Source organism: Spiroplasma endosymbiont of Cantharis rufa (genome assembly GCF_964019665.1).
Taxonomy (GTDB): domain Bacteria; phylum Bacillota_I; class Bacilli_A; order Mycoplasmatales; family Mycoplasmataceae; genus Spiroplasma_A.
Window position 1 is genome coordinate 57,672 of record NZ_OZ026459.1, and the last position, 922,746, is coordinate 980,417.

Here is a 922,746-nt window from a genome sequence, read left to right on the forward strand (position 1 = left end):
TTCGCAACTAATTTTGTTGCTGTATTATAATGCATTCCTCTAACACCCTTTATGTTATCTGATTGATCACCTAATAGTGATTTTATATCAGGTATTTGACAAGGTTTACAACCAAATTTTTCAAAAACTTCTTTTTTTGTTATTATTTCCTGTTTACATTTTTTTGATTGTTGTGAAACAACTTTTACATCATCACAAATTAATTGATATGTATCTTTATCATTTGAAACTATTTCAACTTGATAGCCAAGTTTAACAGCTATTCTAGAAATAGTTCCCATTATATCGTCACCTTCATATTTAACTTTTTCATATCATGGTATATTTGCAGCTGTTAAAAAATCTCTTACTAATTGCATTTGTGGAATTAAATCTGATGGTGTTTCTTTTCTTGTTGCTTTATATTCTGGATATATTTCTTTTCTTCAACATTCTTTTCCCACATCAAATGTAACTAGTACAGTATGATATTCATTTGATTGAACTAATTGAAAAACATTTGCTACAAAGACGTATACAGCATTTATTAAAACTCCATCTCTATTTATAGCAACTTTTTTTCTCTTTAAACTTCCATAATAACCTTTGTGAAGAAGATGATAACCATCTATAATCACAACTTTTTTCTTATCCATTATTGTTCTCCTTTAATAATATCCATGCTTAATTTTTAAAATATTTATTTTATTTTTAATAGAGTCCATTTTTTCAATTTTATCTAAATTGAATTCTACCGTAACTAAATCTTCAGTATACGTATAATTAATGTCTTCAGCTTGTTTTACTAAAAATAAATTAATAGCTTTAATATCTGCTATTTTAAAATTTATTTTTATATTATTTAGAAGTCTTAATTTTTTAAAGTCAGTTTCCTTCATTATTTTAATTGCTGAATTAGTATAAGCTTTTTGCAATCCGCCTGTTCCTAGTTTTACTCCACCATAATATCTTTTAACAAATATTATAATATCAGTAACATTGTTTACTTCAATTAGTTTTAACAATGGTTCACCTGCAGTTCCGCTAGGTTCACCATCATTGTTATATCCATAATTTAAATTATCATGGCCATACTTAAAAGCATAGCAATTATGAGTTGCTCTTTTATCAATATACTTTTTTATAAAATTTTCTAATTCAGTTTTATTTGTTACTTTTGAAATATAGGTAGTGAATCTTGATTTCTTAGCTAAGAAACTTCTTATCACAATATTGTTATTGCTTAATATCTTTAAACTTATCATAACTTTACCAACAATTATTTTACTCTTTTATTGCAAAAAATAGTAGTTTTTATAGAAATATTTTATTTTATTGCATTGGAAAATTTTATACTTTTTTAAAAATAAATGGAGAAAATATTGGTTTTTTTTTTTTTTTTATATTATATTAGTGGTTATAAGTTTTTATAGCCATAGAAAGAAAAGAATGAGAAAGGAAAATATTATAGTGAAAGAAGAATCACAGTTATTTTTATCAAAGCAAGAACATAAGAAAAAATTTGCTAAATGGATGTTATTTTTTTCTATTGCAATGGTAGTAACTATTATATCAATTTTAATTAACTATTTAGTTTTTTTCCCTTGACAAAACCCTGGGAAAATTATTTGAGAGGGAGAACAATTAATTGCTTTTATAATTTGCATATTTTTATTATTATCTGCAGTTGTATTTTGTGTAATTTATTTTTGATTTACATTAAAAGTCAAATACGAAGATGTAAATAATAAGGAAAAAGCAATTTTGGCAGTAGGTTTCACTGGAGGATTTACAGATACAATTGGTGTTGGTTCTTTTGGAGTTATTACTGGTTTATTAAAAGGAACAAGAACAATAAAAGATGATACAAAGTTACCTGGTACATTAAATGTTGCTTTAGGTGTAAGTGCTTTGATAGAGTCAGCTTTATTTGTTGGTTCGATTCAAGTAAACATTGCAACTCTATTAATTTTAGTTATATCAATTATTTGTGGGACTTTTGTAGGTTCCTTATTTGTATCAAAGATAAAAAATCAAAATTCAATAAAAATTATTATGGGGGTAGTTTTATTTTGTGTAGCAATATTAATGATTTTAACTCATCCTCAAGTTAACGTAATCAGCACATCAAATATTGGAGATAAAACTTCACTTATGGATAAACCTTGAAGAATTATTATTGGAACAATTGTATTTTTCTTTTTAGGAATGATTCAATCATTTGGAATTGGTCTATATGCACCAGCAATGGCAACACTATCTTTTTTAGGATTGCAACAAGAAGTAGTGTTTCCTATAATGGCTTGTGGATCAGCTTTATGTATGTTGCCTGCAGCATATACTTTTATAAAAAGAAAAAAATACTTACAACAAACGTCCAATTTAATTTTAATATCAGCCATTTTTGGTGTAGTATGTTCATTTTTATTAATCTTTGTAGGTTTACAAATGGGAGCAGGAATGGACAAAAGAACTTTTGATATTGTTCTTAAATGATTAGCAATAGCTGTTATATTTTATGTCTCAATATCTATGTTAGTTGAATTTTATTTAATTAAAAAAAGACAGAAAGTAAATAAAGGAGAATAAAATGAGTTTATATAATCGTTTAGAAAAAGAATTAAAAATTAGAAAAGAAGATAAACTTTATAACATTATCAAAATACTTGAGGGAGCTCAAAGTGATGTTGTAAAAATTAATAATAAAGATTTTTTAAATATGTGTTCAAATAATTATTTGGGGTTTGCAAATGATCCAATTACAGTCCAAGCAATTAAAGAAGCAGCAGACAAATATGGCGTTGGACCTGGAGCTGTAAGATCAATTTCTGGTAGTTACTCTGTTCATCGAGAATTCGAAAAAATTTTAGCAGAGTTTAAAAACTCTGAAGATGCTTTAGTTGTTCAAAGTGGGTTTCAAGCGAATACTGGATTAATACCAACAATTACAAATGATAATGATTTAATCATTTCTGATGAGTTGAATCATGCTTCAATAATTGATGGAATTCGTTTATCAAAAGCCAAAAGAGCTGTTTATAAACATTGCGATATGAGTGATTTAGAAAATATATTAAAAATTAATTCTAATGAAATAACAGGCAATATTTTTATTATCACAGATGGTGTTTTTTCTATGGATGGAGATGTTGCTCCATTAGATAAAATTAACTACTTAGCAAAAAAATATAATGCTTATAGCATTGTTGATGATGCCCATGGTGAAGGAGTGCTTGGGCCAAATGGTCAAGGCTCAATTGCACACTTTGGTCTGGAAGGAAAAATTGATATAGAAGTTGGAACATTGTCAAAGGCGTATGGACTTGTTGGAGGTTTTATTTGTGGTAATTCAATACTGATTGAATATCTAAAGCAAAAATCGAGAGTCTTTTTATTCTCGTCCTCATTGCAAACAGGAATTTGTTATGCTGGAATAAAAATTATAAAAGAGATGAAAAAATCAAATGATAGAATTAAAAAACTTTGAGAAAATACAAAATATATTCAAAATAAGTTTACTAATAATGGTTATTCAATAGGTAATACAAAAACTCCAATTACACCATTCATGGTAGGAGAAGAATCAATTGCTACAGAATTAACTAAGATATTATTTGAGAAACAAATTTTGGTATCTCCTATTATTTATCCAACAGTTTCAAAAGGAAAAGCCAGAATAAGATTAATGATTTCATCATTACATTCAAAAGGTCAATTAGATCAAGTCTATAAAGTTATTACAGAAGAGTTTGAAAAAATTAAAACAAAAGGAGAGAAATAGATATGAAAAAAGTTTTAATTACAGGAGCTTTGGGGCAAATAGGTTCAGAGTTAGTTTTACGTTTAAGAAAGGATTTGGGAAATGATAATGTTATAGCAACAGACATAAGAAAACTTGAAGATAATTTTATTTGTGATGAAGGAGTTTTTGAAAAATTGGATGTCACTAATTATGATTCTTTTTTACAATTGGCAAAAAAATATGAAGTAGATACAATTATTCACTTAGCAGCTTTATTGTCAGCAACTGCTGAAAAAAATCCTAAATTTGCTTGAGATTTAAATATGAATGGATTAATGAATGCTTTAGAGATATCTAAAGAATTAAATACTAAATTTTTTGCTCCATCATCAATAGCAGCATATGGACCAGATGCAGAAGCAAACAATACTCCTCAGGATACAGTTATGAACCCTACAACAATGTATGGGGTAACAAAAGTTGCGGGAGAGCTATTAGAAAATTATTATAATAAGAAATATGGTGTTGATTCAAGATCAGTAAGGTTCCCAGGATTAATATCATATAAAGTTGAGCCTGGTGGTGGAACTACTGATTATGCTGTTGATATTTATTATCAAGCCCTATTAAATGGTAGCTATGAAAGTTATATTGATAAAGGAACAAAAATGGACATGATGTATATGGATGATGCAATTGACGCTATTGTCCAATTAATGAATGCTGATCCAAAAAAATTAATTCATAGAAATTCATTTAATATAACTGCTATGTCTTTCGCACCAGAAGAAATTTTTGAATCAATTAAAAAATATATTCCTGATTTCAAAATGGATTATAAAGTTGATACTACTCGTCAAAAAATTGCAGATTCTTGACCAAATAGTATTGATGATAGTTGTGCAAGAAAAGAATGAGACTTTAATCCTAAGTATAACTTAGATGCAATGACAAAAGAAATGTTAGAGAAATTAAAAGAAAAATTAAAAGCAGAGGGCAAAATTTAATAAATAAGTTCCTTTAACTTTTTAAATTAGAGAAACTTTGCAATTTAAAATAGTACAGTAACTTTTGTAGGTTTATCAGTCAGTTACTAAAAAATTCATAGTTATAATTAAATTAACCAGTAATTTTTATTTACTGGTTTTCTTAATGAGATAAGAACAATTGCGATTTTATTTAAAATTTTACATAAGAAATTTTAAATCATTGCATATTTAATATATTAAAAATTTTTTATGAAATATTTTTCCGTTTATAACTTTCTATTTGGCAATAATAATTGTATAATGATTAAGATTTTTGACTTAGCAAAAAAGGAGTAGTTTTTAATGGCAAGAGACAAATCAATAGTTAAGAAGCACGGTAAAATAGCAGAGCAAATTATTTCACTAGAAGCGGACTATGAAAAATTAAGTGAAACAGAATTATTAAATAAAACACAAGAATTTAAAGAGAGATTAGAAAATGGTGAAACTTTAGATGAACTTTTAGTTGAAGCTTTTGCAGTAGTTAGAGAAGTCGCATTTAGGGTTTTAAAACTAAAAGCTTATAAAGTTCAATTAATTGGTGCTATTATTTTACATCAAGGAGATGTTGCAGAAATGAGAACTGGTGAAGGTAAAACTTTAACTGGTCTTTTTCCTGCATACCTAAATGCTTTATCTGGTTTAGGAGTTCATGTTGTTACTGTTAATGAATATTTATCTAGAAGAGATAGTGAACTTAATGGTCAAGTTTATGACATGTTAGGAATTAGTGTTGGATTAAATGGTAGAGATTTATCTAAAGAGCAAAAAAGAGCTGCTTATTCTAAAGATATTACTTATACAACAAATTCAGAATTAGGATTTGATTATTTAAGAGATAATATGGTATATCGTTTAGATCAAAAAGTTCAAAGAAAACTTAATTTTGCAATTATTGATGAGGCTGATTCAATTCTTATTGATGAGGCAAGAACACCCTTAATTATTTCTGGGGGAAGCCAAAACAGAATTAATTTATATAAAGCAGCTGATTCATTTTCTAAATCATTGGATGAAAAAACAGATATTGAAATTGATTTAGAATCAAAGCAAGTTTATTTAATTGAACCTGGAATTCAAAAAGCACATAAATTCTTTAGTATTGATAATTTATTTGATTTTAGAAACACTGAGGTTTTTCACTTGATTATGAATGCCTTAAAAGCAATGTTTACTTTTAAAAAAGAAGTTGAGTATACTGTTCAAGGTAATGAGATTATTTTAATTGATCAGTTTACAGGAAGAACAATGCCAGGTAGAGCTTATAGTGATGGTTTACAACAAGCATTACAAGCAAAAGAGGGTGTTGAAATTGAAGAAGAAACAACAACTCTAGCTACAATTACTTATCAAAATTTTTATAGACTTTATAATAAACTTTCAGGAATGACAGGAACTGCAAAAACTGAAGAAGAAGAATTTTTAAAAATATACAATACAAGAGTTATTGTTTGTCCAACAAATAAGCCAATTATTAGAGTAGATGAACCAGACTTAACTTTTGGAACAATTAATGCTAAATTAAAACACTTAGTAAAAGATTTAGAAGAAGTAACACAATCTGGAAGACCAGTACTTATTGGAACAACATCAGTTGATTCTTCTGAACAAGTCTCTCATTATTTACAAAAAGCTGGTTTAAAGTTTGAAATGATTAATGCTAAAAATCACCATAGAGAAGCTGAAATTGTTGAAAAAGCTGGACAAGTAGGTTCTATAACATTAGCAACAAATATGGCTGGACGTGGAACAGACATTAAACTTTCAGATGAAGCTAGAAAAAATGGTGGTCTATTTGTTATGGGTATTGAACGTAACGAAGCAAGACGTATTGACAATCAGTTAAGAGGTAGAGCTGGTAGACAAGGTGATCCAGGAAGTTCAAGATTTTATATTTCTATGGAAGATGAATTAATGATTCGTTTTTCAGCTCCTAAATTAAGACAGATGTTTTTAAAATTGGGTGATGATCATATTAAATCAAGACTGTTTACAAGAGCAATTACAAATGCTCAAAAAAAACTTGAGGGATTAAATTTTGACCAACGTAAAAACGTTCTTGACTATGATAATATTCTTTCACAACAACGGGAAGCTATTTACTCACAAAGAGATTCAATTTTAGAACAAGAAACTTTAAAAGGAGTTATTGCTAGATTTCAATATACAATTGCATATGAAATTGTGGAAAGAAACTCGGAACTTGTCAGAGGAGAAAGAACAATCAATATTTCTTCTCTAATAAAAGAAATTAACTCAAGATTTGTTATTGAAGGTTCATTAAGTGAAAAGGACTTTGGTGGATTAGAAAAATTACAAATTGCAAAAAAGATTTCTGAAAGTATGATGGAATTATATTTAAGTAAAACAAGCTCTGTGCCACAAGAAGTTATAAGTGAAATGGAAAGAAGAACTATTCTTCAATCACTTGACTATCATTGACAAAAACACATTAATATAAATCAAAAATTAAGAAGTGGTATTTATTTACAACAATATGCACAAAATAATCCACTGCATGAATATGTAGAAGAATCAGCTAGGTTATTCAATAAAATGAAAATAATGATTGCAGAAGAAACAATTATTAAACTATATGGATCATTTGTAAGAGAAGTTGGACCAAATGAAAAAACTATTGAATTTAATAATGAAGAACCAAAAACTATTAATATAAGTGATAAAGATATTGATCAAATTCTAGAAGAATGAGAAATTCCTAAAGAAAAATTTGCAAGAGCAAATGTTGATAAAAGATTTAAAGAACTTAAAAAGAGCTTAAAAGGTAAAAAAGAAGAGTTAGAAAAAGTTAAATTTCAATATGCAATTCTTGAGGGATTAATGAAAAAACTTGATGAAATTTTCTCTCAACAACAACAAAAATCAGCTGAAATCCCTTTTGAAGAAGTTGAAAGAATGTTAACTAAATTCAAGTTGAAGAAAATCTTTACTGCAAAAGATGTTAAAGCAAGTTATGAAAAATTATCTAAAAAAGAAACTGATGAAGCTGAAAAAACAAAACTATTGATTGAGACGCAGATATTAATGGCATTAGCAACTGAATTAGAAAAAAAACAAAAAGAATTTAAAGTTTTAGATGAGAATGGTAAAGTTAAAAAAACATTTAAAACTAATCCTGATGGCTCAATTTCAGAAGAAGATATTGAAGACACTGAACAAGTTCAAACAAAAACAAAAATTGGATAAAATATTTTTTCCTATTTTTTACAACAAGACATTTGTCTTGTTTTTTTAATTAATCTATGTAAAATATTGCTAGGCAATATTATTTCTAGGTGTCAATCTTTAGAATTTTTAGGTCTTATTAAAGAGGTAATAAAATGGAAAGTAAAAATCAAAAATTTAGTATAGTTACAGAATATAAACCAGATGGAGACCAACCTAGCGCAATTAAGAAGTTAATTTCTGGTTTAAAAAACAATTTAAAGCATCAAGTTTTAATGGGTGCAACAGGAACAGGAAAGACTTTCACGATGGCGAATGTGATTCAGGAAATGAATAAACCAACTCTTGTTTTAGCTCATAATAAAACATTAGCAATGCAATTGTATATTGAATTAAAAGAACTATTTCCGAATAATAGAGTTGAATATTATGTTTCCAATTTCGACTTTTATCAACCAGAGGCGTATATTCCATCAAGAGATTTATACATAGATAAAGATGCAAAAAGAAATAATGATTTAGAAATGATGAGACTAAGTTCAATGAATGCATTAATGATTAGAAGAGATACAATAGTCGTTGCATCTGTCGCATGTATCTATGCAACACAAGATCCAAAAGAGTATGGAAATGTCTTTTTTGAATTAGAAGTTGGTCAAGTTTTATCTAAGAAAAAGTTATTAACTTTTCTTGTTCAAACAGGTTATACTCGAGATGAAAATGATTTAGCTATGGGTTATTTTAGTGCGAAGGGTGATGTTATAAGAATTGCACCAAGTTGAACTGATAAATATCATATTAGAATTTCAATGTTTGGAGATGAGATTGAAGCAATTGAAATGATAGATGTCTTGAATAATACAGTCTTAGAAAAAATTAGAATGTTTACAGTTTATCCAGCTGCAGCTTATGTTACAAACTTTGATAAAATGAAATTAGTTGTAGAAAATATTGGTAAGGAATTAAATCAGAGAGTTCAATGATTTCAAGATCAAAAGAAATTTATTGAAGCAGATAGATTAATGAAAAGAACTAAATATGACATGGAAACAATGAGCGAGTTTGGAATATGTAGTGGAATTGAAAATTACTCGCCTCACTTAGATTTTAGAGCTCCAGGTACTCCACCATTTACTTTAATTGATTATTTTGGTGATGACTTTTTGACTATTATAGATGAATCTCATATGATGATTCCTCAACTGAATGCTATGTATAATACTGACAGAAGTAGAAAAGAAACTTTGGTCGAACATGGCTTTAGATTACCAAGTGCTATTGATAATAGACCTTTGAAGTTTCAAGAGTTTGCAGATAAATTAAAAAATGTAATCTATACATCTGCAACTCCAGGTCCGTATGAACTTGATTTAGTTAATAATGATGTAATTGAGCAAATCATTAGACCAACAGGTTTAGTAGATCCACAAATTGAAATTCGTTCAACTATTAATCAAATGAATGATATTGTAGATGAGATTAATAAAGTAGTTGCAAAAAAACAAAAAGTCTTTATAACTGCAATTACAATTAGAATTTCTGAAGATATCACAACTTACTTACAATCAAGAAACTTAAAAGTAACTTATCTACATTCAGAGTTAAAAACTTTGGAAAGAAATCAAGTACTAACTGATTTAAGGAAAGGCGTTTATGATGTTATTGTTGGGGTCAACTTATTAAGAGAAGGTTTAGATATTCCTGAAGTGAGTTTAGTTTGTATTCTCGACGCAGATAAACAGGGTTTTTTAAGAAATACAAGGAGTTTAATTCAAACAATAGGAAGAGCTGCTAGAAACTCTGAAGGTCGTGTAATTTTTTATGCAGATTCAACTTCTCCAGCTATGAAAGAAGCAATTGAAGAAACTGATAGAAGACGAAATATTCAGCAAGAATATAATAAACTTCATGGAATTACTCCAAAAACTATTATTAAAAAAATTACAGATATTATCTCTGATTCAAATATTAGAAACAAAGTAGATGAATTAAGAAAGTTGAAGAAAAAAGAAAAAGAAAAGAAAAAGGAAGATTTAATTTCTGATTTAAGAAAACAAATGTTGAGTGTTGCAAAAGAACAAAATTATGAAAAGGCAGCTGAACTTAGAGATCTTATTTTAGAATTACAAGCAGAAGGTTAGGTTATTATGAATAAAAAAATTATTATAAAAGGAGCAAGAGAGCATAATTTAAAAAATATTGATATTGAAATTCCAAAAGAAAAACTTGTCGTTTTTACAGGGCTTTCTGGTAGTGGAAAATCATCGCTGGCTTTTAATACTATTTATGCTGAAGGTGAAAGAAGATATATTGAATCATTATCGTCATTCTCACGACAATTTTTAAAATCAGTTGAAAAACCTGATGTTGATGAAATTGAAGGCTTAAGTCCTGCTATATCAATTGATCAAAAGACAACAAGTCATAATCCAAGATCAACTGTAGGAACAACAACAGAGATACATGATCATCTTAGATTACTATTTGCAAATATTGGAACTCCTTTTTGTGTAAATGGTCATGGTCCAATTAAAACATCATCACTTAAAGAAATTATGGAAACTTTAAAAAAAGAAACAAAAGAAGATGATCAAATCTTTATTTTAGCTCCTGTTGTAAGAGATAAAAAAGGAACTCATAAAGATCTCTTTATAAAATTAAAAAGGGAAAACTTTTTAAGAGTACAAATAAATGGTGAAGTAAGAAATCTTGAAGAAGATATTCAATTGGAGCAAAATAAAAGACATAACATTGATATTGTGGTAGACAGATTAATTTTTAAAGCAGGTGATGAAGAACTTCAATCGAGAATTTATTCAGCAATTGAAGTTGGTTTAGGATACTCAAAGGGCCTTATTAAAATTTATTATCCAAATAGAAATAATGAGACAAAACTATTTTCAACAAAATATTCTTGTAGTGAATGTGGTTTCTCAATCCCAAATTTAGAAGCTAATTTATTTTCTTTTAATAAAAAAAATGGAGCTTGTGAAACTTGTTCAGGTTTAGGAGTTAATTTAGAAGCAGATCCAGGTTTAATAATTCCAGACTCTTCGTTATCTATTCGTGAAGGTGGTATTTTATATTATAAAAACATTGTTGATTCAACAAATATTGAATGACAAAAATTTAAGTTACTTTGCGATTATTATTTAATTGATATAAATTCTCAAATAAATAAATTAAGTGAAAAACAAATAAATGTTATTTTATATGGAAGTGATGAACCAATTGAAACTAAAATTAATACCGTAAGTGGAAATACATTAAGGGCTTTTGATTATATTGAAGGAATTGCAAATATTATTGAAAGAAAATATATTGAAACTAAATCAGAAGATAATAGAAAATATTATGGAAAATATATGATGTCAAAAATTTGTAAAACTTGTAAGGGAAAAAGATTAAATGATATTGCATTAAGCGTTAAAATTAATAACATTTCAATTGCAGACTTTGTAGAATTAACTATTGAAGAGGAGTTAACTTTCCTACTAAATTTGAATTTAAATGAGCAACAAGCAAAAATTGCAAGTCTTGTTTTAAATCAACTTGTTTCAAGAATTAGTTTTTTAAATGAAGTTGGTTTAAATTATTTAACACTTTCTAGAAGTGCAACAACTCTTTCCGGAGGAGAGGCTCAAAGAATTAGACTAGCAAAACAATTGGGTTCAAAATTATCAGGAGTTCTTTATGTTCTGGATGAACCTTCAATTGGTTTACATCAAAGAGACAATGATAAATTAATTACTACTTTAAAAAAACTAAGAGATTTAGGAAATACTTTAATTGTTGTAGAACACGATGAAGATACAATGAAAGCTTCAGATTGAATTGTTGATATTGGACCTGGTGCTGGAATTGAAGGTGGAAACATTACTGCTCAAGGTACATATGAAGATATTTGTAAAAACCCAAATTCCTTAACAGGAAAATATCTATCTAAGCAATTATCAATTCCCACACCAAAAAAACGTAGGGGTGGTAATGGCTTAAAAATTGAAATAAAGGGAGCTACTGAAAATAACTTAAAAAATATTGATGTAACTCTTCCATTAGGTAAATTTATCTCAGTTACAGGAGTTAGTGGAAGTGGAAAATCAACTTTGGTTGAAGAGATAATTTATAAAGGATTAAAAAAAGAATTAAACAAAGAATTAATTCGTCCAGGTAAATATAAATCAATGAAAGGTTGAGAAAACATTGATAAAATAATTTATGTCTCACAAGATCCTATTGGTAAAACTCCAAGATCTAATCCAGCAACATATACATCTGTTTTTGATGATATTAGAGATCTCTACACAGAAATACCCGAGTCTAAAATTAGGGGTTATAAAAAAGGAAGATTTAGTTTTAATGTTCCTGGTGGTAGATGTGATTCATGTTGAGGAGATGGTGTTGTTCGTGTTGATATGCAATTTCTTGGATATGTAGAGGTCATTTGTGAAATATGTGATGGAAAAAGATATAATGAAGAAACTCTTCAAATAAAATATAGAGGAAAAAACATTTGAAATGTCTTAAATATGACTGTTCAAGAAGCCCATGATTTTTTTGAAAATATTCCTAAAATTAGAGAGAAATTGGAAACAATACTAGCGGTAGGTCTTGGTTATATAAAATTAGGACAAAATGCAACAACTTTGTCTGGAGGAGAAGCTCAAAGAGTTAAATTATCGACATTCTTATTAAAAAAACAAACTGGAAAAACTTTATTTTTATTAGATGAGCCAACAACAGGTCTACATATTGATGATGTAAAAAGACTAATAAGTGTCTTAAATATTTTAGTTGATCAAGGAAATACAGTTTTAACAATTGAACATAATCTTGATTTTATAAAAGTTTCAGATTATGTGATTGATTTAGGACCCGAAGGTGGAGCTGGAGGTGGAGCTATTATTGTTACGGGTACACCAGAGCAAATAATTGAAAATAAAAACAGTTTTACTGCCAAGTATTTAAAGGAGTATTTAAATGATTAGTGTCGAAGAAAAGTTAATACCCTCTGAAATAATTTTTAAAAAGAATTATAATCTAAAAAAATTATTAGAAGATATTGGTAATCCCCAAAATAGTTTTAATGTTATTAATGTTGTAGGAACAAATGGTAAAGGATCAACGTCTCATTTTATTTTTGAGGGCTTAAAGACTAAATTTAAAAAAGTTGGTCTATTTACATCTCCTGCATTTTTAAATCAAAATGAAAGAATTCAATATAATGGTGAGATGATTTCAGATGAGAATTTAAAAAGACTACTTGCAAAAAATAAAAATTTAATTAAAAAATACGAGTTAACTTTTTTTGAGATTTGAACTTTTATTGCAATTTTATATTTTTATGAATTAAAAATTGATATAGCTGTTATTGAAGCAGGAATTGGGGGTTTAAAGGATTCAACAAATGTTTTTGAAAAACAATTAGCGGTTTGTGTAACTTCACTTGGTTTGGACCATCAAGAAATTTTAGGATTTACAATTAAAGAAATTATCTATCAAAAATTATGTATTGCGAAAAAAAATGTCAAAATATTTTTAAGTCAAGATAATATTAAATATAAAAGAATTATCAAAAAAGTAAATAATAACACAAAGGTTTTTGCAAAAAAAATTATTGATCCAGTATATTTTCAAGGTTTTAATAAGGGATTAGCTTTTGAATTACTTAATTATTTGGGTATTACAATAAATTCATTTCAATATTCTCCACTTGGAAGATATAGCATATTAAAAAAAGAACCAATGCTTATTATTGATGGCTGTCATAACTATGATGCAGCACTTAAATTGTCTAAACAAATTGAAAAAATAGAAAGTCTTATAATCTTATTTGGAGCAAGTGAAGGAAAGAATTATAAAAAGATGCTTCAGATTTTTAAAAAGGGAAATAGAACCATATATCTAACAGAATTTGAGCATGAAAAGTCTTGAAAAATAAGTAAAGAAGATTTTAAGGATTTTATAGTTGTTAAAGATTGAAAATTTTTTCTTTCAGAAAATAAGGATAAAAATATATTAGTTTGTGGAAGTTTATATTTTATTCCTTTAATATATAAATGAAAGGAGGAAGGATAAAATGTCTTTATATTTATATACAAATATTGCGGCAATACTTCTTGTTTTAGGTATTTTAGTATGTGCTTTAGCTCTTGAAAATTTTACTTTTAAAAAAATTAGTTTAAAGCATTTAACAGTTATTTCTTTATTTGCAGCTTGTAGTGCTGTTTTAACTGGTTTCAGTTATAGTTTTCCACCAATTGTTGGTAATGTTCATATAGCTTTAGGTGATTGAATTATTTTCCTGTTAGGTCTTCTATTTGGACCATTGTGTGGAGTTATAGCTGCTATTTGTACTGACACATTAATGTCGATTACAATGCCTAGTAGCTATGGTTATCATGGTGGTTATATGTTTGGGAAATGTGTCTTAGCTTTTTTTGGCTCTCTTGTTTTTTTAACAAAGTCACAAAACAAAATATTGTTGAAGGTAATAGTTCTATATTCAGTAGCATATATTCTTCAAAGTTTAGTATTAAATCAAATTTGAATGATGTCTTGAAAAGGAAACGCAGCATGACTTGATCTTTTTGCTAAATTAATTAAGCTGCCAATTAGTTTACCAATTTATATAACTTTTACTTATTCAACTTTTTTACCTATAAGAAAAATGTTAAAAAATTGAAATACTGAGTTTGTCTGGTGTTTTAAAAGGGAATACTTATTAAAAAAACTGGATTATTAAATTTAGTAATTTAGAAAATTCGTTTTGTGATATTTTAAGAAAATAATCACTTTTTTATTACAAAAAATGGACAAAAGTTATTAGAATTATATATTTTAATTGTTGGATTTAGGGAAAATATTCAATACAAAATGAATTCAATTAGTCAATTATTAAACTAAGAAAAAATAAATTCTACATGAAATTTAAAATATAAGTGTAGGTTTTTTTTATTTCAAAATAATTAGAGTGAGTAAGGATTAATAATAATTTATAAAAGTAAAGGAATTTTAGAGACCACTAAAATTTGTATGAAAGTTAGAAGGACCTATTAATTTTAAGGGAAGTTGAGAGAAGAATTAAAATAAGTCAAATTTAGGGCACAAATTAGGTATGAATAAAACTATAATAGAAAAAGACTAGGAAGAAAAAAAGCATAAGTCGATAGTACTGACATTATAAATAATCTAAATGAAAAACAAAAGAATGAGAGAATTAAATATTGAATAAAAGATTAGTTTTGCAAAAATTCAAAAAGAGTTTATTTAAAATTTCTTTGATAAAAAGCTCAATTAAATTTAGAATTATGAGTATATGCAGAAAATAAATATTCTGATGTTTTTTTAACCTCCTAAAAAAATTATTAATATTATTAAGATATTGAGAAAATCTGTTATTGAACTTATAAATATAGTTAAAATAAATTTATTTGCTTCATCTAGATTATTCAGATTTGCTTTGGGAAACAAATCTATCTTATAAAATTTATCATAATCTTTCAATGGGGTCCTTTATTTGGGTGCGCTTGTTGTAATTAACTTAATTCCTAGATTATTAAAAGTGAAACTAAATTGAACTGAGGAATTTGAATGTATGTCAGATTCTCCCTTTTTTGAATAGTTTTTTACATGCTAAAATTTACTCCCCTAAACCATAATTTAGGAATTTTTAATTAGTAATTTAGTAATACTATTAAAGTTTTTCTTATTTGGAAAAGTGTAAGTCAATTTTCTTTTCAGCTTGCATAATCGAGCATTCAACGTAACTGTCATTTTTGATTCAATAATTTTGGAAACATTAATTTTATTTTTTCACCAAAATATTTTTTCCTATTTTCTGAATTCTCACTAAATCTAATAATCTTGTACTTTGTTTTTTAACAATACTTATTTTTTGTGAACTTTTTTCCTCAATTAATTCTAATCCAATGCTTTTTCAATTATTCTATGCAATCTTGAAAAATGCAGATTATTATTTAATAATACAATTTTTTGGTGATTATAGGACACTATAATTTTGTGTTATTTTTCTATAGTCCTTTAAAGTGAGATTAATTAGATAGATAATAGTCATTTTCATATAGATTAATTATCTTATTTTCTAATAAATTATCAATTTTCTGTTTAATAACCTTCTACTGTTTTTATGCATAAAAGAACTATAACCATACTTATTCTATTTATTGATTAATAAATTAATATTTTTGCAAATTTTTTACTTATTCTATTCATTATTAAATTTTTGATTTTATCTAATTTTTTCTTTTCATTCATTTTTAAGTATTTTCTTATAGAATGCTTCCATATACTATTTTGGAAAATTTCTGTTAGTTTTAAATAGAAAATATTATAATTTATTAAAAAATTTTGGTGCCTTTTTATTATCACTTATTCCTTTAATCAATTTATTAGATATAATTACTTTGAGGTAAAAAAATGAGTAAACTTTATGCAAAAAAAATAATTGAAGAGTTTAAACTAAGTGTAGTTTCAGGCCATAATAAATTAGAAAATAAAATTGATGTTTATGGAATTAATAGAGCTGGTTTGGAATTAACAGGATATTTTGAAAGTGGAGAAAAGTCTCATAGAATTATTGTTATGTCTACAAAGGAATATTTATATATTATGAACTTTGAAGAAAGCGAAAGAAGATTAAGATATGAGAAACTTTTTTTAAAAAATATTCCAATGATAATTCTTACAGATAAATTTGAAGATAATTTGGCAATTGAAGTTGCAAAAAAAACTGATTCGTTGCTTGTAAGAACTAAAACAGAATCAACAAGCGATTTTACTCAAAATATTCTTGAATTTATGGATGACTATTTTGCACCTGTAGTTGAAGTACATGCCTCTTGTGTAAATATTTTTGGTAAGGGTGTATTACTTATTGGAGAATCAGGAATAGGAAAATCAGAAATTACATTAGACTTAGTAAAAACAAATCATCTATTTGTAGGTGATGATAGAATAGTTATTACTAAAAAGTCAAATGAATTATATGGTAAAAGCCATGAAATATTAAAAAATTTAGTTGAGGTTAGAGGAATTGGTATAGTGGATGTTTCACAAACAAATGGTTATCAAGTTATTTTAGAAAAAACAAAGATTGATCTTGTTATTGAATTGACACAATTTAAAAAAAATGGTATTGATGATTCAGAGAGATTGGGAACTTCTTTTGCAACATATGAAATATTAGGTGTTTTAGTTCCTTATATTAAAATTCCAGTTTCTTCAGGAAGAAATATTCCAAATATAATTGAAGCAGCAGTTGCTAAATTAAAAATTAAACAAAGTGGACTTTATAAAGATGAAACTGAAATCCTAAGTGAAAGAGCAATTAAGTTTAATAATGATTAATTTTTTATCTAATATTATTTGAGAAAATGGAGAAAAGATTCCATATGAATCTGACTCACTATCATTTTTATATTCGCTTTTGGTTGTTGCTGGTGTTTTAAGTGTAATATTTGTTTCTGCTTTTAAATTATATAAAAGAGGAATTCCACTAAAAGATTTTATAAACGGAATATATATATCATTGCCGATGGGAATTATTGGAGCAAGTATATTTGGAAAATTAGGGTCATCAGGAGATCAGTGAAAGTTATATATGTTAATTTTCTTTTGGGAGCCTGGAATGAGTTTTTTTGGTTCGATGCTTTGCGGAGGAACTGCTGCATTTTTATGGTTATGGCATAAAAGCAGATATACTAAAATTTCAATTTATGTTTATGCAGATTGCATTGTTCCAAATATATTATTAGGTCAATCAATTGGAAGATGAGGTAACTTATTTAATCACGAAATATTAGGAAGAGAAGTAAGCGATTTAAATAAAATAAACTGATTGCCAGACTTTATATGACATAGATTATTTTATTTTAAGGATTTAACTACATCTACGGAATTGGAAATTATTCAATTTCGTGAACCTCTATTTTTGTATGAATCTTTTGCAACCTTACTTCTTTGAATTTTAATTACTTTTGTTTTTACTAACTTGTGAAAAGTGATTAGTAAAAAGCCATGGAAAGTTGATCCAGAAAACTTCCCATGTAAATGAAATAAAACTTTTAAGTCTATTTATGAAAAAGATTTAAGAAGTTATAATACACAAACTACTATTGAATATTTAAAAGATAAAGATGGTAAGTTATATTTATCAACATCATGAGCTTGAAAAAAGGCTTATACATTGTATGAACCTCCAAAAGATTTAGTTGAAAAAGCACAAGAAAAAATAGAAAAAAGAAAAATATTAGCAATAAAGGCAAAGCAAAAATATCACTATATAGTTAGAAAAAATAATGAAGAAATTCAAAAGCAAAGAATTAAATTAAGAAGTAATAAAATAACCAAACAAGACTTTTATAATTTTAAAACTGAATTAAAGAAAAATAGTAAAGTGGAATTGCAGAAATTAAAATTAGAAAAAAATCTACTCAGAGTTTTTGTAAAAAGTGATTCCAAGGAACTATATAAGATAAATAATCCAAATAATTATAAAATTATTCACAGTGGAGTATTAGCGGGTATATATATATTAGGCTATAGTATTATAAGACTTATCCTTGATCAGTTAAGAAATCCTTATGAATTAACTGTAAAAGATAATGAGGTTTTAAATTATTTATTTTTAGCAGGATTTTTGCTATTAGGATTGTCTATAGTTATATTTGCACAATTTATAGCTCCAAAAAAATGAAGGGAAGAAGGTTGATTATATGAAAAATCATATTAATGTTGATTATGATTTGATAATAGCAGGTGCAGGACCTGCTGGTTTGAGTGCAGCAATATATGCTGGTAGAGCAGGTTTAAATGTACTAGTTTTAGAAAAAGAAGCACCTGGAGGTAAAGTTATTAAAACTGGAGAAATTGAAAATTACCCAGGGTTTACAAATATTCAAGGACCAGATTTAGCTATGCACTTTTTTGAGCAAGCAACAGCAATGGGGGCAAAATTTGAGTTCTCTGGTTTAAAAGATTTTGAAAAAAAAGAATCCTTTAATATAACATTAGAAAATGGAAAAACTTTGACTTCAAAAGCTTTAGTAATTGCTACTGGAACAAAGGAGAATTTATTAGGGGTTCCAGGAGAAATTGAACTTTATGGTAAGGGAGTTTCTTATTGCGCTGTTTGTGATGGAAGTTTTTATAAGGAAATGCCTGTGGCAGTTGTTGGTGGAGGTTATAGTGCAATTGAAGAGGCTATATTTTTAACAAGATTTGTCTCAAAAGTATATTTAATTCATAGAAGTAAAAAATTTAGAGTGGATAATAAAACATTGGAAAAGGCTAAATCTAATGAAAAAATAGTATTTATTTTGGATTCAATTGTTGAAAGTATTGAAGGTAGTGAGAAAGTGTCACTAATTAAAATCAAAAATATTTTAGAAAATACTACATCAAAAATTGATGTAAATGCTATTTTTCCATTTATTGGACATTATCCAGTCTCAGGTTTTGTAAAACAAATTCAGATACTAAATGAAGAAAAACACATTATTGGTGATGAAAGAATGAAAACTAAAATAGAGGGTCTATTTGTGGCTGGAGATGTTAGAAATACGCCATTTAGACAAATTGCAACAGCTACCTCGGATGGAGCAATTGCGGGTCAAAATGCTGTAAATTATATTGAAAATCTTGATTAATTATCAAGGTTTTTTATTAATTGCTATGTTAAAATAATTTAAGTTAAAAAGGTGTTGAAAAAATGTTTTATAGCTGAATACAAAAGGACAATTGAAAAGAAGCTACAGAATGATGAACTGTTAGAGATGATTATGGCATTATTCATGTTTATGCACTAACAATGACTTTAGGAGTTATTTTTGCTGTCGGCATTTCTGCAATAAAACTTTATAGAAGAGGAGTCTCACTTACTGAATTATGAATTGGAGCAGCTATAATTGTTCCAGTTTCTTTAATAGGAGCAAGTTTTTTTGGTAAGTTAAATGCAGCAGGTTATGGTCAAAATAACTCTGGTTTTTTTGGGCTCTTTGCTTTCTGAAATGGTGGTATGGCAATTCATGGAGGAGTTTATGTTGGAACTTTGGCAGGATTAATAATATTTTATTTTTTAGGTAGAAGAACAAAAGTATCATTATGGGTATATACTGATTGCATAATCCCAAATATTCTTATTGGTCAGGGAATTGGAAGATGAGGAAATTTCTTTAATCATGAAATATTTGGTAAACCCTTAGCAGAATGGAATTCAAATTCTACTACTTTAAATTGATTACCACAAGTAATTAGAAGAAATATGGTTTGAACTTATTCTGGAAAAGATGGGGAAACTTTAAACGGTTTAATACTTGAAAATGGTAAAGATTATATTATGTCTCCAATATTTTTATATGAGTCAATAAGTTTAATAGCAGCATGATTAATAATAACTTTTATAATTCCTAATATTGGTAAATGATTTGGAAAAAAACCTTGAAAACAAGAAACATCATTTGCAGGACTTTCTAACTATGAAGCTTGAAAACTTTCTAAATTTAATATTTGAAAAAGAGAAGTATATGCAAATCATCATAAAAAAGAAATTGAATTATATAAAACAGAAATAACTACAATTAATGATAAAAATTATATTAAAAGAAAATGAAAACAAGGAAAACTTTTATCCAAATGTAACAATCCCGAAAACTATACTTTAATTAGATCGGGGGTGCAAGCAGGAGCATATTTCTTTGCATGAAACTTGGTAAGATTCATTTTAGAAGTAGGAAGACCAGATGATCATTTATTCTTAATGTATCAAAGAACTTTATCTTTAACCATAATTGGTTTATCAATGTTCTTTGGTTTATTAGTAGCAATAATGGCACAATTTGTTTTTCCATATTTATTTAGAACTACAGGTTTTATATATGAACAAGAATATTTCTACTTAGACCATGAAAATAATAAGGAGTTTAAAAAGGAAATAGAAACAAAGAAAATAGAGAAAAACAAGATTAAAGAAGAAAAAGCAAGACAAAAATTAAAAGAAAAATTAGAAAAAAAATAGGAGGGTAATATGTCTTTTGCAATGGAAGTTAAAGAAGAAATTTTGAATCACACTTTTACAAATGAGCAAAAGATTATGTTACTCTCTGGTTTTATAAAATATAACGGTGAAATTATATATGCAAATAGTGGAGTTGCTTTAAGACTTACAAGTAATAGTAATAATATTATTAGACATGTATTTTCATTTTTGAAAACAATATATAATGGAAAAATTGAGATATCAATTATACAAGTTCAAAAACTTAGAAATAGTAAAAGTTATCAACTTACCCTAACTGAAAATATCATTGAATTTTTATCAGAGAATGATATATTTGATCCAGAGTTAGCAAATAAAATAATTGAAATTAATTTAGAAAAATATATTAAAAAAACTTGAGAAGGATTAACACGAGCCTATATTTCTGGACTATTTATAGCTATTGGAAGTGTTAATTCTCCTGAAACTACAAATTATCATTTAGAGTTACAATTTAAAGAAAATGAATCAGCTCAATATATTAGAAAAGTTTTAAAGAAATACAATTTTAACTTTAAAACTACAAATAAAAGAAATAAAATAGTTTGCTATATTAAAAAATCTATAGTTGTTTCTGATTTCCTAAAATTCATAGATGCTCCAATTTCTGTTATGAAATTTGAAAACACAAGGATTAATAGAGATGTTAGCAACAATATAAATAGAATGATAAATATAGATATCTATAATCAGCAGAAATCATCAGAGACTGGATTAAAGCAGATAGAAGAGATTAACAAGATTATAAAAAATAATCTTCTCTTAGAATTATCGCCTAAAGCTCAGTTACTGTCAGAAATAAGATTAGAGAATCCAGACGCATCATTTTCAGAATTGGAAGTCTTAATGAACGATAAAAATATATCGATAACAAAATCTGGAATAAGTAATTTATTTAGAATGATAAATAAATTAGCAAATACAATTGGAGAATAAATATGGAAAAAAACATTATAAAAACATTTAGTAAGAACATGAAAAGAATAAGGGTAGATGCAAAATTAACACAGGAAGAATTAAGCTTCACTTCAGAGCTACACAGAAATTATATTTCCGATACTGAAAGAGGTAAAAGAAATATATCATTAAAATCTGTTGAAAAAATAGCAAAAGCACTAAATGTAGAGCCAATTGAATTTTTTAGGGACGTAGATTAGTATTAAAAAAACAGAATTTAGATTCTGTTTTTTTTTTTTTTTTAATAAACAATAACTTTAGTTAATTTATCAAAATCTTCATTATTTTTAATATTTTTGTAACCTTCATACAAAATGTATGATTTAAAACCCTTTGATTTTAAACTCTTATAAATAGATAAATGACTTCTAGAATCTTCATCGATAATAAGTACCTTATTTTTTTTATCTAATATTTTAAAATACTTTAAATTAAAAGTAAGTAGAGGAATATTTATAGATCCTTTAAGGTGATTTTGGTTATACGAAATGCTATTTCTAATATCAATTACTTGTCATTTTTTACTCTTTAAAATATTATTAAGACTTTTCATATTCTTTGTTTTATATTTAGCCTTAAAAGCATTTTTTCTAAAAATTTTTTCTAAAAATTTAAATACATATTCTAGTCATTGCATTTTTTTATCACCAAACTAATTATAACTTGAAAATAATAAATTTTCATAATGCTTATTGGAATAATTCTATTAATTACTCAATTTTATAGAAAGATAGATGCATAAAATATTCTTTTTTTGTATCAATTGTAGTATTATATATTTAATGAATGGAGGCCTTGTATGAATTTACTTGCCGGAACAGCGTCACAACAAACACTAGCAAATCAAATAATTTTAGGTTTTGAAATTCTTGGATTAATCGTATCAATATTAATGATAATTGTTGGCTTGGTACAGAATAAAAGTTCGCAAACAGGATTGAGTGCATTAAATGGTGGTAATGATGAATTATTTTCAAACTCCAAAGAGAGAGGTATGGATAAGACAACATCAATTTGGATGTTCAGCTTAGGAATTACACTATTTATAATTACAATTGTAATGGGAATTATTTCAAACACTGTTCTAAGTTAATAGTGTTTTTTTAATAGAAAGAGAATTTATGAAAAATATAATATTGGAGCGGTTAAAGAAAAAAGATAGACTGCATTTGAATGATTTAACTAATAATATTAATGGAAAATATGAAAGCATTACGGATGCTTTAAAATTACTTCAAGAAGAGCATTTAATTGGTTGGACTAAAGAAAATGTTATTTATTTTGTTGGAGAAAAATATAGAATTGGATCAATAAAGATAAATGATAAAGGGTACGGTTTTATAAAAGAATTAAACAGTGAAGATGATGATTTCTTTGTTCCTCCAAATGGACTTAATGGTTCTATTTCATCTGATGAAGTTATTTTTACTGTTCAAAAAGAAAATGATGATAGACTTAAAGCAAATGTTGAAGACATTGTTTTAAGAACAAAAACATCATTAATTGGAGAAATGAGAAAAAGTAGTTGTGGTAGATTTATAGATTTCATTCCGAATGAACCCGGATTTAAGAATTATAGAATTGTCTTAGTTAATTTGAAAGATTTTAAACTAAAAGAAGATCTAATTGTAAAAGTTAAAATATTAGATGTAAGAGATAGAAAACTATTTACGAGAATTCAAAAAATTATTGGAGATGCAAACAAGGCAATAGATAGAATTATTTCAATTGCTTACGAATTTGATATTAAGCCAGAATTTAATAAGTTAACATTAGATAATGCAATTGAAGTTGCAAAACCAATTGATTATAAAGATGAAAAAATTAAAAGAAGACTTTCTAACTCTTTAATTAATAAAAATTTAGTAACAATAGATGGTGCCGATTCAAAAGATTTAGATGATGCAATTTATGTTGAAAAAACAAATAAGGGATATAAACTTATTGTAGCTATTGCAGATGTAAGTTATTATGTAACTCCATTTTCACCTTTAGATAATACAGCCTTATTTAGAGGTAATTCTGTTTATTTAGCCAACAAAGTAATACCAATGTTGCCTGAAAAATTATCTAATGGAGTTTGTAGTTTAAATCCTAATGAAGAAAAACTTTGTATGGTAGCAGAAATGGATTTTGATTTAAAAGGAAATGTTATAAATAAAAAAGTTTATGAATCAATCATGATATCAAAAGCACGTTTAACTTATAAAGAAGTTAATGAACTTTATTCTCAAAAAAATGTAGAGATTAAAGAGGAAATTATAGATATGCTAATGACAGCAAAGGAACTTCATGAAATAATTGATTTGGAAAGATCAAATAGAGGAGCAATTGAATTTGATATTGCAGAACCTAAAATAATATTGGATAAGGATTCTAATGTTATCGAAATTGCAAAGCGTGGAAGAGGTATTAGTGAAAAATTAATTGAGAACTTCATGGTAAGTGCAAATGAATGTGTAGCAAGTGTTATTTTTGAAAAGAAATTGCCCTTTATTTATAGAAATCATGACGTTCCAAAAGAAGAAAATCTTATTGAATGGCATTCAATATTAAGAGCTTTAGGAGTAAATGTAAAATTAACTGAGTTAGATAAAATAAATCCAAAAATGATTAAACATGCCTTAACTCAAATTGAAAGCCAAATAACAGATCCGACTGAAAGAGATGTTATTAATATTACTTTATTAAAGTTTATGGAAAAAGCTGCATATGAATTGGAGAATATAGGTCACTTTGGGTTAGCCAGTAATTGCTATACACATTTTACAAGTCCAATTAGAAGGTATAGTGATTTAATTGTTCATAGATTTTTAAAGCAGTACTTAATTAGTAAGGATTTAAGAGATCTAAAGTTAGAGCAAAATAAAAATTTTGTTTTAAAAGCTTGTGGAATTATTAATGATACTGAAAAACAGGCAGTTTCAGCTGAAAGAGAAGTTAATAAAGTATGTATGGCTGAATATATGCAATCTAAAATTGGTCAGGAGTATGAGGGAATAGTTGCCGCTGTCTTGAAGTTTGGTATTTTTGTGCAACTAGAAAATTGTGTTGAAGGACTAATTCATATCTCAGAACTTCCTGACTTTACTTTTGAAGAGAAGACAAATATTATGGTAAACAAACAAAACAAAATTTTTAGATTGGGTCAAAAAATAAAAATAAAAGTAAAAAATGCAGATGTTAAAAAAAGAATTATAGACTTTGTGCTTCTTTAACAGGTGGTGATAAATATGGGTGAGCATGTATTATTAAAAAATAAAAAGGCATATTTTAATTATGAAGTATTAGACACTTGAGAAGTAGGAATTGTTTTAACTGGTCCAGAAATTAAATCAATCAGAAATAAAGATGTTTCTATTGAGGAATCTTTTATTCTTATCAGAAAAGGTCAAGTTGAAATTTTAAATATGAATATAAAAAATTATGAATTTGCAAATCACATTAAGCAAGATCCATCTAGAAATAGAGTTTTACTTATGCATAAAAGTGAAATAAAAAAGATTATTAAAAGAGTTCAATTAGAGAACCTTACTCTAATTCCTTTAAAATTATATTTAAAAGATAACTTGGCAAAATTACAGATAGCTTTAGGTAAGGGTAAAAGAGAAATTGATAAAAGAGAAACAATTAAAAAAAGAGATATTGAAAGAAGGTTAAATAAAATAAAATAAGAATTTATTTTATGAAAATAAAATGTTTTATTAACTTTTAATAAATGCTATAATCTCTTTGTTGTAAAAAGGAGAAAAAATGAGACAAGCAGCATATATTTGTTCAATTATAAGTACTGTATTAGCATCGTTTTTATTAATACCATTAATTTGAATGATTCCAATGACAATAGCTACTAAAAAAACTATTGGTGATAATCAACCACATATCGCTTTAGGAATTTGTAGTATATTCTTTATGGGATTATTAGGGTTGGTATCTGGTATATTAATCTTAATTCCCGAAGAATAATAGTTTATTAAATCTTATATTAATTTATAAGATTTTTTTTATATATAAATAAAAAAAATCTCTTTATATAAATTTTGATTTTTAATCATATCTATATTTAGAGAATTATATTTAATCTTTAAATTTTAATCAGTTTTAAATATCTTTATTTTCCTCTGTTAAAATTGTTTGATTTTCTTCAGTTACATTGTTTTTATTTTCTTTTTTGTATTTGCTATATTCTACACATATCATAATACCACTTGCAAGCATTAAACCAGCGGGTACTATATTTAAAAAACCATAGTTACTTGTCAATAATGATAACAGTGATAAACCTGCTACAACTATTTCCATTATTCCTGCTGTAAATACTCTTTTTTTGTTCTTTGACTTTAAAAATACTAGAATTACAATGTATAAAATCAGTGAAATTCCGAATGAAACAATTAGAAAAACAATTGAACCTATATAAAATATTGATTCTATTCCTTGTTGTGTTATTAAAGTAGTGCCTATTATTGCAAGAATTGCTAATACTGTTACTAGTGCACTAAAAACTATTGATATTATAGTTCCTGCTATACCTAAATTTTTTGATGTTTTAGTCATATTTTTTTCCTCCTCTTAAATAATAATTGATTTTTAGGCTAAAACAACTTATTTATAGAAAATATAATAGCTCTAAAATTTGTATGAATAATGTTTTATAATATAACTATGGGGGTGTCCCGGTTTCGACAGGATATGGCCGACTCATAACTGCAGTGGTTTGGTAGACCTTAATACTACTAGGTTTGATAAAATGCAAACGAAGAAAAAAATGAATTTGAAATGCCAGCATTTATGATCAATAATGCATCAGCTGGAGTTGCATTAGCAGCTTAATAAACTTTTAAAGTTTATAGTGTTTCAACGTTATGAAGTGTGTTTGTGCTTCATTGATTAACGTATTACCTAGCACAATAGAACAAATGATTCTAATAATAAATTTGTTTGAAAATAATTATTAGCGCTAGAAATTTAAATCTTGTTGACTCTGTTAGTTTTTAGTGTAAGTTAGAGACAACTAAACTGTAGACGTTATGGGTTGGAGTATTTTGGACGCGGGTTCGATTCCCGCCATCTCCACCATTTTTTTATGTTTAATTGTTTTATGAGAAAGGAATGTAATTTTATGGATATTATAAGTGTTTTAATTACATGTCTCTCTTATACAGCAATTATTGCTATTTGTTATACTTTAGTTTGAGGTTTAACAAGACATCTATTTAAGAAAATAGAAATATATTATGAAATACTTTTAGGCTTTATTTTAGGCTTTATTTCAACATTTTCTCTTATTATAATTTCAATTCTTAAAATTAACACTGGGAATTTAGGAATAACGATTTTACTACCAACTTTCTTATACTGAGTTGCTATAGTTTTTATTTCACCATTTACTGGCATTGGAATTTTGACTTGTAATATTTTAAATCTAGCAGTTTTTTCTTCACTTTTTAGTGATTACTTTGGTAAACCTACTGGTGCTTGGAATATAACAATGTTAACGTTGGCTTACATAATTCCTTTTGTAAATTACTTAATATCAAGATTTTGAATTAAAGTTTCAAATTGGTCAAATTGGTCAATAACAACAATTAGCATACTTATAGTTGGTTTAATTTGAGCTTTGGCTACAATTAAAAATTCATTATCTCTTGATAATTTAACAAACTTACTTTTTTGATTGGGAAGTGGTTATTTGGCTTATGCATATATTGCTGTTATAAATCAAATATACTTGCATGCTTTAAAACTTCAAAATATTGTAGTGTATGATAATACTTATTATTTGAACTTTACATCAGCTCATCAACAAATTTCAAATAAGATTCAAGAACATAAATATAAGTATGGATTATATATAACATATTTTATTTCAAATTTTGAAAAGTTTGAATCAAAAGTAAATGGGAGTATAAGAGAAAAAGTTGTAAATTCAATTTCAGAGGAAAGTTATACTTTATTACAACAACACTTTCCTAATGCAATATTCTTTAAACCAAATTATAAAACATTTGCAACTTTTATCCCATTTGAAATTAAATATGAATTTAGTGAAAAAAATAATTTAGAGTTAGAAAAAATAGAATATATTTTTTCTAAGGTTAATACATCTTTTATAATTTCCAATTATAAGATTAGTGTAAAACTAAAATCAATTTGTTCTTTCTATGGTTTACATTCAAATAATTTGGATACCCTATTAGAATATAATTTACATGTAGAAAAGGATTTATTGCTTAAATATCAAGATGAAAATATAGTTGTTAATCCAATGGAAATAATAAAAGAGAAAAATCAAAATAAAAAAATGTTGTCTCTAAATGAAATTGCAAATTTAAATCAGTTTGTAACTTTATTTGAACCAATTTATTCGACTGATAAAAATGACTTTGAATATTATTTTTTAAATGGTCTTATAGGTGGTATGGATATAAATGCAGATGAATTTTCTCAAAAAGGTCAATTGATAATGGATATGGGTTTATCATCTTTATTTTTAAGATATATTTCGCTGCATTCATTAAAAAAAATAGCTAAGCAAAATGATAAAATAAAGAACAAGAAATTTTTTACAAATTATGACAGCGATTATTTATCTGATAGGGATTTTGATTCAGACGAGTTTATTTTAAAATTAAAAAATCTTAAAATAAACTTATTTAAACTAGTTCTTAATTTTGATATAAATAAAGAAGTAGATGATAAAAAAGAGTTGGAGAAAAATATTGAAGGACTTAAAAAACACGGGATTCAAATATCAATAAGTAATTTTGGTTCTCTTAAAACAGACTTTACTCTATTAAATTCTTACAGACCTGATTTTATTGTTTTAGAAAATGAAATATCAAAAAAAATAAATTTTGTAAAGGAAAATGAAAATATAGTAATTGAAAGTTTAAAAATAGCAAAAAAATTAGATGCAAAATTAGTAGCATCATCAGTAAATAGCTATTTGATTTATAAACACCTTAAACAATTAGGAGTTAAATTATTTACTGGTGAGTTAATTGGAAGTTCAATAGAACCAAGAGAAAATATATCAGATGAGTTAAAATACTTATTAAATAAATAAGAAATAAGAGGGAATAATATGTTGGAAAGAGAAGAAAAGTTAAAGACGTTAAGGGAGCAAATTGAAAAAACAATTCAAGCAAATGATATAAACGAGTTAAGAAAATTAGAGGAAAATCACTATCCACAAGATATAGCTGAGGCTCTTGAAAAATTAGATGAGAAAATAATAATTATTGCATTAAGATTATTCACAAATGATACAAGTAGTGAAATATTTCCTCATCTTGATACAGATATACAAGAAGAAATAATTAACAAAATGTCTTCAAAACAAGTTAGTCAGTTATTCTCGGAGTTATATACAGATGATATTGTAGATATATTAGAGGAGATGCCTTCCAATATTGTAAAGAAGATTTTAAGATCTTCAACTCCAGAAGCTAGAGCTCAAATAAATAGTATTTTAAAATATAACGATGATACTGCTGGAAGTATAATGAGTGTTGATTATACTAGATTTAAAATTAATTGAACTGTTACAGAAGCAATTGAAAAAATTAGAGAAAGATCTGAAGAGTCCGAAGATCATAATACATTTTATGTAGTCGATGATTTAAATAATTTAAAGGGCATAGTTGAATTAAAGGATTTAGTTTTTTCAAAAGGTGAATTACTACTTTCTGAAGTAATGGATGAAAGAGTTATATTTTCTTACACAAAAGATGATCAAGAAAGCGTTATAGAACTATTTAAAAAATATGATATTACAACTCTTCCAGTTATTAATGTTCAACAGAAACTTGTAGGAATTGTTACTGTAGATGATGTTTTAGATGTTATTGAAGAAGAAGTAACTGAAGATATACACAAAATGGCCGGTATAAGTCCAACAGATGATGAATATTTTAAGACAAGTATTTGAAAAATGGTTAAATCTAGAAGTGTTTGATTATTACTTTTAATGATTTCTGCTACCTTTTCACAAATTATAATCTCAGTTTTTATAAAAATTTATCACTCCAAAACTGAAGTCAATATTTCTGACCCAAGTTACATTATTATGATGTTATTAACTCCGTTATTAACTGTAATTTCTGGAACTACAGGTAATGCTGGAAGTCAATCTTCAACGATGATTGTAAGGGCATTATCCTTAAGAGAGGTTGAAACCAAAGATTATGCAAGAGTAATGTGGAAAGAATTTAGAGTGGCTATCATTACAGGTTTAATACTTGTTTTAGTTAATTTTATAAGAATGGTAATTATCTATTCAATTGAGTTTAAAGGCAATTTAAAAGATCCTAAAATATGATATACAATTGCTACACTTTCTATTGCTATGTATCTATCATTAATAATGGCAAAATTAATCGGAGGAACTCTTCCAATAATTGCTAAAAAATTTAAATTAGATCCTGCACTTATGGCAGCTCCATTATTGACAACTTTAGTAGATGCTCTATCAACTGCATTATTTTTCTCTGTAGGTTTGATTTTCTTTGCAAGTTATATTTAAGGAAATTATATGAGATTAAGAAATAAAAATTGAACAAAAGATTTTATTGATCAAAACTTAAAGTTCTTGATAACTACAGAAGAAAAAATTAATTCAACAAAATTATTTCTAAAAAAGCAAGATACTTTTTTAGAAATAGGTTGTGGAAAAGGTCAATTTATCATTAATCAAGCAATTCAAAATTCTAATAAAAATTTTATTGCCATGGAAAAAGAAAGCACTGTAATAGGAGTTGCTTTAAAAAAAGCAATTAATAAAGAGAATTTTGATTTAAATAATTTACTGTTTTTAAATAAGTTTGCCGAAAACTTATTGGATATTTTTGAAGCAAACTCTTTAAAAGGAATATTTTTAAATTTCTCAGATCCTTGACCAAAAGCAAAGCATTATAAAAAAAGATTAACTTATTTAACTTTCCTACAGATTTATTGAGAGTTATTAGAAAATAATGGGATTATTGAAATTAAAACAGATAATGATCAATTATATAATTTTAGTTTAGATCAGATTAAAGAATCTAAATTTAAAGTTCTTTATAATACTAGTGATCTATACTCAAATAAAGGTTTATTAAAAGATAATATACCAACTGAATATGAGCAAAAATTTCATTCTATTGGTAAAAAAATTAATAAAATTATAATTAAAAAAGAGGTTTAGTTTTTTTCTATAACCTCTTTTTTGGTGGATTTTTAATAAATTCTAAATATGAATTTTTGAATTCTAAGTTTTGTGTAATCAAATATTTATTTATTTCAAAAAATAAATACAAATATATAAAATTTATAATAAAAAGAATAAAGTATATTCATCAAGCTTCAGCTGCTTTTTGAGTTCAACTTACTTTATCAATTATTGAACCACTTGTTAATTCAATAAAGAACGCTCCAATTGTAAAGATAGTTGTAAAGATAGTTACAAATTTTGTCTTTAAAATTCTAATATCTTTTTCATTTGTTTCTAAGTTTGTTACAACCTCTATATTGTAAAATAGAGATATAGAAATTTTACTTAAGTTTGTCAATAAACATACAATATAAACTAACAAAAAATTAAGATTGATTTGACAAAATAAAGATATTTTTTTTTGTAATTCTAAACTACCTATACTTAGAATTACAATTGAGAAAATAACCATGAAAGATAATGTCAATGATGCAAATCATAGTATTGGCTTTCTTAAGTCTTTTTTAATTATTTTAAAGTCCATTTTTTTCACCTTGTTATATTATATTTTATTATTAATAAGATTTGAAAATAATATAAATAAAATTCTTATGAGAATAAGTGATTATGTCCTGACATATTAACAAGGGACTTTGTCCTCCTTTATAATCAATAAATGGAGTTTTTAGGAAAGGACTACTATTAAATACCATCAAACAAGAACAATTAAGGAATTATCTGTAAGAAAAGACTCTATTAAAATACAACCTTTAAATTATAGTATTGGACATACAAGGTAAAAACTTAAAGAATATCAAGAGTTTGAGTAAAAATTTTTTAAAACAGCTGTAGATAAAATTCAGTAACTCTTTAAAGATGAAATAATTGAGTTATTTCAAACTAAATATTATGACTTTAGTATTAAACATTATTTAGAACTAAATTGAAGAAAGAAAATAGATACTCTAACATCATACACATATTAATATAGGAAAATATTTTAATTAAAATTTTAAACACAAAAAAAAAAAAAAAATCTTAAAAGTTTAAAGGAACCAAACCCCATCCTATTCGTAAAAAAATTGTAAAATTTAGATAAATATATGAAAATGATGCTCAAATCATCAGCAAATTAAAAACTTAAAATATCATTTGCATATTTTAATCGATAAGGCTAGTAAAAGGCTTTAGGTAGGATATTTGAGCGAACAAGAAATTACTGAAAGCTATTAAAATTAGATGTTAGTGATAAGCATAAAGTTTTAGTATTAAAGGCAATCATAACCATTTTGGTGATGGTGTTTCAAATACAATTATAATTTATTTTCATTCCTAAGGAGTAAGTAAAAAACAACTTCAATCCCTCAAGAAAAAGTATTAGTTAAAGGAACATTTGGACCATTGCAAAGAAGACGAACTCAAATAATTAAACTCTCAGATTTAAAAAATATTGAACAGTTAAATAATTATTTACAGTATCTCACTTAGGGATACAATCAAGATTTTTCAAGACGTTTAGACCAAGCAGAATCAGTAACTAGAAAATCTCATCAAGATGAAGATATTGTTTTCTCTTATCGAAGTGAAAGAATTATTGATAATGCCAATAGTATTAATTTTAAAAAAAGTAAGTTATTTATATGTAAGGGGTTTACTCCAATTTACTTTAACCAAAGTTAAAAATAGTGGCTATGGAAACAATAAATAAAAAATATTATGTATTAATTGGTAATGAAGTTTACAATCTCTTTCAAGTGGAAGATGAATTTTTAAATTTAAGTAGGAAAACATTATCTAATGAGAAATTAAAAAATACTAAAATACCAAAAATTAACTCTTCTTGGAAAGCAACTAACTGATATTTTTTAATAGAAAAAGCAAAAATACAAGATCCATTTATTAAATAAATCTTGTATTTTGGAAGATAATCGCTTATTATCTAAAAAATTTGAAAATAATATAAATAAAATTCCTATTTTAAAACTATTCATTCTATAATAAAAGTGTAAATTAAATAAAAGCTTTTATAAGTCGACATAAAGGGTTGATGTTTCTACAATGTACCGATACATTTCCTAAAAGCAAATAAATTAAAGGAATTTTTAATTTACATATATAAAGTCCTTTTTATCAAAAATAATAGCAATAATTAGTTTACACAAATAAATAAATATAGGAGAAAAAACGAAGTGAAAAAATTACTTTCAGGATTAATGGCTGGGGTTGTTGTTTGCTCATCAACTTCTAGTCTAGTTTCGTGTAGTAAATTATCTGCAATATCAGAAATATATTTAGTAACAGATGCAGGTAAAATCTCTGATAAATCTTTTAATGAATCAACTTTTAAAGCAGGAAATGAGTTTCTTCAAGAAGTTATTCAAGAAAAAGATTTAAAAATATCTAAAATTGAACCAGAAAATAGTAGTTCAAAGGTAATGAAAAATCAATATAGAAATGCTAGAAATAATGGGGCAAAAACTATTTTATTACCTGGCTTTCACCATGCAATGCCTGGGGAAGGTGAAAATTATGCTCCAGAAGTAATGAGTGGTAAAGGCTCAACTATTTTCCTAGATGGAGAAAGTTCTGCAACAAATGAACTTGCATTTAGCTTTAGAGGAGATATCTCTGGTTTTTATGCAGGAATGAGTGCTATAATTTGAGGTCTCCAACAAAAAGATAAATACAAGGAAATCTCTCTTGGATCTTTTGGCGGAATATCAAATCCAAGAGCAGTAGATGCATTTATTGTTGGATATTTAGCAGCTATTGAGGTATTCAATGAATTAAAAAAAACTGATCAAGGTAAGGAAAAACTTAAGAAAGATTTTGATTTAAATGAAGAAGATTTCACTAAAAAAGTCAAAATGACTCAAAGTCAATTTCCTAATTCTCCATCAGATGCTAGTTGATACTCTAATTCATTTCAACAAGGAGATGCACTAGTTGTATCAAGTACTTTGATACAAAATGGAGCAAACTTTATAATGCCAGTTGCAGGACCACAAACTATAGACGTAGTTGGTCTTTCAAAACAAAAAGATGGAGGAGAAACAGTAAAAGTGATTGGTGTAGATACTAATCAAGCAGAAGCTTTTCCTCAGAATAAAGGAATATTCTTAACAAGTGCTGAAAAGGATCTTCAGAATGCTACTATAGTTGGTTTAGCACATACACCATATTGAATTGAAAATCATGAGGATGTTGTTGAAAAAACCGCAGAGTATTTAAAAGATAAAATTAATTTAACTGAAAAAAATGATAAAGGAGAATTTGTTGCAGTTGAGATTGATGATAAAAAAGCTTGAAGTAGTTCTCAATGAGAAGAAGGCAAAGTTGGAAGAACACTTTGAGTTGGTGGAAATATGTCAGCTGGTGGTAGAAATTTAGCCACACCAGATTTGAAAGAAAAAATACTTTTAATTTTTGAACCTGATGTATTAACAAAAGCATCAATAGAATTATTTGAAACAATTGATAATAATAACTTTGAAAAATCGTTAATTAATGAAAAAACAATTAAGGCTTATGCAAATAAAATTCTAAATATTACTTTAGGAGGTACTTTTTAAATGATTAATTATGCAATTGAAATGGAAAATATCTCAATGATTTTTAATAAAAAAGTTATTGCAAATGAAAATATTAATTTTAAAGTTGAAAAGGGAGAAATACATTGTTTAGTTGGTGAAAATGGTGCTGGTAAATCGACACTAATGTCAATTCTGTTCGGGATATATCAACCTACAAAAGGCACTATAAAAATAAATGGTAAAGAAGAAATAATTACTTCTCCAATAAAGGCCACAAAATTAGGAATAGGAATGGTTCATCAGCATTTTAAAATGATTGATATTTTACCTGTTTGGAAAAATATAGCTTTAGGTGCGGAAGATGTAATAGGTTGAGAATTTATTAATAAAAAAACAGTGACTCAAAAAACAGTGGAATTAATGCATAAGTATAATTTAGAAGTAGATTTAAATAAAAAAGTTCAAAATATATCTGTAGGTATGAAGCAAAGAGTTGAAATATTAAAAATTCTATATAGAGATGCAGATATTCTTGTTTTTGATGAACCTACTGCTGTGTTAACTCCAATAGAGATTGATGGATTATTAGATGTTATGTTAGAGTTTAAAAAGATGGGTAAAACAATTATCTTTATAACTCATAAGTTTGCTGAAATAGAAAAAGTAGCTGATAAAGCAACTGTTATAAGAAAAGGAAAATATGTTGGTACATATGATGTTAAAAAAATAGGTATCAAAGATATTTCAAAAGCAATGGTAGGAAGATCACTTGTTGAAGTTAAAAATAATTCTACTTCTAAAACAGGTGAAACCGTAATTAAATTTGAAAATATTAATGTTAAAAAGCATAGTAATAGTAAAGTTATTGGCTTGAAAAATTTTAATTTAGAATTAAAAGAGGGTGAAATAGTTGCTATTGCTGGTGTGGAAGGTAATGGGCAAAACGAAATTGCCGCAGTACTTAGTGGTTTGACAAAACCAGTAAGTGGAAAAATATTTTATAGAGGTGAAGAAATTACGAAGTCTTCAGTTTCAAAAAGATATTTAAAAAATAAAATGAGTTTTATTCCAGAAGATAGACATGAGCATGGCTTAGTCTTAGATGCAAATATTATAAATAACACAACCTTACAAGATATTTCAACTAGCAAGTATAGTAAATGGGGATTTGTAAATTTTGCAAAAGTACAAAATCATACTCAAAAAATAATAAAAGACTATGATATAAGAAACTCTGACTCTGGTTTTAGAGTTGTAAGAGATCTATCTGGAGGTAATCAACAAAAAGTTATTATAGGTAGAGAACTTTCAAGAGAAAATGATTTTATAATTATTTTTCAACCTACAAGAGGATTAGATGTTGGCTCAATTGAATTTATACATCAACAAATATTAAAAGCAAAAGAAAACAGAAAAGCAATATTGTTAATTTCATATGAACTTTCAGAAGTAATGCAATTAGCAGATCAGATTGTTGTTCTTAACTCTGGAAATATTATTGGTAAGTTAAGTAAAAAAGAAGCGACTAAAGAAAAAATTGGTCAATTAATGACTTCTAATGTGGAAGGAGTTAGTGTAAATGTTTAAAATTAAGCTATGAACTATGAAAGTAAAAACAGAGGCTTTTGTTAAATCACCAGGATTTATAGAAAAATTGGGGTTTATTAAGTCTTCAGTTATATCAATTTTACTTGGTCTTTTTGTAGGTGTATTATTTATATTTACTAATGGTGAAAATGGTTTTGCCTTTTTAGGAACAGCATTTGTAAGAGCATTATCAACAAATATTGAAAGAACATTAGTTTACTTTGGAGTATATATACTAATTGGATTAGGTTTAGCTCTGGGATTTAAATTAAAAATATTTAATATGGGTGGTTCAGGACAAATTCTATCAGGATTATTAATGACATACATAATAATGAATTCAATTGGTAATGATACGAAAAATGCTTTCTTAATTTTTATAATGTTTATAATTTCCGGAATGTTAATCTCTGTAATTTGTGGGGCCATGAAAGTTTACTTAAATGTACATGAGGTTGCCTCTTCAATATTACTTAACTGAATATTTTGATACTTATTAAAATGATATATGACAGTTTCAGGAACACCTGCAGCGTCTCCTTCATTAAATGAATCAATGGCTATGCTTGGTAATTCATTGTGAGCATTATGTGTTATGTTAGCATTAATATCTGTTATTGTAGTTTATATTGTATTTACGTTTACAACAACAGGTTATAAGGTTAAAGTAATTGGTAACTCACCAACTGCTGCAAAATATGCTGGTATTAAAAGTGAATATTACATTTTGATGGTTATGGCTATTCAAGGAGCTCTAATAAGTATGGCTGGGTTCTTCTATTACTTCTTAATTCAAGGTAGTATAACTTTTAATAAAGACTTAGTTCCTCAACTTGGTTTCGATGGTATTCCAATTGCTTTGGTTGCCTTTAACAATATTTTAGGTATTGTCCCAATTGCATTATTTTGAGCAATTGTCAAAGAGGGAGCAGCTGTTGCAATAACAACACCAGGATTCAATAATTTACAACCAGAAGTGGCAGATTTAATTTTTGGTATTATAATTTATTGTTCAACACTTTATATCATATTTATTAAACTAAATTTGTGAACAAAAATAAAAGAGAAATTGTATCTTGAAAAGGATATAGTTACAAAAAACCAAATAGCAATTTATAAAATGGAAATCAAAAATATAAAAAAATTAATTAAAGAAATTCCAAATTTGGAAGAATTGGCTAATATTAAAAAAGAAATTAATAATGTCTCTAAATCAGATAAACAAAAAATTTCAGAGCTTTCTTATCAATATAATGAATTAAAAACTTTTTATAATAGAAAATATTTAAAAAATATTTCCTTTTTAAAAGAGTCAATTAATGATGCAATTCAAAATGGATATAAAAATTATGAATTAAATTCAATTAAGGGCTTAAATATTAATTTTCATAATAAAAAAACAAAAAGACAGTTTATAACTCTTGATATAATAATTGCAAAAATAAGTCGTCATGATAAAAAAGAAAAAGCAAATATTTCTAAAGAGTGTAGAGAACTTATTGAGAATACAAAACAAGATATAGAAATATTAAAGGAAAGTTATCTTGCTTCAAAATTAGAAGCAAAAACTTTCATAAAAGATTTAAAAATTAAATATAAGGAAAACTTAAAAGAAAATCAAGATACTGAAAAAATTAAAAAAGAATATTTTGAAAGATTAGTGGAGGTGAAAGATAAATATGACAGACTTCATTAGTGCATTGTTTAGTGATACATCTACTTTCTTTGCAATATTTATGTTAGCAGCTATTGCTGGGATGTTTTCTGAAAGGTCTGGAGTTGTAAATCTTGGAATTGAAGGATTTATGACAATGGGAGCTTTAGGATATAGTATATTTGGATATGTAGTTCATTCATCAGGGGCTGAAATAAGTCAATGATGACAATTAGTTGGATTACTTATTGGAGCTATGATGGGAGGACTATTATCATTACTCCATGCTTTTACAGCAATAAAATTAAAGGGAGATCAAATAATATCAGGTACTGCAATAAATATTTTGGCCCAAGGAATTGCATTAGTTCTTGCAACTTCAACATTAACAGGGCCAGAAAACTATATTGCCACTAATTTTATGCCAATTGGGATTGGTTCAGGAATTAACATAATAATTACGCTATATCTTGTTATAGCTATAATTATCTCTCTTATTATTGGATTTTACTTTACATTTACAAAAACAGGTACAAGACATATAGCTGCGGGTGAAAACCCTCATGCTTTAGATTCAGCTGGGATCTCAGTTACAAAATATAGAATAGTTTGTATACTAATTTCAGGAATGATTGCTGGATTAGCCGGTGCTATATTTGTTGTATCAAGACTATTAGGTAGTTTTGCAGGATCAGTACAAGGGTATGGTTATATATCACTTGCAATTATGATTCTAGGACAATGAAGGATTAGTATGATAGCATTATTCTCATTTGTATTTTCTTTAATGTTTGCATTTGGTACAAGACTTCCAGTAATTGAAAATGCTGGAGATTGAATGAAAACAAATGGTTCATTATTTAGAATATTACCATTTGTAATGTCATTAGTAATTATGATGATTTTTGCAAGAAAATCAAAACCACCAAAAGCAAATGGGGTACCATTTGATAAAACACAAAGATAAATTAATAAAAAAAAATTTCCATAGAAATTTTTTTTTTATTTAGTTAAAATAACCTTGGTAAGAGGAGGAATATTACATTGAATATACCAACACCACATATTAATGCTAAAAAAGAAGACATAGCAAAAATTGTATTAATGCCAGGAGATCCATTAAGAGCAAAAAAAATAGCAGAAACATATTTAGAAAATGTAAAACTTGTAAATGAAGTTAGAAATATGTTTATGTATACAGGAACTTACAAAGGTGTAAAAATAACTGTTGCTGGAAGTGGAATGGGTTGCCCGAGTATTGGAATTTACTCATATGAACTTTTCAAATTTTATGATGTTGATTACATAATAAGAGTTGGAAGTGCAGGAAGTTATAAAGAAGAAATTAAAGTTTATGATATTTTTAATGTTAAAGAATCATTTGGAGAAAATAACTATGCAAAAATTGCTGCTAATATTGATTCAAATATAATTGAGGCTGGTAAAATATTATTTGAAAAAATAGAGGAAGTGGCAAAGAAAAAAAATATTAAAATTCATAGTGGAAGATGTCACTCATCTGATGTTTTTTATAGATATGAAAATATATTAGATTTTGCAAAAGCTAATAATTTAGCTCTTGTTGAAATGGAAACGTTTGCATTATTTGCAAATGCAAAACTTACAAATAAACAAGCAGCTTGTTTATTAACTGTTTCAGATAGTTTAGTTACTAAAGAAGTAACAACAGCTGAAGAAAGACAAAATAATTTTATGGGAATGATAGAATTAGCATTGGAAGCATCTATAGATTTAAAATAATAGAAAAATAAAAATAATTTTAAAATCAATATAAGCAATTCTGCATACTAATATGTGCAGAATTTTTTATATTATTTATTAAATACTTTTTAATAAATATTAGATATTTACAACTTTGAAAAACTTTAATTTAAGAGTTAATTTTTTTATGATACATATATAACTTATGTTGAAAATCCTTAAAGAATTAAGTTATGAATAGAAACAAGTGATAAACTGCATATTTTATTTAATAACTTAATATTGGTGTATTTTTGCATTTTGGAGAAATATTCTATTAAATCTTTTACTAGACTTTAAAATATAGTAAAATAAAGTTAACTTTAAAAGGGAGGATTTAAATGAGAATTTTGGCTATTGAGTCAAGTTGTGATGAATTTAGTATTTCAATTATGGATAATGGAAAAATTTTGTCTAATATAATTTCAAGTCAAATAAAAGAACACTCTGAATTTGGTGGAGTCATTCCTGAATTAGCTTCAAGATTACATGTGGAGAATTTCCATTGGGTATTATTAGACTCACTTCAACAAAGTAGTTCTCAGTTAGAAGATATAGATTATATTTCTTACACATCAAATCCAGGACTTATTGGAAGTCTAATTATAGGGAAATTAGTTGCACAAACTATTGCGATGTATTTAAAAAAACCATTAATGGATATGAACCACATACAGGGCCATATATATGGAGCAAATATTGAAAAAAAATTTCAATATCCAGTATTAGCTTTAGTGGTTAGCGGGGGTCATACTCAAATTCAATTTTTAAAAGAGCCATTGATTTTTGAATTAATAGGTACAACTCAAGATGACGCTGTTGGTGAATGCTATGATAAAGTAGCAAGAGTTTTAGGATTTAATTATCCAGGCGGTCCAAAAATAGATAAATTAGCACAAAAAGGTAATGACAAAAAATATAAATTACCTATTACTAAAAATGATGATAGTTATGATTTTTCATTCTCGGGATTAAAAACAGCTAGTCTTAATTTAATCAATAAGCTAAATCAAAATAATGAAAAGATTATAATAGAAGACTTTTGTGCAAGTTTTCAAAAAACAGCAATTGATAGTTTAATGTTAAAGTTCGAAAAGGCCATTAGGGAGTTTAAACCAAAAACAATAACTGTTGTTGGAGGAGTTAGTGCAAATCAAAGTATTAGAGATATTTTTTATAAAGTAGGAAAAAAATATAATATAAAAAATGTAAATATTCCTAATTTAAAGTATTGTACAGATAATGCAGCTATGATAGCTGAGCTGACAAATGAATATTTAATTAAAGATAAAAAGTAGGAGAGATTTATGAGATCATTTTTAAGCAAATTAACAACAATTGATGATAAAGATTTAACAATAAAGGAAAAGAAAATTGTTGATTATATTAGAGATCACTTAAAAGAAATTGTTGATACAAATATGAAAATTGAAAGAATGGCACAAGAAGCCGGAACTGGTTATAGCGCAATTTATGGGTTATTAAAAAAATTAAACATTAAAGGGTTTAGAGATTTTGCTATTTCTCTTGCAAACGATGCAGAGAATCAAGAAATTAATATAGCAAAAAATGATGAAAATGTTGTTTCAGGTTATATAAATATAATTAAACAAAATTATGCATTAATAGAAAAAAAATCAATATTTGATACTTTAAATATTATCAAATCTTCAAAAAAGATATTTTTTTGTTATTGAGAAAATTTACTTTCAGGCCCAGCACATGAGCTTTCGAACTTTTTTTATAAAAGTGGATTTAATGTTTATTTATTAGATAGTGATCAAGAAACAATAAAAGATAGAATTAAAACTTCAAAAGAAGAGGATATTTTCATTTTCTTTACTAGATATGGTAATTCTTCAAGATTAGACAAAGCAATAACAAAATTAGGAGAAATGAAGAGAAAAATAATATATATTTCAGGAAAAGTTGCGTCAAGTGATATTACAAAATATTTAAATTCTATTCATACTTTAATAGTAGATAATCCTGATAAGAGTATTTATAAAGGACATATTTCAAGTTCTGTACCATTTAATTATTTTAATGACTTATTAATTTATCATTTTTTAAATTCAGATAATTAATTTTATAGGAATGAGTATTAGTTTATGAAAAAATCCCAAAAACAGAGAAAGAATACCTTATTAAATAGTGTTAAAAGAAGTTTTAGAGTTTTCTATTCAGGATTAGAAAAACCTTTTTCGCAATCTTCTTTAAGGGTTTCAAAAAAGGTTAAAAAATACAATAAATCTAGAGAAGATAAAATTTGACTTAGAGAAATTCTTACTACAAATAAAATTGTTAAAAGATTCTATAAAAGACCAGAAATTGAAGTAAAAGATATTGAAAATATATCTTCAATTAATTTTAAAGCAAGAGATGGTTTAAGTATTTCAGGTTTAGTTTATGAACCAAATAAGAATTCTAATAAGTGAGTAATAGCTTGTCATTGATTTGCTGGACATAAAACCTGATCAATTCATCATGCAATGGCTTTTGCAAAAATGGGATATAATATTTTGGTTTTTGATTTTAGAGGTCACGGTCAATCAGAAAATGGTTCTACAACAATGGGAGCAAAAGAGCAGCATGATTTAATGGGGGCAGTAGATTGAATTAAAGAAAATAAAAAAGTTGATAAACTAGCTTTAATGGGAACTAGTATGGGAGCCTTTGTAATTAATTATTGTTCGATAGCATACAATGAAGAATTTAAAAAATTGAATTTACAATTTCTAGTCTCAGATGCAGGTTATGGAAGTGTATTTAGTTTATTTTTACATGTTAGAAATATTTATTTATTCTTATTGCCAAAGAGAAGAACTAAAAAAGTTATTAATAGATTAATTGAGAAACACAATCGACAGGAAAATAATTTAAATTTGCATGATGTCAGTATATTTAAACTTCTAGAAGATATTGATAAAAAAACTCTATTTCCAACGTTATTTTTTCATTCAATAGATGACAAAGTTACAAGTTGCTCAGATACTTATGAACTATTATTGAAAAGAAATTGTAAGGAGGATGACTATTTAGTTTTTAATTTTTCAATGCATACTCAGTCAATAAGATATCATTTTAAAACATATAATTATAAATTAGCTGAGTTTATTAATTTGTATGAAAAAGATGAAGAAATTTTTAAAAATTTAGTGGAAGAATGAAGTTTATTGAAATTTGAGAAAAAGGATAAAATTTCTTTGTTACTAAATTAGTTAATAAAAATAAAAGGGAGTTTTAACTTTCTTTTTTGTATAATAATATTGCAAAAGGAAGTATTAATATGAAAGATATTAAAGAATTATATTTAAAATATAAAAAAGCAAAGCAAGTAAATTTAATTGCAAGAGTAAGAAATAATAGACAAGGTAAAGCTGTCAGTTTTTTAATTGTAAATGATGGAACAACAATTAAAGATATTCAAGTAGTTTATAAGTCCGATGTTAAAGGGTATGAACAAGCTAGTCAATCTAGAGTGGGTTCTATTATAGAAATAAAGGGAAATGTAATTTTAACGCCTGGAAAACAGCAAGAATTTGAAGTTCAAGCTGAAGAAATTATTTTATTGGATCAAGCAATTGAAGATTATCCTCTTCAAAAAAAAGAACACTCACCTGAATTTTTGAGAGAAATATCTCATTTAAGAGCAAGAACTAAAACTTTTCAATCTATTTTTAAAATTAGGTCAGTAGCGGCTTTTGCTATTCATAAATTTTTTCAAGAGAAAAACTATATTTATGTAAATACACCAATTCTAACAGCTAATGATGCTGAAGGAGCAGGAGAATCATTTACAGTTACTACTATAAAAGATGCTAATTATGAAGATGATTTCTTTGGTAAAAAGGCAAGTTTAACTGTTTCTGGTCAATTACATGGTGAGTCTTATGCACAAGCCTTTAAAAATATTTATACTTTTGGTCCAACTTTTAGAGCAGAGAACTCTAATACATCAAAGCATGCAGCTGAATTTTGAATGATAGAACCAGAAATGGCATTTTGTGATTTAAAGGGAAATTTAGAAATTATTGAAAGTTTAATTAAATACACAATTAATTATATTTTTGAAACTGCAAAAGAAGAATTGGAATTCTGTAATGAAAATTTGGAAGCAGGATTAATTGATAAATTAAATAGTGTAAGAAACTCAAAATTTGCCATAAATAAATATGAACAAGTAATTGAGGTTCTTAAAAAAGCTGTTAAAGAAGGACATAAATTTGAAGAATCAAATATAGAATTTGGTCTTGATTTAGGAACAGAACATGAAAGATACATATGTGAAGTCATTAATAAATGTCCAACTTTTGTAACTAATTATCCAAAAGATATTAAGGCCTTTTATATGAAACAAGATGATAATAATAAAACTGTGGCAGCAGCAGATTTATTAGTGCCAGGTATTGGTGAATTAGTTGGTGGAAGTCAAAGAGAAGATAGTTTTGATAAAATTATTCAGAGATGTAAAGAAATAGGAATTGATCCAAGTGATTTAAGTTGATATAATGAACTTAGAAATTATGGCTATTATAAATCATCTGGATTTGGTCTTGGTTTTGAAAGACTAATAATGTATGTAACTGGGGCCTCAAATATAAGAGATGTAATTTCTTTCCCAAGAACTCCTAGAAATTTAATCTTTTAGAAGCAAATTATTTTGCTTTTTTTATGTATTTCTAGAAAAGATTTTTTGTACTTACAAATTAGTGTAAAATTATTGTAATAAGTAGGGGGGCATTCTATGTTAGTATCATTTGTTCTTACATGACAAGATATTGAAGAAAATATAGACGCTACATTACAGAGTATTTTAGATCAAAGTGAAAATGATTATGAAATAATTTTAATTGCAGATAAAATGCTAGAAAGTAATGAGCAACTTTCAATATCAAGAAAATATTTTTGAGATATTGAAAATATAAAAATAGTTATAAATAGTTCAATTCAAGGGGCTTCGGTTTGTTGAAATACAGCAATTGATTTAGCAGATGGTGAGTACATACATTTTATATCTCAAGGAGATAAAATTAATCCTAATTTTATTAGTCTATTAAAAAAAGAATTAGGAAAATATAAAAATCAAGAGATTGATATTTTAGAATATACCACTCAATTAACTGGTTTATCGGATAAATGTATTGATACTTTTTTAGAAAAAGGCAAAATTTATAATTTAAATAATGAATTTCAACCATTTGCTTATTTAAGTAGTACTCTATCAAATAAATTATTTAAAACAAATTTATTAAAGGAATTTGGTTTTAAATTTAGAAGATTTGTAAGATATGATATGTTATTTGCATATAAATTTTTAGGACAAGCAAGTTCTTATTTATTTTTAAACATAAAAGAACCTTTAGAAGAAATGAACTTGCAAAAAGTTCAATATTCAGTTTTTGACTTAGTTAATCAATGAACTCATATTTTAAATTATTTTAGAAGAATTGGTAAATTTAAAAATTTAAAAGATTATTTAAATTATGCTTATTATAAAACTATGATACATATATGATTATGAAATATTAGAAAATTTGATAATAAATTATTAATTAAAAAGGCATCTAGTTTTGCAACTAGAAAATTTGAAGATAAAAGAGAAGAATTTATGAAAAATAATAAAGCTTTTCTAGAGACCAAGGATGAAAAATTTAAAGAGGTAGTAATAGACTTTTCGTCATATATGAAAGGCCTATTAAAATTAGCAAAATAAAGGGAATGGTTTTTAATGACAAATCAAAATAATAAAAAAGATTTTTCTCATAATTTGGTAAAGCCACATTTAGGAAGAATCTTTTTTGCAAGACTTTTTGATATCATTATCTGTTCAATTCCAACTTTACTATTGTCATTTTTAAATCCTATCCATGATTTAAAAAGTCTACTTATAAATATTCCTGTAAGCCAAATAGTATTATTTTTTTACTTTGTACTTTTACCATACTTATGTAAAGGCAATACTTTGGGAAAATTAATTTTTAATTTAAGATTAAAAAAAATAAATAATGAAAAAATAAGAATATCAGAAATGTTCTTAAGAGAATTATATTTTCTATATGTTCCTTTATTTTTTTTATTAATTATTCAAATTATTATGGGAGTTATTCTTTTTACTACTCCAAAAGATTCTGATAATATGATTCTTTTAAAAATAATAAATAATATAGGATATACTTTTTTAGCAATGTGATTTATTTATATTCCTTTAACAATCTATTTACAAAAAGATAATATTGCTTCTATAGATCTAAAATTAAAAATAAGAGCTTATTTTTTAGAAAAAATAGTAGTTGTGGAAAAAAAATATGAGAGTATTAATCATATTCATTTACAAAAAAATAGACCAGGTAAAATTGATTTGGAAGAAATAAAAAAAATAACAGGAGAAGAAGATGAATAATTTTGAAAATACTAAAAAGAAATTGATAGAATTAATTGAAAAAAAATATTTTACAGGAGCAGTTTTAAAAATTAATAAAAATAAAAAAAGCATTTTTTCATTTTCTTATGGAATTAATGATATAGATACAAAATCTGAAATGAATGAGAATTTGATTTTTAGGGGTTATTCACTAACAAAAACCGTAACAGTGGCTGCATTTTTAACTTTAATTGATGAGAAGGTAATAAATTTAAATGATCCTCTACATAAATTTTTTCCTGAATTTAAAAATATTAAAGTTTTAAATAGTCAAAATAATAATGAAATAGTTGATGCTAAGAATGCAATTTTAATTAAGCATTTATTAACAATGACTTCAGGATTAGCATATTTTGGAAATAAAACCATAACCCAAAAACAGACAACCCTACTATTATCAGAATTTGCAAAACCAATTGATGGTAAATTTATGGATTACCCTACTTTTATAAATAAACTTTCAAAAATACCTTTAGAATTTGAACCAGGAACAAATTGAAGATATGGTTTATCACTAGATGTTATTGCAGCTGTAATAGAAAAAGCTACATCAATGAGTTATAGAGATTTTGTAAAGCAAAGAATATTTGACAGGTTACAAATGTTAGACAGCGATTTCTACTTAAAAGATAGAAAAAGAGAGGCGAAAGTTTATAATTGAAGTTTATTAAAAGATAAGCCCATTTTAGAAAAAGTTGAGAATTTCAATTTTTTTATTCAAGAAATTGACAATGTTCCAAAAATGCCAATGGGTGGAGCTGGTTTATTTACAACAGTAGGAGATTATTTAAAGTTTTTGGATTTTTTAATTGATGGAAAAGATTTAAAGGGAAATCAAGTAATTAGTGAAAAAATTTTAAAAGAAATGACAACAGATAGACTAAAAAACTTGAGATCAAATTTTAGATGAACTTTAAATGAAGACTATAGTTATGGTTATGGTGTTAGAGTAAGAATAGAAAATAATAACTTTCCACTGACTGAAATTGGAGAATTTGGCTGAGATGGTTTATTAGGATCTACTGCATTAGTTGATCCTTTAAATAAATTTAGTGTATGCTTAATGTTAAGTTCCAAACCAGGACACAATAAATTAATTGAATCAGAATTTTTTGAAAAACTTTATCAAGACTTAAAAAGTATTTAAATTATTATTTTAATTTCTGAAGTTTTATCTCTAAAAATTGATATTATAAAAAAGTTATAGGAGTTATTTACATGATAAAAGAACTATTAAAAGAATTAAATGATGAGCAACTTGACTCAGTAATTACTACTGATGTGCCTGTAAGAATAATAGCAGGAGCTGGAAGTGGTAAAACAAGAGTTATAACAACAAAAATAGCATATCTAATTGAAAAGGAGGGAATTTATCCCTCAAAGATATTAGCAGTTACTTTTACAAATAAGGCAGCTCAGGAAATGAAAGATAGAGTTAGTAAAATAATTCCAAATTTAGATAGAAGTCCTTTAATTACAACATTTCACTCTTTTTGCGTTAGAGTGCTTAGAGAAGATTGTGAAGATATTGGTATATCAAATGACTTCACTATTATTGATGCTTCAGATCAAGCAAAAATAATTAGAGATATAATTAAAAAACTCGATATTAGTACAGAAAAAAATAGGCCAGAAAGAAAAATTCTATCTAAAATTAGCAATTGAAAGTCGAAACAAATTGATTGGAATGAAGCATATGAAGAAACTTTTAATTTTGAAGAAAAGAAATGAGCAAAAGCTTATAGAGATTATCAACAATATTTATATGAAAAAAATTATCTGGATTTTGATGACTTAATTTTAAAAGTTCATAAACTATTCAATGATAATATAAATATAAGAGAAAAATGAAGAAATAGATTTGACTATATAATGGTGGATGAGTTTCAAGATACAAATTATATACAATTTGATTTAGTAAAATGATTAACAGGCAAAAAAAATAACTTGACAGTTGTTGGAGATCCAGATCAAACTATTTATTCATGAAGAGGTGCGAAGGTAAATATTATTCTTAATTTTAGAAATGAGTTTTCAAACTCTCGTACAATAATACTAAATGAAAATTATAGGTCAACAAAACCAATTTTGGATATTGCAAATAACTTTATTGATAACAATAAAAATAGGGAAAAGAAGGATATTTTTACTCAAAAAAAAGAGGGCGAAATAGTTCAAGTTAAGGAAGTTGCTTCAAGAAACTTTGAAGCAAAATTTGTATCTAAAAAAATAAAAGAACTTGTTGAGGAAAATAATTATAAGTATTCAGATATTTTTGTTCTATATCGAACAAATGCATGGTCTCAGGAATTCGAAAAGGAATTTCAAAATCAAAAAGTTCCTTTTCAGCTTATTGGAGGGTTTAAATTTAGAGATAGAAAAGTAATTAAAGATGTAACTGCTCTTCTACGAACAGTTGTATTCAAAGATGATTTATCTATGGAAAGAGTTTTTACATTTACTCCTAAAGTCGGAACTGTAACAGCCTCAAAATTAAAAGCAGCATCAGAGCAATTAAATTTAAGCTTATTTGATTTATTAACAACAAAAAGTCAAGAAGTTAATCAAATATCAAAAAATTTAAATGAACTTATAGAGTGTTTAAAAAATGCAAGAAAAATATTTGAAGAAAATAAAAGTATATTAAAATTAACAGAAACTCTAATTAAAGAATCTGGTTATAGAGATCGCCTGGATTTAAAAGATAAAGAAGATATTGAAGCATTACAAAACTTAGAAGCATATTATGATCAAATGGAAAAATATGATACTTACTATAACGAAACTAAAAATGACTTAAATAGAGCAGTTATCTTTTTACAAGAAGAGGCTTTATCAAGTGATGAAGAAAATCAAAATGAAATAAATAAGGTTACGCTATTAACAATTCACTCTGCAAAGGGATTAGAAAATAAGGTTGTATTTATTGTGGGTCTAAACAAAGATGTATTTCCATCAAAAATGAGTTTTTTATCGATTGAAAATCTAGAAGAAGAAAGAAGAGCATTTTATGTTGCAATTACAAGAGCTCAGGAAAGACTTTTTATATCTTATGTTTCAGGAGAATATTCTTATATATCTAATGGTGAATTAGGACCTTCTAGATTTATTCAAGAACTTAATCCTGAATTATATGAAATAGAAAAAAGCATTTATTTTCACTCTAATACTGATGTTTCAAGTACTTATAAAGGAAAAGCGAATTTAGAACTAAAACCTGATAAATTAGAAGCTGGTGTAGTTAAAGGCAATAAAATAAGGCATATGATTTTTGGAGATGGACTAGTAATTAAAATTATTGATAGATATATTTCAGTGGCTTTTACAGATCCAAAGCAAGGAGTTAAAATGATACCAATAAACTCTGCTTCTTGAGAAAAAATAGAATAAAATTAATTAATTAAAATTTAAAGCTTCTTTTTTATTGTATATCTAACATTTTTATATACAATAATATTGTTAAGGAGGATAATATATGACTTCATTCACAGCTAAAGTAATTGATCCAGTTGGATTACATGCAAGACCTGCATCAGTTTTAACAAAAGAAGCTTCAAAATACGCATCAGAAATTAAAATAAAATGTGGAGATAAAGAAGGTAATTTAAAATCAATTATGAATGTTATGGCATTAGCAGTTAAAACCGGTGCTGAAATTACAATTGAAGCAAATGGCCAAGACGAAAACGAAGCTATTGAGGCAATTGAGAAAGCAATGAAAGATAACTCAATTATCTAGTATTAATAAGCCTTGATGAGGCTTTTTTTATTCTTAACATTTTATTTTAGAAAAAAAATCTTATTTAGAGAAATTAAATAAATTATTTTCTTAAATTTTTTTGAAAAAACTATACCTTTTTTAGGTTTTTTTAGTTATAACATTATAGAAATAAAAAACACAAATTTTCAAATAAAGGATATCAACGGATTTAACTTAGGGCGTTAAGGATAAATGCCTAGAAGTAGTATAAATGAGTGAGTTTATAACAATTAAGGTTAAACAAGGGGTTTTTTATATTAATCTTTTTATTGGCTTATAAAGGGATTAATATAGGATAATATTTTAACTACGATACAAATATAGTGTTTTTGTTTCACTTAATATTTATTTAGTAAAAATTGTTACGTGAAATAATCTACTTTTCTAGGTATCATTTTTGACAACCAAACTAAGTATAATTTATAATTACAGGCACTATTGTAGTGCATTATTCTATAAAAATAGAATTGAATGAAAGGCGAAAATAAAAAATGGCAAATAAAAAAAATCAATATTATTATGACTCACTTTCTCCAATTGAGTTTGCTATGAATAAATTCAATGGAAGAATGAGATCTATAAATTGAAATGTAATGAATGATGATAAGGATTTAGAAGTTTGAAATAGAGTTACACAAAATTTTTGATTACCTGAAAAAGTTCCAGTTTCAAATGACTTAGTTTCATGAAAAACACTAACTCCAGAATGACAAGAATTAGTAACAAGAACTTTTACTGGGCTTACTTTATTAGATACTATTCAAGCAACTGTTGGAGATGTTGCACAAGTATCAAACTCATTAACAGATCATGAGCAAGTTATTTATACTAACTTTGCATTTATGGTGGCCGTTCATGCAAGATCCTATGGAACAATTTTTTCAACTTTATGTTCAAGTGACCAAATTGAGGAAGCACATGAATGAGTAATTAATTGTGATAGTTTACAAGAGAGAGCAAAAGCATTAATACCATATTACACAGGAAATGATCCATTAAAATCAAAAGTTGCAGCGGCACTTATGCCAGGGTTTTTACTTTATGGAGGATTTTATTTACCTTTTTATTTATCAGCAAGAGGAAAATTGCCAAATACTTCAGACATTATAAGATTAATTTTAAGAGATAAGGTCATTCATAATTATTACAGTGGATACAAATATCAAAGAAAAGTTGAAAAATTATCTCCTGCAAAGCAAGCAGAGATGAAAAACTTTGTATTTGATTTACTATATGAATTAATAGAGTTAGAGAATAAATTTTTATATGAATTATATGATGGGTTCGGTATTGCAGAAGATGCTGTAAGATTTAGTTTATATAACGCAGGTAAGTTTTTACAAAACTTGGGTTATGAATCTCCATTTACAGAAGAAGAAACTAGAATTGAACCAGAAATATTTACACAATTATCAGCAAGAGCTGATGAAAATCATGACTTTTTCTCAGGTAATGGATCATCTTATGTTATGGGTGTAACTGAAGAAACATCTGATGAGGATTGAGAATTTTAATTAATGCATGACGATGTTATTAAAATATCAAATAAAGATATTAAAAAACCAAGGGGAAAAGTATTTGTTGTATACTTTTCTTCAGTGTCTAATAATACCCATAGATTTATGGAAAAACTAGATGTAAATGATGAAAGAATTCCCTATGAAATAGATGATCAACTAATTGTTCAAAAGGAATATGTTTTAATAACTCCAACTTATGCTGGAGGTGGCGGAGATACAAAAGGGGCTGTACCAGCTCAGGTTATAAGATTTCTAAATAATGAAAATAATAGAAATTTATGTAGAGGAGTAATAGCTTCTGGAAATACTAATTTTGGTGATACATTTGCAATTGCAGGTCCAATAATTTCTAAGAAGTTGAATGTTCCTTTATTATATCAATTTGAGCTTTTAGGAACTGCACATGATGTTGAGACAATAAGAAAAATCTTGGAAGATTTTTGAGAGGAATAAAATAATGAACAAAGATAATATAAAAAATCTTTCTGGTACAAATGAATCAGATGAGTATATAAAATTAAATGCTAGAGCAAAATTATTTGTGCCTGGTCAGGATAACTTTAAACTAGATATTCAGGCAGCAGAACTATATATGAAAGAACACATTGAACCAAACATGATGAAGTTTTCAACCACTAAAGAAAGAATTGATTACTTAATAAAAAATCAATATTATGATGAAGTAGTTATTTCTAAATATACAATTAAACAAATTGATGAATTAAACAATTATGCATATTCATTTAAATTTAAATTCCCTAGTTTTATGGGTGCATTAAAATTTTTTAATGCTTATGGTTTAAAAAGTTTTGATGGCAAAAAATATATTGAAACTTATGAAGATAGAGTACTTTTAAATGCACTATTTTTAGGTGGTGGAAATTTTGATAAAGCTAAAAATATTTTAAAACAAATAATATTAGGAAGATTTCAACCAGCTACCCCAACTTTTTTAAATGCAGGAAAAAAACAAAGAGGGGAATATGTATCATGTTACTTGCTTAGAATTGAAGATAACATGGAGTCAATTGCAAGAGCAGTTACAACATCTTTACAACTATCAAAGCGTGGAGGGGGAGTTGCAATTTGTTTAACTAATTTAAGAGAATTTGGTGCTCCAATTAAAAATATTGAAAATCAAGCAACAGGTGTAATTCCTGTGATGAAAATTTTAGAAGACTCATTCTCTTATGCAAATCAATTAGGTCAAAGACAAGGTGCTGGAGCTGTATACTTAAATGTTCATCATCCAGATATAATGTCATTTCTTGATACAAAACGTGAAAATGCTGATGAAAAAATTAGAATAAAATCCTTATCATTAGGAGTGGTAGTTCCAAATATAACTTTTGATTTGGCAAAAGAAAATAAAGATATGGCTCTTTTCAGTCCTTATGATGTTGAAAAAGTTTATAAGAAACCTTTCTCAGATATTTCAGTAACTGAGGAATATGAAAATATGCTAAAAAATAAAGATATTAAAAAGACATATATTAATGCTAGAAAATTATTTCAAGCAATTGCAGAATTACATTTTGAAAGTGGTTATCCTTATTTACTATTTGATGATACTGTAAATAATAATAATGCTCATCCAGTAGCTGGAAGAATTGTTATGAGTAACCTATGTAGTGAAATTGTTCAAGTCTCAACTCCAAGTGAATATAATTCGGATTTATCATTTAAGAAAACAGGTGAAGATATCTGTTGTAACTTGGGAAGTATGAATATTGCTAAAACAATGGAAAGTGGCGAAGAATTTTCAGATGTTATTTATAACTCAATTCTTGCTTTAGATCATGTTTCAAGAAATAGTGATTTATCAAGTGCACCTTCAATTGAAAATGGAAATAAAAATAATCATGCAGTTGGATTAGGTGCTATGAATTTACATGGCTTTTTATCAACAAATCACATTTACTATAATTCACCTGAAGCAATTGATTTTACAAATATGTTTTTTTATACAATGGCTTTTCATGCTTTTAAAGCCTCAAATAAATTGTCAAAGGAGTATGGTTCTTTTGCTGGATTTAAAATCTCAAAATTTGCAGATGGATCATATTTTAATAAATATACAGAATGTGAAAGTAATAAATGAGCTCCTCAATCAGAATTAATTAAAAATTTATTTAATAAATACAAAGTTTCAATCCCTACTCAAAAAGATTGAATAGAATTATCAAACGAAATTAAAAAAACAGGACTAGCTAATTCACACTTAATGGCAGTAGCCCCAACAGGTTCAATAAGTTATTTATCTTCTTGTACTCCAAGTTTGCAACCAGTAGTTGCACCAGTTGAAGTTAGAAAAGAAGGAAAACTTGGAAGAGTTTATGTGCCAGCTTATAAAATTGACTTTGAAAATATGGGTTACTATTCATTAGGAGCTTATGAAGTTGGTCCAGATCCTATTATTGATATTGCAGCTGCAGCTCAACAACATGTTGATCAAGCTATATCATTAACATTATTTATGACTGATCAAGTAACTACAAGAGATTTAAATAAAGCGTATGTAAGAGCCTTTAAAAAAGGATGTGCTTCAATATACTATGTTAGAGTGCGTCAAGAAGTTCTTGAAGATAGTGAAAATTATGAATGTGATGCATGTGTTATTTAAAATTTTTTTAAAAACATCTAAAAGAAATAGATAATAAAATAAATTTTGTTATCTATCAATTTTCTTAAAAGATGTTTTTTTTTTTTTTTTATATTAAAAAAGCAGTTTAATTAATTTACAATAGTTGTAAAGGGGAACGTTATGATTGAAATAAAAAATATAACCAGAAAATTAGGGAGTTTTGGTTTAAAAGATGTTAGTTTTACAATAAAAAAAGGCTCAGTTGTAGCTTTTGTAGGTGATAATGGTGCGGGTAAAACAACAACAATAAAAGCACTTTTTGGTGAACTTAAATTAGATAGTGGCGAAGTTTTAATTGACGGACAAAGTCTATTTAAAAATAATAATCTTTCAAAGGTGGCTTTTTTTCCAGACTCAAATAATGTGCCTTTGGATATAAGAGTTCATGAATATTTACATTATATCTGTGCTGCAAATAATATGAATAAAAATAGAACAGAGTTAAGTATTGATAATGTTTATAGATTATTAGAACTTAGACCGTATAAAGATAAAAAACTAAAGGAATTATCATCAGGTTGAAAAAAGAAGGCTATTATGGCAAGTGTTTTGGTTAGATCACCAGAGTATATTATTTTTGATGAACCAACAGCAAATGTTGATGTTGAATCAAAATTATACTTTATGAATATTTTTAAACTCCTATCAAAAGTTGGAATAACTATTTTAATTACAAGTCATATAATCGAGGAATTACAAGAACTTGCTGATTATCTGGTCTTAATTAAAAAAGGACAAATTGTGTACGCAAATGATTTTGATAGAAAGAAAGAACACATAATGGATATTTATAAAAAGCATATGAATGAACCAATTAAGGACTTACATATTCTAAGAGATTTATATCGAAATAAAGAGGAAAATAATTAATATGGAAAAATTGGTAGTAGACAAAAGTTTTAAAAAGAAAAATTTCAAGAATTTTACTTTACTTTATTCAATTAATTTAAAACTGACAATGAAAAATGTTGGTTCAATTATTAGTGGTTTAATATTTGCAATTGCAACAATAATTTTTTTTATAGTTGAATATACAGATATTATTAAAGCATCAGATATTTCAAGTTATTCATCGTTAAAATACTTTACTTTTTTAGTAAGTGGTATAACTATAATCTTTCATATATTATTAAATACGCTTTATCTATTTAAAAAACAAGTAAAAGACGGAATAGCATCTATTGAATTAAGAGCAGGATATAAAACTTGAAAATCTTATTTAATTAGAATTCTTATCACTTTTACTATAGCTTGTATTTATATAACAGTACCGTTAATGTTTGCTATCATTTTAAATTTAACCAGTTTAAATAATAGTGAGTTATTCTTTAATTTACATTATTCACAAACATTTTTCTTCTATTTTTTAGCTTTATTCTCAACTATTTTTATATCTTTGATAATGGTTGTTTTTAAAACTTCACTTGCAACTTTATTCTCAATGCTATTTATGATTACAATTGGATTAGCACCAATGTTTGCTTCAATAAAATTCATTATAAGTACTTCAAAGGCAGATAATTGAAAAACAAATATTAAAATGTTTTCTGCACAAGAATTTTATAATAATTTTAAAGAAGATAAAGAGCTATTTGATGATGATGATGGTAATGGTAAATCGTTATCTTTAAATGGAATGAATAGCTACTTGGTTAATGCTTTGGAACCTTTAAAACAATATGAAAAAGCTGAGGAAAATGAAGAAAGTTCTGAGGAAAAATTTTGATATAAAATTGTTCCTACAGATGATTTTTTCCCAGGGTGAAATTCAAAAAAATATTTAAGTAAAAATGAGTTTAATAATCATCAAAATTTTAATTATGAAAAGGCAACACATATTCTTCTTAAAAATATTGGTTATGGTCAAGTTTATTATAATTACAATGTTTTTGATGAAAACAAAGAAATACAACAACAATATTTACTAGAAAAAACACCTATTTGAAAAGTAATTGAAAAAATAAATAGAACTACATTAGAAAACAAAGATTCACTTATTTCTGAAAATGAAAATGAAATCCCTTCTTTATTTGTAAAAGATGAGTATTATAGCAATAGCAGCTGAAATAAAATAGAATCAAAGGATATAAATATAGATAATTTTGTAGATCAGCTCTCAAAGCTCTTACCTGAGTATTCAAATATGCTTGTATTTACTAAAAATTTTTATAATAAATATAAAACCTCAATTTTAGCTGATAATAAGGATACATATTCATCAGGAATAAAAGGCTATAATGAAATATTGGATTTGCCTATTATAGATAGTAGACCTTCAGATTATTATAAAACATTGGATTTTTTCTCTTGAAAAAAAATATATGAATTTGGCAATCAATCATATGATGAGAGTTTAACTGATGATTTTTGTAACTTAACATTAAGTTATGAAGGAGAGAGTACTTATTTAGAAATTTGTAAAAATAATAAAGTTATAGAACAAAATAACCAAATGGCAAAAGTATATAGAAAGTTTCCTGAATTGACAATTATTAATGCATTAATTATTAATTTATGAAAAGAATCAATGGAATTTGATGTGGTTAGACCATTAATTTTTAATGTTGAGTCTGTAACTATTGATGATGGTCTTTATTCTTACTTTAGTATTTCTAAAAAATCTAATACTTTAACTACAGATATATCTAGACATTTTGCAGCAATGTCAACTGGGCTATTCTCATCTAAATTATTAAATGATTCATATAATTCATTAAATAATGTTTTCTTCCAAGGTCAATTTTTAAATATAAAGAACATTTTTGATTTTGAAAACTCTAGTTCAGAAAATCAAATTAAGGGTTCCTCTATGAAACCTGTTTATGAAAAAAATAAAATTAAAAAAACAACGACATTTATAATACCACTTGCTTACTTTATCTATATTGTAATTATTATGCCATTTGGTTATGTTGGATATTTAGTTTTTAATAAGAAATCTAAATTATAGAGAGGAGCTTTAATATGATTGAAATAAAAAATATTACAAGAGATCTAGGTGGTTTTGTTATAAACCAAGTTAGTTTTACAATAAAAAAAGGATCAGTAGTAGCTTTTGTAGGTGATAATGGTGCTGGTAAAACAACAACAATTAAAGCTCTTTTTGGAGAATTAAAATTAGAACAAGGTGAAATATTAATGGATGGTAAAAGTATTTTTGAAGAACAAAATCTTCAAAGAATCGCTTTTTTTCCAGATTCGAATAGTGTTCCATTAAATATGAAATTAAAAGATTATGTTGCATATATTTGTGCAGTTAATAATATATCTAAAAATATAGCGAAAGAAAAAGCTGATAAGGTTTTTAAAATGCTTTCATTAGAACCATATATAAATAAGAAAATTAAAAGTTTAAGTGCTGGTTGAAAGAAAAGAGCTATTATGGCAAGTGTACTTGTAAGAACACCTGAATATATTGTTTTTGATGAACCAACAGCAAATGTTGATGTTGAAGCAAAATTATCCTTTATGAATATTCTTCATGAACTTTCTCAAATAGGAGTGACAATTTTAATTACTAGTCATATCTTAGAAGAACTTCAAGAAGTTGCAAACTATGTAGTTTTCATAAAAGAAGGAGAAGTTGTTTTGGAAAAAGATTTTGATAATAAAACTGAATCAATAGCCAAATTATATAAAGAGATAATGGCTGAAAAAAATAATGGTGAAAAACTTTTAAAAGAGATTTATATGATTAAGGAAATGGTGGTTTAATATGGACGCAATTAAAATTGAAGTTTCAAAAATTAAAAAACCAAAAGAATTTAATGGTTTTAGAACTTTATTTCTTATCAATCTTAAACGTTTGATTAGAAATAGAGCAATTTTATCTACAGCAATAATATCAATTATTGTAACTTTTATCTTTTCTTCAACAGCAGCAAGTTTTTTAAAAACTCCAATGGATGCTGTTAATACAGGAGTTATCTTTGTCTCAATTTCATTTATATGTGAGGTATTCTTCTTTATAGTATTTATGATTATAATTTCAACAGAATTAATAAAAAAACAAATGCAGGATGGTATTCAAAATATTGAAACAAGATCGGGTATTAAATTTCAAAAATCCTTTTTATTAAGATGATTTGTATTTATTACCTTTGTTGGTGGAGTAGCACTTATAAATTCTGCTATAAAAATAATTATATCCTCTTCAATTGTGTTTAAATTCGATTTAATATCAGGCATTATTTTAAGTAACTGTGTATTTTATTTTTTTCTAACTATTGCTTGAAGTCCTATTGTATTTTTAATAACAATTATTTGTTCTATTGCTTGAAGTGTAATGTTAAATATAATGATTGCAATGATTCTTTGTTTATCTTCAATGTTTACTTCAATACCATCAATCATAGAATTTTCAAAGCCACTTAATTATGTTTCGGTTATGAAAACAAATTTAAAAATAAATATTTCTAAATCATTTTATGAATCATTTAAAGATGATGAAGCGGTTAACTCAATTTTCATAGACACAAAAGTTAATCAAGAGAACTCAATATTTTTAAGTGATGTTCAAAAAAATTTGAATTTAGAAACTTTAAATGCTGAAGATATTAGTTATTATAATTTATCAAATTTGAGTAAGCAAGAAGGAAAACCTTATAGTAATTTAATGAATGCATTATATGGGGGAGCGCCAAACCTTTATTATGAAGAGGATGAAGAAATTGAGACTGATGAAATAAAACCAGTACAAATTTTGCAAAATACAGAGATTTTTAAAATTTTAGATGAGATTTATCAAACTGTTTATGAAGGTATGAAATCAGACAATAATAAACCTACTATATCAAATCCTGGTTATCAAGGGGGTTATTTAAAATCTGATTATCAGAGTGAAACTGAATTTCATAATTTATCACCATTAATTAAATGATTAAAAAAACAAGAGGCAACAAAAAAATATAGTTCACTATTAAATTGAACAAACTCAATTTACTCTAAATATGTATTTGCTTTGTTAGCAACAAGAGATAATTTTGAAGGTAGTAGTTATGTATTTGCAAGTAATTTTAGTCACTTATCAAATTCAATTATTAATAATGATATAGAAGAAAATAATGAGATGTATAAAGTTTACTTAAGATATCCTGAATTAATAATTATCAATAATATTATTACAGAATCATGACTAAATAATATGTTCTGAAGAGGAGAACTTTATAATGCAGATTATGTTAGTTCAGCATCAGAAAAAAATAAATTTAAAAACCCTCAAGAAGCTTATAAAGCATATCAAAGTTGGGCAAATGAGTCTATTTTAAAAAATAATATTAACATTTTTCAACATTTTTCAACGATGCATAGTCAATTATTTGGGAGTTCCTTAAATAAAGATCTAATGTTCTCTTCTTCTGTATTGTCGTATTCAGGAATAACAACAGGTTATTCTAACTATGAAGATTTGGCTAGATATGATTTAAGAAAAAACGAAGGTAATGATGCTTTAAGTCCTATTTTTTCAAAAGTTAACTTAAAGAAAAAAGTTGGTTATAATGTTCCGGTAATTTATTTGATATACTTATTAATATCATTTGGTTTAAACTATTTGGCTTACTTAATTTGATCAAGAAAGTCAAAAATATAAAAAGGTAAAATAAGTAAATGAATAAAGATTTTTTTGTAAGATACATAGATGATGAATCATTAATTGAATATAAAGAAAAAACAGAATTTAAAAAAAGCAAAGGCTTTTTTGGACTCTGGTTTTTTTATTGAAAAAAACATAAATTAAAATCTATTTTTGCAATAACTTTTATAATTTTGGTTTCTTGTCTTTCTGTTTTTAATATACTAATAGCAAGACAAATAACTTCTATTCTAATTGGAGAGTCTTTAATAGAGACTTTAAATAATAAAGAATTATTATCTGAAATTATAAAAGGTCTAATTCCATTTATTGAAGAGGATCAAAAAGAGATTTTTCAAGAAATTGAAAAATTTATTCTAAGTAATGATTTGAAAATGCCAAAAGAACTTATTAATAATATTTTACAAAAATTTTATTTTGATTATTTAAGCTATGATGGTAAAAATGTGGTTGCTATCTTTTTCGGACTTTCTATTACAAAAATTCAATGAGTATATATTCTTTTGGCAACAATAGTATTTGTAATAATTTGTATGTATATAGCTTATTGTTTTTGTGGAATTATCAGTGAGGAAGCTCAAACTGATTTAAAAAATAAATTAATTAAGTCATTATTAACAAAAAATGTAGACTTTTATAATAAAAACTCTCAGGGTAAAATCACTGAAACAATAGTTAAAGATTGCAAAAATATTTCTGAGCAATTAAAAGTTGCTCCAATAATTTTATTATTTATAGTTTTTTCAACAATTGGATCTACAGCAATGCTAGTTTACATTGATAAATTAATTTCAATATTAATGTTTAGCTTAATACTAGTAGTAATGTTAATTGCTTTATTTGTAGTTTTACTTATTGCAAAACCAGTAAAAAAAAGTATGGAGGCCAAATCAAAAAGTGACTCTGAGATTACTGAAAAAATATCTGCAATAAGATTAATTAAATCAACAGGAACATGAGAAAAAGAAATTGAACATTTTAGTGAAGAAAATGAAAAGCAAAATAAGTATAATAAAAAATTAAATTTTGCAATATCTATAATCCCGGGAATTATAATTGGAGCTGTAGGATGTCTAACTTTATCATCAATAGTTTTTGGAGTTTTCATTTATGCTTCAGATACAAGTAAATTAATAACTGTTTTTTCTACATTTACTGCAGGTATTTTTGTTATGGTAACTCCAATATTTCAATTAAATACAATTCTCCAAAGTATCAGCTCAACAAATAAATCATCTCAAAATATTGCAAGTATTGTAAATAATGAAGACAACATAGTTGATATTAAAGAACCTAAATTTATTGAAAAAAAAGAAATAGAAAGCATTGTTTTTGAAAATGTTTCTTTTGCTTATCCAACTTCTACTGAGAATAATATTCTTAACAATTTATCAATAAGTTTTGAAAAAGGAAAATCATATGCTTTTGTTGGACCGTCAGGATGTGGTAAATCCACAGTTACAAGATTACTTTTAAGATTTTATGAAAATTATGAAGGTTCAATCAAAATAAATGGTGATATGGAATTAAAGGATATAGATTTAAAAAACTGACTTCAAAATATTGGTTATGTAGATCAAGAACCACAAATTCTTTCAGGAACTATTAAAGAAAATTTACTCTATGTTAAAAATGATGCCACTGATGATGAAATAATAGAAGCTTGTCAAAAAGCCAAACTTCATGATTTAATAATAAGTTGAGAAAATCAGTATGATACATTTTTATTTGAAAGAGGAAAACAATTATCAGGTGGTCAAAAACAAAGACTTGTTATAGCAAGAACTTTTTTAAAGAATCCAAGCTTAATTATTTTAGATGAAGCTACAAGTGCTTTAGATAATCTGGTTGAAAAGGAAATATCTATTGAACTGGATAAATTAATAGTAGGAAAAACTACAATAACAATAGCACATAGGTTAACTACAATTAAAAATTATGACAAAATTTTTGTATTAGACTCATTTAAAAAGATTGCACAAGTTGGAACCTTTAACGAGTTAATAAAAAAAGAAGGTTTATTTAAGGATTTATATGAAGTAGATAAGGGAGAAGAATAAAATGATAAAAATTAAAAATATTTTTAATGCAAAAAATAATTGAAAAACTACATTTATTTTATATTTAATTTTGTCTTTACTTTCAATTCTTATATTATTTTTTATGCCTATGGTATTTGAAACTGAAAGTGGAAACCTTATAAAATTAAATCTAATTGGTAAAAAGGAGGGTTCAATTTATTTTGCACAAAAACAAATAGAGAATTATGAGGCTAAAATTTTATGAGATTTTGATTATACTTTTATTTTATTTACATATCAAAATCTTTGAAGTTATTTTGGTTGATTCTTTTTTCTTCTTTTACTTACTTTAAATCACTTTAATTTATTAAAAAAAACTGGTGGTACTAGAAGGATTGCGAGTGCATCAATTATTTTAATAGTCTCATTTTTCTTATTAATTGGTACAATAAATTATATGGTAGCCTATGTTCAATGAATTGATGCATATGGGAAGATTACTGAACAAGTTTTGCAAAAGGCAAGATTAGGAAAATTGAAACAAGCATTAATGTTTATTGTTGCAACAATTTTTATAATTATGAGCTGTTACAATATTTATGTAGAAAAAAAAGTAACATATAAGGTCAATAAGGAAATAATTGAAAAAATCAGAAATAAAAAATCAAAAAAGTTAGAAACAACTAATAATTAGTTGTTTTTTATATTCTGTTTACACTCTATATATGCAATATTTGTTATAATATATTTGTTTTAAAGGAGAGATTTTAATGTCTAAAAAAATGTCAGGAATTGGTGCAAGTAATGGTATATCAATCGCTAAGGTCTATATATTAGATGAGCAACCAATAATTATCTCAGATGTAATACCAAAAAATATTGAATCGGAATTAACTCTTGTAACTTCATCAATTGCAAAAGCTAAAGTTGATTTAGAAAATTTGCAAGTAGTTGCAAAAGAAAAACTAGGGGAAGAAAAGGCAGCTATTTTTGAAGCTCATGCTTCAATATTGGAAGATCCAGCAATGGCAGAAGAATTTACAACTTTAATTAAGGATAAAAATTATAATGCTGCAAAAGCTATTAAAGAAGTAACCGATAAGTATATGGCCATGTTCGAAGCAATGGATGATGAATATTTTAAAGAAAGAGCTGCAGATATTAAAGATGTAACTGAAAGATTAATTAGATATGTTTTAAATCTCCCTGTAGCAGATTTAGCAACAATTAGTGAAGAAGTTATTATTGTTGCTGAAGATTTAACTCCATCTCAAACTGCACAATTAAATCCAAAATTTGTAAAGGGTTTTGCATGTAATATTGGAGGAAGAACTAGTCATGCTGCTATTATGGCAAGAAGTTTAGAAATTCCTGCAGTTTTAGGTTTAAAAACTATTTTACGTGACGTGAAGGATAAAGATATTTTAGCAATAAATGGTGAAACTGGTGATATTGAAATTAATCCATCAGATAAAAATCAATGAAAAAAATTGGCGGAAAGCTTTGAAAAAGAAAAAGAAGAATTAAAAAAATTAAAAGATAAGCCAACTTTAACTAAAGATGGCTTTGAGGGCTTTATTTTAGAGGGAAATATTGGAAGTCCTAAGGATGTAGAATCTGTTCTTGAAAATGGTGGAGAAGGAATAGGTTTATTTAGAAGTGAATTCTTATACATGGACAATGATCATTTTCCAACAGAAGAAGAGCAATTTGTTTCATATAAAAAAGTTGTTGAAGATATGAAGGGCAAAATCACTATTATTAGGACTTTAGATATTGGTGGCGATAAAAAGTTATCATACTTCTCATTCCCACACGAAATGAACCCATTTTTAGGATACCGTGCAATTAGATTTACTTTAGATAGAAAAGATATTTTTAGAGATCAAATAAGAGCTTTACTACGAGCTAGTGCTTTTGGTCCAGTAGGAATAATGTTTCCAATGATAGCAACAATTGATGAATTTTTAGCTGCAAAAAAATTTACATTAGAATGTAAAGCAGAATTAAAAAAAGAAGGAATTAAAGTTGGAAAGGATTTACAAATTGGAATGATGGTTGAAATTCCAGCAGCAGCAGTCAATGCTGAAAATTTTGCTAAACATGCAGACTTCTTCTCAGTAGGAACAAATGATTTAATTCAATATGCAATGGCAGCTGATAGAATGAGTGAAAATGTTACATACTTATATCAACCATATAATCCCTCAATTTTAAGATTATTAAAAATGACAATTGATGGTGCACACAAACATGGAAAATGAGCTGGAATGTGTGGAGAAATGGCAGGAGAACCAGATGCTCTTCCCTTATTAATGGGTTTAGGACTTGATGCGTATTCAATGTCAGCAACAAGTATTTTAAAGGCTAGAAGCATTATGTCAAAATTAACTTTAAAAGAAGTAAAACAATTAGCGGATAAAGCTTTGGAATGTGAAACTTCTTCTGAGGTTTTAAAATTAGTTAAAGAAGCAATGAAAAACAAGTAATTCATAAGAATTATTTTTTTTATTTAAAAATATAATAATAACATTTTTTTTATTGTAAAATAATCTTTAAGGAGAAGGTAAATTATGGGATTATTCACAAAAAATAAAAAGTTAGAAGTTTTTGCACCAGTTGATGGTGAAATTATTGACCTATCAAAAGTAGAAGATGAAGTATTTTCAGAAAAAATGCTTGGAGATGGAATAGCATTTATTCCTGATAATGGAGAATTTGTTGCACCAATAGATGGAAAACTTGTAACAGTTTTTCCAAGTGGTCATGCATATGGTATTGCAAACTCGAATGGAGTTGAAATATTGTTGCACATTGGTTTAGATACAGTTTCACTAAATGGTGAAGGATTTGATATTAAAGTAAAACAAGGATCAAATATTAAAGCTGGAGAATTATTAGTAAACGTAGATATGGCAAAGGTATCTAAAAAAGTACCTTCAATGAATACACCATTAATTTTTACAACTGATTCTATGAGTGGAAGAAAATATGAAGTTTTAAAAAGTGGTAAAGTAAAAAAAGGTGATTTAATAATTGAAGTTAAGTAATTTAAATATTTAAAAGATGTAGTGTAACCTTTTTTCGGACACATTTTAAAAATACTTTATATATTGATATAAAATATTTGTGAACGAAGAGAGGTTTTATTTTGACTAAGTATTCAATAAATCAAAAAATTGAATTAGTATTAAATTTTTATAAATCCAATTTATTATTAACGCAGTATTCAAAAGCAGTAGGAATTGATAAATCAAGATTAAAAAACTGAATAAAAATTTATGATGAAAATGGAAGAAATGGATTTAAAAAGTCCTTTAAAGCCAATAATGAGGAGATTATAAATTTAAAAAAAGAGCTTAAAAAATCAAAAAGAGAGAGTGAAGATTTCAAATTAAGAGATGAAATGTTTAAAGAATTAAGAGAAATGATTGATAGAAAGAAGTAAATAAGTGAGAGTTAAACACATTTAAATCAAAAGTAGTTTATAACTTTACAATTAAATACCCAAATATTGCAATTAGAAGACTTTGCAGACTAATTGATCTAGCAAAAAGTACTTACTATGATTGAATATCAAAAGGTAAACCAAAAATTAAGGCTATTAATTGAGATTTAGTTTTGAGAATTAATGATGTTTATAAAAATGAAGTTAAAATCTATGGATCTAGAAGATTATTGAAGTATTTAGATTTAAATTGTAGTCATAAAAAAATTCTGAGAATAATGAAGTTTCTAAAGTTAAAACCTAATAACTATAAAATAAAAAAGAATAAATCAGTTACTCCAGAAAAAATTGGTAAGTATCCTAGATTATTCAAATATCAAACAGATTTGAAAAAATATGGAGATATTTTCTCTGTAGATATTACAGAGAAAATAATAGCAGGATGCAAACTATATACTTGTGCTTTTTATCATGTAAACACTAAAAAAGTTTATGGTTTGGTAACTAAAAATATTAAAGGTATGAAATTAGTATTAGAGTCATTTTTTAATATGGTTAATGAGTTTGGAACTTTTAAACCAAACTCAATTATTCACTCTGATAATGGCTCAGAATTTAAATCTTATCAATATCGCTTAGCTACAATGTGATTTGGTTTTGGCTTAAGTATGTCTAGAATTGGTAGATCAACGGACAATGGATATATTGAAGGTTTTTGAAGTACTCTTAAAAGAGAAGCAATTAAGGAAGGATATAAATACAATGTTGTAAATGAATATATTTATAATTTGAAAATGTATCAATATTTTTATAATAATAATAGAGTTAGTTATAAAATATAGGTGTCCGAAAAAAAGGAACAGTACAAAATATTTAAAAGACCCTATTAGTTAGGGTTTTTTATTTTTTTAGAAGCTTTTTGGAGTAAAATTAAAAAGGTGATTTAATGAAAGAAAAGGTAAATAAATTTAGAGATAAGCACTTTAGTTTAAGCGAAGAGACAAAATTTAGATTTGATATATTAAATTATAAAACTGATGGAATGATTTTTATAACTTCCGTACTAATAGTTCCATTTATTTTGTCTCTATTTATTGCTCTGTTTGGTAATAATAATAAGGAAGTTTTTGCTCTTTTATACTTAATATCAGTTATTATTGGAATGGTTTTTAATATTTTAAGAAATGGACCTGGATTTTTTAAAGGTGGTTATTTTTGAATTTATCTACTAATTATAGGCCCGCAGATTGTTTTTATTTTTACTGGGCTTATAATGCTTTTAATTAATTCGGCTTTAAATAATGATGAAGAATTAATATCTGCCTTTTCTTCAATTCTGACTATGATTTTAACAGAGGTTATAATTATAATTTTAGCTATATTTTATGATAGAAAAATATTTAAAAGATTTAAAGAAACTTTAAAAAATAAATGAAAAGAGATTATTATAATAGGATTTGCAGGTACAGTAATATTGTATTTTGTTTCAACTTTTATATTTTTAAATTTAATTGAGACAAATTTAATTGGAGCTTCAGAAAGTGAGAATCAAAAAAAATTAATTGGTATACTGAGAGATAGTGATAAGTCAATTAAAATAACATATATTATCTTATTATTTATACTTACTGTAATTGTTGCTCCATTTTGTGAAGAATTATGTTTGAGAAATTGTTTTAATTTAAATGCTTCAAATAGATGATTAGGTTTTGTAGGAAGTGCAATGTTTTTCGGTTTCGTTCACTATGGATCTGCCTTTGATTTTCAACATATTCTTAGTTATTCTTCAGCGGGTTTTATATTATCAGGAGTATTTTTATTTACTAAAGGAAATATGACTTTCTCATGAATAGTGCACTTGCTAAATAACTTATTAGCATTTATTCTAATCTTATTTATTATTTAAAAACAGAAAAAAAGAGGTTACTTATGACAATAATAAAAGTTAATCAAAACGATGTAGATCAAACAGCCTTTAATTTTATTAAAAAAAATTTTAAATCTACTAATTTATCTATTATTTATAAATGATTTAGAAAAGGAAAAATCAAAATTAATGATGTTAAAATTAAAGATACAAAACAAAAAATAAAATTAAATGATGAAGTCAAAATTTATGATAGTAGCGAAACTGAGAAAAGAGATCAGTTTTTGGAAGTAGACTTTTCTGAATTGGAAATAGTTTATGAAGATAAAAATATTGTAATTGTAGATAAACCAGCTAATCTTGAAGTGCATTCACCAGTGAATATAAATTTGGATCAAATGGTAAAAAGCTATTTGAAAAATAAAAATGAATATGATCCAGATTTGGAAAATAGTTTTGTCATTAGTCATGTTCATAGAATTGACAAACTAACAAAAGGTTTAGTCATTTATGCAAAAAATAAAATTACTTTAGATATTCTTTTAAATGAGTTAAATAATAAAACTAAAATTAAAAAACTTTATTTAGCAAAAACAGAAAATGATAATTTGCACACAGGAAAAATATCAGGATATATTAAATATGATAATGATAATCAAAAGGCAAAATTTAGAATCGATAAATTTAACAATGCTAAAAAGGTTGAACAAGTAAATAAATTAATTGATGAAAAAAATAATATATATGAAATTCAAATATTAACAGGTAGAAAACACCAAATTAGAGCTGTTTGCAATTTTTATAAATCTCCAATATGTAAGGATTTCAGATATGGTGGGAAGAGAAGTCATCTAAGAGAAATTGATTTAATTGCCTATAAGATAGTTTTTAATAATTTTGAAGGTCATTTAGAGTATTTAAATGGTAATGAATACAAATCAAAATATAGCTTTTAATGTTAAAATTAAAATAATATATTAGGAGGTTTGAGATGTTATCTACAAGACAAGGTATTTTTAGTGTTATTGTTGGTACAACAATTTCTACTCTAAATGCAATAATTCAATTTTTAACAATGTACTGAGTTTTAGAAAAATTTGGAACTGAATTTAATGGGTTTGTGCGTTTAGTAACATCATTCTCTGCAATTATTGCAACAGCAGAGGGAGCCTTAGGGATAGCTGCTTCAATTTTACTTGTAAAACCGTTAGTAACTAATGATTGAATTAGTGCAAATGAGATTTACTCAACAGCAAAAAAGAGTTTTAGAAGATCAGCTATTGTTGGACTAGTCTTAGTTACTATAACTGCACTTGCCTATCCATTATATGCAGGAGTAAATGCACAAGATAGTAGCATTTTTGATTCGAATAGTTGAACTAATATTGGTTTAAATTTAACTGATGAAAAATTTGCCCCATATTGACAATTAATGATTATTGCTTTAATCTTTGGGTCAAAAAACTTTGTTTCTGCTTATTGATTTAGTGTTTATGAAACTATAATTATAGCGGATAATAAAAATGTTATAAGAAGAATAACAATTCTTTTTACAGATATTTTAGTAAATGGATTAACTTTTTATTTATTGGCAAATGCTAATAATCCAGTAATAGCATTTATTCCTATATTGCTCTACTCTCCTGTAAAGGGATTATTAATATATTTATATGTTAGAAAAAAATATTTATGATTAAAATATTATAGAGATTTTAATAGTTTTAAATTAAATACAACAACTTCAAAAATAACTTGATCTAACTTAGGTTCAACATTATTATTAAATTCAGATATTGCCATAGCTTCAGTAATTTTTGGTCTAAATGTTTCATCAACGCTCTCACTTTATTTAGTTGTTGCTCTAAATGTTAGATTAATAATGACAAATTTTATTGTATCTTTTAGAGAATTTTTTGTTACATTAGTTGCAAAAAGAGGAAGAATTAATTGAAATAGTTATGCAAAATATGAACTTTATAGTTATTTAATAGCTGCTTTTACATTTATTAATATGTCTATATTATCTCCTTATTTTGTTAGTGCACTTTATGGTAAAAACATTACTTTAACTGATCCAACCAACCCAAGTACAAAGGCCTTTGAATTTATGTTTTATACACCAAATTTTTCAATGCTTTATGCTGCAGTTACTGCATTTTCAATTCTTTGTGACAGTCAAATGACTTTAATTCAGGCAAAAGGAAGATATGGTGAAGTTTCAAAATTTCAAAACATTATTGGTGTTGTTTATATAATTACAGCTGTTCTGGTGCCATTTATATTAGTTACAGCTGGTGTTGGGGGAATTAATAGTTTAGTTATTGGTGTTGTTAGTATGTATTTGATTAAGTTACTTTGCTTAATTATTAGATATTGTTATTTATGAATTTATGTTTGAAAGTATGTCACTTATAATTCTAATAAAAAATATGTTATAAATAATTTCTTAATACTGATTGTTCCTACATTTATTGCTGTTTTATTAAATGCATTTTTAATTAGTAAATACTTAGATATTAGAAGTGCTACAGGAGAAGGAGCTCATATTGCTCCACTAATTGGTTTATTCTTTGGAACAATATTCTCAACAATTTTTATTCTAATTTTATTCTCATATATTCTTAATGCTAAACTATTTAATGGTATTATAAGAAATCTTCCAATTATTCAAAAAACTCTTTTAAGAAAAAACTCTCAATTAAGAAAGAAAAACTTAGAAGAATATGGAATAGATGTAGATGAAATTGTTGATAAAGGAAATCTAATTTCTCATGCTATGTATGGTATTGAAGATACAACAGTTAGTTCTTCATTAATTAATGAATCAACAGTAATTAATGTTAATCCAAAAAATGAAAATATTTATGTCCTAAAAGGAAAATAAAATTGATATAATCAATTTTTTTATTTAGTTTTTAAGAATCTTTAAGCACTTTCTAGGTGCTATAATTTATAAAGGTGAAAATATGATAAGTTCTTCAATATTTATTGCAATAGGAATATCAATGTTATATTTGTTTATGTTTTATACATCAGGCTTAATATTCATTGAATTTTTTAAATTTAAGATTAAGAATCACTTTGTAGCAATAGCTACAGGTTTTTTTAGTTATTTTACTTTTATATCAGTATTCACTTTTCCATTACAATTAATATCAGTTCTTCCTTATGTTTTCTTTGTGTATTATACATTTGCAATTTCTTTAATTTATCTTCTATTTTGTTTTATTTTTATAAAGTTTTGATTAAACACTAATTTTTTAAAAATTGACTCACTAATATTTTTAGTGGTAGTTGTTATTTTTATAGCTATTGATTATGCATCAATTAGCTATATTTCAAGAGAAAATTTTAGTAGACATAAAAATACTTTGGCTATTTTGTATTGATTAAAAGATAACCCTGTATCATTTTTTAATGATTCAACCTTATTTAACTTTCTTGGATTTAAGCCGTTTCAGGGTTGATATACTTTTCAACTTTCAGTAATAATGATGGTAAATATTGAGCCATATCAGTATAAAGATTTAATTGTTCCATTATTAATTATTTTAGATGCTTTTATAATTACTTCAATATTATTCTTATTTTATGAATCTTTTACTCCAAAAATGAAAATAAATAATAGAATAACTGTTTTCATTATTAGCTTTATTACATTTATAATTACAAGAATAATTTTTTGGTGATTGGATTATTCCATTTTTACAGGTGATATGATTCTTCTCTATTTAATATTTTATGCAGCGACATTATTATTAAGATATACAACAGCTAATGTTAGGGAAAGGTATAGTCCAATTTTTATAGGATTTGTATTAGGGGGATATATATCTTTTTCTTGAGATAGTTCCTATCAAATATTATTCTTATTGTATGCATTTATTTTTACAATTCAAAGAAGATTTAATCAAAACTTTACAAAAGATATTTTAAAAATTGCAATATTTCCAATGATAGGATTCATATTTTATAATATTATTTTAAGCTTATATCTGCAAGTTATTATTTTTGGATTTATACTTTTAGTTATGTTACTAGCTTCTTACTTGATGAATAGGAGATACTCTTTTGTTGTGAAATTTGAAACTTTTTTAGAAACAAGAAGTCTATTCACTGTTTTACTTGTACCTTTATTTTTTATGATGATATCAACAGGATTTATTTTAGCTTTTAATGAAAATATTTTATCTGAAGCGTATAACTCTCTAAATATAATTTACATATGAACTTCTTTAATAAAGAATGATATCGCAAAACATTTTTTAACTTTTATAATATCAATGACTTTACTGACTTGCTCATTTATATGAGTTTTCTTTAGAAAAAAAATTAAGTATGATTTAATAACTAATTCTATTGATTTATTTTTAATTAGTTATTTAACGTTCTATAATCCAATTTCTGTAAGATTTATAAGTACATTTTATCCAAAAATGTTTGAAACAAATGGAATGGTTTTAATAGTCTTGTTATTTACATTTATAAATACTTTACCTTATGCTATAAGAACAAAGAAAACAATTGAAGAAATAAATGATGTAGTAATTATAAAAAAATATTCAAGAGTGAATTTTTAATAGGAGGCATTTTAATGAAAAAAATTTTAGAAAAAATTGGAAAATTAAAAGAGAATTTAAATAAGTGAGGTCATGCTTATTATGTATTGGATGAGCCTTTAGTTGATGACTCAGAATATGACAAAAGTTTAAATGAATTAATAAAATTAGAAGTAGAATATCCTGAATTGATTACATCAGATTCTCCTACGCAAAAAGTTGGAGGAATTGTTATAGATAAGTTTGAAAAATATAAACATAAGCAACCAATGTTAAGTTTGGCTAATGCATTTAATAAAGGTGATTTAGAAAATTTTAATGATCAAATCATAAAAGAGATTGAAAATAAAAAATTCAATTTTTTTGTAGAACCCAAAATAGATGGATTATCAATTTCATTAATATATAAAAATGGAAATTTGTTTAAAGGTGTTACTAGAGGAGATGGAATTTATGGTGAGGATGTTACTTCAAATGTTAAAACAATAAAAAGTATTCCTCTTTCAATATCAGATAAAAATGATTATGTAGAAATTAGAGGAGAAGTTTTCCTATCTAAAACTGAGTTTGAAAAATTAAACAAGCAAAGATTATTAAATGATGAAGAGATTTTTGCAAATCCAAGAAATGCTGCAGCAGGAACTTTAAGACAACTTGATTCAAGCATTGCTTCTTCAAGAAAACTTGATGCATTTTTGTATTACTTTATGGATAGAGAAAAATTTTATACTCACAGTGATTCTTTAAACTATTTAAAAACAATGAATTTTAAAATAAATAGTTTGGGTAAAATTTGTAACAGCATTGAAGAAGTATACAACCACATTCAATTTATTCTTTCACAAAGAGAAAAATTACAATATGAAATAGATGGTGTTGTAGTTAAAATAAATGATTTCGATCTATACGAAAAAGTAGGATATACGGCAAAGTCTCCAAAGTGAGCTATAGCTTTTAAGTTTCCTGCTGAAACTAAGCAAACTAAATTAAAAAATATTTTTGCAACTGTTGGACGAACAGGAAGAATTACATATAATGCTGCTTTGGAACCTGTTCAAATTGCAGGAACAACAGTACAAGCAGCAACACTTCATAATGCAGATTTTATTATTCAACGAGATATTAGAGTTGGTGGAGAAGTAAAAGTAAAAAAAGCTGGTGATATAATCCCAGAAGTAATTTCACCAATACAAGATGATAATTATAATTCTTTAGAAAAATGAAGTGAAGAAAAAAACTGTCCACAATGTGACTCAATACTGGAAAGAGTATATGGTGAAGTTGATCAATATTGTATAAACTCTCAATGCCCAAGAAAAATCGTTAGAGGATTGGAACACTTTGTTTCAAGAGATGCTATGAATATTGAGGGGTTAAGCATAAAAATTATTGAAAAGCTTTTTGATAATAAATTTGTCAATACAGTTTCTGATATTTATAAATTACATAAATATAAAGATCAATTAATAGAACTAGATAAGATGGGTGAAAAATCTGTTAATAACTTGTTAGAGTCAATAGAGGCCTCAAAAACAAATTCCTTAGAAAAATTATTTTTTGGTTTAGGAATCAGACATGTTGGTAAAAAAACTGCAAAAACATTATCACTTAATTTTAAAAATATAGATATGATATCTTCAATAACTTTTGATCAATTAGAACAAGTTAATGATGTTGGACCAATAGTTGCTAAATCAGTTTGTGATTGATTTGAAATTAAACAAAATAGAGAATTAATTGAAGAACTAAAAAAACTTAAAATTAATATGCAATATTTGGGTAATGAAGGTACTAAAAATAATGATAAAATAACATTGAAAAGCTTTGTTATAACAGGAACATTGAGCAGACCAAGAAATTATTTCAAAGATTTACTTGAAGAGTATGGTGCAAAAGTTATTGATACAGTAAGTAAAAAAACTGATTTTTTATTAGCAGGAAATGAGGCTGGAAGTAAATTAGAAAAAGCTCAAAAGTTGGGAATTAATATTTTATCAGAAGAAGATTTTTTAGAAATGATAGGAGAATAGACATGACAATTAATTTAGAATTATTAAAAGAGCTTCAAGATGATGCTATGTTAGATTTATCAGAAAAAGAATTGCAAAATATTTTGAAATATGAAAATAGTATATTAAAGAAATTTGAAAAAGTTTTACTAGTTAATACTGATAATGTTGAAGAACTTCATTATCCCTTTGAAATTTTTATAAATGACTTGAGAGAAGATGAAGAAACAAAAACTTTATCAAAAGATGAAATTCTTAAAAATGCACCTAGTACTTTTGAAGATTTTATAACAGTTGTAAAGGTGGTTAAATAATATGAATTTTAAAAAAACTACATTAAAGAAATTACATGATCAATTAGTAAATAAGGAATTAAAAATTACTGATTTAATTAAGAGTGTTTTAGATTCATCAAAAGCTGACTGGGATAGTAATTTTTTAATCACTTTATGTGAAAAAGAGGCAATGCAAAAAGCAGAGGAAATAGAAAATAAAATCGATAAAGAAAATATTTTAAGTGGAATTCCTTTTATTCATAAAGACAATATTACAACAAAAAATATTTTAACAACTGCAGGTTCAAAAATTTTATCTAATTATATCCCATCATATGATGCAAGAATTGCTGAATGCTTTAATCAAGTAAACTCTATACTAATAGGAAAAGCTGCATTGGATGAATTATCAATGGGTGGAACAGGTTTATTCTCATTTAATGGTGAAGTTAGAAATCCTCATGATAAAAATAGAATTGCTGGGGGAAGTTCAAGTGGAAGTGCTTATGCAGTTGCAAAGGGAATTGTACCATTTGCAACTGGAGGAGATACAGGTGATTCTATTAGAAAACCAGCTAGTCTAACAGGGATAGTTGGTTTCAAGCCAACATATGGCTCTATTTCAAGATATGGAGCCATTCCTTATGCGCCTAGTTTAGATCATTTAGGTTTTTTCACAAACAATGTTGAGGATTTAGCATATTTATGTGAGGCAACTTATGGGAAAGATGACAGAGATTTTACTTCAATTGATAATAGACAAGAGTTTGTAAAAAATATTAATAATTTTAATAAAAAAATAAAATTTGGTTATATAAAAAATGTTAATAAACTTTTAAAAGGTCAACTTCTAAAAGATTATCTTAAACTATATGATATTTTAACGGCAGAGGGCCATGAAATTATTGAATTGGAATTTGATAAGAAACTACTTGAAGCAATACCGGCAGCATATATGATGATTTCTTTTGCTGAGGGAGTATCTTCAAATTATAATTTGGATGGAATTAAATTTGGATTAAGGGCTAAAGGAAATAATTATAAAGAAATTATAAAAAACTCTAGAACCGAAGGTTTTGGAGAGACTGTTAAAAGAAGATTTTTAATCGGAAGTTATCAGTTAAAATCGGAAAATCAAGAAATACTTTTGGCTAAATCAAAAAAAGTTAGAAGACTTATTGTAGAGGCATTAGAAAAATTATATGAAAAAGTTGATATATTAATATTGCCTCCAACTTTTGAGCCAGCGCCAACTGTTGACCAAGTATATGGTGTGGATGTAGAACAAAAAGGAGAGGGAGAATTTGTATTTGCAGAAGATATTTTGATTCTTGCAAATTTTAATGGTATGCCATCAATTACAATACCCTTTGTTTCACAAGAAAATATGCCAATAGGAATTAACTTAAATGCAAAACCTAAAGAAGATTTAAAAGTACTACAAGCAGCAAAATACTTGGAAGATATAATTGCAAAAAACTTTAGACAAGTAGGTGATTTAAATGAATAACTTTGAAGTAGTTATAGGAATTGAAAATCATATTGAGTTAAAAACTAAATCAAAAATGTTTGGTTTAGGTCCAGTAAGTTATGGAGAAACTCCTAACTCACAAGTATCAGAAATTGATATGGGTTATCCTGGTACTTTACCATCAGTAAATAAAGAAGGTGTACGATTAGCCTTACTCACTTGTAATGCTTTAAATATGAAAATAGATCCTCTTTTAAGATTCGATAGAAAAAATTATTTTTATCCCGACCTAGTTAAAGGTTATCAAATTACACAACAGTTTTTTCCTATTGGAAAAGAAGGAAAAATTAGTATTAATTTAGAGAATGGTGAAAAGAAAGTTATTGAAATTGAAAGATTGCACATTGAAGAAGATACTGCAAAACAAACACATAAAGATCAATTAACATATATTGATTTTAATAGAAGTGGTGTGGGTCTAATTGAGATTGTTTCAAAACCTCTTATTAGAAGTGCGTTTGAAGCTGTTGAATATGTAAATCAATTGAGAGAGTTATTATTGTTTTTAGGAGTAAGTGATGTAAAAATGAATGAAGGATCTTTAAGATGTGATATAAATATTTCACTAAGACCTTATGGTTATGAACATTTAGGCTCAAAAGTAGAGATTAAAAATTTAAACTCTTTAAATAATGTAAAAAAGTCAATTGAGTTTGAAATAAAAAGACAATCAAAAATATTGTTATCTGGAGGGATTGTTGATCAAGAAACAAGAAGATTTGATGAGACAATCCAAGAGACTGTTTTAATGAGAAAAAAATCAAATGCAATTGATTATAAATATTTTAGAGAACCAAATATTTTCCCAATCCAATTGGATAAAAATTGAATTGAAGAGGTTATTAGGAATTCTCCAGAGTTAGCATCACAAAAGAGAAAAAAATATATTGAAAACTATAATCTTTCTATTGAAGATACTAATTATATCTTGTCCGACCTAACATTAGTAAAGTTTTTTGAAGAGACAATTCTATTAGGTTCGGAACCTAAAAAAATTGCAAATTATTTATTAACTGATATTAAATCTTTATTAAATAAAGATGGAATTGAATTATCTCAATCAAAATTAAAACCACAAGATATTAATCAAATAATAAAATTATTAGACGAGGGAATAATTTCTTCAAAGCATGTTAAAACAATATTGCCAATAGCATTTGAAACTAATAAGGAAATTATAGATATAGTAGAGGAAAATAATCTTAAGTTAATTTCAAATATAAGTGAAATTGAAAAATTTTTAGACCCTATTGTTAAGGAAAATCTAAATTTAATAATGGAACAATATGAACAAAGACCAGAGAGAGTTGAGAAAACAATCATGGGTCAACTTATGAAAGATACTGGTGGTAATGTAAATCCTACAATAGCAACAGAAATAATAATTAAAAAAATTAAAGAAAAATTATAAAAAAGGTTAACCATATTTTAAGGTTAACCTTTTTATTCATCTATTTCCTGTTCTCCTCTAATTTTTAAAACTAGATCATTTACAACATTATTTTTTGCATATACTCCAAGAATATCTCCTTCTTTAAGAATTGTATATTCATCCGGTAAAATAGTTTTACCATTTCTTTTTATTTGAATAATATTAAAGTCCTTATTAGAAACTAAACCAGCATCAAATATTGATTTATCAATAATTTCTTCTTCATAAACAGTAATACTTGTAAAAACATATTCGTTGTCAATTGATTGAACTTCACTTTCAATATCAAATAAGGATTTAGTTGCAACCATTTTCCCTGTAATAACATCAGGAATGATAACTTTGTCTTCTTCAAGACCAAGCGCTAATAAGATTCTTTTATGTCGCTCATCTCTTGCTTTAACAATAATATTTTCAACACCTAAATCTATCAGATTTAGAACTGTTAAAATGCTCGACTCCATATTTCCACCAAAACATACTATAACTCCATCATATTGTGAAATACCATTTTTTTCTAAAGCATTTTTATTTGTTGCATCTAATACAACTCCTTCAACTGATTCAAATTGATTAATATATAAATTTAATCTTTCTTCATCATAGTCAAAAATCTTTATTAATTGTTTTCTTTCATCTAGTGTTTGTGCAACTGATAGACCAAAGTAGTTTGCCCCAAATATAGCAAAACTTTTTTTTCTAGCCATATTTACTCCAACTTTCTAACTTATTAATTATACAACTCTTTTAATCTTTAATGTATAATTTAATATAGATTTAAAAAGAGGCTATTTTTATGAAAAATTCTTCAAATGATGAGAAAGATATTGTTAAAAGTAAATCTAATAAAAAAAAGACAGAAGTAAAAAAAAGTTTAGAAAATAAGAATGAAAAGTTCTTTAATAAGTTAAAAAACTGATTACCTTTTTCTAGAATAAGTGGAAAAATAATTTTGGCTTATTTACTTTCTATCCTATTAGGGGGTTTTTTACTTTCAATTCCGGGAGTTGTTGTTGATTCAAAAAATCATTGAAATTTCATTACGGGAATGTTCACAGCTTCAAGTGCTATATCTGATACAGGAATAACTATGGTGCAAACAAATACAGGTTATTCATTTTTAGGGCAATTACTAATAATAATAATGTGTCAAATTGGAGGAATTGGAATTCTTACAATTAAAATTACTCTTTTAGTGATGATAGGAAGAAAAGTTTCCTTAGATGATCAAAATATTGCTCAAAAAGAAAGAGGAAATAATAGTTTATCAAACACTGTGGAAATGATAAAGGATGCCTTTGTATTTTTATTAATATTGGAGTTAGTAGGTTCAATAGTCTTATTTTTCGGATTTTATTTTACTCCACTTTCACTTGAAGGAACTCATAAATTAGATCCCTCAACTGTTACAAATCCTTATAATGATTTTGGAAAATCACTTTGATTTGCTATATTTCATTCAATAAGTGCAACAAATAATGCTGGATTTGATATTGTAAGTGGTAACTCACTACTTCCTTATAATCAAGGAAGTTCACATGCTTATTTAATTCAAGTTACTTTCCTATGTCAATGAGTAATAGGGGGATTAGGATATCCAACATATCATGATATTAAGAAAAAAATTAAGGCAAGAAAACAAGGTAAAAAAGTTAAATTTTCTTTGTTCACAAAACTAAATTTTATAACTTATATAACTTTATTTATATTAGGACCCATATTAGTTTTTTTAACAGAGTATCTTACTGTTGAAGAAAGTCAAATATTATTAAGTGGTCATTATCAAGAGACTTATAAGTTATTGGGAAATGAAAAGATTAATATTTCTCATAAATGAGTATCTGATGGTGGGGCTTGGAAACCAACTCATGTTTGAATGATGGATTTAATTTTTAATGTCTCTTCAACTAGAAATGCTGGTTTTGCAACAGTGGATGTTAATAGTTTTACTGCTGGAAGTAAATACTTATTATCTATTTGAATGTTTATTGGAGCTGCACCATCATCTACTGCTGGGGGAATAAGAACAACAACTTTTGCTATCTGTGTATTAGCAATATTTTCAATTATGAGAAATAAAAAATCAGTTGAGGTATTTAAAAGAAAAATACCAGATGAAACTGTTAAAAGAGCTTTTGCTGTAGTATTTATTTCATTCTTTATTGTAACAACAAGTATATTTATTGTTTATTTGGATAGTAATAAAATGCTATTTAGAACAGACGAAACTCAAAATACAGAGGCAACAATTATTAAATTGATAATGTATGTATGTAGTGCTTTTGGTACAGTTGGATTTCAACCATTCCCTAATGAACAAATTATTCAGTTAGGTGTAATAAGTAAAATAATGTTAGTAATGACAATGTTTGTAGGACAATTGGGAATATCTAATACATTATTAGCTTTTGTAAAACCTAAAAATAAACAGAACTTTAGTTACTTAGAAGAAGAAGTAACAATTGGATAGGTTTTAGTAAAAAACTTATAAATAAAGATATTGATAAATATGTTATAATTATTTAATTAAAAGTAAATTTATTTATAAATATAAAAAATAATAACCTTATTTAAAAATTTATAAAAATACTTATTTTACAAATTTTTTAAGGGTTAAAAATGAAAACAAAAATATTATTTTTTAAAAATTCAATAAGAAAAATTAGAAACAACTTTATTTCAATTCTTGCTGTTTCTTTTTTGCTTTTTTTGACTTTCTTTATTCTTTTTTCAATGTTTTCTGTTAACTTAAAAGTCCTTTGAGGCTACAATGAATTTAAAAAAATTAGTAATGTAAGAGATAGTGTAATGGAAGTTGATAAAAGTTATCGTCTAATAGATCCTTCAAAAGATGAAAAAGATAATCTGCCTGAAAATCAAGAATTGTATCAGCAATATATTTTAAATAGATTAGCTTTAGAAAATAACTTTGAATGAAGTAAGACGGAAGAGTGAAATATTAATAATATTAAAAATCATGATGAAATATTAAAACTAAAGGTATTATCTAAAACTCATTCAATTAGCAATAACTGTATAGATTGTCTAGTAATTGATAAAGGTAGAGGTTTTTCTAATTCATATCAAAAATCTAAAAGAGAGGTAATAATAAATAAGCAGTTTGGGAAGGAAAATAATATTAAAATTGGAGAAGTTATTAGATTACACCCAGATGAATATGGAGATTCTCTTCTTGTTAAAGAAAATCAAAATGTTGCTTTAGATATTTCAAATATAACAAATATTGAAGATTTACTTGAACTTAATCAATATTATGGATTAAACTGATACCAAGTAATAGGATTTGGTAGTTCTGCAGATTTTGCATATCCAATATTTGGTGATATGTCATTCTTACCAAATATGAACAAAGAAGCTATTGTATATTTAGATTATAGAAATATGGGATTTAGTGATTACAAATTTAATGTAAAATATGGAGATGATAAATATGAAGAAAGAAATATGAAAATATATAACTCTTCAAACTCTTTAATATCTTTAACTTCTGAATATGATGGTAGTTCATATTTTTCTATTAAATTTAATAATAGAGATGGTAACTGGGATTTAGATTCTATAAATAAAAAATATAAAGAATATGGAAATTTAAGCAATAACTCAACTTATTTTTATAATAATAATGACAAAAATTCTAGAAGTTATTCACGTGTAAATGGACCTAACAAGGTAATTCTATTATTTAATATATTTTCAAGTCTTTTACTGACTTTAATTTTTTCAATTTGTTTATTTATAATTTATTTAGTAATAAAAAAAGATTTTGAAAGTTCATTAAATGAAATTGGTTATTTGAAGTCTATGGGATATAAAAATAAAAATATAATTATTAATTATTTAGCAAATATACTTTTTTCAATTTTAGTAGGTTTTATTTTCTCATTAATATTCTTTTACTCTTTAGAAATACTAGTGCTTAATATTTTCTCAGGTTTTTTTAATTTTAGCTTTAAAAATTTTAATTATTTACCTTTAATTTTTTTCACTATTTTAATTATTTTTATATTAATATTTATTTTTGTTATAAAAATAATTTCCTTTACAATTTTTAATAAAGGAATTATTTATTTAAATAATGGTGTCAAAACATTAAAAATTTCATACTTAGCAAGACAATATAAAAAATTATATAAGAGTTCTAAATTTAATAAGAAATTAAGGTCTGCTCTTTTCTTATCTTCAATAACAAAAATAACAGGAATAGCAGCTGCTATGCTATTGTGTTCGACATTAACAACTGCAACAATAGTTATTCCAAAACAAATTGAGAGAAATTATGAATCTGTATTTTCAAATATTTATTATAAAAATAAGATTGAGTATACTAGTCCTTTACCAAATAATCCTTTAAGTTTTTATAAAACCTATAATCCAAATTTTAAAGATGATGAATGAGGATTTGATTTTAAAAATAAAATAATAGATCAATATGTTGGATCAAAAAATAAGGATAAAGTAAGTACGGCATATCCTCTTTTAGAAGATAAAAAAACTATTAACTGAAATAAAGTTACTGAAAATATTTTAAGCTCTGATATACATTCAGAGTACTATTCATATGATATTGCTCAAAAAAATAATACGGCATGAGCCGAATTTAGTTGATTAAACTGAAAAAATCTTTCTACAAGTTTTTTATTGGATTTAGATAATGCAGAGATTGACTCATCATGACCGATAGGAAATATAGGATCAAAACAAACTATTAAAAATATTTATTCTCAATGAAAAGATTATGATAATTTTAAACAAGAATTAGTAGGTTTAAAAAATAAAAATCCTGGAAGAGAGCAACTATTAAGTTATAATAATTTACTTCTAAATTTTTATAAGAAATATATTGGAGGATTACCATTAAAATATAATTCAAAAATAATAGTAAATAATCAAATTAACATAAAAGAAATTAATAATATTTTAAAGAAGGAAACTATTTATAAAGGTGATTATTTTTCTAATTATGATAAATATTGGAAAATAAGTAAAGATTACAATGACTTTTATGAAATAAAAAACTCAGAAATAGCTGATTTTAACTTTACATATAATGATAAGTTAGTAGATGTAAAAAATCTAAAGCTCTCATCAATAAGTGATTGAGAAAATCAAGACATTATTAGATTAAATAATAATCTTACATTATGATTTGCTTCAGTGTTTGAATGAAGATTGGGTATGGGAATATTATTATTAACTTATACAAATTCTCCCTACTTTATTCAACAAAAAATAATTAAGTCAATTGAGTTAAATGAAAATTATAATGTAAGTAATAGTTTAGTACCATATGATAAAAAATCGGATGAGTTAGGAACGTACTTTAAAGCAAATTATAAAGATCAAGATTTCAATATTTATGGAGTAAATGAAAAATCAGAATTAAATTTACTTAAAAATAAAAAAAATAAAGTTATTAATAATCAGTTATTTAATGATTCAAATTTCTATTATCCTCTAATAATTAATAAAGCTCTTTCTGAAAATTTAAAAATCAAAGAAGGTAATGTTATAGATTTCAATGTATACATTGAAAAATTAGAAAAATACTTTAATAACAAGTATAGTGATATTGGCATAAAAGATTTAGAGGTGGGATGATCAAAAAGTCCTTTCAAAGATTTTAGAACCCAGTCAAGTAGAAGTTATTATTCTGCTCCAAAATCTATGTCAGACTATAGAAATTTTTCAGATACAAGTTTAGGTATACCTGTTAGTTTTAATTCAGCCAAGATAGGTGGAGTAGATTTTGCAATAACAAATGGTGGAGCTGTAGGAGCTTCTAACCAACCACCAATTCATAAAAGAGTTACAGACAATGAGTTACAAATAACAAATAATATTTATAAAAGTAATAAAAAATTTAAAATTGTGGGTATTGAAAAAAGTTATGGTACACCAAAGGCTTGAATAACAAATGACAATGCAAATGAAATTATTGGCTATGATAACGTAGAGGAATTTAACTTTAATAATTTCTTTATTCCTGAATGAGCTCATGTTGAAGAGATATATACTTTTGAACAATTTAATGATGATGAGTTGAAAAATAAACTTAAAAATATTAGTTATAAAGAATTTAAAGCTAATAGAAATAAAAATGAAAAATGAAAAAATATGTATGAATTTTTTATAAATCAATATCCAATATTTAATTATAAACTCTCTTCAAAAGCAGAGATCTTTGATTTAACTTCTGGATTATCCAACTCACAAAGATATGGAGATTATAGTCAATTTGGAACAAGGGGTAGTTATGGATTAATTTATCCAGAAAATTGTGAAACAGAAGAAGAGTGTGAACCTATTATAGATAAAAATAACTATTATGAGGGATTCTCGATTTCAACATTAAAAGGTCTATTGCCTGTTAACTCACTGACTGAAATAACAAAGGACTTAATTGCTACTCTTAACTTTTCAATATATATATTTATTATTATTTTATTAATAATAACTTTTATTATATTAATGTTGGCTACAACTTTAATAATTACTGATAATAAAGAGTTTATAAATGGTATGAAGATAATGGGTTACTCAAACTTTTACATAATTAGTCAGATATTTAATGTATATAATGGAATTATATTATTTATGTTCTCTATTGGTTTTTTATTGGGATTACTATTGTTAAGCGGAGTTATTAATTTTGCTTCCTTATCTACAAGTCTTGTCTTCTTCACAACTTTTATATGATGACATCCATTGTTAGTTTTCCTTTTATTAAGTTCGTTATATATCTTAACTTTTTATATTAGTTGGTTTAATGTAAAAAAAATTAGAATTATTTAATAAAAACTTCTATAAAAACCTCTAATAAAATAAGTAAACTATAGTGTGATTTATTTCTAAAAAGCTAAATAAATAATCTTGTAATTATCATCTAGAAATCCTATGTAAAACATTTATATGGGATTTTTTTTCCTAAAAATAGAGTTAAAAATAAATTATTTTTGGAAAAAATTTTTATTTTTTATTAAAATTTTAAAAATATTATCAAAATAATAACTTACCATGTTAATATATCTTTAGGTATATAAGGAAAACCAAAAAGAGTAAGGAAAACCAAAAAGAGTAAGGAAAATAAGAAAAGATAATGAATAAATTGATAAAAGTGATATGTAGTTTGGTTTTATTAATAACACCAACCATAGCAGTAGTATCATGTAATAGCGGTTCTTTAATAAAAGAGCCTGAATTAAATAAAGATAAAAAGCAATTTGAGTTATTTGGAGAAGCATTTGAATCAAGAGAAGATGCCATAAACTATTATTTAGATTTAGATAATGGTTTACAAATTAGTTCTGAAAGTGACTATTTTTCAGAGATTTTTCTTGGTGAATCAAAACATAATTCTAGTGAAGATGTTTTAGAATATATTGACTCAAATTATCCAATAAAGGAATTAAAAACAAATAAAAATATTGATGATTTTGTAATTGATGGAATGAATCAATTATCTTCAACTGTTGTAAAAAATGAAAATGATGAGATTTATGTTTATAAAGATGCAGATGGCAAAGTTGTTTATGAACAAGATGCTATTAAAGCAAAAGAGATTGTAGAAAAAACATATTATAATAAAATTCAATCAAACTTTTATGTTGAAGATAAATTTTATAATAATATTAGTGAAGCAAAGGAACACTATTATAAAAATTTTATTAATAATTCTGAACAAGGTGGAATAGAAAAAGAAGAGTTATTTACAATTGGTTCTGCCAGTTATAATAAAAAGGAAGTAGAGCGTGAGATTGCCAACTCAATTAGAACTACCTATCTGTATAATAATCAAAAAATAAAGGATTTTGATTTATACACAAAAAACTCATTTAATCCTTCAACTGAAGATAAAAATAGAATTCAGAAGTATTCAAAATCGCCAGGTAAATTTCTTATTGAGACAAAAGGAAGCAAAGGTGGTCAATTTACTGGTGACAAAGTAATAACTTCTCAATCAGATCTTAATACATATTTCTATGATGAAAAAAATTGAACATTGGCAAGTAAAACAAGTAAAAACTTAATGGAAATTACTCAAAGTTTAATGAGTGATACCTTAATGTCTAGTGTTAATCTTTTAGAAAAATTTAAAACTAATGTTGAGAATAACAAAGATTTCAATAAGTTAGATTATTGTTTTCCAAGCAATGGAAAAATAAGTGGAGAGTCTATCTTTAACTGTTTTAGTGACGAATCTACATATAAACAGTTTTCAAATTTAGTAGAAAAATACGAACTAGTTTCAGAGTCTGAATATATTCTATCTGAGATTAATAGTTTAACAACAATTGAGTTCATACAAAAAGCAGTAATTTATTTATATCAAATTGCAGATACTTTTAGATTTTCTCAAATTTCAGTAAAGGACTCAGATTTATTAAATGAATTAATGTATGAAGTAATTGTAAATATCACAAGTGAAATAAAAGAGTGAAAAGTGTTTGTGGATTCTTTAGGAAAAAATAATGTACTAATGGCTTTAGATTTCCTTATTGAGAAAAATGATTTTTTTGAAAAATTAAACTATATTGAAAATACAAGTGTGATTCAAAAAAACATTAATTCACTAAATGATGCATTAAGTAATTCTTTTACTCAAAATTTAATGTTAAAAGCAATAGATGAAACAGAAAAATTACTTATAAAACATGCAACTCAAATAGCTACTCAACTTACAAATGAATTGAATAAAGTTGTTCAAAAAGCAGTAAGCGCTGTGCCAATTATTGGAGATATATTTGATTTTATTAATAGTATTAGTTTACAAAAAACTTTAGTATATGAATTAATTATCCCTGATACTAAACAAAAATTGAGTTATTCAATTACTGCTTGACAATGAGAAAAAGTAAAATTTAATCCGGAAGAAATTTTTAAAGTTTTTTCAATTAAGAAACCAAGAGATAACGAAGTATACCAATTAGGTAATAGAAGTTTCTCATCAAAAGAAACTGCAAATGATTATTTAATTAGAGTATTAATTGATGAAATGATTGAATCAAATAATGTAATATATGAAAGTGATTATTTTTCTGGAATTCAACTTAGTGATAAAAAAGAGTTAATAGAATATTTAACTAATAAAACTTTAACAGAAAATAAAGTAAATTATTCTGCATATTCAGATCACTTTGGAGGAATTCATTCAAACGTTCGTGATGCCCTTGAAGCAATGGAAGAAAAATTAAAAGACCCAAATAATTTAACTAGATATCACTATTATAATTTTGGAACAGGAGCTAATTCTAACTCAAGTTTTTATACAAAAGATTATGAAGAAATGATTTTATTTATTGATAATCAAATCAAAGATTTCGAAATGAAATTAGTAAGTTCAAGTGATTTATCTAAGGAGACTAACTTTGATGAACTATATGATTTATCTAAATTCGAAAAACCAATCTATACATTTAATTTATATGGAATGGACTACTTTTACAAAGATAAAGTAAATGCAACTTATGCAATTATGAAATTATTAAATTATAAAAGTACAACTATAGAAACCACAGTTGAAAAATACATTTTCAACGATACTATTTTTGAAAATAAAATACTATTTATTGAATACTTAAATGTAAATATAAAGGAAATAAATGTAAGCAAGGGGGTAAAGAATTATGCTTAGAAAACTACTAATTTCATTATCAACTTTAAGTTTATCTACATCAGCTACTTTAGGTCTTAATAATAATTTAGATTTAAAAAGTAACTCAAAATTAGAATTAAAATACTTAGAAGAAGATATTTTAAAAAATTCAAAACTAATAAAATCAGAATATGAATATAAATATCAAGATAAAATATATAGAGATAAAAACACTATATTAAATGAACATTTACAAAAGTCTCCAATTACTGTAGAACAAACAGTAAGTAATCCAAATAAAATTATTAAAAACTATGCAACAAATGAATTAGATGGATCAAAAATCTATAATAATAATTCAAAAGATATGGTAAAAGTTTATAAAAATGCTTTAGGTAAAGCAGTTTTACCTAACTGTGAAAATGATTTAGTAGTAGGTTGTGTTAAATCAATAAAAGATTCAGTAACAGGAGAAATACTTAACAGCCAAATTGAAAGAACCTATGATAGTTTTGCAAATAAAGGTTTATTTGTTCCAATGTACTCATATGATGGACAACAATGATACGAATCTACTTTTGAAGCAGAAAGAGAATTTAAAAAGAGTGAATTTCAAGTAGGTCAGTCACTATTCTATTTCTACAATGGAAAATATTATAATGCTTTTAATAAAAATGATATGGATGTTTTATTCAATTTATTTACAACTGGTTATCGCTATGAGGTGCTTGATGAATCATTGATTAGTGATCCAACAGTATTAGAACCCTTCAAAAAAGCGTTTAGTTTTAATGAAAAAGATTTTGTAAGTTATTTCTTTGATAACTTAAAAGCTCATATGGAAAATAATGAAAGAGTAAACGATATAATAAAAGTTGAAGAAAACCAATATACAATCAAACTTACAAGTTTTGGGAATAATTCACATGCAGAAGCTTTTACAATAAAACAAAATTTTGCTGATAAAGAAAAGGGAGAAATAATTCCAGGAGAACCTGTTATAGTAGATGGCGAAATGGTTGGATATAATGATTTAACAATTGTTTTAAAAGGATCTGCAGCTTCAAATTTAAATTATAAGACAGTTGTTGATAGACTTAGAAATACATCTTCATGGGATATTGACTCTTCTAATTATTGAAAGGGATGTGAAAAAGGTATATCAAAAGGTAAAGGAAGGAAGACGAATTATATCTTTAGTAGTGGTGATGATTTTAAAATATCTTTAGATGTACCTGATCCAAGCAAATGTAATAAAATATGGTCTTCAAATCCAAATTTAGCAAATTATGAAATCTTAAATACAGAAAAAAATACAAAGGTTCAATTAAGCTCAAAAAATAGTAATGATAAACTATGAAATTATTTAAACAGTGACTTGAACATGACTTTAAATTTTCAGGAGATTTTAAAAAATAGAAATAATAATAAAAATAATAATATAGATTTAACTCAATGAGAAAAAGTAAGTAGTTATTCAACAGAAATAAAAAATGATTTATATGCCTCAATATTTAATCAACTATACCAAAATATATTTGAATCATCTCTAGATAATAATAAAATAATAAAAAATGATTACTTATATGGATCTTTTAAGGAACAACAAAGTGGTATGAAGCTTTTTAATTATTCGTATTTAAATACAAAAAAATTATTTGAAGATTCATTTCAAAATACTGCTATTATTGATCAAAATAATAGAGCAACTTTCACTTGACAAGGAAAAGCATTTACAGAGAATGTAGATATTTGGAAAAATTATTTTGTGCCTCTAGAGAATTCAAAAAATAAACCTGGAATTGAATTAATTCCTAGATATTATTCTTACAATAGAGTAAATCATGAGAATAATAAAATTAATATTTATTCAGATCCCCTGGGTAATAATTTAGCAGAAACCAAACAAAAAGCTGAAGATATTGTCTTTAATAATAATTTAGGTATTTTAAGAAAATCATATCTTGTGTATGATATTAATGGGAAGGAAAAACAAATTTTTGAAGATACAAAAGAAGCTGCAGCACAAGAGTTAAAAAAACAAATCTCGTTAGATTATAAATTAGTTCATAAAGATGAGTTAGCAAATTATAAAGATCAGTTTATTGATATGAATAATTTAATAACTGATGGTTTGTACTCAGTTTATAAATTTAAAGCAAGTAATGGCAATATGATGTACTTTAAAGATTACAATAGTGCAAAAGCAATTTATGAGAATCAGATCTCACTAATTGGAGGTATTGAAGAAAAATGAGTAAGCTACTACATTTATACAACCACAATCAAAGGAGTTAAAAGAAACTACTATTGAGATACAAATACAGATATTAAACAATTGTCAAACAAAATTTATTTAGATATAAAAGGAGAAAATTAATTATGAAAAAATTATTAACAATATTATCAGCATTTGGGTTAGTGGCATCAGCAAGTATTAATGTTGTTGCTTGTGGTGATACAGAACCACCTGAAATTAAAGAAAAAATAGATTGAGTAAAAGAAGATGCTATTAAAAATTTGGGTAAATTGCATTATGAAAAAAATGGAGATGAAATTAAAATAATTTCTGATTCTTTTGAATTTGAAGCTTTTGATAATCCGACTAACCCTGAGGAAGTGGAATGAAAAAAAGAAATTAAATTAAAAAATGATGAAGTTAAAAAACTTGATAGAAAACTATATGGAAATTCTACAATTGAAAATCAGTGAAACTATGAAATTATATCATACATTTCTCTTTCTAAATATGGTTCAGAAGATGAGGCTATTAAAGATTATAATGAATCATTGAAGTATACAAAGAATCCCTATTTAAATTTCTCTGAGAATTGATTGACTGCAGGTATACGTTATAATGAAAACTACAAATTTGAATATCCAGTATATGATAAGTCTGGAGAAAATGTTATTACTATTTGTTTTACTACTATAATGTTTGATTTTATATTTGGTTATGTAAATGAAAATATTGATGAGGCAATGCAAGAAATTATAATAGATTTTGAAGAAGTATGTAGAAAAAATAATAGAGAAGATATTAGTTTAATTAAAAGGGAAGAGAAATATATATTGACTGGAATAAAATTAAATGAGAGTCTTGAATTTGAAGGTGAAAAGTCCAATGTTTATTCAATTTTAAATGATTTACTCAAATTAAAGTTTGATAATTTATCAAATCAGATTAATGAGTTCAATCTAAAGGAAAATGAACTTAAATATTTGAAAGAGACTTCTTATTGAGTCCCTGATGGATATTATCCTAAAGAGAAAAAACTTAAACTTGGATTTGCAAAAAAATCACCTCTACGTGATAAGAGTTTTAATACAATAGAAGGTTATCAAGAGCAATATAGATTTCCTCTATTTATTAATCTAGTAGAAGAATAAAATATTTTCTTTTATATAAATATTAGTTTATTGATATAAATAACTTAATAACTGATGGTTTGTATTCAGTTTATAAATTTAAAGCAAGTAATGGCAATATGATGTACTTTAAAGATTACAATAGTGCAAAAGCAATTTATGAGAATCAGATTTCATTAATTGGAGGTATTGAAGAAAAATGAGTAAGCTACTACATTTATACAACCACAATCAAAGGAGTTAAAAGAAACTACTATTGAGATACAAACACAGATATTAAGCAATTATCAAACAAAATTTATTTAGATATAAAAGGAGAAAATTAATTATGAAAAAATTATTAACAATATTATCAGCATTTGGGTTAGTGGCATCAACAAGCATTAATCTTGTTGCTTGTGGTGACACATCACCACCTGAAATTAAAGAAAAAACAGATTGAGTAAAAGAAGATGCTATTAAAAATTTGGGTGAATTACATTATGAAATAAATGGAGATGAAATTAAAATCGTTTCTGACACTTTTGAATTCGAAGCTTTTGATAGTCCAAGTAAACCTGAAGAAATTGAATGAAAAAAAGAAATTAAATTAAAAAATGACGATGTTAAAAAACTTGATACAAAACTATATGGAAATTCTACAATTGAAAATCAGTGAAATTATGAAATTATGTCATACATTTCTCTTTCTAATAATGGTTCAGAAGAGGATGCTATCAAAGATTATAATGAATCATTGAAGTATACTAAGAATCCCTATTTAAATTTTTCTGAGAATTGATTTAGAGGAGATGCGCATCATTACAGAATATATAGTATAGAGCAACAAGTATGTGATAAAAATGGAGATAATGCTATTACTGTTTACTTTACTACTATAATGTTTGATTTTATATTTGGTTATATAAATGAAAATATTGATAAAGTAATGCAAGAAATTATAATAGACTTTGAACAGCTTTGTAAAGAAAATAAAAGAGATGATGTTAGCTTAGTAAAAGTTCAAAATAAATATATATTGCAGGAAATAAAATTGAATGAAAACCTTACAATTGATGGTAAAAATTGAGATGTTTATTTTATTTTATCTCAGTGATTTGAATCAAAATGCTATAGTTTATCAGAAGAAATTAACGAGTTTAATATAAAAAAATCTGAATTTGATTATTTAAAGGAAACATCTTATGAAGTAATGAGTGGTTTGGATAAAAAAGAGACAAAACTCCAGTTAGCATTTTCAAAGAAATCTCCTATTTATATAAGTAATTTTAGTACATGACATAATGATCCAGAACAATATAAATATCCATTATTTATTAATTTAGAAGAAGAAGAATAAAATATTTTCCTTTATATAAAGATTAGTTTATTGATATGAATAATTTAATAACTGATGGTTTGTATTGAGTTTGTAAATTTAAAACAATTTATGAGAATCAGATCTCACTAATTGGAGGTATTGAAGAAAAATGAGTAAGCTACTACATTTATACAACCACAATCAAAGGAGTTAAAAGAAACTACTATTGAGATACAAATACAGATATTAAACAATTGTCAAACAAAATTTATTTAGATATAAAAGGAGAAAATTAATTATGAAAAAATTATTAACAATATTATCAGCATTTGGGTTAGTGGCATCAGCAAGTATTAATGTTGTTGCTTGTGGGGATACAAAACCACCTGAAATTAAAGAAAAAACAGATTGAGTAAAAGAAGATGCTATTAAAAATTTGGGTGAATTACATTATGAAAAAAATGGAGATGAGATTAAAATCGTTTCTGACACTTTTGAATTTGAAGCTTTTGATAGTCCAAGCAACCCTGAAGAAGTGGAATGAAAAAAAGAAATTAAATTAAAAAATGAAGATGTTAAAAAACTTGATACAAAACTATATGGGAATTCTACAATTGAAAATCAATGAAATTATGAAATTATGTCATACATTTCTCTTTCTAAATATGGTTCAGAAGAGGATGCAATTAAAGATTATAATGAATCATTGAAGTATACAAACAATCCCTATTTAAATTTTTCTGAAGATTGATTTAGGGGAGATGCACATCATTACAGAATATATCGTATAGAGCATCAACTATATGATAAAAATGGAGATAATGCTATTACTGTTTACTTTACTACTATAATGTTTGATTTTATATTTGGTTATATAAATGAAAATATTGATAAAGTAATGCAAGAAATTATAATAGATTTTGAAGAACTTTGTAAAGATAATAAAAGAGAGGATGTTCACTTAGTAAAAGACCAAAATAAATATATATTGCAAGGAATTAAATTGAGTGATGTCCTTATGACTGCTGAGGGTGAAGAAAGAGATGTTTATTTTATTTTATTTCTGTGATTTGAATGAAAATGCTATATTTTATCGAAAGAAATTAACGAGTTTAATATAAAAAAATCTGAATTTGATTATCTAAAGAAAACATCTTATGAAGTACCAAGCGGTTTAGATAAAAAAGAGACAAAGCTTCAATTAGCGTTTTCAAAGAAATCACCTATTTACCTAAGTAATTTTAATACATGACTGGATGATCCAGAGCAAGATAAACATCCATTATTTATTAATTTAGAAGAGGCATAAAATATTTTCTTTTATATAAAGATCAGTTTATTGATATGAATAATTTAATAACTGATGGTTTGTACTCAGTTTATAAATTTAAAGCAAGTAATGGCAATATTATGTACTTTAAAGATTACAATAGTGCAAAAGCAATTTATGAGAATCAGATCTCACTAATTGGAGAAATTGAAGAAAAATGAGTAAGCTACTACATTTATACAATAACAATCAAAGGAGTTAAAAGAAACTACTATTGAGATACGAACACAGATATTAAGCAATTGTCAAATAAAATTTATTTAGATATAAAAGGAGAAAATTAATTATGAAAAAATTATTAACAATATTATCAGCATTTGGGTTAGTGGCATCAGCAAGTATTAATGTTGTTGCTTGTGGTGATACAAAACCACCTGAAATTAAAGAAAAAACAGATTGAGTAAAAGAAGATGCTATTAAAAACTTAGGTGAATTGCATTATGAAAATAATGGAGGGGAGATTAAAATAATCTCTGAAACTTTTAAATTTAACGCTTATACTAAACCAAATAATCCTGAAGACATTGAATGAAAAAAAGAAATAAGTTTAAAAGAAGACGAGTTTAAACAAATTGATGGAAAAATGTATGGTGAGTCTACAATTGATAATCAATATAATTATGAACTTCTTTCATATATTTCTCTTTCTAAATATGCTTATGCAGATAATGCTATTAAAGATTACAATGATACAATAATATACACAAAAAAACCTTTTCTAAATTTCTCTGAGAATTGATTTACTGCGGGTGTACCTTATCATAAATACTATAGATTTAATCATCAAGTATATGATAAAAATGGAGAAAACCCTATTACTGTTTATTTTACTACTATAATGTTTGATTTTATATTTGGTTATATAAATGAAAATATAGACAAAATAATGCAAGAAATTATAATAGATTTTAAGGAACTTGCTCTAAAAAATAATAAGGAAAATGTGGACTTCTATAAAGATGGAGAGAAATATATATTAAAGGGAATGAAATTTGATGAATATCTTGAAATTGAAAATAAAGAACGTAATATTTATTTAATTTTGAGAGGCTGACTATATTCAAAATGTTTAATTTTGGAAGAACAAATTAATACTTTTAATATAAAAGAATCTAAGATGGATTATTTAAAGGAAACCTCTTATGAAGTTAAAGCAGGGAATGATAAAAACTATGATAAACTTGAGTTAGGTTTTTTGAAAAAGTCGCCATTGTATGAAGTTAGTTTTGATACTGTAGAGGGCTATCAAGAAAAATATAGATTTCCACTAATTATTAATTTAGAAGAAGTATAAAATTATTATTTTTTTAAAAATAAAGGAAAGATAAGAGTATTCAATGTGAAAAGCATTTTTATAAGGGAAATAAAAAATTTCAGTCTATGACTTAAATTAATTTTAATTTTAATTATTTATATTTTTATAGTTAATTTAATCAAGTTAGCATTTATTTTATTAAACACTGAAAATTATAATGAAAATTATAATTTTTTAATTACAAAAAAAATTTTATTAAGTTACTCAATATTTTTTATATTGCTTTTTGTTATACCTTTAATTTCGTTTGATATATTAAAGTTTAATAAAAAACTAGTGTTGCAAAGTATTGCTAATAAAAAATTATTAACAATATTGCTTAGGTCACTGATTACTACATTAAAATTTTCTTTTTATATCTTTTTTTACTCATGTATATTTTTTATAACAAATTTGTGGTGATTAAATAATAAATTGGACTTTATGGAAATTATTTTATTTCAAACAGCTTTAATCTTAATGCTCACCTTTTTGGTTCATTTAATATGTTATTTAATGTTTACTTATAAAAATATTATTATGCAATTATTTTTAAGCTTTATACTATGCATTAATATAGCTATTTTATTATTTGCTCAATTAACTTTAAGCAATAATGAAGTTGTAAAGTTAAAATATACTAATAGTTTTAATCAAATTGAAGAAAAGCAAATAACAACAGAAGAATTAGTTAATTTTTCATATATGACAAATAATAATTTATATTATGATATTCCATACTTAGAAGCTAATAAATGAAATCAAGAGGAGATATTTAATTTATATAGTGACTTTTTAAAAATCTCATGTGATTCTAAAGTTAATGTATTCATTAAAGAGGAAAAATTAAAAGCAACTTGTGAAGTAAACGAAGAAAAAATAGCAAAGGAAATTGCTTCTAAGGAGGGTGTTAACTTAATTTGGATTAATTCAATTAATAATAAAGAAAGTAGTTTAAAATTTAAATTTATTTTTGATTCAATTTTAGAAGAAAATTGAAGAGATAAATTAGAAATTATTAAATTATCTTTAAAATCTAATTATAAAATTCGCAATGAGCATTTATTAACTTATGATTTTATAAATGGGATTTACTTCACAAATAACGGAATTAATTTCTATGGAGATTCGAAAGAGGAATATGAAACACTAGAAGATTTTTTAAAAATGCTATTCTATTATTATTTAATTAATTATTCAAATAATCCAATAGAGACTGATCCAATAACTAACATTTTATATCTTAGAGTATTTGAGAATTTTTTAAATACATCTATTTTTTCAAAATATGAATTTTGAAATATTTATGATGATTTTTCATGGAATAAGGGTTTTTTAGAAGGAAGTATATTAGAAAGTCATAGAAAATATTATATGTATGATTTTATTGAAGTCTATTTAACTAATTGTTTTTTTCTAAATCTCTTCAATATTAATATGAGATTAGAAAATATTAAAAGCATAAATTCAAATTTAAATAAAATGATTAAAAAAGATTATCTAAATTTTTCTAAAAGCATTGAATATTTATACTACGAGATTTTTCCTAATCAATATAATCTTGATTTGCCAGCAGTTTTAAATTTACAAAATTTATCTTTAAAAAAAATAAATAAAATAAATTTTGAGCAAGATTTAAAAGAAAATATAAAAATTAATGGATTTAAAAAAAGTAGTTATTATTTGGCTTTTATACTTTTTATCATACTTATTTTTCTTATATTTGTATTTATTAAGACATTTACATTGTTTAATCAAAATTATGAGGTTAATATTTTTAGCTCACCAAGAGTTTATAATTATAAAAAAAATAGAGCAAAAACAAAGAAATATTCAAAGTGAAAGGCAAAAACAAGAGGTTAAATTATATAAATATTTAAAAAAAATCTACTTATATTTGACTTATATATTTAAAGTAGTAAGATTTAAATATTGAGATTTTAAAATCTCTGAGGTGCATAATGAATGTAAATGAAAATAATAAAGAGATAGCAGACTCCAAAAATGTCGCTGTAAGCGACGATTGGTATAAACTATCAAATAAAAAAATATGTAGTATATTAGAAACAAATCCGCAAACAGGATTATCAAATTATGAAGCTAAATTAAGATTAGAAAAATATGGTAAAAATAATCTTCCTAAAAGCAAAAAACCTAATTGATTTATAATTTTTTTAAAGAGCTTTTTAGATCCTTTAAGTTTAATAATGATTTTATCTGGTTTAGCTTCTGGTTTAGTATCTGCAATTTCACAAAAAATTGAAACTGTTGATATAACAGGTTTAGTTATTATTGCAATAATTGTTTTAACTAACTCTATTATAGCAACAATACAAGAAGTTAAGTCTCTAAATCAAGTATCTAATTTGAATGAAAATAAACAATTTGCAATTGTTTTAAGAAATTCAAAGAAAATTGAAATCAATATTGAAGAACTTGTACCAGGAGATATTATTTTTGTTAATTCTGGAGGATTTGTTCCAGCAGATACAAGAATCATTGATAATCAATTGCTTAGAATTGATGAGTCAGCTTTAACTGGAGAAAATGAACCTGTTAAAAAGATTTCAGATTCTATTAAAGATAAAAATCTAATGTTAGGAGATCAAAAAAACATAGCTTTTATGTCTACATTGGTTATTGAAGGTAAAATGATGGGTGTTATTTTTGGAACAGGTAAGGAGTCTGAAATTGGAAAAATTGCAAATAAGATTACTTCTCATAAACCTGAAAAAACACCTCTAGAAAAGAAAGTAACTTTATTAACTGCAATTATTGGTTTAACATCAATTATATTAGGATTAATTTTATTTTTAACAGCATGATTTTTAAGAGATTCAATCCATCCTTCTTCGGGAGGAAGAGCAGACATAAAAAATCTTTTATTAGTTGCAGTTTCAGCTGCTATATCTTTAATCCCAGAATCACTGACAATTATTGTAAAAATTTGTTTAATGGTGGCTACTAAAAAAATGGCCAAGAAAAATGTTATTATAAAGAATCCTAAATCAATTGAAACTTTAGGAAATGTTAATGTAATTTGTTCAGATAAAACAGGAACGCTAACTCAAAATAAAATGACAGTTGATAAAATTTTTATTGATTTTTGTGAAAAAGATTTAAAGGATTTTGATAAAACAAAACATAAAGAATTAATAAATTGTATATCATTGTGTAGTGATGCAATTGTAGAAAAAGAAAAAATTGGAAGTGCAACTGAAATAGCAACAATTGAATTTATAAAAAAATTTGATATTGATTATATTAAAATTAGAAAAAATAATGAAAGAATTGATGAAATTCCTTTTGACTCAAAAAGAAAATTAATGACTACTTTAAATTTTGTTGATAAAAAAGAAATAATTTATGTAAAAGGAGCAGTTGATTATCTTTCAAATATTTGTACAAATAAACTTGTAAATGGTAAAGTAACTCCTTTAACAGAGAAAGATAGAAATATTTTAAATGAACAACTTTACAAGTTTGCTAAAAGTGGATTAAGAGTTTTAGGTTTTGCTCAAAAAGAGTATAAAAACTCTAAAGATACTTATGAAAGTAATTTAACTTTTTTAGGCTGTGTGGCAATTATTGACCCACCAAGAGAAGAAGTTAAAAAATCAGTTGAAGAAGCTAAAAAAGGTGGTATTCGTGTAATTATGATTACAGGAGATCACAAAATAACTGCTTTTGAAATAGCATCAAGATTAGGAATTGCAGATGAAATATTTGATGGAGTTTTAACAGGTCAAGATATTAATGAGTTATCTAAAACTGATTTAAAAGAAAGATTGCAAAAAACAAACGTTTTTGCAAGAGTAAATCCCGAACATAAAGCATTAATTGTGGATTTACTTCAAGAAGATAAAAATATTGTTGCCATGACAGGTGATGGTGTTAATGATGCACCAAGTCTAGTTAAAGCTGATGTAGGTATATCAATGGGAATTACAGGTACAGAAGTTGCTAAAAGTGTAAGTGATGTTATCTTAGCAGATGATAATTTTAAAAGTATTATATCTGGAGTTAACTCAGGAAGAAATGTTTATGAAAAAATTAAATATTCAATATCATTTTTACTTGCAGCAAATATTAGTCAGATAATTACACTATTGTTAATACTTGTAATAAATAAAGATATTGCTTTAAACTCAGTTAATATTTTATTTCATATCTTTATCATTGAAACTATTGTTGCAGTTCCTATTGGAATGCAAAAAGAAAGAAAAGGTGTTATGAAGAACCCACCTCCAACAAGTAAGCATGAAAGTTTACTAAAAGGAATTTGAGTTCAAATGTTTATAACCACATTTTTTAATACCTTATTTGCTGTTTTAAATTATCAAATTGCAGTTTGATGATTTGGTTATGGTAGTGAAAGTTCATTAGCATTTGGTAAGACAGGAGTTTATATAGCAATTATGTATTCACCAATATTTTACTCAATACTATATAATAATTTTTTCTTACCAATTAAATCAACAAAAAACATTAGTGATGTTGATAAATATCGACCAAATAAATGATTATTAATTTTAATGGGAGTAGCTTTTGTTGTGACAAGCTTAACTTTAATTCCTGTAGGGATAATTAATGACTTTTTTGATTTCACAACAATAGGATTAAATCCAATATTGGCAATGATATTTTTTGTAAATTCTTTATTACCTACAATATTTATTTATTTTACATATAAATTAGTTTTTAAATGAATTTAGGTTGATAAGAAAAGTTTATAGTATTCTTTTTACTATATAATAAGAGTTGTATTTAATATAAAGAAGGAAAAAATGAAATTATGGAAGATTTTGAATTACAAGTTGGTGGAGGTAAGTTTGTTAAAACTTTAGTCTACTACTTTATACAAGAATGAAAATTATCATTAGTAATGTTAGCTCATTGTATAATTATTGTTATATTAGCTTTACTTTTACCAATACTAACATTTCAGATGACAGGAGCTATAGGATTAAAAAATGATCCGGAAAAAGTAGTTCAAGGAACAAATATTATTACAAAAATATGAACTGAAGATTGATTGCTATTAGTATATATTTCTATAGCAGTTGTTCTTATATATTGTGTCTTTTCTTATGTATATGATTATTTAGCATTTATATTAGGAAGAAGAATAGAAATTAGTTTAAGAAATAGGTGTTTAGAAAACTTAGTAAGACAAGATATTTCTTATTACTCAGATAAAAAAATTGGAGAAATATTAACAAAAATTGTTTCTGATACTCAAATAGTAGGAGATCAAGCTGTTCAAGTACCATTGCAATTTGGACTATCTTTTTTCGAAATTATTGGTGCAGCAATTTTAATGTATATATTAAGTTGACAATTAGCAACAGTTACTGTAATTACTTTTGCATTAATAATGGCTTTAATGATGATTTGTTTCTTTGCAACAAGAAAAAAAGTAATTAAAGTAAGAGAAAGTATTACAGAAATAAATGGTAATGTAACTGATAGAATTGCAACTGTAAGATTAATTAAATCAAGTGGAACAGAAAATTATGAAACAGAAAGATTTAAAGAAGTTCACAAAGATTTCTATAAAAAATCAAAAAAAGTTGGTACAAGACTCGCACTTATGTTGACAATTATGTGAGGTGGAATATTTGTGCTTCAATTTTCAACAGTTGTAAGTGCTATGCTAATTTATGGTAATGCTGATAGAAATGTCTCAAAAGAGTTCTTTGGAACTACATTTGCATCATATAATTTAGCTCAAGGCCTAATGATAGGACCCTTATTTAATATAATGGCAGCACTATTTGGACTAGCTCAAGCATCTGTTGCATCACAAAGAGTTGATGATACTATCCATGCTAAATCAATTATGAATTCTCATTACTTTGATGGTGAGATTGTTAAGGAAGTTAAAGGCGATATTCAATTTAAAGATTTAGAATTTGAATATCCAGAAAAACCAGGTAAAGTTATTTTACCTAAATTTAGTTTTACTTTTGAAGAAGGAAAATCTTATGCTTTTGTTGGTGAAACTGGAAGTGGTAAGTCAACAATAGCAAAATTACTTTTAAGATTTTATGACCCCTCAAAAGGTAAAATTCTTATTAATGGTAAAACAAATTTAAAAGATGTAAATTTAGCAAGTTATTTAAGACATGTTGGATATGTAGAACAGGATCCTCAAATCCTTTATGGTGATGTATTTGAAAATGTAAAGTATGGTTCATTTGATGCAACAGATGAAGAAGTAATTGAAGCATGTAAAAAAGCAGAATTACATGAGTTGGTTATGACTTGACCAGGAGGCTATGAAACTATTTTAGGAGAGCGTGGTTTCTTATTAAGTGGTGGTCAAAAACAAAGATTAATTATTGCAAGAATGTTCTTAAAAAATCCACAAGTTTTAATTCTTGATGAAGCAACTTCTGCACTGGATAATATTGTAGAAAAAGAGATTCAAGCAAAATTGGACTTATTGATGAAGGGCAGAACAACTGTTACTATTGCACATAGATTGAGCACTATAAAAAATGCTAATGAAATCATTGTTTTAGGTGGCAATGGAGCTGGGATAGTTCAAAGAGGTAAATTTAATGAGCTAAGAGATCAACCAGGACATTTCCAAAAACTTTATAAGGCAGGATTAATTGAATAATATTAAAAACAAATAAGACTATTTGTTTTTTTATTTTTATAAAAAAAGCATTTTTTTATAAAAATTTAATAAAAAAGATTGATTTTAATAATATTAATATGCTATTATGAATAGGTAGAAATCTATCTATGGCTTTTTAGCTCAGTTGGTAGAGCAACCGGCTGTTAACCGGTTGGTCGCAGGTTCGAGTCCTGCAAAAGCCGCCATTTTAATGGCCTGTTGGTGAAGCGGTTAACACACACGGTTTTCATCCGTGCACACACGGGTTCAAACCCCGTACAGGCTACCATTTTTATATTTTTCTTTGGAGTGTTAGCTCAGTTGGGAGAGCTCCTGCCTTACAAGCAGGCGGTCGGCGGTTCGAGCCCGTCACACTCCACCATTTTTTTTATGCTGATGTGGCTCAATTGGCAGAGCAACTGACTTGTAATCAGTAGGTTGTAGGTTCAAGTCCTATCATCAGCACCATAAGGAAAATATCATCAACCATATTTGGTTGTTTTTTTATTCTGAAATATATGTATTATATTATTAGAGGAGCAAATGCATGAAAAAAAGCTTATCTTTAATTATTTATACTTTTTTGGCAATGTTTCTTTTAAATCAAATATTGGTAATCAGTTTTATTAAAAATATCTATTATAAACTTAATGATAAAAATTTAGATGATATAGTTTATATAATGGTCATTTTATCAATAGTATTTTTATTAATAATTGGTTGTATTGCTTTAGTATTTATTATTAGGAATACAATTAAATCCACTTTTGTGGGATCAATTATATTAATAATTTTGGGAAGTATATTATTCTTTACTATTATTTCTTTTACTTGAATATTTGGAATAATAAATATTATTTGTGGTCTGGGTTTTATTATCCCTGGTTCAATACATTTAAAAACAACAAGAGAATACTTATAATTTTTACATTTAATTATTTGATTAAAACAAAAAAAATGTTATTATAAATTTGTTATTTTAATCGTCTCGTTAGCTCAGTCGGTAGAGCAACTGGCTTTTAACCAGTGGGTCATAAGTTCAAGTCTTATACGGGACACCATTCATCCGGAATTGGCGGAATTGGCAGACGCACCAGACTTAGGATCTGGCGTGGTAACACGTGGGGGTTCAAGTCCCTTATTCCGGACCATAAAGAATTTTAAATCACTTGCCAGTGATTTTTTTATTTTTAATTTAAATATTGCAATTTCTATTTATATTGTGTATATTCTTTTTTAAGAAAAGTTTGAGGAATTTATGGAAAATTTTAGTTCGAAAATAAAAAATAAAAAATTAAAATTTAGAGATTTTTATATTTCTCAATCTTTTCAATTTTCTAAATTATTTATATTTAATTAATCAACCATTTTAATGGTTGATTTTTTTTGTAAATATTTTGGTTTAAAAGGAGAATAATATGGAAAAAATTAAAAAAATTGATTTGGTTTTAGAACCCAATCAGAGACCAAAAAATATTGGACAGTGGACTGTACTATCGCTTCAACATGTATTTGCAATGTTTGGAGCTACAGTATTGGTTCCAATTATTATAAATAGTTTGTCTGAAAAGGGAGAAGTTATAAATATATCAATGGCTTTGTTTTGTTCGGGAGTTGGAACTTTAATTTATATTGCGCTCACAATGGCAAAAGTACCAATATATTTGGGAAGTAGTTTTGCTTATATGACTGTTTTAGGAGTAGGTTGAAATGAATGAGGGAACTCAATTTTCATAGCTATATTTGTTGTAGGAATGATTTATATATTCATGGGATTTTTAATTCATTGAACTGGTGTTCAATGAATTAAAAAGGCTTTTTCTCCAATAGTTGTTGGACCAATAATAATAACAATTGGTCTTAGTGCTGTTCCTAGTGCTTTAGAAAATATTGGTTTTGTTGCAAAAAATAATGCTTGAGGAAACTATCCTCAATGACTGGCAATTTTAATTGGAGTCTTAACTTTTCTTGTAGCTGCTATTTCTATGTTAAAGGCAAAAAGTTTTGTTAAAGTTATTCCAATACTTATAGCTTTAAGCATTGGCTATCTTGTTTGTATAATTTTACATTTTTCTCTTGCTAAAACTAACTGAACAATCTTGAATACACAAGATATCTCGAATCCAAGTAATTGAGAGTGATACCCAAGTTTTAAAAAAATATGAGATGTAAATCCAAATACAATTGGACCAGCTTTAGTTGCCATTGTGCCAATTTCATTGGTTACAATGGTTGAACACTTAGGAGATCATATAAATATTGGAACAATGACAGGAAGAGATTTTATTAAAAATCCTGGAATAAGTAGAACCTTAATGGCTGATGGAGTGGCTATGAGTTTTGCAGGACTAATAGGAGGGCCTGCAAATGCAACCTATGCAGAAAATACAAGTGTTGTTGGTTTGACAAAGGTGGCAAGTGTTTGAGTAACTGGCTTAGCTGCAATATTTGCAATACTAATGAGTTTTATTGCTCCTATTAATGAGGTAATAAAAATGATTCCAGTTCCTGTGATGGGTGGAATTAGTTTGATGCTATTTGGAATGATTGCTTCAAATGGTATAAAAATTATGATTGATGCAAAAGTTGATCTTAAAGATGCTAAAAACTTAGTTGTGATATCAGTTATTCTTGCAATAGGAATTGGAATGTCAATTATGAAAGAAGATATTATAATTGGTTCATTCCATATTACAGGCTTATTTTTAGCAACATTCTCTGGAGTAATTTTAAACCTTTTACTTCCAAAACATGACAATGCGGGAATTTTAACAATATTTCATGGGTTAAAAATAAGGAAAAAAAAGGAAAATGTGAAAAATATTGAATTAAAAGAAAAAAAGGTTAAAAAATCAAATAAATAGATATAAAAATTAGGAAATGATTCAAATTAAATGAATCATTTTTTAATTGATTTCATAAACTAATATATTTGATTTATAATCATTATTGATAAATCGAGGTGATATTATGGAATTAAAAGAAAATGTTCTTATTTTTTCAGATTTAGATGGTAGTGCTTTGGCAAGTACACATGAATTTAGTAAATTAACAAAAGAAGTTGTAAAAAAAGTTTATGAAAAAAACTACTATTTTATACCAGTAACTGCAAGATGCACAAAAGATACTTTTGAACAACAATCTATATACTTAGAACTGGACAAGTTTGGTGGAATTGCTGCAGCAAATAATGGAACCCATATATATGATTTCAAAAAGAAGAATTGAATAAAAAAAGAATATATTTCTAAGGAAACTTTAAAGCAAATCTTTAATATAACTTATGGCAAAATTGGAAAGTATAAAGTTCACTTTATTAGTGATGACGCATATTTTGTTTATGGACCAGGTGAAAATTCAATATATTGATCAGAAATTATGAAAATTGATTATAAAGTAATTGACTCTTTTGAAGAAATTGATAAGGAAATTAATCATATTACAGTAGTTTTGGAGAAAGAACCATCTCAAGAAAGTATTGAATTATTTTATAAAAATTTTGCTATTATAAGTAATGAACTTGATATAATCAAATATACAGATAGAGTTTATGAATTGGCAATTAAAGGAATTCATAAAGGATCTGTAGTTAAAGATGTACTAAGCTATTTGGGTTTAGATAAATCAAATACAACAACATTTGGATTTGGTGATAGTTTTAACGATTTTGAATTAGCTGAACAAGTTGACAATTTTATAGCAATGGAAAATGGATTAAAAGAACTAAAAGAAAAAGCTGTATTTGTCACTAAGACAAATGATGAAAATGGAGTAGCAGAGTATATAATTAAGAATATATTATAAGGAGAGAAAAATATGGCAGTTAAAGTAATAGAAACAGTGGAAGAATTTAATCAAGAAATATCAAAAGAAGCAACAGTAGTTGACTTTTATGCAGAATGATGTGGACCATGTAAAATGTTTGCACCAATTTTTGATTTAACATCAAACGAAGAAGATAAAGTAAATTTTATTAAAGTTGATACGGATAAATTAAAGGAAGTAGCATTAAAATATAATGTGATGTCAATTCCAACTATTATTATGTTTAAAAATGGTGAAGTTATTAAGCAAAATAGTGGTTTTATGCCAAAAGATATATTAAAACAATTTATTAAATAGGGGGCATAGGAAATTGATAAAGTTAATAGCACTTGATATTGATGGAACTTTAGTAAAAAGAAGAAATTTAGTATCGAAAACAAATATTAAGGCCATTAAAGAGGCAAGAAAAAAGGGAATAAAAATTTGTATTGCCACAGGTAGAAATATATCAAGAGCTAAAAACATTGCAAAAGCAATTGGTCTTGATTCAGCTCAAGAATTTTTAATAAGTTTAAATGGTGGAGCTACTTTTAAATACAATGAAAAAGCTGAACCAATTATGGTTGAAGAGCATTTATTTGAGTTAGAAGATTTTAAATACATTTATGATGTTGCTAAGGAAAATAAATTAAGCTGTTTTAGTTATGCAAAAGATCCAAATATTGCATATGTATTAAAAAAAGATTTATTTACATATGTATTAAAAAAATTTTCTCACAGAAAACTTATTAGATATAATCGTGATACAGTAAAAGATACTTCATATAAAATTGTTGTATATGGAAAACCAAGTGGTATCTCTGATCTTAAAGAAAAATTAAAAGATAAGGAATTTGAGATGTTTTCATGGAGTTATGTCCCACACTCATCTAATGTTGAAATTAATCCAAAAGGTGTAGATAAATTATACTCACTTCAAAATGTAGCAAAATCTTATGGTATAAAAGCAGAAGAAATAATGTATTTTGGTGACAGTGATAATGACCAAAGAGCAATCGAATGAGTAGGTCAAGGAATTGCAATGGGAAACTCAAAAAAACACTTAAAAGAACTTGCTTCAAATTCAACAAAAACAAATAAAAAACATGGTGTGGGTTACTGAATTCAAAAAACAGTGTTAGTTTAAAAAACAAAAAGGGATAATAATTTTATTTCAATAAGGAGATAAAATGAAAACAAAACCAAAGATTATAATAATGCTTTTAATGAGTCTAATATTCATAACTTCAATAGTTACGGCAATGACATTTATTATCTTAAAAAATAATGAAAAAATTATTATTAATAATAAGCAATTAGCTGTTTGACAAAGTGGGCCTTTAAATAAAGAAGATAAGAGAGAGTTAGAAAACTCTAATGAATTATCTTATTTTTTTGGTGAAACAGAGTTCAATTATGCTACTTATAAAAAAAATAATAGTAAATATAATTTTTATGGAGATGAAGCAAATGTTAAAAGAACAAAAATTTATAATAATAAAATAAAGCTTTGAAAAAATGATATTGTTGAAGAACAAATTATTTTATTTAAAAATATTAATGTCGATATTGTAAAAAATATTAATGTTGAAATTTTAAATGATAATGAAGATATCAATGTTTCAGCTCATTTTGTTAACCCAATTAAAAATAATAATACTACAATTGCAAATAATGATTTAATTCCCCTGGGAGAGTTTTATACATTTGATCAAGTATCTAATGAAAATAGTCTTGATAAAATGCCTTTGAGTTTTCAACCAGTATTAATTAGATATATTAGCAATGATAAAGCTGCCGAAGGTTTGTTAAAAATTAAAATTAGCTATAGTATTAATAATATTCAAAAAGAAATTATTATTGATAAAGAATATAAAATTAATGATAATTTACAGTATCAAACTTCAGATTTTGGCTCTAGTGCAATGTTTTTCCCAAATACTTCTTCAAAATTTATTTTAAAAAATTTAAATGAAGTAGTTACAAAAAGAAAAATTGATTATAGCGAAGAGGCTAATATAGATTTTGATGATTATGAAACTTTAAAAAAAATAATTAAAAGTGAAAATCCTTTATTACCAAAGGATTCTGAGGTATATAAAATAGAGCAAAAAGATGAATTTATAAGAGTTTGATTAAAATCAAAAAGTTATAAATATGTTACAACTACAGGTGAACAAATTGATTATATAAATATTGACTTTTATAAAGAGAACAATTTAGAAAAATTAGGGTTATTAGCTACTGAATCTAAAGCAACAAAAATTATTGGAAATTATGATTATGCAATAATAGATGATATTACTAGAACTCTTCCAAAGTATTTGGATGTCAATCCTTTAATTACAAGAGATAATATTTTGGGCAGAAAAATAAAAGAAATGTCTCAAAAATCAAACTATGAAAGTATTTCAGTACCCAATTTTGGTTTGGGTAATTTTATCAAGTATGTTTTTACTCCTAATGATGGAGAGAAAAATATTATAAATGAATTCATGGGTGATAATCTAGAAGAGATATTTATGGAAACTAATAACAAAGGTGTTTGAAAATTAGATTTTAAGGTTTTTGATAGATATGTTAAATTTTTAAAGGATGGTGGAGTTAAAAATATCTTAATACCTATTGGTTCAAGAGGTTCTTCTAATATGTTCAATTTCTTTGTTAAAGATTCTGATCAAAGAGCTTATCAGGTTTCTGCAAATAGTTTATATGTAAATAATAAAGGTGAAATAACTGAAGATGGAGTTGCAATAATAAATCAAATGATTCCGCTACTGCGTGATCAACTTGCAATTCATGCAAGTAAAAATAGTGATATTTATAAAGATATAAATATCTATTATTCATATGATGAATTTTCAGCAGAAGTAAATAATTTATCAATAGATATTTTTAAAGAGATAAATGATACATATAAAAATTTTTGAAAAAGTCATTTATATGGTGGTTGAGAATTTAAATTAGAATCAGAGGATTTTGAGGGACTTGAAAAAGGTTTAGATGTTTATGATTATGTTACTTTACAACAAAGAGAATTTATTTATGAGTTTAGTAAAAGCAAAGAAAAACTAGATGATTTAATTAAATATTTTAATAAGAGAAACTATCAGAATAAAAAAACTCATATATATTCTTCATGAAATAATTATCCAGCTACTTATTTAAATAGTAATGGATATGAAATGCTATGAGCTATGTTATTTTCAAGTAAACTTGGAGCTGATGGTTATGATAGATATCAAGTAGATGGTTATAAAAATGATATTTCATTAGATGGTGAGGTTTTAGATGCTTCAAGAGAGCCCGGAGATTCGTTCTATATTTATCCTGGAGATGGTAATGAAATGCTAGATAGTCTAAGATATACTAACATGGTTAAAGGTATTAACCTCGTAAATAAGGCTAAAGTTATTCTAAATGATAATTATAACTATAATGATTATAAAGATATACTTCAGTTCGTTACAGATGATGAAAATAGATATATTAGTGAAAAATGAAATTTAAATTATTATGACTATAATAAGAATTTTTCAAGTAAAAGTTTATCAGGTCAAGCAACTTATATAAATTGATTAATTAAAAACTATAAATTATAAAAATAATTATGTTTACTTAAATTAGATTTTACTAATAAAATCTTTTTTTAGTTTTCTTTGAAGTTTATAAAAAAATTGACATTATTATATATATAATAATGTTATAAAAATTAAAGGAGAATTACTATGAAATTACAAGCAATAATAAATATTAACCAGTACTTAATTTCTGAATGATTTAATGTAGTAATTACTCGTGTAGAATGATTTGAAAAAGTCTTAGAGACTGAAATGCTCCTCCTGATTGCGTAATTAGTTTTAATAAATTACGCGTTAAAAATTTAATATTTTTTTAAAAGGAGACATATTATGAACAACAATAATATTTTAGAGATTAGAAATCTTACTAAAAGTTATGATGGAAAAGTTGTTTTAAAAGGTGTTAGTTTTAATATTAAAGAAGGAGAGTTTATAACTCTTTTAGGACCATCTGGGTGTGGTAAGACAACTACTTTGAATATCATTGGGGGAAGAGAAAAACAAGACTCTGGTGATTTATTATTTGAAGGAAAAGATCTAACTCCAATTCCAAGTAATAAAAGACAAATAAACACAATTTTTCAAAATTACGCACTTTTCCCTCATTATGATGTTTATGATAATATTGCTTATGGATTAAGAGTTAAAAGAGTTAAAGAAGATTTGATAACTAAAGAAGTAATGCAATATATCAAAAAATTTTCATTAGAAGGTATGGAAAATAAAAGGGTTCATGAATTAAGTGGTGGTCAAAAGCAACGTGTTGCAATTGCTAGAGCACTTATTTTGAAACCAAAAATTCTGCTTTTGGATGAACCTATGTCAGCTCTTGACGTTCAATTAAGAAAAAGAATGCAAGATGAATTAAAAGAGCTTCAAGAAGAAATTGGAATAACATTTATTTTAGTTACCCATGATCAAGAAGAAGCATTAACTTTAAGCGACAGAATAGTTGTTATGAATGACGGAGCAATTCAACAAATTGGTTCTCCAGAAGAAATTTATAATGAACCAGAAAATAACTGAGTTGCTAATTTTATTGGTGTATCAAATGTTATTGAAGATGGGGAATTTATAAAAGATTTAAAAGTTAAATTTGATGGTAAAGAATTTGAATGTACTGATAAAGGTTTTGGAGAAAATGAAAAAAATATTGATATTGTTTTAAGACCTGAGGACTTAAAAATTCAAAAACCAGACAAAGGATTCTTTAATGGTATAGTTGAAAATATTATATTTAAAGGTGTCCATTATGAAATAACTATTAAAACAAAAAATAGAAGTTATATTGTACACACAACTGAATTTCATGATTTTGATAAAGAAGTTTCTATTAAATGAAATCCTGATGATTTACATATTATGTGAAAAGAGATAGATGAATAATTTAAATAACGAAAAAGACATTATAGATGAAAAAAATAGTGTCGAAGTAGAAAAAGAATTAGATGATATTGAAAATATAGAATCTGAAGGAACAGAAATAGAAACAGAAATACCAAAAATCAAATTAAAAGAAAAAATTCAGGAATTTAAAATTGTAAAAGGAATCAAATCAAAAGTTTGACCAATAATGTTGCCATTTATGGTTGTAATGGGATTTTTAGTTGTGCTTCCATTATTAGGAATAATTATTTTCTCAATAATTGAAGCAACTGGTAATAGTATTAAGTTTAAACTTGATTTCTCAAACTTTGTTAAACTTTTAACATCAGGATCAATTTTATATGTCTTATTTTTATCGTTAATGTATGCATTTATAGCAAGTATTATATGTGTCGCTTGTGCTTATCCAATAGCTTTAATAATGGCTCAATTAAAAAATAAATTACTAGCAAAAAATGTATGAGTACTTGTTACATTACCAATTTGAATAAGTATGATATTAAAAATTCTTGGATTACGAAGTTTATTTTTAGTGATCTCACCGAGTTTTTTGGGAACACCAATAGCAGTTATTATTGGAATGGTTTATATGTTTTTACCATTTGCCATATCACCAATTTATAATGCAATTGAGAATCAAGATAGAAACTATTATTTGGCTGCTTTGGACTTAAAAGCAAGTAAGTCAAAAGCATTTTGACATACAACTTTTAGACAATCATTACCAGGTGTTTTTGCTGGATTTACATTAGTATTAATTCAAGCTGCCACATCACTTTTAATTGTTAGATATATGGGTGATGGAAAAATAAATTTAATTACTTCAATTATTGAAAACTATTTCTTTAGAGGAACTGACTTCACTTTTGGAGCAACAATAGCAATTGCATTGGCTTTACTTTTATTTGCAATAATGGGAATTATGAAATTAATTTCAAATAAATTTGAAGTTAGGGGGTCAAAAAAATGAAAAAATTCATCAAATCAAGTTACTTCTTAATAATGATGTCATTTATTTATGTACCAATTGCAGTTATGATTATATTTTCATTTAACTCTGGTAGTAGTGTTACAAGCTGAAGTGGATTTAGTTTGGAATGATATAGTGCTTTAGTTAATAACTCTCCATTTATGAAATCAATAACTGTATCATTATTTGTAGCAATGGTTTCTACAATAATGTCACTATTAATTGGTATGATGGCTGTTGTAGGATTAACAAAAATTAAAAAGAGATCAGCAGATAATTGAGTAAGGATAGCAAATATACCTTTGGTAAATGCTGATGTTATTACTGCAGTAGGATTAATGTTATTATTTGTTCTTGCAGGATTAAAATTTGGAATTGTTACTTTAATTGCAGCGCACATCTCTTTTAATGTGCCTTATGTAATTATTACAGTTCTTCCGTTTATGAACAGAATTGATAAAAACATTCTTGAAGCTTCTAAAGATCTTGGTGGAAATCAAAGACAAACTTTTTATAAAGTTGTTCTTCCAATTTTAACACCTTGTATTATTACAGCAGCAGCAATTTGTTTTGCAATGAGTTTTGATGATTTTATTATTTCTTACTTTACTGGTGGAGGACAAACTAACGTATCAACTTTTATTTATACTGCTAAAAGAATGCAACCCTATATAAATGCTTTTGGAACTTTATTGGTAGCTTCAATTGTAATTATAGTTTTAATTTGAAATATAATTCAAATTGCTTTACAGAAATCAAAAGATGTAAAAGCTCAAATCAAAAAAGGTGAATATAAAATAAAAGTGATAAGTAGAATGGAAAGTGAAATTAAGTATCTTCAAAGTTGTCTCTCAACTGGAACTAGAACACAAAAGACTAAAAATTTAAAACTTTTGGCTAAATTTAAATTACTTAAAATTCAATTTAAGTTATTAAATAGTAAAAATAACAATAAAAAAATTAGTAAATTAGAGTGAAAAAAAGAGTTAATTTCATCAGAAATTAAAACAGAAAAAAGATATTTTACAATATTCAAAAAGTTAAATATTAAGAAATCACAAATTGAATTAAAAATTAAAAAAATGACAAATGAGAAAAAAATAAGAAAATTTGAACAAGTTTTAAGTAAATTAGAAAGAAAGATTTATAAGTATGAAAAAGAAATTGAATGAATTAATGAAAGAAATCAAAATGACAAAGAAAAGGCTTTGGAAATTGGTCAACAAGTAATTGATTTAAAAGAAGAGTTGGCAAATTTAGAGTATCCAAACTCAAAAGAAATTTCTTGATACAATAAAAAAATAAAAGAACTTTCTATTAAAAGAGACAGTTTACTTGAGGGAAGAAATCAATATAAACTAAGAATGACTATTGAAAAGTTAGCTTTATTACAAAAAGAAAATGAAGAAAAATCAATAAAAAAATATAATCAATTAAAATTAATTAAAGAAAAAGTATTTAGAAAAATCTCACTTGTGGATTCTATAGATAAGCAAATTAATTTATTAAATAAAGATGATCAAAGTTACTCATCTAAGTTAACTGAATTACAAAAAATTAGAGAAGAAAAACTTAAAGAAGCAACTAAATCAATTAATTCTAAGTTAGATTTAAAAGAGGAAAAATTAGAAAAAATTAATAATTATGTCAAAGCTAAAAAAGATAAGTATTTTCCTGATGTATTAGAAGAAACTTATGTTCCTAAGTCAAATAGATGAATTAAAAGAAACTGAAAACAACTTACTATGGGTTCAGCTCTGTTAATTTCATTTTCATTATTAACAACAGCATATGTAATGAATAATATTTATGATTTAGTAATTGGAAATTGAGGAAGTTATATAGATGTTAATTTAATTACTAAGTTTGAAAAAGAAACAGGATATAGAGTTAACTATCAACAATATGATTCAAATGAGTCTCTGTATAATAAAACATACACATTTAACTATGACATAATGGTGCCAAGTGATTACATGGTTGAAAAATTAGCTACAGAAGGTGCTTTACAAAAAATTAATTGAGATAAAGTTGAAACAATTGAAAATCCAATTGAAAATCTTAGTTCTAAAGTTTGCAATGATGCTTTGTTTCAAGAAGATGAATTAGAGAAGGAAGTATTACACTATAATTGTAATATTTTAGATGCTCATGAAAATCATAAATTCAAAGATGCTGATGATATTTCTTCTAACTTATTAGATTATTCAATTCCTTGATTTTGAGGAGATGTTAGAATTGTATTTAATTTAGGGGATATGGTGAATGATCAATTTAAGGAAAATACAAAATTAGTAAATTTCTTAAAGGAACAAAATATATTCACAGAACAAACAAATCAAAAAAGCATGTTTTATGAAATTGATCCTAATAAATTATCATGGGATATTTTATGAAAAGGAGCAGAAGCTGGATTTAATCTTGCATTAAATGAAGACCCTAAAAATGTATTTATGTATGGTTTTGAAAAGCTATATGGAAATGTCGAAGCAAAAGATGGTCTTACAGTTAACAATGTAGCATTAAATAAACAGCAACAAATTGATGATGTCTCAAATGAAATCAAAAATCTTGTAAGTTATAGAAATGTAGGATTGTATGGAGATCAACTTCAAGATAAAGTTCATGATAAGGATTTTGATATTGCAGTAATGTATAATGGAGATTTAATTTATGCAACTCAAGAAGACTATGAAAGTGAAGTGGAAGAAGATAACTTAGTAGTTAATCGAGAAGAGGTACAATCAAATAATTTTGACTTCACAATAATATCAGAAGTACCTAGAAAAGATTTAACACATAAAAATATTAAAATTTTAGATAAAGAGGTTAGAAAAGAATCAACAAATCTATGAAGTGATAATCTTGTTATTTCAAGTGGAAATAGAGATTTAGAAGCAACTTATGCTTTTATAAACTTTATTTATAGTAGAGATTCTCAAGAGGCTCTTGTTGATGAAACTGGAATGCCTACTGGATTTCAAGAGATATTGGAATATGGAATGGCAAAAGGCGATGAATGAGAGAAATGATTTACGCCTCAAGAAGGAGACTCATTTAGTTTTGATGAAAAACTTGATAATTACTTAGTTGATAAATTCAATCAGATAATTTCAACTAAACACTAATTAAGTGTAAAAAATATGCATATTAAAGCATATTTTTTTATATTAAAATTATTAAATTAATTTGTAATTTAAAAAGATTTTTAAACATAATCTTTTAACCTAATATTTTTTAGAATCAAAGGTATTATATTTGTAATTTCTTTATTTTTTTTAGTATAATCATTTAGGTAATGGTACCATAGCCAAGAGGCTAAGGCATGGGACTGCAACTCCCTGATCGTCGGTTCGACTCCGACTGGTACCTCCATTATTGAAATAAAGGAGTTTAAATACTTCTTTTTATTTTATTTATTTTTTGTAAAAAGACACAAATTATCTTTTTATTTGCTATAATAAATATTGTCAATTTTATGCAAAGTTGATAAAAAACTTACAAATTGTAATATAATATTTTTGGTTATTTTCGCACAAAATGCGCCCTTAGATCAATTGGATAGATCGTTTGACTACGGATCAAAAGGTTAGGGGTTCGAGTCCCTTAGGGCGCGCCATTATTGAAAATTATCATGAATATTATTAAATATTCATACTTCGGGAAGTGGCTCAGCTTGGTAGAGCATTCGGTTTGGGACCGAAGGGTCGCAGGTTCGAATCCTGTCTTCCCGACCATTATAATTTAATATTTTTTTATATATGGGCCCGTAGCTCAGCTGGGAGAGCACCTGCCTTGCACGCAGGGGGTCGACGGTTCGAACCCGTTCGGGTCCACCATATATGGCGGGGTAGCTCAGTTGGTTAGAGCGCTCGGCTCATACCCGGGAGGTCAAGAGTTCAAGTCTCTTCCCCGCTACCATATATTTTATTGTTTTTATTATTTTGGACCTTTAGCTCAGTTGGTTAGAGCATCCGGCTCATAACCGGATGGTCATTGGTTCGAGTCCAATAAGGTCCACCATCATGATGACTCTATAATGATCAGGATGGGGCAAAACAAAATACGGAAGATTACCCAAGCCTGGCTGAAGGGGTCGGTCTTGAAAACCGAGAGTCGGGGAAACCCGAGCGGGGGTTCGAATCCCTCATCTTCCGCCATTTTTATCGCGGGGTGGAGCAGTTGGTAGCTCGTCGGGCTCATAACCCGAAGGTCGTAGGTTCAAGTCCTACCCCCGCAACCATTTTTGGCCCCATAGCGAAGTTGGTTATCGCGCCTCCCTGTCACGGAGGAGATCACGGGTTCGAGTCCCGTTGGGGTCGCCATTATTGGTTTTGTAGCTCAGTTGGTAGAGCAATTGATTGAAGCTCAATGTGTCGGCGGTTCAATTCCGTCCAAAACCACCATTAAATGAATAATAGACGTCATTAAATGACGTTTTTTTAATGAAATATTTTTAATTAAAAATGCTTTTTTTATTGAATTTTAAAAGGTAATATTTTATAATTAATATTGTTTTACGGAGTATAGCTCAGTTGGTTAGAGCGCACCCCTGATAAGGGTGAGGTCGGTGGTTCAAGTCCACTTATTCCGACCATTTTAGATTTTAAAGATACCATTAAGGTGTCTTTTTTTATTTTATGTATGTATAATAATTAAAGATTTAAAGAGAGGTGGTAAATATGAGTATTCCTTCCGAACAGGTACGAAGTTTAATTATTCAAAGCAAGATAAGAAGTAATGCTAATTTATCGCTTTTTTTTGTATTTTCAAAATAAGATTATAAGTTAGCTTTCATAAATAAGGAGAACGATGTTATGAAAACTAAAAATAAAAAAGTAAATAACAATTATAATAATCAACTTGCAAAGTTTGTTGAGTTAGATCAGCAACAAACTTTAAAAAAATTAGAGATTTCTAACTTTGGTTTATCAGAAGAACAGGTAGAAGCTCAAAAAAATAAATTTGGAGATAATTTACTAAAGGAGAAAAAATTTAATTATGTTTTGTCTTTTATTAAGGCATTTTTCAGTCCATTTAACTTAATACTGATTGTAATTGATACATTCAGTTTCTATCAATATGCAACAGATCCAGAGCTATCAGATCTTGTTGGAGCATTATTAGTTTTAACAATGATTATAATTAGTGGAACTATTTATTTTGTTCAAGAAATAAGATCCTTTCACGTTATTAAAAAAATGACATTTGAAAATAAACATATGACAAAGGTTATTAGAGATGTTGATTTTGTCATTAAAGATATTGATAATGCGAACTCAATAAAATTAATTAAAGAAAGTGAACAAATTGAAACATCAGAACTTGTTCCTGGAGATTTAATATATGTTTCAAATGGAGATTTAATTCCAGCTGATGTAAAAGTTATTTGATCAAATAACTTATATTTAAATCAATCATCTTTAACTGGAGAATCTTTTCCAGTACAAAAGAAAACAATAAATAATAAAGAAAATTATTTAGAGTATGAAAATGTTTGTTATATGGGAACCGAAGTAGTTTCAGGTTCTGCACTTTGTTTAGTTATTCAAACTGGACAGAAAACTTTCTTTTCTGCGATTAATGATAAAGTTACAGAAAAAAGAAGTAAAAATTCTTTTGAAAAGGGAGTTTGAAAAATTACAATGTTGCTAATTTCATTTATGTTAGCAGTTACACCAATAGTTTTTTTAGTTTTTGGATTAAGACCAGCAACAATTGATCAAAGATGACTTTCAGCAGCATTATTTGCAATATCAATTGCAGTAGGGTTAACACCAGAAATGTTACCAGTAATTGTTACTGCAAATCTTTCTAGGGGTTATTCAAAAATAAAAAAAGAAAATGTTATAGTAAAAAATCTAAATGCTGTTCAAAATATGGGAGCTATTGATATTTTATGTACAGATAAAACAGGAACAATCACAAGTGGAGAAATTAATCTTGATCATGTTTTTGATATAAAAAGTCAAAAGAATGAAATGATTGAACATATATTATATTTAAATAGTTATTTCCAAACAGGATTTCAAAATCCAATTGATCAAGCTGTTTTGTTAAGTAAAAAAATTAGTATGCCAAATCTTGATGAATATTCAAAGGAGTGAGAAGTACCTTTTGATTTTCAAAGAAAAATATTATCAGTAATCCTTTCAAAAAATGGAGAAAAACAAATTTTTACAAAAGGAGCTATTGAAGAAGTTTTAAAAGTATGTGATCGTATTTATATAAATGGTCAAATAGTAAAATTAAAACAAGATCACATTGATAAAATTATGAAAAAATCTAATGATTATAATAATGATGGGTTTAGAGTTATTGGAATTGCACATAATGAATTAGAAGATGAAGATATTGAAGAAGATTTAGTATTTTATGGTTTTGGTACATTTTTTGACGAACCAAAAAAAACTTCAAAAAAAATTATTAAGGAATTAGCTGAAAAAGGAATTTCAACAAAAATTCTTACAGGTGATAATGAAATTATTACTAGAGCTATTTGTTCAAAAGTAGATTTTAAAATTGAAAAATTATATACAGGAAAAGAAATTGAAGCAATGAATGAAGATCAACTTCATAAAGCAGTTCGTAAAGGAAATGTTTTTGTTAAATTAAGTCCGATACATAAATCAACAATAATAAAAACTCTTAAAGAGCAAGGACATGTTGTAGGATTTATGGGAGATGGAATAAATGATGCTCCAGTTTTAAGAGAGTCAGATGTTGCAATCTCTTTTGATGAAGCATCAAATATAGCCAAAGAAGCTGCAGATATTATTTTAATGGAAGAATCATTACTTCCAATTAGTCACGCAGTTCATGAAGGAAGAGTTTCATTAGCAAATATTTTAAAATATATTAAAGTTACAATTGCTTCAAATTTTGGTAATGTTCTTAGTGTTTTGGTTGCCTTATTTTTAACAATGTCAGAGCCAATGCAACCCTTGCATTTATTAACTCAAAATTTATTATATGATATAGTAATGTTTGCATTTATTTTTGATAAAGTAGATAGTAAATTTACTGATAAACCTCGACCATTAAAAACAAAAAATATAATATGGTTTACAGTCATAAATGGACCTGTAAGTTCAATATTTGATATCTCAACATTCTTAGTTTTACTATATGGATATCATATTGTTAATCCAGGAATAGGTGCTGGAGTACAACCTCCTAGTGAAGGTGGATTAGAAATATTTAATGGTAGCTGATTTGTTGTGGGGTTAATGACACAAACTGCAGTAATGCAAATGTATAGAACTGAAAAAATTCCATTTATTCAATCTAATGGTTCATGACAAGTTACAGTGTCAACAATCTTTGTTTGTTCTATGGCTATAATTGTGCCATATGGATTTATGAGTATTGATGCAATTAGTGATGGTATGAAAATGGGTGTACCAAAATGATCATTCTTACCAATTGCATTAAGTTTTGTTGCAGCATATATGCTTTTAGCACAAGCTGTAAAAATGTTATATATAAGAATATTTAAAGAATGATTATAGAAAACTTAAACTTATGTTTAAGTTTTTTTTGTTATCATTAAACATTACCACTAATTAATATTTAATGTAAAATATTTAAAGTTAATAAAAGAGGTAATAAAATGGAATTTTCACATAAAGCAATAGAAAAAAAATGACAAAAGTTTTGAGAAGAAAATAATACATATAAAACAACTAGCAATAAAGATAAAAAGGCTTATATTTTAGATATGTTTCCATATCCTAGTGGAGCAGGACTTCATGTTGGTCATCCTAAAGGTTATACTGCAACAGATGTTTTTGCAAGAATGAGAAGAATGCAACAATATGATGTACTTCATCCAATTGGGTGAGATGCCTTTGGTCTTCCAGCAGAGCAATATGCTTTAAAAACTGGAAATGATCCACGAGAATTTACAGCTAAAAATATTATTACTTTTAGAAAACAACTAAAAAAATTGGGTTTTAGTTATGATTACAATAAAGAAGTAAATACAAGTGACCCAAATTATTATAAAATCACGCAATGAATCTTTCAACAACTTTATAAAAAGGGATTAGCTGAAATTAGACAAGCAAGTGTAAATTGATGCGAAGGACTAGGAACTGTTCTTGCAAATGAAGAAGTTGTTTCAATGAATGGAAAAATGGTTTCTGATATTGGTGGATTTGAAGTAGTGAAAAAACCAATGAAGCAATGAGTTTTAAAAATTACAAAATACGCTGATAGATTATTAGAAGGTTTAGATTCATTAGAATGACCAAATTCAGTAAAAGAATTACAAAAAAATTGAATTGGTAAATCTGAAGGAGCAATTATAAAATTTGATGTTAAAGATAATAAGGAAAAAATAAATGTATTTACAACAAGAGCAGATACAATTTTTGGAGTTTCATATATTGTTCTTGCTCCAGAAAATGAATTAGCTTTAAAATTAACTACTTCAGAAAATAAAAAGAAAGTTCAAGAATATATTACTTTAACAAAAAGTAAAACTGAAATTGAAAGACAAGATGACTCAAAAGATAAAACTGGTATCTTTACGGGAAGTTATGTTATAAATCCTTTTACAAAAGAAGAATTACCTGTTTGGGTAGCAGATTATGTATTAAATGATTATGCAACAGGTGCAGTAATGGCTGTGCCTGGTCATGATGAAAGGGATTGAAAATTCTCACTAAAGTATAATCTAGCAATAAAATTTGTATTAGAAACCAAAGATGAATCAAAGGCCTTTGTGGGTGAATCGAAAATAATTAACTCAGATTTTTTAAATGGTTTATCAAAAGTAGAAGCTATTGATTTAGTAATTAATAAATTAGAAAAAATAAAAAAAGCTGAAAAAAAAATCAACTACAAATTAAGAGATTGACTGTTTTCAAGACAAAGATTTTATGGTGAACCATTTCCAATAGTTTTTTTAGAAGATGGTCAAATAGCTTTAATTGATGAAAAGGATTTACCATTAGAGTTACCTAAAACAGATTATATTAAACCTTCAGGAACTGGTGAATCACCATTAGCAAATTTGTCTGATTGAGTGAATATAGATTTTAAAGGCAAATCAGCAAAAAGAGAAACTAATACAATGCCTCAATGAGCAGGAAGTTGTTGATATTATTTGGCCTACATTTTGACAACAAGTCCTAATAATTTAGTAGATATTAACTCAAAAGAGGCAATGCAATTATTTAAAAAATGATTACCAGTTGACCTTTATATTGGTGGTCAAGAGCATGCAGTTCTTCATTTACTTTATGCAAGATTTTGACATCAAGTATTATTTGATTTAGGAGTTGTTCCAACAAAAGAACCATTTCAAAAATTAATAAATCAAGGAATGATTTTGGCAGATAATGGTGAAAAAATGAGTAAGTCTAAGGGTAATGTAATTAACCCTGACGAAATTATTGAGTCACATGGAGCTGATACTTTAAGGTTATACGAGGTATTTATGGGACCATTAGAGGCTTCTTTACCTTGAAGTTATAAAGGACTTGACGGAGCTAGAAAATGACTTGATAGAGTATATAGAATGATTGAAAATATTAAATTAACAGATAAAAATAATCATAGCCTTGATTTCATTTATAATGATGTTGTTAAAAAAACAACTCAAATGATTGAAGATTGCAAATTTAATACTGCAATTTCACAATTAATGATGTTTGTAAATTCAGTTTATAAAGAAACTCAACCGATTTATAAAGAATACATTTTTAATTTTATTAAAATGCTTTCTGTTTATGCTCCACATTTAGCTGAGGAATTATGAGAAAAATTGGGTAACAAATCAAGTGTGTGTTTAGAAGTATGACCAAATTATGATGAATCTAAATTATCTCTTTCAGTTGTTACTATTGCTGTTCAAATAAATGGTAAGTTAAGAGCAACTTTTGAAGTTGATAAAGGCACTCAAAAAGAGGAATTAATAGAGAAAGCTAAATCTCTAGATGTCATAAGAGAGCAAATTAAAAACAAGCAAATATTAAAAGAAATAGCTGTTTTAGATAAAATTGTAAATATTGTTATTAAATAAGTTAACTTAAAAGTTTTTTACTTAATTTACATATTTTATAATCTCAAGAGATTATAATAAAATTATTAAAGGAGGATTTTTATGGATAAATTAATTTTAAGTAATCTTCAAGATTACATTAACGAACATATTAAGATGCAATTAAATTGTTTTAATATGAGTAAAAAATGTGATGAACTTGGTTATCCAGGTTTTACACACTTTTTTCAAGTACAAGCTCAAGATGAATTTTTACATCAGAGAAGAATAATGAATTACCTTTTAGATAAGGGTCAAGGATATAAAATATCTTCAATAGAAATTAAAAATAAGGATTTTAAAAACATTGTAGAAATTTTGCAAGAGTACATTAGTTGTAGAACACATTTTGCAAAAATTACAGATGAATTCACAAAAAATGCAAAGGAAAAATCAGATTTTACAACAGTGAAATTCTATGAATGATTTGCAATTGATTTCTTTGAAGAAATCTCAGAAACAAATGATTTACTTGATTGAATTAGAATGTCTAATGGAAATCATTATGATGTAGATAAAAAAGTATTAAAAAGAGAAAACCCAAATACTTTGGCAGTGGTTGATCCATTCGCACCACATCAAGATTAAATTCTAATATCAACCTTTTGGTTGATATTTTTTAATTAACTAAAAATGTTATAATAATTTAAGACAAAAGTGAGGGTTAATTTATGTCAAATATTATTGAGAATAATGCAGTTAAAGAAATAATATTAGACTTCTCTTTTTTACAAAATGTTCAATTTAAGGAAAATCCATCTAGTTTAGATCAAATAATAGAGCAATTAGATATAAGAGGCATAAATACTTGTGTGGAGTTTCAAAATTTTTTGAGAAGCTCTCTTGCTAAAAAATCATTTATCTGTCTTTTAGACAACAAAACTAGACAATTCTCTAAAAAAGATAAGAGCAAATCTTCCTATAATGGAATTATAAGAATTGAGTTAGACTCAAAAAATCAAAGTCTTTTGCCAGAAGGAACTTATCTTGGATTTTATGTAAACATTGACACTATGAATGCTTCTCTTATTATAAGTTCTATATTTATGACAAGATTAAAACCAGCAGCTCAGGAATTTGAAACAATAATACAAGAATCACAAATTCTAATAGTTAGAAATCAAGGTCAAATTAAAGATGAGGAGTTAATTAGAAGAAATGTTTTGAATTCTTCTAATCTTTCTGAAATAGGAAAATTACTATCTACATTTGAAGAAGAAAAAGATAAATGATTAAACTATTTAGAATTTAGTGATGATTTATTAAAACTAGATAGAAAAAAATCTTTACCTTATTTGGGATTAAATTATCAAAAGGTAATGAGAATAGATAAAATTTATTTTGAGTCAAACTTATTCGAATATGATATTAAAGAATTTAAAACTAGAGCATATAAATATCTATTAGTAAATTCAGAATCTTATTTAAAAAATAAAAGAATTCCATATCAAATTTCTTATGTGGTTACTTTGGACCTTTTAACTGATGAATTAGAAAAAATTAATAGAATTAAAAAAACAAAAGACTTATCTCTTGTACCAATAAAAATGAATAAAAATATTTTAACTACACATGAACTTATTAAAAATATTCATGAAATTTTTGATTTTGATCTTGATAAAATTAATGAAATTAAAAATATATTACAAGTATCAAATATGCTAGGTGTTTCAGAAGAAGAAATAAGCTTTGCAAATTATTGAATGAAAAATAGCAAAAATATTTTTCTTGGAGAAAAAAATGAATTTGACATATTAATGAAAAATAATCCAAAGGAAATGCAACAATGAAAAGTTAAAAAAATAAACTTTGAAATTGAGCAGGATTTTGATGAGTCAATATTTTTAAATAGTAATTTAGAATCTTTAAGTTCAGGATACATTGCATATACTGGAATTGGTGAAGACGTTCTAATTGAAAGATCTAGACAAGTAATAAAAAAAGTTTCAGAAGGAAATACAAAAAACCCTTATTTAATAAATTATTTATTTAATACAAAGCTTGTCGAATTATCAGAAGTTTCAAATGATATTAAAATAGAAGATATAGATTTCAATTTTAGCTTAAATGCTGAACAAAAGGATGCAGTAAGAAAAGCTGTTAATACAAAAGATATTTTTATTTTGCAAGGACCTCCTGGAACTGGAAAAACTCAAGTAATTAGTGAAATAATAACTCAATTAGCAAAAATAAATAGAAAAGTTCTTATATCAAGTCAGAATCATGAAGCTATTAAAAATGTTGTTGATAGATTACCAATTGACCCAAATCTTAATAAAATAAGATTAACAAATCAATTAAATATAAAATCACAATCTTCAAATGGTTATTCACCTGATAGAGTTCTTTACAATTATTATAAGGCTATTGGAAAAAGAGCTTTTGATGATATGAACAATGATGAAAATTTAATAAATGAGTTTAATAATTATAAAAATGAATTAGAAAGATTAATAAACGCTAATAAAAGTTTTTATCAAAATAATAATCAGGTTAGAAGTATTCAAGAAAAAATAGACGATTTAAATAATCAAATAACAGCCTTTAAGGAAAAGAATTTGGAAAAGGTTAGATCAAAAAATTTATTAAAAGAAGAATTAATAAATGTAATAAATTTAATTGAAACTATATCAACAAAAGAATTTGATGCCTTAATTAATGTGGGCGAAAGAATAATTAAATGCTATGAAAACTCAATTAAATTTGAATTAGATAATTTTGTTTATATAAATTTAAATTTCGATCCAAAAGACTTTTTAAACCCTTACTTATTAATAAAAGAAATTGTAAATGAAGTTTATTATAAAAATGAATCTTTTTTAGAAATTAAAAAATCAAAATTAATTTTAAACAAGTACAAAAGAAATGCTGACTTTGATTTAGTTGAAAAAGAAGAAAGCAGAATTGAAGGTCTTGAGCAAATTTTAAGAGCTGATATTAAAGTTAATGAATTAAATAAAATATTTGAAACTTTTTTAATTAGCCTAAGAAATTTAAAAGTAGAAATAGAACTAAAATTACAAAATCAGGATAATGAACCATTCTCAGATTTTGATTTAGATAAATTTGAAATTGAAAAAAATCAATTAATAGTTACAAAAAATAATTTAGCTGAGAATGCTGGCTCAAGTGCTAGAGAACTTAGAGAATTGATAAAAGTAGTTAATGATAAATTTTCATTAGATCTTGGTCTAACTGATATTGATTTAGAAGAACAAGTAAAATCTGAATTAAAAAGTTTAGAAAAAAAATTGAAACAGGGTAGAATAAGAAAAGAAAACTTTTCAGAAATGTACTCCTCAATAATAAAATATTTAAATGACAATTATAAAATAACAAATAATTTTGATGAAGAACTTGCTTCAAAGAATTTTACAGGTCAAACCTTTAAAGATAGTCAAAAATACATAAAAACTATTTTGGATAACTTAGTTAACGTATATTCAATGACACTAACATCTACAAATTTATTTAAATTTACAAAAGATAATTTTGCCAATAAATTAGGGTTGGAGGAATTAAATTTAAGAAACATGGATGTTGATGTAGTTATCATTGACGAGGCTTCAAAGGCTACTATATTGGAAATTTTAATGCCTTTAATTTATGGTAAAGCTTTAATATTAGTAGGTGATTATAGACAATTACCACCAATCTTAAAATTACAACCAAATGATGTTGAGGATGTTAATAAACATTTTAATAAAGATTACAATTATAATTTGATGTATGAATTATTAGATAATTCTGCATTTAAGAAACTTATATCTGCAAAAAATAAAAATATAACTACTATTCTTAAAACTCAATATAGAAGTCATGAACAGATTATGGAAATTGTAAATAAATTTTATGATGGACAATTAAAAGTTGAGTCACAAGTAAGTGAACAAAAAAGACATGACTTAAAAATTATTAATCATTTTAATAAAGAAATAATTAACTCAAGGAATTCTTCATATTGAGTGGATTCTACATATAATGTAAAAAATGAAATTAGCTATGAACAAAGTGAAGATTTTTCAACTAGTTTATTTAATGATTTAGAAATAAAATTAACCAAGCAATTATTAATTGAAATTGATAAAGCAGTTTTAGAAAAAAAACAAAAACTAAAGCCAAGTGTTGCTGTAATTAGTTTTTATGGGCTACATGTAAATAAACTAAAAAGAGAGATCAATATTACTAACTTTGAAAATATCAATATAGTAATTAATACAGTTGATGATTTTCAAGGAAAAGAAGCAGATTATGTTTTAGTAAACTTAGTAAGAAATCCAGAAAAGTTATCAACTAAATCTGGAAGAGACTTTCTAAAAAAATATGAAAGAATAAATGTGGCTTTTTCAAGAGCAAGAGAATTATTAATAATAATAGGAGCTCAGAGAGCAGTTAATGATATAACTGTTAAGATACCAACTATTGATGACCCTAGTGTCTCAAATAGTTATCAAGTTTATGCTGATATAATATCAAAACTTGAATTTGAAGGTTGTTTACTTAAACCTAATGAAATAATGGAGGATTAGAGATATGATATTTAATAAAATTGAAATTCAATATGAAAAATTTTATATACCATTAAAAATAAAGTATTCTGAAATAAGAAAACCTACATTTATGGAATTTTTAATTTTATTAATTATAATAGAACATCCCAATAAAAATAAAAATATTAATGATATTTTGGAAGAAGATTTTAATATTAAAAATAAAATTCTTTTTGAGAGAGCTTTAAGAGAGCTAATAAATTTTAAGGTAATAGAAATTGGTCAGAATAAAGTTGGTGTGGGACTATTAAATATGAATACACCAATTAATAATTTCTCAATTGATTTAAAACTAAAGGAAGAGTTTAAGAAGGGAACTTACACAATTTCTCAAGATAATAAATTTCAAGATATAAAATTTTATATAGATCCTGTTTATAAGAATAAGGAAGTTATCAAAGAAATTAATTGAAAAAAGAGAGTAAACGACGTTAAATTTACACACAAACTTTCCACAACAATGGATAAAAAAGAATTTTCAAATAATGAGTGACTTTATAATTCATGTTCTGAATTTATAAACCAAAATCCTGATATTTTTGGAGATAATTCCTTTTTAAGGGATGTTATAAATGAGGGGCAAGAATCAATAAATGATGTCAGTAACTTTGAAAAGTATATTAAAAAGGATACAGCAGCCATAGAAGCTTGAATTGAATTATTTGATAATGGTACTTATAAAATTAAAACTGAAAGTAATTTTTTTGATGACTATTTAAGATTTAATCCCAATATGACATTAGATATTTTAAAAAGTATCTTAAGTAAGTATGATGAAAAAATAAAAAAATTATTTATGCCAGAGTTACATATAAAAAATAAAAATGACTTTATGTCTAACCCAGACTTATTTTCAAATTTAAATATTAAACCAAGTTATAATTTAATGCTAATAAATGATCAATTTATAAAATCAGATGATGAGATTATAAAGAGCAAAGAGTTAGCAAAAAATATTGAAATAATTATTTTCTATAATTCCAAAAGAAATACAAAAATAATAAGTGTAATAGATAATAAACTAATTTTTTATGTTGGCCATATTGACAATGAAATTTTACAAAATAATTCTTTTGTTTATTTGGATTCAAAAAATATATCAAACAGTTTTTTATTGGCAAATAAATCTTTTGATTCTATTAATATCAATATTCCTGTTATTTATAAGTATAAAAACCCGAGCGAGTCTGTTGATTTAACAAATATATTTATATCTAGTATAGATAACATCTTAGAAAAATTTGAAGACTCACTTATAAATAAAAAGTATGATATATCAATGAATATATATTTAATTTTGGAACGTCTTGGTTTAGAAGAAAAGGTATCTACAATTCTTGAAGAATTTTTACTTAAGACAGTTGAATTTGGGCAAAATTATAATGCTATGAAGCAATATTTAGCAGAAAAAACCGATAGAAAATTATCTCTAATATTAGAAAAAGTTGCAAAAAATTTAATTATAAAAATATCTAATGAAAGAACAGATGATGAATTATTTGATATATTAGAAAATTATCAATTTATTAATACAAAAAATATATTGGATATATTTGACAAAATAAATATACAAAGTACAATTGAAAATATTTATAGAATTAATAGTTATTTGGAAAAAAATTCAATTGATGGTTGAAAATATAATGTTAGAGATTCTTTGGGTGTATTAACAAAATACTTCAAAACAAATAATAGAGCAGAGATGTTTGCTGATAATAAATATAACTCTGATGTATGAGCTCAACATGCTCAAACTTTAAATATTATTGGAAAAATAACTAAGGAATTATATATTTCTAACTATAAATTTGTAGAAGAAAATTATAAATTTTTATTGGATTCTATTATAGAGTTGGTTGGCAATTCATTAGATATTGAAAATTTTGATCAGTATCTCTTAAACTTATCTGACTCATTAACAGATTTTTATAGATATTATTACAAATATAAAAGTGAACAGTTTCTTCAAAAAACAGAAGAGATAATAGATTATAAAGTTAAAATTATGGCTGGAAATTATATAAATAAAATAGAAAATGATATAAATGAATTTATAGATAAAAAAATATATAATATGCCAATTGAGTTAAAATTAGTGTGAGTTAAAAATGTTTTAAATATGCCTGAAGTTGTAGATAAGATTTTAAAAAATAATGATAATTATTATAAAAAAGCCTTAAATATTATTTTTGGAAAAGAAAGAAAATATACGCAAACTGATTTATTAAAGTATATGAATATGTTTGGAGGAAAATAAGTATGAGTATGTCAGCTGAAGAAATTTTAATTAATTGTGAAAAACAGTTTTCATTTATCAAAAAAGATATTGATGTATTAATTGATTATATTATTGAATTAATATCACATTGTGAACAAATTGATAATTCAGGATTCTATAAAAAGGAAATTGAAAAATTGTTAGAAGAATTAAGAAAAGAAGAAAAGGATTTAGCAAGAAATACTTATGAAAGAGATCTTTCTACAAATACGCATGTTGCAATTGAAACTTATCATGAAATTCAAAGATATGCAGAGAGAAAACGTGATACGATAGCTGAGTTTAAAACTCAGGTGGTTAACTTAAAAAGAGATGTATTAATAAAAGAGCAAGAGAATATTTTAAAAGTATTTACTAAAGATAATTTTAAGGATTTAATAAGTTTTAAAAATGAATTAATTATTAAATATAAAAATGAAAATGATAGGATTTACATTAAAGAAATGTTTGAAAAAAATCAGCACAGGATAATTAATAAAAAACCTGAAGAAGTAATTAATTTAATAACTGAAGAACTAAAGCAGTTTAAAACTTCTAACAGAGTAATGAGTAAGGAAATAGTTGAAAATTCAATTCAATTATATAAAGAGGATTCGGATGTTTTAATTGCTATTAAAGAGCAAGCTAATAAATTAACTTCTTTAAAAGAAACAAAAAATTATCAAAAAGATATAAAAAACTATTTTCTAATTTCATCAAAATTGGCAGAACAAGAAGCAATTAGAAAAGATAATGTAATAAAAATCATTAAGTCAATAAGAGAAGTTGGTTATATAGTAAAAGAAGAGAATATAAGAAAAATACAGGAAAAAAATTTAATTCTTATTCATGGTGAAAAACTGACTGGTGAAACAGCAGACTTTGCTGTAAAATTAGATGGAAGTTTTGTTTATAATTGAGAAGGGTTTGAAGGTCATGAACATGATGCTGATGCTCAGGCTTTTTTAAATAGGCTTAAAGAATTTAACTTACATTCAAGTAAAGAATTTAATAAGCAGTATAGAGAACCAAAATATATTGCTAAAAACAAGCAAAATATAAATAGCAAAAAAAATAATAACTCAAGTAAGTAGGTGAATTTATGAGTGTAAAGAGAGAATTAGAACAATTAAAAAATTTAATAGGTATTAAAAAAGCAATTATAATTGAGGGGAATATAGATGATATTTATGAATTTGAGGGTAAATATGTAAACATCCACGATATAATTTTTAGTATTTTTGATCAAAAAAAATACTCTGATAAATTTATTTTTGACCAAAATTCTGGACTAAAAGGAAAAAAAATAACTAGTCTAATAACTAGTTCTTCAAGTAAATTAAGTAGTGCAGAATTTATTGGAAATGAATTTGATGAGCTATTTAGTGGTGATATTGATAAAAGTGATTTTAAAGATCATTTAGTTCTAAAAAAACCAATTGATTTCTTCACTCTTTTAAATAAAAATATTAATAGAGAAGATGAAAGAAAAATTGGTTTTGTAGCAGATTATACTAATTTTGTTTTTAGTGACCAAGGATTAGATGTTGATGATAGAGCTGTTTTAACAGAATTTTCAAAGACATTAAAAGAATCTAAATTCTCAATTTCAAAAATTGATGAACTAACAAATTGTATTGTTTTTTTAACTAAGAAAATAAATCAATTACCACCTAGTTTATACTTAGATAATCCTGAAATTATTATTTCAACATTACCAAAACCAAGTAGAGCTGAAAGAAAGCAATTTTTATCTACAATTAAATTAAGAATTCAAGTTACAGATATATTAGCTGAGTTTGAAAATATAGTTGATGCAACAGAAGGTTGAACACTTAAGGAGTTATCTCATTTTGCGAAGTTTAGTTGTAATTTTACAACACCACTTACTTTTAATAAAATGTTTAATATATATAATTATGGAGAAAAGACTTCCCCATGAGAAGAATTAAGTTATGAAAAAATGTTGACTATAAAGCAAGAACTTTCTTCAAAAGTTATTGGACAAGATGAGGCTGTTGCAAAAGTAGCAAAAGTAATTTATAAGGCTTATACTGGACTTACTGGAATAACGTTTTCCTCAAAAAGAAGTAAACCAAAAGGAACTTTATTTTTTGTAGGTCCAACAGGAACTGGAAAAACAGAACTTGCAAAAGCTATAACTACTTTTTTATTTAATGATGAGGCGAATCTTATAAGATTTGATATGTCAGAGTATGGACAAGAAAATGCAGATCAGAAATTAATTGGAGCACCTCCTGGATATGTAGGTTTTGAGGGTGGTGGACAATTAACAAATTCAGTAAAAGAAAAGCCATTTAGTGTAATTTTATTTGATGAGATTGAAAAGGCAAGTCCCAAAATATTTGATAAATTTTTACAAATTCTTGAAGATGGTAGATTAACAGATAATACTGGTCAAACAGTTAGTTTTAGTGAGTCGTTTATAATATTTACTTCAAATATTGGAGCAGCAGAAGTTGATCCTAATCAAAGTGCAAGCGAAGTTCAAAATCAATTTATAAAAAAAGTTCAAAATCATTTTACAAATGAATTAAACAGACCTGAACTTTTAGGTAGATTTGGAAATAATATAGTTCCTTTCAATTTTATAAAGGATTTAAATTTAAAGGCAAAAATAATACGTCAAAAAGTAAAACCAATTCAAATTGCAATTTATGAAAAGTATAAGGCTGAACTCCATATTGATTTAACTGATAGAGCTTTAATTGAAATTATATTAAAAAATGCTGATGAAAGAAGAGGCGGAAGAGATGTTTTAAATTCTCTTGAAACTAATTTAGTAGATCCACTTTCGGAATTTCTATTTCAGAATTTAAAAAACATAAGAACAGGAACTAAAATTTTAGCCTCAACAAATGAAGGAAAAATAATATTTAATATCAATGGCTAATTTAAATATTGGAAAATTTCTTATGAATAGTGAAATTGAAGGACCAGGAATTAGATTTGTTATTTGATTTCAAGGTTGCACTATAGGATGCAATGGATGTTCAAATCAGGAATTATTAGGTTTAGAAAAAAAGATGTTTATGCCAAATGAGTTTATTTATGAGAAAATCTTAGAGGCAAAGACTTTATTTAATATTGAAGGCATCACTCTAATTGGAGGAGAACCTTTTTTACAACCGAATGGTTTAAAGGAACTTGTTATTTGAAGTCAAAAAAATAATTTATCAGTTATTTGTTTTACAGGATATATTTATGAACAAATGTTAGAAGAGCATAATGATATTTTAAAAAATATAGACATTTTAATTGATGGACCATTCATTATGAAACTTTTAGATAAAAATAGAAGACTTATTGGTAGTAAAAATCAAAGAGTAATAAAAATAACAGATAGATATAAAAACTGTGATTATTTTGAACAACCACATTCAGAAGTTGAAATTCAAATCTATAATGATAGACTTTCAATGAATGGAGATGGTGTTATATTTGATAATGAAAATGGAGAATTTAATTTCAAAATAAGATAGAAGGAAATAATTATGAGCTTTTTGGTTAAGAGTATGGTGAACTTCTTTTCGTTTTCTCTTTTATAAATTTATAAAAGAGAGGATATAGAAAATGAATAAAAATGTCAGTAATAAGATTTTAGATCTTACTTCCAGTGCTATGATGATTTCATTAGCAGTGTGTTTAAAACTAATTTTTTCACCTTTACCAGGTGTAGACTTAACACTTTTAATTATTATATTAACGGCATTGTTTTTGAAAGCAGATATTTCAATTTTATCAACAGTTGGAATATCACTATTAAGTTTATTAATGCCAATAGATATTATTTTAAGCATTTGTACGATTACAATTTACTTATTTTTTAATATAACTATAATTTTATTTAGACATTTTTTATTAAAAAACAAAATTGTAGTTTATATAATTGCACCAGTATTTGCATTAATGATTACATCCTTATATTTACTTGTATCCATTTTTACTTATGGTAAAACTGAAGGTTACTCATTGTATTTAACACATTTACATGAGGCTTATATAATATTCTTTATGTACTGTGTAATAACACCTTTGTTATTAAAGAGATTTCAAAATCTATTTTTAAAAATTGAAGGAAGATATTCATCTATATATAATATTTCATTTAAAAAATATATTGAAGAAAGTGAGAATAACATTTTGAAAATTTCGGATAAAAAAATAAATTATAATACTCAATTAGCATCAATGATTATTTCAATGATGATTTTAATATGTTATTTTAGTTTTGTTCCATATAAAATGGTAACGAAATTTAATGATATTAATTATTTGGCAGCAATAATAATTGTTCCCATAATGATGTTATTTATAACACCATTATGAATTAAATTAGCTAAAAAAATTGGCAATCTAAATATTTTAAAAATTAATTCAATTGGATTATTGTTTGCTTTGATATTTACATTTAGTTCATTTGAAACAAATAATTTTACTTTAGCTAATTCTTTATTATTTACTGGTCTAACTTTATTCGGAATTTTTGTAGCAGGGTTATTACCAATAAATATTGAAATTATAAAAAGTTTTGAAAGAAGGAATGGATTAAAAAATAAAACTTCTAAATATAATTCTATTTATGGTTTTTTATTACTGCCAATACCTTTTCTAATAGAATATTATTCAAAAAGTTTATATATATTATTCTTATTCATCGTATTGATGATTATTCTTATTAGTTTATTTTTATTTAATGCAAATATTATGTCTGAGGGAAATGTGCTAAATATTAATAAGGACTCTTTTAAAACATTAAAAAATAATAAAAAATTTTTTACCGAGATATTTATTCAAAATTATTTTATAGGATTTTTTAAATTTCTAGATTGGTCCTTAGTACTGTTCTTTTTTCTAAGATTTGAAAATAATAAAATTATTATAAGCACTGAAATAAAGGATGATTCATTGTTATTATTTTTAATTTTTGGATTTATTTCAAAATATTTGGCCCAAGCAATTTTTGCAACTATTAAATTTAAAAATAGTAATGTAAATAGAATAGCAATGCTGTTAACTATCTTATCTGTTATTGTCTTTATAAGTTTTTTAATAACAAGTATTTATGTCAATTTCTCAAGAATAAATAATGTATACTACTCTTTATTAATTATTCTAATGTTTATATTTGGAACCGCTTATGCTTTAATTGAGAAAACTAAAGCTAAGAGATTTAAAAGCATTGTCACTAATGAAGAATTTTCATTAGCTATGATTATTGATCATGTTATGGGGAATGCTTTCTTTTCATTAATTATAGCTAGTATATTTTTTATGATTATTTTATTAACTAAGGCTTCTATATTAGGAATGATTTTGCTTATGTCCTCTTTTGTAGTTATTGCTTCAATTTTATTAATAACAAATTCTTTACTAAAAAATAATAAAAAGGAGAGCAATTAGTTCTCCTTTTGACTATAAAGATTAAATGTATTTTCTAATAAACAAGATATAGTCATAGGGCCAACACCACCTGGAACAGGTGTGATATATTTAACTATTTCAAATACCTCATCAAATTTGACATCACCACAATACTTGCCATCCACGAAATTAGCTCCTACATCAATTATTGTCATTTGATCATTCACAAAATCTTTGGTAACTAAGTTTGCAACACCAGCAGCACTAATTAAAACATCTGCATTTTTACAAATACTTTTTAAATCTCTTGTTTTAGTATTGCACACTGTAACTGTAGCTGATTTATTAATAAGCATATTAGCAAGAGGTTTTCCTACAATATTGCTTCTTCCAATTATCACAATATTTGCCCCAATTAAATTAATTTTTTTTCATTCTAGTAACTTTATAATTCCATAAGGTGTTGCAGGGTAAATATTTGATTTATTTAACATTACATTTCCTAAATTTATAGGCGTAAAGCCATCAGCATCTTTTAAAGGAGAAATTGTATCTGTAATTTCTTTTTCATTAATATGTGAAGGCAATGGAAGTTGCACAATTATCCCATCAACTGTTAAATCTTTATTTAATTTTTCAATTTCTCTAATTATTTCACTTTGTTTAATATTTTCCTGATACTTTTTTAACTCTCCAATTATTCCTACTTTTTGACAAGCACTCAATTTATTTTTTATATACTTACTACTTGCTAAATTATCTCCAATTTGAATTATTGTTAATTTTGGTTTTCTTTTTTCATTTATTTGCTCTATACTATTTTTAAGACTAGTATTTAATTCCTGAGCATAAAATTTACCATCTATTATTTTATTCATGACTTAAATCCTTTCTAAGAAACATTCTAAAGGTGATTATAATGGAAAAAATCTTAAAAGTATTAAATAAGCTAAAAATTAATCAAAAAGATTTTGATTTTTATGGCAAAAATATTGTAAAAATTAACTATGAGAAATATATGAATAATAAAAAGGGAAAGTTAATATTAATGACTTCAATAAATCCTACTCCAGCAGGAGAAGGTAAAACAACGACAGCAATTGGTTTAGCTGATGGCATGAACGATATTGGTAAAAATGTAATTTTAGCTCTTAGAGAACCTAGTTTGGGGCCAGTATTTGGTAGAAAAGGGACTGCAACTGGTGGAGGAGAAAGCGAAGTTATTCCAATGGATGAAATTAACTTGCACTTTACTGGAGATATTCATGCTATTACTACAGCAAATAATTTAATCTCAGCACAGATAGATTCTGAAATTTATTGAAAAAGTGATATTAAAATTGATCCAAATCAAGTTATATGAAAAAGATGCTTAGATTTAAATGATAGAGCTTTAAGAAATGTTGATATTAAAATAAGTAGTAAAGTTTCTAGAAAAGAACAATTTACAATAACTGCAGCAAGTAATATTATGACAATTTTAAGCTTATCTAAAAGTTTAGAAGATTTAAGAATTAGATTAGATAACTCTCTTATTGCCTATGATTTAGAAGGAAACGATATATTTTTAAAACAATTAAAAATTACAGGGTCTCTAATGGCTATTTTAAAAAATGCAATTAAACCAAATTTAGTTTTAACAAAATATGATACTCCAGCTTTAATTCACTGTGGTCCCTTTGCAAACATCGCCACAGGAACAAACTCAATTATTTCAACAAATTTAGCATTAAATTTAGGAGATTATTGTATTGTTGAATCAGGGTTTGGCAGTGATTTAGGATTTGAAAAGTATATCGATGTAATAAATCAAGATAATGACTTAATTCCAGATTGTACAGTAATGGTTGTCACTTTAAGAGCACTAAATTTGCACAAAGATTTTGAAAATAATTTTGATCATTTAGAAAAACATTTAAAACATGTTAGCCAATATAATTTAAATTTAATTGTTGCAATAAATTTTATTGAAAATGATAGTTTAGAGCAATTGGAGCAATTAAAAAAATGATTGGATGATAATAACTATTTATGAGAAATGAATGAAGCTTATATTAAGGGAGCAGTAGGGGCGCAAGCCTTGGCTAGAAAAGTAGTTGAAATTTGTGATATCAAACAAAATTTTAAAATTTTAATTAAAGAGAATGAAAAAATTGAAGAAAAAATAAAAAAAATAATTAACAATTTTTATTATTTGAATGATTTTGAAATTAGCAAAAAAGCTCAAGAAAAAATAAAATCTATTAATAAAACAGTATATAAAAATCTTCCAGTATGTATGGTTAAATCAGCAAATTCAATTGATGGAAATGATGGTAAACTAAAAAACTATAAAATTATTGTGGAGGATATAATTGTAAATAGTGGAGCTAAATTTATTTTGGTTTATACCAATAATGTTATGAGCATGCCTGGATTAAATAAAACTCCAAACTCAAAAGATATTGATTTGCAAAATGGTGTAGTTTTAGGATTGAAATAGAAGTAAAAAAATGGAATTTAAAATTCCATTTTTTTACTATTTATAAATTATTTTTTGAAATAATTTAATCCTAATACTTCTAAACTAGCTAATGTAATAAAATTATATGGTTTGTTAAAGTGAGGCAAGAAGAAGATATCAACTAATGGTAATTCATCAATTGTAAGTCCTTTTTGAATTCCTAAAGCAAACATATACATAACTTCTGTATGATTATTTACAGAAGCAACCTGTGCCCCAATAATTCTTCTTGATTTTTTCTCTCAAATAATTTTAATTCATACATCTTTATAAGTTGACATAAATTCGGGTCTATCAGAATCTTTAAACATAACTTCTTCTACATCAAGTCCAAAGCGTTTACATGCTTCCATAGAAATACCAACTGAAGCCATTTTTCATCCAAATACTTCAATTCCATTTGCTCCAGTGAATCCTGGACTTTTCAATTTATTTCCTTGAGTAATGTTAGCAGCTGCTAGGATACCAGTTCTTACAGCAGTAGTTGCTAATGCGATTTGAGTATCTTTTTTCATTGAACAGTTGTAAACCTGAGCACAGTCACCAACTGCATAGATATCTTTGTTAGAAGATTGCATAAATTCGTTTGTTTTAATTGCTCCTCTTTCATCAAGATCAATTACACCTTTTAATAATTGTGTTTGAGGAATAACTCCAACAGAGAATACTACGTAATCAACTTCAATTTCACCTTTGTCTGTAATAACTTTAGTTACTTTTCCGTTTTTTCCTTCAAATTTAACAACTTTTTGTCCAAGAGCTAAGTTAACTCCTTTTTCCTTCATTGTTTCTTCTACTAATCCAGTAAACTCACTATCATAATAAACTGGCATAATTCTATCTGCAATATCGATTAATGATACCTTTTTCTTGTTTTCAACAAAAGCATCTACTAATTCAACTCCGATATATCCAGCTCCAACAACAGCAACTTTTTTAATTGCAGGATTATCATTAGCCGCCTTAATAACTTTGGCATGGTGGAAATTCTTACAAATTTGAACACCTTCCAAATCAATTCCTTCAATTGGAGGGAATATTGGTCATGTACCTGATGCTATTACTAATTTGTCGTAATTATCATCAAATTCTTCTCCTGTTTTTAAGTTTTTTACTCTAATTGTTTTTTTCTTTGCATCCATACCAATTCATTGATGTTGCATTTTAACATTAATATTTTCACTTTCTAGAATTTCAGGTGAAGCATAAAATAAGCCATTTGGGTCCTTTACTTCTCCTCTAACTCATAAAGCGATTCCACAACCTAGAAATGATATGTTATCATTTTGATCATAAGTTGTAATTTCCATGTTTTTATCTAATCTTCTTAAAGTTCTAACTGCTGTTGTTCCAGCATGATTAGTTCCAATTACTATTGTTTTCATTTTTTTTGCTCCTTAATCTTTTTACATTATAATAATATATGAATAATGTAGCAATTTTAAAAGAATTGGAATAATTTCTTTGAAATAAAATGAATATAAATAATTTTTTAAATAAAAGGTGGTAAAAATGTTTTTAAGAGTAAATGGAGATATAAGCTATTATCTAAAAAGATCAGGTTTTATTAAGTATTTTGATGAGAATAATCTTTCTAGAAAATCAAAGTGATTTATTAAAAGAGTTGAGAAGAAAATAAATGATAAAAATACATTTACTTATTTTAAGCATTGAATTCTTTGAAGATGAATAAATGCCAATTTTAAACTTTCGGAAGGTTTTATTGGTAAACTAAAAAGAAATTTAAAAAAATTAGAACTAACTTTAAATTCTAAAGAGGAAAGATTTATTAGAGATATGGAAGAGTTGGTTTTTAATTCCTGAAGACCCTTAAAGCAATTTCCAGTTAGATTTCAATTAGAAAAAAAGGAAAGAATAAATTTAATCCAAACTAGTGTAAATATTCACAAATATAATCCAGAAGCTGATGAAAAAAAGATTCAATTAATAGGAACTTATGATTGCTATTTTTCAAATCAAAATATTTTTCTAACTGATAGTAATCAAAATGTTCTTAAAAAAATTGAATTTTCTTCAATTTTAGATGTATCGATTGAAACATTTGGGGTGGTCATTTCTACTAAAAACAAAAAGTACTTATTTAGAGGAAAAAATAGATTGCTAACCTATGTATTATTGCAAAGAATGATTCCAAGATTAGGTCTCAAATTAGAAGCAACAGAGGGGTTATATAATTATTTTGATTTTTGAAATAAATTAATTTCAAAAATTAGTTAATATATGAATATAAGAGGAGAAAATACTTATGAAAATTATAAAAATTAGTGATAACAATGAAGCAGGTAAAATTGTAAGTGATTTAATATTAAATGAAGTTAAGTCTAACTCTAATATTGTTCTAGGTTTAGCAACAGGAAGTTCACCTATTACAACATATGAAAATATTATTGTTAAATCAAAAGAACTAAATATTGATTGAAGTAAAGTTACAACTTTTAATTTAGATGAATATAAAGGATTAAGTTCAGAACATAGTCAATCTTATAGATACTTTATGAACAATAAACTTTTTGATCACATTAATATTGATCATAAAAATACTTTTGTACCAAGTGGAATGATTGAAACTAATATTGAAGCAGAAAAATATGATGAGTTAATTTCTCAAAAGGGTGGAATTGATTTACAACTTTTAGGTTTAGGTATTAATGGCCATGTTGGGTTTAATGAGCCAGGGAGTGACTTTGAGGGGTTAACTTCAATAGTTAAATTAACAAAATCTACTATTGAAGCAAATTCAAGATTTTTTGAAAATGAAAATGATGTACCAACTCAAGCAATATCAATGGGTTTGAAATCAATTATGAATGCGAAAAAAATCATTTTAATTGCAACTGGATCAGCAAAAGCAGAAGCTGTTAAAAACTTAGTAGAGGGGCCAATATCAAAAAATTGACCTTGTTCAGTTTTGTTAAATCACAAAGATGTAACAGTAGTAATTGACAATGAAGCTGCTAGGTTATTAAAATAAATTAACTCTTAAGGGGTTTTTTATTTTAATTAATTTGCAACATTATAATATGGTGTAAAATTATAGTGTAATCATTAGAGGAGCGTATAAAAATGAGAAATAAAATTATTGTAGGAAACTGAAAAATGTTTAAAACAAATTCACAAGCAATCAAATTTATTAAAGCTGTAGATTTGAAAGTTAAAGTAGATAAAAATATCATTGCAGGTATAGCTGTGCCTTCAATTATGCTAAGCGATGTACAAAAAGTTGCTAAGAATATAGCAATTGCAGCACAAAATTGTTACTTTGAAAAAGAAGGAGCATTTACTGGTGAAATATCAGTTCCAATGTTGCAGGATTTAGGTATTAAATATGCAGTTATTGGTCACTCAGAAAGAAGAGATCTTTTTGGTGAAACTGATGAGATGATAAATAATAAAGCAAAAAGCTTATTAGCAGCAAATATAACTGCCATTTTATGTTGTGGAGAAAGTTTAAAAACATATGAAAGTGGTAAAACAATTGAATGAGTTAAAAATCAAATTACTAAGGGATTTTCAGGAATATCAGCACAAGATGCTAAAAAAGTAGTTATTGCTTATGAACCAATTTGAGCAATTGGAACTGGAAAAGTTGCAACTCCGCAAATAGCTCAAAATGTTTGCAAGGAAATAAGAGATATTATAAAGGGACTTTATAATCAAGAAGTTGCAGATGAAATTTTAATTCAATATGGTGGAAGTGTTAAACCAGAAAATATTAAAGAAATTTTAGAACAAGAAGATATAGATGGAGCACTAGTTGGTGGTGCATCATTAATTGAAGATTCTTATCTAGGATTAGTAAATTACAAAGGTTAATTTATAAATATGAGTTATAAAATTTTAGCTTTAGATATGGATGGTACCACTTTTAAATCTTTAGATGATATTGTAATGGAAAATGTTGAACCAATTAATCAAGCCATTGAAAAAAATATAAAAGTTGTTTTTGTAACTGGAAGACCAATTCACACAAAATTAAATAGATTAGAGTTATTTAATTTTAAAAATGATGGAGCTATTTTTGCTGCCTTTAATGGAGCATTAATTTATGATTTAAAAGAGAATAAAGCGATAGATGCAAATCCAATTGATAAAAAAACAGCTCTTAAAGCTTTTGAAATTTTAAAAACTGACAAAGATTTTAACGAAATAGAACTTTGAGCTTATACTGTAAATGATAAATTGAGCTATATTAATATGCCAATTGAAAAAGGAAAAGTTTTAAAACATGAAACTCATTTTTTTGACTATGAACCTGTAGTTTATAATTCAAGTATGGAAATGTTAGATTGTCATAAAATCTTGACAATGAATACTAATAAAAAGTATGTTGAAAAATTAAGAGAAATTGGTTTAGAGGTTTCTTGAACAGAGGGTTCATTAGCAGGAGAAGTTACTAAAAAAGGAATTAATAAAAAATATGCATTAGAATTTTTATCTAAAAAGTTTTCTATTAAAAAAGAAGAAATCTTGGCAATGGGTGATGGTGCAAATGATGTTCCAATGTTTAAATTTGCAGGATTATCAATAGCTCCTGCAAATGCACATGATGAAATTAAGGCAAAGGCAACTGAAGTATCTCAATATACAAATTTAGAAGGTGCTGTGGCCAAAGCAATAAAAAAATATATACTAGGAGAGTAAAAATGAAAACAAAAAAACCAGTAGTATTGGCAATATTAGATGGATGAGGAATTGCAGAACAACAAGAAGGTAATGCTGTTTTTCAAGCAAACATGGAGTTTGTAGAAAGTCTTAAAAAGCAATATCCGTGAGCAAGTTCTCATGCAAGTGGTGAATGAGTTGGACTTCCAGAAGGACAAATGGGGAATTCTGAAGTTGGTCATATTCACTTAGGAGCGGGAAGAATTAAGTATGAATCATTAACGCTAATTAATAAAGCAATTAGTGATAATAAATTTGAGTCAAATGATGAAATTCAAAAGGCAATTAAAAACTCATTAGATAAAAATAGTGCTTTTCATATAATGGGGTTATTTTCTGATGGTGGAGTTCATTCACATATGAATCATATGTTTGCAACTTTTAAAGCTGCTGCAAAGGCAGGAGTTAAAGAAATTTATATTCATTTATTTACAGATGGAAGAGATACAAAACCAACTGTTGCTTTAAATTACTTAGAACAATTAAATGCTTTATTTAAAGAATATAAAGTTGGACAAGTAGGTTCAATTTCAGGAAGATTCTTTTCAATGGATAGAGATAAAAGAATGGAAAGAGTTGCAGAGGGGTATAAATCATTAGTGGATAGAAATTGTGAAAACTCATTTACAGATCCTGTAAAATATATTCAATCTCAATATGATTTAGGAAAAGATGATGAAGGTATCTTTCCAGCTTATAATAAAACTTGTGAAAATGGTTTTATAAAAAAAAGTGATACAGTAGTTTTTATAAACTTTAGACCAGATAGAGCAATTCAAATGGCAAGTACATTTACAAATAAAAATTATGAAGCGTGAAGTGATTCAAACTTTAAAAATTTAACTTTCTTAGGTGATCAAATATATTTCTTATGTATGATGGAATATTCAGATTCAGTTAAATCAAATCATATTGCTTTTAAATCAATTGAGGTAATCAATGGTTTAGGTGAATGATTAAGTAAAAAGGGTTATAAACAATTAAGAATTGCTGAAACTGAAAAAATAGCTCATGTCACTTTCTTTTTTGATGGAGGAAAAGATTATTTTAAAAATGGTTTAGCAACACAAGAGGAAATAAAACTTAAAGGTGCTTCAATAGATTTAATTGCTTCACCTAAAGTTGCAACTTATGATTTAAAACCAGAAATGTCTGCTGTTGAAATTACTGATAGATTAGTTGAAAGAATAGAGTCACAAGAATTTGACTTAATTGTTTTAAACTATGCTAACTGTGATATGGTTGGACACACAGGTGATTTACAAGCAGCAATTAAAGGTGTAAAAACTTTAGATAAACAATTAGAAAGAGTTTATCAAGCGTGTGAAAAAAGTGGCTCTACAATGATTATTACAGCTGATCATGGTAATGCTGAAATTATGATTGATAAAGAAGGTGGACCTAACAAAAAACATACAAGTCAGCCAGTACCAATTATAATAACAGACAGGTCAATTAAAATTAGGAAAAAAGATGCCGCAATTGCTGATGTAGCAACAACAATATGTGAAATTCTGGGTGTAGAAACTCCAAAAGAAATGACCCAACCTTCATTAATTGAAAAATAAAAAAAATAGAAAACCTTATACAAACCGCATAAGGTTTTCTATTTTTCTTTTTAAAAGATTATATACTGAATCAATGGTTGTACTATAATCTATTATTCGCTTACATTTGGGTTATCTTGTATTGCTCAATCATACATTTTTTTTAAATGGTCTTTTGTTTTTTTGTTTGAGTCTTTATCATTAAAGAAATTTTTTGCACTTTCTTCAAATTCATTTTTATTTCTTGCTGAAAATCTTACTTTTAACCCTTTGTCTGTTACAAACTCATTTGAATATTCTTCATCAAATTGAAATACCTTATAAGAATATATTCTTAATCAAAATCTATAAATAGTATCCTTTTGTAGATTGATTGAATTAAACCTAAAATTGATTTTTTCAAGTTCTTGCTCTTCTTCAGTCATATTTTCATAGTCAATTTTTATTTTATATTCATTTCATTCTTTTTCCAAATTAATTTTAAAATCTTCAGATTTATCTGTTGCCATTTTTGCACTTTATTCAATTTCTTCAATACTTTTAGGTTGCTCAGTTGGTATAAAGTAGTCTTCATCATCTATAGTAGTTTTGCAACTAATTATATTTAAACTTGGTATAACTGTTAATGAAATTGAAGATAAAGTTAATAATAATTTTTTCATAATTCACCTCTTTTTAAATTTTAGAATAAAATCTTTGTTTTGTAAAAAAAGGGAGTTTTAATTTTAAAAATTTATAAATTAAAAATACTCTAAGTTAAAAAGTTACAGAGCATTTTTTTAGCATATAGTATCAAATTTAAAATATCTTTTTGCTCTAATTTTTGATTTTACTCCTAATATTTTCAGATATTTATAATCTAATTTATTTGAAAAATTAATATTAAAAAAAACTTCAAAATTATATTGACTCTAGCATAACCATAGATGTGATTATAATAACTAAATATCTCTATAATATAATTTGCTAAATCTGATCAAACTTATAATTAAATTAGGACCTATCTTTTTTTAATTATCTCTAATAAGATGATTGTGTTACCTTGTTGAAAAAATGTAATATATAAAAATTCAACTCCTTATTGTTCATATCTTAATGCTTATTTTCTTACAACAAAATATTGGACATTATATTTTTTCCCAATAGCTATTAACTTCGTTGATTTATTGTACAATCATTTATAACTTTTATTTATTTTTTAAATATAAAATATTTGATATATTTCTTATAAAATCTTTGATAAAAAAATCCTCTTATGTATAGGCTATATTAGAATTTTTTTATTCTAACTCTAGACATAGAGGATTATATTCATATAATTGTATAGGCGTTTTTTTATTGTACTTACTATTTTGTTTGATTTCTAATAACTTACATTTGGGTTATCTTGGATTGCTCAATCATACATTTTTTTTAGATGGTCTTTTGTTTTTTTGTTTGAGTATTTATCATTTAAAAAAACATCTCCTGAAAGTCATATAAAATCCTCTTTACTTACTGCTGAAAAAATAATTTTTGTTCCATTATCAATTTCAAGTTCCTCTGAATAGTTTTCATTAAATTGGAATACCTTATAAGCATATACTAATTTTCAAAATCTAAAAATGCTATCTTTTTGTGTGTTAATAGAGTTAAGATTATAATTCATTCACTCTTTCTCTTGTTCTTCCTCTGTCATGTTTTCATAGTCAATTTTTATTTTATATTCACTTCATTCTTTTTCAAAATTAGTCTTGAAATTGTCAGACTTACTTACTGCAGTTTTTACACTCTTTTCAATTTCTTCAATACTTTTAGGTTGTTCAGTTGGTATAAAGTAGTCTTCATCATCTTTAGTAGTGTTACAACTAATTATATTTAAACTGGGCATAACTGTTAATGATATAGAAGATAATGTTAATAATAGTTTTTTCATAATTCACCTCTTTTTAAATTTTACAATAAAATCCTTATTTTACAATAAAAGGGAGTTTTAATTTTTAAAATTTATAAATTAAAATACTCTAAGTTAAAAAGTTACAGAGTATTTTTAAACATATAATATTAATTATAAAATATCTTTTTGCTCTAATTTTGATTTTAGTCCTCATAGATTTAGATATTTATAAACTAATTTATTTGAAAAATTAATATTAAAAAACTCTTCAAAATTATATTGACTTAGCATAACCATGGATGGGATTATAATAATTAAATATCTCTATAATATAATTTGCTAAATATAATCAAACATATAATTAAATTAGGAATTACTTTTTTTAATTATCTTTAATAGGATGATTGTGTTGCTTTCTTTAAAAAATCATCTTTAAAAGTTCAATTCCTTATTGTTCATATCTTAATGCTTATTTTCTGCAACAGAATATTAGACATTATATTTTTTCCAATTGCTATTAATTTTGTTGATTCATTTTGTAATTATTTATATCTTTTATTTATTTTTTAAATATAAGATATTTGATATATTCCTATAAAATTTTTCATAAAAAAATCCTCTTATGTATAGACTATATTAGAACTTTTTTATCCTAACTCTATACATAGAGGATTATATTCATGTAATTGTACAACTATTTTTTTTATTGTACTTACTATTTTATTTCATTTTTAATCATATAAATTTTTAATAGATTATATACTAGAATCTATTATTCACTTACATTTGGGTTATCTTGTATTGCTCAATTATACATTTTATTAAAATGTTCTTTTGTTTGTTTGTTTGAGTATTTATTATTAAAGAAAATTTTTGATGCTTCTTCAAATTCATTTTTATTTCTTGCTGATAATCTTACTGTTCTCCCTTTATCTGTTTTAAACTCATTTGAATATTCTTCATTAAATTGAAATACCTTATAAGAATATATTAATAATCAAAATCTATAAATATTATCCTTTTGTAGATCATTTGAATTAAAACTAAAATTGGTTCTTTCAATTTCTTGCTCTTCTTCAGTCATATTTTCAAAGTCAATTTTTATTTTATATTCACTTCACTCTTTTTCTAAATTAATTTTAAAATCTTCAGACTTATCTGTTGCTATTTTTGCACTTTCTTCAATTTCTTCAATGTTTTTTGGTTGCTCAGTTGGTATAAAGTAGTCTTCATCATCATTTTTAGTTTGACAGCTAATAATATTTAAACTGGGAATAACTGTTAATGAAATTGAAGATAAAGTTAATAATAATTTTTTCATAATTCACCTCTTTTTAAATTTTACAATAAAATCTTTGTTTTGTAAAAAATATTATATTTTCTTTATTCTTTTCATGAGTAATAAGTAATATAGAAAAAAATAACCAAGTTTATCGGAAGTTTAAGGCTGGTTTTTTTAAAGAAAAAAATTAAAACAAAAAAAGTAAAGCATTAAAAATAGAGGTTGCAAAAAGTTTAATCAAGGTCACACATCAAAAAATTAGTAGTAGAATATAATTTAACTTCTGGAGTACAATTAGTTTATTTATAAATCAGAAAATACTCAAATTTAAACTATAATAATACTAACTTTTGTAAGGAACTTAGTATAATGGCAAATAAATTGAAAAAGATTTTAAAGATAAAAGTATGAAAAATTATGAAAAAGAAATAGCTAGATTAAAGGAGTCAAATGAATTAGTACTACTTTTAAATGCAAGATATAAAATTTTGAAAAAGTCCATTCCTTCTTGGCATTGGAAATAATCATCAACATGATGAAAATGAGCAAGAACGATTTAATTCAGATAAAAAAGACAAAAATTTATAAGCATTATTTTTGTATAATATGAAATTTGAAGCTTTATATGGAATGGGAACTAATAAATTAATTTCTTTTAAGTATTTAAACAAGATTATTCAAAATTTAAAAGAAGATTTGTTCTGATATCACCAATAAAAATTATTATTACCTATTTTTTCATTTTTTTAAAGAAAAGTTTTAAAAAATGTTACTTTTTATATTGAACAATACCTCAAAGCTTTTAAAGGTTTTGTTTCAGGGGCTAATATGATTAGTAAATGAATTCTGGAAACTTACAATCTAAATATTTCAATTAGAGAAATAAGAAAATTTGAATGGAGAATATATTTAAAATGCCTACTTTTCAAAGAAATAAGAGAACTAACATAGGCATCAATAAAAACAATAATTACATTAGAAAAGATTTAGTTATGAATAATTTTAAAAAGGAAAATGTTATTGGAGTTGATGGAAGCCATATGAAAATAAGAATCAAAGGAGTATTAGAAAATCAAGTTGTCATTTTTGGATACAACTGATCTAATAATAATATGGTCTCTTATTTCTTTGATAGAACAGAAAATAGTAATAATGCTTTTAAGGTTTTTAATAAAATTAAAAATTATGTTAAGAACCTCTCAATATCTAAATTTTTAATACAAACAGATAGAGGCACAGCATTTGCAAATAAAATGATATTTAGTTTCATTAATGAGAATAGTAATTTTTTAACTCATTCTATGTCTGAAGCGGGTTTTAAACATAATGCTCCAACCGAATCACTTAATGGATGAGTGAAAAATAAATTTTATAAACAATATAGTAATGAATTCACTTCAATGGAAGATTTTCATAATAAGTTCGCAAATTTTGTGGAAATGTGAAATTTAAATCATGATTTTAAATATAATATAAATAGAAAAAACAGCTTGCAAATATTGCAAACTCAGGCTATCGCATTCTTGTTATTTACATATATAGTCGGTTATTATCTACAAAAAATATTGTATTTTCTTTTTTTTTAAATATTATAATTTTGAAAGGAAAATTAAAAAAATGAAAAATAAAGAAAATAGTATAAAAAAGTTTGTTGATAGATTGTTTTCTAAGTCAAAAGAGGCTAAAATAAAAAAAATATTATTAACAAGCTCAATAATTGGTTTATTTTCATCTATATCATTGGGCATATCATTACCTTTGATTTTAAAAAATAATTTGGAACAACCAATTTACTTTAAGTTTGATAATAACTATTTTAATTCAAAAGAAGAGATATATGATTATTCAAAATTAAATTCTTTTAATAATAACTACTCTTTTGAAAGTAATATATACATATTTGATGATGAAATTTTTAATACTAAAGATGAGTTAGACTTGTATATTAAAAATAAGTTTCACTTAAATGATACTACAACTAAGAGAAACCCAAATGATTATCTAATTAATAATTCAGGAGAGTTATCTGGATTAGTTAAAACTAGTAATAATGAGAAAACTCAAAGAATTTATAAAGGAAATAATGATTTAACGTATTCTTCAAAAGAAGATGCACAAGAAACTTATATCAATGATTTTAAATTAAATTATGAAATTGATGGACAACAATATGATAATATTTTTAGTGCAAGAGAGCACTATTTAAATGTTAAATTAAAAAATTTAGAAGAAAATGAATCAAAAACTATTTGTTATGAACAAGGTGGAATGTGTCAAACAGAAGAACAAATTAACTTTTGATTAAGAAATAATATTTCAAAAGGATTTGAATATCAAGGAAAAGACTTTTCAAACTTAAATTACATTGAATTTTTAGATGCAATGAGAGATTTAGATGGGGAAATAATTGATAAAAATATTCAACCCGTATTAAATGCAGATAAATCATCTTATTGAGTTACACAAAATAGTAGAAGTAGTCTTAGTTATTTTGTAGGTCCAAAATATTTTGAGAGTAAAGAAAATATTTCGTCTGTAGCAGAATTTAAGCCAATTAAATCTTATGACATTAATGCATTAATGTTACCCATAACAGGATGAGTTTTTGCGGGAATTACGACTATTGTATTAGATTCTTTAATAAAAGAACCGATTGAAAGTGACTATGAAATGTTAAAATATTTAAAAAATACGTTTAATAGTTTAAACTTAGATAGTAAATTATTAGATTCTTTTGAGCTTGACTTCTATGGTTCAATTTCTGAAAATCTAAGGGAGGATCTATCTTATGGTCTGAATGAGGTAAAAGATAATGATTTTAGTGACTTTTATAGGTTATTAGTATCTTTTAAAAGATTTCTAGATTTATCAAAAGTATATGAACTTAGAGTAAAAACAAAAGATCTTGAAAAAATTATAAAAGAAATTATTGTAGAGATTTTAAATTCTCAAAAAGAATTTATGAATAATTTCATTGATGTTAATGATGATGAAGACGGTGCAAATATATTGTTGGATGAAAGTATTTCATTCGATGATATTTATAGTTTATTTTTAAATACTTCAAATTTCTTTAATGATGGTGGATCTAAGAAACTCTTATGAGATATATCAGAGAAAATTTTTAGAGGAATTGATACTGCTATGGATACAATGGGAAATTTTACTGGAGCAATTAAGCAAGCAAAAGATGGTGTAAAGGATTTACAAAAAAGCCAAAATAAAAGTGATCAAAATTTTCAACAAAGCACAAAAAGAAATACAGATATGATAACTAATGCTTTAGTTGATAATAATGATGAATTTACTAAGGCCATGGGACTAAATCTTTCGGAATCTAGATTTAGATTTTCTCCATTAGCTCTTGCTCAGTTAGTTTCTGCTGCTTGAAATTTAGGTCAAATGTTTAGTTTCGTAAGTTTAAAAACATATGAAGCAAAATTAGATAGTAATCAGTCCCTGTTTTATTTTGAACCAACATTTAAAATACCTTTATTAAATATATCTTTTGGTAAAGTAAAAGATCAAAATATTCATACTTTGAATGATGCACCTTTAAAATATTTTTCTCCTTCAAGAGATGGAAAAGAAATTAAAGAACTATATGAATTTAATGGTCAATATTATAAAGATAAGAATAAAGCTATTGAAGATTTAAAATACTCAATTTATAAAAAACCAGAAAATTATCTTGAAACAAAACAACTTTTAACTTCAGTTATTAGTAAAGATAATAATTATATCTTGAATCTTCCAAGTATATGTCAAGGAAATTCTTCTTCAAATGGATGTATATCAAGTTATGATTATGAAAAAAGATTGGCAGAAGAAAAAGAAAAATATATTAGAAGTTTATTTGATAAATATTATAAGGAAAATGGAAAAGAATATTATTTGGATGGCTTTGGTGGTGGATATGAATCAAAACAAATGGCTATTCAGGAATTAGAACGAAAAGCAGATGATTTTTCTAATTATAAGGAAGTTTATAGTTATGAAATGAATAATAATAAAGTTATAAAGGAATCAAAAAAAGAAATACAAGATTTCATTAGAAATAATCAAGTTATTGAATCTAAATCAATTATGAATACAGATTTAATTGAAAGTAGTTACTATTATGATTTAAAAGAAAATGATGGTTATGATTTTAGTATTTATGAAATGAATTTTTATGGTCAAAAAAAATACTTTAGATCATATTTAGAAGCTTTAAACTATTTAGATAAAAAAGTAAACTATGAAGTTTATACATCAAACAGAGAAGAAAAAACTTATACATTTAAGGGAATTGAATTTTTAAATGAGAAAAGTTTAGAACAATGAGTTGATAAACAAATAGAAATTGTTTATGAAAAAAATGATTTAATGGAAAGGGGTAAAAAACAAAATGCTAAAATACATTTTAACAGCTTGCGCTATAACTAATTTTTCAGCAGCTTCAGTTGCTGGTATTACAAATTTTGAAAATAACACATCAAACAAGGAAGAGCTAGTAAATTTCTTAAGAAAAGATATTGAAGAAAATAAAGTCTATTTAGGAAATCAAATTTATAGTGAATATGATAACAAAATTTTTACAAGTCAAGAATCTTTAAATGAATATATTTTATCTAATTCTATAGTGGAAAGTGAATTTACCTCGTCTAATCCTAGTAAAATAATTAAAGATTATGAACATATGACTTTAGATGAAAATAAAATTTATGATATAGACATGGATAAATTTGCTCCAGTTTATAGAGATGCCTTTGGAAATATTGCAAAAACAAGTGATGCTGCTTTAGAAACTTATACTCATGGTGGCCTTGTAAGGCAAAAATATAGCTATGATCAAGAAGAATGATTTGACTCTCCAGAAGAAGCAAAAATAAATCAAAAAAATAATATGAAAATTAATAAATCTCTTTACTATCAATATAATAATAAATATTATAATGCCTTTAATATAAAAGATATTAATAATCTTTTGAAAAACTTTGAAGAAGGTTATTTTGTAAATAAAACTACTAATTTAGAAGGACAAAGTTTATTACAACCAATTGTTGAATATGGAAATAAGGAAATACTTTATAAAAAAATGAAAAGAGAGCTTAAGGAAAATTTCTTGGATAGTTATTATTATAATATTTCTAAAATGGAATATGTTAACTCACTTCAGTTTACAATTAAAGAAAAAAATGAGATAAGAATATCTTTTGAAGGTGAAAAACAAAACATTTATTATAAAGGGCAACAACCATCAATAATTTTTGCAGATAAATATAATTCTAAAACTCAAATGATTCAAGATTTTAAAGATGCTTCAAAATGATCAAAAGACAGTGAAGGATCTTTAGGCGTTGGAAGAGAGTATTGATATAGAAACTTTAGATTAAAAAAACCAAATGATAATAAAATATATAATGCAACTATTAAATTAGTTCCTAAATGAAGCTATGGGGGTGGCTTTAATAAGCCCAGTTTTGATAATTATAATTATGAAGATAAAACAATCTCTAAAATAAACACTTATTATGATTCAAGTAAAGGTCAGTTAATTGAATCATTAGGTAATTTAAATCAAAGATACTCAATTCATGAATCTACTAGAGAGGATAAAACTTTTATGTATGATGCTTGATTCGAAGAATATTTTCAAAAAAATTTAACAAATTTTAGAGGAAATGATAATAAATATGTAGATTATGCTGATATTTTAAATGAGAATTATATAAAAAATATTGATGGCAGTGTCTATAAGGATTTAATGTATGATATAAATTATGCTAAAGGAACAAGTTTCTCATTAATTCAAAGTTATTATGATTGATTAATTGTGAAAAATGATATATTAAAAAAGCCAGTAATAGTGGATGGAGAAAATAAATATCAATTAAAACCTGAATTTTATGCAACAAGAGAACAATTAGATAATTTTCTACAATTACAAGGAAAATTTAATACTGTTTTAAAATATTCATATGGTTCAACACCAGATTTATCTAGTCCAGATGGTAAATTACTTGCAGATAGTTATGAAGAAGCCAGAGAAAAGCAATTTTTACAAAGTAACCTGAGTCTTAAAAAAAGATATATTGCTTATGATGTTTTTGGTCAATCAATAGAGAGTGGAAATTCAGAAGAAGAAGCAATTAGGGCATTAAAAAGTACAATCTCATTACAGTCAAAAATGACACATAAAAAAGAGATAGAGTCATGAAATAATGTTAAAAAGTCTTATGATTCAATTATTTCCGATGGAAGGTATTTAGTTTATAAATTAAAAGATATAAAAACTAATAGTTACATTTATTATGCTTCTCAGGAAATGGCTTTAAAAGCAGCTCTTTCAAATGCTAGAGTCAATGGTGATGTAAATAAAACATCAATTGATAAATATATGTATACTTATAGTGATTCTTTAACTGGAGAAGAAATTAGTGTAATTTTTTATAACAATGATATTAATTCAGCTATTGATAAAATCTTACTTAAAATTGATACTAAAAAGCGAGTTTTGAATTAATTTTAAATTTTTATCTAAAAAAGTTTGTTATTTATTGAGTAACAAACTTTTTTTATTTTCTGTAACTCTTTCAAAGATAATAGGAATAAGAATTATTAAAGATAAAAAATAAATATGTATTAAAAAGAAACCTGAAAAAGCTGATGAGACGAATTCAATATTTTTATTTTCATATATTTTAAGCAATTTTAATATTGTAACTATTGTCATTATGAGATTAGTTCCCAATGAGAATAAGTATAAGAGAATATATGCTATATAATATAATTCATTGTCTTTTTCACTGAAGTTATAATTTGAAAATATTGTTAACTTATAAATTGAAGTTGAGATAAAAATTAAACCCAGAAAAATTTTTGAATAAGCAATTATTTTTTCTTGTTGAGATAAAATAATTATCTCTTTATTTTTAGTTACTTTTTTTTCTTTTAAAAAAGTATTATTAATTCATATTAATAAATATTGACACAAAGTAATTAAAAGTAAACAACCTATAGAACCAATTACAATAAGTTCTAATCCATTAAGAACAAATGGGTTAAAGAAAAAATAGGGGGTTGACAGAACACTAACAGATAAATCTAAAACTCATTCATGGTTTTCCTGAATCCAAATAATTTCACTATTTGGAGTTTGCATAATAAAATGCTCAGTACCTAAATTATTCATTATCAGCATTCTAATTAAAACAAAAAATAAATAAAACATTGGATATATTCAACCTATTAATAAATTTTTTTTATATCAACTTTTTATATCAACTTGTTCTCTTTTTACTATAAAAAAATAGTAACCCATAGCAATTAAATATGTTACAAGATGTGTAGTAACTGTAATAAATCATTTAATAAAAGTATTATATTGATTAGATCATAGTACTAATGGATATTCTTTTGAACCTGATAAAGCAGACCAAAAGAGCACCATTGTTAAAGTAAAATAACTTAAAAAATTAATTCAGGCAACTTTTCCTGGTTTTCATAAACCCCATTTTCCATTTAAAGCAACAAATAAAAAGAATATAAAAAACATTCAGTTTGTTTGCGTAGTTCAAAAAGCCATATCTGCAAAAATCTTATTTCATCATGCGAAAATATGATATCTAGGTGCAGGATCAATCTGAGCCATAGTTGCAGAGAGCATTAAAAAAGCAAAAAAATAAATAAAAAAGATATATCATGCTATTATTTTCATTCTGTTTTTCATTTTATTCTCTACCTCTAATTAAATTATTATTGAACATTAAATTTTTATTTTTTATCAACCATTATTTACAACTTTTCTATTTTTTAAAGTTTTTTCAATATGTATAACTGCTTGCATAGATTCATAAACTCCAGAAACTAAGTTTCTAACTTTTGTAGGATAAATGCAACAATCACCAGCTGCATAAATTCCAACTACATTAGTTTGCATAGTATAATCTACTTCAAATCTATTTAAATTATTTATATTTAATTTTAAATTTTCAAATTTTTGCTTCTCAATTGTTTGTCCAAATTGAACAATAATTGAGTCAAATTCTAGATCTAACTCCTCATTTGTATTAATATTGCTTATTTTTATTTTCTTTGCAATATCTTTATTATGCTCTAAAATTTTAACAAAATTATATGGTGTTAAAAATACAACATTATTTTTTTGTGCCTCTTCAATACTTGCTGGTTTTGCTCTAAATTCTTCTCTTCTGTGAATTATAGTAACTGATTTAGCAATATTATTGCTAAGTTCATTTGCTCAATCAAGTGATGAGTCACCTCCACCAAAAATTAATACATTATGGTCTTTAAAAGCACTCATATTTGTAATTGAATAAAATATATTATCATAATCTTTTTTAACCAGTGGTATTGGTTTAGATAAGCCCATTCCATCTGTAAAAAGAATTCTTTTATATTTTTTCTTTTTTTTATTAGAAAATTTAACTTCAAATCAATTATCATGGCCAATTTCTTCTGGTTTTATTATATTTATTTCTAAAACATAGGTATTATAAATTGCCATAATTTCATTATCTTCTTTTTTAATTGCTTCATACATTTGATCCATAGCTTCTTGCGCTTGAATTTTTGGAATTGCTGGAAAATTATAAATATATTTTTCTGGATAATAGGTACTAACTTGACCACCATATGTGTCTTTTGATTCAATTATATCTCCAGTTAATTTTAATTCGGCTGCCATTTTTCAAGCATATAGTCCCGCAGAACCACAGCCAATTATTAAAATATCTTTAACCATAATTACCTCCAAAATAGTGCAAATTCATTATATCATATATACATATAGGCAAAGGAGTATTGCTAAATGAGATTAGAAATTTGCAATCTTGATGAATTAACTACAGTTATTAATTTAATTTTGCCCAAAATTAAGGAAAATAGTTGCTTAATTCTTGAGGGAGAAATGGGTTCTGGAAAGACTACGTTTAGTAAATATTTGCTTAAAGCAATGGGATTAAAAGAATTGGTGACTTCACCAACTTTTACAATAATGCACCAGTATCAAATTGATAAATTAAAAATAAATCATATTGACGCTTATAGGTTAACTCCAAAAGAAGATTGTGAAATGTATTTAGAAGAAATGTTTAATTCCTTTAATATAGTTGAATGAAGTCAAAATTTAGCAATTGATTATTTTAGATATTTTAATGTGATAAAAATATCAATTGAAATAATTTCTGAAACCAAAAGAATTTTTTCTATAGAGGAGAACAATTAAATGAATCTTTTTTTAGATACTAGTAATAATAAATTAATTATCATTTTAGAAAAAAATAATAAAGTCATTGATACTTTATTTTTAGACAATCAAATAAGAGTAAGTGATATTGTATTGAATCAACTTGATAGTTTTTTAAATAAAAATAACTTAACAATAAAAGAAATAGAGAATTTATATGCAATAAAGGGTCCTGGAAGTTACACAGGTGTAAGAGTGGCTATTACTATTGTAAAAACATTGAAAACTTTAAATGAGAAATTTAATGTATTTACTTTATCCTCATTAGCATTTCAAGCTGGTAATAATAAAACCATAAGTATATTAGATGCAAGGGGAGCTAAAATATATTTAGGAATTTATGATAATGGTAAAAATATTATTGAAGATCAATTATTACCTTTTGAATATCTTGAAGATTTTCAAAAACAATTTTCAGATTTTAGTTTAGTTACAGATTATAAGGATATTGATTTTAAAAAGTGCTATTTTGAAACTAAGTCATTTTTTGTTGAAATAAAAAATTTGGAAGATATTAAACCACTGTATATAAAAAATTTTATATAAGAAAAGGAGTTTTATTATATGAATGAAATTAATAAAGGCACAAGTATTCCAGTATGAGCTTTATCATTAATAATAATTTTATTTATTATCGGTCTAGTTGTTTCAATTTGAGGTGCTTCTTCTGTTTTTAAATTTAAAAAGGAAATGGAAAGTAATGACATTAAAAAGATCTTTAAAAATAAAAGGTTATTAAAATATGGTGATGAATTTGAAAATAAGTCAGGTATTTATGCCCTAATTTTTAATAATTTTAATTCAAAAGAGTATTTTTGACCAATATTAATATTCAAAAGTAGCAATTTTAGTGAAACAACATTAGAGATTGTAAATAAAATTGAAAGTAAGGAATATAAAAATATAGAAGACTATATGAATGAAAAGGGTTTAAAAAATGAAGATATTAGATTCATTGAATTAGAAATAAATGAAGATCAGAATAAATTTAAGTATTGAATAAAAAAAACTAAAGCTGATACTAGAGGTTTCAATATATAAAATTAAAAAACCTTTTGGAAACACTTATATATTTTTAACTTAAAAATGTTATTGCAATAAAAAATTTTCCATTATATAATAAAAGTGTGGAGAATTTTAAAATGGAACAAAATCAAATTATAGGGTTGTCATTGTTAATAATTGGATTATTAATAATTGTAGGTTTTGGATATTGGGCATATTATGCCAAAAATAAAGTAAAAGATAATTCAAATTTTAAAACTGGAAATCAAGAAAGCCAAACAATTTGGGAGTTTACTAAAAAAAACTTTCCTATTTTTGTTGCAATTTTTGGTTTTATAATGGCATTTACTGGTTTAATGATGATGTTCTAGTTAGCAACCACGACAAAAGAAAGGAAATAAACTAAATGAAAAATATTACTCAAAAAACTGGTGAAAAGTCTTCAAATAAGTTTACTGCTAAAATGAAAAGCATGGGTAAAAATATTATGCCCACACTTTCAAAATTAAGTAAAGCGTTCTTATTACCTATAGCACTTTTACCAATAGCGGGTGTATTTCTTGGTGTTGGTGCAGCGATTTCATCTAATGCTGGTGATGTTGCATTTCTATTTTATTTTGGATCACTTCTAAATAAAATGGGTGATGTTTGTTTTGGAAATTTACCAGTATTATTTTGTATATCAGTTGCATTAGCTTATACTAAGGACTCAGGAATAGCAGCTTTAACAGCAGTTGTTGGTTTTCTTGTTATGAATGGGATGCAAGCTGCGTTATTACATACAAGCGTAGTAGATCAAAGTACAGTTTGAGTACAATTAAATGATCAAACTTGACACCAACTTTATACAAATGTTGGAGACAATAAATGAGAAATTATTTGAGAAAACTTTGATTTTGGCTTACAAGATATTGCCAAATATGTATCTGCAGCTAATCAAGAAATTGCTGAAGCTGGGAAAGGTTCAGCAATTAACTCAAGTTTAGAACATATTGATGCTGCTGGAAGCGCTTATTATTCATTACTATGAATTAATTGAATTCCAAATGGATTAATTACTTCAAATATTGGAGTTAATTCATTAAATACAGGGGTATTTGCAGGTATATTTGTTGGGGCAATTGCAGCAAAATGCTACAATAAGTTTCATGATACTCAATTACCTTCTGCAATAAGTTTCTTTAGTGGAACAAAATTAGTTCCAATTGTAACATTTGTTGCAGTTATTCCATTGTCATTTATATTTATGTTTTTATGACCATATCTAGGTATGGGATTAGCAGCATTTGGACAAGCATCAGGAAAACTTCCTTATGGTGTGGATTCATTAATTTATGAAGTTGCAGAACGTTCATTAGTGCCATTTGGATTACACCATGTGTTTTATGCACCGCTGTGATGAACAAACGCTGGAGGTTCAATTGCTGAAGCTTTTGAAAAAACAATTGATCCAATTGTTCAACAACAATTTGCAGATCTATGAGCTAAAAATCATGATGCAGTTAAATTATTAGGAACAGCAACACCATCATTTGAACAAATTAGAAATTTAATAAGTACTAATTATACTGATTTATGAAAATCAATGGGAGATCAGACAATGGCTTATAAAGTTATTGCTAATTCTGAAGTTTTAAATTTTAAAGATTTAGATATTTTAGGATTAAATATTGGAAGATTCCAATCTGGTAAGTTTGGATTTATGTTGTTAGGATTACCAATGGCGGGATTAGCAATGTGATTAAATGTTCCTAAGGAAAATCGAAAATCAGTAATGGGAATTTATTTCTCAGCTGCCTTTACTTGTTTCCTAACAGGAATTACAGAACCAATAGAATACACATTCTTATTCTTAGCACCTTGATTATTCTATGGTGTACATATGCCATTAGCATCAATTTCATTCTTATTATCTGGACTATTTAGAACTCACGTTTCAATGACAGTTTCAGGAGGATTTATTGATTACATAGTATTTGGAATAATTCCATTCTTTGGAAGTAAAGCTATGAGTGCAACATCAGTATTTGCAATTCTAGGGGTTGCAGGTATTATGGCACCAGCTTACTTCTTCTCATTCTACTTTGCAGTAAAATATGGAAATGTAATGGTTCCAGGAAGAGATGGAAGTAGTGATGTTAAATTAGCAACAAAAGCTGATTACAAAGAAGCAAAAGGTCAGAATGTTGATGATATAAAAATTGAAAATAATAAGAGCTCTTCTGAAAATGCAAGAGTTCAAAAAGCCACAAAGATAATTGAGTTTTTAGGTGGAGAAAACAATATTGTCGATGTTGATGCTTGTGCAAGTCGTTTACGTGTAACTGTAAAAGACGGAAGTGTTGTTGATAAAGAAGGTATCATATCTTTAGGAGGAGCCAATGGAGCTCTTATTAGAGGAACAAATGTTCAGATTGTTTATGGTGGAGAACAAGAAGCCATTAAACCACGTATGATAAAAATTCTAGGTGAACAACGAAAAGCCAAAAAAAACAATGAGGCTTAGTAAATAAAAATATTTTAAATTAAAAGATAAAACCTTATTAAGTATGTCTTACAAGAGAATACTAATATGGTTTTTTATACTTTATAATTAAATAAAATGGAAAGAGCTTATAATATGAAATTATCTTATAAAAAAATGAGTATTGAAGATTATCAAGATATTGCTGATATGCTTTTAAATAAAAAAGTTATGAAAGCTTGAGAACATGACTTCAATGAAAAAGATGTACATGATTGAATAAAAAAACAACATAAAAGATATTTAGAAAATGAATTAGGTTATAAACTTATTACTGACTCAGAAAATAATTTAGTAGTTGGTCAAGCAGGAATAACACTACAAGAAGTAAATGGAAATATTGTATATGAAATTGGATATATTATTAAATATGAATTTTGAAAAAAGGGGTACGCTACAAAAGCTGTTTTAGATTTATTAAATATTGCAAAAAATAAATATGGATTAAAGCAAGTTTATTCTTTAATAAAATATGATAATTTAATCTCTCAAAAAGTTGTTTTAAAAAATGATTTTATTAAAATAGGAGAGTTTAAAAAAATTTATAACGAAAAGGAAATGAAGCATTTCATTTTTAAAAAAGACCTTTAATAATTCTAAATTATATTTTTATTAGTTAAATGAAAAAAATCCAACATAGATAAATGTTGGATTTAAAATTAGAAAATATATAAATATTTATATTTTTGATTTTTTCTTATAAATTAATAAATTTAAATATGTCAATATTGCAGAAAAAGCTATTCAGCATATTATGCATAATGTCATATTAAATCCACCAATTAATTTCATATCTAAATCTTTATAAAGAGATAAATCTTCATCGTTTAATTTTTCTTCTTTTGGTTTTGTTCTTTGAATAATCTCTTCAATATCATTTTTTGAATAATATTTTAAAGGCTTAGTTGGTTGCATCATAGATGAAATTGAAGAAACATAATCATTTACAAAAGGCTTTGTATTATTGCCTCTATAAATATATCATCAGTTGTTTAAAAAATTACCATTAGCAGAACTATTATTTGATTTAAATTCAGAGTCATAGTTAATGCCATTATTTTTAATACTTAAAATATCATTGTCTGAGTTATTAAAATCATTGTACATTGATGCTCTATAACCTGACATAATTAGTCAATTAATTATCATAATTTCAGGATGATTTTTATAAATATCAAATCTTTTTTCATTTGTCTTATTTAAATCCTCATTTTCAAATTTGAAAGTAGATTCAATATCCAAAGAGTTTTTTTTAAAAATTGAATAGGCTAATCCGTTTGAATCTCCAGGTTCACCGTCTTTAATAATTGTTAAATAATTATTATAAGTATATTCAATTCAATTGAATAAACTTAATAATTCTGGCAACTGTTTTTTTAAATGTTCTAAAGTCGGTTGAATTTCAATATACACTTGTTTTTCTGATCATCCTTCTTTAGAGAGTAATCAATATTTATTTTCAATATTTGAATTATAAGGTTTAAGATCTTGTGCTTTTTCAAAAATTTCACTCATAAGACTAGAAATTTTATATTCACTTAGAACTTCATTTTCACTTAGAACTTCATTTTTATTATTTAGTAAATTAGATTGACCATTTAAAAAAGCTCTTTTTTTAATATTATCAAAATCTTTATAACTAAAATCAATTTCACTTTCTTTGAAGATCTCATTATAGTTCTCAACATTTTTTAAATTATTATAGAATGAGTGACCAAGATGCATATTAATGTTGGCATTTAGATAACTAGTTTCTGATATTTTGTTGAAAGTTCCATTTAATTGACTACTTATTGCAGCACCAAAGGGATATATAAAAATTAACAGTGCTAATAATAAATTGTTTAAAATCCCAATTGCTACACTAAAAGTCATTGAAATAGCTATTATAAAAGGAATTAATACTATGGGTAAAAAGAAATAAAAAGCCAATTGAGTTAGTAATATATCATTGACAATAACTTGCTCGTAGTTTGAAATTAGTGTAAATAAAGTACCTAAAATAAAGTTTATTAAAACATATAATATTGAAATTAATATTGCAAGTGAATATCTATACAAAAATGATTGTCAAATGGGTATTCCTGCTCTTAACTCTATATTTTGAATTCCATCATCCTTTTGTTTTTTAAAAAAGAAGAATGAAATTAAAGTGAGAAAAATACTAAAGCAAAATCCACTACAGATATATGACACTGTTTTAAATAATGATAAATTCATTAGTTGCATTTTAGGATAACTACTTGAAAGTGATTGCATAAGAATAAATAAGGAACTAACAAAAATGAAAATTAAACCTGTGATAATAATAGATTTATTTCTTAAAGCCAATTTTAAGTTTAAAAAATAAATTATAAATAAACTTTTTACATTTTTATTTTTCATTTTCTTTATCCTCCTTATATAAGTTTGAAATTAATTCAATATTTACTTTTTTTGGATCAATAAACTTTTTATAAATGTTAATTATTAACTCTTTCTTATTATCAAATTGTTTATCATAAACAATTTCTCCGTTTTTGATAAGAACTAAATGATTTGCTATTTCTTGAAGCTCTTCAATGATATGGCTTGTGATAAGAATTGTAACACCTAGTTTATTTAACTCCTTAAGAATTGAAATAAACTCTATTTTTGATTCAACATCTAGATTTGCTGTTGGTTCATCTAAAATAATATATTTTGGAGAACGAACAAGTACACTTGCCATAATTGCCTTTTTCTTTCATCCAGCAGATAACTCTTTAATCTTTTTATTTTTAAATTTATTTAAATCAAGCATTTCATAGATATTTTTAATTTTATTTTCTAATTGTTTTTTGTTGATTCCATTAGCAGCACATAAAAATAATATATATTCGTGAAGTTTCATGTCTAGTGGAATATTGTTAGTATCTGGAAAGAAAGCCAATTTTTGTAAGTTATTATTAATAAATAAATTTTCATTATTTATTAAAATTTCTCCTTCTTTTAAGTGAAGTTCTCCAAAAATTGCTTTTATTGTTGTTGTTTTTCCAGCACCATTATCACCAACAAAGGCAATAATATCTTGGTCATTAATATTGAAACTGACATTTTTTATACCAGTATCGTTTTTAAAGACCCTTGTTAAGTTTTTAATTTCTATCATTTGTTTTTCTCCATTGCTTTATTATATATGCATTAATGTTTTTTTTTTTTTTTTCAAAAATGTTGTCATTTTATTAAACTAAATTGTTTTTAATAATTTAAAAAAATCTATTTATGTTAAAGCAATATTTTTGTTATAATTAAAAATGTAAATGGATTGGTACTCAAGTTGGTGAAGAGGGCACCCTGCTAAGGTGTTAGGCCGGGTAACTGGCGCGAGAGTTCGAGTCTCTCTCAATCCGCCATTTTTAAAAAATACAACCGAGATTTTAAAATCTTGGTTTTTTATTTGAATATATAATGTATTAGATATAGAATAAGTAATATGAAATATATTAAGAGGTTTATAACATGAAAAAAAATGATAAAAATAAGGAATTAAGTGAAAATAAACCTAAAAAGGGTTTTTTTAAAAAATTATTTAAAGGTAAAGAACAACAAAAAAAAGTTTTAAATATTATTAAGACTAAAAATATTAATAACTTATATTTTTATACTGATGTAAATAATATATTACTAATTTTAGAGCGCGGTATTAGACTTTTAAAAGATCAAAATCTTAAAAAAAATGAAGAGTATATTGTCTGAACTTATCTAGAAAATGAAAACTCAATTGGATTAGAATTTGATTCATCAACAAGAGCTCATTTTTGAAAATGAGCAAGTGAGTCAAAAGTAGATATTGAAAAAATTAGTGTTATTGGAATTGACCCTCATAATTTAGCTAAATTAACTAAAAATGATTGAGCATTTGATGAGGCAAAAAATATTGTTTATATATATGAAACATTACCTTTAGAAGCAATTGAATTTATATTAATTAAAGATAAGGCAAATTTGAAAAGAATTCAAACATATGTAGAAGCAAATGATATTGATATTGATGTTTTCTTTGGAGAAACTGGAAATATTGATAAAAAGAAAGAGAGAAAATAATTAATGGCAAATAAAATGGAAAAAATAACTTCTAGAGATGTGGATTTTAGTAAGTGATATACAGACGTTGTTAAAAATGCTGGACTTATGGAATATGGGCCTGTAAAAGGAACAATGATTTTTAAACCACATGGTTATGCTATTTGAGAACTAATTCAAAAAATTGTAGATATTGAATTTAAAAAAATAGCAATTCAGAATGTCTATTTTCCACTTTTAATACCAGAGAAACTTTTTCTAGCTGAAAAAGAACATGTAGAGGGATTTGCTCCAGAACTTGCAACTGTTACTAAAGTTGGAGATAAAAATTTAGGAGAAAACTTATTCATTCGACCAACAAGCGAAGTTCTAGTAGCTGATTTTTTATCTAGGGAAATAAATTCATACAGAGATTTACCAGTTAAATATAATCAATGAGCAAATGTTATGAGATGAGAAAAAACAACAAGACCATTTTTAAGAAGTAGTGAGTTTTTATGACAAGAGGGGCATACTTTTCATTCATCAAAAGTTGAAGCTAAGGAAATGACTTTGGATATTTTAGAAATTTATAAAAAGTTGGCAAATAATATTCTTTTGTTACCTGTAATTTCTGGAAGAAAAACTGAAAAAGAGAAATTTGCTGGAGCTAAAGAAACTTATACAATTGAATCATTAATGTATGATGGACAATCATTGCAGTCTGGAACAAGTCACTATTTTGCAGATAATTTTGCAAAAGCTTTTAATATTAAGTTTCAAAACAAAAACCAAAAGGAAGAATATGCATATTCTTCAAGTTGGGGAATATCTACAAGGTTAATCGGTGCAATTATTATGACTCATTCAGATGATTTTGGACTTGTTTTACCAAGCAAAGTGGCACCAATTCAAATATCAATTATTGCAATTAATGATTCCAAGGAAGTAATGGATATTTCAAATAATTTGCAAAAGAACTTAAATTTAAATTATCGTGTTGAACTAGATAAAAGTGACAAGTCTTTTGGTTTTAAAATTTCTGAAGCTGAAATCAAAGGAGTTCCAATTAGAGTAGAAGTTGGACCAAGAGACTTAAAAGATGGAGTTGTTACTATCTCTAGAAGAGACTTAAGAAATAAAGTACAAGTAAAATTAGAGGATGTTGAAAATTATATAAATAATGAAATTTTAGAGCACGATAAAAATCTTTATCAAAAAGCTTTAAAAAATAGACTTGATAAAACTTTTAAAGCAGATAGTGTAAAGCAATATTTATCAATTATTGAAAAAACACCAGGATTTGTATTAGTGCCCTTTTGTGGAGACATTGAATGTGAAAATGATGTAAAACAAAAAACTTCAACAAACTCAAGATGTATTCCTGATGGCGTAGATCAAATCAAATCAAAATGTTTTAATTGTAATAAAGAATCAAATTTAATGGTATATTTTGCAAGAGCATATTAATAATTTTATTTAAAAAAACAAATATGAAAGTATTTGTTTTTTTAAATATAGCTTGAATTGTAGTTATAATTATTTTATATATTAATAATAATATAGAATGGGTACTGAAAGGAGGTTTTTGAATGAAATCAAAAACTGGAGATTTAGTTTTTGTTCATGCGTATAAACACAATGGAAAATTATATAGATCATGAGAAAAAGTTAGTATTTTTGAAGAAACAGAAAATCATATAATATTAATTAATGAGGAAGTATTAATTACTGAAATTAATGGTAGAAAATGAAAAACAAATGAACCAGCTATATGATTCTTTTTTAAGAACGAATGATATAACATAATATGTATGTTTAAGGAACGTGGAATTAATTACTATTGTAATTTAGCATCACCTTATATTTTTGAAGAACATACAGTAAAATATATAGATTATGATTTAGATTTTAAAGTTTTTAATGACTATAGTTATAAAATATTGGATTTAAAAGAATTTAATAGAAATAGAATTAGTTGGAATTACTCAAGAGATATTATAGAAAAAGTATGAAAAAGTGTTGATGAAATTAAAGAAATGATAAAAACTAGACAAAAACCTTTTATTCATGATTATGTAAATGAAATTTGAAAAAAATACTTAGAAATAAAAAATAAAAAATAATAGAGTAAAAATTATTTTTTTGAATCAATTTCTTTAATTTTGAGAATATAATTTTAAGTCTTTTAAGAACTATTTTTTAGTGACTCATAATAAATTAATTTTTATTAATAGATTATTGGTTATAATATTTAAAGAAAACTAAGAGGCGATTAAAAATGGATAAATCAAAAATTAGAAATTTTAGTATAATCGCTCATATTGATCATGGAAAATCAACTTTAGCAGATAGATTACTTGAATTAACTGGAACTGTTCAAAAAAGAGATATGCAAGCACAGCTTTTAGATTCAATGGATATTGAAAGAGAACGTGGAATTACAATAAAACTTAATTCAGTTCAATTAAAGTATAAAGCTAAAGATGGTGAAGAATATATTTTTCATTTAATTGATACGCCAGGTCATGTTGATTTTACGTATGAAGTTTCTAGAAGTTTGGCTGCTTGTGAAGGAGCATTGCTAGTTGTTGATGCTAGTCAAGGTATTGAAGCGCAAACATTAGCTAATGTTTATTTGGCATTAGACAATGATTTAGAAATAGTACCAATAATTAATAAAGTTGATTTACCTGCAGCAGATCCAGAAAGAGTAAAAGAAGAAATTGAAAAAGTGATTGGAATAGATTGTTCAAATGCTCCAATGATAAGTGCAAAAACTGGCTTAAATGTTGAAGATGTTTTGGAGGCAATTGTAAAGTTTATTCCTGCACCTTTAGACCCTGATGACAGTAAACCATTAAAAGCACTTATTTTTGATTCTTATTATGATAAATATAGAGGGGTAATGGTCTCTGTAAGAATTATGGAGGGAACAATAAAAGTTGGCCAAACAATTAAAATGATGCAATCAAAAGCAACATATGAAGTTACAGAGTTGGGAGTTAAAACACCTTATGAAGTAAAGAAAGACAAACTTGAAGCCGGAGAAGTTGGGTGAATTGCTGCAGCAATTAAAACAGTAAGAGATGTGCAAGTTGGAGATACAATAACAACAAAAGAAAATGGCGCAAAAGTTGCCCTTGATGGATATAAAAAATTAAATCCTATGGTTTATTGTGGAATATATCCTGTTGATACAGCAAGATATAAAGATCTAAAAGAAGCATTAGAAAAAATTTCTTTGAGTGATGCAAGTTTGGTTTATGAACCTGAAAGTTCTCAATCTTTGGGATTTGGCTTTAGATGTGGTTTTTTAGGTTTATTACATATGGATGTTATTCAAGAAAGACTTGAAAGAGAATATGATTTAATATTAATTGCTACTGCTCCGTCTGTTATTTATAAAGTTACTCAAACAAATGATGAAACAATTCAAATTGATAATCCGGCTTTTTTACCAGATCCTCAAAAAATAAAATTTATTGAAGAACCTTTTGTTAAGGTGACAATTATGACCCCAGATCAATATTTGGGAGATTTAATGAGTCTATGTCAAGATAGAAGAGGAAATTATATTGATATAGAATATATTGATGATATGAGAAGAACTTTAGTTTATGATATGCCATTAAACGAAATTGTTTTTGATTTTTTTAATAAATTAAAATCAATGTCAAAGGGTTATGCATCTTTTGATTATGAATTAATAGGTTATAAGCAATCAAAATTAGTAAAAATGGATATTTTATTAAATGGAGATATTGTTGATGCTTTATCAACGATAGTTCATAGGGATTTTGCTCAAACAAGAGGAAGAATTTTAACTGAAAAGTTAAAAGAAATAATTCCAAGACAAAATTTTGAAGTTCCAATTCAAGCTGCAATTGGTGGAAAAATAATAGCTCGTGAAACTATTAAGGCAATGAGAAAAAATGTTTTAGCCAAGTGCTACGGTGGAGATATTTCACGTAAGAAAAAATTATTGGAAAAACAAAAAGAAGGTAAAAAAAGAATGAAGGCAATAGGTTCTGTAGAAGTACCACAAGAAGCTTTCATAGCTGTTCTTAAATTAGATGATTAGGAGGATAATTAATGAATTTTTTAATTGAGTACTCAACACAAAATGATATTTTTAATCAAGCATGTCAAATTAGAAAAAAGGTGTTTTGTGATGAACAAAAATACCCAGAAGATGATGAGTATGATGAGTATGATTCACAAAGTTTTCATGTTATTGGTTTTGAAAATGATGCAGTTGTTTGTTGTGCAAGAATTTTAAAAAAAGCAAACGAATGATATATTGGAAGAATTGCGGTTTTAAAAGAATTTAGGGGTAAAGGTATAGGAAATAAAATTATTAATTTCTTAGAAGAATTTATAAAAAATAATTTAAATGCTCAAGAGATTTTCTTAGATGCCCAAGAATCTGCTTTAAATTTATATAAAAAAAATGGTTTTGAAGTTATTTCAAACAAATTTTTAGATGGTGAAATATGGCACTACAAAATGAAAAAAAAGTTTTAGGCCGTTCTAGTTAAAATAATTTTATTTGATAATTATTAAATTCGGATATTCTTTTATAAATTGAATTTTTATGATAATAAATATATAATTCTTTAGGAATTTTTATATATTTATTTTTAATAAAATTATATAATTAATAATATAGGTGGTATTTAGATGAAAAAAATTAAAGTATGAAAAATTATAATAATGTTATTAATTTCTGTGTCTCTTATTCTAATCTTGCCTTGAATAACTGTTGATTCAAACAATAATATAGTTTTCTCTTTTAAAGAGTTTAATATAAATAGAATTGCATTATTATTTAGTGGTTTAGCTTACTTTGGAATTAGTCTATTTTCAAGTTTAGGAAAAAATAAAGTAGAAAAAGTATTTGGAATATTTGATATTATTATAAGTTTTTGAGTAATTATTATTTTATCTATTCATACATTTTTATATTTAAATGCAGAAGTTCAAATTAAAATGACTTACTTTATGCCATTGCTTTCTCTTTTAATTGTAGATTTAATTATTACAATTATTAATATTTCAATAAATCCAGAAAATTTCTTAGTTAAAAATAATAATCAAAAATTAGAATCAGTTCCTGCAAAAATAATTGATCAAAGTTATCAATCTCAAGATTCTCTTAAAGATGTGTCAGATTTAAAAAATAAAATTCTTAACATGAAGAGTGGTCTAAATAAATCATATGAAGAAGCAATTGAAGAAATTGAAAGAACTGGTGCTTTAAGCGGAATGGATATGTCTTCTTTAATTACAGAGGAAGAACCTAAAAATAATAAAATAATTCCATATTCAATTGAGGAAAATCAACTAATATTAAATGATATTGAACAGGAAATTAAACCAGAAGAAATTAAAAAGAATTTATCAAATGAATCAGTTAAAGATGATGATGAATTAGAATTACCATTAAATTTAGAAGATCCAATTGCAAATTCTAATGAAGATAAAGATTATGATAATATTAATTCTTCTAATTTTGATACAGGGGAATTTAAATATATGTCAAGAAGAACTAATACTGATGAAAATAAACATTAAAATAATTTAAACATTTATTTTGTTTAAATTTTTTTTTATATAGAATTATAGTATTAGGGGATTTTATGAAAAAAGAAAAAGCATTAAAAAAAGAAAAAAATAAAGTCAAAAAAATCAATTTTAAAAATTTTAAAACTGGTTCAATTTTTTTTATGACTATTTTACTGATTTTTAGAATATTAATGATAATTTTTTGATTATTGGCTCCAATTATTGTTGGTTTTACAATTGGTTTTGATGATGGAATAAGAAATTTAGTAAAATTTATTGGAGTATTTATATACCCAGATAGACTAACATCTAATACTACACTTGTAATTAATATAATAGCTCCTGTTTCATGATTAATGACTTTGATAATCATACTTCTTGCAGATGTAAAACCATTTTTTAATAAAAAACAATGAAGGCAAAGAGCTTATTTAGCTTTTAGTTTAATATTTTGACCAATATTGTTTGTGGGCTTTATATATGGAATATACTTTATAATTCCTTTATTTGAAGTAGGAATTAAAACAAATCCAACAGATCCCAATTATGATTTAAAATATCAAGCATGAAAATCTTTAAAGGATAGTTTTTCTCCATTTAGTAGTTGAATGATTGCTCTACAATGTATGTATGGAGTTATAGTAATTTTTGGATTATTTTCAATTTTTGAAGCACATATGATTAGAAAAATGAAATTAGATTATAGTGATTTTTTTATTAGAGATGAGAACTCAAGAAGTTTAGTAACTCAAGTTATAGAGGGAAAAATTGAGTTTGGAGAATTTGAGCCAGATCAAGTTAATAAAGAAGTTAAAAGAGTAAGAAGAGAAACAATTGAAGAAGAAAAAAGAGAAAAATTTGAAAAGTTTCAGAAAATGGAAGAAGAAATATTAAATAAAAAGAAAGAAAAAAAAGAAAGAAAAAATGCAAAAAGAAAGAAAAAGGATAAAACTAAATAAGACTTTAAGTTATAAGGGTCAACAAATAGATTATTGTTTGACTTTAAAAGACCAAAAATTTATTAGATTAAAGTTAGAAGATACTAGTATTAATGTTTCTGCACCATTTCATGCGTATGATTGAGAAATTGAACAATTAATTTATAAAAATATTCAAAAGATTCAAAAAATAATTGAATATCGAGAAAAAAACCAGTTTTATATGATTTCAGAAAACGGCTTTTTCAAGATTAATGATAAAAAATATGTTGCAAGATTTTTGGATAAAGTTGATAAAAAAGAAAAACTTGATTTCAAAATTTATGAAACTAAGGAAGAAACAATAAAAAGAATGTATAAAAAAATAGCAATTAATTATTTTTTCTATTTTGAAACTATTGTTAATAAATATAAGCAAGTAATGAATTTGGACTTTAAAAATCTTTCAGTAAAAGTTATGAAAGGTAAATGGGGTGTTTGTTTCCCTGAAAAATCAAAAATAGTTTTAAATACAAGATTGATTCATTTTCCTATTATTGCATTAGAGTATGTTGTTATTCATGAATTAAGTCATTTGGTTCATAAAAATCACTCAAAAGATTTTTGAAGATATGTTGAAAGATATATGCCAAATTATAAAAACATAAGTGAAATGCTAAAAGTGAATGTATTATAAAGTATAATAACTTTATGGAGAAAACTTATGGGATGAAAACGAGAATTTAAAAAAATGCAAAAAGAGACTAAAAAAGCATCAAATTTTTTTGATAACTCTGAAGATATCTCAAGTTTGATTACTTGAGATAGAACAATGAAACCTGCTAATCATTGAAATATAGATAATTTAGTTATTGATATTTCAAAGTTTAATGACTTAATTCAAGAAATAATAAAAAATCAAAATTTACCTGAAAACATGGACAAGTATTCTTGAAATTTAGGTTCAATATCAATAGTTGAAAAGTTTTATTCTTATCCTATGGCAAGTTATTTCAAAGAAACATATAATAGTGTTTCTAATCGTTTAGGTAGTTATGAAGCCGCATTAATTGTTAATAGTCTTTCTAAATTTAGTTTTTACATTACTAAAAAATTTTGAAAACTATTTAATTATACTTTTGCAAATAAAAATATAAATGATACTCCACTAATAAGGGTTTTTGAAGTAATGCAAAGAACTTCGTTAGAAGCATTGGACGGAATTATTGAGAAGGCTTTTCTATTAATTGATAAAAGAAAATTAGATCCGTATAAGCATCATCTTTTAATTGAAGAAATTATTGATTTAGGTGACGATTTTACTTATCACTGAGCTAGAATGTATGATCAAGTTATTGATTTAACAGTTGAAACATTTATTTTTGAAAGTAAATATGGTAAATCAAAATCAACAAATAATTCAACTATACAAGCAAATTTTTTCTCAGTAGATGATGATGAGCAATTTGATACTTTCTTTGAAAAAACAAAAACTCTTGTATTTAATGACGAAGTAAATGATGCATTTAATTACTTTGGTATTTCAAAAATGGCAAAGCCTGATGAGTTTAAAAAAACTTACAGAAAAATGGCAAAGCAATTCCATCCAGATTTGAATTCAGATGAAAACTCTGCAATGGAAATGAAAAAAATTAATTTATTTAAAGAAATTGTTGAGAAGTATTATGAAAAGTATGAAATTATTTAAGTTTAAAAGTAAGATTTTAAGCCAAAAATTATTCAAAATATAGTAATAGAGAAATCTTTAAATGTAATAAAAATTTGTTTTCATTTTGGAACTTATTAAGATATCAATAACTAATTTATTTAAAAATGACTCACTTGGATTTTCCATTTTATAGTAGGAGATAATTAATGATTATTAAAGAATATGAAGAATATAGTTTTATACAAAGTGATTTAATAAGTAAAGAAATTTTTATTTTATATTCAGTATTTGGTGAAGAAAGTAAATTCTTAAAAGTAATTCAACAAGAATGATTTGAGACAAAAGATATTGAAAAATTTAGAGATTTTATTGAAATAAAATTTGAAGAGATTGAAGTAAAACAAAAAAATCAAGTTGATAGAGATAGTCTAAGTTGTTTATTAAGAATGATCTCAATTTGTGATAATTTTTTTGAGTATGAATATCTATATGATTCGAGCAGGATATTCTTTTTAGAATCAAAAAAGGAAATTATGAATAGTCTAAAAATATATGATTATGCATTTAAAGAACTTATTGATCTCAATTATAAAAGTTTTATTGAAGAAATTGATACTATGAAAATTTCACACAAATACACAATAGTGGCAAATGAAATCAAGAAAATTATACATAGATGTGAAGAGATAAATGATTTCTATTTAGTAATTAAAGAGACATATAAAATAAATGACTTATTAAGTGATTTATTAGATTTACTCGAAGAAGATGAAGATAATAGCCTTCAATTTGGTACAGATGAAGAAGTAATACTTTATAATTTTGCAATTTATCACTCAACAAAAATTTACTTTTCATTATTATTACGAGAGTATATTGTTTCAGAAGAAGAAAGAATTACAAATACAATTATTGAAGAAAATAAACCTTTAATTGAGGAGGAAGAATTAAGAATAGCAGAAACTAAAATGCTATCTGATCAAACTAAAGAGATTTTTTATAAAACATTAAAAAATTAATATTAATTAAATACTAAATATTATCTATCAACAAAATTTTATGAAATAAAATAGGTCATTTTGTTGGTATAATATTTAAATATTTGTTATTATCAATAGGTTATTAAATAGGAGAGAATCATGAATAAAAAAATTATTAATATAGCAGTTATTGCTCACGTTGATGCTGGGAAGTCTACATTAGTAGATGCTTTTTTAAATCAATCTAACGTTTTTAGAGCAAATGAGGAAGTAAAAGAACAAGTAATGGACAGCAATGACCAAGAAAGAGAACGTGGTATTACAATTTATTCAAAAAATTGTGCTATTGAATATAACGATTACAAAATTAATATTGTTGATACTCCTGGGCATGCGGATTTTTCAAGTGAAGTAGAACGTATTATGAAAACTGTAGACACAGTTATTTTGTTAGTTGATTCAGCTGAAGGGCCAATGCCTCAAACTAGATTTGTTTTATCAAAGGCATTAGAGTTGGGGTTAAGACCAATACTGTTAATTAATAAAATTGATAAAAAAGATCAAAGAGCATTAGAAGTAGTTGATGAAGTTCTTGAATTATTTATGGAACTAAATGCAAATGATGAGCAAATCGAATTTCCATCATTATTTGGTACAGCTCGTGATGGTATTGTTCAGTATTCAATGGAAGAGACAAGCGAAAATTTAGTACCTTTGTTTGAAACAATCATTAAGCAAGTTGGAAACTATCCATTAGAATTAGCAAAAGAACCAATTCAATTACAAATATCATCTTTAGCTTATGACTCATTTATTGGGAGATTAGGAGTTGGAAGACTATTTAAAGGTGTAATTAAGGAAGGCCAACAAGTTGCAATTTCTAAAAATGATGGCTCAGTAACTAAAGGAAAAATATCAGGTTTATTTATTTATGAAGGAATGAAAAGAGTTGCTGTTAAAGAAGCACAAGCTGGTGAAATTGTTGTTATTTCAGGTATTGGTGATTTAACAATTGGAGATACAGTTTGTGAAATTGATAAAATTGATGCTTTACCTCCAATTATTATTGAAGAGCCGACAATGAGTATGAATTTTTTAGTTAATACTTCTCCATTCGCTGGAAGAGTTGGAAAATATGTTACAACAAGAAATATTAAAGAGAGATTAGATAAAGAACTAGAAGTAAATGTTGGTTTAAAAGTTGAGGCTTTAACTGACTCATCAGCAGATGGATTTAAAGTTTTAGGTCGAGGAGAACTTCATTTATCTGTTTTAATTGAAACAATGAGAAGAGAAGGTTTTGAACTTGGAATATCAAGACCAGAAGTTGTTGTAAGAATTGATGAAAAGGGTCAAAAATTTGAACCTATGGAAAAAGTAATTATTGACGTACCAACAGAATTTTCTGGAACAGTTATTAATAAATTAAATTTAAGAAAAGGTATGATGGTTGACATGGATTCAGATGGTTTAAGAGATAAAGTAACTTACCATATACCAACAAGAGGTTTAATTGGATTTAAATCAGAGTTTACTAATGATACACGTGGTGAAGGTGTAATGGTAAAATCAAGTATTGGTTATGAAGAGTATAAAGGAAAAATTGAAGGTAGACAAAATGGTACGCTTGTCTCAATGGCAAATGGTATTACACTTCCTTATGCACTAAATAATCTTGAAGAAAGAGGAATATTATTTGTTGGACCTCAAGTTGAAGTTTATGATGGAATGATTGTAGGTTTACATTCAAGAGATAACGACTTAAATGTTAATCCAACAACTGGTAAAAAGTTAACAAATACAAGAGCTTCAGGAAGTGATGACTCAGTTAAATTAACTCCTGCAAGAAAATTCACGTTAGAAGAAGCACTAGAATTTATTGAATGAGATGAACTTGTGGAAGTGACACCAGAAGATATTAGATTAAGAAAAAAATGACTTACAGAGAATGAAAGAAAACAACATAGAAATGATCCACACTAAAAATTCCATTATGGAATTTTTTTTTAAAAAAAGTTCCAGGATTATATTACAAAAAATTATTTAAATATACAAAAATAGGTTTATTATAAAAATGTAAGGAGAATTTAATATGTCAAAAATAACTAGTATTATTGCACGTGAAGTTTTAGACTCACGTGGTTTCCCAACAGTTCAAGTTGATGTTACAACTGAATTTGGAGGATTTGGAACAGCAAAAGTTCCTTCAGGAGCTTCAACTGGTTCAAGAGAAGCATTAGAATTAAGAGATGGAGATAAAAAACGCTTTAATGGTAAAGGTGTTTTAAAAGCTGTTGAAAATGTAAATACTAAAATTGCAAAAGAAATAATTGGAATGGAAGTAACAGAGCAAGTAAAAATTGATACAAAAATGTGTGAATTAGATGGTGATGATTTCAAGAAAAATTTAGGAGCAAATGCTATTTTAGGTGTATCTTTAGCTGTTGCTAAAGCAGCAGCAAGTGAATTGGAAATTCCATTATATAGATATATTGGTGGAACAAATGCAAGAAGATTACCAGTACCAATGTTAAATGTTATTAACGGAGGAGAACATGCAGATTCTGCAATTGATTTCCAAGAGTTTATGATTATGCCAGTTGGAGCACCAACTTTTAGTGAATCATTAAGATGAGCTTCAGAAACTTTCCAAGCTTTAAAAACTTTATTACATGATAAAAAAGATATTACAGCTGTTGGTGATGAAGGTGGATTTGCACCAAACTTTGCTTGAGCATATCCAAAAGAAACTATTGAAGCATTTAAGGCAAAAACTCCAGTTGAAGTTGCTTTAGATTTATTAGTTGAAGCAATTAAAAAAGCTGGTTATAAAACAGGTAAAGATGGTATTATGATCGCAATGGATTGTGCAAACTCAGAATTATACATTAATGGAAAATATCACTTTAAGAAAATTGAAAAATTAACAGGAAAAGAATGAGCATTAACAACTGATGAAATGGTTTCATTTTTAGATAAATTAGTTGATAAATATCCAATTATTTCAATTGAAGATGGTTTAGCTGAATCAGATTGAGATGGATTCCAAAAACAAGTAAAAGTAATGGGTCATAAAATTCAAATTGTTGGAGATGATTTATTTGTTACAAACCCAAAAATTACTGCTGAAGGAATTGAAAAAAAAGCTGCTAATTCAGTATTAATTAAATTAAACCAAATTGGAACTTTAACAGAAACAATTGAAACAATTCAAATGGCTCAAAAAGCAGGTTGAACAGCTGTTACTTCACATCGTTCAGGTGAAACTGAAGATTCAACAATTGCGGATTTAGCTGTTGCTTTAAATACAGGTCAAATTAAAACAGGATCAATGTCAAGATCTGATAGAATTGCAAAATATAATAGATTACTTGAAATTGAATCTGAATTGGGAGAAGCTGCAATTTATGATGGCTTGAAATCATTTTATAATTTAACAAAATAATTTATAAAGGAATCTTAAGGATTCTTTTTTTTGTTGTAGATTTTTATTTATAATTAAATTATGAGTAAAAAATCTATGTTTAAAAATAAATATTTAATATTAACTTTATTTCTAGTAATTTTAATCTTTTTTATTTTAAGTTCCATCTTTGATCTTAGAATATCTAAACTAATAAATGAAAGTTTAAACAAAACATGATTTACATCCATTTTTGATACGTATGGTAGACTTTGTATATTTTTTCCCATTTATTTATTTCTATTTATCTTTTTATTAAAATTTTTAAGTAACTTAAAAATAAATAAAAATGCAAAAATAGTTTATGTCGTTTTACTTAATCTTATTTATTCTGTCTTTCTAACTATTTTTCTTTATTTTAAAAAACAATTTTCTCTTAAAAATAACTCATTTGATATTTCAAGATTTAGCTTTTCCATATTTCTTTTAATAATATTAGTTATTTTTATTATTTTCATAAATATATATTTAAGACACTTATTTGACAGTGAAAATAATTATATTAATATATATTTTCAACAAGCTTTGTCAGGAGCACTTTTTATATCATTATTATTTATCAATGTAGGCATTTTTAAAATTCTTTTTGGAAGAAATAGACCTTATGATGTATTAATAGAGGGAGAAAATTTTCAGTGACTATTGCAAATAAATTTTTCAAAAGTAAGAGGAAGTAGTTTTCCTTCTGGTCATACAGCTGCAGCAGGAGCAATGTTAAGTTTAATTTATTTTTTAGATAATAAAAGAGTTTCAAAGAGAATTTTTATTACTTATATATTTTCTTTAATCTTACTCACAGGTATTTCAAGAGTATTAATGTCCAAGCACTTTTTAACAGATGTACTGTTTTCTATTTTATTGGTAAGTATTTATTATTTTTTATCAAAAGTAATAGTCAAAAAAATTTATGAAAGGAAAAAATAATTATGGCTAAATATATCGGATTAGATCTTGGGAGTAAAACAATTGGTATTGCAACAAGTGAAGGTTATTTCTCAAATCCAAAAGAAACAATTAGATTTCAAGAGTATAATTTTTTAGAGGCAGTTAATAAATTAAGTATTTTTTTAAATAAGGAATGTTTTGAAGAAATAGTGATAGGTTACCCTAAAAATATGAATGGTTCTTCTGGAGAAAGAGTTGAAATGGTCGAACAGTTTATTCAAATTTTTTTAGAAAAAAAAATTGTGAGTGAAGAGCAAATTAAAAGAGTTGATGAAAGATTAACTACAAGACTTGCAAAACAAATAATGATCTCAGCTGATTTTAGTAGAAAAAAACAAAAAGAAAATAAAGATCAATTAGCAGCTAAATTAATTTTAGAAACCTATTTGAACTCAATTAAGTAGTATATAATTACAATATAAATAAGTGGGGGTATCAATGAAAACACATCCTTTAGTCAAAAAAATTTTATTTAATCAAGAAGAGATTGACAAAAGAACTAGTGAATTGGCAACAGAAATTGAAAATTATTATAGACAACAAAATGTAAAGGATAATACAGTTATAATTGTAGGACTATTAAAAGGTTGTGTTCCTTTTATGGCAAATTTTATTAAGCATTTTAATCATGAGTGTCAAACAGAGTATATGGTTGTTTCATCATATATGGGTGGAACAAAAACTAGTGGGGAACCAAAGATTAACTTAGATTTAAATTTATCAATTAAAGATAAGCATGTTTTAATAATTGAAGACATAATTGATTCAGGAATAACACTAAATTATATTAAAAAGTATATTTCTTTTAAAGGAGCTAAGGAAGTCAAAATAGTGACTCTTTTAGATAAAAAAGAAGGTAGAGTTGTTGCAATTAAATCAGATTGAGTCGGTTTTGAAATTGCAAATGAATTTGTAATTGGTTATGGTTTAGATTATGATGAAAGATTGAGAAATCTTCCTTACATTGCAGTTTGTGATGTTGAAAAAATAGAGAATTGAAAATGAAAATAATAGCATTTTCTATTATTTAATTAGATTTTTAAAAAAGTTATATAATCTATATATGGAGGAAGTTATTATGATAAAAAAAATAGGAGTATTAACTTCAGGAGGCGATGCTCCTGGAATGAATGCAGCTGTTACATCAGTTATTAAAACTGCAATTTCAAAAGGAATAGAACCTTATATTATAAGAGATGGTTATAAAGGTCTTGTTAATAATTGAATTGAAAAAGTAGATATTAATTTTACAGCAGATATTATTTCAAAAGGTGGCACAGTAATTGGTTCAGCTAGATTACCTGAATTCAAAGAAGAGTCAGTTAGACAAAAAGCTGTTGCCAATTTAAAAGCTTTAAAAATAGAAGCATTAGTTGTAATTGGTGGAGATGGAAGTTATCAAGGTGCTGAAAAATTAACAAAAATGGGAATTAATTGTGTTGGTCTTCCAGGAACAATTGATAATGATATTGTTTCTTCAGATTATACAATTGGTTTTGACACAGCATTAAATACAGTTATTAATGCTTTAGATCAAGTTAGAGATACTATACAATCTCATAACAGATGTATAATAGTAGAAATAATGGGAAATGGTTGTGGAGACTTAACACTATATGCTGCAACAGGAAGTGGAGCTGAAGTATTTTCTACAAAGGAAAATTGCTTATCAGAGGCAGAAATCATTGAACAAGTTAAAGTACTTCATGATAAAAATAAAAGAAGTGTGATTGTTGCTGTTGCTGAAAAAATTTATAATGTTAATGAATTAGCAAAAAAAATTGAAAAGCAAACAGGTTATGAAACAAGAGCCACAATACTTGGCCATATTCAAAGAGGTGGTAAACCAACAGCTATGGATAGATACTTAGCAGTAAAGGCAGGTATCTTTGCAGTTGAAGAATTAATAGCTGGTAAAGGTGGTTTATATATTGGAATGAGCAACAATAATTTAGTTGCAAGAGATATAGAATCAACATTAAATATGCCAAAAGTAGATAAAAATGAAGAATATAAAAAATTAAGAGAAATTAATAAAGCAGTATAGTTTTAACAAGGAGAGATATAATGAATAAAGAAATAGAATTTTATGAACCAAGTAAAATAGCAAAAAAAATAAAAAGAACTAAAATTGTTACAACAATTGGACCAAGTACACATTCAAAAGATGATATTAGAAAACTTTTTGAAGCTGGTATGAATGTTGTTCGATTGAACTTTTCACATGGAAAACAAGAAGAACAAGCAGAAAAAATTAAATCAGTTATTGAGTTAAGAGATGAGTTAGAAAAACCAATTTCAATAATGTTAGATACAAAAGGACCTGAAATTAGAATTGGAAAAGTTCATGATGGTGCTCAAGAAATAAAAGCTGGAACGGATATTAGAGTTTTTACAACACAAGAGGAATATTTAAATCGTGAATGCAAATCAAATGAAATGACAGTTTCATATGATATGAGTATTGATTTAAAACCTGGAGACAGTGTTTTAGTAGATGATGGAAAATTAACATTGAATGTTATTAATGTAGAACCGGGATTAGTAAATTGTAAAGCTTTTAATAGTCATATTGTTAAAACAAATAAAAGAGTAAATCTGCCTGGTGTTGAATTCTCTTTACCATTTTTAGCTCAAAAAGATATTGATGATATTAAATTTGGAGCTAAGGTAAAAGTTGATTATATTGCAGCGTCATTTGTTAACTCTGCAGATAATGTTAATGAAATTAGAAAAATACTAAAAAAAGAAAAGGCAGAACATATTCAAATTATTTCAAAGATAGAATCAAAAATAGGAATTTTTAATATAGATTCAATAATTGAAGCATCAGATGGAATTATGGTTGCTCGTGGAGATTTAGGTTTAGAAATACCATATTATGAAGTACCATATTGAGAAAAACAAATGATTAGAAAGTGTAGAAAAGCTGGAAAAGTTGTTGTAGTAGCAACTCAAATGTTGGAATCAATGACTGATAATCCACAACCAACAAGAGCTGAAGTGACTGACGTTTATTATGCCACTGAATTAGGAGCTGATGCAACTATGTTAAGTGGTGAATCAGCTGCAGGAATTTACCCATTTATTACTACAGAAACTATGGCAACAATTAATAAAAGAGCAGAATTAGGGTTTTATGGAAAAATTTATTATGATAGAGCTTTAGAAGTTGCTCGTCAATCAACTACTGGTAAAAGAGCAGAAATTGCTGATGAATTAGCAAATATTACAAGAAATGGTAAATATGAATTTGCTCTTGTTCTTTCAAGAACTGGTGAATTATTAAGAACTATTTCAAAATTTAGACCAAATGTTACAATTTTAGGGGTTTGTGATAAAGAGGAATTATGGACTGGTTTTGGAGCAATGCATTCAATCTTTATGAATAAAGTAAAGAGCATTGATCAAGTTATTAACAATAAAGATGTCTTAATAGAGATCGCAAGATCTTGAGGGGCAAAAAAAGGCGAAGAAATTTTAATTGTAAAAAATGAAGATATTAAAGTTTATCAAGTATAAAAAAATACCACTTAAATGTGGTATTTTTTTATAGAATTGTGTATTTAAGCAATTACTCTAATAAAGTGATATAATTTTTTTGTTATTAACAAGGAGAAAAAAATGAATAAATTTAATTTAAATGAAAAAATGAAAAGAACAAAGGTTATTACAACCATTGGGCCAAGTGTTCACTCAAAAGAAGCTATAAAGGAATTGTTTGATAAAGGAATGACAACAATTCGTTTAAATTTCTCACATGCAGATTTTCAAGAACATGGTGAAAGATTTGAATGAGTAAAAACTTTAAGAAAAGAAATTAATAAACCAATCTCAATTTTATTGGATACAAAAGGTCCAGAAATTAGAATTGGTAAAATGAAAGATGGAAAACAAGAAGTTAAAGTTGGAACAGAAGTAATTGTTTACACAAATCCAAAAGATTTTTCTACTAGAGAATGTAGTGCAACTGAAATGCAAATGTCATATGATATGTCACAAGATGTTAAAGTAGGAGATACTGTTTTAGTTGATGATGGAAAATTAACAATGCATGTAACAAAAGTTGAAAAATTTAAAGTTATTTGTAAAGCATTTAATAATCACTTAGTAAAAACTAATAAAAGAGTTAATTTACCAGGTATTGAATTTACATTACCATTTTTAGCAGAAAAAGATTATAACGATATAAATTTTGGTATTGATAATAATATTGATTATATTGCAGCGTCATTTGTTAACTCAGCAGATAATGTTAATGAAATAAGAGAAATCTTAAAAAAGAAAAATGCTGAACATATTCAAATTATTTCAAAAATAGAGTCACAAGTTGGATGTGATAATATTGATTCAATTATTGATGCTTCTGATGGAATTATGGTTGCTCGTGGAGATTTAGGATTAGAAATCCCATATTATGATGTACCATATTGAGAAAAACAAATAATTAGAAAATGTAGAGATAAAGGAAAATTAGTTATTGTAGCAACTCAAATGTTGGAATCAATGACTGATAATCCACAACCAACAAGAGCTGAAGTGACTGACGTTTATTATGCTACTGAATTAGGAGCTGATGCAACTATGTTAAGTGGTGAATCAGCAAATGGGGATTTCCCATTTATTACTGTTGAAACTATGTCAACAATTAATAAGCGTGCTGAAGTAGAATTTTATGAAAAAAATTACTATACAAAACAATTGGAAAAAGCTAGAAAATCAAGCTCAGGTAAAAGAGCAGAAATTGCAAATCAATTAGCTAATACTACAATTAGTGGAAGTTATGAGTATGCAATTGTGGTTTCAAGAACTGGTGAATTATTAAGAACTATTTCAAAATTTAGACCAAATGTTACAATCTTAGGTGTTTGTGACAGTGAAAAATTATGAACTGGTTTTGGATCAATGCACTCAATTTTCATGAATAAAGTTGATAACTTAGATGCCTTTATGAAAGATAATAAAGCAATATCAGAAGTTGCAAAATCATGAGGAGCAAAAAAGGGTGAAAGAATATTATTTGTTAGAAATGAAGATATTAAAGAAATTACAGTAGGATAATCATAAACCTAAACCTCAAAGTTTAGGTTTTTTTATTACTTAAAATAATAAATAGAAAATTTTCTATGTATTTTTTTAAATTTTTATTAAATAAATGTTATTATTTTTTTGAAATTAATAAGGAATAGGAGAAAACATACATCTATAAAAATATAGTTAGTATGTTTTCTTTTTCTTTATAGTTTCAACATAATTAATAGGAGAAAAAAATGAAAAAACTACTTTCAATTTTGGGATCGTCATCAATAGTTATATCTTTAGGTACATATGTAGTATCTTGTAATCCAAATAAGGATACAATAAACATATTATTTGTACCATCTCAAAATAGTACAGAAATCATAAGTACTGTAAAACCATTAGAGGAAAAATTAGCAAATGAGTTATCAAAAATTGCTCAGGCAGATAATAGAACATCTACAAAGAAAGTTAAGATATCAACTTCAACAAATTATGAAGTTGCTGGAAAAACTTTACAAGATGGTAAAGCTCATTTAGCTTTCTTACCTGTAAATACATATACAAAATATAGAGGAACAGATAAAGATGGAGTATTTGATAAACAAGGAATTCTTTTAAATGCTTCAAGAGCAGGAGCAAAACCCGAGACTACTTTTGAAAAATTTAAGGGTGAAGATGACAAATTTAGTTCGACATTAGCAATGGAAAAAATTACTTTAGAAACTTCGTGAGAATTATCTAAACATTATAATAAAATGGTTAAAGATAATCTTAATGAATTAAAAACTCAAGAAAAAGCAAAGAATCTTTTATTAGATCAAGAGAATGAAGCATCATACTATAGATCATATATATATGCTAATAATCAATTTCTAAGTGATAACAATTTTAACATTGATTCATTTGAAGATTCTGCTAGTTATCATGAAGCATTAAAAGAATTAATTTTAAAAGGAACAAATGACAAAAAATTCCAATTTACTTTTGGAGCTAGCAAAACATCAAGTGCAGGAGTTTTATACCCAATGCTTTGATTACAAGATGTTTTAAAAATTGAAGATAATAATTTAAAGGATTTATGACAAAATAAGCATGAACAAGGTAGTTATCCTCAAGCCTCTCAAGAAGTTTCAAATGCAACTTCAAATTATGCAGTTGGTTTTAGTGATATAAGAATGGAAAGTAAATCTTCAAATGATGTAGAAAATGGTTTTAAAAACACAACAATAATTGGAGCAACTGACCCAATTATTAATGATTTAATAGCTTATTCTAAAAAAACTATAAAAGATGAAACTTTTAAGGATGATTTAAGAACTGCATTTAAAAATTTAATTGAAGATAAAGAAAATGCAAGCATATTTGAAATTTACAATCATACAGGTTATGTAGGACCAGCAAGTAAGGAAAATAGTTTTGATTTTGAATTAGCAACAGATAAATCAATTACTCAAACAACAAACGCAACACAAACTCTATTAGATAAGATGAAAAACTGATAGAAAATAATATAATACAAAAAGCTTAAAGCTTTTTTGTATTTTTTTAATATGATAAAATTCATAAATGTAAACAAGGTTTGACCTAATGGTAAACATGTTTTAAGAAATATTAATTTAAAAATAGAGGATGGCGAGTTTGTTGCAGTAATTGGGTTATCAGGGGCTGGTAAAACTACACTTTTAAAAACCATTAATGGTATAAATAAAATATCTTCGGGAGAAATATTAATTAGTTGAAATGATATTGAAGAATATAATTTAAGTAAAATAAAAAATAAAAAATTAAGAGAATTAAGAAGTAAGATTGGTCTTATGTCTCAAGAATATAATAATTTAGAAAAACAAACAGTCTTAACAAATGTATTAAACTCAAGAATTTCAAAAGTAAATTTTTGAAGATCTCTTTTTGGAATATTTTCAAAAAAGGATAAGGAGATAGCATTAAAGTCTTTAGAAAAACTAAATTTATTAGATTATGCATATATTAGAGCTGAAAATTTAAGTGGGGGTCAGCAACAAAGAATTGCACTAGCAAGAACTTTATCTCAAGAACCTCAATTAATTATTGCAGATGAGCCTGTCTCTGCATTAGATCCAATACTTGCTAATCAAGTTATTAAAGATTTTCAAAATGTTAATAAAACTGAAAAAATAACAATAATTTTAAATATACATCATGTTGAATTAGCACAAAAATATGCTTCAAGGATTATTGGATTAAAAGATGGAAAAATAATTTTTGATGGAAAACCTGAACAGTTGACAAAGAAAATATTAAAAGAAGTTTATGGAGAAAATTATTAAAATGAATAGAAAAATTAGTGCGATTACTTCTAGAAATGTTTTTGCAATAAATAATAGCTACACAAAAGCTCCTAAAAAAACATTTTTTATAACTCTATCTATTATAGTTTTTTTATTAATAATATTCGGTTTCAATATGTTAGAAACCAATTGACCTGAATTTTTTTCATCTTTTGGTTTATTTTTTGAGAGAATTGGAGATTTATTTAAATGGGATTGAGAAGATTTTCTTAAACCAGATACTGTAGGAATAGTTTTCTTAAATACTGCTCTAAATTCTATTTTTATGACTATGATAACGGCTTTTGCTGGAACTATAATTGGTGTGCTTATAGCAATTCCTGTTGCAATTTTAGCTGCAGGAAATATTGTAAATAATAAATTTATTAATAATACTGCTAAAAGCTTTATTGCAATTTTTAGAACAATTCCTGCTTTTGTCTATGCTCTTATTTTTGTTGGATATTTTGGACAAACAATTTTAACAGTCACAATTGTTTTATCAATTTTTACATTTTCAATAACTTCAAAAATTTTGTTTGAGAGAATAGAACATATAAATACAAAAATTTTTATATCACAACAAGCAACAGGGGCTAATAAAATGAGATCTTTTAGATCAGCTGTTGTACCACAAATATCAAATCATATTACTTCAGCTACTTTTTATGCACTAGAAACTAATATAAGATATATTTCAGTTATTGGTGGAGTTACAAATTATGGTATTGGTAAATTAATTGATAATTCAAGGGATAACGATGATTGATCTAGAGTTGGATTTTTATTATTTTTAATAGTTGCTGTAGTAATTTTATTGGAAATAATAATATATGTATTAAAAAAATATATCTTGTTGGATAAGGATTATATTTTAGATGAGAAGAAACAAAAAAAATATAAGACTTTAATTAAAAAAATCTCAAGGATGAATAATATAAATTTCTATATAAGATATATTATTCAAAAGGATTTATATTCTAGTTTACAAGTTGCAAAACAAAATAAAAATTATGATTTAGTTAAGCAAATTAAACACGATTTAAAAAATCAAAGAGTTGAATTCTTAAATGAACATCATTCAAAATTAAAAGAAGATATAATTTCATTTGAAGAATTTAAAAAGAAAAATTTAAACTCCAAATCATGATTTATTTGAGATGAAAAAAACTCGATAAATGTTAGAATAGATAGAGTTTATCTAACTAATTTTAATTTTGAAGTTCTTAAATTAAAAGAAGAAATGAGAAATACTTTAGATAATTCAGCTATATTAGAACATGAAATTTATTTAAAGAATTTAACTATAGATGAAGTTATTAAAAAGAATCCAAAAAGATACATTAAAAGATTATGTTTATACTTTATTCTTTTTGCGCTTTTTTGTTATTCATTAACATTTATTGAATTTAGTATTGAAAGTTCACAAACTATTAAAGATACTAACCATAATATATTAGAGATGTTTAAAATAAATTGATTATCATTATTTATTCCTTATGGATATGCACCTCAATCAGTAATTTATTTATTATTTCAAACTTTATCAATTGCTATCGTTGGTACTTTTATAGGAGCAATCATAGCATATATTTTTGGTATACTAAGCTCAGAGAATATAGTAAATTATTATATTGCAAAATTCTTCGTGCTAATAACTTCTATTATAAGATCAATTCCAACTTACATATATGCAATTTTATTTATAGCACTTGTTGGTATGGGTCCATTTACAGCAACACTAGCAATTGCAGCTGGAACCGTTGGTATGCTTACAAAATATAATAGAGAAGTTTTTGATGATATAAATTTAAAAGTCCTATATCAATTAGAGTCTACAGGATTAAATAAATTTCAAAGATTTAAATATGGCGTAATGCCTCAAACTACAAGCAGTGTTATTTCATACATAATTTATAGATTTGATATAAACTTTAAAGAAGTAGCAATCTTAGGTGTTGTGGCATCAGGAAATATGGGTTATTTATTAAATAGTTATTTTGCAGATAAGTTATTTAATGAATTTGGTGCTTTACTTTTTGGTATTATACTATTTACCTTATTAATTGAATATATCTCTACAACCTTAAGAAATAAAATTAATTTAGGAATTAATCCTAAATATATTGAAAAAATAATTCTTGTAATTAAACATAAAAATTTTGCAAAATACAAAGCAAATGAAGTTTTAGGATTATCGAAAGATAGAATGGAATTTATTCAATCAGAAGCTTACTATGCATATATTAATAAGCAAATTCTTCAAGAAGCAAAAACAATTACTAAAATGAAAAAAGTTTCTAAGAAACATGCATGATATTTGAGTTACATAAAAAACTTTAAGTTAAGTGATAATTTAGAGTTAGATTTAGTTGAGGCTAAGAAGATTTATAATACTCATAATTTGGAATATAAAAAATTAATAGAAAAATTTAATAAAAAGAGAATTGACTTTATAAAAGAATTAAAAAATAATAAGATTCAACAAATTAAAGACCTTGATCTAAATTCTAAAAATTTATTAGAAGATAAAACATTAAGGAAAGAAATAAAAAAATCAAAATCTTTTATTAAAAAGTCAACAAAAATTAGAATTGAAAGTTTAGAATATTAGAGGAAATAAAATGTTTAAAAAACTTATTAAACTAATAAATGATAATAAAAAAATAATACTCCTAAGACATATTTATCCAGATTTTGATGCTATAGGTTCACAAATGTCTTTATATCAATTTATTAATGATAACTTTAAAAATAAGGATATCAAACTAGGTGGGGTTTTACAAAATGAATATAAATGTATTGGCAAAACACAAGTATTAAAGCAAAAAGATTTTCAAGACTCATTAGTAATTATTACAGACACTGCAACAAAAGATAGAATCGATATTGAGGATTTAAATTGACTAAAATCCGCTTCAAATATTTTTAAAATTGATCATCATGTTAATGTTGATCAATATGCAACGATGGAAATTGTTGATGATTCTTATCCAGCAACTTGTGAGCTATTAACAGAACTTTATAATAACTCAAAATTGGTTTTTTCAGAGCAAACAGCTTATTATTTATTTCATGGTCTTGTAACAGATACAGATAGATTTATGTATAGAAATGTAACTTCTAGAACATTTGAAATGGCAAGTATTCTTTTAAAAAAAGGTTTTAATATAAGTGATGTTTACACAAATATTTATGGTTTAGCTGAACAAGAAGTTAAACTTAAAGGTTATATTCTAAGTAATTATAAAATGTCAAAACAAAAAATAGCATTTGTTATACTAAGTAAAGAAATAATGCAAGATTTTAAAATGGATAATTTTAATAAGGTATCACTTTGAGTTAATATGCTAGGTGAAATTAAAGAAGCAAATGCTTGAGTGTTTTTTACACAGTATAAGGAATTTATTAGGGTTGAATTTAGATCAGATAAATTCAATGTTAGAGATATTGCAATTAAATTTGGTGGTGGAGGTCATATTAGTGCATCAGGAGCCAAATTAGAAAATATTGATGAATGTATAAAAGTTATAAATTATTTTGATAAAAATCTTAAGGCCTTTAAAATATAGTTATTTAAAATATACTCTTCTATAAGAGTATATTTTTTTATTCTAATATTTGTTATTTTCTTGAAAAGTTTTAATAAAATATAATATAAAGTCAATTTTCTTGTTTGTGCTTAATAAAATTATGTATAATTAAAAATGTTAGTTTATGTATCTTTTATAAAGACAGAGGTGGAAAAAGATGAAAATAACACTGCTAGATGGCAATATTATAAATTATGATGAACCAAAATCTGTTCTTGAAGTTGCTCAAGAAATTTCAATATCACTTGGAAAAAAATGTGTAGGTGCAGTTATTAATGATAAAGAGGTTGTACCAAATACAGCACTTATTGATAGAGATTGCAAATTACAATTAATAACAGAAAGACATGAATTATATGAATCTGTTATAAATTATACTGCTAAGGTAATTGTTGGATTAGCACTTAAAGAAGTTTTTCCTGAGGGTAGTCTTTACCCTGAAGAAGAAGGATATAATAAATTGGAATTTTTTAGTTATTTTGATTGTGATCAAAAATTAACTTTAGAAAATATTAAAAAAGTTGAAGAACTATCAAATAAATATATTTCGTTAGCTCTTGATATTGAGTTCAAAGGAAATACTTTCACTGAAAAAGATTATATTAATATGATGAATAAAATGAATGTTAAAGAAAAATATACAATGGGTATGGTTGATTTAAATAAAAAAAGATATATTAAATTCCCAATTTCTGCTATAAAAGATGTTTTATTTTATTCAAGATTTGCAACTCTTAATAAAACAAGTGACTTATTTAAAATTCAATTAAATGATGTTACTGCTTTTCAAATAAGAGAAGATAAGTTTGTATATAAAATTCATGGTTTAACTGCAATTACTGAGAAGGCTTTTGAAGAAAAGCAAAGAAAAATTGAAGAAATTAAGGAAAATGATCATAAGCATATTGCTAAAATTTTAGAAATTTATCATTTAGATCCCTTAATTGGGCAAGGGTTACCAATTTGATTGCCAAATGGAACCATTTTAAAACAAGAGATTAAAAAGTATTTAATGCAAAAGGAATTTGAATACGATTTCATTCAAATCGAAACTCCTGTTATTGGTACTAGTGAACTTTATAAAACTTCGGGGCACTGAGACCATTATCGTGATGATATGTTTGCTTCAATGGTGCTTCCAAAAGAAGAAATGGTTTTAAAGCCAATGAGTTGTCCACATCATATTGCAGTATATAAATATAAACAAAGAAGTTATAGAGATTTACCATTAAGATTTGCAGAACATGCTTTACAACATAGATATGAATCATCAGGTAGTTTAACAGGACTTGAAAGAGTTAGAGCTATGGAATTAACTGATTCACATATCTTTGTTACACCTGAACAAGTAAAAGAAGAATTTATAAGATGTTTTAATTTAATTACAGAAGTACTATTAACTTTTGATATTAAAGTTGACTATCTTTCTTTATCTCTAAGAGATCCAAAAGATAAAGAAAAATACTTTAATGATGAAAAAATGTGAAATCAGGCTGAAGCCGAATTAGAAAATGTTTTAAATGAATTAAAAATTGATTATAAAAAAATGGTAGGTGAAGCAGCATTTTATGGTCCAAAATTGGATATTCAAGCAAAAACTGCTTTAGGTCATGAAATAACTGTCTCAACAATACAATTAGACTTTTTATTACCACAGAGATTTGATATAAGTTATATCAACAGTGATGGAGAACTTGAAAAACCAATTATGATTCATAGAGGACTTGTAGGTACTTATGAAAGGTTTATTTCAGTTCTTTTAGAACAAACAAAAGGTGTATTACCACTTTGATGTTCACCATTGCAAATTGAAATTATACCAGTTAATTTAGCAAATAAAGAGTATGCTGAAAAAGTAAGAGATCAATTTAAAGAAAAATTAATTAGATCAAAAATTGATTTAAGAGATGAGAGATTAAGTTATAAAATTCGTGACTCACAAGTAAGAAAAATTCCATATCAATTAGTTCTTGGAGAAAAGGAATCAGAAAATGATACAGTTACTTTTAGAAGATATGGTTGCGAGCAACAAACTACAGTTTCATTAAAAGAATTTATTAAGATGGTTGAAACTAAAATTAGAGATAAAGAATAGTATATTAATTAGGAGAAAAACTTTATGAATAAAAATAGAAATATTGAAGAAGAAATAAAACTTCTAAAGGAACAAGACTATGGTATATTAGATGCACAACATTCATTTATGATTGATGGTACACTTGGAGGATTCAAGGCAGCAATTCATAAATTACATTATACTTTTGTTAAGCAAATTCTTTTAGGAATTATGAGTGGTCTTATTATTGGTTTTGGTTATGTGACATGTGTTATTGCAATGGTTTCTTTACAAGGAACTGGTTTTGAAAAAGTAGGAACTCTTCTATTGGGTTTTCTTTTCCCAGGATGTATAATTTTAATTACTTTTCTTGGAGGGGGTTTATTTACAAGTCATGTCTTTAGTAGCATCCCTGTTTTTAAAGGATGTGCAAGTAAAAGGTCTTATTTTAAGGGAATCTTTGGTGTTCTTTTAGGAAACTTTTTAGGAACTTTTATATTTGTAGCTCTTTTTGCAGGTGCAGGGGGTTTACTTAAGAATAATGAAGCATTTTTACTTAAAACTTTTGATATGGTTATTCATAAATTATATTTAGTTGCAGATGATTTATCAAATGGTACTTCAATTAAGGCAGTTAGTATCTTTTCAACAATAGGTATTGGAATCTGTTCTGGAATTTTATGTAATATGATGGTATGTTCAACATTACCATTAACAAGTTCAACAAAAAACTCAGCGACTATAGTATTATTATTAATTTTTCCAATTGCTTTCTTTGCAATAGGTGGGTTCCAACATGGACCAGCAAATTCATTCTTTTTATGAATGTTACTATTTGAAACAATATTTAATCCCCAATTAACTTTAGAAAGTGGATTAACACCTCAATTTTCTCATGTTCTATTATTTATTGCATTAAGTACTATTCCAACATTAATTGGTAACTGAATATCAGGAGCTTTATTATTACCAGGTATTTTATATTATATTAATAAAGAATATGTTTCAATTTTATTCAAAAAAATTAAATTAGAATATTTAGAAGGAAAAACTAATAGTTTTAAAGATAAGGCTGACAAACAAATTAAAAGAATTGATAAAAAAATTAAGGAACAAGAAGCTGAAAATGATTCAAAGGATATCAAGTAAATAATTTTAGAATCAAAAAATATATTTTAAAAATGTCAGAAATGGCATTTTTTTATATTATAATTTAATAGATAAATGCACAGGAGTATTTTATGAGAACAATAATTAAACAAAACAGCAAAGGCAAACGCAAGTAGTTTTAGACTATGTTTTTTGATTAATTTTCAATTAATACTTATCTTTAAATTTTTTTAATAGACAAATAAAATAATAAATAATAACCATTAGCACATAATAAATAGCAATAAATTATATTAACTATAGAATGAGAGAACTTAAAATGAATAATAATGAGCTAAAAATTAATAAAAAAAGGAAATTTAAAATTCCTACTTCTTTTACAATACTTTTCTTTGTATTAGTAATCATAATGGTAGTGTCGTGAATTTTACACTATGCAGGTGTAAAAGCTGAAGATGAAAAAATTAAAGCTATTGGTATCATCGATTTATTTGTCTCTATTTTTCAAGGCTTTAATGATAAAGTTGAAATCATCGTTTTTGTTATGGCAATCGGTGCTTTTATTTATATTGTTATGAAGTCTAAGTCATTAGATGCTTTGACTCAAAAAATTGCGTGAAAATTTAAGGATAAAACAATATGAGCTATTCCTATTATTGTAGTATTTTTAAGTTTTTGTGGGTCAGCATATGGTATGGCTGAAGAGGCTTTAGGTTTTCATATGATAGTTATTCCACTTATGCTTGTTGCAGGTTTTGATGTATTTACAGCCACAATTACTGTTCTTCTTGGTGGTGGGATTGGTCCAATGCTAGCAACATTTGATCCTTTCTTAATTTTTACAGCTTCAGCAGCAGCTAATTCAAGTCAAGAAGGAATTTCTAATCCAACTGATGGACTAGCATTCAGAATAATTGCTTGGTTCTTAGTTACAGGTTTTACATCAGCATATATTATGTTTTATGCAAGGAAAGTTAAAAAAAATCCACATTTGTCATATACATTTTCTACATTAGAAGAAGATAAAAAGTTTTTCTTAAAAGAACAAGTTAATGAAGTACCATTGACAAAGAAAAGGATAACAGTATGTATAATATTTTTATTTATGTTTCTTTTAATGATTGCCTATTTATTTCCTTGAGATACATTAATTGGTAAAAATATTTTTGAGAGTGCAGGTATTTGAGTACAAAAATATATGCCATTCTTTACATCATTAGTTCCTGGTTTTGGACATGGAGATATGTATATTGTAGCTGGTTTTTTCCTTATAGGTTCATTAATAGTTTCTATTTTAAATTGAGAAGGTGAAGAAACTTTTGTAGAGGACTTATTAACTGGTTCCAAAGATATGATAGGAGTAGCATTTATTATTTCAATAGCTGGAGCTATTACTTATTTATTAAGTGAAACTGGAATGAAGTCATTAATGTTAAGTTCAATTAATGGATCAAATAGCAATACAATGAATCCTTTTGCATTTATAATAATAACTTTCTTATTGTTTATTCCATTATCATTTGCTTTACCTTCAACTTCAGGATTTTCTACTGCAATCTTTCCAGTTTGGGGACCACTAGCAAATTCAGTTACTATTGGTTCTTCTTCAATAACAATGGTTTCTGGAAGTATTACAGCGTTTGCATTTGCAAATGGAATGGCAAATATGGTATCTCCAGCATCAGGAATTGTTGTTGGAGCAGCACAAATTGGTAGAACAAGTTATGGTACAATAATGAAAGGTACGTGAAAGTTCCATTTATCATTATTAGGAATTAATATTGCATTACTATTAATAGGAACTGGACTGAATTATACAGGTTCTCATATTTTTTAAGATGAACTACAAAAAACCTAGAAAGGGTTTTTTATTTTTGAGGTATTTATGAAAAAAAAGAAATTTATAAGTGATAAAGCATTCTCTAAAAAGAAATTTATAGACTCTTTTAAAATGATTGGAGAGTGTATTAAACAAAATCCTACTACTTTTGTAGGCTATATTATTTTTACAATTATTGATGCAATTTTTTACTCTTCAATGACTATTGTAGTTAGTCAAATGACGAAAAATATTATTAATGACGGACAACAAGCTAATAGTTTTTTATGATTTTCAATGACTTGGATTAGCTGAGCATATGTTGGATTAGCACTATTAGTACTAATTATAATTTTCGACTATTTGACAAATATTTACTCGGCTTATTTCTCAAAAAAAGTTGAAATTTATTTAAGAGTTAAAGCCTTAAAAAAACTTGTTGAGGTTGATATTAGTTACTATTCAAAAAACCAATTAGGACTAATAATGTCGAGAGTAATTAATGATAGTCAAGGAGCAGGAGATTCATTTAATGATTTTTTATTAAATTTATTGTTCACATCTGTTAGCTTTATAGCAATGATTATATTTATGTTTATTTTAGATGTTAATCTTGCTTTAATTGTTTTAATGATATTTATTATTTTAGTAATAATAATTTGAGTTTTATTTATTTATTATCGAAGAGCCATTATTGAGTCAGTTGATGTTAAACAATCAATTGATGCAGATATTACAGATCGTTTAATTAATATTAGAGCTATAAAAGCAAATGCATCAGAGGATAGAGAAACTAAGCGAAATATGAAATTACATGATAAATATGATAAAAAATTAAGTAAAGTAATTTGACTTCAATCTTTATTATCTTTTTTTTCTTATACTTTTGCATGGTCATTACCGATTATTACAATTATTGCAGCTATTGGTCTTTATAAGAATTCTATGGAACCATCAGAACTATCACACTTACTTGTAGCATTTACATCAGCTACAAATAACATTCTTTATTCGTTATTAACATTACCAATGTGAATGAGAGGACTTACAAAATTATCTAATTGTATAATGAGATTAAACTATATTTATGATACAAATTCACTATTATCCTTTGCAGATCAACCTGAAGAAATAGGAGATATTGAAAAAATAACTTTTGATAAAGTTACATTTAATTATCCTGAATCTCCAAAAAAGAAAATATTAGCTGAAATAAATTTAACTTTTGAAAAAAATAAAAGTTATGCTTTTGTAGGAGAAACTGGTGTTGGAAAATCAACAATTGCTAGATTATTGTTGAGATTTTATGATGTGACAACAGGTCAAATCCTAATTAATGGTAAAAACATTAAGTTATTAGAACCAACTAGTTATTTAAATAAAGTGGGTTATGTAGAACAAGAACCACAAATTCTTTATGGAACGGTTATGGAAAATCTTAAATATCCTTTTTTTGATAAAACAGACCAACAAGCAATTGAAGCAGCTAAAAAGGCAAAAATTCATAATTACATAAAAAAACTCCCAATGGGTTATGATACAATTTTAGGAGAACGAGGTTTTATGTTAAGCGGAGGGCAAAAGCAACGTTTAGTAATTGCAAGGATCTTCTTAAAGGACCCTCAATTACTTATTCTTGATGAAGCAACTAGTGCATTGGATAATGTTGTCGAAAAAGAAATTCAATCAGAATTAGATAAATTAATGGTTGGTAGAACAACAGTTGTTATTGCACATAGATTAAGTACAATAAAAAATGTTAATGAGATTATTGTTCTTGATAAAAATGGGGTTTCACAAAGAGGAACATTTAGCGAACTTAAAGAAAAAGAAGGTCGTTTTAAAAAATTATATACATTAGGTCTTATGAAATAGGAGAGCAAAAATGAGTGAAATTAATTGAGAAAATATATCAATGGAAATGATTTCTTGTATTGGAACTTCAAAATCTAATGCAATAAAGGCAATTCGTTCAGCAAAGGTAAAAGAATTTGATATTGCAAATAAATTAATGCAAGAAGCTGAGTTAGAAATGACTGCAGCACATAATCTTCATTTTGATATTGTTTCAAGGGAAGCAAATGGAGAAAAGCTTGATTTAAAATTAATATTTATTCACGCTGAAGATCAAATGCTAACTACTCAAGCCATTATTGATCTTGGAAAAGAAATGATTGAAATGTATAAAATTATAAATAAATAAAATTTTGGGAGGGCATAATATGCCAAAAGCATTTACAATAGATTTAGGAGCTACAACTGCTAAATGTGCTTTTTTTGATAATATGAAAATTAGACATACTTTTATTTTTAATACTATAAATAAAGATAAAATACTTGAAAATATTGCAAAAGAAGCTTTTAAAATAGCAAAAGAAAATGAAATAAATATGAATGAACTTGATTTCATTGGAATAGCAGTTTGTGGAATTGTCGATAATAAAACTGGAACAGTGATTTATTCAACAAATTTAGGTTGAAAAAACTATCCAGCTAAAAAGAACTTAATAAAGTTATTTAATAATAAAAATGTATTTGTATTAAATGACGCAAAATCTGCTGCTTATGGGGAATGAGCAATTTCTTTAAAAGGAAAACCAGACTCAATGGCATTATTTACATTGGGAACTGGTGTTGGTGGTGGAGCCATTTTTGATAGAAAGTTAGTTTTTGGAGATAACACTGGACTGCCGAGTGAACCAGGACATGGTGGTGGTTTTCAATCAGAGTGTCAATGTAGTTGTGGGTTAATTGGTTGTATAGAACCAGTATCTTCAGCAACAGGTATTGAAAAAAAATTAAAACAGGTTGGTTCAAAATCTAATGGTCCACTAGGTCAAATATTTAATCATTTAAATGGAGATATTCATATTATTGATGTAGCAGATTTAGTTAAAATTAAAGATTCGGAAGTTATAAAGATATTTGAAGATAGCTTGGAACCATTAGCTAAATGTATTTCAGTATTAATTCATTTTTTTGATTTATCAATGATTGTTATTGGTGGAGGTCCTTCCAATTTAGGTGAACCATTAATTAAAATTATTAAACAAAAATTAAAAAAATATGTTTTACCAGATTTTTACTCAAGAATAACTATTAGAACAGCGCAATTAGGAAATATGGTTGGAGCTTGAGGAGTTTACAAATATGGTATGGATAATTTAATGAGAATAAAATAAATTTATTTTTTAGTAAAGGACAAGACTTATTTAATAGGTTTTGTCTTTTTATTTTATTTAATAACTAACTTAGTAATTAAATAAGTGCTTAAATTCAGAGTACTTATTTTTTATACTTATATTATTAACTATTCTATCTTTTAGTCAAATTTTTTATTAGAAGTATAAAATAAAAACCAATATTTTTTATAAAAAAAATAAATCTTGAGTTTAATTATTTGTATTTAGTGCCTTAAATATTATAAAATATATATAGAAAGAGTTGATTATATGAAAAAACTAATTTCTGTAATTGGTGCTTTAGGATTAAGTACTTCTTCAGTTTTAATAACTACTCAAGTTGTTTCATGTAATGCAACTTGAGCGTTAGAATTTAAAGCAATTCTAAAAAAAGATGCACAATCTATTGCTGAGAATGAATATTTTAATATTACAAGCAAAATTGATTTATCAAATAAAGTACGTAGAAACTTATTCTCATTGGATATTAATAGTGAAATTAAAAGAAATAATGCTCTTTTAAAGGAAATAACTAATGAGTCATTACAATTATTTTCAACAGCAAAAAGCTATTTTGATTCAATGGTAATAATTGATGAGGAAAGTGATAACAATAATGATTATTATTACTATGTACTTCAAGATAAGGAAATTTATGGTAATTCTTCTAAAATAATGAATTATGAATCAGAAAAGAATTTTTTAGATTTTTTTGGAGATGAGATAATAAAGCCTGAATTTCAATCAAATGCAGCTAGATTTGCAGTTTTAAAAAATAACTTAAAATTTACACAAGCCTATTATAAAGTAATAAAAGAAGATATCTATAATAATTATCAACAAACATCTCAAAATAAGGCTTATATTGAGAGCATTCAAGAAATGAATAAATACGTTGAAAATGGTTTTTTTGTACCAATGTTAAAGTTTATAGTAATGGAAAAAGTAATTAGTAGTGGAAACTCTTTAACAAAAATTAAATTTGATAAGAGCATTATTGAATATCTTAATGTTGGTCAAAAAGGAGAAGATTCATTAAAAGATTATACTGGTTATTGATATGATTCAATAAATAAAGATACTGATGGGATCTTAACTTATAATTGAAGTTGCGAAAATACTTCAAAAAGTAATAGTGAGTTAAATTATATAGAAATGAAAGAAGATGAAAAAATAGATTATTTAAATAGTTGAAGAGCATGTGAAGATTATAAAGGGAAACCTCCAGAGCAATTAAATAATGAAGAAGCATTAAAAATTGATGATGATTTAATTGAAGTAATGTCTTTGGGTATAAAAAAAGAAGATGGAAAAATTAATGAGGCAATAGTTGAAAAGGATTTTGGTCTTGAAGAAAAAATAATAATTGTTCCTAGAATTCATTTTAATGGCCTAGAGGGAAGTTTAAATAGTGAAGAAGTTCAAAAATTTTTTAAATATGGTTTTCAAGAAATAGGTGATGGGGGTAATTTTTAATTATGCAAAAGTATGAAAATTATCCTGAAATTTTTGAAGCAACAAAAATTATTAAAGAAAACAAAATAAAGTTAAAAAATAATAGAAAAGAATTATTTAAATTATCTAATGAACTTCATCAAAAGAAAAGAAAGTTAAAGTTGGTATCTTCTACTTTCAATAAAATTAAAAGAGAAAAACAAAAGGATTTAAAAGCAAGTTTTGATTTGTCACTTTCAATTGCAAAATATCAAAAAACTGATATAAATAAACTCTATGAAGATTATGAAAAGAATATTCAAAATTTAGATTCAGAATATGAAGAGAAAAAAATAAATAGGCTTGAAAAAAATAAATTAGATATTGAAGAAACTAAAAGTAAAATTTCTTTTATAAAGTCTCAAAAAACTTCTATGAATTCCAAAAATAAGGAACTTAAAATAAGAATTAAGAAAGAATGAAATGATAAGAAGACTTTAATTAAAGAGCAACACTTAAAATTAAATGAGCAACTAAAAGAAATTAAATTAGATGTTGCAACTAAAATATTTGATTATAGAAAAAATTATAAAATTGAATCTAAAAATCTAATGGAAAAATGAAAAAAAGATAATCAAAGTCTTGTTAATATCGATGATATCTTAAAAAAACAAAGAAAAGCAAGAAGAATTAAACCTTTTCAAAATGAATTAGATGAAACAATCTATGATCTTTCATTAAAAATTAATGAAAATAAAATTTTTTATGAAAATAAAATAAAGGAAGAAAAACTTAAAATAAAACATCAAAAATTGTTAATTAGATATAATGCTGGTAAAGCAGATCCTTTAACTATAAAAATGACTGTAGATAAAGTAACTAATGCTTCTGGGAAACTTTCAAATTGAAAATTTATGGTTGCATTAAAAAATGGTTTTTTTTCATTAATGCCATTAGTAATAGTAGGTGCAGTCTTTATTTTAATTAATAATATAATTTTAGGAGCAGCAAATGGAGGAATTTTTAACTTCTTTTATTTAACTGCTGATGAATTAGCTATTTTAGATAAATTTAAAACAATTGGTTCTTATATTTGGAATGGAACTTATGCATTCTTTGGGTTTTTACTAGCAGGTGCAATTGCATATCATTTAGCACCTTATTATAAGGTGAATCAATGGTCTGCTGCTGTTGTTGCATTTGTAGCATTTCTTATTATGAGTCCCTCATTTTGAACCAATATAGGAGTTTTTGGAACTTCAGGAATGTTTACTGCCATGATTATAAGTATTACTTCTACTGTCTTATTTGGTAGACTTTCACAAAATGAAAAATTTAAAATTAGAATGCCTGAATCAGTTCCTGATGGTGTTTCTAAATCATTTAATATTTTAATTCCTTATACTATTTCAGCAGTATTTTTTGGAATTATTGCATTTTCAATTACTTGAATTGGTCAAAGTGTAGGAGAAATATCTATTGGAACTGAAAAAGTTACATTTATTGATTTAAATGGTTTAATAACTGTAGCAATTCAAAAACCTATGGTTAATGCAGTTTCTGGATTCGGTGGAATGATAGCAATAGTTCTTTTATGACAAATATTGTGATTTATGGGAATTCACGCCAGTGGAGTACTTTCACCAATATTAGAACCAATTCAACTGGATGGGCTTACTCAAAATCAACAATCATTAGCTGAAGGATTAAACCCAGAATATATTTTCACAAATCCATTTATGAATAACTTCATATTTATGGGAGGTACTGGAGGAACTATTGGTTTAATTCTTGTTATATTAATGTTTTCAAAACGGGGTGATTATAGATCTATGGCAAAAGTAACTTTAATTCCAGCTTTATTTTGTATTAATGAGCCATTGTTATTTGGGTTACCTTTAGTCTTAAATCCAATATTATTTGTACCATTTATTGTTGGACCACTATTAGCAGGATCATTTGCTTATTTTGCAACAATAGCAGGAATTATGCCCCACTCAAGTGTCATGGTTCCATGAACAACACCACCAATACTTGGGGGAATATTAACAACAAAAAGTATTATGGGAGGTTTTGTTGCTGGAATAAATCTAGTTATATTAATGGGATGTTATGCGCCTTTTATTTTAATGGCAAATAAAATAGAACAACGTGAACTATTAAGCAAGTTTACAAAAAAACCAAAATTAGACGAATTAAATATATTAGAAAGTAATAATAGAATAAATAATTTAAATTCATAAAGTTAAATTATCTTGGGAGGAAATCAAATATGAATAAGAAAATATTATTAGCTTGCAATGCAGGAATGAGCACATCTATTTTAGTTAAAAATATGCAAAACTATGCATTTGAAGAAGATATGAATGTTGAAATCAAAGCTGTTTCAATAAATGAAGCTAAACTTAATGGAAAAAATTGAGATATAGTTTTATTAGGCCCTCAAGTTGGTTATGAACTTGATGAAATGAAATCATATCTTAATATGCCTGTTTTTGTTATAGAAAAAGAAGATTATGGTAAAGCAAATGGAGAAAAAGTTTTAAAATTTGCTTTAAAAAACTGTAAATAAAAATCACTTCAAAAAGTGATTTTTTTATTGATAAGATTATACTAGTGAGGTAATTTATGAAAAGAAAACTAGGAATATCAATTTATCCAGAACAATCAAATTTTGAAAAGGATAAGCAGTATTTAGATCTAGCAAAACAATTAAACTATGAAATAGTCTTTACAAGTATTTTACATTTTGTAGGATCAAAAAATGATAATAAAAAAGCTGAAATGGTTTTGAAATCTTTAAAATATGCAAAGGAAATTGGATTTTACACTATATTAGATGTTGAATATCAATCAATGGAGCTAATTGGAATTAATGTTAATGATTTATCAAAATGTAAAGAATATGGAATTGATTGCTTAAGATTAGATTCCCCAAGCTTACCATTTGAAATTGCAAATATTACACATAATAAGAGTTCAGTTGATATACAATTAAATATGTCAAATAATGATAGTTTAATTGACAATGTAATAGATTTTAAACCAATAAGAGATAGATTGAGTGGATGTCATAATTTTTATCCCTTAGAATATACTGGTTTACCTTTTGACTATTTTAGTGAAGCAAATAAAAGATATTTAAAATATAATTTGTCTACTGCAGCTTTTGTAGGAAGCCATCATGGAAATATGACCTCTGCTGTAGGATGAAGAGAATTACCTACGTTAGAAGAACAAAGAAATCTAAGTATTTCTGAACAAGCAAAAATTTTATTTTATACAAACGAAATTGATGCGGTTATAATTGGTAATGCATATGCAACAAAATCAGAGTTGGAAGAACTTGCAAATATTGATAAATATGAAATAACTTTGAATTTAAAACCAATTTATAAAATTAGTAAAATAGAGAAAAATATATTAGAATTCAATCATTTTAGAAGAGGAGATATCACAGAATATTTTATAAGATCAACTTTCTCAAGAGTTGAATTTAAAAATGATTCAATTTCTTCACAAAATACTAAAAAAATTTATAATAAAGGTGATGTAGTAATAATAAATAATAATGACATTAAATATAAGGGAGAATGTCATATAATTTTAAAAGATAAGTTTGATGATAAACATCAAAAGTATAATTGAATTGGTACAATAAAAAAAAGTGAATATAGATTACTAGACTTTATTGGTCCATGAAGTCATTTTAGATTTAGAATAGAGGATTAAAAAAATGCTATTAGGTTCATTAAGTGCAGGAACATTTTGAACATTGTTTAGTTTTGGTATTTTGGGATTGTTACTTGGAATTTTTTCAACTATCTTTTTTATTAGATTTAAAGGAAATAAAAAAGCTGAAAAGGATTCTTTTAAAGTCATTACTACTAAATTTAAAGTATTTAGATTCTGACAATATTATGGTATTTTTACTTTAGCAGTAGTGGGTTACTTAATGGCTCTAATTTTCTTAGCAATTTGCTTAGGAGAAGTCATTTAATTTAAAAATTTTTCTAGAATTGCAACTTTTTATAGAAAATTGTTGCATTTTTTTTTTTTTTTTGTATTATGAACCTATAAATAGAAAGGGAATAAAAGATGAATGAAAAAAGTGTACATTTAACTAATGAAAAAAAGTTAAAGACTAAAAAAGTTAAAAATTCAAATAATTCAAGTAGTGGATGAAGTAAATTTTTAACTATGCTTCAAGAATTGGGAAAAGTATTACAATTTCCAATTGCAGTTTTACCATTTGCAGCTATTTTAAATCGTTTTGGTGCTTTAGGTATTACTTACAGTACTAATGTTGATGGTGAAATAACTAATCAAATAGGTTATTGAATCTCATTGATCATTCAAAAACCAGGTTCAATTCCATTTGATAATCTTGCATTATTATTTGCTATTGGATGTGCCTTTGGATTAGCCAAAGACCATCGAGGCGAGGTGGCTCTTGTAGCTGTAATATTTTATTTATCTATTGCTGCATTAACAGGAGAGGGAACTTTACCTGAAATGCTTTATGGAAAATTAATGACATTTACTACTAAAGATGGAGATAGTTTTTCAAAATTGCTTTATGTTCAGCAAATTAAAGAGGGAAATGTAATTGGAGGAGTTTATGTTTTGAGTACTGGAGTACTTGGAGGAATAGTATCTGGATGTTTATCAGCTTTTTTATATAATAGATTTAAAGATATAAAACTTCCAACTGCTTTATCTTTCTTTGGAGGTCGTAGATTTGTACCAATGATAGCTCTTGTAGTTACAATCCCAACAGCATTGGTATTTGCAATTATTTGACCTTGAATACAATTAGGTTTAATTAGTTTTGGTACAGCAGTTGCTAATCCAGAAAATCCAGCTGTGGCAATACCAGGAACGACAGCATATTCAATTTTAAATAGACTATTGTTACCATTTGGTTTACATCAAATTATGAATACATTCTTTTGATTCCAAATGCCAGTTAGTGGAAATATAGTACAGCCAGGTTTTGGCTCAATTCCATCAGTTGGAACTGAATGAGTAACTGAGATGGGAGATATTAATGCATTTGCGAAAGGTATTAGTAACTCAGGATTATTTCAAGCAGGATTTTTCCCAATAATGATGGGTGGTCTTCCAATGGCAGCTGTTGCTATGATAATGACAGCTGATAAAAATAATAGAAAAGAAATTGCAGGATTCCTTGGAGGAGTGGCTGGGGTTTCATTCTTATCAGGAATTACAGAACCATTAGAATTCTCATTTGTATTTATTGCACCTGTTTTACTTGGAATTCATGCAGGACTTACAGGAATATTTATGGCAATAACTACAGCAATGAAAATACAAATTGGATTTGGATTTAGTGCCGGATTTATTGATTATGCAGCTTCATTACCACAATCATGAGCATTATCAAATAATCAAGGTAATATAGCATCTAACCCATTATGAATATTAGTTCTTACAGCAGGAGCAGGAGCTACTTATTACTTTGTATTCTACTTTGTAATTAAATGAATGAATCTTTCTACACCAGGTAGAAATGTTGAGGCAATATCTGCTAAAGGTAATTTAAATACTTCAAGTAAAGCTTCAACATCAAAAGAGACTTCACAAAAGGGAGATAAGTATGAAAATATGGCTTCAAAAATTGTTGAAGCCATTGGAAAAGAGAATTTTGTAAGTATTGACAATTGCGCAACCAGATTAAGATTAATTTTAAAAGATAATAGTAAAATTGATGATGCCTTAATAAAATCTGCAGGAACTTATGGAATCAAACGATTAGGAAATGAAAGTTTACAAATTGTTATTGGCCCAGATGTAGAACATGCAGCAAATGCACTGAAAAAAATAGTTGAAATTAATGAGACAAAAGAAGTTAAAAAATAGTAAAAAAAGAAATGGTTACATTTCTTTTTTTGGAGGAAAATATGGCTTTTAATTTTGAACAAGATACTGATTGAATATTTACTTTTTGTAAAAGTTGTTGGGATTTTAAAAAATTTGTTTTTAAAAATCCCATTAATTTTGAAACAAAATCTTCTTACAATGGAGCTTGTGTGAATTGTAAAAAAGAACAAAGAATAAATTTAAAGGAGGCAAGAGATTATTATGAACATCTTAATGATCATAATAATTAATAAAAATTATGGATAAATTTCCTTGATGAGCTATTTTAATTATTGTTTTATTTTTTATATTACTTTATTTTATAATTCCTTGAAACAAAATAACAAAAAAAGCAAAAGAGAAGGAAGAAATAGTAAATAATCCAAAAGAGTTTATAGATTCTAAAGTTGATAAGAAGATAACAGAAGCAAAAGAAAATAGAAGTAATAGACCGATGCTTGGGATTTATAATTGATTTGGTAAAAAAGAGGCTTTGAGATTAAGAACAATTGTTTATGTTCAACCAGAAGAAGATAGTTGTGACTTATGTATTCCTTTTGAAAATACTATTTTATCTTTAGAACAATATGATAATAAATATATTACAATGAGTGAAGCAATTTCAAAAGGGTATCATCATATAGGTTGTAAACATATTGATATTGATTATTTTCCTGGTTCAACAAAAATTCCAGATAAAAATATTACAAAAGAAGAACAAAAATTGAAGCATAATAAAGTTTTGAGGTTATATAAACTGGAAAATAGTATTAGAAATTTAAGGTATGAATATGATAATGTAAAAGCAACTGATGTCTTAAAAAATAAAATTGAAGTTATTTCAGACGAAATTAAAATTTATTGTAAAAAGAATAAACTTATAAGAAATATTGAAAGAGAAAATCCTAATATAGCTGATATAGATAAATTTAGATAAAAAAATTCAACTAATCTAATTTAGTTGAATTTTTTATTTAACTAATATATTGTCTATATCTATTTGATTAATTGAATTAACATCTTTTGAATCAATTACAATTTCACCATTTTTAAAACAAATGATTCTATTGCAAATTTGTTTTATTTTTTCTAAGTCATGATCAATAATAAAGATATTTCTATAATTATTTTTTATTTCTTTTATGTCATTTAATAATTTATTTTTTCAAGCACTATCAAGAAAATTAAATGTCTCATCTAAAATTAAAATATCTGTTTTAAATAACTGAATAAGCATAAATTTAAAACGTTGCTGTTGTCCTGGAGATAGTTTAACAAAATAGGTTTCTTTAAAGGGTAGTAAATCATAGTTATCAAAAAATTTATTTATATCAATATTCTTCTTATTTAGGTTATTAAACATAATAACTAAATCTACTAATTTAACAAGTCCAAAATCACTTATTTGTTGTAATATACAATAGCTATAATTTTGATTAACTTTAACATTTTTATTCCTTTTAAAATTATTTGACAATAACCTTAGAAATGTAGTTTTACCTGAACCATTTGCACCCATAACTCCAATAATTTCATTTTCCTTTATTTCTAAATCATTAATATTAATTTGAAAAAAGTCTGATATTTTTTTATTCATATTAATTTTCATAAAAACCTCCTATTTTTTAAAAATAAATATTAGTGCACCAGACACTATTAATGAATAATTAACTAATATAGCTAATCAAATGTATTCATTTAAACTATTAATCATTGATATGTTAATAAGTGGAGTTAAGTTAACCATTATTTTTATTATTTTATTATTTACACTAAAACTAAGCAATGGCAAAAAATAGTCTATTCATGTGAAATACAATAGTATCCCTGATAAAAAAATTAATGATAATTCTTTTTTATCAGGAGCGATTTTAAAAATTAATATTAATATGACAAAAATAGTTATAATTAATGAAAATTGTTTAAAAAAATTATTTATAAAAAAATTAATAACTCCATAGTCATTTAAATAATTTCTATAAAAAATTATAGATCAGAGAAAATAAATTATTAAGTTAGTTATTGAAATAATAAAACTAGTTAATATATAAGCGAGAATTATTTTTTTAGATTTAATTTTTGAACTTATTAAATGATTTCAGATTCCACTTTGATAATCTTTATAAAGATATCAATTAAAAAACATAAAAAATAGAATAAAACTTATATTTATAAATTGACCTCTAATATTTATAAATTCCATTTTCTCTTCAAAACTTATTTCAGCAATAATAAGGGTTGCTATATCAAGAATCAAAAAATAAAAATAAAAAATAAATAAAAACCCGAGTATTAAATATCACTTACTTTTCATTCTTTTAAAATTAAATATAATTATATCCAACATAAAATCACATCCTAATAAAATTATATACTTAATAAAATTTTAAAGTTTGAAATATTATTTAAAAAAAGATAAGATTAACTAGGAAATAAAATTTCTCAAATAGATTTATACATAGAGGAATTAGTATGGAAGAATTAAAATTTTTAGCTATCTTAAAATCAATGGCCAATAAAAGTATCGATGATATAAACTCATATATTGCAAATTTTATACTAAACAATCTCAAAATTATTAATGACTATAGTCTTGAAAAATTGGCTTTAGAGACAAATACTTCTAAACCATCCATCATTCGATTTTGTAATAAGACTGGTTTATCAGGTTTTAGTGAATTAAAGTTTCAAATTAAAAACTTATTAAAAAATAATTTAAAATTGAATGATCAGTTTAATTTCAAAAAACAATTAATAGATAATAATGATAAATATCTAAATTATTTAGAAATTAAAAACAAGTCTTCCGATATTGTTTTAAAAAGATATCTTTCAAATGAAGATAAATTAAAAGAACTCTTAGATAAAATATCTAAAGCAAATTCAATTTATATGTTTGGAATGAATTTATCTTATAATTTATCAAGAAACTTTGTTCAAAGAATTAGATGGTTAAATAAAACTATAATACAAGAAAGAGATTTAAATTCTATAGAGTCCTACGTTCAACAGATTAATAAAAATGATGTTGTATTTATTTTGAGCTTATCTGGAAATAGTAAATATCTAATTGAATTTGCATCAAAGTTAAAAGACAAGACATATATTTTTGGAATTCTTGGCGATAATGGAGAAATAAAAAAGTATTGTGATAATGTAATTGAAATACCACAACTGGAAGATAAAATTTGAGACTCATTTTCAATAAGGGGTCAATGTTTAATCCAAATTTTGGACTATATTTATATGGATTTAACAAATCACTTACTTAAGAAGGTACAAGTTGATTAACTAAGGTACAGCATTAACTAGAACTCTTAATTATTTTTTTGCTTTAAGTAATATTAAAGTGAAAGGAATAATAAGTATGAAAAGGTTAGGGTTTAAAAATCAAAAAAATATGGAAAAAATTAATGCTAAAAAATCAAGAAATGGTTTATTAAATAAATTTCAAAAGCTAGGAAGAACATTTATGCTTCCAATTGCAATGTTGGCTTTTTGTGGAATTTTATTAGGAATTGGTGCTTCACTTACTTCTAATGCAACTATTGTACAAATACCTTGGTTAAAAACTAGAGGTCTATATGATTTTTTTGTTTTATTAAAAACAATTGGGGCAATTGGATTTACTTTTTTGCCATTTATGTTTGCTATGGCTATTCCAATAGGTTTAGCTTCTGATAATCAAGGATCAGCTGCCTTTAGTGGCTTTATTGGTTATGTTACAATGCTTTTTGTTATTAATTTTACTTTAAATGTTTTACCTGAGAATTTGACCTCAGAAGGGACATTTATTGGTAAATCAACACAATCAATTTTGGGTATTAAAACTATGGATATTGGAGTATTAGGAGCTATATTTGTTGGTCTATTAGTATATTGGCTACATGAAAAATTTCAATATATTAGTTTGCCAAATTCAATATCATTTTGAGGAGGTACTAGATTTGTTCCAATAATCTCATTGTTAATATTTTCTGCAATAGCAATACCTACAACATTTATATGACCTTGTTTTAATCAATTAATATATTGAATTGGCTTAGGAGTACAAAAAGTAGACTGATTTGGTCCTTTCTTATATAGATTTACAGAAAGTTTAGTAAGACCCACAGGGATGCATCACGTTATAAATACAATTGTTAGATTTTCAGCTGTTGGAGGAACGATTGTTCTTCCAAGTGGAGAAAAAATTACAGGAGCATTAAATATTTTTTATAAGGAGTTAGAATTAGGATTGCCAATTTCTGCATCAGCAACTAGATTTCTATCTCAAGGATATATGCCTACGGTAATGTTTGGTCTACCAATGGCAGCAATTGCCATATATGTTCTTGCAGAAAAAGAACAGAAAAAAATGGTAAAGTCTGTAATAATACCTGGAATTGTTGCAAGTGTTGTAGGGGGAATTACCGAACCCTTAGAATTTCTATTTCTATTTGTTGCTCCCTTGTTATATTTAGTTCATTGTTTTTATATTGGACTAGCATATATGATTGTGGGATTATTACAAGTAAAAATTGGAAATACAGATGGCAATATTATTGATTTTATTGTTTTTGGATTAATGCAGGGGTTAGTAACTAAATGATACTATATTCTACTAGTTGGTCCAATTTGGGGAGCACTCTATTTCTCAACCTTTTATTTTTATATAAAATATAGAGATGTAAAAACTATTGGTAGAGAAGCATTAAGCGAAGAAGAAAAAATTAATTTAATAAGTAATGAGAAAAATGAAAAAATAGATACTTCAAATGAGGTGGCTGTAAAATATATTGAATTGTTAGGGGGAAAAGAAAATATAAAAACTTTAAATAATTGTTATACAAGGTTGCGAATTACTTTAAATAATCCTAAAAATATTTCCCAAGAAGCAGTAAAAGATTTAGGAGCAATAGCAATTAAGTATATCGATGATTATAATATTCAAATAATTATTGGCCCAAAAGTTGAGAAACTAAAAAATGAAATTGCAAAATTAATAAGAAACTAGGTGAAAATAATGAATAAAGACTTTAATAGAAAAATTGATAGATCAAAAAACAATGAAAGAAAATGATCTATTGAATACTTAGAAGAAAACTATAAAATTGATTTTTCAAAAAAATTTTATAATCTATCAATTGCGGACTTAGACTTTCAAACACCAAAACCCATTGTCAAATCAATAATTTCTAGAGCTAAGAAAAAAACTTATAGTTATACTTACACGAAAAGAGAGTCTCTAGAAGCAATTAAAATTTGATATGAGAAAATGCATAATATAATTCTAGAAATTGATTTGATAAAGTTAGTTCATGGAACAGTAAATGCAATGTTTGAAGTAGTAAAGTGTTTTACTAAGAAAAATGAATCAGTTTTGATTCAATCACCAATATATCAACCATTTGAAAGATCAATTATTAAAACAAAAAGAAATGTAATATATAATAATCTAATTTATAAAAATAATAATTATTATATTGATTTTGAAAATTTTGAAAGTCAAATTATTAAAAATAAAATAAAACTATTTTTATGATGTAATCCTCATAATCCTGGAGGAAGGGTTTGAGAAGAAACAGAAATACTTAAAATTATAGAGATATGTAATAGACATAGTGTTCTAATATTTTCTGATGAAGTTCATGGAGATTTGATTTTAAATCAAAAACATAATTCTTTATTAAATTACTCGTCTCAATTTAATAATTTTATAGTATGTAATTCGCCAAATAAAACTTTTAATTTAGGAGGTTTAAAGGGGTCGTATATGATTTGTTCTAATAAAAAAATATTAGAACAAATTTCAAATCAATACGAGTCTGATTCCTTAACTTCTTCAAATATCTTTTTTCAACCAGCCTTGATAAGTGCATATACAAATTCCTATTCTTATAATTGATTACAAACGCTAAAAAAATATATATACTCAAATTATATTTTTTTAACTCAGGAATTATCTAGTTTTAAGAGTTTAGAAATTATGCAAATGCAAGCTTCCTATCTAGTTTGAATAAAACTGAGATTAAATTTGGGTTTAAAAGAACTAAAGCAACACTTTATAGATAATAACTTAATTTTAAGCTATTCAGATGACTTTGCCGATTGTAAAGATATCTGAATTAGGCTAAATATAGGTATAAATAAAATAAATTTAAAAGAGGTAATTAATAAAATAAAATTAGTATTATTAATTACAAAAGGAGAAAAAAATGAAAATAATTAATACTTTAAAGGCACCTAAAGCAATAGGTCCTTATTCACAAGCTATATTAACTGAAGAAAACTTTTTATATATTTCTGGACAATTAGGATTAAATCCTGAGACAATGAATTTAGAAGAAAATATTGAATTGCAAACAAAAAGAGTTTTACAAAATATTGATGAGATATTAAAAGAAGCTAATTTTACTAAAAAAAATATAATTAAAACTACAATATTAATTGAAAATATGTCCAATTTTGATGTAATTAATAATATTTATGCTGACTATTTTGGTGAACATAAACCAGCCAGAAGTGCCTTTGAAGTCTCAAAGCTGCCTAAAAATGGACTAATTGAAATAGAAGTCATTGCTAAAAAATAAGTAGTTTCAGTTAGAATAATATAAATTTTAAAAAAAGTTTGAAATTTTGAAAAACTATATTATAATAATTAAGGTTTAAAGAAAGAAGCGCACAGCTCACCGTAATTTGTAAAGAAACGGTATAAAACTTATTTATTAGCTATATATAAAATAAATAAATTTTAAGTGTGCTCCTAATCTTTTAACGGCACACTTTTTATTTCGGAGGACAAATGGCAGACAATAAAAAAATAATAACAGATTTTGTAAATAGAGAAATTAGAGCAAAGCAAATTTTAATTATTAATGATGATGGGACTAAAAATGGTCCATTAAACAAATTTGAAGCTTTAAAATTAGCAGAAGAAGCAGGTTTAGACCTATTTCAAGTTGGTATGCAAGATAGTAATACAGCTATTGCTAAAATACTTGATTATGGTAAGTTCAAATATGAACAAAAACGTAAACAAAAAGAAAATAAGAAAAATCAAGTTAAAGTTGAAAATAAGGAAATTCGTTTAACTGTAGGAATTGGAGAGCATGATCTAGATACTAAAGCTAGAAAAGCAAGAGAATTTTTATTACAAGGCGATAGAGTTAAAGTATCATTAAAATTTAAGGGTAGAGAGATTACTTTTCAAGAATTTGGTAAAGAAACATTAGATAAATTCTTTACAAAAATTGAAGATATTGCAAAAGTTGAAAAAGAAGCTAAACTAAATACAAGATTCTTAGATATGTATGTAGTGCCAAAAAAAGGTTAATTATAGGAGGAGAGAATTTATGCCAAAAATGAAGACAAAAAGCTCTTTAGCAAAAAGAGTTAAAAAAACTGGTGCAGGTAAATTAAAAAGAGGTAAAGCTTATAGATCTCATTTAGCACAAAATAAATCAACAAAAAGAAAAAGACATTTGAAAAAAGCAACTTTCGTCTCAGCTGGAGATATGAAACGTCTAAAAGGATTATTACAAAATTAGGAGGTAGAACAATATGGCAAGAGTAAAATTTGGTAAAGTAACTAGAGCAAGAAGAAAACGTTGAATTAAAAGAGCAAAAGGTTACTATGGAACAAAAAAAGCAAACTATAAAAAGGCTCATGAACAAGTTGTACGTTCTATGGCTTATGCTTTTGTTGGACGTAAACTTAAAAAACGTGATTTTAGAAAATTATGAATTATTCGTATAAATGCAGCAGTTAGACCATTAGGATTAAGTTATTCAAAATTTATGAATGGTTTAAAATTAGCAGGAATTGATATTAACAGAAAAATGTTATCTGAATTAGCAATTCACGAACCAAAACAATTTGAATCAATCGTAACTTCATCTAAAAAGGCTTTAGAAGCTAAAAAATAATGTAAATGAGCAAATTTAGCTCATTTTTTTAATTGTGTTAATATTATAATGATTAAAAGAGGTAGCTTATGGCAAAAATATTAGAGAATAATAAAATTGAATTTTCAAAAGAGGATATAATTAGTGCTTGAAATAATTCTCCCAAATTAATTAATAGAGATGAAGATAAATTTAGATTGTGTTTTATATGTAAATTTTTTATGGATAAATTAAAATTTGAAAAGGGAGATTTCTCATGAGTATGTGAATTTATTGATCTTAAAAATTTTAAATTAACATCAGATAATCTAATTGCAATTCATCCACAGTGTAGAGAATTTAGACATAAAGATGATTGCACAAAAATTGTTAAAAAAATAAAAGCAACACAATGAAGTGCTGCTGATTAGTTAGGAACTCTACTTAAGAGTTTCTTTTTATTTTCTCTTATAGTTTAAACCAGTTAAATTTTTTACTTTTGTTAATTTTTTACTTGCTAATTTTCTTGCATTTTCTGCGCCTTGTTCTAATCAAGAATCTACTAAATCAGAGTTAAATAATTCCTTAAATTTTATTTGAATTTTTTCTAATAAATCAACAACTACATTTGAAACTTCTTCTTTTAATACTCCATAGTCCTTATTATGGAAAAAATTTTCTGCTTCTTCAATTGAAATATTTTTCAAAGCTGAGTAAATTGTCAATAAGTTACTTACACCTGGTTTTTTTTCAATATCATATTTAATAACATTTTCTGAATCAGTTACAGCAGACTTTATTTTCTTTTTAACTTCATTAATATCATCTAATAGAGCAATAAAACTTTTTGGATTAGCAGCAGATTTTGACATTTTTTTTGTAGGATCTTGTAGGTCCATTATTTTTGATCCAACTTTTGGAGTGTAATCTCCAGGAATTGTAAACATTTCTCCAAATTTATTATTCATTCTTTCTGCAATATTTCTTGTTAATTCAATATGTTGTTTTTGATCTTTCCCAACTGGTACAAATTCGGCATCATAAAGTAGAATATCTGCTGCCATTAGTGCTGGATATGTTAATAAACCAGTAGGGATAAATTCAGTTCCATTTTCAGATTTTACTTTAGTTGATTTATCTTTAAATTGAGTCATTCTTTGTAATTCACCAATTGTTGTATTACATGTAAGAATTCATCCTAGTTGAGTATGTTCTAAAACATCACTTTGTAAGAATATTGTTGATTTTTTAGGATCCATTCCACAAGCAAAATATAAAGTTACCATTTCTTTTATATTTTTTCTTAAAGTTTCTTTATCAATTGGGGTAGTTATTCCATGAAGATTAGCTACAAATACATACATTTCAAATTCATCTTGCAATGCTACAAAATTTTTCATAGCTCCAATATAGTTTCCTAATGTCATTTTTCCTGTAGTGGTTATACCAGACAACATTCTCTTTTTAGTCATAATTCCTTGCTCCTTGATTTACATTTAATATTATACAATCTTTATGTATTTTTCTTCCAAAAATAAGTAAAATTAATAATAGTTTAGAGGTGAAATAATGCTTTCATTTAGTATTATAAAAAATGATTATAAATCAACAGACAAAGTTGTTTTTCATTTAAAAGAAAAGTTAGAATCAAGAGGATGAGTTTATAATGAAAAGTTACCAAATTATATCTTTATATTTGGAGGAGATGGTACTTTTCTAAAGGCTGTTTCTAAATATAAAGAACAGATAAAAGATGTTAAATTTGTCCCATTTAAGTCAGGGGGAATTGGTTTTTATACTAATAAAAATAGAGTTGAAAACTTAGATGCTACAATAGATTCAATTGAAAAAAATAATTTTAGTTTAAATAATTTTGAATTATTAGAAATTAAAACAAAATCTCAGAATTTAATTGCTGCAAATGAAGTTAAAATTCTTAATGAAAAAACACCATTATATGTTGAAATTTATATAAATAATGAATTTCTGGAAAAATTTCATGGAACTGGACTTGTTGTTTCTACTTCTAATGGAAGTAGTGGTTATATGAAATCAGCTGGAGGAGCAGTAATTTTGTCAAGAAATAGTCAAATATATCAATTGCAAGAATTAGTTCCTGTAAGTACTAATAAATTTAGAACACTAAATGCACCCCTAATTTTAAATGATCAATATATTTTAAAATTAAAATTTGAAGCTAAATCAAATGAGATAATGATAATTGATACTGTTGAATACTCAGTTAATGATTTAGAAATTGAAATAAGACCTTCAAAAGTAAATATAAAAGTAGTAACTGATATTAGTAATTCTAAAAATACAAGTAAAATTCAAATTTTAAGAGATATTTTTATTAAAGATAAGGAGATAATTGAATAATGAATAATATTCTATATATTGTTATTGCCATTTTGTTTATCATTTGTTTTATTTCTTTATTTCTTTATTTTTCAACATTAAGTATGTTAAGAAAGAGGAAAGAAAAATTTGGAATAAACTCAATTGAAAAAGGCTGAACTATTTATGAAAAAATTTTAAATGAAATAGGCACTATTCAAAATATTGATAGTATTAATAATGATAAGATTTTAATTTTATCAAAGCACTTAGTAAATACAAATAATTTAAAGAAACTAAAAATTAAGGCAGAACTTGAGGGAAAAATATTGAGTTTAACTTCAAAAGAATTTTCAATTAAGTTATTTTTAAAAAAATTAGAAGAGGAATTAAAAAATAAGATAAATTAATTATCTTATTTTTCTTTTATACTTATAAATACCACCATCAAGTGTTTTTGCATTATAACCATTTTCTGATAAAAATCTAGCAACTTCGCCACTTCTATTTCCTGCGTTACACACAGTCACAATTGGCTTATTTTCAGGATTCTTTTCTTTTAAAATAGTTTGAAATTTTTTTATAAATTCCTCAATGTGCACGTTTATTGCTCAATCAAAATGAGGTAAAGTCTTAAATTCCATTTCTGTTCTAACATCTAAAGTGAAATATTTATCGTAATTTAATGAATAATCTTCTACTGAAATATACATATAAATTTCTCCCTCTCTAATTAAGATTTTATTCTTTTATTTAAAAAAACTTTACTTTAACTATAAATAAATTATAATTAAATAGAATTCAATTCTGGTTAACGTTTATTAAAAAATTAAACAAAATAATAAGAAGAAATTAAAAAAATAAGGAGAAAAAATATGGCAGATATTAAATTTATGGCTCTTGGTGGTCAAGACGAAAGAGGAAAAAATATTTTTGTTATTAGTGTTAACGATAATTTATATATTTTTGATGCTGGAATTAAATTCCCAGAGAGAAGTGTATTAGGAATTGATGTGATAATTCCAAATTTTGACTTTTTAAAAGCAAATTCAAAAAAAATTAAAGGAATTTTTCTTTCGAATCCAAGTTCAAATAATTCAGGAGCAATTAGTTATATTTTAAGAGAAATAGACGTACCAGTTTATTGCAATGAACTTACAACAACAATTTTAAAATATAGAAATCTAAAATACAGAATTAAAAATAGAGAAAATAATTTTAAAATTATTAATGATAAAGATATCATTAATTTTGGTGATGTAAAAATAGAAGCTTTTAGAACAACAGCTGCATTTCCAGAATCATATGGTTATGCAATTCATACGCAAGATGGTGTAATTGTATATGCAGGTGATTATATTATTGATGGAAATGAACAATCGTATTTCTCAACAGATATGAATCACTTAAATCAAATTGCTCAAAAGGGAGTTTTGGCATTAATAAGTGATGCAGAATATGCATCAAGAATTGGATATACAGTTCCAAATCATAGAATTGAAAAATTTATTGCAGCTCCAATGAAAGATAAAAAAAGACGTTTAATTTTAGGAATGTTTGAAGAAGATGTTTTTAAATTATTTGAAATAATAAAACAAGCAAAGGCAAATGATAGAAAAATAGCAATTTATGGAAAAACAATTACTAAGGTTGTTGAATCAAAAGTAATACAAGAGAGTTTACAAATTACTGAAAAAGACATTATATCTATTGAAGATTTTATGAAATCTCAAGATGGTATTTTGCTTTTAACTGGAGCAGGAGATCTTCTATATGCAAGACTAGCAAAAATAGCTGCAGGAAATGATGATAAGGTTGAATTTACAGAGAATGATACTATTATATTAGCAACTCCACCAGCAGCTGGAGTAGAAAAAAGACATGCTGAAATTTTAGATGAATTATCAAGAACAAATGCAAAATTAATATCATTAAGTGATAAAAATATTTGATCTATGAGAGCAAGTTATGAAGATATAAAATTGATGACAAGAATAATGAAACCAAAATCATTTATTCCAATTAAAGGTTTATATAAAGATTTTTTAAGTGCTGAAAGAGCGGCAGTTGAAGCTGGAGTAGAAAAGAAAAATATTCAACTAATTAATAATGGTCAAATTTTAAAAATTAGTGATGGTGGAAAGCTAGTTATTGGTTCTGATTCAATAAAAACAGCAGATGTAAACGTTGATGGAATTGGTGTTGGCGATATTGGAGCAGTTGTTCTAAATGAAAGAAAACAACTTGCAACTGATGGAGCGGTTATAATTGGTGCAAATGTAAATAATAAAACAAAAGAATTAATATCATTAATAGATATTCAAATGAGAGGTGTTATTTATATTACTGATGAAAATCCTATTTTTAAATTAATGCAAAAACAAATAATTGATATTTTAGAGAAATATAAAAATGAGGCAAAAACAAAACCTGCTAGTTTTGATTTAAATGCAATAAAAAAGGAAATTGTTTCAAGAATTAGAAGTACTTTGAAGCAAGAAACTGGAAAGCAACCAATTGTTTTAGTAATAATTAATGAATTAGATGGTTCGTTTTTTCAACCAAAAATGACTAAATCAAAAAACTCATAGTCTCTATGAGTTTTTGCTAATTGAATGTAAAAAAGGGTTAAAATATATTAAAATCATATGGTAAGGGCAAAATTAAGGTGAAATGATGAATAATAACAAAGGGCTAAATAATGATAATGATCGTACAAGGGCTTTTTCTATTCAAAAAAAACAAAGAAAAAATGATTCAATTTCTTGAATAGTAGGAGCTTTAGTATTATTTTTTTTAAATTTAATGTCATTGGGAAGAATTACAATAGTTGGTCAATTCTTTGATGATGTAATTTTTAATTTGCCATTTGGATGATTTAAATATTTTTTATACTCTTTATTTTTCTTACTAGACTTTTCAATTTATTTTGGAATAAAATTCAAACCTAAAAAAAGGTTTATAGCTATGATTTTTTTAACTTGGATTTGTTTATGTTGACTTATCAGTGCAATTTTATTTATTGTTGCTTACCATGTAAAAACACAAGATTTTATAGTAAAAGATATATGATCAGGAACAATACTAAAAGACTCATTAAATTCTTATTTAACTAATTGAAAAAATAACTCTATCTGAGGTGAAAATAGTGGAACAATTTGAATAGCAGATCCAAGTACATACTTTACAACATGGTCTGGTGGAGGATTAATAGGAACTCTTCTTTCTGGAATATTTGCATATACATCAATATATGTTGGTTTAATTATCGCAATTTTATTTCTTGCTTTAGATATGATTTGAATTTTTACTGGAGATCCTTTCTTTTTCTTAAAACCAAAACATAAGCGTAGAGGTAAAAGATTAAGAATTCTTTCCCTAAAAAATACTCAAAGTGTAAATTATCCAACTTCGGCTAAACCTAAAAGAGAAAGTAATGGAAGAGGAATTTTGAATATTTTGAATATTCAAAATGACGAGACTTTTGATGAAAGAATAATTTTGTCTTCATCAAAAGAATCAGATATTACAATTGAGCTTCCAAGTTTTAATAGAAACTATGAAAATAATATTTATGAAGAAGTAAATACTGATTTTTATAATGATGATTTTTCTAATGTAAATTTGGAAAGTTACAATTCAAATCAAAATTATAAAGAGCAATATGTTAATTCAAATCAAAATTTAACTCAAAAACAAAGTCAAAATAGGGTAGTTGATTATAATTTAGATCAAAAAATTCATGAAGCTAGAAGACAAGCAGAAAATTTAGTTAGAGAAGAACATAATTACATTCCAAGAAGAGAAAAAGACTATAGTTATGATTCTCTTCCATATGATACAAAATATGGTCAAGTATCAACTGAAAAAGCAAGAGAAGAATTAGCTAAAGAAACAAATATAACTCCTTTTGGTGCAAATGGAAAGACAATTGAATTAGTACAATCAAGAAATAGAAAAAATTCAACTAAAATTGAAGAAGTTCAATCAGGTCAAATTACACTAGATCATTTTATTAGTGAAACTAAAAAAGAAAAAGAAGAAGAGAAAAAAATGATTGAAGATTATGGTGATTATACTTCACCAATGCAAGAGAACGTTTCAAGAAATATTTTACATTCTTCGTCATCATATCAATCATCAAATAAAGTTAATCAAACTATGGAAGTTAACAAAAATAAAGCAGTTGAAAAGGAACAATTTGTAAACCATTCATATCAATTACCATCAATTGATATTTTAAAAGTACATGTTGTAAATTTAAAAGACCAAGAAGAAATTACTAACTCAGCCAAACAAAAGGCGGGAAGCATTAATGAAACATTTAAACAATTTGGTGTAAAAGCTAGTGTAAAAAATATGAGCATTGGGCCTAGTGTAATTAAATTTGAAGTACAACCTGAGCCAGGAACAAAAGTTAATAGTATTACTTCATTGGAAAATGATTTGAAATTAGCACTGGCAAGTCAAAATGTTAGAATTGAAGCTCCAATTCAAGGAAAAGCTGCTGTTGGTATTGAAATTCCAAATGATAAACCAGAAGCAGTTCCAATGAGAGGTGTTATTGAAAATACACCAATTGTAAAAATGGGCAATAAGTTATTATTTGCTATTGGTAAAACAGTTACTGGAGAGTTACTATTTGGTGAGTTAGATAAAATGCCTCATTTACTTGTTGCTGGTTCAACAGGTAGTGGTAAATCAGTTATGATAAATGGAATAATCTCTTCAATCTTAATGAGAGCAAAACCACATGAAGTTAAGTTCTTAATGATCGACCCTAAAAAAGTTGAACTTTCAGTTTACTCTGCAATTCCACATTTACTTGCACCAGTTATTAGTGATATGAATATTGCAAATAGTGCTTTAAAAAAAGTTATTAATGAAATGGAAAGAAGATATGCATTATTTACAACATATGGAGTTAAGAATATAGGAGGATTTAATGCTAAACAAAAAACAGATTCAACTAAGTTACCTTATTATGTAATTATTATTGATGAACTTGCTGATTTAATGATGACATCAAATAAAAAAGATGTGGAGGATTCAATTATGAGACTTACACAATTGTCAAGAGCTGCAGGAATTCACTTAATTGTAGCCACTCAAAGACCATCAACTGATGTTATTACAGGTGTTATTAAATCAAATATACCTGTAAGATTAGCTTTCTCAGTTGCCTCATCAATTGACTCAAGAACAATATTAGACTCAAATGGAGCTGAAAAATTAATTGGTAAAGGAGATTTACTTTATACAATTCCTGGAAGCACTTCCCTTGTAAGAGCTCAAGGAGCTTACATTAGTGATGATGAAATTGAGAAATTGGTAAAACATTGTTCAAGTCAACAACAACAAAATTTTGACATAGAATTTTTAAAAGCTGAAACAGAGGAACCAAGTTTTACTGTTAATCTTGGAGCTAGTCAGGACTCAATGTTTGATGAAATTAAAGATTATGTAATTAGAACACAAAAAGCATCTACAAGTTTAATTCAAAGAAAATTTAATATTGGTTATAATCGTGCTGCAAGAATTATTGATGAACTTGAAGAAATTGGTATCATTGGACCTCAAAATGGTTCAAAACCAAGAGATGTTTATATTCAAAATGAAGATGTATATTAAAATCAGCAAATTAGTTTTGCTGATTTTAATTTATTTAACTATATATAATTATATTTGAGGTGAGATTTATGGAAAACCTAGTTAAAAATTTACCAGAAAAATCTGGTTGTTATTTATATAAAAATAAAAAAGATCAAGTAATCTATGTTGGGAAAGCCAAAAATCTTAAGAAGAGAGTTACAAGTTATTTTAATAAGGCTCATAATTTTAAAACAACACAACTTGTTAGAGATATATTTGATATTGAAACTATAGTTACTGACAATGAAAAGGAATCTTTAATTTTAGAGCAAAACCTAATAAAAAAATATCGTCCCAGATATAATATTGTTTTAAATGATGATAAAAAATATCCTTATATTGCTATTACAAAAGAACATGATCCAATTTATGTATATACTAGAAATTTTGATAATAAAAATCAGATATCTTTTGGACCACTTCCAGATGGAACTAGTGCTAGAAATATTCTAAAAACACTAGAAAGAATTTATCCCCTAAGACGATGCAAAGGTAATTTGGGTAAACCATGTATTCACTTTCATATTGACCAATGTTCTGGTGCTTGCTTTAAGGATGTTGAAAAAGAATATTATCAAGAACAAATAACAAAAGTTAAAAATTTTTTTAATAGAACAAACAATGATTTTAAAAATAAACTAGAAGAAAAAATGATTATTGCTTCAAATAATCTTCAGTTTGAAGAAGCACAAAGAATAAAAAATATTATTGCTCATTTAAATTTTTCAATTGTAGAACAATTTGTTGATATCAATGATAATTTAAATCGTGATGTTTTTAATTATTTTGAATCAGAAGAATATATTTGTTTTGCTGTCTTATTTTATAGAAGTGGAAAATTAATTTTAAAGGACCAATTAATTATTAAAAATAGTCTAGAGGATTTAATATCTCTATTTGAAAATTTCATTATGCAAATATACTTAAAAAATATGCTTCCTGATTATATTATTCTTCCTAAAATATTGGAACAAACAAGTTTAAAGTTTTTATTTCAAGAAAAAATAACTTATGGAAATGATGAAACTAGTTTAAAAATATTGGAACTAGCTAGAAATAATGCTAAGGAATATATTAGACAGCAAGAAATTTATAAAAATCAAAAATCAATGAGTAAAGAAGAATTACTTGATAACTTACAAAAAACTTTAAATCTTCCAAATTATCCATATCATATTGAAATGTTTGATGTAGCCAATATATTAGACGAATTTGTAACTGGTGCTATGGTTGTTTTTAAAGGAGCACAACCAAGCTTTAATGACTTCAGAAAGTATAATATTATAATCAATGAAAAAGGTGATTTTCAAAGAATGCAAAATATGATTTATCGAAGATATCAAAAGGAAATTGGTGAAGAAAAAAATTTACCAGATTTAATAATAATGGATGGAGGTAAAATTCAAGTAAATGCTGCTAGGTCACAATTAGAACTATTAGATTTAAATATTCCAATAATTGGACTTGTTAAAAATGATAAACACAGGACTGAATATATTTTGAACTATGATATGCAAGAAATATATTTAGATAAATCTCAGGAAGTTTTTAAATTCTTAGAATTAATTCAAAATAGAGTTCATAATTATGCTATTGCTGGTTTTAGAAAAAAACATAATAAATCATTTACAAGAGATGAATTAGCTACAATAAAAGGCATTGGAGAGAAAATGATTCAAAAAATAAACAATCAATTTCCTTCAAGAATAGACTTTTATAATGCTAGTTTTGAAGAAATAAAGAGTATTGTTAAGAAGGATGAAATTGTTTTAAATATTAAGGAAATAAAAAAACAATTAGATAATAAAAAAATAGAATAATATAGTCATTTTTATAATAAAAAAATGTATAATATTTTAGTTAATAAAAGGGGATTCATATGATAGATAAAGATATTATTTTAACAGCAGAGGGTCTTAAGGAGTTAAAAGAAGAACTAACTCATTTAATCAATAATGTCCGTCCACAAGTTATTGAAGAACTTGTTGAAGCACGTGCACAGGGAGATTTATCAGAAAATGCTGATTATGATGCAGCAAGAAACAGACAGGCTGAAGTAGAAGCAAGAATTAAAGAAGTAGAAGCAATGCTTTCAAAAGCAAAGATTATTAAAGATTCTAATTCAAAAAACAAAGAAGTAAAAATTGGAAGTCAAGTTACATTTACAAGTCAAAAAACTAAAAAAGAAATGACTGTTAAAATTGTAGGAGCTATTGAAGCAGATCCATTTGAAAATAAAATTTCAAATGAATCACCATTGGCAAAAGCAATGATGGGTAAAGTTGTTGGAGACTCAGTTGAAGTAAGAGAACTAAAAGAACCTTATAAAATAACTATTAAAGATATTAAATAATTAGCCTAATAATTTTATTAGGTTTTTTTGTATAAAAGGAGAGTGCCATATGTTAAAAGTTCAAAGCACATTTAAAAATGATTTGACCACGATATATTTAGTGGGAACTCCAATTGGTAATTTAAATGATATATCAAAAAGAGTAATTGATACTTTTGAAATCTCTGATGTTATTTATTGTGAAGATACTAGAGTGAGTTTTAAATTATTTGAAAAATTAAAGTTATCAAAGAAATTAAAAGCCTTACACAAATTTAATGAATATTCAATCTTGCCAACAATAATGGAAGATATTAAAAAATGTAAAAATATAGCGATAATTAGTGATGCTGGTGTTCCTTGTATTAGTGATCCAGGAGCCATTGTTATTAAAAATATTATTGAAAATGATATAAAAGTGAATATAACTTCAATAAACTGTGGTCCTGCATATATTCATTCAATAGTAGCTTCAGGTTTTATTGCAAAAAGGAATTTATTTTTGGGTTTTTTAGATAAAAAAAATATAGAAAAAGATATGCAAGAAATCTTTAAGCAGAATAAGAATGGTGATACTATTATAGCTTTTTATGAATCTGTTCATAGAGTTCAAGCAACATTAAATCAGCTCTCACTACAATTAAATGAAAATACAAATATTGTATTAGCAAGAGAATTAACAAAACTCAATGAGGAGTTTTTAAGGGGAACAATTATTGAGATCTGTGAATATATTAATAATAATAAATTAATTTTAAAAGGAGAATTTTGTGTTGTTATCGATTCTAAATATTCTTTAAAGAATGAAATAAAAGTAGATATGGAATTAATTATATGTGAGGTTGAAAAACTAATATTAGAAAATATTAGTAAAAAGGAAGCAATAAAAACTATTTCAAAGAAATACTCTGTAAATAAAAATGAATTAACAAAATATTTTTATAAGGATTAATTTTTTAAATATTATGACGACATTAATAATGGAGGTCTAAATATGGAAAAATTATCTATACAAAAATCAAGAGAAATTATTGGAGGTAAAGGAATGTCAGGAGCTTTGCTTAATGGTTTTAGTTCTATTACAAAATCAATTGGTGAACTTTTTTCAAATTCAATAGGAGCAATTGCCACTACTGTTTTTACAGCAATTTCATTAAATAAAGTTGATAAACTAGATGTTAAAATTGGAAATTCTACTTTTAAGACAGATAATTCAACTTCGAATAAAGCTGCAATTGAAGCTGAAAATAATGTTCCAAATGTAGTAAATTTGTTTTAATATTTGCTTAAAAAGTAAAAAAAAGTAAAAAAATCTATTAATTTGGTATAAAATTATTTAGGTTGCTAGTTTCAACCGCACTTTTGTATGTTATAAAGAAGTTTGCAAAATAACTCACATACAAGGCGAGTCTAGACTGGGAGGAATAAAGATGTTCGCAATTATAAAAACTGGTGGAAAACAAATTAAAGTTCAATCAGGAGATGAAATCTATATTGAAAAATTAGAGGTCGAAGAAGGTAAAAAATTTACTTTTAATGAAGTTCTAATGATTGATGGAACTGTAGGTTCACCTTTAATAAAAGGAGCAACAGTTATAGGAACTGTTGTTAAACAAGGTAAAGGAAAGAAACTTAGAGTTGTTAGATATCACCCTAAGAAAAATGTTAATAAAGTATATGGTCACAGACAACCTTATACTAAGGTTAAGATTGATACTATTTCATTAAGTGGTTCAAAACCATCAATAGAATCAGCTGCACCAAAAACAACAGCTGCACCAAAAACTTCTACTTCAAATAAAACAGAGGAATAGTTGATGGTAAAAGCAAAAATTTTTAAAAAGGAAAATAAAATAAATTCATTTGTAATAAGTGGACATGCAAATTTAAAAGATTATGGAGAAGATCTTGTATGTGCTGCAATTACAGGGATAGTTTCAGGATCATTAAATGCATTAGATATTAAATTTAATAAAAATATAGAAATTAATGTTGATGCAAATAGAATAGAAATAAAAGTAATAATAGAGGATAATTTATTAAATCATCTATTAGAGTTTATGATTATTCAACTAGAAACTATTGAGGTACAATATCCAAAGAATTTTAAAATAGAAAGGATGATTTAATATGCGTTTCTTATTAGGATTACAATATTTTGCTTCTAAAAAGGGAGTAGGGTCAACTAGAAATGGTCGTGACTCAGAATCAAAACGTTTAGGAGCTAAAAAAGCAGATGGACAATTTGCTAATGCAGGTTCTATAATTTTCAGACAAAGAGGAACAAAAATCCATCCAGGTGTAAATGTTGGACGTGGTGGAGATGATACATTATTTGCATTAGTATCAGGAATAGTAAAATATCAAAGATTTGGTAAAAACAGAACTAGAGCTGTTGTTATTCCCCAAGAATCTAAATAATAATAAATAAGAGGCTCCTTTAAATAGGAGTTTTTTTAATGAAAAGAGGAGTTTAATAATGTCATTTTGAGTATTAGTTTTTATTTTATTATTTTTATTTGGTATTTTAAGTTTTTTGTATAAGATTAAATTAGGAAAACGTGAAAAAAATAGTAAAGATAATATTCAAGTTAATGAAGCATTAAAAAATTTTAAATCCTCATTTGCAAGTCAAAAGGATAAAGTGGTTTTAATAAAGGAAATTGATTTAGTTGAGAGTTTTAATAGATTTCCTTTCAAATCTGAATTTAAAGAAATAAAGAAAAAATATAAAAATGAAAAACTAATTTTTACTATTGAAAATACTCAAAAAAGTTTTTATGATTATTGAGCAGTTAAAGAATTTGATTTTTTTGTAATTTTTGAAAACTTATCCAAAAAAAATTTTATTGTATTTTCAACAAAAGTTCTATTATTGATATACAGTGAGTTTATTACAAAAACTTTTAATTTGTATAAGCAGACATTTATTTTAGCAGTTATACCAGCTATCATTTTTAAAGAAGAAAATAAAGGTTTTAAATCAATTAGACCAGAAAGTTTAAATGAATATATTGACAGTCAGTTTCTTGAATTTTCTAAACAATTAAATAAAATTATTGAAATGATTGAAATTCAATTGCAAGTTAAATCAAAAGAAAAAAATAAAACAGATTTTAAAGTTAATGAAATGCAACTAAAATTAATAGAAGCTTACAAAGTTTTGGAAGTGTTACCAACTGATTCAGATGATAAAATTAGAAAAGCCTATTTAAAACTTGCTAAAATATATCATCCTGATAAAAATAATAATGAATACGCAAAAGAAAAAATGGCTCAAATAAATGATGCCTATGATATTGTTGTAAAAGAAAGAAATAAAAATTAAGGAGAATATCTATGAATGTAGTTAAAGAAATATTATTAGGTCAATATTTTGATCAAGCTTTGGAAGAAACAAAAAAAATAGTGGCTATGCCATCTTATAGAAGAGATCTGACATATGGAGCGTCTGTACATCAAGAAATAAAAAATGTTCTAAATCATTGTATAGATTTACTAAAGGGTTTTGGTTTTGAAACTTTTATAGCTCCAGATTACAGATATGGTTATGCAGATTATGGAACTGGGGATAAATTATTTGGAATAATTTGTCATTTAGATGTTGTTCCTGCAGGAAATATTGATGAGTGAAAAACTAATCCATTTGAACCAATAATAAAAGATGGAAAATTAATTGGTAGAGGGACTTTTGATGATAAAGGACCTACAATGATGAATATTTTTGCTTTTAAATATTTAATTGATAATGGTTTTAAACCAGATTATAAAGTTAGATTTATTTTTGGTACAAGTGAAGAAACAAACTGAGAATGTATGGAAGCATATGTTGCAAATGAGCAATTGTGTGATTTGGGATATGTCCCTGATGGTCATTTTCCTGTTGTCTATGCAGAAAAATGAATTGCTGATGTTGATTTAATGGGAAAATTTGAATCAGAATTTGAACTAAGTGGAGGAGAAGTTTACAACGCCGTAAATGATTTAGTTAAATATAATGGACCTAAAAAAAGCGAAATTGCAGCTTGATTAAAGAAAAACTCAATTGATTCTTATGAAAAAGATAACTGCTTATTTGTGAAGGGAGTATCAGCTCATGGAAGCTTACCATTTAAAGGAATATCTGCATCAACTTGATTATTAAAAGCAATTGATGAGATTGGATTAAAACATCCTTTGGCTGAATTTGTTTCAAAATATGTTCATCTAAATTTTGATATGAAAGAGATATTTGGTGACTTAACAGATGAGACTGGAACTTTAACTGCTTGTAATGGAATAGTTGATGTTTCTAAAAAAGACTTTAGATTTACAATTAATTTCAGAATACCTTGTACAAGAGATCCAAAAAAAGATGTTGTGGAAGTTTTAGAAAAATTTGTTTCAAATCAAAAGCTTGAATTAAAATTATCTTCAATTGAAGATAGAGTTTATTTTCCAAAAGATAGTGAAGTCGTAAAAAACATTATGCAAGTTTATAAAGAAGTAACTGGGGATTTGAAAGCTGAACCAATAGCAATTGGCGGGGGAACATTCGCAAAATCAATGCCAAATATGATTGCTTTTGGAGCAGAATTTGATATGAATGATTCAACTATGCATGCATATAACGAATATGTGAAAATTGATGATTTAAAGAAAATGATGGAAATTTATGCAAAATCTTTAGTTAAATTAACAAAATTAAAATAATGCTTTTAAAGCATTATTTTTTTGTAGAACAAATATTAAAAAATGATATACTATAAATATTGTATATTTAATTTTGGGTATGCAATCACATATGGGAATTTTATCTCCTAGTGCTTGTTATTTTTAATTAAACAAGTGGATTTATTTTGAACCATTATGGAAGATTAACAAATAAAAATTTGAAAGGACCTTAAATCATGGCAAAAGATTTAACAAGAGAACAATTATGAGATGCTGGAGCTCAATTTGGACACCAAACTAAGCGCTGAAATCCAAAAATGAAACCATATATTTATGGAGCAAAAAACAAAAATCATATTATTGATTTACAACAAACTATTTGAAGATTAGAAGATGTTAAAAGATATGTTACTTTAATTGGACAAAAAAAAGAGAAGATTATTTTTGTTGGTACAAAAAGAAGTGCCAAAAATGCAGTAAAAGAAGCAGCACTAAGAAGTGGGAATTTCTTTGTAAACTCAAGATGATTGGGTGGAACATTAACAAATATGAAAACAATTTCATTAAGAATTAAAACTTTATGAGATATTGAAAATGAAGAAAAAACAGGAAAAATAAACTTAAGACCTAAAAAAGAACAAATTTTAATTAGAAAAGAAAAAGCTAAATTAGAAAAAACTTTAGGTGGAATTAAGCAGATGCATAAACTACCTGCAGCTATGTTTGTAGTTGATCCTAAGACTGATGAAATTGCTGTTAAAGAAGCAAGAAAATTAAGAATTCCAGTTATTGCTATATGTGATACAAATGTTGATCCAGATATGGTTGACTTTGTAATTCCTGCAAATGACGATATTCAAGAATCAGTAAATATTATTACTAATTTTATAGTTGATGTTTATGCTGATGCAGCAGGTATTAAAATGCAGCCAAGTAGTTTAAAAATTATTGCTCAGAAAAAAGAAGAGAAACAATATGGAGAAGGTCATAGACCACCATATACACCAAGAAATAATGATTCAATGGGTGAAAGATCAGCTGCACCTAAAAAACCTGCTGTAATTAAAGAAGAAACTAAATAGGAGAGATTAAAATGGCAGTTACACCACAATTAATTAAAGAATTAAGAGAAATGACTTTTGCTGGAATGATGGACTGTAAAAAAGCTTTAGAAGCTACAAACGGTAATATTGAAGAAGCAATAGTTTGATTAAGAGAAAATGGTTTAGCAAAAGCAGCTAAAAAAGCTGATAGAGTAGCAGCTGAAGGAGTTTCATTTGCAAAAACTGATGGTAAAAAAGCAATTATTTTTGAAGTAAACTCAGAAACTGATTTTGTTTCTAAAAATGATAAGTTTATGGCACTAATTGAAAATATTGGTAATGCTTTATTAAAATCAAAAGCTACAAATTTGCAAGAAGCTTTAAATGTTAAATTAGCATCAGGGCAAAATATTAGTGAAGCTTGTGTAGAAGCAACAGCAACAATTGGTGAGAAAATTGAATTAAGAAGAATTGCTGCAGTTGAAGGAAAAAATTTAGCAATATATAATCATGCAAATAAAAGAATATCTGTATTACTGAATTTTGATGGAAACATTTCAAGTGAAGATGCATATAATGTTTGTATGCATGTTGCAGCTATGTCTCCAAAATATTTATCAGAAACTGATGTACCTCAAGAATTTAAAGATCAAGAAATGCATATTATTAAGGAAACTACTGATTTAACTGGTAAACCTGAAAATGTTGCTGAAAATATTTTAAAAGGAAAGCTAAATAAAAAAATTGCTGAAATAACTTTATTGGATCAAGGTTTTGTAATGGATGAAAAACAAACAGTAGGTAATTTTGTAAAATCAAAAGGTGCAACTTTAAAAGAAATGTTTAGATTTGAAGTTGGAGAAGGAATTGAAAGAATAACAACGGATTTTGCAGCAGAAGTTGCAGCACAGTTGGAAGGTAATTAATATGATTAATAACTTATTATCTTTAGAAGCAAGTAATCTATTAGTTCTTTCAGTTGTACTTTTAATTGTTGCACCTTTGTCATCAATCTATTCATGATACTTAACAAGTTTATTTAAGACTAATAAATCTGAAGTTAAGTTTGCTAATAAATTATTAGTTGGAATTACAATAGGTTTACAAATTTTATCAATTCTTGGAGCTGTTATGTCGTTGGTATTTTATTTTATAGATTTAAAAAGTTTAACTAAGTCATTGTTTATTACTTGTATTGTAATAGCATTTGTATCATCAGCTATTTGGTTTTCAATGGTTTTATTTTTTTCAAATCAACTATGATTTTATATTGATGATGAAAAAATTGTTACATTAGGAGAATCAATCAAATTATCAAAAATTCAAAAAATAATTGAAGATGATGAAAAAAGCGCTGTTTATGTTAACTACTTAGAAGGTAGAAGAACAATTAAAAAAATAAAATTTAGTAAAAAAACAGCTTTGGGAATTTATTTTTTAGAGAATGCATCAAAAACGGGTGTTAATCCAGAAAAGGGAGATGAAGCTACTTATTTTAAAGAACAAGTGGCTAAAGTTAGAGCTGAAGCTTTAGAAATTTCTAAAAAAGATGTAAAAGCACCAAATGAAAAAGTAGAAATAGCAGCTGAAAAAACGGTTGCAAAAGCTGAAAAAACGGCTGAAAAAACAGTTGCTAAAGCAGAATCAACTGCAAAAAAGACAGTTGAAAAAGCTGAAAAGACAGTTGAAAAAGCTGAAAAAACAGCTGAAAAGACAGTTTCTAAAGCAGAATCAACTGCAAAAAAGACAGTTGCAAAATCTAAGACGGATTTAGAGAAATAAAATTAATATATAAAAGCACATTTTAATATGTGTTTTTATTTTATTTAATATAAAATAAATATGAAAAAGGCAGAGGTAACTTTTAAATAAGTTTGAGAAACACTCTTAGAACCTGATCTAGTTAATACTAGCGTAGGAAGACCTTTAGAATAAAAATTCTGCTTTTTTCATGGAGGAACTTCATGAATAAAAAAATTTTAAAATTATCAATAGCTTTATCTACAATAAGAATATTAATTTGCTTAGGATTAGTCATTTGAGCAATTATTACAATTATTGATGTAGGAGATCAAAACGGTAGTCTATTCCTTGGAAAAATAATAACAATCTCTTTTTGCTTTTCATTATTTTTTGTTTTATTTACTTTAATAAATTTTTCACTAATTCTTAATATTATTCTGGATAAGGATAATATTAATAAAAAAAACATAATTGCCTTAGCCTTTATAACTTTAAATTTAGAGACTTTAATTTACTATTTAAGTAAACATGACTTTAAATTTAAAAAAATAAAATTGAAAAGATGAACAATATTTGATATAACTTCAATTTCACTATTATTAGCTTTATATTTTTCAATAGGTTTTGTAACAGGATTAATACCACCAATGCCTTTTTATATTACATTAACATTTAAGTATATACCTCTTTTTTTTGGAGCATTTATTTTGTCAATATCAGCTTCAATTACTTTATGTTTCTTAGCAGCAACTTTATCAATACTTTTGCCAGGAGCATATTTACAGTTCTGACAATTTTTCTTTGATTATTGATTGCCAACTCTATTAATTTTTACAGCTGGTTTTTTCACACCCAATGTAAAATCAGATAAAATGATTATTAAAATAGGAGTATGATTTGCCTTTATTTCTATACCAATTATATTTTTATATTTCTCAAGAGTTACTTCAGGAGTTGTATACTGATTAAATCCAAATAAAATTGAAGTAATTAATAAAGAATTTAATTGAGCAAATAATATTGGTTACTCATTTATTTATAATTCCATAAATACAATTTTTGATTATATACTTTTAATAATTTGCATTCCCTCAATATGTGAGTCACTTTGAACTGTAAAGGAGCGATTTTTTTATAATAGAGACTTAACTCAAGAAGAATATATTGGGTAGTTTTTTTAATATAAAAAAAATTTTCATTTTTTATAAAAATGAAAATATATACAATATATCTTTTAAAATTTTTTTGTAGGAATTAAAGTGAAATTCTTGAGAGGAATATTTTATGTCTAAAAATATAAAAAAATATAAGTATAATTTTTTAAGAATTATACTTACAATTATTTTAATTCCTTTAATTTTAATAAAATCAAAAAAGGATTTTAAAAGATATAAGGATTTTTGTTATAGATATCCAAGATCTGAAAAAGACAGGAATATTGGTCAGTATCCAAATATTATAAGTAAATTAAATTGTTTAGATTATCACTATTGAGATTTAAAAAAAATGAATTTAAAAGAGGAGTCATTTAAAAAAAATGATATTAAAGAGTATAAGTTGGAAACCAAAAAAGGAGATATAAGCTATATTAAAGCTATAAATAAGAAAAGCAATAATTGAGTAATTGCTTTACATGGTTGAACTGAAGATAAATATCTAGCATTAAGACTTGTTTACCACTATTTTAAAAAGGGATATAATATTTTATCTTTTGATGCATTTGCACATGGAGAGAGTTATGGCAAATATACTGATATTGGTTATTCAAGTGTTGAAATGCTAGATGAAATTATAAGTGATTTAAAGATTAACAATAATGTTAAAAATATTGGTTTAATCGGTAATAGCATGGGCGCTTCAACTTCTATTTTATATTCTCAAAAAGGTCTTTTTAAAAATGAAATAAATTGAGTAGTTGCTGATTGTGGTTTTAATAAAATTAAATATCAATATCGTTATTATATTCAAAATAATTTTTTTAAAAAGGCTTGATGATTCAATGGTTTAAATTATACTAAGAAGTTTAGTAAAATTACAAAGACTAATCAAAATAATTACAATTTGATTAAAAATATGAAATTTAATAAAGACATACCAATATTTTTTATACATGCTATTGGTGATACATTTATTCCTTATGAAATGAGTTTAGATATGTATAATAAAAAAATCTCTTTAGAAAAAAATAAAAGAAGTATATTATGAACACCAAAGGGTTCTGAACATGTAAATGTAATTGTAGATTATAATGAAGAGTATATAAATAGAACTTTAGAGTTTTCAAAAGAAAGCGAGAGAATAAAAAATGAAAAATAAGAAAATGGGTTTTTGAACTGTGTTAGCTTTGACATTAACAGCAACAATTGGTTCAAGTTTACTTGTTACTTTTAATCAAGTTTTTATGATGGTTGGTAATAATCCATTGCTTATGATATTAGCTTGAATTATTGGGGGGATAATAATTTTGCCTGAAACATTTTTAATGGTAGAACCTGCAATTTCTTTTCAAGAAAATGGAACTACTTATAGTTGATTAAGAAAAGCAAATTGAAAAGTTATGAGTTTTTGATTTGGTTGAGTTTTAACATTATTTGTATCAGCAACTGCAATAGCGAGTAGTTGCTTAGCTTTATCTACAATTATTATGAGTATGGCAAAAGCTGATGATATTTATCTATTAAAGACTATATCAATTTTAATTTTATTATTAATTGGGGGAACTCAAATATTTTTAAAAAATAGTAGTCAAGTAAGTCAAATAATCTTTTTAGTAATTAAAGCATTACCTATATTATTTGTAATGCTATTAGCTTTAGTTTATGGTTCAACTAATGGTCTTTTAAGTAGTAAGGAAATGAATCAAGGTTTAGGTCAAGCATATATTTCATCTTCTTTATTAATTCCAGCAATTACAATGACTATGTTTTCATATTCGGGTACAGAAGTTCCAACTTATGTGGCAGGAGAAATTAAAAATGCAGAAAAAACTACACCAAGAGTAATTATTTGTGGTGTGATAATTGTTATTACAATTTATTTAATATATGGGATTGCTCTTTTATCATTAGCCTCATCAGGGGATGAAATGGCAAATGGTAATCAAGGATTATTAGCTTTTTCTAAATTACCTTATTGATCAAAAATGACTTTTAATGTTTTAGCAATTTTATTATTTATAGGTTCAATTAATGCTTTTTTGTTATATCAAACAAGATTGATATACAAGATGGCAGAAGAAAAAGATTTATCTAAGCCATTTTTAAAAACTTCTAAATGATCAAATCAACCATATATGGCTATGTTACTTTTAATTGGCTGTGCTATATTGTATATAATTTTTAATCAAATTATTGAATTATTAGCATATTTTTCATTAGCAGTAAGTGCATTAAAAATATTAATGACAACTAATGTAATTTACTTAAGGTTAAAAGAACCTACTTATAAGAAAATTTACAAAAATTGGCTATTTTGAATATTTGTTACTTTTGCATATTTAACTTGTCTATTAACACTTGGAGGGTCAATGATGTTAATGTTAAGCACAACAAAAATTGCTGATATTTGAAAACCTATTTTAGTTATATTGTTAGTTATTTTAATTGTTCCAATAGGTTTTTTAAAATTCTATTTACAACAAAAACAAACAAAAAAGGAAGCTATTGATAATAGACAGATTTAATATTTATATTATTAAATTGCAAAAAACCCATATTTTTATCAAAAAAATATGGGTTTTTGTTATAATCTATCTAGCGAGGTAAGTATGGCACTAAAATTTAAAAGAGTTCTATTGAAAATATCTGGAGAAGCCTTAAAAGGAAATGGAGACATTTATGATAAGGAAAGACTAGACGCTGTTGCAAAGCAAGTAATTGAATTAACTAAGCAAGGTTTGCAAATTGGAATTGTAATTGGTGGGGGAAATATTTGAAGAGGAAAGTTAGCAGATACTCTTGAATTATTTAGAATTGAAGCAGATTATATGGGAATGTTGGCAACAATTATGAATGCATTAGCATTTGAAGCGACATTAAGAAAATTAGGATTTGATAAAGTAAAAGTTTATTCATCTTTGGAAATTAAAACTGTAACAAGTTCATATAACTATAGAAATGCAAGAGAAAAACTTGATGAAGGTTATGTAACAATATTTGCTGGAGGAACTGGTTATAGTTACTTCACAACAGATACTGGAGCAAGTATTAGAGCAATTGAAATTAAAGCAGATGCTTTATTAATGGCTAAAAATGGAACTAAAGGAGTTTATGATTCTGATCCAAATACTAATTCTCAAGCAAAATTTTTAAAAAAATTAACACATAATGATTTAGTTGCAGGAAACTTACAAGTTATGGACTCAACAGCTGCAGCATTATCAAGAGATGGCAAATTAGAAATTGTTGTCTTTGATATGAATGGTGCAGACAACATTATCAAAATTGCACATGGTGAATTAGAAAGCACTGTAATTAAATAAATAAGAGAGGATTTTTAAAATGTCACATGAAATAATTGATATCACTGAAATGAGTATGGAAGAGACAATAGAAAGTTTTAAAGAATACTTATTAAAAATTAGAACAGGAAGAGCTAACGCAAATATGCTAAATAGTGTTATGGTTGATTTCTATGGAACTCCAACACCATTAAATCAAACTTCACAAGTATCTTCTCCTGAACCTCAACAGTTAGTTATTAAACCTTATGATAAAGGTCAGGTTTCTGCAGTTGTAGCAGGAATAAATAAGGCAGATTTGGGATTAAATCCAATTGCAGAAGCTGATTTAGTAAGAATTAATATACCATCACTAACTGAAGAAATTAGAAAAGACTTAGTTAAAAAAATGCTAAAAGAACTTGAGAGTTTTAAAGTTAGAATTAGAAATGCAAGAAGAGATGCGAATGATAAAATTAAAAAAGATAGTTCTTCTCCAGAAGATGTAAAAAAAGATTTGGAAAATCAAATTCAAAAACACACTGATAAATTTATTGATATGCTTGATAAAATGGCAAAAGATAAAGAAAATGATTTAATGAAAATTTAGTATTTATTAGAAAGCTTATGCTTTTTTTATTTTGTTTATCTAATATTTGACCCTAATTTAACTTAAAAGATACCTTATAAAAGTCCTTCAGGCAAGGTTGTAAAACATTTATTTATATATATACTAAATATTAGAGGTGTATCTTATGGGATTTAGTATAGGGATGGTTGTATCGTATAATCGCCAAAATTATGTAATATTAGAAATAATTGAAAAGCAGATTAATTCTACTTTCATTAAATTTTTGAAATTAAAAAACCTAATAGATCAACAGATAGTAACAGTTAATTCTCAAGAAGTTCAACAAATTGAGTTAAGACCAAGAAGAGAAGCACAAAAAGAGGTAACTGAAAATCAAATTACTGATACTAGTTATATTGAATCTTTGTTTTCAGAAATTGGTGTAACACAAGAAACAGAAGATATTAGTTTGTTTGATTTAACTGGAAAAAATACTTTTACATTAGATGATATTATTTTTGATAATTTTGAAAATGATGAAACAGTAAATATATTTGAAAAATCTAACACGGCATCTGCATTAGTTGAAAACTTTCAAACTCCTGAAACAAAAGTCCACTTAACACCAAGGAGAAAATCTTCATTAGAAAATATTTCACCAATAAGTGAGACTTTTAGTGATCTGAAGTTGGTTGGGGAAGTAGCTACTAAAACTACTGAAATAATTCCTACAAGAAAATTACAACAAGAAAAAAAACAATCTGAAATTAATAGAATACAAGAAATTAAAAATTTTAAAAAACATGAAATCGAGTATGAAAAGAGAAAATTAAAAGAGATCTCATCACCTGATGAATCAAATTTTAATCAAAATGATCAATTTAAAAAATATTTAATAAAGGAATTAGAATCTAATCCTTCAAATGAAAGAAATTCTCTTTTATTAAAAGAACTGAATTCTGATTTGATTAAAGAAATTAATCAAGTTGAAAATAAAGATAATACAAACTTATTTAAAAATGATTTTACTGAGTTATTAAATAAGGAAGTGATTGAAAAAGAAACTGAGCTTAATAAGTTTGCAAATAACTCAATTAAGGAGTTTGATGAAAAACACTTTGATACTTTGGAAACTGGACCTTTGAACACTAGAAGATTGTTTGAAAATTTTAATAAGCAACAAAATTTTCAAGATAGTTTAAATGAAAAATATAAAGATAATGTTGATAATACAAATACTTTATTTGGAGTTAACAGAAATTTTAATCAAGATGCTTTAAAAAATTCTAAAATTTATAAAAAATTTAAATTAATGAGCTTATGATTAGTAATTTTATTATTAACTATGGTGATTACACCAATAATTGGAATATTTATAAAAAGTTCAGTTTACTGAGTTCAAAATAAAACATTAAATCTAAGTGCAATATTTACTTTCAATTTTAATAATGCGATAGATGTTATTTTTATGATAGCATTTATATCAATAACATTAGTTTTCTTAATTTACTTAGTTTTCTATTTGATAATAATTAGTGATAAACAATATAAAAAGATTGCTTTTTATAATTTTCAACTTGAGAATAGGGTTGAAATAATTGACTCAATTCAAAATTATAATAATGAATCAAGTGTCTATTTAATTAAAGTTCATAATGAAATTAAAAAAATCAAAAAAGATATTAAAAAAATTAAGCAGCAACAAATCAGTCCAGTAGTTTCTAAAAAAGAACAAAATCATCAAAAAATTTCACACTAAAAGGTCATTTAAATTACCTTTTAGTTTTAATTTGTAATAAAATATAATTTGAGGTGCAAAATGAAACACTGAGATATAATAATTCTATTTCCAATACTTTTTATAGTTTGTGCTATTTCAATGGTATTTTTGTGCAAAAAAGAAAAATTGCAAAAGACTACTTATTTATGATTAATTCAAATTATTTTATTTTGAGTAGCAGCTGGATATGCAGGTATTGAAATAAAAAATCAGATAAGTTTACAAAAAAATATTAGTTCAACAAATTATATTTTAGCTAGTGTTTTTTCAACTTTTTTATTTTTAATTATTCTAAAGCCAATTGCAACTTTTACTACCGGAATTATGCAAAATAGGAAAATTTGAATTCAAATAAGCAATGTTTTACTAATCTTAGTTTTAGCATTGATAAGTTTTCTAAATTTGCCATTATGAATGTTAATTATTGTATCAATTATGCTTTCATTTTGTTTAGCAAGTTCAACATTATTTACTCTATTTTTAAATGAGCAAAGCTTTTTTAGAATATATATTATGCCATCAGTTTGAATTACATTTATATTTATTTCTTTTTCATCTTCTTTAGGAATTTATTTTAATAATGTGAATATGGTTGCTAATAACAATGGAAGCATAATTTTATTTAATTTGTTATTAATATCGATGTTAATTACAGGCTTTGTGATTAATTTTATAATTAAAGAAAATAAAAACCTAGTTCAAGTATTTGATAATGAAGTTTTAGAACATTTACCTAAGAAGAATAATTTTACTTTTTTTATTATTTACACATTGGCTTTTCTATTAACTTTGACCAGTGCAATTAACAACTCATTATTTATAAAGTTATATATTGCTTTAAATTTAACTAATTTAAATCTAAATGACGAGAATGTTTTGACCTGATTAAGAATTAATGAATTTATTTATTTAATTCCAACAATATTAGCTTCAATATTAAGTTATAAAGTTTTAAGAAAAATAATAGAACAAAAATATTTAATCTATATTAATCTATTTGTTTTGTTTTCAACATATACAATAATGGCATTTATTTCTAATCCATTTATATTTATATTATTAAATATACTTACTGGAATTTGTTTTAACCAAATTATTTACTCATTATTTTCAGCTTGTTTATTTTGGAATTATAGAAGTAAAAAAAATCCAGTTACAGGTTTTTATGGTAGTTCAATGTTTCTTGGATATTTTATTGTTGAAGTGACACAAAATAGTTTATCTAGTTTAAAAGTAGGTATTTTTAAAAATTTTTCAAATTTAGATCAATTGTTTATTTTTAAAGAGACTTCAACAAGTGAAGAAATCGAAAAACTTTTAAGAAACTTTGATAATTTCTCAACATTAATAATGTCAATTGCTTGTGTGATTGTGCTTGTTTCAATATTAATATTTTACTTTATGAGTAATAAAATATTTGCAGACTATAATAAGTACAATTCAGCTACAAAAAATTTAAAGATGTTAATTAAAAAAAGAGTTATAACAAAAACAAAAACAAAATTGAACTTAAAAGCTATAGAGGAGGATATTAATCAAGATTATGAATAAAATTTTTAATGATGAAATTGAAGTTATTTTTGAAATTAATCCTTTTGAAATAAAAAGTGTTAAGAAATCTAATGTAGAAATACTATATCAAAAGACTTCAGAATGAAAAAAAAATTGACCAATTTTATTTCCTATTTGTGGTAATTTAAATGGTAATTTAGAACATAATGGCAAAACTTTAAAACTTGAAAGACATGGTTTTTTTAGAGAGATAAGGAATTGAAAAATTACTGAGGAGAGTAAAAGTAGGGTGGTTATAGAATATATGTCAAATAATGATTTTTATCGTATATACCCTTTTAAATTTAAAATTATAATTGAATTATATTTAATAGAGAATAATTTTTTTTTAAATATAATTGTAAAAAATCTAGAGGACGAAACTATGTTTTTTTCACTTGGACATCATCCTGGTTTTAAATTTTTCAATAAAGGAAATTTAAAATTTGATAAGTCAATCTTATTTTCAAATAAATTTGAAGAAGGACTTATTGTAAACTTAAATAAGGATATTAAAATTAAAGAATTTACACATAAAAGTTTAGATTTTAATAATAGTAAATCGTATATAACTGATAATTATTATAATGAAGATATTATTTTAAATAATGGAGAAATAGAATTTAAAATTAAAACTAAAGATTTTAAAAATTTAGTACTATGAAGAGAAAATAATAACTGTGATTTTATTTGCATTGAACATTGAAATGGATTACCTGATATGAAAAATAGAACATCTAAGGAGTTAAAAGATAAGCCGGCAATTTTAAATTTAGAACCTAATCAAGAAAAGGGTTTTCTATTACAAATTGAATTTTAAAAAAGATGCTATTGCATCTTTTTTCATTCCTCATAATATTCTAATATTAATATTTTTAATTCCGGAACTAACATATCTTGTTGAACAGTTTTAAAAATTTTCCCCTTTTTAAAAATAATACCACCTTTGTTTCCACCAGCTATTCCAATATCTGCTTGACTCGCTTCACCTGGTCCATTAACAACACAACCAAGTATTGCCACTTTTAAAGGGAATTGCAGTTCTTCTACGAATTCTTCAACTTCCTTAACAACATCTCTTAGAGCAAATTCTAATCTTCCACAAGTTGGACAAGCAATTACCTCAACCATATTTTCAAATAGACCTAGTGAGTTTAATAATCTTTTTGCAACTTTAATTTCTTGAACTGGGTCTTCACTTAAACTAATTCTTATAGTACTTCCAATTCCTCTTTGAAGAAGGTAACCCAGACCAAAACTTGATTTTATTGCTCCATTTAATAAACTACCAGCTTCGGTAATTCCTAAATGTGCAGGGTAGTCTCAATTTTCACTAGCAAGTTCATATGCTTCAATTGCCATTAAAGGGTCGGTTGCCTTTAAAGAGTAAATAATATCTTTAAAATTATACTTTTCTAATATCTCAATATGTTCTCTAAGAGATTCAACCATTGCTTTTGCTGTTCAACCATATTGAGCAACCATTTTTTTTGGTAAACTACCTGAATTTACTCCAATTCTTATTGGTATTTTTTTTTCTTTGCATTTTTCAACAACTGCAATTGTATTTTCTTCAATTCCAATATTTCCTGGATTTATTCTTATTTTAGCGCAACCAGCATCTGCTGCAATTAAGGCAAATTTATAATTAAAATGAATATCCGCAACTATAGGGACAGGGGAGTTAGATACAATTTGTTTAAGTGCATTAGCATCATCAATACCTAATACTGCAACACGAACAATTTGACATCCCTCTTTATAAAGTGAATTTATTTGTTCTAGAGTTTCCTCAACATTGTGAGTTTTTGACGTTGTCATTGATTGAATAACAACATTGCTATTTCCTCCAATTTCAATATTGCCAACCATAACTTTTCGTGTATTAATTCTATTTATCATAAATTTCTCCAAATTGTCTTTTCTTTACTCAAATATTATACACTCTTTTATAAGCTAAATTTTAGTACACATAATGGGGTTATAAAAATTTTTTTATGTATAATTAATATAGTAAGGGGTAAAAATTATGTCCGGAAAAACTACATTAAGAGATATAGTTGAAATTAATAAAACACTTGCCTCTAAAGAATATGAATCTTTAATAGAGTTTAATAAATATAGTGATATTATTCAAAAATACATTGATGAGACTTTTTTCAAAAATGATGCAATTATTGAAAAATTAGTTGAATATTGTGATAATAGTGCCAGATATCTAGATATTACTTTTAAAAAAGCAAGTGGAATTAAATTAAGTACTGAAAATATTCATAATTATACAAGCAATGTAAAAAAATCAATTGAAAAAACAATTTATAGTCAAGAAAGTACTTTCGATTTTTCAATTTTTGTAGAAATTAAAAGTATCTTTAAATATTTCCTAGAAAAATCAAAAGAATATGAAGCACTAAAAAATTTTAAAGAATTGTATAGTGTAACTTCGGTTGAATTTCATCAGCAAAATGAAAGTTTTAAATATCTTTACACAATATTTGATAAATTAACTTATATTGCAAAACATTTAAATGATAAGTATTGTAAAAAAGAATCTACAAAGTACTCTAGTGAGTCATTAAGATTTTCGAATGATTTTTTGCCAAATATTTCTTTTTTATCAAAAAGTGCTTTAGATTTCCAACAACTATCAGATGTTATTGAAATAGTAACTTATTCTAAGGCTTGACATTATATTAGAAGGTTAAGAAATTCCATTGAACATGATTTTGTTGATCCAACATATAAATATAATATTTGCTTTTCATTAGAGTTATTATTCATAATAATTGGTAGAATAATGCTAGCGTTGAATAAATACTTACAATCAAACGAGCAAATTAAGGAAACATTAGATTCCTTAAGAGTGGAAAAATAGTTTAATTTAAGAGGTACATTATGAATAAATGAAATGAAATACAACTAAATAATTTTAATGGACCACTAGACTTATTACTTCATTTAATAAAGGAAAAAGAAATGAATATTATGGACATTAATTTAATTGAACTTTCTTCACAGTATATAAGATATATTAAAGAATATGAGTTACTAGATATTGAAATCGCAAGTGAATATTTGATTATGGCTGCATACCTTATAGAATTAAAATCAAAATTATTAATTCCAAAAGAAGAAGTAGAAGTTGATTCAAATTATGAAGATCAAGAACGAGATGATTTAATACGCAGATTAATGGAATATCACAAAATTAAAGAAGTAACAAATTTTTTTAAAACTAAACAAGAAGATTTTTTAAAGACTTTTAGTAAAACAAAAAGTATAATAAAAATAGCTAAAATTGATGATGATGAATTACCTTTAGCTCAAAATAATATTAATATAGAAAAATTCTCAAATATATTCTTAAAAGCAATTGAGAAAAATAAATTCCAAAGAATGGAAGTTAATACAATTAATAGAGTTGATGTTTCTCCTGAAGAAGTAGCAGAAGAAATTAAAGCATTTTTAAAAAATAATAATATTGACGAAATTGATTTGGAAAAGTTAATTGAATTAAAAGAATTCTCAATTAGAATGATGGTAGCAACTTTCTTGGCTGTATTAGATTTAGCAGCTAAGAAATTTATAACGCTTTCTCAAAATGGAGATGCAGTTATTGTAAAATATTTGAATTAGATTATTAAGAGGAGAAAATAATGGATAAGAATAAAAAAATAGCAATAGTTGAAGGTTTATTATTTGTAAGTGGCGATGAGGGAACAACAATTGAAGATTTGCAATTTATATTAAATGAAGGTAGTGCAAATGAGATTGAAAAAATAATAGATGAATTAGTTGATAAATATAAGAGTGATGAATCGTGTGGCTTAAACATTCAAAAATTTGCAAAAAATAAATTTAGACTAATTACAAAAAAAGAAAATGCTGAATATTATACAAAACTAGCAAATGTGAAAACCGAATCAAAACTTTCAACAGCAAGTATTGAAACTCTCTCTATAGTTGCATATAAAGGACCAATTTCAAGAGCTAATGTTGAAGATATTAGAGGTGTAAATTGTGAAACAATTTTTTATAAATTAAAATTAAGAAATTTAATTCAAGAAGCTGGAAAATCTCAAGATGTTGGTAAACCAATGTTATACAAAATAACAGATGATTTTTTAAAATATTTTAATTTAAATAGCTTAGATGAGTTGCCAAAACTAAAAGAAGCAATAGAAGAAGAAAAAGACATTTTTAATAGAGGTTCATAATGGAAGAAAGATTACAAAAAATAATAGCGACTAGAGGTTATTGTTCAAGAAGACAAGCAGAAAGATTAATTGAACAAGGTCGAGTAAAAGTTAATGGAACTGTTATTAGAGAAATGGGTTCAAAATTTGATACAAATGTAAAAATTGATATTAATAATAAAAATCTAGATGAAAATAAAGAAAAGGTTTATTATTTGTTTAACAAACCTAGATTAGTATTAACAACAATGCACGATCCAAAAGACAGGAAAACTGTAGCAGAGTTTTTTAAAGATTCAAAATTAAGAGTATATCCAGTAGGAAGACTTGACTATGATGTATCAGGAGCTTTAATTATGACAAATGATGGAGAATTTGCAAACTTTGTAATGCATCCAAAATATGAATTTAGAAAAACATATCAGGCATTATGTAAGGGAAAGGTTCATAAATATCAAATTAAAAAACTTGTAGATGGTGTAATTATAGATGATGATTACAAAACAAAAGCAATTCAAGCAAGATTACTTAAATATGATGAAGAATATGATGAATCTGTTATTGAATTAACAATTGCTGAGGGAAGAAAACATCACGTAAAAAAAATGCTAGTTGCAGCAGATATCTATTTAAGAAAATTAAAAAGAACTCAAATAGAGTTTTTAACAATTGATGATTTACCAATTGGTAAATTTAGAGAACTAAAGTCGCATGAAATTAAACAGTTTTATGGAATTTACAATTCATTGAAAGTTAAGAGAGGTAAATAAATGAGAATAGCTATTTTTGGAACAGTTGGTGCAGGTAAATCAACTATTAGTGAAGAGATTTCAAAAAGACTAGGTTATGAAATATTTCCAGAACCAATTGATAATAATCCATACTTTGATGATTATTACAAAGATATGGAAGCTAATGTATTTAAAATGCAAATATATATGCTTACCGCAAGAAGCCAACAATTAATTGCAGCAAAATCTTTGGAAAATGTAATTTTTGATAGAACAATTTTGGAAGACCCAATTTTTGTTGCAGTTAATCATGAATTAAAAACAATGAATGATATTGATTATAAAACTTACACTGATTTTTATGAACATGTTGTTATTCCAAATTTAGCGCATAGAGCAACATTTGATTTGATAATTTATTTAAAAGTTTCAACAAATAAAGCAATTCAAAGAATTAAAGAGAGAGGGAGAAGTCAAGAACTTAATACTCCAAGACAATATTGAGAAACATTAAATAAAAAATATGATGATTTCTTTGAAAGAAGAAAACATATGTTTGATTTTTTGGTTGTAGATGCTGAAACAGACAATTTAGAAACAAAAATGGACTTTATTATGAATAAAATTTATTCTATAGATCCAAAATTAATAAAATAAACTTGTATAGTCTTAAAAAATAAATATTTTTATTTCAAGACTTTCTAAATATACTATATGAATTGAAAAAGAAAACTTAATTTTGAGTTTTCTTTTTTTTAATATTTAAAATAGTTATTAAATGAGTTTATAAGTTGCTAAAATTATGTGGATCTTAAAAATACTGTTATAGGGAATTGTTTTTTTTTTTTTTTTGTCTATAATTTTAAAAGTTATAAAAGAGGTTAAAAAAATGAAATCGGGAATCATTAATTTTAAAAGCAAAATTTTTTTATTATTTGCAATCTCATCATTAACAGTATTACCTTTATTTTCTTCTTTATTTTTGATTACTACTAAAATCAAAAATAAAGAAGAGGGTAGATCAGGTGCACTTGATAATTTATTAAATTTTAAAGATATTCCTTTAGAACCAAAATATAGGTCAAGTTGAGAAAATCTTGTAAACTCTTCTCAAACTTACTCAGCTGCTTATGATTGAAAATATAAAGTTGAGCTTGAAAATGAAGCAAAGAGAATTAAAAATGGTAATGTTGATGAAATTAGTGTTGACTTAATGCAAAAAAAACCAATAAGAATAAAAAGCAAACGTGTTGATGCAATTTATTTAGGTTTACAAGTAATGGGGCATAATAGTCCATCAGTATCTCCCTTGCATGAAGTTGAAAGGTATGAAATATCGAACTTTAGTGCATTAGAGGAAAATGGATTTAAATTATATGTTAATCAAAGTTCAGTAAGTGATAAAAAAATATTAGACATAATTAATATAAATGAAGAGGATTCTTTTATAGATGAATCGGGAAATGAGTATTTTAACTTAGAGAATTTAAATAATGCGGATAATATTTTTTTTAAAACAAATGAGGAAGTTAATAAAAATGATATTGGTCAGGTAGTTAAATTAAATTTTCTTGCAAAAAAGAAAAATAATAATGGTGAAGAAGAAATTTTAAATGTATTTGATCCATATTATAGAAGAAAAGAATTAAATATTAGTATCCAGGATAATAAAGTTGATAGTTTTATTCAATTCAAGCTATGAGATTGAAATCAATATCATTCTAATAATGAAAATTTACAGTGTTATATTGCAAGTAATTTAATAAAAATATATGCAGAGATTGCCTTAAATTATATTAATTTCATTGATCCAAAATCTGAAATGTATCAAAAAAAAGTGGCACCATTAGAAGGAATAGATAATATTTTTAATAATAAGGGAAAAGAATATAGACAAGATAGTCCTGGGTCTTTACTTTACTATGCCTATAAATATAACTCATTTTATGATTTAAGAATCTTTTTCTTTGATTTAGGAAAGTCAGATAATAGATACATTTATATTAGTTATGATCAAAATAACTGAGTTGAATTTATTAAAGCAGAAGAAGGAAATGAGGATAAAGTTATTGTTGATAAAATTGATGAAACTTCAAATAACTACTCCAATAGAGAGGAACTACCGTTTAATCCCTGAATAGAATTTAATACTCAGCTTAAGGATTTTACACAAAGAACATGAAACTTATTACTTTTTGCAAATAGTGAAATGAGTTAGAGGTATAAAAATGATTAAAATAGAAAATTTATGAAAAAAGTTTGAAAAAAATAAATGAGTTTTAAAAAACCTAAATTTTGAAATTGCAAAAGGAGAGGCAATTGGTATTTTAGGAGCAAATGGTAGTGGTAAAACTACTCTTATAGAAATAATATCTGGAATAAGTGAACCAACGGAAGGTAAAGTAAATTTTATAAGTGAAAATAAGGAAATTGATAACAAAATTAAAGAGAGCATTGGAATACAATTTCAAAAAGGAGATTGACCATTTAATACAAGAGGGGTAGATTTACTTAATTTATTAATTTCAAAAAAATGAAATAAAGACGAATATATAAAAAAGCTAATTAATATATTTGAGGTTGAAGATATTTTAACTAAACGATTAAGTGATTTATCTGGTGGTCAACAACAACGCTTTAACTCTATGATATCAATAATTAAAAAACCAAAAATATTAATTTTAGATGAATTAATAACAGGACTTGACTTAAAAATGCAAATCAAACTAGTTAATTTTTTCGATAATTTAAGAAAAAATGAAGATATTACTTTAATAGTAATATCTCATATACCTGAAGAAATTGAAAAGATATGTAATAGAATAATAGTTTTAAATAAAGGTGAAATTTATAGGGATGAAAGTGTAAAAAAAATTATTAAAGAGTATGGATCAATTAGATATTTTTTAGAAAAATATTATGAGGAAATTGATGATGAGAAATAATGGTAATTTTAAAATAGGAGTTAGTAATTTCAAAAGAACAATATCAATAGTAACATCATTAAGTTTAAGAAATGAAAGAGCTTGAATAATAATATTTGCCTCTTCATTAATAATTACTATTATTTGTTTTATAGGCTATACAAACTATTCAAATACATTTGAATTATTACCACCCCAAATGACTTCTTTATTTCTGATTCCCTCTTTTGTTACTGGAGCTTATTTCTCTAGTATGCTTTTTTCATGAAAGGAAACTTCATTAATTAAAAGACTTAAATTTATAGGTACTAAGCCATATGATATTATTTTATCGATTATAATTTGTTCTACATGTTTTACTTTCGTTGCAGAACTTTTAAATATATTAATTATTTATTTAATTTCTAAAGTTCAACTTAAAATAAGTTTTAATTATTTAGGAAACTTATTTTGATGAAATTGGGTTTGATTTATTTTTGTCTCAATTTTAATTCAAATAAGTGTTTTCTCTTCTTGTGTCATAATTATGAATTTATTTAATTCAAAAAATATTCAAGCAGTGGTTCCAATTTTAATTATTATTTTCTATTTAATTATGTCTGACGTTATTATACCTTCGTTTATTTCTACTAGGAGCTGATTTATAACTTTTTTAGGCTATATGTCAATAACAAAGTATATGGTTTGAACTTTACTAATTACAGCTTCATTTACTTTTCTTGATTTTAGAGGAGGAATAAAGCAAATTATTTCTGATGACGATAGTTACACATTTATTACTAATATATATATTTTAGTAGTCATTTCAGTTATTTTAGTATCAATATTAACGTATCTATCAATTAAATTATTCAAATGAAAGTAGGTAAAATATGTTTAATTCTTTAAAATCCAATATATCATTTTGGTCAACTTTTAATTATGTTTTTAAAACTATATTTAAAAACTTTAAAGTATATGTATTAGCAATATTAATACCAACTTTTATATTTATTAGTGCATACTTAATTAAAACATCTTTTGGTAATAGTGACTATACTGAAAGTAGTGGACAGATTTTTAATTTATTTATAATACCTTTTACTTTTTCTTTATTTACTTTCTCCTTATTGATTTCAAATTGAGAACAGAGTATTCTTGTTAAACACGCTAAAATATTTGCAATAAATAAGTTTAAAATATATTTCTCAATATTAATTTGCACCTTATTAATATCTTTTTTATCCTTATTCTTTTGTTTAATTATTGCAAATATTATAGATAGTTTTTTGTATTTTAAAAATTTTCAATATTTATTTTTTTCAATGCAAAAAATATTTTTCATTAATAATAATGCATGAGAATACTTTAATTTATTTTTTTGTATTTTGAACTCACTAATTACTTCATTATTATATATGTTATGCCTACTTGCCATTTGTTATTTAATGTCTATACTGTTTAAAAATTTAATTATTATTCAATCAATAAATTTAGTAATAATAATAGTATTTTTATTACTAGGAGATTGCCTGATTGATATAAATTTAATAACAAATAATAGGGCAGTTATTGTAATAAATTTATTTGGATACTTGATGCCAATAAAATCCTTTCAATGATTATTTTTATCTTCAATTACTAACATAACAATGTATAAAATTAATATATTACAAACAATAGTAAATCCAAAACTAGAAATTCCATTTACATTTTTAACAAACAAAGCAAATATAATATTGCCAATTACTTATATTATGTCATTACTATGAATTTCTTTTTTCACACTGCTTATTAATATTAAACAAGGAGGTCATAAAAAAATATGAAAAAAATAATTGAATTATTATTAGTAGGTTTTATTATTTCAGGAGCTTCTTTAAGTGCTGTATCTTGTAATATTGGAGATAGAACAACAAGAAATTATATTGAAGGATTACCTGAGTTTGATTGAAGTACAGGAGAAACAGAAGATGGAGATGGATATAATTGATTTTATGATCAATTTGATAAAAATGGAATTGATTTTAACGATTCACTTTTTAAAAAGACTGATTCCTCAAATGGTGTAGTTGATAAAATTTTTGACTATGACAATTATGCTACATCATATAAAGGAGCAAATTTTATAAAAAAACAAGGAGTTACAGGTTCACCAATAATAAAATCATATAGACCAAATGGAAATAAGTGATTAGATTTTGGAATTCAATCTAGGTCTAGAAAATTTAATTATATTAATTCACTTCCTACTTGAAATGATGGTAAAGATATGGATTTAAAATATAATATATCAAAAGAAAAGCTAAGAGGTAGAAATTATGTTGCAAAAAGTACTGTAAAAAATCAACAAAAAAGTAGTTTTTTTAATATGTTTCATGCTCCTTCAAGTTCATCAAGTTCTATTTTAGGAACAAAAAATCCATTTGGTGGTAACCTAACTAATTTAAGTTATATGCATCAAATGTATACTTGACCAGCAATAACAAATAAAGGTTGATTAACTCCATCATTTGCAGATTATAGTGAATATATGCACAAAAATGGTGTTCCAGTATTAGGTCTTTGATATATGTCTGGTTGAGAAGATTTAACTAGAGAATCTCTAAAAAGTATTTTAGAAATCGATTCAAATGGCAATTATAAAATGGTGGATATTTTAATTGAACAGTGTATAGAATTCAATTTTGATGGTTGAATGATAAATAATGAAGCAAATGGATCTCAAGGTGACGGATATGTTATTAAAAATTCAGAGATAAATAAAATAATGGAGCAGTTTAATAGGGAAGCAAAAAAAATAGAAGATAAAATTGGAAGAAGATTATCAATTGTTTATTATACAAATGATGGAAGTTTGGAATATGATAAAGTTTCAACCCGACCAAATTCTAAAAAGACAGTTGATGCATCTAGAAGTGCTAGTGCTATACAACTAGATTTTGGTGTTTCAACTCCTAATCTTAATCAATATATAAATTTAGAACACAATGGTAATAATGAAGCTAGAAAAAATGCTTATACATTATTAAATGAAAGTATTACTATCCCTAGTGTTGGTGCCTATGATTATAGAAATCAAATATTTAATAAAAATAATTTAAATGAATATGCTAATGAACCTAATAATTCTTTTTCAATATTTGGATCTGGTGGCGCAAATGAATATTCAAAGTCTTTTAAAAATTTTTTAAAATCAAAAAATATGTGAAAAGAAAAAGATCTATATAAGTATTTAATAATGCAACAAGAAATATCAAATCTCTATTCCACATATCAAATGACTGGTAAGAATGGTTACCTAGAAAATGATGCCGAAGGATACGATATGATGATTGGCCAAGGACAACAAAATATTGAAGCTATTTATATGTCTGATCCAAGAATTAAATTTGATTATTTTAATTCAGAGGACAAAAATTGAAATGAAACTTATAAAAATAACTTTGTTTTAAATAATAATGGTAAATATAATAAAAGTTATGGCATAGGTAATAGCTTTTTAGAAAAAACAATAATTGCAGATAGAATTATTGATAATAATTATAGTGAGTTTTCTGATAAACAACCTGAGGAAATTGAAAATGATCCATCTATGAAAACCTATTTTTCAACAGGATCAGGAATATATTTTATAAATAGAGATAGTAATAATGAGATTATTTATGACAAAATTAATCCATGAACTAATTCTAGAATTGCAGATTCAAATCCTACTTATCAATGAGATTTTTGAAGTTCAATAAGAAATTCGAATACAAACTTAATAAAAACAAATGACGGAGAAAAATTTGTAAGTCAAATAAATAATAAAGGTCAGTTAGCACCATATTATGATTATTACAATCCTTATATGAAGGGTAACTCTGTATCAATAGGAATGGGTTATGACTTTAATAACGATGGAAAAGTTATACCTGGTATATGAACAAATAATGACTATTTTTGAAATTTAATGGGAACTAATTTGAGTAAAAGTAATTATAAGGTAAGCTTTTATATAAAGGCAAGTGATGAAGATAAAATAGGTAAGTCCTCAAATTTACAACTAGAAAATATTTTAAATAATACTCAAATAACATATACAGATTCCAAATTAAATGAAGGACCTAAAAGCATTGAAACAAGCATTGAAGAGAAAAATAATGATGGGTGATATAAAATTAGTGCTGATTTATCATCTGCTCTAGGAATAAATAAAGATAATAGAATTGCTAAACTTGGATTAAAAATTAATCCACAGAATAATAATAATTTTATTTTTTCTGTTGGAGGATTTGAAATTAATAAACATGAGATTAATTCTAATCAAGAAACAATAGTATCAAAAATAAATAGTGAATATACTGTTAAAAGAGAAACAAATGATAATAATATAAATATTAGATTTAATTGAGAAACAAATAACTCAAGTGCAAGCTATTTTCAAATTTATTATTCAACCGATGGTAGAAAATGATATTATCAAGGTCAAAATAATTTAAATCATCATTATATTAGAGAACTTAATGAAAACTCAGAAAATTATATATATTTAGGAATACAACCTATTTATAATAATGGTATTGCAGGAAATATATTTTATTCCAAAATAAGTACAAAGTATAATTATTAAAATTAAATATTTATAATTAAAAAAGTTACATATATGTAACTTTTTTAATTAATTTAAATTATATAAATAAATTATTTGGATGTAATTAATTGAATTAAGAAAATTTTAATATAAACATAATTATGAAAAATAAATATAACACTTTTACTAAATAAACTAAAATTTTAGTGTAAAATTTTAAAGTAAAGTTTTCAGATGCAAAGGAGTTTTAATATGGGTAGAGCACATGAAGTTAGAAAAGCAAGTATGGAAAAAACCGCTGCTATGAAATCAGCAATTTATGGTAGAGCTTCAAAAGAAATTTATATGGCTGCAAAAGCTGGTAGCAAAGATCAAGATTCAAATTTAGCTCTTAGAAGTGCTATTGATAAAGCAAAATCAAAACAAGTTCCAGCTGATGTAATTCAAAGAGCAATTAAAAAGGCTGAAGGTGGAGATACTGATAATTATACTTCAAATAGATATGAGGGTTATGGCCCAGGAAATTCAATGATAATTGTTGATTCGCTAACAAATAATGTTAATAGAGCTATTGCTGAAATAAGAGATTCATTTAATAAGAATGGTGGTAAGATTGCTAACAGTGGAGCTGTCTCTCACTCATTTCAATCGGTAAGTATTTTTGCATTTGATCAGAAAAATGTTGAACAAACATTAGAATTATTAATGGAAACAGATTGTGAAGTAAATGATGTTGTAGAAGAAGAAAATATGACAGTGATTTATGCGCCTTTTAACTCATTTAATCAAGTTAAAAAAATTTTGGATTCTGCTGGTATTAATAATTATAATATTGCAGAAACTACAATGTTGGCAGACGAAATGATCACAATAACAGATAGTGAAATAAAAATTAATTTTGAAAAATTAATTGAAAAATTAAATCAATTAGAGGATGTTCAAGATATTTATCATAATGTTGAGAATTAAAATATAAAGGGGTACTATGGCAAAAAAAATTTTACTTATTTCAACTCTCTGTTTACAATTTATTTTAATAATTTTTTCACTAGCAATATTTATAAATAAATCTAGTTTAGAAAGAAGTGTCTATTTAGATTTCAAATTAACAAATAAAATGACAGAAAACTTTAAGGGTAAAGAAAAACTACATGCTTTTTCTACAGATGCTTATGAAAATTATGCTTTGTATATCCCAAGCGAAGAAAATAACTCATTGGAGAATGCTGAATTTTATGGTGATATAGAAAAATATAATTATTTAAATAATGAGCATTCAATAGATATTTGGGAAAATGATTTTAATACTGCGCAAATAGTGGTAGTGGCTAATGAAAAATTTGACTCGATAGAAGTTGAATTAGAAGAATCAATAAATGAACAAGATTTTGAAGTAGAATTCGGATTTAATGAATTTATTTATGCCAGTGATTATAAATTAACTAATGGCATGAAAAATCCATTTGGTATTCAACAAACACTACTTGTTCCAGAAAAAATTAATAATAGAAAAGTTTTAAATAATGTTTATGAAAATAAAGTTTATATAATAAATGTTTCTATAAAATCAAATGAGATTAAAAATAAGTCAGTTGAAAAACTTAATTTTAAAATTACTGGTAAAAAAGAAAATGAAAAAGATTTCTTTATTAATAATCAAATAACCCTAAATTTATTTGACATAAATTATGATGATTATAAAGAAGCAGATTATAATATTTTTTATTTTCCTGAATGAACATCTGCTTATTATAATAGTGTTTTTAAAGAAAATGAAAATAGAGGAGTTCCAATAGGAATCGAAGAAAAATTGTCTTTTAATGAATATCTTGATTTTAATTGAAATAAATATTGAAAAAATGAGTATGAATCACTTGCAAAACTTGGAATGGACTCTTTTCAATTAAGAATTGATGATAGTTGAAATAATAATTGAGATGATGAAAGAGAGTTTCATAATCCTTGAAAATTAAGAAGAAAATCTCTAAACTTCACTCCGTGAAGATATAAAGGAGATTTTAATACAATTAATTCTAAAGAAGAGTTTATTACTATTGAGGACATTCAAGATGATCTTTATATTGATGAAAGTGATTGAGCAACTTTTGATGCATATTTAAATCTTTTAGCTGATGCTGGAATGAAACATGGTTTTATTAACTCTACAAAATATGGTTGAACTACAGATAATAAAACTCTTAACATTTATAATGAAAAAGAAGAGGAATATTTTTATGTTAATGGTTCTTTAAATTATAGTGTAGGACAGGGTTTTATGAATTGATGATTTACGGAATTTAAAAAGCATGTAGATGATAAAAAACCAAAATGAGCTAATGAAATAAAATTATATTATTATTTAGATGAAATAAATTCTGGTGAAGTTATAAAAACTAATGAATGACTAAAAAAAGTTGATCCAAATAAAGATTATTTAGGAATGGCTTTTTCAGATTGAGAAAGAGATATTGATTATAAAAATATTGAAAGTTATGATCATATTGATTATGCTTGGACTCATTTGCTAGATATTTATAATGAGAAAAACAAAAACTATAATAATTTTAAAAAATTTAGAAATGATAATAATTTAAAAAGTGGTGAATACTTTTTAGATTCAGATAGTACTTTTAGTTTAACAAGATCAGAACCTGGAATATTGGGTTATATACAATCTTCACTTTATAAGCAAGGTGAACCACATTATATGAAATATATATTAAATGGGTGAGAAGAAGGTCATTCTGCTTGATCATCTGATTTTAATGATTATAGTTTTATAGATATAAGCTATGTGTCTGGAGATACCTTATTTACTTATCCACAATATGATACACAAAAAGATAAGCAAAAAATAATTGAAATTGCAGATGTTAATTCTAATGAAGATTTTAAATTTATGCCTTCAACTAGACTTTTGCAATTAGCTGTAGGAACAAATAATGTTAATAAAATTAATTATTTAATTGATAAAAATTATTTTTCAGAAGAATTTTTGTACAAAAATATAGCACAAACTCTTAAATTAGGTAAGAAACTTAGTGGCACAAAATTTGATTTAAATTATAATAAAACTGTATTTGATAAAAATATAATGTCAAATAAAACAAATCTTGAGAAATATATATCAAGTAAAAAAGGATATGATGAAATTCAGGGTTATAAAAATATTATTAATAAATTAAAAATAGAAACTAGAAGATATTTAGGAGATAGATAAATGATTGAGTGATATATGATTATTTTAGAACTTATTGGATATATGTCCTTATTATTTACTATTGTAACTTTAGGTTGATTTATTTTTGGATATACTATTTTTTTAGTAAATAAGAAAAAAGTCAAAATAAATTGAATATTTCTATCAATTAATATTTTTATTTTTTTATTAATAATAGTTCTATCAATAATATGGGGAATTAGTCTAAGAGTGCCAGAATTATTAAATGGATTTGATAATACAAATGAAAAGTCCAAATTCTTATTAGTTAAGATGACAGTTATTTATACTACTTTTTCTATAATTTCCTTTATATATGCTTTTAGTTTTTCAAAGTTTTTCGGAAAACTAGTTATAGAAGATAAAACTCATTTTTTTGGAAAATTAGTTTTAAAAGATAATAAAAAAATTAAGGAAGAAGTAGTTGATAAAAATTAATTTGATAAAATAAAAATCAATAGACTAGTATCTATTGATTTTTATTTTATCAAATTTTAATTCTTTTTGATTTTTCAAGATACATTTTGTCTGTTGGTTTTGTTTCATAAGCACTATGAAACTCATCAATATTTATTAAAACTCCATTACATCTAAATTCCTCAGGTGAGTGAGGGTCTATTAAAAGACGAGTATTTTTTAATTCATCAGTAGACTTTCTCATTCAAATAGTTGCATAATTTTCAAAGAATAGTTTTACATCCTCTTTACATTGAGTTTTGCAAATATCTAGGGCTGCAGCAACTCCACTTAGATCTCCAATATTTTCACCTAATGTTAATTTTCCATTAACATTAGTTCCATTAACTTCATATGAGTTATATTGCTCAACCAATTTTTGAGTTCTTAAGTTATATTGTTTATAGTCTTCTTCGGTTCATCAATTTTCAAAATTTCCATTTTTATCAAATTTACTTCCTTCATCATCAAATCCATGACTTACTTCATGACCAATTACAGCACCAATACCACCTAAATTTTTAGCTCTTGGTTCTTTAATATCATAAAATGGTTTTTGCAATATTCCAGCTGGAAAACAAATTTCATTTGAAGTGGGATTATAGTAAGCATTAACAGTTTGTGGATTCATATATCATTTTGTTTTATCCACAGGAAGATTTATTTCATTTAATTCTTTTTCAATAAAATGTTTTGAAAGATTTCTAATATTTTCAAATAAATTCCCGCCTTGTTCATAACTTTTAATTTCAATTTTTGAATAGTCTTCAAATTTATCTGGAAAACCAATTTTCACTGTAAACGAGTTCAATTTATCAATAGCTTTTGCTTTTGTAGTATTACTCATTCATTCTAAATTATTTATTCTTTTTGAATAGACTTTAATCAAGTCTTTTACAATTCCTAGAACATCCTCTTTTGATTCTTGTGAAAAATGTTTTTTTACATATTCTTTTCCTAATAATTCTCCCAATCTTGAGTTTGTGAATTCAACAGCTCTATCAATTTCAGGTTTCATTTCTTTAACACCACTAAAGATACTTGAATAATTAAAATTTATTTGATATAAATCTAAACTTAATATAGATGAGAAGGCTATTAAAGTTTTTATTTTCAAGAAATCCTTTAATTCATCTAATTCAAATTTATTAAGCATTTCATTTAATTTTTCTAAAAATTTAGGTTCAGATAATATTAATATTTCAGCTTTTCCATATTTTGTTTGAGTTAAATACTTATCTCAGTTAATAAATGAGCGATATTTATTTAAATCACTTATTTTAACAACATTATAAATATTTTCAGGACTTCTCAATTCTTCTTGCTTTAACATACTTTGAGATATTTCTTTTTCAAAGTTATAAACTAAATTAAAAATACTTTTTGTCTTAAATTGTAATTTTGAAGCTTTTGAAATATCTTCTAAATATATTTTATAAGCTGCTTTAATATCTTTATGCCTCGGGTGATTTTCATCGTAAAAATCTCTATCTGACATACCCAAACCCATTGAACCTATCATTAAGGCTCTTTTATTACTATCTTTAAAATCAGAATCTATTCCTTTTGAGTGAAAAAATGATATATTAAATCTTTTAAAAGATTCTATTAAGAAATCAGTAAAGTTTTCTTTTGAATTTAATGAATCAATTAATTCCATTATCTCCATTATTGGAGTAATTCCTTGTTCATTTCTTTTTTTTACATTTAAGTAATTTTCAAAAATATTAGTTATTTTTTCTTGGTCATCTTTTAAATCTGACTTTTTAGATTTAAATTCTAAAATTAATTCCTTAATATCATCCATTGATTTTTTATGTAGCATCTCAAAACTACCTCATGATGGATATCCACTTGGCAATTCAGTTTTATCAATTCATTCCTTATTCATATAGTCAAAGAAATTATCTTGTGCTCTTATTTTTTTTGACATAAACACATCTCCTTTATATAAATTAGATTATAGACTAATAACAAAATAATCAATACAAAATACCTAAAAGTAGATTTAGATAATTTTGTTATAATTATTTATATAAGGGGTATTCAAAATGAATCGCGATATTATTTTATTAAGAACTGTTGAAGTAGCTGCAATTGCTTCATATAAATATATTGGTAAAAAAAACAAAAACTTAGTAGATCAAGCTGCAGTTGAAGCCTTTCAAGTAATGTTAAAAAATGAGAAGGGATTTAAATTAAAAGTAGTAAATGGAGAAGGAGAGTTAGATGAAGCTCCTATGCTATTTGTGGGTCAAATACTTGGTGATTTAGAAGATCCTAGCGTTTTAACATATGATATTAGTGTAGATCCTGTCGAGGGGACTCATCCAGCGGCATATAATTATGCTGGAAGTATTTCAACAATTGCTTTTTCAAGAGAAAATACAATGTTGCAGCTTCCTGAAATGTACATGGAAAAACTCTTTGTTAGCACAGAATTTAAGGAGTGTATTAATTTATCCAAGGGAGCAATTTATTCGATTGAAGCAATGCAAATTCATGCTAAAACAAAAGATTTGAAGTGTATTATTTTAGATAAACCGCGTCATCAAGAAATTATAAGAAAAATGAATGATATGGGAATAATTGTAAGACTTATCCAAGATGGAGATGTATTGGCAGCAATTGATGTTGTGAATGGAGAAGCTGATTTTGTTTATGGAATTGGTGGAGCACCGGAGGGATCACTAATGGCAGCTCTTGCAATTTCAGCTGACTGTAAAATGCAATCAAGACTTGTAAGATATGAAGAAGTTTGACCAAATGAATTAGAAACATTTGAAAGACAAAATAAAGAACGTGCTTGATTGGAAAAATATAATCTTGATTTTGATTCAATATTACATGATTTAGATTTGATTGATGATCATAAAGCTCGTTTTTTTGCGGCAGGTTTAACTGCAGGGGGTTCTTTAAAACCAGTAGACTATAAAAATGGTAAATTCTATGTAAATTCTTTCATGTCTTCCCATGGAATAGTTAGAAACTTTAATTCTATTTATGATGTAAAAAAAGTAAATTCATTAAAACCAGAAATTAAATTTTTATTTGACAAATATAAAAGATAGTATATTAAAGTTATATAATTATTTTAAAGAAGGTGAACTTATGGACTCTTTAAATAAAATACTATTAATTGCATTAGGATTATCATTAATTTCTCTAATAACTATAAGAATTTTTAATACTTTTAGTTTAAATAAAATAATAATCCATGAGATAAATACAGCAGATAGCAATATTTCAAGTTCAAAAATTGATTCAATAATCTCTAAATTTAAGGTATATTTGAGAGCAGAAGAATTAAATGTTATTTATGGTGAAACTGAAAGCTATTCAAGAATTAATCAAATGATAAATAAAAGAAAAAAACAGATAGTAATACCAAAATGAATAATGCCAAGCATTGGATATGAATTGGATTATATATTAGCAAGTATTTGATTTAATACTAAGCTTTATCAAAAAGATAAAGATATAAAAAAATTTCAATTAATAGTTAAGTGAATACCTTTATTTCTATATACTATTTATTATTCGACTTTAATTATTGCAATAGTTTTTTCTTTTTTAGATAAGACATCAATAATTAAAGAAAATCCTTCCAAATTTTTAATTTTTATTTTTGAAAAACCAATATTTGAGTTCGTTTCCGTTAGTGCTTTTTTATTTATTATTACTTTAATGTTTTTTTCAAATAGTTTAAAAAATAGTTTAGAGGAAAAATATGAAATGGAAATTATTCAATTTGTAAAGAATGAATGTGAAAGTTATAAAAAAGATATTTCGATAGCAAGAATTTATTCAAAAGAATTTAATAAAATAGATTTTAAAGTCTTTAGATTTAATTCAAAAACTTCAAATTTAAAATTTGTTGGACCTTTCACATTACTTTAAGAAATAAAAAAATGAGATAAATAAAGTGACAAAATTGTATTCACTTTATAATCTCATTTTTTATTTGTTATCCTTGGCCTAAGCCTTTTTGTTTTCATTCAGCCATAATTTCTTCTTTACCACCAGGTTTAGAATATCTATCCTTGTATTGAATATATCTTTCTTTACATTCCTTTAATTCATTCATAGCTTCTTTTGCAGAACCTCAACCATTAATTTTTACTTCTTTTTTTTGTAAAGCTTTATACTGTAAAAAGAAATTTTCAATTTCATCTTTTAAGTGTTGAGGAACTTCTTCTATTGTTCTATATGAATCAAATCTTCTATCATCTGCAAATACACCAAATAGTTTAGTGTCAATTTCACCAGCATCAATCATTTTGATTGATCCTAAGATTCTAACATTAACTCCAACCCCAGGAAGTGTAGGATATGTTACAAGACTTATAACATCTAATGGATCTCCATCTCAATCAAGAGTTTCGGGAACAAATCCATATTCTCCTGGATAAAAATTAGCCCCGTATAAAACTCTATCCAAACTAATTTCATTAGTATTAATATCATATTCATATTTATTTGAGCTACCTTTTGGTATTTCAACAATCATCTTAATTACATTTTTTTCCATCATTAAGTTCTCCTTTATAAAATTATTTTATATTAAATTATTTCAAGTATAGCAATACTTTCTAAAATAAATGCTTATTGATAAGTTTAACAAGCGATTTAGTAGTTAATAAAAAAATAATCAAATTAACTGCTATCTTTGCAATTGAAACTCCAAATCCTGTTCATAACAATATATTTCATCCATAACTATGCTTTTCAGGAACAATTCCAGGATATAAAACTTTATATCATTCAAAAATAAAATATTGATTACAAATAAGAGAAATAAATGCAGAAACCATAATTGCAAAAGTTCCTGATATTGCTATCAGTAATAGATATCAATTTAATTGCTTCTCTTTTTTAATTTTAAATAGTATAGTTTTCTTTAATGAAAAAAATATAATTGCAAAAGATATTATAAATGTTAAATCAGAAATAGTCATTGCTAAGACACCAATATAATTGCTTGGAAGAGGTAGGACCATTCTGAGCGAATTTGCAGCAATATTAAATATGGCAGCATAGAAAACATTTGTTGTTAGATATATAAATAAAATTCCAATTAAAGATATTTCTATTGTAAAAGATTCTGCTATTGCCAAACCTCCAATAGTGTACTTACTTATAATAGTAAAAAGTATTTCAATTGCAAAAAGCATAGCCAATAAAGATACTCTTTTTATATCTAGAACAAAATTATCTTTTAGTACCATTCTTCAGTTGTATCTATTTATTTCTGCAAAGTCATATTTATGACCTCAGAAATTATAAGTATTTTCCATTTTAACTCCTTTGAAATAAAAAGCCCTTACTATTAAAAAAAGAAAAGGGCGCTTAGCATACAACAAAACTACAAACTAAAAAGTTTATAAAAATGTTATGGTATTTTCTCTCATCCGGACTTTACCGTCGGTTTCAGAATTTCACTGAATCAACTCTTTTATAAGTTCATGGACTATTACCATCGGTAAGGAATCACACCTTGCCCCGAAAATACACACAATATTATTATAAAACAACAAATAAAAAAAGTAAAAATTATAAAAATTATAATTTTTAATTATAATTTTTATAATTTAGTATATAATATTTTTGAACAATAAAAGGAGAAAAAATATGGAAGATAAAAAACATGAAATACCAGATCATGATGATGTAAAAGAGGGTAAAAAAGACCATTATCATGATGAGCACCACTTTGATTCTCTAGGTAACCACGATGATATAAACGATGCTGATTTTCATTGAAAAAATAGCTTATTTACAAGTCGTAGAAATTTAACATTTAAAATAACTTTAACAGGAGTTTTCCTAGCATTAGCTGTAGCATTATCAGCATTTGAAATGCTATATGAGCAATTATTAGATAAAATACCATTATATGGTGTGGCAATTCCATTTAGAATATTAGATATTTTAGTTATAACATTATCACTTGCAGCACTAGGACCAATCTTTTCTGGGATAATAGCATTTATAGTGCCATTTATCCACTTAGTAGATGCTCACAACCCATTAACTTTAGTAATTGATAGTTTTGGTTATTTTGCATCAATTTGATTGATGTGATTTGTATATTACTTTATTTTTAGAAATTCAAGTATTCATAAGCATCCAATTAAAAGTGTGGATAGATTTAAAAGATGAACACCAATAGTTATTTATGTACCTGTAATAACAATAATTTACACACTATTAGTATTTTTAATTTTATACATTACAACAAATAGTGATCAGGGTCATAGTCATAATCATTTCTCAACAGGAATGATTACTTCATATCATGAGGCTCATTCAGGAGAATGAGCAAGTATAAAGGAAAATTTAGGAGTATTTATAGGTGTTATTTCAGCAATAGAATTAGTTAGATTTTCAATTTGCTATACATTATTTGCAGTAATAGAACCTCAAGTTAAAAAAATTAATCACTTTTACAAGTAAAAATAAATTTTTTGAATTTTTGGCTTTTTATTTGATAGAATGTATATGAAAGTTAAAAATAGTGAGGTAAATAAAAAAATGGCAGGAAAAAAACCAGTATTTGTTTCTATGGACTTAGGAACAGCATATACATTAGTTTATATTGAGGGAAACGGAATAGTTTATAATGAACCTTCAATAGTAGCTTACAAAATTAAGGAAAATAAAATTGTAGCAGTTGGAGCAGAAGCATATAAAATGATTGGTAAAGGAAATAAAAACCTAAGAATTGTTAGACCAATGGTTGATGGTGTTATTACTGATATCAAAGCTACTCAGGCTCAATTAAATTATATTTTTGCAAGACTTAGATTAGAAAAAGCTCTTAAAAATTGTGTAATGTTATTAGCTTGTCCTTCAGCAATTACACAATTAGAAAAAACAGCACTTAAAAAAATTGCAATTAGTTTAGGTGCTGGAGAAGTATTTATTGAAGAAGAAGTAAAAATGGCTGCTTTAGGTGGAGGAGTTAATATTAATGCTCCTACAGGAAGACTTGTTGTGGACATGGGTGGTGGAACAACTGACGTTGCAGTTATTTCATCTGGAGATATAGTTATTTCAAAATCTATTAAAGTAGCAGGTAACTATTTAAATGAAGAAATTCTAAAATTCATAAGAGCACAATATGGAATGGAAATTGGAATTAAAACAGCAGAGATAATCAAAATTAATATTGGTTCACTTGCTAAATTTATTGATGAAAAATCAATGAAAGTTTATGGACGTGATGTTGTTTCTGGATTACCAAGAGAAATCGAAATTACACCAGAAGAATTAAGAGAAGTATTAAAAGTTCCTTTATCAAGAGTTATTGAATTAGTAGTTCAAGTTCTTGAAATGACACCTCCAGAATTAGCTGGAGATATCTTCAGAAATGGAATAGTTTTATGTGGTGGAACAGCATTAATTAATGGAATTGCAAAATATGTTGGAGATACTTTACAATTACCAACTAAAGTTGGAGAACAACCATTATTAGCTGTTATTAATGGAACAAAAAAATATCAATCAGAAGTATTTGATCAATTAAGAAGAGTAAAAGAAGAAATAAGCTATTAATAAATAAATCCTAATATTAGGGTTTTTTTTATTTCACTTATAATGGAAAAAATTCTAAATCATAATTAAAAATTATAATATTTTTTTAATTATGATATAATAATTTTGAAATTATAAGAAATTATAATTTCGCATTATCAAAAAAATAAGAAAAGATATTAGACTGTCCAAAAGGCTAATTATTTTATAGTTGTAATAAATAAATTTAATAGACTTTTAATGAGTGAGTTTTATTAAATAAGTTATTATTATAAAATATTAATAAATAAATGAATAAAAAAATTCTCTTTTGAGAATTTTTTTATTCATCACCAATTTTAACTGCGCCTGTAGGGCAAACCATTTGGCATTCAACTAATTCTAGATCATTTTCGTTTGCTTCAGCGAAACCATCATCGTCCATGAAAAGAGTCTCAGTTTCATCAATTTGCACACATGCCATACATCCTATACACATTGATTTATCAATTCAAGTTTTCTTCATAAAAACCATCTCCTTTTCTTTAATATAATAACAATAATTTCAATTATTTCCATATTTAATTTATAATATATAAGTTAATGGGGTGAAAAAGAGATGAACCTAACAAGAATGGAACGTAATAAGCCAATTCATGAAAAAGTGAAAAAGGAAATTGCTTATAAAAAAAATATTCAAGATGAAAAATCAGTAATACACTCAACTTTTGAAAAATTGAAAATGATAGATTTAGATTTTTTTAAAGAAAAGTTATCAATTTTTGATGCAAAACATGAATTTGAGAAACCTTATCTAGATAGAGATAAATCATCAAGTTTATTTCCCGAGGATTTAAAATATGAAATGAAATTGGAGATATCAGAACTTAAAAAAATTGGTTTAAATCAAGTTAATAAAAATTTTATTAGTGAAGTTGAAGAAGATGAAAGTTCACTTAACCTAAGAAATGATAAGTATGTTAATTTGTATAATAGTTTACAAGCAAACGATAAAAATTTTCAAAGAAATATTGATAAGTTAAAAGAAAAGCAAGCTTGATTAAAGACTAATCCTCAAGACATTTCAATGACAACTGTTCAACAAGTGAGAAGTAAAGATAATAGAAGTACTCAACAAATGATAATAGAGGTTAGCGAAAAAAATGAAAAGGGTTTAAATAGAGTTTTGAAAACCTGAAAATTACAAGAAAGAAAATATCGATTTAAATGAGTTTTACCAATTTTAATTGTTTTAACAGTATCAATGTTTTTAGCAATAATAATTCCAATATTTGTAATAGGAGGATAATGTAATTGAAATATATTAATATTGCAGTAGACGGTACTGCAGGTTCTGGTAAAAGCTCAGTTATGAAAAGAATAGCTGTAAAGTTGAAAATGAATTTTATAGATACTGGAGTTATGTATAGAGCTTTTACAAAATTTTGTTTAGATAATCAAGTTGATTTCTTAAAGGATGCTGAAATTGAAAAGCAAATTGAAAACTTTAATTTTAAATATATAAATGAAAAATCTATATTAGTAAATAATATAGAATATGGAAAAAGTATTTTTGACTATGATGTTGCAGAAAATATTAAATATGTAGCAAAAAATAATAAGGTTAGAGAATTTATGGTTTTGGCTCAAAGAAAAATGACTCAAAATAAGAACAATATTGTCATTGGAAGAGATATTACTACGGTTGTTCTTCCAGAAGCTGAATTAAAAATATATTTTGATTGCTCAGTTGAATCAAGAGCAGAGAGAAGATTTAATCAAAATAAAAGAAAAAAAATAAAGCCAAATGTTTATGAAGATATTTTAAGACAAATTCAACAAAGAGATGATTATGATAAAAAAAGAGAAATGGGTGCGCTTAAAATAGCGCCTGATGCTTGATACTTAGATACAAGTAAATTAAATATAAATAAAGTAATTGGATTAATTTTAAATAAAATAGAAAAACTTAAATAGTAATTACTTTTTAAGGAGGTGTAGTTTATGGCAAGAAAAGGAATTGTAGCAGTTGTTGGAAGACCCAATGTTGGTAAATCTACACTTTTTAATAGAATAATCAGAGAAAAAAAAGCTATTGTTGAAGATAAACCTGGAGTCACTAGAGATAGAATGTATGGTAAGGCTGAATGACTAACTTTACCTTTTATTGTAGTTGACACGGGTGGGATAACTTTACAAGATAGTCCATTTTCAAAAGAGATAAGAATGCAAGCAGAAATTGCAATTAAAGAAGCAGATGTTATTGTTTTTGCAATTAATTATAAAGATGGAATAACTCAAGAAGATGAAGCAGTTGCTAAAATACTTTATAAGACTCATAAACCTGTAATTCTTGCTGTCAATAAATATGATAAAAAAGATCAATTTGATGAGTCCTTTACTTTTATGACTTTGGGTTTTGGAGAACCCTTTATGATATCTTCCACTCATGGTATTGGGATAGGAGATTTGCTGGATAAAATAATTGAAAGTTTTCCAAAGTTTGATGAAAGTGAAGAAAGTGATGAACTTAAACTAGCAATTGTTGGAAGACCCAATGTGGGTAAATCAAGTTTAGTAAATTCATTAGTTGGTGAAGATAGAATGATAGTTTCTGAAATTGCGGGAACAACAGTTGATGCAGTGGATAGTAAAATAAAATATAATGGAAATAGTTATATAATTATAGATACTGCTGGTATGAGAAAAAAAGGTAAGATTTATGAAAATCTTGAGAAATATAGTTATTTAAGATCAATAAGTACAATTAATAAGTCAGATATCGTTTTATTAATTTTAGACTCCAGTGAAAATATTAAAGATCATGATACAAATATTGGAGGTTTTGCTTTTGAAGAGAATAAACCTATAATAATTATTGGTAACAAATGAGACTTAGTTCAAGATAAGGAAACCAATACTATGAAAAGAAAAGAAGAAGAAATTAAGGCTTATTTCAAGTATTTAAATTATGCAAAGGTTTTATTTATTTCAGCAAAAGAAAATAAAAGAATACATAAGATATTTGATATTGTTGATTTAGTTCAAAAAAATATTAAAAAAAGAATTAGAACAAGTTTATTAAATGAAGTTTTCAATAAGGCTCAATTAATTAATCCTGCTCCAAATCATAATGGAGGTAGATTGAAAGTATTCTATGCTTCTCAAGTAGAAGCATACTTACCAACATTTGTTTTATTTGTAAATAATCCTGAATTTGTTCACTTTTCGTATAAAAGATTTTTAGAAAATCAAATTCGTTCACAATTTGATTTTAGTGGTGTACCAATAACTATAATTTTTAGAGAAAGGAAATAATAATATGCAAAAAGAAAAAATAGCAATAATAGGGACTGGTGCTTATGGAACAGTTTTAGCTAATGTTTTAGCAGACAATGGCCATGATGTAATTATGTATGGAATTGAAGAAACTCAAGTTGAAGATATTAATAATAATCATTTGAACTCTAAATTCTTTCAGGACTTATTAATTAATTCAAACATAAAGGCAACAACAGATTTTGCAGCAGCCATGGAAAAAGCAAATATTGTAATTTTAAGTGTACCAACTTTTGCGTTAGATAATGCAATTGAAAATGTAATAAAATTTGGAAAGCGTGAAATGCATATAATAAATGTAGCCAAAGGTTTAGATGAAGAAAATCTTGATTTATTAAGTAAAAAAATTAAAAAAAGATTTCAAGGTAAAGATATTATGAAATCTTATGGTGCAATTTACGGACCTTCTGTTGCAATTGAAGTAATTATGAGAAAACCAACTTGTGTTATGAGTTGCAATGAAGATGAAAAAACTGCTATATATATAGCAAATTTATTTTCTAATGAATATTTTATTGTGGAACCCACAACAGATGTAGTGGGGTGTGAAGTTGCAGCAGCATTAAAAAATAGTGTTGCAATTGCAGCAGGATTATTGCATGGTTTTTTAGCAGCAGATAATTCAAAAGCATCATTAATTACAATAGGAAATGCAGAAATATATACCATAGCAAAACATTTTGGAGCTAAAATAGAAACATTTATGAATTTTGCAACACTTGGTGATTTAATCTTAACTGCCTCATCATTAAAGTCAAGAAACTTTTCATTAGGAGTTCAAATTGCTCAAAAAGATGATGCAAAGACTGTTTTAATTTCTCATAAGAATACTGTTGAAGGAGTTTTGTCTTGTAAGCTAGCTTATGAGATAAGCCAGAAATATAAAATTAAAGTACCAATGTTTGAAATATTATATAAAATACTATACAATAATCATAAGCCTAGTGCGTTAGTAAATGACTTTTTCCAACATGCTAAGGTAGTATAGAGATAGGGGTGGATAGCCATGACAAAAAAAGAATTATCAGAAAAAATATCAGTAGAATTTGGTAATACAAAAGCTGATGCTGAAAAAATGATTAACTTCGTATTTGATGAAATTGTAAATGCTCTAGTTAATAAAGATGAAGTTGCAATAGCAGGATTTGGTAAATTTGTTACTGCTGAAAGAGCATCACGTGAAGGTGTTAACCCAGCAACTGGAGCAAAAATCCAAATTGCTGCAACAACAGTAGCAAAATTTAAAGTAGCTAAACAATTAAAAGAAGCAGTAGCTAAATAATAAGAACAAAATTTAAAAGACTTGCAAATAGCAAGTTTTAATTTTGTAAAAAAATATGTTTGAACTTTTTAAAACAGGGTTAATAAGTAAAAAAACTCTTTTAATTTTAAATTATTCAAAAATTAAAATTAATGAAAATCAATTAGCTATTTTACTAATAATTATGGAATTATCAAATGATGATCAAAAAAATTTTACACCTTCACAAATAGCAGAGCATATGATACTTTCAAAAGAAGAAATTGAAAAAGAAATATCTTTGTTATTAAAAAATCGAATTATTAAATTGGAACAAAAAGGAAAAAAAACTATCCTTAATCTTACACCTTTATTTAATAGGTTACTTGTAGAGTTAGAAGAAAAACATTCTAAATTAAGAAATGATAATACGTATAACTTTATTGAAAAGCTGTTTGACTATAAACTTACAGATAATGAAATAGATAAAATTGAAAATTTTATTGAACTTGGTATTTCAAAACCAAAGATTATGTCAATAATTGATGAATGTAAAATTAATAATATTAAAGATTTATTGAAGAAACTAGAGGATAAATCAAAAGAAACTTCTGTAAAAATAACTATGTATAATTGATTAAATGATTAAAAATATCATTAAAATTAAAACTAATACCTGAAAAACTTATTTCCAAGAAATTATCTTTGAAATACTGATAGGGTATTTTTTTAATTTTTATATTTTCTAATTCCTTTATATGGATAATATATATATTTTCATATAAATGAAAATATATTATTAGAAAAGCTAATCCATAATTTTTATTTACTAGTTTTAACTTTTCAAATTGTTGTTGAGAAAGATTATTTAAATTAAAATAGTTCTTTTCAGATTCTTTGGCTTCAAATTCTAAATAAGTTCCCTTTCATAAACCAATATAATCACAAAAAAAATTCTTATTTAATCTAGCTGTGATGATGTTATCTTTAATTGAAATAATATTGTTATTAATTGGCATTTTATAAATAAAACCATTATTTTCTTCAATAGTATTGATACTATTATTTATAATAGTTTCTAAATACATTCCTTTATTTTTTATTATCAAAATTTCACCCAAATATATTAGTCGATATATATTTACAAAAAATTGTAAAATGAGATACAATTAGACTAAATGGGGGCATATAAAATGGCAGATTTTATAAAATTAACTAAACAAGAAATTCTTGATAAAGATTTTGAAGTTGAATATAAAGGTTATAAAGTAGAAGAAGTTGATGCTTTTTTAGATATGATAGCAGAAGATTATAAATTTTTTGAAGAAAAAAATATTAAAAAAGAAAAGGAAATAACAACTTTAAAAGAAAATATTAATAGGTTATCAAATGAGTTAACAGAAACATTGGCAACTTTAAAATTAAGTGAAAGTCAAATGGAAGCATTAGCAAGAGCAGGGTTAAATAGTTCAGATCTTATTAAGAGAATTTCTAATTTAGAAAAAGAGAGATATAATAAGTAATTTAGTATAAAATAAACAATGAGATTAACTTTGAATCAACTGCTATATTTGAAAAATAATATAGAGGAAACTCCACGCTTGCACATTCTGAGATGAATGTAGTGTTTGTGCTAGAGGAAAAAATAACTTTAGGTACCAATTTATTGGTAACGACTTAAGTATAGTCTAAGGGCATTTATGCCTATGATAAGCTTTTTAAAGTGCCACAGAGACGATTAGCTAGAAATAGTGAAATGGAACGGGTAAACTCCACAAGCAAGAAACTCAAATTTTGGTAGAGGAGCTTAAGGGCGAGGAATTCAACAAGCCTTTGGGATCGCATGCATAAGCGATAGATAGATAGTTGATGCACGTAAGTGTTACAAAACGTGGGTTATGATAATTTAATCTCACTATATTTTTTAAGGATTTGTATATGAAAAAATTATTTCAATATTTAAAATTAAATAATTTGACATTATCTACTTGTGAATCATTTACAGGAGGGTATTTTGCAAATCAAATAACAAATATCTCTGGAGCTAGTGACTATTTCAAGGGTTCATTTATTTGTTATTCTGATGATTTTAAAACAAAAATTTTAGGAATAGATATAGAAGTAATTAAAAAATATAGTGTTGTTTCAAAAGAGGTTCTAGATTTAATGTTAGAAAAAACTAGTGAAAAAATTAGTTCAGATATTGTTATTGGTTTTACAGGTTATGCTCCACCAAAATATAAAGATAATAAATCTGGTTTAAGTTTTATTGGTTTTAGATTCAAAAATAAAAATTTTATTTATAAATTTCTTATTAAAGAAAGTATTACAAGAGAAGAGTATAAACTTAGAGCAAGTGAATTTATTATTAATAAAATTTTAGAAATTTAATTTTAATTCCTTATTGTCGATAATGATAATTGAGGAGGAAAATGTATGATAGAAAAAATATTAGAAAAAAATACAAATGAGGTGCTTTTAAATATGAGTGATAATAATATTTATGATGATCCTGCTTTTAAAAGTGTATTAAAAGATATTGAAAAAACTTTTGGAAAAGGATCAATTATGAAATTAGGAGATGTAGCTAACTCAGCAATTGAAGTTACTCCAACAGGTAGCTTTTTACTTGACAGAGCTATTGGCGTAGGAGGATATCCTAAGGGTAGAATTATAGAAATTTATGGACCAGAATCAAGTGGTAAAACTACACTTTCTTTACATGCAATTTGTGAAGCACAAAAAAATAATGGTAGGGCGGCTTTTATTGATGCAGAACATGCACTAGACCCAAAGTATGCTCAAAATATTGGTATAGATATTAAAAATTTAGTTGTGGCTCAACCTGACTCAGGTGAACAAGCTTTAGATATTTTAGAAATGTTAATTAAATCAAATACAATTGATATAGTTGTAGTTGACTCTGTTGCTGCTTTAGTTCCCAAGGCAGAATTAGATGGTGAAATGTCAGATCAACAAATTGGGTTGCAAGCAAGATTGATGTCAAAAGCTTTAAGGAAAATTAATGGTATTGTTTCTAAAACTAATACTACAGTAATTTTTATTAATCAATTGAGAGAAAAAGTTGGTGTCATATTTGGTAGTCCTGAAATAACTCCTGGTGGTAGAGCTTTAAGATTCTATTCATCAATAAGATTAGAAGTAAGAAAAGGAGAAACTATATCTACAAATGGTGAAGCAACTGCAAATAAAGTTAAAATTAAAGTTGTAAAAAATAAAGTAGCGCCACCTTTTAAAACTTGTCAAATTACTATTGCATATAATAAAGGTGTAGAAAAAGATCTTGAAATTATTGAAATGGCTACAATATATAATATTTTAAATAAAGCTGGAGTTTGATATTCATATGGTGAAGAAAAAATTGGTCAAGGAAAAGAATCAGTTAGGGAATGATTTAATAATAATCCAGAAAAATACTTAGAGATTCAAGATAAACTTAAAGAAAGCATTGAATAAATTTATAACTGTATTTAATACAGTTTTTTTTATTTTTTATTCTGAAATTTTTTATTAAATTTAAATTATTTTTATTTATAAAAATTATAAATAAAAATAATGAATCCAATTTATAATTTTTATATCTAATAAATATATTAGAAATAGAAATTAGAGGAAAAAATATATGAAAAAAATCTTGACTTTATTGGGCTCACTTGGACTTATTGGTACAGCTAGCACAAGTGTTATTGCTTGTAATAATGTAAACTCTATTGAAAATACAGTAAAAAATTTGCAAAAAGCTTTAAACAAAGTAACTGTTGAAGCAGAAGAAGGAGCAATTAATGCAATTCAAGAAGCTGCAAAAAAAGTTGAAAATGTAATTATGGATGAGTCAATTTTACCTACAAAAAACTTTGAAATTTTATTTGTTGGTGCAGTAAAAGAAGAGAGAAAAAGTGTCTCCTTTAGTTTTAATGAAAATATAATTGCTAAAGCAGAGCATTCGCACCAACATATTCACTATATTATTACATATAAAAAAGCACAGTCAATTAATGAGAATTCTTCTTTTAATTGATCAACTGAGAATTTTACTTTTGAAGCTGAACTACATGTTGGATAATATTTTAAAATAAATAAAAATTATTATAATTTTGTTTATTTGTAAAATCTTCTTGAGTATTTATACTATTTGTATTAAATAATGTAAAATAATAAGGTTGCATAAGGCAACACCACGCTTTTCTAGGATTGGAGAACAATGCTAGTTATGAACGATGATTTAGTACACGTGTATATTGCGATAATATCTTTTTTAATAGTGCTTTTAATTGTATTAGGTACAGTTATAGTATATTTAATTAAGTCTCGTCAACGCAAATACATTTTCAAAAAAACATTAGACGAGTCAAAAGAACTTAAAATGAAAATTCTGGCGGAAGCAAAAGCAAATGCTGCTTTAATAAAACTTAATGCAGAAAATGATGCTGAATATATCCGAGAAGAAATTTTAATGGAAACTAAAAATTTGAAACAAAAAAAAGAAAAATTCTTTGAAGAAATAGAAATTTTGAATAAGAAGGAAGAAGAACTAATTCAAGATAAAATTAATACAAATAAAATAAAAATTGAATTAGCAACTCAAAAAAAGAAATTTCAGTTAGCTCTTGAAAATATTTCAAATTTAACTGAGGATCAAATAAAAACAGAGTTATTTAATATTGTAGAAAATAAATATTTAAATGAACTTTCAAATAAAATTAAAGATTATGAAAATAAATTAAAGGTTAGAGCTGAAAAAAAGGCTTCTGATATATTAATAGATGCAATGCAAAGTTGTCATATTGAAATCACTTCTGAAAAAAATACAACTTTTTTTGAGCTTGAAAATGACTCTTGAAAAGGGAAAATTATTGGTAAAGAAGGAAGAAATATAAAAACATTTCAATCTTATGGAGGTGTTGATTTAATTATTGATGATACACCAAATAGGGTGACAATATCTTCTTTTAATCCAATAAGAAGAGAAATTGCATATTTAACTTTAAGTGAACTTATAAAAACGGCAAGAATTCATCCCGCTACAATTGAAGAACAATTAATAATTCAAGAAGGAAAATTGGATAAACATTGTTTAGAAATTGGAAATGAAGTTCTGTTAAATTTAAATATTGATGATTTACCTGAAGAAATAGCTAAAATGCTAGGTAAATTAAAATTTAGACATAGTTATGGTCAGAATGCTTTGCAGCATTCAATTGAAGTTGCAAAAATATCTAGAAAAATTGCTTTAGAGATGGGTCTTGATGAAAAAATAGGACTAAAATCTGGTCTTTTACATGACATTGGAAAAGCTGTGGACTTCGAGCAAGAAGGAAGTCATGTAAAATTAGGAGTAGATATTCTAAAAAAATATAATTTAGAGTCTGAAATAATTAATGCAGTTGAATCACATCATAATGATGTTGAAAAAGAAACATACTATGCAGAAATTGTAGCCATAGCAGATACTATGAGTGCTGCAAGGCCAGGAGCTAGAAATAATGATGCAGATCAATATTTTATAAGAATGCAAGAACTTGAAGATATTTGTTTACAACAAGAGGGTGTTCTCAAAGTTTATGTTCTTAAAGCAGGAAGAGAAATAAGAGTTATGGTAAATCCATCTGTTGTAGATGATTATAGTATGAAAAAAATATCTTTAAATTTAAAAGAAAGCATTCAAAAAATAAATAAGACTCCAGGAGACATTTATATAACTATAATTCGTGAAAAGCGAGAAGTAATAAGATTATAGGATAGTGTTAAATAAGGAAAATAAAATCCTGTCATAAGATTTATAACGCTAGTTTCAACTAGCGTTTTTAATTTATCTTTATTAAATTTTAATTATAAATTTACAAAACTATATTTTTATTTATTATTAACCTTTAGTTTTTAGATAATTATAATTATTTTTTGGCATTTCAAAAATGGTGTTTTTTGTTATAATTAATTGAGATCGGAGTGAAACTATGGGATTTGGAGATTTTTTAGCGAATAGAATGAAAAAGTCTATTGAAAAGAATTTAAAAAAAACTACTTTAAATAGTGATAATGTAAAAGATGTATTAAGAGAAATTAGATTAGCTCTTTTAGAAGCAGACGTTAATATTGATGTAGTTAAAAAGTTTATAGGGAACATTGAAGAAAAAGCTCAAGGTGTGTTCATTGAACAAGGTGTTAGAGCAGATCAACAAATGGTTAAAATAGTTCACGCAGAACTAGTTGAAATTTTAGGAAAAACAAATAAACCATTAGAAATAGAAAAAAAGCCATCAATTATTATGATGGTTGGTTTACAAGGTGCTGGAAAAACAACAACAGTTGGTAAACTTTCACATTTAATTACCAAAAAAAATAAAAAGAAAACATTAATGGTTGGTTTAGATATTTATAGACCAGGAGCTATTGATCAATTAGTTGAATTAGGTCAAAAAAATAATCTAGATGTTTTTGAACAAGGTAAGCAAAGTCCTGTTAAAACTGCACAGCAAGCAGTTGAATATGGTCAAAAAAATGGTTATGAAGTAATAATTTTAGATACTGCTGGTCGTTTACAAATTGATAAACAATTAATGGATGAGCTTAATGAAATTAGAAAAGTTGTTTCTCCTCAGGAAATAATTCTTACTGTTGATGGAATGACTGGACAAGATATTATAAACGTGTCACAAGAATTTAATAACTTATTAAAATTAACAGGAGTTATTGTTACAAAACTTGATGGAGATGCTCGAGGAGGAGCAACATTTTCAATAACTGATATTACAAAACTGCCAATTAAATTTATTGGAGAAGGTGAGGGAATTGGAGCTCTTGCTGAATTTTACCCAAAAAGAATGGCTGATAGAATTCTTGGAATGGGTGATGTTGAAACTTTATTTGAAAAAGCAGCCGATGTTGTTGACCAAAGAACAATGGAAAAAACAATGAAAAGAATGTTTGCAGGTCAATTTGATTTAGAAGATTTAAGAAATCAAATGGAGCAAGTTGCAAAAATGGGAAATCTTGGAGGAATTATGAAAATGGTTCCAGGATTAAATGGTAAAGTTAGTGAAACACAAATTAATCAGGCTCAACAAAAGCTTTGAGTTGCAAATATTTTAATGACTTCTATGACATTAAAAGAACGAAGAGAACCAAGACTTTTAAAAGCAATAACTAGAAAGCAAAGAATTTTAAAAGGTTCAGGTAGAACAGAAAAAGAGTTTAATGAGCTTTTAAATCAATTTGATAAAGGTAAAAAACAAGTTATTGAGTTAACTAAATCACTTAAATCTGGAAAAATGCCAAATCTTGGTGGAATGAAATTTTAAAATTAAAAAACCAATAGATTATTATCTATTGGTTTTTATTTATTCCTTTTATTAGTAAAATTATTAAATTTTTTTTTGATAATTAGACTTTTACTATTTTAAAATAATAAAACTCCGTATATATTTTAATAAGTTTTCTTTTATTAAAATAGCTTAGAGAGTTTTATTTAATTTCAATTTTCTTTATTTCTTTTTCTCTTTGAGAAATAGCTTGTAATTTTTTATTAGCTTCTTCAATTGTTTTTTGAGTACTTTCTAATTCTAATCTTCTTTTTTCAATATCTTTCATTTTCTTTCATACCCCAGTTTTCATTGCATCTGACATTAATAAAACTGAAAGTAAAGTTATATTAAAGATATCATTAATAATTTTAGACACATGTTTTTTTTCTTTTGCAGATAAATTCTCTGCTTTATAAGTTTCTAAACTTTTAACATCTTTAAAATAATTTTCTGCAAAATATTTTCCAAATTTTTGATAAATTAATGCTTCACCTTCATGAGCAAAAAGAGAAATGCTTTTAAATAATATTAATTTCATTTCAACTTCATCTTCACTAGTAGATCTAAATTGCTCTATAACGTAGTTCAATCTATCATCATGAAATTCATCCACCAATTCTTCAACAACAATTCTTGAAGGCTGTCCAACTAATTTTAAAATTGGTTTTTTACTTGCAGTTTCATACTCTATAAATTCATAATTCATTGCCTTAATATATTTTTTAATACGTAAAGGTAATATATACATATCATATGCAATGTACTCAGAATATCTTCATTTTCTTGCAATGATTTGTGTAATTATATTATAAACCATTTCTAAAATAGTTAAGTTTAATGCTCTTTCACTAACTTTAAATTCTAATTTATTTAATCTCAATAATTGATAGTATTCATATCCATAATATTCAAGTGAAATCATATTAAAATATGTTTGAATAGTTGAATTATTCATAATAGCAGAATAAGAAAATTGAATATCAGGCACAAGTGCATCAACTATATTTTCAAATTGTGGTCTGTAGTCTAAAATTGAATAAAATTTATTTTTTTCAGCCATAAAATATCCTCCAAAATATAGATATATTTTATCATATTTCTTTTTGAATAAGTATGTAAGTGTATAATTATAGGAGTTTTAGGAGTAAATATGAAAATAAAAATAATTTGTTTTAATAAAGTTAATAAGGAATATAGAGAAGTATATGAATCATACATTGATAAGCTTAAAAAGCATTGTATTTTAGAGATGATTGAAATTAATGAATTTGATCATGGTGATAAAAAATCTAATATGGTAAAAAATGAGCAAAATATTAATTTAAAATTACAAGAAAATAAAGATTACGAAATATTTTTATTAGATATTAACTCTAAGCAATATAGTTCCGAACTAATTGCTGAAACTATAGAAGAAAATCAAAATTATAAAAATGGGAAAATATGTTTTATAATTGGTCCAAGTGATGGATTTAGCCAAGAATTTAGAGCAATTCATAATAATAAAATTAGTTTTGGCCTAATCACTTTACCTTATAATTTGGTAAGAATAATTTTATTGGAACAAATTTATAGAGGGCTTAAAATAAATAAGAACCAAAAGTATCATAAATAATTAAAAAATAAATTAGATTTTTTAATAATTAAACTATAAAATGATACTATCACTGAGGAGGTAATCCTATGTATGATGAAAAATCAAGCTTTAATTGATTCCCAGGTCATATGAATAAAAGTATTAAAGAAATTGAACAAAAGATTTCTATAGTAGATCTTGTTATGGAAATTGTTGATGCAAGAGCACCTTTTTCAACACAAAATCCATTATTAAGAAAAGTTCTAAATACTAGACCAAGGTTAATAATTTTAACTAAATTTGACTTATCAGATAAAGAGATAACTAATCAATGGACTGAATATTTTAAATCCATTGGAAATACAACATACATTGTAAAAGATAAGCAAGCTGATATTTATAGTGATATTTTAAAGCTTATCAATGAAATGACAAAAGAATCACAATTAAAACAAAAAAAGCGGGGAATAGAAAGACCACAACTTAATGTTTTAGTTGTTGGTATTCCAAATGTTGGAAAATCAACTGTTATTTCAAAACTTTCAAGAGGTAAGACTTTAAAAATAGGCAATAAACCAGGAGTAACAAGGGGTATGCAAAGAATTGTAATGACAAATAATATTACATTGATTGATACTCCTGGAATTTTACCTGCAAAGTTTGAAAATGAAACTGTAGCTTGTAATTGTGCTGCAACTAATTCAATTAGATTAGATGTCATTCCAAAAGAGAGAATGGCAACTAAATTAATGAGATATATTTATAATTCATATCCATCATTAATTGAAAACACTTATAAAATTAATAAGCATGTATTAAGGCCAATAGATTATGATGATACATTTACTATCTTTGAAGAAATTGCTAAAAGAAATAAATTTACAATTCTTGATGAAATAGCTGATGTTGAAAGAGCTATTGAGTTATTTATTCATGATATTATTAAAAATAATTTGGGAAAAATTTCATTTGAAAAACCAATTGAAATAAAGGAAATATCAAAACAATCAATTAAAGAAAATGATTTAGATTCAACAGTAGTAAGTGATTTAACAGTAGAATGATAGAAAACTCAAGATACTTATTTGATCAAAAAATAAGAAAAGAAAATAATGTTAATCTAATTTCTGGAAGTGATGAGGTTGGCAGAGGAGCAATGGCGGGTCCAATTGTTGTAGCAACTGTAATTTTAAAGCCTGAGTATAATAGTTTTAAAATTAAGGATTCTAAATTATTAAATGAAAAACAAAGAGAAGAATTATTTGATGAAATTAAAAAAAATTGTATTGACTATAGCATTTGTGAATATGATTCAAAATTTGTGGATGAATTTAATCCAAAGAAAACAAGTCAAATAGGAATGGTAGATAGCATTAGAAAATTAAAAATTAAGCCAGAAATTTGCTTAATTGATGGAGAAAATATAGAATTAGATTTGTGTAAAACCATAAAAATTATTAAGGGAGATAACTTGAGTATTACTATAGGGGCTGCAAGCATTTTAGCAAAAGTTTATAGAGATAGGATAATGAATGATTATCATTTGAAATATCCACAGTACAACTTTATAAAAAATAAAGGGTATTGTACAATTGATCACCAAAATAGAGTTAAAGAATTTGGTGTTTTGGATATTCATAGATTTTCTTACAAACCAATAAAATTTCTAAAGGAGAAAAAAGATGAATTTTAATAAAAATAATGAAGTCTATCAGGAGTGATTGAAATCTAATCACTTAGATGAAAATTTAAAAGAGGAATTATTAAAAGCTAGCGATGATGAATTAAATGCTGCATTTAATATACAATTAGAATTTGGAACTGCTGGTATAAGAGGTATTCTTGGTGCTGGACCAGGTAGATTTAATTTATATACAATTAAAAAAGTGACAATGAGTTATGCAAAATTATTGTTATCAAAATATGGGGATGTCTTAAATAGAGGTGTTGTTATTGGTCATGATAATAGAAAATTCTCAAAAGAATTTTCTCAATTAGCTGCTGAAATTTTAACAAGTTTTGGAATTAAGGCATATTTATTCAAAGATAATATTATGAAACCAACTCCAGTAGTTTCTTTTGCAACAAAACAATTAAATGCCATTGGAGGAATTGTAATTACTGCAAGTCATAATCCTGCAGTTTATAATGGATATAAAATTTATGATGAATTTGGATGTCAATTAATTGATGAAGATACAAAAATTATTGCTGAATATATGGAAGAAATAAGCGATATTTTAAATTGAAATTATAAGTTTGATAAAGCTCTTTTAGAAGTTGTTCCTCAAAATGTATTAAAAAAATATAAAGAAATGATTGAAAATTTACAATTTTATAAGAATGAATCAAGAGATAAATTTAAAATGATTTATTCAGCTGTTAATGGAACTGGAACTGAGTTTACTCCACCATTATTGAGAAGTTTTGGTTATGAAGTAATAGAAGTAAAAGAACATGCATTTGAAGATGCAACGTTTAAAAATGTTGGTAATCCAAATCCAGAATTTGAACCTGCTTGAAAAATTCCTTTAGAATATGGAGAAAAACATAAAGATGCTTCAATTATAATTATTCAAGATCCAGATGCAGATAGAATTGGTTGTGCTGTTAATCATAAAGGAAAGTGAATTAGAATTGATGGTAATCAAACTGGTCCATTATTGATTGAATGAAAATTAAGTCAAATGAAAAAACATAAGTTAACTCCTAAAAATCCAGCTATGTACTCAAGTTTTGTTACAAGTGATTTAGGTGATAGAATTGCAAATGAAAATTATAATGTTAAAGTTATAAAAACTCTAACAGGTTTTAAATGAATGGGTTCAGAAATTTTAAAAGAACCTGAAAGAGATTTAAATTTTGTATTTGCATATGAAGAAAGTTATGGATATGTTCTTGATTCATCAACAAGAGATAAAGATGGAATTCAAGCGACAACAATGTTAGTCGAAGCAGCATGATATTATAAACAAAAAGGTAAAACTCTAATAGATGTGTTAAATGAACTATATACTAAATATGGATATTATTATACATACACTGAAAATTTAAATTTTAAGCCAGAAGAAATTAAATCAAAAGTAGAGCCTATTATGAAAAAACTTAGAGAAGAAGAATTTTCATCAATGGGTGGCTTAAAGTTAAATTATGTTGAAGATTATATTGATGGTTTATTCAATATGCCTGGACAAAATTTAATGAAGTTTTACTTTGAAGATGGAAGTTGATTTGCAGTAAGGCCTTCGGGAACTGAACCAAAAATAAAAATATATTTCATCTGTGTAAGTAATAATGAAGAGGCTGCAATCTCTAAATGTGAATTATTATTTAAAGATTTGAAAAAATTCTTAGAAATATAAAAAAATAATGCTTGTCATTATTTTTTTATATTTAAAATGAAAAAATCGAATTTAATACTTATAATAATATTGGCATTAATATATTGCAAACCAAAGGTAAGGAGAAAAATGAAGACATTAATTATTGGCGGTAGTGCAACTGGAATGGGTGTTGCTGCTAGACTTAAGAGAAATGATCCTAGTATAGAAATAACTGTTATACAAGAAAAAGATTATGTTTCTCTTGGAGCATGTGGACTTCCATATTTTGTTGCAAATAATTTTGAAGATAAAAATATTTTAATAGCAAGAACCAAAGAAGAGTTTGAAAAAGCAGGTATTAAAATTATATCAAATACAAAAGTAGATTCAGTTGACTTCAAAAATAAAAAAGTATTTTTTAATAATCAATTTGAGGATTACGATAATTTGGTTTTAGCAGTAGGGGCAAACCCTATTAAGCCAAATGTTAGTGGTATTGATGGAGAAAATGTTTTTTCTCTTACAACATTAGAAGATGGAGTTTTATTAAAAGAAAAAATAATTAATAATGACAAAATCAAAAAAGTTATTGTTGTTGGAGCTGGTTTTATTGGATTAGAAATGACAGAAACTCTTACTGAATTGAATAAACAAGTATATTTATTGGAAATGGAGTCAAAAGTTATGAAAAAGGCTTTCGATGAAGAAATTTCTAATTTAATTGAAGAAAAATTAATTGAGAAAAAAATTAATACTTTACTTGGAGAACAATTAATAGAAATAAAATTGAAAAATAAAAAGGTTAGCTCAATTTTATTAAAAAGTGGCAAAGAAATTAAAGCAGATGCAGTTTTACTTTCTGTTGGTTTTCAACCAAATACTTTATTCTTAAAAAATAGTGATTTAAAAATGAATGACAGAGGAACAATTATTGTTAATCAAAAGGGTGAAACAAATATTAAAGGTGTTTATTCAGCTGGTGATTGTGCAACCTCTAAGGATTATATTAATAATGAAGATATTTATTCACCATTGGCTACAGTTGCAAGTAAATTTGCAAAAGTGATAGCAGATAATATTTCTAGAAAAAAATCAAAATTTGTTGGTTCTATTCAAAGTTCAATGTTAAGAATTTTTGATTTAGAGATAGCAAGAACTGGAATAACAGAGCAAACGGCATTAAAAAATAATATGAATATAAAATCTGTTTTTATTAAAGATAAAGATCACACAAACTATACTCCAAATCAAAAAGACTTATATCTTAAATTAATAATTAATGAAAATACAAAAGAAATAGTGGGAGCTCAAATGGCTGGAAGTAATAGTTCTGTTTTAAGAATTTATGCTTTGGCAGCCTTAATTTGACAAAAGGCAAAGGTAAATTCTGATTTAGAACAAATTGATTTACCTTATGCTCCACCATTTTCAAGAACTGTCGATATTATTCATATCGCTTTATCTAAGTTAAACAAATAAAAAAAGGAGAGATTATATGCAATTCTTAGCAGAAGAACAAGGTCATAATTTACTTAGAGATTTTGTAGCTATTAGTACATGACAATCACTTGTCTCTATAACTATATTTATTTCTTTACAAGTAGGTTTATGATTCTTTTTAAAGAAATATAAATTTGCATTTATGTATAGAGTTATACTTGGAATGTCAATTGGATTAATATTTGGTATTGTTTTACAATCTATTGTTGGTTTTCCTAACTCAGATTCATTTGAAGAAATTTCTAAACCTTCAAATGAATTATATTGAATTTATGAGTTAAATATTTGAGCTTCATTCTTTAAAAATATATTTATAAATGGAGTTTACTTATTAACAGTGCCAATTGTATTTATTGCAATATTTAAAATAACATCTAAACCTGGTGAAACTGGTTTAGGAAGAATTACAGCAAAGGGTATTGCTCTATTATTATTTAATGTGGCTGTAATGTTTACAATAACTTTTTTTATAGGATTATTAGTAAAAGTAGGAAAAGGATTTGAATTAACGCCTGATTCTTCTGTTACAGGTAAAGATAATGTACCATTACCGCAAATAATTTGAGATTATATACCTAATAATATTGTTGGTGCTTTATCTAAAAACACAATTATTCCTGTAATGGTAGTTGGTGCTTTAGCTGGTGGAAGTGTAAAAATTCTATCAAAAAGAAAACATGTTGAAATGGAAGCAATTAGAAAAGCTATGGACACAGGATGAGATGTCATGATGTCAATTTTAATGACATTTATGAAAATAATGCCATTGGCTGTTATGTCTATGATTACTGTTTCAATTACTTCGAGACCAATAGGGGCATTAGTTTCAATTGGTAAAATTATAGGAGTAGGTTATTTAGGAGTAGCAATTGCTTTGGGTCTTTTAACACTAGAAATTTTCTTAAGTGGAATCAAAGTTGGAGCTTGATGAAAAAATGCTTGAAAACCTTTAATACAAGGTTTCTCTACTCAATCTTCCAATGCATCCTTACCAATTGCAATGGAAACATTAACACAAGATATGAAAGTAAATGGAAGAGCTGCTAATACAATTCAACCAATTTCTACAACTATGGGATTGATTGCTTGTGCTGGGGTTCAATCAGGATTAGCTACAAGTATTCTATGAACAGGAACTGGTTCAGGAAGTGCTGTTCATGATATGGGATTATTCACATTCTTTATAATGGCTCTATTTGTTACTGTTATTGCATCACTTGGGATAGCTGGTGTTCCTGGAACTGCAACAGTTGTTACTGTTGGGGTATTAGGAGGAATTGGTTTTGGTGGTTATGCAGGAAGTGTTCTACAATTAATTGCACCTTTAGATGGTTTATTTGATATGGGAAGAACCGGGGCAAATGTTGTTGGAGGTGTAGCTGTTGCAACAATTGTTGCAAAATCAGAAGGTCTTATTGAAGAAGGATCAAATCTTTTAAGTGAGAGGGGTCTTAAATCTCAACAAAAAATTCTTGAAAATAAAGGCTTAAAGGATGAACATACTAATAAAATTATTACTTTAAATTCTTCTGCAATGAAAGAACTTAAAAATAAGGACTTAACAAAAGAAGAAAAAGAAAAATTAAAAATCAAATTAAAAGATGATTTAAAACAAGAAAAAGAAGTATATAAAGAAAAAATAATAGTTTTAAAAGACAAAAATAATGCAAAAAAAGATAAAAAGTAATGCAAAAAATACTATCAATTTTATAAAGTATTTTGTTTTAAAGTTTAGTTATTGTATGTATGAAAATTTAAAATAATTAATTTTTAAAAACCTTCAAAAATTATTAAAAAGTTTGAATCAATCAAATTAAAAATCAAAATAGAAGCAAAATTAATGGTCTTAGGTTTTAAAGCTCATCAAATCTTAATATTGAAATAGAAAAAAATAATGATGATGTTACAATAAAAACTACGTCTATTATTTAAAAAGAATGGATAAAATTTGCTACAGAAAATGCATATACAGAAGTAATAGAACTTAAAAATGTTAAAAATCCAGAGGGTTATAAAAATATTAAAGTTGAGGGTTTAAATGCAAACAATAGTTTAACTTTAAAATTGATTTAGATATCGTTGAATCAATTAATTGCATACAAAATAGGATAACATAATTGTAACTGCAAAGGAAAATGATCAAACTTGATTTAATTTAAATTTTCTTTTATCTGCTGAGAACGTTGCAACAAATTTTGAAGCTAATATTAAAATTATTTAAAAATAATTGATTAATCAATTATTTTTTTATTTTTATGCCGATATTAATAGTAGGAGGAGTATTAAAATGAATAATGTAACTATTATCGGCCAAATGGAGGGAGAACCTCAAGTTGTCTTTGACTCTAAAGATGGTCAAAAAAAATTGTATAAATTTGTTTTAAAAGTACCAAGAAATTATAAAACTAAAACAGGAGAAACTATTGATGATTTTATAAATGTAAAAGTTTGATCCAATATTTTAGGAGAAGAATATGAATATTTTGATCAATCTTATATTGGTGTTGAAGGAAGAATTGTATCTTTCGGAAACGCAGAAAATAATAAATATGGTAATGAATTAGTTGCAAATAAAATCTTTCAACTAAATTAAATGGAAAATGTATTATTATATTTTTCAATAAAATATAGTGGTGATTGAGATAAAATTTATAATGCATTAGATGAAAAAGAGAAAATTACTCATAAGGATTTGGATGAAGTTTCAAATTCAATTGATTGTAATTTTATAACTATTCTAAGTCCATTATATCCAAACTACTTAAAAAATACTCATAAACCACCATTTGTAATATTTTACAAAGGTGACATATCTCTTATTTCTAAACATAATAAAACAATTGCTTTGGTAGGTGGAGAAGAAATCAATGATTATGGGATTAAAAGTACTCAAATATTTATGAAAGATTTAAATGAGGAAGGTACTGTATTTTCAACAATTGAAAATATTGGTGTTAATAATGAAGTATTGGATAATGGATTAAAAAATAACTATAAGCTAATTAAAATAATTGAAGAAAGCATGAAAGATTATCTTAGAAAAACACTTGATGTACCAGAAAGAAAAAATTTATTGGCAATTACAGAAGTATATGAATCAAATAGTAATATTATTAATATTATGGGTGATTATGCAAATAGAATGATTTGCGGTATCTCGAAGGCAATTCTTTTTCTTCAGTTTAAGGAAAAAGATATAATAAAAAAATTGTTTTCATTTTCCATAAATGAAGGTAAAGAGGTTTTTGCCATTCCTGATAGTATTTATTCAGGGAATTCTACAAATAAACTAATAAAAGATGGTGCAAAGTTAGTAGAAAATGCAAAAGATATATTAAATCAAATTTAATAATGATATAATAAATTTGTGATAGAGATATCACACTTGTATGGCTAAGGCCTAAAAAACTAAGTATAATTAACTAATCATTTTATTCCCGACACACAAATGATAAAAGTTATTTAATTCAAAGAGAGATTTTATCTCTCTTTTTTTTACTTTTTAATGTATAATTTTTAAGAAAAGGTGAAAAAATGTCAAATAAAAAAATTAGTGAAGAAATAATTTTAGAAGAAAAAATAAGTAAATCTACTAATAATGATTTCAAAAAGAAAAAAAGTGGTAAAGCATTTTTTGCTATAATTTTTCATTATTTAAAAAGACATCCTATAGTTGGTATTTTTTTAGTTATACTTACACTTGCTTCTTCAGCTGCAGGAGTTTTAAGTCCTAAAATTATTCAAAATATTATGATAATATTAGTGCCACCACGTGATGCTCCACCAATTACAACTACACCATTATTTGGTTTTAATTTAACTTGAGTAGACTGAATATATGTCCAACTTGGATTATTTGCATCGTTAGCAATATTTACTTTTGCTTCAAATTATTTAGCTGGAATAATGGGTAAAAATGTAGAAATTGAATTAAGAAATAAAACTCTAGAAAAATTAGTAAAACAAGATATGAGTTATTATTCTGATAAAAAAATCGGAGAAATTTTAACAAAAATTGTTTCAGATACACAAATTATTGGAGATCAAGCACAACAAATTCCAGTAACAATGTTAAATGCATCATTTACATTTTTTGGTGCACTAATTATGATGTTCACAATAGATACTTATTTAACAATAGTTGTAATAGTAACAATGATTGTGATAGTAACATCAATATTTTCAAGTTTTGGAATTGTAAAAAAGGCTGCATTTAAAACAAGAGATTCTATAACAGCAATCAATGGAGATGTAACAGATAGAATTGCAACAGTTAGACTTATTAAAGCTTCTGGAACTGAAAATTATGAAACTGAAAGATTTAAAGAAATTCATAAGGACTACTTTAAAAAATCAAGTAGTTTAATTAAGTTACAATCTACAATTGTAACTATTTTAGTAGCAGGAATAAGTTCAATTCAAATGATAATAGTTATTGCAGCTGCAATAAAATGACATGATGATCCAACAACTATTTCTGTTGTTTTAACATCATTTATATCATCAGTTGGAACAATGGTTGGTCCCATTATGCAAGTTGCCAGATTACAAATTGGATTAATTCAGGCTTCAACTTCAGCTGTAAGAATTGATGAAATTATTACTTCAAAATCAAGAATTGACCCACATTATAATCCTGAGGAGGGAATTAAAATTGAAAATATTGATAAAGAAATTATTTTCAAAGATGTGGAGTTTAGATATCCAGAAAAACCAGAAAAAGTTATTATTCCAAAGTTCTCATTTACATTTGAACATGGTAAATCATATGCATTTGTCGGTGAAACAGGAGCTGGAAAATCAACAATAGCAAAGCTTTTATTAAGATTCTATGATCCTTTCAAAGGTAAAATTTTAATAAATGGAACCAATGATTTAAGAGATGTGAATTTGGCAAGTTACTTAGATAAAGTTGGTTATGTTGAACAAGAACCTCAAATTTTATTTGGAGATGTTCTTGATAATATAAAATATGGACGCTTTGATGCAAGTGATGAAGAAGCAATTGAAGCAGCAAAATTAGCTGAATTACACGATTTAGTAATGACTTGACCAGAGGGTTACAATACTATTCTTGGTGAACGTGGATTTATGTTGTCAGGTGGACAGAAGCAAAGATTAGTAATCGCAAGAATGTTCTTAAAAGATCCTCAATTATTAATTTTAGATGAAGCAACAAGTGCTTTAGATAATATAGTTGAAAAAGAAATTCAATCTAAATTAGATAGTCTAATGAAAGGGAGAACAACTGTTACAATTGCACATAGATTAAGTACAATAAAAAACGTTGATACAATTATAGTATTAGCTCCAGAAAAAGGAATTGCTCAAGTTGGTAGTTTTAGTGAATTAAAAAGTAAAACTGGGCACTTTAAAAATCTATATGATGCAGGTCTAATGGGTTAAATTTGTTCAAAAGATATATAAAAGACCTCTTATTATAATAAGAGGTCTTTTAATATCTATAATTATGATAAAGGACTAACTTTAGCTCACTTGATTATTGAATTTATACTTTTTTTGCTCTTTGATGTTAATACTTTTTGTGCACTAGCATCGTTTATATCTGCTTCATATTCTTCAATATATTCTATTGGTTGCTCTCCTTCTAAAAATCATAAGACCTTAACTATATAAGCAAAAGCTCATGTCCCCTCAATCAAAGCTTCTTGATATTTTGTACTTTTAAGAATTCAATTAATTGCTTCCTCTTCAGTTTCAAAACTGGGAATTTCTTTTTCAACTTCATCTATAAGTTTTGCAAATTTTTCTGTATGAATATTTGCTTGTGTTTCTGCTTCTTCTAGTGTTTTTGGCTGTTCTGGTAATTCAATACCATTTGTACATGAAACAACATTAGCAGTTGCTAAAAATCCAGTACCACTTAATCCAAACGCTGATAATATCGATAGTATTTTTTTCATTATTTTTCTCCCTTTGTGTTTTTCAACACTATTATTTTATTAAAAAAAATCAGTATTTATAAAATATTTTTTATTTTTTATTGGTAAACTAAAACTAAGATAAAGGTATTATACTTAATAAGTCTAAATTTTAAGTGAAAGGAATAATTATGATAGAAAAAGAACAAATAAACAAAAAGGAATTGAGCATTGATGAAACAATACCTTTAATTGAGATCACTAATATTACAAAAACTTATAAAAATAAAAATGCATTGGATAATGTTAGTTTAGTGATAAATCCAGGAGACAGAATTGGTATAATTGGTCCTAATGGTGGGGGAAAATCTACTTTGAGTGAAATACTTGGAGGTATTAGAAAACCAACTTTAGGTAAAATTAAAAGACAAGAAAATATGACAATTGGATTACAATTCCAAGAATCAAAATATCCAATTGGAATTACAGTTTTGGATATGATTAAGTATTATTTAGAAACTTTTAATATTCCAATGACTGAGGGGAAATTAATTGAAATACTAAGAAAATTTCAAATTGAAAATTTTAAAAATAAATTCTTAGAGGGTTTAAGTGGAGGACAACAACAAAGAGTAAACATACTTCTAAGCTTAATTCATAATCCTGATTTAGTTATCTTTGATGAAATTTCAACAGGATTAGATATTGAAGTTAGAAGTGAAATTTTTGATGTAATTAAAGAAAATGTTGTAAGTAAAAATAAAGCTATGATTTTAGTAACACACATGATGAGCGAAATTGAAGAGCTTTGTGATAAATATATTTATATTCACAATGGAAAAATTAAAGAGCAAGGATTTGTTAAGGACTTAGTAAAAAAATATGGATCAGTTCATAATTTTACTTGAAAGAAATTTAAAGAAGAAAAATCAGCTGATTTAAAAAAGGATATTGAAAAATCAGATAAGGAAAATAAAAATAAATTAGATAGAATTATTAATAGTGAAAAAAATAAAGGGAAAAACCTTCCTTTAATAAAACTTTTAATGAAATACTATGCAAAGGGTTTTGCAGTTCCATTCTTCTTATTTTTCTTCCCATTGATTCTTCTATTTCTAGAAGGGTTTGTTTTCAAAACTATGGAAATGCCTGGATCAAGTGGTCAACCTAAATATGCTTTATTACATAACTTAATAGGTTCATTAGCAATAATGCAAATAATTTCTGTGGGAGTTTTTATAATTCCACAAACAATTTTAGAATTTAAAAATAGCGTTCTTATGAAAAGAATTGGTGCAACAAATATAAAACCGATATTCTTTATACTAACTGTTGTAGCAATGGGAATTGTTTTCATGCTTATGGGATTCTTATGAACTTTACTTTGAGCTGGGATAATGTTTGGTGGAGAGTTTGGTTGAGCAAATGTTGCTTTACCAGTGCAATTTGGAGAATCAATTCCATTTTTATTGTTGACATTAGTTCAAGCAGTTGCAATGGGAATGTTATTAGCAAGTATATTTAAATCAACAACAACTTATATTGCAGTTTCAAATATTATATATATGCCAATTGCTTTTTTAGGTGGTTCATTCTTACCAATTGATTTAATTATGAATAGTCCAGTTCTAAAATATGCAACTTATTTAAATATATTTAAATATTGCATGGAGCCATTTACAAATGCTTGAGCAGGAAGATTTATTTTTGATTTAGAGACTGGGATTTATTTAGCAGTTTCAATAGCAATGGTAAGTGCCTTTACAGTGACAGCATCATTTAAATTAAAATGAGAATCTTAAAAACATTTTATGCACAATTTTATATTGTGCATTTTTTAATATTAGAAATTTCTATTTTATTTATCTAAGAAATAAAAAGATAACTTCTTTAAAGATACAAAAAATAAAAAATAGAGAAATAAGACCGGATTAAGATATTTAAATTAAATAGTTAATAATGTAAAAAAGAAAGTAATTTTACTTCTTTATGCAAATAAAGGATGAATCTTAAAAAGAGTCAAGATATTAATAATAGGTTTTTAACTGCTTATTTAGTAATAATTTATCAAGATAATTAATTTTGAAAATATATTTATAAAATTTAGATAAATTGATATTTACCTTTTATTTTAAGTCACTTTTTTTGTTATAATTAAACAATGAAAAGAATAGTTAATATTATTGGAGCTGGATTATCAGGTTGTGAAGCAGCTTACCAATTGTCAAAAAGAAATATCAAAGTTAAATTATATGAAAAAAAGACCCTAAAAAGAAATCCAGTACAAAAATTGGATTATTTTGCTGAATTAGTATGTTCAAATACTTTGAGATCAAGTGATTTAAAAAATGCGGTAGGAACTTTAAAAGAAGAAATGAGAATGTTTGATTCATTAATAATTAAAGCTGCTGAATTTGCTCAAATACCAGCAGGAGGTAGTCTTGCAGTAGATCGTGAATTATTTTCAAAATTCATTACTGATGAAATAAAAAATAATAAAAATATTGAAGTAATTGAAGAGGAATTTAAAAAAATAGATGGAACTCAAATAACTTTAATTGCCTCAGGTCCATTAACTAGTGAAACATTACAGTCAGAGATTTCGAAGTTAATTGGACAAGATTATTTTTATTTCTTTGATGCAGTTGCACCAATAATAACCAAAGATTCAATAAACATGGATATTGCATTTAGAAAGAATCGTTATGAAAAAGGAGAAACTCAAGATTATATTAATTGTCCTATGAACAGAGAACAATATGAGTTATTTTATAAGGAGTTAGTATCTGCTGAATTAGCTCCTGTACATTTAGAATCGGAACAAAATCTAAAATACTTTGAAGGTTGTATGCCATTAGAAGTAATGGCAAAAAGGGGATTTGACACTTTAACTTTTGGCCCTCTTAAACCAGCAGGTTTAAGAAATTTTGATGGAACAAATAATTTTGCTGTAGTTCAATTAAGACAAGATAATGCTGCAGATAATCTTTATAACTTTGTAGGCTTTCAAACAAATCTAACATGACCAGAACAAAAAAGAGTTTTTAGATTAATTCCTGGTTTAGAAAAAGCCAACTTTATAAGATATGGTGTTATGCACCAAAACAACTTTATAAATTCGCCAACTGTTTTAAATGAATTCAATCAATTAAAATCAAATAATAATATATTCTTTGCAGGACAAATTACAGGTGTAGAGGGTTATGTTGAATCAACTTCATCAGGTATAATAGCTGCTATAAATATTGCAAGATTATTAAATCAACAAGAGCTTATAAAATTTCCAATAAATACTGTAATGGGTGGATTACAAAATTATATTATTTCAACAAGTTCAAAAAACTTTCAACCTATGAAAGCAAATTGAAGTATTGTTGAAAATTTAGCAATTAAGTCTAAAATTAAAAAAGAAGAAAAAAAAGATATGTATTCAAATAGAGCTTTAAATTCAATGAAGCAATTTATTAAAACATTAGTATAAATAGCGAAAGGTTAATATGAGAGAAATTGATAAACAAAGTATTTTTTGGTATGGTTTACATAATTTGGTACAAGAAAATGCACAACTTAAATACTATATTACAACTCAAAAGGAACTTATTTATAATTTATATCCAGTAGTTTATTTAGGAGTTATTCAATATTCTTTATATCGTGGAATTGTTTTAACACAAATTCCTTTAGAAGAAAATAACTCTTATACAGAATATATTTTAGAAAGATATGAAGAAATCTATAAAATTAGATATAGATTTGTAAAGGACAAACCAAGAAAAGCAAACTTAAAAGATGAGGAAACTTATGAATTATGTTGAGATATAATCTCAAATCTATTATTACCTTATATTAATGAATATTGTTTTAGAACATATGAAATGTGAAAAAATTTATCTCAAGCTTATATCAGAGAATTAGTAATTAACTATGAGTATGACATTAATTATGAAGCTGATGATGGTAAAATAAAAGCTTCAACAATTTATCCATTTGTTTTCACTTTAAGTTTAATAGGTATTCAAGAAAAACAGGGTTTATATCAAAGAATTGAAAAATGTTATCAAAGAGATGTTCTATTAAGAAAATTTAATTCTGGAAGAGAATGAAGAGAAAAAGAGTTAGATTATTTAAATGAAACTTATGAATTGATTCAAAGTGATGAGGAGTGACTTTTCTTTTTAAGTAATTTTTCGTCGTCCAAATGAAATAATTTTGATTTAAAAGAACGCTTTAAAGCTCTTTTCCAATTAACAAAATTAACAACTATTCTTATGAAAGAAGAAATTAGTGCAGTTACTATGCTTGATGATGGTGAGGAGTTATTTGATCAATTAAAAAACTATCTGCCTTTATTTATATCTGATGATAAGTATATTAATGAAAATGGTGAAATAAATAATGAATTAAAAAAATCAAATATTAAAATCTTATCACCTTTTGCAAATCAAAATATTAATATAGAAGTTTTAATTCCTTATATTGAATCAAAAAAGGAAAGATTTATTTCATATAATCAAGAAGCTCTTTTTAGAACTTCAGAAATAATTTATACAGTACTTGCAAAATTAAGATTAATTTTATTAATTCACGAGTACTTACCAAATTTAATAGATTCAAGAATAAAACCAAAGAAAAAGCTTTTTGTTGATGTTTTAAATCTTTTTGAAGAAACTAAAGAAGATAAATTTAAAAGAAAATTAGATGTTGAAAATCTATTAGAATTTGACTTTTTAATTTCTGAAGATGATATCAATGAAGTTTTAGAATTAAAATATACAAAACTTGATGACTTTTATGATAAAAAATGCTTTTATAAAATTGGAAAAATAATGAGTTTATTGCTTGGAGTTGAAAATACAACAGCTTCAAAAATGAATTATGACTTATTTGAACTTTTTAAAAACATTCTTATTTTAATGGGTCCTCATCCTTTGGATCACACTGTTCAAACACAAGAACTAGTAAAAAAACTTTATTCAAAATTTGAAAATATGTGTAAAGAATATGAAAATTTATTATGCAATGACTTTGAAAAATCTAAAATGTATATTTCAAATTTGGAACTTCCTTTAAAATTATTAAGATGAAAAAAATAGATTAGTTATAATATAATATTTTTGAAAAGGAAAAAGGAAAACAATGAGAAAATTATTAACAATTTTAGGAGCTGTAACTTTAGTTGCATCTTCATCTTCTAGTGTTATAGCATGTAATAACCCAGGACCAGATCCTGTGATTAAACAAGATTTAACAGATGAATTATTGAAAGAATTTGTCAATGAACTTGGTGAAATTAATTATGAAGGGCCATTTATATTTGAAGAAGGATATGAAATAAACAATAATATAATGGGAACAAGTTCAATTTTAGGACATTTAGCTTTAGAACAGTTTTATGATTTAATTAATGAGAAGTTTAATTATAAAGATTATTCTTTTATTCATGGAACAGCAGAAACATTAAATCAGGAAATTAATGGAATAAAAAATAATGTTAAATATACGTTTGAGGTATTTTTTAGATATCGAAGTAATGGTAAATTTAATGAATTTGATAATGGAGGAATTAAGTTTAAGTTTAATTTCACTCAAACAGAAAAATATAGTAATAAACAATATTTGGATGTATGATTTAATTCAGTAATTAATCAAGATTTTTATAAAAATAATAAAGGAATGAGTACATCTAAACTTGAAAATTTAAATAATTTTCATCACTTGGATATTGAGTTAACTACTGAACAGTTAAATCAAATTAATGATAAAGAAAAGGAACTTGATGTGCTCACAATGGAACTTGAAAATGCAATTAAGACTGATGAGAAAGTAAGAGAGAAATCAATATTAAATTTAATAAATATTAATGTAGCAGATTTTGAATTACTTGGTGAGTATAATGAGTATAAAAATAAATATAGTCTTGATTTATTAATCTCAATGAAGGATAATAAAAATGTATTTCTGAAAACTCAAATAGATACATTATTAAATAAAGAAATATAAAGTGAAAAAAATATTTAAGAGTAAAAAGACTATATTTTCATTAATTGCTGGATCTTCTTTAGTAATATCAACATCACTTATAGGAGTTTTAAGTATAATAATTTTTCTAATTATATATTCTATGGTAAAAAATTTAATATAAAATAACAGAAAAATGTAACCTAAATTTACCAGTAGTTTTACTACTGGTTTTTAAATTAAATAAAAAACAAATTTAAGTTATTAAATTTATATAATATAATATTTTTGAAAAGGAAAAAGGAAAACAATGAGAAAATTATTAACAATTTTGGGAACTGTAACTTTAATTGCATCTTCATCTTCTAGCGTTATAGCATGTAATAACCCAGGGCCAGATCCTGTGATTAAACAAGATTTAACAGATGAATTATTGAAAGAATTTGTCAATGAAATTGATGAAATTAATTATGAAGGTCCATTTATATTTGAAGAAGGATATCAAATAAATGATGATATAATTGGTACTCAATCAATTATAGGACATTTAGCTTTGGAACAGTTTTATGATTTAATTAATGAGAAGTTTAATTATAAAGGTTACTCATTTATTCATGGTAAATCTAGAATAATAAATAAGGAAAAGACTGAAATTAGCAATAATGTTAAATATAGCTTTGAAACAGTTTTTAGATATAGAAGTAATAGTAAATTTAATGAAGACTATAATGGAGGAATTACATTTAAGTTTAATTTTACTCAAACAGAACAGTATAATAATAAGCAATATTTGGATGTATGATTTAATTCAATAATTAATCAAGAACTCTATAAAAATAATAAAGGTATGACAACTACTCGTTTTGAAAAAACAAATATATTTAATATTCTATCTATGAAAGTAACTACTAGCGAATTAAATGAGATTGTTGACCAACAATTAAAACTTGACAAGATTAAAAAAGAGATTGAAGAGAACATTAAAAGGTATGAAAAAAAACAAGAAAAGTCAATATTAAATTTATTAGATATTAATGTTGTAGATGTTAATTTATTAGATGAATATAATGAAAGTCTTGATTTATATAGTTTAAATTTAATAATTTCAATGAAAGACAATAAGGACATTTATTTAGAAAAAGAAATAAATACATTATTAAAAAAGTAATATAAAGTGAAAAAAGTATTTAAGAGTAAAAAAACTATATTATCATTAATTGCCGGATCATCTTTAGTAATATCAACATCACTTATAGGAATTTTGACTATAACAAATAGTTATAATAATAATTTTTCTCACTATGTATTTGATGGTAAAATATTTAATACAAAAGAGGAATTAAATGAGTATATTGATAATAATATTAATTATACTTCAAAAGAAACTGTGAATATAATTCTCTAAGTATACATAATGTTAAAAAAACATAAAATGTATACAAGGAGAATTTTTTATATGGCAAATGTTAGAGGTAATAAAACAAATATGTTAAGTATCAAACAAAAGCAAGAATTAGTAAATAGACACTATAATGAAAATAGAACTTTTAGAGAGCTTTTAATTGAATATGGTGTATATTATTCAACAGCAAGAAATTTTTGCATAAATTATAAAATATATGGAGCTGAATGTTTAATTTCAAAAACAGGAAAGCACAACAGACACTCTAGTGTTAGACCAAATTCTTTAGACCCAAAAGATAAGGAACTAGCAATTCTTAAAAAAAAGATTAAATGATTAGAAATGGAAAATGAAATTATAAAAAAGTTTAATGAAATGAGAGAAAAACAAAAGAAAATAAATTATATTTATAAAATTATAGAAGAATTTAAATATAAATATAGTATTTCATATTTATGTAAGCTTTAAAAAATTACTAGATTACGTTATTATAGGTGAGTTAGCAATGGTAAAAAGAATTATCTTATAAAAATAGAAATTGATATGGCAAAATAAATAAAGCTTTTATTTTTTACATATAAATGTATTTAAGGTAGTCCTAGAATAACAGCATGTTTAAAAAGTAAGGGAATAAAGATTAGTCAAAATAAAGTAGCAAGAATAATGAGAATATATAAGATGGATTCAGTAATTAGAGTTAAAAAGATGATTAGAAAACCTAAGGAAAAGAAAAGTATTACTCATGGACCCAATATTGTTAGTAGAAAATGAGAAATTTATAAGAAGAATGAATGGTGACTGACATTACTTATTTACTATTAAATAATAAATTTGCTTATCTTTGCATTTTAAAAGATGTTAGACAGGATTTATAGTTGGTTATAAATAGTTTAAAATAAATGATATAAAAATTTACAGAGATACTCTTATTAATTCAAAAAAATATAGAAACGACATCAGCAAATCGCTTATAATTCATTCTGATAACGGTTCTCAATATACATCATTTTTTTGCAAAAAACTATTCAAAAAAGAGTAATATAAATATTTCTTTATCAAGACTTGGAAATTCAATAGATAATGTAATGTGCGAAATATTCTTTTCTTCATTAAAAGAGGAAGGAAAGAAAGAGTTAAAAGTAAACTCTTTTGAAAAAATGGAAAGCTCTATTAGTAAACATATTCACTTCTATAATTATGAAAGAATACGAGTTAAATCTTCTAACCCCTCCATCTTATGAATACTTTAATAATTGAATCAAAATAGAAGTAATTGCATTTAATGCAATTACTTTATAAAAAAGCATTTTGTGTAGTTGACAAAGTATATTCAAATTAATTTCGGTGGCTCTTTTTTTATGGTAATTAACAGTAGTTATTAAATATAATCTCCATTTATTTATTATAAAAGTGGGGAAGTGCTTATTAATATTTAAGCTATAATATTTTATTTTTGTAAAAATATTTTTGTAAAAATAAAATATTTTAAATTATTTATATTTATATAATATAATATTTTTGAAAAGGAAAACGAAAAAAATGAGAAAATTATTAGTAATTTTAGGAGCTGTAACTTTAGTGGCTTCTTCATCTTCTAGTGTAATAGCATGTAATAATCCAGCACCAGAACCAGTTATTAAACAGGATTTAACAGATGAATTATTGAAAGAATTTGTCAATGAAATTGGTGAAATTAATTATAAAGGGCCTTTTATATTTGAAGAAGGATATGAAATAAATAATAAAATAATCGGTACGCAATCAATTATAGGACATTTAGCTTTAGAACAGTTTTATGATTTAATTAATGAGAAGTTTAATTATAAAGGTTACTCTTTTATTCATGGTAAATCTAGAATAATAAGTAAGGAAATGAATAAAATAAGTAATAATGTTAAATATAGCTTTGAAACAGTTTTTCGATATAGAAGTAATAGTAAATTTAATGATGAGTATAATGGAGGAATTAAGTTTAAGTTTAATTTCACTCAAACAGAACAGTATAATAATAAGCAATATTTGGATGTATGATTTAATTCAATAATTAATCGTAATTTCTATAAAAATAATGAAGGTATGACAACTTCGTTTTGAGAAAAAGCGGATATATTTAATAATCTTTCTATAAAAGTAACTACTAGTGAATTAAATGATATTAATAACAAGGAATTAAAACTTGATAAGATTACAAAAGAACTTGAAAATAGCATTAAAACGGATGAAGGCACAAGAGAAAAGTCAGTACTAGATTTTGTTAATATTAATGTAGTAGATTTTGAATTACTAGATGAGTATAATGAGTATAAAAATAAATATAGTCTAGATTTATTAATCTCAATGAAGGATAATCAAAATGTATTTTTGAAAACTCAAATAAATACATTATTAAATAAAGTAATATAAGGTGAGAAAATTATTTAAGAGTAAAAAGACTATATTATCATTAATTGTTGGATCTTCTTTAGTAATATCAACATCATTTATAGGAATTTTGACTATAACAAATAGCTATAATAATAATTTTTCTCACTATGTTTTTGATGGTAAAACATTTAATACAAAAGAGGAATTAAATGAGTATATTGATAATAATATTAATTATACTTCAAAAGAAACTGCGAATATAATTCTCTAAGTATACATAATGTTAAAAAAACATAAAATGTATACAAGGAGAATTTTTTATATGGCAAATGTTAGAGGTAATAAAACAAATATGTTAAGTATCAAACAAAAGCAATAATTAGTAAATAGACACTATAATGAAAATAGAACTTTTAGAGAGCTTTTAATTGAATATGGTGTATATTATTCAACACCAAGAAATTTTTGTATAAATTATAAAATATATGGAGCTGAATGTTTAATTTCAAAAACAGGAAAGCACAACAAGCACTCTAGTATTAGACCAAATTCTTTAGATCCAAAAGATAAGGAACTAGCAATTCTTAAAAAAAAGATTAAATGATTAGAAATGGAAAATGAAATTATAAAAAAGTTTAATGAAATGAGAGAAAAAAAAGAAAAAATAAATTATATTTATAAAATTATAGAAGAATTTAAATACAAATATAGTATTTCAGATTTATGTAAGCTTTTAAAAATTACTAGATTAAGTTATTATAGGTGAGTTAGCAATGGTAAAAAGAATTATCTTATAAAAATAGAAATTGATATGGCAAAATAAATAAAGCTTTTATTTTTTACATATAAATGTATTTAAGGTAGTCCTAGAATAACAGCATGTTTAAAAAGTAAGGGAATAAAGATTAGTCAAAATAAAGTAGCAAGAATAATGAGAATATATAAGATGGATTCAGTAATTAGAGTTAAAAAGATGATTAGAAAACCTAAGGAAAAGAAAAGTATTACTCATGGACCCAATATTGTTAGTAGAAAATGAGAAATTTATAAGAAGAATGAATGGTGACTGACATTACTTATTTACTATTAAATAATAAATTTGCTTATCTTTGCATTTTAAAAGATGTTAAGACAGGATTTATAGTTGGTTATAAATAGTTTAAAATAAATGATATAAAAATTTACAGATATACTCTTATTAATTCAAAAAAATATAGAAATGACATCAGCAAATCGCTTATAATTCATTCTGATAACGGTTCTCAATATACATCATTTTTTTGCAAAAAACTATTCAAAAAAGAGTAATATAATTATTTCTTTATCAAGGCTTGGAAATTCAATAGATAATGTAATGTGCGAAATATTCTTTTCTTCATTAAAAGAGGAAGGAAAGAGTTAAAAGTAAACTCTTTTGAAAAAATGGAAAGCTCTATTAGTAAACATATTCACTTCTATAATTATGAAAGAATACGAGTTAAATCTTCTAACCCTCCATCTTATGAATACTTTAATAATTGAATCAAAATAGAAGTAATTGCATTTAATGCAATTACTTTATAAAAAAGCATTTTGTGTAGTTGACAAAGTATATTCAAATTAATTTCGGTGGCTCTTTTTTTATGGTAATTAACAGTAGTTATTAAATATAATCTCCATTTATTTATTATAAAAGTTGGGAAGTGCTTATTAATATTTAAGTTATAATATTTTATTTTTACAAAAATATTTTTGTAAAAATAAAATATTTTTAAATTATTTATATTTATATAATATAATATTTTTGAAAAGGAAAAGGAAAAAAATGAGAAAATTATTAGTAATTTTAGGAGCTGTAACTTTAGTGGCATCTTCATCTTCTAGTGTAATAGCATGTAATAATCCAGCACCAGAACCAGTTATTAAACAGGATTTAACAGATGAATTATTGAAAGAATTTGTCAATGAAATTGGTGAAATTAATTATAAAGGGCCTTTTATATTTGAAGAAGGATATGAAATAAATAATAAAATAATCGGTACGCAATCAATTATAGGACATTTAGCTTTAGAACAGTTTTATGATTTAATTAATGAGAAGTTTAATTATAAAGGTTACTCTTTTATTCATGGTAAATCTAGAATAATAAGTAAGGAAATGAATAAAATAAGTAATAATGTTAAATATAGCTTTGAAACAGTTTTTCGATATAGAAGTAATAGTAAATTTAATGATGAGTATAATGGAGGAATTAAGTTTAAGTTTAATTTCACTCAAACAGAACAGTATAATAATAAGCAATATTTGGATGTATGATTTAATTCAATAATTAATCAAGAACTCTATAAAAATAATAAAGGTATGACAACTACTCGTTTTGAAAAAACAAATATATTTAATATTCTATCTCTAAAAGTAACTACTAGTGAATTAAATGATATTAATAACAAGGAATTAAAACTTGATAAGATTACAAAAGAACTTGAAAATAGCATTAAAACGGATGAAGGCACAAGAGAAAAGTCAGTACTAGATTTTGTTAATATTAATGTATTAGATTTTGAATTACTAGATGAGTATAATGAGTATAAAAATAAATATAGTCTAGATTTATTAATCTCAATGAAGGATAATCAAAATGTATTTTTGAAAACTCAAATAAATACATTATTAAATAAAGTAATATAAGGTGAGAAAATTATTTAAGAGTAAAAAGACTATATTATCATTAATTGCTGGATCTTCTTTAGTAATATCAACATCATTTATAGGAATTTTGACTATAACAAATAGCTATAATAATAATTTTTCTCACTATGTTTTTGATGGTAAAACATTTAATACAAAAGAGGAATTAAATGAGTATATTGATAATAATATTAATTATACTTCAAAAGAAACGGCACAAGATTTTTATTTATATGATTCCAAGCCTTATGCTGTTGATAGTTTATATGATATAACAAAGGATTTAGAAAAAAAATACTCGATTAAAGAGTATAAAACTTATAAAAATATTAATAGTAATATAATTGATACTTCTAATCAATTATCTGATAATGTTATAACAAATGAAAATGAAAAATTAATAGAAATTTATAAGGGAAGCGATAATAGAACTTATACAAGTAAAAATGAAGCTATTGATACATTTCAAGATATTAAAAAACAATATATGATTAATAATTTGAACGGACAAGAGAATATAGAATTCTCTAATCAAAATGATGCAATTGCCTATTATGAAAGTGTTATAAGAAAGCAAATTGAATCTGGAGAACAAACAGATAAGTATAATATATCTGGTTTAGACATGACAAAAGAACAAGTTTTACAATGAATTGGTCAAACATCTGATACTAGATATGAGCATAATGGATTTTATTGATCACCTAGTGATATACCTAATATATCAAATTTGAATCTAACAAATTTAGATAAAGAAAAAATTCAACCATTTAAACCAATTAAAAATGCTTATTGATTAAATTTTGATTCAAATGGTCTATCAGGAACATTCTCAGGACCTCAATATATTGAGTCTAATTTAAGTACTTCTCAATTTATGACTCAATTATATACTGGTTGAAATAGAGTTGAAACAAAAGGAATGAATGCTTTATTGGCACCATTGATGGGTATTTCTTCTTTTATTAAAGCTTCTGCTAATTTAACAGAAAGAAAAGTCAATCATGAATGGGATTTGGAAGACTTATTTGTAACTAATGTCAAACAAAATGTAAAAACCCTCAATGAATTATTTAAAAATATTTATAAATTTGATATGTTTGATTCTGAATCTTTCAAATATAAATTAATTAAAAATAATTTATCATCTGTTCATGAATTACCTGTTTTTGAAAAAAACTTAGTTTTTTTCAAAAACTTATATCTTTTCATAATTACAAGAAATAATAACGATTTAGAACAAGAAGTATTAGATTTAATTAATTTTTTAAAACAAACTTTAAGAGAGCTAATTGAATCAACTACTACTATTGTTGATAATGAATTCTTAGATAGTCTATTTATTGAAGAAACATTAGAAACAACAAGAAAAGAAAATATATTAAACTTTTCAGATATAATAGACTTATTTTTAAATCCCTCAAAATTCCAATATACTTCTCCAAGTAAACTAGTTGGTATGGATGGATTATTAATGGCTTTAAATGATGTTGGAGATATTATCTTTGGAGATTTTGATAAAATTAATGAACTTAAAAAGAATATTTCTAAAACAAGTGAAGAAATTAAAAAACTAAGTTTAGATAATGCATTGTATCAATTTGAAAAAACAAAATTTAGTTCTGCAAAAGAAAAAAAACAATATCAAGATGAATTAATAAAAAAATATGATCTTGCAAAAGTAGATTCAAAAACAGGAGAAGTTAAATTTAAAAAAAATGATAATAAACCTATATCACCTATGAAGGGTTTTGACAAAGCTTTAGCTGGTTTTAATGTGGCAAAAGCAGTTTGAGATATAGGAAATATAGTATCATTCTTGTCATATAGAACATATGAAAATGATTTAGGAAATGGACAGGTATTAAAATATCAAGTAATAGGTTTTAAAATACCACTTCTTGGAATTGAAATAGATAATGATGATTTTAAGAAAAATATTAATCAAGTTCCATTAATTCAAACTGATTCAGCATTTATGCCAGAGCCAGATAAAACAACAAACCCAAATGAAGATGGTTATTATATTGTTTATGGAAGTTTATTCACTGGAATAGCAAAAGCAGAGGAGTATTTAAAAAATTATATAGTTTCAAATCCTTTAAGATTTAGTGATACAAACATGTTATATATAAATGTAATGTCTCAGCAAGAAGAATTTGAAGTGAAAATTGATAATAGCAGTGATAATGAAAATGAAATGGAATATCAATTTATTACACAGTTTGAAGAATTTAAATTAAAAATATTTGATAAATATTTTGCTTCGAAGTCTGTTAAACAATATAGTGATGGTTTTGGTAATTTCTTTCAAAATAAAGCTGATGCATTAAACAGTATGAGTCAAAATATAACTAATAAGAAATTTCTTACTAAATATAAAATAACTAATTCTGGAATGAATTATTATTATGATACTTTGAACCAAGCTTGAGAACAGCAAAAAAAATTTTTAGAAAATAAAATAGAAAGCAAAACAATATTAAATTCTGATTTAATTAAAACAACATATTATAATGAATTAGAAGAATACAATGGGATAAATTATTCAATATTTAAAGTATATTTTAAAGGTAAAAATCGCTATTTTGCTACTTATAATGATGCATTGTACTATATTTTTAATAATTCAGACATAAAAAGAAAAACAGATACTTCAGTCTATTATGAAATAAGTTTTAGAGGAATGTTATTTACAAGTGAAGCTGTCTTTTATCAATGAGTTTCAAAAAATACAAAAGAAGTAAAGGGGTAGGTGATTAAAATGATTGGTTTAAAAGCAGTATTAGCTTTCTCAAGCTTAAATATGGTTGCAACTCCTTTAACAGTGGTTGGTTATAGTACCACTTTAAATTCAATAGAAAATTCTATTGAATTTGAAAATCTTTATAATAGTATTAAAGACAATGCAAAACCTGTTGATCAAATTGAAAAATGATCTATTGATGGATTAGATTTTTATAGCGAAGATGAACTTTATTTATATTTAACTGAAATGGAAAATATTAAGGAATTACAAACTAGTTCTAATCCAAATAAAATTATTAAAGATGCAGGAAATGGAATACTAGATGAAACAAAAATTTATGATCTAGAACAAGAAAACTTTCAAAGAATTTATAGAGATGCTTTTGGTAATGTTTCTATAAATAAGGAAGCTGCTTTAAGTACTTACGTAAATGGAGGCTCTGTTACCCATAAGTATAGCTATGATAACTTAAATTGATTTGATTCTCCAGAAGAGGCCAAAAATGATTATGTTTATCAAGGGGGATTACATAAATCTTTATACTACTATATAAATGGACGCTATTATAATGTATTTAATAAAGAAGATGAAAGTGCTTTAAAGAATATTTTAAAAGAAGGCTATAGAGTTTCTGCAAGTGAAATTACAGGACAAAATGTTTTATATGGAACTAAAAAAACAATACAAGATACAATTGAAGCAACTTTAAGAACTCCTTGAACAAAATCAAAAAACTCTTTAGGTGAAAATGATTTAAATTATGAAAACTTTATTGATCTTGATGTTGAAAAGTGATTTAGATTTACTACAACAAAAGGAATTGATTTTAAAATTCATTATAATGATGGAAGTGAATCTATTACTTCATCTGTAGGACAAAATATTAAGTTTGATGATTCATCAATCACTAGAGAAATTTTAATAAGCCAAAAAAATTGAAGAGAAGTAAATGAACAAAATAAAAATAGAAGATATCATTATTATTTTGAAAACTCAGGTATTGATAAAAAAGTAAATAAAAAATTCTCAAAAATAGAATATTATCCAGCAAAGAAAGGTAAAAAAAATACTCCTGCAAAAGTAAATTTTAGTCTTCAATCAGTTGAAGAACTTGGGCAAACAAATGTGAAACTATTTGCAGATTTTAATAATAAAAACCTACTTTCAGACATCAAATTAACTAGAATTGTTTCAAATTATCAGGATTTATCAACTCAGGAAGTGAATGATTTATATAAAATTTGATATAATGATTTTAAAATAAAAAAATTATTTAAAGACATACCAGATGAAATAACTAGTGAAACTAATATTAGTGATGTTAATAGACCAATGAATAAGTATAATGTAGCAAAAGACTATTTATATGACGTAAATGGTCAACAAGGAGAAAAATATTCATATTATGAAAGTCAATATAATTATCATAAAAAAAATAAGCATGATATTTTAAATGGAGAAACTAGAATAGAAAATAATGAAGTAGTTTATAAAATTAGAGATGATTTTTGAGCTACAAAAGAGCAAGTGGAAAACTATACTTTCCTATATGGAGATATGGATGTTAGATTAATGTATACACATATTGATCAACAAGATATTTCTTCACAAGATGGACTAGTTTTATCATCAACAGAGGCGGAAGCAAGAAGAAAAATGTTTGAGTATGAATCAGCAATTCTTTTAAATAGATATTTTGCATATGATGTTTTTGGAAACTTTGAATCTTCTGCAGAATCAGGTGATGAAGCAATAAAAGCAATGAGAAAAAAAGTAAATTTAACAAGTAAATTTATTAATAAAAAAGAAATAGACTCATGAAATGGTCAACCAAGGTCATATAGTGAAATTGTTCAAGATGGTGTTTATACAATTTATGGTATAAGCTCAATAAATTCTGTTGGAGGAAAAATTTACTTTTATAGTTATCTAAAAGCTCTTGAAGCTGTTATGGAAGGTATTTCACACTCTACACAATATTCAAATGAGTTAATTAATATATATATGTACACAAATATTGATAAAGATGGTAATAGTAAAGTTTATACTTTTAGAAATGATTATGAACTTAAGAAAATTGTAGAAGAAATTCTTCAATAGATGAAAACTATTAAAAAAAATAAATATGATAATCAAAAAGTAATAAGGTCATCTATTATAATTTTAATTAGCACTATTTGAATATTTTCCTTAATATTTTTAGGGAATATTATTAATAATATTAATATTCCTTTAGTAATTTTATTTATAATGTTATTAATTTTAGGTAGTATTTTAAAGTATATTAACATTTCCAAGAATAGCTTAAATGAAATCAGGAATTATTATGTAATAGAAATTACTTTGCTGATATTCTCAGCATATTTAATGATTAGTAACTATACTATATATTCATTTTGAAATATTATTTTTAGTGTAGTTCACCCATCATTTATTGTTGGCTTTTGTTTTATTGCTTCTTTTACAATAGGGTTATTTCTTCCAAATAAATTTGCTAGATTGGTATTAATACCTTTAATATTTATTTATCCGATTCAGTTTTTAAACATATCTTCAAAATGAATGATTTATGGTTCATTAGTATCTTCAATATGTTTAATTGAAATAATCTATGGTGTTTTAAATAATTTAAATGAACAAAGACATAGAATTGAAGAGTTAAACTCAACAATAATGGTAATTTTATTAAAAATAATATTACCTATATTAGTAATTTCTATTTTACTATTCTTTTTTCTAGGACATGAAAAACTAGCATCTTTTTCAAATGTTATATATATTAAAAAATGGAAAGTAGTCATTTTATTACTTCCATTATTGATTTTTATTATATTATTAATCATTTCAATTAATCTAAAAATATCAACTTTAATATTTTTAATTGGTAATGTGATAACTACTTTAAGTCTAAAGGATTTCTCAAATTCTACAGATTATAATAATTTTGACTTTTTATTTACTAGTCTTAATATGGATTTCTCTTCTAACTTTGAACTATTAATTATTATCTTATTGCATGCTATTACTGGAGGAATGCTTATATCTTCTATTAATTATGCGTATACAGAATGAAAAATCTATAATATTAATTTTAAGGTTTTAAAAGATATTGATACTAATATTAATAAGTTTAAAAAAAATAATAGCTATGCTATTAAATTCTTTATTCTAAAGAGTTCATTTTTAGAAGCGTTTTATTTGTCTGAAAATAGAATTAATTTAGCTCCTTTTTTAAATGTAACAAAAGGTTTCGAACAGGAATTATTATATAAGCATTTAATAAGTATAAATTTAAAAAACTCAATAATGTTTTTATTACCTTTTAATACATTTTTAACGTCTATTTTTATTGTATATGGTTTTCAAAATGAGAATAATTGAAAAATAATATCAAATTATTACTCTGGTTGTTTAACTTTATATATTAATATTTTATTTAGTCTAGTTTTAATATTTTGAGATAAACTACAATTAAAATATTTAGGTAAATGATTTTATAAAAAACAAAATCTACCTATAAAAAATAAAAAAACTCATAAATCTAATAAATTTGGTAAAAAGGCAAAATAATTTAAATTTTAGAATATTTATAATACTATATTTTTATAACCAAAGAGATAAAATTGTAGCATTCTTGTCTAAAATTTGCTATTATTATTTTGTCTTATTTTGCCCACGTAGCTCAGTAGGATAGAGCATGCGCCTTCTAAGCGTAGGGTCAGAAGTTCGAATCTTCTCGTGGGCGCCAATTTAAAAAAATACATGCCAGCTTTTGCTAGCATTTTTTTTATTTTTTTGTAAAATAAGTGTGTTGAGGTTTAGAGGTAATAATATATGGAATTCAAATATAAATCAAAAATATCAGAAGTAAAAAAATATGACACAATTGCAAAAGTTTATTTAAGTTATTATGTTGATCCAGTTAATAATGAAATTAACAAGTTAGAAATAAATGAGCACGAATTATTATCTTTTAATGATCATCCAACCTCAATTATAAAGAAAAATTGAGATTATAATTTTGAAGGATTTAATGAAATTAAAAAGTATAGTCCAAAGTTTGTAAATAATTTTACAAATAAAGCTTATCAAAAGCAAAAATTAATTAATGAAATTAAGTTTAAAATTAATTATCAATTTATGTCGCTTAATTTAAATAATATAGAAAAGTATGAAAAATATAGTGTTAAAAAAGCTGAATTTATAAAAGTTGATACTAAAGAACAATTAGACAATTTTGTAAAGATAGTTGGAACAATATTTTCAGATGAAGTAACAGACTCTAAAAAATTTTTTGGAATTTTTGAAGAGTATCAAAAGGTAAGCGAACTTTACATTATAAAATATGATGGTCAATATGTAGGAACAGGTCATTTAACTCACTTTGATGAAAATATAACTGTTATTGATGATATTGCAATATTAGAAGTTGCAAGAGGAAAAGGTCTTGCTACTTTTTTAATGAAGTCATTAATAAATAGATGCTTAGAAAAGGGCCAAAAGGAAGCATGCCTGTTTGGTAGTAAAATGGCTTTTAATATTTATAAAAAATTAGGTTTTACAGAAGAAAATTTCTGATTAGAACAATTTAAGTTAGTTTACTAACAAAAGAATATAGGTGATTTTATTAAAAAATTTAGTATACAGTTAGTTTTTATATGTTTTTTATTTTTTATGTATTATTTTTATAGCGCTTGAGTTAATAATTTAAAGGATAAAGGTGAAGGAGAATTGATGTTTCAATTATTTGATCCTTTTAAATTAATTCTTTTAGGTACAATTTTTACAATTATTTATGGAGCAATTAAAAGTCTATTATTTTCAAGATTTGTAAATCTTAAAACTTATAGAAAAAATTTGAGAGATAATATTCTTTTTCAGTTTGAAAATACTATTATTTATATTGATAATTTAAAAAAAATTATTGCAGCAAATGATTTAAATGGAGCTAAAAAAGCTTTAAAGGATTTTAAATCTATTAGTTATATCCCAAATTATTTATCAGATTTTATTGATAAATTAGCAAATAACTTATTATTAGAAAAGGATATAAAAGTATTTTCAGAGGCAATAGAAGTAATTTCAAACAATGTTAAAGAGACTTTTAATATGGAAAGAGAAAGAACTCTTAAAAATCAAAGGGGATTACAGGAATTAAAAATGTCAGAAGCTTATTATACAAATACAAGTTGAGATTCAATTAAGTATAATTTAGCTCTAAATAATTTAGATAATAGTCATGCAAGTAGATGAAAAATATCTAGTTTATATATTTCTAAATTTAAAAATTCTTTATTTATGGCATTTTTATTAAATATGACTATTTTTGTAATTGCAGGAGTTATAATGTCTTTAAATAGTATTAAAATAAACAATTACTTTTTTGCTGGTTTTGCATTAGCAATGTTAATAGTTGCTATGATTCATTACAATATCTCAATTATTGTTTCTTCAAAAAAATTCAATATTAAAATATATTGGTTGCATCTACTAGTTTATTATGTAATTATTTCAATAATATTTGCAAATATTATACTTAATGTTATTTTCTTTCCAGATGTATCAACAAATAGTGGTTCAGAAGAACCAGTTTGATATAATTCAGAGCTTCTTAATTTATTAAAAAGTATTTTATATATTGTATTTTCAACAATGTTATTAACATATGTATTCGGTGGTCTTTTAGAACTTTTAGAACAATCTAAATTCAATATTATAAATTCAATTGAAACATTTATAGTACCATTGGTAATATTCATTGCTACTTTAGTAATAAATATATTATCAATATCTAAAGATCAAAATACATATTATATTATTAATTTTACTATTCTTATAATGTTTTGAATATTTATAGGTTTATGAAATAAATTTTTTGCAAGATAGTATTTTAAAATGTTTTTATATTTCTAAATTCTAATATTATATAAAATTTAAAATATTATATGTTATATTAATTTTAGTATTATGTTATATGAAAAGAAATATACACGCTAAAATTTGCTATAAATGCAAGATACGAATTTCAGATGGAGATGTCTATGAACATTTTGAAGAAGAGGACATATTCTCAAATAGAGTAATATTTTATGCTCATAATAAGTGCTTAAAATAAGTTTGTTAAGTAATTTAACTTGACAAACTTATTTTTTAGTTTAATATTAATAATGTTCTTAAATAGAAAAAAGGAGGAAAAAAATGGTTAAATTAAGATTAAAAAGAGCTGGTAAAAAAAGAGCTGCATTTTATAGAATTGTAGCTTCAGATGCCCGTGTTAAACGTGATGGAGAATACATCGAATTAATTGGTACATACAATCCAATTAATGGAGAAGTAAGTCTTAAAAAAGAAATAGCTTTAAAATGACTTCAGCAAGGTGCTCAACCAACTGAGACTGTAAGAAACATTCTTTCAAAAGAAGGAGTTATGACTGATTTACACAATGCTAAATTGGAAAGTAAAAAAAGTCAACCAAAAACTACTAAAAAAGTTGCAAAACCAAAAGTCACAACTGCGTCTAAAACTACAAAGGCACCAACTAAAAAAGTTACTGAAGCAAAAGAAAATAATTCAGATAAATAGTGATGCAAGATGTTTTTAAGACATTTGAAGGAATTTTAAAAGACATTATTCCAAAAGACATATTATATGTTTTAAAGCAAAAATACGAAACTAATAAAACTTATGAATTTATTCTTGTAATTGAAGAAAAGAATAAAGATTTTTTTAAAAATAAAAAAAATGAAGGTTTTATAGAAACAATTACTAATTTATGTAATTCTGAGGTATCTATTTTTTCTAAGAAAATTATTATAGATTTAGAGGTTTTAGAACTACATGTTTAATAATTTACAAAAAATAGGAAAAATTGTTGCAACTCATGGTTTAAAAGGTGAAGTAAAATTTAAGTTGGAAAGTAATTTAATTCTTGTTAAAGATATAAAAAATGAGCAATTCTTTTTAGAAAGTAGTTCTAAAAACTTAGATGTTTTTGAAGTTGAAAAATCTTACTTTTTAAATAAAAAACACATAATTGCTTTAGAAAATATTAAAGATATTGAAAGTGCTCAAAAATTAATTAATAGTTTGGTTTATGTAAAAAAAGAATCTGAAATTGTAGAAGAGGAATTTAGTTATATTGGATTTGAATGTTTTTATCAAAAAAATTCTTATGGAAAAGTTATTGATGAAATGTTTAATGGTGCACATGACTTGATAAAAGTTGAAATAGACAATAAGCAAATATGGGTTCCTTGCGTTGAATTCTATTTGGAAAAAATAGATATTGAAAGTAAGAAAATATATGTGAAGCAAATTGAGGTTTTATTATAATGAAATTTTCAATTATAACTTTATTTCCCAACTTAATTAATTCTTATATATCAGAGTCAATAATTAAAAGAGCAATCGAAAAAAATAGCATTGATGTTGAAATTATTGATCTTAGAAATCACACAACCCTTAAACATAATCAAGTTGATGATTATCAATTGGGTGGTGGAAAAGGAATGGTTTTAATGGCAGAACCAGTTGTCAATGCGATTGAAAGTTGTAAAAAGGAAAATAGTTTAGTAGTTTTAACAAGTCCTCAAGGTCAAACTTGAAATCAAAATTTAGCAAGACAGTATTCTTTAAAATATGAGCATATAATATTATTATGTGGTCATTATGAAGGTTTTGATGAAAGAATTCTAGATTATGTTGATTTAGAATTATCTATTGGCGATTATGTTTTAACTGGTGGTGAAATAGCAAGTATAGTTATTTTAGATTCTATAACCAGATTATTAGATGGTGTAATTGCAAAAGATTCACATATAAATGATAGTTTTGAAAATAATTTATTAGATCATCCAGTCTATACAAAGCCAATTGATTTTAGAGGTAAAAAAGCTCCAGAAGTTTTAACAAGTGGACATCATGCAAATGTTGAAAAATATCGTCAAGAAGGTAGATTAAGAAATACTTTTAATAAAAGACCAGATCTTTTAGAAAAAAGTGAATTAAGCAAATTAGATTTAGAATTTATAGAAAAATTAAAAAAAATGAAAGGAGATAAATAATTATGAATATGTTAACAAAAAACACAAAAGCATTAATTGATGAACAATTGAATACTAATCTTCCAAATTTTACATCAGGAGATACTATCAAAGTTAATGTAAAAATTAAAGAGGGAGAAAAATTCCGTATCCAAGCATTTGAAGGTGTAGTTATTAAAACCCAAGGAAGTGGAATTTCTTATTCAGTTTGTGTAAGAAAAAACTCAAATGGAGTTTTTGTTGAAAGAACTTTCCCAGTTCATTCACCAATTATTGAAAATATTGAAATAATTAAACGTGGACGTGTAAGAAGAGCTAGAATTTACTATATTAGAAAATTAACTGGAAAAGCTGCACGTATTAAAGAAGTTATTAATAATAAAGCAAAAGATGCTTCAGCAGTTAAAAAAGCAGTTAAAAAATAATTATTTAATTTGAAATCTTTCATATATTTGAAAGATTTTTTTGTTTCTATTTATTTAATTCTTAAAAAAGGTAAAATATTAAATATTAAGAGGTACTTTTTTATGAAAAATTATTATGAAGAAATAATGCAAAAAATTAGTGGAGCAATGGCTAAAAATGATTATGATCATGCTTTTAAAATTGTTTGTGAGGAATTAAATGCTCCATATGTACCTCATGATTTTGAAAAGCAATTGGAACAAATGCAAAAAAAAATAATGGAAAAGCTTAATTTTAATGAAAAAAATTTTATAAATTGAACAACAGATAAAGTTGTTGATATCATGTCAAAAAAACTAGATCAAGAATCTCATTTAATGGCTTTTGACGCATTGAGGGGATTAAATGCTAGATTAATTCTAGAGGAAATTAAAGTTTATTTACTAGATAGTGAGATAAAAGCAGAATATAAAACATTCTTAATTATGGTTTTAATTGAACAATTAATAGATCAAGAAATATTTATTGAAAAAAATGGTTCTACTATATCTATAAATCCTTCAAAATTTAATTTAAGAGAAGCACAAGAAATTTTAAAAGATATTGAATTAAAAATAGAGCAAACTATTTATGATTCAAATCCAAGTTTATTTACAATTTGTCAACACATTGCAAACGCATATTTTTATAATGCTTTTCCAATTTTAAATTTTGATAACTTTACATTAAATGATTTAGCAATGGCAATTATTATGAAGGCTTGTGATTCATTAGGAATTAGTTTAGAAGAGGGTTTAGAATTAAAAATAGATTTTAATAAGGAAAATACAATGTTATTATTAAGTGAGTTAAATAATATCATTTAAAGAAAAGAGGTAAAAATTATGATAAAAACAACTTTCACAGAAGAGGATTTTGTAAAATTCAATGACCCAAAAAATGTAATGATGCAATTATTTGGAGTTACTTGTTCAGTTTGTGGTATTGATGAAATAGATTTTATAGATGAAAAAGCACCAAAAACATTTGGGCAAATTGCAAAGGAAATATTGGATGAAAACCCTGAAATTGACGATGATGAGTTAAATGACATGATAGAGCCTCAAATTGAAGCATGGCAAGAGTTAGATGATTATAATGCTTCAATTGGTATGCCAACATTTTTATGTCATAATTGTTATATTCAATTGATCAATGGTGAAATATCAATATCAATGAATAGTGATAGTTTAGAATAGTATATAAAAGAGGAGAACTTAGTTCATGAAATTTGTAGATTTAGCGCATTTTAATATTAAATCAGGTAAAGGTGGCGATGGAGCTGTTTCTTTTCGTCATGAACTATATGTAGCAAATGGAGGACCCAATGGTGGTGATGGTGGTAAAGGTGGTGATATTATTTTCATAGCAGATGAAGGTAAATCATCATTATTAGACTTAAAATTACAAAAATTTTACAGTGCAGAAGATGGTTTTAAAGGCGATATTAAAAATATGCATGGTAAAAATGGTAAGGATACTTATATCAAAGTTCCTGTAGGAACAATTATTTATAATAATGATACAAATGAATTATTATTTGATTTTATTAGTGATGGACAACAAGAAGTTTTGGCTCAAGGTGGTAAAGGTGGCAGAGGAAATGCAAGATTTGCAAACTCAAGAAATAAAGCTCCAACAATTTTTGAAGCAGGAGACCCAGGACAAGAAGTAAATATTAAAGCAGAATTAAAAGTATTAGCAGATGTTGGATTTGTTGGTCTTCCAAATGCTGGAAAATCTACTTTATTAAGAGCTATTTCAAACTCTAAACCTCAGATTGCAGATTATCCTTTTACAACCTTAAATCCACAATTAGGAGTAAGTAGAGATAAAAGTGGAAGAACTTTTACTGTTGCAGATTTGCCAGGATTAATTGAGGGAGCTAGTTTAGGGAAGGGATTAGGTCATGAATTTTTAAGACACATTGAAAGATGTAAAATAATTTGTCATGTTATTGATATGTCAGGAAATTATGCAACAGAAGATGTTGTAAAAAATTATGAATTGATTAGAAAAGAACTTATTGAATATAATTTTAATTTAGAAAAAAGAGTTGAAATTATTGTAGCTAATAAAATTGATATTGATGAAGCTAAAATAAATCTTTTATACTTTAAGGAAAAATATAAAGATAAAAAAATTATTGAAGTTTCTGGATTGACTAAAATTAATATTGATCAATTATTATTAGAAATAGGTTCTACTTTAGAAATAGTAAAAGATATTCCTTTATGAGAAATAAAAGATGAAAATCCTCAAGATTATAAAGTTTATAACTTTGAATCTGACTTAAAAGATATTCAAGTCAAAAATCTTGGAAATGGTAGATGAAGAATTGAAGGTGAGGATGTTTATAAAGCGTATCAAAAAACTCCAATCTCAACTTATGATAATTTACTACTGTTTAATGAAAAACTTAAACATTTAGGTGTTTATAATATCTTAAGAGAAAAAGGAGCCCAACGTGGTGATGTAGTTAAAGTTTTTGATATAGAATTGGAGTGAATGGATTAGTATGCAATTAAAAGAATATTTAGATTATTTAGTAAATTGATTACAACAAGAAGTTAAAAAAGCAAATCAAAAAGGTGTTATTGTAGGAATTAGTGGTGGTATTGATTCAGCTGTTGTTGCAGCTCTTGCAAAAAAAGCATTTCCAGATGATTATATGACTGTTTGAATGCCATGTAAATCAAGTGAGTTAGATGAAAAATGCAAATTAGAATTAATTAATAAGCTTAATTTAAAAAATGTATCAGTTGATTTATCTAAAACATTTGAGGTTCTATCAGATTCATTAAATAAATCTGGAATTGAGCAATCAAAAATAGCTCTTGCAAATTCTAAAGCAAGATTAAGAATGACAACGCTTTATTCAATGGCTCAAACTCATAATTATTTAGTTTTGGGAACTGATAATGCTGATGAATGACATATTGGTTATTTTACAAAGTTTGGTGATGGAGGAGTGGATTTATTACCAATTGTTCATCTTTTAAAAAGAGAAGTTAGAGAAGCTGCAAAAATTTTAGGTGTGCCTGAATCAATTATAAATAGAGCTCCAACTGCAAGTTTATGAGAAGATCAAACAGATGAAACTGAAATAGGCTTTAGTTATGATTTAATCGATGATTATATTATTGGTAAATCAGTGGATATTCAAGTAAAAGAAAGAGTTGAATATTTGCATAAAATCTCTGAGCATAAAAGAAAAGCTGCTCCAGTTCCAAAAAATATTAGATAGTACTTTAAAGTTTTAGACTTTGAAGTTTTTTTTATTTAAAAAAATAACACTTATTTAATTTTTTTTTTGATAAAATGAATTTGAAAGGAGAAGTAAATAATGAATATAATAAAAAAGTATAATGTGGTGAATAATAAATAGATTTATTTAAATTTTTAAATTGAGATTATTTTATGTATTTAATTCTAAAAAGTTTGAATTTAGTTTATACATATTAAATTTTGTTTTATATTAAGTAACTAGTATTTAAAAACTTTAGTAAGAATAATAGGTGGGAAAATGCATATTAATTTTGATTTTTTTAAAGAGCATATTAAAAATGCAAAGTCATGAATAGTATTAATTTCACTGACTTTAATATATTTTTTAATTTTTAATATAGCCTTTTTTACATATAAATCAAATTTATTGTATAATTCAAAAAACTCAGCTGATGAAAATAAATTAATCCTTATAAATGTTTTAGTTTATTATGTTGATTGATTTATTTATTTTTGCATAATTCCCTTTATATCATTTGTACTTATAAATTATTTAAAAAAAATAAAAATTCTTAACTATTTTTTTCAAAGAGATGCATATAGAAATTTATATATTTTTAGATATATTTGTCTATGATTATTGAGTAGTTTTATTATTTTATTAATTGTAACTTCTTCTATTAACTCAATATTTATTTTATTTCACTTTTGAATAATAGGATTTAATAATATCGGTTTTGTTTTTAAAGTATTTCTTATAAAAGAACTACTATTAATATTGTATATTCCATTTTGTTTTTTAATTATTTCAGGAGTAATAATAATTTCAAATAAACTATCGAGTATAGTTTTTAGTTCTTTATTTGTAATTTTGTCTTTAATGAATATTTTACATTTAACAATTGTTCAAAAAAATATTTCAGATAGAAGAGTTTCTTATGAAATAGTAGATGAAGTTTCAAAAAAAAGGGAAAAACTAAATTTTTCCTTTGAAGATATTAATTTAATTGCTGCAGCTTTAAATAATCCTATTCATAATATAAATTTTAAAAATTTAAATATTATTAATTATAAAAATGAAGTTATTTTTGATGAATATACTAAATATATGCTTAATTTTTGTGAGGGTTATAATACTGAAATTGTATATGTAAATAAAGAAATATATCCAGTTTGTAATGTATATGATTATAAAATTAACAATGAATATAAAAAAAGTGACGGAATAAATTTAATTTGAAAAAATTTAATGAAATCTGAGGATTTTGAAAAAATAATGTCGAATATAACAGTTTGATTTAAAGAATCAAACAATTTTTATAGAGGTTTAGAAAAATTTAATCAAACACTAAAAAATAATTATTTATGAGATGATCAAAAAATTAATGAACTAAAATTTTTGGTCTTTCAACTGGACTTTAAAAATGGCAAACTTATATTAAAAATTAATAACGCAAGCGATTTTCAAATAGGTCTTATTAACAATTTTTATAAAGATATATTTTATTTTTATCTTATAAATTATATTAGTAATCCCTTAGAAATTGATGAAATAACTGAAAGAAGTTATATCGAGGTTTTTCAAAGTTTTTTATACTTTAAAGAATATGAAATGGATTACTGATTAAATGTCATAAATTCTTTTTTATGAAAGGATATTAAAAACATAGATATTGAAGATAATGAACTTAGATATATTTATAAAGATTTTAAAAGATATGGATTTAATTATTTTTTTAAGACAAATATTGAGCCTTCAATTTACTTTAATATTATTAATACAATAGGCATTGATAAGGAAATAGCTTATGAATATAATCTAAGTTTTAAAAAAATAAGAACGTATAAGTTGCTAGATATTTCTAGTTATAATTCAACTATTTTTAAAAGTATAATTAATATTAATCAATATCAAAAAACATTATTTAAAAATATTCAAAATAATAGATTAATGATAAGTGAATTAACTCAATATAATAATATTAAATTTAATATCAAGAGCAATTCAGCAACTATTAATGAAATTGCAAAAAATAATAGTTCAATTATTATTATTTTCATATTAATAGTATTTATGTTAAATATTTCAATAATATTTTTTATTGAATTTATTTCATACATAAAATTTAGAATCATTAATAATCAATTTAGCATTCAAAAATTTTTAAAAGATATTTTTAAATACATTAAAAAATAATAGAGAGGGTGAGAAGTATTAAAAAGGTACTAACAATATTAGGTACACTATCTATTGGAGCAAGTTCTGCATCAATGGTAGTAGCATGTAGTCGTAACATTGATGAAAATGGTGATTGAAAAAATCCTAACAATAATTTATATTATCAATTATTTGGAGAAAAATTTGACTCAAAAATGGAGGCTATCGACTATTTTTTATATAATAAAGAAAGTGGAGTAAAGTCTCAAAAATATCAAGATGTTTATAATCAATTAATTCTTGGTGAAAATAAATTTGAAACTTTTGAAGAGGTTTTTGATTATATTGAAAACTCTTATGAAATAAAAGAAACAAAAACAAATAAAAATGTAGATGATTATGTAATGGATTCGCTAGGACAACTATATCCTGAGGTTTTAGCTGATTCAAATGATGAAACAATAGTTTATAAAGATGCAAATGGTAAAGCTATTTCTGAATCTAATGAACAAATTGCAAAAGAAGCAGTTGAAAAAAGTTATCTTGATAAAATAGAAAAAGTATACTATTCAAATGGTAAGGAATATGAAAATAAATCTGATTTAGAAGAGGATTATTACTCAAATTTTTTAAACAATAATTCCCTTCCAAGTAAAGATCTATATAATTATGGAAATTTAGCATATACAAAAGAGGGCTTAAAACAACAAATAGAAAACTCATTAGAATTAGAATATACAACTAAAAGTGGAGATAAGTTTTTAGATAGTCAAGTTAATGATTTATCAGTTATAAATCCAACTGAAGTTGATAAGGCAAAAATTGATAAGATTTATAACTCCCCAGGGCTTTATCATCTGGAACAAATTGATGAAAAAGATGGTGTCTATACAGGTGATTCAATAATTGAATCAACTTCAGATATACAAAATATTATTTTAAATAAAAATAATTGAGAGTTAGTAAGTTCTGAAACAGGTAGTGCAAAAGAAGCCTTATTTAATTTAATAAGTTCTACAATTGTTTATTTGGTAGAACAATTAATGTTTTTAGTGACAATGAATGTCAATTCAATTGTAGATTTAGGTATTTTAGAAAATAGATTTGGAAGTTTAGAAAACTTTACTGTTAATACTATTTTTGATGGATTTAAGGCAGAAAGGGAACTATCTGACTTTAAATATTTAATAAAAAAATATGGTCTTATTGGAGAATCCAATGCAGCTGTTAATAGTTTAAAAAATATTAAAAGTATGGATTTTTCAACATTATGTTCAATTTATCTATATCAAATGAAGGAGGCTTTTAGATTTACAAATATCACACAAGAGGATAATTTAATGCTCTCTAAAATTTATTATAATTTCTTTTTAAAATTTGATACAAGAAAAGAATGAAAAGATTTTGTAGAAAAAATTGGTATTGAAGATGCAACTTATATAACAGATTTTTTAGTTAATAAAAAGGAATTTAGTAAGTTTAATAACTCAAGAAAAGATTCAAATGAAATAAAAAATATTCTTAATCATCTTGCAGATAAGAGTTTAGATTTTGCTGAGAGTAAATTTAATGATTTAGTTTCAGATATTCAAAAAAAAGTAGCCCAAAATAATGGAGTTTTTGAAAGATATGTAACAAAGGTATTGGATTTATCTGTTAAGGCACAAAAGGCTTTAATTATAACTTCAATTGTTATTGAGATTCTAGATTTTATACCTGTAAGTAGTACAAAAACTTATCAATTATTAATACCAGATACTCATCAAAGATTAGAATATCAAATGACAAATTTTATTCTTTCATCAAAAAAATTTGATCCTTCAAAAATCTTTAGAGTGACCCAATTAAAAAAACCAATTAAAAATGATATATATTTATATCAGGAAAGATACTTTCCAACTTATGATGATGCTATTATTCAATTAAAAAGAGATATTATTAATGAGACTTTAATAAGTGGAAAAAAAGTTTATTTCTCTTCTAAAGACAAAAACTATAAAAATGAAAATAAGGATGATCTTGTAAATATTTTATTAGAGGAATATTTAATTAGTGGAAAAATTGGCGAAAGATATACAGATTTTTTCGGGGGCAGATTTGATAATGAACAAATGGCTCTTCAAAGCATGCTAGAAAAATTGGAAAAAGAAGAATATCAAATTTTCTATAAATATTCATTTGAACAAAACGAATATAGATACTTTACAAATTTTGAAGAAGCAAAGGAATATGTATTATCAACATTTACTTATACAAGTAAAAAGGTTTTATTTTCAGAATTAGTACAAGGTAAAAATAATTATGATGAGTTGTATAATTTAGATTTTGAAGAGACAACTATTTATTATTTTGATTTTTATGGAATAAAATACTATTTTAAAGACAAAACTAATTTAATGTATTACATTATGAAATTATTAAATTTTAGAAATAATTTAATTGAGATTGAAGTTGAACAATTTTGACTAAATGATAAATTTTTCTCAAATAGAGCTGAATATATAGATTACTTATATTCAAACATTAAAGAAATTGATAATTCAAATACAAGGGGGATAAATTAATGAAAGCAAAGTTTCTACTATCTATGGCAGCTCTTTTTTCAACTACTGCTCCATTATTAACAAACAGTTTTGAACAAAATACAAGAAAGAGTTTTAATGAAAAGGCTGAATTGCAAATTAGTGAAATTGAAAAGGATTTAAAACTTAATTCTAAAATAATAGGTTCTGAAGTACTTTATAACTACCAAGGAGAGCAATATAGGGATAAGAACTCTATACTTTCTCAAGAATTTCTAAAAAACCCAATTTTACAAGAGACAACGTCTTCAAATCCAAATAAAATTATTAAAAACTATTCAACAAATGAACTTGATCCAGAAAGACTATATGGAGTCAATTCTAATGACTTTGTAAAAGTATATAAAAATGCACTAGGAAAAGTAACTCTTCCAAGTTGTTTACCTGGTCAAAATTCAGGATGTTATCAAGACCCAATTAATAAGGAAACAAAATCAGCTCAAGAAAGAGCTTTAGATAGTTATGTAAATAAGGGATTAATAAGACCAAAGTATTCTTATGATTCTCTTAAGTGATTTGACTCAGAATTTGAGGCAAAAAAAGCATTTCAAAAAAATAATGCAACAATTAAGCAATCATTATTTTATTTTCATAATGGTATTTATTATAATGCTTTTAACAAAAAGGATATGATAGATCTTCAATCAAAAATGCATAAAGGATACTACTATGATGCATTTAAAACAAAATATGATGCAGATGGCTTAATGTATGAAGAAAAAAATGGTCCATTAAAAAATACTATGAATCAAAGTCCTTTGGAAGATTCTTTCAGATATAAGGAAGACTATTTTAATAATTATTTTTATGATAATTTCTGGTCTTATTTTTCTAGTAATATAGATAATATTATTTCAAATCAATTTAAGTATAAAATTACTCTAACTGCTCCAAGTGGTCAGTGATTTGAACTAATTCAAAATACTCTTAAAGGAATAGACATTAAAGTATTAAACTCAGGAAAAAAATTAGAAATTAATGTTAGTGATGAAGGAAGAGATCAAATAGTACTTACAGAATTTATGAATAGTTTAAATACTAGAGGAAGTTGAAGTGAGCATTTGGAGTCTGATTATTGTAATTGAGTTAAAAATAATAGAAGGCAATGACATGATTTTAATTATTATGACTCATTAGAAGGTAAGAATTATCTTATGCTTAGACTTGACACAAATAATGATCGATGTGGACAAATAGGGTTTAATGATACAAATCCAGAAAAAATAATAGTTGATGAAAGTGAAATAAGTCAAAAAAATTATGAAATTAATTTTTTAAGTAATCCATTTATTAATAAACTAAATAATGTTTTTAATATTAAAAGCAATTTATTTGATGTAGAAGAACTTCTTAGGATTTTAACTAAAGAAGGAGAATATGAAGATGAAGAAGATCTTTTAAAAAATCTGGCAAACTTCACTGAATTTGCCAGATTTAATGAAACTCAGAAAAAGATAATATTGAGTCTTATTTACGATGAGCTTCTAAAAAATTTATATAATACAGATATAAAAAACTCTCCAATACATGATGATTGATTATATGGAAAAACCTTAGATAATAAAAAAACAAAGTATCAATTTTCTTTCCATGAAAGTCAGTTATTTTTTCAAAGTGAAATATTAAAGAATGTACAAAATAAAAATAGCAAGAATGTGACTTTGGATATTGGAGATATAGAATTTACTACAACTTTTGAAAATTGAAAGAATAATTTTTATTATTTAGACAATGATAAAAATAATAATGGAATAAGAATTAAAAGAATGTATTATGTTGACAATAACGATAAAAAAGATATATCTGATTTTTCAGATCAATTAAATGAGAATATAGCATCAAATCCTAATGCGGCAAAAGAGATAATGTTTCAAAATTCATTACAAATTTTAAGAAAGGCTTATGAAATTTATGATATAAATGGAAAAGTCTACTTTTCAAGAAAAAATGAAGAAGAGGTCATTATAGAATTACAAAAACAAATAGAATTGAGTTATAAGTATATTCATAAAAATGAGTCAGTTAATTTAAAAGATCAAGAAAAAGATTGAGAAAATATTATTAGTGATGGTAAATATACTGTCTTTAAATTTAAACTTAATACTGGGAAATGAGTTTATTATAAGGATTATCAAAGTGCCTTGGAGTTATATAAAAATCAATTATCAATTATCAATTCAATATCTGAAGAGTTTATTATTTATAAAATGTATTCAACCATTATAAATAATAAATTAGTAACTTATGAGTGAAATTCTAAAATAAATACTAGAAATCTAGCAGAAAATATTTATAATGATATTATAAGAAATGGAGAAAATTAAAATGAAAAAATTATTAGCAGTACTTGGTTCAATAACATTGGTAACTTCAAGTTCATTTACAGTGGTATCTTGTTTTGGAGGAAAAACTGATCCAGAAGAAGAGAAAACTAACTGATCAGATGAAGAAATTTTAGAAAGATTTGGTTCATTGGAAATTAATGAATTAGAAAATGGTGACTTAGAGTTATCATCAAAAGAAGATCACTTTAAAATTTGATCAGGTTCAAGTAATGGAAATAAATATGAAAGAATCGTTAAAAAAGATGATGTAGAAAATAATAATGTTAATTTTTTATATGATAGTTTACTTCCAACGGATGCAAGTTTAGAAAAACCTTTTGGTATGGAATTGATGTCAGGGTTTTATGTAGGTAAAAGTGAAGATGAAATAAAAAAAGCTTTTTTACCTGGTCATAATAAAATTGTTTTGGAATTTGGTTCAGAAATGACAAATGATAATCATTGAAATATAAAAAAGAAAAATGCGTTCTCAATATTTTTGGGATCAGAGATTAGACCAATATCAAGTAATACATTTTCATGTACTAGATTATGAAAAAATATACTAAAAGTGAAAACAAATCAAGGAGAAGATATTTATATTGGTTTAATTTCATTATATGTAGATTATTTTGTGGGGTATGTAACAAATAATTTAAGCACTTGAATGAAAGAATTTTTTGAAGAATACAATAGTCAACTAAATTCTCCAGATTTGGAAATTGAAGAAGTGGTAAATGAAAAAGATAAGATTATTGCAAATAGCAAAAATCAGCATTTAAATTTAAAATTATATAATGCTAATTTTAAATTTGATGACGAAATTGAGTATACTATCGAGGGAGAAATTCAAAAAGGAAAAATCTCATATGAACTTGGATCATTTATTTATAAAAAAATTAAAACTCATTATAAAGAGTTTAACTATAAATACGAAAATTCAATTTATAAGGATTTTATATTTGGTAAAACTTATGACTTTGATGATCCAATAGAAGATAAGAAAAATCATTTTAATACAGGTTTTGAAATATGAGGACCAGATAAAAAAAGATGAGATTATAACAGTATAATATATACAAAAATAGATATTTTATAGTTAATTCAATAAGAAGGAATAAAATATAAAAAAATTATTAGCAGTACTTGGTTCAATAACATTGGTAACTTCAAGTTCATTTACAGTGGTATCTTGTTTTGGAGGAAAAACTGATCCAGAAGAAGAGAAAACTAACTGATCAGATGAAGAAATTTTAGAAAGATTTGGTTCATTAGAAATTAATGAATTAGAAAATGGTGACTTAGAGTTATTATCAAAAGATGATCACTTCAAGATTTGATCGGGTTCAAATAATGGAAATAAATATGAAAGAATTGTTAAAAAAAATGATATAGATAATAATAATGTTAATTTTTTATATGATAGTTTACTTCCAACGGATGCAAGTTTAGAAAAACCATTTGGAATGAAACTGATGTCAGGGTTTTATGTTGGTAAAAGTGAAGATGAAGTAAGAAAAGCTTTTTCAAATGTTTATAATAATATTCAAATTGAATTTGGCTCAGAAATGACAAATGATAATCATTGGAATCTAAAAAAGAAAAATGCATTCTCAATATTTTTGGGATCAGGACATATATCAGGTAATACATTTTCATGTACAAGAATATGAGAGGATGTACTAAAAATCAAAACAAATAAAGGAGAAGATATTTATATTGGTTTAATTTCATTATATGTAGATTACTTTGTGGGGTACGTAGCAAATAATTTAAGCACTTGAATGAAAGAATTCTTTCAAGAATATAGTAGTCAACTAGATTCTCCAGATTTGGAAATTGAAGAAGTGATAAATGAAAAAGATGATATTTTGGCGAATAGTAATAAGCAGCATTTAAAATTAGTATTCAAAAATGCTAATTTTACATTTAACAAAAAAATTGATTATAAGAATGATGAAGAATCTGAAGTTAGAAATACAGAAATTGAATATGCCTTAAATTCATATATTAGAAGTAAAGTTTCATCGCATACTTCTGAATTTAATTATAAATATGAAAATTCAATATATAAAGATTTCAAGTTTGCTTATACAATAGACTTGGATGATTCAAATAAGGATAGACAAAAACATTATAATGGTGGATTTGAAATATGAGGACCTAATAGAAAAAGATGAGATTATAACAGTATAATATATACAAAAATAGATATTTTATAGTTAATTCAATAAAGAGGGATAAAATATGAAAAAATTATTAGCAGTACTTGGTTCAATAACATTGGTAACTTCAAGTTCGTTTACAGTAGTATCTTGTTTTGGAGGGACAACTGACCCAGAAAAAGAGAAAACTAAGTGATCAGATGAAGAAATTTTAGAAAGATTTGGTTCATTAGAAATTAATGAATTAGATAATGGTGACTTACAGTTATTATCAAAAGATGATCACTTCAAGATTTGATCAGGTTCAAGTAATGGAAATAAGTATGAAAGAATTGTTAAAAAAAATGATATAGATAATAATAATGTTAATTTTTTATATGATAGTTTACTTCCAATGGATGCAAGTTTAGAAAAACCATTTGGAATGGAATTGATGTCAGGGTTTTATGTTGGTAAAAGTGAAGATGAAGTAAGAAAAGCTTTTTCAAATGTTTATAATAATATTCAAATTGAATTCGGCTCAGAAATGACAAATGATAATCATTGGAATCTAAAAAAGAAAAATGCATTCTCAATATTTTTGGGATCAGGACATATATCAGGTAATACATTTTCATGTACAAGGATATGAGAGGATGTACTAAAAATCAAAACAGATCAAGGAGAAGATATTTATATTGGTTTAATTTCATTATATGTAGATTACTTTGTGGGGTACGTAGCAAATAATATAAGCACTTGAATAAAAACTTTTTTTGAAGAATATAGTAGTCAACTAAACTCTCAGGATCTAGTAATTGAAGAAATTGTAAATCAAAAGGATGATATTTTGACTAATAGTAATAATCAACATTTAAAATTAGTATTTAAAAAAGCTAATTTTAAATTTAACCAAAAGATTGATTATAAGAAGGATGAAGATACAGATATTGAAAATATAGAAATAGAATATGCACTGGATTCTTATCTTAAAAGAAAAGTCTCTTTGCATACTTCTCAATTTAATTATAAATATGAAAATTCATCGTATAAAGATTATGAATTTGCTTATACATTAGACTTTGATGATTCAAATAAGGATAAACAAAAACATTATAATGCTGGATTTGAAATATTAGGACCAAATAATAAGAAGTGAGATTATAACAGTATAATATATACAAAAATAGATATTTTATAGTTAATTCAATAAAGAGGGATAAAATATGAAAAAATTATTAGCAGTACTTGGTTCAATAACATTGGTAACTTCAAGTTCATTTACAGTAGTATCTTGTTTTGGAGGGACAACTGAACCAGAAAAAGAGAAAACTAACTGATCAGATGAAGAAATTTTAGAAAGATTTGGTTCATTGGAAATTAATGAATTAGAAAATGGTGACTTAGAGTTATCATCAAAAGAAGATCACTTTAAAATTTGATCAGGTTCAAGTAATGGAAATAAATATGAAAGAATCGTTAAAAAAGATGATGTAGAAAATAATAATGTTAATTTTTTATATGATAGTTTACTTCCAACGGATGCAAGTTTAGAAAAACCTTTTGGTATGGAATTGATGTCAGGGTTTTATGTAGGTAAAAGTGAAGATGAAATAAAAAAAGCTTTTTTACCTGGCCATAATAAAATTGTTTTGGAATTTGGTTCAGAAATGACAAATGATAATCATTGAAATATAAAAAAGAAAAATGCGTTCTCAATATTTTTGGGATCAGAGATTAGACCAATATCAAGTAATACATTTTCATGTACTAGATTATGAAAAAATATACTAAAAGTAAAAACAAATCAAGGAGAAGATATTTATATTGGTTTAATTTCATTATATGTAGATTATTTTGTGGGGTATGTAACAAATAATTTAAGCACTTGAATGAAAGAATTTTTTGAAGAATACAGTAGTCAACTAAATTCTCCAGATTTGGAAATTGAAGAAGTGGTAAATGAAAAAGATAAGATTATTGCAAATAGCAAAAATCAGCATTTAAATTTAAAATTATATAATGCTAATTTTAAATTTGACGATGAAATCGAATATACTATTGAGGGAGAAATTCAAAAAGGAAAAATCTCATATGAACTTGAATCATCTATTTATAAAAAAATTAGGACTCATTATAAAGAATTTAACAGTAAATATGAAAATTCAATTTATAAGGATTTTATATTTGGTGAAACTTATGATTTTAATGATCCAATAAAAGATAAGAAAAATCATTTTAATATAGGTTCTGAAATATGAGGACCAGATGATAAAAGATGAGATTATAACAGTATAATATATACAAAAATAGATATTATAAATAGTTAATTTATTTAAAAATATTAGATATAATTTTATTATTAACTTCAACTATTAAAAGTTGAAGTTTTTTATTTTTAAATTAAATTCTCTTATATAATTGTCATTAGTATAAAGCAATTAAATAGATAATTATTGAAACTTTTTTATATTAATGGACTTTTTTGTTAGATAATTAAATAAATAAGGAGAACTATAAAATGACAGAAGTACAAGCAAATAGTATAAGTGAATATATTGATAATTTACCAGATGAAATAGCAGATAAGATGTTTGAAGAATTAATAGCTGGAATGAGTTTATATTTTGCTATTGTTTTATTTGGAGAAGAAATTGAAAAAAATTATGAACCATTAAAATTAGATGGAAAGCCCCTTGAAGAAATAGCAAGAGTTGTTAAAGAAAATGAAATAGGTGAAGAAGAGGTTTATTCTGCTCTAATGGGTTCATTGCAAGAAGAATCAGATGCTGAATTATTTGCAGAAGATTGTGTACAATCAATTGCTTTTAGTCCTGATTTTCCTAAAGAAGTTTTAGAAAAATTAAAAGAATTAGATATTGAATTAAATGACTTTTCAATGAACTTAATTGTTACTTTAAAGGATGAATTTATTGACTTTTTTGTTAATGATTTAGATATTCAAGAGTGAAAAAACGATATTATTGATGCTTTAGTGGCAAGTTGAGACTAAAAAAATGATAAAACTAGATTAAAAAAATCTAGTTTTTTTAATAAATATGTTATTATAATTAAGATTGTAGATAGGGTAATTTACAGTTGGGCTAAAAAAGGTGATTGTTATGAAAACACTATTAATGAGTAACACAAATTTTAAAGTACTAGACTTTAGTCTTCCTTTATGAGTTGTATTGCTAGTTTTTACAATAATTGCATCTATTTCTTTAACTATATATTTTTTGATACTTTTTAGAAAAAATTCAAAATTTTACTTTGAAAAAGAGCAAGTATCAGCAGATGAATTTAAAAGACTTGAAAAATTTGAAAATCAAAGAAATAATTTTGAGCTAGAAATAGCTAAAATTAAAAAAATTCAAAGAGATAGAAGAAAAAAATAAAACCTTTTTATGCTCATAAAAAAAGGGGCGTTTTTTATGAGGGGATTAGTAAATCCAAATAAAAATGATGAATTAAACGAAAATCAAAACCAACAAAATGTTGGAAATTTTGCGTTAAATTCAAACCCTCAAAATAATCCTAATTACTTTAACGAAACAGCAATATATCAAAAAAATCTAATTGAAAATAAAAACTCTGGGTATATAAGACCAAGACAATTAAATTTTGATAATAGTTATCAACAAAATAGAATGCCTGATTATAAGAGAAGTGAAGTAAGAGATCCAAATGAAAAATTCTATCTTCAAAATAATCAAAGAGATTTAATTCAATATCAACAACCAAGATACCAGCCAACTCAAATGCAGTCATATGTAAATTATCAAAATCAATATAGTAATGATTTAAAACAAGAACGTTTAGATTTTGAAAATATGTCAAGAATTAATTATGGAAATTATAGAGATGAAAATCAATATAATAGAATGGTTTATCCTCCAAATAATCAAATCAATAATGTTCAAAGAAATGAAATTTATAATAATAAGCCTTTATATGAAAATTATCACATGCCAAATAATAATATGCAATATGGTTATAATGATTTTTCTAATAATAATCAATTTTATAATCCAAATCCAAATTTTGGATATAATCCAGAAGTTGACTATGCACCAGTTAGTTCAAATAATTATAATCCTTATGAGCATAATTCATATGGAGAAAGAATGAAAAAGGCAAATATCATTCCAAAAGAAATAGCTAAGGAAATAAGAAGTGAAAAATTAAGAATATTTTTAATTTTCTTAATAGGAGTAGTTGGTATAATTACAACTTCAATTATGTTAGCAATTTATTATAAAGCTGGAGATAATGGAACTTACATGGGAGTAGAAAGAGCAAAAGTAATGTATCCTTTCTTCTCAATAACATTATTAATTGTATCGGCAGGATTTTTTATAACTAGTTTAACTGACTTTGCCTTTATTTATTCAAATGTCAAAAAATATGAAAAAGATCTTTTATTTGGAAAAGAGCTCGTACCTTATTTTATTACTAGAAATTATAGAACCTTAATATCAAGAGGAGTTTATTTAAATTGAGTGTCATTTTGTATTTATATTTTTGGAGCAATTTCATTAGCAATAATGTATGGTTTACAAAGTAAATATTTAAATGGAAATCCAGATATTTATTTCTTATTTTGAAAAGTTGGGAGTCTAAAATCACTAGATTCAGAAATTAAAACAAATATAGTTATTTTATTTATTACTTTAATAGTTCATGTATTAAACATAGTAACAACTAGAACAAGAAAAAATAATTTAATTGGGTATTATGGATATGAAATAATACCACAGCAAGAAATAAAAGAAATTAGAAAAAAAGCAAATAAAGTTTGTATGATTATATTCTTTACTTCAATGGCAATTCTTTTATTTTTAATTGTTATACCTTGATTAATTATTAGAAAAAAAAGAGGTCTTTCATTAAAACCATGAGGAGTAATAAATTAATAGATAGAAAAATTAATAGCTTATATGTTCACATTCCATTTTGTGAACATATTTGTTTTTATTGTGATTTTGTAAAAGTCAAAAAACCACAAGATCCAAAAATTATTGAAAAGTATTTAGACAAAATTGAACTGGAATTAGAGGAGTATGAAAATAGATTAGAAGATATTCAAAGTATTTATATTGGGGGAGGAACTCCAAGTTGTTTAAACGAAGAGCAAACAAGAAGGATGTGCAATATTCTTTCAAAGTTTACTAATAAACCAAACTTTGAATATTCAATAGAGTTAAACCCTGAATCAGTTACGCTAGAAAAATTAAATATTTATAAGGAATTTAATATTAATAGAGTTAGTATGGGAATTCAAACTTTTGACAATGAATTATTAAAAAAAATTGGAAGAATTCACGATAATTCATTAGCAATAAAAGCTTTCAAATTAATTCGAAATGCAGGATTTAAAAATGTAAGTATAGATTTAATGTATAACTTATACGATCAAACTAAAGAAAATATTGCAACAGATTTAAAATATCTTAAGAAATTAAAACCAGATCATATTTCATGATATTCATTAATAATGAAAGAAAAATCAATTTGGGGAAGAAAAAATATGAAACTACCCGAAAATGACGAGTTATTTGATGAAATAGTTAATCAAGGTCTTAAAGATTTAGGTTATATTAGATATGAAATATCAAATTATGCTTTAGGAGAAAATAATAAATCATTTCATAATATTAGTTATTGAAATAATTCAACATTTGCTGGTGTAGGTATTGGTGCTACAGGATTTGAACAAATTGATAATAAATATTATCTGACTAAAAATGAAGGTAATATTTTGAATTATAAAAAAGAGTTTGAGTTGCTTTCACAAGAAGATTATTATTTTCAAATTATAATGATGGGTTTAAGAATGGTAGAGGGAATTGATGTGTCTTTAGAAAAAAATAAAGAGATAGTTACTTTTTATCAACAAAAAATTGAACAAAAAATTGAACAAAATTTATTAGAAATAGTTAATAATAATCTTAGATGTACAGAAAGGGGATTTAATATCTTAAATGAGATATTAATAGATTTTTTATAATATGAAAAAAGCTTTAATTGTAGTAGATTATCAATATGATTTTGCAAATCCTTTGGGAAAACTTTATGTGCCTCAGGGTGAATTAATTCAAAAGAAAATTGAAAACAAAATTAGTGAATATAAAAAGAATGGAAATTATGTTATTTTTTCAGGAGATTTTCATCCCCAAAATCACATTTCTTTTATTAAATGACCAGAACATTGCGTAGTTAATTCACAAGGTGCAGAGTTTATTATTGATTCATCAAATGCTGACTTAATAATAAGAAAAGGAACTAAATTAGATTATGATAGTTATTCTGCTTTTTATATTTCTAAAGATAAAGAAAATGAGAAGTTAAATGTTGAATCTGAATTAGACTTTTGATTAAAAACTAAAAAAGTAGAGGATTTAGAGATATGTGGTTTAGCTTTAGAAGTTTGTGTGCAAGCTACATATGATGATGCTATTAAAAAAGGATATAATTCTGTAATTAATTATGATCTTTCTAAAAAAATAAATTAAAAAGAGCGATTAATTGTTTGGAGGAACACATGCTTAAACAATTAAAAACTATTGATAATAACAATTTATCTTTTTTAAAAGTAACTAATGATGATAATTTTATAGATTTTAAAGATATTATATATAACTTTTCAAATCAACCTCAGGTAAAAATAGAGCAAAAGTACGATATACTTTTTTCTGAGGCAATTAAAAGTAATTCTTTTATAAAAATAGTAAAAGAGTTGGAAAGAGAATTTAATAAGACTTATATTTTGTGAAAACTAACAGAGAATATATCTTATTGAACAACAATGTTTTTTTCTAGTAAGTTTACAATTGGCAATGGATTTAAAATATTGCAAAGAGTATTTATTTTAAAACAAATTTTTTTAACTCAATTAAGATATAACTCAAATATTTGATTGAAGTTAACTAAAAAACAAACTGAAAAAATTAAAAACTCTAAGGATTCAAATGCTATTAATTATAAGTTAATTTTACTATTTTATGATTTTAATGAAAATGAAGATTTAAAAAGTCTAATTAATGAAGAACAAAAACTGCTTTTAAATTTAGTTTTGAGATCAGATAAAACTGAAGATTTTATTGAGCTAAATAAAAATATAAATTTGGATGTATTTAAATATTTGCCAATAAATATGAAACTCTTTCAAGGAGAAGTAATTAGATCAACTTCAAATTTAAATTTAAAAGAAAAGGCAAAATTAGCTTATTCCACTTTTATGCAACTATATTGTATTTTTATTGAGGAAAATTATTCTAATAAAATTTAATGCTTAAAAGCACTGGTCTAAACTAGTGCTTTTAATTTGTGTTTTTATTTTTACTAGATATTTTTCTAATTGATAAGTAAGCAATTAATACTTTATTCTTAAATTTAAATTATTTTATAAAAATTTCAAAAAATTAGCACTTAAACATTGACATTGCTAAAACAAAATGTAATATATTATTGATTAGCAATTAGACACATAGAGTGCTAATCAAGAGGAGGAATGTTTATGGATTTTACACAAAAACCAGATCCTTTAAATGACCCAGAAATCCTAAATAAATATACAAGGGATTTAACAAAGGATGCAAAAGAAGGAAAAATGGATCCAATCATTGGAAGAGATGATGAGATTATGAGAGTAATTAGAATATTAAGTAGAAAAACTAAAAATAATCCGGTTTTAATTGGTGAGCCTGGTGTAGGTAAAACAGCAATTGCAGAAGGATTAGCTCAACGAATAAATAAAGGTGATGTTCCAAGTGTTTTAAAAGATAAAAGAATTCTAGAGTTAGACATGGGAAGTGTTATGGCTGGTGCTAGTTTTTTAGGAGATTATGAAGCAAGAATCAAGGGAATTGTAAATGCAATTCAAAAGGAAAATGGTCAAATAATATTATTTATTGATGAATTACATTTAATTGTGGGAGCAGGAAAAACTGGAAATGGAGGAGGAATGGATGTTTCAAACCTATTAAAACCTTCTCTTGCTAGAGGTGGTATTAAAGTTATTGGAGCAACAACTTTAAAAGAATATAGAGAATATATAGAAAAAGATGCAGCACTTGAAAGAAGATTTCAAAAAGTTATTGTAAGTGAACCAACTATTGAAGAGACAATCTCAATTTTAAGAGGATTAAAGGAACGTTTTGAAACATATCACGGAGTAAGAATTCATGATAATGCTCTGGTTGCAGCTGCACAATTAAGCGATAGATATATCTCTGATAGATTTTTACCAGATAAAGCAATTGACTTGGTAGATGAAGCTAGTGCCACAATTAAAACAGAGTTAGCATCAGTTCCTACAGAGTTATATCAAATTGATAGAAAAGTTATGCAATTAGAAATTGAAAAAGCAGCACTTTCTAAGGAGCAAGATGAAAAATCTAAAGATAGATTACAGCAAGCAGAAAAAGAATTAAAAAATTTAAAAACAATACAGGCCGAATTTAATAATAAATGAAATTCTGAAAAAAAATCATTAGAAAAAATTAATCAATTTAGGTCAACTATTGATAGTTTAAAAATTGAACTAGAGCAAGTTCAAGCACAAGCTAATTATCAAAGAGCTGGAGAAATTCAATATTCATTATTACCAGCTTTAGAAAAACAATTAAGTTCTGCACTTGATAATAACAAGGAAAAATTAATTTCAGAGGAGGTAACTGAAATTGAAATTGCTTCAATTGTATCTAAATGAACTGGAATAGAAATGGAAAATCTAATTGAAAGTGAGAAACAAAAACTTTTAGGTTTAAGTACAACACTTAAAAAAATGGTAAAAGGTCAAAATCAAGCATTAGAACTTGTATCTGATGCAATTATTCGAAGTAGAAGTGGGATTAAAGACCCAAATAAGCCAATAGGTAGTTTCTTATTTTTAGGTCCAACTGGTGTTGGGAAAACAGAAGTTGCTAAATCTCTTGCAAAAAATTTATTTGGAAGTGAGAAAAAAATGCTGAGATTTGATATGTCCGAATATATGGAAAAACATTCAGTATCTAAATTATTAGGCTCTCCTCCTGGTTATATTGGTTATGAAGAGGGAGGTAAACTTACTGAGGCTGTAAGAAGAGCACCGTACTCGATACTATTATTTGATGAAGTAGAAAAAGCCCATCCCGATGTTTTTAATATATTTTTACAAATTTTAGATGATGGTAGAGTTACTGATTCTCTTGGAAAGACAATTGATTTTAAAAATACAATTATAATTATGACTTCAAATATTGGTTCTGAATATCTAATTTCAACACCACCAGAATTAATTGATCAAGATGTTCTAAATGAGAATTTAAGAAAATTCTTTAGACCTGAATTTTTAAATAGAATTGATAATATTGTGAATTTCAATGCTTTATCTAAAGATGTTATTAAAGAAGTTATTATAAAAACTTTAGATGAATTAAAAGAGAGAGTTTTATTATCAAATGAATATATTATAAATTTTACAGATTCGTCTATAAAAAAAATTTTAGAAGAAGGTTATGATCAGCAATATGGTGCTCGACCAATTAAAAGATATATTGAAAGAAATATTGAGACTTTAATTGCAAGGGCAATAGTTTCGAGTGAGATAGAACCTAAGAGAAATTATGTAATTGATGTTAATAATAACAATTTTGTACTATCTACTTCAAATAAATTAAATTAGCACTTGATTATTAAGAGTGCTATTGATAAACTAGAAATGTATTGTTATGGAGGTGTTTTTAATTGTTAACAAAACGTCAAAACCTAATTTTAAAATCCATTATAGAAGAATATATTAAAACTGCATTACCAGTTGGTTCTAAAAGGATTCAAGAGGTATTAACAATGGAAGTATCATCTGCAACAATTAGAAATGAATCAGCATTTCTAGAGGAACAAGGCTTTTTAGAAAAAGCTCATACTTCTTCTGGTAAAGTTCCTTCAACAAAAGGTTATAGATACTATGTTGATAATCTTATGGAATCGAATAACATTGAAGATATCAAAGTTCAGATTAATGAGATCTTTAAAAAAAGAGGAGCCACTATTGATGAGATTTTAGAAAAGACTTCATCAATCTTAAGCGAAATGACAAAATTAGCAACAGTTGTTGCGACTTCAGAAGTAAATGGTGAATTACTCTTATCAAAAATTGAATTAATACCTATTTCAAATAAATCTGCAGTTGTAATATTTGTTCTTTCAAATGGAGCTATTGAAAATAAAAATATAAATCTTGATTCAATAACTTTGGAAGAGTTAAGACTATCAATCAATTTATTTAATGAAAGATTAGTAAATTCTAAGATTTCTGAAATTGAAACAAAATCACAAGCAATGATTCCTGTATTAAGACAGCAAGTTAAAAAATATGAGTTTGTATTACAAACTTTAATAGGAGCTTTAATACATACAGATTCAAATAAATCAAGAACAAGTGGTGTTAAATATTTATTAGAAAACCCAGAGTTTAATGATGCAAATAAGATAAAAGATATTATTCAATTTATTGAAAATGCTTCTCCCTTTGTTTGATTTAATTACCAAAGTAAAACAAACAAAACTACTGTAGCTATTGGTTTAGAAACAGGCAATGAAAATGATGATATTGCTGTTATTGGAACAAACTTTCCCACAAAAGGTGGGGGCAAAGGTGCTTTAGCTCTAGTTGGGCCTAAAAGAATTGAATATGATAAAGTATCAAAACTTTTAGAATGAATAAGCAATAAAATTGAAGAAAAGTTTTTGTTGGAAGGAGAATAAAAATGGAAAAAGAAAAAATGAAAAAAATTTTGGATCTATTTGAAAATATTAAAAAAGAATTAAATATAAATCCAAAAGCAAAAGAAATTAAAGATGAAAAATCTGATAAAGATCATAAGGATATAAAAACTGAAGACAAAAAAAATAAGGAAGTTAAAGTTGAAGAACTTTCTAATATTGAAAAATTGGAATTAGAGTTTGTAGCTTTGAATGATGAAATTGCAAAACTAGAAGAAGCAAGATTAATTGCTGTAGCTGATAATCAAAATACAGTTAGAAGATTTCAAAATGAAAGTGTTTTGGTTAGAAAGTATGGCGGGGAAAAATTAGCTTCAGAGCTGATTCCAGCAATAGATATGTTTAGAGGAGTTTTAAAATCAACTCCTGATAATGCTGAAATTAAAAATTATTTAATGGGATTTGAAATGATTATTAATCAAATTGATCAAGCATTAACAAATGCTGGTGTAGCAATGGTTGTTGTAAAACCAGGAGATGATTTCAATCCAGAATTGCATTCTGCAATTGAGCAAGTAAAAAGTGAAGAATTTAAATCAGGAAAAATAGCAATCGTTGTTTCAAATGGTTATAAATTACATGATAGAGTTATTAAACATGCAGCTGTAAAAGTTGCAGAGTAATTTAGAAAAATATTAAAGGAGAGATTAATTATGGCAAAAGAAAGAATTATAGGAATAGACTTAGGTACAACAAATTCATGTGTAGCTATTATGGAGGGTGGACAACCAATGGTTCTTGAAAACCCTGAAGGTCAAAGAACAACACCATCTGTTGTTGCATTTAAAAATAGTGACATTATTATTGGGGGAGCTGCAAAAAGACAAGCAGTAACAAACCCAAATACAGCAATATCAATTAAACGTGATATGGGAACAAATAAAAAAAGAAATTTAGAAGGAAAAGATTATTCTCCAGAACAAATTTCTGCAGAAATTTTAAGATATTTAAAAAAATATGCTGAAGATAAAATTGGTACAAAAGTAACAAAAGCTGTTATTACAGTACCCGCTTACTTCAATGATGCTCAAAGAAAAGCTACAAAAGATGCAGGGAAAATTGCAGGTTTAGACGTTGAAAGAATTATTAATGAACCTACTGCAGCTGCATTAGCATATGGAATTGACAAACAAGATAAAGAAATGAAAGTTTTAGTTTATGACTTGGGTGGAGGAACATTTGACGTTTCATTATTAGAATTAGCAGAAGGAACATATGATGTTTTATCAACTTCAGGAGATAATGAGTTGGGTGGAGATGACTTCGACCAAAAAATTATGGATTGAATCGGTCAAGAAATTAAAAAAGAACACAATATTGATTTATCAAAAGATAAGATGGCTTTACAAAGATTCAAAGATGAAGCAGAAAAAGCAAAAATTAATTTATCAAGTCAAGTTGAAACAGAGATTAATTTACCATTTATTGCAATGAATGAAAATGGACCAGTTAACTTTTCAACTAAATTATCAAGAGCAGAGTTTCAAAAAATGTCAAAGGATTTAGTTGAAAGAACTAGAAAACCAGTTGAAGATGCTTTAAAAGAAGCAAAATTAAAAGCTAGTGATATTGATCAAGTACTTTTAGTTGGTGGATCAACAAGAATTCCAGCAGTTCAAGAATTAGTAAAATCATTACTTGGAAAAGAACCAAATAGAACTATTAATCCAGATGAAGTTGTTGCTATGGGTGCAGCAATTCAAGGTGGAGTTTTAGCTGGAGACGTAACTGATGTTCTTTTATTAGATGTTACTCCTCTAACATTAGGGATTGAAACAATGGGTGGAGTTATGACACCTTTAATTCAAAGAAATACAACAATTCCTACTGAAAAATCACAAGTATTCTCAACAGCAGTTGATAATCAACCAGCAGTTGATATTAATGTATTACAAGGTGAAAGACCAATGGCTGGGGATAATAAATCATTAGGACAATTTCAATTAACAGGAATTAAACCAGCTCCAAAAGGAACTCCTCAAATTGAAGTTACATTTAAAATTGACGTAAATGGTATTGTATCTGTAACGGCAAAAGATAAAGCTACTAATGAAGAAAAAACTATTACAATCTCAAATTCAGGTAGTTTATCTGATGCAGAGATTGAGAGAATGGTTAAAGAAGCTGAAGAAAATCAAGAATCAGATAATAAAAAACGTAAAAATATTGAATTAAAAAATAAGGCTGAAAGTTACTTGAATATAATTGAATCTTCAATTAGTGAAACTGGAGATCAAGTAAATGAGGAGCAAAAAAAACAATCTGAGGAAATGGCAAAAGAAATTCGTGAATTAATTTCAAAAGAAGATTATGAAACTTTAGAGAAAAAAATGAATGATTTAGAGCAAGCAATGAAAATGGCTTCTGAAATGGCAGCTCAACAAACACAAGCTGGTGCAACTGAACAACCAAAAGAAGATATTGAAGATAAAAAAGATAAAAAAGACAAAAAAGACAAAAAAGACAAAAATAAAGATGAAGAAACTAAATAATTTTAAAAAGCAACTAATTTGTAGTTGTTTTTTAAAGATAAGAAAGAAGGTATATTATGGCTAAAAGAGATTACTATGAAATTTTGGGTATTGCCAAATCTTCATCTGAAGATGATATCAAAAAAGCATATCGTAAATTAGCTAAAAAATACCACCCAGATATTTGTAAAGAACCAGATGCAGAAGAAAAGTTTAAAGAAGCTACAGAAGCAGCTGAGGTACTGTTAGATGCAAATAAACGTCAAGCTTATGATCAATTTGGTCACGATGGATTAAGTGGAATGGGTTCTGGCTTTGGTGGTGGATTTGGACAAGGATTCGGAGATTTCTTCTCAAATATGGGAGGAGCTGGAGACTTTTTCTCAGACATATTTTCTAATTTTTTTGGAGGAAGAGGTAATTCTTCTTCAAGAGCAAGATCTTCAAGAGGAAAAGATGTTGTAATAGATGTTAATTTAACTCTAAAAGAATTATTATTTGGAGTTAACAAAGAAATTAAAATGGATTTAATTTCAAAATGTGATGATTGTGATGGAACTGGTGCAAAATCAAAATCAGATATTGTTGAGTGTGAAGTATGTAATGGACATGGTGTAGTTACTGTACTTCAAGATATGGGTATTGCTAAATTTCAAACACAACAATCTTGTCCAAAATGTAAAGGAAATGGAAAACAAAATAAGAATCCATGTAAAACTTGTAGAGGAAATGCAACTGTTCTTAAAAAGGAAACTGTCATGATGCCAATCCCAAAAGGTTTAGTCCCAGGTCAACAAATTGTTTTAAGAAATTCAGGAAACTATTCTTCAAATGGTGGAGAGCGTGGACATTTATATGCAGATATACATCTGAATGGTTCTAAAAAATTAGTAATAGTGAATGATTTTGATATCAAATTTAAATTTGATATTAGTTATCTTGATGCTATTCTTGCAAACGAAATCCCTATAAAAACATTAGATGGAAATATTAATGTAAAAATACCAAAAGGTATTAAAAATGGAGATATTATTACTGTTAAAAATTGTGGACTATATAGAGGTGTTAAATCATCTCACAGAGGTAATTTATTATTAGAAGTTAATTTTGTAATTCCAAAAGAAATTGAAAAAAATGAGAGAGAAAAATTGCAAAGTATATTAGACTCAACTGATTTTAAAGTTACAAATAATTTAGAAGAATAACCTATAAGGTTATTTTTTTTACATAAAGTATTATTTTTCAAAGCAACTAATTATTGTATAATTAGTTAGTGAGGTTTATTATGTCTGAAAAAATAAAAGTTTTAAAAATTAATAAAAATTTAACAAATACCTTTGATGAAAACTCTGGGGATTTTCATACAAATAAACTATGATTTGATGAAAACTCTGGGGAGACAATTTTGACAGAATTGGATAAAACAATGGAATTTAAAACAAAAAGCATATCAAAAATTGATCTTGTTCAAAATGCTAATTCTCATTTTTTTGCTCCAGAAAATTCAAATGATTTGTCTTTTCAAAAAACTGATATTGGTAATAAAACATATGAGTCAATTAATTTAGTTGATAAGATGATAATGCCAAGAAGATCTGATATAAGAAAAGAAATTATTGATTTAAGAGTAAGAAGTTATGAAAATGAACAAAATGATAAAGATTATCTTCTTAATAAATTAAATATTGATTTAAAACCAAGTAATAAATTTAAAAACTATAATTTAGCTAGAAATGAGAAGTTAGTACCTAAAACAAATTATTATCAACAAGAACTAAAAGAGTTAGAAGTTTCATTAAATAAAAAAATTGATGAAATTAAAAAAACTGTGGAAATGACTTCAGAACAAATAACTGATATTTTTAATAATAATAAAGAAGTTGTAAAAAACAAAGAAAATAAAGAAAGAGATAGTTCTTTAGTTCAAAAATCAGATGAAGTAAATTTCGATAAAAATGAGAATGAAAATTTATCTTTTTCTAAAATTAATAAAGAAGAAGAGAAAAATAATATTAAAAATGATATAAAAGATAAAATAAATTTCCATAATAAAAAAGAATTTTTTGAAAATCAGTTAGATGATGAAAAATTATTATCTACAAATATGTTACTAGTGGATAATAAGCTGTTAACAGAAAATAAAAGATTAATGGAAGAAAAATTATTAGTAGAAAGTAAACTTTTAGCTGAAAATAAAAGACTAAATGAGGAAAAAATTTTAATGGAGCAAAAATTTTTAGCTGAAAAAAAATCAATTGAAGTAGAATTAGAAGAAGAAAATAAATTAGCAGAAATAAAACTATTAGAAGAAAAAGGAAAAATGACAGAAGAACAGTGATTAACTAATAGAAAATTAATAATTCAAAAAAAACTAGCAGAAAAAAGACTACAGGATGAGCAATCAAAAGCACTTGAAGAACAGAAAAAATTAATTGAAGAACAAAATCTTGAAGAACAAAAAAGTTTTCAAGATTTGCAGGAAATTGAAGATGATAAAAAATTTCAAAAATTGGCAACTAAAAGAGATGAAATAAACATCAAACAAAATTTAGAGACTAAAGATGATGATGAACAAAAAATGGATAAAATTGTGCATGTTAATTTTGAAGAAGAAAATGCAAAAAAGAATAATAATAAATCTTTAATCATTAGTAATACACTTCCAAGTTCTGATTTAGATACAAAGGAGTTAAATTTATTCTTTAAAGAGGATAATAATTATTCATTGCCAGTAATAAATAATTCTGATTATACTATTGCAAATACAGTTGATGATCTTCAAAAAGCTTTTAATAGTCTTGAAAATAGAAATAAAAAAAATAAGGTGAAAACTGATTTTTTTGAAAAAGATGGAGGTACAACTCAACTTGTAGAAAGTCTACAAGTAAAATCAAAATTGACTAAGAATCAAAAATTAAATTCTTTTAATTTTGATTCATTTGAGGATTGATATAATGACTCAAAAGTAGATAAAAAAATTAGTAAACTATCAAAAAAGGAACAGAAAAAAAAGAAATAAAATAAGGCGAAAATTATGAAAAAAAAGAAAGTTATTGTTGGTCTTAGTGGAGGAGTAGATTCTTCTGTTACTGCAGCAATATTATTAGAACAAGGTTATGAAGTTGAAGCTCTTTTTATGAGAAATTGAGATAGTAACTTAAATAATGATATTCTTGGAAATAAATTAGATGAAGAAGTATGCCCTCAAGAAAAGGATTACTTAGATGCTTTAGAAGTAGCTAAAAAATTGAATATAAAAATTCATAGAGTTGATTTCATCAAAGAGTATTGAGACTATGTTTTTGAGCATTTTGTAAGTGAATACAAAAAGGGAAGAACACCAAATCCAGATATTCTTTGTAATAAATATATCAAGTTTGATAAGTTTTTAAATTATGCAATCAATGATCTTAAGGCAGACTATATTGCTATGGGTCATTATGCAGGAGTTAGATTTGATAAAGATAAAAATATTTATGAATTAATAAGAGGACTTGATAAGGAAAAGGACCAAAGTTATTTTCTTTGTCAGTTAAATCAAAAACAGTTATCAAAAACGCTTTTTCCACTTCAAAAATTTCAAAAAAGTGAAATTAGAAAAATTGCAAAAAAATATGATTTAATAACAGCTGAAAAAAAAGATTCTACAGGTATTTGTTTTATTGGAGAGAGAGATTTTACTAATTTTTTACAAAATTATATTTCAAATCAGCCAGGAGATATTATAGATATAAAATCTAATAAAAAAATAGGAACACATATTGGTGTAATGTATTATACAATTGGACAAAGAAAAGGACTAAATCTTGGTGGTCAAAAAGAACCGTATTATGTTGCTGAAAAAGATATCAATAATAAAATTATTTATGTAGCTCCTGCAAGCGATGAAACTTTTTTAGAATCAAAAAGCTGTATAGTTGAGGCATTTAATTTTATTTCTAATTACGAAATGTATTTTAAATCAAATAAATTTCAATGTAGTGCAAAATTTAGATACAGACAAAAAGATATTAAAGTTGAAGTAGAAGTAATATCAAATAATAAGATTAAAATTACCTATCAAGAGCCAGTTAGGGCTGTTACAGAGGGCCAAGAAGCAGTATTATATATTAATGAGATTTGTCTTGGCGGTGGAGTTATTGATAAAGTTTTAAAAATTTAAAAAAATGAGTTAAAATAAAAAAGAATTAGAAGAAGGTGTGGAGTTACATGTTACTAAGCAGTTCAACAAGTACTATTGTAATTGGAGTTGTTGTTTTAGTTGTTTTAATATTTGTTATAGTTTCATCAATAACAAGTAAAAAAGCTCAAAAAGTTGAACAACAGAAAAGAAAAAAAGTAGTTAAAGAAGAAATTAAAAACTATTTGGCAAAAACACAAAACATTAAAAACATTAAAGTTGAATATGAAAAGGTTTATGCTAGAAAAGGTGTAGAGTACAAATATAGAGATGTTTTTGATGTTGTTGTTCAAATGTTTGAACCAAAAACAAATAAGTTAATTTCAACTAATGCATATGAAGTAGAAGGAATTACTACAAAATCAGGAAAAAATAACTATGTAACTGCCTGACAAGTTAATGGTGAAATTGACCTTGAAAATACAAAAAGAAGGATAGCTATTGCAGAAAAAAAAGTTAAATTAACAAAACAAGAAAAAGTTGTACTTAAAAAAGAAGAAAAGTTAAAAACTATTGAGCATAAAACTCAAGTTAAAGAGGAACTTAAAAATATCAAAGTTGAGAAGAAAACTCAAAAAAGTAATAAAGATATTTCTCTTCAAATGGATAAAGCTATCAAAGCAACAACAGTTAAATTTGTACCAAGAAGAAATAAGTAACATATTTTATAATATGTTTTTTGTTTAGGGGATTATAAGATGAAAGTAGTTACAAAAGAAGATTTTAAAAGATATATGGGTGTCTGCCCAAAAATAGCTTGAATTTTTCATAATTTGGAAAATTTTAAAACAATTATTAATTTGAAAAAAAATAAGATTTTTGAAACTCATTATAAAGTTGAAATGAACACAGAAGATGATTTTAATTCTTCATCTGGATTTAATGCAATTGATTTATATTCTGATTTATTGACAAAAGAAGAAAATCTTTTATCAAAAGAGGAGTTTTATCAAAAGGAATTATTAATTAAACAATTAAATGATCTTAATGGTTTTGAAATATCAGGTCTTCCTGCAGAAACAATTGTTGATGGATTGGCAGTTGGTGAAGCTGCTAGGGAGTATTTCATTGAAAAATTATATGAAGAGAATTTAGTAGGGAAAACAAATTTTGAATATTTTGATTTTCAGGAAATGGAATATATTCAAACAATTCAAAAAACACGTGAGATTTTAGATAATAATAATATAAAGTATTTGTTTGAGCCCACTTTTGAAGCTAACAACTCTATGTTAAGAGTTAGATGTGATGTTTTAATTAACAATGGTAATAAGCACGTTACTATTGTTGAATTTAAGGCATCAACCTCTTCAAAGACTGAACATTTTTTTGATATTATGTATCAAAAAAAAGTTTTAGAAAAAAATGGTTACATTGTTGATGATGTAAAAATAGGTCTAATAAATAGAGACTATATCAGAGGAATTGGCATTAAAGAAGAAAGACAAGACTTTGAAGTATCAGATCTATATGATATAGATTATGAAAATGATGTGAAACCTAAAATTAAGGATTTGAAACTTCCAATTAGTGGTGAATCTGATTTAATATATTCACAATTAATAAGAATTACAGATAAATTGGAGAATTCATTAAAACTTCCAAAAATTAATAGTTTAATTGAAGGAATGGAAGCAAATGATTTCTATTTTGATGGTTATATAGCGGAGATAGCGACTTTTTTTGAAATAAAAGAGAATTTATTTAATGAAAAGTGTAAAAAAGTTAAATTAGAATATGCAAAATTAAGTTATAAACTTGATGAAAAATATTGTCAACATGTTGTTCCATATTATGATAAAAGTAAGTTTAATCTTTACGAATTATCAGGTTTTAAAGCTTCTGCTGCAGTTATACATTCCTTATTTCCAAAAGATATTTATATTGAAAATCTCAAGGACCTAGATGATAATAAATACATTTATAATTCAAAAAATTTATTTAAGAAAGATCAAAAAAGAGTAATTAATGTTGTTGTCAATTTTATAAAAAATAACAAAATTACAGCCAAAGATATCATCAAATCTGGTTCATATGAAACAATCTTAAAAGATTTAAAACAATATTATGATTATCCAATTTATATGTACGACTTTGAAACAGTAAAGTGAGCAATTCCTAAGTATGATAATTCTTGAGCTTACCAACAAATTCCATTTCAATATTCAATTCATGTTATTGATAATCCAAATTATGATTTTAATGACCCAATAAATACAATGAAACATTTAAACTTTATTGCAAGCAATCAAGATGATCCAAGACCACAATTTTTATTAAATTTTATTAGAGATTGTTTTAAATATGGTCCAGGCATTTATGTGGCATATAATAAATCTTTTGAAAAAGGTGTTTTAAAAAATCTTATTTATTGTTATCCTCAATTCACAATTCCTTTGACTTACATTTATATGAATACTATTGACTTAATGGAATTTTTCAGAAAAAAAGGAGATAATTGATTAATTTATCATCCAGAGTTTAGAGGATCATATTCAATTAAAAAAACTCAACCTGCTTTGGATAGTAGTTTGAGTTACAAGGACCTAAAAATTAATAAAGGTGATAAAGCAAGCCAAACTTTTAGACAATTTTTAGATAATGTAATTAGTCAAGAAGAATACGAAGTAATTTTAAAAGAAGATATGCTTAAATATTGTGACAGAGATACATTAGCTATGATTGTAGTTTTACAAAAAGTTGTAGATATTGTTAGGGAATATAATCCTAATTTTTTAGAAGATATTATGAAATTAAGCGAGGAAGAGAAATAATGTTTAAAGTAATATTTTGTGGTACTCCTGAGATATCAGTTGAGATTTTAAAAGGTATTGAAAAAACTGGCCTAACAATTGTTGGTGTTATTACTCAACCTGACAAACAAATTGGTAGAAAAAAAGAAATTAAATTCTCACCAGTAAAAGAATACAGTTTAAGCAAAAATTATAGATTATTTCAACCTTTTAAGATTTCACAAATTTATGATGAATTAAAAAGTCTAAAAGCAGATTTTATGATTACTTGTGCTTATGGTCAATTTATTACTCAACCAATTTTAGATCTCTTTAAAAATTGTATTAATGTTCATGCAAGTCTTTTACCAAAATACAGAGGTGGAAGCCCGATACAATATGCAATTATGAATGGAGATAGTAAAACTGGTATTTCATTAATGAAAATGATTAAAAAGATGGATGCAGGTGATGTGTATTGCCAATCAGAAATTTTAATTGAACAAGATGATAATGCTAATTCAGTATTTAAAAAAATGGCTGTTTTAGGTAAAAAAATGATAGAAGAGAGTTTATTACAAATATTAAAAGGGCAATTACTTGGAGTTCAACAAGATGAATCTAAAGTTAGCTTTGCATATAATTTAAAAAATGAAGAAGAAAAAATAGATTGAAATAAATCAGCTGAGCAAATTTACAATTTTATTAGAGCTTTAAGTCCTCAACCAATTGCTTTTACATATATTGACAAAGAAAGAATTAAGATAAAATCTGCGAGAATTATAAAAGATGAAGAGAAATTAATCACACTAGATAAATTATTCGCTAATGGAGAAATTATTGCTATTGATAAAGAGGGAATAATTGTAAATACAACTAATGGATTTTTGAAAATTCTTGAACTTCAAAGAGAAGGTAAAAAAATGGTTAGTGCATCTACTTTTAAAGATCCAAATTCACCTATAAAAGTGGGCTTAATTTTTAACTAATTTTTATTTATAAATAAATCCTTTCAAATTAGCACAAAAGAGTATTTTTTATATATAATTTAATTAGATACATTAAAGGGAGACTATTTTATGTCAGTAAACGATTTAAGACCTGGAAATACATTCTTATATGATGGAAATATTTTTGTTGTTTTGGAAAATTCATTTTCTAAAACAGGTAGACAACAAGGAAAAGTTACAGTTAAAGTTAAAAACTTGAGAACTGCAGCAAGAGTTGAAATTACTTTTACAGGAGGAGAAAAAGTAGATAAGGCTTTAATTGAGAAAAAGGATATGCAATTTTTATATAATGATGGTTCAAATTGTGTTTTAATGAATACTGAAAGTTATGAACAAGTGGAAATTGCTTCAAAAAAATTAGAATGAGAATTAAAATTTATAACAGATGGTATTATGGTAAAAATGACAGAGTATGATGGTGAAATTCTTGGAATAACTATTCCTGAAAAAATAGAACTAACAATAGTTGAAGCTGAACCTGCTGTTAAAGGCGATACAACTAGTGGAGCTCAAAAAAAGGCAAAAGTTGAAACAGGGTTAGAAATAACTGTTCCTTTATTTATTAAAGAAGGAGAAAAAGTGTTAATTAATACTACTGATGGAAAATATGCAGGAAGAGCAAACTAAAATAAGAAATTAGAGGTGAATGATATGTATATATCTATTGAAAGAAACTCTAGAGGTAATCTAGAAATAGATGAAAAAATACTAAGTAAAATAATTGAATTTGATGTTATTTCAATTGCAGTTGGTTATAAAAGTATAAATGTAAGTGTGACTATTCATCAGGAAACTGATCTATTTATTTTGGTAAGAGTATATGCACTTGACCAAGGAAAATTTTTTATGGATGGAATTAAAGCAACCTCAGTTATTAATGATTCTATTTATAAAACTTTAAAAGTAAAACCAAAAAATATATCTTTTGCATTTATTAAATAAATACTTGTCTATTTAGTTTTTTACTTTATAAACTAAAAATTATTTATCTTTTAATTATAACTTTTCTAGGCAAGATAACCTTTAAAAATAGGGCTAAATAGTGTATAATAAATCTATATTTAAATGGAGGAACTAGGCATGGCTGCTAATAATAAATCATTAGGAAAAAAAATAAGTACTACAAGGACAAAAACAGTTATTGTAAAGAAGCCTGGCTCAAATGAATATTTATATCAAAAGTTTGGTCCCAAAGCATTAGCTTTAATTAGTAAATATAATCTACAAATTGATGAAAGTTATAAAAAATTAATTTCTTCATATGAAAGAATAAACTCATTACCTAAGAATGACCCAAGAAGACCTAATTTAATTGACTTATGAGAAGGTGAATTTAATAGGATTTTTAAACATTTCTGAGAAAATTTTGCTAATGGACAAAATCCTACTAATGAAAGAACTATTTCTGGTTGAAAAGATAGATTAGAAGTTAAGCCGGTATCAGTATTACCAGATGAAAAAAGAAAAGATTTAATATCAAGACTTTCTCCTTCTGCATCAAACTTTAAAGGTAGCAAGACAACTAAGGAAGAAATTTTATCTAGAGCTGGTTATTCAAATAAAATTAAAGCAGAGAAATTTAATTTTACTGCAACAGCTAAAACTGGACAAAGCTTATTTGAAATTGAGAACTTATTAAGTGCAGCAGAAGAAAAGGGAGTTGGAGAACCAGAAAGCATTTTAAAAAATAGCTTTGCAGCTCTTCAATCTAGTGAAAATGAAGTTGCTTCAACTAAATCAATTATTAGAATAGACGAAGAAACTGAATTAATGACTTCAACTGCAATTCCAGATCCTAATTTGTTAGATTTTATTAATGATGGAAATGTTTCAAATAATTTAATTCAAGAGGAAAATGTTAATATTGAAGATCAAGAGTTAACAAATGAAACTAAACTTTCTGAAAGTGAATCTCAAGAAAATAATTCAGAAACTATTGGATATGTTACAAGTGAAAATATGTCTAGAGAAGAATTTAACAAAACAAACAATATTGAAGTACAAGAAAGTAGTTTAGTAAAAGAAGATGAAAATCTTGCAGCTTTAGAATTAGGAACAGAATTTTTTCAAAAACATTTAACTGAACAATTTGACATCAATACTAATATTTATGTTACTGAAAAAATGGGTAAAATTGAATATAGTATGAAAGATGATATGATAATTCCAGAAAAAAGAAATATCCTTTCAAAAGAAGGATTCGAAATTAATTTAAATCCTGAAAAAACTAACTTATTAATCAGAAACAATGAAAGAACAGAAAAAACAGAGCAAGTAAAACCTTATCATGAAGAAAGACCAGTAGGATATTATCCAATAAATTATGATGCTGCAAAAAGACCAATGATTCATGACTTAATTGCTTCAAATGAAAGAGAAAGCTTAGCACTTGATGAAATGACTCATAAAGTTGAGTATTTGAGACAATTAAGAAATGATCGTCGTCATAGAGTTAACATGATGAAAATTGAAAGAGCTAACAGTTATATTGTTACTCGTGCAAGAAGATTGGCCGAATCACGTGAGTTAAGAAGACTTAAAAGACGTGAGGATGTAAACTTAAAAGCAATCGAAAAAGCAGAGAGATTAAGAAGATTACATGAAAGACAAAAATTAATTGAATTAATGAAAGAACGTCAATTAAAAAGAACTGAAGAAAAACGTGTAGCTTCAGTTTTAAGACTTGAACGTGAGAGACGTTATGAAAGAGATGCTAAATATAGAGCTGAAATAGCAACTATTGACGCACAAATTAGACAAGAACAAGAATTAATAAAAGGTACTGAATTAAAAATGAAAGCATACTTTACAAAATTTAATGATAATGAAATGTTTGATGAGTCATTAAAAGTTGCTAAAGAAATAGTTCCAAATTACAAAGCAATTCAACAAAAAGCAGAGACTATTCAACAATTGGAAGAGAAAAAACGTAAGGATAGAGTTGAAAAAATTAGTAGAAAATTTATAAAAAATATTAAATAATAAAAAAAGACATTTGCTATGATAAAAATGTCTTTTTTTTATTTTTTAATGATATTTAAAAAACTCTTTTAAATTGAATTATATACTTTATTTTGTAAATAAAATATGATATTTATAGTAAAATATTTTTAACTAGTAAAAGTTTGCTTAAATAATTTAAACAAACTATAGTAATTAATTTAATATTTATTTTTAATTGTTTGAAACAATTAAAAAAAGAAAAAGAGGTAATAAATAACAATGGCAGTTAAGAACAAAATTAGAGTAAGAACAGAAAGTGATTTTTCATTACTATCTGGAAAAGTAAGAGCTAGAGTTAAAAATTTAATTGAAAAGAGACTTAATAGTAAGACAATAGTATTATTTGCTCAAGAATATGAAGCATATGATATAAATTTTCGTCTTCAATTAGTTGACTATATTAATTATTTAATGGAAATTGAGAATTCAAATTTGCCTGCTTATTTAAGCAATAGGAATCAAGCAGCTAATGAAGCTGTTTATCAAAGTTTAAAAAAAACTATTTTTAAAGATAAGGAACTTGATAAAAAGAATTTTAAATTCCAATTAAATGACTCTAAAGCAGCAACTAGTCAAAAGTTAGTTAACAGTTCTATACAAACAGATCCAAGAAAAAAAACTAAGGAAATTGATGTTCCTAAACTAAATTCAATTAATAGAAATTCAATTGAAAAATTATTATTGGAAGCAAAGCAAAGAGAAGAACAAGAAGCTAAAATTAGAGATGCAAAATTAAAAGAACAACAAAGATTGGTTGAACAGCAAAAAAGAGAATTAGAAGAAAAAATGGCCTTAGAAAGAAAAAGAACTGAGGAACTAGCAGCTAAATTAAGAGAAGAAAAAAGAATACTTGAAGAGAAAAGACTTGCAGAAGAAAAAAAACAAGAATTAGAAAAACAAAAAATTCTTGATAAAAAATTGAAAGAAGAAAAAGCAGCTAGATTAATAGAAGAAAAAAGATTAGCTGAAGAACAGAGAATTGCTGAAGAAAAAATAAGAGAATTAGAAAAACAAAAAGCTATTGAGAAGAAACTAAGACAAGAGAAAGCAACTAAATTGCGAGAAGAGAAAAGATTAGCTGAGCAAAAGAGAGCCGAAGAACAAAAATTAGCTGAACAAAAAAAACTAGCTGAACAAAAAAAACTAGCTGAAGAACAGAGAATTGCTGAAGAAAAAAGACTTGCAGAAGAACAGAGAATTGCTGAAGAAAAAAGAAAAGAATTTGAAAAACAAAAAGCTATTGAGAAAAAACTAAAACAAGAGAAAGCAGCTAAATTTAAAGCAGAGAAAGCTGAAAGAGAAGCAGAGAATAAACTAGCAGAGAAAAAAAGAATTAATGAAGAAAAACGTATTTACGAAGAACAAAAGCGTTTAGAAGAAGAAAAGGCAGCTAGGGAAGAAGAAATGTTTTCTGTTGAAAGAGTTATCGAGACTAGAGCTGTAAAAGAGAGAGACTACTTTAGAGAGCAAGCAGAAAAAGAAAAACTTTGACTGCAATTATATGGTAGATCAAGAGAAGATGCACAAAAATATAGACAGAGTCAAGAAGAGAAAAGAGTATCTAAAATTAGTGAACATAATAAAAAAGTATATATTGATTCTTCAATTGAAGCTCAAAAAACTTTTACTATTCTTGGATATGAGTTTTCAATGTCTGAAACTATGGACCCAAAAAACAAGTTCTTTAGTTTTTGATATGATTTAAAAAAGAAATTAAACACTTCAAATATCTCTGTTTGATTAAACATTCACCCAGAAAAACAGAGATCAATACTTAAAAAAAGATTAAAACTTGAAGTAGGTCTTTGAGAAAAAATAAGATATATATTTACAAGGGAACCAATTCAGAAAAAAAAATCATCAAAAAAACTGGAAAAAAATTAATAAAAATAGATTAAATAATAAATATTTTAATTTAGTATTTATCTTCCAAATAAGAAAATATTTTAGTTGTAATATATTAATTCAAATTATCGATGGGAGAGGCAATTATGAAATGTTGTGATTGTAAGAATAAAAAAGATAATTGCAGTTGTTCGATAATTGAATGTCTTTGCAATGAAATTATTAGTTGTTTGTGCTGTTTATTTAAATTTTGGGAAGAAAGAGATAAACAATTAAGTATTCATGAAACTTTTATAAATTTTTGAAAAGAGACAATAAAAATTAAAGCCATTCCTAGTGTTATAAAAAAAGATATTGAAAGTACTTTTAAGAAACTTTCAAAAGTAGAAAATTGTTTAAATAAGGTTAATTATATAGAATATCTTGATTTAAAATATGATCCAGAATATATTGTAAAATTAATGCAGAAAAATAATATTTCTAAATTAAGTTATTTTATTACTAAGCTTGAATTATATATTGAATTTTCTAATATTTTAATAGATGTAAGTGAGTATTTAAATTCTAAAAATACTTACTTAAAATTAAATACAAACATTAATGAAATAGTTAAATTGTTACCCATAATTGTTGAAATATTTGTTTGTTTTAAACCATCGATTGAGAATTCTCTAGAGTATGAAACTTTAAAAGAAAAAATGTATATTTTTGACTTAAATTTAATTAATTTAGAAAATAAGTTAGAGATTAAAATTACTTAATAATAGTCAATTATTTGTTATAATAAAAAAAGTTATGTATAAAAGAGGAGAAATTTATATGAAATTTAGTACAAAAAAAATTGCACAAAAAGGACAAGGAATTTGGATAGTTACAATTGAAGGTAAAGAATGAGAAGAAGCAGTAAAAAAAGGTAAATCAAAAGCAGCAGCTAACATTGAAATACCAGGTTTTAGAAAAGGTAAAGCACCAAAAGAAAAAATTGAACAATATTTAACTCCAGTTAAATATTTAAATGCAGCAGTTCAATCAATCATGGATAAAGCTTGAACTTTTGCAAGAGATCAAAAATCTGATATTGAACCATTTACTTCGCCAGTACCAACTCCTGTTAAAATTAGTGAAAAAGAATGTGAGTTACACTTTATTTTTGACTTAAAACCAGAAATAAAAATAGGAACTTACAAAGGACTAAAAGATAAAGAGTTGTTGAAAGAAGAGTTAAAAGTTACAAAAGAAGAATTAGATAAATCAATTGATCAATATAGAGAAAGATTTGTAATGGAAAAACTAAAAGAAAAAGGTGCTAAAATTGCTAAGGGCGATTCAGTTTCATTTGATTTTGAAGGATTTATTGAAGGTAAAGCTTTCAAAGGTGGCAAAGGACTAGATTTCAAATTAATTATTGGAAGTGGCCAAATGATTCCTGGTTTTGAAGATGCAATGATTGGTAAAGAACTAGGAGAATCTTCAATTAATGTAGTGTTCCCCAAAGACTATACTGATGAATTAAAAGGGAAAAAAGCTGAGTTTAAATTAAATGTAAAAGAAATTAAAGAGAGAATTTTACCTGCAAAAGATGATGAATTAGTAAAGGATTTAAATCTACCAGGAATTACTACTTTTAAAGAGTTAGAAAGTAGTTTAAAAACTCAAATTTTAGATCAAAAAACATTACAATCAAAAAATATTTTTGTAAATAAAGTAATTGATTTAATTAGATTGAATTCAACAATTGAAATTCCAAAATCAGCTATTAATAAGGAAATCGAAACTTTATACAAAGAATTTGAAGCAAAGGTTCAAAGTCAAAAAATAACAATCAAAGATTATAAAAAACAAACTGGATTAACTGATAGCGATATCAGAAACGAATTATTTGAAGATGCAAAAAAACGTATTGAAAGTTATTTAATAACAGATCAAGTTAGAAATACTGAAAAATTTGAAGTATCAAATGAAGAATTAAAACAAAAATATGAAACTTTAGCTAAAACATTTGGTGTAGAAATTGACTTTATTAAGAATTCTTTCTTACCAGAAGCACAGATAAAAGAAGAGATAATTAAAGAAAAAATCGTTGATTTCTTGTATACAAATAACGGTTAAAAATACAAAATATCTTGTATTTTTTTCTTTTTTTAGCACTTAACACTTGCAAGTGCTAAAAATTATGATATTATATTTTTGTACCTAAGGAGGAATATTATGAATAAAAAATTACCAATGTTAATTACTCGTGGTAGTTATATTTACCCAACTTTTGAACAAGTTTTAGAAATTGGTAGAGATAAAACAACACTTGCAGTTAAAGAAGCTGTTGAAAAATATGAGGGAAAAATTCTAATGGTTTCACAAAAAAAACCATTAGAAGATGATCCAAAATTAAATGATTTATTCACATTTGGTGTATTGGCTGAAGTAAAAATTAAAAAAGAATGAAAAGATGGTACATTAACTGTAAATATAAAATCAATATCACGTATAGAAATTAGTGATATTGAGTTGAAAGAGTTTTATATTGCAAATTATAAAGTAAAAGATAGCTTAAAGAGCTCAAATAAAGAAGCATTAGATAAGATAACAAAATATATTAAGGCAATGATAAGTTCACAAGATGAATTCCCATCAGAAGTTGGTGATATTATTAAAACTTCTGCTGCAAATGTTGATCCTAATTTTATTGTAGATAGTGCTGCTAATTTGATGCCATTTATGCCAATTGAAAAGAAACAAGCAATGCTTGAAGAATTAGATCCTGTTAAAAGAATTGAAATAATTAATGACTTTTTAGATGAAAAACGTCAATCAGCAGATATTGAATCATCAATTAGTAAAAAAATTAAATCAAGAGTTGATGAACAACAAAGAGAATTTTATTTAAGAGAAAAATTAAAAGCTATTAAAGAAGAATTAGGGGATATTGATGGAGAAGGAGATGATTTGGCTAAATATAAAAAACGCCTTGAATCTGAACCTTTCCCAGAAAACATAAAAAAAAGAATTTTATCAGAAATTGATAAATGTGAGGGAATGCCTGCGTCTTCTTCAGAAGCAAATATTACAAGAACATATATTGATTGAATGATGCAAACACCATGATGACAAAAAACTGAGGAAAAAACAAATCTAACTTTTGCAAAAAAAATTTTAGATAAGCATCACTATGGATTAGAAAAAGTTAAAGAAAGAATTATTGAGTATTTAGCTGTCAAACAAAATACTAACAAAGTAAAAGGGCAAATAATTACATTAGTAGGTCCTCCAGGAGTTGGTAAAACAAGTTTAGCAAAATCTATTGCTGAATCAATGGGAAGAGAATTTGTGAAAATGGCTCTTGGTGGTGTTAAAGATGAATCAGAAATTAGAGGTCATAGAAAAACTTATATAGGAGCAATGCCAGGTAGAGTAATTCAAGGAATGAAGAAAGCTGCAGTTAAAAACCCAGTTTTCTTACTTGATGAAATTGATAAAATGGCAAGTGACTATAGAGGAGATCCAGCTTCAGCAATGTTAGAAGTATTAGATCCAGAACAAAACTCAAAATTCTCAGATCATTATTTAGAAGAAGAATATGATTTAAGTGATGTTGTATTTATTGCAACTGCAAATTATCCTGAAAATATTCCAGAAGCTTTATATGATAGAATGGAAATTATTGAATTATCAAGTTATACTGAAATTGAAAAAATGAAAATTGCAGAAGAATATTTAATTCCTAAAGTTTTAGATGATCATGCTGTTACTAAAGAGCAAGTAATCTTTAAAAAAGAAGCAATTAATGAAATTATCAAACACTATACTAGAGAAGCTGGTGTAAGACAATTAGAAAGATGAATTGCGTCAATTACTAGAAAATTTGTTGTAAAAATGTTGAAAAAAGAAATTGAAACACTAACAGTTACTCCTAAAGTAGTTAACGAATTACTTAAAAAAAGAATTTTTGAACATACTGAAAAAGAAAATGAGGCTCAAGTTGGGGTTGTTACAGGACTTGCTTATACTCAATTCGGAGGAGATATTTTACCAATTGAAGTTAACCACTTTCCTGGTAAAGGGGGATTAGTTCTTACTGGTAAGCTTGGAGATGTTATGAAAGAATCAGCAACTATAGCTTATGACTTTGTTAAATCAAATTATAAAGCATTTGGTATTCCTAAAGAAGTATTCAATGAAAATGATATACATATCCATGTTCCTGAAGGAGCTGTTCCAAAAGATGGACCAAGTGCTGGTGTAACAATTACTACAGCAATTGTTTCAGCATTAACAAATAAACCTGTGCCAAAAGAAATAGGTATGACAGGTGAAATTACATTAAGAGGATTAGTATTTCCAATTGGTGGATTAAGAGAAAAATCAATTTCTGCTCATAGAAGTGGTTTGAAAAAAATATTAATTCCTTTTAAAAATACTAAAGATATCGAAGACATTCCTGAAGAGGTAAGAAAAGAATTGGAAGTAGTTCCTGTTCAAAAATATTCAGAAGTTTATGAAAATGTATTTGGTATTAAATTAAATGATCTTGTTAGAGAATTGCCAATTGCAACTTCATCGAAAGAAGAAGGCAAAAAAACTCATTAAAATATAAAAACAACTTTCTAATAGTTGTTTTTATATTTTTATGATAATATATCAACAATATAAAATAGAGGGGAAAATTTATATGGATAATTCATATAATGCAACAAATAATCCTATTGGAGATGTGATTGTTGCTAATAATAGAGAAGAATCTAAAAAATATATTCCAGATGATAAGGTTTATAAATTAGTTAAAGAAAAAAATAAGCTTAAATTTTCATGAATAGTATTAATTTATGGATGAAAATATAAGACATTGTTTTTAAGTGTAGTTTTTGTTGTAACTTTTAGTGCTTTTTTAGTAAGTTTAAATACTTTATTTTTAAGAAATGTTCTTAGTGCAGCACAGGCCCAAAATGGACAGTATTGAAATTTATCGTGAAAAGCATGAATGGCTATAACAGCTACAGATTTAATTTTGCTATATTTTTGTACATATATTAGGAACTCATGTTCAATTATGCTTGCAGTAAATATAGAAGTAGAATTGAGAAATTTGACAATAAAAAGATTATTAGAGCAAGACATTAGTTATTATTCTGATAAAAAAATTGGAAAATTAATGACAAAATTGGTTGGAGATACTAATGTTATTGGAAACGAAATTTCAGGAATGATTGCTTGAGTAATTCAAGCGCCATTAGTTATTGTAATGGGAACAGCTATGATGTTTGCAATTCATTGACAACTTGCTTTAGTTGCAAGTATTTGTGTTTATTCATTAACATTTATTGTAATAATGTTTTCACTTCAATATCAAAAAAAGGTTAAAAAAGTTAGAGATGTAATTTCTGATGTCAATGGTGATGTAATTGATCGAATTGGAGCAATTAAATTAGTAAAAGCAACAGGAACAAGAAGATATGAAGAATCAAGATTAGAAGAACTTCATAAGCCTTATATTAAGGCATTTAGACCAATTTCAAAAATAGATGGTACTTTATTAGCAATTTTAATTGCTTCAGATGTTCTAATTAATTTAATTATGATAACTATTGCAATAGAATTTTTTAATGATAATAAGATGTTGACAACTACTTTACCATCATTTATTTCAGCTATGGTGGGTTTAACTCGCCCTTTATGACAAATAGCTGCAATTATTCCGGGTCTATCAAGAGCATCAGCATCTTCTGCACAAATATATGAAGTTATTGAAAAAGAACCAATTCTTGATGATAAAGATAAATCAGGGATTTTATTTGATGAAAATATTTCAAAAATTGAATTTAGAAAAGTTAAATTTAATTATCCTGAGAAGCCAGAAGTTAACATTGTTCCAAATTTAGATATTACTTTAGAAAAGGGAAAATCTTATGCGTTCGTTGGTGAAACTGGAAGTGGTAAATCTACAATTTCAAAATTATTGTTAAGATTTTATGATCCAACAGACGGTTGTATTTTGGTTAATGATAAGAATTTAAAGGACTTCAATTTAAAAAGTTACTTAAGTCATGTTGGTTATGTTGAACAAGAACCATCAATAATTTTTGGTGATGTTTATGATAATGTTAGATATGGTTATTTCAATGCCACTGAAGAAGAAGTACATGAAGCTTGTAAAAAAGCTCAAATTGATCAAATTATTAATAGTTGACCTTATGGTTATCAAACTATTTTAGGAGAACGTGGTTTATTACTAAGTGGTGGTCAAAAGCAAAGACTTGTAATTGCAAGGATTTTACTTAGAAATCCTGAATTATTAATTTTAGATGAGGCTACAAGTGCCTTAGATAATATTGTTGAAAAGGAAATTCAAGTTCAATTAAATGAACTGATGAAAGAAAAAACATCGGTAATAATTGCACATAGATTAAGCACTATAAAAGATGTTGATAAAATATTTGTATTAGCTCCTGGTAAGGGAATTGTTCAACAAGGAACTTATAAAGAATTAATAAAGATTCCAGGAAAATTTAAAGATTTGCATGATGCAGGTAAGTCTTAAAAACTAACCAAAAGGTTAGTTTTTTTGTGCTATTATTCAATTAGGAGTTAAAAAAAATGAGCAAACCTTTAAGTTTCTTACTAAGACCAGATACTTTAAAAAATATTATTGGTCAGTCACATTTAATTAATAATAAGTATGGTTTAATTTCAAAAATTGTTGAAAAAAAATTTCTTACTAATTTAATTTTTTATGGTCCTCCAGGAGTTGGTAAGACATCTATGGCTATTTCTATTGCAAATGATCTTAAAGCAAAATATGATTTTTTTAATGCCTCAAATGATAAAAAAGAGAAATTACAAAAGTTAATTGAATCATCAAATCATGATGAACAATTAATATTAATCGTGGATGAGATTCATAGAATGAATAGAAATATTCAAGATTATTTACTAGAGTTTATAGAGTCAAAAAAAGTTGTGGTTTTTTTGACTACAACTGAGAATCCTTATTTTGTAATTAATCCTGCTATTAGAAGTAGATGTACAATTTTGAAGTTAAAAGAAATTACTATTGAGGAAATGGAAGAGGGAATAAAAAGAGTATTAAAAAATAATAAAATTAATCTGGATATTGAAAAAGAGGCCTTTGTAAAACTTTGTGAACTTTCTAATGGAGATTTAAGGGTTGCTATTAATTCAATAGAATTAATGCTTGAATTATATCCAAATATTAAAATTAATAATGAAATTATTGAGGCAATATTTGAACAAGCTGTTACTAAGGGAACAGGAGAAGGCGATGAATATCATGATCTAAAATCGGCATTACAAAAATCAATTAGGGGAAGTGATGTTGATGCTGCATTACACTATTGAGCAAGATTAATGAAAATAGGTGATTTTGAAGTTTTAATGAGAAGAATGGTTATTATGGCTTATGAGGACATAGGACTAGCCAATCCAACAATTCCCATAAGAGTTTATCAAGCATGCCAAACTTTTAGACAAATAGGAATGCCAGAGGGAAGAATTATTTTGGGTTTGGCTATTATTGAAATGTCTTTAAGTGAGAAATCAAACTCGTCTTATTTAGCTTTAGAAAAGGCAATAGAAGATGTTAATAATGGTTTAGCACCTCCAATTCCACCATATCTTAGAGATAATCATTATCGAAGTGCTCATAAATTAGGACATGGGATTGGTTATAAATATGCTCATAACTATGAAAACGATTGAGTTGAACAACAGTATTTGCCAGATGAAATTAAAGATATAAACTATTTTACTTTTAAACCTCATAGCAGTTATGAAAGAAAATTAATGGAAATATACATAAAATTTACAAAAGGAAATAAGATAAAATAATACATAGAGAGTAGGTAATTTAAAATGAAAACTAGTGCCAAAATAAGAGAAGAATTAGCTCAACAAGGTTATATTTGATTACCTACATACAAAAATATTTTAGAGAAAGTTTGACAACACAGTGAAACTTATATTGATGAAGATGAAATAGTTTTATCTGCACTTTGAGCCAGTTTTAAAAGATATGATGAAAAAATGATTGGAATTGTTTTTATTACATCTAAAAGAACTTTTACTTTAGAAATTGGCGATGATGATTCAAGTACACAAATAAGATATTTGCCATTTGACTCATATTCATTGCAAAAAATTCAACTGCAATTTTCAAAAAATGACGGAGGCTTACATTATGTCTCACTTCAAAATGATAGTTTTGGAAATGGTATTACATTTGGAACTACAAATAGAGATGTAGCACAGCACTTTGTAGATACTTTAAGTGGAAAAACAAATGGTGAAATTGAAATGCTTCCAGATTCTGATGAGCCATTACTTGCAGAAAATGAAAAAGAACAGTTCATTGATGAGAATTTAAAAAAAGCAAAAGAAAAAAAACCTCATAAATTGGAGAAAAAACACGAGGAAATAAAACCAATTAAAGAATTTGATCAATGAAGAAAAGCTCCTCCAGAAGCAAAAGATAAAAATGTAGAGATTAAAATAGTTCCTCCCAAAAAAGAAAAACCTAAAAAAGATAAAAAAAAGGGTTATGGAGTAAAGTGAAAATCAAAAACATGATTATTATGATTTTTGCTACCAATTTTAACTTTAGGAACTATTATAGCAATTATATTTATAATGTAATATTTAAAAAACTCGTATATTAAACGAGTTTTTATTTTCTTTCAATTGAGTTAATTTTTCATTCATCAGACCCATTTAATAATATTAGTTCTATTTCATATGTAAATGTAGCATTTGAATAAGGTATTGTATACAAGGTTCTATATTTTATAATAGCATCAGTGTTTTGTTCATCAATACCTTTATAACTTAAAATTTTTGTCTTAAAATTGTCATTCTGAATTAAAGGTCTATAATAATATGTTGTAAGATCACTTTTCATTTTATTAACATCCTTAAAACCAAGTAGTATTTGATCTAAGAGATCATTGATATTAGAGTCATCTAATATTTTTTCTAAACCACTTAATATCGTTTTTTCTCTAAATATATTTTTTTGTCTACCATTTTCATCATAATCATTTCCAAGAGCAAACATAGCAGATTTTATACCTTTAACGTTTTTATTTTTTTTCTGATCAATATCTATATATAATCCATTTTTATTATTTGTTATCATTAATGTTTGAAGAGCTGTGTATTTATTAATACCTTCTTTATATGGAGTATCTTGACCATAAAAAATAGAATATTTATCCTCAATTAATGCTGAAGAAATATCTCTAATTCCATCAGTTAATCCTATTGTAGATTCTTTTAAATCTTTTACTTTTATATAATTTGGATTTGTTGAGCTAATTGAATAATAAATAAAATCTAATATTTCAGAAATAGTTTTTCCGTTATATATTTGAGAACTTAATATAGTTTGCAATGAAATGTTTTTTTCTCCTCCAATAATAGTTTTCAAAAAAGTTGATTCAGAGCTTCATAGAGTTTTTCAAGCACTTTTCATCATTTCATCTTGGTTAAATCTAAGTGGAATATTAACACCAAAAGTTTTTAAAAAATCAAATAAAGAGTCCAAACCATTAATACTTCTGTTTTCAATAAAGGCATCAATAATAGCTTTTACAAAATTACCTATTTGATTAGGCCCAATTTCTCCAATTACATTAATTTTAATATTTTTTCACTGTGCAAAACCATTACCAATTGCATAAAGAATTGGTGAAAAACCCTCAACACCTTTATAATCACCTGATAAAGTTCCTAATTTTGCTAATAAAGATGGCACTCAACCAAGAATTCCTGGCTTTGATATGTCTATGGTCTTACTACTTCCACTTTGAAATAATAATCCCAATAGTTTTGCAAAATTTAAACCATCATTATCTTTTGCATTTAATGCAATAGAAAAGTTTTTGATTAATGTTTTAGTACTAAATTGACTATTTTCAAATTCATTATCAGCAAGTTCTTTTAAAAATTTTAAATTTCTTTTTTCTCTTCTTCCAACTTCTCCTTTATATGAATAAAGATCATCATGACTTTGTGGAGTGTCTTGTGAGAAATCAATACTTGTAATTCTTTGTAAAATAGCTGAAATAACAAATAGGGCATCAAATATAATAGAGAAAATATTTGATGTGTCTAAGTTATTTAAATTATTTAAAAATCCTGCAAAGACATCGCCAAATTTATTTTCAAAATTAAAATCAATATCTTGATATAATTCATCTATATTTTTTATAACTTTATCTTTTTGACCTGAAAGTTTTGCAAATATATTATTTGATCTTTTTATAGCAGCATTCATTATTTTTTTATTTGTTAAATTTTCAATTTTATCTACTCTTAAAATACTGTTTACTAATAGATCTAATATTGATACAAAGTCTATATTTAAAAGAGTTTTAATAATTGATTCGTTAATGATCTTTCAGTTATTTTCTCTTAATGCTGTTAAAAAATTAACATTTAATAAATTTGAAATTAAAGTATATGGTAATTTTGCGCTAACAGCTATTTTTATTATTATGGCAATTATTTCAGCTCATTGGTCTAAAGTATTTGAAATCGATGCCATTTTTTGACTACTAAATTTATCTACATTATCTTCACTAAGATTTAATTGAGGCAAAAAAGATTGTATTAGTCCTGAAGAATTTGGATGAATTCCTCCATTAGATTTTATAATTCCTATAAAAACTGTTAAAAGACTTCCAATCGAATCAGCAGCTCCAACTGGAGATTTTACATTATCTGTAAGAAAAGGGCCGTTATCATTAGATCCATCAACCTTAGCTATTTTATTTATCTCTTCTCTTTTCAAGCTTTGATTAAAATAACTACCATTTAATGAACTCATATCAGTTTGATAATTTGTATTAAAACCTGGCATAAGTTCTTCTGCTCTGCTTGAGTGTATTAAATCTAGTAAATAATTTGCATCATATGCAAGTCCATAGTTTACTTTTTGACTGGCATTTTGCACCATTGCACCCCTTAAAAGAGTTGATGATATTTGAGTTAAATTTTTTACTTTATTAATAACTGACTTTTTTTTGTTATTTATTGTACTACAGCTTGTGACACTTGCTGTAGATGCTGTTATTGAAACTATTCCTAAAAGTGAAATAATTTTTTTCATTTTCCCCGACTACTCCCTCTAATTATAGTTATTATATATTAAAAAAGTTTCTTTACATAAAGAAACTTTTTATAATCAAAATCAAATTTACACTCTTTTTATATTATTTACTTTTCATGAAATTTGATCAGGTTTAAGAATTAGATTAATTTCATACTTAAACCTTTTATTATTAAAGGGATCAACGTAGATAGTTTCATAAGTTATTGACTGTACTAAATTTGCTTTATCTATATTAATATAACTTAAATTTTTTGTTTTAAAATTTTTGCTTTGAATTAATTTTTTATAGATATTATTTGAAACCTCATTATCAATCATATTTATATCATTAAATGCTTTTACAATATCTTCTAAAATATAATTAGTTATTTTATCATCAAAAATATATTCCATTCCTTCCATAATAGAAGAGCGTCTAAAATTACTAAATACTTGATTTCCATTTGAATCAAAATCAGTTCCCAAAGCATACATTGAAGTCTTAGAACCCCTAACTTTTTGATTTACTATTATTGGGTTTTCATTAATTTTTAAGTAAAGTCCATTTCTTGTTGAAGATAGTATAAAGGCTTGTAGAGGGTTATAGTCTCCGGTTAGACTATTTTCTATGAATTGCTTTTCACTATTATTGCTTTTATATCATAGTTGATATTTATCATTTACAATTTCTTTACTAATGATGTCTAATCCAATAGCTAATTTTTCTGCCTTTTTATTAATGATTTTTTCTTTATAAATTTTATTATTTAGATCAGTTTGAGATATATTTTTATAAATTAAATCAATAAGTTTTGATATTGTAATACCACTTGCAATTTCATTTTTAAAAATAGAGTATAAACTAATTTTTTGTCCAGTTAAATCTTCTATTAAAGTAGAATCCTCATCTCAAATAGCACTAAATAGATGTTTTAACTGACTTGTTGTCTTCTCACTAACTTTTAAATCTATTGTAATACCAATCCCATTTAATATTTCAATAACTTTATTTAAACCACTAAAGTCCGAATTAAATCCAAGACCATCACCAATTACTCATCTAAGCACATTTCCAACTTGGTCGGGTCCAATTCCACCAAAGGACCATCCTTTTCAAATTGCAACTCCATTACCAATTCCATAAAGAAGAGCAGAATAGTTATTTTTTTTATTTTGTCCTAGTATTGGAGAACTTAATTTTGATATTAAACCAATTAACCCAATATTTTGATCAATATTTGTTACTTTTTCACCAGAGTTAAAAAGTAAATAAAATAGTTTTTGCATTTGCTTACCTTCTAAATTTTTTTCTATGTTTGTAATTGTAGAAAGATTTTTTAAAAGTTTCTCTGTACTATAAGGATTTTCTTTTAAACTTAAATTATTTAACTCCTTTAAAAAATCATTGTTTATTTTTCCACTATCGAATAAATAATCATTTGATAGTGGAATATAACTTGAAAAATCTATTGAAGAAATATATTTAAGTAGTCCCGAAATTATAAATAAAATATCTGTAATATTTTCAGTCTTTTCAAAAACTAACTTTATTATTGTTTCAATATTTAAATTTAAATTATTTTTTTCTATTTGTTGAAAGAATTCTCCAATTATTTTCCCTAGGTTTTTATCAAAATTTTTATTTAAATTATATATATCTTCATTGCTAATAATTTTATCTTCTTGATTTAATACTCTGGCAAAAATATTATTAACCTTATTCAATGAAGCATTTAGAATCATTTGTCCGCTTAATTCTTCTGCTTGTTTATCTTGCATTAATATTGAATTAATTAAGTTATCAAGTATTTTGGCTCCTCCTGATAAATTTACCTCATTTAAAAAATTTATTATTCATTTAAATATTCCTTCAATATTTTTCTCTTTTATAGCATTTTCAAATTCAGAATTAAAAAAATTTTTCAAAATTCCATAAATAACATTTGACTCTTGCAAAAAACCTATTGTTTTTGATAAGGGCTCATTAATTTTTTGAATTAATTTTGCAATTGGTTGAATATTTTTACTGTTTAAAGAAGTAACTAAGTCATCATTTAAATTAAGTTGAGGTATAGCCCCCTGAATTAGACCAGAAATACTTGGATGAATTCCTCCATTTGATTGGAGGGTAGTTATTGCAAACATAAGAGTTCCTGCAATACTTTTAATTGAGCTTATTGGAGCTTTAACTTTATCATTTAAAAAATTTTCTTGTAGCTCATTAATTGCATCTCTATTCAAATCTTGATTATCAAAATAAAGGTCTCTAAGATCATTTAAAGTTGTTTCCTTTCCTGTATTAAAAAAAGGTATTAAAGAGTTTACTTTTGAACTATAGACAAGTTTATTTAAATAATTTGAATCATATGCAAAACCCGTATTTGTTTCTTGACTTGCATTTTGAATCATTGAACCTCGTAATAAAGTTTCAGAGATTTTAGTTAAATTACTAACTTTATTTGTAATTGATATTTTTTTTAAATTTATCATGCTACAAGAAGTAACACTTATAGTAGAAATTGGTACACTCATTACTGCAAATATTGAAATTATTTTTTTCATTTTATCCCCCGATATTTAAATTATATTTTTAAATTATGATAAAATATTTTTGAACTAATATAATATTTCAAAAATTAACTAATGAAGTCGGGAAAGATAAAATGAAAAAGACATTATTTTTATATTTAAAACAAGGTATAAAAGGTGTAATGAAATTTAAGATACAGTTTATTGTAATTATAATTTTAAGTTTTTTGGCTACCTTTATTTTAAGCGTGTCTTTTTCTACTACGAAAAGAATTAGTGAAGATTATGAAAAAACTATGTCTAAAATGGACCCATTTGATTTTGTTAACCAACAAGTAGTAGGAGTTAATTTATCAGAAGGAAAAGGTTCAAATATAATTGCTCCTATGGATATTCTTAATAATCAATTTTTGTATGTTAAAGATTCAAATGATTTAACTAGTCAAAGAAGTAATAAAGCAATCGATTTGAATTATAATATTTCTCACTTTGAAAATTTTTCAAGTGAGGGTTATGAAAAAACTTTTTTAACTAAAACTTTTGAAGTTCCAATTATTCAAGAAGAATTTTTAAAAATGTTAGCACATAGAGATTATTGGTATAGTATTTTTCAATATACTTATGATCCAATTAGAGATGAAGTAAAGTGAGAACCGAGCTTAGATGTTAATTATTATCCAGGAGCATCTTCAAATTCATATTTAACAAAAACAGCTGCAAATTACAATGGCACAATTTCAAATTTTTATTTGCCAACAATTGAAATGCTAAAAAAGATTTATTTAGAAGATTTATTTAGTGAAAATCCTCCAAGTTATGTCAAAAATACTTTGTTTTATGAGTTAAAAATTAAAGAACTAATTAGTTATAAAAATTTTGATGCAGAATTAGAAAATAATAGTGATTTTGATATTTATAATCGATATCTATATTTTGCATTAGAAACTTTCATTAGACAATTGATAAATTCAACAACTGAATATCCTTCATATTGAATTAATCAAGCAATAGAAAATTCTAATTCAAAAGAAAGAGAAAGTATAATTGAAGAATTTAATAAATTAAATAAAAATAATGAAATAGGTTTTGATTTTTTGTTAGAAAAGTCAGAAGAAGAAAATAAAACTGAGAATAGAAAATTTGCACTATCAATATTTAGATGAATTTTTGGATTTAATCCTACTTTACCAGATGATTGAAACGAAGAAGAATTAGGGCCTAATGATAAGTTTCTTGTTGATGATAATTCTAAAAGACCATGAAAAAACAATATTGATTTAGGTTCAGAAGATCTTGATTTAGATAGATATCCAAACTCAAAAGAGGATATATTTAAAAATGGAATGAGAGGAAGTTTAAATCAAATTATTGTTAAAAGAAGCGATAATGGAAAAATTTATAATTATGATAGTAGTTTTAGTAGTAAACATTTAAGACATTATGAGAATAATAGTATTGAACAATTAATTGGCTATAATAAAGACTTTGAAGAGTTTGATAATTATAATAAAAAATATAATTATGATGAAATATCTACTTCAAAAGCATTCTATCTTAAAAATGAAATTTTATCTAAGGCAATGGGTTTTAAATATGAGGCAAGAGCTGAGATGGAATTTACAGATGTAATATCTGAAGTTAATTATAGAATTATTGATATTAATAATGATTTAAAAAATAAATTAACTTTATATGAAGGAAATTTACCAAGAACAAAAAATGAAATTTTAATAAATCCCCAATTTGCAACAGCAAATAAATATCGACTTGGGGATAATATAGTCTTAGGTGAAAGCAACTTTGTTATTTCAGGGTTTGCTGTAGAACCTTTAAGTTATTTCCCAATGGGTAATACTCAAGATCCACTTCCAAATAATAAGAAGAATGCAATAATTTTTGCTACAAAAGACAACTTTAATAAAATAATATCTACTCAATTAGAAAAAATCGCTACAAAGTCTATTTATTCAATGTTAACTGTTGAGAATAAAGAAGATATATCAGAAAGCAACAAGAATTTAGAGAAATATAGAGCTTATTCCTTTAATAATATTATTGAAGTATACAATTCATATAATTTTATAACTGGAAAAAACGATAAATTAAATGATGAATGATTCATAAATACCTATTCAAAATTTGATTCAAGTAATTTTAAATTGAATTGAATTGTTGCACCAATGTTAATTTTAGCCTTTAAAATATTTTCATATGTTTTCTCAATATTAGTTTTTATAATTACAATAATAGCAACTGTTATAGCAGTCAAAAAGACAGTTGAATTAAATTCTGGAGAAATTGCTATCTTAAAAGCAATGGGTGCTGGTAATTTTCAAATTTCATCTTCATATATATCTTATGGAATAATTGTAACTATTTTTGTTGCTCCTATCGCTTGACTATTAGGTTCGTTTATTCAAGAATTTGTCGCAAAAGTATTCTTGCAATTTTCTTCAGGAAAATCAAATTTAATTATTTTTAGTCCCTTAGCTCTACTAATATCTATATTAATTTTTGGATTACTCTTATGTTTAATTTCATTTTTTACAGCATTTTTATTAGTTAAAAAACCGACTTTAGAAATTATGTATAAAATGGAAAAAGTTAAAAGAATTAAATGAGTGGATACAATTAACAATAAAATGTTTAGAAAAAGGTCATTCTCTACTAGATTTAGTATAGAATTAGCAACCTCTGGTTTCTCTAAAACAGTTCTTTCAGCTACAACTGTATTCTTTGCTGGTTTTTTAGTATCATTTGGCTTAACAATTCCAGGTTTAGTTCAAAATGTGGTGGGAAGTTATTATAAAAATGTTTATTATTCTAATTATTTTGAAAATAGAGAATTAATAGGAAATGCACCTTTAGCAAAAACTTCTTTGTCACCAACGAGAGAAATTGATTATTATGAGAATTCCTTATTTGATAGCAATAACATTTTTGGAAGTGGAATAACAAAAATATCTAAAAGTGTATCTGATTTTGCACCACCTCCAGACAACTCAGCAATACCTCAAATCTTGTTAACTCAGGAAGAAAATAATCAAGTAAAAGCAAATTGACTTTATGATTTTATGAATGGAAGTAGTTCTGAACAAAAAAATTTAAGAGATCAAAACTCTTTAATTGCAATAATTGCAAGTTTATTAGGTAATAATATTAATCAACTTGTTGGTAAAGGAATTTCAATTTCAGATATTCAAAAAATATTGGAATGAACAATTCATTCTAATTCACCTGATTTAGAAAAGTTTGAAGATAGATTACAAAAAATAAAAGATCTATCTGGATTATTGACTGACGGATTACCACAATTGTTGACAAATTTTATTGATGGTTCATCAATAACAGAGGGAGATTGAAAAGAACAAATTGTAAATATTATAATTGCTCAAACACCTTCATATATAAAACAATATGTAACTAGATCAGAAAATAGACTTAATAATTTTGCTTTTGGTTGACAAATAAATAAATATATTCCAGGAGTTGATAACTTTTATACAAGACTAAATGTTGCGACAAATAACAATAGGAACTTAGACTTAACTGGTTTACAATCAACTCAAAATGCTTATAAAATGACTATGAATGATAGAGAAAATTTATTTATTAGTGATTATCAAATTCAAATCTTGCAACAATTAATAAAAGGTGAAACAATTGATACAAATAAACTAAAAGAAATTAGTAAATTTTACGATGGAAAAAATTTAACTATTCCTGTTATTTCAAATGAACAAACAGATTTTGAATTAGATGAAAATTGAGAAAATCTTGAAAGTCCAAAAATTCAAAAAGATAGACTAATATTGAGAGAAAATGCTCTAAATATTCCAAATGAGGCATGAATGTATGATGATGGTGATTGATTAAAATATCAAAACTCATCTGCTACTAATAATATTAAACCATTTATTGATATGGATGGACTATCTGCAAGTAAATTTACATATGCTCCAATATTTGATCAAACTGGATTTGATTTATTTAATAGAGAAGAAGATATAAAACTTAAAGATAATGCTTATGGATTTTTCAATTTAAATTCAATTCCAACACCAGAAGGAGAAGAATTAGATTTTGAAATAAGACCGTACTATTCTTTTGACAATATAACAATGTTTATTCCATCAATATATAAAGAAAATTTTATGAAGCTGAAACAGAGTGGAAATAGAGATAGTAGTAAATGATGACAAGAGGATGCTTCACAATTTGTTCCAGAAGAAACTAAAAAAGCTTGAGCAAAAATTAATCCAAATTTAGAAAATAATAACGATTATTTTGCATTTAAACCTTACTCTCTATACTATGATGCATCAGGAAATTTTGAACGCGAGCAAGAGAATTTATCAGGAGTTCCAGTTGAATATATGTCAAAAGGGTATGAAAATCTTTTTGCAAGAACTTTAAGAGAAACTGATGGTCCAATAACTTTAGGAAACGTTGAAATGAATTGAATATCAAATAATAAAAATATTGAAAAAATAAGATTTAAAAAAATTGGGTCAATTGGAGTGTATGGAAAACCCATAGTAATTGCAGATCAAAGTATTGTAAATATATTAAGTGGTTATGGTATTTCAAAATATATTCCATTTAATTTAAAATATGAAGACACTTCAAAACCTGCTGGTTCTTATAATGTTAATGGAGTCGATATCAAAACATATGATTATATAAATCCAAATAATTTTACTGAAAAAGCTGATAATAATATTAAAGATTTAATTTATGGTGATAATGACTTTCAAAAAAGCGTTAGACCAAGTATGTGATATAGTGGTATATTATCAAATGCAGAAGAACCATATTTTATTACAACTCAAGCATCTTTTTCAAGAGATTATAAAGCAGGTCAAGATACTATGAATGGAAATAATTATGGATCAAGTACACTTGAAATGAAATCAACAGTTTTATTAGGTCAGCAAAAAGCTCTAATAAAACAATTATCTTCCATAATTTTAACTGTGGCAACTGTTGCAATATGCTTACTAATAATAATTATGGTTTTAACAATTACCTTAATAAATGATTTATACGTTAATCAATATAAAAAATTTATGATTGTTATGAAATCATTGGGGTATTCAAATTGAAAAATTATTAAATATACATTTGGTAGTGTTACTATATTATCTGCATTGTTCTATGCATTAGGAGTGTTTGCAAACTTCACACTAATATCAATATTATTTAATGTAATTAGTAAACAACTTGGTTCAATACCATATGGTTTAACTTGATGAAGCCCAATATTGGCAATTATTCTTGTTTTTGGTTCGTTCTTTGTTTCAATTGTTATAACAACTAAAAATATTAGAAAAAAATCTCCCTCAGTTCTTATGAAATAAAAGAAAACTAATGAGAAGTAAGAAAAATTTATAATTATGATATAATTTTATAAATTAAAGGAGTTTAAATATGAGTGAAAAAGTTTATCAATTAAGTTCAGATCAATTGGGTGTAGTTAAATTTCCAGATTCATGACTTTTAATTCATTTTGAACTTGAAAAGGAATTGGAACCAAGTCAATATTTTTTTCCTACTTTAGATGAGGGAATAAAGAAGTTCGCATTAATTTTTGAACAGAAAATAATTAATTATTGATTATCAAAAGGAAATGAAGGGAAATTAAAAATTGCTGCCTTAAAAGAATACTTATTAACATCATGAAATAATCCTGGAGTTGAGACAATGAAAGAATTGTTGATTAAAAATTATGACTACTTAGAATTTAAACAAAAATCCTCAAAGGAGCTAATTGACGAAAATCATAGATTTTTAGCTTTAACAATTATTCATATTTGCTTAAATCATAATAAAAATCACTTTTATTTTAATGGATTGCATGTTTCTACTAAATTTGTTGATAAAATGTTAGCAGTAGACTTTTGGTCAAAAGTTGAACAAGAATCTTTGGAAGATAACAATAAAATATAATTAAAAATAAAATTGACTACTTAGCTAGTCAATTTTATTTTAAAATTTTCAACAAATCGTTTTGTTTGATATTAAGAAATTGATTCATATTATTTGCTAAAACATATATTGATGCTGCCTTATCGTAATATTTTGTCATTTTGTTAGGGCCAAAATTTGAATAAGTTTCAATAACCTTATTTTTAATATCACAAATAACTAAGTCTATATTTTCTTTAAAACCAAAAGAATTAAATCCTTTTGAATAAATTAGTCTAAAACCATTTTCTGGAGAAAATTTATCTTTAAAAATTAATGAACTAAATTTTCTAGAAACATTTTTAATAGTTCTTATATTTATTTCTAATAGTTCTTGATTGTGAATTAGTTTTGAAGAACTATTTTCTTTAAATAAATCTTCATTTTTATCTTTTTTGAATATTTTTGTTACTAGTATTAAATTTTTAATAGTTCCCATAGAAATCACCTATAAATATTATATATAAAAATTAGTAGTATAATATTAAAAGAAAAGAGGAATAAAAAATGGCAAAAGTAGCTATTTTTGTTGCTAATGGTTTTGAAGATACAGAAGTTGTTGCAACAGTAGATGTTTTAAGAAGAGCAGAAAAATTATTTCCTAAAAGTTTTCCTGTTGTTGATATAGTATCAATTAATGATTCAAAACAAGTAAAGGGAGCTTGAAATATTGAAATTATTGCAGATAAATTAATTAATGATATTAATTTTTCTGAATATGATTGTTTAATTTTACCTGGTGGAAGAGCTGGCGTTGAACATTTAAAAGAAAGTGAAATTTTAATGAATTCACTTGAAAAGCATGCAAAGGCAAATAAAGTTATTGCAGCTATTTGTGCTGCTCCAGAGATATTAGGTAAATTAGGATTAGTTGATGGGATTGAAGTTACACACTATCCTGGATGCATCTCTAATTTAGAAAAAGCAATTAAGAAACCTCACATATCTGCAATTGCTGATAAAAACTTCATTACTGGAAGTTCAATTGGAGGGGCTTTACAATTTGCATTACAGATAGTCGATCACTTTACTTCAACTGAAAAAATGTTGGAGTTGCATAAGAGTTTAGTATTTAATTATTAGAAAGAGCACATTTATGTGCTCTTTTACTATATAATAATTTATGAAATTAAATTTTAAAGGAATTTATGAGAAGAAATAATAGTAATTTACAATTGGTTAAATATCTAATGGCATTTTTAATTATTTTGTATCATGACTGAACTGCTTTCGGATATCAAAATATTATTTTTTTAGAGCCAATTATCGGAGCTTCTATGAGTGTTTTCATACTTATTACAGGATATTTTAAAGTAGATAGTAAAAATTATAACTTTTTAAAACTTTTTATGATTGTAATGTGTTGTTTAATAATAAACACAGTAGTTTGTCTTTCAATTAATAATTTTACAAATATACTTGATCATGTAAATAATTTATTTCTTGGTGGTAGAGATTGATGGTATATTTGATGTTTTCTTTTGTTACAACCATTTATTAAATATCTAAATGACTTTGTAAACAAAACTACATCAACTTTTTTATTTATCTCAATATGTTTATTATTTGTTTTTTCTTCTGCAACAACTTCTCTATATAAATTTGGACAAGTATTTACAATGTTTAATTTATTTTATATGATTACTTTTTATTTAATTGGAGCCTGAATTAAAAGGTATTATAATTTAGAGGGTATTAAAAAAATTCTTATTCCAATCTTCTTTTTTCTTCTAATTTACATTCCTATTATGTTTTACAATATCAATGTAATAAAGTATAAAATTTCAATGAGTACTTCAAATGTTATTACATTTCTTTTGTCTATTCCATTATTTTTAATTTTCTTATCTATTCCATCGTATAATAATAAATTTATTGATTATCTAGGAAAATTATCATTATATGTTTATTTATTTCATTATCTTATTCAAACAATATTTATGGAGAAATTATTCAATAATAACTTCTTAAATTTTAGTCCAACTCCTATAAGAAATATAGTATATGCTTTAATAATTTTAATGGGCACAACACTTATTTCATTTCCTATTTGTTATTCTTCTGAAAAATTTTCAAAATATACAACAAGTTTTATTTTCAAAATTTGAGATAAATATAAAATTTATTAAATAAGCTAATAATAGAAAATTATTTTTTATATGCTTATATCAATTTTTTTATGCTATTTACTGATCAAGCTTCTTGCTTTTTTTTTTTTTTTTGGTTAATATTGATTTTAAGAACAAAGAGCATAGTACTTATTTAATTTTTTTTCAAACATTTTTGTGAAGGAGAAAAATGAAAAAATTATTAACTATATTAGCAGGTTTAGGAATCGCTTCCTCTGCAACAACTTCAGTTATTGCCTGTGGAAATAAAAAACAGCCTCCAATTGAAGAAAATAATGATGTTTCGGAATTAATTGAACAATTTAAAAAACAATCAAGCGAGATTATGGATTCATTTATTAATTCTAAAAAAAATAAATTACTAGGATTAATTGATGATAATGGAGTATATAACTTTTTTAATAGAAAAAATATTGAAAAATATGGAACAAATACTAATCCAGATGGTTTAAATGTTAGAGAAGACTTAACTGAAAATTTAAAAAATGATATTGTAACTGACTTTAATAATATTTTAAGAACAGTTGAGTTAAGAAATAAATTAAATGAATTAGCAAACTCTTCAGATAAGTTTAATGTCATCATTTGAAATAATGAAGTAGTTGATTCATTGGACTTTGATAAAAATTCTATTGATATTAAATATACAAATAAAGACTGACAAGAAAATGAAGAGTCAAATCCAGATTACTTTTTATCTTCAACAGTAATTAATTTAAAAATCATAATTCAATTTAAAAATAATGATGGTAATAAGCAAAGTTTTGATACAACAATTCCATTAGTCTTTACTTATACAAATGATGAGGTTTTATTAAAAAATATTGATAAAATTCAAAAAAATATTGAAAATGATTTCCTAAGTAGTGAAAGTAAATTCTCTTGATTAGATTATCAAAATAGCTTATTAAATTTGGATAAAAGAACTAGCTATAAAATATTTGATTTTTTTAATAGTAAAAAAAGATCATCAATAATAGATAATATTTATGGTTCAACTGATTTTAGAGATGAATTTATAAATTTTATTAAAAATAAATATTTGAGTGAAATAAATATTGGATTAGAGTTTTCATCTAATAATAAGCCAACTATTTCTAAAAATTCAATTTATTCAAAAGTAGAACCAAATAATTACAATGCCTTTCTAAATGAAAAGGATGGTCAAGATTATAAAGATGCAAATCAATCAATTTTAATAAATATAGAGGAAAGTGGAAATGAAGTAAACTTTAAAGATTATGGTACAAAAAATGTCAATAAAGATGTTTTTAGTTTATTAAATAAAAATATAAAAACCATGTATCAAAACTATGAAGCTTTATTTCAAACTTTTTTAACAGAAAGTAACTATAATGGAGCTAATAAAAATACAAACTCATTAGTAAATGGTAAAGTTACTCTTGAAGGATTATCTTTAGTAATTAACTCAAACTATAAGTTACCAATAAATAGTGTGTCTATAAAATACTCTTTAGCAATTGATAATGCTGAAAATAAGGATTTAAATGGTGAAAATTTAATTAAGGATACATCATTTGGAAATGCAATTTACTTTAATACTATTGAAGGTATAAAATCATTTCAAAATGTTTTCGATACAAGAGAATCAACAATACTAAATGGAAGTAGTCAATTTCAAACACCATTTGCTTTTAGTGGTAAAGTTAGAGATGAAGAAATTGAAGCAAATATTTGAGATAATTTACAAAAAGAGAGTAATGGAAGTTTTGTTGACTGAGTTAATAAAAGTCTATCCTTATTAAATGATAATCAAATTGATTTTAGAGATAAATTATTAGAAAATGGTCATCAAGGAATTTTTAATTTATACTTTACAAATTATCATCGTAATGGAAGTGTATCAGATATAACACCAGAGACAACCTATTTTGGAATTTATTCAGATGTTCAGAAAACAGAAAATGGATATAAACAAGTTAAAAGATATGCAGGTTATCTTTCAAGAAAAACCGGAATCCTTTTAAAATTTAATTTCCTAAATATTGTTTTTGTATTTGAAGAATATGGAAAAGATATTGCAGATAACTCAATAATAATTGAAAGAAGTAAAATTTAATTTTTTTACTTAAAAATTATGAAAATACAAAATAGTATATCCTTTAATAAATTATTAATATTCAATTTTAAAATTATATTTCATGAAAAATCATTTATAGTTTTAAATTTATTATTATTGTTTTTTCCATTTTTCTTTTCTCTTAGTTTATTTTTTTTAACAACAGGAGAACAAATAGTTATATTTTTTAATTTTTATATTTTAATTTATATATCATTATTTATCTTTCTTTTAGTTTTGAGATCAATGCAGTTTTATTTTGTTAACTCTATAGAAAATAAACTCTTATATTTAGTTTTAGCAAATCAAGTCTCAAGAGTTAAAATGCTGATAAGTCAATATATTTTAATTAATATTGTGATTTTATTTAATATAATCATTTCTACTTTATTAATTTCTCTATTTGGATACTTATTAACAGAGAATTTTAATTTAATCATAAAACTAAATTTAGCTTTTTTTCTCTATTCATTTGTATCTTCATTTTTTCTAATGGCTTTTATCTTACTGCTTTTATTATTTTCAAATATTCAGTTTACAACGATTATTTGTACATTATTAATATCTATTACTTTTCTTTCAAACATTCCTCGTCAATTTATAGAAGCAAGAGAAAGCCAAGGTACAATAAAGTTCAATTATAATAATGGACAGATTTATAAAGTAAATGACTTATATGACTCATTTGACTTACAAAAATATGTATTAAACTATCAAATAAAATATCCATATTTAGCATATGCTCTAAATGAATTTATGGTTAAAGAAAATGAATTTACTAGAGAAGAATTTAATTTGGAAGATTCAATAAATAAAAGAGTAAATGGCTTTTGAAGTAAGTTAAATATTATCAAAAAAGAAGAAACATTAATTACTGGAAAAAATTTAAAGATAAAAAATTTACCTGTTGGTTCAAACATGACTGATCTGAAAGACTTTAAAGCAGATGATTCAATTGATACAGAAATATATTTAAAAAATATATTCATTTCAAAAGAAAAATTAATGGAATTAATAAAAGATACTGAAAAAAGTGATAAGAAATTAGGCTTAATTTTAAAAGATTTAAGTGATTTTCTAGATAGTATTCAAAACTATATACCAAATTTTCAGCAATTTACAAGTGATTACTTTGAGGAATTTGTCTTTATTGATGAATCCAAAAGTAAAATTTATAAAGATAATAAAACTATAAGTGCTGTATTTAAAAAAAATTACTTAACAAATATTTATAAATATAATTTAAATTCATCAGCTTCTTTACAAAGCGGATTGACTTTAAAAGCTGGAACAATTGAAAACTCATTCATAAGAAATGATTTATTTTTTCCTCTAATGCTAGCATCAAGAATGTTGGAAGAGTATTTTATAAATTATACTAGTAAGTATATTGTTGCTTCTAAATATTCAGTTGATGTTCAAAATGATGGATGAAATAACTATTATTCTGCAAGAAGTAAATTTGATTTATATAATAATTTAAACTTATTTAATGGTATTTGAAATAATTATACAGAGTTATCAGGATTTTCCTATCAGGATTTTTGATTTAAAAATAGTTCAAAATCAAAAATTGATTTAAATAATCAAAAAAATATGTTTCTGAATTATAGCAATTATACTTTTAAATTAAATGAATTTAATATTATAGATAAGAATTCTTATAACAATTATACAAAGCCATGAATATATTTGGCTATTCAATCTCTATTATCTATTGGATTTTTTGTAATGATTTGTTATAGATATAGCAAATTCGATTTAAGTTAGGAAATAAATATGGAAATAAATATTAAAGGTTTTGTAAAAAAATTTAAAACTCATCAGATTGGTGAACTTAATATGGATATTAATTCCCAAAAAATAACAGCAATTCTTGGCTCTAGTGGGAGTGGTAAAAGTGTTTTAATTAACTCCATAATTGGATCTATAAGAAATTTTAAAGGAAATATTTATATCAATGGGGTATCAAGAAAAAAAATATCTCATTATAAAATTAATAAGCTAATTAGTTTTTATACTCAAACAGATTTTTCATTATATAGTGTTAATGCTGTCTTCTTTTTGAGAACCATGTGTATAATTCTTGGAATAAATAAAAGGGATAGAGAGACTAAAATTGAGTATTGACTAAAATTCTTTGATTTATGAGAGACAAGAAATAAAATTATAAGTAAATTTTCTTGAGGAATGAAAAACCGTTTAAATTTGATTTTATGTTTTATTAAGGATACAGAAATAATTATTATGGATGAGCCAGGAGCAAATCTAGATTCATATTGAAGAAATAAAATTAAAAATTTATTAATAGATTTTAAGAATCAAGGTAAAACAATAATTATTACTGTTCATAATATTGATGAGATTTCAGATATCATTGATGATTATATTATTTTAGAAAATGGTAAAAAAATATTTGAAGGTACAAAAGAGGCATTAAATGTTTATTCCAAGTACAAACTATTTATTAAGGAGTTATTTGATGTTGAAAAATTTAGAGAATTTTTACTACAAGAAAATATTAAATCCTTTAAATATGATAACTATGAAAACTCCTTGGTTATAGCTGTTGAAAATTATAGACAGATAAATTATTTATTTTTATATTTAATTAAAAATAATTTACCATTAAATAACCTTATAAAATTACCAATAAATATGGAATCCATTCATAAAGCTCTTGAAAATAACGAGCTAATTAAATAATTGTTTTATAATAAAATATAAATTATAGTTATATAATGTACTTGTTTATTAATAAAAAAAGATAACATTTCGTTATCTTTTTTTATTAATTCAAAATATAGGAGCAAATAAAAATTATGAAAGAAGATAAATTTTTTACAAATAAAGATGAACAGGAGCTTTTAAATGAGATACAAAATGAAATTTTAACATCAGATGAAGTATATCTAATTTATCCCTTTATATCAAAATCTATTTTAAATAAGATTTCATTAACATTTAATTATTGTCAAAAAAATAAAATTTTAATAAAAATAATTTCTACAACATTTGATGATTTATCTCAATTCAATAATTTGCAAGAACTAAAAAAATTAATTGAAAGTTATGACAATATTCAAATAAGGATAGAAGACAATTTAGAGGGACATAGTGAAAGAATACATATCAAAGCTGCAATCTTTAAAAGAAAAACAAATTATAATAGTGCAATAGTAGGTTCTTCTAATTTAACTTATAAAGGAATGATTAGTGGAAGGGAATGAAATATTAAATTTGCTTCAAAAGAAAATAATGATTTAGTTCAAAAAATGATAGATGAATTTAATTTACTATGAGAGGATAATTTGGTTGATTTTTCAGATGATTATGAAAGAGATTTACTAATTCAAAAAATTAAGGAGAATCAGGAGCAAAAAAATATTTTAGAATTAGATAACTCATTTATTTACAAAAAAAGAAATTTATATAAATTTCAAAAAGATATTATAGATAAGCTTTCATATAGAAGATTTCAAGGAAAAAATAGACATCTTATTGTAATGGCCACTGGAACTGGAAAAACTTTAGTTTCGGCTTTTGACTTTAAAAGACAATGAGAAACCTCAAATAGAAATCTAAGTATTTTGTTTTTAGCACATCAAAGAGAAATTATTGATCAAGCTTTAAATACCTATAGAGAGGTTTTGAATAATCCTAATTTTGGAGAGGTTTTATATGATGGTCAAATAATTAGTGAGAAACCTTTACATCTTTTTGCAACTATCCAATCTCTTTCAAATAAAATAAATAATTTTTCAAAGAGTCAGTTTGACATATTAATTTTTGATGAGGCCCATCATATCGCAGCAAATTCTTTTGAAAAAACTTTTAATTTTTTTCAACCTAAACAAATTATTGGTCTAACTGCAACACCTGAAAGAGAAGATGGAAAAGATATAAAAAAATATTTTAATAATGAATTTGCTTCTGAATTGAGACTTTGAGATGCTATTAATCAAAAATTATTATGTCCTTTTGATTATTATTGTATTGATGATACTTCCACTGACTTAAAAGGAGTTGATATAAATTCAGATAGGGAAATATTTAAAAAAATTAATACACAATCTAGAAATGAATTATTATATAAGACTATTGAGAAATACTTGGGTATATATGCCAGACCAACAGCTTTAATTTTTTGTATTACAATAGAACATGCAAATATTATTTCTAATTTTTTAAAAACAAAAAATTTAAGGGCAGAATCATTAACAGCTGAAAATAATAAAGAAAGAAAAAGAATATTGTATGAATTTAAAACTGGTAGAATAAACTACTTATGTGTAGTAAATATTTTTAATGAGGGTATAGATATACCAGAGATCAATACAATAATATTATTAAGACCAACAAATTCAAAAACTGTTTATTTGCAACAATTGGGTAGAGGTCTTAGAAAGACGGAATTAAAAAATAAATTAGAAGTATATGATTTAATATCAAATATAGATAATAAATATGATCTTACTTTAGGAATAAGAAACCTATTTAGTTCTCAAATAATTGGGACTAATTTTAATGTAATTAAAAATGGACTGCCTTATAATTCAACAATAACATTAGAAAAACATACTGAGAATATAATTTTGCAAAGTTTAAAAAAATGATATGGAAATAAAAATATTATAAAAAATAAAGTTATAAAATATTATAAAAAATATGGTAGTGATTCTTTAGAAAAAATAATTAACAACTATGAATTCTCTTTACAAAATTTTTATAATGCTTTAGATGATCTATTTTTAAAAACAGCAAAGGAAATATCAAAATTTAAAGATAAAGAGAATAATACAAACAGAAATAAAAATATACTAAAACAATTTATTTTTTTAGATAATCATCAAATAATAAGTTATTTCTTAAATCGGTTAGAGGGAAAAATTAATAAAAAGAATATAGATCTAGACTTCGATAATTTACTTATGACATCCTTTTTATACGAGATAACAAGTATGGAAAAGTTTTTATCTTTATATCCTAATTATTTGGAAATAGGCGATCTTGTAGAAGAATTTATTATAAATAATAAATTAATAACAGAAGAACTAATTTTAATTTTAAAATATAAATTAAAATATGAAATTTTGAACTATAAAGGAAATTTTGATAAGTTATTATCAGTTAATTCTACTTATACTGTAAAACAATGCTTATCAGTTTTAGGAAGAACTAATTTTTTACATTATAGAGATGAGATGAAAGTGCTAACTTTTCAAGCTGGTTACTTAACTTTTGATAATTCAAAACAACTTATTTTAGCTGATGAGGACTCAACTAGTTATGGTAAATTAACCAAATATAATAAAACAACAAATAAATTTTATTGATCTATTCCTGAGACTATGTCAATAGAACATAAGATAATTAAGGATTTTAATAATGATTCTATTAAGAAATTTTTATTTCTTCATGATAAACAAAATTATGAACAGAAAAATATGTTTTTAAAATTATATAAATTTGTAGGCATAGGAATTTATAATAAAATGTTAAATGAAAAATATCTAACAGCAGAATTTGATGTAAATTAATCTTTATTCTCTAATTTTTAAATGAACAATAATTATAGTGGTCATTAACAATTCCAATTGCCTGAAGAAAGGAATATACAGTTGTCTTTCCCAAAAATGAAAAACCTTTTTTCTTTAATTCAATACCCATTTTTATTGATAATTCAGAAAAAGAAGGGGTAATTTCTTCATCTTCAATTGAGTTATTGATTATTTTATTATTTGTAAAAGACCAAATGAAATTACTAAAGCTTTCATAATTTTCTTGAATCTTAATAAAAGCTTTTGCATTATTTATAGCAGCCTTTATTTTTAGCCTATTTCTAACAATTCCTTTATTTAGTATTAACTCCTCTCTCTTTTTTTCATCATAAAGAGCAATTTTATGATAATCTCAATTATCGAACGCTTTTCTAAAATTCTCTCTCTTTTTCAAAATAATATCTCAACTTAGTCCAGCTTGATTTATTTCTAAAATAAGCATTTCAAAGAGCAATTTATCTTCATAAATTGGTTTAGCTCATTCATTATCATGATATTGCTGATTTAGTATATTTTTATTAGCTCATTGACATCTTTTTTTCATTGCATTATTTCCTTTTTTTATTTAAATACAATCAAATTATATATAAAAGGTCTATGCATTATTTAAAAATAAGCTTTAATTTAATTTTTTTACTTAAATTAATAAAAAAATACAAATTTTTAGATAATTTAGTTATAATTAAAGTGTCATATTTAAAGTAAAAGAAGACGCAAGTCTTCTTTTATATTTGTTAAAACATAATTGACAAAATTTATAGGAGGATTAAAAGCCATGACAGATGGTGCAAAACTATTAGATGCGATTTTTGAAATCGTACAAGATAAAAAAATAGACAAAAATATTGTTTTGGAGGGTATTAAAGAAGGTTTTCAAAAAGCATATGAAAAATCATTTGATCCTGAAGCAACAGTAAGAGTAGATATTGATCAAAATACTGGTCAAGTTAAGGTATTTAAAATTTTAACTGTTGTTCAAAAAATAGAAGATGAATGATTAGAAATTGGCTTAAATGCAGCTAAAGAGCTTTATGGAGAAAATGTTTCAATTGGTGACAATGTATATGAACCAGTAGAATTTCAAGAGGATTTCTCAAAAATAGCTGTAATGCAAGTAGGGCAAATTATTAAGCAAAAAATTCGTGAAGGTGAGAAAAATAAAATTTATCAAGAGTTTTTATCAAAAAATCATGAAATTGTTGGTGGATTTGTTAAAGATATTACAGAGAATAGTTATTTGGTTGATATTAATGGTTCAATCATTCCAATTTGAAATAAAAAAATTATTCCAGGAGAAGATTTTGATATTGATGATAGAATTTGTTTCTATATTGAAGAAGTTTCAAGAGATAACAAACATTCACAAATTCAAGCTTCAAGAATTCATCCAGAATTTTTAACAAGATTAATGGAAACTGAAGTTCCAGAAATTTCTGAGGGAATAGTTGAAGTTAAATCAGTTGCAAGAGAACCAGGACATAGAGCTAAAATAGCTGTATTTTCACACGAAGAGGGTGTAGATCCAATTGGAAGTTGTGTTGGTGCATCAGGAAGTAGAATTAAAAATATTACTAAGGAATTAAATGGTGAAAAAATTGATGTAGTTTTATGAAATGAAGATAAAAAAACATTTGTAATGAATTCATTAGCACCTGTTAAAGTAATTAGTATTGATATCAATGAAGAAAATAATGAATGTTTTATAGTTGTTCCAAATGAACAATTATCATTAGCAATTGGTAAAAAAGGGATGGCAGCTAGATTAGTTGCAAATCTAGTAAATATGAAAATTAATATTTTTTCATTTGAAAATGCCAAGGAAAAAGAAATTGAAATTAAATGAAATGGAAATATTGATGAAGCAGAATTAAGCAATCCAGATTTCCTAAATAAAGTTAATAAAAGAAGAGAAAAAACTGCAGGTAACTTTAATAAAGATAAAAACTTTATCAAAAAACAAGAACAAGAAGAAGAAATTGCTTTTATTGAAGAAGATAAATCAATTGATGAAATTCAAGCATCGATTGCAGCATTTGAGAGTCTAAGTGAAGAAGATAATACTTTTGAATTTGAAGAAAGTATTGATAATGTTGATGACAGTTATGATTCATACTATGAAAAATAGTTTTAAAAAATGTCAAAAGATATAATTCTTAGAAAAGATGCTGCATCTAATAAAATGTATCCAAAAGTTGAATTGATTAGAATTGTTAAAAATAAAAATGGTGAAGTTTTTATTGATAATACAAAGAAGGCTAATGGCAGAGGAGCTTATATAAGACCAACTATAGAAGCACTTGAAAAAGTAAAAAAAACTAAAGCTTTGGAAAGAAATTTAAAGACTAGTTTGGGAAATGAATTCTATGAAAAACTTTTAGAAGAGGTAAAATTAAATTGGGACTAAATATAGATAAATTATTAGGTTCTTTAGGAATGATTTCATCTGCAGGTAAATTAGTTTATGGAGAAAAACTTTTTGATCAAATTAAACTAACAAAAGTAAAAATTGTACTAACAACTTCTGACATGGGAAAAAGTCAATTAAAAAAAATCAATGATAAGGCCAAATTTTATAATATCAAAATTATTAATAATTTATTTGATTCCGAACAATTAAGCAAGGCTATTGGAAGAAACAATATTAAAAGTATTGGAATTAATGACGATAATTTTGTAAAGTTAATTTTAAAAAACATTGAATAAGAAAGGAGAAGTAGTTATGGCAAAAAATATAAAACAAGAAAATAATAAGAATCAACAGTCTAAGAATAAATCTAAAGCACATAGTGCAAATATAAAAAATCAATTAAAACAAACAACAGAAACTGGTTTAATTGATGGTATTTTTGTTTATACAGAACCACTATCAATTGCAGATTTTGCAAAAAAACTAAATAAGGGACCAGCAGAAATTGTAAAATGATTTTTTACTAATGGTTCAATGGTAACTCAAAACCAAATTCTTTCAGAAGAACAAATGGGGGAATTATGTATTGAATTTGGCTATGATTTTAAAAAAGAGACTAGTGTTACTAAGGAAAATATCTTTGAAACGTTTAATGAAAAAGACGATCCGAAGGATTTAACAGCAAAACCTCCAATAGTAACAATTATGGGTCACGTTGACCATGGTAAAACAACATTATTAGACTCAATTAGAAATGCAAATGTTACAGATGGAGAGTTTGGGGGAATTACTCAACATATTGGTGCTTATCAAACAACAATAAAGTCAAATAAAATTACCTTTATTGACACTCCTGGTCATGAGGCTTTTACAGAGATGCGAGCAAGGGGAAGCGAAGTTACTGATATAGTAATTTTGGTAGTTGCAGCAGATGATGGTGTAATGCCTCAAACTGAAGAAGCAATTGACCATGCGAAAGCAGCTAGTGTTCCAATTATTGTTTTTGTAAATAAAATTGATAAACAAGGTGCAGATCCAAATAAAGTTAAAATGGAATTAATGAATTATGGAATTGTAGCAGAAGAATATGGTGGAGATATTCCATTTATTGAAGGTTCTGCAAAAGGAAAAGTAGGTCTTGATACATTATTAGAGACTATTTTATTAATTTCTGAATTAAAAGATTTAAAGGCAAATGCTAATAAATTTGCAAGAGGAACTGTTATTGAAGCTAAATTAGATAAAAATAGGGGTCCTGTTGCAACAATTTTAGTACAAGATGGTACTTTGAAAATTAGAGATATTATTATTGCTGGGGGAACATTTGGAACTATCAAAGATTTAGAAAATGAAAATAAGGCTAAACTTATTGAAGTATCTCCAGGTCAACCAGCAGTTATTATTGGTCTAAACGAAGTTCCTAAAGCAGGAGATAAATTTATTGTTGTTACTGAAGAAAAAATGGCAAGAGATATTGCAAAAGCTCAGTTTGAAAAACAACAAAATGAAGCAAGACAAAAAAATCAGACATTCACTTTAGATTCAATTAAAAATAAAATTGAATCTGGTGAGTTAAAATCAATTAATTTAATTTTAAAAGCTGATACACAAGGTACAGTTGAAGCTGTTCGAAATTCAATGCTAAAAATTAGTATTGAAGGAGTAAAAATTAATGTAATTCGTGCAACAGTAGGAGCAATATCAGCAAGTGATGTTACTTTGGCTTTAGCATCTGATGCTCTAATTTATGGTTTTAATGTAAGACCAACATCACAAGTTAGACAAAAAGCAGAAGAAGATAGTGTGGAAATAAGATTGCACAATATTATCTATAAATTAATTGAAGAAATAGCAGAAGCTGCCACAGGTATGTTAGACCCTATTTTTGAAGAAAAATCTCTGGGAGAGGCACAAGTAAGACAATTATTTAGACACTCACAAGTTGGAACAATAGCAGGATGTAGAATTATGAGTGGGGTTGTACCACGTTCTTCAAAAGTTCATATTTTAAGAGATGGAATAGTTGTTTATAGTGGAGAAATATCTTCTTTAAAAAATAAAAAAGAAGATATAAAAGAAGCTAAAGAAGGACAAGAATGTGGTATTACAATTAAAAACTTTAATGATTTAAAGGAAAATGATATTATAGAAGCATACAAGGTAGAAGAGGTGAAATAATTATGGCAAATGATATAAAAATTGAAAGAAATCAATCAACTATTCTTAGAGAATTAAATTTAATTTTACAAAGAGAATTTCCAGATAGTGAATACTTAAATTCACTTACAGTTCACGAAGTGAGATTGTCAAATGATATGGGTCATGCAAAGGTTTTTTATTCATCAATGGATGTTAATTCAAATAAAGATGAAGTAAAGGCTGAAATTGAAGAGAATTTAAAAGAAATAAGAATGATTCTTGCAAGTAAAGTTGAAATGAGAAGTGTGCCAGAATTAACATTCGAATTTGATAAAACTTTAGAAAATGCTAATAAAATTGAAAAAATACTAAAAGATATTAAATAGAAAGACCTGCATAAAATGCAGGTCTTTCTATTTAATTTAGCAATTTTTCAGTTAATATTTGAATTCTATTAGTAGTGAGTGTGAATAAAATAATTGCAAATAGATCAAATACCATAAAACTTAACCATGAGTGAAAAAATTTAAATATACCATATATTTCACCATATTCAATATATGATATTAAATAATTCAAAAATGCTGAGCTTAATGGCCCAAAAATAAATACTAACATTCCTGAGAATATTAGCGAAACGCTTCTATTAAAAGAGGCATTTTTACTATAAACTCGAAATACTTTATTGTATATTAATCAAAAAAGTGCTACTCAAATTGCTAATCCAATTCCAGATGCTAGTCTAAATAAAGGACTATAACCTCAGATTAGAAATTGCAGTAGACCATCTAACAAACCGATTATCATACCCCAGCATACGCCTACCACTTGAAAGCTTATAGCAATAACAAAGTACTTTAGGACAAAACCTAAATTTACTCCAGTAATATATAATGGAATAATTACATTTATTAAACTAACAGCTGTGGACATACTTAGTAACAAACTGACAAGAGTTATTTTTAGAGTCTCACTCTTAAATCTTGCATGTTTGCTTGACTTATTTAGTTTGCTGAATTCATAATCAATATCAATTGATTCCATAGTTTGAATCAATTCTTGATCTTGACTATTATTATCAGTCATCTTCATTGTCAAATTCTCCTTTTAAACAAACAATTTTATAGAATTCAAATAATATTCACCTCAAGAAATATTATATTATAATATATAAAGAATTGGAGTTATTATGCATAGTTTCTTTTTAGATAAAATTATAGATGATTATTTTGAAATAATTAATGAAAATCTTCATCATATAAAGAATGTTGTTAGATTAAAAGAAGAAGAACAAATATTTTGTATTTATCAAAATGAGAAGTATTTGTGTAAAATTTTTGAAATAACTGAAAAATTTTGCAGAGCTAGAATAATTTCGAAAGAAAAACTAACTAAAAAAAACTATAAGGTAAATTTAATTTTGGGCATTATTAGAGAACAAAAATGAGATTTTATTTTACAAAAAGCTACAGAGCTTGGTGTTGATAGTATTATTCCTGTTGAATTTAAAAGAAATGTTGTAAAAATTGATACTAAAAATGAAAAAAAGAAATTAACTCGTTGATATACAATTTGTGAAAGCGCTGCAAAGCAATCAAAAAGAGTTGATATCCCAACAATAAATTCAATTGTTAGAAATTTGAAAGATTTGGAAAAATATAAAGCAGATATTAATTTAGTTTGTTGAGAAGAAATTTCAAGTGAGTTTATCAAAAAAGAAATTATTAAGAAGTTTGAAACTATTAATATAATTATTGGACCTGAGGGTGGAATTGAAACTCAAGAAGTGAAACAATTAAATGAAATGGGCTATAAAAGTATTGGTTTGGGAGAAAATATAATGAGAGCTGAAACAGCTCCACTATTTGTATTAAGTTGTTTAAACTATGAAAAAAGTGGGTGATAATTATGGATAAAATTTCAAGTAAATTAGTGACAGCTGATATTGAACAAATTAATAGACAACTAAAAAAAATTTATATTGATAATGAACTTAAAAAATTTATTGATAAAAACATTTATTATTTGAAAAGGAAATTGAAAGATATTGTTCAATTAAAGACTCATGGTAGTTTTGCAACGGGAGAACTTTATGATTTTGATAAAGAACTTAATATTGATTTACTAGCAATAAAATATGTAAATAGAAATATGTATAAAATGTATGAAAAAGAAATTGAAACAAGAGAACATTTTGATGATTGTTGAGTTTGTGAAATTAATAAGGAAATTTTTAAACTTGTTACTAACTTTTACAAAGTTGCCAATGATATTAAAGTTAGTTGAATTGAGAAAAAATATAGATGTAATAATCCTAAAAAAATAGTTACTTTTGCTGACTCAATTAAAATTACTTTTTATAAAGAAGGGAAAATTGGATTTTCAATAATTATTAGAACAGCACTTAGACATAATAATTTCTTACCAATTATTTGTAACAAAACAATGTATAATAGGTCATTTACATTAGAATATGTAAAAAGTTTTCGTACACTAAATAAATTATTAGTCAAAAAATTACAAATTCTTTTTTATTATGTAAGAATAAAATTTAGAAATTTATTAACTAAACAAGAGCGCTTATTTTTAAAAATAAGCATTATGTCTGAAATACAATATGATTTAACTAAAAATATTTACTTACAAAGGTGATTAGATTTTGCTTTTGATTATAATTTTTCAAGTAAAAAAGAGGTAGATAATGTTTTGGAATCAAAGTATATTTTTTATAAAAGAAGCAAAAAAATTGCAAAAATTTATAATTCCTTTAAATTAAAAAATCTAAGTTGAGTTTTTCATATGACATATCCAAATCTTCAAGGTTTTCTAGAAAAATATTTTGAATATATTAATAAATTTTTACAAAATAAGGAAAGGAATATTAGTGGTAATTTTTTCTTTTGATATGACTCTGTTAGCTATTTAAAAAACACTAAAGGTTCCACAACTATTTCCATAAAAAAGGAAAGCCATAAATATGATAATTTAGATTTACAAATTCATTCAAGAACAATTTATCCAACAAATAAGGAAAATGGTCTATTTTTGATTTTTTTACAGTACTTTACTTTTGAAATAGAAAGAGATTAAAATGAAATTAAATAAAAATATATGAAAATTTAATAAAACAGTAAAAATATTAACTCTAGAAGAGCAAACAGTTACTACTAAGATAAATTCTTATTTTAATGAATTAAGACAACTTTTTTTAAATGAAAAAATTCATTTAAAAAAAATTGGTGATTTTGCTTATCATTCATATATGAAAATAAATAATGTAATTAATCTTGATCTTTGTGCAATTAAATATATAAGTGCTTCTTTAATTAAAATATCAGATTTAAGTGAAACAATATTAAGAGTTTCAAAGACATATAAGGTTATTCCTGAAATCCATACTGATAAAAATTATATAAATCTAGTTTTTAATTATAAAAATGTAAAAATAAATTTTAGAATTGTTTCTGTAATTGCTAACATAGTAAATAATGAGTCAATATATTGGGTAAATCATAATGGAATTGAAAAAAACGATATAGTTTTAAAACTTACAGTGCACTTTAAAGAAGTTAATAAACTAAGTTCGGGGTTATTAGTCAATTTAAAAAGACTTATAAACTACACAATGAAAAATGAGTTTAATTATTCATATGATATTGATTACTATCTATTAAGATGATTTAATGAATATGTATCAAAAACATTAGAGTCATTTATTTATGAACGACACATAAAAAGAGAATTAGAAATCAATATTGATCAATTTATGAAAACTGAAAATTTAAGAAAATGAATAAAAAGAAACATTAGTTTTTTTGATTTAACTAATTTCATTTTTATAAAATTAGACTCAGTAAATACTTATTACTTTAATCAATTTAATTTTAAAAATGAAGAAATTTTTGAGGGTATTTCTCGATATTCAGTAAATACTAACTCTAATTTTAAATTACCTATTGATTACTTATCATCTATTAAGATATTTGATACTGATTTGATAGAGCATAAGACATATATTCAGAACAATTTATCGAATGAAAATGGAATTTCAAATACCTCATGAGAGAAATTTAAAAATTATAGACATAGATACATAGTTTCTCCCGTTATTCAAAGTGGTGTATCAAATTATGCTATGTTTCAAAAGTGATTAACATTAAAATCAAATGAATTATATGGTCAATTAAACTCAGATTTAAAAAGTGAAATTAAATCTACAAAGCAAAGAGAAGCAATGTCAGAACTTAATGATATTGCCAATCAATGACTTACAAAATATAATACAAAATTAAAATATCTCCAACCTTATTTTGATAGAAAGTATCCTTTTTACTCAAATTATCAAATAGAACAGTTGGTCTCTTTAATAATTGAGTCTATTAATAAGATAGATGAAGAACAATGAGCTATAAAAAACGATAATTAACTCTAAAATCATTTTAGCTTTCATATTTTTACTAAAATATTTTTATATCTAAAATGTTCCTACTTATTACCTTGTTATTTTATATAATCAAATTAATCATATGAAAAGGATGGACAATATATGAAAAAATTATTAAATTTATTAGCAACTGCAACTTTAGCAGTTTCAGCAGGATCTTCTGTTGTTGCTTGTACAAGTAGTATCATAGATAAAGATGATGTTGACTATGAAACTGGTGCAAAGTGAAAAGGTAATGGAACTATTAAACAAGAAGTTTCTAAATTAAAAGAAAATAACATTAAAAAACAAATATCTAAAGATTTATTGACAAAAAATACAAATAGTAAAAGTTCAACTTATGCTACTATTGGAGAAAATGATAGATCTTCTTTAGCAAATAAAGATATTTTAACAGTTAATGACGGTGAGTTTGTATTCTCACCTTATGCAGATATGGGAATTGTTGAAGATACAGCAGAGTACTTGATGAAGGAAAAAGGAAAAAGTCAGGCAACTAGAGATGTTGCAGAAAAAGGTTTAGTAAATAATATTGTTTATAATGACTTAGGACAAATTGCTGAAGATTCAACAGTTATAACTAATGAGTCAGAAGTAACATTAGGATTTATGCAAAATGCAGCAGATACAGGAGAATTAGTTCCAATGTGAAATGCTGGACCTTCAAAAGGTGATGGTAAAGGTATTTTAGCAGAAGAAGGTAAAGAAACTGAGTATGCTCAATGATTTAATGATAGATACAGAAATTGAACTGGACAAGATATAAAAGGTAACGAAAAAATAAAAGGAAAAGGTGGACAATTAAATCCAGAAAATGTAAGGATTTCATTTGGACCTTTTGCAAATTCATTGTGACATACAGCATGACAAAATAATAAGACTCCAGAAGAGTTAGCACAAGTTATTAAAGCTGTTGGAGATAGATACAATACTAAAAAATTTGATTTCTATTTTGCAGCACCATACTTATCAGCTAGAGGAGATTATGCTGATTCACAAAAATTACTAGCAAGTGCTTTAAAAATATTAATTGAAAGTGATTCAACTTATGATTTTCAATTATCACTTGTAATGTCAACAAAAGATGGAGTTGCATTAGCTCCTGGTTTTGGAGAACATGGTCAAGTAAACTTAAATTTAATAGGTGATGAGATATATCCACTATATAACTTTACAAAATATTTAGGAATGAACTTTAGATTAAATTTAGTTACAGGTTACTTAACTGTACCAAATGATGTTAATACTGACAGTGATTGAGAACTAGAAACTATTAAAAATGGAGCTTTACAATCAGCACAAAATTGAAATAAATTAAATAACATTATAAATGGTGTATCAAAAGATAAAAATTTTGTAAATAAAAGAATAAAAATAACTCCTTGAATTGGAAGAAGAGCTGAAGCAGCAGCATATAACTTTACACCTAAAAATGCAGCAGATTTAAGAGTTTGAGCAAAAGAACAAAACTTTGGTGGTTTAGGAATGTTTTATATTTCAAGAGATGTACCAAGTGAATTTGTAGACAATGAGTTAACAGGTCCTGCACAAGCTGACAGAAATGCATTAGATCAAAATATTAGATCAGGTTCAGGATTTGAACAATTTACATATGCAAAAGCTTTAAATGGAACAATTTCAGGTGAACAAGTACCCTTAATTGAAGCAAAAGATAAAGATGGAATCAAAACTATTGGTGGAATTGATTATCATGAAGATATTCTAGCAAATACATCTTTAGATAATTTAGAAAATGGTGGAGATTGAGAAGGGCCTTCATGAGAAGGCGGAGGGGGAACAAACCCTGGACCTGGAACAGGTGGAGGAAATGGTGGAGAAGTTATTTCTCCTCCAACTGGACCTGGAAAAAGTCTTTATACAAAATGAAGTGAGGCTAATCCAAATAGAACTTCTTCAATTACTAATAAAACAAAATCTAACAATTTTACTTATTTTTCTCCATATTTAGATGCTGGGTTGTATGAAGGAAATAATATGCAAAATATTACTTCTAGTGTTAATGGATTTGATCACTTAACATTAGCATTTGTACAACAAGTTAATAATCATGGTAATTACTTAGATTTATCAATTGCAGGTAGTGAAACAGGTACTGAGGGTTTTGAATGATGAGAAAACAGTCAATTCTGAGGTAAAATTTTAGAGCCAATGGCAAAACAAAATAAATTTGAAAATATTAAAGTAGCTTATGGTGGAGCAACTACAGGAGGGTTTACAGATAAAAATCCTTGAACTTTAGCAAATACATTATTTGGTAAAAATACACCAACAGCAAAAGAAGAACTTAAAAAATCTTTAATTGAGTATCAAGAATCATTAGTTAAATTAGCTAATAAAAATGGTTATAAAGATGTTAAAATGCCAAAAGCAATTGACTTTGATATTGAAGGACATGCTCAAGAATTAGACGATGATAATAGATTATTGGCAGCAACAATTGCTGAAATGAAAAAAGAAGATAAAGATTGAGATTTTTCATTAACTTTACCAGTATTGCCAACTGGTTTAACTTCTGTAGGTTATCGTGTAATGAATATATTTGTTGAAGAATTTAAAAAAGCTGGATTAAGTCAAGAAGATATACCAGTTGTTAACTTAATGTTAATGGATTATGGGGACCCAATTTATGTACAAGCTATCAAAGATGGACTAACTAACTTTGATTTAGCAAAACAAGCAGTAAATGCTACAAAAAATAACTTAGCAACTTCAATTGAAAGTAACTATGGAAAAGTTTCAATTGGTAATGATGGACTTTATAAATTAATTGGTGCAACTCCAATGATTGGTGTTAATGATACAGTTTGAGGTGTATTTACTGAAGAAGATGCAAAAGAATTGTATAATTGAAGTCATAATGTTGGTTTAGGATATATTGGAATGTGATCAATGAATGATGATAGAGGTTTAGATGTGCATACGAATAAACCAATAAACAAAAGTTTATTAACTCATGGTTTAGCTTATTTGGAAGAATATGACTTTGCTAGAGCCTTTGCAGGAGATTGAACAAGTTCATTAAAAAATCCAAAACCAGAACATAAAATTATTAAAAATAAGTATAAATTCTAGTTTGTAAATAAAAAAAACTCTTTAAAAAGGAGTTTTTTTTGATTTTATAAAGCTGATTATATACACAAAAATATTTTTAAATCATAAAATTATTTTTATAAAATAAATATTTTTTAGATATAATAAAAATATAAGTGTAATTTATACTAGATAGATAAGGGCAAAATATGAAAAAATTATTAAATTTATTAGCAAGTACAAGCTTATTTGTATCTGTTGGTGGTTCAGTTGTAGCTTGTGGAAATGTAATAGATGCAAAAGATAAAACTTTTCAAACAGGTGAAAAATGAAAAGGTCATGGAAATATAAATAATGAAATTAATACCATGAAACAAAATAGTGTTAAAAGGCAAATATCAAAAAAATTATTAACAGAGAATACAAACAAAAATAGCTCAACTTCTGGATTTATTAAAGAAGGAGAAAGATCTTCATTAGCTGGTGTTGAAAAATTAGCAATTAACTCTAATGAATTTATTTTCTCTCCCTATGCAGATATGGGAATTGTAGAAGATACAGCAGAATACTTGATGAAAGATAAAGGAAAAAGTCAAGGAACAAGAGCTGAAGCAGAAAAAAGTTTAAATGGAAAAAATATTATTTATAATGATTTAGGTGAAATAGCTGGCAAAAAAAATGTTATTACACAAAGTTCAGAAGTAACATTAGGATTTATGCAAAATGCAGCAGATACTGGTGATTTAGTTCCAATGTGAAATGCTGGACCTTCCAAAGGTGATGGCAAAGGTATCTTAGCTGAAGAAGGTAAAGAAACTGAATATGCTAAGTGATTTAATGATAGATATAGAGATTGAACAAAAAAAAGCTATAAAACTAAAATAACAAGTCATAATGAAGGTGGAAATTTAAATCCTGAAAATGTAAGAATTTCATTTGGACCTTTTGCCAATTCTTTATGACATACAGCATGACAAAATAATAAAACTCCAGAACAATTAGCTGAAGTAATTCAAAAAGTTGGAGAAAAATATGGTACTAAAAAATTTGATTTTTATTTTGCATCACCATATTTATCACGTCAAGGAGATTATTCTGATTCACAAAAATTACTTGCAGGTGCTTTAAAAATCTTAATCGAAAAAGATTTAAATTATGATTTCCAATTATCACTTGTAATGTCAACAGAATATGGAGTTGCATTAGCTGAGGGATTTGGTCAAGAAGGAGTTAATAATTTAAATTTATTAGGTGACGAAATTTATCCTTTATATAACTTTACAAAATATTTAGGTATTAATTTTAGATTAAATTTAGTTACAGGTTATTTGACTGTACCCAATGATGTTAATACTAATGATGATTGAGAATTAAAAAAAATTCAAGATGGAGCTAAACAAACAGCTAAAAACTGAATGGAAATAAATAAAGTGGCAAATGGAGATGAAAAAAGCTTAGTCTACATAAAAAAAAGAATTAAAATTACTCCTTGAATTGGAAGAAGAGCTGAAGCTGCTGCTTATAACTTTACTCCAAAAGATGCAGTCCAATTAAGAACTTGAGCTGTTAAAGAGGGATTTGGTGGTTTAGGAATGTTCTATATTTCAAGAGATGTACCAAGTCATTTTGAAGATAATAAATTAACAGGTCCAGCTCAAGCTGATCAAAATGCATTAGATCAAAACATTAGATCTGGTTCAGGTTTCAAACAATTTACATATGCAGAAGCATTGAATGGGACTTTATTAGAAGATGATATTCCAAAAGAAATTACAGATAAAGGTGAAGTTATTAGTATCTTAAAAGCTATTGATTATAAAAAAGATATCCAAGCAAATAAAGCATTAGATAATTTAGAAAATGGTGGTAATTGAGAAGGACCTTCATGAGAAGGCGGAGGAGGAACAAACCCTGGACCTGGAGCAGGAGCTGGGGGAGGAGAAGTAATTATGCCTCCAACTGGACAAGGTAAGAGTCTTTATACAAAATGAAGTGAAGCAAATCCAAATAGAAAAAATTCGATTGTTAAAAAAGCAAAGGCAAATAAATCAACATATTTCTCACCTTATTTAGATGCTGGGCTATATGAAGGAAATAATATGAGAAATATTATTTCCAATGTCAAAGGAATGAATCATTTAACATTAGCTTTTGTGCAACAGGTTAATAATCATAGTGATAAATTAGATTTGTCAATTGCAGGTAGTGAAACAGGTACTGAAGGTTATGAATGATGAGAAAGCAGTCAATACTGAGATAAGATTTTAAAACCTATGGCAGAACAAAATAAATTTGAAAATATTAAAGTAGCTTATGGTGGAGCCACAACAGGAGGATTTACAGAAAAAAATCCTTGAACATTAGCAAATAAATTAAATCCGAATAATTATCAAAAAGCAAAAAATGATCTTAAGGAAGCTTTAATTAGTTATCAAGAATCATTGGTAAAATTAGCTAATAAAAAAGGTAAAAATGTTAAAATGCCAAAGGCAATTGACTTTGATATTGAGGGACATGCTCAAGAATTAGATGGTGATAATAGATTATTAGCAGCAACAATTGCTGAAATGAAAAAAGAAGATAAAGATTGAGATTTTTCATTAACTTTACCAGTATTGCCAACTGGTTTAACTTCTGTTGGTTATCGTGTAATGAATATATTTGTTGAAGAATTTAAAAAGGCTGGATTAAATGAAAAAGATTTACCAGTTATTAATTTAATGTTAATGGATTATGGTGATCCAATTTATGTACAGGCAATTAAAGATGGATTAACTAACTTTGATTTAGCAAGACAAGCAGTAAATTCTACAAAAAATAACTTAGCAACTTCAATTGAAAATAACTATGGAAAAGTCTCAATTGGTAACATGGGGCTTTATAAATTAATTGGAGCAACTCCAATGATTGGTGTTAATGATACTATTTGAGGAGTTTTCACTGAAGAAGATGCAAAAGAATTGTATAATTGAAGTCATAATATTGGTTTGGGATATATTGGAATGTGATCAATGAATGATGATAGAGGATTAGATGTTCATACTAAAAAGCCAATAAACAAAAGTTTATTAACTCATGGATTAGCTTATTTGGAAGAATATGACTTTGCTAGAGCCTTTGCAGGGGATTGAACAAGTACAATAAAAAATCCAAAACCCGAATATAGAAAATCTAAAGAATAGTCATATTTTATTTAAAAAATAATTAAAAAGCCCTTTTTAAAAAGGGCCTTTTAATTATTTATAAATTATCACTTGTCAGTTCCATCATTATGGTCTTTTAACATTTGAGCACGTTTTCTCATATAATCTTTTTCAACTTGACCAATATTATTATAAACATCTCTACTTGCTTTAATTCTTAGTTTTTTTAATTCTTCATCACAATAAACTCATGTAAGTCAAACAATATGAAAGTGTCTTAAATATTTGACTTCACTTTCATCGTACATTTCATAACTTAAATTTTGAGCTTCTTTTTGAGCAAAATCTACTCATTTTTGTGGATTTATATTTTCATTGAATACATCCTTAGCTAATGCTTGAAAAGAAAGTGCTTTTTTTACAATTACTTCTTCAAGTGATTGTAGTGTATTTGAAATTTCTTCTATTATTGCTTGATCAAATTCTTCAAATGAGTTAAAGTGATGTTTTAATAAATAAAACATTTTTGTATTGAGATTATTTACAGGGTTACCTGAACTATTCAAATGTTCCTTCTCAGAAATAATCTTAAATTCATTTTCAATACTTTTATAAAAATCTGATTTTCTACGCATATAATCACCTAAATTCTTTAATTTAGTATATTATAACATATTTTTAGAAATAATTTTTATAGCAATAATGTGTTATGTGTAATAATAAATATAGGAAATGTTTTGGAGGAGATAAAATGGATGGCAAATCAGGAGTACTTTTAGTACATAAACCAGAAGGAATTACTTCAAATGATTTAATTCAAAATATTAAGCGAAAATTTAATATTAAAAAAATTGGTCATGCAGGAACTTTGGACCCTCTAGCAACAGGTTTAATGGTAATTTTAATTAATCAAGCAACTAAAATTTCAAATTATATTTTAAGTAGTGATAAAAGTTATATTGTAACTATTAAATTATTTATTCATACTGATTCACAAGATATTACAGGAAAAGTAGTTCAAGAAGAAAGTTATAGAAAAATTTCAAAGTCATTGATAAAAGAGACAGTTAAAAAATATAATGGTTATATTTATGATCAATATCCACCAATATATTCAGCAGTTAAAGTTGATGGAAAAAAACTATATGAATATGCAAGAAAACAAGAGGATGTTGAAATTAAACCGAAAAAAGTTACTATTAAAAGTTGTGAGTTAATAGAGTTTAAGCAAAAATTAGGAACGATTAAATTAAATGTTAGATGTAGTAAAGGCACATATATTAGAAGTTTAGTTACAGATTTTGCAAAAGATTTAGAAACAATTGCTACAGTTTCTCAATTAGAAAGAACTTCTTCTGGAGGTTTAAATTTAAGTGAGGCAAAAACAGTTGAACAAATAGAACAAAAGGATTTAATGTCAATGTATGATGCTTTAATGAAAAATGAACATACATTAATTGAGTATCATAGAATTAGAGATATTAAACAAGGTAAGGCAATTAGTTTGAGTGGCATTAACTACCCAATAATTTTTATTATTAATGATTTAAAAGAGGTAATGGCAATTTATAAACACATTGCACATGATCTTTATAAATGTCAAAGAGGATTATGAGATGAGGTTCCTTTGGATCAATTAACTGAAGCTGAAAGGAATGGATATTATGATTAAATATCAAACCTTTCTTAAAAATAATGAAAATTTCAACTTGGAACAAAAAGGAAATGTTATTTGTATTGGTTTTTTTGATGGTATTCACAAAATGCATAAAGCAATTTTTTCTGAAGCAAAAAAGATTGCAAAGGAAAAAAATTTTGTTTGATCTATAATCACTTTTTCAGAAAAAGTTTCAGATTTTTTAAAAGGAATAAAAAACACTTTACAGTCAAAAAGTAATAAATATGAAATTATTGAAAAGAATTATAAACCTGATTTTCTATTTGAAATAGAAGTTAATAATGAAACTATCAAATTAAATCCTAATGAATTTTGTTTATTTTTAAAAGAGAAACTAAATGTTAAAAAAATAGTTATAGGTGATGATTTTAGATTTGCTTATAAAGGTCAGGGAAATATTTCTCATTTGCAAGACTTTTTTGGAGTTGAAAATATTATAGTTTTTAAAAGAATTTTCAATATTTCAACTTCACTTTTAAAGAATAATTTGGCAAAAGGAGAAATTAGTGAAGTTAATAAAATAATTGATGGTAATTTTACAGCTAGATTTGAAAGAAATAGTGAAAATAGTTTTTTGATGAAAGATTATAATATAAACATTGCAAATGGAAAATATTTAGTTCTAATTGAGGGTGAAACTCTTCAAATAGAATTAGAAAACAATATTATTAAATTAAATTACGAAAAAGAATTATTAGATATTGAATTTTTAAAAAAAGTATAAAAATAGCTTTATTTTTGATATACTTTTTAAGTATTGATGTTTTATCTTTGATTTGATTTACCCTAAATCTTTTCTATGATAAAACAATTTTCAATCAAGGATTAATAGGGGGTTATAGACATGGTTTCTAAAACACAAATTGAAAATATTGTTAAAGAATTCGGAGTTAATGCAAATGATACAGGTAGAGCTGAAGTTCAAATTGCTATTTTAACTCAAGATATTCAAAATTTGACAGAGCACTTGAATATACATAAAAAAGATATTACTTCAAGAAGAAGTTTATTAAAAAAAGTAGCTCAAAGAAGACATTTGTTAAACTTTTTGTTTAAAAAAGATGTTGAAAGATATAAAACAATTATTGAAAAATTAAAAATAAGAAAATAGTGTAGTAGTTATATTATTTTTTTATCTATTATTATTTGAGTAGAATAGTTTTAAAAAATAATGTATAATTAAATCATATTTTGATAATAAAAATATGATTTTTATTATCAAAATTTAGTATTTTTATTAGAAAGACGGTGTTACTATATGGCAACTGCAAAATCAACAACAGGAAAAAGTACAAGTGCTAAAAAAGCAACAAGTGCTAAAAAAGTAGCAGTAAAAAAATCAACAACTGCTAAAAAATCAACAACTAAATCATTAATTGCAAAAAGCACAACTGCAAAGAAACCTAAAACAACAGCTGTTAAAAGAGCTGCTTCAAATAAAATGAGACCTGAACATATTCAAACAAGAAAAAAAGTTTCAGATCCAAAACCAGAGAAAATTATAAATAAAGACATCAAATTAACTGATGGACAACAAAAATTTATTTGAGAGAAATCAGATCCAGTTTCAGCAACAAATTCATCTATTTATAGACAAGATATAGCTGGTGCAATTATTAAAGTTAGCGAATATGGACAAGCATCAGAATTCGGTTGAGTTTATTGTTTAATTGATCAAGATGGTGAAAGAGATGATGTAAATAACGTTGTTGCTTTACATTGATTAAATGCAAAAGTTAAACGTAAATTAAACGAAAATTGAGTAGCTGTAGTTACTGGTGGAAGAGATATTTCAGGTCTTTTTAATCAGAAAAAGGAAGTAAAAATTGCTGGTAATCAACTAGGAAAAACAAGAAAAACTGTTTTATTCCAACCTTCAATAGTTGAACCAAGAAAAGTAAATATTAAAATTAGAACAGCTGTAGGAAAAAAATAATAAAAAAACCTTATTTATGTAAGGTTTTTTTATTATATAATTATTATGTCCTTAGGGACGCCAAGAATATTTGTTATTCTTTATGTTTGCGTGAGATATTAAAGACCGCTCAATAAATAAGTATTTCCTTTCTCATGCATTTGATAGCGGGTGGGAATATTTTTTTTTGTCATTTTTTGAAAGGTTGGCACAATTATGAATAAAATAATAGTTATCGTTGGTGCTACAGCAACTGGTAAAACAGACCTATCAATTAAAATTGCAAAGGAATTTAATGGAGAATGTATAAATGCGGATTCCACCCAAATTTTTAAAGGAACAGATATAGCAACAAATAAGATAACAACTCATGAAATGCAAGGAATTAAACATCATTTACTATCTATAAAAGAAGTTAATGATAGTTATTCAGTGGCTGATTTTCAAAGAGATGCAAGAAAAAAAATTGCAGAAATATTGGAAAATAAGAAGACACCAATACTTATTGGCGGAACAGGACTTTATATTAATTCAGTTATAATGGATTATAACTTTAGTAGTGATGATCATATTGAAGATTATTCAAAAAAATATGATAATAAATCAAATCAAGAAATATGAGATACTTTAAATTTAAAAGATAGTTTAGAAGCTAAAAAAATTCATTTAAACAATAGATATAGGTTGATTAGAGCCTTAGAAATTATTGAATTAACTGGTATTACAAAGACTAAACTAATAAAGAACAATAAAAGGTATTTTTATAATAATTTATTAATTATTGGAATATCTGCTCAAAGAGAGGAATTATATAGTAAAATAAATAATAGGGTACTTAGCTTAATAGAAAAAGGTTTATTTGAAGAAATACAATTGGCTTATAAAGCTAATAATTTTGACAAAAGAGCCCAATCTTTAAAATGCATTGGAGGTCCAGAAATCATAAAATTTTTTGAAAAAGAAATTGATTATGATAAATGTATCGAACTAATGCAACAAAATAATAGGCATTATGCAAGAAGGCAGTTAACTTGATTCAAAAATCAATTAAATAATGTTAAATGATTTGAACATGATTATAAAAATTTTGAAAGCATATCAAATCAGATTATTGAATATATCAAATCAAATCCTTAACATAAAAATTGAATAACAAGTTAGGAGACTTAATAATGTTGTCTGTTTACGAAAGAGTAGAGAACTTAATTAAGGACAATAAAAATACTACTTTTAAATTAATTGGAAAACAAATTCTAGCAGATTGATCTGTTGGAATCTTTAAAAGTCAAAGTGAAATTAGCAAAATGTGTTTTGTTTCTTTAGCTACGGCTACACAATTTGCAAAGGCTTGCTATTGTGAAGGATATAAAGAATTATCAATTAGATTAAAAGTAGAATATGAAAATGTTATGCAAAATAAAATAAGAGCAGATCAACCTAATGAGGCTGATATGACAGGAATGAGAGCTGTCATAAATAACTGAGTTACGGAAAATGATGGTTTCTTATATGACTTAGCTAATAAAATAAATGAAAGAAGGAAAGTTTGAATATGTCCATCATATCAATCGATGTATTCAGCTAAATTTTTAGAAGATGTTTTAACAAATGTCGGAATTCAAAGTAAAATAATTGATATTTCTATAAATTTAGAAGTTGGGAAACACTTAGAGTTTCATAATGAATTAGTTGTTATTCTTTTAACTGGAAGAGACACTGATACTACAGTAATTGCTTTGGAGTATTTAATAAAAGCTAAAAATGAAATTTTTATTATAACTACTCCAAGTAATATATCAGAGCTACCAGAGATAAAAGAACAGAAACACATGTTAATTAACTTTCAAGATAATAATTTCTTTTATAAGTATAGATGTTATGCATTAATTTCATTGTTCTTTTCATTAAGTGAAAAAATAAGTTAAAAATATAAAATCTTAAACTGTAAAAAATATTTTAAAAGTATTGACATCTGCGCAGTAATTATATATATTCATTAATGTAATTAATACGCGGGTGTAGTTTAATGGTAGAACTTCAGCCTTCCAAGCTGACTGTGAGGGTTCGATTCCCTTCACCCGCTCCATTATGAAAATTCAAATCCCTTTAGGGATTTTTTTATTTTATATTTATAATAATTACTAAAGGAGTAACTCAATGCTAAATAATAAAATTAAAAATTTTAATGAATCAAGGACTCCATTTTTTAAGAGTTTATTTTTCTTAGTTATAGAGTCAATAATTCCAGGTTTAACTATTTGATTTTGTGTTGGATTTGACTTTACTTTTTCTCTTACAAATAAGTTGCCATATCCAAATGTAGGTTATGTTTCACTAATTTGTACTGGGTACTTTTTATACAGCTTTTTGATAACGTATTTATTTTATAAGTTTAAATTTCATGAAGCGGATATGTTCACTTTTAGTTCCTTAATTACTTTGACATTAATTATATTAATTTTATTTGGTAGTTTTATGAATACTTCAGGTATCTGAATATTTGTTAGATTTATTTGTATAGTTGCTATTGTTATAATTGGAACTCCATTTTTTGTTTTTATAAGTGTTTTATTTAGAAATAAGGAAAACAAAAAAATAGAAGATTATGAAAGGGTGTTAGAAGCTTATAAAAAAGGTGAAATTATACCGAGTAATAAATTATTAAAGGCTCAAAGATATCAAAGTTATTTAATTAAAAATCAAAACAAGATAGAAGAATTAAAGAATTTTAAAATAGAATTAGATAAAAAAATAACAAAAGAGCTACAAGAACAAGAATTAAAAAGAAATTTCAAAATGAAGCAAAAAATAAAAAAATTAGATCAAAAAGAAGAAAAGCAAAGACAAAAAAAACAGAAAGATTAGTATATCTTTCTGTTTTTTAATCTTTCTAATTTATGATCAAAAATATCTTTAAAAATCTTTTGCTTCTCTTTTTCAAACATAAAATTTGATCATAATGTTCATAAAAGGTCTTGGTATTTAATCATTAAATTCAAAGTTTCAATTTCGTTAATATCTATTAACTTTTCTTTAATACATTGCTTTATAAAGTAGTTAATTAGTTCTTCATCATCATTTAAAGTTTCACTGATAAAACTTGCTATATCAAAGAACTTATTATTTAAGGAAATATAGTCGTAATCAATTAAAATCATCTCATTTTTATTTATTAAAATATTTCCAGGCACTAAGTCATTATGACTTAAAACCAATTTTAACTTATCAAATTTATCAATATAGTTATTTATTTCCTTAAAATATGGTTCAAAATCAGTTAATGGATTATCAATGTTATTTTTAAAAATTTTTAAAAATTCATGATAATTAAATTTATTTATTTTAAATTCTTTTGAATTAAGCTTATGAAGTTTTATTATTAAATTAGTTACATTATTAATTATTTCCTTAGTTATTGTAATATCTTTAAGAGTTTGATAATTGCTTAAAAATTTATATTCAGAAAATAATTTATTATCTTTTCAATAAAATTTTAATGGAGTTAATAATACATCTTGCTCAGTTTTCTTTAATTGTTGCAAAAAATTATATTCATTTTTTTTATCTAAATAAATATCATGAAAAGGTATTGACTCTTTTTTCAAAATATCATTTTCTAGGGTTACTTTGTTTGTATAACCATTAAATTTCATTTATTTCACTCCTTATTGCTATTATTATTATAATATTAATTAGAAATTAAAAGGAGTTATTTATATGAACGTTTTATGATTTGCTTCACAAAATTCTAATAAAATTAAAGAGATTAAAGAAATGATTCCTGAAATGGAAATTAAATCGTTAAATGATCTTTCTGATTTAATTGATATACCTGAAGATGAACCAACATTTGAAAAAAATGCTTTATTTAAAGCTAAGACATTATCACAGATAGTTGAAGGAGTAGTTGTTGCAGATGATTCAGGACTAAGTATTAAATGCTTAGATAACTTTCCTGGAATTTATTCAGCAAGATGAGCTAAACCAGAAACAGATTGAATAAAAATAAATGATTTATTATTGCAAAAGTTAAAGGTGAAAAATTTAATGAAAAGCGAAGATAGAAAAGCATTTTTTACATCTTCAATTGCCCTAATTGACAAGAATAAGGGTGTTCAGCAAGTATTTACAGGAATAGTAAAAGGAGTTATTGTTGACAGTCAAATTGGAGAAAATGGTTTTGCATATGACAGAATTTTTAAACCAGATAATTTTGATAAAACTTTTGCTCAAATGACCAAAGAAGAAAAAAACTCTATATCACATCGTAATCGTTCAATAACTTTATTAAAAGAATTTTTAAAAAGGAATAACTATTTTTAAGGAGGACAAAAAATGAGAAGAATTAATATAGTATTGTTTCAACCAGAAATTGCTGATAATGTTGGAGCTATAATGAGGACTTGCGCACTTACAAATTCAAAACTACATTTAATTGAACCATTTGGTTTTATTTTCGATAAAAGAAATTTTGCAAGAAGTAGTGCTAATAATTTTGAGGGTTGTGAATATGTGAGATATGATGACTGAAATGACTTCATAAATTGCAATCCAAATGCTAATATATTTTGCATGACTAGATATGGTAAAAAACCAATTAGTGATTTTCAATTTAGCAAAATTAATAATGAAGTGTTTATTATGTTTGGAAAAGAATCAACAGGTATTCCAAAAAAAATTTTAAAGGATAATATTGAAAAATGTTTTAGAATTCCTATGGTATGTTCAGGAAGAAGTCTTAATATTGCCAACTCTGTGGGAATTGCCACTTATGAAGTTTTAAGACAATGAGATTATTTAGATCTGTCAAAAGTTGAAGTTGAAAAGGGAGAGGACTATCTAGATATAGATTAATAATATATAATATATGTTGTATGAAATAGGTGAAATAATATGAAATTTTCAGATTTTGGTTTTAAAAAATTTATTAATGATGCTTTAGAAGAAATTGGATTTGTCTATCCAACTAAAATTCAAGAGAAAGTTATTCCACTTATAAAGAAACATAGATCAGTTATTGCTCAGTCGCACACAGGAACTGGAAAAACACATTCTTTCTTATTGCCTATATTAAATAATATTGCATATGATGAAAAAAATAAAATTCAATGCTTAATAGTAACTCCAACAAGAGAACTTGCTAGACAAATTTATGAAAATACTAAAGATATTTTAAAGTTAAATGATAAGGGAACAGTTGGGTTATTTGTTGGTGGAGATGATATTGAAAAATCAATTCAAAATGTTAAAACAAAACAACCAACTGTTGTAATTGGAACACCAACAAGACTAAAAAAAATGTACGAAGAAGGTAATTTATTTATTACTACTGCAAAATATGTAGTAATTGATGAATGTGATATGATTTTTGATCTTGGTTTTATTGAAGAAGTAGACTTTATGCTTTCAAAAATTAATAAGGATGTAAACGTTTCTTTATTTTCTGCAACAATTAATAATGGGTTAAGACCTTTTTTACAAAAATATTTATCAAAATCTATTTTTATAGAAAATAAGGATTCAAATCCAACTAATAAAAATATTGAGCATGTTCTAGTTTGAACAAAAAATAAGGAAAATAAGGAAGTTCTTAGAACAATTGTAAGTGAAATTAATCCTTATGTTTGTATGATTTTCTTAAATAAAAAAGATCAAATAAAAGAGATTATCTCTTGACTAAATGAATTTGGCATTAAAAATGTGGGTGAATTACATGGCGATTTAGACTCAAGACAAAGAACAAATATGCAAAAGAGAATTCAAAATGGAGATTTTAAATGAATTGTTGCTTCAGATGTAGCGGCAAGAGGAATTGATATTGATGGAGTAAGTCATATTATTTCAGTTGACCTGCCAAAAGACTTAGATTATTATATTCACAGAAGTGGCAGAACTGGAAGAAATCAATATTCTGGCCAAAGTTATGTTTTATTTAATTCAACAAATCAACATCAAATTGATGAACTAAAGTCAAAAGGTATTTCATTTTCTAACTTTAAATTGGCAAATAATCAATTAATTGAAATTAATACTGTAAAAAAGAAGAAAGAATTTAATGCAAATTTACCAGTAAATGTTGAAACTAAAAAAATCATTGATAAATATAAGGGTCAAAAAGTAAAACCTGGATATAAAAAACGTAGAAAAGCTGAAGTAGATAAACTTAAAAAAGATATTAGAAGAAAGCATATTAAAGAGTCAATAGCAAAAATTAAAAAAGATAAGTATAAAAAACGTAGAGAAGAATTATTTGAGAATTAAGCCAACAACTCTTTTAAAAGGAGGCTTAATGTTTTATAATAATAAGTATTAGAGGGAAATTTTATGGATATTACAGAAAGAATTAAAAAATTAATAACAGCAATTTCATTTCAAGTTTATGAAAAAGAAACAATATTTAGATTAGCAATGTTAGCTCTTTTAGGCGAAGAGTCAATTTTCCTTTTAGGTAAACCAGGTATTGCTAAATCATTAATCTCACGTAGATTAAAGTTTGCAATTAAGGGTGGTACTAATTTTGAATACTTAATGAGTAAGTTTTCAACTCCTGAAGAAATATATGGACCAATTGATTTAAGATTACTAAAAGAAGGTAAATATGTTAGAGTTGTTGAAAATTATCTACCTGCTTCAAATGTTGGTTTTTTAGATGAAATTTGAAAAGCTGGACCAAGTATTCAAAATACATTATTGACAATTATTAATGAAAAGCTTTTTCGAAATGGTGGAACAGATATAAAAGTTCCATTAAAACTATTAATTTCAGCTTCAAATGAGTTACCTGCAGAAGGTGAAGGATTGGAAGCTTTATTTGACCGTTTTATTATTAGATTTATAGCCGAAGGTTTAAAAAGTGATAATAATTTTGAGCAACTTTTAGATGGTGAATCATCACTGGATGTTGATGTAGATCCAAAACTTCAACTTACAATTCAAGAATTGGAAATTTGAAAAAAACAATCAAAACAAGTAAAAATAAGTAGAAAAACTTTAGACTTTATTCATTATTTTAGAAAAAAAATATTAAAAGAAACAAATGGAGAAGCTTATATTTCTGATAGACGTTGAAAAAAAATATCAGGTTTAATGAAAACAAGTGCATTTTATAATGGAAGATCAGAAACTGATATTGCTGATTTATTTGTAATTCCATACTGTATTTGAGATAACGAAGAACAAGAAAAGCAATATTCTGAAATTTTCTTTAATACATTTTTGGAACAATTTGGTTTAGAATGAAGAAATGAAAAGAAAAATTTAATGAATCAAATTGATTTAGTAAACTCACAAATTGGTCAAGTTGAGGCACAATTTTTAAGATTAACACCATATACTGATCCGTTTAAAGGTGCAATTAATGGAACATACTATTTTATTAATTTTACAGATGGTGGAGATAGCTATAAAATTTGTTTTATATCTGCAGCTGATTGAAATAAAATACGAAATTTAACAAATGAGTCATTTGAAATTGATTTACATTTTGGAGTAAATTTAAATAAATATTCAGGAAGTCAAAAAACATTGGTTAAAGCTTATAAAGCAGATCAAATTCTTTTTGTAAATGAAAACAAAAAATATTTATTACAAAATGAAAGTCCAAATGAATTTAATCAACAAATGAATAATTTAGCTGATAATATTGTTGAACTTGAAACTAAATATAAAGCATTGTCAGCAAAAATGTTTAAAGAGTATAAAAAATATATGAATATGAATTGCATTTTCTTTGAAGAAATTTATGATGAAAAAATTGCACAAGCATTCGATGCAAAAACTAAAAAACAATTGGAACAAGAAGCTGAATTAGAAAAGCAAGTTAAATTAAACGAAAAAAATGATAATGTAAAAAACCCAATTGATGATTTAGACTTTAAATTAGAAATTTAAGTAAAGAAGGAAACTATTATGAAATTTGACTTAGAAAAACCAGTAAGTGAAATCAAAAAAGAGATTGAAAAACTTAGACGAAAAGATATTCATAATAGTGAATTTTTAACATTTAAAAAAAATCATGAATATGCAGCTGAACAATTAGATGATAAAATTAATAATTTTTATTCAGCTTCAAATTTGTCTACAATACGACAAATAAAACTTCCTGAACCAATCAGAAAAGAAATAATCTATTATAATTATATTTCTGAATATTATGATGAAGTAAGTTTTGCTCAGAATTTAAGACTAATTCAAAATAAATTAGTAGAGTTTGATTCTCCTTTTTCAACATACATTGATACAATGAGTTGAAAAATTGATAATGGATATTTAGAGTTAAAAGGTAGAGATTGATTAACTGAGTTTTTTAGAACTTGAACTTTTATGTTAACAAAGAGAATTGTTGACTATAGAATGAAAGCTGTAGAGGACTTAAGATATAACTATTTAGTTGAAATATATTCAATAATAAAAAATTATGGAAAATATGCAAAAATTTATAAAACAATGTATGATGTTTTTGGAAAAGTAGCCAATATTGAAGATGAACTGAGAAATCAAAATATTGAATCAATAGCTAGATTTGCAGACTTCTTATATAAAGATCCTTCAATTTTAATGATAGCTGAGATGCTAGGGCGTTTAAATGGTGAAGATGATTTAATGGAAATAAATATAACAGAGCAAGTTGTTACATATCCCACAGAAGTTAAATTACCATATAATCCAGAAGAAATTGTAGGATTAACTGTTTCAAAAGATCTTGAAAGATTACTTCCGATGGAATTTGCAAGTCTATTTGATGAGGAATTAGAAATTATATTTTATAAGAAATTTGTAGAATCACAACTTCAAACTTTTTTATTTGAATCAAATGAAAAAGTAATTGAACATGAAATTGAAGAAGTAGAATATGAAGCACCAATACCATTAGAACAAGGAAAATTTATAATTTGTATTGATACTTCAAGTTCTATGGAAGGTGCTGGTGAATATATTGCAAAAGCATTATCAATTGCCATATCTAAAGTTGCTTTAAAAGAGTATAGAGATTTAGTCTTTGTAAACTTTGCAAATCAACATGTTGAAGAATTTACCATTAATGGTAAAAATGTAAATATTCAAAAAATGCTAGAGTTTTTAGCAAAATCTTTTTATGGTAAAACTAATGCTAAACCGGCCTTCGAAAAAATTATAGAAAAAATGCATTCAGAAGATTTTAAAAGAGCTGATTTATTATTTATTTCAGATTTTATGATGGAAACTCTTCCAAATTCAACAAGAGCAAAAATTGCAGATTTAAAGGAAAATTATAATAGATTTCACTCTCTAATAGTAGGAACAATGCCAAATGTTGAAACACAAGAAATATTTGATAATATTATGTATTATGATCCAAATGATCCTTTTGCCACAAATCAAATTGTTAAGTCATTAAATGAAACTTTGAGAGACTTAAGAGAATTAAAAGATGAAGAAGTTGCATATCGCAGCGAGCAAATTAATAATTTAAATACAATTAGAGATAAAAAGCGCTTTAGAGAAAAACATTTAGATGATCCAAAAGCGAAAAAACTTATAAAACAAAAACAAAAATTAAAGGAATTGGAAAATAAAAAACAGCAAGTTAATCAATAAGGAGAGGGATACAATAATGTTAGTAAAAGAAAAATCAAATTTATTAGTTATTTTTTTGGAGAATGGTGAAGATATTGACCAACAAATTCAAAACATAATAAGAGAATATAAACTTATAGATGCAAAAATTACAGGATATGGTTATTTAAAAAGATTAGAATATGGTGTACTTTCTCAAATCGATCCATTTTTCTTATCAAAATTATTAAAAGAGGGACTTATTACTGTTACAAATTTAAATGGTATGGTTGATAATCGTGAATCAACAATAATGGTTAGCTCTGTTGATGATAAATTTGAGAGACATCAGGGTAGATTGATCAGTGGAATTGTAGCTAACTCATTCAATATAATTTTAGAAATATATAAAACAGAGTAAAATCTGTTTTATTTTTATTTTTATTTTTATTTATAAAATTATTTTAGCTCAGCTAAAATAATAATATAAAATCTATATAATTTAAACAATAGAAAGGAGAATAATATGAAAAATGTTAAAAGTAAGTATAACAAGATAATATTAATATTAATATTATCTTTAATAACTTTCTTTCCAATATTAACAATTATTATGACAGTACCAGGAATGGGTATTGAGTCCTTAACCTTTATTAACAGCGTTGAAAAACAAATTAAAAGAATAATGCCTAAAAATAAATTTGTTTTTGACCCAAATCATCCCTTATATGAAGAAATGATGGAACACGTTATTAAATCTTCATTTAAAGCAGATGCATTATCAACAATAAATTTTGAAGATTCACAAGAAAAACAACAGTTCTACTTAAAATATTCAAACTACTCTGATGAATGGTATAAAAATAATTGAGCAAAAAAAGTAGAAAATAAAGAACAAATAGATTTATATGATATTGGATTAAATTTTATTGAATTTGATAAGAGTGTAGCTGAGGAATTTCAATCTTTTGGTTTTGTTAACACCGGAATTCAATGAATATTTAAAAGTGGTGGTTTGAAAGAAATCTTTTCAAAAAATACATATGAAATGTCTTTGAAACAACAAACAGTTCTTAATCAAACTGATTATGATGAACAAATGCAATATAGTGGACCAGGATTAAATGGTATAAAAGTTAAACATTCTATTGGAACAAAAATTGTAAATAACAAAGTATGATTTTTAAATACTCAAATTGATTCTATTAATTTTGCGCTTAAATTAACAAATCCTTTTGTAGATAAAAGTTTAAATAAAAATCAAAATATTAGATATGTTACAGTAGATGACTTGAAGTTACCAAATTTTACAGCATCCTTAATTTTTTTAAGATTCAGTGCTGTATTAATATTTTTAAATATCTTAGTTATTCCTTGTGGAATAGGTATATTTTTAATTTTAAAGAAGAAATGAGAAAAATAAATGAAAGAAAATAATATGAAAAAATTATTATCAGTATTAACTGTCTTTAGCTTTTTAATATCAATAGTTACTTCAACAGTTTCTTGCATGCCAAAGCAACCAAACATCATTAAAACAAGTCCTTTAAAAATTGGTTTGGATATTGATAAAAGTCAAGCTATTGATACTAGTTTAAATCCAAATGATCATTTTGGTTTTACCAACTATTTTATAGTAGGCGACTCTTTGAGCGATGTTAACGGTTTAACAACCTATGTTAAAGATAAATTTGTAGTAAATACATCATTGGATCAATATGTTGATTTCAATTTAACACTTGGAGGCGCATATGGTTTTGAAGAAGATGGTGTTTATAATAGTGCTTTTAGTAATGGAAAGACTACAGGTTATCTATTATCTGAAAAGTTAAATTTTGGAGCAATGAAACCTAGTAATAAATATTCAAAATTAAGTAATCCAAAAGAAGGTTATGGCAAAAATTACTCTGTTGGTGGTGCAACAGCTGGAAAATCATCAGAACTTGTAAATGGAATTATTATTAATGATTTTAGTACAGAAGAACAAGCAAGAGCATTAGTTAAACAGCAAAAAATTGGAGCAAATGATTTAGTTTTTTTTGAAATTGGAGGTAATGATATGTTTTCTTTAATTCAAAGTCAAGATAATCAAAATGATAAATTTGTAATAGAATATATGAATGAATCTATTAAAAGTATTAGAGCAACATTATTTACACTTTTAAATAATGGTATAAAAAACATTTTATTTATGGGACCTCCAATTATGGATATTGTCCCTAGATATATTAATAGAGAAGAAAAACAAGATATTATTGATCTTGGTAAAGAATATGAAATAAAAATAAATAAATTAATTAATGAAGTAAATAACTATTATTCTGGAAATTTATTTTATACTTCACTATATGAAGGAGAGAATGATTTTTCAAATATTATTAAAGGATATGGAGAAACTATTAGTAATCAAATTGAAAACGAATATAATACTTGATCAGGATTTTCTGAAAAAAATATAATAGAGGTTAATGGTAAAAAAACTTTTAATTTTAGGGACATTTTAAAAATTAATTTTAAAAATTATATTGAAATAATTAAAATTAATAATACATTTAAAAAAACTAAATTGGACGTTAAAGTTATAGGCCAACCTTTAAGTGAAAATTTATGAGGAGATGATTTAAAAAAAAGAGATAAAATAATGACTTCATATTTTTTTACTGATATTGTTCACCCAACCAAACTGGTTCATGAATATGTCTCAGAAATTATGAAAGAAATTGTCTTAAAGGAGTTTAAATAATTATGAAAAAATTATTATCTATTTTTGCATCATCTTTATTAGTTATTTCTCCAATTTTTTTAGTAGTTTCATGTACTAAAAATAAAAAAGTAATTGATGATATTTCATTACAAACTGCAGTTGAACAAATAGGTAAATCAATTTATTTAACTGATACAAATAACTATGATTTTGATTATCAAATGAATGGTGTATTAAAGAATAAAAGAATAAAGGATATATCAAATGTATATGGAAATGATAATTATACTAAAGACAATTTAAATTCTTACTCAAGATTTGATGAACTATATAAATATTATTTTGATAAAAATCTTTTTAATAATAATTTAAAAGTTGCTGAAAAAATAAATTTTGAAGGTAATATTAGACCTCAAAATAGTGATAGTTTAGAAATGATTCTTTTAAAAATTCCTAATTTATTGGAATTATTGGGTAATGGCAAAATTATTGCTGCGCTATTTAAATTATTTACAATAATTCCTACAATTATTGTAAATTTAAGTGATAATTATTTATTTAGTTATCTAAATAAAATTCTTTCAAAAGAAAATAGTGAGGCCTTTTCAAATGCTTTTTCAAATGACCCTTATGATGATTTTACAAACCAAGAGTCTTTAAACTCAGCAATTATTGGTTTTTCAAACTCAATTGATTATCTTATAGGAAATAAAAATAAATTAGAAATTCCAACAAAAGAAGAAGTTGAAGGGAAATATTTCTTAAATTCAATAAGTAAATTAACAAGTAATTTAAAATTAATTTTTAATAATGAAAAATCAATAAGTTTAGATTTAATAATTGATATTCCTGCAATTGCTGAAATAGTTAGATTTGTTAGAACTCTAATTGTATATATTGTAAATGGAGTAGGAACAATTTACATAGAGAGTGAATCTAATGGGAATAAAAACTATTTTAAACAAATTGAAGTATTTAGAAATACAAAAATTGATAATACAAAAAATGAAATAAATATTTTGAATTTTCTTGAGTTTTTAGAAAGTACATATAAAAATGGTGAGGGTTTAAAATTAATATTGGCTTTATTATTTCAAAGTTATGAAAAACCTAAATTAAAAAATAATTTTGGATTTCCAAGTGTAGGAGTAATTTCAGATGAAAGTATTCAAGTAAAAGGAATAATTCCTTTGCTACAAGCTTCAATGAATGCTATATTTCCAACTTTTTATATAACTGAAGGATTACCTCCAGTGATTATAAAACTTTTAAAATTATTTAAAATTGATAGAGTAAATTTATCAAGTGTATGTATTGAATTAATTAATTCAATGGTATCTGGTTTAAACTTTAAAGGTATTATTGATATTATGAATAGTTGATTAGTTTTTTCTATTATTAAAGATAACAAACTCAAAGAAAAACTAAATAGTTTGAAAGAAATTGAAGAAATTTACAAAAATTCATTGTGAGATGAACTGTATAGTGGAAAATTTATTAATAAATTTTTATTTGTATTAACTAATCAAGAAAATGAAGAATATATTAATTTTAAAAATATTTTGGAAAATACTACTATGAGTTTTTTAGGAAGAAAATTCACATATAGAGATTTTTTTTGAAACATTATTAATAATGAAGATTTTAAAGGTGAATTTAAAATAGATTTTACTAATATTTCAGAAGTAATAATAAACTTCAGAAGAATATTAGACTTAAAAAATGGTGAAAAAAATGATGTTGACTTTTATAAGTTTCAAACTAATTTGCAAACATTATTTGCAAATCTACAAGGTAGTAAAAAATTAACATCGTGAGTAATAAATGATAAAAATGAAGAAAATAGTTTATGAGAAGAATTTAGACAGGGACAATCTAAGTATAATAAAGAAATTAATGATAATATTTTAAATCAAGAAATTTTAAGTATTACTGACTTAAAAAAATATTCATACCAGGTTGAAGTTGAAAATAAAAAATATATTATTAAGCTTGAGATGTTAAAAAGTAACAAATTTCAAATTAGCTCAATTTCTTAATATCAAAGTGTCAATAGCAAATAAAAATTTTCCAAAAATTATAAATTTATGATTTTTATATAGTTCTTTTCAAGTTTTAAAAAAGTAGATATAGTTGTATACCTAAAGTAAGTAGAGTAGGCATTAGTTTTTCATTTTTTTAAACTTATTAACTTGACTAAATGATGTATTTTTAGTTTAAATTTTCACTAATCTATAAAACTTGTCCATATAATTTAAATTGATTTTATTATCATACATTTGAGGTATTAATAATTTTATTTTACTAGCCAAAGTGATTATTTTATATTTAGTTACTTCAGCTTTATAAACTTGTTTATGTTGGAACTAAAATGAAATTAATATCTATATTTTTATTTAAAATCTTTATTTTATTTTTGTTATTATAAATTTAAGTAAAAACTTTTAATTAAAATAAGGATGAAACATTGAGTAAATAATTATTTATTTACTCAATAGTTTTGATATTGAATCGTCTTAGCACTTGAAGAAGTAGTTTTTGAAAATAATCTAAAAAGTTTTCAAACTTGCCTTGTAGTTTACAATCAGATAATAGTTGTAGGTATTAATTCCAAATTGTTAACAAATAAAAAGATATTGTATATTAGAGTCTGATTTAGTAGGCTCTTTTCTTTTATCTTATAATAAAATACTGCTCTCTTACCTATAAGTATTTGCTAAGGAGTTCAATAATATTCAAATAATGTTTCTTGGTAATCAAAATAGCCAACTAATACTTTTATTGCTAATTCATCAATAATAGCAAGTAAAGATCATTCTTTATTTTTTCTTTAATTATGAATACATAATTATGTTTAAAATCTTTCACCAAAATATTTTTATCTATTTTGCAATGCTCGATATTTTTCTAAACTAATAATCTTATCTTTAAAAATCTCTTTTTCCTTATTTATTAGTTTATTCTCTAAAGAATTTTGTCTTGATTGTCTAATTAATTCTTCTCTATTTAATTTATGCATATAAATGGGAGTAAAACTCATTTTAAATAATAAATCTCTTAAGTAAACTTAACTGATTTATAAATTCTAGTATTCTTTTAAATATTCTTTTAATAAATTATATTGTACTCATAATATTTTTCTTTTTTAAATTTAATATTTTTTTTAATTTCATAGGGTTTAGATTCATTTGATAATTTGCTTCATTTTTTTATGTATAAATGCAATAGAGACAATTATTTAATAACCCTTTAACATTTCTTCTAATACTCTTTTTTATGTAATTAAGAACTTATTCTGCTCTATTTTTTGTTATTTTTCTAAAAATAACTTTTTTAATTATTTATAATTAAAATTATTCATATAACTCAATTTCCATTTTAATTTCATAGTAGAGTCTTCAATATTTAGTTTTAATGACAGGAGTTAATATTTATATGAATATTGAATATTATCAGATGTTATTTACAAAAATTATTTCAATTTTTTAATAAAAAATTAGTGTTTTTAAGAACTTTTTAGTATAATTAAATTAATCTTTATTTTTGTACAAGTACATAAGGAATAAAGGTATAGAGAAAAATAAAAGAGGAGACTAGAAATGATAGGTATTATTTCAACAGCTTACTTTACAGTTAAAGATCGTGAAGGTATTAAAACTGTAAAAAAATATTGATGAAGAAATATGGTTATTCAACATCTTAAATACAGAGGAAAATTTTTTGTAATCGCGACAATCGGTTATGGAAAAGCAAATGCTGCAATGGCAATTACTTATTTAATGGAAGAATATCCAACTTTGGAAACAGTTTTAAATATAGACTTAGCTTTATCAACAAATGATAAATTTGATACAACAGATACAGTTATGGCTACAAAATTTATTTATAGAGATGCTGATTTAACAGTATTCAAAGATATTAAATATGGACAAATCGTACATGAACCAGAAGCATATACTTTTAATACAGAATTTGTAACACAAGTTAAAAACTTTAAATTAGGTGTTTCAGATGGTATAGTTGGTACTGCTGATATGTTAATTTATAACTCAAAACAATTTAAAGAAATGGTTGACAAATACGGACAAACAATTGATGTAATTGATTCAGAAGCTGGAGCATTAGCTCAAATAGCTAAAAAGTCAAGTGTTAACTTTGTTGCAATGAAAATTATGTATAATAATGCATTATCACCATGAGATAATGATCCATTACATAAGTTTAAAATTTATGAAACAGCTAATACTTTAAAATACTTATTGGCAAGATTATTTAATTTATTATCATCAAAATACATTATTGACTTTACAAAAAATACAAATGATGAGTTAGAAGTAATTCATGAATTATTTGAATTATCTCATGATGAATGAGTATCACTTTTCAAAAGTGATGTTACATCAATTATTTCTGGTTTAGGACCGTCATTAATGTTAGTTGATAAAAAAGCAGCTAAACCTGAAGCTGTTGATATTGTTGAAGTTTTAAAAAGTAAATTAGAAGATGAAGGACCAAGTAAAATTATTTTAGGAGAAGATGAATGAAAAAATGCTCCTAAAAAATGATTACGTAAAATGATGTTCTTAACAAATATTCATGTAAATGATGATGAATTGTTATGAAATAAATCAGCTAAATATGATCTTAAATCAACTAAAATTGTTTCAATTGAAGATGTTGCAAGAGCGGTTTCAAAAGTAATTGCTGATCGTTCACAAGATAAATCAGCATATACATATGATGGTGCTACAGTATTGAAAAAACATTTACTAGTTGCAGTAGATGCTCCAATTTCATTCTACATTACTCATAATGTTACTCATGAATTTGTTGAAGCTCCAAAACAAGGATCTCAATTAGTAGCAAATGAATTTACAAAATACTTAAATGAACAATTGGCAGAAGTTGAATCTCCATTTGAAAAAATAATAGTATACTGTAAAGTTCCTGCAGAAGGAGTTGCAAAACTTCCAGTTATTATTAAAACTAAATCAAAAGCTAATCAAGCTGTTGTATTTGGGGGATACTCAAGTAAAGATCAAAAAACTTATACAGTTGTTGATATTACGAGAAATGATTACGACCCATTGAAAGTTGGATCATTTAAAGTTACAGTTCGTTTAAAAAATTCATAGTAAAAAAATAAAAAAATCACTTTAAAAGTGATTTTTTTATTTTTTAATATAAAGAATTTTAGTATATACTATTTTAGTAAGGATAAGGGGTGAATTTAATGGCATATAAAAAAAAGAAAGTATTTTTTGAAGATAATGATAGTGTAAGTCAGATTTTAGAGGATTTACTAGATTTATCTTTAATAAAGTTTGATGATAAATCAGTGCCAAATAAATTCCAAAGTCCAAATATAGATAATAAAAAAATAAATTCTTTAGAAACTAGTGAAGTAAAAAATTTAGATTCAATAATTAAAAACGCAAGAGAAATGAATAATATATTTAGTAAATCAAAATGAATAAACAATAGTGTTGAAGAAGAAGAATTTATTATTGAAAAGGCAAAAAAAGAAGGAAAATCAGCATATGATTCAGATGTACTACGTCAATTAATATTGGAGAGACAAAAGAAAAAGAAAGAATTACTTGGTTTATCAAGTATAATAAATAAAGCAAAAAAAAGAAAATAATATTTATTTTTTAAATAAAAAATTTTATAAGACTTGGGAGGAAAAATAATGGAGAAGAATAATTTAAGCAAAATAATTGAAGATATTCAAGAGACAACTCAAGAAATTATACAAGAAGAAGTTGTTAAATTCCAATCAAGTGAAGAGAAAAAATCAATTAATAAGTTAGCAAAAGAATTAAATAGAGGAGGGAATATTGATGGTGAACTTTTAAGTAATCTCGAAAGCAAAATTATGTCTAAAAGAGAACAAAAACTACTTGTTCAAGAATATTTTAGAACTAAATTTATTAGAGATTTCTTTAAAATTATACTGGCTGCTTTCTTAATTACTATTACTTTTGATTACTTTATTACTCCAACAGGAAGAGCGGGTCTTTTTCCAGCTGGTGCTGGAGCAATTGCACGTTTTTTTGCAACTTTAACTTTCCCAAATCAAGATCAAGTGCAATTGCAGTCATCATTTTACTTTATTTATTATTTTGCTATAAATATTCCTCTTTTTATTTTTGGGTACATTAAATTAGGAAAAAGATTTACATTTACAACATTTATTTTTATAATTATGCAAATTGGTTTTGACCAGATTATTCAAAATATTCCATTTATTAATCCAAGAGAATTTAATTTACTTGTAAATTATCAATTAATTGGCTCAATGCCAGGTTCATGAAATACTGGTATTTGATTGTTTATTTTTGCTGCATTGGGTGGTTTTTTATTGGGGTTTTCATATTCAATTGTATATAAAATTGGTTCTTCGACTGGAGGATTGGATTTTTTAACTGTTTTTTTATCTAATAAGACAAACAAGCCAGTTGGTTCACTAAATAGAAAAGTTAATTTTATTATTTTGGCAATTGTTATTATTTTGAATACCATTATTATTCCTATGTCTCTTATTAATTCTGATATAAAAATTAGTATTCTTCAAAGTGGTAGTTATTATCAAGATAACAATCTATTAAAATCAATGTGAGATTTTTCAATTGAAAATGGTGCATTAGTGGGTGATAATAATAATTTACAATGAGATCCAGTATTTGAAGCCTGATTTAGTAATATCATTTATTCTAATGATTACACTTCAATAGAATCTGCAATGAATTTATTTGACGGCTCAGCTTCACTTACAAAGGATCAATATGAATTTTTAGTTCAATTTGTTTGTAAAAAAGGTTATGGTGATGATTTAGTAAATATAAATCAAGGATTAGTATGACATATTAAATTTTTATTTATTTTTGGACCATCACTATTTGCCTCTTTCTCACTTGTAATTTTTGCAGGAATGTCAACTAATATTTTCTATCCAAAATACACAGTAAGAACATATATGATAACAACAAATAACCCAAGAAAAATTAACAAAATGTTATTGGAAAATGGATTCCAAAATGATATTTTAAATTGAGATAGTATTAATAGAATTAATGGAAATTATCTTCATAGAAGTGTTATCATGGTAGCAATGTCAGTTATGGATTGAGATAAAATTGAAAGAGAAATCTTTATGATTGATCCTCAAGTTAAAATTAATGCAATTATAACAAAAAGTGTACGGGGCTTATTTAACTATGAAATTAAGAAAAATGATGATAGAGATATAATTAGAACAAAAATTGAAAAGAATGAACTTGAATTAGAAAAAATTAGGCAAATTGCAATTGTAAGAGCTCAAAAAGAACATGAAAAATTACATAAAAAGAGTCAAAGAAGGAAACCAAATTCTAAAAAACAAGATAATAAAGATAAAAAAGATTAATTTTTTTAAAGAAACTAGTAAATTTATTAAATTTATTAGTTTTTTTGTTTATAATTATGATTATAGTGGTGATTTAATGGAAGAGGAAAATCTTAAAAAAATTATTTATGAAATGTTAGATCTCAAATTAACAGAAATAAGGAAAGAATTTAGTAGAATTACTTTGAAGGACTTATACTGCTATTTAAAGGATGTAGTATTTAAGAATAATAAAATAGTTGATTTAAATGATTTATCGTTCTTTATTATGAACATTAAAATTAACAAAATATTTGAATATCTAAATGTAAGTGCAATTTTAGATAAAAATAATTCAATTGAAATGGATTTAAAAATTATTTTAGAAAGATAGTGGTTAACTTGAATAACAAGGAAAAAAATGTAAGCAATAAGCCTAAAAAGCCAATTTTAAAGATTTTTGCTATATTAATAATTATTTCTTCTTTGGTATTAGGGATAGTTTTCTCTAATTTAAAATTCTCAGAAAATATTAAGTTGGGTTCAGACTTTAAAGGTTATTACTCAGCTCTTGTTTCGGTTGGTAATTTAAATGAAAAGGAATCAATAAATGGTCAACCAAATGGTGATTCAACAGAAGGAGCTAAGGCTCTAAATGAACGTTTAAATCCAATGGGAAATAATCAAATAATAATTGAAAAGGCTGGTAAAAACTTTCTAAAAGTTTTATCTCCAGTAGATGCATATCAAAATGAAACAATTTTTAAAAATCAAATCCAAAAAAATGGGGGAATTGTTTTATTAGATTCAACAGAAGGTAAATTTAATGATCTACAAATTACAAATGAAAGTAATAAAATTGAAAGAAAAGGAATTAATGAATATTTTACTGGAGCAACTTCAACTTTTATTAATGAATCAAATTCAAAAAACCCTGCTATTTCATATTCACTAAATGGTGATAATTTTAAAGCATTATTTAAAACAGAAGAAGGAGCTGAAGGACAAACCCGTGAAGCAGGAACTTTGCCTCTATTTATCCTTTTAGACGCTGATGGTTTTTATAATGACATAAGAAACTATTATAATTTAATTAAAGGTGAGAAAAAAGATAGAATTGAAGAATTCTTTAAAGTTATTGTTGAACCTTTAAGAACTTTCTATGATGCAAGTAGTACTCCTACAAAAGTTAAAGAAGTTTTATATGACCTATTTTATGGTCAATGAACTGAAAAAACTTCTTCAGGAATTAGTACAACTTATAGAGGATCACTGATGAGTAGAAGAAATGGTTCAAATGGATCTTTAAATGATGCAAGCTCATTCTTAGAAGTTGTAGATTCATTCAACTATTTATCAGAAACTTCAAAATATGTTTATGATTCAAATGCTGTTACAAAAGATTTTGAAACTGGTGGAAGATATTCACAAAATGTAAAATTATGAGATTCTTCAAATACATTAACAGAAAAATATAAAGTTAATGAAATATTTTCTTTAATAAACCCAGTACTTTTAAATTTTGTTATATCAAATCAAATACTTTTTAATGAAACTTTTGCTAATAACTTAGTAACTAATTATTTTTTATTTAATGGAAATGTTACTGAATCAAAAGGACAGGCTTCTAATGGATATATTGATGGAAACAATTTAATAACTAAAGTTGATTCAGAAGCAAAGGCTAGAATTGGTGCTTCTTTATTTAACGCATCTGGTAAAGGATTTGTTTTTACAGTTAACTCTGTTGCAACTATTGATGGAAAAGTAACACAAGTGATGTTAATTTCATCATTAATATTTATATTAATTATTGCTTTATGTTTAATTGTTTATATGGGATTCTTTTATAGACTACTTGGACTTTTCTCAATGATAATTACATTAGCAATTATAGGAATGACTTTATTGTCATTATCATGATTCAATCTTGCAGTTGGACCAGAAACGATTATCTGCTCGTTTATTTTACTTGGGCTAAATATTGAGATATTCTCTTCTCTATTTGAAAATATGAAGGAGAGTTACTATCTAAAACAAAGGGGATTAAAAACTAGTTTTAATATTTCTATCAAAGAAAATGTTGGAATAGCATTAGATTTAGTTGTTGCTTTATTAATTCCATCAATGTGTATGTTTTGAATCTCATCTAATGCGATTATTTCAATGGCAATAATGTTAGCAATGGGTTCATTCTTCACAGTATTATTTACAATATTGGTAGGTGTAATTCTATTCAAATTAATAATTAATTCTCAATTAATTGCAAATAAATCATATTTATTTGCTTTAAATACAGACTTTGCATCTCAAGGTAAATTCTTTATTAATTATAAAATAAGAAAAATAGAAAATAAAATTACTAAACTAAACTCAAAACCTGAAATTGATAAAGAAGCAATTTCAAAACTTGAAAGTGATCTTAAGTCTTTAAATGATAAATTAAGTGAAATTAATTTAAAAGATATAGAAAAAAATAATAAGAAGCAAGAATTAGCTAAGGGAAAACTAAATAAAAAAATTGATTTAATAACACAAAAAATTAATAGTTTAAATCCTGAAAAAGATGCTAAAAAAATTCAGTCACTTAATTTCAAAGTAAATGAATTAATATTTGTTAGAGATGATAATACTCAAAATATTATTGAAGAAGAGGGACAAATTGTTACTTCTACAAATGAAAAACTAAAAATAAAGACAGTTGAAAGAAACATCAAAAATGGAACTAAGTTTGTTTCATTATTTGGAGTAATTCTACTTGCATTATCACTAGGTCTTGGTTTCTTGTTTGGTCTACGTTTTGATGATACATTTGGTGGAAGAACAGATTATACTTTATGAGGAGATAATACTTCAACACTTTATTCTCAAATTAGAGAAGAGAGTTTTGAAGATACAAGTTATGGTAATGAACAAAAGTTAAAAGAAGTCTATGAATTTAAAGAAGACTTAGTTGAAAAGCATGAAAACTTTAAATCTAATAATCAAGATAATAAGGAAGCTGTTAAACTAGATGAAACAAGAACAGTTAGTGAATTTCTAAACTTTGTACTTGATGATAGTTTTTATGTTAATTACTTGGCTCAAAATTTATCAGATAAGAAATCATATAAAAGTAAAAATTATTCAGTTTCTTATGGAGATAAATTCATATTTAACGATTCTTCTTCAATAACTGAAGAAAATCAAAATTGAATAACATTGACAGTATTTACACAAGATTTAAAACAATCAGCAATTATTAAAAAAATGTTTAATAATTTAGGTGTGGATAAAAATGTAAATTCAACTTCAAATAATGGATTTATAACAAAAGCTATTAAACCTGCTACAATGTTCTGATCAATTAAGGAAATATCAATCTCTATTTTAATAATTATTGCAGCGTTAGTTATTTATATACTTATTAGATTTAAATGAACATATTATATAGCAATGATTATATCAATAGTTTTAGCACCACTAGTTGCAGTTGCAACAATTACAGCATTGCAAATTCCTTTAGGTAATGTTGCAATTATTGCAATAGTAGGTTCAATATTCTTTACAATTATTTCTTTATTCATTATCTTTGGTAAAGCAAGAACTCTAATTGCATCAAAAGATGAAAAATCATTAATAAACTTCTTTAAACAAGAAATTGAAATTATTTATGATACAAAGTCAGTTAAGAAAAAAATGAATGATGAGTTATTTAATCTTAAAAATGAAATGAGACTAAATATTAGAACTAATAATTTGCCAAAAGAAGAGAAGAAAAAATTAAAATTAGAATTTAAAGAAATTAAGCATGTTAAAAAAATAGAGTTTAGAAAAGTTAAAAAAGCTAATAAAATTAAAATAAATAGAGTTGCAAAACAAAATAACTATTTATCAGAAGTTTTAGTAAAAACATTTAGATTTGGTTTAGTAAGATCTTTATTATTAATTGTTTTATATACAGTTCTTGGAATCATCTTAGCTTCATCAATGTCAAGTATTTGATCATTTGGAGCTTCAATGATAATTGGGATTTTTGTTTCAAGTGTATTTGTATTGTTTATTTCATTACCATTGTGGGTAGTATTTGAACAAATAAGAATAAGAAATCAATTAGCAAGAAAACGTTTCATAAATGGTTTATATGTTTCAAAAGAAGAACAAATCATAGAAGGAATAAATGATTAAGAGGTAAATAAATATGGATATAAAGAAATATATTTTAGATGTTCATAATTTTCCAATAGAGGGAGTAACCTTTAAAGATATTACTCCGTTATTAAATGATAAGGATGCTTTTAAATATGTAATTGATAAAATGGTTGAGTATGTCAAAACAAAAAAAGCAACTGTTATTGTTGCTCCAGAAGCTAGGGGCTTCTTATTTGCATCAGCAGTTGCATATGCAGCAAACTGTAGATTTGTTTTAGTAAGAAAACCAGGAAAATTGCCAAGGAAAGTAAAAGATGTTGAATATGTTTTAGAATATGGTAAAGGTCATATTCAAATGCATGTGGGAGACTTAAAAGAAAATGATAATGTAATTATTGTAGATGATGTTTTAGCAACAGGTGGTACTATGAAAGCTATTGTAGAGCTTGTTAATCAAGAAAAAGCAAAAGTTGGAGGAATAGTATTTGTAGCTGATTTATCATTTCTACATGAACCAGATTTATTTAAAGAATTTGATTCAAAAAGTTTAGTAACTTATTAGTATAAAAAGACAAAATATTATAATATTTTGTCTTTTTTTAAAATGTAAAAAAATCATAGCCAACTCACTATTATTAACTTAATTTATATATAATATAGTTAATATTATATATCAAAGACAAGGGGAATTTTATGCAGTCAAGAGCCTCAATGAGTGAACAAGAATTTAATTTTATTGAATGTCGTGATGTCGAAGTTCTTGTTTCAGAAATGAAAAAGTATATTAAAAATAAAAAATTAATTGATGAAGTTAAAAGGGCATACTATTATGCTGAAGAAAAACATAAAAATCAAAAAAGAAAAAGTGGAGATCCTTTTATAATTCATCCACTTTCAACTGCATATTATTTAGCTCAATGAAGAATGGGACCAAAAACTATTATTGCTGGTCTTTTACATGATGTAATTGAAGATACCCCTGTTACTTTCTCAGAAATTGAAGAGTTATATGGTGTTGAAGTTGCAGATATTGTTGAAGCTGTAACAAAAGTAAGTTACTTTACAAAAGAAAATCGTGAGCAAATGAAAGCTAATTATTTAAGAAAACTATTCTTATCAATGATTAGAGATATTAGAGTTATTATTGTAAAAATTGCTGACCGTATGCATAACTTATTAACTCTTCAATATATGAAACCTGAAAAGCAAAAAGTAATTGCAAAAGAAACATTAGAGATTTACTCAACAATTGCTCATAGAATTGGTATGAAAAATGCTAAAAATCTTTTAGAAGATTACTCATTTGAGTATTTAAATCCAAAAGAATTTAAAAGGGTTAAAAGTCTTTTAGAAGAAGATAAAAGTACAAGAAAGGAAATAATTACTGAAATTATTTCTGAAGTTAATAAAAAATTAAAAGCTGGTGGTATCTCAAATGTTACTATTTTTGGTCGATCAAAAACGATTTATTCAATTTATAGAAAATTAACTCAATTTGGTAAGTCATTTAGTGATATTCACGATATTTTGGCTGTAAGAATTATTACTGAAAAACAAGATGACTGTTATAGAATTCTTGGTTGATTACATCAACTATTTACACCTTTATCAGGAAGATTTAAAGACTATATTGCAACACCAAAAAATAATTTATATCAATCATTGCATTCAACATTAGCAAGTAAGGATGGAATTATTTTTGAAGCGCAAATAAGAACATATGAAATGGATGATATTGCTGAAAACGGAGCAGCAGCCCACTGAAAATATAAAGAGGGTGAAAAAAATATTGATATTGCTGAGAAACAAAAGGAAATTGATTTAAAAGTAGATATGTTTACAAGATTAATGGACTTAGAAAAATTGGCATCAGAAGCTGCAGAGTTAGACTATGATGAAGAGTCACAAAAAATTGATTTAAGTGGAGAAGTAGTTGAAGAAGCTTTTAAATCAGATTATTTAGCACCAATGATTTATATTTTAACTCCTGATGGAAATGTTGTTAACTTACCATTTGGATCAACTGTTTTAGATTTTGCATATAAAATTCACACTGAAGTTGGAAATAAAACTATTGGAGCTAAAATTAATGGTGTATTTTCACCTTATAACTCAACATTAAACTCAGGAGAAATGGTTGAGATACAAACTTCAAAAGAAACAAATCCTCATGAAAAGTGATTGCGTTTTGTACGTACTTCAACAGCACGAAGAGCTATTGAAGATTATTTGAATACTGAAAAAGTAAAAGAACAAGCAAAAGAACAAATTACGAATCAAAAAATAATTAGAAATGTTAAACGTGAAGTTGATAGATATATAATTGCTCATAACTTAAAATGGCAAGTAAAATCAATTGATGAAATTCAAAAAAAATTAAATGTTTTAGATTATAAAAATATTGATGAGTTTTTATTATCAGTTGGTAATGGGGATTTTACTATTCCAGAAGCAGTTGAAATTGTATATGTATCAAAACAAGAACTAAAAGATATTGAAGTAATCAATGATATGAAAACTAGAAAATATAAGTCAGCAAAGGGAAGAGATGACTTAAGAATTAATGGAATTGAAAAAGTTAATTGTACTCTTGCACAATGTTGTTATCCAGTTCCTGTTGAACCAGTTACTAGTTTTATGTCAAAAACAAAGGGAATCCAAGTTCATCGCAGTGATTGTTTAAATATTACCAATATTAAAAGAGTAAAAAACTTATTAGAAACACAGTGAATTGAAGCAAAAACTGAAGATAGAAACTATAATGCTAAAATAAGAATGACAACCTATGATCGACCAGGAATCTTATTAGATATAATTAACGTTTTTAATGCTCAAAGAGTAAATTTAAATGAGGTTAAAGTTATTTCGCAAGAAGAAGATTATTCAGGTAAAGGAAGTATGATTATAAGTGTCAATAATGCTGATCAGCTAAATGTGATATTAAAATCACTTTCAGAAATTCCTGGAGTGATTGAAGTTACAAGAGCAACTTCATCAGAAAATCCAATGGCATAATTATATTTTATTGTAAAATGTATTATAAAAGTTTAAATAAAAATTAACATTATTAATAAAATATTAATTAAAAGCACTTTTAGAAGTGCTTTTATTTTTTTTATAGCAATAACAAAACTTTAGTTAAAATAATGTATAAAACATATTATTAAAATTAATACTATTAATATTTTAATAATAAAAGAATTAGAATATTTATGAAATTATTCTTAAAGAAAAGTAGAGAATTCTTATAGTATTTACTTTAAAATTAATAAATTTTATTTTTTTGATTTAAGTGATAAGAAAAATATTTTTAAAGGCGAAACCTAATGTAATGATTTTTAGAGTATATAAATTTAATAATGTAAATTATAAGTTTGGTAGGTTATACAAAAATAATATTTTCAGTAAATTTAATGAGATCTTTAATAAAAAGTACCAAGATTTTTTATAGAACCACTGATTAATTATTGTTAGTGTTAGGCTTATATGGTATAATTTTATTATTAAAATGAGGTATATATGAAAAAGGAAATGATTTATTTACCAATTGAAGAATTTGTTAAAGCAAACCTAGACTTTAATATTGCTTCAAATAGAAAAGAATCTGAATTTGACTTTAATTTTACAAGATGAAAAACAATGATTTTCTCAAGTCAAAAATTAAAATTTGTTCTAAAATATACACAATCTGTTTTACATTGATTAAGTAAAGTGTCTGATGTTACTAATTTTAGTGTATCAATTGATACAACAAGCGTTGATAGATTTAATTTTTCAATCTATGAATTTGATAACCATATATTTAATTGTTCACTTATTACTAATTTTTATTTAATTCCAGAAGGCGACTGATCAAATAAAATATTTGAAATGCATTTTTCAAAGTTTGACTTAAAAAATGGAAATTTAATAGTAGATGAAGAAACAAATTTTTGAAAGGGAGAAGATGGATTTGAAAAATTTGTAAATATGTTATATGCAATTATTAAAGAACCTTACAAATTTGAAAAAGTATCACCAGTACAATGACAAGTTGATTTTAAAGATAAAAAAGTTTCAAGTTCAAAAATAAGAATGCAAATTTCTTCATTAGTTGAAAAGGGAGTTAGACCTGAAGATCCATATTTAACTATTGAACAAGCTATGAAAATTGAACAAGGTGCAAATCCTGATGTTATTGCTCAAGAAGCTAGAGCTGAAAGTGAAGCAAGAGAAGTTATTAATCCAATTTGAGATGAAGGAATAGCTCAAGAAGCAAAATATTCTGATATAAACTTAGCAATGGCAAAAACTAGAGGGTTGTCAATTGAAAATAATAAGAAAAAGAGAAAATAGTATGGTATTCCATATTTTTTTATTTTAAATTTTTGGTTGTTTTTGGTTGTTTTTTATCTTTTTTGGAATATTATATTATGGAGGTGAAAGAATGATCAGAGAAGAAAGACTAAAATTGATTTTAGATTTTGTAAATGAACAAGATTATTGTTCAAATGAAAAAATATCAAAACACTTAAATATTCCTTTCACCACTCTAAGACGAGATCTAACAGATCTTCACAATGAATCTAAATTAAAAAGAGTTCATGGAGGAGCAAAGACCATTAGAGAAAAATCAATATTGGAAGCATTTTTAGATGAAAAATTGCTTACTAATGTTGATGCAAAAAAAAATATAGCAATTAAAGCATTAGCTTGTATTAAACCATTTGAGACGATCTTTTTAGATGCAGGCTCAACAACTTTTTTTCTAGCAGAGATATTAAAACCAGAATTAAATAACAAGATTTATACTAATTCAATTATCAATGCTCAGATTTTAGCAAAAAATGGTATTAAAGATATTAATTTATTACCAGGAAAATTAAAAATATCTACAAGAGCAATATGTGGTGTTGAAACAATAACTGCATTATCAAAATATAATTTTGATTTGGCTTTCATAGGTATTAATGCTGTAGACAATGAATTTAATTTTTTTACAACAGATGAAGACGAAGCAGAAGTTAAAAAAATAGCTATTAAAAATTCACAATTTTCATTTGGTTTAGCAGATACATCAAAAAATAAATCTAAATCACTTGTAAAATTTAGTGATAAATCTCAAATAGCACTTATTAATGAAGAGGTATAAAAATGATATATACATTAACGTTAAATCCTGCAATTGATCATATTGTTTTAGCCAATAAAAAAGTAGAATTAGGTATAACTAATTATTATACTGATGAGTATAAAGTTATTGGCGGTAAGGGAATAAACGCTGGAATTATTTTAAAAAATTTGCAAGCAGATATTCAAGCAATTGGGATTATGGGAGAGAACAATAAAGAAATTTTTTTAAATAAATTTCAAGAAATAAATTTAAATAACAATTTTTTTCTTAATGAAGGATCAACTAGAGTTAATTATAAAATTAAACACTTAGAATCAAAACAAGAAACAGAATTAAATGGAATGGGATTTAATACTAAAAAAAGTGTTCTGAAAAATTTAATTGATTATTTAATATCTAATCTTCAAAAAGAAGATATTGTTATGCTAACAGGAAGTGTTGCAGTAGGTATTGATAAAGATATCTATAAACAAATTGGAAAAATTGCAAATCAAAAAAAAGCTATTCTAATTTGTGATGCTACAAATGAACTTTTAAAAAATGTTTTAAAAGAAAAACCTTTCTTAATTAAACCTAATCTTGAAGAAATTTGTTCGACATTAGGAATAAAATTTAACGAAGATATAAGTTTCGAAGAAACAAAGGAATTAATCAAGAAATTAAAAAAACTAGGAGCTCAAAATGTATTGCTAAGTATGGGTTCAAAAGGAAGTTTATATTTTGATTCAAATAATGATATTTACCAAGTTGGAATTGCAAAAGGAAAACTTGTAAACTCAGTTGGTGCAGGAGATAGCATGTTAGCTGGATTTGTTTTTGGAAAATATAAAAATCTAAGTATTGAAAATACACTTCAATACGCAGCAGCTAGTGGAGCTGCAACTGCTTTTAACGAATGACTTGCTTCAAAAGATGAAATAGAAAAATTAGTTTCAAAAATTGATGTTCAAAAAATAAAATAGGAGGTTCACATGGAATTAAAAGATTTATTCGGTAAACAAATAAGTTTCTTTAATGTTGATTTAAAATCAAAAGATGAAGTTATTGAATTTCTTTCTAAAAGTTTAGAAAAAGAAAAATACATTAAATCTATTGATGATTTTAAAGCAGCTGTTTACAAAAGAGAATCTGAAGGATCAACTGGGGTTGGAGATGGAATTGGTATTCCTCACGTTTTAAATCCCACAGTTCAAAAATCAGCAATTGCTTTTGTAAAATTAAAAAATAAAGTTGATTGACAATCACTTGACGATCAACCAGTTGATTTAGTATTTATGATTATGACAAATGGAAAAGATGGAAATGAGCATTTAACTGCTCTTGCAGATCTATCTGGTTTCTTAATGAAAGCAGAAGTACAAAAAAAATTAAGAAGTGCTAAATCAATTAAAGATGTAGAAAATGCATTAACTAAACAAGAACAAAAAGTTGAAAAAGTTGAAAAATCAGGTAGTTATGATGTTATAGGTATTACAGCATGTCCAACAGGAATTGCACATACATATATGGCTCAAGAAAAACTTGAAGAATATGCAAAACAAAAGGGTTTAACAGTAAAAATTGAAACTCAAGGACGTAGAGGAATTGAAAATAAGTTAACACAAGAAGATATAAATAATGCTAAAGTTATAATTTTAGCTCATGATAAAGCTCTTGAAGGGCTTTCAAGATTGAACGGTAAAAAAGTTATTGATACAAATACAAAAGAAGCTATCTTTAAAGGTGATCAATTAATTGAAAAATATAAAAAAGGTGAAGGATTAACTGAGGTTAAAGCCGCATCTGATTCATCAGAAGTAAGTGAATTTACAATGAGAAAATTCCTTGATATTAAAGGGAATTTACTTGGTGGAATTTCAAGAATGTTACCATTTGTTGTTGCAGGGGGAATTATATTAGGAATTGCTTTCCTAATAGACTTCGCTGCAGGAAATGGAAATGCTGGTGGAGATTTCGGAACAATTAATCCAGCAGCTGGTTGATTTGCAGCAATTGGAAAAATATCAATGTCTATGATGGTACCAATATTAGGAGCATTTATTGCGTTTTCAATTGTGGGTTCTCAAGGATTGATGCCCGGAATGGTCGCGGGATTATTATCTACAAATATTTTGGGATTTGGCTACGCATATGATGCAGATGGAAACTCAATTACTAATGGGTGAAATGGTCTTTGATCAAGATTAATTCCATCTAATTTACAAGGAACTGAGTCTGGATTTATTGGTGCAATTGTTGGTGGTTATCTTGCAGCTTTACTAGTTGTTGGTTGATCAAAAGCAATGACATCATTTCCAAAAGGATTACAAGGAGCTAGAGATATTGTCTTTATTCCTGTCCTATCATTATTATCAATAGCATTAACAATGTTTGTTATTAATATTCCTTTAGGATTTGTAATGGGTGGTATAAGCCTTGGTATTTCAGAATTAGCACAATTAAACTTATTATGATTAGTATCAATTCTAATTGGATTTATGATGTGTGTTGATATGGGTGGTCCAGTTAATAAAATTGCTTATTCTTTAGGTAATTTAGCAGTTGCTGGTACATTAGTTACAGATGTTAATGCAGCTGGAAATGCCTTTAATGATCAAACAATTATTATGGCATCAGCAATGTTAGCAGGGATGTTACCTCCTTTAATGGTAGCAATGTCAACAATTATTTTCCCAAGAGCTTGAACAGCAAAAGATAGAGATGCTGCAAAAGCTAACTGATTAATGGGTGCATGTTTCGTTTCAGAAGGTGCAATTCCATTTATGGTTAAAGATCCAAAAAGAGTTGCAGTAAGTGCAATGGCTGGTGGAGCATTAATTGGTGGATTAGTTGGAGCATTAAAAATTAAATTACTTGCATCACATGGTGGGGTATTCGTATTCCCATTACTAAGTTCAAGTTATTTAGAAGATGGTTCAATGAATGGTGGTTCAATTGCTTTAGGAGCAGGAGCAGCTGTTCTGATTGTATTAGGGGCTAGTTTATTGTCAGCAATACTTTTAGGTTTATGAAGAACAGCTGATATTAAAAATGGTAAATTATCTCTTGATGCAACTAATGGAGTAAAAGAGTCTATTTTGCAAAAAATTGAAAATATTAAAAATAATGTAAAAATTAACAATAAAGAAGAGAGATTATCAGTTTTAAATAAAAAATTAGATAATTATAGTCAATTTGAAAACGAATTGGCAACTAAACAAAAAGCTTATCAAGCTCTTGTTGAAGAAAAACATAAACAACGAGAAGCAAGAAAAGTAAATAAATAGTTAATAAAATTTTAAATAAAAGCCCATTTTTTGGGTTTTTATTTTGCTCTTTTTAAAAAAAGTGTAAAATATAAAGGTTAGAGGTGAAAATATGATTCAAAAACCCAGAGGAACAGAAGATTTAATTGATTTAAAAGTTAGAGAATACTTTGCTTTAGAAATGATAATAAGAAATATTGTTGATTCATTTAACTATAATGAAATAAGAACACCAATTTTTGAAAGTTTAGAACTATTTAAAAAGGGTGTTGGTGAAGAAACAGATATTGTTTCTAAGGAAATGTTTATATTTGCAGATCGAAAAAATCGAGAATTGACTTTAAGACCAGAGGGTACAGCGCCAACTGTTAGAGCTATTTTAGAAAATAAGATGTATATAAATGAAAATTTACCATTGAAATTGTTCTATTTTGGTTCAATGTTTAGATATGAAAGACCTCAAGCTGGAAGAAATCGTCAGTTTAATCAATTTGGAGTTGAAGTTTTTGGACCTAAAACACCTGAAATTGATAGTGAAATTATTTGTTTATCTTCAATAATTCTAAATACAATTGGAATTGAAAATTATACAATTCACTTAAATTATTTAGTAAATGGTCAACAAAGACAAGAATACATCAGTGATTTAAAGAAATACTTAGAGCCCAAATCACTTTGTGATGATTGTAAAAAAAGAATTCAAGCTAATCCATTAAGAGTTTTAGATTGTAAAATAGATGTTAATAAATTTGATGATGTAATTGATATGAAAGATTATCTAAATGAAGAAGACAAAAATTACTTTAAAACATTGGTTGATAATTTAAATAATATTGGAATAAAACCAATAATTGATAAAAAACTAGTAAGAGGATTGGACTATTATACTGGTTTTGTCTATGAAATCAAAGATAAAAAGGGTTTAACCTTATTGGGCGGAGGAAGATATGATGAACTTGTTAAAAAGTTAGGAAATGTTGATTTACCAGCATCTGGTTTTGGTATTGGTATGGAAAGATTACTAATTGCTTTAGAAGAAGAGGGAATTTATATTTCAACTCCTAATACTTTGGATGCCTATATTATTGCTTTAAGTGAAAAAGCAAAGCAATTTTCAAATATATTACTACTAATGTTAAGAAAATCAGGTTTAAAAGTTGACTTTGATTTTATGAATAGAAGTATGAAATCAGCTTTTAAACAATCTGAAAAACTAAATTCTAAAAATATTATAATAGTAGGTGACAATGAACTGAAAGAAAATAATGTTATTATAAAAAATCAATTAACAAAAGAAGAGAAAAAAGTTGCATTTGATGAAATAGTAGATGCAATTGTTGGAGAATAAAAAAATGAAACGCACACACACATGTGGAGAACTTACAATTAAGAATGTCAAACAAAAAGTGATTTTACAAGGATGAGTTAAAAAAATTAGAAAATTGGGAGCAATGAATTTTATTGATCTTAGAGATAGATATGGAATAACTCAACTTGTTATTGACGAATCAAAAAATTTAGAAAATATTAAATCTGAATATGTTTTGGAAGTTGAAGGAATAGTTATTGAAAGAAAGTCAAAAAACTCTGAAATTAAAACTGGTGAAATTGAAATTAAGGTTGAAAAATTAACTGTAATTAATAGATCTGAATTAACTCCTTTTGAAATTAAAGATAATATTGAATCTCAAGAAGATACAAGATTAACTTATCGTTATTTAGACTTAAGACGAGAAATAATGCAAAGAAATTTAATTACTAGAAGTAAAATGAATCAAACTATTAGAAATTATTTTCTGGATAATAACTTCATTGAAATTGAAACTCCAATTTTTGGTAAATCAACCCCAGAAGGCGCAAGAGATTTTTTAGTTCCTTCAAGATTGAATGCAGGTAAATTTTATGCTTTACCTCAATCACCTCAACTTTATAAACAATTATTTATGATTTCAGGCTTAGATAGATATTTTCAAATTGTGAAGTGTTTTAGAGATGAGGATTTAAGAATAGATCGTCAACCTGAATTTACACAACTTGATATGGAAATGTCTTTTGCAGATGATCAAGATGTTATGAATTCAATTGAAAATTTAATTAAGAAGATTATTTTTGAAATTAAAGGTATTAAAATTAAAGAACCAGTTCAAAGAATTACATGAAAAGAATCTATGGAAAAATATGGTAATGATAAACCAGATTTAAGATTTGGTTTTGAAATCAAGACACTAAATCAAATTTTTAAAAAAAGTGAAATACCATTATTTACTAATATTGAAAATAAAAGTATTAGATCAATTTGTGTTGACTCTATGTTAAGTAAAAAAGATTTGGAAGAATTAACAGAAGTTGCTAAACAAAATAGTGTTAATATATTAGCATTTGCAAAATATGATTTAAAAGAATGAACAGGATCAATAGGTTCGAAGTTATCAGATTTTGAAAAAAAGGAGTTAATAAAGCTATTTTCAATAAAAAATCAGTCAACAGTTTTATTTGTTATAGATGAATATTTTAAAGCAAGTCAGGCAATGGGAGCAATTAGAAGTAAAGCTGCAAAAATTTTAAATTTATTAGATCAAGAAGTAATGAAATTAGCTTGAATAATTGACTTTCCTTTATTTGAATTTTCTGAAGAGGAAAAAAGATTTGTAGCATCTCATCATCCATTTACAATGCCAGCAGATATAAGTTTAGATAATTTCGATATTGATAAGGCAAATGCATTAGCAAAAGCATATGATATAGTATTAAATGGTTTTGAAATTGGTGGGGGAAGTCAAAGAATTACTGACCCAAAAATCCAACAAAGAATGTTTGATGCTATTGGGCTTAAAAAAGACAAAATTGAAACAAACTTTGGTTGATTCCTTAACGCTTATAAATATGGAGCTCCTTATCATGCAGGTTGTGCTTTAGGATTAGATAGAATTTGTATGATATTAACAGGTTCTGAAAATATAAGAGAAGTAATTGCTTTTCCAAAAAATTCATCAGGAATAGACAATATGACAAATGCTCCAGATAAAGTAGATTCGTCACAATTAGACCAACTTCATATTAAAATAAAATAATCTAAAGGATTATTTTTTTAATAAATTAATTTTATAATGATTCATATATAATTCAATTATATTAAAAAAGAAAAGGAGAAAATTATGAAATCATTAAAATTTCAATTAATTTATAAATATTTTTTTGGGCTTCTATCTTTCTTTACTATATTTTCATATTATATTTGAAATATAGCAACAGCAGGTGAAGTTAATGGTGTTTATCAAGGTAATTATGAAATATATACAATAGATTACTTTACAACATTTACTTTACTTTCAAATGTTCTAGTTCAATTTTGATTTTTATATGCAGCAATAAATCATAAAAAAGAAGGTAAAACAAAAATGTTAAGTTATACAACAGCTAATTCATTAGCAACAATGATAACTGTTACTTTAATTGTTTACAATGCAATTTTAATTCCAGTTGAAGGTTTTCCAACACATCCTTTTAGTATTTTTGTAACATTAGTCGATCACGCAATTATTCCAGTGGCTTTTATTTTATACGTAAATTTATTTATGAGCAATAAAGAAAAAGTTAATTTTAAGGAATTTTTTATTAAAAAATTTTGAATTCAATTTACTATGGTTTTAATTTATTGTATTTATGCGATGTTACGTGGAGAACTTAGATTTAACTCAGGAGATTACTATTTTATAGAAAATATAAACTTATTATATCCATATTTCTTTTTAGATATTCATCATGTTGGACCAGCTGGGATTCCTGGTATTGGATGATTTTTCATTGCATTTTTTGGAATAATAGGATTATTGGTGGGATTTAGTTTTTTATATAATTTTATTAATAACAAAGTAATGGATAAGCAATATTATAAAAAAATAAATGACATTAGTTAAAACTACTTTTAAGTAGTTTTTCTTTTTTTTAGAGTGATTAACAATATGTTAAAATCTAAAATATATTTACAAAGAAAAGAGAATATTTTAATGCTTAAAAGAAAATATAAAAATATTAGGGGGTATTATACTTATAATTTAATCACTGCAATTATTGCATTTATTTTTTCTTTTCTTGCTCTATTTTCCAAGTTTATTATTAGTTTTACTTTTGAAGATAAAAATAAGAATGGAGTAGTTATTTATAATAGTTTTGGAAAGTATTTGATAGGAACTTATCAGACTGCTTCAATAGATGATATTTTTAATACAAATTTAGAATTATTAAAAATACTATCTATATCTTTAACAACAATTCTTATTATCTTTACATTAATATTCTTTACAAATAACTCAATTAGAAAACCTTTTTTAAAATTTAAAAATTTAAATAATATATATGTATTTTTAACTATTATAATGCTTATTGCAATTGTAATCATTAAAGCAATACTACTTTCACAGTTCATTTTAATTGAAAAAAGCTTAAATAGTCACATTTTTATTGAAGAAGTGCCAAGTTATCTTTCAGCAAATATTGATTTAGCATTGTTTCTTGGAGTAACGATTGTTGCTTTAATTATTACTTTATCTGCTATTTTATTTAATATTAGTATTTTAAAACTTTTAAATAGTGCAATTAAAAGTGATTTCACTAAAACAGTCACTAATTAATCAATTTAACTACTTAAAAGTTAAGTTTATGACAACTTAATTTAAATAAATTAAGATTGAATGATTATTCCTATATAATAATAAGAGTGTTAAATTACACATCTTTTGATAGCGTATTATTATTGCCTTTAAAAGAATTAAATAGAAAGGCAATGAACTTATGGGATTTGATAACAAGGATAACTTTAGAAGATCATCAAGTGATGGACCTAAAAAACAAGATGGAGACCGTGACCGTGGTGGAGACCGTGACCGTGGTGGAGACCGTGACCGTGGTGGAGATCGTGGACGTGGTGGAGATCGTGGTGGAAGATCAGGTGGATTTGGTGGACGCGGTGGAGACCGTGGTGGAAGACCAGGTGGATTTGGTGGACGCGGTGGAGACCGTGGTGGAAGACCTAATGGTGGATTTGGTGGACAAGCTGGAAATTCAGGAAGAATTGAAAACTTTGAAAAACCTCTTTTAGAATTATTAAAAGAAATTAATGAAAAATTAGACATTTTAATAAATAAATAATTTAAATTGAAACTTTCTACTAGAAAGTTTTTTTTATCTAAAAATACAGTATTTAATACTGTATTTTTTAATTTTAAATTAGATTACTTCATTCTATAAGAAAAACAAAATAATTACCTAATTTAATTTTGTATGAGGTATTTTTCCCTTTAATAAAGAATTTTTTAATTTAAACAAAAAAATTCTTTTATCTAAAAAATTAAAAAAAATTTAGACATTTCTATTAATAAATTGATTTAAAAGTTCTATGCTACGATTTAGTTAAGTTAATATAACTTAACAATAAATAATGCAATAGATTTTTATATTAAAAATAAAATTTAAAATATTAATTTTTTGGTAGGTTGGGTGGGTTTAAGAATGAAAGGTATATATGATAAAACTTTTAAGTCTTATAGGAACTTTATCAGTTTCTAGTTCTGCAATAGCACCAGTTGTTACAATGGAACAAAATATTAATAATAAAATAACTTCAGATTTTGAGGTTGGAGAATTTTGAATTGATGTAAAAAATGAAAAACATTTTGATAAAGATGGTAAATTATTAGTTGGTACACAAGATTATAAAGAGGTTCTAATTGAAGCAATTGATGAGCAAAGAAATTTTATTAAAGATAACAATATTACAAATTATTCAATCACAGATAGTTTAACAAGATTTCCTGGACTAGCAACTGAGGGAACAATACGAGTAGGTTTAGAATTACAACATTTAATTAGAGCTAAGGAGTATGAAGTTTTAAGCATGAACGTTAATATTGAAAAGGCAGATAATAATGGGAACTTTAGATATGCTATTGATTTTGAAGGTTTAGCTGATGGAGGATTAGTTACAGGAAATCTTTATGGTTATCAACGTACTCAAGGTTTAGCAGATTTTCAAATAAAACCAGGTTATCTTATTACATTAAAAACAGAATATACAATAAGTGAGTCTATCGAACATACAGACAATGAATATAAATCAAATATTAGTTTACCAAACTTGGGAATTGACTATTTAGCAGGTCAAATAGTGGATATGTTTAATTATTCAGGAAATACTTTAAATAATGAAGCAATTAAATATATTAATACAACCCTAAAATTAAATATAACTGATGTTAAATCATTAAATGTTTATAATGCAATTAATAAAAATAACAAATTTGAAAAAGGTTCAATAATCTCAAGTAATGATTTAGTTAAAGATGACTATTTCTATGTTTCTTTTGAATCAAATGATGCTAATGGAACATTTAATATGTTAGTACATAAATAGTTTAAAATTTATTTATATTATTTAAATGTATATAAATTTTGAGTCAATTAGTTTCTTTACTAATTGATTTTTTTATATCTAAATTAAAACTTTTAAATGTTATTTATGATAACATTTAAATAAAGGGGTAAAATATATGAAAAAACTATTATCTTTATTGTCGTCAATTAGTTTAATAACATCATTATCAACTACAGTAGTTTCATGTAATTTAGTTAGTCCAAAACCAGATAATAAAAAAGAACTTAGTAGTGTCATCACTCAATATAACTTAGGTGAAATTGAAAATAATCAAGAAATAACAATTCAAAATAAGTTGCAGCAGTTAAATCCTTACTTAGATATAAGTGCAATTAAAATAGAAAATATTTGAAATAAAGGTGCAACTATTTGAGCAATTGATGAGGCTATTTACAAAGGAAATAAGGAAGTAAGATTTAGATTAAAAGATGCTCCAATTGAAACTATTGATAAAGTTTTAGTTGGTTATTACTATGAATGAGGTGGAACAGCTCAAGTAAAACCAAGTTTTGATGAAATCGCTAATACTAATTACAATGTAATTGATATCTCATTTTTATATTCACCAACAGCTTATACTATGCCCGTATTTCAACCATGAAATCCAGCAGATATGAAAGCAGGAATTAAGTTACTACAATTAAAAGGTAAAAAAGTACTTATTTCAATGGGTGGAGCTACTGGCAGTGAAATGAGATTTAGATCTAATCAAAAAAATGAATTGAAACAAACAATTCTAAATGTAGTTAAGGAATATGGTTTTGATGGCTTGGATATTGACTGAGAAGGTAGTTGTCTTGCAGATAGAGAAAGTCAACAAGTAACTATTGATGCTTTAAAAGAAATTAAAGACGAAAATCCTGAATTTATGATAACTATGGCTCCGGAAATGCCCTACTTGAAAAATAATACAGAATCATCTGGGGGAAGTTATATTCCATTTCTAAAACAATTGGATGACTATTATGATTGGATAAATCCACAATTTTATAATGGATGAGGATTTGGACCTTTTCTAGAAGAAGAGGAAAAACAAAGATTAAACTTATCATTGGGGTCTATAACAAATGATGATGTTACATATAGAGCAGAATTTTATTATTTAATGACTAAGTATCTAACAACAAAATATAGTAGATTAAACGACTTTTATCTAATTGATCCAGATAGATTTGTAATGGGGGCTTCAACAAATGAACCAGCTGGTAGAGGAGCTGCTACTGAAGAATCTATTAAAAAATCATATAAACTGCTTAGTGAAGATGGCATTTATACAAAAGGTCTTATGACTTGAGCAATAAACTTTGATGCTTATGAAGGTATGATTGAAAGTAATGGTCAACAAATTATGTTTAAAAAGTGAAGTTTTGAATCATGATATAATGACACTCATAATAAAGAAAATAAATAAAATAAATTAGAACTTAAAATTCAAAAGTATTAATATTTTATGAAAATATAAGATTAAATTAAGGGGAAAATAATGAAAAAAATATTAGGTCTATTATCTTCATTGTCATTAGTAGCTATTGGAACAACTTCAGTTGTTGCATGCGCTTATAGTATTGGAGATATCAATGATGAAAATCATTTAGTTAATCATGTTCTAAGAACATCTTTAGGAATGCTAGAAAATGATAATAAAGAAACAATAAAATCTAAAATCCAAGAATTAAATCCAGGTTTGGATGCAAATTCATATAAAGTAGCTAAAGTAAATAAAAACAAAACAGCACTTATTGCAGCCACTAAAAAGGGTTCATATACAGGAGCTATGGAAGTAAAATTTAATTTATTGGGTGAACCTATTAAATTAGAAGAAAAAGCTCTAGTTGGGTATTATACTGATGAAAAAGATTGAGTTGTTGAAGGAGAGCGAATTCCTACTTTTGAAGAGTTAGCAATTACAAATTATAATGTAATTAATATTGGAGACTTTTATGCTTTAAGAGAGCGTGAAATACCTACTTTTAATCCAAAAAAACCTGAAAATATAAAAAATGGAATTGAATTACTTCACAAAAATGACAAAAAAGCAATCATATCTATGGGTGGTTCATTATCAACAAATATGAAATTTACAACTGATCAAAAAGAAAATTTAAAATCAGCAATTCTGAAAGTAATTGATGAGTATAAATTTGATGGAATAGATATTAATTGACAAATACAAAGTATTTCAGATAGAGAAAGTCAACAAGTAACCATTGATGTTTTAAAAGAAATTAAAAATGAGAGAGAAGAATTTATAATTTCATTATCAACTACTCCTGATGGTCTGAGACTTGCAACAGAAATTGGAAAGGCTCCAAGTTATATTCCGTTTTTTAAAGGTTTAGATGGTTACTATAATTGAGTAACTCCTAAAGCATATAATCAATTTGGCTATGATGTTACTATCGAAGATGCAGAAAAAAGAATTTTAAATTGAGATGATGATGATGACACATGTAAAGTTGAACAAAGTGGAGAACTTAAATGTAGTATTACAAATGATAATTTAAAATATAGAGCAGAATTTTATTATTTATTAACAAAATATGCAACTGCTAAGTATAGTAAAAAAAATGACTACTTTATTATTGATCCAGATAAATTCGTTTTAGGAGTTTCAACCCATGAATATGTTGCTGAAGGAAAAGGCGCAGCTTCTAAAGAAGCACTTAAAAAATCATATGAACTACTTGCCAAAGATGGTATTTATACAAAAGGTCTTATGGCTTGAACAATCAATAGTGATGCATATAATGGAAAAATAGCATCAATACTACAAGGAGAAGGAAAGGAAACTTTAATTATTTATTGAGAGAAATGAACCTTCTCAAAGTGATATAAAGATATTTATTTACAAGAATAGTAATAAAATTTCATTGTTTTTTAAAATTATTTTAAAAGTAATTTTGTCAAAAGGAATAGTACTGGTTTTATCAATGAAAAATAAAAGTTATTATGGAAATTAAAAAAATAATTTTTATTATTAACTATATATAAGTTAGATATTTAATGGGATTTCAATATAAAAATATGCTTGCGAAATTATATAAAAAAATTTTAAATATTTAGCTAGCCTATATTATTTCTTATATGATAATATATAGAAAATGGACGGTAAATTAATATGAAAAAACTGCTATGTTTAATTTCTTCAATAACTTTAATTTCTTCATGATCTACTACTGTTATTTCATGTGGTCTTTTTACTCAAGAAAAAGAAATCAAAGAACATCTTAAAGTTAGTGATTTGGGTGAGATTGCAAATAATCAAGAAATTACAATTATTACAAGATTGAGGGAATTAAATTCTGAATTGAAAGTAGATTCAATTAAACTTTCTAATATTACAGATAGTAAAGCTTTGGTTTTATCAAATGGGGATGGAATTTATAAAGGAAGTGTTGAAGTTATATTTTCCTTAAAAATTGAACCTTCACTTGAAATTGATTTAAATCAACATCTTAAAGTTAGTGATTTGGGTGAGATTGCAAATAATCAAGAAATTACAATTATTACAAGATTGAGGGAATTAAATTCTGAATTGAAAGTAGATTCAATTAAACTTTCTAATATTACAGATAGTAAGGCTTTGGTTTTATCAAATGGGGATGGAATTTATAAGGGAAGTGTTGAAGTTATATTTTCCTTGAAAGTTGAACCTTCACTTGAAATTGATTTAAATCAACATCTTAAAGTTACTGATTTGGGTGAGATTGCAAATAATCAAGAAATTACAATTATTACAAGATTGAGGGAATTAAATTCTGAATTGAAAGTAGATTCAATTAAACTTTCTAATATTACAGATAGTAAAGCTTTGGTTTTATCAAATGGGGATGGAATTTATAAAGGAAGTGTTGAAGTTATATTTTCCTTAAAAGTTGAACCTTCACTTGAAATTGATTTAAATCAACATCTTAAAGTTACTGATTTGGGTGAGATTGTAAATAATCAAGAAATTACAATTATTACAAGATTGAAGGAATTAAATTCTGAATTGAAAGTAGATTCAATTAAACTTTCTAATATTACAGACAGTAAGGTTTTGGTTTCATCAAATGGTGATGGAATTTATAAGGGAAGTGTTGAAGTTATATTTAAAATAAAAGATGCTCCAGTAGAAACAATAGATAAAGTTCTAGTGGGATATTACTATGAGTGAGGTGGAACAGCTCAAGTAAAACCAAGTTTTGATGAAATGGCTGATACTAATTATAATGTAATTGATATTTCATTTTTATATTCACCAACTCCATATACTATGCCTGTATTTGAACCATGAAATGCAAATGATATGAAGCAAGGCATTAAGTTGCTACAATCTAAGGGCAAAAAGGTGCTTATTTCGATGGGTGGAGCTACTGGAAGTGAAATGAGATTTAGAACCGATCAAAAAAATGAATTGAAACAAACAATTTTAAATGTAGTTAATGAATATAATTTTGATGGTCTTGATATTGACTGAGAAGGTAGCTGTTTGGCGGATAGAGAAAGTCAACAAGTGACAATTGACGCTTTAAAAGAAATTAAAGATGCTAATCCTGAATTTATGATAACTATGGCTCCGGAAATGCCTTACTTGAAAAATTATACAGAATCATCTGGGGGAAGTTATATTCCATTTCTAAAACAATTAGATAAATATTATAATTGGATAAATCCACAATTTTATAATGGATGAGCATTTGGCCCTTTTCTAGAAGAAGAGGAAAAACAAAGATTAAACTTGTCATTGGGGTCTATAACAAATGATGATGTTACATATAGAGCAGAATTTTATTATTTAATGACTAAGTATTTAACAACAAAATATAGTAGATTAAACGACTTTTATCTAATTGATCCAGATAGATTTGTAATGGGGGCTTCAACAAATGAACCAGCTGGTAGAGGAGCTGCTACTGAAGAATCTATTAAAAAATCATATAAACTGCTTAGTGAAGATGGCATTTATACAAAAGGTCTTATGACTTGAGCAATAAACTTTGATGCTTATGAAGGTATGATTGAAAGTAATGGTCAACAAATTATGTTTAAAAAATGAAGTTTTGAATCATGATATAATGACACTCATAATAAAGAAAATAAATAACATTAGATAATGTTATTTTTTATATATAGTTATAAATGACAAGTTATTAAAATTAATGTAAAATCAATTTAGTTAATAAAATTAATTATTTATAAAAAATAATTCTTTATAAAATTTTGAAATATCTATATTTTTAAATAATACGAATTTAAAAATATTAAATTTCTTATTATTAATAAATAATTGAAATAATAGAAAAGAAAATTTTTAAATAAATTTTTTGGGTAAATCATGAAGAGAATTGATGCAGAAAATAAATATAAATGAGATTTACTTTCCCTTTATGAAAGTGATAAAGAGTTTTTATTAGACTTAGACTTGTATGTTGAAAAAAATAATGAGTTATTAATGTATAAAAATAAATTAAAAAATAAGAGGGATTTTATAAATTTTTTAAAGGATTCAATCTCAGTGGATAAGAGTGTATCTAAAATTAATCATTTTTTAAAGCATTTATATATCGAACAAAGTAATCCTAGATTGCTAAAATTAGACTCAATTTTCAATAATAAAATGCAACAATTTGATGGTAAATTTTCATGAATTAATGAGGAAATTAAAAATATTGGAAAAGAAAAAATTTTAAAGTGAATATCAGAAGATTCTGAACTTATTCATTATTCAGATAGTTACAAAGAATTCTTTAAAAACATAAAATATCTTATGCCTCAAAAACAAAGAGAGTTGTTATCAAAGGTTTCAAACTCTAGTTCAATTATTTATGAAATGTATGAATCAATGAGATTTAAAGATAATGAAGAAAAAAAGTTAGTGTATGAAAACAAAGAATATATTATTAATCAAAAATTTATCTCAGATATTTTAACTTATTCAGATCCTATTAAAGATCAACAATTAAGAATTAAAGCAAGTTTAAAATTTAAAGAGGGGTTGAAATTTAAACAACATACTTATGCAAAAATATATGAATCTATTGTAAAAGAAGAAATTGAATCAATAAAACTTGTTGGAATGAAAAGTTTTAAAGAAAACTTTTTTGATAGAACTGATTTCTCCATTACAAATTTTTTGAACTTAATAAAATTCACTTCTAAAAACTCTAGTTTTTATTATAGATATTATGAAATAATTAAAAAATACTTAAATTTGGAAAAATTTTATGGAACTGATTCAAGTTTGGAACTATTTAAGTTGGAAAGAAAAAATTACAGTGTTGAAGAAGCTCAAAAAATAATTAAAAATTCTTTAAAACCAATTGGAGAAAAATATATTGCTAACTTAGATTATTGCTTATCAGATAATAGAATTGATTATTATGAAGATGAAAATAAATCCACTGGTGCTTTTACAGTTGGAAGCGATACTTATGACTCTTTAATTTCTTTAAATTTTACAGAAGATATAGATTCAATTTCAACCTTAACACATGAACTAGGTCATGCTGTTCATAATTTATTTGCTAAACAAAATCAACCAAAACCATTAAATGGATTTTCAAATATGATTGCTGAAGTAGCATCAACATTTAATGAGCATTTGCTATTTGATTATTTATTTCTAAATGAAAAGAATGAAAGTAAGAAATTGATTTTAATTCAAAATAGAATTGAATTTATTTTTTCTAATTTCTTTTCCGCTATTGCAGATGCAGAGTTTGAATATCAGTGCTATAATTCAAGCGAAAAGGGTGAGGTTCTTACTTTAGATAAAATTTCAGAAATACTAAAAAAGGCGAATAAGAAAGTTTTAGGAAAATCTATTTTTGATAGATATGATGATCAAGTATATAAATATAGTTGAATAGCTATATCTCATATTTTTGAGCAACCTTTTTATATTTATAAATATGCTGTATCAATTGCCGTATCTTTTAAGCTATATTCTGAATTTAAAAGAACAAATGATGCCTCTCAAATAATAAATTTCTTAAAAGATGGGGGAAGTCTAAAAGCTACTCAATTATTTAAAAAATATAATTTTGATTGTAAAAAAGAAGAATCATATAAAGATTTAATATTAGAAGTTGAAAAATTAGTAGAGAGTTTTGAAAAACTGTTAAATAAAAAATAAACCAATAATTGGTTTATTTTTAATATACATTACTTAAAAATCTTGTATAAAAATAGGTTATTGAATTTGAAAAGACAATTAATTCAATAGAAAGTATATTTATTTTAATAAGTTTTTCTTCACTTAGTTTATTTTTTTTCTTTAACATTTTGGAATAACTCATAACATCTCTTGCAGCAATGTCTACTTTAGTAATCGTGCTTTTATTTGAAAAAATTCTTTCAAAAATTAATTCCAAATATTCATCTTTTTTCATTATTTTTAAAACCTCTTTTTTATAAATTTCAAAATATGAAATTAAGCAGTTATTTATCAATTCAATTGCATACTCTGATTTTTTTGCAATATCTTTTTTTTCAATATTTTCAAAGAAAGTACATATTAATTCAATTGATTTTACTCAGCCTAAAATAAAAACATAGTCTACAATTAATTTATGAAATTTAGATAATAGTTTAGAGTTATTATTAATTAATTTAAACTTTTGATTATAAAAATTTGAATAATTATCAATTTGTTGAAATAAAACATCATACAATTCGTAGTTATTCGTATATTCAATAATAAAGTCATTTGGATTTTTATTAAATCTCAATATTCATTTCATAAGTTTTTTAATGTTTTTTTTAATGTCCTTTTCTCAATAAGGACTTACATTTTTTAAATGTTCTTTATCTTTTAATGTTAATTTGTATGCTTTAAAATTATTTATCATTTTATTAAACCTTCTATAATTCATTAATTTTATTATATATTAATTGTATAAAGAGAAAAGAGAATAATTTATGTTAGGTAAATATGATTTTAATCACGAAAATTCTAAGAAAATATTTAAATTTTATAATCCTGCCTTGCAAATAATATCAATATTATTTGAAGACCAAAAAATACAACTTAAAAGAGATAACTTGCTAACTAAAGAATTTGAGAAAATATTTAATTATTTTAAAAATATCGAATATCTTGATCAATTTAAAGAGGTTAAAGATATGATTAACTTTTATTATTATGATTTTTGAAATGAACTAATTTCTTTAAATAGAACACAAGTTTTTGATCGTCATAAATATTGACCGAATATAGAGTCAATAAAACAAATAGCAGATTTATTAGATAAGTGAATAATTCAAAGTTATAATAATGTAAAAAATAATAAGGAAGTAATGAACTTATTTGAATGTCTTAAAGAAATTCAAAATATAATAGTTAACTATTGCAATAATTTAATCAATGAAAACTTTAATTTTAATAAAAAAATTATAGAAGGTTTAGAGATTATTAAATATTCAAATAGTTTTGAAACAATTGAAAGCACTTCAGAAATAATTTTAAATATGTTTGAATATAATTCATTAAATAGCGAAAGCGTTCATAATATTTTTGAAGAATGCTCTCAGGATTATTGATATATTTTTAATACTTTAACAAATATCTCAATATTATCAGTTTTTGCTATACAAATAAAGGAGGAAAATAATTGAAATATAGATTAGCACTCATATAAGAACTTTTAATAATATTTTTAACACCTTAAAAGTTTTAAAATATAGTTTTATTTATTTATTTTGCTATATAATAATCTTGATTTATATCTTGAAATAAGTTCTAAAAAATATATATGAAAATATAAAGAGGTAGTGAAAAAATGAAAAAAGTTATAATGTTTTGAACATTATTATTATCATTATTTTTTTCTTTTACAGTTTCAATATCTGAATTTGTAAAAACTAATATTGAGAATAATAATCTTTCAAAAACTATTAAAAATGTAAATCAAGATGAAGAAATTTCATATAAATCTTTAATAACTCCAAAAAGCAATTATATGTATTATGGGTGTTTTTTAAAATATTACTATGCAAATAGTATTTCTATTTCAAACAGTGATATTAATAGAATTCAAACTACTTTAAGTATAAGCGGAGTTCAAAGTGAAATTTATGAGTCACTATTTATTCAAAACATGTTAGCATCTACTGTTATGCCAAGTATTTATGGTTCTTCAAGTGATGCAGAGTTTTTTGCAGAAAGTTTTAGTAAATGATTAAATACAGAAGATGAATTAAAAAATAAAAGTTGAGAAGTAACAAATAATTTTTATATTAATATTCTTCCTAAAATTATTAAAATAGGAGGGACATTTGATGGTCCTTATGAGAACTCAGTAACAATATCACAAAAATTTATTGAACTAGTTAAAAATTTAGAAAATAAAGTATATTATGATACAACTTTGTCCGCAATGCCAAGTAATGCTTTAAACTTGCAATATTCAAATAATTCAATTATTTGAGCAAATAATCAGCAAACTTTAAATTTTATAATTTCTCAACTTAGAGTACAAACAGGAAATACTATTTATCTTAATCAAATTCAAAAAAATAGTTTATTAACAGTTGCATCTTCATGAATGCAAGATTCATACACTCCAGCAAGTCAGGAATCAATTGATGCATTTAATGATTTTAATGCAAATCATTATGAGTCATTTGATAATTTAGATAAGACATTAGTTGAAACAACAAAAGATGAAAATAATTATAGTGGAGTTTGATTATCACATGTCTATGATAATCTTGAAGAGGTATATTTAAAAAATACTCCAAATAGTTTGGGATCAGATAGTGAAAAATGATCAACTAATAATACTCAAAAATTAAGAGATATTACTTTAAAAACTTATAATTCTCTTTATAACATTATACAAAATGATATATGGGTAAATAATATATTAGTAGCACTTATATTAAGTCCTGATTTTCCTTTAAAAAATGATGATGGAACAGATATGAATGATGGAACAATGGGTTATACAAGTACAAATTATTATGTAAATGGCCAAAATGTTTTTAATAGCACTGCATATTCTTACATTGTAATTACTGGGCCTAGTTTAACATTTAAAGAATTTAACAGTCAGTATCAACAAGGCTTTTGAAGTAGTCCATATAAATTTAGTGTAGTTGTCCATGAAATTGGTCATGCTTTGGATGGATTTGGAAGTAAATTAAATTACTATAGAAGTAAGAACCATTCAAAATCCTTGGACTATAAATCACTTTATACAGGTGATACTTTTGGAGAATATGTTGCTAAGAACAATAATTGAAATATATGGGTAATAATTTTAGCAGTTAGTGGGACTGCAATCATTTTAACAATAACTTATCTTGTCATAAGAAAAAAATCAGCTAAAAAAGGTGTTATTAAAGCTTAATAGTTAAAAAAAATCTACTTAGTAGATTTTTTTATCTTGTTGTTTTAGAGGAAATATCTTGATTTTGTTTAATTTTAAGTATATAAAATATAAGTGGTTATTATTGACAAATGTAAATTAGAATAATATCAATAAAATACAAAGTTTTAAAGGGGAAAAATAATATATGAAAAAATTATTAACACTATTTTCAGCAACTAGTTTATTTGTTTCTACATCTAATATGGCTATTTCATGTCAAAAAGAAAATGTAATTAAACTTGAATTACCTAATCAACCTCGATCAGAAGAAGATATTATAAATGCTTTGGATTATTATACTGAAGAAAAAGCAAAAGTAGATGAAATAATTAAACAAGAACTTGCAGAATGTTCAAATTGTAGTGAAAGTCAAACTAGTCATATACTATTAAAAAGTGAATCAAGACAAAGAAGTGTAGTATATGAAAGCTTTATTAAAGCTTATAAATCTTATAAAATGCTTGAATTTGAATGTGACGAATTAAAATCAAAAAACTCAGGAATAACTTATAAAAAAGAGAGCATTAATGAATTTGAACAATTTATTGACAAAAGTCAAGAATATGACAATTTAACAAAAGATACAAAAAAATTTATGAAGAAAATTCAAGAATGAGCTAGAGAAGGAACATTGGAATTTGAATAATTATTGAATTTGTTGATGGATCAAACATTATTTTTATAAAAAATAGTTAAATTTTTTTATAAAATAATAAATATTTTATAGAATTTTAAGGTAAAATTATTTATAATTATTTTGAGGAGAAAAACATATGAAAAATAAAAGTCTATTATTATTAATAATATTATTAATATTGGCAATTATACCTGGAATAATTTATTGATTATTACATCCACAACATAAATTGATTACATTAATTTTATTATTAATTTTAGCAATTATACCTGGAGTATTATACTTAGTATGACCAAAAGGTGGATATGCAAATTAATATAAAAATATATTAATTAAATTTTAAAAGTTATTATTTTTTAAGATAGTAACTTTTTTTATATTAATTTTCTCAGTTAAAACAAATCTATCTATATTACATAAGAAATTGAGTATTTTTATGAAGATATAGTATTCTAAACTACTTTTTAAAATTAATATTTAAAAATATTTTTATATTTTAAGCTAATTACTAAACTTTTTATTTACTATTTCATATTATGAGTTTCATTATTAATGTTTTATTCCTCTTTTTATAAAAAAAATTCAATATAGATACACTTTTTAGTTAATTTAAGTTAAAAAGTAAACTTTTAAAGTATTTTTTTACCATATTCTAAGTTTCTCATTTTTGACAATGTCTTTTAATTATATATAATACAAAGCATGGGAGGCCATAAAAAATGAAAAAACTATTATCAATTTTATCTACAATTGCATTTACTGCTTCAACATCGTCAGCTGTTGTTAGTTGTAATTTAAAAGTAGATAATACAAAGGACATTGATAAAATTATTAAAAACAAAGATTTAGGTAAAATAAGCAATGTAAGTGAAAGCATTCTAAAGAGTGCACTTAAACAAAATAATCCAAAAGTAGATACAGATAAATTAGCATTAAAAGATGTTGATTTATTTAATGGAAATGCTACTTTTGTTGCAAAAAACAAAGCAACCGATTATGATGGAGAAGCTCGTGTTACATTTGATTTTGGAAATAGAAAAGCAGATTCTCAATATTTATGAGAAGCTATTACTAATACTTGATTAGGAACAATCGCTAGCAATGATGCTGCAGAAATCTTAAAAGAGTTAAAAGGAGTTAATCCATTAATCAACACAGATGAATTAGAAGTTAAAGCTATTAATCCATGAGGAGCAACTATTGAAGCAAAGAGTAATTCAACTCTTTATAAAGGACAATCAATAGTTTCTTATAATGTAATTAATGGTGGAGATTCATCAGCAGTTGCACTTTATTCAGCAGTTAAAAACAGCTGATTGGGAGAAATACAAGCTGGTTCTAATGAGCAAGAAACTGAAAAAAATATATTAAATCAAGTTAAAGAAAAAAATAGCGAAATTGATATTAATGAATTAGAAGTTAAATCAGTAACTGAATGAGGAGCACAAGTTGTTGCTAAATCTGATTCAACTTTATATAGAGATGAATGTTATATTAGCTTTACTTTAAAAGGAAACTCAGAAGGTTCTGGATCAGTATCTTCACTTTATAATGAAGTTAAAACAACTTGATTAGGTAATATTTCAGATATAAATGAAGCTACAATTATGGAAGCTGTTAAAAGAAATAATCCAAATTTAGATACTTCAAAGTTAACTTTAAAAAATACTAATGATTATAACTCAATTTTAATTCCCAATGAGGAAGGTAAATCTAAATATAAAGATGAAGTATGACTTTCATATAGTGTTTCAGAAAATACTAAGCCTGTTGAAAAGAAAGAATTAAGTCAAGTTATAACAAAAACAAACTTTGAAAAAAATAAAAGTTCAGCAATTCATTTATCAGAAGGTGAAAAACTAACAGAATTAAAAATTAAAGAGTTAATTGATAGTGCTAATAAAGGATTAGATTTAAATCAAGTTGAAATTTCTAATATAACAGAAACTGGCGATAAAGGAATAACTGAAGAATTTACAAATTATTCAGCAACAGTTAAAGCAAAAGAAAATTCATATAGTTATAAAGGAACTGTTGATATTAATTTTTACACAGTAGTTTCAATATCTCAACCCGATGAATTAAATGATATTATTAAAAATACTCAATTAGGTGATCTTAATGAAAATACAGAGGTAAGTATTCTAAGTGCTTTAGCACAAAAAAATGCAAATTTAGATTTAGGACATTTAGAAGTTAAAAACATAACAGAAACAAGCGCAACTATTAATTCTATTAGTGGAAGCAAAATTTATAAAGGTTCTGTTGAAGTTAACTTTAAAGTTATTGAAAAAGAAAAACCTTCAAATAAAAAAGATTTATCTGTTGATTTAACTGAACCAAATTTAGGAGAAATTAAGGACGCAAATATCTCAACAATTTTGGAAGCAGTTTATGCTAAAAATAAAAATGTTAAAAAAGATGAGGTTGAAGTTAAAAATATTTCTACAACTGGAGCAACAATTAAAGCAAAAGCAAAATCTGAATTTTATACTGAAGAGTCACAAGTTGTAATCAATTTTAGTTTAGAAGAAAATGGTGAAAAACCAAAACCTTCAAATGATGCACTTTTAGTAGGTTACTGATATGAATGAGGTGGAGCTAACCAACATAATAATCCAGTTGATTTATTAAATAGTAATGAATTATTAAACTCTGCATATAATGTAATTGATATTTCTTTCTTATATACATGAGAACCATATGCAATGCCTACTTTTGAAGCATTTAGTCCAGGAAGCGAAACTAGAATTAAAGAAGGAATTAAATCTTTACAAAATGCTGGTAAAAAAGTAATTTTATCAATGGGTGGAGCTACTGGTGGAGAAATGAGATTTAGACAAGATCAAACTGATCAATTAACTGCTACATTTATTAAATATATGGATGACTATGGATTTGATGGAATCGATATTGATTGAGAAGGTGGGGCACTTGGAGATAGAGAAAGTCAACAAACTACAATCTCAGCTTTAAAAGAAGCTAAAAAAATTCAAAACTCAAAAGGTAAAGAATTTATGATAACAATGGCACCGGAGTTACCATACTTAAAATACAATACAGAAGGTGGTAATCAAGGAAGTTATATTCCTTTCTTAAAAGGACTTGATGGTCTATATGACTTTATAAATCCTCAATATTATAATGGTTGAGCATTTGGACCATTTGTTGATGAAGAAGAAAAAAACTATTTAGGAATTAGTAATTCATATATTTCAAATGATGAAATTGAATATAGAGGTGAATTCTATTACTTAGTAACAAAATACTTAACAACAAAATATAGTGCCCAGAATGATTTTTATGAAAAAATTCCAACAAATAAATTCGTTTTAGGTGCTGCTACTAATGAACCTGCAGGTAGAGGTGCAGCAACAAGAGAATCAATATATAAATCATATGTTTTACTAGAAAATGACAATATTCATATTCGTGGATTAATGACATGAGCTATTAACTATGATGCTGTTTCAAATTGAATGTTTGAAACTTGATTTAAAGAAACTTGAGGAAATAAATAGTTTGTAGTTTAATGTAATCAATTAAAATCTTATTCAATATTTTGAATAAGATTTTTTTATTTAAGCAATAAAAGTCCATATAATTTAATTAGAGGTGAAAAATTATGGAATCAGTATATGATAAATTAGAAGATCTTATAAATAATAATCAAAAAAATAATTCATTTAAAATTATAGCCAAAAATATAATAACTCTTTTTGATAAGGGTGAATTTATTACTCAAAAGGAAATAGGAGAATTGTCTTTTGTAGCTACTTCAACGATTACTAAATTTTCACAATCACTAGGTTATTCTGGATATAAAGAATTATTATTTACTTTAAAAAATGAATACAATAAGTATGGAAATTTAAAAGTAAAAAAAGATATTAAAGCAAAAGATATTTTGATTTCTATGATTGAATGAATTGAAAAAAATAAGGAATTTATTATTTCCTTAGCAAATGCAATTAAAGAAGCAAAAGTTATAAAAATTTATGGTTCTTATCAAATAAATTTAACATTACAGTATTTTAATCAAACTTTAATGGCTCTAAATAAAAAGTCATTAATTATAAATAATGATTATAACTATTTTGATGAAAACTTTAAAGATAGTGAAATATTAAACTTATTGATAGTTTGTGGAAAAGATAATAAAACATTAATTAGGGATTTTGAACAGTTTTTTGATAATAAGCAAAAAAACTATTTAATTGTTTCAAAAATCCAACAATCAAAAATAAACTTAATTTTTAATAATTCATTAGTAATTGATTATTTAAATGATGATAGCAAATTTATTTATAGAAATATGGCACTAAATATGTTATTTTTATCAATCTTTCAAGAAATTTAATAAGAAAAATTTCCTTTTTTGGAAATAAATATCTACTTACTATAAAAAGTAGTTTTTATTTATTTTTTAATGGAAAATAAATCTAGAAAGGAATATGAAATATGGAAATTAAAATATATGCTCCGTTTGATGGAGAAATTAAAAAAATTGAGGAATGTTCAGATTCAATGTTTGCTCAAAAAATGATGGGTGATGGTTTTTTAATAGTGCCAAGTTCAAACCAAATGTATTCTCCATTTAAACAATCCATAGTTGAATTAGTCTTTGATACAAAACATGCTATTTTTCTTGAAAGCAATGATTTAAAATTATTGATTCATGTAGGTATGGATACAGTATCTTTAGAAGGAGAACCTTTTAAATTAAACGTTAGTGAAAAAGATTCTATAAACTTAAATTCAAAAATAATGAATGTAGATTTTAAAAAAATTAAAGATGCTAAGTTATTAATAGAAACTCCTATTGTTTTTGATCAATCCAATTTATTAAAATTTAATATTAAAAAATTAAAATTGGGTAATGTTAAAAGGGGAGAAGAAATAGCAATTATTGAATATGAACTTTATCAGAAAGACAAAAATAATAAAGTTGAGTTAATTGGCTTTGAATCCAAATACTTAATAACAGCAAAACAATTTATTAAAAATGTTGGGGGACTTTCAAATTTTGAAGAAGTTTATAATTGTATGACTAGACTTAGATTTAAAGTTATTGATAAAGCCAAAGTTGATATTCAAGCAATTGCTAAAAATGAACTTGTTAAGGGAACTGTTTGAAATGGAAATGAGTTACAAGTAATTATTGGTGGAGAATGTTATAAAGTAAAAGACGAAATTATAAATGTTAAGGCAGGAATATATGAAAAAGAAAAAGAAGGAAAGTCAATATTTATAAAACCAAAATTCTCAAAAAGATTTTTAGCAGCAATTACTGGAATAATGACTCCACAAATACCAACACTTATGGCAGTAGCTTTATTGGCTGCTTTGCAGGCTTTGTTAGTATCTACTGGAGCAATAGTTGATGCTTCTCAATATGAAAATGTAGCTGATGCTGGATTATTTGCAGCATCAATGTATATTTTAAGCAAAATAGGTTTTAGTTTAATGGGGGTTTTATTTTGTATTTCAACGGCCAAATATTTTAAAGGAAATATTATGATGGCAGCTTTAATAGGATTGACCATTACTTCAAGAATGTTATTTTCTGGAACGATTATACCAATTGAAACTGCTAGATTTGGAGATTGAACTAAGTCTGATTTAGCAGGACCAGGATGATTATTATTTAAAATAGGTAGTTTTCCTATTTTAGTAAAGGGGTATGAAGGTAGTGTATTGCCATTTATTGCAGCTGCAATGTTAATGGTTTATTTGGATAAATGAATTAAATCATGAATTAATCCAACTGTAGATATAGTATTTAGACCATTTTTAGTTTATACATTAGTATCTATTGTTACATTATTTGCTTTTGGACCTATTCTAGGAATGGTTGAGTTTGGATTAAGTCAAGTATGTATTTTATTTGAAAAAATTCCTTTGGGATTAGGGGTTGCATTATTTGCAATGCTTTGACAAATAATGGTTTTAACTGGAGTTCATGTAGCAGTTATTATGAGTATTATGATTGGAACTCTATTCCAATCTCCAGTTATTCCAACATCTCTTGATATTGCCACAGCAATAGGTTCATTTGGACAAGTAGGTGCAGCAATAGGACTTATTGTAGTTACTAGAAACTCTCAATTGAAAAATTATACAATTGGTTGTTTAACTGCAGGAATGTTAGGAATAAGTGAACCAATTATTTATGGAGCCACTCTTCCTAAAATTAGACCTTTCATAGGTGGATGTATTGGAGCAGGTTTAGGAGGCTTATTAGTTGGTCTTTTGAACATTAAAGCTTCAATAGTATCTGGTTTAGGAGTATTTTCAATTACTGCTGTAACAGGATTTACAAATCAAGCTTTATTTGTATTATGTTGAGTTGTAGCAATTGGAGCAGGTGCGTTGTTTACAATACTTCTTTATTCTGAAAAATGAGATGAGGTTAAATTTACAAAAAAACAGTTTAAAAAAATTAACTCTATTCTTTTAAAAATATTAGTTTCAAGTGGTTTTGAAATAAAAGAAGCAAAGCAAAAATTAATGGATACTGAAAAAAAATATATGGAGCAGTTAGAAAGCTCAAAGTTAATATTTAAAGAATATTACAAATATTTTATAGTAAAGTCAAAATATGAAGCTAAAATAAATTTATTGCTTGTAAAAGAGGAAAAAAATAAAAGAGTACTTTTTGAAAAAGCAAAAAAAATTATTGAGAATAGTAAGATTAAAGAAGATAAAAAACAATTGGCTATTCTTAAGTCAAATAATTACAATTTAAAAGATAAAATAAGTGAATTAAATAATAAACTTAATCAACTGGATGTTGAAAGTAAGGAAATAATTATGAACTATAACTTGACTTTAGATAAGTTAGAAATTAGTTACGGAAATACTTTAAAAGAGTTAGCTAATATTTCAAATTTTGAGAATATATTGAAATTTGAAAATAGCTTATATAATGGTATAAATTCAATAAAAATTAATTTTGGAGTTTTAGATGAAAGAGAATATCTTTTTTCAAAAAACGATAAAAAAATAGCAATAGAAAATTTAGAGGTATATTAATGAAATTTATTAAAGAAGACTTTTTATGAGGAGGAGCTACTAGTGCTGGACAAATTGAAGGTTCATGAGACGTTAATGGTAAAACCCCAACATTATTAGAATTAACACCTTATAATGAAAAAATTAATAGAAAAGAAATGCTATTTTCTTCAAAAACAAAGGATCAATATTTAAAAGCACTTCAATCAAATACAAAAAATCATTATCCAAAACGATATGGAATAGATTTCTATAATAGATATAAAGAAGATATTACTTTATTTAAAAAAGCGGGAATGAATATTTATAGAATGTCTATTTCTTGAAGCAGAATATTTCCTAATGGAGATGAAAAGGAACCTAATAGAGCAGGATTAGAATTTTATAGAAAAGTATTTGAAGAGTGTTTAAAAAATAAAATGCAAATAATGGTTACTATTCAACATTTTGATGTTCCTTTGCCAATTATGTTGAAATACGGTGGATGAATTAATAAAGAGACTATAAATTTATATTTAAAATATGTAGAAGTAATAATGAATGAGTATAAAGAATTTGTAACCTATTGATTGCCGTTTAATGAAATTGATATTGCAATATGAGCTCCTGAATTGGGTTTAGGTATTTTTAAATCTGATTTTAATCAAGAAACTGGTGAATTAAAACAAATAAGTTATCAAGGATTACATAATCAATTTGTAGCTCAAGCCAAAGTAATTGAATTAGGTAAAAAAATATCTAGTAACTTTAAAATAGGTTGTATGTTGGCAAATTCAACAACTTATTCAATTGATTGTAATCCAGTAAATGTTATGGAAAATATTAAAATGCAACAAATATCAAGATGATTTTATTATGATGTAATGGTTAGAGGAGAATACCCTACATATTCAAAAAGATTTTTCAAAGAAAACAATATTAAGTTGGATATAACAGAAGAAGAATTATTACTTATTAAAAATAATCCAGTTGAATATATTACCTTTAGTTATTATATGACTGGAACAGTGGCTAAAGAAGAAATTAAAAAAGTAAATGCTAACCTTCATGATGTTGGTAAAAATCCATTTTTAGAAGATACTGAATGAGGATGACAAATAGATCCAATTGGATTAAGAATAACTTTAAATGAAATATGAGATAGATATCAAATTCCAATTTTCATTTCAGAAAATGGAATTGGAGTTGTTGAAAAGTTAGATAATAATTTTACAGTAGAAGATGATTATCGCATTAAATATTTATCAGAACACTTTGAGCAAATTAATGAAGCTCTATCTGATGGAGTTGAAGTTTTTGGATACACAATGTGAACTCCAGTTGATGTTGTTAGTGCTTCAACTTGTGAGATGTCAAAACGTTATGGTTTAATCTATGTAGATTATGATGATTATCATAAGGGAACAGGAAATCGTTATTTAAAAAAATCCTATCATTGATTTAAAAATTTTAGGATTACAGGAGAACTTTAAAAGTAAAGTCAAATTTAAAACACCTTGTTGGTGTTTTTTATATTTAAATTAGAATTAAGGAATATAAATGTAAATATGTTTTTACCTTAATAATTATTTTAGTATATTAACTTTGTTATTTTATTCTTTTACTAAGCCTATAAAATTTTAGTTAAAATTATTAACTTTTTCTTTTTATGCAGTAAATTCTTTTTTAAAATTAAAGCAGACTCGTTATTAATTATGATAGTAAATATAATTTTAAAAATTTTCATAAGAAAAATCCAAAAGAAGGTTTTTGTGAAATAACTGCACCTGTAAATATTGAAGTAGATCAATTTCATTATTGTGGCCAGTTTGAAGACTACAAAAATAAATTAATTAATCTTGTTGGGAAACCTGGAAGTCCAGAAATTGAGATTTATATTAATGTAAAACTGAATTCTGATTATTTGGGAATATTAGATCCTACAATTACAGAATTTAATTATAAATTTTATTTTGGAAGCTTTACATATTTAATTGATGACTTTTTTGCTTACAATTTTTAATAACTATATTCAAACTATAAATGATAGCATTAAGAGATTAGTAAATATCTATAAGTGACTCTCTTTAAAACACCATGTTAGACATGCTGTTTTTTCATTTTAAATTATTTCTATTTTAAAACTTCTTATTTTTTATATTTATAATTATTTTTTTAGTAATTTAAAATATTTATGTTTGCTTTCAATTTTAAAAAAACTTTTTCATTTAAAGAAATAAAAATATGAAATGTTTTTTTTTTTTTTTTTAAAAAAAAAAAAAAAAAGTTATAGATAATTTATAGTCAAATAAATAAATTTATAAGTGTGATATAATTTTATAAAATGGAGAAAAATTATGAGTAAAAATAAATTAAATGGCAGTTAAATAAAATTACTTTTAGTTGCAAGTAAATAATGTAAATTTTAAATATATTAAGTATTTAAAAATACAAAATAATTTTTATAAAACCATTTTAACAAGCATTCTTAATTAATATAAAAATTTTTAAAAGAAAAGGAGAAATATATCTATGAAACATAATGGACTTTCTGGTAAAAAAATTATTAGAAATAGTAACTTAATTTCTAAAGAAAATAATAGTAATAAAAACTTTAAATCGGTTATTAAAATCCTTAAAAAAAATAATTTTCCTTTTTTTCCTAATTATCAAAATCTAGATGCACAAAACTATTCATATGATTTTATAGAAGGCACAATTTTAGAAAAGGTTAAGACAATGCCTATAAAATCTACTCTTAGAATTATAGATATAATTCTAATGTATCAAAATTTTTATGAAAAAAAGAATGGAAATGTAATAGTTCATGGAGATATTAGTCCAGTAAACATTATTTTTAATGAGCAATTAATGCCAATTAAAGTAATTGATTGAGATGGTTGTTATTTTGGAAGTAAATATGATGATATTGGTTATGTTTGTCTATTATGAGTTAACTTTGGTGATGACAAGCAAGAACACAAAAAGTATATTGAAGAAATTAAAATTATCTTCAGACACTTAAAATATAAAAGAAATGATGTTATAGCTGTAAAATTATCTATTTTAAAAAGAATAGAGAAAGACAATAATACTATTTTAAAAAGTGAAAAAAATAGTGACTTAGATTATTGACTTAATTATACTAAAAACTGGGTATTAAAAAATTGAGAGGAGATTGAAGATGAATTTAATTAACTTCACAAAAGAGGATACTATTTTAGTAATTAAAGAACAAAAAGGTCATTGAAATTTATTTCCATGAATGTTCTTATATTCATTAATACCTGCTATTTGAATACTTGTTAGAACATTAGTAATAACTCAATATATGTCAGCAAGTGTTGAAACTTATGCACAATGAGATTATTTGAACATTATGTTGGAAGTTATTCAAGAAACAATAGTATTTCCATTATTTTGATGATTTGGCAAGATCATAATAGATAAAAAAGAACACTTAAATAAGTTGAGAGAAGTTTATTTAGTAACATTTTTCATTTATTTAATTCTTATTTTCATTTTAAGTTTAAATGTAGGTAATCTTGTAAGAGTTATTGGCTCTAACGAGGGTTATGAGCAAAGAGTATTTTTTACATTGCAACTTTATAGTAAAATTCCAGAAATCTTAACTTCTGTTTCAACAGTTGTAATATTAAATTTGAAAATGTATAAGGGATTTCTTGCTTTACTTATTAGTAAATTATCTTTTTCAATTACCTTTGATTTTACTTTGGCAAATAATAGGGTATTTGAAAATGCTTATATAGGACTTGGCATAAGTACATTAATTACACAAATATTGCTATTTTTAACTTCTTTAATTATGGTAGCTAGAGCTTTTGGATTTAAGAGATTTTTTAATTTAAAAACCTTTAATTTGAAATTAAGTAAATTAACATTTACAAAAATATTTTGACTTAATGTTTTATCAGCTTTTGTATTTTCAACAATTAATAACTCATTTTACTTATTTATGATTGCTAAAAATATGAATAAGGCAGTTGAAAGTGATGCATATTGATTATCCAACACAATTATATGATCCTGAGTTTTAATTATACCAAATGTAATTTTTGCTATAAATAAATCAATTGTCTCTACAAGCAATGATTTAAATTATAAAAAAAGAATAATTCTTATCTTACAATTTCAAATAATAGCAATTATTTCTTTTCTTATAGCTTTATCTATATTTATTCCAACTTATCACTCATTTACGTTGTTTTTATCAAATAGTGATAGTAATTTATCTCAAAGAAGTTGAGAAATATTTTCAAAACTGATTGGCTTTTTTATTTTTTATGTTTTGGCAACTAGTATTAATGCTCAATTTAATGGAGAGGGGAAAAACTTTATTTTAGCTATTCAAGCCATAATTTGTAATTTACTAACTTTCACTCCTTTTATCATTTTATACTCAATAAAAAAATTAGAATATGATGTTGAAGTTATTACATATATGTTTGGTTTCAGTTTATTTGTTTCATGGATAGTATCAACTGTTTTTATGACAGCTTACTTAATGATTGAAAGAAAAAAATTTATTTTAAGTAATTATAAGGTAGTTAATTTTGAAGCAACTAAGTAGTTTGTAAATTTATATTATAAAGATCTAATTTTTTAACAAATAGGTATCTTTCAAAAAATATTTATAAGAATATAATAAAAAAGATAGGGAAAATTAAATAATTATGATATATTTGCAGAGTTTTTTTTATTGCGAATAATAATTGGTGATTAATGATTTATAAATTTTTTTAGATTATATTTTATTTAACAAAAAAATAATTTAACTTTGTAAATTAAAACTAAAGAAAATTATTAATAAAAAAGATATTAAAGGAATAAGATATTTTATAATAAGAAATTAGAAGGAAATTAATTTGTAATATAGAGACATATTTGCAGAAAATTAACTTTAGTAGTATTTCAGAAGTAGTTAAAATTATTTGCTTTATATATAATATATCTTTGAGTAAAGGAAGAAATTAGTTTAAAATTGATTAATCAGAAAAAAATAACAATAAAAAAAGAAAACTATAATTTAAAATAAAAACTTATTTATTTTTTTAAAAGAAGATTAACTTCCATTGCTTCTTAATTTCAATTTCCCTTTACTGTAAGTTTTCCTTCAAGTGTAAATAATTTTACATTATTATAATTAACACTTGCTAAATGAGAAGAGTTATTATTTTAAAGAGATCAATATTGTGTTAATACTTGTTTCGAAAAATATAAGTAGTATTAGTGGAACAATGAGTACTATTGAAAGTTTAAAATAGTAGGAATAGTTTTCATTTTGAAAATAAAAACTATTATTTGATTAGTATATTAATTAAATAAAAAATCACTGAAATTTTAACTTTTTATTATTAATATTTAAATACCTTAGACCTCTATTTCTTTAATGATAATTAATTTATGAACTTATAACCAATATTAATCTAGCATTTTTTTTAAACTCAAGGACATACAAACTTGCTAGAAACACCATAATTTTATTTAATGAATCTACTAATGTTTGAAATAACTTGTTTATTATACTTAATCCTTTTACCAATTAATAAATTGCAATATTTTTATTTTTTATCTATGATATAACATTTATTAATGTATAAAACTTCAAGTATTTTTTTGGTTGATAAACTAGTTTCTTAGAATCAAAATAAATAAAATTAAATATTCTATTCCTTTGTCTCTTCTTGCTGTGTAATTATTACAATTTACTTCTGTATCATATACATGTAATAGACCGTACACTTTTTCAAAAACTGATATTTTATTTTTCTCTATTATTTTTGACTTAAAAAAATGATAACCACTCTGTTAAAACCTTCGGTCTCTTTAGAATTGTCTATTCTATTAAAAAATAAAAGCATATAATATGCACAGTTTTTACTAAAATTATTTTAGCAATATTAAACCTATCAGTTGCATTTTTGATAGTAATGTAGTTATTTTATCAAAAACTAAAAATCCTTTATTTTAATTTCATAATAAAATAAAAATGATTAAGGTTGGTAGGGTGGGTTTTGAAGGAAAGGTAAAAAAATGATTAAATTATTAAATTTAATAGCAGTTTTTACAATGTCTGCTACAAGTACTGGGCAAATGATGATCAATTCCAATCAAGTTGATAAGGATAATTTAAACTATGACTCAGGTATTATTGCTCAAAAAAATGTGGGTAAATTATCTAATGGGAGTCTACATGGTTTTAATACACCATTAAAAATTGAAAACAATTGATATGGAACAATTGTAAAAGAAAATATACTTGAGTTTTATAAAGTTGAAGATAAGATAAATTCAGAATTTGTTTTAATAAATTCTATTAAGCTTGAAAAAAATCTTGAAGAGAAAAGTGGTAAATCTATTTTAATTGGTAATGAAATTTATTATCAATTTATTATTAATGATTATAATAATTATAATAGTGCAAATTTTTATAAATTAAATTTAGATAATGGTAATGTTGAAAATTTAGGATCGGTTCTTTTAGATGAAGATGCTGTTAGGTCGACATTTGATTTTTCTGGAATTGACTTTCATATATACAATAATAAGCTTTTTATTGTATATAGTGATATTTGATATAATGGAGCATCAATTGTTTCAGTTGATTTAATTACTAGTGAAATTATAGTCTTAAAATCTCATAATATGTTCTCAATGATTTTTGTAGAAAATAAAATTTATTATTTAATTTCAAGTAATGTAACTGGAAAATCAAATAATTTGGGTGTTTATGATTTAGAAACTAGTGAAGATTTAATATTCGAATGAACAGAATCAAGATTATCAAATTTATTGTATTATAATAACGATGTCTATGTGTCTAAATGAAGTTCAAATAATAATTATGATGCTTCATTAAATAAAATTAATTTTTCTAACAATGAATTAGATTTACAATGAGTTGTTAATATTCCTAATAGTTCTATTTCTAATATTTTTAATTATAAAAATAAAGTTTATATGATAGAAAAATTTAAAAATAAAATTACTTTATCAGAATTTTTTAATGATAACTTAATAGAAATAACTACAATTTATAACTGAGATTCACCTAGTATTAACTTTGTAGAAATTACTAATTTATATATTGAGAATACTAATATTATTTTTTCTCTTGAGAAAACTAATAGTAACGAAAAAAGAGTAACTGAAAATATTGTAGTTAATGTAGATTTGAATAGTTTTGAACTAATAAAATATTCAAAAAAATGAAATAAAAAAGAATTATCTACCTTTGTTATTTATGAAGATAGCAATATTTATATTTCTAATACAAAAACTTCAGGAATACTAGATAATACAACCTCTATATTCCAAAAAACTAAATTCATTTAAAGATGTAACATACACTATTAATTATGCATTTTTTAAAAGTGAAATTTAATATTTATGTCATTATTAAAATAAGGTTGGTAAAAATTACTAAAACTAAGTAGTTTCTATTAACTTTATTTTTTTATTTATATAAATTAAAAATACTCGTGATATTGGAATGTTAAGAATATAAAAATTTATTTTGTATATAATAAAAATTAAGTCCCAAATTAAGAAACTAAACTAGTAGATAAGTCTGCTAGTTTTTATCAAAAAATATTAGTTAGCAACTTTACAAATAGAATTAATTTCGAATATTTTAATATTACCATGTAAATAGTTCATTTTTATCTTTAACTAGATTCCAAATATTATTTCTAATTAAGGCATAACTTTTTTATTTCTTGTTTTTATAATAATTACTTTTAATTTTGATTTCAAGTAAATTGGAGTAAACCTTTTTGATATAAATCACTTATCTTTTTAAAATTAATACTAGGTCTACTATCAATAACTTTTTCATTTTGATAAGAGAAAACTATATATTCATATTCATCAAATTTTCAATTATTGATACTACTTGACCTAATGGTATTGAAAATATTGATTGTATTCTTGAATAAGAATTAAAACAATGAAAAGACATTACAATGTAAAAAGCACTTGTAATGATTGGAAATATATTAAGTTATATGATAATGTCAAATTTTCTAATGTTATTTATAAAGATTACAAATAATAAATTTGATTTTATTACAAAACAATTTATGATTCTAATTGTGATATTAGATATTTCGACATTTGCATTACTTGACCTCAAATAAATGCTAGTTTTACTTGTGGAGTAGGAATTGCACATAATGAAGGTCAAAATGAAATGTTATCTGGTATGCGCGGTAAAGGTATATTAAAAAGTGGTACAAAAGCCGTAGCTTTAGCTACAGGATTTGGAGCATTAGCATATGGAATGGAAAAAACAAAGCAAGGTAAAGATTCATTAACTAGAAATGGAAAAGAAAACTTAGATAAATCAAGACATATGCAACAAGCAAGCAGTGGAATTCCAGGATTATTTGGAGGAACTACACAAGGATTTACAAATACTGTTTAAGCTGCTGGAGGACTTTTTACAAGAAAAGGGTGATCTAATATGGGATCAACTATTAAAAAGGTGTAAAAACAGCTAGAAAATTTGCAACTGGTGGAATCACTGCAAATGTTGTTTCTAAATGAAAAAGAAATAAAACATCTTCAATACAAAATTACAAGTCAAATTTAGCAAACAAAAATGAGAAGTTAATTAGTAAAAGTGATACTTTTATTAGTAAAAATAAAGTTAAAATTGCTAAAAATCTTGATAATCAAAAAGTTATGGCTAAAGATATTAAAAAATTTGAGAAAATGAATAATAAATTAAACCGTAAATTACAAAAAATAGATTAAAGAGAGAACAAATATTATATAAAAAAATATGTTATTAATACATATTTTTTTATATAATAAAAATGAAAAAAAGGAGATATGAATTATGTCATTATTCAATGGAGTAAGCTGACTTTTAGGATTTGGAACAGCACAACAAAGATACGAAAGAAAAAATAATAAAAAATGATGATTAGATCAAACAAGAAGGGCTAAAGAAAAGTTGGAACCTATATTCAAGCAACAAATGGAATTAGCAAAGATTAAGATTCGCTCTTTTTCATTTGAATACTTTATGGAAAAATTTTCTCCTGATTTTATTTATGTAGATAATGATAAATTAGTTCCAGTATTTAAATTTTATTTATCTGATTTTTTAACAAAAAATAGAGTAATTTCTGAATTAACTTATGAAATTGAATCTAAGTGAAAATGTAAAAAGAAATGATACATTACAGAATGAGAGCCTGGTGAAGAAGGCATAAGTGATACTGAAATTGCAGAGTTATTATTTTCTTGAGAGACTAAAAATAATAATGTGGAAGAAGATTATTTAGAAAAAAATCTTGAACTTTTAGAGAAAGAAAAGCGCATTTTAGAATTTGAAAAGGAAATAAGAGAATTAAGAAATAAAAATAATATAGATTTTTTTGAAGAAGGTAAAGGTAATAATATTTTTTCAAATAAAATTGAAGATAAATTTGTGGTTTCAGAAACTGAAATTGCAGATATAATGGCAACTTTACGTGCTAGTGTAATAAGTGGAAATGGAACAAACACACCTATTATCCCTTATTCAGAAAAGCAAAGATAATAAATTATAGTGTGTGAATTTTATAACATTTTTTTGAAAAACAAATATGAAAGTTAAAAAATAGAAATACTAGTGAAATGGAGAGATAAAAGTATGAATAAATTTTATTATGCATGAGAAAATGCAATTGAATTAGATGATTTAAATTCAGGCCAATATAGAATGTGTTATTTATGTAAAGAAATAATGCATCATGGTAATAAATGAAATTCTAATCTTAATCCTAAAAATGCTTGAAATGTAGATCATTTAGATGGAAATAAATCAAATGGAGTTAGTTCAAATTGAGTTGCAGTTCATTATAATTGCAACATTGAAAAAGGCAAGCAGGATTTTACACATAAATATAAATCTATGAAAGGGCAAAATTGAACTTCTTAATAAAATTATATAAAGGAATAATTAAATGGAAAATATAATGAATATAATCGAGGCTATAAAAAATATTATTCATTATTTGAAGGTAGTATTAAATATTTTATTTATTCTTTAATTAAAAATAAGAAAATATTATTGCAACATAATTGTGTAATGAAGTCTGATTTTAAAATAGATTTTAATAATATTTTTTTGAAACTTGATTGACATTTTTATTATTGAAATATTTTAAATTTTTTAAAGGATTTTAATGGTTCAAAAAATGGAGTTGGAATTGATGAACTAAATCAAGAAATGCATATTTTATTTGATAATATTAAATTTAAATACATGAATTAGAAGAATACTCTGCTAAAATGTTTAATATTATTTTTTATAATTTTGATATTATACTTACCTTAGATCAAAATATTATATATGATATACTCAGTAATTTCTTAGAAAGTAATTTTTTTAAATTTTAAAAAAAATTTAAATAAAAATAAAGAAATCTCAAGACGTTTAATAAATTATTTTTCTTCTGATATAACTTGAATAAATATAATTATTAAAAATTTTAAAAACTTAAGTATGGAAAATAAAAGAATTTGTCAAAATAACTTTAATAAATTTTTTTTGGATGATTATAATTTAAATTATGATTTAAAATTTAAAATCATTCTCTCAATTATTGAAGGTACCAATGATATAAAATGAGCAATAGAAAAAAATGGTTTATATTCTGACATTTGCTTTTAATCTTGATTCTGTTTCAAAGTTATATATAATAGATAATTTTAAAAGAGTTTTTTATAAAAAGGAAATTAAAAATGATTCTAATATAATTAAATTACTAGAAGAATTAAAATTATCAATTAATTGAGCAGATTTTAGCGAATTCAGTTCTAATAATAATTTAGAAATAATTGAAGCTGATCAAATAGCACTTTATGAAAAAGAAATTAAAATTAAAGTACCAATATTTTTGGTTGGAGATACAATAACAAAAGAAAATATACCAGTTTAATCAGAAAGTTTTATTAAAAATAATATTTCTAGTTCAATAATGAGTTTTATAAATAAAGGTACTTATAATATTATAGATATGGATATTATTCATCATTTTTTTAATGCTTATTCCAATTTATATAATAACTTCTTTATTAAAAATTGTGATTTTTATTATGAATATTACGAAAATGTTATGATTTTTTTATTTGAGATTAATAATGTACTAAAATTTACTAGAGAAGAATATTATTTTATTAAAGTATGAATAAGAAATATTTTTGAATCATTTAATTACTTGCCTGATAATTTAAATTTAAATCGCTATTCATCTTATCTTTTTTCGTTGATTTCCGCAATTGAATTACTAATCAAAAAAATTTATTTGGAACACAGTCAAAAAAATGAATGAATAAAAGAACAAAAAATATCGCAGCTTCTAATTAAAGATAGAGACTTTGATACATTTATTTTTCCCATTTTTATCTAAGGATACAATTAAAATAGTTTATTGATTAATGTATCATGAAAAAGAACAAAAAGGTTTTGAAATGAGAAATAAATTAATGCATGCAGATCCTAATTTTTTTAATGAATGATGTAATTATATCAGTATATTGAATGAGATTTCTTTTCTTTAATATCATTGAAGAATTAACAAAAAATTTTTTGAAAATAAAAAATAAATGTTATTATATTTATAAAGTAAATGGAGCACTAGTTTTTGTAGCTAGACTATATTTTTTATATTTTATGTAAATAGCTGTAAAGCTAGTTTTTATTTGCCAAGATAATTTTCCTTGAGAAAATAGAAAGGTTAAATAAATGAAAAAAATATTTTTATCAATAATCGGATTGTCAACTTTAATTACAATTCCGTTATCAATTAAATTTAATGACTCTAATTTTAAAGAAAACAGTCAAAAATTAGATAAAACTGTTCAAAAAGAATATGAAAGTGTCCCAAATTCTAATAATAATGATTATGATTATAAAACTGGTTTAAGATATAATCCAACATATCCAACTTTTACAAAAAATATGAATTATTATGCCAAAGATAGACGAACCTTTAGTCACCGATATAGTGACTTTGGTAGTCTAAATGGTTTTAATTCATGTTATGTTTATAATAAAGAAATTTCAAAAGGTGATACAAATAAATGATGAAGTCAAGAATGAATAAAATTAAGTATTAATACACTTGAATATGCTCCAACAAAAGCAGAGTTCTTAAAAAATTGCCCTGTAATTAAAGTTGATCTTTATTATGGATATAATTTCACCAATAATTGAAATAAAGGGTACAATAATCCTCTTCTGGAATGAATATAGGGACACCAACTAAAAAAGACATTTAATTATAATTTAAACTCAAATGGTCGAAATTATGTATTCTTAAATCCTTCACTTAATTATAGTTCTAATAATTACCATAGAATTGAAGCAAAATTAAGTCATTCATGTAGTGTAAATACTTTAAATTTTAAAATTGCAACAAATACAATGGCTTAATTAATCTTAGTTGTTCTTGTTTCATAGTATTTAATAGTAGTCCTTTCATAAAACCTCCATTTATTGATTATAATGGAGGACAAATTCGCTTGTTAATATGTAGGGACACAATTGCTTATTACTCATAAATTTACACGGTCCAATAATAATATATTTTTATTTTTAAATACTATTGTGATATTATAATAATGGAAAAAAGGAAAAGAAATGAAAAATTTATTAAAATTATCGGGTGTAATAGGATTGTTATCTACGCCTTTAACAAGTAATTCATTGATAATGAATAAGAATTTACTTTTAACAAATAATGAAGTTTTAACAAATATGAAAGAAAATAATTCAGTAAGTATAGACTCTACTACTGTACCAATAAGTGTTAGTGATGAGGTTACAACTAAAGCAACGGGAACACAATCAAAAGAAAGTTATGGAACTAATTCAACTACTATTTCTAATAGTAATTGAGAAAATGATTTCCAGGATACTTCAATTATTATTGCTTATGGAAATTTTAAGTATGGTACTTATACAAATGGAAAAGAAAAGGATTATTTAACACTAAGTATTAAAGAAATTGGCTTGAATAAGAGAGTATGAGAAAGTGATGAAACAGTGGATTCTTGAAAAGGGTGAGGACACCATACATCAAGAATAAAATTAACAGTTGAAGCTGAAAATATTATTTATGATAATACTATTTCAATTAAAGTGGATTACTATATTTATGCAAGAACAGCAGGGGCAGTGCATAGTTGTAGTACTAAAATTAATTTAAATAGATTATTTTTTATAAGTGAATAGAAATAAAGGGGCAATTAGTTTAATTGTCCTTTATTAATATTAAATTAAGGAGATAATACAGTGATAGAAATAAAAAATATATCTAAAGTTTTTAAAAAGAGTAAGGGAATATTTAATATCTCTTTTTCTATTAATGAAGGTGACATTACAGGGTTAATTGGAGATAATGGGGCAGGTAAAACAACTTTAATTAAATCTATAATGGGTGACTATAAATTGGATGAAGGTGAAATAGAATTTTTTGGAGAAACTAAAAATTTTAGATTATTAATTGGTTATTTTCCTGATCAAAATAACTTTCCAAAGTCAGAAAAAATTTATGATTATTGTAGGTATATTTTAGATTTAAAGAAAATAAAAATTAAAGATATTAAAGAAAAATTTGATAATTTAGTGAATATGCTTGGATTAGAAGAATATATAAATTACACATTTGAAAAATTGTCATCAGGGATGCAAAAAAGAGCTCTTTTGATTCCTTTATTATTAACAGATCCAAAACTTATTATTTTAGATGAACCAACAGAAAATTTGGATGTTAATTCGAGATTAGAGTTTTTGAAGCTTATCAAGTATTTATCAACAGAATTTAAAATTATGATTTTGATAACTTCACATAATATAAATGAACTTGAAGATTATATTAATAAAGTTATATTTCTAAAGAATGGAAAAATTTGTTATAAAGATAAATTTGAAAAATCAAAATCATCTTTAATTGATTTATATCATAAACATCTAGGAACTGAAAATAAGCATATGGTGTTTGATGATCTAAAGGAGATAAGAAAATAATGAAAGCATTTAATCCAATAGCATCAAGAATAATAAATCATACAATAAAATCAAAGTTTTTTTGAATTACTTTTGTTAGTTTAATCTTAGTTACCTTTATTGTAGATATGCTTTTTTTAATGAAAATTGCATCATCTAATTCACAACCAGGTAAAGTTGTGGCTTATAATTATATCATCTATGCTGTACTTATTTTTTTCATACTATTATTTGAAATATTTTTTGCAAATAGGTTCTGAATGATGGATAAAGCTAATGGAATATTAAATATTGAATATCGCAATGATATTTCTATGAATAAAATATTTTGAATAAGATTTATTTCAAATAAATTGATTTTATTAGTAATGTTATTATCATTTTATTTTATAAATATTCTTTTTTTCTCATTTATTAATAATATGTATTTTAAAATTAATTTGCTAAATCAAATTATAGTTTTAATAGGCATTTTAGCAATAGATATATTTGTCTCTTCTATTTTTATTATGGTTTCTCAATTTAGAAAACCAATTATATTAGGAGTTATTGCTGGGATATTTATTTTAGTTTTACCTTTTAATAGTTTTCTAAATTTGCTAACTAATCTTTCAAATGAAAGTTACATAGCAAGTGAGCAAAATATTAGATATGATACTACTAAAAAAAGTCATGAATTGTATGCTAATAACTCAAATTTTAAGTTATTAACAGAACAATATGTTAACTTACCAATTTATTTAGAATTAAAAAGTGAATCAGAAAATTATATGATTTTTGATTCAGAAGAGGACTATGCTAAATTTTTAGCTAATAAAGGTGCTTATTATTATTTTTCAGTTTATAAAGAAAAATTTCCTTATAGTAAATATTATAATTTCAATCAAGAAGAATTTAATAAAAACTTAATTTTTCAATTTATTGAAAAAACTAATAATCTGTTTGAATTAGATCCTAAAAATCCAATTAATAACTCTAAAGATAGCATTGAAGAAATATGAAGTAATAGTTATTATTCAGTTAATTCTACAAAAAATATTAGTTTAGATGGAAAATACAATTTTAATGAACTGATTAAAAAACTTAAAGACTATTATAAAAAAGATCAAGAAAAGTTAGAAATTATTAATTTGGTGGACTATTATTGTAAAAATGTTTTAACTGTTGGTAGAGATCTGTCATCTTTAGAACTAGGAGATCATGAATTTCTTTATAAAGAAAAGTTAGAAAAAACTGTGATTGGAACAAATATGACTCCAGGTGTTATGTTGTTTGAAAAGGGATTATTAGATATAATTGATTCTTATTATAATATAACTCAAAACTATGGTTATGAAATAAAGAAAAATCCTAATGAATTTGCTAATTCTCAAATAAATAAAATGTATTTAAAAAGTTTTATAAATCCATTTTTTGTAATTAATGAAATGCAAACATTTAGTTATTTCAATAATAGTTATCAACAAAATATATTATTGTCTAGTTTTCATGCTTTTCCATCAGAAAATTATATTTACTATAATTTTGTTTTTAAAAATGAATTAGAAAAAACAAACTTTCCTAATGAATCAATGATTAAGAAATTTGAAGTAAAAAACTTAAGATTTTTAATAATTATTAACTATATTTTGTGTTATATAATTTCAATTTTAGTACTTTTAAGTTCATTTATAATTTTTAAAAAACACTTACAAATTTAATAAATTTAAAATCATTAATATAAATGATTTTTTTTTTTTTTTTCTAAAATGAATTTTTTTCAGTAAATGTTTCAAATTTTTTGAAACTTTTGTTATTTTTTTGGTTTTTTCTAATTTATATATTTAAAATATAAATATATAAAAATTCTAGCAACAAAATTAAAATATAGTGTTTTAGCAATAAAATGTTGGTACAAATGATATTGTTCATTAGTAAATTTAAAACTCATAAAAATATAAACCAAGAAAAGGTTAGGAGAGAATTTAAAAATGCTAATAGCTAAAGATGTATCAAAAAAATACAAAAATAATGCTGGAAACTTTAATATTTCTTTAACAGTGAAAAGCAATGAAGTATATGGAATCATGGGGTCAAATGGTGCAGGTAAATCTACATTTATTAGGCAAGTACTAGGCTTTATTAAACCAGATTCTGGAAAAATTACAATTGACGGAATGGATAGTTTTACAAATACAAAAGAGATTATGTTGTTTTCTGGATATATTCCAGGAGAAATTGCATTATATGATGCATTAACTGGAATTCAATATCTAAAAATAATTGCTAAATTAAAAGGTAATATTGATTGGAATTATATTGATAAACTTTTAAGTTTTTTTGAATTGGATGCAAAAAAAAGAATAATTAAAATGTTTAGTGGTATGAAACAAAAATGCAGTTATGCATAAACCCAGATTTTTAGTTCTAGATGAACCAACAAGAGGATTAGATGCAACAATCTCAGCTCAATTTTATGAGTTGATCTTGCGTTTTAAAAAGATTATAGAGCAAAAATTATTATTTGTTCACATGTGTTTGATGAGATTTCAAAAATCTGTGATAGAGTTGGCTTTATTAAGGAAGGTTTTCTTGTAAAAGAGTATAGTGTTAAAGAAGTAAATATGACAGAAATACACAATAATTTTATAAAATTATTTAAAAGTCATGATGTGGAAGAGTTATTCTAATGAGATTAATTAATACTATTACAAGTCATCTTAGAATTCACTGAAAACTAATCACTTTTATAACTATTTTTTGGAGTTTAATTAATTTTGGACTTCTTTGTTTGCCTTTTATGTCAGAGAGATTTTCTATTGCATATGGATCTTTAATCAAAAACACAAGTAATTCTCAGGGCCTCAGTGGATCAGGTTCAATGGAGATGATTCCTTTAGAAATGATATACAATATTCTTTTTAAAAATCTAGGGTGAGTGATTTATGGAATGATTATAATAATCTTTATTAATAAGATACTATTAAAAGAAATTAGTTCAACTCAAATTTCTTTATGGTTAACTCAACCTATTTCTAAAGCGCAAATAATATTGGCTAAGTATTTAACTTTAATCTTAATCATAACATTTTTATACTTACCAGCATTTGTAATTCTTATTTCTATTGCTTCATTTGGACATGATTCCAAAGTTGCTCTATCTAATGTAACTTTAGGAGGATTACAAACTTATTTCTTTTTATTAATGTTAGCATCTATATTTTTTATTGTGGCTTTACTTTTAATAGAAAGAACTATGCTATTTAATATTATAGGTTCATTAATTTTAACTTACTTTACTCTAATAGGTCTATTAGAACTGATTACTCTAATTTCAGTTTCAGAAAATGAAGCTCTAAAAATAATTATTAACTACATTGGTTTACAAGTTTTTATTTCTAATGTTTTACCTCCTGATTTTGACAAGGAACCAGTTAGTTATTTAGTTTATGAAACTATAGAAAATGGTGAAAACATTAAAATATTTATAGAAACACCAGCTTTAAAAGATATAAATATTATTCTCTATTGTATATCAACGATATTAATGAATGGGTTATTGCTTACATTTGGTTGACTTTCTACTTATTTATTTAAAAATATTTCATTTAATATTTAAATAACTTTGATAAAAGTTTTTATATGTAAGACACTATTAGATTCTTATAAAAATAAATTCATTTTATAAATATAAAAGTGTATAAAATTAATTTTGTATTTAAAACTTATTTTATTATTTTGCTGTATTTATTACTAAGTAATTATGGATTTTAGTAAATAATTTTACTCTTTTAATAAAATTTATAATTTTTATTTCATTTATATAAACACTTATTTACTTATTATTTATTTAAAATAACAAGTAAATTTTTTTTATAATAATTCCAAGTATAGAAAAGAGGGATATGAATAAGTAAATTTTTGTTTTAAATATAAGAAAGGATACAAAAAATGAAAAAATTAATTAGTATGGTATCAGCTTTAACATTGGGAGTAACAGGAATAAATTCAGTTGTTTTAGCTAATCAATATAGAAATAATTCAAATCTTGAAATAAGTGGTAATGAAATTAATTGAAATAAAATGGAAGAAAGCTTATTAACAATGTTTGATGGAATGTTGGAAGAATCAAGTGAAAACAAGGATATGATATTAAAGGCGCGTGAGGAATCTTTAAAATATTATGATGATGTAAAAAGTAATAACTTATCTCTTGAAGAAATTACTATTAGTTTATCAGAAATGACAAAAAAATATGAAAATACATATGGTTCTGAAATTAATAATTTAAAAAATAGTGATAAAGTAAATAATGTTTCTTATAATTCTTTAAATTATTTTTCAAAATCAAAAAATATTGAAAGTCTGGAAGAAGCTAAAACTTCATTAACTAAATTCTCAAGAGATCTTGCAATAGCACAAAATACTTTATCTTCATTAGCAGTTGTAGCAGGTATTGCTGCAGCAGGATTTTGAGCAGCAGCTTGATGATTTGGAGTTAGTATTCCCTGAGCAGTTGCAGCTTCAGCTACAAGTGCTTCACTTGGAGTTGCTTCAGCATCAATTGGATTTTATAGACAAAAACATAACTTAGATCCAAATTTACTTAGTTCTGTAGCATGAGCTCTTAATATTAGAGCCATTGCATCAGCATTTAAAGAAATTGTTTATCCAGTATTAATTATTACAGAAACTACAGTAACGGCATCATCATGAGCTGTTCCTGCAGCATTTGCAGCAGTTGGAGCTATTTTTGTTATATACGCTTGAGTGTCTGAGTTTGCCTAGTTTTACTTTTAAATTTATCTTTTTATAAGATAAATTTTTATTCAATTTTATTTAAGTCATTAATAAACTCTAAATCGATTTCATTTCCGAGTAAATTTACTAAAAAATCCCTCTTAATTTGACTAAGTTTTAAAAAATGGCAAATTAAATTGCTATTAAATTTCATGAAATGATTTGTTATTTTTTGAATAGTTGAATGTAGTGGGAATAGAACAATCAAAATGAGAATTTAAAACTATAAATAAGGGCTTAAAGAATTGAAAGAAAGTATATTTATAAATGCCAGAAAATTCATTTAAATTAAAAGTACTTTATATATTTTAAATTAAGTACTTGCATACAACAATTAGAATATATTCTAGAATATTTGAATTAGTAAACAAAACTTGCTATATTCAAATCTCAAAGTGTAAGTCATAATGAATTATTTATTCTAATTATTCTTTTAAATTTAAGCATTATCAATTCTTTGAATAATAGTGTATCTAACTAATTTGCTAAAAAAATATAGTAAAGTTATAAAATTATTTCAGTTTTTGTAAAAATATATCTTTTAAATTACTATATATTTTACTTACTAAAGATATATTTATAGGAATAAAATGATTTAGTTAAATATGCTTTATTTGTTTAAGAACATTCTTTTGTATCTTATTCAATGTTTTAATTTATTATAAATTATTTTTTATTATTAGTGGTATAAATATCACTTTTTTCAATATTATAAAAAAAAATCTAAGATGTTTTAATAAGTTTAGCACACTTAAAAATGTTTTAAACTTATTAAAACATTTTTAAGTGTGCTAAATTCTTTGTTTTTTTTTTTTTTTTTAAATAAAATATTAAAAATGAAAAGGAATAAATATATGAAAAAATTATTAAGTTTATTAAGTGCATTTGGTTTGATAGGTACATCAAGTTTAAGTGTTTTAGCTTGTGGAAACAAAGTAGCTCCGCCTGTTTTAGAGCTTGAAACATTGATAAAAGATTTTAAAAAAGATGTAAATAAGATCTTAAATCAACATATTGCAAATACTAATAAGAATTTTTTACTAATAGATAAAACTGGAAGTAGTTTAAAATTTTTTAACAAACATAAATTTGAAGATTTTATGGGAAGTGATAATATTAAAACAGCAGATGATAATGTCAGATCAATTATTATTGAAGATTTTAATAATTTATTTAAATTAAATGAATTAAAACAGAAAATTAATGAATTAAAGAAAGTTGAGAAATATTCAGTTCTTTTAGCAGGAACTAGTTCTGTTTTTAAAGAGCTAGTTATAGTTCCTAACGAAAAAATTGAAATTAAAAGTAGGTCATACGATAAAAATAACAAAAGAGTATGATTTGGAACAACTAAATTTAATTATTCAGTTTCAGTTAATTATCAAAATAAAACAGGAGAATTTGAAGAATATAAAATTCAAGATGTGCCAAATGTTATTTCTATAACAGATGATGAAGAAATTGGTGGAGATATTCAAAAAATGTATGATAGTGTTGAAGAAAAATTTTTATTAAATGATATTAGCAGGATTTATTCAACAGATTTAAATTTAGTTAGTAAGTCATTTTTAGAACAGAATAATAATGAAATACTGAATTATTTTAATGATTCAAGTTACTCAAATAAGTTTTTACAATTTATAAAAGCAGAATTTAGAATTGATTTAACAATATCTAAACAACAGTCTTTTACTAATCTTAAGAATTTATTATCTTACAGGGAAAATAATTTAGGAGAGGACGAATTGAAAAAATTTTTAGATAATAGAGAATCAAATGATCAGAATATTGAAAGTTTAATTTCTTCTACTCAACAAATCTCAGAAGAATACATGATAAATAACTTATCATCAAAATTAAATCAGATTTCACAAAATTTGGATAAGAATCAAAATATGACAGTTTTTATAAATTCAGTTATTAAATTCAACTCATTAACTTTAACTAATCTTAATTATAAAATTAATGATGAAGAGCAGATTGACATACCTAATTTGTCTTTAAACTTCGGATATTTTCAAAATAGGGAAGTTGTATCAAGAAAGGATAATGAATTTATTAATGGGTTAAAAGATAATTTTAAAGTTGCAACAAAGGCTTTTGGTGATATTTATGAAACAGTTAAATGATCAGGAGCAAATTATGATCAGGAACATATAATATTCTCTTTTGCTAGAAATTCACAATTATTTAATAAGTGATCTCTTTTAGGAATAGAAAATAAGACTCAAGATATTAATAGTTTTGTAAACTTAGAGCATTCCAATTTAAGAACAGAGAGAGATAAATTAATTTCAAATTCAAAACAGAGTCAATTTTTATTTAACGTATCATGAACTCCTGATAGCCAAGATGGAAAATACGCTCATATTATTAAACACAGTTATAATACTTGAAGTGCTTATACTTTACAAAAAGAGAGTTATTTAGGAGGTTATAAATTATTTGTTACATTTGAAATGGACTATTTTAAATCAAGTTACATAGCAAATATAAATAAAAGAACTGTTTTATTTTCTCAAGGATATTCAAAATAATAATAGATATATGCATACTATATAAAAAAATTATTTATTGTAAATAATATACAGATTTTCAAAAATGGAGGTTTGTAAAAAACAAACTTAAACTAGTTTGTTTTTTGTTTAAAATTAATTTTAATATTTAAAATTTTTGAATATATCACTAAAAAATAAAAAAAGTTATTGATTTTAAAAGGAGTTATTATTCTTTAAATATATAAATTTATTATATTACTCACTTTTTGAAAAGGATTAAAGATATTTATATTTATTATCACTTTTAAAACTTTTAAAATTAAAAATAGGTAAATAATATAATAACTTAATAAAGAATATATAATTTTGCTTAATAAATCTTACTAAATAAGTTAAGTAATTTTCTGAGTAATAAATTTAAAATAAAAAAGGAGAGAAATTATGAAAGATATTAAAATGAATATTAGTTTTTTCACAATTTTTAAATATCAATTTAAAAGTATTTTAAGAGAAAAGACTTTTATGATAATGTATTTAATATCTATGAGTTTATCAATATTAGTTGGATTAATGTTAATGATATTTCCAACTTCTGATATGAAAGTTATTGTATTTAACTATTACGTTTTAATACATACATGTGCTATTGTTATTTTAATCTCTATGAGATTATTAAATTATTTTTTTCACATTAAAAAAACTGATAAAACAATAAATATTATTTCTACACAACATTTAAAAAGGTCTAAACTTTTTATTACAACAAATATGGTTATTTGAATTTATTGTTTTCTACTATTTACTATTAATTTTTTAATTATTGCAATTACTAACTTTAATAATCCAGTTATTTTTAAGCTATCTATGGTTTATACATTATATTTATTTTTAATTATAATTTTATTATCAAATTTTGTATTATTTTTATTATCAATACTTTCACCACAAGCTTCAATAATTATAGTTACTTTAATAATGTCATTTAGTTTTATTTCATCATTACCATATCAGTTTTTAAAAACATCTGAGAAATCAAAAAATATAAGTTTTTTTGGAGACTCTGGGACTGTTATTTTAAGAACAGATAATATTTATAACTCATTTGATTTAATCTCTAACATTAATAAATCTCAAATTGCTTACCCTAATCTAAGTAAGTATATTGCTGATCACTTCTTAAAAAATAAATATCGTATAAGTACAATAAGTGAAACTGAAAATGTAGAGAATAGAAAAAACTTTTGAAAAGAACTAGGAATAATTGATGATGAGCCATTAAAAATTCGTTTTAATGCAAAAATATCTTCAGTTCCATTTGATTCAGCTATTTCAGATTTAAAATTTGATGATGAAATAAGATTAGAAACATATTTAAAATATAAATTCATTAGTATTAATGAATTGGAAAATAAAATTAAAAATAGAGATTCAAACTTTAATGATGAAAAGGGTTATAATAAGTTTAAAATTTTAAGTGAACTATTAGAATTTAATAATTATATTAATTTTTATACAATTGGTTTTCAGCAAAAGTTCTATTATTTATTTGATGATTATATTCAATTAGAGTCATGCGAAAATATTGACTCTAATGCATGTTGAAAATCAACAGATGAACAAGGAGTTATTACAGAAGAGAAAAAAGGGTATATTGAATTAATTAAAAAAGCACAGTCAATTAATAATTTAGAATATGAATCTACATCCAATAAGAGAAGTTTTAATATTTCTTATTTAAAAGATATATATCAAAATCATTTTATGAATTTAAATGGATTGAGAATTCAAGAATCGGATGGTGAGAGAGTTATTGAAAGTGATATGGATGAAAACTATAATTCAAATGAAAAAATATATTCCTCAATCTATAATCCCTTAATGCTTACAACCAGAATTCTTGAAGATTATTTTATTAATTATACTTCAAATTATGTTATTGCAACAAGTTATAAATTAGATGAAACAAGTCAAGACTGAAATAATTATGTAAGTACAAGAAAAATTTATAATATGTTCTTTCATTTTAATTTCTTATCGAATGTATTTGTGAATTATACTTATTATTCTGGTTTAAGTTATAAAGATATTTGATTTGATCCACAGTTAAAATCTTATATTTCATTAGATTCACAAAAAAATATACTTTTACCTTATAGTACATATGATTTAAAAGTTAAAAATGGTTCAATTGATAAAATTTCCTATGATAGTGGAATTAACCCATATTGATATTTAGTTATTCAAGTAGTTATTAGTATTATTTTGTTTTTAATAGCTTTTTATAAATTTAATTCCTTAGATTTACAATAATAGAAGAGAAGGGCATAAAAGAATGCAAAAATTAATTATGTTTGATAATTTTATTAAAAAATTCAAAACAAATAAAGTTGGACCAATAAGTTTTCAAATTGAACAAGGAAAAATTGTTGGTCTATTAGGTACTAGTGGTAGTGGTAAAACTGTTATTTTAAATGCACTATTGGGAATAATTAAAAAATATAAAGGTAAAATAACAATTAATAATATAAAAAGAAAATCAAGAAGTTATCATAAAGCAAATAGAGTGATTGGATATTATACTCAAATGGATTTCGCTTTACATGATATATCTGCGTATAACTTTTTAAAAGATAGTTGTTTAATTATGGGAGTAAAAAAAGGCAAAATAAAAGAAAAGGTTAAGTATTGAATGGAATACTTTGATGTTTGAAATCATAGAAATAAAAAAGTTAAAGATTTTTCATGAGGAATGAAAAATAGAATTAATTTAATTCTATGCTTTATAAAAGATCCTGAAATAATTATTATGGATGAACCTGGAGCAAATTTAGATTCATATTGAAGAAATAAAGTTAAAAATTTATTAGTAGAGTTTAAGAAACAGGGTAAGACAATAATTATTACTGTTCATAATATTGATGAAATTTCAGATATTATTGATGAGTATATTATTTTAGAAAGCGGTCAGAAAATATTTGAAGGTACAAAAGAGACATTAAATATTTACTCCAAGTATAAATTATTTATCAAGGATTTATTTGATGTAGAAAAATTTAGAGAGTTTTTATTACAAGAAAATATTAAATCCTTTAAATATGATAGAGATGAAAACTCCTTAGTAATTGCAGCTAAAAACTATCGTCAGATTAATTACTTATTCTTATATTTAATAAAAAATAACTTGCCATTAATAAATCTTGTAAAATTACCAATAAATATGGAGTCAATTCATAAAGCTTTAGAAAATCAGGAAATATAGAAGTCAAATAAAAAAGTGAGCTTTATAAAATAATTAGAATTGACAATCTTAAAGAGACCGATCATCTCAATAGAAGGATTATCTATTCTATTCATAAAGCATCTATTTATTGATTATAATAGAGCGCAAAGTTGCTTGTTGATATGTAGAACAGAATTACTTATTACTCAGAAATAAACATTTTTACAAAGTAATTTAAATTTTTATTTATTAAAAATATCATATAAAATATAAGTAATTAAGAAGGAGAAGTAAAAATGAAAGGTGTTATTTTAAATTGTTCAAAAAGATATAATGAATTAATGACTAGAGATGAAATATATGATATTTCAAATGGATGTTGAACTGCTAAGGCAGAAATAATTAGTGAAGTTGATTTAGTTTTAGTTGTAGTTAATAAAAAAGTAGTTAGTGTTTTTAAACCAAAGGAGTGAGAATTATGTAGTTGTCCAAATCAGATAAAAAGTAAAATTCATTTTACAATTACAGATATAAATGATGAAAGTAATAGTTCTTATTTAAATAAAAAATTAATTAAACATTTTCAAAATCCTGTTAAATATTTTAATGAAGAAGATAAAATATGAGAAGATTAATTCTAATGTTTTAAATTATTTTATAGCATAACCTTTTTTCACTCACAAATATTAAAATATTTGTGAGTGAAAAAAGGTTTTATTTTGACTAAGTATGAGAAATTAGAGTGTTAGAGAAATCAGACTAAGATACTAAATAAAAAGTTATAATAAATATTTATAAACCTCTTTAAAATAAAATAGAGTTAAGGAATAGGTAGTCTAAGTTATAAATGTAATATTTTAAATTAGTATCTCTATATTAATATACTTATTTATAAAATATATCTCTCAAAAAAAATAGCTTAATAAGTAGTTCCCTTAGAATTTATAATATCTTATGTTTTATTTAGAAATATACATTATAATAATTTTGTATAAATAAATTTTGTACATATAAAAATATTTTATTGGTATTAATTTATTAATTACTAAAAATTAATAAGTATTAATTAAGAATAATAAATATTTATTAATAAAGTGAAATTATTCTAAAAATTTAGTAATAAAAGTATAAATTACTATAATACATTTCAATTTATTTGACAGTCAAAATGAATTGTAAAATTATTTTAATTTTACAATAATTAAAAAGATGAACTTGAAAAATAGAGTCATTAATACATTTTCTGTATTTACTCTATAAATTTTTCTACTCTTATTATAGATAATAAGGAATATTATGGTTTGAAAACTAATTCAATTAAGATCATACTAAAATTAATGAATCTTTATAAGGAGGGAGTTAACCTCAAATAATAAATATATAGTTAGGAAAATAAAATGCTAAAAATAAATAAAATAAATAAGAGCTTTAAAGACAAAAAAATTCTTAAAGACATTTCCTTATCCTTAGAAAAAGGGAATTGTTATGGACTTTTTGGAAATAATGGAGTAGGTAAAACTACATTAACAAAAATAATATTTAATGAGCTGAATAAATCATCAGGAGAAATTCAATTAGATAATTTGGAACAAAAAAATATTGATTTTAGAGATTGATATTTTTTTACAGAAAATAATGAATTACCTAATGATATTAGTGTAAGAAATTTTATTGAGATACTAGTAAATATTAACTTACTTTCAAAACAAGAATATAATAATAGAGTTAATTATTTAGCAAGTATTTTTGATGTAAAAAAATATTGAAAAGTTAAAATTAAAAATTTGTCAGCAGGACAAAAAAAATTATTATCATTATATGCTTGTATGCTCTTTAAACCAAAGATTATTTTCTTTGATGAACCTACAGCGAATTTAGATATTAAAAATAAAACAATTATTTTAGATGTAATTAGTAAATTAAAGTCTGAGGATACTATAATAGTTATAATTACTCACTTAATCTCGGAAGTAATGCAATTAATTGACCATGTAATTATTATGGATGAAGGTCAAATTACATATAATAAAAAATTTAATAAGAGTGATGATATTAATGAGATATTTAATAAATATAGTTCAAACAATGCTGAGGAAATAAAAAATAGGTTAGAGGAGTATATGAATGAAAAATAAAAAAAATTCTCTTAAAACTACTTTTATTAATCAATTAATTATATTTAAAAATCAAAAGACAAATTGATTAATATATGTAATAGCATTCTTATCTATTTTTTTATCTGAACTTATCTCGTCTTTAATTTTAAATACAAACAAAAGTGTAGAAAATATATATTTGTCAATTAATTTAATTATTATAATAAACTCTATAATATTTTTATTTATTACAATTTTTTACAGTTTGACAATACTATTAAATCAAATAGTCGATAATACTTATAAACTTGAGTTAAGATATGGAATTACTAAAAAAAGTATTTTTTTTAGTAGAGTTATGTTTATATTAATTGTTCTGTTTTCTTTTTTACTTATTAGTTTACTTAAGTCAATTATTTTCTATTCAATTTTTTTAGCGAATGGTAATGCAAATATTTTAGTATATAAGATATACATCTCAGTATATGGGTGATACTCTATTTTTGTTTTAATGGTTTTCTCAGTGACTATTTTATTCTCAATGTTATTAAAAAGAGAAACAATTATTGGAACACTCGCTACATTATTTTCAGTGCTATTGTTGGTAGTGGTTAGTTTATTAGGAATGATATCAAGTTTTAATTCCTCTTCAAATATTAAACAATTTAATAATATGGCAATGAACTTTAGTTATGCAAATCAGCAATTTGAGGAAATAAAAAAAAGTGAGAAAATATCAAATCTTCACTTTGCTTTACAGCAACCTGAATTTATGTCTATGGATATTGAAGAAGTAATGGCTGGTTATAAAACTTGAGAATTGGAGGTTCAAAATAAAGCTGTAGTATTTGAAGATATCTCCCTTGAAATTGAATCTCTTTTTTCAGAATCAAAGATAAATACATGAGAAAATGTTTATGAATTTTCTAATGATTATACTACTAATTCAGAAGAAATATTAAAACTAACAAATAAAGCTATAGAAGCAAAAAATGGCATAGAGTATCATGAAGTTTATAATTTTATTAATAAAGATGCTGTAAACTATTTATTCTATCAAGAATTAGATCTGTCTTATAAACCAAAAAAAATTAATTTAAATTTAGATTTACAAGAAAAAATTAAGAATAACTATAGCCCTGATGAGTATTTATTTACAAGAACACTTATGAATAAAGTATATTATATAATTTCAGAAAGACCGTTTACTAAGATGGAAGGTTCTGTAATAACAACCGAAGATATTATTAATGCTCAAAAAGTTGAAAATATTAAAAATGTATTTAATCCTCTTAGGCATTTTTCATTGATGTATCAATCAGTGGATTATAAAAATGATGTATTAATTAATCAAATAGGGGCACGCCAGAAGCTATTTTCAAGTTTAAACAATATTAAGAGTTATTCAAAAGAATCTGAAATAACTATAACAAATTTAAAAGCTAAAAGATTCTTGAAGGTAGAAATATTATATATAACTTATACATTAATATCTTTAATCCTAATTTTTAGTGCATATTCAATTTTTATTAATAAAAAAAGCTATTAGGAAAAATATTTAAAAATTTATATAAATGAAGAGGGCCATTTAAATTAATAAATTAAATAATTGAGATAAACTATTGACATAAAGAAGTTCAAAGTAAAAAAAATATTATAAGCGGAACAATATTTTATTGTTCTTTTAAAATCGCTAGTTTAAATTACAAATTAATAAAGTTTTTTATAAAAGTAAATTCATTCAATAAATTTACTTTTATTTTATTTTGACGATTATAAAGAATTACATAAAGCTAAAAGCTAAGTGTTTTTAAGTATTAATATTTTGCAATTATAAAAATAAATATATTTATTAATAAAATATTAAAATTTTTAAAAGTTTTTGACTTAAAATTTTGTTAGTGATTTTTTAATAAATAGAGAATAATTTATTTTAAATTTTATTAGTTTTTTAGTGATTAATATTTTAAAGGCAAAGTTATTTATTCTTTAAGCAAATATTATTAAATTTATAACTTTACTTATTTGATTGTAATTAAAAATTCTTTTTCATGTTTATTAGAACTGATTTTAAAACTAACTCTAAAAATAAATTTTTTAAACCAATGATATGATTTTGAGTTTATAAAAAGATGAAACTTGTTTTTAAAATAAATTAAAAATTGTTCAACTAAAAAATTGATCAAATATTATATTTCTAATATTTGATTCAATTATTAACGTTCTCTATTTATTTTTTATTTCTCTTATTTTATTAATTATTGAAAGTCCAATTTTCTTATATGTATCTGTACTAATTCTCATTATAGGTATATTTTGAATTTTTAGAGCTTTATCTTTTAAATTATCTCTTCATTTTTGTTTTTCTTTTCTGTGAAATGTATATCCATCCACTTCAATTGCTAAGACAGGTTCAAAATTAAATTTATCATAAACCAAAAAATCAATATGAGATCAGTGATGATTTAAAAATTCTTTTTCTCTTTTATTAAAAATATCTTTCTCTATAGCTTTAGGAATAATATGACTTAATTTTTTGAATAGGGTAATATCTAAGTTATTAAATTCCTCCAGTGATATAATTTTTTCTAAAACTGTATGTACTATTATTTCAGTTGGTTCTTTAGCACCATTGAAGTGGTTTTTATTATAGTTTTTAATAAACTCTATTAAATCATTATTATATTCTTTTGATAAAATATAAAACTCAGTATTCTTTTTATAAACTTCTTTGCTATTTGGAAAATTAAATTGAATATAATTTATTAAGTCTTTGATATCATTGTCAGGACAACTATTAATATTTTTTGAATATGCAAGTATAAATTTATTTTTTGCTCTTGAAACAGCTACATTTATTAATTTTGGATTAGAAACAAAATCATCTTTTCCTTTTATTGATTGTCTTGTAACAGCAAATAGTATTGAATCTTTTTCTTGTCCTTGAAAAGCGTGAATTGTATTGGCAATTATTTTATCTGTACCTAATTGTTTATTTAAGATATTAGCTTGATCTCTAAAAGGACTAATAATTCCTATGTCACTAATTTTATTATCATTAAGATACTGTTTAATATTTTCGAACTCTTTTCTACTAGTTTTAGAGTTATTTGTGTCAGTATAGTATAAAGATTCACCAACTATTAATTCAAAAGGACTTTGTTCATTTTCTGATTCAGTCATAATAATCAATTCATTGTTGTAGTACTTTTGATTACAAAATTCAATGATAGCAGGATCACATCTATAATGTTCTCTTAATAGTTGATTAGGAATTTTTTCACCATATATTTTTATAAGAGATTTTAAAATATTATTTTCTCAGTATTCATATCCTTCATTTAAAAATAGTTTATTTTCTTCAAAGTAATTTTTATAGTTAGGGGAGTTAACTTGAGATAACTGTTTTAAATCACCAACTACTATTATTTTTTTTGCACAAGCCATTGAAGCAATGCTAGCTAACATGTCTGTTTGTGAAGCTTCATCTATTATTAAATAATCATATAGTACATCTGCTGGCTTAGAATTTATTAATGAAAAAATTGTACTTAGAACTATTGGTTGTTTATTAAGTAATTTGACAAATTCATAACTAACTTCAGTAAAATTATTTGCTGTTAAGTTTATTTTTTCTTCTGACATATAATTTTCATAAATAGAGTTATATAATATTTCTTTTGATATTTTTATTAAGTCATCCAATTGATTATTATCAATCTCATTTAATAATTTTTTATTTTTAATCAAGTTTTCCTTTAGTTCTTGAGCTTTTTTATTTAAAACGTGAAAGTATATTTCTGATATGAAGTCGTATTTAAAAAAATTCTTAGGTAGTTTATATTTAAATTTATTTTTTAATTTAAATCATCATGATAGCTTATCTTTTTTGTAGACCTTAATATTAATATAAAATTTATTTAATTTATCAAGGGATAATTTCAATAAATTAGTGTTATCTTTATATTTTAATATAATTTTTGATTCATATATTTCTTTTTCTTTTTTAACTTTAGGTAATACTTTTTCATCTCTTAATATTTTTTTCTTTAAAATTTCAATTTCTTCAATTTCTTCAATTAGTAATTGAAATTTACTATTTTGCACACTAATTTCCATATTTACATTGGAGTTTTCAAATGCTTTTTTTCATTTTTCTTTTGCAGATACTATTTTTTGCTGCATCTCTAATGTAAAGTAATTTTTATTTTTTGAAAATGACCCTAAAAAAGAAGATAAAAATCAAATTACTTCTAGTTGTTCTTCATAATTATTACTATCCTTAATTTTGGGATTCAATTTATAAAATATATTATCAATAGCTGAATTATTATTTGAAACAATAGCAACTGTTTTTTTATCTAAAAGAATATTTGAAACAATATTTAATATTGTTTGACTTTTTCCTGTTCCTGGTGGACCTTGAATTATAGAAAAATTAGATTTAAAAGCATTTTCCACAGCTTTTTTTTGACTATTATTTATTCCAAAAGGGTATATAAAATTTCTATTTTTTATATTGTCTCAGTTTTTATAAGAGCTATTTATGTAGTAATATAAAACACTTTCTTTATTTAAATTTTTATAGTTATTTTGAAAATGTTTATTAAAAAAATACCTTATACTGCTATAAACACTATTATTATCATTTTTTGTAACTGCTAATTGATTTTTTATTTTAGATGAATTTAATAGATTTTCTTTTTCTATTTGTTTTTGATCTAAACTAAATAAGTCATTTAAAAGTTTTATTCAATAATTAAAAATCTTTTCTTCCCTAGACATTATTTAAACTCCTTAATATATTATAACTGCAAATATTGCAAATTGCTAAAGGTAGATAATTGAATTAATAACACTTTTTATTATAATAATAGTTTTAGTTACAAATATTGGTGTTAAAAAATCACCATAAGTACTTATAAACTATTTTTATTTGACCAATTGATATATTATTTGTAGGTACTTATGGAGTTAAGGAAAAGGAAATAAAAATATCTAAAATGATATGTTTATTATGAACTGCATCCATATGAATAGTGGTGCAAGTCCAATTATTAGTAATGTATTAATCGAGGAAAGACAAGTTGAAGCAAATTATAGAAGTGAATCCGAAAATGAAATATTTATTGATTGCACTTCAGAATCTGAAAATTTTGTTTATGAAGTAGATCCGATTAGTAATAATGAATCTCTTACTTGAAAATGAGCTCTTTATGATTATCAGATAGCGGGTTATGCCAGTTCAATTGGTAGTCCAGTTGTTGAGCAATATTTAGTTATTACATTGGGTTTTGATGATGAACCTAAATACAAGGAATTTACTAAACGATGATGAAATAGAACTTCTGCAGAGCCAACATTAAAATTTGGGTCATCATTTTGTACTGATAAATCAAACGAACAGGGATTTGTTTATAAATATTATGAAGAAGTTAAAGGAGATGTAAATAATATTGAATCAGCTAGAAAATATAGCAATGATTTATGAGTTTTTAGAATTGGTCTAGTTGGATATAGTGTAAAAGCAGGAACATTGTGAAGTTATAACGAGATAGAAAAACTGTTTAGACTACATTTTATATTCTATACAAAAGTATGGATAAATGGAGGAAGCCCAATTATACCTTATTTTTCAAATCTTGATTGAGATCTTGGTAATTCTTTGACAATAATTAGAGAGTAAAAAGAAATTTATTTAAAAAACGAATTAAAAAGTCTTATCAAAGAATTTTTAATGAGAAATGACAAATTATTTTGAAATAATTGAATTAGATACAATTTATAATTTTAATAAAATAAATATTTAATAAAATATTGTTCTTTCATATTTTAAATAATCAGTTTAATAACTGGTCTTTTTTGTTTTCAAATAAGAAGCTGTTTTTAAAGTTGAATATTACAAGCACAATGTTACTAATTATAGTTAACAAATTATTACATTTATGTATAGCATTATAAAATGGACATTTAAGATTAATACAAAATTTTCCAAAATTTATTAAATTTATGGTAAAAATATTGCTTTTGTAATAAATTAGGTGTATAAAATAACTATGTGACGTTTTTACTAATGCACATAAGAGTAAAATTCATCAAATAAGGGGAGGAAAATTTAGTAAATAAAGCAATTAGATGAAAAAAACTCTATTATGCTTATTTAATTTATTTTCAAAAGAGAAAGAAAAAAATGAGAAAAAATACTAATAATTTTACTGAATTAGTAAATAAAATATTTAAATCAAAAAATGGCAAGTGATTAACAAAAAAGAGACTCTCTATTGTTTCACTTATATCTATTGGAACTATTGGAACAATAGTTCCAGTTAGTATTGTATTAACAAATAATAATATTGTAGAACCTCAGCCAATAGGTTATAGTTTTGCAGGTAAAGAGTTTTTAACAAAGGAAGAAGTTTATAACTATGCTTATAATGAAGCACAAAGAACTTTTAACTACGAAACAAATATTTTTAAATTTGACAATCAGTTATTTAACACAAAAGAAGATTTAGATTTATATATAAATCAGAAATTCAAAATAACAGAAGAAAAGACAATGAGAAATCCAGGCAATTATACAATTAATGCTTCTGGAGAACTTTCTTCTGATATTGTAACTTCTAATGTAGAAGAAGAGGTCAAAGTTTATAGGGGTCATGATAATCAAGCATATCTTTCAAGAGATAATGCTTTAGAAACATACTTTAATTATGAATCATCAATTTTCGTTGAAGGTAAAGAAACAAACAATGAAAGTGATGCAAGATCTTACTATGAAGAAATTAAGCTAAAAGAGTTGGAAAAAAGTGATGATAAAACTACTTGCTATTTGCAAAGTGGAATATGTCAAACAGAAACAGAAATTAAATCTTGATTAAGAAAAAATATGACAACTGGTTTTGAATATAATGGAAAATCTTTTTCCGATTATAACTACTTAGAATATGAAAATTTAATAAAACCTTTAGATCCAAAATTATCTAGAGAGCATATTAAAGAAGTTTTAGATGCAGATAAAAAATCTTATTGAGCACAAGTAGGAAATCTTAATTTACAAAATGGTTATTTAGTTGGTCCAAAATATTTTGAATCAACTGAAGAGATTAAAGATAATAATATTAAATTTGAGCAAACTGGCTCTGTTGATATTAATCCTTTAATTGCTTATAGTTATGCTGTCAGCTTATCATCAATGACAAGCACTGTCATAGATATTGTTTTGCCTTGAATTCATAAACCAAATAAGGATGAAGAAAGTAATTTTTATTCATTAAAATACTTAGATTACTTAAATGAAAGTATATCATGGAGTAAAGAAGGAAAAGAAAATTTAAATTCTGTTCTTAAAAACATTGATGAAAGCTATTTTGAAGATGCATCATTAGATTTAAATCTTATTAAAGATAAAGAGTTTACGAATTTCAATAAATTACTTGTTGTATTTAATAAACTATTAATTAAAAGCAGAGTACATAGAATTGGTGTTTCTTATGAAGAGTTAGAAAAATCATTTGTATATATATTAGCAGATATAATTAATTCACAAGAAGAAATGGTTGAAAACGTTTTTTCAAATGATTCTGAAAATGGATTGGAATCTTTAAGAGAAAGTAGTTTTGAAGATATATATTCTCTTTTTATAAATGTGGATAAATTTTATTCAGAAGGTGGTGCAAATAAAAGATTATTGGATGGAGTTGTAAAATTTCAAAAAATAGCAGAAACTGTGATGGAACCACTTGAAAAGTTAAACAAAAATAAGAAAAAAACTGAAAATACCTTTAAAGATAAAGATACTTCTCAGTTAAAAATAGATAGTAACATGGAAGAAATTCATAAAGAAAATCAAAAGGAAATTGAAAGTAAGAGTGAAGATATTTATAAAGGAATTGGTTTTAAAGGATTTACAGATAAAAATTATAATTCAAAAGCAAGTGCTACTAGTTTAGTATCTGGATTAAGTTGAGTAGGAAAGGCATGGAGTATAAGTCAAGCTTTAAGTTTTATGTCAGTAGTTAGTTTTGAAGCAAAATTAGATCAAAATACATCATTATTTTATACAGTACCTACAATTAAAATTCCTTTAATTAATATATCAATTAAAAAACCAAATCCAAAAGTAAACGTTATAAAAATTTCAGATTCAGCAATAAATTATTTAGTTCCAAAAAATCCAGAATCATCAACAACAACTATTTATGAGTTTAAAAATAAGTATTATTTGCATAAAGATACAGCAGAAGAAGAGTTAATATTAGACGCCTACAAAAATCCTCAAAATTATTTCTCCTCAAGGAAAATATTTGCAAGTATTATGAACAAAAACAAGGTGTATACATTGACAAATGATAAATTTAATAAGCCTGTAAACTCTTCAGGAGGATTTACTTGATCTGAATATCAAGAAGCTTTAGATAAGGAAAAAGAAATATTTATTGAACAGCTATTTAAAGAAGAATATGTAATGCATAAAAAAGAATATTATTTAGATGGTTTTGGAAATGCTTTTGAAAATAAGTATGATGCAATATCAAGTTTAAAAGAAAACATTGCTAATTCTAAATTTAATAAAAAATATTTTTATATAATGAAAAATGGTGAAAAAATTTATAAGGATAGTGAAGAAGAAATTATTTCTTTCATTAGAATTAATCAACCGATTGAATCTAAGTTAATTATTAACAGTGATCTAATAAAAACTTCAATCTATGATAGTTTGGAAGAATATCAAGGAAGTCAGTATGATTTTTATAAGTTGGATTTTTATGGGCAAAATAAGTATTTTAAAACATTAAATCAATTATTAACTTATCTAGATAATAATATTAATTATCAAGTAATTAATCAAAATGGTGAGTTAAAAACCTTTGATTTTAAAGATAATATATTTTTAAATGAATGAGAATTTAGAAAATGAATTGAGCAACAAACTCATGAAGTTTATTAAAAGAGGGGTGAAGTAAACATGTTTAAAAAATTATTATATAAAGTAAGTTTAGCTCTGGTATTAAGTAGCTCAACTATATTACCTTTACTTACTAGTGAAAACAATATTAGTAATATAAAATTTCGCAATTTATCAAATCAACAAATTGAAGAGCTTTATAAGGATATAGAAGAAAATAGACTATATATTGGAGATACTGAATATAGTTATTTTGATGGAAAGAAATTTAATTCTCCTCAGGAACTAGATGAGTATATTCTAAAAAATAACTTTGTGCAAATGCAATTGACTTCTTCAAATCCATCAAAAATTATTAAAAATTATGAGCATATGACATTAGATGATAAAAAAATTTATGATATTAATATAAATAATTTTAGTCAAGTATATAGAGATGCTTTTGGAAATATAGCTCTATCAAAAGAAAATGCATTAAATACTTATGCTAATTTAGGAAATGTAAAAGCAAAGTACAGTTATGATCAAATTGAATGATTTGATACACCAGATGAAGCCAAAAATAATGAGAAATATAATTTAAAAATTAATAAATCTTTATACTATATTTATGCAAATGAATATTATAATGCTTTCAATCAAAATGATGTTGAAGCTTTAATATCAAAATTTACTTCTGGATATTATGTCAATAAAAAAACAGGATTAAATCAACAAGCAATTAAACCAATTAATTTCTTTGGAACTCAAGAAGAGAGTTTTGCTAAATTAAAAAGAGAGTTAGAATCAGAATTTTATGAAGGTTATTATAAAAATTTATTGAATACTAACTCTAAATATAGAATAAAATTTATGCCAAAAAAAGATTATAGAATAACAGTTCAATGTCAAGGAGCAAGTGATGATTATGGTTTTGGTGACTATGTTAATTTGGAAATGTTAGATAATAAAACATTTAATTCTTGATCTTCTTTTCTTGGAGAATTTAGAACTAATTGACAAAGTGAGAAGGAAGGTAAGAGACCTTATTTAACAAAGACTTTTAATTTTAAATATAATGAAAAATCATGTAGTAATGGAAACATTAATTTAATGCATTCTAGTTATAAAAATAAAAAAGTTACATTAGATGATTTTAGTTATTATGATGAAACTCGTACTTCTTTTACAGGATATACTACAAAAGATAAAAAAAGTGGAGATGAAATTTGATTTTCACCAGAGATGGGAAATGCATATACAACAAGTGATATGACACAAGATAATTTAGCAAATTTTTATAGTAAATGATTCTCAAATTATTTTAATGGATTGCAAAATTTTGAAAATCCAAATAAGGAATTAACTTTTAAAGATCTTAAAAATAATAATTTAAATTTAAATAAAGAAGGATCTATTGCAAAAGATAAATTATATGATGTTAATGGTAATCAAGGTTTCAAATACTCACTAATTCAAAGTTATAATGACTTTTTACCAATAAAGGAAAGAATATTAAAAGAGCCTTATATAATTGATAATAAAACAATGTATAAAATGAGAGAAGACTTTTATGTTTCAAAAGAACAATTAGATAATTTTTTACCACTGCAAGGTACTTTTAGCTCTGTATTAAAATATTCATATGGAACAGATAAAGATTTATCAAGTAGAGATGGTAAACTGTTGGCAAATACTCTTGAAGAGGCCAAAGAAAAAGAAATTATAAACAGCAAAAGAACATTACAAAAAAAATATATAGTTTATGATGCTTTTGGAAAAGTAGAATCATCTGGAGAAAGTGAAGAAGCAGCATTAAGAAAATTACATAATAATATTTCATTAACAGCAAAATATGTACATAGAGATGAAATAAAAACATGAGATCCAAATTTTAAATTATCTTATGATAATATTATTTCAGATGGTAGATATGCTGTGTATAGAATTAGAGATGTAAATGATAGTTCTAACTTTATTTATTATCAAAGTCAGGATTTAGCACTTGATGCCGTTAAAAAGGCTGCTAAACAAAATAGTAATATAAATGTACAAGTTTATAAAACTTATTTATATAATTACCAAACGAGTTTAGGTTTAACTATACCTTTATTAATTTATGATAATGATATTATGTCAACTATAAACAAAATTATAGAAATTGAATCGTCAAATATTTATTAATTCATTTAAAAGGAGAAATTATGAAAAAATTATTAACTTTATTTACAGCAGTAACTTTATTTGCTTCGACATCAACATCTGTTATATCATGTCAAAGTGAAAAAAAATTTGAATTACCTAATCAACCAAAATCTGGAGAGGATATTGTAGATGCTTTAGATAACTATGTTTTAGAGCAAGAAAAAATGAACGCAATTTGAGCAAAGGAGATTGATGAATGCAATGAATGTAGTAAAGATCAAGAAAAAGAAATTAAACTTAATAGTGATGCATTCCAAAAAAGCAGAATTTATGAAACATTTATAAGAGCATATAAATCTTATAAAATGTTGCAATTAGACTATGAAACTTTAAACTCCAAAGTTTCAAATGTAACTTATGTAAAAAGAGAAACAGATACTTTTGATGAATATATTGAAGGGTGACAAAACGATGAAACTTTAAATAATAATACAAAAGAGTATATGTTAGAAATTCAAAAATGAGCTAAACAAGAAGCAATCCATGAATAAAAAGAAAAATAGTAATTTAATTTATACATAATTCTATATTTATTAATTCATTTAAAAGGAGAAATTATGAAAAAATTATTAACTTTATTTACAGCAATAACTTTATTTGCTTCAACTTCAACATCTGTTATATCATGTCAAAGTGAGAAAAAATTTGAATTGCCAAATCAACCAAAATCTGGAGATGATATTGTAGAAGCTTTAGATAAGTATCGTTCTGAAAAAAAGCAAGTGGATGAAATTTGAAAAAAAGAACTTGATGAATGTAATGAATGTAGTAAAGAACAAGAAGAATTGATACAATTAAATAGTGATTCTTGACAAAAAAGCAGAATATATGAAGCTTTTATAAGAGCTTTTACATCTTATAAAATGTTGCAATTAAAATATGAAACTTTAGAATCAAAAATATCAGAAGAAACTTATACTATAGTTAATACCGACTACTTTGATGAATATATTGAAGGATGACAAAGGGAAGAAACTTTAAATAATAATACAAAAGAGTATATGTTGGAAATTCAAAAATGAGCTAAACAAGAAGCAACCCATGAATAAAAAGAAAAATAGTAATTTAATTTATACATAATTCTATATTTATTAATTCATTTAAAAGGAGAAATTATGAAAAAATTATTAACTTTATTTACAGCAATAACTTTATTTGCTTCAACTTCAACATCTGTTATATCATGTCAAAGTGAGAAAAAATTTGAATTACCAAATCAACCAAAATCTGGAGATGATATTGTAGAAGCATTAGATAAGTATCTTTTAGAACAAGAGAAAGTGAATACGATTTGAGCAAAAGAGCTGGATGAATGTAAGGAATGTAGTAAAGAAGAACAAAATAAAATAAAATTAAATAGTGATGCTTGACAAAAAAGCAAAATATATGAAGCGTTTATTAGAGCTTATTTATCTTATAAAATGTTGCAATTGAAATATGAAACTCTGGAATCAAAAATATTAGAAAGAACATATTCTATAGTAAATACAGATTTCTTTGATATATTTATTGAAGGGTGACAAAACGATGAAACCTTAAATAATAATACAAAAGAGTATATGTTAGAAATTCAAAAATGAGCAAAACAACAAGCAATCCATGAATAAAAAGAAAATAGTAATTTAATTTATACATAATTCTATATTTATTAATTCATTTAAAAGGAGAAATTATGAAAAAATTATTAACTTTATTTACAGCAATAACTTTATTTGCTTCAACTTCAACTTCTGTTATATCATGTCAAAATGAGAAAAAATTTGAATTACCAAATCAACCAAAATCTGGAGATGATATTGTAGAAGCATTAGATAAAATTACTACTGAAAAAAGTCAAGCGGATGAAATTTGAAAAAATGAACTTGATGAATGTAATGAATGTAGTAAAGAGCAAGAAAAATTAATACAATTAAATAGTGATGCTTGACAGAAAAGTAGAATATATGAAGCTTTTATAAGAGCTTTTACATCTTATAAAATGTTGCAATTAAAATATGAAATTTTAGAATCAAAAATATCAGAAGAAACTTATACTATAGTTAATACGGACTACTTTGACATATTTATTAAAGAAAAACAAAAGGATGAAACTTTAAATAATAATACAAAAGAGTATATGTTAGAAATTCAAAAATGAGCTAAACAAGAAGCGATTCATGAATAAAAAGAAAAAAATAGGAATTTAATTTATACATAATTCTATATGTATAAATTTTTTTAATATCTATATATCAAAAAATAATTCATTGTGTAAATTAAAATTATAAGCTAACAAAAAAATGTTTAAAATATTAATCATTTGATAGGAAACTAATAAGAAATTTATTAGTAGTTCAGTTTAAATAATAGTTTTTCACTAAAATAGTCAAAAGTTAACTATTTTAATATTTATTAAAGTCTTTATAAAAATCTGCTTTTTTTTTATTTTTTATATATAATAATAATAATAATAATAATAATAATATTGTAGAACGAGGAAATAAAGAAATGGCAAAAAAAGATTTACCAACAATTGCAAAACATGCCTGAGAGAATGCACCAAAATGCAATTGTGGAGCACAACAAGATACTAGCGATAGAGGTCATAAAAAATGCTTTAGATGTAAGGAACAAATAGAATATGGTGCATATCAAGGATGACAACCTAATAATTCAAATTGTTGAAATGTCGAGCATTTAAATCCCAAAGCACAAGGTGGTACAAATCAAAAGGAAAATCTTAAAGCAGTGCATAAGAAATGCAATAAATAGTACTATTATATAGAATAAGAACCTTAGATACTTTTATGTTATAAAACTTCTAGATTATAATTAATTAACAAAATAACATTTCCAGTATTAAAAGTATTTTTTTATAAGACAATTATATTTAATGGTGTTGCTATTATTTTTTTATAGTTATAAAAAAGAAGGTATTTATTAAGAGAGGATTCATTTTTTTAATAGAGTCTTTTTTTTTTTTTTTTGCAAAAATTAATTTATATTGATAGTGTCTATCAAAGTATATTAGTAAGAACTTCTGTACTTACAAATTTTCATAATTTTACACATCTTTTAAGGTGTTTTTTTGATATTATTTAATAAAAGGGGAATTAAAATTAATAAATTAATAAATTAATAAATTAATAAATTAAAATTTAAATATTTAATCAACAATGACATCTAAAATTAATATGATATCTAAAATAAAAATAATTAAACAGTTTAGAAGATTATAAATTAGTTATAAGAAAAATATTAAATCTTTAATAAATAATAAGAGGTTAAAAGTGGTGGAAAAATAAAAATGGAAAAAAGTGAATTAATTAAAAAAAATATAAGTACTAAAAGTAATTTTGATACAAATTATAATAAGTTTTACAAGTACACAATATGAATCTCATTTTGTCTTCTTATTATAGTTATATGATCATTATATTTTATTTATCAAGAAGATAATTATTCTTTAAACAGAATTTTAATATTAATAAGCATACCTTTTATTTATTTAATATTTGTCTCTACTTTTGTTTTTATTGGAGTATGCATATTAAAATATAGAAGTAAATTATTTGAATTAAAATTAAAAGAAATAGATTGAACAAGCATTTATTATTCAAACAATAAAAATAAATTTGATATAGAAAATGTTACTTTAAATAAGTTTAATATTTCATATTTTGAATTAAAACAATTAATAGAAGATAAAGTTGAAGAAATTAATATATTAAATTCAATTATTATTGATTTAAATAAAATTAAAATTAGTATATCCTATGAAAAAGTAATTATAAATAAAAAAATGAATGAACTTAACCTAATATATAAAATTGAATTGGATTCTAGGATTGAAACTAAAAGTAAAATAAATAAAATCTTTGATTTAATTAAATTAAAAAATTCAGATGAGATAATAGAGAGTAACTCAAAGAAACTTTTGAGATTTAAAAACAGTCTTTGCTCTATTGAAAAGATATTGGAAGAAATTAAAAAGCATAAGGGTACAAGAACCTATCGTACAATGAAAACAACGAAAAATAGAATTAAAGAGATTAATAATAATATTTTAGGGTTATTTTATTCTGTTTTACATAATCAAAAAAATATGTTGCGAGAATATGAAAAGCAAATAGATAAAGATATTGAAAAAACTAAAAAAATATTTAGTTAAATAGTTTAGAGGAGAAAAAAATGGAAAAAAAGCATTTGAGCGAAAAAAATATAAGTATTAAGGAAAATTATGACACAAATTATGTAAAGTATATAAACTATATTATTGTAATTTTTATTTCTATTCAAGCTTTAACTCTTCTATTAATTACTACATTTTATAAAATAAATGATATTATTACAATTGAGATTTTAATGGCTTTATTAACAGCAATTTTTTTACCTTTAATAGCTATTTTATTCTACCTTTGTTGTATTTTATTAGATAGGAAAAGTAATTTATTTTATCTTAAATTAAAGGAAGTTGATTGAAAAGAAATATATTCTTTAGGCAATAAAGAAAGTTTTAAAATTGATAGTATTACTTTGAATAAATTCAATATCTCTTATTATGATCTAAAGCAGTTAATAAAAAGAAAAATTGATGATATTAGCATTTTAAACTCTATTATCATTAACTTAAATGATGTATCAATTAAATTCATATATGAGAAAATAATTTTAAATGAAGACACTAATGAACTTTCTTTAATTATTTGTGTTAATCTAAATTTCAATATTAAAAACAAAAAAGAAGCAAATAATATTTTCAACTCGATTAAATTAAAAGTAGAAGAAGAAATTGTAGAAGCTATTCCAAATAAATTTTTTAAACTTAAATTAGATTTATGTTTAAAAGAAAGAGTATTAGAAGTTATTAAGAAGGATAGATTTACAAAAACATATCGTACATTGAAAACGACTAAAAATAAAACTCAAGAAATTAATGATAACATTTTAGGGCTTTTTTATTCTGTATCACATAATAAAAAAAATATGTTAGAAAAATATAATGAACAAATAGAAAAAGACATAAAGAGAATAGAATTATTTATAAATTAATAAAAAATTTTGTATCAATGATTATTTTATCTGAGAATAGCTTATAAGTTCTGAATCACAGTTGCAAAAATTAATTATTTTATGTAACTTTTAATTATGATACTTATAAACAAATGAAATTAGTAAGAAGGAAAAAAATGAAGAAATACTCAAATATTATAGATGAAGAACTTAAATATAATAAAATCCCTAAAAAATATGAAAGAAATTTTTCAAATAGAAAGTCTATATTATTAATGTCTTTTTTACTAATTTTATATTTAGTTATATTTATTTATTTTTTAGCACATATCTTTGTTACTAATAATATCTTTGTAGAGATTGTTCATTAAGTGATGGAAGTATTATTTGCTTTCTATTATTTATTTCTTTTTATTTTTTTATTACTGTTTTTATAAAATTAAAAAACATTAAAATTAGTTGGCACTGTAAAAAAGTAAAAAAGATAAATTGAATAAAGCTATTTAATTTTTATAATAATTATAACTTCAAGAATTTAAATTTAAATTTAGAGTTAATTTATATTGAAGAAAAATTATTAACTCAATTGATAGTGGATAGAACTATAAATAAAATATTAATTAGTAATAATATTTCATTATTGATTAATAATATTGAAATTAATGTTAATTATTTAGAATTGTTAATTTCTGAAGATGAATTATATTTACAATTAACTCATGAAATAACTTTTAATAAAAAAATATCTTCTACTGAAATTAAAAAAATATTCAAAGGTATTAAAGATTTTACAATAGTTGAAAAAAATTATAGTATAACTAGAATTGTATCTACTAATAACTTAATTTTTAAGTAAAAGCTAATTAAATATAGCAGAGATTATTTAAGCAAGAAATTGTATATAAAAGATTTTTCATTTTCAGATTATATTTTTGGCTTATATGCACAAGATAATTATACTAAAAATAATTATTTAAATTATTATAATAAAGCAGTTTTAAATGACCTTCAAAAAATATTTTATTTATTGACTAATAGTAGCGAATAAATAAAATATTTTTTTGCATATCAGTCAAAAAATTTTTTATTTCAATACTGCAAAAATATTAGTGATACATATTTTACTATTTTCAATTTTTAAAATAATTAACATTATTTTTTTAAATTATTTAAAGAAATGGCGTAAAAAATATTAATATAATTAATTTAGTGTCTTATTGATTTTATTCATAAAAATAATTTACTGTATTGGCTTCGAATTAATTAAATAATATACTAATTATTAGTTATTAGAGAATATTATAGACTTTAATCAATCAAGTAAGTCAATTAAGTAAATTATATTTTAAATAATTTTGAATAAAGATACTTAGTATATTAAACTAAATCAATAATTTTACTTCTTTAAAATTAGTAACTAATTTGTGAAAAAATAACTATTAAGTAGAGAAATCATTAAATACTTTTATAAGTACTTAATTTAAATTCCTTGAATAGTTATTATTTTGATTAATATTTACTTATGTTTTTTTGTGCTATTATAAACATATAAAGGAATTATAAGAATGATAGAATTGAAAAATTTAAATAAAATTTTTAAAAATGGTGAGGGAATCCAAAATATAAATCTAAAAATAAATTCTGGAGAAATAACTGGTATTCTTGGTCCAAATGGAGCGGGGAAGTCTACGTTATTAAAGTTAATTTTTAAGGAATATAAAAAAGATAGTGGAGAAATAATTTATAATAATGGAGATGAAAATTTAAGTAAATTTAGTTTTTTTACAGATCAATCACTTTTTCCTAGAAATATTTCATTAAGTTTCTTTTGCATGTATAGCGCGGAATTAGCAGGAATAAAGTCTAAAGAAGCAAAGAAAAGAATGAATCATTTATTAGAATTATTAGAACTTGAAAAATATAAAAGTAAACCCTTTAGATCTTTATCTGCTGGTATGCAAAAAAAAGCAATGCTGGCAGCTTCTTTAATTAATGATCCAGAATTTATTTTTCTTGATGAGCCAACAGCAAATTTGGATGTTAATTCTAGAATGGAATTAATAACTTTATTGAAAAATATGAAAGAGAAAAATAAAGCAGTAGTTATTACAAGCCATATTTTAGATGAATTACAAAATATAATAGATAGGGTAATCATAATTGATTCGGGAAAAATAATTTTGGATAAAAAATATGATAAAAATGAAGAGAATTTAGAAAAATTGTATTTTGATACTATAAAAACTCATGATAAAAATAAATCTTTTGATAGATTATTAGAGTGAGATAATTAAAATGATTTTTTACACTTGCTTTAAATACTCTATTTTATCAATTCTTAAATCAAAGACTTTTATATTAGTTAATTCAATATTTTTAAGTTTAATGGTCGTATTAAATTTATCTTTCGGCTTATATATTAGAATTTCAGAAAAAGAAATGGCACAATTATTTGTATTAGAATATATAAATGTAATTTTAATTATGATAGAAATAGTAGTTTTATCACTATTATTTTCAAATGAGTTTTTTTATAATCAAAAAAGAAATGGTATTAAAACCATTGAAGTTAAAAATGGAATGAAAGTGTGACAAATATTTTGTTCTAAACTAATTGCTTTAATTTTGATGATTTTAGCAGTTTCTTTTGTGTTATCTTCGGTTATTGTTATAGAAAATTTAATTATATTTAATGAAAATATTTATGTAACAAAGTTAATTTTTGTAAATATCTATTTAGTATTTCTTGTTCCTCTTTTCTTATTTTCTTTAAATTTATTAATTTTAAGTTTGAATATACAAAAAGTATCTTTAATTTTTTCAAGCTTTTTTCTTGGTTTGCTTAGTGTATTTCACTTTTTTAATGCTGCAGTATATGATTATGAAAGTTTTAATCCAGCTTCAATTGGCTCAAATAATGCTGGAGTATCTAGTTATAGAATTTATTTTAATTATTATATACAAAAATTCAAAATTGAAAATGATCATGAAAATGAATTTTTATTAAATTTAAAAGACTTTAACGATAAAAATTTAGATTTAAAAAAAGTATTATATTATGAAGGAAATGAAAGTTTTGAGTGTAATGGTAATAATTTTGATAAAGGTGAATTAAGTTGTGACATGAAAGAATATTATGAGGACTTTCTAAATAGTAATTCTTTTTATGGAAGTGGAAACTTATTTTATAATATTGATTTATTTAATAGTTTTAATAAGACGTTTTTAGCAAATAAAGAGGATTATCGAAAATTAGTATATGATAAAGAGATTATCGAGAAAAATAGTCTATTTAATGAGTTGCAAAATTTTGATATTAAAAAGTCTAATTATGATCTATTTGAAGATAATAACTCTCTAGTAAAAAGCGTTTCACTTCTAAAAGAGTTACAACTATATATTAGTGAACTTGAAAAACACTTTAAAAATAGTGAAGATTTTAATTTTTATTATAATGATCTTAAAAAAATTAATAAAGTGATTCTAGATATTTATCAAAAAGGTCTTTATTTTAAAAACAAAAGATATTTTTTATATAATAATTTAGGATTAATTTCATCTGAAATGAAACAATACTTTAATGATATCTTTGGCAAGGAATCTACTCGCAAAGAAAAAAGAAAAAAAGTTTTTGAATTACAGGAAATATCAAGTGGCAAATCGCTTTATCAAGGAATTCTTTTTTATATAATAAATAACTATGATGAAGATAAACTATTTACATCATTAAATCAAAAACCAAATGATTATATTCCAGGTTTTTTTGGAATGTCTAATTATTATACAAGTCCATTTTTATGATTAGAGTTCATTACTAAATTTGGATTAGTTGAAAAAAGTTATGACAATATAGCTACAATAAATACTTCACATTTTATTCATACTAATAATTTTATTAAAATAAAATATGATATTTTTCAAGAGGAAGATAGTGGAAAAACAAGATATATTATTCATGATTATTCTTATAAAGGACCAAATACTATTTTATTAATATTTCTAATACTAATTTATTGCACATTACTAATTTTATTGTCTTATCTCTTTTATAAAATTAATTTTTATAAATAAGTTTATATTGTACAATAATAATTTTTAAATATTTATTCAATAAAACTAAAAATTATATTAGTATTAAACTATATAAAATAAATCACTTATACTAAACGTCATTTAATTTAGTATAAATTAAAAAAAGACTTGTATAAGATTAAAATTTATCATTTCAAATAATTATTTAGTTTTTAGATTTAACTTGTATTTATAAAAATAATCACTAAGTAATAAAGTTTATAATGGCAAATTCAAAGATGATTAAGCTATTAAAAATATAACAGTGAGTTCAAAAAAATATGTTAATAAACTAAGACGTTTAAATACAAAACAATAAAAAAATACTCTTTATAGAGTTTTTTTTATTTATTTTCTACCATGATTTTCTGAACAATTATTTACACAGTCATTACATTTATGATCACTATTAGTTCCCTTACATGAACATTGACATGCATGACAAGATAAGTTGCAATTTGCCATAATTTTACCTCCTTTCATTAATATTTTAGATCAATTTATGTTAAATGAGTTCAAAATAGTTTAGAATACAAGTTTGGTAATTAAAAAACTAAAGGTATTAAATTAGTATTTTAACAATATTAATAAGATTAAAATGGATAAACTTTTTCAATCAGATTTGATTATTCACTCTAATAGAAATTTAGAGTTTAAGTCTTATCAATAATCTTTAGATACAATTATTTGGTTTTAATTTAAGTATGTCTCTACTAGAAAATCAACAAATAATGAATATATTAAAATATTTAAAGCACTCTTAAAAGAGAAGCAATCAAGGAAGGATATAAATACAATGTTGTAAATGAATATATTTATAATTTGAAAATGTATCAATATTTTTATAATAATAATAGAGTCAGTTATAAAATATAGGTGTCCGAAAAAAAGGAACAGTACAAATTTAAATTTCCTGGATAGTTATTATTTTGATTAATATTTACTTATGTTTTTTTATGCTATTATAAACATATAAAGGAATTATAGGAATGATAGAATTAAAAAATTTAAATAAAATTTTTAAAAATGGTGAGGGAATCCAAAATATAAATCTAAAAATAAATTCTGGGGAAATAACTGGTATTCTTGGCCCAAATGGAGTTGGAAAATCTACATTATTAAAGTTAATTTTTAAGAAATATAAAAAAGATAGTGGAGAAATAATTTATAATAATGGAGATAAAAATTTAAGTAAATTTAGTTTTTTTACAGATCAATCACTTTTTCCTAGAAATATTTCATTAAGTTTCTTTTGTATGTATAGCGCGGAATTAGCGGGAATAAAGTTTAAAGAAGCAAAAAAAAGAATGAATCATTTATTGGAATTATTAGAACTTGAAAAATATAAAAGCAAAACCTTTAGATCTTTATCTGCTGGTATGCAAAAAAAAGCAATGCTGGCAGCTTCTTTAATTAATGATCCAGAATTTATTTTTCTTGATGAGCCAACAGCAAATTTGGATGTTAATTCTAGAATGGAATTAATAACTTTATTGAAAAATATGAAAGAGAAAGATAAGGCAGTAGTTATTACAAGCCATATTTTAGATGAATTACAAAATATAATAGATAGGGTAATCATAATTGATTCGGGAAAAATACTTTTGGATAAAAAATATGATAAAAATGAAGAGAATTTAGAAAAATTGTATTTTGATACTATAAAAACTCATGATAAAAATAAATCTTTTGATAGATTATTGGAGTGAGATAATTAAAATGATTTTTTACACTTGCTTTAAATACTCTATTTTATCAATTCTTAAATCAAAGACTTTTATATTAGTTAATTCAATATTTTTAAGTTTAATGGTCGTATTAAATTTATCTTTCGGCTTATATATTAGAATTTCGGAAAAAGAAATGGCACAATTATTTGTATTAGAATATATAAATGTAATTTTAATTATGATAGAAATAGTAGTTTTATCACTATTATTTTCAAATGAGTTTTTTTATAATCAAAAAAGAAATGGTATTAAAACCATTGAAGTTAAAAATGGAATGAAAGTTTGACAAATATTTTGCTCTAAATTAATTGCTTTAATTTTGATGATTTTAGCAGTTTCTTTTGTGTTATCTTCTGTTATTGTTATAGAAAATTTAATTATATTTAATGAAAACATTTATGTAACAAAGTTAATTTTTGTAAATCTCTACTTAGTATTTCTTGTTCCTCTTTTCTTATTTTCTTTAAATTTATTAATATTAAGTTTAAATATACAAAAAGTGTCTTTAATTTTCTCAAGCTTTTTTCTTGGTTTGCTTAGTGTATTTCACTTTTTTAATGCTGCAGTTTATGATTATGAAAGCTATAATCCAGCTTCAATTGGCTCAAATAATGCTGAAATATCTAGTTATAGAATTTATTTTAATTATTATATACAAAAATTCAAAAGTGAACATGAACATGAAAATGAGTTCTTATTAAATTTAAAAGACTTTAACGATAAAAACTTAGATTTAAAAAAAGTATTATATTATGAAGGAAATGAGAGCTTTGAGTGTAATGACAATAATTTTGATAAAGGTGAATTAAGTTGTGATATGAAAAAATATTATGAGGACTTTCTAAATAGTAATTCTTTTTATGGAAGTGGAAACTTATTTTATAATATTGATTTATTTAATAGTTTTAATAAGGCATTTTTAGCAAATAAAGAAGATTATCGAGAATTAGTATATGATAAAGAGATTATCGAGAAAAATAGTTTATTTAATGAATTGCAAAATTTTGATATTAAAAAGTCTGATTATGATCTATTTGAGGAGCAGATCTATCTAGTAAAAAGTGTTTCTCTTCTAAAAGAGTTACAGTTATATATTAGTGAACTTGAAAAACACTTTAAAAACAGTGAGGAGTTTAATTTCTATTATAATGATCTTAAAAAAATTAATAAAGTAATTCTAGATATTTATCAAAAGGGTCTTTATTTTAAAAATGTAAGATATTTTTTAAATAATAATTTAGGATTGATTTCATCTGAAATGAAACAATACTTTAATGATATCTTTGGCAAGGAATCTATTCGTAAAGAAAAAAGGAAAAAAGTTTTTGAATTACAAGAAATATCAAGTGGTAAATCACTTTATCAAGGAATTCTTTTTTACATAATAAATAATTATGATGAGGATAAACTATTTTTATCATCAAATGAAAAACCAAATGATTATATTCCAGGTTTTTTTGGAATGTCTAATTATTATACAAGTCCATTTTTATGATTAGAGTTCATTACTAAATTTGGATTAGTTGAAAAAAGTTATGACAATATAGCTACAATAAATACTTCACATTTTATTCATACTAATAATTTTATTAAAATAAAATATGATATTTTTCAAGAGGAAGATAGTGGAAAAACAAGATATATTATTCATGATTATTCTTATAAAGGGCCAAATACTGTCTTGTTAATATTTTTAATACTAATTTATTGCACATTATTAATTCTATTGTCTTATCTCTTTTATAAAATTAATTTTTATAAATAATTAATAATTTATATTAATTTCTTTTAAATACTGTATATTTTAATCTATTTTTAATAATTTATTTTAATAGAATTGTTAAAAACTACCGTTTATCCAAAATTTTATTTAAATTTATTAGGATTTAAATTTTCTGAATATAAAAACTTAATAAAATGTATTAATTAAATGTGATAAAATATTAAAAATTTAAGGGGAATTTTAATATATGTATAAAATTAGTGACTTGCAAAATATAAAACTAAATTTTCATTTTAGTATGTTTTGCAATATGAGATGTAAATTTTGCTTTTTATGCGCCTCTAATTGCAAAAGCAAATTATAAAAGTAATTTAGAAAATTGATTAAGAATTATAAATAAAGTAGATTTTTTTAAAGCTATAAATTTTGCTGGTGGTGAACCAACGCTTTTTTGAGATCAATTAAAGGAAATGGCAAAGCTATCAAAAAAACTAAATTTAGATGTTACACTAATTACTAATGGAAGTATAATTTTAAAAAAATCACAAGATGATGTAAATGATTTGCTTCAATATTTTGATAGTGTTGGTATAAGCATGGACTCTATAAGTGACAATATTAATCAAGAATCTGGAAGGGCAATTAACAATAGAAATTCACTTTCTGAAAAGGAATACTTAGAAATTGCAAAGAAAATAAAAAAAGCAGGATGTAGCTTAAAAATAAACTCAGTTGTGCACTCATTAAATAAAGAAGCAAAAATGATTGACTTTATAAATAAAGTAAAGCCAAGTAAATGAAAAATTATGCAAGTAAGTTCAGTTGGCCAGGAATCACATAAGAATTTTATTATTACAAAAAAAGAGTTTGATAATTTTTTAAAAATTAATAAATTATTTGAAAAAACTGAGTTTATAAAATCTATTGAAGATGAAGAAACTATTAAATCAAGTTATGTAATGATAGATGGAGAAGGATATTTTTATAATTCAGACCAAATTTATGATAAAAAAAATATTAAAAGTTTATTAGAAGAGAATGTTGTCACTATAGTGGAATTTAATAAATGTGATTTCAATATCCTATCGCAAATAGAACGTTATAAAAATGAAAAATAGTAAGACAAAATTAAAAGATATTATTTCTATAATAACTAATTTTAGTAATAAAATAAGATATTCTTTTAAAGATTTTATTTTTTTACTTAATACATATATTTATACTAAAATATAGAAGGCGAAAAAAACTAACTTATATTTTTTTATAATATAAGCCATTTTAAAATAAACTTTACTAATATAGTAGAAAAAATTTTAAATTAAATAATATTATTATTGATAGAATTTTAAGGGGGAAAGATTATAATGATTAAAAATGAGTCTAATAAAATTAATTATAAAGACTTTAAGCTCAATCACGAAAATGATATGATTTTAATTTTAACTATATCTGGTGTTTTTTCATTACTTGTTTTAATTCTTTTTCTTATTACATTTACTTTTCTTGACTTTAATATTATTTATTTACTTGGATCATTTTTATTTGTAATGATATTTGTAATGTCACTTTTTATTAATAAAAAAATACTTAAAAATTTTAGAAAAATAAATTATCAGAAAAATTATCAGAAATTATTGTTATTCAATTGAACTGATTTTTATAAAAAAAACTCAATAAAAGGCATAGAGATATTAAATGTAAATATAAATACTTTCTTCATTCCCATAAAAAATTTATTTGTAAAAAATGATTTGATTTTTAGTGATAATTTAAATATTATTGATGAAATAATGAATGAAGAATATTTTCAAAAAAATTTAAAAGTAAATAATACTATAAAGTTTAGAATTTTAAAGCAAGAAATAGAAATCTCATATATAGAATTATTTTTAGAAGAGAGTACTAATAAAATTTATTGTAAGGTAAAGGTTAAATTATTAAATAATAAACATGAAAATGTTGTATTTAATGATTCATCAGAATTTCTAAATACTAAGAAGAAATATAAATTGGAAAATTTAAAAAATGATACTATTATTACCTTTTATAAAAAAATTGATAGATATAATGATCTAAATAATTTAGATAAACTTTATACTAGTGAAAATAGATTAATAAATACAATATCAATAATTCCAGGTCTTTTTAGTATGAGAAAAATGAATAAAAAAAATTTTAATAAAAAAATGATAGATATTGTAAAAAAAGATTGCTTAAATTTAAAAACTTTTAACTTTTTAGATACTTTTTAGATATTCCTTTAATTAATAAAGTTATTTTTATTATTAAATAACTTTCTAAATAATATATTGACTAATTGTATTGTAAGTATTTAATTAATTTAATAATAAATTAATTAAAATTTGTGCTTTTTTTAAAACTTTCAATTAATATTAAAATAATAAGAGAAAAATAATTCAATTAATAATGTTTTGGAATAATAATTTACTCCTATTTTATTAATTTCTTTAAAGGAGATGCAATATATGAATAATAATTTAGATATTTTAGAAAACGATATTAAAAATAATAAATTGAATAAAAGATTCAAAAATAATTTGGTTAAGGTAAAGTCATATCTTTTATATAAAATTATTTTCCTAATTTTGTATTTTGTATTTATTATTGCAGGAATTTATATAATTTTTATAAGTAAAATTGAATTTCTTCAAATTCTAATAATATTTATTGAAATAGTGTCAATTATCGTTCTTATTGGATTTGCTTCTTTTATTAGCAAAATATTTTTTATTTTTAATAAAAGAAAATTAGAAAAACACTCCAGCAAATTAAAAAAAATTAATTGAGTAAAGTTACATTCTTTTTATAATAAGGATTTTAAAATAGCTTATATAAATTTGAATAAATTTTATATTGAAGATAATATATTAAAACAACTGTTAATAGATAGAACTATAAAAAGTATAGAAATAAATAATACTTTATCCTTAATGTTAAAGGATAAGCAATTTTTTATTGATTATTTAAATTTATCAATAAATGAAGAAAATACTTATTTACAATTAACACAAAGAATATGTATAAAAAAAATAGTTAAAATAACTGAAACTCAAAATATTATTAAAAAATTAAGCAATCCTGAAAAAACTGATTCTAAGAATTGCAAAGATACTGAAATTGTAAATATAATTAATATATGTAAAATACAAGAATTAATCACTTTTACTAAAGATTTTAAACATCAGTTTTTATCAACAGATAACATTGATCTATCAAAATATATATTTGGTTTATATGGACAAAAAAATTATAATAGTTATAATTGCGTAAAACACTTTGAAAATATTGTTAGAGATGATATTGGTATTATTGAAAATTTAATATCAAAGTTTTTAATTAAAATATAACAATTATTTTTTTAATAGGTAAGTTAATAATACTAAAAATCTTTAGTTTGTATGTAAGTGTTTATTAATAACTTTATTAATCTTTTGGTTTCTTTTTATAATTAAAATGACTTACTATTTGTGAGCTTAGAATATCTCTGTATTAATACCTTGATAAATAGAAAAAGTTTATATTTCAAATAAATATTTAATAAATTTAAAAAATTAAATTTGGTATTACAAAAATATTTAAAATGTAGCCATAGTTGAAAAATTAAGACTAAAAAATTAAATAAGGATTTATAATAAAAAGGAAATAAACTAGTAATAAAAGACGTTTAAAATAAATAATGAATAAATTATAAAACTCAAAAATTAAATAATTATGCATTAATAGAAATAATTAAAAAAATAAGTGAAGTTAAATGAGCACATATTAAAATTTGAAAACTATGTATACAAACTGATTTAGTAAAAGTAGCTTATTTTGATTGAATCTCAAAGGATAAACCAAAAATGAAGTTTATTAATTTAGTTTTACTTCCAAAAATTAATTATGTCTATAAAAATAAAACTTAGATTTGTCTATCGAGCGGATTATTGCAATATTTAGATTTAAATTGTAGTTGTATAGGGTTCTATAAATAATCAAGTATAAAAATTGAATCTAAAAATTATAAAATATAAATAGCAGTACAGTTAGTCATAAAAAGAATGGTAACCAACGTAAATTATTTAAATATAAAATATGCTTAAAAAAATACATAGATATTTTATTGGTAAATATCACAAAAAATTTAGATCATAGTATATACCTGTGTTTTTATTATATAAATTATAAAAAAATTAATATTTTATTAACTAAAAATATTAATATGTTCATTTAAATCTTATCAATTTTCTTAGCTACAATTTGTTTTGTTTTGTTTCCAAATTGTGTAAATCAAAGACAAGAAATATCTTAAAGGACTAGGAATTACTTTTAAAACAGAAACAATAAAAAAATATTATAAGTAAAATATTGTTAATGACTTTATTTACAATATGAAAATGTATCCATATTTTATAAGAATAGTTTTACAAATAAAATATTTATATTTAAAAAAGACAACAGTACAATGTACAAAAAAAGCACCATATTTATAGTAAAAAAAATTAAAATATAAATAAAAATATTATATAATTTTTATGTCAATTAAGACGAAAGAGGTACTAAAATGAAAAAAATATTATCAATTTTAGCAGCTGCTAGTTTAGTTGCTTCAACAAGCGTAGTGGTTGTATCATGTAATACAAAAGAAGAAAGTAAGTTTGAAATTCCAAAATTTCCTGCAAATGTAGATGAAGCTAAAAAAATTATATTAGATTTATCTAAACAACAAACTGTTAGTGAATTAAAACTTGAAGAAATGTATGAACAAGAAGTGAGTGATGTTGAGATTATAAGTTTTCAAATTAAAAATAAATTTCTAGAAAATGAAGCAATTATATCAGCTTCAGCTTTTAAAATTATAAATGAGGAGGGTAATGATAGTGAAATTAAAATTTGAGCTTATAACAAGGAAAATGTTTTAGAAGAAACTTCAATCTCAATAGGAAATTATATACCATCAAATACAGATATTGATGAAAATTATTATTTTTCTGCAACAGTAGAAGAAATAATAAATAGTGATATCTCGTTATTTCCAAAGGAAGTAGAAGGACTTGAGGATATGATTAATAATATGAAAGAAATTAAAGAATGATGATTAAAGGCGCGAAACTTAAAATCTTTTAGTGAGCAGTTTAAATCAGAAAAAGTTTCACTTATTGACAAAGATGATGAAAAAGAAGCTCTAGAAAAAGCTGTTGCTTTAACAAACAATAACGATATAACTACTAAAAATACGAAATTTATTTATTGAGATGGAAATGAAAAAGAAGTAATAGGTTTCACTATTGCTCCAACATCAAATGATAAATATTTAGGCTTTGCATTTTTTGAACTTACTACCATTATAGAATAATTGTCCATGTATTGTAGATAATAAACTTATATATATCAAAATACGAGATCTAACTATAAAAGATTTCGTATTTTTTATATAAATGTCAATTTTCAATTTTGATACAAGTAAAATATTATTTTTTAAAATATTTAGAAAACCTAAATTATTTTGCTCTCAATTTTTTTAGTAATCAATTTGTAAAAGTATATTGTTTTTTGTAAATGCTATTAAAATATCTTGTTGACTTTTTTATTTTAAGTAATTATTATTTAAAATAAAAAAATAATTTGATCTATTAAAATTCACTTATAAATTAATGTAGAATATAAGTGTATAAAAATTATTATATTATAATAAATTTAAAATAATCATGAAGTAAACGAGAGAAAAGAAAAAAATTTTTTAAATAAAAATAGTCAATATTAATATTTAACTTTTTATGATGAAAAAACTTAGATATAATTTATTTTAAAAGGGATAGAGTAATTAGATTTAACTTAATTAAAGCTTATTATAAAGGAGAGTTAATATGGAAAAAGAGAATATAATTTTAAAAAAAGAATTAGAGTCTAAAAAAATAAGCAAAAAATATAGAAATAATATACAAAGAAAAAAAGTAAATTTTTTATTATATGCATTATTTTTTTTAATGATAGTATTTATAACTTTAGTTACTCTTATTTTAATGTCATTGAGCAATAAATACTATCTTCAAACATTTGCATTAGGGGATGGAACTATTCTAATTTCCTCCTTATTATTATTTTCATATTTTATAAAAATTACCACGGATAAAATACTCAAAGTAATAAAAAATAGACACTCCGAAAAATTAAAAAAATTAAATTGAGTTGACTTATTTAGAACTTATAATGACAATGAATTTATAGTGCAAAAAATAAGTTTAAATAAACTATATATAGATGATTATTTATTCTGCAATTTGTTACTGAATAATAAGATTGAAACTATTGAAATAAATAATAAATTTAAAATAAATTTTAAAGGTTTTACATTTTCTATAAATCATTGTAATTTGTTTTTTGATAAAAAGGATAATCTTTTAAAATTAGCTAAAAAAATAACCTTTAGTAGTGAAATAACTTCTGATGAGATTAAGAGTATTCTAAATAAGGATTTAAATGTTGTAGAAATTAGAAAAGATAATACTTTTTCAACAAGTATTGTAGTTAATAGCATTATCTGTTCAAAAGAAGAAATTATTGGGTCTACTAAAAATGGAATATCTTACTTAAAAATATATGATTTTGATATTACAAAAGAAATATTAGGTTTATATTCTCAAAAAAAATATAATAAAAATAATTTTTTAGAAGTATATAATGAATATATTTTAACTGATATTAAAACTATTAAAAATATTTTATTATTAAATAATTAAACCACTAAAATAATTAAAATCTTTTTTTAAAGAGTTTTTATTTTTGAACGTATTTTTATAATAATTTTTATTAGAGATATTATTTGGACAATCCTAACTTTTATTATATTCATTTTATAAATGTTTATTTACTCTTAAAATAATAAAAGACAGTCTAAATTTATTACTACTAGATATTAATGTATACTTTTAGATCTAATTTTTAAGAAAGATAAAAGTATTATGCTCCATATTTTAAGGCTAAGATTTAATATTAAATGTTTGTTACAAAACTCAAAGACAATAATAAAAAAATTTAAACAAAGATTAATAATAAGAAATTTAAAATCTGAAAAATAACTAAACTAATAAAATTAAATTATTGATTTATATTCAATATACTGAATATTAGATTTAATATATAATTTTCTGATAACTTATTCATTTAGTGAAATTTAAGTTGTAGATAATAAGTTATTAGGCATGAGTGTCTAAGTAGATGAGTTATCCAATAGCCATCTTTATGAGTTTTCTTGGAATAATTTTATTTATTTTGAAAATAATTTTCTAAGAGATAAACTTTACTTATAAGTGTTTTATTGATATTATTAATTACATGTAAATAAAAGGGGTAGAATAATGATATTAGAAATAGTTTCAATTATTTTTTCATCAGTTTTGACTTTAGTATCAATTTTTTAATATATTGAATTGACTTTAAAAATAGAAAAATACAAAAAGAGCAGAAATATAGTGATGAATTAAAAATTTTAAATGATATTAATATTTCTTTTAATAAGGAGATGTTAAATGTTAATTTAAATATAAGTGATATTTTATATAATTTTCAAAAAGATTTTCTAAAAAATTATTCTTTTCAAGATGAAGTATTTTTGCAATTTTATAATCAAAACTCTGAAAATTATGAAGCAAAGCTTAATAAGACCGAAGTTAATGAAAAAATTTTGAAATTAAGAATTCAACAAGCAATAATATATAGAAGTTTATTAATAAATATAAATAAACTTTTACCAATAAAGAAAACTTTAATTTATAATTACTATAGAAATAAAATTATTTGAGATCGATACTCTAAACTTTACTTAGAATTAGAATTGGAAATAAATTCAGAAGATAATATTAAATTTATATGTATTAACTGCGATAAAAATATTGACATAGATAAAAACCTCAATTTTTTATCTAAAGAAGTTAATGAATTTAGTAATAATATTTCCGATATTAAAAATATTAATATTAATTATTTGCATAAAACTAGTGAGATTAATGAGATTTTGGAAGACTTTATTAATCAAATTAGCTTTGAAATTGTTCTAAGTAGGGATAAAGATTTTTATTTAAATGATTTATTTTACATAAATCATAAAGATTGTTAAGTTATATTAGATTATTTTAGGAAATCTAATTAATTAAATATAGTTTCTATTAGAATTTTTTTTATCAATAACTACTCATTTCATAATAAACTAAACAATTTACTACAAAAATTATAAATCAGTTTTATTAATGCCTTTATTTATTACTTTTTATTAAATTTAATTTTGTGTATCCTTATGATCATAATAAAACTAATTTAATTAAAAACTGAAATCTCAGAATTTTAATTTGATTAGAAATTAAAAAAACTCATTCTATATTTCAAAATTTATTTTTCTAATATTTTTTAGTCTTTTTATGTATACAGTACTATAATCTGCATGTTCAATCAAACTTAATTATGCTTCCAAATTTGCATCTTATCTTATTGTTTTATCTATAATTAATTACATTTTAATGTAATTAATTCTTATTTGAGTAAATCAGCAAAAAATACTGATATTAATGATCTATAAACATTGATTTAAGGGAAAGCAAACAAATATAGTGTAGATGAATATATTTATAATTTGAAAATGTATCAATATTTTTATAATAATAGAGTTAGTTACAAAATGTAGGTGTTTCAAAAAAGTACAGGACAAGTACACTTATCTTTAAAAAAATAATCTAGTCATTAAAATAAAGTTATAAATTAATGTAAAATATAAGTGTATATAATATTGATATTAATAGATATTATATTATTTTGTAATCAATTTAACGTAATTATGAGGTTAAAGGAAATGAAAAAAGAAAAACTTTTAAATAAAATAGATTTAATATTAATATCTAACTCTTATTTTAGTATTGATGAGGATATTAATTATAAAGTCATTAAAAAGTATTGATGAAAAAATTTAATTATTCAAATTTATAAATATAATAAGAAATATTTCATAGTTGCAACATCAGGAATAGGGATTGTTAATTAAGCAATGTCCATTACTTTTTTAATCAAAAAATATGGAAATATCAAATATATAATAAATTATGATTATTTGGATAAGGATTTTAAAGAAATTTGCAAAGAAAATATTGTATACTCTAACTCCTTTGTATATCAAAATGTAGATTTTCAAAATTTAGTAATACAGCTTTAGCAACTATTCAAATTGATTTAATGACCGAACATTATTTGGAAATTAGGGGTTATAAGAATGAGTATATAAATATAATTAAGGAAAATCAAATAAGTCAATTGATTTAACCTTAAAAGAAACAAATGCTAAAATAAAGGAAATAGATAGTGAAACATATAAAATGAACAAAAAAATAGATTATTATAAGAGCTTAATATTAATTTACAGAAACAAATTGAAAATTATAAATCTCAATCTTTGGTTTTAAAACAAAACTTTAATATTTTTAATAATACATTAGATTTTATTCCTTCATTGAGCAAGAATAAAATAAAAGAAATTATTTCAGACTCAAATAATAATATTAATTTATTATCAAATATGGATCTATCCTTTTTATATGCTGAGTATGATAAAAGGATAGATTTAATTAACGAAGATAAACTATTTAGGAGTAATTTCCTTGAAATCTTTGAAGAAAAATATAACTATGATAATAAGCAGTATTGAACTAATTTAATTAATAATGTCTTAAAGTCCACATTTAACAATTTACTATTAAATTTTATTTAGAAGGAAGGCAATTAGTATGAATAAAAATTTAGAAATTATAGAAAAAGAACTTAAACATAATAAAATTGCTAAAAAATATAAAAGTGATTTCTCAAATCAAAAATATTTATTATTATTTTCACTAATGTTATACTTAACTATACTTATTCTTTTTTTAGTATATATTTTTATTGCTGATAATAAATTTGTAGAAATTGTGCTATTAAGTGATGCATCGATTATTTGTTTTTCACTTTTTATTCCCTTCCTATTTTTTATTACTATTTTTATAAGTTTAAAAATAAAAAAAATTAGTAGACATTGTAAAAAATTGGAGAAAATTAATTGATTGCAATTATTTACTGTTCATAATAATTATAATTTTATAATTTCAAAATTGAAATTAGAGTTATTCTGCATTGATAAAAAGAAAATAACACAATTAATAGTGGATAGATCAATAAATAAAATAATAATTAATAATAATATATTAATATCAATTAATAATATTAATATTAATATTAATTATTTAGAATTAACAATATCTGAGGATGAATTATATTTGCAACTAATACACGAAATAACTTTTAGCAAAAAAATGCATTCTACTGAAATTAAAAAAATATTGCAAGGCATTAATAATATTATATTAGTTGAAAATAGTGATAGTAGTACAAGAATTAAAACTTGTACAAATCTAATTTTAAAACAGAAAATGATTAAATATAGCAAAGATTATTTAATTAAAACATTTAATCCAAATAACTTTTCATTTTCAGAATATATTTTTGGATTATATGCACAAAATAATTATAATAGGGATCAGTATTTAAATTATTATAAAGAATCAATTTTAAATGATATTGAAAAAATTTATAATTTACTAAAAAAGAATGAGGATTAAATGCTATTATATAAATTATATAGTTTAAATGATGAGAGAGATTATTATTAGAAAAATTTAAAAGAGTAACAAAAAAATTATAAAAATTAAAATACTTTTGTTTTAATTCTTTTAGAAATTTTGATATTTACTCTATTATTGCTTTGAGTCTGAAATAATTTAATAATATTATTAGATTAAAGAGTTAATATAGGTTAGTTATTTAAAAATTTTAGAAAAAAATATGAGCTAATTTATAAGTGAATATATTTTTTAAATATACTCATTATTTTTCTACTAAATTGATTATAATAATAATTTTAATAGGCATTAGTAAATCTCTTTTTTTATTCATTTTATTTAACCTATATTATAAATTAAGAATGTAAATGTATAAAGTACTAATAATATCGACTTTTTTTTAGTTCTAAAAACTTAATATGTATTCATTATAATTTTTAAAATAGTATTTAAATTAATTTACCAAAAATAAAAATTAAGGAGAAAATATGATTTATAAAAACGAGGAGTTAGTAATTCCAGAAAAAGTGAAAAGTTATGCAGCATGTTTTGCACAAGAGTATAATCTTATTATCAATAATAAAAAATTTTGGGAAGGAATTTTTTATAAAAAGGGTAAAGAAAAAATTATCTCAATAATTAATTATATAAGAGAAAAAAATTTAATAAAGGAAATAAACGAAGATATAGTTAACCAATTCTATATAGATTCAATAAATTTTAGAAATAGTTGCTTTAAGATTGTTATGTTTATTGAAGAATTATTAGGGGGATTTTTATCTTTTTATGATAATGAGTTTTATAGAAATAATTATTTAGAAAGAAAAACTCTTGGAGGACTTTTTAAAGATAAAAAAAATGTTGATCTTAATAAGAAAAAATTATATATAGAAAATTTTCTAGTATATGTTAATAATGAAAAATTATATCCAATAAAAATTTTTGATAATTATGTAAATATTAGAAATAAAATTTGTCATCCTAAGTTTTTATTATCAATTAGTGATAAATTTTTTGATGATTTTAAAAATTTAAAATTTTTAATGTTTTCATCTGCATGAAAAAGTAATATTGATCATATGTTAAATAAGCAAAAATATGATTATTTCAATAGTAAAATAAGGGAGATGTTTTAATATGGATAAAGAATTAGATAATATTAGGAGAAAAATTAAATTTAAGCAGGAATACATTATAACAATTAATAATTTTAGAAAGCAATTAGATAAATGCATTAAAAAAATTAATAATAAAGATATAAAATTTTTAAAAATAACTAAAAAGAAATATTTTAAACCAACAGGCTCTTCTTCAAGGCATTTAGAAAATAAATTTACAACGGATTTAGATCTATATTTGAAAATTAATGAGAATTATACAACTGATAATCTAAAACTATTATCAATATTTAATAAATATGAAACATTGCTTAATGAAAATTTTAAAGAGGAAAATGGAAGTGATATGTCTTTTGAATCAACCTCAACAAAATCTTCTATTGACTTTATAAAGGGAGATTTCATACTCTCAATTTTATTAATTATAGAGGATAATAAAAATATTTATAGAATATATAGAAAAAAATATAATGAGGCAGCTGACTTAGAAAAGGTTAATATTGAGTTTGATAGTTTTTATAATAAAAGTTTATTAGAAATTAGTCAATCTAAGGAAACTAAAAAATCAATAAGAGTGTTTACAAAGATTATAAAAATAATATTTAAAAATAATTTAAGAAATTTACCAACTATTATTCTTGAACATATGTATATTAGTAACTATAAATCTGAATTACAAGAAAGCTTTTTTAATTTTTTGAATTTGCTTGAAGAAAATAAATTACCTGAATTTGTTATGAATAATTTTGAGGGATGAAATTTAGATAGTAAGACTGGATCTAAAGATTCTTATGACGACATTAAAAATAGAGCTACTACCTTAAAAAATAGATTAATAAATAGAGATAAAACAATATCGTTTTATAAAGAATTAGAAAAAATTGTTTTAGAGATTACTTAGTTTTTTGTTATAGTAAAGTAATTTAAGGTAAATTAATAATTTATATGTTGATAATGAGAAATTATTTTTAAAATACAAAATTTTTCTAATATTATGGTGTTTTTATTATTTCAAATTAATACAATTAATTGTATTGTAAAAGTATTTTTTTAGAAAGGCATAACAAAATGATTAAAAAATTAGAAATAAGTAATTATAAAAAATTTGATTCGGAGACTTTTATTTTTGAAAAGAATAATTTATTAATTGGAGATAATGATTCAGGAAAAAGTAGTATATTAGAGGCTCTTGAATTATTCTTTAATAAAAATGAAATATCTTCAGATTTAGTGATTGATATAAATAAAGATATTGTAATAACTATAATGCTTGAGAATGATGAGCAAGAATATACAAAAATATTTAAGATGAGTGGTAAAACAAAAGCTATATGTAAAGAATTTAATTATAAAAATTTACCTAGGTATGTTTATATTAGATCTAATGACTTAGAAATTGATAAAAAAGTATCAGAAATTTTATCAATTAATTTTGTTAATCAGCTTTCAAATGAAACTAAAGATAATATACAAGTAGCTTTTAAGGATAGTATACAATTGTTTTTTAATTCAATAAATGACAATTTAAATGTAGTCAATGGATTTGATAAAACCAAATTAGATATTTCCGAAACATTGAATTATGAAAAATTAGTTTCTTTTAAAATTAATGATGATAAAACAAATATTGTTCCATTAAAAGGTCGTGGGTCAGGTTTTATTAAAAATTTATTATATTTAATATTAGTTAATAATACAATGAATGAATTTATTATTGGTATAGATGAAATAGAAAACTCTTTTTCATTAAAAAATGTTGAGAATTTAATAGAAACTCTTTTAAAAGTATATAAACAAACCATTATTTCCACTCATATCTCAAGTGTTTATGAAATAACAAATAATTTAAATTATAAAACAATCCCATTGCATTCAGAAGAAGGCGATATAAATTTATTTAAATTAATTGACTCTATTTCACATAAAAGAGAAATAAATATTTTACTTTTGTAGGGAAAATGAGATGTTAAATGATTTGAAAAAGGACTTAAATTACTGGAAAAAGATAAAACATATAAATGTATAAATGCAGGAGTCTCAGGTGAGTTAAAATCATTTAAAGAAGACATTTTAAAAATAAATCCTCAAAATAGAATAATAACAATTGGTGATGGTGATCAAAAAAACACAAGCACTTGTGATGTTACTTTAAAAAAAGATATAATTGAAATGTATATTCCAATTAATGAACTCAATAAGTATTTTTCAAATATAGCTAAAATAGATAATAAAGAATTTAATTCAAAAGAAGAAATGGAAAGTCATTTTAAAAATAAAAATGTTGATTTCAAAGATTATAAAAAGAAAATTTCAAATTGAGCTTCTACATCATTATCTATAGAATCAGAATTTGTGAAAGAATTAGAACAAATTTTAAAAAAAATAGAATTTGATAATTTATAATTATATTAGTTCAGAAAATAGGATGAGTGTTTAACTTTTATTGACTTTTTTAAAAATTTGAGGTAAAAGCACTTTTTGAATATTTTAGATTCTAACTATAAAAAATGGAATTAGTTATTTTTAAATTAAATAATGTATCTAATCAAAATTATTTATATTTTATAATTTGAAAATGTATCAATATTTTTATAATAATAATAGAGTCAGTTATAAAATATAGGTGTTCGAAAAAAAGGAATAATACACTCTAAAACTTTATATATTCCTTATTAATAACCCCTTTAAAAACCTATTAAAATTTGATATAATAGAAGAAATTAACTTAATGGGAGAAAGAAACATGAAATTACAAAAGATTATAGCTAAGAATTTTATTCATCCAGGAAAACAAACTTTTACATTAAGTGAAGATCATATTTTAAAACAAGGTATATATAGTGATGCAAATGATATTTTAGAGTTAAACAAGATATTTAATGGTTCTTGATTAGAATCAAATATGAGTTTTGAAAAGTATTATCCAAAATTTGCAAAAAAGCTAGCAAATAAAGAAATGAATCTGCAAATTGATGCATTATTTTTTATTGAAGAAGAGGAATTAGTACAATTAAATAAAATTTTAAAATCTCTTGGGGTTATCAAAGCATGAAAATCTAGAATATTTTATTATTCAATTAAGTGTATTTATCCTTATATTTTCCCAATTGTAAGTTTAGTGCCAGCAGAGTTCAAAACAGATAAAGTAATCGGTATTGGAAGTCACTATGAAAAGTTCTTTAAAGCTAACTTAAGTAAAAGAGATATTTTAACTACTATGGGAATTAATGCTGTGGCTCAGTTAAGAGAAAAGTATTTCGAATATAAAGATGTTAAAGTTAAAGAAGAAGAAAAAGAAGAGTATAAAAGATATCTAGAAGTTTTAAAAACAACTTTTAGATATGATGAAGAGTTTATTAAAAAATTGGGTCAAGCAATTTATAGCATTGATGATGGTGATATTATCAATTATGCTGATGAAATTGAATTTTTCTTAAGAAATAATCACTTTGATAATTTTTTAAATACAGTTCCATTATTAAGAGAAAATAAAAAATATCGTGAGGATTTTGCTAATTTATTATTTGATGTTTATTTAGTAGATTTAAAATGAATTTATTCTGTAAAAACAGCAAATGATATTGTTGAAATAAGGAAAATTGCCTATGAAAATCATTGTGAAAAGGCAGTTTATTCAAGAGAATTAATAGAATTTTTTAATACAAAATTGGTTTTAAATAAGAAGAACTTTAATTATTATTCAGGAGTTAGCAAATTTAATGCTAAAGCTGATCCAACTTTGGTTTTTACAAATGAGCTTAAATATAATAAAATATTTGAAAAGGATGCTGTAGAACCAAAATATGTTGAACCAAAGTTTGCATGAAATAAAAAAAGAAAATAAAATTAATGAAATGTATAAAGTTAATGTAAAAAACTATTTTTATTGGAGGGTTTACTATGGGTGAAAAAATACTACAAAATGAATTATTAAAAAATCTTGTCAGTAAGCAAGATTTATATAAGGCAGCTAAAAATATAAAATTATCAAATGAGGACACACAAAGATTTATTGAATCAATTTTTAGTAATTATTTTCTAGATAATGACAATATTAATTTTTTAGTTAAAAATGGCTATAATTTTTTTACTTTTAAGGACCAAGAACTATGTTTCTGCCTTAGTGGAGAGCAATTTTTAGCATGTTGCAAAAAACACTTAATAGAAACAAAAAATTCAAGTTATACGCCCTTTATTAAGGCAATTATTGCCAATGATAAGTATGAAGATTACTTAAAATTTTCTTCGCAATTATTTGAAAATAAATACAAAAAAATGAGTAAAACTGAAAAGTGTAATTTTGTTAATTGTGAACAAAAAGCTGTTGAAAATAGTTTGTATGATTTTAATGAATTAGATCATACAAATTATTTAACATCTAATAAAAGAAATGTGTTTGATAATAACTATAAAATGGGTGAATCTTTTTTCAAAGAAGTTGAACCAAATCAATTTAAGTATTTTGGCTTTTGTCAAGAACATATGAATCAAATTGCGGACATTAAAATTACAAAAAATAGTAGTGATGAAGAAATCCTATTATTTAACTTTCCTACAATTGTAAATAAATTATTCATCTCTAGAGTTCAACTTGAAGCTTTAAAAGAAGAATTTAGAAACTACTTTAATTCAATTGAAGAAGATGGTGTTAAAACTATGTTTATTTATAATTTAAAGAAAGTTTCAAATCATGTAAGTTCTTTACTAGAAACTTATACTTTCTTTGTAAAAACTTTAAAAGGGCAATACAAGAACTTTGGGATTGTGAAATTTAGTTTACCTAAAACAAGTAATTTTACAATTAGAGATGTCTTTCAACCACAAATAACACCAGATGATTTTAAGGTTGTAAACTCAATTAATAACTTTTTTATCTCTGAAAATTTTGCAACTATTGTCATGTTTTCGGATAAAGCAAATTCTTTTGTAACAATGGTTTATGACAAAAGCAAAGAAAATTTAAATACTTTCTTTGAACAGTATTTAAAAATTATTCATTTAAAATCAAAAAATGAAGCAGCTTTTATTTCAAATTGTTCGCTGATATTGGCAGATAATATTTTATTTCAAAAACAATGATTTGATAAATTAGATGAACAAGAAAAATTATTGTATTCAGCTTTAAATAAATTTAGATTCCAACATCCAAATATGGGTCAAGAATATTTAAAAATGAAATTCTTTGCTGGGTTTAATAAGGGCAATAATTTCTTTTAAGAAGTTTAAATTAAACATAAAAAAATACTAACCAAGTTAGTATTTTTTTATTATGAAGAATGTTCTCAATCAATATTATTTTCTTCAGCTTTATTTTTTTTATAACATTCATCACAAACATAAATTGCAGTTTCATCTTCTAAATTTTCATCATATTGATAAATTCTTTTTTTATCCATAAAGTTTAGATCTTGATTACAATTTACAATTTGACATTTTTCTTTCATTTAAATCACTCCTCAAATTAATTTTACTAGATATTTATAAAATAGAAAGTTAATTAAATATTTTTATAATTTAAAAACCTAATATCTTATAAAAGTGTGAGTAGGGGAGTTGAAATGATTCGATAGGGGAGTTGAAATGTAATAAAAGTCAATAAAAATGCACTGTTTAGTGCATTTATTTGAAATATTCAAATTAGAAGTTACTTGTTTTCAAAATTACATAATCTACTTTTTTAATATCATTAAGCTTAGTTCCCCCAGAATATGATATTGATGATTGCAGATCTTCTTGCATTTCTTTGTAAGTTTCCATTAATTTTCCTCTTACTTTAATTAACTCTTTTTTTCCTTCAACATATCTTTTTTCACCCTTATTATATTCACTGGCACTACCATAATATTCTTTAAATAATTCGCCTTCAACAGTAACATTAGCTCCAGGTGATTCTTCATGAGCTGCAAATAAACTTCCAATCATACACATTGTAGCTCCAAAACGAATTGATTTAGCAATATCACCATTGACACGCAAACCACCATCAGCAATAATTGGTTTGTGAGCAGCTTTGCTACATCACTTAATAGCACCCAACTGTCATCCACCAGTTCCAAATCCTGTTTTTAATTTAGTAATACAAACTTTTCCAGGACCAACTCCAACTTTAGTTGCATCAGCTCCTCAAAATTCTAAATCTCTAACAGCATAGGGTGTTCCAACATTTCCAGCAATAATGAAAGTTGATTTTTTCATATGTTTTCTGATATGTTCAATCATATTTTTAACACTAACTGAATGGCCGTGAGCAATATCAATTGTAATATAATCAGGGATGATATTGTCTTTAGCAAGTTTTTCAATTAAGTCATAATCTTCTTGTTTAACTCCCACACTAATTGATGCAATTAAATTAGCTTTAAGCATTTTTTTAACAAAAGCATATGAGTCAACATTGAAACGATGCATAACATAAAAGTAACCATTTTTTGCTAACATCTCACATAATTGCTCATTAATTACTGAAGCCATATTTGCAGGCATCACAGGCATTTTAAAAGTATGTTTGCCAAGTTTAACTTCAGTATTACATTCACTTCTTGATTTAACAACACACATACTTGGTATTAGTTGAATATCTTCATAGTCAAAAGCGTACATCTACATTTCTCCTTATTCCTTTGAAATTATAGCAATAAAAGCTTAAAAAAGAAAATTAGTTAAAATAAAAAAATAGCCTTTAAGGTTATTTTAAAACTTTTTAGCAGCTTCAATAATTTTATCAGCAATTGCATTCATTGCATCATTTGGATTTGTTGTTGAAACAGGTGCTATTTTAGTTCCTGCAAACAGAATTGGTTGATTAACTTTTGCACCAACAAACTCTCAAGTTCCTTTTAAAAATTCAGTGTGATTTCCTCATGGATATCATCCAAATGGTGCACCTTGAGTTGTTAAAATTTGTACTGTTAAATGTTCTAATAGACCTTTAGCATCTCCTTGTTTAACATATTTATATGAAAATGTTTGATCTGCTAATAATATGTGATCTAAGTAGTTTTTAATTAAAGCTGAAACATTAAAATTATTCATTGGACTTGAAATAACAACTTTATCAACTTCTTTTAACTGATTAATATATTTTAAAGCATCTTGCTCATTAAAATATGTACCAAAGTTTTCTCTTGAAAGAGTCTTATGAGCCATTTGCTCATTGTTTAAATCTAAATGAATAATTTCATCTTGCGGGTTTAATGTTTGATATTCTTTAACAAAACGATTTGTTAAAGTTAATGAAAATGATTTTTCAACAGGACTAACTGTACCTGTGATTACTAAAATTTTTTTTGCCATAATTTTCTCCTTTATCAAGTTAATTTTATAGTTAAATTCATCAAAAATACTTCATTTTTTTAATAATTAAATATAAAATATTAATTGGTTATATAGAGGTACATATGAAAAAAGTCACAATAATTATTGTAGCAGGGGGTAGTGCTAGTGGAAAAACTACTGTAGCACAAACTATTGCCAATGAAATCTTTATGAACAAGCCTGTAACGCATTTAACAATGGACAGTTACTATAAAGATTTTAGTGATTTAACCTTTGAAGAAAAGCAATTAGTAAATTTTGATCATCCAAGTTCATTAGACATCGACTTGCTTTGTAAACATTTAGATGATTTAAAACAGTTTAAAGCAATTGAAACACCAGTTTATGATTTTAAAACTCACTCACAAAGTGGTGAGTTTATTAAAGTAGAACCTTCAAATGTAGTTATTTTAGATGGCATATTAGCATTACATATTGAAGAAATTCGCAAAAGAGGCGATATCAAAATTTTTATTAGAACAGATGATGATATTCGCTTTATTAGAAGACTTATGCGTGATGTCAATGAACGTGGAAGAAAACTAGATGACATTACAAATCAATATTTAAATACTGTAAGACCTATGTATAAATTTTTTGTAGAGCCTTCAATTGAACATGCTGATTTAATAATTCCTTATTATGAGGGTAATAATATTGCAATTGATTTAGTAGCTGCAAAAATTAGCAGTTTATTGAAAAAGTAAAATCATTTATAATTGAGAAGAAAGGAGTCACAAAACTCTTTTTTTTATTAAAACTTTTCTCACATTAAGTGTTTTTTATCGTAAAAACTAACTATTTCGAAGATAAGTGCCTATTTTAAAGGGTTTTTGATTAAATTGACATTTTTTAATGAAATGTGATATATTAATTCTATTATGAAACAATGAGGTAAAATATGGCTGAAAACAATAAGAATTTATCGTATACAGAAGATAGTATTCAAATATTAGAAGGTCTAGAAGCAGTTAGAAAAAGACCTGGTATGTATATTGGTTCAACTGATTCAAGGGGTTTACATCATTTAGTTTGAGAAATAGTTGATAACTCAATTGATGAGGCTCTTGCTGGAGTGTGTAGTGAAATTAATGTTTCAATTGAAAAAGACGGTTCAGTGACAGTAAAAGATAATGGTAGAGGGGTTCCAATTGGAAGTTATAAAGGAACAAGTCAATCAACACCAGAAATTATTTTCTCAGTATTACATGCTGGGGGAAAATTTGGTGGTGATGGTTATAAAACTTCTGGAGGATTACACGGAGTTGGTTCATCAGTTGTTAATGCACTATCATCTAAATTTAAAGTAATAATTCACAGAGATGGACTTATATCACAAATTAAGTTTGCTCATGGGGGAAAATTAGTTGATCAGTTAAAACAAACTGGAACTTCAAAACAAACCGGAACAATTGTTAATTTCTTACCAGATGAAACAATGTTTTCAACAACAAAGTTTTCATTTTCAACAATTAGTGAAAGATTAAAAGAATCAGCGCTTTTAAATTCTGGGCTTAAATTAACTTTAAAAGATAATAGAAGTGATAAGTATATTGAATACTTATATGAAAATGGATTAACAGAATTTGTTAATGAACTAAGAGGTGATCAAAAAGCTTTATGTTCACCAATTATGTTAAAAGGTAGTGAACAAAATATTGATGTTGAAATTGCTTTAACTTATACAACTGATTTCTCAGAAACAGTATTAGGATTTGCCAACAATGTTAAAACAAGTGATGGGGGAACTCATTTAACTGGTTTTAGAACAGGAATGGTTAAAGCCTTAAATGAATATGGTAAATCTCAAAGTATTTTGAAAGAAAAAGATAAAAAATTAGATTCATCAGATATTAAAGAAGGTTTAATTGCAATTGTAACTGTAAAAATTCCAGAAAGTTTAATTCAATATGAAGGTCAAACAAAGGGAAAATTAGGAACAAGTGAAGCTAAGTATGCTTGTGAAAAAGTAACAGAAGAGCATTTTAGTTTTTGATTGCAAGAGAATAAAACAATTGCTATTTCAATTATTGAAAAAGCATTATTGGCTCGAAGAGCAAAAGAAGAAGCAAGAAAAGCAAGACAAGCAGTTAGAGATCAAAAATCAAAATCAAAATCAAGAACAATGCTTGGAAAATTAACTCCAGCACAAGGAAAAAATAAACAAGAAAATGAATTATATTTAGTTGAAGGGGATTCAGCTGGTGGAAGTGCAAAATCTGGAAGAGATAGAAAATTTCAAGCGATTTTACCGTTAAGAGGTAAGGTAATAAATGCTGAAAAAACAAAATTAATTGATTTGCTTAAAAATGAAGAAATAACAACAATAATTAATGCAATTGGTGCTGGTATTGGAAGTGATTTTGATATTAGTGATATCAATTATGGAAAAATAATTTTAATGACAGATGCTGACACCGATGGTGCTCATATTCAAACTTTATTGCTTACTTTCTTTTATCGTTATATGAAAGAATTGATTGTCAATAAAAACATTTACATCGCAATGCCTCCATTGTTTAAGATCACAACAGGTTCAAATAAAAAGGACTTTATGTATTTATGAACAGAAGAAGAATTAGCAAGTCATATGAAAAAAAATAAAGCTAAAATTGAGATTCAAAGATACAAAGGGTTGGGAGAAATGAATGCTAATCAACTTTGAGAAACAACAATGGATCCAGAACATAGAAAATTAATACAAGTAACAATTAATGATGCACTAGCTGCTGAAAATTCTTTTAGAACTCTAATGGGTGATAATTCTGAAAAAAGAAAAGAATGAATTGAAGAAAATGTTAAATTTACACTTGAAGAAAATACGGAATTTATTTAGTTAAACAGTTGCTAGGATGGATGTGGTGAATGTGGAAAATAAACTTTCTTTTGCACAAAAGGCAAAGATTATTATTCAAAAAATTGAAGAATATAATAAAATAAATAAGGAAATTAAAAGATATGGAGATATTTTTAATACATTTTCTTTTTATTATGAACTGAAAGAACCTATCCTTTTTTTTGAATTAAAAAGTACAGACTATGCTGAAAATGATTTTTCAGCCACATCTTTAGCAACTGAACAATGAATTGAAATAAATGTAGAAAATGATAAAGAAGTAAACTGATTAATAAAAACAATAAATAAATTTCTTGAAAAATCTAAAAGTGTTATGCAAAAAGCCAGAGAAATATCTAAGCCACATGTGGGTATTCTTGTCTATGATGAATTCACTGATTCATATTATTTAAACCCAACAACAGGACCAATTCTTTTAAAATCAAAAGAAGTTTTAAAAGAGATAAGTTCCACGAGAATAGACATTTTCAATATCTTTATTAACTTGCGTTCAGTTGCAGTTGAAGAAGATCGAGCAGTTGAGATTTTTGGACTCAATCTTGAAGAAGTAATTGTAAAAATTGATGATTCATTAAAATCAATTAATATGCTTGCAAAAAAAATTATGAAAATAGAAGGTATTCCAAGATATATTTCATCAATTGAAGTAGATGATAAAATAATGTATTATAATGGTTATGCCACAATAGATTTTGGTTTAGCAGCTGAAGATAAAAATAAAGTTAATGAAGTTAGTTTAGAAGCTAATATTAATGAAATTGAAGAATTAGAAAAAATCTATATTCAAATTAGAAAAGATGAAGAAGTAAGTAAAATAATGGCAAATCTTGGAAGAAGTTTAGTATCAAAAAATAATCCAAAATTGTATGTTCAAAATTCTATCACAGGACTTTGAGAATTATCATATGAGGGTAGAAAAACAATTAAAAATTTAAATATTATCGACTTCATTAACACTGATATTAGTGAGATGGACTTTGATATAAACTAGGAGGATATAAAAATGTCAAATAATAATAAAGAGGAAAAAGGAATAATTAATTTCGCGCTTGAAGACTTAATGGGTGATCGATTTGGAAGATATGCTAAGTATATTATTCAAGAAAGAGCCTTACCTGATGTAAGAGATGGTTTAAAACCAGTACAAAGACGTATTTTATTTACAATGAATGAAATAAATTTAACTCATGACAGAGCTTATAAAAAATCTGCTCGTGTCGTTGGAGATGTAATTGGTAAATATCACCCTCATGGAGATACATCTGTTTATGATGCTTTAGTTCGTATGAGTCAACCATGAAAATTAAATATTCCTTTAGTTGATATGCACGGTAACAATGGTTCTATCGATGGAGATAGTGCTGCTGCTATGCGTTATACTGAAACAAGACTGGCTAAAATATCAAGTATTATTTTAGCTGATTTGCAAAAAAATACAGTTCTCTTTGCACCAAACTATGATGATTCTGAAAGAGAACCAACAGTTTTACCAGGATATTTTCCAAATATCTTGGTAAATGGTGCTACAGGAATTGCTGCTGGTTATGCAACAAATATGCCTCCTCATAATAGTATTGAAATAATAGATGCAGTTATTGCAACTATTAAAAACCCCAAAATAAAATTAAGTGATATTTCAAAAATTGTTAAAGGACCCGACTTCCCGACAGGGGGAATTGTTATGGGTCAAGAAGGAATTGATTCTGCATTTTCAACTGGTAAAGGAAGAGTAATTGTTCAATCAAAAATTCATAGAGAAGGTGACAATCTTGTTATTGATGAAATTCCTTATGAAATTATTAAACAAGATCTTGTTAAAAAAATGGGAGATGTTGTTGATGCAAATCCTCATCTAGAAGTAAAAGAAGTTCGTGATGAAACTGATAGAACTGGTTTAAGAATTGTAATTGAACTTTCTCCTAAAGCTGATTATGAAATTACAAGAAAATTTTTATTGAAAAATACTCCTTTACAAATTTCATATAACTATAATAATGTTGTGATTGTTGAAAAACAACCAAAACAGTTAGGAATAATTGATATTATTACTGCTTATATCAAACATTACAAAGAAATTTTTTCAAGAAAAACTAAATTTGATTTAGAAAAAGCAGAAAAAAGATTGGAAATTATTGAAGGGCTAATTAAGGCTATTTCAATTCTTGATGAAGTTATTAAAATAATTAGGCATTCTTCAAATAGAAGTGATGCCATTGCAAACTTAATTGAAAAATATCAATTTAGTGAGACTCAAGCAATAGCAATTGTTGATTTAAGACTATATAGATTAACTTCAACTGATATTGTTAAATTAGAAGAAGAGAAAAAAGAATTATCATTTTTAATTGAAGGTTATAAGGCAATTTTAGGTGATGTGAAAGTACTTGATGATAAAATAATTGAACAGTTGACAGCAACCAAAAAAGAATTTGGTGTTCCAAGAAGAAGTCAAGTTGTTAGTGAAATTGAAAATATTGAAGTTGAAATCAAAAAAACAATTGTACAAAAAGATTACACAATTTGAATATCACAAGATGGTTATTTAAAAGCAATTGAAGACTCTCAATTGGGAAAAAATTCAATGGAAGATTTCAAACGTAAACCAAATGATATTTGAATATCACAAGTTCCAGCATCAAGTTTAGATTTTATTTTACTTGTATCAAGTGCAGGAACATATTATTCAATTCCTGTTTATAAAATTATTCCAAGTAAATGAAAAGAAATTGGAATGCATATAAATAAAGTTGCAACAATTTCTGGAAATGAAAGAATTCTTGCTGCATTTGTTGTTAAGCAATTTAAAAATGCAAAACAGGAAATACTTTTAGCAACTAAAAAGGGAATGATAAAACGTACCCCAGTTGAAGATCTAGAAACTAAAATGTTTTCAAAACCTTTTAGAATTATTAAATTACAAAATGAAGATGAACTTGTTTCAGCTTCACTTGTAACTTCAAAAACAAAATCTGCAACAATGTTAACAAGAACAGGTTTTGCTGTTAGATATGACATTTCTGAAATACCTTCAGCAGGTCCTAATGCAAAAGGAGTTAAGTCAACTGTAGTAAAAGATGAAGATATCGTTGCTGGTAAAGCGTTTGGTAAAGGTGATGTTTTAATTATTACAAATAAAGGAAATGTTAAAAAAATTAAACAAGATCATGTTCCAATTATGGCAAGACCAAAGAGAGGAGTTAGATTATATCCTTGAAATAAAAAACGTGATGAATTTGCGACATTCTTATATAACATCCAAACAAATGATATTTTAAATATTTTAGATGAAGAAGATAATTTAATACAATTAAATGTTAAAAACTTTAAATTTGCTGACTTAGAAGATGTACCAGAAGATTTAGATATGGCTGAAATAATTACAACAACTTTAGAAAAATCATTCATTATTAATAATAATGATGTACCACCAACTCCAAAAGGTGGAGATGATGAAGAACCAAAGAAAGTTGTGAATGTAAAAAAGCAGTTAGCCGCTAAAAAAACAGCGGTTAATAAAATTGAAAAATCAAAAAATCTAAATAGTAAAGTTGAAGAGGAAGTAATTTTTGATGAAGTTGAAGATGAAGTACTTTTTGATGAAGTTGAAGATGAAGTAATTTTTGATGAAGTTGAAGATGAAGTAATTTTTGATGAAGTTAAAAATGAAATAGTTCTTGATGAAGTTGAAGAAGAAATAATATCTGAAGAGTTTCAAGAAGAAATGATCAAGGAATCAAGAGAATCTAATGAAAGTAAAAAAGTAAGTATTAGTGATGAAGAAACTAGTGAACTTAAATTAGATTTAGAAGACTTAATTTAGAAACACTTTATGTGTTTTTTTATTTTAATTATGATTAAATTAAATTAATATAATTTAATTTTAGAAAGTAAGAAACATGAAACAGTACAAAGGTAAAGTGTCAAAATTTATTTTTAAATCAGATAATGGCTATGCAATAGCAATTTTTGTTTTGTTTAGTGATGAAAAAAAATCAATTGTAATAACAGGACCAATTGGCATGATGAAAATTGGTATTATTTATGAAGTTAGTGGAGAAGAAGTTGATGATACAAAAAGAAATCAAAAAAGCTTATCAATAAAAAGTTTTAGTCAAGTCAAAACTTTTGATCAAGATGGTTTAATTAAGTATCTAAGTTCACCAATTTTTCCAACAGTTGGAAAAAATTTAGCAAAAAATATTGTTGAATATTTTAAAGATGATGTTTTTGCAAAAATAATGAATAATAAAGCTGAGTTATTTAATATAAAAGATATGACGCAAGCAAAAGCAGAAATAATTTATGATGTAGTCATTTCAAAATTTGGTGATACAAAAATTTTGGATATATTTGTGGAAAATAATTTAAAAATAGAATTTTTAAATTTATTGCAAAAGGAAGAAGAAGATATTAATTTTATTGAACAAATTTTAAGAGAAGATTTTTATAGTTATGCAAATGAAAAAGGAATGCAGCCATTTTATGAAGTTGACAGAGTCTGTACAACTTTTGGTATGGAAGAAAATGATGAAAAAAGAGTTTCTTGATTTGCAAATGAGTTTGTAAAAGAAATTCTTTTTAAAGAGGGGAATACTTTTACTGAAATAAATCAGCTGCTTAAAAAAATGAAAACACATTTTAATTTAAGTGATGAAGAAATTAAAAACAAACTTCTTTATGCAAAAAATCAAAAAATTATTTATTTTAAAAATCAAAAAATATATACCAAAGAAAGTTATGAAGATGAACAATTTATTGCAAAAGAATTATTTGACTTGCTAAATAGAACTAACTATTTAAAAAAAGAATTTAACTTTCAAGAGAAATTAGAGGAAGTTGAAAATTTTATTTCTACTAGAAGTGGAATTAAAAATTTTAAATATAATAACGAACAAGTAGAAGCAATTAAAAATTTTATGGAAAATGATATTTCAATAATAACAGGAGGACCTGGCACTGGTAAGACAACAGTTATTACTGGAATTGTAAAAATGTATGAACTAGTCTATAACGATAATAATTTTGCGCTAACTGCGCCGACTGGTAGAGCAGCAGGAAAAATAAAAGATGACTCAGGATACAAAACTTCAACAATTCATAGATTATTGCAATATTCTGGTAATGATATTTTTGAAGCAAATGAATCTAAACCAATATTTAAAAACTTAGTTGTTATTGATGAATGTTCAATGATAGATAATCATTTATTTGCTTCGCTTTTAAGAGGAGTAAAGGGTATTAAAAAAATGCTATTAGTAGGAGATGTTGAACAACTACCAAGTGTTAGTTATGGTAATCTTTATGAAGATTTAATTGTTAGCAATTATTTTAAAACAACAAGACTTATTAAAAATAATCGACAATTAAATAGTGAAGGAGAGATTAATTCTATTATTGAACTTTCAGATGCAATTAAAAATGAAACTATTAATAATTTTAATTTTGAAAATACTTCAAATGTTAAGTTCACTTTTTCAAAGGACTATGATCATGTTGTCAATATTTTAAAAGAGACGTATAGTAATTTAAATCCAACAAATATTGAAGATCAATTAAATGATTTGCAAATTATTGCTCCAATGTATAAAGAAAATTTAGGTATTGATAATTTAAATAGCATTATTCAAAGTCTAGTTAATCCTTCAAAATCAAAAGCTTATAAAAGATATGATTTAGAGTTTAGAGTAAATGATAAAGTTATGTATATTGAAAATGACCCAATCTATGAACTTTCAAATGGAGATGTAGGCTATATTAAAGAATTAAATTTCATTGGTGATAAATTAAAAACTGCAAAGATTGTTTTTAACGAAAGAGAAATAGAAATGGGATTAAGTTCATTTCAAAAAGTTAAATTGAGCTATGCTTGTTCAATTCATAAAACTCAAGGAAGCGAATATAAAAATACAATTATTATTTTAGATGGAAATAATAGAAACTCTAATTTTATACTTAATAAGAAAATGTTGTATACTGCTATTACCAGAGCAAAACAAAATTTGTTTATAATTTCAGATCAATTACTTTTTATAAAAGCTTGTAATAGGAATCCAAAACCAAGATTAACTACTTTAAAAGAAGCAATTATGTTATTAAAAGAGCAATAAAATCTTGAATTATTTAATTTCTTTAATAAAGTTTTCACTTTTTGACTTAAAATATAGTTGTTAGGAGCTAAAATATGATTATAAAGAATGCTAAAATTGTAATTGAGAATGAAGTAATTGAAAATGGTTGATTAGAAATAGAAAATAAAATTATTAAATCGATTAATAAGGGTAAAACTAATTTGGAAGGTATTGATATTGAAGGTAATTGACTCTTACCTGGATTTATTGACTGTCATGTTCATGGTGGTTATGGTTACGACTTTGAGAATGGTACGATAAGCGCTTTTGAAAATTTTTCAAAAAGTGTATCAAAGGAGGGTATTACAAGTTATGTTCAAGCTAGTGTTACCAATTCTAAGGAAAATAATATTAAGTATTTAAAAGAATTTAGTAAATTTATGGAAAATCAAAAGTTAGGATCAAAATGTTTGGGCTTACATATGGAAGGTCCTTTCATATCAAAAGAAAAAAAAGGAGCGCATGAAGTATCTTTATTAACAAATCCAAATATTGACTATTTAAAGGACTTGGTTAATGCATCAAATGATAGTATAAGAATTATGACTTATGCAGCTGACTTACAAGATGGTAGTTTTACCAAATATTTATTAGAAAATAATATTTTACCAAGTGTTGGTCATACAAACATGAGTTTTGCTCAATGTGAAAAAGATTATAAAATTGGTTTTAGACATGTAACTCATTTATTTAATGGAATGAGTGGAGTTAGTCATTATGAACCAGGGCTTGCAACTTTTAGTTTGTATAAAGATGATATTTTATGTGAAGTAATAACTGATGGAATTCATATTGAAAAAGATACTTTAAAATTAATTTATAAGATTAAAGGAGCAGATAATATTTGCATTATAACAGATGCTATGAATGCCAAAGGATTAGATGACGGTGAATATAAATTAGGAAATTTAGAAGTAATTAAAAAGGGAATGAGAGTTTCATTAAAAGATAGTGGTGTTTTAGCAGGAGCAGGAGCAACTTATGATTTTAATATTAGAGTAATGCTTGAAGCAAATCCTGAAATTAAAATGACAGAATTAATTAAAATGACTTCAATCAATATTGCAAAGCAATTAAAAATTTATAATAAAAGAGGAAGTATTGAAAAAAATAAATTTGCTGATTTAGTTGTTTTAAATAAAAAATTAGAAGTTTTAAAAACATTTGTAGAAGGTGAAAAGGTTTATGAAAAATAAAGTTAATCCAAGAAGTTTTACTATGATAAAATTTTTATTAACTTTAGGATTAATTTTTAATTATTCAATTTCATTAATATCATTTATTAATGTTTTTAAAAGTGATGGACAAAATTTATTAATAGATAACAAAACCTATTTTGCAATTCAAATTTTATTATTTTTATCATCTATTGCAAGTTTATTAATTTTCTTTTTTGTTAGAAGAAATGTTAACAAAAAATTAAACTATAATTATATTAGAAGAGAAAAAATTCAAATACTTTTATGTTCAATATTTATTTTAACTATTTTTATTCTTTCAATTATTGATATTCTGACTATATTCTTTGTTTCAAAAAATATTTATGTAATGGTTATAGTATTTATTATAGTTCAATTAATTTTGGGAGTAGTTATTTCAATACTAGAAAGCTTTTCAAGATTATCAGAACAAGTAATTGCAAATAAATTATGATTTGAACAAGAGGAAAAAATTAAACTCAAAGTTAGTAAAGAAAAATCAAAAGTAATAGAAAAAGAAGATGAGGATTTTAATCCATTTATGCAGGAGGAAGAACATGATTAAGTTTGGAACAATTGGTACTTCAAAAATTACACAGCAGTTTATAAGTGCTGCAGTAAAAAATCCAAATTGTAAAGTTGTATGTTGTTATTCAAGAGACAAGACTAGAGCAAAAGATTTTATTCGTGATCATAAACTATATGCTAGAGCTGTTGATAATTTTGATCAAATGTTAGATGAAGTTGATGCAGTTTATATTGCCTCACCAAATGGCTTGCATTATGAGCAAGCTAAATATTTTTTAACGCAACAAAAACATGTTTTACTTGAAAAACCATTGACACTATCTTTTGAACAAGCACTTGAGATAGCAGAGATTGCAAAAAGAAATAATGTTTTTTTAATGGAAGCTTATAAAACATTTCACTGTCCGCAAATTTCTCATTTATTTAAGTTTGTTAAAAACTATCAACCATTTATTGCTAATTTAAATTTAAATCGTTATTCTTCAAGAATGGCTCAAGTTAAAATGGGACAATATGATTCAGTTTTTGATTCAAAACTTGGGAAGGGTTCAACTTATGATATGTTAATTTATCCAGTTGAATTGAGTATTGCTCTTTTTGGGCCAGTTATTGAAGTTAAATCAATGGGTCAGAGACTTGGTAATGGAAGTGGGATGAATGATTGTGTTATTTTAAAACATGATAGTGATGTCTTAACAAATATAGTTTGTAGTAAAGCAAGTAGGGGAATAATTGAAAATGAGTTACTATCAGATATTGCAACTATGACGTTTAAAAATGTTATAGAATTAGAAGAAATCAATGTTTATAAAACAAATTCAAATGAAGCTGAAGTAATTCATAAAACTGAAAATGATAAAGATTTATTTGAATATGAAATATCAGTTTTCTTAAAAATGATAGCTGAAAATGATTTTAATTTAAGAGATTATTTATTAGATATTAGTTGTGAAACAATAAGAGTTTTAAATCTTGTTGAAAAAAATCAAGAAAAGCCAGGAGAAATTTAAGATGAAATTAAATAAGTATATTGATCATACTTTATTAAAAGCGGATGCTAAAAAAGTTGAAATAGAAAAATTATGTATTGAAGCAAAAGAATATGACTTTGCAACAGTTTGCATTAATCCAAGTCATATAATTTATGCAAAATCTTTATTAAAAGGAAGTAATGTTGGCATAACAACTGTTGTGGGATTTCCATTAGGAGCAACAACAAGTGAAGTAAAAGTTTTTGAAACAAAACAAGCAATTGAAAATGGTGCAAGTGAAATCGATATGGTAATAAATGTAGGAGCAGTAAAAGATGCTAATTGAGATTTGGTTTTAAATGATATGGTTGCTGTAAAAAAAGCAGCACCAAATAATTGTGTAAAAGTAATTTTAGAAAATTGTTTATTGACACAAGAAGAAATTATTAAATGTTGTGAATTGGCATTGAAAGCAAATTTAGAATTTGTAAAAACCTCAACAGGTTTTTCATCAGGAGGTGCTACTTTTAAAGATGTTTCATTGATGAAGTCAATTGTAAAAGATAATGCAAAAGTTAAAGCAGCTGGTGGAGTTAGAACATATGATGATGCTATACAAATGATTGAAAATGGTGCGTCACGTTTAGGAACAAGTGGTGGAGTTGCAATCGTTAAAGGTGAAGAACATAAGAATGGGTATTAAAATTAATAATTAAAATAAAACTTTTAACATAAAGTTTTATTTTTTTATTTTAATAAAGTTTTAATTATTTAATTTCTTGCAAATTTCTTTATGTTTTAAAATTATGTATTACTGGCATTATTTTTAATTGCCAAAAATATTTTCAATAACAATCTAATCATTATAGAAGGAGAGAGAAAATGATTAAGTTAACTAAGCTTAAATATTATTATAAAAAAAATAAAGTTCTTGATATCGAAAGTTTTATTATTAATGATGGTGAAAGAATAGCATTTATGGGATTAAATGGTGCAGGTAAAACAACTCTTGTAGAATTAATTTTAAATTTAAAAAATTCATATAAAGGAAATTTTTATTGTGATAAAAAATATATTTATAATGCTGTTTTTCAAGATTCAAATTTTAATACAGACATTAGTTTAAAAGATATTTTTTATTTATATTGCAAATTATATAAAATTAATTTGGATCATAATAACTATTTTAATAATTTTGAATTAAAATAAATTATGAATAATAAGTTTAAAAAAATTTCAGCAGGTCAACAACAAAAATTTAAATTCTTAATTGCTTTATTAAATAAACCTAATTTCTTAGTTTTGGATGAAATTTCAACTTCACTTGATTACAAATGAAGAATTAAAATAATTGATATTATTTATAATTATGTCTATCAAAATAATGAAATTAATTTATTATTAGTCTCACATAATCCTGAGGAAGTTGCAAAAATTTGTAATAGAGTTATTTTTTTAGAAAAGGGAAAAATTATCAGAGACTTTAAATTAGAAGGAAGATACCAGGAAAGAGTAAGAATATTAGAAGAGATGGTTAAAGAAGATGTTTAAAGTTGAACTTTTAAGAGTCATAAAAACTCCAATTAATTGAATTTTTTCTGTGGTTTTTCCTATTGCATTAATAATAATTTTTGGACTATTACTTGGAAGGGAATATTTGCATTATGGAATAATGGGAATAATATTGTTAATATCTTTAACTGGAACAATTATTCCTATAAGCATTTATTTTTGTTCAGATAAAGTTGAAAAAAGAATTAAGCATTATTTAATCATTCAAGGGGCGATAAAAAGATATACTATTGCTTTATACTTAGTTAATTTAATTATATTTATATTTGTTTCTTTGATAATTTTTTTAATTACAATATTGGTTTTCAAAGTAAATATTAATTATATAGCTATTTTAATGCTATTAACATTTCCAATTATTTCTTATTCATTAGCTTTTATGATAGCTATAATTTTGGGATCTTTAGTTACTTCTATTAACTCTATAATTCCTTTTTCAATGCTATTATTTTATGTATTTTTGTTTTTATCAGGTTTAATTATTCCATTGCAAAGTTTAATGAGAGAAAATCAAAATTTCTATTATATAGAAGTATTAACTCCTTTTGGATGTTTATATATGTTCTACAGTCATGTTGTTGGATCAATAGAATTATCTACAACAAAATTACTAATTGCTGGATTTGTAACATCGGGTTGAATAGTGACTTTAAGTTATTTTTTGTATCTTTCATTAAAAATATTCAAAAAATAAGCAAATTTACTTATTTAAAAGGAAGGTATATTAATAAACTAAATAAATGGTGAAAAATTTATACTCTATCGCATATTAACTTACATAGAGAATTATTAAGAATTCCTATAATTATAGGTAAAAAGTGATAATATGGAATAATAGTTTTTATAATACAAATTCACTAAATTAAAATAGGTAAGATTATTTTAATTTTTTTTATTTAAAATTTAATTATACTTGTTGTATCATATTAGTGTTAATAATTATTTATTAAATAATGCTTTTAATATATATTATTTACTCTTTTAGAAAGAAAACATGTAAAATGAAAATAAATTTTAATAAAAAATGGGTTTACTGTGTAATGGGTTCTTTAATTATTGGTATTTCATCTATAGCAGCACCAATTTTAGTAATATCAAATTTTTATAAAACTAATTTAAAATATATTAAAAGGAGTAATTTTTCTACTATTAAAGATATTAATGATTCTTTTGACAAAGCCAAGATAAGTTTTAAAACAAAAAAAAGATATATTGAATCTATAAGTAAAATAAATGGGTATGATAGCAACAAAAATACAAGTAATTTACCATTTAATATAATGGAAGTTCAAAATGAAATATCAATGAGAAGAGTAAATAATAATTATTCCTTAGAACAACTGAGTTTTGATATTAATAATGTTAAAAGCGTATTAGAAAGGGATTCATCAGAATATTTGAATTATTTTAATTTTGATGAAAACAATTATGAATATTTGCAAGCTATTTATATGAAAAATAATTTGAATTCTTGATTAAATTTGAATAATGTAATAAAATATGATTTAATTTATGAATATTTAGATTTAATTTATAAAGCAGTTTTTAACTTGTTTAACTTGTTTAATTTAAAACAAATAATATATAGAAAAGAAATTGAAAAACGTAATGAAAAAATACAAATGAATAATTCTAAAATTTTAAAAATAAGAGAAGAAATAAAAATTAAAAGTCAACTGATAAAAAATGCTCAAAAGGAAATTGTATTTCTTGAAAAAAATTTTATATTTGATGATAATTATTTTATTAATATAAAAAAAGCATGAAATGAAGTTGATTTAGCATATATATCTGCAACAACATCTGCAAGTATAGCTGCTGCTTCTGCAATAATGACATTTATTCCTTTTGTTTCTCCAGGAGCATTTATTGCTGGGACTGCAGCAGCAATTGCTGCATCTTCTTTATCTTTTTTATTAGATTACAATATAAAACAATTAAAAAAAGAAATAGAAATTAGTAATGAAAACAGCACCGAAGATTGAAAAGATATTTCAAAAGAAATAAAATCAGCTTACTTTTTTTTCAATATATTTCAAAATTTTTCATCTAGACTTAAGTTACATATATTATATAAGATTACAAATATTTCAATTAAGTTTATAGCAACTATTGCAGGAATTAATCTTTTTACAGCAGCCATTTCAATTGCAATGATGACATTGCAATATACAAGTATAAGAGACTATAAAAATGAGTATATAAATTCAATTACTAGAGAACATAATAACCAGATTCAAAATTCAATTAAAGAAGTAAATTCTAGTATTATTTCACTTGATAATGATGTATATAATAAAAACGAAATGATATTTAGCATCTCAAAAGAAAACATCTTACTTAATGAAGAAATTAATAATATAACAATAAATAATAATAATTTAAAAGAGCAATTTAATATTTTACCTAATTCACTTATTTCACTTCCAATGATTAGCAAAAGTCGAATTGAAGATATTTCTAATGATTCAAGCAATTATATAACCTTACTTGAAAACCAAAAATTAGATTATTTATATCAAAAATATGATGAATTAATTATTGAAATGGATGAATTAAAACAAAATAGAAAAATTAAAATGGAGAAATTTAATAAATATTATAATTACGATGATAAAGTAATGTGAAACGAAGTTTTTTGTAATAATATTGAACCTCTTTTTAATTTAACAAGTATGTTAAATGTTTAGTCTATTATTAATAAAAAACTATATTTTTTTTAAAAGGAAAGGTAAAAAATAAAATGTGAATATCATTAAATTTTATTTCAGATATTGTGTTAAATATTTTGGGAAGTCGGGATGCTGATTATTATCTTAATAGAAGAAGAAAGAAAAGAAAAAGGAAAATAAATATTGAAAAACATTTATGAAATAAAAATATTAGAATAACTTATTTAAAGACAACTGCAGATCAATATTTGTATTTTTTAAAAATGAGTAAATATAATAGGAAATTACAAATTCAGGAATTAGATGCTGAAATAATAAAGTTTCCTGAAAAAATTATTGCCAGAAATAATAAGGAAAAAGATATAATAAAACATGGAAAATTATTAATAAATGTTAAAAATGATTCTAAATACTATAATCAAGCTAAATTAGAAATAACAATAACTCCTAATTAATTATTTTAAAATTTAATTAGAAATTATATTGAAAGGTAAAAAAATGAAAGTTTTATGATTAGTATTTGACTTAATATTAATAACTCTGTTAATAATATATTATATATTTATTTGACCAAATAGATGAAGCTGAAATAGAGATATTAGTAGAATAATAAATAAGAAAAGAAAATCAAGAAAAAATAAAATTAGTTTAGATTATCATTTAAAAAATAAAATAGTTAGAACTACTATTTTTAAATCATTGGACAATAGAAAATATTTTTGTGATATTAAATATGAAAAGGGTAATAGCAAACTTAGGGTTCAGGAATTAGAAATCACGATATTGAAATATCCAGAGCAGTTATTTGAACAAAAAAGAAATGACTTTTTTTTAAATAACATAGGAAAAGCATTAATTAGTGTAAAAAAAGATTCAAAATATTATAATCAATGTGATATTGAAATAGATTTAATTGATAGAAAATATAAATAAAAAATTATTAATTGCTGGATTTGTAACAATGTGTGAACAGGGTCTTTTAAGTTATTTAAAAGGAAAGTATTTTAATAAACTAAATAAATTGTAGAAAATTGATGTTCTACCTCATATTAACTTAAATAGAAAAATAATAGTAAATATTAGATAAAAAATTAAAGTAAATAGCTAAAAAAGTGTAAATTTTGGTTAATTTAGTCTGATTTAGTCAAAAATAGCAATTTATTCTATCAATTAACTTAAATTCATAATTTATATAAAGTCATAAAGAAAGGTTTTAATAAAAAGGTATTTTTTTTGATATAATATAGATAATATTTGTATTTCAGGGGGGTTATCAATGAAAAAGTACGGATTTGAAATGGATGATTATAATTTACCAAGTTCAATCAGAAAGAGAATTGATGATTTAGTTGAATTAAATATAAATCCTTCAACTATAAACCTTATTACAACTGAATTTTCTTCTTCAAGTGAAGAAACAAAAGAAAATATTGGCAGATACATAACAAAACTTTTAGAAATAGAAGATTTTATTATTTATCAAAATAGTAAAAAAAGTGGTGGTTTAAACTTAAAACAAGATTTAAATTCGCAAAAGCGTCATTCTAATCTATTAATAATTCAACAAATTTTTCAAAAAAAGCAAACTAATGAAGAGGCATTAAGAAAGAAATATCAACCAATTAATAATATTTCTGAAAATTTGCATAGTTTTACTGGTTCTATGGAAGATATAAATAAAATGCAAGATATTGCTAGCAAAAAATTAAAAATTCAGATGGCTATTCAAAAAGAACAAGAAAAAATAAAGTTAGCTCAAAAACAATATGAAATAGCTAAGTTTGAAGATGATGAAATTACCCAAGAATTAAAATTAAATATTGCTAAATTTGCAAATAATAGATTAAAAAAAATATCAAATGCTATAACTACTTATAAAACTATTGATAAAATTCCTGATGAAATTATAGAGGAAAATTTTTATAATGATGAGAATGAATTTGATTATAAAGAAATGGCTCATGAGCTTTGTAATTTAGATGAAAGTGAATTTAACTCTGAAATTCTAAAAACAATAGAAATTAATCTTGAGACATTTTTTGATGTTCCTGGATTTGATGACTATCAAGAAGAAATGAATAATATGAGTAGATCTAGATATACACAAGAATATAGAAATAAATCAGAGAAAAGAGAACTAAAAAAAGCACAAGATTTAGAAAATAGTTTAAAAGATAATAAAATTACTCATCAAGTTGAGAAAAAAGTTGAAAGCAATATTGATAATAAAGTAATCTATAACAGTATTGAGCAAAATCACTCAGCAGTTAAAAAAGAAATTACAAATAATAAGGATTCACAAAAATTTATACTTAATGAAAGCAAAAATACTGAAAGTAAATTGAATAAAAACTCTAAGGAAAGTAATAATCTTACAGAACCAAAAGTAATTATTAAAGAAATTAATAACTATTTATTTGAAAATAAAAATAATAGAGAACTTATTACAGGTAATAAATTTCAAAAAGATCTTGAACTTTCTGAAGCTGGAGAAAAAAATAATATCTTATTATTTGAAGCTAATTCTGAAAAAATTATTAAAAAAATTAAAAAGAAAGCAAGAGCTAAAGATAGACAAATTGAGAAGTTAATTAGAGAAAATGAGTTCCTTCATAAAGAACTTACTAAATTAAGAGAAGAAAGAAAAATTTCTGAATTAAGAGAACTGGAAAATAAAAAAAGAAAACTTAATGAAAATTTTGAAGATACTATTAAAAAAGAAAAAAGAAAAATTGAAACTACTTTTCAAATTCTTGAGAGAAAATGAAGGGCAGAAACAATTAATAGGTCCTTAAATTCAAAACAAAAAGCTTTTAGAGTAGTAAATTCTATTAAAGAAAAATCAAAACTTTTACAAGAACCGGACAATAACTTACAAGTAATCATAGAAAATAAAAATGTTGAGCAACTAAATGATAAAAAAGAAAATAATACAGTAAATAAGAAAAACTCAACTAATAAAAATAAAGTTATTAATTATAATTCAGAAAACATTGTTGAAAACAATAGTGGAGTAAATAATTTAACAGAAAATAAAATGTTAAGTCAAAAACAAAATGTTAATAATAACTCAGAAATTAGTGTTGAAAATAACACAAATAACTTGGTAAATAATACAAAAGAGATTACAGTTACAACAACAACCAATAAAAATAAAAGTAAGTTAGTTAATTCAAAAAGAAATAATTCAAAAGAAATAATTATTAGTCAAAAAATATCTTTTGCAAATAAAAATAATTTTTCAACTGAATTAAAAAATCAAAATCAATATGAGGGTGATGAAAAAAGGATTTTATATTTAGAAAGCAGAAAAAATTTAAATATAATAACAAAAGATGAATCAAAAGAGTTAGAGCTTAAAAAGAAAAAAAATCATCATACTTCATCTAAAATAGTTTTAAGTAAGTATAAATTAGTTAAAAGATAGGTTGATTAACATATCTTTTTTTTATGCTAAAATAACCATATAAAAGGCGGAAAAATCATGGAAAATTGCCAAACTCAATTTAGAGGATTTGATATATCATGATATACAAAAAATAAAACAAAAAGTTTCTTGAAAAAATTAGGAACTAGTTTTGGTTTTGTAATTATTTTAATGCCTATTTTTGGAATTATTTTATCGATTGGAAATGTTACAAAAGTAGATCTACTAATTAATATCGGAAGTATTTTATTTTCAAATATTGGTATTTGATTTGCACTAGCAATTATTATAGGTTTTACTTCAAATAAGGGAGTTGCTGTTTATTGTGGGATTTTATCTTATTTAGTCTTTAATGTTTTTATTTGAGCTTCAATTAAAGATAATTCAGTCAATAAAAACTTATTTGATATTTGATTTTGAAAGGACTTGCAAAAAAACCTCTATCTTTCAAAATTATTTTTTGGTGGCTTAGAAACATTTAATTCAGGAGTTATTGGTGGCATTCTTGTTGGAACCTATGTTATATTTATTTATAAGAAGTTTAAAGATATAAATTTACCAAAGGGTTTAGAATTTTTTGCTAAAGAAAGATTTGTAATAATTTTAACTATTATTTTTTCAATGGTTTTTGCTTCTTTTTTTATAATAGTATGACCAATATTTGGTTATGTTTTGTCCATGATGGGAAGTGTTGTTGCCAAATCACCAATTGGATTAGATGCTTTTATATTTAGAACAATACAAAGAATGTTAATACCATTTGGTTCAAATTTACTTTGACAATCTCCAATGTGATATACCCAAGTAGGTGGTGATTTAAATTCATATCAGCAAGACTTATTAATTCAATATCTTTTAAGAGAATCACATGGTGAAAATCTAGCTATTGTAACTGAACTTTTAAATATTAAAGAAAAGGGATTTGGACAAGAAGAAATTACTACTATTTTTAAAACTTATTTAGGAGAGAGTAATTTTAATTTAATTGAAACTCCAATCAATATTTGATTTAAAGAAACTGAAAGCATTTTTCAATCAAATCCAAGTGGAGATCAAATTATTTGAAATATTGTTTCAACTAATAAATATATTACCGTTGATGATTGTTGAAATGTGGGTCTAAGAGTAAGTAGATTTATTTCCGGAGGTTACATAAACTCAATTTTTATTTTACCAACTTTATCATTAACTTTGTTATTAATGACACCAAAAGGGGAGAAAAGATCAAAAATGGGTGTATATATTACAGCTGCTTTAACAGCTATGCTTGTAGGAGTAACAGAACCTGTAGAATATCTATTTTGTTATTCAATGCCTTTATTTTATTTTGCTATTTATTGTCCTTTAAATGGTATTTTAGCAATGTTAACTTCATTGTTAAAAGTTAAACTAGGTACATCATTTTCAACTGGTATTTTTGATTTTATATTAAGTGGTATTATTCCAACTTCTAATGGAGTAAATACAAAAATATGAATAATTCCAATAATAGGAGTTATTGCAAGTATCTTTATATTTATTATTGCTTTCTTTTGATTTAAGAAATTTAGTAGTGAAAAAAATAATCATATGATAAATGCCAAGTTATTGAGAGACTCAATTTATAAATTAATTGAAGATTTTGGAGGAATTAAAAACATTCTTAGTTATCAGTTAACTCAAAAAGACTTAACTATTAAATTTAAAAACAGTAGTAATACAATAAACTTATTCGACCATTTTGAAAAAATTGAAAAAAAAGATGACACTATGATTTTTTCAATCATTGATAGCAATAAAGAAAAAACTGAGATATTAAATTTTATTATTTCAAATAAAAATAAGAAAAAAATATTTAAAAAAGAACTTCAATAGTTCTTTTTTAAATATTATCATTAATTGTTTTTATAATATTAAAGGCAACTTCACTTTTTTTTGCCTTATTAAACTCAATAGCTTTTTTATTTTTTGTTAATAATATTTTAATTTCATTAGTATTTGATTCCATAGCATTTGCTAGATTTACTACTAGCATATCAAGATTTTTTTCTTGTGCTTTTTTTCAAGCTTTTTCTAAATCAAAATCATTTGCTAAGGAAAAACCAACAAGGAATTGATTTTTTTTAACTTTTCCCAATTCCTTTAAAATATCAATTGCAGGAAGTAGTGTTAAATTTAAATCCTTGCTTGAAAGAGATCTTTTTTCTATTTTTTTATCTATATAATTTTCAACTTCAAAGTCATATAAAGCAGCTGAACAAATGACAATATCTGATTTATCAAAGTTTTTTAACATTTGTTCTAGCATTTCAGAGTTTGTTTTTACGTAAATATTATCATTATCTGAAATATTTGGTATTTGTGTATCACCAAACACAGTTTTTAACGCCTTACAATTTGTTTTTAGGATTTTTTTTAATTCAGAGCCCATTTTACCACTACTTGCATTTGTAATATATCTAACTTTATCAATATAACTTCTAGTTTTACCAAAATTGAGTAGAACTGTTTTATTTGATAAGTTTTTAAAACTGTTTAGTTCTAAATCAATAACTTTTATAACTTCCTCAGGTTCTAATGATCTACCAATTCCTTCATGACCACTTGCTAATTTACCATATTTTGGTTCAATTCACTTAACATTTCCACTAGACTCTAAAATATGCTTATTTTTCTCTAAAATAGGGTTTAAATACATATTTGAGTTCATACTTGGGAATAAAACTGTTTTGTAATTTGAAACAGAGAATATTAAACTAGCTAAATCATCAGCTATTCCATTGGCAATTTTACCAATATAGTTGTAAGAAGCAGGATAAACCACATTTAGAGTGCTTTGAAAAGCAATTTTTATATGTTCACCATAATGATGTGAATCATAGAAATTTCTATCAAATATGTCCTCTAAAAAGTTAATATCACCAAAATTAACAAACTTTTTAGCATTTTTAGTTGTTATTAACTTAACTTCATATTTTTTTGTCAATAATTGATATAGTTTTAAAGCTTTACTAGCTCCAATTCCTCCTGTAACTATTAAATTTATTTGTTTTTTCATGATTTTTTACCTATTTCTTTAAATATTATCTACTTTTTTGTCACTTTTTTCACTTTTTTTACAAAAAATATAGACACAAAGCAATTTACAATCTATAATTATTGTTGACTAGGAGTTGAAAAAATGGCAAGTGTTGTTGTACGCGAAGGTGAACCAATTGAAAAAGCACTGAAACGTTTTCAAAAAGTAGCTGCTTCAAATAAATCAGAAGCAAGAAGACGTGAATATCATTTAAGTAAAAAAGAAAAACGTATTTACAAACAAAAACAAAACAAAAAATTTGGTTAAAACAAATTTTTTTTATTTAAAATTGGATTTAAGCTAATTTTTACAACTTCATAATATTTTTAAAATATTTTATAAAACTTTATAAATTCTTTTGTTAAATAAAAAAATAATTATTTTATTATTTCTAATCTTAATAGAAGCAAATAAGATATAATTATATGTAATAATAAAACTTTAAAGGAGAAATTGTGTAATGAAAAAGAAGGACAAAAAAGCGTATTCAATTAACAATTTATATTCACTTGGATCATTAGAAAAACTTGAAAGTGGCAGAACTGTTGGTAAACCAGAAGCAGTAGTAAATAATCAAATTTCAAAAATTGAATTATTAAGAAAGTCAAATAGTGCGGGACCTTCTAAATTAGCGGATTTTCCTGAAGAAATTAAAAAGGCAATTAAAAATAAAGCAAGAATTCATGATATTTTAAATAATGGAAGAAACTTTACTGTTGAAGATTTAAAAATAAAATTAGCAATGGAAAAGAAACCAATTAATAAAAAAAGAGCAAGTCAAATTAAAGAAGAAAGAATTGCATTCTTTAAAGAAAATATTGAGAAATTAAAACAAAATAAAAAAAGAAAAATAAAAATAGTATATGAAGAATAAAATACTTATATTGATAAAATTTAAATTATTATAAAAATTATATTCAAAACAAAACTTGTTTTGTTTTTTTTATTTTATAACGATTATGTAATAGGGGTGATACTTTAATGTATTATTTAGAAGGTACTATAACAGAACAAAATGAAGATTTTCTTTTATTAAAAGTTAATAATATTGGTTATAAAGGTTACAAAATTTTTAGTGAGAATTTACAACTTAATAAAATGCTTCTTTTGTATGTTATAAATTATAAAAATGATTATTCTAATGCTTTACTATTTTTTCAAAGTAAATCAATAAGAGATTTAGTAGAATTAATTTTAAATATTAAAAATATTGGAATAACAACTATTAAAAAAATATTTAGAAATTTAAATGAGTTAGATTTTATTAAAATTTGCAAAGAGCAGGATATAAATTCTCTGAACAGAGTTTGTAATTTATCTGAAAGTATTTCTAAAAAAGTTATCAGTGAAATAAGATTAAAATTATTTAATGAGAAATATAGTTTAAAACAAATGAATGTAATAAATTCTTTAAACAAACTTGGGTATAAATTATCTGATATTTATAAAGCTATTCAAAATATTGATTTAAATTTAAGTGAAGAAATTCTTTTATCTAAAACAATTTTAAGTTTGAACAATTATGGAAAATAATATTTTTAGACCAAATAGTTTAAAGGAATTTATTGGACAAACAAATATAATAAATAATTTAAATATATTTGTAAAGTCTGCTCAAAAAAGAAATAAAAGCTTAGATCATATTCTTATTTATGGGTCGTCTGGTTTAGGCAAAACAAGTTTAGCTTATTTAGTTTCTAAAATAATAAATAAAAAAATTTATATTTTAAATGGTCAAAGTTTACAAAAACCAAGTGATATTATTTCACCTTTAACATCTTTAAAAGAAAATGAAATTTTATTCATTGATGAGATTCATTCTGTTTCAAAAGAAGTTTTTGAAATTTTGTATCCAGTGTTAGAAGATAATAAATTAAATATAATAGTGGGTAAAGAATATAACTCAAAAGTTGTAAATATAAAAGTTGCAAATTTTACTTTAGTTGGTGCAACAACAGAAATAAATAAATTAGCTGAGCCATTTAAAAATAGATTTCCCATATTATTTCACTTTCAACATTATAGTGAAAATGAGATTGCAGATATAATTGAATTAAATTGTAAGAAGTTAGAAATAGATTTAAATAATGAAGTAATAAATTATATTTCAAAGTTTTGTCAAAATACTCCAAGAGTTGCAATTAATCTTTTAAAAAGAATTTATGATTATATTATTACTTTAGATCTTAAAAATATTGATATAAAAATTATTAAAAGCATTTTTTTAAAATTGGAAATATATAAATTTGGATTAACAAATCAAGAAATTTCTTATTTAAAACTCTTGTATAAACATTCAATATTAGGCATTCAAACTATTCAACAAGTAATGGGATTACAACAACAAATAATTATAAAATTAATAGAGCCAATTTTAATTAGAAACTTTTTAGTTGAGAAAACCTTTAAAGGAAGAAAGATTACTGAGAAAGCAATTCAATGATTAGAAAAAGAAATTTTAGTTTAAGTATTTATTTTTAAAATGTAAAAAAAATATAAACAAGATATTTAAAATGCTAAAATTAAATTCATATTAAAAGGAGTTATCATGTTAAGAATTTCACGAACTTTATCAAACATTTCTATATATCTTATTCTTACCTTATTAATAAATGTAATGGTTATTTCTATTTTATTAATATCAATAAAACCTCTTATGGAAGGTAGCTATAAATATTTTTTAGATTTAGGAAAATGATTACAAACAAATTTAGATGCAAGTTTAAGTTTAATAAAAGGTATTGGTATTACAATTTTATTAGCAACTTTTATATCATTTATTTTTTTAATTTTCATTTTAATTTTTATCAATTCAAGAAAATCAATATCTCAAAGATTTGGTTACATCTTTGGTTTATGTGCAAGTGGTCTAGGGCTTTTTATTTCAATTTTACCGGCAATAATTTTTAAAGTTTTTAAAAATGGTGATGAGCTTTCAATACTTTTATCTTTAATATTTTTTTTACTGATGGGATTAAGTAATTCACTTTTATTAGTAGCTTCATTATTTGGAATTTTATTTGCAAAAACTTATCTTGATAATTATGAAGATAAAAAAATAATTAAAGAATAAAATAATTTTATTAACTTGTAAATTTGGCAATTTTTTATATTTAATTTTAATAAAAAGTTAGTGTATAATATTGTTAATTGTATTTTAAAGGGGCTATTATGGAAAAGAAAGTTTATAATTTAAAAAAATCAAGCTTAGGTAAAGTAACATTTCAAGATGGTACAGCATTTTGTATGATTCAAGGTAAAGGTGATAGCGGTGAAATTTTTAGAGAAATTTTAATAATTAAATCTCTAGAAGAATTAATAAGAACTTTTCCTAAATGATCATTAGAAATTATTTCTTCAAATATAAATGATATAGCTGAATTGAATAATAAAATTAAAGATTGATTAATTCAAAATTGAATGGAAACTGAAATTCTTTCTTTTAAAAGAGAAATGTACGAAAACTCTGGTTTCGAAGAAATAAAAAATATGGATCCAATTGATTTTATTAATTCTGAACCTGAAATTCCTCAATTGATTTTAGTTCATATTGCAAACGGAAATACAAATGGTCATTTAAGAATACCAATAAATGATTTAGAAATATCAATAAGGTATATAAAAAATATTTTAGCAATTAATTTCTGAGAAGATGGTGTTGTAAAATAATAATAGTGAATATATTAGATTAATTCTCTAAGTATACAAAATGTATAAATATCATTAAAGTGTACAAGGAGTTTTTTCTTTTTTCTTAAAAAGTAAAAGGATAAATTTTTAAAGACAAATAATAAATATAATTTAAAATATTTAGAACTAATATTTTTTTATGTAGTGTAACCTTTTTTCGGACACATTTTAAAAATACTTTATATATTGATATAAAATATTTGTGAACGAAGAGAGGTTTTATTTTGACTAAGTATTCAATAAATCAAAAAATTGAATTAGTATTAAATTTTTATAAATCCAATTTATTATTAACGCAGTATTCAAAAGCAGTAGGAATTGATAAATCAAGATTAAAAAACTGAATAAAAATTTATGATGAAAATGGAAGAAATGGATTTAAAAAGTCCTTTAAAGCCAATAATGAGGAGATTATAAATTTAAAAAAAGAGCTTAAAAAATCAAAAAGAGAGAGTGAAGATTTCAAATTAAGAGATGAAATGTTTAAAGAATTAAGAGAAATGATTGATAGAAAGAAGTAAATAAGTGAGAGTTAAACACATTTAAATCAAAAGTAGTTTATAACTTTACAATTAAATACCCAAATATTGCAATTAGAAGACTTTGCAGACTAATTGATCTAGCAAAAAGTACTTACTATGATTGAATATCAAAAGGTAAACCAAAAATTAAGGCTATTAATTGAGATTTAGTTTTGAGAATTAATGATGTTTATAAAAATGAAGTTAAAATCTATGGATCTAGAAGATTATTGAAGTATTTAGATTTAAATTGTAGTCATAAAAAAATTCTGAGAATAATGAAGTTTCTAAAGTTAAAACCTAATAACTATAAAATAAAAAAGAATAAATCAGTTACTCCAGAAAAAATTGGTAAGTATCCTAGATTATTCAAATATCAAACAGATTTGAAAAAATATGGAGATATTTTCTCTGTAGATATTACAGAGAAAATAATAGCAGGATGCAAACTATATACTTGTGCTTTTTATCATGTAAACACTAAAAAAGTTTATGGTTTGGTAACTAAAAATATTAAAGGTATGAAATTAGTATTAGAGTCATTTTTTAATATGGTTAATGAGTTTGGAACTTTTAAACCAAACTCAATTATTCACTCTGATAATGGCTCAGAATTTAAATCTTATCAATATCGCTTAGCTACAATGTGATTTGGTTTTGGCTTAAGTATGTCTAGAATTGGTAGATCAACGGACAATGGATATATTGAAGGTTTTTGAAGTACTCTTAAAAGAGAAGCAATTAAGGAAGGATATAAATACAATGTTGTAAATGAATATATTTATAATTTGAAAATGTATCAATATTTTTATAATAATAATAGAGTTAGTTATAAAATATAGGTGTCCGAAAAAAAGGAACAGTACAACTAATATTTTTTTACTTCAATAATATATATATTTAAGTAAATTTTTAAATTAAAATGTGAGAATGCGATACCCTAAGTTTACCAGTTTGCAATATTTGCAAACTGTTTTTTTCTATTTATATTATATTTAAAATCATGATTTAAATTTCACATTTCTACAAAATTTGCGAACTTATTATGAAAATCCTTCATTGAAGTAAATTCATTACTATATTGTTTATAAAATTTATTTTTCACTCATCCATTAAGTGATTCGGTTGGAGCATTATGTTTAAAACCCGCTTCAGACATAGAATGAATTAAAAAATTACTGTTCTTATTAACAAAACTAAATATCATTTTATTGGCAAATGCTGTGCCTCTATCTGTTTGTATTAAAAATTTGGATATTGAGAAGTTCTTAACATAATTTTTAATTTTATTAAAAACTTTAAAAGCATTATTACTATTTTCTGTTCTATCGAAGGAATAAGAAACTATATTGTTATTAGATCAATTGTATCCAAAAATGACAACTTGATTTTCTAATACTCCTTTGATTCTTATTTTCATATGGCTTCCATCAACTCCAATAACATTCTTCTTTTTAAAATTATTCATAATTAAATCTTTTCTAATATAACTATTACTTTTATTGATACCTAAGTTATTTCTCTTATTTCTTTGAAAAAGTAGGCATTTTAAATATATTTTCTCTTTGAATTTTTCTTATTTCTCTAATTGAAATATTTAAATTATAAGTTTCAAAAATTCATTTATTAATTATATTAGCACCTGAAACAAAGCCTTTAAAGGTTTTGAAGTATTGTTCAATATAAAAATTAGCATTTTTTAAAACTTTTCTTTGAAAAATTGGAAAATTAGGTAATGATAATTTTTCTTTGAAAATTTTTATTGGTGACATTAGAACAAATCTTCTTTTAAATTTTGAATAACCTTGTTTAGATACATAAAAGAAATTAATTAATTTATTAGTTCCCATTCCATATAACGCTTCAAATTTGTATATTATGCAAAAAGAATAATGCTTATAAATTTTTGTCTTTGTTATCTGAATTAAGTCCTTCTTGCTCATTTTCATCATGTTGATGATCATCTCCGTTGTGCAAGAAGGAATGGACTTTTCCAGAATTTCATATCTTGCATTTGAAAGTAGTACTAATTCATTTGACTCCTTTAATTGTTTCTTTAATTTAGCTATTTCTTTTTCATATTCTTTTATACTTTTATCTTTAAAATCTTTTTTCAATTTATTTGCCACTATATTAAACTCCTTACAAAAGTTAGTATTATTATAGTTTAAATTTGAGTATTTTCTATTTCATAAATAAACTAATTGTACTCCAGAAGTTAAATTGTATTCTTCTACTAATTTTTTTGGTGTATGACCTTGATTAAACTTTTTTGTAACCTCTATTTTTAATTCTTTACTGTATTTTGTTTTTTTCATTTTTTCCTTTCATTAAAAAAACCAGTAGTAAAACTACTGGTAAACTTAGGTTACCTTTTTCTGTGTATTAAAAAAATAACCTCTGAATATGGACGTAAAAAATTTTATATATTATAAAATACAACCAAAAAAATAATTATAAAAACCTATAAAATTAACTTAAGTAGTAAAACTAGATTATTAAATATTTACTAATATTTTTTTAAATCGAGTAGAAGGTATTTTAGCTAAAATAAAAAAATGTAGATAACTTTTAAAAATACATAAATGAAGATTTATTTTTTATGCTTTGAAAATTAAATTCAACTGAATATAAATTTCTTTTTTTATTTGTTATAATTTTAAAAGGTGATAAATTTGAAAAAAGTAATTAATTTTTTTAGTATTTTAACTTTGTTAAGTTCAACAACAGTTGCAGTTGTGGCTTGCGGGAACACTGAAAATAGTAATAGATTTTATGAGACTAACTATAATAAAGCATTTCAAACAGTTTTTAATAATCAGAATAACACTAAAATAAAAGAATTTTCTATGCTTCCTGATTTAGAAAAAAAACTTGGGATTCCAGAGCCAGAGCCTAAAATTGAAAAACAAGCGCAACTACTTAATTTAAGTGGAAATGAATTAAAATTAAATTGTGCTGAATTTATTTGCGATGGAGATAATATTTTTTTTGGTAATGAACTTAGTTTAGACCAATATGGTAATGTTGGAAATGATAATAATATAAAAGATAGAATAATGACACAATATGCTTTGGATGATTTGGCTCAATGATTTAATATAGAACCTAATGAAAAGAGAAATATTTTTTATGACTATTCAAATCTAGAGTTAAGTTTAGATTATTCAAAAAATATATATTTTTTTGGAAAGTATAGAAAAGAAGAAAATTTAATTCTTTGATCCAAACAAAATAGTTTAGAAATAATTGATAAAAAGAAGGATAAAAAAATTAATACAACATTTAATTTTTTTGATAAAGAATTTATTTTAAATGAAGAAATTATTAAAAATTTACTTTTGGCTGAATCAGTTAATATTGAAACTGAAGAAATAATTGAAGATAACGCAGAAGAAAAAGAGATAAATAATATTTTAAAAATATCTTTTGAAGATGTTGATAATACAAAAAAAATGGAAAAAATAAACATTGTAAAAAACTTATTTTATTACTATCAACAGGATTTAGACTTTAAATTAAATAATAATGAAACTGAAGAAAAAGAATTAGAAAATACTCAAGAAAAGTATGAGTCAATTAACTTAAAAAGTTTTAATATAGATAGTATAAAAATTGATAAAATTTCTATAGAAATTAATATAAAAGGGGAAGAAAATGAAGAAAATAATTTATATTCTATCTAGTTTATTTATAATACCAACTTCAGCAATTATGAGTGTTTCGTGTGACCCATTAATTTCTATTGCATCGAAAAGTTTTACTGGTTTTACAAATGACATAAATATATTTTTCAAAGATAATGAGACTATTAAATTATATAATCTTGAATATTTGGAATTTATAAATGATTCATGAGAACACAATGGTTTTGAATCAAGTTTATCTTCAAATAAAATAGCAAATAATAAAGTTGAGTTAGATTTAGATAATCCAACTGAAGCTGAATTTATAAAGATATTAACAGAAATTTATAATCCAAGTATAATAGAAAATTCTTATTATTTTACAGGAATGACAATTATTGTAGAAAATATTTTTTTAAACTCAATAGTTGTTAAAAATGTTGATGGAGCCTATAGTACAAAAGTTGAATCAGATTTAGCTTTAACTATAAAAAAGGGATGAAAAGACCAAGGAAAAGTATTAGCATCCCTAACTAACTCAAATCCTTTAAATAAAAGTGAAACATTTAATTTTATAAATAAAATAATTGATGGAATTAATTTTAGATTAAAAGTATTAGAGAAACAGAATGAAAAAGGCGATTGAGACTATGAAATCGAAGGTACATTAAATGAAGATCAAAAAAAAGCATTTATTTCTAAACTAACTTGATCAGCAAAAACAAAATTATCTTTAGATTTAACAGGTAAAATAACTTTTGAAAAAAATAGTAGTACTCAAGAAGAATTTATGATTATTGATGGATTTAGGTATAAATTCATTTAAAAAACAATGTCCTTAGACATTGTTTTTTTTAAACTCTTTACTATTATTAAAAATACAGCTAATTAACTCAATTTTTCCACGTAGTTCTTCGCTAATCATGATTCCTTTATTAAATATAATAATTTTAGAGTTTTCATTAATATTCTCAACTGAAAGTCCCTCAATTTCGTTCTCTTCAATTTCTTGACCAATTATATTACCAAAGTAATGTTCAATAATTTCACTTGCTTCTTTTCTTTTTTGAAAGTCAGGGTCATTTTCAACTATAACCATTTCTTCTTTATAAAAGTCACTTTGTTTTGGATTTTCAAGATTTCACTGTTTTAATTTTTTTAATGTTTTTTCTAAATTTTTTTGAAGAATATATTCTAAATCTTCATATTCAATTTCATTTATTGAAGTATCTTCACCTAATTTATTAAGTAAAGTTTCAATAATTTTTAAAGATTTATCTAGATTTTTAGTTATATTGTTTATTTGCATTTTCATTATCAATTCAGTTATTTTTTCTTGAATATTATTAGGATTTTTTTCTATTGTTTCTAATAATTCTGATTGGGCAGCATTACCAATACTTTTAAGATCTTCACTATTTTTGATATTTAAACTATATTTTTCAATAAACTCCTTGATATCAATATATTTACTAATAGTTTCAATATCAGTTTTTACATTATTTAAAATATAAGATGTGACATTTAAATCAGGAGTAAAGTCTCCAAAACCTGGCTCATTATCTTCTATAAAACCATTTCTAAAACCTTCAATTTTTTCTATTATAAAATTTTTGAATCATTTTACTGAAATTTCATCTAAATATTTTTTAAAATTATTTGAATTTTGCATTTATTTTTCACCTTTATAAATATAATAACTTATATTTATAAAAATTATATACCTAAAAATATGATATTATCTTTTTAAAGTAGGGATTAATATGAAAAGGAATTCAATAAAAATAATTGATGAGGGCTACTTTTTACTTAATGAAAACCAAAACTTTAGATTTGACAGAGAAGCTTCTAAAAAGATTCTGGAAAACATTCAGTTTCCAATAATTGTTTTAGATACTGAGTTTTTTAATCATTCACATGATAATGGTGAAAATGAGAAAAAACTATATGATGACAATAATAAAGATTTAGTTTATGTCATACAGTATTCTTTTGCCAAATCTTTAAAAGAGATTTCAAACAGAGATAATAAAAAAGCAATTAAATCAATTACAATTAAAAGAAATTTTAATGATAAAGCATATGACTTTTTTGATCAATATTCAAAAATGATTATTTCATTTTTGAATATGTGTCGAAATAAGGAAATCAGAACAATTGTTTGTGCTGGGGCTAGCAATGATGTAAAAATTATTAATAAATGAATTAATGATAATAAAAGATTATTTGCAAGAAAAACATTAAAAATGGCTTTTTATAATAAAGATAGTAAAGAATTAAATGCTAATTATTTTGATATTTATGATATTTTAGAGAATACTTTTTCATTTTCAAATACTAATAAATTAGGCGAAGAATTTTGAAAACGTGAAAATCTACCTGCAGGAAAACAAAGTAATGAAATGATTGCTTTAACAGGAACAAAAAAATTTTTTGATTGATTTGAAGATATTAATCAAAATATCTTTAAAGATGAAAAAGATGATATTTATACAATGTGTTGTAGTGCATATTCATTTTTTTCAAGATCAGTTAATAGAAAAATGGAATATGAAGAGTTTAAAGCAATGAATAAGAATATAAAAAGAGTAATTGACCATTGCTATAATGATGTCTTAAAAGTTTTAGAATTTTTATCTTTTGTATATGAATTTACACAAGTTCCTTATGCTAAAAATACTTATATTAAAAAATTTTAAGATTTATAAAACAATAAAATTGGTATAATTAAGTTAATAATGTGAGGTGTTTTTAATGTCAAATAAAAAATCTAGAAATTTATTATTGTTAAATTATTTTAAACCCTCTATCTATCTTGAAAGTTATGAAAAGATAAATTTGGACTCACTAAAAAATAGTGGAATAAAACTAATAATGTGTGATATGGATAATACATTAATTGGGTGAAACGAAAGAATTCCTTCACCAAATGTATTAAATTTTATTAAAAACGTTTATTCACACAATATGGAATTTGTCTTATTTTCTAATAATATTAGAAGTAGGGTCGAAAATTTTGCCAAAAAAGCAGGAATTAAAAATTACTTTTGAGATTGCAAAAAACCACTTTTAGGTAAGATGAAATTAGTTAAAAAGCTATTTAAATATAAAGAAGAAGAAATGATTATAATAGGTGATCAACTTGTTACAGATGTACTTGTTGCAAATAGAGCACATATTAAAAGTATCTTAGTCTCACCCTTAAGTAGAAATAAAGAGGAAAGTAAAACAATACAGTTTTTAGAAAAACATATTTTGAAAAAATTGTCACAAAAAAATATCTTACATGAGGGATTCTATAATGAAGGAGAAATTGGAGGTAACTATGAAATTCTCTAATAATGAAAAATTAAATGAAATTGAAAAACAATTGGAAGATTTGGAAGATAAGGCCTTACAAATTAATGCTAATAGTGAAGAAGCAGAATCAATTAAAATTAAACAAAGAAGTAAAGTTAGTTTAACAGAAGCTAAACCTGGTATTGGTAATACTACAAACTATCAATCACAAGCACCTAAAAAATGTATTGGTTGTGGAAAAGAGTTGCAAACTCTTGATAAAAGATTACCAGGATTTAGTTTAAATATTGAAAAACAAGATTTATGTTTAAGATGTTTTAAGATAAAGTACTACAATAAATTAGTAGAACAAGAAATTAATGATAAGGATTTTATTGATATCATTGATGAAATAAATCAAACTAAAAATAAAATTAGATATTACTATGTAGTTGATATGTTTGATTTACCTGGAAGTAGATTAACTTGATTAGAAAAATTAATATCAAAAAAGGAAGTCGTTATTTTAGTTAATAAAATTGACTTATTCCCAAAATCAGTAAAAAAATTAAAAATTTTAAATTATGTTAAAAAATTCTTTGAAGATTCACCAATTGCTGGTTCAAAAATAATATTTACTTCATCTCTTAAAGCTGACTATATTTTTCCATTAGTAAATGAATTAAAATCAGTAGAGTATGATCAATATATTGTTGGAATTTCAAACGCTGGTAAATCAAGTTTAATAAATGCTTGTCTAACATATAATAATCAAATTCCTTCAATTGTTACTTCAAAATATGTTAATACAACTTTAGATAAAATTAAAATTAACTTTACAGAGAATAACTTTGTTTATGATACACCTGGTCTTGTAAAACACAATCATATAGCTATTGCAACTGCACCAAATTACTGAGATTTTTTCTTTTTTAAAAAGGAAATTAAGCAAGTTACTTATCAGTTAAATGCTGGTCAATCAATTTTTTATGGAGGACTTGCATGATTTAGTTTTGTTGAAGGTCAAGCAATTAATGAAAAAAATCATAAACCAACTAAAACTAATTTTCATTTTTATATCAATAAACAAATGCCTTTACATAGAACAAAAAAAGTAAATGCACAACAATACTTTAAAAAGAATCGTTACAATTTATCTCCAAGATTACTTTCAAGTGATAGTGATTTTGAAGTTCACAGTTTTGTATACAATGATGAGAAAAAAATAGATCTACATATTTCAGGTTTGGGTTGAATAAATTTTAAGACTTATAAAGGTATGAAATTAGAAATAACTGTACCTAAAACAGAATATGGAATAAAAGTAAGTCAGTTAGAAGCATTGATATAAAAAAAATTAAAAAAGTTATTTACTTTTTTTTTTTTTTTTGCTAAATTTATTTTGAGGGGAATAAAATGAATGAAAAAAATAGTATTTGTATTGTTATCAATAACAATTGTAATACCTTTTTTAGCATATACAGTTTCTTGTGGAAGCAATGAAACTAATTATGGTACGGATCTTTCAAAAATTTTAGATTATAACTGAAAACAAGAGGAACCATACTATGATAAAAGTAAAAGGATATTACACGATATTCCTTCATCAGTGTCAGATGAAGGAATAAAGTTAAAAATTAAAGAAAGAAATAGATATTTAAATTATAAATATTTAAATACAGGTTTTAAAACATCCTCAGAAGTTTTAAAGCAAGCACCAACTGGTGTACCATTAAATTCAAAATTCTTACCAAATGGTAACAGAAAAAAAGATATAATGGAAATTCAAAGAAATGAAATTTTTGATAAAGTAAATAGTATATTAGAATGAAACTACAAATCAGATTTGGATGCTAAGTATAATAAATCAAGAATTGAACTTCAAAAAAGAACTAATGTTGCTTCAAAATGAGTTGAAAATCAAGATGAAAAAATTCAACAAATGAATATGACAACAATTATTAATAGTACTTCTAATGAAAATACTATTATCGGAAATAAAAGAACTTATGCAAGAAGTTTTAATAATTATCAATACAATGATATTATGGTTAGTTGAGCAGGTGCAGCTGATGAGGGAATAATTATTCCTCCAGCTAAAAATGAAATTGAAAAAGCACATATAAATGGAACTAGAATTTTAGGAAATATTTTTCTTGATGGTTATCATGGTCTTAAAAAGGAAATATTAGAAAAATTTTTAAAAAAAGATGCACAGGGAAATTATTTAATAGTTGATATTTTAATTAATATGGCAGCTAATTTAGGTTTTGATGGGTGATTTTGAAATAATGAACCAAATGGATATTTTGAGGATGGATATATTCTAGGATATAAAATTGTTATTGAAATTATGCAACAATGAAACGAAAAAGTTAAGTATTCAATAGATGATAATATTAGGAAATTAGTATTGTTTTCATATAAAAATAATGGAAATCTAGAATTAGATTCAACTGATAAAACAGCAAGTCAAGAGTCAGAAGCTCTTCAAAAAAATACAAATTATTTTTTAAGTGATTTCGGAGTTACTACAAATAAATCTCTGGATTATATAAAGAAAAATAAAATAGAAAAAGATTCTCATAAAATTTTTAATATGTATAATTTGGGTGGCTGAATTAATGGAAAAATATTTTATGATAAAAATAAAATAGGTCAGAGAGATCTTAGAGACCTTGTTTATAAACATTTTGATGAAAATGGAAATGAGTATAAATCTAATGATGTTTCAAGAGAAAAAGATGACAAAAATAACAATAAATGGACCTATATTAAAAATAACTCAAACAAAGCTGATTCTTATAATTCTCTAGCTATTTTTGCTGCACATACAGCAAGTGATTTAGCACAACAAGAAATGGATAAAATTAATAATGGAATTCCTAATCAGGAAAATGATATTTATGGAATGACATTACAAAATTATTATGATGACATGATTTATACTGGAAAAAATAGACAGCTATCAAATGATGATAGAGGTTCTATTTCTTATAATGAATCTACTTTTGATGATGATTTAAGTTATGGAGTAGGGAATTTAGTAAATGAAAGAACTGTCCTAAATGATTTTAATAAGTCATTTTTTACAAATTTTTCAACTGGTAATGGTTCAAAATTTGTTTCATTAAATGATAACAAAGAAAGAATTATTGAAGAAAATTACCCTTGAAGTAATACAAATATAGCTGATGTCCAACCTACATATAAATGAATGATTTTGGAAAATGATAATTTTGGCCAAAAACAACAAATTAATAAGAGTGTAGATATTACTGGTTATTATGATTATCTTAATCCTTATTTAAAAGGTAATTCAATTGCACTAGGTTCTAAAAAACCAAATGCAATTGAAACAAATGGAGAAATCAATGAGGCAACATTTGATACAAACAAAAATTATAATTGAATGATTATGGGAAGTAATTATAAAGATAATAAACCTTTAACAGTTTCAATTGTATATAAATCAAATAATCAGCTTTCAAATGAAAGTATTGTATATGAAGAAATAAATTCAAATAATTCAACTATAAAGTCAAGTTCAAATATGGATATCAAGAATTTAGACGATGGTTGAAAAGAGATAATAGCTAATATAACTCCGTATTCATCTGGGGGGATAATAGGTAAAATTGGTTTACAATTTAAATCTTCAAAAGAAAAAAATAAAATTAATATAGGACAATTAGCAGTTAATTCTAAAAACATTGATCAAAATTTAGAGGGTAATTCAAATTTAAAAGCTCAATCAGAATTATTAATTGATAGAGGAAATAATTTTCAAAATATTAGACTTAATTTTGAAAATTTATTAAAAGATAAAGATATCTACTCTTATTATGAAGTTTATTTTAAACAAAAAAATAAATTAATTAGAGTTGGGGAGACTAACTCTAACGATTATTTTGTAAAAGATATTCCAAGCGATACTAATGAAATGTATATAAAAATACAAAATAATGCAACTAGGGAAATTAAATGAATTAAATTAAAAATGGAGGGGTAATAATGTTAGAAATAAAAAATTTATCTAAGAACTTTGGAAAATATAAAGTTCTTAAAAATATAAATCTTGAAATTAAAAGTGGAGAGTGTCTTGGAATTTTAGGTTCAAATGGCGCAGGAAAAACTACATTAATGGAAGTAATAGTTGGTCAAATAAAGCCAAGTAGTGGTGAGATACTTATTGATGGAGAAAAAAATATTTATAAAAAAGTTGGAATTCAATTTCAAGAGGGTATGTGACCAATGGGAGTTAATTCTAAAATATTAGTTAAGTTTTTTAAACAAAATTGATTTAAAGAAATAGATGAAAATACAAAAGAACTAATTAAAATTTTTGAAATAGAAAAAATTTTAAAAAAAGATTTAAATAATTTAAGTGGCGGGCAGAAACAAAGAGTTAATGCTTTTTTAGCTGTTATAAATAATCCACAATTTATATTTTTAGATGAAATGATATCTGGATTGGATCTAAAAATGCAATTAAAATTAATTTCTTTTTTTAAAAAATTAAAAAGTGAAGGAAAAACTATTGTATTAATATCTCATAATCCTGAAGAAGTTGAGGAAATATGTGATAGAGTAATAATTTTAAAAAATGGTGAAGTTTATTTAGACGATATAATTAAAAATATTATTAAAAAACATGGAAGTATAAGAAAAATGTTAATTAAATATTATGAAAGTGAGTTTGAAAATAATGAATAACAAATTTGTTAAATTTAATAAAAACCTTTTTAACAATTTTCTTTTAGTATCGAGCTCAATTTTAAAAAATTTTAGAACTTATGTTTATTTATTCTTTATACCAATATTCTTTCTATGTGTATTTACATGATTTACTGGAGGTATGAATGCAAGTTATAAACCAACAAAATTGTTCTTATTTATGATGATTCCAACATATTCAATTGTATTTTTAGTAAACATTTCTATTTCTGAGTGAAAAAATTCAGTTTTTTTAAAAAGAGTACATAGTGCTGGAATTTCTAAAATGGAGTTTCTAGTAAGTATTTGAGCTTTTAATTTCTTAGCAGGAATTGTAGCGTTTATAGTTGGTTTTTTTACTATTGAAATATTAGGGCTTTTATACGTTAAACCAGTAGATGAAAGTATTGCTTCTTCTTTTGCTTTAATTAGTTTTAGTGAATGATTAGGAATTTTATATGCAATTAGTTTAAATATTTTAATGTCAATTGCCATTGGAACAATAATAAGTGGTTTAATTAAAAGTGTTGCATTATCACAAAGTTTAACAATAATAATAATTATTTTATGTATTGTTTTTTCAGATAATTTATTACCAATTGATTTAATGGCTATAAATAAGTGAGTTGTTATTTTTAGTTATTTATTTCCTCAAAAAAACTCAGTTTGAATTGGACTAATAAGTTCATCTGCTAAAAATCTAAGTTGAATAATTGAAAATAGTGATAGAAAAATAGTCAGTTTTAATTATAATTTAACTTTAGTTAGTTTAACTGGACTAATGTATACATTAATTTTATTAATTGGAGCATATTTCTCATTTAATTGAAATAATAAAAAATAAGATTTTTGTAAAATATGTTTTTAATCAAGTAAAAAAATGATATATTTATATTAATAAGTTTGGGGAGGCCACAAAAAATAATGAAATTAATTTTAGTTATTGAAGTTGGAATTTCAGCATCAAAAGTAGGTTTAGTTAATCAATATGGTGATTTACAAGCACAATTCTCAGTTGATCATGAAAAAGATAGAATTATTCCCAATTTATATGAAAAAATTATTGATGGTTTAGAAACTATTGGTATTAGTTATGATGATGATATTGATAAAGTAGGGATTGCAATTCCAGGTTATGTTGATCATATGCTTGGAATAATTAGATATTCAGCAAATCTTGAGTTGACAAATTATAATATAAAAGAAGAAGCAGAAGATTTATTTAAAAAACAAATTTTTGTAATAAATGATGCTAATGCAAGTGCCTTAGGTGAATTTTGAACTGGTGTTGCAAAACAATATGATTCAATAATTTTTTACTATATTGATAGTGGAATTGGTGGAGCTGTTATAACAGAAGGAAAATTGTCACCTGGTTCTAGAGGATTTGCAGGAGAATTTGGTCATGGTGGAGGAATCTTTCAAACTAAGTATGACTGTGTTTGTGGTTTAAAAGGATGTATTGAGCCTATGTCTTCAACATCAGGAATTGTTAATCATTTTAAAACAAGTTTAAAAGCAAAGAGAAATCATCCAGCATCAAGTTATTTCAATAATATTGAAACAATCACTTTTAAAGAAATTGTTGAGGTTTTTGAAAATAATGAAGATCCAATTGAAGTGATCTTACTTTTACAAGAAGCAGTTGAGCCACTTGTTATGCATATGGCAGCAATGATAAATGCATTAGATCCAGAAGCTATTATCTTGGCTGGAGGTCTAACACAATTAGATGATCATATAATAAAAATTATTAAGAAAAATATTAAAAAATATATTATTGAAATGTTTGCCGAAGAATTAACAATTGAGAATGCACAATTAGGAAATGATTCTGCAATGATTGGAAGCGCTTATTATGCATTAAATGATTGAAAAATATTCTAATTTTCAATCATTTTTTTATGGAGGTTTATTTATGGAAATGAAAAGTTTGTTAAAACGAATTAATGAACTTGCTAAAATTGCAAAAGAAAGAGAATTAACAACAGAAGAGTTAAAAGAGCGTGATCAGTTAAGAAAAAAATATGTTACTATTTTCCGAAAAGGACTTGAACAACAATTGGAAAATGTAACAATTATTGATGAAAATGGCACTATAGTAAAGAAAAAAAGTAATACTAGTAGTTAAATAACAAAAGTAACTTTTTTTTCCTTTCATAGCTCTTGTATAAGCAAATAAGAGCTATTTATATTAATAAAATCATGCTAATTTTAAAAAATTATAAAAATATTTTAAAATTATAAAATATTTTTATATAATATAGTTAAGCCATAACTGGCTACGAAAGGGAAATAAAAATGAAAAAATTACTAGGATTATTAGGAGCAGCAGGATTAGTTGCAACAACAAGTGCAACTGTTGTTGCTTGTGGAGATAAAGATACAGTAAAAACTGATTTATCAAAAATGGAATTAACTGTTGCATCAGGATTAACAGAAGAAGCAGCAAAAAAATCAATTGAAAGTCAAATTACTGCTAAAGTAAAAGATGCTAAAATTACTACTGATTATACAATTACTGTAGAAAAATCAACAAGTACTTATGAGGGAACTGAAGAAGAAAATTTAGCAGATGGAACTAAAATAACAGTTGCAGCAACAAAAGATTCTAAATTATTAACTGGTTCAAAAACTATTACAATTGGTACATCAACAACACCTGAAGAGGATAAAAAAGATTTAGGTAATTTATCAGTTGAAATTAAAGCAGATTTAACTGAAGCAGATGCTAAAACAAAAATTAAAGAAGCAATTGTTACATTATCTCAAGAAGCAGTTGAAAATACTGATTATACAATTACATATAAAGCAAAAAATACAGAAGGACTTTATGCTTTAACTTCAGGAGATACATTTGAAGTTAAAGCAACAGCAAATTCTAAATTATTAACTGGTTCAATTATTATTACTGTAATTGCAGCAGAATAATTTATAATTAGAAAAAAATAAATAATTTAAACATATTGTAAAAAATAATTTATTCACAAAATTATTTAAAAATCCATTTATTGGATTTTTTTTATCAAAAATTTAAAACATATCTTTATACAAATTAAAATTTTTTTAATTTTAGAGATATAATTATTTTGAATAAAAGTGAGGTTCAAAAGAAATATGAATAAAGACAATAAAAATCTAAATGCTCTAAGAATTTTAGGCATAGAAGCTGTTAATAAAGCAAATTCAGGACACCCTGGAATAGTTTTAGGAGCAAGTCCAATAGTATTTACTTTGTTTACAAAGCTTATGAATTTAAATCCTAAAAATCCATCTTGATTTAATAGAGATCGATTTGTTTTAAGTGCAGGTCATGGGAGTGCATTACTTTATAGTGCACTACATTTATCAGGATTTGATTTATCAATAGAGGATATGAAAAAATTCCGTCAATTAAATTCAAAAACACCAGGACATCCCGAATTTGGTCATACTCAAGGAGTTGAAGCGACTACAGGTCCACTTGGACAAGGTTTTGCTATGGGAGTTGGAATGGCACTTGCAGAAAGTCATTTAGCAGGAAAGTATAATACAAAAGATTTTGATATTATTAATCATTTTACTTATGTTTTATGCGGTGATGGTGATTTACAAGAGGGTGTTTGTCAAGAAGCCATAAGTTTTGCGGGAAGATATAAATTAAATAAATTAATTGTTTTACATGACTCAAATGATATTCAATTAGATGCTCCCGTTGAGTTAGCTCAAAGTGAAGACATTACTCTTAAATTTAAAGCAGCAGGATGAAATACTTTGCACATTAAAAATGGTGAGGATCTAAAAGAGATTGAAAAGGCTATTTTAATAGCACAAAAAAGTGATAAACCAACGTATATTGAAGTTAAAACAGTTATTGGAATTGGATCAACTAATCAAGGAACTACTAAAGTTCATGGAGCACCTTTGGGAAATGATATTGAAACTGTTAAAAAATATTTTAATTGAAAAGAAGAAGAATTTAAGATTCCCCAAGAAGTTTATAACTTTTGAAAGGAAAATGTTTTAAGTAGGGGAGTTAAGAGTGAACAAGAGTACGATTCAAAATTTTCAAAGTATCAAGAAAAAAATCCAAAATTAGCAAAAGAACTTATTAATTCTATTAACAAAGAATGAAATATTGATTTAAAAGAATTACAAGCATTAAATAAAAATATTGAACAAGCAACAAGAGTAAGTTCTGGAGAAGTATTTAACTATTTAAGCAAAAATATTACTTCAATTATTGGGGGAAGTGCAGATTTATGTGAATCAACTAAAATAAAAGGTGCTGATGGAAACTATGACTTTAATAATCTAAATGCAAGAAATATTATGTATGGAGTAAGAGAATTTGCAATGTGTGCAATTAATAATGGTATTGCACTTCATGGTGGTCTATTACCAGTGGCTTCAGGATTTTTTGTTTTTGCAGATTATTTAAAACCAGCTTTAAGAATGAGTGCAATTATGAAAATTCAAACTTTAAGTATTTTTACTCATGATTCTGTGGCGGTTGGAGAAGATGGTCCAACACATCAACCAATTGAACAACTGGCAATGTTAAGAAGTATTCCTAATATCAGTTTGTATAGACCATGTGATATGGCAGAAACTATTGCAAGTTATTATAATGCTTTGAATAATAAAAATACTCCAAGTGTTATTGTTGCAACTAGACAAAATTTAAAAGAATTAGATCATAATAAAAATATTATTGAAGATGTAAAAAAAGGTGCTTATATTTTAAGTGAAACAAAAAATGCAAATATTACTTTAATTTCATCAGGAAGTGAAGTTGCTTTAGCAATGGATGTAAAGTCAATTTTGGAAACTAAGGGTCATAAAGTAAATGTTGTATCAATGCCAAATATGAACGACTTTATTAAACAATCAAAGGAATACCAAGATACAATCATTAATAGAAATACACAAAGATTTTCAATTGAACTCTCATCGACTTTTGGTTGACATAAATTTTTAGGTGATAATGGAAAAGCTTATGGAATTGATACTTTTGGTTATTCAGCTCCATTCAATGATGTTATTAAAGAAATTAAATTTACTAGCCAAGATATAGCAAAAGACATATTAACTGTATTAAAATAATTAAAAATTATGTTAATATTAGAAAGAAATTATTAATAAAGGAGGATTTAAATACAATGGGAACTATAGTATGATGAGGGGCATTATTAATAGCAATAGCTACTGCTATTGTTGGGGGAATAATTGGTTTTATAATAACAAGAAAAGTTATTCAAAAGCAATTAAGAGAAAATCCGCCGATTAATGAAAATCAAATTAGAGCTATGTACAGAAGTATGGGAAGAAAACCAACTGAAAGTGATATTAAAAAAACTATGAATGCTGTTAAAAGAGGAAAGTAGAATGTTTTATTAAAAGAGTTTTTTTAATAAAACATTTTTTTTTTTTTTTTATTAAAAAATTATTATATAATTAATTAGGAATTTAATTCCGTATGAAGTACAGAATATCAATTATAAAATATTAGAACGGTGGACAAAAAATGATACAAGTTTTTACTTGTAAAAAATTTAAAAGGGTAAATGCATTTTTATTACACAATGAAGAAAAAAAGGGTGTATTATTTGATACAGCATATGAATCTTATAAAGATATAATAAAATTTGTGGAGAGCAATAATATTCAAATAACAGATATTTTTATAACACATGGTCATTTTCCACATTTTTTTGGAATAAATGAAATCTCAAAAAGTCAAAATAATCCTAATGTTTTTATTGGTAAAGAAGATCTATTAAATCTTTTTGACCCAATAAAAAATATGAGTAATTATTTTGAAGGTGTTAATAAATGTATATTAGAACCTATAAAAAATTTAAAAGTAATATCACAAGATGGAAAAGTTAATTTAAATGGATATGACATTGAAATATTTAAAAAGAATTGTCATACAGAAGGTTCTTTAATCATTTCAGTGCCACAAGAAAAATTCTTATTTACAGGTGATTTCATTCTTAAAGATGAAACTTATTTAGTTGATGGATTGTTGCAACTAAATAATGAAAATGAAAAGTTAATTTTAGAGACTTTTAACTGATTAATAAGTAATTTTAATAAAGATTTTAAAATTTTTACTGGTCATTATGATTATGGTTTTAAAATAAATAATATTTTAGAAGATAAAGATGCCAAACTTTTAAAAAAATATATATCAAAATAGTTTTTATTAATAAAAAAATGTACGGCTATGATAATTGAATTATCATTAAGTACATTTTTTATTTTTCCTTTTTTGAATTTTTAAATTATTTTTTTTCCTTTGAATTAGATTCGTTTATAATGATTTTTTTTGAATTTTTATTCTTTTTATCTAATTCATTTACTTCAATATCATTTTCATTTGACTTAATTCTTTTTTTTCCCAAAAATACAGGTTCAGTACCTTTAATTAGTCTAATAATATTTTGATAATGTCTTGCCAATAGAATAAGTGCTGCAAAAGTTACAACTAAGTTTATTACTAAGAAACTATCCATTGGTGAACCGTTAACTAAGTGAAATTTATTATATCAAACAAATGGGAAGGCCTTTTCAAAGTCGTTACCATTAATTGAAAAATTACTTAATCCAGAAAGTTGAGGAATTCACATTAATGCTGCAGCTAAAATGGTTGCAAAAATTGAACCGATACTTACTTTTTTTGAAACTAATACTAAAATTAATCATATTGTAAAAAATATTAAACCTACAAGAAAGTTAGCAACTAACATTAAACCTAAAAAGCAACTTACAGCTTTACCACCTTTGAATTTGTAGTAAATTGGTCAACAATGTCCAACTAAAGCAAAGAATCCAGGAATAATTAAAATTGTATTTTTAAAAATTTCAGTTGAACCAGTTGGTATTAAACTAATTAAAAATGCAAGAAAGACTGCTAAGAATATTTTAAAGGAGTCTAATAACATAATTACAACTCCTCATTTTTTACCAATCATACGACTTGCGTTAGTTGCACCAGCATTTTTACTTCCTTGCTCTCTAACATCCTTATTGGTTTTTCATTTTACAATAGCAATTGAAAAAGAAAAACTTCCTAAGAGATATGCGATAATAGAAGTTATAAAAGTTCCTAAAATAATTTCTAAAGTCATGTTCTACGCTCCTTGTAAAATATCTAATAATCATAAGTTATCTTACTATAAACTTATAGTAATATGCAATAAAATAGTTTAGAATAATAAAATAGTCCTACAAATTATTTCCTAAAATAGGAGGGTTTATTAAGAATGAAATTAAGTGAAAAGATAAATTTAAAAAGTATTATTTTTAGTTTATATAAAAAGGATTTATATGGTCTTTTAAATAAGAAAGAATTTAATTTAAATAAAGAACAAAAAAATGAACTAATTTTTTTAGGTCAAACAGATGAATGTAAAACTTTATTTGAAGGAATTAATAATTTTTTTGAAAAAAACATTAATAATGAACCAATCGAACTAAGCTTGATGCTAACTTTAATTTTGCAAAGATATCACTATTTTTATAAAACTGAATTAGAGTGAAGAAGCTATTGTAATAATTTTGAAAAAATTGAAGAAAAAGATCCTGGTGAATTTTTTTTAACTTATATTAGTAAATTTTTTAATGATCAAATAGATCTTTATAATAAAAGTTATCAAGAAATTATTGAAGAGTTTAATATTGATAACTGAAATAAAAAATTTTCACTAGATATTTGTTTGCTAATTAAAAACATTAATAATTCAAATAATTTTCAAGAAAAATTACAAAATTGCGAAAAATTAGTTTTATTCTTACAAGATACAAAAAATATTTATTCTAGTTTAGAAGTAGTTGGTTTAGAAAGTGAAAAACAACAGTTTTTAGCTCATACAAATGAAGTAAAAATAATATTTCAATCATTAAATCATTTAGTAAATGAAATATTAAAGCAAATTATTGCTGTTTAAAGGAAAAAAATATGTTTAATAAATATGACAAAATGAATCAAAAAGAGTTGGAAGAAAAACTTATTATTGTTGAAAAAGATTATAAAGACTTAATAAAACAAGAAAGACAAATTGATAAAAAGGTTAGAAAAAATTTGTGATTTTGATTTTTCTTTCCTTTATTAGGTTTTCTTTTTTATCAAATTCATCTTAAAAGAAGAAAAGAAAATGATAAAAACTATTATATTATTAAAGATAAAAAAAAGGATTTAATTTATATTGAATTAGAAATTCAATTTATTAAATCCAAAATTAAAAAGTTAAATGAAACTACTTAAAAATAATTTTTTTATAGTTTATAAACTATAAAACTCATAAGATACATAATTAAGGAACTTCTTGTTGATTCCAAAAATGTAGTGCGTTCATAATAGTCAATAATTATTATTTCACTATACTTGTCAAATTTATGTTCTTGTGATGGTGAACATATAATAAAAATATTGTCAGTCTTGCTTTTAAGTAAATTATAAAAATTAATTACATATTGATTATCCAAACCAAAAGCAACTATTATGAAGGTATCTTCAGATGTTACTCTATTAACTCAAGTTTCATTTAATTTTCTTTGATAATTAAAATGAGCATTATAACCTAATAGATTTAATTCACTTATAAACAATTCTGTATTAAATAATTGTTGGTAACAACTTATAGCATAAGTATTTTTTGTTTGTTTAATTGAATTAACAAGATTCATTATTTTATTTTCTTGTGAATCGATTAAATCAATGGATTTATTTATTAAATTTCTATAGGAATTATTATTATTTTCATTATTAATTGTTAAAGTTGTTCAGTTATAATATTCAGTTTCAACTTTAATTCTTATTGCCAGTTCTTTAAAACCATCATAACCATATTTTTTTGCAAACGCTGTAATGACAGATTCAGAACAAAAACTTTGTTTTGAACATTCATTAATTTTAGGCGTTTTTTTATTTTCAATACAATCAAGTAAATAATTTGCAATTGAAACATGAGTTTGATTTTCAAGATTAGCTTTTATTAATATCAATTTTTCTTTAATGCTTTTGAACATATTTATCTCCTAAATATATATTAACAAAGTTTTTTTGATTTTCCAAAAAAATTCTCCATTATTATAATTTATTGTAAAAAAATATTCTGTTCAATAGAATTAATTTGGAGGTAAATAAAAATGATTAAGTTTTCAAAAAAATTTGAAATAGGAGCATCAATGAGTGCAATGCAAACAGAAGGAAAGGGAATCACAAAGATTGGTGATTTAGCTTTTGATAAATATTATCAAGAAAGCCCTCAGTTATTTCACAATAATGTTGGACCTAATGTAACATGTGATATTACAAGACATTATAAAGAAGATATCAAAATGTTTAAAGAGATTGGTTTTGATTCATTAAGAACGGGATTTTCTTGAGCAAGATTATTTCCTGATGGTAAAACACTTGATTTACAAGCAGTGAAGTTTTATCATGATTATATTAATGAATATAAAAAGAATAACATCAAAATAATTATGACTTTATTTCACTTTGATATGCCACTTTGAGCCCATAACAAAGGAGGTTGAGCATCAAAAGAAGTAATTGATTCTTTTGTTCAATATTGTGAATTTATTTTTCAAGAGTATCAAGATAGTGTTGACTCTTATGTAACATTTAATGAACCTTTGGTTCCTGTATATGAAGGTTATTTAAATGATAAGCATTATCCCGCTTTGGATGACCCTAAACAAGCTGTACAGCAAGCATATGGAATATTTTTAGCTCATTCCAAAGTACTATTAGTTTTTAGAAAATATAGGTTAAAAGCTCAAATTGGATTGGTTTTTAATTGAAATTATACTTATGCTTTTTCTAATTCTGATGAAGATCAAGAAGGGGCCAAAATTTATGATGCATATGTTAATAGGGGACCTTTAAATATTATGTTTAATGGTGTAATTGACCCCATTTTAGTAAAAACTTTAAAGCAATATTCAATTTTACCTAATTATAGTCATGAGGAATTAGAAATAATTAAACAAACTAAAATAGATTTTCTAGGAATAAATTATTATTTTCCTTGTAGAGTAAAAGTTAAAAGTAATCACAAGGAAAGATGAATTATGGATAAATTTATTATCGATATTCCAAAGGAAGCTAAAATAAATCCTTATAGAGGATGAGAAATATATCCTGAAGGTCTTTATGAAATTGGAATGGAGATTAAAGAAAAATATAACAATATTGCTTGATATATTGCAGAAAATGGAATGGGTGTTGAAAATGAAGATAGATTTAGAGATGAACAAGGAATAATAAATGATGATTATCGAATTGAATTTTTAGAAGATCATCTCAGTCAAATAAAAAGAGCAATTGATAATGGTTCAAATTGTTTTGGCTATCATATTTGAGCTGCCTTGGATTGCTGGAGTTTTAGAAATGCTTTTAAAAACAGATATGGCTTAATTGAAGTTAATTTAAAAGATCAAAGTAGAAAATTTAAAAAATCAGCTTTTTGATATAAAAAATTAATTGAAAATAAGGAAGGATAATTAAGATGATTAAGAAGAAATATATTCAATCAGTTCAAGATATTTTTCAATACTTAGGTGGCTATCAAAATATAAATTATTTTACTCACTGTATGACAAGAATGAGATTTCATCTAAAAGATTGGAATACAATTGATGAAGATAAATTAAGATCTAATGAACATGTAACAGGAATCAAAAAAAATGAAGGTGGTGATGAATACCAAATTATAATTGGTATGGACGTTGCTGAATTTTATGAAACTTTTTGTGAAATAAATGGTTATGATCTTGATGGTAGGACTTTATTATTAAAATCAACTAATTCAAAAAATACTAATTTTAAAATAAAACAACTTGAAGAGATAAAAAAAATTAAAGGTAAATTTAAAATTAAAGGTTTTACTAACAAATGTCTTTCTTTTATTAGTAAGGTCTTTTCACCAATAGTATATCCCTTAATTGGTTATGGACTATTATTAACAATTTGATCATTAATGACAGTTGAATGAAATGGTGATGGAACTTCATTAGCTAATAGTGTTCATTTCTTTGATGAATTTGCAAGTATTCTTGATATTTTAACTAGTACTTTTTCACTATTTATTACAATAGCAGTTAGCTATACTGTTTTTAAAGCAATGAGATGTAGTTCAATCTATGGGATACTTATTGGAGTTGTTTTAACAGCGCCAGGATTAGTATCGATGGGAACTGTTGAAGTTCAAGAAGGACAAACTATTTTGTCACAATATCCTGGTTGATCATTATTTGGTAAAGGAATCATATATCCATGAAAAATAAGCTTCAATGGATTAATGGTACCAATGATTGGTGTAGCTATTTTTGGAGTTTATATGGAAAGATGAACTTCTAAAATATCTAACACTACTGCTAAAAATATTTTAAGTCCAATTCTTATAATAGGTGTAACATTTATATTTGCAATATTTATTGTGGCTCCAATTGGATTATTATTTACAAATTATTTATCAATTTCAGTTAATTGATTAAGTACAAATGGCATTGCAAAATATATTGCTTTACCACTTTTGGGAGCATTATATGGTCCACTTGTAATAACAGGTTTACATCATTCTTTAACTCCAATTATATTACAAGGTCAATCAGCTTATGGAGCAACTATTATTCAAGGTTTATGTACATTATCAAATGTATCTCAGGGTGTAGCTACAATTGCATTTGTAGTATTGAATAGAAGAGTAAGACAATTAAAAGAATTAGGAGTTTCAAATGGAGTTTCAGCAATTATTGGTGGAATTACAGAACCATCTTTATTTACAGTAAATTTAAAACATTTATATCCTTTAATTGCTTGTTCAATAGGAGTATTTTGCGGAAGTTTAATCCTTGTTGCTTCTAATACCTTTGCATTACAAGGAGCTAGTTCAATATTTGGTTTTTTAATGTTTCAACATAAAGCACCAAATGCAACTGGGGTAATTACTTGAATTGGTGGTGGATTTATTTGAGGGGGAATTTCAATTATAATAAGTTGTGGTGTTACTTTTATAATGACTTTATTATTAGGAAAAATAAAATTCTTTCAAAATAGAACTCGAGATCTTCTTTTAGAAGAATATAATGAAGACTTAAATGAATTAAAATTAATAGATAATAGTGATTTTAAAGAAATAATTAGAAAGGAAAAGAAAAATAAAAAAACGTTAAAACGACAAATTTTATTGGAAAAAAGAAATAAAAAAATTACTAATAAACTATAATAGCAACTTATTAGTACATAAATTAAAAAAATGTCCTATTGAATATAGAACATTTTTTTAATTTAATTTACAATATTTTTATTAGGAGAAAATATATGAAAAAAATTAAATTTAAAAACTTATTGCATATTTTTCTATTATTAATTCTATTATTTTCTATTATTTTTAATTTCTCAACTCCAAAAATTAATTATGAAGTAAATAAGATTAATACCAAAGAAAAGATTGTTATGATAACTTTTGACGATGGTCCACAATTGCCAGATGAATCAATATTAGATATTTTAAAAGAGAATAATGCAAAAGCAACTTTTTTTGGATTAGGTGTAAATTATGAAAAGTATTGAACTAATGAAAAAATTAGAAATATTATTAAAAGAATTATTAATGAAGGTCATTCATTGGGCAATCATTCCTATTATCATAATAAGTATCAGTTAAAGACAAAAGAAGCTTATAACGAATTTTATCAAACAAGTGCAATGATAGTTAAAATCTATCGAGAAAATAATATAATAAAAGAGAATAATGATATTCCAATAAGAATGCCATATCTTCAATATTATAGAGGTATGGATTATATTAAAAGCAAAATGAAAATAGATTATTTTATTAGAGGTTATTTAGGATGCGATTATAAAGAGGAAGTTTGTGGAAAAAATAGAATTCTAAAACAATATAAAAACAAAATAAAACCAGGACAAATATTAGTTTGTCATACAAGAGATTATGCAAAAGAATGACTGCCTAATTTATTATCATATTTAAATGAAAATAATTACAAAACAGCTAATTTTAGTAGTGGGGAATATTATTATAAGAATTACGGAGGCTTAATTTTCTAATGTGATCAACTTTTGAAATTATTCAATTTATTACTTTAAACTTTATTTCAATTTTTTTTATATATTTCTCAGTTGTTAATTACGTTAAAAAAGAAACAAAGAAAGTATTTAGAATTATATATATTAATATGGCGTTACTAAATGTTATATGAATTATTATTTTATATATTTTGACTTTTTTAATATGAGCTTCTTCTTGAGGAGTTAATATTGGAATCAATTTTGGATTTATAATTGCAGATATAATTTACTTGTTATTATGATTTAGTTTTAATTTTAAAATAAATAAATAATTTAAATATTTAAATTTCTCTAAAAAAATCTATTAACTATCTATATTATCCAATTAATAAAATTAAAGTACTTTAACTTTATTAAAGTACTTTAATTTTTCTAAATATTATAATATAAATAGAAAAATTTAGAGGTATAATATGGGAAAAATCTTTAAACCATTAGTAATTATTTTACTAATTATTGGGCTTATTTTATTAATTATTATGTATACAATGCCAAATACAAAAGAAAAAAAAGTACAAGAACAAAATTTTGCTATGAATCATGGAAACAAGGATTGACATTGAATTGAAGATTGAGAAAAATACAATAAAGATCATAAAAATTTTGAAATGTATTCAAGTGATATTGAAATTGCACATGTTACTGAAAAAGTTATACATGATGATGGTAAATTTGAATTAAATGCAAATAGCATTGGTGAAGCTTATCTAACCTTAGTTGGATCAACAAAAAAATCAAACTTAGAAAAAAAGTGAGTTTTTAAAGCAATAGTTAATGAATCAGAAGAACCAGAAAAAACTAATATTGAATTATCAGATACTAAAATAATTGTTGAAGTAGGGCAAACTAACTCTTCATTAAGAATTGAAAACTACTTAGCATTAAATAATGTTTATGTAGAATCAACAAATAAAAATATTGCAACAGTATTTAATGATAATGAAACAATTCATATAACTGCTATTGAAGAAGGCGAAACAAAAATAATTGTTAATGCCGACAATGTAGTTAGTCCAATGGAAATAAATGTAACTGTTAGTAAACAATTATTTGATATTGATTTATCAAATAATCAAGTTAGTGTTGAAGCAGAAGAAACAAACTCATCAATAAAAATAAAAAATTATCAAAGTTTAAATAATATAAATGTTCAATCTAAAAATATAAATGTTGCTGAAGTAGTTAACGAAAATGAAACTATTAAAATAACAGGTATTAGTGAAGGTGAAACAAAAATAATTGTTAATGCTGACAATGCAAAAGAAGCATTAGAAATAAATGTAACTGTTAATAAACAATTATTTGATATTGATTTATCAAATAATCAAGTTAGTATTGAAGCAGAAGAAACAAACTCCTCAATAAAAATAAAAAATTATCAAAGTTTAAATAGTGTAAACGTTCAATCTAAGAATGTAAATATTGCTGAAGTAGTTAACGAAAATCAAACTATTAAAATAACAGGTGTTAGTGAAGGTGAGACAAAAATAATTGTTAATGCTGACAATGCAAAAGAAGCATTAGAAATAAATGTAACTGTTAATAAGCAATTATTTGATATTGATTTATCAAATAATCAAGTTAGTGTTGAAGCAGAAGAAACAAACTCATCAATAAAAATAAAAAATTATCAAAGTTTAAATAATGTAAACGTTCAATCAAAGAATGTAAGTATTGCTGAAGTAGTTAACGAAAATGAAACTATTAAAATAACAGGTGTTAGTGAAGGTGAGACAAAAATAATTGTTAATGCTGACAATGCAAAAGAAGCATTAGAAATAAATGTTATAGTAAATAAAAAATTATTTGATATTGAGCTATCAAATAATAAAGTTAGTGTTGAAGCTCAACAAATTGATTCAAGTATAAAAATAAAAAATTATCAAAGTTTAAATAACGTTTCTGTTAAAGTTAATAATGAAAAAATTATTAATGCAATAATTGAAAATGAAAATATTAAAATAACAGGTCTTGTAGAAGGTGAAACAAAAATAATTGTTAATGCTGACAATGCAAAAGAAGCAATTGAGATAAATGTAAGTGTTACAAAAAGATTGTTTAATATTGAGTTATCAAATAATTCTACTAGCATAGAAGTTGATAACAATGATTTAATAATAATAGAAAATTATAAGGATTTAAATAATGTTATGGCTGAATCAAAAAATTCAGATATTGCTTTGTTAAGCATACAAACAAATAATATTAAAATAACAGGTGTTAGTGAAGGGGAAACAAAAATAATTGTTAATGCTGACAATGCCATAATGTCAATTGAAATAAATGTTATAGTTACAAAAAAATTATTTAGTATTGAGTTGTCAAATAATAACACTAGTTTAGAGTCAGGAGAAACAAATTCTTCAATAAAAATAAAAAATTATGAAAGTTTAAATAATGTAATTGCTCAGTCTAAGAATTTAAAAATTGCTGAAGTATCAATTAAAAATGAAACTATTAAAATAATAGGTGTTAGTGAAGGGGAAACAAAAATAATTGTTAATGCTGACAATGCAAAAGAAGCAGTAGAAATAAATGTTACAGTTACAAAAAAATTAATAAATATTGAGTTGGATAATACAAATATTAATATTGAAGCAGAGAATGAAGCTTTAATAAAAATAGAAAATTTTGAAAGTTTAATTAATGTTACAGTTACAAGTAATAATCCAGATGTCATTGGAGTGACTCATGAAAATAATAATATTGTAATTTATGGTCTTGCAGAAGGTGAGACAAAAATAATTGTTAATGCTGACAATGCAAGAAATCCAATAGAAGTTAATATTAAAATTACAAAAAAATTAATAGATATTAAAGTAAATAAAACAAAAGTAAAAATTAGAGTAGGTAGTGCTCTGACAAAAATTAAAATTTTAAATTATGATGATTTAGAAAATCCTACAGTTGAAAACAGTTCTTCAGGTTTAATAACAGTTACTGTTAAAGGAGATACTATTTCAATTAAAGCTCTATTAATGGGAGATGCAATTATTAAAGTTAATGCTGATAACGCAAGAGAAGTTGTTAAAATTGAAGTTAAAGCAAGATTAATTTAATAAAATATTAATCAACTTTATAATCAATTAATGTAGAAAAATATTTAAAGAAATTAATAAGAAAAAAATTTAATCCTGTAATATTTGTTTCATAATATTTTTGATCCAAAAATAATTTGTTATCAATAATTTCAAAGTTTTTTTCTCATAAATATGTATATAAGATAAAAATATTATTTTTATCTATTTTATTTTTTAAAAATTCATAGACATTATAAAGACTTTGGGATTCATCACCAGTAAAAATAAAAATATAAGAATATTCAAAATAATGTGATTGATTTAAATTATTTACGCTTTTTGATAAATCAAAAATAGTAGTTTTATAATTTTTTTGATTTAATAAATCAGATAAGAATATTGATGAGAAAAATGTTTCGTAAGATGATATTATAACAATTTCCTTATTGTTTTCCAAAATAATTTTCTTAAATAAATTTATTTTAAAATCAGTATCTTTTGTAAAACTTGTAAAATTAACAAATAATTCTGAAATTTTATTTGCTTTATTAGTTTTAATATCAATAAAATTATTTTTATATTCCATCTTTAAAATTATAATTAACTCACGATAACCCGAAAGTGAAATTGCTTTTGAAAAATTTGTAATTGTAGCTTCACTTACATTACAAATTTTTGCCAATTGTTTTTGTTTTCTAAAATTATTATTTCAAAAATCTTTTAATATTTGTTGACTAACAATTTTAAAAGTATCATTAATATAATTTTTACTTATTTTTTCAATTTTTTTATATAATAGCTCATTCATTTTATCTTTGTTCTTTTTTCTCTTTACTCAAAAGTATTATATATCTTATTTTTTTTATTCATTATTTTAAAAGTAATTGTAAAATAATTTTAAATATTTTAGATAAATGTAAAATAATTTATTCATAAAAAAATTAAAACTTTATTTTTGTATAATAAATTAATTAGAATTAATTTTAAAATAAATGCATATATGTTAAAATAGAATATGGTGATAACTTATGAATAAAAAAATATTTGACTTAAATGAAGAATTGGAATTTGATCTTGATTACGTATATTTTAATCAAGGAATAAGCAATTGTCTCCATGATAATATTGCTGAAGATAAAAGAGATAGTTATTTTAAATGTACAAAATGCTTTACTATTTTTACATTTACAAGTATGAAACAAGCATTTAAATTTAAAAAAAGAATTTTAACAAATTTTGATTTTGAACAAGCAGAAAATAACTATAAATTATTAAAAAATGGTGATAAAAATGAAATCTAATACTATTACATTTTTTTATAATAATATGACAATGATTATGTTGCACCTTGATAAATCAGTTGGATTATTAGCAGACTTTGAAAATTGAAGTGAAAAAGAAGATCAACAAATAGATTTATTAAAAAAAATAGCATTAAAAGAAAAATTAAAGACAACTCTTTTTGTTTTAAGCAATAGAGAAATGAATTATGGTCTTTGAAACTCTAAAAATATAATTAAAAAGGCTGAAGCAAATAAAATTGATTATGTAGTTTTTTATCAATTAAATCCAATGATTAATTCTATGAATGATATTGATCTTTATAAAAATATTAGTGAATTTTTAAATATAAATAAAATGATGGTAGCTAAAAACTTTAATTTACCAGAAGCAAATAAATTTTCTACAAACTTTATTAAAAAATGTTGAGAAAAGGATGCAATAATAATTGATTCTAAAGAAACAAAAGATCTTGAAAATAATTTAAACTTATTAAAGGAAAGTAAGTTTAAAGAATTTGAAAAAATAAATAATTTAAATTATCAATTTACTGGAAGAGTAAGTGAAGGCAAAAAGAGGGGAAGAACAATTGGTTTTCCTACAATAAATTTAATAACAGAAGAATTTATAGTTTTAAGTTATGGAGTATATGCTTGTGATGTTTATGTTGAAAGCTTGGAAACACACTATTTAGGATCTGGATGTTATTGAAAAAATGAAATGAATCAAGATGTTTTTGAAGTGTTTTTAATAGATTTTGACAAAGAAATTTATGGCTGAAAAGTTGAAGTTACTTTGCTTGAAAAATTAAGAGAAAATATTAAAGTAAGTGGTTTTGAGGAATTAAAAGATTTACTAAAAAAAGATGTTAAAAATACACTTAAATTTAAAAAATATATAAAATAACATTAAAAATATCAGCTTCTAAATTTTAAAAGCTGATATTTTTTTAAAGTAAAAAAACTAAACTATTATGTGAGATATTTACTTTAATTGAATTATGTTAAAATAATTATGAAAGAAATGAGCAATATAAACTATGGAAAAAGAAAAATTTTATTTAGGAAGTCATGTTGGAATGAATGCAGCCAATAACTATTTGATTGGTAGTGCAAAAGAATCAATTGAAAATGGAGCAAATACTTTAATGTTTTTTACAGGAGCTCCACAAAATACTAGAAGAACTGAAACAAGTAAACTTAATATTGTTGAATTTAAAAAAATGCTAATTGATAATAATATCGATATAAATAAGGTTATTTGTCATGGACCATATACAATAAATTTAGCAAATACAGTAAAACCTGAAACTTTTGAATTGGGAGTTAGGTTATTAAAAGAAGAATTAATGAGATTAGAAGAAATTGGTGTACATACTGTTGTATTGCATCCAGGTGCAGCTGTTGGAGCTCCAAGAGAACTTGCATTGGCCAATGTTGCCAAAGGGTTAAATATGGTATATAAAGCCCTACCAAATACTCCAGTAAAAGTTGCTTTAGAAACTATGTCAGGAAAAGGAACGGAAGTTTGTATTACATTTGAAGAAATTAAAACAGTACTTGATTTAGTCGAACAAAAGGATAAAGTTGGTGTATGTTTTGATACATGTCATATGCATGATGCAGGTTATGACGTTAAAAATAACTTTGATGAAGTTGTTAAAGAATTCGATGAAAAAGTTGGTTTAGATAAGTTAATGGCTATTCACTTAAATGATAGTAAAAATCCTATTTCAAATCATAAAGATCGTCATGAAAATATTGGATATGGTTATATTGGCTTTGATTCACTTGCAAATATTGTTCATAATCCATTATTTAAAGAAATACCGATTGTTTTAGAAACACCTTGAATTGATGGAAAAATAAGTCCATACAAGGTTGAAATTGAAATGATTAAAAATAATAAATTTACAAATCCTTTTAAAGATAAGGAAATTAAGTAAAAAACTGCTTTTAAAGCAGTTTTTTACTTAATTATGAAATAAATTTAATCTTAGTCTTAAGGTTTTATCTGGAACTACAATATTTTCATTAATTTCATTAATTTCATTAAAAAAATTTGCTTGAAAATAATCATTTTCTAGTGTCCTCAACATTGAAACTAGTGTTAAAAATTCGACTCAAATATATTGATTTTCACTATATTGTTGCATTTCATCTAGATCAATTTGGCAATCATTAAATAATCTATTAAGGTTAAACTTATATCTTTTTAAGCATTCTTTATCAAATAAGCTAACTATCTTTAAATCTGCATAAATTTCTTTAAAATTTATTAATACTTTTATACATAATTCATTAATTTGTCTATTTTTTAATTCTGGTTGTTGATTATTGCCTAATAAATGAAATAAAGTATTCATTTTGACATTATCATCTAAAAAATCATCACTCATCACTAAATTTCTTCTTTATTTAATAATATATTAATGTAAAATAATAGTGAATTAAGGTGAAAAAAATGAAAAAATTACTTACAATTTTAACTGGCTTATCAATAATTGTTACTCCAGCAACTCAAATAGTTAGTTGTAAAATAACAAGTGATAATACTTTTAAAAGCTTCAAAGATATTGAAAAATTTTGAGGAACAAAAACTCATAATACAATTGTTTTTAATAAAGATGCTACTAATGATAGTGATAAAATAACAGAAATTAATACTGAAATAAAACAAATAATTGCAAATAACTTTACTAATCAAGAAGATGTAAATAAAATATTTGGTATTGGTGATGATAAAATTGTAGAAGATAAAATTGAATTTCAGTTTTATAAAACTAATACGGGTTTTCCAATTGGTGAAGATAAGGCTTCGAAAAAAATTCAATTAGCTAATGAAGAAGAAATTAAGGACTCAGAAACTATTATTGATTATTTGAATAGTTCTTTTAATGAGAATAAACATAAGACAATTCCTGTTTATTTTAAATATAAAGAAATAAAGGATGATGGAAACGAAACAGAATTTAATAAAAAATACTTAGAATTAAAATTTACAAATATCCCAGAAATGACTGATTTAGTTTATGAAGGTGAGGGTCAAGACAGTATTTTTGGAAATATTGAAAATACAATTAAAATTGAAAAATACTTTTTTAATGACTTATACAATTTAATTGATAAAACTCAATCAAAAGAAGTAAATTTGGATTTTTTAGAAAAAAATAAGACAGTTACAATAAAATTTATAAAAGGTATCTTAAAAGCAATTAAAGAAGCTTCTGAAAATCAATTTGATTTATCAAATAGTTTAGAGTGAACTTATGTAAAGAATCCTCATAATAGTGATGAAAAAAATTATGAATGAAAAGTTCTATCACCTGAAGCAAAATTATATAAGGATTTAATAACGTCAAAAGATGAACCTACAAATCCTAATTTATTGAATGGCTTTAAAGAACTAATAAATAAATTTAAAGCTGGTAAAGAATGAAAAACTACAAATGATAATGATTATAATTGATTAGGATTAAAAGGTAAAACTTTTGTTTTAAAAGAATAAAAAAGAAAGATAAAAAAAGAAAATGGAAAAAACAATTACCATATTAAAAAAAAGAAGAAAAAATACAATTCAAATTTTATATAGACTTTTTTTATTAGAAGAAGATATAAATAAAATAAAACAAGAAGTTTTAGACGGTTTTCAATTAGATAGTTTGGATGAAGAATTAAATAATTATATCTTTGATATATTAGAAAATACACTTGAATACAAAAAAATAATTTCATCATTATTGCCTGAATTATGAAACTGAACTAGATTGCCTAAAATTATTCAAGCAATTTTAGTTAATGCAGTTTATGAAATAAAAAAAGAAATAACTCCAAAGGCAATAATAATAAATGAAAGTATCGAATTAACAAGACAGTATTTACCAAGCTTTGAAACAGCATTTGTAAATGGTCTTTTAGATAATATAAAATAAGAGGGTAAATATATGAGTATTACAAATTTCACAAATTTAAAAAAAGATTTAAATGATCATCTGCTTTTGATGGCAAAAGAAATCAAACTTTTAATTTATAAGGAGTTTAAAAATTATATTTTTAAACAAAAAATAAGTTCTTATGATGAAGTTAAAGAAAATTTTTTAACAAAAGCTTTTTGTGAACTTTCAACTTATTGTTATCTACAAAGTTTTGAATATAAGATTTTTAATTCAAAAAATTATTTATTAATAAAAGATTATTTAAAAAAATCAAAGAGAAAATTTTCAAAACAACATTTTGAAAATGTTGTTTTCATAACTGCAACTAAAGTATCAAAAAAAGATGTAGAGATTCAAAATTTAATTCACAAACTTACAGATGACGTAAATGTAAATGTAACAATTAGAAATTTAGACTGATATAATAATCAGCACTTCTTAAAGTATGCAAAGTTAGATAGAAAAATTTCTCACTATCAAGACCAATTAATCAAATTACTAAAAGTTTATGACAAAGAATTATTTAATGTTTTATCTAATAATATTTTTAGTGGAACTAAAATAAGTTATAAGAATGAGTGAAATCAATTTTTAGCAAAAAATATTGTAAATAGTTTAGGTAAATTTCTTTATACACCGTTTAATTACGATGAATTAAAATACGAAAATAAAATAGAAAAGTTATCTGAAGTAATAGCAGAAGATACAATTTATGTTTTTTTCAACAATGTTGAAGTAAAAGAAGACTATAAAACTACCTTAGTAAATGATTTAAAGTTTTTTACCAACTTTATTAAAGATGATGGACCTATTTTCACAGTAGATAAAAATAATTTCTTTAGTTTATTAAAACCATTATCTTTAAGAAACTTTAAAAATTTTAATGAGCTCATAAAATATTTATCTAAAAATCAAAAAAGAAAACCAGAAATAGAATTAACAACAAATAATTCTAAGACGTCAGATACTTTAAATTGATATTGAAATAAAATTTTAGAAAATAATGATAAAAAAGAAGAAAAAGTTGAATTAAACAAAGTAAATACTTCTTTTGAATCTGAAGAAGAGCAAGACTTAGAAAAAACAGTTACTTTTAATGATCATGAAAATTTAGCGGATTTATCAAACGATAATATTTTTGAACCACAAAATGATAACTTAAATCAAATAGAAAACAAAGATGAAAATAATAATGAAATCGAACAAACTATTTCAAATGAAAAAATACTTAGATTTAAAAACTTTATAAAACTATATGAGGAAAGTAAAGATGAAATAGAATTATTAACTGATAATTATGATCAAGATAAATATCTAAATTTTAAAGAATCGGTTAATAAAAAAAATATATGAGATTTATCAAATTTTATTGATAATAAATATGATGATTTAGTTTTTTATTTAAAAAATAAAAAAATATTAAAACAAGATTTAGTAAATTATGAAATTTTATATTTAAAAACAAAAAAATTTATTGAAGAAATGAATTAAATAATAAAAAAAGCAGATAATATTTAAGAGGTGCTAAAATGACAGAAATGATCTTTAAAATTACTGACTTCACAGATATGTTAAAAGAATATCTTGAAGATTCAAATACTTTTAAAAATGTAAATGTAAAAGGTGAGATTGCTAATTTAACTCTTAATAAAACAGGGCATATTTATTTTTCGCTTAAAGATAGTCAAGCAAAAATTGATTGTGCAATTTGAAAAACTAATGCAAGTATTTTTACAAATTTAAATATTAGAGAGGGAACTGAAATTATTGCAAGAGGTTCTTTATCATACTATAAACCAACAGGAAAAATAACTTTTGTTGTTTATGATGTTCGAGTAGATGGAGTTGGAGAGCTTGCTCTTTTATATGATAAAAGATATAAAGAATTAAAAGAGCAAGGATGATTTCTTGATGAATTTAAAAAGCCAATTACTAAATTTCCAAAAAACATTGGTATAGTAACTGCTGCAACAGGTGATGCAATTAGAGATTTGATTACAACTGTTAAAAGAAGATATCCACCAGTAAATATATTTTTATTTCCAGCTTTGGTTCAAGGGGATGGAGCAGCAAAAGATATTGCTAAAAAAATAAGACAAGCAAATGAATTTGAAATAAAAATTGATACTTTAATAGTTGGAAGAGGTGGAGGAAGCTATGAAGACCTTTGATCTTTTAATGAAATGGAAGTTCTTGAAGCAATTAGAGAAAGTCAAATACCAATAATAAGTGGTGTTGGACATGAACCTGATATAACTTTAACAGATTATGTTTCTGACTTTAGAGCTTCAACACCCACTGCAGCTGGAGAAAAAGTAACTCCTGATAAAGAAAGTGTATTACAGGCTTTATCTACAAAAACTAATGAATTTGGTAAAGTGTTAAAAACTAAAATTGAAAAAATAATTATAGAAGTTGATAATCTATCTTCAAAATTAAATTTAAGTATTAAAAATAAATTTAATCAAATGATTAATAATTTTAAAAATACTTCTATAAATTTTAATTCAATTATTCTTAACAAATTAAAATTTATAAATACTACTTTTGAAAATAATATTTCAACTTGAAAAAGAAGTTTAATTAATAAATTAGAAAAAAATATTATAGAGTTAAAAACTTATAAAGAAAAAATTGAATTACAAAGTCCTTACTTGCCATTATCAAAAGGTTATTCAATTTTAAAGCAAGATAATAAAGTTATCAGATCTATTAAAGAAGTATCAAAAAATAAAATTATAAAAGCAGTCTTAAAAGATGGTACTGTTAATTTTAAATTAGAAAAGGGAAGTGAATAACATGAATAAAAAAAATTTTAATGAGTTATTAGATGAAATAAAAAATATATCAGATAAATTAAATGATTCAAATACTTCAATGGAAAATTCTATTGAGTTATTTAAAAAGGGAACTGATATGATTAAAGAAGCTAAGGAGCAATTAACTTTTCTTGAGGGTGAAGTTAAAAAAGTTTTAGATAATAATGATGTAACAAATTTTTAAAAATCTGGTTTTAACCAGATTTTATTTTATACTTTTAATATTTTATTTGCTTCTTCATCAATAATTAAATTAAAATTTGGATGCAATGTTAATATAGAAGATGGAACTTCCTCTATAATTGGACCATTTATTATTTTATTAATTATGTCTGCTTTGTTTTCTCCATTAGCAATCATAATGATATTTTTGCTTGCCATTATTTCCCTAGGTCCCAAAGTAACATAGTGACTGTGAAACAAATTTGCATCTAACTTAGGTACACTAAGATTTTTTTCTAAATCTTCATTATTAATTAATCTTGTTGTGTCACCAAATTTTGTAACTCCTGATAGGTTTCCACAAAAGTGACCATCAGTACCAATACCTAATAAAACTAAATCTAAACCTCCATCTTTTTTTAATTGACTTATATATTCTTTTCAATTTAAAATATTCATTTTTTTAATATTCTTTTCATTTATTTTAGCAGGTAAATAAAATATATTTTCTAAATCTTCAATAGTTACTCCCTTTGAAAGATCTTTTTTATAAGGAATTTCATCAAAATTATAGAAGTGTATTTTACTTATGTCCTTAATTCTAGTTAAATTAGCAATTAACTTTTTATAAAAAAGTAGAGGAGTTTTTCCTCCAGTTAATGCAATATTAATTCTTTCTTTATTATTTTTATTAATAATATCTATAAATAAATCTAAAGTCATATCACTCATTTCATCATAATTTTTTGTTTTTATAATATTCATATTTCAATTCCTTTCTTCTAATTCAATTTTAAAATAAGATCTTTGTTATTTACTTTCCAAAAGGGAAAGTAAATAACAAAAAAAACATAAACATTTTGTTTTTTTATACACTCAATATTGTAAAATAAGATAGGTGAAACAAATGAAATTAGCAGATTTAAAAAATTATAAAACCTTATACAAAATGAAAGATAATAAAAGTTTAATACAATTAGCACAAGAAATAAGATTTTTTTTAAATGACTTTGTAAAAATAAACAAGGGTCATATTGGAAGTAATCTTGGAGTTGTAGAATTGACATTATCTATTTTAGCTTATTATAATTTAGATGAATCAATAGTTTTATTTGATACAGGTCACCAATCACATATTTATAAACTTTTAGTTCATGGATTAAAAAAATTTAAAACATTAAAAAAATTTAATGGCTTAAGTAACTTTCAAGAAATAGCGGAGTCTAATCATGATTGAATTAGTACTGGACATAGTTCAACTTCAATTGCTTATCAATTCGGTTATGCAATTGCAAGCGATAAAAAAAATATTATTTCTATCATAGGAGACGCTGCCTTTTTAGGTTCATATACATTAGCAGGTTTACTTAATTTACAAAATGCAGAAAAAAAAACTATTACAATCTTAAACGATAACAATCAAGCAATTGGAGAAAATTCAATAAAAATAAAAGATATGAAAATGTATGTTGAATCTTTAGGATTAAAATATATTAAATGTGAAAATGGTAATAATTTTAATCAACTTTTTAAAGCATTAGATCAAGCCAATGAAGAAAAAAGACATGTTGTAATTCATTGTTTTACTAAAAAAGCACTAGGTTATAGTGGAGAAGAAAATCTATTTGAAAAACATTCTCTAGAACCTAATATTGTAAATAACTATTCCAAATTAATAGCTATTGAATTGGAAAAATACTTTACAAAAAATGATTATTTAATTTGTCCTGCAATGTTAAATTCTTCAAATTTTACTAACTTAAAAAATAAATTTAAAAATAATGTAATTGATGTTGGTATAAATGAAGAATTTAGTGTATTAGTAGCTTGTGCAATAGCAAATACAAATAAAAAGACTTTTATTTCAATTTATTCAACGTTTTTTCAAAGAACTTTTGATCAATTAGTTCATGATGTCTTTAGAAATAATTTAGCTATGAACTTTTTAATAGATAGGGGAGGTTTAAGTTACAGTGGGGGAGTTAGTCATCATGGAATATATGATTTATTCATGATAAATAACTTTAATCAAGCTATAATTTGCCAACCATATAGTATTAATGACTTAAAAAATATGATTAAACAGTCATATTTAACAAATAATAAACAATTTTTTTTAAGATATGAAAATTTGGAAGCTATTGAAGATAAAATAGATTCAGAATTCAAAATTGGTGATTGACAAGAATTAATTTTTAATAAAAATAACAATATTACTTTAATTAGCTATGGAAATGTATTAAGTGAATTTAAAAATTATATAGAAACAAATAATTTAAAAATTAACTTAATAAATGCGAGATATATTAATCCAATAGATATTAAATTACTTGAAAAACATAAAACAAATAAAATTTTTGTCTATGAGCAAGTAATTAATAGGAATAATTTATTTACAAATATTAAAAATAGATATAATAATCTTAATATATATAGCTTCTCATTTGATAAAATTAATATAAAGCATGGTGAGAAGGAATTATTACTAAAAGATTTAAACATGGACATTGAAACAGTTATAAAGAAAATATTTGAGGGATAAAAAATGAAAGATATTATTGATAAAAATTATTTTTTAGAAAAAATTTCAAAAGATAAAGAAATTGTTGACTTACTTCATAAACAAACTAGTAAAGAAAATGTTGAATTTTTTGATAACTTAAAAGAACTAAGAAGAATATTACATTTAAAAACAAAAACTGATAAAAAAATTTTATTAGAATATGATAAATTAATTATTATTCCCACAGGTTCAGAAGATACTTTGATAAGAGAGTTAAATCAATTTAATAGGGAATTATATGATAACTTGCCTGAACATTATATTTTAAATTTTGAAAATCAAAAAAATAAAATAGATAATACTAGTATCAACTTAAAAAAAATTGATGAAAAAAATATTTTAAATATTTCAGAACCATTTAAAGAGAATTCTTCATTAGAACTAGATGATGATATTCTTTATACAAAAGAAATGGATCCATTAGTTGAGAAAACAATTCAAGACTTTGGAGAGTCAATATCAAAAGAATCTAATCAAAATAATTTTTTAAAAAATCTTTTAAAAGAAGATAATTTTCAATCTGAAGTTCTTAAAAACAGTGAAGAAATTTATGTGGAATCTAATGAAGAAAAAGATAAAATGCTTTTAGATATTAAGGATTCTTTAAGCGAAGGTAACTACAAGAAATTGAACTTAACAAAACCGTTTTCATTATCAACAACTAAATATATGAAAAAACTAGAAAAAATAAAAAAAGGTTTTGAAGATACATATGGTAGTGAATTATTTAAGAAAATAAGTAAATGAGTACATAAAGAAAATCAACTTTATGAAAATATTGAAAATAACAAAAAAATAAGTAATTTAAAAGAGCGAAAAATAAACCTAACAAAGAAAAGAAAATTTAAAAAATAAAAATTCCAGGAGATAATTTTATATGAAAAAAAGACTTGATCAAATTCTATTGGATTTAGAATTAACTGAAAACAGAAATAAAGCAAGAGGTTTTATAATTGATGGAAAAGTTTTAGTTAACGAAGAAAAAATAACTAAACCTGGAACATTATTTGATCAAGAAAAAATAATAATAAAATTATTAAAGCAAGAAAAGGAATTTGTAAGTAGAGCTGGAAATAAATTGCAAAAAGCAATTCACTATTGAAATATTAATATTGAAAATAAAGTTTGTTTAGATATTGGTTCTTCAACTGGAGGTTTTACAGATTGTTGCTTACAAAATAATGCAAATTATGTTTATGCAATTGATGTTGGGACAAATCAATTAGATTGAAAATTAAGAAATAATCCAAAAGTTAAATCTTTAGAAAAAACTAATTTTAGAATTGTAAATAAAACTTTTTTTGAAAAAGAAATTAATTTTTTTTGTTGTGACGTAAGTTTTATTTCAATAGAAAAAATATTATTACCATTAAAAGATATTGTTGAAGAAAATACTAGTGGAGTTATTTTAATAAAACCTCAATTTGAATCAGATCGTGAAGATGTAAAAAATGGTAAAATAAATTCAAAAGAAGGACATATAAAATCAATAAAAAGAGTTATCAAATATTGTAATCAAAATAATTTCTCAATAATTGATATTAATTGATCTCCAATTCTTGGTAGTAAGAAAAAAAATATTGAGTATTTATGCTATATTAAAAAAACAAATAATGTAAAAAATATTTTTAATGTAAATTTAATTTTAAATCTTGTAAATGAATGTTGGGAGTTTTTTGAAAATAATGGAGAATAATAAAAAAGTAATTTTTTTGTTAGACATGGATGCTTTTTTTGCAAGCTGTCATATAGCAAAAGATCCAAGTATTAGAAATAAAAATGTTGTTGTTGCTTCACCAAATAGAAGAGCTATTGTTACTACAGCAAGTTATAATGCAAGAAAATTTGGAATAAAAGCAGGAACACCAGTTTTTAAAGCAATGGAAATGTGTAAAGATCTTTACATTGCTAATTCTGATTTTAGTTTGTATATTGATTATTCAGAAAAAGTTTTTGATATCATTTATAATAATTTTACAAAAAATTTTGAAGTAGCTTCAATTGATGAGTGCTATATTGATATGACAAAAAGTTGAAAAAAATATGGTTCTGTTAAAAAAGCTGCTCAAGCAATTATAGATATGATTTACAAAGAAACTGGTCTAACTTGTTCAATTGGAATTAGTACGAATAAATTTTTAGCAAAAACTTGTGTAGATTTTAATAAACCAAAAGGTATTTCATTTTTATTAGAAGAAGAAATACAAGAAAAACTTTGACCAATGAATGTTGAAAAAATGTTTATGATAGGACCAGCAACTCAAAAAATTTTAAATCAAAATAATATTTTAACTATAAGAGATTTAGCTTTAATGGACTTAAAATTTTTAATTGAAATACTAGGTAAAAGGGGAATGACGCTTTGATACTGAGCTAATGGTAAAGGCAACGATGAAGTCTCAAGAGAAGCTAGTGAATTTAAATCAATTGGTAATGAATTGACTTTAAATTTTACAACAACTAATCATGAAGAAATTGAAGAAATAATTTATGAGTTAAGTTTAAAAATTGCTGACAGAGCAAAAAAAAGATTTTTACAAGGAAAAACTATTACAATAGTTGTTAAATATTTAGACGATAATATTACTGAATTTTATAATGATAAGTTAAGAAAAAAACATATTACAAAACAAGATTCTGTTCAAGAACCTACAAATAATCCAGAAATAATTTATTCAATTGCAAAACAATGTTTTTATGAACTATGAACTGGTCAACCAATATTATTGTTGGGAGTTCGAATAAGTAATTTATCTAATCAAATTGAACAAACAAAACAATTATCAATTGATGAAATAGATTTATTAGAAGGAATAAACTATAATGAGGTTGAAAAAGTTATTTATAACTTAAATTTAAAATTTGGAAAAGACAAAATTTTTACTGGGGAGAAGTTATTGAAATATATGGAAAAAAATATAGTTCAATCTAAATTTTTAAAAAATGATGATGTGCATATTTCTAATGAACAAATTATTAATAAATGAAAAAATAAATAGGGGGTGGTTATTATATGAAATATCGAATTGATGATTTAATTTTAGAACTACATTCAATACATAATCAATTAAATAAATTTTTATTTTCTAATACCCTTTCACAAGTTAAAATAAATATTGAAACTAGTAAGCGAAAAAGTAGGTTAACATTAGGTCATTTTGATACAGCAAAAGATTGATCAGATGAGTTAAATCAAATAACTATATGAACTTTAGCTTTAAATGGAAATTATTTGAACATAATAGGGGTACTTGTTCATGAAATGGTACACCAATACAATTTTGAAAGAAATATTAAAGACGTTGAAAACAATCAAAGACATAATAAACATTTTAAAAAAACTTGTGAAGAGGTAGCAATGCTAACTGTGGTTAAAAACTCTAGACGTGGTTTTTCATCCACTTCCCCTACACTAGATCTTATAAATTATATTGAAAATCAGTTAGATTTTAATAAAGACCTTTTTAAGTCTCTAATGCACAAAGATGCTATTAATTATCAACCAAAGGGTTATAATAAAAGTAATAAGTATCTTTGTAAAGGCTGTGATACTATTATAAACAATTCAAGAGAAGTAGCATTAAATATAAAATGTATGGACTGTAATATAATGTTTCAAATATTATAAAAAAGTGCATATTGTAATATGCACTTTTTTTGTAAAAATAAGATATTTTAGCCTTAATTAAACACTTAATAATGTTAAAATTGTATTGAATAACTACTTTAAAATAAATTCTATGGAGGTTTTTATGTCAGGAATTGTACCAAAGTTTTGCCCTACTCATTTAAAAATTCATACTTGTGAGTTGCAAAATGTCTTTAATAAAAATAAATTGATTCAAGAAGACCTTAATGCAAAAATTAGAAGAATGCATGGTATTCAAACTGAAGAAGAAATTAACCAAAGTCAATCAAGACAAAAAGATGCTCCAGGTAGTATTGGTGACATTTTATCAAAAGCAAAACTTAGAATTAAAAAAGAAAAAGAAAAAATAGCTAAACTTTCATTAGATGAAACAGAAACAAATGTAGTTACTAGTGAAGAAATTAATGACAGGATTGCAATTTTAAAAGCAAAAATGAATAAGTCTAAAACACCCTCTTCACTTTCAAAAACTTCAAGTGATCTACAAAAAGTCATTGAAAATGCTCAAACTTATAAAAAAGAGCATCCAGAAACTCAATATAAGGCCCTTAAAGGAGTAAATAAAAGTAATTCTAGTGAAATAATACTACCAAGAACAAAAAGACCTTCCATTGTCTCTAAAAAGGGCAATTTAACTACTATTGAACCTAATAAAATTCAAGAGCTTAAATCTAAAACAATAAAACCAGTAAGTAAGACAAAAATTAATGATAAAATGTTTACCCAAGAAGAAACCCAAGAATTAATTCAACAAGCTGTTAAAGAAGCATTAAAACAAGTTGGTTTAATCAAAGATGATAATAAAAGTAACAGTATTAAAAAACCAGTTGCAAAAAAACCTATAAATAAAAATAAAAAATAAAAATCAAGATTTAAATCTTGATTTTTATTTAAAATGTCAGTTTTTTTTCATAGATTACAAGAACTAACCCCTTTGTATTAGTTCAATTAAATTATCAATATCTTTTAAAAATTCTTTTTTATTTTTATTATTATTTAAAACATAATCAAATTTAGTATTTTTAAGTTTTTTCATTTGAAATTGTGTAATAGACTCTATTTCCTCTAGTTCCCTATTATCTCTTCGTTTGACAATTTCTAATCTTTTTTCATTATCCATTGTTAATAATATTTTCTTATCAAACTTTAGTTTAATCCCACTTATAACTGCAGCTTCAATAAAAATTAATTCTGCACCCTTTTCAATTTCAATAATTTTTTTAATTTCATTTGAAATTAATGGTCAAGCAATTTTAGTAAATTTTTCATTAAGTTTATGATTATTAAATAAAAACTTTCTTAAAATCGATCTTTCAATTTGATTTTCATTCATAACTTCTGGCATAAATTTTCTAATAAAATCTAATATTTTATTATCATAAAGAATATCTTTAGAAACTTTATCAGCTTGAATTACTTTTATTTTAGGGTTTTTGCTTAAATGATCTAGCAAAGTTGTTTTACCAGTTCCAATAAAGCCACTAACTCCAATTATTTTCAATAAAAACACCTCTTTTAATTATGTTGATTATAAATTATTTTGTTAACATAATTGCTAATAATTGGTTTTATTGGTGAAACGTTTTTTATTATTTCTACACAAATATCTCTATAACCTTTAAAATCTCTATTATTTTTTGCAGTTTCCAATCTATTAATGACATTTGTTTTTTGATCAATATTTTTATAATTGTTCAAAACCTTATTTTTCAAACAGAAACCTACTTTTGGCAATAATTCTTTTTTTCTGAAAGTAATTGCCAAAATTTGTTCAAGTTTTATTTCTGCTGCCAATAAATCTCATGTTTTTAATGCGAAATGATAATCTTCAATTAACTCTTCTAAATCACTTTTATATCTACCAAAAAAATTGCTTTTTGAATTAGAGATTAGTTTTTCAATCAAATTTACAAATTCGATATCAACTGTAGAAAATGATTTTATTTCTTTTTCTATTTCATTTGAAATAGTTAATCAATCATTGCTTTTTGAATCCTTTATTTCTTTTGACTTTTTTATTGTATTTCAATACAATAAAGTATCTGTATTATCTGATTGCTCTAATAATTTAATTATTTTTTTATAAAATAGAACGCACTTAGTTTCAATTAATGGATCAAAAGTTTTATCTTTTAATGCTTTTTCATTATAAATATCTTCAATTTCTGTTATATTTCCAAACTCAGTTGTCTGTAAAGATTCAATTCGATTATGTTGATTGTTTTCACTATTTCTTCAATTTGCTTCAATTTTCTTGTTTTCAATATTTTTTTCAAGATTATCATCATTTTTTAATTCAGAAATTTCTTGTTTTACTTCAACGTTATTATTAATAGTTTCAATAACTTCAATTTGCTTAATTATTTCATTATTTTTCTCTGACATTATTTCTTTTAATTCTTCATAATTTTTAGGCTCAACTATTTCAATTGTTTTAATTTCCTCATTATTAAGATTTGTAGATAAATTCGTTTTTTTGACTTTTAAATCCTTTTGTTTTTTTGGTTTTTCGTTTCATTTTTTTTCTTTAATTTTAGGTTTTTTAACTTTAGTATATTCATCTAATAATTTTGTACCAGCTTGAAAATCAAATGTTTTTAAAACAAGCATATTAATTGATCATCAACTACATTCACCAAATATAGCTCCAATAAATCCTAAAATTAAAGCTAGAAATTGAATAATAATTGGCATTATAAATCACATAACTTTATCAATCATTTTGTAAACTTGTTCAGGATTGTTAACACCTTGTAATTTTGAAAATGCTCCATAAGATAATCAATAAATTTGTCCAAATTGACCATCTAATTGTTGAACAATTTTAACTGTAATTGTTTCATCAATTGTTATAAAATTTGAGGCACTAAATTGAAATGCTATTCCCATAAAAAAAGGTGATGCAGATATTAAAGATAAAGTCATTGTTATCATCAATAATACTAAAAAAATTCAAACAAAAATCATTGTAAATTGATAACTTTTGATTGGTCTAACAATTCTAGAAATTCCCATTGTAGTTTTAGTTCTATAACCTACACTATGAATTATTAATCTACTACTTAAAAATATAATTACTATTAGACTTAAAATCATTGGCAAAAAAGAAATTAATGTTTTGCTTGGCCCCACTATTCACGATTTACCATTGTATAAAAATATTGACAGTATTTTTTGATAATTTTCTCCTAAAATAGCATTATTAATTGCTTCAATATTATTTTTATTTATTATTGGTGAAATAACTAGTAATGTTGAATATATTAATATAATAGAAGAAAAAATAATTAAAGCAATTATCATAAATTGTGATTTTTTATTATTTTTTAAAATTTTTACTTTGCCCATGATATAACATCCCCATAAAACTATATTAATTATATAATATTTTTTCCACTTTTTTTAGATAATGATTTTTATAAAAAAAATTCTATTTCATAATAGAATTTTTTTATTTTAATATTTAATAAATTGTTCAAAATCAGATTTTAAATCTCTGTATGTTAGACAATCATTGATTAACTTAACTTGATTTTCAATTAATTCAAAAATTGAAAATTTAAACCTTTGATCTCCAGAAAGATAAATTCCATCTTGCTCTATTTTATGCTCTGGTGATAAACAATAAGGCATAATTTCCTTATTTATAACACTTTCATTAAAGTATTTAAATAATGGTCTATACTCTCCTCTTCCTGGTCCTAAATTAACTAATCCAATTGCCATTTTTGGATCTATTACAAAAATACTTAAAATATTAATTTTGGTTCTATCATCAATAAAATTGGCAACTGTCTTATTTGTTAATAAAAATGTTTCTCTATCTAAGTCAGATATTCTAAAAAACTTAAAAAAAGTATTATTTACAATATTGTGAAAATATACATCTAAAAATTTGTAATTTTGAGTCACCAAAATATCATAAGGAATAATTATTCTCTTTTGATATTCTTGTAAATCAAAGTTTATTGAAGAGTCTTTAACATATTCATATAAACTTTCAAAAGTTCTTTTACTAAAAATATAATCATACATTTCAAAAAGAACATAACTAACTATATCTAAAATTATTAATCTATAGTCCTCTTGAACTTCTTTATTTAAAACATCAAATATTCTATATTTTTTATTAGAATTTGAAAATGAATACTTGTACTCACCATTTATTATTGTTATTAGGAAATAAAAATATTTTAAGAAAAGAACTTCTTTACCTGTAACTTCAATATTATCTTTATTTTTTTTAATTCTCTTATCAATAATAGCTTTTGCTACTTTTGATATTTGATTAAATTGTTTTATAATTTTTTTAAGATCATAATTTTCATAATCACTAAATAAAACTTCTATAAAAGGTACATTATCAATTCTAATTTCTTCAACTTTATCACTTACAAAATCAATATATTTAAAACAAAAAGTTCCATCTTCATTTTGGGTTTTTCAATTATTTAAAAATTCACTTGGTAATATCAAATTTCTTTTTATTTTTTTCATATTAGCACCTGTCTTATTCATTCTCTATTAATCATAATTGTTTTGTTGGTGAAATTGGTGTTGCAGTTATAATTGTCATTTGAATTTTATCAATAACAAAGTACACTTCATTTTTTAATGTTTTTATATAGATATATTTATTTGTTTCAAAACTATAAGTTGATTTTGCAATCATTTTTAGTATTTTTTCTTTTAATTTGAATTCCTCTTCATCTTTAAGTCTAAGTCTTTCTCTTATTCTTTGAATTGAATGAGTTGAAAATCCATATTTATGTTTATAATAATAACTCATTAAAGTACCTCACCTTTATGATTATAAAGTTTTTTTATATTACATTAAAGTAAAAATAAAAAATCTTCATATAACACTCATATGAAGATTGTATCTTTTAAATAACATTTATTAAGCTTTACTATTTTTTTATTAGTATTTTATTTTTAGATTGAACTTGCACCAAAATTCTAAATAAGATTATATGACAGATAACCCCCATACCCAAATTTTTTTTTTACTCTTAAATTGACTTTTATTAAAAGAATTATCAATAGTTTAAAAACGATATTGGCTTGTTTAATATCTTATTCTGCTAATTTAAATTTTTTCATTTTTTCACCTTGGGTTTATTTTTTTATATCTCATCCAAGATTTTGTCCTGCTTTTAATAATGCCTCTCTTACCATGTATCCATGTGCAACACCATCTGGACAAGATAAATCCAATAACTTTTATTTTACTTTTAGTTAAATTTTCATTTTTAAATTTTTGATTCAAAAATATTTTCTTTGATTTTGAGTTTTTAATCCCTTATTTAAAAACTTTGTTGAGAATTCACTTAATATTGATAAATATATATAATTCTTATTTTCTAAAACTATTTCTGCAAATATATATTTATTTGTTTTCCATATAGAGAATCTCATTCAATTTCTTTTTCTAATTTTACAAATATACAAGCTGATTTATTTATTTATTTTAATCTAGCATTAAGTATCACATACCCACCTTCAAATCCAATTTTACCTCTGTTTCACGATTTTTAAAACCGCTAACTAATGCTTCTTGATTTTAAAATCCAAAGGCTTTACCAGATATAAATTCAAAAGCTTATTTTGTGTATTTAATTTTGTATCCAAAAATATTTGATTTTTATTAAGAATATTTTTTTCCATCTTTTTTGTTTCTATGGTTATAAATTTTTATAACCACACATCTTTTATAAAAATATTGTAAATTTTATAAAATGAAGTAATCAATTCTCATTTTTTTTGAAAAAGGATAATAACTATTAAAAATTATTTTTTAATAAAAAACTCTTTATTTCTCTTCCAGATCTATATTTAATATCCAAATTTTTACTAATTAATCTGTGACATGGAATTAGTAATAAAATTGGATTCTTACTCATACAAGAAGCAATAAAACGAGTATAATCACTCTTATTAATATCTTTTGCAAATTCAGAATATGTTTTATATTCTCCATATTTTAACTTACAAAGTTCTTTTAAAATATCTATTTGTTTATCTGTTAAATTTGGTAAAAATAACTCATCAAAATTTAATTTAAAATCTTCTCTATTCTCAAACTTTTTTAGATATTCAATATATTTAATAAATTCATCATTTTTTAAAACATTTCTTATTTTATAATTTTTGTAAAAATCATGAATATTGTCACGTTCAAAACCAATATAACTCAACTTATTATTAATAATCCCTATTTTAACAACTTCCATTTCAAACATTTTTATTTTAAAAATTTTAAGAACTTTTTCATCCATCAATATCACCCATCTAAATTATATTTAAAAAAACTCAACTGATGCTGAGTTTTTTAATATATTTTAAAAGTTAATTATATTTTATTTAAAATGAAATTACTAAACATCTTTATCCTTTTCATCGTCTTTATTTTTATTATTATGCTTATTTTTTCTATTTTGAAGTTCACTTAAAAAGTTATCAATATCTTTTTGATCTTCATAAATACTTTGATCAATTTCATATTTTCTACCTTGCATTGCTTCTGCAATCATTGTTTGATATTCATTATTAGCTTTTGCAATTTTTTCTCTATCTAATTTAGGATTTAAACAAAGAATTACAATAATTGAAGCAGCTGTCATTAAAAGTGAAACAAAGAATAGTCAAAATAATACTTTAGCTCCTGTCATATTAAATGAAGCATTTATATCATTAATTAAATTTTTAAGTCCTAATTGATTTAATTTATATCATTCATCAAAATTAGCTTTTTCTCCTTGTTGTTTTGCAACACTAAAAAATGAGCTACTTAATTGTGATAATGGTATGTTTGAACCAAAAATCAATGAAAATCCTTTAATAAAACTAAATGACATCATAATCAGAAACATTGAAGGAATAATTAAATTCATTCCGGGAATAATAAATTTTTGTCTATAAGTTTTTGGAGGTTGAAGAATTGTATAAATAGTTCATGTTATTACTAGTGTCATAATGATCATATATGTAATTCCCATAGACCCCGATTGCATTCCCAATGAATTTGCAAAAAGTCAAGCAGCATTATCTGCTTTTAATTTTTCTGCTAAAAACTCCTTTCATTGTTGATGAAATGCTGAAGTAAAGCCATCAATTTGATTTAAGTTATTATCTATTAGAAAAGGTTTTGCAACTTGAACAAAAATAGATAATGCAACAAATAATAGTGTAAAAACCCCAATTGAAAGTGCTAATGACAATTTCAATCATTTTATATATTTTGGTTTACTACTATACGGGTAAAACCTTGGATCTTGCGCGGGATGTAAAGGAACACTTCCCATAAAAGGATTTCCTTGTGCACTTTGTGCCCCTGCCATTTTTGAATAATCAGGTGTTTCTATATTTGGTTTTTCTTTTTGTTTATCAACAATTTCTGGTTCAACTTTACTTTTTTCAGTTGCTTTTAAGTATTTTTCTTTTAATTCTGGTGATACTTTTGAGTTTTCTTTAATAAACTCTTCTGTCAATTCAAAATTTTCATCTGTTAAAGAATCTCTTGATATTTGTAAATTATTAAAGCAATATGTTTGCAAATAAGTAATATCACTTAATATTTCATCAATACTTTTATTATCTGGTTTTACAAATTTTATTTTTTCCTTCGTAATGTTTACTAAAGACTTTCCAAAAAATGGTCCTCATTTTTTATCTTTAAAACTACAACTTTCATCTATTTCTAAAATCAATAAGTCATTAACTAATTCAATTACTTGATTCTTATATTCTAAGCTATTAAGTAATTCAACTCTTAGTTTTTCATTTTTTATTAAATTTGCTAATAAAAATATCGAACTTTGATATATCTTGTTAGCTTCCATTTTTTAACCTCTATTCTTATTAAACATCAAACATTTTTAGCAACTCAATCTCTGGAATAATTTTATTATCAAAAATCCCACTTTTTATATTTTTTTCAAGTAAATATAACAATTTAATTTTATCATTTATTTGTTTAATATTTAGTTTATTTTGCTCTAATAGTTTTGAAATACGATATGGATTTGCTCCCAAAACTGATGCAATTTCTGAATTACTCATTCTTTCTTCTTTTAATAAAATAATATTTCTTAATGTAATCAAATTACTTGCTAATAATGCAAGGAATGAAAAAATATCATTATTTATTTCCATATAACTTGATCATTGCTTTAAAAAAGTATTTATATCATTTGAAATAAAACAATTAGCAATTTGAAAACTATCAAAGTTATTATATTTTGATGTTATTTCATTTATTAAGCTCTTTGTTACTTTTTTTCGTAAACTAATTATTTTATTAATTTCATTTGTAAATACTTGCATATCATTTGGTAATTTATCTAAAAATATTTCAATTGAATCTAAATCAAATTCTATTTTTGCATTTTCTAATCTTTTTGTTACTATTTCTTTTTTTTGTATTAAATTAGGTTCCTCTAATTTTAACATTTTACACTTTTCTTCTGTTAATTTTGCTATTTTTAATTTTTTTGAAAACTTATCAGAATTTAAAGTCATTATTATTTCAACTTCACTGCTATTATTATTTAAAATTTGTTCTACATATTTAGAATCATAATCCTTGTAAAGTTTAATTTTCGATTCATTAACAAATCAACAATCATTTATAACAATAATTTTCTTACTTGAAAAAATTGAATATGTAGTAATTTCTTCAACAATTTTTATAATTGAATCATCAATTAATGAATATTCAAAAATATCATATTCATTATCTATATTTGCCTTTTGGCATAATTTGTCAATTTGCTTTTTAATTAAAAAATTGTCGTTAGAATATACAAAGAACATATTTATCACCTATTAAGTATAATTTACCACTAAAAATTAACAAAAAATATAATTTATTTTGAATTAGATATTTTTTTACTATATACTTTATTTGTATATAAATATCTTGTTTAGAGAGGTGAATTACAAACATGGCAAATATTAAATCACAAGAAAAACGTATTTTAACTAATGAAAAATCACGTTTAGCTAATAAAGCTTTTAGAAGTTCAGTTAAAACTGCAATCAAAAAGGCTTTAGTTGCAAAACAAGAAGGTTCTAAAGAAAAAGAAACTTTAATAAATGAAGCAATTAGTTTATTAGATAAATCAGTAACAAAAGGGATTTTTAAAGCTAATAAAGCTGCAAGAGAAAAATCAAGATTGATGAAATAATTAAAACTTCTTATAAAAGAAGTTTTTTTTCTACTTTAATCACTTTATTACTTTTAACTTTATATTTATAACTATTTCTAGAATTTGTAATATAAGTTTTACATTGATATTTTTTTAATGTCGCTATTGTCTCTTTACTTGGAAAGTCATACATTTTTGACTTATGTCCAGAGATAAAACATTTTTGAGGTTTTATTGTCTCAATAAATAATTCAGAACTACTAGTTTTACTACCATGGTGAGCAACTTGAAGTAAATCAACACCCCCTTTAATCATTTCTAGAAACTCTTTATTTTGCAATAATCTAGATTCTCTTTTTTTGGAAATATCTCCTGTAAATAATATTTTATTGTCTTGTACTTCTACTACTGAAACTTGAGAATTATCATTTTCATCCTTATTTTGATTCTCTATGAAATTACTAATTTTTAAATCCTTAAATTTAAAATTAAATTGATTATCATAATTGTAGAAAATATTTTGAATATTGTAGAAGGTCTTTAAATCATTAATTTGATCATAATGATCCTTATGATTATGACTTATAAAAATAGCATCAATTTTTCTAACTCCATCATATACTAAATATTGCTGCAAACTTTTTTTACTAAAACCACTTCCCTTTCCAGCATCAAATAAAATATTTTTACCTTTATATTGCAATAAGAAACTATTTCCATTTCCAACATTTAACATTGTAACTGAGGGACTAATTTTAGTGAATTGATTTGATTGAAAAAAATAAAAACCATTTAAAGTAAATAACATAATTAATATTCTTTGAATTTTTCTTTTATTAAACTTATACGTAGTTATAATTTTAAACATTAAAAAATAAGTTATTAAAAAAAATATACTAAAGTGACCACATATTGTAAAAATATTAATATATTGAAAACTTTTAGAATACGAATAAAGAATTTGATAATTAAAATCTAGTAAATAACTAGAAAATGGGATTCAAAAAAATATAGATAAAATGAATGAAAAACTAATTAATGGAATTAAAAGTATTTCAAAAAATGAACTTAATCAATATATTTTATAATCAAAATATATTTGAACTGGAAGGAATACTGCATTCACAATTAAAAAATTATAAAGTATATTGGTAATTGGCTTTTTATCCTCATATTTTTTTATAAATAAAAAAGCAATAATTATAGAAATAAAACCTATATTAAATACAAATAATGGATTAATAAATAAGCAAATAATTCAAATGATGGAAAATTTGGTTATTTTTGAAAATCTGAATTTTCAATTTTCTTCTACTCATCTTATTATCAAAAATATGCAAGTTTTTAAAAAAAATAGGGGAAAACTTAATAGTCCACAATAATATAAAACTAGAACTAAAATAATAATTTTATATTTTTTATATTTTTTTGAATTTTTAAACACTTTTTTATTAAAAAAATAGCTAATAATATAGATATTAAAACCACTTAAGTTAATTAAAAAACTTAAAGAATATGAAGTTAAATTAGTATAAATTGGATCATTGGTTTTTTGCTGAAATAAGAATAGTTTAGTTAATTTATTAGAAGAATTAATGAATTTATATAAATAAAATTGCACAAAATGACCATTTGTCTTCTCTATCATTGGTTCTAATATTCGAAATTTAACATTTTTATTAAGTAAATACGAATTAAAATCAAACTCTCAAAAGTTACCAGAAACACTGACTTTTTCACTTACTCCACTAATTTTAATAAACTCCCCTACTAATAACTCCTCTTCCCCTACTGGTATATAATAAAGAGTTGCTAACTGTTTTAATAAAAAATAACCTTCTTTTACCTCTACTACTTTATAAATATTAAAATTTAATTTTTGATTGATGTCCAACTTATAGAATAATAGAAAAAACATTAAAAAAAGACTAATAATAATTAAATAAGGATAAGATTTATTTATTTTTCAAACAAAAGAAAGACAGCAAATTGAATAGATACTAATACATATATAAATATTTTCTATATCCCTACTTAAAGATATTAAAAACATAACTAAAAAAGTTCGAAATAAGTAATTCTTTCTAATAGATCAATTTTGGAATTGCTTTAGCATAAAACTGTGTATTAAAGTTACTTCCTACATATATTTTTTTCAGCTGTTTCATGCAATCATCATAGGAATTATTTATATCTAAAAGAATTTTACTACTCTTTTTAGAAACATTTTCACTAACACCTCTTGTATAAAAAAAATCACTATCCACTTCAAATCTACTGGTTTTAATAACTTTAATATGATCTTTTGGATAAAACACAATTGTGTTATTTTTCTGTAAGTTATTATTAAAATCAATTTCAAATATATTACTCAAATAATATAAATTGCTTATTTCCAAAAATTCTTTAGATTCATTTATATTTAAATCATTTTTTATTTTAACAGGTAATATATTTTTGTCTTCTAAAGTAATATCATATTTAACTTTTAAATATATATAACTTTCATTTTTTTCAATAATTTCAATTTTTTCTGACTGTTTTAGATTAGTTATTAATAAAGCACTAATACCAACCATTATTGAAAGTAAAAGTAACAAAATAAACTTTATTTTTTTCATAAACACCTCAAATATTTATATCGATATAAAATCAAAAAAAATATAAATATACAATAATAAACACACTTTTATTATTGTTAAAAATAACTTTATAAATGATAAAATTTTATTAATTATGGGGGAAAATTACAAATGTTTCAATTTACTTTAGTTGATATTATTTCATTAATTACTGGAATAATTAGTTTAATATTGGCAACTTTTATATCAATATGAATTTATAGGAAAGATGATTATAAAGATTTTTATAGAGAATTTAAGGAAAAGTACTTTTTCACTTTTAATAAAAATCTTTTAAAAGAAATGAATAACTATTTAAATAATAGTGAGAAAAAATCTAGCGATATTGACTTAATAGAAAATGATTTAAATAAAATTTTATATTTTCTAAGCTTTTTAATTGAAAATAAAAAACTTATTAACTCTATTTATAATAGATACAAAAAACATATAAAAACTCATTTAAAAAATCTTAAGACTAACTCTATTCCCTTAAAGATTACTAAGTTTAAAAAACAAATTAGCTTAAATAAAATTCCTGATACTGAGATGGACTTTTTATCTAACTTTAAAGATAAAAAAATAAATGATATTTTTAATAACTATAATAAAATATATAATAATATATTTCACGTTTTTATAGAAGAAATAACAAATCAAGAGAAAATTAATCAGACTATGGAAATTTTAAATTTTTTATCAAAATCAGAACCAGATATTATCTTAACTATATTATGAATCTTTAAGTTATCAAATGCAGTAAGCGATTAAAAAAATGAAGAATATTCTTCATTTTTTTAATTTTTAATTTTTAATTCTCTTAATTTTTCAATTAATAATTTATGTTGTTTTTTATAATTCTCATACTTTTCTTTTTCAACTAAAACTTTATCTACTGCAGCTCTTTTTAAAAAGTTCTCATTTGCTAACATTTTCTCACTTCTTTTAATTTCTTGTAAAAGTTCAGAAATTTTATCCTCAGTTTCTTCAATTACTTTATCTTTATCAAAAAAATCTTCATTTGCAATCTCTAAAAAATAGTCTTTAATAGCAATTGAAGTTAGATCTTTTTTTTGCATATTATTAATATTTAATTTACAATTAACTATTTTTTTAACAAAGAGATTAATATAATTAATTTCTTTTTCCATTTCTAATTTAAAGTTTGACTTCTTCAAGTTTAAATGAATATCTAGAGAAATAGAATTTTTAATATTTTGAATAGCTCTAAATTCTCTTAAATTAGTTACTATTTCAAAAATATGATTAATATTTGAAATCTCAAATTGATAATTTTCTTCTAATCAGCTTTCTTTTAAAATTGAAGATTTCAACTCAAATGATTGATATATTTCTTCACTAACAAAAGGCATAAATGGATGTAACATAATTAAAATATTTTTAAAAACATAACCTAATGTTGATTGACTAAATTCCTTTTCTTGTTTATTTAATAGATTATTTTCACTAATTTGAGCTTTTGAAAGTTCAATATATCATGAACAATAATCATCTCAAATAAAATTATATAGAAGTTTTCCAGCAATTGTAAATTCATATTTATCAATTGCTTCTTTCACCATTTTTTTTGTTTCACTCAATCGATTTAAAATTCAAAAATCAATTTCATTATTACTTTTGTTAGATTTTAATAATAAATTTTTAAATTTTTGATTAGTAGGGATTTTTTTAAGATTTAACGTTACATATCTTGAAGCATTTCAAATTTTATTAATAAAATTTCAAGTACTAGTTAATTTTTCCTCACTATATCTTAAATCTTGACCAGGACTTGAATTAGTTAATAAGAAATATCTTAATGAATCAGCTCCATATTTTTCAATAACTTCCATTGGATCAACACCATTACCTAAAGATTTAGACATTTTTCTTCCCTGTTCATCTCGAATTAAACCATGAATTAAAACATCTTTAAAAGGTTTTGACTTCGTAAACTCTAAGCTTTGAAAAATCATTCTTGCTACTCAAAAGAAAATAATATCATAACCTGTTACCATTGTTGACACTGGAAAATATTTTTTCATCATTTCTGATTGTTTTTTTTGATTTCAATTCATTGTTGCAAATGGTCAAAATGCACTTGAAAATCATGTATCTAAAACATCTGGATCACGTTCTCAATTTTCTATATCCTTTGGAGGATATATACCTACAAAGACTTCTTTTGTTTTTTTATGATATCAAGCTGGAATTTGATGACCCCATCATAATTGACGTGAAATAGTTCAATCATAAGTACTTTCCATTCATTTATTTAATGTTTCATTAAAACGATTTGGATAAAAATTAATTGCTTCTTTTGAATTTTGTAAATCTAAAACTTGTTTTGCTAAGGGTTTCATTTTTACAAATCATTGATCAGAGATGAAAGGTTCAACAATTGCATTACTTCTTTCTGAATAACCAACTTGATGAACAATATCTTCTTTTTTAATGAAAGTCTCTTCCTTTGTTAATTTTTCAACCAATTTTTTTCTTGCTTCAAAACGATCCATCCCTTTAAACTCATTTGCTAATTCATTCATAGTTGCGTCTTCATTCATAACAACTATTTGCTTTAAATTATGCTTTAGACCTAATTCAAAGTCATTAGGGTCATGTGCTGGCGTACATTTCATTACCCCTGTTCCAAACTCAATTTCTACATATTTGTCGCTTATAATGGGTATCAAAACCCTATTTGAGGGGTTTATAACTGTTTTTCCAATATATTTGCTATATCTTTCATCTTTTGGATTTACAATTAAACAAACATCTCCAAACATTGTTTCTGGGCGTGTTGTAGCTACTTCTAAGAAGTCTTTCTTATTATCACTTAAAAAATATTTAAAATAATACATTGTTCCTTTAGTTTCTTTATAAATAACTTCAATATTAGAAAGTGCTGTTTTTTGTTTAGGATCTCAATTTATAATTCGTTTCCCTTTATAAATTAATTTATCTTCATACATTTTTACAAAAACATAATTTACAATCTGATTTAATTCTTCTGAATATGTAAATTTTTCTTTAGAATAATCTAAACTTAATCCTAATTTTGCTCATTGCTCTCTAATAGTTGAAGCATACTCTTCTTTTCATTCTCAAACCTTTTCAATAAATTTTTCTCTACCTAAATCATTTCTTAAAATTCCTTGTTCTCTCAATCGCTCTTCAACTTTTGCTTGAGTAGCTATTCCAGCATGATCCATTCCAGGTATTCAAACAGTGTCAAAACCATTTAATTTTTTGAATCTTATTAATAAATCTTGTAATGAACCATCTCAAGCATGACCTAAGTGCAACTTTCCAGTTACATTTGGAGGAGGTATAACAATTGAATAAGCTGGTTTTTTAGACTTAATTTTTGGCTTAAAGAATTTTTCTTCAAGTCATTTACTATATTTATTTTTTTCAACTTCTTTATGATTATATTTTTTATCTATTTTTTTCATATTTTCTCCTTTTCAATTAAAAAAACCTATTTTTTAATAATTATTAATTACTAAAAAATAGGAACGAGCCATTTAAAATAACACGCGGTACCATCCTAATTGATTGTTCTAAAGCAACCCACTCTTATATGTAATTTTATAACTTATACAACCTTCAATAATAGTAAATTCTAGTTCACACCATACACTAGATCTCTGCAAATTACTTTTTATTTACTCCTTATAAGTTCTTACATTTTTATTATATCAAAGCAAATAAAAAAATAGCATAAAAATGCTATTCAATCACAAAAAACTCCGACACTAATTGTGATTTATTATTTAAATTATTTCATTCATAAATTTTTGCTTCATATCGTATTGAATATCTTCACTTGTTTTAACTAAATATTTTAAATAGTTAAAGTTAAGAATTCTGGCTCATTAATGGATTTTTTAATTGTTTTTAATAATTTAGATTCTTTATTTTCTAATAAATTATATAAATTCAAAATTCTTTCATATTGAATTGCTTTTTCTTTTAACTCTAATTCAATAATTATTTTAGCTAAATTTTCATTTGAATTTTCAATTTCTTCATTTTTTAAAGTTTTAAGAATTTTAGTAAAAGTACTATTAATGCTTTTTAATATCTTATTCATTGAAATTCAATAAGCAATATAAACAAATGTTAGAGCAAATAGTGAAAAAATTGAAGCTATAAAAATTAAAGATAATCCAAATGATATTTCTTTATTAATTTTAATAATTAAATCAATTGATGAATACAATACGCTTTTTGGAACATTAAATAATGGTCCCATTTCATTAAATATACTAACTGGTAAATTATTAATACTATTAATATTTGTTTCTAAATTCATTCCTTGAATAATTGTAAAAACTATTAAAGGTGAAACTAAGACAAATATTTTTAAAAAAGCGAAGAAATTTTTTTTAATTAAGATTTTTTTAAATGATATCGCTGACATCTTTTTAAAATCAATTGTTGACATAAATTCATCATAATCATTAAAAAATTTTCATAATATTGAAACAATTGAAATTGTTCCTAAAAATAACTTAAGCATAATTAAAATTGTTGAATTAACATAATTAAATCTTAAATTATCAACAGAAGGAATAAATAAAAAAACTGCAAAAAGAGCTATTATTGCTGAATATACTATTATATTATTTCAATCAATTTTTTTGTAAATACTCTTTAATTTCATTAATTTCATTCTCCTTTTAAATATTATAGGACTTTTTAATGAATAAATCAAACTTTTAATTTTAAATTATTTTTGTTTTATGAAAAAGTAAAATCTATTTTTATTTAAAATATCAAAAAAAATATTAAGATTTCTTAAATATCTAAGAAATCTAAGAATATATGATCATAGACTCTTTCAATTCAAAATAAGTTTTTTGCCTTTTTTCTTGAAAACTCAAGCATTGAACTTTCTTCAAGCAATTCATAATAATTACTTCAAATTGTAGTGTAATTTTCTAGAATTTTGTCATTTATTTTCTTAATTTCCAAAATTTCGTTATTAGTTAAATCTTTTTTATTACTAAAAATGAATAAACCATTTTTAGAAGTTAAATCATTTTTTTTGAAAATCACATTTAAATAGTTTTCAGAAAATTTTGCATCTTTGAATAGAGATTCATTTGAAAAATACTGGGTTTTAATTAAATTTTTATATTTTGCATCAACATCATTATTAGATTGAGTTAATTTTTGAAATGAGTTTAAAAATGATGGAAGTAACATTACATTTAACATTGATTCCAATATAGCTGTTAAAAGCTTTTTATCACTCAAGATAGAACTTAATTCATAATTTATAAATATTACTGTTATAAAATTTGAAAAGATTATATAAATTCAAAATCAGATTGGTGTAAATTCAATACTTCTTTGAGCCTTGAATTTATGATTTTCTAACTTCAGATTATAGTCAAATAAGCAAATTAATTGAAAAAACTTAGATTTTGAAAATCAATTGATATAAGTAAACTTTAACAGTAAGTAAATACTTCCTCCAACAATTGAATATGACAATAAATCCACTTGCTCTTTAATAAATAAATTTGTAATAAATAAAATCAAAGTTATTGAAAAAATAGCTTGATCAAAAATAAAAGCAAATAAACTAATTAAATTTGTTTTAAAAAAACTTCTAATTATTTTATTATGTTTTTTAAGTAAATTAAGACTATTTTTTTGATTCCTCATTATTAATTTCCCCTTTATAATTATTAATTTTTGAAGCAACAAATAGGTAAAGACTACCCAAACCAATTATTATTGTAAGAATAGCTATTATAGCTATAAACATTCAAGCAATTCCACTTAATCCAGAAACTTGTTTATTATGAATTTCCAAGAAAAAGTATGGATATGCACCTTTTTTACTTGCTAATATAGCATCAGAACCTACACTTCTATAAATTAATTCTCCTCTAACTAAAGAGCAAATTAAATAGATAATTGGATAAATACACATTACTGTAAAATCCTTTTTCACAAATTCTTTGAAGTTAAAATTTAATTGTTGTTTCATTAATAATAAGTAATAAACAATTGTAGCTATTGGCACAATTGTGTGTAATACCATCTGTTCAACTCATCAAAATGGAGTTAAAATTAAATCAGTTTCAGTTAATAATACTTGTGGAAGAAGCATTCCATTAAAAATTAAACCTGTAATTGTAATATAAGTTACAACACATAAAGAAATAGATCTTGATAAAAATTTAGTTTTGCTTTCTTTATTATGATTAAAAAATGATACCATAAATCAAATTGCTACAAGTATATTTGATTGAATTGTAAAAAAACTAAAATAGTTAATAATATATCCTTGATAATCATAACCAACAAATTTTGCTGGCTCATTTGAATTTTTATCTCCTATATAAACAGCTCATTTTTTAAATTCTTGACCATCTATTTTATAGACTGAATCACCAATATTTATAATTCCTCGAATTAATGCCTGTAAAATAAAACCAATTATTAATAAAGAAATTGCTAATTTATATCAGATTTTTCAGTCCTTTAAATTTTTTTTAGTAATAAACATTTTTTCACTCTTTTCAATATATAAAGAAATTATAGACTATTTAATAAAAAAAACACTATTTTATACTTATTTATAGTTCTAATATTCAAATAAAAAACACCTATAAATACTAACAATATCAAGTTTAACTCGTGACTGTTATGTTTAATTTAGATGTTTAATAAAATTATATTTACTACTTTTTCAATTTTGTTATAAAGTTTCTTATGTCATCAGTTGTTAAAAACTCATCACTATCAGAAACATTTCTATTTTCCTTTATTTTTTTCTTTTTCTTTTTTTTCTCTTCTCTTAAAACTTTTTTTGGTACAGCAGTTTCTGGAATTGGTGTTGGAGCTGGAATTGGTGTTGGAGCCTGTTGAATTATAACTTTTTGTTTTTTGTTCTTTTGTTGTTTTTCTAGAGCTTTTAATCTCTCCAATTTTTCTCTTATCTCTAATTCTTTAAGTTTCTGCTCTTCAAAACTTAATCTTTTTGGTTCTTCAATATGTTTTGTTCCATAATCCATATTTAATGAATTATTGTAATCAATAAAATTAGGATTTTCACAATTTTCACATCTTAAACTTTGATTATTTCCATGATGATTACAATTATTTGGTTTATTTACTATAAAGTCATTTGGATTTTGATGTTTATTATTATGCATTAAGTTATTATGATCTTGTGTCATATCTTCTCCATAATTAAAAACTATTTCTCCATAATTTACTAGTGGAGTATTATTAGGTTTTATTTTATTGATTCCTGAAAATGGTACAAATTCAGAAGTTCCAAACTCTGTTGTACTATTATTTCTAATGCCAAAATTTGGATTAGAAATACTATTGGAACGATTATTCATTAAATTTAAATTATTACAAAAATCCTGAGCTTCATCATAATTATAAAAACGATTAACTTCTGTCATATCAGGACTAACAACAAAAAATATTCCATCTTTTACTAATATGTAGTACATAATTATTCCTCCAAAATCTTCAATCTTATTACTTTTAATAATATTATTATACACTAAAAAAACCAATTTTTTAATCCATTCTTGTGATATGAATTAAATAAAAAAATGTGGTTCTTAATTATTAATTAAATATTATCATAAAATTTAATTATACACAGTGAATTTATAATGAATTTTTTAGCAATTTAATCATCTTCATAAGCTAATGAAAGATCAATATGACAATAACCAAAGGGATTTTTTTCTAGATAGTTTTGATGATATGCTTCTGCATCAAAAAAGTTTTTTATTTTTTCATTCTCAACAACTATTTTTTCTTCACTTTCGCTTTGTTTTTTTTCTAAAAATTGTTGAATTATTTTAAAATCTTCTTCATTATCTCAATAAATCCCAACTCTATATTGAGTCCCTACATCATTTCCTTGTTTATTTAAAGAATATGGATTAATTATTTTAAAATACTTTTCAAGTATCTTTTCCAAAGTTACTTGATTTTTATCATATTCCAATAAAATTGCTTCTGCATGATTTGTTTTTCCTGAACAAACTTGTTCATAAGTTGGATTTTGAATTTCTCCTTGACAATAACCTACTTTTGTTTTTGTTACACCCTTAATTAAATCAAAATAAGCTTGAACTCCTCAAAAGCATCCCCCAGCTAAGTATATTGTTTTCATATTATTTGATCTCCTTACTTATTATTATTATTATTATTATTATTATTAAGTCTAGCAATTACTTTATAAAAAGCAAGTTTTTTATTTGAATTTGTTTTATAAAAAAATCATTATTTTAAAAATAATGATTTAAAATAATGATTTAATTTTATAATGGTAAATCTTTTTTTGTAAAAGTAAAATATGAAGCAATATATAATCCAGTTCCAATAACTGCTAAAGCAATATATTCACCTAAATACTTTGAAACTTCACTTACACTAGTAAATTCAATTTTAAATAAAGTATTTAATGAGAAGTATTTTAAAAATTCTACCGAAGGTGAAATTTGACTTGCAAAATAAAGTACATAAAAGATAATACTAATTCCTGCAGCTACAGATAATGAAGCTGCAGATTTATTGAAATAACAACTTGACATAAATGCAATTGAACTAATTACATATAACATTAAAAATAAACCAAAAAAATACATTGCAAATAATCCAAAATTAATTTCTCCACCTTTTCCTAAAGCTGAAATTGTTATAATAGTTGTTAAAAATTGAATAAAGATACTCATAAATAATGAGAAAATAAAAGTCCCACCTTTTGTTAAAATTACACTTTTTCTTGATTGATTAGTTGTTAATAAATTAACCATAGTCCCTTTATCAACTTCTCCAGCAACAATTGAATTACCACTTGTTAATAAATAAACTAACATTAATGAATATGTAATTCCCGTTGAACTAACCACTAATCCTACTGTTGCTTGTGTTAATAATTTAGTTCAGCTTTCATTTCCTTGAGCAATCATTTCCTTAATTGAACTATCATTAATCATTATAGAAAACGCTACAATAATTAAAATAACTGGTATTAGAGTTGAAAATAATCATAATCCAAGAGTCTTTCTCATAGTATCTTTAATTAGCTCAAAAGAAATCGCTCTTTCTTTTGTTGAAGATTTCAAAATTATATTATCTAATGAATCTGCTACATCAGTTTCAATTTCATTTTGATAATATTTCATAAAATATTGTTCTAAATTTAATGGATGTTCTTTAATAAATTCTAATTTATTTTTTCCCATTTTGATAATAAAGTCATTGATATTTTTATTATCAACAACTGCAAACAAAGTATTATCATTGAAACTTTTAATAGTTCATTTTGATGATTCTACATCGCTTTTAATTACTTTATCTTTAAATTTAATTTCATAAGTTTTTTCATCATTATATTGAATGTCTTTAATATTAATAGTTGAAATAATTTTTCCACGTTTAATAATTGAAACATAATCACAAGTTCTTTCAATTTCTGAAAAGATGTGTGAAGATAAAATAATCGCTTTGCCTTCTTCTTTTGATTTTTGAACTAGTTTAACAAATTTTTCTTGCATTAAAGGATCTAATCCACTTGTTGGCTCATCTAGTACAATAATATCTGGATTGTGCATTCAAGCAATTACTAAAGCAACCTTTTGTTTCATCCCTTTAGACATTTTTTTTATTTTCATATTTGGATTAAATTCTCAATAATCAATATATTTTCTAACATCATCTCAGTTAGTCATATTTCTTAATTTAAAAACTTGTTTTAAAAGATCAATTCCTGTCATTTGAATTGGAAAAGCTATTTCTCCTGGAACATATCCTAAATTTCTTTGAATTTTATTAGCATCAGTTCATGAATCATATTGAACTAAATCTTGAACTAAAGTTTGATCATCTTTAAAATTAGCATGATTTTCTAAATAAACATTTGAAGTTCCTGAATCAGATCTGATAAATCCCATTAAACTTCTAATAGTTGTTGATTTTCCAGCTCCATTTGGTCCTAAATAACCAAAAACTTTACCATACTCTACACTAAAATTAATATCGAAAATTCCATAACCTGATTTAAATTTTTTATTTAAATCTTTTACAATAATTGCATTATTAGACATAAAAGTCCTCCTCTTTTTATATTTTTTACTTAACTTAATTTTAAAAATTAAAATGACTAATAACTGTCCTCATAAGCAATTTTAATCATAGCTAATTTCTCATTTCAATGTTTATGGTAATTTTCTCACCCTATTTTTATTTTTAACTTCAAAATAAACAAGTTTTTTATCTTAAAATATAGTTTTTTGATCGCTAAAAATACTTTTCTTGCAAAACTTATAATACTTACCAAAATTTTCATGATAAACTTAAAGATTTTTATATTAATGCTAAAAACCTTTTCTTTTATAATATAAAATTTAAACATTTCTATTTTAATAAAAATATATAAAAATAAAGAAAAAGAAATTATTATTGGTAAAAGTATATTTCTAAAATTAAGGTCAATATTTGAAACACAAATATTTGAAACAATGTTTATTAAAAAATAGACATTAATAAGAATTAAAGTTAACTCTTTTATAGTGACTTTAATGCTATCATAATTTACTTGGTCATTTAATAGAGCATTATAATTACTTCTGTTAATAACTCATAATCTAACTTGAAAATTCAAGAAAATATATGAAGCTAAAATTACTATAAAAATACTTAAAACTAATTTTATTATTTCATCATTCAAATAAATAAAAGCAAAACAAAAAAAAGTTGATAACAAAATTAAAAATGAGTTCAATCTTAAATAGCTTCTTAAAATTTTCAATACATTCGCCTTCTTTTAAAATTAACTATATCACATTTATGGGTGTATTTTATTATAAAAAATTTTAAAATTTAATAATTTATTTTAACTATTTATTAAAAAAATAAGTCATTAAATTTTAAAAATAAAATATATAACTTTCAATAAATTAAATCCTATATAAACTTATACTTTTCAAAAAAATACTTAATTAAAAGCATAACTACTAGAATGTTTTTATTAATTTTCTTCTTTTTTTTCAGAAAATTTATCTATTTTATTAGAATAGGCAAAGTAGAATAAACCTCAGTCCAAAAAAGATTTTTTTGTTACCTTCTCTATTTCTACTCAATTTTTATTTGATTTAAGAAAAGTTAATCCACAAATAGTTGCAATTAATGTAAATCCAGCAATCAAAGAAGTTACTATTGCTAGACTTAGTCATAGTCAAGATACTTTTTGCATTAAAGTAATTACTAATAAAGTTATAAAAACTGATGTTAGTACTAAAGAAACTAAAAAAATAATAGCTGAGCATAATGCAACTTTATAGACACCCTGTTTAATATTTTTGATTCTATTTTCCATTTTGTCTCCTATTTATTGGTATCTTTTATAATTATAAACTATTGATTTAGATAAATTAAAATATTTTCTATAAAAATTGGAGTAAAAACTATCAATTATTATTCTTTTAAAAAGATAAAAAAGATTTAATTATTATTTATTAAAAGAAACTAAAAAAATACAATATTTTCTAGTAAAAAGTCTTGTATTTTTAAAATAAATATTTAGTTTTTATCTTTTAAAGCTTCTAATGGATTTATCTTTTGTATATTTATTCATCCAATTGCAAAAGTTACTATATAAATTGTTGCAATAACAGCAAATACACTAAATGGTAATCACAGTGAGAAATTGACTGGTAAAACCCATGCTGTATTTAAAGCTAAGAAATCAGATATTATTGCAAAGATATACCATCCTGTTATAAAACCAATAACATACATAATTAAAATTGGTGCAATATACATTCCTAAAATTTGTCTCACAACATAAGAATTTGAATATCCCAAGGTTTTCATTGTTGCAATAAATTGTTTATTTTCAAAAATAATTAGACTTGTTGTTAAAAGAATAATTGTTGTAGAAACAATTATAGCAATTATTATAAAGAATATCATAACTAAGTTTATAAGATCAGTAACTTGACTTAATATTTGTCTAGTTTGCTCCTTTGGTAACATTGTTGATAATGTCCCTATTCCATAACCTTGATTAAATTTTTCTGGATTAACTATTGTGCACTCATTTTGATAATTAAAAATTAAATCTTCTCCTAAACAAGGAACATTAATGGTTTCAAAACTACCGCTTAGCCCAACTGAACTAAAATCTCCAATTTTTGAAGATACTGAAAATCCTTGAGTTAAATCAACAATATTATTATCATAACTATATTTATAGTTAAAAATAGGATATAAATTTTCATAAAGTTGATTCATATTTCTTCAACTTGAACCAATTTCACTACTTTGTACATTATTTATAAAATCTTCATATGTTTTATTATGTTGATACACTTCCTGAATAAATTCCTCCAATGTTGCTCCATCAATATTTTTTTCATTTTTCTTTGAAAATTCTTCTAATTGATATAAAGGGTTTCCTTTAGGATATTCTCTTGCAAATCAATTTTCAAAGTTATATTTTTTAACTTGATCATATTGCATTATTTTATTAGCATTTTCATTTGAAATTCAACCTTGTGGCTGACCATATCCATTTTGAACACCTGTAATTATAAATTGAGTATCATAATATTTTGAATTTATTTTAAGAGTTCCATCTTTATATTTTTCATAAACTTCAATTGGATTTGTAGCTTTATCAGCATAAGGAGCAGCTATTTTTATATCCCCAATTGTTGATGAATTAACCCCATCATCACTAGCTAAATTTGATAAATTATTTGCATATATACCCCCATTGGTATAATAACCATACGTTGATTGTGTTCTAAATTCCTTAGAAAAGTCCAATTTATTATTTTCTAATAAATTATGCCCATATTTTATATCATTCTTTAAAGTTAATTCTTTATCATTGCCCTCTAATGAAAGTAAATCTTTCAATACTTCTAAGGAGATACTATCTCCTATTTTTTTATTTGTTTTCTTATAAAAGCTTTCATTAATAATTAAAGGAACTAAATTATTATCATTATTAAATAATGTATTAGTTAAATCTTTACCTCTCTTATTTTTTAATGAAACGAGATTTGTATCCGATTCAATACCAAAAATTTTTGCTTTTTCTAGCTTACCATTCTTAGATAAAAAATTTGTATTAAGCATAGTTCCAATTTCATCTTTGTTATTATCATAAGGAACTAAATTAAAAGTAATATTATAATTTTGATTACTTTCAATTGCTGTTTTAATATATTCTTGAACAAAATATGGTGACCTTGTATAACCAGTTTGTAAAATAGCTAATCCCATTCTTCCATCCATACTAGAACCAAATCATAGCGTCAAGGCCTTATTTAATTCTTTTAGTTGTTCTTCATCTGTTGTTGAACGAATCTCATTCTCATTAATTTCTAATGGAGTTATAAACTTATCATTTCAATTAATTGTAAAGTCAGCAGTATACTGTTCATCAATTTTCATAATATTTTTTATCTCTTTATTTGAGTTTCAATATTTTTTTATTTTCTTACTTTTAAAAACAGAATTTAATTTTTTTTCTGCTTTTGTTGAATTTATAAAGAATTCATTAGGTTGATTTCTATCAATTATTCCTTCATTATAAGTGAGTTTTAATCCATTAATATACTTACTATAAATTTGTAGCATTAATATTGAATAATTTTGCAAATCTTCTGCTGATGATGACTCACTTAAATTTTTTATATTACCAATTAACTTTGTATAGTCTGGTCATTGAGCATGCAATTGTGATAGAGCAAGATCTCCAAGTGGACCAGATACATTTGCTTTATCTAAGTTTTGAAGTAATTTTGTTGACATATTTTTTCAATTTGAATATGATAACTCAGTTCAAAAGAATTTATCATCCTTAGCTATATCATATGTATAGTAATAAGGACTTATTTTACCTTCTAGAAGATCTGAATAAACTTTTTGTCAATTTATTATTTTGGTATTTTTATTTGCAATAGGGTCATAACCATCAATAGTTGGATATGCTGTTCAACCTTTTGTAAATCCTTTAGGTTTATTAAATCCTCCAATTCCACTTCCACTTCCACTATTTCTTATTAATAATTCATCTTTATATTGACCTCAACCCTCTTTTTCACTATCTCAATTTGGATTATATGTCCTTTGAAAAGATCATGGGTTATTTGCAATGGGTTGACTATATTCAACCATATTTTCATAATTCATTCCATTAAAAGTAGCTGTCATATTATCTCTCATAACTTTTGGTGCCACAATAGTTGTTGTAAGCAAAGTTGCTGATAAAAGCATTGTAGCACTAACTCCTATTAATTTTCCTAAAGAAGTTGTAAGTAAAGCCGCTCTTAATCTTGGATTAAACTTTCTTTTTGAAAATAGTGATTTTATACTCATTGAAAATTTATTAATTATTTTATCATTTCCCCCATTTAAAAGAATTAATGCAGGTAATCTAATAGTTCAATAACCAATTATAAATGACAATAATGTAAGTCCAATTCATAAAGCTATAATACTAGTTGCAAAAGAAAATATATTAAATTGAAATTTTAAAAATGCTATATTAAAGTAGTTTGAAAAAATATTTATTATTAAACTTTCAATAAAAATAGAAATAATATAACCCATTAAAGCACCAAGAATTGAAACAATTAATGGAATTGCAATAAAATTATTAACAATTTGACGTTTTTTATAACCTAATGATTTTAAACAACCAATTTGTCTACTTTGTAATTCAACTTGCTTTTTAGTAGTTAAAATTGTTGTAAATCCAGCAATAGTGACAATAATTATTATTAAAGCAGTTGCCATTCCATTATATCCAGCCATAATAGAATTAAAAGTTGTGATTCTTGAATAAAATTTATATAGGGAATCATTTGAATCATATATATATTTATCCTTTATTTTTATATTGGCTCAAGTTTTATATTCTTCTTCTAAAATATTTAAAAAATCATTATCTCTTTGAATTGATGATTTAATAGAAATATATGCCTCTCTATCTTTTTCAGAAGTTACAACTACTTTTGCATTTGAAGCAATATATGGTGCCATATTTTTTTGTACCTGATTTTTTTGCATTAACTGACTATAATTAATTTCTGTAAAAGTGTATGAATAACTTTTATATCCCATTCATGATGGATCTATATATATTAAAACTTCGTTATTCATATTTGGAATTATTGTTGTTTGATCCATAATTGGCGTTGTAAAATCTACTGAAGCTCCAATACCAACAACTTCAAATCATAATTGATTTTGATAATTATTACTATTTAAAAATGTTTGAGCGTCCGTCATATTTTCTAAATCTTTATTAAGTTGTTTTATCTCTAATGAATTACCCATAGTATTTTTAATTAATAAATCCATTCCATATTTATCTGGATTTATTCTAATAATATCGCCAACTTTAATTCCATTTTTCTTAGCATAAGATTCACCAATAACAACTTCTTTTTTACCCTCATTGAATTTTCGACCCTTAGAAACTACAAGTTTATCAACACCATTATTTATATCAGAATTTATTTTTGAGATAACTTTAACTCTAATATCACCCTTTTTGCCATATAAACCCGATATTAACCTAGATTCAGTAAATGATACATCTAAATTATATTTAAGTGCTATTTGATTCATAATATATTGTTGATAAAGTATATCATCTTTAACAAGTTGCTCATGAGTTTGCCATTGTTTAATATCTTTAGCATTTTCATCTGGGTTTAATATTTTATCGTTTATATTGATATCTACAATATAATCTCTTAAATTTGATTGTGACCTTAACTGATTATAAGCTCCTGAAACTCTTGTTGAAGTTGCTCCTAATACAGATATAACTAAAGATACTAGCATAACTAAAAGTGATAAACCAATAATTTGCGACTTATTTTTTTTAGCGGACTTAAAAGAATTCTTTAGTAAAAGCCTAATTCCTTTCATATTTAGTTTCCTCCTATTTTTTAATAACCATTATATGTACATTAAAAAATAAGTGATGGAGGAGTTACTCCTTTTTTAAATATTTTAAGATGAAAACTTTTTTTCCAATTAATAATCTGCTCTACAAAATTATTTTTTTCTAAAAAAGTTATAAAGTATAGTTCAAATTTTCGCAGTAATTCCTTTGTAAAATTAATATATTCTAAAGACACTAAGTTTGGTTGCATTATTTTTGAGATCACAAAAAATAATTTTTCAGTTATTTCAAATTTTATTTTTTTTCTTATTTTTTCAAATATGAAAAATAAAGAGATAAATAAACAAGTAGCAGAAATTATTATTGAAAAACCAATTATTAAGAAAAATTCTCAACTTTTTACAATTTGATTTGAGTTTAAAAAGTATTCTATTGCTTTGTATTCACTAGAAATAAAAATAGGAACAGTAATTAATATTAATTTAAAAAAATCATTTAGATAATTAAATCTTTTAATATAGTTAAAGGTTCTAAAATTAATAAAATTTTTTTTAATTTTATTAAAAAAAACTATTGATTCAATTACAATTCAAAAGCATACTGATGTAATTATTATTGTATTTATTATTAATGTAAATTGAATAGCTATATAAAAAACCATTTTTTGAATTTTTAAAAAAAGCTGAAAAAAAATAATAATCAGATGTGATAAAACTAATAGCATGTATAATTTTTTGACATTATTTTTTTTATAGTTACGCATACAGAACTCTCCATTTTTTTATATTGTTTATAGTTATATTTTAATAGAAAAATAACTTTTATAATTAATAAAAAAACAATTATAAATAAATATTCATAATTGTTTTACTACTTTTTTATTATGCAATTAATTTAATTTCTGAAACTACTAATTTTTTATTTTTATATTTCATGGCAATATCAAATACTAATTCATTTGTTCCGTCATTTACAGTATATCTAAAATTATTTACAGATTTAATTTCAGTTTTAACTGTTAATTTTTTAAATAATTCTTCGGCTTGATTTTTTAAATCAGTTACTTCTTGATTACTTTCTTTTATTCATTTTGATAGAATATTACTCATTTTAGCAATCAATTCATCTTCATCATTTAGAATTTTAAATAATTGCTCAAAAACTGAGCCTTCCTTAAGTGATCCATCACTATTATAACCTAATATTTCAAACATATTATCAATGTCATTTAAAGCTTTTTCAAGTGTTGAATCTTTTGCAAAACGAGCCATTAATTCACCAAAATCGGAAAAGTTAATTGTTGATTTTGTAGTTGAACTAAATTCTGTATTGAATTCATTCACAAGTTCTTTAATAGATTTATTTGTTAAAAAATTCATTGAACTTGCTTTAGCTTCATTAAATCTTTTTGCCGGTTCAGTTGGATTTTGTTCATCCTCTGGTTGTGAAGTTTTTTCTTCACCTAATAATCCTGATAAACTAATTTCATTCATAGGTTTTGACATTAAATCTCTGATAGAGAAATTAAAATTTTCATTAGTGTTATTTCATAAATAACCCATTCAATCTGATTTAAACTTTTTCCCTTCTCCTGAAACACTAGTAATTTTTTGCATTAATTCTTTAACAGGACTAGGAAGAATACCTGGCATTGTTACAAGAGCTCCAATTACAGTAGAGAATAAACTTCCTCCATAACTTGAATTTAAACCACCATTTATAATAGACCTTATCATTGAATTTACATATACTTTTGAAATGATTATATTAATAGATTCTTCTTTCATAGCTTTAACTCCAATTTTTGAAAGTAAACCCATTAATCCATCATTTACATTTTCTGTAAATTGTTTACCAATTGAAAAGTTTTTAGAATTTGTTGCAAATAAAATTCCAATATAATTCTTAAATACAACTCCTGATAGATCATCATTTACCATGTAATTTATCTTTTTAAATAATTGTTTAATATCAATTGAATTAGAATTAAAAATCTGATTTCTTTTTTCTTCAATCTTTTCTAAAGTTAATACTGAAGAAGTCATTTCCTCATAACTAAATTGTTCCATATAAACTACTAATGTTCTTATAAAACGAATAACTTCAGCAATAGAGTCAATATTGCTAATGAAATCTATTTTTAACTCAGCTGTACCACTCATTAAATTTGAGATATTATCTGCTAAATTAGTTGTTGCACTATCAATATTTTGTTCTACATCTGCTTGAGTTTCATAAGACAATTTTGTTTCACTACCATTTAATAATTTATTAACTGCATTTGATAATCCTATCATACTTGAATCTAACGCTGTTTGATAACTCATATTTGCATATATTTTATTACTAAAAGCATTTTCCAAAAGTTTTAAATTATCTTGATTTAAAACTTTTCCTAAAGTTTTAAGTAAATCAGGAGAAATAATTGACCCTATCATTGAAGGATTACTTGCAACTACTCCTAATAATTGTTGCAAAGTTGTGGGATCTGATAATAGTGATAGTATTGTAGGTAATGTATTTTTAACAATATCAACAATTCCTTCATCAGGTGCACTTGGATCTAGAACATAATCTTGATAAACATTATCAGATATTTTCAAGTCAGATGCTAATAAGTCATTTGTATTAAAATACTTATCTGCAACTTTATAAAACTTAGCATTACCTTCTACACCTTCTGATTCATTAAAATCAGTTAGATTAAGTGTTTTTAAGTATTCATTTTTTACATTATTTTCCATCATATATTTTGAACTAAAATGTGTTTCACCATCAGATAATTCATTTTGATTTAAATAAAGTGATTTTGCATATTGAGACATTAATTTTGAGATTGTATCTTGTCTTTCTGCAGTTTCAAAGTTGTCTTCAACTTTATCAGGTTTTTCTTCTTCCTTTGCATTTTTATTTCCACACGCTACAACAGCTCCAATTGGCGAAGCCATTAATGTCATGGCTCCTATTAAACTTAATAATTTTTTCATTTTAAAATTCATCTCTTTTCTAGTTTATTCTTCATTTCATTTTGATTCAATTTCATTAAAAATAATTTTTTTAGCAAATTTATGTCCATTTTTTGTTGGATGAACATAATCTAAGAAGAAAAAGTCTTCTTCTTTGCCCACATTTTCTGGTTTTACAGTTGCTTGTAATTCAAAATTAGTTAAATCAATTCCACTTAAATCTGGTGAGGTTGAATCACATAACTCTTTTGTAATATTTTTATTAGGTCCTGAGTTTTGAAATTCTTGTGTAATTTCACCAAATCTTGTATAAAGGTCAAAAAACAAAATTAAATTATTAAACATTTTATTAGCCTTTTTAATAATTTTTGAAATTTCATAATTAAAATCATCACCAATCATTTTAATTATTTCTTTATTAGTTTGATTAGCCTTATAATATTTTGGAATTAACGTCATATCTGGAGGAGATAAAAAAACTATTTTTTTAGCTCCATTATTTAGTAAAGTATAAAGAGCATTTTTAATATTTAATAAAGCACTCTGCATAATTTCTTCTCGCTTATTTGAGTTATTTAGATTATCTAATATTGCAAACATATCATTTCCACCTATTTCCACTAAAAATAAGTCATCCTCGTGAATTTTTTGTTGTTCTACAAGAGCTTGTGCTTGCTTATAAATCCCCGTATTTCCCAATAATAAAGCTGTCGCTCCTGATGAATCATATGCTGTTGCTCCTCCAACAGAATAATTTTTTCCTCATACTTTTTCTCCATTTAATTCAATATCAGGCTTATGAATTAAATTTGAAGATTTAAATTCTTCTTTTGAAAAGTTTAGTTCTTCATTTATTAGAGCGGCTGTTGTTAATCCATTACTAAATCCTCCAACATATTGTCCTGACATTTTAATTTCAATATTAAATTGATCTTTTCCAACAGTTTGCAAACCACCTTGATCACTCAATGAATCGCCTAGTGTAAAAAAGTTTGAAAAACCTTTATGGTTAGATTTATCGTCACTTGTATCTTTTGCAAATCTAGTATCAAATTGAGTTCCAATATTTTTATCGAAATCAAAATTAATTTCAGTTGCTGTTGGTATGCATGATACTACTGCTGATGTAGAAACTGTTAGTAAACTAACTGCTGAAAGAATTGCTAATATTTTTTTCATACTTATTTATTTCCTTTCTTTAAATTGATTATTCAGATAGTTAAAAATGCTGTATAAATTGGTAAAACAATTCCTAAAAAAATAAAAAATATAATAATTCCAGTTCTTAGAACTTTTAAAGTCTCTGTAAAAAATGGATAAGATAATTCATCAAAAGTGACTTTTGTCTTTGACATATTATTTTCGTTTAACTCTTTATTTTTAAAAATACTATGTCCTAAAATATTCAAACCAAATTTTATATTTTCAATTTGTCTATTTAAAAATCAAACTTTATTATTTACTATCATTGTTCCTAAACTTTTTTCTACTTTAATTCCATTTAATCCAGGACCCTCATATTTCATTCAAGAATCATAAGTTTCTTGATTAATAATTGTTTGATCTCTTTTTGCTTGTTCATAAAATTGAGAAGAAAAAATTTCCTTTAATCCTCCATTTTTAAACATTCACTGAATTCCTGCATGAACATAACCATAACTTAAAAACTTTGTAGCAACTGCTTGATCAAATTTAATTAAGTCCATTCCTAATTCGTATAAATCAACATCTCTTTGATTTCTAATATCATCACCTCATCTTTTTTCAAATCATTCATTTGAAAAATTAATGTAGTCTTCTTTTTTAACAGCATAATTACTATCTTCATAATAATTGATTGTTGAAAGTGCATCACTTGTGTATGCACTTTTAATAGCTGTATTCATTACTTGTTCATAAACTACATCTTGACCATCAATTACATACATACCTTTAGGCATTATGATTTTTATTTGCTTTTCAATGCTATTAATAAACTTTTTTGATTCAATTCCTAATCCTGGAACCACCATCAAAAAACTAAATAGAAATAAAAAGCCAACTATCGATGATGAAATTATTATTTTCAATTTCAATTTCTCATTAAGAAAATTTTTGAATTTCTGTTTCATTTTGATAAACCCTTCTCTAAATTTCCTATCCCCTTTTAACTTAAAAAAATAAAATAACTCATAAAGTAAAGCTAATTATTTTTCCACCTAATTTTAATAAAAAAAATTATCTATTTAAAAATAGGCTTACAAAAAATATACTCCTTTAAAAAAGGTATAACAATTTATTGATGAGTTTAATTTGACTTGACTTTTTTGAATTTTATCTATTTAAAAAAATAACATAAAAAATAACACTTATAAAAGTCCCATTTTAAAGGGTTATATAAGTGTTAAAAATCTATGATAAATTCAAAATTAAATTACATAAAAATATTTTATTAAAACTAAAATATTTTTATGTAATTTAACCTTTTTAGCTCATTTTTTTTGGTTTTTGAACTTAAATTGAGAAAAATTAAAAATTTTTTTAAAAATTAAAAAGTGTTAAATATTGCTTAATATAAAACTTTTTTCTAATTTATTTAATTGTACAATCAAATAAAAAAAACTCATTTAAAATAAATGAGTTTAGGAATTTTTAATAATTTTATTATTAATTTGCTTTTTTCTTACTTCTTCTCTTTTGTTTTTCTTTTTGAATATCAATTTCTACCAATTCTTGAGCTAAAATTCTATTTCTTCTTCAAGGATCTGGTCTATAATGATAAATTCCAAATGTTATTCCATCTAACAATAACATAAACAATACTGGAATAAGTGATATTGCAAGTGCTCCTAAAATTAGGTATCAATTGCTGCTATTGTAACTACTAATTGATGCAAGATTTAATATTTTTTCATTAAATCCAGGAATCATAATTACAGCTAAATTAACTAATACTGCTGACATACTTGCAATTCATAAAGGTTTATTAACTATTAAATTTACTTTTTTATCAGATTTTCAATTTGATAATTTTATAAAGTTTGCATAGAAACATGGAGCACAAGTTATTGTTACAAACATTGCAGTTCTTCCAAAATTTCCAATGTTGATTTTTTGTTCAACACTAAAATCATTACTTCTTAAAGCTTGATGTCAGCTTAGGTTGTAATTATCACCTAAAATTTCTTTTAAATAATCATCTGTTACAAACATCATTCCAAAATAGTATGCTCCAATTGAAGCAATTGTTGTAAATAAAATTATTTTAAATAAGGTATAACCTAAACCTTTAAATAATGAATTCTTACCCTTAACTGGCTTTATTTTCATTAAAGTTGGGTCATTTGAACCCATACCCATTGATAAAGCAATAATTGATTCAACAATTAAATTCATTCATAATATATTTGTAGCTTCTAATGGAGAAACTGTATTAATTACTGAAAGAATAAATATTGCTAAAACATTAGCTAAATTAACTCCAATAACAAAAGCAATTGCTCTTTTAATTTTTTGATAAACGTTTCTACCTTCATTAACACCTTTAATTATTGTTTCAAAGTTATCATCAGTTAAAATAATATCACTTGCTTGTTTTGCAACATCAGTTCCAGTGATTCCCATTGCAACACCAATATCAGCTTTGCTTAAACTTGGTGCATCGTTAACCCCATCACCTGTCATTGAAACAATATTACCCTTTTGTTTTAAAGCATCCACAATTCTTACTTTATGTTCAGGATTTACTCTAGCAAATACTTTTATTTGTTCAATTACTCTTAATAATTGTTTGTCATCTAATTGATTTAAAGTATTACTACTCATAACTTCATATTCTGAATGTGCTAAATCTAAATCTCTTGCAATAGCAAGAGCAGTTACAGCATGATCACCTGTTATCATTACAACTTCAATTCCAGCCTCATGAGCTAATCTAACTGCATTAACTGCAGTTTCTCTAACAGGGTCTATCATTCCAACAGCACCTAAAAATACTAAATCTTGTTCCAAGTTATTTTTATCTTTTAATTTATCATAGTTTAAATGATATGCAAATGCTAAAACTCTTAAAGCATCTTTTGAAAGCTCTGTTGCTGCTTCTAATAACATTTTTTTATCTTCTTCTGTAATATTTCTTAAGACATTATCCACCATTATTTTAGTACATCTTTGCAATAATTGATCAATTGCACCTTTTGTAAATGTTGTATTTACTTTGTTAATTTTATTAACAGTAGTCATCATTTTTCTTTCACTGTCAAAAGGCATTTCATCAATTCTTTGTCAAACATCACGTGAATCTTGTTCATCATATCCTATTGTTTCAGCAAAATCGACAAGTGCTAACTCTGTTGGATCACCAATTCTTTCATTACCTTCTGTAACTGAATCATTACATAAAACTAATGCTTTTAAAAAGAGGTCCATATGTTTATCATTTTTCTCTTTAGCATATTCCTTTGAAGCAATAACTTTATTATCCATAATCATCTTTTTAACTGTCATTTTATTTTGAGTTAAAGTTCCCGTTTTATCCGTACAAATAAAATTAACATTACCCAAGGTTTCAACTGCCTGGAGTTTCTTAATAATAACATTTTGCTTAACCATTTTTTTAGTACTAATACTTAAAGTAATTGAAACAACTGCAGCTAAACATTCTGGAATAACTCCAATTGCTAATGTAATTGCCACCATTAAGTAATTTGCTCATGCTCTTTGATCACCACTGAAAAATAATGTTGTAAAAATTAGAATCGCTAAAATAAAACTCAAACCACTTATTCAATAAGTAAAAGAATTTAATTTTTTTTCTAAAGGTGTTGATTCCTCTTCATTTTCATTAATTGATTTAGCAATTTTTCCAATTTCAGTTTCAACTCCAGTTTTAATAACTAATCCAATAGCTCTTCCTGAAGTTGTAAAAGTTGACATAAATGCTATATTTTTCATATCAGCTAAAATTGTTGTTGATTCTTTTAAAGCTAAATGAGTCTTTTGAACAGGTACTGACTCACCTGTCAAAATTGATTCATCTATTGATAAGTCACTTGCTTCAATGATTCTTAACTCTGCTGGCACATATTTACCAGCTTCTAAAACAACAATATCGCCTGGTACTAATTCTGATGCATCAATTTCTTGTTGCATATCATTTCTAATAACAACGGTTTTTGGTTTAGATAGTGATTTCAAAGCATCCATTGACTTTCGCGCTTTAATTGTTTGTACAGTTTCTAAAATAGCATCAATTAAAACAATTGAAAAAATAACAATTGCATCAATAAATTCAGATGCTTCAATATGACCTTTATTAGATATTATTGGTGCAATAATTGAAATAACTGCAGCACCCATTAATACTAATAAAATTGGCTCTACTAGAGTTTTTAAAAATATTAAATATCAAGGTGTAATTTTACCTTTTGGAAGTTCATTTTTCCCAAACTTTTGTTGTTTTTCTAAAACTTCTTGAGTAGTTAAACCCTCTTTGATATTGGTTTCTAATTTTTTTTCAAGTTCTTTATTAGAACTTAAGAGATTTTCATCCATATTTATTTCCACTTCTTTTTTTGTATTTATATATAAAATTATAACAAAATAAAAAGAATTTTACCAAATATAATATTTGATGGGTTGTATAAGATATAAGTAATAAGTGATTATCTCCCTGCATATTAACAAGTAACTTTGTCTTACTTTATAAAAAAACATTTTGTATACTTGACAAAGTATATTCACTCTCTAAAAATTAATTCATTTTTTATTTTACTTGTTTGAAATAAAAAAGACCAGTACTAAACTGATTACCAAAAGTATAAAAGACCGTTAACTGGTCTTTGTTTATCTATAAATATTATATATTAGAAAAAATATTTAATTAAATTAATAACTACTTTTCCTATTTAAAATTCTTATGAATTTTTTTGCATTTGTTTGATTATTTTCGTGAAACTCTTTTGAATATTTATTCCAATTTAATAAAAGTGGTTTAATCTCTTTTTGTCATTCTGGCGTAAAATTTGATGTCAAAATATTTGATGAAGCATTTCTTATACTAAAAAATCTCAGTGATTCAGAAGTAATCATTATTATTTGTACCAATTGCTTTTGAATTGAAATAGGTTTATCTCCATCAAATTTTTCAAGTACTTTAATAGTATTATGAATTGATTGACTTGTCACTGTCATCTGATTACTTCCAATTAAAGAATTATAATTACCTGAATACTTTAAATCATTTGATTTATAATTTTTAACAGTTTTAATTTGTGAATCACTAAAATGATGGTATGTATTGTTAGATACAAAACCTTCCAAGTATAAATTTTGTGCACTGATTACTAAATCCACTTTAGCTTCTTTTAGTTCATTATCGTCATCAATTACACTTAAAGTAAAGTACTCATTGTTATTACCATCAATAACAAGCATATCTTTATTATCATTATTTTTTTGGTTTTCCTTACTAACAATTTTATTGCTTAATAAGTTGTTTGCTATTTTATTAATTTCATTTTTGTAATTGCTAATCAACAATGTTTCAGTATATATTTCTTTTGCATACTGACTTATGTTTTCTTGATTTATATTTTTTTCTATTATTGGACTTACTGCAATTCCTGAACCAACAGAAATTGTTAAAGCACCTATTAAACTTAATAACTTTATCATTTGATTATTTCCTTTTCTTTCATAATCCCACCCTTACTCCCCTTATATAGCAATATTTTATAAAAAGATATATATTATTGTAAAATAAATGAATAAAAATATTTTATTCATTATTTAGTTATTCATATTATAAATTTTCATATATTGGAAATTTATCACATAAATCTTTAACTTGTTTGCTTAACTCTTTTAAATTTTCTTCACTATGGTCTTTTAAAATACTTGCAATAATATTGCCAACTTGTTCAAATTCTGTTTCTTTAAAACCCCTTGTAGTCATTGCTGGAGTTCCTAATCTTATTCCAGAAGCATGCATTGGTTTTTCTTGATCAAATGGAATCATATTTTTATTTGAAACTATACCAATCGCTTCTAAAATACTTTCAGCTTCTTTTCCAGTAATTCCAATTGAATCTTTAACTTCAACAATTACTGTATGATTTTCTGTCCCATTAGCTACTAATCTTAGACCATTTTTACTTAAAGTTTTTGCTAATTTTTTTGCATTAATTACAACTTGATTTGCATATTCCTTAAATTCTTGGCTATCAGCTTCAAATAAGGCTTGAGTTTTACCTGCTATTTGATTTTCTAAAGGTCCCCCCTGCACTCCAGGAAAAACTGTTGAGTCAAGTTTTTTTGCAAATTTAGCCTTACAAAGAATTAATCCCCCTCTAGATCCTCTTAAAGTTTTATGAGTTGTTGTTGTTACAACATCTGCATATTCACAGGGATTTGGATGAACCCCGCCTGCTACAAGTCCCGCAATGTGAGCCATATCAACCATAAAATAAGCTCCAATGCTATCTGCAATTTCTTTAAATTTTTTAAAATCAATAATTTTTGTATAACTACTTGCTCCTGCAAGAATTAATTTTGGTTTATGTTTTTTTGCCAAATCATTAATTTCTTTAAAATCAATTTCTTCTGTTTTCTTATTAACTTTATAAAAAACAAAGTTATATAATTGTCCAGAAAAGTTTATAGGATAACCATGTGTTAAATGACCACCAGCATCTAAACTCATTGAAAGTACAGTATCACCAGGTTTTATCAAAGTTCTATAGGCTGCTTCATTAGCTTGACTTCCAGAATGAGGTTGAATATTTGCATGATCAGCTTTAAATATTTTTTTTGCTAATTCTATTCCATAAGATTCTATTTCATCAATATAGCGACACCCACCATAATATCTTTTACCCGGATAACCCTCAGCATATTTATTTGTTAAAACAGAACCATTTAATTTTAAAATTTCTTCTGAAACATAGTTTTCTGATGCAATTAATTCAATATGATTTTGCTGACGTTTTAATTCATTTTTTAATGATTCTTCAATTATTGGACTCATTTTCATAGTTATTCTCCTTAAACTTTTATATATAAAAATAATACTAGATTTATTGTTTTTAATGTTTATTATTTTAAAGAAAACTAACTTTATATAATAATTTTTATTTTAATAATTATAGATTACTTTTTAATAATTTTTTTTCTGCTATTTTCTCATTGATTATCTCATTTAAATTGATATCTGGTATTTTATTATCTAATAAATCATAGTGAATTTGGACACTATTTATATTATTAAAAATAATTGCTTGAATATCTCTTTTTATGGCTTTATTAATGAATTTAGAGTTTGAAATATTTTTATTAATACCTTTATTAATTTTATCAATAGTTTGATTTAATTTCTCAAAATCAATAAGTTTATATTGATTTTCAATTACAATCTTTAATAAATTAATTTTATCAAGATTATCTATTTCATTATATTTCTTTATATAAAATTGCGCCTTTTCATATTTTTTATTAGCAACCAATTTTTTTCCTTTATTAATTATTTTCTCCTTTTTCATCTCTTCACTTGAAATTAAAGAATTTAGTTTTTCTTTTGATTTTACTCATTTTTGAATATTTTTTTCTACAGATTTTATTAAGTTTAAAGTGTTTTTATCCAAAAGATTTAAATTTTCTTTCAGCTCTGTTTTCATTTTTTGAAGATCATTTTTATTTAAATTTAGTTCTAATAATGATATAGTAGTTATCTTTCTAAAGGTTTTAGTTAATAAGGTTTTTTCAGTTTCTCTTTCTTTATAACTTAACATACTGAAAAGTATCGCTAGAGAAATTGACATTGCACATGCTACTAGATAAATTAGACCATTTGATACTGGCGAAAGTTTTCCTTCACCATTATATATTGGGTCAGAGAAGAAACCAATAGCTGAAAAAACCCCTAAACCACTTTGTGATCTTTGTGTTACACCCATAATATTTGCAAATGCCCCAGCTATAAATGCTGCACATACCCCTGAAACTAGAGGTCTCTTTTTAGGTAAGTTAATTCCATAAAGAATTGGTTCTGTAATCCCAAGACATCCCGCTGGAAGCATACCAATTGCCTCTTTTTTTAGTTTTGCATTTTGAGTAATTATGATAACTCCAATTAATGCTCCAACTTGTGCTCAAATTGATATTGATGGACCTATTCCATATATACTTTGACCCCCATTTGAAATATGTTCTAACATTGAGATCATTCCTAGCATAATATGTAAACCAAAAATAACAGTTATTTGTCACATAGCTGTAAATATACCAACTCCAATACCAATTGGTATTTGACCTAAGTAAAATGTTAATGCACCAAATAATGTTTCAAAGAAATTTCAAGCTATTCCATAACCAAAAAATGATAAAGGACTAACTACAAGAATAACAATAAATGGTCTAAACATTAATTCTAAAGCTACTGGAATTACTCTTTTTAATCAAGTATCTAATTTTTTTGCAGTATATATTGCACCAACAATTACAAATATTTTTGTATTCATTGTATTAATCCTTATTTTTGTTATTTCATCTAGCATAGGATTTCCAGTGTCAATGTTTCCAAAATCAAAGATTAAAAAATCATTTCCCATTCCTAAACGCCCTCCATCACCAAATAGTAAGGGTGAACAGAGAATAACACCAAGAGCAACTCCCATAAGTCCCTCTAATTTAAAATAATTAGCTGCAGAAACTGCAATAATTATTCCCATAAAATAAGTAGTTGACCTACCAACAATGAAAAGAATTATTCATCCAATTCCTGCTTCTGTTATTAAAACATCATTAGGTCCTGGACTTTTAAAGACAATATTGGGCATTATTCCTGCTTGCATTAAAATTGCTATAATTGCTTGAACCAAACCCGCTCCAACCATTATAGGAATTATTTTTGTCATAATGCCCGAAAGCATTGCTAACATTTTTCTAAAAAAAGTCTCTTTTTCACTATTAAGACCCATTGAAACATTTAAAGTATGCTCTTCAGTATTTAACTTTACTATTTCATCTTTTAGTTTATAAACATCTTGACCAATTACAACTTGTAACTCGGGCCCGTTTCAAACTACTCCCTTAACAAGTGGAGCTTTTTTGATTGCTTCAATATCAACTTTTTCTTTATTTTTAATATTAAATCTCAATCTTGTCATACAATTATATATTTCATTATAATTTCTCTTAGTTCCAACAAATTGATTAATTAATTTTGCTCCTTTTTCATATTTGTTTGAAACATTAAAAAATTCAACTGGGTCTGTTATTGTTTTCAAATCTTGATCTTCTTGTTTTTCTTTTAAGGTATAAGATATTTTACAAAGTAAATCTCCTTGTTTAACTTTACCTACTTTTAATTCTTTAATTGTATAATCAATTAAAGAATTAATTTCAAATACAATTGGTGTTTCTTTTGAAATATTTTTCTCTTTTAATAAATTTAAGTCGACTGTAAAAATATCATCATTTTTAAGAACTTTAGTTCCAACTTTTAATTTTGTAGAAAAACCTTTACCATTAAGCGATACTGTATCCATTCCACAATGAATTAAAAATTGTAAACCTTTCACATCAAAACCATATGCATGATACGTATCAAATATCATAGTAACCCTTGCTTTATCAAAAAAAGCTTTAAAATTATTTGATTCTGGAATAACAACTATTCCATCGCCTAACATGCGATCAGCAAACATTGAATCATTACACTCTTGTATTTTTTTTACTTCACCATCAACTGGTGAATATAAATTAATCTCCATTTACTTTTCCTCCTATTAGTAATATTTCCATAAATTAATATAAAATATAATATTTTTTCCAAAATGAAAATACTTTCAATAAGTGAAAGTATTTTCAAGTAATATGTAAATTTTCTTTTTTTTAAAAAAACTCTATATATGATATCTTAAATTCATATTTTTTTAGATTTATTATAAACAAATCTACATTAATTTTTTGCTGCTTACTTTTTAATAATTCATAGTGAATTTAAAACTATTAAAAGTATTAAAATAATTGCATTCAGTTCATTATGAATATTTCTATTAAGAGAAATTGATTTCAAAATTTCTTCTACAACTTTTTTCAATTTTTGAAATTCGATATTTTAATTTGTCAAAATCTATTTTTTAAATAGATTTTTACTTTTTTGAACTAAAGTGTGTATTTTTTGAGAATCATCAATTTTTATATATATACTAAATAAAAATTTGATTTACTTATTAAATACTTATCTTTCAATATTTTTCTACATAGCTTTTATTAATTTTAAAGTTTCTTTATCTAAATTTGTTAAAACTTTATTTAGCTTTTCTTTTAAAGAAACAAGTTCTTGTTTATTTAAACCTTATTCTAATTTATTTGAAATAATCAATTCTTTAATTGTCTTATTAGCAATGTTTTTTCACTTTTTCTTTCTTTATAAGACGTTTTACTAAAAGCAATAGATAATTAAATTAATAATATACATTCTAACAAATAAAAAGAACCATTTTTAATTGGAATAATTGGTCCTTTTCCAGCTAATTGAGGCTCTACAAAAAAACAAATTAATTTCAATACCCCCCAATTCTAATATTCGCTCTTTTAGTTACATTTAAAATACTTGAAAAAGCTAGTTCTACAAATGAACCTGCTACTTCTGGAAATTAATGATTTTTTTGGTAAATTTATTCAATATGGAATTGTTTCTGTAATACCAAAAAATCTGGCTTGAAGTATTCCAATTGCATCCTTTTTAACTATTGTATTTTAGTAATTAAGATAACTCCAATTAAGCCACCAACTTGAGAACATACTCAAATTCAACAACCAATACAATAAACGCTTTGTTCCCACTCGTTGCTAAATGGTGAATCATGAATATGATTACAATACCATATGTAATCCAAATATTACTGCAACTTTTAATATAGCAATAAATATACCAATTCCAATTCCTAAAGTGATTTTTTTTCATATAAAATATTAAAAAAAAAAAAAAAATTCAAACAATTCCATACCAAAATAAAATAATGAACAGAGAACAACTCCCATAATCCCCTACAACTTAAAAATAATTAGTTGTAGAAACTGCAATCATTAAACCCATAAAAATGTTACTAGAAACACCTATAATGAATAAAATAATTCAACCAATACTTGCTTATGTTATGAATACTCTCTCTTGTTGTATTTGATTAAAAATAATATTGGGTATCAAATTAGTTTAAATCAAAATAGCAATAATTGCTTGAATTAAACCTTTTCCCACGATTAATGAAATCATTTTAACCATAATTTGTGATAGAACTACTAATATTTTTATTATAAAAGATACATTTTCATTTTCATAAACTAATTTGTTTTTAATTTTTATTGAGTAATAGTATAATTTTATTAACTTGTATTTTATTTTATAGACATCCTGCACAATTATAATCTGCATACAGAGTATTTTTGCACAGTTTTCTTAACAATATTAACTTTTTAAATTTTTCAGTATCAACTAAGTTTTATTCTCTATTTTAAATTAATCTTGTAATACAACTATATATCACTTCATAATTATAATTGTCATTTACTAATTCATTAATCAAATTTGCACATTTTCATATTTATTAGAAACATTAAAAACTCCTTCGTGTCTATTGAGGATTCTAAATTTTTTTTTGATTTCTAGGAAAAAAATTATATGTTATTGTACAAAGTAATTCTCCTTGTTTAATATTACCAATTTTTAAATTATTTATTTTATATTCACTTAAATCATTAATATCAAAAACAATAGCTGTTTCTTTTGATAAACAATTTTTCTCTAAATAATTTAAATCCACTTTAAAAAGACTATCATTTTTATCAACTATATCCCCAATTTTTAATTTTGTAGAAAATGCAATTCCCTTTAAGGCAATAGTATCCATTCCAACATTAACCAAGAAATCTAAACCTTCAATATTAAAACCATAGGCATGGTATGCTTTAAAAACCATAGTTACTGTTGCTTTATCACTAAAACCATTAAAATTGCCCAATGTTGGCATTATAATAAAGCCATCACCTAACATTTTTTTAGCAAACATTTCATTGTTACATTCTTTTAATTTTTTTATCTCACCATCAACTGGTGAATATAAATTAATTTCCATTGTTTTCCTCCTCATTGTAATATTTTCATAATTTGATATAAAAGTTAATAACTTTTTGCTAATAGGAAAATACTTTTAAATTTGGAAAGTTTCAAAAAAAATGAAACAAAAATAGAAAAAGTTTCAAAAAAATAGAAAAAAGAATGTTATTCTTTAAATTAAAATAGCATTCTTTTTTAAATTTCACTTGTACTCATAAATTTTTTAAATCAGTTAAAAGATTTTTTCTTAAATCGATTACCTGTACCTTTATGGTAATCATCATAGTCAACATATATTAGACCATAACGTTTTGACATTTCATTTGAGCCAGCACTAACAACATCTATTGGAGTTCACATTGTGTAACCAAATAAATTCACTCCATCTTTAATTGCAAAACTCATTTGTTCAAAGTGTTTTGCTAAATAATCAATTCGATAATCATCTTCAACAGTATTTTTATTATTTAATTTTTCTAACATTCCAATCCCATTTTCTGAAATAAATAAGGGTACATGATATCTGTCTCATAACTGATTTAAAGTATATCTTAAACCGATAGGATCAATTTGTCATCCTCATTCTGTTGCCTTTAAGAATGGATTTTTTCCAAGTTTCATTAAATTTCCCTCAGTTAATTCTCCTTCTTCTTTTGCAATAGTACTTGACATATAATAACTAAATGTAATAAATTCAACTGGATTATTTTTTAACAATTCATCATCTCCAGACTCTTTTATAATATTGATATTATTATCTTCAAAATATTTTAGTGAATATCAAGGATATTCACCTTTAATCATTACATCATAGTAAAATAATTTTTTCATTAATTCTTTTTGTTGATTTTCAAATACATTAACTGGATTACAATCTAACGCATAAGTTGTTGAATTAGCAACCATGCATCCAACTTGGATATTTTTAAATTTTTTAGAATATTCAATTACTTTTGCTTGAGCAATAAATTGATTATGCAGATCTTGATAAGATTCATTAATTTTTTCAAATGTGGTTTTATTTCCACTTTTATCTTCTACAAAGAAAGATGAAATTAAAACTGCTAAGTTTATTTCATTAAAAGGTAATCAATATTTAACATATTCATTGAATTCATCTATGAGAACTTTTGCATATTTAAAATACATTTCAACTACTTTTCTGTTTTTTCATCCTCCATAATTTTGCATTATTGGAAATGGTGTATCAAAGTGATTTATTGTAACCATTACTTCTAATCCTTGGGTCTTACATTCTTTAAATACATTTCTATAAAACTCTAATCCTTTTTGATTTGGTTCTTTCTCATCCCCATTTGGAAATATTCTTCCTCAAGCAACTGACATTCTAAAAATTTTTAGTCCTGCTTCTTTAAACAAAGCAATATCTTCTTTATATCTATGATAAAAATCTATTCCATATCTTTTTGGATAATGTAATCCTTTTTTATTTTCAATTGAATCTAGTAAATCTTGTTTAGTTAATTTTCTTGTTGCAGATAAATCTTTTCTATCTTTTAATTCCATAAAAGGAATCATTTCAAGAATAGATAAAGATTTTCCATCAACATCATACGCTCCTTCTATTTGAGAGGCTGCAGTAGCACCACCCCAAAGAAAGTTTTTTGGGAACTCTAATTTTTTTGCCATTATATATTTTCTCCATTTTTCTCTATTAAGTCTTTATATCAAAAGAAGCTATCTTTTCTAATTCTTCTCATATCTTTTTCATCAAACTCATCTCTATTAACGTAAACAAAACCATAACGTTTTGAAATTCCTTCATGAGTTGAAACTAAATCAATTGCACTTCAAGGCATATAACCTATCATTTCAACTCCATCTGCAATAGCTTCGCTCATTGCTCTAATATGTTTTTGATAATATTCAATTCGATAGTCATCATGAATTTTTTTATCATCAGTTAACACATCTCTAGCTCCAATTCCATTTTCTGTTATCATAATTGGTAATTGATATCTATCATAAACTTCTCTTAAAGTATTTCTAAAACCAATAGAGTCAATTTCTCAACCAAATTGTGTAGCTTCTAAATTTTTATTCTTTACAGTTTTACCTATCCCAGGAATTATGAAACCAGATTGTTGGTCACCAAGGTTATTTAAAGAATTTTTACTATCTTTACTGCTTGCATATTCAACAGTCATTGTTGAATAATAATTAAAAGCGATAAAGTCTGGTTTAGAGTTTTTTAAAATTTCCTTTTCTTCATTTGTAATAATTATTTCTTCATTTATTAATTTTAAGAAGTTTTTAAACCAAGTTCCATACTCTCCTCGACAAACAATATCCAAAAATATTCAATTTCTCATTTGATCAAAATTTAGTTTTGCCAAATGATCTTGAGGTTTATTTGAATTTGCATAAACCGAAGATATGTTTGGTGCTGGTCCAATTTTTGCATTAGGTAACATTTTTTTACATAATCTAATTGCTTTAGCTTGTGCAACATTTAAATTATGCATAATTTGTCATTTCGTACTTTTAGACTTTTCTGAAATAACTCCAATTATTTGACCAACAAAAGCAAACATATTTAATTCATTAATTGTTAATCAATAATTAACTTTTGATCCATAATTTTCAAAAAGTACTTTTGAATATAATTCAAATATATTTGAAAATTCACTACTATCCAATCCGCCTATTTCTTCAATAAAAGATGGTGTATCAAAATGAAATATAGTAACAATTGGTTCAATATTATATTTTATAAGCTCATCAATTAAATCTCTATAAAATTTAATACCCTCAGGGTTTATATCTCCTTTAATATTTTTAATTATTCTAGGTCAAGAGATAGAAAATCTATAAGATTTAAATCCCATTTCTGCCATTAAAGCAACATCTTCTTTTCAATGATTATAATGATCTGAAGCAACTTTAAATCCTGTAATTCCTTTTGGATAACTTTTTCTTTCGTCAAACTTATCCATTATCGAAGGTACCTTTCCTCCTTCATTTATAGCTCCCTCAAATTGATAGGCACTACTCGAAGCTCCTCATAAAAAATTTTTAGGAAATTTCTTCATTTTATTTTTCCTCCTTGTTTAATAAATATAATCCACCATAGCATGCCGCTTAGTTTTTTAAGATTGATACATCAAATTTGTTTTCAAGATTTTCGCAAGAGTAAAATAATTTTTCTTGCCAATAAAAATCTCTATGTTTAATAATTTTTTCTTTAATTAAACTAATAAACTGTTTATTAGAACTAACTTCTCCACCAAGAGTGATTAAGTCAAAATCTAATAGAAAATTTAAATTTATTATTGGTTTTGCTAAATGAGAAGTAAAATTCTCCATCATTTCAACTACTGTTTTATCTTTTTGATTATATAGTTCAAAAAAAATTTCACCCGTTATTTTTTTTTTTTTTTTCTTCTGTTTTAATAAAATATTTAATTAAAACAGTTCCTAAACCTGTATCTAAAGTTACAGTTGATGTATCTCTTTTTTTAAACTACTATAAATTTTTCCAATTTCTCCCTGCTTGAAATGTATTATCAGTAAAAAGTTTTTTATTTATTATAATGCCACATCCGATTGCAGTTCCTATTGTTAAATAAACCATGTTTGTTATTTTAAAATTATTTTTTATTCCTTCATTATACTTACCAAGTGCTGCAGCTTTAGCATCATTTAAAAGTACAAACTTTTTTAAATAAAATATTATTTTTAAAAACAATACACTTTGTTGATGTTCCAACAATATCAAAACAATAATTAAACATTTAGATTTACCTTCTCTTTATTTAAATAATTATTATTTTTTATATAATAAATTTTTTCATTTAAATTAATGTTTGGAATTTTATTTTCTAATAAACCATAATAAATTTGAACACTATTTAAATTATTAAATATTATTGGCTTTAATTCATTTATATTTTCTTTTTTTATAAAATTTGATTTTCCTAATTTTTCTAAAATTAATTTTTCTAATTTTGAAATATTTTTATTTAATTTTTCTAACTCAATTACTTTATATTGATTATCAATTTTTATTTTTAATAAATTTATTTTCTCAGAATTATCAATTGAGTTATATTTCTGCATATAAATATTTGCCAAATCAAATTTCTCTTTACTAGTTAAACTCTTACCTTTAATTATTATTTTTTCTTTTTCAATTTCTTCTTTTTCAATAATAGTACTCAATTTAATTTTATATCTTAATCAAGTTTGAATATTTTTTTCAATAGTTTTAATAAAATTAATAGTTTCTTTATCTAAAAGATTATTAACTTCATCTAACTCTCTTTTTAATTTTGTTGTGTCTTCTTTATTTAAATTTAATTCTAATATTGTTAATAACTTTAATTTACTAATTGTTTTATTTAATAAGGTTTTTTCTGTTTCTCTTTCTTTATAAGATAACATACTGAAAAGTATTGCACTTGATACTGCTAATAAACTAGCTAATAAATAAAATGAACCATTGCTAACAGGATTAAGTTTTCCAGTACCTCCATAAATTGGATCTGAGAAGAAGCCAATTGCTTCAAATACTCCAATTCCACTTTGTGCTCTTTGTGTAACTCCAATAATATTTGCAAAGACTCCAGCAATAAAAGCTGCACATACCCCTGAAATTAATGGTCTTTTTTTAGGTAAATTAATTCCATAAAGAATTGGTTCTGTAATACCAAGTAATCCAGCTGGAAGCATACCCATTCCTTGTTTTTTTAATTTTGCATTTTGAGTAATTAATATTACTCCAATCAAAGCTCCAACTTGAGATCATACTGAAATTGAACCGGCAATACCATATACTGTTTGACCACCTGTTACTGGAGACAAACTGTCAAGAAAAGAAATTAATCCCAACATTAAATGTAAACCAAAAATAACTGATACTTGCCACATTGATACAAATATACCAACTCCTATTCCTAAAGGAATTTTTCCGACATAGAACATTGAAGTTCCAAATAAAGTTTCAATAAAATTTCAAGCAATTCCATAAACAAAAAATGATAAAGGAACAACCAAAATTATAATAATAAAGGGTCTAAACATTAATTCCAATGCAACAGGAATTACTTTTTTTAATCAAGTATCTAATTTTTTAGCTGTATATATTGCACCTATAATAACAAAGACCTTTGTACTCATGGCATTAATTTTTATTTTAGTTATTTGATCTAGCATAGGATTTCCAGTATTAATATTTCCCAAATCTAGTAAAATAAAATCATTTCCTATCCCAAGAGTTCCACCATCTCCAAACATTAAAGGACAACAAAGAATAATTCCAATAGCTATACCCATTAAACTATCTAATTTAAAATAATTAGCTGCAGAAACTGCAATCATTATCCCCATAAAATAAGTTGTTGTTTTTGCCATTGCAAATAACACTATTCACCCTATAGCAGCATCTTTAAATAAAACATCATTTATTCCTGGATTTTCACTTAATTTAAAGACAATATTGGGCATTATTCCTGTTTGCATTAAAATAGCCATAATAGCTTGAATTAGACCAACTCCAACCATTACAGGAATTATTTTAACCATAATTCCTGAAAACATTGATAAAAACCTTCTTCCTAAAGAAACTTTTGAACTATTAAGTCCTATTGAGGCTTTTATTGACAATAATTGATTATTAAGTTTTATAATCTCTTCTTTTAATTTATAAACATCTTGACCAATAACAATTTGCAATTCATTACCATTTCAAACAGTACCTTTAACAAGTTCTAATCTCTTTATTTCATCAATATTTACTTGCTCTTTATTTTTAATGCTAAATCTAAGTCTTGTCATACAATTATATACTTCATTATAATTAGATTGATTACCTATAAACTTATTAATTAACTTAGCATTTTTTTCATATTTGTTTGATACACTAAAGAATTCAACAACATCTATCTTACTTTTTACATTTGCTTCTTTAATATCTGATTTAAATTCATAATTAATTGTGCAAATTAATTCCCCTTGCTTTACCTTTCCTAGTTTTAAATTATTTATTTGATAATTAGCTAAATCACTTATTTCAAATACTATTGGGGTTTCACTCAATAATTTCTTTTTTTTCAATAAAACTAAATCAACACTGAAAATATCACTTTTTCTAGATACTTTATCTCCAACTTTTAAATTAGTAGTGAATCCCTCTCCATTTAATGTTACTGTATCCATTCCAGAATGAATTAAGAATTTTAATCCATCCACATCAAAACCGTATGCATGATATGTGTCAAATATCATCGTGACTGTTGCTTTATCAAAAAAAGCTTTAAAATCATTTGATTCTGGAATAATAACAAATCCATCACCTAGCATACGATCTGCAAACATTGAATCTGAACAATCTTGAATGCTTTTTACTTCACCATCAACTGGTGCATATAAATTTAAATTCATATATTTCCCCCTTACAGTAATATTTTCCACTAAAATGATTTAAAAAAAATATTTTCTCCATAAAAAGAAAATACTTTCTATTTTAGAAAGTATTTTGGATGTATTCAAATATATATAGAAACAACATTTCTAAAGCAATATTTCTATAGATAGACTTTGATTTATCAAATTGATAATCGATCAACATTTTATCTGTAAAAATTATATCTAATTTTATTTCCTGACTATTTGTTGTAATAAGAAATTTATTATTTTTTTCATTTGCTTCTTTTTCATACTTTCTTATTAGAGAACCATTATTACTTGAACAAATAATTATAATCTCAACCTCATTTTCACCATTTTTTATTAAATTATTTTTATATTCTAAAGAACTTACTCTAACAATTTTATTCATATTATCAAATAAATCTAATATATAAGAACTTGCATGCTTAATTTGATTTGAGACATATAAATTTATTATTTTTGCTTCCTTAATTGCTTGAGAAATATTTTCAATAAATGAGTTATTTTCTATAATTCATTTTTGAATAGAATCAAATCTCTCTAAAGAGCTAACTTTATTTACATTCTCAGATCAACCATAATGATTATATTCATTTTTTAAAGTAAAAATTAATTCTCTATATCCAGTACATCCAATTTTTTGAGAAAATTTTGTTATAGTTGATAGTGAAACATAACATTGCTTTGCAAGTTCTTCTTGATTTTTAAATTGTCCATTTGCAAAGTTATCTATAATTTTTTTTGCAATGCTTTTAAAATTAGTATTATCAAATGACTCACTTAATTTTATCAATTTATTAATTACTGACATATTTTTACTCTTTTCTAATAATTAAAATTATATCTTTCAATAAAAAAAAGTAAATATAATATTTACTTATATAAATAATTTTCTACTATAATTTAGTTTTTAAAATTGATCATAATAAAGAGAATGATATAGAATTATAAAGATTAGTATTTTAAATATTAATTATTTTTATAGAAGAACTAACTACATATATTATAATTTAAATAGTACAGTTAAATCTATCTACTCCATCAAAAATGATTTTATTTATTTGAATAAAATGTTTTTTTAGAAAATATATTCTATACTTATTACTACTTGTATAATTTAAAACCAATTTTCAACAATACAAATTATTTTTTCTGAAATAAATACTGATAACTGACAACTATCTAATAATTAATTTAATCCTAAAAGAATCAATGTTTACTCTCATTCCGTTGATTGTAAAAAAATATTTTTTTTTGCAATTATTAGGTTTTATGAATTATTACTCTTATTTTTTATATGCTTGAAGTCATATAAAAAATAAATATGATATATCAAGCAGTTTTTATAAATGATTCCAGCTATTCTCCTATAATATTTATTTCTATTTTTTCTAAGTATCATTTGAATATCTTCGATATATTCTCTATGTAAAAGTATCATAATAAAATATCTATTAATTTTTTGAGTTAGTAAGTTATTTAGATTATTAATGTATTTTAATCAATTGCAAGCATAATTATATTTACAATCATACAATCGATCCCAATATTTTTTAAAATATTTTTGATAATTCAATAACTTTTTCTGAGCATAAAATTTATTATATATTTCTTGTAACGGCATTTAAAAAATTCTATTTAGTTTTGTAATTTTTCTAAAAAACTAATAATTAATTGATGATAGCATTAAAGTATTTATTTTATTAAAGGGTAATCAGTATCTAAGTAATTCTTTATATTTTTAAATAAGAGTAGCATAAACTAAATTTATAAATCCATAAGATTTTTATTTTATTAAATACTATATTTTAATTAATTTAATAAAAACTATCATAATGTTGAATTATAAATATTATTTCTATTTCACTTTTATAAAATTTTAATTTCTTTATTAGTTGACATTCCAAATCTCTTTTGGATAAATTTTTAATTAAAAAAACATATTATAAATATTTTTTCCTCTTCATTAAACAATTTAATGTATTTTTTATATCTATAATAAAATACATTCCATATATTTTAGATAATGAATATCACTAATTGAATTCTTCTATTCTTTTTATATAATATTTATTTATCTCTTCAATAATTTTATGAATTAAATTGTAATTGAGAAACATTCATTTATTTTTGATTAATGATTTACGTTTAAAATTAAACTATACTTCTATCTAGATGCAAAATAAAATCAGAATCTATTTTTTTTTTTTTTTTCAAATTAAATAATTTTTTATCGTTTGCAAATATTTTGTATTAATATATTTCAAAAAAATAATAATATATTGTATTTTTTAGAGTTTTATAAATTGCAAAATTCCTTATATTATAAATGTTTAAATTGATGTTAAATTAACTAGACTTTCCTTTTAAAATTTTTAAAAAAGATAATTAGAGTCTTTTAAAAATATAAAAAAATAACATATGTAAAACAATCTCTCTTGATGATAACTGTGAATTGTCCAATGAATAATCTATTATCATTTTTTTTGTAAATTTTAAATCTAATTTATCATTTTGATTTTCTGAAGTAATTATGAAGTTTGAATAATTTTCATCGTATGCTTTATAAAAATTATCTATAAGTGTATCATTATCCCTTCCAGTTAGTATCAATAAATTAAAGCCTTTTTCATTATTTTCTTTAGCTTTAAATCTAAATTCATTATTTAAAAGCGTCACATTTTTTCCATATTCAATTAACATATTTGCAAAATACTTCGATGAGCCAATTGCTTGATAAGAAGAATATATATTAATGAAACTACTGTCATTAATTTTTTTACAAATACTATCTACAAAATCTTCATTATAATAAATTCATTTTTCAATTAGTTGAAAAATTTCAAATGTATGAGATTTTTCAATTTTCTCATAATCAAGCTTTCTCCATTCGTTTTTCATTTTAAAATTTAGTTCTCTAAAACCTGAAAAGCCCAATTTTTTAGAAAATTTAGTAATAGTTGAAATTGAAACAAAGGTTTGTGCAGCAAGTTCCTCTTGATCACAAAATATTCCTCTCTCAACATTATTTAATATTTTTTTTGCTATTATTTTAAAAGTGGTATCTTCAAATTCTTTGCTAATAATTTCTAATTTATCAAATACATATTTCATTATCATTACCTTTAAGATTTTCTTTCTTTCTATATCAATAATCATAATTATTTAAAAAAAAAAAAAAAAACATTTTAATTTAAAAAAAATTAAGTTTCAATTAATTTAAAATATTTCTTTACATCAATTAATCGCTGATTTGAACTTCCTCTATATAGAATATTTGGATCATATAGTTCTTTAACAAATCTACCATCTACTAATGTATCCAATTCTAATAATAATTTATACATAGAACACTCATTTTTATTTGGACTATCTTTTTTTGCTATAATTTCTTCTATAGTAAAACCTGTATATAATCATATATTCAATCCAGTTTGTTTTTTTAGTTTTCTGATAAAGGGTAATAATTCACTAGCGCTAAACATTGGATCTCCACCACTAAAAGTAATTCCATTTAATAGTGAATTCGATTTTATTTCAAAAATAATCTTTTTTTCATATTCTTTATCAAAATTTTTTCCTACTTTAAAATTTCAACTCAAAAGATTATGACAACCATAACAAGCATGCAAACATCCAGCAATATAAATGGAATATCTAATTCCAGGACCATCACTTATTGTTTCTTTAAAAATTTTAAGTATTTTCATTAAATATTAGCTTTGTGCTTTACTCTTTCTATTTCCTCAGCTTGTTTTCCTTTATTTCAACATTCTAAATCTCCAACTAAATAACCTGTAATTCTTCTAGTTCTTGATATTTCTGTACTATTACACATTTGACATCTTAAAGGAATTAAGGAAGTATAATTACATTTTTTACATCTATCTACTGGATGATTTAAACTTCCATAATTTGTTCCAGAAACTCGCATTGCATTAATTATAGAAAGAATAGCATGTAAGTTTTTTTTAACTTCTCCATCTAATTCAACATAACTTATGCTACCTGCTAAAGTTAATAAATGATACTCTGCTTCTTTTTTAATTTTTTCAATAGCACTAATATTGTAATATACTGGTATATGATTTGAATTTGTAAAGTACTCTCTATCAGTAACTCCATAAATTAAGCCAAAAACTTTTCTTGTTTTCTTAACCATTCTACCTGCAACTGACTCAGCAGGTGTTGCTATAACTCCAAAATTTAAGTGAGTTTTTTGTTTTCACATAATTGAAACACTATTAATAGTTTCTATAATTTTTAATCCAAACTTTTGTGCTTTTTCATTTTCACCATGATGAAAATTTAATAATGCTTTTAGTGCTTCTGCGAGTCCAACAAAACCTATTGTTAATGTTCCCTGTTTAAAAACATTTTCTACAAAATCTTGTGAGTTTAAATTAATTCCACCTGATAAAATATTATTACTCATTAAAAATGGGAATTCTTTTGCAATAGCTGTTATTTGATAATTGTATCTATTTTTTAATTGTTCACAAACTTCATTACTATAGTATTTAATCTTTTCTAAAAATAATATCTTAATTTTAGAATAATTAATTTTAGAATAATTAATTACTTGATTTTTTAAAAAACCCTCTTCTTTTAAAAGTTCTAATGCAATATAAGGCAAATTTAGTGAAGTAAAACTCAAATTCCCTCTTCCAACTGATGTTTTCTCACCATTAATATTTTCAAAAACTCTTGTACGACATCCCATTGTTGCTGGTTCATAATATCACGAATTACTATCATTTTGATCTCATAACTCATGCTGATTATATTTTTGATCTAAAAACATAAAATTTGGAAATAATCTTTTGCTTGTAGTTTTAATTGCCTTTAAAAATAAATCAAAGTTTTTAGATTTTCAAATATTATTTTCATTAAATCACTCATCTTGACTTATGTTCATTGCTATTTTATAGTCATCTTCATGAAAATTTACTAAGTTTTTAACTTTGAAAATAACTATAGGAAAAATTGAAGTTTCACCATTTCCTAATCCATTTTCTAATGCTTTAAAAAGAGATTTTGTAACTTGTCTTCCCTCTTTTGTAGTATCAGTTCCTAAATTTATTGAAGAAAAAACAACTTGATTTCCTCCTCTTGAGTGTTGAGTATTTAAATTATAGATAAAGCCTTCCATAGCTTGATTTGTTTCAACAATAGTCTCCTTAATAGTTAACTTATTTATTTTATCAAAATCCTTTTCTGAGATATTAATTCCTTCTAAATATGAACTAAGCATTTCCTTTTTTAAATTTTTGAATTTAATATTTAAATCTTTTTTTATTTTATCTATTATTTTTTCATCAAACTCTATATTTAAAAAAAATAAGAAATCTTTAATTTTTTTAAGTAGTACTTTTCTAAAAGTTTTATTTACTCCCGGAGCCATAAAATAATCAAAAGCTGGAATTGATTGACCTCCATGCATTTCATTTTGGGCTGTTTGAAAAATAATAGATGCTAATTCAGCATATACACCAATTGACTGTGGCTCTTTAATTAGACCATTTTTTTGTTTTAAAGCCATTATTAAATATTTCTTCAAGATTATATTGTACACAAGTTGCTGATTTTGTAGCATAATAGTCTAAATCGTGAATGTGAATTAATGAACTCTCATGCAATTCTGCATGATTTAAGTTAAGTAAGTTTTTTAAAGCAAAATTTTTTGATGATAATGAAGCAAATTTCATCATTTTTCCACTAGGTGTATCTCCATTCATATTTGCATTTTCATTTTTAATATCATTATTTGTTGTTGAAATTACTTTATTAAATTCCTTATCAATAATTTTATAACAAACCTTATTTTCTTTCATAAATTATACTTCCTTTAAATAAATATGATTTTTAAAATTTTGAACTAAATTTTTTTGTTTAGTTGTGAATTAATATTCTCAAAAAAAAATAAAAAATCAATTTATAAAAATAACTAGAAAATAATATAAAAAAAGTAAATTCCTTTATATTTTTTATTTATATAGAAAAATAATAAATTTTATAGTATAAAGTATTAAATAAAAGAACCCTATTGAATATAAGGTTCTTAATAAAATATATCTAAATTATTATTAAGTTAAATTACTCTTTATTAACTTGGCTAAAATACCATAACATCCAGCTCTATTTTCTAGATTGCTTTTTACTATATTTATATTTTCAATTGGAGAAAAATTTTTAAATAAAATAATATAATCATTGGTCTTTTTAATTATAGTATCTAAAAATTTACTATTTGAACTCATTCCTCCTCCAATTGTTATAATTTCAAAATCCATTAAAAAATTTAAAGAAACTAAATACTTAGCTAAACTCGTTGTTCATATATCAAAAACTTTAACAGCTATTGTCTCATTTTCTTCAACTAGTTTCATAAATAGTTTACCATCAATTAATTTCTTAATTTTAGTATTATCTTTTGTTTTAGCAGTTACAACATCTTCAATTTCTGCAAGTTTTCCTAATTCAATTGAATCTGTATATCTTTTTAAATTTGCTCCTGTTGAGGTACTTTGAACAACTAAATTCATATTCTCAGAATCAAAATTAGAAAATAATTTTGATAATTCACCAGCTCCTCCTTTAAAACCCTTATAAATTTTACCATCAATAATAATTCCTCCACCAAGACCTGTTCCTACAGTTACATGAAGCATATTTTTGTATTTTTGATTTTGACCAAAATAATATTCTCCATAAGCTGCAGCCTTAGCATCATTCTCAATTTTAAACATTTCTATATTTTTTAAGTCTTTAAAAAAATCTTTCAAATTAATTTCATTAATATTTGTTAATGCAGACTCAGATAATATTCTATAATTATTTGAATCAATAATTCCAGGAATACTAATTCCTAAATTTATTTTAGTATCTTTTGGTAAATCCTTTTTTATTAAACTAAAAACATAACTTGCATCTAATTGTCACGAATTTGGTCTTTTAGTATCATCATAAGATATTACATCCTCTGATATTATTTTATTTTTATGATCCATAACAATTTTTTTAGTACTCATTCCTCCAATATCATATAAATAATTTATATTTCTCATAAACAAATTGTCCTATCTTTCTCAAATGTTATTTAATTATTTTGTTAACTTTTTACTTAAATTATTTTCCTGTGATATTTTCTTAATTATATTATTTAAAGTTATTTTTGTATCAAGTGGTTTTTGTAATTTATAAGTAATTTTTAAATCATTTAAAGTATTTTTGTATAATAATTTTATTGAATATAGAATATCTTTTGATAAGTAATCTTCTAATAATTCAAAATTATTTAGAACTACATTTTCTTTAGTTTTAATAATATCATCTAATCATTTTAATTTATTAATCATTTTGATATCTAATTGCTGAATTTTATTTTGTAGTGTTTCTTTTTTGCTTAAAAAATAAATACTTTTATGTTTTTCCATAATTAATTTAGCTTTTAAAGGTTTATTCTTATTAATTAAATTAGTTCCTTGTTCAAATAATCTATTTTTGATTTTCTTTTCTTTGTCAAAAATAATTTCTAACTCAATTTTATATTTTAAACTTTCAATTAATAATTTTTCAAGTTTTTTAATTTTAAATACTTCTTCTTTTGTAAAAAATATTTCTTCTGTACTTAAAATATTTGTCACTTTTAATTTATCTTCAGAAGTCAAATTAAAATTTGATAAATTAATTATTTTAATAACTTTTAAATTATTTTTTTTAAGAATGTTATTTTCAGGAATTCTTTCTTTATACATAAATATTGTAAACATTAACCCTAGCACAGTCGCCATCACACAACATAATATATTGTATAAACCATTCAAACTATTAGGTATTAACTCAACAGTTACAATCTCTGGATTTATTGGATTTGAGAAAAATCCAAAGAACGAAAATACTCCTAAACCTGTATTAACTCTTTGTGAAACGCTTAACATATTACTAAAACAACCAGCTAAGAAAGCACCAAGAGTTCCTGCAATAAATGGTCTTACTTTAGGTAAGTTAATTCCATAAACAATTGGAGCAGGTACACCAAAGAAACCAGTGATTACAGTTGATCGAGCTTCTCTTTTAGTTGCACTATTTTTAGAAATAAGTATAACTGCAATAACAGCTCCTACTTGTCCTCATACAGAAAACTCTCCACCCGGAGTTAAGTAACTGACCCCATCTGTTAAAACTTGCATTTGTGAAATTTGACCAACAGCTGAATGCATACCTACTATAACTAAGGGTTGTCAAATTAAAGCATAAATACCAGTACCAATTCCAAGTGGGGTTTTAGTAACAAATCTCAAACCAATACCAATTAATTGTTCAAAAATATATCAAGTTGGCCCTATGATAAAAAATGTTATTAAAGCTGCAATTAATAATGTTAAAGCTGATTTTAGAATTAATTCTAAAGATTTTGGTACTCAAGTTATAATTCAATTTTCAATTTTTTTTGTAGTTAAAACTGCCAATATTACAACAATTACTCTTGCCCCTTGAGGCATTACTTTTATTGAAGAAAGACCATATCAAATAGGATCATCAGGACTTATTCCAGTTTTAAATAAATCTCAACTATATCCAAATCCTATTGGTCCTCCATCTCCAAATATTAAAGGACTACCTAAAATTAAACCAATTGACAAACCTAAGAATATATTTAGTTTGAAATATTTTGCAGCACTTATTCCTGCTAATATACCTATAAATCTCAAAGGCGTGTTAGCTATTACATATAACATTGCTCATAATACATTTGTATCTCTAATATATTCCTGACCTGGTTTTAATCCTGTCTCTGGTATTTTTAAAACAATGTCTGGCATTATCTTTGTTATTTGCAATACACCAACAAAGGCCATTATAATACCAGCTCCGATTAATATTGGAATTAATGGGATCATTATTGAAGAAAGACTAACTAACATTCTCTTTCCAAGAGACATTTTTCTGGTTGCCAGCAAATCAAACTCCCCAGAATCTTCAATCTTTTTTAAACCTGTATATAATTTATAAACACTTTTGCCTAAAATTATTTGCAGCTCATTATTTTTCCAAATAACACCCTTTACTTGCTTAATTTTTTGAAGTGAATCAATATCTACAAGATTTTTATCCTTTATTTTAAATCTAAGACGAGTTGAACAATTGTAGGAATTACTATAGTTGCTTTTTCTTCCAACAAATTCAATTATTTGTCTTGCAATTAGTTCTCAATTTGAACTAGTTTTAAAGTATTCATCAACTTTAATATCTTTTTCACTTTCTAAAATTGATTCAAAAGTACCTATTAATTCATTTTTTTTAACTTTTGTTTTACCTGCAAAATAAGGTTGAAAAATTCAATTCACTTTATTAGATTCATCATTAATTAAAACAGCTATATTAGTATTTTTATGAACTACTTTTAAATAATCTAAGTTTACTTCTGCTATTTTTTCAAAGTTTTTTATTTTTTGATTTTGCTCTTTTTCAATATTAAAATATTGACTATCTTCTTTTTCAAAGTCAAGGCACATATTTATCATAATAGAAGAATCCAAATGTTCTTGTTTTAAAAATAAACCATGTTTTGTTTCAAAAACTAAATCTATTTTAGCACTCTCAATTGGATTATAAATTTCATTAGACGTAGCAGATATAAAATAACCAGTTCCTAATAAATTATTTTTAAAAACATTATCATCAACATTTTCTATTATATCTATAATACCATCACAAATAGCATATACATTTAAAACTTTTTTGTGCATAAATAATTCCTTTCAAAGTTTTATTTATTATAGGAATATTAAACTATTTTTGATACCTCTTCTTTTAAACCAATTCTTTCATATACCTCTGGAGGTGTATCAATTGATTTCATTTTTTTAATTAATTTTTTAATCATCATCGATTCAATTTTCTTATCTTTTAAAGGATTTAACTGTTTTGGATCTTTTTCTAAGTCAAATAATAAATCTCCATATTTAAATGAATTTGGCGTCATTGGAAACTCTTGTAAATTATATTTCATCATTGGCATTCCATTTGAATATCGTGTTCCTTTTACATATTCCATATTATTTAAAAAGAAATTTGGTAAGAACCCCTTCATAAAATTAAAATTTAAAGTATACTGAGTATTTGGGAAATTTGCTTCACTTTTGGATGCTTTCATATAAACATATTTTCCATCATATATATTTACATGACCACCATTATTTCCAAATAAAATTTCCTTGTGATTATTTTGGTCTTTTTTTAGAGCTTCATAAATAGATTTTCCATCTTGATCAAAGTTATTTTCCAAATTGAAATATTCTAAAAGAGTTGGAGCTATATCAATTGTTTGACATAACTTGTCAAATCTTTTTCCATCCATATTTGAAAATTCTGGAATATGTAAAAAGAAAGGCGTATGAATTAATTCATCATATCAAGGTGCTGATGTTTTACCAACAAAGTTATGTTCACCTGTTAAAAACCCATGATCTGTATTTACAATTAACATTGTGTCCTTTCATAAATCATTTTCATCAAAGTAATCCAAAATTTTTCCTAAATATACATCTATCATTGAAATTAATGCAGCATATTCTATTTGAAGTTTTTTAACTGTTTCTGCATCTTTTTCTTCATCATAGTGGCTGTATTTAGGTCAGTTAGGAATATTATCTGTATATTTAGCACCATAAATATCTCTATATTTTTGAGGAGTTACAAACGGTTCATGAGGATCAAAACACTCAATTTGTAGCAATCAATTATCCAAATCTTTATGACCTTTTAAAAATTCAATTCCTGATAACATTGTTTGCACACTAGGATAACTAGTATCATCTTGTGTTAAGTTTGCTAAATTAGCTTTACCATATTTTAAAAAGTTATATTTTTCTGGTCTAGTTGCTGGATCAAAAAAAGTATTTATATCATTTTTATGAGGTTGTTCATGATTATTGCCATAAGCAGCAGGAACTCATTGATCGTATTCCTGTCCTCTAAACCCCTCCCAAGTATTATATCTGGTATGATAAGTTCCTCCACCATCTTCTCAATAATGTCAATGATCAGTTGTTAAATGTGTATAAATATCACTATTTTTTAAATGTTCAAATACTGAATTATCAAAAGGCTCTAATTGACCTCAATCTCTATGTAAAAAATTATATCTTCCGGTATGTATTTCTCTTCTTGCAGGCATACATGGCATGCTTCCTGCATAAAAATTATCAAAAGTCATTGTTCTTTCACCTAATCTTTTAAAGTTTGGTGCGTGAACTCAATCATTACCATAATTAGGTAGATACTTTCTTGTTAAAGTATCAAACATTAATATAACTGCTCTCATTTTTTTCTCCTTTGTAGACTAATACTAGCCTACAAATATAATATAATAATTATTCCAAAATTAATAGTTATTTTGGAATAATTACTATATAAAATGTATTAAATAGAGTTGTTTTTATTTAATTAAATCTAAAATTATTTTTATGATAGAAATTCAAATGACAATTATCAATAGTCACTTAATATAAATTTCTTTTTTAATAACTTTCTTTAAATATATAGCTGCAATAAAGCCAAGTATAACTGGTATAGCAAAAACTAAATTTTTGACTCAAATCTCTTTAACAACTCAGGGATTATAACCCATAGATATTGGATTCAAGATCAAAGAAATAAAAGATGAAACCATGATTAAAGTATGTGAAATTGGTGCTGCAGAACTAATTTTTAAAGAAAAAATAATTATAAGTAGAGGCATTATTATAGGACCACCACCCATTCCAGTTAAAGATGTTATAATTCCACCAATAAATGAAATTAAAGATAATAAAATAATATTAATTTTATCACCCTCTTTATTTATTATGTAAAAGTTTTTATTAAGCTTATATTGCTTTTGACTATTATCTTTTACTTTTAAGAAATATTCTGAATAAATTAACATAAAAGTTACAATAATTAATGTTACTGCTACAATAATTTTAATTACAGCATCTGAATTAATACTTTTAGATATTACATTTCCAATTAAAATAGAAATAGTTGAGAAGACGACTCCTACTAATAAAATTTTATAGTTAAGTCTTTTTTTTACTATTTCAATTGCAACGTTCATAAAGGAACCTAAAAATACTAAAAATGTAGATATATATTTTATCTCATTCAATTCATCATTTAAGAATACTAGAAATAAGGGAACATAAAGTACCCCTCCTCCAACTCCTGAAATTGATCCCAATATTGAGATTAATAAAACAATAATAGATAATCATAGTAACGTAATTTCCATTTTTATATCTCCAAATAAATTTTACAATAATAATTGCATTTTTTGGAAAAAATTCTATAATTATATTAATGGAGGAATTATGATTTTAATAAAAAGTGGCAAGTTTTTAATGGGAAGTGAATCTGAAGATGGTTTTATTTATGATAAAGAAGGCCCTCCTACTCTTATAGAAATTAATGGCTTTTATATCGATGAAACTTCTGTCACAAATGAAGAATTTCAAAAATTTATTAATGAAACTAACTATATAACTGAAGCAGAAAAATTTGGTAATTCATTTGTATTTGCAGCTCTGTTAAATAAAGAAGAAAGACTTAAATATCAAAAAGCAGATTTAATGGGTATTTGATTTGATGTTCCTGGTGCAAATTGAAAACACCCTCAAGGTCCTAAATCAAATATTACAAATAAAATGAATTACCCCGTTGTTCATGTTTCATTATATGACGCTATTGAATATTGCAAATGATCTGGAAAAAGATTGCCAACAGAAGCAGAATGAGAATATGCAGCCCGAGGTGGTTTAGTACAAAATAAATTTAGTTGAGGAAATGAATTAAAACAAAATAATAAACATAATTTAAATATTTGAAATGGAGACTTTCCATTTGGGAATACATTAGAAGATGGTTTCTTAGATTTAGCACCAGCAAAAAGTTTTGAACCAAATGGTTATGGAGTTTATCAAATGTTAGGAAATATTTGAGAATGATGTATAAATGCAAAAAATGTTTCCTTAGAATATTTTCAAAAAAAGAAAACTGATGAAATATCTAATTCAGAAATTAATGAAAATAAAGATTATGCCATAAGGGGTGGTTCATATTTATGTCATGATGGTTTTTGTAAAAGATATAAAGTATATTCTAGAAATGGAACTGCACCAAGATCAACTGCTGGAAATATGGGTTTTAGATGTGTAAAAGATATCTAATAAAATAATTCAATTATAATTTTTTTAGAACTTTAAAATATACTTTTCATAAGTAAATTTTTTAATTAGATTTTTTTTGTATTTAAATCCAAGTTTGTCAAGAACCCTTTTTGAAGCTAAATTCTCTGGCATAACTAAAGCTGAAAATAAACTAATGTTATATTTTTCATTATAAATTTTTATTAACTCTTTAGCAGCTTCAGTACAAAAACCTTTTGATCAATAATCTTTATTAATAATTCATCCAAAATTTGCTTCATTACCATTAATTCTAAACTCTATTGTGCCAATCATTTTATTATTTTCTTTTAAAACTATTGCAAATTTATTTTCAGAGCTTTTTAAAAAATAATTTTTTATATTTAACTTTGTATCTTCAATTGACTTATGTTTTTCAAACTCTACGTATTTTATATTTTCTGTATTTGAAGCATATTCAAACATATCTGAGGCATCTTCTAAATTAACTTTTCTTAAAATTAATCTTGAACTAAAAATTATATTTATCATTTTAAATTTTCCTTTTAATACTATCTTTAGTAAAAATTATTCTTATAGCTTTTCTAGAAATGCTAGTGCTCCAATGTATCTAACTGCCTTATTTGCAAAACCATTAGCTTTAGAAACTATCTCAATAATTTTTTCTTTTGATGAATCACTACATATTTTTTCTGTAACGTAATCACTTATTAAACAAGATATAAAGGCATCGCCCGCTCCTGTAGTATCTTCTACAATATCAGATTTTATAGTACTTACAAAAATAATTTCATTTTTTCAACCACACATTGTGTCTTTGCTACCTCTTGTTATACAAATTAAACTTTTTGGATTATTATTCATTAAACTTTTTAATGCTTCAGTTTCATTATTAATTTGAGTTAATAAAAATAATTCCTCATCACTTAATTTAATTAAATTTGCTTTCTCCAAAAATTTACTACACAGACTTTTAAATGTAGCAATTTCTTCTTTAGTAATTCAAAGTTTATCTCTAAAATTTGGATCGAAACAAAAACTAATTTTATTTTCATTGGCAAATTTAAATAAATCTCAATAAGATTTATTTAAATTTCCTGATAAAAAAGCAGTAGCACTACCGAAATGAATAAAATCAATTTCCTTTAATTTCTTTTCATCAAATTTAGATAGTGAAAAATCAGCATCGCTATTTCTAATAAATTCAAAAAATCTTTCTCTATTTTCATCTAGTGTAACTTTTGCAATTGTCGTTGGTAGCTTTGAATTTTGGATATAATCTCTTTTAATATCAAATTTTTTTATTAATAATTCTATTTCTTGTTTATACTCATCATTTCCTAAGCTTCCCATAAAATAACTTTCATTATTTTTTAAAGCTGCAATTGAGCATGCAACATTAAAACTTGCTCCACCTACTTCACTTTGAATATTTTTGCCATGAGAATAGACATCCATTAAAACTTCACCTATTGAAATTATTTTTTTCATATTTATTTTTCCTTTAATTCATTTTTAAAAATTATATTATTTCAAACATATTTATTTGAATCAAGTTGTATTACATCTACTTCTTTTAAGTTTGTTACTATTTGATTATGGTTTTTAATAAAAAATCTTAAAGAGATAACTTGTTCCCCTTCATTAATAAATATTTCTAAACAGCTTCTATCAATTAAAATTCTCAGAGTATTAATTTTTAAGTTATCAAAATTTAATTTTGAAGGCAAATTTAATTCATCATTATAATCCATTAGACTTCTATCTATTGAAAAAATATTATTTTCATTTTTAAGAACTACATTTTTATTTTTATTTTTAATTAAAATTTCAAAATCCTTATTTAAAATTTTATTGGCCTTAAGTTCTACTAAACCATTTTTATAATAAAAACTATTATTTTTTAAAGAAATTTTATTTAATCTTAATTTTTCTAATTCTTTAATTGGCAATTGAGTAATTATATTATTTTTTAAAGTTAACTGTCTTGGTACAGTTAAATGATTACTTCAAGTTTTTAGTTCTTTTGGAAATGGATTAGATTTTGAATTTCCTAGTCAACCCAACATAATAATTCTATCATCAGTATTTGAAAATATTTGAGGAGCATAAAAATCAAAACCTAAATCTATTTTATTAAAACTTGATTTAAATTTAAAATTTGCTTTGTTATCAAATTTAACTTCTCTATATTTAACAAAGTGACTTCCATCTTTTAAAGAGGCATCTTGCTCTAAACAAGCCATAATATACTCTTTATTTTCTATTTTAAAAAAATTTGGACATTCAACCATATAAGAATTTTGTTCATCCTTTTCATCAACTATTATGTCCTTAGTTCATTGTCAAGATTCATCAATAAATTCATATACATTTAGTACTCCTTTTTTATCTAAAGTTTGAGCACCATTCAACATAAATAATTTGTTATTGTTTTCAAAAACAACTGGGTCTCTAAAATGACCAGTGTATTTTTTTAAGTCACATTCAAATAGTAATTCCTTAGTTATAATTTTTTCTTTTAAATCAATTAAAGCTTTTAAAGTATAACTTGTTCTTTCTAAATCATTAAACTTAACATTACCTGTGTAATAGATTTCTATTTCTCCATTTTTATTGACTCTTGCACTACCTGAAAAAACCCCATTTTTATCATAATCAGTTGAAGGAATTAAAGTTAAACCCTCATAAACATAATTAATAAAATCTTTTGTTGTATATAACGCTCATGACTTATTATAATGTTGAATACTAAAAGGACAATTCTGCATGAAAATAAAATATTGTCCCTTATAATATACTAATCCATTTGGATCATTTGTTGATCCACAATAACCTGCTAAATGAAATTGATTGTTATATCAATTTTTTTGTTTTTTATTATGATATTTTTTAAATAAATTTAAATGACTTTCATTAATTAAACTATATTTTTCTCATTTCATTTTTAATCCCCATTTTTATTTTTTAATTTCTTTTCTTCTTCTTTAAGTTTAATTTTATCACTTTTATTTTTTTCATTTTCTTCTTTTTCTTTTTGTCTTATTACTTTTACTTCTTCAACATATTTTTCATATTTTAATTTATCTTCTATTAATTTTTTTTCTTTATTTTGTAATTTAATTAATTTTTTTTCTGCATTAGTAAATAAATTATTATAGTTTTCTACTTCTTTATTTTTTTGAATATTTTTAATATCTATTTGTGCACTTACTATTTTTTCAGCTTGCTTATTAATTTGTTTTTCAGAAATTTTTCTTCCTGATTCTCAATAAAAGAATATTGTTAGAAGAAATGCAGAACCAAATGAAATAATATTTACTAAAATTATTAAAATTAATTTTACTCAATCTCCTGAGTATAATAATAGACCTGGAATTACAGTAACACCCATTCCAGGACAAGTTACATTTAATAACCCTGCAAAGAATCCTCCAACAAAACCACCTATTGATGCATAAATAAATGGTTTTATTTTCGGTAAATTAACTCCAAATATAGCAGGTTCTGTTATTCCAAACATTGTTGAAACTGCTGAAGACATTCCTAAGTTTTTTTCTTGTTTAGATTTAGTTTTAAGAGCAACTGCCATTGCAGCTCCACCTTGTGAAATAATTGAAGCAGTTCAAATAGCGTTGAAGATTGAACCCATTATTTCAGCATTAGCCCCTTGTGGAATACTTCCATCAATTACTAATTGCATTTCTAATCCTTGTAAAACTTGATGACATCCTGTTATAACAATTACTTGTAATAACCCTGCAACTATTGCTGTACCAAAACCAAATGGTACTCCCAAAATTTCTTTTGTTCCAATTAATACCCCATTTTCTACTAATAATAAAATTGGTCCTAATATAAATAATGCTGCTAATAATGCAATTAAAATTGTTAAGAATGGTGTAAAAATAATATTGACAGACTTAGGCATTCAAGTTTTAATAAACTTTTCTAGATAAGCAACACCAATACCTACTACTAAAGCAGGTAAAACTGATCCTTGATATCCTGTAATTGGAATTATTCAAACCATTATTGGAAGAACTGGTTCATCTAATCATTTTAAACCTGCATTAATTCATTGTTGTTCTGTTCCTCCACCATCTAAGAAATTACTTTGAGCATTATAAGCTGCAATTAATCCCTTGTCAGGTAATAATGGACTAATTAACATTAAACCAATAATAATACCTAATACAGGATTTCCACCAAATCTTTTAACAGTTGATCAACAAACTAATACTGCTAATGAACTAAAAGCAGTTTTAGTTACAATATCAACAATTATTCAAAGCAATGAATCTGATGATGAATTATATGGAATTAAATTTTTTATTAAAGCAGCAAAACCCATTGCTAAACCAGCAGCTACAATAGCTGGAATAATTGGCAAGAATATATCTCCCAATGTTTTCATGCTCATTTGCAATCATGCAAATTTTCCCCCACTATTTCTTAATGCTTCCTTATTTGCTTTTGCTTTAATTTTAAATTCTTCATATGAAATATCTGATGAAGAACCTTCATCACCTGCTTGAGAAATATTAGTTTCCAATATTTTTTGAACTTCACTATAAGTTGCTTCCACAACTCCTGTTCCTAAAATAATTTGTAATTGATTTTGCGTTCAATTTATTCCTTTTGCAATTGGTGATGATTTAATTTGTTCAACATCCACCTTTTCTTTATCAATTACATTAAAACGTAATCTTGTTACACAATGTAAATAAGATTCAATATTTGTTTTACCACCTACAGCCTTTATAAAATTTTGTGCTTCTAGTGAATAATTAACTTTTTTCATTGATATATATTCCTTCCACTTATTTTATTATTAATTTATTTTCTTCACTCAATAAAGTTTCATTTAAAATGTTTTGGATCATATCAGCTTTTTCTAAATTCCAATATCTCACCAAAAATATCATAAACTTTACCTAAATCAAGAATAAAGTTAAATGAGTCTCTATCTTTAAAATTTTTTAATAATTCTTCATTTTCACTTTCTTTAACAAAGGAAATTGACTTTGAAGAATGACTTATAATTGAATTTGAGTGTTTTTCAATTAAAAACATTAATCCACTTTCATTTAATTTTTCAATTGTTACATTTCTAAATTTATCTTTTAAAATATAACTTTCTTGGTACAAAATTACTTCATTTGTATTTGTTTTTCTTAAGCATTTAAAGTGTCATAATTTTCTATTTTCTTGAAATCCACTAACTTTGGCTAATTCTTTACTACAAACAATTTCAACTAAATCATAATATTTGTTGTTTGAACCGGGAAATAATTCCCTAAAACTAAATAATAAATTATTAGAAATTTTATCTTGAACAACAAAGCCTTTTCCATTAATTGATTTAACAATTTTTAATTCTATTAATTTATTAAAAGCTATTCTTATTGGTTGTTCTGAATAGCCAAATTTGGTTTTCAACATATTTTGACTAGGTAAAACTTCACCTCTAACAACCTTATTTTCTCTAATTAAATACATTAAGTAGTCAAAGATAACTTCTCATTTTTTATCCATAATAGTGTCCCTTTATTACACTTATTATACTACTTTAAGTAGTTTTCAAGAGACTTTTTCCCCCATTTGGTTTTCAATAGCCCAGTACTAATTCCAGCCGTTGATAAACCCGAAATTAACATAGCAATAGAGATATGTGCACCCATAGGAACTGATTGTAATACCGAATTAATTCCTTCCTGATTAAAGTAATTAATTGTATGACTTGTTGTTCAATCAAATTGAACAAGACCAATTCAACTTGCACTTCCCAAGGAATTTGCAACTGTATGTGTCATTCCTAATCATCAACCAGCAATACCACTTCCAATTGCAGCTGCAATAAATAAAGGTTTTATTTGTAAATTAATTCCAAACATAGCTGGTTCAGTTATACCTGTATAACCACCAATTGCACTTGAACTTGCTTTTGTAATCTGTTCCTTATCTTTTTTTACAAAGAAAATTAACATTAACGCTGCAGTTCCTTGTGCAATATTTGATACACAAGCAACTGGAGTTATAAATGAAAATGAGTGACCATACTTTAATTGACTATCAACTAATAGTTGAGTTTCAATTGGTAAAAAACCTTGATGTAAACCTGTAATAACAAGGAAAGGATAAAAGAAAGCAAATATCATTCCCCCAAATCCAATAAAACTTCAATTTGTATATTTAAAAATTCCTGCTAAACCAATTGATATCCCTTTTCCAATAATTTGTCCTAATGGTCCGATTACTCAAAAAGCTAATCATGATGAAATTAATACTGTTCCTAATGGAATTATTAATATAGCAATTACATTAGGAGTAATTTTTTTTAAAAGTCGTTCTAAATTTACAGAAAGAGCTAAAACTAATAAAACAGGCACTATTTGAGCTTGATAACCTATTAATTTAATTTTGAAAAATCCACCTGCACCACCACCAAAAATATAGTAATAAACACCTACTGTTTTATTTAGTGCTTCTAAATAACCCTGATCTTCTGGACCAATAATAGGTAAATTATTATTCAATAAATATTCACTAAAAGCAAGCTGTCTAGCATTTTCAATTGCACTTGCAGAAGTGTTTAAATCAAATCCTAATAAAACTGGAGTACTTGTTGAATAACTATTTAATAAACCTGGAGATATCAATACAAGCCCCATAGCCATTCCTAAATAAGGATTACCTCCTCATTTTTTTGCAGCAGTATAACCAACAAATGCGGGAATTGATCCTAAAATTGCTCCTCCAATTACATCAAGTAATTTTGTAAAACCTGAAGATGGAGCAAATGAACCAATTAAGGATTTAAGTGCTAAAGACATTCCCCCAGCAATAAAAACAGGAACTAATGGTACAAAAATTGATGCAAATGAATTCATTCCATTTTTTGAAATCATAAACAAGTTAGATTTTACAGAAACATCTTTTCTTCATAATGGCTGTTTATTTTCAATTTTTAAATCTCCATCAGTATTTTTAGTGTCAATTACAATTTCTATTTGTTTATAAAGTTTATCAACAACCCCTGTACCAATAATAATTTGATGTTGATTTTCTTGTTTTTTATAACCTTTAAATAAAGGATGTTTTTTAACTTTTTCTAAGTCAAATTTATCATCATTTTTTAATACAAATCTTAATCTTGTTGCGCAATGTTGGATTTCTTTAATATTTTCTTTACCACCAAGTAAATCCACCATTAAAACTGCATTGTCATAAAATATATTTTTAGACATATTTAACACCTTTAAATCCTTTACACTTTCATTATTTAGTTTTTTGCTAAAAAGTTATATACCTATAATCATAAGTTTTTATTATTTAAAAGAATTATTATATAAACTGTAAAAAAACAAAAAAAATAACCAATATTAAGGACATAACATTGGTTATTGGAAATATTTTTTAAGACTAATACTTTTAAAAATTTATTTGGAAAACTATGAGTAGTTATATAAGTAAATAGTAAATTTATAAATAATTATAAAACAGGAATTAAGAACAAAGAAATTTCCTATTTGTTGTTTATTTATTTAAGAGTATTAGTAATATGAGAAAAACATTTGTGAAGAAGATTAAATCTCCTTCAATAAGATTGTTTCAAAAAAAGAAGAAAAAATCTATACACTTTTATAAGTTAAAAATAAATACTCCACTTAAAAATGTTTTAGGAAAAGTTTTACAATTAGTAAAATTTTTTTTAAATTAATATTTTGCTTTGCTTTTTTTTTTTTTTTTATTATTAGAGGGTGTTAATTATTTCCTATTATAATTAACACACATTAATAAAAGTATATATTTAGTTTTAAGTTAATTATCCCTATTTAAGTTGTATAATAATAAAATAATTAAGGGAGAAATTAATTTATGAAAAACAAAGTGTGATTTATAACAGGTGCAAGTCAAGGATTTGGCCTAATATTTGTTAAGAAATTGTTAGAAAAAGGACATTGTGTTTTAGCAACAAGTAGAAGTCCAGAAAAAATAGTTAAAGAAATTGGTAAAAATGATAATTTATTAGCTGTAAAAGTTGATTTATCAAAACAAAAGGAACTAGATAAAGCAATGAAACAATGTTTTGATAAGTTTGGTTCAATTGATATTTTACTAAATAACGCGGGATATGGTCAACTATGGACTTTTGAAGAAACAACTGATGAAGAAATTAGAAAGTGTTTTGAAATTAATTTTTTTGGAACTTTGAATGCAACTAGAGCAGCATTACCATATATGAGAAAACAAAAATCTGGGCATATCTTTACAACATCTTCAGTTTGAGGTTATGTAGGAGATCCATATATTTCTACATATGCAGCTGTTAAATTTGCAACTGATGGTTGAACAGAAGCTTTAAGTCATGAACTTGAAAATTTAAATATCAGTGTAAGTTGTATAAAACCTGGAGGTTTTAGAACAAACTTTTTAGAAGCAACTTCAATGGTAACTGGAGAAAGTAAAATTGAAGACTATAAAATAGCAAGAGATGCTTATTTTGATGGAATTGCCAAATTTAATAAACAACAAGATGGTGATCCAGAAAAATATTGTGAATTTATTATTAATTTAACTAATAAAGATTCAAAACCACCTCTTCATATTTTTACAGGTCGAGATGCTTATAAAAAAGCAGAAGATAAAATTTCAAATTTAAAAAAAGATATGAAAAAATTAAAAAAAGAAGCTACAAATTTACATGTAAAATAAGGCTTTTTAAAATGAACATATAAATAAAAAAAGATAACTAAAATTAGTTATCAAAAATTATTTAATATGTTCATTTTTATTTTTTTGCTGTTCATTTAAAAGTTAAAGTAGTAATTATAAAAATTGTTATCAGTATTAATATTGCTCCAAGTACTGGTTGTCAAGTAGCTGTAAAGTCTCTTGATCCATCTCCAAGTTTTTCATGTCAATTAAACTCACTATCTCATCCCTCACCACTTCATCCTCTTGTGGCATATAAGAATATAAAAACTGCATATTTATGAGGAATAAAATATGTAAATATAATCATTCCTTTACTAGATTCAAATGTTTCTGGTGGTAACATTATGCCTGACAAAAATATACTAAAAAAGTAAATCATCATAATCATTCCTTGCATTGAACCCACAGAACTAAATAATCCACCAAACAATGTGGCTAAAGCAATTGAAGTTAAAGTAATTAAAATCATAGACAATATCAAATAACCTCAGTGTACATTTCCTAGCAATTTTGCAAAAGTTGGTTGGTTGTCATTTAAAGCTAAACTATAAATTTCAGAAAATATTAAATTAAAGATCATCATTAATATAAAAGCTATTATTCCAGCTATTAAATATACAAATCAAAGTGCTCCTATAAACATTCCCTTTCTTATTCCCGTTATATCAATTCTTTTTAAGAAAACAGAGTTTTTCCATTCTACTACAGCTGGTGCTAGTAGAGTTAAAATTGTAAGACATGGTAGTAATGTATAGGCAAATAGAATTGAATGACCTTGGCCAGACTTTTCTCCCATTATAAAGAAGAACATAATATTGAAGAAAATTGGAACAACAATCATAAAAATTATTGACTTTGGTTCTTTAATAAAAGATTTAGAAAGCAATAATGATAAGTTATTAAAAATACTAATTTGTTTTTTAATATTTAAATCTTTTTGTTTTTTTAATTTGTTCATTTTAAATTTCTCCTTTAAAGAACTTATCCATTAATGCTCTAACTGATTTATGTTTTTTAATTGTATTAACTATTGAATCATCATAAAAAACTTTACTATCTTTTATAATAATTAAACGATCACACATTTCTTCAACTTCTTCAGGATGATGCGAAACCAATAATAAAGTTTGATTAAATTCTTTTGTATTTTTTGAAAAAAAATCAATAATTTTAAATTGTAACTCCATATCCAAACCTGTTGTTAATTCATCCAATATTATAATTTTTGGATTATTCATAATTGAAATCATTGCATTAAATCTTTGTCTTTGTCCCCCACTTAATTTTTTAAGAGGTCTGTTAATAAACTCATCAATTTCAAAAACATTTTTTATTTTTTCTTCTCACTCTTTTGTTAATTTTGGATATACTGCTTTATAAAAATCTAACATGTTATTTGCTGTAATTCCTGTGGGTCAATTACCTTCTTGCAATTGAATCCCAATTTCTTGTTTAATATTATCTTCTAAGTGAATTTTAATTTCTCCCGAATCCGGCTTTGAGAATTGAGCAATCATTTCAACTAAAGTTGTCTTACCACATCCATTGGCACCCATTAAAGCTACTTTTTGACCTTCTTTTATTTCTAAATTAAAATTCTCAAAAATTACTTTTTTACCAAAGGCTTTTGAAATATTATTTATTTCTATTAATGTTTTCATTTAAATTCTCCTTATAAATAATTACTATATCACACTTTTATATTAAAAAAAATAAATTAATGCCTAAAAACTTAGATTTTAAGACTTTTTAATAAAAAAAGTACTTGAAAAAGTACTTTTTTTATTAAAATTTACAATTTTTTAAGTTTTATTAATACATATCTATTCTTTTTTGATGTCTGCCACCTTCAAAAGTAGCATTAATCCATTCACTAATTATCATTTTAGCAAGTTCTAATCCTACGACTCTTGATCCTAATGATAAAATATTTGTATTATTATGTTCTTTTGAAAGTTTTGCACTATATGGTTCACTACAAACAACTGTTCTTATTCCTTTTATTTTATTTGCTGCTAATGAAATTCCAACTCCTGTTCCACAAAAAATAATTCCAAAATCCACTTTTTTATCAGCAACTAGTTGAGCAACTTTCCTACCATATATAGGATAGTCAGTTCTTTCAAATTCACTGGTTCCAACATCTATTAATTCATAACCAAGTTCATAGAATCACTCTCTAATTGGTTCTTTCAAAATTAAACCTACATGATCACTACCAATTGCAATTTTCATTTTATCCTTCCCTTTCAATTTTTTCTAATTGATCTTTTAAATTAATTTCCTTATTATTTATAAATGCTCCAACAACTAAAACCTCTGCACCTTCTAGCTTCAATTTTTGGTATGTATTTTCTCTTACTCCTCCATCAACTTGTATGAAATAATTTAATTTATTTTTTAATTTATAATCTGAAAGATACCTTAAATTTTCATAAACTATTTTATTAAGTTTTTGACCATTAAAACCTGGCTTGATAGACATACACATTACACCATCAAGTAAATCAAAGTAAGGTTTCAAAATTATTGGATTAGTTTCAGGATTTATTGCCAAAACCACTTTCATACCACTTTTTTTTATCTCATTAATAATATTAATAATATTTTTCTCACTTTTATCTGTAATTGATTCAAAATGAAAATTAAAATGATCTACTCCATTTTCTGCAAAGGATTTAATATATCTTTGTGGTTCTAAACACATTAAATGAGCATCAATAATTAAGTTTCTATACTTATCCTTAATATCTCTACAAATTTTTTGACATAAAGCATAGTTATTTACAAAATTACCATCCATAATATCAACATGAATTCAATCAACACCTGCTATAACTAACTCGTCAATTTTTTTACTTATTTCTAAAAAATTAAATACATATATAGAGACTGCAACTTTTCTTTTCATATTATTTACCTAATTCTTCCTTTACATTTATTGAAATATTTGAAACATGAGGTCCATAAATTATTTGAATACTTTGACCTTTTTTTATTACTCCCATATTTTTGGTTTCATTTAATAAATTATCTTTTATTAATTTTGGATCTTTAACATTAATTCTTAATCTTGAAGCACAATTATTAATTTCTATTATATTTTCTTTCCCTCCCAGTCCTTGAATTATCTTTTTAACTTGTTCTTCACCATTTAATTTTTCCTTATTTTTTTTATTTTTATTTAAGGACTCTTTAGTTTTTTCTAGAGCCACATCTTCTTCTTCAAAATTTCTTCCCGGTGTTTTAAGATTTTTAAATTTAATTAGTGCTCAAAATGAAATAAAATATGTTGGACCAATTATTAATAAACCATAAATTATTATTCATAAAGCCCCATTTCTCCCTGCAAACATCCCAAAAATACTCGTCTCACTTTCACCAATAATGTTTATTCCACTTGAATAACCAGGAATTAAGCCAAAGAATACATAATCAATCATTCCAGCTGTGAAACCATTACCTGCTTGAACGTTTAAGAGATATGCAAATAAATAACTAAAACCTCCAATTAATGCATGAACTCCAAATAATATGGGAGCAACTAATATAAATGAAAATATTAGAGGTTCAATAATTCCAGTTGCCATAGAAGTAATTATTGCAGAACCTAAAATCCCTGTAACTTCTTTCTTATTTTCTGGTTTTGCTAGAAAAATCATAGCTAAACCAGCTGCTGGAAGACCATAGTTATATACAGCAAATCTTCCACTCATAAATCCCGTTCCAACTTCTGTAGTAAAATGATTAAATGATATATATCAAGCATCACCACTTTTATAAACAATATCTAAGTAGTTTGTCATATTATTATCTACAATACTTTGATAGGCACTTTCTGATATCTCAAAAGTTCTTCCAACTCAATTCATTTGTTCAAAGAATATTGTATAAGCTCCTTGAGATAAATTCCACCCTGTTATAACTCCATCAGATATTTCTGGAGCATATCATGTACCACCAACTGATGTAAATCAAAATGGAGTATAAAAAACATGATGTAATCCTGTTGGGATTAATAATTGTTCAAAAACTCCAAAAAAGTATGCTGCAATGGAACCTGATGTTCTTACATATTCTTCTTTACTTCCAACATTCATTCAGTTCCCCAAACCTCAACCAACTTGAAATAAGCCTAACATTATAATTGGTCAAACAAAGAATATAATAATACCTAATCCTATTCCCATAAAGAAAGCTGCAATTGGTACAAACTTTTCTCCTCCAAAAAAAGATAACATTCTAGGAACCTTTATATTATAAGTTCTATTGTGTATAATTGCTGTTAAAGATCCTACAATTATTCCTCCTAGAACAGAAAGATCTATTGTTGGATTTATACCCATAACATTTGATAACATACCTTTATTTTTACCAACTTCAACCAATTTTGAATTACCTGTTATTTTTCAAGGGTCAAAGCCGACAATTAAATCCTTATTCTGATTTAAATGAGGTAGAAATAGAGCAGAAACTGTAACTGTCATTGTCATAAATGCAATCATTGCTGATACAGCAGCAACCCCTTTTGAGTTTTTTGAAAAACCAAAAGCAATTGATGATGCAAATAATATTCCTAAACAAGAAAAAACAATATTTCCTATAGTTTTTATAACTTGAAAAAAATTCTCTCAACCAATTCCCCAACTATGAGTTTGAGCAGCTGCTAAAAAACCACCACCAATTCCAAGTAATATACCTGCTATTGGCAATATTGCAATAGGAAAAACTATTGCTTGTGATAACTTAGAAATTTTGTTTGTCGTTTTTGTTCCAAAAACTTTTCAAGAGTCTTTTTTAAAAAATTTCATATAAATACCTTTCTATTGAGGATAGTCCTATCCTTCAGCATTATTTTATTATCATAAAAAATATTATTTTTTTTTATTTTTTTTATGTTGCTGAACAACATTTTTTAAAAGATATAATTGATTTGAAGAAAAGGAATGATTGCATGAAATTAACAAGTACTGAAAAATTAATTTTATTAAAAATTGAAAATGATATTGAAACCTTTACAAGTAAATCAATATCAGAGTTAAGTAAAATTTATTATGCATCTGATGCATCAATTTTAAGATTAGTTAAGAAATTAAATTATAAATCACTAAAAGAAATGCAAATTGAATTTGGTAGTAAATTAAAAATTAATAATATGCTAAATAAATTTAAGGAAAATTTTTTAATTGAAACAAATTCAAGCATAGACGATACAATTTCAAGTATAACTGCATTAAGTCTTTATTCAATTTTTAAAACCGAAGAAACCTTAGATAAAAGAGCAATTGAAAACTTTGTAAATATAATTTTGGAAAGTAAAAATATTTCAATTTTTGGAATTGGAAATTCCAAAAACTCAGCTGCCTTTTTAAATAATCAATTACAAAGAATTGGTATACTTTCAAGTTTGCACGATTCAGTTCATGGATTTTTAATTCAATCAGAGTTTTTAAAAAATAAAAATATATCTATAATAATTTCAAATACATTAAAAACAAAAGAAATAAAATTTGTTTTAAATTTTTTAAAGGAAAACAATATACCATATTTATTAATTACATCAAATGAAGAAACAAATAAAAACTCATTTATAGAATATTCTAAATGCACAGCTCTATATTCAATAAACTCTAAGGAAAAATTTTCATTTCCAATGATAAGTTCATTTTATTCTCAAATATTTATAATTAATATAATATTTAATAGACTAATTCAAAAGACTGAAAATTTTAAAAATAATATTGAGATGGGAAATAAATTGACATTAAAATGAAATAATTCTTAAAAATATTAGCTACATAAATTGTTAAAATTAATATTCAATTTTTTTATAAAGAGCAATTAATTATTATAAAAGTCAAAAATTAAAAAAATCCAAAAAAATTTATTTTGGATTTTTTTTATTAAGAAAATTTTAATTAATTTTAAAAATTTAACTTGTTATATAAATCAATAAAATGTTCAGCTAAATCTATAATAATAATAGCACTTGTTAAATGATCTTGGGAATGTATAAAAAGCAATGAGATATCTAATTTCTTGCCACTTGCTTCTTTTGCAATTAAATCTCCATGGATATTATGAACTTTATTTAATTCAACTTTAGCTTCCAAAATCATTTTTAATGCTTCCTTTATATTTCCATTTTTAGCAATGTTAATTGCTGATAAAGCTAATGATTTTGCATTTCCTGATGTTGCTATTAATTCCATACTTACATTTATAATTTCTTCATTCATTTTATTTGTATTCTCCTAATTTTTCTATATCTTTATACTGAAATAATAAGTCTTCAAGATATCATCTTTGATTTTCTTTTTTATAAACAAAAAAAATAGAACTCATTAATAAATCTTCATTATTTTCATTTTCTTCAATTCTAATATCATTAAAATAAGTATTTGTAAGTGAAAAAATAATATAACTTTTAGATGCTAAAGATTCAATTTGATATATATTTAAATATTTAATTACAACATCATTTTCTTTTTGATAATCATAATATACATTTCTTTTTTCTCTAAATTCTTCACATCTATATATAAATTTTTCAGACGTCCTATCTAATTGGTTACAAACTTCTTCATTATTTTCTTGTATTACAATTTGACTATAATATTTTTTTGTTTTATTTTTATATTCAATATATAGAAAACCCTTAAAGGCAAAGCCTCAAATCAAAATAATAAAAACTAATATTGATAAAATAACTAAAATAAGTTTAATTCATCAACTTCATGACTTTCCATTTAAGTAATTTTTTTGACTGACTTCTCTTTCATTTATTTTTTTCATAAATCTTCCTTAACTATTTTGTAGTAACTAAAACTGATTTATAATTTTCCTCACTGTTTTGATTTATAATTAATTGAATTAAAATATCAATAAGAAATATAAAAGATATTCTATTTCCTTTAATAAGTGATTTAAAATGGTTATCATTATTAAAAACAGATAGGTTTAAATTTGATAACTTTTTAATTGTATTATTTTCAATTCCTGTAAAAGAAATCAAAAACATTTTTCTTTTATTCATCTTCTCAGCAACATAGACCAATTGTTTTGTTTCTCCAGAAAGCGAAAAAATTATAAATAAACACCCGTCTTTTTTTGAATTTGCACTTATAAGGGTTTCTTGAATAACTGAGTCATTTGAAACGCTTGCATTAAAACCTAATCTTTGTAATTTTAGACAAAAATCATAACCTACGCTATAAGTTCCACCCAAGGCAAAAATAAATATTTGTTTTGAAATTATTATTTTTTCAATTATTTCATCAACTTTTTTATCTCTAGTTCATATTAAATTATTATGTTCAAGAATTTCATTAATGTAAGCAATTTCTTTTTTTATTATCATGCCTAATTTTTCATTATCAATACTTTTATATTTACTTTCCATCAAAACACTATTTATATAGTTTTTTACTTCATATTTAAATTCGTTAAATGAGCTATAACCTAATTTTTTGATAAATCTAGTTACACTGCTTGTAGAATGACTTATTTTTTTAGCTAAATCCCTAATATCAATATTATCCATAATCTCAATATTCTCAATAACATAATTTGCAATATTTGCATCAGATTCATTATTTACTCTTATTTTTTTTAATTTTGTTATTACATTTGACATAATTTTACCCCTTATCAATTTTGGATAATTTTTTTTAATCCAGTTATTGAAAAATTATTATCTTTTGAAATTATTATATCATTTTTAAATTCTTTTTTAAACAAAGCTGCAATATGGACATTATTAAATAAACCACCTGTTGCAATAATTTGAGATTCAATTTTTTTATTTAAATCAATTATATTTTTATATTTTTTTACTCTATTAATCATTTGAATAATATATGTATATAATAAATCAATATTAAAATTAGTATTTTTAATTTCTAAAATACTTTGATTGAATCTCTCTTTATAGAAAAACACTTTTTTATTAATTAATTTTGCATTTGAAAAATTAATATTATTCAAATCACCCAAAGTTAAATTCATTTTTGAAATAATTAATTCAATATTATTTGCGCCATTTGATGAAGAAATACCATAAATTCATTTATCATTATATATGGGAAAACAATAATCAAAGTCCGATATAGTATCTACAAATTTTGATGTAATATATCTTATTCCAAGAGTTGTTCCTATTGATAATGAAATGCTATTTTTATTAAAAGTAGATCCAATGGCAGCTGAAGCTCCATCAGAAATACCTAAATCTATTTTTAATAGAAATTTTTTGAGATTGCATTCAAATATTTTTCTTTCAAGAATTAATTGTGGTAATAGTTCTTCTTTTAAATTTATGCTACTTATTATTTCTTTACTAAAAACTCGATTTTTAGAATCAATCAAACCTAACCCAACAGCATCTGATATTTCAATTACTTTCTCACAAGTAAATTTATATAGAATATAACTTTTTAAAGTTGTTATTGAATTATAATTAATCTTATTGAATTTATTAATTTTATATATTGGCAAAAATTCTGAATTTACTAATTTGTTAATTTTTCTATAAAAAATTTTTTTATCTTCATTCAATTTGAAATCTATTTTTTCTAAAAGAGAATGACCTTTACCTATTTGATTATAATTATCATCTAAAAATATTAATGTGTGCATAGCAGATGAAAATATAACAAATATATTTTCATCATACTTATCATTTAAAGAGATAAAATATTTTTTCAAAAATTTAAATAGTTTATCTGCATAAAAGTAATTATCCTTATCAAAATATATATCTTTATTTGAAATTGTAAATTTATCCTTTAATTTTTTGTGCTTATATGTTTCTATTTTTAAATTGGTGGTTCCTAAATCAATAAAAACTTTTAACATTAAAAAATTAGTTTAAAATAATTCCAAGGATGAATTTCGTTAAGTAAAAATAAATATTTGTCTTCTAAGGAACCTACTACATTTCTTAAACCATCATTTTTTATTTCTTGTTTAACAATTTGTAATTCACCTTTATATCTATTGTAAGAATTATTTGGAATAACTATGGATCCTATAGGTATCATATCACCATTGAATTTTCTTGGTTTTATATCCATATCTTTAAACTCTACTCTTGTAATAGTACTTCTCAAAATATTTTGAGATAAATCACCTCTAATAAAATGATTGTTAAAAGATAATATTCTTTTTTCTTGCTCAGTAACTCCATTTATTAACTTGATTTTAAAATGTTTTTTAAAATCAAAGTGTCTCAATATTGATTCAAAGTCATTTATATTTGCACATTGTGTAGAAATATAAATATAACTAGCATAATCATTTGATAATAAATGATTAACTTGCATTCCAATTTCTAAAAATCTATGTATCTCAAGAGTTGGTAGATTTTCACTAACATCCCAAGGACCGTCGCTTTTATGATCTGTTATTGTAACAAAGACCCCAATATTAATACCCATAGATTTTATTTTTAAATTATATTTTTTAAATAACTCATAATCTAATCCAGAATACTTTTGAGGATAAAAGTTATGAAGTGCTTGTAAGTTTTGCTTATTGGCACCATAACTTATAATATTCTCAATTTGCGAATTAAATGTCGAGGGATTTAACTCAATTTTAATATTATAAGGATTATAAGTTAAATTTGCTTCAAAGAAACCATTAAATTGATCATCCAAGCGTAAACAATCAATTCCTAGCTCATAAAAATATTTTAAGTCAGGATTTTTATAATTAATATTAACTGTATCAAATGCAGATTTATTAACATCAATAGTTATAATATAATTTCTTTTTTTTGCTTCTATTATAGTTTGTTTATATTTTTCTAAAAGAGTTCGATTCTTTTTTTCAATAACTCCAATAAAATTTATAAATAATAAGTCAAATGAATATTTACTGGCAAGATCTAAATATGAAACTATCTCCTCAAACTTAAGTAACTCTGGATAAATAGAAATACCTAACTTATTTTTCAATTTAATCATATATTTGACCTCTAATTATTTTATATAATTCTTTTACCTTTTTTATGTTAGTCTCTCCACTATTTTTATCAATAATAGAATTATAAACATGAGGAATAATTAATTTAACTCTGGCCTTAATCGCAATCTTTAGTATTTCTTCAAAATTATCTAAATCAATACCTCCTGTAGGTTCTAAACTAAAATTATTTTTTCCACAAGCATCAGCAACAATTTTATATTCCTTAATAGTTGAAAGACCATTCATTGGAAAAAACTTTATTGAGTCTCCCCCCATATCTTTTATAATTTGAATTGCAGTATTAATTTCAACAACTGCATCCTCGTTATGAACTAATGAACTTAATGGTCCTGTATTTATTTTTACATATCCAGGCTTACCAGTTGGAGAAACAAGACAATTTATAAAGGTATTATTATTTTCAAAATTATCAATTGACAGACCAACACCGGTAAAAACCTGATTTGTATGTGCTGGATTTATTTTCTTGGTTAATCTTGCTACCATATAAGATTGTTTTGGATTTCCAGAACCTAAACCAATACTTATTTTATTATCTGTTTCTTGTTTTCATTTTATCATCTCGTTATATGCAGATTCATCATCTTTAAAATTTTTTGATAAAATTCCGACAACTACGTTTCCCTCCGTAGCATCAATAATTTCTTTTGCATTCTTTATATCTTTTGCTAAGACATTCAAACATACTCTATTTTTATAAAATTTTATTTTTTTATTATTCATATTTATTTCCCCTCCAAAAATAATGAAATAGAATCATTAATAATATTTGCTTCTTTAATATTTATATTTCTAATGTCAATATCCAAATAACCTTGATTGGCAAAATAATCTCTAAGATAAATGGCCACATCACCACTTTTTAAATATTTTGACAATTGTATTGCACTAACTTTACTATTTACTATTTCAAAGCGTATTCTTTGAATACCTCTTGTATCAATATCTTTTTTACATTTTATATTTTTATTTAAATTAAATATTTTAAAGTAAGATTCAAAATTAATATTTTTATTAATTTTATATTTTTTTAAAGCTTCCAGTAATCCAAAAATATTTTCTTTTCCTATTTTCATTGATCTTCCAATAATATCTTGATGTCTCTTAATATTTTCAATGAGCTCTTTATTTTTTCCAAAAACAAAACCAGAAGTTGGCCCTTCAATTGCTTTAGATCCAGAAAAAATAACAACATCTATATCTTTTTTTGAATATTTTAAAATATCTTCTTCAGCAGCACAATCAACAATTAATGGAATACTATTTTTTTTACATAATTCAATAACTTCATCCAATGAAGCCATATTTTTTTGAACACAATGATGAGATACTATATAAAGTACGGCTACTGTATTTTCACTTATACAATATTGATAATCTTCAACAAGACATTTGTTTGCATATCCCGCTTCAATCACTTTTGTATTGACTAAATTTAATAAAGACTCAATTGGAGCTCCAAAATCAATATTGTGACCTTTAGCTAAAATTATCTCTTTTTTTATAGGAATAATTTTATTAACATCATAAATTTTATTTTTATATATTGCTGCACTTGCTGCTAATGTTATACCAGCAGAAGCAGAATTAACAACACAAACATTTTCAGTTTTAATTAATTTTTTTATTTCATCATTAATGTGATTTTTAAACTCTGACATAATAAAGAAGTTATTGCCTGCGTATTCCATAGCTTGAGCAACTTTTGAATTAAACTTTGACACACCCAAAATAGTCATTCTTCCGTCAGCATTAATTACTTTTCTAAATTTATTTATCATTATTATTCACCTCATAAAATTGACCTTTTACAATAACTGCAATGGGAATTATTTGTTCTTCTATCTTTAGAATATTTTCCTTTGAGTCAATCTCTAACTCTTTATTTTTTGTAATTTTAAAAAATGTTAAATTTGCAAAGTTTTTGTTTTTTATTTCTCCCATTTTTTTAATTTTAAAATAACTATATGGGTTTTTTGTAACTCTTTCAATGATGTCACTTCACTTCATACCAATTTTTCTAAATTTATTCATTGTTACAGCAAGAGATTTAACTTTATTATTTTTAATATTTGTTTCGTAAATATCTGTACTTATAATGTCAGTAATAAAATTATTTTTAAAAGCTCCTTTAGCACAATCAAATATAAAACTTTCATTACCATGCCCAACATCAAATAGTATTTTTTTTCTTAGTGCATTTTTTAAATTATTTGTTAATGTAAAATCCTTATTGAAGATTGAATTATTCTTATAGTTAAAAATATGTGTAATTATATCTCCTTTTTTTAGTAATTTTACTATTTCAAAAAAACTTGGTGGTTCATTACCTATATGAACCATTAAGGGTTTTTTTATATTCCTATTTTTTCTGATATTAGAAAAAATAATTAAAGACTCTAGACCAGTATTTAGTGTGACTGAGTTACTCATTCTAGCTTTGTAACCTACAATAAAATTTTTATACTTTTTATTATAATCAATTTTAATATCTCTTAAATCTGATAACTCTGATTGTCTATAAATTCCTTTTTTAGAAATATTAAGTAGTATTTTTAAATTTGTAATATTTTTTTCCTTAATACCTCACATTTTTTCAATCTCATTTATACCAACGCTTCCTGCATCTATTACTGTTGTTACTCCTTTTTTATATCCAATTTCATCGATAATAGAACCATATAATTTATTTTCATTATTGCAATGAACATGACTATCAATTCAACCATAACTAACATATGTATCTTTATCCAAACTTATTTCTTTAAATTGTTCCTCTTTAAATCTTAGTGGTCTTTTCAAAAATATTAATCCCTTTAATACATATATATTCATTAAATTATTATTAATATCTTTTATATTTAAAATTTTTAGCATTACTTAATATCTCTTACCTTATTTAATAAATAATCTTTTAAAAGAATAACTTTATTAATTATTTTTGAATTGAAAGCACTTTGCAGTTTTTTATGTTCTTTTTTACTTATTTCATTTAGTGTTCTTTGTGACTCTAGATATCAAATATTTGTAGGATATTTTCTACTATTATTTTTTGTTCTAATAAATATTTTTGTTAAAATAGTTTGATTAGAATTTATATTAGCAATTTCTAAACACTCACCCTCTTTATACTCAGTAATTATATAATTTCTTATATTTTCTTTTGTATCAGCAATATTTAAATTAATTCCCTTCTTTAGTTTTTCTTTTTTAAAGTTTTTTGTTTTTAAATTTAAAAATAAATATTCTAAAAACTCTTCTCAGAACTCAGAATTAGTTAAATCAATTTTAAAGAAAACCTCAGATGAAAAAACTCTATTTATTTCAGAGATATTATTTTTAAATAAAACACTTTCAAATTTATTGATCTGTTCTAGTTTCATTTTTTTCATCCTTTTTTAATTTTTTAAATTTATCAATATTAAAAACAACTTCTAATCCAGTAAAAAGAAGTAAGAAAGATCATATTACAAATCCAATAATACTATTCAATAAAATTCCAGCTATGAAAAATAATATGAAATAAATAATTCATTTTATAGCACTAAATTTTTTTCTGTTAGACCCATAAATAAAAGACCCAATTACTAAAAAACTTAAACCAAATAATAGCATTGTTGAATTGTTATCTCCAAATAAATTTCTAGTTCCACCTCACTCTTCTCAAAGAATTGTAAAATATATTATGTATAAAATAATTGTAAGAACTGCTAAAACAATAACCCAATTATTACAATATTTCTTTAAATCTTTCTTTTGTCTGACTATTGAATCTTGATTTATTTTTTTCATAATTTAAAAAATCCTCTCCTTAACTTTATTTTGCTTTAATAAGTAATACATATAATTTAATCATCAGGGCAAATAAAAACTTATAAAAATAATTAATACTATTATGGGAAAAAATATTGCAACTAATCAGCTTATACCAATAAATAATACTAATCCTATAATTCCAATAAATAAATTTTTACCTTTTAATTTCCCCTCATATTTTTTATAAATAAGAACAGCCCCTAATCAATTAATAAAACTCAATAAAGTGAAAATTATTAATAAAGTAAATGTATTCACCTATAAAACTCCTGACTCACTATCTAATTTTTCTTTTTTTAGTAAAAATCTATCATATGCTAGTGTAAATGGAAATCAAATTAGAATTGATGATGCTAATACAATCAACGCAGCTATTGAGGATTCCCATTGATTACCACTTGCAAAGAATGCTCCCAATGGTCCTGGCATTGTTCAAGGAGCCATTGTCACTCAATGAATACCAAATGTAATTTGCAATAAGTATCCTATTGTTGCTGATACAACTGGCCCTAATACAAATGGAACTCACATAAATGGATTTAATAATATTGGTAAACCAAATAATATTGGTTCGTTAATATTAAATATTCCTGGTACAAGACTTGTCCTTGACATAGATTTTAGTGTAGCAGATTTGGATATAATTGAACCAACAATAACAAGACCTAAAGTATTTCCTGCTCCACCTACTTGGGCAAATCATTGAAAGAATGGTTCTATAAAAAAGTTAGGAATTTTTTCACCGTTCTTAAATGCTTCTTGGTTTTCTTCCAAAGCAATTATTCAAAAGGGTCTTGTAATGGACTGTACAAGAGAACCTCCATGAATTCCAAATCATCATAAAAACACAATTAAAAATATAATAATTAAAGCTCCTAGTAAATTACTTACCAGAAAGTTTCCCATTGGTGCCAATGCATCTTTAAGAAAATTTGCTAAATCAAAACCAACAATGTATCTAATAAATCCTATAATCAAAGCTCCAAAAAAAATTGGAACTAGCGCTGAAAAGGAATTACTTACAGCATCTGGAACTTGCTTTGGTAATCTAATAGTTATTCTATATTTAAGACAAACTCTATAAATCTCTACACAAATTGTGGAAGAAACAATTGCAACAAAAGCAGTTGAACCTCCTAAATCTTTTATATTAATTCATAATCCGCCTCTTAAAATACTAAAAGATACACCTGTTTTATCTAATAATTCTGCCAATTGAGCCGCTTCTTGTTCGGAAAGAACAGTTACATTTAAAGATAATGGCAATATTCACATTATGTATCCCATTGCTCCTATAACAGCACCTTGAGTTGAACTCAATCTGCTTAATCTGGCAAGTTCAGAACCAATACCAATTGCCATGTACAAAGCCATAATACCAAAAGTAAATCTATTAATTAGATCAAAAGCCACTTTTAATTGCTGTGGAAAAAGCGTAGACAATAATTGTCCATCTCCAGTACCTATTGGAATGCTTGAAATAATCAAAAATACGCTTCCTACTAATATAAATGGTAATGCTGCCATTATTCCATTTCTTATGCCTAATAAGTGCCTTTGAGTACTAATTTTTCCAAAAAATGGTATTAATTTATTATTCATTCAAATTTTTAATTTTGAATCTTCTTTAGAATCTTTACCTTTTGAACTCATTATATACTCTCCTTATTTTTTTCTCAAAATTGTGCAATAGAATTAAGATTGAAATACTGAGCATCAATTTGAATCATTTTAATTTTTCCATCAACATCTTCTTCAAGTTTTGAATACATATGTTTGATTTGTGGCGATACAAGTAATATTGAATAATCTTCTAAATAGTCTAATCAACTTGTATCAGTCATTATGCCTTTGGCTTCAAATTCAATATAACCATTAGCACACTCATTTAATTTTTTTGCAATCATTGTAGTTGAAATCCCACCGCTGCAAACTAATAAGCCTTTTTTCATATAATACCTCCAATGATATTTTAAAGGAAAAAATTTTGATAATATTCTTATATTTATGAAAATATTTCCAATATTAAAAATAAAAAAACTAATACTCAAAGCCACATTATGACTATTCATATTAGTTTTAAAATAAATTTCTATTAAAGTTCTTCACCATTTGTTTTAATTAAATTTTGATATCAATAAAAACTATCTTTTCTATATCTCTTTAAATCTTTTAAATCAAATTCATCTCTGTTAACATAGACAAAACCATATCTCTTTTTAACTCCTTCATGAGTAGACACTAAATCAATTGCACTTCAAGGATTATAACCAAAGATATCAATTTTATCTTCAAGTATAGCTGCTTTAAGTTCTTTTAAGTGAACTTTATAATACTCTATTCGATAGTCGTCATGCACTTTACCATCTTTTGTTAAAGAGTCATATCCTCCAATACCATTTTCAGTAACTATTAAAGGCAATTGATATCGATCTCAAAGTTCTCTGATTGTATTTCTAAAACCTAATGGGTCTATTTCTCATCCAAATTGAGTTTTTAATAAATTATTATTTTTAACTTGTTCATACATACCCTTAACACTTTTTACTTTTTGCTGATCGGGTAATTCATCAAAGACTTCATCACTTTCAGGCATTTTAGCAGTAGAAGAAGCATAATAATTAAAAGCTATAAAGTCTGGTTTTGCTTTCTTAATTATTTTCATTTCCTCATCACTACATTCAAACATTGAGTTATTTGCTTTTAAATAATTTATAACCAAAGAGTTATATCTACCAAAAACACAAGTATCTAAATAAAATCAGTTTCTCATAACTCTCATATTAAGTGCTGCAAATTGGTCAATGGGTTTATTTGAGTTTGCATAAACACTAGAGATATTTGGAGCAGGACCAATCTTACCATTTTTAACAATTTCATGACATAAATTAATTGCTTTTGCTTGTGCTAACATCATATGATGATTTACTTGATATATATTTTTAAGTTTATTACCTTCTTTTGGTAAATTTATTCCAACAATTTCACCAAATAAAATCATGACATTTTGCTCATTTATTGTTAATCAATGCTTTACTCTATCACCATATGATTCAAATAATACTTTTGCATATTGTTCAAAAGCATTAATTGTTCTTTTATTTAACCAACCTCCATCAATATTTAAACTATGTGGTAAATCAAAATGAAACATAGTTATTATTGGAGTTATTTTATACTTTATTAACTCATTAATTAAATTATTATAAAATTCAATTCCTGCTTTATTAACTTGCCCATCACCTTCAGGTAAAATCCTTGTTCAAGCAATTGAAAATCTATATGACTTAAATCCCATTTCTGCCATTAAAGCGACATCTTCTTCTCAGAGATTATAATGATCAGAGGCTATTTTAAAATCAGTTGTTCCTTGCGGAATATTTGTTCGTGTATCTTGAATAGATTTTCCTTTACCTTCTTGATCGTAACCTCCTTCAAATTGATAGGCACTAGTTGATCCACCCCATAAAAAACTATTTGGTATTTTGTTTGACATATTTTATTTCCTCTCTTGTTTTTAAATTGAGAATTTCCTTTTTTGTTCATTCCATATTATTAACTTCTATTAATTCATATGCAATATCAATAGAGTTAAAAGCATTTAAATAATTTTTTTTATAATCCTCTAATATTTGATTTTTATTAATATTTAATTTATCAATAAAATTTGAAATGTCCTTATATTTTTCTATATTAAATTCTTTAACTTCTTTCTCACAATTAACTAATTTCAATTCAAGTTCTTTAATTTCTTTTAATAGCTCATTAAAAGTTTCAGATAATTTTAAATTATTATATTTCTCTGCAAAATAATTATATTTTTCTAAGTCTCTATATTCCAACTTCAAGACTTTGTTATAAAGTTTTTCCTTTTTCATTTCAAATTTGTTAATTATATTTTGTTTTTTGATTTGTTTCTTTTGTAAATCAATTAAGTTGTTTTCATAATTTTTATAATTTTTATTAAACGCTTTAATAAGTAAAGTTTCTTTTACTAGTTGCTCTTTTAGAGATTTTAATTTTGCATCATCAAAATCAAAATTTAATTTAATTGTTTTTAATAAAAGCTTATTGTTTTCTCTGAAAGCAATATACTCAGATTTACGGTCTTGATATAACATCAATGTTAAAATTAGAGCTGTGAATAATGAAACAAATCCAGCTAAGATACCAAATACCATTCCTCATCCAATATCTAATCCCATTCAAGACATAATACCAGTTCCAGTTCTTCTATATTGAGCAACTTCTAGTATACCTGCAACAAAACCACCAACTAGTGAACCAACACAACCAAAAATAAATGGTTTTATTTTTGGTAAATTAATACCATAAATAATTGGTTCAGTCACTCCAAACATAGCCCCAGGTAATGAAGCAAAGATTGCTTGTTTTGTTTTTTGATTTTTAGTAATAAAACTTAAAGCTAAAACAGCTCCAATTTGTCCCATAATAGCTATTTGTAAACAAGCATACATTGCTGATGGATCTCCATCATTCATTGGTAATGTAATAACAGTAACTACAGCAACGTGAGTTCCTGTTAATACAAGTGGTTGTCATATCATTGCAAATATCGCCATACCAATACCAAATGGAATTTTTCCTAATAGAATTACAAACTTGGCAATAAATTGTTCAATAATTCTAAAAAATGGTCCTACTGTAAATAACATTATTAAGAATGTTGATAAAAATACTAAAGCTGGTCTAAATACAATATCAACTGAAGTTGGCATTCATTTTTTAATTCAATTATTTAGAAATACTAATAATAAACCAGCACATATCATTGGTAACACTGTACCTTCATAAGTTTTAATAACAATGGGATTTCCAAATACTGTAAATAAAGTTCAACCACTTCCAAATAAATATCTACTTGTTAATGCAGCGCCTAACCATATCGCAAGTCATGGATCTCCATTAAAATATTTCACAGTACTACATAAAAATACAATTCCAACCAATTCAATTCCAACTTTTGACATAATAAACATCAAGGCACTAAATAAATCTAACTCCATTACTGATTGACCAGGAGCTGGATTTGAAATTACACCTGAGATTGCAAGAATGGCTTGCAATCCACTAATTACTCCTGTTCCAATTAAGATTGGAATAGTTGGAAAAACAATAGCTGTAATTGCTCCCATAATTTTTTGTTTTCTTGGAACTTTAGTTACTTTTGTTTTTTCATAATTTGTTGATTTATTTTCAATTATTTTTTGACATTCATCTTTAACTTTATAAACTTCTCCACCAATAATTATTTGAAGCTCTTCACCATTTCAATTAATTCCTTTTGTTAATTCTATTTCTTTTAAAGCCTTTTCATTAACAAGACCTTTATTAATAATTTTAAAACGTAATCTTGTCATACAGTTATGCACAAGACTTTGATTATTTTTACCACCAATGGCAGTTAAATATTGCAAGGCAAGAGTTTTATATTTACCTTCTCTTTTTTCAATTTGAATTTTTTTATCTTTAACTATTTTGGCATCTTCAATTTCTATCTCATAAATTAACTCTCCCTTTTTAACTTTTTTTCCTTCATTTTTAATTGTTAATTTATATTTTGAAACAGAATTTAAATCCACTACTACAGGAGTAACTTTTTCTAGATTAGCTTTTTCAATTGTTTTTCAATCAACTTTAACAATTTCATCACCAAGAGTAACTTTTTCACCTTGTTTTTTTGATAATGAGAATGGTTTACCTGAAAGTTCAACTGTTTCTAAACCAATATGCATTAAAACATTATAATTATTTGTTGAAAAATATATTGCATGTTTGGTATCTGTAATCAATTCTATTTTTCCATCTTTTACTGGCGAGTAAAAAATATCTGAACTTGGTTCAATATAAACTCCATCACCTAATGATTTACTTGCAAAAACAGGATCTGAAATATTCTCAATCGCCTTTACAATCCCATCAACTGGAGCATAAATCTTTATCTTTTCCATATGTTTCCTTTCTTATTAGAATTTTTTCTAACTAATAATAATTTTAAGAAAAAAATGAAAAATATTATGTTTATTAAACTCGTTTATTTATTATGAACTTGTTTAGTTAACTTAAATATTAAGTTAGTCAGTATTATATTAATTTGGCTTAATCTAATTAATATTCTTGTTTCTCTAGTAAACCCTGTTAATGACTTTATAATAATAATTTTGTTTGAATCATCTTGATATTTTTTTACTTTTGAAACATGTGATTCACTTGTAATAATTAAAAAATTTATATTATTATCTTTTGCAATACTAATATAATTAATAATTTCATCAATGTCTAGTCCTGTAACAAAAAAAATAATTGTATCTTTTGAAGTTAATTTCATTAATAAACTTCTTTCAAATTTTCTATTATTAAAATAAAAAGTTTGTTTATTATAATTAATTATTTGTGAAAAAAGAGTAAGTAATTTAAAGTCATTTTCTTGACTATTTATTATTGCTAATCTATTTGAAATATTAATTTCTTCTACAAAAAAATCTAATTTTTTTTGGATTTCTAAACTATCAATAAAGTCAGTTATATCAATTCAATCAATTAAACTTAATTCATTTTCTTGATTATTACTTTGTTCTGTTAATCCATAAAACTCCATCTCAGCAATTAATTTATGTAAAAGTTCTCCGTATCCTTCATAACCGAGTCTTTTTGAAAAAAGTGTCAAAGTTGATTTTGAAATATTTAGTTTAGAAGAGACTTCCTTTGATTTAAAAAAGATATTTTTATAAGCATTCTTTAGTATAAAGTTAGCAATTTGATAATCAAGAGTTTTATCATTAGTTTTTATAACATTTTTAAGTTTCTCTCTAATTCTCATATAATTTTCACCTCTACTAATTAATAAATTTTTATTTATATTTTTAATATTATAGAAAAAAAAAAAAAAAAGAATATCTAAATAATTTTGAATAAAAATATTTAAACACTCTTTTATTACTATATTTTGCTATTTAAAATTTTATTATAATCAATTATAAACTTCTCTTTTAATTTAATTTGATAATTAATAATTTGTGTTTGATAATCATCTTTAATATTTTCAACTTTATTTAAATAATTTACAATATAATTTTTCTTATCAAATTTTTCTAAGTCAGCTATCTCATTATTTTTTTTATTAGATATTTCATGTAAAGATTTTTTTCTAGCTTCTTTTGAATTTTGAATAAACTCTTTAGTTGCACTTAAATTTTCTTTAATAAATAATTTTTCACTATCTTTGATTTGATCAAAAGCACTTTTGGCAGCATGAATTTGCTCTTTTGCCTCAAAATTAATTTGTGCTTTTTCTTTTTTTAAATCCTCAATCTGTTTTTGCATATTATTTGATTCATCTTGAGTTTTTGCTGATTTTAATAATACTTTTAAAGTCAACATTTTATTTTTAATCTCTTCTTGTTTTTCTTTCTTAGTTTCAATAATTTGTTCTAATTTTAGAACATGATGTTCTTTTAAAGAACCTATAGTTCCTTTATTTATAATTAATAATGTTCCGTAAACTAAAGTTGTTACTGCAACTCCTGATAAAATTGCAATAAAAAATATTATTGTAAATCATCCATATGGAACAGCTCCTAATATTGCCACGATTGGTCCCCCATGTGCTGCAAGGTCTGTAACTTGAAATCCTCCTGCTATTGCTCCCGCAACCATTCCACCTAGAACATTTGCAACAATAGCTCTTTTTGGGTCTCTAATGGCAAATGGAATTGCTCCTTCTGAGATTCCAATTGTACCCATTATCATAGCTGAGATACCCAACCCTCTTTCTTCATTTGTAAAAAATCTTTTAAATAAAATAGTACTTAATCCCATTGCCAATGGTGCAACTGGAATGGCTGCTGCCATTGCTCCCATTGGCTCTGCAATAGGATTTTCTAAAGTTACTAGTGCAGAACAAGTTACAAAGGCAATTTTATTGATAGGTCCTCCCATATCAAATGATGCCATTGCCCCTAATAAAATACCTAATCCAATACCTAATCCAATACCAAAGTTTTCACTTTTATATCCTGCTTCAATAGCAGAAGAAAGTTGATTCATTAATCAACCAATTGGTCCACCTAAAATATAAATAAATAAAATTGATATCCCAATCCCAGCTGTTAAAGGAATAAAGAATATAGGCATAACAGCTTTAAGTGATTTATGAACTTTTCATGTATTAACTCATTTTACATAATATCCTACTAGTAATCCAGAAATAATAGCTCCAATAAATCCTGTTGGTGTTGAAACTTCTGTCATTCCTGGTAAAGGCATAAATTTAGAAGCATCATTTCCTATAAATGCTCCTAACATTGCAGGTGCCAAAGCAGCCCTTCCTGCAATTGAATTAGCAATAAACCCTGCTAAAATAGGAATCATTAGAGCAAAAGCCGCTCCACCAATTTTATCCATTACAGCTAATGGATTTCAAGGATAAAGGGGTTCACCATTTTCACCAATTGGTCCTCCAGTTCCTGCTCCAGGTCCTCATATTGCTTTAGCAATCCCAATTGAAAATGCTAAACAAATTCCACCCATTATAATTACAGGAATCATATATGATATTCCTGCTAAAATATGTTGCAATACACCTTGTTTTGTTTTACTAATACCACCTTCATTTTTAAATTCACTATTTGCTTGAATTGTAGCTTTTAGTAAAGCTTCATCAACTAATTTTAAAGGTTCTTTAATAGCTCTTGCTACATGAGTTTGATAAACAAGTTTACCATTAAAACGATCTAAATCAACTTTTGTATCCGCTGCAATAATTACAACATCAGCATTCTCAATTTCTTTTGCAGTTAAAGGTGTTCCTACTCCTTTACTTCCTTGTGTTTCAACTCTAATATTGTGTCCTGCTTTTGTTAATTCCAAAAGCAATTTATCTTCTGCCATATAAGTATGAGCAACACCAACAACACAAGCTGTAATAGCTACAATATTTTTACCTGTTTTTTTGCTGTCTTCTAAGTTACTTTTTGAAATTGTATATTTGACTTGAATTAATTTTGCAAACTCTTTTGCATCTTTTGCATCTTTTAACTTTTGCCTTAATTTGTCATCCATTAGTTTTTTTGCAGTTTGACTTAAAATATCTAAATGCTCTTTTGAAGCATTTTCTGGAATAATAAGTGCAATTATAACATTAGATGGTTCACCATCTAAAGACTGCCATTCAACTCCATTTAATGTTCTAACACAAATTATTGAAGCTGATGTAATACCTTTAACTTTAGCATGAGGTATTGCAAAACCATCTTCAAAACCTGTTGTGCCTTGTGACTCTCGTTCATAAAAAGCTTTTAAAAGTTTTTCTGTATCTTGAAAGATACCTAACTCATTTGCTTTATTACAAATATATTTAAAAACTTCTTCTTTTGAATTGAGGTCGATATTTAAAAAAATATTTTTTTCTTTATATATATTTTCCATATTCTCCATTTTTTTCCTTTCATAGAGATTATTTTCCAATTAACCTAAAAAGTCAATCTCTTATTTATAAAAGAAAAAAAACCTAAAAGGTTTTATAAAAATATGAATTTTTTAGAGGTTTTTATGTTCAAGCAATAATCATTTCACATTTTCCAATTATTTCTAATTGTTCTAAATTATCAATACAAATAGCTGATTCCCCCATTGTAAAATTTATAGAGTTAATTTTACAATTTCCTTTTAAAATAGTAAATTGAAATCACTTTACATTATCTGGTTTTGTTCAAATAAAATTTTTATCTCCATCAACTTTGATTTTTTCAAATGAGAAAAAATCACAACAAAACTTAAGATTATTTTGTTTTTTAATAATAATATCTTTTGAATCAGGAATTGTAAGATTATCAAGACTCTCTTTTATGTGTAATTCTCTTGCTATTCCTTTCTCATCAACTCGATCATAATCATATAATCTATAAGTTATATCACTTGATCTTTGTAACTCATAAACTACAACTCCAGGAGTAATAGCATGAATTTTTCCTGGTTCAACATAAAGAAAGTCTCCTTTTTGAACTTCTACTTCTTTTAATAATTTTTTTCATTCTCCATTATTCATTAAATTCTCAAATGAACTCATATTAGTTGCTTTATGACCATAAATTAATTTAGCATCCTTTGGACAATCCATTATATATCAGCATTCTGGTTTTCCCAAAGAATTATGATGGATTTTTGCATATTCATCATTTGGATGAACTTGAACTGAAAGATAATCATTAGCTGTTATTATTTTTACTAACAATGGAAATTGTTGATTTTTACTTACTCCAAATTTATCTCTATTATTTTCAAAAAAAGACTTAAAAGTAGTTTTATCTTCTAATAAAGACATTCCATTTTCGTGAGCAGATATCAATCAGGCTTCGCCAATATCATTGCTTGGAATTTCAAAACCATATTCTTTTAATTTCTCTCCACCCCAAATTCTTTTAGAAAAGAAAGGTCTAATTTTTATAATTTTATTTTTCATTTTTCATTACCTCTTCAATTATTATAAAAAAATATTTATTATTTAAATTCTTCAATAATTTTATTTAATTTTTTTCCTACACCTGCATTTTGAACAGTATCAATGACTTCTTTAGATAATTCCTTAATACCTTCAATTGCATTTCCCACAGCATAGCAATTAGGAAAATCTTGAAACATTGGAAAATCATTGTGTTCATCACCAAATAAATGAATGTCTTCTTTTGATAAATTATATTTTTCTAATAATTTATTCAAGCCCCAGCTTTTTGTTACACCCTTTTTAAAAATCTCAACTCTGCATTTATCACCTCTTGGAAATTCCAAAGCTAATACGTTATTATTTTTTACAATATTTCTAACATACTCTAATTGCTTATCATTTTTAACATTTGCTACTAAAACTGGAAAGCTTTCATCTAAATCTAAACCCTTTTCAATTAATTGCTCTAAACTTTTATAATTATATAAAACTTTTCCATCAGGAAAATGTGAGAAATCTAAGTTCATTTTATTCTCAATTAATGACTCAATTCACTCCTCATCTTGAATAAAATGTGTTCTAAAATCATTTGGAACGCAAATATCAATAGTTGTATTTAAAAATTTCTCTAATAACTCTTTAATTTCTGCTTTTTTAAAATGTCTTTTTGCAACATATTTTAATGTCTGAGGATCAATTACTGAAGCTCCATTAGAACAAATTACTGGTAAATTAATATTTAATTCTTTTACAGCAAAATCTGTTAAAAAATAGTTTCTTCCTGTAACAATAGTTAAACTATTATTTGAATTTTTCTGAAAATTTAATAAGTGCTTTTTATTTGCTTCACTGATAGTATCTAATTCAAAAATAATTGTCCCGTCCATATCAGTGGCTGCTATTTTTTTTATTTCTCTCATTTTATTCCTCCATTATAAATTTATTTTAACTTGATTTTTTCTAAAAAATATATATTTATAAACTTATATTAGGTTTATACTAATAAGTAATATAAATACAAAAATATTTATATTACTTTATTTATAACAAAATATTTAAGAAATAAATGGTTTAATTACTAAAATAAAAATTTAATATCCCTACTTCCGAGTAATTAAATTTTTTAGTGTTTCTTAAAAGAGAGGAAAAAGAAAATGACAAAAAGTTTGCAATTATTAAATAATCGTATTTCAGCTAAAAGATACCAAAAGGAATTCAAATTATCTGATGAACAAAAAACTGAATTATTAGAATCTATTAGATGAGCACCAAGTTCTTTTGGTATGGAACCTTTTAAAGTTCTTTTAATTGAAAATAAAGAAATAAGAGAAGAAATATTAGCTGGTTGATGAAACCAAGTTGGAGTTACACAAGCTTCTGCAATAATTATTTGAGTTGCTTACAGGGAAGAATATTTAAAAAATATTCATTTTAAAGAACAAACTGAAAGAAATATTCCAGATGGTTTTGAAAGTATTAGAGAAACAATGATTGGAGGAGTTAATGCAGTACTTACTTCATTAGATATGTCTATTAATGAATGAGCTGCAAGACAAGCATATATTTCTTTAGGAACTGTGCTTAATACTGCACAAGAAATGGAAATTGATGTTTGTCCAAGTGAAGGATTGGATTCAAATATGGTGGGACAAGTTCTTGCAAAACATAATTTAATAAATTTAGAAAATGAAAAAGTTTTAGTTGGAATGTTTATTGGAAAAGTAGACACCACTCAAGAATTTCATCACTCATTTTCAAAAACAAGAAGACCTGTTGAAAAAGCTTATAAAATAGTTAAATAAAAAATATAATTTAATATCTATTCAACCAACATTTAAATGTTGGTTTTTTAATTTATAAATAAATTTTTAAAATTAAAAAGTATAATTTATTTTTTTGTAAAAAATTTATCAAACCTATAGCCTATTTTTTGACCCTTAGTTAATTTTTCATAATCATCTTTATTAAGTATTTTTACTTGATACCTTTTACTATTTTTATTTAATCTGATTCAATTTCAAAATCCGTAAATAGAGTTAATTAAACTTGAAGCATATTGAATTATAAAAATAATTACTGTAGATTTTTCAAATAAGCTATCTTCAATATTAATCAAAATAAAAGTTCACATAATTAAACTTACTAAATTTGTTAATAATCATAATGTTCATTGATCAACATATCGAAAAATCATTAAGATAATTGCCATTATAGTTCCCATTAAAATAAATGAATCAAATCATATACTATTTGCTTCACTAAACTTAATCATTAATAAGGAATAAGTAACTCAAACTATAATTAAAGTTGAATAAACCAATATAATTGCAGGTCATGATAAAAATCTTGACATAACATCTCCCTTATTATCTCTTTTTCTAAATCAAAGACCAAAACCAATTATATTCATTGGTATATAGAATGCTGCATGTAATATTATTGAACTAAACAAGGATCCTTGAATAAGAATTATAATATATAAAACAGAATTAATAGTTGCCACAATAAAAGCACTTATTTTTCCCTTTGCTCCAAGAATAACACCAATTGTACCAGTTATACCTGCAATTATTGCAATCGCCTTATCTTTTGCAACTATTCCTAGAGTTAATATTAAAGCTGTAGAAATAAATAAAAGTAAAATCTCAAATTGGTTTCAACCTGTTAATTCAGATTTTAAAAATTTTATAAAGCCATTTTGTCTTTTTGAAATTTGTTCTTCAATATTAATATTTGTTTCATCTTTAGTATTTTTCATATTGCTCCCTTAAGTACTTGATTACTTTGACATCTTCAATTTTAGCTCCTTGTACTTCCACTATTTTACTTGCAACTAAGTTTGCTAACTTCAAAGAATTTTCCATTGTTTTACCATTTGATAAACTTAACATAATGGTTGCAATATGAGCATCACCAGCGCCAAGTGTATCTTTGACTTTTTTTACTTTAATTCCATCTACTCGAACTAAAGTTTTTCCATCATAACAAATTACTCCATTTGAACCTAAAGTAACATAAATTACATTTCTATTTTGTAAATACAAACTTTTTATAGCTTCATCTAAATTTTTTATATTTGTATAGTCAATAATTTCTTTTTCATTTAAATGCAAAATCGGATTTAAACTCATAACTTTTTTCATTAGTCTTTTATTTATTGACGTTATCATTGGTCCTGGACAAAAATAAATATTTTTTTTACTTAATTTAGCTAATCGATTAACTATTTTTTCTCCACCACTACTATATGCTTTGTAACCTTCAAAATAAATATTTTCATATTCATTCAAATTAATATTATTAAATCACTCTTTTTCAAAATCATCTTCCAAACCCGAATAAGTTATAAAAGTTCTTTCACCATCTGGTTCTATTAATGCAATGCAATAACCATTGTCTTTGTAATCTTTTTTTAAAAGTATTTCATAATTATCTTTAATAAGTTGCTCTTCAATAATTGATCCAAAAACTCCCTGCCCAATTGGAACAAATAAAGAACAATCTTGATTTAATAATTTAAAAGTATTTGCTACATTATAAGCACAACCACCAACGCTTATTGCTCTCTCTTTAGAAACAACATCACCTGACCTTTGTGGTAAATTTTCAACTTTCATCATTATATCAACAATTGCAGAACCGATAATTAAAGTTTTCATTCTTAAATACCTTTTTCTTTTAAATAAGCTTCAATTTTTTTAATATAAAAATCAAAATTTATTTCATTACTTTCTTTAATTATTTTAACAAAATTTTTATCAATCTCTTCAATACCAGTATATGCTCCACAAATTGCACAAGCCATTGCTCCAATAGTATCTGTATCTCCTGCTAAATTTGCTGCAAGAAATGCAGCTTTATTTACATTTTTAGCATAATATGCAATTGCAATTGCTGTAGGAACTGATTCACTGATATTTACCCCTGCTCCAATAACATCATATAATTCATCAATAAATTCAATATCTTTACCTTTAAAACGATCTGCAATTTCAATTGCTAATTTGATTCTTTTAGTCATTGAAGGACTATATGTTTCACTTCCTACTTGTAAAGCTAATTTATCAACGATATATAAATCCTCTAATATCTCTTCAAAGTTACTTTTGTAAAGTGCTGAATTAACGCACATAGCAATTATTGAAGCTCCTGAAATAGTAATATCACTTGTATGAGTAACTTGTGAAACTCTAAAAACATAATCTACTAATTGTTGATGCTGATTTTTTTTAAATAATAAACCAATTGGTGCTATCCTCATTGCTGATCCATTACTTAATGCTTTTTTTGTTATTTCAATTGGCTCTAAATTATTTTTAATCATTTTTAAAGCTTCTTTTGAAGTTGGACCTAAAATGTTTTGTTCAAAAGCATTATTTTTTTCAGCTCAAATCAGTAAGTTATTTGCAATTATTTTTTTATCTGGAATAAAATTATTTTCAAATAAAGCATCTAAAATTACTAATGCTTGTGCAGTATCATCAGTAAATTGACCTTTTTTATAATTTTTTGCAATATCATTTTCTTGAGGTCCATCTAAAAATTCGGTAATATAACCTTTAAAGAAATTTCTAACTTTATTTCTTCCTCATAACTCAGCAGGCATTCCCATGGCATCACCAATAGCCATACCATAAATTACACCTTCTATTTTATTTTTCATATTCTCTCCTAAACCTATTATTAAATATTGAAATTAGTTTGCTGCACACTAAGACTCTAACAATTTTAATTATAATACTGTTTTAAAATAAATTAATTATGAAATTTAAGAAAACAAACAAAAAAAAAAAAAAAATCTTTTTTCATAAGTTATAAAATTTATCTACTATTTTTGAAGCATAGAATTCACCATCTAATCAATATTTAGATAATTTAAAAAATTAAAAACATTATTTTTATACTTTTTTTATTTATTATTTTCAAACATTTCCATAAAAATTTCATAAACCTTATCTAGGTTATTTTTTTCAGTTGAAGATATTGCTAGAAATTTATCTTCTGGATCTAAGTTTAAAGTTTGTTTTACAAGTTTTTCGTTTTTTACAATATCATTTTTTTTACATTTATCTCTTTTAGTAGCAACTATAAATACCTTTATCTCATGATGTTTAAAAAAATTATACATTTCAATATCATCAATAGTTGGTTTATGACGTAAATCAACTAATTGACAAATAAATTTTAAATCTTCTCTATTAGTTAAATATTCATCCATCATTTTACCAAAAGCTAATTTTTGATCACGATTTACTCTAGCATAACCATAACCTGGAGCATCAACAATTCTAAATTCACCATTATTGATATCAAAGAAATTTAACAATCTTGTTTTACCAGGTGTAGATGAAGTTTTAGCTAGTTTATTTTGATTTGTAAGTGCATTTATAAAAGTTGATTTACCAACATTACTTCTACCAATAAAGCACACTTCCTTGATATTATCTTGTAATCAACCACTCTTATTTGCAGCTGATGTAATAAATTTTGCTTGCTTTATCATAATGTTTTGTTCTCCACTTTTCAATTATAAAGATAAAATTTTATCAATTTCTTTTAACATTTTTTCAAAGTCTTCTGTTTCTTCAAACATTTCATCTCGTGCTTGTAAATTAGTATCACTTTTATTTGAAATTTCTGATTCGTATAATAATCTAAGTTTTCCTACTAAATCTTCTTGTGTTTCAATTGTTTCTTCTAAAAACCGATTTTGCTCATTTAGATATTTATTACGTAATTTACTTTTACCTTTATTTTCTTTTAATGACTCTAAATAAGCAATTTCAAATTCCATATATTTTTGATAATTTTTGCTTTTCATTGCTTTTTTTGATTTTTCTGAAAATATTTTCTTTTCTTCATTACTTAAGATTTTTTTTAGCATACTTTTACCCCGATCTTAATTATATATAATTATTATAAAACATTTTATTCACTAAAAATGTTTTATTTATAGTTTATTTTTATTAAAAAATCATATAGTTCTAAACTATAATTTAATTTAATAATATCTTCAAACTCATTTTCATCCTTATAAGTAATGAATATTAGAGTTCTTTTAAGATTATATTTTATTTCAATAATACTTTGTAAACTAATAATTTCATTAAACAAGAATAACTTATTGTCATGTTCAAATGCTACTATAGAATTTTGCTTAATATTTAATATTAGTATATAAATAAGTATTTGAAGAGTATAAAACAAGTAACAAATTGTAAAAGCAAGACCTAGATATTTCATATCTTTAAAGATTAAATTTATAATAAAGAAACATGTTAATAAAATAAACATTGATATAAATCCTATAAAAAAATAATATTTTAAAAAAAATGATAGCTTCTTATTAAAATATCTACTTTCTGATCATAGAGAACTCATTTTTCTAATTCTATTAAAATAGAAAGTAAAAAAAACTACTAAGGTAATTGAAGTAAGTATGGAAAAAATATAGCCACTTATAACACTTCCACTTCAAAAACTTGAGTAAATCATAATTATTTACCTCCCTTTCCTAATTCATTAATTGTAAACAATAAGTTAAAATCTTCTAATAAGAAAATATATTTATCATTATCCACTTCTAATTCAATAAATTTATTTCATTTTTTTTTGACATAGATGAGTAAATAATTACAAAATATAACATCTAGCAAATTATATTCAAAATACTGCTTTTTTAATTGAATCATTATTCTCTCATTTGTTATATAAATTGAAGAGTTAATATTTGATTCTTTTAACTCTTTACTATAGTTTTCTTTTGACTTTTTATTTTTTAACTTAATTTTATGAAACTGCAAGTTGTTCAAAAAAAAATAGCATTTTTCATTCTTCGGTAACTCAAACTTAATTGCTACTTCTTTAAGTTTAAATTTTTGTCTTAATTCACATAATTCTTGCTTTTGCTTTAAATTTTCACTTTTAAAGTTTTTATATTTATCTTTAAAAATTAATGCCAAGATTCCTGTTAAAAATACCATTAATAATCAAATTAAAACTATAAAAATAACTGCTATATTTTTACTTGTCATAGTTTTAACCCCTTTTTTATTTATATTATAACAATTATAATTTTGAATTTTTCACTTTTAAATAGTTCAAAATAAAGCTATTAGCATCATAATTTTAATTACCTTTATCTTATTATGAAAAAAAACAATAAAAAAAGTCCAGACCTAAATCTGGACTAAAACTATTTAAGGGTAAAATAATTTTAAATTTAACAACTTGAATTGTTCTAGGTACTTATTTGCTTTTTTCAAAGCATTTTTTACAAGTAGCATTAACTTGTAGCTTCCTGATCCCACCCTTACACCCTTTTGTTTCAATTTTGAATTAAAACAAACAAGAAAGCTTGGAGATTCTATTCTTTAATAAAATCAGTACTTTTTTAATAATTCGTTTGTTAAATTATTTTTAATATCTTTTGTAAGTACTTAAAATACTTTACATTATTTATTATTGATTATTTAAATAAATAATCAATAATAAATAGATAACATAAAAGACTTTTTATGTTTTTTTATTATTTTTATGTTTAAAAAAAGTTTATAAATATTATTTTTTTTGATATATTTATATTAGCTGTTAATTTGCTAATTTTATTAACAGCAAAATATTATAGTTGTTGTAAGCCCTCCCAAGTTTATAATAACTGCAGGGAAATATAATTATTATCATTTTTAATTAAGTCATTTAATTGAATGTATATATACATCAATTAAAATATGACAAATAAGATAATATAAATATATTCCCTTTTTTTTATGAAAATTTTAATTAATTTAAAAAATTTCACTTAAATCTCTATTTTAAAAATAGAGTTTTTTTAATTTAGTTATCATCTGTTAAAGTACTTACATAATTAAGCAATATTATAAAATATCAATCGAAAACAACATTTTAGTATATTCGATATAAGTCAAAATATTTTTATATCTCCATTGATAGTAATTCTTTTTGACATAATTATTTTATTCCTTTTATTTTATTTTGCAATAAAATAAAAGGAAAAAGTCCCAAAAAAGTCCCAAAAACACTAGCTTAAAAAAGTTTTTTTTTTTTTTTTTAAAAAAAAAAAAAAAATGAGAGTAAAATGGAGAAAAAAATACTATAATTTCAAAAAAATACCCTGCTATCTTTATATAAACTTTCTTGAGTTTATAATCACTATTTTAAGTAAAATAAGCAATAAATCCAATAAAACTCTTTTAAATAGACAATTATTTCTACATTAATGAATTAATAGATTTGATTCTTAATATAATTGATAGAGAAACCATTCTTTACAATTGTTAAAATACTGGTTCTTTAAATGTCTATAAAACTACATTCTGAACTTATTATAGATTTTTTATAAATTAATATCTTAAAAATTATATGGAAAATTAATCTCTAAGTATTTTTTTCAACCAGGATTTGGTGAATGATTAGGATAAATTTTTCAATATTTCTTTTGAGCATCAAAATAAGAATTAGCTTCTATTATCTTATTTCTTACTAAGTACATAAAAACAATACTTGCACTTCTATTAACTCCTCAAATACAGTGAATATAAATTTTCTTATTTTCTATATTATCTTCAATTTGCTTTATTGCATCCAAAATTAGTAACTCATCAATATCTTCAAAATAAGGATAATCTTCAAAATTATAAAATATTCTATTACTTTTTTTGTCGATTAATTTATTTTCTCCTTCTTTTGGATTTTGATCAAGGAAAATTTCTTGAGCACAACTTAAAATTAATTGTGAGTCATTTGGAATACTGTTCATATCTCCAAGATATAAATTTTCAACTATTTTTTTACTCATTGTTTTTATCCTTTCTTAAATTCATATCGGTAAGAATTTTGAGAAAAATTCTGAAGCTGAATCTATAAATAAACAATCAAAATTAGTTACACTTTGAACTTCAACATTTTTATTTTTAATAATTCTTACACAAATATGTATTTCATCATCAATAACACTTTCTAATAATAAGATTGGACCCAATTGAATGCTTGGAATAATTTCATTTAAACCTAAAATGCTAGGATTTCTTAGATATAAATCAAATAATTCTTGACTTTCTTCTTCTGATTTATTAGTTAAATCAAGATAATAACTTAGTGAGTTTTGATTACTTGCTTTTATTAATCAGTTTCTATTATCAAAAACTATATATAGACTAATAACTTTATAGTCATTATTTCTAAATGAGACCTTATATATCTCTTTTAAGTCACCAGAATCTTTTGGTTCATAAAACTCTATTTCACTACAATTACCCTTATTTAATTCTATATTTAATTGCTTCAAAAAATATTTCTTTTCCATAAATTGTCCTCAATAAAATTATAAATAAAATAACTAGCATTTGACTAGTTATTTTATTTATAATTAAATTTATTTTATATATAGTTAGGTGATATATAAAATACTTGTTAAAAATATAATTTTTCTTTGTCCTCTTTTAATAGACTGCAATTTATATTGTATTTTTTAAAAAATATCAATTTTAATTTGCTATCTCTTTTTTATTTTAAAAATATATATTAATTCAAATCTAAGTAAATATAAAATTCAAGATATTTAAACAATAGTTATTTAACCCTACCTATTCTAAATAAGGCAATTTAATTTTATATCTTCATAATAAAAAAGAAATAAGTAGGAACAAATTTAAAACGATTTTGGAAAATATAAAAAAAAATAGATAAGTATATTTTTTTTATAATAAATTAATAGTTTTTACAGAAATTTCTTTAAAATATTATTAAAGGAATGATATAAATGAATTATGAAAAAAGTTTTAAAAAAATAAAAAAATATCACTATAATTGATTAAATATTACATTAATGATTCTTCTTTTTCCTATTGTATTAATTTTATCAATTTTATGTTCTATTATCTTTGTACCTTACTTGTTTAAGTATACAAGAGAAGGAAAATACAAAGGTGTTGAATTTAACACCTATGATCACTTACTCTATGATTTAGAAGTCAAAAAAATTAATAATTTTAACATTAAAAAAGAACAAATTAGAGAATTCAATATTGGTCCCTCTAGTGAACAAATTAGTGCTCTAATTGTGAAAAATAAAGATTCAAAAAAATGAGTTATTGGACTACATGGTTTTAAAAGAAATAAGTATATGGGTTTAAGAGGAGTTTTTCATCTTTATGAAAAAGGTTATAATATTATTTGTTTTGATGCTTTCGCTCATGGTTCAACTTATGGCAAATACTCTGATTTTGGACTTACAAATTCAAAAGTACTTAATGAAGTAATTATTTGAGTTAAAAACTCATTTGAAGTTCAGGAAATTGGAGTTTTTGGTACAAGCATGGGTGCTACTAGTGCAATATTTTTTGCAAAGAAATACTATGAAAAAAATAAAATAGATTGACTAATTGCCGACTGTCCATTCACTCAAGCTGTTCCACAAATTAGATTCTTTTTACAAAAATATATGTTAATCCCTTGATGATTAATGTCCTTAGGAATTAATCATAATTTTAGAAAATACGCTAAAATGAACATTAAAGATGTTAATTTACTAAAAGAAGATAATAATATAAATGATCTAAAAATTTTATTTATTCATGGTAAAAAAGATGATTTCATTTTATATCATAATTCAGTTGTTCTATATTCTTTAAAAAACTTAGTTGAAAAAGTTAAATTGAGTCAAATTAAGTTATATGAAAATGCAAAACATTCAAGTTCAATGCATAAAAATTTACAAGATTATATTGATACAACTATTGGTTTTATCAATAATTAAAAGGTTTTATAAAACTTTTTTTTATACTCTATTCATTATAAAAAGAAAAAAAACTTCTTTACAGAAGTTTTTTTAGCCATATTAATTAAAACGACATCATTAATAAATTATTTAGAAATTTAACATAAAGCAAGACAATTGTAATATTATTACTAAAACCAAAACCCTATTTAAATAAAAGCTAAATTATATTATTTTGATACTCTTTTTAATGATAACTTAGCTTGGTCTTTGCTTTCATCAACTGAAATAACATATCCATCCATTTGTTGACCTACTGTTACATAGTCAGCTACGTTTGTTACGTAAGCGTCAGCAATTTCTGAAATATGAATAAGACCTTTGTAGATTTTACCATCAATTTCAGCATCACAAAATGCTCCGAAATCGACAATTTTAGTAATAGTAATATTTACAATTGTACCCATGTTTCGTTCTCCTTTACAATAACTATAAACTATTTTTACGAATAAAGGTAGATAAATTAAAAGAAATTTAAAAATAAATACTTTAGTGTGCAAAAATGCTATTTTATTTAAAAATATCACCATTTTTTGATATTAAATCCTTATATCAGTAAAATGATTTTTTCTTATATCTTTTTAGCTCTTTTAAGTTACTTTCTGTTCTATCTACATAGATAAAACCATAACGTTTTTTAAACCCTTGATGAGAAGATACTAAGTCAATGGCACTTCAGGGGTTATATGCAATAACTTCAACACCTTCTGAAATTGCTAATTGCAATTGTTCAATGTGTTGATGATAATATTCAATTCTCATTTGGTCGTTAACAGTTTGATTATCAAGTTCTTCTGATAATCCAAGTCCATTTTCAGAAATCATTAATGGTAATTGATATCTTTCATATACCTCTCTTAATGTAATTCTTAAACCTATTGGATCCATTGCTCATCCATATTCTGTTTTTCCTAGATATTCATTTTTTGAATAGCTAAATAAGCCATTAATATCAAACATGGTTTGTTGATCTATTTTAATTGCCTTATTAGTATCTTCTTGATTTTCTTTTACTGTTCCTGATGTATAGTAATTTATTGATAAAAAATCAGGTTTACCTTTTTTAAGAATATCTAGATCATTTTCCAATATTTCTGGCATAAGATTATTATCTAAAAAATACTTTTTAGCAATTGGATTATAAATTCCTCTAACAATGGCATCTAAATAGTATCAATTTCTCATTATACTAGCATTTTGAGCACTTAAATAGTCCTCCGGCTTCTTAGAATCGGGATAAATACAAACATTGTTCAGTGCAGGACCTATTTTTGCTTGTGTAGAGTATTTTCTTAATAAATCAACAGCTTTAGCTTGAGCAATAAACATATTATGAGATTGCTGATACAATTCTTTTTCATTTATTGAACTTTGTGAACCATTTAAAATAGAAACTTTACTTCCAATCATAATCATTACATTTTGTTCATTAAATGTAATTCAGTACTTTATTTTCTTAGCAAATCGCTTAAATAGTGTCTCAGCGTACTTTAAATAGGCATTTACTGTTAATTCCCTATTGTTTCACCCACCTTGTTCTTGTAAAGAGAGAGGTAAATCAAAGTGATATAAAGTTGGAATTGGTTCAATATTATTTTTAATTAATTCATCAATTAAATTTTCATAAAATTGCAATCCTTTTTCATTAATTTCGCCATCTCCTGTTGGTATTATTCTTGACCAAGCAATTGAAAATCTAAAAGATTTTAAACCCAGTTCCTTAAATAAAGCAATATCCTCTTTATATTTATGATAAAAATCTGAAGCAACTTTAAAATCACTAACATCATCTCCATATTTTTTTATATCTTGAACAGACAACCCTTTATTATCTTCGTTATAAGCTCCTTCAGATTGAAATGCTGAAATAGAAGCGCCTCATAGAAAATCCTTAGGAAAATTGTTTTTCTTTAATTTCATATTAACTAACCGCCTTTATTTTGATATCTTTTTTTCTTAAATAATCATTATTAATTTGAGTCAATCCATAATTTATATCCAAAGAATGTATTGCATTAAAATATTGATTATTAAGTTTAACTAAATTTGAAAATTCTACATCATTTGCAAATTTTATGGTATTTTGAGAAACTAAATCCATGAACTCATCTTGCTTACTATTAAATCATTTTGATTTTTCTTTAACATTCTCTTTAAATAAGTCAATTTCTTCTAACATTTGTTTTTGTTTATTATTTTTTTCAAAGTTTTCAAATGTACTATATAGAGTTTTTATTTTTTCAAGTTCTTCTGTTTTACGTAATTTTTTTAATTTTAAAAGATATTTATTTTTTTGTAGTTCGTACTTCTCACTATATTTTTCATAAACAGCCTCTTTTTTATTTAAAATAATTATTTCTTTTTCTAACTCTTTTATATTTTTTAACTCTTCTTTTGAAAAGAAATTATTTGTTCTTAATAAAAAGACTTCTAATTGAGAATTAGCTTCTTTTTTAGTTAGATTATTTCTTTGACAATAAGCATAAACTAATAATTTATTTATCTTTTGAATTTCTTTTAATTCATCAGGTCTTTCTTTATAGATCAATAATGTTACTAAAGCACTTGAAGCAAGAGTTATTAATAAACACATTGAAAACATTGCTACATTAACAGCTCCACCAGGAATATAGCCTGTTATTGAAAATATTCCATAACCCCCTGGCACATACATTTTAACACCTATAATACCAGAGATCATTCCACCAATAGCAGCTCCAATATTTCCAGCCATAAATGGTTTTTGTTTTGGTAAGTTTATTCCATATAATATAGGTTCTGAAACTCCTATTAATCCTGCTGGTATATTAGCAATTCCCATAGCTCTTAATTTAGCATCTTTGGTTCTAATTATTAAACCAATTAAAGCTCCTACTTGTCCATAAACACCATACATTAAACCTGGACTTAATAATTGCGGAATTTGTTGTTGGACTTGTAGAGAAATTGGCATTGCAATAGCAATGTGAATTCCAAGTACAACTGCTGGTTGTCAAACAAATGAAAAGATGGCAACCCCAATTCCTAAGGGAAGTAATCCAATTTGATTTACAACATAACCAATTCCATATTCAACAAGACCTAATGTTGGTCCTACAAAAAAGAATGTTGCACTTACTATTACAATAAAAGCAAGTGTATGTCTAAAAATTATATCTACCATTGATGGCATTCAAGTTTTAATTCATTTATCTAATCAATAATATCCAATCATTGCAGCTACACAAGGCAATATTGTATTAGCATATGCTTTAATCCCTATTGATACATCTCCTATTTTGAATCAAGTTCAAATAGGAGATGCATTTTGAAATAAAAATGGATTTGCAATAACTAAACAAATTAGTAACCCCATTTGAGAATTTCCACCTAAATATCTAATTGTGTTATAACCAACAAACAACCCTAAAAATTTAAAAGCAACATCAGTAATAATGTAAAAATACTGACTAAAGTGATCAATTTCTTCTAATGAACCAGCTGGCCCAGGCTTAACTAAAACTCCAGCTTGAATTAAAATACTTTGAACAGCCATTAACATTCCCACACCAATAAAAATTGGTAAATTAGGAACCATAACCCCTGCTAAAGCAGCCATAATTCTTTCTTTAAAAGGCCTTTTAACTTTAACTGCATTTGTTTCTTTTAAAAGATTATCATTTAATATAGTAAAAGCTGTAAATACTTTTTGAACCTCTCCACCAATAATTATTTGAAGTTCTTCCCCATTTCAATGAGTTCCCTTTACTAAACTTAGTTTCTCTATACTTTCTAAATCAACTTTTGATTTATTTTTAATAATTAATCTAAAACGCGTCATACAATTATAAAATTTGGAGTAATTTGCAGAACTTCCTACAAATTTATAAATTTCTTCCGCTACTTTATCATATTTATTTATAGATATGAGAGCATCTATATTTTTTAAGATATCCTTTTGATTATCTAAATAAAAATAACCAATTTCATCACCTTTTTTAACACTTTTTACATTCTCATTTAAAACAAATTTTCAATTCTCTTCTAGATTCTCTTCAATAACTATTGGAGTAGCAAGAGAAAGTTTATTTTTCTTTATCATATCAAAATTAACTTCAGCAAGTTTATCTTTTAAAGAAACTTGTTTATTAATATCTGTAAAAATTTTAAAAGGTTTTCCTTTTAAATTCACTGTGTCTAATCCTATATGAATTAAAACGTTTGGACCATTTTTACACTTTATAAACATCGCATGTTTTGTATCAAAAATCATACTGATGTTTGCTTCTTCAAATGGTGAATAAAAAATATTAGATTCTGGTTCTATATAAATACCATCTCCAAGCATTTTTTCACTAAAAACACCATCTTTTAAATCTTCGATTTTGAAAATTTTTCCATCACATGGTGCATAAAATTTTATTTTTTCCATATTAACCTCCAATTAGTATTATCTCTAAAAATAAAATTAAAAAAAGACTCTTAAGTCCTTTTTCTTTTAAATTAAATTAATTAAAGTAAATTAATAGCTTCATAAAAAAATGCTAGTATATAACTCATTGAGATATTTCTATAAATATAATTACTTGGAAATTCTTTTAAATCCAAAATAACTCTACTTTTATATCTATTAAGTTTATATTTCTGTGAACTAGAGCAAAATATAAATATATTTTCATTTGTTTTTATAAGTTTTTCATAAATTTTAATTAGTATTTCATTACCTTGACCTGCAAAAAAAAGTAATATTCTGTCTTCTGAATTAACTTTTTCAAGATATGTATAAAATAAATAATCATTAACTATGTTAATAGTATCAATGTTATTTAAATTAAATAACTCAACAATTAAATTAGAATAATACTTTAATTGACTAGAACTTAATATATAAACTTTGCAATCTTTAATGTTATTATAGATATCAAAAACATTTTTCTTCATTTGAGAAAAAATATTTAACTCCTTATTTTCTTCACCTAAATCTAAATTTGGAGATATTTGTTCTAATAATTCAAATTTTAATAATGAGATTAATTCTCTATATCCCTTTAATTTAAGTTTTTTAGAAAACACTGTTAACAAACTTTCAGATACATGAATAGAATCAGCAAATTCCTTTATAGACAGGAAATTCTGATTAATATACATTTCTATTAACTTTTTTGCAATTAGAGTATCATTCTTATTATCAGTATTTTGTGATATTTTAGTTAACTTATCAAAAATCATAATTACCTTTTCTAATTATTTTTATTTAAATAATATCTCTTATATAAAAATAATAACTCATAACTTTAAAATTAAGCAGAAAATTTAAAATTCTATTTAATTTTTAAAATTTAGGTTATAAATTATTATTTTTAAATTATAATATTTTAGTTCTATTTAAAAAGACGATTCATTTGACTATCTTTTTTTAATTACATGTACTTTTATATTGCCTTTAATTAAAATTGGATTTATTTATATACAATACAAAAATTAATTTATCTTTTTAATGTTACATTTAAAGAAAGTTCAAAGTCTCCTTTTAAAGTATTAGGTTCATAGTTTTTAATAATAGCAGCTCCCGATAAATTTCCAGGGCTTTCGAGTATTGTAACTCAATTTAAATTCACAACATTAGTTTCAGTACCTGGTCTATCCTCTATTAATCTAATTGATACCTTTGTTTCAGAAGCCTCTTCTGTAAACACTCTATCGTCAGTTTTATAAGCTCTTGCATCGACATTGAATTCTTCTTTAGTTTTAATATTTGAAAAAGATCAATATGGTTTCACTATCTTTTCTTTTTCTTTTGGATTTGAATTGAAATAATATTTATATTCATTTAATGTTTTCACATATACTGATTTAGAATCATTTATACCTAAATCCAAAGTAACGATTTCTTTATAATGAAATTTTAGTAAATCATAAATCTGATATTCAGTAATAATAAAGAAATCACTCAAAATTTGCCAAGATGTAAAGTATTGATTTTTGTCATATCCAGATAGTGAAATATTTTTATATTCAATATTATCTATCTTAAAATCACCAATAAAATCTACTCTGTATTGTTTATCTACCTTATCATAAACATAAAAGTTTAATTTTTGAACTTCTACATTATCTGAAATTAATAGTTTTTGATAAAAATTTTTATCAATATTATTGCCAGAACTATCTAATGCTCCAAATTTGGCCTCTAACTTTTCAATATTTAAATCTTTAATATTATTTTCCTTTTTATACTTTTGTCATTTAATTAAATTTTCTTGCATTTCTTTTTTTCTATCATAACTTTTATTTGGTAAAAGTTCATTTTTATTATCTACTTCAAAATTTGAAGTAGTTGTTTTTAATGAAAATTCATCATTTATTGCTAAGGAATGCTCTTCATTTTTTATTGTAAATGCAGTAACTTGATTTACAGAAGCTAATCCTAAACCAAAGATAGCTAAAGTGTTTAAAAGTTTTTTCATCTTTTTATTTTCCCTTCTTTCAAATTCCCACCCACACCCATTTTTTTATTATAATTAAATTTTATAACAAATATAATAAAAAAATAGAGTTATTAAATTTTTAATTAACTTTTAAAAATTAATTTTATGAATTAATGTTATATAATAAATTCATTTATTTTCAAAAAAATTTATTACGTTATTAAATTTTTTAAGATACAAACTGAATAAAATAAAAATTTATATTAATCTTAATTTTATATCCAATAATTTTTAATTTTTTCTGTTTTGACTTTTCAAGGCTTTATGAATTGATCCCATATTTATTGGTAGTTTTATAAGATTTACTAATGGCAAATTATTTTTAATTAAATATAAAAATAAATAGTTAATTTGACGTTAAATTTGTGCTGCAATTACTAATGAGTTTTCATCGGAATCAAATTTAAATGATAATATATTTTCTTGCAATAAATATTTTCTAAATGTCTTAAAGTCAAGGAAATCTTTAATGAATATTTTGTATTTTGAATATATACTTAATTTGTCAATTGAACCTTCAAATATTTTTTTATCATTTTCCAAAATTACTTAATTATTAATAATATCTGCAATTTCATCGATATTATGAACAGCAATTATGACTAATTTACCATGATTTTTAAATTAAATTAATAAATTTTTTACTTTATTTCTTCAATAAGAATCTAAATTAACTCCTGGTTCATCCATAATAATAATTTCTGGTCTTTATAAAAACAAATAATTAAATTCACTCTATTTTTCATTTCTCATGAAAAATCCTTAATCTTTTTCTTATAATATTCTCAAACATTGAAAATTGCATTCAGTATTTTACTTTCTCATTAACTTTATTATTTTTTACACCCATTACTATGCAACTATCTTTTAGGGAATTATAAACAGATATATCCTGTAAAGCAAATTCCATTTGAGTATAATAACCAATAATTCTATTTGACTTAGGATATTTTGGTGGCTTTCTTTTTATGCTATCAACTGTTATTTTACCCTTATATTTTTTAAATATACCTAATAAAGAATTTAAAATAACTGTTTTTCCACTACCGCTTGTACCTAAAAGACTTGAAATTCTTCTTTTTCCAATTTAAAAACTTGTTGGTCCAATTGTATTAAATTTAATTTTTTTAATAAATTTATCAAAAACAATTAAATTTTTCATATTTTGTCACCCTTTTTTCTTTATTATTGTAAATCTGAAGAATTAAATTTATAAAAAGTAATAAAATATAGAACTTAACTAATAGCAATTTGAGCAATTAAATACCAATATGTATCTATACCTATATCATAAGATTGTAGGTCTATTATACCATTTTTTATCTTTAGATTATAAGTTTTATATGGTAAAAAAATGAACCCAAAATAGTAAGCACAATAAAAAAACAATTGTACATTTTATACTAAGAGAAGGTTCATTTTTTTATTGCAAAAAAGGACAGGAGTTTACTAAATACTCAAACAAATTTAGAAAAATAGTTGTTAAATATAGCAATAAATGATCAATATTTATCACTGCTGAACATTTTAATATCTCTATAGGCACAATAAAAACTTTAAGATATAAAAAGAAATCATAGTGGTTCTTTAGAACAATTAAAGTGTGGGATAACAAAGAGTGAAAATTATAAGAAGAAATATCAGATACTAAAAAAGTTTCTTGACTTCTACATGCAACAAAGAAAGTAAAAATAAGTCTCATTAAAAAAAATGTTAGAAGTTTTTGATATTAAACGTTCTTATTGAGATAAATATAAGAATAAAATAGAAAGATTTAATGGTAAATAAAATGCATTTAAATAATATTAAAATTCTATTTAAGTTATATAGATCATAATTTGGATATAGTAAATTGACGGAACATTTAAATAAGCTCTATCTATCAAATATCTTCAAATTTTATTATGGTGAAGTACCTTCATTACAGTTTTTTTAATTAAGTATTTACTTTATAAAAATACAATAGAGGCGACCCAATATTATAATTACTCGCATAAATAATTTTATATAAATGAATATTAAAAAATCTAATTACTTACATTATTTTTTAAATAAAACTATAGAAATTTATTTTTGATACAGCAAGTCATATCTATCTAATTTATATTTAACATATCATTGATTATTAATTTAAAATCAACTAAATAATAAATATACAAATTTTTCTAAGATTAACCCTAAATAAAGATGGGGTTAAATTATAAAAAATAACCCCATCAGTTTCAATATTATTATAAAATTTTATTTATTTTTTGAATTTCCATTTTTGAATTTTTTTCAATTATTTTTTATTTTTTTTATTTATTATATCTTGCTTTAAATTATATTTTTCAATATCATTAACTTTTGTTATCTCTTTATTTTCCAAAGCCTTATGAATAGATTCCATATTTATTGGTAACTTTAAAAAATTCACTAAAGGCAAATTATTTTTAATTAAGTATAAAAATAAGTAATTAATTTGACGATAAGTTTTAGCAGCAATTACTAGTGAATTTTCGTGACTATCATATTTAAAAGATAGGATATTTTCTTGCATTAAATAATTTCTAAAAGAGTTAACATCAAATTGATCTTTAATAAATATTTTATACTTAGCATAAATATCTATACTTTCTTTTGAACCTTCAAAAATTTTTTTACCACTTTCTAAAATAATATAATCATCAATAATATCTGAAATTTCATCAATATTATGAACAGTGATAACTATTGTTTTACCCTGTTTTTTAAAATCAACTAACAAGTTTTTAACCTTATTTCTTCAATAAGAGTCTAAATTAGCTCCTGGTTCATCCATAATAATTAGTTCTGGCTCTTTTATAAAACATAATATTAAATTCACTCGATTTTTCATTCCTCATGAAAAGTCCTTTATTTTTTTAGATCTATGCTCTCAAATATCAAAGAATTTCATTCAATATTGAACTCTTGGTTTTATCTTATTATTGTTAATTCCCATTATCATACAACTATCTTTTAGAAAATTATATGCAGATATATCATGTAATGTAAAGTCCATTTGAGTATAGTAACCTATTACTCTATTTGCTTTTTCATAGCTATGTGATTTTCGATTCCAATTATTTACTACAATTTTTCCTTTATACTTTTTTATTATTCCAAGTAAAGCATTTAAAATAACAGTTTTACCACTACCACTAGAACCAAGCAATCCTACAATTTTTCCCTTTTCAACATTAAAACTAATAGGTCCTATTAGATTTTTTTTAAACTTTTTTTGAAAATTATCAAATACTATTAATTTTTCCATTGTCTTATTCCTTTTATTACTGCAAGTCAGCATTATTAAATTTATAAAAAGCTATTGCAAATAATACAGCACTTATTATAAATTGTACTATTAAATAAAAATATGGTTTAGCTGTATTATTATATGAAAGTGCATCTATTTTATTTTGATTTAATTTAAAAGTAAAAGTACTGTAAGGTAGCAACAAATTCTTCTGGCTATCTAAGATTAAGTTTGACTTAACTTCTGGATTAAATCAAACATCACCATAACTAAGACCAGAATAATATGTATAATTTAGCAATACATTTGATAAAAAATTAAAGTTAAAAGTAGCATTATAAATTTTTCTTGACTTTATATAGTCCTTTCATTCATCACTATCACCATTAATTGTATAAGTACTTGCAACTACATAATTAGAAATATAACTTATAAAGTAGTCCTCCAAAATTCTAGTTGTAATCATTAAAGGATTAAATAAAGCTGAATACGCATCTTGAATATAACTTGAGTCCATATCTGTTGTAACAATATTTTTCGCATCTTCAGTTTGAAGTCTTAAACCCGCTAAATTAGTAAAATAATTTTGATAAATATTAGTTAAGTAAGATAATTTAAAAGCTCTTTTATTACTCTCTGTTTCTTTGGTATTTAAATTTGAACTAGATTTTTTAACTAACTCAATATAGCCATTTTTTTGTCTTTCTAATTTTCCTTGTTCATTAATTAAGTTTCAACATTTACTTTCATTAAAATTTTCACATGACTCTAGTTGAATATAGTCATCAAATAAGTAATAAAATCTTTCTTGAAAACTATAAAAGTGATCATATATAAAATTATGAAACTCATAAATTTCTTTCAGTATTAAATATTTATTATGACCATTTTCATCAATGAATTTTTGATCAGTTTTATTTATTAAATTATTTAACTCCCTTAAACTAATGAACTTATATTTTAAGAATGTCTCTACTTCAATTTCATCACCAAATTCTCAATCTGAAATATCTGAATTAAATGGAACTGATGAGATTTTACCTTTAAATTTAATTACAACTGGATTATCATCAATTATACCTAAATCTTTTCAAATTTTTTTTCTAATTTCAATACCCTCTTCATTACTAAAAGTACTTGTTCTAAACTTGTTCTCTAAAAAACAATCTAAAATATATTTGCTTAGATTTGGATATGCAATTTCTGATTTATTAATTCTAGATACTAAATCAAAAGATTCATATAAATTATCTACTCTTAAAGTAACATTACCATCCTCTCCTGAAAAAGAAAGATTTTTACTTTTTTCAGATGTTTTCAAGAATTGATAAGGTAAACTTGATATAAAACTAAAAGACATTAATAAAGTAACAATAATTATTGTTAATTGAGGTGATGATATTGCAAATAAGAATAATATAAAGTTTGACAATAAAATAACTATCAAAAATAAATAAAAAGTATACACTGAAGCTATTCTTATAACTACAATATTATTAAAATTAAGTAGACTTATAAATAAATAATTTAACAGAAATAATAAATAGCAGTATAATCAAATTACAAAATTAGTAACAACAAACAATTTAGTTCTTTTTAAATGTTGTATTGAAATTATATTTATTGTTTTATCAGCTTTTTTAATATAAAAAAAGTAATTCATCAATCGCATTGTAATTAATATTACTATTGCACAAGTATGAATAAGTACATAATAGTTAAAAACAATTACTTTTGTCTCTGATGATGATAATAATGCTAACATTAAACCAACTAATAAAGATAAGCTAATTGAAATTAAATACATGATCATAAATGTCTTTTCTCTTATAATACTTTTAAATTGATACTTAAAAATAGTAAAAAAACTAATATTTTTTTTAATATCTTTCATAATTTTTCTCCTTTTTAGGTTTTTTATTTAAGAACCATAATTATAAAAATATATTTAGTTTTTTAATTTATTTTATTTGAAGTTATATCTTATCAGTATCACCTAAATAAAACAAATTACTATTACCACTAGTTTTATTCATATGATCACTAAAATTTAACTTCAGATAATCAAACTCAAATCTTGTTTTGAATAATATTTCACTATTAAATATTGGAGCAATAGCAACTAAACCATAAAAAGGAAATCCTTCTGGATAATGTGTGATTTGATATAGTCCTTGACCCGAATTTGACGGATCACTTCAACTTACTGTAAAATTAAAGTTGCTTTGTTTAGAATTTCTAAGTAACTCATATCTATAATCATTTAAAGTAGAGTTTTTTGTTAAATTTAAAATAGATGATATCTCATTAAAATCTGAGGGTTCAAAAAAACTAGGAGTAGGTCATATTTTATTCCATTCTTTTTTTACTTTTGAATCATTATTTTTAAAATAAAATCAATAAGGTCTATCTAAGTTTGTTTGTTCTTTAGGATTAAGATCTATTCCATATATTTCATAAAAAGCATTCATAGCAACTTCTATATTTTTTATTATATCTTTTTGAATTTCTTCTCTAGAAACTCCAATATTTTTTACATATGATAAATTTAAATGGATATCTGGAATACTAATAAATGTATTATTGTCAACTTTATAACTTAATTTAGTTAAATTAAAACCATACATTCTTATAGTATTTTTTCTTATTTCTTTTGCTTCTTCTGTCAAATGTAAGTCTTTTTCAATTTTATCTAATCTAGTTTCTAACTGCTTAATAATTATTTCCTCAGATTCTTTCTTTGTATCTTCAACAATTTCTGATAAATTCCCTTCCTTTTTAAATAAAATATCTAAATATTTAGTAATAGTAGAAGAATTCTCAATTTTTATTTCTTCTGACCTATATGAAATATCCTTTGTTAAATTTTCAAATTGACCATATTCAAACTCTTTTAACTCTAATTGAAAATTTTCATTCACAAAACTTCTAAAGTTATTTGAATATTCTTTTCCATTTAAATAATTTAAAATTTCTTTATCATTATTTTCTAAATAGTTTTTATTTATATCCAATTTTTCACCGCTAATTAAGCTAACTTCATTCAATATAAATTCTTTTTCAACCTGAGCATAAAATTTTTGAATTTTATCAGCAATTTTTTCATTATCTGTTAAAGATATAACACTATTTAAGTTTGTTATTTTATACTGTTCAATATATTTTTCTTGATTTCTATAATTAACTATAATTGAATAATTAAACTCAATTGTACTAAATCAAGTTAAAGTTCCACCTACTTCTGTATATGTACTTAATAAACTAATCTGACTTGCAACGGGCAAACTAACTCCTTGATAAACATTATCTACTCCATCTAAAATAATTGAGTAATTTTCTTTTTTTGCTAGAGAATTAATTTTATATTTTAGAACATCCTCATTTAATAATGAATTAAAATCTTTTGATAGATCTTCCATTATTGAACTATCTGCCTCTTTCACATTACTTCCATCCATAAATTTTTCTATTTCAGATTTTTTAATGAATCTAAGGGTCTCATTTGATTTACCTTCTTTAATGTAAAAATTTTTAGTTACATCTTGTAAGTGTTCATTTACAATTTGATTTATCTCCGCTTTAAATTCATTTAAAGCTTTATCATAATTTTTGTCAACTGGTTTAATAGTATTACCACAAGCAACAACAGTTGCACTTGATGTGGCTATTAGACTTACTGTACTTAATAAACTTAATAACTTTCTCATATTTCTCTCCTTTGATTATTTTTTATAATCTTACAATAAGAATAGAGTTAAATTAGAAAAAGGCAATAATTATACAAATAATTTAAAAAGATAAAAATAAATTTTTTAAGAAGTTAATTTTTTGACACTTTAATAATTAATTTTTTTATAAAAGTAATATATAAGTAGAATAAAAATAAATTTAGTAGATTACATTAACCTAAGTTCACTAGTTTCGAATATTTGCCAAATAGCTTTTCTATCTATATTATATTTAAAATCATGAATTAAATTTCACATTTCTACAAAAATTATGAACTAATTATAAAAATTTTCTATTGAAGTAAATTTATTAGTGTATTATTTATAAATTTTATCCTTTATTTAACCGTTAAGTGACTCAGTTGGAGCATTATGTTTAAAAGTTGCTTAAGTATAGAATAAATTAAATAATTACTATTCTCAATTAATAAGTTTAAATATAATTTTATTAGAAAATTATGTACGTCTATCTGTTTATATTAATAAATTTAATACTCAAAAGTTTTTAACATAATTTTAATTTTATTGAAAACTTTAAAAGCATCATTACTATTTTTTGTTCTATAAAAAAATAATAAACTATATTTTTATTAGATCAATTATATCAAAAAATTATAACTCAATTTTTTAATACTCCTTTGGTTTTATTTTCATATAATTGCCATTAACTTCAATTATATTTTCCTTTTTTAAATTTATTCATAAATAATTCTTTTCTGATATAATTATTACTATCCTTGATATATAAGTTGATTCTTTTAAAAAAAGATAATTTAAATATATTTTTTTGATTAAAATATTTAATTTGTTGTTTCAAGAATTTATTTATTATATTAGCACCAAAAATAAAGTCTTTAAATATGATAATATATTTATTACTAAAGTAGCTTTTTCAAATTTTTTTAAAAATTTTTATTAGAGATATTAAATTAAATTTTGAATTACCTTTTTAGATACATAAAAGAAATTAATTAATTTATTAAATACCACTCCATATAATAATTCAACTTTGTATATTATACAAAGAGAATAATGCTTATAAACTTTTGTTTATATTATCTGAGATAAGTTTTTCTTGTTCATTTTTATCATGTTGATGATCATCTCCGTTGTCAAGAAGAAATGAATTTTCCAAAACTTTATATCTTGCATTTGAAAGTAGTACTATCTCATTTGCATACTTTAATTTTTCTTTAATTTTGCTATTTATTTTTCATAATTTTTTATACTTTTATCTTTAAAATCCTTTTCAATTTTTTTGCCATTATAGTAGGTTTCTTACAAAACTTAGTATTATTATAGTTAAATTTGAGTATTTACTGTTTCATAAATAAACTAATTGTACTCCAGAAGTAAGATTATACTCTCTATTAATTTTTTAGTGTATAATTTTAATTAAACAATTTTACAATCTCTACTTTCAATTATTTACTATATTTTATTGATTTAATTTTACTTTAATTAAAAAAAATAATAAGACTACTGGTAAACTTACTTTACCTTTTCTAAATTATTATTTTATTAATAAAGTTAAATATTATTTTATTAATAAAGTTAAATATTATTTTATTAATAAAGTTAAATATTATTTTATTAATAAAGTTAAATATTATTTTATTAATAAAGTTAAATATTATTTTATTAATAAAGTTAAATATTATTTTATTAATAAAGTTAAATATTATTTTATTAATAAATTTCACCTATATTTTATAGTATTAAGAAATTTAAAATTATAAAAACTTTATTATTAGAGAAAGGTAATCTAAATTTGATAATAGTTTTTTTAATTAAAAAAATACAAAAAAAAAAAAAAAACAGTAAAGAATTAAGCATAAGGTTGCAAAAAAATTTAATTATAATTGAGTATTGGGAGTCTATGTAACATTATTTCTTAAAAATTTGGTTCATCTCTTTTAGATAACATCCATTTTTAATTTTATATTTACACTATTAAAAATTTTAATAAATTTATAGATATAATTTCTAAAATATGAATTATTATTAAATTTATTACCAAATATTAAATAAAAATACTTTTTTATTCATCTATGCATCTGTCTTACAAAATAATTACCTTTAAATTCTGAAACTGAATTTAATCCAATTATATTATGTTTCTTATAGAGTTTTTATGTTTCATTACTTGTGAATCCAAAACATAGATCACTATTCATAATAATTTTTATTTATTCTAGCTAAATATTTTTCTAACTAAGCCTTCTAACATTTCAAAATTTTCTAGTGTATTAATAATGTCACCAACTGAATATGAAATAATTTCATTAGAGTAAAAGTTACGTGCGGATAAAAATAAGTGTTGCTTTAACTCCACTATATAAATATTTTTAAATCATGTACCATTAATTCTATCTCTTATAAATTTTTATTACCGCTCATGTTTTTAATTTGGCAGAAACTATTTCTTCTTTTATTTTCAATCTAACTTATTCAGCATCAGATATACCATCCTTTCTTGAATAAATATTTTCTACGGCTTCTTTGATATGAATATGATATTGTTTTTTATATTCTAGTTTTTCCTCTTTAATTCAACCAGCATAACTAAGATAATTAACAGCATAAATTAGAAGAGTTTATTTCCTATCATTTTACATTAATGATAATTTATATACTATTTGATATATCTGATTGATAACTTTTTTTGTATATTTTTTTTATTAACTTTTGATAGTATATTAAAATGATGGAACGAACTTTTTAATAATTTAACTTCTTTTTCTGATTTTCCTTTTTTTCATTTTTAAGTCTATTAAATAAACACTTTGTTTAATTTGTATTTCTAACTAAAAAAATTTTTTTAAATCTTTATTTTATTCCCTATATATACTAACTTTATTTTAAGTCTAATTTAATTTATTTTACTATGAAATATTTTATTATTAGATGCCTATGATATTTTTGATATCAATCTAAGATATCTAAAATAGCTTTTATATCATATTAATTACAATATTTTTTAATTTAACTCCATTAATATAATCATTAACAGCTTGAATTTTTAATTTATTTGAATATTTCATTTATATACAACGTTTCATATTAATAAAATTATACTCCTGTTCAGAATTATAAAATAAAAAAAATGGAAGGACTATCTACTTAGACTACAATACCAACCTCTATTTGGTCATATTAATAAAGTCTCGAGAGACTTTATTGTATTTAACTTTATTAGGAAGATTATATTAAGAATTACATTAAATTATTTATATTAAAAGAACTTGAAAATATAATGTTTACTGACCTTTTAATAAAACTTTTTTATTAATTAAAATATTCTACTTTTTAAAAATTTATTTATCAATATATAAGTACTATTTTTGTTCTAGATTTAATTAATCTAAAACTATATTTTAAAATCTCTGAAATATTTTACATTTAAATTTTTAACACTAATTTAAAAAAATAATTTAATAATATATAAAAGCTAAAAAAACCAGTAGTATGAATACTGGTGAATTTAGGTTCCCATATCTTTATATTATTGTTTCATAATCAAATATGTAATTCAATTATTGAAATTATCTTACAAAAAAATTAGTAAAATATTTTACTAATTTTTTTCTAGAGCTTTATAAATAGATTCCATACTAATTGATAATTTAATTAGATTTTTAATAGGAACTGCTTCTTTTAATAAAAACAAAAATACTCAGTTAATTTCTTCAGCAGAATTTGAAGCAAATACAATTGAATTTTCTAAAGGATCATATTTAAAGGTTTTAATATTTTTAGAGCTCATAAAGTCTCTAAATTTTTTAATATCAACTTTAACACTAAAAAATATTTTAAACTTATTATATAAATCCAATTCTTTTTTTGAGCCTTTAAAAATAATAGCCCCAGACTCGAGTATTATATAGTCATCAAATAATTCTGCTAGTTCATCAATATTATGAACAGTAACAACTATTGTTTTACCTTCATTTTTAAATTTTATTAATAGATTTTTAATTTTATTTCTTCAAATTGAATCAAGATTCGCTCCTGGCTCATCTAAAATAATAATATCGGGTTCTTTAATAAAACAGATTATAAAATTCATTCTATTTTTCATTCCCCATGAGAAATTTTTTAATTTCTTATCTTTTTTATCTCATAACTCAAAAAATTTTAATCAGTATTCAATTTTTTCTTTTATTTTATTTTTTGCCAAACCAAAAATTTTACAACTATCATATAAAAAATCATAAGCAGAAATATCATAAAGAGAAAAATCCATTTGAGTATAATAACCAATACTTTTGTTTACTAAATAAGATTTTCTATTTTTTCTATTGATTTTTTCAATTACAATTTCACCTTTATATTTTTTAATAATTCCCGTCAGAGCATTTAATACAACTGTTTTACCACTACCACTACCGCCTAATAATGCAGTAATTGAACCTCTATCAATATCAAAATTAATAGGTCCAATTTGATTTGTTTTAAACTTTTTAGTAAAGTTTTTAAAAGTAATTATTTTATCCATCTTTTTGACTTCCTTTTACTAATTTAAATCCATATTTTTAAATTTCATAAATGATACTACATAAAAAATAAAACTGATTAAAATTTGAAATATTAAGTAATAATAAACTGGCAAAAAATAATTATAAGAATAAGGGTCCAATTTATTATTTTTTATTTTTAAAGTAAATGTAGTATAAGGTAAAAACATATTTTTTTGTTTTTCAAAAGAAATTTTTGAATTGAAATTTGGTTCAAATCAAAAATCGTTATAACTAAAACCAGAAAAATATGTATAATTTAACATTAAATTAGATAAAAAGTTAAAATTTAACATTAAGTCATAACTTTTTCTTGGTTTTATATAGCTTCTTCATTGAGTTGAAGTTTCTTTAATTGAATAATTTGTTGCAATAACAAAGTTTGATGTATATTTAATAAAATAATTTTCTAAGATTCTTACAGATAACATTAAAGGATTAAATAATCCTCCTTGAGACATATCTGACTCAACTAATGACATTGCTTCATCTCTATTCAAAGTAAAACCATTTAAATTGACATAGTAATTTTTATATAAATCTAAAAGATATTCCACTTTAAATGACCTTTTGTCATTTTGACCTTGATCATTTATTTTTTCAATGTAACCATGTTTCTCTTTTTGTCCATTTTGATTATTTCAACAAAAATTTTCATTACTTATATTTTCACATTCCTCCAAAATAATAAAATCATCAAATAACGAGTAAAAATATTTTTGAAATTCCATAAAATGACTCATAATATAATTTGTAAATTCTTCTAGCTCTATTAATATTTTTTTTGTTTCATCAGTGGAGTTATTAATTAATTGTGATAACTCATCCATAGATAAAAAATTATATTTTAAATAAGTTTCAAATTTAACTTTTGTTCCAAACTTTCAATCAGCTATCTCTGAATCAATTTTTGTTCTAGTTATTTTTCCCTCATATTCAATTTTTAAAGGATCATTTTTTATAATATTTATTTCCTTTCATATATCTATCCTTTTATCAACATTATTTAACTCACTAAAGTTACTTATTCTCATTTTTTCATTTAAAAATTTTTCATTTATAAAATTACTAAGATTAGGATACAATATTCTTTTTTTATTTACATTACTTTGAAATTCATATGCATCATAGATATCTTCAACCATTAAAATAACTTTTTCATTTGAATCAGATTCAAATACTAAACTTTTTGATTTTTCAGAGGTAGATAAAAATTGATAAGGTAAAGAAGCAATAAATCCAAAAGCCATAATTAATGTAATTAAAATTGTCGCAAATTGAATATTAAAAATAAAATAAAGAAATAAAATAAAATTTATTAATAAAACTACAATAATAAGAGAAAAAATCAAATATGTTAATGTAACTCTAAGCATAACAATATCAAATCTCATATTTGCAAAAAAAGTAATAAAATTTATTAAAATAAAATTTATTAAAAATAGAAACAAGCTAGATACTACTATAACAATAATTGTTGCATTAAATAATTGTGTCCGATTAATTTGTTGGACTGTAATGATATTAATAGTTTTATCCTCTTTTTTGATATAAAAGAAAAAACTAATTAATTTTAAAATTAATATCAATATAATTACAAATGTATGAATAAGAACATAAAAATTAAAAATTGTTAATGCTTCACCAGAAGTTTTTTTTGTCATTATTACAATAGATGCTATTATAGAAAAACTTATAGATAAAAAATACATTATAATAAATGATTTATCTCTTAAAATATTTTTAAATTGATAATTAAAAATATCTACAAAACTTATTTTCTTTTTAATTAAAATAATAATTCCTCCTTTTTTAGTTAATTAATAAAAAAATAAAATTATGCAAATTTAATTTGATAATTTTATTTTAATTTTATTTTTCAAATTTAAATTATTTTAAATATTGGTCAGTATCTAAACTTGTAAATAATCTGTTTTCGTATCAATCTCTGAAATTTTCTAAAACACCATCTAACTTTAATTTAAAATAATCAAACTCAATATAAAGATTAAGTTCTTTTTTAACATCTTCAGTTTCTCTAAACTCTGAAAGACTAATTCTTAAATCTGTTTTATATACACCAAAACCTTTTGTATGTCTACCCAATTGGAAATCAAAATGAGTTTGTTTAGATTTTGCTAATAATTCTTCTCTGTATTCAAATAATTCTAGAGTTTCTAAGTTTAAATTTTTATAAACTTCTCCACCATTTCATTGTGTATTAGTTCAATTTCACTTTTTATATAAATTAGCATTCTCTTTGAATCCTCCAAAAAAAGCACTATTTCTTTTTGTAAAATCTACTTCATAAATTCTTTGAAATTCACTGATAGCTGTTACTATATTATCCTTAAATTTACTTGCTGTAGCATCACTATTTCTTTTAATAGTTTTATCTGAATAATAACCAAACATTAATGAAATATCTGGCAATTGATGAATATAATCCTTAGAAGTTACTATTGATAAACTATGCAATCTAATTTTTCCAACTTTTAATGCATTCTCTTTTAATAATAAATTATTTTTAATATCTTTTGTAAGCTCATCAAATTTAGCATTAAATATTTTTTCTTCAGATTCAGTTGATTGTTCAACATACTCTTCAATTTTCTTTTGACCATCAGTAGTTGTCATATCATGACCTGTTATTAAACTAACTTGATCATAAATTTTAGTTCCTTTGCCCAACTCTTTTTTGTCTTTAAAAGTAGATGTAGTTATTTCATTAGCTTCGCTTCTATAATTAGCCAATCATTCAATTTGTCTATTATTATTTACAATAGCATCAGTTTGAAATTTTGTTTTAATATCTAATCCCTCATCAATATAATTTTCATCAATGAAAAGAGCCAAGTTTTCTCTAAAACTTTTAGTTTTACTCATATAATCTTTAATTTCTTGATCTGTATTTTCTAAATCAGTTTTTTCTGTTTTTAAATTTTTAAAATCAATATTTGCAAAATCTTCCATAGTTTTATTTTTTTCTGAAGAAAGAAAATCTTTTTGAATATTTTCTACTATATTTTTAAATATTTCTCCAAATATTGAATTATCTGTAATTGTAAATTTAAATTTATCTTCAATTTTAAATTTTGCTTTTTCCTCACTTGATTTTGAATAATTTACATAAATTTCATAATCAAAAATAACATTTGCAAAATATGCTTCATCTTCTACTATTGAATCACTATTACTTACTACTTCAATATCACTAACAATTTTAAAATCATCCAATAAATTACCTTCTATGTTAGAAAATAAGATAGAGTATTTTTCTTCTTTTGCTAATAATTTAATCTCATCTTCAAGCTTTGGTTTATCCATTGTCAATTCTAAGTCACTTAAAATATCTTTTTTTTGTTCCTCTGATAGTTCTTTACCACTATCTTTAAAAGTTTCTACATTAGATTTTGTAAAAAATTTAAATCCTCTTTCATCTCTTACAGTTGATGAATCAAGATCAATATTAATTAAATATTTTAATTGATTATCTTTATATTCTTGAAATAATGATGACAAATCAGAGTTAAAATCTTCAATAATTTCTGATCAATCATCAATTGGGTCTGGATCTGGTTTAACTGATCCACAAGCAACAACAGTTGCTCCAGTTGTTGTAAGCATTCCGAATGCTCCCAAAAGTGTTAATAACTTTTTCATATTTTTTTCCTCACCTGTATTTGCTAAATACATTTTAATTATATTTTAATAATACTCGGTTTAATTCTTATAAATTATTTAAAAAATATTTTTATATAGTTAAAATATTTTTTAAATAATTTATAAGAGTTAAAATATTAAAAAATACTTTTATCCCTTTTTATGCTAAATTTTAACAATCTAAATCAATAGTTTTTTTTATTGTACTATTTTAGTGTTTTTTTAAGAGGTAAATTATAATTGAAATACTCTATAAATTAATCTAACTCTTTTATTTCAAAATATTCTTTAAAATAGTTTAAAACTTTTTTCATATCTAAGTTTTTAGGTTTTCATCTATTTTTTTCATTTTGTACCATAAAGTTTTCCTTATATCATTTCAATAAATGTTGATATTTAGTCAAACTAAATTTAAGTATTTTAAATGAATCATTTTTTAATAAGTTTTGTGATATTTCATATCAAGTTAATTCTGTATTATAAGGCAAAAATTCTTTTAATTCTCATTGAATAATGCACTCCAATATTAAAAAAAAGTTAGTTTTAAAAGACTTAAATTCATTATTATAACAATAAAATGAATGAAAAGAATTTACATAAAAACCCCTTTTATCCATCTCTTTTTTTCATTCGTAGATTAATTGATTAAAGTAATTTCTTCCTAAATCTAAAAATGGTTGCATTGCTTTATTATTGGGGTTTATATTTAAACAATAATCATGCATTCCAAATTCTTTTCTTAAAGCTGTTAATGCAATATCAGGAGCATATTTATAAAGCTCATAAGGAATAATTCTCATAAAATGGTTTCCCTTCTTTTATTTACAAAATATTTTAGCATCTAAACTAGGAAAAAGTCATTAATTAATACTTCTTATTAATAAATACTATGAATAATTGTAGAATATACTCTACATATTAACACAACAGGCAACCTTGAAGAACTTCAATTTGATTGTTAAGTCAAATGTAATTGACTCTTTTTATATTAAAAATATAATTTTGAGAATTATTCCTTAATAAAATGAATTTTTTTAATCTATTTTTGAGATTCTATAATGACTCAAAACTATTTGTATTATCTATTTAAAAATTCACAACAATAATTGTTTTTAAATCTGACATTTGCTATTGATGATCTAAGATTTTTTTACATAATCAAATAACCCCTTAACAATAAATGAGATATTTTAAATTCCTCTATTTAATTAATTTATTTATTATAAACTAAATTATCATTAATGCTTTTCTGAATTTGGAATAAATATTGCAAATAACTATAATATTTTCTACATTCTGAAATTCAAAAACTATTATTTGTCTATAATATCAATAACAGGCAAATTCATCGAAAATTTTTACTTTTTGATTACTAATATTTGAATGTATTAAAGACTCTTTCAAACCAACCTTTTAAATTTATATTTACTAACATAATTTTGGTCAACAAGATCATAAACAATTTTTGTTCTAACTCCACCCTTGTATCTTTGTTCTCTTAAAATACTTTAAATTAATTTATAATTTTATTACTAATAATTATTCTTGCAGGTTACAATAACAATTTAATTTTGCATAGTTTTTCTATAAAAAGGCATGAACTTTTCAAATAAATAATATTTTATTTTTACTTTATAAATGCTGATTTAAAATTTTCGTTTTCCTTTTGTGTTTTTTTAAGCTCTTTATTTTAAAGTTATACCTCTAAATCTTTGCTCATAAATAAATCAACCTTATATTTTCTATTAATAAATGCTTCATCATTTATATTGTATCTTTTTATTAAGATTCGTACAACTTATCCTACAGATTTTAAATCTAAATCCCTCGCTATTTTATTATAACTTTCTCATCTCGATATTTTTCTAATGATTTTCTTTTTGCTTTTTCCTCTATTATATTTGGCACAAAAAATGACAACCTTTATATTGAAACGTTTTGTCTCATAGGGTTGCCTATTCTTACTTAAATACTAAGTAACATTTTTATAATTGATAACTTAATCTTCTTTAGTAGTTGTAAATACTTATACTAACTTTAAAAATCAAAGTTATCTGGGTCTGGACCCACTCTTCCATTTTTTATTGTTGCTAGTAATTTCATATCTTCACTAGTTAATTCAAAATCTTCTATTTGAATATTATCAATAACTCTGTTTGGTTTTGAAGATTTTGGTATTATTATATACCCCAATTGTAATCCTCATCTCAAGCAAATTTGAGCTTCTGATTTTTTATATTTTTTTGCCAATGTTTTAATTTCTTCAACTTCAAAACATTTTCCTCTAATCATTGTTCCTCATGATTCAACTAAAATATCATTTTCTCTACAAAAATTAACAACTTCCAAATTTTGCAATGCTGGATGTAATTCAATTTGATTAATTACAGGTTTAATTCTGCAATTTTCAAGTAATTCTTTTAAATGATGTACCTGGAAGTTACTTACACCAATTGATCTCACTTTCCCTTGATCAACTGCTTCTTCTAATGCTTTTCAACATTCTAATTTATATTCAGTTGGTCAATGTATTAAAAGTAAATCAATATATTCTATTTCTAATTCTTTTAAAATATCATTAATTGCTTGTTTTGCAAGCTCATATTTATTATGTGAATTTCACACTTTTGAAGTGATAAATAATGATTGACGATCTACACCACTTTCCTTAATAGCTTGAGCAATTATTTTATGGTTTTGATAAATAGATGCTGTATCTATATGTTTATATCCAGCATTTAAAGCTGCTTTAACAGATGCCAATGTCTCTGCTTCATCAACTAATTCATATGTTCCTAATCCTATTTGTGGTATTTCTAAACCATTATTAAATTTTAAACTTTTATTGAGTATTTTATTCATTTCGTTCTCCTTTACTCAATATAATTATAATACTTTTATGCTCAATAAGAGAGTTTAAAAAAAGAATTTGTTAAAAACAGAACACTAGATTAAAAAAGGAGAATAATAGTGATTATAATATTTATAAAAAACCTTTAAAAAGAATGAGACTTAATTACTAAACATTTTACAAAGATAATTTAATTATATAAATAGGTGAAAAAAATATGTACAGATAATCAAATAGTTCAAGATATAAAATAAAGTAAATAATATATAAAAAATAAAAATATCTTAATAATTTTACATAAATGTGAAAGTATTAATTTGGAGTTTTTACCAATAATGCAAAAGAAAATATTAAATTATCCCAAATTAATATAGATTACTTATCTTAAAATCCCTTTTTAAATACTTATTAATTAGTTTTGATTTCCAACTAATATTTTTTTATAGAAAAGAAAAAAAGATTCATTTATTTGGTAAGTATTGTATTTTGAGACATATAGCTTATTAACTTATTTTTATTACGATATTCATAATAAACAATTCTTTTAATCAATTAAATTTAAATGAAAAAGTTTAGCTAAATATGTTTAAATTTAACTAAACTCTATAAAAATTCAAATTATAAAAAGATAAACATATTTATTTTAAATTTCTTTATTAACTAAGATCTTCTCCATTGGAATTGATTACTTTTTTATATCAATAAAAGCTATCTTTTCTATAACGTTTCATATCCTTTAAATCAAACTCATCACGATTAACATAAACAAAACCATAGCGTTTTGATATACCTTGATGTGTTGATACCAAATCAATAGCACTTCAAGGATTATAACCAAATAATTTAACACCATCATTGATAATTTTTGGAATTTGTTCAATATGTTTTTTTAAATAATCAATACGATACTTATCATGAACTTTTCCATCGCTTGTTAATTCATCTTTGGCACCCAGGCCATTTTCAGTAATAATTATTGGTAAGTTATATCTATCATGTAATGCTCTTGCAGTTAATCTAAATCCTATTGGATCAATTTCTCAACCATATTCACTTGTTTTTAAATGCTCATTTTTTGCTGATTGAAACATTTTCTCTAAGTTAAACCCCATTTGTTGATCACCAACTTTAAAGTCTTGATCACTTGTTGGTGCTTTAACACTCATAGAACTATAGTAGTTAAAAGCAATAAAGTCAATTTTTGCTTTTTTAAATAATTTTAATTCTTCATTAGTAATCTCAATATTATAATTATTATTATTTCAAAAGTTTATTAAAACTTTATCATAACTACCTTTTACAAAAGGATCAATATAAATTCAATTTCTAATTAAATTTGCATTATGAGCTGCTAAAACATCTTCAGGTTTATTAGTTTGGGCATAAACTAAGGAGATATTTGGAGCTACTCCAATTTTTGCTTTTTTATCAATATTTTTTAAAAGAATAATTGCTTTTGCTTGAGCGATGTTCATATTATGAAACATTTGATAGGATTCCTGTCCCTTGTCAATTCCTGTCATTTGTTTTCCCAATAGATGACCGAACATAACTACCATGTTTTGTTCATTAATTGTTTGTCAATATTTTACTTTATTTTTATACTCGTTAAATAGAGTCTTAGCATATTTTAAATAAGCTTCTACTACTAAATCCTTATTTTGTCAACCTCCTTTTTGTTCTAGATAATCTGGCAAATCAAAATGGTGAATTGTAACCAAAGGTTCTATTTTATATTTAATAAGTTCATCTAATAGTTTATGATAAAACTCTATTCCCTTTTTATTTGGTTCTTTTTCAATACCCTTTGGATAAATTCGTGTTCAGTTAATTGAAAAACGATAAGATTTAAAACCCATTTCTGCCATTAAAGCTATATCTTCTTTAAAATGATGATAATGATCCGCTGCTATTTTAAAATCAGTTATATCCTTAACATTTAAACCCTTAATAAATCCTCCTGCACTAACATCTTGAACAGATAAGCCCTTACCATCTTTATTCCAAGCTCCCTCCACCTGGTAAGCACTTGTAGAAGCCCCTCACAAAAAGTTTTTTGGTATTTTATTCATACATTTTCTCCTTTTTATTGTCTAATTCTTTTTTTACTAATATAGAAATCTTTTGAATCAATTAACATATAACCAATTTCTAAGGCATTAATTGCATTGTAATATAAGTCGCTAACTTCTGCTAATATTTTATTGTCAGCTTTTTGACTTATTTCTAAAATAATACTATTTATAGCGTCGAATGATTTTCTTTTTCAAGTATTAAACTCATTAATTACTTTATTATTTTCTGTTTTTATTGTTATTAGCTCATGATTTAATTCATTAAGTTTTAAATTATTTTCTAATTGATTATATCTATCTAATAAAACTTTTAACTTTGTTTCATTATCATTTTTATTTGAAACTCTTGCTAATTTTGTAATAAGAGTTTGTTTTTTCTTTTCTAATTTTGAAGATAGAATATCTATTTTTGACTCCAATCAATTAATTTTAATAAATACTTTTTCAATTTCTTTTGACCTTAAACTATCTTCTAAACTAATTACAGAATTAATTTTTTTTATTTCGTCTTCTAATTGCGTTTTTGCAACATCAACTTTCATTTTTTTAGCCAAACTATAATATTTTAAAAGAATTTTATTTGCTGATTTAACAGATTTTATTTCATCTTTTCTTTCAATATACATTAAGAAGGCAATTCCTGCTGCTACTGGAATAACTCCAATGTTAAGAATAAATCATAATACACAATTTATTACAGCAGAATTAGGCGCTCCTGTAAAAATATTATTTACAGATGGCATTAATTTTACTCCATTAACTACTGTTTCAGCATATCTTGGTTCCATTAAGGTACCTGTAAAACCAAAAATACCTAAACCCCCAGCAGTTCTTGCTTCAATTCCCATTAAACCAGAGAACAAACCGAATAAACCAGCTGCAATAACTCCTGCAATAAAGGGTCTCATTTTTGGTAAATTAATTCCATAAAGTATAGGTTCAGTTACTCCAACAATCCCACCAGGAATTGCTGAAATAACAGTTGATCTTAATTGACCATTTTTAGTTCTAATAGCAACACCAATTGCAGCTCCAACTTGAGCAAAAACAGCAATGTTAATAGCCATTAAACTTGAAAAGTGACCAGCTGCCATTGGCATAACTACAGCCATAATTACTGGCACGTGCATTCCTGTAAGAACCAATGGTTGCCAAACTGCTACAAATATCATAACTCCAACTCCATACGGAATTTGTGATAAATAACCCACTATTAAAGCCATAAGTTGTTCTATTAAAAATAATACTGGACCTAATACAAAGAACATTGATCCATAGGCAATAATAACTATTAATAATGGTCTAAACAAAACGTCAATTGAAGGTGGCATTCAAATCTTAATTCATTTATCTAAATAAAAAATAATAAATGCCATAGCAACATGGGGAATAATTGATGAAGTATATAATGCAGCTTTAACAACAAAACCATTAATACTAAATAATGTTAAGTCTGGTTGTATTCCCAAACCCAAAGGAGCTCCTGCAATTAGTAGAGAAAGGAACAATTGCATTATTGTAGGTCCCCCTAATCACTTCATTGCATTATAACCAATAAAAATTCCCATCAATTTTAATCCTGTTTCTGATGCAATATTAATAAATAACGAAAATAAATCTACATTCATATCAATTGGTGCTCCAGTACCAAATTTCATATCAGTAATTACATTTCCCATTACAAGTAAAGTTTTTAAACCCATTAATAAACCTGATGCCATCATTATTGGCAATGAAGGCATAATAATTGCTCCAACTGCAATCATAAATCTTCGAGCTAAACTTTGTCTACTTGAAGATTTAACTTTGGTTTTATTGGTAGTAATACCTTGTTCAATATTATCAACAGCCTCTTTAACTTTATAAACTTCTCCTCCAATTACAATTTGGATTTGATTTCCAGCTCAAATAATACCTTTGACTAAATTAATACTTTTAATTGTTTCAACATCTACTTTTTTAATATCAATCACTTCAAAACGCAATCTAGTCATGCAGTTATAAACTTGCTTATAGTTTTCCTTTTTTCCTACTGCTTTATAAATTTCCTCTGCTGTTTGTTCATATTTGTTTTTAGTATTTAATAATTTTTGAACTTTCTCTATTGTTGAAATTTTATTAGTTTTTTCTTCAAAAACTAATTCACCAATTAGTTCACCTTTTTTTATTTTTTTTTCTGATTTAATATCACTTTTAAATTTTCATTCCTTAAATTCATTTAAATCAATTACTATTGGTGTAGACTTTACAATATTTTTTTCTTCTAAAAGTTTAAAATCTACAGTAACAATTTTTGTTTTTAAATTAATTGAATCTCCCTCCTTGACTTTAACATCAAAAGGTTTTCCTTGTAAATTAATTGTATCGAGTCCAATATGCATAAGAATTACTGGTCCCTGATTGCTTTTAAAATGAAAAGCATGTTTAGTGTGAAATATTTGAGCAACTTTTCCTTCTTCAAAGGGAGAATAAAACTCGCTGGAAGTTGGTTCAATATACAATCCCTCTCCCAACATATTTTCAGAAAATACACCATCATTTAAACTTTTTAATGGTTTTATTTTCCCATCTGTAGGAGAAAAAATTTTAATATGTTTTCCCATTTATGAAATCTCCTTTCATAAAAAGAATACAATTATAAAATAATAATATATATAAAAAATTGTTAAAAGTATTCTACTTTCCTATTAGTGAAATCAAATATTTAATTAATTACAAAGTTGTAAAAATAAATATTTTAAAATAAAGCTTCTATATTCATAAAGATGTTTTAATTCCTTTGAATCAATACAAATAATTTTTTCCTTATTATTAAATTCATTCACTTTTGAATGTGTACTTAATACTAAAAAATCATTATATAAAAAGTTATTTAATAGCATCTCCAAAGTTTTAGTATCTTGTCCACCTATAATGAAAATCACAAAGTCATTTTCATTAACTTTTTCCATTTGATTAATTTGGTCGAGCATTTGAGTATAAAAAACACATTCTTTTCCTTTTCTTTTTATTAATTCAGCAAAAAATAAGGCCTCAAATTGAAATTGGTAAGAAGAAAATATATATATTTTTTTTGATTTTTTAATACTTATTTTTGAATTTGCAATTTTATTTTCAAAACTTCCAAATTCTTTTATAGCACCAATTATGCTCTCTTCAAAATCTAAGTAACTTTTATTAAAGCTATCTAAATTCTGCTTAGTTTCACGGTCAGATATTTCCAATTTTATTTTGAAAATTAATTCTCTATAGCCTTTATAACCAAGGGAAATAGAAAATTTAGAAATTGTAGACTCAGCTACATTGGATAATTTAGCTAATTCTTTAATACTGGGAATAACTTTTGTAAAATAGGATTTTAATAAAATCTTTGAAATAGCATTATTTGCAGAATTTGGGTTAATATTTATATTAATGAATAATTGATTTAGAACAGATTTCATATAGAGACTCCCTTATAGTCAAATATTATTATTAATAAAAAAAAAAAAAAAACAATGATAATTTGAAGTTTTGAGTATAAACATGTTTTTAATTTATAATTAAAAGTTCCAGCGTTATTAAACTGGAACTAAAAGTATAAAATAGATTATAAGTCTCTTTTAAATATTTATAATTTTCTACATTCTAATTTTTTTATCTAATAACTTGAGCCGGTAGTAATTCATTTTCTATCAATATTTTATCATCTACAATTTTTAATAATAAACTTGGAGCAGCTCCTCTTACTTTTTTCAATTCATTTTTTCCATCAGATGAGAAATTGGTAAAGGCTAATGTTATTAAATATTCAGAATCTAAATTATCTGAAATCACTCCCCATGCATAAGCATAATTTTTATTTCAAATTATTTCCTTTTCATTTACAGTTTTTTCAGGTTGAGAGTATAAAATTATACCATCATTATTTATAGGGGTCATTTCACCAAATAAACTTCCCTTTGATGTAAACCCATGTAAGCTATCATTTTCATTTAGACCTGGAGCTAAATTCATATTATAGTATCCATGAGTTGTTGTAAACATATAATATCTATCAAATTTTTTATTATAAATTAAACTTGGTCTTTCGGTTTCATCAGAAACTAAGTTTGAAGCTCATAGTGGATTTAATAACTCAACATCTCCACTCTCTAAATTTAATTTTGCAATTCCTATAGCTGAATTTGCCATATTTGATCTCTCAAAATCATAATTCTCAGGATAATCTTCAAATCCTCCAGTATATTCTGGTAATCTTTCGCCTTCTTTACCATTTAATAAACCAGTATTTCCTTCAAATAATAAATATTGTTGACCTGTTTTTGGATCTTTAAAATAAAACGGATCTCTAAATGCTCATTTTTGCTTGTCATATCCTGTTGCTTCAGCAGCTTCATATGTTTGATATAAGTTTCCATCCGCTTCGGCAATTATTTTGTGAAAAGTAGGTTTCTCAAATTTCGGAATTTTATGATCAAAATTTAAGTTTAATTTTGCTAAGGCAATTCTTTGATTTCAATTTTTACCATAACTAATATTAGATACAGTGTAAAATAAATTAACTTGTTTAGTATTTTCATCATATAAAGCAGAACCAGATCATTCTTCTGAATTTGCAATTAAATTTTCAGATAAAACATATCCCCCTGGAATTCAATTAGTTCCAGTTTTAGAATAAAAATACATTATTTTTGTTTCACCAATACCATGACTTGGTTTTGATAAAGCAAATCATATTTGATAGCCATTTACAGTTGCCACACTTCCATCATTATTCATTAATGCCCAGCTATCTCAAATATCATAATTCTCAATAAATGCTGTTTTATTTGAATAGTCAATTTCAGGAATTAACCTTTCATTGTTAAATCTAACTTTTGATGCTGTCATTTCTGTTCATCTATAAGTTTTTTGATTTGTTTGTATATCTTTTTTAACTACTATGTTTGATACTGAAGCACAGGGAATTATCACTGTCCCAAGTAAACCTAATAATAATTTCATATATTCATTTGCCTTTCTTTCTTAACCCACCCTGCCACCTTTTTTAGCAATAATTTATTTTATTTAAGTTTTATATAGTTAAGTCAAAACAAATTTTTATTTTTTAATTTATTTATACAAATATATTTTACCAAATTTTAAAAAAAAATCTATTTTTAAAAATAGAATAGACAACCTTAAAGAGACTTGCACTTGATTTTAAATCAATTGTAAATAGCCTCTTTTTTTATTATAAATATAATCTTGAAGATTATTTCTCTTTAAAATAAATTCTCTGAGCTTAGTTTTAAAACTCTTAGAATGCGATAGCCTAAGTTTACCAGTTTGTAATATTTGCAAACTGTCTTTTTCTATTTATATTATATTTAAAATCATGATTTAAATTTCACATTTCTACAAAATTTGCGAACTTATTATGAAAATCCTTCATTGAAGTAAATTCATTACTATATTGTTTATAAAATTTATTTTTCACTCATCCATTAAGTGATTCGGTTGGAGCATTATGTTTAAAATCCGCTTCAGACATAGAATGAATTAAAAAATTACTGTTCTTATTAACAAAACTAAATATCATTTTATTGGCAAATGCTGTGCCTCTATCTGTTTGTATTAAAAATTTGGATATTGAGAAGTTCTTAACATAATTTTTAATTTTATTAAAAACTTTAAAAGCATTATTACTATTTTCTGTTCTATCGAAGGAATAAGAAACTATATTGTTATTAGATCAATTGTATCCAAAAATGACAACTTGATTTTCTAATACTCCTTTGATTCTTATTTTCATATGGCTTCCATCAACTCCAATAACATTCTCTTTTTTAAAATTATTCATAATTAAATCTTTTCTAATGTAACTATTACTTTTATTGATACCTAAGTTATTTCTCTTATTTCTTTGAAAAGTAGGCATTTTAAATATATTTTCTCTTTGAATTTTTCTTATTTCTCTAATTGAAATATTTAGATTATAAGTTTCAAAAATTCATTTATTAATTATATTAGCACCTGAAACAAAGCCTTTAAAGGTTTTGAAGTATTGTTCAATATAAAAATTAGCATTTTTTAAAACTTTTCTTTGAAAAATTGGAAAATTAGGTAATGATAATTTTTCTTTGAAAATTTTTATTGGTGACATTAGAACAAATCTTCTTTTAAATTTTGAATAACCTTGTTTAGATACATAAAAGAAATTAATTAATTTATTAGTTCCCATTCCATATAACGCTTCAAATTTGTATATTATGCAAAAAGAATAATGCTTATAAATTTTTGTCTTTGTTATCTGAATTAAGTCCTTCTTGCTCATTTTCATCATGTTGATGATCATCTCCGTTGTGCAGGAAGGAATGGACTTTTCCAGAATTTCATATCTTGCATTTGAAAGTAGTACTAATTCATTTGACTCCTTTAATTGTTTCTTTAATTTAGCTATTTCTTTTTCATATTCTTTTATACTTTTATCTTTAAAATCTTTTTTCAATTTATTTGCCACTATATTAAACTCCTTACAAAAGTTAGTATTATTATAGTTTAAATTTGAGTATTTTCTATTTCATAAATAAACTAATTGTACTCCAGAAGTTAAATTGTATTCTTCTACTAATTTTTTTGGTGTATGACCTTGATTAAACTTTTTTGTAACCTCTATTTTTAATTCTTTACTGTATTTTGTTTTTTTCATTTTTTCCTTTCATTAAAAAAACCAGTAGTAAAACTACTGGTAAACTTAGGTTACCTTTTTCTCTTCATTTAAGAGTTTTAAAACTATCTCCATAATCTTTGAAAAAAATATCTTTATGTCATCCATTTAAAGATTCAATTAGAGAATTGTGTTTAAATCCAACATCAGACATTGACAATGTAAGATTATTTGATTTATCAAATAATCTCTTAACAATAAAAGAAGTATTTGCAGTTCCTCTATCTGATTGAATGATTGATTGCTCAACTAAATTAGCACTAACAATTTTTTGAACTTTTGATAAAACATTGTAAACACCTGTACTGTTTTCTGCATTCTGAAAATCAAAAACTATCATTTGTCTAGTATATCAATCATAGGCAAATTCACCCAATATTTTTACTTTTTTATTACTAATATTTAAATGCATTCAAGAACAATCTAAACCAATCTTTTGATATTTATATTCACAAATATAATTTTGACCTATAAGATCAGGAGCAAAATTTCCTCTAGTTCCACCTTTGTATTTTTTTGGTCTATTCAATTGCTTTAAGTTAATAATTTTTTTAGCTTTTAATTCATTTATAATTTTGTAACTAACATTAATATTGCAATTATCTGCAATTCAGTGACCTACAATTCTACTTCCAGCACTACCATTTTTTTTAATGAATTTATTAATACTTCCAATTGCTTGTTTATTGTATTTTCTATTATACTTAATCCTTTCACCAATTAATAAAGCTTCAATATTCTTATTTTTTCATCTATAATATGATCCTTTATTAACGTATAAAGCTTCACATTTTTCTTTGGTTGATAAATTAGTGTTTTTAGAATCAAAATAAATAAAATTAAATGCTTTATTTTTTTATGCCTTCTTGCGGGTCATAATCACAATCTGATTCTGTGTCATGTTCGTGCAAGAAGGCATGCACTTTTCCAATAGCTGATATTTTAATTTTTCCTTTATAACTTTTGATTTTAATTGCTCATTTTCTTTTTGTGTTTTTTTAAGTTCTTCCTTCAAAAGCTTTAACTCTATATCTTTGCTCATAAATAAGTTAGTCTCACATTTTCTATTAATGAATGCTTCATTATTTATATTGTATCTTTTTATTCAAAGTCTTACAATTTGTCCTCCAGATTTTAAATCTAAATCACTTGCTATTTTATTATAACTTTCTCCATTTCGATATTTTTCTAATGCTATTCTTTTTATTTTCTTATCTATTATTTTTGGCATAAAAAATGACAACCTTTCTATTGAGACTACTAGTCTCTTTAAGGTTGTCTATTCTAATTCAAAAAAATCAGAAAAAAGAAAAAAACTTATCATTAATTATTAGATTCCATAAAAATCAATTTTTTTAGTACAGTTGCTATTGGGGAACCTAAGTAATATTATTTCCTAAAATTTTGGATTATTTCGTTTGGTGTACATCCATTTTTTAAGATTATATTTGTACTATTAAAAATTTTAACAAATTTATATATACAACTTCTAAAATGTTGATCATTAGTAAATTTATTACCAAATATTAAATAAAAATGCTTTTTGACTCATCTATGTGTTTGTTCTACAAATTGATTACCTTTAAATCCTGAAGCTGAATTAGATCTAATTATATTATGTTGCTTACAAAATTTTTCTGTTTCTTTACTTGTAAACGAAGAACCTAAATCACTATGCATAATAATTCTAGTTATTCTAACTAAATTCATTTTTCTTACTAAACCTTCTAACATTTCAAGACTTACTAGTATATTTTCAGAGTTGGCAACTGAATATGAACTGATTTCATTAGAGTAAAAGTCGTATGCAGGTAAAAATAATCGTTTTGTTTTAACTCCTCTAATATAAATATTTTTAAATCATGTACGATCAATTCCTATCTTTTCTAAATATTTATTAGAGCTGTAATCTTCTTTAATAAGATCTAATGAAGTATGTTTCTTATGGGTGTTTATTCCAATCCTTGTCTTTGATTTAGCAGAGGCTATTTCCTTTTTTAGTTTTAATAAAACTTCTGTTCTGAGCTCAATAATTGTTTCTCTAGAAAGTTTTATATTAAAGTCCTTTAATATCTTTAATCTAGTTTTCTCCGCACCAAATATACCATGCTTTCTTGAATAAATACTTTCTACAGCTTCTTTTGCATTAATATGACATTGTCTTTTATATTCGGGCTTTCCTCTTTTAATTCAATTATTATAACTACGATAGCCAACACCATAAATTAGAAGAGTTTGTTTTGCATCATTTCCCATTAATGATAATTCATATACTGTTTGATATTCTTTTTTGTATATGTTTTTTTATTAACCTTTTGATAACCTATTAGAAATGATGCTATGGACTTTTTTAATAATTCATTCTCTTTCTCTGTTTGTTCTCTTTTTTTCTTTTCCTTCTTAATTTCTATTAAATGAACACCTTGTTTAATTTGTGATTCTAATTCAAAAAGTTTCTTTTTTAAATCTTTGTTTTCTTCACTATATTTACTAACTTTATTTTTAAGTCTAATTTCATTGAATTTATTACGTTTTTTCCTATCAAATACTTTAATATCAGATGATTCATGATATTTTTGATATCAGTCTAAAATACTTGAATTAGCTTTTATATTATATTTAATTGCAATATCTTTTAATTTGACTCCATTAATATAATCATTAACATCTTGAATTTTTAATTTATTTGAATATTTCATTTATATACAACCTTTCTTGCTAATACAATTATAATCTTGTTCGGAATTATAAAACGAAAAAATTGGAGAGCCTATGAACTTAGACCCCCCAATACCTTCTACTTGTAAAAAAATATTATAATTATTATATAAACTTAATTATTTCTTTATCACCAAGTTCAATAGCTCCAAGAGTTATCTTATCTAAATCAATAAAGAAAACTAAATAACCAAAATTAAATCATAATCATTGATTATTTCTATTTTCACTTTTACCATTATGTTTAATATTAACACCAGTTTTTTTATTAGCAGTCCAATCAAAAGCTGAGTATGTTCAGACTTGATTAGAATCTATATCTGGTATCATTACGGAATAATTTGAATCTTCAAAAATATTTGCCTCATTAAGTAATTTAATTTTTGTTTCATTCAAATAATTATTCCCTACTAAAGAGAATCCATTATGAAATCTATTAGTCATGTTAGGATATGATATGCTTTCATCAAAACCTTCAACGATTTGATTAGTAAGTTCTGATGATTTTAAAGTCATTAGAAAGTCTTCATTTGAATTATAACTTGGATATTCATAACTATTTACAACTCCAAAAGTTTTATGTCAAACTTTTAAACTATTTACACTAAATTCAGCTAGATTATCTAAAATTTCTCCTTCGCTTTGATCAATATCAACAAAATAATTTACAGCTAATCTAAAATCAGGCAATTCATGTATATAAAGACCATTACTCAAATTAATTGATAAACCAGTTAAATTAACATAACCTAAAGCGGCTGAACTTTTATACTCACTAGTTTCTTTTATGGCACTTTCATTTTCTAATTTTAATTTACTTAAGAAACTATCCTTTTCTCATTTAAAATCTGATTTTCAAATCTCATAATTTGATTTATTAAAATAATAAGTTAATAAATTATTTTTTGTTTTTAAATCATTTGGTTCATCTCTAAAAATAGTATTTAAAAATATTCTTCCAGCATCTGTTTTATAATCAAATTTAATTGCAGTATCATTTTTAAATGATTTGAATTTATTCATTACATTAAATAATGAATTCTTATTCATTTCTGAAGATTTATAAATAAGATCTCCTTCAAAAGAAAGTGGCAGTGTATTACCAACTTTTTCAAAGTAATTTTTCTTAATAAAATTTATCATTGAAGATTCAAAACCATTATTTTTTGAATCATCTTGATAATACTTTTTAAACTCATCATTTGTTTTTCCAAAGCCATCAGAAGATTTTTTCTTAGCTTTAATATTTTCTCAATTTATATTAGTATGTTTTTTATCATCTAATTCATTAGATGAAAAATAATCTTTTGCAATATTTTTATAAAAATCGTCACTTGCTTTTTTTAAAGAATCACTATTTGTTGAAGTATATTTAAAATTTTCAGTTATTTCAAAACTTTCAATATCTTTTTCACCTTTATATTGAATTTGAATTTTATAATCAACAATTACATTTCCTAAATATAGTTTATCCACCTCAGATTCATAAGACTTGATTACTAATGTTTTTCAATCAATAACTACGTTTTTTAATAAATCATTAACATCATTTAAAATAATTTTGTAATCATTAACATTTTTCAAATTATTTAATTCTTTTGATAGTTCATCAATATCCAAAACTTTTTTAATGTCATTCTCTAATTGTTTTAAATCAAAAGGATCAATTTCCTCTCATTTTAAATCACTATTTTCTATTATTTTAGTTCTATTTAAGAAATAATATCTACTCTCTGTATCTGGAAGACCTATTAAATTATGATAAACATTTTCATTTAAATGTTTTGAAAAAATTTCATTTACATCACTTTTTAGTGATTTAACAATTTCATCATAATTTATTCCTTCTGGAGGAATAACAGGTGGTTCTGTACCACATGCAACTACAGTTGCACTTGTTGTGGCTATTAGACTTACAGTACCCAATAAACTTAATAACTTTCTCATATATTTTCTCCTTTGATTACTTTTATAACCATATATTAATAATAGAGTTATATTAAAAAAAGGAAACAATTATACAAATAATTTAAAAAGATAAAAACATTTTTATTTTATTTTATTTTTAACACTTTAATAATTATTTTTTATAAAAATAGTATATGAGTAGAATAAAAATAAAATTTAGTGTAATTATTTTATAATATTATTTTCAAAACTATTATTTAATTAGAAAAAAACTATAAGTTTTTAGTAGTAAAAAAAATGTCAAAAAAAATACAATAAGGAATTAAAAAATAAGGTTTCAAAAAAAGTTTAATCATAATTATTAGTTTTAATACTCACTTCTTTTGTTTCTGAATATACTTTGTCAAGTATACAAAATGTTTTTTTATAAAGTAATTACATTTAATGCAATTACTTTTATTTTGCTTCAATTATTAAAGTATTCATAAGATGGAGGGTTAGAAGTTTTAACTCGTATTCTTTCATAATTATAGAAGTGAATATATTTACTAATAGAGTTTTCCAATTTTTCAAAAGAGTTTACTTTTAACTCTTTTTTTCATTCCTCTTTTAATAAATAAAAGAATGTTTCACACATTGCATTATCTATTGAATTTCCAGGTTTTGATAAAGAAATAATTATATTATTCATTCTTGAATAATTTTTTGCAAAAAATGATGTATAATGGGAACCATTATCAGAGTGAATTATAAGCGGTTTACTTATGTCATTTCTATATTTTGTTGAATTAATAAGAGTATCTCTATAAATTTTTATATCATTTATGTTAGACAATTTATAACCAACTATAAATCCTGTTTTAACATCTTTTAAATCGCTAAGATAAGCAAATTTATTATTTAATGGTAAATAAGTAATGTCAGTCACTCAGCATTCATTTTTCTCATAGATTTCTCATTTTCTATTAACAATATTGGGCCCATGAGTAATATTTTTCTTTTCCTTAGGTTTTCTAATCATCTTTTTAACTCTAATTACTGAATACATCTTATATATTCTCATTATTCTTGCTACTTTATTTTGGCTTATGTTTATCCCCTTACTTTTTAAACATATTGTTATTATTGGACTACCATAAATACCCTTATATTTAAAAAATAGAATCTTTATTTCTTTTGCAATATAAATGTCTATTTTTATAATATAATTCTTTTTACCATTGTTAACTCACCTATAGTAACTTGATCTAGTAATTTTTAAAAGCTTACATAAATCTGAAATACTATATTTTTATTTAAATTCTTCTATGATTTTATAAATATAATTTATTTTTTCTTTTGATTTTCCATCATTTCATTGAACTTTTTTATAACTTCATTTTCCATTTCTAATCATTTAATCTTCTTTTTAAGAATTGCTAGTTCCTTATCTTTTGGGTCTAAAGAGTTTGGCCTAACACTGGAATGCTTGTTATGCTTTCCTGTTCTTGAAATTAAAGATTCAGCTCCGTATATTTTATAATTTATGCAAAGATTTCTTGCTGTTGAATACGATACACCATATTCAATTGATTGCTCTCTAAAAGTTCTATTTTCATTATAGTGTCTATTTACTAACTCTTGCTTTTGTTTGATACTTAATATATTTGATTTATTTCCTGTAACATTTGACATATAAAAAATTCTCCTTGTATATATTTTATGTTTTTTTAACATTATGTATACTTAGAGAATTATATTCAGTAATGAATTAAAAAAACCTTTATATTGAGACATTTGGTCTCTTTAAGGTTGTTTATTCTACTTGTAAAAAAATATTATAATTATTATATAAACTTAATTATTTCCTTATCGCCAAGTTCAATAGCTCCAAGAGTTATCTTATCTAAATCAATAAAGAAAACTAAATAACCAAAATTAAATGAAAATCATTGATTATTTCTCTCTTCACTTTTACCATTATGTTTAATATTAACACCAGTTTTTTTATTAGCAGTCCAATCAAAAGCTGAGTATGTTCAGTTTTGATTAGTACTTTTACTTGGTATCATCATGTCATAATATGAATTTTCAAAAATATTTGCCTCATTAAGTAATTTAGTTTTTGTTTCAATCAAATAATTATTATCTAATAAAGAGAAGGCATCATGAAAATTAGCAGTTGCATTATAATTATATTCAGGGCCATCATTCATTCTTTCAGAAATTTGATTAGTAAGTTCTGATGATTTTAAAGTCATTAAAAAGTCCTCATTTGAATTATAATCTGGATATTCATAAGTATTTACAACTCCATAAGTTTTATGTCAAACCTTTAAACTATTTACACTAAATTCAGCTAGCTTGTCCAGGATTTCTCCTTCGCTTTGATCAATATCTACAAAATAATTTACAGCTAATCTAAAATCAGGCAACTCATGTATATAAAGACCTTCACTTAAATTAATTGATAAACCAGTCAAATTAACATAACCTAAAGCAGTTGAGCTTTTATATTCACTAGTTTCTTTTATGGCACTTTCATTTTCTAAATTTAATTCATTTAAAAAACTATCTTTTTTAAATTGAAAATTTGTCTTTCAAATCCCATAATTTGATTTATTAAAATAATAAGTTAATAGATTATTTTTTGTTTTTAAATCAGTTGGTTCATCTCTAAAAATAGTATTTAAAAATATTCTTCCAGCATCTGTTTTATAATCAAATTTAATTGCATTATCCTCTTTAATTTGTTTGTACTTATTAATTACATTAAATAATGAGTTTTTATTCATTTCTGAAGATTTATAAATAAGATCTCCTTCAAAAGAAAGTGGCAGTGTATTACCAACTTTTTCAAAGTAATTTTTTTTAATAAAATTTATCATTGATGATTCAAAACCATTATTTTTTGAATCATCTTGATAATATTTTTTAAACTCATCGTTTGTTTTTCCAAAACCATCAGAAGATTTTTTCTTAGCTTTAATATTTTCTCAATTTATATTAGTATGTTTTTTATCATCTAATTCATTAGATGAAAAATAATCTTTTGCAATATTTTTATAAAAATCGTCACTTGCTTTTTTTAAAGAATCACTATTTGTTGAAGTATATTTAAAATTTTCAGTTATTTCAAAACTTTCAATATCTTTTTCACCTTTATATTGAATTTGAATTTTATAATCAACAATTACATTTCCTAAATATAGTTTATCCACCTCAGATTCATAAGACTTAATTACTAATGTTTTTCAATCAATAACTATGTTTTTTAATAAATCATTAACATCATTTAAAATAATTTTGTAATCATTTACATTTTTCAATTTATTTAATTCTTTTGATAGTTCATCAATATCCAAAACTTTTTTAATGTCATCCTCTAATTGCTTTAAATCAAAAGGATCAATTTCCTCTCATTTTAAATCACTATTTTCTATTATTTTAGTTCTATTTAAAAAATAATATCTACTCTCTGTATCTGGAAGACCTATTAAATTATGGTAAACATTTTCATTTAAATGTTTTGAAAAAATTTCATTTACATCACTTTTTAGTGATTTAACAATTTCATCATAATTTATTCCTTCTGGAGGAATAACTGGATCTGTACCACAAGCAACTACAGTGGCACTTGTTGTGGCTATTAGACTTACAGTACCCAATAAACTTAATAACTTTCTCATATTTTCTCCTTTGATTATTTTTATAATCTATATTAACAATATAGTTATATTAAAAAAAAGAAACAATTATACAAATAATTTAAAAAGATAAAAATGTTTTTTTAAAAAATCTATTTTTTAACACTTTAATAATTATTTTTTATAAAAATAATATATGAGTAGAATAAAAATAAATTTTAGTGTAATTATTTTATAATATTAGTTTAAAACTATTATTTAATTAGAAAAAAAACTATAAGTTTTTAGAGTAAAAAAATGTCAAAAAAATACAGTAAGGAATTAAAAATAAGGTTCCAAAAAAAGTTTAATTATGACTATTAGTTTTAATACTCACTTTTTTTGTTTCTTTAAGTTTTTCTTTTAAAAGTTTCACATCTATATCTTATCTAATAAATAAGTTAGTTTAAAATTTTATATTAATGAATGTTTCAATATTTATATTGCACTTTTTATTCAGAATGCAAGATTTGTCTTCAATATTTTAAATCTTGACACTTTCTATTTTATATAACTTTCTTTATTTCAATATTTTTCTAAAGCGCTTGTTTTTATTTTTTGATTGGTTATTTTTGGAATTAAAAAAAAGACATCACTCTATTGAAACATTAGGTCTCTTTAAAGTTGTCTATTCTTCTTTCAAAAAAATTTATAATTTTTATTTAGTACAAACTTAATTATTATATTATATAAACTTAACTATTTCCTTATCACCAAGTTCAATAGCTCCAAGAGTTATCTTATCTAAATCAATAAAGAAAGCTAAATAACCAAAATTAAATGACAATCATTGATTATTTCTATGTTCACTTTTACCATTATGTTTAATATTAATACCAGTTTTTTTATTAGCAGTTCAATCAAAAGTTGAATACATTCATTCATTTGTGGTTTCTAAACTTGGAACCATCATGTAATAAGCTGAATCTTCAATAATATTTGCATCATTAAGTAATTTAATTTTCGTTTCCTTCAAATAATTATTCCCTACTAAAGAGAAAGACCTATAAAATCCATTAGTTGTATTAACAATCTCCCTAGAGCTAATTTCAGAAATTTGATTAGTAAGTTCTGAAGATTTTAAACTCATTAAAAAGTCCTCATTTGAATTATGATCTGGATATTCATAACTATTTGCAACCCCAAAAGTTTTATGTCAAACCTTTAAGCTATTTACAGTAAATTCAGCTATCTTGTCCAAAATTTGTCCTTCGCTTTGATCAATATCAACAAAATAATTTACAGCTATTCTAAAATCAGGTAATTCATGTATATAAAGACCTTCACTTAAATTAATTGATAAACCAGTTAAATTAACATAACCTAAAGCAGCTGAACTTTTATATTCACTAGTTTCTTTTATAGCACTTTCATTTTCTAATTTTAATCCACTTATGAAACTATCCTTTTCTAATTGAAAATTTGATTTTCAAATCTCATAATTTGATTTATTAAAATAATAAGTTAATAGATTATTTTTTGTTTTTAAATCAGTTGGTTCATCTCTAAAAATAGTATTTAAAAATATTCTTCCAGCATCTGTTTTATAATCAAATTTAATTGCAGTATCATCTTTAAATTGTTTGTACTTATTCATTACTTTAAATAATGAGTTTTTATTCATTTCTGAAGATTTATAAATAAGATCTCCTTCAAAAGAAAGTGGAAGTGTATTACCAACTTTTTCAAAGTAATTTTTTTTAATAAAATTTGTCATTGAAGATTCAAAACCATTATTTTTTGAATCATCTTGATAATACTTTTTAAACTCATCGTTTGTTTTTCCAAAACCATCAGAAGATTTTTTATCACCTCTTATTTTTTCTCAATTTATATTAGTATGTTTTTTGTCATTTAAATCATCAGATAAAAAATAATCTTTTGAGATATTTTTATAAAAATCATCACTTGCTTGTTTTAAAGAATCACTATTTGTTGAAGTATATTTAAAATTTTCATTTATTTCAAAATTCTCAATATCTTTTTCACCTTTATATCGAATTTGAATTTTATAATCAACAATTACATTTCCTAAATATAGTTGATCCACTTCAGATTCATAAGACTTAATTACTAATGTTTTTCAATCAATAACTACATTTTTTAATAAATCATTAACATCATTTAAAATAATTTTGTAATCATTTACATTTTTCAATTTATTTAATTCTTTTGATAGTTCATCAATATCTAAAACCTTTTTAATGTCTTTCTCTAATTGCTTTAAATCAAAAGGATCAATATCCTCTCATTTTGAATCACTATTTTCTATTATTTTAGTTCTATTTAAAAAATAATATCTACTCTCTGTATCTGGAAGACCTATTAAATTATGATAAACATTTTCATTTAAATGTTTTGAAAAAATTTCATTTACATCACTTTTAAATGATTTAACAATTTCATCATAATTTATTCCTTCTGGAGGAATAACAGGTTTTGTTCCACAAGCAACTACAGTTGCACTTGTTGTTGCTATTAGACTTACAGTACCCAATAAACTTAATAACTTTCTCATATTTTTCTCCTTTGATTATTTTTTAACCATATATTACAATATAGTTATATTAAAAAAAGGAAACAATTATACAAATAATTTAAAAAGATAAAAATATTTTTTTAAAAATCTATTTTTTAACACTTTAATAATTATTTTTTTATAAAAATAGTATATAAGTAGAATAGAAATAAATTTTACTGTAATTATTAAATAAAATTATTTTCAAAAATATTATTTAATAAGAAAAAAACTATAAGTTTTTAGTAGTAATAAAAAAAATACAGTAAGTAATTAAAATAAGGTTCCAAAAAAACTAAATCATAACTATTAGCTTTAATACTCACTTTTTTTATTTCTTTAAGTTTTTCTTTTAAAAGTTTTACATCTAAATCTCATTTCATAAATAAGTTAGTATAAAATTTTATATTAATGAATACTTCAATATTTATATTGTATTTTTTATTCAGAATGCAAGATTTGTCTTCAATACTTTAAAACTTAACACTTTCTATTTTATATAACTTTCTTTATTTCAATATTTTTCTAAAGCACTTCTTTTTATTTTCTGATTGGTTATTTCTGGAATTAAAAAAAAAGACATCACTCTATTGAAACATTAGGTCTCTTTAAAGTTGTCTATTCTTATTTCAAAAAAAATTTATAATTTTTATTTAGTACAAATTTAATTATTATATAAACTTAACTATTTCCTTATCACCAAGTTCAATAGCTCCAAGAGTTATCTTATCTAAATCAATAAAGAAAGCTAAATAACCAAAATTAAATGACAATCATTGATTATTTCTCTCTTCACTTTTACCATTATGTTTAATATTAATACCAGTTTTTTTATTAGCAGTTCAATCAAAAGCTGAGTATGTTGCTACAGCTAAATCACTTCAACTTGGAATAATCAAGAAATAAGCTGAATCTTCAATAATATTTGCATCATTAAGTAATTTAATTTTCGTTTCCTTCAAATAATTATTCCCTACTAAAGAGAAAGAGCTATAAAATCCATTAGTTGTATTAAAAATCTTGCTAGACATATCTTCAGAAATTTGATTAGTAAGTTCTGAAGATTTTAAAGCTATTAAAATATCCTCATTTGAATTATGACTTGGATATTTATAATTATTTGCAACCCCAAAAGTTTTATGTCAAACCTTTAAGCTATTTACAGTAAATTCAGCTAGTTTGTCCAAAATCTGTCCTTCGCTTTGATCAATATCAACAAAATAATTTACAGCTAATCTAAAATCAGGTAATTCGTGTATGTAAAGACCTTCACTTAAATTAATTGATAATCCAGTTAAATTAACATAGCCTAAAGCAGCTGAACTTTTATACTCACTAGTTTCTTTTATAGCTCTTTCATTTTCTAATTTTAATTCACTTATGAAACTATCTTTTTGTAATTGAAAATCTGTCTTTCAATTCTCATAATTTGATTTATTAAAATAATAAGTTAGTAGATTATTTTTTGTTTTTAAATCATTTGGTTCATCTCTAAAAATAGTATTTAAAAATATTCTTCCAGCATCTGTTTTATAATCAAATTTAATTTTAGTATTATTATATGTTTTGAATTTATTTATTTCTTTAAACAATGAGTGTCTATTCATTTCTGAAGATTTATAAATAAGATCTCCTTCAAAAGAAAGTGGCAGTGTATTACCAACTTTTTCAAAATAATTTTTTTTAATAAAATTTATCATTGAAGATTCAAAACCATTATTTTTTGAATCATCTTGATAATACCTTTTAAACTCATCGTTTGTTTTTCCAAAACCATCAAAAGATTTTTTATCACCTCTAATTTTTTCTCAATTTATATTAGTATGTTTTTTGTCATTTGAATCATCAGATAAAAAATAATCTTTTGCGATATTTTTATAAAAATCATCACTTGCTTGTTTTAAAGAATCACTATTTGTTGAAGTATATTTAAAATTTTCAGTTATTTCAAAACTTTCAATATCTTTTTCACCTTTATATTGAATTTGAATTTTATAATCAACAATTACATTTCCTAAATATAGTTGATCCACTTCGGACTCATAAGACTTAATTACTAATGTTTTTCAATCAATAACTACGTTTTTTAATAAATCATTAACATCATTTAAAATAATTTTGTAATCATTTACATTTTTCAATTTATTTAATTCTTTTGATAGTTCATCAATATCTAAAACCTTTTTAATGTCATTCTCTAATTGTTTTAAATCAAAAGGATCAATTTCCTCTCATTTTAAATCACTATTTTCTATTATTTTAGTTCTATTTAAAAAATAATATCTACTCTCTGTATCTGGAAGACCTATTAAATTATGATAAACATTTTTATTTAAATGTTTTGAAAAAATTTCATTTACATCACTTTTTAGTGATTTAACAATTTCATCATAATTTATTCCTTCTGGAGGAATAACAGGTTTTGTCCCACAAGCAACTACAGTTGCACTTGTTGTGACTATTAGACTTACAGTACCCAATAAACTTAATAACTTTCTCATATTTTCTCCTTTAATTATTTTTTAACCATATATTAATAATAGAGTTATATTAAAAAAAGAAAAGAATTGTACAAATAATTTAAAAAGATAAAAATATTTTTTTACAAAAATAATATATAAGTAGAATAAAAATAAATTTTAGTGTAATTATTTTCAAAAATATTATTTAATTAAAAAAAGCTATAAGTTTTTAGTAGTAAAAAGTAACAAAAAAAGTAAGTAATTAAAAATAAGTTTACAAAAAAATAATAGACGACTTAAAAAAGACTTGCCTTGATTTTAAATCAAGAGCAAATAATCTCTTTTTTTAATTATAAATATAATCTTGAGGATTATTTCTTTTTAAAATGAATTCTCTGAACTTAGTTTTAAAACTCTCCAATGAATCAAAAGTATCTCCATAATTTTTAAAAAAGTATTCTTTTATTATCTATTTAAAAATTCAATAGAAGAACTGTGTTTAAATCCAACATTTGACATTGACAATGTAAGATTATTTGATTTATCAAATAATCTCTTAACAATAAAAGAAGTATTTGCAGTTCCCCTATCTGATTGAATAATTGATTGCTCTACTAAATTAGCACTAGCAATTTTTTGAACTTGTGATAAAACATTGTAAACACCTGTACTATTTTCTGCATTCTGAAAATCAAAAGCTATCATTTGTCTAGTATATCAATCATTGGCAAATTCACCCAATATTATTACTTTTTATTACTAATATTTAAATGCATTCAAGAGCCATCTAAACCAATCTTTTGATATTTATATTCACAAATATAATTTTGACCTATAAGATCAGGAGCAACATTGCTTCTAGTTTCACCTTTGTATTTTTTGGTCTATCCAAATGCTTTAAGTCAATAATTTTTTTAGCTTTTAATTCGTCTATAATTTTGTAACTAACATTAATATTGCAATTATCTGCATTTTAATGACTTACATTCCTACTTCCAGCACTAATAATTTTTTTAATGAATTTATAAATACTTGCAATTACTTGTTTATTGTATTTTCTATTATACTTAATCTTTTCACCAATTAATAAAGTTTTAATATTTTTATTTTTTCATCTATAATATGAACCTTTATTAAAGTATAAAGTTTCACATTTTTTTTGGTTGATAAGCTAGTGTTTTTAGAATCAAAATAAATAAAATTAAATGCTTCATTCTTTTATGCATTCTTGCGGGTCATAATTACAATCTGATTCTGTGTCATGTTCATGCAAGAAGGCATGCACTTTTCTAATAACTAATATTTTAATTTTTCCTTTATAACTTTTTATTTTAATTGCTCATTTTCTTTTCGTGTTTTTTTAAGTTCTTCTTTCAAAACTTTTAACTCTAAATCTTTGCTCATAAATAAGTCAGTCTCACATTTTCTATTAATGAATGCTTCATTATTTATATTGCATCTTTTTATTCAAAGTCGTACAATTTATTCTCCATATTTTGAATATAAATCACTTGCTATTTTATTATAACTTTCTCCATTTCAATATTTTTCTAATGCTATTCTTTTTATTTTCTCATCTATTATTTTTGGCATAAAAAATGACAACCCTTCTATTGAGACTATTATCTCTTTAAGGTTGTCTATTCTCATTTTTCTGACGAAATCTAGTAGATAATTAAGATTATTCTTTTTTAAAAGAAAATTAATATAAAGATATTTAAAAAATTATTATTTCGTTAAAAAGTTTTACCTATTTTTTATTAAAAGAATAAAAAATTTATTCTATACTTTACATAATATCATTAAAAATAAATTGGACTGTTTTTTTTGAAAAATTAAAGTAGTCTACTAATAAATATTTTAAATTTTATAATTGTAAAAAAAATTAAAACCATATAAGTATAAATATTATGAATATTTAAATAGCTTAAAAAAGTAATTATATTTAATGAGATCACTTTTACAAAAAAAAAAAAAAAACGAAAGATTTAATATGGTATATGTATTAAATTGTTCTTCCATTTTTAAATTCTAATATAAACTAATTTTAAGCTAATTGTCAAATTTAAAATAATTGAACATGATAAGTTAATGAAAATTACATAGAATAAAAAATAGTTTGAAAATTACAAACTATCAATATTAGACTATATTTATATTTTTATTCATTAACTTCTAATGCTTTATAAATTGATTCCATGTTTATAGGTAACTTCACTAAATTTTTTAATGGTAAATTATTTTTTATTAAATATAAAAATAAATAATTTATTTGTTTAAAATTTTCAATAGCCACTACCAATGAATTTTCATCAATATCATATTTAAAAGTTTTTATATTTAAATCCCCTAAAAAAGACCTAAAATCCTTTTCACTAAACTTTTCATTTATATATATTTTATATTTAGAATAAACATTTAGTTCCTGAGTAGAACCATTAAAAATATTTTTTCCATCATCAATAATTACAAAATCATCAATAATATCTGCAATTTCATCAATATTATGAACAGTGATTACAACAGTTTTTCCTGCCTTTTTTGCTTCTACTAAAAGAATTTTAATTTTATTTCTCCAATAAGAATCAAGATTTGCCCCAGGCTCATCAAGTATAATAATTTCTGGATCTTTAATAAAACACAATATTAAATTCATACGATTCTTCATTCCTCATGAGAAACTTTTAATTGATTTATCTTTTGATTCTCAAATATCAAAATATTTCATTCAATATTCAATTTTTATTATTGACTCTTTTTTTGAAATACCCATCATTATGCAAATATCTAATAAAAATTTGTAAGCGCTAACAACATATAAAGAAAAATCCATTTGAGTATAGTAACCAATATTTTTATTTTCTAAATAATATTTTCCTGCTTTTCTTGAAATATTTTCAATTTCAATATTTCCTTTAAATTCTTTTATTATTCCTAATAAGGAGTTTAAAATAACAGTCTTACCACTACCACTTGACCCAAGCAAAGCAGTAATTCTAGCCTTTTTAATTGAACAATTTAAAGGTCCAATTACTTTCTTTTTATATTTTTTAATATAATTATCAAATTTTATAATTTCTTCCATATTTCCTTACCCTGTCAAATCTAATTTTTTAAATTTATTTTTTGCAACATAATAATTAATTATCGATATTGCAAATTGCAATACCATATAAAAATATGGAGCAATAAAATTGTTATATGTGTCTTCTTTAATTTTATTTTCTGAATCAAGTTTGAATGTATACGATGGTTTAGCCATAAATAAATTATCTTGCTTATTAAAAAATATTTTACTTGAACTTTCTGGTTCAAATCACATATCATCATAGTTTCTTCCACCATAGTAAATATAATTTTGTACCATATTAGAAATAAAATTTAATTGAAAAAATAAATTATAATTATTTCTTGATTTTGAATATTTAATTCAATTTTCATCTTTTACTACAGTACTATTTTCAAAAATAACCATATTATTTGTATAACGTATAAAATAATTTTCTAATATACGAGCGCTTAACATTGTAGGGAAAAATAATTTTTCCTCTATTAATTTTTCAACTTTTGCACTTTCAATCATTAATTTATTATTTGAGTAAGAAAAATAACTCTGATAAACTTCAACTAAACTTTTATTATCAAATAAAATATTTTCTCGCTCAGGATTTGTTTCATTTTTAATATAATTTTTATCAATGTTTTCTTTATTATCAAATAAAATAAACACATCAAATAAATTATAAAATTTACTTTGAATATCATTAAATTTACTATTTATAAATTTAGTAAAACTTATAAATTCTTCAAGAACTATTTTATAATTATTATCCAAATTATCATTACTAATTTTGTTTTCCAATTCTTCTACTGAAAGAAATCTATACTTCAATTCAAATTGAAAAGTAACTTCATCACCTTTTCAATCTGAAAGTGATGAGTTATTATTTGTACTAACTATTTTTGCTGGCTCTGTTAAACCAATAGTTGTGGTTCTATTTTCAACGATACCCATATCTATTCAAAATTGTAACCTATTTTGAATATTGTTATCAGTATCAAAATTATTAGTTAATGAATTTGGGTCTGTTTCATATTTATTTTTAAGAAAGTCTTCATAAATAGATAAACTTAAATTTGGATATTTTAATTGATCATTTAAAACATGTTTTTTTAAATCATAACTATCATAGATTTCATTTACTGCAAAAACTGTATTACTTCCTTTATAATTTAAAGATATTTTTTTATTTTCTTCTCCTTGAATTAAGAAAGTATATGGAAGATTACTAATAAAAGTACTTGATAATATTAAAGTAGCTACAATTGTTGAAACTTGAATATTTGTGAATAAAGAAATTAATAAAAAGAAATTAATTAAAAAGAAACAACTTATAAATGAGTATAATAAATAGACTGTTGTAATTTTTAATAACAAGAAATTAAATTTAAATAAAAATGCCATATTTATAATATTTATTAATAAATAACTAATAAATAAATTTATAAAAATTAATAATATAAATGCTATAAATTGGTAAGAAAATAATTTTTTTCTTGAAACTTGTTGTGTAATAATTATATTCATTGTTTTATCATCTCGTTTTACTACATAAAAGTATTGTGTTAATCTTAAACAAAGAATAAACAATATAACAAATATTGTAAGTAAAACATAGTAATCAAATATCATCAAAAAATTACTTGCATCTTTTTGTACAACAGAATAAATTCCTATAAATAAAGAAAACAATAAATACAATCCATTAAAAATTATGAATGACCTCTCCTTCATAATTAACTTAAAACTAAATTTTATTATTCATGATCCTGGAATAACCCTTTTCATAATTTTTCACCTATTCTATTGTATAATTTTAATTTATTTAACTTTTACTTCAATCCAGAAAAATTTATATTTGATTTTACTGTAATAAACTTTAGTTTTAATTAAAATAGTAAATTTACCCTTGCTTAGTTTAACAATTTTATATTCATTGTATCATAAACTTGTATATATAATAACATAATTTAATAGATATTTATATAGTTATTAAATACTGTACTGTTCCTTTTTTTCGGACACCTATATTTTATAACTAACTCTATTATTATTATAAAAATATTGATACATTTTCAAATTATAAATATATTCATTTACAACATTGTATTTATATCCTTCCTTAATTGCTTCTCTTTTAAGAGTACTTCAAAAACCTTCAATATATCCATTGTCCGTTGATCTACCAATTCTAGACATACTTAAGCCAAAACCAAATCACATTGTAGCTAAGCGATATTGATAAGATTTAAATTCTGAGCCATTATCAGAGTGAATAATTGAGTTTGGTTTAAAAGTTCCAAACTCATTAACCATATTAAAAAATGACTCTAATACTAATTTCATACCTTTAATATTTTTAGTTACCAAACCATAAACTTTTTTAGTGTTTACATGATAAAAAGCACAAGTATATAGTTTGCATCCTGCTATTATTTTCTCTGTAATATCTACAGAGAAAATATCTCCATATTTTTTCAAATCTGTTTGATATTTGAATAATCTAGGATACTTACCAATTTTTTCTGGAGTAACTGATTTATTCTTTTTTATTTTATAGTTATTAGGTTTTAACTTTAGAAACTTCATTATTCTCAGAATTTTTTTATGACTACAATTTAAATCTAAATACTTCAATAATCTTCTAGATCCATAGATTTTAACTTCATTTTTATAAACATCATTAATTCTCAAAACTAAATCTCAATTAATAGCCTTAATTTTTGGTTTACCTTTTGATATTCAATCATAGTAAGTACTTTTTGCTAGATCAATTAGTCTGCAAAGTCTTCTAATTGCAATATTTGGGTATTTAATTGTAAAGTTATAAACTACTTTTGATTTAAATGTGTTTAACTCTCACTTATTTACTTCTTTCTATCAATCATTTCTCTTAATTCTTTAAACATTTCATCTCTTAATTTGAAATCTTCACTCTCTCTTTTTGATTTTTTAAGCTCTTTTTTTAAATTTATAATCTCCTCATTATTGGCTTTAAAGGACTTTTTAAATCCATTTCTTCCATTTTCATCATAAATTTTTATTCAGTTTTTTAATCTTGATTTATCAATTCCTACTGCTTTTGAATACTGCGTTAATAATAAATTGGATTTATAAAAATTTAATACTAATTCAATTTTTTGATTTATTGAATACTTAGTCAAAATAAAACCTCTCTTCGTTCACAAATATTTTATATCAATATATAAAGTATTTTTAAAATGTGTCCGAAAAAAGGTTACACTACAATAGTTATTAAATACTGTACTGTTCCTTTTTAAAAAAACTATTTTATTCTATAGTTAACTTATATTCTTCTATTAGTTTATTTGCTATATAACACGCACTTAATTTTGTTATTAATACTTCTATTTTTAATTATTAATATACTTAATTTTATAAATTTTTGCTTTAATTTTAAAAAATAGCAGTTTCATTATTAACCAACTTATAAAAATACCTTTTTTTACCTTTTTCATAATATATTATATTTAAGATAGAGTTAAAAAGGTAGTAAGATATTAAGGAAAGAATGAGGATGTTAAATGAAAACTAGTTTAAAAATAGAACTATTAAAAGCTCAAAAATTAGGTTATGCTCTTGCTGCCTTTAATTTTGATAACCTTGAAATGATGAAAGCTATTATTGAAGCTGCTGAAGAAGAAAACTCTCCAGTAATTTTAATGGTAACTGAAAGTGCTGCTAAATATATGGGTCTTGATTATGTATTTGCTCTTGGCTTAACAGCTTGCGATAAAGCGAAAGTACCTGTTATTTTACACTGAGATCATGGCTTTGATATTGCTTTAATAAAAAAAGCAATCGATGCTGGTTTCTCTAGTGTAATGCTAGATTCTTCTTTGAAACCCTTTGATGAAAATGTCAAAGAAACTTTAGAAGTTGTTAATTATGCAAAAAGTAAAGGTGTTGAAGTAGAATCAGAAATTGGCCATGTTGGTGGTAAAGAAGATGATAGAAATTCAAAATCAAATGGTTATAGTGATATTAATCAAGCAATTGAATTTAACAATTTAACAAAAGTTGATGCTTTAGCTATTGCTATAGGTACAAGCCATGGTTTATTTAAAGGTGAAGTCAAATTGCAATTTGATTTATTAAAAGAAATTGCCAGCAAAATTAAAACTCCCTTGGTTTTACATGGGTCAAGTCAAGTTCCATTAAAAGATTTACAAAAAGCTATAAAATTAGGAATTACAAAAATTAATATTGGCACTGATTTAAAAATAGCTTGTGCTGATGGGTTAAAGCAATATTTTGAAGAAAATCCAAATGACTTTGATGCCAGAAAATATGGTACATTTGCAATTGAAAAAGTAAAAAAAGAAGCCATTATTAAAATTAGAGCTTTTGGTTCAAATAATAGAGCTTAAATTATTTAAAAACTATACTTTGTAAGTATAAAAAGCAGATTATCAAATCTGCTTTTTATTTTTTTCAAAATAAATTGTTAAACCATACATCAATATTAATCCCAATGAACAAATCATTAAGATTAAGTAATCATAAGTATAATCATTACAATATACTGATATAGCTGTAATAAAGTTAATGGAGTTAAAAACTATTCCCACGATATTTCAACTCAATGCAGTTTTTGCCTTTTCTGCTTTAATTGAATAAAGACAAGCTAAAATATCAATAATAACTCACAAGCTTCACAATAGCATTAGCAAGAGCGAAGTGATAAACTTTACACTTCAATGCATATTATCATTAACTGCCCCATTTATAGCAGTTGAAATGATAATAACACTTTTAATTGATATAACAATAAAACAGAAAAATATTTTTGTATAAAAACTAATTCAAAATTTTGACATATTTTGTTCCTCCACTATTAATTTAGTAGAAAAAGATAAATAAAAATGTCATTGAAAAACAATGACACGTTAAACTGATTTTAAAATTTCTTTACGTTGTTTTTGATATTCTTCTAAAGATATCAATTCATTTTTATATAGTTCTTGTAACTTTATTAAGCGTTTACTTGTCTTAGAGATTTTAACTCGATTTTTATTTGTAAAATACAAAACAAGAAATACGATAATTTCAACTCCTATTGTAATAGTTAAACAAATTGAAACAATTACAAAAGTATAGATTATTGTTCCTTGAACGATACTTGCTAAAACAGAAGTAAGCAGTAACCATAACATCAATATTGTGAAATTAATAATTATTAATTTTAATAAATTAGTTAAGTTTCTATCCAAATTTACTTTTGAAGTTATCATTAAATACTCATAATCCCTTAAATTATAATCATTAAATTCTTCTATTTTAATAATTTCTTTTTTACTTCTATCCTGGTTAGCAATAATTCCCTCTTTGATAATTTGAACAGTTTTTTTACTATTGACTTTATTAATTGATCTTAAAATTAAATAGTTCGATGAAATTATTTTATTATTATCTTCTTTTGTAGCAATTTTTATTGTATAAGGATAATTTAAATAAACTAATATATCATTTTCTTTAATAAAAACTTTCTTTGTTATTTCCTTACAAAAGTCTCTTTGATTATTTGGAAAAACATTTATAGTTTGAAATTTATTACTATAGCAGTTTTTGCATTCCTTTATAAAATGCTCACTTCTATTTAAAACAGCTCCTCTTTTTATATAAAATAAGTCTTTTAATTTCATTTTAACCTCACTAAAAATACTAATAAATTAATTATAGAGATTAAATTATTGATATTTCTTTAATTAAAAAAAAAAAAAAAATATTCCTTTTTTATACTATATAAATTTGAATTATCATATTAAATAAAAAATTAACTAATTTATTTTTTGTACAAAAAAAACACTACTAAATTTTAAAAATTATTTTAATATAAAATAGCCAATAAAAATTTTTAAAAATACTGATTTTTATATTAAAAAAGCTTTAATTGAAATAACTTTAAAAAACATAGTTAATGTCAATAGAACTCAGAAAAATATAAAAGTAAAGATTTAATAAAAATTAAATTTTATTTTTTAATGCAATCTATATAATAATATAGTTTCTTATTTTTTTTGATAAGTTAGAAAATAGTATTGGCTTTTTAAAAAAATATCTCTTTTAAAATTACTAAATAGTCTTTGGCTCATCCTAAAACTAATTTATTCTTCAAAACTAAACTTAAAAATATTATTTTTTGTTACATTATCTATAATATACTTTTCTCTTAAGTTAATTGTTTTTTTATCAATTAATTTTGGACAATTTTTAAATCCACTGTTTTCATCTTCCAATTTTAACAAATGAAGAGAATCATAGGTGTTTCCTCAAAAAAAATCCAATTTCCTATACAATTTTTTTCAGCTTTTATTACCAAGCATTGAGTTTTCATTTCTGTGTAATATAGTAAAATTACCAATTGAAAAAATTTCTTTTGGTGTATTTATTTTTTCTTCAACATATCATTCCTTTAATAGAAATTTATTGTTTTCCATATTATCAAAATAATTTCTATTAATATTCTTATCAACAATATGCTCTAATGAAACTTTTTCAAATGAGTTAAATAATAATTCTTTATTATAACTATCTTTTTTATTTATTTTAGTTTTTATTATATAAAATTTTCTTAAAATTCACTTAGCCAGTTTTTCATCAGAAGATGTCTCATATGTTTTATCCTTAATAATCTCATTAATTTTGATTAGAGATGTAAAATTAAAAGTTGAATACTCTTTATAATTAAATTTGTTTTTTGAATCAAATAAATCTTCCTTAATCTTAATTATTAATTTTCTTGGTTCGGTACCATAAACATTAGAAATTGTAGATGTTCTAATAAGATATAATAGAAGATCTGATAATAAATTTATATAATTTTTTTGTTGTAATTCTGAATTATTCTTTCTATTTAGACTTAATTTTATAATTGCAATAATAGGAAATAATTGTTTAAATGTGAAGTTAGATATATCATAAACAGTTTCATATATTTCTTTTCAATAATTTTTTGTCGGATTATAAATTTCAGACAGAATTTCAGCATAATGAATCATATCTTCTTCCAATTTTTTCAAATTATCCTTATTTTCTTCAATTAACTCATGAAATTTCTTTATAATTTCTTTTTGACTTATATTTTCAACTAATTTTGAGTTTAAAAAAAATAATAGAAAATATTCTTTTTTTGAAATGTCATAAGATAAATAAGATTCAATCTTATTTCATCTTTCAAATGAATCATCTCTTTCTAATGAAGAAAGTATAAATTTACTTTTTACAACATCTCATTTCTTCAGTTGTTGACCTCTTGTATTCATTATAACAAATGTTTCAATAGCTTCATCTTCTGTATTTACATAAAAAATAGAGAAAAAAACCTGATTTAATCTATTAATAACTTCTTCAATATTTTCCTTATGAATTTTTTTTCAAATAGATAAAAAAGATTTTTCCATTAAAGTTTTTTTTGGAATTTCAGAGTTATTTTTTATTTTAATATTGTCTGAAACATACTGTTTGATTCTTTCAAATGATTTTGAGTCTTTTATTTTATTAAATTTTATTAAATTTCCATCTATTATTTTTTCAGCAATTTCTTTAAGTTCTTCACCTAAATAAGTCTCTGAATCACTTTTTAAATATAATGCTAAAATTATTATTATATATGTAACTAATCTTTGTTGTCCATCAATTATATCTTTTTCGTCTCCAATTTTTAAAATAAGATTACCAGAAAACATTGAATTATTAGTTTCACATAATAATGGTTCCATTATAAGTTCAATTTTTTCTTCATTTCAACTATATTCTCTTTGATATTCCGGTATATTAAATACTTTTACTTCTTTTAATAAATTAATTAAATTTTTTTCAGTTATTCTTGACATAAATACTCTCCTTTAAAACATATAATGTGGATTTATTCCCTCTACATTAAAAATAATTATTTCTGAATGAAATTTAACTTCTTTGTATACATCTACTGGAAGAGAAATAATAGAAGTTATTTTCGGGATTTTGCCATCCTTAAATTTTTTATATCTTTTACTACCTCCATTTGCTGATTTTAAGTTTAATCTAAATCCATATGGAGTAAACATAACAATTGGAATATCCTTGCCAAAAAGTTCTATCGTCTTATCAAGTCAAACCTCTGGCAAAAAAGGTCTAGCACTACCATTGCCATATTTATTGGCTTTAATATAATCTATTGTTTCATTATCAACATTGAATGGAGGATTCATTATTACTAATGATGGTTTTATATTTTTTAGATCTTTATTAAAATTAATTTCCAAATAGTTTTTAACTTTTGTATTTAAAAAACCTTGTTTTTCAATATCCATACCAACTATTTTTCAACCATTTTTTTTTCAAGGTTTTAAAAGAGATCCTTTTCCAACACAAGGATCAAAAATATAACTCTTTTTATCAATTTCTTTATTTAATATTTTAAATAAAAAATCAGATAATATAGTTGGCGTATAAACAGTACTATTTTTTGATTCATCATAATAATTATTTCTATCTATTCTATACATAATATTACCTTACTTTTTATTAAAAATTCTCAAATAAATTTTATCATTATTTTAATTAACTTTAACATATAACTATAAAAATATATTAAAAAAGTGATCCACTAATTTTTTTTGTCTATTTAATAAATAATAAATGTCAAATTTATTTATAGATAATAAATCTTCATTAAGTTTTATGTGTTTAAACTCTGCTAATTTTGTTTGCTTTATTTCTCACGAGTCATTTGCCAATATTTTATTAGCCTTATCTGGTAAAATTGTTAAATTTCCTAACAAATTAATCTTATTTTGATACTCTACTTCATTTTCAACCTCTAAATTTTCTATTCAATTCCCTTTTGAAAAGGATTTAGGTGCAATATGTTCAATTGTTAAAGAATTAAATCTTAAATGTATGGGATTATTTCAATTTTCTAAATATCATAAAAATATTTTACAAATAGCTAAATCATAAAAATTTATATTTTCTAATCTATTTTTAATTTCACTATTACTTGGAGCATACATTTGAGTATCATTTACATTACTAAATAATTCCTCTTTTAATATTTTTGCTAAATTTGTGCTTTCATTTCTTATTTTTTTAATTAAAGTTTCATTAAAAAATCTTGTAATTGGAGAAGTATCTAGATCAGCTACTTTCCTTCTTAAGATATATTCTGACAATATTTTAATACTTTCATTGTAAATTATTTCATCAATTTGCTTAGACTTATATTTGTCAAGGAGGATCATAAATATTGTTGCGTATAACTCATTTTTATTAGGTTGCAAATTTACAAAAGTATCATAATTTACTTTTTCAATTTTATCATTATCCTTATGATAAAAATATTCATATAGATCTAGTGCATAATTTAGTTTCTTAATTATTTCTTTTTCATTAGTATCTACAAATATTTCCTTAAAATTATGATATATTTCCTTTTCAGAAACATAATCTTTTTTTAAAAACTGAATTAAAATTCTAATTATTTTGTCAATAGTTTTTTTATTAATTGATGAGATTCTAATTTCTAATGGTTTTCATAAATCTCTAAACATTTTTTCTTGTTCATCGTCATTATATTTCATTAAAATATAATTTCTAATTAAATCAAAATTACTTAAATCAACACCTGTGCTATTTATTGATTCAAATATTCTATGAGGATCTACATTGTCTTTCTCTTCAATAATAATTTGAACTATTTTAATTTTTGAAAATAAATTAAATATTTTCTCAATTCCAAATCAGTTAAATCACTTTAAAATTGTTTTTTCAATAATTTTGTAATTATTAAATAAATTATTTTTATTGTATTTTTTTGAATTATTCTCTAATTCTTTCAATTCATTTTTAGAAATTTTTTCATAAACATCAGTATTATCAATTTCTGGCTTTAATTTTAACTTATACTTATCAGGTATAAATCTATTTTCTAAAAATAAATCTGTTATTCTTTCTATATATTCATTATTGCTATCATTATTTAAAAGATAATTCTTAATAGAGTTTAAAATTAAAAAGAAAGTTGTAACTCTTTGTTGTCCATCAATTAATTGTTTTAATGTAAAATTATCTTTATTATATGTTTTATATATCACATTTCCAAAAAAATGTGACTCATGCTTTTGTTCTAAAACACTTTCTAAGTCTGTTAAAAGTTGATTTATATTTGTTGTATTTCAAACATACTCACGCTGAAATACTGGTATATAAAATTGACTAGATGAATTGTCAAAAAAATTATGTATACTCAATAATCTTGCTTCCATTTTGTTTCCTCTTCTATAATTTAAAAAAATAAGTTTAATTAATTCTTATGTTTATTGCAATCAGGGTGCATAGGTCATAAATTATTAATATTATTATTTTTTGGATTACCATCAATATGGTCAACAGACCATTTGTAATCACCATTTTGATTACCCTGATACTGGCATCTTAGCATTTTTCCTGCATCATTTTGCTTTTGAAGACATTTATTTTGATATGGGCACGGAGCTTCACTATTTAAATTTCATGAATTATCAAGTTCGTCTTCATTAAAATTTAACTTTCAAATTTTATTTTCAATATAATCAACTCATATATTTTTCAATTCTGTTTTACTTCATTTTTTTCTGTTTTCTGACATTTTTCTACCCTTTCTTTAACACTTTTATAATATCAAAAAAATTTTATAAATATAAAAATATTTTGATATTTATAAAATAAAAATTAGAAATTTTTTATTAAAAGTTCATTTATTTTTCCTCTTCCAGAACTTTTTGAATTTACCATTCTTGTTGCCCTAATTATTTTTATATTATATTTTTTATATATTTCTTTAATGAAAGTTGTGTCATGATTAGATAAAATGAATTTAGCTCCAATTTCATTAATAAAATCACAAAATTCTTTTAAGGCAATTTGCCCCTCTTTTCCAAAAGAATCCTTATTATAGGCTTCAAAAGTAGAATTATTTAATTTATCATAAGGAGGATCTAAATAAACAAGATCTCCTTTTTTTATTTTATTTTTGAAATATTCAAATGATTTATTTTGAATATTTATTTTCTTTAAAAAATTGGAAATAATAATAATATTATCAATATCATATATTTTTGGGGCAATTATTTTTTTATTCCAAGGTACGTTAAATTCATCCTTTGAGTTTTTTCTAAATAAACCATTAAAACAGGTTTTATTCAAAAAAAGAGTTCTAGCAGCATCCATAAACTTATTTTTTTCAAAATACTTCTCTTCATAACTTCTTAATTTATAATAAAACTTTTCAGGACTTTTATTATATTTAATCCTAAAATTCTCTATATAGTCAACAACACTCTCATAATTATCTCTTATACATAAATATAAATTTATAACTTCTGAGTTTAAATCATTAATTATTGTTTTTGAGTTTAACATATCAAAGGTTAATGCACCTCCACCAATAAAAAGCTCAAAATAGTTATTAAAATTATTTGGAAATTCATTTTTAATTTCATTAATTATTTGAGTCTTACCACCCACTCATTTCAGAATTGGTTTAGCCATTTTTTTATTCCTCCACTAATAAATTAAAATTATTTTTTTCCAATTCTTCAAGATTATATAAGTATTTAATATTTTGATATGCATCCTTAATTTGATTTTTAGTTTGCTGTCATCCTCATCCATCTGTTATTCAAATAAATTTAATATTTTCATACTTATTTATCTTATCACTTAAGTACATATATGATTTACAAGTTTCATTTAACTTACTACCACTTGAACTATAAAAATTAACTTCCATTAAATAATAAATATTATTATGTTTAATAACAAAGTCAATAAGTTTATCAGCTGTTTTATCATCAAATTCATTTAAAAGTAAAGAGAAATCATACTCTGGAAAATGCTTCTCCATTTCTTTTAATTTAATTTGTTTGTAAAAATTTAGCTCTTTTTGTTTCAATATTTGCTCACATTTATTTTCCATTATTTTTCCAACCCTATTTTTTCTGGCATTTGTATCCATTCCAACTTCCAGTCCAATAAGGTAATCAATTATATTAGTAATTTTTTTTTCTTTAAAAAACCTGATAATACCACTTTTTTCAATTAATTCTAAAACATCCTCTATCGATGAGTTTTGACCAATATTAATTTCCCTATCAATTGTTTGAATAATATTTTTTCTAATTGCAATTAAATTTGGAATTAATGTTTTAATTGATGGGTTTGACTCTAATACTAATTCAAGTTCTTTTACTGGATTGTCACTTTTTAAAACCTGATTTAAAAGTTTTAAATCACTATCTCTTTTATAAACATTATTAAAAACCTTTTGATAGTCAACATAATCCTTAATTTCCATAATCGAAGGCTTTAAATTATTATAAAATAAGTCAAAATTTTTTTTCATATTTTTTACCAAGATTCTATTTCAATAAATATTTTAGCATAGATATAATAGACTTAATTTGATTAATAATAAAAAATATATCAGTTTATAAATAAGAGCTCTTATATATAAGAAAAGTATTAGTTTTAATACTGGTTTTTTAATGAATAAAAAATAGAAAATCTACTATACAAAGAAATATAAAAGTAAATTAAGTATGCATAAAAATATTAGCTTAAAATTTACTTTCCACTTTTAGTTCTGTTACATTTCATACATAAGATTTGAGAGTTTTCAAGTCTGGTTTTACCCCCCATTGTATGTGATACTACATGATCCGGTTCAAACTCACTTATATTTTTTAGTGTTTTTTTGCAATACATACAACTATGCTCATTATTATTTCAGATTTCAAGTTTTTCATCATAAGTAAAGTTTCTCTTTTTATCTTTAAAATACTTACATAGTATATTATCAACCATACCTATCCTATTTTTTACATACTTAAAATCATCATATTTATTCCCTCCACCCATTTGAACTTCATTTATAGCATTTTGAACATTATATAGCTCTTTTTTTAAAATATTTTGATTATTTAAAAATGAATTTTTATGTTCTATATTATTGAAAAAAGACATAAAAATAGATTCAAATAATGTATTAAAAGACTTTATTCTTATAGTATCATTTCCCACTATTAAGAACATTACATTTATAGCTTCTTTAAATACTGCTAAATCAATATCATTTACTATTTTATTTTTTATAATATTTTCCATATTGCTTCTTACAGAACCTTTTTGCTTTGTTTTCTGTATATCAATTATAGAGAAAATTCTAATAATTAATTCTTCAATTGTAAATCTTTTATCATTTTTTTTATTATTTGACATCTCTATTATTTTTTTATCCATTGCCAAATTTTTAATTAATTCTCTATTAAGGTCTGTTGCTTTTGCCATTAATAACTCGGCTTTACTTAATTTTACACTACCCTCATTAATTCTTAAAAAAGTTGTAAGTATTTTATTTTCATCAATATTTCCTAAATCTCTTACATTAATTTCGTAGTTATCAAATCTACTTTGTTCAAACTCATTTAGGTCACTATATTTGATTTTTCTATTATCAAGTATTACATCAAACTTATCATTTGTAAATTGAATAATTGCTGAAATTCTCTGCTTACCATCCATTACTTCATTATTTGCAATTAAAACTTCAGGAATATAATAATTATTTCATATTGAGTCAATTAGTAATTTTCTTAATTTTGTAGTTCAAGCGTCACTACCTCTTTGAAACTTTGTATCATATTTATAATTTTGTCTAATTAAATCTTTTATTTTCATTAACATATTAAAAACCCCTTTTTTCTAAAACAATTAAGTACTCAGAAACATATAAACTACGTTCATTTAAATTTCTACTACCTCTAAAAGTATTATATGGAATATCTTTAATTGATACCTCTCCATATTTTTTACAAATAAGTTCTATATCCTTTATCTTCATAAAACCCTCAGAGTTATAGGATATAATTATGTATTTTGCTCTCAAATTATGGATTAACTTTTCAAACTCATTTAAAACTATACTTTTTTTATTGTAAACTGACCTATTCCAATTTTTTGGTATTCCAGATATTTTACTTATATCACTTTCAATTTTATTTTTTGCAATTATATTTAACATAAAGTAATTAGAACCATAAGGATGTTGATTATAAGGTGGGTCTAGGTAGACAATATCTGCATATTTAATTTGTTTAGCTAATTCATTAGCATCCTCGCACCTTACTTCTACTTTACAATTAAAATTACTTAAGATTGGCTTATTAATTACTATTTTTGATTTTATTCTACTCAATGCATACTCACCAGTTCCACCAAACTTACCAACACCAGTATTTTTGTCTTTATAAAAACCTTTAAATAACCCTGCTGTATTATTTTTTATTGAGCTTTCAACAAGTAGTGGTGCTAAAAAAAATATCTTATACTCTTCTTTAACAACTTTATCAATTGCATTTCTCAAGGTATCAATAAAAATTGCATTCTCAGTAGTGTAAAAAACTCTTTCATTTATTTTTATATTTTGGATATTTTTTGGAGCATAAGAATTGTATATATGTCCCCTTATTTGATTATTTTTCATAAACTCTAAAACTTTATTTTTTTCAATTTCATACTCCTTATCATTAAATTTATTAATGTTAGTGAGATAACACTTATTTAAAAAATAGGAATATAGTTCTAAATCATTACTTATTAATTTACTGGAGTATTTTTTTAACATTCTTGAAACAATTCCTGATCCACTAAATAAGTCAACATTAATTGTTTTATTATTTTTTAACTTAGATTGTATTTGTTTTATCTCTTGTTCAATAAACTCAATCAATGCTCTTTTATTTCCCAAATATGTTATGATTTGTTGTTTTAAATAATTCTTATTCTCAGTTAGTTTGTTTCTATCAATTTTTTTATAATCTAGCATCTTTTTTTGCTCAAAATAATTTCTCATACTATAAAGAAATAAATTTATCTTTCTAATATTTTTATTTTCAAGGAAAAAAAAAAAAAAAAGCAATAGATTTATTTGCTTTTTTTAAAAAATATTAATAGATTCAGAAAAACTAGATAACCATTTCAAGATATTCTTGATATTTTTTTATTTTTAAACATTTAATAATATTTTTAATACTATAATCATAATTTAACTCATTATAATCTAAATTTCCTATTATTTTAGATATAAAATTTCTATTTATATCCATTGAATTCAATACTAATAATATTTCTCTTTTAATATCCTTATTTTCATCTTCTTCTTCTAATTCTTCATTATAAATTATTTCATCAATTTTATTAGATGCTTCATTGAAAACTAAAGAAGTAATATTATTAAAAAAGGCTTAATATATTTTTCCAAAATATTATTTCTATTCAGTATATAAAAATCAATAAATTTATTCATATGAGTTTTATTACTATAATCAAATTGTTCATCCTCATTGAAAAATCTCTTATTTGAAATTGAGTGATATACATCTGAAATATAATATGTTTCATTTGAGGAAGTTACAGAATTTAAATAATTCATATAACCAATTTTTATACTTTTATTGAATATAAAATCATCAAATACTAGCCTAATTCTATTTAAGAAAAAATCATTATCATTTGATACATAGTAGTAATTTTTAAATAAATCAAATATATTGTCTCTATTTTTATCATCAGCTTTAATATTTATTAAATAATTTTTATAAAGCTCCAAATTATCTAGAATTAAATCATTAAACTCCTTTACTTTAATAATTGGATTAACGAAATCAATTAGATTATATTCCTTGTAATTTTTTTAATATTACCTTCTGGATCAATAACTTTATTTTCAATACTATCCAAAGAATCTGACAACTCTCTACTAAATTTAACATTATTTTTTTTTGATTTTATATTAAAAACTATCTTATTTCAGTTTTCCATATTTTTTTCTTTATTTTGTTTTACTTTCTCAATTATATTTTTTAATTCAATTTCATTTGTTTTAATATTTTTATTGAAAATTGAATCCGGTTGAAATTTATTAAATTTGTTAAAAACACTCTTTATACTAGTGAATACTTCACCCACAATTTTACTTCCAACTCTTCCAACTCTTCCAACTAAATTTGCTAAATTTAAATAGTCGGCTTTGTTTCCATTAGTTCTTGAATTAAGTATTATTAGTCTTTCACAATTAAGATTTACTCCGTAAGTAATAGTACTAGAACAAAAAATATTTATAAAGTCACCTTCTCTAAAAGATTTCTCTATCATCCTTCTTAAAGTTGTTTCCATATTTCCATTGTGAATTAAACAATTCATTTTAATAAATTCAAAAATTCTAAAATTATCATACTCTGTTATAAATTCTCTTACATAATTAATTATAATTTTTTTCTTGTATTCGTTATCTAAATTATGAGGATTAATATTATCTATATTTAAAAAATAAATTTTAGAATTTGAGATATATATTATACTTTGTTTTCTAGTTTTTAATATTTCTTTTCATCACTCGTTTTCATGATTAATCTTTAAATTAATCCCTTCTTTCCCATTGTAATACACTAAATTATCTTTTTCATTATAGTGAAATATCAGCTGAGTTGATAAAGAATTATCACTGTTTAATTCTTTCACTTTAAAATTATCAATTCTATTTTCAATCTGTATTGAGGAATTCTTTAAGTAAGGTAATAAAAAATATGATTTAGCACTTTGTTTTTTGGCAGAAATTAATAAATTTCAATTAAAATTACTTCTTTCACTATAAGAATCAGCCATAGTTGTATAAAATTCATCGAATATAAGTACAGTATTTTTATCAATTAGTGACATATTATTGGAAAACAAGTTTAATGCTCTTTCTTGAGTTAAAATATTAATTGAGTTTTTTTTATAAGTGGAGCTTAAATTAGTTGCTACTCCTTCTTTATTTAAAAAATTAAAATACTCATTTACTAATGAAAGAGTTGGAACAATAAAAATAACCATCTTGCCTTCTTTAAATTTCTGTAATGCATATCATCTAATTAAAGTTGATTTACCAACAGAAGTAGGTGCTGATATAAGCAGGTTATTACTATCTTCAATGGATTTTATAGCTTTTTTTTGAAATTCATTAAATAAATTTTTCTTGCCTATATTTTTTGTTTGTTCTATTCTATCAATGTAGTTTCTTATATTTAATTTATCTATATCTAAAATTTCTGTTAAAGCTTTTTTATTATTATATCCCAATTTATGTTTAAACATAAATTTAGTTAATTCATTTACATTAGTAATTTCTTCTAATATATTGAATATATCTTTTAAATAATTTTTAATTTCTGTATCTGATTCATTTATTCAATACAATCAATTTATTATTCCTGAGAAATTATTAATATAATTATTTCTCAATTTAATATTTAAATATTTAATATTAAGGTATTCCTTTTTTAGAATACCTAAAACTTTTTGTAATAAATCTTTATTAGTCATTAAAAAATATCTCCAAGTCATTATAAAAATTATCTACATGATTTTTATCTATTTCACCGAAATTTTTATCTACTGGAAAAAAAATATTTATTTCTAGATCTGGATTATTAAGATTCTTAGTATATAACCGTAAATCTTTTTCTACATCTTCTTTTAAAATTTTTTTATTTGAAAAAAACAAAATTGAAGTTAAACAATCTTTGTATAAATAATCCTTAATATAATATTTTTCTTGATTCTTTGTTTTTGATTTTTGGCTTTCATCTTTATTGCTATTACTATCTAATTCAACAAACTTATTAAATGCTTCCTCAAGTTGCTTAAAACATAATTTATTTAATTTATTTTTTAGTTCTTCTTCGGCATTAATGATTGCTCATAGATCCTCTATTGCAATACCAATATGCTCTTTAACATTAAGAAATGTTCCATCAGTAATTTCTTGAATAAATGCAGAATCAAAACCATCTTTCAATCTTTTTTTAAAATCACTATATGCACTTTTTGACTCCAAAATTATTAACTTATTTATTTTTTTAGATATAAGTATATTATCCATCCCAAATTTAGCTAATTTTCTTCGCTTATTTGGTCTTCATCCTATTGCAAAACAATCATATTTGTCAGATATGTATGCTGATGCTAAGTATTCTAGAAAAATACCAACAGCAAAGTTCAATTGACCATTTCTTCTAAAAAAATCCCTTGGAAATATAGAATTAAATACTGGATTTTTTGTTGGATTATACAATTGCACTTTTCTATTTTTTAATTTTTTTTCTAATTCTTTTAATATACAGTCCGCTTCATTTTGTGTTGCGGACTCTATTAAAAGTATATTATCTTTCATTTATTTTACCCATAGTTTAGTAAATTTATATTAAATTTACTATATATTAAACCCTTCTAGGAAATCTAACATTAATGTCTGTCAATTTCTTCATAATTTTTCACGATTTTTTTTGATATCTTCAACTTTATTTACAATTGTTCTTTCATTTGCTTCAATTCCTTCAATTGATTTTTGTATAATGCCTTTAAATGTTTCAAAGGATTTAAGTTTTCATGAATTGAATTTATCATAAGCTTCATTATTATCAGATTTGCCCCTTAAATTTGATTCAATTAAAATTAATTTTCTTACCATTGAAGACACAAATACAAAACTATCAGGATCTGCAATTAAAATATTTTTATTTTTTTGTGAAACTAAAAATGGCACTTTAAATTTTTCATTTGTACTTGTTGCAACAAGTACAGCATAGTTAGCGCCTTCCTTTGCCATATCTTCTGTTAACTTTGGCTCTCAACTATCTTTTCATTCACCATTTTTACACTCAAAAACTATTTTTCCAAGATCTAATTCTTTCTCTCTTACTATTTGTAAAAAGTCAGCTTTAGTACCTGTTCGTGTAATTTTATTTATTTCATCTCCTGTTAAAGATGCTAATTTTCTTAATTCTAACTCTACTTCGTTCTCTCAATTTTCACCTTTTGTTTTATTGTTTAAAATTCTATTTGTTGCATTAGCAACTTTTAAATCAGTTATTTCTTTTTCTTTTAAAGAAATAACTTCTTCATATTTTGTTTTAAGCTCCAGCTCTTTTTGATTTAAAATTAATTTATTTTCACTTTCAATTTTTTGCACTTCTAAAAGAGCTTGATTTGTTTTAGCTTCTCATTGTGCTTTTTGCAAATTAAAGTTACTTTCTAATTCCAATTTTAGTTTTTCTACTTTTTGTTCATGTAGTTGATCTAAAGAATTTGCTTCAGCTTCCAATTTTTGAATTTTGTTCATTAAAGTTGTAACTTCAACTTGTTTTTCTTCCAAGAATTTCGCTTTTAAATTTGCTTCTAATTCCTTTAAATCTCTTTGATTATTAAGTTTAATAGTTTCAATACTTGTATTTAATGTATCAATATTGCTTTTTAAAGCAGAAATGGTTTTTTCATTTTGAAGTTCCAAATCTTTTTTTTGAGACTCTAATTCAAGACTGTAAGTTTTTTGCAGTCTTTGTGTAATTTGAGTTTCAATTGCTTTTGTTAACTCTTCTTCTAAGTGTTTTTTAAACTCATTGATACTTTCACTATCTCTAGTTTCTAATTGCATTAGATCAATTTCTTGATTACAATTTGAACAAGTTATTAGTAATTTTTTCATATTTATTTCCTCTTTTTCTTTCTTTGAGAGGAGCTGGAATAAGTTATACTTACACATCAGGAACTATTTATCCATCAGTAATAATTTAAACTTTTAAATTATTTTTTTGTTGCTTATTGCAACACTCATATAGTAGCAAAAAAAACATAAAAAAGGCATAAAAGTTTAAAGTTTTATGCCTAAAAAGTCTATCTAATAGCATTAAAACCTCTTGAACCAGAATTTGTATCCTTTATTCAATTAGTTTCTAACTTCTTTAATTCCTCTCTTGTTCAACTTATCTGTGATAAGTTTTCTTCTAAAATAAAGAAGTAAATATTTTCTAATTTCAAGTCATAGTGTTTTACATATTCAACTATTTTTTCATATTTTAGCTCTAATTCTTTTCTATTCTGATAGAAAACTTTTTCTATACTATTAATATGTTGTTTTCATCTACTAAAAATATTATTTGCTTGACCAATATAGATTGGAATTTTATAAGTATCTTTTTGATTATCATTTATAATTTTTATTCCATAAATACCTTAATTACTATTTTGATATAAGCCATTTTTTATATTATTAAAACTAATACCTCTTTTTATATTAAAAAAATTATCTAAAGAATTATCATTTTTTTCAAGTACTTTATACTTTAAATTAAAGTATGTTTCCCTATTTATTATTTCAATATTACAATAAAAATTATGAAATAGATTACGTAAATAATTTAATAAGAGACAATATCAAATAAGAAATGATAAAGATACTATAAAAGAAAGTACCAACATAATAAGTAAAAAATTGTTCATAGGTTTATCATTAGAAAGATTTATCATTAATGAAATGCCAAATAAAAATATAAGTAGAAAACTTATTATTGATGTTAAAAGGATAAAACCACCCTTTTTATTTTCCTTTTCTAGTTTTTGATCTAAATCACTGGCTTACCTTCTTTTATCTATTTGATATGAGTTATATTCGTTCAAATTATTAAACTTATTAAACTCTAAGCTTTCAATGAAAGGATTTATTTTATTAGATTCTTTTATTGTATATCTCTTTATTCCACCTCTTGGTCCAATTTCTTTTATAAATTTATAACTTTGTTCTAAGGAATAAAAATTTGCTATTTCATTATCATTAGATAAATCTAAATTTAAAAAATTTTTTTTCTTAAAAGCAATTTCTGCTTTTTTATTTCTAATATTAAAAATAGTTTTAATAAAAAATAAATCTTTCATTTTATAATATTCCTTTCGTATTTAATTATTGGATAATATACTTTTTATAAGTACATATTCAATTTTAACATTTGAATAAAAGTATTAATACTAGTTTCAAATTTAAACATGTAAATTATATTTTAATATTCAAAGGTATTTAATTACTTCTTATTATAAATAAGTAGTATTAATTTTAATAAAAATAAATTTTATTTTTAAAAATTATCCTTTGCTATTTATTACTCTCATTATTATAACTCTTATAGCTTTAATACCTATTTTAAATATTTTTTAGTTTAAAATAGCAATAAAATTTTTAGTTTAATAATAAGGTAAATATTTTAGAGAGATAAACTTAATTAAAAAAAGATAAGTAATATTACTTATCATTATTTCCTATCACAGTTAATATTAATTCAAAAATCTCCTCTTAATTCTGGATCATTATTTTTTTCATTTATGCTTAAATAAAGCTCTATTTCTGTTTCACCACTATCAAAGTAAGCTTGCATATCTTCTTTAGAAAAGAAATATTGCTCTCCTCCTTTTTCAAAACTCATAATGATGTTTTGACTATCACTTCAATTTATATTTGCCCGACTAATTTGTTTCTGTTCCTTAATTGAATCAGATACAATTTTATTTATATCTGATGGCAGTCTTTCTAGATCAAATAAAAAAAGTAAAATTACACTTTGTCTGTAAGACTTAATATCTTCAATAATCACATCACTAACATCTATAACCTTTGGTTCTGGGGTTTCTGGGGTTTCTGGTTCCCCAGGATACTCATAAAATCAAATTTTTCCTCAGATTTTTTGATTTTCTAAATTAGTTTCTTTAAACTCCAATTCACTTATGTAGAAATAGTCATCATTTGTTATTTTCATAATTGATTCAGATTCTTCACCTTGAATTTCAGAACCATACATATTTCATAACCCAATTTTATCTACAACTGTGTTTAAAACATTAAAGTCAGTTTGATATTTTTTTAAAAAAAATTCTTCTGCAAAATGCATTAAAGCTGATTGAAAAAAATCATAAAATTTTTTATAAGTAATTTCTTTAATACCATTATCAATAAAATCTTTTGCTTCTCATTTTTTTTGCTTTAAAAAAGAACTAGGTTCTTTTTCTGAAATATCATATATCATCGAAACCTCAAACTCTTTTGATTCTATAAATTTAAATTTTCTATTCTTTTGAGAAGTATAAAGAGACAACTCAAATTTGTAAGTCTCAAAATTAAAATCTTCAATTTCTTTTATATGAATTAAATGTTGATTTATAATTTTAGTTTTTATAGTTTCAGGATCCTTATAAGTAACAATATTTTGATCTTCTATTAATACTTCGTTCCCATAATTTTTATTTGTCCTTTTTAAAAAATTTAAAAAGTTCCTTTCCTCGGTTGGAGTATTATAACGATTTATTGGATAATTCTTAATAACAAACTTATTTATATTTGGAGCTGGATTTCCTCATACAATTTTTGATTTACATGATATTGTATACAAAGAAGGTATAAATATTGAATTTATACTAAGTAATAAGAATATTTTTTTCATTTTCTAACTAAATTGAATATTTTTAATATTCAATTGTGCTCCAGCTCTTGCTCAATAAGCATTCATTCAGTTTGCATATGCCTCAGCTTGAATATTAAATGTTAATTCTATTTCCGTATCATTCTTTGTAAATTCTATATAAGTTCAAGCTTTAGAAGTATTTCAATTAACACTTCCAAAATATTCTTTATTTCATATATCCTTTCTTGAAGCATCTGCTAAACTAATTGATGTTTTTGTAGGTTCAACATTTGTTCAATCATCTTCATTATAAGTTTTTACTTTGTACTCTCCTGAATAAGTAAAATCAACTTTACTAAATTTATTTCTAAAATTTTCAAGTCCAAACTCTGGTTTATATTCAATTTTATAACTCCTATTCTCTTCTTGATATGAATTATACGCCTCAGCTTCTATTTTTTCTGATTTTCAAGTTTCTAATAATTTTACTTTTGCTTGATATGTTAATACTACTCTGCCAACATAAGGACCACTTGGGTCTGCTTCCAAAATTAAATTTTTATAATTAACAGTTTCAAATTCAACATCTGTTCTTTTTATATTAGAATTAAGTTCAAAAAATTTATTGAAAACTTTATCTTGAGTTGGATTTTCAATAGCTCCTAAATCCTTGTATTCGATAACCTCGCTCAGTTGTTTAGGTTCTTCAATTATCTCTTCACTTTTAGTTACATCGACATTAAATTCTAAAAATCCAAAATATGTTGGATTATTTTTATCAGCCATAAATTTTAATTTTTGACTTATTTGTTCATTTGGTTTGGGTACTTTAATTGGGAAACCTATTTTCTTTCAATTTTCTGGATAAAATAAAACATCCATTAAAGCATCTGTAATGATATCATTCTCCATATTTGATGTCATTATTTCAGTCATTATATAGTCATAAATTTCCTCATCAGTTGTTGATGGTGTGGTTCAATCCAGATTACTAACAGTATCATTGGTTTTTATTTTTGATAGTACTATCTTTTCTTGGTCATTTTCATTTAGTACTATTGTGTTATTCAAGTTGTTATTATTTGCTATAGTAGCAACGCTTGGAGAAGTTAACCCCACGCTTGCAATAAAGCCTAATAATAAATTCATTCTTTTCTTTCTCTCCTTTTTTGTAGCTTCAATTACTTGAAACTACAAAATTATCTTATTCTCTAATAGATTAAAAGTATTTTTTCTTTTAGTTTAAGAAACTCATAGAAAAGATTGTTTTTAGTAAAGAGTTTTTAGTTTAGTGGTGAATTAACACTTTTAATTATTATTTTTCCTTGGGCAGTTTTATCATTTCCTCCACCTTTAATTTCAAAACTTAAATGATTTAACATTTTTTCTAAAGCATTAATTTTAGAATTTGATTTACATAAATAAATTTTTGAAGTTAAATCAAATACTTCAACAAAGGCATTACTATTATTTTTTAAAATTAAATCTGCAATAAAGTTTAAATCCTTATTTTCTAAAAAAGATTCTTCTATTGAAAATAAATTATAATCTAGTGAAGAAATTGGACTAATATCTTTATATTTTTTATATAGTAAATCTTTCTTTTTAGAATCAATTTCATTTAAAAAATCTGGGATTTGAATTTTTAAATCAGTTGCCAGTGATTTAAATTTTATATAATCTTGTCAGCTAGTTTCTTTTTGTTGACTGTATTTTTTTGTTAAGTGTACTCATGCACTTAACATCATTTCGACATTATCATCTTTGCCATACTTTTTTAAATTACTATATTTTAAAATAAGTTGTTCAACTTCTTTAAATTCTGTTTCACAAAAACTATTATATGCTAAGTTAATTTCAAAGTTTTTTGTTTTAGCATAGAAACGATAAACACCACTTCCCTTTGATTCATAACTTGTAATCAGAAAATCTTCAATATCTTTTAAAGAATTAACATGTGTTCCACTACAAAGTTGAATTGAAGCATTATCAAACTTTACAATTCTTAAGTCACCTTCTAATTGTTTTTGATTAAATTCAATTGCTAAATTATATTTTTCTTTTGCAGTTTTTGCATCGACAATAAACTCTTCTTTTTTGGCATTAGTTGTCATTTTCTGTTTTACTATATTATTTAGTTCATAAATATTTGATCAAGAAATTTTTTGCTCAATATACATATCCATTCTTAAACCACTTTCATCATTGAAATATCCTTTACCAATACTGGTAGGAAAAATTTCACGTAAAGTGTCAAAAAGTAAATGAGCTGCACTGTGATTTTGACTAACAAGATCTCTGTGATTTTTATCTAACTTGGCTATTACTTGTGACCCTACTTTAATATCATTAATTAACTCTACTTTATGTACTACTTTATCTTCACTAATAGCTAGTCCAAGGACTTTATATTCTTTTTTATTAAATATGATAACTCCTTTATCACTAATTTGTCCTGCAGATTCTGGAAAGAATACTGTTTCTTTCAAATACATTAATGTAAATTTTTCTTTATTAATAAATTCTGTTAAACTTGTTTCAATTTCATTTAGTTGATATCCTTTAAAATTTTTTAACATTTTTTTGTTCTCCTCTTATTATCTTTCAAACAAATTTGAATAGATAAGATATACTTATTATAATTTTTATTACAATAAACTCAATGTTAATAATTAATATGATTTAAATTTTATATTTTAGACTCTTTATTAAATGTTTTTATATATTAACTTCTAATTTTTAAAAGCATTGCTCATATCTTTTTGCTTTATTATTAATTTAAAGCTCAAATTTTAATGAGAATTTTTTATACCTAAATGTATTACTTGTATAAATTTCAATCTTATTTTTCAATTTCTCTTCTTCTAAATTAATATTAATCATTTCTTTAAACTCTTCCAATTTTTGCCTATTTTTTGAATGGTTTTCATCTCAGTCCGAAGAAATTGCACATATGAATATTACTGAGCCAAAATGATTTGCTCATGAAAGATAATTTAATGACTCTCAAGATTTGATTAATTGCTCGGATATTTCTTTGGCCTTTTTAAGTTTAAATTCCTTATCAAAATTTAAAAAATTTTTAAGCATTTTGAATTCTATAAGAGCAATTGTCTTTTTATTATAAATACTTAATGCATCACATCTTTTAATTTGATTAAAAAATTTCTTTTCCAATTCCATAGCTTCCTCAAAATTTATTACCTCTTGATTTTCACTAGACAAAACACTTTCCTCTTCTGTTGTCTTAGATACTACTTTTCAAGAGCATCTATAAACCTCTAAGGTTTTATGAAATTTAATATTCATTTTTTAAATCCTCCATATAATCATAAGTAGAAGAAAATCTTGTCAAAATCTCTAAACAATTATTTGAAACATATGCAAAATTCTTACCATCAATGCGTTCAAAAAATATATAAGTATTTTTATCTTCTTGCTTCTCAAATTTTCTAAAGGCACTAACAACATAAGGGCTATGAGTTGTTATAAATACTTCTGAGAAAAATTTTTTTTGTAATTGAATAATAATATTAATTAAATCAATTTGTGAAAAGGAATTTAATGAAACTTCAATCTCATCAAAGAACATCGCATTAAGTACTAAATCCCTTGCATTTTCAATGAAAAAATATAAGCCTAAAACAGTTTTTAATCCATTAGATAAACTATAGTCATTATCTTTATTAAAAATATTATTCTTTGTTTTAAGTTTATTAAGATCTAATTTTGGGTCCATCTTAAGCAATAAGTTCTTAATTAATTTTAGTATTCTATTTCTTTCTTCTTCATTATTTTTTGCATTTGAATCTTCATCAGCTAATCATTCATAACCATTTTTATTAAATGAAAGACTATGTCTTCCTATAAATTTATTTTCTTTTGGAAAATAATTACCTTTATTTTCCTCAAACTCAAATAAAAACCCTTCCAGTTCGCTATCTACAAAACTTAGTCTAATATTATTATCAATCATATCTATTCCATTTGTTATTTCATTCAAATTTGATATATATTTTACTCTTCCAGTAATTATATTAAAATATGAAATACTAAAGTCTACATTCTCTTTATTATGATAAAGAGAATTTTTATCATCTTTAATAACTATTTCAAATTCATCATTTTTAATAAAGTCCTTAAAATTTAACTCTATTAATTTTTTATAAATTATTTTAGCAAATCTATTAAGTAAATTTTCTCTATTATCATAATTTACAATATAAAAATTAACTAGATTTTCAATTTTATCAAACTCTTCTTTAATTTTTTCTATTCTTTCAGGAATATTAGATAAGTTTTGCAAAACATTAAAAAGAGCTCCAATAGGATTTTTAAATATGACTTTAAGATAGTTACTTATTATTCCTCCTAAATAATTTATAATTTCTTCAAATTTACTAATTTCATAATTATTGTCACTTTTTAAATCTTCTATTTGAATATTTAAAAGTCTCTCTATTTCTCTATTTAAGCCATTAATTCTTTTGATAATAGCTTCAATAAAATCCATTTTTTGATTATCTAAATTTATGTCAGATGTAATCTCTATTGTTTGATTATATACTTTCAATATTTTTAATAAAGTTGTTTTTCCAGTGGCATTATCTCCTGTTATTATCACCATTGAATTCTTTTCAGATATAAAAGATAAATTACTAATTGGACCAAATTCTTTTATTTTGACTTGCATTTTTTACCCTCAATTCAATATTAATATTATATTTGAAAGAAAGATACAAACTAAAACTTTATTAAAAATACCTTTATTAACAAATTAATTATTCTCAGTCAATTATTAATTTATTTTTAAAAATTCACTTTTTCTTTACATTTTCTAGTGCTTTAAAATAATTATTTTAAAGCATAAGTTTCTATATTCTCTTGAATCTAAATAGAAAATTAAAGCTAAATATTGCTTATTGATAGACCATTAAGTAAAAAATTACTTTATAATCAAGTAGTAAAGAGGAACTTTAATATCATGGATGATAAACAATATAAACAAGACTTATTAGAAGTCTTTGAAGTAGCACAAAAAGCTATTGGCAAAACACTAAGAGAATTAGCTGGCAATAAATTAGATAGAATAAGATACTTTGATAATAAAGAAAAAGTAAAACATGTTATTCAACAAGCTGTTTTTGATATTGGTTTAATGAGTAAAATGGAATATACCTTTGAAGATCTACAATTAGAATTAAAACCAGTAGCATTAAAATATAATAAATATGGGGAATTAATTGTAAAAGAAAGAATGGTATTAAATGACATTTATTACGATGAAATCGTTAATGAAACATTTAAAACAAGTAGATTTATTAATAAGAATCAATTATTGCTAATTATGACCTATATTCATGATTATGAAAAAGATTTTTTAGATTATCAAATTAAAGATGCTTTTATTATTGATATTAGTCGACAAAAAGAATTTTTTTTAATTGTTAATGACTGATTAGCAATTCAAGAAAAAGTTAAAAAAGGTAAAGCTGAAGATTTAAATGAAGGATTTACAAATATTTTGTCAGCTTCAACAAAAAGTCAAAATCGAATTGATTTAAAGAAACAACCATATTCAAATGTTTTAGTAAGATTTAGAAACTACTCATTTAATATTAATTTCTTAAAGGAAATTATTTCAAAAAAAATTAGAAAAATTGATTATTTAAATGAAATATTTGAAGAAAAAGAAATTAATGATATTGCAGATTTTAAAAATGAACAAATTGAAGAGTATTTAACAAGTATTATTGGTACAGATATATCTAAATATACACAATCAAAAGCAAATCAATGACACCAAATGGCTTTTGAAAATTATTTAAAAGAACATAATAGAGCAATGTATGACTTTATTAAAGTAACTAATTATAAACTAATTCATAAATTGACTGATAATAGTAACCTTCAAGAACAAATCTCAACCAATTATGAATTAGACCCTTTTGAAATTTTAAATGATGAATTTGAAGAAAGTACATTTTATCAAGATATAATTTTAAAAACCTATATTGTAATAATGATTGATAAGACAAATAACCAGGTTTTAAACTTTAAGTTATTTAGACTAAGTGATGAAAATATTAAAAAAGCTCAAAGTGTTTTTTACAATGCAAGAAAAGAAATTCAAAGAATTATATCTCTTGGTATAACAAAAGATATTGATCCAAATTTTACTAAAATTAAAGATAACTTAGCTATTCATTTAAGAAAAAGTAAGAAAGCAAATAACACAATTTATAAAGTAAATGACAAAGAATTTGAAATTCCAGCATATGAATTTTGAATTAATAAAGATGTCATTTTTAAATAAAAGAAAAAGATTCTTAAATGAATCTTTTTTTTATATTTATTTAGTATAACTAAGCTGATTTAATTTTAACAATAACTGAAAAAGTATTTTCTTCTCCAGATTTAATAACATAACCATCTTTTGCTTTCACAATAACTTTAATAGTTATATCTTCAGTTTCGCCTTCGCTTGTAGGTTCACCATCAAATTGTAAGCCCTCTGCTAATTTAGCTGTTTTTACAGCATCAATAGCTTCTTGTTTACTTTTAAAATCTTTTCCACTTGTAGTTGCTTCCAATGCAGCTTTTACACCACTAGTTGAAACTTCTTTTAAAGGTAATTTAACTTTTGCAATAACAGAGAATTTAGTTTCTTCTCCAGATTTAATAACATAACCTTCTGTTGCTTTTACAACAACATTAATAGTCACACTTTCAGGTTCACCTTCACTTGTAGGTTCACCATCAAATTTTAATCCCTCTGCTAATTTAGCTGTTTTTACAGCATCAATAGCCTCTTGTTTACTTTTAAAATCTTTTCCACTTGTAGTTGCTTCCAATGCAGCTTTTACACCACTAGTTGAAACTTCTTTTAAAGGTATTTTAACTTTTGCAATAACAGAGAATTTAGTTTCTTCTCCAGATTTAATAACATAACCTTCTTTTGCTTTCACAACAACATTAATAGTCACACTTTCAGGTTCACCTTCACTTGTAGGTTCACCATCAAATTGTAATCCCTCTGCTAATTTAGCAGTTTTTACAGCATCAATAGCTTCTTGCTTACTTTTAAAATCTTTTCCACTTGTAGTTGCTTCCAATGCAGCTTTTACACCACTAGTTGAAACTTCTTTTAAAGGTATTTTAACTTTTGCAATAACAGAGAATTTAGTTTCTTCTCCAGATTTAATAACATAACCTTCTTTTGCTTTTACAATAACATTAATAGTCACATTTCCAGTTTCACCTTCACTTGTAGGTTCACCATCAAATTGTAATCCATCTGCTAATTTAGCTGTTTTTACAGCATCAATAGCTTCTTGTTTACTTTTAAAATCTTTTCCACTTGTAGTTGCTTCTAATGCACTTTGAACACCACTTGTTGAAACCTCTTTTACAACTCCAGTTACTTTTGCAATAACAGAGAATTTAGTTTCTTCTCCATCTTTAATTTTATACCCATCTTTTGCTTTGACAACAACATTAACAGTTACATCACCTGTTTCACCCTTAGTCGTAGGTTCACCATCAAATTGTAAACCCTCTGCTAATTTAGCAGTTTTTATAGCATTAACAGCTTCTTGTTTAGTACTAAATTCTTTTTCTTTTACTGTTGCATCTAAAATGCCTTGAACTTCATTTGTTAAAACTTCTTTAACCACTGATGAAGTATCTTTTTTAACAGTAACATTAATTTTTTTTGTTGATAAAACATCTTGTTTTCCTTCAACTTCAACACCATATGTAATTGTTATAGTTTCTTTAACATCTTTATCTTTTGGTAATTTAGTTGGTGTTATGGTAACTACTACATCACCATTATCACTAACTTCACCAAAAGTAACTGTTAAAATTGATTCCTTTACATTTGATACTGATTTAACAACTGCTTTATCAGTTTTTTTCCCTAAATTTATTGTTATTTTTTTAGATTCCAGTTTTGAAAATTCTAAGTCTTCAATTTTCTCTCCACCGTCTTCGTTACCACATGCAACAACTGTTGCACTAGTTGTAGCAACTAAACCAGCTGCTCCTAATAATCCTAATAATTTTTTCATTCTTTCTCCTTTTATTATTTTTATAATAAAAGTACCTTGTTCTCACTCAAGTCTAGTACTATTATAACTAATTAGTATCTTAAAATTGCAAGTAGTTAAAAATAATTTTATATTTAACTACTATACATTATTAACTTTGCTACTTTTTTATGTTTAATTTATAAAATCCAAATTAAACATAAAAAAAAGATTCATTTAAAGAATCTTTTTATAAAAATCTAAGTATTAATTTTAAATTGATTATCAGTTTAAAGCAATCTCAATTGACCCTTGTTCATAAACTGTTGAACCTTCTTTAACTGTAATTGTTAATTTACCATTTACTGCCTCTTTAGCTGGATTAGCTACTGGATCTTCTCCTTCTTCAACAGCTGCTACAGGAGCTTTTGTTAATGTAGCACTTACTTCTGCAACATTTAAGTTAGCATTTTTTGCTTTAACATCTACTAAGTAAGCATCAGCAGTTTTAACTTCCTCAATTGTTAATGTTTTAACTGTTACATGAGTTGCAATATTTACTAATTCAGGAGTTGTAGCTTCCCCTTTTTTAACAGTAACGTTAATTTTTGTTGTTGTTAAAACTTCTTGTTTTCCATCTTTTTCAACACCATATGTAACTGTTAAAACTTCTTTAAGATCTTTTTCAGTTGGTAATTCAGATGGTGTAACAGTAATTACTACATCACCATTATCTGCAACTTCACCAGCAGATACTGATAAAATTGACTTATCTTTTGCATCAGATACTGATTTAACAACTGCTTTATCAGTTTTTTTACCAACATTAATTTTTATAGTTGTTGGTTCAAGTTTTGAAATTTCTAGAGACTTATCCACTACTTTTTCTCCACCACAAGCAACAACTGTTGCACTTGTTGTAGCAACTAAACCAGCTGCTCCTAATAATCCTAATAATTTTTTCATTTTTTATTCCTCCATACTTTTTTTGAAAGCACCCCACACACATTTCAAGTTATTATTATTATAATTTACTTTAAGGTCTTTAATTTTATGGGTTAGAATATAAAAATATTTTTATATAAATAAAAAAATACATCTTTTATTAAAAAAAAAAAAAAAATGTAATCTTAATGTGTAATAATTACATTTTTTTTCTGATTATTCAACTTGATCTTCAAGGGCTTCCACTTGTTCTTCTAGAACTTCAACATTATCTTGAAGTTCTTCAATTTTCTCTTGCATATTAATTATCTCTTCACTTAGTAATTCATTTTCCTTTTTTATTTCAACTACAGACATTTCATCCAAATTTTCATTTGTCTTCTTATCTTTTTTGAGTCGATTTAAAGTCATCTTATCTTTTATTTTATTTGAAATTATAAAACATAATATAAATAATGAGGCTGCCATTGCAGATAAATTAGCACACCCTACTTGTAAGTCAACTGGTTCTTTAATAAATGCATAACTAGTTCAAATACAAGCATTAAGAAAAGTTAAAAAGAACATAATTGGAGATAATGCTTTTGTATTTTTAGTAACACATACCTTAATTACTTGAGGCAATAGCATTGAGAAACTTGTTGCAAAACCAACTCAACCAAGAATATCATTTGCTAGTAATTTTGAAGCTGATGTTAATATCATATTAATTTTCTCCCTTATTCACTAATATTAGCAAATAAGTTTAATCTGTTCAATAAATAAAACTAAAAGGTCATGCAAAATTTGTAAATAACATATGATAATGTCTCAATATATAACAAATAGAAATGTCTCAATATTTATATAAATATTGATATCCTCCAATTACAATTAAGTATTGGAGGTAACAATTATGAAATTAAAAAAATTATTTCTGGAGAAATAACAAAAATGAGAGCAGAGCAAATTTTTAACTGCACAAGAAGAAAAATTAATGGAAATATTAAAAGATTATTAAATGAAGGTATATCTGCATTTATACATAAAAACTGAGGCAAATTATCAAATAGGTCTACACCCTATGAAATTGAACAAAGAATATTAAATTTAAGAAATGAAAAATATTATGACTATAATATAGTTCATTGCAAAGAATCCTTAGAAGAATATGAAGATCTAAAAGTTTAATATATTTGAAATTATATTTTATTATTCAAATTTCTGGTATATTTTTTTATTAAATAGAAGATTTTATTAAATAAATTTAATAAAATCTTTTTGACCTAAGGTTTTTGAACCTAATGTGATTTGATCTAAATCAATATAAAAATTAATGTAACCTAAATCTAAAAGCATAATATTATTATTTATATTCCTATTTTTATTATTTCATTTTAAACTAATTCCATTTTCATTTGTAAATCAATCAAAGTCTGTATAATTTCATACATTAGTTGGACTTGAAAGGTTTTTTTGCTGTAGTCCTAAGGAATATATAGAAGTTTCAGGAAGTTTTGCTTGATTTAACATAGTTAATCTTTCTTCTGTAAATCCAAAACGACCACTTAAACCAAAATTTAAATAAAAATTAAATGAGTTTCCATTACCTCAATTTGTTGTTTTGTCTTTTTCTATAAATTTACTAGTTAAATTTGAAGCTCTGATAACCATCAAAAAATCTTGAGCAGAATTATATTCTGGATAATCCTGATCATATTCCACTCCAATTGCTTCATGCCAAGCTTGTAAACTATTTACAGAAAATTTTACCATATTTTCTAAAGCTTTTTCATCAGATTGCTGATTGTCAATTAAATAATTAACTGCAATTTTAAAATCAGGTAATTCTTGAGTATAATTATCTCCCAAATTAATTGATAAACCAGTCAAATTAACATATCCTAGTGCCAATGATTTTTTGAAATCATCTGTTTGAGCAATAGGAGAATTTTTATCAATTGATAATTCTTTTAAGAAATTTTCCTTTGAAACAGTAAACTGGTCTTGTCAAATTTTATAATTGTTACTTGTAAAGTAGTTTGCTAATAATAAATTTTGCGTATCTGAATTATTAGGATTATTTCTGAAAATAGTATTTAGCATTATTCTACCTTCAGCAGTTTTATAATCATACTTAATTGAATTTGCATCATTATAACTTTTTACATTATTTATTTTATTAAATAATGAGTATTTGCTCATCTCAGATGATTTATAAATAACATCTTTTTTAAAAGAAGCGGTAATGTACTACTAATTTCACTAAAATATTTACTTTTAATGAAATTAATCATTGATGTTCTAAAACCATTTCCACCGCCCTCACCATTATCTTGATAATAATCTTTAAACTCTTTTTCATAATTTCCATAACCATCAGATTCATCTTTTAAACCTTTAATATCATTTCATTTTAAATTTGTATGTTTTTTGTCAACTTCTGCAGATGAAGAAAAATAATCTTTAGTAATTCCTTTATAAAATTCATCACTTGCTTTTTTTAAAAGGTCACTATCAGTTGAAGTATATTTAAAATTATCACTAATATTAAAAAACTCAATATCTGTAGTTCCTTTATATTGAATTTCAATTTTATAATCAACGATTACATTTCCCAAATATAAATTTTCACCTTCATGTGCTTTAATGATTAATTTTTCTCAAACAAAATCTACATTTTTAACCAAAGTATCAACATCGCTTAAAAGAATTTTGTATTTGTTGATTGTTTTTAATTCATTTAATGATTTTGTCAATTCAGAAATATCCAAAACTTTCTTTATATCTATTTCTAATTGTTGCAAATCATCAGAAGTAAGTTCCTTAGCTGTTTTACCATTATACTCAGTAATTTTATTTTTATTTAAAAATTTGTTGTTAACTTCTGTTTGTTCTAAACCAATTAAATTTTTATAAACATTATTTTCTAAATGTTTTTTAAAAATTTCATTTGATTGTACCTTCAATTCCTGAATTAATTCGTTATTATCATCAGGCACTTTTGGATCTGTTGTTTTATTACCACAACCTATTACAGTTGCACTGCTTGTAGCTACTAAACTTAGTGTGCCTAATAAACTTAATAATTTTTTCATTTTAATTTCTCCTTTTATTTTTTTATACTTTACTAAAAAAGCAAGTATTTTTTATTATAAACATAATTTTAAGATAGACTACATAACCTTACTATTGAAACTATTAGTCTCAATAAAGATTGTTTATTCTAATTGTTCTTTATAAGAATAAATTCTTTCAATCTAGTTTTAAAATTCTTTAATGAATCAAAAACTATTTCATAATTTTTGAAAAAAATATCTTTATATTATCTTTTTAGAAATTCAGTAGTAGAATTATATTTAAATTAAACGTTGACATTAAATATATAGAATGATTAAATAATTCCTTAACAATAAAAAATGTATCTGCAATTATCTCTAGTTTATTAGTTACTAATTGTCAAAATAAATTATCATTAATATTTTTTTGAACTTATGAAGGATTTAACTCAATCTTTTGATATTTATATGTAAAAGTTACTTCTCCTGTATAAAAAGGAGCAGCCCATTTATCAATAGCTTTAAGTTTACAAGATTCTTTAGTTAGTGTATCTGCAAAGACAATTCATTCAAAATCAACTGTTAATTTTCAGTCAGTAATATATTCATGAGCTTTGAATATAGCATCATATATTGTTTCCAATGTTGGTAGATCTTCTTCTCCTGAAATATTGCCAAGATCAAAAACCTCAAATTCATCAGCGAATGTTTGCTTAATTTTTGGTGTAGTATCAAAGCAAGAAACTACGCTAGAACTAGCTGCAATTGGCTTATTTATAATTCCATAAACTAAAAATTCATTTAATTACATAATTATTTTATAACTTATTGTATAAAATTCAAATATAAAAGTGTTATTTATTTGGAGTTTAAAGATGATAAAAAGATAAAATACTATTTAAAAATCTATTATTTTATTATAAAAAATGACAACCTTTCTATTAACTGCTTAGTCTTTTTAAAGTTATCTATTTTCTTGACTGACTATTTTGGACAAATAAATTATTTAATCTTATTTATCTCTTAGACCATATCAAAATCCCATACTGAAATATGATCATATTTCAGATTTTTTAATTATTTGCAACCCATTACCCCTATTAGGCCAACCATAATTAACTGCATATTCTTTAGTTGAACTATTAAACCCATATATTACAATTGAATGTGCCTCACCTTTAGCAAAAAATGAAAGCAATACTGGTCTATTATATTTTTTTATTCAAGTTTCAGGTTTTGAAGTATGCGATCAACTAACTGAATAATCATCAATTAAATTATTTGAATAATCACCTAGTCATTTCTTCATAATTTTTCTCATACTCTTACCTTCACGAATATCAGTTCATCTTCCACCATCATCTGAGCGAATTTTATCATACATTAAATAAGGAATAGCTTTTTTATTACCACTATCAAATTCATTATGCTTTACATCTTTAGAGTTTAACTGATAAAAATATTTATTTTTATCATAAGTAGAATATAAATTATGCTTACCAAATATTTGAGAATAATTTATTAACATATTTAAAGATATATATTCGCATAATCCTTGACCATTACTTGCTCCATAACTTTTCAAATCAGTATAAGCTAATTGAGATGCTGATTCTAAATTTGCTATTCATTTTCAATTAGAGACTAAATTTGAAAATTTACTTATTTCATCTAAAGAACCCGTTCTTTTTTTAATTTTTCTTTGCTCAAAAAGCAAATCATAAGAGATTTCAGGTTCTAATATCTTTTGATATTTATATGTAAATGTTACTTCCCCTGTATAAAAAGGAGCAGCCCATTTATCAATAACTTTAAGTTTACAAGATTCTTTAGTTGGTGTATCTGCAAATTCAATTCTTTCAAAATCAACTACTAATTTTCATAGATCAAGATGCGAATGAACTTCGTTTACAGCATCATATATTGTTTCCAATGTTGGTAGATCTTCTTCTCCTGAAATATCTCCAAGTTCAAAGATTTCAAATTGATCAGCAAATGTATAATCAATTTTTGGTGTAGTATCAAAACAAGAAACAACGTTAGAACTAGCTGTAATTGACAAGCAACTTGCCCCTAATAATCCTAGTATTTTTTTCATAATCTTACCCTTTCATTATTAATACCTAATTTGTAATTCAATAAACTAAAAACTTATTTAATTACATAATTATTTTATAACTTATTGTATAAAATTCAAATATAAAAGTGTTATTTGTTGTGAATTTAAAGATATAAAAAGATAGAATACTCTTAAAAGATCTATTATTTGACCAAAAAAAATTGACAACCTTTCTATTAACTGCTTAGTCTTTTTAAAGTTATCTATTTTCTTGACTGACTATTTTGGACAAAGAAATTATTTAATCTTATTTATCTCTTAGACCATATCAAAATCCTTTACTAAAATAATATCAAAGTTTTGATTTTTTAACAATTTGTCTACTATAATCATAATCTGGTCAGCCATAATTAACTACATATTCATTTGTAGTGCTGCTATAACCATAAATAACAACTGAATGTGCTTCTCCATTCATAAAATATGAAAATAGTACAGGTTGTTTATAATTTTTAATTCAATCTTCCGGATTTGAAGTGTGTGATCAACTAACTGAATAATCATCAATTAAATTTTCTGAATAATCACCTAGTCATGTTTTCATAATTTTTCTAATACTTTTTCCCTCTCTAATATCATGTCATCTACCTCCATATTTATCTAATGTTTTCTTATACATTAAATATGGAATAGCTTCTTTATTTCCACTTCCTCATGAATTATGAATTTCTCCATTATAATTTAATTTATAAAAATGTTTTTTTATATCCGATGAAGAATATAAATTGTGTTTTCCAAATACTTGCAAATAATTAATTAGCAAATTTAAAGCAATATACTCACATAATCCTTTTACATCAGGAGATGTACTATAATTAATTAAATCTCTATATGCTAATTGTGAAGATGTAGTTATTTCTTGTATTCATTTTCAATTATTAACTAAATTAGAAAATTTGCTAATTCCTAATGAATCACAAGTCTTCATTTATTTTTTTCACTTTGAAAATTTGAAATTTCACTTATTTCCTTTTGTTCAATTTTTTTATAATTATATTTAAATGTAGCTTCACCTGTTAAAGTTGGATAATCATATCCCTCCATAACTCTAATAGTACATGATTCAATTGTAGGTTCTTTTGTAAATATAATATATTCACTTTCAATTGCTCATTTTCAATTCTCGTCTATTTCTCTTTGAGATTTTTTAATTTCCTCATATATTAATTTAATATCTGGAATTTCACTTGTACCTGAAATTATTCCTAAATCAAAGGTTTTAAATTCATCTTTTAATGTATGTTTAATTGTTGGTTTTGTATCAATGCAAGATACAACACTTGAGGATGAAGTTATAAATAAACTAATTGTCCCTAATAAACTTAATAATTTTTTCATATTTTTATCCTTTCTGTAGAGTTATTATTGTATCAAATTCCAACTGTTGTTTTATTTTTTTCTATAAACTTACTAGTTAAATTTTAAGTTCTGATAACCATTAAGAAATCTTGAGCAGAATTATACTCAAATATTCCTGATTATAATCCACTCCAAATGTTTCATGTCAAACTTTTAAACTATTTACAGAAAATTTGGCCATATTTTCTAAAATCTTTTCATTAGATTGTTGATTGTCAATTAAATAATTAACTGCTATTTTAAAATCAGGTAATTCTTGAGTATAGTTATCTCCTAAATTAATTGATAAACCTGTCAAATTAACATATCCTAATGCCAATGAGTTTTTGAAATCATCTATTTGAGCAATAGGATAATTTTTATCAATTGATAAATATTTTAGACAACTTTAATATTTTCTGGATTATGAAATTCAAAACTATAATTTGCATGTATATTAATCATAAGGAAATTTATTTAGAATTTTTATTTTTTTATTACTAATATTTAAATGAACTTATGAAGGATTTAACTCAATCTTTTGATATTTATATGTAAATGTTACTTCCCCTGTATAAAAAGGAACAGCCCATTTGTCAATAACTTTAAGTTTACAAGATTCTTTAGTTGGTGTATCTGCAAATTCAATTCATTCAAAATCAACTACTGATTTTCAGTCGCTAATATGTTCATGAGCTTTCAATATAGCATCATATATTATTTGCAATGTTGGTACATCTTCTTCTCCTGAAATATCTCCAAGTTCAAAGATTTCAAATTCATCAACAAATGTATGTTTAATTTTTGGTGTAGTATCAAAACAAGAAACCACGTTAGAACTAGCTGCAATTGCCAAGTAACTTACCCCTAATAATCCTAATATTTTTTTCATAATCTTACCCTTTCATTATTAATACCTATTTTATAATTTCATAAACTAAAAAAATATTATAGTTTATTTAATTACATAATTATTTTATAACTTATTGTATAAAATTAAAATATAAAAGTGTTATTTGTTGTGAATTTAAAGATGATAAAAAGATAGCATACTATTAAAAGATCTATTATTTTGCCTATTCTCATATAGCTTTTTAATAACCGTTATTTAAATTTTTTTAATAATTCCTGATATTAAAAATTAGAATACTTATTGATTATTTTTTTAAACATCATCGTTAATTCTCTTGTGTTTTCTTCATTAAAGCCCATTTCTTTTTCATATTCATTAACTCAATCAATTATATCTTTTACTACTTGTTCACCTTTTTGAGTTAAGTAAATTTCATTTTCATTTGCTCTTGTAGAAATTCTTTTGACAATATAGTTATTATCAGTTAATGATTTGATGTTTCTGTGGATAGTTGAAGTATTTGTATTAGTTAAATCTGCTAATTCTACTTGACTAATTCCTTCAACATTTTTAATAAACATTAAATGTAGATATGCTAATGAATACAGATCTGGATACTTTTTCATCATATCTTTACTGATTCTTTTACTTATTATAATGATAACTAAATTACCTTTAACAAGTGTACTTAAATTATCTAAATTATATTGTTTTTTCATTGACACCCCACTAATAATGTTATAAGATTATCTTATTTCAAATGAAACAAGTAAGTTTATTTGAAATAAATTATTTTATAACTATTAAATATTATAAAGAAAAAAAGAAAGGAATTGAAAAATGGTTATTAAAAAAAGAAAAAAAGTTGAACTCTATTCTCACTTATTTCAAGCTATGAAAAATAAAAAGTTTTTAACTTTTTTAATGCTAACTTTAACAATTTCAATTGCTTTATTATTTATATGAAATATTAAAGCAATTGAACTTATTACAGCTTTATTAGTATCAAAAAGTGTTCTTGATTCTATGCAATCAATTAATACAACAGATATCTATGAAATAGTTCAAGAAATTGGACTTCAAATTACACAAGAAGAATTAGAGCAAATACTTAGTGCAATATCACTAGGTTCTAATGTTTATGAACAAATTATTCAAAAGTTTTTTTATGATTTTGTTTATTATGATGGTAATAAACTTTATATTAAGATTTTAGGAGGAGATTTTAGATTATTCACTCTTGCCTATTCAATGATTGTCGATGTTATTTTTGTTGTTATACTTTCTTACTTAAACTTTATTGTAAGTGGCTATATTGCTCAAGCTTATGAAAATCAATTAAAAGGCAAATTAATTAATAAAATAGTCGATCAAGATTTGAATTATTTTAATTCTAATAAAGCTGGTCAATTGATTTCAACTATTGTTAAGGACAGTTCAATTGTTTCTTCTTTTATTAAAGAAGCTCCAATTATTTATTTACTTTCAACAGTTACAATCCTATTTTCAGCTATTCTAATGTTCAATATTAGTTGAAAATTAGCACTTTGTGTCTTTGGATTATTATTAGCATTTATGATAATAATCTTTATCACTATTTTAATATCAAATAGAGCTACTAAAAAAATTAGCAAAATTACACAAAATTTAGACAATGATATTAGTGAAAAAATTTACAGTATTAGATTAATAAAATCTATGGGAACATTTAAACATGAGAAAAATCATTTTAATGAAATGATTGAAAGAGTATCAAAAAAAGAAAAGAAAAAATTCTTTGCTTCAGAAGTGCCTTCTGCATTAATAATTGGAGGGATTGGTAGTTTCTCAATGGCCTCTATTATCTTTGGAGTATTTCTATTCTATAATAATACTCAATCTTTAATCAGTATTATTACTGCTTTTACAACAGGTGTAATTGTTATGACAATTCCAATTATGCAATTAAGACAAGTAATTTCAGCTGTTCCCCATGCCAGAATTTCAGCTAACAATGTTAGTGAAATTCTAAAAAGTGAAATTACTATTGAAAAATTTAATGAAAAAGAAATTAATGAAAAAATTAATTCTATTGAACTAAAAAATATTGATTTTATGTATCCTGACACTGATAAGCATGTTATTAAAGATTTAAATGTTACATTAGTCAAAGGTAAAAAATATGCCTTTGTTGGACCAACAGGAAGTGGGAAATCTACAATAGCAAAATTATTATTGCGCTTCTATGATCCTCAACAAGGAGAAATTCTAATAAATAATAAAATTAAATTAAAGGATTTAAATTTGAAATCCTGGTTAGATAAGATTGGTTATGTCGATCAAGAGCCACAAATTTTAAGTGGTACTATCTTTGAAAATGTTGCCTATGGATTAGAAAATAAAACTAATGAAGAAATTATTGAAGCTTGTAAAAAGGCAAAAATGCATGAATTAATTATGCAATGACCAAATCAATATGAAACAATTCTATCTGAACGTGGTGCACAATTAAGTGGTGGTCAAAAACAAAGACTTGTAATTGCAAGACTTATTTTAAAAAATCCTGAAATATTAATTTTAGATGAAGCTACAAGTGCACTTGATAATATTGTTGAATCTGAGATTCAAAAAGAGTTAGAAAAACTAATGGAAGGAAGAACAACAATTTCAATTGCTCATCGATTAAGTACAATTAAAAACTTTGATGAAATTTATGTATTAGAACAAGATAAAGGAATTGTTGAAACTGGAAACTTTGAAAAACTTATATCTATAGAAGGTTTATTCAAAACTTTATATCAACTATCAAAATAATTCATTAAAAAAGCAGATTTATAATCTGCTTTTTTAATATCTAATCTTATTTTATTTACATTAATTTAAAAAATAAATGTTTTTTAAAAGTTGCTATTTAATCATGGGGTGGTGAATTTCAAATATCAATATCATAATCGATATCATTAGGATTTTCATTTTCAAAATTTTTTGCTTGAATTCAAACTCCAAATGTTGCTTCTTCATTATAATAAAATTCATTAAAAAAAAGTGATAAGTAGTTTGGATGGTTATTATATCTATTTCTAATTGCAGCATCAATTTGAGTTACTATTAAATTTTGTTCTTCAATAGTGTACTCAAAGTACTCAGGTGATGCTAACATTAATAATTCTCTTACCGTATTTATAAAAGGTTCATTATTATCTTTTCCAATACAAATCATATTTGCCAATGAATTAAGCGCTTCTCGATTTAAATAAATTTCAACTCCCCAATATCCATTTTGGAAATCATCATAAATAATTCTTGTTAAAAAGGGAGTTCCTCCAATTGGAGGAAATATTCTTTCAGTTGAAAAATTTCTTTCCTTCTCTAATATTTTTTTATTGTATAAATTTTCGACTTCAAAGTAATCTATAGTATTAAAAAAAGCAATTTTATCATTTAATTTAAAGTTAAATGTCATTGATGTATCTTCAAAAAAAGAATAATTGTTTTCAAAATGATGTTTATTCTCTAATCAAATATCATACTTATATTTAAACTCAGAATTTTTTTTAAAAATTAATTTAAAATCAGTTTGATTAATCAAAAATACTGAAGGAAATAACTTATCATAACTAAATGTTTCATATAGGTCCGTATTTAAATAATACTCATCTTCATTTTCTCCATTCCCTTTTATATCATATGTTTTTAATAATTGAGTAGGATCTGAACCATTAAAAATTCTTGAATAATTATATCTTTCATAAATTTTATTGTACTCATCAATTAGAATCCCCTCCATTTTTGCATCTGGAAAAGAAATAAAATTAAATTTTTCTTTAAGCAATTCCACATTTGATGCAAATCTTGGGATGGAATGATAGCTCATTAAACCTCCACTCTCAATTGTCTTTCTCTCAAAGGGCTTAGATAAATTGAATGCTTTACTAAATTTTATATCTGAATATATTTCTTGCTCTAAAGGTTGTCTTTTTGTAGAATCAAAAATTCCCACTTGCAAATTATTGATTCTTCAATCCTCTCCAGGTGAATTATCTTTTATTTCCTCTACTTTTATAAAAACTCCTCCCACTTGATAATTAGCATATTTAAAACCATGACTTATTATAGCTTTAGATATTAATTCCTTTGCCTTCTCATTTTTGCTATACGAAAAATTTAGAATTGAATTAGACAAAAAATTTTCTACATCAATATAGTCTAATTTTGAATTAGACTCGAATGCATTATATAAAAAATTTAGAGTTCATTGATCTAACATCAATTGATTAACTCGAGATGTTAAATACAAGTTACTATAAGCTATAAATTCGTTATAACTTGTTATTACATCAGAACAATCACAAGAACTACTTCTAGGTATTGGACTTATATTATTTGATAATTTAATATTTTCATTTGCATTTTCCACTCAAGAGTTTTGAAATAAGTTAACTGTTGACAGTGAAAAAATTCCAAAAAAGTTTAATAATTTTTTCATATATTAATTGCATTTTCCTTTTCTTTCATAACCCACCCAACATCCCTTATTTGATAAAACAATATTTTTATTATATATTTACTAGTGGAAAATACTCTTTTAAATAAAAAACTTAAAGTACTTTAATAATTTAATTAAATATATTATTTTAGTTTTTTATAGTTTTTAAAAGAGAAATTTTGTATTGTTATTAATTCCATAAACTTTAAAATAGAATAATTACTAATACTTTATTTAAATTAAATATTATTAATTATTAAAAAAAATATTAATTTGCTCCACATCTATTGATGACTTTAAAAAATTTATTTATAGGTTATTTTTAATAAAATAGTTATTTTTAAATGTGTTATTTCAAGGTGTAATAATTTTTTAATTCACCATACTTTTCAGAACATTTTTAATGTTTAAACAATTTTTAATATTTACAATATAAAAAAAATCCTCAAATATAGAATGTATTAGAATTTTTTTATTCTAACTCTAGACATAGAGGATAATATTCAATTCACAAATTTATAATATTTTTTTAATAACTGATTTAAGTAATTAATAAAAATTTATTATTTAATCAATGTTATTTAATTCCAATAATAAGAAATCAATTTTTACATTTAAATTTTTACATTTTATTTCTATTTCCATATTTTTTTTATTTTCATATAAACAAAAAGCTCATGCAGTTCCAATAATTGGAAAACCAATTGTAGCCATCATTATTCCTCAAACTTCACCTTTTTTTGCAATAAATAAACCTAAAATTAAAAATACAAAGCATAAAGCTAACAATGCAATCATTATTCCTATAAACATACTCTTTTCCTTCCAAAATTATAATTAGTAATTATTTATTTACTTGTTATAATTTACTATATAACTATACTATAAGATTATAAGATAAAATTATTTTTTTATTTATCATAAAAATTTAATATTGCTATATCTAAATTTATAAAATTTTTTTCTAATACAATTTTTAAATTTTCTGAAAAATTTATTGCAATAAAAGTTCATCCCTTTTTAAATTTTTTATTGTTTGATCACCAATAAAAAGAACTTCATAATTTCTCAAATCTTTTATAATTAAGCAACTCTCTCTAAAAATTTCATTAGAATTATTATCATATGCAATTTCCTTATTTCACCTAAATCATTATAAATAATATTTAAGCAAATCATCTTATGTTCTTTTAAAAATAATTTTAACATTAGTATATGGAAAACTATTTTTTTAGGTAGATATTCATTTTTTGCTTTATTTTATATATTATTGATTTTATACTTAGTTATATTTTTCACCTTTTTACACTAAAATTTCAAAAAAAATTTATTAAGCTTTATATTATTTTACTCAATAATTTTCTTTTCAATATGAGTAATAAGTGATTATATAGTTAAATATTAACAAGTAACTTTATTCTCCTTTGAATAAATAAATGGAGATTTTATGAAAGTACTACTGCTAGATACCTTGAAATAAGAATAATTAAGATTAATTAGAAATTAGTTTTAATAAAATTGTCTGTTAAAACACAGGTTTTTAAGTTAGTTTATAGTATTAAACATACAAGATAAAAATTTAAAGAATATCAACGGATTTGAGCTAAAAATTTTATTTGTAAAATGCCAATAAATTAGTTGCAAATAAAATTAAACATTTTTTAAAAGATGAAATAATGGAATTATTTCAGACTAAATAGTATGACTTTAGTATTAAACAATATTGAGAATTGAAATAAAAAAACTTATACATATGGATTGTATAAGTTCTTTGATTTACTTAAATTTAACTATAAACTATTTATTTCCTCAAGTTTCTTTGAATCAAGCTTCAAACATTCAATTTGCAACAGCATCAAAATTAATAGCTCATGTCATTAATCCACGAATGTGAATATTGTCATTTTCTAATAAAACATATGCTTTATAAATTGATTCTCTTGTTGCTGCACCTCTACCTGCAGCTTCATTAGTTGCAGCTCCTAAAACAAATTTATTTGTTGGAATTTTTTCATAGAAATCATTTTGAGAACTATATTTTGTTGTTAAATATTTTGTTACTAAGTAGTAGAATTCTCCTCTATACTCACTATCATCATTTGAAATATAAGATTTATTAATTCCTAAATAGTCTTTTTCTTCTTGATCAATAAATGGTCCAAATGCTCATCCATTATAGTATTGAGGATTAATAAAATCATAGATACCATCAAGTCCTTTTAAGAAAGGAATATAACTTCCTTGACTACCAGCTTCTGTATTATATTTTAGGTATGGTAATTCTGGAGCCATTGTTATCATAAATTCTTTACCTTTTGAATTTTGAATTTTTTTAGCTTCTTTTAAAGCTGAGATTGTAGTTTGTTGACTTTCTCTATGCCCAAGTGTTCCACCTTCTCAATCAATATCAATTCCATCAAATCCATATTCATCCATGTACTTAATAAATGTAGCAGTTAATTGGTCAGTTTGATTTTGTCTAAATCTCATTTCTCCACCAGTAGCTCCACCCATTGATAGAATTACTTTTTTACCAGCATTTTGTAAAGATTTAATTCCTTCTTTAATTCTATTTTTGCTTTGTGGGCTAAATGGTTCAAAAGTAGGCATTGCATATGGTTCTCATGTATATAAGAATGAAATATCAATTACATTATATGCAGAATTTAATAATTCATTACTATTTAATAGATCAACTGGATTACTGTGTTGTTCTGCTCCACCTCACTCATATCAGTATCCTACTAATAAAGCGTCATTAGATGGTTTTGGTTTTTCACCATTAGCTTTTAAACTATAAGTAATTAAAACTTCAGACTCTTCTTTATAAAAATCAGATTTTGCTTTTGCTTTAATTTTTGCTCCATTTGTAGTAATGTTTTTAACTTCAATTTCATCTTTTATTACATTTTTATTTTTACCATAAACTGCATCCAAAATTGTTGAAGTATTTGCGTCCTTAATTTCTCCTAAATCAGTTTGTTTTAAGTCTTCTGCTAAATCTTTTTTATTTTCAGGTACAACTTCTTCTTGTTTAACTGTAAAGTTAACTTCAGCAGAACCTTTATAAATTATGCTTTCACTAATAGAATTAATAGTTGCACTTGTTTGTGTTATATTTTTAACTTCAATACTTCCTAAGTCTAAGTTTGGGTTTTTTTCTACTAAAGTACTTAAAATTGTAGCTTCTGTATTTTCATTAAGTTCACCCAACTGATTGTTTTCAATAACATTGCTTAATTCTTTGGCCTCTATAACAGTTTTTGAAGTATAGAAATTAATCTCAGCAGAACCTTTATAACTATATGAATTTTCTTTGGCATTTACTTTTGCTGAGAATTTTTGATATTCATTATTATCACTTGAAATTTCTGTTATATCAGAGATTTCAATTTGATTTGAATCTAAACTTCTATTTGAATTGTAAACTAATTCTTTTACTTTTAAGTCTTTTATTTCTTCACCTTCTGCTAATTTAATAGCTGAATTTATATCAAAGCTTTTATTTTCAATAACTTTACTTAATTCTTCTTTTTCAAATGGTTTAGCATTTTCTGAAATACCATATGAAAGTCATACTTCATCTTTATATACTTCTTTACCAGCTTCATTAGGAACTAAAATTGAGTTATATTGATTAGTACCTTTTAAAGTTAATTTACTAGTATCTAAATTTGGATTGTTTCTTTTAACAGCTTCCATAATGGTTGCTTCTTTTGTATCTGAAATATTACCCAATCAAGTTGTTTTAACTTCATTATAAAGTGAAGTTGCTCCTGCTCCTTGACCTGCTGAATTTCCTTTTAAAGTAAAACTAATGTAGCATTCATCTTGATATACTTCTGAGTTTTCTTTAGCACCTACTTGTGCTCCTCAATCACTTATTGATCTAACTTCTAACTCACTAGTTTTAATTCCACTATTTTTTTGCTCTAAAGCAGTTAATATATTTCTTTCAGTTTCTTCTTTGTTTGCACCAACACTAATATCACCTAATCAGCTGTTTTTTACTACAGAAGAAAGTGCTTTTTTTGAAGAAGATGCATCATTAATTACACTATAAGAAACTGTTGATTGACCTTTATAAAGAGTTGAATCACTATTTGCTTCAATTGTAGCCCCTCATGAATTAATATTTTTAACTTCTAATTGGTCTGTATTAAGTAAAGGATTAAGTCCTTTTAACTCTTCTTTGATTGTTTTTTCATCATTTTTGTCAATTGTTCCCAATCAAGTATTTGTAATAGCTTCTCATAAATATTGAGAATCTGCTTTTCTATTACCAAAATCAAATTTAACACGAGCTTCTCCAGAATAATCAGTTGCTTTATTTTTGGCAACAAATACTGCATTTCCATTAAATAAATCAACATCTTTTAGTGCTAATTTATCAACATCCACTTTTGGATTATTTTCTTTAAGTGCTTTTTTTAAAAGATTTTCACTTACATTGTTAATTTTACCTAAATCCTTCTTTTTGATAAGTTTATCAATGTTTTTTGTACTTCCTGAAATTGAATTACAACTTACAACAGCTGATGATGTTGAAGCTGTAAATGCTATTGTAGATAAAATTGATAATAATTTTTTCATAATTCTACTCCTTTTTTAATTTATATATAATAATTATATATCAAAGTAAAAATATTTTTATAATAATAAAATATTTTTATGAGCATAAATAATTATGTCCTAAGCACTAATAAGCACTTTTTTTCTTCCTTTATAATCAATAAATAAATATTTTATGAAACAACTACTATTAAATACCAATAAAATACCTGTAAATAAAACTCAACAAAGTTTTAAAGACGAAATACTAGACCTATTCAAACTTAATACTATGCACTTAGTCACCAATACCAAAGAACAATATACTCTAATAAAAAAACATATTCGCAAATTTATGAATTTGTTTTAAAAGTATCTAATTATAATCTATATATAGGTAGATAGCCCCACAAATAAAACAAGTAAACCTGAACAAAATAAGGCTATTGGCATAAACTTAATAAAAGACTTATTATTACTTTCTAATTTAAAATTAGAATTTTTTTTATGTTTATTTATAAATAAAATTATAAATGAACACATAAATAAAATAATAGAAATACTAAGAAATATAATTAAACTAATTAACATAATTTAATACCTCCTTTGCATCCAAATTCATACTATAACTTTGAAAATTAAATACATCTTTTAAAATTGCACTTAACTGTTTTTCTAATTCTTTTGTTAGGTCTTTTATGTTTACAATTAAAATATCATTATCTTGACCTGTACTAAAATTTCTACAAGAAACACTAGTAACTTTTTCACCTTTACATATTTTTTTTAATAAATCTTTTGTTTTTTTTGTATTTAAAGTTGAATTGAAATTTAAATAAAAATATCTATTTAGTAAGTTTAATATTTTTATTTTGCCTAAATTATATTTAAAAATTTCATTTAATTCCTTATTGTATATATTTAAATCTGAATTTCTCAGATCAATAAAACCAAATTCATTTCCTCTACTTGAATAAAACTGTGATAACTCAATAAATTTTAAATTATTTGTTTCAAAGAAATTTGATTTTTTATATCTATCAATTATTATTGGAAAATCAATTAGTTTATATTTATTTTTAAAATAACTAATAAACAATATAAAGTTTTCTTCTGATACAATTTTTGAGTTTTCTGTAAAATTTATTGCAATAAAATTTCCATCTTTTTTTAAATTTTTTATTGCCTCATCTCCAATAAAAAGAACTTCATAATTTCTTAAATCTCTTAGAATTAAGCAACTCTCTCTAAAAATTTCATTAAAATTATCATCATATGCAATTACCTTATTTCAATCAAAATCAATATAACTAATATTCAAGTAAATCACCTCATGTCTTTTTAGAAAGAATTTTAACATTGGTATATGGAAAATTATTTTTTAGATAGTTATAAACTCCGTAATTAACTTTCATATAAGGATATATTTTTGTTAAATATTCGTTTATAGCTTCTTCAAAACTACTAAAGTTTAAAATATTGCTAACTACTAAATATATAAATATAGTTGAAGCGCTTCTACTAACACCAAGTTGACAGTGTGTATAAATTAAATTGTTTTCAATATTTTCGCTTATAAACTTTATTGCTAAGGCAAACTTATAATCATTAAAATCAGACGGGTCATGTGAGTCTAATATATTCAAAGCTAACTTGTCATCTATTTTTACAAAATAATCATTATAAATAGTATTTTGCTTATTTGCATACTTTTGTTTTAACATATCATAATAAATATTACTTATTTTTAATTCCTTATGTGCTGTTTTAAGTTTATTTGAAAATTGATCTCCTAGATATAAATTATTTGTAATTTTTATAAAAGGCATTTAGTCTTCAACTCCTATATATTCTCTAACCTTAGTTGCAATATTAGTAACTCTGGGTCCATAAATAATTTGTTTTTGCTCTCCTAAATCCTTAATACCATAAGGCTTTGTTTTATTAATTATATCTAAATTAAATTTTTCTTTATCAATTAATGTCACTCTTAGTCTTGTAATACAATTTGCCATTATTTTAATATTTTCTTTTCCCCCACAGCCATTGACAATATTTAAGATAAACTCTTCATCATATTCTTCTTTTTTATTACTTTTAGATTTTACTTTTTCTTCTTTTTGTTCTAAAATATTTTCTTGTATTTTAGAATTATCTTTTTCACCCATTACAGCTATTTGACCATCTCTTCCTGGTGTATTGTAGTTAAATTTTTTTATTAATACATAAAATGATCCAAAATAAACAGCACCAGCAATTGGTCCTACTATAAATAACCCTCAAACATTTTGAATATTTTTAAAGTTTGTTGCATCCACTGCCAGTCATGTAATAATACCACTACCCCTTGTAGAAACTTGTGCAAAGCCACATAAGTACATACTCATATAAGTTATTCCTGTAAAAATTACATGTAATACATATAATACAGGAGCTGTAAATAAAAATGTAAATTCAATTGGTTCAGTAGTTCCAGCTAATGCTGAAGCTAGCATAGCTGAAATAATTGCTCCTCCTGCAACTTTTCTATTCTCTTTTGCAATACACATATACATTGCCAATGAAGCTCCCCCCAAACTAAAGATATTAGTTGGAAATGTTCCATTAACAATTCAAGTATCTTTTGCAGTAATAAAGACACCTTCCCCTAATTTTGCAATAGCAATATTATAAATTCCTTCAATAGCAACACCTTCACCATTTATTCAAGTTGCACCAACTGAAGTATAATATAAGAAATAATTAATTACTTGGTGTAAGCCAAAGGGAATTAAAGCTCGATTTGCCATTCCATATAATAGCGGGGCCAATGCTCCCATATGTTGTCAAGATTCACCAATTGATTTTAAACCTTGATTAATATATATTCATGTAACTCCTATTGGCATTCCAATAAATCATGCTACTAAAGTTGACGCTACTGGTGAAAATCTTGGTCCACCAAAAAATGATAGAAATGTTGGAAATTTTAATTTATAAGTATACTTATGAATATAATAACCAATCAATCCAGCAACCATTCCCCCAAAAGCACTATATTGAAATGAAACTACTCCAAATCTTGTAATCAAACCATACTCTTTTGCATTTTTTAACATTTCTGGATAAACAACTTGAAGCATTAAATTTGCAGCAAAATGCATTGCTGCATATGCCATAATACCTGATAAAGCTGCAGAAACCTTTTCAGATTTTGCAAGCCCTGCAGCTAAACCAATAGCCACTAAAAAGTCAATATTTGTGATTGCTATCATACCAATATTTTTAATAGCATCTAAAGCAATTTTTGTACCACCACTATAAGTTCCCACTTCAGTTGCAATTGCTTGACCTGCATAACCAATTGAACCTATTAAAGCTAAAAGTGGAATGACTGTTACTGGTACTAATATAGCTCGTCCAAATTGTTCTAAACCACTTCGTAGATTAGTAAGAAAACTTTTAAGTTTTGTTTTTTTAATCTTTTTATTCATTATTACCTCCCAAATAAATTTTATTCATTTAAAGGCAATTTTATAATTTAAATAATTTATATTTTTTACATAAAATATAAATTATTTAAATTATTCTTTATTTTTAGTTGCAATCTTTTCTCTCATTTCCAAATGTTTACTACTTGATTTTGAAATAATCATTAATAAAAGTGCATCACATATTAATTGAATTGTGTATTTTTCTATTAATGGAGTTGATCTACTGTTCTCTGTAAAAAAACTCTTTACAATTCCATAAATGTGTTCATCTAACAAATCATTTGCAAAAGATTCATTTGTACTTATTCCAACAACTTTTAAAGGTTTTCTTTCTTTGATCAAATTTAAATATCTAAAGACCTTTGAATTATTTCCAGAAATAGTGAAAATAATTACGAGTTTATTTTCCACATCATATATTTGATGATTATATAAAGATGTTTCTAACTTTACTTTAAAATTTAGCTCTAATAAATTAAAGAAAAATGGCTCAATAACTTTTGCGGTTTTACCCGTTGCAAAAAAAATAATTTCTGGATTAGTACTTGTAATTAAATTGGATAATTCTAAAATTAAATCACTATTTACAGATTTTTTAATTAAGTTAATATTTTCAATTACCTTACTAAAATATATATCAATACTTTGGTTATCAATTAATTCATTGTTAGCTGAGTAATATGAATCTTGTAGCATATGTTTCAAATTTTTAAAACCCCCTATTCCTATCTTAAATAAGGTTTTACTTATTACACTCTCTTGAACATTTAATTGCTTTGATATATTTTTTATTGAAATATCACTGAAGTTATTTAGATTATCTCTTATGAAATAAATAACTTTTTTTTCTTGAGGAGATAATTCATTTTCCTTCTCCTTAATTAAATTCAATATATTCATCTATAAGCCCCTCTATCAAACAGGTTTAATGCAAAACTGTTTGAATTTTCTTCTTTTTTGAACAAATACAAAATTCTAATATATAAAAAAATAGTTAGCTATAATTTTGATTTAAATGTATTTAACTTACTAAGGATCTAATATACCTATTTTTTAGTTAAAATTTTTAGAAATCATAAATATTTTATATTAATTTAAGAAGTATTTTAAAATATAATTTTTTGTCATACTACATAATTTGATAGGGTTCCATAACAAACCTTTTGGAAATATTGAGGTAAAGTTAGCTTCATTATTTATATTGTATCTTTTCATTCAAAGTCGTACAATTTGTCATCCAGATTTTAAATCTGAATCACTTGCTATTTTATTATAACTTTCTCCATTTCGATATTTTTCTAATGCTATTGTTTTTATTTTCTCATGTATTATTTTAGGCATAAAAAATGACAACCCTTCTATTAAGACTATTAGTCTCTTTTAGGTAGTCTATTCTTTTTCTAGCATTCTCTTGTTAATTATATAATTTAAAAATTATTATCTATAAATTTAAAAACTTTATTTATAATTTTTTCATATCCAAAAATAATTTTTTTAAGTTTTATTTTATTTTGAAAATTAATGTTAATATCAATAATTGGGCTTTTATTGTCAAAAGAAATTTCACCATGTGCTATAGAATTTCTATTTTTAGAATCTAAAATATTAAAATCAGGTTTTATATTCATAATATCTAAAATAAATTCAATATCGTTATATATTGATTTTCCTTTTTTAACTCTTATATTATTAAAATCAAAATCCTCATGACTATCATAAATATGTATATTCATAATATTTTTATTAATAATTTGGCGCTCTTTTTTTGATAATTTATCATTTAGAGATTTAAAGAAAATTTTTTTAATTATAATTTCTACTTCATCTTTTGAATTATAAAAATTTCTTTCAAATTCCTCAATAATAAAAACTAAAGTTTTTTTTATAAAACCCTCAATACATGAATTTACTAAAAATAAGAATATTTTGTAATCCAAAATTTTATTTTTTTTTCTTATATATTCTTTATAAGAGTGAGTTATTAATTGAAACTGCGATTTCTTCATTTGTCATATTTTCATTATAATTAAATTTATGTATTGAGAATAAGTTTAATGATATTTTTTGAGGTTCCCTAGTAAATTTGGACTTCATTTTTTTAGGCTCCCCGTGCTGATTTTTTATAATAAAAGGTTCATTCCCCTCATTTATTAAATTAATTAGATTTTTTATTTTTTTAAATTTTGTTAAATCTGGTTTTGAACTTTCTTCTTGAATTATTTTCATAATTAATGGATACATATTTAATCAAGAATTTGATGGCTCAGCATTGCTATTATTCTTATTAAAAATTGATTTTATTTTAGAATCTTCTTTATTTCATTCTTTTTTAATTTCTAAAAAATAATCATTTGCTTTTATAACTAAACTAGCTAACTCTTTAATTTCTTCTGCATCAGTAGAGCTTATAAAGAGTGCAATTTCATCTTCAATACTTTTAACATTAAAATTTTTTGTAATAGCAATATCATAATTTTTATATATTCAAAAAATTTTAAAAATATAAAATCACTCTTTATCATTCAAAATAACATTTTTATTTTCTCCAATAATTGCAATTCTAAAATTATGGCAAGCATTTATAATATCCTCTCTAAAAAGTTGAGAGTTTTCTTTTGAAAATAATTTTGACTTATAAATATCTCCGTTCTCAATTGGTATTCCTGTTGAATTTAATCTATGAAATACATCAAAAACTCCTTTTTCACTACCCTCATCATAATCCGTGTTATCAAAATAATAAGTTGGAAAAATTACATTATTAAAGATGCTATTAAAATCTTCAAATTTATTAGCTAAAAATTTATAATCTATCTCATTTTCTTCTGCATCCAATAATTTTAATAATTCTTGATTTAAAATGTCCTTATCTAATGAAAATAAATTTTCAATATTCGTATCATCACCCTGAATTTTCTCATCCTCAAACTTACCCGAAAATTTTAACATTGTAATTAATCTTTGCTTACCATCAATTACTGAATAATATTGTTTATTTCTAGAAATATATATTGGTTGAAATGGAAATTCCTGTAATATTGATTCTATAAATTTAGTCGCTCTACTAATATCTCATATTTTTTTCCTTTGAGTATCATGATCAAAATTTAGAATACCACTACTATATAAAGATGAAAATTCTGAAAATGTAGTTAAAGATATATCATTATTTTTAAAATTTATCAATTTTTCTACTTCTTTACTTAAGCTTTTCTGGTTTTTTTTATTCATAACTTTCCTTAATTAAAGCATTAAAAATTATAACTTAATACTTACATTTTTATTATACTTATTTTTCTTCATTAATTTAGTATTTTCTTTATTTTCTATAAGAAAACTTAAAAATATATCTGGCTCTTCTGCATTAAAAAAAGTATGACGATACTTTATTTTTTACTAGTATTTCAAAATATTTTATAAATAAATTTATATTTTTTGAATAAATATAATAACTAGTTCCATAAAATAGGGTATTTTTTGAATTCATACCCTGAGTTCTTCAATAGACTCATAATTTTTGATTTAATTTCAATTTTCTTTGTTCTAAAACTTTTTAATTCTTTTCTAAGTAGTTGTATAATTAATGATTTATATTTTTTTCAATTGGAGAGACTAATTATAATTTTCTTATTATTCTAAAAATAACTGTTTTCAATAAAATAATTTGAACTTTTAAAATTAAAAAATTATTTGCTTTAGAATAGACTCCTTAAAGAGACTAATAGTCTCAATAGAAGTTTAAGACAATTGAAGATAGTAAAAGTTATCTTAAAACTAAATTAATAAACTTTTAAATTATATGTACATCAGATGATACTACTAACAAAATTAAATATGGATTTAAAGCATTTTTAAGAATACTTTACCATTATTATTTTAAAATTATAAAATTAAATTCACTCCAAAACATTATTGTATACTTCTTGAAAAGAGTTCAAGTTCTTTTGATGTCACTCTGTTTTTAAAGAAGATAAAAAAGCTTCACAAGCAATATTATCTAGTGATTTTCCAGATCTACTTAAAGATATAAAGATTTTATTCATCTTACAATACATCCGACCAAAAAATGATGTATATTGAAGTCCATTATCTGAGTAAATTATTAAGTTTTTATTTTTTAGCATATAACCTTCATCTATTTTCAATGTTTTTATCAATGAATTTTATTATCATTTTTCATAGATATATCATATCCAACTATAAACCCAGTATTAAAATCTTTCATAATACTCAAATATGCAAACTTATTATAACCATAAGACAAATATGTAACATCCGTTACAAATAATTCTCCTTTATCAAAACTATTTCATTGCCCATTAACAATATTAGGGTATTTAGAGTTTCTAACTTTAATCTCTTTTGGTTTTATATTTCTCTTTATTCTAATTTTCGTTCTTAGTCGCAAAAGCTTCATATATTTATAAACTAATTTATTTAAAACATTGATATTATAAAAACGCTTTAAAATTATATTGATTCTAGGATAACCATAAATATGATTAAAATAATTAAATATCTATAAAATATAATCGGCTAAAACCTCATCGAACTTATAATTAAATGAGAACTTTTATTTTTTTACTCACTTGTAATAACTTGATTTTGTTGTTTTAAGTGCTTTACATAAAAATATAATTGATCAATCAGATTTATTTTTCTCAATATAGTTATACTTTAATTGTTGTTTTTTCTGGATCCTCTAGGAATTGATTGATTTTTTTTTAGTGTCTCATTCTTCATTTCTAAAAGTTTATTTTTCTTTTTAAGTTCCAGAATCTCCTTTCTAAATGGGTTATTTTTTAACTCTATATCAATTTTTTTAATTCCTGCGGTTTGTCCCTTTCTTGAAGAAATCTTCCTGAGACATTCAATTCCATACTCTTTATATCCCAAAATTCATTTTTTTGCAGCAGAATATGAAAAATTGTGTCTTCTTGCTAATTTCTTTCAACTTTGTTGATTAATCGCACAATCCTTTGCAACTTCTATTTTAGTTTCCAAAGATACTATATTAGATTTATTTCCCTTAAAATTTGCCATATAAAAAAATCCTCTTCTATATAGATTATAATAGAATTTTTTTATTCTAACTCTATACATAGATGATTATATTCACAACTAATACAATTTATTTTTTTATATGCTTATAATGTTAATTTTAAAGGCTATAAAAAATTTTTATATATAATATCACCTGAAACAATTACTACTTTAAGGGAAAACTGGAAGTTTTAATTAAGATATTACATTGCAATTTTTTTATCAATACATATAATTACTACTTCATTATACATACAGCTTTTTAATAGACTTCCTCTTCTATGACTTTAAAATCTAATACACTGAAACAATTCATATCATAATCATTTTTTAATATTTTTAATACTTTTCCATGTAGAATATGACAACCTAAGTTTATAATATTCACAAATTTAGGTTATCACATTCTTATTTTTTATTCAGTCTAAAGTACTTGAATAAGTTTTTATATTATTCTTAATTACAACATCTTTAAATTTAATTCCATTAGAATAATTATTACTAATTTAAATCGTTAATTCATTTGAATATTTCATTTATATACAATACTTCTTATTGATAGAAATATTATCTTGCTCGAAATTATATAAAAAATGGGGACACAATTTATACCTACCAATACTAACAAAAAAAGTATTACTTTATACTTTTTATACTTTCATATTATAAATTTTCAATATTTATGAAATTTATTTCTTTTGAAACAAACTCTATAAAGGAATCACTTGTCATTAAAAGTTCATCACAAATATTTTGATTATTATTAAAATTTAACTTTTTTAATTCGATTAAAAAATAAAAATATTTTGTATATCATATATTTTTATAATGTTTTTGCTTTTCTAAATAAAACTTAAAAAGTCTTTCAAGCTCTAAAATATTTTCAACTGATATGTCCTTATATTTTATGTTAAAATAATTTGTGCAAATAGACAGTGCAAAAATATTAATTTTCATATCAATTTTTTTAATAATTTCAATTAAATTATTTGGATTTGTTTTTAATTTTATTAAAATTGAGTATAGATAAATTAAAGATAAATTATCGTAATTTTTTGTTTTCAAAATTAAATTTTCTATTTTTATTTTATAATCTTCAATAATATCATTATCACTATTATTGTTAATTAATAAGTAAATAATATCATATAATACTCTTGCTAAATTTGATTTTAAAAATAATAAATTAACAAAATAAGAAAATAAACATTCTATAACTTCTTGATCAATCTCTTGACCATTTTCATTTAATTCTTTTATAAAATTCTTAAACTTAATAATGCAATATTTTATTTTTTGGTTTTCAAGAGAATTTAATGCACTTATAAGATCAAATGCTAAATTTAAGTTTAAAGAACTTACTTTAATTTTATCTAAAATAAGATTAAAAAAAATAGTTTGAGTGTCAAAATCATCATAAGAATTTAATACTTTTGTTTTCTCTTCATTAATATTAAGATTTATTCTGCCAATTACTTTTTTAAATTTATTTTCTATTTCTTTTAATTCAATTTCATTATCACCATAAAATTCAAAATCATCTTTATAATGAAGAAAAGAAATATTGCCCTCCTTTTTCAATTCATTAGATATAAAAGCTAATAGTAGTTCCGAGAAAATATTAGAAGAATAAGGTCCAGTTAATAATTTATTAGTTTGATTCTCATTTTGAATTTGCACAATTGACTCTAATGATTTTTGAAAAGAGTTTAATCTATCCTTACATATACTAATTTTTTCCTCTAAAAAATTAGTAAAAAATGGTTGACCAAATATATGAGTATATACACTATTATAAAATTCCTTAATATCTACTTTTAAAACTTTTAAAAGTCCGGTCATTTTTTTATATTTTAGTAATTTATTTTTATTAAAATTATTCTTAATTTTTTTACTATCAATATATGTTAAATCATCTACATCCTCTTTAATAACATCTAAATATCAATTATATGAATCACCTTTATATTCTACTTTTGAAATCCTACCTTTTTCTATAACTTTTTTTAAATTTTCTTCATTACTATTTATTATTTCAAATATCTCCTCTTTATACTCTAAAAGAAATATAATAGAGACAAAAAAGCTCAAAAAATTTGGTATTGAAATCTTTCTTTCATTTCCATTATTTTTACTTATATAAAATATTGTTGGCTCTGTTCCTTTTGGTATACTTTGCTTTATATATTTATTTTTTTTCTTTAAGAAATTTAAAAATTTAGAAATTTCATTTTTCTCTAACAGGGAATAATTATTATCACTTGAATTAATAAAAAAAGATATAGTTTTTATAAATAATTCTTTATTATTTTTTCCAAAAAAACAAGGTGGGAGCTCGCTAAAGAATCCTGATTCAAAAAAAACATCTAGTTCCTGCTTATTTATTTCATCATTCTCAACTTGCTTTTTAATTTTTTTTATGTCCATTTTTTCAATCTCCATCTATAATAAAATATAATTATATTTTTATATGAATAACATTAAGATTTTTTAATCTTAATTAATAATCCTTCTTATCTCATCTAAAATATTTTACTACTACCTAGCTGATTCTATTAGTTATTCATTTTTTATTATACAATTATATTTTCATTAGTTTTTATGCTATATTGCATTTGTTGAATTTTTAATTTTTTTGTTTTACCCTCTCTACATTAATATTATACAAAAAAACTTAGTTGTATAATATTAAATAAGTTAGAGTACAATAACCTATTTTACCAGTTTATAGTATTTGTAAAAATTTTTCTATATTTATATTGTGTTTGAAATAAGTATTTAAATTTCACATTTCTACAAAACTTACTTGCTTACTTGCTTATTATGAAAATCGTACTATTTTTTCGGACACTGAATATACTTTGTCAAGTATACAAAATGTTTTTTTATAAAGTAATTGCATTTAATGCAATTACTTTTATTTTGCTTCAATTATTAAAGTATTCATAAGATGGAGGGTTAGAAGTTTTAACTCGTATTCTTTCATAATTATAGAAGTGAATATATTTACTAATAGAGTTTTCCAATTTTTCAAAAGAGTTTACTTTTAACTCTTTTTTTCATTCCTCTTTTAATGAAGAAAAGAATGTTTCACACATTGCATTATCTATAGAATTTCCAGGTCTTGATAAAGAAATAATTATATTATTCTTTCTTGAATAATTTTTTGCAAAAAATGATGTATATTGGGAACCATTATCAGAGTGAATTATAAGCAGTTTACTTATGTCATTTCTATATTTTATTGAATTAATAAGAGTATTCTATAAATTTTTATATCATTTATGTTAGACAATTTATAACCAACTATAAATCCTGTTTTAACATCTTTTAAAACGCTAAGATAAGCAAATTTATTATTTAATGGTAAATAAGTAATGTCAGTCACTCAGCATTCATTCTTCTCATAGATTTCTCATTTTCTATTAACAATATTGGGTCCATGAGTAATATTTTTCTTTTCCTTAGGTTTTCTAATCATCTTTTTAACTCTAATTACTGAATACATCTTATATATTCTCATTATTCTTGCTACTTTATTTTGGCTTATGTTTATCCCCTTACTTTTTAAACATATTGTTATTCTTGGACTACCATAAATACCCTTATATTTAAAAAATAGAAGCTTTATTTCTTTTGCAATATAAATGTCTATTTTTATAATATAATTCTTTTTACCATTGTTAACTCACCTATAGTAACTTGATCTAGTAATTTTTAAAAGCTTACATAAATCTGAAATACTATATTTGTATTTAAATTCTTCTATGATTTTATAAATATAATTTATTTTTTCTTTTGATTTTCCATCATTTCATTGAACTTTTTTATAACTTCATTTTCCATTTCTAATCATTTAATCTTCTTTTTAAGAATTGCTAGTTCCTTATCTTTTGGGTCTAAAGAGTTTGGCCTAACACTGGAATGCTTGTTATGCTTTCCTGTTCTTGAAATTAAAGATTCAGCTCCGTATATTTTATAATTTATGCAAAGATTTCTTGCTGTTGAATACGATACACCATATTCAATTGATATCTCTCTAAAAGTTCTATTTTCATTATAGTGTCTATTTACTAACTCTTGCTTTTGTTTGATACTTAATATATTTGATTTATTTCCTGTAACATTTGACATATAAAAAATTCTCCTTGTATACATTTTATGTTTTTTTAACATTATGTATACTTAGAGAATTATATTCAGTAAAACTAGTGGTAAGCTTAATTTTTTTACTTTTATAAATATTGCAAATTGGTTAACTTATATTATAATAATATAACTATTTTATAAAAAAGACACTTTAAAATTATTTAAATATATCCTTTAATTCCTTAATTTTGACTTCTATTCTTGAAAAACTTATAGAAGAAAGCATTTTTTTAACAAATTGTTCAAAAAGTGAAACTTTGAATGAGAATGCGGAAGGACTAAATAACTCATTTTTTTCATTTCTATTATTTGCAAAAATTCCTGAAATTTCTGTAAAGCATTTATGTAAAAATTCCTCTAAATTTGCGTAGTTATATCCTAAAAAACTTTCAATATCTTTTTCATTAAAGACTATTGCATGTTCATTTTTGATTAAGCTAAGTTTTTCTAAATTAACAAGTTTTTCTAAACTATTTATATTGTTGGCAATTATTCAAAGTAATGCAATCAATCAATTTTCCATTCCTTTTTTTAAGGGGATAGCAGCTTCCATCGTATTAAAATTAAGATCATCACTTATTTTTCTAATTAATTTTAATGTAAAACTATAAAATTCATAACATTTTAAAATATAATCTTCACTAATATTTTCATTCTTAAAAATATTATTATAAAATTCATCCGAAAATAGTTTAGATTTTCTCTGATTTGCTACTGTTGGCTTCATAAGTATTAAACTTAATATATATTGTCCCAATTCATCATTAACAATTTTTTCTATATTCTTTTTACCAAATTTTTCTTGAATATATTTTTCATCCTTTAAGGTACCTTGCCCTCTTTTTATATCAAGAATATAACCACTTTCTTTAAATAATTCCTTTAAAGTAATCATTTCTTTTGAATTCGATCTAAAATCTCTCGGTTTAACTGGTTTTTGATTATTTGAAGCTTTTGTAATTTTTTCAACTAATTTTTCAAAATTACCATTTTTAGGCTGAATAATTTTTGCAATAACTTTTACAGAGCTCATTTTATCAAACAATTCCTTTTGTTTTGAGAATCTTGCTAAATTAGAAACTGTTTGAGCTCCATTAACTATTGAAAAATTTTTAAGATAAACTATATTATTTTTAATATCAAGTTCATTCATTTCTTCAGTAACAATAGTTATACCATTATTATAAATTAAAAACTTTTCCGCTTCTTCCATAATAGTTTCTTTAATACTATTATCAACAGATTTAGAAGCAGCATCACCAGATATACTATATCTAATATTTCTATCAAAAATTTTATCACTATTTTTTTGATGACACTTAATTAAAGATTCACCCTCTATTGTACATAAAAGTATTTTTTCATCCTTAGTTTCTTGGAAAAAAGTATTTGTAAGATTTGTATCTGCATTATTAGGATTATAAAATTTAAATCCATATTCAAGTGATTCCTTTTTAAAATCAAATTCTTCCTCTCCCATGAATCTAATAAAAAGCTTCTTTTTATCATAAACATTAAAATCTCCATATTCAGAAATATTTGTATTACTTGTTAAATCTTCATAAACTAATTTCATTTGATTATCAGAAATATAATCATTTATTATAAAATTAATTTCAAAATTAAAAGCATCGTTATAATATATAGAACTTAATAAACTTTTAAAATCCGGAGATAAAAATTCAGCTATTAAATTCCTTTTTATATTTTCAACAAATACTTTATTTATATTTAATTTTTCATTTAATTCCTCAATTGAATTAACCAAATAAAATAAAGTAGTTTTCTTTTCGTCCTCAGCTTCGTCATATAAAACAAGATTAGGATGATTTTCATTATTACAAAATGATATATTTTTTTCATATTCATGTTTTGCTCTTGATGTGTCTTTGTATCTTGAGAATATATAATGACACGACATTATCAATTTTGTTCTTTCTCCATGTCCTTGACCAAAAGCAATATCCATAAAATCTTCTATTTTATTCATTTCTTTTCACCTCTTCAACTATAAAATCAATAAAATTTAAGTAATCATTTATAAATAGACCATTTCTATTGTATTTTATATCTTCCACATATTCAACAAATAAACTTTTTTCTTGGTGAATTCTATCCAAATTTATACCTATATCTCTTTCTTCTCTAAACTTCTCAAGTTCTAAATTATCTTTGTATATGTTTAATGAAAGACCATATGGAAGTGCTACACCTGAGTTATGTTTTTTTTCATATAAGTTTATATATTTTGATGTATCAAATTTATAAAAACTTTGGATAACTCCATTTTTATTAAATACTGGTGTTACTTCTCTTATACAATATATTCAAAAAGTCTTTATCCCATTTAATTGAATATTTGTAGATTCACCAATCATATTTGTAATACTATTTATTGTATTTTTTTGTACACTAGACAAAGGCATTTTAAACTCAATTGTGGCTATAACTTTATCTTTCTCTTTATTTAAGATTACTATATCCGAATTTTTTTTAAAAAAGAAACCGTTTACTTTATATTCCTTTTTATCTACAGTTTTAGTTCAAATCTTATATTTACTATCTTCAAGTTTGAGTGATAAATGTCTTTGAACTGCATAATGTAAATTATCTACTTTTTTTGCACTTCGTTTATTATTTTTATGACTTGGTTTATTTATTGAATAAATTGTTTCCTCTAATACCCTCAGTAAATCGTTGTTCATTATGATTCATTTCCCCTTTAATAAGTTTATTTTTATTTTTATTATTATAAACATAATTTAAATAAGTTTTTAAGTCCTGTGAAGAAATGAAATAATACTTTCCACTTTTATCTTTACCCAAACACTTAATATATGTTATAAATTCATTATCTCTAATCATTTCAGCAATTTCGTTTAATTCAATTGTATTAGAATATACATATAATCCCGAATAAACTGCTACTCCTGAATTTGCTAATTCAATTTTTAAACTATCCAAATCCTTAATTATAGTATTTATTGATAATTTATCTCTAAAGACATCTTTAATACCCTGTGATCTAGCAAAACCATATCACTTACTTTCATCTTCTAAAGATCTATTAATAAGAGAAGACTTATTTTTTTTAAGAACTTTAAACATATTTAAATTATATTTTTCTATCTTTTCTAATTCAATTAAATTGCCTTTTTTATCATATGGGTAAAAAAGTTTTGTTTTTGCTCCTCTTGAAGCCTTAATTGCATCAATCATAAATTTTCCTTTATAACTAGGATTATAAAATAATTTATCTGCATTTGTAGCTAGTCCATTTCTTACATGAATATCAAACTCCAAATTTTTACAATCTAATATTTGCTTAATGAACTCTAACTCATAAGATTTTTCAAAAAAGAATTTACTATGAATCCAGTAATTAAATTTTTCTATTTTATATTCAAAATCATAGTTTGAATTATATACTTCTACATCAGCTGAAATTTTATTTTTATTTAAAATTGTAATGATAGGATAAGTTGTTATTCCTTTAAAAGGGTTATCATTTCTCAGATTTAATACTTTTTCTATTAAATTATTTTCCAAAAGTTTAAGTCTTAATTGCAAACCCGATTCACTACTCAAAAAAGAATTAGGAGTTATATAAGCTAATTTGCCCTTTTTATTTAACATTTTTAAACCTAATTCAAAAAAAATAATATATAGATCAGTCATACCCTTTTTACTAAATTCAAAACTTTTATAATTAAAGTCTAAGTCATGAATTCTTACATATGGAGGATTACCTATTACAAAATCCATTTTATTATTAAATTGAGTTACGTCTAAAGTATTTTCATTAATTATATTTCATTCAACCTTATTCTTAATGCCTTTTTGCAAAAGAAGATTATTTAGGTTTTCAATTACTTTTAAATAACTTTTCCTATTTATTTCTATACCATGAATATATTTTCCAAGATCTTTACAAATAGATAAGTTATTAAGTCCAATTTTTCTAGCAGAATCTATATATCTCTCTACAATTTCTAATAAAAATGCACCTTCTCCACATGAATTGTCAATTACATATTTTTTCAAAATATTTTCATTAAAATACAAAGCTAAATCTAATATTTTTTTCACAGTCTCCTTAGGAGTATACACTTCACCAGTTTTCTTATTTTCCATATTTTCCCCTCCTTATAAACTAATTATAAGTTTATTTCTTCAAATTTTTAATATATTGACTAAATAATTAAAGAATAATTTCAAAATGAATAAATTTATATAATAAATCTATTTTAGCATTATTATCTACTAATTGATAAGTTATTTCACAAGAAACTAACTATATGTATATGAGTAACAAGCAATTATGTCCCTACATATTAACAAGCGACTTTGTCCTCCTTTATAATCAATAAATGGAGGTTTTATGAAAGGACTACTACTAAATACCATGAAACAAGAACAACTAAGATTAATTAAGCAATTATCTTTAAGAAAATAATCTATTAAAATACAGCCTATAAATTACTTTATAGTGTTAGACATACAAGACGAAAACTTAAAGAATATCAAGAAATTGGAGCAAAAGCTTTTATTCATAAAAATACAAATAAAATACCTGTAAATAAAATTCAACAAATATTTAAAGATGAAATAATTGAATTATTTCAAACAAAATATTATGACTTTAGTATTAAACATTATTAAGAACTAAATTGAAAAAAGAGAATAAGTTACTCTGCAATTAGACATATATTAATAGAAGAAAATATTTTAATTGAGACTCTTAACAGAAAAACAAAAAAAAGATATTCGAAAAATTTAAAGGAAACCAACCAAGAAAATTTAACACGCAAGTATCTTTTAAAATCAATTATAAGAAGCAAATCTCATCCTACGCAAAAGAAAATTGTAAAATTTGGAGAAATCTATGAAACTGATGCTTCAAATCATCAATGAATTAGGAACTTAAAATGTTATTTGCATATTGTAATTGATAAATCTAGTAAAAGGATTTTGGCAGGTTATTTCAGTGAGTAAGAAACTACTGAAAGTTATTATAATATCTATAAAAAAACCTTTAAACATTATGGTTTGCCAAAATTAAATCTTAGTGATAATCGAAATATTTTTAGTAGTAAAAGTAATCGTGACCATTTTGGTGATAGTGTCTCAAATACACAATTGTAATTTATTATTCACTCTTTAGGAGTAAATACAAAAATATTGTCAATCCTTCAAGAAAAGTCATTAGTTAAAAGGACTTTTGGGACATTACAAAGAATATGGCCTCAAATAATTAGACTCTTAGATTTAAAAAATATTGAGCAGTTAAATAATTATTTACCCCATCTTATTCAAGAATACAATCAAGATTTTTTAGTACCTTTAGGCCAATTAGAATCAGTAAGTAGAGAATTTCAGCAAGATCAATATATTTTTTTCTCTTATCGAAGTGAAAGAGCTATTGATAATGTTAATAGTATTTTTAAAAAAGCTAAGTGATTTATATGTAAGGACTATACTCCAATTTACTTTAAACCAAAGTTAAAAGTAATGATTATGGAAACGATAACTAAAAAGTATTATGCACTAATTGGAAATAACATTTACAATCTTATTCAAGTTAAAAATTAACGCTTACATCGAGGTATCAAAACACTATCTAATGAAGAATTTGAAACTACTAAAGTACCCGAAATTAACTTTCCTTGAAAAGCAACTAACTGCTATTTTTTTGATAGAAAAAGAAAAAATATAAGATCTATTTATTAGATAAATCTTATATTTTGGGACATAATTGCTTATTATCTACAGTGTAAATAACATAAATTATTATCTATCTTTCAATTTGTCACTTATATCATAATTATTTGACTTTCTTTTATTAAATGCATAATCAATCAGTTTAATAAGTCTACTAGCAGCTATTGAATCTCCAAGTGAAAATATATCTGTTCAATTTATTATGTCAATTTTAACATCTTTTTTTGCTAAATTTTTAATAATTCTATTTGGTGCATTAGGATGTTTCTCTTTATGATAATCTATGTTATATTCTGTATTTATTCAATTTATAAACTCTCTATTTTCATCGGTAATTTTTTTTACTATTCCACTAGAATTAAATCTACCATCTTGATTTTCAACTTCTGGCAAATTAATAATTAAAATTCCCATTTTTTTATTTTCTTCACCATCATACATTGCTGCATGTAATTCTCAGTCAATAAACTTACTATCTCACATGTTTTTTCCATTTAATAAAATTAAAACTGATGAATCCTTTATATAATTATCTCTAATTTCTATTCTAATTTGTTCATCAGTTAGACCATAATTTGGAATATCTCCTTCATATACAGATCAATCTTCAAAAATTCTTATTTTTTCATTTAGATTGGTTAAAATTTCTCTATATTGTTTATTTTCTGTATATTTAAAGCTAATATAAACTTTATGTATATTACTATTCATTCTTATTTCCTCCAAAATAATTATATAATATTTAAAAAGAAAGGAATTATAATATGGAGTTTTTAAATCAAAATTTTAATGCCATTATAATTATTTTATTTATTTTGCTTTTATTCTCATTTTTAATATATTTAATTGTGAAATTGTGAGCAATTAACAAAAGAAATAAATATTTAAAGGGTTTTATTACAGTTGAAAATGACGAAATAAAAGAAGATAGAAAAACATTAAAAAGAATTGATAAGGATTTAAAAGAAACTTTGGGAATATGATTTAGTATAGATTTAAAGTTTATTAAATTTAAAAAAGTTAACGACTCTCCTGATAAAATACTGGCTTGATACTGTTTTATAGAAATGATGACAAGAGTAATTTCAAACACATTCGATAAAAAAGGAAAATGCAAAGAAGTTTTAAATTCTACATATTTCTTATTTAAAAGTATAAAAAAATATACATTGGAAAATGTAAATGCGAATAATTCTGCAAAAATATCACTAATTTATATGAATAAAATATTAAGACCTTTTTTAATAGAATGAGATTCTAAAATAAATAGTTACATAGTGGAAATTGGCGAAGATAAAAACGCTCCTTCTTTTCAAACACTAAATGAAATTGAAAAGAAATTTAGAAGGGATTTTGAAAAATCATACAAAGTTCTCATTGAACAAACAAAAAAAGAGCACATTCTAGAAAAATATTGTCATTTTGTAGGCATAAAAATTAAATTAAATAAATATACAAATAAAATTTAAATAACTTAATAGTTTTCTTTATTTAATTCATAATCTTTTTGTTATTGTAAAATTGTATATAACACTGCAAACAAAGTTGTTGTTAAGTAAATTCAAATGCGTTATTTAAAAGATTTCTCAAATAATTCAATAGACTTCTGAATTAAAAATGAAAAAAACTTTATATGGAATAAACATAATTGCAATTCCAATTACGAAAGCTAATGTATATTTTCCTATTTCTTTTAATTATTTTTAACTTCATTTTTTATTTCTTCTATTTCATTTGAATTGATAAAGCCTGAAGATTTATTTAAATCACTAAAATTATTAATAATTTTATTATAATTTTCTATAACTTTTGTTATATCATTTCCTAGATTTTTAAAATTGCCTATAAGTGTATTATGTTTATTAATTCAAATAGAGATATATTGGGTTTTTTCATCAACTTCATTTAATTTTTGAAATAAATCAAAATATCTTTCTAATGTAGTTAAAACAGCAATTATAGTTGTTGGTGATACAGCAACTATTTTTCTACTAAAACAAAATTCTGAAAAATTTAGTTCTCCTATTTCTTTTAATTTCTGATTCTTACCAAATTTGAAACTATCATTATGCTTCTAATTCAAAAAGTTTCTTCTCTAATTCTTTATTTTTAAGTCTAACTTCATTGGTTTTACTACGCTTTTTTTTCTATTAAATACTTTAATATCAAATCACTCACAATATTTTTGGTATCTATCTAAAATACTGGAATTAGCTTTTATATTATATTTAATGCAATATTTTTTAATTTAATTCCATTAATATAATCATTAACCTCTTGAATTTTTAACTCCTTAGAATATTCATTTATATACAAATTTTCTTGGTCAAACAATTATAATTTTGTTCAGAATTATAAAACTAAAAATTGGGTGACCTAGGCATTTAGATTCACTGAATACCTTTAAAGATATAAATTCCTATTTTTTGTAATTTTTATTATGCTCTTTTAAAAATAAAATAATATCCCTTTCATTTTTAAATTCTTTTTTAAAAATATTATTTATTTGTTTAAGACTATTTTCACTATTAATTAAAAAAGAGTGATGAATCATGCCAGTTAGTTTTTTATAATCAAAATCATTTCTAAAAATTTGTTTAATTTTATTAAAATATGAGTTGGGTTTTTTTAAAATAATTTTATTGTTATTTTTAATAAATGTGGCGCCCATATATTTGAAATTACTTTTATTTATGTCTATACTTTTTTGCTTTACTTTATTTATTTCTAATTTTAATTTTTCAAATTTTGAACTAATAATTTCCAAAATTGATTTTTCATCTATTTCAATTTTTGATGAAATAAGTATATCATCTGCATACCTTGTATAAATTAATTCCTCTTTTTTACATTCTTTTAATATTTGCTCATCAAAATCAGTTAAATATAAATTTGATAAAAATGGTGAGCAAGAAAAACCTATTTTCAATCCTCCATTTTTAATACAAAAGTGTTTTACAATTTTCTTTATATCTTCAAATCAAAGAATTTTATTTAGTTTTTTTCATATAATTTTAGATAGAATATTAATATCAATACTATCAAAATACTTTTTAATATCAATAGTCAAAAAATATTCAGATCTACTATCTACATGTTTTTCTAACATTTGAATATAATTTTTATTTTCTCTATAAGAAAATAAGTTATCTATAAAAATAGATTTTTTATTAAAAAGATATTGGTAATTAAAAATAATTTCAAAAAAATTATGATATTCTTTATAATGTTTAAAGTCTTTTTTATATGTATATATTTGTCTAAACTTTAAATTCCTATGTATTCGAAATGAATATCAGAATTTTATCTTTTTTAGAATTAAATAGTTAAAATCTTTTAATTCTATTAAATCAGATATTTCATTTATTTGATTTTTAAAATTATTAATTTTCATTTTATAAAAATCCTTTTTTATAATTAAACTATTTTGTAATAAACTATCATAAACTGAATTTTCCAATTTTAATATATCATTATCAAACGATATTATTTCTAATAAATTTAGTATCTCTAATGTAAATTCTATATATTTATCTGGTTTGCATAATTTATTAACTATATTCAATTTTGTTTTAACTCTAAAATTAACTAAAAGGTCTTCAATTTGAACTTCCCTTTTATTCTTGTGCGTATGTCTTGAAGATAATCACTTTATAGTTTGAAGAGCTTCAAGATTAAACTCCTTTAAAATATCATTGCAAATAGTATTTTTTGAGATTTTTTTAGTATTGTAAGATGCTATTATACAAAGTAATATATTAAAAAACTGTCTATATGGGATCTCAACATTAATAACTTTATTTTCATTATCTATACTATACATTATATTATGACTATTAAAATTATGTTTTTCCTCTCTTTTTTTATCTTTAAAAAACATATATGTTAAATTATTATTTAATTTAATCGTTTTATTTATTTCTCTTATTCTATTAAATAAGTATCTATTATTATCATTTTTATGTAAAGCAGTTCAAAACAAAGTATTTTTTTTTGTCTCTTTAATATTATTTTTGATTTTTCTAAATTTATGTTTTATAACAAAATAAATATCCTCCATAACAAATTTTGAGAATTGTGATTCATTATTATAATCTTTATTTTTAATATAAATTATTTTTTTTTCATTTGAAGTTAGTCTTGCTAACATTTTTTCCATGCTAGTTGCATCAGTATCTTCGAAGCAAATAATTAGTCTTGCAATTTGAATCATAAGTGCTTCTTGATCTTCTAAATTAAATTCCAATTTCTCCTGGATTTTTTTTCAATTAATATTATCAGGGATTAAAAAAAATGAGCTTTTAAATTCAGGAAGTTCTCTTAATTTTTTTACTAAAAGATTTCTTTTATTATCAATTTTATATTTGCTCCAAAAAGCAAAATAGGTGAAAGCAAATCAATATTTCATTTTCTAAAAATATTAATCATACAGTTCACCCTTTTCTTCGTCTTACATAAAAATAAATCCTAACATTTGGTTCTTAGGAACTAAGAACCAAATTATCTAGAGATTTTAGATTTGTTGATGTATATCTATCAAATATAAAATTTCTAGACAATTAGGTGATTTTATTTTTAGCTTAAAAATATAATATTGTTCTTCCATCAATGGACAACTACTAAGACGACTTTTTTATTATATAATAAAAAATTATTTTTTTATAGTAAATTAAAAGATAATTCAATATTCTTTATGAATAATAAGCGATTATGTCCCTACATATTAACAAGCGGCTTTGTCCTCCTTTATAATCAATAAATGGAGGTTTTATGAAAGGACTACTATTAAATACCATGAAACAAGAGCAATTAAGATTAATTACGCAATTATCTTTAAGAAAAGAGTCTATTAAAAATACAGCCTATAAATTAGGTTATAGTGTTAGACACACAAGACGAAAATTTAAAGAATATCAAGAGATTGGAGCAAAAGCTTTTATTCATAAAAATACCTATAAAATACCTATAAATAAAATTCAACAGTTATTTAAAAATAAAATAATTGAATTATTTCAAACTAAATATTATGACTTTAGTATTAAACATTATTGAGAACTAAATTGAAAAGAGAAAATAAGTTACTCTGCAATTAGGCACATATTAATAGAAGAAAATATTTTAATTGATACTCTTAACAGAAAAACAAAAAAAGATATTCGTAAAAATTTAAAGGAAGCAAACCAAGAAAATTTAACACGCGAGTATCTTTCAAAATCAATTATAACAAGCAAACCCCATCCTACGCAAAAGAAAATTGTAAAATTTGGAGAAATCTACGAAACTGATGCTTCAAATCATCAATGGATTAAGAACTTAAAATGTCATTTGCATATTGTAATTGATAAAGCTAGTAAAAGAATTTTGGCAGGTTATTTCAGTGAGCAAAAAACTACTGAAAGTTATTATATTATCTATAAAAAAGCCTTTAAACATTACGGTTTACCAAAATTAAATGTCAGTGATAATCGAAATGTTTTTAGTAGTAAAAATAATCGTGATCATTTTGGTGATAGCGTTTCAAATGCACAATTACAATTTATTTTTCACTCTTTAGGAGTAAATACAAAAACAACGTCAATCCCTCAAGAAAAAGCATTAGATGAAAGAACTTTTGGAACATTACAAAGAAGATGACCTCAAATAATTAGACTCTTAGATTTAAAAAATATTGAGCAGTTAAAAAATTATTTACCCCATCTTATTCAAGAATACAATCAAGATTTTTCAATACATTTAGACCAATTAGAATCAGTAACTAGAAAATCTGATCAAGATGAAGATATTGTTTTCTCTTATCGAAGTGAAAGAATTATTGATAATGGTCATAGTATTAGTTTTAAAAAAACTAAGTGATTTATTTGTAAAGGCTTTACTCCATTTTACTTTAAACCAAGGTTAAAGTAATGGTTATGGAAACTATAAATAAAAAGTATTATGCACTAATTGGAAATGACATTTACAATCTTATTCAAGTTGAAGACGAACGTTTACATGGAAATGCTAAAACACTATCTAATTAAGAATTTGAAAGTACTAAAGTACCCAAAATCGACTCTCCTTGGAAAGCAACTAACTGATATTTTTTTGATAGAAAAAGAAAAAATACAGGATCTATTTATTAGATAAATCTTGTCTTTTGGGACATAATCGCTTATTATCTACACTAGTTTTAAAAAAAGATAGTTTATTAAATAAATTGGATATATATTTCTAATAAGCAAATATGTAGATAATAAGCGATTATGTATCTACATATTACCAAGCAACTTTGTCATCATTTATAATCAATAAATAGAGGTTTTATGAAAGACTACTATTAAATACCATGAAACAAGAACAACTAAAATTAATTAATGAATTATCTTTAAGAAAAGAATCAATTAAAAACAGCCTTTAAGCTAGGTTATAGTGTTAGACATACAAGACGAAAACTTAAAAAAAATATCAAGAAATTGGAGCAAAAGCTTTTATTCATAAAAATACCAATAAAATACCTATAAATAAAATTCAACAGTTATTTAAAGATGAAATAATTGAATTATTTCAAACTAAATATTATGACTTTAGTATTAAACATTATTGAGAACTAAATTGAAAAAGAAAAATAAGTTACTCTGTAATTAGACACATATTAATAGAAGAAAATATTTTAATTGATAATCTTAAATAAAAAAAAAAAAAAAATCATAATAATTTAAAGGTCCCAAACCAAGAAAATTTAACACGCAAGTATTTTTTAAATTCAATTATAACAATCAATCCCCCTCTCCTACACAAAAGAGAATTGTAAAATTTGGTGAAATCTACGAAGCTGATACTTCAAATCATCAATGAATTAAGAACTTAAAATGTGATTTGCATATTGTAATTGATAAATCTAGTAAAAAGATTTTTGCAGGTTATTTCAGTGAGCAAGAAACTACTGAAAGTTATTACAATATCTATAAAAATGCCTTCAAACATTTTGGTTTACCAAAACTAAATGTTAGTGATAATCGAAATATTTTTAGTAGTAAAATAATTGTGACCATTTTGGCGATAGTGTCTCAAATACACAATTACAGTTTATTTTTCACTTTTTAGGAGTAAATACCAAAATAAAGTCAATACATCAATAAAAAGCATTAGTTGAAAGAACTTTTGAAACATTACAAAGAAGATGGCCTCAAATAATTAGACTCTTAGATTTAAAAAATATTGAGAAGTTAAATAATTATTTACCCCATCTTATTCAAGAATACAATCAAGATTTTTCAATATCTTTAACCAATTAGAATCAGTAACTAGAAAATTTGATCAAGATGAAGATATTGCTTCACTTATAAAATTGAAAGAATTATTGATAATGGTCGTAGTATTATTTTTTTAAAAAATAGGAGTTTTATATGTAAAGGCTTTACTAAAACCTACTTTAAACCAAAATCAAAAATAGTAATTATGGAAACAAGATATAAAGTAAATATACTCTAATTTGAAAAGAACTTAATATTATATCTTAGGAACTATGATTTAAAAATATTTGAATACAAAGAATTTGAAGCTATTAAAATATCCAAAATTGACTTTACATGAGAAGTTTCTATACATTTTTTAAATAAAAAAGGCAAGATAAACTATAAGTTAAATCTTGCATTTTCGGAGATAAGTACTTATTATCATAATACTTATTTTAAATGATCTAAGTATTACGTTTGAAATATTTACAAAAAATTTTATTTATTTGCAAATTATAATTAATCCAAAAGAAAAAGATATTAATTTAAATATTAAATTATAACTTTTCACCATTACTCCTAATTAATTGTTCATATCAATATGAACTTTTTTTTCTAATTCTTTTAGCTTCTTTAATATTTTTTTCATCACGATCAATATAAATTAGACCATATCTTTTTGAAATTCCTTCATGAACTGAAACTAAATCAAATGCACTCCAACAATTATAACCAAATATTTGAGATCCTTCATTAACTGCTTCTTTAATAGCTTCAATGTGAGACTTTAAATAAGCAATTCGATAATCATCAATAATTTTTTCATTTTCCAATTTATCATATGCTCCAATCCCATTTTCAGTAATAATTACTGGTAAATTATATCTTTCTTGTAATTCTAGTAAAGTAACTTTTAATCCTTTTGGATCAATTTCTCAACCAAATTGAGTTTTATTTAAATTTTTATTTGATACTGTTTCTCCAAATCCAGGAAAACCAAAAATACGTTCTTGAATAGGTAATTTATAATTGGCAATTTTTTCATTCATTTTTACTGTTGTTGTTGTGTAATAATTAAAAGCAATAAAATCTGGATTAGCTTTTTGAATTATTTCCATATCCCCAGCTTTAATTTCAAACATGGCATTTTGTTCTTCTAAAAGTGCTAATAAAATTCGATTATAATATCCTTTAACAATAATATCAAGATAAAATCAATTTTTTAGAACACCAATATTTTTTGAAGCAATAACATCTTCTGGCTTACAACTTGCAGGATAAATTGATGAAATATTTGGAGCTGTTCCAATTTTAACTTTATTAGTAAACCTTTTATGACATTCTTGCATAACAAGTGCTTGTGCCACTGTTATATTATGATTCATTTGAAAGACATGTTGTAGTACATTACAATTTTCTGGTCTCTTAATCCCTACAATTGGGCCTTGAAGTAATAAAACATTTTGTTCATTAATTGTAATTCAGTATTTAATACGATCACCAAAATTATCAAATAAAATATTTGCGTAATTAACATAAGCATTAATTACTTTTCGATTTGCTCATCCCCCAATTTTTTCAAGTTCATTTGGCATATCAAAGTGAAACATTGTTACTATTGGTTCAATTTTATTTTTTAATAACTCATTAATTAGATTACTGTAAAATTCAATTCCCTTTTGGTTGACTTTACCAATACCATTAGGAATTATTCTTGTTCATGAAATTGAAAAACGATAAGATTTAAAACCCATTTCACGCATTAAAGCAACGTCTTCTTTTCAATGATTATAATGGTCTGAAGCAATTTTAAAATCTGATGTCTCTTTATTTATGATTTCCTTCTCGTCTTGAATTGAAGGGCCTTTACCATCACTATTATATCCACCTTCAAATTGATAGGCACTTGTTGATGCTCCTCATAAAAAACTCTTACTTATTTTTTTCATTTTTTCTCCTTTTATTTTTTAAATATGTACATTACTTTACTTTTAAAATTTAAATTAATAACTTTTAAATGACTTTCCCTTAATTCTAAATTATTGTAAATAGAAAATAATGAATTTAAACTATTTACATAATCATTTTTTAAAAGAGCAATATCAGTGTTTTTAGTCACTTTAGAAACTTCTAATAAATAGTTATCAATTTTTTTATTTAGTTTTTTATTCAAATTATTAATCTTAATCTCTTGCTCTTTTAAGTTAACTTTAAGCTCATTTAATTTAATTTCATAATTTCTATTTTTATTATTTTCATTATCCTCTATTTTTTGTCTTAATTTGAGCTGTTCTAAACTTAGCTTTTCATATTCAAAATATTCTTTTTTATTATTAATAAGATCATCTATAATAGTTTTTTCTGCTTCACTTAACAATGAATTATATTCTTTTTTAGAAACTATATTATTTATAACAAAGTATTTTTTAATTGATTTATTTAGTTCTCTTATTTGCTTCAATTCAGTTTTTCTTTCACTAAAAAATGCTAAAGTTAACAGACAAGCAATGACAATTGCTACAATCAAAACAAGTAAATAAAGAACCATTTCTCAAATACCATCTGTAAATCACATTATTTGTAAAAAACCACCACCACCAATTACATCTGCATCTAATTTTAAAATTCCCGATAACATTCCACCAAAGAAAGCAGCAACTGAACCACAAACAAATGGTCTTATTTTTGGTAAATTAACTCCATAAATTGTTGGTTCACTAATACCAAAAATTATTGAAGGCATTGCCCCTGCTGCAGCTTGTTTTAATTTTTGATCTCGAGTTCTTAAAAATACCCCAATACAGGCACCAAATTGAGCCAAAATAGCAATTCCAAAACCAGCAGCTAACATTGATGAACCTTGATTTGCCATTATTGGAAATTTAACAGCATTGGCAACAGCAATATGAACTCCTGTTAATACCAAAACTTGTCATAAGCCACAAAATATAGCAACTCCCAAACCAATTGGTAACTCACCTATAGCAATAACACTTTGACCAAGTAGTTGTTCAATTATACCTGTAATTGGACCAATCACAAATAGCGTTGCTACAAAACTTGTAGCAAAGACAATGGCTGGTCTAAAGACAATATCAACTGCACCAGGCATTCACTTTTTAACAAATTTATCAACATAAAATAAGAAAATTCCTCCAGTTATTAAAGGAATAATACTAGATTCATAACCTTTAATATAAATTTTATTACCAAATAATTTAAATAGATAATACCCTTTACCATCATGTTGTCAATTTAAAGCCCCTTCACCAAAACCAGGACCTAAGAAATGTCTTGTAGTTAAAGCAACTCCTAAATAGATTCCCATTATGGGATCTCCTCCAAGGTACTTAACAGTATTGTAACAAAACACAACTCCAATCATTTCCAAACCAACTTTAGAACCTATAAATAAAAACATTGAAAATAAGTCTAATTGTGTCTCTGGTAATTCAGCACTTGGAATTTGAACTCAACCTATTTGAGCAAATAATGCTTGAATTCCTGCAATTATTCCTGTTGCCATTAAAACAGGTAAAGCTGGTATCATGACATTTGAAATAAATTGAGTTATTTTTTTACCAAAAGGCTTTTTTTCAGTTTTAATATCTTTTGATTTTAAAATGAAATCAAATTGATCTTTTGCTTTGTAAGCATCACCACCAATAATAATTTGAAGCTCATCACCATTTCAATTTATTCCTTTAATCTTAGCAACTTTTTTAAGTTCCTTTTCATTAACTAATTTTTTATCATTAATTTTTATTCTTAATCTTGTCATGCAATTATAATAGGAATTAAAATTATCTTTTCCCCCAATATTTATTAAAATATCATTACTAATATCTTTTCATGGATTGGTCTTTTCTTTATTTATTATGTCTTTTGTAACTTCTAAGTAACCAATTAATTCTCCTTGTTTAACTTGTACTTTTGATATTTTTAAATTTAATATTGATTCACCCTTTTGTGAATCAATTACTACTATAATTGCTTTGTTTAACTGCTTTTTTTCTAAAACTGTAAAGTCTACAGATGATAAGATATCATTTTTTTTAACTTTTTGGTTTAACTTCACTAATGTTTTAAACCCTTCACCATTTAAAGTTACTGTGTCAATTCCCATATGAATTAATAGTCTTGAGTCTTCATTTTCAACATAAATAGCATGTTGTGTTTCAAAAATCAAACTAACTTTTGCCTTTTCAAGTGGTGAACAAATAATATTATTTGTAGGTTCAATAAAAAAACCATCACCCAAAGCTTTTTGTGAAAATACACCATCATTTAACTGTTCGATTGGATATATTATCCCATCACAAGGTGCATATAAATTAATTCTCATATCCTTTTTTTCCTTCTCCTTCATTAACTATTTAATAGTTAAATATAATAATTGCAATAAAAAAAATACTACTTTAAATGAATGCAAAATCATTGAAGTAGTTTAAAATACTAAATATTTATTAAAATAAAATTTAATAAATAATAAATATAAGAAGAACGAGCAGTTTCATAGATTTCATGCTTTTCAATATTTTGAATGACTATTAAAGAATCTGGTTGTTTAAATTTATATGCTTGACTATTAGAAACAACAACAATTCTTTTACAATTCTTTTCAAATAATCTTTCATAGTAATTTACTAAACTATTATTATCTAATCCAGATACTAAAAAAAATGCGACGTCATCTTCTTTTAAGTCATTAACATAATATCCATTAGTTTTTCGATATCTAGAAAAATGCACATTCTTACCTTGTATTTGCATAATATTAAATAAAGATTCAGCATTATTAATCTGATCATAACTACTTAAAATAAATATTCTTTTAGCACCTTTAAGTAAATTAATAGTTTTTGTTATTTCTAAATTTTGAGCATCAATTGAGCTTAAAGTTTTTTCAAACTCCAAACGATAATTTACAATTGAGTTATCCTCCAATTTAATTGGACTATCCATATTATATATATCTCGCTCTAATTTTAAACGCGATATTAATTCACGATATCCTGAATAATTCATTTTTTTAGCAAAATATGTAATTAATGATTCTGAAACAAAGCATTTATTTGCAAGTTCTTTTTGACTTAAAAAAATATAATTATCATACCCTTTAATAATTTCTTTTGAAATCACTTTCGATGAATCATTAATATTTGATTGACTTATTTTAATTAATTGTTCTCTAATACTTTTTATCATTCTTTACCCCTTTATAATCTTAAATATATTATAAGCTTTCAATAGATTTAATTGTTTCAAATTACCAAAATAAAATTTTACTTTTCTTATGAGTAATAAGTGATTATGTCTCCACATATTAACAAGCGACTTTATCCTCCTTTATAAAAAATAAATGGAAGTTTTATGAAAATACTACTATTAAATACCATGAAACAAGAACAATTAAGATTAATTAAGGAATTATTTATAAGAAAATTGTTTTTTAAAAATACAGTCTTTAAATTAGTTTAAAGTGTTAGACACACAAGAAGAAAACTTAAAGAGTATCAAGAGATTGGAACAAAAGTTTTTATTCATAAAAATACGAATAAAATACCTGTAAATAAAATTCAACAAATATTTAAAGATGAAATAATTGAGTTATTTCAAACAAAATATTATGACTTTAGTATTAAACATTATTGAAAACTAAATTAAAAAAAGAGAATAAGTTACTCTGAATTAGGCACATATTAATAGAAGAAAATACTTTAATTGAGACTCTTAACAGAAAAACAAAAAAGATATTCATAAAAATTTAAAGGCCTCAAACCAAGAAAATTTAACAAGCGAGTATTTTTCAAATTCAATTATAGCATGCAAACCCCATGCTACGCAAAAGAAAATTGTAAAATTTGGAGATATATATGAAACTGATGTTTCAAATCATCAGTGAATTAAAAACTTAAAATGTCATTTACATATTGTAATTGATAAAGCTAGTAAAGGGATTTTAGCAGATTATTTCAGTGAGCAAGAAACTACTGAAAGTTATTATAATATCTATAAAAATGCCTTCAAACATTATGGTTTACCAAAACTAAATGTTAGTGATAATCGAAATATTTTTAGTAGTAAAAATAATCGTGACCATTTTGGTGATAGTGTCTCAAATAAACAATTGCAGTTTATTTTTTCACTCTTTAGGAGTAAATACAAAAACAACGTCAATACCTCAAGAAAAAGCATTAGTTGAAAGGACTTTTGGAACATTACAAAGAAGATGGCCTCAAATAATTAGACTCTTAGATTTAAAAAATATTGAGCAGTTAAATAATTATTTACCCCATCTTATTCAAGAGTACAATCAAGATTTTTCAATACCTTTAGACCAATTAGAATCAGTAACTAGAAAATTTGATCAAGATGAAGATATTGTTTTCTCTTATCGAAGTGAAAGAATTATTTATAATGGTCATAGTATTAATTTTAAAAAAGATAAGTGATTTATATGAAAGGGCTTTACTCCAATTTACTTTAAACAAAATTTAAAAGTAATGGTTATAGAAATTTATAAATAAAAAATATTAAGCATTAATAAGAAATTACAATCTCATTCAAGTGAAATATGAAAAATCTATCTAATGAGGAATTTGAAAATACTAAAATACCAAAAATTAATTCTCCTTGTAAAGCAACTAAATACAAAAATAAAAGATAATATTAAATCTGAATAAATATATAAAACTTATGTTTTCAAGCAATCAATGAATTAAGAATTAAAAGTGGCACTTTCATATTTTAATTAATAAAGTTAGTACAACAATTGTTATTGGGTAATTCAACAAATAAGAAAATACTGAAACTTATTATAGTATTTATTAAAGAAAATTAGTCAATTCTTTAAAATTTTTCACAAAATTATCAATTAAAATAAAATCAGGTTCCTCATTATATGTTATTGGTAATTTAAATTTTACCTGTTTAATTCTGTCAGCAGTTATTTTTCTTCCATAATTAAATTTAATTTTAGATTTTTCAATCATATATTTAAAAAAAAGTCCCTCTGCTAATAAAAGTTTTTTATATTTACATTGTAATACAAGCACATCTGATGTTTTAACAAAAGGATTATCCTGATAAAAAACTTGCCCAACATTTCCATTTTTTGCTAATGACAAATAACCCGATTCATAAATTGTTGCCATTGTAGAATCTATATCAATTTTATATTTTATGCCATTATTTTTTTCTGTTGTGCTAACAAATGATACATTTCCTTTTTCTAAATTTTTTGCAATTTCTTCTGATATATTTTTACCATTTTTTATATTAAAAATATCTAATAAATTAAACATTTTCCATTTAACTGGTTTTAGCATTGAATTTACATATCTATCAAAAGTTTCAATGTTAGTAAATGAATGCTTAATGTTTAATAAATCTATAATTTCCAAATTATTGATATATTTTGGTAAAGAATTCATATCAGGTACATTTAATGATGCAAAAGTTGTATTAGCTTCTCTTCCAAATGCAGAATATTTAAAACTATTTTTTCTAATTATTAAGCAATAATAAAGTAACATTTGAGTACTCATTGATTGCTTTGGAGTTAATATAAATATATTTTGACCACTATAATATTCATACGGTTGTAAATATGCTGTCAATCTGCCATTTCCCCCTAATGGAACAGATATTGAAAATTTTTTATTAGGTATTATAGATATACTTTTTTCTACTATATCTTTTACACCATTTTTTCCTGTTTTTCTTGATACATATAAAATAGGTTTATTTGTTGTTTCTATAGTACTAATATAATCTATATTAGTACCTACAGAAATATTAAAAATTTCTGTAATTTTAGTTATCTTCATCTTCATTGTCCCCAATTTCTTCTGAAAAAATATTTTTATATATTATAAATTCTTGAACAATATTTTTAAATTCTGAGTATTCTATACTATCATAATCAGGTTCAAGATATGCTTCTACACATCATTCGTCCTTATAATCTACAGCTCTTTTTAAAGAAATCCCTTTTACTTCTTGTTGATTTTTATACATTGATATCCATTCTTTTTTTCTCTCGTTTTTTCAAGTGTGCTTTCTATCTGTTCGTCCTGACCCTCTTGTTATAACAAAACCATCATCTTTTCAATTAGCAAATCAAGTTTTTTTATCAACATCATGTGGAACATGTGCTCTAAATACCATTATACAAGTTACTACACCAACTGGATAAAATAAATTTTCAGGCATGCTCATAGAAGCTAACAAAGTATGTTTTTCCATGATTTTTCTTCTTTTATTTATTTCATTATTATTTAATGAAGAAGCAGTATTAATAGGTACAATGCATATACCAATACCATTTTTATTAATAATATTTAGCATATTATATGTAAAATCCAATTCATGCTGTTTTTCACTATCTTGGCTATATGGAGGATTTATAAATCCTTTTGAAGGCTTATGTTTGCTAATAATTTCCTCTTTTAATATTGGATCAAAACAATTTTTTAAATATAAATTAGCTTTTCCATCTCCACGAATAATCATATTAGAAGCAGCCAAAGTAAACATTTTAGGCTCTACTTCTATACCAATTAATTGGTTTTGCTTTATTTCATTTTTTTTTGATTGTGAACTAGTTTTTGCAATCATATTGTTCATAGCAGCAATAAGAAATCCTCCTGTTCCACAACAAGGATCAATTACAATATCTTCTATTGTTAATTCAGCTAATTCAGCAAATAATTCAGTTATATGGTTAGGTGTTAAAACAATTCCCAGTCCTTTTTTATTGCCATCAGTATATTTCAAAAACTCCTTATAAAATTCCCCTATATAATCAAATGATGAATTATTTTTAATATATGGTAAAATATTTTTTTCTACATTAAGAATTACATTCATAAAATTTGTCTCGTCAGAATCTATAGACACCAATAATGGTAATGAATCAAGTTCTTTAAACTTTTTTATACAAATATCTTGCTTTTCTTTTGGAAAATCTACAATAGATGAAAATTTATTTTCAATAGTTGTAATCATACTATTAAAAATGCTTTTTGCATTTTTTTCATATTTATATGAATCTCTAAAAGTTTGTTCTGATAAAGAAAGCAAAATAGCTGAAATAATAACCGGTTTTAATTCATCTGTTATATTTATTTTTGTTCTTAATAATTTATGAATATCCTTAGTATTTTTTGTTAGTAATTTATAATCTAATGAGTTTTTAAGTGTTGACTTATCAACAAAAATTTCAAAATCTTGAAAAGAAATAAAATCAATTAATTTTAAAGCTTCATTAATTCCTAAACTCTTTTTATCATTTGGATAAAAATAAAATGATGATCTAAATTCATTAATATTTTGACCACTACATCCAATAGCAATAACATCATATTCCTTTGATAAATGTTTTGCATATGATAACACCCCATCAACAGCAAAATCCTTTGGTTTATTAAATTGCTCTGATACATGTTGTGAAACTAAGGGTTTACATTCAATTACTATTAATAACTTTGAACCTGGCTTTGTTATTATGAACTCAGGAAAACCCTTATTTCCACTACCAGATTTACTAGCATTTAATAAAATACTATTTATTATTGGGTTTTTACTTTGTTGTTCTTCAACCACAATATTATTATCATAATAACCATATTCCATTAGTTTTTTTCTAACTAATCCCTCAGTTATTCTTTCATTTGCCATATAGTTTCTCCTTTTTATACTTTTATATTTTAACAAAAATTAAATATTTATTTTATTATATTTTAATTTCCTTTCTTTTACAATTTTACTGTTCTTTTTTTCTGACACCTATTGTAAATAAATAATATATGATAATGTCTCAATATTTATATAAATATTGATATCCTCCAATTACAATTAAGTATTGAAGGCAAAAATTAAGAGATTAAAAGGAAATTACAATATATAGAGAATTTAAAGTATAAAGTAATTAAAAAATAGAGTAGAGCAAATTCTTAACTGCACACTAATAACAATTAATAGAAATATTAAAAGATTATTAAATGAAGACATATCTGCATTTATACATAAAAACTGAGGTAGATTATCAAATAGACTACACACTATGAAATTGAACAAAAAATATTAAATTTAAGAAGAGAAAAATATCATGACTACAATCTAGTTTACTTCAAGGAAGTTTTAGAAGAATAGAAATATCTAAAAGTTAATTACACTTACTTAAAAGATTTATTATTTAAAAATAAGGTTTAATCCCCTTATATGCAAAATTCAACTAGAAAAGAATTAATTAGAAAATTAAGACATAAATCTTTAAAGAATAAATTGACAAATAAAGAGAAGGAGAAGGAGATTTTTAAAGATAAGATTATTAGTTTAGAAGAATATAGCCCAATGCAAAATAGAAAAGAATATTTTGGAGAAAGAGTTCAAACAGACGGATGTAATCATAATTGAACAACCAATGAAAAATGATAACTAAATGCCTTTACTGATGATTTAACAGGAAAAATATTAGCAGGCTATTTTGATTATTAAAAAACATTATTTGGATATTATACAACAAAACAAATGTTCTTAAATTATGGCACTCCTGAAGAAATACTTACAGATAAATGAACAGTATTTCATTATAAGGAAAAATAAAAAAAGAGTCTACTGAAACAGATTCTAATATACAGTATGCCTTTACGTATCCGCAACTTAGAATTAAACTTACAACTACCAGCTACGTGCAAACCAAAGGCAAGATTGAACGTCTTAGGTTCTTTTCAATAACGACTTCCCCAAGAACTAAGACAGTTCAATATTAAAACTATTGAGCAGGCCAATGATTACTTAATTAATGTTTTTATACCTAATTTTAATCAAAAGTTTTCTACTATGGATAATAACAAAAATAAAATGAAAATTTGAAATAAAAATACATATATTAACTTTGCTTTAGTTAGAAGAGAAAAAGACAAATTAATAAAGGTGGAATAATTAAATATAAAACAAAAACATATTCAACATATAATGGATATGATATAACAACTTTTGTTAGTAAAACAAAATTACTAATAACTGAAACATAGGATAATAAACTATATGCAAATTATACGGATAAGTTCTATAGATTAGTGGAAGTATAAATTGAAAATACACCAGTCGATCAGGTTAATAAAGTTCAAAAAATATAGTATAAAATTAAAAAGCTTAATGTATCTTCTAGTCATTTTAAATATGCAAACTACATTTACTTTTCTAAAACATGAAATGAACAATATAACAACCGTAGATTTACAATTTAATAAATCTACGATTTTGAGATATTTTCATTTTTTATTGACATAGATATCTTAATTTATTTTAAAAATAAATTTTGGTTTAATTACTTGAATACTATCATGAATTAACTCTGTTTTAACTCTACCTTCAATAGAACTTACATAACCTAAAAATTCCTTAGCCTTAGGTCCTTTTTCTTCAATTAGTTTTAAATATGAATAAAAAACATAAGTTTTATAGTCATTTAGATTAATTAAACTCTCCTGAGGACCTTGAATTTTATCTAATGGAAATTTTCATTCATTAGGACTATCTCAATAAAATAAATTTTTATTTTCATCATAACTATTCCCATGTCCGTGAATTGATGAAAACTTAACAGAAGAAGCATCAATTGCCAATAGTTTATCCTCTTCATTTCTTATTATTCCACCTTGTCCTTTACCTTTAAAATTAGTGTCTCTTAAATTTATAGAACAGAGTGCTAAGAAATGATTATGATTTAAATGTAAGCCCTTAAAACTAGTTATTTCTTCACTTAAAACTGAGCTCATTAATTTCTCATTATTTAACTTATATTTTAATAAAAATAATAATTCTTTTATTATAAAAGCATTTTCACTTTCAAATATCATGTTAAAAGCTAAATTCAAATCGTAATAAAATGGATCTGTTTTTTTAGGAGCATAGTAAAATGAAGCTAAAACTAACTTCATTACCAACTTATTGTTAGAAGCCCTTTTGTTTTCTAATAATTGATAAATTTCTTTAAGTAAATTTTCATTATTAAATAAAATAAATTGTCGTATAATTGTATTATTTTTTGAATTTAAATTTTCCTTAAAAAACGATTTTTTTGAATTATAAAAATCATAAATGCTAATATTTTTATCTCTAAAAAAGGACTCATAATCCTCAAATTCATAGGTTCTATACTCATCAATTATTGATGAGTATAGATTACTTTTTTCATAAACTTTAAGTTTTTCAAGAAAATCTTCTTTGACTATTTTTGAAAGAATGAATTGCGATTCTCCTGGTAAATATTCATTTAATTGATCTATTTTATTGTCAAAATCTCTAATTTGTAAATTATTGGTTAAAGCATTAATTGCCATTAAAGGATTAAAATTTTTATTAACTTTAATATCAACATTATTTACAAAATCATAAATCTGAAGTCTTTTGTCAGTAAATTTTCTTAATCCTCTTCCCAATTGCTGTAGATATAATAATAAAGAAGCAGTTGGTCTTAAAAACATAATTGAGTCAATCTCAGGAAGATCAACACCCTCATTTAATATATCTCTAACACAAAGAAAATTAATTTCTCCATTTCTAAAATCAGATAGTATATCTTTTCTCTCTTGCTTTGTAATACTTTCTGAAATTAAATATTTACTTTTTAATCCCTTTTCTTTTAAATAATTTGAAAGACTAATTGCATGTTCTGCTGAATGACAAAATAATATAGCTTTCACATTTTTTATGTTACTTCCAATATATTTTTCTATATTTTCATAAATAAACTCATGTCTTTGTTTTAAGTTTAAAATTTTATTAACATCTTTTGTTTTTTGAAGATCAATATCTGCAAAATCTACTGATTTATCTTTAATAAAATAGTAATCAAAATCACATAAAAGCTCTTTTTGAATTGCTTCAAATAGTCTCAAATTTGCAGCATAGTCATCACCAAAATATTTATTAACATTAATATTATCAGTTCTTTCTGGAGTTGCTGTCAACCCAAACATTTGCTTTGAATTAGGTTCTAAAATTGAATATATTTCTTTAAATGTATTTGCTTCTACGTGATGGGCTTCATCAAACACAACAATATCAAATTTTTTTTCAATTAACTCTTCTTTTCTTCTAATAAGAGTTTCAATATTTGAAAAAATTCATTTCTCATTTTTTAAATTAGCTTGATTATTCCTGCTATCATAGAATTCTAAACCAAAATTATATATATCTAAATAACTTCTAAAATCCTCAGCAGTTTGATCAAGTATTTCTTTTGATGGAGCAATATACAAAATACTTGGCTCTTCAATTTTTCACAAATTTGCTAGTGCTTCATAAATAAATAACATCGTTTTGGTTTTACCAGTTCCAGTAGCCATAACAAGTAAGTGCTTATTTTTATTTTGTTTAATTCTAAATAACACATTATCTATAATTTCTTTTTGATATTCATAAGGTTTAATATCATTTCTACTATATTTTAATCTATTAAATTGGTCTGCAATATTATCTTGAATTTCTTTTGTTGCTTTTCTTAACTCTTCATTTGCTCCATTTTGTAATTCTTGTCTTAATATTATTGATTGAATTTTATCTTTGTCTTTTATATCAACATACTCAACATTGTTAAACATCTTATTAAATTCTTCTCTAAATTCCTTTATTATATTAGAATCTTTAAATTCACTTATTCTAATATTTTGCTCTTTTCCAGTTATTAATCCAGTTTTTGTAAAATTACTACTTCCAATATATAAACTACTAAAGCCATTATTTCTATTAAATAAATATGATTTAATATGTAATCTATTTTGATTTGCCTCAAATAAGTTTTCGATTTTTATATTTACTTTATTTGAAAAACTTTCTGCAAATTTAATAAGTTCTTTTAAAGCTAAAAATTTAGAAGTTCCATCATACGTTGTAGTAATAATTTCTAAAGATTTTATCTCTTCATTATTTTCTAAAAGCTCATTTAGCTTATTAACCATTTGATTGGAAATAAATGGTGTGATCATTTGAATATTTTCAGAAGTTTGAAATTCCTTATTTAAATTATTTCATAAGTTTTTCTTAATGAACTTATTACTACTTATATTTTCTAAATCATTTGATTTCATTTCTTTTTTAATTGCCTTTAAAAAAGTTCACTTATTTTCTTTTGAAATATCATTAAAAAAATTAATTTTTTCATCCAAAGTTTCCATTTTTGAAATAGTTTCTTTAATATACTTTGAAAATTGATTAACTAATCAATCATCTTCTACGTAATTTAGCTCTTCTATTTCATTTTCTTCAAAAAAATTTGTATCATTTTCTCTAATTAGTAAGTCATATATTCCCTTTTCAAATTTATTCATAAAATACCTCTTAAATCAGTTTAACAGGAATAACTAATTAAATAAATATTTTTTAATGGATATTTATAATAAAAGTGCAGATAAATCTACACTTTTAAATCCCTTGATTATTTTCCTTAATTTCTCTTTTTATAGCTAAATTATTTAATAAATCTTGTTTATTTTTTTTGCTAATTTTTCAAGTTTCATAATGACAGTATGCAATTACAAACCCTAAAAATCCTAAACCAATAGTTGCTAATAAAAGTCCTCAAATATTTCCACTTTTTGCTCTTTTACAACCAATAATTGTAAAAATTAATATCCAAGCCAAAATTAAAATTGTTCCTAAAAATATCATATGTTTTCTCCTTAAATTACTTAAAGAGTTTATAATAAAAAAACAAATTTATCTACATTTGACAACATCCTAATAAAGTTGAATCATCTAAATCTAAAGCAAATTCAAATCTTGTTTGATAGCCAATATCTGCTGTAATTTCAATTACTTTTTTAAATATTGATTCAAAAAAGTCTTGATTAAACATTGCCACACTTCCTCCAAATACTATTATTTCTGGATTAAAAAAGTAAATAGCAGTAGATATTAAACTTATTAATTTTTCTTCAATCATTGAAAAAAAATCATTGACAATTTGATTATCACCTTTTTTATATAAGTCAAAAGCCTCTTTTGATGAATTAGCTTCTACTCCTAATTTGGCTAATTGTAGGCAGATATTTTTACCACTTGCTAAAAATTCAATTCCACTTCTATTTGAATTTTCACTATTATACATTGGTAAAGCATTCGCTATCTCTAAAGCAGCACCACTAAAACCTTCAAATATTTCTCCTTGATTAATAAAACCAGCACCTATTCCAGTTGAAAAGGTAAAGTATAAAAGTGAGTGTAAATTCTTTCTTATGCTAAATTGACCTAAAGCAGCTACATTACCATCATTGTTTATTTTGACATTTTCAATTTCAAATAGTTCTTTAAATTCTTGTAAAATACATTTATTATTTCAATCAGGTAAATTATAAGTAACTAAAATTGTTCCTCTTTTTAAGTTTAAAGGCCCAGGACAACAAATACCAATAAAATCAATTGGTTCATTTCAACTTTCAACTGTTGCTTTAATTTCATCTAAGTTTTTTTTCATGTTATTGCCATCTGTATCAATAACTTCCTTTTTTATTATTTGATTATTTTCAATTAAAGCAAACCTAATCGATGTTCCACCAATATCTACTGCTAACTTCATACTTTCTTACCTTTTTCTTTCTTTAAACTTTCTTAAAAATAAATGTAATTGTTTTAACATTTAAGTTTCTTTTATTACCATAGTTTATAATAAAAACTCCATCATTAAAACCAATATTTGCTAATATATTACAAAATTCTTCACATCCATATCAAGATAATTTGAATTCTTGGCTTTCTTGTAATTGTTCATTAATATAATAATCAATTTGATTAATGCTATATTGTTCGATTCAATTAATTTCCTTACTTAAATTTTTTACAACTATTGTTTGATCATCAATATAGTGACTATATTGATGATTACTTCCCGCTTTAAACTCAATTGGCAGGATTAGGTCAATAATAATGGTCCCTTGTGGTTTTAAAGAATCATAGAAGTTCTTTAAAACTTTTGTAGCTTTAATTCTTGTTTCAAGTAAATTGAAAGTTGCATTAGGAACTATAATATAGTCATAAGCTTCAAATTCTCTATATTCTTCTAAATCTTGACAAATTAAGTTACCTGTTAAATTTTCTTTTTCTAAATTTTTTTGACAAATATTGATCATTTCTTGTGACTTATCAATACCAACAATATCAACTTTATATTTTAAAAGCGGAATGAATAATCTGCCATTACCTACTCCTGCTTCTAATACCTTTCCTTGAATAGGTAAAAGTTGAGACTTATAAAATTCTAAATCTCCATCAATGCTTGTTCCTGGAGGTTTGGTAAAGTCATATATTAAACTACTAATTTGTTTATAATGATTTGCCATTTTATACCTCTTATCTCTTTAATTATATTTTAAAATTATCTAATTAGAAAGAAAAAACCAACATTAATGTTGATTTAATCTACTTAATATATTTACCAATTTCACTAACTGAGCTAATTTTAGTTTTACCAGCACTTAACGCTAATGGTGTAGCTGATTTTATTACAAATGAGTTTTCAAAACTTTTTAGCATTTCAAAATCATTGTCACCATCACCACTGACAACAATATCATTACTGTCAATTTTATACTTATCTTGTAAGTATTTGATCCCTAAATGTTTAGAAACATCTTCATGCATTATTTCTAATACAAATGGCGCTGTTTTAACTATTTTAATACCCTCTACATTTTTAAATAAGTCAGTTATTAAATCAAAATCTAGAACATGTGCATATAATGAAATATTGTTTAATTTTTCATTTTGTAAAATTTCTTCCATAAAATCTTGAAATCGATCTTCTACATTAAATCAATGTGGAAGTACTAATGTTTCTTTAAATCTTGGAATTACTTCCTCAATCCCAGATATTATATTAGTATTTTTTGTATCTGAAATTTTAATACCACAAAACTTGTGCAGTTTTTTAAGATTTTCTAATATTTGCTTTCTTTCATTCATTGGAATTGACAGTTCATAAATAGACTCACTATTTTTAAACATTGCAGCTCCATTATTAGTTATTCGATATTCTACATCAAAGCCCTTTTCTTTGATTATTTCATCCAACTCTAAAAAACCCCTACCTGTAGCAATTACAAATTTATTTGATTTTGTTCACTGCTTAACAAAATTCTCATCTTCAAGAGAAATATTATGATTATTTTCTTTTAACGTAAGAGTTCCATCAAAGTCACTAATTCATCACTTCATTCTTTTATCATTCCTTTCTCTATTATTTTAAGACATTTTAATAAAAAATAAACCATAATTTAACTTTTTTAATGAGTTAGAACCTGGTTTATTTATGCAAAATTACTGTCGATAAGTAATTGTTTATTTAAAGTTTTATAACTATCTTCAAAGATAAACTAAAGTATCTGCAGGTTTTTGACAACCACAAGTTCCACAATTTTCTTTTGTTTCTTTGAACTGTATTTTTGCAAATCCATCATTCATTTCACCTTTACTTAATGCTTGTGTTAATAATTCACCTTTTTGTAAAGCTGCTAAAACTGTTTTTCCTTGTTTTAATTGATTATCAATTTCACCAAAATCACCGTTAGTAATTTCAACTAAATTATTTAAGTCTAATGCCATTTTTTTTCACCTCCCTTATTTGTTATAATAACTATTATTAAATAACAATGTAAGTAGGTACTTTAAAGTAACTTACTTTAAAAAGGAGTAATTAAAAATGCAAGTATGTCCTGTTGAATTTAGCTTATCTATTCTAAAAAATAAGTGAACTATTTTTATTATTAGAGAATTGTTAACAACTGAAAAAAGATTTAATGAATTAAAGAGAAAAATTAATGGTGTAACTACTAAAGTTTTAACTGAAACTTTAAAGCATTTGGAAAAAATGCAAATAATTAGTCGTGAGGTTGAAGAAGCAATTCCATTAAAAGTTACCTACTCTCTAACTGATTTAGGTCTAAGTTTAAAACCAATATTAGATTCACTTTCTGAATGAGGCGTAAAAAATTTAAGTGATAGTAAATAAAGCATTAAAAAAACCTAAAAATCTTTAGGTTTTTTTAATCTTTTTATTAACCGTGATTTGTGTCAGTTGAACACATTTGACAGTTAGCACAGTTATCATCAAATTCACATTTACATTTACAATCTTTGCAATCTTTTGTACATTCCATGAATACTCACTTCCTTCCAAGTAAATTATAATCTATATCTAGAATAATATTTATTTCTTTATAATATTTAAAAGTAATTGACTAAGTTTTAAACTACCTTTTTCTAAAATATCTTTAAATTGTAACTCGTTGCTACCATTATCAATATGATCACTTATTAATTTTAAAGCTATTATTGGTTTTTTAAATAGATATGCTGCTTGATAAAAACCAAAGCATTCCATATCAAAAATCACTATAGAATTGCTAATTGGAGCAATAATTTCATCCACTTTTTCTTGTGAGTTAATAAAAACATGACTTGAACAAATATCTACTTGTTGAAAAGCTTCAAACAAACTTAAAAGCTTATCATTTGAACAATAATATTGCTCCATTCCTGGAATTTGACCTAATTTATAACCAAATCCCCTAGCATCAGCATTACCTAAATATGATTTTTTTACTACAATTGGTTCCAATGACTTTAATTTTTTAGAAAATGTACCTACTAAACCTGCATTAATAAAGTAGTCAATTGTAAATTTTTGATTAATATAAGTAAAACAACTTGCTGCATTAATCAATCCAATTTTAGATATTGCTATGTAAATATTATCTTTTTGATAAATTTCAAAGTGCTCATCTTCTACTAATTTTGGTGAAAGTTGTTCAATTAAACTTTTAGCTTCTTCTTTCATTGCAAACAAAATAGCATAGGTTTTCATTATTTATTCTCCCTAACTCAAAAATTATAAGCTTCAGTTAAATTTCTTCCAATTGAATCTTTGGAATGTTTCTTAACAGCTACTTCATATTGGTTTTTAAGCAATTGCTTAAAACCAGTTAATAAATCAGATTTTACTAAGGCTCTCAAATTATCAACTCCAGGATAATCTCTTTCTGATGAAATCTTATCTGCACAAAAAACTATCATATCAAGCATAGTCATATCCTTTGAACCTACAGTATGATTGTAGACTGCTTGAATAATTTCTTGATCTTTAAATAACCAATCATTTTTTAAGTGATAAGCTCCGACAAACGAATGTCATGTTGGTTCTGGTTCTTCTAATAAGGCCTTATTATACTTTAAAAGAGAGGCTTTCATCTCATCTTTACTTCACCTTTTTGCTATATCGTGAAGCGTTCCAGCAATCAAAGCTTTATTTAAGTCATAATTGTTCAAGCGTGCTAATTCCATAGCCATTTGACCTACATTAAGTGAATGAAAATACCTCTTTTCATCCATTTTACTTTCAACTCTTTCATATAAATACATTAAATTGTTGTTAACATAATCATTAACTTCTTTAATTTGTAAGTTCAAATCAACAAGATTTCTAATTTTTGTTGAACTTAGATAATTATTTTCAAATTCAAAAGTTTCTAAATTATACTTCTTAACAATAATTTGATTAAAGTCTTTTGTTCGTAAAAAGACTTTAAAGTCTATTTCTTCAATTAATTGCTTAAAGTTATCTCATTTTTCAAAGTCATCTAATTGATCTGAGCCCATTACAAAGGAAAACTTCATTTTAGGAAATTTTGCTTTGTAATATTTAACTGTATCATATGTAAAACTTGAAGTTTGCTTTGAAATTTCATAAGTTTTAATTTTTACATAATTTAAATTTTGAGTTGCTATTTTTAGCATTTCCAATCTTTGAGTAACACTTGAAGTTGAAAGTTTTTTAAAAGGATTAACATAAGCTGGCATTATTCAAACTTCATCAAAGTTCAAGCTTTTTTTACAGCTCTTGATTATATTTATATGATCACTGTGAACTGGATCAAAACTTCCCCCAAATAATGCAATTCTTTTCATCTTATTATCCTTTACTAATTAATTTCTTTAGAAATTTACCCACACCATTATTTTCAATTCTATCAATTACTTTTCAAGCCCTCTTTTTAACTTTATCATGGGCATTTCCCACAGCAATTCCAAAGGGCATTTCACTAATCATTTCTAAATCATTGTTGTTATCTCCAATAACAATTATTTCTTTTAAATCCACTTTCATTATTTCAGCTCATTTTTTAACACCTGTGGCTTTATTTATCCCTTTTGGCATTGCATCAATTAAAATCCTTGTTTGAATGATAGTTGTTGGATAATACAAATTTTTTGACTCTAAATAATCTTTTAGTTTATTAGCAACTTGTGTTTCTTTTTCATAATCAAGTGAATACATTACTCTAATAATTTTATGAATATCATTGTTAATATCTTCAAGTAGTTGATTATAATCTTCATATAAAATAAAGTCAGGTTGGCAATCTTTTGGATAGTGACCATAAAGTTTTTTATAGGTTTTTATTCTTTCTGCAATTGTTAATGAACAAACACTAGTTGGTGTATATAAAGATACATCTAAATCATTTTCTATAGCATATTTTAATAAATCAATTACAATTTCTTTTTTCATAACTTGTTCATAATAAACTTCTCAAGATATTGGATCTACTATCACAGCCCCATTAGAGCAAATAACTGGCAGTTTTATATTTAATTGTTTGATATAATATTTCATATTTTGTAAAGATCTTCCAGTTACTAAAAAAAGACTATTATTTGATAAGTTCTGGTATTCATTTATGTTTTTAACTGTGCTTTGCAATATTTTAAAGTCACTATTTTGAACAATAGTTCCATCCAAGTCACTTCCAATATAAGGTAATTTCATAATATTATATCCTCCAAACTTATTTTACAATATTGAACAAAAATAATCACTTTGTTAGTGTTAAAATAAGTTATTTTTTATAAATATAACTATTTGTAAAATGTTCCATTCCAGAAATTGAACTGACATAAACATTTACTCCATTTACTTCAACTTTAGGAATAGCATTTAAAATGTCATTGACAAATAAAATACCCTCTACTTCAACAGTTTTTTCATTACTAAATTTAAGTTCTAATTTTTTTAATTGTTTCTTTATTTTCTTCAATTCTTTTAAAACAAAATTTAGAGGTTCTGAAAATATATTTGCAACATAATTTGAATTTTCAGAAAAAGTATCAATTGTTCTTTTTTCATTTAATCAATCAATATTTTCTGGAGGAAAGAAATTTACTAATATAACAAATATTTTGTTTAATCAAGGATCATAAATAATACTATTGGCAATATTATTATTTTGTTCTTTATCGTCACTTGGTTTAAAAATCTGAAGTTCATTTGTATTAAATACTTTAATATTATTAAATCTTCTTTCAATTTTCTTTAATTGTTGATTTAATGTTAAATAATAATCTTTTTTCAACATTAAAAAAAGTTTGTTTGAAATATTGCTATCAAAGAAATGATATCTCTTTTGCATGTGTTTTGCCATTCACAAAAACTCTGGATAAGTTATAAAAATTTTAGTTTTATTTTGATTTAAAAAAGATAGTATTGGTTTCTTATAAATTAAACTATAATATTCATCAATATTTTTATTATTAAACTCACCTGAATTTTTATTAAAAACTAAGTAACTACTTGCTATCTCTATTTGCTCAGCTGAGTAATTTTTAGAACCAGCATTTGAACTTTCCTCTACCATATTTGCTTGAATATTGCCAAGAGAATAAAAGTTTCTTTTTAGAAACATATTTTTTATTAAATCTACTAAGTTAAAATATTCTTCAAAATTAAGATTTTCTAAAAAATCTGCACTCTTATAATACTTTTTAATTTGATTATTAATTACATTATCATATGCTTCAATAGATCATGCTTTAAAGTCATTAATAATATTTTTTCTTATTTCAGTTTCATCGGGATATTCTCCTTGATCAAAGATATATTCATAATTTAAAGGAGCTAAAGCATTTCCTGTTATCTTTGGAAAAAACGACTTTATTTCACTTGCATTATTTTTATATGTACTCAAATCACAAGAATTTTTAACATGAGTATAAAGTCAAAGATATAAAAAAATATCTTTATATCTTTTCATTGAATAAACATTATTTTTAATATACTCGTCCATTCTTGATAAAATACTTAAATTTTCAACACAATCATCTGTAAAAAATAAACCTCAAGCTGTAAGTGTTTCATAAAAACCTTTTAAACTATTTTTATAATTTTTAAAACTGAAACTACTATGAGAATTATTTTCTTCTTGATATAAAAATTCACTTGAAGTACTCAATTCAATATATTCTTGAGAAATTAATCTAGCTGCTAAAAAAATAGCACTAATTACTAATGCCTTTGAAAGTTTTTTTTCTTGTTCTGTTTTATTTTCAACAAAACTATTATCTTTTTTATTGAAAGAATTATTTACATAAAAATTAAATCTTTCAATAATTTGATTTTCCATCATATTTCTTAAATTTTTCATATTTTTTTCATATTTTTTCAATACATCAAAAGCACTTTCTAAATCATTACTATTAATATCAAAATACTCAAAAAAATTTAATTTCTCTTCAAAATCACAAAAATTATTATTGCCTGCTATTTTATTAAAATGTTTTTTCATATATTTCCTCATTAAAACATATTTTTATTATACCTTTTTTTAAGTTATTTTCCATCGCTATATCTAGTGCTTATAACAAAAGTTAGTATCATTTGTATATAAGAATAACTATATTCACTTTATCTTTTGATATATTCTATTTTTAATACTAATTTTTTCTCTATGTAACATTGATAATCATACATAAATATTATTTTTATAAAATATTTTCAAAAAAATAATTAAATAAAGTAGTTAAACAAAAGTATCACTTTCGGTTTTAAGTTTGTTGATAAAAAATATTTATTTAATTTTTAAGTATTCACTTTTCCAAATATTGATTATTTATAAAAAAACATTTTTAGTTTTTTTATTCATTAAACTACTATCCGATTTATTTAGAGTAAAATTATTCTCCTATTCAATTTTTTAGATTTAGTTGTAACTCTCTATTTCAACCAACTAAAACCCCTTTGGAAAATGCAAATTTAATTGTTTTAGAATAATTACAATTATATGTTGGATCATCTTGACTTCTAAAAAACTATTTTAAAAAAATTTCTGAATTTAAAAGATCACAATTCAACTTTATATTAATTCTCTTTTAAAAAGATTAAACTGTTTTATAAGCACTTAAGTATTTTTTTAACTATAAAATAACCAATATTAAATTTTTTGATATTGGTTTAATAAACATTCTTCACAAACTTGTTTTATTCTATTTAATTGATTGATTACAATATAATTTGAATCATTATTACATTGATTACATTTAGAGTTATTATTTGTCAATTTAGCCCCTAATGTACTTATAATACAATCTTTACAAATAAAAATTAAGTTATTTACTTGATTAATTTTTTTGTAAGAAGCTGTTTTTTTACAATTTTCACATATATATCTTTGCATTTCTTTCACTTCAATTCTAGATATAAACATTATATTTAAAAAATATAGAATTTATATTTATATTTTTAAATTTTAAAAAGAAAATTTTCTTTAAATTTTTTCAAAAAAAATTGATTTTTATAGTTTTTTTTGATATATTTAATTATGTCCTTTGGACAGGGCTATGATTGTTAAATTTTGATAATACAAATTTGTCAATAATTTGTAAAAACTCATTCTTTAATTCAATATAACATCCTTTCTTTCGATTAGGTCACTTGTTTTCATAGCCTTTTATGTGACCTTTCATTACTCATTCATATCTTTTTAATTATTAGCAAATCAATAATATGCGAAAGCATGATTAATAATAATATATAAAAAAAGCACTTCCCTAAAGTGCTTTTTTTTATTTTATTAATATCTTATAAATTTTATTTTGCTTTTTTTGAAGCTTTTTTTTGTTCTTTTTTAAGTTTCTTTAATTCTTTTTTAGACAATATTTCATCTACATTTTCTCTATTCAAGTAAACTTTTTCTGCTTCTTCTATCTCAGTTTGTGAATTATTTCCATCTTGCAATTCTTCATCGTCTTCATTATCTTCTTCATCATCTTCAACTTCTTCATCATCTTCATCTTCATCTTCAACTTCGTCGTCTTCATCGTCTTCATCGTCTTCATCTTCATCTTCATCAAGAATTTGAGGTTGAGGTTGAGGTTGAGGTTGAGGTTGAGGTTGAGGAATAAATTCTTGTCTTACTTCTACTTTTTCAATTACTTCATCATCATCGTCGTTATCATCAGAGTTTACAATAATTGATTTTAAAATTTCATTTTCGTTTAAAATTGCTGTTTTCTCTTCAATAACTGAATTGATTTTACTATTAAGTTCTCTTAATTTATTTTGCAACATTTTATTTTGTTCACTCATATTTTTAACAACCATCATTGTTTCATCAGGTTTATTATGATTTTCTTGACATTTTCCATGAGAGCAGCAATCATAAGTTCTTTTTATACGAGTATTATTTTTAGCAACAGGTACATTTTGAGGTACTGGGTTAGAGAATTTATTTATATTATTTGGAAAACCAAAATTGATAGTATTTGCTGCTTGAATAAAATTTGTTGCATCCTCTAATTTAATGAATTTAGCAACTAATAAATTAGAGAGAGTATTAATTACACAATAATTTCCGTCAATATAATTTATAATATACATTTTTTTAACCCCCATTTTTTTAAAAAATTCTATATATCTATTATAACATAATATTACTTCTTATTTAAAGTTATATATTATAAACAATAATACAATTAATTACTAGTATTATTCCATTATTTTTTAAATTAAATACTAATTAATTTCTTACTTTTACTACTACTTTTAACTATAAAGAAGGATTATAATCTGGATTTTTGGGATTGTTTGAAACATATTTTTGTCAATATTCTATTAATTTACTTTTATATTGATTTGGAATTGCAACTAGTGAATTAAAACTTCAATATATTCTATCTTTATCAGTCCACCAATTATTTATATCACTTATATCTTGATCATATCTTTTTCCATAAATATTTGTTTTTCCTGCATAAATGTTTAATTCCAATTTATTTGTTCAAATAGACTCTACTCCTGAGTTATAAATATCTTCTCTATTAGTATTGCTACTATTATACTTTTGATCAGTAACAATAAGAGGCACTTCATTTTCTTTAATCAGTTCTGCAAAAGCGATATCATCATCAGCTTTAGCAAAATCACCTGGTGCTTTATTTCAATAATCAAGTGAGATGTTTTCCTCATGAATTCCTATTGCATTGTTCTTATCATATGAAAATAAAGACTTTATTTTTTCATTTGCCTTACTATTTATTAACGCCATTAAATGATAAATTCTTCATGAATCTGCTGTTACATTTTCAATTGAAGCTTCTGGATCTAATTTAATAGCTTCATTTAATTTTTCTAGCATTTTTGCTTCTATTTGTTCATCAGTTGGATTTGCAATAGATTCATCAAAGTCAAAAATATCATAAGTTATCCCTACATTTTCATCATATTTTTTTAGTAATTGAGCACTATCATTTGAATTTTTGGAATTATCAAATCTATGACTTAAGAATATATTTCTAAAACCTTTATCTGCAATATATTCATCTTTATTTCTTTGATCATCAGGAGAATATCATTGATCTTCTCCCCCACTAATTGGTGTTGAATTACCTCAATATTGAACTTTAAATTTGTATTGATCATTAAAACCAAAATCTAAATAATCAGTGATTAATGTTAGAGGCTTTTGCTGACTACTTTGATCTTCAACTTTAAACAAAGTTGCATTTACTTCTCCCTTATAAAACGCTTTTTGATATGAATTAGGATTATTTTGATCTCTTGAGTTCTCAATTACTAATTTTAGAGTTTCTTTAAAATCCTTTTTATTAACTGTTTTAAATCTACAATCTTCAATTTGAATTGTGTTTAACATATTAACTAATTTTTCAATATTTTGTGAATCAGAATTTGTATTATAAGATAGTAACATTTGCTCACATAATTTTTTAAGTTTATTTATCATTGATTTAACTATAATTAAAGACTCTGCTTGCTCTGCTTCATCAACAAATAATGGTTTTCCTTCTTTATCTCTTAAATTTTCTCTATCAATTGAATTAGTCATTAAAATAATATATATTTGATTTTTTATAATATTATTAATTTCTTCAACAGCTAAGCCCTCTCCCAAATAAATTGGGTTATTCAAAAGATAATTATTTAAACTTTCTTCAATTTCTTTTTTACTTGCTTGTAAAACTTTATTTACAAAATCTAATAAAATTATTTTATTATTCACAAAATCAGTTGCACTAGGTGAATAATTAAAAAACCCAATTGGAATTGTTCCAATATCATCACTTAAAATATCTTTTAAGTCAATTAATTTAGAAGAATTAGCATATCCTTGATAAATTACACCTAACTCAGGATTATTGGGATTTAAAAAACTATCTTGAGCATTGGCAGTATTACCACCATATACTACATTCCTATTTGAAAAATCACCATTAACTGTTCCAAAAGCATCTGCGACAAGTTTTCTATTTATATTAATTCTTGCATATTTAGCAGGTTCAACACCATTTCAACCAGTTTTATCTTCATTTAAGAATGTCACAGATAAAGACCATTTTGAATCATCTTCTTCTTTTCCTTTGTACATTCATCCACTAACATTATTAAATAATGACAAATCCTCTCTTGCCATTAAATCTTTTATTGATCATTGCGATTGTCAAGTTAATTTATTTGAAATTCATCCATATCCAGGAACTTTTGAAGATATTTCATTTAATAATTGATTTGACATAATAAAAACACCCAAACTGCTTTTTATTAAGTTTCCATTAGGATTTTCATTAACAATTTCACTCAAATCTAGTGCTTTGATAACAGCGTCAATATCTTCAGAAGATACTAAAGTTTTTATTTTAACACCATTTTTAACTAAATCTTTAGTTGTCAAGTTATAAATAGACATAATTTTTTCTTCATCAGTGTAATTTAAACTAAGGTCAAGACCACCCTTGCAAGCAACAACGCTTGCAGATGAAAATACAGCCAAACTTAATGAACCCAAAATTGAACACAACTTTTTCATAACTTAACTTCCTTTCAATTTTATTTTATTATACTCTTCTTATTCTTGTTTTTTCTTCTTGTTTGCTTTTGCTTCTAATTTTTGAAGTTTTAATTCACGTTTCATTTCTTTTCTTGAATACCTTCAATTATTAAAAATATCAATAAGTTTTTGAAATTGTTTACCAACTCAACAGAGCATCATTCATATTACTCAAAAAATTATAATTGTTGCAAATAAGCAACCAACACCATAATATAAAATTCCACTTATTGCACCTATTCTTTCACCAACATTGTCACTAAAAGTATTTTGCACAGCTATAAAGGCTTGATGAGGAAGAATTCCCCCTCCACCAAGATAAGTTAAAAGTCCTGGAATTATTAAAAAAACCAATGCTATTGCTGAAAAATGAATAAAAGTTGATCAATATAAATATTTACTTTTTGGAACATCAATAAATTTATCACTCAATTTTTCTTGAATTAATCAATTTGTAAATGTAAAATATAAAAATGGAATAATTGGAATAATTGGAATATAGCCAATTATTGTTGCTGCAAAAATAAAACCTTGACTTGAATTAGGTTCATGTCTTGACTCCCCAAGCAATGAATGTAATCCCTTAAATCAATAATGAAATCCTCCATTTGCATGTGGAACAGCATATGAAAGTGATAACATAAAAATTTGAAAAACTAACAAAATCGTAATTGTTAATATCATTCAAAACATTTTATATAGTCTTTTATATGGCTTTAATTTTATTAAAAACTCACTAATTTTTTTCATATTTTTACTCCATAATATTATTTTAAAGGAAAATCTCTATTTTAATTTAAGAAAAAGAAAAAATTGATTTCTCTTTTATGAGTAATAAGCGATTATGTCCCTACATATTAACAAGCGACTTTGTCCTCCTTTATAATCAATAAATGGAGGTTTTATGAAAGGATTACTATTGAATACCATGAAACAAGAATACTAAGATTAATTAAGGAATTTTCTTTAAGAAAAGACTCTATTAAAAAATACAACCTATAAATTAGGCTATAGTATTAGACACACAAGACGAAAGCTTAAAGGATTTCAAGAGATTGGAGCAAAATATTTTATTCATAAAATTACCAATAAAATACCTATAAATAAAATTTAACAATTATTTAAAGATGAAATAATTGAATTATTTCAAACTAAATATTATGAGTTTAGTATTAAACATTATTGAGAACTAAATTAAAAAATAATAATAAATCACTCTGCAATTAGACAAATATTAATGGAATAAATTATATCAATTGAATCTTACTTTAGCCCAATAATAAAAGTGATAATTATGGAAGAAAGAGATAAAAAAATTATATATTAATTTGAAGTGCTATTTACAATCTAGTTCAACTAAAAATGAATGTTTGCAAGAAATCTTAAAGAATTATATAAAATTGGAGTTTAAACTATTAAAATATCCAAAATTAATTTTTATTATTATGAAAAATACAAAAGCTATTCGTTATATGAATCTTGTTTTTTGCAACATAATTGCTTATTATTTAAATTTTAAAATATGCTTTTAGATTTTTTAGAAATTTAAAAATAAATATTGGCTTTAAATATAATATAAAAAACAGTTTGCAATATCTCCAAACTGTTAAACATAAGTTATCATATTTTCCTTTTAAAAAAAATATATACCTGATATATTACTTTCAAACTTAAATTTAAAAGTAATATATTTATTTATAATCAAAAATATAAATATTTTTTATGAAAATACAATAAAATCCTTTTGATATGAATCTCTTACTCCATCAATTATTTGATCTAAATCAAAGTGTAAATTTAGGTAACCTAAATTTCAATACATTATTTTTTCGTTCTCATAATTAGCTTTCGAATCTACCTTCAAAACTATTCCTCTTTCAGGATTATATTCTTTATAGTATCTGCTTATAGGAGTACTTACTGGAACATCTAAAAACTCATAATATTTTCTAAAATCAAATAAATATATTGAATCTAATGGTAAGTTTGAGTTTTTTAATAGTTCTTCTCTATATAAGGATAAATTATTCTTGTATAATGACATAAATAGATTAAATGGCGTTGATGAAGTTGTGTTTGCAAATTGAATGTCCTTTGTAAAATCAGACTTTTTAATAGCCATTAGTATATCATTTTGTGAATTATTATCTAAATAATTATAATCGTAATCCACACCATAAACTTTATGAAATGCCTTAATTGAATTTATAGAAAACTCATTCATATCATTCAAGATTTCATCCGAAGATTGATTTAAATCAATTATATAATTAATAGCAATTTTAAAATCAGGTAAATAATGAACATATTTATCCTCAGGAAAATTAATTGAAGGCCCAGTTAAATTAACATAACCCATTGAAAACGAACTATTGTATTCCTCAGTTTTTTCAATTGCTTGTAAATCCACATTTAATTTTTTAATAAACTCTTCTTTTAATATTTTATAATCCTTTTTTCAAATAGCAAGATTCCCTTCAGTAAAGTAATTATTTCTTAATATAAAATCTGTCGGATTAATATCAGGATTTTTTCTAAAAATACTTTCTAGCATTAATTGACCCGTCTCAGTTTTATAATTAAACTTAATTGCGTCCTCATCATTAAATGCTTTTGGTTTGTTAATAGATTTAAATAAAGATGTTTTATTTAAATCTGAACCTTTATAAAAATTATCTTCTTTAAAAAATAGAGGTAATGTAGGTAATTCACTAAAATAATTAGTTTTAATAAAACTGCTAATAGAGTCCGTAAAACCATTTTCTTTTGCAGTATTATTTCAGTAATTGTCCATTTCTTTTTCAATATCTCCATATCCATCTAACTCACTTTTTGAACCATTGATATCATTTCAAAGTAAATTTGAGTATTTTTTAGAATCCGAATCTTGTCCTAAAAAATAATCCTTTGTAATATTTTCATAAAATTTATCAGATGATTTCTTTAAGGTCTCTTCATTTGTTAGCGTATATCTAACTGAATCGCTCATTGATATAACTTCAAATTCCTTTTCACCCTTATATTGAACTTCTATTTTGTAATCTAATAAAACATTAGCTAAATATAATTTATCATTTTCATTTGTATTAATATCCAAAGTATCTCAATCAAAAACAATCCCCTTATATAAGGTATTTACATCACTTAAAAGAATATTATACTTATTAACAAGTTTTAATTCATTTAATTTAGATTCCAATTGGTTAAGCTCTAATATTTTACTCATATCATCAACTAAAGGAACTAAGTTTTTTTCTCCTATTTCACTTGCAGATTTACCTTTAAATGTTTTAATAGTTGTTCTATTTAAAAACTTGTACTCATTTTCGTCCATAGTTAAACCTATTAGATTTTTATAAACATTGTTTTCTAAATGCTCCAAAAAAACTTCATTAATATGTTCTTCAAGGTCCTTAATTAATTTGTTATAATCTGTTATTTCTGGTTTTGTTGTGTTACCACAAGCAACTACAGTAGCACTTGAGGTTACAATTAGGCTTAATCCACCTAATAAGCTAAGTAATTTTTTCATGTTTTCTCCTTAATTATTTATAACTATAATTTTTATATTATTCTATTTAAAAACAAAATATATCTTATAGAAATAGTAATTAAAATTATAAAATATTTTTAAAATTTTTGTATGATAAAAGTTTTATTATATTCAGTTTTTCTTTTTAAATTAAATAACTAGAAAAATACCTTTAGAATTTTAATAAATTTAAGTAATTAAATTCCTAAATGCAATATTATCATGCCTCAATTATTTTCATCGAATTTTATTTTTAATAAAATATAATCTTTGTTTCTGTTTACAATACTATTTTCTTCTCCTTTATTTTTTAATAAATATTTTTACAATTACAAAATCAAAGATATTTAAGAGCATTAATATAACCTTCTAGAAAAGATATTATTTTTAATTTATAAATACTATTAAAAATAAAAAAACAGTAATTTTACAACTGATAAACTTAAACTACTTTTTTCTTTCATTATAGTTTTTATATTTCTCATATATATAAATTTTGTTTCTCCAGTTAGGATTGAATAACCCTATTTTCAAAAACTTTAATACACATTCTTTATTTATTAGATCTTTAATAAATAAAATTTCTTTTAAACCTACTGTTCATTTTCAATTCTGATCATTCTTGTAAATTTTTGAAATTGCTTCATATATATCTTCAATAGTTGGTAATTTTTCTACTTTTTAAATTATAAAAACATTTTTCAAAGTAAATTTAATCTGTGATGTAGTATCAAAACAAGAAATGGTACTAAAAATATGCTTCTAAATAAACTTAACAACTTTTTTATATACTTTTTCTTTTTGTATAACTTACGCTAAAAAATATAACACTTTAAAATTTTTTATTAAAAACTATTATTCTTTATTATTAAAGTTATGATAACAACCTATTATCTTTCTATAAATTAAGAATTAATTTATCCTCTTTATAAAAGTCAATTAAGTTTTATAAAAACTTCTATTTAGAACTATAAAATTTCGGAGATTTAATTGATAATATTTTCCCTAAATTAAAATATAATTCCAGATACACAAGAAAAGTATAAAGGAAATTAAACTAAAATTAAATTTATAATTTACAACAAAACAAAATTAATAAACTAATGATATTTTAAGTAAATAATGAGTTAAATTTTGAGAATAAAAAACAAAAGTAAGACTTTCCTACTTTTACTATTAAATAAATAGTAAAATAATAAAAGTGAGGTATTTAATGAAAGTCTTAAAAGTAACACCACGTGGTTTTTGTCTTGGAGTTGTAATTTCTATAAAAATGGCAAAAGATACAGTAAAAGCATATCCAGATAAAAAAATATATATGATTGGCCTTTTAGTGCACAATAAAATAATAGTAAATGAACTAGAAGAGCTTGGAATAATAGCTATTGATGATTGAAAAAAATCTCGTTTAGATATTATAAAAACTATTCCCAAAGGAAGTGTTGTTATTTTTTCAGCTCATGGAACTGACTTAAAAGTTTTAAAGGTAGCCGAAGAGCAGGGATTAATTGTTGTAGATACTAAATGTGAATGAGTCTTAGAAACAGAGAATATAATAAAAAAATACTTAAATCTTGGTTTTGATATCGTATTTATTGGTAAACATTCTCACCCTGAAACAATAGCTTTGACAAGTTTAGATAATGAAAAAATTCATTTAGTAACAGATACGCAAGAAGTTGAAAACTTAAAAATATCTAATAAAGATATTTTTATAACAAATCAAACTACATTGTCAATAATTGATACTGATCTAATCTATAACAAAATAAAAGAAAAATATGAAAATGCCATTTTTAAAAATGATATTTGTGAAGCAACTCTTGTAAGACAACAAGCAATACTTGATTTAAATCCAAAAGAAGTTGATCTATTATATGTTGTTGGAGATGAAAGAAGTAATAATACAATGAAATTAGTAGAGTTGTCATCAAATAAAGGTATAAAAGCAATAAGAATAAATCGTAAAGAGGATATTGAAATTAAGGACTTAGAAAATATTAATACTGTCGCGGTCACTGCAGGAGCTTCTACATCAAGTATTATTCAAAATCAAGTTATAAAATATCTTGAAGAAATAAAAAACGAAATTAAGTAATTTCGTTTTTTCAATATTTTTTATAAAATGATAAAAGTGTTTTTAATATCAAAAGCACTTATTTTAACTTCATCATTAAATGTTTTTAATAATTTATTTTCTAAATCATCAATAAAATGATTTTCCATATAATGACCTAGAGTTAATAAGTCCATTTTATTTTGATCAGCATAAAGCCATTCATTTCACTTTGCCTCTCCAGTTACAAAAAACTCATTTTGCAACTGTAAATCCATCATAGTTGATGCCCCAGAACCTGGTGTTAGAAAAATATAATCAATTTCTTTTTCTAAATTTGAATTTCTAGTTAGAAGTGCTTGCTGCTTTCCAAAAATGAATTTTAGTTTTTCAATTATCTCTTTTAAACTTAACGAGCTTAGTAATTTAATTTTATAACCCTCATTAAATACTCCCACCTTTTCAACATTTTTTACATTTAATTGTGTTTCAATTAAATCAATAATATTTTGCTTATCACTATTATCGTAATTAGTATGTATAGAAAATAATTGAATTTCATTTTTTATACATAATTCATAAATTTCTTTTTTTGCTAAATTTTTTAATTCTGTTTCCAGATCAAAAAATAAAAATGGATGTCTACTAATAATAAAATTTGATTTGTTTGTAATTGCAAACTCCACTACTTCCTTTGTTACATCAAGGCAAATAACTATATGTTCTATCTCATCTTGACTTTCCAAGTTATATACCTCTTCCAATTGTAATCCAACCTTATCTCATTCAGATGCATTTTTTTGTGGAAATACATCATTTAAATAGTTAATTAAAGCATTTGCTTTTATTTTATTCATTAATTAAATTTCTCCTTCTTAGAAGTTTATTTATAATTTTTTTCTTTTTTGCAATCTCTTTATATTTCATATCTTTTTTAGGTACATGTTGTAATAAATTTAAAAGTTTTTGTTCTTCATCTAATCATTTTTGTAAAAATAATTTATTATTTTTTTTACGTCTTAATAAAGGTCCAAATATAATATCCTTTTTATTTTTTATTTTTGTTCCAGCAAATTTATTAATTTTTATTATTTCATAAATAATCTTATTGTCTTCAACAATGATTTCATTTTCTATAAAATATTTAAATTTTTTGGCTCAACTTCTAATTGGTTCTAAATTAGTATTAGGTGCAATAACATAAGAATAAATATTTTCATTATCTTGTTCTAATATATCTAAAATTGATGTAGAGCCAATCCCCGCAATAATACAAGAATCAAGTTTTATGTTTTTAGAAATTGTTCACTCAATTCCATCTGCAAGAATTGTTTCAACTTTATCCGTAACTCCAAATGAAGCAATATTGTTTTTTGCTACAGTAAGTGGTTTTTTTGCAACATCCGTTGCATATATTTTTTTTGCCTTACCATCTTTGGCAAGATAAATTGGAAGATATGCATGATCAGTTCCAATATCAGCTACAACTTCTCCATCTGTGATTAACTTTGCTAGTGAAAATAATCTTGGTGTAAGAAAACTCATTCTATTATCCTTTAAAGAAATCTCTTAAAACTCTTGCCTTGGGATTTGATGCAGACGGCTTAAATTTTCTAATTGTTTTTGCTTCAATTTGTCTAATTCTTTCTCTAGTAACTTTTAATTCTTTTCCTACTTCTTCTAAAGTTTTTGGTGAATCAAATTTTGAAAGATGTAATTGGATAATAGCACTTTTGTATTTTTGAATTCTTTCAATTGATGTATCATAGTGAATATCTAAATTAGCAATTTCTTGCTTTAAATCTTCAAAACTATCATCATCACATTCTTCTGCTAATCTAACTAATGTTCTTAGCTTAGTTGGCAATATTCCAAATCTCATTCTTACAACTTTTTCCTCTCTTGGTGCAAGAATATCACAAAATACTTCGTCAATTACTTCTCTTAAAGCTTCTTTTTCAGCATATTCATCTGGTGAAGAAATATCTTTATCTTCAACAAAGTCTCCAAAGTGAGTATCATCTTCATCTCCGAATGGTTTTTCTAAACTAACTGGCTCAATCGATAATTTTTTAATTTCTATAACTTTTTGTGGAGTAATTCCTTTACCAAAAGTTTTTGCAATTTCTTTTGAAGTTGGATCTCTTCCTAATTCTTGAGTTAATTGTCTTTCAATTCTTGTAAGTTTATTAATTGTTTCTACCATGTGAACTGGAATACGAATTGTTCTTGCTTGGTCAGCAATAGCTCTTGTTATTGCTTGACGAATTCATCAAGTTGCATAAGTTGAAAATTTAAATCCTTTTTTATAGTCAAATTTATCAACTGCTTTCATTAATCCAATATTTCCTTCTTCAATTAGGTCAGCAAAATCAAGTCCTCTATTTAAATGTTTTCTAGCAACAGAAATAACTAATTTAAGGTTTGAAGTAATTAATTTATCTCTACCTTCTTTAGCAATTATTGGGTCACTATCTTCTAACATTTTTGCATATTCAACTTCTTCATCTTTTGTTAAAATTTTTGAAGATCCTATTTGATTAAAGTATGATTTAATGATATCTTGAATTTTTGTTTCATTGCTAATTCCCCCAACACGATATTTAACAGGAGCATTATTTTCATTTGCTTTTTTTAGATCTTTTCTTTCTTTATCTCTTTTTCTAAACTCACCTTCAAGTTCATCAGCATCATCTTCTTCGTCTTCTTCATCTTCATCTTCATCTAGTTCTTCTTCAATAAGCTCATCTGTAAATACTACTTCTCTTTTTGCTAATTCATCAAAAAGTGTACTAATTTCTTCTTCTTCTATATCTTGAAATTTTTTAAAAATAACTTCTTGAATTTCCTCTTGTGCAATCTCGTTGTCATTTTTATCTAAATAAGTTCAAAGATAGTCCTTAAATTCTTCCATTGTTTCAAATTTTTTTAAGTTTAGCGCCATTATATTTTTCTCCTTTTTTCATATATTTTATTTCTAAGTTTTAATAATTCTTCTCTATGTTCTGCATAATTAATTTTTAATTCATCATCTTGAGTTGAATTAATTTTTTCACTATAAAGCATTATTTCATCTTCAATTTTATAAAGTTCTATTGCATCAAAACAATCTTCTAAACCCTTGGGTGATAAAGTTTTTTGCAAAGCTGTGAAATGTCTATTTTTAATTTCAAAAATATATTCACAATAGTTCTTATTTAGTTTTTTTATTTCATTTGCTATTTGTTCTCAATTATGACCAACATAGCCATTTTTTTTATATTGTTCAATTATAAAGTTTATTGTTCTTTTAACATTAATATTTTCAATATTATTTATTTTTCTATCCAAATCATCAAGTAAAGAATCATTATCTAAAATATTTCAAACAATTGCAGCCTCTGCAAAATTTTTAGAATGATTTTTTTTATATTGCTGAAGATTGGATTGTACTATTTTATCCTTTTTAATAGTTTCATAACCATATTCAGGAATTTCAAATTGACTATTTTCATCATTTACAAAAGTATTTAGCATTCTGTTGATATAATCTTGCCCCTCGTTAAAGTCAACCATATTATTTTCTTGATAATTTGCATCTATTTTTTTTGAAATACTAGATTTTACTTTACTTATTGCTTTGTTTAAAGTTTTAAATATAGTACTTTTTTCAAGTCTTGTAATATCTGCTAAATTCGCAACAACTGATTCAACAATGTTTTCTTTACTTTCGTATTTCAGAACTGTGATAACTTTTTCAATAAAATCATTAACCTTTAAAGAGTTTTGTATATCTAAATCTTTTGAAAAAAATCTAGTAGCAAAGTTTGCAGGATGGGAACTATTTTCAATCATTTGATTAATTAAATTTTTTTCTCCATCTTTCACTAATTCATCTGGATCTTTACCAGTATTATTTTCCACAATTGTTACATCAATATTTTTTTCAAGTAAAAACTGAGAAATTTTTAATGCTGCGTTGACTCCTGCTTTATCTCCATCAAGAAATAATTTATATCTTTTAGCTACTCTTGAAAATAATTTTAAGTGATAATCACTCATTGTTGTTCCCATAATAGCAACTGAGTTTTTTATATCAATGGCTTCCAAACTTATAACATCCATGAAGCCTTCCAAAATAATTATTTCATTTTTAATTCTAGCCTCTTTTTTTGCCTTATCAAAATTATAAGCCAATTGAGATTTTTTAAAAATTAAATTCTCACTGCTATTTTTATATTTAGGAGAATGATTTGAATTAATTACTCTTCCAGAAAAACCAATAATATTTGAGTCTTCATCAGTTATTGGAAAAATTAATCTATTTTCAAAAGTACAATTATAATCTACTCCGCTTTTATAAACTATTGCTGAGTCAAAAATATTTTCTTGTGAAAAACCAAGTTTAATTAAATAATCATAAACTTTTACATTTTTTGGACAAAAACCTATTTTAAATCTTTCAATTTCTTGCTCACTAATTTGTCTTTCTTTTAAATAATCTCTAGCCTTAATTGAAAGTGAAGAAATTAATAAACCATTGAAGAAGTTTGCAGCAGCTTTATTTATTTCAAATAAAGTACTCTCTTTTGAATTATGTTTTACTTTATTTTCAAATTCCTTTAAACCATCAATTTTAATATTTAAATCTTTTGCTATTAAGGAAAGTGCCTTAAAAAAAGTTATATTATTAAATTCTTGTACAAATGTAATAACATTTCCACCAGTTCCACATACAAAGCACTTAAAAATTTTTTTATCTGGGGATACATTCATGGATGGATCTGAATCATCATGAAATGGACAAATTGATACATAGTTTCTTCCCTTTTTTTGAAGGTCAATATATTTGCCAATAACATCCACAATATTAGCTTTTAATAAAACTGAATCAATTTGATTCTGTGATATTGCCAAATTTATCACTCCTTACTTAAAGTATTTTTTTTAATAAATACTCTTTGAGACTTTCAATTTCAATTCTCTCTTGATTCATAGTGTCTCTATTTCTAACAGTAACACTGTTATCTGTTTCAGTGTCAAAATCAATAGTTATGCAATATGGTGTTCCAATTGCATCTTGTCTTCTATAGCGTTTCCCTATATTTCCTGTTTCATCAAATGTTGCATCAAAATCTATTAGCATTGCATTATAAAGTTCTTTAGCCCTTTTATTTTGTTGTTTTTGCAAAGGCATAATTGCAATTGAATATGGAGCAAGTTTATAAGGAAGTTTCATTACAATTCTTTCTCCACTGTCAATTTTTTCTTCAACATAACTTTGACAAAAAATTGCTAAGAGTAATCTTTCAACTCCAACACTTGGTTCAATTACATTTGCCAAATATTTTTCATTTGTTTCTGGATCTAAATAAGTTAAATCTTGTCCAGAATGGATTTGATGTTGTTTTAAATCAAAATCACTTCTATGAGCAATACCCCATAGTTCACCTCTCCCAAATGGGAAATCAAATTCAATATCGACTGTTCTTTTAGCATAATGAGCTAACTCATCTTTTTCATGTTCTCTTATTGAATATTTTTTTTCATCAATGAGTACTATTTTTTCTAAAAAAAACTTTACTTTTTCCAATCAATACTCAAATCAGTCAGTTTTATCATTGGGGGAAAAGAAAAATTCTAATTCCATTTGTTCAAATTCTCTTGTTCTAAAAATGAAATTTCCTGGTGTTATTTCATTTCTAAATGATTTACCAATTTGTCCAATACCAAAAGGCAATTTTTTTCTTAGAGCACGTTGAGAATTTTTATATTGCACAAAAATTCCTTGAGCAGTTTCTGGTCTCAAGTATACTGTAGATGCTTCATCTTCAACAACACCCTGATTTGTTTTAAACATTAATGTGAACTGTCTAATATTTGTAAAATCATTAGCATTACATTTTGGACAATTTATTAATTTTTCTTTAATAAATTCTTCAATTTTTTGGTTATTTCATCCACCAACATTAATATCATTAAATTTTTCTTCAATTAACTTATCTGCTCTAAAACGAGATTTGCAGTTTTTACAATCAATTAATGGGTCATTAAAATTACCTAAATGACCCGATGCATTTCATACTTTTGGATTTAATATTATTGATGAATCTAAACCAATATTATATTCATTTCTTCTTACAAAAAAATCCCATCAAAGTTTTTTTAATTTATTTTTTACTTCTGAACCTAACGGCCCATAGTCTCAAGAATTAGCAAGACCACCATAAATTTCTGATCCTGGAAATACAAAACCTTGTGTTTTTAAATGCGAAATTAGTTTTTCTATTTCTACCTTCATTTTTTCTCCTAACAATAAAAAAAGCAAACTTGATGTTTGCACATATCGATATACTTATGAATTTTCTTACATTAAACTAGTATTGTCAATACATTATAAGTGTTATTTATAACGATCTGCTATTTTGTCATTTACATTTAATGCTACTGTATTTTTTAATAGATATATTGGTCCTAAATAAAATCCTAAATTATTTTCATAATAGTTAACTACAATATTATGAATAACTATTAAATCAATATACTCATACTTTTGTTCAATATTAAAGTGAATTGTCTTTTTATGGATATTTGAAAGTACTTTTATAAATGACTCTGGGTGAACAATTTCACCAGGTCATAAACATCTTGCACAAACAAACCCATTTTCACTATATTCAAATCTTACAATTGGAAAAGTTGTTTTTTTGCATCTAATGCAGCCATTCAACCTAAAAGGTTGTACTGTTTCTTGAATTAAATGAGTAATAAAAAATAAATAGTTTATAAATGGATTTTTATTATTATTTATATTTTCTAAAACAAAAACTAGCATTTTAAAAATCTTATAATTTTTATTACTAATTTGTTCTATTTGATCAAGAATTTTAAAAATAATTGATCCATAAACATAGTTATTATAATTCTTAGCTATGTCAAAATATTCTTTCTTTAAAACTCCTGTTTTTAATTTACTTATTCTATCTTCGCCTCTTGATTTAAAGATTTCAAAGTCACTTCAACTAAAAGTTTGAACTGAATATTTATTCTTTGAAGTTGATTTATTAACACCTGGAGCTATAAAACTTAATTTACCAAATTGTTTGCTAAATACTTTAACAATTTTGGCATAATCATCAAAATCACTAGATTCAATAACTACTGCATTTATTTTTGTTGCTCCCATTTTCATCACCTAATAACTATCTTTGTCATACCCCAATTGTTTAATTAATGACGCTGATTGTCTTCACTTTTCTTTTGTTTTAACAAATAACTCTAAATAGAATTTTTTATTAAATAATGTTTCAAGCTTTTCACGTGAATTAATACCAATTGATTTAATTTTGCTACCTTTGTTACCAATAATAATTCCCTTTTGACTTTGTCTTTCACATATTATTGATGCAATTACTTTAATAATATTTTTTTTCTCTTCTAAAATATCTATTAAAATAGCAACTGAGTGTGGAATTTCTTGTTCTGTTTGCAATAAAATTTCTTCACGAATAACCTCACGAATTAAAAAACGCTCAGGTTGATCAGTAAAAGTTTCATCAGGATAAAATTTAATTCCAGTTTCAGGTAAACTTTTTTTAATTTCATCTAAAAGCATTGCTAAGTTACTTCCCATTGTTGATGAAACACTAAGAATTTTTTCAAATTCAAAATCTTGTTGTTTTCATTCTTCAACTTTATTTAGAAGTTGACTTTCTGATAGTAAATCACTTTTAGTAATAATTAAAAATACTGGTACATCCCTTTCCCTTAAAGCATTTAAAATAAATCTATCATTTTCTCCAATAAATTCATCACTGGGTGCTAAAAATAAAATAACATCTACTCCTTTTGTTGAAGATAATGCTACTTTGTTCATATATCTTCCCAATTCATGTTGAGCTTTATGAACTCCTGGTGTATCTACAAAAATATATTGAGCATCTTGATGAGTTAATATTCCATTAATGCGATTTCTTGTTGTTTGTGCTTTATTAGTAACAATTGAAACTTTTTTTCCTAATAAAGTATTTAATAATGTCGATTTACCAACATTTGGTCTACCTATAATACTAATAAATCCTGATCTTATTTTTTCCAATGTATTGTCTCCTAAAGTGTATCTTCTGATTGTTTAACTACTTCTTTACTATCGCGCTCTTCTATAAATTGTTCAAAGGCACTCTCGCTTTCAAACATATTTAAAACAACTGCCTTAATTTCTTCTTTATCTTTAATTGTTCAAGTATATCTTACAGCTGATTTAAACGAAATTATACAAGGAATTATTAATAATAGATATAAGTACAAATATCACATTGTTCATTGTCATGCTACATTTTGAACCATGTATAAACCATAAACTGTAAAAGAAAATAAGAATATAAAGTTAGTTCAATAAAAAATTAAACTTAAACTATTATATGGTACTACATAGGCAGATAAAAAGATAATATAACCTGCAACTAATAAAACATATTTTACAGCATTAAATTGTGTATTTGCAAATATATCCATTAAATGGAAAATACTTGCTGTAAATATTAGATACCATCCTGTTGAGATCATTAATCTTCTTGCACTAATTTCTCCAGGTGTTACTCAAGTTTTAAATACAAAACCATTTTCTCTATCTTCAGTTTTTCTATAACGATCAACTCTAATTCATTCTCTATTTCACATATTTACATCTGCAAAAACTGATTTTAAAGGTAATCAAGAAAAGACTGCAATAAATATTGCAATAACTCATAATCATTGAGTTCTTAATGCCATTAATAATTCTTGTGGATTTTGAAATTTATGAAGTAAACCAACTCAATCAAGAATGAATAAGAAACTACCATAAAGAAGTGCTTCAGATATATACAAAATATTAAATATTGCTGTAAATACCGAAGTGCCTCGAGACATGGTCATATTAAGCATAACAATTAAAACAGAGGCCATTATAAAAAGATGATATGACTGAATCAAAATAAAAGTATTTAAAACATTAATTTGATCAGTATACAATCACAATTCACTTTCTGGTATTGATGGTGTATTTGTAACATGATTTTGAACAATAATACGTGCATAAAAGAAAAAGCCAATTCAGATTGCTTGAATTGGAATACTGTAGATTACTTTACAACAAGCTCTTAATCTTGCAATATAATCCCCTTCAGAAACCATTTTAACATGCTTTGATTTTAGAAACCTTTTTGTAATCATTTCTCCTAATTTTCCTCTAATTAGTAAATCAGTCTTTTTCATCTTTTCACCACCTTTTCTTTAAAAAAATAATTACATAAATAAAATATTTATTAAAATTAATGCAAAACCAATAAAAGGAACTGAACAAGATACTCAATAAATTATTAAATAGTCTTTCCAAACTTTTTCCTTCTTAGTTAAATTTATTTGTCTAACTTCATCATTTATAACTTTTTTTACCTTAAAAAATTCTAGATATTTAATAAAGATACTAAACCCCATTGCACAGAAAAATAATATTCAAATTGATACAATCCCTGATGAAGAATTAAGTCTTTTCATATCAAATAGTCATGAGAGAATATCTAAATATGAGCCTCCCATAATAACTCCAATAGTTACTATTCAAACTCATGTGTAAATTATAGCCTTTTTCTTAATAGTTTTATGAATGTATGTTTTTGCATATAATTCATTAAAATATCAAACTAATTCTCTTGAGTTATATTCCATAGCTCCTCTAAAAATAGTCTTTGCATAATCAATATCTTTGTAAAGTCTTTTTTTATTAATTCCTGTTAGTTTTGATAACTTAAGATCATATTTAAGTTTTTCAAATAGCTTTTCGCCATCTATTGATGTATGTAATCTTTGATTCAAAATTTTTCTTTGAATTTTAGAAAAAATCAAAGGAGAAAATACTATTATAAATAAGCCAATTGCAGCTAATACATCAGTTACTATTGTATCTAATCTAATCATCTTTTTTCTCCCTTTAATCTTATAAAATTATATAAAAAAACTAGGTAAAAACCTAGTTTTATTACACATATTTTCTTATAGTAAGTTTTATGAAATATTTAAAATATAATTACTATTATTTTTTAATAAATTATATTAAGAATAATAAACCTACTGTAACTCCTGCTAATAATGGAGCTAATACTGGTACTCAACTATATTTTCAATCTGATGTTCCTTTATTATTAAAGGGCATCAATGAGTGAACAACTCTTGGAGCTAAATCTCTAAAGGGATTAATGGCATAACCAGTTGTACCCCCTAGTGATAAACCAACTGCCAAAATTGTTGTTCCAACTAATATTGGTGCAAAATAGTTTGGCAATCCATTTCCATTTGCAAATTTTCCAAAAGATAATATAGCAACTATCAAAACTGTTGTTCCTAAAAATTCCATAGCAAAATTAAATAAGGGGTTTCTTTCAGTTGGAATTGTTGCGTGCATAGCAAGAACATTCGATTGGTCTTCAACTTTAAGTGAATTTAAAGTATTTTTAATATGTTTATAATAAACGAAATTAACAATTAGTTGACCTACCATAGCTCCTATAAACTGAATTAAAATTACTAAAAAGAATAGCGTCACTGGTGAAAGTCCCACATAATCTCCAAAACCTAAGTTCTTACTTTTATCAGAAATAGCAATTGCAATTGTGACAGCTGGATTAAAATGTGCTACTCCTCCAAAAGCGTTAGCAATTAAGGCTGCTGTTAATACAGCTAATGCCCACCCTACAGTTATAGCCAAAAATCCACTATTATTACCTTTGGTTCCTTTTAGAACTACATTTGCCACAATACCATTACCCAAAATAATTAGTAAGGCCGTACCAAATAGTTCTGTCAATATCAATACAGATCAATTCATATTTTCATCCTTTCTTAGGAATAAAATTTATATTTACTAAGTACTCTATTAAAATTTTCTAATTGTTAATATCTTTTAATCAATTTCTAGTTCTTGAAACTGCTTCTTTTCACCCTTTAATTAATTTTGAAGCATCTCTTTTTGGTTCAACTTTTTTATCTACTTTTCATTTTTTTCTAATATCATCAATATCCTTTCAATAGCCTACAGCAAGACCAGCCAAATACGCTGCTCCCATTGCTGTAGTTTCTACATTTTTAGGTCTAATTAATTCAGATTCTGAAATATCAGATTGAAATTGAATTAAATAATTATTTTTTGAAGCTCCGCCATCAACTTTAATACTTTTTATATCTATTTTTGAATCATCTCTCATTGCCTCTAAAACATCATTTGCTTGAAAAGCAATTGATTCAAGAGCAGATTTTATAATATGTTCTTTTTTTACACCTCTATCAAGACCAAATATGGCACCTCTTGAATAAGGATCTCAATATGGAGAACCTAAACCTGAAAAGCTTGGAACAAAATAAACTTGTCTATCATCATTAATTTGTTCTGAATATCACTCACTTAATTGTGTTTTATATATTATTCTTAAATCATCTCTTAATCATTGTAAAGTAGCTCCTGCCATCATTACTGACCCTTCTAAACCATATGTAAATTTATTATTTATTGAATAACCAATCACTGTCAATAATCCATTTTTTGAATCAATTTTTTTATCACCAGTATTCATTACAATAAATGCTCCTGTACCAAATGTAACTTTAATATCACCAGACTCTAAACACATTTGACCAAATAATGCAGATTGTTGATCACCAATTGAAGATGCAATTGCTATTTTATGATTTGAATTTTTAGATAATAGTTCAGGAAAAGTATAACCATAAATTTCACTATTATTTTTAATTTTAGGTAACATACTCAGAGGAATATCAAATATTTTTAATAATTCATCATCTCATTCATGAGTTGAAATATTATAAAGCATTGTTCTTGAAGCATTTGTATGATCAGTATAAAACTCCTTTCCACCAGTTAATTTTCAAATAAGCCATGTATTAATATTTCCGAAATATAGTTCATTATTTAAGGCCTTTTGTTTAGCATCTTTTACATTATCTAAAATTCATTTTACTTTACTTGCTGAAAAATAGGCGTCTATTACTAATCCTGTTTTTTGTTTAATCATTTCCTTATGAGTTTTTGCCAATTCAATACAAAAACTATCAGTTCTTCTATCTTGTCAAACTATAGCATTGTAAATTGGATTACCAGTATTTTTATCCCAAACCACCACTGTTTCTCTTTGATTTGTAATTCCAATTGCTTCTATTTGTTCAGGAGTAATATCTTTTGAATTTAATGCAGAAACCAATGTTGTTCTTTGAGTATTTCAAATTTCAACTGCGTCTTGTTCTACTCATCCTTCTTGAGGATAAATTTGAGAAAACTCCTTTTGATTTGAAGCTACTATTTCCCCATTTTTATTAATAACCAAAGTTCTTGCACTAGTTGTTCCTTCATCTAAAGTTACAATATATTTTTCCATTATATTTTTCCTTTCATACAAAGTTAAGAAATATTTGAAATATTTCACTTTTTATTAGTAAATTACAATAAAAAATATTAATATATTAGAATGTTTTTTTAATATACTTTATAAATAATCTTTATATTAAAATAGAATATTTTTTTCATATTTATCTCAATTTAATTTTAGTTCTAAATTCATTTGCTCTTTAACCATATTAATTACATAATCAGCAATTGATGGAGCACAAGAAATACCTGGACTTTTTGTTCCAGCTACATTTATAAACTTATTATTAAGTTTTGCATATTTGATATAAAAATCATCTGTTTCCTTATAAATAGGTCTAGACCCTGCAAATCTAGAAATTATTTTCGACACATCCAATGACGGCATTATTTTTTTTCCTATTTCCTTTATTTGATTAAATTTTTCTTCAGTTATTAAATTAATATCTTCTTTAGAAACATTATCTTCAGAAGTTGGTCCTACTAATAAATTTCCTTCTAATGTTTTAGCGACGATCACTCCCTTGCCATGAATTGTGGGGACCATAAATAAAACATTATTAACTTGATTTTCCTTAGTTTTTTTTAAAACTATATACTCACCTCTTTTAGTTGATAATTGAAAATCACTATATCCACTTAGAGATGATATTTTATCAGCAAAATGACCTGCACAATTTATAATAATCTTTGCTTTATAATTTGTATTTTCAGATGATATATCAAAAAGGTTATTGTTATATTTAATGGCAACAACTTTCTGATTAAATTTAATTTCTACTCCATTCTTTTTAGCATTTTTTAGAAGTACACCGGTTAATTCTACTGGATTAATAATAAAAGAACTAGTACATAATAATGCTTTTGTTACTTCTTTACTTATAAATGGCTCAAGTAATTGAATTTCTTTTTTATCAATCAAAGTTATTTCATCATTTGTACATCCATTTTTAAAACCGCGTTCCATTAAAATATCAAGATGTTTTTCTTCTTCTTTATTAAAAGCTAAAACTAATGAGTTAACAGACTTATGATTAAAATCTAATTCTTTAAATCAGTTTTCTTTATATCTTTTTCTTCCCAATAAGTTCAACTTTGCATTTAATTTTCCAGGAGTTGGATCAAAGCCTCCATGAATTAATCCCGAGTTTCCTGTGGTAGTTTCCAAACCAAAAGAAGGATTAGCTTCTAAAATTATTACCCTCTGCTTAAATTTAGATAGTTCTCTTGCAATTGATGCTCCAATAATTCCAGCACCAATTATACAAATATCATAATTATTTTTAGTCATAAGTTTCCTCTTTCTATATATTTTTTAAATATTCAGTTAAATTTATAGAATTTTTTCTCAATAATATCTCCACTTTTGTATTATTTTTGAAGCTATTGCTTCAAATTGATTTAAGCATATAATTTCCATCATTTCTATATATATTGGAAATTTTTTTAAATATAAAAAAACTATATTCTACTAAAAAAATTTAATTTATTAATAGTTTATAGTCATATCCTCTTATTTTTTATTTATAGTTTTATTCGTAGTTATGTCTTTCATAATTAGAAAAAATTTCAATTTTATCTCTACATAAAGAGACAAATTCTCTAAATTCCGAACAATATGAAAAATTTCTTGAGTTATTTTGTCTTGCATAAATTACAATTTGTTCACTTAATTCTAAAATTCTATCTAATTCATACTTTTCTTCAAAAACAGCAATTCCATGATTTCTAGAAATCATAGCAGCTTGGAATAATCAGAAAAAATATAAGAAGGTTTTTTTACCAAGAAACTGACGTGAAGTTAAATCAAATGTTGCCGCCAGTAAATATTCTAATACAGAATCGAATGTTTCAACAACACTTAGTTTTTCAATAATTTTCTTTAATTTTTTTAAAAACTCTTTACTTTTATCATTATCACCTTTAAACATATATGAATATTCTTTACTAGTATCTAAATATTCATATATTTCTATTAGTTCCTCAAGAATTAATTCATCGAATCCATCTTTAAAACTTTTCTGATATTCTTTTATTTTTAAAACCATTTTTCTAACTACTTTTCAAGCTTTAATATGATTTAAAAATTCTATATCAAATTCCTCTAATAATTCTTCATCTGTATAATCGTTTTCCACAATTAATTCAAAAATTTCCTCTTTTGAGTTTTTAATTTTTATTAAATTTAGATAAGAAGAAATATATTCTGCTCCTTTTTCATTTCAAAAATCATTATTTCTATAAAACATACTAATACCCTCCCTTATTATTATTTTTTATATAAATATTAAAAAAACTATAATCCTACTTTAGTGGATTTTCATCTAGTTTTATTTTTCATTAAATTAATTTAAACTTTTAACTAATATTTCTGCTTGAAAAAGCATATGGTAGAAAATCTTTAACGCTATAAGAATTAATAAACTCTTTTTTATTATAAACTCATATTTCTTGATTTTCTAAAAGTAATTCAGAAAGTGTTTGTCTACAAGTTCCACAAGGAGAACCAAATCCTTCTGAATCTGTATAAAGTGCTACTAATTTAACATCATTTTTATTATAACCTTGAGTTATCATTTGTGGAAGAGCAGTTCTCTCTGCACAAATTGATGGATTATATGCTGCATTTTCAACATTAACACCTTTAATTTTTTGACCATTTTTCAAATATATAATACAAGCTACTCTAAAATTTGAATAAGGTACATAAGCGTTTTCCCTTAATATTTTTAATTCTTCATATACTTCATCTTTTTTTAAATTCATCTTTTTTCTCCATTTTACTTAAATAAGTTTTCAATAGTTGTTATTAATGCTGGTAAATATATCAAAAAACCAATAACAACAGATAATAGTGCATTAATAATACTAGCTGCTGCACAAATATCTTTAATTTTTTTTGCCTGAATATTATATTCAAAACTTAATAAATCTACAAAGTTTTCAATTGACGTATTAACAAATTCAAACCCTGTCAATACTCCAATTGTTAGAATAACAATAGATCATTGAGTTGTATCTAAACCAATTCAAATACCTAATCCAATTGCAAAAATAACAATAATTAGATAGACAATTAATGTTGACTCTTCTCTAAAAGCAGTAAAAATACCTCTAGCGGCATTTGCAAATTTATTTTTTACTCTTGTACCAACCTTTGATTTCTTTTTAATATCATTTTTTCTTGACATATTATTACACCTTTTCTGCTTTATTATTATACTTTACATTTAAAAAAATGCCATTAAAATGACATTTTATACTTGATATTTTCTTTATCTAAAATTCTATCTGTCAAATCAAACATAATCTTTTCGTCCTCTATGCTAATTTCATGGTCATATCCTAAAATATGTAAAAGTCCATGAACAAATAATCAAGCCATTTCAAATTCAATACTATGCTTATATTTTAAAGCTTTATTTTTAGCTTCACTAAATGTTATAAAAATATCACCAATTTCTTTAAAATCTAGTTGATTATATATACCAAAATCATCATCAATAGGAAATGAAATTACATCTCCTACATAGTCCTTTTCTCTATATTCCATATTAAGTTGTCTTGATTTAATTTCATCAATATAATTTACTGAAAAACTAAGACTTTGATTAATATCTAATATTTGTTTTGCAGCTTTTAATAATTTATTAAAAAGCACTTCATAACATTTTAAATGCTCATCTGTATTGTAATTAAATTCTAATAAATCTTTCATAATAACTCCTCTTTTTTAGAAAACATTTGATAATAAATAAGAAAGTAATGATATTTTTTCTCCAAATATTAAAACATTATTTGAAGGATATTTTATACTTCCTATATTATTTATGCTTATCTTGATTAAAGAGTTACTATACTCCAGACTAGAAGAATAAACATACATATTTCCTTGATTAGTTTCTAAAATTATATAATCAATTAGAGTTATATTCAAACTATTATTGCTAATTAAATATAAATCAGCATTAATAGTCCCATCTTCATCAATGTATTCTTGAATAAAAACTGAACCAGTGTATATTTGTTGTTTTTTTAATAAAACTAAACAGATAATAAATATCACTAGTATAAATAATAGAGAGAAATGAACTCTCAAATATTTTTTCATTAAATCACCTCTACTCTATTTTCAAAATATTTAGAATATGCAATATCATGATCACACATAATTATTAGAGAACTTTTTTTTAACTCCATAAATAACTTAAATAAATAATACGCAGTATGTTTATCAACATTACTTAAAGGCTCATCAATTAAATATAAATCTTTATTGGTGAAAAATAAACTCAAAAAATTAATAATTTGCCTTTGACCTTTACTAAGATTTATTCCATTATCATAAATTTTTTTATTTATATCTATATTATTTCTTTCTAATATTTCTATTATTTTAAAATTTTCTACTATATCTAAATTTATTTTATTTTTAAACTGTTGAATATTATTTCAAACTGTTCCCTTAAATAAAAAATCATATTGACCTAAATAAATATTTTTCTTCTGATAAGTTTTTATATTAATTTTATTAGAGCTAGTAATATTATTTAGTATAACCTCTCCTTCATACTTTTTGAAATGCCCTGATAATATTTTTAACAGAGTTGTTTTGCCACTTCCACTTCTACCATGAACAAATGTATTTTTATCAAATTTAAAACTAAAATTATTTAAAGCACATTTATCAGATTTATAACTATATAAACTTTTTGCTTCAATAGTTTTTATTTCCTTAATATCTATATAATCATTTTCAGCCTCTTCAATTAAAAAAATAAAATTTAATGATTTATCTGCGATTATTATTTCTTGCATATCAACTATGTAACTTGTTAATTGATTGAAAAACATATTTATATAAAAACTTATTGAAGTATAAAATAGTAAGTCTGCTACACTAAATTTATTTTGATTTATATATATTATAGAAATATAAAATATTAAATAGAAAAATATTTTATTTAATAAAGAAAAAATTAATTCTGCTTTATTATTTAGATTAAAAATACTTTTGGATTGCCTTACAGAAGAGTTAAAGTTTTTATAGTTGATTGATTTTATCTCTTCTTCAATATTTTTATATTTTATTTCTTCAAACCCATCTAAGATTTCTCTATAACTATAAGAAAAATTAATTAACTCTCTTTCTTTTTTTATTTTATATTCCTTTAAAACAAAAAATAAAAATACGGAAAGAAAAACAGATATTGTATTTTGAATTAAAACCAAAGTTAATATTAGAGGAGAAATTAAAATTAGAAAAATAGATGACATTAAAAAAAGAGTTAAACCTAAAGGAAAAGAAATACTAGATTTAACAACAAATTCAGATAATAGATTTATATACTCCAGCCTTTTTATTCATTCTTCTTTGGAGTTAGAGTTAAACTTTTCAATATCCAAATTTATCATTTTACTTTTAAATAGAACAAATATTTTTTTACTTACTTTTGTTTTAATACTAAAAATTATTTTATTTATAAAATAGGAGATTGAGACTTGAATAATAAAAACCACTAAGAAAATTAAAAAAAGGATTTTCATTCCTTGATTGTTTTTTATTGCAATATTATCTATATATATTTTTAAAAAATTATTTGTAATTAAAATCAGTAAATTTAAGAAAATTGATATTAAAAATAACATAAATATTTCTATTTTAAATTGTTTAATAAAAGTAAATCAACTCAAAATTGTTTTTGATTTAAACTTTATTTTATTATATGGTTTCGTTAAGGATAAAAAGCCCTGATAACTCTTTTCTATTTCCTCTTCACTCAATCATTTTAGATCTTTCAAATTGGAGTCTGCAACTAAATAATTGTTTTTTCTTTTTTTATAGACAATTATAAAATGCTCATTTTTTTCTTTATTTAAAACATTTAAAACTATTGGATTTGTAATTTCGATAGTTTTAAACTCTTCATAATTACACGCATAAGAAGTCATCTCAATATTATAATTATTTAAAAGTTGCTCCATATCATATAAACTCAACATAGCATCACTTAAAGAATTATCAAATTTTACTTCTTCAATTCCAAAATTTTTACTATGATAATAATTTATTAACATTGTTGATACTGCTATGCCACAGTCATTTTCACTTTTTTGTATTGAAAATTTATATTCCAATTTTATCACCATTTAATTAATCGCTTAAAAAATAAAAAAAGTTAAATTAAAATTTAACAGCGAATCTTATAAACTCAATATCTGATCATTTTAAATTAACTTTTTTAGGTCTTCCTTTAATAAAAAAACTAAACAATAATTCATCACCTTTAATTTCAGTTAAAGTTCCAGAAAATTCTGTAAATACTTCAATAGGCTCTTTTACTGTTAAATAAAAGAAGCTACCAATATTGTGTTTTAATATTTCAAATGATTTAACATTTCTTTCAGCGCCAGCACTAGCTACTTCCAAAATATATGTATCATCTAATTCCTCAATATTATCCAAAAAACTCGAGATATTCTCATTAGCTTTTATTAATAAGTCAAAATCCATATTTTTTTTACTAATTTCTTGATTTTCTACTAGAATTTGTAATACTTTTGAGTCAAAATCATTTACAATATTGAGTTCATAAAGTAAAAAGTCACATTCCTTAAGAATCTCTTTTATATTTTCTAAATATTTATTTTTAATAATCTCTAATGACATATTTACCTCTTTTATAAATTAATTTTATAGCATTTTAAGTTAATAAATAAAAAAAGATAATGATTTTCATTTTAAAAGTCAAATGAAAGTTGTTCATCATCTTTCAATTTTTCTGTAATTTTTAATTTATTAAAAATTACAATTTGAGTTTGAGTAACTTGGGTTCTCAATTTTAAATCGCTAACACTTGTTATTTGCCTCTCACTTCGAGCATTTACAATAGAATTTGCAACAGCAAAACCTAGTGAATCAATTACGTTAAATGGAGGTACTAATATTTTCTTTCCCTCATCATTTTTTATAATAACAAATCTTTCTCCCTCAGAAATATTAAAATCAATATTTGTAATTTCTATTCCTCTGGCAAGCATCTCTAAGACGACTTCAAAAATTGTTAACATTGCATTTTCTTTTGCCGTTACAGGCAACTTATTATTTTGTCTACTTTTAATATCTTCCATTGTTTTAATTATTGCTTCTTTTCCTTTTAATACTGTTTCTAAATCAAAAAAATCAGCTCTTGTTGAAAATCAAACAGCATAGTATTCCTCTGGATAATAGATTTTATATCAAGCAACACGATATGCCATCAAAACATATGCAGTAGCATGAGCTTTTGGAAACATATATTTTATTTTTAAACAACTATTGATATATCACTCTGGAATATTATTTTCTTTCATAAGATTAATTCATTCCTTTGAAAGCCCTTTTCCCTTTCTAACACTTTCCATAATATTAAAAGAAGTAGATGAATCTAAACCTTTGGCCATTAAGTAAACCATAATATCATCTCGACACCCAATAACTTGAGAAATATTTGCTACTCCATCTTTAATTAGGGATTGTGCATTTCCTACATATACATCTGTTCCATGACTTAATCCTGATATTTGTACTAAATCAGCAAAATTTTTTGGTTTCGTTTCTTTTAACATATTTCTAACAAACTGTGTTCCAAATTCAGGAAGCCCAATTGCTCCTGTAGTTTCACCCAAAAGTGAATCAGCTTCAATATTTAAAGCTGATAGTTCAGAAAACAAAGAATAAACTGCTTTGTCATCTGTTGGAACTTTAATTGGATCAAAACCCGTTAAATCATAAAGCATTCTTAAAGCTGTTGGATCAACATGACCTAGTATATCCATTTTTAATAAATTATCATGAATTGAATGGAAATCAAAATGAGTTGTTTTTCAATCGCTATGTTCATCATCTGCTGGATAATTTACTGGTGTAAAATCTTCAATTTCATATTCTTTTGGTAGAATAATAATTCCCCCAGGATGTTGTCCTGTTGTTCTTTTAACCCCAGTAGAAAGCGCTGCTAATCGCTCAATTTCTGCTCTTCTAATTAAATCAAAATCCATATTTTGCTTTTCAAAATATCCCATTGTAAAACCAAAGGCTGTTTTTTCAGCAACAGTAGAAATTGTCCCCGCTCTAAAAACATTATTTTCTCCAAAAATTTCTTTTGTAAAATTATGAGCTATTGGTTGATACTCTCCTGAGAAATTTAAATCAATATCTGGAACTTTATCACCATCAAAACCTAAGAAAGTCTCAAAAGGAATATCATGACCATCACCTAATAATTTTGTATTACATTTTGGACATTGTCTTTCTGGTAAATCATAACCACATTTAATTTCTTGTGGGGTCTTAAATTCAGAGTATTTACATTCTATACATCTATAGTGAGGTTTTAGTGGATTAACTTCTGTAATAAGTGCAACTGTTGCTACAAATGAACTTCCTACAGAACCACGACTACCAACTAAATAACCATCTTCATTTGATTTTTTAACAAGTAAGTGACTAATTCAATAAACAACTGCAAAACCATGTTTAATAATTGAAAGTAACTCTTTTTCCAATCTTTCTTTTACAATTTCAGGTAACTCTTCTCCATAAAGAACTTTTGCATTTTTATAACATTCATCTGTTAATAATTTATCTACATTTTCAATATTTGGAGGATAAGATCCTGTTTTAATTGGAATTATATTTTCATCTATCATATCAGCAATTTTATTTGGATTATCAAGAACAATTTCATTAATTAGTTCACTATTTTCTAATCACTTAAATTCTTCAAGCATTTCTTTTGTTGTTCTTAAATGTTGATCTGGATTATCTTTAACTCTTTGCTTGAAGTCATAAAGAGGATGATAAGCTCCACCTAATCCCTTTGTGTTTATATAAATATCTCTAATTTTTTTGAGTTCTGGTTCTACATAATGAGCATCACTTGTTGCAATTATTGGTTTATTTAATTTTTTTGCAACTTCAATGATTTTAAGAATAATATTTTTTAATTCTTCCATAGTCAAATCTTCTGTTTGAATTAATTTCTTATAAACACTTAAAGGTTGAATTTCAATATAGTCAAAAAATTGTATAGCATTTTCTAACATTTCAAAAGTACCTGTTCTAGCATTTTCAAAAACAAGTCCGTTAACACAACCACTTCCAATTAAAATATTATTTCCATTTCTAACTTCTAAAATTTTTGATTGAAAGACTTTTGGGGATCCTAAAAAACTTTCAGTATGCGAGTGAGAAATTAACTTATATAATTCCTTTAAACCCTTTTGGTTTTTTGCTAAAACATTTATATGATAACCCCTTGTTCTTCTAAAGTTTTCATTTTCATATTTCTCTTTATTAAATTTATTTCAATCACTGTCAATATCAATTGGAGTTATTTTTTTAGCCTCTGTTCACATATGCTCATACATATTAGTTAATACTTCTGCATCATAATCAGCACGGTGAGCAATTTTTTCATCATAAAGAATTTGATAAGCCTTTGCAACAGTTCCAAGTCTATGATTTTTTAGTCTTGGTTGTAAAAGCCTTCCCAATGACAATGTATCTATAATTGTATTTTTTAATTCTCCATAACCAAGTTTTTTTGCAAAAGTTTGCAAAAAATTAAAGTCGAAATTGGCATTGTGAGCAACTAAAATACCATCTTCAATAATATCCATTATATTTTTAAATTCTACTTCAATTGAATTTTTATCTTCTAACATTTCAGTTGTAATACCCGTTAAATCAGTTGTAAATTTTTTTAAAGACTTTTTAGGTTTAATAAGAATATCATATTTTTTTGAAGTTCCCTTTGCATAATCATATACATTAGCTCCAAATTCAATGATCTCATCAAATTCTGGAGAAAGACCAGTTGTTTCTAAGTCGAAAACAACAAACTTAGCTTCTCTTAATTTTTTACCTGTTGGGTTTTTTACAACTCATGACTCATCATTTAACATGACAAGTTCACTTCCATATATTAATTTAATTTTTTCTTCATCGCTTACTCCCTTATTAACATTTAATAAAGAATAATAAGCATCAGGGAAAGTTTGTACATTTAAGTGATCTGTTATTGCAATTGCTTTTCATCCAAATCTTTTTGCACACTCAATATAATCTTTGGCGCTGCTTACACCATCCATAACTGACATTTTTGTATGAGTGTGAAGTTCTACTCTTTTAACTTTTGCTTCATCTTTTCTATAGACTGTTTTAGACTCAATTTTTTTATATTTACTAATATAAAAAATATAACTTTTATCAAAAGAAGAATAATTGAAGTTTCCATTAAATGAAACTCAATCACCCTTGTTTATAATTTGGTTTTCAAAGCCCATTAAACTACTTTTTGTTTCTTCTGTTATTTCATCAAAAAAAGTTGGGTCATTATTTCTTTGAAAGAAAATACACATTACAGATGAGGTTCCATCAGTAATTGCAATATTATAAACATTTCTTCCAGCTTTTGATTTTCTAACATTCTTAGAAATAACTTCTCCATGAATTGTTACATTTTGAGCGTCTTGTTCCAAATCAATTATTGATTCATAGGTTGGTGTATTTAACATATCATTATTTGATTTATATTTATACTTTACAGATGATGAGAAACTTTGAGTTTCAAAATTACTTTTGTGAGTATCTGGGATATATTCAGCTGCCCTTTGATACTTTTCTCTAATTGATTCTAATACATCATTTTCTAAATTTTCTTTTACTCTAATTTCTAAATCAATATCTCTAAAACCATATTTTAATAATTTATTTTTGTAATATTGCTTATGTTCTTCTAAAAGTGATTTTTCAGTTTCATTTGATACATTAAAAAATACCATTCTATGTTTTTCAATATAATCAACATTTGATGGTGAAAGAATTTTGATAGTACCTGTTTTTACTTCTGCTTTTTGTTCTTTGACATACTCAATATGGTTTCAAATTAGTTCCTTTGAGTATAATTCATTTTCTACTCAAAAATTTAATTTTGTAGAAACTAATGTATTTGTTAACATAATAGTTTCAATTTTATGTAATAAATGAATTGGTAAAAAATCTTTAATTTTAATAAAGACTCTTAATTTATTTGCACTTTGACTAAACTCTGCTTCTTTATAAAAATGGGCTTGTTCAAAATATGCTTCTTCATCTGAATTTAAAAAAACGTTTAGACTATCAAACAGATCTTTAATTTGTTTATGCATATTTATTTTCCCCCTTTTATATACTTATACTATGAAATCTTTAATTGTTATCATTATAAATAATATTAAAAATAAAATAGCTCCTGTTGCATTAACAATTACTTTATATTTTGTTGGCAATTCTTTTCTTATAACCATCTCAATAAAATTTTCAAGCAATCTATATCCATCAAGTGGTGGTATGAAAATTAAGTTTAAGATGAATAGATTTGCACTAATTGTAGCAACATAAATAAAGAACTGTTCAGGACTTGAAAGTAAAGTTGCTGTTTGTTTAGCAACTCCAACTGGTCCTACTAGATTTGAAAATTTACCTGTGAATATATTTCCAAAAGCTTCTAAAATTGAAATAGAAGCCTTAAAAGTTTCACCTCAACCAGCACCATATGCTTGAGCTGTTGTTTTATAAATTCTGCTTGGAGCACTAATTCCAATACTACTTGCTGGTTCAAAGTACTTTAATTGTGTTAACTTTCCCTGCTCATAATTTTTTAAAGCAACTCCACTATACGGATCAACTTTTTTATACATAAATTGAATTTTAACATTCTCTTTATCTTTTGAAAGAGGTAAATTATCAATGAAATTATAAACTGTCTTTTTATAACTGACAGCTTTTTGATTATCAATTTCATTTATTTTAGCATTACATTCTCTCGTACTTTCTAAATCACTACAAATATTATCAAAAAGAATAACTTCTTTTGATTCTTCTTCTGTTGCTGTCATTCTTCATCCTCAAATGATATATTCTTGACCAATATAATTAATATTATTTTCTGTTTCTGTTTCTAAAATAGCTTGTGCAGCTATTTTATTTTGATCATAAATTGCTCCAAAATAAGTCATATCATTTTTTTTAGCACCAACCGCTGCAAAAATTGTTGTAAATAAAAGTAAGGCCACAAATAAATTCATAGCAGGTCCTGCTAAAATAAAAAACATTTTCTTTCATCTAGCAATATAATCTAATTTTCTTTCATCAGGAACTACAATATCTTCTCTATCTTTTGGCGGGTCACTTTTATCTGAAGCAATTGAACAATATCCTCCTAGAGGAAATGCTCTTATTGAGATTCAAGTTTCCTTGCCCTTGATAACAAAAAGTCTAGGACCAAATCCAATTGAAAATTCATAGACATATGCTTTAGCAACTTTAGCTAGAATTAAATGTCCTAATTCATGAATAGTAATTAATAAAAGCATAATCACTATTCCTATAAAGAAAGCTAGAACTACTATTCCACTACTAACTTCATTCATATTTATCCCTCAATTCTTTTAATTGTTTTTTCTCTAATAATTTTGTCATATTTTAGTATTTCTTCATAACTTATTAATTCAATATTTTCACATTCTTTAAATATTTTTTCAACTATTTCAGTTATTTGATAGAAATCTATTTTTTCCTTTAAAAAATATTCAACACATATTTCATTTGCTGCATTTAAAGTAATTGATTTTGAGTTATTTAACTCCAAACATTGTAAAGCAAACTTAATTGGTTTAAATCTATCTTGGTCAATTTCTTTTAAATCTAATCTTATTAAATCATTAAAATTCATTTCTTTTTGCTTATAATATGAATTTTTTTTAGGAAAGTGTAAAAAATAATTTATGACTTGTTTCATATCAGGTAATGAAAGTTGTGCTTTTATTGACCCATCATTATAACCAACCATTGAATGAATTATTGATTGAGGATGTAATAAAGTTATAATGTTTTTAATTCCAAATAAATGATAAGCTTCAAGGATTTCAAAAGCTTTATTAAACATTGTTGAGCTATCAATAGTTATTTTTGACCCCATATTTCAATTAGGATGTTTTAATGCTTTGGCTAAACTTACTTTTTTAGTTTCTTGTAAAGTTAAATCTCTGAAACTTCCCCCTGATGCTGTTATAAATAAAACTTTTGCTTGATTTTCTTTTTCCAAACATTGAAAAATTGCGCAATGTTCCGAATCTAAGGGATATATTTTTGTCTCACTTTTTTTTAACATATTATTTATTAAGTTTCCAGCAGTAACAAATGATTCTTTATTAGCATTTAATAATACTAAATTATTTTCAATTGTTTTTAATGTAACTTGTAAACCATAAAATCCACTTAAAGCATTAATAACTATTTCATCATCCTCGCTAAAAATATCTAAAATATTATTTGTTAAAAAATCAACTTTTGGATATTTTAGTTTTAAATAGTTTAATTCCTTCTTTGAATATACCTTTTTAATTGTTGGGAAAGAAAGCAAAAAAGATTCAATTTTTGAATCATTTTCACCTACACTCAAAGCTATTAAATTAAATTTATCTTTATTTTCTTGCAATAATTCTATGCATTGTTGACCAATATTTCCTGAAGCTCCAAATAATACAATATTTTTCACTTTAATTAGGCAACACTACTAATAAAGATAAATAATATAAATAATGAAAATAATATTGAATCCATTCGATCTAAAGCTCCACCATGACCTGGAATTAGGTTTGAATAATCTTTAATATTAACTTGTCTTTTAACTCATGAAAATAATAAATCTCCAAACAATCCAATTATTGGAAAGACAATTGCCAATAAAATATAAACAATTATTTCAAGAGCAATTGATTGACCACCCAATGATTGCATTGGTTCTCTTAATGGTTGAAAGTTTTGTAGTGGTGGTGCAAATTTAAAAATCATTGCAAAAATAATTCCAGAACCTGCAGCAACTCCAAGTCCAATTAAAGCACCCTCTCAAGTTTTTTTAGGACTTATATTTGGACTTAATTTGGTTTTTCCAAATCTCATTCCACCAATATATTGGAATGAATCACTTAAAATAATCATCATTCAAATTCAAATAATTGTAACAAATGAGAATCTAGCACTAAATTTAATTTCATTAGTTTCTGGATTGATTGTTTCTACTAATCCTAAAGAAGAAATTGAAAATGCTTTTAATCCCATAATTATAATCATTGTCATAACAAAGTTTATTAAAGAATTTTTAACATCAATTTTTTTATCAGCAAATCCAACTATGATTGTCACAATCAAATAAATTGTAACTAAAAGTGGAAATTGTCATGCTTGTAATCATTTATCCAAACTCATTGATCTGTAGAATGAGAAATTATACATTTGAAAAGTTAATGGAAAAATAAATATTGCTGAAGCAAATATATTCATTAGCAATTGATAATATCATTTTTTAAATCCCATTGTTTTATTCATTTCAAACATACATATTCATAGTAAACCAACAGTTAGAATGATTGAAGTATATGAAGCAGCTTCAGCATTTAAATCTGTATAAGATTTCAATGAAGTATATATTGCTCCAGAAACAACAAAGCCTAAAAGCAATGCTAAAAGTACTATTGTTGAGAGAACTCTTATTTTAAAATTACGTTTAGCAGATGGAAGTTTGAAACGGTTTTTGCCAATTTCATCATTTATATCTGGAGTAACTTCAACTGTTTCAGACATTTCAAACTCATTCTTATCTTTATTATTTTTCATCTTGAATAACCCCAAATCTCCTATTTCTATTATTATATTCTTCAATAGCTAATTTTAAATCGTTTTTTTTAAAGTCTGGTCAATATGTTTCTACAAAATATAGTTCTGCATATGCTAATTGAAGTAACATAAAATTACTCAATCTTTTTTCCCCACCAGTTCTAATTAATAAATCTATTTGAGGAGCATTTTTTGTATATAAATTATCTATAACTGTATTAATAGAAAAATCTTCAATTGATAATTTTTTACTATTAATATCATTAAACACTATTTTAAAACAGTTTTCCATCTCTTCAAAAGAGCCATAATCTAAAGCAATATGAACAATAATTTGATTTGCATCTTTGGTTTTTTCTTCCATTTCCTCTAAAGTTTTTCGAGTTTTTTCAGGTACTATATTTCTTCTACCAATTCATACAACTTTAATACCTTCTTTTAAATATTTTTCTTGTTGTTTTTTTGAAAAAATTTCAGATGGAAATTGCATTAAATAATTAACTTCTTGTTGTGGTCTTTTTCAATTTTCTGTTGAAAAACAAAACATTGAAACATATTTTATACCATAGTTTTTTGCATCCAAAATTGTTGGGTAAATATTTTCCATACCAATTTTATGTCCATAAGTTCTTTGCTTATTTTGTTCTTTTGCTCATCTTCCATTACCATCTAAAATGAAAGCAACATGTTCTAATTTTTTAATGAATATCCCTCTTTTTTATTTAACTACTTGTAATTCTCTCAAGGGTGTTGTTAAGAATTCATAACCAGTTTTTGTAACTAAGATATCATCTTCAATTCTTACTCCCCCAATTGCAGGAATATAAATTCCTGGTTCAACAGTTACACACATACCTTCTTGCAAAGTTTTATCTCCTGCAACTGAATTATAAGGTTCTTCATGAATTTCAATTCCTAAACCATGACCTGTTCCGTGAGTAAAATATTGACCATAACCTTTAGACTCTATATAGTCATAACAAATTTTATGTACTTCATTTCCTTTAATTCCTGGTTTAATACTTTCAATTCCTAACTGTTGTGATTGATAAACTATTTCATAGATTTCTTTTAACTTTTCATTATTTGAATTTCCAACAGCAAATGTTCTTGTTTGATCAGAACAATAGCCATTATAGTAACATCCCATATCTAATGTTACAAAATCTCCTTCAGCAATTATTTTATCAGTTGGTACTGCATGAGGCATACTTCCATTTTCACCACTTGCCACAATTGTATCAAAACTTAATTTTTCAGCTCCATTTTTTAAAAATGAATCACTTACAAATCTTGCTAATTGTTTTTCACTAATACCTGGTTTAACAAAATCTAATACTTCCAAAAAAACTTTATGAGTGATATCACAAGCTCCTCTAATTTGATCAACTTCTCATTTTTCTTTAACCATTCTTATTGCATCAAAATTATGTGAAATAACTTCTGCTTTTAAATGCTTTTGAAAAATTTGAGCTTCTTTTACAAAAACTCAATCACTTTCATATACAATGGTTTTTACACTATTTTCCTTAATTTTATTATTTAATAAATCATACAATTTTCCAAATTCCACTATTTCATCAATATTTATTAATAACTTTGAGTTTCTTGCAGCAGTAATATATCTACCATCTACAAATAAGTAAGACTTATTCTTTGTATATAAAATATATCCTAATGAAGAATGAAATCTTGAAAATCAATATCTATTTTGAGGTGAATATAATAAAATTGCGTCTGCATCTGTTTCTTTTAAAATTTTATTTAATAAGTCTTTTTTCATAGTTAATAACTCCTTATATATAACTATACAAAAAAAGGGATGAAAAAACCTTATAAAAAGTATTTTCTATCCCTATTTTTTTTGTTTATGAACTTGGTGTGAATTACATTTAAAGCAATGCTTTTTAACTTCAATCTTTTCTTTTCTTTTGTCGTTTTTTGCTATGTAGTTTTCTTCTTTGCAAGTTGCACAACGTAAAATAACTCCTTCACGCATAGTCTTAAGCCTCCTTTTGGTACTGTCTTTAAGATAATAAGCAAATTAATAATACCAAAAAAAAACATTAATTCTTGGTTTTTTTTAAATTTTCATTGATTTTATTTAAAAAAACTATTTAAAAAAACTAGTATTTTAAAATATTTTTAAAACACTGTTGCACTATGAGTTATATGTAGTATTATCTATATAGATAGTTATCTATATAGATAACTATCTTAAGTAAGGAGGCCCTATGTTAGGATTTTATTCATTATGTACTTGTGAACTATGTACTTGTACAAATTGTCAATGTGGAAAATAAAAGATAAAGTTCTTGTAAAAAAGAACTCTATTTTTTTTCATTACAATTTGAACAAAATAATAAACTTTTTTCAATTTGAATTTCAGAAACAAACAGCTTTAATTGGTCAATAACTTGACTATTAATTTTATATACTTTAGAGTTCTTTTCTTTGAAAGAAGTTATCAATCCCGCCTTTTCAAGCATCTTCATATGATAGCTTAATGTTGGTTGCGTTATATTTAAATTGTCTAAAATATTTTGTGCACACTTACTACATCCACAATCGCAGATCATATTTATTATTTGCAACCTTGTAGGATCTCCAAGAGTTTTAAAAATTTCCGCAAACTCAATATATTTATCTTTCATATATTCTCCTTAAAAAAATCATTTATTTAAGATTAACCAAATTATACCAATTTTTAAAAATATTTATCTTTATGATTTTTTTAATAAATAAAGCAATAATGCTTAAAAATGTGTAAAATAATAATAGTAATTTAGGAGTGAGAAAAGTGAGAAAATTGCTTAATATAATTTCATCAACAGCATTAGTTGGAACATCAACTTTAGCCGTTATTTCTTGTAGTTCAAACAAGAAATTTAATGAATTCAAAGGTTGAATTGACAATAAAGAGTCTTTTATCTTATATATGGGAGCAGATGATTGTCCACATTGTAAGGATTTTGATAATGCTAAAAAAGATTATAGTGACAAATTTGATTCAAAAATGAATGAACTAAATACAACTTATGAACAAAAAGTTGTTAATCAAGGACCAATTTATCCAGATTCAATGACAGCTTATGGTGAAAAATTAAATAATAAAGTGGATTTCAGAGAATTTAAAACAGAGGAAGTTCAAAATAAATTCAATGAAAAATGAAGTAAAAATATCTTAGATTGAATGATTGAAGAAGTAACTGAAATTTATAAGACTAAGGTTTTTGGAAATACTGGAATAAACGATAAAATTGCATACAATGAATCTAAAAAGAAAGTAAAAACTTATTTTAATAATAATAATGGTGTACCAATGTTTATTATTATTAGAAATGGTAAATTAGTTTCTTGAGAAGTTGGTTTTGGTTCATCAGAACAAGGTTGAACAGAAAAAATAATTGATGAATTATTTGAACCATTAATTACTGCAATGAATAACAGCGATCAAGAAACAGTATTTATTGATAAAATCGATAAAGGACAATCAACTGGTGGAGGAGAAACACCTGATCCAGAAGGACCAGGCCCAACTGATCCAGGTACTGATCCAGGTACTGATCCAACAAATCCAGAAGAAGAGTTAGCAAACACATATAAATTTAAATACTTAATTGAACAAGATGATTTAATAAATAGTTATTCAGTTAATAGTTTAAAAAATAAATAAAAAAATCTTCTAAATTTAGAAGATTTTTTTTATTGCAAAACGTATTATTATTTTTAAAGTTCTATATCTTTATCTCAAAATAATTTAAATAAATAGATATTTCATCAATCAACTGTTCCAGCTAATTTTCCATATTCCTTTAAAGATTCCTCTTCTCCATTTTTAAAATGTATTATAAGATAACTTGAATTGTTAGATTGTATTCCAAAACATTTTCATCCCTTAATAGTAGTCTTATCGACTTTATCAACAAGTTTTCCATTGTAATCATATATTTTTACTATGTTTGGATTTTTTTCTTCACATGATACTACCATAGTACTTGTAGACGCAATTAGACCTGTAATTGCAAATAAAGCTAAAAAATTTTTCATTGCTTTGTTCCCCTTATTTTATATATTTATATTATAAAGGTTTACATTAAAAATTAAATTAAAGAAATAAAAAAAGCACTTATAAAGTGCTTTTTTAATCAAGTCCGTAATAATGGTCCCCGGGGCCGGACTTGAACCGGCACGACCGCTTAAAGTCGCTGGATTTTAAGTCCAGTGCGTCTACCAATTCCGCCACCCGGGGATTAATAATAAAAATAAATGGTGTCCCGTATAAGACTTGAACTTATGACCCACTGGTTAAAAGCCAGTTGCTCTACCGACTGAGCTAACGAGACGTTAATAATAAAAATAAATGGCTGGGCTAGCAGGATTCGAACCGGCGCATGAGGGAGTCAAAGTCCCTTGCCTTACCGCTTGGCTATAGCCCAATTACTGGTGGGGAGTGACGGATTCGAACCGCCGAACCGTAAGGAGATGGTTTACAGCCACCCGCGTTTAGCCACTTCGCTAACTCCCCATAGATATAAAATATAAAATTGTGGTGCTGACTAAAGGAGTTGAACCTTCGACCTATTGATTACTAGTCAATTGCTCTACCAACTGAGCTAAGTCAGCAATTATCCTTTTTTTGTAAAAGTAAGAACCTTTTCAATTATACAAAAAAATAGAATATAAAGTCAATATTTTTTTGAAAAGAAATAAAAAAAGCACTCTGGGCGGAGTACTTGTTTAAAACTTCTAGAATAGCCAATATTATAAATCTAAATAATTATGTTCATTTGATAGGGCTAAATAAACATTATGGGCTAATGATTTTTAAAACTATTCCAGACTTATTTATTATATTTTAAAATTTTTGAAATTTCAATGGTTATTAATTGAAATTTCAAAATATTTTTGTAAATAACATATGATAATGTCTCAATATATAACAAATAGAAATGTAAATAATTATTAAATAAAAGTATATCTTTTATTTATATAAAAAAACTGCGATGAAATATCAAATAGATCTACACATATGAAATTGAGTAAAAGAAATAATAAATTTAAGAAATGAAAAATATTAAGATTAAAATATAGTTCAATTCAAGAAAACTTTAGAATAGTGTATACCAATCAAAATATAAAGGAATATTTTGAAGAGAGAGTTTACATAAACACATTTATTCATAATTGAATAACTAATGAAAAATGAATTTAATGATTCTTTTAATGATGATTTAACAGGAAAAGCATTACTTGACTATATTATTATAAATGACCATTACTTGGTTATTATACATATGCAGCTACAAAACAAATTTGTTTAAAATTTGGAACTCCTGAGTAAATACTTATAGATAAAAGACCTGTATTTTTATTATAAGACAAAGAAAAGAGTCTAGGAAAAAAACTGCGATATATTTATTCTCTTTATTAAATACACCAGCTCCTAAATCCATTGAAAAATAAGCTAATTCATTATCTAAAGAAAATTCTATATAACCCTCTCTTTTATTTTTAATTTAAATTAGCTGTTTAGTTAAAAAAATTTAATAATTTAATATAATGTAAAAATTGCCATTTAAGACCTCTATAAAGTCCCATAGTAAGCAAATAACACTCTTTCCTTAGTTATTTCCATTTAAACTGTTTCTAGGACTTTAAAAAGCTTATTTTGACCAAAGTTAAACCATCTGCAGCTGCATATAACTCAACTAAATCTTGAGGTTCCACTTAAATAAAGTATTATAAACTTCTTTGACTTGAATAACACTACTAATTGCTATTCCTTGGTTTATCAATATTTGTAATCATTACACTAATATTTCTCTTATATTTTTTCCAATTTTTATCATTGTTTTAGATAAATCATTAGAACTATATAAAAACTTTCATAAAAACTCTACTAACCATTTTTACATCCAAAATGCTTCTATCTGCAAACATAATAAGTTTTTTTGACATAATTGTTTGAAGCTATTAAAGAAATTGAGTTTACTGTTCCAGTAACAATTCTTAAAGCATATAATTTCTTATTTGCAGAACAATATCACTTGATTGACTCATAGTTGACATTCCCACTGTATTTAAAACTTCCTTAAACTTTTTTTCACTTATTTCACTAGTTCTTCATGAGTTGAATAAATTAAATCTCATTATACATTACTGCAACATCAAAATCCATATCAGGAGCTTTATCTTGAAGTTCGTCTCCATAAAATCCTACATTTTTATAGCTACAGTATTTTTAATTTTATTTAAAACATTATCAATTTTTCCTTTACTTTGCCCCAAATCTCTACCTGTTGATTTTAAAACAAGAGAAGTAAAAATTAGAATAGTATTATTTCAAATTCTCTTGTTGAATGTTTATTAACTTTCAAACTTTTTAGATCATCTAAATTATAAGTAATTCTTGAATTAATCATTAGCTGTGTAAAATTAGCTATTTTTATGACTTTCCTAATTTTCTTTTTAACTCAATTAGATATTCACTCTTCAGAATATAAGTTAGGGTCCTATTTTTTGTTGTTGTTGAAAATTTCTACTAAATTAATTCTTATCTCTCCTATTTATATAAGTTAATAAAATTAGCTCCATTTTTTTAAAGTATACTTACTCAAATATAAAAAATCTGTTTCTGTGCTTTTAACTACAAAAAAATAAATCTTGAGTTTTTAATTTATAGATATAGTATTTTTCAAAAGAGTTTCCCTTGTCTTTTAATGAATGATTAGACTAGTTGCAATTTCTTATATAATTTTAATAAAATTCACTAATTTTTAAATATTTCTTGTTTTAATGACTTTTTATATTCTAATTTTATTTGGTGTTGATAAAAAAATCATATAGTTTTTATTAAAAAATATTTTTTTTAAATTAAAATATATTCATTTCCATTGTCTGAACAAATAATTATTTTCTCTTTTAATTGGTTAGCTTTCCTTTTTCAAATCGAGTGTCTTTGCAAATTTTGTTATCGTTATTTCTAAATATACTATTAGAAATCATAAAAGCTGAATAAGCACCCTTAGTAACAGACAAGTAGATAAACTAAAAATTTATAATGAATTATTTGCTTTTTTCTAGTATTCTATAAACTTATTTAACTTTTTAAAACCTTACTTCCTATTTCTTTATCTCTGAGCTACTTTAAAAATTGCTAATTCCTTTAAATTGAAATCAAGATTATTAATTTTTGTATATAAGTCTGGATGAATGAATCAAATTCTCTAAAGTCTTATTTTTTTATATTTTTTTACACGGTCTAGTTTTAAACCTAAATTTGCTTTGACTATTATTTTCTTTTGAATGAGTTTGTAACATATAAAAAAATCTCCTTATATACATTTTATGTTTTTTAACATTATGTATATTTAGAGAATTATATTCATCAATTTAATTTTAGTTCTTAAGTTCCTCAGTTTTAATTTCCTTATCTTCAATTGCCTTATGTACGGATTCCATATTTATTGGTAATTTAACAAGATTAAGTATTAATACTGATTTACTTATGAAATAAACAAATATTCAATTAATTTCTTTTAAATAATTAGTTGCAAAAATAATGGAGTTTTCAGATTCATTAAACTTAAATGACCTAATTTTTTTAGTTTTTAAAAATTCTCTAAAATCTGTATTATCAAATCTATCTTGTAGAAATAATTTGTATTTATTGTAAACATTAAGCTCTTCTTTTGTTCCAGAAAAAATTAGTTTTCCACTATCAATAACTAAATAATTATCAATTATTTCATTAATTTCATCAATATTATGAGCAGTAATTATAATGGTTCTACCTTCTTGCTTAAATTTTATTAAAAGATTTTTAATTTTATTTCTTCAGTATGAATCTAAGTTAGCACCAGGTTCATCAAGGATTATTATTTCAGGATTTTTTAAAAAGGTTAATATTAAATTTACTCTATTTTTCATACCTCATGAAAAATCCTTAACCTTTTTTTCAATTGAATCTTCTAGTCCAAAAAAATTAACTCAGTATTCTATTTGAGACTTAATAAATTCTTTTTTTATGCCCATAATTAAACACATATTTTTTAAATATTTATTTAATGAAATATTTTGCAAAGAAAAATCAATTTGGGTATAAAAACCTATTTTCTTATTTTCTTGATAACCCTTTTTAATACTGATATTGGAGTTATTTATTTTTATAACTCCACTATATTTTTTATTGCATCCGATTATAGAATTAATTAAAACACTTTTTCCAGAACCACTTATACCAAGTAAAGCAGTAACTTCACCCTTATTAATGCTAAAAGTTATTTCCCCTATGGAGTTTTTTTTAAATTTCTTAATATAATTATTTATTTCAATAATGTTTTCATTAGTGCTCATATTTTCTCCTTGTATTATCTAATATCTATTTTTTTAAACTTAACTACTGCAAATATAATATTAAAAATTGAAAATAAGCTTAATACACCCATAAAATATAAAGGATTAAAGTAATTATCATAAGAATCTTTTTCAATGATATTCCTGTCATTAAGTTTAAAGGTATATTCAACATATCCTAAAAATGAACTTTTTTGATTATCAAAAGTTATTTTTGAATCAGAATAAGGTAAAAATCAAAAGTCCTTATATGAGAATCCTGAATGCAAAGTATAATTTGATCACATTCCATTAAAAATATTAATATATGAAAAAAAGTTTAATTTTTTTCTCGTTGAATAATATTTATTTCAATCTCCTGCATTTGTATTTACAGAATAGGTTGTTGCTTCTATGTACCTATCTGTATACTTGATAAAGTATTGTTCAAGTATTCTAGTACAAAGCATTAAATCATAGTTTAAATCATTTCTAATTAATGAATAAGTGTTCTCATCATTTCTTAAAGTAAATGATTCTTTATAAGTACCCACTAATTGATATTTATACATTGATAGTAAATAATCCTTATTAAAGATAATTGAGCTATTTTTAGTTGTATTAGTTAAAGTATTTTCTTCAATTGTTTCTTCCATAAAGATAAATATTTCAAATAAATCAACTTTTTCTTTTTGCAAATCCTTTATCTCACTATTTATATATAATGAAAAGTTATATAAATCTTCTAATATTAATTTTTTTTGTTCATTTTGTTCTGAATCAACTAATATTTTTAATTCTTCAATTGACATAAAAGTATTGGTTAAAGTTAACTTAACACTTAATTCATCATCAATTGCTCAATCATCTGGAATATTTGAATCGTTATTTGGGAGATTATTTATAAATAAATTATTTCTTTCAATTACTAAAGGATCTCTTTTTATTATTCCTAAATCAGATCATAATTCTTCAACTCTTTGTTTAATTATACTTTCATTTGTATTAAAGTCATTAAAGTCATATTCATTTTTAATAAAAAAATCATTTACATATTTTGATAAATAATTATACTGAATTTTATTTTGATTTACATAGTTTTGAAAATCAAAAGCTTCATATAAATCAGGAATAGTTACTAATTGATTATTATTAAGCTTTATCGTCATGGTTTTCTCATTTGTTTTTTGAAAACTTGATGGCAAATTTGCAATAAATGTGAATGATAGTATTAAAGTACAAATAATAGTTGTAGTTTGCAATGAAAATAAAAATATTAGAAATATAATAAAATTTAATATTAAAAATCCTGAAATTAATGTATAAATTAAAAATACTAATGTAATTCTTAATAAAATTGGATTGACAATAAACCCATTAAATAAAATATTTATGACGTTAATTAAAGTGAATGTAATAAATGTATTTAATAAAATTGTTATATAAATTATTGATCATTGACTAATAAAAAAGTTAGTTCTAGATACTTGATTTGACAGTGATATAAATGTCGTCTTATCTTCAAATTTATTATAATAAAAAAACTGTACCATTCTTAAAATTAAAATAAATAAGAAACAAGATATATAAAATAATATATAGAAATTAAATGCTATAACTATCTTTTCATCTTCTTTCATAAACAAAGTTATAAGACCAAATAAGATAGAACTTGTTAATAACATGAAATTTAATATTAAAAAGACTAGTTCATTAAAAATATTTTTAATATTAAATAATAACAAAATTCTAAAAGGAACCTTATTATATAAAATTTCTTTTTCTTGCATATTATTAAATCCTTCTAATTACTTTCAGCTCTTTTAATAAACATTTTTCCATTATTTTTTTTTCATATTCCCTTAATTGGAAACTCTACATTAATAAAATTTTGTTTAAATATTCATTGTAATTCATCATCTGTAAAGTTAGTGTAATAACCACCTTGAACGATTCCTGTTTCATCAATTCTATGTCAAACACCTATTTTTTCTTCTTTTACACCTCAGTTAAATATATTTTGATTTGAGTTCTCTAATAAAATATCTCTGTGTTTTTTTAGATTTTTATTATTTAAACTTAAACTATCATTAAGATTTTGTGAATATTGATGACCACTAACTACTATTCCATTTCAAATGTTATCTGAGTCTCCTGAAACTGATGTTCCCTTTCCAGAAAAACTTGTTATAGGAAAATCTTCTGCTGCTCTTGGTTTAATATCAAAAATATTTTGATATTCTGTTATTCCTGCAGTCATATTAAAGTACATTGCTCCAAACATTAGAGAAATCGCTGATTCTTCTTTATTTTCTTTAGTTTCACTATTTGAAACAGCAATTGATGTAAATATAGACAGATCATTAATTGGATGAATATAATTTTCACTAATTTTAATTGACAACCCCTTAAGTTTTATTTCTCCAAAACTTATAGAGTTATTTTTAACTTTAGAATCAATTTCTACTTTTGTTGATGACGAATTTCCTTTAATTTCACTAATAAAACTATCAAATTTTACTAAGTAATCATTTTGAAAATTTATATAATTAGATTCTAAATAGTTATATAAATAAGTATTAACATTTGTTTTAGCACCAAATATTAAAGCTTCTTCATTTGTTTTAAATTCACTAAAAATAGTATTATATATTTTTTCGCCATTATTTTGTTCTTTTCAATCATAAATTGTAGCTGAATTTGCATTTACAAAATCATTTTTAACAAATTTATCAAAAATTATTTTACCTGTAAATTCCAAAGGTATAGAAGGAATTTTTGTAAAGTAATTTTGCTTAATAAAGCCAACTATATTACTTTTGAATGCATCTGATTCATATATATTTTGAAGGTCACTAGTTTTTGGTAAAAATATTTTTTTATAGTCTTCTTGTGAATAAGCAAAACTTTCTGCATCTAATCAACTATAACTTTGATTTCCTAAAAAATAATCACTTTTAATACCCTTTTCCAATTCTTGGATTGAAGAAATTAAAGTTTCATTTGAAGCTAATGTAAATATAAAGTTTTTTGAGCTTTTATAACTAGCTAGCTGATTTTCTGAATCTAAATACTGAAAGTTAAATGATAAATTAACTTTCACATATGATAAAAATTCTTCTTCTCTTTGTAAACTATTTAATGATTCATCAGTGTAATTTATTTCTAAAGTGTTTCAATTAATTTCAAAACCATTGTAATATTCTATTCCTTCTAAAAGGATAGAATATTTTTTTGAGTCAATTTTTTTTAACAAAAAAGATTTAAAATTAGACTCATGAATAATTTTTTCAATGTCAGATATTAATAAGTTCTTATCTTTATCATTTAATTTATCTCCAATTAATGCTCCATTTGGATTATCACCAACAACTGTTTTTATATTATCTTTTTTTATAAAACTGTATACTGTACTATTATTTGATGAAACATCAAAAAAATTATTATTAATAGATAATCAATATTCGTCTATAATACTTTCTAAATCAATTTTAAATTCCTCAATTAAAGCTAAAACTTCATTTGGTACAACTACTGGTGGTTCTTTGTCTCCACAAGCAATTACTGTTATTGTTGAAGTTGCAGCTAAAGTAACACTTCCTAATAAACCTAATAATTTTTTCATATCTTATTTCTCCCTTAAAAACATTTTTATTATATAAAAATAATTTTATATTAATATTCAAAAAAAACAAGTACTTTAAATTATGAAAAAGAAAATCTAATGAATATAAGATATGGTAATGTCTCAATATTCATATAAATATTAAGTACATCTTATTGCATTTAAGTATCAAATGTATCTATTATGAAATTGAAAAGGAAATTAAGTTGTATAGAGAATTTAAAGTATAAAATGATTAAAAAATAGAGCATAGCAAATTCTTAACTGCAATTGAAGATTAATTAATAGAAATAAAAATAATTATTAAATAAAAGTATATCTTTCGTTTATATAAAAAAATTGAGGTTAATTATCAAATAGATCTATATCTATGAAATAAAGTTTACTCCCACCCCATTATATGCATAAATCAACTAGAGAAGAATTATTTGTGTAACTAAGAGTGGATTGGATTATTTGGAAAATAAATAAAAAGATAATTCTATAAATAGAATTATTGGTTTAGAATAATGTAAAATGGAAAAAATAATTTTGAAGAAGGAGTTCAACAAAGCAAGTTTAGTAATAAATGAATAACTAATAAAAAAAATGAACTTTATATGCTTTTAATGATTATTTAACATTAAAAGTCTTAGACTGGCTATTTTGATTATCAAAAAAAAAAAAAAAATGAATATTATGCACTACAAAGCAAATGCTTTAAAATTATATAACTCCTGAAGAAATACTTACAGATAAGAGAAAGATATTTTATTATAGACAAAAAAAATCTAATAGAGAGTATGACTTTGCGTGTCAATAACTTGGAATTAAACTTACAAATGCCAGTTGCATGTAAAGCAAAGCAAGATTGAAGTCTTTGATGTTCTTTTCAAAAGGCTTTCCCCAATAACTAATATAATTAATTATCATAACTATTGAATAGACCAATGATTACTTAATTAATTTTTTACCAGCTAATTTTATTTCAACTCAAATTGAAAATAGCAAAAAAAATCAGAGCTTGAAATAAAAATGCAAATACTATTTTTATTTTATCTTGAAAAGAGGAAATGAAACTTGATAATCATGGAGTAATCAAATATAAGGCTAAAATTTTTAAACATATGATATACACGAATAACAACTTTTGTTAGTAAAAACAAAATTATTAATAACTAAAAATATACCAGTTAGTCAAATTAATAAACTTAAAAAATCTATCCTAAATTAAAAAACTTAATGTTTATCTAATAATTTTAGATGCATAAGCCATATCTACTTTTCTAAAACCTGAAAAAAACTATATAAAAATCGTAGATTTACAATTTAATAAATCTACGATTTTGAAACATTTTCATTTTTTATTGACATGATTATTATTAATTAAAATTTTAAAAAAATTAGATATTTTCATTAGTTAATAATTTTAAAATTAAATTTTCATTTTGGAATTTATTTTTTATTAAAATTAAATTTTCTGCCTTTTCTTTAAAATCTTTGATATTATCTCTATTTGTATATAATGTCATTATAACATCTCCAACTTTTACAAACTCATTTGTAGTTTTATTTAAATAAATCCCTGCAGCAAAATCTATTTCTTCTTCTTTAGTAGCTCTACCAGCCCCCAAATGCATTGAAAGATAACCTAATTCATCTGCTGAAGAAAATTGAATATAGCCCTCTTTTTTAGCTTTAATTTCAATTACATGTTTAGTTGGAAAATTTTTTTCATAATCTAATATAACACTAAAATCACCATTTTGGGCCTCTATAAAGTCTCTAAGTAAATAAGCAGCACTCTTATCATTTAAAACCTTAGTTAATTCAATTTTGGCTGTTTTTAGGTCTTTAAAAACCTTATTTTGAACCAAAGTTAAACCAGCTGCAGTTACACATAATTCAACTAAATCTTGTGGTCCTTTTCCAGTTAAAGTATCTCAAGCTTCTTTGACTTCAATTGCATTGCCAATTGCTCTTCCCAAAGGTTTATCCATATTTGTAATCATAACACTAACATTTCTCTTATGTTCTTTTCCAATTTTTATCATTGTTTTAGATAATTCAATAGCACTATCTAAATCTTTCATAAAAGCTCCACTACCCATTTTTACATCCAAAATGATGCTATCTGCAGGAATAACAAGTTTTTTTGACATGATACTTGAAGCTATTAAAGGAATTGAATCTACGGTTCCAGTAACATCTCTTAAAGCATATAATTTCTTATCTGCAGGAACAATATCACTTGATTGGCTCATAATTGACATTCCCACTGTATTTAAAACTTCTTTAAACTTTTCTTCACTTATTTCTCCAGTTCATCCTGGACAACTTTCAAGTTTATCAATTGTTCCTCCAGTTTGTCCCAAACCTCTCCCTGATAGTTTTGCAACCTTTATTCCAAATTTTGCAACAAGTGGAGCAAAGATTAGACTTGTTTTATCTCCAACTCCCCCAGTTGAATGTTTATCAGCTTTTAAACCTTTTACATCATCTAAATTATAAGTAATTCCTGAATTAATCATCGCTTGTGTAAAATTAGCAATTTCAGATGAACTCATACCATTAAATCAAATTGCCATATTAAATGCTGCCATTTGATAATCTTTTAATGTGTTATTAACAAAAGAATTAACCACTCAAAAAATTTCTTGAGAAGTTAATTCTATCTTATTTTTCTTTTTATTGACGATTTCTACGAAATTCATTCTTATCTCTCCTATTTACATAAATTAATAGAAATTAGTTCTATTTTTTTTATCTATTTTTTTAGGTTTAAGACCTAATTTTTTAGGATCTCAATTTTTGTATAAATTTATATTTTTTTCTACTTCTTTTTGCACATTTTTTGTTAGCATTTCAGTCTTAAGTGAAATAAATTTTTCTGGCATCATTGGTTTACCAAAAACCACTCTAATAATAAATCTACCATGTTTTCTTTTTTGAAATAATTTATAAGAATCAATTATTGAAACTGGAACAATTGGTACATATGCCATTTGTGCCAATTTCATACTTGCTGGTTGAAACTCTTCGGGTTGCTGTTTTGCACTACGAGTTCCTTCTGGAAAAATAACAACGGTTCTCTTATAATCAGAAATTAATTCTTTTGCTTCTTTCATAGCATTTAGTGCACTTCTTGGATTATTACGATCTAAAGGAACATTATCTATCAAATTCATAAAATGCTTGAATATTTTAGTTTTTCATAATTCTTGTTTTGCTATAAAAGCAACGGGTTGTTGTAATGAGAAATTATTAATTGCTAGCATTAAAATTGAATCCAAATTTGATTGATGATTTGGAGCTAATACTACTCCTCTATCTAATCAATTTTCAATTCCAATTACATCAATTTCTACATTTGCTATTTTTAAGACTTTCCTAATTTTCTTTTTAACTCAATTATATCTTCACTCTTCAGAATATAAATTAGGGTCTTGTTTTATTTTTCTTGTTATTTTCTTTGCTTTTGCTGTTACTCTTCAAATACTTCAAGCATTTGTAAATAGTCGCCATTTACTTATATATGCCATTTCTTTTTTATTTTTATCTTCTTGCTGCTCTAATTCTTGCTTTTGTTCAACTTCTTGCATAAATTTTACCTTTCATAATAATAAGTTATAAATTCACTAAACTCTTTTTTATTGATTAGTTTAAAAATACTTTCATCTAATTGAGGTGCAAAAATATTGCCCTGATAATCTTCATTTATAATGCTTACTATCAATTTATCTGCATAATCTAATGCACTCTTATAAATTTGAGAACCTCCAATAATAACAAGTTCTTCATCACTATCTTTATATCTTTCCAAAATTTCTTTTAAATTGTTAGATACTTCTAAATTATTATAACTCTTTTCTAATTCTCTTGAAGTAATTAAAATATTTTTTCTATTAGGTAATGGTTTTTTTGAAAGTGAATCCCATGTATTTCTCCCCATTAATATAGTTTTTCCTCTTGTATAATTAATAAAATGTTGCATTTCTTCTTTGATATCTCAAGGTAACTTATTATCTTTCCCAATAACCTTATTTTTTGTTTGGGCTCATATTAATGAAATCATTAGACTGCTACAACTCCTTTTATTGCTGGGTGACTTTCATAATCTTCTAAAAGAATATCATCAATTTTAATATCAAAAATTGATTTATCATTAGAATTAATTTTTAAGTTTGCTAATTTTTTTGGTTCTCTTGTTAATTGCAATTGCACCTGTTCAACATGATTTGAATAGATATGTGCATCACCAATTGTATGAATAAAATAACGTGCTCTTAAATTGCATTCTTTTGCAACAAGCTCCAATAATAAAGAATAACTGGCAATGTTAAAAGGAACTCCCAAGAATAAATCTCCACTTCTTTGATAAAGTTGTAAGTCAATAAAACCATCTTTTGATACATAAAATTGAAACAATGAGTGACATGGTGGTAAAGCCATTTGATTAACTTCTGCTGGATTTCAAGCAGAAATTATATGTCTTCTTGAAAAAGGGTTTTCTTTAATATCAGTGATTAGATTTTTAAATTGATCTACTCCATTAAAGTCTCTTCATTGTTTTCCATAAACGGGACCTAATTCTCCATATTTATCTGCAAATTTTTTATTTTCTTTAATTTTTTGAACAAATTCTTCTAAAGTTTCATTTTTAAAATTTTTAGATTTTTTATAAATTTCATACGGTCATTCATTTCAAATATTTACTTTATTATCAACTAAATATTTAATATTGGTATCTCCACTAATAAATCAAAGAATTTCATGTACTATTGCTTTAAAAAATACTTTTTTAGTTGTAACTAATGGAAAACCCTCTCGCAAGTCATACCTTGATTGAGTTCCAAATTTTGAAATGGTTCCAGTATTTGTTCGATCTAATCTCGTTTCACCAGTTTTTAAAACATCACTTACTAAATTTAAATATTGTTTCATATTATCACCACCTAAGATTATATATGAGAAGAAATAAAAGTATAGTTATTTTTTTATCTTCAACTACTCTAAATCAATAAAACAACATTAAATTTAAAAATATTTATATTAAATATAAGTTATTTTTTATTAACTTATATTTTAATATTCTCTTTTATCATTAATTTTTATAAATTAATTATCTTTTTTCACAACTTATTATAGTATTAACAGAAAACTTTCTCCTTTTAAAATTAAAGAAAAATTTGTACTTCTCTAAGATTTTGATTAATACTCATTTTTCTGTTTATTAACTAATATCTCTCTTTAAATTTAATGTAAATTCAAAAAATATTATTTATTTTTTAAGCAATAACTTTTAATAAAATTATCTAAATTTATTCACAATCCTGTAATCAAAGTCATTTTTGATTTGAACACTTTATTGTTGGCATTATATCTCCACAAGATATTACGTGTTACTAATAAAGTTGCCACAAGGTGACCATTTATAACAAACGAAAAAAACAAGAGTTTTAACTAACTCTTGTTTTATGATTTCTAATTACTTAATATTTATAATAGTTACAAGAATTATATTGCCATTATTTTATAGCCATATTTTTCTTTTAATTTTTTTATTAAATAAATTTAATAAATTCTTTTTTACCTAAGGTATTAGTTCCCAATGTCATTTGGTCTAAATCAATGTGGAAACAAATATAACCTAACATTCATGTCATTATACTATCATTTGAATCTTCACCAGTATAATTATTATCATTTTTTTCTAGAGTAACACCATATTCATCTATTATTCAATCAAAGTTTGAGTAAACAAATCCATCTACAAATCTAGAACTTTTTTTTGCGAAATTAAATAAAATATAAGATTCTCCAATATTTGCCTGTTCAAATAAATTATTTCTTTCTTGTTGGTATCCACCTTTTTCGCTTAAAGTAAATAATTTTCAGAATTTTCAGGTTGCAGCAAGTTCTCCTTCTTTATCAGCTGCAAATTTTTTAGTTAAAGAAGACTTTTTCATAGTCATTAAAAAATCTGCTTCAGAATTAGGTTCTGGATATTCATTTCCATAAGAAATACCCATTGTTTCATGCCAAACTTTTAAAGTATTTGCAGAAAATTCTGAAAGATCATTTAATTTTTGACTCTGATCTGTACTTGTATCTATTAAATAGTTAATTGCTATTTTAAAGTCTGGTAAATTATGTACATAATCTCCATTATTCAATTTAATTGATAAACCTGTTAAGTTAACAAAACCAAATGCTATTGAATTTTTAAATTCTATTGTTTCTTTAATTTTGGCACTTTCATCAGCTCCCAATAAGCTATTTATTTGACGAACTTTTTCACCATTTCAAATTCTATTTCATAATGAATAGTTATCATCTGTAAAATAACTATTTCTTAAAACAGTTTTGGTAGTAGTATCATTTGGTTTTTCTCTAAAAATCGTATTTACTAATGTTTGTCCTTCGTCACTATCATAAGTAAATTTTGTTGAATCGCTATCTTCATAACTTCTGGCGTAATTTATAATTTTGAATAATGATGTTTTTTCCATTTCAGATGATTTATATATAATATTTCCCTCAAAAGAAAGTGGTAAACCAGTACTTACTTCTGAAAAATATTTAGTTTTAATAAAATTAGTCATTGATGTTCTGAAACCATTATTTGATGCGTCATCTTGATAATATTTTTTAAGTTCATTATCAAATTTCCCATATCCATCTGATCGCTTTTTATTACCCTTAATACTATCTCATTTTATGTTTGTATGTTTTCTATCTTCTTCAGAAGCAGATGAAATATAATCTTTTGTTATATTTTGATAAAAAACATCACTAGCTTGTTTTAATGCACTATTATTTGTTGAAGTATATTTAAAATTATCTCCAATTTGAAATGTTTCAATTTCTTTTTCTCCCTTATATTGAACTTTAATTGAATAATCAATTACAACATTTCCTAAATAGACATCACCATTTTCATATGATTGAATTAGCAATGAATTTCAATTAAAAATAATATCATTTATTAGAGTGCTAACATCATTTAAAATAATTTTATATTTATTTATATTTTTTAACTTATTTAATTCATTTGTAAGTTCATCTATTGCTAATACCTTTAAAATATCTTCTTGTAATTCTTTTCTATCAGTTTCTGATAATTCACTTGCTGATTTACCACTATTTGCTTTAATTCTTGTTTTAAATAAAAACTTATTTGTCTTTTCTGTTTCAGTTAAACCGATCATATTTTTAGATACATTATTTATTAAATGCTTACTAAAAATTTCATTAGTATCATTTTTAAGTTCCTTAATTAATTCACTTAAACCCTGTTCAGGTTCAGTAGGAGGAATAACTTTGTCACCACAAGCAACTACTGTTGCTGCACTTGTTGCTACAAGAGTTAAACTTCCTAGTAAACTTAATAATTTTTTCATATTTTTTCTCCTTTAAAAATAATTTTACAATACAAAAATATTTTACATATTTTTGAAAAAAAGGCAAGTATTTAAATAAAATGAAAACAATGAATTTTGAAAATATATATAAATACATTAAATAATTTAATTTTTTAGAGTCGAAATAATTAAATTAAATGTCTTAGTTTAAACTAATCTTATGAATTTATAAAATTGTACAAATTATTTCACATTTTAATAAAAATTTATTCAAAAGTTAAAATATCAAATAAGATTTATAAACTCAATTAATTATATTTAAAGACATATAGTTTCCAATTTAAAAATTAGAATATAGATAATTTTTAAAAATACTACTACTAAAAATAATTGCTGCTTTTATTACAAGTGCTATCAATTAAAATTGGATTTTAAAAATATAAATTGAACTTTAATATAAAAATGCAAAAGTTTTAGCTAACTCTTGCATTTAGAAGTTCTTTCTTTTAGTCATGTAGATATAAAAAGGATTATATTGCCATTATTTTATAGCCATATTTTTCTTTTAATTTTTTATTAAATAAATTTAATAAATTCTTTTTTACCTAAGGTATTAGTTCCCAATGTCATTTGGTCTAAATCAATGTGGAAACAAATATAACCTAACATTCATGTCATTATACTATCATTTGAATCTTCACCAGTATAATTATTATCATTTTTTTCTAGAGTAACACCATATTCATCTATTATTCAATCAAAGTTTGAGTAAACATATCCGTTCATATAAGCACTATGTTTTTTTGCGAAATTAAATAAAATACTAGAGTCTTCAATATTAGCCTGTTCAAATAAATTATTTCTTTCTTGTTGGTATCCACCTTTTTCGCTTAAAGTAAAGAATTTTCAAAATCTATATGTTGCACCAATTTCTCCTTCTTTATCAGCTGCAAATTTTTTAGTTAAAGAAGACTTTTTCATAGTCATTAAAAAATCTGCTTCAGAATTAGGTTCTGGGTATTCATTTCCATAAGAAATACCCATTGTTTCATGCCAAACTTTTAAAGTATTTGCAGAAAATTCTGAAAGATCATTTAATTTTTGACTCTGATCTGTACTTGTATCTATTAAATAGTTAATTGCTATTTTAAAGTCTGGTAAATTATGTACATAATCTCCATTATTTAATTTAATTGATAAACCTGTTAAGTTAACAAAACCAAACGCTATTGAATTTTTAAATTCTATTGTTTCTTTAATTTTGGCACTTTCATCAGCTCCCAATAAGCTATTTATTTGACCAATTTTTACACCATTTCAAATTCTATTTCATAATGAATAGTTATTATCTGTAAAATAACTATTTCTTAAAACAGTTTTGGTAGTAGTATCATTTGGTTTTTCTCTAAAAATCGTATTTACTAATGTTTGTCCTTCATCACTATCATAAGTAAATTTTGTTGAATCGCTATCTTCATAACTTCTACGAGTATTAATAACTCTAAATAATGATGTTTTTTCCATTTCAGATGATTTATATATAATATTTCCCTCAAAAGAAAGTGGTAAACCAGTACTTACTTCTGAAAAATATTTAGTTTTAATAAAATTAGTCATTGATGTTCTGAAACCATTATTTGATGCGTCATCTTGATAATATTTTTTAAGTTCATTATCAAATTTCCCATATCCATCTGATCGTTTTTTATTACCCTTAATACTATCTCATTTTATATTTGTATGTTTTCTATCTTCTTCAGAAGCAGATGAAATATAATCTTTTGTTATATTTTGATAAAAAACATCACTAGCTTGTTTTAATGCACTATTATTTGTTGAAGTATATTTGAAATTGTCTCCAATTTGAAATGTTTCAATTTCTTTTTCTCCCTTATATTGAACTTTAATTGAATAATCAATTACAACATTTCCTAAATAGACATCACCATTTTCATATGATTGAATTAGCAATGAATTTCAATTAAAAATAATATCATTTATTAGAGTGCTAACATCATTTAAAATAATTTTATATTTATTTATATTTTTTAACTTATTTAATTCATTTGTAAGTTCATCTATTGCTAATACCTTTAAAACATCTTCTTGTAATTCTTTTCTATCAGTTTCTGATAATTCACTTGCTAATTTACCACTATTTGCTTTAATTCTTGTTTTAAATAAAAACTTATTTGTCTTTTCTGTTTCAGTTAAACCAATCATATTTTTAGATACATTATTTATTAAATGCTTACTAAAAATTTCATTAGTATCATTTTTAAGTTCCTTAATTAATTCACTTAAACCCTGTTCAGGTTCAGTAGGAGGAACAACTTTGTCACCACAAGCAACTACTGTTGCTGCACTTGTTGCTACAAGAGTTAAACTTCCTAGTAAACTTAATAATTTTTTCATATTTTTTCTCCTTTAAAAATAATTTTACGTTACAAAAATATTTTACATATTTTTGAAAAAAAGGCAAGTATTTAAATAAAATGAAAACAATGAATTTTGAAAATATATATAAATACATTAAATAATTTAATTTTTTAGAGTCGAAATAATTAAATTAAATGTCTTAGTTTAAACTAATCTTATGAATTTATAAAATTGTATAAATTATTTCACATTTTAATAAAAATTTATTCAAAAGTCAAAATATCAAATAATATTTATAAACTCAATTAATTATATTTAAAGACATATAGTTTCCAATTTAAAAATTAAAATATAGATAATTGTTAAAAATACTACTACTAAAAATAATTGCTGCTTTTATTACAAGTGCTATCTATTAAAATTAGATTTTAAAAATATAAATTAAACTTTAATATAAAAATGCAAAAGTTTTAGCTAACTCTTGCATTTAGAAGTTCTTTCTTTTAGTCATGTGGATATAAAAAGAATTATATTGCCATTATTTTATAGCATATTTTCTTTCAATTTTTTATTAAATAAATTTAATAAATTCTTTTTTACCTAAGGTATTAGTTCCCAATGTCATTTGGTCTAAATCAATGTGGAAATTAATATATCCTAAAATTCATGTCATTACACTATCATTTGAATCTTCACCAGTATAATTTTTATCATTTTTTTCTAGAGTAACACCATATTCATCTATTATTCAATTAAAGTTTGAATAAACTCATCCATTTAAATATCTATAACCTTTTTTTGCAAAATTAAATAAAATATAAGATTCTTCAATATTTGCCTCTTCAAATAAATTATTTCTTTCTTGTTGGTATCCACCTTCATCGCTTAAAGTAAATAATTTTCAAAATTTTCAGGTTGCATTAAGTCCTCCCACATTATCTGCAGCAAATTTTTTAGTTAAAGCAGACTTTTTCATAGTCATTAAAAAATCTGCTTCAGAATTAGGTTCTGGATATTCATTTCCATAAGAAATACCCATTGTTTCATGCCAAACTTTTAAAGTATTTGCAGAAAATTCTGCAAGATCATTTAATTTTTGAGAATTATCTGGATTTGTATCTATTAAATAGTTAATTGCTATTTTAAAGTCTGGCAAATTATGTACATAATTTCCATTATCCAATTTAATTGATAAACCTGTTAAGTTAACAAAACCAAACGCTATTGAATTTTGAAATTCTATTGTTTCTTTAATTTTGGCGCTTTCTTCCTCTCCCAATAAGCTATTTATTTCATCATTTTTTACACCAGTTCAAATTCTATTTCATAATGAATAGTTATCATCTGTAAAATAACTATTTCTTAAAACAGTTTTGGTAGTAGTATCATTTGGTTTTTCTCTAAAAATCGTATTTACTAATGTTTGTCCTTCGTCACTATCATAAACAAATTTTATCGAATTTTCATCATTATAACTTCTGGTGTAATTCATACTTTTGAATAATGATGTTTTTCCCATTTCAGATGATTTATATATAATATTTCCCTCAAAAGAAAGTGGTAAACCAGTACTTACTTCTGAAAAATATTTAGTTTTAATAAAATTAGTCATTGATGTTCTGAAACCATTATTTGATGCGTCATCTTGATAATATTTTTTAAGTTCCTTATCAAATTTCCCATATCCATCTGATCGCTTTTTATTACCCTTAATACTATCTCATTTTATGTTTGTATGTTTTCTATCTTCTTCAGAAGTAGATGAAATATAATCTTTTGTTATATTTTGATAAAAAACATCACTAGCTTGTTTTAATGCACTATTATTTGTTGAAGTATATTTAAAATTATCTCCAATTTGAAATGTTTCAATTTCTTTTTCTCCCTTATATTGAACTTTAATTGAATAATCAATTACAACATTTCCTAAATAGACATCACCATTTTCATATGATTGAATTAGCAATGAATTTCAATTAAAAATAATTTCATTTATTAGAGTGCTAACATCATTTAAAATAATTTTATATTTATTTATATTTTTTAACTTATTTAATTCATTTGTAAGTTCATCTATTGCTAATACCTTTAAAATATCTTCTTGTAATTCTTTTCTATCAGTTTCTGTTAATTGACTTGCTGATTTACCACTATTTGCTTTAATTCTTGTTTTAAATAAAAACTTATTTGTCTTTTCTGTTTCAGTTAAACCGATCATATTTTTAGATACATTATTTATTAAATGCTTACTAAAAATTTCATTAGTATCATTTTTAAGTTCCTTAATTAATTCACTTAAACCCTGTTCAGGTTCAGTAGGAGGAACAACTTTGTCACCACAAGCAACTACTGTTGCTGCACTTGTTGCTACAAGAGTTAAACTTCCTAGTAAACTTAATAATTTTTTCATATTTTTTCTCCTTTAAAAATAATTTTACAATACAAAAATATTTTATAAAAAAAAAAAAAAAAGCAACTCTTATTTAATGATTATCATAAAAAATAATAAATACCTCTTTTACTATAAAAATGCTAATAATAAAGTTCATTAATTTATAGTAACCAAAAAAATAAACTACTATAATCTAACCTTAAAATATTTTCAAAGTTTTTTTCTATTTATATTATTGGAAAATACTAATTATTAGTGTTTTGCAATTTATTCAATAAGTTTGATTCTAAATTTAATACAACAGCAACAGAGTATTTCTTTTCATGACTAATAGATAATTCAATATTTTTAAATTCCTTATTTTCTATAATTGGCTTATTCTTTTTATAAATAATATTTATTTCATTAATTTTTAGAGATTTTTCAAGGCATTTAATCAGAGCTTCCTTAGCAGCTCATCTTCCTGATGCAAATTGCAATTTAGCTTCATTACTCTCTAGATTATTAAGCAAACTAATTTCTTCTTTATGCAAAAATTTTTTTAAAAATTTTTCATTTAAACTTATTCTTTTATTCTCAACAATATCAATACCAATTTTTGCCATAATTAATTTCAGTATCCTTTTGCAAAATCAAAATAGTGTTCTATTCAATATGAACCACTATATCCTTCATTATTTTCATTTCTTCAAAAATTTTGATAGTTTTCTATTTTTTCAATATCATTATTTGAAGATTTAACTCCATTTTTAGGGCTTTTTGAGTCATAAAATTCTCCTAATTTCATCTCTCCAGAGGGTGTAATTTCAAAACCTTCTATCAGATAATTTGCTGTATATATCGTTGATAAAAATGGTACTGAGTCTAAATTATTTCTAGTAGTAGCATTTACATAGTTAATATTTCTAAAGAAATTATAAGTCATTTTTGCATTTCTTAATATTTTTGATAGATATCTTTCTTTTGTTGATGACTCTGAACTAGTTATTTTATTTAAATTATCTGCAAGTTTAATAAATGGATTAGCTTCAATGCCCTCATTATTAGTTTTCTCTTGAGCTCATTGATAAAATTTTTCTAATTCATTTGAATTTAATCAACCATTATGAATTTCATTTGCATTTTTTCCACTTGATAAATAATAATTATCAAAAGCATTAATTAATTCAACACTTGTAATTGTAGCTTTTGGACTTTGTAAACCTTTTACAAATATAGTTGAGCCCATTAGCATCATTTCTGAAGTTAATCTAAATAATGCACGTGTATCTTGAGGCATTGTTTCAATACATGCAGCAATTGGAAATTGCAATGGATTAGTTGTTGAATACCCTTCTGCCATAACATCTTCATATACTAAAAAGAAATTTTTTAATTCAGGCATTGATTGCTTTGAAATTAGTTGCATTCCCATAACAGAAAGAGGACTTATTACATATTTACTTATACAACCATTTGTATAAGTAAAACTAAATAATGGCATTGAAGGTAAAGGAGAAGCTATTTTACGTGATAAAGAATATTTTTTATAGGAATTACCATCCAAAATAACATCTTTAATTTGCTCTTCACTCATATTTGAAAAATCTGTTAAACCAATTTTTTGATTTTCTGTTTGAAATAGAGGAAAACTAGCAACAAGACTTATTCCCATTGATAAAGTCATACCAATAGCAAGACCATTAAATGCTCCAAGTAATGTATCTACTTTTCTAATAACTTTAATTTTACTAATTTTTCTTTTGAATGTTCTATATAGTATTAGGCCAATTAAATTTACTAATACAAAGATTAAAACACACATTATAAGATATAATACTAATCCAGAAAGTGTTTTTAAAATTTCATAACCTGTCCCTGACCCAGCAATTGGTAATACAGTTCCATTTTCTCCAACTGGAAGTAAAGAACTAATTAATTTACTTATAGTATTACCAAAATAGGAGAAAACATCAACAAGTCTTACTTTAACCCACAATTGCATTAACAAAGGATTTAAGGCATTTGTCAACAATGCAGGAACAAAAAGTAAGATAATAATAACTATTAATTGTAAGACTAATATGTAAAAAGTAATAAAAAAACCTTTTGTCATACCAAAAACTGTACAACTAATAATAATGGAAAAAGCTAATATATCAAATAGTCATCAAGGTCCTATATTAATCATTAAACTTTACCTCCACTCTTACTTAATTTTAATTATACCAATTTTATTATTTTATAATAACCAATATTTTACTTTATAATTTATCTAGAAAGACTGATGAAAGATGAAAAACTTAAGTTTCAAAAAATTAGATAAAAAAATAATAGACAAAATAATTGAAGAAAATAAGCAATTTTTAATTGATTCAAATAATCAAAATATAAAGTTTTTGTTAAAAATTAATGATCTTGTTTTAAGCATCTATAATACAAATACATTACTAATTCAAGGTAATAATGCATTAGAGTTTAGTTTGAAATATAATTTAAAAGAAGATATAATTTCAAAAAAAGTTGATAAATATATTGAATTGCCCAATATTGGTTGTGATGAGGTTGGTGTTGGAGATTTTTTTGGTCCTTTAGTAACTTGTTGTGTATATGTAGAAAAGGAATTTAAGAAGAAATATCCCAATTTATCAACTAAAATTACAGATTCAAAAAAAATTACAGATTCAAAAATATACTCTCTTTTTAAAGAAATATCGGATAAAGTTATTTGAGAAGTGTATATTTTAAAAAATCAAAAATACAATCAAGCTTATAATATTTATAAAAATACTCATATTTTAAAAGCCATTTGTCATAATCAAGCATTAAAAAGATTATTTAGAAATAATGGTAATTTAAAAGATATACCAATAGTTATGGACCAATTTGCAAGTGAAAAAAATTACTATAATTATTTAACTGATCAAAAAGATGTTATTAAAAAAATTCATTTTGAAACAAAAGCTGAATCAAAATATATTTCTGTGGCTTGTGCCAGTATTATTGCCAGATATCATTTCTTAGAAAGTATAAGAGTTTTAGAAGAAAACTATAATATACAATTACCTTTAGGAGCTAATAATAAAGTAAAAGAATTAGTTAATAAATATAAAGCTGAAATGAAGGGCAAAGTTGAAATGTTTACTAAACTGCATTTTAACAGTGAAAAATAAAAAAACCCTATTATACTGGGTTTTTTTTATACTCACTGATGGACGCAATGAGTACTACTGTCAGCGTATTAATAATAATACACGAAATACAGAGTGCTAGTAAAACTAACACAATATAATTATAAAGTAATAAAAAAAAAAAAAAAATAAATTTTAAATTTATTTTTTAACTTAAAATAATTTTTACTTCTTTTTTAAAAATATATTCCACTTTAGCCTCTTTTAACATTTTTTTAGCAATTTTATTTTCTACCTTATTTTCATACTTATCACAAGAATAAGTAATTTTTTTAATACCTGATTGAATAATGCTTTTTGTACACTCATTACAAGGAAATAAACTAGTATATATTTCACAACCCCTAACAGAATCCTTTGAAGATAAAATCGCATTTAATTCTGCATGAACAATATAAGGATATTTTGTTTCTTCTAATTTTCCATCTCTTGATCATGGATAATTATCATCATTTAGACCTCTTGGCAAACCATTATATCCTGTTGAAACAACTTGTTTTAAATTATTAACTATAACACAACCAACTTGTGTAGTTGGATCCTTACTTCTCATTGCATTTAATTGTACCATTGCTAAAAAATAAGTATCTCAATCAATGTAGTCTTTTCTTTTTTGCATATTTTTAACCTCATTTTGAAATATTTCCACTAGAGTCAATAAATCAATCTCAACCATTTCTTAAAATAATTGAGTTTGCTTTAGTGCTCGGCATTCAACCTTTAATAACATATAGTTGTAAAGTCATTACACTATACGGGTCATGAGCTGGTGAATAATAATTCATTAAAGAAAATGTAAGTGGAAGAAAAAATGACAAAGTAAGAATAATAATTGGCAGTATTATTAATTTATCTAAAGTTTCTTTTTTATAAGTTAATAATAAGTAAATGCTTGAAGAAATTGCAGCTGAGGCAATAATCATTATATATAAGTGAGCTTGACTTAAAAATAGTGGATAAATAACTAAACATAAAATTGGAAAAACCATTCTATTTTTTGAAAATAATTGTATAGGTTCTCTTTTCTTATCTCATGTAGTTACTGCTAAAACCCCTAATACACTAGCCATAAAACCTAGGCCACCTGAAAATACAGCTTGTTGGGTTGGAACTGTTGCGCTAATAAAGAATCCTACTAGGGGGTAAGTAATGAATATTGCAATTGCAAATTTTATTGAGCCTACTAATCCTTCTGTATATCTTGCTAATTTAATTGATGTTCCAGCTAAAAATATTTGTATTATTGCTATTAATAGTCCATTAGAATTTGATGTAAATCCATATGTAAAAATTCTTCATCATTGTTGACCTACAATAGTTAAATTTCTATTTGTAGCTCCAAAAAATAAATCAATTGAAAGACCATTTATTTGAGGAAATCATAGCATACTAAAAACAGCTGTAATTGAAGGCATAATCATAAATATAACAATTAAAAGTATTGAAATTGGACTATTTCTATTCATTCTTTGGATTGCTTTTTTAAACTTCAAGTTAGAAGATTTTGTTGGATCCTTTAAAATTTCAACCATTTCTTCATCTGAAATGTAATCCTCTTTTACTTCTTTTTCTTGTTCTTTAATCGAATCAATTTTAGAAAAATAAGGTTTTAATTTTATTTTAGTATTTTCTAAATCTGAAACACTAAAAGTTGTACCTTCCAATTGAATATCAATTTCAGAATCGCTTAAGGCAATGTTTAATACTTCTAACTTTTCTCTTTTTTGTGATTTTAGAGTTGCTTTTATCTCATTTAAGTTTTTATCAATTGTTACTGGAGAACCAATGGTTACTCTAATTATTTTAAATTTAGACTTAGGATTAATTAAATAAGATACGTAATCATTACTGTACTTTTCCAAAGCTCTATATTTTTCAACTTTAACAAAATAGTGCACTAAATTTAACTTCAATTCATTAAAATTTATCATATAATACTCACCTATTCTTTAAACATATTGATTTTATCATTAAATTCTTTTGGTAAATCACTTATTAAATCTAATTTTTTATTAGTTATTGGGTGATTAAATGCCAATCTATAGGCATGCAAATATTGACCAAATTCTTCTTTCATATCTTCTTTAAAAGCATATAAAGGGTCTCCAACTACTGGATGCTTGATATAAGATAAATGAACCCTAATTTGATGTGTTCTTCCGGTTTCAATTAGACAACTTATTTTTGAATTATTTTTGTAACGTTCTAAAACAGTAAAATTTGTAACTGCATGTTTTGAATTAATATCTGTTGTTGTCATTTTTTTTCGATCACCCTTATGACGACCAATTGGAGCATTTATTTTGCCTGCATTGGGTTCAACCACGCCATGAACTAAGGCAATATATTCTTTATGAATTTCATTATTTGCTAACATTTTTGTAAGACTTCTATGTGTTTTATCATTCTTAGCAACAATTAGCAAACCAGTTGTCATTTTATCTAGTCGATGCACAATTCCAGGTCTTAATACTCCCCCAATTGAAGATAAGTCCTTTATTTTATATAATAAAGCATTTACTAATGTTCCAGTTGGATTACCTGCTGCTGGATGGACAACAATACCATTAGGCTTATTTACTATTAATAAATCCTTATCTTCATAAACTATCTCAAAATCAATATCTTCTGGTTTTGCTTCCATTTCTGTTGGTTCTTTAATATTCATTTTAATAATATCAGCTGCTAATAGATTATACTTAACGCTAACCTCTTGGTCATTTACAAGAACATCTTTTGCTTCAATTAATTTTTGAACATAACTTCTTGAAAAATCATATTCTTCTTTTAAATATTCAGTTAAAAACTTATCTAATCTTCCTGCATCGTGTTCTAATTTAATTTCCAATTGATTCATAATCTACTCCTTGTTTTTATATTCTTTTCACTCTTTTTGTAATTGCTTATTTTTTGATAAATAATCTTTATATGAGAATTTTTCTTGATTTTTATTATTTATTTTAGATCAGTAACTTTCAAAAAGAAATGCTTTTCTATATTTAATATCACAATAAAAATCATACTTTTTAAGATCTTTTTTCCTCATATTAAACTCTATAATTTCTATAACTATATAAATTACAAAAATTACAAAAATTATAGCTACTGCAATCGATACTCAAGCATCAGCTAAATTAAATATAAAATTTGAGTATGCATATTCAAATTCTAAAAAATCAACAACTCCACCACTTATTCCGTCTTTTGTAAGAGGAGCCCAAGCTCTACCTAATAAGTTAGCTACACTCCCAGCTACCATTAAATTAATTGGTATTAGTCAATATTTATTTTTCAAAAAAATAAACACAATAATTAAAAGTAATGTGACAAGTGTTGCAATTGTAATAGCCAATCCCTTATTATCAGCATTCATTCCATATGCTGCACCAGGATTTATTATATAATTAAACCTAATAATTCCGGGAATAAATGTTGCATTATTGCCTTCATATTTCATTGTATTAACAACAATAGCTTTACTAATTCAATCAAAACCTATTAAAATCACCATTAAAGGTATACATCAAATTAATTTGAATTTAAAAATATAATTATGATTTTTTAGCCCTGACTTAATATTAAATAGAAAATCCTTCATTTCATCTCACCTTAATTTATTACGTTAAAACATCTTTGACAAATATCTTCTTTTAATTCATCAAAAATTGCTCAGCATCTTTGACATTTTAACCCTTGTTTTAATTCTACACTAACATTTGCTAGCTTAGAGTTAATTTTGTCTTTTAACTGTAAAAAATTTATTGAATTAACTATTAAAATTTGATTTAAATCTTTAATTTCTTTAAAGAAGCTAAACTCCTTATTGATTTCCAAATTAATAACTGCTTCAAAACCTTTTTTTATTATTTTTTCATTTCTTGCTTTTTCTAATGCTTCATTAACAACATCACGTAGTTCTAAGACTTTATTTCATTTAGAAACAAAATCTTTTTCTTGTAAAAAACTTTGTTCTTTTAAATCTAATAAATGAATTGATTCTTCTTTTTTAATTTTTTCAATACTTTGATATGCCTCTTCAACTGTATGAATTAAGACTGGTTTCAACATATCAAGTAATGCTCAAAGTTGCTCATAAATTACAGTTTGAACTTGCCTTCTTCTTTTTGAGTTAACAGCTTCTACATAAATAATATCTTTAATAAAATCTAAATAAAAAGAAGATAAATCATTAGTAACATAGTTATTAATTAATTTAAAACCACTATTAAAACCATAATTTTCCATTGCATTAAAGAACTTGTTTTTTGTAACAGTTAAATTATTTAAAGCAAATTTATCAACTTCTTCCAATTCTTTTTGATAATCTTTTTTAGGGTCAAAATCAACTAAATTTGATAAAATAAATCTAATTGTGTTTCTAATTTTTCTATATGATTCAGATACTTGTTTTAAAATATCTTTTCCAATTCTTTGATCATCTGTAAAATCTGTTGAGAATACTCAAAGTCTTAAAATATCTGCTCCCAAATCATTGGTTATTTCCAAGGGGTCAATTGTATTACCAATTGATTTTGACATTTTTTTACCTTTTTCATCATTTGTCATCCCATGAGTAATTAATTCTTTATAAGCGGGCTTACCATCATAAATAACAGAGTTAATCATCGAAGAGTTAAATCAACCTCGATATTGATCATTTCCCTCTAAATAAATATCAAAAGGTCTTTTTAAACCGAAATTTTGCTCCATTGCTAAATTAGAACTTCCTGAATCAAATCAGACATCTAAAATATCAGTTTCTTTTTCTCAACCTAAACCTTTAAATTTTTCAGGTAAAAAAGTATCAGCTGGTAAATCAAATCAAGCATTAGTACCCTTTTGAGCAATAATATTTATTGCATAATCAACAATCTCTTTATTTAATTGAGGTTGTTTATTTTTATCAAAAAATGCAATTATTGGTACTCCTCAAAGTCTTTGACGAGAGATTGTTCAATCATTTCTATCTTTAATAATATTTCTTAATCTTTCTTTTGACCACTCTGGATTTGTTTTTACATCTTTAACAATAACTTTATCAATATCTTTTTTTAAACTTTCTAAACTAACAAATCATTGATGTGTTGCACGATAAATTACTGGTTTTTTTGTTCTTCAATCATGAGGATATGAATGTTTTACAAATTTAAGTTTTAACAATAGATTTTTTTCTTGTAAAGTTGTACCAATTATTTTATTTGCATCCTCATAAAAAATTCCTTCTAATCTTGAATCATTTATTGTTACATCAAATTTACCTTGATTATCAATTGGAGCAAAAGCTTTAATATTATTTTTGCTAACAATTTCAAAGTCATCTTCTCCAAAACCTCCAGCAATATGAACCAGTCCTGTTCCAGCTTCGCTTGTAACATGATGACCTAAAACTGTGAATCCTGTTTTATCTTCATATCAAGGATGTTGATAATTAATTTTAATTAATTGTGAACCCATAAAAGTATCTAAAACTTTTACATTCTCTCATCCAATTTGTTCTGATACTGAATTAATTAAATCTTTTGCTATAATAAATTTTCTTTGATCATTTTCTGGTTTAACTAATACATACTCCAACTCTTCTCCAACTGCAATTAATTGATTTGAAGGAATTGTTCACGGAGTAGTTGTTCATATAACCAAATTTGTATCTTTAAATTTTTCATTTTCTACTATTTTACAAGCTACAAAGATTGTTGGTGATTTTACTTCAGCATATTCAATTTCAGCCTCTGCTAATGCAGACTCACTTGAAGGAGATCAGTAAATTGGTTTTAAATCTCTATATATTAATTTTTTTTCAACCATTTTTGCAAATAATCTAAGTTCACTTAACTCAAAATCATCAGTTAATGTAATATATTTTTTTTCATAGTCTGTAAAAATTCCTAATCTACTAAACTGTTCAGATTGGTTTTTTACTTGAGTTAAAGCATATTGTTTACAAAGATTTCTAAATTCTACAGGTTTTAAAGTTTTTCTATCAACTCCAGTTTTTGTAACTGCAGTTTCAATTGGAAGACCATGTGTATCTCAACCCATAATATAAGGTGAACAATAACCAGATTGATTTTTTCATCTTACTATAATATCTTTTAATATTTTATTTAAAGCATGTCCAACATGAATATTTCCATTAGCATATGGAGGACCATCATGTAAAACAAAACTAGGCTTTTGTTTATTAGCTTCAATTTTTTTCTTATAAATTTTTTGACTATCTCATTTTTCTTGAATATTTGGTTCTTTAGCTTTTAAATCTGCTTTCATATCAAAACTTGTTTGATTAATAAGTAATGTATCTTTATAATTTTTTTCCATAATTTTTTCCTTTCAAAATAAAAACGCTCCTATAATAGGAGCGTTTTAACGCGGTACCATCCTAATTTAAATAAATACTAAAAATAGATATTTATTTATCTCAATTGAAATATTAACGCTTTTCTTGCGAGAAGTTCTACTAAGTAAAAATACTTTTCTTCTTCTAATATTCATAAGTGATAATTTTAATAATTCTATATTAACTCTCAGCAAATGTTAACTCTCTGTGAAAAGAACTTATTAAAATCTTGTCTTACTATTTCTATATTTTTCACTATATTCTATAAATTTTTTTAAGTTTAATCCATTATTTCAGTTTTTTGGATTTGTAGGTCCATTGCTGGCACTTTCACCTTGATTTTCAAATAATTCTTCTTTTATAGGAAGATTTGGATTGGATAAAATTTGATCAATATTTATCCCAAAGAATCCAAGCCCTAATAAATTATTTGTTATTGAATTACCTCATTCATTTTTATCTTCATGTAATTTAGTTAATGCAGCAGCTAAATTACTTTCTCCATTTTCTGGTTCATCATCATTTTTCACACTAAAACCACTTGCAGATGAAGAATATGTACTTGCTACTCCAATTTTTACAGGTTTATCACCTAAATAATAAACTTCTGATTGCTCATTTCATTTCTTATCAATTAAATTTTTAATTGTTCCATAGAAATAAGCTGGATTCTCTTCATTTCCAGTTCCATATGTGGATCTTATTTTTTCCCCTTTTTTAATTACTGTTGTGTTATTTTTGTAACTAATTGAAATATCTTCTTTTGCAGTTACAAAATTGACATCTCTATATACATTATACATTAGTAAATCAATACATTCATATCAACCAGTTAAATCTTCAATGAAGGGAATTGAAGTTGGTTTGTTTGTAGAAACTCCATCTTTAAATAATCATTGAATTTTAGTTGACAATGATAAATAAAAATCTTTATCATTTAATCAATAAATAATCATGATTTCTTTTATTACTTGAGAAATAGTTGCTTGACTTTCTCTATTGTAAAGAGTCTTTCCTGCAATGGCCAAACTCATTCCATCTAAACCATAGCTATCAAGTAAAAAATACATTCTATTTCTAAGTTTATCTTTTTGCTTCCACTTTCAAATCATCCTATCTGCAGTAGCTCCACCTCAATTTGTAATAATTTTAGTGTCATCTTCTCAAGTACCATCGATTTGTTTTTGTTTTCTATTTATTAAATACTTAGAATTATCAACATCATAAATCCCAGAATCAGCACCTTCAGGCTCTGTAATAAAATCGTTAATATTTAAACTATTAATATCTCCTTCCCTTTCTTTCGTATATAATGAAGAAATATTTATAATATCGTAAGGATTGTTTTCAGACTCAATTATTGATGATAATTTTGGTTCCCTTCATGATAAACTACCTTTATCTTCAATCACATTTCCTCAATTTCATCAATAACCCATTAATGAAGATTCTGCTTGGTCTATTGGATTTTGAGCCTTTTTGACAGTTTTATCTGTCGCTTTAAAATGAATTGTTGCTGTTCCTTTTGCAATTCAAGAGTATTCTGATACTTTAATAGTTGCAACATAGTTTTTCAGTTCTTCTTCATTATCATTTTCATATTTTAAGTTAAAATTGGAGTTTGTAATTGTATATGTTTCTTCTCTAATTGAATTGACATCAAATTGAAAATTTGCAATTCTTTCAATATCTTTTTTGCTATCAACAGTTATATTATTAATTTTAGCAATTCTTTTAATAATTTCCTTTTGATTTACTTCTGACATTTCGCCAAGATTAAAATTATATTCGAAAGATTCTATATCTTTCAAACTAAAAGAACAAGAGACAACAGTTGTTGATGTAGTTGAAACAAGAAATGAAGCCGAAGCCAATAAAGCTAATAATTTTTTCATAAAGAGCTCTCCTTTTTATGATTATACAATAAAAATTAGTAAAGTCTTTTTGCTATTACTTACTATTTTTTATTTAATTTATTAATAATTTCTTCTAAATATTGATCAATTTTTTGATCTTTATTATTAATAAAGTATTCATGTTTAGCTAAAAATTCTTGTAAATATTGACTAAATTCTAATGGATTTTTATTAATCTTTTGCAATGTTAATTCTATTTCTTTTTTAAACTCATATGCTAAATTAATTGATTTAGATATTATTATCTCTGAATTTTTTCTTGCAATTTCATAAACATTTTTGGTTCTTTGCAGTCCAATTTTTGTATATTCTTCCTTGTTTTTATAGCCTTCTAGTTCTTTTTCTAATAGCTTAATTTTTAACAATAATTCTGAATTATCCATTATAATTTTCCCTCAAAATTTCAATTCAATGATATCTCTGCTGTTTTTTTGAATTTTTCACGATACTCCTCATTTTTGCTAACAATTATATTAATAATTAAGTCAAAAATAATCATCTCTCCTGGAACAGATGAAATTGAAGGATATTTTATTTTATCATTGCTAATTGTTTGTGTTTCTATTATGTGGATTTTATTAACATTTAGATCTTTTTCTAATTGCTTAAATGTTATTTCCTTGTCTGAAGTTAAAACTAAAATTGGAATATTCTTATTACATGTTCACTTGATTGATTCAATAATTTCTTTTGTTCATCCTGTTCTTGTAATAAAAATTACAAAATCATTTTCATCAAAAAATATTGCTCTTTGAACATAATTGTGAATATTTGAAACAGCTTGTGCCATTATATTAATTCTTGATAAATTTAATACAAAAGAACTTGCACTTATTTGTTGTTGCTCTATTCCAAAAATCATTACTCTTTTTGAAGAGTAAATTTTTTTAGAAACCAAATCAATTTCTTCATTATCAATACTATTTAAAGTTTCATTAATTGTATAAATAGCTGCGCCTCTTACATTATGAATGATTTCTTCGATAGTATTGTCTTCTCCTAATTTATAATAACTTCCTTGCATCCTTGACTTTTCATAAACAAACATTTGTATTGCTTTAAATGATTTAAATCCTAGTTTTTGACATACCCTTGTCATAGTTGATGGACTTACATTACTCTTTCTTGAAACCTCTTGTATTGAGTTACTACAAAAAAATTCTGGATCATTATTAACCAAATTTAATATTGAATTTTCTGTTGAATTTAAATTTTTGTCCTTTGAATCAATTATTTTCATCCCTTAATTACCTCTTTTTTTTATTTTTGTTAGAAAGAATTTTTTAACATGAATAGAATTATTTTTTAATTCTTTAATATGTTGATCTCTTAACTGGTTTAATTGTATTATATTAGAGCATTTTTTAATTTCTTTAATATAATCAGTTGATAATTTCAAAACAACACTTGTTCCATAAACATCAACTTTTTTTTGCTTCACTTTTAATATTATAAATGTTATTAAGCAAAAAGATAACATTAAAATTAAACTATAAGTAATAATAAAAGGAATAGCTAAATTTCCTCCCAACCTAAAATCTACTTTATATAATTGCTCTTCTCCTAAACCTTCATATACTAAATCCTTTGCATTTACTCACCCTGCTTGCATAACATTAAGCATATATCTTTGAGGTAGAAAATATAAAATAAAATTTAACCATGTTATTTTTGCAACAACTTCATAAGGAAAAGCACAACCTAACAAATTATAAGAAAATATATAAATTAAAGAAACATAAATTGAGCCCACTACTGTTGATTTTACAAACATAAAGATTGCGTAACTAATTAAAACACAAAGTAATCATAAACTAATGGTTCCTGTAATAAACATAGTTCAATTAACTGAAGAGAATAAAGTTCTTTGGTCTTTAAAAAATATTAATGTTAAACCCATTAATAAAACTATAATACAGAAGTTAATTGTAAAATTTGCTAATATATTTGCTCCTGGTTTTATAAAACCATTTAATCCTGTATTATTGATTCTTCGGTCAAAACCTGTATTCTTATTATTTGAAAGTGCTCTATGAAAAGTATGTATTCCATTTCTTACAATTAATGCTCCAATAGCTGATGAAAACAAAAATGGATTATTACCTTTAAAAAGTAATCAAATAAATAAGGTAAAAATAACAAGAAAAACACCGAGAAACATGTTTAATGGAGAATAAACAAAAGTCTTTAAAGATAAAATATAAAGGTCTTTAAAACTCTTAAAATTATTATTTATTTTTTTATAATTTTTTTGATTCATCATTCTTATTTTTTCCTTTTACTTTATTTTCTCTTTTTTTCGCTTCTATTATTAAATTTTTAACTTCAATAACTTGATTTAATTCTTCAATTGAATTAGCTTTTTTAATACTATAAATAATTGCAATATGTTTTAAATTAGTCGGATACTTTTTAAGTAATTTCTTTTTATATCCGAAAGTCTTTTTTAACAATAAGACCAATCAAATTGTTAAGAATATTAATATAATCAATGAGACTAGATAAGGAATTCAAAAGTTACCATTGTAACCAAATTGATTTGTTTTCATACTAATATCATCTGCTCAACCAGAAGCCATAATATTTAAAAAATATCTTTGAGGGAGAAAAAAACCTATTATTATAATTGGTTTATTTTGCTCTAATAAAGTTCAAGGTATTCCCAAACCTAGTAAAAACATTGGTAAAAAGTAGAAAAGATTAGCTATTACAGATGCTCATTCATAACTTTTTGCATGAAAAACTATTATTAAAGCAATTAAATTTGACGAAATTGCTAAAAGAAAGAAACCTAAAAATAGAACTGGTCAATTAACATTAACTATTTCTTGTCTTTGATCTGGAAATAGCATACTAATTGCAAACATAAATATTGCCACTAAGATATTAACTATTTGACTAAATAAAATAATAATGGAGAACACAAATGTCTTTGAAACTTTAGTAGAAAAGAGACGTTCAAGAAACATAGAGGATTTAAAATCATAAATAGTTTTTACAAGATTAAATAAACAGTTTCTAATAACACTAATACCAATAGCACTTGCCACAATAAAATTATCAACTACTAAATCCTTATTGCCAGTTCCTGTTCCTGCATTTTTAAAAGCCAATCATACAACAAGAGTAATTGTTGTAATTATTCAACCTGAAAAAACTACAAATAAGTCCTTTTTATAATTTGATAACTGCATTACAAATATTATTTTAAAAGCACTTCAATTACTCTTATTCATATTTTACCCCCTCTTTATTTTCTGTTTCTTTTCTAGTCTTTGTTGTTTTTTTATTCATTTACTCTCTAATTTCATTGATTTAATTTCTTCTTGAATATATTTTTTCTTTAATGAAGAAAGCTGCTCCAATTCTTTTTTTGATAATTGGGCTGTAAGTTCAGTTGCATAAACAATATACTTATTTGATTTAAAACTCTTATAAAGATCCTCTTCTAGAAAATTAAAGAATTTTTCTGTTTTTTTAAAAAAAACTAATGCAGATTTTTTATACTTTACTTTTATATCTAACTTATTAACTTTTTTTCTAGTTCTTTTAAATATCTTAATAGCCATTTTTGTATGTAATAAAACTTCTTCAATATTTCTTCTATTAATAGCTGTTGATAACAAACTAACTAAAACATTTTCCAACTCGTTTAAATGATAGTTGATATTTCTGATATAAACTATATTTGGTTCATGCTCATTACCTATATTTTTTTCTAAAAAATAATCATATTGTTCTTTAAATAATTTTCTATTTTCTTCAAATTTTTTTAAAATAGGTTTAAATAATGGATCTGGTTTAACCTTAATTTCTTGTTGACTAATAGCATCCATTATATTTAGTGAGTACTTTTCAAAAGTTAAATTTTTCTTTCAATCAGTAATATGATCATCAGAAACTATAAAACCATGATCTAAAACAATTACTCTTTCACAAAGCAATTCAAAAGTTGAATCATCTGGTGAAATAACAACAAATGTGGCTTCATATTTTTCCTTATATTCTTTTAAAAAATTTAAAATCTTAATTTTAAAATCTAAACCAATTGAAGATGAGACTTCATCTAAAACAACTAATCTTGGTCTATTAATAATGGCTAAAGCAATTGAAAATAATTGTAATCAAGAGGTATTACATGATGTCAATGTTTTTTCTCATCTCAAATCAATACCAAATACTTCAACAAGTTTATCTATTCATTCTTTATCTTGTATATCATTAATATGCTTATATAAATTGAAAACTTCTTTTACAAGAAAACCTTCAGGTCAAGTTGTTTGTCTAAACTGAAATCCAATATTTGCCATAACATTTTCATTATTAAAATTATATTGAATAATTCCCCCAGATTGTTTTATTTGACTAGCTATTAATCTACCCAAAACACTTTTTCCAGATTGATTGGGTCCAATGATTGCTAAACCTTCACCCTTATTAATTTTCAAATTAATTTTTTTAATAACTCAATTTTTTTTATTAAATATTTTTGAAACATTTTCCAAAGAAACGGTTACTTCCCTATTTTTCATCTTTTTATACCTTCTATTTTTTATTTACAAAATTTTCAACAAGTTTCCAATACATTTCAGTATGTAAAACTTGAGTTCTTATATGTTCTCCTGTTAAAAAAATATGTAAAGCATCTTTTATTTTTAAAATTTTTCTTAAATTATAAAATTTTTCACTGTCTTGATAATCTGTTACCTTATCTTTTTTAGAATGTAAATAAAGTATTGGAAAAGAAGTTTTACACAATGGAATTTTATATGTTATGGTGTCTGCTTCAATATTTATTTTATATTTATCATTATATACTTTATAAACCCCTTGTAAAATTTTATCTAAAAAATTACCAATAAGTGCTCCACCAATTGTATTAATAACTCTTTCCAAAACCTTTGCTGTTTCAAAATATGGAGAGTCAGCAATAGCAAATTTAATATTATATTTTTTAATATTGTTTGAGATTGCAACCCTATTAACTGTATGAGCTCCCATTGAAAAACCAATTAGAGATATTTCTTTTGTTGAAAAATTTGTTTTAACAAAATTTAAAGCACTTAATAAATCTTTTTCCTCATTAATACCCATTGTAATAAGTGCATCATCAGATTCACCATGATTTCTAAAATCAAATGCAAAAATATTATAGCCAAGCTTATTAAAATAGTAACTTGCAATTGCAGATGATTCTTTTGAAGACGAAAAACCATGACAAGCAATAATTCATTTTTTAGTTTTTTTCTTATTTAAATGATATATCCCAACAATATTTTTTGAGTCAAAAGATTTGAACTCGACTTTTTTAAATTCCTTAATATCAAGATTTAAAATTTCCTGATCATGTATTTGTTCAAAAATTGCTTGCTGATATAAACTCAATAAGCTTAAATAACCGTTATTTTTATACAAATCATGATTTTGACGATTACGATTATTTATTAAACTTATAATTTTTTCAATTAGTATATTATTCATAATTTTTCCTCACTTACTAAATAGTATAAAAAAAATCTACAAATTTGTAGATTTTTTAAAACTTTTATTAATTATTTAATTTGCTCTTTCAATGAGCACCTTGTCTTTTTAAAGTTCAATTGTCTGCAATAGCTATTTTATCATTTAGATATTGTTGATAAGCAACTTGTCAATCTTCTTTTGATAAAAGTTTTGAGTTAATTTTAACATTATAATACTTAAATTGACCAGTACCAAATGCTTCATATGATTTTGTATATGGTGCTAGATGATTAACTGTTCAAACAGTTGGCATTCCCTTTGTATACAAAGTTAATGTTAAAAAATCTTTATATAATAATTGTGTTTCTGTTTCAGCAAATTCTTTAAATCTTTGTTCACTTTCAGCAACATTTAAATCTGTAGATTGAAAACTATTTGAATATGTTTCATATGATTTTAATAATGCCTTTGTAGCACTATTTTCTTCATTTGGTTTTTCTAAAGATCTTGCATAAAGCTTTTCAGTTGTTATATTATATTCTGAATCATCATTTGCATTATCTTCACTTGCTGCTGCTTTTGATTTAAATAATCTTGAAGTTCCAGTATAAGCACCATAAGGCCCTCATAGTGTCATTGTTTCTAAAAAACTTGATGGGTCTTTATAGTCAGGTGATCAACCACTTATAAATAAATCAGTTGCCCCTCTTGAACCATTTGTTCTATATTCATCTGTTGATGAAAGAACTTTAGTTTGTACAAAGACTGGGTTATTTTTAATTTCATTAAATTTTTTAAACATCATATTTAAATATGGATTTAATGAATTGTTATTTGATGGACTTAATATAAGTTTTAAAATAACTTTGTTATCTGATTTTCCTTTTACTTTTCTTTTTTTAATATTGTTCAAACTAATATATTCATTTATATTTTTAATTAATTCTTCATTAGTTTTTCCTACTAACTCTTTTGACTTATTGAAGTAAGAATCTTTACCATCTTTTAAACTTCAATCAGTATCAGTCGAAGTTACAGTTGCACCATTTTCGCTAATTAATTCATCATAACTATCAGATACATATTGTGTATAATCTTTTGCACCATTACTTGCAACACCATAACCTGTATATGTATTTCTTAACATTTGTGATGGTTCTCCAACTTCATCAATTGTTTTTGAAAAAAACCTAACGAAGTCTGTTCTGTCTAAAGCTGTTGATATAAATGTTCTTGCATCAATTGATTGAAGCAATTTTGAAGCATCTAACGCTCTTTCTCTTTCCTCAGGTTTTAATGAATTGTCATCAATTTCTGAATTATAGTAGTTGTATACTAATAGAAATGAACCAGAAGCATCCGGAGAAGAAACTGGATATGCACCTTCAAATTTAGGATTTTCATATGAATCTTTACCTTGACCGATATAGTTATTTCAACCTTTTAAATCATCTGATTTTAATTCAAATCCTGTTGTTGAACCTGATTCAAATAAAATTCTTTCTTTAGTAGCAGAGGCATCATCAACATAGTTATATTCTAAAGTTTTAATATTAGTACTTTCTTTTAATACATAATGTTCATTTTTTTGTAAAATAATTTTTCCATTTGGATTAGCTTGAGTTGGATAGTAAGAAGCATTATACATTGCTTCTTTAAAATCTTTAACATCTCCCTTTTCTGCTGTAAAAATTGGTGAGAACACTGAATATGTTAATAAACTTTCAAAATATGGTGCTTTTTTAGTTAAGTCAAAAGTAAGTAATTCTTGATTATCAATGCTTACAGTAATTCCAAATTTCTCAGGATCATTACTTCATATTTTATCCTTTTCAACTTTTATCGCTGCATTTAATTTTGCAGTATCTTCAGCTGTTTTTTCACTCTCTTCATATTCTCCTTGAGCATTTGTAATTCCCTTTTGAATTTCAGCAGCACCTTTAATAAATGATGTTCACAATGAAGCAACATCTGAACCATTTTTTGGATTTAAAGCAAATCAAGCTGCTTGTCTAACTCCTTCAATAACTGAAGCTTTTCCCTCTCCGGTTTTAGTTTGATCAGAAGATACTTTACCATTTTGATCAACTATTTTTCCTTGATAGTTAACTCAAGTCATAGGTCTTGTTTTATAAGTCCATTGTTGACCTTCATTTTTCATATCACCTACATAAGAATAATGTGCATCTGATTGATTTTGCTCTTCTCCATATTCACTTTCAACAAGAGAACCATAAATTCTTCCATATTGATCTGTTGATAAAAATGTATCAAATGAGTTAGCTCAAATTCTTGAATCTTCTGCTTGCATTGAATATGCAGTATTTCAACTTGTTACATTTGATGTATAAATTGATTTGAATACATCTGTGCTTACAGCTCTGTCCATTAAATATTTTAAAGAAGTTGCACAAGAAACAACAGAAGATGAAACCAATGTTGTTGTTAAGCCTAAACCTAAAAGTCCTAATGTTTTTTTAAATAATATTGACATTTTTTTCTTCCTTTCGTTGTTCTATTTTTTTACTAATTTTTTAATTTCTTTAATTTCTCTTTTATTTGCTCATACAAAATGGTCTTTTGTAATCTCTTTAAAATATGGTAAATCAAATATGTAATCACTGTGCTCTTTTTCTGGATCATAAACAACCAGTTTAGTACTTTTTGCAAGTTCAGGTTCTGGTATTGGAATTGCAGAAAGTAAAGCCCTTGTATAAGGATGAAGAGGATTTTTAAATAATTCCTCTGCTGGTGCAATTTCAATTATCTGTCCATGATAAATAACAGCAATTCTATCAGCAATATGGCGAACAACAGATAAGTCATGAGCCACAAATACATATGTTATTCCTAATTCTTCTTGAAATTTTTTAAATAAATTTAATACTTGAGCTCTTATTGAAACATCAAGAGCTGAGATTGGTTCATCTGCAACAATAATTTTTGGTTGCATTGCTAAACTTCTTGCAATTCCAATACGTTGTCTTTGCCCACCCGAAAATTCATGAGGATATCTTGATAAGTGTTCAGGTAATAATCCTACAGAATTAACAAGTTTTAAGATAATATGCTTTTTAACTAAAGCTGGAGTTACTTGATCTAAAGTAATTTTTTCATTTGGGTTTTGTTCATTATATTCTGTTACATATAATTCCTTTGCCTCTTCACCTTTGTAAAGTTCGGGAAAGTTCTCCATTCCTTCAGCAATAATTTCTTCAATAGCCATTCTATCATTTAATGAAGAACTTGGATCCTGGAAAATCATTTGAATGTTTTTTCTATTAATTCTTCTTTGTTTTTTCGATTGACTTTCAAAAAAATAAGAATCTTTAATAATTTCATCAATTGAAGGTAAGTCTAGAAAATCTGTTAATTCAACAAATGATTCAATTTCTTCTGGTGTGTAAGTAATTTCAATTCCTTTTCAAACATAAAAGTTTTCTATAAGTTCTCTATCCTTAATTATATTTTTTTCAATTATTTTTATAATATAACTAAATTCTTTTTTTAATTCTTTTAATTTGACATCAGTTATTTTTGATTCATCAGTTGCAAGATTTTTTAATTCATTTTCAAAATCAGTATTTTTTAATTTTGAAACTAATGAATTTATTTTAGGTGTTATTGTTTTTTGTTCTGAAAGTAAATTTAAAATTTCTTTACATGCAGCTACATTTAAGTTTTTACGAGATCAAAAGTCCGTAATAAAGTATTCTAATTTCTTATATTCCTTATCATCTGAAGGTACACCATTTGCCTTCATAATTTCAAATTGTTTTTTACACTCTTCAAAAAATTCATTTCTATTCACATAAATTAATTTATTATAATAATTAATAAATTCTTCTCTTTTTCTCATTGGAGATGAAAGTGCATGTAATTGAAATTGTAATGATTTAGCTCATGAAAGTTTTGATAAAAATTCTTTATGATTATCAGTAATAACCTTTCATAAACTTATTAATTTTTTAAATACTGATTCCAATTTTTCTGGTGGAACATTATCAATTTCATCTCTATAATCAGAAATTTCTTGAACCTTTAAATAAATTTCATCAGCATTTTCTTTAATTGATATTATAGCTTCTTTAGTTTCTTTTAGCTTTGATAAAACAGATCTTTCCAGTTCTTTTGAAACTTCTGGAATATATGAGTGTAAATTATCAACAAACTTAATCATTCTATCTTCATTTTTAATAATTGAGTTTATATATTTTAAATTCTCTAAAATAATTGCTTTTAAATAAGCTAACTTAGAAGTTTTAGTTTGTAATTCAAGATCTTCTTGAGTTAGTACTCTTGGATTATTAGTATAGTTTTCATACAATCCTTTTAATCCATCAATTCTAGCTTGAATTTCTCTTGTTGTAATATCCATTTTATATGACATATTTTCAAGTTTTTTAGAAATTTCTTTATTTAATTTATATAACCTTGTTGGGCTACCAGCAACAATATTATCCTCCATATAGATTGCTCCATCTTTTAATGGTTGCACTCCAACAATAGCTCTACC

758 protein-coding genes, 25 tRNA genes, 2 other RNA genes, 6 pseudogenes, 2 riboswitches and 1 other annotated feature (2 of these 794 running past the window's edge) are annotated in these 922,746 nt (G+C 24.2%); of the genes and pseudogenes, 490 read left to right on the forward strand and 301 right to left on the reverse strand.

Going from position 1 to position 922,746, the window contains the following annotated elements; translation table 4 throughout:
• Positions 1-635, reverse strand: partial view of a 5'-3' exonuclease gene (locus tag AACL15_RS00290; protein ID WP_339034243.1) — the 5' portion only. Its footprint begins 295 nt before the window's first position; the window shows 635 of its 930 coding nt (coding positions 1-635); it begins with the start codon at positions 633-635; the stop codon falls past the left edge of the window.
• Positions 636-647: 12 nt separating this feature from the next.
• Positions 648-1,244, reverse strand: coding sequence for a YigZ family protein (locus tag AACL15_RS00295; RefSeq protein ID WP_339034245.1), 597 nt, complete (start codon positions 1,242-1,244; stop codon positions 648-650).
• Between the two features lie 184 nt (positions 1,245-1,428).
• Between AACL15_RS00295 and AACL15_RS00300 the strand changes: the two genes are divergently transcribed.
• From AACL15_RS00300 to AACL15_RS00365, 14 genes are all read left to right on the forward strand, one after another.
• Positions 1,429-2,568: a TSUP family transporter gene (locus tag AACL15_RS00300; protein WP_339034247.1), complete on the forward strand. Its 1,140-nt coding sequence runs from the start codon at positions 1,429-1,431 to the stop codon at positions 2,566-2,568.
• A 1-nt stretch (position 2,569) separates the two neighbouring features.
• Positions 2,570-3,760 (forward strand): aminotransferase class I/II-fold pyridoxal phosphate-dependent enzyme, encoded by a 1,191-nt coding sequence (locus AACL15_RS00305; protein ID WP_339034249.1) that lies wholly within the window; start codon positions 2,570-2,572, stop codon positions 3,758-3,760.
• Positions 3,761-3,762: 2 nt separating this feature from the next.
• Entirely contained in the window at positions 3,763-4,728 is a 966-nt protein-coding gene (locus tag AACL15_RS00310; RefSeq protein WP_339034251.1) for an L-threonine 3-dehydrogenase, read from the forward strand.
• A 324-nt stretch (positions 4,729-5,052) separates the two neighbouring features.
• Positions 5,053-7,956 (forward strand): preprotein translocase subunit SecA, encoded by a 2,904-nt coding sequence (gene secA / locus AACL15_RS00315; RefSeq protein WP_339034253.1) that lies wholly within the window; start codon positions 5,053-5,055, stop codon positions 7,954-7,956.
• A 134-nt stretch (positions 7,957-8,090) separates the two neighbouring features.
• A complete protein-coding gene (uvrB, locus tag AACL15_RS00320) occupies positions 8,091-10,076 on the forward strand; it encodes an excinuclease ABC subunit UvrB (protein ID WP_339034255.1) in 1,986 nt (661 codons plus the stop codon).
• Positions 10,077-10,079: 3 nt separating this feature from the next.
• Positions 10,080-12,923 (forward strand): excinuclease ABC subunit UvrA, encoded by a 2,844-nt coding sequence (uvrA, locus tag AACL15_RS00325; protein WP_422398402.1) that lies wholly within the window; start codon positions 10,080-10,082, stop codon positions 12,921-12,923.
• Positions 12,916-14,013 (forward strand): bifunctional folylpolyglutamate synthase/dihydrofolate synthase, encoded by a 1,098-nt coding sequence (locus AACL15_RS00330; RefSeq protein ID WP_339034259.1) that lies wholly within the window; start codon positions 12,916-12,918, stop codon positions 14,011-14,013. The genes uvrA and AACL15_RS00330 overlap by 8 nt, the downstream gene beginning before the upstream one ends.
• A gap of 1 nt (position 14,014) precedes the next feature.
• On the forward strand, positions 14,015-14,680 hold the full coding sequence (locus tag AACL15_RS00335; RefSeq protein ID WP_339034261.1) for a folate family ECF transporter S component: 666 nt from the start codon (positions 14,015-14,017) through the stop codon (positions 14,678-14,680).
• Between the two features lie 1,694 nt (positions 14,681-16,374).
• Entirely contained in the window at positions 16,375-17,304 is a 930-nt protein-coding gene (gene hprK / locus AACL15_RS00340) for an HPr(Ser) kinase/phosphatase (protein ID WP_339034263.1), read from the forward strand.
• Positions 17,297-18,688, forward strand: coding sequence for a prolipoprotein diacylglyceryl transferase (locus AACL15_RS00345; RefSeq protein WP_339034265.1), 1,392 nt, complete (start codon positions 17,297-17,299; stop codon positions 18,686-18,688). The genes hprK and AACL15_RS00345 overlap by 8 nt, the downstream gene beginning before the upstream one ends.
• The gene (trxB, locus tag AACL15_RS00350) at positions 18,672-19,604 is read left to right on the forward strand and encodes a thioredoxin-disulfide reductase (RefSeq protein WP_339034267.1); all 933 of its coding nucleotides are present in this window, start codon (positions 18,672-18,674) and stop codon (positions 19,602-19,604) included. Before AACL15_RS00345 ends, trxB begins: the two co-directional genes overlap by 17 nt.
• 62 nt (positions 19,605-19,666) lie before the next feature.
• Positions 19,667-20,971, forward strand: coding sequence for a prolipoprotein diacylglyceryl transferase (locus tag AACL15_RS00355; RefSeq protein ID WP_339034269.1), 1,305 nt, complete (start codon positions 19,667-19,669; stop codon positions 20,969-20,971).
• A 9-nt stretch (positions 20,972-20,980) separates the two neighbouring features.
• Positions 20,981-21,928 carry a DNA-binding protein WhiA gene (whiA, locus tag AACL15_RS00360; protein ID WP_339034271.1) on the forward strand — a complete coding sequence of 316 codons (948 nt, stop codon included), beginning with the start codon at positions 20,981-20,983 and terminating at the stop codon, positions 21,926-21,928.
• 2 nt (positions 21,929-21,930) lie between these two features.
• The gene (locus AACL15_RS00365; RefSeq protein WP_339029844.1) at positions 21,931-22,149 is read left to right on the forward strand and encodes a helix-turn-helix transcriptional regulator; all 219 of its coding nucleotides are present in this window, start codon (positions 21,931-21,933) and stop codon (positions 22,147-22,149) included.
• A gap of 41 nt (positions 22,150-22,190) precedes the next feature.
• Here AACL15_RS00365 and AACL15_RS00370 read toward each other — a convergent pair whose 3' ends face one another.
• Positions 22,191-22,586 (reverse strand): rhodanese-like domain-containing protein, encoded by a 396-nt coding sequence (locus AACL15_RS00370; protein ID WP_339034273.1) that lies wholly within the window; start codon positions 22,584-22,586, stop codon positions 22,191-22,193.
• A 162-nt stretch (positions 22,587-22,748) separates the two neighbouring features.
• Between AACL15_RS00370 and secG the strand changes: the two genes are divergently transcribed.
• The 4 genes from secG (at position 22,749) to AACL15_RS00390 (ending at position 25,915) form a co-directional block, all read left to right on the forward strand.
• Complete coding sequence (gene secG, locus AACL15_RS00375) at positions 22,749-23,042, forward strand: preprotein translocase subunit SecG (RefSeq protein WP_053945765.1); 294 nt, start codon at positions 22,749-22,751, stop codon at positions 23,040-23,042.
• 28 nt (positions 23,043-23,070) lie between these two features.
• A complete protein-coding gene (rnr, locus tag AACL15_RS00380) occupies positions 23,071-25,167 on the forward strand; it encodes a ribonuclease R (protein ID WP_339034275.1) in 2,097 nt (698 codons plus the stop codon).
• Between the two features lie 15 nt (positions 25,168-25,182).
• The gene (gene smpB, locus AACL15_RS00385) at positions 25,183-25,623 is read left to right on the forward strand and encodes an SsrA-binding protein SmpB (protein ID WP_339034277.1); all 441 of its coding nucleotides are present in this window, start codon (positions 25,183-25,185) and stop codon (positions 25,621-25,623) included.
• 79 nt (positions 25,624-25,702) lie between these two features.
• Positions 25,703-25,915 carry a hypothetical protein gene (locus tag AACL15_RS00390; protein WP_339034279.1) on the forward strand — a complete coding sequence of 71 codons (213 nt, stop codon included), beginning with the start codon at positions 25,703-25,705 and terminating at the stop codon, positions 25,913-25,915.
• Between the two features lie 135 nt (positions 25,916-26,050).
• Here the strand turns inward: AACL15_RS00390 and AACL15_RS00395 are convergent, their stop codons facing one another.
• The gene (locus AACL15_RS00395) at positions 26,051-26,506 is read right to left on the reverse strand and encodes a hypothetical protein (RefSeq protein WP_339034281.1); all 456 of its coding nucleotides are present in this window, start codon (positions 26,504-26,506) and stop codon (positions 26,051-26,053) included.
• 110 nt (positions 26,507-26,616) lie between these two features.
• Between AACL15_RS00395 and ssrA the strand changes: the two genes are divergently transcribed.
• From ssrA to trmB, 4 genes are all read left to right on the forward strand, one after another.
• Positions 26,617-27,028: a transfer-messenger RNA gene (gene ssrA, locus AACL15_RS00400) on the forward strand.
• 43 nt (positions 27,029-27,071) lie between these two features.
• A complete protein-coding gene (locus tag AACL15_RS00405; RefSeq protein WP_339034283.1) occupies positions 27,072-29,018 on the forward strand; it encodes an EAL domain-containing protein in 1,947 nt (648 codons plus the stop codon).
• An 18-nt stretch (positions 29,019-29,036) separates the two neighbouring features.
• On the forward strand, positions 29,037-30,476 hold the full coding sequence (gene mgtE, locus AACL15_RS00410; protein WP_339034285.1) for a magnesium transporter: 1,440 nt from the start codon (positions 29,037-29,039) through the stop codon (positions 30,474-30,476).
• A gap of 9 nt (positions 30,477-30,485) precedes the next feature.
• Positions 30,486-31,136 carry a tRNA (guanosine(46)-N7)-methyltransferase TrmB gene (gene trmB / locus AACL15_RS00415; RefSeq protein ID WP_339034287.1) on the forward strand — a complete coding sequence of 217 codons (651 nt, stop codon included), beginning with the start codon at positions 30,486-30,488 and terminating at the stop codon, positions 31,134-31,136.
• A 7-nt stretch (positions 31,137-31,143) separates the two neighbouring features.
• Here trmB and AACL15_RS00420 read toward each other — a convergent pair whose 3' ends face one another.
• A complete protein-coding gene (locus AACL15_RS00420; RefSeq protein WP_339034289.1) occupies positions 31,144-31,686 on the reverse strand; it encodes a hypothetical protein in 543 nt (180 codons plus the stop codon).
• 1,147 nt (positions 31,687-32,833) lie between these two features.
• Here AACL15_RS00420 and AACL15_RS00425 point away from each other — a divergent pair.
• The 36 genes from AACL15_RS00425 to gatB all read left to right on the forward strand — a co-directional run bounded on the left by AACL15_RS00425 (position 32,834) and on the right by gatB (position 76,739).
• Positions 32,834-33,049 (forward strand): hypothetical protein, encoded by a 216-nt coding sequence (locus AACL15_RS00425; RefSeq protein ID WP_339034291.1) that lies wholly within the window; start codon positions 32,834-32,836, stop codon positions 33,047-33,049.
• Between the two features lie 282 nt (positions 33,050-33,331).
• The gene (locus tag AACL15_RS00430; protein WP_339034293.1) at positions 33,332-34,714 is read left to right on the forward strand and encodes a hypothetical protein; all 1,383 of its coding nucleotides are present in this window, start codon (positions 33,332-33,334) and stop codon (positions 34,712-34,714) included.
• Positions 34,715-36,262 (forward strand): ABC transporter ATP-binding protein, encoded by a 1,548-nt coding sequence (locus AACL15_RS00435; RefSeq protein WP_339034295.1) that lies wholly within the window; start codon positions 34,715-34,717, stop codon positions 36,260-36,262.
• Positions 36,255-37,958: an ABC transporter permease gene (locus AACL15_RS00440; protein WP_339034297.1), complete on the forward strand. Its 1,704-nt coding sequence runs from the start codon at positions 36,255-36,257 to the stop codon at positions 37,956-37,958. Before AACL15_RS00435 ends, AACL15_RS00440 begins: the two co-directional genes overlap by 8 nt.
• Positions 37,942-38,883, forward strand: a complete 942-nt coding sequence (locus AACL15_RS00445) for an ABC transporter permease (RefSeq protein WP_339034299.1) — start codon at positions 37,942-37,944, stop codon at positions 38,881-38,883. Before AACL15_RS00440 ends, AACL15_RS00445 begins: the two co-directional genes overlap by 17 nt.
• An 83-nt stretch (positions 38,884-38,966) precedes the next feature.
• On the forward strand, positions 38,967-39,677 hold the full coding sequence (gene deoD / locus AACL15_RS00450) for a purine-nucleoside phosphorylase (protein ID WP_422397913.1): 711 nt from the start codon (positions 38,967-38,969) through the stop codon (positions 39,675-39,677).
• Positions 39,678-40,018: 341 nt separating this feature from the next.
• On the forward strand, positions 40,019-40,975 hold the full coding sequence (gene tsaD, locus AACL15_RS00455; protein WP_339034301.1) for a tRNA (adenosine(37)-N6)-threonylcarbamoyltransferase complex transferase subunit TsaD: 957 nt from the start codon (positions 40,019-40,021) through the stop codon (positions 40,973-40,975).
• A gap of 9 nt (positions 40,976-40,984) precedes the next feature.
• Positions 40,985-41,764 carry a hypothetical protein gene (locus AACL15_RS00460; RefSeq protein WP_339034303.1) on the forward strand — a complete coding sequence of 260 codons (780 nt, stop codon included), beginning with the start codon at positions 40,985-40,987 and terminating at the stop codon, positions 41,762-41,764.
• 24 nt (positions 41,765-41,788) lie between these two features.
• On the forward strand, positions 41,789-42,898 hold the full coding sequence (locus tag AACL15_RS00465) for an alpha/beta hydrolase (RefSeq protein ID WP_339034305.1): 1,110 nt from the start codon (positions 41,789-41,791) through the stop codon (positions 42,896-42,898).
• A 68-nt stretch (positions 42,899-42,966) separates the two neighbouring features.
• Positions 42,967-44,328: an asparagine--tRNA ligase gene (asnS, locus tag AACL15_RS00470; RefSeq protein ID WP_339034307.1), complete on the forward strand. Its 1,362-nt coding sequence runs from the start codon at positions 42,967-42,969 to the stop codon at positions 44,326-44,328.
• A 96-nt stretch (positions 44,329-44,424) separates the two neighbouring features.
• A complete protein-coding gene (locus tag AACL15_RS00475) occupies positions 44,425-45,393 on the forward strand; it encodes a glycosyltransferase family 2 protein (protein ID WP_339034309.1) in 969 nt (322 codons plus the stop codon).
• A 15-nt stretch (positions 45,394-45,408) separates the two neighbouring features.
• Positions 45,409-46,080, forward strand: a complete 672-nt coding sequence (locus tag AACL15_RS00480; RefSeq protein ID WP_339034311.1) for an RDD family protein — start codon at positions 45,409-45,411, stop codon at positions 46,078-46,080.
• Positions 46,073-47,248: a serine hydrolase domain-containing protein gene (locus tag AACL15_RS00485; protein ID WP_339034313.1), complete on the forward strand. Its 1,176-nt coding sequence runs from the start codon at positions 46,073-46,075 to the stop codon at positions 47,246-47,248. The genes AACL15_RS00480 and AACL15_RS00485 overlap by 8 nt, the downstream gene beginning before the upstream one ends.
• 71 nt (positions 47,249-47,319) lie before the next feature.
• Positions 47,320-49,491, forward strand: coding sequence for an ATP-dependent helicase (locus AACL15_RS00490; protein WP_339034315.1), 2,172 nt, complete (start codon positions 47,320-47,322; stop codon positions 49,489-49,491).
• A gap of 85 nt (positions 49,492-49,576) precedes the next feature.
• Positions 49,577-49,840, forward strand: coding sequence for an HPr family phosphocarrier protein (locus tag AACL15_RS00495; RefSeq protein WP_339029804.1), 264 nt, complete (start codon positions 49,577-49,579; stop codon positions 49,838-49,840).
• A gap of 512 nt (positions 49,841-50,352) precedes the next feature.
• Positions 50,353-51,375, forward strand: a complete 1,023-nt coding sequence (nrdF, locus tag AACL15_RS00500; protein WP_339034317.1) for a class 1b ribonucleoside-diphosphate reductase subunit beta — start codon at positions 50,353-50,355, stop codon at positions 51,373-51,375.
• 3 nt (positions 51,376-51,378) lie between these two features.
• The gene (gene nrdI, locus AACL15_RS00505) at positions 51,379-51,834 is read left to right on the forward strand and encodes a class Ib ribonucleoside-diphosphate reductase assembly flavoprotein NrdI (RefSeq protein ID WP_339034319.1); all 456 of its coding nucleotides are present in this window, start codon (positions 51,379-51,381) and stop codon (positions 51,832-51,834) included.
• A 4-nt stretch (positions 51,835-51,838) separates the two neighbouring features.
• On the forward strand, positions 51,839-54,004 hold the full coding sequence (nrdE, locus tag AACL15_RS00510; RefSeq protein WP_339034322.1) for a class 1b ribonucleoside-diphosphate reductase subunit alpha: 2,166 nt from the start codon (positions 51,839-51,841) through the stop codon (positions 54,002-54,004).
• 141 nt (positions 54,005-54,145) lie between these two features.
• The gene (locus AACL15_RS00515) at positions 54,146-54,895 is read left to right on the forward strand and encodes an ABC transporter ATP-binding protein (protein WP_339034324.1); all 750 of its coding nucleotides are present in this window, start codon (positions 54,146-54,148) and stop codon (positions 54,893-54,895) included.
• A 1-nt stretch (position 54,896) separates the two neighbouring features.
• Complete coding sequence (locus AACL15_RS00520) at positions 54,897-56,975, forward strand: hypothetical protein (RefSeq protein WP_339034326.1); 2,079 nt, start codon at positions 54,897-54,899, stop codon at positions 56,973-56,975.
• A 14-nt stretch (positions 56,976-56,989) separates the two neighbouring features.
• Entirely contained in the window at positions 56,990-57,739 is a 750-nt protein-coding gene (locus AACL15_RS00525) for an ABC transporter ATP-binding protein (RefSeq protein ID WP_339034328.1), read from the forward strand.
• Between the two features lies 1 nt (position 57,740).
• Positions 57,741-59,615 carry a hypothetical protein gene (locus AACL15_RS00530; RefSeq protein ID WP_339034329.1) on the forward strand — a complete coding sequence of 625 codons (1,875 nt, stop codon included), beginning with the start codon at positions 57,741-57,743 and terminating at the stop codon, positions 59,613-59,615.
• 17 nt (positions 59,616-59,632) lie between these two features.
• Positions 59,633-61,678: an ABC transporter ATP-binding protein gene (locus AACL15_RS00535; protein WP_339034330.1), complete on the forward strand. Its 2,046-nt coding sequence runs from the start codon at positions 59,633-59,635 to the stop codon at positions 61,676-61,678.
• 1 nt (position 61,679) lies between these two features.
• A complete protein-coding gene (locus AACL15_RS00540; RefSeq protein WP_339034332.1) occupies positions 61,680-62,333 on the forward strand; it encodes a hypothetical protein in 654 nt (217 codons plus the stop codon).
• A 76-nt stretch (positions 62,334-62,409) separates the two neighbouring features.
• On the forward strand, positions 62,410-64,128 hold the full coding sequence (ptsP, locus tag AACL15_RS00545; RefSeq protein WP_339034333.1) for a phosphoenolpyruvate--protein phosphotransferase: 1,719 nt from the start codon (positions 62,410-62,412) through the stop codon (positions 64,126-64,128).
• Between the two features lie 84 nt (positions 64,129-64,212).
• Positions 64,213-64,689, forward strand: coding sequence for a PTS glucose transporter subunit IIA (locus tag AACL15_RS00550; protein ID WP_339034334.1), 477 nt, complete (start codon positions 64,213-64,215; stop codon positions 64,687-64,689).
• Positions 64,690-64,790: 101 nt separating this feature from the next.
• Positions 64,791-65,087, forward strand: a complete 297-nt coding sequence (locus AACL15_RS00555) for a hypothetical protein (protein ID WP_339033477.1) — start codon at positions 64,791-64,793, stop codon at positions 65,085-65,087.
• A gap of 173 nt (positions 65,088-65,260) precedes the next feature.
• Entirely contained in the window at positions 65,261-65,929 is a 669-nt protein-coding gene (locus AACL15_RS00560; protein WP_339033475.1) for a DDE-type integrase/transposase/recombinase, read from the forward strand.
• A 104-nt stretch (positions 65,930-66,033) separates the two neighbouring features.
• A complete protein-coding gene (locus tag AACL15_RS00565) occupies positions 66,034-66,993 on the forward strand; it encodes a CPBP family intramembrane glutamic endopeptidase (RefSeq protein WP_339034335.1) in 960 nt (319 codons plus the stop codon).
• Between the two features lie 23 nt (positions 66,994-67,016).
• A complete protein-coding gene (locus AACL15_RS00570) occupies positions 67,017-67,910 on the forward strand; it encodes an RluA family pseudouridine synthase (RefSeq protein ID WP_339034336.1) in 894 nt (297 codons plus the stop codon).
• A 35-nt stretch (positions 67,911-67,945) separates the two neighbouring features.
• Positions 67,946-69,838 (forward strand): hypothetical protein, encoded by a 1,893-nt coding sequence (locus tag AACL15_RS00575; protein ID WP_339034338.1) that lies wholly within the window; start codon positions 67,946-67,948, stop codon positions 69,836-69,838.
• A gap of 82 nt (positions 69,839-69,920) precedes the next feature.
• Complete coding sequence (locus AACL15_RS00580) at positions 69,921-71,534, forward strand: hypothetical protein (RefSeq protein WP_339034340.1); 1,614 nt, start codon at positions 69,921-69,923, stop codon at positions 71,532-71,534.
• Positions 71,535-71,548: 14 nt separating this feature from the next.
• The gene (gene ligA / locus AACL15_RS00585) at positions 71,549-73,543 is read left to right on the forward strand and encodes an NAD-dependent DNA ligase LigA (protein WP_339034342.1); all 1,995 of its coding nucleotides are present in this window, start codon (positions 71,549-71,551) and stop codon (positions 73,541-73,543) included.
• A gap of 2 nt (positions 73,544-73,545) precedes the next feature.
• Positions 73,546-73,836: an Asp-tRNA(Asn)/Glu-tRNA(Gln) amidotransferase subunit GatC gene (gene gatC, locus AACL15_RS00590; protein ID WP_339029771.1), complete on the forward strand. Its 291-nt coding sequence runs from the start codon at positions 73,546-73,548 to the stop codon at positions 73,834-73,836.
• A 1-nt stretch (position 73,837) separates the two neighbouring features.
• The gene (locus AACL15_RS00595) at positions 73,838-75,307 is read left to right on the forward strand and encodes an amidase family protein (protein WP_339034344.1); all 1,470 of its coding nucleotides are present in this window, start codon (positions 73,838-73,840) and stop codon (positions 75,305-75,307) included.
• The gene (gene gatB / locus AACL15_RS00600) at positions 75,300-76,739 is read left to right on the forward strand and encodes an Asp-tRNA(Asn)/Glu-tRNA(Gln) amidotransferase subunit GatB (RefSeq protein ID WP_339034346.1); all 1,440 of its coding nucleotides are present in this window, start codon (positions 75,300-75,302) and stop codon (positions 76,737-76,739) included. The genes AACL15_RS00595 and gatB overlap by 8 nt, the downstream gene beginning before the upstream one ends.
• Before the next feature lie 32 nt (positions 76,740-76,771).
• Here the strand turns inward: gatB and AACL15_RS00605 are convergent, their stop codons facing one another.
• Positions 76,772-77,467 carry a TrkA family potassium uptake protein gene (locus tag AACL15_RS00605; protein ID WP_339034348.1) on the reverse strand — a complete coding sequence of 232 codons (696 nt, stop codon included), beginning with the start codon at positions 77,465-77,467 and terminating at the stop codon, positions 76,772-76,774.
• 89 nt (positions 77,468-77,556) lie between these two features.
• On the opposite strand from AACL15_RS00605, the gene AACL15_RS00610 reads away from it, so the two are divergent.
• The 50 genes from AACL15_RS00610 (at position 77,557) to AACL15_RS00855 (ending at position 132,314) form a co-directional block, all read left to right on the forward strand.
• Positions 77,557-79,230 (forward strand): TrkH family potassium uptake protein, encoded by a 1,674-nt coding sequence (locus AACL15_RS00610; protein WP_339034350.1) that lies wholly within the window; start codon positions 77,557-77,559, stop codon positions 79,228-79,230.
• A 149-nt stretch (positions 79,231-79,379) separates the two neighbouring features.
• Complete coding sequence (locus AACL15_RS00615) at positions 79,380-83,573, forward strand: ABC transporter permease (protein WP_339034352.1); 4,194 nt, start codon at positions 79,380-79,382, stop codon at positions 83,571-83,573.
• A 304-nt stretch (positions 83,574-83,877) separates the two neighbouring features.
• Entirely contained in the window at positions 83,878-86,412 is a 2,535-nt protein-coding gene (locus AACL15_RS00620) for a hypothetical protein (protein ID WP_339034354.1), read from the forward strand.
• Entirely contained in the window at positions 86,405-88,753 is a 2,349-nt protein-coding gene (locus AACL15_RS00625) for a hypothetical protein (protein ID WP_339034356.1), read from the forward strand. Before AACL15_RS00620 ends, AACL15_RS00625 begins: the two co-directional genes overlap by 8 nt.
• Positions 88,754-88,755: 2 nt before the next feature.
• Positions 88,756-89,763, forward strand: coding sequence for a lipoprotein (locus tag AACL15_RS00630; protein WP_339034358.1), 1,008 nt, complete (start codon positions 88,756-88,758; stop codon positions 89,761-89,763).
• 101 nt (positions 89,764-89,864) lie between these two features.
• Entirely contained in the window at positions 89,865-90,068 is a 204-nt protein-coding gene (locus AACL15_RS00635) for a hypothetical protein (protein WP_339034360.1), read from the forward strand.
• Positions 90,069-90,070: 2 nt separating this feature from the next.
• Positions 90,071-91,081, forward strand: a complete 1,011-nt coding sequence (locus AACL15_RS00640) for a lipoprotein (protein ID WP_339034362.1) — start codon at positions 90,071-90,073, stop codon at positions 91,079-91,081.
• A gap of 35 nt (positions 91,082-91,116) precedes the next feature.
• The gene (locus AACL15_RS00645; RefSeq protein ID WP_339034364.1) at positions 91,117-91,338 is read left to right on the forward strand and encodes a hypothetical protein; all 222 of its coding nucleotides are present in this window, start codon (positions 91,117-91,119) and stop codon (positions 91,336-91,338) included.
• A 2-nt stretch (positions 91,339-91,340) separates the two neighbouring features.
• Positions 91,341-92,351 (forward strand): lipoprotein, encoded by a 1,011-nt coding sequence (locus AACL15_RS00650; protein WP_339034366.1) that lies wholly within the window; start codon positions 91,341-91,343, stop codon positions 92,349-92,351.
• A 35-nt stretch (positions 92,352-92,386) separates the two neighbouring features.
• Positions 92,387-92,656, forward strand: a complete 270-nt coding sequence (locus tag AACL15_RS00655; protein WP_339034368.1) for a hypothetical protein — start codon at positions 92,387-92,389, stop codon at positions 92,654-92,656.
• 2 nt (positions 92,657-92,658) lie between these two features.
• Entirely contained in the window at positions 92,659-93,666 is a 1,008-nt protein-coding gene (locus tag AACL15_RS00660) for a lipoprotein (protein WP_339034370.1), read from the forward strand.
• Between the two features lie 444 nt (positions 93,667-94,110).
• Positions 94,111-95,529: a hypothetical protein gene (locus tag AACL15_RS00665; protein WP_339034372.1), complete on the forward strand. Its 1,419-nt coding sequence runs from the start codon at positions 94,111-94,113 to the stop codon at positions 95,527-95,529.
• A gap of 98 nt (positions 95,530-95,627) precedes the next feature.
• A complete protein-coding gene (locus tag AACL15_RS00670; RefSeq protein ID WP_339034374.1) occupies positions 95,628-98,381 on the forward strand; it encodes a cation-translocating P-type ATPase in 2,754 nt (917 codons plus the stop codon).
• A gap of 80 nt (positions 98,382-98,461) precedes the next feature.
• A complete protein-coding gene (locus tag AACL15_RS00675) occupies positions 98,462-100,294 on the forward strand; it encodes an ABC transporter ATP-binding protein (RefSeq protein WP_339034376.1) in 1,833 nt (610 codons plus the stop codon).
• A 130-nt stretch (positions 100,295-100,424) separates the two neighbouring features.
• Positions 100,425-100,500: transfer RNA gene (locus AACL15_RS00680), tRNA-Asn, on the forward strand.
• 7 nt (positions 100,501-100,507) lie between these two features.
• A tRNA-Glu gene (locus AACL15_RS00685) sits at positions 100,508-100,583 on the forward strand.
• Positions 100,584-100,600: 17 nt separating this feature from the next.
• Positions 100,601-100,676 (forward strand) — tRNA-Val (locus AACL15_RS00690).
• Between the two features lie 10 nt (positions 100,677-100,686).
• A tRNA-Thr gene (locus AACL15_RS00695) sits at positions 100,687-100,762 on the forward strand.
• Positions 100,763-100,841: 79 nt separating this feature from the next.
• Positions 100,842-101,216, forward strand: a complete 375-nt coding sequence (locus AACL15_RS00700) for a hypothetical protein (protein WP_339034378.1) — start codon at positions 100,842-100,844, stop codon at positions 101,214-101,216.
• Between the two features lie 63 nt (positions 101,217-101,279).
• Positions 101,280-101,355 (forward strand) — tRNA-Lys (locus tag AACL15_RS00705).
• Between the two features lie 5 nt (positions 101,356-101,360).
• Positions 101,361-101,445: transfer RNA gene (locus AACL15_RS00710), tRNA-Leu, on the forward strand.
• A gap of 267 nt (positions 101,446-101,712) precedes the next feature.
• The gene (locus tag AACL15_RS00715) at positions 101,713-103,158 is read left to right on the forward strand and encodes a uracil-xanthine permease family protein (RefSeq protein WP_339034380.1); all 1,446 of its coding nucleotides are present in this window, start codon (positions 101,713-101,715) and stop codon (positions 103,156-103,158) included.
• 106 nt (positions 103,159-103,264) lie between these two features.
• The gene (locus tag AACL15_RS00720) at positions 103,265-104,098 is read left to right on the forward strand and encodes an HAD-IIB family hydrolase (RefSeq protein WP_339034382.1); all 834 of its coding nucleotides are present in this window, start codon (positions 103,265-103,267) and stop codon (positions 104,096-104,098) included.
• Positions 104,099-104,110: 12 nt separating this feature from the next.
• Entirely contained in the window at positions 104,111-104,416 is a 306-nt protein-coding gene (trxA, locus tag AACL15_RS00725) for a thioredoxin (RefSeq protein ID WP_339034384.1), read from the forward strand.
• Positions 104,417-104,429: 13 nt separating this feature from the next.
• Positions 104,430-105,245, forward strand: coding sequence for an HAD family hydrolase (locus AACL15_RS00730; RefSeq protein ID WP_339034386.1), 816 nt, complete (start codon positions 104,430-104,432; stop codon positions 105,243-105,245).
• 43 nt (positions 105,246-105,288) lie between these two features.
• Entirely contained in the window at positions 105,289-107,700 is a 2,412-nt protein-coding gene (locus AACL15_RS00735) for a glycoside hydrolase domain-containing protein (protein WP_339034388.1), read from the forward strand.
• 126 nt (positions 107,701-107,826) lie between these two features.
• Positions 107,827-107,952, forward strand: a complete 126-nt coding sequence (locus AACL15_RS00740) for a hypothetical protein (RefSeq protein ID WP_339029741.1) — start codon at positions 107,827-107,829, stop codon at positions 107,950-107,952.
• Positions 107,953-108,009: 57 nt separating this feature from the next.
• On the forward strand, positions 108,010-109,065 hold the full coding sequence (gene potA, locus AACL15_RS00745; RefSeq protein WP_339029739.1) for a spermidine/putrescine ABC transporter ATP-binding protein: 1,056 nt from the start codon (positions 108,010-108,012) through the stop codon (positions 109,063-109,065).
• On the forward strand, positions 109,058-110,065 hold the full coding sequence (potB, locus tag AACL15_RS00750) for a spermidine/putrescine ABC transporter permease (RefSeq protein WP_339034390.1): 1,008 nt from the start codon (positions 109,058-109,060) through the stop codon (positions 110,063-110,065). The genes potA and potB overlap by 8 nt, the downstream gene beginning before the upstream one ends.
• A complete protein-coding gene (gene potCD, locus AACL15_RS00755; protein ID WP_339034392.1) occupies positions 110,032-113,163 on the forward strand; it encodes a spermidine/putrescine ABC transporter permease/substrate-binding protein in 3,132 nt (1,043 codons plus the stop codon). Before potB ends, potCD begins: the two co-directional genes overlap by 34 nt.
• A gap of 172 nt (positions 113,164-113,335) precedes the next feature.
• Positions 113,336-113,410, forward strand: a tRNA-Cys gene (locus AACL15_RS00760).
• A gap of 167 nt (positions 113,411-113,577) precedes the next feature.
• Positions 113,578-113,654 (forward strand) — tRNA-Arg (locus tag AACL15_RS00765).
• A 41-nt stretch (positions 113,655-113,695) separates the two neighbouring features.
• Positions 113,696-113,772, forward strand: a tRNA-Pro gene (locus AACL15_RS00770).
• A gap of 26 nt (positions 113,773-113,798) precedes the next feature.
• Positions 113,799-113,874: transfer RNA gene (locus AACL15_RS00775), tRNA-Ala, on the forward strand.
• A gap of 5 nt (positions 113,875-113,879) precedes the next feature.
• Positions 113,880-113,956 (forward strand) — tRNA-Met (locus AACL15_RS00780).
• 25 nt (positions 113,957-113,981) lie between these two features.
• A tRNA-Ile gene (locus AACL15_RS00785) sits at positions 113,982-114,058 on the forward strand.
• Positions 114,059-114,102: 44 nt separating this feature from the next.
• Positions 114,103-114,195 (forward strand) — tRNA-Ser (locus AACL15_RS00790).
• 7 nt (positions 114,196-114,202) lie between these two features.
• Positions 114,203-114,278 (forward strand) — tRNA-Met (locus AACL15_RS00795).
• Between the two features lie 5 nt (positions 114,279-114,283).
• Positions 114,284-114,360: transfer RNA gene (locus AACL15_RS00800), tRNA-Asp, on the forward strand.
• Positions 114,361-114,365: 5 nt separating this feature from the next.
• Positions 114,366-114,441 (forward strand) — tRNA-Phe (locus tag AACL15_RS00805).
• A gap of 114 nt (positions 114,442-114,555) precedes the next feature.
• A tRNA-Ile gene (locus AACL15_RS00810) sits at positions 114,556-114,632 on the forward strand.
• 220 nt (positions 114,633-114,852) lie between these two features.
• On the forward strand, positions 114,853-117,546 hold the full coding sequence (gene mgtA / locus AACL15_RS00815; RefSeq protein WP_339034394.1) for a magnesium-translocating P-type ATPase: 2,694 nt from the start codon (positions 114,853-114,855) through the stop codon (positions 117,544-117,546).
• 101 nt (positions 117,547-117,647) lie between these two features.
• Positions 117,648-120,065, forward strand: coding sequence for a leucine--tRNA ligase (leuS, locus tag AACL15_RS00820; RefSeq protein ID WP_339034396.1), 2,418 nt, complete (start codon positions 117,648-117,650; stop codon positions 120,063-120,065).
• A gap of 81 nt (positions 120,066-120,146) precedes the next feature.
• On the forward strand, positions 120,147-120,671 hold the full coding sequence (locus tag AACL15_RS00825; RefSeq protein ID WP_339034398.1) for a ferritin-like domain-containing protein: 525 nt from the start codon (positions 120,147-120,149) through the stop codon (positions 120,669-120,671).
• A gap of 83 nt (positions 120,672-120,754) precedes the next feature.
• Positions 120,755-124,612 (forward strand): AAA domain-containing protein, encoded by a 3,858-nt coding sequence (locus tag AACL15_RS00830; RefSeq protein ID WP_339034400.1) that lies wholly within the window; start codon positions 120,755-120,757, stop codon positions 124,610-124,612.
• A 4-nt stretch (positions 124,613-124,616) separates the two neighbouring features.
• Positions 124,617-126,890, forward strand: coding sequence for a hypothetical protein (locus AACL15_RS00835; RefSeq protein WP_339034402.1), 2,274 nt, complete (start codon positions 124,617-124,619; stop codon positions 126,888-126,890).
• A 2-nt stretch (positions 126,891-126,892) separates the two neighbouring features.
• Positions 126,893-127,984, forward strand: coding sequence for a hypothetical protein (locus AACL15_RS00840; RefSeq protein WP_339034404.1), 1,092 nt, complete (start codon positions 126,893-126,895; stop codon positions 127,982-127,984).
• Between the two features lie 8 nt (positions 127,985-127,992).
• Positions 127,993-129,804 (forward strand): AAA family ATPase, encoded by a 1,812-nt coding sequence (locus AACL15_RS00845; protein WP_339034406.1) that lies wholly within the window; start codon positions 127,993-127,995, stop codon positions 129,802-129,804.
• A 22-nt stretch (positions 129,805-129,826) separates the two neighbouring features.
• Positions 129,827-130,393 (forward strand): 4Fe-4S single cluster domain-containing protein, encoded by a 567-nt coding sequence (locus AACL15_RS00850; RefSeq protein WP_339034408.1) that lies wholly within the window; start codon positions 129,827-129,829, stop codon positions 130,391-130,393.
• 91 nt (positions 130,394-130,484) lie between these two features.
• Positions 130,485-132,314, forward strand: coding sequence for a hypothetical protein (locus AACL15_RS00855; RefSeq protein WP_339034410.1), 1,830 nt, complete (start codon positions 130,485-130,487; stop codon positions 132,312-132,314).
• Here AACL15_RS00855 and AACL15_RS00860 read toward each other — a convergent pair.
• Positions 132,311-133,153 carry a bifunctional 5,10-methylenetetrahydrofolate dehydrogenase/5,10-methenyltetrahydrofolate cyclohydrolase gene (locus AACL15_RS00860; protein ID WP_339034412.1) on the reverse strand — a complete coding sequence of 281 codons (843 nt, stop codon included), beginning with the start codon at positions 133,151-133,153 and terminating at the stop codon, positions 132,311-132,313. The two genes, AACL15_RS00855 and AACL15_RS00860, sit on opposite strands and share 4 nt — an antisense overlap.
• A 41-nt stretch (positions 133,154-133,194) precedes the next feature.
• On the opposite strand from AACL15_RS00860, the gene AACL15_RS00865 reads away from it, so the two are divergent.
• Entirely contained in the window at positions 133,195-134,757 is a 1,563-nt protein-coding gene (locus AACL15_RS00865) for a formate--tetrahydrofolate ligase (protein ID WP_339034414.1), read from the forward strand.
• A 47-nt stretch (positions 134,758-134,804) separates the two neighbouring features.
• Here the strand turns inward: AACL15_RS00865 and AACL15_RS00870 are convergent, their stop codons facing one another.
• Positions 134,805-136,163 carry an FAD-dependent oxidoreductase gene (locus AACL15_RS00870; protein ID WP_339034416.1) on the reverse strand — a complete coding sequence of 453 codons (1,359 nt, stop codon included), beginning with the start codon at positions 136,161-136,163 and terminating at the stop codon, positions 134,805-134,807.
• 127 nt (positions 136,164-136,290) lie between these two features.
• Between AACL15_RS00870 and AACL15_RS00875 the strand changes: the two genes are divergently transcribed.
• The 5 genes from AACL15_RS00875 (at position 136,291) to gpmI (ending at position 141,029) form a co-directional block, all read left to right on the forward strand.
• A complete protein-coding gene (locus tag AACL15_RS00875) occupies positions 136,291-137,016 on the forward strand; it encodes a hypothetical protein (RefSeq protein ID WP_339034418.1) in 726 nt (241 codons plus the stop codon).
• Positions 137,017-137,044: 28 nt separating this feature from the next.
• The gene (gene nagB, locus AACL15_RS00880) at positions 137,045-137,770 is read left to right on the forward strand and encodes a glucosamine-6-phosphate deaminase (RefSeq protein WP_339034420.1); all 726 of its coding nucleotides are present in this window, start codon (positions 137,045-137,047) and stop codon (positions 137,768-137,770) included.
• A gap of 92 nt (positions 137,771-137,862) precedes the next feature.
• Positions 137,863-138,612 carry a triose-phosphate isomerase gene (tpiA, locus tag AACL15_RS00885; protein WP_339034422.1) on the forward strand — a complete coding sequence of 250 codons (750 nt, stop codon included), beginning with the start codon at positions 137,863-137,865 and terminating at the stop codon, positions 138,610-138,612.
• Positions 138,613-138,621: 9 nt separating this feature from the next.
• Positions 138,622-139,440, forward strand: a complete 819-nt coding sequence (locus AACL15_RS00890; protein WP_339034424.1) for an HAD family hydrolase — start codon at positions 138,622-138,624, stop codon at positions 139,438-139,440.
• A 2-nt stretch (positions 139,441-139,442) separates the two neighbouring features.
• Positions 139,443-141,029 (forward strand): 2,3-bisphosphoglycerate-independent phosphoglycerate mutase, encoded by a 1,587-nt coding sequence (gene gpmI, locus AACL15_RS00895; protein WP_339034426.1) that lies wholly within the window; start codon positions 139,443-139,445, stop codon positions 141,027-141,029.
• A 92-nt stretch (positions 141,030-141,121) separates the two neighbouring features.
• Here the strand turns inward: gpmI and AACL15_RS00900 are convergent, their stop codons facing one another.
• The 4 genes from AACL15_RS00900 to AACL15_RS00915 all read right to left on the reverse strand — a co-directional run bounded on the left by AACL15_RS00900 (position 141,122) and on the right by AACL15_RS00915 (position 144,205).
• Positions 141,122-141,517 (reverse strand): hypothetical protein, encoded by a 396-nt coding sequence (locus AACL15_RS00900; protein ID WP_339034428.1) that lies wholly within the window; start codon positions 141,515-141,517, stop codon positions 141,122-141,124.
• A 9-nt stretch (positions 141,518-141,526) separates the two neighbouring features.
• Positions 141,527-141,670: a hypothetical protein gene (locus tag AACL15_RS00905; RefSeq protein ID WP_339034430.1), complete on the reverse strand. Its 144-nt coding sequence runs from the start codon at positions 141,668-141,670 to the stop codon at positions 141,527-141,529.
• A 701-nt stretch (positions 141,671-142,371) separates the two neighbouring features.
• Positions 142,372-142,923: a hypothetical protein gene (locus AACL15_RS00910; protein WP_339034432.1), complete on the reverse strand. Its 552-nt coding sequence runs from the start codon at positions 142,921-142,923 to the stop codon at positions 142,372-142,374.
• 733 nt (positions 142,924-143,656) lie between these two features.
• Complete coding sequence (locus AACL15_RS00915) at positions 143,657-144,205, reverse strand: hypothetical protein (RefSeq protein WP_339034433.1); 549 nt, start codon at positions 144,203-144,205, stop codon at positions 143,657-143,659.
• Positions 144,206-145,062: 857 nt separating this feature from the next.
• Here AACL15_RS00915 and AACL15_RS00920 point away from each other — a divergent pair.
• Genes AACL15_RS00920 through AACL15_RS00930 form a run of 3 tightly spaced genes read left to right on the forward strand, consistent with a single transcriptional unit; the run spans position 145,063 to position 150,674 of the window.
• The gene (locus tag AACL15_RS00920) at positions 145,063-145,752 is read left to right on the forward strand and encodes a hypothetical protein (RefSeq protein WP_339034435.1); all 690 of its coding nucleotides are present in this window, start codon (positions 145,063-145,065) and stop codon (positions 145,750-145,752) included.
• A gap of 31 nt (positions 145,753-145,783) precedes the next feature.
• Positions 145,784-148,594, forward strand: coding sequence for a hypothetical protein (locus tag AACL15_RS00925; RefSeq protein WP_339034437.1), 2,811 nt, complete (start codon positions 145,784-145,786; stop codon positions 148,592-148,594).
• Positions 148,557-150,674, forward strand: coding sequence for a hypothetical protein (locus AACL15_RS00930; protein ID WP_339034439.1), 2,118 nt, complete (start codon positions 148,557-148,559; stop codon positions 150,672-150,674). The genes AACL15_RS00925 and AACL15_RS00930 overlap by 38 nt, the downstream gene beginning before the upstream one ends.
• Before the next feature lie 27 nt (positions 150,675-150,701).
• Here AACL15_RS00930 and AACL15_RS00935 read toward each other — a convergent pair whose 3' ends face one another.
• Together AACL15_RS00935 and AACL15_RS00940 are read right to left on the reverse strand one after the other, a co-directional pair.
• Positions 150,702-151,880: a hypothetical protein gene (locus AACL15_RS00935; RefSeq protein WP_339034441.1), complete on the reverse strand. Its 1,179-nt coding sequence runs from the start codon at positions 151,878-151,880 to the stop codon at positions 150,702-150,704.
• 51 nt (positions 151,881-151,931) lie between these two features.
• Positions 151,932-152,915: an NAD(P)/FAD-dependent oxidoreductase gene (locus AACL15_RS00940; RefSeq protein WP_339034443.1), complete on the reverse strand. Its 984-nt coding sequence runs from the start codon at positions 152,913-152,915 to the stop codon at positions 151,932-151,934.
• Between the two features lie 66 nt (positions 152,916-152,981).
• Here AACL15_RS00940 and tsaE point away from each other — a divergent pair, with 66 nt between their 5' ends.
• From tsaE to AACL15_RS00970, 6 genes are all read left to right on the forward strand, one after another.
• The gene (gene tsaE, locus AACL15_RS00945) at positions 152,982-153,398 is read left to right on the forward strand and encodes a tRNA (adenosine(37)-N6)-threonylcarbamoyltransferase complex ATPase subunit type 1 TsaE (RefSeq protein ID WP_339034445.1); all 417 of its coding nucleotides are present in this window, start codon (positions 152,982-152,984) and stop codon (positions 153,396-153,398) included.
• The gene (gene tsaB, locus AACL15_RS00950) at positions 153,399-153,965 is read left to right on the forward strand and encodes a tRNA (adenosine(37)-N6)-threonylcarbamoyltransferase complex dimerization subunit type 1 TsaB (RefSeq protein ID WP_339034447.1); all 567 of its coding nucleotides are present in this window, start codon (positions 153,399-153,401) and stop codon (positions 153,963-153,965) included.
• A gap of 18 nt (positions 153,966-153,983) precedes the next feature.
• The gene (locus AACL15_RS00955) at positions 153,984-154,460 is read left to right on the forward strand and encodes a hypothetical protein (RefSeq protein WP_339034449.1); all 477 of its coding nucleotides are present in this window, start codon (positions 153,984-153,986) and stop codon (positions 154,458-154,460) included.
• A 101-nt stretch (positions 154,461-154,561) separates the two neighbouring features.
• Complete coding sequence (locus tag AACL15_RS00960) at positions 154,562-154,795, forward strand: hypothetical protein (RefSeq protein ID WP_339034451.1); 234 nt, start codon at positions 154,562-154,564, stop codon at positions 154,793-154,795.
• 92 nt (positions 154,796-154,887) lie between these two features.
• Positions 154,888-156,930, forward strand: coding sequence for a PTS transporter subunit EIIC (locus AACL15_RS00965; protein ID WP_422398403.1), 2,043 nt, complete (start codon positions 154,888-154,890; stop codon positions 156,928-156,930).
• A gap of 114 nt (positions 156,931-157,044) precedes the next feature.
• Positions 157,045-157,539, forward strand: a complete 495-nt coding sequence (locus tag AACL15_RS00970; protein ID WP_339034455.1) for a GNAT family N-acetyltransferase — start codon at positions 157,045-157,047, stop codon at positions 157,537-157,539.
• A gap of 87 nt (positions 157,540-157,626) precedes the next feature.
• Here AACL15_RS00970 and AACL15_RS00975 read toward each other — a convergent pair whose 3' ends face one another.
• Positions 157,627-159,333 (reverse strand): hypothetical protein, encoded by a 1,707-nt coding sequence (locus AACL15_RS00975; RefSeq protein WP_339034457.1) that lies wholly within the window; start codon positions 159,331-159,333, stop codon positions 157,627-157,629.
• Entirely contained in the window at positions 159,323-160,078 is a 756-nt protein-coding gene (locus tag AACL15_RS00980) for an ABC transporter ATP-binding protein (RefSeq protein ID WP_339029678.1), read from the reverse strand. Before AACL15_RS00980 ends, AACL15_RS00975 begins: the two co-directional genes overlap by 11 nt.
• A 153-nt stretch (positions 160,079-160,231) precedes the next feature.
• On the opposite strand from AACL15_RS00980, the gene AACL15_RS00985 reads away from it, so the two are divergent.
• From AACL15_RS00985 to AACL15_RS01165, 37 genes are all read left to right on the forward strand, one after another.
• A tRNA-Ser gene (locus AACL15_RS00985) sits at positions 160,232-160,322 on the forward strand.
• Positions 160,323-160,428: 106 nt separating this feature from the next.
• Entirely contained in the window at positions 160,429-161,013 is a 585-nt protein-coding gene (locus tag AACL15_RS00990; RefSeq protein ID WP_339034459.1) for an acetyltransferase, read from the forward strand.
• Positions 161,014-161,016: 3 nt separating this feature from the next.
• Positions 161,017-162,441, forward strand: coding sequence for a proline--tRNA ligase (gene proS, locus AACL15_RS00995; protein WP_339034461.1), 1,425 nt, complete (start codon positions 161,017-161,019; stop codon positions 162,439-162,441).
• Between the two features lie 122 nt (positions 162,442-162,563).
• Positions 162,564-163,097, forward strand: coding sequence for a DUF402 domain-containing protein (locus tag AACL15_RS01000; protein ID WP_339034463.1), 534 nt, complete (start codon positions 162,564-162,566; stop codon positions 163,095-163,097).
• A gap of 155 nt (positions 163,098-163,252) precedes the next feature.
• Positions 163,253-165,055 carry a translation elongation factor 4 gene (gene lepA / locus AACL15_RS01005; RefSeq protein ID WP_339034465.1) on the forward strand — a complete coding sequence of 601 codons (1,803 nt, stop codon included), beginning with the start codon at positions 163,253-163,255 and terminating at the stop codon, positions 165,053-165,055.
• Between the two features lie 11 nt (positions 165,056-165,066).
• Positions 165,067-165,498, forward strand: a complete 432-nt coding sequence (locus AACL15_RS01010) for a GNAT family N-acetyltransferase (RefSeq protein ID WP_339034467.1) — start codon at positions 165,067-165,069, stop codon at positions 165,496-165,498.
• Between the two features lie 156 nt (positions 165,499-165,654).
• Complete coding sequence (locus AACL15_RS01015; protein WP_339034469.1) at positions 165,655-166,548, forward strand: hypothetical protein; 894 nt, start codon at positions 165,655-165,657, stop codon at positions 166,546-166,548.
• 65 nt (positions 166,549-166,613) lie between these two features.
• Complete coding sequence (locus AACL15_RS01020; protein ID WP_339034470.1) at positions 166,614-167,498, forward strand: hypothetical protein; 885 nt, start codon at positions 166,614-166,616, stop codon at positions 167,496-167,498.
• On the forward strand, positions 167,464-168,153 hold the full coding sequence (locus AACL15_RS01025; protein WP_339034472.1) for a SprT family zinc-dependent metalloprotease: 690 nt from the start codon (positions 167,464-167,466) through the stop codon (positions 168,151-168,153). Before AACL15_RS01020 ends, AACL15_RS01025 begins: the two co-directional genes overlap by 35 nt.
• 27 nt (positions 168,154-168,180) lie before the next feature.
• Positions 168,181-169,164: a DnaJ domain-containing protein gene (locus AACL15_RS01030; RefSeq protein ID WP_339034474.1), complete on the forward strand. Its 984-nt coding sequence runs from the start codon at positions 168,181-168,183 to the stop codon at positions 169,162-169,164.
• 167 nt (positions 169,165-169,331) lie between these two features.
• Positions 169,332-170,144 carry a hypothetical protein gene (locus AACL15_RS01035; protein ID WP_339034476.1) on the forward strand — a complete coding sequence of 271 codons (813 nt, stop codon included), beginning with the start codon at positions 169,332-169,334 and terminating at the stop codon, positions 170,142-170,144.
• 117 nt (positions 170,145-170,261) lie between these two features.
• The gene (gene typA, locus AACL15_RS01040; protein WP_422398404.1) at positions 170,262-172,088 is read left to right on the forward strand and encodes a translational GTPase TypA; all 1,827 of its coding nucleotides are present in this window, start codon (positions 170,262-170,264) and stop codon (positions 172,086-172,088) included.
• 109 nt (positions 172,089-172,197) lie between these two features.
• Entirely contained in the window at positions 172,198-173,550 is a 1,353-nt protein-coding gene (gene eno / locus AACL15_RS01045; RefSeq protein ID WP_339034480.1) for a phosphopyruvate hydratase, read from the forward strand.
• Between the two features lie 75 nt (positions 173,551-173,625).
• Positions 173,626-174,492, forward strand: a complete 867-nt coding sequence (locus tag AACL15_RS01050; protein ID WP_339034482.1) for a phosphatase PAP2 family protein — start codon at positions 173,626-173,628, stop codon at positions 174,490-174,492.
• A 2-nt stretch (positions 174,493-174,494) separates the two neighbouring features.
• The gene (ruvX, locus tag AACL15_RS01055; RefSeq protein WP_339034484.1) at positions 174,495-174,917 is read left to right on the forward strand and encodes a Holliday junction resolvase RuvX; all 423 of its coding nucleotides are present in this window, start codon (positions 174,495-174,497) and stop codon (positions 174,915-174,917) included.
• A 34-nt stretch (positions 174,918-174,951) separates the two neighbouring features.
• The gene (gene hpt, locus AACL15_RS01060; protein ID WP_339034486.1) at positions 174,952-175,524 is read left to right on the forward strand and encodes a hypoxanthine phosphoribosyltransferase; all 573 of its coding nucleotides are present in this window, start codon (positions 174,952-174,954) and stop codon (positions 175,522-175,524) included.
• A gap of 67 nt (positions 175,525-175,591) precedes the next feature.
• Positions 175,592-176,560, forward strand: coding sequence for a 6-phosphofructokinase (gene pfkA / locus AACL15_RS01065; protein WP_339034488.1), 969 nt, complete (start codon positions 175,592-175,594; stop codon positions 176,558-176,560).
• Positions 176,561-176,580: 20 nt separating this feature from the next.
• Positions 176,581-178,035 (forward strand): pyruvate kinase, encoded by a 1,455-nt coding sequence (pyk, locus tag AACL15_RS01070; protein WP_339034490.1) that lies wholly within the window; start codon positions 176,581-176,583, stop codon positions 178,033-178,035.
• A gap of 102 nt (positions 178,036-178,137) precedes the next feature.
• Entirely contained in the window at positions 178,138-179,574 is a 1,437-nt protein-coding gene (gene pyk, locus AACL15_RS01075; RefSeq protein ID WP_339029647.1) for a pyruvate kinase, read from the forward strand.
• Between the two features lie 209 nt (positions 179,575-179,783).
• Entirely contained in the window at positions 179,784-181,037 is a 1,254-nt protein-coding gene (locus tag AACL15_RS01080) for a PhnD/SsuA/transferrin family substrate-binding protein (RefSeq protein ID WP_339034492.1), read from the forward strand.
• 48 nt (positions 181,038-181,085) lie between these two features.
• Positions 181,086-181,841 (forward strand): phosphonate ABC transporter ATP-binding protein, encoded by a 756-nt coding sequence (gene phnC, locus AACL15_RS01085; protein ID WP_339029644.1) that lies wholly within the window; start codon positions 181,086-181,088, stop codon positions 181,839-181,841.
• A gap of 1 nt (position 181,842) precedes the next feature.
• Positions 181,843-184,455: a PhnE/PtxC family ABC transporter permease gene (locus tag AACL15_RS01090; protein ID WP_339034494.1), complete on the forward strand. Its 2,613-nt coding sequence runs from the start codon at positions 181,843-181,845 to the stop codon at positions 184,453-184,455.
• Positions 184,456-184,465: 10 nt separating this feature from the next.
• Complete coding sequence (locus tag AACL15_RS01095; RefSeq protein ID WP_339034496.1) at positions 184,466-185,413, forward strand: bifunctional oligoribonuclease/PAP phosphatase NrnA; 948 nt, start codon at positions 184,466-184,468, stop codon at positions 185,411-185,413.
• 178 nt (positions 185,414-185,591) lie between these two features.
• Positions 185,592-187,529 (forward strand): threonine--tRNA ligase, encoded by a 1,938-nt coding sequence (gene thrS, locus AACL15_RS01100; protein ID WP_339034498.1) that lies wholly within the window; start codon positions 185,592-185,594, stop codon positions 187,527-187,529.
• A gap of 24 nt (positions 187,530-187,553) precedes the next feature.
• Positions 187,554-188,639, forward strand: a complete 1,086-nt coding sequence (locus AACL15_RS01105) for a formate/nitrite transporter family protein (RefSeq protein ID WP_339034500.1) — start codon at positions 187,554-187,556, stop codon at positions 188,637-188,639.
• A 280-nt stretch (positions 188,640-188,919) separates the two neighbouring features.
• Positions 188,920-190,437: a hypothetical protein gene (locus AACL15_RS01110; protein ID WP_339034502.1), complete on the forward strand. Its 1,518-nt coding sequence runs from the start codon at positions 188,920-188,922 to the stop codon at positions 190,435-190,437.
• Between the two features lie 48 nt (positions 190,438-190,485).
• On the forward strand, positions 190,486-192,294 hold the full coding sequence (locus tag AACL15_RS01115; RefSeq protein ID WP_339034503.1) for an ABC transporter ATP-binding protein: 1,809 nt from the start codon (positions 190,486-190,488) through the stop codon (positions 192,292-192,294).
• Between the two features lie 10 nt (positions 192,295-192,304).
• The gene (locus AACL15_RS01120) at positions 192,305-192,622 is read left to right on the forward strand and encodes a PTS lactose/cellobiose transporter subunit IIA (protein WP_339034504.1); all 318 of its coding nucleotides are present in this window, start codon (positions 192,305-192,307) and stop codon (positions 192,620-192,622) included.
• Between the two features lie 19 nt (positions 192,623-192,641).
• Positions 192,642-193,601, forward strand: a complete 960-nt coding sequence (locus AACL15_RS01125) for an ROK family protein (RefSeq protein WP_339034505.1) — start codon at positions 192,642-192,644, stop codon at positions 193,599-193,601.
• Positions 193,602-193,871: 270 nt separating this feature from the next.
• Positions 193,872-195,077: a hypothetical protein gene (locus AACL15_RS01130; RefSeq protein WP_339034507.1), complete on the forward strand. Its 1,206-nt coding sequence runs from the start codon at positions 193,872-193,874 to the stop codon at positions 195,075-195,077.
• Between the two features lie 2 nt (positions 195,078-195,079).
• Positions 195,080-197,278, forward strand: coding sequence for a PTS transporter subunit EIIC (locus AACL15_RS01135; protein ID WP_339034509.1), 2,199 nt, complete (start codon positions 195,080-195,082; stop codon positions 197,276-197,278).
• Positions 197,279-197,307: 29 nt separating this feature from the next.
• Complete coding sequence (locus AACL15_RS01140; RefSeq protein WP_339034511.1) at positions 197,308-197,607, forward strand: PTS sugar transporter subunit IIB; 300 nt, start codon at positions 197,308-197,310, stop codon at positions 197,605-197,607.
• A gap of 56 nt (positions 197,608-197,663) precedes the next feature.
• Positions 197,664-198,767 (forward strand): MupG family TIM beta-alpha barrel fold protein, encoded by a 1,104-nt coding sequence (locus tag AACL15_RS01145; RefSeq protein ID WP_339034513.1) that lies wholly within the window; start codon positions 197,664-197,666, stop codon positions 198,765-198,767.
• Between the two features lie 4 nt (positions 198,768-198,771).
• A complete protein-coding gene (locus AACL15_RS01150) occupies positions 198,772-199,035 on the forward strand; it encodes a hypothetical protein (RefSeq protein ID WP_339034515.1) in 264 nt (87 codons plus the stop codon).
• Between the two features lie 98 nt (positions 199,036-199,133).
• Positions 199,134-200,918, forward strand: coding sequence for a PTS transporter subunit EIIC (locus tag AACL15_RS01155; protein ID WP_339034517.1), 1,785 nt, complete (start codon positions 199,134-199,136; stop codon positions 200,916-200,918).
• Between the two features lie 41 nt (positions 200,919-200,959).
• Complete coding sequence (locus tag AACL15_RS01160; RefSeq protein ID WP_339034519.1) at positions 200,960-201,169, forward strand: hypothetical protein; 210 nt, start codon at positions 200,960-200,962, stop codon at positions 201,167-201,169.
• Between the two features lie 8 nt (positions 201,170-201,177).
• Positions 201,178-201,855, forward strand: a complete 678-nt coding sequence (locus AACL15_RS01165; RefSeq protein ID WP_339034521.1) for a hypothetical protein — start codon at positions 201,178-201,180, stop codon at positions 201,853-201,855.
• A gap of 33 nt (positions 201,856-201,888) precedes the next feature.
• Here AACL15_RS01165 and AACL15_RS01170 read toward each other — a convergent pair whose 3' ends face one another.
• Together AACL15_RS01170 and AACL15_RS01175 are read right to left on the reverse strand one after the other, a co-directional pair.
• On the reverse strand, positions 201,889-202,527 hold the full coding sequence (locus AACL15_RS01170; protein WP_339034523.1) for an ATP-binding cassette domain-containing protein: 639 nt from the start codon (positions 202,525-202,527) through the stop codon (positions 201,889-201,891).
• 9 nt (positions 202,528-202,536) lie between these two features.
• Positions 202,537-203,265 (reverse strand): hypothetical protein, encoded by a 729-nt coding sequence (locus AACL15_RS01175; protein ID WP_339034525.1) that lies wholly within the window; start codon positions 203,263-203,265, stop codon positions 202,537-202,539.
• 125 nt (positions 203,266-203,390) lie between these two features.
• Between AACL15_RS01175 and AACL15_RS01180 the strand changes: the two genes are divergently transcribed.
• From AACL15_RS01180 to AACL15_RS01215, 8 genes are all read left to right on the forward strand, one after another.
• Positions 203,391-204,209: a MurR/RpiR family transcriptional regulator gene (locus tag AACL15_RS01180; RefSeq protein WP_339034527.1), complete on the forward strand. Its 819-nt coding sequence runs from the start codon at positions 203,391-203,393 to the stop codon at positions 204,207-204,209.
• A gap of 76 nt (positions 204,210-204,285) precedes the next feature.
• A complete protein-coding gene (locus AACL15_RS01185; RefSeq protein ID WP_339034529.1) occupies positions 204,286-205,914 on the forward strand; it encodes a PTS transporter subunit EIIC in 1,629 nt (542 codons plus the stop codon).
• A gap of 9 nt (positions 205,915-205,923) precedes the next feature.
• The gene (locus AACL15_RS01190; protein ID WP_339034531.1) at positions 205,924-207,129 is read left to right on the forward strand and encodes a MalY/PatB family protein; all 1,206 of its coding nucleotides are present in this window, start codon (positions 205,924-205,926) and stop codon (positions 207,127-207,129) included.
• Complete coding sequence (locus AACL15_RS01195; RefSeq protein ID WP_339034533.1) at positions 207,116-207,490, forward strand: RidA family protein; 375 nt, start codon at positions 207,116-207,118, stop codon at positions 207,488-207,490. The genes AACL15_RS01190 and AACL15_RS01195 overlap by 14 nt, the downstream gene beginning before the upstream one ends.
• Before the next feature lie 212 nt (positions 207,491-207,702).
• Positions 207,703-208,233, forward strand: a complete 531-nt coding sequence (gene infC / locus AACL15_RS01200; RefSeq protein WP_339029600.1) for a translation initiation factor IF-3 — start codon at positions 207,703-207,705, stop codon at positions 208,231-208,233.
• Between the two features lie 19 nt (positions 208,234-208,252).
• Entirely contained in the window at positions 208,253-208,447 is a 195-nt protein-coding gene (gene rpmI / locus AACL15_RS01205; RefSeq protein ID WP_339029598.1) for a 50S ribosomal protein L35, read from the forward strand.
• Positions 208,448-208,460: 13 nt separating this feature from the next.
• A complete protein-coding gene (gene rplT / locus AACL15_RS01210) occupies positions 208,461-208,826 on the forward strand; it encodes a 50S ribosomal protein L20 (RefSeq protein ID WP_339029596.1) in 366 nt (121 codons plus the stop codon).
• A gap of 68 nt (positions 208,827-208,894) precedes the next feature.
• Positions 208,895-209,215: a hypothetical protein gene (locus AACL15_RS01215; protein ID WP_339034535.1), complete on the forward strand. Its 321-nt coding sequence runs from the start codon at positions 208,895-208,897 to the stop codon at positions 209,213-209,215.
• A gap of 27 nt (positions 209,216-209,242) precedes the next feature.
• Here AACL15_RS01215 and trpS read toward each other — a convergent pair whose 3' ends face one another.
• On the reverse strand, positions 209,243-210,256 hold the full coding sequence (gene trpS / locus AACL15_RS01220) for a tryptophan--tRNA ligase (protein ID WP_339034537.1): 1,014 nt from the start codon (positions 210,254-210,256) through the stop codon (positions 209,243-209,245).
• A 97-nt stretch (positions 210,257-210,353) separates the two neighbouring features.
• Here trpS and AACL15_RS01225 point away from each other — a divergent pair, with 97 nt between their 5' ends.
• Positions 210,354-211,163 carry a hypothetical protein gene (locus AACL15_RS01225; RefSeq protein WP_339034539.1) on the forward strand — a complete coding sequence of 270 codons (810 nt, stop codon included), beginning with the start codon at positions 210,354-210,356 and terminating at the stop codon, positions 211,161-211,163.
• On the forward strand, positions 211,163-211,531 hold the full coding sequence (locus tag AACL15_RS01230) for a hypothetical protein (protein ID WP_339034540.1): 369 nt from the start codon (positions 211,163-211,165) through the stop codon (positions 211,529-211,531). The genes AACL15_RS01225 and AACL15_RS01230 overlap by 1 nt, the downstream gene beginning before the upstream one ends.
• Here the strand turns inward: AACL15_RS01230 and AACL15_RS01235 are convergent, their stop codons facing one another.
• The gene (locus AACL15_RS01235; protein ID WP_339034542.1) at positions 211,532-211,834 is read right to left on the reverse strand and encodes a rhodanese-like domain-containing protein; all 303 of its coding nucleotides are present in this window, start codon (positions 211,832-211,834) and stop codon (positions 211,532-211,534) included. It abuts the gene before it with no gap.
• A gap of 162 nt (positions 211,835-211,996) precedes the next feature.
• Here AACL15_RS01235 and AACL15_RS01240 point away from each other — a divergent pair, with 162 nt between their 5' ends.
• The 22 genes and pseudogenes from AACL15_RS01240 (at position 211,997) to AACL15_RS01345 (ending at position 235,704) form a co-directional block, all read left to right on the forward strand.
• Complete coding sequence (locus AACL15_RS01240; RefSeq protein WP_339034544.1) at positions 211,997-213,712, forward strand: ribonuclease J; 1,716 nt, start codon at positions 211,997-211,999, stop codon at positions 213,710-213,712.
• A gap of 85 nt (positions 213,713-213,797) precedes the next feature.
• Positions 213,798-216,752: a DNA translocase FtsK gene (locus AACL15_RS01245; protein ID WP_339034546.1), complete on the forward strand. Its 2,955-nt coding sequence runs from the start codon at positions 213,798-213,800 to the stop codon at positions 216,750-216,752.
• Positions 216,753-216,820: 68 nt separating this feature from the next.
• A complete protein-coding gene (uvrC, locus tag AACL15_RS01250; protein ID WP_339034548.1) occupies positions 216,821-218,593 on the forward strand; it encodes an excinuclease ABC subunit UvrC in 1,773 nt (590 codons plus the stop codon).
• Between the two features lie 62 nt (positions 218,594-218,655).
• Positions 218,656-219,126 (forward strand): transcription elongation factor GreA, encoded by a 471-nt coding sequence (greA, locus tag AACL15_RS01255; protein ID WP_422398405.1) that lies wholly within the window; start codon positions 218,656-218,658, stop codon positions 219,124-219,126.
• Positions 219,127-219,175: 49 nt separating this feature from the next.
• A complete protein-coding gene (gene rsmI / locus AACL15_RS01260; RefSeq protein ID WP_339034552.1) occupies positions 219,176-220,057 on the forward strand; it encodes a 16S rRNA (cytidine(1402)-2'-O)-methyltransferase in 882 nt (293 codons plus the stop codon).
• A 42-nt stretch (positions 220,058-220,099) separates the two neighbouring features.
• Complete coding sequence (locus AACL15_RS01265) at positions 220,100-220,384, forward strand: hypothetical protein (protein ID WP_339034554.1); 285 nt, start codon at positions 220,100-220,102, stop codon at positions 220,382-220,384.
• A 63-nt stretch (positions 220,385-220,447) separates the two neighbouring features.
• Positions 220,448-220,527, forward strand: a sequence feature (ribosomal protein L21 leader region).
• Positions 220,528-220,535: 8 nt separating this feature from the next.
• A pseudogene (gene rplU, locus AACL15_RS01270) lies at positions 220,536-220,832 on the forward strand (50S ribosomal protein L21); the annotation flags it as partial.
• A gap of 90 nt (positions 220,833-220,922) precedes the next feature.
• Positions 220,923-221,234, forward strand: a complete 312-nt coding sequence (locus tag AACL15_RS01275; RefSeq protein ID WP_339034556.1) for a ribosomal-processing cysteine protease Prp — start codon at positions 220,923-220,925, stop codon at positions 221,232-221,234.
• 1 nt (position 221,235) lies between these two features.
• On the forward strand, positions 221,236-221,526 hold the full coding sequence (gene rpmA / locus AACL15_RS01280) for a 50S ribosomal protein L27 (protein WP_053945913.1): 291 nt from the start codon (positions 221,236-221,238) through the stop codon (positions 221,524-221,526).
• A 58-nt stretch (positions 221,527-221,584) separates the two neighbouring features.
• Complete coding sequence (locus AACL15_RS01285) at positions 221,585-222,433, forward strand: J domain-containing protein (RefSeq protein ID WP_339034558.1); 849 nt, start codon at positions 221,585-221,587, stop codon at positions 222,431-222,433.
• 11 nt (positions 222,434-222,444) lie between these two features.
• Positions 222,445-223,797, forward strand: coding sequence for a Sapep family Mn(2+)-dependent dipeptidase (locus AACL15_RS01290; protein WP_339034560.1), 1,353 nt, complete (start codon positions 222,445-222,447; stop codon positions 223,795-223,797).
• Positions 223,798-223,994: 197 nt separating this feature from the next.
• The gene (rpsB, locus tag AACL15_RS01295; protein WP_339034562.1) at positions 223,995-224,840 is read left to right on the forward strand and encodes a 30S ribosomal protein S2; all 846 of its coding nucleotides are present in this window, start codon (positions 223,995-223,997) and stop codon (positions 224,838-224,840) included.
• An 11-nt stretch (positions 224,841-224,851) separates the two neighbouring features.
• Entirely contained in the window at positions 224,852-225,727 is an 876-nt protein-coding gene (gene tsf / locus AACL15_RS01300) for a translation elongation factor Ts (protein WP_339034564.1), read from the forward strand.
• Position 225,728: 1 nt separating this feature from the next.
• Complete coding sequence (locus AACL15_RS01305) at positions 225,729-226,583, forward strand: hypothetical protein (RefSeq protein WP_339034566.1); 855 nt, start codon at positions 225,729-225,731, stop codon at positions 226,581-226,583.
• 61 nt (positions 226,584-226,644) lie between these two features.
• Positions 226,645-226,740, forward strand: a riboswitch (TPP riboswitch).
• Positions 226,741-226,765: 25 nt separating this feature from the next.
• Positions 226,766-227,716, forward strand: coding sequence for an energy-coupled thiamine transporter ThiT (locus AACL15_RS01310; protein WP_339034568.1), 951 nt, complete (start codon positions 226,766-226,768; stop codon positions 227,714-227,716).
• A 112-nt stretch (positions 227,717-227,828) separates the two neighbouring features.
• Positions 227,829-228,860 carry an alpha/beta hydrolase gene (locus AACL15_RS01315; RefSeq protein ID WP_339034570.1) on the forward strand — a complete coding sequence of 344 codons (1,032 nt, stop codon included), beginning with the start codon at positions 227,829-227,831 and terminating at the stop codon, positions 228,858-228,860.
• Complete coding sequence (locus AACL15_RS01320; RefSeq protein WP_339034572.1) at positions 228,850-230,226, forward strand: amino acid permease; 1,377 nt, start codon at positions 228,850-228,852, stop codon at positions 230,224-230,226. The genes AACL15_RS01315 and AACL15_RS01320 overlap by 11 nt, the downstream gene beginning before the upstream one ends.
• A gap of 84 nt (positions 230,227-230,310) precedes the next feature.
• Positions 230,311-231,024, forward strand: a complete 714-nt coding sequence (gene pyrH / locus AACL15_RS01325) for a UMP kinase (RefSeq protein ID WP_339029557.1) — start codon at positions 230,311-230,313, stop codon at positions 231,022-231,024.
• A gap of 19 nt (positions 231,025-231,043) precedes the next feature.
• Positions 231,044-231,592, forward strand: coding sequence for a ribosome recycling factor (gene frr / locus AACL15_RS01330; RefSeq protein WP_339034574.1), 549 nt, complete (start codon positions 231,044-231,046; stop codon positions 231,590-231,592).
• Positions 231,593-231,737: 145 nt separating this feature from the next.
• Complete coding sequence (locus AACL15_RS01335) at positions 231,738-233,312, forward strand: hypothetical protein (protein ID WP_339034576.1); 1,575 nt, start codon at positions 231,738-231,740, stop codon at positions 233,310-233,312.
• Positions 233,313-233,372: 60 nt separating this feature from the next.
• Entirely contained in the window at positions 233,373-234,884 is a 1,512-nt protein-coding gene (locus tag AACL15_RS01340) for a hypothetical protein (protein WP_339034578.1), read from the forward strand.
• Positions 234,877-235,704, forward strand: coding sequence for a hypothetical protein (locus AACL15_RS01345; RefSeq protein ID WP_339034580.1), 828 nt, complete (start codon positions 234,877-234,879; stop codon positions 235,702-235,704). Before AACL15_RS01340 ends, AACL15_RS01345 begins: the two co-directional genes overlap by 8 nt.
• 8 nt (positions 235,705-235,712) lie before the next feature.
• Here AACL15_RS01345 and ispG read toward each other — a convergent pair whose 3' ends face one another.
• Positions 235,713-236,786 carry a flavodoxin-dependent (E)-4-hydroxy-3-methylbut-2-enyl-diphosphate synthase gene (gene ispG, locus AACL15_RS01350; protein ID WP_339034582.1) on the reverse strand — a complete coding sequence of 358 codons (1,074 nt, stop codon included), beginning with the start codon at positions 236,784-236,786 and terminating at the stop codon, positions 235,713-235,715.
• Positions 236,787-236,913: 127 nt separating this feature from the next.
• Between ispG and AACL15_RS01355 the strand changes: the two genes are divergently transcribed.
• From AACL15_RS01355 to AACL15_RS01390, 8 genes are all read left to right on the forward strand, one after another.
• The gene (locus tag AACL15_RS01355; RefSeq protein WP_339034584.1) at positions 236,914-237,759 is read left to right on the forward strand and encodes a hypothetical protein; all 846 of its coding nucleotides are present in this window, start codon (positions 236,914-236,916) and stop codon (positions 237,757-237,759) included.
• A gap of 20 nt (positions 237,760-237,779) precedes the next feature.
• The gene (locus AACL15_RS01360) at positions 237,780-238,520 is read left to right on the forward strand and encodes a segregation and condensation protein A (protein ID WP_339034586.1); all 741 of its coding nucleotides are present in this window, start codon (positions 237,780-237,782) and stop codon (positions 238,518-238,520) included.
• Positions 238,521-238,540: 20 nt separating this feature from the next.
• Entirely contained in the window at positions 238,541-239,101 is a 561-nt protein-coding gene (gene scpB, locus AACL15_RS01365) for an SMC-Scp complex subunit ScpB (RefSeq protein ID WP_339034588.1), read from the forward strand.
• A complete protein-coding gene (locus tag AACL15_RS01370) occupies positions 239,098-239,850 on the forward strand; it encodes a pseudouridine synthase (RefSeq protein WP_422398406.1) in 753 nt (250 codons plus the stop codon). The genes scpB and AACL15_RS01370 overlap by 4 nt, the downstream gene beginning before the upstream one ends.
• The gene (locus tag AACL15_RS01375; RefSeq protein ID WP_339034592.1) at positions 239,851-240,468 is read left to right on the forward strand and encodes a deoxynucleoside kinase; all 618 of its coding nucleotides are present in this window, start codon (positions 239,851-239,853) and stop codon (positions 240,466-240,468) included.
• A 232-nt stretch (positions 240,469-240,700) separates the two neighbouring features.
• Positions 240,701-242,029, forward strand: coding sequence for a hypothetical protein (locus AACL15_RS01380; protein WP_339034594.1), 1,329 nt, complete (start codon positions 240,701-240,703; stop codon positions 242,027-242,029).
• 10 nt (positions 242,030-242,039) lie between these two features.
• Positions 242,040-242,756, forward strand: coding sequence for an ABC transporter ATP-binding protein (locus AACL15_RS01385; protein WP_339034596.1), 717 nt, complete (start codon positions 242,040-242,042; stop codon positions 242,754-242,756).
• Positions 242,743-243,600, forward strand: a complete 858-nt coding sequence (locus AACL15_RS01390) for a hypothetical protein (RefSeq protein WP_339034598.1) — start codon at positions 242,743-242,745, stop codon at positions 243,598-243,600. Before AACL15_RS01385 ends, AACL15_RS01390 begins: the two co-directional genes overlap by 14 nt.
• Before the next feature lie 168 nt (positions 243,601-243,768).
• Here AACL15_RS01390 and AACL15_RS01395 read toward each other — a convergent pair whose 3' ends face one another.
• Complete coding sequence (locus AACL15_RS01395; protein WP_339034600.1) at positions 243,769-244,152, reverse strand: hypothetical protein; 384 nt, start codon at positions 244,150-244,152, stop codon at positions 243,769-243,771.
• 387 nt (positions 244,153-244,539) lie between these two features.
• On the opposite strand from AACL15_RS01395, the gene AACL15_RS01400 reads away from it, so the two are divergent.
• The 4 genes from AACL15_RS01400 (at position 244,540) to AACL15_RS01415 (ending at position 250,948) form a co-directional block, all read left to right on the forward strand.
• Positions 244,540-247,329, forward strand: coding sequence for an endo-beta-N-acetylglucosaminidase (locus AACL15_RS01400; protein WP_339034601.1), 2,790 nt, complete (start codon positions 244,540-244,542; stop codon positions 247,327-247,329).
• 213 nt (positions 247,330-247,542) lie between these two features.
• Entirely contained in the window at positions 247,543-248,259 is a 717-nt protein-coding gene (locus AACL15_RS01405; RefSeq protein WP_339034603.1) for a YebC/PmpR family DNA-binding transcriptional regulator, read from the forward strand.
• A 16-nt stretch (positions 248,260-248,275) separates the two neighbouring features.
• Positions 248,276-250,510 carry a hypothetical protein gene (locus AACL15_RS01410; protein ID WP_339034606.1) on the forward strand — a complete coding sequence of 745 codons (2,235 nt, stop codon included), beginning with the start codon at positions 248,276-248,278 and terminating at the stop codon, positions 250,508-250,510.
• Positions 250,511-250,948 (forward strand): hypothetical protein, encoded by a 438-nt coding sequence (locus AACL15_RS01415; protein WP_339034608.1) that lies wholly within the window; start codon positions 250,511-250,513, stop codon positions 250,946-250,948.
• A 46-nt stretch (positions 250,949-250,994) separates the two neighbouring features.
• Here AACL15_RS01415 and AACL15_RS01420 read toward each other — a convergent pair whose 3' ends face one another.
• Positions 250,995-252,899 (reverse strand): M13 family metallopeptidase, encoded by a 1,905-nt coding sequence (locus tag AACL15_RS01420; RefSeq protein WP_339034609.1) that lies wholly within the window; start codon positions 252,897-252,899, stop codon positions 250,995-250,997.
• A 118-nt stretch (positions 252,900-253,017) separates the two neighbouring features.
• Between AACL15_RS01420 and AACL15_RS01425 the strand changes: the two genes are divergently transcribed.
• Positions 253,018-254,037 carry a fructose-bisphosphatase class II family protein gene (locus AACL15_RS01425; protein WP_339034611.1) on the forward strand — a complete coding sequence of 340 codons (1,020 nt, stop codon included), beginning with the start codon at positions 253,018-253,020 and terminating at the stop codon, positions 254,035-254,037.
• Between the two features lie 40 nt (positions 254,038-254,077).
• Positions 254,078-254,866 (forward strand): hypothetical protein, encoded by a 789-nt coding sequence (locus AACL15_RS01430; protein WP_339034613.1) that lies wholly within the window; start codon positions 254,078-254,080, stop codon positions 254,864-254,866.
• Between the two features lie 67 nt (positions 254,867-254,933).
• On the opposite strand, the gene AACL15_RS01435 is transcribed toward AACL15_RS01430, so the two are convergent.
• The gene (locus AACL15_RS01435; protein WP_339034614.1) at positions 254,934-255,497 is read right to left on the reverse strand and encodes an inorganic diphosphatase; all 564 of its coding nucleotides are present in this window, start codon (positions 255,495-255,497) and stop codon (positions 254,934-254,936) included.
• A 61-nt stretch (positions 255,498-255,558) separates the two neighbouring features.
• Positions 255,559-256,263, reverse strand: coding sequence for an ECF transporter S component (locus tag AACL15_RS01440; protein ID WP_339034616.1), 705 nt, complete (start codon positions 256,261-256,263; stop codon positions 255,559-255,561).
• Positions 256,264-256,361: 98 nt separating this feature from the next.
• A riboswitch (FMN riboswitch) is annotated at positions 256,362-256,480 on the reverse strand.
• A 117-nt stretch (positions 256,481-256,597) separates the two neighbouring features.
• On the opposite strand from AACL15_RS01440, the gene AACL15_RS01445 reads away from it, so the two are divergent.
• On the forward strand, positions 256,598-257,422 hold the full coding sequence (locus tag AACL15_RS01445; protein ID WP_339034618.1) for an ECF transporter S component: 825 nt from the start codon (positions 256,598-256,600) through the stop codon (positions 257,420-257,422).
• 78 nt (positions 257,423-257,500) lie between these two features.
• On the forward strand, positions 257,501-258,523 hold the full coding sequence (locus AACL15_RS01450) for a rod shape-determining protein (RefSeq protein ID WP_339034619.1): 1,023 nt from the start codon (positions 257,501-257,503) through the stop codon (positions 258,521-258,523).
• A gap of 301 nt (positions 258,524-258,824) precedes the next feature.
• Here the strand turns inward: AACL15_RS01450 and AACL15_RS01455 are convergent, their stop codons facing one another.
• Positions 258,825-258,965: a hypothetical protein gene (locus AACL15_RS01455; protein ID WP_339034621.1), complete on the reverse strand. Its 141-nt coding sequence runs from the start codon at positions 258,963-258,965 to the stop codon at positions 258,825-258,827.
• Positions 258,966-259,100: 135 nt separating this feature from the next.
• On the opposite strand from AACL15_RS01455, the gene AACL15_RS01460 reads away from it, so the two are divergent.
• From AACL15_RS01460 to AACL15_RS01485, 6 genes are read left to right on the forward strand one after another with little or no spacing between them, the layout of a single operon-like run.
• The gene (locus tag AACL15_RS01460; RefSeq protein WP_339034623.1) at positions 259,101-259,790 is read left to right on the forward strand and encodes a hypothetical protein; all 690 of its coding nucleotides are present in this window, start codon (positions 259,101-259,103) and stop codon (positions 259,788-259,790) included.
• A 5-nt stretch (positions 259,791-259,795) separates the two neighbouring features.
• On the forward strand, positions 259,796-260,458 hold the full coding sequence (gene cmk / locus AACL15_RS01465; RefSeq protein WP_339034625.1) for a (d)CMP kinase: 663 nt from the start codon (positions 259,796-259,798) through the stop codon (positions 260,456-260,458).
• A 27-nt stretch (positions 260,459-260,485) separates the two neighbouring features.
• A complete protein-coding gene (gene der / locus AACL15_RS01470; RefSeq protein ID WP_339034627.1) occupies positions 260,486-261,799 on the forward strand; it encodes a ribosome biogenesis GTPase Der in 1,314 nt (437 codons plus the stop codon).
• Positions 261,800-261,803: 4 nt separating this feature from the next.
• Entirely contained in the window at positions 261,804-262,808 is a 1,005-nt protein-coding gene (locus AACL15_RS01475; RefSeq protein ID WP_339034628.1) for an NAD(P)H-dependent glycerol-3-phosphate dehydrogenase, read from the forward strand.
• Positions 262,809-262,826: 18 nt separating this feature from the next.
• Positions 262,827-263,102, forward strand: a complete 276-nt coding sequence (locus AACL15_RS01480) for an HU family DNA-binding protein (protein WP_339034630.1) — start codon at positions 262,827-262,829, stop codon at positions 263,100-263,102.
• Between the two features lie 55 nt (positions 263,103-263,157).
• The gene (locus tag AACL15_RS01485; RefSeq protein WP_339034632.1) at positions 263,158-263,709 is read left to right on the forward strand and encodes a DnaD family protein; all 552 of its coding nucleotides are present in this window, start codon (positions 263,158-263,160) and stop codon (positions 263,707-263,709) included.
• Here the strand turns inward: AACL15_RS01485 and AACL15_RS01490 are convergent.
• The gene (locus AACL15_RS01490; protein ID WP_339034634.1) at positions 263,684-264,169 is read right to left on the reverse strand and encodes a Holliday junction resolvase RecU; all 486 of its coding nucleotides are present in this window, start codon (positions 264,167-264,169) and stop codon (positions 263,684-263,686) included. The genes AACL15_RS01485 and AACL15_RS01490 overlap by 26 nt on opposite strands.
• An 84-nt stretch (positions 264,170-264,253) precedes the next feature.
• On the opposite strand from AACL15_RS01490, the gene AACL15_RS01495 reads away from it, so the two are divergent.
• The 7 genes from AACL15_RS01495 (at position 264,254) to ffh (ending at position 270,379) form a co-directional block, all read left to right on the forward strand.
• Entirely contained in the window at positions 264,254-264,583 is a 330-nt protein-coding gene (locus tag AACL15_RS01495) for a DivIVA domain-containing protein (protein ID WP_339034636.1), read from the forward strand.
• A 27-nt stretch (positions 264,584-264,610) separates the two neighbouring features.
• Positions 264,611-264,964: RNase P RNA component class B (gene rnpB, locus AACL15_RS01500), an RNA gene on the forward strand.
• Positions 264,965-264,998: 34 nt separating this feature from the next.
• Positions 264,999-265,451, forward strand: coding sequence for a nicotinamide-nucleotide amidohydrolase family protein (locus AACL15_RS01505; protein ID WP_339034637.1), 453 nt, complete (start codon positions 264,999-265,001; stop codon positions 265,449-265,451).
• Positions 265,452-265,496: 45 nt separating this feature from the next.
• Entirely contained in the window at positions 265,497-266,537 is a 1,041-nt protein-coding gene (gene recA, locus AACL15_RS01510; RefSeq protein WP_339034638.1) for a recombinase RecA, read from the forward strand.
• Positions 266,538-266,703: 166 nt separating this feature from the next.
• Positions 266,704-267,144 (forward strand): lipoprotein, encoded by a 441-nt coding sequence (locus AACL15_RS01515; RefSeq protein ID WP_339034640.1) that lies wholly within the window; start codon positions 266,704-266,706, stop codon positions 267,142-267,144.
• A gap of 138 nt (positions 267,145-267,282) precedes the next feature.
• Positions 267,283-268,818: a ribonuclease Y gene (rny, locus tag AACL15_RS01520; protein WP_339034642.1), complete on the forward strand. Its 1,536-nt coding sequence runs from the start codon at positions 267,283-267,285 to the stop codon at positions 268,816-268,818.
• Between the two features lie 217 nt (positions 268,819-269,035).
• On the forward strand, positions 269,036-270,379 hold the full coding sequence (ffh, locus tag AACL15_RS01525) for a signal recognition particle protein (protein ID WP_339034644.1): 1,344 nt from the start codon (positions 269,036-269,038) through the stop codon (positions 270,377-270,379).
• A gap of 163 nt (positions 270,380-270,542) precedes the next feature.
• On the opposite strand, the gene AACL15_RS01530 is transcribed toward ffh, so the two are convergent.
• Positions 270,543-271,442, reverse strand: a complete 900-nt coding sequence (locus AACL15_RS01530; protein ID WP_339034646.1) for a hypothetical protein — start codon at positions 271,440-271,442, stop codon at positions 270,543-270,545.
• A 90-nt stretch (positions 271,443-271,532) separates the two neighbouring features.
• Here AACL15_RS01530 and AACL15_RS01535 point away from each other — a divergent pair, with 90 nt between their 5' ends.
• The 9 genes from AACL15_RS01535 to AACL15_RS01575 all read left to right on the forward strand — a co-directional run bounded on the left by AACL15_RS01535 (position 271,533) and on the right by AACL15_RS01575 (position 282,187).
• Entirely contained in the window at positions 271,533-271,997 is a 465-nt protein-coding gene (locus tag AACL15_RS01535; RefSeq protein WP_339034648.1) for a 23S rRNA (pseudouridine(1915)-N(3))-methyltransferase RlmH, read from the forward strand.
• 68 nt (positions 271,998-272,065) lie between these two features.
• The gene (gene ylqF, locus AACL15_RS01540) at positions 272,066-273,025 is read left to right on the forward strand and encodes a ribosome biogenesis GTPase YlqF (protein ID WP_339034650.1); all 960 of its coding nucleotides are present in this window, start codon (positions 272,066-272,068) and stop codon (positions 273,023-273,025) included.
• Positions 273,019-273,651, forward strand: coding sequence for a ribonuclease HII (locus AACL15_RS01545; RefSeq protein ID WP_339034652.1), 633 nt, complete (start codon positions 273,019-273,021; stop codon positions 273,649-273,651). The genes ylqF and AACL15_RS01545 overlap by 7 nt, the downstream gene beginning before the upstream one ends.
• On the forward strand, positions 273,641-275,320 hold the full coding sequence (locus tag AACL15_RS01550) for a phospho-sugar mutase (protein WP_339034654.1): 1,680 nt from the start codon (positions 273,641-273,643) through the stop codon (positions 275,318-275,320). Before AACL15_RS01545 ends, AACL15_RS01550 begins: the two co-directional genes overlap by 11 nt.
• Before the next feature lie 108 nt (positions 275,321-275,428).
• Positions 275,429-276,760: a CoA-disulfide reductase gene (locus AACL15_RS01555; protein WP_339034656.1), complete on the forward strand. Its 1,332-nt coding sequence runs from the start codon at positions 275,429-275,431 to the stop codon at positions 276,758-276,760.
• A 16-nt stretch (positions 276,761-276,776) separates the two neighbouring features.
• Positions 276,777-278,468 carry a dicarboxylate/amino acid:cation symporter gene (locus AACL15_RS01560; RefSeq protein WP_339034658.1) on the forward strand — a complete coding sequence of 564 codons (1,692 nt, stop codon included), beginning with the start codon at positions 276,777-276,779 and terminating at the stop codon, positions 278,466-278,468.
• Between the two features lie 600 nt (positions 278,469-279,068).
• Positions 279,069-279,374: a single-stranded DNA-binding protein gene (locus AACL15_RS01565; protein WP_339034660.1), complete on the forward strand. Its 306-nt coding sequence runs from the start codon at positions 279,069-279,071 to the stop codon at positions 279,372-279,374.
• The gene (locus AACL15_RS01570; protein WP_339034662.1) at positions 279,375-280,130 is read left to right on the forward strand and encodes a DNA-processing protein DprA; all 756 of its coding nucleotides are present in this window, start codon (positions 279,375-279,377) and stop codon (positions 280,128-280,130) included.
• Between the two features lie 185 nt (positions 280,131-280,315).
• Complete coding sequence (locus AACL15_RS01575) at positions 280,316-282,187, forward strand: ABC transporter ATP-binding protein (RefSeq protein ID WP_339034664.1); 1,872 nt, start codon at positions 280,316-280,318, stop codon at positions 282,185-282,187.
• Positions 282,188-282,249: 62 nt separating this feature from the next.
• Here the strand turns inward: AACL15_RS01575 and AACL15_RS01580 are convergent, their stop codons facing one another.
• A complete protein-coding gene (locus AACL15_RS01580) occupies positions 282,250-282,705 on the reverse strand; it encodes a hypothetical protein (protein WP_339034666.1) in 456 nt (151 codons plus the stop codon).
• A 149-nt stretch (positions 282,706-282,854) separates the two neighbouring features.
• Here AACL15_RS01580 and AACL15_RS01585 point away from each other — a divergent pair, with 149 nt between their 5' ends.
• The 62 genes from AACL15_RS01585 (at position 282,855) to AACL15_RS01885 (ending at position 353,377) form a co-directional block, all read left to right on the forward strand.
• Complete coding sequence (locus AACL15_RS01585; RefSeq protein ID WP_339034667.1) at positions 282,855-284,465, forward strand: ABC transporter ATP-binding protein/permease; 1,611 nt, start codon at positions 282,855-282,857, stop codon at positions 284,463-284,465.
• 359 nt (positions 284,466-284,824) lie between these two features.
• Complete coding sequence (gene trmFO / locus AACL15_RS01590) at positions 284,825-286,144, forward strand: methylenetetrahydrofolate--tRNA-(uracil(54)-C(5))-methyltransferase (FADH(2)-oxidizing) TrmFO (protein WP_339034668.1); 1,320 nt, start codon at positions 284,825-284,827, stop codon at positions 286,142-286,144.
• A 16-nt stretch (positions 286,145-286,160) separates the two neighbouring features.
• Positions 286,161-287,756 (forward strand): hypothetical protein, encoded by a 1,596-nt coding sequence (locus AACL15_RS01595; RefSeq protein WP_339034670.1) that lies wholly within the window; start codon positions 286,161-286,163, stop codon positions 287,754-287,756.
• Between the two features lie 43 nt (positions 287,757-287,799).
• Positions 287,800-288,663: a lipoprotein gene (locus AACL15_RS01600; RefSeq protein WP_339034672.1), complete on the forward strand. Its 864-nt coding sequence runs from the start codon at positions 287,800-287,802 to the stop codon at positions 288,661-288,663.
• A 268-nt stretch (positions 288,664-288,931) separates the two neighbouring features.
• Positions 288,932-289,789 (forward strand): lipoprotein, encoded by an 858-nt coding sequence (locus AACL15_RS01605; RefSeq protein ID WP_339034674.1) that lies wholly within the window; start codon positions 288,932-288,934, stop codon positions 289,787-289,789.
• 6 nt (positions 289,790-289,795) lie between these two features.
• Positions 289,796-290,026, forward strand: a complete 231-nt coding sequence (locus tag AACL15_RS01610; RefSeq protein WP_339034676.1) for a hypothetical protein — start codon at positions 289,796-289,798, stop codon at positions 290,024-290,026.
• A gap of 51 nt (positions 290,027-290,077) precedes the next feature.
• The gene (locus AACL15_RS01615) at positions 290,078-290,491 is read left to right on the forward strand and encodes a hypothetical protein (RefSeq protein WP_339034678.1); all 414 of its coding nucleotides are present in this window, start codon (positions 290,078-290,080) and stop codon (positions 290,489-290,491) included.
• A gap of 135 nt (positions 290,492-290,626) precedes the next feature.
• The gene (locus AACL15_RS01620) at positions 290,627-290,845 is read left to right on the forward strand and encodes a hypothetical protein (protein ID WP_339035084.1); all 219 of its coding nucleotides are present in this window, start codon (positions 290,627-290,629) and stop codon (positions 290,843-290,845) included.
• Positions 290,846-291,108: 263 nt separating this feature from the next.
• Positions 291,109-291,273, forward strand: coding sequence for an IS3 family transposase (locus AACL15_RS05475; RefSeq protein ID WP_422398401.1), 165 nt, complete (start codon positions 291,109-291,111; stop codon positions 291,271-291,273).
• Positions 291,274-291,562: 289 nt separating this feature from the next.
• Positions 291,563-292,426 carry a lipoprotein gene (locus AACL15_RS01625; RefSeq protein WP_339034680.1) on the forward strand — a complete coding sequence of 288 codons (864 nt, stop codon included), beginning with the start codon at positions 291,563-291,565 and terminating at the stop codon, positions 292,424-292,426.
• Between the two features lies 1 nt (position 292,427).
• A complete protein-coding gene (locus AACL15_RS01630; RefSeq protein ID WP_339034682.1) occupies positions 292,428-292,658 on the forward strand; it encodes a hypothetical protein in 231 nt (76 codons plus the stop codon).
• A 339-nt stretch (positions 292,659-292,997) separates the two neighbouring features.
• Positions 292,998-293,210 (forward strand): hypothetical protein, encoded by a 213-nt coding sequence (locus AACL15_RS01635; protein WP_339034684.1) that lies wholly within the window; start codon positions 292,998-293,000, stop codon positions 293,208-293,210.
• Between the two features lie 48 nt (positions 293,211-293,258).
• The gene (locus tag AACL15_RS01640) at positions 293,259-293,477 is read left to right on the forward strand and encodes a hypothetical protein (RefSeq protein ID WP_339035084.1); all 219 of its coding nucleotides are present in this window, start codon (positions 293,259-293,261) and stop codon (positions 293,475-293,477) included.
• 714 nt (positions 293,478-294,191) lie between these two features.
• On the forward strand, positions 294,192-295,055 hold the full coding sequence (locus tag AACL15_RS01645) for a lipoprotein (RefSeq protein WP_339034686.1): 864 nt from the start codon (positions 294,192-294,194) through the stop codon (positions 295,053-295,055).
• 1 nt (position 295,056) lies between these two features.
• Positions 295,057-297,810: a hypothetical protein gene (locus tag AACL15_RS01650; RefSeq protein ID WP_339034688.1), complete on the forward strand. Its 2,754-nt coding sequence runs from the start codon at positions 295,057-295,059 to the stop codon at positions 297,808-297,810.
• A gap of 9 nt (positions 297,811-297,819) precedes the next feature.
• Positions 297,820-299,904 (forward strand): hypothetical protein, encoded by a 2,085-nt coding sequence (locus AACL15_RS01655; RefSeq protein WP_339034689.1) that lies wholly within the window; start codon positions 297,820-297,822, stop codon positions 299,902-299,904.
• Positions 299,905-301,374, forward strand: a complete 1,470-nt coding sequence (locus AACL15_RS01660) for a hypothetical protein (RefSeq protein WP_339034690.1) — start codon at positions 299,905-299,907, stop codon at positions 301,372-301,374. It abuts the gene before it with no gap.
• Between the two features lie 101 nt (positions 301,375-301,475).
• Positions 301,476-301,552 (forward strand) — tRNA-Arg (locus tag AACL15_RS01665).
• 86 nt (positions 301,553-301,638) lie between these two features.
• Complete coding sequence (locus tag AACL15_RS01670) at positions 301,639-302,409, forward strand: GNAT family N-acetyltransferase (RefSeq protein ID WP_339034691.1); 771 nt, start codon at positions 301,639-301,641, stop codon at positions 302,407-302,409.
• A 129-nt stretch (positions 302,410-302,538) separates the two neighbouring features.
• Positions 302,539-303,690: a hypothetical protein gene (locus AACL15_RS01675; protein WP_339034693.1), complete on the forward strand. Its 1,152-nt coding sequence runs from the start codon at positions 302,539-302,541 to the stop codon at positions 303,688-303,690.
• A 312-nt stretch (positions 303,691-304,002) separates the two neighbouring features.
• Positions 304,003-304,386, forward strand: coding sequence for a 30S ribosomal protein S16 (gene rpsP, locus AACL15_RS01680; protein ID WP_339034695.1), 384 nt, complete (start codon positions 304,003-304,005; stop codon positions 304,384-304,386).
• A gap of 2 nt (positions 304,387-304,388) precedes the next feature.
• Complete coding sequence (locus AACL15_RS01685) at positions 304,389-304,649, forward strand: hypothetical protein (RefSeq protein WP_339034697.1); 261 nt, start codon at positions 304,389-304,391, stop codon at positions 304,647-304,649.
• On the forward strand, positions 304,642-305,136 hold the full coding sequence (rimM, locus tag AACL15_RS01690) for a ribosome maturation factor RimM (protein ID WP_339034699.1): 495 nt from the start codon (positions 304,642-304,644) through the stop codon (positions 305,134-305,136). The genes AACL15_RS01685 and rimM overlap by 8 nt, the downstream gene beginning before the upstream one ends.
• Positions 305,136-305,867 carry a tRNA (guanosine(37)-N1)-methyltransferase TrmD gene (gene trmD, locus AACL15_RS01695; RefSeq protein WP_339034701.1) on the forward strand — a complete coding sequence of 244 codons (732 nt, stop codon included), beginning with the start codon at positions 305,136-305,138 and terminating at the stop codon, positions 305,865-305,867. The genes rimM and trmD overlap by 1 nt, the downstream gene beginning before the upstream one ends.
• Positions 305,867-306,271, forward strand: coding sequence for a 50S ribosomal protein L19 (gene rplS / locus AACL15_RS01700; protein WP_422398407.1), 405 nt, complete (start codon positions 305,867-305,869; stop codon positions 306,269-306,271). Before trmD ends, rplS begins: the two co-directional genes overlap by 1 nt.
• 102 nt (positions 306,272-306,373) lie before the next feature.
• Complete coding sequence (locus AACL15_RS01705) at positions 306,374-307,117, forward strand: DUF3196 family protein (RefSeq protein WP_339034705.1); 744 nt, start codon at positions 306,374-306,376, stop codon at positions 307,115-307,117.
• An 18-nt stretch (positions 307,118-307,135) separates the two neighbouring features.
• On the forward strand, positions 307,136-307,489 hold the full coding sequence (locus tag AACL15_RS01710; RefSeq protein ID WP_339034707.1) for a hypothetical protein: 354 nt from the start codon (positions 307,136-307,138) through the stop codon (positions 307,487-307,489).
• 25 nt (positions 307,490-307,514) lie between these two features.
• Positions 307,515-308,807 (forward strand): GTPase ObgE, encoded by a 1,293-nt coding sequence (gene obgE / locus AACL15_RS01715; RefSeq protein WP_339034709.1) that lies wholly within the window; start codon positions 307,515-307,517, stop codon positions 308,805-308,807.
• Between the two features lies 1 nt (position 308,808).
• Positions 308,809-309,537: an NAD(+) synthase gene (gene nadE / locus AACL15_RS01720; RefSeq protein ID WP_339034711.1), complete on the forward strand. Its 729-nt coding sequence runs from the start codon at positions 308,809-308,811 to the stop codon at positions 309,535-309,537.
• Between the two features lie 279 nt (positions 309,538-309,816).
• Positions 309,817-311,715, forward strand: coding sequence for a hypothetical protein (locus AACL15_RS01725; protein ID WP_339034713.1), 1,899 nt, complete (start codon positions 309,817-309,819; stop codon positions 311,713-311,715).
• 8 nt (positions 311,716-311,723) lie between these two features.
• Complete coding sequence (locus AACL15_RS01730) at positions 311,724-314,240, forward strand: hypothetical protein (protein WP_339034715.1); 2,517 nt, start codon at positions 311,724-311,726, stop codon at positions 314,238-314,240.
• Positions 314,240-316,582: a hypothetical protein gene (locus AACL15_RS01735; RefSeq protein ID WP_339034717.1), complete on the forward strand. Its 2,343-nt coding sequence runs from the start codon at positions 314,240-314,242 to the stop codon at positions 316,580-316,582. Before AACL15_RS01730 ends, AACL15_RS01735 begins: the two co-directional genes overlap by 1 nt.
• A gap of 1 nt (position 316,583) precedes the next feature.
• Positions 316,584-317,681, forward strand: coding sequence for a lipoprotein (locus AACL15_RS01740; RefSeq protein WP_339034718.1), 1,098 nt, complete (start codon positions 316,584-316,586; stop codon positions 317,679-317,681).
• Positions 317,682-317,715: 34 nt separating this feature from the next.
• Positions 317,716-318,804 (forward strand): hypothetical protein, encoded by a 1,089-nt coding sequence (locus AACL15_RS01745; protein ID WP_339035086.1) that lies wholly within the window; start codon positions 317,716-317,718, stop codon positions 318,802-318,804.
• A gap of 25 nt (positions 318,805-318,829) precedes the next feature.
• On the forward strand, positions 318,830-319,927 hold the full coding sequence (locus AACL15_RS01750; RefSeq protein ID WP_339034719.1) for a lipoprotein: 1,098 nt from the start codon (positions 318,830-318,832) through the stop codon (positions 319,925-319,927).
• 25 nt (positions 319,928-319,952) lie between these two features.
• Positions 319,953-321,056, forward strand: a complete 1,104-nt coding sequence (locus AACL15_RS01755; protein WP_339034720.1) for a lipoprotein — start codon at positions 319,953-319,955, stop codon at positions 321,054-321,056.
• A gap of 191 nt (positions 321,057-321,247) precedes the next feature.
• Positions 321,248-321,739: a hypothetical protein gene (locus AACL15_RS01760; RefSeq protein WP_339029427.1), complete on the forward strand. Its 492-nt coding sequence runs from the start codon at positions 321,248-321,250 to the stop codon at positions 321,737-321,739.
• A 109-nt stretch (positions 321,740-321,848) separates the two neighbouring features.
• Positions 321,849-322,124, forward strand: coding sequence for a TIGR04561 family membrane protein (locus AACL15_RS01765; RefSeq protein ID WP_339034722.1), 276 nt, complete (start codon positions 321,849-321,851; stop codon positions 322,122-322,124).
• A 36-nt stretch (positions 322,125-322,160) separates the two neighbouring features.
• Positions 322,161-323,642 (forward strand): MSC_0882 family membrane protein, encoded by a 1,482-nt coding sequence (locus tag AACL15_RS01770; protein WP_339034724.1) that lies wholly within the window; start codon positions 322,161-322,163, stop codon positions 323,640-323,642.
• Positions 323,624-324,736, forward strand: a complete 1,113-nt coding sequence (hemW, locus tag AACL15_RS01775; RefSeq protein WP_339034725.1) for a radical SAM family heme chaperone HemW — start codon at positions 323,624-323,626, stop codon at positions 324,734-324,736. Before AACL15_RS01770 ends, hemW begins: the two co-directional genes overlap by 19 nt.
• A gap of 1 nt (position 324,737) precedes the next feature.
• Complete coding sequence (locus AACL15_RS01780; RefSeq protein ID WP_339034727.1) at positions 324,738-325,241, forward strand: isochorismatase family protein; 504 nt, start codon at positions 324,738-324,740, stop codon at positions 325,239-325,241.
• 29 nt (positions 325,242-325,270) lie between these two features.
• Positions 325,271-326,017, forward strand: coding sequence for a hypothetical protein (locus tag AACL15_RS01785; RefSeq protein WP_339029417.1), 747 nt, complete (start codon positions 325,271-325,273; stop codon positions 326,015-326,017).
• Between the two features lie 228 nt (positions 326,018-326,245).
• Positions 326,246-328,393, forward strand: coding sequence for an ATP-dependent Clp protease ATP-binding subunit (locus tag AACL15_RS01790; protein WP_339034729.1), 2,148 nt, complete (start codon positions 326,246-326,248; stop codon positions 328,391-328,393).
• 62 nt (positions 328,394-328,455) lie between these two features.
• The gene (gene hrcA / locus AACL15_RS01795; RefSeq protein WP_339034731.1) at positions 328,456-329,475 is read left to right on the forward strand and encodes a heat-inducible transcriptional repressor HrcA; all 1,020 of its coding nucleotides are present in this window, start codon (positions 328,456-328,458) and stop codon (positions 329,473-329,475) included.
• 2 nt (positions 329,476-329,477) lie between these two features.
• A complete protein-coding gene (locus AACL15_RS01800; RefSeq protein ID WP_339034733.1) occupies positions 329,478-330,116 on the forward strand; it encodes a nucleotide exchange factor GrpE in 639 nt (212 codons plus the stop codon).
• Between the two features lie 30 nt (positions 330,117-330,146).
• Positions 330,147-331,985 carry a molecular chaperone DnaK gene (gene dnaK, locus AACL15_RS01805; RefSeq protein WP_339034735.1) on the forward strand — a complete coding sequence of 613 codons (1,839 nt, stop codon included), beginning with the start codon at positions 330,147-330,149 and terminating at the stop codon, positions 331,983-331,985.
• 56 nt (positions 331,986-332,041) lie between these two features.
• Positions 332,042-333,169 (forward strand): DnaJ C-terminal domain-containing protein, encoded by a 1,128-nt coding sequence (locus AACL15_RS01810; RefSeq protein WP_339034737.1) that lies wholly within the window; start codon positions 332,042-332,044, stop codon positions 333,167-333,169.
• Positions 333,170-333,249: 80 nt separating this feature from the next.
• Positions 333,250-334,983: a hypothetical protein gene (locus AACL15_RS01815; protein WP_339034739.1), complete on the forward strand. Its 1,734-nt coding sequence runs from the start codon at positions 333,250-333,252 to the stop codon at positions 334,981-334,983.
• A 15-nt stretch (positions 334,984-334,998) separates the two neighbouring features.
• Positions 334,999-336,126, forward strand: a complete 1,128-nt coding sequence (mnmA, locus tag AACL15_RS01820; RefSeq protein ID WP_339034741.1) for a tRNA 2-thiouridine(34) synthase MnmA — start codon at positions 334,999-335,001, stop codon at positions 336,124-336,126.
• Positions 336,127-336,173: 47 nt separating this feature from the next.
• Positions 336,174-336,803, forward strand: a complete 630-nt coding sequence (locus AACL15_RS01825) for a hypothetical protein (protein ID WP_339034743.1) — start codon at positions 336,174-336,176, stop codon at positions 336,801-336,803.
• Between the two features lie 39 nt (positions 336,804-336,842).
• Positions 336,843-338,918: a DUF2779 domain-containing protein gene (locus AACL15_RS01830; protein ID WP_339034745.1), complete on the forward strand. Its 2,076-nt coding sequence runs from the start codon at positions 336,843-336,845 to the stop codon at positions 338,916-338,918.
• Positions 338,918-339,865: a methionyl-tRNA formyltransferase gene (fmt, locus tag AACL15_RS01835; protein ID WP_339034747.1), complete on the forward strand. Its 948-nt coding sequence runs from the start codon at positions 338,918-338,920 to the stop codon at positions 339,863-339,865. Before AACL15_RS01830 ends, fmt begins: the two co-directional genes overlap by 1 nt.
• Before the next feature lie 90 nt (positions 339,866-339,955).
• Complete coding sequence (gene efp, locus AACL15_RS01840; protein WP_339034749.1) at positions 339,956-340,513, forward strand: elongation factor P; 558 nt, start codon at positions 339,956-339,958, stop codon at positions 340,511-340,513.
• Positions 340,514-340,537: 24 nt separating this feature from the next.
• The gene (locus AACL15_RS01845) at positions 340,538-340,828 is read left to right on the forward strand and encodes a hypothetical protein (RefSeq protein WP_339034751.1); all 291 of its coding nucleotides are present in this window, start codon (positions 340,538-340,540) and stop codon (positions 340,826-340,828) included.
• A 138-nt stretch (positions 340,829-340,966) separates the two neighbouring features.
• Complete coding sequence (locus tag AACL15_RS01850; RefSeq protein ID WP_339034753.1) at positions 340,967-342,868, forward strand: hypothetical protein; 1,902 nt, start codon at positions 340,967-340,969, stop codon at positions 342,866-342,868.
• Between the two features lie 240 nt (positions 342,869-343,108).
• Entirely contained in the window at positions 343,109-344,773 is a 1,665-nt protein-coding gene (locus tag AACL15_RS01855) for a hypothetical protein (RefSeq protein ID WP_339034754.1), read from the forward strand.
• A 107-nt stretch (positions 344,774-344,880) separates the two neighbouring features.
• Positions 344,881-345,495: a hypothetical protein gene (locus AACL15_RS01860; RefSeq protein WP_339034756.1), complete on the forward strand. Its 615-nt coding sequence runs from the start codon at positions 344,881-344,883 to the stop codon at positions 345,493-345,495.
• Between the two features lie 58 nt (positions 345,496-345,553).
• The gene (gene tig / locus AACL15_RS01865) at positions 345,554-346,843 is read left to right on the forward strand and encodes a trigger factor (RefSeq protein WP_339034758.1); all 1,290 of its coding nucleotides are present in this window, start codon (positions 345,554-345,556) and stop codon (positions 346,841-346,843) included.
• A gap of 99 nt (positions 346,844-346,942) precedes the next feature.
• Positions 346,943-349,318: an endopeptidase La gene (lon, locus tag AACL15_RS01870; RefSeq protein ID WP_339034760.1), complete on the forward strand. Its 2,376-nt coding sequence runs from the start codon at positions 346,943-346,945 to the stop codon at positions 349,316-349,318.
• A gap of 82 nt (positions 349,319-349,400) precedes the next feature.
• A complete protein-coding gene (locus AACL15_RS01875) occupies positions 349,401-351,266 on the forward strand; it encodes an ABC transporter ATP-binding protein (RefSeq protein ID WP_339034762.1) in 1,866 nt (621 codons plus the stop codon).
• 56 nt (positions 351,267-351,322) lie between these two features.
• Positions 351,323-352,573 carry a replication-associated recombination protein A gene (locus tag AACL15_RS01880; RefSeq protein ID WP_339034764.1) on the forward strand — a complete coding sequence of 417 codons (1,251 nt, stop codon included), beginning with the start codon at positions 351,323-351,325 and terminating at the stop codon, positions 352,571-352,573.
• Between the two features lie 24 nt (positions 352,574-352,597).
• On the forward strand, positions 352,598-353,377 hold the full coding sequence (locus AACL15_RS01885; RefSeq protein ID WP_339034766.1) for a hypothetical protein: 780 nt from the start codon (positions 352,598-352,600) through the stop codon (positions 353,375-353,377).
• 31 nt (positions 353,378-353,408) lie between these two features.
• Here the strand turns inward: AACL15_RS01885 and AACL15_RS01890 are convergent, their stop codons facing one another.
• Together AACL15_RS01890 and AACL15_RS01895 are read right to left on the reverse strand one after the other, a co-directional pair.
• Positions 353,409-355,850 (reverse strand): hypothetical protein, encoded by a 2,442-nt coding sequence (locus tag AACL15_RS01890; RefSeq protein ID WP_339034769.1) that lies wholly within the window; start codon positions 355,848-355,850, stop codon positions 353,409-353,411.
• A gap of 87 nt (positions 355,851-355,937) precedes the next feature.
• On the reverse strand, positions 355,938-358,394 hold the full coding sequence (locus tag AACL15_RS01895; RefSeq protein WP_339034771.1) for a hypothetical protein: 2,457 nt from the start codon (positions 358,392-358,394) through the stop codon (positions 355,938-355,940).
• Positions 358,395-358,495: 101 nt separating this feature from the next.
• Between AACL15_RS01895 and AACL15_RS01900 the strand changes: the two genes are divergently transcribed.
• Entirely contained in the window at positions 358,496-363,721 is a 5,226-nt protein-coding gene (locus AACL15_RS01900) for an ABC transporter permease (RefSeq protein WP_339034773.1), read from the forward strand.
• Positions 363,722-363,791: 70 nt separating this feature from the next.
• Positions 363,792-364,310: a hypothetical protein gene (locus AACL15_RS01905; protein ID WP_339034775.1), complete on the forward strand. Its 519-nt coding sequence runs from the start codon at positions 363,792-363,794 to the stop codon at positions 364,308-364,310.
• A 34-nt stretch (positions 364,311-364,344) separates the two neighbouring features.
• Here AACL15_RS01905 and AACL15_RS01910 read toward each other — a convergent pair whose 3' ends face one another.
• Positions 364,345-364,767, reverse strand: coding sequence for a hypothetical protein (locus tag AACL15_RS01910; protein WP_339034778.1), 423 nt, complete (start codon positions 364,765-364,767; stop codon positions 364,345-364,347).
• Between the two features lie 68 nt (positions 364,768-364,835).
• Between AACL15_RS01910 and AACL15_RS01915 the strand changes: the two genes are divergently transcribed.
• The 6 genes from AACL15_RS01915 to AACL15_RS01940 all read left to right on the forward strand — a co-directional run bounded on the left by AACL15_RS01915 (position 364,836) and on the right by AACL15_RS01940 (position 374,077).
• On the forward strand, positions 364,836-365,411 hold the full coding sequence (locus tag AACL15_RS01915; protein ID WP_339034780.1) for a DJ-1 family glyoxalase III: 576 nt from the start codon (positions 364,836-364,838) through the stop codon (positions 365,409-365,411).
• 65 nt (positions 365,412-365,476) lie between these two features.
• Entirely contained in the window at positions 365,477-366,457 is a 981-nt protein-coding gene (locus tag AACL15_RS01920) for an acyltransferase family protein (protein WP_339034782.1), read from the forward strand.
• 169 nt (positions 366,458-366,626) lie between these two features.
• A complete protein-coding gene (locus tag AACL15_RS01925) occupies positions 366,627-368,537 on the forward strand; it encodes a lipoprotein (RefSeq protein ID WP_339034784.1) in 1,911 nt (636 codons plus the stop codon).
• Positions 368,538-368,861: 324 nt separating this feature from the next.
• The gene (locus tag AACL15_RS01930; RefSeq protein WP_339034786.1) at positions 368,862-370,307 is read left to right on the forward strand and encodes a hypothetical protein; all 1,446 of its coding nucleotides are present in this window, start codon (positions 368,862-368,864) and stop codon (positions 370,305-370,307) included.
• Between the two features lie 9 nt (positions 370,308-370,316).
• Positions 370,317-371,243: an ABC transporter ATP-binding protein gene (locus AACL15_RS01935; RefSeq protein ID WP_339034788.1), complete on the forward strand. Its 927-nt coding sequence runs from the start codon at positions 370,317-370,319 to the stop codon at positions 371,241-371,243.
• 116 nt (positions 371,244-371,359) lie between these two features.
• Entirely contained in the window at positions 371,360-374,077 is a 2,718-nt protein-coding gene (locus AACL15_RS01940) for a DEAD/DEAH box helicase family protein (RefSeq protein ID WP_339034790.1), read from the forward strand.
• 10 nt (positions 374,078-374,087) lie between these two features.
• Here the strand turns inward: AACL15_RS01940 and AACL15_RS01945 are convergent, their stop codons facing one another.
• On the reverse strand, positions 374,088-374,642 hold the full coding sequence (locus AACL15_RS01945; RefSeq protein WP_339034792.1) for a DNA-3-methyladenine glycosylase I: 555 nt from the start codon (positions 374,640-374,642) through the stop codon (positions 374,088-374,090).
• A gap of 231 nt (positions 374,643-374,873) precedes the next feature.
• Here AACL15_RS01945 and nusA point away from each other — a divergent pair, with 231 nt between their 5' ends.
• From nusA to rbfA, 5 genes are read left to right on the forward strand one after another with little or no spacing between them, the layout of a single operon-like run.
• Positions 374,874-376,223, forward strand: a complete 1,350-nt coding sequence (gene nusA / locus AACL15_RS01950) for a transcription termination factor NusA (RefSeq protein ID WP_339034794.1) — start codon at positions 374,874-374,876, stop codon at positions 376,221-376,223.
• Positions 376,224-376,232: 9 nt separating this feature from the next.
• Positions 376,233-376,502: an RNase P modulator RnpM gene (gene rnpM, locus AACL15_RS01955; protein ID WP_339034796.1), complete on the forward strand. Its 270-nt coding sequence runs from the start codon at positions 376,233-376,235 to the stop codon at positions 376,500-376,502.
• Positions 376,493-376,801 (forward strand): 50S ribosomal protein L7, encoded by a 309-nt coding sequence (locus tag AACL15_RS01960; RefSeq protein ID WP_339034798.1) that lies wholly within the window; start codon positions 376,493-376,495, stop codon positions 376,799-376,801. The genes rnpM and AACL15_RS01960 overlap by 10 nt, the downstream gene beginning before the upstream one ends.
• A 16-nt stretch (positions 376,802-376,817) precedes the next feature.
• Positions 376,818-378,683: a translation initiation factor IF-2 gene (infB, locus tag AACL15_RS01965; protein ID WP_339034800.1), complete on the forward strand. Its 1,866-nt coding sequence runs from the start codon at positions 376,818-376,820 to the stop codon at positions 378,681-378,683.
• Between the two features lie 2 nt (positions 378,684-378,685).
• Positions 378,686-379,030 carry a 30S ribosome-binding factor RbfA gene (gene rbfA, locus AACL15_RS01970; protein WP_339034802.1) on the forward strand — a complete coding sequence of 115 codons (345 nt, stop codon included), beginning with the start codon at positions 378,686-378,688 and terminating at the stop codon, positions 379,028-379,030.
• A gap of 31 nt (positions 379,031-379,061) precedes the next feature.
• On the opposite strand, the gene AACL15_RS01975 is transcribed toward rbfA, so the two are convergent.
• Complete coding sequence (locus tag AACL15_RS01975; protein WP_339034804.1) at positions 379,062-379,736, reverse strand: hypothetical protein; 675 nt, start codon at positions 379,734-379,736, stop codon at positions 379,062-379,064.
• Between the two features lie 97 nt (positions 379,737-379,833).
• Here AACL15_RS01975 and AACL15_RS01980 point away from each other — a divergent pair, with 97 nt between their 5' ends.
• The 5 genes from AACL15_RS01980 (at position 379,834) to AACL15_RS02000 (ending at position 389,321) form a co-directional block, all read left to right on the forward strand.
• Positions 379,834-380,550 (forward strand): 16S rRNA (uracil(1498)-N(3))-methyltransferase, encoded by a 717-nt coding sequence (locus tag AACL15_RS01980; protein WP_339034807.1) that lies wholly within the window; start codon positions 379,834-379,836, stop codon positions 380,548-380,550.
• A gap of 2 nt (positions 380,551-380,552) precedes the next feature.
• Positions 380,553-381,734, forward strand: a complete 1,182-nt coding sequence (locus AACL15_RS01985; RefSeq protein WP_339034809.1) for a hypothetical protein — start codon at positions 380,553-380,555, stop codon at positions 381,732-381,734.
• Between the two features lies 1 nt (position 381,735).
• Positions 381,736-383,070: a hypothetical protein gene (locus tag AACL15_RS01990; protein ID WP_339034811.1), complete on the forward strand. Its 1,335-nt coding sequence runs from the start codon at positions 381,736-381,738 to the stop codon at positions 383,068-383,070.
• A gap of 120 nt (positions 383,071-383,190) precedes the next feature.
• Positions 383,191-386,181 carry a lipoprotein gene (locus AACL15_RS01995; protein WP_339034813.1) on the forward strand — a complete coding sequence of 997 codons (2,991 nt, stop codon included), beginning with the start codon at positions 383,191-383,193 and terminating at the stop codon, positions 386,179-386,181.
• Between the two features lie 167 nt (positions 386,182-386,348).
• Entirely contained in the window at positions 386,349-389,321 is a 2,973-nt protein-coding gene (locus AACL15_RS02000) for a hypothetical protein (RefSeq protein ID WP_339034815.1), read from the forward strand.
• Between the two features lie 65 nt (positions 389,322-389,386).
• Here AACL15_RS02000 and AACL15_RS02005 read toward each other — a convergent pair whose 3' ends face one another.
• Positions 389,387-389,917 (reverse strand): hypothetical protein, encoded by a 531-nt coding sequence (locus AACL15_RS02005; RefSeq protein WP_339034817.1) that lies wholly within the window; start codon positions 389,915-389,917, stop codon positions 389,387-389,389.
• Positions 389,918-390,033: 116 nt separating this feature from the next.
• Between AACL15_RS02005 and truB the strand changes: the two genes are divergently transcribed.
• The 8 genes from truB to AACL15_RS02045 all read left to right on the forward strand — a co-directional run bounded on the left by truB (position 390,034) and on the right by AACL15_RS02045 (position 395,740).
• Entirely contained in the window at positions 390,034-390,954 is a 921-nt protein-coding gene (gene truB, locus AACL15_RS02010; RefSeq protein WP_339034819.1) for a tRNA pseudouridine(55) synthase TruB, read from the forward strand.
• Positions 390,947-391,684 carry a hypothetical protein gene (locus AACL15_RS02015; protein ID WP_339034821.1) on the forward strand — a complete coding sequence of 246 codons (738 nt, stop codon included), beginning with the start codon at positions 390,947-390,949 and terminating at the stop codon, positions 391,682-391,684. The genes truB and AACL15_RS02015 overlap by 8 nt, the downstream gene beginning before the upstream one ends.
• Positions 391,685-391,804: 120 nt before the next feature.
• The gene (gene rpsO / locus AACL15_RS02020; protein WP_339029344.1) at positions 391,805-392,071 is read left to right on the forward strand and encodes a 30S ribosomal protein S15; all 267 of its coding nucleotides are present in this window, start codon (positions 391,805-391,807) and stop codon (positions 392,069-392,071) included.
• A gap of 147 nt (positions 392,072-392,218) precedes the next feature.
• Entirely contained in the window at positions 392,219-392,896 is a 678-nt protein-coding gene (locus tag AACL15_RS02025; protein WP_339034823.1) for a hypothetical protein, read from the forward strand.
• Between the two features lie 195 nt (positions 392,897-393,091).
• Positions 393,092-394,012 carry a tRNA (adenosine(37)-N6)-dimethylallyltransferase MiaA gene (miaA, locus tag AACL15_RS02030; RefSeq protein ID WP_339034825.1) on the forward strand — a complete coding sequence of 307 codons (921 nt, stop codon included), beginning with the start codon at positions 393,092-393,094 and terminating at the stop codon, positions 394,010-394,012.
• A gap of 35 nt (positions 394,013-394,047) precedes the next feature.
• Entirely contained in the window at positions 394,048-394,800 is a 753-nt protein-coding gene (locus tag AACL15_RS02035) for a hypothetical protein (RefSeq protein WP_339034826.1), read from the forward strand.
• A gap of 87 nt (positions 394,801-394,887) precedes the next feature.
• Positions 394,888-394,961: transfer RNA gene (locus AACL15_RS02040), tRNA-Gly, on the forward strand.
• Positions 394,962-395,032: 71 nt separating this feature from the next.
• On the forward strand, positions 395,033-395,740 hold the full coding sequence (locus tag AACL15_RS02045; protein ID WP_339034828.1) for a DxFTY motif-containing membrane protein: 708 nt from the start codon (positions 395,033-395,035) through the stop codon (positions 395,738-395,740).
• Here AACL15_RS02045 and AACL15_RS02050 read toward each other — a convergent pair.
• Entirely contained in the window at positions 395,737-396,528 is a 792-nt protein-coding gene (locus AACL15_RS02050; protein WP_339034830.1) for a phosphotransferase family protein, read from the reverse strand. The two genes, AACL15_RS02045 and AACL15_RS02050, sit on opposite strands and share 4 nt — an antisense overlap.
• Before the next feature lie 64 nt (positions 396,529-396,592).
• Here AACL15_RS02050 and rdgB point away from each other — a divergent pair, with 64 nt between their 5' ends.
• From rdgB to AACL15_RS02095, 9 genes are all read left to right on the forward strand, one after another.
• Positions 396,593-397,198 (forward strand): RdgB/HAM1 family non-canonical purine NTP pyrophosphatase, encoded by a 606-nt coding sequence (gene rdgB, locus AACL15_RS02055; protein ID WP_339034832.1) that lies wholly within the window; start codon positions 396,593-396,595, stop codon positions 397,196-397,198.
• 12 nt (positions 397,199-397,210) lie between these two features.
• Positions 397,211-397,729: a tRNA (cytidine(34)-2'-O)-methyltransferase gene (locus tag AACL15_RS02060; RefSeq protein ID WP_339034834.1), complete on the forward strand. Its 519-nt coding sequence runs from the start codon at positions 397,211-397,213 to the stop codon at positions 397,727-397,729.
• A 39-nt stretch (positions 397,730-397,768) separates the two neighbouring features.
• The gene (locus AACL15_RS02065; protein WP_339034836.1) at positions 397,769-399,136 is read left to right on the forward strand and encodes a DEAD/DEAH box helicase; all 1,368 of its coding nucleotides are present in this window, start codon (positions 397,769-397,771) and stop codon (positions 399,134-399,136) included.
• A 63-nt stretch (positions 399,137-399,199) separates the two neighbouring features.
• Entirely contained in the window at positions 399,200-400,765 is a 1,566-nt protein-coding gene (locus AACL15_RS02070) for an AAA family ATPase (protein ID WP_339034838.1), read from the forward strand.
• An 18-nt stretch (positions 400,766-400,783) separates the two neighbouring features.
• Positions 400,784-402,451 (forward strand): hypothetical protein, encoded by a 1,668-nt coding sequence (locus AACL15_RS02075; RefSeq protein WP_339034840.1) that lies wholly within the window; start codon positions 400,784-400,786, stop codon positions 402,449-402,451.
• A 16-nt stretch (positions 402,452-402,467) separates the two neighbouring features.
• Positions 402,468-402,830 carry a PCC domain-containing protein gene (locus tag AACL15_RS02080; RefSeq protein WP_339034842.1) on the forward strand — a complete coding sequence of 121 codons (363 nt, stop codon included), beginning with the start codon at positions 402,468-402,470 and terminating at the stop codon, positions 402,828-402,830.
• A 105-nt stretch (positions 402,831-402,935) separates the two neighbouring features.
• On the forward strand, positions 402,936-403,832 hold the full coding sequence (locus AACL15_RS02085; RefSeq protein ID WP_339034844.1) for a hypothetical protein: 897 nt from the start codon (positions 402,936-402,938) through the stop codon (positions 403,830-403,832).
• A complete protein-coding gene (locus AACL15_RS02090; protein ID WP_339034846.1) occupies positions 403,833-405,152 on the forward strand; it encodes an SGNH/GDSL hydrolase family protein in 1,320 nt (439 codons plus the stop codon). It abuts the gene before it with no gap.
• 2 nt (positions 405,153-405,154) lie between these two features.
• Positions 405,155-407,152, forward strand: a complete 1,998-nt coding sequence (locus AACL15_RS02095) for a hypothetical protein (RefSeq protein ID WP_339034848.1) — start codon at positions 405,155-405,157, stop codon at positions 407,150-407,152.
• 839 nt (positions 407,153-407,991) lie between these two features.
• Here the strand turns inward: AACL15_RS02095 and AACL15_RS02100 are convergent.
• Positions 407,992-408,153, reverse strand: a complete 162-nt coding sequence (locus AACL15_RS02100; RefSeq protein WP_339034850.1) for a hypothetical protein — start codon at positions 408,151-408,153, stop codon at positions 407,992-407,994.
• A 559-nt stretch (positions 408,154-408,712) separates the two neighbouring features.
• Between AACL15_RS02100 and fib the strand changes: the two genes are divergently transcribed.
• The 21 genes from fib (at position 408,713) to AACL15_RS02205 (ending at position 438,515) form a co-directional block, all read left to right on the forward strand.
• Positions 408,713-410,248, forward strand: coding sequence for a cytoskeletal motor fibril protein Fib (fib, locus tag AACL15_RS02105; RefSeq protein ID WP_339034852.1), 1,536 nt, complete (start codon positions 408,713-408,715; stop codon positions 410,246-410,248).
• Between the two features lie 98 nt (positions 410,249-410,346).
• Positions 410,347-410,757, forward strand: coding sequence for a hypothetical protein (locus AACL15_RS02110; protein WP_339034854.1), 411 nt, complete (start codon positions 410,347-410,349; stop codon positions 410,755-410,757).
• A 48-nt stretch (positions 410,758-410,805) separates the two neighbouring features.
• On the forward strand, positions 410,806-412,521 hold the full coding sequence (locus AACL15_RS02115) for a YitT family ABC transporter (protein WP_339034856.1): 1,716 nt from the start codon (positions 410,806-410,808) through the stop codon (positions 412,519-412,521).
• Positions 412,522-412,597: 76 nt separating this feature from the next.
• Positions 412,598-412,873, forward strand: a complete 276-nt coding sequence (locus AACL15_RS02120; RefSeq protein ID WP_339034858.1) for a post-transcriptional regulator — start codon at positions 412,598-412,600, stop codon at positions 412,871-412,873.
• 8 nt (positions 412,874-412,881) lie between these two features.
• Positions 412,882-416,646 (forward strand): protein translocase SecDF, variant type, encoded by a 3,765-nt coding sequence (locus AACL15_RS02125; RefSeq protein WP_339034860.1) that lies wholly within the window; start codon positions 412,882-412,884, stop codon positions 416,644-416,646.
• Positions 416,647-416,659: 13 nt separating this feature from the next.
• Positions 416,660-417,172, forward strand: coding sequence for an adenine phosphoribosyltransferase (locus AACL15_RS02130; protein ID WP_339034862.1), 513 nt, complete (start codon positions 416,660-416,662; stop codon positions 417,170-417,172).
• Positions 417,173-417,303: 131 nt separating this feature from the next.
• Entirely contained in the window at positions 417,304-419,625 is a 2,322-nt protein-coding gene (locus AACL15_RS02135) for a RelA/SpoT family protein (protein WP_339034863.1), read from the forward strand.
• Between the two features lie 504 nt (positions 419,626-420,129).
• Positions 420,130-420,945 (forward strand): hypothetical protein, encoded by an 816-nt coding sequence (locus AACL15_RS02140; RefSeq protein WP_339034864.1) that lies wholly within the window; start codon positions 420,130-420,132, stop codon positions 420,943-420,945.
• A 91-nt stretch (positions 420,946-421,036) separates the two neighbouring features.
• The gene (locus tag AACL15_RS02145; protein ID WP_339034865.1) at positions 421,037-421,741 is read left to right on the forward strand and encodes a DeoR/GlpR family DNA-binding transcription regulator; all 705 of its coding nucleotides are present in this window, start codon (positions 421,037-421,039) and stop codon (positions 421,739-421,741) included.
• 2 nt (positions 421,742-421,743) lie between these two features.
• Positions 421,744-422,685 carry a 1-phosphofructokinase family hexose kinase gene (locus tag AACL15_RS02150; protein WP_339034866.1) on the forward strand — a complete coding sequence of 314 codons (942 nt, stop codon included), beginning with the start codon at positions 421,744-421,746 and terminating at the stop codon, positions 422,683-422,685.
• Positions 422,686-422,694: 9 nt separating this feature from the next.
• Entirely contained in the window at positions 422,695-424,989 is a 2,295-nt protein-coding gene (locus tag AACL15_RS02155) for a fructose-specific PTS transporter subunit EIIC (RefSeq protein WP_339034867.1), read from the forward strand.
• 91 nt (positions 424,990-425,080) lie between these two features.
• Positions 425,081-426,316 (forward strand): histidine--tRNA ligase, encoded by a 1,236-nt coding sequence (hisS, locus tag AACL15_RS02160; protein WP_339034868.1) that lies wholly within the window; start codon positions 425,081-425,083, stop codon positions 426,314-426,316.
• Positions 426,317-426,320: 4 nt separating this feature from the next.
• A complete protein-coding gene (gene aspS / locus AACL15_RS02165; RefSeq protein ID WP_339034870.1) occupies positions 426,321-428,039 on the forward strand; it encodes an aspartate--tRNA ligase in 1,719 nt (572 codons plus the stop codon).
• A gap of 84 nt (positions 428,040-428,123) precedes the next feature.
• Positions 428,124-428,885 (forward strand): Pr6Pr family membrane protein, encoded by a 762-nt coding sequence (locus tag AACL15_RS02170; RefSeq protein ID WP_339034872.1) that lies wholly within the window; start codon positions 428,124-428,126, stop codon positions 428,883-428,885.
• A gap of 90 nt (positions 428,886-428,975) precedes the next feature.
• On the forward strand, positions 428,976-429,599 hold the full coding sequence (locus tag AACL15_RS02175; RefSeq protein WP_339034874.1) for a hypothetical protein: 624 nt from the start codon (positions 428,976-428,978) through the stop codon (positions 429,597-429,599).
• Between the two features lie 160 nt (positions 429,600-429,759).
• Entirely contained in the window at positions 429,760-430,116 is a 357-nt protein-coding gene (locus tag AACL15_RS02180) for a hypothetical protein (RefSeq protein ID WP_339034876.1), read from the forward strand.
• A 373-nt stretch (positions 430,117-430,489) separates the two neighbouring features.
• Positions 430,490-431,377: a hypothetical protein gene (locus AACL15_RS02185; protein WP_339034878.1), complete on the forward strand. Its 888-nt coding sequence runs from the start codon at positions 430,490-430,492 to the stop codon at positions 431,375-431,377.
• A 136-nt stretch (positions 431,378-431,513) separates the two neighbouring features.
• Positions 431,514-432,809 (forward strand): glycosyl hydrolase family 18 protein, encoded by a 1,296-nt coding sequence (locus tag AACL15_RS02190; protein ID WP_339034880.1) that lies wholly within the window; start codon positions 431,514-431,516, stop codon positions 432,807-432,809.
• 72 nt (positions 432,810-432,881) lie between these two features.
• Complete coding sequence (locus AACL15_RS02195; RefSeq protein ID WP_339034882.1) at positions 432,882-434,255, forward strand: glycosyl hydrolase family 18 protein; 1,374 nt, start codon at positions 432,882-432,884, stop codon at positions 434,253-434,255.
• 261 nt (positions 434,256-434,516) lie between these two features.
• Positions 434,517-436,484: a glycosyl hydrolase family 18 protein gene (locus tag AACL15_RS02200; protein WP_339034884.1), complete on the forward strand. Its 1,968-nt coding sequence runs from the start codon at positions 434,517-434,519 to the stop codon at positions 436,482-436,484.
• 231 nt (positions 436,485-436,715) lie between these two features.
• Positions 436,716-438,515 carry a M3 family metallopeptidase gene (locus AACL15_RS02205; protein ID WP_339034886.1) on the forward strand — a complete coding sequence of 600 codons (1,800 nt, stop codon included), beginning with the start codon at positions 436,716-436,718 and terminating at the stop codon, positions 438,513-438,515.
• 19 nt (positions 438,516-438,534) lie between these two features.
• On the opposite strand, the gene AACL15_RS02210 is transcribed toward AACL15_RS02205, so the two are convergent.
• Positions 438,535-439,230 carry a hypothetical protein gene (locus AACL15_RS02210; protein WP_339034888.1) on the reverse strand — a complete coding sequence of 232 codons (696 nt, stop codon included), beginning with the start codon at positions 439,228-439,230 and terminating at the stop codon, positions 438,535-438,537.
• Between the two features lie 70 nt (positions 439,231-439,300).
• Between AACL15_RS02210 and AACL15_RS02215 the strand changes: the two genes are divergently transcribed.
• From AACL15_RS02215 to AACL15_RS02360, 30 genes are all read left to right on the forward strand, one after another.
• Positions 439,301-440,008 carry a hypothetical protein gene (locus tag AACL15_RS02215; RefSeq protein ID WP_339034890.1) on the forward strand — a complete coding sequence of 236 codons (708 nt, stop codon included), beginning with the start codon at positions 439,301-439,303 and terminating at the stop codon, positions 440,006-440,008.
• Positions 440,009-440,160: 152 nt separating this feature from the next.
• Entirely contained in the window at positions 440,161-441,732 is a 1,572-nt protein-coding gene (locus tag AACL15_RS02220) for a hypothetical protein (RefSeq protein ID WP_339034892.1), read from the forward strand.
• A gap of 166 nt (positions 441,733-441,898) precedes the next feature.
• Positions 441,899-442,399 (forward strand): lipoprotein, encoded by a 501-nt coding sequence (locus AACL15_RS02225; RefSeq protein WP_339034894.1) that lies wholly within the window; start codon positions 441,899-441,901, stop codon positions 442,397-442,399.
• Between the two features lie 127 nt (positions 442,400-442,526).
• Positions 442,527-442,706, forward strand: a complete 180-nt coding sequence (locus AACL15_RS02230) for a hypothetical protein (RefSeq protein ID WP_339034896.1) — start codon at positions 442,527-442,529, stop codon at positions 442,704-442,706.
• Positions 442,707-443,109: 403 nt separating this feature from the next.
• A complete protein-coding gene (locus AACL15_RS02235; RefSeq protein ID WP_339034898.1) occupies positions 443,110-445,911 on the forward strand; it encodes a glycosyl hydrolase family 18 protein in 2,802 nt (933 codons plus the stop codon).
• Positions 445,912-446,015: 104 nt separating this feature from the next.
• Positions 446,016-446,750, forward strand: a complete 735-nt coding sequence (locus AACL15_RS02240) for a hypothetical protein (RefSeq protein WP_339034900.1) — start codon at positions 446,016-446,018, stop codon at positions 446,748-446,750.
• Positions 446,751-446,851: 101 nt separating this feature from the next.
• Entirely contained in the window at positions 446,852-449,425 is a 2,574-nt protein-coding gene (locus tag AACL15_RS02245; RefSeq protein ID WP_339034902.1) for a glucose PTS transporter subunit IIA, read from the forward strand.
• Positions 449,425-450,876: a glycoside hydrolase family 1 protein gene (locus AACL15_RS02250; protein WP_339034904.1), complete on the forward strand. Its 1,452-nt coding sequence runs from the start codon at positions 449,425-449,427 to the stop codon at positions 450,874-450,876. The genes AACL15_RS02245 and AACL15_RS02250 overlap by 1 nt, the downstream gene beginning before the upstream one ends.
• A 1,039-nt stretch (positions 450,877-451,915) precedes the next feature.
• Positions 451,916-452,581, forward strand: a complete 666-nt coding sequence (locus tag AACL15_RS02255) for a hypothetical protein (protein WP_339034906.1) — start codon at positions 451,916-451,918, stop codon at positions 452,579-452,581.
• Positions 452,568-453,974, forward strand: coding sequence for a hypothetical protein (locus AACL15_RS02260; RefSeq protein WP_339034908.1), 1,407 nt, complete (start codon positions 452,568-452,570; stop codon positions 453,972-453,974). The genes AACL15_RS02255 and AACL15_RS02260 overlap by 14 nt, the downstream gene beginning before the upstream one ends.
• A gap of 1,463 nt (positions 453,975-455,437) precedes the next feature.
• Positions 455,438-456,739: a hypothetical protein gene (locus AACL15_RS02265; protein ID WP_339034910.1), complete on the forward strand. Its 1,302-nt coding sequence runs from the start codon at positions 455,438-455,440 to the stop codon at positions 456,737-456,739.
• An 856-nt stretch (positions 456,740-457,595) separates the two neighbouring features.
• Complete coding sequence (locus AACL15_RS02270; protein WP_339034912.1) at positions 457,596-457,829, forward strand: hypothetical protein; 234 nt, start codon at positions 457,596-457,598, stop codon at positions 457,827-457,829.
• Between the two features lie 417 nt (positions 457,830-458,246).
• Positions 458,247-458,954, forward strand: a complete 708-nt coding sequence (locus tag AACL15_RS02275) for a hypothetical protein (RefSeq protein WP_339034914.1) — start codon at positions 458,247-458,249, stop codon at positions 458,952-458,954.
• Between the two features lie 93 nt (positions 458,955-459,047).
• Entirely contained in the window at positions 459,048-459,335 is a 288-nt protein-coding gene (locus tag AACL15_RS02280; RefSeq protein WP_339034916.1) for a hypothetical protein, read from the forward strand.
• Positions 459,336-459,467: 132 nt separating this feature from the next.
• Positions 459,468-459,671 carry a hypothetical protein gene (locus AACL15_RS02285; protein WP_339034918.1) on the forward strand — a complete coding sequence of 68 codons (204 nt, stop codon included), beginning with the start codon at positions 459,468-459,470 and terminating at the stop codon, positions 459,669-459,671.
• 370 nt (positions 459,672-460,041) lie between these two features.
• The gene (locus AACL15_RS02290; protein WP_339034920.1) at positions 460,042-460,338 is read left to right on the forward strand and encodes a hypothetical protein; all 297 of its coding nucleotides are present in this window, start codon (positions 460,042-460,044) and stop codon (positions 460,336-460,338) included.
• An 806-nt stretch (positions 460,339-461,144) separates the two neighbouring features.
• Positions 461,145-461,654, forward strand: a complete 510-nt coding sequence (locus AACL15_RS02295) for a hypothetical protein (protein ID WP_339034922.1) — start codon at positions 461,145-461,147, stop codon at positions 461,652-461,654.
• Between the two features lie 387 nt (positions 461,655-462,041).
• On the forward strand, positions 462,042-462,635 hold the full coding sequence (locus tag AACL15_RS02300; protein ID WP_339034924.1) for a hypothetical protein: 594 nt from the start codon (positions 462,042-462,044) through the stop codon (positions 462,633-462,635).
• 60 nt (positions 462,636-462,695) lie between these two features.
• Complete coding sequence (locus AACL15_RS02305) at positions 462,696-463,430, forward strand: ABC transporter ATP-binding protein (RefSeq protein ID WP_339034926.1); 735 nt, start codon at positions 462,696-462,698, stop codon at positions 463,428-463,430.
• A complete protein-coding gene (locus tag AACL15_RS02310; RefSeq protein ID WP_339034928.1) occupies positions 463,430-465,109 on the forward strand; it encodes a hypothetical protein in 1,680 nt (559 codons plus the stop codon). Before AACL15_RS02305 ends, AACL15_RS02310 begins: the two co-directional genes overlap by 1 nt.
• Positions 465,110-465,379: 270 nt before the next feature.
• A complete protein-coding gene (locus tag AACL15_RS02315; protein WP_339034929.1) occupies positions 465,380-465,799 on the forward strand; it encodes an ATP-binding cassette domain-containing protein in 420 nt (139 codons plus the stop codon).
• Complete coding sequence (locus AACL15_RS02320) at positions 465,792-465,986, forward strand: hypothetical protein (RefSeq protein WP_339034930.1); 195 nt, start codon at positions 465,792-465,794, stop codon at positions 465,984-465,986. Before AACL15_RS02315 ends, AACL15_RS02320 begins: the two co-directional genes overlap by 8 nt.
• Positions 465,987-466,077: 91 nt before the next feature.
• Positions 466,078-467,007, forward strand: a complete 930-nt coding sequence (locus AACL15_RS02325; protein ID WP_339034931.1) for an ABC transporter permease subunit — start codon at positions 466,078-466,080, stop codon at positions 467,005-467,007.
• A gap of 332 nt (positions 467,008-467,339) precedes the next feature.
• Positions 467,340-468,176 carry a hypothetical protein gene (locus AACL15_RS02330; protein WP_339034932.1) on the forward strand — a complete coding sequence of 279 codons (837 nt, stop codon included), beginning with the start codon at positions 467,340-467,342 and terminating at the stop codon, positions 468,174-468,176.
• A gap of 866 nt (positions 468,177-469,042) precedes the next feature.
• Positions 469,043-470,725, forward strand: a complete 1,683-nt coding sequence (locus tag AACL15_RS02335) for a lipoprotein (RefSeq protein ID WP_339034934.1) — start codon at positions 469,043-469,045, stop codon at positions 470,723-470,725.
• Positions 470,726-471,127: 402 nt separating this feature from the next.
• Positions 471,128-472,996: a hypothetical protein gene (locus AACL15_RS02340; RefSeq protein WP_339034936.1), complete on the forward strand. Its 1,869-nt coding sequence runs from the start codon at positions 471,128-471,130 to the stop codon at positions 472,994-472,996.
• 22 nt (positions 472,997-473,018) lie between these two features.
• Complete coding sequence (locus AACL15_RS02345) at positions 473,019-473,945, forward strand: ABC transporter ATP-binding protein (protein ID WP_339034938.1); 927 nt, start codon at positions 473,019-473,021, stop codon at positions 473,943-473,945.
• A 257-nt stretch (positions 473,946-474,202) separates the two neighbouring features.
• Positions 474,203-474,541 (forward strand): hypothetical protein, encoded by a 339-nt coding sequence (locus AACL15_RS02350; RefSeq protein ID WP_339034940.1) that lies wholly within the window; start codon positions 474,203-474,205, stop codon positions 474,539-474,541.
• 762 nt (positions 474,542-475,303) lie between these two features.
• Positions 475,304-476,041, forward strand: coding sequence for an ABC transporter ATP-binding protein (locus tag AACL15_RS02355; protein WP_339034941.1), 738 nt, complete (start codon positions 475,304-475,306; stop codon positions 476,039-476,041).
• Complete coding sequence (locus AACL15_RS02360; RefSeq protein WP_339034943.1) at positions 476,031-477,551, forward strand: hypothetical protein; 1,521 nt, start codon at positions 476,031-476,033, stop codon at positions 477,549-477,551. The genes AACL15_RS02355 and AACL15_RS02360 overlap by 11 nt, the downstream gene beginning before the upstream one ends.
• Positions 477,552-478,228: 677 nt before the next feature.
• Here AACL15_RS02360 and AACL15_RS02365 read toward each other — a convergent pair.
• Positions 478,229-480,787: an AAA domain-containing protein gene (locus AACL15_RS02365; RefSeq protein WP_339034945.1), complete on the reverse strand. Its 2,559-nt coding sequence runs from the start codon at positions 480,785-480,787 to the stop codon at positions 478,229-478,231.
• Positions 480,788-481,034: 247 nt separating this feature from the next.
• Here AACL15_RS02365 and AACL15_RS02370 point away from each other — a divergent pair, with 247 nt between their 5' ends.
• The 30 genes from AACL15_RS02370 (at position 481,035) to AACL15_RS02515 (ending at position 516,579) form a co-directional block, all read left to right on the forward strand.
• Positions 481,035-481,688 (forward strand): hypothetical protein, encoded by a 654-nt coding sequence (locus AACL15_RS02370; protein ID WP_339034947.1) that lies wholly within the window; start codon positions 481,035-481,037, stop codon positions 481,686-481,688.
• Between the two features lie 504 nt (positions 481,689-482,192).
• Positions 482,193-484,952: a hypothetical protein gene (locus AACL15_RS02375; protein WP_339034949.1), complete on the forward strand. Its 2,760-nt coding sequence runs from the start codon at positions 482,193-482,195 to the stop codon at positions 484,950-484,952.
• Between the two features lie 18 nt (positions 484,953-484,970).
• Positions 484,971-487,073, forward strand: a complete 2,103-nt coding sequence (locus tag AACL15_RS02380) for a hypothetical protein (RefSeq protein WP_339034951.1) — start codon at positions 484,971-484,973, stop codon at positions 487,071-487,073.
• Positions 487,074-487,093: 20 nt separating this feature from the next.
• Positions 487,094-487,585, forward strand: coding sequence for a lipoprotein (locus AACL15_RS02385; protein ID WP_339034953.1), 492 nt, complete (start codon positions 487,094-487,096; stop codon positions 487,583-487,585).
• 66 nt (positions 487,586-487,651) lie between these two features.
• Positions 487,652-488,143: a lipoprotein gene (locus AACL15_RS02390; RefSeq protein WP_339034955.1), complete on the forward strand. Its 492-nt coding sequence runs from the start codon at positions 487,652-487,654 to the stop codon at positions 488,141-488,143.
• A gap of 66 nt (positions 488,144-488,209) precedes the next feature.
• A complete protein-coding gene (locus AACL15_RS02395) occupies positions 488,210-488,701 on the forward strand; it encodes a lipoprotein (RefSeq protein ID WP_339034957.1) in 492 nt (163 codons plus the stop codon).
• A gap of 65 nt (positions 488,702-488,766) precedes the next feature.
• Positions 488,767-489,258 (forward strand): lipoprotein, encoded by a 492-nt coding sequence (locus AACL15_RS02400; protein WP_339034959.1) that lies wholly within the window; start codon positions 488,767-488,769, stop codon positions 489,256-489,258.
• Positions 489,259-489,581: 323 nt separating this feature from the next.
• Complete coding sequence (locus AACL15_RS02405; RefSeq protein WP_339034961.1) at positions 489,582-489,845, forward strand: HNH endonuclease; 264 nt, start codon at positions 489,582-489,584, stop codon at positions 489,843-489,845.
• A gap of 535 nt (positions 489,846-490,380) precedes the next feature.
• Entirely contained in the window at positions 490,381-491,244 is an 864-nt protein-coding gene (locus tag AACL15_RS02410; RefSeq protein ID WP_339034963.1) for a hypothetical protein, read from the forward strand.
• 20 nt (positions 491,245-491,264) lie between these two features.
• Positions 491,265-492,125 (forward strand): hypothetical protein, encoded by an 861-nt coding sequence (locus AACL15_RS02415; protein WP_339034965.1) that lies wholly within the window; start codon positions 491,265-491,267, stop codon positions 492,123-492,125.
• 137 nt (positions 492,126-492,262) lie between these two features.
• The gene (locus tag AACL15_RS02420; protein WP_339034967.1) at positions 492,263-492,457 is read left to right on the forward strand and encodes a hypothetical protein; all 195 of its coding nucleotides are present in this window, start codon (positions 492,263-492,265) and stop codon (positions 492,455-492,457) included.
• A gap of 215 nt (positions 492,458-492,672) precedes the next feature.
• Entirely contained in the window at positions 492,673-492,942 is a 270-nt protein-coding gene (locus tag AACL15_RS02425) for a hypothetical protein (protein WP_339034969.1), read from the forward strand.
• Between the two features lie 709 nt (positions 492,943-493,651).
• Positions 493,652-494,380: an ABC transporter ATP-binding protein gene (locus tag AACL15_RS02430; RefSeq protein WP_339034971.1), complete on the forward strand. Its 729-nt coding sequence runs from the start codon at positions 493,652-493,654 to the stop codon at positions 494,378-494,380.
• 1 nt (position 494,381) lies between these two features.
• On the forward strand, positions 494,382-496,157 hold the full coding sequence (locus AACL15_RS02435) for a hypothetical protein (RefSeq protein ID WP_339034973.1): 1,776 nt from the start codon (positions 494,382-494,384) through the stop codon (positions 496,155-496,157).
• Between the two features lie 989 nt (positions 496,158-497,146).
• Entirely contained in the window at positions 497,147-497,875 is a 729-nt protein-coding gene (locus AACL15_RS02440) for an ABC transporter ATP-binding protein (RefSeq protein ID WP_339034974.1), read from the forward strand.
• A gap of 1 nt (position 497,876) precedes the next feature.
• Complete coding sequence (locus AACL15_RS02445) at positions 497,877-499,652, forward strand: hypothetical protein (RefSeq protein ID WP_339034976.1); 1,776 nt, start codon at positions 497,877-497,879, stop codon at positions 499,650-499,652.
• Between the two features lie 350 nt (positions 499,653-500,002).
• Positions 500,003-500,728, forward strand: coding sequence for a viperin family antiviral radical SAM protein (locus tag AACL15_RS02450; RefSeq protein WP_339035088.1), 726 nt, complete (start codon positions 500,003-500,005; stop codon positions 500,726-500,728).
• 246 nt (positions 500,729-500,974) lie between these two features.
• Entirely contained in the window at positions 500,975-501,862 is an 888-nt protein-coding gene (locus AACL15_RS02455; protein ID WP_339034978.1) for a hypothetical protein, read from the forward strand.
• 234 nt (positions 501,863-502,096) lie between these two features.
• Positions 502,097-502,978, forward strand: a complete 882-nt coding sequence (locus AACL15_RS02460; RefSeq protein ID WP_339034980.1) for a hypothetical protein — start codon at positions 502,097-502,099, stop codon at positions 502,976-502,978.
• A 1,196-nt stretch (positions 502,979-504,174) separates the two neighbouring features.
• Entirely contained in the window at positions 504,175-504,966 is a 792-nt protein-coding gene (locus tag AACL15_RS02465; RefSeq protein ID WP_339034982.1) for a lipoprotein, read from the forward strand.
• 511 nt (positions 504,967-505,477) lie between these two features.
• Entirely contained in the window at positions 505,478-506,350 is an 873-nt protein-coding gene (locus tag AACL15_RS02470; protein ID WP_339034984.1) for a hypothetical protein, read from the forward strand.
• A 782-nt stretch (positions 506,351-507,132) separates the two neighbouring features.
• The gene (locus tag AACL15_RS02475; RefSeq protein ID WP_339034986.1) at positions 507,133-507,726 is read left to right on the forward strand and encodes a hypothetical protein; all 594 of its coding nucleotides are present in this window, start codon (positions 507,133-507,135) and stop codon (positions 507,724-507,726) included.
• A 726-nt stretch (positions 507,727-508,452) separates the two neighbouring features.
• Positions 508,453-508,641 carry a hypothetical protein gene (locus tag AACL15_RS02480; RefSeq protein ID WP_339034988.1) on the forward strand — a complete coding sequence of 63 codons (189 nt, stop codon included), beginning with the start codon at positions 508,453-508,455 and terminating at the stop codon, positions 508,639-508,641.
• Between the two features lie 736 nt (positions 508,642-509,377).
• Entirely contained in the window at positions 509,378-510,244 is an 867-nt protein-coding gene (locus tag AACL15_RS02485; protein WP_339034990.1) for a hypothetical protein, read from the forward strand.
• Positions 510,245-510,732: 488 nt separating this feature from the next.
• Positions 510,733-511,380 carry a hypothetical protein gene (locus AACL15_RS02490; protein ID WP_339034991.1) on the forward strand — a complete coding sequence of 216 codons (648 nt, stop codon included), beginning with the start codon at positions 510,733-510,735 and terminating at the stop codon, positions 511,378-511,380.
• A gap of 1 nt (position 511,381) precedes the next feature.
• Positions 511,382-512,263, forward strand: coding sequence for a hypothetical protein (locus AACL15_RS02495; protein ID WP_339034993.1), 882 nt, complete (start codon positions 511,382-511,384; stop codon positions 512,261-512,263).
• A gap of 167 nt (positions 512,264-512,430) precedes the next feature.
• Positions 512,431-513,315: an AAA family ATPase gene (locus AACL15_RS02500; protein ID WP_339034995.1), complete on the forward strand. Its 885-nt coding sequence runs from the start codon at positions 512,431-512,433 to the stop codon at positions 513,313-513,315.
• Between the two features lie 216 nt (positions 513,316-513,531).
• The gene (locus AACL15_RS02505; RefSeq protein ID WP_339034996.1) at positions 513,532-513,765 is read left to right on the forward strand and encodes a hypothetical protein; all 234 of its coding nucleotides are present in this window, start codon (positions 513,532-513,534) and stop codon (positions 513,763-513,765) included.
• Positions 513,766-514,105: 340 nt separating this feature from the next.
• Positions 514,106-515,206, forward strand: coding sequence for a hypothetical protein (locus tag AACL15_RS02510; protein WP_339034997.1), 1,101 nt, complete (start codon positions 514,106-514,108; stop codon positions 515,204-515,206).
• Positions 515,207-515,262: 56 nt separating this feature from the next.
• A complete protein-coding gene (locus AACL15_RS02515) occupies positions 515,263-516,579 on the forward strand; it encodes a hypothetical protein (protein WP_339034999.1) in 1,317 nt (438 codons plus the stop codon).
• Positions 516,580-516,629: 50 nt separating this feature from the next.
• Here the strand turns inward: AACL15_RS02515 and AACL15_RS02520 are convergent, their stop codons facing one another.
• From AACL15_RS02520 to AACL15_RS02530, 3 genes are all read right to left on the reverse strand, one after another.
• Positions 516,630-516,806: a hypothetical protein gene (locus AACL15_RS02520; RefSeq protein WP_339031060.1), complete on the reverse strand. Its 177-nt coding sequence runs from the start codon at positions 516,804-516,806 to the stop codon at positions 516,630-516,632.
• A gap of 193 nt (positions 516,807-516,999) precedes the next feature.
• The gene (locus tag AACL15_RS02525; protein ID WP_339035001.1) at positions 517,000-517,962 is read right to left on the reverse strand and encodes a GMP reductase; all 963 of its coding nucleotides are present in this window, start codon (positions 517,960-517,962) and stop codon (positions 517,000-517,002) included.
• A 90-nt stretch (positions 517,963-518,052) separates the two neighbouring features.
• Entirely contained in the window at positions 518,053-518,655 is a 603-nt protein-coding gene (locus tag AACL15_RS02530) for an FMN-dependent NADH-azoreductase (RefSeq protein ID WP_339035003.1), read from the reverse strand.
• A 104-nt stretch (positions 518,656-518,759) separates the two neighbouring features.
• Between AACL15_RS02530 and udk the strand changes: the two genes are divergently transcribed.
• From udk to AACL15_RS02615, 17 genes are all read left to right on the forward strand, one after another.
• Positions 518,760-519,383, forward strand: a complete 624-nt coding sequence (udk, locus tag AACL15_RS02535) for a uridine kinase (RefSeq protein WP_339035005.1) — start codon at positions 518,760-518,762, stop codon at positions 519,381-519,383.
• 194 nt (positions 519,384-519,577) lie between these two features.
• Positions 519,578-521,512 (forward strand): DNA topoisomerase IV subunit B, encoded by a 1,935-nt coding sequence (gene parE, locus AACL15_RS02540; protein WP_339035007.1) that lies wholly within the window; start codon positions 519,578-519,580, stop codon positions 521,510-521,512.
• A gap of 25 nt (positions 521,513-521,537) precedes the next feature.
• Entirely contained in the window at positions 521,538-522,524 is a 987-nt protein-coding gene (locus AACL15_RS02545; RefSeq protein WP_339035009.1) for a hypothetical protein, read from the forward strand.
• Between the two features lie 12 nt (positions 522,525-522,536).
• The gene (parC, locus tag AACL15_RS02550) at positions 522,537-525,353 is read left to right on the forward strand and encodes a DNA topoisomerase IV subunit A (protein ID WP_339035011.1); all 2,817 of its coding nucleotides are present in this window, start codon (positions 522,537-522,539) and stop codon (positions 525,351-525,353) included.
• Positions 525,354-525,429: 76 nt separating this feature from the next.
• Positions 525,430-527,640 carry an AAA family ATPase gene (locus tag AACL15_RS02555; protein WP_339035013.1) on the forward strand — a complete coding sequence of 737 codons (2,211 nt, stop codon included), beginning with the start codon at positions 525,430-525,432 and terminating at the stop codon, positions 527,638-527,640.
• A gap of 74 nt (positions 527,641-527,714) precedes the next feature.
• Positions 527,715-528,857: an N-acetylglucosamine-6-phosphate deacetylase gene (gene nagA / locus AACL15_RS02560; RefSeq protein ID WP_339035015.1), complete on the forward strand. Its 1,143-nt coding sequence runs from the start codon at positions 527,715-527,717 to the stop codon at positions 528,855-528,857.
• Positions 528,847-529,425 carry a hypothetical protein gene (locus tag AACL15_RS02565; protein WP_339035017.1) on the forward strand — a complete coding sequence of 193 codons (579 nt, stop codon included), beginning with the start codon at positions 528,847-528,849 and terminating at the stop codon, positions 529,423-529,425. The genes nagA and AACL15_RS02565 overlap by 11 nt, the downstream gene beginning before the upstream one ends.
• Complete coding sequence (locus AACL15_RS02570; protein ID WP_339035019.1) at positions 529,418-530,398, forward strand: Gfo/Idh/MocA family oxidoreductase; 981 nt, start codon at positions 529,418-529,420, stop codon at positions 530,396-530,398. Before AACL15_RS02565 ends, AACL15_RS02570 begins: the two co-directional genes overlap by 8 nt.
• A 1-nt stretch (position 530,399) precedes the next feature.
• Entirely contained in the window at positions 530,400-531,062 is a 663-nt protein-coding gene (deoC, locus tag AACL15_RS02575) for a deoxyribose-phosphate aldolase (protein WP_339035021.1), read from the forward strand.
• Positions 531,063-531,241: 179 nt separating this feature from the next.
• On the forward strand, positions 531,242-531,568 hold the full coding sequence (locus tag AACL15_RS02580) for an ATP-binding cassette domain-containing protein (RefSeq protein WP_339035023.1): 327 nt from the start codon (positions 531,242-531,244) through the stop codon (positions 531,566-531,568).
• A gap of 3 nt (positions 531,569-531,571) precedes the next feature.
• The gene (locus AACL15_RS02585; RefSeq protein WP_339035025.1) at positions 531,572-531,910 is read left to right on the forward strand and encodes an AAA family ATPase; all 339 of its coding nucleotides are present in this window, start codon (positions 531,572-531,574) and stop codon (positions 531,908-531,910) included.
• A complete protein-coding gene (locus AACL15_RS02590) occupies positions 531,903-532,625 on the forward strand; it encodes an ABC transporter permease (protein ID WP_339035027.1) in 723 nt (240 codons plus the stop codon). Before AACL15_RS02585 ends, AACL15_RS02590 begins: the two co-directional genes overlap by 8 nt.
• A gap of 346 nt (positions 532,626-532,971) precedes the next feature.
• The gene (locus AACL15_RS02595; RefSeq protein ID WP_339035029.1) at positions 532,972-534,621 is read left to right on the forward strand and encodes a hypothetical protein; all 1,650 of its coding nucleotides are present in this window, start codon (positions 532,972-532,974) and stop codon (positions 534,619-534,621) included.
• 53 nt (positions 534,622-534,674) lie between these two features.
• Complete coding sequence (locus AACL15_RS02600; protein WP_339035031.1) at positions 534,675-535,058, forward strand: hypothetical protein; 384 nt, start codon at positions 534,675-534,677, stop codon at positions 535,056-535,058.
• Positions 535,059-535,101: 43 nt separating this feature from the next.
• On the forward strand, positions 535,102-535,536 hold the full coding sequence (locus AACL15_RS02605) for a hypothetical protein (RefSeq protein WP_339035033.1): 435 nt from the start codon (positions 535,102-535,104) through the stop codon (positions 535,534-535,536).
• A gap of 343 nt (positions 535,537-535,879) precedes the next feature.
• Entirely contained in the window at positions 535,880-538,030 is a 2,151-nt protein-coding gene (locus AACL15_RS02610; RefSeq protein ID WP_339035035.1) for a hypothetical protein, read from the forward strand.
• A gap of 57 nt (positions 538,031-538,087) precedes the next feature.
• The gene (locus AACL15_RS02615) at positions 538,088-539,884 is read left to right on the forward strand and encodes a PTS transporter subunit EIIC (protein ID WP_339035036.1); all 1,797 of its coding nucleotides are present in this window, start codon (positions 538,088-538,090) and stop codon (positions 539,882-539,884) included.
• Positions 539,885-539,891: 7 nt separating this feature from the next.
• Here AACL15_RS02615 and coaBC read toward each other — a convergent pair whose 3' ends face one another.
• The gene (gene coaBC / locus AACL15_RS02620; protein ID WP_339035038.1) at positions 539,892-541,067 is read right to left on the reverse strand and encodes a bifunctional phosphopantothenoylcysteine decarboxylase/phosphopantothenate--cysteine ligase CoaBC; all 1,176 of its coding nucleotides are present in this window, start codon (positions 541,065-541,067) and stop codon (positions 539,892-539,894) included.
• 123 nt (positions 541,068-541,190) lie between these two features.
• Between coaBC and rpsU the strand changes: the two genes are divergently transcribed.
• The 8 genes from rpsU to AACL15_RS02660 all read left to right on the forward strand — a co-directional run bounded on the left by rpsU (position 541,191) and on the right by AACL15_RS02660 (position 546,141).
• Positions 541,191-541,355 (forward strand): 30S ribosomal protein S21, encoded by a 165-nt coding sequence (rpsU, locus tag AACL15_RS02625; RefSeq protein WP_162684848.1) that lies wholly within the window; start codon positions 541,191-541,193, stop codon positions 541,353-541,355.
• Positions 541,356-541,548: 193 nt separating this feature from the next.
• Positions 541,549-541,962, forward strand: coding sequence for a hypothetical protein (locus AACL15_RS02630; protein ID WP_339035043.1), 414 nt, complete (start codon positions 541,549-541,551; stop codon positions 541,960-541,962).
• Positions 541,963-542,069: 107 nt separating this feature from the next.
• Entirely contained in the window at positions 542,070-542,621 is a 552-nt protein-coding gene (locus tag AACL15_RS02635; RefSeq protein WP_339035045.1) for a hypothetical protein, read from the forward strand.
• Positions 542,611-543,555, forward strand: a complete 945-nt coding sequence (ruvB, locus tag AACL15_RS02640; RefSeq protein ID WP_339035047.1) for a Holliday junction branch migration DNA helicase RuvB — start codon at positions 542,611-542,613, stop codon at positions 543,553-543,555. Before AACL15_RS02635 ends, ruvB begins: the two co-directional genes overlap by 11 nt.
• A gap of 81 nt (positions 543,556-543,636) precedes the next feature.
• Positions 543,637-544,161: a hypothetical protein gene (locus tag AACL15_RS02645; protein ID WP_339035048.1), complete on the forward strand. Its 525-nt coding sequence runs from the start codon at positions 543,637-543,639 to the stop codon at positions 544,159-544,161.
• Between the two features lie 98 nt (positions 544,162-544,259).
• On the forward strand, positions 544,260-544,757 hold the full coding sequence (locus AACL15_RS02650) for a hypothetical protein (protein ID WP_339035049.1): 498 nt from the start codon (positions 544,260-544,262) through the stop codon (positions 544,755-544,757).
• Positions 544,758-545,002: 245 nt separating this feature from the next.
• Complete coding sequence (locus AACL15_RS02655) at positions 545,003-545,299, forward strand: hypothetical protein (protein ID WP_339033477.1); 297 nt, start codon at positions 545,003-545,005, stop codon at positions 545,297-545,299.
• A 173-nt stretch (positions 545,300-545,472) separates the two neighbouring features.
• Positions 545,473-546,141: a DDE-type integrase/transposase/recombinase gene (locus AACL15_RS02660; RefSeq protein ID WP_339033475.1), complete on the forward strand. Its 669-nt coding sequence runs from the start codon at positions 545,473-545,475 to the stop codon at positions 546,139-546,141.
• Positions 546,142-546,245: 104 nt separating this feature from the next.
• Here AACL15_RS02660 and AACL15_RS02665 read toward each other — a convergent pair whose 3' ends face one another.
• Positions 546,246-546,767 (reverse strand): hypothetical protein, encoded by a 522-nt coding sequence (locus AACL15_RS02665; protein WP_339035051.1) that lies wholly within the window; start codon positions 546,765-546,767, stop codon positions 546,246-546,248.
• A 55-nt stretch (positions 546,768-546,822) separates the two neighbouring features.
• Positions 546,823-547,617: a hypothetical protein gene (locus AACL15_RS02670; RefSeq protein ID WP_339035053.1), complete on the reverse strand. Its 795-nt coding sequence runs from the start codon at positions 547,615-547,617 to the stop codon at positions 546,823-546,825.
• A 357-nt stretch (positions 547,618-547,974) separates the two neighbouring features.
• On the opposite strand from AACL15_RS02670, the gene AACL15_RS02675 reads away from it, so the two are divergent.
• Positions 547,975-548,985 carry a hypothetical protein gene (locus tag AACL15_RS02675; RefSeq protein ID WP_339035055.1) on the forward strand — a complete coding sequence of 337 codons (1,011 nt, stop codon included), beginning with the start codon at positions 547,975-547,977 and terminating at the stop codon, positions 548,983-548,985.
• Positions 548,957-549,751 carry a hypothetical protein gene (locus AACL15_RS02680; protein ID WP_339035057.1) on the forward strand — a complete coding sequence of 265 codons (795 nt, stop codon included), beginning with the start codon at positions 548,957-548,959 and terminating at the stop codon, positions 549,749-549,751. Before AACL15_RS02675 ends, AACL15_RS02680 begins: the two co-directional genes overlap by 29 nt.
• Before the next feature lie 12 nt (positions 549,752-549,763).
• On the opposite strand, the gene AACL15_RS02685 is transcribed toward AACL15_RS02680, so the two are convergent.
• Complete coding sequence (locus tag AACL15_RS02685; RefSeq protein WP_339035059.1) at positions 549,764-550,597, reverse strand: hypothetical protein; 834 nt, start codon at positions 550,595-550,597, stop codon at positions 549,764-549,766.
• A 91-nt stretch (positions 550,598-550,688) separates the two neighbouring features.
• Here AACL15_RS02685 and AACL15_RS02690 point away from each other — a divergent pair, with 91 nt between their 5' ends.
• From AACL15_RS02690 to AACL15_RS02745, 12 genes are all read left to right on the forward strand, one after another.
• Positions 550,689-551,624, forward strand: coding sequence for a hypothetical protein (locus AACL15_RS02690; protein WP_339035061.1), 936 nt, complete (start codon positions 550,689-550,691; stop codon positions 551,622-551,624).
• Positions 551,625-551,679: 55 nt separating this feature from the next.
• The gene (locus AACL15_RS02695; protein WP_339035063.1) at positions 551,680-552,264 is read left to right on the forward strand and encodes a YqeG family HAD IIIA-type phosphatase; all 585 of its coding nucleotides are present in this window, start codon (positions 551,680-551,682) and stop codon (positions 552,262-552,264) included.
• A complete protein-coding gene (yqeH, locus tag AACL15_RS02700; protein ID WP_339035065.1) occupies positions 552,251-553,555 on the forward strand; it encodes a ribosome biogenesis GTPase YqeH in 1,305 nt (434 codons plus the stop codon). Before AACL15_RS02695 ends, yqeH begins: the two co-directional genes overlap by 14 nt.
• A 69-nt stretch (positions 553,556-553,624) precedes the next feature.
• Entirely contained in the window at positions 553,625-556,216 is a 2,592-nt protein-coding gene (locus AACL15_RS02705) for an endo-beta-N-acetylglucosaminidase (protein ID WP_339035066.1), read from the forward strand.
• Between the two features lie 2 nt (positions 556,217-556,218).
• Complete coding sequence (locus tag AACL15_RS02710; RefSeq protein WP_339035068.1) at positions 556,219-556,920, forward strand: ABC transporter ATP-binding protein; 702 nt, start codon at positions 556,219-556,221, stop codon at positions 556,918-556,920.
• Positions 556,913-557,764, forward strand: coding sequence for a hypothetical protein (locus AACL15_RS02715; protein WP_339035070.1), 852 nt, complete (start codon positions 556,913-556,915; stop codon positions 557,762-557,764). Before AACL15_RS02710 ends, AACL15_RS02715 begins: the two co-directional genes overlap by 8 nt.
• 80 nt (positions 557,765-557,844) lie before the next feature.
• Positions 557,845-558,807, forward strand: coding sequence for an ROK family protein (locus AACL15_RS02720; protein WP_339035072.1), 963 nt, complete (start codon positions 557,845-557,847; stop codon positions 558,805-558,807).
• Between the two features lie 31 nt (positions 558,808-558,838).
• Positions 558,839-559,051: a DUF896 domain-containing protein gene (locus tag AACL15_RS02725; protein ID WP_339035074.1), complete on the forward strand. Its 213-nt coding sequence runs from the start codon at positions 558,839-558,841 to the stop codon at positions 559,049-559,051.
• 170 nt (positions 559,052-559,221) lie between these two features.
• The gene (locus AACL15_RS02730) at positions 559,222-559,851 is read left to right on the forward strand and encodes a lipoprotein (protein WP_339035076.1); all 630 of its coding nucleotides are present in this window, start codon (positions 559,222-559,224) and stop codon (positions 559,849-559,851) included.
• A 186-nt stretch (positions 559,852-560,037) separates the two neighbouring features.
• Entirely contained in the window at positions 560,038-562,005 is a 1,968-nt protein-coding gene (tkt, locus tag AACL15_RS02735) for a transketolase (RefSeq protein ID WP_339035078.1), read from the forward strand.
• A gap of 56 nt (positions 562,006-562,061) precedes the next feature.
• The gene (locus AACL15_RS02740; protein WP_053946172.1) at positions 562,062-562,286 is read left to right on the forward strand and encodes a YneF family protein; all 225 of its coding nucleotides are present in this window, start codon (positions 562,062-562,064) and stop codon (positions 562,284-562,286) included.
• Between the two features lie 140 nt (positions 562,287-562,426).
• Positions 562,427-563,104, forward strand: coding sequence for an MBL fold metallo-hydrolase (locus AACL15_RS02745; RefSeq protein WP_339035080.1), 678 nt, complete (start codon positions 562,427-562,429; stop codon positions 563,102-563,104).
• 85 nt (positions 563,105-563,189) lie between these two features.
• Here the strand turns inward: AACL15_RS02745 and plsY are convergent, their stop codons facing one another.
• Entirely contained in the window at positions 563,190-564,035 is an 846-nt protein-coding gene (gene plsY / locus AACL15_RS02750; protein ID WP_339035082.1) for a glycerol-3-phosphate 1-O-acyltransferase PlsY, read from the reverse strand.
• Between the two features lie 135 nt (positions 564,036-564,170).
• On the opposite strand from plsY, the gene AACL15_RS02755 reads away from it, so the two are divergent.
• Positions 564,171-564,854: a hypothetical protein gene (locus AACL15_RS02755; RefSeq protein WP_339033281.1), complete on the forward strand. Its 684-nt coding sequence runs from the start codon at positions 564,171-564,173 to the stop codon at positions 564,852-564,854.
• Positions 564,855-564,865: 11 nt separating this feature from the next.
• Positions 564,866-565,171: a hypothetical protein gene (locus AACL15_RS02760; protein WP_339033282.1), complete on the forward strand. Its 306-nt coding sequence runs from the start codon at positions 564,866-564,868 to the stop codon at positions 565,169-565,171.
• 11 nt (positions 565,172-565,182) lie between these two features.
• Here AACL15_RS02760 and AACL15_RS02765 read toward each other — a convergent pair whose 3' ends face one another.
• On the reverse strand, positions 565,183-565,935 hold the full coding sequence (locus AACL15_RS02765) for a hypothetical protein (RefSeq protein ID WP_339033283.1): 753 nt from the start codon (positions 565,933-565,935) through the stop codon (positions 565,183-565,185).
• Between the two features lie 120 nt (positions 565,936-566,055).
• Between AACL15_RS02765 and AACL15_RS02770 the strand changes: the two genes are divergently transcribed.
• The 4 genes from AACL15_RS02770 to AACL15_RS02785 all read left to right on the forward strand — a co-directional run bounded on the left by AACL15_RS02770 (position 566,056) and on the right by AACL15_RS02785 (position 573,066).
• Positions 566,056-567,417: a glycoside hydrolase family 1 protein gene (locus AACL15_RS02770; RefSeq protein ID WP_339033284.1), complete on the forward strand. Its 1,362-nt coding sequence runs from the start codon at positions 566,056-566,058 to the stop codon at positions 567,415-567,417.
• A gap of 5 nt (positions 567,418-567,422) precedes the next feature.
• Positions 567,423-569,141 carry a PTS transporter subunit EIIB gene (locus AACL15_RS02775; RefSeq protein WP_339033285.1) on the forward strand — a complete coding sequence of 573 codons (1,719 nt, stop codon included), beginning with the start codon at positions 567,423-567,425 and terminating at the stop codon, positions 569,139-569,141.
• A gap of 95 nt (positions 569,142-569,236) precedes the next feature.
• Positions 569,237-569,986: a polysaccharide deacetylase family protein gene (locus tag AACL15_RS02780; protein ID WP_339033286.1), complete on the forward strand. Its 750-nt coding sequence runs from the start codon at positions 569,237-569,239 to the stop codon at positions 569,984-569,986.
• A 434-nt stretch (positions 569,987-570,420) separates the two neighbouring features.
• Entirely contained in the window at positions 570,421-573,066 is a 2,646-nt protein-coding gene (locus AACL15_RS02785; protein ID WP_339033287.1) for a hypothetical protein, read from the forward strand.
• Between the two features lie 7 nt (positions 573,067-573,073).
• Here the strand turns inward: AACL15_RS02785 and AACL15_RS02790 are convergent, their stop codons facing one another.
• Positions 573,074-573,835 carry a hypothetical protein gene (locus tag AACL15_RS02790; RefSeq protein WP_339033288.1) on the reverse strand — a complete coding sequence of 254 codons (762 nt, stop codon included), beginning with the start codon at positions 573,833-573,835 and terminating at the stop codon, positions 573,074-573,076.
• A gap of 220 nt (positions 573,836-574,055) precedes the next feature.
• Between AACL15_RS02790 and AACL15_RS02795 the strand changes: the two genes are divergently transcribed.
• The 3 genes from AACL15_RS02795 to AACL15_RS02805 all read left to right on the forward strand — a co-directional run bounded on the left by AACL15_RS02795 (position 574,056) and on the right by AACL15_RS02805 (position 576,253).
• Positions 574,056-574,328 carry a hypothetical protein gene (locus AACL15_RS02795; protein WP_339033289.1) on the forward strand — a complete coding sequence of 91 codons (273 nt, stop codon included), beginning with the start codon at positions 574,056-574,058 and terminating at the stop codon, positions 574,326-574,328.
• Positions 574,318-575,214: a riboflavin kinase gene (locus AACL15_RS02800; protein ID WP_339033290.1), complete on the forward strand. Its 897-nt coding sequence runs from the start codon at positions 574,318-574,320 to the stop codon at positions 575,212-575,214. Before AACL15_RS02795 ends, AACL15_RS02800 begins: the two co-directional genes overlap by 11 nt.
• 133 nt (positions 575,215-575,347) lie before the next feature.
• On the forward strand, positions 575,348-576,253 hold the full coding sequence (locus AACL15_RS02805) for a deoxyribonuclease IV (RefSeq protein ID WP_339033291.1): 906 nt from the start codon (positions 575,348-575,350) through the stop codon (positions 576,251-576,253).
• Between the two features lie 27 nt (positions 576,254-576,280).
• Here AACL15_RS02805 and AACL15_RS02810 read toward each other — a convergent pair whose 3' ends face one another.
• Complete coding sequence (locus tag AACL15_RS02810) at positions 576,281-576,706, reverse strand: hypothetical protein (RefSeq protein WP_339033292.1); 426 nt, start codon at positions 576,704-576,706, stop codon at positions 576,281-576,283.
• 65 nt (positions 576,707-576,771) lie between these two features.
• Between AACL15_RS02810 and AACL15_RS02815 the strand changes: the two genes are divergently transcribed.
• From AACL15_RS02815 to xseB, 5 genes are read left to right on the forward strand one after another with little or no spacing between them, the layout of a single operon-like run.
• Positions 576,772-577,815, forward strand: a complete 1,044-nt coding sequence (locus AACL15_RS02815; protein WP_339033293.1) for a lipoprotein — start codon at positions 576,772-576,774, stop codon at positions 577,813-577,815.
• A gap of 22 nt (positions 577,816-577,837) precedes the next feature.
• Positions 577,838-578,239, forward strand: coding sequence for a transcription antitermination protein NusB (locus tag AACL15_RS02820; RefSeq protein ID WP_339030962.1), 402 nt, complete (start codon positions 577,838-577,840; stop codon positions 578,237-578,239).
• Positions 578,240-578,251: 12 nt separating this feature from the next.
• Entirely contained in the window at positions 578,252-579,733 is a 1,482-nt protein-coding gene (locus tag AACL15_RS02825; protein WP_339033294.1) for a hypothetical protein, read from the forward strand.
• 38 nt (positions 579,734-579,771) lie between these two features.
• A complete protein-coding gene (xseA, locus tag AACL15_RS02830) occupies positions 579,772-581,040 on the forward strand; it encodes an exodeoxyribonuclease VII large subunit (protein ID WP_339033295.1) in 1,269 nt (422 codons plus the stop codon).
• A gap of 1 nt (position 581,041) precedes the next feature.
• A complete protein-coding gene (gene xseB / locus AACL15_RS02835) occupies positions 581,042-581,245 on the forward strand; it encodes an exodeoxyribonuclease VII small subunit (protein ID WP_339030956.1) in 204 nt (67 codons plus the stop codon).
• Between the two features lie 26 nt (positions 581,246-581,271).
• On the opposite strand, the gene AACL15_RS02840 is transcribed toward xseB, so the two are convergent.
• The gene (locus tag AACL15_RS02840) at positions 581,272-581,988 is read right to left on the reverse strand and encodes a glucosamine-6-phosphate deaminase (RefSeq protein ID WP_339033296.1); all 717 of its coding nucleotides are present in this window, start codon (positions 581,986-581,988) and stop codon (positions 581,272-581,274) included.
• Positions 581,989-582,130: 142 nt separating this feature from the next.
• Between AACL15_RS02840 and AACL15_RS02845 the strand changes: the two genes are divergently transcribed.
• The 6 genes from AACL15_RS02845 to AACL15_RS02870 all read left to right on the forward strand — a co-directional run bounded on the left by AACL15_RS02845 (position 582,131) and on the right by AACL15_RS02870 (position 588,297).
• Positions 582,131-583,765, forward strand: a complete 1,635-nt coding sequence (locus tag AACL15_RS02845) for a 1-deoxy-D-xylulose-5-phosphate synthase N-terminal domain-containing protein (protein ID WP_339033297.1) — start codon at positions 582,131-582,133, stop codon at positions 583,763-583,765.
• 3 nt (positions 583,766-583,768) lie between these two features.
• Entirely contained in the window at positions 583,769-584,641 is an 873-nt protein-coding gene (locus tag AACL15_RS02850) for a hypothetical protein (RefSeq protein WP_339033298.1), read from the forward strand.
• Between the two features lie 22 nt (positions 584,642-584,663).
• Positions 584,664-585,482, forward strand: a complete 819-nt coding sequence (locus AACL15_RS02855) for a TlyA family RNA methyltransferase (RefSeq protein WP_339033299.1) — start codon at positions 584,664-584,666, stop codon at positions 585,480-585,482.
• Positions 585,472-586,785, forward strand: coding sequence for a DNA polymerase IV (locus AACL15_RS02860; RefSeq protein WP_339033300.1), 1,314 nt, complete (start codon positions 585,472-585,474; stop codon positions 586,783-586,785). Before AACL15_RS02855 ends, AACL15_RS02860 begins: the two co-directional genes overlap by 11 nt.
• A 14-nt stretch (positions 586,786-586,799) precedes the next feature.
• Positions 586,800-587,414, forward strand: a complete 615-nt coding sequence (locus AACL15_RS02865) for a SprT-like domain-containing protein (protein WP_339033301.1) — start codon at positions 586,800-586,802, stop codon at positions 587,412-587,414.
• A 124-nt stretch (positions 587,415-587,538) separates the two neighbouring features.
• Positions 587,539-588,297, forward strand: a complete 759-nt coding sequence (locus AACL15_RS02870) for a hypothetical protein (protein WP_339033302.1) — start codon at positions 587,539-587,541, stop codon at positions 588,295-588,297.
• A 63-nt stretch (positions 588,298-588,360) separates the two neighbouring features.
• Here the strand turns inward: AACL15_RS02870 and coaE are convergent, their stop codons facing one another.
• From coaE to holA, 7 genes are all read right to left on the reverse strand, one after another.
• The gene (coaE, locus tag AACL15_RS02875) at positions 588,361-588,936 is read right to left on the reverse strand and encodes a dephospho-CoA kinase (protein ID WP_339033303.1); all 576 of its coding nucleotides are present in this window, start codon (positions 588,934-588,936) and stop codon (positions 588,361-588,363) included.
• A 14-nt stretch (positions 588,937-588,950) separates the two neighbouring features.
• Entirely contained in the window at positions 588,951-590,783 is a 1,833-nt protein-coding gene (locus tag AACL15_RS02880) for a hypothetical protein (protein ID WP_339033304.1), read from the reverse strand.
• Positions 590,784-590,891: 108 nt separating this feature from the next.
• Positions 590,892-591,932, reverse strand: coding sequence for a hypothetical protein (locus AACL15_RS02885; RefSeq protein WP_339033305.1), 1,041 nt, complete (start codon positions 591,930-591,932; stop codon positions 590,892-590,894).
• A 13-nt stretch (positions 591,933-591,945) separates the two neighbouring features.
• Positions 591,946-592,224 (reverse strand): hypothetical protein, encoded by a 279-nt coding sequence (locus AACL15_RS02890; protein WP_339033306.1) that lies wholly within the window; start codon positions 592,222-592,224, stop codon positions 591,946-591,948.
• A 994-nt stretch (positions 592,225-593,218) separates the two neighbouring features.
• The gene (locus tag AACL15_RS02895) at positions 593,219-593,713 is read right to left on the reverse strand and encodes a methylated-DNA--[protein]-cysteine S-methyltransferase (protein ID WP_339033307.1); all 495 of its coding nucleotides are present in this window, start codon (positions 593,711-593,713) and stop codon (positions 593,219-593,221) included.
• Positions 593,714-593,812: 99 nt separating this feature from the next.
• The gene (locus tag AACL15_RS02900) at positions 593,813-595,276 is read right to left on the reverse strand and encodes a hypothetical protein (RefSeq protein ID WP_339033308.1); all 1,464 of its coding nucleotides are present in this window, start codon (positions 595,274-595,276) and stop codon (positions 593,813-593,815) included.
• A gap of 19 nt (positions 595,277-595,295) precedes the next feature.
• Positions 595,296-596,249, reverse strand: coding sequence for a DNA polymerase III subunit delta (gene holA, locus AACL15_RS02905; RefSeq protein WP_339033309.1), 954 nt, complete (start codon positions 596,247-596,249; stop codon positions 595,296-595,298).
• Between the two features lie 131 nt (positions 596,250-596,380).
• Here holA and rpsT point away from each other — a divergent pair, with 131 nt between their 5' ends.
• Positions 596,381-596,623: a 30S ribosomal protein S20 gene (gene rpsT / locus AACL15_RS02910; protein WP_339033310.1), complete on the forward strand. Its 243-nt coding sequence runs from the start codon at positions 596,381-596,383 to the stop codon at positions 596,621-596,623.
• A 10-nt stretch (positions 596,624-596,633) separates the two neighbouring features.
• On the opposite strand, the gene AACL15_RS02915 is transcribed toward rpsT, so the two are convergent.
• The gene (locus AACL15_RS02915; RefSeq protein ID WP_339033311.1) at positions 596,634-598,502 is read right to left on the reverse strand and encodes a ComEC/Rec2 family competence protein; all 1,869 of its coding nucleotides are present in this window, start codon (positions 598,500-598,502) and stop codon (positions 596,634-596,636) included.
• A 166-nt stretch (positions 598,503-598,668) separates the two neighbouring features.
• Complete coding sequence (locus AACL15_RS02920; protein WP_339033312.1) at positions 598,669-599,205, reverse strand: hypothetical protein; 537 nt, start codon at positions 599,203-599,205, stop codon at positions 598,669-598,671.
• A gap of 132 nt (positions 599,206-599,337) precedes the next feature.
• Between AACL15_RS02920 and AACL15_RS02925 the strand changes: the two genes are divergently transcribed.
• Positions 599,338-599,976, forward strand: a complete 639-nt coding sequence (locus tag AACL15_RS02925) for a hypothetical protein (RefSeq protein WP_339033313.1) — start codon at positions 599,338-599,340, stop codon at positions 599,974-599,976.
• A 26-nt stretch (positions 599,977-600,002) separates the two neighbouring features.
• On the opposite strand, the gene AACL15_RS02930 is transcribed toward AACL15_RS02925, so the two are convergent.
• The 33 genes from AACL15_RS02930 to AACL15_RS03090 all read right to left on the reverse strand — a co-directional run bounded on the left by AACL15_RS02930 (position 600,003) and on the right by AACL15_RS03090 (position 649,883).
• A complete protein-coding gene (locus tag AACL15_RS02930; protein ID WP_339033314.1) occupies positions 600,003-602,660 on the reverse strand; it encodes a valine--tRNA ligase in 2,658 nt (885 codons plus the stop codon).
• A gap of 392 nt (positions 602,661-603,052) precedes the next feature.
• Positions 603,053-603,874, reverse strand: coding sequence for a hypothetical protein (locus AACL15_RS02935; protein WP_339033315.1), 822 nt, complete (start codon positions 603,872-603,874; stop codon positions 603,053-603,055).
• A gap of 134 nt (positions 603,875-604,008) precedes the next feature.
• A complete protein-coding gene (locus AACL15_RS02940) occupies positions 604,009-604,884 on the reverse strand; it encodes a hypothetical protein (protein WP_339033316.1) in 876 nt (291 codons plus the stop codon).
• Positions 604,865-605,734, reverse strand: a complete 870-nt coding sequence (locus AACL15_RS02945; RefSeq protein ID WP_339033317.1) for a Pr6Pr family membrane protein — start codon at positions 605,732-605,734, stop codon at positions 604,865-604,867. Before AACL15_RS02945 ends, AACL15_RS02940 begins: the two co-directional genes overlap by 20 nt.
• A 175-nt stretch (positions 605,735-605,909) precedes the next feature.
• Complete coding sequence (locus AACL15_RS02950; RefSeq protein ID WP_339033318.1) at positions 605,910-606,695, reverse strand: hypothetical protein; 786 nt, start codon at positions 606,693-606,695, stop codon at positions 605,910-605,912.
• A 185-nt stretch (positions 606,696-606,880) separates the two neighbouring features.
• Positions 606,881-607,372, reverse strand: coding sequence for a peptide-methionine (S)-S-oxide reductase MsrA (gene msrA / locus AACL15_RS02955; protein ID WP_339033319.1), 492 nt, complete (start codon positions 607,370-607,372; stop codon positions 606,881-606,883).
• A gap of 148 nt (positions 607,373-607,520) precedes the next feature.
• Entirely contained in the window at positions 607,521-609,308 is a 1,788-nt protein-coding gene (locus tag AACL15_RS02960; RefSeq protein WP_339033320.1) for an ATP-binding cassette domain-containing protein, read from the reverse strand.
• Positions 609,309-610,231: 923 nt separating this feature from the next.
• Positions 610,232-610,579 (reverse strand): hypothetical protein, encoded by a 348-nt coding sequence (locus AACL15_RS02965; RefSeq protein ID WP_339033321.1) that lies wholly within the window; start codon positions 610,577-610,579, stop codon positions 610,232-610,234.
• Positions 610,580-610,782: 203 nt separating this feature from the next.
• On the reverse strand, positions 610,783-615,156 hold the full coding sequence (locus tag AACL15_RS02970) for an ABC transporter permease (protein ID WP_339033322.1): 4,374 nt from the start codon (positions 615,154-615,156) through the stop codon (positions 610,783-610,785).
• A 41-nt stretch (positions 615,157-615,197) separates the two neighbouring features.
• The gene (locus AACL15_RS02975; RefSeq protein WP_339033323.1) at positions 615,198-615,896 is read right to left on the reverse strand and encodes a hypothetical protein; all 699 of its coding nucleotides are present in this window, start codon (positions 615,894-615,896) and stop codon (positions 615,198-615,200) included.
• Positions 615,897-616,014: 118 nt separating this feature from the next.
• Complete coding sequence (locus AACL15_RS02980; protein ID WP_339033324.1) at positions 616,015-618,120, reverse strand: MOLPALP family lipoprotein; 2,106 nt, start codon at positions 618,118-618,120, stop codon at positions 616,015-616,017.
• A gap of 24 nt (positions 618,121-618,144) precedes the next feature.
• A complete protein-coding gene (locus AACL15_RS02985; protein WP_339033325.1) occupies positions 618,145-619,278 on the reverse strand; it encodes an SGNH/GDSL hydrolase family protein in 1,134 nt (377 codons plus the stop codon).
• 2 nt (positions 619,279-619,280) lie between these two features.
• Positions 619,281-620,210 carry a hypothetical protein gene (locus AACL15_RS02990; RefSeq protein WP_339033326.1) on the reverse strand — a complete coding sequence of 310 codons (930 nt, stop codon included), beginning with the start codon at positions 620,208-620,210 and terminating at the stop codon, positions 619,281-619,283.
• A 535-nt stretch (positions 620,211-620,745) separates the two neighbouring features.
• Positions 620,746-623,631, reverse strand: coding sequence for a cation-translocating P-type ATPase (locus AACL15_RS02995; RefSeq protein WP_339033327.1), 2,886 nt, complete (start codon positions 623,629-623,631; stop codon positions 620,746-620,748).
• A 333-nt stretch (positions 623,632-623,964) separates the two neighbouring features.
• The gene (locus AACL15_RS03000; RefSeq protein WP_339033328.1) at positions 623,965-624,753 is read right to left on the reverse strand and encodes a ribosome-inactivating family protein; all 789 of its coding nucleotides are present in this window, start codon (positions 624,751-624,753) and stop codon (positions 623,965-623,967) included.
• Positions 624,754-624,880: 127 nt separating this feature from the next.
• The gene (gene glyA / locus AACL15_RS03005) at positions 624,881-626,110 is read right to left on the reverse strand and encodes a serine hydroxymethyltransferase (protein WP_339033329.1); all 1,230 of its coding nucleotides are present in this window, start codon (positions 626,108-626,110) and stop codon (positions 624,881-624,883) included.
• A gap of 109 nt (positions 626,111-626,219) precedes the next feature.
• Positions 626,220-628,847, reverse strand: coding sequence for a glucose PTS transporter subunit IIA (locus AACL15_RS03010; RefSeq protein ID WP_339033330.1), 2,628 nt, complete (start codon positions 628,845-628,847; stop codon positions 626,220-626,222).
• A 1,448-nt stretch (positions 628,848-630,295) separates the two neighbouring features.
• A complete protein-coding gene (locus AACL15_RS03015) occupies positions 630,296-630,514 on the reverse strand; it encodes a hypothetical protein (protein WP_339033331.1) in 219 nt (72 codons plus the stop codon).
• A gap of 211 nt (positions 630,515-630,725) precedes the next feature.
• Positions 630,726-631,214, reverse strand: coding sequence for a PTS glucose transporter subunit IIA (locus tag AACL15_RS03020; protein WP_339033332.1), 489 nt, complete (start codon positions 631,212-631,214; stop codon positions 630,726-630,728).
• Between the two features lie 176 nt (positions 631,215-631,390).
• Entirely contained in the window at positions 631,391-632,845 is a 1,455-nt protein-coding gene (locus AACL15_RS03025; RefSeq protein ID WP_339033333.1) for a glycoside hydrolase family 1 protein, read from the reverse strand.
• Positions 632,845-634,248 (reverse strand): glycoside hydrolase family 1 protein, encoded by a 1,404-nt coding sequence (locus AACL15_RS03030; RefSeq protein ID WP_339033334.1) that lies wholly within the window; start codon positions 634,246-634,248, stop codon positions 632,845-632,847. The genes AACL15_RS03025 and AACL15_RS03030 overlap by 1 nt, the downstream gene beginning before the upstream one ends.
• 49 nt (positions 634,249-634,297) lie before the next feature.
• Entirely contained in the window at positions 634,298-634,621 is a 324-nt protein-coding gene (locus AACL15_RS03035) for an ROK family protein (protein WP_339035090.1), read from the reverse strand.
• A gap of 61 nt (positions 634,622-634,682) precedes the next feature.
• The gene (locus tag AACL15_RS03040) at positions 634,683-634,904 is read right to left on the reverse strand and encodes an ROK family protein (RefSeq protein ID WP_339033335.1); all 222 of its coding nucleotides are present in this window, start codon (positions 634,902-634,904) and stop codon (positions 634,683-634,685) included.
• Between the two features lie 38 nt (positions 634,905-634,942).
• Positions 634,943-637,597, reverse strand: a complete 2,655-nt coding sequence (locus AACL15_RS03045) for a glucose PTS transporter subunit IIA (RefSeq protein WP_339033336.1) — start codon at positions 637,595-637,597, stop codon at positions 634,943-634,945.
• An 82-nt stretch (positions 637,598-637,679) separates the two neighbouring features.
• Positions 637,680-638,417, reverse strand: coding sequence for a hypothetical protein (locus AACL15_RS03050; RefSeq protein WP_339033337.1), 738 nt, complete (start codon positions 638,415-638,417; stop codon positions 637,680-637,682).
• A 1,577-nt stretch (positions 638,418-639,994) separates the two neighbouring features.
• Positions 639,995-640,720, reverse strand: coding sequence for a hypothetical protein (locus AACL15_RS03055; protein WP_339033338.1), 726 nt, complete (start codon positions 640,718-640,720; stop codon positions 639,995-639,997).
• Between the two features lie 89 nt (positions 640,721-640,809).
• Positions 640,810-641,316, reverse strand: a complete 507-nt coding sequence (gene nrdG / locus AACL15_RS03060) for an anaerobic ribonucleoside-triphosphate reductase activating protein (protein WP_339033339.1) — start codon at positions 641,314-641,316, stop codon at positions 640,810-640,812.
• Entirely contained in the window at positions 641,316-643,148 is a 1,833-nt protein-coding gene (gene nrdD / locus AACL15_RS03065; RefSeq protein WP_339033340.1) for an anaerobic ribonucleoside-triphosphate reductase, read from the reverse strand. The genes nrdG and nrdD (AACL15_RS03065) overlap by 1 nt, the downstream gene beginning before the upstream one ends.
• Complete coding sequence (gene nrdD / locus AACL15_RS03070; RefSeq protein WP_339033341.1) at positions 643,117-643,440, reverse strand: anaerobic ribonucleoside-triphosphate reductase; 324 nt, start codon at positions 643,438-643,440, stop codon at positions 643,117-643,119. The genes nrdD (AACL15_RS03065) and nrdD (AACL15_RS03070) overlap by 32 nt, the downstream gene beginning before the upstream one ends.
• 252 nt (positions 643,441-643,692) lie before the next feature.
• On the reverse strand, positions 643,693-644,673 hold the full coding sequence (locus AACL15_RS03075) for an ROK family protein (RefSeq protein ID WP_339033342.1): 981 nt from the start codon (positions 644,671-644,673) through the stop codon (positions 643,693-643,695).
• A gap of 36 nt (positions 644,674-644,709) precedes the next feature.
• The gene (locus AACL15_RS03080; RefSeq protein WP_339033343.1) at positions 644,710-647,358 is read right to left on the reverse strand and encodes a PTS transporter subunit EIIC; all 2,649 of its coding nucleotides are present in this window, start codon (positions 647,356-647,358) and stop codon (positions 644,710-644,712) included.
• A gap of 38 nt (positions 647,359-647,396) precedes the next feature.
• Entirely contained in the window at positions 647,397-648,935 is a 1,539-nt protein-coding gene (locus AACL15_RS03085) for a sulfatase (protein WP_339033344.1), read from the reverse strand.
• 114 nt (positions 648,936-649,049) lie between these two features.
• Positions 649,050-649,883 (reverse strand): sulfite exporter TauE/SafE family protein, encoded by an 834-nt coding sequence (locus AACL15_RS03090; protein WP_339033345.1) that lies wholly within the window; start codon positions 649,881-649,883, stop codon positions 649,050-649,052.
• 79 nt (positions 649,884-649,962) lie between these two features.
• On the opposite strand from AACL15_RS03090, the gene AACL15_RS03095 reads away from it, so the two are divergent.
• Positions 649,963-650,817, forward strand: coding sequence for a formylglycine-generating enzyme family protein (locus tag AACL15_RS03095; RefSeq protein ID WP_339033346.1), 855 nt, complete (start codon positions 649,963-649,965; stop codon positions 650,815-650,817).
• Positions 650,818-650,841: 24 nt separating this feature from the next.
• Here the strand turns inward: AACL15_RS03095 and AACL15_RS03100 are convergent, their stop codons facing one another.
• Genes AACL15_RS03100 through AACL15_RS03125 form a run of 6 tightly spaced genes read right to left on the reverse strand, consistent with a single transcriptional unit; the run spans position 650,842 to position 658,046 of the window.
• A complete protein-coding gene (locus tag AACL15_RS03100; RefSeq protein ID WP_339033347.1) occupies positions 650,842-651,327 on the reverse strand; it encodes a GNAT family N-acetyltransferase in 486 nt (161 codons plus the stop codon).
• A 42-nt stretch (positions 651,328-651,369) separates the two neighbouring features.
• Entirely contained in the window at positions 651,370-652,287 is a 918-nt protein-coding gene (locus AACL15_RS03105) for a carbohydrate kinase (protein WP_339033348.1), read from the reverse strand.
• A gap of 2 nt (positions 652,288-652,289) precedes the next feature.
• Positions 652,290-653,741: a glycoside hydrolase family 32 protein gene (locus tag AACL15_RS03110; protein ID WP_339033349.1), complete on the reverse strand. Its 1,452-nt coding sequence runs from the start codon at positions 653,739-653,741 to the stop codon at positions 652,290-652,292.
• Positions 653,742-653,743: 2 nt separating this feature from the next.
• Positions 653,744-655,600 (reverse strand): PTS transporter subunit EIIC, encoded by a 1,857-nt coding sequence (locus AACL15_RS03115; RefSeq protein ID WP_339033350.1) that lies wholly within the window; start codon positions 655,598-655,600, stop codon positions 653,744-653,746.
• A 35-nt stretch (positions 655,601-655,635) separates the two neighbouring features.
• The gene (locus tag AACL15_RS03120) at positions 655,636-656,334 is read right to left on the reverse strand and encodes a GntR family transcriptional regulator (RefSeq protein WP_339030848.1); all 699 of its coding nucleotides are present in this window, start codon (positions 656,332-656,334) and stop codon (positions 655,636-655,638) included.
• Between the two features lie 29 nt (positions 656,335-656,363).
• Entirely contained in the window at positions 656,364-658,046 is a 1,683-nt protein-coding gene (locus tag AACL15_RS03125; protein WP_339030846.1) for a PTS transporter subunit EIIC, read from the reverse strand.
• Between the two features lie 631 nt (positions 658,047-658,677).
• Here AACL15_RS03125 and AACL15_RS03130 point away from each other — a divergent pair.
• Complete coding sequence (locus AACL15_RS03130; RefSeq protein WP_339030843.1) at positions 658,678-659,514, forward strand: SDR family oxidoreductase; 837 nt, start codon at positions 658,678-658,680, stop codon at positions 659,512-659,514.
• Between the two features lie 76 nt (positions 659,515-659,590).
• On the opposite strand, the gene AACL15_RS03135 is transcribed toward AACL15_RS03130, so the two are convergent.
• From AACL15_RS03135 to AACL15_RS03155, 5 genes are all read right to left on the reverse strand, one after another.
• Positions 659,591-660,475, reverse strand: a complete 885-nt coding sequence (locus AACL15_RS03135) for an ABC transporter permease (protein WP_339033351.1) — start codon at positions 660,473-660,475, stop codon at positions 659,591-659,593.
• Position 660,476: 1 nt separating this feature from the next.
• Positions 660,477-661,178: an ABC transporter ATP-binding protein gene (locus AACL15_RS03140; protein WP_339033352.1), complete on the reverse strand. Its 702-nt coding sequence runs from the start codon at positions 661,176-661,178 to the stop codon at positions 660,477-660,479.
• Positions 661,179-661,329: 151 nt separating this feature from the next.
• Positions 661,330-661,752, reverse strand: a complete 423-nt coding sequence (gene rpiB / locus AACL15_RS03145) for a ribose 5-phosphate isomerase B (protein ID WP_339033353.1) — start codon at positions 661,750-661,752, stop codon at positions 661,330-661,332.
• Between the two features lies 1 nt (position 661,753).
• Positions 661,754-662,428 carry a ribulose-phosphate 3-epimerase gene (locus AACL15_RS03150; protein ID WP_339033354.1) on the reverse strand — a complete coding sequence of 225 codons (675 nt, stop codon included), beginning with the start codon at positions 662,426-662,428 and terminating at the stop codon, positions 661,754-661,756.
• 1 nt (position 662,429) lies between these two features.
• Positions 662,430-664,328 carry a PTS transporter subunit EIIC gene (locus tag AACL15_RS03155; RefSeq protein WP_339033356.1) on the reverse strand — a complete coding sequence of 633 codons (1,899 nt, stop codon included), beginning with the start codon at positions 664,326-664,328 and terminating at the stop codon, positions 662,430-662,432.
• A 143-nt stretch (positions 664,329-664,471) separates the two neighbouring features.
• Between AACL15_RS03155 and AACL15_RS03160 the strand changes: the two genes are divergently transcribed.
• Complete coding sequence (locus AACL15_RS03160) at positions 664,472-665,302, forward strand: MurR/RpiR family transcriptional regulator (RefSeq protein WP_339033358.1); 831 nt, start codon at positions 664,472-664,474, stop codon at positions 665,300-665,302.
• 139 nt (positions 665,303-665,441) lie between these two features.
• Here AACL15_RS03160 and AACL15_RS03165 read toward each other — a convergent pair whose 3' ends face one another.
• The 18 genes from AACL15_RS03165 to AACL15_RS03250 all read right to left on the reverse strand — a co-directional run bounded on the left by AACL15_RS03165 (position 665,442) and on the right by AACL15_RS03250 (position 684,705).
• A complete protein-coding gene (locus AACL15_RS03165; protein ID WP_339033360.1) occupies positions 665,442-665,756 on the reverse strand; it encodes a PTS lactose/cellobiose transporter subunit IIA in 315 nt (104 codons plus the stop codon).
• A 1-nt stretch (position 665,757) separates the two neighbouring features.
• Positions 665,758-666,312 carry a hypothetical protein gene (locus tag AACL15_RS03170; RefSeq protein WP_339033362.1) on the reverse strand — a complete coding sequence of 185 codons (555 nt, stop codon included), beginning with the start codon at positions 666,310-666,312 and terminating at the stop codon, positions 665,758-665,760.
• Positions 666,313-666,325: 13 nt separating this feature from the next.
• The gene (locus AACL15_RS03175) at positions 666,326-667,153 is read right to left on the reverse strand and encodes a MurR/RpiR family transcriptional regulator (protein WP_339033364.1); all 828 of its coding nucleotides are present in this window, start codon (positions 667,151-667,153) and stop codon (positions 666,326-666,328) included.
• Positions 667,154-667,164: 11 nt separating this feature from the next.
• The gene (locus AACL15_RS03180) at positions 667,165-668,373 is read right to left on the reverse strand and encodes a hypothetical protein (RefSeq protein ID WP_339033366.1); all 1,209 of its coding nucleotides are present in this window, start codon (positions 668,371-668,373) and stop codon (positions 667,165-667,167) included.
• Positions 668,373-669,485, reverse strand: coding sequence for a MupG family TIM beta-alpha barrel fold protein (locus AACL15_RS03185; protein WP_339033368.1), 1,113 nt, complete (start codon positions 669,483-669,485; stop codon positions 668,373-668,375). Before AACL15_RS03185 ends, AACL15_RS03180 begins: the two co-directional genes overlap by 1 nt.
• A complete protein-coding gene (dagF, locus tag AACL15_RS03190; RefSeq protein WP_339033370.1) occupies positions 669,478-670,230 on the reverse strand; it encodes a 2-dehydro-3-deoxy-phosphogluconate aldolase in 753 nt (250 codons plus the stop codon). Before dagF ends, AACL15_RS03185 begins: the two co-directional genes overlap by 8 nt.
• A 2-nt stretch (positions 670,231-670,232) precedes the next feature.
• Positions 670,233-671,288 (reverse strand): hypothetical protein, encoded by a 1,056-nt coding sequence (locus AACL15_RS03195; RefSeq protein ID WP_339033372.1) that lies wholly within the window; start codon positions 671,286-671,288, stop codon positions 670,233-670,235.
• On the reverse strand, positions 671,278-672,384 hold the full coding sequence (locus tag AACL15_RS03200; RefSeq protein WP_339033374.1) for a hypothetical protein: 1,107 nt from the start codon (positions 672,382-672,384) through the stop codon (positions 671,278-671,280). The genes AACL15_RS03195 and AACL15_RS03200 overlap by 11 nt, the downstream gene beginning before the upstream one ends.
• Positions 672,384-672,890: a hypothetical protein gene (locus AACL15_RS03205; RefSeq protein WP_339033376.1), complete on the reverse strand. Its 507-nt coding sequence runs from the start codon at positions 672,888-672,890 to the stop codon at positions 672,384-672,386. Before AACL15_RS03205 ends, AACL15_RS03200 begins: the two co-directional genes overlap by 1 nt.
• Positions 672,868-673,299, reverse strand: coding sequence for a hypothetical protein (locus tag AACL15_RS03210; RefSeq protein WP_339033378.1), 432 nt, complete (start codon positions 673,297-673,299; stop codon positions 672,868-672,870). Before AACL15_RS03210 ends, AACL15_RS03205 begins: the two co-directional genes overlap by 23 nt.
• A gap of 282 nt (positions 673,300-673,581) precedes the next feature.
• A complete protein-coding gene (locus AACL15_RS03215) occupies positions 673,582-674,976 on the reverse strand; it encodes a PTS sugar transporter subunit IIC (RefSeq protein WP_339033381.1) in 1,395 nt (464 codons plus the stop codon).
• The gene (locus tag AACL15_RS03220; protein WP_339033383.1) at positions 674,976-675,275 is read right to left on the reverse strand and encodes a hypothetical protein; all 300 of its coding nucleotides are present in this window, start codon (positions 675,273-675,275) and stop codon (positions 674,976-674,978) included. The genes AACL15_RS03215 and AACL15_RS03220 overlap by 1 nt, the downstream gene beginning before the upstream one ends.
• 143 nt (positions 675,276-675,418) lie before the next feature.
• Positions 675,419-676,819 carry a glycoside hydrolase family 1 protein gene (locus AACL15_RS03225; RefSeq protein WP_339033385.1) on the reverse strand — a complete coding sequence of 467 codons (1,401 nt, stop codon included), beginning with the start codon at positions 676,817-676,819 and terminating at the stop codon, positions 675,419-675,421.
• A complete protein-coding gene (locus AACL15_RS03230) occupies positions 676,797-679,295 on the reverse strand; it encodes a glucose PTS transporter subunit IIA (RefSeq protein ID WP_339033387.1) in 2,499 nt (832 codons plus the stop codon). The genes AACL15_RS03225 and AACL15_RS03230 overlap by 23 nt, the downstream gene beginning before the upstream one ends.
• Positions 679,296-679,378: 83 nt before the next feature.
• A complete protein-coding gene (locus AACL15_RS03235) occupies positions 679,379-680,164 on the reverse strand; it encodes a hypothetical protein (RefSeq protein WP_339033390.1) in 786 nt (261 codons plus the stop codon).
• 119 nt (positions 680,165-680,283) lie between these two features.
• On the reverse strand, positions 680,284-682,770 hold the full coding sequence (locus AACL15_RS03240) for a fructose-specific PTS transporter subunit EIIC (protein ID WP_339033392.1): 2,487 nt from the start codon (positions 682,768-682,770) through the stop codon (positions 680,284-680,286).
• 121 nt (positions 682,771-682,891) lie between these two features.
• A complete protein-coding gene (locus AACL15_RS03245) occupies positions 682,892-683,803 on the reverse strand; it encodes a type I phosphomannose isomerase catalytic subunit (RefSeq protein WP_339033394.1) in 912 nt (303 codons plus the stop codon).
• Between the two features lie 38 nt (positions 683,804-683,841).
• Complete coding sequence (locus tag AACL15_RS03250) at positions 683,842-684,705, reverse strand: HAD family hydrolase (RefSeq protein WP_339033396.1); 864 nt, start codon at positions 684,703-684,705, stop codon at positions 683,842-683,844.
• Between the two features lie 234 nt (positions 684,706-684,939).
• Here AACL15_RS03250 and AACL15_RS03255 point away from each other — a divergent pair, with 234 nt between their 5' ends.
• The gene (locus AACL15_RS03255; protein ID WP_339033399.1) at positions 684,940-685,587 is read left to right on the forward strand and encodes a nitroreductase family protein; all 648 of its coding nucleotides are present in this window, start codon (positions 684,940-684,942) and stop codon (positions 685,585-685,587) included.
• Between the two features lie 86 nt (positions 685,588-685,673).
• Here the strand turns inward: AACL15_RS03255 and pnuC are convergent, their stop codons facing one another.
• From pnuC to AACL15_RS03300, 9 genes are all read right to left on the reverse strand, one after another.
• The gene (pnuC, locus tag AACL15_RS03260) at positions 685,674-686,543 is read right to left on the reverse strand and encodes a nicotinamide riboside transporter PnuC (protein ID WP_339033402.1); all 870 of its coding nucleotides are present in this window, start codon (positions 686,541-686,543) and stop codon (positions 685,674-685,676) included.
• Positions 686,530-687,444, reverse strand: coding sequence for a PfkB family carbohydrate kinase (locus AACL15_RS03265; RefSeq protein WP_339033404.1), 915 nt, complete (start codon positions 687,442-687,444; stop codon positions 686,530-686,532). Before AACL15_RS03265 ends, pnuC begins: the two co-directional genes overlap by 14 nt.
• A 2-nt stretch (positions 687,445-687,446) precedes the next feature.
• On the reverse strand, positions 687,447-688,448 hold the full coding sequence (locus tag AACL15_RS03270) for an ADP-ribosylglycohydrolase family protein (RefSeq protein ID WP_339033405.1): 1,002 nt from the start codon (positions 688,446-688,448) through the stop codon (positions 687,447-687,449).
• 246 nt (positions 688,449-688,694) lie between these two features.
• Complete coding sequence (gene yihA, locus AACL15_RS03275) at positions 688,695-689,288, reverse strand: ribosome biogenesis GTP-binding protein YihA/YsxC (RefSeq protein WP_339033407.1); 594 nt, start codon at positions 689,286-689,288, stop codon at positions 688,695-688,697.
• Positions 689,289-689,312: 24 nt separating this feature from the next.
• Entirely contained in the window at positions 689,313-689,669 is a 357-nt protein-coding gene (locus AACL15_RS03280) for a hypothetical protein (RefSeq protein ID WP_339033409.1), read from the reverse strand.
• 62 nt (positions 689,670-689,731) lie between these two features.
• A complete protein-coding gene (locus AACL15_RS03285) occupies positions 689,732-690,079 on the reverse strand; it encodes a hypothetical protein (RefSeq protein ID WP_339033410.1) in 348 nt (115 codons plus the stop codon).
• Between the two features lie 203 nt (positions 690,080-690,282).
• Positions 690,283-690,819: a hypothetical protein gene (locus AACL15_RS03290; RefSeq protein WP_339033412.1), complete on the reverse strand. Its 537-nt coding sequence runs from the start codon at positions 690,817-690,819 to the stop codon at positions 690,283-690,285.
• Between the two features lie 1,337 nt (positions 690,820-692,156).
• Positions 692,157-692,603 (reverse strand): dual specificity protein phosphatase, encoded by a 447-nt coding sequence (locus AACL15_RS03295; protein ID WP_339033413.1) that lies wholly within the window; start codon positions 692,601-692,603, stop codon positions 692,157-692,159.
• Between the two features lie 15 nt (positions 692,604-692,618).
• Positions 692,619-693,110 carry a hypothetical protein gene (locus AACL15_RS03300; RefSeq protein ID WP_339033415.1) on the reverse strand — a complete coding sequence of 164 codons (492 nt, stop codon included), beginning with the start codon at positions 693,108-693,110 and terminating at the stop codon, positions 692,619-692,621.
• Positions 693,111-693,566: 456 nt separating this feature from the next.
• On the opposite strand from AACL15_RS03300, the gene AACL15_RS03305 reads away from it, so the two are divergent.
• A complete protein-coding gene (locus AACL15_RS03305; protein WP_339033417.1) occupies positions 693,567-694,562 on the forward strand; it encodes an alpha/beta hydrolase in 996 nt (331 codons plus the stop codon).
• Positions 694,563-694,753: 191 nt separating this feature from the next.
• Here the strand turns inward: AACL15_RS03305 and AACL15_RS03310 are convergent, their stop codons facing one another.
• The 35 genes from AACL15_RS03310 to AACL15_RS03475 form a co-directional block, all read right to left on the reverse strand.
• Positions 694,754-694,990, reverse strand: a complete 237-nt coding sequence (locus AACL15_RS03310) for a S1 RNA-binding domain-containing protein (RefSeq protein WP_053946295.1) — start codon at positions 694,988-694,990, stop codon at positions 694,754-694,756.
• 103 nt (positions 694,991-695,093) lie between these two features.
• Positions 695,094-696,503 carry a glycoside hydrolase family 1 protein gene (locus AACL15_RS03315; protein WP_339033419.1) on the reverse strand — a complete coding sequence of 470 codons (1,410 nt, stop codon included), beginning with the start codon at positions 696,501-696,503 and terminating at the stop codon, positions 695,094-695,096.
• A 1-nt stretch (position 696,504) separates the two neighbouring features.
• The gene (locus AACL15_RS03320; RefSeq protein WP_339033421.1) at positions 696,505-698,994 is read right to left on the reverse strand and encodes a glucose PTS transporter subunit IIA; all 2,490 of its coding nucleotides are present in this window, start codon (positions 698,992-698,994) and stop codon (positions 696,505-696,507) included.
• Between the two features lie 80 nt (positions 698,995-699,074).
• Positions 699,075-699,791, reverse strand: coding sequence for a hypothetical protein (locus AACL15_RS03325; protein ID WP_339033423.1), 717 nt, complete (start codon positions 699,789-699,791; stop codon positions 699,075-699,077).
• 257 nt (positions 699,792-700,048) lie between these two features.
• A complete protein-coding gene (locus tag AACL15_RS03330) occupies positions 700,049-701,029 on the reverse strand; it encodes a hypothetical protein (RefSeq protein ID WP_339033425.1) in 981 nt (326 codons plus the stop codon).
• Positions 701,030-701,407: 378 nt separating this feature from the next.
• Positions 701,408-701,593 carry a hypothetical protein gene (locus AACL15_RS03335; protein ID WP_339033426.1) on the reverse strand — a complete coding sequence of 62 codons (186 nt, stop codon included), beginning with the start codon at positions 701,591-701,593 and terminating at the stop codon, positions 701,408-701,410.
• Between the two features lie 181 nt (positions 701,594-701,774).
• On the reverse strand, positions 701,775-702,137 hold the full coding sequence (locus tag AACL15_RS05480) for an ATP-binding cassette domain-containing protein (protein WP_422398408.1): 363 nt from the start codon (positions 702,135-702,137) through the stop codon (positions 701,775-701,777).
• Positions 702,138-703,331: 1,194 nt separating this feature from the next.
• Positions 703,332-704,324: an ABC transporter ATP-binding protein gene (locus tag AACL15_RS03340; RefSeq protein WP_339033428.1), complete on the reverse strand. Its 993-nt coding sequence runs from the start codon at positions 704,322-704,324 to the stop codon at positions 703,332-703,334.
• A gap of 16 nt (positions 704,325-704,340) precedes the next feature.
• Positions 704,341-706,200: a hypothetical protein gene (locus AACL15_RS03345; protein WP_339033430.1), complete on the reverse strand. Its 1,860-nt coding sequence runs from the start codon at positions 706,198-706,200 to the stop codon at positions 704,341-704,343.
• Between the two features lie 82 nt (positions 706,201-706,282).
• Complete coding sequence (locus AACL15_RS03350; RefSeq protein ID WP_339033432.1) at positions 706,283-708,013, reverse strand: lipoprotein; 1,731 nt, start codon at positions 708,011-708,013, stop codon at positions 706,283-706,285.
• Between the two features lie 3,598 nt (positions 708,014-711,611).
• Positions 711,612-712,532 carry an ABC transporter ATP-binding protein gene (locus AACL15_RS03355; protein WP_339033434.1) on the reverse strand — a complete coding sequence of 307 codons (921 nt, stop codon included), beginning with the start codon at positions 712,530-712,532 and terminating at the stop codon, positions 711,612-711,614.
• Positions 712,533-712,550: 18 nt separating this feature from the next.
• A complete protein-coding gene (locus AACL15_RS03360; RefSeq protein WP_339033435.1) occupies positions 712,551-714,215 on the reverse strand; it encodes a hypothetical protein in 1,665 nt (554 codons plus the stop codon).
• Between the two features lie 226 nt (positions 714,216-714,441).
• Positions 714,442-716,214, reverse strand: coding sequence for a lipoprotein (locus AACL15_RS03365; protein ID WP_339033437.1), 1,773 nt, complete (start codon positions 716,212-716,214; stop codon positions 714,442-714,444).
• A 257-nt stretch (positions 716,215-716,471) separates the two neighbouring features.
• Positions 716,472-717,014: a hypothetical protein gene (locus tag AACL15_RS03370; protein ID WP_339033439.1), complete on the reverse strand. Its 543-nt coding sequence runs from the start codon at positions 717,012-717,014 to the stop codon at positions 716,472-716,474.
• A gap of 1,237 nt (positions 717,015-718,251) precedes the next feature.
• Positions 718,252-719,076: an aldo/keto reductase gene (locus AACL15_RS03375; RefSeq protein WP_339033441.1), complete on the reverse strand. Its 825-nt coding sequence runs from the start codon at positions 719,074-719,076 to the stop codon at positions 718,252-718,254.
• A 645-nt stretch (positions 719,077-719,721) separates the two neighbouring features.
• Positions 719,722-721,137: a glycoside hydrolase family 1 protein gene (locus AACL15_RS03380; RefSeq protein ID WP_339033443.1), complete on the reverse strand. Its 1,416-nt coding sequence runs from the start codon at positions 721,135-721,137 to the stop codon at positions 719,722-719,724.
• A gap of 14 nt (positions 721,138-721,151) precedes the next feature.
• Positions 721,152-723,743, reverse strand: coding sequence for a glucose PTS transporter subunit IIA (locus AACL15_RS03385; protein WP_339033445.1), 2,592 nt, complete (start codon positions 723,741-723,743; stop codon positions 721,152-721,154).
• 105 nt (positions 723,744-723,848) lie between these two features.
• Positions 723,849-724,583, reverse strand: a complete 735-nt coding sequence (locus tag AACL15_RS03390) for a hypothetical protein (protein ID WP_339033446.1) — start codon at positions 724,581-724,583, stop codon at positions 723,849-723,851.
• A gap of 193 nt (positions 724,584-724,776) precedes the next feature.
• The gene (locus tag AACL15_RS03395) at positions 724,777-726,126 is read right to left on the reverse strand and encodes a glycoside hydrolase family 68 protein (protein WP_339033448.1); all 1,350 of its coding nucleotides are present in this window, start codon (positions 726,124-726,126) and stop codon (positions 724,777-724,779) included.
• 316 nt (positions 726,127-726,442) lie between these two features.
• Complete coding sequence (locus AACL15_RS03400; RefSeq protein ID WP_339033450.1) at positions 726,443-727,813, reverse strand: hypothetical protein; 1,371 nt, start codon at positions 727,811-727,813, stop codon at positions 726,443-726,445.
• The gene (locus tag AACL15_RS03405) at positions 727,791-728,360 is read right to left on the reverse strand and encodes a hypothetical protein (RefSeq protein WP_339033453.1); all 570 of its coding nucleotides are present in this window, start codon (positions 728,358-728,360) and stop codon (positions 727,791-727,793) included. Before AACL15_RS03405 ends, AACL15_RS03400 begins: the two co-directional genes overlap by 23 nt.
• Positions 728,361-728,687: 327 nt before the next feature.
• Positions 728,688-729,062: a hypothetical protein gene (locus AACL15_RS03410; protein ID WP_339033455.1), complete on the reverse strand. Its 375-nt coding sequence runs from the start codon at positions 729,060-729,062 to the stop codon at positions 728,688-728,690.
• A 158-nt stretch (positions 729,063-729,220) separates the two neighbouring features.
• The gene (locus tag AACL15_RS03415; protein ID WP_339033456.1) at positions 729,221-730,087 is read right to left on the reverse strand and encodes a hypothetical protein; all 867 of its coding nucleotides are present in this window, start codon (positions 730,085-730,087) and stop codon (positions 729,221-729,223) included.
• Positions 730,087-730,530, reverse strand: a complete 444-nt coding sequence (locus AACL15_RS03420) for a helix-turn-helix domain-containing protein (protein ID WP_339033457.1) — start codon at positions 730,528-730,530, stop codon at positions 730,087-730,089. Before AACL15_RS03420 ends, AACL15_RS03415 begins: the two co-directional genes overlap by 1 nt.
• Before the next feature lie 124 nt (positions 730,531-730,654).
• Complete coding sequence (locus tag AACL15_RS03425; RefSeq protein WP_339033459.1) at positions 730,655-732,496, reverse strand: lipoprotein; 1,842 nt, start codon at positions 732,494-732,496, stop codon at positions 730,655-730,657.
• A 385-nt stretch (positions 732,497-732,881) separates the two neighbouring features.
• Complete coding sequence (locus AACL15_RS03430) at positions 732,882-733,739, reverse strand: IS3 family transposase (protein ID WP_339035092.1); 858 nt, start codon at positions 733,737-733,739, stop codon at positions 732,882-732,884.
• Positions 733,740-733,783: 44 nt separating this feature from the next.
• Positions 733,784-734,131 carry a hypothetical protein gene (locus AACL15_RS03435; protein ID WP_339033461.1) on the reverse strand — a complete coding sequence of 116 codons (348 nt, stop codon included), beginning with the start codon at positions 734,129-734,131 and terminating at the stop codon, positions 733,784-733,786.
• Between the two features lie 152 nt (positions 734,132-734,283).
• A complete protein-coding gene (locus tag AACL15_RS03440) occupies positions 734,284-736,125 on the reverse strand; it encodes a lipoprotein (RefSeq protein WP_339033463.1) in 1,842 nt (613 codons plus the stop codon).
• A gap of 682 nt (positions 736,126-736,807) precedes the next feature.
• Complete coding sequence (locus AACL15_RS03445; RefSeq protein WP_339033465.1) at positions 736,808-738,640, reverse strand: lipoprotein; 1,833 nt, start codon at positions 738,638-738,640, stop codon at positions 736,808-736,810.
• Between the two features lie 671 nt (positions 738,641-739,311).
• Positions 739,312-741,141: a lipoprotein gene (locus AACL15_RS03450; protein ID WP_339033467.1), complete on the reverse strand. Its 1,830-nt coding sequence runs from the start codon at positions 741,139-741,141 to the stop codon at positions 739,312-739,314.
• Positions 741,142-741,567: 426 nt separating this feature from the next.
• Entirely contained in the window at positions 741,568-741,843 is a 276-nt protein-coding gene (locus tag AACL15_RS03455; protein ID WP_339033469.1) for a hypothetical protein, read from the reverse strand.
• A 1,420-nt stretch (positions 741,844-743,263) separates the two neighbouring features.
• Positions 743,264-744,187 carry an ATP-binding cassette domain-containing protein gene (locus tag AACL15_RS03460; RefSeq protein ID WP_339033471.1) on the reverse strand — a complete coding sequence of 308 codons (924 nt, stop codon included), beginning with the start codon at positions 744,185-744,187 and terminating at the stop codon, positions 743,264-743,266.
• 6 nt (positions 744,188-744,193) lie between these two features.
• Positions 744,194-745,951 carry an ABC transporter permease gene (locus AACL15_RS03465; RefSeq protein WP_339033473.1) on the reverse strand — a complete coding sequence of 586 codons (1,758 nt, stop codon included), beginning with the start codon at positions 745,949-745,951 and terminating at the stop codon, positions 744,194-744,196.
• Between the two features lie 237 nt (positions 745,952-746,188).
• Positions 746,189-746,857, reverse strand: a complete 669-nt coding sequence (locus tag AACL15_RS03470; RefSeq protein WP_339033475.1) for a DDE-type integrase/transposase/recombinase — start codon at positions 746,855-746,857, stop codon at positions 746,189-746,191.
• A gap of 173 nt (positions 746,858-747,030) precedes the next feature.
• Positions 747,031-747,327 (reverse strand): hypothetical protein, encoded by a 297-nt coding sequence (locus AACL15_RS03475; protein WP_339033477.1) that lies wholly within the window; start codon positions 747,325-747,327, stop codon positions 747,031-747,033.
• 381 nt (positions 747,328-747,708) lie between these two features.
• Here AACL15_RS03475 and AACL15_RS03480 point away from each other — a divergent pair, with 381 nt between their 5' ends.
• On the forward strand, positions 747,709-748,554 hold the full coding sequence (locus AACL15_RS03480; RefSeq protein ID WP_339033479.1) for a class II fructose-bisphosphate aldolase: 846 nt from the start codon (positions 747,709-747,711) through the stop codon (positions 748,552-748,554).
• A 39-nt stretch (positions 748,555-748,593) separates the two neighbouring features.
• Here the strand turns inward: AACL15_RS03480 and AACL15_RS03485 are convergent, their stop codons facing one another.
• The 21 genes from AACL15_RS03485 to AACL15_RS03585 all read right to left on the reverse strand — a co-directional run bounded on the left by AACL15_RS03485 (position 748,594) and on the right by AACL15_RS03585 (position 771,160).
• On the reverse strand, positions 748,594-749,004 hold the full coding sequence (locus tag AACL15_RS03485; protein WP_339033481.1) for a hypothetical protein: 411 nt from the start codon (positions 749,002-749,004) through the stop codon (positions 748,594-748,596).
• Positions 749,005-749,073: 69 nt separating this feature from the next.
• Positions 749,074-749,829, reverse strand: a complete 756-nt coding sequence (locus tag AACL15_RS03490) for a hypothetical protein (protein ID WP_339033483.1) — start codon at positions 749,827-749,829, stop codon at positions 749,074-749,076.
• 462 nt (positions 749,830-750,291) lie between these two features.
• Positions 750,292-752,019 carry a DUF262 domain-containing protein gene (locus AACL15_RS03495; protein WP_339033485.1) on the reverse strand — a complete coding sequence of 576 codons (1,728 nt, stop codon included), beginning with the start codon at positions 752,017-752,019 and terminating at the stop codon, positions 750,292-750,294.
• Positions 752,020-752,031: 12 nt separating this feature from the next.
• Positions 752,032-752,673 (reverse strand): N-6 DNA methylase, encoded by a 642-nt coding sequence (locus AACL15_RS03500; protein WP_339033487.1) that lies wholly within the window; start codon positions 752,671-752,673, stop codon positions 752,032-752,034.
• 72 nt (positions 752,674-752,745) lie between these two features.
• The gene (locus AACL15_RS03505) at positions 752,746-754,431 is read right to left on the reverse strand and encodes a DUF262 domain-containing HNH endonuclease family protein (protein ID WP_339033489.1); all 1,686 of its coding nucleotides are present in this window, start codon (positions 754,429-754,431) and stop codon (positions 752,746-752,748) included.
• 38 nt (positions 754,432-754,469) lie between these two features.
• Positions 754,470-754,793, reverse strand: a complete 324-nt coding sequence (locus AACL15_RS03510; RefSeq protein WP_339033491.1) for an HNH endonuclease — start codon at positions 754,791-754,793, stop codon at positions 754,470-754,472.
• An 83-nt stretch (positions 754,794-754,876) separates the two neighbouring features.
• Positions 754,877-755,695 carry a Dam family site-specific DNA-(adenine-N6)-methyltransferase gene (locus AACL15_RS03515; RefSeq protein WP_339033493.1) on the reverse strand — a complete coding sequence of 273 codons (819 nt, stop codon included), beginning with the start codon at positions 755,693-755,695 and terminating at the stop codon, positions 754,877-754,879.
• Between the two features lie 4 nt (positions 755,696-755,699).
• Positions 755,700-756,548: a DpnII family type II restriction endonuclease gene (locus AACL15_RS03520; protein ID WP_339033495.1), complete on the reverse strand. Its 849-nt coding sequence runs from the start codon at positions 756,546-756,548 to the stop codon at positions 755,700-755,702.
• Between the two features lie 221 nt (positions 756,549-756,769).
• Positions 756,770-757,888 (reverse strand): HNH endonuclease family protein, encoded by a 1,119-nt coding sequence (locus AACL15_RS03525; RefSeq protein WP_339033497.1) that lies wholly within the window; start codon positions 757,886-757,888, stop codon positions 756,770-756,772.
• 1 nt (position 757,889) lies between these two features.
• Entirely contained in the window at positions 757,890-759,029 is a 1,140-nt protein-coding gene (locus tag AACL15_RS03530; protein WP_339033499.1) for a DNA adenine methylase, read from the reverse strand.
• Positions 759,030-759,419: 390 nt separating this feature from the next.
• Entirely contained in the window at positions 759,420-759,812 is a 393-nt protein-coding gene (locus AACL15_RS03535) for a hypothetical protein (RefSeq protein WP_339033501.1), read from the reverse strand.
• Positions 759,813-759,871: 59 nt separating this feature from the next.
• The gene (locus tag AACL15_RS03540; protein ID WP_339033502.1) at positions 759,872-761,566 is read right to left on the reverse strand and encodes a DEAD/DEAH box helicase; all 1,695 of its coding nucleotides are present in this window, start codon (positions 761,564-761,566) and stop codon (positions 759,872-759,874) included.
• Entirely contained in the window at positions 761,559-762,416 is an 858-nt protein-coding gene (locus AACL15_RS03545) for a hypothetical protein (RefSeq protein WP_339033504.1), read from the reverse strand. Before AACL15_RS03545 ends, AACL15_RS03540 begins: the two co-directional genes overlap by 8 nt.
• Before the next feature lie 39 nt (positions 762,417-762,455).
• Positions 762,456-763,727, reverse strand: a complete 1,272-nt coding sequence (locus AACL15_RS03550; RefSeq protein ID WP_339033506.1) for a DUF2130 domain-containing protein — start codon at positions 763,725-763,727, stop codon at positions 762,456-762,458.
• A gap of 188 nt (positions 763,728-763,915) precedes the next feature.
• Positions 763,916-764,059 carry a hypothetical protein gene (locus tag AACL15_RS03555; protein WP_339033507.1) on the reverse strand — a complete coding sequence of 48 codons (144 nt, stop codon included), beginning with the start codon at positions 764,057-764,059 and terminating at the stop codon, positions 763,916-763,918.
• Positions 764,060-764,656: 597 nt separating this feature from the next.
• Positions 764,657-764,953: a hypothetical protein gene (locus AACL15_RS03560; RefSeq protein WP_339033510.1), complete on the reverse strand. Its 297-nt coding sequence runs from the start codon at positions 764,951-764,953 to the stop codon at positions 764,657-764,659.
• 371 nt (positions 764,954-765,324) lie between these two features.
• Complete coding sequence (locus tag AACL15_RS03565; protein ID WP_339033512.1) at positions 765,325-766,506, reverse strand: hypothetical protein; 1,182 nt, start codon at positions 766,504-766,506, stop codon at positions 765,325-765,327.
• 3 nt (positions 766,507-766,509) lie between these two features.
• Positions 766,510-767,616 carry a hypothetical protein gene (locus AACL15_RS03570; protein WP_339033514.1) on the reverse strand — a complete coding sequence of 369 codons (1,107 nt, stop codon included), beginning with the start codon at positions 767,614-767,616 and terminating at the stop codon, positions 766,510-766,512.
• 134 nt (positions 767,617-767,750) lie between these two features.
• A complete protein-coding gene (locus AACL15_RS03575; protein WP_339033516.1) occupies positions 767,751-769,046 on the reverse strand; it encodes an alanine--tRNA ligase-related protein in 1,296 nt (431 codons plus the stop codon).
• A 199-nt stretch (positions 769,047-769,245) separates the two neighbouring features.
• Complete coding sequence (locus AACL15_RS03580) at positions 769,246-769,776, reverse strand: hypothetical protein (protein WP_339033518.1); 531 nt, start codon at positions 769,774-769,776, stop codon at positions 769,246-769,248.
• Positions 769,766-771,160, reverse strand: a complete 1,395-nt coding sequence (locus AACL15_RS03585) for an AAA family ATPase (RefSeq protein WP_339033520.1) — start codon at positions 771,158-771,160, stop codon at positions 769,766-769,768. The genes AACL15_RS03580 and AACL15_RS03585 overlap by 11 nt, the downstream gene beginning before the upstream one ends.
• Before the next feature lie 291 nt (positions 771,161-771,451).
• On the opposite strand from AACL15_RS03585, the gene AACL15_RS03590 reads away from it, so the two are divergent.
• Positions 771,452-772,783 (forward strand): MutH/Sau3AI family endonuclease, encoded by a 1,332-nt coding sequence (locus AACL15_RS03590; protein ID WP_339033522.1) that lies wholly within the window; start codon positions 771,452-771,454, stop codon positions 772,781-772,783.
• A gap of 49 nt (positions 772,784-772,832) precedes the next feature.
• Here AACL15_RS03590 and AACL15_RS03595 read toward each other — a convergent pair whose 3' ends face one another.
• From AACL15_RS03595 to AACL15_RS03605, 3 genes are all read right to left on the reverse strand, one after another.
• On the reverse strand, positions 772,833-774,539 hold the full coding sequence (locus AACL15_RS03595) for a lipoprotein (protein ID WP_339033524.1): 1,707 nt from the start codon (positions 774,537-774,539) through the stop codon (positions 772,833-772,835).
• 240 nt (positions 774,540-774,779) lie between these two features.
• On the reverse strand, positions 774,780-775,463 hold the full coding sequence (locus tag AACL15_RS03600) for a lipoprotein (protein ID WP_339033526.1): 684 nt from the start codon (positions 775,461-775,463) through the stop codon (positions 774,780-774,782).
• 195 nt (positions 775,464-775,658) lie between these two features.
• The gene (locus AACL15_RS03605; RefSeq protein ID WP_339033528.1) at positions 775,659-776,147 is read right to left on the reverse strand and encodes a PQ-loop repeat-containing protein; all 489 of its coding nucleotides are present in this window, start codon (positions 776,145-776,147) and stop codon (positions 775,659-775,661) included.
• 147 nt (positions 776,148-776,294) lie between these two features.
• Here AACL15_RS03605 and AACL15_RS03610 point away from each other — a divergent pair.
• Positions 776,295-776,609 (forward strand): annotated as a pseudogene (locus AACL15_RS03610) (hypothetical protein); the annotation flags it as partial.
• A 69-nt stretch (positions 776,610-776,678) separates the two neighbouring features.
• Here the strand turns inward: AACL15_RS03610 and AACL15_RS03615 are convergent.
• The 3 genes from AACL15_RS03615 to AACL15_RS03625 all read right to left on the reverse strand — a co-directional run bounded on the left by AACL15_RS03615 (position 776,679) and on the right by AACL15_RS03625 (position 779,123).
• On the reverse strand, positions 776,679-777,626 hold the full coding sequence (locus AACL15_RS03615; RefSeq protein WP_339033532.1) for a hypothetical protein: 948 nt from the start codon (positions 777,624-777,626) through the stop codon (positions 776,679-776,681).
• The gene (locus AACL15_RS03620; RefSeq protein WP_339033534.1) at positions 777,596-778,519 is read right to left on the reverse strand and encodes a lipoprotein; all 924 of its coding nucleotides are present in this window, start codon (positions 778,517-778,519) and stop codon (positions 777,596-777,598) included. Before AACL15_RS03620 ends, AACL15_RS03615 begins: the two co-directional genes overlap by 31 nt.
• A 394-nt stretch (positions 778,520-778,913) precedes the next feature.
• Positions 778,914-779,123 carry a hypothetical protein gene (locus tag AACL15_RS03625; RefSeq protein WP_339033536.1) on the reverse strand — a complete coding sequence of 70 codons (210 nt, stop codon included), beginning with the start codon at positions 779,121-779,123 and terminating at the stop codon, positions 778,914-778,916.
• Between AACL15_RS03625 and AACL15_RS03630 the strand changes: the two genes are divergently transcribed.
• Positions 779,095-779,268, forward strand: a complete 174-nt coding sequence (locus AACL15_RS03630) for a hypothetical protein (protein ID WP_339033538.1) — start codon at positions 779,095-779,097, stop codon at positions 779,266-779,268. The genes AACL15_RS03625 and AACL15_RS03630 overlap by 29 nt on opposite strands.
• A gap of 224 nt (positions 779,269-779,492) precedes the next feature.
• Here the strand turns inward: AACL15_RS03630 and AACL15_RS03635 are convergent, their stop codons facing one another.
• The 6 genes from AACL15_RS03635 to AACL15_RS03660 form a co-directional block, all read right to left on the reverse strand.
• Positions 779,493-780,578, reverse strand: a complete 1,086-nt coding sequence (locus tag AACL15_RS03635; RefSeq protein ID WP_339033540.1) for a putative cysteine peptidase — start codon at positions 780,576-780,578, stop codon at positions 779,493-779,495.
• Between the two features lie 268 nt (positions 780,579-780,846).
• A complete protein-coding gene (locus tag AACL15_RS03640) occupies positions 780,847-781,527 on the reverse strand; it encodes a putative cysteine peptidase (RefSeq protein WP_339033542.1) in 681 nt (226 codons plus the stop codon).
• Complete coding sequence (locus AACL15_RS03645) at positions 781,506-781,937, reverse strand: lipoprotein (RefSeq protein ID WP_339033544.1); 432 nt, start codon at positions 781,935-781,937, stop codon at positions 781,506-781,508. Before AACL15_RS03645 ends, AACL15_RS03640 begins: the two co-directional genes overlap by 22 nt.
• 100 nt (positions 781,938-782,037) lie before the next feature.
• Positions 782,038-782,256: a hypothetical protein gene (locus tag AACL15_RS03650; RefSeq protein ID WP_339033546.1), complete on the reverse strand. Its 219-nt coding sequence runs from the start codon at positions 782,254-782,256 to the stop codon at positions 782,038-782,040.
• Between the two features lie 198 nt (positions 782,257-782,454).
• A complete protein-coding gene (locus AACL15_RS03655; protein ID WP_339033548.1) occupies positions 782,455-782,829 on the reverse strand; it encodes a hypothetical protein in 375 nt (124 codons plus the stop codon).
• A gap of 242 nt (positions 782,830-783,071) precedes the next feature.
• Positions 783,072-783,509 carry a MarR family winged helix-turn-helix transcriptional regulator gene (locus AACL15_RS03660; RefSeq protein WP_339033550.1) on the reverse strand — a complete coding sequence of 146 codons (438 nt, stop codon included), beginning with the start codon at positions 783,507-783,509 and terminating at the stop codon, positions 783,072-783,074.
• Positions 783,510-783,630: 121 nt separating this feature from the next.
• Here AACL15_RS03660 and AACL15_RS03665 point away from each other — a divergent pair, with 121 nt between their 5' ends.
• Positions 783,631-785,583, forward strand: a complete 1,953-nt coding sequence (locus tag AACL15_RS03665) for an ABC transporter ATP-binding protein (protein ID WP_339033552.1) — start codon at positions 783,631-783,633, stop codon at positions 785,581-785,583.
• A gap of 97 nt (positions 785,584-785,680) precedes the next feature.
• On the opposite strand, the gene AACL15_RS03670 is transcribed toward AACL15_RS03665, so the two are convergent.
• The 20 genes from AACL15_RS03670 to AACL15_RS03765 all read right to left on the reverse strand — a co-directional run bounded on the left by AACL15_RS03670 (position 785,681) and on the right by AACL15_RS03765 (position 808,605).
• Positions 785,681-787,255, reverse strand: coding sequence for a hypothetical protein (locus AACL15_RS03670; RefSeq protein ID WP_339033554.1), 1,575 nt, complete (start codon positions 787,253-787,255; stop codon positions 785,681-785,683).
• Between the two features lie 567 nt (positions 787,256-787,822).
• A complete protein-coding gene (locus tag AACL15_RS03675; RefSeq protein ID WP_339033556.1) occupies positions 787,823-788,068 on the reverse strand; it encodes a hypothetical protein in 246 nt (81 codons plus the stop codon).
• Positions 788,069-789,052: 984 nt separating this feature from the next.
• On the reverse strand, positions 789,053-791,848 hold the full coding sequence (locus tag AACL15_RS03680; RefSeq protein WP_339033558.1) for a glycosyl hydrolase family 18 protein: 2,796 nt from the start codon (positions 791,846-791,848) through the stop codon (positions 789,053-789,055).
• Between the two features lie 538 nt (positions 791,849-792,386).
• Entirely contained in the window at positions 792,387-793,127 is a 741-nt protein-coding gene (locus AACL15_RS03685) for a hypothetical protein (RefSeq protein ID WP_339033560.1), read from the reverse strand.
• On the reverse strand, positions 793,117-793,635 hold the full coding sequence (locus tag AACL15_RS03690; protein ID WP_339033561.1) for a dual specificity protein phosphatase family protein: 519 nt from the start codon (positions 793,633-793,635) through the stop codon (positions 793,117-793,119). Before AACL15_RS03690 ends, AACL15_RS03685 begins: the two co-directional genes overlap by 11 nt.
• On the reverse strand, positions 793,636-795,279 hold the full coding sequence (locus AACL15_RS03695) for a PTS transporter subunit EIIC (RefSeq protein ID WP_339033563.1): 1,644 nt from the start codon (positions 795,277-795,279) through the stop codon (positions 793,636-793,638).
• Between the two features lie 90 nt (positions 795,280-795,369).
• A complete protein-coding gene (locus tag AACL15_RS03700; protein WP_339033565.1) occupies positions 795,370-796,179 on the reverse strand; it encodes a hypothetical protein in 810 nt (269 codons plus the stop codon).
• Positions 796,180-796,368: 189 nt separating this feature from the next.
• A complete protein-coding gene (locus AACL15_RS03705) occupies positions 796,369-796,620 on the reverse strand; it encodes a hypothetical protein (RefSeq protein ID WP_339033567.1) in 252 nt (83 codons plus the stop codon).
• Between the two features lie 86 nt (positions 796,621-796,706).
• On the reverse strand, positions 796,707-797,285 hold the full coding sequence (locus AACL15_RS03710; RefSeq protein WP_339033569.1) for a hypothetical protein: 579 nt from the start codon (positions 797,283-797,285) through the stop codon (positions 796,707-796,709).
• On the reverse strand, positions 797,245-798,510 hold the full coding sequence (locus AACL15_RS03715) for a DUF262 domain-containing protein (protein ID WP_339033571.1): 1,266 nt from the start codon (positions 798,508-798,510) through the stop codon (positions 797,245-797,247). Before AACL15_RS03715 ends, AACL15_RS03710 begins: the two co-directional genes overlap by 41 nt.
• A gap of 659 nt (positions 798,511-799,169) precedes the next feature.
• Complete coding sequence (locus AACL15_RS03720; RefSeq protein ID WP_339033573.1) at positions 799,170-799,322, reverse strand: hypothetical protein; 153 nt, start codon at positions 799,320-799,322, stop codon at positions 799,170-799,172.
• A 107-nt stretch (positions 799,323-799,429) separates the two neighbouring features.
• A complete protein-coding gene (locus AACL15_RS03725) occupies positions 799,430-799,696 on the reverse strand; it encodes a hypothetical protein (RefSeq protein ID WP_339033575.1) in 267 nt (88 codons plus the stop codon).
• 260 nt (positions 799,697-799,956) lie between these two features.
• Positions 799,957-800,322, reverse strand: coding sequence for a helix-turn-helix domain-containing protein (locus tag AACL15_RS03730; RefSeq protein ID WP_339033577.1), 366 nt, complete (start codon positions 800,320-800,322; stop codon positions 799,957-799,959).
• A gap of 663 nt (positions 800,323-800,985) precedes the next feature.
• Positions 800,986-802,749, reverse strand: a complete 1,764-nt coding sequence (locus AACL15_RS03735; RefSeq protein WP_339033579.1) for an RNA-directed DNA polymerase — start codon at positions 802,747-802,749, stop codon at positions 800,986-800,988.
• A 458-nt stretch (positions 802,750-803,207) separates the two neighbouring features.
• On the reverse strand, positions 803,208-803,420 hold the full coding sequence (locus AACL15_RS03740) for an IS3 family transposase (RefSeq protein WP_339033581.1): 213 nt from the start codon (positions 803,418-803,420) through the stop codon (positions 803,208-803,210).
• 143 nt (positions 803,421-803,563) lie between these two features.
• Complete coding sequence (locus AACL15_RS03745) at positions 803,564-804,178, reverse strand: IS3 family transposase (protein WP_339033583.1); 615 nt, start codon at positions 804,176-804,178, stop codon at positions 803,564-803,566.
• Complete coding sequence (locus AACL15_RS03750) at positions 804,109-804,456, reverse strand: hypothetical protein (RefSeq protein ID WP_339033585.1); 348 nt, start codon at positions 804,454-804,456, stop codon at positions 804,109-804,111. Before AACL15_RS03750 ends, AACL15_RS03745 begins: the two co-directional genes overlap by 70 nt.
• A gap of 172 nt (positions 804,457-804,628) precedes the next feature.
• Complete coding sequence (locus tag AACL15_RS03755) at positions 804,629-806,461, reverse strand: AIPR family protein (RefSeq protein WP_339033586.1); 1,833 nt, start codon at positions 806,459-806,461, stop codon at positions 804,629-804,631.
• Positions 806,454-807,176: a hypothetical protein gene (locus AACL15_RS03760; RefSeq protein WP_339033588.1), complete on the reverse strand. Its 723-nt coding sequence runs from the start codon at positions 807,174-807,176 to the stop codon at positions 806,454-806,456. Before AACL15_RS03760 ends, AACL15_RS03755 begins: the two co-directional genes overlap by 8 nt.
• Positions 807,124-808,605: an HsdM family class I SAM-dependent methyltransferase gene (locus tag AACL15_RS03765; RefSeq protein ID WP_339033590.1), complete on the reverse strand. Its 1,482-nt coding sequence runs from the start codon at positions 808,603-808,605 to the stop codon at positions 807,124-807,126. The genes AACL15_RS03760 and AACL15_RS03765 overlap by 53 nt, the downstream gene beginning before the upstream one ends.
• Positions 808,606-808,852: 247 nt before the next feature.
• On the opposite strand from AACL15_RS03765, the pseudogene AACL15_RS05485 reads away from it, so the two are divergent.
• Positions 808,853-810,201: pseudogene (locus tag AACL15_RS05485) on the forward strand (ISNCY family transposase).
• Between the two features lie 60 nt (positions 810,202-810,261).
• On the opposite strand, the gene AACL15_RS03775 reads toward AACL15_RS05485, so the two are convergent.
• Positions 810,262-810,903, reverse strand: coding sequence for a TIR domain-containing protein (locus AACL15_RS03775; RefSeq protein ID WP_339033594.1), 642 nt, complete (start codon positions 810,901-810,903; stop codon positions 810,262-810,264).
• Positions 810,904-810,956: 53 nt separating this feature from the next.
• Between AACL15_RS03775 and AACL15_RS03780 the strand changes: the two genes are divergently transcribed.
• The gene (locus AACL15_RS03780) at positions 810,957-811,661 is read left to right on the forward strand and encodes a hypothetical protein (RefSeq protein ID WP_339033595.1); all 705 of its coding nucleotides are present in this window, start codon (positions 810,957-810,959) and stop codon (positions 811,659-811,661) included.
• Positions 811,662-812,611: 950 nt separating this feature from the next.
• On the opposite strand, the gene AACL15_RS03785 is transcribed toward AACL15_RS03780, so the two are convergent.
• Positions 812,612-814,438, reverse strand: coding sequence for a reverse transcriptase domain-containing protein (locus tag AACL15_RS03785; protein WP_339033597.1), 1,827 nt, complete (start codon positions 814,436-814,438; stop codon positions 812,612-812,614).
• Positions 814,439-814,962: 524 nt separating this feature from the next.
• Between AACL15_RS03785 and AACL15_RS03790 the strand changes: the two are divergent.
• Together AACL15_RS03790 and AACL15_RS05490 are read left to right on the forward strand one after the other, a co-directional pair.
• Positions 814,963-816,314: pseudogene (locus AACL15_RS03790) on the forward strand (ISNCY family transposase).
• A 203-nt stretch (positions 816,315-816,517) separates the two neighbouring features.
• Positions 816,518-817,647: pseudogene (locus AACL15_RS05490) on the forward strand (ISNCY family transposase); the annotation flags it as partial.
• A 316-nt stretch (positions 817,648-817,963) separates the two neighbouring features.
• Here AACL15_RS05490 and AACL15_RS03795 read toward each other — a convergent pair.
• The 3 genes from AACL15_RS03795 to AACL15_RS03805 all read right to left on the reverse strand — a co-directional run bounded on the left by AACL15_RS03795 (position 817,964) and on the right by AACL15_RS03805 (position 822,614).
• Positions 817,964-819,355, reverse strand: a complete 1,392-nt coding sequence (locus AACL15_RS03795) for a glycoside hydrolase family 1 protein (protein WP_339033601.1) — start codon at positions 819,353-819,355, stop codon at positions 817,964-817,966.
• Between the two features lie 11 nt (positions 819,356-819,366).
• Entirely contained in the window at positions 819,367-821,751 is a 2,385-nt protein-coding gene (locus AACL15_RS03800) for a glucose PTS transporter subunit IIA (protein ID WP_339033603.1), read from the reverse strand.
• Between the two features lie 110 nt (positions 821,752-821,861).
• Entirely contained in the window at positions 821,862-822,614 is a 753-nt protein-coding gene (locus AACL15_RS03805) for a hypothetical protein (RefSeq protein ID WP_339033605.1), read from the reverse strand.
• Between the two features lie 905 nt (positions 822,615-823,519).
• Between AACL15_RS03805 and AACL15_RS03810 the strand changes: the two genes are divergently transcribed.
• Positions 823,520-823,936, forward strand: a complete 417-nt coding sequence (locus AACL15_RS03810; protein ID WP_339033607.1) for a hypothetical protein — start codon at positions 823,520-823,522, stop codon at positions 823,934-823,936.
• 300 nt (positions 823,937-824,236) lie between these two features.
• Here AACL15_RS03810 and AACL15_RS03815 read toward each other — a convergent pair whose 3' ends face one another.
• Positions 824,237-825,238: a restriction endonuclease subunit S gene (locus AACL15_RS03815; RefSeq protein WP_339033609.1), complete on the reverse strand. Its 1,002-nt coding sequence runs from the start codon at positions 825,236-825,238 to the stop codon at positions 824,237-824,239.
• Complete coding sequence (locus tag AACL15_RS03820) at positions 825,225-827,090, reverse strand: HsdM family class I SAM-dependent methyltransferase (RefSeq protein ID WP_339033611.1); 1,866 nt, start codon at positions 827,088-827,090, stop codon at positions 825,225-825,227. Before AACL15_RS03820 ends, AACL15_RS03815 begins: the two co-directional genes overlap by 14 nt.
• A gap of 543 nt (positions 827,091-827,633) precedes the next feature.
• On the opposite strand from AACL15_RS03820, the gene AACL15_RS03825 reads away from it, so the two are divergent.
• Positions 827,634-827,849 carry a hypothetical protein gene (locus AACL15_RS03825; protein WP_339033613.1) on the forward strand — a complete coding sequence of 72 codons (216 nt, stop codon included), beginning with the start codon at positions 827,634-827,636 and terminating at the stop codon, positions 827,847-827,849.
• Positions 827,850-828,712: 863 nt separating this feature from the next.
• Here the strand turns inward: AACL15_RS03825 and AACL15_RS03830 are convergent.
• The 6 genes from AACL15_RS03830 to AACL15_RS03855 form a co-directional block, all read right to left on the reverse strand.
• On the reverse strand, positions 828,713-831,748 hold the full coding sequence (locus tag AACL15_RS03830) for a DEAD/DEAH box helicase family protein (RefSeq protein WP_339033615.1): 3,036 nt from the start codon (positions 831,746-831,748) through the stop codon (positions 828,713-828,715).
• Positions 831,749-831,842: 94 nt separating this feature from the next.
• A complete protein-coding gene (locus AACL15_RS03835; protein WP_339033617.1) occupies positions 831,843-832,088 on the reverse strand; it encodes a hypothetical protein in 246 nt (81 codons plus the stop codon).
• A 52-nt stretch (positions 832,089-832,140) separates the two neighbouring features.
• Positions 832,141-832,995 (reverse strand): ROK family protein, encoded by an 855-nt coding sequence (locus AACL15_RS03840; RefSeq protein ID WP_339033619.1) that lies wholly within the window; start codon positions 832,993-832,995, stop codon positions 832,141-832,143.
• Positions 832,996-833,017: 22 nt separating this feature from the next.
• Positions 833,018-833,755 carry a class I SAM-dependent methyltransferase gene (locus AACL15_RS03845; RefSeq protein WP_339033621.1) on the reverse strand — a complete coding sequence of 246 codons (738 nt, stop codon included), beginning with the start codon at positions 833,753-833,755 and terminating at the stop codon, positions 833,018-833,020.
• A 79-nt stretch (positions 833,756-833,834) separates the two neighbouring features.
• Entirely contained in the window at positions 833,835-834,629 is a 795-nt protein-coding gene (locus AACL15_RS03850; RefSeq protein WP_339033623.1) for an HAD-IIB family hydrolase, read from the reverse strand.
• A gap of 141 nt (positions 834,630-834,770) precedes the next feature.
• On the reverse strand, positions 834,771-835,016 hold the full coding sequence (locus AACL15_RS03855) for a hypothetical protein (RefSeq protein WP_339033625.1): 246 nt from the start codon (positions 835,014-835,016) through the stop codon (positions 834,771-834,773).
• A gap of 97 nt (positions 835,017-835,113) precedes the next feature.
• On the opposite strand from AACL15_RS03855, the gene AACL15_RS03860 reads away from it, so the two are divergent.
• The gene (locus AACL15_RS03860; RefSeq protein WP_339033627.1) at positions 835,114-835,422 is read left to right on the forward strand and encodes a helix-turn-helix domain-containing protein; all 309 of its coding nucleotides are present in this window, start codon (positions 835,114-835,116) and stop codon (positions 835,420-835,422) included.
• Positions 835,423-835,620: 198 nt separating this feature from the next.
• On the opposite strand, the gene mtnN is transcribed toward AACL15_RS03860, so the two are convergent.
• The 8 genes from mtnN to AACL15_RS03900 all read right to left on the reverse strand — a co-directional run bounded on the left by mtnN (position 835,621) and on the right by AACL15_RS03900 (position 845,335).
• Positions 835,621-836,277: a 5'-methylthioadenosine/S-adenosylhomocysteine nucleosidase gene (gene mtnN / locus AACL15_RS03865; RefSeq protein WP_339033629.1), complete on the reverse strand. Its 657-nt coding sequence runs from the start codon at positions 836,275-836,277 to the stop codon at positions 835,621-835,623.
• A complete protein-coding gene (locus tag AACL15_RS03870; protein WP_339033631.1) occupies positions 836,277-837,377 on the reverse strand; it encodes a nicotinate-nucleotide adenylyltransferase in 1,101 nt (366 codons plus the stop codon). Before AACL15_RS03870 ends, mtnN begins: the two co-directional genes overlap by 1 nt.
• A gap of 4 nt (positions 837,378-837,381) precedes the next feature.
• Entirely contained in the window at positions 837,382-838,239 is an 858-nt protein-coding gene (locus AACL15_RS03875) for an HAD family hydrolase (protein ID WP_339033633.1), read from the reverse strand.
• 70 nt (positions 838,240-838,309) lie between these two features.
• Positions 838,310-840,031 carry a hypothetical protein gene (locus tag AACL15_RS03880; RefSeq protein WP_339033635.1) on the reverse strand — a complete coding sequence of 574 codons (1,722 nt, stop codon included), beginning with the start codon at positions 840,029-840,031 and terminating at the stop codon, positions 838,310-838,312.
• A gap of 645 nt (positions 840,032-840,676) precedes the next feature.
• Positions 840,677-840,919 (reverse strand): hypothetical protein, encoded by a 243-nt coding sequence (locus AACL15_RS03885; RefSeq protein ID WP_339033637.1) that lies wholly within the window; start codon positions 840,917-840,919, stop codon positions 840,677-840,679.
• A 413-nt stretch (positions 840,920-841,332) separates the two neighbouring features.
• Complete coding sequence (locus AACL15_RS03890) at positions 841,333-842,121, reverse strand: hypothetical protein (RefSeq protein WP_339033639.1); 789 nt, start codon at positions 842,119-842,121, stop codon at positions 841,333-841,335.
• 169 nt (positions 842,122-842,290) lie between these two features.
• Positions 842,291-844,564, reverse strand: a complete 2,274-nt coding sequence (locus AACL15_RS03895) for a hypothetical protein (protein ID WP_339033641.1) — start codon at positions 844,562-844,564, stop codon at positions 842,291-842,293.
• Positions 844,565-844,603: 39 nt separating this feature from the next.
• Positions 844,604-845,335 carry a hypothetical protein gene (locus AACL15_RS03900; RefSeq protein ID WP_339033643.1) on the reverse strand — a complete coding sequence of 244 codons (732 nt, stop codon included), beginning with the start codon at positions 845,333-845,335 and terminating at the stop codon, positions 844,604-844,606.
• Between the two features lie 154 nt (positions 845,336-845,489).
• Here AACL15_RS03900 and AACL15_RS05495 point away from each other — a divergent pair.
• Positions 845,490-845,780, forward strand: a pseudogene (locus AACL15_RS05495) (ISNCY family transposase); the annotation flags it as partial.
• A gap of 525 nt (positions 845,781-846,305) precedes the next feature.
• Here the strand turns inward: AACL15_RS05495 and AACL15_RS03905 are convergent.
• On the reverse strand, positions 846,306-848,117 hold the full coding sequence (locus tag AACL15_RS03905) for a lipoprotein (RefSeq protein ID WP_339033645.1): 1,812 nt from the start codon (positions 848,115-848,117) through the stop codon (positions 846,306-846,308).
• Between the two features lie 1,213 nt (positions 848,118-849,330).
• On the opposite strand from AACL15_RS03905, the gene ispH reads away from it, so the two are divergent.
• The gene (gene ispH, locus AACL15_RS03910) at positions 849,331-850,215 is read left to right on the forward strand and encodes a 4-hydroxy-3-methylbut-2-enyl diphosphate reductase (RefSeq protein WP_339033647.1); all 885 of its coding nucleotides are present in this window, start codon (positions 849,331-849,333) and stop codon (positions 850,213-850,215) included.
• A gap of 20 nt (positions 850,216-850,235) precedes the next feature.
• Here ispH and AACL15_RS03915 read toward each other — a convergent pair whose 3' ends face one another.
• From AACL15_RS03915 to AACL15_RS04045, 27 genes are all read right to left on the reverse strand, one after another.
• Positions 850,236-851,030: a Nif3-like dinuclear metal center hexameric protein gene (locus AACL15_RS03915; protein ID WP_339033649.1), complete on the reverse strand. Its 795-nt coding sequence runs from the start codon at positions 851,028-851,030 to the stop codon at positions 850,236-850,238.
• Entirely contained in the window at positions 851,023-851,718 is a 696-nt protein-coding gene (locus AACL15_RS03920; RefSeq protein WP_339033650.1) for a class I SAM-dependent methyltransferase, read from the reverse strand. Before AACL15_RS03920 ends, AACL15_RS03915 begins: the two co-directional genes overlap by 8 nt.
• 4 nt (positions 851,719-851,722) lie before the next feature.
• Positions 851,723-853,117 carry a sigma-70 family RNA polymerase sigma factor gene (locus AACL15_RS03925; RefSeq protein ID WP_339033652.1) on the reverse strand — a complete coding sequence of 465 codons (1,395 nt, stop codon included), beginning with the start codon at positions 853,115-853,117 and terminating at the stop codon, positions 851,723-851,725.
• Positions 853,117-855,069, reverse strand: a complete 1,953-nt coding sequence (gene dnaG / locus AACL15_RS03930) for a DNA primase (RefSeq protein ID WP_339033654.1) — start codon at positions 855,067-855,069, stop codon at positions 853,117-853,119. Before dnaG ends, AACL15_RS03925 begins: the two co-directional genes overlap by 1 nt.
• A 16-nt stretch (positions 855,070-855,085) precedes the next feature.
• Positions 855,086-856,453 carry a glycine--tRNA ligase gene (locus AACL15_RS03935; protein WP_339033656.1) on the reverse strand — a complete coding sequence of 456 codons (1,368 nt, stop codon included), beginning with the start codon at positions 856,451-856,453 and terminating at the stop codon, positions 855,086-855,088.
• A gap of 102 nt (positions 856,454-856,555) precedes the next feature.
• A complete protein-coding gene (recO, locus tag AACL15_RS03940; RefSeq protein WP_339033658.1) occupies positions 856,556-857,338 on the reverse strand; it encodes a DNA repair protein RecO in 783 nt (260 codons plus the stop codon).
• 9 nt (positions 857,339-857,347) lie between these two features.
• Complete coding sequence (gene era, locus AACL15_RS03945) at positions 857,348-858,250, reverse strand: GTPase Era (protein WP_339033659.1); 903 nt, start codon at positions 858,248-858,250, stop codon at positions 857,348-857,350.
• Between the two features lie 11 nt (positions 858,251-858,261).
• The gene (locus tag AACL15_RS03950; protein WP_339033661.1) at positions 858,262-859,407 is read right to left on the reverse strand and encodes a hypothetical protein; all 1,146 of its coding nucleotides are present in this window, start codon (positions 859,405-859,407) and stop codon (positions 858,262-858,264) included.
• A 30-nt stretch (positions 859,408-859,437) separates the two neighbouring features.
• Complete coding sequence (locus tag AACL15_RS03955; protein ID WP_339033663.1) at positions 859,438-860,109, reverse strand: hypothetical protein; 672 nt, start codon at positions 860,107-860,109, stop codon at positions 859,438-859,440.
• A gap of 130 nt (positions 860,110-860,239) precedes the next feature.
• Positions 860,240-861,016 carry an MIP/aquaporin family protein gene (locus AACL15_RS03960; RefSeq protein WP_339033665.1) on the reverse strand — a complete coding sequence of 259 codons (777 nt, stop codon included), beginning with the start codon at positions 861,014-861,016 and terminating at the stop codon, positions 860,240-860,242.
• A 58-nt stretch (positions 861,017-861,074) separates the two neighbouring features.
• Positions 861,075-862,577, reverse strand: a complete 1,503-nt coding sequence (glpK, locus tag AACL15_RS03965; RefSeq protein ID WP_339033667.1) for a glycerol kinase GlpK — start codon at positions 862,575-862,577, stop codon at positions 861,075-861,077.
• 126 nt (positions 862,578-862,703) lie between these two features.
• A complete protein-coding gene (gene glpO / locus AACL15_RS03970; protein ID WP_339033669.1) occupies positions 862,704-863,858 on the reverse strand; it encodes a type 2 glycerol-3-phosphate oxidase in 1,155 nt (384 codons plus the stop codon).
• Between the two features lie 241 nt (positions 863,859-864,099).
• Entirely contained in the window at positions 864,100-864,816 is a 717-nt protein-coding gene (locus AACL15_RS03975; protein ID WP_339033671.1) for a hypothetical protein, read from the reverse strand.
• A gap of 109 nt (positions 864,817-864,925) precedes the next feature.
• Entirely contained in the window at positions 864,926-865,333 is a 408-nt protein-coding gene (gene cdd / locus AACL15_RS03980; protein ID WP_339033673.1) for a cytidine deaminase, read from the reverse strand.
• Between the two features lie 14 nt (positions 865,334-865,347).
• Positions 865,348-865,758, reverse strand: coding sequence for a diacylglycerol kinase family protein (locus AACL15_RS03985; RefSeq protein WP_339033675.1), 411 nt, complete (start codon positions 865,756-865,758; stop codon positions 865,348-865,350).
• Positions 865,759-865,811: 53 nt separating this feature from the next.
• Entirely contained in the window at positions 865,812-866,285 is a 474-nt protein-coding gene (gene ybeY / locus AACL15_RS03990; protein WP_339033676.1) for an rRNA maturation RNase YbeY, read from the reverse strand.
• Positions 866,286-866,300: 15 nt separating this feature from the next.
• Complete coding sequence (locus AACL15_RS03995; RefSeq protein ID WP_339033678.1) at positions 866,301-866,678, reverse strand: hypothetical protein; 378 nt, start codon at positions 866,676-866,678, stop codon at positions 866,301-866,303.
• Positions 866,678-868,705 carry an ATP-binding cassette domain-containing protein gene (locus AACL15_RS04000; RefSeq protein WP_339033680.1) on the reverse strand — a complete coding sequence of 676 codons (2,028 nt, stop codon included), beginning with the start codon at positions 868,703-868,705 and terminating at the stop codon, positions 866,678-866,680. Before AACL15_RS04000 ends, AACL15_RS03995 begins: the two co-directional genes overlap by 1 nt.
• A 46-nt stretch (positions 868,706-868,751) precedes the next feature.
• Positions 868,752-869,237, reverse strand: a complete 486-nt coding sequence (locus AACL15_RS04005) for a hypothetical protein (RefSeq protein WP_339033682.1) — start codon at positions 869,235-869,237, stop codon at positions 868,752-868,754.
• A gap of 71 nt (positions 869,238-869,308) precedes the next feature.
• Entirely contained in the window at positions 869,309-873,760 is a 4,452-nt protein-coding gene (locus AACL15_RS04010; RefSeq protein WP_339033684.1) for a PolC-type DNA polymerase III, read from the reverse strand.
• Positions 873,761-873,784: 24 nt separating this feature from the next.
• Positions 873,785-875,023: an RIP metalloprotease RseP gene (gene rseP / locus AACL15_RS04015; protein WP_339033686.1), complete on the reverse strand. Its 1,239-nt coding sequence runs from the start codon at positions 875,021-875,023 to the stop codon at positions 873,785-873,787.
• A gap of 2 nt (positions 875,024-875,025) precedes the next feature.
• Positions 875,026-876,150 carry a 1-deoxy-D-xylulose-5-phosphate reductoisomerase gene (gene dxr / locus AACL15_RS04020; protein WP_339033688.1) on the reverse strand — a complete coding sequence of 375 codons (1,125 nt, stop codon included), beginning with the start codon at positions 876,148-876,150 and terminating at the stop codon, positions 875,026-875,028.
• Between the two features lie 5 nt (positions 876,151-876,155).
• Positions 876,156-877,268 carry a phosphatidate cytidylyltransferase gene (locus tag AACL15_RS04025; RefSeq protein WP_339033690.1) on the reverse strand — a complete coding sequence of 371 codons (1,113 nt, stop codon included), beginning with the start codon at positions 877,266-877,268 and terminating at the stop codon, positions 876,156-876,158.
• The gene (gene uppS / locus AACL15_RS04030) at positions 877,258-877,977 is read right to left on the reverse strand and encodes a polyprenyl diphosphate synthase (protein ID WP_339035094.1); all 720 of its coding nucleotides are present in this window, start codon (positions 877,975-877,977) and stop codon (positions 877,258-877,260) included. The genes AACL15_RS04025 and uppS overlap by 11 nt, the downstream gene beginning before the upstream one ends.
• A 9-nt stretch (positions 877,978-877,986) precedes the next feature.
• Entirely contained in the window at positions 877,987-879,051 is a 1,065-nt protein-coding gene (locus AACL15_RS04035) for an aminopeptidase P family protein (protein ID WP_339033692.1), read from the reverse strand.
• A gap of 72 nt (positions 879,052-879,123) precedes the next feature.
• Positions 879,124-879,267, reverse strand: a complete 144-nt coding sequence (gene rpmG, locus AACL15_RS04040; RefSeq protein WP_053946403.1) for a 50S ribosomal protein L33 — start codon at positions 879,265-879,267, stop codon at positions 879,124-879,126.
• A gap of 331 nt (positions 879,268-879,598) precedes the next feature.
• On the reverse strand, positions 879,599-879,922 hold the full coding sequence (locus AACL15_RS04045; protein WP_339033694.1) for a metalloregulator ArsR/SmtB family transcription factor: 324 nt from the start codon (positions 879,920-879,922) through the stop codon (positions 879,599-879,601).
• A gap of 146 nt (positions 879,923-880,068) precedes the next feature.
• Between AACL15_RS04045 and AACL15_RS04050 the strand changes: the two genes are divergently transcribed.
• Positions 880,069-880,944: a lipoprotein gene (locus AACL15_RS04050; protein ID WP_339033696.1), complete on the forward strand. Its 876-nt coding sequence runs from the start codon at positions 880,069-880,071 to the stop codon at positions 880,942-880,944.
• 53 nt (positions 880,945-880,997) lie between these two features.
• On the opposite strand, the gene AACL15_RS04055 is transcribed toward AACL15_RS04050, so the two are convergent.
• The 19 genes from AACL15_RS04055 to AACL15_RS04145 form a co-directional block, all read right to left on the reverse strand.
• On the reverse strand, positions 880,998-881,318 hold the full coding sequence (locus AACL15_RS04055) for a hypothetical protein (RefSeq protein ID WP_339033698.1): 321 nt from the start codon (positions 881,316-881,318) through the stop codon (positions 880,998-881,000).
• Positions 881,319-881,431: 113 nt separating this feature from the next.
• Positions 881,432-881,520: transfer RNA gene (locus AACL15_RS04060), tRNA-Leu, on the reverse strand.
• Between the two features lie 18 nt (positions 881,521-881,538).
• Positions 881,539-881,614 (reverse strand) — tRNA-Lys (locus AACL15_RS04065).
• Positions 881,615-881,632: 18 nt separating this feature from the next.
• Positions 881,633-881,707, reverse strand: a tRNA-Gln gene (locus AACL15_RS04070).
• Positions 881,708-881,712: 5 nt separating this feature from the next.
• Positions 881,713-881,796 (reverse strand) — tRNA-Tyr (locus AACL15_RS04075).
• Between the two features lie 22 nt (positions 881,797-881,818).
• A tRNA-Thr gene (locus AACL15_RS04080) sits at positions 881,819-881,894 on the reverse strand.
• A 1,386-nt stretch (positions 881,895-883,280) separates the two neighbouring features.
• Positions 883,281-883,421 (reverse strand): hypothetical protein, encoded by a 141-nt coding sequence (locus AACL15_RS04085; protein ID WP_339033700.1) that lies wholly within the window; start codon positions 883,419-883,421, stop codon positions 883,281-883,283.
• Between the two features lie 1,248 nt (positions 883,422-884,669).
• Complete coding sequence (locus AACL15_RS04090) at positions 884,670-885,626, reverse strand: ABC transporter ATP-binding protein (RefSeq protein ID WP_339033701.1); 957 nt, start codon at positions 885,624-885,626, stop codon at positions 884,670-884,672.
• Positions 885,627-885,640: 14 nt separating this feature from the next.
• Positions 885,641-887,395 carry a hypothetical protein gene (locus AACL15_RS04095; RefSeq protein WP_339033704.1) on the reverse strand — a complete coding sequence of 585 codons (1,755 nt, stop codon included), beginning with the start codon at positions 887,393-887,395 and terminating at the stop codon, positions 885,641-885,643.
• A 14-nt stretch (positions 887,396-887,409) separates the two neighbouring features.
• The gene (locus AACL15_RS04100; protein ID WP_339033706.1) at positions 887,410-889,230 is read right to left on the reverse strand and encodes a lipoprotein; all 1,821 of its coding nucleotides are present in this window, start codon (positions 889,228-889,230) and stop codon (positions 887,410-887,412) included.
• A gap of 1,382 nt (positions 889,231-890,612) precedes the next feature.
• Positions 890,613-891,923, reverse strand: a complete 1,311-nt coding sequence (locus tag AACL15_RS04105) for a thymidine phosphorylase (protein ID WP_339033709.1) — start codon at positions 891,921-891,923, stop codon at positions 890,613-890,615.
• Positions 891,924-891,947: 24 nt separating this feature from the next.
• Entirely contained in the window at positions 891,948-892,811 is an 864-nt protein-coding gene (locus AACL15_RS04110) for a lysophospholipid acyltransferase family protein (RefSeq protein ID WP_339033711.1), read from the reverse strand.
• A gap of 5 nt (positions 892,812-892,816) precedes the next feature.
• Positions 892,817-893,284 (reverse strand): dihydrofolate reductase, encoded by a 468-nt coding sequence (locus AACL15_RS04115; RefSeq protein ID WP_339033713.1) that lies wholly within the window; start codon positions 893,282-893,284, stop codon positions 892,817-892,819.
• Positions 893,284-894,153, reverse strand: a complete 870-nt coding sequence (locus AACL15_RS04120) for a thymidylate synthase (RefSeq protein ID WP_339033716.1) — start codon at positions 894,151-894,153, stop codon at positions 893,284-893,286. Before AACL15_RS04120 ends, AACL15_RS04115 begins: the two co-directional genes overlap by 1 nt.
• A 620-nt stretch (positions 894,154-894,773) precedes the next feature.
• Positions 894,774-896,612 (reverse strand): lipoprotein, encoded by a 1,839-nt coding sequence (locus AACL15_RS04125; protein WP_339033717.1) that lies wholly within the window; start codon positions 896,610-896,612, stop codon positions 894,774-894,776.
• Between the two features lie 537 nt (positions 896,613-897,149).
• Positions 897,150-898,988 (reverse strand): lipoprotein, encoded by a 1,839-nt coding sequence (locus AACL15_RS04130; protein WP_339033719.1) that lies wholly within the window; start codon positions 898,986-898,988, stop codon positions 897,150-897,152.
• Positions 898,989-899,523: 535 nt separating this feature from the next.
• Positions 899,524-901,362, reverse strand: coding sequence for a lipoprotein (locus AACL15_RS04135; protein ID WP_339033721.1), 1,839 nt, complete (start codon positions 901,360-901,362; stop codon positions 899,524-899,526).
• A 227-nt stretch (positions 901,363-901,589) separates the two neighbouring features.
• Positions 901,590-901,949, reverse strand: a complete 360-nt coding sequence (locus AACL15_RS04140; protein ID WP_339033723.1) for a holo-ACP synthase — start codon at positions 901,947-901,949, stop codon at positions 901,590-901,592.
• 2 nt (positions 901,950-901,951) lie between these two features.
• Positions 901,952-903,514, reverse strand: coding sequence for a hypothetical protein (locus AACL15_RS04145; RefSeq protein WP_339033725.1), 1,563 nt, complete (start codon positions 903,512-903,514; stop codon positions 901,952-901,954).
• 103 nt (positions 903,515-903,617) lie between these two features.
• On the opposite strand from AACL15_RS04145, the gene rnhC reads away from it, so the two are divergent.
• Entirely contained in the window at positions 903,618-904,496 is an 879-nt protein-coding gene (gene rnhC / locus AACL15_RS04150; RefSeq protein ID WP_339033727.1) for a ribonuclease HIII, read from the forward strand.
• A 166-nt stretch (positions 904,497-904,662) separates the two neighbouring features.
• On the opposite strand, the gene AACL15_RS04155 is transcribed toward rnhC, so the two are convergent.
• From AACL15_RS04155 to oppF, 14 genes are all read right to left on the reverse strand, one after another.
• Complete coding sequence (locus tag AACL15_RS04155) at positions 904,663-905,133, reverse strand: dCMP deaminase family protein (protein WP_339033729.1); 471 nt, start codon at positions 905,131-905,133, stop codon at positions 904,663-904,665.
• Positions 905,134-905,137: 4 nt separating this feature from the next.
• Complete coding sequence (locus AACL15_RS04160) at positions 905,138-906,445, reverse strand: hypothetical protein (protein ID WP_339033731.1); 1,308 nt, start codon at positions 906,443-906,445, stop codon at positions 905,138-905,140.
• 11 nt (positions 906,446-906,456) lie between these two features.
• Positions 906,457-907,371: an RluA family pseudouridine synthase gene (locus tag AACL15_RS04165; RefSeq protein ID WP_339033733.1), complete on the reverse strand. Its 915-nt coding sequence runs from the start codon at positions 907,369-907,371 to the stop codon at positions 906,457-906,459.
• Between the two features lie 3 nt (positions 907,372-907,374).
• Positions 907,375-908,112, reverse strand: a complete 738-nt coding sequence (locus AACL15_RS04170; protein WP_339033734.1) for a signal peptidase II — start codon at positions 908,110-908,112, stop codon at positions 907,375-907,377.
• A gap of 11 nt (positions 908,113-908,123) precedes the next feature.
• On the reverse strand, positions 908,124-910,832 hold the full coding sequence (ileS, locus tag AACL15_RS04175) for an isoleucine--tRNA ligase (protein ID WP_339033736.1): 2,709 nt from the start codon (positions 910,830-910,832) through the stop codon (positions 908,124-908,126).
• 240 nt (positions 910,833-911,072) lie between these two features.
• Positions 911,073-912,746, reverse strand: a complete 1,674-nt coding sequence (locus tag AACL15_RS04180; protein WP_339033738.1) for a hypothetical protein — start codon at positions 912,744-912,746, stop codon at positions 911,073-911,075.
• Positions 912,747-912,808: 62 nt separating this feature from the next.
• Positions 912,809-913,150: a hypothetical protein gene (locus AACL15_RS04185; protein ID WP_339033739.1), complete on the reverse strand. Its 342-nt coding sequence runs from the start codon at positions 913,148-913,150 to the stop codon at positions 912,809-912,811.
• Complete coding sequence (locus tag AACL15_RS04190; protein WP_339033741.1) at positions 913,150-914,007, reverse strand: MurR/RpiR family transcriptional regulator; 858 nt, start codon at positions 914,005-914,007, stop codon at positions 913,150-913,152. Before AACL15_RS04190 ends, AACL15_RS04185 begins: the two co-directional genes overlap by 1 nt.
• Positions 914,008-914,010: 3 nt before the next feature.
• Positions 914,011-915,030 carry a hypothetical protein gene (locus tag AACL15_RS04195; protein WP_339033744.1) on the reverse strand — a complete coding sequence of 340 codons (1,020 nt, stop codon included), beginning with the start codon at positions 915,028-915,030 and terminating at the stop codon, positions 914,011-914,013.
• Complete coding sequence (locus AACL15_RS04200) at positions 915,008-916,003, reverse strand: hypothetical protein (protein ID WP_339033746.1); 996 nt, start codon at positions 916,001-916,003, stop codon at positions 915,008-915,010. Before AACL15_RS04200 ends, AACL15_RS04195 begins: the two co-directional genes overlap by 23 nt.
• A gap of 3 nt (positions 916,004-916,006) precedes the next feature.
• Complete coding sequence (locus AACL15_RS04205; protein ID WP_339033748.1) at positions 916,007-917,299, reverse strand: ATP-binding cassette domain-containing protein; 1,293 nt, start codon at positions 917,297-917,299, stop codon at positions 916,007-916,009.
• A gap of 13 nt (positions 917,300-917,312) precedes the next feature.
• Positions 917,313-918,248, reverse strand: a complete 936-nt coding sequence (locus AACL15_RS04210; protein WP_339033750.1) for an alpha/beta hydrolase — start codon at positions 918,246-918,248, stop codon at positions 917,313-917,315.
• A 67-nt stretch (positions 918,249-918,315) separates the two neighbouring features.
• A complete protein-coding gene (locus tag AACL15_RS04215; RefSeq protein WP_339033752.1) occupies positions 918,316-920,724 on the reverse strand; it encodes an ABC transporter substrate-binding protein in 2,409 nt (802 codons plus the stop codon).
• A 21-nt stretch (positions 920,725-920,745) separates the two neighbouring features.
• Positions 920,746-922,746, reverse strand: partial view of an oligopeptide ABC transporter ATP-binding protein OppF gene (gene oppF, locus AACL15_RS04220; RefSeq protein ID WP_339033754.1) — the 3' portion only. 162 nt of this gene lie beyond the right edge of the window; the window shows 2,001 of its 2,163 coding nt (coding positions 163-2,163); its start codon lies beyond the right edge, outside the window; it ends in the stop codon at positions 920,746-920,748.